This window comes from Micromonospora sp. CNZ285 (genome assembly GCF_004637285.1).
Genome location: NZ_SPQD01000001.1, coordinates 5,977,134 through 6,887,352 on the forward strand (window position 1 = coordinate 5,977,134; position 910,219 = coordinate 6,887,352).

855 protein-coding genes, 11 tRNA genes, 1 other RNA gene and 13 pseudogenes (2 of these 880 only partly in view) are annotated in these 910,219 nt (G+C 72.3%); 489 read left to right on the forward strand and 391 right to left on the reverse strand.

Features of this window, described 5'->3' with window-relative positions:
* Both CLT75_RS27575 and CLT75_RS27580 read right to left on the reverse strand, forming a co-directional pair.
* Positions 1–680: the 5' portion of an N-6 DNA methylase gene (locus CLT75_RS27575; protein ID WP_167796976.1), read on the reverse strand. It extends 2,113 nt beyond the left edge of the window; the window shows 680 of its 2,793 coding nt (coding positions 1–680); its start codon is at positions 678–680; the stop codon falls past the left edge of the window.
* Positions 681–1,464: 784 nt separating this feature from the next.
* Complete coding sequence (locus CLT75_RS27580; RefSeq protein WP_135243106.1) at positions 1,465–1,842, reverse strand: hypothetical protein; 378 nt, start codon at positions 1,840–1,842, stop codon at positions 1,465–1,467.
* 602 nt (positions 1,843–2,444) lie between these two features.
* Here CLT75_RS27580 and CLT75_RS27585 point away from each other — a divergent pair.
* Positions 2,445–3,677, forward strand: a complete 1,233-nt coding sequence (locus tag CLT75_RS27585; protein ID WP_135243107.1) for an IS110 family RNA-guided transposase — start codon at positions 2,445–2,447, stop codon at positions 3,675–3,677.
* Here the strand turns inward: CLT75_RS27585 and CLT75_RS27590 are convergent.
* Entirely contained in the window at positions 3,666–4,487 is an 822-nt protein-coding gene (locus tag CLT75_RS27590) for an IS3 family transposase (RefSeq protein WP_135243108.1), read from the reverse strand. The genes CLT75_RS27585 and CLT75_RS27590 overlap by 12 nt on opposite strands.
* A complete protein-coding gene (locus tag CLT75_RS27595) occupies positions 4,484–4,795 on the reverse strand; it encodes a transposase (protein WP_067308719.1) in 312 nt (103 codons plus the stop codon). The genes CLT75_RS27590 and CLT75_RS27595 overlap by 4 nt, the downstream gene beginning before the upstream one ends.
* 417 nt (positions 4,796–5,212) lie before the next feature.
* On the opposite strand from CLT75_RS27595, the gene CLT75_RS27600 reads away from it, so the two are divergent.
* The 3 genes from CLT75_RS27600 to CLT75_RS27610 all read left to right on the forward strand — a co-directional run bounded on the left by CLT75_RS27600 (position 5,213) and on the right by CLT75_RS27610 (position 7,815).
* Positions 5,213–5,596: a hypothetical protein gene (locus tag CLT75_RS27600; protein WP_135243109.1), complete on the forward strand. Its 384-nt coding sequence runs from the start codon at positions 5,213–5,215 to the stop codon at positions 5,594–5,596.
* Between the two features lie 121 nt (positions 5,597–5,717).
* The gene (locus CLT75_RS27605; protein ID WP_135243110.1) at positions 5,718–6,590 is read left to right on the forward strand and encodes a hypothetical protein; all 873 of its coding nucleotides are present in this window, start codon (positions 5,718–5,720) and stop codon (positions 6,588–6,590) included.
* 451 nt (positions 6,591–7,041) lie between these two features.
* Positions 7,042–7,815: a hypothetical protein gene (locus CLT75_RS27610; protein ID WP_135243111.1), complete on the forward strand. Its 774-nt coding sequence runs from the start codon at positions 7,042–7,044 to the stop codon at positions 7,813–7,815.
* 57 nt (positions 7,816–7,872) lie between these two features.
* On the opposite strand, the gene CLT75_RS27615 is transcribed toward CLT75_RS27610, so the two are convergent.
* The gene (locus tag CLT75_RS27615; protein WP_135243112.1) at positions 7,873–8,718 is read right to left on the reverse strand and encodes a hypothetical protein; all 846 of its coding nucleotides are present in this window, start codon (positions 8,716–8,718) and stop codon (positions 7,873–7,875) included.
* A gap of 358 nt (positions 8,719–9,076) precedes the next feature.
* Here CLT75_RS27615 and CLT75_RS27620 point away from each other — a divergent pair, with 358 nt between their 5' ends.
* Together CLT75_RS27620 and CLT75_RS27625 are read left to right on the forward strand one after the other, a co-directional pair.
* Positions 9,077–9,274, forward strand: coding sequence for a hypothetical protein (locus CLT75_RS27620; RefSeq protein WP_135243113.1), 198 nt, complete (start codon positions 9,077–9,079; stop codon positions 9,272–9,274).
* A 380-nt stretch (positions 9,275–9,654) separates the two neighbouring features.
* Complete coding sequence (locus CLT75_RS27625) at positions 9,655–9,996, forward strand: hypothetical protein (RefSeq protein ID WP_135243114.1); 342 nt, start codon at positions 9,655–9,657, stop codon at positions 9,994–9,996.
* Between the two features lie 7 nt (positions 9,997–10,003).
* Here the strand turns inward: CLT75_RS27625 and CLT75_RS27630 are convergent, their stop codons facing one another.
* From CLT75_RS27630 to CLT75_RS27705, 17 genes are all read right to left on the reverse strand, one after another.
* Positions 10,004–11,023, reverse strand: a complete 1,020-nt coding sequence (locus CLT75_RS27630) for a C40 family peptidase (RefSeq protein ID WP_135243115.1) — start codon at positions 11,021–11,023, stop codon at positions 10,004–10,006.
* Positions 11,024–11,102: 79 nt separating this feature from the next.
* Positions 11,103–11,444 (reverse strand): hypothetical protein, encoded by a 342-nt coding sequence (locus CLT75_RS32815; protein ID WP_167796855.1) that lies wholly within the window; start codon positions 11,442–11,444, stop codon positions 11,103–11,105.
* 75 nt (positions 11,445–11,519) lie between these two features.
* Positions 11,520–11,861 carry a hypothetical protein gene (locus tag CLT75_RS27635; RefSeq protein ID WP_135243116.1) on the reverse strand — a complete coding sequence of 114 codons (342 nt, stop codon included), beginning with the start codon at positions 11,859–11,861 and terminating at the stop codon, positions 11,520–11,522.
* Positions 11,862–11,946: 85 nt separating this feature from the next.
* Entirely contained in the window at positions 11,947–12,387 is a 441-nt protein-coding gene (locus CLT75_RS27640; protein ID WP_135243117.1) for a hypothetical protein, read from the reverse strand.
* Complete coding sequence (locus tag CLT75_RS27645; protein WP_135243118.1) at positions 12,384–12,821, reverse strand: hypothetical protein; 438 nt, start codon at positions 12,819–12,821, stop codon at positions 12,384–12,386. The genes CLT75_RS27640 and CLT75_RS27645 overlap by 4 nt, the downstream gene beginning before the upstream one ends.
* Before the next feature lie 71 nt (positions 12,822–12,892).
* Positions 12,893–13,882, reverse strand: a complete 990-nt coding sequence (locus CLT75_RS27650) for a DUF932 domain-containing protein (RefSeq protein WP_135243119.1) — start codon at positions 13,880–13,882, stop codon at positions 12,893–12,895.
* Between the two features lie 106 nt (positions 13,883–13,988).
* Entirely contained in the window at positions 13,989–15,464 is a 1,476-nt protein-coding gene (locus CLT75_RS27655) for a MarR family transcriptional regulator (protein ID WP_209310395.1), read from the reverse strand.
* Between the two features lie 184 nt (positions 15,465–15,648).
* Positions 15,649–16,239 (reverse strand): hypothetical protein, encoded by a 591-nt coding sequence (locus CLT75_RS27660; protein ID WP_135243120.1) that lies wholly within the window; start codon positions 16,237–16,239, stop codon positions 15,649–15,651.
* A 9-nt stretch (positions 16,240–16,248) separates the two neighbouring features.
* Entirely contained in the window at positions 16,249–16,956 is a 708-nt protein-coding gene (locus CLT75_RS27665) for a hypothetical protein (protein WP_135243121.1), read from the reverse strand.
* 83 nt (positions 16,957–17,039) lie between these two features.
* Complete coding sequence (locus tag CLT75_RS27670; protein WP_135243122.1) at positions 17,040–17,750, reverse strand: hypothetical protein; 711 nt, start codon at positions 17,748–17,750, stop codon at positions 17,040–17,042.
* Between the two features lie 313 nt (positions 17,751–18,063).
* Complete coding sequence (locus CLT75_RS27675) at positions 18,064–18,921, reverse strand: replication-relaxation family protein (RefSeq protein ID WP_421499632.1); 858 nt, start codon at positions 18,919–18,921, stop codon at positions 18,064–18,066.
* A 206-nt stretch (positions 18,922–19,127) separates the two neighbouring features.
* Positions 19,128–21,593 carry a type IV secretory system conjugative DNA transfer family protein gene (locus CLT75_RS27680; protein WP_135243123.1) on the reverse strand — a complete coding sequence of 822 codons (2,466 nt, stop codon included), beginning with the start codon at positions 21,591–21,593 and terminating at the stop codon, positions 19,128–19,130.
* Positions 21,590–23,341, reverse strand: a complete 1,752-nt coding sequence (locus CLT75_RS27685; protein ID WP_135243124.1) for a VirB4 family type IV secretion system protein — start codon at positions 23,339–23,341, stop codon at positions 21,590–21,592. Before CLT75_RS27685 ends, CLT75_RS27680 begins: the two co-directional genes overlap by 4 nt.
* A complete protein-coding gene (locus CLT75_RS27690) occupies positions 23,338–24,231 on the reverse strand; it encodes a PrgI family protein (RefSeq protein ID WP_135243125.1) in 894 nt (297 codons plus the stop codon). Before CLT75_RS27690 ends, CLT75_RS27685 begins: the two co-directional genes overlap by 4 nt.
* Positions 24,228–25,133, reverse strand: coding sequence for a TrbL/VirB6 family protein (locus CLT75_RS27695; RefSeq protein ID WP_135243126.1), 906 nt, complete (start codon positions 25,131–25,133; stop codon positions 24,228–24,230). Before CLT75_RS27695 ends, CLT75_RS27690 begins: the two co-directional genes overlap by 4 nt.
* A gap of 16 nt (positions 25,134–25,149) precedes the next feature.
* The gene (locus tag CLT75_RS27700) at positions 25,150–25,446 is read right to left on the reverse strand and encodes a pilin (protein ID WP_135243127.1); all 297 of its coding nucleotides are present in this window, start codon (positions 25,444–25,446) and stop codon (positions 25,150–25,152) included.
* A 391-nt stretch (positions 25,447–25,837) separates the two neighbouring features.
* Positions 25,838–26,608, reverse strand: a complete 771-nt coding sequence (locus CLT75_RS27705; RefSeq protein ID WP_135243128.1) for a hypothetical protein — start codon at positions 26,606–26,608, stop codon at positions 25,838–25,840.
* A 257-nt stretch (positions 26,609–26,865) separates the two neighbouring features.
* Between CLT75_RS27705 and CLT75_RS27710 the strand changes: the two genes are divergently transcribed.
* From CLT75_RS27710 to CLT75_RS27765, 12 genes are all read left to right on the forward strand, one after another.
* Positions 26,866–27,435 (forward strand): hypothetical protein, encoded by a 570-nt coding sequence (locus CLT75_RS27710; RefSeq protein ID WP_421499633.1) that lies wholly within the window; start codon positions 26,866–26,868, stop codon positions 27,433–27,435.
* Positions 27,432–28,274 (forward strand): TRM11 family SAM-dependent methyltransferase, encoded by an 843-nt coding sequence (locus tag CLT75_RS27715; RefSeq protein WP_135243129.1) that lies wholly within the window; start codon positions 27,432–27,434, stop codon positions 28,272–28,274. Before CLT75_RS27710 ends, CLT75_RS27715 begins: the two co-directional genes overlap by 4 nt.
* A gap of 463 nt (positions 28,275–28,737) precedes the next feature.
* Positions 28,738–29,379: a hypothetical protein gene (locus CLT75_RS27720; RefSeq protein WP_135243130.1), complete on the forward strand. Its 642-nt coding sequence runs from the start codon at positions 28,738–28,740 to the stop codon at positions 29,377–29,379.
* A gap of 312 nt (positions 29,380–29,691) precedes the next feature.
* Positions 29,692–30,153 (forward strand): hypothetical protein, encoded by a 462-nt coding sequence (locus CLT75_RS27725; protein ID WP_135243131.1) that lies wholly within the window; start codon positions 29,692–29,694, stop codon positions 30,151–30,153.
* A gap of 66 nt (positions 30,154–30,219) precedes the next feature.
* Positions 30,220–30,441: a hypothetical protein gene (locus CLT75_RS27730; RefSeq protein ID WP_135243132.1), complete on the forward strand. Its 222-nt coding sequence runs from the start codon at positions 30,220–30,222 to the stop codon at positions 30,439–30,441.
* Between the two features lie 23 nt (positions 30,442–30,464).
* Complete coding sequence (locus CLT75_RS27735; RefSeq protein WP_135243133.1) at positions 30,465–31,259, forward strand: hypothetical protein; 795 nt, start codon at positions 30,465–30,467, stop codon at positions 31,257–31,259.
* A gap of 157 nt (positions 31,260–31,416) precedes the next feature.
* Positions 31,417–32,037, forward strand: coding sequence for an RNA polymerase sigma factor (locus CLT75_RS27740; RefSeq protein WP_135243134.1), 621 nt, complete (start codon positions 31,417–31,419; stop codon positions 32,035–32,037).
* A gap of 155 nt (positions 32,038–32,192) precedes the next feature.
* Positions 32,193–32,747, forward strand: coding sequence for a hypothetical protein (locus CLT75_RS27745; RefSeq protein WP_135243135.1), 555 nt, complete (start codon positions 32,193–32,195; stop codon positions 32,745–32,747).
* Positions 32,744–33,163, forward strand: coding sequence for a hypothetical protein (locus CLT75_RS27750; protein ID WP_135243136.1), 420 nt, complete (start codon positions 32,744–32,746; stop codon positions 33,161–33,163). Before CLT75_RS27745 ends, CLT75_RS27750 begins: the two co-directional genes overlap by 4 nt.
* Positions 33,156–33,755 carry a hypothetical protein gene (locus tag CLT75_RS27755; RefSeq protein WP_135243137.1) on the forward strand — a complete coding sequence of 200 codons (600 nt, stop codon included), beginning with the start codon at positions 33,156–33,158 and terminating at the stop codon, positions 33,753–33,755. The genes CLT75_RS27750 and CLT75_RS27755 overlap by 8 nt, the downstream gene beginning before the upstream one ends.
* Positions 33,756–33,905: 150 nt before the next feature.
* Positions 33,906–34,628, forward strand: coding sequence for a GGDEF domain-containing protein (locus CLT75_RS27760; RefSeq protein WP_421499634.1), 723 nt, complete (start codon positions 33,906–33,908; stop codon positions 34,626–34,628).
* Positions 34,625–35,917: an AcrVA2 family anti-CRISPR protein gene (locus CLT75_RS27765; RefSeq protein WP_135243138.1), complete on the forward strand. Its 1,293-nt coding sequence runs from the start codon at positions 34,625–34,627 to the stop codon at positions 35,915–35,917. Before CLT75_RS27760 ends, CLT75_RS27765 begins: the two co-directional genes overlap by 4 nt.
* A gap of 161 nt (positions 35,918–36,078) precedes the next feature.
* Here the strand turns inward: CLT75_RS27765 and CLT75_RS27770 are convergent, their stop codons facing one another.
* From CLT75_RS27770 to CLT75_RS27875, 22 genes are all read right to left on the reverse strand, one after another.
* Positions 36,079–36,699, reverse strand: a complete 621-nt coding sequence (locus tag CLT75_RS27770; RefSeq protein WP_209310396.1) for a PIG-L deacetylase family protein — start codon at positions 36,697–36,699, stop codon at positions 36,079–36,081.
* Entirely contained in the window at positions 36,693–37,565 is an 873-nt protein-coding gene (locus tag CLT75_RS27775) for a 5'-3' exonuclease (RefSeq protein ID WP_135243139.1), read from the reverse strand. Before CLT75_RS27775 ends, CLT75_RS27770 begins: the two co-directional genes overlap by 7 nt.
* Positions 37,565–38,662, reverse strand: coding sequence for a glycosyltransferase family 4 protein (locus CLT75_RS27780; RefSeq protein WP_135243140.1), 1,098 nt, complete (start codon positions 38,660–38,662; stop codon positions 37,565–37,567). Before CLT75_RS27780 ends, CLT75_RS27775 begins: the two co-directional genes overlap by 1 nt.
* Entirely contained in the window at positions 38,659–39,246 is a 588-nt protein-coding gene (locus CLT75_RS27785) for a phosphoribosyltransferase (protein ID WP_135243141.1), read from the reverse strand. Before CLT75_RS27785 ends, CLT75_RS27780 begins: the two co-directional genes overlap by 4 nt.
* Complete coding sequence (locus CLT75_RS27790; protein WP_421499635.1) at positions 39,243–40,172, reverse strand: radical SAM protein; 930 nt, start codon at positions 40,170–40,172, stop codon at positions 39,243–39,245. Before CLT75_RS27790 ends, CLT75_RS27785 begins: the two co-directional genes overlap by 4 nt.
* The gene (locus tag CLT75_RS27795; RefSeq protein ID WP_421499636.1) at positions 40,172–41,206 is read right to left on the reverse strand and encodes a glycosyltransferase; all 1,035 of its coding nucleotides are present in this window, start codon (positions 41,204–41,206) and stop codon (positions 40,172–40,174) included. The genes CLT75_RS27790 and CLT75_RS27795 overlap by 1 nt, the downstream gene beginning before the upstream one ends.
* A 2-nt stretch (positions 41,207–41,208) precedes the next feature.
* Positions 41,209–41,721 carry a DUF6884 domain-containing protein gene (locus CLT75_RS27800; RefSeq protein ID WP_421499637.1) on the reverse strand — a complete coding sequence of 171 codons (513 nt, stop codon included), beginning with the start codon at positions 41,719–41,721 and terminating at the stop codon, positions 41,209–41,211.
* Positions 41,718–42,200, reverse strand: coding sequence for a formylglycine-generating enzyme family protein (locus tag CLT75_RS27805; RefSeq protein WP_421499638.1), 483 nt, complete (start codon positions 42,198–42,200; stop codon positions 41,718–41,720). The genes CLT75_RS27800 and CLT75_RS27805 overlap by 4 nt, the downstream gene beginning before the upstream one ends.
* 118 nt (positions 42,201–42,318) lie before the next feature.
* Entirely contained in the window at positions 42,319–43,200 is an 882-nt protein-coding gene (locus CLT75_RS27810; RefSeq protein WP_421499639.1) for an RNA-directed DNA polymerase (Reverse transcriptase), read from the reverse strand.
* A gap of 85 nt (positions 43,201–43,285) precedes the next feature.
* Positions 43,286–44,032 carry a 7-carboxy-7-deazaguanine synthase QueE gene (locus CLT75_RS27815; protein WP_135243145.1) on the reverse strand — a complete coding sequence of 249 codons (747 nt, stop codon included), beginning with the start codon at positions 44,030–44,032 and terminating at the stop codon, positions 43,286–43,288.
* Positions 44,029–44,409, reverse strand: coding sequence for a 6-pyruvoyl trahydropterin synthase family protein (locus CLT75_RS27820; protein ID WP_135243146.1), 381 nt, complete (start codon positions 44,407–44,409; stop codon positions 44,029–44,031). Before CLT75_RS27820 ends, CLT75_RS27815 begins: the two co-directional genes overlap by 4 nt.
* A complete protein-coding gene (gene queC / locus CLT75_RS27825) occupies positions 44,410–45,132 on the reverse strand; it encodes a 7-cyano-7-deazaguanine synthase QueC (protein WP_421499640.1) in 723 nt (240 codons plus the stop codon).
* Complete coding sequence (gene folE / locus CLT75_RS27830) at positions 45,129–45,737, reverse strand: GTP cyclohydrolase I (RefSeq protein WP_135243148.1); 609 nt, start codon at positions 45,735–45,737, stop codon at positions 45,129–45,131. Before folE ends, queC begins: the two co-directional genes overlap by 4 nt.
* A 341-nt stretch (positions 45,738–46,078) precedes the next feature.
* Entirely contained in the window at positions 46,079–46,873 is a 795-nt protein-coding gene (locus tag CLT75_RS27835) for a class I SAM-dependent methyltransferase (protein ID WP_135243149.1), read from the reverse strand.
* Between the two features lie 4 nt (positions 46,874–46,877).
* Complete coding sequence (locus CLT75_RS27840; protein ID WP_135243150.1) at positions 46,878–47,825, reverse strand: hypothetical protein; 948 nt, start codon at positions 47,823–47,825, stop codon at positions 46,878–46,880.
* A 20-nt stretch (positions 47,826–47,845) separates the two neighbouring features.
* A complete protein-coding gene (locus CLT75_RS27845) occupies positions 47,846–48,976 on the reverse strand; it encodes a class II histone deacetylase (RefSeq protein WP_135243151.1) in 1,131 nt (376 codons plus the stop codon).
* 35 nt (positions 48,977–49,011) lie between these two features.
* Positions 49,012–50,217 carry a histidine decarboxylase gene (locus CLT75_RS27850; protein WP_135243152.1) on the reverse strand — a complete coding sequence of 402 codons (1,206 nt, stop codon included), beginning with the start codon at positions 50,215–50,217 and terminating at the stop codon, positions 49,012–49,014.
* Positions 50,214–50,945: a hypothetical protein gene (locus CLT75_RS27855; RefSeq protein WP_135243153.1), complete on the reverse strand. Its 732-nt coding sequence runs from the start codon at positions 50,943–50,945 to the stop codon at positions 50,214–50,216. Before CLT75_RS27855 ends, CLT75_RS27850 begins: the two co-directional genes overlap by 4 nt.
* Positions 50,946–51,210: 265 nt before the next feature.
* A complete protein-coding gene (locus CLT75_RS27860; protein WP_135244161.1) occupies positions 51,211–52,656 on the reverse strand; it encodes an APC family permease in 1,446 nt (481 codons plus the stop codon).
* Between the two features lie 11 nt (positions 52,657–52,667).
* Positions 52,668–52,928, reverse strand: coding sequence for a hypothetical protein (locus CLT75_RS27865; RefSeq protein WP_135243154.1), 261 nt, complete (start codon positions 52,926–52,928; stop codon positions 52,668–52,670).
* 218 nt (positions 52,929–53,146) lie between these two features.
* Entirely contained in the window at positions 53,147–53,830 is a 684-nt protein-coding gene (locus CLT75_RS27870; protein ID WP_421499643.1) for an N-acetyltransferase, read from the reverse strand.
* Positions 53,827–54,900 (reverse strand): FAD-binding oxidoreductase, encoded by a 1,074-nt coding sequence (locus CLT75_RS27875; protein ID WP_421499644.1) that lies wholly within the window; start codon positions 54,898–54,900, stop codon positions 53,827–53,829. Before CLT75_RS27875 ends, CLT75_RS27870 begins: the two co-directional genes overlap by 4 nt.
* A gap of 470 nt (positions 54,901–55,370) precedes the next feature.
* On the opposite strand from CLT75_RS27875, the gene CLT75_RS27880 reads away from it, so the two are divergent.
* Both CLT75_RS27880 and CLT75_RS27885 read left to right on the forward strand, forming a co-directional pair.
* Positions 55,371–56,222: a helix-turn-helix domain-containing protein gene (locus CLT75_RS27880; RefSeq protein ID WP_421499645.1), complete on the forward strand. Its 852-nt coding sequence runs from the start codon at positions 55,371–55,373 to the stop codon at positions 56,220–56,222.
* Positions 56,219–56,422, forward strand: coding sequence for a DUF397 domain-containing protein (locus tag CLT75_RS27885; protein WP_047891357.1), 204 nt, complete (start codon positions 56,219–56,221; stop codon positions 56,420–56,422). Before CLT75_RS27880 ends, CLT75_RS27885 begins: the two co-directional genes overlap by 4 nt.
* 91 nt (positions 56,423–56,513) lie before the next feature.
* Here the strand turns inward: CLT75_RS27885 and CLT75_RS27890 are convergent, their stop codons facing one another.
* A complete protein-coding gene (locus CLT75_RS27890; protein WP_047891358.1) occupies positions 56,514–56,714 on the reverse strand; it encodes a DUF397 domain-containing protein in 201 nt (66 codons plus the stop codon).
* 112 nt (positions 56,715–56,826) lie between these two features.
* Between CLT75_RS27890 and CLT75_RS27895 the strand changes: the two genes are divergently transcribed.
* The 8 genes from CLT75_RS27895 to CLT75_RS27930 all read left to right on the forward strand — a co-directional run bounded on the left by CLT75_RS27895 (position 56,827) and on the right by CLT75_RS27930 (position 69,166).
* Positions 56,827–57,363, forward strand: a complete 537-nt coding sequence (locus CLT75_RS27895; protein ID WP_135243156.1) for a DUF6879 family protein — start codon at positions 56,827–56,829, stop codon at positions 57,361–57,363.
* A gap of 8 nt (positions 57,364–57,371) precedes the next feature.
* Complete coding sequence (locus CLT75_RS27900) at positions 57,372–58,226, forward strand: helix-turn-helix domain-containing protein (protein WP_421499646.1); 855 nt, start codon at positions 57,372–57,374, stop codon at positions 58,224–58,226.
* Between the two features lie 440 nt (positions 58,227–58,666).
* Positions 58,667–60,241 carry a type I restriction-modification system subunit M gene (locus CLT75_RS27905; RefSeq protein WP_135243158.1) on the forward strand — a complete coding sequence of 525 codons (1,575 nt, stop codon included), beginning with the start codon at positions 58,667–58,669 and terminating at the stop codon, positions 60,239–60,241.
* Positions 60,234–61,460, forward strand: coding sequence for a restriction endonuclease subunit S domain-containing protein (locus CLT75_RS27910; protein WP_209310397.1), 1,227 nt, complete (start codon positions 60,234–60,236; stop codon positions 61,458–61,460). Before CLT75_RS27905 ends, CLT75_RS27910 begins: the two co-directional genes overlap by 8 nt.
* Positions 61,435–64,515 (forward strand): HsdR family type I site-specific deoxyribonuclease, encoded by a 3,081-nt coding sequence (locus CLT75_RS27915; protein WP_135243159.1) that lies wholly within the window; start codon positions 61,435–61,437, stop codon positions 64,513–64,515. The genes CLT75_RS27910 and CLT75_RS27915 overlap by 26 nt, the downstream gene beginning before the upstream one ends.
* Before the next feature lie 236 nt (positions 64,516–64,751).
* A complete protein-coding gene (locus CLT75_RS27920; protein ID WP_167796977.1) occupies positions 64,752–65,609 on the forward strand; it encodes an HNH endonuclease in 858 nt (285 codons plus the stop codon).
* 238 nt (positions 65,610–65,847) lie between these two features.
* On the forward strand, positions 65,848–68,622 hold the full coding sequence (locus CLT75_RS27925) for an NACHT domain-containing protein (protein ID WP_135243161.1): 2,775 nt from the start codon (positions 65,848–65,850) through the stop codon (positions 68,620–68,622).
* 76 nt (positions 68,623–68,698) lie between these two features.
* Positions 68,699–69,166 (forward strand): N-acetyltransferase, encoded by a 468-nt coding sequence (locus CLT75_RS27930; RefSeq protein ID WP_135243162.1) that lies wholly within the window; start codon positions 68,699–68,701, stop codon positions 69,164–69,166.
* Between the two features lie 410 nt (positions 69,167–69,576).
* Here CLT75_RS27930 and CLT75_RS27935 read toward each other — a convergent pair whose 3' ends face one another.
* From CLT75_RS27935 to CLT75_RS27940, 3 genes are all read right to left on the reverse strand, one after another.
* The gene (locus CLT75_RS27935) at positions 69,577–70,239 is read right to left on the reverse strand and encodes a DUF6882 domain-containing protein (protein ID WP_135243163.1); all 663 of its coding nucleotides are present in this window, start codon (positions 70,237–70,239) and stop codon (positions 69,577–69,579) included.
* 109 nt (positions 70,240–70,348) lie between these two features.
* A complete protein-coding gene (locus CLT75_RS32820) occupies positions 70,349–70,522 on the reverse strand; it encodes a hypothetical protein (RefSeq protein ID WP_013283846.1) in 174 nt (57 codons plus the stop codon).
* 322 nt (positions 70,523–70,844) lie between these two features.
* Positions 70,845–71,930, reverse strand: a complete 1,086-nt coding sequence (locus CLT75_RS27940; RefSeq protein ID WP_486485287.1) for a glycoside hydrolase family protein — start codon at positions 71,928–71,930, stop codon at positions 70,845–70,847.
* A gap of 228 nt (positions 71,931–72,158) precedes the next feature.
* Between CLT75_RS27940 and CLT75_RS27945 the strand changes: the two genes are divergently transcribed.
* A complete protein-coding gene (locus CLT75_RS27945; RefSeq protein ID WP_013283848.1) occupies positions 72,159–72,935 on the forward strand; it encodes an HAD-IIB family hydrolase in 777 nt (258 codons plus the stop codon).
* Positions 72,936–73,055: 120 nt separating this feature from the next.
* Positions 73,056–74,855: an adenylyl cyclase gene (locus CLT75_RS27950; RefSeq protein ID WP_135243164.1), complete on the forward strand. Its 1,800-nt coding sequence runs from the start codon at positions 73,056–73,058 to the stop codon at positions 74,853–74,855.
* A 48-nt stretch (positions 74,856–74,903) separates the two neighbouring features.
* On the opposite strand, the gene CLT75_RS27955 is transcribed toward CLT75_RS27950, so the two are convergent.
* On the reverse strand, positions 74,904–75,494 hold the full coding sequence (locus tag CLT75_RS27955) for an ATP-dependent Clp protease proteolytic subunit (protein WP_013283850.1): 591 nt from the start codon (positions 75,492–75,494) through the stop codon (positions 74,904–74,906).
* A 125-nt stretch (positions 75,495–75,619) separates the two neighbouring features.
* Positions 75,620–76,261 carry a helix-turn-helix domain-containing protein gene (locus tag CLT75_RS27960; RefSeq protein ID WP_135243165.1) on the reverse strand — a complete coding sequence of 214 codons (642 nt, stop codon included), beginning with the start codon at positions 76,259–76,261 and terminating at the stop codon, positions 75,620–75,622.
* A gap of 154 nt (positions 76,262–76,415) precedes the next feature.
* On the opposite strand from CLT75_RS27960, the gene CLT75_RS27965 reads away from it, so the two are divergent.
* Positions 76,416–77,429: a potassium channel family protein gene (locus CLT75_RS27965; protein WP_135243166.1), complete on the forward strand. Its 1,014-nt coding sequence runs from the start codon at positions 76,416–76,418 to the stop codon at positions 77,427–77,429.
* Between the two features lie 24 nt (positions 77,430–77,453).
* Here CLT75_RS27965 and CLT75_RS27970 read toward each other — a convergent pair whose 3' ends face one another.
* Complete coding sequence (locus tag CLT75_RS27970; RefSeq protein WP_174361689.1) at positions 77,454–77,936, reverse strand: MarR family winged helix-turn-helix transcriptional regulator; 483 nt, start codon at positions 77,934–77,936, stop codon at positions 77,454–77,456.
* Positions 77,937–78,019: 83 nt separating this feature from the next.
* Here CLT75_RS27970 and CLT75_RS27975 point away from each other — a divergent pair, with 83 nt between their 5' ends.
* The gene (locus CLT75_RS27975) at positions 78,020–78,667 is read left to right on the forward strand and encodes an NAD(P)H-dependent oxidoreductase (RefSeq protein WP_135243167.1); all 648 of its coding nucleotides are present in this window, start codon (positions 78,020–78,022) and stop codon (positions 78,665–78,667) included.
* Between the two features lie 79 nt (positions 78,668–78,746).
* Here CLT75_RS27975 and CLT75_RS27980 read toward each other — a convergent pair whose 3' ends face one another.
* From CLT75_RS27980 to CLT75_RS27990, 3 genes are all read right to left on the reverse strand, one after another.
* Positions 78,747–79,781, reverse strand: coding sequence for a 2-oxoacid:ferredoxin oxidoreductase subunit beta (locus CLT75_RS27980; protein WP_135243168.1), 1,035 nt, complete (start codon positions 79,779–79,781; stop codon positions 78,747–78,749).
* Positions 79,774–81,621, reverse strand: coding sequence for a 2-oxoacid:acceptor oxidoreductase subunit alpha (locus CLT75_RS27985; RefSeq protein WP_135243169.1), 1,848 nt, complete (start codon positions 81,619–81,621; stop codon positions 79,774–79,776). Before CLT75_RS27985 ends, CLT75_RS27980 begins: the two co-directional genes overlap by 8 nt.
* A 196-nt stretch (positions 81,622–81,817) precedes the next feature.
* Positions 81,818–83,230 (reverse strand): hypothetical protein, encoded by a 1,413-nt coding sequence (locus CLT75_RS27990; RefSeq protein WP_167796856.1) that lies wholly within the window; start codon positions 83,228–83,230, stop codon positions 81,818–81,820.
* Between the two features lie 125 nt (positions 83,231–83,355).
* Between CLT75_RS27990 and CLT75_RS28000 the strand changes: the two genes are divergently transcribed.
* The gene (locus CLT75_RS28000; protein ID WP_030273665.1) at positions 83,356–83,733 is read left to right on the forward strand and encodes an NADH-quinone oxidoreductase subunit A; all 378 of its coding nucleotides are present in this window, start codon (positions 83,356–83,358) and stop codon (positions 83,731–83,733) included.
* A gap of 17 nt (positions 83,734–83,750) precedes the next feature.
* Here the strand turns inward: CLT75_RS28000 and folP are convergent, their stop codons facing one another.
* Complete coding sequence (gene folP, locus CLT75_RS28005) at positions 83,751–84,620, reverse strand: dihydropteroate synthase (RefSeq protein WP_135243172.1); 870 nt, start codon at positions 84,618–84,620, stop codon at positions 83,751–83,753.
* Positions 84,621–84,772: 152 nt separating this feature from the next.
* Here folP and CLT75_RS28010 point away from each other — a divergent pair, with 152 nt between their 5' ends.
* Genes CLT75_RS28010 through CLT75_RS28025 form a run of 4 tightly spaced genes read left to right on the forward strand, consistent with a single transcriptional unit; the run spans position 84,773 to position 87,192 of the window.
* Entirely contained in the window at positions 84,773–85,414 is a 642-nt protein-coding gene (locus tag CLT75_RS28010; protein WP_135243173.1) for a DivIVA domain-containing protein, read from the forward strand.
* The gene (locus CLT75_RS28015; RefSeq protein ID WP_135243174.1) at positions 85,411–85,911 is read left to right on the forward strand and encodes an SRPBCC family protein; all 501 of its coding nucleotides are present in this window, start codon (positions 85,411–85,413) and stop codon (positions 85,909–85,911) included. Before CLT75_RS28010 ends, CLT75_RS28015 begins: the two co-directional genes overlap by 4 nt.
* A 36-nt stretch (positions 85,912–85,947) precedes the next feature.
* Entirely contained in the window at positions 85,948–86,532 is a 585-nt protein-coding gene (locus CLT75_RS28020; RefSeq protein WP_135243175.1) for a DNA-3-methyladenine glycosylase I, read from the forward strand.
* A 36-nt stretch (positions 86,533–86,568) separates the two neighbouring features.
* Entirely contained in the window at positions 86,569–87,192 is a 624-nt protein-coding gene (locus tag CLT75_RS28025) for a hypothetical protein (protein WP_135243176.1), read from the forward strand.
* 22 nt (positions 87,193–87,214) lie between these two features.
* On the opposite strand, the gene CLT75_RS28030 is transcribed toward CLT75_RS28025, so the two are convergent.
* Together CLT75_RS28030 and CLT75_RS28035 are read right to left on the reverse strand one after the other, a co-directional pair.
* Complete coding sequence (locus CLT75_RS28030) at positions 87,215–88,006, reverse strand: enoyl-CoA hydratase-related protein (RefSeq protein WP_135243177.1); 792 nt, start codon at positions 88,004–88,006, stop codon at positions 87,215–87,217.
* Between the two features lie 3 nt (positions 88,007–88,009).
* Positions 88,010–88,828 carry a PaaX family transcriptional regulator gene (locus CLT75_RS28035; RefSeq protein ID WP_135243178.1) on the reverse strand — a complete coding sequence of 273 codons (819 nt, stop codon included), beginning with the start codon at positions 88,826–88,828 and terminating at the stop codon, positions 88,010–88,012.
* Between the two features lie 190 nt (positions 88,829–89,018).
* On the opposite strand from CLT75_RS28035, the gene CLT75_RS28040 reads away from it, so the two are divergent.
* Together CLT75_RS28040 and CLT75_RS28045 are read left to right on the forward strand one after the other, a co-directional pair.
* The gene (locus CLT75_RS28040) at positions 89,019–89,186 is read left to right on the forward strand and encodes a DUF3117 domain-containing protein (protein ID WP_013283866.1); all 168 of its coding nucleotides are present in this window, start codon (positions 89,019–89,021) and stop codon (positions 89,184–89,186) included.
* Between the two features lie 145 nt (positions 89,187–89,331).
* On the forward strand, positions 89,332–90,831 hold the full coding sequence (locus tag CLT75_RS28045) for a M17 family metallopeptidase (protein WP_135243179.1): 1,500 nt from the start codon (positions 89,332–89,334) through the stop codon (positions 90,829–90,831).
* Between the two features lie 9 nt (positions 90,832–90,840).
* Here the strand turns inward: CLT75_RS28045 and CLT75_RS28050 are convergent, their stop codons facing one another.
* Positions 90,841–91,491: an O-methyltransferase gene (locus CLT75_RS28050; protein WP_082171245.1), complete on the reverse strand. Its 651-nt coding sequence runs from the start codon at positions 91,489–91,491 to the stop codon at positions 90,841–90,843.
* A gap of 212 nt (positions 91,492–91,703) precedes the next feature.
* On the opposite strand from CLT75_RS28050, the gene CLT75_RS28055 reads away from it, so the two are divergent.
* Together CLT75_RS28055 and CLT75_RS28060 are read left to right on the forward strand one after the other, a co-directional pair.
* Positions 91,704–93,008 (forward strand): trypsin-like peptidase domain-containing protein, encoded by a 1,305-nt coding sequence (locus CLT75_RS28055; protein ID WP_209310398.1) that lies wholly within the window; start codon positions 91,704–91,706, stop codon positions 93,006–93,008.
* Between the two features lie 72 nt (positions 93,009–93,080).
* Positions 93,081–93,497, forward strand: a complete 417-nt coding sequence (locus tag CLT75_RS28060; RefSeq protein ID WP_135243181.1) for a twin-arginine translocase TatA/TatE family subunit — start codon at positions 93,081–93,083, stop codon at positions 93,495–93,497.
* Positions 93,498–93,674: 177 nt separating this feature from the next.
* Here the strand turns inward: CLT75_RS28060 and CLT75_RS28065 are convergent, their stop codons facing one another.
* The 3 genes from CLT75_RS28065 to CLT75_RS28075 form a co-directional block, all read right to left on the reverse strand.
* Complete coding sequence (locus CLT75_RS28065; protein ID WP_135243182.1) at positions 93,675–94,823, reverse strand: Mrp/NBP35 family ATP-binding protein; 1,149 nt, start codon at positions 94,821–94,823, stop codon at positions 93,675–93,677.
* A 72-nt stretch (positions 94,824–94,895) separates the two neighbouring features.
* Complete coding sequence (locus CLT75_RS28070) at positions 94,896–95,504, reverse strand: DUF1003 domain-containing protein (protein ID WP_135243183.1); 609 nt, start codon at positions 95,502–95,504, stop codon at positions 94,896–94,898.
* Entirely contained in the window at positions 95,497–96,783 is a 1,287-nt protein-coding gene (locus tag CLT75_RS28075) for a magnesium transporter MgtE N-terminal domain-containing protein (RefSeq protein WP_135243184.1), read from the reverse strand. Before CLT75_RS28075 ends, CLT75_RS28070 begins: the two co-directional genes overlap by 8 nt.
* 33 nt (positions 96,784–96,816) lie before the next feature.
* Between CLT75_RS28075 and CLT75_RS28080 the strand changes: the two genes are divergently transcribed.
* Together CLT75_RS28080 and CLT75_RS28085 are read left to right on the forward strand one after the other, a co-directional pair.
* Positions 96,817–97,686 carry a PhzF family phenazine biosynthesis protein gene (locus CLT75_RS28080; RefSeq protein ID WP_135243185.1) on the forward strand — a complete coding sequence of 290 codons (870 nt, stop codon included), beginning with the start codon at positions 96,817–96,819 and terminating at the stop codon, positions 97,684–97,686.
* Positions 97,687–97,791: 105 nt separating this feature from the next.
* Complete coding sequence (locus CLT75_RS28085; RefSeq protein ID WP_209310399.1) at positions 97,792–98,325, forward strand: hypothetical protein; 534 nt, start codon at positions 97,792–97,794, stop codon at positions 98,323–98,325.
* 94 nt (positions 98,326–98,419) lie between these two features.
* Here the strand turns inward: CLT75_RS28085 and CLT75_RS28090 are convergent, their stop codons facing one another.
* The gene (locus CLT75_RS28090; protein ID WP_135243187.1) at positions 98,420–99,115 is read right to left on the reverse strand and encodes an HAD family hydrolase; all 696 of its coding nucleotides are present in this window, start codon (positions 99,113–99,115) and stop codon (positions 98,420–98,422) included.
* Positions 99,116–99,221: 106 nt separating this feature from the next.
* Here CLT75_RS28090 and CLT75_RS28095 point away from each other — a divergent pair, with 106 nt between their 5' ends.
* The gene (locus CLT75_RS28095; protein ID WP_135243188.1) at positions 99,222–100,178 is read left to right on the forward strand and encodes a DMT family transporter; all 957 of its coding nucleotides are present in this window, start codon (positions 99,222–99,224) and stop codon (positions 100,176–100,178) included.
* 114 nt (positions 100,179–100,292) lie between these two features.
* Entirely contained in the window at positions 100,293–102,443 is a 2,151-nt protein-coding gene (locus CLT75_RS28100; protein WP_486485288.1) for an APC family permease, read from the forward strand.
* Positions 102,444–102,445: 2 nt separating this feature from the next.
* Here CLT75_RS28100 and CLT75_RS28105 read toward each other — a convergent pair whose 3' ends face one another.
* Entirely contained in the window at positions 102,446–102,733 is a 288-nt protein-coding gene (locus CLT75_RS28105) for a hypothetical protein (RefSeq protein WP_135243190.1), read from the reverse strand.
* Positions 102,734–102,773: 40 nt separating this feature from the next.
* The gene (locus CLT75_RS28110; protein ID WP_167796978.1) at positions 102,774–103,598 is read right to left on the reverse strand and encodes an SDR family NAD(P)-dependent oxidoreductase; all 825 of its coding nucleotides are present in this window, start codon (positions 103,596–103,598) and stop codon (positions 102,774–102,776) included.
* A gap of 124 nt (positions 103,599–103,722) precedes the next feature.
* On the opposite strand from CLT75_RS28110, the gene CLT75_RS28115 reads away from it, so the two are divergent.
* Positions 103,723–104,679 carry an HpcH/HpaI aldolase/citrate lyase family protein gene (locus CLT75_RS28115; RefSeq protein WP_135243191.1) on the forward strand — a complete coding sequence of 319 codons (957 nt, stop codon included), beginning with the start codon at positions 103,723–103,725 and terminating at the stop codon, positions 104,677–104,679.
* Positions 104,680–104,722: 43 nt separating this feature from the next.
* Here the strand turns inward: CLT75_RS28115 and CLT75_RS28120 are convergent, their stop codons facing one another.
* Positions 104,723–105,244 carry a DUF4190 domain-containing protein gene (locus CLT75_RS28120; RefSeq protein ID WP_135243192.1) on the reverse strand — a complete coding sequence of 174 codons (522 nt, stop codon included), beginning with the start codon at positions 105,242–105,244 and terminating at the stop codon, positions 104,723–104,725.
* Between the two features lie 116 nt (positions 105,245–105,360).
* On the opposite strand from CLT75_RS28120, the gene CLT75_RS28125 reads away from it, so the two are divergent.
* A complete protein-coding gene (locus CLT75_RS28125; protein ID WP_036311415.1) occupies positions 105,361–106,251 on the forward strand; it encodes an SDR family NAD(P)-dependent oxidoreductase in 891 nt (296 codons plus the stop codon).
* A 3-nt stretch (positions 106,252–106,254) separates the two neighbouring features.
* Here the strand turns inward: CLT75_RS28125 and CLT75_RS28130 are convergent, their stop codons facing one another.
* On the reverse strand, positions 106,255–106,656 hold the full coding sequence (locus tag CLT75_RS28130; protein ID WP_135243193.1) for a DUF4190 domain-containing protein: 402 nt from the start codon (positions 106,654–106,656) through the stop codon (positions 106,255–106,257).
* A gap of 171 nt (positions 106,657–106,827) precedes the next feature.
* Here CLT75_RS28130 and CLT75_RS28135 point away from each other — a divergent pair, with 171 nt between their 5' ends.
* Entirely contained in the window at positions 106,828–108,024 is a 1,197-nt protein-coding gene (locus CLT75_RS28135; RefSeq protein ID WP_073825580.1) for an acyl-CoA dehydrogenase family protein, read from the forward strand.
* 3 nt (positions 108,025–108,027) lie between these two features.
* Here the strand turns inward: CLT75_RS28135 and CLT75_RS28140 are convergent, their stop codons facing one another.
* From CLT75_RS28140 to trxA, 4 genes are all read right to left on the reverse strand, one after another.
* On the reverse strand, positions 108,028–108,774 hold the full coding sequence (locus tag CLT75_RS28140) for a hypothetical protein (protein WP_135243194.1): 747 nt from the start codon (positions 108,772–108,774) through the stop codon (positions 108,028–108,030).
* A gap of 31 nt (positions 108,775–108,805) precedes the next feature.
* Positions 108,806–109,228: a CoA-binding protein gene (locus CLT75_RS28145; protein WP_135243195.1), complete on the reverse strand. Its 423-nt coding sequence runs from the start codon at positions 109,226–109,228 to the stop codon at positions 108,806–108,808.
* A 39-nt stretch (positions 109,229–109,267) separates the two neighbouring features.
* Positions 109,268–111,313 carry an intein-containing Rv2578c family radical SAM protein gene (locus CLT75_RS28150; RefSeq protein ID WP_135243196.1) on the reverse strand — a complete coding sequence of 682 codons (2,046 nt, stop codon included), beginning with the start codon at positions 111,311–111,313 and terminating at the stop codon, positions 109,268–109,270.
* A 108-nt stretch (positions 111,314–111,421) separates the two neighbouring features.
* Complete coding sequence (gene trxA, locus CLT75_RS28155) at positions 111,422–111,784, reverse strand: thioredoxin (protein WP_135243197.1); 363 nt, start codon at positions 111,782–111,784, stop codon at positions 111,422–111,424.
* A 547-nt stretch (positions 111,785–112,331) separates the two neighbouring features.
* Between trxA and CLT75_RS28160 the strand changes: the two genes are divergently transcribed.
* From CLT75_RS28160 to CLT75_RS28205, 11 genes are all read left to right on the forward strand, one after another.
* A complete protein-coding gene (locus CLT75_RS28160; RefSeq protein WP_013283894.1) occupies positions 112,332–112,847 on the forward strand; it encodes a MaoC family dehydratase in 516 nt (171 codons plus the stop codon).
* Between the two features lie 97 nt (positions 112,848–112,944).
* Complete coding sequence (locus tag CLT75_RS28165) at positions 112,945–113,436, forward strand: hypothetical protein (RefSeq protein WP_135243198.1); 492 nt, start codon at positions 112,945–112,947, stop codon at positions 113,434–113,436.
* Between the two features lie 34 nt (positions 113,437–113,470).
* Positions 113,471–114,094 carry a TrmH family RNA methyltransferase gene (locus CLT75_RS28170; protein ID WP_135243199.1) on the forward strand — a complete coding sequence of 208 codons (624 nt, stop codon included), beginning with the start codon at positions 113,471–113,473 and terminating at the stop codon, positions 114,092–114,094.
* A gap of 102 nt (positions 114,095–114,196) precedes the next feature.
* Positions 114,197–114,883, forward strand: coding sequence for a DUF6758 family protein (locus CLT75_RS28175; RefSeq protein ID WP_486485371.1), 687 nt, complete (start codon positions 114,197–114,199; stop codon positions 114,881–114,883).
* A gap of 118 nt (positions 114,884–115,001) precedes the next feature.
* The gene (locus CLT75_RS32825) at positions 115,002–115,160 is read left to right on the forward strand and encodes a hypothetical protein (RefSeq protein WP_013283898.1); all 159 of its coding nucleotides are present in this window, start codon (positions 115,002–115,004) and stop codon (positions 115,158–115,160) included.
* Between the two features lie 6 nt (positions 115,161–115,166).
* A complete protein-coding gene (locus tag CLT75_RS28180) occupies positions 115,167–116,018 on the forward strand; it encodes a PH domain-containing protein (protein ID WP_135243200.1) in 852 nt (283 codons plus the stop codon).
* A gap of 93 nt (positions 116,019–116,111) precedes the next feature.
* On the forward strand, positions 116,112–116,807 hold the full coding sequence (locus CLT75_RS28185; protein ID WP_135243201.1) for a SigE family RNA polymerase sigma factor: 696 nt from the start codon (positions 116,112–116,114) through the stop codon (positions 116,805–116,807).
* Positions 116,808–116,863: 56 nt separating this feature from the next.
* Positions 116,864–118,081 (forward strand): TolB-like translocation protein, encoded by a 1,218-nt coding sequence (locus tag CLT75_RS28190; protein ID WP_486485289.1) that lies wholly within the window; start codon positions 116,864–116,866, stop codon positions 118,079–118,081.
* Positions 118,082–118,091: 10 nt separating this feature from the next.
* Positions 118,092–118,958 carry a PHP domain-containing protein gene (locus tag CLT75_RS28195; RefSeq protein ID WP_135243203.1) on the forward strand — a complete coding sequence of 289 codons (867 nt, stop codon included), beginning with the start codon at positions 118,092–118,094 and terminating at the stop codon, positions 118,956–118,958.
* Between the two features lie 31 nt (positions 118,959–118,989).
* The gene (locus CLT75_RS28200; RefSeq protein WP_013283903.1) at positions 118,990–119,604 is read left to right on the forward strand and encodes a MarC family protein; all 615 of its coding nucleotides are present in this window, start codon (positions 118,990–118,992) and stop codon (positions 119,602–119,604) included.
* Positions 119,605–119,728: 124 nt separating this feature from the next.
* On the forward strand, positions 119,729–120,562 hold the full coding sequence (locus CLT75_RS28205) for a RecB family exonuclease (protein WP_486485372.1): 834 nt from the start codon (positions 119,729–119,731) through the stop codon (positions 120,560–120,562).
* 13 nt (positions 120,563–120,575) lie between these two features.
* On the opposite strand, the gene CLT75_RS28210 is transcribed toward CLT75_RS28205, so the two are convergent.
* On the reverse strand, positions 120,576–121,427 hold the full coding sequence (locus CLT75_RS28210) for an oxygenase MpaB family protein (RefSeq protein ID WP_135243205.1): 852 nt from the start codon (positions 121,425–121,427) through the stop codon (positions 120,576–120,578).
* 79 nt (positions 121,428–121,506) lie between these two features.
* The gene (locus CLT75_RS28215) at positions 121,507–121,935 is read right to left on the reverse strand and encodes a Fur family transcriptional regulator (protein WP_030501115.1); all 429 of its coding nucleotides are present in this window, start codon (positions 121,933–121,935) and stop codon (positions 121,507–121,509) included.
* Positions 121,936–122,097: 162 nt separating this feature from the next.
* Here CLT75_RS28215 and CLT75_RS28220 point away from each other — a divergent pair, with 162 nt between their 5' ends.
* Positions 122,098–122,580 carry a DUF2231 domain-containing protein gene (locus CLT75_RS28220; RefSeq protein ID WP_135243206.1) on the forward strand — a complete coding sequence of 161 codons (483 nt, stop codon included), beginning with the start codon at positions 122,098–122,100 and terminating at the stop codon, positions 122,578–122,580.
* A 10-nt stretch (positions 122,581–122,590) separates the two neighbouring features.
* On the opposite strand, the gene CLT75_RS28225 is transcribed toward CLT75_RS28220, so the two are convergent.
* Complete coding sequence (locus CLT75_RS28225) at positions 122,591–123,286, reverse strand: hypothetical protein (protein WP_135243207.1); 696 nt, start codon at positions 123,284–123,286, stop codon at positions 122,591–122,593.
* Positions 123,287–123,472: 186 nt separating this feature from the next.
* Between CLT75_RS28225 and CLT75_RS32925 the strand changes: the two genes are divergently transcribed.
* Positions 123,473–123,649 (forward strand): hypothetical protein, encoded by a 177-nt coding sequence (locus CLT75_RS32925; RefSeq protein WP_194798979.1) that lies wholly within the window; start codon positions 123,473–123,475, stop codon positions 123,647–123,649.
* Positions 123,650–123,654: 5 nt separating this feature from the next.
* On the opposite strand, the gene CLT75_RS28235 is transcribed toward CLT75_RS32925, so the two are convergent.
* Positions 123,655–124,131: a flagellar biosynthesis protein FlgA gene (locus tag CLT75_RS28235; RefSeq protein WP_135243209.1), complete on the reverse strand. Its 477-nt coding sequence runs from the start codon at positions 124,129–124,131 to the stop codon at positions 123,655–123,657.
* Positions 124,132–124,411: 280 nt separating this feature from the next.
* Here CLT75_RS28235 and CLT75_RS33500 point away from each other — a divergent pair, with 280 nt between their 5' ends.
* Positions 124,412–124,618 carry a hypothetical protein gene (locus CLT75_RS33500; protein ID WP_486485383.1) on the forward strand — a complete coding sequence of 69 codons (207 nt, stop codon included), beginning with the start codon at positions 124,412–124,414 and terminating at the stop codon, positions 124,616–124,618.
* 62 nt (positions 124,619–124,680) lie between these two features.
* Here the strand turns inward: CLT75_RS33500 and CLT75_RS33505 are convergent.
* Positions 124,681–124,809, reverse strand: a pseudogene (locus tag CLT75_RS33505) (FmdB family zinc ribbon protein); the annotation flags it as partial.
* 27 nt (positions 124,810–124,836) lie between these two features.
* A complete protein-coding gene (locus tag CLT75_RS28245; RefSeq protein WP_135243211.1) occupies positions 124,837–125,484 on the reverse strand; it encodes a 5-formyltetrahydrofolate cyclo-ligase in 648 nt (215 codons plus the stop codon).
* A gap of 82 nt (positions 125,485–125,566) precedes the next feature.
* On the opposite strand from CLT75_RS28245, the gene CLT75_RS28250 reads away from it, so the two are divergent.
* The 6 genes from CLT75_RS28250 (at position 125,567) to CLT75_RS28275 (ending at position 131,910) form a co-directional block, all read left to right on the forward strand.
* Positions 125,567–127,756: a diguanylate cyclase gene (locus CLT75_RS28250; RefSeq protein ID WP_209310401.1), complete on the forward strand. Its 2,190-nt coding sequence runs from the start codon at positions 125,567–125,569 to the stop codon at positions 127,754–127,756.
* A 9-nt stretch (positions 127,757–127,765) separates the two neighbouring features.
* On the forward strand, positions 127,766–128,755 hold the full coding sequence (locus CLT75_RS28255) for a UTP--glucose-1-phosphate uridylyltransferase (protein WP_135243212.1): 990 nt from the start codon (positions 127,766–127,768) through the stop codon (positions 128,753–128,755).
* Positions 128,752–130,065 (forward strand): molybdopterin molybdotransferase MoeA, encoded by a 1,314-nt coding sequence (locus CLT75_RS28260; RefSeq protein ID WP_135243213.1) that lies wholly within the window; start codon positions 128,752–128,754, stop codon positions 130,063–130,065. The genes CLT75_RS28255 and CLT75_RS28260 overlap by 4 nt, the downstream gene beginning before the upstream one ends.
* Positions 130,062–130,703 carry a GNAT family N-acetyltransferase gene (locus tag CLT75_RS28265; protein WP_013283916.1) on the forward strand — a complete coding sequence of 214 codons (642 nt, stop codon included), beginning with the start codon at positions 130,062–130,064 and terminating at the stop codon, positions 130,701–130,703. Before CLT75_RS28260 ends, CLT75_RS28265 begins: the two co-directional genes overlap by 4 nt.
* A gap of 169 nt (positions 130,704–130,872) precedes the next feature.
* Entirely contained in the window at positions 130,873–131,655 is a 783-nt protein-coding gene (gene sepX, locus CLT75_RS28270; protein ID WP_186461620.1) for a divisome protein SepX/GlpR, read from the forward strand.
* A 178-nt stretch (positions 131,656–131,833) separates the two neighbouring features.
* Positions 131,834–131,910 (forward strand) — tRNA-Ala (locus CLT75_RS28275).
* Positions 131,911–131,972: 62 nt separating this feature from the next.
* Here CLT75_RS28275 and CLT75_RS28280 read toward each other — a convergent pair.
* Positions 131,973–133,229, reverse strand: coding sequence for a site-specific integrase (locus CLT75_RS28280; protein WP_135243215.1), 1,257 nt, complete (start codon positions 133,227–133,229; stop codon positions 131,973–131,975).
* Between the two features lie 81 nt (positions 133,230–133,310).
* On the reverse strand, positions 133,311–134,612 hold the full coding sequence (locus tag CLT75_RS28285) for an IS256 family transposase (protein ID WP_104113157.1): 1,302 nt from the start codon (positions 134,610–134,612) through the stop codon (positions 133,311–133,313).
* Positions 134,613–134,665: 53 nt separating this feature from the next.
* Between CLT75_RS28285 and CLT75_RS28290 the strand changes: the two genes are divergently transcribed.
* Entirely contained in the window at positions 134,666–135,061 is a 396-nt protein-coding gene (locus CLT75_RS28290) for an NUDIX hydrolase (RefSeq protein WP_135243216.1), read from the forward strand.
* On the opposite strand, the gene CLT75_RS28295 is transcribed toward CLT75_RS28290, so the two are convergent.
* The 5 genes from CLT75_RS28295 to CLT75_RS28315 all read right to left on the reverse strand — a co-directional run bounded on the left by CLT75_RS28295 (position 135,058) and on the right by CLT75_RS28315 (position 139,999).
* Positions 135,058–135,606, reverse strand: coding sequence for an HD domain-containing protein (locus tag CLT75_RS28295; protein ID WP_135243217.1), 549 nt, complete (start codon positions 135,604–135,606; stop codon positions 135,058–135,060). The genes CLT75_RS28290 and CLT75_RS28295 overlap by 4 nt on opposite strands.
* A gap of 42 nt (positions 135,607–135,648) precedes the next feature.
* Positions 135,649–136,317, reverse strand: a complete 669-nt coding sequence (locus CLT75_RS28300) for a DUF4145 domain-containing protein (RefSeq protein WP_135243218.1) — start codon at positions 136,315–136,317, stop codon at positions 135,649–135,651.
* Between the two features lie 499 nt (positions 136,318–136,816).
* A complete protein-coding gene (locus tag CLT75_RS28305; RefSeq protein ID WP_135243219.1) occupies positions 136,817–138,610 on the reverse strand; it encodes a tetratricopeptide repeat protein in 1,794 nt (597 codons plus the stop codon).
* Entirely contained in the window at positions 138,607–139,689 is a 1,083-nt protein-coding gene (locus tag CLT75_RS28310; RefSeq protein WP_167796979.1) for a protein kinase family protein, read from the reverse strand. Before CLT75_RS28310 ends, CLT75_RS28305 begins: the two co-directional genes overlap by 4 nt.
* Positions 139,690–139,705: 16 nt before the next feature.
* Positions 139,706–139,999: a helix-turn-helix domain-containing protein gene (locus CLT75_RS28315; protein ID WP_135243221.1), complete on the reverse strand. Its 294-nt coding sequence runs from the start codon at positions 139,997–139,999 to the stop codon at positions 139,706–139,708.
* Positions 140,000–140,265: 266 nt separating this feature from the next.
* Here CLT75_RS28315 and CLT75_RS28320 point away from each other — a divergent pair, with 266 nt between their 5' ends.
* Both CLT75_RS28320 and CLT75_RS28325 read left to right on the forward strand, forming a co-directional pair.
* A complete protein-coding gene (locus CLT75_RS28320; RefSeq protein WP_486485290.1) occupies positions 140,266–140,778 on the forward strand; it encodes a hypothetical protein in 513 nt (170 codons plus the stop codon).
* A 520-nt stretch (positions 140,779–141,298) separates the two neighbouring features.
* Positions 141,299–141,886 (forward strand): nucleoside monophosphate kinase, encoded by a 588-nt coding sequence (locus tag CLT75_RS28325; RefSeq protein ID WP_167796980.1) that lies wholly within the window; start codon positions 141,299–141,301, stop codon positions 141,884–141,886.
* 152 nt (positions 141,887–142,038) lie between these two features.
* Here the strand turns inward: CLT75_RS28325 and CLT75_RS28330 are convergent, their stop codons facing one another.
* The 7 genes from CLT75_RS28330 to CLT75_RS28360 form a co-directional block, all read right to left on the reverse strand.
* On the reverse strand, positions 142,039–142,734 hold the full coding sequence (locus CLT75_RS28330) for a proteasome protein (protein WP_135243223.1): 696 nt from the start codon (positions 142,732–142,734) through the stop codon (positions 142,039–142,041).
* 152 nt (positions 142,735–142,886) lie between these two features.
* Positions 142,887–143,102 (reverse strand): hypothetical protein, encoded by a 216-nt coding sequence (locus CLT75_RS28335; protein ID WP_135243224.1) that lies wholly within the window; start codon positions 143,100–143,102, stop codon positions 142,887–142,889.
* Between the two features lie 27 nt (positions 143,103–143,129).
* Positions 143,130–143,912 carry a methyltransferase domain-containing protein gene (locus CLT75_RS28340; protein ID WP_135243225.1) on the reverse strand — a complete coding sequence of 261 codons (783 nt, stop codon included), beginning with the start codon at positions 143,910–143,912 and terminating at the stop codon, positions 143,130–143,132.
* 10 nt (positions 143,913–143,922) lie between these two features.
* The gene (locus tag CLT75_RS28345; RefSeq protein WP_135243226.1) at positions 143,923–144,375 is read right to left on the reverse strand and encodes a hypothetical protein; all 453 of its coding nucleotides are present in this window, start codon (positions 144,373–144,375) and stop codon (positions 143,923–143,925) included.
* 16 nt (positions 144,376–144,391) lie between these two features.
* Positions 144,392–144,871 (reverse strand): SRPBCC family protein, encoded by a 480-nt coding sequence (locus CLT75_RS28350; protein ID WP_135243227.1) that lies wholly within the window; start codon positions 144,869–144,871, stop codon positions 144,392–144,394.
* Entirely contained in the window at positions 144,868–145,215 is a 348-nt protein-coding gene (locus CLT75_RS28355) for an ArsR/SmtB family transcription factor (protein ID WP_013473924.1), read from the reverse strand. Before CLT75_RS28355 ends, CLT75_RS28350 begins: the two co-directional genes overlap by 4 nt.
* A 27-nt stretch (positions 145,216–145,242) precedes the next feature.
* Positions 145,243–145,881: a YwqG family protein gene (locus tag CLT75_RS28360; protein ID WP_486485291.1), complete on the reverse strand. Its 639-nt coding sequence runs from the start codon at positions 145,879–145,881 to the stop codon at positions 145,243–145,245.
* 116 nt (positions 145,882–145,997) lie between these two features.
* On the opposite strand from CLT75_RS28360, the gene CLT75_RS28365 reads away from it, so the two are divergent.
* Positions 145,998–146,756: a hypothetical protein gene (locus CLT75_RS28365; RefSeq protein ID WP_135243228.1), complete on the forward strand. Its 759-nt coding sequence runs from the start codon at positions 145,998–146,000 to the stop codon at positions 146,754–146,756.
* Between the two features lie 25 nt (positions 146,757–146,781).
* On the opposite strand, the gene rox is transcribed toward CLT75_RS28365, so the two are convergent.
* Genes rox through CLT75_RS28380 form a run of 3 tightly spaced genes read right to left on the reverse strand, consistent with a single transcriptional unit; the run spans position 146,782 to position 149,545 of the window.
* Complete coding sequence (gene rox, locus CLT75_RS28370) at positions 146,782–148,209, reverse strand: rifampin monooxygenase (RefSeq protein WP_135243229.1); 1,428 nt, start codon at positions 148,207–148,209, stop codon at positions 146,782–146,784.
* A 22-nt stretch (positions 148,210–148,231) separates the two neighbouring features.
* Positions 148,232–148,555: a hypothetical protein gene (locus CLT75_RS28375; RefSeq protein ID WP_135243230.1), complete on the reverse strand. Its 324-nt coding sequence runs from the start codon at positions 148,553–148,555 to the stop codon at positions 148,232–148,234.
* A 51-nt stretch (positions 148,556–148,606) separates the two neighbouring features.
* The gene (locus CLT75_RS28380; protein WP_135243231.1) at positions 148,607–149,545 is read right to left on the reverse strand and encodes a helix-turn-helix domain-containing protein; all 939 of its coding nucleotides are present in this window, start codon (positions 149,543–149,545) and stop codon (positions 148,607–148,609) included.
* A gap of 94 nt (positions 149,546–149,639) precedes the next feature.
* Between CLT75_RS28380 and CLT75_RS28385 the strand changes: the two genes are divergently transcribed.
* From CLT75_RS28385 to CLT75_RS28395, 3 genes are all read left to right on the forward strand, one after another.
* Positions 149,640–150,650 (forward strand): saccharopine dehydrogenase NADP-binding domain-containing protein, encoded by a 1,011-nt coding sequence (locus CLT75_RS28385; RefSeq protein WP_135243232.1) that lies wholly within the window; start codon positions 149,640–149,642, stop codon positions 150,648–150,650.
* Between the two features lie 131 nt (positions 150,651–150,781).
* On the forward strand, positions 150,782–152,902 hold the full coding sequence (locus CLT75_RS28390; protein WP_135243233.1) for a cellulase family glycosylhydrolase: 2,121 nt from the start codon (positions 150,782–150,784) through the stop codon (positions 152,900–152,902).
* 110 nt (positions 152,903–153,012) lie between these two features.
* Positions 153,013–153,876, forward strand: a complete 864-nt coding sequence (locus CLT75_RS28395; protein ID WP_135243234.1) for an alpha/beta fold hydrolase — start codon at positions 153,013–153,015, stop codon at positions 153,874–153,876.
* 6 nt (positions 153,877–153,882) lie between these two features.
* On the opposite strand, the gene CLT75_RS28400 is transcribed toward CLT75_RS28395, so the two are convergent.
* The 5 genes from CLT75_RS28400 to CLT75_RS28420 form a co-directional block, all read right to left on the reverse strand.
* A complete protein-coding gene (locus tag CLT75_RS28400; RefSeq protein ID WP_135243235.1) occupies positions 153,883–154,347 on the reverse strand; it encodes a hypothetical protein in 465 nt (154 codons plus the stop codon).
* A gap of 79 nt (positions 154,348–154,426) precedes the next feature.
* Positions 154,427–154,618, reverse strand: coding sequence for a hypothetical protein (locus CLT75_RS28405; protein WP_013283933.1), 192 nt, complete (start codon positions 154,616–154,618; stop codon positions 154,427–154,429).
* A 99-nt stretch (positions 154,619–154,717) separates the two neighbouring features.
* Entirely contained in the window at positions 154,718–155,434 is a 717-nt protein-coding gene (locus tag CLT75_RS28410; RefSeq protein ID WP_135243236.1) for a VOC family protein, read from the reverse strand.
* Positions 155,435–155,557: 123 nt separating this feature from the next.
* A complete protein-coding gene (locus tag CLT75_RS28415) occupies positions 155,558–156,625 on the reverse strand; it encodes a hypothetical protein (RefSeq protein WP_135243237.1) in 1,068 nt (355 codons plus the stop codon).
* Between the two features lie 76 nt (positions 156,626–156,701).
* The gene (locus CLT75_RS28420) at positions 156,702–157,358 is read right to left on the reverse strand and encodes a 4'-phosphopantetheinyl transferase superfamily protein (RefSeq protein WP_167796981.1); all 657 of its coding nucleotides are present in this window, start codon (positions 157,356–157,358) and stop codon (positions 156,702–156,704) included.
* 126 nt (positions 157,359–157,484) lie between these two features.
* Between CLT75_RS28420 and CLT75_RS28425 the strand changes: the two genes are divergently transcribed.
* Entirely contained in the window at positions 157,485–157,760 is a 276-nt protein-coding gene (locus CLT75_RS28425; protein WP_135243238.1) for a hypothetical protein, read from the forward strand.
* Positions 157,761–157,811: 51 nt separating this feature from the next.
* Here CLT75_RS28425 and CLT75_RS28430 read toward each other — a convergent pair whose 3' ends face one another.
* From CLT75_RS28430 to CLT75_RS28440, 3 genes are all read right to left on the reverse strand, one after another.
* Positions 157,812–158,585: a peptidase gene (locus tag CLT75_RS28430; protein WP_135243239.1), complete on the reverse strand. Its 774-nt coding sequence runs from the start codon at positions 158,583–158,585 to the stop codon at positions 157,812–157,814.
* Between the two features lie 2 nt (positions 158,586–158,587).
* Entirely contained in the window at positions 158,588–159,880 is a 1,293-nt protein-coding gene (locus tag CLT75_RS28435) for a VWA domain-containing protein (protein WP_135243240.1), read from the reverse strand.
* Between the two features lie 347 nt (positions 159,881–160,227).
* Entirely contained in the window at positions 160,228–161,898 is a 1,671-nt protein-coding gene (locus CLT75_RS28440) for a phospholipid carrier-dependent glycosyltransferase (RefSeq protein WP_135243241.1), read from the reverse strand.
* 92 nt (positions 161,899–161,990) lie between these two features.
* Here CLT75_RS28440 and rsmI point away from each other — a divergent pair, with 92 nt between their 5' ends.
* Positions 161,991–162,830, forward strand: coding sequence for a 16S rRNA (cytidine(1402)-2'-O)-methyltransferase (gene rsmI, locus CLT75_RS28445; protein ID WP_221488155.1), 840 nt, complete (start codon positions 161,991–161,993; stop codon positions 162,828–162,830).
* A gap of 12 nt (positions 162,831–162,842) precedes the next feature.
* Here rsmI and CLT75_RS28450 read toward each other — a convergent pair whose 3' ends face one another.
* On the reverse strand, positions 162,843–163,673 hold the full coding sequence (locus CLT75_RS28450; RefSeq protein WP_486485292.1) for a hypothetical protein: 831 nt from the start codon (positions 163,671–163,673) through the stop codon (positions 162,843–162,845).
* Between the two features lie 127 nt (positions 163,674–163,800).
* Between CLT75_RS28450 and metG the strand changes: the two genes are divergently transcribed.
* Positions 163,801–165,603, forward strand: coding sequence for a methionine--tRNA ligase (gene metG / locus CLT75_RS28455; RefSeq protein ID WP_135243243.1), 1,803 nt, complete (start codon positions 163,801–163,803; stop codon positions 165,601–165,603).
* 58 nt (positions 165,604–165,661) lie between these two features.
* Here metG and CLT75_RS28460 read toward each other — a convergent pair whose 3' ends face one another.
* On the reverse strand, positions 165,662–166,513 hold the full coding sequence (locus tag CLT75_RS28460) for an alpha/beta fold hydrolase (RefSeq protein ID WP_135243244.1): 852 nt from the start codon (positions 166,511–166,513) through the stop codon (positions 165,662–165,664).
* A 60-nt stretch (positions 166,514–166,573) separates the two neighbouring features.
* Positions 166,574–167,818, reverse strand: coding sequence for a hypothetical protein (locus CLT75_RS28465; RefSeq protein WP_135243245.1), 1,245 nt, complete (start codon positions 167,816–167,818; stop codon positions 166,574–166,576).
* Positions 167,819–167,899: 81 nt separating this feature from the next.
* Here CLT75_RS28465 and CLT75_RS28470 point away from each other — a divergent pair, with 81 nt between their 5' ends.
* From CLT75_RS28470 to CLT75_RS28495, 6 genes are all read left to right on the forward strand, one after another.
* On the forward strand, positions 167,900–168,802 hold the full coding sequence (locus tag CLT75_RS28470; protein ID WP_135244173.1) for a TatD family hydrolase: 903 nt from the start codon (positions 167,900–167,902) through the stop codon (positions 168,800–168,802).
* A gap of 13 nt (positions 168,803–168,815) precedes the next feature.
* A complete protein-coding gene (gene rsmA / locus CLT75_RS28475) occupies positions 168,816–169,685 on the forward strand; it encodes a 16S rRNA (adenine(1518)-N(6)/adenine(1519)-N(6))-dimethyltransferase RsmA (RefSeq protein WP_135243246.1) in 870 nt (289 codons plus the stop codon).
* An 86-nt stretch (positions 169,686–169,771) separates the two neighbouring features.
* A complete protein-coding gene (locus CLT75_RS28480) occupies positions 169,772–170,725 on the forward strand; it encodes a 4-(cytidine 5'-diphospho)-2-C-methyl-D-erythritol kinase (protein ID WP_013473948.1) in 954 nt (317 codons plus the stop codon).
* Positions 170,726–170,791: 66 nt separating this feature from the next.
* Positions 170,792–172,591: an ABC-F family ATP-binding cassette domain-containing protein gene (locus tag CLT75_RS28485; protein WP_135243247.1), complete on the forward strand. Its 1,800-nt coding sequence runs from the start codon at positions 170,792–170,794 to the stop codon at positions 172,589–172,591.
* Positions 172,592–172,688: 97 nt separating this feature from the next.
* A complete protein-coding gene (locus CLT75_RS28490) occupies positions 172,689–173,144 on the forward strand; it encodes a DUF4383 domain-containing protein (RefSeq protein WP_135243248.1) in 456 nt (151 codons plus the stop codon).
* Between the two features lie 116 nt (positions 173,145–173,260).
* Positions 173,261–173,728 (forward strand): DUF4383 domain-containing protein, encoded by a 468-nt coding sequence (locus tag CLT75_RS28495; RefSeq protein ID WP_013283951.1) that lies wholly within the window; start codon positions 173,261–173,263, stop codon positions 173,726–173,728.
* A gap of 24 nt (positions 173,729–173,752) precedes the next feature.
* Here the strand turns inward: CLT75_RS28495 and CLT75_RS28500 are convergent, their stop codons facing one another.
* A complete protein-coding gene (locus CLT75_RS28500; protein WP_013473950.1) occupies positions 173,753–174,421 on the reverse strand; it encodes a TetR/AcrR family transcriptional regulator in 669 nt (222 codons plus the stop codon).
* A 259-nt stretch (positions 174,422–174,680) separates the two neighbouring features.
* Here CLT75_RS28500 and CLT75_RS33510 point away from each other — a divergent pair, with 259 nt between their 5' ends.
* From CLT75_RS33510 to CLT75_RS28550, 11 genes and pseudogenes are all read left to right on the forward strand, one after another.
* Positions 174,681–174,998, forward strand: coding sequence for a hypothetical protein (locus CLT75_RS33510; protein WP_486485373.1), 318 nt, complete (start codon positions 174,681–174,683; stop codon positions 174,996–174,998).
* Entirely contained in the window at positions 174,899–175,243 is a 345-nt protein-coding gene (locus CLT75_RS33515) for a hypothetical protein (protein WP_486485293.1), read from the forward strand. The genes CLT75_RS33510 and CLT75_RS33515 overlap by 100 nt, the downstream gene beginning before the upstream one ends.
* On the forward strand, positions 175,236–175,889 hold the full coding sequence (locus CLT75_RS28510; protein ID WP_135243249.1) for a hypothetical protein: 654 nt from the start codon (positions 175,236–175,238) through the stop codon (positions 175,887–175,889). The genes CLT75_RS33515 and CLT75_RS28510 overlap by 8 nt, the downstream gene beginning before the upstream one ends.
* Positions 175,890–175,904: 15 nt before the next feature.
* Positions 175,905–175,976, forward strand: a tRNA-Gln gene (locus CLT75_RS28515).
* 102 nt (positions 175,977–176,078) lie between these two features.
* Positions 176,079–177,602, forward strand: a pseudogene (gene glmU / locus CLT75_RS28520) (bifunctional UDP-N-acetylglucosamine diphosphorylase/glucosamine-1-phosphate N-acetyltransferase GlmU); the annotation flags it as partial.
* A gap of 56 nt (positions 177,603–177,658) precedes the next feature.
* Positions 177,659–178,639 carry a ribose-phosphate diphosphokinase gene (locus CLT75_RS28525; protein WP_013283956.1) on the forward strand — a complete coding sequence of 327 codons (981 nt, stop codon included), beginning with the start codon at positions 177,659–177,661 and terminating at the stop codon, positions 178,637–178,639.
* Positions 178,640–178,923: 284 nt separating this feature from the next.
* Positions 178,924–179,619: a 50S ribosomal protein L25/general stress protein Ctc gene (locus CLT75_RS28530; RefSeq protein ID WP_013283957.1), complete on the forward strand. Its 696-nt coding sequence runs from the start codon at positions 178,924–178,926 to the stop codon at positions 179,617–179,619.
* A gap of 100 nt (positions 179,620–179,719) precedes the next feature.
* Positions 179,720–180,310, forward strand: coding sequence for an aminoacyl-tRNA hydrolase (gene pth, locus CLT75_RS28535; RefSeq protein ID WP_043326805.1), 591 nt, complete (start codon positions 179,720–179,722; stop codon positions 180,308–180,310).
* A 65-nt stretch (positions 180,311–180,375) separates the two neighbouring features.
* The gene (locus CLT75_RS28540) at positions 180,376–181,209 is read left to right on the forward strand and encodes an inositol monophosphatase family protein (protein WP_030274093.1); all 834 of its coding nucleotides are present in this window, start codon (positions 180,376–180,378) and stop codon (positions 181,207–181,209) included.
* A gap of 79 nt (positions 181,210–181,288) precedes the next feature.
* Positions 181,289–182,200: a sulfate adenylyltransferase subunit CysD gene (gene cysD / locus CLT75_RS28545; protein ID WP_135243251.1), complete on the forward strand. Its 912-nt coding sequence runs from the start codon at positions 181,289–181,291 to the stop codon at positions 182,198–182,200.
* The gene (locus CLT75_RS28550) at positions 182,200–183,501 is read left to right on the forward strand and encodes a GTP-binding protein (protein WP_135243252.1); all 1,302 of its coding nucleotides are present in this window, start codon (positions 182,200–182,202) and stop codon (positions 183,499–183,501) included. The genes cysD and CLT75_RS28550 overlap by 1 nt, the downstream gene beginning before the upstream one ends.
* Before the next feature lie 48 nt (positions 183,502–183,549).
* Here the strand turns inward: CLT75_RS28550 and galK are convergent, their stop codons facing one another.
* On the reverse strand, positions 183,550–184,704 hold the full coding sequence (galK, locus tag CLT75_RS28555; RefSeq protein ID WP_135243253.1) for a galactokinase: 1,155 nt from the start codon (positions 184,702–184,704) through the stop codon (positions 183,550–183,552).
* Positions 184,701–185,687, reverse strand: coding sequence for a UDP-glucose 4-epimerase GalE (gene galE, locus CLT75_RS28560; protein WP_135243254.1), 987 nt, complete (start codon positions 185,685–185,687; stop codon positions 184,701–184,703). Before galE ends, galK begins: the two co-directional genes overlap by 4 nt.
* Before the next feature lie 177 nt (positions 185,688–185,864).
* On the opposite strand from galE, the gene CLT75_RS28565 reads away from it, so the two are divergent.
* The 6 genes from CLT75_RS28565 (at position 185,865) to CLT75_RS28590 (ending at position 190,436) form a co-directional block, all read left to right on the forward strand.
* Positions 185,865–186,881, forward strand: a complete 1,017-nt coding sequence (locus tag CLT75_RS28565; protein ID WP_209310402.1) for a hemolysin family protein — start codon at positions 185,865–185,867, stop codon at positions 186,879–186,881.
* 33 nt (positions 186,882–186,914) lie between these two features.
* A complete protein-coding gene (trpS, locus tag CLT75_RS28570) occupies positions 186,915–187,940 on the forward strand; it encodes a tryptophan--tRNA ligase (protein ID WP_135243255.1) in 1,026 nt (341 codons plus the stop codon).
* Between the two features lie 22 nt (positions 187,941–187,962).
* Positions 187,963–188,550: a 2'-5' RNA ligase family protein gene (locus CLT75_RS28575; protein ID WP_135243256.1), complete on the forward strand. Its 588-nt coding sequence runs from the start codon at positions 187,963–187,965 to the stop codon at positions 188,548–188,550.
* 56 nt (positions 188,551–188,606) lie between these two features.
* Positions 188,607–189,548: a YhjD/YihY/BrkB family envelope integrity protein gene (locus CLT75_RS28580; protein WP_135243257.1), complete on the forward strand. Its 942-nt coding sequence runs from the start codon at positions 188,607–188,609 to the stop codon at positions 189,546–189,548.
* Positions 189,545–189,919, forward strand: a complete 375-nt coding sequence (locus CLT75_RS28585; RefSeq protein ID WP_135243258.1) for a GntR family transcriptional regulator — start codon at positions 189,545–189,547, stop codon at positions 189,917–189,919. Before CLT75_RS28580 ends, CLT75_RS28585 begins: the two co-directional genes overlap by 4 nt.
* A 73-nt stretch (positions 189,920–189,992) precedes the next feature.
* Entirely contained in the window at positions 189,993–190,436 is a 444-nt protein-coding gene (locus CLT75_RS28590) for a hypothetical protein (RefSeq protein WP_194798657.1), read from the forward strand.
* A 153-nt stretch (positions 190,437–190,589) separates the two neighbouring features.
* Here CLT75_RS28590 and CLT75_RS28595 read toward each other — a convergent pair whose 3' ends face one another.
* Entirely contained in the window at positions 190,590–192,224 is a 1,635-nt protein-coding gene (locus CLT75_RS28595) for a glycoside hydrolase family 13 protein (RefSeq protein WP_135243260.1), read from the reverse strand.
* Between the two features lie 381 nt (positions 192,225–192,605).
* Positions 192,606–193,673: a LacI family DNA-binding transcriptional regulator gene (locus CLT75_RS28600; RefSeq protein ID WP_135243261.1), complete on the reverse strand. Its 1,068-nt coding sequence runs from the start codon at positions 193,671–193,673 to the stop codon at positions 192,606–192,608.
* A 199-nt stretch (positions 193,674–193,872) separates the two neighbouring features.
* Between CLT75_RS28600 and CLT75_RS28605 the strand changes: the two genes are divergently transcribed.
* From CLT75_RS28605 to CLT75_RS28660, 12 genes are all read left to right on the forward strand, one after another.
* Complete coding sequence (locus CLT75_RS28605) at positions 193,873–195,126, forward strand: sugar ABC transporter substrate-binding protein (protein ID WP_135243262.1); 1,254 nt, start codon at positions 193,873–193,875, stop codon at positions 195,124–195,126.
* Complete coding sequence (locus CLT75_RS28610) at positions 195,126–196,769, forward strand: ABC transporter permease subunit (protein WP_135243263.1); 1,644 nt, start codon at positions 195,126–195,128, stop codon at positions 196,767–196,769. The genes CLT75_RS28605 and CLT75_RS28610 overlap by 1 nt, the downstream gene beginning before the upstream one ends.
* Positions 196,766–197,665, forward strand: coding sequence for a sugar ABC transporter permease (locus CLT75_RS28615; protein ID WP_135243264.1), 900 nt, complete (start codon positions 196,766–196,768; stop codon positions 197,663–197,665). Before CLT75_RS28610 ends, CLT75_RS28615 begins: the two co-directional genes overlap by 4 nt.
* Before the next feature lie 142 nt (positions 197,666–197,807).
* A complete protein-coding gene (locus CLT75_RS28620; protein ID WP_486485294.1) occupies positions 197,808–199,571 on the forward strand; it encodes a glycoside hydrolase family 13 protein in 1,764 nt (587 codons plus the stop codon).
* Positions 199,572–199,795: 224 nt separating this feature from the next.
* Positions 199,796–200,137 carry a hypothetical protein gene (locus CLT75_RS28625; protein WP_128136717.1) on the forward strand — a complete coding sequence of 114 codons (342 nt, stop codon included), beginning with the start codon at positions 199,796–199,798 and terminating at the stop codon, positions 200,135–200,137.
* 276 nt (positions 200,138–200,413) lie between these two features.
* The gene (locus tag CLT75_RS28630; protein ID WP_167797020.1) at positions 200,414–201,484 is read left to right on the forward strand and encodes a BMP family ABC transporter substrate-binding protein; all 1,071 of its coding nucleotides are present in this window, start codon (positions 200,414–200,416) and stop codon (positions 201,482–201,484) included.
* Positions 201,485–201,605: 121 nt separating this feature from the next.
* Complete coding sequence (locus CLT75_RS28635; RefSeq protein ID WP_135243266.1) at positions 201,606–203,261, forward strand: ABC transporter ATP-binding protein; 1,656 nt, start codon at positions 201,606–201,608, stop codon at positions 203,259–203,261.
* A 179-nt stretch (positions 203,262–203,440) separates the two neighbouring features.
* Positions 203,441–204,628, forward strand: coding sequence for an ABC transporter permease (locus tag CLT75_RS28640; protein WP_486485374.1), 1,188 nt, complete (start codon positions 203,441–203,443; stop codon positions 204,626–204,628).
* Positions 204,629–204,630: 2 nt separating this feature from the next.
* Positions 204,631–205,911 carry an ABC transporter permease gene (locus tag CLT75_RS28645; RefSeq protein WP_135243268.1) on the forward strand — a complete coding sequence of 427 codons (1,281 nt, stop codon included), beginning with the start codon at positions 204,631–204,633 and terminating at the stop codon, positions 205,909–205,911.
* Positions 205,912–206,015: 104 nt separating this feature from the next.
* Positions 206,016–206,717 carry a cytidine deaminase gene (locus tag CLT75_RS28650; protein ID WP_135243269.1) on the forward strand — a complete coding sequence of 234 codons (702 nt, stop codon included), beginning with the start codon at positions 206,016–206,018 and terminating at the stop codon, positions 206,715–206,717.
* Between the two features lie 148 nt (positions 206,718–206,865).
* Positions 206,866–208,146: a thymidine phosphorylase gene (locus tag CLT75_RS28655; protein ID WP_135243270.1), complete on the forward strand. Its 1,281-nt coding sequence runs from the start codon at positions 206,866–206,868 to the stop codon at positions 208,144–208,146.
* A gap of 101 nt (positions 208,147–208,247) precedes the next feature.
* On the forward strand, positions 208,248–208,928 hold the full coding sequence (locus CLT75_RS28660; RefSeq protein WP_135243271.1) for a DUF4272 domain-containing protein: 681 nt from the start codon (positions 208,248–208,250) through the stop codon (positions 208,926–208,928).
* Positions 208,929–208,934: 6 nt separating this feature from the next.
* Here the strand turns inward: CLT75_RS28660 and CLT75_RS28665 are convergent, their stop codons facing one another.
* Together CLT75_RS28665 and CLT75_RS28670 are read right to left on the reverse strand one after the other, a co-directional pair.
* Positions 208,935–209,786 (reverse strand): putative RNA methyltransferase, encoded by an 852-nt coding sequence (locus tag CLT75_RS28665; RefSeq protein ID WP_135243272.1) that lies wholly within the window; start codon positions 209,784–209,786, stop codon positions 208,935–208,937.
* Positions 209,787–209,789: 3 nt separating this feature from the next.
* A complete protein-coding gene (locus CLT75_RS28670) occupies positions 209,790–210,275 on the reverse strand; it encodes a MarR family winged helix-turn-helix transcriptional regulator (protein ID WP_135243273.1) in 486 nt (161 codons plus the stop codon).
* A gap of 57 nt (positions 210,276–210,332) precedes the next feature.
* Between CLT75_RS28670 and yczE the strand changes: the two genes are divergently transcribed.
* From yczE to CLT75_RS28690, 4 genes are all read left to right on the forward strand, one after another.
* Positions 210,333–210,953: a membrane protein YczE gene (gene yczE / locus CLT75_RS28675; protein ID WP_135243274.1), complete on the forward strand. Its 621-nt coding sequence runs from the start codon at positions 210,333–210,335 to the stop codon at positions 210,951–210,953.
* Complete coding sequence (locus CLT75_RS28680) at positions 210,941–211,516, forward strand: NAD(P)H-dependent oxidoreductase (protein WP_135243275.1); 576 nt, start codon at positions 210,941–210,943, stop codon at positions 211,514–211,516. The genes yczE and CLT75_RS28680 overlap by 13 nt, the downstream gene beginning before the upstream one ends.
* Positions 211,517–211,630: 114 nt before the next feature.
* A complete protein-coding gene (locus CLT75_RS28685; protein WP_091415396.1) occupies positions 211,631–212,044 on the forward strand; it encodes a PPOX class F420-dependent oxidoreductase in 414 nt (137 codons plus the stop codon).
* 51 nt (positions 212,045–212,095) lie between these two features.
* The gene (locus CLT75_RS28690; protein WP_013473969.1) at positions 212,096–213,172 is read left to right on the forward strand and encodes an adenosine deaminase; all 1,077 of its coding nucleotides are present in this window, start codon (positions 212,096–212,098) and stop codon (positions 213,170–213,172) included.
* Here the strand turns inward: CLT75_RS28690 and CLT75_RS33520 are convergent, their stop codons facing one another.
* On the reverse strand, positions 213,173–213,439 hold the full coding sequence (locus CLT75_RS33520; RefSeq protein ID WP_228531240.1) for a hypothetical protein: 267 nt from the start codon (positions 213,437–213,439) through the stop codon (positions 213,173–213,175).
* A 532-nt stretch (positions 213,440–213,971) separates the two neighbouring features.
* On the opposite strand from CLT75_RS33520, the gene CLT75_RS28700 reads away from it, so the two are divergent.
* From CLT75_RS28700 to CLT75_RS28715, 4 genes are all read left to right on the forward strand, one after another.
* The gene (locus CLT75_RS28700) at positions 213,972–217,595 is read left to right on the forward strand and encodes a nitrate- and nitrite sensing domain-containing protein (protein WP_135243276.1); all 3,624 of its coding nucleotides are present in this window, start codon (positions 213,972–213,974) and stop codon (positions 217,593–217,595) included.
* On the forward strand, positions 217,592–217,996 hold the full coding sequence (locus CLT75_RS28705) for a roadblock/LC7 domain-containing protein (RefSeq protein WP_013283992.1): 405 nt from the start codon (positions 217,592–217,594) through the stop codon (positions 217,994–217,996). The genes CLT75_RS28700 and CLT75_RS28705 overlap by 4 nt, the downstream gene beginning before the upstream one ends.
* A 100-nt stretch (positions 217,997–218,096) precedes the next feature.
* Complete coding sequence (locus CLT75_RS28710; protein WP_073827018.1) at positions 218,097–218,471, forward strand: DUF742 domain-containing protein; 375 nt, start codon at positions 218,097–218,099, stop codon at positions 218,469–218,471.
* Position 218,472: 1 nt separating this feature from the next.
* The gene (locus tag CLT75_RS28715) at positions 218,473–219,066 is read left to right on the forward strand and encodes a GTP-binding protein (RefSeq protein WP_030501201.1); all 594 of its coding nucleotides are present in this window, start codon (positions 218,473–218,475) and stop codon (positions 219,064–219,066) included.
* Positions 219,067–219,190: 124 nt separating this feature from the next.
* Here CLT75_RS28715 and CLT75_RS28720 read toward each other — a convergent pair whose 3' ends face one another.
* The 3 genes from CLT75_RS28720 to CLT75_RS28730 form a co-directional block, all read right to left on the reverse strand.
* Complete coding sequence (locus tag CLT75_RS28720) at positions 219,191–220,411, reverse strand: ABC transporter substrate-binding protein (protein WP_135243277.1); 1,221 nt, start codon at positions 220,409–220,411, stop codon at positions 219,191–219,193.
* Positions 220,412–220,533: 122 nt separating this feature from the next.
* Positions 220,534–222,930, reverse strand: a complete 2,397-nt coding sequence (locus CLT75_RS28725; protein ID WP_135243278.1) for a transposase — start codon at positions 222,928–222,930, stop codon at positions 220,534–220,536.
* Between the two features lie 40 nt (positions 222,931–222,970).
* The gene (locus CLT75_RS28730; RefSeq protein ID WP_135243279.1) at positions 222,971–223,927 is read right to left on the reverse strand and encodes a DNA primase; all 957 of its coding nucleotides are present in this window, start codon (positions 223,925–223,927) and stop codon (positions 222,971–222,973) included.
* A gap of 145 nt (positions 223,928–224,072) precedes the next feature.
* Here CLT75_RS28730 and CLT75_RS28735 point away from each other — a divergent pair, with 145 nt between their 5' ends.
* Positions 224,073–224,414, forward strand: coding sequence for a helix-turn-helix transcriptional regulator (locus CLT75_RS28735; protein WP_135243280.1), 342 nt, complete (start codon positions 224,073–224,075; stop codon positions 224,412–224,414).
* A gap of 28 nt (positions 224,415–224,442) precedes the next feature.
* On the opposite strand, the gene CLT75_RS28740 is transcribed toward CLT75_RS28735, so the two are convergent.
* The 10 genes from CLT75_RS28740 to deoC form a co-directional block, all read right to left on the reverse strand.
* A complete protein-coding gene (locus CLT75_RS28740) occupies positions 224,443–225,126 on the reverse strand; it encodes a permease prefix domain 1-containing protein (protein ID WP_135243281.1) in 684 nt (227 codons plus the stop codon).
* A gap of 62 nt (positions 225,127–225,188) precedes the next feature.
* Positions 225,189–227,009, reverse strand: a complete 1,821-nt coding sequence (cydC, locus tag CLT75_RS28745; protein ID WP_486485375.1) for a thiol reductant ABC exporter subunit CydC — start codon at positions 227,007–227,009, stop codon at positions 225,189–225,191.
* 52 nt (positions 227,010–227,061) lie between these two features.
* On the reverse strand, positions 227,062–228,741 hold the full coding sequence (cydD, locus tag CLT75_RS28750) for a thiol reductant ABC exporter subunit CydD (protein ID WP_135243283.1): 1,680 nt from the start codon (positions 228,739–228,741) through the stop codon (positions 227,062–227,064).
* Entirely contained in the window at positions 228,738–229,745 is a 1,008-nt protein-coding gene (locus CLT75_RS28755) for a cytochrome d ubiquinol oxidase subunit II (RefSeq protein ID WP_135243284.1), read from the reverse strand. The genes cydD and CLT75_RS28755 overlap by 4 nt, the downstream gene beginning before the upstream one ends.
* A gap of 11 nt (positions 229,746–229,756) precedes the next feature.
* The gene (locus CLT75_RS28760) at positions 229,757–231,004 is read right to left on the reverse strand and encodes a cytochrome ubiquinol oxidase subunit I (protein ID WP_135243285.1); all 1,248 of its coding nucleotides are present in this window, start codon (positions 231,002–231,004) and stop codon (positions 229,757–229,759) included.
* A gap of 102 nt (positions 231,005–231,106) precedes the next feature.
* Positions 231,107–232,012, reverse strand: coding sequence for a M56 family metallopeptidase (locus tag CLT75_RS28765; RefSeq protein WP_030270547.1), 906 nt, complete (start codon positions 232,010–232,012; stop codon positions 231,107–231,109).
* 10 nt (positions 232,013–232,022) lie between these two features.
* Positions 232,023–232,469 (reverse strand): BlaI/MecI/CopY family transcriptional regulator, encoded by a 447-nt coding sequence (locus tag CLT75_RS28770; RefSeq protein WP_135243286.1) that lies wholly within the window; start codon positions 232,467–232,469, stop codon positions 232,023–232,025.
* Positions 232,470–232,524: 55 nt separating this feature from the next.
* Positions 232,525–233,349, reverse strand: coding sequence for an aldehyde dehydrogenase family protein (locus CLT75_RS28775; RefSeq protein ID WP_135243287.1), 825 nt, complete (start codon positions 233,347–233,349; stop codon positions 232,525–232,527).
* On the reverse strand, positions 233,342–234,772 hold the full coding sequence (locus CLT75_RS28780) for an aldehyde dehydrogenase family protein (protein WP_135243288.1): 1,431 nt from the start codon (positions 234,770–234,772) through the stop codon (positions 233,342–233,344). The genes CLT75_RS28775 and CLT75_RS28780 overlap by 8 nt, the downstream gene beginning before the upstream one ends.
* A 5-nt stretch (positions 234,773–234,777) precedes the next feature.
* Positions 234,778–235,737, reverse strand: coding sequence for a deoxyribose-phosphate aldolase (gene deoC, locus CLT75_RS28785; protein WP_135243289.1), 960 nt, complete (start codon positions 235,735–235,737; stop codon positions 234,778–234,780).
* Positions 235,738–235,873: 136 nt separating this feature from the next.
* Between deoC and upp the strand changes: the two genes are divergently transcribed.
* Complete coding sequence (upp, locus tag CLT75_RS28790; RefSeq protein ID WP_135243290.1) at positions 235,874–236,506, forward strand: uracil phosphoribosyltransferase; 633 nt, start codon at positions 235,874–235,876, stop codon at positions 236,504–236,506.
* A gap of 193 nt (positions 236,507–236,699) precedes the next feature.
* Positions 236,700–237,386: a GOLPH3/VPS74 family protein gene (locus CLT75_RS28795; RefSeq protein WP_135243291.1), complete on the forward strand. Its 687-nt coding sequence runs from the start codon at positions 236,700–236,702 to the stop codon at positions 237,384–237,386.
* 52 nt (positions 237,387–237,438) lie between these two features.
* Here CLT75_RS28795 and CLT75_RS28800 read toward each other — a convergent pair whose 3' ends face one another.
* Both CLT75_RS28800 and CLT75_RS28805 read right to left on the reverse strand, forming a co-directional pair.
* The gene (locus CLT75_RS28800) at positions 237,439–239,103 is read right to left on the reverse strand and encodes a phospho-sugar mutase (RefSeq protein ID WP_135243292.1); all 1,665 of its coding nucleotides are present in this window, start codon (positions 239,101–239,103) and stop codon (positions 237,439–237,441) included.
* Between the two features lie 49 nt (positions 239,104–239,152).
* The gene (locus tag CLT75_RS28805) at positions 239,153–241,165 is read right to left on the reverse strand and encodes a serine/threonine-protein kinase (protein WP_135243293.1); all 2,013 of its coding nucleotides are present in this window, start codon (positions 241,163–241,165) and stop codon (positions 239,153–239,155) included.
* A 203-nt stretch (positions 241,166–241,368) separates the two neighbouring features.
* Between CLT75_RS28805 and CLT75_RS28810 the strand changes: the two genes are divergently transcribed.
* Both CLT75_RS28810 and CLT75_RS28815 read left to right on the forward strand, forming a co-directional pair.
* Positions 241,369–242,952 carry an acyl-CoA mutase large subunit family protein gene (locus CLT75_RS28810; RefSeq protein ID WP_135243294.1) on the forward strand — a complete coding sequence of 528 codons (1,584 nt, stop codon included), beginning with the start codon at positions 241,369–241,371 and terminating at the stop codon, positions 242,950–242,952.
* 470 nt (positions 242,953–243,422) lie between these two features.
* Complete coding sequence (locus CLT75_RS28815) at positions 243,423–244,682, forward strand: amidohydrolase (protein WP_135243295.1); 1,260 nt, start codon at positions 243,423–243,425, stop codon at positions 244,680–244,682.
* On the opposite strand, the gene CLT75_RS28820 is transcribed toward CLT75_RS28815, so the two are convergent.
* Positions 244,639–245,670, reverse strand: coding sequence for a DUF4349 domain-containing protein (locus CLT75_RS28820; protein ID WP_135243296.1), 1,032 nt, complete (start codon positions 245,668–245,670; stop codon positions 244,639–244,641). The two genes, CLT75_RS28815 and CLT75_RS28820, sit on opposite strands and share 44 nt — an antisense overlap.
* A gap of 124 nt (positions 245,671–245,794) precedes the next feature.
* Between CLT75_RS28820 and CLT75_RS28825 the strand changes: the two genes are divergently transcribed.
* Genes CLT75_RS28825 through CLT75_RS28840 form a run of 4 tightly spaced genes read left to right on the forward strand, consistent with a single transcriptional unit; the run spans position 245,795 to position 249,142 of the window.
* On the forward strand, positions 245,795–246,424 hold the full coding sequence (locus CLT75_RS28825) for an MBL fold metallo-hydrolase (RefSeq protein WP_135243297.1): 630 nt from the start codon (positions 245,795–245,797) through the stop codon (positions 246,422–246,424).
* A gap of 2 nt (positions 246,425–246,426) precedes the next feature.
* A complete protein-coding gene (locus CLT75_RS28830; RefSeq protein WP_135243298.1) occupies positions 246,427–247,353 on the forward strand; it encodes a hypothetical protein in 927 nt (308 codons plus the stop codon).
* A gap of 43 nt (positions 247,354–247,396) precedes the next feature.
* Entirely contained in the window at positions 247,397–248,137 is a 741-nt protein-coding gene (locus CLT75_RS28835; protein WP_135243299.1) for an SCO6745 family protein, read from the forward strand.
* A gap of 42 nt (positions 248,138–248,179) precedes the next feature.
* Positions 248,180–249,142: a GNAT family N-acetyltransferase gene (locus CLT75_RS28840; RefSeq protein ID WP_135243300.1), complete on the forward strand. Its 963-nt coding sequence runs from the start codon at positions 248,180–248,182 to the stop codon at positions 249,140–249,142.
* A 75-nt stretch (positions 249,143–249,217) separates the two neighbouring features.
* On the opposite strand, the gene CLT75_RS28845 is transcribed toward CLT75_RS28840, so the two are convergent.
* Complete coding sequence (locus CLT75_RS28845; protein WP_135243301.1) at positions 249,218–249,673, reverse strand: gamma-glutamylcyclotransferase; 456 nt, start codon at positions 249,671–249,673, stop codon at positions 249,218–249,220.
* A gap of 106 nt (positions 249,674–249,779) precedes the next feature.
* Between CLT75_RS28845 and CLT75_RS28850 the strand changes: the two genes are divergently transcribed.
* Positions 249,780–251,183 carry an NAD(P)H-quinone dehydrogenase gene (locus CLT75_RS28850; RefSeq protein ID WP_135243302.1) on the forward strand — a complete coding sequence of 468 codons (1,404 nt, stop codon included), beginning with the start codon at positions 249,780–249,782 and terminating at the stop codon, positions 251,181–251,183.
* 22 nt (positions 251,184–251,205) lie between these two features.
* On the opposite strand, the gene CLT75_RS28855 is transcribed toward CLT75_RS28850, so the two are convergent.
* From CLT75_RS28855 to CLT75_RS28870, 4 genes are all read right to left on the reverse strand, one after another.
* Positions 251,206–251,868, reverse strand: coding sequence for a DUF998 domain-containing protein (locus CLT75_RS28855; protein ID WP_135243303.1), 663 nt, complete (start codon positions 251,866–251,868; stop codon positions 251,206–251,208).
* A 96-nt stretch (positions 251,869–251,964) separates the two neighbouring features.
* The gene (locus CLT75_RS28860) at positions 251,965–252,297 is read right to left on the reverse strand and encodes a helix-turn-helix domain-containing protein (RefSeq protein ID WP_135243304.1); all 333 of its coding nucleotides are present in this window, start codon (positions 252,295–252,297) and stop codon (positions 251,965–251,967) included.
* Positions 252,294–252,662, reverse strand: a complete 369-nt coding sequence (locus CLT75_RS28865) for a type II toxin-antitoxin system RelE/ParE family toxin (protein WP_135243305.1) — start codon at positions 252,660–252,662, stop codon at positions 252,294–252,296. The genes CLT75_RS28860 and CLT75_RS28865 overlap by 4 nt, the downstream gene beginning before the upstream one ends.
* Before the next feature lie 56 nt (positions 252,663–252,718).
* On the reverse strand, positions 252,719–253,342 hold the full coding sequence (locus CLT75_RS28870) for a DedA family protein (protein ID WP_135243306.1): 624 nt from the start codon (positions 253,340–253,342) through the stop codon (positions 252,719–252,721).
* Between the two features lie 502 nt (positions 253,343–253,844).
* Here CLT75_RS28870 and thrS point away from each other — a divergent pair.
* A complete protein-coding gene (gene thrS, locus CLT75_RS28875) occupies positions 253,845–255,059 on the forward strand; it encodes a threonine--tRNA ligase (RefSeq protein ID WP_135243307.1) in 1,215 nt (404 codons plus the stop codon).
* A 70-nt stretch (positions 255,060–255,129) separates the two neighbouring features.
* Here thrS and CLT75_RS28880 read toward each other — a convergent pair whose 3' ends face one another.
* The 4 genes from CLT75_RS28880 to CLT75_RS28895 all read right to left on the reverse strand — a co-directional run bounded on the left by CLT75_RS28880 (position 255,130) and on the right by CLT75_RS28895 (position 260,089).
* Positions 255,130–257,208: an ABC transporter ATP-binding protein gene (locus CLT75_RS28880; protein WP_135243308.1), complete on the reverse strand. Its 2,079-nt coding sequence runs from the start codon at positions 257,206–257,208 to the stop codon at positions 255,130–255,132.
* A 58-nt stretch (positions 257,209–257,266) separates the two neighbouring features.
* Positions 257,267–259,000 carry an ABC transporter ATP-binding protein gene (locus CLT75_RS28885; protein ID WP_135243309.1) on the reverse strand — a complete coding sequence of 578 codons (1,734 nt, stop codon included), beginning with the start codon at positions 258,998–259,000 and terminating at the stop codon, positions 257,267–257,269.
* A complete protein-coding gene (locus CLT75_RS28890) occupies positions 258,994–259,512 on the reverse strand; it encodes a MarR family winged helix-turn-helix transcriptional regulator (RefSeq protein WP_135243310.1) in 519 nt (172 codons plus the stop codon). Before CLT75_RS28890 ends, CLT75_RS28885 begins: the two co-directional genes overlap by 7 nt.
* A gap of 61 nt (positions 259,513–259,573) precedes the next feature.
* On the reverse strand, positions 259,574–260,089 hold the full coding sequence (locus CLT75_RS28895) for a MarR family transcriptional regulator (protein WP_135243311.1): 516 nt from the start codon (positions 260,087–260,089) through the stop codon (positions 259,574–259,576).
* 57 nt (positions 260,090–260,146) lie between these two features.
* Here CLT75_RS28895 and CLT75_RS28900 point away from each other — a divergent pair.
* Positions 260,147–261,768: pseudogene (locus CLT75_RS28900) on the forward strand (DHA2 family efflux MFS transporter permease subunit).
* A 70-nt stretch (positions 261,769–261,838) separates the two neighbouring features.
* Here CLT75_RS28900 and CLT75_RS28905 read toward each other — a convergent pair.
* The gene (locus tag CLT75_RS28905) at positions 261,839–262,282 is read right to left on the reverse strand and encodes a DoxX family membrane protein (RefSeq protein WP_135243312.1); all 444 of its coding nucleotides are present in this window, start codon (positions 262,280–262,282) and stop codon (positions 261,839–261,841) included.
* Between the two features lie 85 nt (positions 262,283–262,367).
* Between CLT75_RS28905 and CLT75_RS28910 the strand changes: the two genes are divergently transcribed.
* Positions 262,368–262,907 (forward strand): TetR/AcrR family transcriptional regulator, encoded by a 540-nt coding sequence (locus CLT75_RS28910; RefSeq protein WP_135243313.1) that lies wholly within the window; start codon positions 262,368–262,370, stop codon positions 262,905–262,907.
* 12 nt (positions 262,908–262,919) lie between these two features.
* Here the strand turns inward: CLT75_RS28910 and CLT75_RS28915 are convergent, their stop codons facing one another.
* On the reverse strand, positions 262,920–264,359 hold the full coding sequence (locus tag CLT75_RS28915) for a GuaB1 family IMP dehydrogenase-related protein (protein WP_135243314.1): 1,440 nt from the start codon (positions 264,357–264,359) through the stop codon (positions 262,920–262,922).
* A 124-nt stretch (positions 264,360–264,483) separates the two neighbouring features.
* Positions 264,484–266,235, reverse strand: coding sequence for an ATP-binding protein (locus CLT75_RS28920; protein ID WP_135243315.1), 1,752 nt, complete (start codon positions 266,233–266,235; stop codon positions 264,484–264,486).
* A 132-nt stretch (positions 266,236–266,367) separates the two neighbouring features.
* On the opposite strand from CLT75_RS28920, the gene CLT75_RS28925 reads away from it, so the two are divergent.
* The 4 genes from CLT75_RS28925 to CLT75_RS28940 all read left to right on the forward strand — a co-directional run bounded on the left by CLT75_RS28925 (position 266,368) and on the right by CLT75_RS28940 (position 270,225).
* Positions 266,368–266,958: a PadR family transcriptional regulator gene (locus CLT75_RS28925; RefSeq protein ID WP_135244175.1), complete on the forward strand. Its 591-nt coding sequence runs from the start codon at positions 266,368–266,370 to the stop codon at positions 266,956–266,958.
* A gap of 127 nt (positions 266,959–267,085) precedes the next feature.
* Positions 267,086–268,045, forward strand: a complete 960-nt coding sequence (locus tag CLT75_RS28930) for an ATP-binding cassette domain-containing protein (RefSeq protein WP_135243316.1) — start codon at positions 267,086–267,088, stop codon at positions 268,043–268,045.
* Positions 268,046–268,062: 17 nt separating this feature from the next.
* On the forward strand, positions 268,063–268,818 hold the full coding sequence (locus CLT75_RS28935) for an ABC transporter permease (RefSeq protein WP_013284036.1): 756 nt from the start codon (positions 268,063–268,065) through the stop codon (positions 268,816–268,818).
* A 63-nt stretch (positions 268,819–268,881) separates the two neighbouring features.
* Positions 268,882–270,225, forward strand: a complete 1,344-nt coding sequence (locus CLT75_RS28940; protein WP_135243317.1) for an MFS transporter — start codon at positions 268,882–268,884, stop codon at positions 270,223–270,225.
* A gap of 77 nt (positions 270,226–270,302) precedes the next feature.
* On the opposite strand, the gene CLT75_RS28945 is transcribed toward CLT75_RS28940, so the two are convergent.
* The 6 genes from CLT75_RS28945 to CLT75_RS28970 all read right to left on the reverse strand — a co-directional run bounded on the left by CLT75_RS28945 (position 270,303) and on the right by CLT75_RS28970 (position 274,872).
* Positions 270,303–270,956, reverse strand: coding sequence for an O-methyltransferase (locus CLT75_RS28945; protein ID WP_091330207.1), 654 nt, complete (start codon positions 270,954–270,956; stop codon positions 270,303–270,305).
* A gap of 9 nt (positions 270,957–270,965) precedes the next feature.
* Positions 270,966–271,622 (reverse strand): Maf family nucleotide pyrophosphatase, encoded by a 657-nt coding sequence (locus tag CLT75_RS28950; protein WP_135243318.1) that lies wholly within the window; start codon positions 271,620–271,622, stop codon positions 270,966–270,968.
* Positions 271,623–271,632: 10 nt separating this feature from the next.
* Positions 271,633–272,748 carry a type VII secretion-associated serine protease mycosin gene (gene mycP / locus CLT75_RS28955; protein WP_135244176.1) on the reverse strand — a complete coding sequence of 372 codons (1,116 nt, stop codon included), beginning with the start codon at positions 272,746–272,748 and terminating at the stop codon, positions 271,633–271,635.
* Positions 272,748–274,109: a hypothetical protein gene (locus tag CLT75_RS32830; RefSeq protein WP_167796982.1), complete on the reverse strand. Its 1,362-nt coding sequence runs from the start codon at positions 274,107–274,109 to the stop codon at positions 272,748–272,750. Before CLT75_RS32830 ends, mycP begins: the two co-directional genes overlap by 1 nt.
* The gene (locus CLT75_RS28965) at positions 274,106–274,558 is read right to left on the reverse strand and encodes a hypothetical protein (RefSeq protein ID WP_121684324.1); all 453 of its coding nucleotides are present in this window, start codon (positions 274,556–274,558) and stop codon (positions 274,106–274,108) included. Before CLT75_RS28965 ends, CLT75_RS32830 begins: the two co-directional genes overlap by 4 nt.
* Before the next feature lie 101 nt (positions 274,559–274,659).
* Positions 274,660–274,872 carry an acyl-CoA carboxylase subunit epsilon gene (locus CLT75_RS28970; protein ID WP_120571644.1) on the reverse strand — a complete coding sequence of 71 codons (213 nt, stop codon included), beginning with the start codon at positions 274,870–274,872 and terminating at the stop codon, positions 274,660–274,662.
* Between the two features lie 91 nt (positions 274,873–274,963).
* On the opposite strand from CLT75_RS28970, the gene CLT75_RS28975 reads away from it, so the two are divergent.
* Both CLT75_RS28975 and CLT75_RS28980 read left to right on the forward strand, forming a co-directional pair.
* Positions 274,964–276,949: a serine/threonine-protein kinase gene (locus CLT75_RS28975; RefSeq protein WP_135243319.1), complete on the forward strand. Its 1,986-nt coding sequence runs from the start codon at positions 274,964–274,966 to the stop codon at positions 276,947–276,949.
* An 88-nt stretch (positions 276,950–277,037) separates the two neighbouring features.
* Entirely contained in the window at positions 277,038–277,250 is a 213-nt protein-coding gene (locus CLT75_RS28980) for a hypothetical protein (protein WP_091047495.1), read from the forward strand.
* A gap of 63 nt (positions 277,251–277,313) precedes the next feature.
* Here CLT75_RS28980 and CLT75_RS28985 read toward each other — a convergent pair whose 3' ends face one another.
* On the reverse strand, positions 277,314–278,069 hold the full coding sequence (locus tag CLT75_RS28985) for a GH25 family lysozyme (protein ID WP_135243320.1): 756 nt from the start codon (positions 278,067–278,069) through the stop codon (positions 277,314–277,316).
* 393 nt (positions 278,070–278,462) lie between these two features.
* Here CLT75_RS28985 and CLT75_RS28995 point away from each other — a divergent pair, with 393 nt between their 5' ends.
* The 4 genes from CLT75_RS28995 (at position 278,463) to CLT75_RS29010 (ending at position 281,717) form a co-directional block, all read left to right on the forward strand.
* Positions 278,463–279,206, forward strand: coding sequence for a M50 family metallopeptidase (locus CLT75_RS28995; RefSeq protein ID WP_135243321.1), 744 nt, complete (start codon positions 278,463–278,465; stop codon positions 279,204–279,206).
* 100 nt (positions 279,207–279,306) lie between these two features.
* Positions 279,307–280,290 (forward strand): 2-dehydropantoate 2-reductase N-terminal domain-containing protein, encoded by a 984-nt coding sequence (locus CLT75_RS29000; RefSeq protein ID WP_135243322.1) that lies wholly within the window; start codon positions 279,307–279,309, stop codon positions 280,288–280,290.
* 61 nt (positions 280,291–280,351) lie between these two features.
* Complete coding sequence (locus tag CLT75_RS29005; RefSeq protein ID WP_135243323.1) at positions 280,352–280,852, forward strand: SigE family RNA polymerase sigma factor; 501 nt, start codon at positions 280,352–280,354, stop codon at positions 280,850–280,852.
* A complete protein-coding gene (locus CLT75_RS29010) occupies positions 280,845–281,717 on the forward strand; it encodes a hypothetical protein (protein ID WP_135243324.1) in 873 nt (290 codons plus the stop codon). The genes CLT75_RS29005 and CLT75_RS29010 overlap by 8 nt, the downstream gene beginning before the upstream one ends.
* 43 nt (positions 281,718–281,760) lie before the next feature.
* Here the strand turns inward: CLT75_RS29010 and CLT75_RS29015 are convergent, their stop codons facing one another.
* Positions 281,761–283,344 (reverse strand): acyl-CoA carboxylase subunit beta, encoded by a 1,584-nt coding sequence (locus CLT75_RS29015; RefSeq protein WP_135243325.1) that lies wholly within the window; start codon positions 283,342–283,344, stop codon positions 281,761–281,763.
* 72 nt (positions 283,345–283,416) lie between these two features.
* Between CLT75_RS29015 and CLT75_RS29020 the strand changes: the two genes are divergently transcribed.
* Complete coding sequence (locus CLT75_RS29020) at positions 283,417–284,289, forward strand: biotin--[acetyl-CoA-carboxylase] ligase (RefSeq protein ID WP_135243326.1); 873 nt, start codon at positions 283,417–283,419, stop codon at positions 284,287–284,289.
* A gap of 142 nt (positions 284,290–284,431) precedes the next feature.
* Entirely contained in the window at positions 284,432–285,001 is a 570-nt protein-coding gene (locus CLT75_RS29025) for a PH domain-containing protein (RefSeq protein WP_135243327.1), read from the forward strand.
* A 58-nt stretch (positions 285,002–285,059) separates the two neighbouring features.
* Here CLT75_RS29025 and CLT75_RS29030 read toward each other — a convergent pair whose 3' ends face one another.
* Both CLT75_RS29030 and CLT75_RS29035 read right to left on the reverse strand, forming a co-directional pair.
* Positions 285,060–285,755, reverse strand: coding sequence for a GtrA family protein (locus CLT75_RS29030; protein WP_135243328.1), 696 nt, complete (start codon positions 285,753–285,755; stop codon positions 285,060–285,062).
* Between the two features lie 62 nt (positions 285,756–285,817).
* Positions 285,818–286,354 (reverse strand): GtrA family protein, encoded by a 537-nt coding sequence (locus CLT75_RS29035; RefSeq protein ID WP_135244177.1) that lies wholly within the window; start codon positions 286,352–286,354, stop codon positions 285,818–285,820.
* Between the two features lie 491 nt (positions 286,355–286,845).
* Here CLT75_RS29035 and CLT75_RS29045 point away from each other — a divergent pair, with 491 nt between their 5' ends.
* The 4 genes from CLT75_RS29045 to CLT75_RS29060 all read left to right on the forward strand — a co-directional run bounded on the left by CLT75_RS29045 (position 286,846) and on the right by CLT75_RS29060 (position 291,639).
* On the forward strand, positions 286,846–288,687 hold the full coding sequence (locus tag CLT75_RS29045) for a phosphoenolpyruvate carboxykinase (GTP) (protein ID WP_135243329.1): 1,842 nt from the start codon (positions 286,846–286,848) through the stop codon (positions 288,685–288,687).
* Positions 288,688–288,727: 40 nt separating this feature from the next.
* Positions 288,728–289,585 carry a hypothetical protein gene (locus tag CLT75_RS29050; protein ID WP_135243330.1) on the forward strand — a complete coding sequence of 286 codons (858 nt, stop codon included), beginning with the start codon at positions 288,728–288,730 and terminating at the stop codon, positions 289,583–289,585.
* Between the two features lie 91 nt (positions 289,586–289,676).
* On the forward strand, positions 289,677–290,837 hold the full coding sequence (locus tag CLT75_RS29055) for a geranylgeranyl reductase family protein (RefSeq protein ID WP_135243331.1): 1,161 nt from the start codon (positions 289,677–289,679) through the stop codon (positions 290,835–290,837).
* 31 nt (positions 290,838–290,868) lie between these two features.
* Positions 290,869–291,639 carry an isoprenyl transferase gene (locus tag CLT75_RS29060; RefSeq protein WP_013284060.1) on the forward strand — a complete coding sequence of 257 codons (771 nt, stop codon included), beginning with the start codon at positions 290,869–290,871 and terminating at the stop codon, positions 291,637–291,639.
* 139 nt (positions 291,640–291,778) lie between these two features.
* Here the strand turns inward: CLT75_RS29060 and otsB are convergent, their stop codons facing one another.
* From otsB to CLT75_RS29075, 3 genes are all read right to left on the reverse strand, one after another.
* Positions 291,779–292,603 carry a trehalose-phosphatase gene (gene otsB / locus CLT75_RS29065; RefSeq protein WP_135243332.1) on the reverse strand — a complete coding sequence of 275 codons (825 nt, stop codon included), beginning with the start codon at positions 292,601–292,603 and terminating at the stop codon, positions 291,779–291,781.
* A gap of 69 nt (positions 292,604–292,672) precedes the next feature.
* Positions 292,673–293,026, reverse strand: coding sequence for a hypothetical protein (locus CLT75_RS29070; RefSeq protein ID WP_013284062.1), 354 nt, complete (start codon positions 293,024–293,026; stop codon positions 292,673–292,675).
* 163 nt (positions 293,027–293,189) lie between these two features.
* A complete protein-coding gene (locus tag CLT75_RS29075) occupies positions 293,190–293,630 on the reverse strand; it encodes a helix-turn-helix domain-containing protein (protein WP_135243333.1) in 441 nt (146 codons plus the stop codon).
* 264 nt (positions 293,631–293,894) lie between these two features.
* Between CLT75_RS29075 and CLT75_RS29080 the strand changes: the two genes are divergently transcribed.
* The 6 genes from CLT75_RS29080 (at position 293,895) to CLT75_RS29105 (ending at position 299,131) form a co-directional block, all read left to right on the forward strand.
* Entirely contained in the window at positions 293,895–294,236 is a 342-nt protein-coding gene (locus CLT75_RS29080; RefSeq protein ID WP_013284064.1) for a hypothetical protein, read from the forward strand.
* Positions 294,233–294,658 (forward strand): hypothetical protein, encoded by a 426-nt coding sequence (locus tag CLT75_RS29085; protein WP_135243334.1) that lies wholly within the window; start codon positions 294,233–294,235, stop codon positions 294,656–294,658. The genes CLT75_RS29080 and CLT75_RS29085 overlap by 4 nt, the downstream gene beginning before the upstream one ends.
* Positions 294,659–294,975: 317 nt before the next feature.
* Positions 294,976–296,382 (forward strand): RNA 5'-3' helicase PhoH2, encoded by a 1,407-nt coding sequence (gene phoH2 / locus CLT75_RS29090; RefSeq protein ID WP_135243335.1) that lies wholly within the window; start codon positions 294,976–294,978, stop codon positions 296,380–296,382.
* Between the two features lie 232 nt (positions 296,383–296,614).
* Positions 296,615–297,298 carry an aggregation-promoting factor C-terminal-like domain-containing protein gene (locus CLT75_RS29095; RefSeq protein WP_209310404.1) on the forward strand — a complete coding sequence of 228 codons (684 nt, stop codon included), beginning with the start codon at positions 296,615–296,617 and terminating at the stop codon, positions 297,296–297,298.
* A gap of 102 nt (positions 297,299–297,400) precedes the next feature.
* Positions 297,401–298,057 (forward strand): rhomboid family intramembrane serine protease, encoded by a 657-nt coding sequence (locus CLT75_RS29100; RefSeq protein WP_135243337.1) that lies wholly within the window; start codon positions 297,401–297,403, stop codon positions 298,055–298,057.
* A gap of 105 nt (positions 298,058–298,162) precedes the next feature.
* Positions 298,163–299,131 (forward strand): NAD(P)/FAD-dependent oxidoreductase, encoded by a 969-nt coding sequence (locus CLT75_RS29105; protein WP_135243338.1) that lies wholly within the window; start codon positions 298,163–298,165, stop codon positions 299,129–299,131.
* A 12-nt stretch (positions 299,132–299,143) separates the two neighbouring features.
* Here CLT75_RS29105 and CLT75_RS29110 read toward each other — a convergent pair whose 3' ends face one another.
* Entirely contained in the window at positions 299,144–299,830 is a 687-nt protein-coding gene (locus CLT75_RS29110; protein ID WP_135243339.1) for a TetR/AcrR family transcriptional regulator, read from the reverse strand.
* A gap of 140 nt (positions 299,831–299,970) precedes the next feature.
* Between CLT75_RS29110 and CLT75_RS29115 the strand changes: the two genes are divergently transcribed.
* On the forward strand, positions 299,971–300,909 hold the full coding sequence (locus tag CLT75_RS29115; RefSeq protein WP_135243340.1) for an NAD-dependent epimerase/dehydratase family protein: 939 nt from the start codon (positions 299,971–299,973) through the stop codon (positions 300,907–300,909).
* Here the strand turns inward: CLT75_RS29115 and CLT75_RS29120 are convergent.
* Together CLT75_RS29120 and glpX are read right to left on the reverse strand one after the other, a co-directional pair.
* Positions 300,906–301,793 (reverse strand): DMT family transporter, encoded by an 888-nt coding sequence (locus CLT75_RS29120; RefSeq protein ID WP_486485376.1) that lies wholly within the window; start codon positions 301,791–301,793, stop codon positions 300,906–300,908. The two genes, CLT75_RS29115 and CLT75_RS29120, sit on opposite strands and share 4 nt — an antisense overlap.
* A 92-nt stretch (positions 301,794–301,885) precedes the next feature.
* The gene (gene glpX, locus CLT75_RS29125) at positions 301,886–302,917 is read right to left on the reverse strand and encodes a class II fructose-bisphosphatase (protein ID WP_091415773.1); all 1,032 of its coding nucleotides are present in this window, start codon (positions 302,915–302,917) and stop codon (positions 301,886–301,888) included.
* A 147-nt stretch (positions 302,918–303,064) separates the two neighbouring features.
* Here glpX and CLT75_RS29130 point away from each other — a divergent pair, with 147 nt between their 5' ends.
* Together CLT75_RS29130 and CLT75_RS29135 are read left to right on the forward strand one after the other, a co-directional pair.
* Positions 303,065–303,757: a DUF4245 family protein gene (locus tag CLT75_RS29130; RefSeq protein ID WP_209310405.1), complete on the forward strand. Its 693-nt coding sequence runs from the start codon at positions 303,065–303,067 to the stop codon at positions 303,755–303,757.
* Positions 303,758–303,849: 92 nt separating this feature from the next.
* Entirely contained in the window at positions 303,850–304,689 is an 840-nt protein-coding gene (locus CLT75_RS29135) for a hypothetical protein (RefSeq protein WP_135243343.1), read from the forward strand.
* Between the two features lie 67 nt (positions 304,690–304,756).
* Here the strand turns inward: CLT75_RS29135 and CLT75_RS29140 are convergent, their stop codons facing one another.
* A complete protein-coding gene (locus tag CLT75_RS29140; protein ID WP_135243344.1) occupies positions 304,757–304,969 on the reverse strand; it encodes an exodeoxyribonuclease VII small subunit in 213 nt (70 codons plus the stop codon).
* A 13-nt stretch (positions 304,970–304,982) separates the two neighbouring features.
* Positions 304,983–306,221: an exodeoxyribonuclease VII large subunit gene (xseA, locus tag CLT75_RS29145; protein ID WP_135243345.1), complete on the reverse strand. Its 1,239-nt coding sequence runs from the start codon at positions 306,219–306,221 to the stop codon at positions 304,983–304,985.
* 87 nt (positions 306,222–306,308) lie between these two features.
* On the opposite strand from xseA, the gene CLT75_RS29150 reads away from it, so the two are divergent.
* Entirely contained in the window at positions 306,309–307,298 is a 990-nt protein-coding gene (locus CLT75_RS29150) for a 4-hydroxy-3-methylbut-2-enyl diphosphate reductase (RefSeq protein ID WP_026268074.1), read from the forward strand.
* A gap of 38 nt (positions 307,299–307,336) precedes the next feature.
* On the forward strand, positions 307,337–307,747 hold the full coding sequence (locus CLT75_RS29155) for a hypothetical protein (protein ID WP_135243346.1): 411 nt from the start codon (positions 307,337–307,339) through the stop codon (positions 307,745–307,747).
* A 62-nt stretch (positions 307,748–307,809) separates the two neighbouring features.
* On the opposite strand, the gene CLT75_RS29160 is transcribed toward CLT75_RS29155, so the two are convergent.
* Positions 307,810–311,100 carry a S8 family serine peptidase gene (locus CLT75_RS29160; protein ID WP_135243347.1) on the reverse strand — a complete coding sequence of 1,097 codons (3,291 nt, stop codon included), beginning with the start codon at positions 311,098–311,100 and terminating at the stop codon, positions 307,810–307,812.
* A 148-nt stretch (positions 311,101–311,248) separates the two neighbouring features.
* Positions 311,249–312,427: a DNA recombination protein RmuC gene (locus CLT75_RS29165; protein WP_135243348.1), complete on the reverse strand. Its 1,179-nt coding sequence runs from the start codon at positions 312,425–312,427 to the stop codon at positions 311,249–311,251.
* 54 nt (positions 312,428–312,481) lie between these two features.
* Between CLT75_RS29165 and CLT75_RS29170 the strand changes: the two genes are divergently transcribed.
* Positions 312,482–313,276, forward strand: a complete 795-nt coding sequence (locus CLT75_RS29170) for a hypothetical protein (RefSeq protein WP_135243349.1) — start codon at positions 312,482–312,484, stop codon at positions 313,274–313,276.
* A 49-nt stretch (positions 313,277–313,325) separates the two neighbouring features.
* Here the strand turns inward: CLT75_RS29170 and ppc are convergent, their stop codons facing one another.
* Both ppc and CLT75_RS29180 read right to left on the reverse strand, forming a co-directional pair.
* A complete protein-coding gene (gene ppc / locus CLT75_RS29175) occupies positions 313,326–316,112 on the reverse strand; it encodes a phosphoenolpyruvate carboxylase (RefSeq protein ID WP_135243350.1) in 2,787 nt (928 codons plus the stop codon).
* Positions 316,113–316,235: 123 nt separating this feature from the next.
* Positions 316,236–317,264: a YhgE/Pip domain-containing protein gene (locus CLT75_RS29180; RefSeq protein ID WP_135243351.1), complete on the reverse strand. Its 1,029-nt coding sequence runs from the start codon at positions 317,262–317,264 to the stop codon at positions 316,236–316,238.
* A gap of 84 nt (positions 317,265–317,348) precedes the next feature.
* Here CLT75_RS29180 and CLT75_RS29185 point away from each other — a divergent pair, with 84 nt between their 5' ends.
* Positions 317,349–318,389 carry a S66 family peptidase gene (locus CLT75_RS29185; RefSeq protein ID WP_135243352.1) on the forward strand — a complete coding sequence of 347 codons (1,041 nt, stop codon included), beginning with the start codon at positions 317,349–317,351 and terminating at the stop codon, positions 318,387–318,389.
* A 317-nt stretch (positions 318,390–318,706) separates the two neighbouring features.
* Here CLT75_RS29185 and CLT75_RS29190 read toward each other — a convergent pair whose 3' ends face one another.
* Positions 318,707–319,609: a cyclase family protein gene (locus tag CLT75_RS29190; RefSeq protein WP_135243353.1), complete on the reverse strand. Its 903-nt coding sequence runs from the start codon at positions 319,607–319,609 to the stop codon at positions 318,707–318,709.
* Between the two features lie 155 nt (positions 319,610–319,764).
* On the opposite strand from CLT75_RS29190, the gene mfd reads away from it, so the two are divergent.
* The 4 genes from mfd to CLT75_RS29210 all read left to right on the forward strand — a co-directional run bounded on the left by mfd (position 319,765) and on the right by CLT75_RS29210 (position 327,109).
* Positions 319,765–323,418 carry a transcription-repair coupling factor gene (gene mfd / locus CLT75_RS29195; RefSeq protein WP_135243354.1) on the forward strand — a complete coding sequence of 1,218 codons (3,654 nt, stop codon included), beginning with the start codon at positions 319,765–319,767 and terminating at the stop codon, positions 323,416–323,418.
* Positions 323,419–323,465: 47 nt separating this feature from the next.
* Complete coding sequence (locus CLT75_RS29200; protein ID WP_135243355.1) at positions 323,466–324,236, forward strand: hypothetical protein; 771 nt, start codon at positions 323,466–323,468, stop codon at positions 324,234–324,236.
* Positions 324,233–325,213, forward strand: a complete 981-nt coding sequence (locus CLT75_RS29205) for a nucleoside triphosphate pyrophosphohydrolase (protein WP_135243356.1) — start codon at positions 324,233–324,235, stop codon at positions 325,211–325,213. The genes CLT75_RS29200 and CLT75_RS29205 overlap by 4 nt, the downstream gene beginning before the upstream one ends.
* 276 nt (positions 325,214–325,489) lie before the next feature.
* On the forward strand, positions 325,490–327,109 hold the full coding sequence (locus CLT75_RS29210) for a DUF885 domain-containing protein (protein WP_135243357.1): 1,620 nt from the start codon (positions 325,490–325,492) through the stop codon (positions 327,107–327,109).
* Between the two features lie 49 nt (positions 327,110–327,158).
* Here CLT75_RS29210 and CLT75_RS29215 read toward each other — a convergent pair whose 3' ends face one another.
* Positions 327,159–327,962, reverse strand: a complete 804-nt coding sequence (locus CLT75_RS29215) for an NAD(+) diphosphatase (protein ID WP_486485295.1) — start codon at positions 327,960–327,962, stop codon at positions 327,159–327,161.
* 77 nt (positions 327,963–328,039) lie between these two features.
* Entirely contained in the window at positions 328,040–328,732 is a 693-nt protein-coding gene (locus CLT75_RS29220) for a hypothetical protein (protein ID WP_135243358.1), read from the reverse strand.
* Positions 328,733–328,944: 212 nt separating this feature from the next.
* On the opposite strand from CLT75_RS29220, the gene eno reads away from it, so the two are divergent.
* The 5 genes from eno (at position 328,945) to CLT75_RS29245 (ending at position 333,018) form a co-directional block, all read left to right on the forward strand.
* Positions 328,945–330,228 (forward strand): phosphopyruvate hydratase, encoded by a 1,284-nt coding sequence (gene eno / locus CLT75_RS29225; RefSeq protein WP_013284093.1) that lies wholly within the window; start codon positions 328,945–328,947, stop codon positions 330,226–330,228.
* A gap of 28 nt (positions 330,229–330,256) precedes the next feature.
* Positions 330,257–330,892, forward strand: a complete 636-nt coding sequence (locus CLT75_RS29230) for a septum formation initiator family protein (protein ID WP_135243359.1) — start codon at positions 330,257–330,259, stop codon at positions 330,890–330,892.
* An 82-nt stretch (positions 330,893–330,974) separates the two neighbouring features.
* The gene (locus CLT75_RS29235; RefSeq protein ID WP_135243360.1) at positions 330,975–331,532 is read left to right on the forward strand and encodes a DUF501 domain-containing protein; all 558 of its coding nucleotides are present in this window, start codon (positions 330,975–330,977) and stop codon (positions 331,530–331,532) included.
* 1 nt (position 331,533) lies between these two features.
* Positions 331,534–332,043, forward strand: coding sequence for an amino-acid N-acetyltransferase (locus CLT75_RS29240; RefSeq protein WP_135243361.1), 510 nt, complete (start codon positions 331,534–331,536; stop codon positions 332,041–332,043).
* 42 nt (positions 332,044–332,085) lie between these two features.
* Complete coding sequence (locus CLT75_RS29245; protein ID WP_135244179.1) at positions 332,086–333,018, forward strand: Ppx/GppA phosphatase family protein; 933 nt, start codon at positions 332,086–332,088, stop codon at positions 333,016–333,018.
* A gap of 100 nt (positions 333,019–333,118) precedes the next feature.
* Here CLT75_RS29245 and CLT75_RS29250 read toward each other — a convergent pair whose 3' ends face one another.
* Positions 333,119–333,307, reverse strand: a complete 189-nt coding sequence (locus CLT75_RS29250; RefSeq protein ID WP_198937417.1) for a hypothetical protein — start codon at positions 333,305–333,307, stop codon at positions 333,119–333,121.
* 88 nt (positions 333,308–333,395) lie between these two features.
* Here CLT75_RS29250 and CLT75_RS29255 point away from each other — a divergent pair, with 88 nt between their 5' ends.
* The 3 genes from CLT75_RS29255 to CLT75_RS29265 are packed head-to-tail and all read left to right on the forward strand — an operon-like array spanning position 333,396 to position 335,017.
* Positions 333,396–333,674, forward strand: a complete 279-nt coding sequence (locus CLT75_RS29255; RefSeq protein ID WP_135243362.1) for a hypothetical protein — start codon at positions 333,396–333,398, stop codon at positions 333,672–333,674.
* Between the two features lie 48 nt (positions 333,675–333,722).
* Entirely contained in the window at positions 333,723–334,055 is a 333-nt protein-coding gene (locus CLT75_RS29260; protein WP_030271259.1) for a PadR family transcriptional regulator, read from the forward strand.
* Positions 334,052–335,017 carry an HAAS signaling domain-containing protein gene (locus CLT75_RS29265; protein WP_135243363.1) on the forward strand — a complete coding sequence of 322 codons (966 nt, stop codon included), beginning with the start codon at positions 334,052–334,054 and terminating at the stop codon, positions 335,015–335,017. Before CLT75_RS29260 ends, CLT75_RS29265 begins: the two co-directional genes overlap by 4 nt.
* Before the next feature lie 82 nt (positions 335,018–335,099).
* Here the strand turns inward: CLT75_RS29265 and CLT75_RS29270 are convergent, their stop codons facing one another.
* Positions 335,100–335,417, reverse strand: coding sequence for a helix-turn-helix domain-containing protein (locus tag CLT75_RS29270; RefSeq protein ID WP_135244180.1), 318 nt, complete (start codon positions 335,415–335,417; stop codon positions 335,100–335,102).
* A gap of 21 nt (positions 335,418–335,438) precedes the next feature.
* Positions 335,439–335,576, reverse strand: a pseudogene (locus tag CLT75_RS33525) (type II toxin-antitoxin system RelE/ParE family toxin); the annotation flags it as partial.
* Positions 335,577–335,753: 177 nt separating this feature from the next.
* On the opposite strand from CLT75_RS33525, the gene CLT75_RS29280 reads away from it, so the two are divergent.
* From CLT75_RS29280 to CLT75_RS29315, 8 genes are all read left to right on the forward strand, one after another.
* Complete coding sequence (locus CLT75_RS29280) at positions 335,754–336,440, forward strand: dienelactone hydrolase family protein (protein ID WP_135243364.1); 687 nt, start codon at positions 335,754–335,756, stop codon at positions 336,438–336,440.
* Positions 336,441–336,459: 19 nt separating this feature from the next.
* On the forward strand, positions 336,460–337,173 hold the full coding sequence (locus CLT75_RS29285; protein WP_013284105.1) for a uracil-DNA glycosylase: 714 nt from the start codon (positions 336,460–336,462) through the stop codon (positions 337,171–337,173).
* 20 nt (positions 337,174–337,193) lie between these two features.
* The gene (locus CLT75_RS29290) at positions 337,194–337,925 is read left to right on the forward strand and encodes a DUF4129 domain-containing protein (RefSeq protein WP_135243365.1); all 732 of its coding nucleotides are present in this window, start codon (positions 337,194–337,196) and stop codon (positions 337,923–337,925) included.
* A complete protein-coding gene (locus tag CLT75_RS29295) occupies positions 337,922–338,506 on the forward strand; it encodes a hypothetical protein (protein ID WP_135243366.1) in 585 nt (194 codons plus the stop codon). The genes CLT75_RS29290 and CLT75_RS29295 overlap by 4 nt, the downstream gene beginning before the upstream one ends.
* Positions 338,506–339,504, forward strand: coding sequence for an AAA family ATPase (locus CLT75_RS29300; RefSeq protein WP_013284108.1), 999 nt, complete (start codon positions 338,506–338,508; stop codon positions 339,502–339,504). The genes CLT75_RS29295 and CLT75_RS29300 overlap by 1 nt, the downstream gene beginning before the upstream one ends.
* Positions 339,504–340,865 (forward strand): DUF58 domain-containing protein, encoded by a 1,362-nt coding sequence (locus CLT75_RS29305; RefSeq protein ID WP_135243367.1) that lies wholly within the window; start codon positions 339,504–339,506, stop codon positions 340,863–340,865. Before CLT75_RS29300 ends, CLT75_RS29305 begins: the two co-directional genes overlap by 1 nt.
* A 25-nt stretch (positions 340,866–340,890) precedes the next feature.
* The gene (locus tag CLT75_RS29310) at positions 340,891–341,451 is read left to right on the forward strand and encodes a hypothetical protein (RefSeq protein ID WP_135243368.1); all 561 of its coding nucleotides are present in this window, start codon (positions 340,891–340,893) and stop codon (positions 341,449–341,451) included.
* 103 nt (positions 341,452–341,554) lie between these two features.
* A complete protein-coding gene (locus tag CLT75_RS29315; RefSeq protein WP_013284111.1) occupies positions 341,555–342,886 on the forward strand; it encodes an NAD(P)/FAD-dependent oxidoreductase in 1,332 nt (443 codons plus the stop codon).
* A gap of 56 nt (positions 342,887–342,942) precedes the next feature.
* On the opposite strand, the gene CLT75_RS29320 is transcribed toward CLT75_RS29315, so the two are convergent.
* Entirely contained in the window at positions 342,943–344,772 is a 1,830-nt protein-coding gene (locus CLT75_RS29320) for a hypothetical protein (protein WP_135243369.1), read from the reverse strand.
* Positions 344,773–344,862: 90 nt separating this feature from the next.
* On the opposite strand from CLT75_RS29320, the gene CLT75_RS29325 reads away from it, so the two are divergent.
* Positions 344,863–344,943 (forward strand) — tRNA-Leu (locus CLT75_RS29325).
* Between the two features lie 328 nt (positions 344,944–345,271).
* On the opposite strand, the pseudogene CLT75_RS29330 reads toward CLT75_RS29325, so the two are convergent.
* The 4 genes and pseudogenes from CLT75_RS29330 to CLT75_RS29345 all read right to left on the reverse strand — a co-directional run.
* A pseudogene (locus CLT75_RS29330) lies at positions 345,272–346,066 on the reverse strand (protein phosphatase 2C domain-containing protein); the annotation flags it as partial.
* Between the two features lie 7 nt (positions 346,067–346,073).
* Entirely contained in the window at positions 346,074–346,751 is a 678-nt protein-coding gene (locus CLT75_RS29335; protein ID WP_486485377.1) for a vWA domain-containing protein, read from the reverse strand.
* A gap of 29 nt (positions 346,752–346,780) precedes the next feature.
* On the reverse strand, positions 346,781–348,232 hold the full coding sequence (locus CLT75_RS29340; protein WP_135243371.1) for a hypothetical protein: 1,452 nt from the start codon (positions 348,230–348,232) through the stop codon (positions 346,781–346,783).
* Positions 348,229–348,582: a hypothetical protein gene (locus tag CLT75_RS29345; protein WP_135243372.1), complete on the reverse strand. Its 354-nt coding sequence runs from the start codon at positions 348,580–348,582 to the stop codon at positions 348,229–348,231. Before CLT75_RS29345 ends, CLT75_RS29340 begins: the two co-directional genes overlap by 4 nt.
* A 195-nt stretch (positions 348,583–348,777) precedes the next feature.
* Here CLT75_RS29345 and CLT75_RS29350 point away from each other — a divergent pair, with 195 nt between their 5' ends.
* The 3 genes from CLT75_RS29350 to CLT75_RS29360 all read left to right on the forward strand — a co-directional run bounded on the left by CLT75_RS29350 (position 348,778) and on the right by CLT75_RS29360 (position 350,888).
* Positions 348,778–349,635, forward strand: coding sequence for a Bax inhibitor-1/YccA family protein (locus tag CLT75_RS29350; RefSeq protein ID WP_013284113.1), 858 nt, complete (start codon positions 348,778–348,780; stop codon positions 349,633–349,635).
* A 125-nt stretch (positions 349,636–349,760) separates the two neighbouring features.
* Positions 349,761–350,519, forward strand: a complete 759-nt coding sequence (locus CLT75_RS29355) for a Bax inhibitor-1/YccA family protein (protein ID WP_135243373.1) — start codon at positions 349,761–349,763, stop codon at positions 350,517–350,519.
* A 48-nt stretch (positions 350,520–350,567) separates the two neighbouring features.
* The gene (locus CLT75_RS29360; RefSeq protein ID WP_135243374.1) at positions 350,568–350,888 is read left to right on the forward strand and encodes a hypothetical protein; all 321 of its coding nucleotides are present in this window, start codon (positions 350,568–350,570) and stop codon (positions 350,886–350,888) included.
* 99 nt (positions 350,889–350,987) lie between these two features.
* Here CLT75_RS29360 and CLT75_RS29365 read toward each other — a convergent pair whose 3' ends face one another.
* The 4 genes from CLT75_RS29365 to CLT75_RS29380 form a co-directional block, all read right to left on the reverse strand.
* Positions 350,988–352,472, reverse strand: a complete 1,485-nt coding sequence (locus tag CLT75_RS29365; protein WP_135243375.1) for a CYTH and CHAD domain-containing protein — start codon at positions 352,470–352,472, stop codon at positions 350,988–350,990.
* A 40-nt stretch (positions 352,473–352,512) separates the two neighbouring features.
* Positions 352,513–353,775, reverse strand: coding sequence for an acetyl-CoA C-acetyltransferase (locus CLT75_RS29370; protein ID WP_073824922.1), 1,263 nt, complete (start codon positions 353,773–353,775; stop codon positions 352,513–352,515).
* 57 nt (positions 353,776–353,832) lie between these two features.
* Entirely contained in the window at positions 353,833–354,645 is an 813-nt protein-coding gene (locus CLT75_RS29375) for an SGNH/GDSL hydrolase family protein (protein WP_135243376.1), read from the reverse strand.
* Between the two features lie 76 nt (positions 354,646–354,721).
* A complete protein-coding gene (locus CLT75_RS29380) occupies positions 354,722–355,768 on the reverse strand; it encodes an SGNH/GDSL hydrolase family protein (RefSeq protein WP_135243377.1) in 1,047 nt (348 codons plus the stop codon).
* Between the two features lie 141 nt (positions 355,769–355,909).
* On the opposite strand from CLT75_RS29380, the gene CLT75_RS29385 reads away from it, so the two are divergent.
* Positions 355,910–356,266: a YkvA family protein gene (locus CLT75_RS29385; RefSeq protein WP_013474058.1), complete on the forward strand. Its 357-nt coding sequence runs from the start codon at positions 355,910–355,912 to the stop codon at positions 356,264–356,266.
* A 76-nt stretch (positions 356,267–356,342) separates the two neighbouring features.
* A complete protein-coding gene (locus tag CLT75_RS29390; protein WP_135243378.1) occupies positions 356,343–357,713 on the forward strand; it encodes a cystathionine beta-synthase in 1,371 nt (456 codons plus the stop codon).
* 37 nt (positions 357,714–357,750) lie between these two features.
* On the opposite strand, the gene CLT75_RS29395 is transcribed toward CLT75_RS29390, so the two are convergent.
* The 5 genes from CLT75_RS29395 to CLT75_RS29415 form a co-directional block, all read right to left on the reverse strand.
* The gene (locus tag CLT75_RS29395) at positions 357,751–358,260 is read right to left on the reverse strand and encodes a GNAT family N-acetyltransferase (RefSeq protein ID WP_135243379.1); all 510 of its coding nucleotides are present in this window, start codon (positions 358,258–358,260) and stop codon (positions 357,751–357,753) included.
* Positions 358,257–359,186 (reverse strand): ribonuclease Z, encoded by a 930-nt coding sequence (locus CLT75_RS29400; RefSeq protein ID WP_135243380.1) that lies wholly within the window; start codon positions 359,184–359,186, stop codon positions 358,257–358,259. Before CLT75_RS29400 ends, CLT75_RS29395 begins: the two co-directional genes overlap by 4 nt.
* Before the next feature lie 310 nt (positions 359,187–359,496).
* A complete protein-coding gene (locus tag CLT75_RS29405; RefSeq protein WP_135243381.1) occupies positions 359,497–360,681 on the reverse strand; it encodes an osmoprotectant NAGGN system M42 family peptidase in 1,185 nt (394 codons plus the stop codon).
* Positions 360,678–362,516 (reverse strand): N-acetylglutaminylglutamine synthetase, encoded by a 1,839-nt coding sequence (gene ngg, locus CLT75_RS29410; protein ID WP_135243382.1) that lies wholly within the window; start codon positions 362,514–362,516, stop codon positions 360,678–360,680. The genes CLT75_RS29405 and ngg overlap by 4 nt, the downstream gene beginning before the upstream one ends.
* A 2-nt stretch (positions 362,517–362,518) precedes the next feature.
* Positions 362,519–364,309 carry an N-acetylglutaminylglutamine amidotransferase gene (locus CLT75_RS29415; protein WP_135243383.1) on the reverse strand — a complete coding sequence of 597 codons (1,791 nt, stop codon included), beginning with the start codon at positions 364,307–364,309 and terminating at the stop codon, positions 362,519–362,521.
* 205 nt (positions 364,310–364,514) lie between these two features.
* Between CLT75_RS29415 and CLT75_RS29420 the strand changes: the two genes are divergently transcribed.
* Positions 364,515–364,982, forward strand: a complete 468-nt coding sequence (locus CLT75_RS29420) for a hypothetical protein (RefSeq protein WP_135243384.1) — start codon at positions 364,515–364,517, stop codon at positions 364,980–364,982.
* 188 nt (positions 364,983–365,170) lie between these two features.
* On the opposite strand, the gene msrA is transcribed toward CLT75_RS29420, so the two are convergent.
* From msrA to CLT75_RS29440, 4 genes are all read right to left on the reverse strand, one after another.
* Positions 365,171–365,830: a peptide-methionine (S)-S-oxide reductase MsrA gene (gene msrA, locus CLT75_RS29425; protein WP_135243385.1), complete on the reverse strand. Its 660-nt coding sequence runs from the start codon at positions 365,828–365,830 to the stop codon at positions 365,171–365,173.
* A 76-nt stretch (positions 365,831–365,906) separates the two neighbouring features.
* Complete coding sequence (locus CLT75_RS29430; RefSeq protein WP_135243386.1) at positions 365,907–366,320, reverse strand: HIT family protein; 414 nt, start codon at positions 366,318–366,320, stop codon at positions 365,907–365,909.
* A gap of 122 nt (positions 366,321–366,442) precedes the next feature.
* On the reverse strand, positions 366,443–367,138 hold the full coding sequence (locus CLT75_RS29435; protein WP_135243387.1) for a nucleotidyl transferase AbiEii/AbiGii toxin family protein: 696 nt from the start codon (positions 367,136–367,138) through the stop codon (positions 366,443–366,445).
* On the reverse strand, positions 367,135–367,464 hold the full coding sequence (locus CLT75_RS29440; protein ID WP_486485296.1) for a hypothetical protein: 330 nt from the start codon (positions 367,462–367,464) through the stop codon (positions 367,135–367,137). Before CLT75_RS29440 ends, CLT75_RS29435 begins: the two co-directional genes overlap by 4 nt.
* Before the next feature lie 95 nt (positions 367,465–367,559).
* Between CLT75_RS29440 and CLT75_RS29445 the strand changes: the two genes are divergently transcribed.
* From CLT75_RS29445 to ilvA, 4 genes are read left to right on the forward strand one after another with little or no spacing between them, the layout of a single operon-like run.
* Positions 367,560–368,702 (forward strand): cystathionine gamma-synthase, encoded by a 1,143-nt coding sequence (locus tag CLT75_RS29445; protein ID WP_135243389.1) that lies wholly within the window; start codon positions 367,560–367,562, stop codon positions 368,700–368,702.
* Positions 368,703–368,717: 15 nt separating this feature from the next.
* A complete protein-coding gene (locus tag CLT75_RS29450) occupies positions 368,718–370,130 on the forward strand; it encodes an amidase family protein (RefSeq protein ID WP_135243390.1) in 1,413 nt (470 codons plus the stop codon).
* A gap of 50 nt (positions 370,131–370,180) precedes the next feature.
* On the forward strand, positions 370,181–371,065 hold the full coding sequence (locus tag CLT75_RS29455; protein ID WP_135243391.1) for a DUF4328 domain-containing protein: 885 nt from the start codon (positions 370,181–370,183) through the stop codon (positions 371,063–371,065).
* The gene (ilvA, locus tag CLT75_RS29460) at positions 371,062–372,282 is read left to right on the forward strand and encodes a threonine ammonia-lyase (protein ID WP_135243392.1); all 1,221 of its coding nucleotides are present in this window, start codon (positions 371,062–371,064) and stop codon (positions 372,280–372,282) included. Before CLT75_RS29455 ends, ilvA begins: the two co-directional genes overlap by 4 nt.
* A 134-nt stretch (positions 372,283–372,416) precedes the next feature.
* Here the strand turns inward: ilvA and greA are convergent, their stop codons facing one another.
* Positions 372,417–372,917 (reverse strand): transcription elongation factor GreA, encoded by a 501-nt coding sequence (gene greA, locus CLT75_RS29465; RefSeq protein WP_013284133.1) that lies wholly within the window; start codon positions 372,915–372,917, stop codon positions 372,417–372,419.
* Positions 372,918–373,062: 145 nt separating this feature from the next.
* Positions 373,063–373,497 (reverse strand): DUF4307 domain-containing protein, encoded by a 435-nt coding sequence (locus tag CLT75_RS29470; RefSeq protein ID WP_135243393.1) that lies wholly within the window; start codon positions 373,495–373,497, stop codon positions 373,063–373,065.
* A gap of 243 nt (positions 373,498–373,740) precedes the next feature.
* Here CLT75_RS29470 and mca point away from each other — a divergent pair, with 243 nt between their 5' ends.
* From mca to purE, 7 genes are all read left to right on the forward strand, one after another.
* A complete protein-coding gene (mca, locus tag CLT75_RS29475) occupies positions 373,741–374,622 on the forward strand; it encodes a mycothiol conjugate amidase Mca (protein WP_135243394.1) in 882 nt (293 codons plus the stop codon).
* Positions 374,623–374,670: 48 nt separating this feature from the next.
* On the forward strand, positions 374,671–374,955 hold the full coding sequence (locus CLT75_RS29480) for a hypothetical protein (protein WP_135243395.1): 285 nt from the start codon (positions 374,671–374,673) through the stop codon (positions 374,953–374,955).
* 216 nt (positions 374,956–375,171) lie between these two features.
* On the forward strand, positions 375,172–377,667 hold the full coding sequence (locus CLT75_RS29485) for a bifunctional diguanylate cyclase/phosphodiesterase (RefSeq protein ID WP_209310510.1): 2,496 nt from the start codon (positions 375,172–375,174) through the stop codon (positions 377,665–377,667).
* Positions 377,668–377,778: 111 nt separating this feature from the next.
* The gene (locus CLT75_RS29490) at positions 377,779–378,675 is read left to right on the forward strand and encodes a hypothetical protein (RefSeq protein WP_135243397.1); all 897 of its coding nucleotides are present in this window, start codon (positions 377,779–377,781) and stop codon (positions 378,673–378,675) included.
* Between the two features lie 85 nt (positions 378,676–378,760).
* Positions 378,761–380,797 (forward strand): thioredoxin domain-containing protein, encoded by a 2,037-nt coding sequence (locus tag CLT75_RS29495; RefSeq protein WP_135243398.1) that lies wholly within the window; start codon positions 378,761–378,763, stop codon positions 380,795–380,797.
* A 64-nt stretch (positions 380,798–380,861) separates the two neighbouring features.
* The gene (locus tag CLT75_RS29500; protein ID WP_135243399.1) at positions 380,862–382,019 is read left to right on the forward strand and encodes a 5-(carboxyamino)imidazole ribonucleotide synthase; all 1,158 of its coding nucleotides are present in this window, start codon (positions 380,862–380,864) and stop codon (positions 382,017–382,019) included.
* Complete coding sequence (purE, locus tag CLT75_RS29505; protein WP_135243400.1) at positions 382,019–382,510, forward strand: 5-(carboxyamino)imidazole ribonucleotide mutase; 492 nt, start codon at positions 382,019–382,021, stop codon at positions 382,508–382,510. Before CLT75_RS29500 ends, purE begins: the two co-directional genes overlap by 1 nt.
* A 291-nt stretch (positions 382,511–382,801) precedes the next feature.
* On the opposite strand, the gene CLT75_RS29510 is transcribed toward purE, so the two are convergent.
* Positions 382,802–387,709 (reverse strand): SCO7613 C-terminal domain-containing membrane protein, encoded by a 4,908-nt coding sequence (locus CLT75_RS29510; protein WP_135243401.1) that lies wholly within the window; start codon positions 387,707–387,709, stop codon positions 382,802–382,804.
* 161 nt (positions 387,710–387,870) lie between these two features.
* Positions 387,871–389,298, reverse strand: coding sequence for a UDP-glucose dehydrogenase family protein (locus CLT75_RS29515; RefSeq protein WP_013284143.1), 1,428 nt, complete (start codon positions 389,296–389,298; stop codon positions 387,871–387,873).
* A 247-nt stretch (positions 389,299–389,545) separates the two neighbouring features.
* Between CLT75_RS29515 and CLT75_RS29520 the strand changes: the two genes are divergently transcribed.
* A complete protein-coding gene (locus CLT75_RS29520; protein WP_135243402.1) occupies positions 389,546–390,709 on the forward strand; it encodes an acyl-CoA dehydrogenase family protein in 1,164 nt (387 codons plus the stop codon).
* Positions 390,710–390,762: 53 nt separating this feature from the next.
* Here the strand turns inward: CLT75_RS29520 and CLT75_RS29525 are convergent, their stop codons facing one another.
* Positions 390,763–391,416, reverse strand: coding sequence for a hypothetical protein (locus tag CLT75_RS29525; protein WP_135243403.1), 654 nt, complete (start codon positions 391,414–391,416; stop codon positions 390,763–390,765).
* A gap of 23 nt (positions 391,417–391,439) precedes the next feature.
* Here CLT75_RS29525 and CLT75_RS29530 point away from each other — a divergent pair, with 23 nt between their 5' ends.
* Positions 391,440–391,955 carry an acyl-CoA thioesterase gene (locus CLT75_RS29530; RefSeq protein ID WP_091418577.1) on the forward strand — a complete coding sequence of 172 codons (516 nt, stop codon included), beginning with the start codon at positions 391,440–391,442 and terminating at the stop codon, positions 391,953–391,955.
* 154 nt (positions 391,956–392,109) lie between these two features.
* Positions 392,110–394,101: an acetoacetate--CoA ligase gene (locus CLT75_RS29535; RefSeq protein ID WP_135243404.1), complete on the forward strand. Its 1,992-nt coding sequence runs from the start codon at positions 392,110–392,112 to the stop codon at positions 394,099–394,101.
* 133 nt (positions 394,102–394,234) lie between these two features.
* Here CLT75_RS29535 and CLT75_RS29540 read toward each other — a convergent pair whose 3' ends face one another.
* Entirely contained in the window at positions 394,235–394,924 is a 690-nt protein-coding gene (locus CLT75_RS29540) for a TIGR03089 family protein (RefSeq protein ID WP_135243405.1), read from the reverse strand.
* 150 nt (positions 394,925–395,074) lie between these two features.
* On the opposite strand from CLT75_RS29540, the gene CLT75_RS29545 reads away from it, so the two are divergent.
* Positions 395,075–396,220 carry a glycosyltransferase family 4 protein gene (locus tag CLT75_RS29545; protein WP_135243406.1) on the forward strand — a complete coding sequence of 382 codons (1,146 nt, stop codon included), beginning with the start codon at positions 395,075–395,077 and terminating at the stop codon, positions 396,218–396,220.
* A 64-nt stretch (positions 396,221–396,284) separates the two neighbouring features.
* Positions 396,285–397,376 (forward strand): sugar phosphate nucleotidyltransferase, encoded by a 1,092-nt coding sequence (locus tag CLT75_RS29550; RefSeq protein WP_135243407.1) that lies wholly within the window; start codon positions 396,285–396,287, stop codon positions 397,374–397,376.
* 49 nt (positions 397,377–397,425) lie between these two features.
* On the opposite strand, the gene CLT75_RS29555 is transcribed toward CLT75_RS29550, so the two are convergent.
* The gene (locus CLT75_RS29555; RefSeq protein WP_135243408.1) at positions 397,426–397,995 is read right to left on the reverse strand and encodes an NUDIX hydrolase; all 570 of its coding nucleotides are present in this window, start codon (positions 397,993–397,995) and stop codon (positions 397,426–397,428) included.
* A gap of 39 nt (positions 397,996–398,034) precedes the next feature.
* Between CLT75_RS29555 and CLT75_RS29560 the strand changes: the two genes are divergently transcribed.
* Together CLT75_RS29560 and CLT75_RS29565 are read left to right on the forward strand one after the other, a co-directional pair.
* Positions 398,035–399,078: a glycoside hydrolase family 183 protein gene (locus CLT75_RS29560; protein WP_135243409.1), complete on the forward strand. Its 1,044-nt coding sequence runs from the start codon at positions 398,035–398,037 to the stop codon at positions 399,076–399,078.
* 242 nt (positions 399,079–399,320) lie between these two features.
* Positions 399,321–400,310 (forward strand): ArsR/SmtB family transcription factor, encoded by a 990-nt coding sequence (locus tag CLT75_RS29565; protein WP_120571556.1) that lies wholly within the window; start codon positions 399,321–399,323, stop codon positions 400,308–400,310.
* A gap of 15 nt (positions 400,311–400,325) precedes the next feature.
* Here the strand turns inward: CLT75_RS29565 and CLT75_RS29570 are convergent, their stop codons facing one another.
* Complete coding sequence (locus tag CLT75_RS29570) at positions 400,326–401,411, reverse strand: coenzyme F420-0:L-glutamate ligase (RefSeq protein WP_135243410.1); 1,086 nt, start codon at positions 401,409–401,411, stop codon at positions 400,326–400,328.
* Complete coding sequence (gene cofD / locus CLT75_RS29575) at positions 401,408–402,355, reverse strand: 2-phospho-L-lactate transferase (RefSeq protein ID WP_135243411.1); 948 nt, start codon at positions 402,353–402,355, stop codon at positions 401,408–401,410. The genes CLT75_RS29570 and cofD overlap by 4 nt, the downstream gene beginning before the upstream one ends.
* A 99-nt stretch (positions 402,356–402,454) precedes the next feature.
* On the opposite strand from cofD, the gene CLT75_RS29580 reads away from it, so the two are divergent.
* From CLT75_RS29580 to CLT75_RS29605, 6 genes are all read left to right on the forward strand, one after another.
* The gene (locus CLT75_RS29580; RefSeq protein WP_135243412.1) at positions 402,455–403,363 is read left to right on the forward strand and encodes a hypothetical protein; all 909 of its coding nucleotides are present in this window, start codon (positions 402,455–402,457) and stop codon (positions 403,361–403,363) included.
* A gap of 169 nt (positions 403,364–403,532) precedes the next feature.
* Positions 403,533–406,058, forward strand: a complete 2,526-nt coding sequence (locus CLT75_RS29585) for a bifunctional FO biosynthesis protein CofGH (protein ID WP_135243413.1) — start codon at positions 403,533–403,535, stop codon at positions 406,056–406,058.
* A gap of 150 nt (positions 406,059–406,208) precedes the next feature.
* Positions 406,209–406,502, forward strand: coding sequence for a hypothetical protein (locus CLT75_RS29590; protein ID WP_091418605.1), 294 nt, complete (start codon positions 406,209–406,211; stop codon positions 406,500–406,502).
* A 72-nt stretch (positions 406,503–406,574) separates the two neighbouring features.
* Positions 406,575–407,972 carry a DUF4331 domain-containing protein gene (locus CLT75_RS29595; protein ID WP_135243414.1) on the forward strand — a complete coding sequence of 466 codons (1,398 nt, stop codon included), beginning with the start codon at positions 406,575–406,577 and terminating at the stop codon, positions 407,970–407,972.
* 13 nt (positions 407,973–407,985) lie between these two features.
* A complete protein-coding gene (locus CLT75_RS29600; protein WP_013284160.1) occupies positions 407,986–408,324 on the forward strand; it encodes a hypothetical protein in 339 nt (112 codons plus the stop codon).
* A gap of 460 nt (positions 408,325–408,784) precedes the next feature.
* Entirely contained in the window at positions 408,785–409,045 is a 261-nt protein-coding gene (locus CLT75_RS29605) for a WhiB family transcriptional regulator (protein ID WP_013284161.1), read from the forward strand.
* Positions 409,046–409,144: 99 nt separating this feature from the next.
* Here the strand turns inward: CLT75_RS29605 and CLT75_RS29610 are convergent, their stop codons facing one another.
* A complete protein-coding gene (locus tag CLT75_RS29610; protein ID WP_018787548.1) occupies positions 409,145–409,594 on the reverse strand; it encodes a metallopeptidase family protein in 450 nt (149 codons plus the stop codon).
* A gap of 153 nt (positions 409,595–409,747) precedes the next feature.
* Between CLT75_RS29610 and CLT75_RS29615 the strand changes: the two genes are divergently transcribed.
* Complete coding sequence (locus tag CLT75_RS29615; protein WP_120571551.1) at positions 409,748–410,116, forward strand: DUF3499 domain-containing protein; 369 nt, start codon at positions 409,748–409,750, stop codon at positions 410,114–410,116.
* Positions 410,117–410,144: 28 nt separating this feature from the next.
* Here CLT75_RS29615 and CLT75_RS29620 read toward each other — a convergent pair whose 3' ends face one another.
* The 3 genes from CLT75_RS29620 to CLT75_RS29630 form a co-directional block, all read right to left on the reverse strand.
* Positions 410,145–411,524 carry an FAD-dependent oxidoreductase gene (locus tag CLT75_RS29620; RefSeq protein ID WP_135244181.1) on the reverse strand — a complete coding sequence of 460 codons (1,380 nt, stop codon included), beginning with the start codon at positions 411,522–411,524 and terminating at the stop codon, positions 410,145–410,147.
* A 5-nt stretch (positions 411,525–411,529) separates the two neighbouring features.
* On the reverse strand, positions 411,530–412,876 hold the full coding sequence (locus CLT75_RS29625) for an aspartate aminotransferase family protein (RefSeq protein ID WP_135243415.1): 1,347 nt from the start codon (positions 412,874–412,876) through the stop codon (positions 411,530–411,532).
* A gap of 148 nt (positions 412,877–413,024) precedes the next feature.
* The gene (locus CLT75_RS29630) at positions 413,025–413,537 is read right to left on the reverse strand and encodes an Lrp/AsnC family transcriptional regulator (protein ID WP_018787551.1); all 513 of its coding nucleotides are present in this window, start codon (positions 413,535–413,537) and stop codon (positions 413,025–413,027) included.
* A gap of 205 nt (positions 413,538–413,742) precedes the next feature.
* On the opposite strand from CLT75_RS29630, the gene CLT75_RS29635 reads away from it, so the two are divergent.
* From CLT75_RS29635 to CLT75_RS29670, 8 genes are all read left to right on the forward strand, one after another.
* Positions 413,743–414,927, forward strand: a complete 1,185-nt coding sequence (locus tag CLT75_RS29635; protein WP_120571549.1) for a polyamine ABC transporter substrate-binding protein — start codon at positions 413,743–413,745, stop codon at positions 414,925–414,927.
* Positions 414,924–416,081 (forward strand): ABC transporter ATP-binding protein, encoded by a 1,158-nt coding sequence (locus CLT75_RS29640; RefSeq protein ID WP_135243416.1) that lies wholly within the window; start codon positions 414,924–414,926, stop codon positions 416,079–416,081. The genes CLT75_RS29635 and CLT75_RS29640 overlap by 4 nt, the downstream gene beginning before the upstream one ends.
* 31 nt (positions 416,082–416,112) lie before the next feature.
* Positions 416,113–417,021 carry an ABC transporter permease gene (locus CLT75_RS29645; RefSeq protein WP_135243417.1) on the forward strand — a complete coding sequence of 303 codons (909 nt, stop codon included), beginning with the start codon at positions 416,113–416,115 and terminating at the stop codon, positions 417,019–417,021.
* A 58-nt stretch (positions 417,022–417,079) separates the two neighbouring features.
* Positions 417,080–417,904 carry an ABC transporter permease gene (locus CLT75_RS29650; RefSeq protein ID WP_135243418.1) on the forward strand — a complete coding sequence of 275 codons (825 nt, stop codon included), beginning with the start codon at positions 417,080–417,082 and terminating at the stop codon, positions 417,902–417,904.
* Positions 417,901–419,322, forward strand: coding sequence for an NAD(P)/FAD-dependent oxidoreductase (locus tag CLT75_RS29655; RefSeq protein ID WP_135243419.1), 1,422 nt, complete (start codon positions 417,901–417,903; stop codon positions 419,320–419,322). Before CLT75_RS29650 ends, CLT75_RS29655 begins: the two co-directional genes overlap by 4 nt.
* Entirely contained in the window at positions 419,322–420,524 is a 1,203-nt protein-coding gene (locus CLT75_RS29660) for a saccharopine dehydrogenase C-terminal domain-containing protein (RefSeq protein WP_135243420.1), read from the forward strand. The genes CLT75_RS29655 and CLT75_RS29660 overlap by 1 nt, the downstream gene beginning before the upstream one ends.
* Complete coding sequence (gene speB, locus CLT75_RS29665) at positions 420,521–421,534, forward strand: agmatinase (protein WP_135243421.1); 1,014 nt, start codon at positions 420,521–420,523, stop codon at positions 421,532–421,534. The genes CLT75_RS29660 and speB overlap by 4 nt, the downstream gene beginning before the upstream one ends.
* A 226-nt stretch (positions 421,535–421,760) precedes the next feature.
* The gene (locus CLT75_RS29670) at positions 421,761–422,609 is read left to right on the forward strand and encodes a DUF559 domain-containing protein (RefSeq protein ID WP_135243422.1); all 849 of its coding nucleotides are present in this window, start codon (positions 421,761–421,763) and stop codon (positions 422,607–422,609) included.
* A 172-nt stretch (positions 422,610–422,781) separates the two neighbouring features.
* Here the strand turns inward: CLT75_RS29670 and CLT75_RS29675 are convergent, their stop codons facing one another.
* The 4 genes from CLT75_RS29675 to CLT75_RS29690 form a co-directional block, all read right to left on the reverse strand.
* A complete protein-coding gene (locus CLT75_RS29675) occupies positions 422,782–423,231 on the reverse strand; it encodes a hypothetical protein (RefSeq protein ID WP_135243423.1) in 450 nt (149 codons plus the stop codon).
* A gap of 134 nt (positions 423,232–423,365) precedes the next feature.
* The gene (locus CLT75_RS29680; RefSeq protein ID WP_135243424.1) at positions 423,366–423,713 is read right to left on the reverse strand and encodes a DUF779 domain-containing protein; all 348 of its coding nucleotides are present in this window, start codon (positions 423,711–423,713) and stop codon (positions 423,366–423,368) included.
* Positions 423,713–425,218, reverse strand: coding sequence for an aldehyde dehydrogenase (gene adh, locus CLT75_RS29685; RefSeq protein ID WP_135243425.1), 1,506 nt, complete (start codon positions 425,216–425,218; stop codon positions 423,713–423,715). Before adh ends, CLT75_RS29680 begins: the two co-directional genes overlap by 1 nt.
* Before the next feature lie 40 nt (positions 425,219–425,258).
* The gene (locus CLT75_RS29690; RefSeq protein WP_135243426.1) at positions 425,259–426,542 is read right to left on the reverse strand and encodes a sigma-54-dependent transcriptional regulator family protein; all 1,284 of its coding nucleotides are present in this window, start codon (positions 426,540–426,542) and stop codon (positions 425,259–425,261) included.
* Positions 426,543–426,779: 237 nt separating this feature from the next.
* On the opposite strand from CLT75_RS29690, the gene CLT75_RS29695 reads away from it, so the two are divergent.
* The 6 genes from CLT75_RS29695 (at position 426,780) to CLT75_RS29720 (ending at position 433,243) form a co-directional block, all read left to right on the forward strand.
* The gene (locus tag CLT75_RS29695; protein WP_091418650.1) at positions 426,780–427,445 is read left to right on the forward strand and encodes a response regulator transcription factor; all 666 of its coding nucleotides are present in this window, start codon (positions 426,780–426,782) and stop codon (positions 427,443–427,445) included.
* Positions 427,442–428,494, forward strand: coding sequence for a sensor histidine kinase (locus CLT75_RS29700; protein ID WP_135243427.1), 1,053 nt, complete (start codon positions 427,442–427,444; stop codon positions 428,492–428,494). The genes CLT75_RS29695 and CLT75_RS29700 overlap by 4 nt, the downstream gene beginning before the upstream one ends.
* 116 nt (positions 428,495–428,610) lie before the next feature.
* Positions 428,611–430,746 (forward strand): pyridoxal-phosphate dependent enzyme, encoded by a 2,136-nt coding sequence (locus CLT75_RS29705; RefSeq protein WP_135243428.1) that lies wholly within the window; start codon positions 428,611–428,613, stop codon positions 430,744–430,746.
* A complete protein-coding gene (locus CLT75_RS29710) occupies positions 430,743–431,876 on the forward strand; it encodes a D-alanine--D-alanine ligase family protein (protein ID WP_135243429.1) in 1,134 nt (377 codons plus the stop codon). The genes CLT75_RS29705 and CLT75_RS29710 overlap by 4 nt, the downstream gene beginning before the upstream one ends.
* Positions 431,873–432,508: a M15 family metallopeptidase gene (locus CLT75_RS29715; protein WP_135243430.1), complete on the forward strand. Its 636-nt coding sequence runs from the start codon at positions 431,873–431,875 to the stop codon at positions 432,506–432,508. The genes CLT75_RS29710 and CLT75_RS29715 overlap by 4 nt, the downstream gene beginning before the upstream one ends.
* Positions 432,509–432,583: 75 nt before the next feature.
* Positions 432,584–433,243, forward strand: a complete 660-nt coding sequence (locus CLT75_RS29720) for an RlpA-like double-psi beta-barrel domain-containing protein (protein ID WP_135243431.1) — start codon at positions 432,584–432,586, stop codon at positions 433,241–433,243.
* 67 nt (positions 433,244–433,310) lie between these two features.
* Here CLT75_RS29720 and gabT read toward each other — a convergent pair whose 3' ends face one another.
* Positions 433,311–434,582: a 4-aminobutyrate--2-oxoglutarate transaminase gene (gene gabT / locus CLT75_RS29725; RefSeq protein ID WP_135243432.1), complete on the reverse strand. Its 1,272-nt coding sequence runs from the start codon at positions 434,580–434,582 to the stop codon at positions 433,311–433,313.
* A 5-nt stretch (positions 434,583–434,587) separates the two neighbouring features.
* Entirely contained in the window at positions 434,588–436,024 is a 1,437-nt protein-coding gene (locus CLT75_RS29730) for a gamma-aminobutyraldehyde dehydrogenase (protein WP_135243433.1), read from the reverse strand.
* Positions 436,025–436,166: 142 nt separating this feature from the next.
* Between CLT75_RS29730 and CLT75_RS29735 the strand changes: the two genes are divergently transcribed.
* Complete coding sequence (locus CLT75_RS29735; protein ID WP_135243434.1) at positions 436,167–437,606, forward strand: aldehyde dehydrogenase family protein; 1,440 nt, start codon at positions 436,167–436,169, stop codon at positions 437,604–437,606.
* Positions 437,607–437,621: 15 nt separating this feature from the next.
* Here CLT75_RS29735 and CLT75_RS29740 read toward each other — a convergent pair whose 3' ends face one another.
* Entirely contained in the window at positions 437,622–438,857 is a 1,236-nt protein-coding gene (locus CLT75_RS29740; protein WP_135243435.1) for an SUKH-3 domain-containing protein, read from the reverse strand.
* 78 nt (positions 438,858–438,935) lie between these two features.
* Here CLT75_RS29740 and CLT75_RS29745 point away from each other — a divergent pair, with 78 nt between their 5' ends.
* The 14 genes from CLT75_RS29745 (at position 438,936) to efeB (ending at position 455,386) form a co-directional block, all read left to right on the forward strand.
* Complete coding sequence (locus CLT75_RS29745; protein WP_135243436.1) at positions 438,936–439,349, forward strand: YbaB/EbfC family nucleoid-associated protein; 414 nt, start codon at positions 438,936–438,938, stop codon at positions 439,347–439,349.
* A gap of 3 nt (positions 439,350–439,352) precedes the next feature.
* Entirely contained in the window at positions 439,353–439,709 is a 357-nt protein-coding gene (locus CLT75_RS29750; protein WP_135243437.1) for a hypothetical protein, read from the forward strand.
* Positions 439,710–439,733: 24 nt separating this feature from the next.
* Entirely contained in the window at positions 439,734–443,960 is a 4,227-nt protein-coding gene (locus CLT75_RS29755) for a toxin glutamine deamidase domain-containing protein (protein ID WP_486485378.1), read from the forward strand.
* The gene (locus CLT75_RS29760; protein WP_135243439.1) at positions 443,957–444,400 is read left to right on the forward strand and encodes a hypothetical protein; all 444 of its coding nucleotides are present in this window, start codon (positions 443,957–443,959) and stop codon (positions 444,398–444,400) included. Before CLT75_RS29755 ends, CLT75_RS29760 begins: the two co-directional genes overlap by 4 nt.
* A gap of 19 nt (positions 444,401–444,419) precedes the next feature.
* Positions 444,420–445,139 (forward strand): deoxyribonuclease V, encoded by a 720-nt coding sequence (gene nfi / locus CLT75_RS29765; protein ID WP_135243440.1) that lies wholly within the window; start codon positions 444,420–444,422, stop codon positions 445,137–445,139.
* Between the two features lie 105 nt (positions 445,140–445,244).
* On the forward strand, positions 445,245–446,192 hold the full coding sequence (locus tag CLT75_RS29770; protein WP_135243441.1) for a hypothetical protein: 948 nt from the start codon (positions 445,245–445,247) through the stop codon (positions 446,190–446,192).
* 201 nt (positions 446,193–446,393) lie between these two features.
* Positions 446,394–446,600, forward strand: coding sequence for a Trm112 family protein (locus CLT75_RS29775; RefSeq protein ID WP_013284195.1), 207 nt, complete (start codon positions 446,394–446,396; stop codon positions 446,598–446,600).
* Positions 446,597–447,793: an SIS domain-containing protein gene (locus CLT75_RS29780; RefSeq protein WP_135243442.1), complete on the forward strand. Its 1,197-nt coding sequence runs from the start codon at positions 446,597–446,599 to the stop codon at positions 447,791–447,793. Before CLT75_RS29775 ends, CLT75_RS29780 begins: the two co-directional genes overlap by 4 nt.
* Positions 447,794–447,821: 28 nt before the next feature.
* Positions 447,822–448,844 carry a cation diffusion facilitator family transporter gene (locus CLT75_RS29785; RefSeq protein ID WP_135243443.1) on the forward strand — a complete coding sequence of 341 codons (1,023 nt, stop codon included), beginning with the start codon at positions 447,822–447,824 and terminating at the stop codon, positions 448,842–448,844.
* A gap of 3 nt (positions 448,845–448,847) precedes the next feature.
* Positions 448,848–450,008: a mannose-6-phosphate isomerase, class I gene (gene manA, locus CLT75_RS29790; RefSeq protein ID WP_135243444.1), complete on the forward strand. Its 1,161-nt coding sequence runs from the start codon at positions 448,848–448,850 to the stop codon at positions 450,006–450,008.
* Between the two features lie 288 nt (positions 450,009–450,296).
* On the forward strand, positions 450,297–451,796 hold the full coding sequence (gene ahcY / locus CLT75_RS29795; RefSeq protein ID WP_135243445.1) for an adenosylhomocysteinase: 1,500 nt from the start codon (positions 450,297–450,299) through the stop codon (positions 451,794–451,796).
* A 185-nt stretch (positions 451,797–451,981) separates the two neighbouring features.
* Positions 451,982–452,908, forward strand: a complete 927-nt coding sequence (gene efeU / locus CLT75_RS29800) for an iron uptake transporter permease EfeU (protein ID WP_135243446.1) — start codon at positions 451,982–451,984, stop codon at positions 452,906–452,908.
* Positions 452,909–452,936: 28 nt separating this feature from the next.
* The gene (efeO, locus tag CLT75_RS29805) at positions 452,937–454,067 is read left to right on the forward strand and encodes an iron uptake system protein EfeO (RefSeq protein ID WP_135243447.1); all 1,131 of its coding nucleotides are present in this window, start codon (positions 452,937–452,939) and stop codon (positions 454,065–454,067) included.
* Positions 454,064–455,386 carry an iron uptake transporter deferrochelatase/peroxidase subunit gene (efeB, locus tag CLT75_RS29810; RefSeq protein ID WP_135243448.1) on the forward strand — a complete coding sequence of 441 codons (1,323 nt, stop codon included), beginning with the start codon at positions 454,064–454,066 and terminating at the stop codon, positions 455,384–455,386. The genes efeO and efeB overlap by 4 nt, the downstream gene beginning before the upstream one ends.
* 7 nt (positions 455,387–455,393) lie before the next feature.
* Here efeB and CLT75_RS29815 read toward each other — a convergent pair whose 3' ends face one another.
* On the reverse strand, positions 455,394–456,401 hold the full coding sequence (locus CLT75_RS29815; protein ID WP_135243449.1) for an RDD family protein: 1,008 nt from the start codon (positions 456,399–456,401) through the stop codon (positions 455,394–455,396).
* 23 nt (positions 456,402–456,424) lie between these two features.
* Here CLT75_RS29815 and CLT75_RS29820 point away from each other — a divergent pair, with 23 nt between their 5' ends.
* Positions 456,425–457,378, forward strand: coding sequence for a stage II sporulation protein M (locus CLT75_RS29820; RefSeq protein WP_135243450.1), 954 nt, complete (start codon positions 456,425–456,427; stop codon positions 457,376–457,378).
* Here CLT75_RS29820 and CLT75_RS29825 read toward each other — a convergent pair.
* The 5 genes from CLT75_RS29825 to CLT75_RS29845 are packed head-to-tail and all read right to left on the reverse strand — an operon-like array spanning position 457,356 to position 462,376.
* Positions 457,356–458,666 (reverse strand): DUF58 domain-containing protein, encoded by a 1,311-nt coding sequence (locus tag CLT75_RS29825; RefSeq protein WP_135243451.1) that lies wholly within the window; start codon positions 458,664–458,666, stop codon positions 457,356–457,358. The two genes, CLT75_RS29820 and CLT75_RS29825, sit on opposite strands and share 23 nt — an antisense overlap.
* Positions 458,663–459,640 carry an AAA family ATPase gene (locus CLT75_RS29830; RefSeq protein WP_135243452.1) on the reverse strand — a complete coding sequence of 326 codons (978 nt, stop codon included), beginning with the start codon at positions 459,638–459,640 and terminating at the stop codon, positions 458,663–458,665. Before CLT75_RS29830 ends, CLT75_RS29825 begins: the two co-directional genes overlap by 4 nt.
* Complete coding sequence (locus CLT75_RS29835; RefSeq protein WP_135243453.1) at positions 459,637–460,938, reverse strand: DUF4350 domain-containing protein; 1,302 nt, start codon at positions 460,936–460,938, stop codon at positions 459,637–459,639. The genes CLT75_RS29830 and CLT75_RS29835 overlap by 4 nt, the downstream gene beginning before the upstream one ends.
* Positions 460,935–461,534: a DUF4129 domain-containing protein gene (locus tag CLT75_RS29840; protein ID WP_135243454.1), complete on the reverse strand. Its 600-nt coding sequence runs from the start codon at positions 461,532–461,534 to the stop codon at positions 460,935–460,937. Before CLT75_RS29840 ends, CLT75_RS29835 begins: the two co-directional genes overlap by 4 nt.
* Entirely contained in the window at positions 461,531–462,376 is an 846-nt protein-coding gene (locus CLT75_RS29845) for a hypothetical protein (RefSeq protein ID WP_135243455.1), read from the reverse strand. Before CLT75_RS29845 ends, CLT75_RS29840 begins: the two co-directional genes overlap by 4 nt.
* Positions 462,377–462,590: 214 nt before the next feature.
* Between CLT75_RS29845 and mtrA the strand changes: the two genes are divergently transcribed.
* The 5 genes from mtrA (at position 462,591) to hpf (ending at position 468,443) form a co-directional block, all read left to right on the forward strand.
* Positions 462,591–463,280 carry an MtrAB system response regulator MtrA gene (mtrA, locus tag CLT75_RS29850; protein WP_088969953.1) on the forward strand — a complete coding sequence of 230 codons (690 nt, stop codon included), beginning with the start codon at positions 462,591–462,593 and terminating at the stop codon, positions 463,278–463,280.
* 13 nt (positions 463,281–463,293) lie between these two features.
* On the forward strand, positions 463,294–465,042 hold the full coding sequence (mtrB, locus tag CLT75_RS29855; protein WP_167796983.1) for an MtrAB system histidine kinase MtrB: 1,749 nt from the start codon (positions 463,294–463,296) through the stop codon (positions 465,040–465,042).
* A complete protein-coding gene (locus CLT75_RS29860) occupies positions 465,039–466,838 on the forward strand; it encodes an LpqB family beta-propeller domain-containing protein (RefSeq protein ID WP_135243456.1) in 1,800 nt (599 codons plus the stop codon). The genes mtrB and CLT75_RS29860 overlap by 4 nt, the downstream gene beginning before the upstream one ends.
* A 7-nt stretch (positions 466,839–466,845) precedes the next feature.
* Positions 466,846–467,550: a phosphoribosyltransferase family protein gene (locus CLT75_RS29865; RefSeq protein WP_135243457.1), complete on the forward strand. Its 705-nt coding sequence runs from the start codon at positions 466,846–466,848 to the stop codon at positions 467,548–467,550.
* Between the two features lie 248 nt (positions 467,551–467,798).
* Entirely contained in the window at positions 467,799–468,443 is a 645-nt protein-coding gene (gene hpf, locus CLT75_RS29870) for a ribosome hibernation-promoting factor, HPF/YfiA family (protein ID WP_135243458.1), read from the forward strand.
* 41 nt (positions 468,444–468,484) lie between these two features.
* Here hpf and CLT75_RS29875 read toward each other — a convergent pair whose 3' ends face one another.
* Positions 468,485–469,591: a GNAT family N-acetyltransferase gene (locus CLT75_RS29875; protein WP_135243459.1), complete on the reverse strand. Its 1,107-nt coding sequence runs from the start codon at positions 469,589–469,591 to the stop codon at positions 468,485–468,487.
* Positions 469,588–470,745 carry a GNAT family N-acetyltransferase gene (locus CLT75_RS29880; RefSeq protein ID WP_135243460.1) on the reverse strand — a complete coding sequence of 386 codons (1,158 nt, stop codon included), beginning with the start codon at positions 470,743–470,745 and terminating at the stop codon, positions 469,588–469,590. The genes CLT75_RS29875 and CLT75_RS29880 overlap by 4 nt, the downstream gene beginning before the upstream one ends.
* 168 nt (positions 470,746–470,913) lie before the next feature.
* On the opposite strand from CLT75_RS29880, the gene secA reads away from it, so the two are divergent.
* Positions 470,914–473,814, forward strand: coding sequence for a preprotein translocase subunit SecA (gene secA, locus CLT75_RS29885; protein ID WP_135243461.1), 2,901 nt, complete (start codon positions 470,914–470,916; stop codon positions 473,812–473,814).
* 380 nt (positions 473,815–474,194) lie between these two features.
* Here secA and CLT75_RS29890 read toward each other — a convergent pair whose 3' ends face one another.
* Both CLT75_RS29890 and CLT75_RS29895 read right to left on the reverse strand, forming a co-directional pair.
* Positions 474,195–474,773 carry an Rv3235 family protein gene (locus CLT75_RS29890; protein WP_135243462.1) on the reverse strand — a complete coding sequence of 193 codons (579 nt, stop codon included), beginning with the start codon at positions 474,771–474,773 and terminating at the stop codon, positions 474,195–474,197.
* Positions 474,774–474,868: 95 nt separating this feature from the next.
* Complete coding sequence (locus CLT75_RS29895) at positions 474,869–475,096, reverse strand: helix-turn-helix domain-containing protein (protein ID WP_013474124.1); 228 nt, start codon at positions 475,094–475,096, stop codon at positions 474,869–474,871.
* Between the two features lie 197 nt (positions 475,097–475,293).
* Between CLT75_RS29895 and CLT75_RS29900 the strand changes: the two genes are divergently transcribed.
* The gene (locus CLT75_RS29900) at positions 475,294–475,803 is read left to right on the forward strand and encodes a DUF6912 family protein (protein WP_135243463.1); all 510 of its coding nucleotides are present in this window, start codon (positions 475,294–475,296) and stop codon (positions 475,801–475,803) included.
* 11 nt (positions 475,804–475,814) lie between these two features.
* Here the strand turns inward: CLT75_RS29900 and CLT75_RS29905 are convergent, their stop codons facing one another.
* Positions 475,815–476,858, reverse strand: a complete 1,044-nt coding sequence (locus CLT75_RS29905; RefSeq protein ID WP_135244183.1) for a hypothetical protein — start codon at positions 476,856–476,858, stop codon at positions 475,815–475,817.
* 454 nt (positions 476,859–477,312) lie between these two features.
* Between CLT75_RS29905 and pruA the strand changes: the two genes are divergently transcribed.
* The 9 genes from pruA (at position 477,313) to CLT75_RS29950 (ending at position 485,177) form a co-directional block, all read left to right on the forward strand.
* The gene (gene pruA, locus CLT75_RS29910) at positions 477,313–478,941 is read left to right on the forward strand and encodes an L-glutamate gamma-semialdehyde dehydrogenase (protein WP_135243464.1); all 1,629 of its coding nucleotides are present in this window, start codon (positions 477,313–477,315) and stop codon (positions 478,939–478,941) included.
* Positions 478,942–479,076: 135 nt separating this feature from the next.
* Positions 479,077–479,592 (forward strand): PadR family transcriptional regulator, encoded by a 516-nt coding sequence (locus tag CLT75_RS29915; RefSeq protein ID WP_013284223.1) that lies wholly within the window; start codon positions 479,077–479,079, stop codon positions 479,590–479,592.
* Positions 479,593–479,627: 35 nt separating this feature from the next.
* Positions 479,628–480,749 (forward strand): peptide chain release factor 2, encoded by a 1,122-nt coding sequence (gene prfB / locus CLT75_RS29920; protein WP_013284224.1) that lies wholly within the window; start codon positions 479,628–479,630, stop codon positions 480,747–480,749.
* A gap of 118 nt (positions 480,750–480,867) precedes the next feature.
* Complete coding sequence (gene ftsE / locus CLT75_RS29925; protein WP_013284225.1) at positions 480,868–481,548, forward strand: cell division ATP-binding protein FtsE; 681 nt, start codon at positions 480,868–480,870, stop codon at positions 481,546–481,548.
* A gap of 64 nt (positions 481,549–481,612) precedes the next feature.
* Positions 481,613–482,488 carry a permease-like cell division protein FtsX gene (gene ftsX / locus CLT75_RS29930; RefSeq protein WP_013284226.1) on the forward strand — a complete coding sequence of 292 codons (876 nt, stop codon included), beginning with the start codon at positions 481,613–481,615 and terminating at the stop codon, positions 482,486–482,488.
* A 133-nt stretch (positions 482,489–482,621) separates the two neighbouring features.
* Positions 482,622–483,101, forward strand: coding sequence for an SsrA-binding protein SmpB (smpB, locus tag CLT75_RS29935; protein WP_030271124.1), 480 nt, complete (start codon positions 482,622–482,624; stop codon positions 483,099–483,101).
* A gap of 103 nt (positions 483,102–483,204) precedes the next feature.
* Positions 483,205–483,580: a transfer-messenger RNA gene (ssrA, locus tag CLT75_RS29940) on the forward strand.
* Positions 483,581–483,760: 180 nt separating this feature from the next.
* Entirely contained in the window at positions 483,761–484,189 is a 429-nt protein-coding gene (locus tag CLT75_RS29945; RefSeq protein WP_135243465.1) for a hypothetical protein, read from the forward strand.
* Positions 484,190–484,229: 40 nt separating this feature from the next.
* Positions 484,230–485,177 carry a hypothetical protein gene (locus tag CLT75_RS29950; RefSeq protein ID WP_135243466.1) on the forward strand — a complete coding sequence of 316 codons (948 nt, stop codon included), beginning with the start codon at positions 484,230–484,232 and terminating at the stop codon, positions 485,175–485,177.
* Between the two features lie 3 nt (positions 485,178–485,180).
* Here CLT75_RS29950 and mdlC read toward each other — a convergent pair whose 3' ends face one another.
* Positions 485,181–486,773 carry a benzoylformate decarboxylase gene (gene mdlC / locus CLT75_RS29955; protein WP_135243467.1) on the reverse strand — a complete coding sequence of 531 codons (1,593 nt, stop codon included), beginning with the start codon at positions 486,771–486,773 and terminating at the stop codon, positions 485,181–485,183.
* A 109-nt stretch (positions 486,774–486,882) separates the two neighbouring features.
* On the reverse strand, positions 486,883–487,683 hold the full coding sequence (locus tag CLT75_RS29960; protein ID WP_135243468.1) for an S-methyl-5'-thioadenosine phosphorylase: 801 nt from the start codon (positions 487,681–487,683) through the stop codon (positions 486,883–486,885).
* Between the two features lie 149 nt (positions 487,684–487,832).
* On the opposite strand from CLT75_RS29960, the gene CLT75_RS29965 reads away from it, so the two are divergent.
* Both CLT75_RS29965 and CLT75_RS29970 read left to right on the forward strand, forming a co-directional pair.
* Positions 487,833–488,423 (forward strand): YqgE/AlgH family protein, encoded by a 591-nt coding sequence (locus CLT75_RS29965; RefSeq protein WP_135243469.1) that lies wholly within the window; start codon positions 487,833–487,835, stop codon positions 488,421–488,423.
* Between the two features lie 88 nt (positions 488,424–488,511).
* Positions 488,512–488,584: transfer RNA gene (locus CLT75_RS29970), tRNA-Ala, on the forward strand.
* 318 nt (positions 488,585–488,902) lie between these two features.
* Here CLT75_RS29970 and CLT75_RS29975 read toward each other — a convergent pair.
* A complete protein-coding gene (locus tag CLT75_RS29975; protein WP_135243470.1) occupies positions 488,903–489,442 on the reverse strand; it encodes a hypothetical protein in 540 nt (179 codons plus the stop codon).
* A 432-nt stretch (positions 489,443–489,874) separates the two neighbouring features.
* On the opposite strand from CLT75_RS29975, the gene CLT75_RS29980 reads away from it, so the two are divergent.
* A complete protein-coding gene (locus tag CLT75_RS29980; protein ID WP_104113157.1) occupies positions 489,875–491,176 on the forward strand; it encodes an IS256 family transposase in 1,302 nt (433 codons plus the stop codon).
* Between the two features lie 656 nt (positions 491,177–491,832).
* Here CLT75_RS29980 and CLT75_RS29985 read toward each other — a convergent pair.
* Positions 491,833–492,612 carry an IS5/IS1182 family transposase gene (locus CLT75_RS29985; RefSeq protein ID WP_030275477.1) on the reverse strand — a complete coding sequence of 260 codons (780 nt, stop codon included), beginning with the start codon at positions 492,610–492,612 and terminating at the stop codon, positions 491,833–491,835.
* 724 nt (positions 492,613–493,336) lie between these two features.
* A pseudogene (locus tag CLT75_RS29990) lies at positions 493,337–493,829 on the reverse strand (transposase); the annotation flags it as partial.
* Between the two features lie 378 nt (positions 493,830–494,207).
* Here CLT75_RS29990 and CLT75_RS29995 point away from each other — a divergent pair.
* The 4 genes and pseudogenes from CLT75_RS29995 (at position 494,208) to CLT75_RS30015 (ending at position 495,998) form a co-directional block, all read left to right on the forward strand.
* On the forward strand, positions 494,208–494,519 hold the full coding sequence (locus CLT75_RS29995; protein WP_135243471.1) for a hypothetical protein: 312 nt from the start codon (positions 494,208–494,210) through the stop codon (positions 494,517–494,519).
* A 311-nt stretch (positions 494,520–494,830) separates the two neighbouring features.
* Positions 494,831–494,943, forward strand: a pseudogene (locus CLT75_RS33530) (IS5/IS1182 family transposase); the annotation flags it as partial.
* A gap of 450 nt (positions 494,944–495,393) precedes the next feature.
* A pseudogene (locus tag CLT75_RS33535) lies at positions 495,394–495,600 on the forward strand (hypothetical protein); the annotation flags it as partial.
* Positions 495,582–495,998: a type II toxin-antitoxin system VapC family toxin gene (locus CLT75_RS30015; protein WP_135243472.1), complete on the forward strand. Its 417-nt coding sequence runs from the start codon at positions 495,582–495,584 to the stop codon at positions 495,996–495,998. The pseudogene CLT75_RS33535 and the gene CLT75_RS30015, both read left to right, overlap by 19 nt.
* A 225-nt stretch (positions 495,999–496,223) precedes the next feature.
* Here the strand turns inward: CLT75_RS30015 and CLT75_RS30020 are convergent, their stop codons facing one another.
* On the reverse strand, positions 496,224–496,838 hold the full coding sequence (locus CLT75_RS30020; protein ID WP_013284233.1) for a TetR family transcriptional regulator: 615 nt from the start codon (positions 496,836–496,838) through the stop codon (positions 496,224–496,226).
* A gap of 73 nt (positions 496,839–496,911) precedes the next feature.
* Between CLT75_RS30020 and CLT75_RS30025 the strand changes: the two genes are divergently transcribed.
* The gene (locus CLT75_RS30025) at positions 496,912–497,310 is read left to right on the forward strand and encodes a VOC family protein (RefSeq protein ID WP_135243473.1); all 399 of its coding nucleotides are present in this window, start codon (positions 496,912–496,914) and stop codon (positions 497,308–497,310) included.
* Positions 497,311–497,331: 21 nt separating this feature from the next.
* Here the strand turns inward: CLT75_RS30025 and CLT75_RS30030 are convergent, their stop codons facing one another.
* On the reverse strand, positions 497,332–497,817 hold the full coding sequence (locus tag CLT75_RS30030; RefSeq protein ID WP_167796984.1) for an anthrone oxygenase family protein: 486 nt from the start codon (positions 497,815–497,817) through the stop codon (positions 497,332–497,334).
* A 71-nt stretch (positions 497,818–497,888) separates the two neighbouring features.
* On the opposite strand from CLT75_RS30030, the pseudogene CLT75_RS30035 reads away from it, so the two are divergent.
* Positions 497,889–498,832 (forward strand): annotated as a pseudogene (locus CLT75_RS30035) (AraC family transcriptional regulator).
* Positions 498,829–499,170: a VOC family protein gene (locus CLT75_RS30040; RefSeq protein ID WP_135243474.1), complete on the forward strand. Its 342-nt coding sequence runs from the start codon at positions 498,829–498,831 to the stop codon at positions 499,168–499,170. Before CLT75_RS30035 ends, CLT75_RS30040 begins: the two are co-directional and overlap by 4 nt.
* 43 nt (positions 499,171–499,213) lie before the next feature.
* Here CLT75_RS30040 and CLT75_RS30045 read toward each other — a convergent pair whose 3' ends face one another.
* Entirely contained in the window at positions 499,214–501,562 is a 2,349-nt protein-coding gene (locus tag CLT75_RS30045; RefSeq protein WP_135243475.1) for a DUF4153 domain-containing protein, read from the reverse strand.
* Positions 501,563–501,717: 155 nt separating this feature from the next.
* On the opposite strand from CLT75_RS30045, the gene CLT75_RS30050 reads away from it, so the two are divergent.
* The gene (locus CLT75_RS30050) at positions 501,718–502,614 is read left to right on the forward strand and encodes a lytic polysaccharide monooxygenase (protein WP_135243476.1); all 897 of its coding nucleotides are present in this window, start codon (positions 501,718–501,720) and stop codon (positions 502,612–502,614) included.
* A 1-nt stretch (position 502,615) separates the two neighbouring features.
* Here the strand turns inward: CLT75_RS30050 and mgrA are convergent, their stop codons facing one another.
* Positions 502,616–503,605 carry an L-glyceraldehyde 3-phosphate reductase gene (mgrA, locus tag CLT75_RS30055; protein WP_135243477.1) on the reverse strand — a complete coding sequence of 330 codons (990 nt, stop codon included), beginning with the start codon at positions 503,603–503,605 and terminating at the stop codon, positions 502,616–502,618.
* A gap of 57 nt (positions 503,606–503,662) precedes the next feature.
* Here mgrA and CLT75_RS30060 point away from each other — a divergent pair, with 57 nt between their 5' ends.
* The 5 genes from CLT75_RS30060 to CLT75_RS30080 all read left to right on the forward strand — a co-directional run bounded on the left by CLT75_RS30060 (position 503,663) and on the right by CLT75_RS30080 (position 510,239).
* Positions 503,663–504,631 carry an aldo/keto reductase gene (locus tag CLT75_RS30060; protein WP_135243478.1) on the forward strand — a complete coding sequence of 323 codons (969 nt, stop codon included), beginning with the start codon at positions 503,663–503,665 and terminating at the stop codon, positions 504,629–504,631.
* Positions 504,632–504,701: 70 nt separating this feature from the next.
* Entirely contained in the window at positions 504,702–506,204 is a 1,503-nt protein-coding gene (locus tag CLT75_RS30065) for a magnesium chelatase ATPase subunit I (protein WP_135243479.1), read from the forward strand.
* A gap of 2 nt (positions 506,205–506,206) precedes the next feature.
* Positions 506,207–508,162 (forward strand): VWA domain-containing protein, encoded by a 1,956-nt coding sequence (locus tag CLT75_RS30070; protein ID WP_135243480.1) that lies wholly within the window; start codon positions 506,207–506,209, stop codon positions 508,160–508,162.
* A 902-nt stretch (positions 508,163–509,064) separates the two neighbouring features.
* The gene (locus CLT75_RS30075) at positions 509,065–509,640 is read left to right on the forward strand and encodes a hypothetical protein (RefSeq protein WP_135243481.1); all 576 of its coding nucleotides are present in this window, start codon (positions 509,065–509,067) and stop codon (positions 509,638–509,640) included.
* Positions 509,641–509,744: 104 nt separating this feature from the next.
* Positions 509,745–510,239 carry a hypothetical protein gene (locus CLT75_RS30080; RefSeq protein WP_013284249.1) on the forward strand — a complete coding sequence of 165 codons (495 nt, stop codon included), beginning with the start codon at positions 509,745–509,747 and terminating at the stop codon, positions 510,237–510,239.
* A 47-nt stretch (positions 510,240–510,286) separates the two neighbouring features.
* On the opposite strand, the gene CLT75_RS30085 is transcribed toward CLT75_RS30080, so the two are convergent.
* Positions 510,287–511,360 carry a helix-turn-helix domain-containing protein gene (locus CLT75_RS30085; protein WP_209310406.1) on the reverse strand — a complete coding sequence of 358 codons (1,074 nt, stop codon included), beginning with the start codon at positions 511,358–511,360 and terminating at the stop codon, positions 510,287–510,289.
* A gap of 70 nt (positions 511,361–511,430) precedes the next feature.
* Here CLT75_RS30085 and CLT75_RS30090 point away from each other — a divergent pair, with 70 nt between their 5' ends.
* Positions 511,431–512,729 carry an MFS transporter gene (locus tag CLT75_RS30090; protein WP_135243483.1) on the forward strand — a complete coding sequence of 433 codons (1,299 nt, stop codon included), beginning with the start codon at positions 511,431–511,433 and terminating at the stop codon, positions 512,727–512,729.
* Positions 512,730–512,802: 73 nt separating this feature from the next.
* Here CLT75_RS30090 and CLT75_RS30095 read toward each other — a convergent pair whose 3' ends face one another.
* From CLT75_RS30095 to CLT75_RS30105, 3 genes are read right to left on the reverse strand one after another with little or no spacing between them, the layout of a single operon-like run.
* Positions 512,803–513,519: an RICIN domain-containing protein gene (locus CLT75_RS30095; protein ID WP_135243484.1), complete on the reverse strand. Its 717-nt coding sequence runs from the start codon at positions 513,517–513,519 to the stop codon at positions 512,803–512,805.
* 58 nt (positions 513,520–513,577) lie between these two features.
* The gene (locus tag CLT75_RS30100) at positions 513,578–513,862 is read right to left on the reverse strand and encodes a DUF427 domain-containing protein (protein WP_135243485.1); all 285 of its coding nucleotides are present in this window, start codon (positions 513,860–513,862) and stop codon (positions 513,578–513,580) included.
* Between the two features lie 59 nt (positions 513,863–513,921).
* The gene (locus CLT75_RS30105) at positions 513,922–514,392 is read right to left on the reverse strand and encodes a YbaK/EbsC family protein (RefSeq protein WP_209310407.1); all 471 of its coding nucleotides are present in this window, start codon (positions 514,390–514,392) and stop codon (positions 513,922–513,924) included.
* A gap of 93 nt (positions 514,393–514,485) precedes the next feature.
* Between CLT75_RS30105 and CLT75_RS30110 the strand changes: the two genes are divergently transcribed.
* From CLT75_RS30110 to CLT75_RS30140, 7 genes are all read left to right on the forward strand, one after another.
* Positions 514,486–515,871, forward strand: coding sequence for an FAD-binding oxidoreductase (locus CLT75_RS30110; protein ID WP_135243487.1), 1,386 nt, complete (start codon positions 514,486–514,488; stop codon positions 515,869–515,871).
* Positions 515,868–517,211 carry a class I SAM-dependent methyltransferase gene (locus tag CLT75_RS30115; RefSeq protein ID WP_135243488.1) on the forward strand — a complete coding sequence of 448 codons (1,344 nt, stop codon included), beginning with the start codon at positions 515,868–515,870 and terminating at the stop codon, positions 517,209–517,211. Before CLT75_RS30110 ends, CLT75_RS30115 begins: the two co-directional genes overlap by 4 nt.
* 91 nt (positions 517,212–517,302) lie before the next feature.
* Positions 517,303–517,863, forward strand: a complete 561-nt coding sequence (locus CLT75_RS30120) for a winged helix-turn-helix domain-containing protein (protein ID WP_013284257.1) — start codon at positions 517,303–517,305, stop codon at positions 517,861–517,863.
* Positions 517,856–518,701 (forward strand): SRPBCC family protein, encoded by an 846-nt coding sequence (locus tag CLT75_RS30125; protein WP_135243489.1) that lies wholly within the window; start codon positions 517,856–517,858, stop codon positions 518,699–518,701. The genes CLT75_RS30120 and CLT75_RS30125 overlap by 8 nt, the downstream gene beginning before the upstream one ends.
* Before the next feature lie 60 nt (positions 518,702–518,761).
* On the forward strand, positions 518,762–518,995 hold the full coding sequence (locus CLT75_RS30130; protein WP_135243490.1) for a zinc-ribbon domain-containing protein: 234 nt from the start codon (positions 518,762–518,764) through the stop codon (positions 518,993–518,995).
* A gap of 210 nt (positions 518,996–519,205) precedes the next feature.
* Positions 519,206–520,285: a hypothetical protein gene (locus CLT75_RS30135; RefSeq protein WP_486485297.1), complete on the forward strand. Its 1,080-nt coding sequence runs from the start codon at positions 519,206–519,208 to the stop codon at positions 520,283–520,285.
* Entirely contained in the window at positions 520,282–521,787 is a 1,506-nt protein-coding gene (locus tag CLT75_RS30140) for a hypothetical protein (protein WP_135243491.1), read from the forward strand. Before CLT75_RS30135 ends, CLT75_RS30140 begins: the two co-directional genes overlap by 4 nt.
* 10 nt (positions 521,788–521,797) lie before the next feature.
* Here the strand turns inward: CLT75_RS30140 and CLT75_RS30145 are convergent, their stop codons facing one another.
* On the reverse strand, positions 521,798–522,751 hold the full coding sequence (locus CLT75_RS30145; protein ID WP_135243492.1) for a S41 family peptidase: 954 nt from the start codon (positions 522,749–522,751) through the stop codon (positions 521,798–521,800).
* A 78-nt stretch (positions 522,752–522,829) separates the two neighbouring features.
* On the opposite strand from CLT75_RS30145, the gene CLT75_RS30150 reads away from it, so the two are divergent.
* The 5 genes from CLT75_RS30150 to CLT75_RS30170 all read left to right on the forward strand — a co-directional run bounded on the left by CLT75_RS30150 (position 522,830) and on the right by CLT75_RS30170 (position 527,679).
* Positions 522,830–523,327: a helix-turn-helix domain-containing protein gene (locus tag CLT75_RS30150; RefSeq protein ID WP_135243493.1), complete on the forward strand. Its 498-nt coding sequence runs from the start codon at positions 522,830–522,832 to the stop codon at positions 523,325–523,327.
* Positions 523,328–523,456: 129 nt separating this feature from the next.
* Complete coding sequence (locus CLT75_RS30155; RefSeq protein WP_486485298.1) at positions 523,457–525,736, forward strand: putative bifunctional diguanylate cyclase/phosphodiesterase; 2,280 nt, start codon at positions 523,457–523,459, stop codon at positions 525,734–525,736.
* A gap of 132 nt (positions 525,737–525,868) precedes the next feature.
* Entirely contained in the window at positions 525,869–526,501 is a 633-nt protein-coding gene (locus tag CLT75_RS30160; protein WP_135243494.1) for a hypothetical protein, read from the forward strand.
* Positions 526,502–526,608: 107 nt separating this feature from the next.
* A complete protein-coding gene (locus tag CLT75_RS30165) occupies positions 526,609–527,367 on the forward strand; it encodes a MerR family transcriptional regulator (RefSeq protein ID WP_135243495.1) in 759 nt (252 codons plus the stop codon).
* 27 nt (positions 527,368–527,394) lie between these two features.
* A complete protein-coding gene (locus CLT75_RS30170; protein ID WP_013474158.1) occupies positions 527,395–527,679 on the forward strand; it encodes a putative quinol monooxygenase in 285 nt (94 codons plus the stop codon).
* A gap of 7 nt (positions 527,680–527,686) precedes the next feature.
* Here the strand turns inward: CLT75_RS30170 and CLT75_RS30175 are convergent, their stop codons facing one another.
* Positions 527,687–529,198, reverse strand: coding sequence for a GntT/GntP/DsdX family permease (locus CLT75_RS30175; protein WP_135243496.1), 1,512 nt, complete (start codon positions 529,196–529,198; stop codon positions 527,687–527,689).
* A 22-nt stretch (positions 529,199–529,220) separates the two neighbouring features.
* Entirely contained in the window at positions 529,221–530,762 is a 1,542-nt protein-coding gene (locus CLT75_RS30180) for a gluconokinase (protein WP_135243497.1), read from the reverse strand.
* 266 nt (positions 530,763–531,028) lie between these two features.
* Between CLT75_RS30180 and CLT75_RS30185 the strand changes: the two genes are divergently transcribed.
* Positions 531,029–532,186, forward strand: a complete 1,158-nt coding sequence (locus CLT75_RS30185) for a hypothetical protein (protein WP_135243498.1) — start codon at positions 531,029–531,031, stop codon at positions 532,184–532,186.
* 6 nt (positions 532,187–532,192) lie between these two features.
* Here CLT75_RS30185 and CLT75_RS30190 read toward each other — a convergent pair whose 3' ends face one another.
* Positions 532,193–532,765 (reverse strand): hypothetical protein, encoded by a 573-nt coding sequence (locus CLT75_RS30190; protein WP_135243499.1) that lies wholly within the window; start codon positions 532,763–532,765, stop codon positions 532,193–532,195.
* A gap of 108 nt (positions 532,766–532,873) precedes the next feature.
* On the opposite strand from CLT75_RS30190, the gene CLT75_RS30195 reads away from it, so the two are divergent.
* Positions 532,874–534,064, forward strand: coding sequence for an aminoglycoside phosphotransferase family protein (locus CLT75_RS30195; protein ID WP_135243500.1), 1,191 nt, complete (start codon positions 532,874–532,876; stop codon positions 534,062–534,064).
* Here the strand turns inward: CLT75_RS30195 and CLT75_RS30200 are convergent.
* Entirely contained in the window at positions 534,061–534,921 is an 861-nt protein-coding gene (locus CLT75_RS30200) for an AraC family transcriptional regulator (protein ID WP_135243501.1), read from the reverse strand. The two genes, CLT75_RS30195 and CLT75_RS30200, sit on opposite strands and share 4 nt — an antisense overlap.
* A gap of 102 nt (positions 534,922–535,023) precedes the next feature.
* On the opposite strand from CLT75_RS30200, the gene yidD reads away from it, so the two are divergent.
* Positions 535,024–535,407: a membrane protein insertion efficiency factor YidD gene (gene yidD / locus CLT75_RS30205; RefSeq protein WP_486485299.1), complete on the forward strand. Its 384-nt coding sequence runs from the start codon at positions 535,024–535,026 to the stop codon at positions 535,405–535,407.
* A 108-nt stretch (positions 535,408–535,515) separates the two neighbouring features.
* On the opposite strand, the gene CLT75_RS30210 is transcribed toward yidD, so the two are convergent.
* The 3 genes from CLT75_RS30210 to CLT75_RS30220 are packed head-to-tail and all read right to left on the reverse strand — an operon-like array spanning position 535,516 to position 537,664.
* Positions 535,516–536,250 (reverse strand): YqjF family protein, encoded by a 735-nt coding sequence (locus tag CLT75_RS30210; RefSeq protein WP_135243502.1) that lies wholly within the window; start codon positions 536,248–536,250, stop codon positions 535,516–535,518.
* Positions 536,251–536,282: 32 nt separating this feature from the next.
* Positions 536,283–536,648, reverse strand: a complete 366-nt coding sequence (locus CLT75_RS30215) for a VOC family protein (RefSeq protein ID WP_135243503.1) — start codon at positions 536,646–536,648, stop codon at positions 536,283–536,285.
* Between the two features lie 35 nt (positions 536,649–536,683).
* Positions 536,684–537,664, reverse strand: a complete 981-nt coding sequence (locus CLT75_RS30220) for a hypothetical protein (RefSeq protein WP_486485300.1) — start codon at positions 537,662–537,664, stop codon at positions 536,684–536,686.
* A 112-nt stretch (positions 537,665–537,776) separates the two neighbouring features.
* On the opposite strand from CLT75_RS30220, the gene CLT75_RS30225 reads away from it, so the two are divergent.
* On the forward strand, positions 537,777–539,936 hold the full coding sequence (locus tag CLT75_RS30225; protein WP_135243504.1) for an MMPL family transporter: 2,160 nt from the start codon (positions 537,777–537,779) through the stop codon (positions 539,934–539,936).
* A gap of 22 nt (positions 539,937–539,958) precedes the next feature.
* Here the strand turns inward: CLT75_RS30225 and CLT75_RS30230 are convergent, their stop codons facing one another.
* Together CLT75_RS30230 and CLT75_RS30235 are read right to left on the reverse strand one after the other, a co-directional pair.
* Complete coding sequence (locus CLT75_RS30230; RefSeq protein ID WP_135243505.1) at positions 539,959–540,621, reverse strand: response regulator transcription factor; 663 nt, start codon at positions 540,619–540,621, stop codon at positions 539,959–539,961.
* The gene (locus CLT75_RS30235) at positions 540,618–541,826 is read right to left on the reverse strand and encodes a sensor histidine kinase (RefSeq protein ID WP_135243506.1); all 1,209 of its coding nucleotides are present in this window, start codon (positions 541,824–541,826) and stop codon (positions 540,618–540,620) included. Before CLT75_RS30235 ends, CLT75_RS30230 begins: the two co-directional genes overlap by 4 nt.
* Before the next feature lie 170 nt (positions 541,827–541,996).
* On the opposite strand from CLT75_RS30235, the gene CLT75_RS30240 reads away from it, so the two are divergent.
* Both CLT75_RS30240 and CLT75_RS30245 read left to right on the forward strand, forming a co-directional pair.
* Complete coding sequence (locus CLT75_RS30240; protein ID WP_486485301.1) at positions 541,997–542,563, forward strand: anthrone oxygenase family protein; 567 nt, start codon at positions 541,997–541,999, stop codon at positions 542,561–542,563.
* Positions 542,560–543,033, forward strand: a complete 474-nt coding sequence (locus tag CLT75_RS30245; RefSeq protein WP_135243507.1) for a hypothetical protein — start codon at positions 542,560–542,562, stop codon at positions 543,031–543,033. Before CLT75_RS30240 ends, CLT75_RS30245 begins: the two co-directional genes overlap by 4 nt.
* Positions 543,034–543,058: 25 nt before the next feature.
* On the opposite strand, the gene CLT75_RS30250 is transcribed toward CLT75_RS30245, so the two are convergent.
* The 4 genes from CLT75_RS30250 to CLT75_RS30265 all read right to left on the reverse strand — a co-directional run bounded on the left by CLT75_RS30250 (position 543,059) and on the right by CLT75_RS30265 (position 549,171).
* The gene (locus tag CLT75_RS30250) at positions 543,059–546,133 is read right to left on the reverse strand and encodes a DEAD/DEAH box helicase (protein ID WP_135243508.1); all 3,075 of its coding nucleotides are present in this window, start codon (positions 546,131–546,133) and stop codon (positions 543,059–543,061) included.
* Positions 546,134–546,251: 118 nt separating this feature from the next.
* The gene (locus tag CLT75_RS30255) at positions 546,252–546,800 is read right to left on the reverse strand and encodes a GNAT family N-acetyltransferase (RefSeq protein ID WP_486485302.1); all 549 of its coding nucleotides are present in this window, start codon (positions 546,798–546,800) and stop codon (positions 546,252–546,254) included.
* A gap of 38 nt (positions 546,801–546,838) precedes the next feature.
* Positions 546,839–547,738: an aminoglycoside phosphotransferase family protein gene (locus tag CLT75_RS30260; protein WP_135243510.1), complete on the reverse strand. Its 900-nt coding sequence runs from the start codon at positions 547,736–547,738 to the stop codon at positions 546,839–546,841.
* Positions 547,735–549,171, reverse strand: a complete 1,437-nt coding sequence (locus tag CLT75_RS30265) for a helix-turn-helix domain-containing protein (RefSeq protein ID WP_135243511.1) — start codon at positions 549,169–549,171, stop codon at positions 547,735–547,737. Before CLT75_RS30265 ends, CLT75_RS30260 begins: the two co-directional genes overlap by 4 nt.
* A 310-nt stretch (positions 549,172–549,481) precedes the next feature.
* Between CLT75_RS30265 and CLT75_RS30270 the strand changes: the two genes are divergently transcribed.
* From CLT75_RS30270 to CLT75_RS30310, 9 genes are all read left to right on the forward strand, one after another.
* A complete protein-coding gene (locus CLT75_RS30270) occupies positions 549,482–549,712 on the forward strand; it encodes a hypothetical protein (RefSeq protein WP_135243512.1) in 231 nt (76 codons plus the stop codon).
* Entirely contained in the window at positions 549,709–549,951 is a 243-nt protein-coding gene (locus CLT75_RS30275) for a DivIVA domain-containing protein (protein WP_128137740.1), read from the forward strand. Before CLT75_RS30270 ends, CLT75_RS30275 begins: the two co-directional genes overlap by 4 nt.
* A complete protein-coding gene (locus CLT75_RS30280) occupies positions 549,944–550,198 on the forward strand; it encodes a hypothetical protein (protein ID WP_135243513.1) in 255 nt (84 codons plus the stop codon). The genes CLT75_RS30275 and CLT75_RS30280 overlap by 8 nt, the downstream gene beginning before the upstream one ends.
* Positions 550,199–550,348: 150 nt before the next feature.
* Positions 550,349–551,176: an SAM-dependent methyltransferase gene (locus CLT75_RS30285; protein WP_135243514.1), complete on the forward strand. Its 828-nt coding sequence runs from the start codon at positions 550,349–550,351 to the stop codon at positions 551,174–551,176.
* Positions 551,177–551,284: 108 nt separating this feature from the next.
* Positions 551,285–552,577, forward strand: a complete 1,293-nt coding sequence (locus tag CLT75_RS30290; RefSeq protein ID WP_135243515.1) for an AAA family ATPase — start codon at positions 551,285–551,287, stop codon at positions 552,575–552,577.
* A gap of 75 nt (positions 552,578–552,652) precedes the next feature.
* A complete protein-coding gene (locus CLT75_RS30295) occupies positions 552,653–552,886 on the forward strand; it encodes a hypothetical protein (protein ID WP_135243516.1) in 234 nt (77 codons plus the stop codon).
* 67 nt (positions 552,887–552,953) lie between these two features.
* Positions 552,954–553,259 carry a DUF6403 family protein gene (locus CLT75_RS30300; protein ID WP_135243517.1) on the forward strand — a complete coding sequence of 102 codons (306 nt, stop codon included), beginning with the start codon at positions 552,954–552,956 and terminating at the stop codon, positions 553,257–553,259.
* Positions 553,256–554,605 carry a hypothetical protein gene (locus CLT75_RS30305; protein WP_135243518.1) on the forward strand — a complete coding sequence of 450 codons (1,350 nt, stop codon included), beginning with the start codon at positions 553,256–553,258 and terminating at the stop codon, positions 554,603–554,605. The genes CLT75_RS30300 and CLT75_RS30305 overlap by 4 nt, the downstream gene beginning before the upstream one ends.
* Positions 554,602–555,645: a hypothetical protein gene (locus CLT75_RS30310; RefSeq protein ID WP_486485303.1), complete on the forward strand. Its 1,044-nt coding sequence runs from the start codon at positions 554,602–554,604 to the stop codon at positions 555,643–555,645. The genes CLT75_RS30305 and CLT75_RS30310 overlap by 4 nt, the downstream gene beginning before the upstream one ends.
* A 27-nt stretch (positions 555,646–555,672) precedes the next feature.
* Here the strand turns inward: CLT75_RS30310 and CLT75_RS30315 are convergent, their stop codons facing one another.
* A complete protein-coding gene (locus CLT75_RS30315) occupies positions 555,673–556,239 on the reverse strand; it encodes a snapalysin family zinc-dependent metalloprotease (protein WP_135243519.1) in 567 nt (188 codons plus the stop codon).
* 66 nt (positions 556,240–556,305) lie between these two features.
* The gene (locus CLT75_RS30320) at positions 556,306–557,076 is read right to left on the reverse strand and encodes an SDR family NAD(P)-dependent oxidoreductase (RefSeq protein WP_135243520.1); all 771 of its coding nucleotides are present in this window, start codon (positions 557,074–557,076) and stop codon (positions 556,306–556,308) included.
* 99 nt (positions 557,077–557,175) lie between these two features.
* Between CLT75_RS30320 and CLT75_RS30325 the strand changes: the two genes are divergently transcribed.
* The 5 genes from CLT75_RS30325 (at position 557,176) to CLT75_RS30345 (ending at position 563,023) form a co-directional block, all read left to right on the forward strand.
* Positions 557,176–558,024, forward strand: coding sequence for an MmyB family transcriptional regulator (locus tag CLT75_RS30325; RefSeq protein WP_167796985.1), 849 nt, complete (start codon positions 557,176–557,178; stop codon positions 558,022–558,024).
* Between the two features lie 133 nt (positions 558,025–558,157).
* Positions 558,158–558,871: a hypothetical protein gene (locus CLT75_RS30330; RefSeq protein ID WP_135243521.1), complete on the forward strand. Its 714-nt coding sequence runs from the start codon at positions 558,158–558,160 to the stop codon at positions 558,869–558,871.
* Between the two features lie 13 nt (positions 558,872–558,884).
* Complete coding sequence (locus tag CLT75_RS30335; RefSeq protein ID WP_091418956.1) at positions 558,885–559,145, forward strand: class I SAM-dependent methyltransferase; 261 nt, start codon at positions 558,885–558,887, stop codon at positions 559,143–559,145.
* Positions 559,142–559,549 (forward strand): hypothetical protein, encoded by a 408-nt coding sequence (locus tag CLT75_RS30340; RefSeq protein WP_135243522.1) that lies wholly within the window; start codon positions 559,142–559,144, stop codon positions 559,547–559,549. The genes CLT75_RS30335 and CLT75_RS30340 overlap by 4 nt, the downstream gene beginning before the upstream one ends.
* Positions 559,550–559,591: 42 nt before the next feature.
* Positions 559,592–563,023, forward strand: a complete 3,432-nt coding sequence (locus CLT75_RS30345; protein WP_135243523.1) for an AAA family ATPase — start codon at positions 559,592–559,594, stop codon at positions 563,021–563,023.
* Between the two features lie 46 nt (positions 563,024–563,069).
* Here the strand turns inward: CLT75_RS30345 and CLT75_RS30350 are convergent, their stop codons facing one another.
* Both CLT75_RS30350 and CLT75_RS30355 read right to left on the reverse strand, forming a co-directional pair.
* Positions 563,070–563,924, reverse strand: a complete 855-nt coding sequence (locus tag CLT75_RS30350; RefSeq protein ID WP_135243524.1) for an ABC transporter permease — start codon at positions 563,922–563,924, stop codon at positions 563,070–563,072.
* The gene (locus tag CLT75_RS30355) at positions 563,921–564,934 is read right to left on the reverse strand and encodes an ATP-binding cassette domain-containing protein (protein WP_135243525.1); all 1,014 of its coding nucleotides are present in this window, start codon (positions 564,932–564,934) and stop codon (positions 563,921–563,923) included. The genes CLT75_RS30350 and CLT75_RS30355 overlap by 4 nt, the downstream gene beginning before the upstream one ends.
* Before the next feature lie 369 nt (positions 564,935–565,303).
* Between CLT75_RS30355 and CLT75_RS30360 the strand changes: the two genes are divergently transcribed.
* Complete coding sequence (locus CLT75_RS30360) at positions 565,304–566,833, forward strand: hypothetical protein (protein ID WP_167796986.1); 1,530 nt, start codon at positions 565,304–565,306, stop codon at positions 566,831–566,833.
* A gap of 63 nt (positions 566,834–566,896) precedes the next feature.
* Here CLT75_RS30360 and CLT75_RS30365 read toward each other — a convergent pair whose 3' ends face one another.
* The 4 genes from CLT75_RS30365 to CLT75_RS30380 form a co-directional block, all read right to left on the reverse strand.
* Positions 566,897–567,880 (reverse strand): aldo/keto reductase, encoded by a 984-nt coding sequence (locus CLT75_RS30365; RefSeq protein ID WP_135243527.1) that lies wholly within the window; start codon positions 567,878–567,880, stop codon positions 566,897–566,899.
* A gap of 109 nt (positions 567,881–567,989) precedes the next feature.
* Positions 567,990–568,844: an aldo/keto reductase family protein gene (locus CLT75_RS30370; protein WP_135243528.1), complete on the reverse strand. Its 855-nt coding sequence runs from the start codon at positions 568,842–568,844 to the stop codon at positions 567,990–567,992.
* A 114-nt stretch (positions 568,845–568,958) separates the two neighbouring features.
* A complete protein-coding gene (locus CLT75_RS30375) occupies positions 568,959–570,134 on the reverse strand; it encodes an endonuclease (RefSeq protein ID WP_135243529.1) in 1,176 nt (391 codons plus the stop codon).
* A gap of 40 nt (positions 570,135–570,174) precedes the next feature.
* Positions 570,175–571,152 carry a LysR substrate-binding domain-containing protein gene (locus CLT75_RS30380; protein ID WP_135243530.1) on the reverse strand — a complete coding sequence of 326 codons (978 nt, stop codon included), beginning with the start codon at positions 571,150–571,152 and terminating at the stop codon, positions 570,175–570,177.
* Positions 571,153–571,190: 38 nt separating this feature from the next.
* Here CLT75_RS30380 and CLT75_RS30385 point away from each other — a divergent pair, with 38 nt between their 5' ends.
* Positions 571,191–572,072: a serine hydrolase gene (locus CLT75_RS30385; protein ID WP_135243531.1), complete on the forward strand. Its 882-nt coding sequence runs from the start codon at positions 571,191–571,193 to the stop codon at positions 572,070–572,072.
* Between the two features lie 140 nt (positions 572,073–572,212).
* Positions 572,213–573,214, forward strand: a complete 1,002-nt coding sequence (locus CLT75_RS30390; protein WP_135243532.1) for an MBL fold metallo-hydrolase — start codon at positions 572,213–572,215, stop codon at positions 573,212–573,214.
* A 9-nt stretch (positions 573,215–573,223) separates the two neighbouring features.
* Here the strand turns inward: CLT75_RS30390 and CLT75_RS30395 are convergent, their stop codons facing one another.
* From CLT75_RS30395 to CLT75_RS30425, 7 genes are all read right to left on the reverse strand, one after another.
* Complete coding sequence (locus CLT75_RS30395) at positions 573,224–573,979, reverse strand: FkbM family methyltransferase (protein WP_135244192.1); 756 nt, start codon at positions 573,977–573,979, stop codon at positions 573,224–573,226.
* A gap of 13 nt (positions 573,980–573,992) precedes the next feature.
* Positions 573,993–575,819 (reverse strand): alkaline phosphatase family protein, encoded by a 1,827-nt coding sequence (locus CLT75_RS30400; RefSeq protein ID WP_135243533.1) that lies wholly within the window; start codon positions 575,817–575,819, stop codon positions 573,993–573,995.
* On the reverse strand, positions 575,816–576,637 hold the full coding sequence (locus CLT75_RS30405; RefSeq protein ID WP_486485304.1) for a CDP-alcohol phosphatidyltransferase family protein: 822 nt from the start codon (positions 576,635–576,637) through the stop codon (positions 575,816–575,818). Before CLT75_RS30405 ends, CLT75_RS30400 begins: the two co-directional genes overlap by 4 nt.
* Positions 576,638–576,760: 123 nt before the next feature.
* Complete coding sequence (locus CLT75_RS30410; RefSeq protein ID WP_135243535.1) at positions 576,761–578,182, reverse strand: amino acid permease; 1,422 nt, start codon at positions 578,180–578,182, stop codon at positions 576,761–576,763.
* A gap of 117 nt (positions 578,183–578,299) precedes the next feature.
* Positions 578,300–579,004 carry a YqeB family protein gene (locus tag CLT75_RS30415; RefSeq protein WP_135243536.1) on the reverse strand — a complete coding sequence of 235 codons (705 nt, stop codon included), beginning with the start codon at positions 579,002–579,004 and terminating at the stop codon, positions 578,300–578,302.
* Between the two features lie 2 nt (positions 579,005–579,006).
* Entirely contained in the window at positions 579,007–579,792 is a 786-nt protein-coding gene (locus CLT75_RS30420; protein ID WP_135243537.1) for an ABC transporter permease, read from the reverse strand.
* Positions 579,789–580,688, reverse strand: coding sequence for an ATP-binding cassette domain-containing protein (locus tag CLT75_RS30425; protein WP_135243538.1), 900 nt, complete (start codon positions 580,686–580,688; stop codon positions 579,789–579,791). Before CLT75_RS30425 ends, CLT75_RS30420 begins: the two co-directional genes overlap by 4 nt.
* A 132-nt stretch (positions 580,689–580,820) precedes the next feature.
* Here CLT75_RS30425 and CLT75_RS30430 point away from each other — a divergent pair, with 132 nt between their 5' ends.
* The 3 genes from CLT75_RS30430 to CLT75_RS30440 all read left to right on the forward strand — a co-directional run bounded on the left by CLT75_RS30430 (position 580,821) and on the right by CLT75_RS30440 (position 583,351).
* Positions 580,821–582,059, forward strand: coding sequence for a histidine kinase (locus CLT75_RS30430; RefSeq protein WP_135243539.1), 1,239 nt, complete (start codon positions 580,821–580,823; stop codon positions 582,057–582,059).
* Entirely contained in the window at positions 582,056–582,727 is a 672-nt protein-coding gene (locus CLT75_RS30435; protein WP_135243540.1) for a response regulator, read from the forward strand. Before CLT75_RS30430 ends, CLT75_RS30435 begins: the two co-directional genes overlap by 4 nt.
* A gap of 108 nt (positions 582,728–582,835) precedes the next feature.
* Positions 582,836–583,351 (forward strand): hypothetical protein, encoded by a 516-nt coding sequence (locus CLT75_RS30440; RefSeq protein WP_135243541.1) that lies wholly within the window; start codon positions 582,836–582,838, stop codon positions 583,349–583,351.
* Between the two features lie 231 nt (positions 583,352–583,582).
* Here CLT75_RS30440 and CLT75_RS30445 read toward each other — a convergent pair whose 3' ends face one another.
* Positions 583,583–584,362, reverse strand: coding sequence for a M15 family metallopeptidase (locus CLT75_RS30445; protein WP_135243542.1), 780 nt, complete (start codon positions 584,360–584,362; stop codon positions 583,583–583,585).
* Positions 584,363–584,619: 257 nt separating this feature from the next.
* Here CLT75_RS30445 and CLT75_RS30450 point away from each other — a divergent pair, with 257 nt between their 5' ends.
* Together CLT75_RS30450 and CLT75_RS30455 are read left to right on the forward strand one after the other, a co-directional pair.
* Positions 584,620–585,261, forward strand: coding sequence for a DUF6642 family protein (locus CLT75_RS30450; protein ID WP_135243543.1), 642 nt, complete (start codon positions 584,620–584,622; stop codon positions 585,259–585,261).
* A gap of 31 nt (positions 585,262–585,292) precedes the next feature.
* Positions 585,293–585,757, forward strand: coding sequence for a PPOX class F420-dependent oxidoreductase (locus CLT75_RS30455; protein ID WP_030272926.1), 465 nt, complete (start codon positions 585,293–585,295; stop codon positions 585,755–585,757).
* Positions 585,758–585,788: 31 nt separating this feature from the next.
* On the opposite strand, the gene CLT75_RS30460 is transcribed toward CLT75_RS30455, so the two are convergent.
* Positions 585,789–586,430, reverse strand: coding sequence for an NAD(P)-dependent oxidoreductase (locus CLT75_RS30460; protein ID WP_135243544.1), 642 nt, complete (start codon positions 586,428–586,430; stop codon positions 585,789–585,791).
* Positions 586,431–586,485: 55 nt separating this feature from the next.
* Positions 586,486–587,718, reverse strand: a complete 1,233-nt coding sequence (locus tag CLT75_RS30465) for a serine hydrolase domain-containing protein (protein WP_135243545.1) — start codon at positions 587,716–587,718, stop codon at positions 586,486–586,488.
* Positions 587,719–587,774: 56 nt separating this feature from the next.
* On the opposite strand from CLT75_RS30465, the gene CLT75_RS30470 reads away from it, so the two are divergent.
* The 5 genes from CLT75_RS30470 to CLT75_RS30490 all read left to right on the forward strand — a co-directional run bounded on the left by CLT75_RS30470 (position 587,775) and on the right by CLT75_RS30490 (position 592,190).
* Entirely contained in the window at positions 587,775–588,368 is a 594-nt protein-coding gene (locus CLT75_RS30470) for a pentapeptide repeat-containing protein (RefSeq protein ID WP_135243546.1), read from the forward strand.
* 54 nt (positions 588,369–588,422) lie between these two features.
* Complete coding sequence (locus tag CLT75_RS30475) at positions 588,423–588,875, forward strand: pyridoxamine 5'-phosphate oxidase family protein (RefSeq protein WP_135243547.1); 453 nt, start codon at positions 588,423–588,425, stop codon at positions 588,873–588,875.
* A gap of 892 nt (positions 588,876–589,767) precedes the next feature.
* The gene (locus CLT75_RS33540) at positions 589,768–590,760 is read left to right on the forward strand and encodes a hypothetical protein (protein ID WP_486485305.1); all 993 of its coding nucleotides are present in this window, start codon (positions 589,768–589,770) and stop codon (positions 590,758–590,760) included.
* 125 nt (positions 590,761–590,885) lie between these two features.
* Positions 590,886–591,791 (forward strand): hypothetical protein, encoded by a 906-nt coding sequence (locus CLT75_RS30485; protein ID WP_486485306.1) that lies wholly within the window; start codon positions 590,886–590,888, stop codon positions 591,789–591,791.
* 87 nt (positions 591,792–591,878) lie between these two features.
* Positions 591,879–592,190, forward strand: a complete 312-nt coding sequence (locus CLT75_RS30490) for a hypothetical protein (RefSeq protein WP_135243549.1) — start codon at positions 591,879–591,881, stop codon at positions 592,188–592,190.
* A gap of 22 nt (positions 592,191–592,212) precedes the next feature.
* Here the strand turns inward: CLT75_RS30490 and dacB are convergent, their stop codons facing one another.
* Positions 592,213–593,796, reverse strand: a complete 1,584-nt coding sequence (gene dacB / locus CLT75_RS30495; protein ID WP_135243550.1) for a D-alanyl-D-alanine carboxypeptidase/D-alanyl-D-alanine endopeptidase — start codon at positions 593,794–593,796, stop codon at positions 592,213–592,215.
* A gap of 317 nt (positions 593,797–594,113) precedes the next feature.
* On the opposite strand from dacB, the gene CLT75_RS30500 reads away from it, so the two are divergent.
* Positions 594,114–594,395 carry an iron-sulfur cluster biosynthesis family protein gene (locus tag CLT75_RS30500; RefSeq protein WP_047894073.1) on the forward strand — a complete coding sequence of 94 codons (282 nt, stop codon included), beginning with the start codon at positions 594,114–594,116 and terminating at the stop codon, positions 594,393–594,395.
* 2 nt (positions 594,396–594,397) lie between these two features.
* On the opposite strand, the gene CLT75_RS30505 is transcribed toward CLT75_RS30500, so the two are convergent.
* Positions 594,398–595,414 (reverse strand): beta family protein, encoded by a 1,017-nt coding sequence (locus CLT75_RS30505; RefSeq protein WP_209310408.1) that lies wholly within the window; start codon positions 595,412–595,414, stop codon positions 594,398–594,400.
* A gap of 331 nt (positions 595,415–595,745) precedes the next feature.
* On the opposite strand from CLT75_RS30505, the gene CLT75_RS30510 reads away from it, so the two are divergent.
* The gene (locus CLT75_RS30510; RefSeq protein ID WP_486485307.1) at positions 595,746–596,099 is read left to right on the forward strand and encodes a hypothetical protein; all 354 of its coding nucleotides are present in this window, start codon (positions 595,746–595,748) and stop codon (positions 596,097–596,099) included.
* A gap of 249 nt (positions 596,100–596,348) precedes the next feature.
* The gene (locus tag CLT75_RS30515; RefSeq protein ID WP_013284343.1) at positions 596,349–596,741 is read left to right on the forward strand and encodes a cupin domain-containing protein; all 393 of its coding nucleotides are present in this window, start codon (positions 596,349–596,351) and stop codon (positions 596,739–596,741) included.
* Between the two features lie 36 nt (positions 596,742–596,777).
* On the opposite strand, the gene CLT75_RS30520 is transcribed toward CLT75_RS30515, so the two are convergent.
* Complete coding sequence (locus CLT75_RS30520; protein WP_135243552.1) at positions 596,778–597,959, reverse strand: threonine synthase; 1,182 nt, start codon at positions 597,957–597,959, stop codon at positions 596,778–596,780.
* Positions 597,960–597,967: 8 nt separating this feature from the next.
* A complete protein-coding gene (locus tag CLT75_RS30525) occupies positions 597,968–599,002 on the reverse strand; it encodes a DNA polymerase ligase N-terminal domain-containing protein (RefSeq protein ID WP_135243553.1) in 1,035 nt (344 codons plus the stop codon).
* A gap of 78 nt (positions 599,003–599,080) precedes the next feature.
* Here CLT75_RS30525 and CLT75_RS30530 point away from each other — a divergent pair, with 78 nt between their 5' ends.
* The gene (locus CLT75_RS30530; protein WP_135243554.1) at positions 599,081–599,863 is read left to right on the forward strand and encodes an aldo/keto reductase family protein; all 783 of its coding nucleotides are present in this window, start codon (positions 599,081–599,083) and stop codon (positions 599,861–599,863) included.
* Positions 599,864–599,922: 59 nt separating this feature from the next.
* On the opposite strand, the gene CLT75_RS30535 is transcribed toward CLT75_RS30530, so the two are convergent.
* The gene (locus tag CLT75_RS30535) at positions 599,923–601,056 is read right to left on the reverse strand and encodes a glycoside hydrolase family 12 protein (protein ID WP_135243555.1); all 1,134 of its coding nucleotides are present in this window, start codon (positions 601,054–601,056) and stop codon (positions 599,923–599,925) included.
* A gap of 329 nt (positions 601,057–601,385) precedes the next feature.
* Between CLT75_RS30535 and CLT75_RS30540 the strand changes: the two genes are divergently transcribed.
* Both CLT75_RS30540 and ctaD read left to right on the forward strand, forming a co-directional pair.
* Positions 601,386–602,492 carry an FAD-dependent monooxygenase gene (locus tag CLT75_RS30540; RefSeq protein ID WP_135243556.1) on the forward strand — a complete coding sequence of 369 codons (1,107 nt, stop codon included), beginning with the start codon at positions 601,386–601,388 and terminating at the stop codon, positions 602,490–602,492.
* Positions 602,493–602,619: 127 nt separating this feature from the next.
* Positions 602,620–604,377, forward strand: a complete 1,758-nt coding sequence (gene ctaD, locus CLT75_RS30545; RefSeq protein WP_013284349.1) for an aa3-type cytochrome oxidase subunit I — start codon at positions 602,620–602,622, stop codon at positions 604,375–604,377.
* 526 nt (positions 604,378–604,903) lie between these two features.
* Here the strand turns inward: ctaD and CLT75_RS30550 are convergent.
* From CLT75_RS30550 to CLT75_RS30565, 4 genes are read right to left on the reverse strand one after another with little or no spacing between them, the layout of a single operon-like run.
* A complete protein-coding gene (locus tag CLT75_RS30550; protein WP_135243557.1) occupies positions 604,904–606,157 on the reverse strand; it encodes an MFS transporter in 1,254 nt (417 codons plus the stop codon).
* Between the two features lie 39 nt (positions 606,158–606,196).
* Positions 606,197–606,778, reverse strand: coding sequence for an isochorismatase family protein (locus CLT75_RS30555; protein ID WP_135243558.1), 582 nt, complete (start codon positions 606,776–606,778; stop codon positions 606,197–606,199).
* Between the two features lie 15 nt (positions 606,779–606,793).
* Positions 606,794–608,080, reverse strand: coding sequence for a nicotinate phosphoribosyltransferase (locus tag CLT75_RS30560; RefSeq protein WP_135243559.1), 1,287 nt, complete (start codon positions 608,078–608,080; stop codon positions 606,794–606,796).
* A 16-nt stretch (positions 608,081–608,096) separates the two neighbouring features.
* On the reverse strand, positions 608,097–610,769 hold the full coding sequence (locus CLT75_RS30565) for a LuxR family transcriptional regulator (RefSeq protein ID WP_135243560.1): 2,673 nt from the start codon (positions 610,767–610,769) through the stop codon (positions 608,097–608,099).
* A 193-nt stretch (positions 610,770–610,962) separates the two neighbouring features.
* Between CLT75_RS30565 and CLT75_RS30570 the strand changes: the two genes are divergently transcribed.
* The 9 genes from CLT75_RS30570 to rdgB all read left to right on the forward strand — a co-directional run bounded on the left by CLT75_RS30570 (position 610,963) and on the right by rdgB (position 617,723).
* Complete coding sequence (locus tag CLT75_RS30570; protein ID WP_135243561.1) at positions 610,963–612,504, forward strand: P-loop NTPase family protein; 1,542 nt, start codon at positions 610,963–610,965, stop codon at positions 612,502–612,504.
* 115 nt (positions 612,505–612,619) lie between these two features.
* Positions 612,620–612,910, forward strand: a complete 291-nt coding sequence (gene clpS / locus CLT75_RS30575; RefSeq protein ID WP_018786685.1) for an ATP-dependent Clp protease adapter ClpS — start codon at positions 612,620–612,622, stop codon at positions 612,908–612,910.
* Entirely contained in the window at positions 612,907–613,410 is a 504-nt protein-coding gene (locus CLT75_RS30580; RefSeq protein WP_013284356.1) for a DUF2017 domain-containing protein, read from the forward strand. Before clpS ends, CLT75_RS30580 begins: the two co-directional genes overlap by 4 nt.
* A gap of 55 nt (positions 613,411–613,465) precedes the next feature.
* Positions 613,466–613,954 (forward strand): M67 family metallopeptidase, encoded by a 489-nt coding sequence (locus tag CLT75_RS30585; protein ID WP_013284357.1) that lies wholly within the window; start codon positions 613,466–613,468, stop codon positions 613,952–613,954.
* A gap of 67 nt (positions 613,955–614,021) precedes the next feature.
* On the forward strand, positions 614,022–614,360 hold the full coding sequence (locus tag CLT75_RS30590) for a MoaD family protein (protein ID WP_047892373.1): 339 nt from the start codon (positions 614,022–614,024) through the stop codon (positions 614,358–614,360).
* A 10-nt stretch (positions 614,361–614,370) separates the two neighbouring features.
* Positions 614,371–615,336, forward strand: a complete 966-nt coding sequence (locus CLT75_RS30595; RefSeq protein ID WP_135243562.1) for a PLP-dependent cysteine synthase family protein — start codon at positions 614,371–614,373, stop codon at positions 615,334–615,336.
* A 224-nt stretch (positions 615,337–615,560) separates the two neighbouring features.
* The gene (locus tag CLT75_RS30600; RefSeq protein ID WP_135243563.1) at positions 615,561–616,307 is read left to right on the forward strand and encodes an MBL fold metallo-hydrolase; all 747 of its coding nucleotides are present in this window, start codon (positions 615,561–615,563) and stop codon (positions 616,305–616,307) included.
* A 73-nt stretch (positions 616,308–616,380) separates the two neighbouring features.
* Positions 616,381–617,109: a ribonuclease PH gene (rph, locus tag CLT75_RS30605; RefSeq protein WP_135243564.1), complete on the forward strand. Its 729-nt coding sequence runs from the start codon at positions 616,381–616,383 to the stop codon at positions 617,107–617,109.
* Positions 617,106–617,723, forward strand: a complete 618-nt coding sequence (rdgB, locus tag CLT75_RS30610) for an RdgB/HAM1 family non-canonical purine NTP pyrophosphatase (RefSeq protein WP_013284362.1) — start codon at positions 617,106–617,108, stop codon at positions 617,721–617,723. The genes rph and rdgB overlap by 4 nt, the downstream gene beginning before the upstream one ends.
* Positions 617,724–617,790: 67 nt before the next feature.
* Here rdgB and hutH read toward each other — a convergent pair whose 3' ends face one another.
* Genes hutH through CLT75_RS30640 form a run of 6 tightly spaced genes read right to left on the reverse strand, consistent with a single transcriptional unit; the run spans position 617,791 to position 625,568 of the window.
* The gene (gene hutH / locus CLT75_RS30615) at positions 617,791–619,329 is read right to left on the reverse strand and encodes a histidine ammonia-lyase (RefSeq protein WP_135243565.1); all 1,539 of its coding nucleotides are present in this window, start codon (positions 619,327–619,329) and stop codon (positions 617,791–617,793) included.
* Positions 619,326–620,501, reverse strand: a complete 1,176-nt coding sequence (gene hutI, locus CLT75_RS30620; RefSeq protein WP_135243566.1) for an imidazolonepropionase — start codon at positions 620,499–620,501, stop codon at positions 619,326–619,328. Before hutI ends, hutH begins: the two co-directional genes overlap by 4 nt.
* Positions 620,498–621,862 carry a formimidoylglutamate deiminase gene (locus tag CLT75_RS30625; RefSeq protein WP_167797021.1) on the reverse strand — a complete coding sequence of 455 codons (1,365 nt, stop codon included), beginning with the start codon at positions 621,860–621,862 and terminating at the stop codon, positions 620,498–620,500. The genes hutI and CLT75_RS30625 overlap by 4 nt, the downstream gene beginning before the upstream one ends.
* Positions 621,859–623,058 (reverse strand): allantoate amidohydrolase, encoded by a 1,200-nt coding sequence (locus CLT75_RS30630; protein ID WP_135243568.1) that lies wholly within the window; start codon positions 623,056–623,058, stop codon positions 621,859–621,861. Before CLT75_RS30630 ends, CLT75_RS30625 begins: the two co-directional genes overlap by 4 nt.
* Positions 623,055–624,710, reverse strand: a complete 1,656-nt coding sequence (hutU, locus tag CLT75_RS30635) for a urocanate hydratase (RefSeq protein ID WP_135243569.1) — start codon at positions 624,708–624,710, stop codon at positions 623,055–623,057. Before hutU ends, CLT75_RS30630 begins: the two co-directional genes overlap by 4 nt.
* A 12-nt stretch (positions 624,711–624,722) precedes the next feature.
* On the reverse strand, positions 624,723–625,568 hold the full coding sequence (locus CLT75_RS30640) for a MurR/RpiR family transcriptional regulator (protein WP_135243570.1): 846 nt from the start codon (positions 625,566–625,568) through the stop codon (positions 624,723–624,725).
* Between the two features lie 114 nt (positions 625,569–625,682).
* Between CLT75_RS30640 and CLT75_RS30645 the strand changes: the two genes are divergently transcribed.
* The gene (locus CLT75_RS30645; protein WP_135243571.1) at positions 625,683–626,885 is read left to right on the forward strand and encodes a hypothetical protein; all 1,203 of its coding nucleotides are present in this window, start codon (positions 625,683–625,685) and stop codon (positions 626,883–626,885) included.
* A 4-nt stretch (positions 626,886–626,889) separates the two neighbouring features.
* Here CLT75_RS30645 and CLT75_RS30650 read toward each other — a convergent pair whose 3' ends face one another.
* From CLT75_RS30650 to CLT75_RS30680, 7 genes are read right to left on the reverse strand one after another with little or no spacing between them, the layout of a single operon-like run.
* Positions 626,890–628,569, reverse strand: coding sequence for a glycosyltransferase family 39 protein (locus tag CLT75_RS30650; protein ID WP_486485308.1), 1,680 nt, complete (start codon positions 628,567–628,569; stop codon positions 626,890–626,892).
* 54 nt (positions 628,570–628,623) lie between these two features.
* The gene (locus CLT75_RS30655) at positions 628,624–629,463 is read right to left on the reverse strand and encodes a glycosyltransferase (RefSeq protein ID WP_135243572.1); all 840 of its coding nucleotides are present in this window, start codon (positions 629,461–629,463) and stop codon (positions 628,624–628,626) included.
* A complete protein-coding gene (locus CLT75_RS30660) occupies positions 629,463–630,380 on the reverse strand; it encodes a glycosyltransferase (protein WP_135243573.1) in 918 nt (305 codons plus the stop codon). Before CLT75_RS30660 ends, CLT75_RS30655 begins: the two co-directional genes overlap by 1 nt.
* Positions 630,377–631,711: a hypothetical protein gene (locus CLT75_RS30665; protein WP_135243574.1), complete on the reverse strand. Its 1,335-nt coding sequence runs from the start codon at positions 631,709–631,711 to the stop codon at positions 630,377–630,379. Before CLT75_RS30665 ends, CLT75_RS30660 begins: the two co-directional genes overlap by 4 nt.
* Positions 631,698–632,792, reverse strand: a complete 1,095-nt coding sequence (locus CLT75_RS30670) for a glycosyltransferase family 4 protein (protein ID WP_135243575.1) — start codon at positions 632,790–632,792, stop codon at positions 631,698–631,700. Before CLT75_RS30670 ends, CLT75_RS30665 begins: the two co-directional genes overlap by 14 nt.
* Positions 632,789–633,622 (reverse strand): glycosyltransferase, encoded by an 834-nt coding sequence (locus CLT75_RS30675; RefSeq protein ID WP_486485379.1) that lies wholly within the window; start codon positions 633,620–633,622, stop codon positions 632,789–632,791. The genes CLT75_RS30670 and CLT75_RS30675 overlap by 4 nt, the downstream gene beginning before the upstream one ends.
* Before the next feature lie 20 nt (positions 633,623–633,642).
* Positions 633,643–634,839, reverse strand: a complete 1,197-nt coding sequence (locus CLT75_RS30680) for a polysaccharide biosynthesis protein (RefSeq protein WP_486485309.1) — start codon at positions 634,837–634,839, stop codon at positions 633,643–633,645.
* Positions 634,840–635,013: 174 nt separating this feature from the next.
* Here CLT75_RS30680 and CLT75_RS30685 point away from each other — a divergent pair, with 174 nt between their 5' ends.
* Complete coding sequence (locus tag CLT75_RS30685; protein WP_135243578.1) at positions 635,014–635,751, forward strand: YveK family protein; 738 nt, start codon at positions 635,014–635,016, stop codon at positions 635,749–635,751.
* Here the strand turns inward: CLT75_RS30685 and rfbC are convergent.
* Together rfbC and rfbA are read right to left on the reverse strand one after the other, a co-directional pair.
* Complete coding sequence (gene rfbC / locus CLT75_RS30690; RefSeq protein WP_135243579.1) at positions 635,697–636,305, reverse strand: dTDP-4-dehydrorhamnose 3,5-epimerase; 609 nt, start codon at positions 636,303–636,305, stop codon at positions 635,697–635,699. The genes CLT75_RS30685 and rfbC overlap by 55 nt on opposite strands.
* Positions 636,302–637,189 (reverse strand): glucose-1-phosphate thymidylyltransferase RfbA, encoded by an 888-nt coding sequence (gene rfbA, locus CLT75_RS30695; protein ID WP_135243580.1) that lies wholly within the window; start codon positions 637,187–637,189, stop codon positions 636,302–636,304. Before rfbA ends, rfbC begins: the two co-directional genes overlap by 4 nt.
* Before the next feature lie 86 nt (positions 637,190–637,275).
* On the opposite strand from rfbA, the gene rfbB reads away from it, so the two are divergent.
* Positions 637,276–638,277 carry a dTDP-glucose 4,6-dehydratase gene (gene rfbB / locus CLT75_RS30700; protein ID WP_135243581.1) on the forward strand — a complete coding sequence of 334 codons (1,002 nt, stop codon included), beginning with the start codon at positions 637,276–637,278 and terminating at the stop codon, positions 638,275–638,277.
* Complete coding sequence (gene rfbD, locus CLT75_RS30705) at positions 638,274–639,140, forward strand: dTDP-4-dehydrorhamnose reductase (protein ID WP_135243582.1); 867 nt, start codon at positions 638,274–638,276, stop codon at positions 639,138–639,140. The genes rfbB and rfbD overlap by 4 nt, the downstream gene beginning before the upstream one ends.
* On the opposite strand, the gene CLT75_RS30710 is transcribed toward rfbD, so the two are convergent.
* Positions 639,137–640,591 (reverse strand): sugar transferase, encoded by a 1,455-nt coding sequence (locus CLT75_RS30710; protein ID WP_135243583.1) that lies wholly within the window; start codon positions 640,589–640,591, stop codon positions 639,137–639,139. The genes rfbD and CLT75_RS30710 overlap by 4 nt on opposite strands.
* 109 nt (positions 640,592–640,700) lie before the next feature.
* On the reverse strand, positions 640,701–641,768 hold the full coding sequence (locus CLT75_RS30715; protein WP_135243584.1) for an LCP family protein: 1,068 nt from the start codon (positions 641,766–641,768) through the stop codon (positions 640,701–640,703).
* Between the two features lie 165 nt (positions 641,769–641,933).
* Between CLT75_RS30715 and CLT75_RS30720 the strand changes: the two genes are divergently transcribed.
* Positions 641,934–642,152, forward strand: a complete 219-nt coding sequence (locus tag CLT75_RS30720; protein WP_486485310.1) for a hypothetical protein — start codon at positions 641,934–641,936, stop codon at positions 642,150–642,152.
* 135 nt (positions 642,153–642,287) lie between these two features.
* Positions 642,288–643,340 (forward strand): expansin EXLX1 family cellulose-binding protein, encoded by a 1,053-nt coding sequence (locus CLT75_RS30725; protein WP_135243585.1) that lies wholly within the window; start codon positions 642,288–642,290, stop codon positions 643,338–643,340.
* A 258-nt stretch (positions 643,341–643,598) separates the two neighbouring features.
* Here CLT75_RS30725 and CLT75_RS30730 read toward each other — a convergent pair whose 3' ends face one another.
* From CLT75_RS30730 to bcp, 3 genes are all read right to left on the reverse strand, one after another.
* Entirely contained in the window at positions 643,599–644,126 is a 528-nt protein-coding gene (locus tag CLT75_RS30730) for a GNAT family N-acetyltransferase (RefSeq protein ID WP_135243586.1), read from the reverse strand.
* Positions 644,127–644,190: 64 nt separating this feature from the next.
* A tRNA-Leu gene (locus CLT75_RS30735) sits at positions 644,191–644,276 on the reverse strand.
* Between the two features lie 77 nt (positions 644,277–644,353).
* Positions 644,354–644,824 carry a thioredoxin-dependent thiol peroxidase gene (gene bcp / locus CLT75_RS30740; protein ID WP_135243587.1) on the reverse strand — a complete coding sequence of 157 codons (471 nt, stop codon included), beginning with the start codon at positions 644,822–644,824 and terminating at the stop codon, positions 644,354–644,356.
* Between the two features lie 122 nt (positions 644,825–644,946).
* Here bcp and CLT75_RS30745 point away from each other — a divergent pair, with 122 nt between their 5' ends.
* The 4 genes from CLT75_RS30745 to CLT75_RS30760 are packed head-to-tail and all read left to right on the forward strand — an operon-like array spanning position 644,947 to position 647,613.
* Positions 644,947–645,666: an energy-coupling factor ABC transporter permease gene (locus CLT75_RS30745; RefSeq protein WP_030270233.1), complete on the forward strand. Its 720-nt coding sequence runs from the start codon at positions 644,947–644,949 to the stop codon at positions 645,664–645,666.
* Positions 645,663–646,082 (forward strand): PDGLE domain-containing protein, encoded by a 420-nt coding sequence (locus CLT75_RS30750; protein WP_135243588.1) that lies wholly within the window; start codon positions 645,663–645,665, stop codon positions 646,080–646,082. The genes CLT75_RS30745 and CLT75_RS30750 overlap by 4 nt, the downstream gene beginning before the upstream one ends.
* A gap of 2 nt (positions 646,083–646,084) precedes the next feature.
* Entirely contained in the window at positions 646,085–646,855 is a 771-nt protein-coding gene (gene cbiQ, locus CLT75_RS30755) for a cobalt ECF transporter T component CbiQ (protein WP_135243589.1), read from the forward strand.
* Positions 646,852–647,613: an ABC transporter ATP-binding protein gene (locus CLT75_RS30760; protein WP_135243590.1), complete on the forward strand. Its 762-nt coding sequence runs from the start codon at positions 646,852–646,854 to the stop codon at positions 647,611–647,613. Before cbiQ ends, CLT75_RS30760 begins: the two co-directional genes overlap by 4 nt.
* Before the next feature lie 101 nt (positions 647,614–647,714).
* Here CLT75_RS30760 and CLT75_RS30765 read toward each other — a convergent pair whose 3' ends face one another.
* The 4 genes from CLT75_RS30765 to CLT75_RS30780 are packed head-to-tail and all read right to left on the reverse strand — an operon-like array spanning position 647,715 to position 650,654.
* Positions 647,715–648,803, reverse strand: a complete 1,089-nt coding sequence (locus CLT75_RS30765; RefSeq protein WP_135243591.1) for a hypothetical protein — start codon at positions 648,801–648,803, stop codon at positions 647,715–647,717.
* Positions 648,800–649,516: a thioredoxin domain-containing protein gene (locus CLT75_RS30770; protein WP_135243592.1), complete on the reverse strand. Its 717-nt coding sequence runs from the start codon at positions 649,514–649,516 to the stop codon at positions 648,800–648,802. The genes CLT75_RS30765 and CLT75_RS30770 overlap by 4 nt, the downstream gene beginning before the upstream one ends.
* Complete coding sequence (locus CLT75_RS30775) at positions 649,509–650,036, reverse strand: MauE/DoxX family redox-associated membrane protein (protein ID WP_135243593.1); 528 nt, start codon at positions 650,034–650,036, stop codon at positions 649,509–649,511. Before CLT75_RS30775 ends, CLT75_RS30770 begins: the two co-directional genes overlap by 8 nt.
* Before the next feature lie 30 nt (positions 650,037–650,066).
* Positions 650,067–650,654, reverse strand: coding sequence for a sigma-70 family RNA polymerase sigma factor (locus tag CLT75_RS30780; protein WP_135243594.1), 588 nt, complete (start codon positions 650,652–650,654; stop codon positions 650,067–650,069).
* Between the two features lie 222 nt (positions 650,655–650,876).
* Here CLT75_RS30780 and CLT75_RS30785 point away from each other — a divergent pair, with 222 nt between their 5' ends.
* The 3 genes from CLT75_RS30785 to CLT75_RS30795 all read left to right on the forward strand — a co-directional run bounded on the left by CLT75_RS30785 (position 650,877) and on the right by CLT75_RS30795 (position 654,281).
* The gene (locus CLT75_RS30785; protein ID WP_135243595.1) at positions 650,877–652,544 is read left to right on the forward strand and encodes a copper resistance protein CopC/CopD; all 1,668 of its coding nucleotides are present in this window, start codon (positions 650,877–650,879) and stop codon (positions 652,542–652,544) included.
* Positions 652,545–652,560: 16 nt separating this feature from the next.
* Positions 652,561–653,289: a YcnI family protein gene (locus tag CLT75_RS30790; RefSeq protein WP_135243596.1), complete on the forward strand. Its 729-nt coding sequence runs from the start codon at positions 652,561–652,563 to the stop codon at positions 653,287–653,289.
* Positions 653,290–653,429: 140 nt separating this feature from the next.
* Positions 653,430–654,281, forward strand: a complete 852-nt coding sequence (locus CLT75_RS30795; protein ID WP_135243597.1) for a hypothetical protein — start codon at positions 653,430–653,432, stop codon at positions 654,279–654,281.
* A 102-nt stretch (positions 654,282–654,383) separates the two neighbouring features.
* On the opposite strand, the gene CLT75_RS30800 is transcribed toward CLT75_RS30795, so the two are convergent.
* Positions 654,384–655,679, reverse strand: coding sequence for a glycosyltransferase 87 family protein (locus tag CLT75_RS30800; protein WP_135243598.1), 1,296 nt, complete (start codon positions 655,677–655,679; stop codon positions 654,384–654,386).
* Positions 655,680–655,753: 74 nt separating this feature from the next.
* Here CLT75_RS30800 and orn point away from each other — a divergent pair, with 74 nt between their 5' ends.
* Both orn and CLT75_RS30810 read left to right on the forward strand, forming a co-directional pair.
* Complete coding sequence (gene orn, locus CLT75_RS30805) at positions 655,754–656,344, forward strand: oligoribonuclease (RefSeq protein WP_013474266.1); 591 nt, start codon at positions 655,754–655,756, stop codon at positions 656,342–656,344.
* 90 nt (positions 656,345–656,434) lie between these two features.
* Positions 656,435–656,510 (forward strand) — tRNA-His (locus CLT75_RS30810).
* Between the two features lie 48 nt (positions 656,511–656,558).
* Here CLT75_RS30810 and CLT75_RS30815 read toward each other — a convergent pair.
* Both CLT75_RS30815 and CLT75_RS30820 read right to left on the reverse strand, forming a co-directional pair.
* Complete coding sequence (locus CLT75_RS30815) at positions 656,559–657,854, reverse strand: Ig-like domain-containing protein (RefSeq protein WP_135243599.1); 1,296 nt, start codon at positions 657,852–657,854, stop codon at positions 656,559–656,561.
* Positions 657,855–658,016: 162 nt separating this feature from the next.
* Positions 658,017–659,291, reverse strand: a complete 1,275-nt coding sequence (locus CLT75_RS30820) for an Ig-like domain-containing protein (RefSeq protein ID WP_135243600.1) — start codon at positions 659,289–659,291, stop codon at positions 658,017–658,019.
* Positions 659,292–659,478: 187 nt separating this feature from the next.
* Here CLT75_RS30820 and CLT75_RS30825 point away from each other — a divergent pair.
* From CLT75_RS30825 to CLT75_RS30835, 3 genes are all read left to right on the forward strand, one after another.
* Positions 659,479–659,554: transfer RNA gene (locus CLT75_RS30825), tRNA-Lys, on the forward strand.
* A 191-nt stretch (positions 659,555–659,745) separates the two neighbouring features.
* Positions 659,746–660,288 (forward strand): kinase, encoded by a 543-nt coding sequence (locus CLT75_RS30830; protein ID WP_135243601.1) that lies wholly within the window; start codon positions 659,746–659,748, stop codon positions 660,286–660,288.
* A gap of 44 nt (positions 660,289–660,332) precedes the next feature.
* Positions 660,333–661,166, forward strand: coding sequence for a MerR family transcriptional regulator (locus tag CLT75_RS30835; RefSeq protein WP_135243602.1), 834 nt, complete (start codon positions 660,333–660,335; stop codon positions 661,164–661,166).
* A 21-nt stretch (positions 661,167–661,187) separates the two neighbouring features.
* On the opposite strand, the gene CLT75_RS30840 is transcribed toward CLT75_RS30835, so the two are convergent.
* The 3 genes from CLT75_RS30840 to CLT75_RS30855 all read right to left on the reverse strand — a co-directional run bounded on the left by CLT75_RS30840 (position 661,188) and on the right by CLT75_RS30855 (position 663,496).
* Positions 661,188–662,129: a helix-turn-helix domain-containing protein gene (locus CLT75_RS30840; RefSeq protein WP_135243603.1), complete on the reverse strand. Its 942-nt coding sequence runs from the start codon at positions 662,127–662,129 to the stop codon at positions 661,188–661,190.
* A 16-nt stretch (positions 662,130–662,145) separates the two neighbouring features.
* Positions 662,146–662,580, reverse strand: coding sequence for a DUF6010 family protein (locus tag CLT75_RS30845; protein ID WP_486485311.1), 435 nt, complete (start codon positions 662,578–662,580; stop codon positions 662,146–662,148).
* Between the two features lie 181 nt (positions 662,581–662,761).
* On the reverse strand, positions 662,762–663,496 hold the full coding sequence (locus tag CLT75_RS30855; protein WP_135243604.1) for a methyltransferase domain-containing protein: 735 nt from the start codon (positions 663,494–663,496) through the stop codon (positions 662,762–662,764).
* A 77-nt stretch (positions 663,497–663,573) separates the two neighbouring features.
* Here CLT75_RS30855 and CLT75_RS30860 point away from each other — a divergent pair, with 77 nt between their 5' ends.
* The 4 genes from CLT75_RS30860 to CLT75_RS30875 all read left to right on the forward strand — a co-directional run bounded on the left by CLT75_RS30860 (position 663,574) and on the right by CLT75_RS30875 (position 668,060).
* Positions 663,574–666,642, forward strand: coding sequence for a VWD domain-containing protein (locus tag CLT75_RS30860; RefSeq protein ID WP_135243605.1), 3,069 nt, complete (start codon positions 663,574–663,576; stop codon positions 666,640–666,642).
* A 63-nt stretch (positions 666,643–666,705) separates the two neighbouring features.
* Positions 666,706–666,781: transfer RNA gene (locus CLT75_RS30865), tRNA-Lys, on the forward strand.
* A gap of 444 nt (positions 666,782–667,225) precedes the next feature.
* Positions 667,226–667,738 (forward strand): MarR family transcriptional regulator, encoded by a 513-nt coding sequence (locus CLT75_RS30870; protein ID WP_307856254.1) that lies wholly within the window; start codon positions 667,226–667,228, stop codon positions 667,736–667,738.
* Positions 667,731–668,060, forward strand: coding sequence for a hypothetical protein (locus tag CLT75_RS30875; protein WP_135243606.1), 330 nt, complete (start codon positions 667,731–667,733; stop codon positions 668,058–668,060). The genes CLT75_RS30870 and CLT75_RS30875 overlap by 8 nt, the downstream gene beginning before the upstream one ends.
* A gap of 138 nt (positions 668,061–668,198) precedes the next feature.
* On the opposite strand, the gene CLT75_RS30880 is transcribed toward CLT75_RS30875, so the two are convergent.
* The 12 genes from CLT75_RS30880 to amcA form a co-directional block, all read right to left on the reverse strand.
* Entirely contained in the window at positions 668,199–670,067 is a 1,869-nt protein-coding gene (locus tag CLT75_RS30880) for a hypothetical protein (RefSeq protein ID WP_135243607.1), read from the reverse strand.
* Positions 670,068–670,332: 265 nt separating this feature from the next.
* Positions 670,333–670,845 carry a hypothetical protein gene (locus tag CLT75_RS30885; RefSeq protein ID WP_135243608.1) on the reverse strand — a complete coding sequence of 171 codons (513 nt, stop codon included), beginning with the start codon at positions 670,843–670,845 and terminating at the stop codon, positions 670,333–670,335.
* A gap of 5 nt (positions 670,846–670,850) precedes the next feature.
* Entirely contained in the window at positions 670,851–671,855 is a 1,005-nt protein-coding gene (locus tag CLT75_RS30890) for a phosphotransferase enzyme family protein (RefSeq protein WP_135243609.1), read from the reverse strand.
* Positions 671,848–672,501, reverse strand: a complete 654-nt coding sequence (locus CLT75_RS30895; protein ID WP_135243610.1) for a histidine phosphatase family protein — start codon at positions 672,499–672,501, stop codon at positions 671,848–671,850. Before CLT75_RS30895 ends, CLT75_RS30890 begins: the two co-directional genes overlap by 8 nt.
* Before the next feature lie 14 nt (positions 672,502–672,515).
* Complete coding sequence (locus CLT75_RS30900; protein WP_135243611.1) at positions 672,516–673,259, reverse strand: phosphotransferase; 744 nt, start codon at positions 673,257–673,259, stop codon at positions 672,516–672,518.
* Positions 673,256–674,071, reverse strand: coding sequence for a class I SAM-dependent methyltransferase (locus tag CLT75_RS30905; RefSeq protein ID WP_135243612.1), 816 nt, complete (start codon positions 674,069–674,071; stop codon positions 673,256–673,258). Before CLT75_RS30905 ends, CLT75_RS30900 begins: the two co-directional genes overlap by 4 nt.
* 24 nt (positions 674,072–674,095) lie before the next feature.
* Positions 674,096–674,614, reverse strand: a complete 519-nt coding sequence (locus tag CLT75_RS30910; protein WP_135243613.1) for a GTPase domain-containing protein — start codon at positions 674,612–674,614, stop codon at positions 674,096–674,098.
* Between the two features lie 51 nt (positions 674,615–674,665).
* On the reverse strand, positions 674,666–675,700 hold the full coding sequence (locus CLT75_RS30915) for a hypothetical protein (protein ID WP_135243614.1): 1,035 nt from the start codon (positions 675,698–675,700) through the stop codon (positions 674,666–674,668).
* Entirely contained in the window at positions 675,697–677,406 is a 1,710-nt protein-coding gene (locus tag CLT75_RS30920) for a carbamoyltransferase C-terminal domain-containing protein (RefSeq protein ID WP_135243615.1), read from the reverse strand. Before CLT75_RS30920 ends, CLT75_RS30915 begins: the two co-directional genes overlap by 4 nt.
* Positions 677,403–678,356 carry a thymidylate synthase gene (locus CLT75_RS30925; protein WP_135243616.1) on the reverse strand — a complete coding sequence of 318 codons (954 nt, stop codon included), beginning with the start codon at positions 678,354–678,356 and terminating at the stop codon, positions 677,403–677,405. Before CLT75_RS30925 ends, CLT75_RS30920 begins: the two co-directional genes overlap by 4 nt.
* Before the next feature lie 18 nt (positions 678,357–678,374).
* On the reverse strand, positions 678,375–679,346 hold the full coding sequence (locus CLT75_RS30930) for an NAD-dependent epimerase/dehydratase family protein (RefSeq protein WP_209310410.1): 972 nt from the start codon (positions 679,344–679,346) through the stop codon (positions 678,375–678,377).
* Positions 679,343–679,513: a multiple cyclophane-containing RiPP AmcA gene (gene amcA / locus CLT75_RS33545; protein WP_486485312.1), complete on the reverse strand. Its 171-nt coding sequence runs from the start codon at positions 679,511–679,513 to the stop codon at positions 679,343–679,345. Before amcA ends, CLT75_RS30930 begins: the two co-directional genes overlap by 4 nt.
* 442 nt (positions 679,514–679,955) lie before the next feature.
* Here amcA and CLT75_RS30935 point away from each other — a divergent pair, with 442 nt between their 5' ends.
* Positions 679,956–681,287: a helix-turn-helix domain-containing protein gene (locus CLT75_RS30935; protein WP_135243617.1), complete on the forward strand. Its 1,332-nt coding sequence runs from the start codon at positions 679,956–679,958 to the stop codon at positions 681,285–681,287.
* On the opposite strand, the gene CLT75_RS30940 is transcribed toward CLT75_RS30935, so the two are convergent.
* Positions 681,284–681,940 carry an HAD family hydrolase gene (locus CLT75_RS30940; protein ID WP_135243618.1) on the reverse strand — a complete coding sequence of 219 codons (657 nt, stop codon included), beginning with the start codon at positions 681,938–681,940 and terminating at the stop codon, positions 681,284–681,286. The genes CLT75_RS30935 and CLT75_RS30940 overlap by 4 nt on opposite strands.
* 143 nt (positions 681,941–682,083) lie before the next feature.
* Positions 682,084–682,581, reverse strand: coding sequence for an NUDIX hydrolase (locus tag CLT75_RS30945; RefSeq protein ID WP_135243619.1), 498 nt, complete (start codon positions 682,579–682,581; stop codon positions 682,084–682,086).
* A gap of 1,158 nt (positions 682,582–683,739) precedes the next feature.
* On the opposite strand from CLT75_RS30945, the gene CLT75_RS30950 reads away from it, so the two are divergent.
* The 4 genes and pseudogenes from CLT75_RS30950 to CLT75_RS30965 all read left to right on the forward strand — a co-directional run bounded on the left by CLT75_RS30950 (position 683,740) and on the right by CLT75_RS30965 (position 687,784).
* Positions 683,740–684,627 carry a replication-relaxation family protein gene (locus CLT75_RS30950; protein ID WP_135243620.1) on the forward strand — a complete coding sequence of 296 codons (888 nt, stop codon included), beginning with the start codon at positions 683,740–683,742 and terminating at the stop codon, positions 684,625–684,627.
* Positions 684,628–685,008: 381 nt separating this feature from the next.
* A pseudogene (locus CLT75_RS30955) lies at positions 685,009–685,921 on the forward strand (DUF2637 domain-containing protein).
* The gene (locus tag CLT75_RS30960) at positions 685,905–686,315 is read left to right on the forward strand and encodes a hypothetical protein (protein ID WP_135243621.1); all 411 of its coding nucleotides are present in this window, start codon (positions 685,905–685,907) and stop codon (positions 686,313–686,315) included. The pseudogene CLT75_RS30955 and the gene CLT75_RS30960 overlap by 17 nt, the downstream one beginning before the upstream one ends.
* Entirely contained in the window at positions 686,312–687,784 is a 1,473-nt protein-coding gene (locus CLT75_RS30965) for a site-specific integrase (protein WP_135243622.1), read from the forward strand. The genes CLT75_RS30960 and CLT75_RS30965 overlap by 4 nt, the downstream gene beginning before the upstream one ends.
* A 284-nt stretch (positions 687,785–688,068) precedes the next feature.
* Here the strand turns inward: CLT75_RS30965 and CLT75_RS30970 are convergent, their stop codons facing one another.
* The 5 genes from CLT75_RS30970 to CLT75_RS30990 all read right to left on the reverse strand — a co-directional run bounded on the left by CLT75_RS30970 (position 688,069) and on the right by CLT75_RS30990 (position 704,926).
* Positions 688,069–688,680: a hypothetical protein gene (locus tag CLT75_RS30970; protein ID WP_135243623.1), complete on the reverse strand. Its 612-nt coding sequence runs from the start codon at positions 688,678–688,680 to the stop codon at positions 688,069–688,071.
* A 178-nt stretch (positions 688,681–688,858) separates the two neighbouring features.
* On the reverse strand, positions 688,859–690,994 hold the full coding sequence (locus CLT75_RS30975; RefSeq protein WP_135243624.1) for a UvrD-helicase domain-containing protein: 2,136 nt from the start codon (positions 690,992–690,994) through the stop codon (positions 688,859–688,861).
* Positions 690,994–697,332 carry a DEAD/DEAH box helicase gene (locus tag CLT75_RS30980; RefSeq protein WP_135243625.1) on the reverse strand — a complete coding sequence of 2,113 codons (6,339 nt, stop codon included), beginning with the start codon at positions 697,330–697,332 and terminating at the stop codon, positions 690,994–690,996. Before CLT75_RS30980 ends, CLT75_RS30975 begins: the two co-directional genes overlap by 1 nt.
* On the reverse strand, positions 697,329–702,026 hold the full coding sequence (locus CLT75_RS30985; protein ID WP_135243626.1) for a DNA methyltransferase: 4,698 nt from the start codon (positions 702,024–702,026) through the stop codon (positions 697,329–697,331). The genes CLT75_RS30980 and CLT75_RS30985 overlap by 4 nt, the downstream gene beginning before the upstream one ends.
* Entirely contained in the window at positions 702,023–704,926 is a 2,904-nt protein-coding gene (locus CLT75_RS30990) for a DEAD/DEAH box helicase (RefSeq protein ID WP_135243627.1), read from the reverse strand. Before CLT75_RS30990 ends, CLT75_RS30985 begins: the two co-directional genes overlap by 4 nt.
* A gap of 136 nt (positions 704,927–705,062) precedes the next feature.
* Between CLT75_RS30990 and CLT75_RS30995 the strand changes: the two genes are divergently transcribed.
* Positions 705,063–705,479, forward strand: coding sequence for a very short patch repair endonuclease (locus tag CLT75_RS30995; protein WP_486485313.1), 417 nt, complete (start codon positions 705,063–705,065; stop codon positions 705,477–705,479).
* On the opposite strand, the gene CLT75_RS31000 is transcribed toward CLT75_RS30995, so the two are convergent.
* The 3 genes from CLT75_RS31000 to CLT75_RS31010 are packed head-to-tail and all read right to left on the reverse strand — an operon-like array spanning position 705,466 to position 711,861.
* Positions 705,466–707,217 (reverse strand): hypothetical protein, encoded by a 1,752-nt coding sequence (locus CLT75_RS31000; protein ID WP_135243629.1) that lies wholly within the window; start codon positions 707,215–707,217, stop codon positions 705,466–705,468. The two genes, CLT75_RS30995 and CLT75_RS31000, sit on opposite strands and share 14 nt — an antisense overlap.
* A gap of 10 nt (positions 707,218–707,227) precedes the next feature.
* Positions 707,228–710,299, reverse strand: coding sequence for a helicase-related protein (locus CLT75_RS31005; protein WP_135243630.1), 3,072 nt, complete (start codon positions 710,297–710,299; stop codon positions 707,228–707,230).
* Positions 710,299–711,861, reverse strand: a complete 1,563-nt coding sequence (locus tag CLT75_RS31010) for a sigma-70 family RNA polymerase sigma factor (RefSeq protein ID WP_135243631.1) — start codon at positions 711,859–711,861, stop codon at positions 710,299–710,301. Before CLT75_RS31010 ends, CLT75_RS31005 begins: the two co-directional genes overlap by 1 nt.
* 340 nt (positions 711,862–712,201) lie before the next feature.
* Here CLT75_RS31010 and CLT75_RS31015 point away from each other — a divergent pair, with 340 nt between their 5' ends.
* The 3 genes from CLT75_RS31015 to CLT75_RS31025 all read left to right on the forward strand — a co-directional run bounded on the left by CLT75_RS31015 (position 712,202) and on the right by CLT75_RS31025 (position 716,824).
* Positions 712,202–713,344: a DNA cytosine methyltransferase gene (locus CLT75_RS31015; protein WP_135243632.1), complete on the forward strand. Its 1,143-nt coding sequence runs from the start codon at positions 712,202–712,204 to the stop codon at positions 713,342–713,344.
* Positions 713,345–713,741: 397 nt separating this feature from the next.
* Positions 713,742–715,070, forward strand: coding sequence for an MFS transporter (locus CLT75_RS31020; RefSeq protein ID WP_135243633.1), 1,329 nt, complete (start codon positions 713,742–713,744; stop codon positions 715,068–715,070).
* The gene (locus CLT75_RS31025; protein ID WP_135243634.1) at positions 715,067–716,824 is read left to right on the forward strand and encodes a sugar-binding domain-containing protein; all 1,758 of its coding nucleotides are present in this window, start codon (positions 715,067–715,069) and stop codon (positions 716,822–716,824) included. The genes CLT75_RS31020 and CLT75_RS31025 overlap by 4 nt, the downstream gene beginning before the upstream one ends.
* Here the strand turns inward: CLT75_RS31025 and CLT75_RS31030 are convergent.
* Together CLT75_RS31030 and CLT75_RS31035 are read right to left on the reverse strand one after the other, a co-directional pair.
* Complete coding sequence (locus tag CLT75_RS31030) at positions 716,809–717,789, reverse strand: DUF2804 domain-containing protein (RefSeq protein WP_135243635.1); 981 nt, start codon at positions 717,787–717,789, stop codon at positions 716,809–716,811. The genes CLT75_RS31025 and CLT75_RS31030 overlap by 16 nt on opposite strands.
* Before the next feature lie 45 nt (positions 717,790–717,834).
* A complete protein-coding gene (locus tag CLT75_RS31035; protein WP_135243636.1) occupies positions 717,835–719,337 on the reverse strand; it encodes a sigma-70 family RNA polymerase sigma factor in 1,503 nt (500 codons plus the stop codon).
* A gap of 113 nt (positions 719,338–719,450) precedes the next feature.
* Between CLT75_RS31035 and CLT75_RS31040 the strand changes: the two genes are divergently transcribed.
* Positions 719,451–719,759 carry a hypothetical protein gene (locus tag CLT75_RS31040; protein WP_486485314.1) on the forward strand — a complete coding sequence of 103 codons (309 nt, stop codon included), beginning with the start codon at positions 719,451–719,453 and terminating at the stop codon, positions 719,757–719,759.
* Positions 719,760–722,414, forward strand: coding sequence for a DUF4132 domain-containing protein (locus CLT75_RS31045; protein WP_486485315.1), 2,655 nt, complete (start codon positions 719,760–719,762; stop codon positions 722,412–722,414).
* Between the two features lie 27 nt (positions 722,415–722,441).
* Here the strand turns inward: CLT75_RS31045 and CLT75_RS31050 are convergent, their stop codons facing one another.
* Entirely contained in the window at positions 722,442–724,154 is a 1,713-nt protein-coding gene (locus tag CLT75_RS31050; RefSeq protein WP_135243638.1) for a Na+/H+ antiporter, read from the reverse strand.
* A 64-nt stretch (positions 724,155–724,218) separates the two neighbouring features.
* Between CLT75_RS31050 and CLT75_RS31055 the strand changes: the two genes are divergently transcribed.
* Positions 724,219–724,956 carry a Clp protease N-terminal domain-containing protein gene (locus tag CLT75_RS31055; RefSeq protein WP_135243639.1) on the forward strand — a complete coding sequence of 246 codons (738 nt, stop codon included), beginning with the start codon at positions 724,219–724,221 and terminating at the stop codon, positions 724,954–724,956.
* Positions 724,957–725,004: 48 nt separating this feature from the next.
* Here the strand turns inward: CLT75_RS31055 and CLT75_RS31060 are convergent, their stop codons facing one another.
* Together CLT75_RS31060 and CLT75_RS31065 are read right to left on the reverse strand one after the other, a co-directional pair.
* Positions 725,005–725,523, reverse strand: a complete 519-nt coding sequence (locus CLT75_RS31060) for a hypothetical protein (RefSeq protein ID WP_135243640.1) — start codon at positions 725,521–725,523, stop codon at positions 725,005–725,007.
* A 105-nt stretch (positions 725,524–725,628) separates the two neighbouring features.
* The gene (locus CLT75_RS31065) at positions 725,629–725,814 is read right to left on the reverse strand and encodes a DNA repair protein (protein WP_135243641.1); all 186 of its coding nucleotides are present in this window, start codon (positions 725,812–725,814) and stop codon (positions 725,629–725,631) included.
* Between the two features lie 229 nt (positions 725,815–726,043).
* Between CLT75_RS31065 and CLT75_RS31070 the strand changes: the two genes are divergently transcribed.
* On the forward strand, positions 726,044–726,709 hold the full coding sequence (locus CLT75_RS31070) for a GNAT family N-acetyltransferase (RefSeq protein ID WP_209310411.1): 666 nt from the start codon (positions 726,044–726,046) through the stop codon (positions 726,707–726,709).
* Between the two features lie 183 nt (positions 726,710–726,892).
* Here the strand turns inward: CLT75_RS31070 and CLT75_RS31075 are convergent, their stop codons facing one another.
* The 4 genes from CLT75_RS31075 to CLT75_RS31090 all read right to left on the reverse strand — a co-directional run bounded on the left by CLT75_RS31075 (position 726,893) and on the right by CLT75_RS31090 (position 730,023).
* Complete coding sequence (locus tag CLT75_RS31075; protein WP_135243643.1) at positions 726,893–727,594, reverse strand: TetR family transcriptional regulator; 702 nt, start codon at positions 727,592–727,594, stop codon at positions 726,893–726,895.
* The gene (locus CLT75_RS31080; RefSeq protein ID WP_135243644.1) at positions 727,533–728,015 is read right to left on the reverse strand and encodes a DCC1-like thiol-disulfide oxidoreductase family protein; all 483 of its coding nucleotides are present in this window, start codon (positions 728,013–728,015) and stop codon (positions 727,533–727,535) included. The genes CLT75_RS31075 and CLT75_RS31080 overlap by 62 nt, the downstream gene beginning before the upstream one ends.
* Positions 728,012–728,446 (reverse strand): hypothetical protein, encoded by a 435-nt coding sequence (locus tag CLT75_RS31085; protein WP_135243645.1) that lies wholly within the window; start codon positions 728,444–728,446, stop codon positions 728,012–728,014. The genes CLT75_RS31080 and CLT75_RS31085 overlap by 4 nt, the downstream gene beginning before the upstream one ends.
* A 122-nt stretch (positions 728,447–728,568) precedes the next feature.
* Positions 728,569–730,023 carry a glycoside hydrolase family 3 N-terminal domain-containing protein gene (locus tag CLT75_RS31090; protein ID WP_135243646.1) on the reverse strand — a complete coding sequence of 485 codons (1,455 nt, stop codon included), beginning with the start codon at positions 730,021–730,023 and terminating at the stop codon, positions 728,569–728,571.
* Positions 730,024–730,147: 124 nt separating this feature from the next.
* Between CLT75_RS31090 and CLT75_RS31095 the strand changes: the two genes are divergently transcribed.
* The gene (locus tag CLT75_RS31095; protein WP_135243647.1) at positions 730,148–731,353 is read left to right on the forward strand and encodes an ROK family transcriptional regulator; all 1,206 of its coding nucleotides are present in this window, start codon (positions 730,148–730,150) and stop codon (positions 731,351–731,353) included.
* A gap of 85 nt (positions 731,354–731,438) precedes the next feature.
* Here CLT75_RS31095 and CLT75_RS31100 read toward each other — a convergent pair whose 3' ends face one another.
* Positions 731,439–732,449: an ABC transporter permease subunit gene (locus CLT75_RS31100; RefSeq protein WP_135243648.1), complete on the reverse strand. Its 1,011-nt coding sequence runs from the start codon at positions 732,447–732,449 to the stop codon at positions 731,439–731,441.
* The gene (locus tag CLT75_RS31105; protein ID WP_135243649.1) at positions 732,446–733,450 is read right to left on the reverse strand and encodes an ATP-binding cassette domain-containing protein; all 1,005 of its coding nucleotides are present in this window, start codon (positions 733,448–733,450) and stop codon (positions 732,446–732,448) included. Before CLT75_RS31105 ends, CLT75_RS31100 begins: the two co-directional genes overlap by 4 nt.
* 132 nt (positions 733,451–733,582) lie before the next feature.
* Between CLT75_RS31105 and CLT75_RS31110 the strand changes: the two genes are divergently transcribed.
* Positions 733,583–734,422 carry an ABC transporter ATP-binding protein gene (locus CLT75_RS31110; protein ID WP_135243650.1) on the forward strand — a complete coding sequence of 280 codons (840 nt, stop codon included), beginning with the start codon at positions 733,583–733,585 and terminating at the stop codon, positions 734,420–734,422.
* A 16-nt stretch (positions 734,423–734,438) separates the two neighbouring features.
* On the forward strand, positions 734,439–735,335 hold the full coding sequence (locus CLT75_RS31115; protein WP_135243651.1) for a ribokinase: 897 nt from the start codon (positions 734,439–734,441) through the stop codon (positions 735,333–735,335).
* 3 nt (positions 735,336–735,338) lie between these two features.
* Here CLT75_RS31115 and CLT75_RS31120 read toward each other — a convergent pair whose 3' ends face one another.
* Complete coding sequence (locus CLT75_RS31120; protein ID WP_135243652.1) at positions 735,339–736,109, reverse strand: hypothetical protein; 771 nt, start codon at positions 736,107–736,109, stop codon at positions 735,339–735,341.
* 66 nt (positions 736,110–736,175) lie between these two features.
* On the reverse strand, positions 736,176–736,655 hold the full coding sequence (locus CLT75_RS31125; RefSeq protein WP_135243653.1) for a DUF6232 family protein: 480 nt from the start codon (positions 736,653–736,655) through the stop codon (positions 736,176–736,178).
* A gap of 58 nt (positions 736,656–736,713) precedes the next feature.
* On the opposite strand from CLT75_RS31125, the gene CLT75_RS31130 reads away from it, so the two are divergent.
* Positions 736,714–737,145 carry a nuclear transport factor 2 family protein gene (locus CLT75_RS31130; protein ID WP_135243654.1) on the forward strand — a complete coding sequence of 144 codons (432 nt, stop codon included), beginning with the start codon at positions 736,714–736,716 and terminating at the stop codon, positions 737,143–737,145.
* Here the strand turns inward: CLT75_RS31130 and CLT75_RS31135 are convergent.
* Complete coding sequence (locus CLT75_RS31135; RefSeq protein ID WP_135243655.1) at positions 737,091–737,654, reverse strand: DUF6232 family protein; 564 nt, start codon at positions 737,652–737,654, stop codon at positions 737,091–737,093. The two genes, CLT75_RS31130 and CLT75_RS31135, sit on opposite strands and share 55 nt — an antisense overlap.
* 131 nt (positions 737,655–737,785) lie before the next feature.
* On the opposite strand from CLT75_RS31135, the gene CLT75_RS31140 reads away from it, so the two are divergent.
* Together CLT75_RS31140 and CLT75_RS31145 are read left to right on the forward strand one after the other, a co-directional pair.
* The gene (locus CLT75_RS31140) at positions 737,786–738,559 is read left to right on the forward strand and encodes an enoyl-CoA hydratase-related protein (RefSeq protein WP_135243656.1); all 774 of its coding nucleotides are present in this window, start codon (positions 737,786–737,788) and stop codon (positions 738,557–738,559) included.
* 70 nt (positions 738,560–738,629) lie between these two features.
* Positions 738,630–740,252 carry an acetolactate synthase gene (locus CLT75_RS31145; protein ID WP_135243657.1) on the forward strand — a complete coding sequence of 541 codons (1,623 nt, stop codon included), beginning with the start codon at positions 738,630–738,632 and terminating at the stop codon, positions 740,250–740,252.
* Between the two features lie 55 nt (positions 740,253–740,307).
* Here the strand turns inward: CLT75_RS31145 and CLT75_RS31150 are convergent, their stop codons facing one another.
* From CLT75_RS31150 to CLT75_RS31160, 3 genes are read right to left on the reverse strand one after another with little or no spacing between them, the layout of a single operon-like run.
* On the reverse strand, positions 740,308–740,703 hold the full coding sequence (locus CLT75_RS31150) for a PLD nuclease N-terminal domain-containing protein (protein ID WP_135243658.1): 396 nt from the start codon (positions 740,701–740,703) through the stop codon (positions 740,308–740,310).
* A gap of 26 nt (positions 740,704–740,729) precedes the next feature.
* Positions 740,730–741,029: a DUF202 domain-containing protein gene (locus CLT75_RS31155; RefSeq protein ID WP_135243659.1), complete on the reverse strand. Its 300-nt coding sequence runs from the start codon at positions 741,027–741,029 to the stop codon at positions 740,730–740,732.
* Positions 741,026–741,412, reverse strand: coding sequence for a DUF202 domain-containing protein (locus CLT75_RS31160; protein WP_135243660.1), 387 nt, complete (start codon positions 741,410–741,412; stop codon positions 741,026–741,028). Before CLT75_RS31160 ends, CLT75_RS31155 begins: the two co-directional genes overlap by 4 nt.
* Positions 741,413–741,453: 41 nt before the next feature.
* Here CLT75_RS31160 and CLT75_RS31165 point away from each other — a divergent pair, with 41 nt between their 5' ends.
* The 4 genes from CLT75_RS31165 (at position 741,454) to CLT75_RS31180 (ending at position 744,586) form a co-directional block, all read left to right on the forward strand.
* Positions 741,454–742,251 (forward strand): GNAT family N-acetyltransferase, encoded by a 798-nt coding sequence (locus CLT75_RS31165; RefSeq protein ID WP_135243661.1) that lies wholly within the window; start codon positions 741,454–741,456, stop codon positions 742,249–742,251.
* Between the two features lie 2 nt (positions 742,252–742,253).
* The gene (locus tag CLT75_RS31170) at positions 742,254–742,658 is read left to right on the forward strand and encodes a hypothetical protein (protein ID WP_135243662.1); all 405 of its coding nucleotides are present in this window, start codon (positions 742,254–742,256) and stop codon (positions 742,656–742,658) included.
* Between the two features lie 176 nt (positions 742,659–742,834).
* Positions 742,835–743,614: an electron transfer flavoprotein subunit beta/FixA family protein gene (locus CLT75_RS31175; RefSeq protein ID WP_121685873.1), complete on the forward strand. Its 780-nt coding sequence runs from the start codon at positions 742,835–742,837 to the stop codon at positions 743,612–743,614.
* A 12-nt stretch (positions 743,615–743,626) separates the two neighbouring features.
* Positions 743,627–744,586, forward strand: a complete 960-nt coding sequence (locus CLT75_RS31180; RefSeq protein WP_013474293.1) for an electron transfer flavoprotein subunit alpha/FixB family protein — start codon at positions 743,627–743,629, stop codon at positions 744,584–744,586.
* 97 nt (positions 744,587–744,683) lie between these two features.
* On the opposite strand, the gene CLT75_RS31185 is transcribed toward CLT75_RS31180, so the two are convergent.
* Both CLT75_RS31185 and CLT75_RS31190 read right to left on the reverse strand, forming a co-directional pair.
* Positions 744,684–745,454, reverse strand: a complete 771-nt coding sequence (locus tag CLT75_RS31185) for an anti-sigma factor (protein WP_135243663.1) — start codon at positions 745,452–745,454, stop codon at positions 744,684–744,686.
* Positions 745,408–746,013 (reverse strand): RNA polymerase sigma factor, encoded by a 606-nt coding sequence (locus CLT75_RS31190; protein ID WP_013284457.1) that lies wholly within the window; start codon positions 746,011–746,013, stop codon positions 745,408–745,410. Before CLT75_RS31190 ends, CLT75_RS31185 begins: the two co-directional genes overlap by 47 nt.
* Before the next feature lie 240 nt (positions 746,014–746,253).
* On the opposite strand from CLT75_RS31190, the gene CLT75_RS31195 reads away from it, so the two are divergent.
* The 7 genes from CLT75_RS31195 to CLT75_RS31225 all read left to right on the forward strand — a co-directional run bounded on the left by CLT75_RS31195 (position 746,254) and on the right by CLT75_RS31225 (position 752,661).
* Complete coding sequence (locus CLT75_RS31195; RefSeq protein WP_013474295.1) at positions 746,254–747,087, forward strand: DUF4397 domain-containing protein; 834 nt, start codon at positions 746,254–746,256, stop codon at positions 747,085–747,087.
* A complete protein-coding gene (locus CLT75_RS31200; RefSeq protein WP_135243664.1) occupies positions 747,084–747,755 on the forward strand; it encodes a class F sortase in 672 nt (223 codons plus the stop codon). The genes CLT75_RS31195 and CLT75_RS31200 overlap by 4 nt, the downstream gene beginning before the upstream one ends.
* 96 nt (positions 747,756–747,851) lie before the next feature.
* Positions 747,852–749,027: a cysteine desulfurase family protein gene (locus CLT75_RS31205; protein WP_135243665.1), complete on the forward strand. Its 1,176-nt coding sequence runs from the start codon at positions 747,852–747,854 to the stop codon at positions 749,025–749,027.
* A gap of 37 nt (positions 749,028–749,064) precedes the next feature.
* Positions 749,065–750,141 carry a tRNA 2-thiouridine(34) synthase MnmA gene (gene mnmA, locus CLT75_RS31210; RefSeq protein ID WP_135243666.1) on the forward strand — a complete coding sequence of 359 codons (1,077 nt, stop codon included), beginning with the start codon at positions 749,065–749,067 and terminating at the stop codon, positions 750,139–750,141.
* A 30-nt stretch (positions 750,142–750,171) separates the two neighbouring features.
* Positions 750,172–751,176, forward strand: coding sequence for a methionine synthase (locus CLT75_RS31215; RefSeq protein ID WP_135243667.1), 1,005 nt, complete (start codon positions 750,172–750,174; stop codon positions 751,174–751,176).
* 37 nt (positions 751,177–751,213) lie between these two features.
* Entirely contained in the window at positions 751,214–751,582 is a 369-nt protein-coding gene (locus CLT75_RS31220) for a VOC family protein (protein ID WP_030270144.1), read from the forward strand.
* 26 nt (positions 751,583–751,608) lie between these two features.
* Entirely contained in the window at positions 751,609–752,661 is a 1,053-nt protein-coding gene (locus CLT75_RS31225; protein WP_135243668.1) for an ADP-ribosylglycohydrolase family protein, read from the forward strand.
* A 12-nt stretch (positions 752,662–752,673) separates the two neighbouring features.
* Here CLT75_RS31225 and CLT75_RS31230 read toward each other — a convergent pair whose 3' ends face one another.
* Positions 752,674–753,288: a type II toxin-antitoxin system PemK/MazF family toxin gene (locus CLT75_RS31230; protein ID WP_135243669.1), complete on the reverse strand. Its 615-nt coding sequence runs from the start codon at positions 753,286–753,288 to the stop codon at positions 752,674–752,676.
* A 183-nt stretch (positions 753,289–753,471) separates the two neighbouring features.
* Here CLT75_RS31230 and ligA point away from each other — a divergent pair, with 183 nt between their 5' ends.
* From ligA to CLT75_RS31265, 7 genes are all read left to right on the forward strand, one after another.
* Positions 753,472–755,625, forward strand: coding sequence for an NAD-dependent DNA ligase LigA (gene ligA / locus CLT75_RS31235; RefSeq protein ID WP_135243670.1), 2,154 nt, complete (start codon positions 753,472–753,474; stop codon positions 755,623–755,625).
* Positions 755,626–755,776: 151 nt separating this feature from the next.
* Positions 755,777–758,317, forward strand: coding sequence for a GGDEF domain-containing phosphodiesterase (locus CLT75_RS31240; protein WP_135243671.1), 2,541 nt, complete (start codon positions 755,777–755,779; stop codon positions 758,315–758,317).
* Positions 758,318–758,422: 105 nt separating this feature from the next.
* Entirely contained in the window at positions 758,423–758,728 is a 306-nt protein-coding gene (gatC, locus tag CLT75_RS31245; protein WP_135243672.1) for an Asp-tRNA(Asn)/Glu-tRNA(Gln) amidotransferase subunit GatC, read from the forward strand.
* Positions 758,729–758,804: 76 nt separating this feature from the next.
* Entirely contained in the window at positions 758,805–760,280 is a 1,476-nt protein-coding gene (gene gatA / locus CLT75_RS31250; protein WP_135243673.1) for an Asp-tRNA(Asn)/Glu-tRNA(Gln) amidotransferase subunit GatA, read from the forward strand.
* A gap of 255 nt (positions 760,281–760,535) precedes the next feature.
* Entirely contained in the window at positions 760,536–761,684 is a 1,149-nt protein-coding gene (locus tag CLT75_RS31255) for a putative Ig domain-containing protein (RefSeq protein WP_486485316.1), read from the forward strand.
* Between the two features lie 120 nt (positions 761,685–761,804).
* A complete protein-coding gene (gene gatB / locus CLT75_RS31260) occupies positions 761,805–763,298 on the forward strand; it encodes an Asp-tRNA(Asn)/Glu-tRNA(Gln) amidotransferase subunit GatB (protein WP_018786240.1) in 1,494 nt (497 codons plus the stop codon).
* 96 nt (positions 763,299–763,394) lie between these two features.
* Positions 763,395–765,752 carry a transketolase-like TK C-terminal-containing protein gene (locus CLT75_RS31265; RefSeq protein WP_135243675.1) on the forward strand — a complete coding sequence of 786 codons (2,358 nt, stop codon included), beginning with the start codon at positions 763,395–763,397 and terminating at the stop codon, positions 765,750–765,752.
* Between the two features lie 637 nt (positions 765,753–766,389).
* Here the strand turns inward: CLT75_RS31265 and CLT75_RS31270 are convergent.
* From CLT75_RS31270 to CLT75_RS31280, 3 genes are all read right to left on the reverse strand, one after another.
* Positions 766,390–768,003 carry a metallophosphoesterase family protein gene (locus tag CLT75_RS31270; protein WP_135243676.1) on the reverse strand — a complete coding sequence of 538 codons (1,614 nt, stop codon included), beginning with the start codon at positions 768,001–768,003 and terminating at the stop codon, positions 766,390–766,392.
* Positions 768,004–768,056: 53 nt separating this feature from the next.
* Positions 768,057–769,232, reverse strand: coding sequence for a PQQ-dependent sugar dehydrogenase (locus CLT75_RS31275; RefSeq protein ID WP_135243677.1), 1,176 nt, complete (start codon positions 769,230–769,232; stop codon positions 768,057–768,059).
* Positions 769,233–769,317: 85 nt separating this feature from the next.
* Positions 769,318–771,123, reverse strand: coding sequence for a SpoIIE family protein phosphatase (locus tag CLT75_RS31280; protein ID WP_135243678.1), 1,806 nt, complete (start codon positions 771,121–771,123; stop codon positions 769,318–769,320).
* A 143-nt stretch (positions 771,124–771,266) separates the two neighbouring features.
* On the opposite strand from CLT75_RS31280, the gene CLT75_RS31285 reads away from it, so the two are divergent.
* Positions 771,267–772,193, forward strand: a complete 927-nt coding sequence (locus tag CLT75_RS31285) for a 2-hydroxyacid dehydrogenase (protein ID WP_135243679.1) — start codon at positions 771,267–771,269, stop codon at positions 772,191–772,193.
* Here CLT75_RS31285 and CLT75_RS31290 read toward each other — a convergent pair.
* Positions 772,187–772,570: a PH domain-containing protein gene (locus tag CLT75_RS31290; RefSeq protein WP_167796989.1), complete on the reverse strand. Its 384-nt coding sequence runs from the start codon at positions 772,568–772,570 to the stop codon at positions 772,187–772,189. The genes CLT75_RS31285 and CLT75_RS31290 overlap by 7 nt on opposite strands.
* Before the next feature lie 403 nt (positions 772,571–772,973).
* Between CLT75_RS31290 and CLT75_RS31295 the strand changes: the two genes are divergently transcribed.
* Complete coding sequence (locus tag CLT75_RS31295) at positions 772,974–775,235, forward strand: bifunctional diguanylate cyclase/phosphodiesterase (RefSeq protein WP_135244200.1); 2,262 nt, start codon at positions 772,974–772,976, stop codon at positions 775,233–775,235.
* 11 nt (positions 775,236–775,246) lie between these two features.
* Here the strand turns inward: CLT75_RS31295 and CLT75_RS31300 are convergent, their stop codons facing one another.
* Positions 775,247–776,272 carry a LacI family DNA-binding transcriptional regulator gene (locus CLT75_RS31300; RefSeq protein WP_135243681.1) on the reverse strand — a complete coding sequence of 342 codons (1,026 nt, stop codon included), beginning with the start codon at positions 776,270–776,272 and terminating at the stop codon, positions 775,247–775,249.
* Between the two features lie 349 nt (positions 776,273–776,621).
* On the opposite strand from CLT75_RS31300, the gene CLT75_RS31305 reads away from it, so the two are divergent.
* The 6 genes from CLT75_RS31305 to CLT75_RS31330 all read left to right on the forward strand — a co-directional run bounded on the left by CLT75_RS31305 (position 776,622) and on the right by CLT75_RS31330 (position 784,395).
* Positions 776,622–777,905, forward strand: coding sequence for an extracellular solute-binding protein (locus CLT75_RS31305; protein ID WP_135243682.1), 1,284 nt, complete (start codon positions 776,622–776,624; stop codon positions 777,903–777,905).
* Positions 777,906–777,975: 70 nt separating this feature from the next.
* Positions 777,976–778,989, forward strand: a complete 1,014-nt coding sequence (locus tag CLT75_RS31310; RefSeq protein ID WP_135243683.1) for a carbohydrate ABC transporter permease — start codon at positions 777,976–777,978, stop codon at positions 778,987–778,989.
* Entirely contained in the window at positions 778,986–779,846 is an 861-nt protein-coding gene (locus tag CLT75_RS31315; protein ID WP_135243684.1) for a carbohydrate ABC transporter permease, read from the forward strand. Before CLT75_RS31310 ends, CLT75_RS31315 begins: the two co-directional genes overlap by 4 nt.
* A complete protein-coding gene (locus CLT75_RS31320) occupies positions 779,843–782,290 on the forward strand; it encodes a glycosyl hydrolase 2 galactose-binding domain-containing protein (protein WP_135243685.1) in 2,448 nt (815 codons plus the stop codon). Before CLT75_RS31315 ends, CLT75_RS31320 begins: the two co-directional genes overlap by 4 nt.
* A gap of 78 nt (positions 782,291–782,368) precedes the next feature.
* Complete coding sequence (locus CLT75_RS31325; protein WP_135243686.1) at positions 782,369–782,707, forward strand: metalloregulator ArsR/SmtB family transcription factor; 339 nt, start codon at positions 782,369–782,371, stop codon at positions 782,705–782,707.
* Complete coding sequence (locus CLT75_RS31330) at positions 782,704–784,395, forward strand: SulP family inorganic anion transporter (protein ID WP_135243687.1); 1,692 nt, start codon at positions 782,704–782,706, stop codon at positions 784,393–784,395. Before CLT75_RS31325 ends, CLT75_RS31330 begins: the two co-directional genes overlap by 4 nt.
* Here the strand turns inward: CLT75_RS31330 and CLT75_RS31335 are convergent.
* Positions 784,392–785,093, reverse strand: a complete 702-nt coding sequence (locus tag CLT75_RS31335; protein ID WP_135243688.1) for a DUF4386 domain-containing protein — start codon at positions 785,091–785,093, stop codon at positions 784,392–784,394. The two genes, CLT75_RS31330 and CLT75_RS31335, sit on opposite strands and share 4 nt — an antisense overlap.
* Positions 785,094–785,178: 85 nt before the next feature.
* Here CLT75_RS31335 and CLT75_RS31340 point away from each other — a divergent pair, with 85 nt between their 5' ends.
* Both CLT75_RS31340 and CLT75_RS32835 read left to right on the forward strand, forming a co-directional pair.
* On the forward strand, positions 785,179–785,880 hold the full coding sequence (locus CLT75_RS31340; protein WP_135243689.1) for a TetR/AcrR family transcriptional regulator C-terminal domain-containing protein: 702 nt from the start codon (positions 785,179–785,181) through the stop codon (positions 785,878–785,880).
* Between the two features lie 44 nt (positions 785,881–785,924).
* On the forward strand, positions 785,925–786,098 hold the full coding sequence (locus CLT75_RS32835; RefSeq protein ID WP_167796990.1) for a hypothetical protein: 174 nt from the start codon (positions 785,925–785,927) through the stop codon (positions 786,096–786,098).
* Positions 786,099–786,175: 77 nt separating this feature from the next.
* On the opposite strand, the gene CLT75_RS31345 is transcribed toward CLT75_RS32835, so the two are convergent.
* Positions 786,176–786,898, reverse strand: coding sequence for a hypothetical protein (locus CLT75_RS31345; RefSeq protein ID WP_135243690.1), 723 nt, complete (start codon positions 786,896–786,898; stop codon positions 786,176–786,178).
* A 61-nt stretch (positions 786,899–786,959) separates the two neighbouring features.
* Complete coding sequence (gene ilvD, locus CLT75_RS31350) at positions 786,960–788,807, reverse strand: dihydroxy-acid dehydratase (RefSeq protein WP_135243691.1); 1,848 nt, start codon at positions 788,805–788,807, stop codon at positions 786,960–786,962.
* 110 nt (positions 788,808–788,917) lie between these two features.
* On the opposite strand from ilvD, the gene CLT75_RS31355 reads away from it, so the two are divergent.
* From CLT75_RS31355 to serA, 5 genes are all read left to right on the forward strand, one after another.
* Positions 788,918–791,365 carry a bifunctional diguanylate cyclase/phosphodiesterase gene (locus tag CLT75_RS31355; RefSeq protein WP_135243692.1) on the forward strand — a complete coding sequence of 816 codons (2,448 nt, stop codon included), beginning with the start codon at positions 788,918–788,920 and terminating at the stop codon, positions 791,363–791,365.
* Between the two features lie 180 nt (positions 791,366–791,545).
* Positions 791,546–793,441, forward strand: coding sequence for an acetolactate synthase large subunit (locus tag CLT75_RS31360; protein WP_135243693.1), 1,896 nt, complete (start codon positions 791,546–791,548; stop codon positions 793,439–793,441).
* 62 nt (positions 793,442–793,503) lie between these two features.
* A complete protein-coding gene (ilvN, locus tag CLT75_RS31365; RefSeq protein WP_013284504.1) occupies positions 793,504–794,019 on the forward strand; it encodes an acetolactate synthase small subunit in 516 nt (171 codons plus the stop codon).
* Between the two features lie 58 nt (positions 794,020–794,077).
* Complete coding sequence (gene ilvC / locus CLT75_RS31370; RefSeq protein ID WP_135243694.1) at positions 794,078–795,091, forward strand: ketol-acid reductoisomerase; 1,014 nt, start codon at positions 794,078–794,080, stop codon at positions 795,089–795,091.
* A gap of 316 nt (positions 795,092–795,407) precedes the next feature.
* Complete coding sequence (gene serA, locus CLT75_RS31375; RefSeq protein WP_135243695.1) at positions 795,408–797,006, forward strand: phosphoglycerate dehydrogenase; 1,599 nt, start codon at positions 795,408–795,410, stop codon at positions 797,004–797,006.
* Between the two features lie 61 nt (positions 797,007–797,067).
* Here the strand turns inward: serA and CLT75_RS31380 are convergent, their stop codons facing one another.
* Both CLT75_RS31380 and CLT75_RS31385 read right to left on the reverse strand, forming a co-directional pair.
* Positions 797,068–797,421: a hypothetical protein gene (locus tag CLT75_RS31380; RefSeq protein ID WP_030270079.1), complete on the reverse strand. Its 354-nt coding sequence runs from the start codon at positions 797,419–797,421 to the stop codon at positions 797,068–797,070.
* A 324-nt stretch (positions 797,422–797,745) separates the two neighbouring features.
* Complete coding sequence (locus CLT75_RS31385; protein WP_135243696.1) at positions 797,746–798,618, reverse strand: FAD:protein FMN transferase; 873 nt, start codon at positions 798,616–798,618, stop codon at positions 797,746–797,748.
* A 219-nt stretch (positions 798,619–798,837) separates the two neighbouring features.
* On the opposite strand from CLT75_RS31385, the gene CLT75_RS31390 reads away from it, so the two are divergent.
* Together CLT75_RS31390 and CLT75_RS31395 are read left to right on the forward strand one after the other, a co-directional pair.
* Positions 798,838–799,869, forward strand: a complete 1,032-nt coding sequence (locus CLT75_RS31390; RefSeq protein ID WP_135243697.1) for a 3-isopropylmalate dehydrogenase — start codon at positions 798,838–798,840, stop codon at positions 799,867–799,869.
* A 188-nt stretch (positions 799,870–800,057) separates the two neighbouring features.
* Complete coding sequence (locus CLT75_RS31395; protein WP_135243698.1) at positions 800,058–801,152, forward strand: branched-chain amino acid aminotransferase; 1,095 nt, start codon at positions 800,058–800,060, stop codon at positions 801,150–801,152.
* 50 nt (positions 801,153–801,202) lie between these two features.
* Here the strand turns inward: CLT75_RS31395 and CLT75_RS31400 are convergent, their stop codons facing one another.
* The 4 genes from CLT75_RS31400 to CLT75_RS31415 form a co-directional block, all read right to left on the reverse strand.
* Positions 801,203–801,943, reverse strand: a complete 741-nt coding sequence (locus tag CLT75_RS31400; protein WP_135243699.1) for a tyrosine-protein phosphatase — start codon at positions 801,941–801,943, stop codon at positions 801,203–801,205.
* A 51-nt stretch (positions 801,944–801,994) separates the two neighbouring features.
* Positions 801,995–802,459 (reverse strand): hypothetical protein, encoded by a 465-nt coding sequence (locus CLT75_RS31405; RefSeq protein WP_013284512.1) that lies wholly within the window; start codon positions 802,457–802,459, stop codon positions 801,995–801,997.
* Between the two features lie 192 nt (positions 802,460–802,651).
* Entirely contained in the window at positions 802,652–803,182 is a 531-nt protein-coding gene (gene ahpD, locus CLT75_RS31410; protein WP_104113885.1) for an alkylhydroperoxidase, AhpD family, read from the reverse strand.
* A 2-nt stretch (positions 803,183–803,184) separates the two neighbouring features.
* On the reverse strand, positions 803,185–803,745 hold the full coding sequence (locus CLT75_RS31415) for a peroxiredoxin (RefSeq protein WP_135243700.1): 561 nt from the start codon (positions 803,743–803,745) through the stop codon (positions 803,185–803,187).
* 314 nt (positions 803,746–804,059) lie between these two features.
* Here CLT75_RS31415 and cimA point away from each other — a divergent pair, with 314 nt between their 5' ends.
* Entirely contained in the window at positions 804,060–805,658 is a 1,599-nt protein-coding gene (cimA, locus tag CLT75_RS31420; RefSeq protein WP_135243701.1) for a citramalate synthase, read from the forward strand.
* Position 805,659: 1 nt separating this feature from the next.
* Here the strand turns inward: cimA and CLT75_RS31425 are convergent, their stop codons facing one another.
* Positions 805,660–806,652, reverse strand: a complete 993-nt coding sequence (locus tag CLT75_RS31425; RefSeq protein ID WP_209310412.1) for an endonuclease/exonuclease/phosphatase family protein — start codon at positions 806,650–806,652, stop codon at positions 805,660–805,662.
* Positions 806,653–806,930: 278 nt separating this feature from the next.
* Here CLT75_RS31425 and CLT75_RS31430 point away from each other — a divergent pair, with 278 nt between their 5' ends.
* The 9 genes from CLT75_RS31430 to CLT75_RS31470 all read left to right on the forward strand — a co-directional run bounded on the left by CLT75_RS31430 (position 806,931) and on the right by CLT75_RS31470 (position 814,321).
* Positions 806,931–807,458, forward strand: coding sequence for a hypothetical protein (locus tag CLT75_RS31430; protein ID WP_135243702.1), 528 nt, complete (start codon positions 806,931–806,933; stop codon positions 807,456–807,458).
* Positions 807,459–807,650: 192 nt separating this feature from the next.
* Positions 807,651–808,700, forward strand: a complete 1,050-nt coding sequence (locus CLT75_RS31435) for an AAA family ATPase (RefSeq protein ID WP_135243703.1) — start codon at positions 807,651–807,653, stop codon at positions 808,698–808,700.
* Entirely contained in the window at positions 808,697–809,713 is a 1,017-nt protein-coding gene (locus CLT75_RS31440; RefSeq protein WP_135243704.1) for a DUF58 domain-containing protein, read from the forward strand. Before CLT75_RS31435 ends, CLT75_RS31440 begins: the two co-directional genes overlap by 4 nt.
* The gene (locus CLT75_RS31445; protein ID WP_135243705.1) at positions 809,710–810,669 is read left to right on the forward strand and encodes a VWA domain-containing protein; all 960 of its coding nucleotides are present in this window, start codon (positions 809,710–809,712) and stop codon (positions 810,667–810,669) included. Before CLT75_RS31440 ends, CLT75_RS31445 begins: the two co-directional genes overlap by 4 nt.
* Before the next feature lie 39 nt (positions 810,670–810,708).
* Positions 810,709–811,569: a trypsin-like peptidase domain-containing protein gene (locus tag CLT75_RS31450; protein WP_135243706.1), complete on the forward strand. Its 861-nt coding sequence runs from the start codon at positions 810,709–810,711 to the stop codon at positions 811,567–811,569.
* 153 nt (positions 811,570–811,722) lie between these two features.
* Positions 811,723–812,019 (forward strand): hypothetical protein, encoded by a 297-nt coding sequence (locus CLT75_RS31455; protein ID WP_013284522.1) that lies wholly within the window; start codon positions 811,723–811,725, stop codon positions 812,017–812,019.
* 9 nt (positions 812,020–812,028) lie between these two features.
* Complete coding sequence (arfB, locus tag CLT75_RS31460; protein WP_135243707.1) at positions 812,029–812,454, forward strand: alternative ribosome rescue aminoacyl-tRNA hydrolase ArfB; 426 nt, start codon at positions 812,029–812,031, stop codon at positions 812,452–812,454.
* Positions 812,455–812,503: 49 nt separating this feature from the next.
* A complete protein-coding gene (locus tag CLT75_RS31465) occupies positions 812,504–813,076 on the forward strand; it encodes a GNAT family N-acetyltransferase (protein WP_135243708.1) in 573 nt (190 codons plus the stop codon).
* Between the two features lie 87 nt (positions 813,077–813,163).
* Positions 813,164–814,321, forward strand: a complete 1,158-nt coding sequence (locus tag CLT75_RS31470; RefSeq protein WP_135243709.1) for a cellulose binding domain-containing protein — start codon at positions 813,164–813,166, stop codon at positions 814,319–814,321.
* Between the two features lie 24 nt (positions 814,322–814,345).
* Here CLT75_RS31470 and CLT75_RS31475 read toward each other — a convergent pair whose 3' ends face one another.
* Positions 814,346–815,230: a 3-methyladenine DNA glycosylase gene (locus tag CLT75_RS31475; RefSeq protein WP_135243710.1), complete on the reverse strand. Its 885-nt coding sequence runs from the start codon at positions 815,228–815,230 to the stop codon at positions 814,346–814,348.
* 34 nt (positions 815,231–815,264) lie between these two features.
* On the reverse strand, positions 815,265–816,791 hold the full coding sequence (locus CLT75_RS31480) for a hypothetical protein (RefSeq protein WP_135243711.1): 1,527 nt from the start codon (positions 816,789–816,791) through the stop codon (positions 815,265–815,267).
* 216 nt (positions 816,792–817,007) lie between these two features.
* Here CLT75_RS31480 and CLT75_RS31485 point away from each other — a divergent pair, with 216 nt between their 5' ends.
* The 4 genes from CLT75_RS31485 to CLT75_RS31500 all read left to right on the forward strand — a co-directional run bounded on the left by CLT75_RS31485 (position 817,008) and on the right by CLT75_RS31500 (position 818,364).
* Positions 817,008–817,811: a fumarylacetoacetate hydrolase family protein gene (locus CLT75_RS31485; RefSeq protein WP_013284528.1), complete on the forward strand. Its 804-nt coding sequence runs from the start codon at positions 817,008–817,010 to the stop codon at positions 817,809–817,811.
* Between the two features lie 107 nt (positions 817,812–817,918).
* Positions 817,919–817,990 (forward strand) — tRNA-Gln (locus CLT75_RS31490).
* Positions 817,991–818,066: 76 nt separating this feature from the next.
* A tRNA-Glu gene (locus CLT75_RS31495) sits at positions 818,067–818,139 on the forward strand.
* A 152-nt stretch (positions 818,140–818,291) separates the two neighbouring features.
* A tRNA-Glu gene (locus CLT75_RS31500) sits at positions 818,292–818,364 on the forward strand.
* A gap of 188 nt (positions 818,365–818,552) precedes the next feature.
* On the opposite strand, the gene CLT75_RS31505 is transcribed toward CLT75_RS31500, so the two are convergent.
* Complete coding sequence (locus CLT75_RS31505; RefSeq protein ID WP_013284529.1) at positions 818,553–819,239, reverse strand: IclR family transcriptional regulator; 687 nt, start codon at positions 819,237–819,239, stop codon at positions 818,553–818,555.
* A 49-nt stretch (positions 819,240–819,288) separates the two neighbouring features.
* Here CLT75_RS31505 and leuC point away from each other — a divergent pair, with 49 nt between their 5' ends.
* The 4 genes from leuC to CLT75_RS31525 all read left to right on the forward strand — a co-directional run bounded on the left by leuC (position 819,289) and on the right by CLT75_RS31525 (position 824,334).
* On the forward strand, positions 819,289–820,731 hold the full coding sequence (gene leuC / locus CLT75_RS31510; protein ID WP_135243712.1) for a 3-isopropylmalate dehydratase large subunit: 1,443 nt from the start codon (positions 819,289–819,291) through the stop codon (positions 820,729–820,731).
* A gap of 14 nt (positions 820,732–820,745) precedes the next feature.
* Positions 820,746–821,333, forward strand: a complete 588-nt coding sequence (gene leuD / locus CLT75_RS31515) for a 3-isopropylmalate dehydratase small subunit (protein WP_135243713.1) — start codon at positions 820,746–820,748, stop codon at positions 821,331–821,333.
* Between the two features lie 159 nt (positions 821,334–821,492).
* The gene (locus CLT75_RS31520) at positions 821,493–822,104 is read left to right on the forward strand and encodes an HU family DNA-binding protein (protein WP_135243714.1); all 612 of its coding nucleotides are present in this window, start codon (positions 821,493–821,495) and stop codon (positions 822,102–822,104) included.
* A gap of 136 nt (positions 822,105–822,240) precedes the next feature.
* Positions 822,241–824,334, forward strand: coding sequence for an endonuclease/exonuclease/phosphatase family protein (locus CLT75_RS31525; RefSeq protein ID WP_135243715.1), 2,094 nt, complete (start codon positions 822,241–822,243; stop codon positions 824,332–824,334).
* 28 nt (positions 824,335–824,362) lie between these two features.
* Here CLT75_RS31525 and CLT75_RS31530 read toward each other — a convergent pair whose 3' ends face one another.
* From CLT75_RS31530 to cofC, 3 genes and pseudogenes are all read right to left on the reverse strand, one after another.
* Entirely contained in the window at positions 824,363–825,280 is a 918-nt protein-coding gene (locus CLT75_RS31530) for an NUDIX hydrolase (RefSeq protein WP_135243716.1), read from the reverse strand.
* A gap of 6 nt (positions 825,281–825,286) precedes the next feature.
* Positions 825,287–827,593, reverse strand: coding sequence for an RNA degradosome polyphosphate kinase (locus CLT75_RS31535; RefSeq protein ID WP_434089647.1), 2,307 nt, complete (start codon positions 827,591–827,593; stop codon positions 825,287–825,289).
* Positions 827,594–827,869: 276 nt separating this feature from the next.
* A pseudogene (gene cofC / locus CLT75_RS31540) lies at positions 827,870–828,493 on the reverse strand (2-phospho-L-lactate guanylyltransferase); the annotation flags it as partial.
* 95 nt (positions 828,494–828,588) lie between these two features.
* Between cofC and CLT75_RS31545 the strand changes: the two are divergent.
* The 5 genes from CLT75_RS31545 (at position 828,589) to CLT75_RS31565 (ending at position 833,548) form a co-directional block, all read left to right on the forward strand.
* Positions 828,589–829,314 (forward strand): lysophospholipid acyltransferase family protein, encoded by a 726-nt coding sequence (locus tag CLT75_RS31545; protein ID WP_135243719.1) that lies wholly within the window; start codon positions 828,589–828,591, stop codon positions 829,312–829,314.
* The gene (locus tag CLT75_RS31550; RefSeq protein WP_120571211.1) at positions 829,311–830,318 is read left to right on the forward strand and encodes an NAD(P)H-dependent glycerol-3-phosphate dehydrogenase; all 1,008 of its coding nucleotides are present in this window, start codon (positions 829,311–829,313) and stop codon (positions 830,316–830,318) included. The genes CLT75_RS31545 and CLT75_RS31550 overlap by 4 nt, the downstream gene beginning before the upstream one ends.
* A gap of 11 nt (positions 830,319–830,329) precedes the next feature.
* The gene (locus tag CLT75_RS31555) at positions 830,330–831,448 is read left to right on the forward strand and encodes a cystathionine gamma-lyase (protein ID WP_135243720.1); all 1,119 of its coding nucleotides are present in this window, start codon (positions 830,330–830,332) and stop codon (positions 831,446–831,448) included.
* A 172-nt stretch (positions 831,449–831,620) separates the two neighbouring features.
* On the forward strand, positions 831,621–832,412 hold the full coding sequence (locus CLT75_RS31560; RefSeq protein WP_135243721.1) for a putative protein N(5)-glutamine methyltransferase: 792 nt from the start codon (positions 831,621–831,623) through the stop codon (positions 832,410–832,412).
* 86 nt (positions 832,413–832,498) lie between these two features.
* Entirely contained in the window at positions 832,499–833,548 is a 1,050-nt protein-coding gene (locus CLT75_RS31565) for an ROK family protein (RefSeq protein WP_135243722.1), read from the forward strand.
* 65 nt (positions 833,549–833,613) lie between these two features.
* Here CLT75_RS31565 and CLT75_RS31570 read toward each other — a convergent pair whose 3' ends face one another.
* Positions 833,614–833,805 carry a DUF397 domain-containing protein gene (locus CLT75_RS31570; RefSeq protein ID WP_135243723.1) on the reverse strand — a complete coding sequence of 64 codons (192 nt, stop codon included), beginning with the start codon at positions 833,803–833,805 and terminating at the stop codon, positions 833,614–833,616.
* A gap of 4 nt (positions 833,806–833,809) precedes the next feature.
* Positions 833,810–834,655, reverse strand: coding sequence for a Scr1 family TA system antitoxin-like transcriptional regulator (locus CLT75_RS31575; RefSeq protein ID WP_135243724.1), 846 nt, complete (start codon positions 834,653–834,655; stop codon positions 833,810–833,812).
* Positions 834,656–834,890: 235 nt separating this feature from the next.
* On the opposite strand from CLT75_RS31575, the gene CLT75_RS31580 reads away from it, so the two are divergent.
* Both CLT75_RS31580 and CLT75_RS31585 read left to right on the forward strand, forming a co-directional pair.
* On the forward strand, positions 834,891–835,115 hold the full coding sequence (locus CLT75_RS31580; RefSeq protein ID WP_120571208.1) for a hypothetical protein: 225 nt from the start codon (positions 834,891–834,893) through the stop codon (positions 835,113–835,115).
* 166 nt (positions 835,116–835,281) lie between these two features.
* Complete coding sequence (locus CLT75_RS31585; RefSeq protein ID WP_135243725.1) at positions 835,282–836,385, forward strand: D-alanine--D-alanine ligase family protein; 1,104 nt, start codon at positions 835,282–835,284, stop codon at positions 836,383–836,385.
* A 51-nt stretch (positions 836,386–836,436) separates the two neighbouring features.
* Here the strand turns inward: CLT75_RS31585 and CLT75_RS31590 are convergent, their stop codons facing one another.
* Positions 836,437–837,024 (reverse strand): DUF3515 family protein, encoded by a 588-nt coding sequence (locus tag CLT75_RS31590; protein ID WP_135243726.1) that lies wholly within the window; start codon positions 837,022–837,024, stop codon positions 836,437–836,439.
* Positions 837,025–837,258: an Lrp/AsnC ligand binding domain-containing protein gene (locus CLT75_RS31595; protein ID WP_013284547.1), complete on the reverse strand. Its 234-nt coding sequence runs from the start codon at positions 837,256–837,258 to the stop codon at positions 837,025–837,027. It abuts the gene before it with no gap.
* A gap of 163 nt (positions 837,259–837,421) precedes the next feature.
* Here CLT75_RS31595 and CLT75_RS31600 point away from each other — a divergent pair, with 163 nt between their 5' ends.
* Positions 837,422–838,372: a thiamine-phosphate kinase gene (locus tag CLT75_RS31600; RefSeq protein ID WP_135243727.1), complete on the forward strand. Its 951-nt coding sequence runs from the start codon at positions 837,422–837,424 to the stop codon at positions 838,370–838,372.
* 104 nt (positions 838,373–838,476) lie between these two features.
* Entirely contained in the window at positions 838,477–838,944 is a 468-nt protein-coding gene (locus tag CLT75_RS31605) for a GNAT family N-acetyltransferase (RefSeq protein ID WP_135243728.1), read from the forward strand.
* Here CLT75_RS31605 and CLT75_RS31610 read toward each other — a convergent pair.
* The gene (locus CLT75_RS31610; RefSeq protein WP_135243729.1) at positions 838,941–840,200 is read right to left on the reverse strand and encodes an ATP-grasp domain-containing protein; all 1,260 of its coding nucleotides are present in this window, start codon (positions 840,198–840,200) and stop codon (positions 838,941–838,943) included. The two genes, CLT75_RS31605 and CLT75_RS31610, sit on opposite strands and share 4 nt — an antisense overlap.
* A 219-nt stretch (positions 840,201–840,419) precedes the next feature.
* Complete coding sequence (gene rpmB / locus CLT75_RS31615) at positions 840,420–840,611, reverse strand: 50S ribosomal protein L28 (RefSeq protein ID WP_011905179.1); 192 nt, start codon at positions 840,609–840,611, stop codon at positions 840,420–840,422.
* 210 nt (positions 840,612–840,821) lie between these two features.
* On the opposite strand from rpmB, the gene CLT75_RS31620 reads away from it, so the two are divergent.
* The 3 genes from CLT75_RS31620 (at position 840,822) to CLT75_RS31630 (ending at position 845,644) form a co-directional block, all read left to right on the forward strand.
* Positions 840,822–842,435 carry a DAK2 domain-containing protein gene (locus CLT75_RS31620; RefSeq protein WP_135243730.1) on the forward strand — a complete coding sequence of 538 codons (1,614 nt, stop codon included), beginning with the start codon at positions 840,822–840,824 and terminating at the stop codon, positions 842,433–842,435.
* Positions 842,432–844,633, forward strand: a complete 2,202-nt coding sequence (gene recG, locus CLT75_RS31625; RefSeq protein WP_135243731.1) for an ATP-dependent DNA helicase RecG — start codon at positions 842,432–842,434, stop codon at positions 844,631–844,633. The genes CLT75_RS31620 and recG overlap by 4 nt, the downstream gene beginning before the upstream one ends.
* Before the next feature lie 75 nt (positions 844,634–844,708).
* A complete protein-coding gene (locus tag CLT75_RS31630; RefSeq protein ID WP_135243732.1) occupies positions 844,709–845,644 on the forward strand; it encodes a serine hydrolase domain-containing protein in 936 nt (311 codons plus the stop codon).
* Positions 845,645–845,711: 67 nt separating this feature from the next.
* Here CLT75_RS31630 and CLT75_RS31635 read toward each other — a convergent pair whose 3' ends face one another.
* Positions 845,712–846,665, reverse strand: a complete 954-nt coding sequence (locus CLT75_RS31635) for a cell wall anchor protein (protein WP_135243733.1) — start codon at positions 846,663–846,665, stop codon at positions 845,712–845,714.
* A gap of 246 nt (positions 846,666–846,911) precedes the next feature.
* On the opposite strand from CLT75_RS31635, the gene rsmD reads away from it, so the two are divergent.
* From rsmD to CLT75_RS31680, 9 genes are all read left to right on the forward strand, one after another.
* The gene (gene rsmD, locus CLT75_RS31640) at positions 846,912–847,475 is read left to right on the forward strand and encodes a 16S rRNA (guanine(966)-N(2))-methyltransferase RsmD (RefSeq protein ID WP_135243734.1); all 564 of its coding nucleotides are present in this window, start codon (positions 846,912–846,914) and stop codon (positions 847,473–847,475) included.
* Entirely contained in the window at positions 847,472–847,948 is a 477-nt protein-coding gene (gene coaD, locus CLT75_RS31645; protein ID WP_135243735.1) for a pantetheine-phosphate adenylyltransferase, read from the forward strand. Before rsmD ends, coaD begins: the two co-directional genes overlap by 4 nt.
* Before the next feature lie 253 nt (positions 847,949–848,201).
* The gene (locus CLT75_RS31650) at positions 848,202–848,699 is read left to right on the forward strand and encodes an SPFH domain-containing protein (protein ID WP_135243736.1); all 498 of its coding nucleotides are present in this window, start codon (positions 848,202–848,204) and stop codon (positions 848,697–848,699) included.
* A gap of 124 nt (positions 848,700–848,823) precedes the next feature.
* A complete protein-coding gene (locus CLT75_RS31655; protein ID WP_135243737.1) occupies positions 848,824–849,387 on the forward strand; it encodes a YceD family protein in 564 nt (187 codons plus the stop codon).
* Between the two features lie 5 nt (positions 849,388–849,392).
* Entirely contained in the window at positions 849,393–849,566 is a 174-nt protein-coding gene (gene rpmF, locus CLT75_RS31660) for a 50S ribosomal protein L32 (RefSeq protein ID WP_030500827.1), read from the forward strand.
* Between the two features lie 132 nt (positions 849,567–849,698).
* Complete coding sequence (locus CLT75_RS31665; RefSeq protein WP_209310512.1) at positions 849,699–850,658, forward strand: phosphate acetyl/acyltransferase; 960 nt, start codon at positions 849,699–849,701, stop codon at positions 850,656–850,658.
* Positions 850,655–851,476, forward strand: coding sequence for a ribonuclease III (rnc, locus tag CLT75_RS31670; RefSeq protein WP_135243739.1), 822 nt, complete (start codon positions 850,655–850,657; stop codon positions 851,474–851,476). Before CLT75_RS31665 ends, rnc begins: the two co-directional genes overlap by 4 nt.
* Complete coding sequence (gene mutM, locus CLT75_RS31675) at positions 851,469–852,326, forward strand: bifunctional DNA-formamidopyrimidine glycosylase/DNA-(apurinic or apyrimidinic site) lyase (protein ID WP_135243740.1); 858 nt, start codon at positions 851,469–851,471, stop codon at positions 852,324–852,326. Before rnc ends, mutM begins: the two co-directional genes overlap by 8 nt.
* Before the next feature lie 239 nt (positions 852,327–852,565).
* Positions 852,566–854,779 carry an MMPL family transporter gene (locus CLT75_RS31680; protein WP_135243741.1) on the forward strand — a complete coding sequence of 738 codons (2,214 nt, stop codon included), beginning with the start codon at positions 852,566–852,568 and terminating at the stop codon, positions 854,777–854,779.
* 81 nt (positions 854,780–854,860) lie between these two features.
* On the opposite strand, the gene CLT75_RS31685 is transcribed toward CLT75_RS31680, so the two are convergent.
* Both CLT75_RS31685 and CLT75_RS31690 read right to left on the reverse strand, forming a co-directional pair.
* The gene (locus tag CLT75_RS31685; RefSeq protein ID WP_135243742.1) at positions 854,861–855,730 is read right to left on the reverse strand and encodes an endo alpha-1,4 polygalactosaminidase; all 870 of its coding nucleotides are present in this window, start codon (positions 855,728–855,730) and stop codon (positions 854,861–854,863) included.
* Positions 855,731–855,807: 77 nt separating this feature from the next.
* On the reverse strand, positions 855,808–857,007 hold the full coding sequence (locus CLT75_RS31690; protein ID WP_135243743.1) for a CAP domain-containing protein: 1,200 nt from the start codon (positions 857,005–857,007) through the stop codon (positions 855,808–855,810).
* A 372-nt stretch (positions 857,008–857,379) separates the two neighbouring features.
* On the opposite strand from CLT75_RS31690, the gene CLT75_RS31695 reads away from it, so the two are divergent.
* From CLT75_RS31695 to CLT75_RS31705, 3 genes are all read left to right on the forward strand, one after another.
* Positions 857,380–857,574, forward strand: coding sequence for a hypothetical protein (locus CLT75_RS31695; protein WP_013284566.1), 195 nt, complete (start codon positions 857,380–857,382; stop codon positions 857,572–857,574).
* Between the two features lie 315 nt (positions 857,575–857,889).
* Positions 857,890–861,489, forward strand: coding sequence for a chromosome segregation protein SMC (smc, locus tag CLT75_RS31700; protein ID WP_135243744.1), 3,600 nt, complete (start codon positions 857,890–857,892; stop codon positions 861,487–861,489).
* On the forward strand, positions 861,486–862,103 hold the full coding sequence (locus CLT75_RS31705; RefSeq protein ID WP_135243745.1) for an HAD-IA family hydrolase: 618 nt from the start codon (positions 861,486–861,488) through the stop codon (positions 862,101–862,103). Before smc ends, CLT75_RS31705 begins: the two co-directional genes overlap by 4 nt.
* A gap of 6 nt (positions 862,104–862,109) precedes the next feature.
* Here the strand turns inward: CLT75_RS31705 and CLT75_RS31710 are convergent, their stop codons facing one another.
* The 5 genes from CLT75_RS31710 to CLT75_RS31730 form a co-directional block, all read right to left on the reverse strand.
* Entirely contained in the window at positions 862,110–862,637 is a 528-nt protein-coding gene (locus tag CLT75_RS31710) for a DinB family protein (RefSeq protein WP_135243746.1), read from the reverse strand.
* A 68-nt stretch (positions 862,638–862,705) separates the two neighbouring features.
* Positions 862,706–863,194, reverse strand: a complete 489-nt coding sequence (locus CLT75_RS31715) for a universal stress protein (protein WP_135243747.1) — start codon at positions 863,192–863,194, stop codon at positions 862,706–862,708.
* 2 nt (positions 863,195–863,196) lie between these two features.
* Positions 863,197–864,786, reverse strand: a complete 1,590-nt coding sequence (locus tag CLT75_RS31720; RefSeq protein ID WP_135243748.1) for an MDR family MFS transporter — start codon at positions 864,784–864,786, stop codon at positions 863,197–863,199.
* 110 nt (positions 864,787–864,896) lie between these two features.
* On the reverse strand, positions 864,897–865,322 hold the full coding sequence (locus CLT75_RS31725) for a MarR family winged helix-turn-helix transcriptional regulator (RefSeq protein ID WP_120571185.1): 426 nt from the start codon (positions 865,320–865,322) through the stop codon (positions 864,897–864,899).
* Between the two features lie 13 nt (positions 865,323–865,335).
* On the reverse strand, positions 865,336–867,048 hold the full coding sequence (locus tag CLT75_RS31730) for an alkaline phosphatase D family protein (RefSeq protein ID WP_135243749.1): 1,713 nt from the start codon (positions 867,046–867,048) through the stop codon (positions 865,336–865,338).
* Positions 867,049–867,194: 146 nt separating this feature from the next.
* Here CLT75_RS31730 and ftsY point away from each other — a divergent pair, with 146 nt between their 5' ends.
* The 8 genes from ftsY (at position 867,195) to CLT75_RS31770 (ending at position 876,834) form a co-directional block, all read left to right on the forward strand.
* On the forward strand, positions 867,195–868,385 hold the full coding sequence (gene ftsY / locus CLT75_RS31735) for a signal recognition particle-docking protein FtsY (protein WP_135243750.1): 1,191 nt from the start codon (positions 867,195–867,197) through the stop codon (positions 868,383–868,385).
* An 8-nt stretch (positions 868,386–868,393) separates the two neighbouring features.
* Positions 868,394–869,257 (forward strand): phosphotransferase, encoded by an 864-nt coding sequence (locus CLT75_RS31740; RefSeq protein WP_174361701.1) that lies wholly within the window; start codon positions 868,394–868,396, stop codon positions 869,255–869,257.
* A 166-nt stretch (positions 869,258–869,423) separates the two neighbouring features.
* Complete coding sequence (locus CLT75_RS31745; protein WP_135243751.1) at positions 869,424–870,779, forward strand: ammonium transporter; 1,356 nt, start codon at positions 869,424–869,426, stop codon at positions 870,777–870,779.
* Between the two features lie 25 nt (positions 870,780–870,804).
* Positions 870,805–871,143: a P-II family nitrogen regulator gene (locus tag CLT75_RS31750; protein WP_013284578.1), complete on the forward strand. Its 339-nt coding sequence runs from the start codon at positions 870,805–870,807 to the stop codon at positions 871,141–871,143.
* A gap of 17 nt (positions 871,144–871,160) precedes the next feature.
* Positions 871,161–873,422, forward strand: coding sequence for a [protein-PII] uridylyltransferase (locus CLT75_RS31755; RefSeq protein WP_135243752.1), 2,262 nt, complete (start codon positions 871,161–871,163; stop codon positions 873,420–873,422).
* A 114-nt stretch (positions 873,423–873,536) separates the two neighbouring features.
* Positions 873,537–875,090, forward strand: coding sequence for a signal recognition particle protein (gene ffh, locus CLT75_RS31760; protein ID WP_135243753.1), 1,554 nt, complete (start codon positions 873,537–873,539; stop codon positions 875,088–875,090).
* A 67-nt stretch (positions 875,091–875,157) separates the two neighbouring features.
* Complete coding sequence (locus CLT75_RS31765; protein ID WP_104113916.1) at positions 875,158–875,736, forward strand: Uma2 family endonuclease; 579 nt, start codon at positions 875,158–875,160, stop codon at positions 875,734–875,736.
* An 18-nt stretch (positions 875,737–875,754) separates the two neighbouring features.
* Positions 875,755–876,834 carry an amidohydrolase family protein gene (locus CLT75_RS31770; protein WP_135243754.1) on the forward strand — a complete coding sequence of 360 codons (1,080 nt, stop codon included), beginning with the start codon at positions 875,755–875,757 and terminating at the stop codon, positions 876,832–876,834.
* Positions 876,835–876,859: 25 nt separating this feature from the next.
* On the opposite strand, the gene CLT75_RS31775 is transcribed toward CLT75_RS31770, so the two are convergent.
* Positions 876,860–877,453: a TetR family transcriptional regulator gene (locus CLT75_RS31775; protein WP_135243755.1), complete on the reverse strand. Its 594-nt coding sequence runs from the start codon at positions 877,451–877,453 to the stop codon at positions 876,860–876,862.
* Between the two features lie 25 nt (positions 877,454–877,478).
* Positions 877,479–878,009, reverse strand: coding sequence for a hypothetical protein (locus CLT75_RS31780; RefSeq protein ID WP_135243756.1), 531 nt, complete (start codon positions 878,007–878,009; stop codon positions 877,479–877,481).
* A gap of 69 nt (positions 878,010–878,078) precedes the next feature.
* Between CLT75_RS31780 and proS the strand changes: the two genes are divergently transcribed.
* The 12 genes from proS to CLT75_RS31840 all read left to right on the forward strand — a co-directional run bounded on the left by proS (position 878,079) and on the right by CLT75_RS31840 (position 886,376).
* A complete protein-coding gene (proS, locus tag CLT75_RS31785) occupies positions 878,079–879,485 on the forward strand; it encodes a proline--tRNA ligase (protein ID WP_135243757.1) in 1,407 nt (468 codons plus the stop codon).
* A 1-nt stretch (position 879,486) separates the two neighbouring features.
* Complete coding sequence (locus tag CLT75_RS31790) at positions 879,487–880,155, forward strand: ribonuclease FAU-1 family protein (RefSeq protein ID WP_135243758.1); 669 nt, start codon at positions 879,487–879,489, stop codon at positions 880,153–880,155.
* 241 nt (positions 880,156–880,396) lie between these two features.
* A complete protein-coding gene (gene rpsP / locus CLT75_RS31795; RefSeq protein WP_018786330.1) occupies positions 880,397–880,855 on the forward strand; it encodes a 30S ribosomal protein S16 in 459 nt (152 codons plus the stop codon).
* Positions 880,830–881,090, forward strand: coding sequence for an RNA-binding protein (locus tag CLT75_RS31800; protein WP_026268109.1), 261 nt, complete (start codon positions 880,830–880,832; stop codon positions 881,088–881,090). Before rpsP ends, CLT75_RS31800 begins: the two co-directional genes overlap by 26 nt.
* Positions 881,090–881,629, forward strand: coding sequence for a ribosome maturation factor RimM (gene rimM, locus CLT75_RS31805; RefSeq protein ID WP_030269963.1), 540 nt, complete (start codon positions 881,090–881,092; stop codon positions 881,627–881,629). Before CLT75_RS31800 ends, rimM begins: the two co-directional genes overlap by 1 nt.
* Before the next feature lie 27 nt (positions 881,630–881,656).
* Positions 881,657–882,445, forward strand: coding sequence for a tRNA (guanosine(37)-N1)-methyltransferase TrmD (trmD, locus tag CLT75_RS31810; RefSeq protein ID WP_013284590.1), 789 nt, complete (start codon positions 881,657–881,659; stop codon positions 882,443–882,445).
* 143 nt (positions 882,446–882,588) lie between these two features.
* Positions 882,589–882,948 carry a 50S ribosomal protein L19 gene (rplS, locus tag CLT75_RS31815; protein WP_013284591.1) on the forward strand — a complete coding sequence of 120 codons (360 nt, stop codon included), beginning with the start codon at positions 882,589–882,591 and terminating at the stop codon, positions 882,946–882,948.
* Between the two features lie 168 nt (positions 882,949–883,116).
* On the forward strand, positions 883,117–884,001 hold the full coding sequence (gene lepB, locus CLT75_RS31820; protein WP_135243759.1) for a signal peptidase I: 885 nt from the start codon (positions 883,117–883,119) through the stop codon (positions 883,999–884,001).
* Positions 883,998–884,630, forward strand: coding sequence for a signal peptidase I (lepB, locus tag CLT75_RS31825; protein ID WP_135243760.1), 633 nt, complete (start codon positions 883,998–884,000; stop codon positions 884,628–884,630). Before lepB (CLT75_RS31820) ends, lepB (CLT75_RS31825) begins: the two co-directional genes overlap by 4 nt.
* Positions 884,631–884,719: 89 nt before the next feature.
* Positions 884,720–885,187 carry an NUDIX hydrolase gene (locus CLT75_RS31830; protein ID WP_135243761.1) on the forward strand — a complete coding sequence of 156 codons (468 nt, stop codon included), beginning with the start codon at positions 884,720–884,722 and terminating at the stop codon, positions 885,185–885,187.
* Complete coding sequence (locus CLT75_RS31835) at positions 885,181–886,056, forward strand: ribonuclease HII (RefSeq protein ID WP_135243762.1); 876 nt, start codon at positions 885,181–885,183, stop codon at positions 886,054–886,056. Before CLT75_RS31830 ends, CLT75_RS31835 begins: the two co-directional genes overlap by 7 nt.
* Positions 886,053–886,376, forward strand: coding sequence for a DUF2469 domain-containing protein (locus CLT75_RS31840; RefSeq protein WP_011905215.1), 324 nt, complete (start codon positions 886,053–886,055; stop codon positions 886,374–886,376). Before CLT75_RS31835 ends, CLT75_RS31840 begins: the two co-directional genes overlap by 4 nt.
* A gap of 24 nt (positions 886,377–886,400) precedes the next feature.
* On the opposite strand, the gene CLT75_RS31845 is transcribed toward CLT75_RS31840, so the two are convergent.
* Positions 886,401–887,507 (reverse strand): sulfite oxidase, encoded by a 1,107-nt coding sequence (locus tag CLT75_RS31845; protein ID WP_135243763.1) that lies wholly within the window; start codon positions 887,505–887,507, stop codon positions 886,401–886,403.
* Complete coding sequence (locus CLT75_RS31850; RefSeq protein ID WP_135243764.1) at positions 887,504–888,163, reverse strand: class I SAM-dependent methyltransferase; 660 nt, start codon at positions 888,161–888,163, stop codon at positions 887,504–887,506. Before CLT75_RS31850 ends, CLT75_RS31845 begins: the two co-directional genes overlap by 4 nt.
* A gap of 212 nt (positions 888,164–888,375) precedes the next feature.
* Here CLT75_RS31850 and CLT75_RS31855 point away from each other — a divergent pair, with 212 nt between their 5' ends.
* Positions 888,376–888,906, forward strand: a complete 531-nt coding sequence (locus CLT75_RS31855; protein ID WP_486485380.1) for a murein hydrolase activator EnvC family protein — start codon at positions 888,376–888,378, stop codon at positions 888,904–888,906.
* Positions 888,907–888,919: 13 nt separating this feature from the next.
* On the opposite strand, the gene CLT75_RS31860 is transcribed toward CLT75_RS31855, so the two are convergent.
* On the reverse strand, positions 888,920–890,101 hold the full coding sequence (locus CLT75_RS31860) for an aminotransferase class V-fold PLP-dependent enzyme (RefSeq protein ID WP_135243766.1): 1,182 nt from the start codon (positions 890,099–890,101) through the stop codon (positions 888,920–888,922).
* An 88-nt stretch (positions 890,102–890,189) separates the two neighbouring features.
* Positions 890,190–891,194 (reverse strand): tyrosine recombinase XerC, encoded by a 1,005-nt coding sequence (locus CLT75_RS31865; protein WP_209310513.1) that lies wholly within the window; start codon positions 891,192–891,194, stop codon positions 890,190–890,192.
* Between the two features lie 409 nt (positions 891,195–891,603).
* Here CLT75_RS31865 and CLT75_RS31870 point away from each other — a divergent pair, with 409 nt between their 5' ends.
* Positions 891,604–891,945 (forward strand): hypothetical protein, encoded by a 342-nt coding sequence (locus CLT75_RS31870; RefSeq protein WP_135243768.1) that lies wholly within the window; start codon positions 891,604–891,606, stop codon positions 891,943–891,945.
* 5 nt (positions 891,946–891,950) lie between these two features.
* Here CLT75_RS31870 and CLT75_RS31875 read toward each other — a convergent pair whose 3' ends face one another.
* The 3 genes from CLT75_RS31875 to CLT75_RS31885 are packed head-to-tail and all read right to left on the reverse strand — an operon-like array spanning position 891,951 to position 895,010.
* Entirely contained in the window at positions 891,951–893,219 is a 1,269-nt protein-coding gene (locus CLT75_RS31875) for a DNA-processing protein DprA (RefSeq protein WP_486485381.1), read from the reverse strand.
* Positions 893,129–894,649, reverse strand: a complete 1,521-nt coding sequence (locus CLT75_RS31880) for a YifB family Mg chelatase-like AAA ATPase (RefSeq protein ID WP_135243770.1) — start codon at positions 894,647–894,649, stop codon at positions 893,129–893,131. The genes CLT75_RS31875 and CLT75_RS31880 overlap by 91 nt, the downstream gene beginning before the upstream one ends.
* Before the next feature lies 1 nt (position 894,650).
* Entirely contained in the window at positions 894,651–895,010 is a 360-nt protein-coding gene (locus CLT75_RS31885; protein WP_073830500.1) for a YraN family protein, read from the reverse strand.
* Positions 895,011–895,140: 130 nt separating this feature from the next.
* On the opposite strand from CLT75_RS31885, the gene CLT75_RS31890 reads away from it, so the two are divergent.
* The 9 genes from CLT75_RS31890 to CLT75_RS31930 all read left to right on the forward strand — a co-directional run bounded on the left by CLT75_RS31890 (position 895,141) and on the right by CLT75_RS31930 (position 904,660).
* Entirely contained in the window at positions 895,141–895,698 is a 558-nt protein-coding gene (locus tag CLT75_RS31890; RefSeq protein WP_135243771.1) for a hypothetical protein, read from the forward strand.
* A 91-nt stretch (positions 895,699–895,789) separates the two neighbouring features.
* Positions 895,790–896,845, forward strand: a complete 1,056-nt coding sequence (locus CLT75_RS31895) for a hypothetical protein (RefSeq protein ID WP_135243772.1) — start codon at positions 895,790–895,792, stop codon at positions 896,843–896,845.
* Positions 896,846–897,195: 350 nt separating this feature from the next.
* Entirely contained in the window at positions 897,196–898,065 is an 870-nt protein-coding gene (gene rpsB, locus CLT75_RS31900; RefSeq protein ID WP_013284605.1) for a 30S ribosomal protein S2, read from the forward strand.
* 128 nt (positions 898,066–898,193) lie between these two features.
* Positions 898,194–899,021 (forward strand): translation elongation factor Ts, encoded by an 828-nt coding sequence (gene tsf / locus CLT75_RS31905; RefSeq protein ID WP_030269902.1) that lies wholly within the window; start codon positions 898,194–898,196, stop codon positions 899,019–899,021.
* Between the two features lie 157 nt (positions 899,022–899,178).
* Positions 899,179–899,946, forward strand: a complete 768-nt coding sequence (gene pyrH / locus CLT75_RS31910; protein ID WP_013284607.1) for a UMP kinase — start codon at positions 899,179–899,181, stop codon at positions 899,944–899,946.
* A gap of 86 nt (positions 899,947–900,032) precedes the next feature.
* The gene (frr, locus tag CLT75_RS31915; RefSeq protein WP_135243773.1) at positions 900,033–900,590 is read left to right on the forward strand and encodes a ribosome recycling factor; all 558 of its coding nucleotides are present in this window, start codon (positions 900,033–900,035) and stop codon (positions 900,588–900,590) included.
* A gap of 254 nt (positions 900,591–900,844) precedes the next feature.
* A complete protein-coding gene (locus tag CLT75_RS31920; RefSeq protein ID WP_135243774.1) occupies positions 900,845–902,158 on the forward strand; it encodes a phosphatidate cytidylyltransferase in 1,314 nt (437 codons plus the stop codon).
* Positions 902,159–902,262: 104 nt separating this feature from the next.
* The gene (rlmN, locus tag CLT75_RS31925) at positions 902,263–903,408 is read left to right on the forward strand and encodes a dual-specificity RNA methyltransferase RlmN (protein ID WP_135243775.1); all 1,146 of its coding nucleotides are present in this window, start codon (positions 902,263–902,265) and stop codon (positions 903,406–903,408) included.
* A 22-nt stretch (positions 903,409–903,430) separates the two neighbouring features.
* Positions 903,431–904,660 carry a DivIVA domain-containing protein gene (locus CLT75_RS31930; RefSeq protein WP_030269900.1) on the forward strand — a complete coding sequence of 410 codons (1,230 nt, stop codon included), beginning with the start codon at positions 903,431–903,433 and terminating at the stop codon, positions 904,658–904,660.
* 78 nt (positions 904,661–904,738) lie between these two features.
* Here CLT75_RS31930 and CLT75_RS31935 read toward each other — a convergent pair whose 3' ends face one another.
* The gene (locus CLT75_RS31935; RefSeq protein WP_013284612.1) at positions 904,739–904,963 is read right to left on the reverse strand and encodes a hypothetical protein; all 225 of its coding nucleotides are present in this window, start codon (positions 904,961–904,963) and stop codon (positions 904,739–904,741) included.
* A 248-nt stretch (positions 904,964–905,211) separates the two neighbouring features.
* Here CLT75_RS31935 and CLT75_RS31940 point away from each other — a divergent pair, with 248 nt between their 5' ends.
* Positions 905,212–906,792: a Rieske 2Fe-2S domain-containing protein gene (locus CLT75_RS31940; RefSeq protein WP_013284613.1), complete on the forward strand. Its 1,581-nt coding sequence runs from the start codon at positions 905,212–905,214 to the stop codon at positions 906,790–906,792.
* 108 nt (positions 906,793–906,900) lie between these two features.
* Positions 906,901–907,539 carry a TMEM175 family protein gene (locus CLT75_RS31945; RefSeq protein ID WP_167797022.1) on the forward strand — a complete coding sequence of 213 codons (639 nt, stop codon included), beginning with the start codon at positions 906,901–906,903 and terminating at the stop codon, positions 907,537–907,539.
* A 4-nt stretch (positions 907,540–907,543) separates the two neighbouring features.
* Here the strand turns inward: CLT75_RS31945 and CLT75_RS31950 are convergent.
* The 3 genes and pseudogenes from CLT75_RS31950 to CLT75_RS31960 form a co-directional block, all read right to left on the reverse strand.
* Positions 907,544–908,212, reverse strand: a pseudogene (locus CLT75_RS31950) (phytoene desaturase family protein); the annotation flags it as partial.
* Positions 908,213–908,414: 202 nt separating this feature from the next.
* Positions 908,415–909,971: a recombinase family protein gene (locus CLT75_RS31955; protein ID WP_135243777.1), complete on the reverse strand. Its 1,557-nt coding sequence runs from the start codon at positions 909,969–909,971 to the stop codon at positions 908,415–908,417.
* A 5-nt stretch (positions 909,972–909,976) separates the two neighbouring features.
* Positions 909,977–910,219: pseudogene (locus CLT75_RS31960) on the reverse strand (phytoene desaturase family protein); its annotated part runs 444 nt beyond the window's last position; the annotation flags it as partial.

Here is a 910,219-nt window from a genome sequence, read left to right on the forward strand (position 1 = left end):
CGAAGTAGTGCGGCTACGCCTGATAACTCGGCGTTAGAAATAAGGCCAAGCATCTCCGGAACCGGCCCGAAAACATCCCCATTGAAACGCTCAGCTAGACCTTCGAAGAGACGGCGGGTGGGATTGGATCCAAGTGCCAAGACTGTCTGCAGATCGGGAGCGCCGGACAGTTCGTCGATGTGATTTGGCGTCAGAATATCGCGGTCGGAGAGGTAGCTCGCGACCAAGCATCCGCCAATGATTACGTCCATTGCGGTGCGGAGCTCTGCATCGTCGCCACCGAAAGTGCGGCGGAGATAAGCGAGATTGCTGAGTAGAGCCCGATCCACGCGGGCAGCCTTCTTATAGGAGGCCCCGAACTCGGTTGCGAAATTGCCCGATTCGACTTCGGTGCGGTTGAACGCCCGTAGTAGGCCGTGGGCTGTGTCGGATCGACGACCGGCTTCAAGGACGCCGTCCTGCTTTGTCCTGCCCTTAGGGGGAAGAGACACGGCGTTGAATGCCTGAACTGACTCCTCGCTGACATTCACTAGCAAAGGGACGCGCCCGTAGTTCCAGAGCCGACGACGAAGGCCCGTCAGGCCACGAGGATCCGATTGAGCGCTAAAGCCCACCAAGGGCACCCCGTCACGAAAGAACGCGGCCTCAAGTCCAACCTTGCTGCGCAGGTCGCGCCACACGTAGTCTCGTGGGCCGGCCTGAGCGGGTGAAGCCGAGGTCACCAGGCCTTCGTGTCCGGAGTAGCCCAACTCCTCCAAGACACTCAGCAGGTGGCCCGGCGCACTCTCAGTCACCTGCATCGCCTTCGATGGGTGACCGGATCATGACGACACCATACGGTGAGGTTCACCCTGCCCACAATCGCACAGCGGCGCCGTTGGATGCTGCAACACGCGCCAACCACCATGAAAACCCTTGAAATCGACATCTGTCGGCTTTTGTCAGGTCTCTTCGCCACGTCCCGTGACAGGGGCTTGGCCTACCCCTGTAGCGCCTTCATGCTTCCGGCATCCCGGATCGACTCCGGTATGGCCGAGTCACGGAGGCGAACGGTGAGGCCGAAGGACCAAGCGGCATGTCGACTCCTCCGCTGGTGTAGGCCTCTTCGCCGAAGATCCAGTAGAGCAGGTCTCGCAACTCTGGCGGCCAGAACGTTATACCCGCCCCTCCTGCGTATCCTCGGCCATTCTTTCGGGCTAGCTGATGGAGCAGTGGAGCGAGACGCATACCGCTGGGACGGCCGGCTACAGCAGCCGTAGTGGCCGCAGTCACGATGTCCGCCAGTTGAAGGTGCGGGACGTGATGGGAGCCAGCCGTTAGCACAGGCAAGATAACTTTGCCTGCCTGCGTGTAGGCCGTGCCGTCGCTGGTCAGCGCAAGGGTCTGTTGAAGCCAGTGTGCTTCATCGGCCGACCCGCCTCCTGGTTTGTCGGCGATCATGACCGCCCCGCTCTGGTCCAACTCCTATGCCACTTTGTCGTAGGTCCACCTGAGCAACTCCTGGCCAACGTCGACCACGCTGCGGTCCCGGTACACGAGGCTGTGGTCCAGCACGTGAACTACTGAGGTGATCCCGCGATCAATCGCAGACCTAAGTAAACCTTCGCGTAGGTCGGTTGCCACTGCACCGCCCGCTCCTGCCAGGTACGAGCCCTTGTCTGGGTTCCACTTGACTTCCTCTTCGGCCGGAACCCCGAGCCTGGCCTTGATGGCAGCAAGGTCGGATGCGAACCCAATGACCTGGCTTTCAGGGACGATGACTGCTCCTAGCGCCACTAGCGTCCCCAGCCCCTCCCGTGCAGGTTCACGTTGGCTGCTGTCATCAATGAAGACGAGCTTCATGCGTAACCCCCAGTCTGCGAGAAGGCCCACACCCGAGCGCAGGAGATCGCAACAGTAGCTGGCAGGCGCATGACAGATGCGGCTCTGTCACTCAGTCTGAGTTCCCCCCGCTTTGATGGAGCGGTGGTTACCTGCCGGCTGGCGCAGGGGTGGCGATAGGTGGTCCGGCTGGTTGCGTCTGGCGGCTGTGCCAGGCGGTCTCGTACTCGTTCGGGCTGAGGTAGCCCAGCTCGCGTTGGATGCGTCGGGTGTTGTACCAGCCGTAATGGCAACCGAGGACGCCCGTACCAGCCGATGGCCGTCGAGCCGGGGAATCGAGAGCGGCGCCTCGTTGAGGATCGTGGCCGCTGCTGACGCCTGTAGAAGTGGCGGGGCGTTGACCCTGGATATCGAGAGGGGCGCGTGGCGGTCATGGCGATCGACGAGGATGATCGTTTTGTGGTTCGCCGGCGGGCTGAGCCTTGGTCAGTCGCAGGCCAGGAGCCTTGCGCGAGTTCGGGCGCCGCCGGTGGCGAGGCGAACGGCTCGTGAGATGTCGTGCGGCAAGCACTGTCCATTAGGGCGTCGCGCCTCGCTGTGGTCCATGACAGGGAGGAGCAACGGTGGTAGCGGTGGCGTGTGGCATCGACTGGGCCCAGGATCACCATGATGTAGCTGTCGTCGACGAGACGGGCGTCGTGGTGGCATCGGTCAGGATCAACGATGATGCCGCCGGCCTCAGTCAGGTCCTTGCGCTGCTGGCCGAGCATGATCCGACCGGCGGGAAACTGCCTGTAGCGATCGAGACGAGTCAGGGACTGCTGGTGGCTGGTCTCCGAGCCGCGGGTCGACAGGTGTTTGCGATCAATCCTTTGGCGGTGTCGCGGTATCGGGACCGGTATCGGGCCTCGCGCGGCAAGTCGGACGCGTTCGACGCGATGGTGTTGGCGAACATCCTGCGAACCGATGCGACCGCGCATCGGCCACTGCCCGCCGACAGTGAGTTGCTGCAGTCGCTGCGGGTTCTGACCCGGGCGCAGCAGGACGCTGCGTGGGACCAGGTCACGCTCACTAACCGGATCCGGACGCTGCTGCGGATGTTCTTTCCCGCCGCCCTGGCGGCGTTCGAGCGCGGCGGACGGCACCGGCTCGACTCACCGGCCGCGCGGGTGATCCTCGCCGCGGCGCCGACGCCTGCGGCTGCGGCTGCGCTGGCTCCCACCGAGCTCGCGGCGTTGCTGCGCTGCGCTGGCCGCCAACGCGGCATCGCCGCCGAGGCGGACAAGCTGCACGGCATCCTCCGTGGCGAGCAGATGCGTCAACCAGCAGCCGTTGAGCAGGCCATGGGCCTGCATCTTCAAGGACTGGTGCGGCAACTCGACGCGGTCTGCCAGACGTTGCAGCAGCTGGAGCAGCGCATCGACGAGGTGTTCACCGCCCACCCCGACGCGAAGATCGTCACCAGCATCCCCGGTCTCGGCGTGCAGCTCGGCGCTCGGCTGCTGGCCGAGATCGGCGACGACCGCGGCCGCTTCGCCGACGCCCGCGCGTTACGTGCTTTCGCCGGTGCTGCGCCGGTGACCCGTTCCTCGGGCAAGAGCAGTTTCGTGCACGCTCGCCGCGCCAAGAATGACCGGATCGCTGCTACCGGATACGTGTGGGCGCTGGCCGCGGTCCGGCATGACTCCCACTGGAACACCCGCTACCGATCCCGCCGCGCCGCCGGCGACAGGCACATCGCCGCCCTGCGTCGGCTGTTCCACCTCATGCTCGGCAAGCTGCACCATTGCCTGCGATACAACACCCTCTACGACTCCAGCAAGGCTTTCGCCGAACCCGCAACCTCAACTGCTTGACAGCCACCGTTGGTGAGATGTCTCGATGTAGGCGAAGATCGCGTTCTCGGCCTCGTCGCGGGTCCGCCACGAGGTGCGGTAGACGAGTTCGATCTTCAACGTCGACCAGAAGTTCTCCATCAGCGCGTTGTCGTAGCTGTCGCCGACGGAGCCCATGGAGGGCAGGATCCCGTTGTCCTGTAAGCGTTCTGAGAAGCGGAACGACGTGTAGTTCGATCCCCTGTCCGAGCGGTGGATCAACTGGCCGTCGCGGACATCGCGCGACCAGATGCCGTACTCGAGGGCGGCGAGTATCAGGTCGGTGTCGCAGCGGTCGGAGGTCTTCCACCCCACGATCCGGCGGGAGAACACATCCCGGACCGCAGCCAACCAGAACACGCCTTCACCGCAGGGGATGCGGGTGGCGTCGGCGACCCACAGACGGTTCGGTCCGGCCGCGGTGAACTGCCGGTTGACCAGATCCGGCGCCGGCGTGTGCCGTGGATCCTGCCGGGTGGAGCCGCCGCGCCAGCCCCGACGCAGGAACGCCCCCTGCCAGCCCTGCTGCGTCATCAACCGCTCGACCCGCTTACGGCCCACGCCGATGCCGTCACGGCGTAGCTGCCGATGCACCCGGTCCGCGCCGTAGGTACGACCCGACGTCTCCCAGATCTCGTGGATGTTGGAGATCAGCCCCAGGTCGACCACGTCCCGGTCACAGGGCTGCGCCGTCTGCTTGACCCACGCGTAGTAAGTCGAGGCGCCAATGTTCAGGACCCGTAGCAGGAGCGCGACCGCGAACTGGTCACGGTGTTCGTGGATGAACCTCATGACCGTCGCCGGGTCGGGTCGAGCTCCGCCGCGAAATACGCGCTCGCAGCCTTCAGGATCTCGTTCGCCCGCCGCAACTCAGTGACTTCCCTGCGCAGCCGGCGGTTCTCCTCGGCCATCTCGCTGGTCGGCCGGTCGTGACGCTCGTCGGCGTCTGCCTCGGCTTGGCGGATCCAGTTCCTGAGCGCCTCGTGATGCACGCCAAGCTGCTCGGCCAGGCGCCGGATCACCGGCTTCGGGTCCGACTCGCGGTACAGGCGCACAGCGCGCTGACGGAGCTCATCGGGGTACTTCTTCGGTGCTGCCACGGACGACTTCCTCCCCCACGGCCATCAGACCATGGTCAAGAAGCTCCATGAAAGCGGGGGTGGCTCAGTCCGGGCCGGCTGAGCGGATTGGCTCCCGACAGCAACTGCGTCGATCGACGGCACACTAACAAGGGCTGGCATGGACGAGTTTCCGAGGCTGCGGCTAATCCAGGACGTGTGCGGACGCGGTGCACAGAGCTTGTAAACGAGGCGTCGCAATCCGCCAGCAGGCGAGCGGATGCCCCAGCCAGGGACGTCCGCGAGACGCGAGAGCCAGACGGTGAGCCAGAACCGGAGAGAGCTCGTCGGCCTCATGCCGGTGGGGATTCGCGGCAAGTAGTCAAGCCGCGAGAAGCTTGACGAACTCCTCGATCCGGGTCTTGCCAGACGGCTACGGGTTGGGGAAGCCTTGTCCCGGTGGGAGTACCGATCCCCGGCGTCGCAGACTGGCGGCCCTTCGAGGCGTACGCGCGGCAATACTTCTCGGAGCTCTGGCAGCTTGACCTACAAGAACGCCGGACCGACGTTGGCGGACTTGTGCCGTGGAAGTTCGACCTTGTCAGTCCTGATGGCAGGGTCGTCGGCGATGCCAAGTGGCTGAAGAACACCGCTGTGCCTGCGGCGAAGTGGCAGGCAATTGCCGAGTACGTCTGGCTCCTGCAGAAGCTCGACGCTGAGCGTGTGTTCATGGTTTTCGGCCAGGACGCCGAGGTTGCTGAGCGATACCTCAAGCGGGTGAGGCCCCTGACACCGCCGGTCGAGTTCTACTTCCTCGATGGGGCAGGTCATCGGCTCATATAAAGGGGAATCTGCGGCAGACCTGACCGGCGGTCCCCCGACTGGTGTCGCACCGCTCGGCGGCAGTCCGCATGCTTGCACTCCAGTTGACCGCTTCTCCGGCCCGCCGACGTAAGGTTCGTCTGTGCGCCAGTTCACCCCTGGATACCCGGACGACCTTCGGTCTGAGCGGAAGCGCCTCCGAGACTGGTCGAGCTATGAAGGCGACTTCGAGGGCGCCGCCGCCCGAGTAGTAGCCCGGCTCACGGCTGAGTATGTGGCGCTTCAAGATGACGGCAGTGCCGACGGTATGCCGGATCTCCGGATTGAGTACCGGGACGGCCGAACCGCGTACGGCGAGATCACTCAAGACCTAGACGAAGCCTACGCCGCTCTCGGCAGCGAAGTGCTCAAGCGCAAGTTCCAGGTTGCCGCTCCAACCCTGGGCAGGGTCTGGTGGGTCACCCTGGCAGCAAGAGCGCGAGTCAGCAAGTTGGAGCGATCACTACCGCTGATCCTGGAAAGGCTCGATGCAAGCGGCGACACGTTCGAAATCGCTGTCTTCGATCAACGCCTTGAACAACACCACAGCGCCGATGTTCGCCTTCTCGCGGATGCGGGGGTGGTACGGCTGGCCTCGAGGAGGATTAGGGCAGCGGAGACGCCGATGATCCACATCGCCGCCGAGGGGATCGGTGGTCCGGCGGAGTTGGACTGGGCCTTTTTCGGCGACTACCTTGCCTCGTTCGTCAGGGATGAGCGACGGTTCGACCTCCGGCGCAAGCTGGCGACTACGGGATCCGATGAGCGGCACGCCTTCATAGGCTTCTCGTTCAGCACGCCATGGCCCGCCTGGCATGCCCTCGACGAGGGCTACAACGAGCTGCCGACGGAGCCTCCGCATCTACCGAGAGAGGTCACGCACCTTTGGGTATGGGCCTACCCGCTCGGGCGATGCATCGCTTGGTTTCCCGATCTTGGATGGTTCGACCCGCGCAGCCGCTGGGCTACAGAGTGATCGTGGCCGATTCCCCCAGCGGTGCTGGCCGCGAGGCAGCAGAAAGGCCGCGTGAGTCTCGACGTAGGGTGCTTCCCTCCGTCGAACGGCGACGGTCGACACCTGCTCGTCGATGCGTGCCGCCACCAGATGGCAACGGCCGATAGTTTAGTTCCGCATCCCCCCGACGGGGTCAACATGTGAATGCCTGGCTCCGGCCGACGGCGACTTCACATCAGCGGTTGACACCAACGGTGGTGGCCGGAGCCAGACGAGTGCGGTCGGGTGCCCCGGGGCCGGGGACATGGACGTCAGCGGACGCTGTGACCTTTGCCGGAAGCGCCTTGTAAGCAAGACGTCGCTTGCTCCTTCGCGACGCTTGGTTCAAGGTGACGGAAGCAACGACCGCTGACCCACTCTAAGCGTCTGCTCACGGCTATACAGCGATGCCCTCGCATGACATCCTTGCTGGGTGAACTCTGGCATCGATGCGGAATGGCGACCTTGCTACGGGAGCATGGAGCATCAATTTAGATTCGACCCACTCCACTACGGAGCCGGCGGGGCCCGGCAGCGGGAATTTAAGCAACGCGTAGGCGAAGAACTGCGCTCTTACGGATTTTACTTCTCTGGCGAAGTTCGGCTCAGGTGGCACCTGTTCCTCGATGAGCAGGACCGGTGGGAGAGTCCGGGTGGTGCGGACGTAGACAACTTTGCAAAATTGCTCAACGACGCAGTGAAAGGCCCGGACGGGCTGCTCTTCGACGACTCGCAGGTTCAACGTTTGGAGATTGCCTGGCTGTCCGCCGACGAAGGGGAGTACTTCGAACTAACGGTGCACTGTGGAATGGAAGAGTTCGTTTCGCGCCCTGCCAGTCTCTACGAGATGGGAGATGGTCTGTGGTATCCCATCCAAGATGAGGTTATGGCGGACCCTACTGCTAAGGTCATGGTGCTCCCCCGCCTCGATTATTTGACTGTCAGAACGAAAAGGCTTCGCCACCTTTTAAGGCAAGGAGGCCTCCTGCGGCGAGAGGCATTCAGAGAGGCTAGGGTGGTGCAACCGATTGCCCGTGGCTTCCACTTCTCACGGATCGCCGAAAGCGGGTTTCCGTTAGTGCCGCGACGGGAGTGGCAGGCGCAGCTTGGCGATCAGGCCACGGGCTCTACCGATCCCGCTCAGGACGCACAGCGGCTGGCCGCGGAGATACTCGCTGCGCGCCACTCTTCCTCCCCCCGCGACTGAGAAGCTGCATGAGGCAGGGAGCGCCGGCGAATTCAGGCTGTTGCTGAGAATGAGTACTCAGGAGGTGCCGGGCGCGCCGTCAAGGTAACCCAACGACATCATGTAGTTGATCTGGTCTGCGAAGAAGGTCCCTTTGAAGTTCTCATCGTTTGGTGCGGAAATGAGTGTCTGGAAGACATCCCTGTCTGTCGCGCGTCGTTCCCATGCGTTCGCGATCGTCTCCATTCTTGCCCAGTGAAGCGGGCCAAACTCAAATGCCGATGCATTCGCATCCTCGGAAAGCTCTCGGAGGGTGCGCCTCGCGCGAAAGAGTGAGTCACGTGTGCCGCCGAGGAGGAGAAGCAAGCCGTCGGCGGTGCCGGTAGCAGCTAATTCTCTGCCGCGGACGCTACCGCCCATCCGGTTCCAGACTGGCCGGCGGCCGTGAAGGAGTCGGTATTTTTCGATTAGCTGCCCCTCGACTTCTACTGCGCTTTCCAGCCCACTCGTCTCATTTGAGGCGAAACCAGCGGGATACTCTTCATCGTAGTCTGCTCGCCTGTATTTGCCTCGCTCTCGATGGGTGTCAACCTGCGCCAGCGTGGATTGCACGAAGCATGAAAAACCCAGCCGAGGGTGCTGACTAAACCATCTGCGGATTTGCTCGCGCTTGCAGCCGTTTGCTGGGAACGAGATCAGACCGGCGTGCTGAGCGTAACGCTCCGACAAGTCGCGTGCGAGCCCGATGTACAGGAGGTGGCGACCAGCTGGCCCCGTCTCCCGGGACTCGGGGTCGTAGAAGGCATACACCCCGACGCTCGCCCAGCCGTAGGTATCAAGCGGTGAGCACAAGTCCTCGATCGCCGCATGAACGGCCTCACGCTCGTCCGCTTCAAAGACGTCATACAGAACGGTGCCGAACATGGACCCAAGTCTCCCAGAGCTGGCAAGAGCCAGAGGTGGAGAAACGATCTTCATCGGCGAGCGTGGACCGGCGGGGGCGCTCCCCTCTCCCCATTGGTTGTGAACTGAAGTCCGGAAGCAGCCGACAGCAGCGCTGACAGCAACCGGCCGGGACGAGGGCAACCCCCGGCTGCCGAGCGGGGACTGCCGCCCGAGGTCGCAGACGTCAACGGATCCGGCCGGACGGGGCGCACAGAGCTTGTAAGCGAGACGTCAGGCAGCGGGACCAACGCCACCTCCGGGCGGCCCTCGGCTTGTGCGACGGTGCCGGTGCAAACCTCGGACGGGCAGGCACGTGAATCCCAAGGGGGGGGGGTACGTGTCGGCTGCCCTGCTCTGCGCCGCCAGTGCTCTTTTCGGCCGTCTGGCCGCCGCCGGGATCACCCGGTGGCTCCTGATCTCCTACGCCACGATGGTGGTCCTGCACACCAGCCACCCGGACCGCCGCGCGACGACGTTGAAGATCCTCGAACTCGTCGTGCCCGGCCGCGCCGACCAGAGCGGCAAGGCGGCATAGCCGCGCGTGGGGTGCGGCCAAGCGGGCTGCACCCCACGCCGCCACCGCTACCAGGCAACTGGTGGAGTGCCTGTATGCGAACTAGGTCGTATTCGTGGCTCGGGGACCTCAGCCCGGCTGGGCCTCGCTATGTCTGTCGGACACCTCAACCGCGGTGAACGGGTGTTGCCGTCATCTGCGACATGACGATCATGGCGCAGGAGTACGAGCAGTGGATCCGTAGTCGCGGTTTGGCAGCGACCGACTGACGCAGGGCGGCCCGGTACGGGCGGCGCGGCCGTGGAGGACGAGGAGCGGTAGCGCGCAGCCGAGCAGTTGCCGACACACCTATTGTTCGGATCTGGCAGACTCCAGAACCCCACGGGAAGAGGGAAAAACAGGTGGATCGGCACGAGAAGAAGCGGCTCCGCGACCGCATCGGAGAGCACCTGGATGTCTCCGGTGCGCGCCTGAAGGACGACGAGGTGACTTTCCTGGCCAACTTCGTCGACGAGTACGACGAGACCTACAGGGGCCGTACGGAGACCCGCACCAGGAGCCGTGATGGTTGGAGCTCCGACGGGAAGTACACACGGCGGGAGACGTTCACCGACACGTTCACCGACGACGTCGGCATCCGCCAGGACTACGAGTACCAGGATGATGACGGTCAGAGCGGGGCGTCGTCGAACGAGATCAGGGATGCCCGAGGGATCCTGAACTGGTTCAGAGATCGCTCCTGACTGGTGATTAACCTTTAACGATCCTTCTGATCGCCGCCACCTGGTCAATCCATGACGAGAGCCGCGTGATCTTCACGACGTCTCCGGTCTTCGGGGCCTGGATGATCAAGCCTTGGCCGAGGTACATGCCGACGTGCCGCGGGTCGGACATGGTGCCTTCGCTGCCGGGGATGAGGATGAGGTCGCCGGGCAGCAGCATGGCCGGGTCCGTGATTTCCTTCCCGGCGTTGACCTGGTCCATGGTGACGCGCGGGATGGAGACTCCGGCGGCCCGGTACGCGGCCTGCATCAGCGAGGAGCAGTCGCATTGCTTGTCGGGGTCGCCGGAGTGGGGATCGGTGCAGGATCCGCCGAAGTGATACGGCGTGCCGAGTTGGCCGACCGCCCAGAAGATCGCGGTCATCACCTGCGGCGGGGTGTTGACCGGCAGGGTGAACCCGTCCGGCAGAGCCGTGAGGGCGTCGGTGGCGCAGTCGGCCAGGGTGCTGGTCAGCTGCTGGACGAACTGGATGGCGTCGTCGGTCCACTTGGCGTACGCGTCCGGGAATGCCGAGATCTGCACTGCCTGGGCGGCCGTGGTCAGCGGCATGGTCTGCCAGCCCGGGATGGTCAGCAGCTTGTCGTAGAACTTTCCGGCCTGGTACTCGGGCTTGGTCAGCTGCTCGACGGTGCCCCAGCCCTGGCTGGGCCGCTGCTGGAACACCCCGATCGAGTCGTGGTCGTTGCGGTCGCCGAGGTACGGCAGGTTGCGCAGGCCGGACTCCTGCATGGCGGTGGCCAGCGCGACGGTCCAGCCCCACTGGGGTACGCCTTTGGACACGCCGACGTCGATGATGGTGGCGGCGATCTCCAGCTGCTCGGTGTCCCAGTTGCCGGCGCCGGGCGGTTGTCCGGAGGCCAGCACCGAGACGCCGGTGGTGCTGCCGCAGCCGCCGGGGCCGCCCATGACGGCCGACAGCAGGAGCATCGGCAGGCCGAAGCAGCCGATGATGACGACGGTGACGATGCCGATGATGGCTTTGGTCATGACGATCTGCCTCTCGGTGAAAACAAAAAGGCCGGGCTTCGCGCGGGTGCGCGGCCGGCGGGAACGAGAAGAGCTCGGGCTACATGCGGTGGATGAGCGGCAGCAGCTCGGCGTGGGTGGCGTGCAGGAAGTCGGCGATCAGGTCGGCGGCGGGGTCCACGGGGTGGCCGAGGTCGACCGGTGCGGCGTAGCGCCAGTCCCAGTGCCCGGGTTCGAGCGCGGGCACGAACCACAAGGTGCCGTGCGAGTTGAGGAACAGCGCGCCGCCGATCTGCGGGGCGAGCAGGGTCATGGGCTGGCTGGCGCAGGTGGCCAGGCAGTGGCAGCCCGGGTCGGTGTAGTCGGTGCGCAGGTGCCCGTGGTGGACCGGGCATCGGCAGTCGCAGTGCCGCTCGTAGGGGCTGCGGTAGGTGCGGTACATAGCTGTCTCCTCGAGAAGGTGGTGAAACGCAAAAGGGCCGTGGGCCGCCCACGCGGGCGGCCCACCTTGAACCGATCAGCAGTTGGGTCGGGCGATCTGCCGTCGCAGGACGCGGGCGGCCTCGCGGAGTAGGCGCTCGATGTGCACGCTGTCGTCGTAGGTGTCGGCGCGGGTGTCGATCTCGCCGCCGTGCTCCCAGTCCCATTGGCCGTTGGCCATGGCGTTGACGTGCCACAGGTCGCCGTGCTGGTCGAGGAACAGGGCGCAGCCCCACTGCTCCGCGAGGAGGGTCATTGGCTGGGTGTCGCAGGTGATGGTGCAGGCGCAGCCGGGCTGGAAGTAGTCGGTGCGCGGGAAGCCGTGGTGCAGCGGGCAACGGCAGTTGCACAGCTTGCGCCACGGGGCGGTGTAGGACATGTGCTTTCTCCCAAAGGGGTGCGGTGGGTACGCCTCGGTGGCCGCCGGCGGTGCGGCTCACCGAGGCGTACGAGGGGTGAAGGGGTCAGCGCGGCCCGACGCGCCAGGTGCGGCCGGGACCGAGCCACCGGTCCTGTTGCACCTGACGGCTCTCGGCGACGGTGAGCAGGTAGGCGGGCAGCTGCGGCACGCCTTCGCGCCAGGCCCGGTACAGCCGGTGGGTGCCGTCGATTAGCAGCGGCGAGGGCTCCACGCCGTCGATGAGCAGGTGGGCGACGATGACCGGCTCGGCCAGGTCGGTGCTCATGGCGTAGTCGCGGTCGAAGGCGTCCGGCGCCGGGCCGAGCAGCCCGATCGTGTCCGGGTCGGGGTTGTCGATGCGGGTCAGGCCGAACGCCTGCGCCCACGTCGGCACGTCGAGCGACCGGGTGGGTCGGGGTGCGGCGTCGATCAGCGACATCGCGGTGTGCACCGCGAAGACCCAGACGTGGTAGTGGAACCACTGCTGCCTGTGCGGCGTGGTCATCGGCGGTGGCCCTCGCCGGTGAGGCGGCTGTAGATCGTGACGCATCGAAGGATCAGCTGGTGGGCGGGAAGGGTGAGGAGCCGGTCCCGCTTGTCCTGCTTGAGCTGGTCCCAGATCGTGACGGTGACGCTGGCCGACCACAGGTCCACCAGCACGCCGTTGATCTTGGCGTGCTGGCGTTCGGCGACGATCGTGCGCAGCGAGTCGATGAGGGTCGCGTCGCCGATCGGGTGGGTGTAGTCGTCGGGCCGGGCCGCGTCCTCCAGCAGCGCCAGGCAGTCCTCGCACGCGTAGCCCGGACGCGGCGGGTCCTCGGTCTCCCACCGGGTCACGTCGGTGGCGGGTACGCCGCAGACGGCCTGGCGCTCGTCGCGGGGATGGCGGATGTGCGGGACCGTCGGCCGCTGCGGCGGCACGGGAGTGGTCTCGGTCATGGGTCTGTGGTCCGTTCGTGACGGGCCGGGACGGCAGGTGACCGCCGCCCCGGCACAGGGGCGGAATTCGGTCAGACCTTCAGCAGGTCGAAGGCGGTCAACTTGAGGTCACCGGTCTTGCCGGTGATCACCCGGTTGGCGCGGGTCGTGGGGTCCTTGGCGGCCTGGTAGTGGTCGAGGTACTCGGTGATGGCCTGGTATCCGGCCCACCGGCTGCCTTTGATGGCCTTCTGCGTGTCGGCCTCGGTGATCAGGTACTTGAGCGTCCCCAGCCGCTCCTTGGCGTTGGCCTTGGTCTTGTCGGTGGCGTTGTCGGCCACCGGCCACACCTGCGCGACGATCTTCTCGAACTCGCGGGTGGTCATCGCGGTCTGCAGCATCCGCTCGGCGGCCTTCTCGAACTCGCCCATGTAGCGCCACATCAGGCCCAGCGCCTCGCGGGCCTGGCTGATCTGCTCGCCGACCTTGGAGGTGTGACGGAACGTGTAGTGCCCCACGGCGTGGGCGAACGCCGCCCGCTGGGTGTTGGCACAGACGACGCGGATGGGGCTGGCGTCCACGCGCAGCGCGGCAGTGCCGTCGTGGGAGGTCGTACCGATCAGATACAGGTCCATCCGGTCGACTCCGGCGATCTCCATCGCGGTCGGCAGCTTCATCGTGACGAACACCGACTTGCCCCGCCGCAGGCTGCCCGCGGTCTCGAAGTGGGCGCCCCCGGCCTGGTCGACGAGCTGGTCGAGCATGTCGGCGCACTGCTCGTTCTGGATGACCTCGTAGTCGTTGCCGACGATGCCCAGATACTCGGTCTGGCCGGTCACCGGGTTGCGGCGCACGGTCATACGCCGGTCGTCGGCCAGGATCGGGACCTCGATCCCGTCCACGACGTCGATGCCCCTGACGGGGATGGTGCGAACGCCCCAGTTGCCGAGCAGGGCGGCGCCCATGATCTCGCTGGCGCTCATCGTGGCCTGAGTGACGGTGCCCAGCTGGTGCCAGGCCGACACGCGGGCGGAGGCGAAGGCGGTCTGCCCGTTGGCGAACGTCTCCAGTTCGTGTGCCACGGGGTTCTCCTTTCGGAAATGGCAAGAGGCCGAGCCACATGGCTCGGCCCAAGGGATGGGTGGCGGCGCGGCCGGGGCCGGGCGTTGCCCGGCCCCGGCGTTGTCATCAGGACTGCTCGTTGCCCGAGGAGTTCTCGGCCGTGGTGTTGCTGGCCTCGGCGTCGACCGTCTCGGACGTGGCGTCGGCCTGAGCGGTGGCGTTCGAGGTCTCGGCCTCGGCCGTCTCGCCCTCGCCGGCCGGGGCCGGGTAGGCGAAGGTGAGCGGGGCGTCGGAGACCATCTCGATGTCGCCCTTGGCGGCGGCCTTGGTGCAGTTGTTGCGCACCGCCCCGGAGCTGACGTTGCGCCCGCCGAGCTGGGCGCTGATCGTGGTGGCGATCTCCTGCGGCGACATCCAGCGGCCGGGGTTGGCCGCCAGCACGGCCAGGGTCAGCTTCTCCAGCTCGCCCTTGGCGAACGGCTGGCTGCCGTCGCCGTTGACCGTCAGGTCGGTGCGGCGGACCGCCCCGGCCGTCGCGGTGCTCGCCGTGCGCGGCGGCAGCCGCTTGGGCAGCTTCACGACGTGCCCGGTGCCATCCTCGGCGACGACGTGGATCGTGCCGTCGGAGCGGATCAAGGACTGCACCAGGGCGACCGCCTCGGGCGATTCGGTCACGCCCTTGACCACCTGGAAGCAGACCGGGCAGCGGGGCGGCTCCGGGTTCGGGTCGACCTCGCTGGCCTTGGTCGGTCCGGCGATCCACCGGCGCGGGATACCGGGCAGACGGCGCGCGGCGTCGGCCTGCTCCATCGCGGCCAGCAGCCGGGAGGCGGTCGGGTGTCCGATGCCGCTCTCGTTGACGATCTCGTCGAGGGTCGCGCCGTCGTCGCCGTACTCGGCGATGACCGCCTTGATCGTCATGACCTTGCGGTCGCCGGGACGGCTCTGCTGCACGACCGTGACGGCCGCCCGGACGGGCTGGTCCTCCGACCCGTCGTCGTCCTCGTCGTCCGAGTCCTGGTCGTCGTCGTCCTCGTCGTCGTCCTCGTCGGACTCCGTGCCCTCGTGGTCGTCCTCGTCCTCGTGGTCCGAGTCCTGGCTGTCGCTGTCCGCCCCGGCGTCGGCGCTGTCCGGGTTCGCGTCCTCGCCGTTGTTGCTGGCGGCTTGGTCGTCGGCGCCGTCCTGGCCGGTGGAGCCGCCGCCGTCCAGCTCCGTGCCGGGCTCCGGGTCGTCGGCGAGGTTGTCGCCGGCCTCGCCGGCCCCGAGGCCCGGGGTGATGTCGGCCTCGGTGTCGCCGGTGAGGCCGGTGTCGTTGATGTCGTTGCCCTGCCCGAGGTCCGGGTCGGCCTCGTCGGAGGTGACGGCTTCCGTGACGCCCTCGGCCATGGTGTAGCGGGTGGGGACGCCCTCGGCGGCGTCGGTGTCGGTGTCGACCGGGACGATCAGACCGGCGTCGGACAGGGTCTTGATCGCCTTGTCGACGGTCGATCGGGCCTTACCGGACTGGTTGGCCAGCTCGTGGACGTTGCCCTGGCCGAGGTGGTGCAGGGCGTTGAAGACCGCCTGGGTGGCGGGCGTCATGGTGGACAGGTCGTGTTGCATGGTGGTGTCCCCTTTCTGGGACTTGTGGGTTGGCAGCGCGGCACGTCGTTGTGCCGTGCTGTGGTGCGCCGGGTCGCGGGCAGCAGGTATCGCGGCAGGCGCGTGGGGCGGTGCGCTGCCGTGATGGGGTGCTGCGAGGGGCGGCCCGGTGGCCTGGATAGCGGCCGGTGGCCGCCGGGGAGGATCAGTCGCCGGAGGCGGCGGCCTCGGTGGCGGCGGGCTCCAGGACGTAGAAGCCGTGGGCCGGATCGTGGTAGATCCCGGCGTCGGCGTGGGAGAGGCGCAGCTGGCCGGGGCCGACCGCCAGGTCGAGTTCGGCGTCTGCCCGGCCGATCCGCACGCGCGTGCGCCGCCCGGCCAGGTGCTGCTTGCGGCAGGCATCGGTGTGCGGCAGGACGACGAGGGTCGTGTCGCCCGGGTTGACGAAGCGCCGCCGCAGCACCGCGCCGGGGTTGGCGTCGGCGTACGCGGTGCGCTCGTCGTCGCGGAGCAGGGTTTCGGCCCAGTTGCGGGCGTACCGGTACTCGCGGCCGAGCTTCGCGATGGCGTCCAGCGGCCCGGTCAGCGCCGTGATCGACGTGGACAGGTCGTCCTCGTTGATCAGCGCGGTCCGCAGCCGGTCGACGGTGAGCAGCAGCTCCAGCCGGTGACGGCGCATCGTGTCGGCGGCCTTGGGGAGATCGGCGGCGGCCGGTACCGGGTCGGTGGCGTGCTGGTCGAGGGTGCGGCCGGTGAGCCGGGCGATCCAGCGGCCGACCGAGTCGGCGTTGAGCATGGCGGCCTCCTACTCGGCGAGCTGGTCCAGCTCGGTTGGGGTGAGCTGGTCGGGGTTGCGGCTGCGCCAGGCGGCCGAGTGCCGCAGCGCCCACCAGCGCAGCAGCGACCGGCAGGCGGTGGCGAGGTCGTCGCGGACCGGCAGCCGGTAGGCCCTGCCGGAGGCGATCTGGGCCGCGTCGGTGCAGGCGACCGGCTGCCAGATCCCGTCGTCGGTCTCGACGAGCACGCCGACCATCCGGTTCGGGTACGGCACCGCGAACGCCTGCGCGGCCTCGGCGTCGACGGTCACCCGCCACTGGTGGTGGGTGAAGCGCTGCATGGTGGCCACGCCGTGGCCCGGGTCGCCGGAGCACAGCAGCAGGTGGCGCTGCTCGCCGTCGTTGAGCGGGCGGTGCCGCCGCCAGGCCCGGTACAGGTCGAGCAGGCTGCCGGTGATGACGGTGTGCCGCTCCATGGCGACGCGCCGGTCGATCGTGGCGAGCACGTCCTGCATCGCCGCGCCGGTGCCGGCGAGCCGGAGACCGACCGACGGCCGCGGGGCCGGGCTGTCGAGGTCGGCGCTGCTAGTGTTGTAGGCCATGGCGGTCTTGTGCAGGATGCGGGCGAGGTCGCCGAAGGCGTCCTCGGTGCCGGTGTCGTAGCGCCACAGCTGCTCGGGCAGCACGTCGTTGGTGGAGGCGGCGATCAGCCGCAGAGCGGGGTCGGCGAGGAACATGTCGTCTCCTTCGTGGGATGTCGGTGGGCATGGCGAAGGCCGGTCGCAGCTGGGCTGCGACCGGTCCTCGAGCTGGTGAATGGTTAGGCGATGGTGACCGCGCACAGGCGGGCGCTGGGCTTCAGCGTCCGCAGGTACCTGATGGCCTCGTTCAGGAAGCGCAGCCGGTCGGCGATGGTGTCGCTGGACGGCTTGAGGACCTTGCCTTCGGCGGTGATCAGCAGATCCCCGACGATGGCCATGCGCCAGTGCAGCCCGGCGTAGGCGTGCTCTCCGGCCTGGTAGGCGGCCAGCTCGGCGGGGTCGAACTCGTAGTTGCCGGCGCTGGCGAGCATCGCGATGACGCGAGGCTGTGCGTGGAACCGGCGGCGGGCCTCGTTGAGGGTGACCTTGGACGGGTCGGCCTGGTGCTGGGCGAGATAGTCCTCCCACGGTCGGGCGGGCCGAGCGGTGGCCGGGGTGGAGTTCATGTACTGGTTCCAGGCGTGCCAGCGGAGGCGGGCCTGGGTTGCGGCGGCTGCGGCGGCCCCGTTGAGGTCGAGGCGGCTCTTGCGGCCTCCGGCGGCCTTGGTGATGGCGCCGAACCGGCGCGCGGTGTCGAGCAGGTAGTAGTCGAGGAACCGGGTGATCCAGCCGATGAACCGGCGGTGCCGGACGTGGAAGCGTCGGGCGGGGGTGCCGTTGGCGTTGAGGAGGTCGTTGACCTTCTCGGAGGCGGAGAACCAGTCGGCGTCCTCGCCGGGGTGGAACACGACGGTGACGACCTGGTCGGTGAGCGGGGTGTTGGTGGGCATGGCGGGGTGCTCCCTTCGCGAAGGAGTGGGTTGGGGTTTGCTGTGCTGGTGGTGCCACCGGATCGCGACGTCTGGGCCTGGGTGCTGCCGTGAGGGGCGCGGGGCGGGGATCGGAGCCGACCAGAGGGTGGGCTATGCGATCCCGCTGGCGCGGGCGGGTCCAGGAAGGACAGACGGGCGACGGTGCGAGCAAAAAGTGAAGAGAAGAAGCTGCACCGTAGCGAGGCGACCTGTCAGCACAACTCCTGTCAGGAAAGCCGACCATGCCTCTGACGTGCATTGACAGGTTCGGTCCTGGGGCTGCCAGGTTGTGTCAGGTCAGGAAGACGCCGTTCTCGTCGTAGTTCGAGTTGGCGGCGACCACACGGCCGTGGTCGCTGGGCAGCCCGGCCAGGCGCACGCGCTGCGTATCGCCTACGGGAAGCCATACGGCGTCGGCGGGATCGCTGCTGTGGGTCGCCGTGGCGACGAGTACGCCTTCGGGCCGCCGGCCGCGCAGGTACGCGTGGAGGTGTTCTTCACGGTCCTCGCTCGGCAGCCAGAACAGCACCGGATAGCGCGGGCCGCCCTTGCGGGCCAGGGCCGCGTACTTGTCCAGCTTGGCGGCCAGCTTGCCCAGGGGCTCGCTGCCGGTGTCGGCCTCCAGCCAATACCCGACCGTCGTGCCGTCCTCGCTCCACAGGCCGTGCCCGTCGGGGGTGACCGGTGAGAAGCGGGCCGCTGTCTTCGTCTCCGGCCACCACCGCGACAGCTCGGCGGCCGGGTGGCTGCGGGCGTACGCCGACAGCCGGACGCCGAACTCGGTGGCCGTGAGCAGGTGTGTCAGATTCGGATTGGCTGACAGCCGTTGCATCTGCTGGCGGCTGGTGCGAGCGGTGGGCTCGGGCCGGTTGTGGGCTGCGGCCTGAAACCGGTGACCGTTGTGGCCGAGGGTCCAGTGCCAGGGCTGCGAGCCGCCGCCGTCGCGGGCAAACCGGAACCGGTCCAGTAGCCCCAGCCGGTACAGCTCACCGAGGCGGATCTGGCAGGTACGCCGGGCCAGAAAGAACAGGGCGTGGATCTGATCGGTGGTGAGGACCTGGTGGCCGTCGAGCAGCTGGAGCAGCTGGCGGTCACGAGAGGTGATGTGCGGGTAGATGGCCAGCAGGCCATCAGAGCGCGATTGCGGCATAGGTAGATACCCCCGGGGAGAGAGAAACCCTGTAAGGAGTCTGGATAGGTTGATCTTGCTGTCAGGGCTGCGGCAGGCCGGGTTTGGGCAGCTCAGACACCTGACAGGCGCGGGTCGGGGGGCTCGCCTGGGGTCTCGTGTCGCAGACACCCCCAAACGAGCCCCCAGTGCTGCACCCGGCCGAGGACCCAGACGAGCGGGCTTGATCAGCGTTCGCGTTGCTCCATCCGCCGTTTCATGACTGTTTTGGCCAGCCGGTGCATCGGTGGTTCCTCGCCGTCGACGGCGTGGGCGGCGGCATGGGCCTGCCGGATCGCGGTGGCCTCGCCGACGATCGGCGCGGGCGGGTTGCTGACGAAGGTGAACCCCGGAAGCTCCCGATTGCCGACGAGCAGCCGGGCCGCGGCGGTGTAGACGTCGAGATGGGCGAGGTCGTGCTCGTCCAGCTCGGGCTTCGTGTGCCGCGACAGCTCCCGGGCGTCGCCCGGGTCGACGTTGAAGAACAGCTTCGAGCGGGCGTTCGCCGAGATCGCCGACGCCACGTCCTTCGGCAGCTGCGCCAGATCCTGGTGAGCCAGGACCAGGCCGAGCCGGAACCCTCGCGCCTCGGCCAGCATGTCGGCCACGCTGCCCGGCAGTGTCAAAAAGTTTTGACACTCGTCAACGTAAAGACTGGCGTCTTTTCGCTGGTCCTCGGGCACGCTGGCTCGTGCGATGGCGGCCTGCCAGACCCGGGCGACGATCAGCGAACCCAGGATGCGGCTGGTCTCCTCACCGAGGATGCCTTTCGGCAGCCGGCACAGCAGCACACCGCCGTCGAGCACCTTGCCCATGTCGAACGAGCTGTTCGTGTTCCCGATGACCGACTTCACGAAGTCGCGCAGCAGGAACGCCCGCAGGCGCGCCAGGACGGGGGCGATGACCTGGCCCCGGAACTGCTCGTTGATGCCGTCGTACCAGAGCCAGAACCCGCCCAGGCCGTCCGGGTCGTCCAGGCCGTTGGTGAACCTGGCCCGGAAGTCCTTGTCCTGCAACAGCGACGGGACGAGGCTGAGGGTCGGCTTCGCGTGGCGCATCAGCGTCAGGCAGGCCACCCGCATCGTGTCGTCCATACGCGGACCCCACTGCCCCTGGAAGATCTTCGCGAAGATCCCGACCAAGTTATCCACAGCCAGATGCGGGTCGCCCCGGTCGTCGAGCGGGTTGAAGCAGGCCGGGTTCTCCTGGTCGGGGTCGATGATCGCGATCCGGTCGGCGTAGGTCGCGGGGAGGCGGTCGAGGATGTCGGTAATCAAGTCCCCTCGCGGGTCGATGACCACCGTGCCCCGGCCCGCCTTGATGTCGGCCAGGATCATGTTCAGCATCAACGTGGACTTGCCGACGCCGGTCTTGCCGACCACGTGAACGTGCTGACGAGCGTCCATCACGTTCAGGCCGACCGAGTGGTTGCCGATCTGCGAACGCCCGAGCACCTTCACCCCTCGCCCGCCGGAGGGCACGGCCACGGGCGCCGGCACGGCCTTGGCCCGAGCCCGATCGAGGCCCGGGACCGCCACGTCCTGGGGCAGAGCTGCCATGGCGGCGAGCTCCGGCACGGTGGCCAGGAACCCCCGCCGTAGACGCCGTCCGGCGATCGTGGCCACCGGCTGGGGCATCTTCATGCGCCGCAGCCGGTTTGGGCCGGTGTACGCCGCGGCGGCCGAGGCGATCGTGTGCCCGAGCCCGACGAGGCGCTCGCGGATCTGCTTCGTGCGCGCCTTGTCCGGCGGAGTCTTGCCCGCGTCGGCCGCGACGGCGAACCGGATCGCGATCTCAAAGTGCGGCACCCGAATCGCCTTGTCGACAATCGTGCGGGCGTCGGCGTTGGCCACTGGATCACGCTCACCGGCCCGCACGGGCGTACGCGCCGGTGTCCGCCGTGACGGGCCGGGTGTGAACACGTCCAGTGCCCAGATCAGCGGTTCGGTGAGCAGCCGCGCGACCCCGGAAACGGCACGGGCGGCCACATCGGGCCGCCCGTGGGGGTGTGTGCCGGTCGCCGCCGCCGTGCGTCTGGCGGCGCGTAGCCGCCGGGGTGGTGCCGGTCGGGCCAGGATCTGCACGCACGCGTGCTCGCGGTCGCGGACCTCGGCCCCGGCCGACAGCAGCGCCCGCAGTGGGTCGGTGTCGTGCTCGCTGCGCAGGGGCAGCGAGTCGGCCGACTGCGGCCAGTGCGCCCCGCCGACCTGCTCCACCACATTGGCCGGGATCGGCTCTGCGGCATCGGTGACGGTGACAGTGGCGGCGGGCCAGGCCGCCCGGATCGCGGCCTCGACCGCGCCGGGCGGGACCGTGCCGGGCACCCACACCCGGATCGTCAGGGTGCGGCCGGTCCAGGTGTACTCCCAGCCGATGTGCGGCATGCCGTAGATCCGCCGCCGCCACACCGAGGGCGTGAGGACGCCCATGATGGTGATCCAGAACGCCGCCGCCGATTCCGCCGTCACCTCCGGCGGCGCGGCCACCGTCAGCCACCGCGCCCCCGTGGCGTACCGGGAGTGCCGCCAGGCGAGGACCTTGTCCCGGGCGGCGACACCGCCGATGATCAAGACCGGGACGAAGAACGCCAGCCACGGCCGGGCCGTGATCCACGCCCACAGGTCGCCGAGCCGGGTCACGATTTCGGGATTCATGACGCCTCACCGATTCCCGTCACGGCGATCTTGTGTTCGGCCGCCGACCCGACGCTGCGGAACGGAATCCGCGAGCGGCCAGCGATGAGCAGACCCTCCCCGCGTGGCGCCGCCAGGAGGAGCCGGGCTTCCCCGGCGGTCAGCGAGAACGCCTCCTTCACCTTGTCGATGGCCTGGGTCGACTGGTGCATCAGCACTTGGGTCGCGGCGTTGGACACCACGGCCATCCCGAGGTCGGTGCCGAGCACATCGGCCGCGTCCTGGGTGACGACGCACAGCCCGGCCGACCGCTTGCGCGCGGCCTTGGCCATGCGGAACAGGAACCGTGCACCCTCCCCGTCCCTCATCAGCAGCCAGGCTTCGTCCACCACGACGAGGTGCCGCCGCCGGCGTACGCCAGACAACGGAGTGTCGATGCCCGACCAGATCGAGTCCAGGGCCAGGAGCGTGCCGACCGTGCGCAGCTCGTCGGGCAGGTGCCGCAGCGACCAGACGACCAGGTGGCCGTCCGGGGCGGTGGACGTCGGTCCGTCGAACAGGCTGGAGAAGTTGCCCGTGGTCCACGGGGCCAGCCGGGCGGCCAGCTGCTCGCCCGCCGGGTCCTCGTCGGCCGCCAGCACCTCGGCCAGGTCCCGCAGCAGCGGCGCGGGCTTGGTCCAGGTGGCCGGGTCGCCGTTGATCCCGGCCGCCGCGTACGTGGCCGTGATCGCCCGATCGAGGGCAGCGCGCTCGGTCGGTGGTGGCGGTGCGCCGAGCATGACCGCGATCAGCGTGTGCAGGTACAGCCCGCGCCGGGTCAGCGTGTCGGCCCGGTTGTCGTGGGGCAGATCCAGGGGGTTGATGCGTACGCCGGGCAGGCCGAGCTGCACGACGGTCCCCCCGACGTGCTCCGCCAGGGGCGCGTACTCGTCCTCCGGATCGATAATCGAGACCCGGGTGCCCTGGTACAGGTTCCGCAGCACTTCGAGCTTGACGAAGTACGACTTGCCCGCGCCGGACTGGGCGAGGACGACGGAGTTGTGGTTGTCCTGCCGCCACCGGTCCCACAGCAGCACGCCGTTGCTGGTGGTGTTCAGCCCGTAGAGCACGCCGTCCGGCGGGGCCGCGACGCCCGGTGCCGGTGCGGCCAGATCCGCTGAGGCGAGGGGGAAGGCGGCTGCTAGGGCGTTGGTGTCGAGGATGCGGCGCATCCGCAGCGGGTCCACGCCGATCGGCAGCGTCGCGACCCAGCCCTGCTGGTGGCGGAACGTGGTCGGCTGTAGGTCCAGAAGGACCGACGCGGCGGCCGACTTGACGCCCGCGGTGACCGCGCGCAGCTCGTCGAGGTCTCGGGCGTGGATGGTGACGTAGATGCCGACGTCGAACAGCTTGGCCGCACCTCGGGCGACCCGCTCGGCGAGGTCGGCGGCGTCGGCTGCCGCAGCCTCGGTTATCGGGTCGCCGAGCTTGCCCTGGTCGGCGTCCAGACGGCGCGAGGACTCCAGACGGGCGCGCTGGCGCTTGAGCATCGGCGCGGCCAGCTGCGCCGCGACCGGGTCTATGTGCACGGCCACGTCCACGCGGCCCGGGTAGGACAGCAGCGGATCGAGCCAGGCCGGGCCGACCTCGGCCGGGTAGCCGGTGACGGCGAAGGTGGCGGCGTAGCCGTCGCCGACCTGCACGTGCCAGGGGGTGACCGACAGAGCGGCCGGGGAGGGCATGCCCTCCCCGGCCGCGACTGTCTTCTTTCTGGTTTTCCACAGGTTCATTCGTTGCTCCGCAGGGTAATGGGGGCGCCCGGAACGGCTCTCGGGCCGGGCACCGGTGGGTTGAAGGGATCGGCGGCGGTGGCCAGCGCGGCGGACACCGCCGGGCCGTCCAGGGCAGCGGCTTCGACACCGAGCCCGGTCAGGGCGCGTACGGCGGTATCGGCGACCTGCTCGCCGGTGATGACGGCCAGCACCTGACGGCGCAGCGGATCGCGCTCCTCATCGAGGTCGAGAAGGAACTCGGCGTAGTCGTCGGCTGCCGCCGCCAGAGCCGGATGCGGCAGGCGGGGCGCGTGGTCGACGGTGGCCTGCGCGTGCGCGGTCAGGTCGTGGCGCTGGGCGGCCACGACGATCTGCGCGGGACCGGTCAGGCTGTTGAGGAACCGGCCGAACCCGTCCAGCAGCGCGCCCTGCTCGCCGCCGGTACGCAGGTGGATGTTCGTGGTGCCGCAGGCGATCAGCACCCGGGACTTGCCCTCGGAGGTGACGACTCCGCTCGCGCTGACGGCCGTGACCGGCGAGCGCAGCGGCGCCGGGACGCTCGTCTTGCCGGCCACCGCGGCGACCGAGGTCGCCCGAGCGCTGCCGGGGGTGAGCTGGCGCGGGCTGCGCGACAGCGTGATCCCGTGCTTGAGCCACACATCCAGCGGCAGGCCGTCGCGCCGCCCGAGGGCGACGACGATCGCGATGGAGAACACGATCATCCCGGCGACGATCCACACAGGTAGGGGCAGCAGCGGCCCCAAGGTCCGGTAGATGCCGAACCCGCCGAGGCCGACGCCGCCGACGATGGCCAGCTGCCGGAACGTGAGCCCGAACGCGATGCGGTCCGGTGCGTTGACGTCGGCCGTGACCACGGCGCGCGGGGTGGTGTCTTCGTCGTGGGTCATCGCCCACCTCGCATCGTGCGCCCGAACGGGATCTTGCGGGTGATGGACTGGATCAGGACCGCCCGGACCAGCACGCCGCCCATGCTGGGGCCGCCCTTGTGAGTCACGTACCGGCGCATCATGCTCGGGATCTTGAGCGTGACCCACAGCAGCACGGCCGTGATCATCAGGTTGATGATGTCCGAGCCGGGCAGGCCGATCAGCACTGGCAGGCTGCTGTTCGGGTCGATCAGCAGTTGCACGCCCGTGCTGAAGGCGATCGCCTGAAGCGTCGGGGTGGCCAGGCAGCCGATCCCGGTGCGCCACCACAGGTCCGCCGCGCCCTGGGTCCAGGGCGTGGCGTAGCAGGCGAGGGCGACGGGGGCGACTCCGGCCCAGATGATCAGCACCCCGATCCGGACGATCCAGCTGCCGACCAGGGCGAACATCAGCCCGACGATCAGCAGCCCGATGATCAGGGCGACCAGGGCGGTGCCTTCGTCGCTCAGCGCGGCGGTCACGTGGGTGCGGGTCGCGTTGACCGCCTCGGTCGTCGGTGCCGCTGTGCCGACCATGGACACGGTCAGCGCGTTGGCGATCTCGATCAGCGCGGCGCTCAGCGCGACCGCGAAGTTGCTGGCGACCAGTCCGACGATGAGGCGGGGTACCAGATCCTTGATGCTGTAACGCATCTCGACCGAGCCGCCGGCCATCGTGGCGATGCCGACGGCGATGATGGCGAGGATGAAGCAGGCGTTGACGACATACGCGCTCTTGGTCGCGATCGTCTGTACCTGCGGCAGGACGGTGACGTCCGGCGAGAGGAACATCGATGAGCTCAGGTAGGCGAGGAGCCCGCCGAGCAGGTCTTGCAACCGCTCGGCGAGCCAGTCGACCAGCCCATTCATCAGCCAGTTGACCATGATGGGTGTCCTGTCCTCAGCCGCCGAGGATGCCCTGCAGGACGGACAGCACGACCGGTGCGAGCACGGCCAGGGCGTAGCCGATCAGGGCGGACTTGAAGTTGCCCTTGGCCTGCTCGACCTGGCTCGGGTCGCCTCCGGCGGCCATGTAGCGCAGGCCACCCACGACGAGGAACATCGTGGCCACAGCGGCGATGATGCCCATGATCCACGTGCGGATGCCGTCGATGACCTGCGGCAGGGTTTTCGGGGCCGCCAGCGGCTGCGGCGCGGCGGCGAGGATGTCGTTGAGGTAGTGCAGAGTTGTGTGCATTGCGGCGCTCCACAGGATGTGGGGGCCGCCGCGGCGGGGACCGGGCGAAGTCCTGGAGAGGTCCGGTGGGGGCGCTCCTCCCTTGCAAGGGAAGGGATTGCGGTGTCAGTACGCCGCGCCAGCCATGCCGGACCTGTAGGGCCTCGCCCGTGGGTGGTCCCCACCGGGCGGGCATGCCGTGGATGACATGCACCGCCCAGATCCGTGCTGTCAGGGCGATCGAACCGGCCTGCGACCTGTCACGACCTGTCTGCGCCTGACGGCCGCGCCGCGTCGGCGGACCTGACAGGGCTGCCCCGCAACGCAACCTCCGTGCGCAACGCTGAAGAGGCCGCCCCGGGCGATGCCCGGGGCGGCCTTGGTGGTGCGGCGGGATGTGGCGAGTTGCCCGTCAGGCGAGCGCGGGTTCGCCCATCTGGGTACGGACCGGGACGGACAGTTCGCCTCGTACGACGGCCGCGGCTACGGCTCGTTCGGCGCGGCGGCGCCGCATGCGCAGCACGGAGGCGGTCACGCCCTTCTCGGCGGCCAGCGTCTCGATGAGCGCGTCGCCGAAGCGGGTCGCGCTGATGAGCTCGGCGGCCTCCGAGGTGATGACGCCGGCGGCGGCGGCCCGGCCGAGCAGAAGGTCCGGGTGGCCGTACGGGCGCTTGGGCGTACGCGATCCGCTGGACAGCTCGGCGGGAAGCTCCTCGGTGTCGCGGATCTTCTTGATGACCGCTTCGCCGCCTCGGTACGCCGCCCACGTCAGGCGCATCCACAGCCGGGGCCGGTCGAGGTCGGCGGTGCGCAGCGCGTGCAGGAACTCGGCCAGGATCTCCGAGTCGATGTCCTCGGCGTGGCGGGGGTAGCCGCGGCTGAACTTCGCGGCGAAGTGGGTCAGGGCGGGCAGGGCGACGCCGATCGCGCCGACGACCCACGCCGGTCCCCATTCCCGGGCCTGCAGGGCCAGCTGCCGCCACGTCGCGTCGATGGTGTCGGAGTCGTAGCTCTCGAACAGCATCATCTTGCGCAGCGCGTCCAGCGGCATGGTCTTGTCCGGCAGGCCGGGCACCGGGCGGGCGTCGAACACCAGCGGCGCGGGCTCGCAGGTCAGCAGCGCGAACGCCTGCTCGGCCTGGGCCAGGGCGCCGGAGCGGAAGGAGGTGGTGGTGGTTGGCATGTCGTGTCCCCTCGTGGTGGAGCCGAACCGCCGGCTGCGGCGGCCCATGCCTCGATTGGAGACAGGCGACCTGACACCCCAAGGCTCCGTTAGATCGGGACAGGTTCGGACAGGTCGTGCCAGGTTCACGGCTGTCAGCCCGGCCCGCAGGATCGGCCGCTGACTGGTCCTGTCAGGTCGGGGGCGGGTTCGATCGGCCCAACACGGCCGTTCTAGGCACTGTCAGTACGCCCGCCGGTCCGGGGGCCACCGTGCCCATGACCGACAACACCAACCACCACAGCGCCCCGGTCCCGGTCGGGGACGTCGTGCCGGGCGACGTGCCCGTGCCGATCACCGTCTGGCCGGTGCCCGCCCCGCGCAAGGGCGACACCATGTCCAACGCCATGGGCGTGCGGCTCGTTCACAACCTCACCCACCCCGGCGAGCTGATCGTCGATCTGGCTGACGGGCCGCAGCTGGCCCGCGCGGTCATCGCGGCCAGCCGCCGCAGTCACCTTCAGGCGGCCCGGCAGACCGGCTGGGGGCGGGAGCCCGCGCGGCTCATCGTCACCGGCTGGCCGCTCGACGGCCTGGTCCCGGTGGAGTTCTTCATCCGCTGCCGGGACGCTCTGCTGCCCGGCGGCTGCGTGGCCGTGCTTCTCAGCCACGACGTGACCGCACCGGTCGACGTCATCATCGCCGCCAAGACGGCGGGCCTGAGCTACCTGCAGCACATCGTGGCGGCCGACCGGCTGCCCCGGCGTGGGCAGGAGACGCTGCTCGACATCCACACCGACGTGCTGATCATGACGCTCAGCGCGGCCGGGAACGGAGGTGGGCGGTGACCAAGCCGATGCCGGTCACGTCGGTGTGGCTGACCTGCCAGCAGCCCTCCCGGGACCAGCGGCGAGGCCGCTACGTCCCGGAGTCGTCCAGCCATCCGGGCAAGATGCTGCCCAACCTGGCCGCGCACGCCATTCGCGCCTACACCGCGCCGGGAGACCTGGTGTTCGACCCGATGTGCGGGTCGGGCACGACCCTCGTGGAGGCCATGCACCTGGGGCGGGAGGGGATCGGGATCGACATCGAGCCCCGCTTCACCGCTCTGGCCGAAGCGAACGTCGCGCTGGCTGCGTCGCAGGGCGCCGCCGGCACCGGGCGAGTCGTCACCGGCGACGCCACCAGGTTGCTCGATCTGGTCCCGGCGTCCGCGGTCGGGCGAGCGGGACTCGTGCTCACCTCTCCGCCCTACGGCAGGGGGACTCACGGCCTGGTGCGGGCAACGAGTACCGGGGTACGCAAGCGGGACCACCTCTATGGGGACCGGGAGTCGGGCAACCTCGCCTATGCGGGATGGTCCCGCTTGCTCGACGGGTTCGCCGAGATCCTGGCCGCGAGCTACCAGCTGCTGCGTCCCGGCGGGACCGTGGTCATCACCTGCCGACCGGTACGCCGCCAGCGGGACGACTTCGTGGACCTGCCCGGCGAGCTGCTGGCCGTCGCCACGTCGGTCGGCCTGGTCCCGGTGGAGCGGTGCGCGGCGATGCTCGCCGCCGTCCGCGACGGGCAGATCGTGCACCGGGCCAGCATGTTTGGCCTGATGGCGGTCCGTCGCGCCCGCGCCGAAGGCGTCCCCGTGCACCTCGTGGCGCACGAGGACGTCTGGGTGCTCCGGCGCTCATGAAGTTTCACACTGGTGTCGCATAAGGGCAGCTCAAGCCCTGTGACCGTCGCCTATCGCGCCGGTTGACGTGACACCGCCCACCAGGAGGCGGCGGGATCGGGGCAGGTCAGCCCCGCCCCGCCGCTTCCCGTCCCCGCTGACCCGTGCACCTGACCAGCGGCCGTCCACGGTCCCGCTTGCCGCGACCCGAGTCCCGCCTTGGGCTGGGGTGGGGTGCACGACAGTCCCGCCCGCGTCCGATGCGGGCGGGACCCTACGCCGACATCGAGCGGGACCGCCTCGCCGCCCGGCGGGACCAGTCCCGCTCGAGTACCGCTGCGAGCGGCCGGCACCGGGACTCGTCCCGCGCCACCGGCCGGCGCGAGTCCCGCTCGGCGTTCGCCCTTCTACCTCTTCTACCGCCGTTGCGTCCGGCGCCGCCGACTCGGCCGCGCCGGTCCACCTCACACCCTTGGAGGCAAACATGCGGAACTTCCTGACACTGCCCGAGCGCAACACCTACGCCAGCGCCAACGGGCTGGCGCTCCTGGTCGCCGTCATCACGGTCAACGGGCTCGCGGCGGCCGGCGGCAACCTCGCCATCATCGCGGTCCTGGCCGTCACCGCCGGGTTGACGCTGGCCGGATGGTCGCGGCTGCTCTACAGCCTCATCGACGCCGGGAACCGGTCGATCGGCCCGCTGGTCGGGCTGGTCACCGTGGCCGTGCTGCTGGCGGCCTGGGCCGCCGGATGGCCGCTGCTGCTCGGCGTCGCGCTGCTGCTGGTCGTGTGCTGGCTGCCGTTCATGGCCGCCGACGCGGCCGGGCAGGCACTGCGCATACGCGCGTACTGGTCCAACTCCGAGCAGCTGTGGCAGGCGGCGACGGTCGCGCAGATCGTCATCGACGCCATCGCCCTCGGCGCGACCGCCGTGCTCCTGGCCGGGCCCTGGGACGGCCCTGTGCCGCTCGTGCGGCTCGCGGCGACGCTGCTGATGCTCGTGCCGCTGCTGCTGTCGCGGGCCGCCGACCGGTCGGGGCCGATTCCTCGCATCCTGTTCTGGCCCACCCCCGGCGAGCGGGAAGCGCACGTCACGCGGCCTGCTGACGAGCCGCAGCAGCAGTGACCTGACAGGCGGCGACCTGTCAGGTTCGCGGGCTGTCAGGTCGTGACAGGTCGCCGAGCCTGACAGGTCGCCCCGCCCGTGCCCGGGGCGGCCTAGCCTGGAGGTTCTCCTTATACCTATGTGCCCCTTGATCTGACGTCGCACGCGACGGCACCGCGCCCACCGCATCCCGGTCGGCCGCCGCCGCCTGACCCAGACCAGGCACCCACACAACCCACGCCCCTCGCACCCGCGACCGGGGCGCGGTATCCCCATCCCTGCAGGCGGTCACCGAACGGTGGCCGCCACTTTCCGTGTCCCGTGGAGGACGACATGCTCCAGCCCGCCTGGTACCTGACAGACCACGACTGGTTCGCCCGCCTGGCCGACGCACCCCGTCTGCACACTGACGGTCAGGCCGTCCTCGGCCAGGTCGCCGACCTGTTCAGCGACGAGTCCTACTTCAACCCGGCCAAGACCGTGGCCACCGTGCACGTGCTGCTGCTGGCCGCCGAGCACCTCGGCGACACCCTCACCTGGGCCGCCGACCAGCACGACATGGCCGACCTGACCCGGCTGACCGCCGGGCTCAACCTCGTGCAAGCGCACCTGACCCAGATTGTGCAGCGCCTCGCCGAGCACACCCACAACCGTGCCTTCCGACGCTCGGACACGGTGCCCGCCGCGGCGGCAAAGGCACTGACCGACAGCCTCAGCGCCGCCGGCAACAGCGGCGAGGTCTGCGCCGGACACCTCAAGGAGGCCCACCTCACCCTGCACAACTCGACCCGGTAGCCCATCCACCCCGGGCGCGCGTACCGGCGACGGACGCGCGCCTTCTGCATGCCTGGAGGCTGCCCCATGGCCGAGACCGGCGACGGGCTGACCCGCGTGACCTTCGACGCCACCCGCCGCACCAGCGGCAGCATCGACGCGCTCATGGCCGCATCCGGCGACAACGTGACCGACGCCAGCAAGGGCGCGCTACGGCTGGCCGCGACCCTGCTCGCCTACACCCGCCCGGACAGCACCATGCACGTCCTGGCCCCTGACGGCGCGACTCACATCGTGCACCTTCCCTGAACCCACCCGACCGGAGGATCACCATGTCCAAACTCTGGTGGCGGCTGTCCGAGGTCAGCCCCCTGGCCGAACACGCCGTCCACACTCCGACCGTCAATAACCCCGCCTACCTGCTGCGAGCGCCCAGCGCCGTCGCGGCGTTGATCTGGGAGCAGGACGAGACCGGCAGCGAGACGCTGCGCTCCAACGGATCGCCCGGCTGGCACGACGAGACCGGCCAACTCCACCGCGCCCATGCCCTCACCTGGCAGCACCCCGCCTCGGGAACCAGCGGCGTCCACGACCACGCCGACCCCCACCGGAATCTGGTCCTGCTGAAGGTGCGCCGCCGCGACCGCTCGATCCACCCGGTGATCGACACGATCCGGTACGGGGTCAAGCGCAAGCACCACTGGTTCTGGATCGACACCACCAGATGGCCGTATGCGTACGGCACTGCCGATCACCGCGAGGAGATCGTCCCGGCTGAGGCCACCTGGATCAGATCCGAGGTCGAAGCCCCGGCCCTGGAGCGCCTGTCCTACCCGGCGGTGATCGCCGACGGCTACGTCGGCGCGGACGGGGTCCTGCCCCGATTCACCCGCGACACCGTCACCCAGATGATCACCGACCTCGACGAGCTGAACATCCACCCGGCCACCATGCTCGGCGAGTTCCCGACCGTGGCCTTCCACGGCGACATCGCGGTCATCTTCTGGCAGCAGCACAGCCTCTCCGACGAACGCGTCCTGGAGATCGACCGCTGCTACCCCGACGCCGAAGGGCTCTACGCCATCGGCGCCTACCAGTGGACCTGGAGCATCACCCGGCGGCGCTGACACCCGCCCGCCCGCTGACCCCAGCAGCCACCTGACCTGACTGTTCCGCACCGCATCACCACGGCCGTTGCCCGGCCGACCGCGCGAACCCGCGCACCCCGGGCACGGCCGCACGGCCGTGCCCGGAGACCACCAGCGATCCGCATTGGAGGACTCCATGCACCGCCACACGACTGCCGCCGAGCGCCCCCTCCGCCCGGCCGCCCGCCGGCGGCCCGAAGTCGCCCCCCACATCCTCGCCCTGCTGCACCAGGCCCAGCAGGGCGACCGCGACGCCTTCGCCGCCCTCTACCTGACCTACCGCGAACCGGTCACCCGCTACGTCACGGTGCGGCTGCGCGGCCGGGACCCCGACCTGATCGCCGACCTCGTCCAGGAGACGTTCACCAACGCCCTGGCCGACCTCGGCTCCGCCCTGGCCGACGTGCGCGGCTGGCTGATCTGGCAGGCCGCGAAGGCATGCAACCAGCACGACTGGTCGCGCCGCCGCTACCTGCGCGCCGCGTACGCCGTGCGCGAAGACGCCGACCGCAGCCCGGCCGCACCGGTCACCGCCGAGCCCGCCCCGACCCGGCTCGGGCGGCTGCCGTTCGTGCACGCGATGGCCCGGCTCACCCCCGACCAGCGCCGCGCGATCCAGCTGCGCTACCTCGACGGGTACCCGCGCGACGCCGCCGCACGGCTCATGGGCCGCAGCGTCTGGGCCGTGGGCGACCTGGAGCGGCGCGCGCTGCGCCGTATGCAGATCACGCTGACCACCCCGCCGGTGACCGCGTAACCCGGGCAGCCGCCAGGCGCGACCGCCTAACCGCCCGCCACGCGGCACCCGCACCACAGACCCGGCCGATGCCCGGCCGATCGCGCGAACCCGCGCACCCCGGGCACGGCCGCACGGCCGTGCCCGGATTCACCAACCTGAACAGGGAGAATCCGTTGCACCCCAACGACCCGAGCCCCGGCATCCCGCCCCGGCTCCTCCACCGCCCCACCGTGGGCGGACTCGTCGTCCCCTACACCACCCTGCAACTGCCGGACGGCCGGTGGCGCTTCGGCGCGGTCGACGTCGATCGCCAGACCAAGGCGCTCAACGACCGGCTGTGCCAGACCTGCGGCACCGGCCTGGAGCGCCGGATCGTGTTCGCGATGCGCGACATGGACCTGGACGCGATGTCCGCCGACGAGCCGGGCATGCATCCCGAGTGCGCCGCCTACACGGCCGCCGCGTGCCCGATGCTGGCCGGGCGGATGAGCCACCACCACACCCACTCGGTCGAGACGCAGCTGTCCGCGCTCGGCGTCGCCTTCCACGGCGACGTCACCACGCAGGCGCGGCTCGGTCGGCCGGCAGCGGCATGGAGCCTGGCCTGGACAAGCGGCTACGAGGTCTACCTGCACCCGCGCACCGGGCGGCTGGCCGCGCGGATCGCTGCGGTCCAACTGCTGCGAGTCCGGCCGATCGTCACGGCGACGGCGGAGGGCCGGTCATGAGCCTGCACGTCGTCGCGATCTACCACAACACCGAGTCACGGTTCTTCCCGTACGAGGACGGCCACGAGCTGCGACAGGTGATCTCCCACTGGCGGCAGTGGCCCACCGGCACCGACCCGATCGAGATCGTCGACTGGGCCTGGCAGGTGTTCAACGCCGACCTCGACATGCTGGAGGCGCGCCGTGGTACGCCGCAAGGCGAGGCCGACTTCCTCATCGCCGCCGCGTACCGGCTCATGCGCCGCCGCTCGCTATCGGTGGGCGACGTCGTCTCGGTCACCGCCGAAGGCGTCGTCACATGGCTGGCGTGCGAGAACGACGGCTGGCGGCAGATCCCCGCCCCGGCCGCGACCATCGGCGCACCGCTGACCGCTGAGGCCGTCTACGGCTACGTCCGAGGCGGCAGCGATGACTAGCACGCATCCCTGCCTGGCCCACCGGCCCGGCCACCACGACGACACGTGCATGCGCGGGCCGTGCGGCTACTGCGGCACCGACCTGCGCACGACCGCCTCCGGCGAATGCCGCTCGTGCCTGAAGATCGTCTGCGAGCAGTGCGACGCCGGATACGACCCCGACGCCGGGCCGATCTGCGCCCCATGCGCACAACCAGGCGACGGGCCCGGCCCGGCCGACTCGCCACCGGACGGCTGGCAGCTGCACCGCCTCGTGGTGTTCCTGCTGTCGCTGTCCTGCGGGCACCAGGTCAGCCTGTTCGTCAACGGGTGGTACCCGGTCGCCGTCGCCTGCTGCGACCGGCTCGGCGGCACCATCCAGAACGGCGTCTACGTTGCCTACGCATCCGATGTGCACTACGTGCGGGTGATCAGCGAACGGTACGAGCACCGGCCGCCCGGCACACCGCGTGAGCCGTCCGAGCTGCGCGGCCGGTGGCCTCGCACCGACGACCCGTACCGCTCGCCACACCCCGGCACGGGACGCTACCCCGCCCGCGTCGGCGCCGTCTGGAGCTTCGACGGCTCCATCGCGCCGGCCACACCGAGCTAACCCGCCTTCCAGCACGCCGCCGTCACCGGCGGCTGAAACACGAAAAGACGGCCCGCCAGAAGGCGGGCCGTCTTCACACCCAGGACCCGGGACGCACCGCCTGGAAAACGAACGCGTCCCGGGTTCTCCAACTCGCATTGGAGGAGTCCAGTGTTCATCACAATCCTGGTGGCCGCCATCATCTACACGGCAGTCACCATCCTCGCCGGGGCCTGCGTCGGCTTCGGCGTGGGCTACCTGGCCGCCCGACCCGCCATCGCGCAGCTGCGCGACGAGCTGGCCGACGCCGCCTGGCAACTGGCCCACGACCCGCTGACCGGTCTCTATAACCGGCGTGGCCTGCGCACCGCGTACGCGGCCTTCGCGGCCACCTTCCCCGGACAGCCGGTCGTCGCCGTCCTGCTCGACCTCGACGGGTTCAAGGACATCAACGACGACCATGGACACGACGTCGGCGACGAGGTCCTGATCGAGATCGCCGAACGGCTCGCTCACGTCGCCAGCGTGTACGGCGGCGAGATCGCCCGGCACTCGGGCGACGAGTTCGCCGCAGTCTTCCCCGTCCGCGAGCACGGCATCAGCCAGATCGCCGATGCACTGCTGGCCGCCGTCGCCGCGCCGATCGACGTACAGGCCGCCACCGGCCCGGCCGCCGTCGCACTGTCCGCCAGCATCGGCCTCGCCGTGGTCGACAGCAACGACCCGCTGGAGGACGTGGCCCTGCACCGCGCGGACATCGCCATGTACCACGCCAAGCGCGGCGGCCGGAACCAGCACGTGCTCTACACCCCGGGCATGACCATGCCGCCCAGCGAGGCCCGCCGCGGGCTGCGCCTGCGCGACCTCCACCAGCAGCGGGGGGTGAGCGCGTGACCGGCCCTCGTGAGGAAATGGCGTGCGCCACCTGCCTGACTCCGCTCAACACCCTCGATGACCAGTACATCCACCCCCGGTTCCGCGACAATGACGGGCACCCGCCGGTACCCGTTCCGACCAGCCAGCTCGACATGGTCAACCGGACCTGTGACTTCTGCGGCGACCAGTACCCGATGTGGACATTGATCGGCGGCAACGTCAGAGTACTGGCGACCAGCAGCCAAGCCGGCCTGATGCAGGACATGGGTGAGACCTGGGCTGCCTGCGTACCGTGCATGGCAGACCTCGACGCCGGACGCGCGATGAAGGTGGTCGACCGCGCGGTACGACGCATGCGCGTGCACGACATCCCTTTCGCCCACGCCGAGACCAGCAAGCTCCACCAGGCATTCCTGCGCCAGCGGCGACCAGGCCGCGTCCTGCTCACCACGACCGCGTGGCCAGACCTCGACCTGCGTCCCCGCGACCTCCCGAAAGTCCGTGACCGGCTAGCGTCGTTCTACCGCGGCCCCCATGAGCTACCGTCAACTCTTCGCATCAGCCACATGCGAACCCATCTGGCAGAATGTCTCGACCGCGCCCGGCTCTACTGGATCGACGAGAGTTTCACCGAGCTGGCCGAGCACGCCGCCTCGCAGCTGCCGGCGGTCACCACCAGCAAAGACCTCGCACCCTGCGACGACGGGCTACTCTTCTGGGCTCGCCCGGCGACAACACATCGGATCACCGCCGTCTCCTGGTCAACAGGCGACAACGTGATCGAGGCTGTCGTCTACCGCGCCATCGGTAGTGGTCTCGAGGACCAACCACTACAACACCTGCGCGAAGAGGTGGGCTGGCTGGTACCCGTGCGAACCTTCCAGTTACGGCACAATCAGTCCGCCGACAGCCCGCCGGACGGCCGGTCCGCGATACTGTTGGCCACCTGGCTACTCATCGCCCAGAGGGCGGCCGAGGACGTACCGGCAGAGATCGACAAGACGATACGCAAGAAGTACGCCCGCGCCCAGCGACCGTTGCCCGACGTACGGATCGTGCGCATCCGTACCTACAGCCAACGAGACGACGAGGCCAAGATCACTGGAACCGGCGGCAGCCGGACCTACACCAGCCGCGTCTGGGTTACCGGGCACTGGCGAAACCAGGCATACGGGCCAGGCCGAACCCTACGCCGCCCGGTCTACATCCATCCGTTCCTACGCGGCCCTGAGGACGCGCCGATCAAGCTGAGCACCACAGTGCGTATCCTGAATCAGCGCCACGGCAACAAGACCCAAGGCAACTGACGATGTCCCTGCGTGTGGTGGCGGCATTCCGCCGCCACCACACGCAGGCGATCGCCCTTTTCGTGCTTGACGAACTCTCTGAGCCCTCATTCCGACGCTCTACGAAATCGCATCGAGCGCTGGTGCTGCCGGTCTGCCTGCGTCGGCAAGATAGGCACTAGTCAAAGGTGGGTTGCTGCTGGTAGCCGGCCGAGGATCGGCATCGGGCGGAATGCTTCCGCGTACGCAGAGTTAATCCGGCGGCCGTGGAGCCTTCCGAGGGCCTCGGCCATCGGGCCGAAGTGATCGAGGATCGGCTGGGATGTGTGTGCGCGAAGGGCGTCAATCTTGGTGGGCCAGTGGGCGCTGACCTCGATGACGGTGGGCAGGTCGAGTGAGCGGCCATTCTGATCGAGGTTGTTGTAGCCATCACTGTGGTAGGCCCGTTGCGGGTGGCCGGTGCCGATGACGACATCGGGTAGGGCGCGGAGGACCGTTTCGGCGCATTGGCGGTGTTCGGGGTGGATGTCGCTGGGCGGGTGGGTGATCAGCACATCGGGACGGACTTCCAAGAGCACAGTGGCGGCGGTTGAGACGGAGATCTGGTCCATGAAATAGAGATCGGCCCCGAGGAGGCGTGCGCCGGCTGTGGCCTCAGCGTCGCGGACTGCGTCGTGGTGTGGGACGGCGATGACGGCCGTGCCTCCGTCGCTGACGTGGCGTGCGATGGTGCCGCCTGCCCAGAGCTCGGCGTCGTCTGGGTGTGCCATGACGGTGAGCAGGACGGGAGCTGGCGTCACCACAGGCCGAGTTTCTCAACGACGTCGGCCGGTGGCGGCAGGAGTTGGCTCTGCTGGCAGGTGGGGGCGATAGGGACGTCGAGGTGGCGGTTGAGGCGGATCATGTCTCGCCATTTGCGGGCGAGGTCGAGTTGCTCACGGACGGTGCGGCCCCGTCCGGTGTCGAGCCGTCCGGTGTTGGGCAGGTCGTCAAGTGTGATGCCGTCGGCGAGGAGGGTGGCGGCGGTTTTGGCACCGATGCCGTGGATGCCGGGGATGTTGTCGGCGGGGTCGCCGGTGAGTGCGCGGAAATCGACCCATTGTGCGGGTGTGACGTGATGGCGGGCGAAGACGTCGGCGGGGCCGATGTAGCGCTTGCCGGGGCGCATTTTGGTGTTGAGGACGCGGACGCGGTCGGTGATGAGTTGGTAGTAGTCGCGGTCGCGGGACATGATCACGATTGGGCGGGGCGGCGGGGTGGTGCGGACGAGCGTGGCGATGACGTCGTCGGCCTCGGCGTGGTCGAGTTCAGTCCAGGCGATGCGGTGCTGGTCGAGGCCGCGCTTGACGTCCGGGAGGAATTGGATCGGGGTCAGTGCGGCTTCGTCGGTGGGCCGTTGGGCCTTGTAGGTGGGGTCAAGTTCTTTGCGGTCGCTGCCGCCGTACTGGCCGTCGAAGACGACGATGACCTCGGGTTGGTCGGTGAAATCCTCGCGGATGGCCACGCGGAGTAGGGCGAAGAACGCGAAGACGCCGGTGAGTAGGCGGGTCTTGTCGCGGGAGCGGATTTCGGCGGGGAAGCCGAAGGTGGCGCCCCAGAGCAGGTTGTGTCCGTCGACGAGCAGGAGCGGGCAGGGTTGGGGTGCGGATGGCAGGACGGAGCCGCCCATCAGCTCACCACCTTCAAGAGTTGGTTAGCGACAAGGGCGGGCCAATAGTCCCGCGAGCGGTAGTACGCGGCCCGTGATGCTGCGGCGTAGCCTACCGGGTCGGTCAGCAGGTGCCGGGCGGCGCGCCACAGGCCGTCGGGGCCGGACCGGTAGGGCGCAATGATGCCGCCCTCGCCGATCAGGTGAGGCAGGTTCCCGACGTCGTAGGCGACTACCGGGGTACTTGCGGCCAGGGCTTCCAGTGCGACGAGGCCGAATGTCTCGGCCCGCGACGGCACGATCACGACGCTTGCCCCGGCGAGCCAGGCCGAGACCTCGTGCCAGGCGAGGCCGGGCAGGAGGGTGACGCCCGGTGTTGTGGCGGCGAGGGCTCGGCACCTACGACGTATTTGTTCTTGGCTGCCGGCGGCAAGCTCGAAGGGCGCGTTGGCGACCGCGACCTCGATGGGACGGTCTAGTACAGGGATGGGGTCGAGTAGTTCAGCGACGCCTTTCTCCGGTCCCAGGCGGGCGAGGACGCGAACGGGACCTCTTGCCCAGAGCCGGTGACGGTCGCTGCGGGATTGAGGTTCCGGCGCGGTGAGCAGGGTGTTCGGCACGACGCTCCAGCTGGTGCTGTCGTAGCCGCGGGCTGCTGCCTCGCTCATCACGGTGGCTGACGGGGCGATGACGGCGTCAGGATTGCGGGCCAGCGCCGGTTGCAGGTCCGCGTCGTGGCCGACGACGTGCGCGGCGAGGATGTTGCGGATGCGGGGGCGGGTCGGCATGATCCGGCCGAGGCCCCACAGGGCGTCGACGTAGACGACGGCACGTACCTGGTGCCGCCGAAAGAGCCGTTCCAGTTCCGCGCAGATCGGCGCGGCAGACGCGTCGATGGCTGCGCGGAGGGTGGCGTCGTCGCAGGGAAATTGCACGTCGAGGCTGTGTAGCCGTTCGATGGGCACGTTGTGGTAGGTCGATGGCGCGGCCGGGTCGGCGGTCACGATCACGGACCTGGCTTGGATCTGTTGGAGGCCGGCGGCGTGCGCGATGACCGCGCGTTCCATGCCGGCTGGGACGTTAGGTCGCCAGGAGGCGAGGACGAAGGCGATGGTCATGGGGTCTGGACCTGGCTCGGGATGGGCAGGTCCTCGATCGGCGCGTCGGCGGCGGGTGGCTGTTCCCAGGGGAACGAGACCCAGTCGTCGACGGTCCAGATCCACAGGTCCGGGTCGAGCGCGCCTCCGCCGTTGCGGCACAAGGCGACAGTGCGCAGGGCGACTTCTGGGCCGAGGTATGCGGTGAGTTCGGGTAGCAGGGTGGTGAAGGTGGCGCCCGTGCCGCAGATGTCGTCAACGACCAGGACTGTGCCGTCGAGGCGGTGCGCGGCCAGTCGGCTGGTGAGGGGGTCGAGGTCGTAAGTGACGACGCCGGTTGCTTCGCTGTAAGTGGCATCGGTGGGGTTGTGCTTGGCGTTGACCCGGTAGGTCGGGACGTGCAGAAGTTCACTGACGCCTTGCGCTGGGGCGAGGCCGCCGTTGGCGATACCGATGGTGGCGGTGATTGGCGAGTACCGCCGTCGGGCTTCGCCGGCCAGTACCTCGATCGCTCGATAGTAGGTGTCGAGTTGGATGCGGAGGATGCGTTGGCGACGGAACTGGCGCGGCTGAACTGGTGAGTGTCGAGGTACTTGGCTGTTCATGCGGTGCCGTCCCGGGTGGTGAGGGCGAGGTCGGCGGCGCTGCGTAGGGGGTGCAGGCCGCCGATGTTCAGGGCTGTGCTGTCGTTGCGCCAGACGCGGCCGTCTGCGCGGATGACGGTGAAGTTGCCGGCGACGTCGCGGGTGCGCAGCCGCATGTGGAGCCGCTCGGGAACGTCCAGCGCGGCGAACAGCCTCATCGCCTCATCGTCGCCAAGCAGTTCGTCGGGCAGGGCGGTGCCGGCGCCGATGGGTAGCATCTGCAGGGCGCTGAACCCGCAGGCTCCGAGATTGGCGGCAAGGTTGACCATCTCTTGCAGGTAGCCCGCGGTGCGGCGCATGAGCACGGTCTGGATCTGCACGGGGATGCGCAGCGCGACGGCGGCTTGGATACCTCTCACGGCTCTGTCGAAACTGAGCGGTCCCCGGATGGCGTCGTGGCGGCCAGGGTCGGGGCCGTCGAGGCTTACCCGGATGGCGTCGGTGTGCTCGGCCAACTCGGCCGCTCGGCGGGCCAGGTGCCAGCCGTTGGTGGTGATGGACACAGCGCTGCGGCCTCCGCTGCGGACGGTGTCCAGCAGCTCGGGTAGGTCTCGCAGCAGCAGCGGCTCACCGCCGGAGATGTCAACCCCGAGGACATCGGTGTCGGCGAGGATGTGGGCGACGCGCCGCCGTTGAGAGAGGTTGGCCTCGCGCACGGTCGTGTCATCGAGGCACTGCGGGCAGTGCAGGTTGCAGCGAACGATCGGTGACCAACAGACACTGTCCGGGATGGGGCGGTCGAGGTCGCTGGGTGCGACGACTGGCCAGGCCGTCACGGTGGTCTGGGCGAGGGTAATCCGGCCGCTGCCGATGGGGGTGGGTGCGCGGTGGGTCATCCCGGATGCGGGGTCGTGGACGAGGTCGCTGTGGGCGGCGAAGGTTCGCATCATCGCAGGGTCACTGCCTTCCGCAAGAGCTTGTCGGCGCGCTCGGCCAGATCCGCGGCGCGGCCGGTGGGTGCGGGCTGCTCGCAGAGCTGCCGGTGCAGGGCGATGCGGGGTGCGGCGCCGGTGAGTTTTGTCTTCCACGCGGCGGCGGGATCGGGTGGGTCGATGTGCCAGCCTCGGACTTGCCGCAGTGGGATGATGAGGTAACCGTGACTGATGAGGGCGGCTCCCAGGTTGGTGTCTTCGGCGCCCCAGCCCATCGCGCCGAAACCGGGGTGAAAGCCGCCCACGTCAAGGACCGCATGGCGAGGCGCGGCAACGAGGGCGGTGACGACCATGCGGGGCAGGTCCCAGTCGTAGTACGTGCGGCCGTGGCCAAGGTCGATGAACTCGCGGGTGTCCTGCAGGGGCCTTCCGACGAACGCCTTCGGGTAGACCTGGCCGGTGTAGAACATCGGTACGCCTGCCGGTGGGGTCCATCGCACCCGGTGATCCGCGTCGAGGTCGGGCTCGCCGGGAGGCACGACCGGGTGGCCGTCGGGGTGGGGCAGGTACGGGATGTTGTGGCGGAACCCGACGAGGACGGTGTCGTGCCGAGCGCGGGCGGCGATGTCGGCCAGGACGTGATCGCGTACGACCATGTCGGCGTCGAGGAACACGATCGTGTCGCCAGTGGCAAGGTGAACGCCGACGTTGCGGGCCGCTCCCGCCCCCGAGCGGGAGTGCAGGCGGACGGCCCGGTCGACGCGCGGATGCGCGGCGAGCAGTTCGGTGGTGGCGTCGGTGGACGCGTCGTCGACCGCGATCACCTCGACGGTCGCCGCGGTGCGTTGCTCGCTGAGCGCATCGAGGACCGGCGGAAGGCTGTAGGCGGTGTCGCAGGCGGGGATGATCACGCTGAGGCGGGCTCTGTCGCCGAGCTGCGGCGGCGTCAGGGCGTGCCAGTCCAGGCCGGTTCGCTCGGTGAAGGCCGTGGTGACATGGCGGTGGTCGTTGGCGGTGGCGGCGAGCGCCTCGTTCAGGGTGGCGGGCACGCTCACCACCCCCACTCGTCGAGGATCGCGGCGGCCTGCGGCCAGCCGTCCGCGTGGTCGGCGATCCAGTGAATCCGAGGCCGATGGGGGTCGGCGAGGAGGTCGGCGAGCAGCACCAGGTAAAGGGGTTCGGCGACCACGAGGAGGTCGTCGGGGATGTGGTCGCTGTGCAGGTCGGCTTGCAACTGTGCCCAGACTCGCGGCCGTAGCTCGGTGGCGCGGGCGGGGTCGAGGGGACGGTCGTAGGTGCGCAGGTGGGTATCAGCGGTGACGAGACCATGCTCGGCGGACAGGAACCGGACCCGGCTGCGCTGGTGCGGCAGATGACCGACCCGGGCGCGCAGGTGCGGCACACAACCACCGTCGTAGAGGTCGAGGGCAGGCAGCGGCGTGAGCGTGGGCGTCTTCTCCGCCGAGCAGCCGACGATGACCAGCTCTGCCCGGCTGTGCGCGCCCGGAACCATGTGGGCGATGGCATTGGCGGGGTTCGCCGGGTGCGGGTGTCGAAGGTTCATGGGGTACGCACCGGCCTCACGGAGATGCCAGGGCTGCGCCGTTCCATCGGGGCCGCGTTGAGAAAGGTGGTGTGGGCATACAGCGGCGGGGAGGCGTACGAGCCACCCCGGATGATCTTTCCCTGGCCCATGGCGGTGCTGCTGGTCCATTCCCAGACGTTGCCCGCCAGATCCAGCACACCCTGCGGTGTGGCACCTGCCGGGTGCCGCCCGACCGGCTGTGGGGCACGTGGCGACTGGCCGGCACCGGTGAGCAGGGCACGGCCAGGGGTCCACGGTTCGTCGCCCCACGGGTACAGGCGGCGACTCGATCCGGCGGCGATCCATTCCCACTCCACCGACGTGGGCAGGCGTCCGTCTGCTTCGGCGGCGAGCCGGACGGCGTCGTCGTAGCTGATGCCGGTGACCGGCAGGTCGGTGCCGCCGACACCGCACTGCGCGTCGGTGAGCGGCGTCTGCGCGACGAGGAGAGCGGGCACAGGACGGGGTTTGCGGGCGTCGCCGTAGAGGCAGGTACCGGCAGGGACGTGTACCCAGCGCACAGTGCGAACGGCTGCGGGCGGCCCTGCGTGCGTGATGGTCATCGGAGGTTTCCCTTCATCCGTCGATGAGGAAGAGGTCTTCGGTGTTGGCCTGGTGTGGTGGCCGGACGCGACTCTTGCGTGGATGTGGCTGCATCTGCACCGTGGCGAGGGCGGCAGTGAGGGCGTCGAACGCCGCGACAGCGCCGGGCTCGTCCGCCGCGAAGATCAGGTAGTTGTCGGCGAACCGCACGACCGGCCAGTCAGCGAGCAGGGCGTCAACCCGGGACAGGCGCAGGTGAAACAGCACCGGCCACAGGCCGCTTCCCGGCACGAGCGGCGTCGGCAACGCCTCCACGGCGCGGCGGAACAGCCGCAGAAACGAGCCGTCAGCAACGTGAACCGCGAGCCAGTCCACGAACTGTTCGCTGCTGCCACCCGCCGAGGCACCCGCCACATCGACATCGGCGACCCACTGCCGCCCGGCCGCCAAGTGCTGCTCGGCTTGCCGCAGGGCGGTGATCCGGTTGCGGCGCGGCCGGTACGCCGACACCCAGTCCGCCAAGACGTGGCGCTCGAGGATCGGCTCCACCGCCCGGCGCATCGCCCGGTGCACGATGCGGTCCTCCACCGTCGGGATCACCGCCGGGAACACCTTGCCGGTGTACGAGGTGATCTCGACATGCCGCAACGGGCCCGGCTCCCACGTGCCTGCCCGCAGCCGGTTGGACAACTCACCGAGACGCGCTCGTAGCCCGTTGCGGTAGCCGGCCCAGGTGAGGCCGTCCGCGCCCGGTGCGGCGGCACGCCGCATACCGAGCCGAGCCGCCGCGACCAGATGCGGCAGGTCCACCAGGAAGGGCATGAGGGAGTGCGCTCGGGGCTGCGCAGGTCGGGCTCGTTGCGCTATCGTGGGGCTCGCTTGGACGGCAGGAACGATCCCGCCGCCGACGATCACAGGGCCGCTGCCCCACACGCGCGGCGTGTCGCGGCGGGAACGACGGCCCCGTCCAAGCCCATCTGACCGGCGTGAGCCCGGTGATTCAGCGGCCACGGGTGTCCTCCCACAGCAACACGTGCAGGCGGCTGCTCAGGTGCCAACCCCTAGCCAGAACCGCGTCCGCGAGGTCCCGCATCCCGGTCAGGACCGCATCGCTGGTGGTGCCCTCCGGCATCACCCATAGCGGGTCCAGCCCGAACCGGGCCTGGAGCTGGACGATCTCGTCCAGCTCCGCCGTGCAGGTGACGGCGAACTTGAACACGGCCCGCCCGGAGGCCGCCAGCGCCGACAGGGCGGCCGGGTTGAGTCGCCGAAGACCGTCCCGCGGCCCGGCGAAGCTGCTCAGCTTCGGAGACACGTTGAACGCGGCTGTCGTTGCCAGCAGATCCGGCAGGGGAACAACTGTGCCGTTGGTCTCGATCTCCACCCGTCGCCCCGCCTCGGTGACCCCCTTCACCACGGCCAGCAGCCGGTCCTGCTGCAACAGTGGCTCGCCGCCGGTGATCACGAGTAGCCGCGTAGGCTGCGTCAACACCCACCTGACGACCTCCTCGGCCGTGCGCCGGCTGGTGTGCGCGCGCAGATCGAACCGCGAGGTATCCCAGGTGTAGGGGGTGTCGCAGCGTGGACAGGACAGGTTGCAGCGCGACAGCCGCAAGAACAGCGCCTGCTGGCCGCTGCTTGGCCCTTCACCCTGCAACGTCGGGCCGAATGTCTCCGCGACGAACAACGGCAGCGTCGGCGGACCGGTCGGGGTCGGGGGTACGGCGGGCGTGGTCGGCGCGGTCATGGCAGGACCGGCCCGTACTCAGCGAAGGTGGATGCGGTTTCGGATACCCGGACTTTCTCGACCCGCACCGATTCAGGTAGCCGCAGGTGGTCGCAGCACCAGTGGTAGAAGTAGGCGGCGAGGTGTTCGCTCGTCGGCGGCGCGTCCAGGACGGTGTTGAGGTCGCGGTGGTCGAAGTGGTCGCGGACGTGCGCGCCGAACGGGGCGAGTTCGGCGAAGTCTACGACGAAGCCGGGCCGGTGCAGCTCTCCGTCGGAGACGAGATGCACCTCGACGGTGTAGCTGTGCCCGTGGACACGGGAACACTGGTGGCCCTCGGGCAGGTCGGGCAGCGAGTGCGCAGCCTCGAAGCGGAACTGTTTGCCGATGCGGTGCACCTAGCTCACCTCCGAAGCGGTGGCGTAGTCGGTCGGGTCCGTCACGCCGGCCACGTCGAACGCCTCGCGCCGCTCAACGCAGGTGCCGCACGTGCCGCAGTGCTGCTGCCCGCCCTTGTAACAGGACCAGGTGGTCGCGAAGGGCACACCGACGACGTCACCGAGCCGGGCAATGTCGGCCTTCGACCAGTCGATGAACGGCGCGACGACACGAAACCCTGCTGGCAGGAATCCTTCGTTCGCTATCCGCGCCGTCGACTCAAACGAGGCGAGGAAGGCCGGACGGCAGTCGGGGTAGATCGGATGGTCACCGGCGTGAGCACCGAAGGCCACCGCGTCCGCACCGGCGGACACGGCGAGCGCCACGGCCACGTCGAGCATGATTGCGTTGCGGTTCGGCACCACCGTGGCGCGCATTGACACATCGGTGTAATGCCCATCCGGCACATCGACGCTGGCATCAGTGAGCGCCGAGCCCGACAGCACTGCCCCGATGCCGGTCAAGTCGACCATAAGGTGTGGCGCGCGCAGGGCCTCGGCGGTTCGCACAGCGAAGTCCAGCTCGCGGCGGTGCCGCTGCCCGTAGTCGTACGACAGCAACGTTACCCGCGACCCGGCGCGCTGCAGGGCATAGGCCAGAACCGTGCTGTCCATGCCACCGGAGACGATGACGACGACGCGCGAGGGCACCGGAGTGACCAGCGGCAGCGCGAGGGCGCTCACGGCCGCCACCTCCGCCCGGCCAGGTTGAGAAACTCGGAACGCAATGTGGCGTCACGCTCCAGCCCGCCCAGCCAGGTCGAGGTCACCGTTGAGGCCCCCCGGGCCTTCGCGCCCCGCAGGGTCATGCACAGGTGCTCGGCTTCGACAATCACCCCGATGCCACCGTGGTCCGGGACGACCCGTTGCAGGCCGTCGGCGATCTGCTGAGTGACGTTCTCCTGGACCTGCAACCCGCGAGTGGCGCGTTCGACCAGCCGCGCCAACTTCGACAGCCCCAACAGCCGCGCGCCCGGAAGATATCCGACAGTCGCCGACCCGACGAATGGCAGCAGGTGATGGGCGCAGATCGCAGCGAACGCCACATCCTGCACGATGACAAACCCCTGATGCTTTGCATCGTTGACGAAGTCTGTCGCCTCGAACGGCGCCGGCGTCAGGACCTCGCCATATGACAGCACCATTCGTTCCGCCGTTCGCCGCAGGTGCTCTGCCTGGATGTCAACGCCGAGCGAAACCAGCATCTGCTCGGCGGCGGCAATTGCGGCGGCCACATCCCGGTCCTGCAACCGGTGGGGCTCAGGCGCTCGTGTTGCGATCACCGTCATGTGCCAACTCCTTTGTGAAGGTCCGAGCGCTCCAGCGCTGCGGAGTCCAAACATGGGTTCACATTCGAGGCGTGCCGCGCCGCAGCGAGCACGACGCTGCTGAGGTCGCCTGGACGCTGCAAGCGGTACGGCCGTGTCCGACCGATTGAGGGGCTGGCGGCAGCGGGACGGGGGATGCCCGCTGCCGCCAGCCGTGGGACGAAGCCGCCGCGCCTAACCAAGAACGGCGACCGGCCCCGGGCAGCCACCTTCGGGTAGCGGCTACCGGTGCGGGCTGAAGAGAGGTGACAGCCTCTCCACGGCCCGGGTCTCTGTGCGCTTGCCACCGACCCGCTTGCGGGTCAGGCCGCCTTGCGGGCGTGGATCGCCCTGCGTTCGTAGGAGCTGAGGACCACGGCCGGGTCGGCCATGAGTTTGATGAATCGGTCGAGATCGGCGTGGCTGAGTTCGGGTTTGACCAGATGGGGCCGGAGGTGTTCCGCCGCATCGGCGAGGACGCGGCAGCCGGGGCCGCCGCCCGTCCAGGTTTCGACGCTTCGGTGGATGCACACGGGGTTCACGCCATTGGCGACAAGCAACGCGGTGACGTCGTGCGGCCAGGTGGCGCGCCCATTGCCGTTAATGAGGCTGTAGATCCTCGCCACGAGATGCTGCACCAGGTCGGCGTCCCGGCCGTCTGGTTGAAGCATCGCCGCAGCGTCCTCGCAGCGTGGGCGGAACACCCGGGCGGGGGTGAACGGGAGGTCGGCCAGGATCAGCCAGCCGCCAGGCCGCAGCCGACCAATCATCTGCCCGATCACCCCCTCCGGATCGGCCAGCGGGCCGTGAAGCCACCGTGCAATGACGACATCGATGGTGTCGAGCTCGCCGGGCAAGGCGTCACCGTCGAGGTCGCGTTGATAGACGTCGATGATTGCGGTCGGCGCGAGGTAGCTGGTGTCCTCGTCTACTGTGATTACTCTCCCGTTAGGACCGACGAGGCGAGCTAGATGGGCGGTCAGCTCGCCGGTGCCGGCACCGATCTCCAGCACGCGTTGGCCGGGCTGGATCGGGATGCGGTCCAGGTCGTGGCGGATGGCCGGGTCGAGCAGTTCCTGTAGGGGCGCGGACGACCGCGCCGCTTGTGTCCGTGTCATTGCTTCACTCCAGGTCGGTGCGGTCGGTGAGGCAGGGCGGGTTTTGGTGGATCAGCCACACGCGCGCATGGCGCGGATGCACCTGCCGTTGCGCAGGGGCGGCGTTGGCGCTCGCGGCGGGTTCCCACCAGCGGCGGGAGGCGTGGGTGCGGGTGAGCAGGAGGGCGTATACCTGCGAACGCCATCCGCTCGGAGTGAGCGTCGCGGTTTCGTAGGCGAGGATCTGTCCGGTGCTGGGGTCCAGGATCAGTAGGTGCCGGGTTCGGCCTTGCCTGCTGGTCGCGACGAGAGCGACACCGACGCGTCCGGCCCGGTCGAGCGCCGGGTGCGCGGTCAGGCCGCTGGCGTCGGCGAGGACCCGCAGCGCGAGGCCCCGCTGCTGCCGGTCAGGGCTGTACCAGAGTGCCAGCGCCGCGAGGCCATCCAGCAGGGCCGGGGTGTCGTCTCCCCATCCGTTGAGCTGAGCATCGCTGATCAGCCAGGCGCTCGTCGTGTAGGCGTTGGTCAGGTTGCGAATCCGGAGGTCACCCGGTCGCCACCAGTCGTGGGCCACCTGCCGGCTCGGTGACCGTGTGGCCAACTCCGCACCGGAGTCGTCGGCGGCGTACCAGCGCACCGCCTGGGCTTCCTTCACGCCGCCACTGGCGTTGTAGGTCCATCGGTGGTGGTGCACCACGTTGAACCGGCCGGGTGTGGCATCGCAGGCAGTGGCGGTGATCCGCGCGGCCAGGTCCAGCAGCACCGGACGGGCCGGGCCGCCGGGACGCAGCCGCACCCCCGCCGACGACGCCGACGAGCCGGAATGTGGTGCCGGGTTTGGGACGGCGCAGCCGGCCCCGGCGTCCGGGTCAGCCACGAGCGTAGACGTGGATGAGGGTTGAATAGTCAGCCCAGCCACCGCGATGAGCAGGGTCGCGGTGGTGGCGGCGACAGCCTTCGTGCTCGCGATCATCACGGGGATGTGGTCGTTTCTCAGGCGGACGGGACGGCGGTCTGGATGCGGGGCAGGAGTTGCGCGGCCTCGCTGATGACGGCTTGTTGTTGGGGGGTGAGGGGTTCGGCGGCGTAGCCGGCGACGACGGCCGCGAGGGGGTCGGTGACGTGGGTGGTGGTGCCGGCGAGTTCTTCGAGGAACGCGAGAGCGCAGTACGGGGTGTAGAAGGGGCTGTAGCCGCCTTCGTGGGCGGCGATGAGCCGGCCGTGGCAGAGCCGGTCGGCGGAGCCGACGAGCAGGCGGGTCATCTCCCGGTACGAGGCGGCGGTGAGCATCTGCCGGGCGAGGGGGTCGAACACGCCCGCGTCGAAGCCGTTGGCGAGCAGGATCAGATCGGGGGCGAAGCGGTCCAGCGCCGGCAGCACCACCTGGTGCATGGCCAGGAGGTAGGCGGCGTGGCCGCTGCCCGGTGGCAGGGGCACGTTGAGGGCGTAGCCGGTGCCGTCGCCGGTGCCGTTCTCGTGGGTCCACCCAGAGTCGGGTGGGAAACAACCGGCCTGGTGCAGGCTGATGGTGAGCACGCTCGGGTCGTCGTAGAAAATGGCCTGGGTGCCGTTGCCGTGGTGGGCGTCCCAGTCCACGACCGCGACCCGGGCGAGCCCGAGTTCGGCCTGGGCGTGGCGGGCGGCCACGGCGAGCGAATTGAACAGGCAGAAACCCATCCCCTGGCCGGCGGTGGCGTGGTGACCGGGCGGGCGGACCAGGGCGTAGCCGTTGGTGATGTCCCCGTGAACAGCGGCGGTGACGAGCTCGATCAGCCCACCAGCGGCGAGGCGAGCGATGTCGTAGCTACCGTGACCGACCGGAGAGAACCCGTCTCCGGCGTCACCGCCGCCGCGTAGATCGCTCTGGGTCTTGATGTGCTGGACGTAGGCGGCGGTGTGCACGCGCGTCAGTTCCGCGACGGTGGCCCGTCGAGGCTCGATGATCATCAACTCGCCCAGCAGCCCGCAGGCGTGGATCAGCTCGTGGACGCGGCGCTTCGCCTCGGGGTTCTCGACGTGCACGGCGGGTTGGACACCGGCGGTCGGGTCGGCGGGCAGCAGGCCGGCGCTGGTGCCGGTGTCGTGCCACAGGTATTCGGGGTGGAAGACGTAGCCAGTGGGCATGACGAGTGCCTCCATCGGCGGTGTTGAGCTCGTGGTCAGAGCGGGTAGACGTGGGCGTGCGGTTCGCTGGCGGGACGGGGGCGTGGGACCGGCCTTGGTGGTGCGATGTCGGCGATGTCGGCTACGAAGGCGTCGATCTGGCCGCGGGTGACGCCGGGCATGCAGATGAGGTGGCTGGTGTCGCCGTCGGAGGCGAGGAGCCATTTCTTGCGCACGGGTTCGGGTGGGGTGGGCAGGACGACGGTGAAGGCGTGGGGGTGCCGCCAGGCGGGCCAGCCGGCGGCGGTGAGCTGGTCGACGGTGTAGGCGGCGAGGCGTCGGGCTTGGAGGGCGCGCCAGCGGTGGCCTTCGCGGCCGTGAATGGCGATGGCGTGCCACAGCAGCGCGGCGGCCAGGCCGCAACGGGAGCCGGTGATCGTGGTGTCTGCGGTGGCGGTATAGGCGACCCGGCCACCGTGGGTGCGGACGCTGTCGCGGACGAGCACGACCCCGCACGGCACCGGCAAGCCGAAGAACTTGTGACCGGAGATCGCGATGCTGCCGATGCCAAGGGCGTCATCCAGGTGGAGTCGCCCGTCGAGGGCGAGGGGGATGCCGGACAGCGCCGCGTCGACGTGCACGTGCCCGCCAATGCCGTGCTCGTCGAGGACGGCGCGGATACGGCCGGTGTCGTCCACCGCTTCGGTCATGGTGGTGCCGACGGTGGCGACCACGATGGCGGGCCACCGTCTGCGTCGTTGGACCTGCTCGGCGAGATGCTGGTAGTCCATTTCCCCGTCCGGGTGGGCCTTGATGAGCACCCCGGGCGCGCCGAGGATCCGTGCGATCTTGGGGATGGAGTAGTGGGCAGCTGCGGAGTAGAAGATGCGGGCGGTGGGGTGGTGGCGCAGCGCGGCGTGCAGGGCGGACAGGTTGCCTTCGGTGCCGCCGGTGGTGACGTAGCCCCACCGGTCCTGGGCCGGCATGGCCAGGGTGTCGGCAACCCAGGCGATGACCGCCTGCTCCAGCACTCGCGTGTGGGCGACACCGCTGGTGTCGGCGGGGTCGCCGATGTTGTTCCACAGCCGGGTGCCCAGCCGGGCCATGACGTCGCTCTGGTCGAGGTCGACGGCGCCGGGGAACCCGATGCTCGTCGCCGCGGCGGCGTCGGCCTCGCGGACCAGGTGTTCCAGCACGGCGGTGGCGTCGAGCGGTGCGCGGCTCAGATCCGCGGCGTCGGCCAGGCTCAGAGTGTGGGTCACGCGGGCCGCCTGGTGAGCAGGTGGGCGGTGAGGGTGTGGTGCAGCGCGCCGAGCCGCCGCCACACCTCGCGGGTGGCATCGTCGCCCTGTTCGGTCAGGTTGGCGTGGGGGTTGTAGTAGCGGACCCGGTCGGGATCCAGGGTTTTGGTGCAGCGGATCCCGTCGACGCCGAGGCGGGCGTGAGGATCTCGGTCGATGTGCAGGGCGGTGCCGTCGGTCAGCAGCGCGTAGCACTGGCCCTTGAGGTCGAAGGCCGACAGGTAGCGACCACCCGAACCATCCCGCAGCGTGCGGGCGACCTGGTGCCAGCGCCCCTGGTCGGAATCGAGGGTGCTCACGCCGACGCCGACGTAGGTGGCGTGCGCGGGCAGGCTCATGTCTCCGCCGTTGACCATCGATCCGTCCGGGCCGAGCGGATGCCACCGACGCCCGGCGGAGGCGGCGCGGGCGATGTTGTCGCGGACCACCTCGCCCAGCTCGTTCAAGAGCTGGGGCAGGTCGTCGGATTCCGGGGAGGCCAGCCACAGCCGGTAGGCGGTGTACAGCAGATAGCCGTGCGGCTCGGTCGGTGCGTCGGAGGCGAAGAACAGGGCCACGGCGTGCGGGCCGAGGGCCTCGCGGGTGGCGTAGCGCTGGTCGGCCTCGACCGTGTGGCCGGCGTTGATCCGCTTGCACCGGTAGGCAACCTGCCGACGCAGATCCGCCCACCGCCGTGCCTCCGCCGACACCTCCTCCCCGTCCTGCCATGGCTGGTGCGCAGGCATGTGCGGGGGCGGGGCTATGGTGGGGGGAACTGGGGCCTCTGGCGGTCGCTGGTAGTCACCGTGCACCGGGCGGTAGCCAGGCGGCGGGTAATCCGCTGGGATGTGCGGGCCGGGGCCGGGTGGTGCCGCTGGAGGGTGTTCCGGCCGCCAGCCGGGGTGTAGGGGGTCGACGCCGTAGCGTCCGCCAGGTGGGGTCATCGCCGCGTCAGTTCGCATCGTCCGCAGCCCCTTAGATGGAGACGCTGATGGCGTCGGGAACGGCGTGGGTGCTCGGAGTGCCACGGCCGATGCCGGCGTAGACCTCCGGGCGTGACCGCCGCATGTGGGCGGCCCACGCGCCGCCGGCCAGGGCGGTGGCGGCGAGGATCGCGGGCAGCAGGAACGGTTCCAGCGACTCGGGCGGGGCACCGAGCAGGGAGCCAACGTTGCCGACCATCAGGGCCAGCACCACTGTCCCGCCCGCCGTTGCGAGACCGGGTGCGAGCCGCCACTCCCACAGCCCGACCTTCTGGCCGCGCACGCTGGCCGGAGCCATCATCGCGGCCACAGAGGCGGCCAGCAGCAGGCACAGCAGGCCCATCGCGCCCAGGGTCGACAGCCAGGTGAACATCACCGCGACCGGGTTCGCGCCGGCCAGCGCGAACCCTCCCACCACCACGGCGGCGACGCCGGTCTGGGTCAGGGAACCGCCGCGAGGCGCGCTGACCCGCGTCGCGGTGCCGGTACGGGCGAGGCTGGCGGGCAGGACACCTTCGCGGGCCATCGCGAACACGTACCGGGCGATGACGCTGTGGAAGGCGAGCATCGAGGTGACGATCGCGAAGACCAGCACTACCTGCGCGAGGGGAACCCACGCGCCGCCGATGCCCTCAAGGACCGAGAACGGCAGCCCTCCTGCGGGGTCGGCGGCGGCATCAGCGGCGGCCTCGGGGCCGGTCGCCACGCCCATCGCCCACGCCGCCGCCGCGTACACACCGCCCAGGACGAGCACCGCAGCGATGGTGGCCCGGCCGACCGACCGGCGGTCGATGGCCTCCTCCATGAACGAGCCCGGCGCGTCGACGCCCATGAACGCCGCCACGCAGAAGGCGACCGCCCCACCGATGCCGCTGACCGCCAGGCCCGAGGCGTCGAAGCCCTCCCAGGACAGCCCGCCATTCGCAGGCTGCCCGAGACCCGCAAGGGTGAACGCGGCGACGATGAGCAGGGACACCGCCAGCACGGCGGCCAGCACGCGGGTCGACAGCACGATCGCCCGCACACCCACCACCGCGACCACGGCCACGGCAATGCCCGCCCACACCCACCACGCGCCGCCGAGCTGGGCGGCCAGTGTCGCGCCGAACAACCCGAACAGGCTCGTCTGGATCGCGTTGTACGCGATCAAGGCGACCAGACCAGCGGCCACACCCCAACCCCGGCCCAGGCCGTGCGCGAGGATTCCGTAGTATGCCGCCGCGTGCCCCACCTGGCGAGCCAACGCCGTGTACCCGACCGCGAGCAGCGCCACCACACCGGCCACCACCACGAACACCAGCGGCAGCGCCGACACCCTGGTCGTCGCATAGGTGGCGACGATGCCTCCGGCCAGCACCACCATCGGCGCCGACGCCGCCGCCCCGAACACCCACAACCCGAACGGAGTCACCGTCCGCCGCGCCAGCGCCACCTGCACATGCGTCGACCTCACCACTGCCCCCGATCGGTCGAATCCGGGCAGCACGAGCGGCGGCAGCCGTCCACCGGGTGCCGCCGCACCTCGGCACCGTTGGCCGGCACGACATACACCGCAGCGGGCCGTACCGGGCCGCTCCGCCAGAAACGCCGGTCCCGGTCCAGCCGTCGCCGGGCGGTCGCCGCGTCCGGGGTGAACCCGAACAGGTCGTGGGCCCCGTTCGGCCACTGCCGCCGGATCGCGTAGCCCCACGTGAACTCGTCCGACGTCACGTCTCCCGCCTCCGTGACGGCGGTGCTGGCGCAGGCGGGGGTCGAGCCTGCCGGCCACCGGCTGGCGTTGCCACGTCGGAGTGGAGCCAATGCCCGTAAACGGGTGATAGCGGACAGCATGACGGGTGCCTCCTTCGAATTCGGGGTGCAACGAGGTAGCCCGCTAGGCGCGAGGTCGCCGCCTGCAGGTCATCAACTTCCGGATCGGGACTGAACGATCAGGGAGAGCGGGGCGCCGGGATCACCCGTCCGTGAAATGGGGTCGCGGCGCGGTACAGCCGTGCTCGGCGCGGCAGAGCGCTGAGCCGTTCGTCCGGTGCCGGTCGCCACATCCGCCACAGCACCGGCCCGCCCGGCTCCAGCAGGATCGGTGAGCGCGGCTCGTACCCGAGCCCCGCGAACACACTCTCGCGGGGGTTGTCGCTGGCCACCTCCGCGTACGCCGGCAACCCCTCCTCGTCTGCCGCCCGGTGATAACTGGCCAGCAACGCGCGTGCCGCCGCCTCCTGCCCAGGGCGGACCGCGAGGTGAGCGAGGTAGTGATGCGGCGTATGCGGGAGCACTGCGTCGACGTAGGCGTGCAGCAAGGCGAACCGCGCCGCATCCGCGCCGAGGATCCGCTGCAGGTAATACATCCACTTGGCACCCGGCGCAGGCGGCTCACGCCGCGAGTACCAGACCGCCACTGCCGCGTGGTCGGCGGTCGTATCAACCCGGCCGTGCCGCACACCGTGCGTCAGCATCAGATGCGCGTAGCGCCGCAAGACCCCCGGACGCTCCGTCGCAGCAGGCACTAGCCACGCCCCCAAGGGCCGACTTACCAACCCCTGTGCCACAACCTCGGACAGCCCGCTGAGCTCCGCATCGGTGGCGCTGCGAACTGCCAAATCCATCAGCTTCATGCCGAACCCCTCCGCTCGATGCCGCCGGCCGCCATGTCCAGACCAGACGGGCTCGCGACGCGCGACGAGCGTTGGCGCGACACCCACAGCGTCGAATCCATGGCGCGCCGGAACGTGGTGGCCAGGTGCAGCCTGCCGGCAGGGATCCCGGCAGTCGGCAGACGAACGCGCGCCGCCTCCATCAGCTTCGGGGGGCCGCACACGTAGAACGCCTGCCCTTGCCGGTAGTGGTACAACGCCACGGTCAGCAGATCGCCCTGCGCCGCCGGTTCCACATCCCCGTCGTCGGAGAACGCCAACTCCACCGTCAGCCAGTCCCGATGCGCCTGCGCCAGCTTGTCCAACGCCACCGCGTCATATAGATCCAGCAGCGTCCGCGCCCCCACCACCAACGTCACCCGCCGCTTGACCGGCGACGCGGCCACCTGCTCCACCAACGCGCGCAGCGGCGCGAGACCCGTACCACCGGCCGCCAACAGCAAATCGGCCTCGCCCGCGGCCTCCAGCGACAATCCGACATCGACCGCGGGACCCAGCCACAGCAGCTCACCCGGCGCCACGCGCTCAACCAGCACGGGCGACACCATGCCCTCGCCGACCGCGCGGACGTGGAACTCCACCGTCCCGTCCCGGCGAGGAGCATTCGCCAGCGAATACCACCGCCACAGCCCCGGCAGCCGAGGCGTACACACTGGCATCGCCTGACCAGGCAGGAAACAAAGACGACGCATCGGCCGAACAGTCAAGACCGCGACTCCATCAGGCGCAGCGTCGGACGCCACGACCTCGCCGCCCGTGACATGAGGGCCGTCGCCCATCGCCGTCGCTGCCCGCTCCGCCACCCGCAGAACCCGACGGCATCCCCGCTCCCAGTAGCCGGCCAGCTCGGGCTCCCAGCTCGCGCCCGTGAACCGCCGCACCGTCTCCACCATCGCCGCCGCAATGACAGTGCCGTGGTACGGATACAGCTCGAAGCGCCGGTACATGCGGCTTAACACCGCGAACCCGGCCCGCCGAGCCGCCGGGTCGCCCTGACCAGCGATCATCTGGCTCAGCGTCGAGAAGAACATCGGCGCACACCCCTGTGGGAGAAACCGCACGCTACGGTCCGCCATAAACGACCAAAAGTGATCAGCAGCGCGCTCATGCGCGGCAAGGTTGACCGTCAGCGAGGACCCGAGATCAGCCATCGCGTTTGCCCGTTCCCCGAGAACCAGCCATCCACGGTGCCGGCAACCTCAAGCTGAAGCGCCCGACAGACCGATACGCCACATGGGGAGTCGGTTGATCAAAATCGGCGACCGCATCGATACCCCGTTGCCGACGGAGCTTGACCAGCTCGGAACCGGGAGGCAGTGCGGCGGGTCTTGTGGCTGGTCCTGCTAAGCCCACGTGTCCTCCCAGTGTGGCGATCACTCATCGGACGGATCTCGACGCCCGCCTAGTCTTAGGCGTGCGCCTAGTCTTACAGCTAAGACTAGATCCAGACAAGTTGTCTGAGTCAATTTCTGCACTTGCTCGGCTGTGTCATGCTGTCTCGGTGCCAAACTGGCCTACCTTGAGACGCAGACGGCTCGCCCGTGAGCTGGCCAACTTGCGTGAGTCCATCGGCATGACGATCGAGGAAGCTGCGGGACATGCAGGAATTTCCCCCTCTCACCTCTCCCGCGTAGAGCGCGCGCTGGTCGGGGTGCGTGTGCCGGTAGTGCGAGCGTTGCTTGCTACGTACGGCGCGAGCCCCACCGTGACAGCCAACCTGGTGGAGGTAGCTCAGACGGCGACGCAACGTGGCTGGTGGCATCGATACGCGGGCAGCATCCCCGACGAGTACGCGACCTATATCGGGTTCGAGGCAGACGCCGCGCGGATCTGGAACTTCGAGCTGATCTCGATTCCGGGCCTGATGCAGACCGAGGGTTATACCCGATCGGTCCTACAAGGCGGCGTTGCCCGTCTCAGCGAGGAGGAGATCGAGCGCCGCCTTGAGGTTCGCATACGCCGGCAAGCCCTGCTGCATCGTGAGGACCCACCGGCTCTATGGGTAGTCCTCGATGAGAGCGCCATACGGCGGCAGGTAGGTGGCCCTGAGACGATGGCTGAGCAGCTCAACCACTTGGTGGCTATCGCGAATCTGCCGCACGTGGATGTGCAGGTACTGCCGTTCGCGGCTGGCGCACATCCCGGCACCCCGGGTTCATTCGTCGTCCTTGGCTTTGCCGATCCCACTGATCGGGAGGTCGTTTACATCGAGACTATGGCTGGCGATCTCTACCCTGAGGGTGACGCGGACGTGCAGGGAGCCGTTCAGGCGTTTGATCGATTGAGAGCGATGGCACTCGCCCCAGACGAATCCGTGTCGATGATCCGTAACGTTGCAAAGGAGCTCGCGTGAACGACTTCAGTCGCGCGAAGTGGCGGAAGAGCACCAAGACCCAGCAGAGTGGCCAATGTGTCGAAGTGGCGAGGGTGGGCGAGGTCGTCGGGGTGCGAGATTCCAAGGACCCAACCGGACCCGTACTGCTGTTCACGACCGGCGAGTTTGCCGCCTTCCTCGACGGCGCGGCCAAGGGTGAGTTCGACGATCTCCTTTAGTCAGGGCTAGCGCAGATTCGTAGATGCCCGGCTTGGTGCCACCGAGCCGGGCATCTAGGCTTCGCTCGCGGCCCAAACCGGCGCCCCATGATCACAGGTCGTTGAACTCGCCCTGGTTCGCGCCGCGCAGGAACGCCCGCCACTCTGAGCGCGAGAACGTGAGCTTCGCGCCTTCGGGGTTCTTCGAGTCCCGGACGGCCACGCCGTCGGGCAGCGACGCTACCTCCACACAGTCGCCGTTGAGGCTCTCTGAGCTCTTCCGCCAGGTCAGGCCCGCGAACGCGTCCGACATGTTGACTCCCTTCACTGCGTTAGGATCGAGACTGCCACAAGGCTGCCAGGAGGACTAGTCTTCGGGCGCGACTAAACTTGATCGGCAGGTGGCCACAGAACGGGACAATCCGATGCAGATGGACGAGTTGCAGCGCATGCTGCGAGGGGTGGAGCGATCGGTGTTCCGCCTGGAGACACTGGATTGCTACACGGCACCGGGTGAGGCAGACCTGCTGCGCGACTTCCACGCGGGGCGCGCTCTCCCACCACGCAGCCCGGACCATGATCCCTGGTTGCGGATGGTGGCGGACAGCGTGAACGCCGGCAGGCGCTGGAGCAGAGTCCACGTCCTGAACCGCCCGCTGTCGGATTACCTCCGCTTCGAACTCCTCGGCTATCAGGGGAACTTGCTTGCGGGCGAGGACGTTCGCATCGCTGATCGGGCGGTGGCTCCAGACGAGCTAGGCGAGCTGACATCTGACTTTTGGCTGCTCGATGACGTGCTTGCCGTGAAGATTGAGTATGACCGAAAAGGTCGGCGCTTGGCCATGGAGCCGACCAGCCACGTAGCGCCCTACATCGAACAACGCGACCTCGCAATGAAGTGCGCCGTACCACTTCGGGCATATATGCCGTTGGTGCAGCATGAGTTGCGTAGATCCTGGTGACACCAGCGGTGGATGACCGATCTGCCCTTGCGGCCCGGCTGCGGGAACTCCGCGAGGAGGCCGGCCTGTCGACCACGCGACTCGCTGCGGCATTGGGCTGGTCGCAGTCAAAGGTTTCCAAGATCGAGAACCGACGCACGAAACCGTCGGTCGCCGATGTCCAAGCCTGGACAGTCGCGACCCGCGCACCGAGCGATGTGGCGGCCGAACTCGTGGATGCTGCCGAATCTATTCAAGTGGCGTCAATCATTTGGGACAGGACGCTCAGCGGCGGGCGCGCTGAACATCAACGGACCATTGGTCGATTGCTTCATGACGCCAAGCAGGTGCAGGTATTCCAGCATGCAGTTGTACCCGGATTGCTTCAAACCGCTGAGTACGCGCGCAACGTACTTACTCTTTCGGACGTCTTCGGTGTCGGCGATACGTCCCGGGCAACGGCGGCGCGCATCGAGCGACAGGTAGTGCTCTACGAACAGGATAGAACGTTCGATTTCCTCATCTCCGAAACCGCACTGCGGTTTCGCGCGGCACCGCCTGGGGCGCTCGCTGCGCAGTACGAAAAGATTCTGTCTGTCTCCACGCTACCCGCCGTTAGCATCGCCATCCTGCCAGTCGACCTCCGGCCGTCAATGGTCCATGCCCACCCGTTCGTCTTATATACCCTGCCCGACAATGCACGCCTCGTCACGATCGAAACCTACACCCGTGAAATGACGCTGACTGATCCCGAAGAAGTGGACGTCTACTCGCGGGTGTATCGGTCGCTACTGGCAGATGCACTAACGGGAGAATCGGCACGTCGTTTCTTGACTGAGCTTCGTTCCGAGGCGTTGCGTTTGGTGGTGCCGCGGCACCACTAGTGCCTCTTCACGCAGCCTTGAACGGTCACCAAGGATTTGCCTCCGTCTTTCATTAAGCCCTTGATTCATCGGTCCGCGCTGCCTGCCGCGTTGACTCTTCTGACCGCTCACTCGGTGCTCGGCCGGCTTGACCAGGCCCGTCGACCACCCCAACACCACCTGATGAGGCGCTCAAGCGATCACGTTCAGTAATCGATGCATGCTCGCATCTGTCCGCGCGGATCTGTCGGTGGTCGCCGCTAGGGTTGGGTTCCAACACGCCCGGCGTGTCGTTCGCGACGCGCGGGGTGGCGGCGAGGGGGAATGAAGTGCCCCGCGTATGTTCACCCGGCAGGACACGCCCGGCGTGTACATGCCGGGCACGCCCAAAATAGGGTGACCAGCCGGAACGCTGCGGCCTTCGAGTCGCCACCCTTTGACGAGCGAGGACACCCCGACTGATGGCAGTGACGCAGCAGGAGATCGAGAACCGGTTGTGGGACGCCGCCGACGAACTGCGCGTGGCGATGCCCGAAGCGCAATACTCGTCGGTGGTCTTCCCGCTGATGTTCTGGAAGTATCTGTCGGATACCTGGGAGCACCACCACCAGGAGTTCCTGGCCGACAACGAGGGCCTGGACGACCTCTCTGCCGAGGAAGCCCACGAGATCGAGTACCGCGACTACCAATCGTTCGAGATCCCGTTCATCCACCCCGGCACCGTCCAGCAGCGTCGTGCCTCCTGGTCGTCCATCCTCGCCACCATCACCCAGCCCGGCCTCGGCCAGCGCGTCCGCGCCTCCCTGCAAGCCATCGAGACGGCCAACCCTGACAAGTTCTCCCGCCTGTTCGGGTCCATGACCTGGACCTCGGAAGAGGCGCTGCCGGGTGAGGTGTTGGCGGCGGTCATGCAGGCGATGGACCGCACCCCGAAGATGCACGAGGGCAACATGTCCCACGACGTGCTCGGTGGGGCGTACGAGTACCTGCTGAAGCGGTTCTCCGACGGGTCCGGCACCCGCGCCGGCCAGTTCTTCACCCCACGTGAGGTCGTCGAGCTGATCGTCGAGGTCCTGGCCCCGAAGGGCTTCGAGTCGGTGTATGACCCGACCTGCGGGTCGGGCGGCATGCTCATCGCCTCCGCGAACCTCCTAAAGGCCCACGGCGGGCGCGGATACACGCTCAAGCTGTACGGGCAGGAGGCCGTACCGGACACCGCCGGTGTGGCACGCATGAACCTCTTCATGCACAACCTCACCCAGTTCCAGGTCGAGGTCGGCGACACCCTAAAGGACCCCCGCTTCAAGAAGCCGGACGGGTCCATCGCACAGTTCGATGTGATCCTCGCTAATCCGCCCTACAGCCTGAAGTGGAAACCCTGGACCAAGGACCCGCGCGCCATCGGCGGTGTCGCCCCGCAGTCGTCGGCGGACTGGGCGTTCGTGCAGCACATGATCGCGTCGATGGACTCGAAGAAGGGGCGCGCTGGCGTCGTCTTGCCCCACGGCGTCCTCTTCCGAGGCGGCCAGGAAGCATCCATACGCCAACGCGTCCTGGATGACGATCTCCTGGAAGCCGTGATCGGCCTACCGGCAAACCTCTTCTATTCGACGTCCATTCCGACCTGTATCCTCGTGTTCCGCGCACCCGGCACCAAGACCGACGAACGCAAGAACGGGGTGCTGTTCATCGATGCCTCCAAGCGGTTCACCAAGGCCAAGAACCGCAATGTCCTCACCGGCGCAGACATCGCCGACGTTGTGACCGCCTACCACTCGACCTTGGATTTTGACGGCAGCCCGGTCGACCCTGACGGCGACGGTGGACTCGCGGCGCGATTCGTCCCCGCCACGGAGATCGTGGCGAACGGGTACGACCTCAACATCGGGCGGTACATCAAGCAGGCTGCCGCCGAACAGGAAGACCTCGGCGCTCTCATCGATGCATATAACATCGCCCGAGCCGAGCGCCAGAAGACCGAGCAGCGCATGCTTTCCATTCTCGCTGCCGCCGGGATTGAGGGATTCGATGAGTGACGGCTATCCACTTCGTCCGCTCGGCGAAGTGATGCGCCTTGACATCCAGCGCACGCCGATGACGCCTGCTACTACCTACCGTTTGGCCGGGGTCCTAAACGCAGGACAGGGGCTAATCGCTAAAGGCGAGTTCGACGGCGGGGACACGGAGTACGCGGCGATGAACGTGCTGCGCGTCGACCAGGTAGTGATGCGAAAACTGACAGCGTGGGAAGGACCTATCACTGTAGTACCTGCCGACTTCGACGGATTCGTCGTCAGCAACGAGTTCCCGACATTCACACTCGGTCCGGAGCTGGTACCCGACTGGATGAGGCACGTCTGCCGCTCACCGCAACTGTGGGCCGAGATGAAGAACCGAGTGAGGGGGACTGTTCAACGGCGCAAACGCCTCAACCCAGAGCAACTCTTGCAGATTAAACTCCCGATCCCACCTCGCGACGTACAGGCGGGGATCGTTGAGATGCTGGACGCAGTTGACGACCAGATAATCGCACTCGACAGAGAAGCCGAGGCGCTGGAACGCATGTCGATGATCGTTGCCGAAGATTTGCTCGCCAACGAACCAATCGTGGCGCTCGGAACGATGCTCGATGACATTCAAGGGGGCAGGAGTCCTCAGGCAAACACGAGGCCCCCGGGCGCTGACGAGAACGGCGTCTTGAAGGTCAGCGCGGTCACGCCCTTCCGGTTTCTTCCGGAAGAGTCTAAGGCCCTTCTGCCTGGCACGTCCATGCCAAAGTTCGCGCTTGTTCAGCCCGGCGACGTACTCATTACGCGAGCGAACACACCTTTGCGAGTCGGGGCCGTCGCGCGTGTCCCCGCTGATGTTCGGAGCGGTCTATACCTGGCCGACAAGACTCTTCGACTCGTGCCATCGTCAAAACTGGACCCGGATTTCCTCGTGGCAGCGATGGCGCTGAAGTCGGCCCGGACGCACCTCACTAGTTCGGCTACAGGCACCAGCGCCTCAATGTTTAACGTCAGCCAGGATCGTATTCGTGAGACACCGATCCCACTGCCTGACCTGGACCGGCAGCAGGAGGTTTCATCCGCCGTGCTGTCCGTTCGTGCGAATGCCGATGCGGCACGTGCTGAGGTCGCCAGTCTCCGTCAGATTCGGGCTGGCCTGCTGTCCGGGCTGCTGGACCGCACCATCAACATCAAGTCCGCCGATCTTGGAGGTCTGACTCGTGGCGAAGGGCATTCGGGAGCGTGAGTTCCAGAACCTCATGATCCAGTGGTCCCTCCCGATGGGCTGGGGCTTCACCGCGGGCAGGTCGCTGCCGCGTGCGACAACGCAGACGGTGCTTACAGGCCAAGTGCGAGACGCTCTCGTTCGGCTCAACCCTGGGGTGGTCGACGGGTTCGACGTGGATGCGGTGGTCGAGGAGATCGTCGCTACGGTGAACGCCGTTGAGGGCGGGCTGGTGCGGGCCAACGAGCAGGTGCTGCGCCTGCTGCGGGGGCATAAGGAGTTCCGGGACGCCGATGGCGTGTGGCATGCCCTGAAGGTCATCGACGTCGAGCACCCGACCGCTAACACGTTGGTCGTGTCGGACGAGGTGACCATCACTGTCCCCGGGAAGACTCCCCGCCGGTTCGACCTCGTGTATTGGGTCAACGGGCTGCCGCTGGTCGTGGTGGAGGTGAAGTCGCCGACCGCGAAGTCTGGGTGGGCTAAGGCTGCCCGCGAGATCAACGATGTGTACGCCGCCGAGTACCCGTGGTTCTTCACCCCGAACGTTTTCGCCGTCGCCTCCGACGGGCTGAAGCTGCGATTCGGTGCCGTTGGCGCGCCCCTGAACCTGTGGCAGCCGTTCCGGTCCACCGCCGACGACGAGAACCTGTCCGGCCAGGCCGACGTGCAGCGCTCCGTCGAGCTGCTGCTCAACCCGGCCACCGTCCTGGACATGCTCGCCAACTTCGCCCTGTTCGACACCTCTGGAGGCGGGGTGGACAAGAAGTACCTGCCCCGCTACCCGCAGATGGAAGCCGCCCACCTGATCCACGAGCGAGTCGTAGCCGGCGGCCAGAAGGGCCTGATCTGGCACCACCAAGGTAGCGGGAAGACGCTGCTGATGGTGTTCGCCGCCTCGCTGCTGCTGGCCGACACCCGTACCGAGTCGCCCACGATCATCCTGCTCTCGGACCGGACCCAGCTCGTCCGGCAGACGTCCGGGGTGTTCACCTCCGCGATGGGCGACGCCTACTTCCACCAGCCCGCAACCAGCGCCGAGCTGCGGGCGCTGCTGGCCGACGACGTCCGCGGCGTCATCTCCACGACCGTCCACAAGTTTGCCGACGCCGGCAAGAACCTGGCGACCCGGGACAACATCATCGTGCTGGTCGACGAGGCACACCGCACCCAGTCCGACAAGTCGAAATCCCTGGCCGGGCAAATGCGTGCGGCATTGCCGTACGCGAAGGTCTTCGGCATGACCGGCACCCCTCTCCGCAACCTCGCCACCGACACCTTCGCCCTCTTCGGCGAGGAGACCGACCCGGGCAGGGTGCTGCACCGGTACTCGGTGTCCCGGTCGCTGCGGGACGAGGCGACTGTCCCGGTCATGCTGGACCCGCACCCGGTCTCCTTCGACATGAACGGCCAGGAGCTGCAGGCTGAGTTCGACCAGTTCGCCGACGACTTCGATCTTGACGACCCCGACCGTGAGGCCCTGTCCCGCAAGTTCGGACGCCTCACTTCGGTGTTCGCCAACCCCGACCGTATCCACACGGTCTGCCAGGACATCGTGGACCACTACCTGGCCGGCGCCTACCGCAACGGCCTCAAGGCCCAGGTCGTCGCCTACAACCGTGAGCTGGCCGTGGCGTACACGGACAAGATCAACGAGCTGCTGGCCGGCTTCGAGGCGTCACAGGCGCTCGCCGAAGTGGGGAAGCATGACCGGATCACTGCCGAGGTGAACATCTCCGTCTCGGATTCCAAGGACGAAGACCCCGCCATGCGGCCGTACCGCCTCTCCGAGGCCGAGGAAGAGGAACAGAAGCGGCGGTTCCTCACCCCGGACGACCCGCTGTGCTTCCTGGTGGTGACCGCGAAGCTGATGACTGGGTTCGACGCCCCCAACGAGGGCGTCCTCTACCTGGACAAGCCACTGAAGGCCCACACCCTGTTCCAGACGATCACCCGCCCAAACCGCACCTGGGTGTCCCCAACCGGATTCGTGAAGACCTCCGGCGTGGTCGTCGACTACATCGGCCTGGCCGAAGAGGTCCAGCGGGCCGTCGTCGACCCCACCTCAGAAGGGGCAGGCAAGAAGGGCGGCGGGTTCGTCACCAACCCGTCCGAGCTGGTCGCCGAGTTCCGCACCACCTTCGCCCGCATCGAAGACCTCCTCGCGGACGTGGACGACCTGGACCTCACGGTCCACGGATACGAATCCGTGCGGGCCATCAACGTCTTCCTGGACGCCAACGCCGGCGCCGCCGAGGTGTTCTCCAAGGACTACCGGCTGCTGGCCCGCCTGTACCCGCTCATCAACACCGACAAGCGGGTCGCCAAGTACCGGGACGGCTTCGGGCTGTTCGGGTCCGTGTACACGACCCTGTTCAAGAAGTCCTCCGACGAAGAGAGGAAGGAACGGCTGGGCGAGCTGGGGCCGATGGTCCTGGAGATCATCAACGCCCACGTCCACTCCTTCACCGTCGTCGCCTCCCAGGAAGAGCCCCTCGTCCTGGACGCCCAGGGCATCGCCATCCTCAAAGAGCTGATGGCCCTCGTCCGCCCCAAGCCCGACAAGGACGACGGCGAGGACAAGACGCCACCGTCCGCGGCGGAGATCCTCGACCGCATCAAGGCCGCCCTCGAAAAGGGCGTCGACCCAGGGTCCGCGAAGTACACCGCCCTCGCGGAGCGGATCAGGCTGCTGCGCGATCAGATCATCCAGAACGCCCAGGACGCCCTTGACTTCCTGTCCGAGGCACTCCGGATCGCTCGCGCCATCGTGAACGCCGAGAAGCACCCCGACGAAGCCGTCGTCGTGCTGGACGACGACCACGTAGGGGTCCTGTCGCGGATCATCCACGACCACGCACCGCCCGGCCTCACCGTCACCGAGCGGAACCTGGCCGAGGAGATCGACCAGGTCGTCACCCGAACCCTCGCCCAAACATGGGACAACGCAGACGCTCGCAACCGAGGCGTCCGCCGCGCCACCGCCGCCGTCTTCCGCCGGTACATGTTGAAGCCGGTGGGGGAGCCGTATGACTCCACCGTCGCCTACATCGAAGCCCACTACCTCGTTGACTGACGAATGCACGGAGTCCCGGCAACCTGGGGCGGTCGCCGACAAGCACGAAAGGTGCCGACGCACGCCCGAGTGCAGAGGCAGATACGGCTGGACCTGCAAGCCGTGCATTGAACCGTCCGGGTTCTTGTAGAGATGCCATGCCGAGAAGTGAGTCGAGTACGCCGACAAGGTGTTGCAGGAGCCCCGACCAGTCCGCCTTCCGTCCAGGGAGGAGATGGCCGGGTAGCCTGTCCGTCGTGACCCGACGCGCCCCCGAGTCGATGTCGATCGCCCTGCCGACCGGTCGTGCGATCGACGCCGCAATCCGCCCGGACGATCCGGGCGAGTCGGCGGAGGTAACCCTGATCGAACCGATCCGCCCGCGGGTGTTCGAGAGTTGCCCGATCTGCGGTGATCCGGCCACTTCGAAGGAGCACATTCCACCCGATCGAATAGGCGGGAAGGTCATGACGAGGACGTGCCTTCCTTGCAATAACAGGCTCGGCAGCAACGTGGAGACCGATCTCCTTGACTGGGTCGAGGGGGCGCTTTCTCGTCCTTCTCTTCGGTCGGCGGCCGTCCAAGGGCCGCGCCGAGAGAAGCGGGTGTTGGTGCGGAATACCCCAGAGGGCGAGTTCGTCCTAGTGATCGACGGCCGAGCTCATCCGGACCTCAAGGCGATGTTGGAGTCCGGCGAGGTAGACCTTGACGCCGTACTGCCGAACTGGGGACGTTGCTGTCTCGCGCTGCTCAAACACGCGTACCTCGCGGCCTGTCTGACTCACGGGGTGCTCGAAGGTGACGTGGCTGACGAGGTCCGCCGCGACCTCATCGCCGCCCGCGACGCCGAGAACAAGCAGAGCGTGCCAACGAGCCAACTGGCGCTGGGCTTGACGATCCTCCGGACGTACGAGCCGACAACGGATGAGCCTGCAATCAGAGCAGTCCTGCATGATCCGGCAGGCCCTGTCGAGGGGGTGCTTCTAGCGGGTCGCATCTTTGTCTCCTGGTCATCGGTCATTCCCAAGGACGTGCCGGAAGCACACGGACGCTTGAACCGCACACTCCGGGTGAGGGCTCCGGTCCGGGGAACGGTGACATCAGTCGAGTCCTGACCGCGGTCAGGTGGCAACGGGAAGGCTGACGGTCTGGAACCGTTCGGCTGAATCCGCTTGCGAACGTTGAGCGTGTCGACAACTCATGCCAGCGGCAGCACGACGTGGCGGCCCACGCCGAACTGGTGCAGTACGTCTGACCCGCCGAAGCCCGGTACTGGGTACTGGTCGCTGGCGGAGCACCGACTCGGTGCGTGCCGGGGGACGGGAGAGAGCCGTGGACCGGGAGAATGGGGCCGTGACCAAGCGTTCCGCCGTATCGGACAAACCGATCGAGCACCGTGTGCCCACGCCCGGCACCGTGCGGCAGCTCTACGGCACTGCGCTCGCGTGCGCGAAGCCTGGGTGCCGTGCCGAGCTGTACACAGTGAACCCGGACACCGGTCAACACGTTCTCAACAGCCACGTCGCCCATATCCACGCGCGCAGCGAAGGCGGCCCTCGCTGGGACCCAGCCATGAGCGAAGCCGACAACCGCGACGTCGGCAACCTCCTCCTGCTGTGCTTTCCCCACGCGTGGGAGATCGATCAGGTCCCAGACGAGTACCCCGCCGAGATGCTTCGGGCCTGGAAGCAGGATCAGCTGGCCGACTCTGAACGCGCGCACCGTAGCTGGCAGATCAGCGACGAAGAGGCCCGCGAGGCGGTCACACCCTTCGACCTCGACGCCGTCATCGAAAAGATCAGCGCAGTCGTGCCGTTCAACCCGCGGATGCGCAGCCGGATCGAGACGTGGCAACTGGCTATCCGGCGAGGCCACGCCATGCGAGTCTCCCGGTTGACACCGCTCGTGCCGGCGGAGCGGCGGCCGGCGGTACTCGCATGGATGGCGGCGCGCCAGGAACCGCTCGTTGAGGTCCCAGTGGGGCAGGTCCGCGTTCTAGTGGGCCGGCTTGGGGCCGGCAAGTCGGAACACGCACTGCGCTGGTGGGGGCAGGCTGTCCAGGTGGCGGCCAACGACCCGGACACCGAGATTCCGCTGCTTCTTCCCGCTCGGCACATCACTGCCAGCTTGGAATTGGCGATTGCCAACGAGCTTGGCGGCGACCCCTCCGGCCGCTGCCAGGTGGTCATCGATGACCTAGACAGTGTCCCGTTGCGGGAAGCCGCCCGTCTCCTCGCCGAGGCCCGCCAACTCGTCCACACGTGGCCTCGGGTCAGCGTGCTGGCGACCGCGCGGCCGGGGATCCCCGTGCCCGACGAGGAGAAGATCCTCATCGAGCCGTGGCCGGCCCAGCGTGGCGCTGAGCTGGCGAAGTTGGCTCTCGGTGACGACATCCCCTGGCACCTGTGGAACACCGAAACGGCTGACCTGCTCACCAGTCCGCTGACCGCTCTTGGCCTGGCGGCCCGAGTACACGCTGGCCGCGACGTCAAGGTATCCCGGGCTCAACTCCTGGCTGATCTCGCGACGATGGTCATCGACTCGCAGAGCCACGAGGTTGCTGATGGCACGTGGCAGGACCTGGCTCGGTTGGCCGTTCGGGTCCTCGGACAGTCGCAGCCGGTTACCGGGGCCTCGTTCGGGTCGTTGCCCCTTGTCCGTCGTCTCACCGCAACCGGCCTCGTCGTCGGCGATCACACGGAGCTGACGTTCGCGTTGCCGGTGTTCGAACAGTATTTCGGGTCCGAAGCCCTCCGGATGGGCCTGGCTGACCTGGAGACGATCGCGGCGGCCAGTTCGTTCCCGCGGTGGCGATACGCGCTCGCTTTCGCCGTGTCCACCGCCATCGACCATGATCAAGAACGCCTCTTCGCCGGCCTTGCGACGGTCAATCCTGCGGCAGCGTTCTGGATCCTCGATGAGATCGCCGACGCCAGTACGGACCGCACCCATGAGGGTCCATCTGATGAGGCGATCGCGGCGCTCATCAGCCGCCGCGACCCCACCGGCGAGGTCACCGCCGAGCCCGACCTTGCCATCCGCGCAGGGCAGTGGCTGCGCGGCGCGGAACAAGCCCTGCTAATCGGACTCGGACCCCTGGCCGAGTCATTGGCACGACACCGCGACGGTCGCCTCGTCCAGTGGGGCACCTGGTTGCAGAACGGCTATCTGACGCTCGCCCGCTCGCGCGACCAGTTGTCGCCGCCGGACGTCGTCAAACTTCCCGAAATGTTCCCCAGCCTCGGCCGATGGCACCGCATCGAGGGGATTCGCTTTCCGACCTCTGACCTTGGTCGCTGGCTGCGCGCCCAGGCGGCGCTGCAAGAACAGCTCCAGAACGCGATCAGGAGACGGACCCTGCCCGTTCCCCGCACATCAACGCTGGCACGCGAACGGCTGTACCTACTCGCCGAGTTCGTCTACAACTACAGCGCCACACGCCGGCGCCGCACCATCCACCTCGCCGAACTGCGTGACACCGTCACCAAATGGATGGAGCGGGTGAACCGGTCGGTGCGGTCGACGTGGCAGGGCACAGGCCGATCCGTCGACTCGGACGACATCCGGTGGCTCGCCGCTCAACTGGACATGGAGGACGGCGATACGCTCCTACCGCCCTGGCCCGAAGGCGATCAACGCGGAACAGGCAGGTGGATCTGGCAGACGTACTCACCGGAGCTGACTTTGACCCTGGCGACGGACATCGTGCAACACGCCCTGATCGGCTATCGGCAGCTCGCCGAAACCTCCTTCCCTGCCTTCGGTGACGCCTTGGGGCTCTACAGCATGCTGCCCGTACGCGTCGAAGGACTCGTCCGGCGACCCGTCAACGACGAGAACGCGTACACGATCGAGATGATTGTCAGCCTGGACCCCGACCGCGATGCGCAACGATCGGACGTCCCGTCAGTCGACCTACGACTCGTACCCGACGACGGTCACGCGTTCTGGACCTTCAGCCAGCAGCGCCGCAGCGCCGCTCGGACGACGTTCGGCCAGAGCCCGCTCCAGAACGTAGAGCTGCCCCTGGGCCACACGTGTCCGGCGACCAGCCTGGCGTACCGATGGCTGGTCCAGGATCTTGCCGGAGTCGGCTGGCTCAACAATCACCACGGTCTCCTCGATTGAAGCCGGTTGAGCGACCAGAAGACGATACGGCTCCCTACCTGAGCATCGGCAGCTCTTCCTGATGCAGAATCACGGTATGAGCCTCACCTTGGTTGAACTCGATCGTCCAGTGGGCGAGCGGTTTTGGTTCCCGTTCACGTACGAGGAAGCAGGCCTCGGATTCAACAACCAATGGTGGTACGACGGCCCCGTCTATCCCCATTCCAAGAGCATCTTTCTACGAGTCCTAGAGAACAACAACGAGGTCGCCCGGGTTCATCTGGACAACGAGGTCGGAACAATCGATCACTACGCCGACGTTCCGCCACTTGGAGCCACCGCACTCGAGATCCAGTTCATTGAGGTGCACGACGATCACCGCGGCCGCGGCATCGGCCACGCTGTCATCGACCTCCTCCACAACCGCTACCCAGACCGTCGGCTCGTGGCCTTCTCCGAGGGCGCCGACGGCTTCTGGTCATCTCTCGGTTGGCGTCGGCACCTTCACGCCGATCCCGAAGAGGCGCCTTTCCGCCGACCACTCTTCATCCAGCCACAGGCGTAACGCACTGCCGCCGCGCGGACGAGGCTCCCGGGACCTACCGGCCTCGTCGGCTCGTAGTGAGCCTGGCGGGGAGGTGCCGTTGCCCCTGCCGGGTGCGCGCTCATCGGCCAGACGCCCCGGACGTCGACGATTCCGGCCGATGTGGCTCACCCGCACACGTTCGCCGATGGGCAGGTCAGCCGCTATGGCCAGGTAACCCGATGGGGCACAGTTTTGGGATGTATCCCGCCGAGGGCGTTCACCAACTGCTCCCCTTGATCATTTGGAATCCAGCGTTGATGCCACGTGCGCGCCGGGAGCCGGGGCAATGGTCAGCCCAACTGCCATGTTCCGCTGATGATGGCGGCGTCATGATCAACGCCAGCGCGTTCCCATGTTTGACGGGACCCGCCGGGGGCACCACATTCCGCCTACGGGCTGACCGTTCCCGACAGGTTGCTGACCCGACCCATCGCGTCGAAGTCGACACGCAGGACCGATCCGCCCCGATCCTGCGCCGTCACCGACATGGGCGCCCGATCCAGCCGCCACCCCTGCTGGTGCAGGAACGACTCGACGGCGACGCGGTGCTCCACCGGGAAGGACTGAAGGACCTGAGTCAGGACGGTCAGCGCCCGCTCCGGGCGGACCGGCGCGGTGATCTGCGGCGGGGCGTCGTCGAGGTGGAAGAAGACGGCGCCGCCGTCGTACGGCCCGCGGTAGTAGCAGCGGCCGGTCAGGCCGGACGCCAGCAGGGCGAGGCGGTGTCCGTCGGCGCGCTGGAGCGGGAACGTGGGTTCGGTGAGTTCGGCGACCCCTTGGCGGTGCCCGTACTCGCGAAGCCAGCCGGCCAGATGCAGCACCGACGGCGGGAGGTTGCTGGCCTCGTTGGCCCAGGCCCAGAGCCAGGTGCCGTCGTCGTGGCTCTCGGTGCCGAGGAGCTGGACGCGGTACCGCAGGTCGGTCCCGAACGTCGCGATGCCGTCGGGCACGTCGAGTTGCCAGTCACGCTCGCCGAGCAGGTCGGCCAGCGCCATCTGGCGGGCCAGGCCGGTGCCGACATGTTCGGCGAAGAGTCGATCAAACGTCGGCATCGCCGCAGTGTGCCAGACCTTTCAACGCCGGACGGCCCCGCGTCCGGCCAGCCCTTTCCGGACGGGACGGCCCCGCGTCCGGCCGGAGCCGGAGCGCGGGGCCGGCGGGTCAGCGGACCAGCGCTGCCACCAGCGTCCCGATGCAGGCGACGACGGCGGCGATGATCGGACTGAGCGTCTTGATGTACGCCAGGATGAGCCGGTGCCGGTCGGTCGGCTCGGCAACGGTTTCGTCCTCGTCCTCTGGTGTCTCGAAGTCTGACCCGTGAGGGATTACAGTCAACGTGACTCCTTCCGTTGCAGCGGTGGAGTCGAATGCGGCGTCCGGTGGCAGCCGGGCGCCGCCCTCTGTGTGAGGCGGCGCAGTACCGTTCGACCGTTCGAGCATGCTCCCGGCGGACAGCTAGCACAAGAGTGGGCAATTCACTGTCGGGTACCTGACAAGCAGATGCATCGCATCGAGAAAATTTCGGTGCCATCTCTTGCCAAATGCAATTTTCCGTGAAGCAGTTCAACCCAGCGTGACCACGCAAAAGCACATGGTGAGTAGTCGTGTCGTCAGGCGCGCCAGGCCGCGGGTCCGGGCCTGACCCCCGGCGTGCCGGCTACGAGACGAGGAAACCGGTGGAGGGGCGGGTCAGGACGCCGGTCATCGGGAAGCGGGTGGAGCCGTTCCACCAGTGCCACACCACGCGCTCGCTTCCGTCGGCGGCGGCGAAGACGTCCATCCCGCCGGGGCCCTGGTGGTTGCCGGGCAGGCCGCTGATCGGGTTGAGTCCGGCGCTGCCGGTGTAGCCGAAGAAGGGCCGGGACACGCCTTCGCGGATGGGAGTGCACCGGGAGCCGGACAGGGGACTGGCGCCGCAGCGGGCGATGCCTGTGGCGTAGCGGGCGCTGTCCCAGTTGTTGCCCGAGTACATGAGGTACCAGTCGCCGTCGGCGGCCTTCCACATCGACGGGTTCTCCACCACGTGCGTACCGCCGCTGGTCTTGGCGGTGTCCCAGGTGATGTCGGTGCTCTTGAGCATGTCCCGGCGGGTGTCCCAGATCGCGCGGCCCTCGCCGTCGGTGCGGACGGTGGAGATGCCGGTCTCGGCGCCGGAGGCGATGGCGTCGTCCCGGTAGGTGACGTACAGGTTCCCGCCGGCCACGAACGGGTTCGCGTCGAGTGCCCAGCGGCCGGCGTCCGGGCAGGCCCACTCGCCCTGGTTCTGGAACGGACCGCGGGCGCTGTCGGAGACGGCCCGGCCGATGCACTTCTGGCCGGAGCCCTTGCGGGAGGCGGTGTAGAACATGAAGAACCGGCCGTCGAAGCGGGCGACGCCCGGTGCCCAGATCGCGCCGCCGGGTTCGGCCCAGGCGCCCGGGCCGGACGGCAGCGCGTCGTGCGAGGCGCAGTCGGCCATGCCGACGCTGTTGCTGGAGCCGTGGACCAGGACTGGTACGTACAGCCTGCCGATCGCGCCACATCGCGCGCCGGTCCCGGCGCCGACTGTGGTGCCGTAGGTGACGTAGGAGCCGTCCTTCGCCAGCAGGGTGTCCGGGTCGGCCAGCGGGAACGTGGACGAGCTCGCCAGCGTGGACATGTCGTCGGCGGGCGCGGCGGCGACCGGCGCGATCGTCACCGTGGTGGCTACCAGGGCGGTCGCGGCGAGGGTGACGAGCCCTCCGCGCGTTCGAAGGAATCTCACCGGCACACCTCCATCGATGAAAGTAATTATCAAGCGAACGCTATCGACGGTCGACGATCCCGTCAACGGGGGAGCGCTGACGCCGGGAGCGGGAAGCGGGGCCGCCCGGAGACCCGCCGGGTTACGCTCCGTCGAGGGGACGTGTCACCCGCCGGGCCCTCAGGCCGGTGCCAGGACCCGTCGGTACCCTGGCAGGTCCTGGCCTGTCCGCGACGACATGAGGTATTCGTGAACGATCTTCGAGTGGTGGCGTTCGATCTCGACGACACCCTGGCGATTTCCAAGTCCCAGATCGATCGTCGGATGGCGGAGTTGCTCGGCCACCTGCTCACCGAGGTGGACGTGCTGGTCATCTCCGGTGGCCGGTTCGAGCAGTTCCAGTCGCAGGTGCTCGCCCACCTCGACCTCACCGAGGAGCAGCGTGACCGGCTGCACCTGATGCCGACCTGCGGCACCCGCTACTACCGCTGGTCCGACGGGGACTGGCGGCAGGTCTACGCGGAGGATCTGACCGAGGCCGACAAGGCCCGTGTGGTCGCCGCGCTCACCGAGTCGGCGCAGGCGCTGGGCCTGTGGGAGGCGAAGACCTGGGGCGACATCATCGAGGACCGTGGTAGCCAGATCACGTTCTCGGCGCTGGGGCAGTCCGCGCCGCCGGCCGAGAAGTACGGCTGGGACCCGGACGGCGACAAGAAGCGCCGGCTGCGGGACGCGGTCGCGGCGAAGCTGCCCGACCTGGAGGTGCGTGGCGGCGGCTCGACCTCGATCGACGTCACCCGCAAGGGCGTGGACAAGGCGTATGGCATGCGGAAGCTGCTGGAACACCTGGACCTCAAGATCGACAACGTGCTCTTCGTGGGTGACCGCCTGGACGTGGGCGGCAACGACTACCCGGTCAAGGCGATGGGCATCCGCTGCGTCGCTGTCACCCGCTGGGAGGAGACGGCCGACTACGTCGAGAAGCTCGTCGACGACCTGGTGAAGCAGCGCGCCGAGCGCGCCTGAGCACAGCCCGACCCAGAGCCCGCCGGTTCCGGAACCGGCGGGCTCTGGCGGTATCGACGGTGATGAGGTAGGAACAGCCGGGAGAGCGCTCTCCCGTCCCATCACCGAACAGGCAGGCAGATGCGATCACCCGACCCCTCCCGCCGCCGTTTCCTCACGCTCACCGCCTCCGCGGCCTCGCTCACCGCCCTCGGCCTCCCGGCCGGCGCCGCCGCCGCGTCCCCGGCCGCATCGCCGGCCGCGCGACCCGCCCGCGAGCCCGACTTCGGCCCGAACGTCTTCGTGTACGACCCCAGCACGCCGGTCGAGGAGATCCAGTCCACGCTGGACCGGCTGTTCACCGCCCAGGAACGCAACGAGATGGGCTTCGACAGGTACGCCGTGCTGTTCAAGCCCGGCCGCTACGAGGTGGACGCTCGGCTCGGCTACTACACGACTGTCGCCGGTCTCGGCGCCCACCCGGACGACGTGGAGATCCATGGCGCGGTCCGGGTGGTCGGGCAGCCGGATCCGAACTCGCCCGCCGGCATCTCCGCGCTCACCAACTTCTGGCGTTCGGCGGAGAACCTCGCTGTCACCCCGACGGACTGGTCGAACCAATGGGCCGTCTCGCAGGCGTCACCGATGCGGCGGGTGCACGTCAAGGGCGTGCTGTGGCTGGAACCCGGCAACGGCGGCTACTCCAGCGGCGGCTACATCGCCGACTCCAAGGTGGACGGCATCACCATCAACGGTTCCCAGCAGCAGTGGCTCACCCGCGACAGCGAACTCGGCGGCGAGTGGACGAACGGCGTGTGGAACCAGGTCTTCTCCGGCGTGATCGGCGCACCCGCGCAGGGTTTCCCCGACCCGCCGTACACCACGCTGCCGACCAGCCCGGTCACCCGGGAGAAGCCGTACCTGTTCGTCGACGCCAAGGGCGCCTGGCGGGTCGCCGTACCGCGCCTGCGCCACGACACCGCCGGCACCACCTGGGCCACCGGTGGCGCGCCGGTGCCGTCGCTGCCGCTGTCCGCGTTCTACCTGGCCCGGCCCACCGACTCGGCCAAGCGCATCAACGCCGAACTGGCCCGGGGCCGGCACCTGCTGCTCACCCCCGGCGTCTACCACCTGGACCGGGCCCTGCGGGTACGCCGACCGGACACCGTCGTGCTCGGCCTCGGCATGCCGAGCCTGGTGCCGGACCGCGGGGACGCGGCGCTGCGGATCGAGGACGTGGACGGGGTCCGCATCGCCGGGGTGCTCGTGGACGCCGGGCCGGTCGAGTCGCCGGTGCTGGTCGAGGTCGGCACGCGGCACTGCCACCGGTCGCACGCCACGAACCCGATCTCGCTCCAGGACGTCTTCTTCCGCATCGGCGGCCCTTACGCCGGGCGGGCGGTGACCAGCCTGGTGGTGCACAGCCGGCACACGCTCATCGACAACATCTGGGCCTGGCGCGGCGACCACGGCCGGGCCGGCACCATCGGCTGGACCGTGAACACCGCCGCCACCGGCGTGATCGTCAACGGCGACGACGTGACCGCCTACGGGCTGTTCGTCGAGCACTACCAGCGCTGGCAGACGATCTGGAACGGCGAGCGCGGCCGGACCGTGTTCTACCAGAGCGAGCTGCCCTACGACCCGCCGAGCCAGGCGGCCTGGCGCAGCCCGACCGGCAACGGCTGGGCCTCGTACAAGGTGGCCGACCACGTCCGCACGCACGAGGCGTGGGGACTGGGCGTGTACTCGTACTTCAACCAGGGCGTCGACATCCGATGCGACCGGGCGATCGAGGCGCCGCGCCGGGCCGGGGTGCGGTTCCACGACGCGATCACCGTGTTCCTGGACGGCAGCGGCGGCATCGAGCGCACGATCAACGAGATCGGCACCCCTGTCGTCGGCTCGTACGGCACCAGCCCGGTGATCAGCTACCCCTGACCGCGAGGCGCGGCCCGGCCGGTGCGGGACCGGCCGGGCCGCGCCCGCTCACGCCGCGAGCTGGTCGACGCGGGTGAGTACCTGGTCGACGAGGCCGTACTCGCGGGCCTGCTCGGCGGTGAACCAGCGGTCGCGGTCCCAGTCGCGCTGGATCTCCTCCAGCGTGCGCCCGCTGTGCTGGGCGATCAGCTCCTGCATGGTGCGCTTCACGTGCAGCATGTTCTCGGCCTGGATGGTGATGTCCGCGGCGGTGCCGCCCATCCCGCCGGAGGGCTGGTGCATCATGATCCGCGAGTGCGGCAGCGCGAACCGTTTGCCCGCCGCCCCGGCGCAGAGCAGGAACTGCCCCATCGAGCCGGCCATCCCGAGTGCCAGCGTCGCCACGTCGTTCTTGACGTACCGCATGGTGTCGTAGACGGCCATGCCGGCGCTGACCGAGCCGCCCGGCGAGTTGATGTAGAGGAAGATGTCGCGCTCCGCGTCCTCGGCCGCGAGGAGCAGGATCTGCGCGCAGATCTGGTTGGCCGACGCGTCGGTGACCTCGGTGCCGAGGAAGATGATCCGCTCCTTCAGCAGCCGTTCGAAGACCCGGTCGCCGAACGCCGGCTGCCCCTCGTCGAGCATCCAGATGCCACCCATCGCCGCCCACCTCCGTACGCCGGTGGGCGGGGGACCGCCCGGGAACCCGGCGGTCTCCAGCGTCCGCCGGGCGCACCCGTGCGGCCCAGGCTTTCTGCCGGCGGCAGATTCGCCCTGGGCAGAAGCTACGCGGCGACCGGCCGCCGCCGGCCGGCGCGGGCTCGCCGCCGGGCGACAGTGACGGAGGTACGCGGACGGGGGCGGACGGCCGGGGCGGAGGGAGCCGGCCAGATCCGGATGCCGCCGGCGAACCCGATCGGCGTGGCGGCGTCGAGGGGCGCACCGAGCGGTGCCGGCACCAGGCCGAAGGGCCGCAGCGCGCCGCCGAGCAGCGGCGTGGCGGTGACCGGGCGGCGGGCGACGTGCGGCCGGAGCGAGACGGCGGGCCGGCGGGTCACGGGCGGGCGGGGCGACACGGCCGGGCGGCGCGTGACGGACAGCCGGGGCGGGCCGACCCGCAGCTGTGGCCCGGTGCGGGCGGTCGGCACCCGGTCGAAGCGGGCCGCCGAGATCCCGGGGCCGACCGGGGTCGGACGCTCCCGGCGCAGCTCGTCGCGGGCCTCTTCGAGCAGGTCGGCGAGGTGGATGCCGAGCGCGCGGCAGATCGCGGCCAGCACCTCGGAGGATGCCTCCTTGCGGCCGCGTTCGACCTCGGAGAGATAGGGCAGGGAGACGCCGGCGGCCTGGGCCACCTCGCGCAGCGTGCGGCCCTGGCGCAGGCGGATGCGCCGGAGCACCCCGCCGATCACGCGTCGCAGCAACGACATGCCGGCCTCCTCGCGGTCGCCGTCCCGACATCCCCATCATGCCCTGTCCACATCGCCGGCAGCGGCCCCGGCGGGTTCCGATCGTCACCCGGCGGGCCGGATCCCCGCGTACCCGTTATCTTGTGGGCGTGCAGGTGGCGGAGCAGGACCGACGGTGATCCATTTTCCCGCGCAACGGCGGGGGCCGCTGAGCGCGCTGAGTCTGCGCCTGCTCGCCGCCCTCGGCCTGGTCTTCGCCACGGTCTTCGTGGTCTGGCTGGACCGCGACGGCTACCGCGACGTGGACGAGAGCGGCCTGACCCTGCTCGACTGCTTCTACTACGTGGTGGTCTCGCTCTCCACCACCGGGTACGGCGACATCACCCCGGTCAGTTCGTCGGCGCGGCTGGCGAACGTCCTGTTCATCACCCCCGCCCGGGTGCTGTTCCTGATCATCCTGGTCGGCACCACCCTGGAAGTCCTGACCGAGCAGTACCGCACCGGCCGTCGCCTGTCGCGGTGGAGGAGAACCGTGAAGGACCACGTCATCATCTGCGGCTACGGCACCAAGGGCCGCAGCGCGGTCTCCGCCCTGCTGGAGAACGGCACGGACAAGTCCAAGATCGTGGTGGTCGAGCGGAGCGGGCCGGCGCTGCGGCAGGCCACCTCCAACGGGCTGGTGACTATCGAGGGCTCGGCGACCCGATCGTCGGTGCTGGAGCAGGCGCACGTGCGTACCGCGAAGTCGGTCATCATCGCGACCGACAGCGACGACGCCTCGGTGCTGGTGGCGCTCACGGTCCGGCAGCTCACCGCCGGTCAGGTACGCATCATCGCGGCGGTCCGGGAGGCGGAGAACGCGCCGCTGCTCAAGCAGAGCGGGGCGCACCACGTGATCGTCTCGTCGGCCACGGCCGGGCGGCTGCTCGGCCTGTCGACCTCGGCCCCGCCCCTGATCGACGTGGTGGAGGACCTGCTCACCCCGGGTCAGGGCATGGCGCTGGCCATGCGGTCGGCCGAGCGCAGCGAGGTGGGCCGTTCGCCGCGCGAGCTGGAGGCGCTGGTCATCGCGCTGGTCCGCCGGGGCAAGGTGGTCACACTCAACGACCGTGCCGCCTCGGTGATCGAGACCGGCGACATGCTCGTCCACGTCCGGGACGACCGGCCGCAGGCCACCACCGCGATCTGACCCGGCCCTGCTGAGCGCCCGCGGTCAGCAGGCGCCCGGGCCGCCCTCCGCGATCACTTCGCCGCAGGTCGACGACCGGCCCTGGGTGGCCCGTCGCAGCAGGTCGTAGAGCAGGTCCCGCTCGCCCGGCGCCAGCGCGCCGAGGACTTCCTCCTCCGCCCCGGCGAGCGCGCACTCCGCCTCGCGCAGCCGCTTCGTGCCCGCCTCGGTGAGGCGTACCTCGTGCCGGCGGCGGTCCTCCGGGGAGCGGCGGCGCTCGGCCAGGCCGTCCGCCTCCAGGTCGTTGAGCAGCCCGACCACGTTCGTGCTGTCGATCTGGAGCGTGCCGGCGAGCGCCTGCTGGCTGATTCCGCCGGCGTCGCGCAGCACGGTGAGCGCCACCAGGTGGCGGGGGCGCAGGCCCAGCGGGGCGAGTACCGACTCCGAGCGCAGCCGCATCCGCCGGGCCAGGTGGTCGAGCAGGGGCCCGGAGCGGCGCTCGGACTCCTCGACCGGTGCGGCGGACATGTGACCCAGTTTACGCGGCCCAGGGAACATCGACCTGCTATAAATAGTTGGTCCTACACGAACGATCGATGGAGGAGGAAGAAATGGCTCACCTGTTGCACATCGACTCGAGCATCACCGGGGAGCGGTCGGTCAGCCGGCGGCTCACCGCGCGCGCCGCCGCCGCCTGGCGCGCCGCCCACCCGGACGGCACCGTCACCTACCGCGACCTGGGTCAGAACCCGCTGCCGCACCTGAACACCGATAGCGGCCTCGCGCGCATGGTGCCGCCGGATCAGCACACCCCCGAGCAGCAGGCGTCCTGGCGGCTGACCGAGGAGGTGGTGGCCGAGGTGAAGCAGGCCGACACCGTCCTGCTCGGGCTCCCGCTCTACAACTACGGCCCGCCCAGCAGCGTGAAGTCCTGGGTCGACCACCTGATCGCCCCCGGCATCGCGTACGACCCGGTCACGAACGCCGGGCTGCTCGGCGGCCGCCAGTTCGTCGTCCTGGTCAGCCGCGGCGGCGGCTACGGCCCGGGCACCCCGCGGGAGGGCTGGGACCACGCCGAGCCGTGGCTGCCGCACGGCCTGTCCCTGACCGGCCTGGAGCCGCGGTTCATCTGCGCCGAGCTGACCCTGGCCCCGGTCAACCCGGCGATGGCCGAGCTGATCCCGCTGTTCGAGCAGAGCCTCGCCGCGGCCGAGCGGGCCGTCGACGAGCTGTGGGTGCCCGCCTCGGCGGCCGCCTGACCGGGCTGTCACACACGCGAAGGGCGGGCCGTTCCGCGGGGGAACGGCCCGCCCTTCGGCGTGACGTGTCAGCGACGGATCAGAGGATGGTCCAGGTGTCGCCGCTGCCGAGCAGCGCGGCGAGCTGCTGCTCCGGGGTCTTGTCGACGGTGGCCTTGGCGGCCGCGACCTGCTCCTGCACCACGCTGTCGTAGGAGGGGCGGCCGACCGATCGGAACACCCCGATCGGGGTGTTGCTCAGGTCCAGGCCGGGCAGACGCGACAGCGCGAACGCGTACGCCGGGTCGGCCACGCCCGCGTCGTGCACCACGATCTCCTCGGCCGGCGTGTTCGCGGTCTCCCGGACCTCCAGCCCGAAGCCACCGGGCGGGTGGACGACGCAGAACTGCCCGTCCTTGCCGAACGTGATCGGCTGCCCGTGCTCCAGCCGGATCAGGAAGTCGTCCCGGGTGGCCGGCTCCTTCAGCGGGTCGAACGCGCCGTCGTTGAAGATGTTGCAGTTCTGGTAGATCTCCACGAACGCCGAACCCTCGTGCTGGGCGGCGGCCCGCAGCACCGACTGGAGGTGCTTGCGGTCCGAGTCGATCGTCCGGGCCACGAACGTGGCCTCGGCGCCGAGCGCCAGTGACAGCGGGTTGAACGGGGCGTCCGCCGAGCCGACAGGCGTCGACTTGGTGATCTTGCCGACCTCGGAGGTGGGCGAGTACTGGCCCTTGGTGAGCCCGTAGATCCGGTTGTTGAACAGCAGGATCTTGAGGTTCACGTTGCGGCGCAGCGCGTGGATCAGGTGGTTGCCGCCGATGGAGAGCGCGTCCCCGTCACCGGTGACCACCCAGACCGACAGGTCCGGCCGGGACACCGACAGGCCGGTGGCGATCGCCGGGGCACGGCCGTGGATCGAATGCATGCCGTACGTGTTCATGTAGTACGGGAAGCGCGACGAGCAGCCGATGCCCGAGACGAAGACGATGTTCTCCCGGGGGATGTTCAGCTCCGGCATGAAGCCCTGCACGGCCGCCAGGATGGCGTAGTCGCCGCAACCGGGGCACCAGCGCACCTCCTGGTCGGACTTGAAGTCCTTGGCGGTGAGCTTCAGGGCGACGGGCTCAGACATTCTTCAGGACCTCTTCCAGCATCGTCTCCAGCTCGGCGGCGGTGAACGGCAGGCCGCGGACCTGGTTGTAGCCGATCGCGTCGACCAGGTACTTCGCCCGGACCACGTGGGCGAGCTGGCCGAGGTTCATCTCCGGCACGACCACCTTGTCGTAGCGGCTCAGCACCTCGCCGAGGTTCGCCGGCATCGGGGCCAGGTGCCGCAGGTGGGCCTGGGCCACCGAGAGCCCGCGCTGGCGCAGGCCACGGCAGGCGGCGCCGATCGGCCCGTACGTCGAGCCCCAGCCCAGCACCAGCACCCGGGCGTCGCCGTCCGGGTCCTCCACCTCGACGTCCGGCACCGGGATGGTCTCGATGCGGGCCGCCCGGGTCCGCACCATGAAGTCGTGGTTCGCCGGGTCGTACGAGATGTCGCCGGTCTTGTCGGCCTTCTCCAGACCGCCGATCCGGTGCTCCAGACCGGCCGTGCCGGGCACCGCCCACGGGCGGGCCAGCGTCTGCGGATCCCGCAGGTACGGCAGGAACGTGGTGCCGTCCTCGCCGTTGGGCTTCGTGGCGAACTCGACCCGCAGGTCGGGCAGCGACTCGACGTCGGGCAGCAGCCACGGCTCGGAGCCGTTGGCGACGTAGTTGTCCGACAGCAGGATCACCGGGGTGCGGTAGGTCAGCGCGATCCGGGCCGCCTCCAGCGCCGCGTGGAAGCAGTCCGACGGCGACTTCGGCGCGATCACCGCAACGGGTGCCTCGCCGTGCCGGCCGTACAGGGCCATGTTCAGGTCGGCCTGCTCGGTCTTGGTGGGCATGCCGGTGGACGGACCGGCCCGCTGCACGTCGACGATGACCAGCGGCAGCTCCAGCGCCACCGCCAGGGAGATCGTCTCGCTCTTGAGCGCCACGCCCGGACCGCTCGTGGTGGTCACGCCGAGCGAGCCGCCGTACGACGCGCCGAGCGCCGCACCGACCGCGGCGATCTCGTCCTCGGCCTGCATGGTGACCACGCCGAACTTCTTGTGCTTGCTCAGCTCGTGCAGGATGTCCGAGGCCGGCGTGATCGGGTACGCGCCGAGGAACACCGGCAGCCCGGAGCGCACGCCTGCGGCCACCAGGCCCAGCGACAGCGCCGCGTTGCCGGTGATGTTCCGGTAGGTGCCCGGCAGCATCTTGGCCGGCTTGACCTCGTACCGGACGGAGAAGTCCTCGGTGGTCTCGCCGAAGTTCCAGCCGGCCCGGAACGCTGCCACGTTCGCCGCCACCAGCTCGGGGCGGGCCGCGAACTTGCGCTCCAGGAAGCGCAGCGTGGACTCGTACGGGCGGGAGTACATCCAGCTCAGCAGCCCGAGCGCGAACATGTTCTTGGCCCGCTCGGCGTCCTTCTTGGACACGTCGTGCTCGGCCAGCGCGCCGATCGTCATCGAGGTGAGCGCCACCGGGTGCACCGCGTACCCGGCGAGCGAGTCGTCGTCGAGCGGGCTGGCCGCGTAGCCGACCTTGGCCAGGTTGCGCCGGGTGAACTCGTCGGTGTTGACGATGATGTCGGCTCCGCGCGGCAGGTCGGCCAGGTTGGCCTTCAGCGCGGCCGGGTTCATCGCCACCAGCACGTTCGGCGCGTCACCCGGGGTCAGGATGTCGTAGTCGGCGAAGTGCACCTGGAAGCTCGACACGCCGGGCAGGGTCCCGGCGGGAGCACGGATCTCGGCGGGGAAGTTGGGCAACGTGGAGATGTCGTTGCCCAGTTGCGCCGTCTCCGAGGTGAACCGGTCGCCGGTGAGCTGCATGCCGTCGCCGGAGTCACCGGCGAACCGGATGACCACCCGGTCCAGTTGACGGATCTGCTTGGTCACACCCGCACCTCGCTTAACTGAGCGCCGTCGCCCTCGCCGGCCCGGCCCGCTCCGATTCTCACGTCAGAGCCTACGTCGCCACGTTAGGGCCACCTTGGTCGAGGTCCGACGTATGGGACTGGATCGGGCCGCTGTATGCCCTGCTTTGCAGCGTTTAGTACCTGGGCCCGTAACCCAGATCACCACATATCCATGATCACCGGTCGGTGATCGGACGCTCCGGGACGGTGATGTCGCTGCGGCGGCGCAGCGAACGGGTCGCCAGCGTCAGCGCGAGCACGACCAGGAGACCGGACACGGCGATGAGCGCGATGGCGGTCCCCCGGACCGAGGTGTCGCCGCGGTCCCGTTCGCCGGCCGCGACGAGCACGCCCTGCGAACCGGTCGGAGCCGGCGCCCCGCCGGGCGGGACGGCGTCCGCCGCCGCGGCACTGATCCGGAAACTCATCTGCACCTGCCGGTCCCGTCCGCTACGCGGATCCAGCCGGCCGATCACCGCGCCGGACAGCGGCGCCCGCCGCTGCGCCTCCGCCGAGGCGGCGAGCGTCAGCCGTACGGTGGCGGTCCGCCCGGCCGCCAGCGCGCCCAGCTCGCAGCGGGTCCGGTCGGCCGACACCGGGGCGCAGCCGCTCTCGGTGCCGGCCACTGTCACCCCCTCGGGCAGGAGCACCTCGATCCGGCCCGCGGCGTCGACCTTGCCGGTGTTGCCCAGCCGGACGGTGAGCGTGCTGGGGGCGCCGCTGATGTCGAACAGCACCTCCTCGGCGCGCAGCGAGATGCCGGGCACCGGCGGCCCGGGCGGGAACAGCACCGCGAAGCCCTCGTCGTCGTACGCCGCGCCGGTCACCCCGGGCGCGACGGCGGTGACCTGGACCGATCCGGCCAGCGGCATGGTCCGCCAGGCGTCGCCGTCGACCCGGACCCGGATGGTCGCGCTGAACCGGGCACCCGGCTCGGCGTCCCACCCGACGCAGCGGTGGTTGCCGTCGCCGGCCGGCTCGCAACCCGGGGTGCCCGCGTCGGTCAGCCCCGGCGGCAGCGTGTAGCCGAGGCTGATCCGCTCCGCCCGTCCGCCCGTGTTGGCCACCGTCACCCGCAGCGTGGCCACCGTGGCGTCGGCGTTCCAATAAGCCGGCGGGAGGACCACGTCCTCGGTGCTCACGCGTACCCCCAGGGGCCCGCCGGCCGGCTGCGCCGGCGGTGGCGGCGGGGTCTTGACCGGCGGCGCGACCGGTGGGGGTGCCGGTGCCGTGGTGGCCGGCGCGGCGGTGGTCGGCGCCGGTTCGGCGGGCGCGCTCGTCGGCGGCGGGGCCGGCGAGGTGGTGACCGGCGCCGGAGGCGTGGTCGGAGGCGGCGGTGGCTCGGTGGGCGGCGGGGCCGTCGCCGTGGCCGTGGGCTCGCCGGTGGGCGCGGGCTCGGTCGGCTCGCCGCCGGGGTCGCCACCCGGCTCGACGGGCTCGATCACCCGGAGCGCGGCGGCCGGTCCCGGATGGGCGACGGCCCCGGCCGGCGCCACCGCCACCAGCGCCGCGACGAGCGCGGGCGCCAGGAGCGCGAGGGTACGGCGGAGCGCGACCCGCCGAACGGGCGCAACGCGGGGGCGGGCCATCTGTCCTCCGGGACGATCAACGGGATCCCATTATTCGGTGATACTTGCCATCAAGCACTAGTCCTGCGAGGAAACGAATTCGTAACGTGTCCGGGACATCTGGACGGGACCGGTACGCTCCGGTCGTGACCGGATATCTCGGCTCGTACGCCACGCTCGGTCTGCTGCTGCTCGCCGCCGTGCTCTTCTTCGTGACGGCGTTCTCGGCGAACCGGGTGTTACGTCCGAGCCGTCCGGCCGAGCCGTGGGGCAAGCGGGCCTCGTACGAGTGCGGTCTCGACCCGGTCGGCGGCGACTGGGCCCAGATGCAGATCCGCTACTACGTCTACGCGTATCTCTACGTGCTCTTCGCGGTCGAGGCGGTGTTCCTGTTCCCGTGGGCGCTGGTCTTCGACCGGCCCGGCTTCGGCGCCACCACAGTCGTGGAGATGGGCGTCTTCGTGGCGATCGTCGCGCTCGGCATCCTCTACGCCTGGCGGCGCGGCGTCCTGCGCTGGACCTGACGCGCCGGACCGGCCCGTCAGGCCAGCCCGCGGCGAGTCACAGCCGGTGGCCGGTCGCCCCGGATCGACGCCACCATGTCCAGCACCCGGCGAGTCTCGCGGACCTGGTGGGCGCGGAACACCCGGGCGCCGAGCCAGGCCGAGACCGCCGTGGCGGCGAGCGTGCCCTCCAGCCGCTCGGGCACCGGCAGGTCGAGCGTCTCGCCGATGAAGTCCTTGTTCGACAGGGCCACCAGCAGCGGCCAGCCGGTGTCGGTCAGCTCCGCCAGCCGCCTGGTGATCTCCAGCGAGTGCCGGGTGTTCTTGCCGAAGTCGTGCGCCGGGTCGATCAGGATGCCGTCCCGGCGCACACCCAGCCCGGCCGCGCGTTCGGCCAGCCCGGTCACTGTGCCGACCACGTCGGCCACCACGTCGTCGAAGGCGGCCCGGTGCGGCCGGGTACGCGGGGCGAGCCCGCCCGCGTGCGAGCAGACCAGCCCGGCGCCGGTCGCCGCGGCGACCCGGGCCAGTGCCGGGTCCGCCCCCGACCAGGTGTCGTTTAGCAGGTCCGCGCCGGCCGCTACCGCCTCCACCGCCACCTCGGCCCGCCAGGTGTCGATGGAGATGACCACGTCCGGGAAGGCGGACCGGACCGCCGCGATGGTGTCCACCGTCCGCCGGATCTCCTCGGCCACGTCCACCTCGTCGCCCGGCCCGGCCTTCACCCCGCCGATGTCGATGATCTCCGCGCCCTCGTCCACCGCGCGGTCCACCGCGCGCAGCGCGCTGTCCTGGGCGAAGGTGGCGCCCCGGTCGAAGAACGAGTCCGGCGTGCGGTTGACGATCGCCATCACCACCAGCTCACCGGGGGTGAACGTCCGTCCGCCCAGCCGCAACGCCCCGGTCATGCCCGCCTCCTCGCCGCCGGACCGCACCGGCCGGTCCGACGCTATCCGGTCCCGCCCGCGCCGCCCGTGCCGGTCCCGTGCGCCCGACGCATTTACCGACCGGACGTCCCGGAGGGCTCGCCCGATCCCGGCCCGCATGCCACGATCTGTGCATGGGTGAGGTTCTGCTCCTCTTGGTCGTCGCGCTGACCGTCGCGGCTGTGGTGTTCGGTGTGACGGTGCTGGTCTCCGGCAAGGATCCGGGCCTCACACCGGCCGAGCCGGACGGGCGGGCCGTGCCCCTGCCCGGCAGCCGTCCGCTCGACGAGTCAGACGTGTCCGACGTCCGCTTCGACACGGCGCTGCGCGGCTACCGGATGAGCCAGGTCGACGCGGCACTGCGCCGGGCGGCGTACGACATCGGCTACAAGACCGAGCTGATCGGCGTCCTGGAGGCGGAGAACGCGGCCCTGCGGGACGGGCGTACCGAGGACGCCGACGCGCTGCGCCGGGCGCGCGAGGAGGCCGCAGCGACCCGCCCCGAGACCGAGCCGGCGCCCGACCCGTCCACCCCCGAGCCGGTGGTGATCGACCTGTCCGCGCCGGAGCAGCCGGGCCGGGCCGACACCGACCGGCAGCCGGGCCGGACCGACGCCGACGCGCAGCCGGGACGCGCCCCGGCCGAGGCGGGCGTGGCGGAGGCCCCCGCCGCGGCGGCGACCGAGGACACCGTCTCCCCGGCGAACGGGATCGCGGCCGGGCCGGCCGACGACGACCGGGAGCGCGGTTCGGTGGTCCGCTCGGAGTCGGCGTGACCGGCGCCGAGCGGCCGGCCGACGACTTCACCGAGGCGTCCCGCCGGGGCGCCGCCGAGGTCACCGCCACGGTGATCGTCGAGGCGCCGGCCGACCGGGTGTTCGCCGCGCTCACCGCGTGGGAGCGGCAGTCGGACTGGATCCCGCTGACCCGGGTGCGGGTGGTCGAGGGCGACGGCGGCGAGGGCAGCCTGGTCGAGGCGGTCACCGCGCTCGGCCCGGCCGTGCTCCGCGACGAGATGCGTGTGGTCCGGGTCGACGCGCCGTACGAGGTCGGCGTGGTGCACTGCGGCAAGCTGCTGCGCGGCCCCGGCGTGCTGCGCTGCACCCCGATGGACCGCGACCGCACGCAGGTGGTCTGGCACGAGTGGTTCCACCTGCCGGGCGGGACGGCCGGCCGGGTGGCGTGGCCGGTGCTCTGGCCCGGCTCGAAGTTCAGCCTCACCCAGGCGCTGAAGAAGTTCGCCCGGCTGGTCGAGCAGGGCCGCCTGCCCTGATCGGGGTTGTCGGTGGGCTGACCTACCGTGGACGCCGTGACTGACCTGGTGACCGGCGCGGACGGGCTGCCGCGCTGCGCGTGGGGGGCGAGCACCCCCGACTACGCCGTCTACCACGACGAGGAGTGGGGCCGGCCGCTGCGCGGCGACGACGCGCTCTACGAGCGGCTCACGCTGGAGGCGTTCCAGTCCGGCCTGTCCTGGCTGACCATCCTGCGCAAACGGCAGGCGTTCCGGGACGCCTTCGCCGGCTTCCGGATCGAGTCGGTGGCCCGCTACGGCGACGCCGACGTGACCCGGTTGATGGCCGACGCCGGCATCGTCCGCAACCGGGCCAAGATCGAGGCGGCGATCGCCAACGCCCGGGCCGCGTCGGAGCTGCCCGAGGGCCTGTCCGCGCTGCTCTGGTCGTTCGCGCCCCCGCCCCGGGCCGCGCGTCCCCGGTCCTTCGCCGAGGTGCCGGCCACCAGCCCGGAGTCCGTCGCGATGGCCAAGGCGCTCAAGAAGCGGGGCTTCCGGTTCGTCGGCCCCACGACCGCCTACGCGCTGATGCAGGCCACCGGCATGGTCGACGACCACCTGGCCGACTGCCACGTGAGCGGTGACCGGGCCGGGGTGTGACGGAGCGCGCCACCTCCGGCGTGATGGGATTGGGGCATGACCGACACCGAGCCGCGTACGAGCGGGACGACAGACGGTGCGACCACTACCGGCGCCTGGGCGGTGCTGTTGCCCGCCGAGCGCTTCGAGGCCGAGCGGCTGGTACACCACGACCTGCTGGAGCTGACCGGGCTGTCCGAGGCGGCCCGCCCCCGGCCCGGCGACCGGGTGGCTGTGCTGGTCGACGAGCCGCTGCGGCTGGTCGCGCTCGGCCGGGTCGCGCCCGCGTCGTCCGAGACCGCTGAGGACCCGGACGATCCGCAGTCCGACGCGGTGGCCGGGCCGCTCGTGGTCGCGTACACCCGGCGGGTGCTCGACGAGCCGGTGCCAGTCGACGGCCCGGCGCCGGACGGCCCGGTCGTGGCTCTCGACCCGGCCCGCTGGCGGTCGCTGGCCGACCGGCTCGGCCCGCCGCCCGCCCGCAGCACCTGGCTGGTCAGCCTGGACCTGCCGATCGAGGCCGCGTCGCGCGCCGAGGCGGTCCGGATCTTCTGGTCCTACGTGCAGGAGCTGGGCCCACGGGAGCTGCCGGCGTTCGTCTCGCCGTACGGCGACGAGCTGGCCATGCAGGCGTTCGTGCTCGGCGTCGAGGCCAACCAGGATCCGGAGGAGGACGACTGACCTCCGGGCCCGACCGGCGCGGTCAGCGTCCCTCGAAGACCGGCTTCTGCTTGGCGACGAACGCCGTCGTGGCGGCCCGGTGGTCGGCGGTGGCGCCGCAGATCGCCTGCGCCTGCGCCTCGGCGGCCAGCGCGTCGGCGAGCGTGCCCGCGTCGGCGATGGAGAGCTGGCGCTTGATCGCCCCGTACGCCACGGTCGGGCCGGCGGCCAGCCGGGCGGCCAGTTCCTGCGCGGTGGGGAGCACCTGCTCGTCGTCGTCCACCAGCTTGGTCAGCAGGCCCAGCCGGCAGGCCTCGTCGGCGCCGACCGGCTCGGCGAGCATCAGCAGCTCGACGGCCTTGGCGTGACCGACCAGGCGGGGCAGCGTCCAGGAGGCGCCGGTGTCGGCGGCGAGGCCCACGCCGGCGAACGCCATCAGGAACCGGGTCTTCGGGCCGCCGATGCGGAAGTCGGCCAGGAACGCCAGCGAGGCGCCCGCCCCGGCGGCCATCCCGCGTACCGCGGCGACCACCGGCTTGGGCAGGTTGGCCAGCCGGGCGGCGATCGGGTTGTAGTGCGCCCGCACCGTGCCCAGCGGGTCGGCGTCCGAGGTCTCCAGCGTCCGCACGTGCTCGCGCAGGTCCTGCCCGGCGCTGAACGAGCCGCCCGCGCCCGCGAGCACGACCGCCCGGCAGGACCGGTCGGTCTCCAGCTCGGCCAGCGTGTCCCGGAGCGCCTCCTTGAGCGCCACGTCGAGCGAGTTCATCGCCGTCGGGCGGTTCAGCGTCAGGGTGACGACGGCGTCGGTGCGGTCGACGAGCAGCGGCTCGGTCACGTTCTAACGACCCTTCTGTCGGGCGAGGCGGTTGCCGGCGTCGAGGCACTGCTCCACGTACCGGTCGGCGGCCGGCCGGAGCCGGGCCGCGTGCCGGTCGAAGAAACTGGCCGCGCTGGTGCCCGGCCAGCGCTCGGGCAGCAGTGCCGGGGGCAGTTGCGGATCCCGGAACAGGAACGTACGCCATGCGTGCACGAGCCGGAACCGGGCCGCGTACGCGTCCTCGTCACTGCTGCGCACCGTGACGCCGGAGAGCAGCGGCTTCTGCTCGGCGACGAAGCGCTCGTACGCCCGCCCGATCTCGGTCAGGTCCCACGCGCGGCGGACCACGCCCATCGCGCCGGGGGTGCCGGCCGCGTGCGCGGCGGTGAACCGCTCGTAGCGCACGCCCGCCTCGTCGAGCAGCAGGTCGACGTCCTCACCCGGGCGGGTGGCCACCCAGGTGCAGTCGTCGAGCGTGCCGTAGCCGAGGAAGGCGAGGTTCGCGGCGAGCCGCTGCCGGTCCCGGCGGGAGGAGGGCGCGGTGAGCACCAGGAGATCGAACCGCCCGTCCCAGCTGTGCCGCCCGGTCCGGTAGATCCGGGACGCCGCCTCGTCGAGTCGACGAGCCGCCTTCGGGGTGATCGAATATCCCGGTCCGGACGCGAGCCGGAGGGGTTCCAGCCAGCCCTGGCGAACCATCCGGGAGACCGCGGTGCGTACCGCCGGTGGGGCGATCCCGAGCGGGGCGAGCAGCTTGACCAGGGCGGCGACCGGTGCGCGGCCACCCCGGGCCCGGAGGTGGTCGCCGTACAGGTCGAAGAGTGCCGACCGTGCCTGCATGACCGCACATTGTGACAGGCCTATCCAAGATAAGCTAGATGCTGTTACATCAATGCTGCTTCGGTTTGGGTCCGGCGGTGTTCATCAGGGAAAATCGTTGGTCGAGCCTTCCGCGATGGTTGCGGATGGCGATGGCGAAGTGGCTGTGGGGCAACTCACCGACCCTGGTGTAGGTCTGAGGGGAGACAACATGGCGGCGATGAAGCCGCGGACGGGCGACGGTCCGCTGGAAGTCACCAAGGAGGGCCGGGGCATCGTCATGCGAGTCCCGCTGGAGGGTGGTGGCCGGCTCGTCGTCGAGATGACTCCCGACGAGGCCACCGCGCTCGGTGACGCGCTGAAGGCGGCCGCGGGCTGATTCGAGGAGTGTCCCGCACGGCGTCCGCCGTGCGGGCGGTTCGTCCTACCCTGAGCCACCGGCGTGCCCGGTGGCTCAGGGTCTTTCCTCGGCGGGCGCGTGGTGAAATGTGCCTGTTCAACCCATTTCGGAGGTACGGTCCAGCGTGCTGGTCATTCGTCTGGTGAGTGGGCCCGCGGGGCCCGACGCTCTCGTCCTGCCCGTCCGTCCCGGAGGGCCGGACTCCCCGGACTCCCTGATCTCGCCGGACTCCACGGCCTCGCTCGAACCCGGACTGGTCCCGACCGCCGTGCCGATCGGCGACGACGTCCGGGCCGAGGCCGCCGCCGTACTCCCCGCCGCCCGGCTCACCGGCGCGGCCGGTGAGGTACGCGAGCACCTGCGCCCCGGTGGCTCCCCGGCACGGCTGTGGCTGCTCGGTGTCGGCGACGGCGGCGAGCGCGACTGGCGTACCGCAGGAGCGGCGCTGGCCCGCGCGGCGAAGGATGAGACGCAGATCACCATCGCGCTTCCCGCCGACGCGACGACGGCGCTGCGTGGCCTCGCCGAGGGGCTGCTGCTCGGCTCGTACCGCTTCCGCCTCACCGAGGCCGGCAAGCGGCCCGCCCTGGCTGAGGTGTCGGTGCTCGTCGACGACCCGGACGCGCTCGCCGGCACGCTCGACGCCGCCCGGGCCACCGCCGAGACGACCCGGCTCGCCCGGGACCTGACGAACATGCCCTCGTCCACCAAGAACCCGGAGTGGTTCGCCGCCCAGGTGGCCGAGGCCGCGTCCGGGCGCCCCGGCCTGCACCTGCGGGTACGCGGCCCGGAGGAGCTGGCGGCCGAGGGCTTCGGCGGTCTGCTGGCCGTCGGCGGCGGCTCCGCGAGCGGCCCGCGCCTGGTGGAGCTGGACTGGCGGCCCGACGGCGCGCGGACCCACGTGGTGCTCGTCGGCAAGGGCATCACGTTCGACACCGGCGGCATCTCGATCAAGCCGGTGCCGGCCATGAAGCTCATGCGTAAGGACATGGCCGGCGCCGCCGCGGTGATCGCCGCGACGCTCGGCGCCGCCGACCTGGGCCTGCCGGTCCGGGTCACCACGCTCGCCCCGCTCGCCGAGAACTCGGTCAGCGGCTCGGCGTTCCGCCCCGGCGACGTGATCCGGCACTACGGCGGACTGACCAGCGAGAGCACCAACTCCGACGCCGAGGGCCGGCTGGTGCTCGCCGACGCGCTGGCGTACGCGGTCCGCGAGCTGAAGCCCGACCTGCTGATCGACCTGGCGACGCTGACCGGCGCGAACGCCGTGGCCCTGGGCAAGCGGCACGCCGCGCTCTACAGCGAGAACGACGCGCTCGCGACCGGCCTGCTCGACGCGATCACCGCGGCCGGCGAGCGGGCCTGGCGGATGCCGCTCGCCGACGACTACGTGGAATACCTGGCCAGCGACATCGCCGACCTGCACAGCTCCCCGGCGCAGGGCGCTGGCTCGGTGGTCGCCGCGCTGTTCCTGCGGGAGTTCACCGGCGACCTGCGGGACCGGTGGGCGCACCTGGACATGTCCGCGCCGTCGTGGTCCGACGACACGCACGGCGAGCTGGTCAAGGGCGCCACCGGCTGGGGTGTGCGCGGGCTGCTGCGCTGGCTGGCGACGCTGGGCTGACCCGCCTCGTCAGGCCTTCACCGCGGCGAGCAGGCCGTGGCCGACCGGCAGCAGCGCGGGCACCCAGTGCTCCGACTCGCGGATCGCCTTGATGGTCTCCCGCACGGTGACCGTCTCGGCGTCCCGCGCGGCCGGGTCGCCGATCCGGCCGGCCGCCAGCGCGCCGTTGAGCGCGAGCACCCCGCCGGGGCGCAGCAGCCGCAGCGCCGCGTCCACGTACGCGGCGAAGCCGGTCGCCACCGCGTCCACGAAGACCAGGTCATAGGCGCCGTCCGCGAGCCGCGGCAGCACGTCGAGGGCCCGGCCGGTGATGATCCGGGTACGCCCCGACGGAAAGCCCGCCTCCTGGAACAGCCGTCGGGCGATGCGCTGGTATTCGACCTCGACGTCGATCGTGGTGAGCACACCGTCGGGGCGCATGCCGCGCAGCAGCCACACGCCGCTCACCCCGGTGCCGGTGCCGATCTCCACCACCGCCCGGGCGTTGCCGGCGGCGGCGAGCAGCCGCAGCGCGGCACCCGACCCGGGCGTGACCGCCTCCACCCCCACCTCGTGGGCGAGGGCGCGGGCCGTGCGCAGCACGAGATCCTCGGTGACGAAAGACTCGGCGAAGTGGAGCGCCTGGGCCGTCGAACTGCCGTGACCGGCGACCGTGGCGATGGGACACCTCCGAGGGGCGGACTGGTGCGAGGGGCGGTATGCACTGTGAGCGTAGAGGCGGGCCGGTAGCGGCGCAGCCGCGAGGCCGCGGTGGAGTGCTCACGGAGGGCAACCCCTGACCCCGTTCGCGTCATCCGTGTAATCCTGGATGGGTCCCGCGCGTCACTGTCGTCCGGCTCCGCCGGCCGCCGGCGCGGGGCCAGCGGGACGGAGTGGGAGGCACCGACGTGACCGACGGCTGGGACTGGCGGCGGCCCGGCGGATCGCCGGTGCCGGGTGGGCCGGCGTCCGGACGACCGCCGCAGGACGCGTCGGGTCGGACGGCGTCGCCGTGGTGGTCCGACGCGCTGGCCGACCCGTGGCGGGACCCGTACGCGCCCGCCGCCGTGGTGATCCCGGCGGCCCCGGCACCGGGGGCGGGGGAGCCGGAACCGGTCACCGACCCGGACCTGCCGGCCCGGCCGGGGATGCGCCAGGTGGTGCTGATCTCCCTGGTCACGGCCCTGCTGGCCGGTTCGCTGGGCAGCGCCCTGACGTACGCCTTCCTGCGCGGCGGTGACGTGCCGACGATCGGCGCGCAGTCCGGCCAGGCCCCGGCGCTGGCCCAGCGCAAGCCCGAGTCGCTGGCCGGGGTGGCCGAGCGGGTCCTGCCCAGCGTGGTCACGATCCGGGTGGTCAGCCTCGGCGGCACCAGCGAGGGCTCCGGCTTCGTGGTGACCAGCGAGGGCCACATCGTCACCAACGATCACGTGGTCGCCGACGGCCCCGGCAAGGCCACCGTCGTGTTCAACGACGGCAGCACCGCCGCCGGCACCGTGGTCGGGCAGGATCCGGAGTCGGACCTCGCCGTGATCAAGGTCTCGCGCAGCGGGCTGACCCCGGTGCAGTTCGGTGACTCCGACGCGCTCGCCGTCGGTGATCCGGTGCTCGCCATCGGGTCGCCGTTGTCGCTCGCCAACACCGTCACCGCGGGCATCGTGAGCGCGCTGGACCGGACCATGCAGGCCGGCGAGCCGGGCGGGCCGACCCGCTACTACGCGGCGATCCAGACCGACGCCGCCGTCAACCACGGCAACTCGGGCGGTCCGCTGGTGGACGGCGCCGGGCGGGTGGTCGGCGTGAACTCGACGATCAAGTCGCTGGTGGCCGACGGGCAGGAGGCGGGCAACATCGGCCTCGCCTTCGCCATCCCGATCAACCAGGCGAAGCGGATCACCGAGGACATCATCGGCACCGGCAAGGCCCGGCGTACGGTGATCGGCGCCCAGGTGGGCGGCACCGGCGCCACCGGCGGCGGGGTACGCCTCAACGCGGTCGAGCCGGCCGGCCCGGCGGCGGCGGCCGGACTGCGTACCGGGGACGTGGTGCTCCGGCTGGATGGCCATCCGATGACCGATCCGACCGACCTGGTGGCCCTGGTGCGCAAGTACGCGCCCGGTTCCGTGGTGACAGTCGAGTACCGGCGCGGGTCGGCGCGGCAGAACGCGTCGGTGACGCTCGCCGCGGATGCGAAGTGAGGACCCGTCACCCCCTCCCCGATGGTCACCTGACGTGCGTAGTCTGGCCCTGACACGGACGAGGAGGCCGCGGTGTTCGAGAACCTGAACTGGTGGGAGATCGGCGTCCTGCTGCTCCTGGCGCTGTTGATCTTCGGCGATCGGCTGCCCAACGTGATCAGCGACGGCCTCCGGATGGTCCGCAACCTGCGCAACATGGCGCGCAACGCGACCGGTGACCTGAGCCGCGAGCTGGGTACGGACATCCAGCTGGAGGATCTGCACCCCAAGGCGTTCATCCGCAAGCACCTGCTCAGCGAGGACGACGAACAGGCGATCCGCAAGCCGCTGCAGAGCATGTACGACAACCTGCGCTCGGACGTCACAGGCGTGCACGACGAGCTGAAGGACGTCGCCAAGGCCGCCGACCTGCGTACTCCGAGGGTGGCGACCAGCACCCCCACCCCCGCGCCGCCGGCCCCCCGCCCGTCCTACGACGACGCCACCTGACCGCCCAGCCCTCCCGCCGATCGCGCCGTCGATCATGAAGTTGACGGCGCGACACGCTGCTCCGGCGACCGTCAACCTCATGATCGACCCCGGGAACGGGGCCGGCCCGGGGAATGGGACCGCCCCCTCCTGCGCGCGGCGGGAAGGGGCGGTGGGGAGCGGTGGGAGCGGAGGTGGCTAGCGGCCGGCCGGCTTGAGGCCCAGGGGCTTGCCGAGCAGCGACTCGCGGCGCACGGCCAGGCGGTCGGCGACCTCGAACAGGGCCTTCGCGGCCGGGGCGTCCGGCTGTGCCAGCACGATCGGCTGACCGGCGTCGCCGCCCTCGCGGACCCGGGTGTCCAGCGGGATCTGCCCCAGCACCGGCACCTGCGCGCCGATCGTGCGGGTCAGCGACTCGGCCACCGCCGCGCCGCCACCGGCCCCGAAGACCTCCATCCGGGAGCCGTCCGGCATCTCCAGCCAGGACATGTTCTCGATCACGCCGACCACCCGCTGGTGGGTCTGCAGCGAGATCGCACCCGCCCGCTCGGCCACCTCGGCGGCGGCCGCCTGCGGCGTGGTGACGACAAGGATCTCCGCGTTCGGCAGCAACTGGGCCACCGAGATCGCGATGTCGCCGGTGCCCGGCGGCAGGTCGAGCAGCAGGACGTCCAGGTCACCCCAGTAGACGTCGGCGAGGAACTGCTGAAGCGCCCGGTGCAGCATCGGCCCGCGCCAGACCACTGCGGCGTTGCCGGGGGTGAACATGCCGATCGAGATGACCTTCACGCCGTGCGACTGCGGCGGCATGATCATGTCCTCGACGCGGGTCGGCGCGCCGTCGGCGCCGAGCATCCGGGGCACCGAGTGGCCGTAGATGTCCGCGTCCACCACGCCCACCGACAGGCCCCGCGAGGCCAGCGCGGCGGCCAGGTTGACGGTGACGCTGGACTTGCCGACACCGCCCTTGCCGCTGGCGACCGCGTAGACGCGGGTCCGCGAGCCGGGCTGGGCGAACGGGATCACCGGCTCGGCGGTGGCGCCGCCACCGCGCAGCTTCGACTGCAGCTCCTGGCGCTGCTCCGGGCTCATCACCCCGAAGATGATCTCGACGCCGCTCACGCCTGGCACGGCGCCCACGGCGGCGGTGATGTCATTGCGCAGCTTGTCCTTCAGCGGGCAGCCGGCCACGGTGAGCAGCAGCTCCACCCGGACCACGCCGTCCTCGCCGCGCTCGGCGGACTGGACCATGCCGAGTTCGGTGATCGGCCGGCGGATCTCCGGGTCGTTGACGGTGGCCAGGGCGGCCTGGATCGCGTCGGAGACGGTGCTGACGGGTGCTGACATGCCCGCAATGCTACGTCGCGGGTCATCGGCCACCGCCGCTGGCGGGGGCGGTGTGAGCGATTCGATGACCGCTCAGCCCTCGTAGCGGCCGCCTCGGGCGTAGTCGCCGTCCAGCTCGTCCCGGGGCTCGTCCAGCCGCTCGCCGCCGGCCGGCCGCCGGGCCTCCCGCTCCTGCTGCCGCCGCTCCAGCTTGCGCCGCCGCTCGGCCGCCTCGTCCAGCTCCTCACCGAGCCGGCTCAGCTCCGACCGGAGGAAGTCCCGGGTCGCCACCTCACCCATCGCGATCCGCAACGCGGCGATCTCCCGGGCCAGGTACTCCGTGTCCGCCTTCTGCATTGTCGCCCGCCGCCGGTCCTCCTCCATCGCGATCCGGTCCCGGTCCGCCTGCCGGTTCTGCGCGAGCAGGATCAACGGCGCCGCGTACGACGCCTGGAGCGAGAGGATCAAGGTCAGGAACGTGAAGGTGTACGGGTCGAAGCGCAGATTCGCCGGGGCCAGCGTGTTCCACAGGAACCAGGCCACCAGGATCAGCGTCATGTAGACGAGGAAGTTCGCCGTACCCATGCCCCGGGCGATGCCCTCGGCCCAGCGGCCGAACGTCTCCGCGTCGACGCGGGGCAGTTGCAGGCTCCGCGGGGCGCGCGGCTGGTCGAGCCGGTCGCCGCGTCGCTGATCACTCATCGTCGCCGTCCAGGGTGCCGTCGTCGGTGGCGGACGAGGTGGAGGCCGCGTCCCGGTCCCGCCAGTCCCGCGGCAGGGAGTGGTCCAGTACGTCGTCCACGGTCACCGCGCCGACGAGCCGGTTGTTCCGGTCCACCACCGGCATGCCGACCATGTCGTAGGTGGCCATCCGGCGGGTGATCTCGGGCAGCGGCGTCGACGTCCGCAGCGGGTCGATGTCGTTGACCACGATGCCGCCGAGCAGATCCGCCGGAGGCTCGCGGAGCAGCCGCTGGAAGTGCACCATACCCAGGTAGCGGCCGGTCGGTGTGGTCAGTGGGGCGCGGGCCACGAAGACCTGGGCGGCCACCGTGGGGGACAGCTGCGCCTCGCGGATCCGGGCCAGCGCCTCGGCCACCGTGGCGTCCGGCGGCAGGATCACCGGCTCCGAGGTCATCACGCTGCCGGCGGTGCCGGACGCGTACCGCAGGAGCTGGCGTACCGGGTCGGCCTCGTCCGGCTCCATCAGGTCGAGCAGCACGTCCTGTTCCGGCGGGGGCAGCTCGTTGAGCAGGTCGGCGGCGTCGTCCGGCTCCATCTCCTCCAGCACGTCGGCGGCGCGTTGCCGGTCCAGTGCGGCCAGGATCTCCACCTGGTCGCGCTCGGGCAGCTCGCCCAGTACATCGGCCAGGCGTTCGTCGTCGAGTGCGGCGGCCACCTCGTTGCGCCGTGCGTCGGGCAGATCCTGGAGGGCGTTCGCCAGGTCGGCCGGGCGCATGTCCTCCAGGACGGCGAGCAGGTTCGCCGTACCCCGGTTGTCGCCGACCGCGCCCAGCCCGCGGACCCGGTCCCAGTCGACCTGGTGGAGGTGGCCGCGGCGGGTGAGCCGCCCGGTGTGCTCGCGGACGGCGACGCGGCTCAGCGCCCACTCGCCGCCGCGGCTGCACTCCATCGCCACGTCCACCACCGAGCCGGCCTGCCCGCTGTCGAGCTGGACCCGGCGGTCCAGCAGCTCCTGGAGCACCAGCAGCTCGTTCGGGCGCTTCTCGAAGCGGCGCAGGTTGAGCGTGCCGCTGCCGAGCACCACCGCGTCCGTGTCGATGGAGGTGATCCGGTTGATGGACAGGAAGATGCGCCGCCGCATCGGCATCTCGGCGACCAGACCGACCACCTCCGGCGGTCGCTGGGTCGCCCGCATCCGGGCCACCGCGTCGCGGACGCGGCCGACCTGGTCGCCGTTCGGGTCGAAAACGGCGACTCCGGCGAGTCGAGCGAGGTAGACCCGGTTCGGCGTGCTCACGGCCACCAGCCTAAGGGCCTAGTCTCTAACAACATGTCGACCTTGGGCTACGAGATCGTGGACGTCTTCACCGACCGCCCGTTCGCCGGCAACCCGCTGGCCGTGGTGTTCGGCGCGGAAGGGCTGGCCACCGAGCAGATGCAGGCGCTCGCGCTGGAGTTCAACCTGTCCGAGACGGTCTTCGTGCTGCCGCCGACGCAGGTGGGCGCCACCTACCGGGCCCGGATCTTCACCCCGGCCGACGAGCTGCCCTTCGCCGGGCACCCGAGCGTCGGCGCCGCGGTGACCGCGAGCCGGCGCGGCGTCTTCGGCGCCGGCCGGATCACCCAGGAGTGCGGCGCCGGCGTCCTGCCGATCGAGGTGACCGCCACCGGCGCGACGCTCACCGGCGGCACGCCCACGCTCGGCCCGGAACTCGACCCGGAGCCGCTGCTGGAGATGGTCGGCCTCACCGGCCCCGACCACGTCGGCCCGCCACCGCGGGTAGCCGGGTGCGGCCTCGAATTCCCCTACCTTCCGGTACGCCCGGACGCGGTGGCCCGGGCACGGTTGAACACGACGGCGGCGCAGCGGTACGGAGTGGAGCACGTCAGCCTCTTCTCCTGGGAGCCCGATTCGCAAACCGCGCACGCCCGGGTCTTCGTGCCGGGGCTCGGCGTACCGGAGGACCCGGCGACCGGCTCGGCCGCCCTGGGACTGGGCGTGTGGCTGGTCGCCAGCGGCCTGCTGCCCGGCGAGGGCCGCGCGGAGTACACCGTCCGGCAGGGCATCGAGATCAACCGCCCGTCGACGCTGGAGTGCACGGTGACCGCGTCCGGCGGGCTGGCGGTGAGCGCGACCGTCTCCGGCCAGGTCATGCCGGTGGCCCGAGGCGAGATCACCGTCCCCCCGTTCATCGGCTGACCCCGCCCGCGGCCCGCTTCTATTCGGTGATCAAGGAGTTTGTGTCCTCCGGCGGCCGGTTCGCCGACACGAACTCCTTGATCACCGGGGTGGGGTGGGCGGCGGATGGGGGAGGATGGCGGGGTGAGTGACGAGGTGGACGAGCGGGTGACGCCGCCGCTTGTGGACGAGGCGGTGAAGAAGGCCGCGGTCTGCTGGGTGAGCACCGCCAGCGGTCCGGCCTACGCGCTGTGGTGCCTGCCGCTGGAGGGCACCCTGCTCGTGGTCACCGGCCCCGGCGAGCAGACCGCGCCCGGACTGGCCGACAGCGACACGGCCGACGTGACGCTGCGCGGCGACCACGGCGGGCGGATCGTCACCTGGCCGGCGCGGGTGACCCGGCTGCGACCGGGCACCGAGGAGTGGGACACCGTCGCGCCGCTGGTCGCGGCGAAGCGGCTCAACGCCTCCGGCTCCGCCGCCGAGCTGGTGGAGCGGTGGGCGGCGCAGGGCTGCGCGCTCAACCGGCTCGCGCCCGCCGGTACCGCGGTGACCGGCGCCGACCTGCCGGACGGCTCGCTGAGTGAGCAGCCCCGACCGGCCCCTGTGGTGCGGGCCGTCCGCAAGCCGTTCCGCCTGCACCGCGTCCGCCGCCGCTGACCGCGCGAACCCGTCGACGCCGACGCGCCGGACAGCCGACGCCGCCGACACGACTCGGCCGCCACCCGGCCGGGCCGCGCCGAGACGGGCCCGGTCAGGCGACGGGGACGGGGGCGAGCAGGTCGAGCACGTCCGTCAGCGAGGTCAGCGACGGCCCGTCGAAGCCGTGGTCGGCGTTCAGGACCACGTGGTCGGCGAGATCCGGCGCGGCCAGCCGGACCGCGCTCAGCCCGACCCGCTCCGCGCCGGTCAGTTCCTGGCTGTCGCCGTCCCCGACGTACAGGCAGTCGGCCGGGGACTGGCCGAGCCGGTGACACGCGGCCAGGTAGAGCGCCGGGTCCGGTTTGCAGCGTCCGAGGCGTACCGAGAAGACCTGGGCGTCGAGCAGCGGCGCGACGGCGAGCTGCGGCAGGAACGCCGGCAGTTCGTGCGTGCAGTCGCTGATCAGCCCGGTGCGGACGCCCCGGTGGCGCAACGCGGCCAGCACCGGCACCGCCTCCGCGCGTAGCCGGGTGTCGGCGCGTACGGCTCGGTGCCGGGTGGCGACGGCGGCGCGCACGGTCTCGTCGGACGGGTGGACGCCGAGCCGGGCGCACACCCAGCGCATCGTCGACTCGGCGTTCCCGAAGGAGCCACTGGCCCGTTCGTAGAAGCTGCTGTCCAGCACCTCCACCAGGGCCTCGCTGGAGCAGCCGAGCATGTCGGCGGTGGCGCGGTGGGCGGCTCCGCGCCGTACGCCGTGGGTCAGGGTGCCGAAGAAGTCGAACAGCACCGCCTGGAATCGGGGCATGAGGGAACGCCTCCGGACGTCGAGGGGGGATCGCCGGGACGCGCATGATCGTAACGGAGTGCTGACGTTCCGTGTCGGTCGGGTGTTCGTGTGAGGATTACCGTTCGTGCCTCCCGTTCCGCATCGCCCGCCGCTCGACGCGTTGACGGTGGGCGCGCTCGCCCTGGCCGTCGCCTCGGTCTCGTCCTCGGCGCCGCTCGTGGCGTTCGCCGCCGCGTCGGCGCTGGCGGTGGCGTTCTGGCGTACCGCGCTGTCGGCGGCGGTCCTCGGCCCGGTCACCCTGGTCCGGCGGCGCGCCGAACTCCGCGCGCTGACCGTCGGGCCGGGCCGGCGCGAGGGGCTCTACTGCGTACTCTCCGGGGTCGCTCTGGCTGCCCACTTCGCCACCTGGATGCCGAGTGCGCAGCTCACCTCGGTAGCGGCCGCGACCGCGCTCGGCGCGACGCAGCCGGTGTGGCAGGGCCTGATCGCCCGCGGGCAGGGACGGCGGCTGCCGAGGGCGGTGTGGGCCGGCATCGGGGTGGCGGTGCTCGGCGCGGTGCTCGCCACCGGCGCCGACTTCGGCGTCTCCGGCCGGGCGTTCGCCGGTGACCTGCTCGCCGTGGTCGGCGGCCTGTTCGCGGCCGTCTACACCGCGTTCGGCGAGCGGGCCCGGGCCAGCATCAGCACCACCACCTACACCACCGTCTGCTACGGCGTCTGCGCGGCGATCCTGCTCGTGGTGTGCCTGGTCGGCGGCGTACGTCTGCACGGCTTCGACGGCCCGACCTGGCTGGCGATCCTCGGCCTGGTGGCGGGCGCCCAACTGCTCGGCCACTCGATGTTCAACTACGCCCTGCACCGGGTCTCCGCGACCACTGTCAGCGTGCTCATCCTGCTGGAGGCGCCCGGCGCGGCGCTGATCGGCTGGGTGTGGCTGGGGCAGTTGCCCCGGCCGCTGGCGCTGCCGGGGCTGGCGCTGCTGCTGGCCGGCGTGGCGGTGGTGGTGCTCGGCGGGGCGCGGGCCGGTCGTCGTGCCGTGCCGGTCGCGGCCCCCGCCGACCCCACGCCGCTCGGCGACTGAGCGACGCGCCTCGACCGCCGCCATCGCGGCCGCGAGCGCAGCCGCCGCGCCGGTCGGGGCGAAGTCCCGCCGTTCCGGCCACCGGGCCGTCCGGTTTGCACGAAAGTGCTCAGAGTGGGGGCGGACCGGGACGACGCGGCGGAGACGGGCACCGTCGTCACGCCGTCGGCCGAGTTCCCGCCGCTCGGCGACGAGGAACGCGCGGCGCTCGGCCGGATCGGCGAGCGCTGGCGCGGCCCGCGCCGCGCCGACGACCTGCCGGTCGACCCGACGCTGGGGCGGCACGACCACCAACCGGCGCCGACCCGGTTCGGGCGGCTGGCGCCGATCGACATGTTCACCGTGGCGCAGCCGGACGAGCTGGTCGCCACCGGTGCGGCCGACCTGCCCGGCGACCGGACCGGCCGGGCCGCCGCCCGGGCCCGCCGGGCGCTGCTCGGGCCGCCGCTGTCCAGCGCGTCGGTGCTGTACGAGCGGATGCGCAAACTGGTGGCGCTGCCGGTGCTCTCGTCGGACCTGCTCAGTTCCGTGGCGTACGGGCCGGAGGCGATGCTCGCCGTGCTGGTGCTGGCCGGGAGCGCCGCGCTCGGACTGGCCCTGCCGCTCGCCGCCGTACTCGTGCTGCTGATGGTCGCTGTCGGCCTCTCCTACCGGCAAACCATCCCGGCCTACCCGCACGGCGCCGGCTCGTACATCGTCGCGGGGGACAACCTCGGGCGTACGCCGGGACTCGCCGCCGCGGCCGGGCTGATGCTCGACTACGTGCTGACCGTGTCCGTGTCGGTGGCGGCCGGGGTGCACGCGGTCACCTCGGCGCTACCCGGGCTCGATCCGTGGGCGGTGCCGCTCGGGGTGCTGGTGATCGTCGTGCTGCTCGCCGGGAACCTGCGCGGCGTCCGCACCGCCGGGAACATCTTCGTGCTGCCCACGTACGCGTTCGTGGTGGTGCTTGTCGCGGTGCTGGCGATCGGTTACGCGAAGGCCGCGTCGCGGGGTTTCGCACCGGTGCCGCCGCCCTCGGTGCCCGCCGCCGAGGGTCTGGGCCTGCTGCTGGTGCTGCGGGCCTTCTCCTCCGGCGCGGTGTCGATGACCGGCATCGAGGCGGTCTCCAACGCGGTGCCCGCGTTCCGCCCGACCGAGTGGCGCAACGCCCGCACCACGCTCGGCTGGATGGTCGCCATGCTGGTGACGCTGTTCGCCGGCCTGGTCGGGCTGATCCACCTCGACGGACTGGTGCCCCGGGCGGACGAGACGCTGCTGTCCCAGCTCGGCCGGGTCACGTTGCCGAGCGGGCCCTGGTACGCGATCCTCCAGGCCACCACCGCGCTGATCCTGCTGCTCGCCGCGAACACGGCGTTCAACGACTTCCCCCGGCTGCTGTTCTTCATGGCCCGCGACGGGCACGCGCCACGCCGGTTCCTGCACATGGGCGACCGGCTGGCGTTCAGCAACGGGCTGGTGGCGCTGGCGCTGAGCGCAGCGGTCGTGTTCGTCGCGTTCGGCGGGCACACCGAACGGCTGATCCCGCTCTACGCGGTCGGTGTGTTCCTCGCCTTCACGCTGTCCCAGACCGGGATGGTGGTGCACTGGCGGCGCCGCCGGGGGCCGGGATGGCGTCGCCGGCTCGCGGTCAACGCGGTCGGCGCGGCGCTGTCCGGGCTGGTGCTGCTGACCGCGGCGGTCGCCAAGTTCACCGAGGGCGCCTGGGTGGTGGTGCTCGCCGTGCCGCTGCTGGTGCTGCTGTTCCGCCGGATCCACAGGCACTACGACCGGCTGCACCGCGCGCTGGCGCTGCACCCGCCGCCACCCGCGCACCCGCCGCCACCCGCGCCGCCCGCCGAGGGCGACGAACTGCCCCAGGAGGTACGCCACCTGGTGATCGTGCCGGTGGCCCGGCTGAACCGGGCGTCGCTGCGCGCGCTGGCGTACGCGACGTCACTCGGGCGGCCGACGCTCGCCGTGCACCTCGCGCCCGAGGAGGCCGAGGCGGACCGGTTCCGGGAACAGTGGCGGGCCTGGGGAGACCACCTGCGGCTGGAGACGATCGTGTCGCCGTACCGGTCGGTGATCGGGCCGCTGGCGCACTACCTGGAGGCGTTGCACGCCGCGAGCCCGGACCTGACGCTCACCGTGATCGTGCCGGAGGTGGTGCTGCGCCGGCGGCGGTACCGGCTGCTGCACAGCCGCGCCGAGCAGCGGTTGCGGGCGGCGTTGCGGGCGCTGCCCGGCGTGGTGGTCACGAGCGTCCCCGTGCACGTGTCGTGACCTCAGACGTCGCGTACCTCCAGCACCCGGGTGGCGGGCGCCGCGTCGCCCAGCTCGGCCCGCAGCGCGACGCGCTCCGGGTCGACAAGGAACGCGTCCAGCCCGGCGCGGGCGGCGAACCGGATCACGTGCACCTCGGTCTCCCCGTCGCCGGTACGCAGCCGCCGTTCCAACTCGCCACCGTGCCGGCCGAGCAGCGCCAGCACCGCGTCCTCGTAGCGCCGCCCGGCGTCCACGTCGGCGCTCAGGTCGACGAGCGCGACCAGCAGGACCTCGTTCACCGTCGTCATGGCGTCGAGTGTCGCAGCGGACCGGTGGTCACGGTGACCCTCAAACGTCGATGCCGACCGCCTTCGCGCTGGCCGTCCAGAGCCGCGCGGCCAGCGCCGGGTCGGCCGCCTTGGGCCGGGGCCGGTGCGGCTTGCGGTCGGCGTAGTAGCCGCCGTCGGTCAGCCGGGACGGATCCTGGCAGGCCAGCCACACCAGCGTCTCGGCGCCCTTCTCCGGGCTGCGGAACGGCAGCAGCCGCATGCCGAGCGCCACGATCCGGCTCTCGTTGCCGAAGCGGGTGCGCACCACGCCGGGGTGGAACGTGTGCGCCGGCACCTCCGGCCAGCGCCGCGCGGCCTCGGCGGTGAACAGGATGTTCGCCTGCTTGCTGGTGCCGTACGCGCGGAACGGCCGGTACGAGCGCAGCGCGGAGTTGAGGTCGTCCGGGTCGAGGACGCCGCTGCGGTGGGCGTCCGAGGCGGTGACCACCATCCGCCCGATCCGGTCGGCCAGCAGGTTGCTGAGCAGGAACGGGGCGAGGTGGTTGGCCTGCATGCTCAGCTCGAAACCGTCGACCGTGGTGATCGGTTCCAGCACGATCGCGCCGGCGTTGTTGGCGAGCACGTCGATCCGGTCGTACCGCTCGCGCAGCCGCTCGGCGAGGCCGCGCACGTCGTCGAGCACCGCGAAGTCGGCGCGGAACAGCTCCGGCTGCTCGCCGCAGCACTCGCGGACCCGCTCGCCCGCGGCGCGCAGCCGGGCCGGGTCGCGGCCGACCAGCACCACCTGGTCGCCGCGGCGCGCCAGCTCCTCGGCGGCGGCCAGCCCGATGCCGGAGCTGGCGCCGGTCAGCACCACGATCCGACGCTCAGTGAGATCTTCCACAGGTCCATTCACCCCGGTCACGGCACGAGGTTACCGTGGCGTCACCACGCCCTTTGGGATCGTTAAGTTCTCGAAATCCACCGCTGCGCCGGCACCCGCGCCGGACGCTGGAAGGAGCGCATCCATGACCGCTGTCGGTCGTCCCCGCCGATCCTGCCTGGCGGTGCCCGGCTCCAGCGTCAAAATGCTCGGCAAGGCCCAGGGCCTTCCCGCCGACCAGGTCTTCCTGGACCTGGAGGACGCGGTCGCGCCGCTGGCCAAGCCGGACGCGCGCAAGAACATCGTGGCCGCGCTGAACGAGGGCGACTGGACGGGCAAGACCCGCGTGGTCCGGGTGAACGACCTGACCACGCCGTGGACCTACCGGGACGTCATCGAGGTGGTCGAGGGCGCCGGGGCGAACCTGGACTGCATCATGCTGCCGAAGGTGCAGAACGCCGAGCAGGTGCACTGGCTGGACCTGCTGCTCACCCAGATCGAGAAGACGCTCGGCCTGGAGGTGGGCCGGATCGGCATCGAGGCGCAGATCGAGAACGCGGCCGGGCTGGTGAACGTGGACGCCATCGCCGGCGCCTCGCCCCGGGTCGAGACGATCATCTTCGGCCCGGCCGACTTCATGGCCTCGATCAACATGAAGTCGCTCGTGGTCGGCGCGCTGATCCCGGACTACCCGGGCGACCCGTACCACTACATCCTGATGCGCATCCTGATGGCCGCGCGGATGCACGACAAGCAGGCCATCGACGGCCCGTTCCTGCAGATCCGGGACGTGGACGCGTTCCGCGAGGTGGCGAAGCGCTCGGCGGCGCTGGGCTTCGACGGCAAGTGGGTGCTGCACCCCGGCCAGATCGACGCCGCGAACGAGGTCTACTCGCCGGCGCAGGCCGACTACGACCACGCCGAGCTGATCCTCGACGCGTACGACTACTACACCTCGGAGGCGGGCGGGAAGCTCGGCGCGGTGATGCTCGGCGACGAGATGATCGACGAGGCGTCCCGCAAGATGGCGCTGGTGATCGCCGCGAAGGGCCGCGCCGCCGGCATGTCCCGCACGTCCACGTTCACGCCGCCCGCGTCCTGACCGCGCGTCGGGCCGCCTCCCTGCCGGGGGCGGCCCGATCGCGTCAGTAGCTGCTGGTGCTGCTGGCGCCGACCGCGATCACGATCATCACGATGTAGAAGATGATGAAGGCGACCAGCAGGGCGGTCAGGATCCAGCCGACGATGATGGCGGCCTTCGCCATGCCCTCGCCCTGCTCACCGGTCTCCCGGATCTGCTTGCGGGCGACGTGGCCCATGATCGCGCCGATCGGCGCGGTGATGCACGAGGTGAAGCCGACCAGCGACAGCACCAGCGCCACGATGGCGAGTGTGTTCGTCCGCGACGCCGGCATCGCGTAGCCGGGATAGGCGCCGGGCGGGGGATAGGCACCCGGATAGCCGGGCATCGGCGCCGCGTACTGCTCGCCGCCGGGCGGGGCGTAGGGCGACTTCGCGCCCGCGTACGGGTCCGCGACCGGTGCGTACGGATCGGCCTGCGCGTACGGGTCGGCCGGTCCCGGCTGACTCGGCACGGCCGGCGAGCTCGACTGCTGCCCGGCCGCCAAGGGATCCTGCCAGCCACCGGGCGGTGGGGGATAGGTCATCTGATCATCTCCAGGTACGTGGTCGCGCTCAGGGTAGCCACCCCGTGCGCGACACGGACGTCCCCTTTCCGGCCACCGCGTTGCCCGTGGGGTCGGCACCGGGCAGGATCCTCGGCATGGCACTTGACGCGCGTGGGGGTCGGTCGCGACGGGACATGAGCCGGCCGGGGTCGGTGCGGCGCCCGCGCGGCGGCGAGCCGGTCGGCGCCGCCGACTCCGAACGGCCGGCGCCGCTGCCGGAACCGGCCACCATGCGCCTGGACGGCCGGGTCGCGCTGGTGACCGGCGCGGGCAGTCCGGACGGCATCGGGTACGCGACCGCGCGCCGGCTGTCCGACCTGGGCGCCCGCGTGGCGATCGTGTCCACCACGAGGCGCATCCACGAACGCGCGGGCGAGCTGGGCGTCACCGGTTTCGTCGCCGACCTCACCGACGAGTCGGAGGTGGGCGCGCTCGCCGACGCGGTGGCCGAGCAGCTCGGCGACGTCGAGGTGCTGGTGAACAACGCGGGCCTGGCGAGCCGGGCCAGCCCGGAGGTGCTGCGGCCGGTGGCGCAGCTGACGTACGACGAGTGGCGCGGCGAGATCGACCGCAACCTGACCACCGCGTTCCTGTGCAGCCGCGCGTTCATCGGCGGCATGGCCGAGCGGGGCTGGGGCCGGATCGTCAACCTGGCCGCCACCGCCGGGCCGGTGAACGCGCTGCCCACCGAGGCGGCCTACGCGGCGGCCAAGGCCGGCGTGGTCGGGCTGACCCGGGCGCTGGCGATGGAGATGATCGCCGACGGGGTGACGGTGAACGCGGTCGCGCCGGGAATCATCCACACCGCGGCGTCCACCATGGCCGAGATCAAGCAGGGCCTGGGTACGCCGGTCGGGCGTCCCGGCACACCGGACGAGGTGGCCGCGGCGATCGCGTTCCTCTGCTCGCCGGCCGCGTCGTACATCACCGGGCAGATGCTGGTGGTCGACGGCGGCAACAGCGTCCGGGAGGCGCAGTTCCGCTGACTGTCAGTAGGTGCTGTTGTCGGAGTTGGCCCAGAACGCCAGCCCGATCCAGCCGCAGCAGACCAGCAGGCCGATCGCGGTGAAGATGTAGCTGAGGATCAGGCCCCAGGTGGCGAGCTGGTCGCCGTCCTCGCCGGTCTGCCGGATCTGCCGCTTGGCCAGGTGGCCGCAGACGATGCCGGCGGGCGCGAAGACGAACGCGAAGACGAGCGACAGGATGGCGAGCACGTTCGTGCCACGGGGTCCTGGCCCCTGGCCGGGCGGCCCGTACTGGCCGTAGGGCGGCTGCGGGGCGTACGGGGGTTGGTGGCCGTACTGCGGGTGCTGCTGGCCGTACTGCGGCTGCCCGTACGGCTGGCCGTGCGACGGCGGCTCGTACGGCGACGGTGGCTGCTCGTCTGTCACAAGCGCCCCTTCCCCAGGTCAACGGCCCACTTACTTGCGGACGCTACCCGCAGCGGTGAACCTTTTCACAGCGGTTGTGTGGACTGGTCACCTTGGCGCGGCCGGTCCCGGGGCCGATACTGACCGAGCGTTCAGTTACCCATGAGTAAGGCGCCGACCCCGGAGGCTGAGATGGCCCGACTCGCCCAGACACCCGGACTGACCGACGTGCAGCGGTCGATCCTGGAAACCGTCCGGGAGTTCGCCGACAAGGAGATCATCCCGCACGCGCAGCGGCTGGAGCACGCCGACGAGTACCCGAGCGACATCCTCGACGGCATGCGCGAGATGGGGCTGTTCGGCCTCACCATCGACGAGGAGTACGGCGGCCTGGGCGAGTCCCTGCTGACCTACGCCCTGGTCGTCGAGGAGCTGTCCCGGGGCTGGATGTCGATCTCCGGCATCGTCAACACCCACTTCATCGTGGCGTACCTGATCTCGCAGCACGGCTCGGCGGACCAGAAGGCCCGGCTGCTGCCCCGGATGGCCACCGGCGAGGTGCGCGGCGCGTTCTCGATGTCGGAGCCCGAGTGCGGCTCGGACGTCTCGGCGATCAAGTCGAAGGCCGTGCGCGACGGCGACAACTACGTCCTCAACGGCCAGAAGATGTGGCTCACCAACGGGGCGTACTCCTCGGTGGTGGCCACCCTGGTCAAGACCGACACCGGGGCCGACTCGGTCTACGGCAACATGAGCACCTTCCTGCTGGAGAAGGAGCCCGGCTTCGGCGAGACCGCGCCCGGCCTCACCATCCCCGGCAAGATCGACAAGATGGGCTACAAGGGCGTCGAGACCACCGAGATGGTGCTCGACGGCGTCACCGTGCCCGCCTCCGCCGTGCTCGGCGGCGAGGAGAAGGTCGGCCGCGGCTTCTACCAGATGATGGACGGCATCGAGGTCGGCCGGGTCAATGTCGCGGCCCGCGCCTGCGGCATCTCGATCCGGGCGTTCGAACTGGCCGTCGCGTACGCCCAGCAGCGCCACACCTTCGGTCAGCCGCTCGCCAAGCACCAGGCCGTCGCGTTCAAGCTCGCCGAGATGGGTACGAAGATCGAGGCCGCGCACGCGCTCATGGTCAACGCGGCCCGGCTCAAGGACGCCGGCCAGCGCAACGACGTCGAGGCGGGCATGGCGAAGCTGCTCGCGTCCGAGTACTGCGCCGAGGTGGTCCAGGAGGCGTTCCGGATCCACGGCGGCTACGGCTACTCCAAGGAGTACGAGATCGAGCGCCTGATGCGCGAGGCGCCGTTCCTGCTGATCGGCGAGGGCACCTCGGAGATCCAGAAGACGATCATCTCGCGCGGCCTGCTCAAGCAGTACAAGCAGTAGGGCTCAGCGTTCCGCCACGCCGGGGGCCGGTTCCGGGGGAGTCACCGGCAACCCCACCGCCAGTGCCTCCGGCGTGGTCCGGAACTGCTCGATCGCGGCCAGCAGCCGCTCGTCCGGCACGGCCAGGTCGCGCCCGCCGATCACCGGCCGGGGCAGTTGTTCCGGTTCCAGACGGAGGTGCACTCCGCCGCCGCGCTCGCCGGACCGTTGCACGCCACGGATGCCGGACCACGGATACCAGTCGCCGCCGTACCGGAGCCCGCCGCCGGTCAACGCCAGCCGGCCGGTGAACCGCACCTCGCCGTAGACGACCCAGCCCAGGCCGAGGGCCACCGCGGCCAGCACCAGCGGTCGCCACGGCTCGACCTGCGGCCAGCGCTCGGTCAGGAACGAGAACCCGCCGAGCGCCACCACGACACCCGCTGTCACGTCCGCGGTCAGCCCCAGCCATCCCGCCGCCGACCGCCGGGCCATCAGCCCCGGTTCGGCGCCGTGCGGCCCGGCCAGCCGGGGCCGCCAGATCAGCCGGCCGGTCCGATGTGGCCGCCAGTACCGCTGCGCCAGATGCCCCAGCATCACCAGCCACACCATGCCGCGAACGGCGCTGAGGTGCGACGGATCCAGCGCGAGGAGAACCCGGCCGCTCACCGCGGCCACCGTCGTACCGGCGAGGAGCGCAAGCAGCCTGCGGGACCAGAGCCCGTCGCGGTCGGGCACCGCGGCAGCCGCCATCGGGCCGGGACCGGACATGCCCGAAGGGTACGCGCCGCGCGCCGCGTCGTCAGTCGGACGTTCCGCCGGTTGTACGGGTCAGGCCGGCCGCCGCCCGCTCGACGATGAGGCACTTGTCCTCGACGTAGTCGAGGCCGGCCTCCTCGGCGATCCGGCGCGCCTCGTCCGAGAAGATCCCGAGCTGCAACCACACCGCCGGGGCGCCGATCGCCACCGCCTGCCGGACCACGTCGACCGCGTCGCGGGCCGGGCGGAACACGTCGACCAGGTCGACCGGGTGCGGGATGTCGGCGAGCGTCGGGTACGCCTTCTCGCCGAACAACTCGTCCACGGTCGGGTTGACCGGGATGATCCGCCAGCCGTGCCGCTGCATCTCCAGCGGTACGCGGTGCGCGGCCTTGCCCGGGTCGCGGGAGGCGCCCACGACGGCGATCACGGCGGAGTCGGCGAGGATCTGCTGAGCGGAACGCATCCCCCGAGACTAGCCCCGCCGGTGCGGGTTTCCCGGTCGCTAGAGCAGGGAGAGCTGCTCGGCGGCCGGGGCGGGCGGCGGGGTCTCCGGCAGCCCCCTGTTGTCGCCGGTCTCGCCGCGGTGCAACCCGTGCCGGCGTGCCGCCATCCGCACCCGCGCTGTCACCTCCCGCTGGTACGCCTGCGGCGCGTACGAGCCGGCCTGGTAGAGCTGCCGGTAGCGGGGCACCAGGTGGGGGAACTCCCGGGCCAGCCAGCGGGCGTACCACTCCCGGGCACCGGGCCGCAGGTGCAGCGGCAGCGGCGTCACGCTGGCCGCGCCGGAGGCGGCGATGGCAGCGACCGTGGCGTCGATGGACTCCTCGTCGTCGCTGAGGCCGGGCAGGATCGGCGCCATCAGCACGCCGACGGAGAAGCCGGCGTCGGTGAGGGAGCGGACCGCGTCGAGGCGGCGGCGCGGGCTCGGCGTGCCCGGCTCGGCCGCCCGCCAGAGCGCCTCGTCGACGAACCCCACCGAGTACGACACACCGACCCGTGTCACCTGGGCGGCCTGGCGCAGCAGGGGCAGGTCGCGCAGCAGCAGCGTGCCCTTGGTCAGGATGGAGAACGGGTTCGCGAAGTCCCGCAGCGCCTCGATGATCGGCGGCATCAGGCGGTAGCGGCCCTCGGCCCGCTGGTAACAGTCCACGTTGGTGCCCATGGCGACGTGCGCGCCGCGCCAGCGTGGGGCGGCCAGCTCGCGGCGGACCAGCTCGCCCGCGTTGACCTTGACGATCACCTTGCGGTCGAAGTCGGCGCCCGGGTCCAGGTCGAGGTAGGTGTGGGTGTTGCGGGCGAAGCAGTTGTGGCTGACCACGCCGTTGGCGATGAAGTCACCGGTGCCGGTGGTGATGTCCCACAGCGGAAGCTCCAGGCCGAGATCCTCGACGGCTGTCACCTGGAGTCGCGCCGCGCACTTGAGCGCCATGCCCTCGATCGAGCGCCGGGCCGTGACGGCCGGGTCGGTGAGGTGGAAGAAGCGCAGCCGCTCCGGCAGCCCGCCGGTCAGCCGGAGCTGACGCGCCGCACCCGGTGCGCCGGGCACGTCGAGCGCCCACCGGAAGCCGAACCGGTCCAGCGCGCCGGCCGCGCGGGCCCGGCTCTCGTCGTCGGCGACGCTGATCCGGAACACGCCCCGGTGGCAGGTGCCGACGGCGTCGAACATGCCGGCCAGGTAGCCCAGCGCCCAGTCGTCCGTCGCCTCGTCGGGTGGCGTGAACAGCCCGGTGACGACGTCGGCCGGGCCGGCTGTGCGTACCACTGTGGTCGTCGCCCGGCGGCCGACCCGGGTGGTCGTGGCCCGCTCGACGGTGACGCCCGCGTCGGCCAGGTAGCGCTCGGCCCGGTCGAGCGCCTCCGCCTCGGCGGTGGCCAGCCGGAACCGGGTGTCGCGCCGGTGGCCGGCGGGGTCGTCGTCGCGGACCAGGGCGTGCAGGTAGCCCCGGCGGTAGTCGGCCGAGCGCTTCGGCGCCACCACGAACCCGCCGGTGCCGAGCAGGCGGTTGCGGATGGTCAGGTGCGGGCGGCGTCCGCCGCCGCGCATGGTCCCGGTGACGTGTTTCCAGCCGCGTTCGGTGAGGAACCGGTGGTCGCCGCTGGCGACGAGCGTGGTGCCGTCGGCCAGGGTGATCCGGTAGGCCCGCTTCACAGTGGACCACTTGTCGAGCACCGTGGTGACGACGTAGTGGCGGTAGGCGCCGCTCCGCCGGGTGCCGTAGATCCGGTCGCCGGGCTCCAGCTCGCTGATCGCCCTGGTGCGGCCGTCGGCCATCAGGATCGGTGTGTCGCCGCCCAGGCAGTAGACGCAGGCGTGCGAGCAGCCCCGGTAGGGGTTGATCGTCCACTCGAACGGCACGCGTGACTGGCCGGGCACCCGGTTGATGATCGACTTGGCGTGGACCTCGTAGAAGGTCATGCCGGCGAAGCCCGGGGTGTCGAACGTGCGGGCTACGGCGCCGGGCAGCGCCAGCGGCAGGGGTGGAGCCGCCGGCGCCGCCCGATCGGGAGTCCCCTCGTCCGGGGGAGCGGAGAGGTTGTCCCAGCGCATGGAGCTAATTCGAACACGTGTTCGAACAAAGCGCAAGCGGGCCGCGCCGGTACGGGACACGCCGCCGGCCGGCACCCCGGAGGGCACCGGCCGGCGGCGTGTGGAACGTCAGTGGTTGTGCTCGGCCAGCTTCTTGCGGACGTCGTCCATGTCCAGCGCCTGGACCTGCTCGATGAGGTTCTCCAGCGCCGACTCCGGCAGCGCGCCCGGCTGGGCGAAGACGATCACGCCGTCACGGATCGCCATGATCGTCGGGATGGAGCTGATGTTGAACTTGGCCGCCAGCTCCTGCTGCGCCTCGGTGTCGACCTTGCCGAAGGCGATCTCCGGGTGCTTCTCCGAGGAGCGCTCGTAGACCGGGGCGAAGCGCTTGCACGGGCCGCACCAGTCCGCCCAGAAGTCGAGCAGGACGATCCCGTCGCGCCCGGTCACCTCGTCAAAGTTGGCCGTGGTCAGCTCAACCGTTGCCATTTGCTCTCTCCGATCACCGCGGATTGTCGTACGTCCGGTGGAACCAGGGTCAGTCCGTCCGAATTCCCGTCGCGCGGGTGACGAAACGCTGAGCGTGCGGACGGTGACCCTGGGCACATCGAACACCATCTGTTCGGTCCGTTCGTGCGGAACGCAAATGCACGCCGCACTTGCGTGACGGGACGTGATGGGAGCGTTTCCAAGGAGATCACGCTCAGTTGCGGCTACGTATCGGTAACTTTGGGCTTGACGAGCATCTATCCGGCCTGCGGAGATCGCTTACCGACCTCTTGTCGGTTACTTTGAGTAGTGTTACGAAAAGATAAATGTGACCTCCGTCTCTGTCGGCGACGGGTGGTCGTACGGCAGAATTCTTCGCATCAGAGCGTGGGCGGCGGGTGCCGGGGAGGGCCCCGCCGCTCATTGCGTCCGGACCTCGGTGGCCCCCGGTGTGACATTTCCGCCGGGCGAGCGCCCCGCCCCTCGCCTTAACAAGCGATAAGGCATGCTGTGCCGAACTCCATCGCCGCCCGTGAAGGGGACAAGGATGCAGTTCGGCCGCTACTACGAGGAGTTCGAGGTCGGCGCGGTCTACCGGCACTGGCCGGGCAAGACGGTCACCGAGTACGACGACCACCTCTTCTGCCTGCTCACCATGAACCACCACCCGCTGCACATGGACGCGCACTACGCCGAGTCCGCCTCGCAGTTCAAGCGCAACGTGGTGGTCGGCAACTACATCTACTCGCTGCTGCTGGGCATGTCCGTGCCGGACGTCAGCGGCAAGGCGATCGCCAACCTGGAGATCGAGTCGCTGCGGCACGTCGCGCCGACGTTCCACGGCGACACCATCTACGGCGAGACGACGGTGCTGGACAAGCGGGAGTCGGCCTCGAAGCCCGACCGCGGCGTGGTCGCGGTCGAGACCCGCGGCTACAACCAGGACGGCACGCTCGTCTGCGTGTTCCGCCGCAAGGTCATGGTCCCCAAGAAGGAGTACGCGGCCGCCGCCGTCCCGGACGGCGTCGACCCGGAGCGTCCCAGCTTCCCCGAGCCGCGCTGACCTCGCGTTTCCGTCCGGCCACCGGGCCTCGTTCTCCGTTCGGCGGGGACGGGGCCCGGACCTCGTCCGGGGGCTTATGCTCGGGCTGGAGGTGCCCATGAGCCACTCCGTAGCCGGAGAGCCGCCTTCCGCCGGTCGCCGCGCCGCACCGCTCACCACCGCCGCCTACTCCGCGGCGGAGTGGGACCTGCTGACCGACCTGCCGGGCCGCGTCCTCGTCGCCGCCGCCGCACCCGGCCCCGGCCGGCCGCCGCGCGGCGTCGCCGCCGGACTGGCCGGCCTGGACGCGGTGGCCGCCGGCCGGGCCTTCGACAGCGATCTCGTCCGCGCCGTGGTGGCCGCCATCTACGCCCGCCACGACGGCGTCACCGAGCGGGACGAACGCCTGACCGACATGGTCGACCTGCTGGCCGCCGTCCGGGCGACGGTGCGGGTGCTGCGCCGCCGGGCGGATCCGGCCGACTCGGCGGCGTACCGGCAGTGGGTGGAGTCGGTCGCCGCACGGGTGTGCCGGGCCGGGCAGACCACGCCGAGCCCCGCCGACACGCGCTTCCTCGACCGGCTGGGCGGCGCGCTCGACCTGCGCTGAGCGGGGACGCCGCCGGGCCGTACCCTCGGCAACCGTGACCGACGACCAGCTCGACGTGGGTGTGGGGCCGTGGCCCGGTGACCCGCCGGACGACCCGCGCTACGACCCGGAGCTGCTCACCGTCGGGGACCGGCGCAACGTGGTGGACCGCTACCGCTACTGGCGGCGCGAGGCGGTGGTGGCCGACCTGGACCGGCGCCGGCACGACTTCCACGTGGCGATCGAGAACTGGCAGCACGACTTCAACATCGGCACCGTGGTCCGCAACGCCAACGCCTTCCTCGCCGCCGAGGTGCACATCGTCGGGCGGCGGCGGTGGAACCGGCGGGGCGCCATGGTGACCGACCGCTACCAGCACGTCCGGCACCACCCGACGATCGAGGAGTTCGTCGCCTGGGCGCGCGACGAGCGGTTGCCGGTGGTCGGGATCGACAACCTGCCCGGCTCCCGGCCGATGGAGACCGCGGTGCTGCCGCGCCGCTGCGTGCTCCTGTTCGGCCAGGAGGGGCCGGGACTGTCGGCGGTGGCCCGGTCGGCCTGCGACGCGCTGTTCTCCATCGCCCAGTACGGCTCGACCCGGTCCATCAACGCAGGCGTGGCCAGCGGCATCGCCATGCACGCCTGGATCCGGTCGTACGCCGGGCCGCCGCCGGACTGAACCGCGCGTGGGTCCACCACCGGACGGAAATCCCACGCTCGTCGGCCCGCCCCGCTTGACGCCCCGAGGGTCCGGGGTGACGGTGAGGGTGTGACTGTCGCGGTGAGTTGTCCGAAGTGCGCGGGCCCGGTGCGCGAGCCGGATCTGATGCACGCCGAGCACCGGTGCGTGCGCTGCGGCCCGGTCGTGCCGCTGCACGTGCCGGAGCACATCAGTGCCGAGATCATGGCCAGCGTGGTGGAGCGGATGGCCGCCGACCCCGACCCGACCGGCCGGCTCCGGATGCCGCTGTGGTGCCCGTGGCCGCTCCCGCCGGGCTGGACGCTCACCGGCGTGGCCTGGGCGGGCGACGACCGGGCGGGCGTACGGGCCACGCTCGTCACCTGCGCCGGACCGGCCCCCCTGGACGGTGGGCCGGCCGACCTGATCTTCGTCGCCGAGGAACCGGGCGTCGGCCTCGGATCCCGCTTCGCGGGACTGCCCGGACCCGACCCCGGCCCACAGGTGGAGGAGGCGCTCACCGATCCCGGCCCTGGTCATCCCGAGCGGCTGCCGCACGCGAAGATCCGGGTGGGCGGCCATCCGACTCCACTGTGGCTCGTCCGCTCCGAAACGGATCGAAGCGCGTACGCCGGCGAGGCTCGGGGAATGTGGCTCCATGCGATAGCCTGGCCGGCGAGTGCGGGTCACCTCCTCGCGGAAGAAGTCGTGCTGCACGACCTCACCGAGTGGACACCGCCCGAACTCGTGTACGGCGCACCGTCTCCGTACCTGCACGGGCGGGCCTGACCGGCTCGCCACGGCGAGTCGGAGAGCGGACGCAGATATTCACGGTAAGACACCATGCTGATACTCTGGGTGCCGCTGCGGTAAACGGACCCGGCGCCGCGCGAGAGGATGGCCCGCTATGGTCAAGAAGGTCCTCACCTGGGCCGGCATCGCATTCTTGATCTTCTTTGTTGCGTACCGGCCCAACTCCGCCGCCGACGTCTTCAAGTCTCTCGGCGGCGGCATCATGGACATCGCGCAGGGCTTCGGCGACTTCTTCACCAACCTCGTCGCCTAGCCGCCCATGGGAAGCCCCTCCGGTCCACCCTTCGACCCGGACGACCCCGACCGGGCACGCCGGGAACGCGACACCGAGCCGATCCCCCGGATCGACCCGGACGACCCGGCCGGTTACGGCCCCGGTCCGTACGCGGACCCGGACGACGCCGGCTACGGCAGCGCGTACACCGGCGAGGGGCGGTCCGGCCGGGCCTGGGCACGGGATCCGGACGGCTTCCCGGACCAGCCGATCTCCGAGGAGGAGCTGGCCGGGCTGCGGTCCGACGCCACCGGCATGGCACCCCGCCGGGTGCTGCCGCTGGAGGACGAGCCCAGCTCGCTCGTGGCGCGTTACCTCTTCCCCACGGAGCGCTACCGGGGCGAGTGGAAGCGGCACTGGATCCACCTCACCACCCCGATCATCGTCGGCGTGGCGGCCACGTTCGTGCTCGGCTACCTCTCCGGCTTCCTCGCCGGGCGGGACGTCGGCGCGTTGACCACGGTCGCCGTGCTGCTCTGGTTCGCCGTGATGGGCTGGGTCGCGTGGAAGGTCGCCGACTGGTGGTACGACCGGTTCATCCTGACCAACAAGCGGGTGATGGTGGTCAACGGGATCATCACCCGGCAGGTCGCGATGATGCCGCTCACCCGGGTCACCGACATGAAGTACGAGCAGAGCCCGACCGGCCGTGCCCTCAACTACGGCACGTTCGTGCTGGAGTCCGCCGGTCAGGAACAGGCACTCCGGGTGATCAAGAACCTGCCCAACCCGAACGAGCTCTACCTGCGTGTGGTCGAGGAGATGTACGAGCCGCAGGCGGTCGAGGCGCGGCTGGGCAAGGAGGCCGACGAGGCCAAGGCCGACGACGGAGCCTGAAACTTTTCGTCCGAACATCGGATGAACTGCACACCTTCCGCCATCGACCCGACCGGCCCGGCCGTGGCATCCTGCCAGGCAGGACGGGGGGAGATGAGTGTGGTGGTGAGCAGAGATCCGCTGGAGGAGGAGTTCCGCGAATTCGTCGCGGCCCGGTCCGGCGCACTGCTGCGCACCGCCTACCTGCTCGCCGGTGACTGGGCCACCGCCGAGGATCTGCTCCAGACCGCGCTGACGAAGACCTATCTGGCCTGGAAGCGGCTCGGCGGGATCGAGGCCATCGAGCCGTACGCCCGCCGCGTCATGGTCAACACCTCCACGAGCTGGTGGCGGCGCCGCTGGCACGGCGAGCGCCCCACCGAGGTGCTGCCGGAGCGCGCCGGGGTCGACGAGATCGAGCAGCAGCTCGACCGGGACGCGCTCTGGCGGCACCTCCAGGCGCTGCCGGCCCGGCAGCGGGCGGTGCTGGTGCTGCGCTTCTACGAGGACATGTCCGAGGCGCAGACCGCCGCGCTGCTGGAGATCTCCCCGGGCACCGTCAAGAGCCAGACCTCCCGGGCGCTCAACACGCTGCGCCGCCGGCTCGGCTCCGAGGCGGCCCTGAGCCTGCCCGCGCCCGCCGACGCGCCCGCCGCGAAACCGGCAGCGGCCGGCCGGTCCGTCCCGCCGGCCCGGGGCGCCGAGCCCGCCCGTACCCCGGCGCGGCAGCCCGCCGCCCGGGTGCCGCGGCCGGCCCCACCCGCGGCTCCGGTCCGCCCCGCCGTCCCGATCGCGGCGAAGAGCCGATGAGCGGCACCCGGCAGCACGGTGACAACCGAACGGGCAGCCCGGAGCGTCCATTCCCCGTGAGCGACGACGAGCTGGAGCGGGCGCTGCGGGAGACCCTGTCCCGCCGCGTCGAGACGTCCCGCCCGCTGCCCGCCGACCCGGCCGGGGAGATCCTGCGCCGGGCGCGGCGCACGGGCCGGCGGCGTACGCTCACCGGCCTCGCCCTGGCCGGGGTCGCCACCGTTGTCGTCACCACCGGGGTGGCCCAGTTCAGCGCGCCCGGCGGCGACGGCGGCACGCCCACGGTGGTGCTCGGCGACCCGCCCGTCCTCTTCCCGTCCCCGCAGACCTCCGAGCCGTCCTCGGTCACCCGCTTCGGGCCGGTACGCGCCGAGCTCGATCTGCTCGTCGGTGACCGGCTGGACACCAGCGGCGGCGAACGGCGGCAGCTGACCGGTGTGAGCGGCGTCGAACGGGCGCAGCGGATCCACGAGCAGGAGGGCTGGCTGCTCACCTCGGCGGCCACCGTCGCCGGCCGTACCCTCTGGTGGGTGCCGGTCGGTGGCACCGCGCCGCAGGTCATGCTCGCCGCCGCGGACGCGGTGGCGGTCTCCCCGGACGGACGCCAGGTCGCCTGGCGGGACGGCACGGACCTGATCGCCGCCGGTGTGGTCGCCGGCCAGCTCATCGCGCCGGTCCGGATCGCCGCGCCGGAGGGCGCCGTGCCGGTCGGCTTCACCGGCGACGCGGTGCTGATCCAGCAGCCCGGCGACGGTGGGATGAGCGTCTGGAACCGCGCGCTGGGCGGGCAGCCGGGCCCGGTGAACCCGGACGTCCGCACCGTCTACGGCACCCGGCCCGACGGCCGGGTGGTCGGCCTGGTCGCCGCCGGGCGGGACGAGCAGCACTGCCTGGCCCTGCTCGACCCGGCCCGCGACCTCGCCCCGGTGCGCACCGGATGCGGTCTGAAGCTTGCCACCGACGGACTCGGCGCCGTCTCCTTCGACGGCCGGTGGCTGCTCGCCAACGGCACGTCCCGCACCGCCCTCCTGGTCGACCTGCGCGACCCGGCCACCCCGGTCACCCACCCGGCCGGCCCGCTGCTGGCCGGCGGCGTGTCCTGGACCCGGGCCGGGGTGGCGCTGCACGTGGACGCGACCGGCGGGCTGGTCCGGGTCAAGCCCGAGCGGGTGCTGGCCGGTGACCGGCCCACGGCCTCCAAGATCGACGGGCTGGCGCCGGAGGACCGCCCGGTGGTGGTGGCCGACGTCCCCACGGTGCCGGACGGGGCGTAGCGTCGGGCGGGTGAGTGTCCCCGCCCGCATCGACCTGCACACCCACTCCACCGCCAGCGACGGCACCCTGACCCCCGCCGACCTGGTCCGGGCCGCCGCCGAGGCTGGGCTCGACGTGGTGGCACTCACCGACCACGACACCACCGCCGGCTGGGCGCCCGCCGTCGCCGCCCTGCCGCCCGGACTCACCCTGATCCGCGGCGCGGAGATCTCCTGCCGGTGGTTCGGCGCCGAACCGGCGATCCCGCTGCACCTGCTCGCGTACCTGTTCGACCCGGCCGAGCCGCACCTGGCCGCGGAACTGGCCCGGGTCCGCCGGGCCCGCGAGGAACGCGGCGAGCGCATCGTCCGGCTGCTCCAGGCCGACGGCATCCCGGTGAGCTGGACGGAGATCCTGACCGGCGCGGGCGGCGGCACCGTCGGCCGCCCGCACATCGCGCAGGCGCTGATCCGGGCCGGTCTGGTCGCCACCACCACCGAGGCGTTCGGGCCGGACTGGCTCGGCGAGCGGTACCGGCTGCCCAAGGACGACATCGAGGTGTTCCAGGCGGTGGCGCTGGTGCGGGCGGCCGGCGGCGTGCCCGTCTTCGCCCACCCGAAGGCCAGCCGGCGCGGCCGGATCGTGCCCGACGAGCTGATCGCGGACCTGGCGGCGGCCGGCCTGGCCGGGCTGGAGGCCGACCACGAGGACCACGACCCGGCCGAGCGGGAGCACGTCCGTGGGCTCGCCGCCGACCTGGGACTGCTGGTCACCGGCTCGTCCGACTTCCACGGCACGCACAAGACCGTGCGGCTCGGCGCGCACACCACAGGGCCCGAGGCGTACGAGCGGATCGTCGCGCTGGCCCGCGGGGTGACCCCTGTCGCTTCAGGCTGAAGCGATCCGGCGGCACGGCTACCGTGTCCGCGTGGATCTCAAGCTCTTCGGCGAGGTCTTCGTGACCCTGCTGGTGATCGTCGACCCGCCCGGGATGATGCCCATCTTCCTCGCGCTGACCGGGCCGCTGCCCGCGCGCGACCGGAACCGGGCCGCCTGGCAGGCCGTGGCGCTGGCGCTCGGGGTCATCGTGATCTTCGCGGTGGCGGGGCAGACGATCCTGGCGTACCTGCACGTCGACCTGCCCGCCCTCCAGGCGGCGGGCGGCCTGCTGCTGATCCTGGTCGCGCTGGAGCTGCTGACCGGCAAGGCGGACGACCCGAGCAACCAGGTCACCTCGAACATCGCGTTGGTGCCCCTCGGCACCCCGCTGCTGGCCGGGCCGGGCGCCATCGTGGCGACCATGCTGTTCGTGCAGCAGGCCGGCGGCGCCGTCGACTACCTCGCCATCGGGCTCGCAATCGTCGCGGTGATGGTGACCGTGTGGGTGGTGCTGCGCTTCTCCGGCGGGATCGTCAAGGTGCTGCGCCCCGGCGGCATCGAGGTGCTGACCCGGATCGCCGGTCTGCTGCTGGCCGCCATCGCGGTGCAGCTCATCGCCGACGCGATCGCCGCGTTCGTGACCCAGTACCTCAACAACGCCTGAGCGGGTCCGTCCGGTGTCGTACCCGGATGGCAGGATTCTCCGTGTGCGACGACAGCAAGCAGCCAGCGGCTCCCGGGCTCCCCGGCCCCGCGCCGAGCAGTCCGAGCAGCTCGGCTTCGAGGGCATGCCGGAGCGCCTGTTCGTCTGCACACCGAGCAAACTCGGCGCGTACGCGGACTGTCCCCGCCGCTACCGCTACGCCTACGTGGACCGGCCCGCGCCGCCCAAGGGCCCGCCGTGGGCGCACAACTCGCTCGGCGCGAGCGTCCACACGGCGCTGAAGAACTGGTACGCGCTGGCCCCCGACCGCCGCCGCCCCGAGGTGCTCGGCACGCTGCTCAAGGGCACCTGGGTCCGCGAGGGCTACCGCGACGACGAGCAGGAGCGCGACGCCTTCCGGCGGGCGCTGACCTGGCTGGAGAGCTACGTGGCGGGCCTCGACCCGGCCGACGAGCCGGTCGGCGTGGAACGGGTCGTCGCGGTCAAGACCGCGGTGCTCGCGTTCAACGGCCGCACCGACCGGATCGACTCGCGTCCCGGCCCGGACGGGCGGCCCGAGCTGGTCATCGTCGACTACAAGACCGGCCGCACCGGCCTCGACACCGACGACGCGCGCGGCTCGCAGGCGCTGGCGCTCTACGCGTACGCGGCCGAGCGGGTGTTCCGCAAGCCGTGCCGCCGGGTCGAGCTGCACCACCTGCCCACCGGCACTGTCGCCGCCCATGAGCACACGCCGGAGTCCCTGCACCGGCAGCTCACCCGCGCCGAGGACACCGCCCGCGACATCATGGCCGCCGAGCGCGCGGTGGCCGACGGCACCGACCCCGACGCGGCGTTCCCGGCCGAGCCGGGCCCGCGGTGCGGCTGGTGCGACTACCGGCGTACGTGCCCGACCGGCGCGCAGACCCCCGGCAAGGAGCCCTGGTCGGCGGTCGAGCGGTTCGCCGACCCGCAGTGAGCGTGGGGCGCCGTCAGGCCGCGGTCAGGCGGGCGGCGCGTTCCTTGGCGGCCTGCTGCAACGGGCCCTCCCGGTAGCGCCGGGGCACCGCGGCCAGCGCCAGTCGCAGAGCCCGCGCGCTCAGATCCGCCGACAGGGCGGTGGTGGGCAGGCCCAGCCCGCCGTAGAGCCGCAACGCCCACGGCGGCAGCATCCCCAGCGCGGTGGCGGCGATCCCGAAGTACGCCCAGCGAGGCGGCCCCAGGTTCAGGCCGACGCGTGCCGGCAGGCTGAGCTTCCACGGGATCGGCGGCGCGGTCAGGAACACCGCCGTCTCGGCCGCCTCCCGGGTCATCCGCAACTGCGGGCGTACGTCCCGGTAGTAGTCGGCCACCTCGGCGGCGGTACCCGGCACGTCGTCCGGGTCCAGCCCGACCAGGGCCGCCGACCGGCGCTGCTCGGTGTAATAGCCGTCCACCTCGTCGTCGGTGAGCGCCAGACCGGCCCGCCGGGCGGTGCTCACGAACGACTCGACCTCGGTGACGTGTACCCAGCGCAGCAGGTCCGGATCGTCGACGCGGAACTCCTCACCGGTGAACGGGTCGGTGGCGCGCATCCGGGCGTGCCGTGTCCGCAGCCGTCGCCCGGCCGCCTCCGCCTCGGCGGTGGTGCCGTAGATCGTCGTCCCCACGTACGTCGCCGTGCGGACCAGCCGCCCCCAGGCGTCGGTGCGGTAGTTGCTGTTCTGTGCGACGCCGGCCATCGCGCGGGGATGCAGCGCCTGGAGGTAGAGCGAGCGCAGGCCGGCGACGATCAGGATCGGTTCCTCGTGCACCTTCCACGTGACCGATCCCGGACCGAAGAGGCCGAGGTCTTCGGTGTCCACCGATCAAGAGTGCCACGCGTCGTCGCCGGCCGTCCCCGATGCGGCGGCCAGGCGGCGGCCGTCGTCCTCGGCGCTCCGGTCAGTCGTCGGCGGAGCGGCGGGACTGGCAGGCCGGGCAGAGGCCCCAGAAGGTCACTTCCGCCTCGTCCAGCTCGAAGCCGTGCGCCACGTTCGGGTCCAGGCAGGGGGCGCTGCCGACCGCGCAGTCCACGTCGGCGATCTCGCCGCAGCCCCGGCACACCACGTGGTGGTGGTTGTCGCCGACCCGGGCCTCGTACCGCGCGGGACTGCCGGCCGGCTCGATCCGGCGGGACAGGCCCGCCCGGGACAGGGCGCCGAGCACGTCGTAGACGGCCTGGGTGGAGACCGAGTCGATCCGCTGGCGGACCCGCCGGGTGATCTCGTCGACCTCCAGGTGACCGCCGGCGGAGAGCACGTCCAGCACGGCGAGACGCGGCCGGGTGACCCGTAGGCCCCTCGACCGGAGCAGCTCCTCACCAGTGGACATGGATCCATGACAGCACGGGCCCGGGCGGGCCGACAAGCGAGCGTTGTTCGCCCGTGGCCGGGGCCACAGGTGAACCGGCGCCGCCACGCGTTCGTGTATCGAGGAAGACGGCCTCACGCCGTACGCTGAGCGCGCCAAACCACCCACTCGCCGGAGGTGTCGGTGTTCAGGGAAATCAACGGTCTGCCGGTCCACGTGCTCGTCATCCACGCGGCGGTGGTGCTGGTGCCGCTGCTGGCACTGCTCGCCGTCGCGTACGGGGTGCTGCCCCGCTGGCGGCCCCGCCTCGGCTGGGCGGTCGCGGCGCTCGCTGTGGTCACGCCGATCGTCGCCTGGGTGGCCACCGAGTCCGGCGAGGAACTGGAGGAGACCCTGCGCGCGAAGGGCTACCCGCCGGACCGGCTCCAGCAGATCCACGAGCACGCCGAGTACGGCGACACGCTGTTCTGGTTCGCGCTCGGGCTCGGCGTCGTGGCGCTGCTGCTCGTGCTGTCGACGAGCCGCTTCGTCGCGGGCCGGAACCTGCCCCGCTGGCTCCCGATCGTGCTCACCGTCGTGGTGGCGGTGCTCGCGGTCTTCGCGCTCGTGTACGTCTACCTGACCGGGGACAGCGGCGCCAAGATGGTCTGGGACGGCGTCGTCTGACCGCTGCGGGTCAGAACAGCACCCGCGAGCACAGCAGGCAGGTGAGCAGCACCAGCACCACTGCCACGGCTGCCCCGATGCCGTAGGTGAGCCGCTGCGCGCGCTGCTCCGCCTGGTCCATCGCCGCCATGTCCTGCGGCGGGAGCCGGCGGGGCGGTGACGGCTGCACGTGTACCGGTGGCCGCCAGCCGGGCGGCGGAGGCGTGCTCGGCGGTGGTCCCGCGTACCCCGAGGGCGGCGAACCACCAACGGGCGCGCCACCCCCGAACTGCGGGCCACCGGCGGGCGGGCCGGCACCGGGCGTGCCCGGCCACGCGCCGCCGGCCACCGTCCAGCCGCCTGCCGCCTCCGGCCGGGCCCACGGGCTCTCGGTGGCCGCCTCGCGTGACCACGGGCTGGCGTTCCCGGCCGCCTCCGGGGTGCCGGCGGCTGCTCCGGTGGTCTCGACGCCCTCGGCGACGGCCGGCTCCGCCGGGAGGGCGGTCGGCTCGGGCTGCCCGGCGGTCCCGGCCGGAACGTCGGTGCGGTCCGGTTCACGGTCTCCGCCGGCGTCACCGGGCCCGGCTCCGGGACCGGCCGGGTGGACGTCCGCGCTGTCCGCGCCGTCCCGGGGGACCGCCCCGGGGGCGTTCTCCCCGGCGGGTGCCGGTTGGTCCGGGCGTCGCCAGGTCTCGTCGTCGGGGCTGCCACCGCTCGGCGTCGTCACGCCGTCCGACGCTACCAACGCCCCGGGCCGGTCGGCCGCCCGACGCGTCGATCACCGCCACTCCGGCCCGTCGCGCCCGGTGTGTGGCGTTCCGGCGGCTCCCGGCCCGGTACGGCCGGGCTCGGGACGATCCGGCCGGTCCCGGGGATCGAGCCGGCGACCGGTTCGGCGGTATCGTTGCTGATCGTGACCGAACCCGCCATCCGGACACCGCGCGACGACGACGACCGCGTGGTCGATCTCAGCGACGACTTCGTGGTGCTGCCCGAGCAGACCAGCGACGACACCGATCGCGGCTGGGGCGAACGCCCCGGCGGCAACGACGACTGGCTGCTCGCCGAGCGCCCCCCGCACTGGGGCTGATCGCCTCAGCCGCGTACCACCACGGCGAAGCGGCTGCCCTCCGGTAACCCGACGGCCCGCCGGGCCTGTTCCGGTGGCAGCGCCAGGTAGAGCGCCGAGGAGCCGTCGACCGCGCCGGTGGCGCCGACCACGTCGAGCACCAGGGCGCGTGGAGCCAGCAGCGTGGGGTCGGGCGTACCGCCGGCCGGCACGACGAGCAGGTCGACCCGGGCACCCGGACGCAGCACCGCGAGGGCGGCCGGTTCGGCCAGCCGGATCGGTACGCCGACCGCACCGGCCGGCAGGGCGGGGATGCCGCCGGACGGCGACGCCGTCGCCGAGGTGGCCGGCAGGACGCGGGGTGGTGGGCAGGACGGCGGCGTCTGGAGCACCGCGGCGGCCAGCCCCAGCAGCACCGCGACGAGCGTCACCCGCAGCAGCGTCCGGCGCCGGGGTAGCCCGTGCCAACGGACCGGACGCAACGTGATCTCGCCATCCGTCACCGCTGCCTCCCGCCGCCGGCCAACCATCCGACCGCAGGCTAGGCCCGGCCTCCCGGCTCCCGCCGCCCCACCGCCCACCCCTGTGGATAACCCGCCGTCCTGTGGAAACCGCTCCCCGGGGAGGCCCGCCGTCACCAGCGCGAGGTCCGGTGCGGCCGGGACCGCCAGCTCGGGGAGCTTGCTGCTTCCGGACCGGCGGATGCAGCAACCTCCCCGAGCCGGCGAGCATCCGCCGGGAACGGAACGTGGCCGCCCCCGAGCGGGAACGGCCACGTGTCGCGTGCGAGCGGCGGGTCAGGACGAGCTGGACGCCGCCGGTGCCTTGCTCGTCGTCGACCCGGATCCGGACGAAGAGGACGACCCGGACGCGGAGGACGACGAGGACGAGGAGTCCGACGACGAGGACGAGGACGACTCGGACTTGGCCGGCTTGCTCGTGGTCGAGGTGCCGTTGTCGGACCCGGACGAACGGGAGTCCGTACGGTAGAAGCCGGAGCCCTTGAACACGATGCCCACCGAGTTGAAGAGCTTTCGCAGCCGCCCCTCACACGCCGGGCACTCGGTCAGCGGGTCGTCCGAGAAGGACTGCACCGCCTCGAGCTGGTGGCCGCACGCGGTGCAGGCGTACTGGTACGTGGGCACGTTCTCCTCCGGATCTTCGGCACGGCCTTCTGGCACTCGTGGTCTTCGAGTGCCAATGGTGCGTCATGACCCCCGGGTTCGTCCAGCGGAAGCGCCCGGGCCCACACCCGGGACCGCCACCAGCCCGTCCGCCGGAGTGATCACACAGTGCACCGGGCGGTCGTGCGGCAGGGCGGGTACCGCCTCCACCAGTTCGCCGTCGTGCAGCAGCGCCACCGTCGGCACCGTCGCGGGCACCCGGGCCAGCGCGCGGTCGTACGAGCCGCCGCCCCGGCCCAGCCGGATGCCCCGGCGGTCCACCGCCACCGCCGGCACCACGACCAGGGCGGCTCCGGCCACCGCGGCACGCCCCCGGGTCGGTGCGGTCGGCTCGCGCAGACCCCGGCCGGCGGCGCGCAACGACTCCGGGCCGGTATACGGGGCCCAGTCCAGATCCAGGTCCTCGCGCAGCACCGGCAGCAGCAGTTCGGCGTCGGGCGGCAGCGCGGCCCGCAGCACGTCCGGCAGGTCGTGTCCGCCGGGCTCGGAGGCGACCGGCACGTACGCGCTCATCCTGGCCGGCCGCAGGCGGCGTACCAACGTCACCAGCTCGGCCTGGACGGCGGCCGCCGCCACCGCGCGGTCGGCCGCGGACAGCGACCGGCGCGCGGCGAGTAGCGCGATGCGCATCTCCCGCTTCGCATCGTGCGCTTCATCCGAAAATTCCGGCACGCAACACTCCTGACGCAACGCTTGCCTAATGGTCGCTCTGTGTCAGCATCGCACCAAGGGAGCGGAACTTCCGGGGGGAAGATTGACGCTACGCGGGCGGTTGACGGCGGCTTTCCTCGCGGTGGTCCTCGGCCCCGTCCTGCTCGGCGCGTTCTTCGTCGGGGCCACGCTCAGCGCCGTCGACCGCAGCCGCGCCACCGAACGGCTGGGCCTGGCCGCGGCCGGTGTCCGTACCTCGATCGACGCGCTCTGCCAGCAACTCCGCGCGGCAGCCGACGCGGTCGCGCTGGTCGGCGACCCGGCCGGCCGCTCGCGCGCGGCCGACCAGGTGGTCGCCCGAGGGCTGGCCGCCGCCGTGCTGATCGCCGACGCCGCCGGCCGCACGACCTACACCACGCCGGACGGGCCGGCCGGGCGCTGGCAGGACTGCGCCGGCGCGCCCGCCACCGGTGTCGCGGCGCTCTCCGCCCAGGTCCGGCTCCGCGACCCGGCCGGCACCGACCTGGGCGCGGTCGCCGCCGCCCAGCCCGTCGACCGGGCCTTCGTGGCGCGGCTCGCCGCCGTGACCGGCGTCGGGGTCACCCTCCTCGACGACCCCGGCGGCATCACCCACACGACCGAGGACCAGGGGGTACGCGCAGCGGTGCTGGCCGCCGCCGGCAAGGCGGACGGGAACCGGGTGACAGGCACCGGCGACGGCCGGTACGTGCGGCGGGTCGGTCCGTCTCCCGGTCAGCCGCTGCCACTGGTGCTGTCGGTGCCGGGGGAGCGCGCGCCCGGCCTGTACGGGGCGCTGATCGCCGCTGTCGCGCTCGCCGCCCTGCTCGCCGTGCTGGCGGCGTGGCGGCTGGCCCGGGTGACCACCCGGCCGCTCGGTGAGCTGGCCGGCGCGGTGGACCGGGTGGCGCGCGGCGACCTGAGCGCCCGGGTGCCGGTGCGCAGCCGCGACGAGATCGGGCGGCTGGCCAGCGCGTTCAACCGGATGACCCGGGAGACCGGCACCTACGTGACGGCGCTGACCAGCAGCCGCGACCAGCTCCGCAACCACCTCGCGGTGCTCGGTGACACGCTCGCCAGCACGCACGACCTGCAACGCATCCTGCGGGTGATCCTGGACAGCGCGATCGCCGCCACCGGCGCCCGGGCCGGCGCGGTGCTGCTCGTCGACGGCGACGGCGTCCTCGTCGGCCGGTGCGTGGAAGGGCTGACCGGGCGCTGGCCGACGAGCGACCCGGCCGACCCGGCGACGCTGCGGGTCGCGGTCGGCGCCGGGGTGCTCGGCGCGGTGGCCGCCACCGGCGAACCGCTGCGCGGACGGTGGGCGCCGCCGGACACGCCGACCGGGGAGCCGACCTGCGAGACGTACGTGGCGGTACCGTTCGCGACCCCCGGCGGCACCGAGCCGCGCGGCCCGGACCGGCCCGGCCACCCGCCCGCCGACGGCGACCCGCCCGGCTCGGCCTGCGCGGCGCTCGGCGTGCTCGTGCTCTACGACCGGCTCGGCGGGCACGGGTTCCACGACGACGACGTGGTGACGCTGCGGACGTTCGCCGGGCACGCGGCGGTCGCGGTGGAGAACGTCCGGGTGCACGAGGAGGCGCAGCGGCTCTCGCTCACCGACCCGCTGACCGGGCTGTGGAACTACCGCTACCTGCGCGAGTCGATCCGCCGCGAGGTGGAGCGGGCGAACCGGTTCGGCCGGATGCTCAGCGTCCTCGCGCTCGACCTGGACCGGTTCAAGAACGTCAACGACACCTGGGGCCACGCCGCCGGGGACGCCGTGCTGGTCGAGTTCGCCCGCCGGGTACGCGGCGTGATCCGCGAGGTTGACCTGGCGTTCCGGCAGGGCGGCGAGGAGTTCGTGGTGCTGCTGCCGGAGACCGACGCCCGGGGGGCCACCATCGTCGCCGAGCGGCTCGGCGCGGTGGTACGCGACCAGCCGGTGACCGTCGAGGGGAGCGGCGACGAGCCGGTGCGGGTGCCGGTGACCGTCTCCATCGGCATCGCCGTCTACCCGGACCACGCCGCCGACGGCCAGCAGGTGCTCGACGCCGCCGACGACGCGTTGTACGCGGCGAAGGCCGCCGGACGCGACGGCTACCGGCTCGCCCCGGCGCCCGATCCGGTGCCCACCCAGGAGATCCCGGTGGTGGCCGCCGGTGTCAGCCCGCCGGACGGGCTGCCCCGGGCCGGCGCGGCGGACCCGGCGGGCACCGTCCAGGGCGGCGCGTCTTCCGGTCCTCACCCGCCGCGGCAGAGCCGTGGCCGATAGTCTCGCGACATGTCGGAGCACTCAGCGAACCCCTCAGCGGCCCCCGGTCGCTCCCGCGCGGTCAAGGCCGTGATCCCGGCCGCCGGCCTGGCCACCCGGTTCCTGCCGGCCACCAAGGCGGTTCCCAAGGAACTGCTGCCGGTCGTGGACCGGCCGGTGTTGCAGTACATCGTCGAGGAGGCCGCGCAGGCCGGCATCGACGACATCCTGCTGATCACCGGTCGCGGCAAGACCTCGATGGTGGACCACTTCGACCGCCGGCCGGACCTGGAGGACCGGCTCGCCAAGAAGCCCGAGCTGCTGGCCGAGGTCAAGCGCACCGAGGAACTCGCCGCCATCTACACGGTCCGCCAGCCGGAACAGCTCGGTCTCGGCCACGCCGTCGGGTACGCCGAGTCGCACGTCGGCGACGCGCCCTTCGCGGTGCTGCTCGGCGACGAGTTCGTCAAGCCGTCCGAGCCGCTGCTGCCGGCCATGCTGGAGCTTCAGGCCCGCACCGGCGGCGTGGTGCTCGCGTTCTTCGAGGTCGACCCGGCCGAGACCAGCCGGTACGGCATCGCGTCGGTCGAGCCGGCCGAGTCGGAGTACGCCGACATCGCCGAGGTCGTCAAGGTCACCGGCATGGTGGAGAAGCCCAGCCCGGAGGACGCCCCCAGCAACCTCGCCGTCCTCGGCCGGTACGTGCTCCCCGGGAGGATCTTCGACGCGATCCGGCGCACCGAACCGGGCAGCGGCGGCGAGATCCAGCTGACCGATGCGATGGAGCTGCTGCGTACCGAGGGGGTGCCGGTGCATGCCATCGTCTACCGGGGCACCCGCTACGACACCGGCATGCCGCTCGGCTACCTCCAGACCGTGGTGCAGATCGCCGCCGAGCGGGACGACCTGGGCGCCGAGTTCCGCAAGTGGCTGACCGAGTTCGTCAACAACGGCGACGAGACGGTCACCGCAGCCGTCCTCAACGGCATCCGCGACGCGTCCGGCGGTGCCGATACATGACCGCGACGGCCGACGCCGAGGCGGCCGCGAACGAGTTGACGCCGCTCGCCGACTACCTGGGCAGTGTGCTGCGCAGGTTACGCGCGCTGCCTCCACTCGACCTCGACCTGACCCAGGCGTACGGCAACGTGCTCGCCGAGGACGTGGTCGCCCCGCACTCGTACCCCGCCTTCGACCAGGCGGCGGTGGACGGGTACGCCGCGCGCTGGGAGGACATCTCCGGTGGGAGTCGGGGGCCGGGCTACGTCCCGGCCCCCTCCGGTATGCCCGGCGGCCGCAGCATCCGCCTCAACGTGGTGGGTGACCTGGGCGCGGCGAGCTGGCGGCCGGTCCGGCTCACCCCCGGCTCCTGCTTCTCGGTGGCGGCGGGCGCCCCGCTGCCGATCGGCGCGGACGTGGTCGTCCCGGTGGAGTGGACCGACCAGGGCATGGCCGCCGTCGAGATCTTCCGCGCCCCCAAACGGGGGTACGGCCTGCGCCGCGCCGGAGAGGAACTGGTCGCCGGCACGCTGCTCGCCCGCGCCGGCGCGTACGTCTCACCGGCCCTGGTCGCGGTGTTCGCCGCCACCGGCATCGGGCACGTGGTGGTGCGGCCCAGCCCGCGCGTGGTGATCGTGGCGACCGGCGACGAACTGGTGGACGTGGGCCGGGGCAGCCAGCCCGGCCAGGTGGTGGACACCAACTCGCACGCGCTGACCGCGGCGGCGGCGGAGGCGGGCGCGCTCGCGTACCGGGTGGGGATCTGCGACGACGACCCGGAGGCGCTGCGCGGCCTGCTGGAGGACCAGACGCTGCGCGCCGACCTGATCATCACGACCGGCGGCACCGGCACCGGACCCGGCGACATGGTCCGCCGCATCCTGTCCCGCCGCGACGGCGGCCGGGCCGGGCCGGTCACCTTCACAGAGGTGGCCCTCTATCCCGGAACGGCCCTCGGGTTCGGTACGGTCGGCGCCGAGGAGGTGCCGGTGGTGTGTCTTCCCGGTGAGCCCGGCGCGGCGCTGATCGGCTTCGAGGTGCTGGCCCGGCCGGCCATCCAGCTGCTGGCCGGGGCCGAGCCGGTGTTCCGGCCGAGCGTCCGCGCACACCTGCTGGAGACGGTCTCGTCTCCGGTGGGGCTGCGCGAGTTCCGGCCCGCGCACGTGGCCGAGCGGCGCGGCGGCGGGTACACGGTGCAGCCGCTCGCCGGTGGCCCGTACACGCTCTCCGGCCTGTCCGACGCGAACGGCCTGCTGGTGCTCGGCGAGCGGGTCACCACCGCCGCTGCCGGTTCTACCGTGGATGTTCTCCTGCTGGACCGGCGCCGGTGAGGTTCCGGCGGGCGCCGGGGTGGCCGGCGGTGCTGGTGGACGGTCCGGTGGTGCTGCGGCCGTACCGGCGTTCGGACGCCGCCGCCTGGTCGGAGATCCGGCGCGCGAACCGGGAGTGGCTGGCGCCGTGGGAGTCCCATGTGCCCGGCGGCTGGTACGAGACGAACTCGCCCGCCGCGTTCCGTCTGGTGCACGCCGACCAGCGCAAGTCCGCGCGTACCGGTGAGGGCATGCCGTTCGCGGTCTGCCTGCGCGAGAACGGGCAGGAGCGGCTGGTCGGCCACGTGAACGTGGGCAGCATCGTGCGGCGCGCGTTCTGCTCCGGGTACGTGGGCTATTGGGTGGACTCCCGGGTGGCCGGTCGCGGCGTGATCCCGACCGCTGTGGCGCTCGCCGTGGACCACGCGTTCGGGCCGGGCGGGCTGCACCGGATCGAGGTGAACATCCGGCCGGAGAACATGCCGTCCCGGCGGGTGGTGGAGAAACTCGGCTTCCGCGAGGAGGCCTATCACGTGCGCTACATGCACATCGACGGCGCGTGGCGAGACCACATCGGATACGCGATGACGGGCGAGGAAGTCGTAGCCGAGGGCGGCTTGCTGGCGCGGTGGCACCGCGTACGTGACAACCGCCGCTGAGGCGAACGCCCGGCGCGGCGCACTGTGAACCGGGTCGGCGGCCCGTAACCTCAAGTAACTGCAAGCTGTGGCAAGCGCTGCCCGCCCGCACGAAGTGCGCCGTAAACGACGGTCGACGGAAGAAGTTGCGGCGGTGCGGCGCTCGTCCCGAACTTTGGTGACGGGAGGGGTGAGGGTGCCCACGTCGGTGCTCCTCGCCGTCCTCGCCGCCGCCGGTCTGCTCGCCCTCGCTCCGGCGCTGGTCCGCCGGTACGACGCCACCGAGCGGCTGGTGGCGGAGCGGGCGCAGTCGACGGCGCGGGTGCTCCAGCGCCAGCGTCGACGGCGCACCGTGCCCGGGCGGCGACCGCTGCACCCGCCGCGTTCCCTCGTCGTGACCCTCAGTGAAGACTCCGACACGGGTAGTCTCGCCCGCCCGGTCTCCGCGCCGCCGCTGCGCCGGCGCTCCGGGCGGCTCCGGCCCGTCTCCGCGGTGCCGGCCCAGTCCCGCCGACGGCACCCGCCCCGCCGACGGCACACCCCGGCGATCTACCGCCGGCGCCGGGTGCTGGCCGCGCTGCTGCTGCTCAACCTGGTCGAACTGGGCGGCGTGGTGCTCGTCGGCCCCGGGTTCTGGATCAGCGTCTCGGTCACCGGCACGCTGCTCGTCGCGTACGTCGTACACCTGCGGCAGCGTGCCCTGGCCGAGCGCCGGCGGCGGCGCGCGGACGCCCGCGAGGCGGCCTGGCTGGCCGCCCGCCAGGCCGAGGTACGCCGCGAGCAGGCCCGGCGCGCGGCGGCCCGGCGAGAGGCGCAGCGCCGGCTGGCCGCCCAGCGCGAGGCGGTCCGGCGTACGGCGATGGGGCTGGACCGTCCCGCGGACCTGCCACCGGCGGCGAGCGGCGGCTCGGTGTCCTACCGGCGGGCGGGCGGCCTGCGCGGACGCCCCTACCAGTCCGGCCGAGGCGCCTGACCGCCTCGCGCGCAGTTTCCTTGGCGATCTTGGAAGGTTTGGGCCCCTCCGGGGGCCTTTTCCTTCCAAGATCTACGGGGCGGCGGGGCGGTTCGCGTCGTGGGGGCGCGACCTGTTAGCCTTGTCGTCGGCCCGCCCGGTGAAAGCGGGGTGGGACCGACGCTGGTTCGCCGGCGGAGGGGCTGTGGCGCAGACCGGTAGCGCACCTCGTTCGCATCGAGGGGGTCAGGGGTTCAAATCCCCTCAGCTCCACCAGTAACACCGTTGACCAGGGGAAACCCCGCTAGCAAGATCAGCGGGCACAGATCCGGCACAACTCAGCGAGAATCCGGGGCCTTCGGGCCCCGCTTTCGTTTGGCGCTCGTCTCGCGCAGCGCGCCGCTGATGATGTTGCGGCGGCGGTCCTTCTTCGGCCACCAGTGGACGTAGGTCTCCAGCGTGATCCGCAGGCTGGAATGCCGTAGCGCGTTCTGCACGTCCGTGGGGTCGGCACCCGAGGTGATCAGGCGGGTGGCGAAGTAGTGCCGCAGCGAGTGGAAGGTGCCCTCATCGGGCCAGCCAGCCGCCCTGCACCACCCCCGCCACATCGTGGACCAGCGCTGGTCATGGATCGGCCGGCCCAGCTCGTCGGTGAACAACAGCGGCACCAGCCGGCGCTTGGGTTCCCTGCCCGGGTCAGGAGTGCCAGCGGTGACGTCCGGCAGCTCGACCAGGGCGGGCGGGTAGGTACGGACGTGCTGGGCGAAGACGGCCGCGACGTGGTCGTCCAGGTCCACATCACCGACCGAACCGGCCTTCGGCGGAGCGAGGTAGAAGCCACCGTAGGCGACCTTGTGGAACCGCAGTTGCTGCACCACGTGCAGTTCCTGCCGCTGCGGGTCGATGCACCGGGTGCTGTCCTCCAGGCCGAGGACTTCCCCGAGCCGCATCCCCTCACCCGCACCAGCCCAGATGGCCGCTTGATACTCGTCGGGCACCGCGTCAACCAGGGCCAGGACGTCATCGTCGGTGGGCACCCACTTCGGCGAGCGGGAGAAGCCCCGCAGGATCGCGAACAGCCGGATCGACTTGCACGGGTTGTCGGGGATCACCTTGTCGGCCACCGCCGAGTTCATGATGTTGTTGAGCAGGTCGAAGTAGGTCTTCACCGACGATTGCGCGACGTTGTTGCGCAACAGCGTGGCCACCCACTCCAGGACGTCGGTGACGGTGATCGCCCGGATCGGCCGGTCGCCGAAGTGCGGGTAGTGGTGGTGACGCAGCCGGGATTCGGTGTGGCGCTGGTAGTCGAGGGCCTGCCCGATCTGACGCGACAGCCGCCACCGCTCCCCGTAGTTCTGGAAAGTCAGACGGCGCTCTCCCTGATCGATCCGGACTTCCTCGACGAGCCCCGCGCGTGCCTTGGCATCCCAGGCTTCCGCGTCGACCTTCCGATCGAAAAGGCGTTCCCGCGCCTCCCCATTGCGGTCGACGTATCGACAGCGCCACCGCTTCCCGCGCCCGTATCGCTTGGACTTCAAACGCTCGTTGTTCGGACCACGCTTGCTCAGGTACCACAGATCATCGATGGGCATGTCAGGCCGCCTGATCTTCCAGCCATGCCCGGACGTCAGCCGGGTCTGTCAAACGAACGGTGTAACTCGGGTTGTTGACGGTTACTTACGGCCTGCGGAGAGGCGTCCTTCGAAGGCGATGTCGAAGGCGTTCAGGGCTGGTTTCCAGCGCATGGTCCACCGCCGGCGGCCCTGCCCGGTCGGGTCCAGGCTCATCACCGCGAGGTAGACGCACTTGAGCGCGGCTGCCTCGTTCGGGAAGTGCCCACGGGCGCGGACGGCCCGGCGGATGCGGGCGTTGACGCTTTCGATGGCGTTGGTGGAGCAGACGACGGTGCGGATCTCGGCGTCGAAGGCCAGGAACGGCACGAACTCCGCCCACGCCTGCTCCCACAACCTGACGATCGCCGGATACTTCCCGCCCCAGGCTTCGGTGAACTCGGCGAACCGGGCTCGGGCAGCCGACTCGGTCGGCGCGGTGTAGACGGGCTTGAGAGCCTTGGCGATGGCGTCCCAGTGCTGCCGGCCGGCATACCGGAACGACGCCCGCAGCAGATGAATCACGCAGGTCTGCACCACCGCTTCCGGCCACACCTCACCGATCGCATCCGGCAGGCCCTTGAGCCCGTCGCAGACCACCATGCACGCGTCCGCGACGCCCCGGTTCTTGAGCTCGGTGAGGACCTGCAGCCAGAACTTGGCGCCCTCGCCGCCATCGCCGGCCCACAGACCGAGGATGTCGCGGGTGCCCTCGACGGTGACGGCCAGGGCCAGGTAGATGGGCCGGTTGGCGACCTTCCCGTCGCGGATCTTCACGTGCACTGCATCGAGGAAGATCACCGGGTAGACCGGGTCCAGGGGCCGGTTCTGCCACTCGGTCATCCCCTCGACGACCTTGTCGGTGATCGTTGAGATCGTCTGCCGTGACACGTCGGCGCCATACACCTCCGCCAGGTGGGCCTGGATCTCCCCGGTCGTCAGGCCTTTGGCCGACAGCGAGATAACCATGTCGTCAACGCCGGACAACCGACGCTGGCGCTTGCGCACAATCTGCGGTGTGAACGACCCGTCGCGGTCACGCGGCACCTCAATCTCGACCGGGCCGACGTCCGTCAGCACCGTCTTGGCCCGCACACCGTTGCGGGAGTTCCCGCCGTTCTTGCCCGCCGGGTCGCCCTTGTCATAGCCCAGGTGATCGGTGATCTCACCTTCCAGGGCTGACTCCAGGACACGCTTCGTCAGCTGCTGCAGCAAACCGCCGTCACCGGTCAGCTGCAGACCCGCCGCACGGGCCTGCTCCACCAGCTGGCCGACCAGCTCCGCGTCGAGACCCTCCGCCGGTTGCCCCGGCACGTTCTTCGCCACCGCGGCAGTATCCACGGCGATCGTCGATCCATCAGACATCAGGTGCTGCTCCTTGATCAGGAGTTACACCGTTCGTTTTACAGTCCCTCTTCGTGCAGGACGAGTCGGGCCGGGTACTCCTCATCCAGCGGACCGACAACGGCCTCTGGGCGCTGCCCGGCGGCGGTCAGGATTTCGGCGAGTACATCGCCGAGACGGCTGTCCGTGAGACCCGGGAGGAGGCCGGTGTAGAGGTCGAGGTGACCAGCGTGGTCGGGATCTACACCAACCCGAACCACGTGGTCGAGTACAGCGATGGCGAGGTGCGGCAGCAGTTCTCGATCTGCTTCCGAGGGCGTTACGTCAGTGGGCAGCCGACGCCGAGCGATGAGTCTTCGGAGGTGCGATGGGTCGCACGCGAGGAGTTGGATGACCTCACGATTCACCCATCGATGCGGCTTCGGATTGACCACGGTTTCGAGAACCGGCAGCAGCCGTACATCGGCTAGGCCATTAGTCGTTCTTCAGTGCGCCGGATGGCCTCCAGGAGCGGCGCTTCCGCCTTTGCCCAGAAGCGTGTGACCAAGTCTTCCGGTCCATAGCGCTCACGTATCTCGGCTAGGCGCTGTTCTGGGGTGAAATCCTGGCCATCTGGCCCGGTTGTCATATCCGCGAACCACAGGGCGTCGGATGTTTCGGATTCCTCTCTTGTGAACTCGGAGAAAAGAGCATCGGTCAGCCCTCGCTCGGCCGCCTCATAAGCAGCGCAGGAATGGTAGGCGACCAAGCCGGCCAGGCGCGGTTCGAAGCCATTTCGGAGCAGCCAGCGAGCGCCATCAAGGGCATGAAATCCGGTGTCCCGGATCTCTGGCGCATAACCAATATCGTGAAGGAAGGCTGCCGCAACGAGCAGGTGTCGATCCTGACCAACCAAACCCACCAGTGAGTGCGCCTTCGCTGCGACTGCCTGGACATGAGTCCAACGACGAGGAAGGGCTTCCGCCAGATGGAGTTGGGCTGTCGACCTTGCATTTACTACGCCGTCTGCGTCCACTGCGTTAGCCTAGACGCAACGGGAGTAGATCGCCAGCGGCCATCAATGAGTACCTGTCTGGTGGGGAAGCTTCGCGTCGCGCCGCTTCTTGAACTCTTCGAATCGCCTCTTGTAAACATAGATATGGTCTAGCAGTGCCTCTGCGAAGTCGAGCGCATCATTGGCGTCCTCCCTGCTAACCTTTCGGCCCGTGTAGTGGGCCCCCTGGTTACCTAACACGCGCAAACCATCTGCCCAATCCGCGATACTGGTATCGATTAGACCCTGATCCCTCATCTTGGAGATCTGCCGCACGAGGTTCCGTTCTGTAATGCCGTTGTTGGCAGCAATTCCTTCGAGAGTTCTTCTCACCATTACCACAGTTGCCGTGTAGGCTTTAGTGTCAAAACACGTTCGCGCTTCTCCGAATTCCTGCCGCAGCTTTTCCGGTATGTCATCGCTGAGTTGCCGCCGCGCAGGGTAGACGAATTGCGGAACTTCATTAGGTGAATCGAAGAACCAGATGTCGCGAAGCTGTAAAGAGACTTTGTGGCAGTTGGCGCATTGGAGCAAGGTGAATTCTGAGGACAGGGGGGAAGCCTCATCCGCTGGGTCCTCCGGAGGCTCCTCTGCTTGCCCCTTGACCTCCTGAATGGCTGGCCAGTCGCAGTGTGGGCAGATCATGACGCGCGGCGCTGCTGGCGGCGCGAGCGGAGCTTCCGGGTCAGACATGCTTCGATCTTCACATTGGACTCAGATTGAGGCCAGAGACGTGTGAGAACTTTCTGTACGGGATCAAGGCGGCCCGCTTCGCAGGCCGCTCGCGCCGCCGAACCTGGGCCGGGCCGATGGCCCGCCGCCGCGCCTCTGGCCTTCGGCCGCCAGCGCGTCGGTGACAGCCCGCCGGCGGCGCGACATACGAAGAAGCCCCGGACCGCCATGATCGATGACGGTTCCGGGGCTTCACGTTGGTCGAGGCACAGACAGTGCCTCCGGCGGGGCGCTCGGGCGCTCTGGGATGGTGGCGCCATCCCGACGACCCCCGTCCCGGGCAAGCCGAGTGGGTGGGGCCTGCCTGGTCAAGGTCGTTCATACGTGGTGTGCTCCACCTTGACCAGGCAGGCCCCACCCACTCCACGAGGTGCGGACGACGGTCGACGGGATGGCTCGGGCTCAGTCGAGGTTCATGTTTCCGCGAGCCCGGTGTTGTTCAGGTAGCCACCTTTGAAGATCAGACGTGCACGGGCCACTCCCAGCCGTTGCGAGCTGCGACCGTCTTCAGGAAGAGGAAGTCAACTCGGTCCTCCCAATCGCTGGGCAACTCCACATCGGGCAAGGCAGTAGCTTGAATCTCAAGGCGGTCCCGACCCTCGATGACAGGAAGACGCCTCAACGCCATAGCTTGATACTGAGTCATGAGAGCTCGTCCAGTGCCATCCGGTCTCTCAATGTCCGCCAACTCGGCAGCAGCCCGATACAGAGCCATCCCTTCCTGGATGTCGCCCTTGGAAAGGAGGCAAAGTCCCTTCGTTGCCGTTCGGACGTAGTCCAGCTCTCCAGTGCAGGCTAGGAGCCTAAGCCCTGCATCTCCTTGGCCGGCTAGTGCCAGCGCGTACGCAGTGATATTCGCGAGGCCACTGCTGCATCCAGTACGTTTGATTGCATCCGAGCCGAGCTTGCTGGCAGCCGGCCAATCCTCGGTCCAATGACCGAGCAGGTGGACGGCAATGGTCGCCGCCGAATCATTGAAGGGATCATTGTTTGCCCATTGAACGGCTCGTTCCATCGCCTCCTCGAAGCGGAGGTTGAGGAATGCGAGGCGAGCAAGTAGTCCTCGCTCAGCAGCTCCGTCGTTAGGCTTCGTGATCTTGTCTGCTAGCTCTTGGACTTCAGCCGCATCGGACCTCTTGTACGTTAGGTCAGCAAGAATGGTTACCAGTGGGATGTTCTTGGGGAAGCCCTGTATATACTGGCGGATGCGATCCCGAGCATCCTCCAAGCTGATCTTCCCCCTGTTGAGGTCTACGATTATCGCGTTCCCTCGCAGCTCCGCGGCGAGATCAGCACGGCCATCCCTAGCGGCCAGCTCGGCGGCGGCGGAGAATCCGACCCCGGCTCTACGCATGTCGCCTTGCGCGTAGGCGATTTGGGCTTGGATGGCGGCGAGCTCAGGCAGATCCCTCACGTTTTTATCGTGGAGCCTCTTGAGTTCATTGCAGGCGGCATCGAAGTGTCGGGCGCCGACCAAGAAGTTCAGAAGCGCTAGGGTGGTGTCTTTCCTGTGAGGCGCAAGGGCGACAGCCTGGCGGCTGAACTTTATTGCCTTCTTGGCCGAGCCGATCCGCCAGCAGGCAACAGCAAGATTCATTACAGAGTCAATGTCGCTTGCGTCGCGTCGGCAAGCCCTTCTGAGCTCGGAGACTGCTCGGTGGTGTTCTCCCCGTACGAGCCAGATGTATCCGAGCAAAGCCGAAATCCCGGGTGCCTGGTCCTGCTCGGCCGATTCGAGCAGAATCAAGGCATCATCGAACCTGCCATCCTCGATGAATGCTGTGGCGCGAAGTTCGACCAGCGCTGAGTCCGCCGGGACGTTGGCGAGTAGTTGGTTTAGGTCAGCCGCCAGATTCAACCCCAGGAGCACGGAAGCCGCCGCCCGGATAGAGGCGATCGAGTAGGGCAACGCAGTCGCGTCAAGCTCGGTTGCAAGTTGGAGGGCCCGGCACGCGCTAGAGACTGCGAGCTTGTTGTCGCCCGCCAGGTAAGCCGCACCGGCCACTCTGGCGTGAGAGGTTACCGAGTCCGTGCTGCTCGCCTCGGCAACTTCGACGGACAGGTTGAACTTGGCAGTTGCCTCAAAGCGGGCCGTCGCATCCGCCAAGTGGTCGTCTTCTTGGTCGCGATTCACCCGCCGGCCTACCGGAAGCCTATCTGCTTCTCGGTCCGAGAAACCAGGCTTGCGGGCGGCCGCAGTTCCGCCACCCAACGTAATGTGTGGTCCCGCGTCGAGGATGGTGGAGAGTGTCATGCTTTAACCTTCCCTGCTCGATACCGCGGGGTTCTCGTCTGTACCGAAACTATCTTCCCCAGGATGTCTACCCGATTAAGTAGCCAGAGCAGGCCGTTTCCAAAGTCTCCCCTCCGTCCGAGTGATACCTTTGGGAGGCGTTCTTCTGGGACCGGCGAGCAAATTTGGAGCATCAAGTCCGAAAGTCGATCGCGGAGTGCTGGGGGAGCGGTCTTTTCCAGCGAGGCAATTGCGCTGGCGAAGCGCGGGCGCATAGAGGCGAGGTCAGCGAATCTTCCGTTCGCGGCCTCACTGCGAGTCACCTGAATAATCGAGCGGCTCGGCCCCAACGCTACCGCCGTGATTGGTTGGCCCATTACCAATTCGTAAAGCACCGAGCCGAGTCCATAGATGTCCGCCAGCTTGTAGGAGTGCCAGTCATCTCTACCCTGCCAGGTGAGATGTTCTGGTGCCGCGCACCTCAAATCTCCCCGTCCCAACATGTACTGCTCTGGGCCGAGTCGCGGCGGCCTCGCGAAATCACGAGCCCTCCCAAGGTCCGCCACCCTGCAAATCAATTGTCTTTCTGGCCCCGTGAATAGCAGGCAGTTGTCACACTTGAGGTCGCGGTGGGCGCACTTCTTCAAATGCATTTGGTGAACGCCCAAGATGACGCTGCGCCAGAGGCGCAGCCTGTCGGGCCAGGAAAGGCGGCTCCGCATGCTGTCGTCTCTAACGAACTCGACTAGGCATCCCTCGGCCTGGTCAAGTACGTGGTACCTAACCGGCAACTGGATCGGAATTCCGCTCGCTTGCACTTCGATTTGTATCGAGTTTGAGTCGTGGAGCTGAACAATTCCAGAACTGCCAGCCAGTTTTCGAAGAATTGCTCCTTCGTCCTCGAATTCCATTACGGCGGTGGGATCTTTATGGAAGGGGTCAAGTACCTTCAACGCGACTGGCGGCCGTGTCTTCTCGGACTCCGTGGCGAACACGTAACCGAAGTTGCCGCGTCCAATAAGGTCAGACGGGCGGTGTTGCCCATAGATCTGACCAAGCAGCAGTTGCTGTATAGCATCGTCCTGTGTGGGGGAGGACACCAGGAAGATCTCCCGTCTACCGCTCGCCGTATTTGCGGCGCAATCTGGTTATTTCTTCTGGATGTTCCTTGAGGATCTCAATCACGTCCACCGGCACCACCCCTTCCATGAGAGCCAACTGCTCTGGGGATAGGCCGTAATAGGAGGAGATGCGCTCTCTAAGCTCCTCCGAGTAACCTCGCTCTCCACGCTCCAGTCGGGAAAGGTATGAAGCGGTCACGCTCAGGTCGGAGGCGGCCGCCCGCAGGCTCCGGCCTTGCGACTCACGCAGTTCGCGAAGGAGGCTGCGCGCATCACCCTTCTCGACCACTCTCCGATGCTAGCGAGTGTTGCCTACCGAGGCAACACCTTTCGCCGCATGTGTTGCACGGTGAGTCATGGAGGGTGCTCCGTGGGTGAGGGGTGGGGTCGCAGCCCTGCCTGCAGCGGGCCTATGGAGTCCAGATCCCCTCGCATCTCCGGTCGCTAGCCCTGCAAGATCATGTCCTGTCCAGGCCGTCGAACGAGAGCCAACGACGACCATCGATGACCGCCCATGGCAGGTGTAGCGGCAGCTCAAGGCCATGATCGTCCTGCTTGAGCGACTACGCCCCGACCTCGATCAATACCGCTAGAAGTGTTTGTGTCTGTCAGATCATCGACGCTTGGAAGATATTCACGTTCCGCACAGACGTCAGTACCGTCTGCGACATGGCGTCCCGCGGTAAGTCAAAGCTTTGGCAGTACTGGGGTTACGCGGTCTTGGCCGTGCTCCTCCTATCCCTGGGCAGCGCCAGGTTTGGTCCGGCCACATACGCGGTGCTTCTGGGCCTTCTGCTCTTCTTCGTCCTCTTCCAGGCTCCGGTGTACTGCGGCGCGATCAACCGGAAGCGCGGCAGCGTCGTTGAGTTCTGCCGCAACAACTCAACTGGGTTGATCCTGGGGTGCCACCTCCGGCAGCACAAGTGGCAGAAGCTGGGGCGCGAGTGGTGGTCCCTGGGGTGGCGTCAGAAGACCGAAGGACTTTGGACCGGAGGTCAAGCAAAGATCGCCACCCTGAGCTTCGTGGTTGGCACTGTGGTCAGCGTCATCGGGCTCTTTAAGAAATAGCCGGCCAGCATGACCGCAGGTCGGCGGAGCGGTATAGCAGCAAAGTACAGCAACCGGCCGGACTAAGCAGAGCGGCTAGGAGCGGTACCGGACCACCGGCCAGCGGTGGCCGTCGGACGGAACCTGGCTGCCGATCTCTGGGGGTCAAGCGGTCGTGGTGGCCGCCGACGGCAGAGCTGAGGCGAGCCCCTGTCGCGAAGATCATCGGGCACAGATCCGGCACAAATCAGAGCGACAAGCCGTGTAAAACGTCGAGAGGTCTTGAGGACGGTTGTGCAGGTTGCGCCGTAGGAGTGCTCGACTCGCGACGATCTCTGCCCGCAGAAGGTGTAAGGGGTTCAAATCCCCTCAGCTCCACCCAGTTCAAAGGCCGTTTCCGCCAGTCGGAGACGGCCTTTTTTGATCTTGTGCGGGACGGCTCACCGGGCTGCTCGCCCAGCCGCACGTCGCCTCCGCGTCTCACGTGAGGTGTCGCGCGTGCTGCTAGCTTGGCTCTTCGGCGCACAACATGGGAGCGCACATGCCCAACGTGGCCCTCATCGGCGGGCCGGTCGTCGATCTGGCTTCCGCTGCGTCGGCTCTGGCAGACGCCTGCGGCCTGCATGTCGTCAGCGCAGGCAATGTCTTCCGCCAGCACGTGCAGCAGCGGACTCCGCTGGGCGAAGAGGCGAACGGTTATATGCAGGCCGGACAGCTCGTCACCGATGAGCTGATGGTCAGAGCCGTCGCCGACGCGCTAGCCGACGTCGACGGTAGCTGGGTGCTGTACGACTTCCCTCGCAAGATCCGTCAGGCCGAGTTGCTGACCCGGAGCGGCCATGTTCCCGACACGGTGATCGAACTCGTCCTGACCGAGGACCAACTCCACCTCGCCGTTCAGCGCCGGGTAGAGCGACGGATCGAACTTGATCCCGAGGTCGCCGTGCGACGCCAGGAACTCCTACTCATGTACACGCATTCACAGGAGAACCACCAGGCGCAGATCGAGCCGTTGCGCGCCTACTACCGGGCCCGTGGCCTGCTGCAAACCGTCAGCGGCTTCGGCGATCTCGCGGACGTAGCAGCCAGATTGATTTCTCTGGCCTCCCAAGACCAACGCCGCCCGTGAGATTGAGCAGGTAGGCCGGCTCCCGGTCGACGGGCGAGGGACTTCGTCACGTTGTCAAGGCGGCCCTGAACGGGCCGCACGCGCCACCACCTGGGCGCGCGCGGCCGTTGCTCCGCCGGCGTTCCGGCTCCGGCCACCCAACACGCCCGGCGTCAGTCGAACAGGTCGTCGAGCGCCTTCTGTTCGAGGTCGCGCCAGCGCTCGGCGTCCTTCAGCGCCTTGGCGATCTCCTTCTCGTCGAGGTGGTGGGCGCCCTCCTCGCGGATGCACGCGACGCTGAACGGCCCGCCGACCGACGGCGAGGTCCGCTCCAGGGCCTCCAGCACCCGTACCACGCCCACCACGCCGTACTCGACGGTGCGCGTGGTCATCCGGAAGTGGGACAGCAGCGCGCCGGCCTGCTGGGCCATGGGCGCGCCGGAGCCGATGGCATGGAAGCCCACGTCCTCGTAGCGGCCGATCAGCCCGTTGGGGTTGATCTCCACGATCCACGGCCCGCCCTGGCTGTAGCCGGCCGCGAGCAGGTACGCCGACACCCCGCCGCCGGCGCCCTCGCCCGGCACGTCCGGGATGTAGTTCTCGTAGTGCTTCTTGAAGACGGGCAAGACGCGCTCCTGCAACTCGTCGCCGATGTCGGGTGCTTCGAGGATGGCGGTGGCCGAGTCCTGGAGGAGGGGGCGAAGGTCGTTGAGTACTCCCCGCGCGCCGCTGCCGCCCCAGGCGGCGCAGTCGCCCAGCGGGTGCAGCTTCTGGGCGGGGAAGCTCAGACCGCGGTCGCTCTCGGTGATCTGGGAGTCCGCGCCGATCACCACCCCGTCCTTGCAGACAACGGCGAGTACGACGGTCATGAGGTCCTCCTGAGCAGGGGTAAGGGGTAGGGCGCGAGGTACCCGGCATCCCGCCTGCCTACACCCCGACAGGTGTCGGCCCGCTCACTGCTCCGGACGAGAACGTCGTGCGCCGGCACGTTCGTCGCAAACCAGCGCCGGGTCGACCACGATCACTGGGGCTCGTGGAAGTAGACGGTGGCCGACCACCAGTCACCGTCGGCAGTGATCTCGTTCTGTACGACGACGTCTTGGACCTCGATGCCCGGCCGCTGTTCGATGCTCTCGGCGATGCGGCGTAGTAACGCCGGCACGCTGTCCTGGCCCGGGCCCACCGGGTTGGCCTGCGAGAAGTGCTTGATGGTCCACGACGGCGGTTCGGACGGCATGGCGGCAGTCTGCCAGTGCCCTCCGTCTCAGGTGACGGTGGCCGCGGTGAGGAAGAACGTGACAGCGTAGGTGAACCGGCCCGCGTCGACGGCATGGTCGAACTGGTCTTCGAACGCGCGAGCTTCGCCGGGTTCGAGTACGCCGCGCTGAGCCGCTGTGGCAGCCCAGCTGCGCAGGCCCAGAACGTTGTCGGCGGCGGCCGGGTCGCGAACCAGCAGCGTTCGGGGCTCGACGGTGATGCCGGCCAGACCGAGCATGGCGAGAATGCCGGCGTGCCGGTGGGCCAGGGTGCCGTTGCGGAGGAGGAGGTCCGCCCGGAACCGCAGCACACGTCGCGCCAGATCCTGGTCGGAGATGTCGAGCACCTGCGTGTCGTAGTCGGGGTCCGCGAGGACGATGCGGCCACCCGGCCGGACGACCCTGACGAGCTCCCCGATCGCGGCGTGGGGCTCGGCGAGATGTTGCACGGTGCGGTCGGACCAGGCACCGTCGAAGGAGTCGTCGAGGAACGGCAGCCGGTGGGCGTCGGCCACGGCGCATTGCGTCAAGCCGCGCGCCTGCATGGCGGCAGCCATGGTGACGGCGCGGTCCACTGTCACCACGCCGGCGTCGTGTTCGTCTCGGAGGCGGACCGCGCTCGCCCCGGTGCCCGCACCGACATCGAGGTAGCGCCGGCCGGGCACCGGATGGAGCAGCTCGCGGACCCGGTGCTGATAAGCCTGGTAGAAGGGCTCGTCGGTGAGGCGGTCGAGCACGCCGACCCACGATTCCGGGTCTGACTGCCGGTCGACGTCGGTGAATCCGTGCACGATCGGGAGCTTATTGCGCCGCCGTCGGCTCTTGCGGCAACGGCGTGGGGTGCAGCGTGAGGTGGATCAGCCCGTGCTCCTCGTGCACGGTGCAGCTCAGTTCGTAGGGATCGGCGGTGCCGACGTGGAAGATGAGTGTGACTCGATCCCGTACGAATCTCTCCGTGCCGGTGGGCCTGCCGAAGACGCCGGTGATGTCTTGTCGATCCATCCCTGCTCGGAGGGGGAGTCCGAGCGCGTCGATCATGCGCTGAGCCGTCGCCTCCGGCAGGGCCGCGAGGTCGATCGCTACCGAACGCGTCACGCCGGGAGCCGATTCAAGACGAAGCCACTCGGTGAAGCCGGACGCCTCCCCGACCCAGCGACGCCCCAGGTACTCCCAGCCGCGAAGCTCCTCCAGGTCTTCCACCGCCAGGAATTGGGCGAGGCGAAGCTGACCGAAGGCGTCATGCGAGATCCTCAACGAGTCGCCTCCGGCGTTATCTCGCCTCGGTGAACAGGCCGGCGTAGCGGTTCAGGTACAGCGGCCAGCCCTGATCGTGGCCGACGCCGTCACGAACCGACTCCCAACCCGGACCGTGCCGGTCCAGGTTGCGGTGCTCCAACTCGACCCGGGTGCGCTGCGGTGTCTCGGCGACGAACCGGACCTCGACCTCGCTGGCGTTGTCCAGATCCTGTTCGAGCTGCCATGCCGGGCTGATGTCCCAGCTGAAGACGAGCCGGTCCGGCGGCTCGAAGACGAGGATGCGCGCCCAGGCGCACTCGCTGCCGTCCTCGGCGCGGTCGTAGATGTGTCCACCGACCTTCGGCTCGAACACCGTCTCCGCGATCGGCGACGACAGCAGGTTGTGCTCCTTCGGCTTGAAGTCGCCGAACCGCTCCGTGAACACCGCGAAGGCGCGCTCGACCGGCGCGTCGACCACGATCTGCCGCTGTACCACCGCATCCGTTCCACTCATGATTCCTCCTCGTCAGGGCGCTCGGCGACGTCCTTGAAGCCGTCCAACGCGCGGCTCCAGTAGGTGTCGAGCTGATCTCGTAGGGCGGCCACGCCGGCGGGATTGAGCCGGTAGACACGCTTCGTGCCCGCCGTGCGGTCCGTCACGAGGCCGGCGTCCTTCAGCACCCGCAGATGCTGCGACACCGCCGGCCGGCTGACCGGCAGCACCGCGGCCAGCTCGCCGACCGCCCGCGGCTGCTCCGCGAGACACGCGATGATCGCCCGCCGCGTCGGGTCGCCCAGGGCGTCCCACCCGTCCTCGGTTCGGTAAGTGCCCACGAACGGTAAGCTACGGCTTACCAATGCCGTTCGTCAAGCCTGAAAAGCAGGTCACTGTTGCCACAGGAACGCCGCCGTCGAGCACGGCCGGCAGCGGAATCCGTACCCGCAGCCACCGCCCCCGAAGTTGAAGCCGGTGCGGTGATCGTGGCCCTCCTCAAGCTGGACGACGAACGACATGGGCAGGGCGCAGGCGGGACAGGTAGGCGTCTGGTCGAACTGGAGCCACGCCGGCAGTCCGCCGAGCTGCCCGAGGACGTCTCGCAGCGGTCGGCCGGACTCACTGCGCCAGCGTTCGCGCGCCTCGTCGTAGCCGCCGGAGTCCTGCATCGGCGCGTACGTGACGGCGGACGTCTCGGCGGCCAGGACGGTGTCGCCGGAGGGCACGGCGGACGGAGCCAGCGCCCCGGAAGGGAAGACGAACGCGCGATTGCCGCCGGCTGTCGCATCCCACTCGTCGCACAGGCCCGGATCGTTCTGGCACATGAAGACCGACAGGTGTTCGTTGTCGGCCGCGTCGATGTCGTCGAGCCGGACCTGAGCCAGGAACTGCATCGGCCCGTCGCACTCGCCGCACAGTGGCCAGTCGAAGCCCGCGGGCACGAGCGGAACACCACCGGTACGCGTGCCGGGCGCGTCTGGCGCCGTGTCGCCGTTGTAGATCATCAGAACCGTCACGCGGCGCAGCATAGGGGAGCGCGGATGCGCCCGGGCCCGTCCGGCAGTCGGCTCGCAGCCGGGCGGCCGATCGGAGCCACGTCGGTTGGTAGCCTGACGCCTCCCGTACGACGGATGGAGTCTGCCCGGTGCTCAGGATGGTGCTGCGAAGGTTGGGCGCGGCGGGCGCGGTCTGCGTGGTGGCCGCGTGCGGACCCTCGACTCCTGATCCGGCGGATCGTGCGGCGGACGAAGCCGTCCCCGCCACGGCCCAGGCGAACGGCACGCCCACCACCGGGCAGCCGTCCGCGATTCCGGCGACCGGCGGCGCCGGCTACTCCGCGTCGTTGTCGGCGCGGCTGGTGACCACTGACGCGCTGCCACCGGGGTTCACCGTGCAGATCGCGACGGGCATGGCCCCGGATGCGGGCCGGCAGCGCCCCGGCCCCGAGGTGCCCTGTGCGGACCTGATTCCGCTGTTGTCGGCCAGCCGGCTGACCGGTACTCCGTCGGCGATGGCCGCTGCCACAGTCAGCTCCGCCGAGGGCCCCGACTACCCGTGGGTGGCGAACGAAGTCCTCAGGACGTACGCCGACGACGGCGCCCGAGAGGCGATGGCGGACCTGCGGACGCTCATCGGCCGGTGCCCCACCGTCGCGTCAGCGAGCCAGGACGGAGGCAGCTACCGTTTCGCGGTGGTACCGGGGCCGCGACTGGGGGACGAGAGCATGCGCGTCGACTCCAGCACGAATTCCGGATCGATCACCTTGGAATGGGACAGCATCCTCGTCCGGACCGGCACCACCCTGGTGACCGTTCATGAGCAGGGCAACGAGCCCGGCGGCGACGATCATCTTCCCCGACTCGCCGAAGCCGCGCTCCGCAGCTACCAGACGACCGGACCCTGAACGCCCTCGGGCGTTCGGCGGCAGCTCACCTCGTCGCGCCACCGAACCATCTGGTCAGCGCATCCTCCAGCGCCTGCTGATCGTCACCCACCCAGACCGCGTGCCCGTCCGGCCGCAACAACACCGCCGGCACGTCCAGCTCGTCGCCGGTGCCGGCGACGAGCCCGACCCGGTCGGCCCAGCCGTCCACCGACAGCTTCCCGGTCCCGTCGAGCAACAACCCGCCGCCGGTACGCATCAGCTCGTACAGGCGTCCCTCCCGCAGCGGTACGTCGCGCAGCCGCCGCCCGAGCAGGTCATGTCCCTCGCCGACGTCGTACCGCACGCTGATCGCGGTGACCTTCTCGATCAGGAAGCGGTTGACCTCGTCGAAGTCCATGAGCTGCGCCAGCACCTGCCGTACCGCCTGCGGTCCGGGCTCGTTCGTGGTCAGCAGCATCTGCGCGCGGGTGTTCGTCAGCACGTCGGCGGCGACTGGGCGCCGCTCGGACTCGTAGGTGTCGAGCAGGCCGTCCGGAGCCCAGCCGTTCACCGTCGCCGCCAGCTTCCACCCCAGGTTGAACGCGTCCTGGATGCCCAGGTTGAGCCCCTGCCCGCCGAGCGGCGGGTGGACGTGCGCGGCGTCGCCGGCCAGGAAGACCCGCCCGACCCGGTAGTGCTCGGCCAGGCGGGTCGCGTCGCCGAAGCGGGACAGCCAGCGGGGGGAGTGCACGCCGAAGTCGGTGCCCGCGTACGCGGTCAGTTGCCGTTTGACGTCGTCGAGTGTCGGCGGCACCGATGTGACGTCGGCCGCCGGTACGACCACCCGGAACACGCCGGGCTTCCCGGTCGGTCCGAGCCCGAACCGCTTCTCGGTGCGGCGTACCTCGGTCATGATCGCGGTGATCTCGTCCGGCGGCGCTGTCACCTCCATCTCGCCGAGCAGAGTGTCGATCGTCGACGGCTCGCCGGGGAAGCCGACGCCGAGCAGCTTGCGGACGGTGCTGCGCCCGCCGTCGCAGCCGACCACGAACCGTGCCCGCAGCGGCGGCACGCTCGCGTCGTCGAGGTGGACCGTCACGCCGTCGTCGTCCTGCTCCAGCCCGGTCACCGCACTGCCGCGCCGGATCTCGGCGCCGACCTCGGCGGCGTGGTCGGCGAGCAGCCGGTCGGTGAGCGTCTGCGGGATGCCGAGGACGTACGGGTGAGCGGTGTCCAGGTCGGCGGGCGCGGGCTTGTCGATGCCGGCGAAGAATCCCCGGATCGGATGCGTGCCGCCGTGTTCCAGGAACCGCTCCAGCAGCCCGCGCTGGTCCATCACCTCGATGCTGCGGACGTGCAGCCCGAGCGAGCGCACGTACGGCGGCGGCTCGGCGTCCCGCTCCAGCACGAGCACGCCGACGCCCTGAAGGCGCAGTTCGCTCGCCAGCATCATGCCGGTCGGCCCACCGCCGACCACGATCACGTCGAACACATCTTCCCCCGTGCCGCGAGTGTCAGGCGACAGTCCCCTTCGGTGGCACGAAACCGCCGGAGAGGGCGCGGATGCGTACCACGAGCGCGGCGACGATCGGCTGGTGGTCGAACCGACCATAGCCGCCGTGGCGGAACGCGCGGGCCTCGAAGAACAGGCAGGCGCGCAACTCGTCCACGTCGTCGCCGAGCCGGCCGGTCCGTTCCCACCGTTCCCGCACCGTCTGCGCGACGGCAGCGAGCGGCTCGAAGCCGCCGTGGAGTTCGTAGCCGTTGTAGGTGCCCGCGAACCGGAAGAACTCGCTGCCGCCGGCGCCGTCGTCGGGCACCCGTACCTGCTCCGTCATGGTCTGCTCCCGGTGGTCGGGCGGCCGACGCTACAACCGCCCGTCAACCGGTCAGCCGCGGCGGAACGTGCGGCGGTAGGTGTCCGGCGGTACGCCGACGGTGCGCTGGAAGTGTCGGCGCAGCGTCGTCGCCGTACCCATGCCTGATGCCTCGGCGACGGCGTCGATGCCGTCGTCGGTGTTCTCCAGCAGCTCCTGCGCCCGCCGGATGCGCTGCGTGGCCAGCCACTGCGACGGCGTGGCGCCGGTCGCGGCGGTGAAGTGGCGGACCAGGGTGCGGGTGCTCATGCTGGCCTGGCGGGCGAGATCGGCGACCGTGAGCGGGCGGTCCAGCCGCGCCATCGCCCAGGGGAGCAGCGCGGCGAGCGGGTGGTCCTCGCGGGCCGGGACCGGGGTGGTGACGTACTGGGCCTGGCCGCCCGCGCGGTGCGGCGGCACCACCAGGCGGCGGGCGACGGCGTTGGCGACTGTCGAGCCGTGGTCGCGGCGGATCAGGTGCAGGCACAGGTCGATCGCGGCGGCCTTGCCGGCGGAGGCGAGCACGTCGCCGTTGTCCACGTAGAGCACGTCCGGGTCGACCTGGACGCGCGGGTAGCGCGCGGCCAGCGCGTCGGTGTGTGCCCAGTGGGTAGTGGCGCGCAGCCCGTCGAGAATGCCGGCGGCGGCGAGCACGAACGCGCCGGTGCAGAACGAGACCATCCGTGCGCCCGCCTCGTGCGCGGCGCGGACCGCGTCGACCAGGTCGGACGGCGGCTCGGCGTCGGTGTCCTCGATCGCCGGGACGATCACCGTGTGGGCGCGGGCGAGGTGGTCCAGCCCGTGGTCGGGCGTGACCGCGAACCGGCCGACGCCGACCGGGCCGGGGCCGCAGAGCACCAGGTCGTACCAGGGGTCGGCCAGGCCGGTCGGGTCGCGCACGAAGATCTCGCACGCCGCCGCCAGCTCGAAGTGCAGCATCCCGTCGGTGGCGGCGAGCGCCATCAGGGTCATGTCCGAAACTGTACGGGCATTGGCGTTTGCGCCACTGTCCCGGCCCTCGGATCCCGGCGAGGATCAGTTCAGTCGATCTTCGAGGGAGAGCATCATGCAGGTGGCGGTGTTCGGGGCGTACGGGCACACCGGGCGGTTCGTGGTGGCGGAGCTGCGGGAGCGGGGTTACGAGCCGCTGCCGGTCGGGCGCGACGCGGGCAAGCTGTCGGCCGCGTTCCCGGGGGAGGAGCAGCGGGTGGCGTCGGTGGACGACCCGGCCTCGCTGGATCGGGCGCTGGCCGGGGCGGCGGCGGTGGTCAACTGCGCCGGTCCGTTCGCCTCGACCGCGGGTCCGCTGATCGAGGCCGCGGTGCGAGCGGGGATCCCCTACGTCGACGTGGCGGCCGAGATCGAGGCGAACCGGGACACGTTCGCCCACTACGCCGAGCGTGCCGAGGCTGCCGGAGTCGCGGTGGTGCCCGCCATGGCGTTCTTCGGCGGGCTCGGCGACCTGCTGGTCACCGCCGCGATGGGGGACTGGACGGCGGCCGACGAGGCACACGTCGCGTACGGGCTGAGCAGCTGGCACCCGACGGCCGGGACGGTCGCCTCCGGCGTCGTCTCGCGCGAGCGCCGCGACGGCCGGCGGGTCCGCTTCACCGACGGGCGCCTGGTGTACGCCGACGGCGACCTGCCCCGCCTGGACTGGGAGTTCCCGCCGCCGCTGGGTGTCCGGCCGGTGCTCGGCGAGTTCACCATGGCCGACGTGGTCACGGTGCCGAGTCACCTGGACATCCCGGAGGTGTGCACGTACATGACCGTGAACGCGGCGGGGGACCTGGCCGCTGGGGACGCGCCGGCCGCTGTGGACGAGCGTGGCCGGTCGGCGCAGACGTTCACCGTCGACGTGGTGGTGCGCGCGGGTGACGTGCGGCGGCGGGTGGTGGCCCACGGGCAGGACATCTACGCGATCAGCGCGCCGCTCGCGGTCGAGGCGGTCCACCGGATCCTGACCGGGCGGACGCGGGCGACCGGTGTCGCGTCGGCCGGGCGGATCTTCGACGCGCCGAACTTCCTGCGCGCGCTGTCGGCGCACCTCACTGTCGAGACGCCGCCGGCCGCCTGATGCCCCGCCGGGCTACTGCATCCACGTCTGCCGATTGACAATGTTTGGAATCCAAACTTACTCTCGCGCTGGGCGGGTGCGCGCCCCGCCTTCCCCGTCCACGCGCCCCACCCCACCACGAAGGAACCACCATGTTCCGCTCTCCCCGTACCGCCCGATTGCGGGTCGGCCTGGTCGCCGCGACCGCCGCCGCACTCGTGACAGGCACCGCCGTGATGGCGACGAACGCCCAGGCGGCGGCCGGCTGCCGCGTCACCTACACGACCGCCAGCCAGTGGCCCGGCGGCTTCACCGCGAACGTCGACGTGACCAACCTCGGCGACCCGATAAACGGCTGGAACCTGCGCTGGACGTTCCCGTCCGGCCAGCGGGTCACCCAGGCGTGGAGCGCCACGGTCACCTCCTCCGGCGCCGACGTCACCGCCACGAACGTCGGCTACAACGGCGCCATCGCCACGAACGGCAGCGTCTCGTTCGGCTTCAACGGCTCCTGGTCCGGCGCGAACACCGCGCCCACCGCGTTCTCGCTCAACGGTGTGGCCTGCACCGGCGGCGTCGGCGGAACCACCCCGCCGCCGACCACCACGCCCCCGCCGACCACGCCGCCCCCGACCACCCCGCCGCCCACCACGCCACCGCCCACGACCCCGCCGCCCGCAGGCAACGCCATGGCCGCTGTCGCCGCCATGCAGCCCGGCTGGAACCTCGGCAACTCCTTCGACGCGGTCGGCGCGGACGAGACCGCGTGGGGCAACCCGCGGGTCACCGAGGCGCTGCTCGACAACGTCCGGGCGCAGGGCTTCAACAGCATCCGCATCCCGGTGACCTGGAGCAACCACCACGGCGCCGCGCCGAACTACACGATCGACGCGGCCTGGCTGAACCGGGTACGCGAGGTGGTCGGCTGGGCGCTCGCCGACGGCTTCTACGTGGTGCTCAACATCCACCACGACTCGTGGCAGTGGATCAACACGATGCCCACCGACCGCGCAGGCGTGCTGAACCGCTACAACGCGCTCTGGACGCAGATCGCCGCCGCGTTCAAGGACTCGTCGCCGAAGCTGACCTTCGAGAGCGTCAACGAGCCGCAGTTCACCGGCAGCTCCGGCGACGCGCAGAACGCCACGCTGCTCAACGAGCTGAACACCTCGTTCCACCGCATCGTCCGCCAGTCCGGCGGCGGCAACGCCACCCGGCTGCTGGTCCTGCCGACCCTGCACACCTCCGCCGAGCAGGCCCGGGTGGACGAGCTGGTCAGCACGTTCAACACGCTCAACGACCCGAACCTGATCGCCACCGTGCACTTCTACGGGTACTGGCCGTTCAGCGTGAACGTCGCCGGCGGCACCCGGTTCGACGCGACGGTCCAGCAGGACCTGACCGACCAGTTCGACCGCGTCTACAACGCCTTCGTCACCCGCAACATCCCGGTGATCATCGGTGAGTACGGGCTGCTCGGCTTCGACCGGCACACCGGCACCATCGAGCAGGGCGAGAAGCTGAAGTTCTTCGAGTTCCTCGGCCACTACGCGCGCAGCCGCAAGCTGACCACCCAGCTCTGGGACAACGGCCAGCACTTCGACCGGACGTCCTTCGTGTGGAAGGACCCCGAGCTGTTCGCGCAGATCAAGTCGAGCTGGACGACCCGCTCCGGCACCGCGTCCAGCGACCAGGTGTACGTGCCGCGTACCGGCTCGATCACCGCCAAGAGCCTGACGCTCAACCTGAACGGCACCACGTTCCAGGGGCTGCGCCAGGGCACCACCGACCTGGTGAACGGCACCGACTACACGGTCTCCGGCAGCACCCTGACGCTCACCGCGTCGGCGCTGACCCGGCTCGTCGGCTCCCGCGCGTACGGGGTGAACGCCAACCTCCAGGCCCGCTTCTCCGCGGGCGTGCCGTGGCGGATCAGCATCATCACGTACGACCCGCCGGTGCTCTCCAACTCGACCGGCACCACCGCCGCGTTCACGCTCCCGGCGCAGTACCGCGGCGACCAGCTCGCCACGATGGAGGCGAAGTACGCCGACGGCAGCAACGCCGGACCGCACAACTGGACCTCGTACAAGGAGTTCGACGTGACGTTCGCGCCGAACTACACCGGCAACACGATCGCGTTGAAGCCGGAGTTCTTCGCCGAGGTGAACGACGGCCAGCGGGTCACGCTGACGTTCCACTTCTGGAGCGGCACGAAGCTGACCTACTACGTCACCAAGTCCGGCAGCACCGTCACCGGCACGGTGAGCTGACCGCGACGGCACGGCTCGCGGCGGTGGGCGTCGACACCGCCGCGAGCCGCGCCCGGCACGGGTTTCCGCCGGACCGATGATTTCCGGGGCCGGCGCCGGTCGACAGAGGCATGAAGACGCTCACTCTCCAGACGCCCGAGGTCGACCTGGTCTACGACGTACACGCCCCCGAGGCGGCCGAGGCCGGGCACCGCCCTCTGTTCATGATCGGCCAGCCGATGTGCGCCGACGGCTTCACCACGCTCGCGTCGTACTTCCCGGACCGCACCGTCATCACGTACGACCCGCGCGGTCTCGGCCGCAGCGTCCGCAAGGACGGCCGGAACGACTCGCTGCCCGAGGTGCAGGCCCGGGACGTCCGCGACATCGTCGACGCCCTCGGCATGGGCCCGGTCGACATGTTCGCCAGCAGCGGCGGCGCGGTGACCGCGCTCGCCCTGGTGGCCGCGTACCCGGACGTGGTGACCACGCTCGTGGCGCACGAGCCGCCGCTGGTCACGCTGCTCCCCGACGCCGAGGCGGCCGGCCGGGCGATGGCCGCCTGCCAGGAGGCGTACCGGAGGAACGGCTGGGGCGCCGGCATGGCGGCGTTCATCGTCATGACGTCGTGGCGGGGCGAGTTCACAGACGACTACTTCGCCCAGCCCGCGCCGGACCCGGCCGCGTTCGGGATGCCGGCCGAGGACGACGGCAACCGGGACGACCCGCTGCTCTCCGACCGGTCCGCGGCCGTCACCGTCTTCCGGCCGGACGCCGACGCGCTGCGCGCCGCGCCCACCCGCGTGGTGATCGCGGTGGGCGAGGAGTCGGCGGAGACGCTCACCGCGCGGACGTCGGTGGCCACCGCCGAGCTGCTCGGCGGACAGCCCGCGGTCTTCCCGAGCCACCACGGCGGGTTCCTCGGCGAGGAGATGGGCCAGGCCGGGCAGCCGGAGGCGTTCGCGCGCCGGCTGCGGGAGATCCTCGACGCCTGATCGGGCTCAGGCCCGGCGCACCTCGGTGAGCATCGCGGGGTACGGCCCGGCCGGTGTGCCGGGCCCGGCCTGGTCGGCGGGGACCACGTTCTCCATCCGCAGCCGCAGGACGGCCGGGTCGGCGGTGTCGAGGACGATCCGCCACTCCCAGCCGCCGCCGTACCCGGCGGTCAGCTCGACCGCCGCCGCGCCGCCCGTCGCGCCGGTGAGCGTCATCGGTGTCGGCTGCTGGTGCCACGAGTCGCCCCACCAGGCGACGAGCGAGCCCGGCCGGTCACCGGCGGCGATCACCAGCAGGCCGTCCTGCGGGCCGTCGTCGGGGTGGCTCCACGAATACGACACGGTGGACAGGTGCCCGCCGGCCGCGGTGGCGACGGTGAGCGCAACCGGCGACTCGGCGAGCGGGTCGGCGGGCATCAACCGGAAGCCGTTTGTGCCCGCCCAGGACCCGGTGACGTCGGTGAGAAGCATCGCCCCAGGATAGGAACCACCCCCGACAACGCACGCACGCTCGCCGATCGTCCGGCCTCAGATCCCCGGCGGGACGGGGTCAGGCGGAGAAGTCGTCGTCGGCGTCGCGGGCGTCCGCCTGGATGTGCTCGCCGGGTCGCTTGCCCCGGATCTCGTCCTGTTCGCGTACCCGGTCCGCTTCGGCGTGTTCGTCCTGGTTCAGGTCACCGAGCCGCGCCCGGGCCGGACCGGCCAGGTCCTCCAGGTCGTTCTTCGCGCGCTCGACGCTCATGCCGCCTCCCCGGATCGTCGCGTGGCGGCGCTCGCCGCCTGCCGCGTCGCGTCCCCGCTGCCCGGGACGGCAAACCGCCGCCACCGGACCGTCGTGCGGTCACGCGGGCGGCAGGGCGGTGAGCAGGTCCTCGGCGTGCCGCATCGTGTCGGCCAGCGCGTCGCGTGAACCGTCGTCCAGCGGGATCGAGCGCGCCTGCCGCACCAACTCCCGCGCGGACTCCGGCTCGTCGAGTTGCAGCGCCAGCTCCGCCCGGTAGACCAGTGCCTCCACGTGGACGGCCGGGTCGTCGGCGGCCTCCGGGCGGGCGAGCGCGCCGTCGAGGATCCGCGCGGCCTGCGTCGGATTGCCGCGCGAGTCGGCCTGCACCACCGCGTTGCGCAGCGTACGGGCCAGCCCACCCCTGTCGTCGGTCTCCGGCGGGGTGGCCCGGCCGACGAACCGGATCCAGTTGCCGCCGGGGTCGACGATGCTGAACCCGAAGTGGCCCTCCTGGTTGCGGCGGGGCCGGGGCCGGGTCATCCGGGGTACGCCGGAGACGAGCACCTTGCCGTATGTGGACCGCATGCCGTCGGCGAAGGCGCGGTGGATGTCGACCAGGTCGTCCACCACGACCAGGCAGGAGCCGTACGAGTCGGCGGGATCGAACTGCGGCATCCCGAAGAAGTGCAGGTGGAGATCCTCCCGCCGCAGCGTCAGGTACGGGTTCGGGCGCTCCTGCCGGTACGTGACCTCGAAGCCGAGGGCCTGGTAGAAGGGCGCCACGTCGTCCAGGGACCGGCACGGCAGCAGCGGGATCGTCGTCTCGTTCGCCATGCTCCAAGCCTGGCGACCCGAGCCGTCACGCGCAGGGAAACGCCGCAACGACCCGCCGGTGTCGTCAGAGTGATCGCGGGGCCGGTCCGACGTGGACCGGCCCCGCAGCACCTCACGGGTGGGTCAGGGCTTCCAGGACCCGGCGGGACGGAAGAGGTGCCGGTACTCGACGACGCCGTTCTGGTCCTTCACGTCGAAGATGAGCTGGCCGCTGCGCTTGGAACCCACGGGCAGGTTGGTGCCCGAGGTCATCAGCTTGCCGCAACCGGAGAAGGCGCCGCCGATGCCGCTTTCCTCGGTGCCGTCCGCGGCGACCCAGGTGAAGTAGAACGGGTTGATCGAGCCGGTGCCCTTGGTGATCTCGGCGGTCACGTCGGCGATCAGGAACATGCCGTTCTTCGGTCCGGGCATGACCTCGCTGCAGGCGGCGTTCCGGGTCCGGAAGTTGCCGACGGTGATCTCGATGGTGCCGCGGTCGTCGTTGACGACCAGCTTGTCGCCGGCCGGCATGTTGAACGTCTTGTCGTCGGTGTTGCCCGGCTGCGGCGTGTCGGCGGGAGCGCCCGTCGGGGCGTCAGCCGTCGGCTGGCCGTAGGTGACGCCCGGGGTGGGCAGCGAGTCGATCGCATCCTGGGTCTTCTTCGCGCCGCTGTAGACGGCGAAGATGCCGCCACCGCAGCACAGCAGCAGCAGGATCACGGCGACGATGCCGATCGTGATCCAGACGTTCTTGTTCGACTTCTTCGCCGGCGGCCCGAACGGCGCTCCCGGCGGTGGCGGGTACGCCCCACCACCCGGCGGCGGGTAACCGCCCGGCGGCGGATACGCGCCCGGCTGCTGGTACGCCCCACCCGGCTGCTGGTATTCGGAGCCCGGCGGCTGGTACGCGGCTCCCGGCTGCTGGTACTCGGAACCCGGCGGCAGGTACGCGGCTCCCGGCTGCTGGTACTCGGAACCCGGCGGCGGGTACTCGCTGCCCGGCGGCGGGTACTGCTCGCCCGGACCCGGCTGCGGCGGATACGGCACCCCGGAGGCCGGCGGCTGCGGCGCGCCCGAGGTCGGAGCGGGCGGCGGCGCGTACGGGCTGTCCGGCACCGGCGGCATCGGTGCGGTGGGGAACGCCTGAGTCGGCGGTTCCGGCGGCTGCTGGTTCGGGTCCGGTGAACCGGACGGAGGCTGAGGGTGGCTCACCGTACTCCTTGGGGCGCCTTCGGGATTTTCCGTCGGAACGACGGTACAAGCCGGGCACAAGCCGGCCGGTAGTGCCTCATCGATGTGGCAGGACGGCCGCGGTGCGGACCAGGTCGTCGTCCACGGCGAACCGTCCGGTCACCGCCGGCGGCGGATCGGGCACCGGGGCGGCGGCGAGCCGGGCCGGCGCGATCTCGGCGTGGAACGTGCCCGCGTCCGGGTCCAGCGTGACGCGCGCGTCGGCGAAGCCCAGCCACGTGCCGACCAGCGGGTGCCAGACCTTGTAGACGGTCTCCTTCGCGCTGAACAACACCGTCGGCCAGGGCGTGCCGGCCGGCAGCCGGGCCAGGTCCGCCTCCTCGTCGGGGCGGCACACCTTCCGGCGTACCCCCGGAGAGAGCGGCCGGTAGCGCTCGGCGTCGATGCCGACGGCGCGCACGTCGGCGGCCCGGGCGGCGGCCGCGGCGCAGTAGTCGCGGGTGTGGGTGATCGCGCCGACCACGCCGGGCGGCCAGATCGGGGCCCGGTCGGCGCCGGCGGGTACCGGCGTGGCGGGCAGGCCGAGCGCGGCGAGCGCCCGGCGGGCGCAGACGCGGCCGGCGGTGAAGTCGCGGCGACGGCCGGGGACCGCGCGTTCGCCGAGGGCGCTCAGTTCGGCCGGGAGCAGCTCAGCGGTCCAGTCGGCCGGGCCGGCCACCGCGATGGCGACAGTGGCCGGGAGCAGATCACGCACGAGCGGTGGATGACGGGGACACGCGGTGAACGTACCGTAACGCTTGGGCGTGCTGCGGCGCTGAAGGAACGTTGCGGGGAGGCAACCGGTCCATCTTCACCATTCCTGACTCGGAAGGAGCGGCCGATGACGCCTGGCGCGGAGGTTCCGGGGAGTCCCGGCGGCGAGCACGTCCCGGTGACCCCGGACTGGACCTGCGGCTCGTGCGGTGACGAGTGGCCCTGTGCCACGAAACGTCACCACCTGCTGCGCGAGTACCAGGTGGACCGGGCGTCGTTGAGCGTCTATCTCGGGTCCTGCCTCGCCGCGGCGACGCAGGACCTGCGCTCCGTGCCGGTCACCGCGCTCCAGGACCGGTTCATCGGCTGGGTGCCGCGCGGTCCGCGTATCGCCGAGGCGTGAGCGCGTCCGGTGGCCGCCGCGTCGGGTTCGCGGCGGCCACCGGCTGCGGTCTCAGGGGCGGCGGGGCCGCCGGGTGAGCCCGAAGCCGACCACGCCGGCCACGGCGGCGAGCACGCCGCCCACAGTGGTCCACACCCAGCGCGATCCGGCCTCGGGAAGCCACCCGGTCAGGTCGGTCTCCTCCTCGGCCACCGGCTCGGGCGTCGGCTCGGTGCTGAGCACCGTGCCGGCCTTGGTGTTCGGCACCAGTGGCGCGGCCAGTTCGCCGTCGTCGCCGGACGCGCCACCCTCGTCGGTCGCGCCGACGAGCATCTCCACCTCGATCGGCAGACCGAGGTCCGGCTCGGGCAGGTCGGTGACGGAGAGCCGGATGTAGTAGGTGCCGGGCAGCGGGTCGCCCGACCAGGGTTCGGCCCACGGCCGTACCCGGCGCAGCGTGCAGCCGAGCGCGACGCTCGTCGCCGACGCGCCGGCGGTCGGGGTCTGCGCGCCCGCGGTGCACGCCTGCCGGCGGCGCAGCCCGTCGAAGACGTCGACGGTCCAGGTGGACGCGCCGCTGCGTGACTTCGGGAACGTGACGGTGGCGGTGATCTCGTGCACCTGCCCGGCGTCGGCGCGGAACGACCAGTACAGGTGGTCGCCTGTCGACGCGCCCACCTGCACCGGCTGGCCGGCGGTGACTGTGGTGGCGGTGAGGAACGAGGTGCCGGCCTTCGTCACCGTGGTCGCGCCCGGTGACGGGCTGGGCGCGGCCAGGGCCGCCGCCGGGATGAGGGCGAGGCCGACGGCGGTGGTCGCCGCCGCGGCGCGGATCAGCGTACGCATGCTCAGTTCACCCTCCACGTGTGCACCCACCAGCGGGTGAGCAGCCCGGCGACCAGCCCGGTGAGCAGTCCGGCCAGCGTGAGCAGGAGCAGCAGCACCCAGCCGCGGCCGAGGTCCGGTCCGTCCGGCGCGGGGGAGGCGGCCACCACGTCCACTGTCAGCTCGACCGGCATGCCGGGACGGGCCTGGGTGCCGGGCTTGGCCGCGAACGAGTTGCTGACCACCAGGCAGACGGTCCGTACGGGCTGCTCCGCGCCGGCGCTCGGCTCCGGGCTCGGACCGTCCTCCTCCTCTTCGGCGGCCGACCAGCGCAGCCCGGCGGAGACCACGTCGGTACGCCCGCTGCCGGCGTCGACGCCCCGGACCAGTTCCCGCCCGTCCGGAGCGGTGGCGCGCAGCAGCACGCCGTAGTCCGGGTTGACCGGGCGGTCCAGCGCCACGCTGACCGAGGCGCGCAGCTCCTGACCGGGGCGCACCGGCACCCGGTACCAGCGGTGCTCGGAGAACGCCTCCCGGTCGCTGTAGACGCCGGGGGCGAGCAGCGGCGCGCCCTCGCAGGCCGTGCCGCCGCCGACCACCGCGGGGGCGGCCGTGTACGTGTCCCGGGCGCGGTCGACCAGTTGCTTGATCCGGCCGGTCAGCTCGTCGGCGCTCTGCGCCGCGGTGTAGGTGCCGCCGGTCGCGCCGGCGATGCAGAGCAACTGCTTGCGTACCTTCTCGTCCGGCGCGAGGCCGAGCGTGTCGACCACCAGGCGGGTGCCCTGGGCGGCCAGCTCGCGGGCCACCTCGCACGGGTCGGGCGGCGCGCAGGTGTCCTCACCGTCGGTGATCAGCACGATCCGGCGGGCGGTGCTGCCGGTGCCCAGGTCCTGCGCGGCGGAGCGCAGTGCCAGCCCGACCGGGGTGAAGCCGGTCGGGCGCAGCCCGGCGACGGCGGCCTTGGCCTGGGTGCGGTCCACCGGGCCGACCGGCACGATCTGCTGGGTGTCCAGGCAGCCCTGCTTCTTGTCCTTGCCCCGGTAGGTGGCGCCGAGCACCCGGATGCCGAGCTGTGTCTCGTCCGGCAGGGCGTCGACCACCTCGTTGAACGCCTGCTGGGCGACGGAGATCCGGCTGCGGCCGTCGATGTCGCGGGCCCGCATCGATCCGCTGACGTCGAGGACCAGCTCGACCTTGGGTGGTTCGGCGACGGGTTCGGTGGTCTCGTCGTCGGCCCCGGCGGGGCTCGGCCCGATCATCGCGGCCGCCGCCAGCAGTCCGATGAGGACGGCCGTCGATCGTCTCTTGTTGATCACCGGGCGAAGTGTAGTGAGATCCACTTTGGAAGATCATCCGGGTCGCGGGTGCCCGCCGGAGGCCCGTCTCCGGCGTCCGCCGGGGCCGTCACGGTCGCGCTCGGCCACCCACCGTTAGCTGCACCATGTAAACCTTTCGGCCGGTGGTGCACTCGTCGGAAATCTGACCGGCCCGCACCCGTTGTGCCGTTGCCGGAGTGTGGTTAAGCTCTGTCTTGCGCGCCCCAATCGCCCGCTTCCCCCGTGGCAGGCGATCGGGGCGCGCTTTTTCGTGTCAGGCGCCGCGCTGTGTCGGGCGCCGCGCAGGCACCCGGCGCCGCCCGGTGAGCGGCGCCCGGCACCCCGCCTCAGATCCAGCGGCCGTCCAGCCACATCCGGGCCGACCAGTCCGCGTACGGCAGCACCCGGCCCACGAAGATCGGGTAGAAGTAGGCGAAACAGAGCGCCACGAGCAACACGTACGCGCCCGCGATGATCCCGCCCACCAGCCGCCTGTCGTGGACCTGTTGCGGGTCCGGTGGCGCGGCCGTGTTCGACACCGGCGCGGGGGTGGCGATCGCGCCGAGCACGTAGACCACCGCGAGCACCAGGAACGGCACCGCCGGGGCGGCGTAGAAGGAGAACATCGTCCGGCCGTCGAGGGCGAACCAGAACCACGGCAGCAGGCCGGCCGCGGCGCTGAGCAGGATCGCGCCCGCCCGCCAGTCGCGCCGGGCCAGGCCGAGCCAGGCGGTCGCGGCGATCGCCGGCAGGAACGACCACCACAGCAGCGGCGTGCCCAGCAGCAGCACCTCCGAGGCGCAGCTCGGCGCGCCGCAACTGCCGTCCCCGGACCAGTGGAACGCCACCGGGCGGCCGAGCAGCAGCCACTGCCAGGGCCAGGACTGGTACTTGTGCGGGTCGTCGAGCTGGGTGTGGAAGCCGTACGCGGCCTTGTGGTACTCCCACAGGTTGATCAGCGCCCCGATGAACGGGGTGTCGCTCAGCTCCGGGTTGTTCGGGTAGCGCTCCGCCAGGCGGTAGTAGCCCTCCTGCCCGAGCAGCCAGCCCGACCAGGTCGCCACGTAGGTCACGACCATCAGCACACCGGCGGCGAGCAGCCACGGCAGCTCGTCGAGCACGGCGTCGCGCCACGGCCGGCGCACCCCGGACGAGCGGCGGACGCCCACCTCCCAGAGCAGCACCAGCAACGCGAACGCCGGTACGAAGTAGAGCGCGCTCCACTTCACCGAGCAGGCGCAGCCGAGCAGCACGCCTGCCGCCAGCCGCCACCACGGCCAGTCCCGCCAGCCCGACGACGGCCGGCCGGCCCGGCCCGGCTGCGTCGGGTCGAGCCCGCCCTCCAGCGCCCGCGCCCAGCGCCGCCGCCGGGCGTCCCGGTCGAGCACCAGCGCGCCGAACGCGGCGAGCACGAACAGCAGCAGGAAGATGTCGAGGATGGCCGTGCGGGACAGCACCAGGTGGTAGCCGTCGAGCGCGAGCAGCAGACCGGCCGCGCAGCCGAGCACCGTGGAGCGGAACATCCGCCGCCCGATGCGGACCAGCAGCAGCACCGACAGGGTGCCCGCCACCGCCGCGCCGAACCGCCAGCCGAACTCCGGCGAGGTGGTGATCAGGTGGCCCGGCACCGAGACGCCGCTGTCCGCGTCCTGGTAGCCGAAGGCCCACTCGCCGATGCCGATCATCCACTTGCCCAGCGGTGGATGCACCACGTACGAGGGGCCGTTGTCCTTGTAGTTCCACTCGAAGCCGCGGTCGATCAGCCCGTACGCGTCCTTGGCGTAGTAGGTCTCGTCGAAGATCTTCCCGGGAGGGAAACTGAGCCCCACGAAGCGCAGGATCGCCGCGACGCCCACCACCACGGCGGTCGCCAGCCACGCCTGACCCCGGCCGATGCGATCATCGACGGTGGCGAGCCGGCGCCGCACGGCGGCGGGAAGCCCGCGCCCGGCGCCGTCGCCCCGGTCGGTGGTGGAAGGGTCCGGGCTCGCGCTCTGTGCTGTCGACGCACTCGTCACCCGGCGATCGTAGGCTGCGAGGGTGCCCGGTGGCGTCCGTCGTCTCCGAAATTGGTACGACCGTCGATGAGGGAGCGCACGCCGTGGGGGAAATGTCCGAGGTAGGGCGGCTCGTGTTGCTCGGCGCGCCGCTCGGCAACCCGGCCGACGCGTCCGCCCGGTTCCGCGAGGTGCTGGCCGCCGCCGACGTGGTCGCCGCCGAGGACACCCGGCGGCTCACCCGGCTGGCCCGCGACCTGGACGTGACGGTGCCCGGCCGGATCGTCTCGTACTTCGAGGGCAACGAGGAGCGGCGTACCCCCGAACTGGCCGAGGTGCTCACCGCCGGCTACACGGTCGCGCTGGTCACCGACGGCGGCATGCCGAGCGTCTCCGACCCCGGCTACCGGCTGGTCCGGGCCGCGCTGGACGCCGGAGTGCCGGTCACCGCCGCGCCCGGGCCGAGCGCCGTGACCACCGCGCTGGCGCTGTCCGGGCTGCCCTGCGACAGGTTCTGCTTCGAGGGTTTCCTGCCGCGTACCCCCGGGGCCCGCCGCTCCCGGCTGCGCGCGCTCGCCGCCGAGGACCGCACGCTTGTGTTCTTCGAGGCGCCGCACCGCATCGCGGGCGCGCTCGCCGACCTGGCCGAGGCGTTCGGCCGGGACCGGCCCGCCGCGCTGTGCCGCGAGCTGACCAAGACCTACGAGGAGGTGGTCCGCCGGCCGCTCGGCGAGCTGGCCGAGTGGGCCGCCGAGGGTGACCCGCGGGGCGAGATCACGCTCGTCGTGGCGGGCGCACCGGCCACGCCCGCGGTCCGGCCGGACGACGAGACGCTGCGCGCCGCGGTGGCCGAGCGCGAGGCGGCCGGGCTGTCCCGCCGGGACGCGATCACCGAGGTCGCCACCGCGTACGGGCTGCGGCGGCGCGAGGTGTACGCGGTAGTGCACAGCTGAGGCGCCGGCGCCTCACCAGGCGGCGGCCAGGAAGCCGACGGTGATCAACGCCGGCCCGGCCAGCGCCAGGCCGACCGCCCAGCGCCGCTGCCGTTCGTCCGCGAGCCGGGTCGCCCCGGTCCATCTGGCGATCCCGGCGGCGCAGCCGGCCACCAGGGCCAGCCCCAGCAGCCAGCGCAGGTGCCGTCCCACCCCGGTGTCCGCGTAGGCGGTGGACCCGTCCGGCCCGGTCATCCGCGCCCGCAGCGAGCTGCCGGTGTCGGTGCGCCCGGCCGGTACGCCGCTGACCCGTACCCCGTGGGCCTGGAACCGGTCGCCGTCGGCGGAGAAGATGCCCCGGCAGCGCTGGGTGAGCCCGCCGCCCGCGCACTGCGTGATCATCACGGTGCCGCCGGTCGAGTGCCCCACCGCCAGCCAGAACGGCCCGGCGCTCACCCAGGCGAAGAACGCGGCGAGCAGGCTCAGCGCCAGCAGTACGGCCAGCCCGGCGGGCGGGCTCGGCGGCGCGACCGGGCGGGCGCGTTCCCGCCGCGCCGGGTGCCGGGCGGGACGCGGGCGCGGCTCGTCACGCAGCGGCGTGCCGTCCCAGTGCACCTCCTCGATCGGCGCCCAGCCGCCGGACGAGGCGGACTCCCGCTGCCAGCGCGGCTGGCGTACCGGCACGCGGTTCGGCACCGCGTCCACCGGCGCTCCGGTGGTCGGCTCCACCTCCACCGGCGGGTCCGCCGGGTCGAGCCGTGGCTGCGGGGCGACGGGCCCGCCGGGCGGCGCGGGCCGCGCCGCACGCCGGGTGGCGGCGGCCGACGGCTCGGGCGCCGCTGGTCTGCTGGTCACGATGTTCATTTCACACCGGTACGTCGGGCTTGTCGGGCAGCTCACGCCGCGTGTCGGCGACAAATCGGACGTACGGTCGGAGCGCGCACCCCATTGGTTCGCGGCGCACCCACGTCAATCACTAGGCTTGCTGCTCATGAGTCACGTTCTCGCCGCGGTCGCCTGGCCCTACGCCAACGGCCCGCGCCACATCGGCCACGTATCCGGATTCGGCGTTCCCTCCGACGTCTTCGCCCGGTACATGCGGATGGCCGGTCACGACGTGCTCATGGTCTCCGGCACCGACGAACACGGCACCCCGATCCAGGTGCAGGCCGACGCCGAGGGGGTCACCCCGCGCGAGCTGGCCGACCGCTACAACCGGGTGATCGCCGAGGACCTGCGGGCGCTGGGCCTGTCGTACGACCTGTTCACCCGCACCACCACGCGCAACCACTACGCGGTGGTGCAGGAGCTGTTCACCGGTCTGTACCGCAACGGCTACATCGTCCCGAAGGTCACCACCGGCGCGATCTCCCCGTCCACCGGCCGGACGCTGCCCGACCGCTACATCGAGGGCACCTGCCCGATCTGCGGCTACGACAGCGCGCGCGGCGATCAGTGCGACAACTGCGGCAACCAGCTCGACCCGATCGACCTGATCGACCCCAAGTCGAAGATCAACGGGGAGACGCCGGAGTTCGTCGAGACCGAGCACTTCTTCCTCGACCTGCCCGCCCTGGCCGAGGCGCTGCGGCAGTGGCTGGACACCCGCGACGGCTGGCGCCCGAACGTGCTGCGGTTCTCCCGCAACCTGCTCGACGACCTCCAGCCCCGGGCCATCACCCGCGACCTGGAGTGGGGCGTGCCGATCCCGCTCGACGACTGGCGCGATCGCCCGGACAAGCGGATCTACGTCTGGTTCGATGCGGTCATCGGCTACCTGTCCGCGTCCATCGAGTGGGCCCGCCGCACCGGCGACCCGGAGGCCTGGCGCAAGTGGTGGTCGGCGGACGGGGAGGGGAAGGACGCCCGCTCCTACTACTTCATGGGCAAGGACAACATCGTCTTCCACTCGGTGATCTGGCCGGCGCTGCTCGGCGGCTACTCCGGTGAGGGCGCCCGCGACGGCGAGCCGGGCGAGCTGGGCCGGCTCAACCTGCCCACCGAGGTCGTGTCCAGCGAGTACCTGACCATGGAGGGACGGAAGTTCTCCTCCTCCCGCAAGGTGGTCATCTACGTCCGGGACTTCCTGGAGCGCTACGACGCCGACGCGCTGCGCTACTTCATCGCGGTGGCCGGCCCGGAGAGCAACGACACCGACTTCACCTGGGCCGAGTTCCTGCGCCGCAACAACGACGAACTGGTCGCCGGCTGGGGCAACCTGGTCAACCGGTCGGTGTCGATGGCGGCGAAGAACTTCGGCGCCATCCCGCCGGTCGACCCGGCCGGGCTCACCGAGGCCGACCAGGCGCTGCTGGACACCGCGAAGGCCGGCTTCGGCGTGGTCGGCGACCTGATCGCCCGGCACCGGCAGAAGCAGGCCATCGGCGAGGCCATGAAGGTCGTCGCCGAGGCCAACAAGTACCTCTCCGAGCAGGCGCCGTGGAAGCTCAAGGGCGAGGACGACAAGCCCCGCATGGGCACCGTCCTGCACGTCGCGCTCCAGGTGGTCAGCGACGCCAACACGCTGCTCACCCCGTTCCTGCCGCACTCCGCCCAGAAGATCCACGAGCTGCTCGGCGGCACCGGCGTGCACGCGCCGATGCCGGTCATCGAGGAGGTCGACGACCTCGACGGCGGGCCGGCGTACCCGGTGCTGACCGGTGACTACACGGTCGGGGCGCGCTGGGAGTCCGTACCCCTGGAAGTGGGCCGGCCGCTCGCGGCGCCGAAGCCGGTGTTCCGCAAGCTCGACCCCTCCATCGTCGAGGAGGAGCTGGCCCGCCTGGCCGGCTGAACACGCGCGTGAACCGCGGCCCGGGGATCTCTTCCCGGGCCGCGGTCGTCCGCGCCGGTCAGGCGCGGGCCATGCTCGGCTTGCCGATGAACTCCATCACCGCCTTGTTGACCTCGCCCGCGTGGGTCCACGGAAGGCCGTGCGGGGCGTCCGGCAGCGTGACCAGCCGGGCGTCGGGCAGCATGTCCACCAGCCGCTGGCCGGTCGCGGCGAACGGCAGCACCGCGTCCTTGGTGCCCTGGATGATCAGCACCGGCACGTCGATGTTCGGCAGGTCGGGGCGGAAGTCGGTGAGCCAGGCGTCCACCGAGTCGTGGGTGCCCTTCGCCGACGCCTGCGTGCCGATCTGCCAGTGGGCGTGGTACGCCTCGTTGCTGACCGCCCGGTCCCGCTTCCCGCCGGAGTCGAAGAACGCGTCGCAGAACGCGGTCAGGTAGGCGAACCGGTCCGCCAGGATGGCCTGCTGGAAGCCGTCGAACACGCTCTTCTCCACGCCCTGCGGGTCGTCGGCGGTCTTCAACAGGTACGGCGCCAACGGCGAGATCAACACCGCCCGGTCCACCCGGTCCGACCCGTACGCGCCCAGGTAGCGGGTCACCTCACCGGTGCCCATGGAGTGCCCGACCAGGATCGCGTTGCGCAGGTCCAGCTCGGTCATCAGCACGTCCAGGTCGGCGGCGAACGTGTCGTAGTCGTAGCCCATGGCCGGCTGGGCGGAGTTACCGAACCCACGCCGGTCGTACGTGATCACCCGGTATCCGGCGTTCAGCAGGTTGCCGCTCACCTTCTCCCAGGTCGCCCCGTTGAACGGGAAACCGTGGATCAGCACGATCGGCTGACCGGAACCGTGATCCTCGTAGTACAGGTCGATGGGTGCGGAGTTCTCCGTACCGACGGTGACGAAAGGCATGTCGGGATTCCCCCTCGCGCGGGTTCTCGGACCCCCCACGCCTTCCCGACCTGCCCTCGTCTATTCGTGGCGGGCCGGATAGGGCAGATCCACCACCCGGTCGTCGGTCAGCTCGGCGCCCGGCGCCCAGACCTCGTACACGCCGCGTTCCAGACACTGCGCGCCGGTCGCGGCCAGCCCGTCCGGATCCGGGCGGCGCAGCCGCAACCGCAGCCAGCCGCCCTCCTCCCGCAGCACCAGGCACTGCGCCCCGCGCCAGGCCGCCGTGCGTATCCGGCGGGCCGGCGCGTCCACCGGGTACCGGGCCGCCCGGGTCATCGCCAGCACCCGGAACCCGCCCGGCTGGTCGGCCACCGCCTCGTACTCCGAACCCGCGTACGTGCCGACGAGCCGGGTGGAGCGCAGCGCCTCACCGGTCGGCACGTACTCCTGGTCGGCGGAGAGACCGGGCACCGCGGCGAGCAGGTGCCGCCACTGCGGACCGGCCAGGCGCAGCCAGCCCCGCTGTTCCGCCTGGTAGGTGTAGAGCACCACCTCCACCCCCTCGGCCGGGTATGCCAGCAGCGTGGCGTTCGCCGGCATCGGCAGGTCGGCGAAGTCCCGGGTGACGAACTCCGGTACGAGCTGCGCGCTGCTCGGCACGAACCCGGTACCCAGCACCGGCGGCCCCAGCCGGTCCCGGGGCGGCAAGGCCATGAGCCCCCGGTGCGCCGCGCCCACCGGCACGTCGTAGTCGGCCGGGTCGGCGGCCCGCCAGCGCAGCGCGTACGCCACGTCGCCGCCCTCGGAGTCGCCCCGCAGCACCGCCATCCCCGCCGGTGTCCGCAGGTGCGCCACGTCGTGCTCCCGGTAGCAGAAGCCGTGCGGCAGCACGCCCCGCACGTAGCCGGCGAGCTGCCGGGCGGAGAGCACCTTCACCATCCGGGTACCGGGCCGGATCACCGCCGACGCCCGTACCGCGGCGAGCGTCGGATCGGCCGCCGCGCCCGGCTGCTGGCTGAGCTGGTGCAGGTACGCCCAGCCCCGGTCCCGGTGCACCGGCATCAGCAGCGGCGCGTCCGTGTCGTCCGCCGACCCCGCGCCCCCGTGCACCGCGTCCACCTCGGTCGCGTGCACGAACCGCCGCCACGGATAGCCGGTGCCGGGCCGGGGACACCACTCGAACCCGGGCGCCTCGTCGGCGCTGAACAACTCGTACGCCGCGCCCCGGGCGAGCTCCTCCGCCGGATGCACCCGGCCGCCGTACGTCACGCGCAACCCGGCCCGGTCGGAGGCGGGCCCGCCGGCCTGGTCGGTGACGGTCACTCCAGGACGCTAAGCCCGCCAGATGTGGGGCACGTGAACAGCCGGTGGCGGTCCGGGAACGCCGCCCCGGGCCGGTGTGTGATGCTGGCCGCGATGACCGAGCAGACCGAGACCCGCAAGCAGCGCGCCGCCCGCCGGGCCGGGGAGTTCCCGCCCGCCCCCGAGCCGCTGCCCGTACCCGTGCCGGACAGCCACACCCACCTCGACATCACCGTCGGCGAGTTCGGCACACCTCCCGGCGGTGCCCCCGGCGACGACCCGCTGGCCGCCGCGATCGGCGTCGCCGCCCGGGCCGGCGTGGACCGGCTCGTCCAGGTCGGGGTGGACGTCGACTCGTCCCGGTGGAGCGCCGACGTCGCCGACAAGTACGCCCCGGTGCTCGCCACAGTCGCGCTGCACCCGAACGAGGCGCCCCGGCTGGCCGACCTGGACGAGGCGCTGCGCGAGATCGAGACGCTCGCCGGGCGGGACCGCGTCCGAGGCGTCGGCGAGACCGGAATGGACTTCTTCCGTACCGGCGACGAGGGGCGGGCCGCGCAGGAGGAGAGCTTCCGGGCACACATCGCCATCGCCAAACGGCACGGCAAGGCGCTGGTCATCCACGACCGGGACGCGCACGCCGACGTGCTGCGCATCGTCGACGACGAGGGCGCCCCGGACACCGTGGTCATGCACTGCTTCTCCGGCGACGCCGACTTCGCCCGCGAGTGCGTCCGGCGCGGCTTCCTGCTCAGCTTCGCCGGCACCGTCACGTTCGGCAGCGCCGCCGCGCTGCGCGAGGCCGCCGCCGTCACCCCGCCGGAGCAGATGCTCGTGGAGACCGACGCGCCCTACCTGACCCCGATGCCGTACCGGGGACGGCCCAACGCGTCGTACCTGATCCCGCTGACGGTCCGCTTCCTCGCCGAGACCACCGGCACCGACCTGGACGCCCTCTGCGCCGCCCTCTCCGCGACCGGCGACCGCGCGTTCGGGCCGTGGTGAGAGGATGCCCGGCGTGACCGGACTCCTCGGCCCGGCGGAGATCCGGGAACTCGCCGCGCGCCTCGGCGTCACGCCGACCAAGAAGCTCGGCCAGAACTTCGTGCACGACCCAAACACCGTGCGCCGGATCGTCACCACCGCCGGGCTGACCCCCGACGACGTGGCGCTGGAGGTCGGCCCCGGGCTCGGCTCGCTCACGCTCGCCCTGCTCCCGGTCGCCGCGCACGTGCACGCTGTGGAACTCGACCCGGCGCTCGCCGCCGCGCTGCCGGAGACCGCCGCCCGCTTCGCCGGCACGGCCGCCGAGCGGCTCACCGTCCACCCGGCCGACGCGCTGCGGGTCACCGCCGCCGACCTTGCCGGCCCGGCGCCCACCGCGCTGGTGGCGAACCTGCCCTACAACGTGGCCGTGCCGGTCGTGCTGCACCTGCTCGCCGAGCTGCCCACGCTGCGCCACGGCCTGGTGATGGTGCAGAAGGAGGTCGCCGACCGGCTCGTCGCCAGCCCCGGCTCCAAGGTGTACGGCATCCCGTCGGTCAAACTCGCCTGGTACGCCCGCTCCCGCGCCGCCGGCAAGGTCCCGCCGAACGTGTTCTGGCCGGTGCCCAACGTCGACTCCGGCCTGGTCGCCTTCACCAGGCGTGAGCCGCCCCGGACGGACGTACCCCGGAAGGCCGTCTTCGCCGTCGTCGACGCCGCGTTCGCGCAGCGCCGCAAGACGCTGCGCGCCGCCCTGGCCGGCTGGGCCGGCGGCGCCGACCGGGCCGCCGCCGCGCTCACCGCCGCCGGCGTGGACCCGTCCGCCCGGGGCGAATCGCTCACCGTCGAGCAGTTCGCCGCCATCGCCGCGTCGGCCCCGGACGCCCCCGGCGCCGAGCAGTAGGCTGGCGCCGTTGCCCGACCCCTCGCCGAGGAGCTGACCGTGCCGAAGCCGTTCGACATCCGCCCACGTCCGGTGGAGTCCACCCGGTGACCGAGGCATGGCGACCGGGGGACGAGGACGGGCAGCGGCGCGGGGCCGGCGGCCCGGTGAAGGTGCGGGTGCCCGCCAAGGTCAACCTGCACCTCGGGGTCGGACCGCTGCGGCGTGACGGCTACCACGAGCTGAACACCGTCTACCACGCGATCTCCATCTACGACGAGCTGACCGCCCGTCGCGGCGACACGCTCACCCTCACCATGGAGGGCGAGGGCGCCGGCGAGCTGGCGCTGGACGACACCAACCTGGCGCTGCGCGCCGCGCACGCGCTCGCCGGTTACGCGGGCGTCGCCCCGCACGCCCGGCTGCACCTGCGCAAGCAGATCCCGCTCGCCGGCGGACTGGCCGGTGGCAGCGCCGACGCCGCCGCCGCACTGGTCGCCTGCGACACGCTCTGGGGCACCGGGCTGTCCCGCGACGAACTCGCCGGCATCGCCGCCGACCTCGGCTCCGACGTGCCGTTCCTGATCCACGGCGGCACCGCGCTCGGCACCGGCCGGGGCGAGGCGGTCAGCCCGGTGCTGGCCCGCCCCACCTCCTGGCACTGGGTGGTGGCGATCGCCGACGCCGGCCTGTCCACCCCGGCCGCGTACCGGGAACTGGACCGGCTGCGTGACGCCGGAGCCGCCGGCACGCCGCTGGGCAGCACCGACGCGCTGCTCGCCGCGCTGCGCCAGCGCGACCCGCGGGTGCTCGCCGCCACGCTCGGCAACGACCTCCAGGACGCCGCGCTGACCATGCGCCCGTCGCTGGCCGAGACGCTCAAGGCCGGCGAGGCCGCGGGCGCGCTCGCCGGCATCGTCTCCGGCTCCGGTCCCACCTGCGTCTTCCTCGCCACCGGCGAGGCCGACGCGGTCCGGATCGCCGCCGAGATCACCGCCGCCGGGGTGTGCCGTGAGGCGCGCGTCGCGCACGGCCCGGTCGCCGGCGCCCGCGTGGTCTGACGCCCCCGTACCCTTGACTCAGGCGTCCCGGGCCCCCGGGACGCCTGAGTCGTGAAGGGTGGGTCAGTGGCCAACATCGTCAACCTGGACCGGGTGTCCAAGGGGTACGGCGCCGCGGGGCCGCTGCTCACCGACGTCTCGCTCGGCCTCGACGACGCCGACCGGGTCGGTGTGGTCGGCCTCAACGGCGCCGGCAAGTCGACGCTGCTGCGGCTGCTCACCCGCACCGAGGAACCCGACGACGGCCGCGTCACGCACCGCCGCGACCTGCGGGTGGCCTGGCTGCCGCAGCGCCTCGACCTGGCCCCCGACCTGACCGTGCGGGACGTCGTGCTCGGCACCGCCTGGCTCGGCGAGAGCATGGGCGCCGAGCACGAGTGGGCCGGCGACGCGGGGGTGCGCGCCATCCTCGACGGCCTCGGCATGCCCCACCTCGGCCTGGACACGCCGGTCGGCCCGATGTCCGGCGGGGAACGCCGCCGCGTCGCGCTCGCCGCGCTGCTGGTCCGCGACGCCGACCTGCTCGTCCTCGACGAGCCCACCAACCACCTCGACGTCGGCGGCGTCGACTGGCTCGCCCGGCACCTCGTCACCCGCAAGGGCGCGCTCGTCGTGGTCACCCACGACCGCTGGTTCCTCGACGCCGTCTGCACCAGCACCTGGGAGGTCGCCGACCAGACCGTCCGGGCGTACGAGGGCGGCTTCGCCGCGTGGACGCTCGCCCGCGTCGAACGGCAGCGCGTCGCCGCCGCCACCGAGGCCCGCCGCCAGAACCTGCTCCGCAAGGAGATCGCCTGGCTGCGCCGCGGCGCACCGGCCCGCACCTCCAAGCCCAAGTTCCGCATCGACGCCGCGAACGCGCTCATCGCCGACGTGCCGGAACCCCGCGACACCATGTCGCTGCAACGGCTCGCCACCGCCCGGCTCGGCAAGCAGGTGTACGACCTCGAACACGTCCGGCTGCACGCCGGCCCGAAGGAGATCCTGCACGACACCACCTGGCAGGTCGGGCCCGGCGACCGGGTCGCGATCCTCGGCCGCAACGGCGCCGGCAAGACCACGCTGCTGCGGATGCTCGCCGGGGTGACCGGCCCAGACGGCGGGCGCTTCGCCGCCGGGCAGACCGTCCGGCCGGCTTTCCTGTCCCAGGAACTCGCCGAACTCCCCGGCCACCTGCGCGTGCTGGAAGCCGTCGAGGAGGTGGCCCGGCGCGTGCAGTTCGGCGACCGGGAGATCAGCGCCGCCCAGCTCGCCGAGATCTTCGGCTTCGACGACCGGCGGCTCTGGACCCCGGTGAGCGACCTGTCCGGCGGCGAGCGCCGCCGCCTGCAGATGCTGCGGCTGCTCGCCGGGGAACCCAACGTGCTGCTGCTCGACGAGCCCACCAACGACCTGGACACCGACACGCTCGCCGCGCTGGAGGACCTGCTCGACTCGTGGCCCGGCACGATCGTGGTGGCCAGCCACGACCGCTACCTGATCGAGCGGGTCACCGACGTCGCGTACGGCATGTTCGGTGACGGCCGGCTGGTGCACCTGCCCGGCGGCGTCGACGAATACCTCGCGCGCGCCGCCGCGGCCGGCGGCCCGGCGCCCGCCGACCTCACCCCGGCCACGGCGGCGCCGGCGCGCGAGGGCATGTCCGCCGCCGAGGTACGCGTCGCGAAGAAGGAACTCAACCGGCTGGAACGGCAGATCGCCAAGCTGGAACAGAAGGAGGCGGGCCTGCACGAGCAGCTCGCCGCGAACGCCACCGACTACGCCCGGGTCGCCGAGCTGGACGCCCAGCTCAAGGAGGTACGGGCCGAGCGGGACCGCACCGAGGAGACCTGGCTGGCTCTCGCCGAGGAGCTTCCGGCCGGCTGACCTGCCGCCGGGGTGGGGGGTGTGCGGCGTCACTGACCGGCGTACGGGACAATCACCGGTGGAACCCTCGTCCGAACGGTCTTTTGGAGACGCAGAGATGGCCCACACCCCCGTCAACCACCCCGCGCGGCCGATCTACCGGGCGATCGGCGGGATCGTTGGTCTGTACTTCGTCGTCTTCGGCGGCCTCGGCATCATCGCCAGCGCCGGCAACGACTTCCTCGCCCAGGACGACACCAAGGTCCTCGGCCAGGGCACCAACATGGCGTTCTCGCTGCTGTCGGTGCTGGTCGGCGTCGTGATCCTGGCCGGCACCGCGATCGGCCGCAACCTCGACGTGGCGATCAACCAGTGGCTGGCCTACACGCTGATGGTGATCGGCCTGGCCGCGCTGGCGTTCCTGCAGACCGACGCCAACATCTTCAACTTCTCGATCATGACCGACGTCGTGGTCCTGACCCTGTCGCTGGTGCTCCTCATGGTCGGCATGTACGGCAAGGTCGGCTCCGACGACGAGCACGAGGCCTGGCAGAAGGCCCGCCTGGTGCTCTGACCCCGTCTCGTACCCGAAGGCCCGGCGCGCTGCGCCGGGCCTTCGGCGTTTTCCGGACGCGAGCGGACAACCCAAGCGACAATTGCCCCGAATCAGTCACACGGCTGGAGGGCATCATGGCGCACTTCCCGGTGAACCACCCCGCGCGGCCGCTCTACCGGGTGCTGTCCGGGCTCATCGGCCTCTACATCCTGGTCTTCGGCGTCTTCGGCGTCTTCCAGACCTGGGGCGAAGGACTGTTCGGCCGGGACAGCGACTGGGCGCTCGGCCTGCGCACCAACCTGGCCTTCTCGCTGGTCTCCGTGGTCTTCGGCGCGGTCCTGCTGATCGGGGCGTCCCGCCGCGACAACCTCGGCCACTACATGAACCTCACCGCCGGCGTGGTCTTCCTGGTCACCGGCATCCTGATGATGTCGGTGCTGCAGACCCCGGCGAACTTCCTGAACTTCTCCATGTCGACGGTCATCGTGTCGCTGCTGTTCGGGCTGGTCCTGCTCGCCACCGGCCTCTACGACAAGGTCGGCACCGCCGAGCACGCCGAGGAGGAACGGCAGCGCCGGTACCACCCGATCGGCGAGCGCTGACGCGGCTGTTGCGCTGACGCGGCGTCAGCCCCGGGGGATCGGCCCGGGTTTCGACTCCAGGTGCGACAACCCGTTCCAGGCCAGGTTCACCAGGTGAGCCGCCACCGTCTCCTTGCGCGGCTTGCGCACCTCCAGCCACCAGCGGCCGGTCAGCGCCACCATGCCCACCAGCGCCTGCGAGTAGAGCTCCGCCAGCTTCGGGTCGTACCCCCGGATGGAGAACTCACCCGCCAGGATGTGCTCCACCTGGTGCGCCACGTCGTTCATCACGCTGCTGAAGTTGCCCGTCGCGGACATCAGCGGCGACTCCCGGACCAGCACCCGGAACCCGCTGGTCTCCTCCTCGATGTAGGTCAGGAGCGTCAGCGCGGCCTGCTCCAGCAGCTCCCGCGGGTTGCCCGCTGTCAACGCCGTGGTGATCCGGTCCAGCAGGGCGCGGACCTCCCGGTCCACCACCACCGCGTAGAGCCCCTCCTTGCCGCCGAAGTGCTCGTAGACCACCGGCTTGGAGACCTTGGCGCGCGCCGCCACCTCCTCGATCGAGGTCGCGTCGAAGCCCTTCTCGGCGAAGATCTGCCGGGCGATCGAGATCAACTGCTCGCGTCGCTGCGTCGCGGACATCCGTACCCGGGAGGGCTTCGCCGCCGGCACGGGCCGCCGCCGGGCGCGGTCGCTGCCGGAAACGTCGGTCACCCGTCCATCCTGCCAGGCGCGACGCTCGCGGTCAGACCGGCCACTGTCGTACGCCCGTTCTAATCTCCGCCGGTGACCGACCCACTCGCCGCCGAGGCGCGGCGCCTGCGCGTGGACGAGCAGCTCTCCGTCGCCGAGATCCGGGCCCGCCTGGGCATCGGCCGCGACCGGGTGTACGCGCTGCTTCGCGGTATCCCGCCGCCCGAGTGGACCCGCCGGCCGCGCGCCCGGGGACGACACCCGTGCCGAGGCCCTGCGGCTGCGCGCGGCGGGCCGGTCGGTCAACCAGATCGCGGCGCAGCTCGGGGTGGCGAAGTCGACCGCGTACCGGGAGGCACGCGACGCGGAGCAGGCCGCGGAGCATGGCCGCGCCGCCGGTGTGGTCGGTGGTCTCGGCGAGCGGGATCTGTTGATGCTGGGCGCGGCGATCTACTGGTGTGAGGGAGCCAATCCAAGCCCTGGCGGCCCCAGAGCCGGTTGGAGTTCGTCAACAGCGATCCCCGGCTGCTCGCTCTGTTCCTCGCGTTCCTGGCCTGCTGTGGGATCGAACGCGACGTGCCTGCCTATCGGCTTCTGATCCACGAGTCCGCCGATGTCGCAGCGGCGCAACGGTGGTGGGTGGACCGGCTGGCCCTTCCGCCGGAACGGTTCGGCCGGGCGACCCTCAAGCGGCACAATCCGGCGACGGTGCGGCGGAACAACGGCGCGGACTACCACTGCTGTCTGGTGATCACCGTTCCTCGCAGCCGGTGGCTCTACTGGTGCATCGAGGGTGTGATGGCCGGGGTCGGGCACGCGGTGGAGCAGGCGCGAGATGAGTGACGAGCCGGATGCCGCCGGTGGCCGCGGCCGGGGCGCGACGCTGAGGGGCGCGGCACATCGGCTGCGCGACGAGGGCTGCACGGTGAACGAGATCGCGGAGCGGCTCGGCGTCGCCACGTCGACCGCCTATCGCTGGGTGGGGCACATTCCCCTCGACGCCTCCTCCGACGCCGCCGCCGGGTGGGTAGGGGTGCTCGCGTCGCGGGAACTGCGGCTCGTCGGTGCGGTGCTCTACATGTGCGAGGGCACGAAGAGCAAACCGGGCAACCTCCGATACGACCTGACGTTCACCAACAGCGACATCCGCCTGGTGGAACTGTTCGTCCGCTTCATCGAGACGACCGGGCGCAGCCGCCATGCGTTGAGATATCGCGTGGCGATCCACGAGAACGCGGACGCCGAGGCGGCTGGTCGATGGTGGGCGGCTGAGCTGGGCGTGGACTTCGGTAGCTTCCAGCGGCCGACGGTGAAGAGGCACCATCCCCGGACCACGCGGACCAATGTCGGGGCGGACTACCGGGGGTGTCTCGTCGTGAGAGTGCCGCGGTCGCGCGACCTGTACCTGTGGCTGACCGGCGTGGTGGAGGGCATGGTCGCGGCGTCCACCCCCGGTCCGAGACCTCCCGAGGCGGACGACACCCGCTAAGCTGTCTGGGTCCCTTCGGCCGTGGTGTAACTGGCAACACCCAAGATTTTGGTTCTTGTGTTTCAGGTTCGAATCCTGGCGGCCGAGCAGTTCCAGGTATAGGTGCCCTTCTTGGGGTACGCGGCAACCTGCCCGCTGGTCTGGTTAGCATGACCGCGAGACTGTCGCCGTCCCGACGGGAGCCACGTCGTGTCCCAGCCCCACCTCCGCACCGTTGTCGTGCTCGCCGCCGGTGAGGGCAAGCGGATGAAGTCGTCCCTGCCCAAGGTGCTGCACCCGCTGCTCGGCCGTACCCTGCTCGGTCACGTCCTCGCCGCGGCCGGTCCGCTCGGCGCGGACCGCACCGTGGTCGTGGTCGGCCACGGCGCCGACCAGGTCCGGGAGCACCTGACCGAGGTCGCCCCGGGTGCCACGCCGGTGCTCCAGGAGCGCCAGCTCGGCACCGGGCACGCGGTCCGCATCGCGCTGGACGCGGTGCCGGACGCGACCGGCACCGTGGTGGTGATCAACGGCGACGTGCCGCTGCTGCGGCCGGAGACGGTCCAGGCGCTCGTCGAGGCGCACGAGGACGCCGCCGCGGCGGCGACCGTGCTGGCCGCCGAGGTGCCGGACCCGACCGGCCTGGGCCGGATCGTGCGGGACGCGCAGGGGCACCTGGAGCAGATCGTCGAGGAGCGCGACGCCACCCCCCAGCAGCGCGCGCTGCGGGAGATCAACGCGGGCATCTACGCGTTCGACGCGGCCCGGCTGCGGGAGGCGCTGGGCAAGCTCTCCACCGACAACGACCAGGGCGAGGAGTACCTGACCGACGTCTTCGCGCTGCTGCGCGACGCCGGTGAGCCGGTGGCGGTGCACTGCGCCACCGACCACGTGGAGACGCTCGGCTGCAACGACCGGGTCGAGCTGGCCGCGCTGCGCCGCCTGCTGCGGGACCGGGTCAACGAGGGCTGGATGCGTACCGGGGTCAGCATCCTCGACCCGCACACCACCTGGATCGACGTGACGGTGACCGTCGAGCGGGACGCGGTGATCGACCAGAACACGCAGCTCCAGGGCGCCACGGTGGTCGGCGAGGGCGCGCTCGTCGGCCCGGACACCACGCTCGTGGACACGGTGGTGGGCGCGGGCGCGAGCATCGTGCGCAGCCACGCGCTCGGCGCCGAGGTGGGCCCGCAGGCGAGCGTCGGCCCGTACGCGTACCTGCGTCCGGAGTCGCGGCTGGGCCGCAAGGCGAAGGTCGGCACGTTCGTGGAGACCAAGAAGGCGTCGATCGGTGACGGCTCGAAGGTGCCGCACCTGTCGTACGTGGGCGACGCGACGATCGGCGACCACAGCAACATCGGCGCGGCCACCGTCTTCGTCAACTACGACGGGGTACGCAAGCACCACACCACCATCGGCAGTCACGCCCGTACCGGGGCGGACAACATGTTCGTGGCGCCGGTGCGGGTGGGCGACGGCGCGTACACCGCTGCGGGTTCGGTGATCACCGGGGACGTGCCGCCCGGCGCGATGGCGGTGGCGCGTGGTCAGCAGCGCAACGTGGAGGGCTGGGTGCTGCGCAAGCGGGCCGGTACGGACGCCGCGGAGGCGGCGCGGCGGGCCGGTGAGGGTGCGCCGGACACGGGCGGCGCCGCAAGCGAAGGTGACTGAATCCACGGGGATCGGCGGGCCGTGGGTGGATCGCTGAACCGGGGGCATACTGCAACCGAACAGTCCCCGGCCCCACCGCCGCCGGGCACCACCGACATACGGGAGCAGACGGGCCCATGGGCAGCATCGTCGCCGAAAACCGCAAGAGCCTGATGCTCTTCTCCGGGAGGGGTTTTCCGGAGCTGGCCAAGGAGATCGGTGAGGTGCTCGGCGTCGCGCCGACGCCGGCCGACGCGTACGACTTCGCCAACGGCGAGATCTTCGTACGGTACAAGGATTCGGTCCGTGGTTCGGACGCCTTCGTGGTGCAGTCCGTGACGCACGGCGTGAACACCTGGGTCATGGAGACCCTGATCATGGTCGACGCGCTGAAGCGCGGCTCGGCCAAGCGGATCACCGTGGTACTGCCGTTCTACCCGTACTCGCGGCAGGACAAGAAGCACCGCGGCCGGGAGCCGATCTCGGCGCGGCTGATCGCGGACCTGCTGAAGACCGCGGGCGCGAACCGGATCCTGACCGTGGACCTGCACACCGCGCAGATCCAGGGCTTCTTCGACGGCCCGGTGGACCACCTGTTCGCGATGGACGTGCTGGCCGAGTACGTGGAGCACAAGTACGCGGGCCGGCCGATGACCGTGGTGGCGCCGGACTCGGGCCGGGTACGCGTGGCCGAGCGCTGGACCGACCGGCTGGGTGGCTGCCCGCTGGCGTTCATCCACAAGACCCGCGATCCGCTCAAGCCGAACCAGGTGGTGGCGAACCGGGTGGTCGGTGAGGTCGAGGGCCGGGTGTGCCTGATCGTGGACGACATGATCGACACCGGTGGCACGATCACCAAGGCGGCGGACATCCTCAAGGAGCAGGGCGCGGCGGAGATCGTGGTCGCCTCGACCCACGCGCTGCTGTCCGACCCGGCGACGGAGCGGCTGAAGAACAGCCCGATCAGCGAGGTCGTGGTGACGAACACGCTGCCGCTGCCGTCGGAGAAGCAGCTGGACAAGCTGACCGTACTGTCGATCGCCCCGCTGCTGGCGCGGGCGATCCGGGAGGTCTTCGACGACGGCTCGGTGACCACCCTGTTCGGTGGTCTGAGCTGAGCGTGCGGTCCGGTCGCCGGGGAGTCCCGGCGGCCGGGCCGATGCCCTGCGGAACCGGCGGGGCGGTGATATGGGGGACTGCCGGAGAGCCGGGAATTCCCTCGGGTAGACTGGTGCGGTTGCCACGGCGAGGGTGCCCGGCGGGCTGCTGACAAGCACCGCACGGAGGCGCCGTCATCGACGCGGTGCTCCGGGCGGTCGTTCATGACCCTAGCCCCAGCGAGCCCCTCGCCCCAGCACCGCCAGACGACAAGCCGCCGCAGCGAAGCATCAGGAGTTTCCCCGTGTCCGAGGTAAAGATCAGCGCCGAGCCCCGTACCGAGTTCGGCAAGGGTGGTGCCCGTCGTACCCGCCGGGCCGGCAAGGTGCCCGCCGTGCTGTACGGCCACGGCGAGAAGCCCAAGCACATCGCGCTTCCGGCGCGGGAGTTCGCCGCCGCGATCCGTAAGGGCGGCGCGAACCAGCTCTTCGCGATCGAGGTCAGCGACGGCACCCAGGTGCTGGCGCTGCCGAAGGCGATCCAGCGTGACCCGATCAAGGACACCTTCGAGCACGTGGACCTGCTGCTGGTCCGCCGTGGCGAGAAGGTCACCGTCGAGGTCCCGGTCCAGCTGACCGGTGAGGCCGCGAAGGACACGCTGATCGTGCACGACCACGACACGCTGTCGGTGACCGCCGACGCGACCAAGGTGCCGGACCACCTGGAGGCGTCGATCGAGGGCGCCGAGCCGGGCACCACGATCACCGCCGCCGACGTCGAGCTGCCGGCCGGCGTCGAGCTGGCCACCGACGAGGAGACCGCTGTCGCCTCGGTGACCGCCGCGCCGACCGCCGAGCAGCTCGAGGCCACCCTCCCCGAGGTCGAGGAGGCCACCGAGGAGGCCGAGGCCGAGGTCGGCGAGGAGACCGCCGAGGGTGCCGAGGGCGCTCCGGCCGCCGAGGGCGAGGAGGCCCCGGCCGAGGCGAAGACCGAGGCCTGACCGGTCCGCAAGGCTGTGCGACAGGCGTCCCCGGTTCCCGGGGGCGCCTGTCGGCGTATCGGGACGGCTGGTCGGGCGAGCGAGCGGGAAGGGGCGTCGGGTGACGGACGAGGCGGGGCCGTGGCTGGTGGTCGGCCTGGGCAACCCCGGCCGGGAGTACGCGGGCAACAGGCACAACGTCGGGTTCATGGTGGCCGACCTGCTGGCGGCCCGGGTGGGCGCGAAGTTCGGGCGGCACAAGCGCGCGATGGCCGAGGCCGCGGAGGGGCGGCTGGGGTTCGGCGGTCCGAAGCTGGTGCTGTTGAAGCCGTTGACGTACATGAACCTCTCCGGCGGTCCGGTGGCTGGGCTGGCGCAGTTCCACAAGATCCCGCCGGCGCACGTGATCGCGGTGCACGACGAGCTGGACATCCCGTACGGGCAGGTGCGGGTGAAGTGCGGCGGCGGCGAGGGTGGGCACAACGGTCTGCGCTCGATGTCGAAGTCGCTCGGCACCAAGGACTACGTGCGGGTGCGGTTCGGCATCGGCCGGCCGCCGGGCCGGCAGGACCCGGCTGACTACGTACTCTCGGATTTCTCCCCGTCGGAGCGCAAGGAGCTGGAGTTCCTGGTGGACCGCGCGGCGGACGTGGTGGAGTCCGTGGTTCTGAAGGGCGTGGAGCCGACGCAGAACCTGTACCACGGGGGTTGACCGGCGGGGCGGAGCCCGGCCGGTAGCCTCGGGCGGCGGGAGCGAAGGCGGGTGACGGGAGCATCATGGGCAGTCCTCCGATGATCGACGGCGGGTTCGCCCGGTGGCTGGCGTCCCGGGCCGGTCAGGCGCTGACGGCCCTGCGCGCGGAGATGGGCTTCGCCGACGCGGGCGCGCTCCGGTCGGCCGGTGACAAGGTCTCGCACGATCTGATCCGCACCGAGCTGGCGAAGTGGCGGCCGGCGGACGCGGTGCTGTCGGAGGAGGACGAGGGCTCGCGGCTGGCCTGGACGGCGGAGGTGACAGACGCGGCGCTGTCGCGCCTGACCGCGGACCGGGTCTGGATCATCGATCCGCTGGACGGCACCCGGGAGTACGCGGAGGAGGGGCGCGCGGACTGGGCGGTGCACGTGGCGCTCTGGTCGCGTAACGCGTCGAGGCCGCACGGTCTGGTGGCGGGCGCGGTGGCGCTGCCGGCGCAGCACCGGGTGCTCGGCACGGACCACCCGCCGGCGTACCCGCCGATGACTGTGGAGGCGGCCACCGGCGGCGGCGCGCGGGTCATCCGGTTGGCGGCCAGTCGAAGCCGTCCGCCGGTTTTCCTGACCGACCTGGCAGAGGACGTCGGCGCTCATCTGGTTCCGATGGGCTCGGCGGGCGCGAAGATCGCCGCCGTGGTCACCGGTGAGGTCGACGCGTACATCCACGCGGGCGGTCAGTACGAGTGGGATTCGGCCGCTCCGGTCGCTGTGGCGACGGCCACCGGTCTGCATGCTTCCCGGATCGACGGTTCTGCGCTGAAATACAACGGGGCCGACCCGCGTCTACCGGATCTGCTGGTCTGCCGCAAGGATCTCGCGAGTCGGTTGCTTGCAGCGTTGCAGCGGCATTCCGGGTAACCTGAGCGTTCTTCTTCACGAGTCCGACCTGAAAGGTCTGGAATCCGATGTACGGATCCGTGCGAATCGAGTTCGTGTCATGACGTCCCCCGCCGCGTACCAGGTGTCGCACCTCGACGCGCTCGAGGCGGAGAGCATCTTCGTGATGCGCGAGGTCGTCGCCGAGATGGAACGGCCGGTGCTGCTGTTCTCCGGCGGCAAGGACTCGATCGTGATGCTCCGGTTGGCCCAGAAGGCGTTCGCGCCGGCCAACATCCCCTTCCCGGTGATGCACGTGGACACCGGGCACAACTTCCCCGAGGTGCTCGACTACCGCGATCAGCGGGTGGCCGAGCTGGGCCTGCAGCTCATCGTGGCGAGCGTGCCGGAGGCGCTGAACAAGGGCCTGGTCCGCGAGTCGGCCGACGGCATGCGTAACCGGATCCAGACGCCGGTGCTGCTGGAGGCGGTGGAGAAGCACCGCTTCGACGCGCTGTTCGGCGGTGCCCGGCGCGACGAGGAGAAGGCGCGGGCCAAGGAGCGGGTGTTCAGCTTCCGCGACGAGTTCGGCCAGTGGGATCCGAAGAACCAGCGTCCGGAGCTGTGGGCGCTCTACAACGGCCGGCACCACCCGGGCGAGTCGATCCGGGTGTTCCCGCTGTCGAACTGGACCGAGCTGGACGTCTGGCACTACATCGAGCGGGAGCGGATTCCGCTGCCGTCGATCTACTACGCGCACGAGCGCGAGGTGGTCGAGCGCGACGGCATGCTCTACGCGGTGAACGAGTTCTTCCGGGCCCGCGCCGGTGAGCAGCCGTTCAAGGCCCAGGTGCGGTACCGGACCGTGGGTGACGCCTCCTGCACCGCGGCGGTCCGCTCGGACGCCGACACGGTGGAGAAGGTGATCGAGGAGGTGGCCGCCACGCGGATCACCGAGCGCGGCGCGACCCGCGGCGACGACCGGGTCAGCGAGGCCGCCATGGAGGACCGCAAGCGAGAGGGCTACTTCTGATGAGCGTCGAGACCCTGGCCCCGGCCGAGAGCGAGACCGCGCGGCCGATGGACCTGCTGCGGTTCGCCACCGCGGGCAGTGTCGACGACGGCAAGTCGACGCTGATCGGCCGTCTGCTCTACGACACCAAGTCGCTGTTCAGCGACCAGCTCGCCGCCGTCGAGGCGGTCAGCGCGGCCCGTGGCGACGAGTACACCAACCTGGCGCTGCTCACCGACGGCCTGCGCGCCGAGCGGGAGCAGGGCATCACCATCGACGTGGCGTACCGCTACTTCGCCACGCCGCGGCGGAAGTTCATCATCGCCGACACCCCGGGGCACATCCAGTACACCCGGAACATGGTCACCGGCGCCTCCACCGCCGACCTGGCGCTGATCCTGGTGGACGCGCGTAAGGGCCTGGTGGAGCAGTCCCGCCGGCACGCGTTCCTCTGCTCGCTGCTGCGGGTGCCGCACCTGGTCCTGTGCGTGAACAAGATGGACCTGGTGGACTGGTCGCAGGAGGTCTACGAGCGGATCGCGGACGAGTTCACCGCGTTCGCCGCGAAGCTCGACGTGCCGGACCTGACAGTGGTGCCGGTGTCCGCGCTGCAGGGCGACAACATCGTCACCCGCTCGGAGAACATGCCCTGGTACGAGGGCCCGTCGCTGCTGCACCACCTGGAGCGGGTGCACATCGCCTCGGACCGCAACCTGGTCGACGTGCGGTTCCCGGTGCAGTACGTGATCCGGCCGCAGTCCACCACCGTCACCGACTACCGGGGCTACGCCGGTCAGGTGGCCTCGGGCGTGCTCAAGCCGGGCGACGAGGTCATGGTGCTGCCGTCGGGCTTCACCAGCCGGATCGCGGCGGTGGAGACCGCGGACGGCCCGGTGGACGAGGCGTTCCCGCCGATGTCGGTGACGGTCCGGCTGACCGACGAGCTGGACATCTCCCGCGGCGACATGATCTGCCGGCCGAACAACGCCCCGATGGCCGTGCAGGACATCGAGGCGATGATCTGCTGGATGGACGAGACGCGGCCGTTGCAGGTCGGCGGCAAGTACGCGATCAAGCACACGACCCGTTCGGCGCGGGCGATCGTGCGCGGGCTGCACTACCGGCTGGACATCAACTCGCTGCACCGCGACGAGACGGCCGCCGAGCTGAAGCTCAACGAGATCGGCCGGGTGCGGCTGCGGACCACGGTTCCGCTGCTGGCCGACGAGTACCGCCGCAACCGCACCACCGGCGGCTTCGTGATCATCGACGAGTCGACGAACCGTACGGTCGGCGCCGGCATGATCGTCGAGGCTGGCTGACGCACGTGACGAGAAGGCCCCCGGCGCTGCGCCGGGGGCCTTTCGCGTTCAGTCCAGGCGGGTGACGCCGCCGGCCGGCAGGACGGTGAGCGTGCCGGGAGCGGTGAAGCCGCGCTCGGCGTACGCCTCCGTGACGGCGGCGGCCACCGCGTCGGCGGCGCCGGCGTCGACCAGGGCGAGCACGCAGCCGCCGAAGCCGCCGCCGGTCATCCGCGCGCCGTACGCCCCGGCGGACAGCGCCGCCTCGACCGCTATGTCGATCTCCGGCACGGTGATCTCGAAGTCGTCGCGCATGGAGGCGTGCGAGGCGGTCAGCAGCGGACCGGTGTCGCGGACCCGCCCGGCGCGCAGCAGCGCGACGGTGTCGAGCACCCGCTGGTTCTCGGTCACCACGTGCCGGACCCGGCGGCGGGTCTCGTCGTCGTCGAGGCGCGCCAGCGCGGCGTCGAGGTCGGCCACGTCGACGTCGCGTAGCGCGCTCACCCCGAGCGTCGCGGCGGCCCGCTCGCAGCTCTCGCGCCGGGCCGCGTACTCGCCGTCCGCGTGCCGGTGCGGCGCCCGGCTGTCGATCACCAGTACGGCCAGCCCGTTGCCGTCCAGGTCGAACGGGATCTGCTCGACCTCCTCGGTGCGGCAGTCGAGGAACAGCGCGTGCCCGGCCCGGCCGCGGATCACCGCGGACTGGTCCATGATCCCGGTGGGCGCGCCGACGTAGTCGTTCTCGGCCCGCTGGGCGAGCCGCGGCCACCGCCCGGCGGGCAGGTCGAGCCCGCCGAGGTCGACCAGCGCGGCCAGCACCGCCGACTCGATCGCCGCCGACGAGGAGAGCCCGGAGCCGACCGGCACGTCGGAGGCGACGGCGAGCCGCGCGCCCGGCACGTCGTGGCCGTCGGCGCGCAGCGCCCACACCACCCCGGCCACGTAGGCGGCCCACCCGTCGACCCGGCCGGGCTCGTCGGCCTCCGCCGCGCCGAACTCGACCGGGTCGTCGTCCAGCTCCGACCAGACGGTCCAGCGTCCGTCGGGGGCGGGCGCGGCGGCGACCACGGTACGCAGCGGCAGCGCGAAGGGCAGCACGAAGCCGTCGTTGTAGTCGGTGTGCTCGCCGATCAGGTTGACCCGGCCGGGAGCCGCCCAGCGGCCCGCCGGCACGGTGCCGTACCGCTGCCGGAAGCCGGCGGTGGCGCGGTCGGCGACGCTCATGAGGGCTGCGCCGCGACGTGCGCCCGGTAGAACGCCCAGGCGTCGCCGACCATGTCGTGCAGGGTCGGCTTGGCCGGCGTCCAGCCCAGCTCGTCGCGGGCCAGCGCGGAGGACGCGACCAGCTCGGCCGGGTCGCCCTCGCGGCGGGGGGCCACCTCGACCGGCACCGGGTGCCCGGTGACCTCGCGGACCACGTCGACCACCTGCCGGTTGGTGAAGCCGTTGCCGTTGCCGAGGTTGTAGATGCGGTGCCGGCCGGGGGTGGCCGCGTCCAGCGCGAGCAGGTGGGCGCGGGCCAGGTCCTCGACGTGGATGTAGTCGCGTACGCAGGTGCCGTCGACTGTGGGGTAGTCGTCGCCGAAGAGCTGGAGCTTCTCCCGCCGCCCGGCGGCCACGTCGAGCGCGATCGGGATGAGGTGCGTCTCCGGGTCGTGCCGTTCGCCGATGGCCAGCCCGTCGCGCAGGTACGCCCCGGCGACGTTGAAGTAGCGCAGCGAGACGGCGGCCAGGTCGTGCGCGATCGCCTCGGAGGTGAGCGCCATGTCGACGGCCAGCTTGGTCGCGCCGTAGGTGCTGGTGGGAGCCTTGACGGCGGTCTCCGGGATGGGCAGCTCGGTGGGGTTGCCGTAGACGGCGGCGGTGGAGGAGAAGACCATCCGGGGCACCCGGGCGGCGCGCACCGCGTCGATGAGCGCGATCGAGCCGACCGTGTTGGTGTGCCAGTACAGCTCGGGGCGGATCATCGACTCGCCGGCGGCGATGAGCGCGGCGAAGTGCAGCACGCCGTCGAACCCGGCGTCGGGGGTGAGCACCTGGGCGGCCTCGTGCACCGGCAGCTCGACGTGGGTGGCGTCGGGGGCGAGGGCTTCCCGGTGACCGGTGCGCAGGTCGTCCAGCACGGTCACCTGGTGGCCGTGGTCGAGCAGCATCCGGGTCACCACGCTGCCGATGTAGCCGGCGCCGCCGGTGACGAGCAGTTTCACGTCGGTCCTCCTGCCTGGGCCGCGTCCCGCGGCGGCCGTCCCGCGATCACCCTACGGCCGAGGGCTGTGGCGCGGCTGTCGAGTTGAGTCCGCCTCCATTTCATCATAATCCTTCATGATTGAACAGATCCGAACATCGGGCCGAGCGTACGGTGGCCGCTGTCTACCATCCTTCTCATGCGGGAGGGTGGTGGTCCCGGGCCCCGGCGGCGACCGTCGGGGCGGCCCCGACGCGAACCCGGCCCGCTGGCCCGCACCGTGGCCCGTCTCGTGGTGCGCGGCGCCGACGGCGCGACCCGCCTGGTCACCGCACTGCTCGGGGCCAGCCCCACCGCCGGGCGGGAACGGATCAGCGAGGCCGAACTACGGGACCTGGTCGCGGCGAACACGCTGCTCGACCCGGACGAGCGGCGGATCATCGACGAGGTGCTGGTCGCCGGCGCCCGGCTCGTCCGCGAGGTGATGGTGCCACGCACCGAGGTGGTCTTCCTCAGCGCGGCGCTCCCGCTGACGCAGGCCCAGCGGCTGGTCCGGGCCGACCCGCACACCCGCTACCCGGTGGTCGACGGCACCCACGACGACGTGGTCGGCCTGGTGCACCTGCGGGACGTGCTGCTGCGCCCGGACGCGGACCGGCTGCTCCTGGTCGGCGACCTGATCCGGGAGGTGAAGCGCCTGCCGGACAGCAAGCGCGTGCTGGCGGCGCTCACCGAGATGCGCCGGGAGGGCCACCACCTGGCCGTCGTCGTCGACGAGTACGGCGGCACGGCCGGCATCGTCACCTGCGAGGACCTGGTCGAGGAGCTGGTCGGGGAGATCCGCGACGACGAGCACGGCCCGCTCGAACCGGAACCCGCCGGCCTGCCCGCGGTGGTCGACGGCCGGCTCAACCTGACCGACTTCGCCGAGCGCACCGGGGTGTCGCTGCCCGCCGGGCCGTACGAGACGGTGGGCGGGTACGTGATGGCCGTCCTGGGCCGGCTGCCCGTGGCGGGCGACGAGGTGCCGGTGGCTGTCGACCCGGCCGCCGGATCGGTTCCGGCCGATCCGGCGGGCTGGCTGCTGCGCGTGCTCACGCTCGACGGCCGGCGCGTGTCCCGCCTGGCGGTTTCCGCCGCGCGGCTGCCCGAGCCCCGGCGTGAGGTGAACGGTCCGCTTCCGCCCGTACCCGCCCGATCCACCGGCCCGTCATGACGGACGCCGGGGCTTGCTGACAGAATTGCCGCCATGTCCGACGTACCCGCCCGCCCGCGCGTCTTCTCCGGCATCCAGCCGACGGCCGACTCGTTCCACCTCGGCAACTATCTGGGCGCGCTGCGGCACTGGGTGGCGTTGCAGGACAGCCACGACGCCTACTACTGCGTCGTCGACCTGCACGCGATCACCGCGGGGCACGACCCGTTGGTGCTCAAGCGCCGCAGCCGGGTCGCCGCCGCGCAGCTGTTCGCGCTCGGCCTGGACCCGGAGCGCAGCACGCTGTTCGTGCAGTCGCAGGTGCCCGAGCACTCGCAGCTCGCCTGGGTGCTCGGCTGCATCACCGGCTTCGGCGAGGCCGGCCGGATGACCCAGTTCAAGGACAAGTCGCAGAAGCAGGGCAGCGAGCGGGCCAGCGTCGGCCTGTTCACGTACCCGATCCTCCAGGCCGCGGACATCCTGCTCTACCAGGCGAACGCGGTGCCGGTCGGCGAGGACCAGCGGCAGCACCTGGAACTCTCCCGCGACCTGGCGCAGCGGTTCAACTCGCTGTTCGGCAACACCTTCACCGTGCCCTCCCCGCACATCGTGAAGGACACCGCGAAGATCACCGACCTGCAGGACCCGACGGCCAAGATGTCGAAGTCGTCGTCCTCCCCGGCCGGCATCATCGACCTGCTGGAGGACCCGGCCCGCTCGGCCAAGAAGATCCGCTCGGCGGTCACCGACACCGGCCGCGAGATCGTCTTCGACGCCGAGGGCAAGCCGGGCATCACCAACCTGCTGACGATCTACTCCGCGCTGTCCGGCCGGTCCATCGACGACCTGGTCGCCGCGTACGACGGCAAGGGCTACGGCGACCTGAAGAAGGACCTCGCCGAGGTGGTGCGGGAGTTCGTCACGCCGATCCAGGAACGCACGAACGCCTACCTGAACGACCCGGCCCAGCTCGACAAGCTGCTGGCGCGGGGCGCGGAGAAGGCCCGGTCGGTGGCCGCCGGGACGCTGCGGGACGTGTACGAGCGGGTCGGCTTCTTCCCGCCGGTGCGGTTCGAGTAACGGCCCGGACGGGCGGAGACGGGTGACGCAGCCGGTGGCCGGAGGGGTGGCGCGCGACGTGGCGGGCAGTGACACGGCGCCGGGCGGCGCGGACACGATCCAGATCGGGATCGCGGTCGACGTCCCCGAGCCCTGGGGCGGGATGCTCACCCGCCGCCGGGTCGAGGCCGGCGACCCGCTCGCCGTCCCCGCGCACGTCACCCTCCTCGGGCCCACCGAGATCCCGGTACGCGCGCTGCCCGCCGTCGAGGAGCACCTGGACCGGGTCGCCGCCGCGCACCTGCCGTTCACGCTGCACCTGCGCGGCACCGGCACGTTCCGCCCGGTGACCCAGGTGGTCTTCGTGGCGGTGGCGGCCGGGATCAGCGAGTGCGAGCTGCTCGCCGCCGCGATCAACTCGGCCCCCGAGCTGCGGCGCGAGCTGCGGTTCCCGTACCACCCGCACGTCACAGTGGCGCAGGACGTGCCACCCGAGGTGCTCGACAAGGCGTACGAGGATCTCGCCGACTTCTCCGCGTTGTTCCAGGTGGACGCGTTCACGCTGTTCTCGCACAGCGGGGCGACCCGGTGGCAGCCCCGCCGCGACTTCCGGCTCGGCGGCCGCAGCTGAACATCCGACCGGCCGGGGCCCCTCCGCCGGGGGCGGAGATCGGCGAGGATGACGGGGTGAACGTCTTCGGCCGGATCGAGGCGGCGGTGGGGCGCCGCATCGACGCGGCCCGGAGCCGCTCGTCGGTCTTCGACCACCTCTGGCGGGCCGGGACGCTCTACGCCGACCTGCTCGCCGGGCGGCTCGCCGCCGCCATCGCGTACTACGGCTTCTTCGCCGTGTTCGCGCTCGCCCTGGTCGCGTACTGGGTCTTCGGCGCGGTGCTGCGGGACAACGAGGAGGTCAGCCGCGCGGCGGCCGACTTCCTGGAGGAGAACCTGCCCTTTCTCGACCCGGCGCTGATCGCCGAGAGCAGCGGCACCGTCGGCGTGATCGGCCTCGTCATCCTGGTCTTCACCGGCATCGCCTGGGTGGAGGCGATCCGGTCCTCGCAGCGGCTGATGTACGGCTTCAACCAGCAGCCCGGCAACCTGGTGGTGCGGCGCCTGGTCGACCTGGGCGTGCTGGTCGCCGTCTTCGTGCTGCTGTTCGTCTCGGTCGCCGCCGTGGACGCGCTGGAGTCGCTGCTGCGCTTCCTGCTGCGCAGCACCGGCTCGGTGGGCCTGACCACCGTCAGCGCGGTGCTGAGCGTGCTCGTCAACGCCGTGCTCGCCGCCGCGCTGCTGCTCGCAGTGCCCCGGCTGCGGATGAGCCGGCGCCGGCTGCGCCCGGCGATCCTGACCATCGCCGTCGGGATCACCCTGCTCAACACCGTGGGGCGCTACTACGTCGTACGCACCGAGCGGAACCCCGCGTACACGGTGGTCGCCACCGCCGTGGGCCTGCTGCTCTACCTCTACCTGCTCAACCAGTTGGTGCTCTTCGGCGCGGCGCTCGCCGCGACCAGCCGGTACGGCCGGGTGGTGGACCTGGCCGAGGGCGGCGCCCGGGAGGTGGACGTGGAGGCGGACGTGCTCGACGAGGAGACCGAACCGGGGACACCGGGAGGGGCGGGATGAGCGCGCGGATCCGGATCGACGCCGAGTCGGCGGTGCCGCCGTACGAGCAGGTGCGGGCGCAGTTCGCCGCGCGCATCGGCGACGGGCGGCTGCCGGTGGGCACCCGGCTGCCGGCCGTGCGGCAGCTCGCCGCCGACCTGGGGCTGGCGGTGAACACCGTGGCGCGGGCGTACCGGGAACTGGAGGGCGCCGGCCTGGTGGAGACGCGCGGCCGGCACGGCACGGTGGTGGCCCCCGGCCGGGACGACGCCACCGACCGGCTGCAGCGGGCCGCCGCCGAGTACGCCGCCGAGGCGCGTCGCCTGGGTGTCGCGCCGGAGCGGGCGGTCGCGCTGGTCCGTGCGGCGCTGGACGCCGGTACGTGTGGCTGAGCGTGGTCCCCGAAGCGGGGAGAGTCCGATGATTGCGTTCCCCGGTCCGACACGCGGCGACCATGATGGGCCGGTGGGCGCACTCGTGACACTGGACCTGCCGGACGACTCCCCGATCCGGGGTCTGCCGTGGATCATCACGTTCGGCCCGCTCGGCGCCGAGGACGACTGGGAGCCGGTGGTCTGCGGCCCGTACGAGCGACAGCACGCGCTGGCGCTCGCCGAGGCGGTGGTGGCCGACGAGCAGCTGATGGCGGTGGTGGAGCCGCTGCTGCCGGCGCTGACGCCGGAGGAGATCCGCGGCGAGATCGCCGCCGCGCAGATCGCCGCCGAGGACGAGGCGGCCGAGATCGACCAGGCGGACCTCTACGGCGACTTCGAGGACGTCATCGACGAGGAGCTGGAACGCGCCGCCGACCGCGAGCCGGAGCCCGAGCCGGCGAAGGCGCCCGACCGGGAGGAGATCCGGGCCGGGTTCGCCCGGATCGCCGCGCTGCTCACCGCCAAGGGCGGCTGAGAGCGCGCTCGCTCCCCGATGGACACCGGCCCCCCGGGAGCGTGCTCCCGAGGGGCCGGGGCCACCTCACCCCCCACCACAAGGGGTCGGCAGCCCAGCCGCCCGTCGGCGCGGGGCACAACGGACGGCCAGGTCGTTGGCGGGTTACCCGGCTCAGCGCCGTTCGAACCACGCAGCCGCGTCCACCGGCAGGACGTACCCGTCGCCCCGCTCGGTGAGGTCGGCGCTGGCGACGAGCGGGCGGCCGTGGCCGCTCACCGTCACGTCGGCGCCGCTGATGTTCACCACGCACGTCACCTCGGCGTCGCCGGCGGTGCGGCGGAACGCGAGTACGCCGGGCTCGGTCTCCAGCCAGGTGATGCCGTCCAGGCCGGCCAGCGCCGGGTGCTCGTGCCGGACGCGCAGCGCGGTCCGGTACAGCTCCAGCGTCGAGCCGGGCGCACCGGCCTGGGCGGCCACCGACAGCTCCCGCCAGGTCGCCGGCGCCGGCAGCCAGCTCAGCTCGCTGCCGTCCGGCCCGAAGCCGTACGGGGGCAGGTCGCCACCCCACGGGATCGGCACGCGGCAGCCGTCGCGGCTCTCCCCGGTACGCCGGAACGCCGGGTCCTGACGCAGCTCGTCGGGGAGGTCCAGCACCTCCGGCAGGCCCAGTTCCTCGCCCTGGTAGACGTACGCGCAGCCGGGCAGCGCGAACATCAGCAGCGCGGCGGCGCGGGCGCGGCGCAGGCCGACCTCGCCGTCGCCGTACCGGGTGACGTGCCGCTGCCGGTCGTGGTTGGAGAGCACCCAGGTGGTCGGCGCGCCCACGATCGTGGACTCGGCCAGCGCCGTGTCGATCACCTTGCGGAACGAGTCGGCCGACCAGGTGGCGTCGAGGAAGTCGAAGCTGAATGCCTGGTGCAGCTCGTCCGGGCCGATGTAGCGGGCCAGGCGCTGCGGCGTCTCGGCCCACGCCTCGGCGACAGCCATCCGGCCGCCCGGGTAGCTGTCCAGGATCGGCCGCCAGGCGCGGTAGATGTCGTGCACCTCGTCCTGGTCGAAGTACGGCAGCCGGCCCTTGCCCAGCAGCTCGGACTGACGCTGGCCGGTGGTCATCGAGTTGAAGCCGACGTCCGGCAGGCCCTCGGCCTTGATCATCCCGTGCGCCACGTCGATCCGGAAGCCGTCCACGCCGCGGTCCAGCCAGAAGCGCAGCACGTCCTCGAACTCGGCCCGCACCTCCGGGTGGCGCCAGTTCAGGTCGGGCTGGGCCGGGTCGAACAGGTGCAGGTACCACTGGCCGTCGACCACGCGCGTCCACGCCGGGCCGCCGAAGATGCTCTCCCAGTCGTTCGGCGGCAGCTCGCCCTGCTCGCCCTTGCCGTCGGCGAACAGGTAGCGCTCACGCTCCGGCGAGCCGGGCCCGGCGGCGAGCGCGGCGGTGAACCACGGGTGCGCGCTGGAGGTGTGGTTCGGCACCATGTCGACGATGATCCGCAGGCCGAGCGCGTGCGCGTCGGTGATCATCTCGTCGAAGTCGGTCAGGTTGCCGAACAGCGGGTCGACGTCCCGGTAGTCGGACACGTCGTAGCCGGCGTCGACCTGCGGCGAGGTGTAGAACGGCGTCAGCCAGAGCGCGTCCACGCCGAGGTCGCGCAGGTACGGCAGGCGCTGCCGGATGCCCTGGAGGTCACCCACGCCGTCGGCGTTCGCGTCAGCGAAGCTGCGGACGTACACCTGGTAGACGACAGCGGACCGCCACCAGTCGTCGTCGGCGGTGCGAGGGGTGGTGCTGGGGGCGGAGGTCATCGCTGTCGATCCCGTTCTGTGGCGGCTTCTGGTGCGGCGCAGGGTGTCTGAGAAGAATGCCGCCATCACACTGCAAGAGTCAAGCATTCCTTGCGCAAGAAATGACAGCCATCACCCGCCGCTGCCCCCACGCCGTCTCCCGCATCCCGGGACACCCACCCACCCCTCACCGCCCGCCCAACCCCGTCGATCATGAAGTTGACAGTCCCCGCCACCGCCCGATTCATCCCCGCCAACTTCATGATCGCCCCGCCCAGGTCCGGACGGGTTTGGGCGGTGATCAAGGGGTTTGTGTCCGGGAGGGAGATCGACTCCGCCGCAAACTCCTTGATCAACGGGGAGAAGGGGGAGGGCGGCGGGGAGAGGGAGGGGCGCGGGGGGTCAGGCGGGGATGGGGAGGGGCGGGGCGGGGCGCTGGCGCTTCGGGGGGTCGGCGGGGCGGGTCACCGCAGTCGAGCCGCGTACCACCAGCTCGGGGCGGAACAGGTACTCGGAGTTGGGGGAGGGGTGGCCGTTGATCTCGTCGACCAGAGCCCGCACCGCCGCCACCGCCATGGCGGCCACCGGCTGGCGCACGGTGGTCAGCGGCGGGTCGGTGAACGCCATCAGCGGGGAGTCGTCGTACCCGACCACGGAGATGTCGCCCGGCACCGACAGCCCGCGCTGGCGGGCGGCCCGGATCGCGCCGAGCGCCATCAGGTCCGAGCCGCAGACGAGCCCGGTCACGCCGCGCTCGATGAGTCGGCCGGCGGCCGCCTCGCCGCCCTCGACGCCGAACAGCGACAGCTCGGTCAGCTCGGTCAGTTCGTCCTCGGTGATGTCGGTCAGGCGCCCCATCGCGGCCTTGTAGCCGGCGACCTTGCGCTGCACCGGCACGAACCGGTCCGGGCCGGTGATCAGGCCGATCCGGCGGTGCCCGAGCGCGACCAGGTGGGCGACGGCGAGTTCGGCGGACTCCCGGTCGTCGCAGGAGACGAACGGCGCGGGGATGCCGGGCGCGTACCCGTTGATCATGACGATCGGCAGCGGCCGGGCCAGCAGCGTGCGGTAGCGGTCGTGGTCGGCGGCGGTGTCGGCGTGCAGGCCGGAGACGAACACGATGCCGGAGACCTGACGGTCCAGCAGCATCTCCACGTACTCGTCCTCGCGGACGCCACCAGGCGTCTGCGTGCAGAGCACCGGCGTGTACCCGGTGGGGGCGAGCGCGGACTCGATGATCTGGGCGAACGCCGGGAAGATCGGGTTGTCCAGCTCCGGCACCACCAGGCCGACCAGCCCGGCGCTGCGCTTGCGCAGCCGGGCCGGTCGTTCGTAGCCGAGCACATCGAGGGCGGTGAGGACGGCCTGCCGGGTCTCGGGGGCCACACCGGGGCGGTCGTTGAGCACCCGCGACACCGTGGCCTCGCTGACTTCAGCCTGTTGGGCGATGTCGGACAGTCGAGCGCGCATGTGCGGCACTTTAGCCCAACGGCAAAGTCTTGCGTACACTTCTGCAAGCCCTTCCATTCTCTGCAACCTCTTGCTAACGTCCCCGCAACATGCGAGAGCAGCGGCGCAGCGTCTCGGCGCCGGTCAGCAAGAACTTTCAGAGGTTTCCACTGGCGGGCCGCCCTTCCCCCGGCGGGCCGCCATGACGACAGGAGTACCGATGCGCATCCGTACCGCGGGTGTGGTCGCCGTCCTCGGCCTGGCGCTCGCCGCCTCCGGCTGTGGTGACAGCGGCAGCGACGACAAGCCGGCCGCCGGCGAGTCCGCCAAGGCGACCGGCGGCAAGCTGGTCATCTGGGCCGACGACAAGCGCACGGCCGCCCTCAAGCCGTTCGCCGAGGAGTTCGGCAAGGAGAACGGCGTGACCGTCGAGGTCCAGGCCGTCTCCAAGGACCTGCAGACCAACTTCGTCACCGCCTCGCAGCAGGGCAGCGGCCCGGACGTCGTGGTCGGCGCGCACGACTGGATCGGCAACCTGGTCCAGAACGGCGCCATCGACCCGGTGCAGCTCGCGGCCGAGCAGAAGTCCGGCTTCAACGAGACCGCGATCAAGGCCGTCACGTTCAACGGCCAGCTCTACGGCGTGCCCTACGCCACCGAGAACGTCGCGCTGATCCGCAACACCGAGCTGGCCCCCGAGGCGCCGAAGACGATCGAGGACCTGGTCGCCACCGGCAAGAAGCTCAAGGCCGAGAAGAAGGCCAGCGAGATCCTCTGCCTGCAGTCCGGCCAGAACGGCGACGCGTACCACATCTACCCGCTCTACACCTCGGGCGGCGGCTACCTGTTCGGCACCTCGGCCAACGGCGACTACGACCCGAAGGACCTGGGCGTGGGCAAGCCGGAGTCGATCGCTGCCTTCCAGAAGATCGCCAAGCTGGGTGAGAAGGGCGAGGGTGCGCTGAAGCGCTCCATCACCGGCGAGAACTCCATCGCCACCTTCACCGGCAAGAAGTGCGCGTTCCTGGTCTCCGGCCCGTGGGCCGTGGCCGACGCCAAGAAGGCCAACATCTCCTACGACATCTCCCCGGTCCCCGGCTTCGCCGGTGGCAAGGAGGCCCAGCCGTTCGTGGGCGTCCAGGCGTTCTACGTGGCCGCCAAGGGCAAGAACAAGGCCCTGGCCCAGGAGTTCGTCACCAACTACGTGACCAAGCCCGAGCTTGCCGTCGCGCTGTACAAGGCCGAGCCGCGCCCGCCGGCGCTGACCGCCGCCTTCGACCAGGTCAAGGGCGAGGACCCGGACCTGGCCAAGTTCTCCGAGGCCGGTAAGAACGGCCAGGTCCTCCCGGCGATCCCGGCCATGGCCGCGATCTGGGACCCGTTCGGCAAGGCGGAGGCCGCCATCATCGGTGGCGCCGACCCGGCCAAGACGATCACGGCCGCCGGCAAGACCATCCAGGGTCAGATCAAGTAATGAGCGCGCCGCTGTCCGGCCCGGGGTCTGCACCGCAGGCCCCGGGCCGGGAGCCCGTACGCCGTGGGCTCCCGCGCACGTCCCGTACCGCGCGGCAACACGCGCCGATCACCGCGACCGGCCTCGTCGTCAAGGTGGTCCTGCTCGGCCTGGTGGCCGGGATCGCGATCTGGGCGGCCTTCCCGCTCATCGAGGCCGAGCACTGGCTCGCGCTGGGCGTCCTGGCGGTCACCACCGCCGGCCTGTTCTACCTCTACCTGAGCCGCCGGCACATCCCGGCCAAGTACCTGGTCCCCGGCACGCTCTTCCTGATCGCGTTCCAGATCTTCCCGGTGCTCTACACCGCGAGCACCGCGTTCACGAACTTCGGCGACGGCCACCGCGGCAGCAAGGACGACGCGATCGTCGCCGTGCAGACCTCTTCGGTGAAGCAGGTGCCCGGCTCGACCGAGTACAACCTCACCATCGCCACCACCGGCGACCCGGCGACCGGCTCGCTGGTCTTCCTCCTCAGCGACCCGAAGACCAAGGACGTCTTCGCCGGCGACGCGGACGGGCTACGCAAGCTCGACGCCGCCGACGTCGAGGTGAGCAGCCTCAGCGGCAAGATCACCGCCGCGGACGGCTACACCCTGCTGAACATCGGGCAGGCCAGCAGCCGCAGCGAGGCCGTCACCGCGCTCATCGTGCCCACCGACGAGGGCGCCATCCGCTCCAACGGCCTGACCCGGGCGTACGAGGGCAAGGCGGCGCGGGCGTACGACGCCGCGTGCGACTGCGTCAAGGACAGTGAGACCGGCAAGACCTGGACCGCCGACGAGAAGTCCGGCTCCTTCGTCGCCGCCGACGGCGAGCGCCTCGCCCAGGGCTGGAAGGTCGACGTCGGGCTGAAGAACTTCAGCACCGTGCTCACCGACCCGAACATCTCCGGCCCGTTCTTCGGCACGCTGGCCTGGAACTTCGCGTTCGCGATCGGCTCCACCGGCCTGACGTTCCTGCTCGGCATGGCGATCGCGCTCGCGCTGCACTCGCCCCGGATGCGCGGCACCAACTTCTACCGGATCCTGCTGATCCTGCCGTACGCCATGCCGTCGTTCGCCATGCTGCTGATCTGGCGGGACATGTTCAACACCGACTTCGGCCTGCTCAACAACCTGTTCGGGCTGGACGTCGACTGGTTCGGCGGCAACTGGTCGGCCCGGATCGCGGTGCTGCTGGTGCAGTTGTGGCTCGGCTACCCGTACATGTTCCTGGTCGCCACCGGCGCGTTGCAGGCCATCCCCCGGGAACTGACCGAGGCCACCTCGGTCGACGGCGCGTCGCCTTGGCAGTCGTTCCGGTCGGTTACCCTGCCGCTGCTGCTGGTGGCGCTGTCGCCGCTGCTGATCGCGTCGTTCGCGTACAACTTCAACAACGTCAACGCGATCCTGTTCACCACCGAGGGCGGCCCGTTCGCGCCGGACAACCCGCGTAACGGCGCCACCGACCTGCTGATCACCTACACGTACCGGCTCGCGTTCGGCGCACAGGGTGCCGAGTTCGGCCTGGCCGCCACCGTGTCGATCTTCATCTTCGCGATCGTGGCGACGGTGTCGGCGATCAGCTTCCGGCGGACCCGCAAGCAGGAGGAGGTGTACTCGTGACCACCATCGCGGAGACGCCCGCACCCACCCGCCGGCCGGCCCGCCGCTCGCGCGGCCGCTGGTTCACCCAGGTGGGCTGGCGGCACCTGGTCGGACTGGTGGCTGTGGCGTTCAGCCTCTTCCCGATCCTGTTCGTGATCTCGGCGGCGTTCAACCCGCTCGGCACGCTCTCCTCCACCGAGCTGCTGCCGACCGGGGCGTCGCTGGAGAACTTCACGAACCTGTTCGACGACACCGCGTTCGGCCACTGGTTCCTCAACTCGCTGCTGCTGGCAGGCGTGGCCAGCTTCGCGTCGATCTTCCTGTCGTCGCTCGCGGCGTACGCGTTCTCCCGGATGCGTTTCGCCGGGCGCCGGGTCGGCCTGCTCGCGTTGCTGCTGATCCAGATGTTCCCGCAGTTCCTGGCGATCGTGGCGATCTTCCTGATCTTCACCACGCTCACCGACCTCTACCCGGCCATCGGGTTCAACACCCCGTGGGGCCTGTTCCTGCTCTACATGGGTGGCGCGCTCGGCGCGAACACCTGGCTGATGAAGGGCTTCTTCGACACGCTGCCGAAGGAGCTGGACGAGTCGGCGACCATGGACGGCGCGTCGCACGTGCAGGTCTTCTTCCGGATCATGCTGCCGCTGGTGGCGCCGATCCTGGCGGTGACCGGCCTGCTCGCGTTCATCGGGTCGATCAACGAGTTCATCATCGCCAACGTGTTCCTCACCGAACCCGAGTCGAAGACCCTCGCGGTCGGCATGTTCGGCCTGGTCGCGGGCGAGCGCAACAACAACTTCGGGATGTTCGCGGCGGGCACGCTGCTCACCGCGATCCCGACGGTGCTGGTGTTCCAGCTGCTCCAGCGCTACATCGTCTCCGGACTCACCTCCGGAGCGGTAAAGGGCTGAGCCTCCTCGGCTCACGCTGCGGCAAGGGCGTCGTGTCGGCGTACACCGGAGCGGTTCTCGGGCGGACCGCCGCGGTCGGGTGAACCGACCGCGGCGGGTGCCCGCCCCCTCTCCCTGTCGGTACGACGCGAAAGGCAGCACCATGTCCCTTCAGCCGCACCACGACGGCTCCGCCACCTACGTCCCGGAGCAGGAGCCCGCGCTCGGGCAGACCGTGCCGGTCTTCGTCCGGGTACCGGCCGGAACCGGCGTCTCCCAGGTACACGTGCGCACCACCGGCGACGGCGAGCCGCGCTTCGCCGAGGCACGGGTCGACCGCACCGACGGCGACGACGTGTGGTGGCGGGCCGACGTCGAGGTCCGCAACCCGGTCAGCAACTACCGCTTCCTGCTCGACGGCGAACGCGGCACCCGCTGGCTCAACGCGGCCGGGCTGTCCGGCCACGACGTGCCGGACAACGGCGACTTCAAGCTGGTCAGCTACGCGCCACCGCCGGCCTGGGCGCGGGACGCGGTGATCTACCAGATCTTCCCGGACCGGTTCGCCCGCTCGGCCGCCGCCGACGGCCGGACCACGCCGGACTGGGCGATCCCGTGCGACTGGGACACCCCGGTCGTCGGCCGCGGCCCGGAGACGCCCCGCCAGTTCTACGGCGGCGACCTCGACGGCGTCACCGAGCACCTGGACCACCTGGACCGGCTCGGCGTCAACACCGTCTACCTCACGCCGGTCTTCCCGGCGCGGTCCAACCACAGGTACGACGCGTCGAGCTTCGACACCGTCGATCCGCTGCTCGGCGGCGACGCGGCGCTGGCCCGTCTCGCCGACGCGGTGCACGCCCGGGGCTGGCGGCTGCTCGGCGACATCACCAGCAACCACACCGGCGACGCCCACGACTGGTTCACCGCCGCCGTCTCCGACGTGAACGCGCCGGAACGCGAGCTGTACTACTTCGACCTGCCCGGCGCGGACTACGAGTCGTGGAACGGGGTGAAGTCGCTGCCGAAGCTGAACTGGGGCAGCGCCGAACTGCGCCACCGGTTCGCCACCGCCGAGGACTCGCTGCTGCGCCGCTGGCTGCGCCCGCCGTACGGGCTGGACGGCTGGCGGGTCGACGTGGCGAACATGACCGGCCGGCGGGGTGCGGACGCGTACACCCACGAGGTGGCGCGGCTGCTGCGCGAGGTGGTCGCCGACACCCGGCCGGACGGGCTGCTGCTGGCCGAGCACGGCCACGACCACACCGGTGACCTGGACCGCGACGGCTGGCACGGGACGATGAACTACGTCGGCTTCACCGACCCGGTCTGGTCCTGGCTGCGCCACGGCGACGACCCGGTGCCGAACTTCCTCGGCACCCCCGGCGGGGTCCGGCGGCGCGACGCGGGCGCGGTGCTCGCCACCATGAACACCTACCGGTCGCTGGTGTCCTGGCGCTCGTACACGCACTCGTGGCAGCTGCTCGGCTCGCACGACTCGGCCCGGATCCGCACCGTGGTCGGCGACGCGGCCCGGCAGGAGGTGGCGGCCGGACTGCTCGCCACCATGCCCGGCACGCCTGTGGTCTTCGCCGGGGACGAGCTGGGCCTGACCGGTACGAACGGGGAGGGCTCGCGTACCCCGATGCCGTGGCACCGGCCGGAGAGCTGGGACCGGCGCACGTTCGAGGCGTACCGGTCGTTGCTGACGCTGCGCCGCGACGAGCCGGCGCTGCGGCACGGCGGCCTGCGGTGGGTGCACGCGGACGCGGACACGCTCGTCTTCCTCCGCGAGGCGCCCACGTCGACGGTGCTGGTGCTGGCGAGACGCGCCCCCGGCACCCCCGTCCACCTGACCGGCGTGGGGCCGGAGAGAACGTCTACGGCAACGCCCCCGCCCTCCGCCCCGACGCCGAGGGTGCGGTGACGCTCCCTGCGGACGGCCCCACGTTCCAGGTCTGGCGCCTGCGCTAGCGGCCCTCCCGCCCGCCCTCTCGCCCGCGATCTTGCGGTTGGGGTCCGTTGCTTGCGGCTTTCGTCCCGTTTGTCGGGGCGGAAACTGCAAGATCGCGGGGGAGGGGGGTCACGGTATGACGCCAGGTCGGCGGGGTGACTACTACGAAGCGTCGTTGGTGAGGGAGGATGGGGCGCGTGGAAGCTCTTCGACTGATTCTTCTCTACGTCCATCTGATCGGTTTCGCGCTGCTGCTCGGTGGTGGTATCGCCCAGTACGTCACCGGCCGGCTGCGGATCAACGCCGCCATGCTCTGGGGTGCGATCATCCAGGTCCTCACCGGCATCGGGCTGTCCGCTCCGCTGCGCGACGGGGACGAGCCGGCCCCGGCGAAACTTGTTACCAAGTTGGTGCTCGCGCTGCTCATCTTCGTCATGGTCTTCTTCTCTCGTAAGCGGGAGACCGTCAACCGTGGTCATTTCCTCGCGATCGTCGGGTTGACGCTGGTCAACGCAGCCGTCGCGGTGTTCTGGCGTTAGTTCGCCAGCAGTCGGGGAAGCTCGGGAAACGGACGTTCGCGACACCCACCGCGCACGCCCACCGGCCGGATAAGTGACCTGCCCCACCCAAGGGTTACGCCGGGGTAACGGACGCTCAACAGTCGTGCACGATTGGCGGCCGGTGGGTGGGCGCGGGCGTACGCTCCCGTCCGTAACGTGGGACGCCGGCGGCACACCGCAGGCCGGCGAAGGGCTGTGCACCGCGCACGACGCGGTGCGCAAGGGGAAGGAGACGTCTTGCGCTCTGTGCGTGGGATGCGGATCGCCTCCGCCATCGTGGCGGGTGGACTCGTGCTGGGCGCTGCCGCGTGTGGTGAGGCTCCGGACGACGACAACAACGCCGGCGGCGACGGTGGCAAGAAGTTCAGCGCCTGCATGGTGACCGACGTCGGCGGCATCGACGACAAGTCCTTCAACGCCTCGGCCTGGAAGGGCCTGCAGCAGGCGCAGAAGGAGAACGACAAGATCGAGATCAAGAACGTCCAGTCGAAGGCCGAGGCGGACTACGAGGTCAACCTGACCGGGTTCGTCAACCAGAAGTGCGACTTCATCCTGGCCGTCGGTGGCCTGATGTCGGACGCCACCAAGGCGGCGGCTGAGAAGAACCCGAACCAGCAGTTCGGCATCGTCGACGCCAACCCGGGCGTGACAAACGTCTACCCGATGCAGTTCGACACCGCGCAGGCCGGGTTCCAGGCCGGCTACCTGGCCGCCGGGATGAGCAAGACCGGCAAGGTCGGCACCTACGGTGGCCTGCCGATCCCGCCGGTCACCATCTTCATGGACGGCTTCGCCGACGGCGTCGCGTACTACAACAAGGCCAAGAGCAAGAACGTCCAGGTCCTGGGCTGGGACAAGGCCGCCCAGAAGGGCTCCTTCGCCAACTCGTTCGAGAAGCAGGACGAGGGCAAGAAGGTCTCCGACGCGCTCGTCGCGCAGGGCGCCGACATCGTGATGCCGGTCGCCGGTGGCGCCGGTCTCGGCACCACCTCCGCGGCCAAGGCCTCGGGCGGCAAGTACTCGGTCGTCTGGGTCGACATCGACGGCTGCGAGAGCACCCCGGACTGCTCGGCGATCCTGACCACTGTCGTCAAGAACATCCCGGAGGCCGTCAAGGAGGCCGTGCTGAAGGCCGCCGGTGGCGAGAAGCTGCAGTCCACCCCGGGCTTCGTGGGCACGCTGGCAAACAACGGCGTCTCGATCGCCCCGTACCACGACTTCGAGAGCAAGGTCCCGGCGGACCTGAAGGCCGAGGTCGACAAGATCAAGGCGGACATCGCCGCCGGCACCATCACCGTCACCTCGAAGGCCCAGCCGACCAAGTGACCGTTCCGCCGGCCGCCGCGGTGCGATCATCGGCAGCGGGGGCCGGCGGACACCAGGTTTGACGATCCGGCCGTCCCGGCGCAACGGGGAAGGTACCCCAGCGCCGGGGCGGCCGATCAGCTTGACTCCCCCCGACATCCCCACCCGGCGTGGTGGCGGCGCGGCAGGTCGCTACGCTGCACCATCGCTCGCACTCCAGGAGGTTGCGCTGAGACTCGAACTGCGCGGCATCACCAAACGGTTCGGTGATCTGGTCGCCAACGACCACATCGACCTGACGGTGGAGCCTGGAGAGATCCACGCCCTGCTCGGCGAGAACGGCGCCGGCAAGTCGACCCTGATGAACGTGCTCTACGGCCTCTACCAGCCGGACGAGGGCGAGATCCTGGTCGACGGCAAGCCGCTGAAGCTGAAGGGCCCGTCGGACGCGATCGCCGCCGGGATCGGGATGGTGCACCAGCACTTCATGCTGGTGCCGGTCTTCACCGTGGCCGAGAACGTGATGCTCGGCGCCGAGCAGGTCAAGGGGCCCTTCGCCGGCATCCTGGACCGCCGGCGGGCCCGGCGCGAGGTCGCCGAGGTCTCCGAGCGGTACAACCTGCGGGTCGACCCGGACGCGGTGATCGAGGACCTGCCGGTCGGCATCCAGCAGCGGGTGGAGATCGTCAAGGCCCTCACCCGCGACGTCGACCTGCTGATCCTCGACGAGCCCACGGCCGTGCTCACGCCGCAGGAGACCGAGGAACTGCTCACCGTCATGCGGTCGCTCAAGGCCGCCGGCAAGTCGATCGTGTTCATCACCCACAAGCTGGGCGAGGTGAAGGCGATCGCCGACCGGATCACGGTGATCCGGCGCGGGAAGACAGTCGGCACCGCCGAGCCGAGCGCCAGCCGGGACGAGCTGGCCGCGCTGATGGTGGGACGCAGCGTCCGGCTGACGGTGGACAAGGAGCCGGCCACCCCTGGTAAGCCGATCCTGGAGGTCGCCGGCCTGGTCGTGGACGACGACCGGCAGGTACGCGCGGTCGACGGCGTCGACCTGACCGTGCACGCCGGTGAGGTGCTCGGCGTGGCGGGCGTGCAGGGCAACGGCCAGACCGAGCTGATCGAGGCGATCATGGGCCTGCGCCCGGTGCTCGCCGGCACGATCAGCCTCGACGGTGAGCCGACGCACGGCTGGTCGACCAAGAAGGTGCTCCGCGCCGGCGTCGGCTACGTGCCGGAGGACCGCAGCGTGGACGGCCTGGTCAAGGAGTTCTCCGTGGCGGAGAACCTGGTGCTGGACATCTACGACCGGCCGCCGTTCGGCAAGGGCCTGTCGCTCAAGCCCGACGCCATCGCCAAGTCGGCGCGGGAGCGGATCGAGCAGTTCGACGTCCGTACCTCCTCGGCCGACGCGGCGGTCGGCACGCTCTCCGGCGGCAACCAGCAGAAGGTGATCGTGGCCCGGGAGCTGTCCCGGCCGCTGAAGCTCTTCATCGCCGCCCAGCCCACCCGGGGCGTGGACGTCGGCTCGATCGAGTTCATCCACAGCCGGGTCATCCGCGAGCGGGACATCGGCACCGCGGTCATGGTGGTCTCCAGCGAACTGGACGAGGTGATCGGCCTGGCCGACCGGATCGCGGTCATGTACCGCGGCCGGATCATCGGCATCGTCGGCCCGGACACCCCGCGCGAGGAGATCGGCCTGCTGATGGCCGGCATCACCCCGGACGCCGCCACCCCGGACGCCGCCACCGCGACCGAGGACGGCCCTGGCAACGAGGACGAGGCATGACCAACCCGAACCCCGTCTCGGGCTCGCCGGACAAGGAACCGGCGACCGAGGCGCAGGAGTCGCTGAGCGAGGCCCGGGCGACGCCGACGCAGCCGGCGGGTGACACCGAGCAGACGGTCCCCGCCACCGCGACCGCGACCGCGAAGAAGCCGGACCCGGCCGGGGCGTCCCGTCCCAGCATGGGCCGGATGTTCCTGGACAACCTCTGGGCGGCCAACACGATCACCGTGACGGTGCTCGCGGTGCTGCTGGCCATGGTGGTCGGCGCGGTGCTGATCATCGTGTCCGACCCGGAGGTGCTGGCCACCTACAGCTACATCACCGCCCGTCCCACCGACGCGCTGAACGCCAGCTGGACTGTGGTCAGCGAGGCGTACGCGAACCTGTTCAAGGGCGCGATCTTCGACCCGGACGCGGTCGGCTTCACCGCCGCCCTGAGCCCGATCTCGGAGACGCTCACCTACGCCGCGCCGCTCGTCTTCACCGGCCTGTCGGTGGCGCTGGCCTTCCGCGGCGGCCTGTTCAACATCGGCGCCCAGGGCCAGGCGACGATCGCCGTCATCCTGGCCGCCGTGGCCGGCTTCGCGCTGCCGCTGCCGCCCGTCGTGCACCTGCTGGTGGCGCTGATCGCCGGCGCGCTCGGCGGCGCGTTGTGGGGCTTCATCCCCGGCATCCTCAAGGCACGGGCCGGCGCGCACGAGGTGATCAACACGATCATGCTCAACTACGTGGCGGTCTACTTCCTGTCCTGGATCATCGTCCAGAACGGGGTGCAGAACCCGAACCGGGCGGACGCGATCAGCAAGCCGGTCGAGTCCACCGCCCAGCTGCCCCGCCTGCTCGGCGACGACCTGCGGGTGCACGCCGGCATCCTGCTCGCGGTGGCGGCCACCTGGTTCATCGCCTGGCTGCTCAACCGCTCGACGCTCGGCTTCGAGCTGCGGGCCGTGGGCGCGAACCCGGACGCGGCCCGCACCGCCGGCATCAGCGTGACCAAGACGTACGTGCTGGTGATGGTGTTCGCGGGCATGCTGGCCGGTCTCGGCGGCTCGACCATGGTGCTCGGCACCACGGCCACCGCGCTGACCCCGCTGGTGATCGCGCAGATCGGCTTCGACGGCATCCTGGTCGCGCTGCTCGGCCGCGTGAAGCCGTGGGGCGTGCTGCTGGCCGCGCTGCTGTTCGGCGCGCTCCAGGCCGGCGGCAACCGGATGCAGTCGTACTCCGGGATCTCGCTGGAACTGGTCACCGTGCTCCAGGCGCTCATCGTCATCTTCATCGCCGCGCCTGCCCTGGTGAAGACGATCTTCCAGCTCCGGGCGGCCCGCGCCGCCCGGTTGCAGACGAGCCTCGCGAAGGGCTGGTGAGCATGTCCACCACCGCTGTCCCCGAGGTCGCCGTTACCGCGGTCGACGAGGGTTTCTGGACCCGTAACCGGAAGATCGGCGCGGTCCTGCTGGCGCTCGGTGTGCTCGCGGCGGTGCTGTTCGGCGCGCTCGCGACCGACCAGCACGCGCGGTTCACGCTCAGCGAGACCGAGGGCGGGGCCGCCCTGGAGATCAACGGTACGGTCGGCGCGATCCTGTTCGGGCTGATCACCGCCGCGGCCGGAGGCGCGCTGCTGGCCGGTGTGCCCAAGCGCTGGTTCACGCTGCTGCTCGGTGCCGGGCTGGTCGCCTTCGTGCTGAGCTTCCTGTGCTGGCAGGTCTCGGCCGCACCCGAGGGCCGCAACTTCATGCCGCTGGTGAACGTCGTCCGCGGCACGTTCATCCTGGCCCTGCCGCTGATCTTCGGCGCGCTCGCCGGTGTGCTCTGCGAGCGCTCCGGCGTGGTGAACGTGGCGATCGAGGGCCAGCTCCTGATGGGCGCCTTCTCCGGCGCGCTGTTCGGCAGCATGTCCGGCAGCGTCTGGGTGGGCCTGGTGGCCGCCGCCATCGGTGGCGCGTTCATCTCGTTCCTGCTGGCCGTGTTCTCCATCCGCTACCTGGTCGACCAGGTGGTCATGGGCATCGTGCTCAACCTGCTGGCGGTCGGCATCACCGGCTTCCTGTACGAGCGGCTGATGCAGACCGACGCGGCGAAGTACAACAGCGCGCCCCGTTTCGGCAACTGGGAGATCCCGTTGCTGTCCGACATCCCGCTGATCGGCCCGGCGCTGTTCCGGGGCAACATCTTCCTCTACGTCGGCCTGCTGCTGGTGCTCGTCATCCACCTGGCGCTGTTCCGTACCCGGTGGGGCCTGCGGACCCGCTCGGTCGGCGAGCACCCGACCGCCGCGGACACGCTGGGCGTGAAGGTGCTGCGGCTGCGCTACCGCAACGTGATCCTGGCCGGTCTGGTGGCAGGTGTCGGCGGCGCCTCGTACACGCTGGCGCTCTACTCGTTCACCAAGAACATGATCGGCGGTAAGGGCTTCATCGCCCTGGCCGCGCTGATCTTCGGCCGGTGGAGCCCGACCGGCGCGCTGCTGGCGGCGCTGTTCTTCGGCTTCGCCGACCAACTCGCCACCTACCTGGGCGCGATCGGCAGCAGCATCCCGAGCCAGTTCCTGGCGATGCTGCCGTACCTGGCGACGATCCTGGCCGTGGCCGGGCTGGTCGGCAAGGTCCGGGCGCCGGCCGCCGACGGCAAGCCGTACATCAAGGGCTGACCGCCCGCCGCGACACCGTGCCCGGCGGGGCGACCCGCCGGGCATCGTCGTCTCCGGCCGCAACCGCGACCGATCGGCGTTGATTGGGCAGAATGGGGGTTGTGATGGAGATCGACTGGGAGCGGCTGCGAACCGCCGCCACCGAGGTCATGCGGCACGCCTACGTGCCGTACTCGAAGTTCCCGGTGGGTGCCGCCGCGCTCGTCGACGACGGCCGGGTCGTGGTCGGCTGCAACGTGGAGAACGCCGGCTACGGCGTCACGCTCTGCGCCGAGTGCGGCGTGGTCTCGCAACTGCACGCGACCGGCGGAGGCCGGATCGTGGCGCTGTCCTGCGTCGACGCCACCGGTGAGCCGCTGATGCCGTGCGGCAGGTGCCGGCAGCTGCTCTGGGAGCAGGGCGGGCCGGAGTGCCTGGTCGAGGCGAAGGGCGGGCCGCTGCGGATGGCGGAGCTGCTGCCGCACGCCTTCGACGTGGCCGACATCGAGGCGGTGACCGGCGAGCACCCGGTGCCCGTGGTACCGGACCGGCTGGCCGCCTGGCGGGGCCGGGGCACCGTGTTCGTGCACCCCGACCTGTCGGCCGGGCAGCAGGTCTGGACGACGTACTGGGAGCGGTCGTCGGGGGAGACCGAGGACGCCGAGACCGGCGTGCTGGAGGAGGGCTCGACCTGGGACGACCCGGCCGAGGCGATCGCCTGGGGGCTGGCGCGGACGCCGCGCGTGGTCGTGGTGGACGCCTCGGGGACGATCTTCTGGGCTGGTGAGGGTGAGCCTCCTTCGGAGATTCCGGTTCGTTGGGGTTGAGCTGGGGGAATCGGGCCGACCGTGCCCGGCTCCGGGCGGTCAGGCTTGATCCCTCCGCCGGTCACGGTCGGCCCGATTCCTCGACGGTCACCGTTCGCGGGTTGAGCGCGACCAGCGACCATCCCGATTACTGATTGGATCATCAGAAGTGAGTGCTTTTACGGCGGTTGACGTCATCCGGGCGAAGCGGGACGGGGGTGTGCTGAGCGACGGGCAGATCGACTGGGTGGTCGACGCGTACACCAAGGGTCTGGTCGCCGACGAGCAGATGTCGGCGCTGGCCATGGCGATCCTGCTGCGCGGCATGACCGCGCCGGAGATCGCCCGGTGGACCGCCGCCATGATCGCCAGCGGCGAGCGGCTCGACCTGTCGCCGGTGTCCCGGCCGACGGTGGACAAGCACTCCACCGGCGGCGTCGGTGACAAGATCACCCTGCCGCTGACCCCGCTGGTGGCCGCGTGCGGCGCGGCGGTGCCGCAGCTGTCCGGCCGGGGCCTGGGCCACACCGGCGGCACGCTGGACAAGCTGGAGTCGATCCCGGGCTGGCGGGCGGCGCTCACCAACGACGAGTTCATCGCCCAGCTCCGCGACGTGGGCGCGGTGATCTGCGCGGCCGGCGACGGGCTCGCCCCGGCCGACCGCAAGCTGTACGCGCTTCGCGACGTCACCGGCACCGTCGAGGCGATCCCGTTGATCGCCAGCTCGATCATGAGCAAGAAGATCGCCGAGGGGACCGGCGCGCTGGTGCTCGACGTGAAGGTCGGCTCCGGCGCGTTCATGAAGAACGTCGACGACGCCCGCGAGCTGGCCCGCACCATGGTCGAGCTGGGCGGCGCGCACGGCGTCCGGACGGTCGCCCTGCTCACCGACATGTCCACCCCGCTCGGCCTGGCTGTCGGCAACGCGGTCGAGGTGACCGAGTCGGTGGAGGTGCTCGCCGGCGGCGGTCCGGCCGACGTGGTGGAGCTGACGCTGGCGCTGGCCCGGGAGATGCTCGACGCGGCCGGCCTGCCGGACGCCGACCCGGAGGCGGCACTGCGGGACGGCCGGGCGATGGACTCCTGGCGCACGATGATCCGGGCTCAGGGCGGTGACCCGGACGCACCGATGCCCACCGCGAACGAGGTCGAGCTGGTCACCGCGGCCGAGGACGGCTGGGTCGCCGAGATCGACGCGTACGCGATCGGGGTGGCCGCGTGGCGTCTCGGCGCGGGCCGGGCCCGCAAGGAGGACCTGGTGAGCATCCCGGCCGGCGTGGTGCTGCACAAGCGCCGCGGTGACCGGGTACGTGTCGGCGACCCGCTGTTCGAGCTGCGGGCCGAGCACGCCGAGCGGATGCCCGCCGCGCTGGACGAGGCGCGCCGCGCGGTGCGGGTGGCGCCGGACGCCCCGGACGCGACGCCGCTGGTCGTCGAGCGGATCGGCTGACCGGGGACGGCCATGGTGCCGGCCCGGCGGGAGCCGCTATCCTCCCAGGCCAGGGGGGATCGGCCGGCGACGAGCCGAGGTGAGCAGACAGGGGCTTGACCGTGCGCGTACCCGCTCCCGATCCCCGGGCCGTCCGGGAGGCGAGCCTGGACGAGTTGTCCCGGCTGGGTCTTCCGCTGCCGCCGCCGCAGTTCCCGCTGGTGTGGGAGCCGGGCGACGAGATCGAGCTGCGTCCGACCCCGGAGATCGAGGCCCGGATCGCGGTGCTGCACGTGATCCTGGCCCGCTGCTTCGGGATGCCCGCGCAGGCGGCGATGAGCTGGCTGCTGGAGTCGCACCTGGTCGACTCGGTGACGCCGCCGGAGTGGCAGTTCGTGATGGGCGGCCGGGGCGACCACAGGTCGTTCGTGCTGCACCACGACGCGCTGTTCTCGCTGGCCTGGGTGCTCGGGCTGGCCAAGGAGCTGGACCCGACGGTGCCGGTGGACGAGCGGCTGGTCGAGCGGATGCCGAACCTGGTGGCGGGGGAGACGTTCGGCCAGTGGCGGGCCCGGATCCTGGCCGCGCCGCAGCATCCCGGTGACGCCGCGGCGCTGCTCGACCTGCACTACTGCCTCGACTGGGCGTACCTGGAGACCGAGAAGGCCGGTGGCGCGCTGCCGGGCCTGGTGGACGCCAACGCGATCGGGCAGCGCCGGTGGGCGCTGGAGTGGGCGGTGGTGCTGCGCGGGCCGTACCACGACGAGCCGCCGGGCTGGGAAGAGGTCGACCTCTCCACCTGAGCCGCGTCAGCGCGGGCGGTGCACGCCGAGCCGGACGGAGAGCGTGACCGGCACCGGCTCGGTCAGCGCGGCGATGCGCGCCGCGAGCCGTCGCGGGTCGGCGTGCCAGGCGCTCGGTCCCATCCCGACGAGCGTGGTGACCTCGGCGCGGGTCAGCGCGAGCCGGGCCCGGTGCCCGGTCGCGGACTCCTCGGCGAAGTGGGCGCCGAGGCTGCCGGCGACCCGGTCGGCCTTGTCCGGGTCCACCCGCAGCAGGTCCAGCGCGTCGACGAGTTCGGCCAGGTGGTCGGCGGCCGGGGTGACCACCAGCAGCGCGCCGCCCGGGTCGAGCACCCGGTGGAACTCCGGGCCGTTGCGCGGCGCGAACACGTTCAGCAGCACGGCGGTGGACCGGCCGGCCAGGGGCAGCCGCTGCCAGGTGTCGGCAAGCGCGGCGGCGGCCCGCGGGTGCGCCCGGGCCGCGCGCCGCAGCGCCGGCTTGGAGACGTCCAGGGCCAGGCCGGCGGCGTCCGGCAGCGCCGCCAGCACCGCCGCGAGGTAATGCCCGGTCCCGGCGCCGGCATCCACCACCAGGGGGTACGGGTCGACGCCGGCGACGCGTACCGCTGTGGTCGCCAGCGCGGCGACGACGGCGTCGTAGTGACCGGCGGCGAGGAAGCCGGCGCGGGCGGCGACCATCTCGGCGCTGTCCCCGGTGTGCGGGGCGCGGCCGGCGAGCAGGTTCACGTACCCCTGCCGGGCGATGTCGAAGCTGTGCCCGCGCGGGCAGCGCAGCGCGCGTGCGGTGCCGGCGGTGGTCTCGGTGAGCGGCTCGGCGCAGACCGGGCAGCGCAGCCGGGCGAGGACGCGGTCGTCCACGGCTCAGTCCTCCGTCTCCGGTCGGCCGGGGAGGCGGCCGGTGAGGTGGCCGATCACCCGCTGGCTGAGCGTGCCGAGCGCGGCCACCTCGGCCGGGGTGAGCCGGTCGATCAGGTGCCGGCGGACGGCCGCCACGTGCCCTGGTGCGGCGGCCTCGACGGCCCGGCGCCCGGCCGGGGTGAGCACGACGACCGAGCCGCGGCCGTCGGTGGCGCACTCCTCCCGGGTGACCAGGCCGCGTTGCTGCATGCGGGAGATGTGGTGGGACAGGCGGCTGCGGGACCAGAGCATCCGGTCGGCCAGTTCGCTGAGCCGCAGCCGCTGCTCCGGGGTCTCGGAGAGGTCACTCAGGACGTCGTAGTCGGGCTCGGAGAGGCCGGCGTCCTGCATCAGTTCCCGGGCCAGTTCCAGGTCGAGCAGGCGGCGCATGCGGCGGTAGCCGCGCCAGGCGCGGTCCTCCTGCTCGTCCAGCCAGCGCGGTTCGTCCACGGACCGATCCTACCGGTGTTGTTGACATGTCACCAAGTTGCGCCCTAGGTTGATGACATGTCAACCAAACTGCCGTCCCGGCTGGTACGGCTGTTCGCCGGCCTGGCGCTGTTCGGCGTCAGCGTCGCGCTGATGGTCCGCGCCGACCTCGGGCTCGCGTCCTGGGACGTGCTGCACCAGGGCCTCGCCGACCGCACCGGCCTGCCGATGGGCGTGCTGGTCAATGGCGTGGCGCTGCTGGTGCTGCTGCTGTGGATCCCGCTGCGGCAGCGCCCGGGCGTCGGCACCGTGGCGAACGTCGCGCTCGTCGGCCTGGCCCTCGACGCGACGCTGACGCTCCTGCCGCCGGTCGCCCCGCTCGCCGGCCGCATCGGCCTGCTGGTCGCGGGCGTCCTGCTCAACGGCCTCGCCACCGCGCTCTACCTCGGCGCCCGCCTCGGCCCCGGCCCGCGGGACGGGCTGATGACCGGCCTGGCCGCCCGCGGTCTGCCGCTCGGCCCGGCCCGCACCGCGATCGAGGTGACGGTGCTGGCCGTCGGCTGGCTGCTCGGCGGCGCCGTCGGCCCCGGCACCCTGCTCTACGCGATCGGCATCGGGCCGATCGTCGCCTGGTTCGTTCCCCGGCTCACCGCCCCGGCCGCCGTCCCGACAGGAGTGACCTCACCATGCCCCGCCTGACCGTCGTCGTCGCCAGCACCCGCCCCGGCCGGGTCGGCCGCCGCATCGGTGACTGGTTCACCGCGGCCGCCGCCCGCCACGCCGGCTTCGACGAGGTACGCCTCCTCGACCTGGCCGAGGTCGGGCTGCCCTTCCACGACGAGCCGCACCACCCGTCCGAGCGGTTCTACCTGCACGAGCACACCCGGGCCTGGAGCGCCGAGATCGACGCCGCGGACGCCTTCGTCCTGGTCATGCCGGAGTACAACTACGGCTTCAGCGCGCCGCTGAAGAACGCGATCGACTACCTCTACCACGAGTGGCAGCACAAGCCGGTGGGCTTCGTCAGCTACGGCATGACCTCCGGGGGCCTGCGCGCGGTGCAGATGATCAAGCAGGTGGTGACCACGCTGAACATGACCCCGGTCAACGACCAGGTGGTCGTCTTCCTGCGGCAGGCGCTGGACGAGGCGGGCGAGCTGCGACCCGACCCCGGCCGCGAGGAGGCCGCCGCGCTCATGCTGGATCAGCTCGCCCGGCTGGCCGTCGCGCTCGCGCCGCTGCGGACCGAGGTGGCGCGGTGAGCGCGAGGAGTGAGCCGGGTTTGCGAGCCCCGCAGTCGCGAACGAAGGGAGCGCGGTGAGCGCGAGGAGTGAGCCGGGTTTGCGAGCCCCGCAGTCGCGAACGAAGGGAGCGCGGTGAGCGCCCGGCTCTGGGAACTGTTCGGCGAACGCGGGCGCGGGGTGCTCGCCACGCTGCGCCGGGACGGCCGGCCCCAGTTGTCCAACCTCGACTACCTGGCCGAACCGGGCCTGATCCGCTGCTCCACCACCGGCGACCGGGCGAAGGTGCGCAACCTGCGCCGCGACCCCCGGGCGAGCTTCCACGTGACCACCGCCGACGGCGGGGCGTACGCGGTCGCCGAGGGCACCGTGACGCTCACCCCGCCCGCTGCGGCCACCGACGACGCGACCGTCGACGAACTGGTCGAGGTCTACCGGCGGATCCGCGGCGAGCACCCGGACTGGGCCGACTACCGGGCCGCCATGGTCGCCGACGGGCGGGTGGTCCTGCGGCTCGCGGTGGAGCGGGTGTACGGCTGGCGACCCTGAACCGGTCCGGTCCACCGCCGCGCCCGTACCGGGGGTGACTAGGGTCTGAGCATGGTCGCAATCTCGTACGAGGACATCGTCAAGGTCCCGAAGGCGCTGCTGCACGATCACCTCGACGGCGGCCTGCGGCCCGCGACGATCGTCGAACTGGCCGCCGAGGTCGGCCACGAACTGCCCACCACCGACCCGGCGGCGCTCGGGGTCTGGTTCACCGAGGCGGCGAACTCCGGCTCGCTGGAGCGCTACCTGGAGACGTTCGCGCACACGGTGGCGGTCATGCAGACCCCTGCCGCGCTGCGCCGGGTCGCCCGCGAGTGCGCGCTGGACCTGGCCGCCGACGGTGTGGTCTACGCCGAGGTGCGCTTCGCGCCGGAGCAGCACCTGGAGCAGAACCTGACCCTGGACGAGGTGGTCGACGCGGTGGTCACCGGGTTCCGCGAGGGCAGCGCGCTGGCCGCCGAGGCGGGCACCCCGATCCGGATCGGCACGCTGCTCACCGCGATGCGGCACGCGGCCCGCTCGCAGGAGATCGCCGAGCTGGCCGTGCGGCACCGCGACACCGGTGTGGTCGGCTTCGACATCGCCGGCGCCGAGGCGGGCTTCCCGCCCACCCGGCACCTGGACGCGTTCGAGTACCTCCAGCGGGAGAACTTCCACTTCACCATCCACGCCGGTGAGGCGTTCGGCCTGCCGTCGATCTGGCAGGCGATCCAGTGGTGCGGCGCCGACCGGCTCGGCCACGGCGTCCGCATCGTCGACGACATCACCCCGGGCAACCCGCCGGTGCTGGGCCGGCTGGCCGCGTACGTGCGGGACAAGCGCATCCCGCTGGAGCTGTGTCCGTCGTCGAACGTGCAGACCGGCGCGGCGGCCTCGATCGCCGACCACCCGATCGGGCTGCTGCGCGACCTGCGGTTCCGGGTGACTGTGAACACCGACAACCGGCTGATGAGCGGCACCTCGATGTCGCGGGAGATGGCGCTGCTGGTGGAGGCCTTCGGCTACGGCTGGAAGGAACTCCAGTGGTTCACCATCAACGCGATGAAGAGTGCCTTCATCCCGTTCGACGAGCGGCTGCGGATCATCGACGAGGTGATCAAGCCGGCGTACGCCGAGCTGATCGGCTGATTACGACTGGCGGGGGTGGCCGGAGAGCAGTGCGGCCACCCCGCGCAGCACCTGCCCGGCCCGGGCCGCCTCGGCGCCCAGCCCGGTCTGCCGGCGCAGCACGGCCGGCTCGGCGCGCAGCAGCGCGACCCCGCGCCGGAGCAGCACCCGGGGCGCCTTGCGCTGCTCGGCGAGATCCCGGGCGAGGCGGCGCAGGAACGTCGCGCCGCGCGGGCGGCGCAGCGCGTACGCCCCGGCGAGCAGCCCCAGCCGGCGGCACTCGGCCACGATCTCGGCCGCGAAGATCCCCTCGGCGACGAAGATTGGCGATCCGTCGACATCGAATGGCCGGGTGGCTACCCGACGGTCTGCGCCGATCGCATAAACCGGCACTTCGGCCTTGCCCTCACGAGCCAGTCGGGCGATTGTTTGCACCGCCGTGTCCGAATCCCAGGACAAGGGGGACTCCCAATCCACCTGTCCGTTTCGACGCGGACACGTAGGGTCATCGCCGTCCTTGTAGAAGTCGTCCAGGCAGAGCACCGGAAGTCCGGTTCGCTGGGCTATGTATGACTTTCCGGACCCGGAGGGGCCGGCGAGCAGGACGACGCGGTGCGGGTGTTCCATTACCTTCAGTGACTCCGGCCAGACGGATTGCTATCAAATTGCATCAACATCTCATCACACCTCCGGTGAGGGACAACCTGGTCTTTCTCTTTGCGGAGCGGCGTGATGGAATCTCGGAGGTCCGACCCGCCGGGTCGGTCGCTCGGCGTTGCCCTCAGGGTGGCGCGGGGCGCGGTAATGCGAGGGCGGTGACGTGAGCAAACGGCCAACGACGGCGGGCTCCTTCCTGTCGCGGCTGCGCCGGCCGATGAGTCGGCTGCGCGATATGCCGATCTGGTCCAAGCTCGGTCTGATCATGATCGTGCCGACCATCGCCACGGTCGTGGTGGGCACCAGTGGTCTGGTCGACCACCTGGAGACGCTCAACAATGCCAACCGGGCGGGGGATCTGGCCAACCTGATCGGCTACTCGGGTGACCTGGTCGACACCGTGCAGGACGAGCGGGTCGGCGCCGTGCTCTTCCTCGGCGCGAAGGAGTTCCAGACCCGGGCGCAGTACCAGGAGGGTTACAACCGCGCCAACCAGCGGGTGGACCAGGCGAAGTCGCCGTACCTGCGGCAGCGTGGCGAGATCGACGACCTGCCCCGCAACTTCGTCGGGCTGCTCGACACGATCGACACTCAGCTGAAGGACCTTCCGGCGACCCGCAGCCAGGTGCTGAACGGCAAGCTGAAGATCAATGACGCCGACCAGGCGTACCGGCAGCTGATCGAGGATCTGCTGGCCATCCGCGACTCGGCCACCCAGCTCGCCGGCAACAACGACCTGAGCGACCGGATGCGCGCGGCGGCCGCCGTCGCCCGGCAGAAGGAATACCTGACCCAGCGCCGGGTCGTCGTCCACCAGGCGCTGACCCAGAACCAGTACACCGCCGCGCTGCGCGAGCAGTTCATCGCCAGCGGCACCGGCCAGTCGCAGTCGCTGGCGACCTTCCAGGCGGTCGCCACCGAGCCCGACAAGCTGTTCTACGAGCAGACCGTCTCCGGGCCCGACCTGCGCAAGGCCGACCGCTTCACGAGTTTCGTCTCGGGCAACAACAACGGCTCGATGGAGAACGCCCCGTTCGGGGCGGACCAGTGGGACCAGACCATGGTCGCCAACGCCAAGCTGATCCGGACCGTGGAGGCCCGGCTCGACGGCAACGTGGTCCGGCAGGCCGACGCGCTGCGTTCGGACACCCAGCGCCAGGTGTTCCTGGAGACCGGCCTGCTGCTCACCATGCTGCTGCTGGCCATCCTGTTCGCGTACCTGGTGGCCCGCTCGATGGCCCGCTCGCTGCGCGACCTGCGCCAGGGCGCCCTGGCGGTGGCCCAGTACGGGCTGCCACAGGCGGTCGCCCGCCTGCGCGACCCGCAGGTGACCGGCCAGCTCTCCCCGGTGCAACTGGCAAACCAGATCGCCGAACCGCTGCCGGTGCGCAGCAAGGACGAGTTCGGCCAGGTGACCGAGGCGTTCAACGCCGTCCACCTGGAGGCCGTCCGGACCGCCGCCGAGCAGGCCGCCCTGCGGGCCTCGGTCGCGACCATGTTCGTCAACCTGGCCCGCCGCTCGCAGATCCTGGTCGACCGGCTGATCGGCCACCTCGACCGGCTGGAGCGCGGCGAGGAGGACCCGGACCGGCTGGCCGAGCTGTTCCAGCTCGACCACCTGGCCACCCGGATGCGCCGCAACGACGAGAACCTGCTGGTCCTCGCCGGTGCGGACTCCACCCGTGTGCAGCGCGAGCCGGCCGCACTGATCGACGTGCTGCGCGCCGCACAGTCCGAGGTCGAGCACTACACCCGGATCGAGTTCGGCGTGATCGACAGGGACATCGAGGTCGCCGCGCACGCGGTCAACGACCTGGTGCACCTGGTCGCCGAGCTGTTCGACAACGCCACCGCCTTCTCCCCGCCGGACTCGCAGGTCATGGTGGAGGCCCGGCGGGTCGGCGACCGCGCCTCCCTCTACGTGGAGGACCGCGGCATCGGCATCAGCACGGAGCAGCTCCGCGACCTCAACGAGCGGCTGGCCACGCCGCCGCAGGTGGACGTCGCGGTCTCCCGGATGATGGGCCTGGTCGTGGTCGCGCGGCTGGCCGCCCGGCACGGCGTCCGGGTCGAGCTGCGGCCGGGCGCCGACCGGGGCACCGTCGCCGACGTGACGCTGCCGACCTCGGTCCTGGTGCCGCGCGCCCTGGCCGGCCGTGGCCTGCCCGGACCGGCCCTGCCGGCAGCGGGCCCGCAGCAGAACGGCCCGGCACCGGCCTTCGGCGCCCTGGCGGCCTTCGGCAACAACAACCCGCCGAGCCTGCCGCCGGCGCCCCACCCGGGCTCCTCGGGCAACCAGGTCACGCTCGGCGGACGGGCGTTCGACCCGGCGCCGCGCAACGGCTCGGGCACCCCGGCGAACGCCGGTGGCGGCCGTGCCATGCCGGCCTGGTCCGACCTGACCGGCGCCAGCCCGTCCGGCGGCGACGGCGGATTCGGCGGCCGGCCCAACGGCCAGTCGACGGACCCGCTTCCGCAGCGGCGCAACCCGGCCGACGGCGACCCGGGCAGCACCGGGCAGCAGCCGGCGATCCCGCGCCAGCTGCCGAGCAGCCCGGAGGCGCGGCCCTACAGCCCGCCGCCGGTCTCCGCGCCGCCGGTCCCGCCGGTGTCGGCCCCGCCGCTGCCCCCGGTCTCCGGCGTGCCGGTCTCCGGCAACCCGTTGCCGTACCGCCCGGTCTCGGCCGCGCCGGTCTCCGGTGACCCGTTCTCGGGCCGCCCGGTCTCCGCGGCGCCGGTCTCCGGTGACCCGCTGCCGTACCGTCCGGTCTCGGCCGCGCCGGTGTCCGGGCAGCCCGCCGCCGGGTACCCGGCCTCCGCGCCGCCGGCGAACCAGCCGCAGGCACGTCCGATGCCCGCACCGGGTGTCAGCGCCCCGCCGGTCTGGCCGCCGGTCGCGCCGACCCCGGCTCCGGCGGCGCCGGAACGGCCCACCGGTGGCATGGACATGACCACCGAGCTGCCCCGGGTGCCGCGCACGGAGATTCCGGCCACCCCGCAGCAGGCGGCCGGCCGGCCGTCCGCCGCTCCGGCCGCGAGCCGGCCGGCCGAGGCCCCGGCGGCGAACCGCCCGGCGGCACCGGTGGCACGCCCGGCCGCGCCGCAGCAGCAGGGCAACCGTCAGCGGTACGCGGACGAGACGATGGAGCTGCCGATCTTCCGGGAGCTGGAGTCGGCGTGGTTCCGCACCCGCCGGCCCGGGCCCAACGAGGAGTCGGCGGCACCGGCCGCGACGACGAACGGCGGCGCCGCCACCGAGCAGTTCGCCAAGGTGGACACGGCCGGCCGGCCCGTGCCGCAGACGACACCCGCAACGACAGGTAACACGCCGATGGCACAATCTCCGACGGCCGGCGGAGCACCGCGTGACAACGGCGCGGCGAACGGGAACACCCGTCCCGCGTACACCGGCGGGTTGCCCACCCGGCAGCCGACCGCGTCGCCGCAGTCCTCCTCCCCGTGGCAGACGGCGGCCGACGACGGCTGGCGTGCCGCCTCGGCGGCCACCGAGGTCCCGGTTGCGGAGACCACCCAGAAGGGCCTGCCGAAACGGACGCCGATGGCGCAGCTCGTGCCCGGCAGCATCGAGAAGCCTTCCGCGTCGGTGCAGCGGCGTACTCCGGAGGGTGTTCGGGGCCTGCTCTCGGCCTACCATCGGGGCGTGCAGCGCGGGCGTAACACCGACAGCAACACGACCGGCCCGGAGGGCACTCCGGGCGGGCAGCAGTCCTCGCAGTCTGACTCAGGCCCGGTGGCCGGGAGCGGGCAGAAGGAGCAACAAGGATGACTACTACGCAGGATCTCGGATGGCTGCTCGCCAACTTCGCCGACCGGGTGCCCGGTGTGGCGCACGCGGTCGCGGTCTCGGCCGACGGCCTGCTTCTGGCCTCGTCCCGTGACCTTCCGCGGGACCGTGCCGACCAGCTCGCCGCGATCGCGTCCGGTCTGGTCAGCCTGACCCAGGGCGCGGCCCGCTGCTTCGAGGGCGGGGCGGTGTTGCAGACAGTCGTCGAGATGGACAACGGTTTCCTGTTCCTGATGTCCATCTCCGACGGCTCGTCGTTCGCCGTGCTGGCGGCGCGGAGCTGCGACGTGGGTCAGGTCGGGTACGAGATGGCCCTGCTCGTGGACCGGGTGGGCGATGCCCTGACGCCGCAGCCGCGCACGGCTGTGGGGATGATGGGCTGAATGACGCGCTGGCCGGTGGGTCAGGTGCGGGAACAACAACGACAGCGACGGATGTCACCGGGGCGAGCCGGTGCCGGGTACGAGGGAGGTGAGCGGCGACATGGATCGTGACGAGCCGACCGGCGCGTTGGTCCGGCCGTACGCCGTCACCCGCGGTCGTACCCGTCCCCGGCTCGACATCGCCCTGGAGGCACTCGTCGAGACGACGGTGCGCGGCCGAGCGGTTGCCACTGGCAATGGTGGCCACGGTCGTGAACACCAGTACATCGCCGCGTTGTGTGACGGACGTGTGCAGTCGCTCGCCGAGATCGCGGCGCGGATGCAGCTTCCGCTCGGCGTGGCCCGGGTGCTCATCGCCGACATGGCGACGGACGGCCTGGTCGCGGTCCACGAGCCGACCATTTTGGACGACTCCGACGACGCGGTGGGCACTGAACTGCTGGAGAGGGTGCTGAGTGGACTTCGCAGGCTCTGACATGTCGCACCGGCCGCCGGCCCCGAGCGGCCGAGTGACGTCGGCGAAGATCGTTATCGCCGGTGGGTTCGGCGTCGGCAAGACGACGCTGGTCGGCTCGGTCTCCGAGATCACGCCGCTGACCACCGAGGCGATCATGACCTCCGCCGGTGTCGGCGTCGACGACACCCGGCAGGTGCCGGGCAAGACGACGACCACGGTGGCGATGGACTTCGGTCGTATCTCGATCGACCGGGATCTGATCCTGTACCTGTTCGGTACGCCGGGTCAGACGCGGTTCTGGTTCATGTGGGACGAGTTGGTCCGGGGTGCGATCGGCGCGGTGGTGCTGGTCGACACCCGGCGGCTCGCCGACTGCTTCGCCGCCATCGACTTCTTCGAGCACCGGCGGCTGCCGTACCTGGTGGCCATCAACTGCTTCGACGGCATGCAGTACCACGATCCGCAGGACGTCCGGGACGCGCTGGCGATCTCCCGCGACGTGCCGGTGGTGCCGTGCGACGCCCGTAACCGGGAGTCCACGAAGCACGTGCTGATCTCGCTGGTCGAGTACGTGCTCACCATGCGGCGCTCGCGGGCCGTCGCGCCCGCCTGACCGACGCGCGGAAGCGCCCGGCGGCCCCAGGGCCACCGGGCGCTTCTTGCCGTCCGGGGTCGGACACGGTAGGCGACCGCCCGGTGACCCTCCATGCGGGACGGTCACCGGGCGGTGAGCGGGGTCAGGCGTAGCGGGTCCAGGTGCCGCGGAACACCTGGTACACGGCGAGCGAGTCGGGCTCCATGCCGCCGTGCCGGTCGGCGCTGAAGGCGTACCCGCCGGCGATGCCCTCGACGGTCTGCGCCTGCAGGAGGGCCCGCAGCCGGCCCCGGTCCAGGCTCGTCGCCATCCGCGCCGACGTGGCGAGGAGCTGGAGCGCGTCCGAGGCGTACGGGGCGAAGTCCGGGCTGACGCCGTGCCGCTGCGTGTAGCGGTTGACGAAGTCCCTGCGGGCCAGCTGCGCCGTCGTGGTGGCGGTGGCGGCGGAGACGTCCAGGCAGGCCGGGTGCACCGCGTACGCGCCCTCCACGGCGGCGGCGTTCGCCCCCTGGACGGTGTCGTCGGCGACCGCGCCGGCGTCGAAGAAGATCGGGCCGCGGTGACCGGCGGCGCGCAGCTCCCGTGCCGCGACTCCGGAGTCCGGTGCGGTGCCCCAGACCACGACGCCGTCCCGCTGGCCCCCGGCGACGCGTTCGGCGGCGGCACGGAAGCGCCGGCCGGTCGCCGGCAGGCGTACCGTGCGGGCCAGGTCGACGGTGCTGTCGGCGAGCGCCTCCCGCATCGCCCGCACACCCGAGTCGCCGTGCATCCCGTCGGCGGCGAGCACCGACACCCGCCGGATCTTCTTGGACTCGAACAGCTCCACCAGGCGACGCGCCATGTCGACGGCGTCCGGGGTGAGCTTGTAGGTGAACGTGCGCTCGTCCAGCGGCAGCACGATGCGGTCACCGTAGCCGAGCGACAGGAACGGCGTCTTGACCCGCTGGGCTGCCGCCGCGAGGGCCGCCGAGGTCTCGCCGAGAACACCGCCGATCAGCGCCTGCGCGCCGATCCGGGTGAGGTCGGCGGCGTGCCGGGCGGCGACCTCGGGATTGCTGCCGTTGTCCAGGATCTGGAGCCGGACCGACCGGACCAGGTTCCCCACCGGCAGGCCGGTGCGGTTGAGCGAGTCGGCGGTGAGCTGCAGGGCCTGCCGCTGGGCGACGCCGAGCAGCGACCCGGCGCCGGTCAGTTCCAGGCTCGCGCCGACGATCAGATCCTGGTCGCTCGGCGCGCTGCTGGACGGGCCGTCCTCCGGCCGCTGGCCCTGCGGAGCGCAGCCGGCGAGCAGCAGGCTCCCGGCAGCGGCGGCGAGGACGCCCCGCCGGGTGAGCACAGTGGAGTCGAACGCCGGTGTCGCCAATGGAATCGCCTTCCCACCCCGGCGAACAGGCGCCGCCGCTGGTCCGCCGGGTATGTTCCCGGCCGGTCCAGCCCAGCGTCAAATCGCCCCGGTGTGGGATGAAACACCCCCGGCGAGCCCGGTCAGGAGCGGTAGCCCGCCGAGCGGTACTCGTACTCCCGGTCGTCGTCGCGGTCGCCGGTGTCGCGGGTGAAGTCCCAGCCGCCGGCCGCCTCACGGCCCGGACGGCCGCCTACGGCGAAGCCGCCGATCTCCTGGCCGCGCCGCCAGCCCCGGAAGTATCCGGTGGTGTTCTCGGCGAGGCTCGCCGCGTTCCGGACGATCCGCAGAGGACGCTCCTCGCGCAGCGGGGAGCCCGGCACCAGGTTGGCCTGCGGCACGCGCTTCGGCAGCCCGGCCTTGGTCTCGGCGCCGACGGAGGGACGGGCGGCCTGTTCGGCCGCCTGCCAGCCGGTGTCGGCGGTGGTCGACCACTCCAGGTCGGCCTCGTCGCCGTGCCCGACGAACCAGGCGGACTTGGCCTGCGCGAAGATCAGCAGGTCGCCGTCACCCTCGTCGGAGACCGGCGGCGGCCGGTGCTCCTTCGGAGCGGGACGCCGCTCGGGCGCGGCGGGCAGCGGCACGCGGCCCGGGTCGCCCTGGTCGACGAGACGCAGCGGCGGCGTCTCCAGACCGGGGTCGGCCGAGCGGCTCATCTCGTCGCGCAGCGCCCGGTCCGCCAGCGGCGGCGGCTCCACCAGCCGCAGCATCGGCGGCTCCTGCGGCAGGTCGTCGGCGAGCCACGGCGGCGTGACCCGGCCCGGGTCGCTCGGCGCGTCCACACCCCGCCCGTACGGGTAGGTGGTGCCCTCCCGCTCCCGGGCGGCGTCGTCCTCGGTGTTCACCAGCGGCCAGTTCGCCCGGGAGCCCGGCGGGGCCTCCGGCGCGGGCGGGCGCGGGGCCGGCACCGGAATACTCAGGTCGGTGGCGCTGAAGCCACCGGTCGGCGGTTCCTGGTGCTGGTTGGTCTTGGGCCGGGGCGGGATGACGGTGCGCTGCCGCTCGGCCCGCGCCTTGTTGATGGCCGCGGTGGTGAGTGTCGGCCGGAACGGCTCGCCGGCCTCGGCGGGCGGCACGGCACCGCGCGGGGACGGGGCGATCGGTGTGATCCCGGGGGGCGGCGGTGGCGGCGCGGAGATCGGCCGGTTGGTGGGGCCGTCCACCCGCGACGGCAGCGGCGCGCCGGTCGGCTCGGGCCGCGCCGGGGGAGCCGACGACGGCCGGCCCAGTGCGGCTGCCGGAGCGACGGGCGTGACCGGCGCCGGGGCGACCGGCGGCGGCGTGACGGGCGCCGGGGCGACCGGCGGCGGGCCGAGCGGCCGGGGCGTCGTCGTGGCGGCCGGACCGGACACCGGCTCCGGACGGCTGCGCCGCCCGCCGGGGACCGGCTCGGGACGGCCTCGACGGCCGGCCGGCTCGGGTGCGCCGGCCGGTTCGGGACGGCCGCGCTGCGGCTCGGCGTTCGGCTCCGGCGGGATCGCGCGCACCGGACGCAGGTCGGCCGCGGGCGCCGGGGCCAGTTCGTCGACCTGCTCGCCCCGTCGCGCGGCGGCCCGGCGGCCGGTCGCGGGGGAGGGAGCGGTGCGTTCGGCGAGCGCGCCGACGAGCGCGTCGCAGCCGGCGTCACAGGTGCGGACGGAGGCGACGGCCTGCCGTACGGTCTCGGCGACGGCAGCGGTGAGCGTGCGGTTGACGGTGGCCCGCCGGGGCGTCTCGGAGATGGCGACGCGCAGCGCGGTCACCGCGTCGGAGACGGCGTCGGCGTCGGCCACTCCCTCGCCGGCCAGATGCGCGACGACCGCGTCGGCGGCCGTCGCGCCACCACGGCCCGCGGGGCCGAGGAGCATGCCCGGCTCGGGCAGCGCGTCGAGCACCGCCAGGGCGACCCGGTCGGCAGGATCCGGGTAGGCCCGCAGCGCGGCCGGGTAGAGCTCGCGGAGCACCTCGCGCAGCGTCACCGCGGCGGAGTGCCGGCCACTCGCCAGCGCCGCGTGCGCGGCCAGGACCTGCGTGTATCCGGCCAGCTCACGCGGTGCCGGGAGGGTCACCGCGGAGAGCGCGCCGGCCTGGAGCGCGCGGGCCAGCCCGACCGCGCGGCGCTCGGCGGGCGGGGACTGCATCTCCTCCAGGGAGTCGTCGTCGGCGAAGCGCTCGGCGAAGTCGTCGACCGAGTCGTCGTCGGCGATCGCCAGCGGCCGGCCGGCGGCGCTCAGCAGCGAGGTGACGATGTGGTCGTCGCTGTCGGCGGCGATGGCCGCGCCGCTCGGACCGCCGGACCGCTCCACCAGCAGCGCGACCAGCCGGGCGTAACCGGCGGGATCGTCACCGATCTCGCAGACGTGCAGCAGACGGCCTGCGTCGTCGACCACAGCGGACGTCAGCGTCGTTCCGGCCGAAGCCGTTCGGTCGGCCGGATCTGCCGAGGCCAGACCGCAGTACACGCGCACGAGCGCCACGGCGTCGTCCTCCTCCCGGGACACAGGTCTTGCTCTGCCAGAGACTGATGCTCCCCGCTCCGGGTCAGTCGCGCCAGTCCACAACCGCAGAGATCTTGCCGACAATGGTGCGCCAACCCAAACTTGCGGTTTGTGCCCCGATTTTCTTCAGCCGGCGCCGACCAAGGAAACCACCGACGCCACCGTTGACGGAAGCGCGCAGAGCCTCGTCCAGGTCGTCCAGGCTGGAGCCGGCCGAGAGCATGTCCAGCACGGCGGGTAGCCGCAGGGCGTACGCCAGGTCACGGGCGATCTCACCGGCTTCGATGAGCAGCTCGTGGTCCCACGCGTCGTGGCCGCCGCGCAGGTTCTCGACCACCAGGTCGAGCTCGTACGTGTCCTCGTCCAGCGGGGCGATGTCGGCCGGTTCCAGCCGTTCGGACAGTTCATTCCAACTGTCCAGCTGGGACAGATCGTTCGGTGCGCCGGAACGGATGAAAGTGACCAATGACTCGGGGGTCTTGAAGAGCAGGAGCCGGCCCTTGTGGGTGAGGAAGAGCGGCACCTCCTCGTCGCCCGCCTCGTCCTCGTCCTCGTCGTCCTCGGCCTCGGAGTCGTCCTCGTCGGCCTCGGCCTTCTCGTCGTCCGAGGCGTCGGCCTTGCCCTTGCGGCGGGACTTGGCGTCCTTCTCCTCGTCCTCGTCGTCCTCCTCGGCGGAGAGGGCGGCGAACTCCTCGTCGAGGATCACCACCTCCTCGTCCTCCTCGGTCTCGACGACCTGACGGCGGGCCAGGAACGGGTCGTCCTGGTCGCGCTCGGCGACGTCGGTCGGGGTCAGCTCGCGCGCCGGCCGGTACGCCCGCAGCGTGAAGCCGGTGCCGGCGGGCAGGGCGATCTCCACCGGGTCGATCCGCACCTCTTCCCAGAGCGCGCGGTCCGCCGGCGGGCGGTCCTCCTCGACCTCGTCGGCCGCGGCGGCGGCGTCGGTGTCGTCGAGCTCGGGCTCGTCGGCGTCGGGCCGTTGGGGCGACTGGCGGGCCACGCTGACCTCCGTGTGCGTTCGGGTTGCCCACCCGACGGCGTCGCGCCGCCGAGTGACTCTGCGCACATACCCTAGTGGGCGACGGTTCCGACCGGGAGTCGCACCCCTTGGCGTCGCGGCGGCACGACAAGTAGCGTTGCTACGCATGAAGGCGCAGGCGCTGCACGGACACCTGGACGCGCTCCTGCTCGCCGTGCTGGAACGAGGCGCGCTGCACGGCTACGCGATCATCGAGGCGTTGCGGGCCCGCAGCGGCGGCACGCTGGATCTGCCCACCGGCACCATCTATCCGGCCCTGCGCCGGCTGGAGCGGGCCGGGCTGGTGGCGAGCACCTGGAGCACCGTCAACGGCCGGGAGCGCCGCACGTACGAGCTGACCGAGGCCGGCGGCCGCGCGCTCGCCGGGGAGCGGGCCGGCTGGCACGAGTTCAGCGCCACCGTCGGGCGGTTCCTCGGCGCGGACGAGCCGCCCACCGCGCCGGTCTGACGGGCGCCTCAGCAGCCCGGCCGGCCGCTCAGCCGGCCAACCGGCGGTCGGCGAGCACCCAGCAGCGGGCCGCCCGGGCCAGCGCGAACCAGGCCGCCGAGACCACCACCATCCCGATGACCAGGGGCGGCCAGGTGAGCGCGGCGTCCCACAGACCGATCGACCAGCCGAACAGCGCGCCCCCGGCGATCGCGCCGAGCAGCAGGCTGCCGGTCAGACCGAAACCGATCAGCCGCGCCGGGCGGACGAGTCGCGGTGAACCCCACCGGGCGACCAGCGGACCGACCAGCAGCGCGACCAGCGCCAGCGCGGCGACCACGCCCCAGATGCCGTTCAGCGAGGCGGAGAGCAGCAGGTAGCTCCGCGGCGGCGGCGGACCGCCGCTCCAGCTCGACCCCTGCCAGGTCAGGTCACCGGCGGCGATGAGCACCACCGCCACCACGAGCGTGCGCAGCGCCAGCCCGCGCAGCGCGCCGACGGCCAGCTCGGCCTGGAAACCCGGCACGAGCTGGGCGTCGCTGCCGAACTCGGCGACCGCCCGCCGCTCCGCCTCCGCACGCGGCAGGCCCCCTTCCCGGTACGCCTCGACGGCGTCCTCCAGCGCGTGCCGCGCCTCGGTCAGCAGGTCGGTCTTGAGCCGGTTCGGCCCGTGCAACCGCGTGGACAACTCGTGCAGCCGGCGGTCGACCACTGCCTCCTCATGCACCCGCATGGGGTAAGCCTGCCACCGGCGGGCGACAACCCGCGTCAGGGGAAACCCGGATCGGCCGGGCGTCAGGGCGTGATCGCCAGGTAGCCGCGCTCGGCCGCCTCCTGGCGCAGCCACTGCTCCCGGTACCAGCCGGGGCGTGCCACCAGCTCGTCGTGCCGGCCGCGCTGCACCACCCGGCCGCCTTCGAGCACCACGATCTCGTCGAACCCGGCGAGGCCGCTGAGCCGGTGGCTGATCAGCAGCACCGAGTGCCCGGCCGGGGTGGCGGCGAGCGTGGAGTCCAGCACCGCGTCGGCGGCCGCCGGGTCGAGCCCTTCGGTCGGCTCGTCGAGCACCAGCACCGGTGGGGCGGCCAGCAGCGCGCGGGCCAGCGCAAGCCGCTGCCGCTGCCCGCCGGAGAGCTGCCCGCCCTGCTCGCCGACCACCGTGTCCCAGCCGTCTGGCTGTTCGCGTACCCAGTCGAGCAGGCCCGCCGCCCGGGTCGCGGCGACCAGATCCGCCTCGGTGGCGTCCGGGCGGCCGAGGAGCAGGTTCTCCTTGACCGTGGCGTGGAAGACGTACGCCTCGGCGAGCAGGCCGCCGACCACCCGGGGCAGGTGCTCGGCCGGGATCTCGGACACCGGCACGCCGCCGGCGGTGACGCGGCCGGTGTCGGGGCGTACCGCGCCGGTGAGCACCGCGGCGAGCGTGCTCTTGCCGGCGCCGCTCGGCCCGACCACCGCCACCCGGCGGCCGGCCGGCAGGTCGAGGTCGAATCCGGCCAGGGCGGGGGCGGCGCCGGCCCGGTAGCGGACCGTCACGTCGGCGAACCGCACGTCGTGGCCGTCGACAGTGGGCTCCGGCGCGTCCGGTCGGGTCGCCGGGCCGGGCTCGGTGAGCAGGTCGGCGACCCGGGCCAGCCCGGCCCGCAGCTGGGTGCGCTGGCGGGCCGCCGCGACGAGCGCGAGCGCCACCTCCACGGCGGCGAGCGAGCCGACCGCGAGGACGCCGACCAGCACGCCGCCGACCTCGGCGCGCAGCGCCACGACCACCACGGCGGCGGCGGTGAGGCCACCGACGAGGACGCCGAGCGCGTCCACCGCGAAGCCGGTCGCGGCGAGCCGGCGTTCCAGCCGGGCCAGTCGTCCGGCCCGCTCGTCGGCGGCGGCGAGCGCGGCGCCTGTCGCGCCGAACGCGGCCAGGTCGGCGGCGCCGTGGGTGAGGTCGACCGCGTCCACGGCGAGCGCGCCCCGCAGCGGGGCCACCTCGTCGGCGGCGCGGCGGGTGATCCGGGCGGCGAGCGCGGGGAGCGCCACCCCCGCCACGAGCAGGCCGAGCGCGAGCACACCGGCGGCCGGTGGCGAGATCAGTGCGGCGACGCCGACCGCGAGCACGCTGACGAGTGCTGCCGCCGCACCCGGTACGAGGACGCGCAGCAGCAGGTCCTGGGCCGCCTCCACGTCGGAGACCAGGCGGCTCAGCGCGTCCCCGGTACGGCGGCCGGTCTCCCGGCGGGCGGCGAGCGTGGCGAAGACGCGGGTCCGCACGTCGGTGATCATGCGCAGGACGGCGTCGTGCCCGGCGAGCCGTTCGGTGTACCGGAACACGCCCCGGCTGACCGCCAGTGCCCGGACCGCGACGATCGCCACCGTCAGCCGGTCCAGCGGCGGACGGCCGGCGGCGCTCATCAGCAGCCAGGTGGCGGTGGCCATCAGCGCCAGGCCGGCGAACTCGGTGGCGGCGGCGAGCAGCCCGGCGCCGAGCAGCCGGCTCAGGTAGGGCCGGGCCAGGCGCAGCACCGCACGTTCCGCCCCGGGCCGGGCGGGCGCGGGCGGTTCCGGCGAGCCGGAGGGCGGCATCGGAACCCCTGTCGGCCCGGCCGGCTCGCGGCCCACAGGCGTCATGCCGTCGCCGGCGGTCACCGGGTCACCGCCGGGCGGGCGGGGGAGACGGGGCTCATCGGGGCACCCCCGGTCCGGTGGCGGTCGGGTGCAGTTCGGTGACCCGGCCGTCCTCGACGCGCAGGATCCGGTCGGCGTCGGCGAGCAGCGCGGGCCGGTGCGCGACGAGCAGCGCGGTACGTCCGGCGACCAGCCGCCGGGTCGCGTCCAGCACGACCGCCTCGCTGGCGCTGTCCAGCCGCGCTGTCGGCTCGTCGAGCAGCACGATCGGCGCGTCCCGCAGGAACGCGCGAGCCAGCGCTACGCGTTGCCGCTGCCCGCTGGACAGGCCGTGGCCGCGCTCGCCGAGGCGGGTGTCCAGCCCGTCGGGCAGGGCGTCGACCACCTCGTCCAGCGCGGCGTCGGTGACCGCCGCGGCGAGCGCGGCGTCCGGGGTGTCCGGTGCGCCGAGGCGGATGTTGTCGGCCAGCGACCCGGCGAACAGGTGCGCCCGCTGCGGCACCCAGGCCAGCTCGCGCCGCCAGGCGTCGAGGTCGACGCCGGCCAGGTCCACCCCGTCGACGGTGACCCGGCCCGAGGTCGGTGCGACGAAGCCGAGCAGCAGGTTGAGCAGCGTGCTCTTGCCCGCGCCGCTGGGCCCGATGATCGCCACCCGGTCGCCGGGCCGGACGGTCAGCGTGACGTCGCGTAGCGCGGTGGTGCGGTCGTACGCGACTGTGACGCCCTCGAAGCGGATCTCACCACGGCCGCGCGGCGCCGGACGGCGGGGCTCGGCGGTGGCGGGCGCGTCGGTGGCGGAGAGCGTGAGCGCCTCGTTCAGCGCGGTGAGTCCTTCCATGCTGGCGTGAAACCGGCTGCCCGCGGCGCGCAGCGGCAGGTACGCCTCCGGGGTGAGCAGCAGCACCAGCAGTGCGGTGGAGAGCGTGAGGCCGCCGCCGAGCAGCCGGATGCCGACCGGCACCGCGACCAGCGCGACGGAGAGCGTGGCGACCAGTTCCAGCACCAGAGCGGACAGGAACGCGATGCGCAGCGTCTTCATGGTGGCCTGGCGGTGGCCGTCGGCCATCCGGCGTACCACGTCGACCTGCCCCTTGGACCGGCCGAACGCGCGTAGCGTGGGCAGCCCGGCGACCATGTCGAGGAAGTGCCCGCCGAGCAGCGACAACCGGCGCCACTGCCGTTCGGTGGCGGCCTGCGCCTGCCAGCCGAGCAGCGCGCCGAAGATCGGGATGAGCGGGATGGTGAGCGCGATGATCAGCGCCGAGCTCCAGTCGGCGAACACGATCCGGGCCAGCACCGCCACCGGCACCGTGACGCTCAGCACGAGCTGCGGCAGGTAGCCGGTGAAGTACGGGTCCAGCGCGTCCAGGCCGCGCCCGGCCAGCGTGGCGAGCTGCCCGGCCCGCTGCCCGGCGACCCAGGTGGGGCCGTGCCGGCCGACCGCGCCGAGCAGGTCGGCGCGCAGCGCCGCCTTGACCGTGGCGGCGGCCCGCGCCGCGACTGTGCCCTGCGCCCAGCTCACCAGCGCCCGCCCGGCCACAGCGGCCACGAGACCGGCCAGCGCCGGCCGGTGCAGCCGCCCGTCGAACGCCGTCGCCAGCAGCGTCGCCAGCGCGGTGGCCTGGGCGATCACCAGCAGTGCGGTGAGCCCGCCCAGCACCGCGAGCACGGCGAGGTCGCGCCGGGCCGCGGGGACCCGACGCAGCAGACGCGGGTCGAACGGGCGGCGGTTCACCAGTACACCGGTGCCCTGCCGTCGATCCGTCCCCGGAAAACCCACCAGCACATCGCCTGAAAGCCTAGTAGGGCCGGCAGGAGCGGTAGCGCGAGCCATCCCAACAGCGCCAGCGTCGGGTGGCTGGCGGCCGCCTCGGTCACCGTCAGCGACGCCGCCGGGTCGGTGGTGGAGACCAGGATCCGGGGCCAGAGCGCGGCCCCGATCAGCGGCGCGGGCAGCGCCAGCGCCGTCGCGGTCGCGGCGAAGGCCACCAGGGCCCGGCCCCGCCGCAGCGCCGCGCGGGCCGCCAGCAGCGCCGCCACGAGCGCCAACGGCAGGAGTACGGCGACAGCCGGGCGCGCCACCGCGGCGCGTACCCGATCGGAGAGCACACCCAGGACGGTGGCCGCGCCGACCGCGACGAGTGCGGCGGGCACCAGGCCGGCCGCCAGCCGGGCGAGGGCCGGCGCCTCGGCGGCGGGCAGCCGGAGCGTGAGGAACGTCGCACCGTGCACCGCCACCAGCGCGAGCAGCGCCAGCCCGGCGGCGGCGACGAACGGGGTGGCGAGATGACCGACACCGACCACGTGGCCGTCGGCGCTCAGCGGCACGCCCTGAAGCAGCCCGGCGAGCACCGCGCCCCAGCCCAGCGCGGCCAGCACGCAGCCGACCACCACCACCCGGTCCCAGCGGGCGCGGGCGGTGGCGGAGGCCGGGCGGCTGCGCAACTGCACCCCGGCGGTCACCAGCACCACACCGGCCAGCGCGGCGAGCACCGCCGGGTAGAAGCCGGAGAGCAGCTCGCCCTCCAGCCGGGGGAACGCGCCGAACAGGATGCCGACGGCGGCGACCAGCCAGACCTCGTTGCCGAGGAAGAACGGCCCGAGCGCGGTGAGCGTGGCCCGGCTTCCCGGCGCCGGGCCGCGCCGGGCCAGCAGCAGGCCGACGCCGTAGTCGTAGCCGCCGAGCACGAGGTAGGTGGCGAAGAAGAGGCCGAGCAGGGCGTACCAGGCGAGTTCCACGGCGGGCTCCCTCAGACGAACACGGGCTGGTGGTGGGCGTCGCTGTCGGGCGCGGGCGGGCGGCCGAGCGCGGGGTCCTGCGCGCCACGGGCGGCGTGCCGGGCCATCAACGTCCAGTTGGTCACCGCGAGCGCGCCGAGCAGCAGACTGAACCCGATCAGCGAGGTGAGCATCAGCCCCGGTGAGACCGGCGAGACGGCCTGCGCGGTGGGCAGCAGCCCGTACGCGGCCCAGGGCTGGCGGCCGACCTCGCGGGCGATCCAGCCGAGCAGCATCGCCACGAAGGGCAGCGGCAGGCCGAGCAGGATCAGCCAGAGCGGCGCCTTCAACCTGATGATCCAGTCGCGCCAGAGCAGCGGCAGCAGGAGCCAGAGCGCGCCGAGCGTGAAGCCGATCAGGATCATGAAACCGAGGCCGACGTTGGAGAGCACAGGTGGTTCCCAGTCGCCCGGGCCGAAGCGCGCGGTCCAGTCGGCGACGAGCGCGTCCCGCTCCGGCCCGCCGCCGAACTTGGTCGGCTGGAGCTGCCCGACCGGCCCGAACTGGGCGAAGCCGAAACCCTGGAGCAGGCTGACCGCTAGGGCCGCGGTGACCAGGCCGAGCCGCAGCGAGGTGCGGAACAGCGCGTAGTCGGGAGTGCGCCGCAGCAGGTGCCAGGCGCTCACCGCGGCCATCAGCAGGCCGCCGGTGACCAGGCTCGCCGAGATCACGTGGCCGAACGCCATGCCGAACGTGGGGTTGGTGAGCAGCGCGCCGAAGTCGGTGAGGTGGGCGACGCCGTCGCGGACCTCGTATCCGACGGGGTTCTGCAGCCAGGCGTTCGCCACCATGATCCAGAAGGCCGAGGCGTACGCGGTGATCGCCACGCCCCAGAGCAGCGCCAGGTGGACGCCGCGCCGCAGCCGGTGCCACCCGAAGATCCACATGCCGAGGAACGTGGACTCCAGGAAGAACGCCACCAGCGTCTCGATGGCCAGTGGCGCGCCGAACACGTTCCCGACGTAGCGCGACAGCCCGCTCCAGTTCAGGCCGAACTGGAACTCCATCACGATGCCGGTGGCGATGCCGAGCACGTAGTTGATCACGTAGAGCTGGCCCCAGAACCGGGTCAGCCGCTCATACACAGGCTTGCCGGTCAGGTAGCCGGCCGTCTGCAGCCCGACCAGGAGCGTGACCAGGCCGAGCGTGACCGCCACGAACAGGAAGTGGATCGAGGTGGTGGTGGCGCACTGGAGGCGGGCGAGGAGCAGCGGGTCCACTGTCGTCTCCCATGGGTTGGCTCTCTTGTCGTAGCCAACCTACACGTAGCCTCGCTACCTATAGGGGCGCGCGGACCCGGAGAAGTCCCGTAGGGGGCGACGTCAGCTCAGGAACAGGGCGAACGGCAGGGAGACGAGCGTGCCCGCGACCGCCAGCGCCATCGCGCCGAGCACCCGCGGCGGGCGGTCCGCGACGAGCAGCCGCTGCACGCGTACGTCGAGGTCGCGGTCGCCGAGTCCGAGCGTGCCGGCCGGCTGGACCCGATGCTCGGCGGCGGCGAACCGGCGCAGCGCACCGGCCAGCGGCGCGTCCGCGTGCAGCTCCCGGGCCTTGTCGTCGGCGCGCATCTCGACCAGCAGCGCCACCCGCGCGTGCGCGTCCCGCACCCACCGGAACCAGGGCAGCGCCCGGCACAGCGCGGTGAACGGCAGCAGCACCAGGTCGTGCCGCTCCTGGGCGTGCGCCCGCTCGTGGGTGAGCACCGCCGCCAGCTCGGCCGGATCGAGCAGGTCGAGCGTGCCCGCGCTCACCACCACCCGGGGACGCACCCCGGGCAGGCAGTACGCCGCGGCGCTCGGGTGGTCGAGCACCAGCGCGCCGGGCACCGTCGGGTCACGCCGGGCCACCAGGTGCAGCAACTCCCGGTGCCGGCGCTGGGCGCGGACCGCGCCGTGCAGGCTGCGTACCGTCGTGGTGAGCAGCACCGCGCCGATGCCGAGACCGACGCCGACCAGGCTGAGGTGCACCGCGCCCACCCCGGCCGGCAGCGTGCCATGCGCCAGGTCGTCGGCCAGGGCCACCAGCGCGTGCCCGGTCGCCCGGTCGTACGCGTCGAGCCCCAGCGCCATCGGCAGCCCCATGGCCGACAGGCCGAGCGCCAGCCCGACCGCCTGCCAGCAGATGATCGCCACCCGGGGTGCCCGCCAGGTCCAGCGCGCGGCGGCGAGGACCTGCGCGGTCAGCCAGCAGGCCAGGATGATCGCGGCGAAGTGCAGGGCGTACGCCACGGCAGCCGCCCTACCGGTCCGTCGCCTCGTCGAGCGCCGACCGGCCGGGCCGGGGGTTCTCGACCCGGCCGGCCGGTCCGTCCTCGACAGTCGCCCCGGCCTCGGCGCCGAGCGCGGCGCGGAGCACGTCCGCCTCCGTGCCGGTCACCGAGCGGGCGAAGCGTACGAGTGCGGCGTCCCGGCTGCCGCCGAGGTCGAGGGCTTCGAGCATGAGCTGGGCGATGTGCGCCTCACGGGTGGCGGCCGGACGGTACCGCCAGGCGCGGCCCTCCCGCTCACGCTGCACCATGCCCTTGCCGGCGAGCCGGTCGAGCACGGTCATCACGGTGGTGTAGGCGAGTTCCCGGCCGTCCAGGGCGTCGGCGACCTCGCGCACGGTCACCCCGCCCGACGAGGCGGGCGCCGCGTCCCACAGCACGTCCATCACCGCACGCTCAAGGTCCCCCAGCCGAGTCACCCGTCAATCCTACCCCCGGTAGTAGATCCCCTTCGACCCCCGGGGACCGCCTCGCTCAGACGCCCTTCGGGTGCCAGACCGTCTTGGTCTCCAGCAGCGTGGTCATCCGGGTGATGCCGGGATCGGCGTACCAGTCGTGGTCGGCCGGGGCCGGCCGGAGCACCCGCTTGAGGTTCTCCGCGGCCTTGACCTCCAGGTCGGCCGCCAGGCCGGCGTCGGCGACGCCGGTCAGGTCGATCGCGTTGACGTCCATGTGCGCGGCGAGCGTCGGCACCGTCTCGGTCAGCCGGCCGGTGAGGATGTTCACCACCCCGCCGGGCAGGTCGGAGGTGGCGAGCACCTCGGCCAGCGTCACCGCCGCCAGCGGCGCCGCCGGGGAGGCGGCCACCACCACCGTGTTGCCGGTGACGATGGCCGGGGCGATCACGCTCACCAGGCCGAGCAGCGCGGGCTCCTCGGGGGCCACCACGGCCACCACGCCGGTGGGCTCCGGCGCGGACAGGTTGAAGTACGGGCCGGCCACCGGGTTCGCTCCGCCGTACACCTGGGACAGCTTGTCGGACCACCCGGCGTACCAGACCCAGCGGTCGATCGCCGCGTCCACCTCGTCGGCCGGGACGCCCAGGGCGACGAACTGCTCGCGCCGGCCCTCCAGCATCTCGGCGACCCGGTAGAGGATCTGACCCCTGTTGTACGCGGTCGCCCCGGCCCAGCCCTTCACCGCGGCCCGGGCGGCGACTACCGCGTCCCGCGCGTCCTTCCGGGAGGCAAGAGACACGTTCGCGGATTGCACGAGATACGACCGTCCCGACTCGCTGCGCGGGAACTTCCCGCCGATGAAGAGCTTGTACGTCTTGCGTACCGCGACCCGCTCAGACATTGAGGTACCCCTCCAGCCCGTGCCGGCCGCCCTCGCGACCGTAGCCCGACTCCTTGTAGCCGCCGAACGGCGACGTCGGGTCGAACTTGTTGAACGTGTTCGCCCACACCACGCCCGCGCGCAGCCGGTCGGCCAGCCACAGGATCCGGGAACCCTTGTCGGTCCAGATCCCGGCGGACAGCCCGTACGGCGTGTTGTTGGCCTTCTCGACGGCCTCCGCCGGGGTGCGGAACGTCAGCACGGACAGCACCGGGCCGAAGATCTCCTCGCGGGCGATCCGGTGCGCCTGGGTGACGCCGGTGAAGATGGTCGGCGCGAACCAGAAGCCGCGCTCGGGCAGCTCGCACGGCGGCGACCAGCGCTCCGCGCCCTCGGCGGCCCCGGCGTCGGACAGCTCCCGGATGCGGGCGAGCTGCTCGGCCGAGTTGATCGCGCCGATGTCGGTGTTCTTGTCCAGCGGGTCGCCGACCCGCAGCTGGGCCATCCGGCGCTTGAGCGACTCCAGCACCCGGTCGGCGACGGACTCCTGCACCAGCAGCCGGGAGCCGGCGCAGCAGACATGGCCCTGGTTGAAGAAGATGCCGTTGACAATGCCCTCGACGGCCTGGTCGATCGGGGCGTCGTCGAAGACGATGTTGGCGGCCTTGCCGCCCAGCTCCAGCGTCAGCTTCTTGCGGGTGCCGGCGACCGAGCGGGCGATGGCGCGGCCGACCTCGGTCGAGCCGGTGAACGCGACCTTGTCCACGCCCGGGTGCTCGACCAGCGCCCGGCCGGTGTCGCCGGCGCCGGTGACGATGTTCACCACGCCGGCCGGCAGGTCGGCCTGCTGGCAGATCTCGGCGAACAGCAGCGCGGTGAGCGGGGTGGTCTCGGCCGGCTTGAGCACCACGGTGTTGCCGGCGGCCAGCGCCGGGGCGATCTTCCACGCCAGCATGAGCAGCGGGAAGTTCCACGGGATGACCTGCGCGGCCACGCCCAGCGGCTTCGGGTCGGAACCGAAACCCGCGTGCGGAAGCTTGTCCGCCCAGCCCGCGTAGTAGAAGAAGTGCGCGGCGACCAGTGGCAGGTCGACGTCGCGGGACTCCTTGATCGGCTTGCCGTTGTCCAGCGACTCCAGCACCGCCAGCTCACGCGAGCGCTCCTGGATGAGCCGGGCGATCCGGAACAGGTACTTGGCCCGGTCCCGGCCCGGCATCGGACCCCAGACCTTCTCGTACGCGCTCCGGGCGGCGCGGACCGCGCGGTCCACGTCGTCGGCGCCCGCCTCGGCGATCTCGGCCAGCACCTCCTCGGAGGCCGGGTTCACCGACTTGAAGCTGCCGCCGGAGGCCGGGTCGACGAACGCGCCGTCGACGAAGAGCCCGTACGAGGGCTTGATGTCCACCACCGAGCGGGACTCGGGGGCGGGTGCGTATTCGAACATCGCGTTCAGTCCAGGGTGAAGTAGTCGGGGCCGGCGTAGACGCCGGTCGTCAGCTTGGTGCGCTGCATGAGCAGGTCGTTGAGCAGGCTCGACGCGCCGAACCGGAACCAGTCCGGGCTCAGCCAGTCGGCGCCGACCGTCTCGTTGACCATGACCAGGTACTTGATCGCGTCCTTGGTGGTCTTGATGCCACCGGCCGGCTTGACGCCGACCTGACGCCCGGTGGCGGCGCGGAAGTCGCGGACCGCCTCCAGCATCACCAGCGTCACCGGCAGGGTCGCCGCGACCGGGACCTTGCCGGTGGAGGTCTTGATGAAGTCGCCGCCCGCGAGCATGGCGAGCCAGGACGCCCGCCGCACGTTGTCGTACGTGGCCAGCTCACCGGTCTCCAGGATCACCTTCAGGTGGGCTGCCCCGCAGGCATCCTTGGTGGCCACGATCTCGTCGTAGACCTCGGAGTAGCGCCCGGCCAGGAACGCACCCCGGTTGATCACCATGTCGATCTCGTCCGCGCCGGCCTCGACCGCCGCGCGCACGTCGGCGAGCTTGATCTCCAGCGGGGCCTGACCGGACGGGAACGCGGTCGCCACGCTGGCCAGGTGCACGCCGCTGCCGCGGAGCACCTCCGCCACGTACGGGACCATCGACGGGTAGACGCAGACGGCACCGACGTGCGGGCAGCTCGGGTCGGCCGGGTCGGGCCGCAGCGCCTTGGCCGCCAGCGCCCGCACCTTGCCCGGGGTGTCCGCCCCTTCCAGGGTGGTCAGGTCGACCATCCGGATCGCCAGGTCGATCGCCTCGGCCTTCGCGGTGGTCTTGATGGAGCGGGTGCCGAGTTGTGCCGCCCGCTGCTCCGCGCCGACCTGGTCCACGCCGGGCAGGCCGTGCAGGAAGGTCCGCAGAGCGGTCTCGGATCGTCCCAGCTCGGTGAGGTCCGACCGGGCCGACGTCGTTGTCGCCGTCATGCCCCGAATAGTACGCACCCGCGAGTCGAGTGATCTTGCTCACGAACGAGCGGTCGTGAGCGTCATACGTGAGCGGTGTCGCTGGTCGTACCGCACCCGCCCTGTGCCGGGCCGGCAAACGGTAGGTTGAGCGATCGTGGACGTAACAGTCATTGACCATCCGCTCGCCCAGACGCGGCTGACCGCCATGCGGGACGCCCGGACCGACTCCTCGTCGTTCCGGGCGGCGCTGCGCGAACTCACCACCATGCTGGTGTACGAGGCCGCGCGCTCCTTCCCGGTCGAGAAGTACTCGATCCAGACCCCGGTCACCGCCACCGAAGGCAGCCGGCTGGCGAACCCGCCGCTGCTGGTGCCGGTGCTGCGGGCCGGTCTCGGCATGGCCGACGCCGCGCTCGGCCTGCTGCCCGAGTCGTCGATGGGCTTCGTCGGCCTGGCCCGCGACGAGGAGACGTACGAGCCCCGCGCGTACATGGAGTCGCTGCCGCGCGACCTCGCCGGCCTGCCGGTGCTGGTGCTCGACCCGATGCTCGCCACCGGCGGCTCGCTGGAGCACTGCTGCCGGCTGCTCGCCGACCGGGGCTGCACCGACATCACCGTGCTGTGCGTGCTGGCCGCGCCGGTCGGCATCGAGCGGCTGGAGCGCTCCGGGCTGCCGCTGCGCCTGGTCACCGCCTCGATCGACGACGGCCTGAACGACTCGAAGTTCATCGTCCCCGGCCTGGGTGACGCCGGCGACCGCCAGTTCGGCGGCATGCCCCGCTTCTGATCCGGCCGTCCGGGTTCCGGATCCGGCACCGGCGACGCCGGTGCTCCGGCGTCGCGGCGCCGTCGGCAATCCGGCAATCCGGCGATTCGGTGGAGAGGGCTCTTTCCTGCGGGGAAGGGCCCTCTCGCCGTGAATCGGGCGGCCCCGGCGAGTCGATGCGCGGGGGTGCGGGGAGGCGCTAGCGTTCCGGGCCATGACTGGTGTTGCGCTCGCCGAGGAGCTGCTGCTCCTCGCGTATGACGACGAAACCGGCAAGGCCACCATGCCACGGATCAGCCTGGACCTGGGCATGGCCGCCGCGGTGCTGGTCGAGCTGGCCCTGGCCGGACGGGTCGCGTACGCGGACGGGAACCTGGCGGTGGTCGACCCGGCCCCGACCGGCGAGCCGATCGCGGACGCCGTACTCGCCAAGATCGCCGCGGACACCCCGCACACGCCGTCGTCGTGGGTGCAGCGACTGCGGCACGGGCTGCGCGACCGGATCCTCTCCGACCTCTGTGGCCGGGGTGTGGTCCGCGACGTCGACGAGACCGAGCTGGGCTTCATCCACGTGCACCGCTACCCGGTGGCCGACGCCTCGGTCGAGGCGGACATCCGGCAGCGGCTGGCCGACGCGCTGACCAGCGGGCAGCTCCCGGACGAGCGGACCGCCGCGCTCGCGACGCTGGTCGCGGTGCTGCGGATGGAACCCGCGCTCGGGCTGACCGGCCCGGCCGCCGAGGACGCCGGCCGGCGCCTGGAGGAGATCGCCGCCGGCGCCGGCTTCTCCGGCACGGTGAGCCTGGACGACAGCGTGGTACGCCCGTCGATCAGCCTGGTCATCGCCGCGCTGGGCCAGGCCGTCGACGCCGCCCTGGGCAAGCGGCCCGCCGCAGGCTGAGGCCGGTGACCGGTGCGTCCGTCGCCGCCCGCGCGACGGACGCACCGGACCGTCAGAGGCCCAGGGCGGCGGCGATCTCGTTGCGCAGCTCGGTCACCGCGGCACGCGCGCGCTGCCGGGCCGCGGGCACGTCGCCGCCGGTCACCGGCTCCACCACCTCCAGGTACGCCTTGAGCTTCGGCTCGGTGCCGGACGGCCGGATCACCACCCGGGCCGCGCCGGTGCGCAGGATCACCACGTCCGCGTCGGGGAGCAGGTCGGACGCCTCGGTCACCGGCTGCCCGAGCAACGCGGTGGGCGTGGCCGCCCGGATCCGGGCCATCGAGTCCGCGATCACCCGCAGGTCCTCCACCCGGACCGAGAGCTGCTCGGTGTGGTGCACGCCGAACTCGGCGGCCAGCTCGTCGAGCCGGTCGAGGAGCGTACGGCCCTCGGCCTTGAGACCGGCGGCCAGCTCGGCGACCGTCAGCGCGGCGGTGATGCCGTCCTTGTCCCGGACGTGCTCCGGCGCGACGCAGTAGCCCAGCGCCTCCTCGTAGCCGTACACGAGCGGCTCCCGGCCGCCGCCGGCCCGGACGATCCACTTGAACCCGGTGAGCGTCTCGTCGTAGGGCAGGCCCCGGGCCGCCGCCATGGCCCGCAGCAGCGCCGACGACACGATCGTGGTGGCGTACAGGCCGGTCACGCCGCGCCGCATCAGGTGGTCGGCGAGCAGCGCGCCCACCTCGTCGCCGCGCAGCATCCGCCAGGAACCGGCGTCGCGTACGGCCACCGCGCAGCGGTCCGCATCAGGGTCGTTGGCGATGGCGAGGTCCGCGCCGGTGCGGTCGGCGAGCGCGACCAGCAGGTCCACCGCGCCCGGCTCCTCCGGGTTGGGGAAGCTCACGGTCGGGAACGCCGGGTCCGGCTCGGCCTGCTCGGGCACCACGCCCGGCACGCCGAATCCGGCGCGCGCGAACGCGGCGGTCAGCACCGCGCCGCCCACCCCGTGCAGCGGCGTGTACGCCACCTTCAGGTCCCGCGGTCCGGCCGGGTCCACCACGGCGGCGGCCCGCTCCACGTACGCGGCCACCAGGTCGTCGCCGAGCACCTGACCGGCCGGGCCGAGCGGCACCGCCGCGAGCGGGCCCACCGCGCGGATGGCCGCCTCGATCCCGGCGTCGGCGGGCGGCACGATCTGCGCACCGGCGCCCAGCTCACCGCCGAGCTGCGCGCCCAGGTAGACCTTGTAGCCGTTGTCCTGCGGCGGGTTGTGGCTGGCGGTGACCATCACGCCGGCGACCGCGCCGAGCTGCCGGACCGCGAACGCCAGCACGGGCGTGGGCAGCGGCCGGGGCAGCAGCAGCGCCTGACGGCCCGCACCGGTGGCCACCTGTGCGGTGCGCTCGGCGAAGGCCAGCGAGCCGCGCCGGGCGTCGTACCCGATCACCAGCGGGCCCTCGCCGCCCTGGGCGGCGAGCCAGCCGACGAGCCCGGCGGCGGCCTGGGTGACCACGGCGAGGTTCATGCCGTTGGGCCCGGCCCGCAGTGGGCCGCGCAGCCCGGCGGTGCCGAAGGTCAGCGGGCCGGCGAACCGGTCGGCCAGGTCGGCCGCCGTGCCGGGCAGCCCGTCGAGGACCGCGCGCAGCTCGACGCGGTCGGCCGGGTCCGGGTCGTCGGCGAGCCAGCGCTCGGCGCGTACGCGAAGGTCGTCAAGGTCAGTGGTATCCGCCGCCATTGCCTCATGAAAGCACGGCGGCGGATCACCACCGACCGTCGGCCTCGACTCAGTTCGCCGCCGTGAGCTGGAACGAGCCGGCCATCGCGTCGTAGATCGGCTTGCTCTCGGCGAAGGTCGCGTCGCTGGAGGTGAGGTAGAACGAGTAGACCTTGCCGCCCTGGACCACGCCCCGCCACACGCCGTGCCGCTTCTCGTCGCCCTCGCCGCAGGTGTACTCGAACTCGGCGGCCGGCTTGCCGGCCAGCGTCGTCTCGGTCATCGCGAGCTGCGCGTAGGGCTTGGCGCACGACTTGCTCTTGTCGCGCAGGTTGCGGGAGGCGAACTCGGCCCAGCTGACCGACGTGCCGCCCCAGTCCTCCGCCAGCAGCCGCACCTTGCGACCGCTGTCCTGCGGGTCGACGTAGTCGACGAAGACGCCGCCGGTCTTGCGGTCCCAGCCCTTCGGCACCTGAACGGTGATGCCCTTGACGGTCTGCTCCTGCATCTCCACCGGTGAGGCGGCGGCCGAGTTCGACGGCAGCGTGCCCACGATCGGCGGGGGAGCGTCGTCGCCGCCGCTGGTCAGCGCGATCACGCCTACCAGCAGCACCACGGCGAGGCCACCGGCGGCGGCGAGCTGGACCTTGCGCGGCCACGCCTTCATCCGGCCGAGCAGGCCCTTGGCCGTGCCGAGCGGGCCGCCACCGCCGGCGGCGGCCGGCGTGGTGGCCGGAGTGGTCCAGGGCTGGCCGGTGCCGGGCACCGACCACTGGTTGCCGCCGCCGTACACCGGCTGGGTGGCGTCGACGGTGCGGCCGTAGGCGGTGGGCACCGCCTGGGTCGCGTCCGCCGCGGCGCCCTGGCCGAGCCGGACCGTGGCGTCCGGCGAGATGCGCTGGGTGGCCTCCGGCGTGCCCGGGCCGGACATCGCGCCGGTCGGGGTGTGCAGCGGGCCGGCCAGCGCGTCGGCGCTGGTCTCGTCGAGCGCGGCGGCACCCGCCGCCGGCTTCTCCGCGCCGGGGCGCTCGCCGCGGCGCAGGGCCGCGAGCCGGTCGGTGAGCGACTCGTCCGGGCCGATCATCGCCCGGCCGCCGATCTGCCCGCTCGGCTTCGGCTCCGCGGCGATCGCCGGCGGCGTGGTCGGGCGCGGCACCGGCACCACCGCGTACGGGTCGGTGACCGAGTTGACGGCGGTCGCGGTGCTGGTCAGCGGCCCGGCGAGCAGCTCGCGCAGGTTGGCCCGGGCGCGGTGCACGTCCATCCGGCGGGCCGGGTCCTTCTCCAGCAGCCCCATCAGCACGCCGGTGAGCGGGCCGCTGCGCTGCGGCGTGGCGGGCGGGTCCTCGACCACGGCGTGCATGGTCTCGATCGGGTCGCCCTTGTCGAACGGGGGCCGGCCCTCGACCGCGGTGTAGAGCGTCACACCGAGCGAGAACAGGTCGCTCGGCGGCCCGAACTCCTGGCCCATCGCCCGCTCGGGCGAGATGAAGTGCGGCGAGCCGAGCACCATGCCGGGCGTGGTGAGCTGCACGTCGGTGGGCATCCGGGCGACGCCGAAGTCGGTGAGCACGCAGCGGCCGTCGGTGCAGATCAGCACGTTCGCCGGCTTGACGTCGCGGTGCAGCACGCCGATCGCGTGCGCCACCTCCAGCGCGCCGAGCAGCGCGATCCCGATCTTGGCGACGGCGCGCGGCGCGACCGGCCCGTCCTCGATCACCATGTCGGCCAGGCTGCGGGCGTCCAGCAGCTCCATCACGATCCACGGGCGGCCACCCTCGGTGACCACGTCGTAGACCTGCACCACTGCCGGGTGCTGGATCGCGGCGGCGGCGCGGGCCTCCCGCAGCGTCCGTTCGTAGAGCGCGTCGCGGTCGCTCGGGGCGAGCCCCGGCGGGAGGACGACCTCCTTGACCGCCACATCACGGCGCAGCAACGTGTCTGTGGCCCGCCAGACCGTGCCCATGCCTCCGTTGCCCACCGGGGAGCGCAGCGAGTAGCGACCACCGATGGTGGTGCCGGGCGCCGCGCGTCCAGTGGGGGGACTGGCCGGTCCGCCGCTCCACGTCGGAATCTGAGTCACAGAAAAGCCACCGGGGGATATCGAGGGGGCTGGGACACAACCCCTCTATCTTGCTGGTTCCGACGCCCGATGCGAAACCCGACGCGGCGGGCGTTTACCTACTCGACGGTATGTGGTCGGTTGCTCACCTCCGGTGGGTCGCCGCCGCGAGGTGTGCGGTATCCCTCACCCACCAGGCGGTCAGCGCGTCCTACCATCCGGTAATGAGCGATGCGCGGTCAAGCGAGTCGGGTTTCCCGATCCAGGGCGTCTACACGGCGGCAGACCTTCCGGCGGACCTGGACGCCCGGCTGGGCGAGCCGGGCGAGTTCCCGTACACCCGCGGGGTCTACCCGACGATGTACACGTCCCGGCCCTGGACCATGCGACAGTACGCCGGGTTCGGCACCGCGACCGAGAGCAACGCGCGCTACCACCAGCTGCTGCGCGCCGGCACCATGGGCCTGTCGGTCGCGTTCGACCTGCCCACCCAGATGGGGTACGACTCGGACGACCCGATCGCGCACGGCGAGGTCGGCAAGGTCGGCGTCGCCATCGACTCCATCGAGGACATGCGCACGCTGTTCGGCGGCATCCCGCTGGACAAGGTCTCCACCTCGATGACCATCAACGCGCCCGGCTCGGTGCTGCTGCTGCTCTACCAGCTCGTGGCCGAGGAGAACGGCGTGCCGGGGGCGGCGCTCAACGGCACGATCCAGAACGACATCCTCAAGGAGTACATCGCCCGGGGGACGTACATCTTCCCGCCGAAGCCGTCGCTGCGGCTGGTCGCCGACACCTTCGCCTACTGCCGGGCCGAGGTGCCGAAGTGGAACACCATCTCCATCTCCGGCTACCACATGGCCGAGGCCGGCGCGTCGCCCGCGCAGGAGGTCGCGTTCACGCTGGCGAACGGCGTGGAGTACGTCCGCGCGGCGCTCGCCGCCGGGCTGGCCGTCGACGACTTCGCGCCCCGGCTGTCGTTCTTCTTCGTGGCCCGCACCACGCTGCTGGAGGAGGTCGCGAAGTTCCGCGCGGCCCGGCGGATCTGGGCCCGGCTGATGCGCGACGAGTTCGGCGCGAAGAACCCGAAGTCGATGATGCTGCGGTTCCACACCCAGACCGCTGGTGTGCAGCTCACCGCCCAGCAGCCGGAGGTGAACCTGGTCCGGGTGGCGGTGCAGGGCCTCGGCGCGGTGCTCGGCGGCACCCAGTCGCTGCACACGAACAGCTTCGACGAGGCCATCGCGCTGCCCACCGAGAAGGCGGCCCGGCTGGCGCTGCGGACCCAGCAGGTGCTGGCGTACGAGACGGACCTGACCGCCACCGTCGACCCGTTCGCCGGGTCGTACGTGGTGGAGGCGATGACCGCAGAGGTGGAGGCGGCGGCCACCGAGCTGATGGACCGGGTCTTCGACCACGGTTCGGCGGTGGACGCGATCGAGGCCGGGTTCCAGAAGCGGGAGATCGAGCAGTCCGCGTACCGGATCGCCCAGGAGATCGACTCGGGTGAGCGGGTGGTGGTCGGGCTCAACCGGTTCCGGATCGACGAGGAGGAGCCGTACGAGCCGCTGCGGGTCGACCCGTCGATCGAGGCGGCGCAGGGGGAGCGGCTGGCCCGGCTGCGCGCCGAGCGGGACTCCGGCGCGGTGGAGCGGGCCCTGGCCGAGCTGCGTGCCGCCGCCGAGGGGGACGCCAATGTGCTCTACCCGATGAAGGAGGCGCTGCGCGCCCGCGCCACAGTCGGCGAGGTGTGCGGGACGCTGCGCGAGGTGTGGGGGATCTACCGGCCCAGCGACCGGTTCTGAGTCGTCCGGCGGCGGCCCCGCCGCGCACCCTGAGTGCGCGGCGGGGCCGCTTTCGCGTGTGCGATTCGGTGATTCGGGTAACCGGATCGGGTGAACGGGACGGACAGCCTGTGCGGTCGGCGGTCGGGCGCTCGTGTCACCGTCGGGAGTCTTCCGGCAGCCGACAGTTGTCGTGCAATTGTCGGAGCGGCAGTTAATTGCCACGACTAATGCGACAATTCGGAACGACGGGTCGTTATTTGTGACCTATGAAACGGTTACGCGTTGTAGGAGGTGGGAGGCGGATGACGGCGTTCGACCGCGATCTACCTGCTGTCCCGCAGATATTCGAGCCCTCCCACCAGGGCATTCGTGACGCTGCGCGGTCCGACCGCTACGCGAAAGATGTTGCGCAGCGTCACCGTCGGAGGTCTAGGCTGTCTGCTGTCCGACCCGAAGATCCATCCACTTCTAGTGATCGAGAATTCGACGTGACGAGTGCGTTGACGCTGCCTTCCGGCGGCCCGCTGGCGTCGTCCCGGCCCGAGGCGCCGACCGGTTACCAGCCCCTGCCCTTCGAGCTCGACCATCTGCTCGCTCTGCGCGTACCGGGCCTCATCGAGACGCGCCGTCACATCCACTCCCACCCGGAGTTGTCCGGCGAGGAGTTCGAGACGGCCGCGCTGGTGCACCGCGAGCTGTCCCTCGCCGGGCTGAAGCCGCGTCTGCTGCCGAAGGGCAACGGCGTCATCTGCGACATCGACGGCCGCCCCGACGGCCCGGTGATCGCGCTCCGTGCCGACATCGACGCGCTGCCACTGAGCGACCCGAAGGACGTGCCGTACCGCTCGACCGTGGAGGGCGTCTGCCACGCCTGCGGCCACGACGTGCACACGTCGGTGATGCTCGGCGTCGGCATGCTGCTGGCCCAGCTCGCCGACACCGGCCGGCTCGACGGCCGGGTCCGGCTGATCTTCCAGCCGGCCGAGGAGATCCTGCCCTGCGGCTCGCTGGAGGTCATCGAGGCCGGCGGCCTGGACGACGTGGTGCAGATCTTCGCGCTGCACTGCGACCCGAACCTGCCGGTGGGCAAGGTCGGCCTGCGGGTCGGCCCGATCACCGCCGCCGCCGACAACGTCACCGTCCGGCTCACCGGGCCGGGCGGGCACACCGCCCGCCCACACCTGACCGTCGACCTGGTGGACGCGCTCGGCCGCCTGGTCACCGAGGTGCCGACGCTGATCAGCCGCCGGGTGCCGGCCAACAGCGGGCTGCTGCTGGTGTTCGGCCACGCCTCGGCCGGCACCCGTTACAACGTCATCCCGTCCGAGGCGTGCGCGGCCGGCACGCTGCGGGTGATGGACCGCGACACCTGGGACCAGGCGCCCAAGATCGTGGCTCAGGTGGTGCGGGACGTGCTCGCCCCCACCGGCGCCACAGTCGACCTGGAATACCTGCGCGGCCGGCCCCCGGTGACGAACGACGCCCGGGCCATCGGTGTGCTCACCGCGGCCACCGCCGCCGCGCTCGGCCCCGACGGCATCGCCGAGACGCCGCAGAGCATGGGCGGCGAGGACTTCTCCTGGTATCTGGAGCACGTGCCGGGCGCGCTCGCCCGTCTCGGCGTCGGTCGCAGCGGGCCCAACGTGGACCTGCACCGGGCCTCGTTCGACGTGGACGAGCGCGCCATCGAGGTCGGCGTACGCCTCATGGTCCAGACCGCGCTGCGGGCACTGGCGGCGGCGCGCTGACCGGACCGTCGGCCGGCCTGGCCGGGCCCGGCGGCATCGGGCCCAGGCCGGGCGGCGGCATCGCGCCCGGGCCGGGCGGCGGCGTCCGCCGGGACCGCACCCGGCGCCGCCACAGGAGCAGCAACCACAGCGGTACGCCGATCACGACCGCGAACGGCAGCACCGCGCCGAGCACTGTGAGCAGGACCCGGGCCGAGGCCAGGAACGCCGTCCAGCCGCCGCCCAGCCCGGCCAGGAAGCCCAGGTCGGCCTCCTCCTCGGCGGTGCTGGCGTCCTGACCGAGGAACGTCACGGTGATGGTGGACAGCGAGGTCAGGTCCGCGAGCCGGCGCTTGCGGGCCTCCAGCGCGGCCAGGTCCGCCTGCCGGGTGCCCACCTCGTTCTCCAGCCGGACCAGCTCGTCCACCGACGTGGCCCGGGCCAGCAGCTTGCGGGAACTCTCCACCCGCGCCCGCTGGGTGGCGATCCGGGCGTCCAGGTCGACCACCTGCTCGGTGACGTCCTCGGTGCGGATCTCCCGGCGCTCCTGCCGGCCGAGGCCGGCGAGCCGGTCGATCACCGCGGCGAACCGGTCCGCGGGCACGCGCAGCGTCAGCGCCGCCCGCGCCTCGGCGGCCCGGCTCGACCGCCGGTCCGCGCCGACGAATCCGCCGGCCGCGGTCACCGCGGTGGTCGCCTCCCGCGCGGCGGCCTCCACGTCGTCCACCCGGACCTGCATGGTTCCGGTGTAGATGATGGACCGCTGGTCGACCCGCAGGTCCGCGCCACCGGTGCCGCCCGGAGCGGCCTGGTCGCGATCCGCGCCGCCGGCCACCTGGCCGTTCTCCCCGCCGCCCTCGGCGGCCCCGTCGCGCCCCGCGCCCCCGTCGGCGGCCGGCGCGGCCGAGTCGCTGCCGGAGTCCCCGCCCGCGCCGCAGGCGCCCACACCCAGTGCCACTATCAGACCCACAGCCACCAGGGCCACGCCCCGGAGTCGTCGTCCGCCCATACCCCGTACTCCGATCGTCGACGGCCCCGACTGCCGGGACCGATACCTCGGACGTGACGCGTGGTCGCGCCGGTTCCGGCAGACTGCGCTGAGGACATCACGATTCGATAAGCGAGGAGTCACGATGCAGGTGACCAAATTCGCCCACTCCTGTCTCCGGCTGGAGCACGACGGTGCGGTGCTCGTCGTCGACCCGGGTGTCTTCAGCGATCCGGCGGCGCTGGACGGCGCCGACGCGGTGCTGATCACCCACGAGCACCCGGACCATGTGGACGTCGCCGCGCTGACCCGGGCGCTGGAGCGGCGGCCGGTGCCGGTGCACGGTCCCGCCTCGCTCGCCGGGGTGCTCGGCGACGCCGCCGAGGCGCTGGTGACTGTCGAGCCCGGACAGTCGCTCACCGTCGCCGGGACGCCGGTGCGGACGTACGGCGGGCAGCACGCGGTCATCCACCCGGACATCCCGGTGATCCAGAACATCGGCTACCTCTTCGCCGACGTGGTGTACCACCCGGGCGACGCGTTGTTCGTGCCCGACGACGTGCAGGTGGACACGCTGTTCGCCCCGATCCACGCGCCCTGGTCGAAGTTCTCCGAGGTGGTCGACTTCATCCGCGCGGTCGCGCCGCGCCGGGCGTACGCGCTGCACGACGGGCTGCTCAACGACAACGGCTTCGGTGTGCTGGACCGGCAGTACACGGCGATGTCCAACACCGACTACCGCCGTCTGGAGCCGGGCACCCGGATCGACGCCTGACCATGGCCGAGGTGCCCGCGGAGGTGGTCCGGCGGCTCTACGCCACGCCGCCGGACCGGTTCGTGGCGGCCCGGGACGAGGCCGTCGCGCAGGCGCGGCAGTCCGGTGACCCGCGTACCGCCCGGGAGATCGGCAGACTGCGCCGGCCCACAGTGGCGGCCTGGCTGGTCAACCTGCTGGCGATCCGCCGTCCCGAGCTGGTCGCCGACCTCACCCAGCTCGCCGAGTCGCTGCGCGCCGCGCAACGCGACCTGCGCGGCGGCACGCTGCGGGAACTCTCCGCGCAGCGGCGCGCCGTCGTGGGTGCGCTGGTGGCGGAGGTACGCCGGCTCGCCGCCGCCGAACCCGCCGCGCCTCCGGCCGGGAAGCTGCCGCTGGGCGAGGTGGAGGCGACACTCAACGCCGCGCTGTCGGACACCGAGGTGGCCGAGCAGGTACGCGCCGGACGCCTGCTGCGGGCCAGCCACTACGCCGGGTTCGGTGAGGTGCCCCGCCCCCAGCTCCGGCTCGTGACAGGGGGCGAGGAGGCGCCTGTCGTACCGGATCGGGCGGCCGAGCGGGCCGACGCGCGCCGGGCCCGCGACGAGCGGGCGGCGCGGGCCGAACGGGCCGGGCGGCGGCGGACCGCGACCCGGGAGCTGACCCGGGCCCGCGCGGACCTGGACCGGGCCGAGAAGGAGCTGGCGACGGCCGACGCGGCCGAGCGGGACGGCGCCGCGACGCTGGACCGGATCGAGACCGAACTGGCCGAGCTGGAACGTCGCCGGGCGGTGGCCGAGCAGGAGCTGAGCCGGGCCCGGCTGGCCCGCCGGGGCGCGGAACGGGCGGTCACCGCGGCCCGGCGCCGGGCCGGGGAGGTGGAGGCCGTGTTGGAGGCGCTCGACGCCGAAGAGGGGGATGCCGACACCGGTGACCACGCGGCAGACTGAGCGTGATGAATGGCTACGGTGGAGTCACGGCGACGGGCGGCCGATGACCCCGGAACAACTCGCCGCCGCCTGCAAGCCGCTGGTGCTCGAACTCGGGGAGGCGTTCGCCCGCTGCCCGTCCACACTGCGCCGGGCGCGGCTGCTCGGCATCTCCGGGTGGGCCTTCTACATCACCGGGCGGGCCGGTGCGCTCGGTGACGTCCGCGCCGAGACGGTCGCCGCGGCGCTCGGCTTCATCGCGCCCGAGGCGGTCACCGACGGCTGGGACGCCGCCGCGCGCACCGTCCCGCCGCTGGAGGTGGCCGCCGCCAACCTGGCCGAGTGCTGCCGGTGGGGCACCGCCCGGCTGGGCGACGGCGCCGAGTCGTCCCGGCTGGCCGCGCTGCTGGGCCGGGCGGTCGACGCGGCGGACGGCAGCGGCATGCCGCTGTTCGCCGCCTGGCGGGCCATGCCGGTGCCCGATCCGTCGCCCGGCGCGCGGGCGGCTGTCGGCATGCTGCTGCTGCGTGAGCACTTCGCCGGGGCGTACCTGCTGGCGGTGCGCGCGGCCGGGCTGACACCGCTGGAGGCGGTACTGGCCGGGCCGGAGGGCGAGGCCGGTGCCGCCGCGTGCGGCTGGGTGCCCCCGTACCCGCCGGTCGGCCCGCTGGTGCGGCGCCGGCTGTGGGCCGAGGCGGTGACCGACCGGCTGGCGTCGGCGGCGTTCCGCGCGCTGGACACGGCCGAGGGCGCTGAGCTGCTGGTTCTGCTCGGCGCCGCGCGGCAGCGCGCCCGCGGTGGATAAATGGGAGGCGATCCGGCCGGTGCGACTGCCAGGATCTGGCCCGTGACGCTTCCCGCCGGCTGGTCGGCCCGCCGCCCGACCCTCGACGACGTGCCCGCGATCCTGGCGGTGGTGCACGCCGCCGACACGTTCGCCGTGGGCCACCCCGACTTCGACGACGAGGACGTACGGTCCGCGCTGACCGCGCCGTTCGTCGACCCGGCCCGGGACTCGTGGCTGGTCACCGATCCGGACGGTACGGCGGTGGCCTGGTCGATCCTCGCCAACCCGAGCGGCGTGGGCCGGGAGTGGGTGGACGTGCTCGTCGACCCCGACCGCGGCGCCGACCTGCGCGCACCGCTGCTGGCCCGGCTGCTGGAACGCGTCGCCGAACGGGCCGCCGAGCGCGGCCTGCCCGCGCTGACCGCGCGCGCCGGGGTGTACGCGCCGGAGACCCGCTGGGCCGGTGAGCTGGCCGAGGCCGGGTTCACCCGGATCAAGCGCTACATCCGGATGAGCCGCCCGCTCGCCGACCTGCCCGCCGAGCCGGCTCCCCCGCCCGGGGTGACCGTCCGGCCGCTGCGCGCCGACGACGAGGACGACCTGCGGCTGTTCCACCGGATCTACGACACCGCGTTCCGGGACACCCCGGACCACGACCCGCTCGACTTCGCGCAGTGGCGGGACCTGCTGCCGTCGTACGGCAAGGTCTGGGACGAGTGGTTCCTGGCCGAGGTCGACGGCGAGCCGGCCGGTGCGCTCCAGTCCTCCGACCAGGCGCTCGACCAGGACCGGGGGTGGGTGCGGACGCTGTCGGTGCTGCCCGCGTACCGGCGCCGGGGAGTGGGCGCGGCGCTGCTGCGCCGGGCCTTCGCGGTCTACGCGGCCAAGGGCCGCACCGGCGCCGGGCTCGGCGTCGACCTGGCCAACCCGACCGCGCCGGTCACGCTCTACCGCTCCGTCGGGCTGGTGGAGGAGCACTGGGCCGACATGTACGAGCGGAGCGTGCCCGCCTCGCGGGTGTGACCCGGCACCCCTCGTACCGGGGTCGCCGAGCGCGGGTACGGCCGCCCGGCGCACACTGTGGGTGTGGGAGACGCGCTACGCCGACGCGGTGCCGGTGGGGCGGGACCGCAGCTCGGTGACGTAGTCGTCCGGCGCGCCCGCCTTCTCCGCGGCGTTCGCGAGCTCCGAGAGGTACCACGCCGTGGGCAGCCCGCCCTCGTACCCGTCGAACACGTAGACCCACGCGGTCACGTCGCCGTCGAGCGTCGAGACGCGCACGGTCAGCCTGCGGTACGTCTCGGAGGTCACGCCCTCGATCTCGTCGAGCTGCGCGGCGTCGTACGGGTGGATGTCGTAGAGCGCCACGAACACCCGGTCACCGGGGGACTCGACAACGGTGCTGACCGAGCCCTCCCACCCGATGACGTCCTCGCCGGCGAAGGTGAGCCGCCACCCCTCAAGCCAGCCGGTGCCCACCATCGGCGAATGCGGGCAGTAGGCGCGCATGCGAGCGGGGTCCAGGTTTGAGCCGTAAGCAGCGTAGAGACGCACGGCGACGACGATAGCCCGGCTGGCGGGTGGGGGAGAATACGACAGTGCGTGTCGGACGGGACGGGGAGAAGAAAGTCACTGTGAGCACAGACGAGGGGCAACTGCTGTGAGCCAGATCGTGATCATCGGCGGCGGGCCGGCCGGGTACGAGGCGGCCCTGGTCGCCGCGCAGCTGGACGCCGATGTCACAGTGGTCGAGGCGGAGGGCGCCGGCGGCGCCTGCGTGCTCTCCGACTGCGTACCCTCCAAGACGTTCATCGCCAGCTCCGAGGTGGTCACCGGCTACCGGGACACCGAGGAGTTCGGGGTGCACTCCGACGGCCTGGAGGCGGTCACCGTCGACGCGCGGGCGGTGCACGAGCGGGTCAAGCGGCTCGCGCTGGCCCAGTCCGCCGACATCCACACCAAGCTCGTCAAGGCCGGCGTCGAGTTCGTCGCCGGCACCGCCCGGCTCGGCGAGGACACGCTCGGCCACACCCACCGGGTGATCGTCACCCCGGCAGACGGCGGCGCCGAATACTCGATCGCCGCGTCGACGGTGCTCGTCGCGACCGGCGCGACCCCCCGCCAGTTGCCCACCGCCGTACCTGACGGCGAGCGCATCCTGACCTGGCGCCAGGTGTACGACCTGCCCGACCTGCCCGAGCACCTGATCGTGGTCGGCTCCGGCGTGACCGGCGCCGAGTTCGCCAGTGCGTACCTCGCCATGGGGGTCAAGGTCACGCTCGTGTCCAGCCGGGACCGGGTCATGCCGCACGAGGACGCCGACGCCGCGATGGCGATCGAGCGGGTGTTCCGCAACCGGGGCATGAGCATCCTGAACAACTCCCGCGCCGAGGCGGTCCGCCGCGTCGGCGACGGCGTCGAGGTGGTGCTCTCCGACGGCCGGCAGGTCACCGGCTCGCACGCGCTCATCGCTGTCGGCTCGATCCCGAACACCGCCGACCTGGGCCTGGCCGAGTACGGCGTGGAGCTGGCCCGGGGCGGTTACGTGACGGTGGACCGGGTCTCCCGTACCAATGTGCCGGGCATCTACGCGGCGGGTGACTGCACCGGCGTGCTGCCGCTCGCGAGCGTCGCGGCCATGCAGGGCCGCATCGCCATGTGGCACGCGCTGGGCGAGGCGGTGCGGCCGCTGCGGCTGCGCACCGTCGCGGCGAACGTCTTCACCGACCCGGAGCTGGCCACCGTCGGCGTCTCCCAGGACGAGGTGGACGCCGGCAAGACCCCGGCCCGTCAGGTGATGCTGCCGCTGTCCGGTAACGCCCGGGCGAAGATGGACGACCTGGCAGACGGCTTCGTCAAGCTGTTCTGCCGGCCGGCGAGCGGCCAGGTGATCGGCGGCGTGGTGGTGGCGCCGAAGGCCAGCGAGCTGATCCTGCCGATCACGATGGCGGTGGAGAACAACCTCACCGTCAACGAGCTGGCGCACACCATCACCATCTACCCGAGCCTGTCCGGCTCCATCACCGAGGCCGCCCGCCAGCTCATGCTCCACGAGCTGGAGTAGCCCCGTCCCCTTTGCTCGTCGATCATGGAGTTGCGGCCCCCGATCCGACCGGAATGCCCGGTCTGGACGGGGTCACAACTGCATGATCGACGGCGCTGGCCCTCGGACGGAGGGTGAGGTGCAGGGCCAGGGTGGCGAGGAGGGCCGTCTCGGTCAGGATCAGCGTGCGCTCGATCAGGCCCAGCAGGGCTCGGTCGCCCGGGTAGGCGGACCAGATCATCGTGGCCGCGAGCACCAGGCTGGCTGCGGTCAGGCCGCGCAGCCAGGCGGCCGCTCCGGCGACCGGGTGACGGGCGAGCAGCCAGCCGGCCACCGGCAGCGCCAGGAACGACAGCACCGAGGCGTACCGGTGCACGTACGCGGCGGTGTCCATCTGCGTACCCGGCTCGTTCGTGGGCACCACGGCGGCGGCCAGCAGCCCGGCCGACCAGGCGGTCAGCAGCACGAGCGGCACCCGGCCCGCACCGGCCCGGCGCAGCGCCGGCAGCAGCACCAGACTGGCCGCCGCGAGCACCGCCATCGCGGTGTCGATGACGCCGCCCCGATCGGAGACGGCGAAGTCGCTGACGGTCAGCGACCAGGGATCCAGGTCGTCGCTCACCTCGAGATGACCGACCATCGCGAGCACCGCCGCCAGGACGATCCCGCCGAGGGCCAACAGGCCGCTGCTCCGCGTTCCAGGCATACGGCCAGCCTGTCGCCGCAACCGCCCCAGACGGATCCGGGACCACCACCCACTTCGCTCCCCGGGTCGTCCCCTACCGGACCCCCGAGACCCGCGTCAGGCTACGTCGAGGCGGATGTTCCCGATTCGGGCGACCACATCAAGGTGTCCGCCCAGTCCGGTCACATAGGCGCGAAGGATCTCCAGGTTGACGCTCTCGCCGTTCTCGATCTGGCTGATCCGCGCCTGAGACAAGCCCGCCGCTTCCGCCAGTTGAGCCTGGGTCATACCCAGCTGCTTGCGGATCTCCGCCAGCTGCGCGCCGCTGACCGAAGCCAGCATCTTCTCTCGGAGATGTCCCCGCCGGGCGGCACGCTCGCTGTCGTCCCACGAGGGATCGACACTTCGGGCCTTCGCCTTGACGTCGCGCCAGTTCGCCCCACCGCTCATGGCTGCTCTTCCTTCAAGTTGATCAGGTGCTCCTGGAACCGCTCGTCCGCCAACGGAATGGCGAGCCGGTACCAACTCTGCCACTGCCCCGCCTTGTCCCCGGCCACCAGGAAGATGGCTTCACGGGAGGGGTCGAACGCGAAGATCATCCGAACCTCGGAGGTGCCGCTCGAGCCTGGTCGTAGTTCCTTCATGTGGTGATATGCGCTGCCCTTGAGCCGGTCGACCAGTGGTCGGCCCAGTGCGGGACCGTGCTCCGCCAGCAGGTCGAGCGCCTCGCTGACGAGGTCAGCGGTGCTCGGCTCACTCGTGCACAGGCCCAGGAACCAAAGCTCGACCTCAGGATGAAGCCTGATCTCCCACACCCGGTCAATATAAACCGAACTTATATGCGATGAGGGTCAACGCTCCGAACTGCGCGTCAGGTGCCGGCGGAGTCGGCGGTGGCCTCGGCGCGGGTCTGCCGGGCGCTGCTGATCCAGGTCATCGCCCACCCGGCCAGCGCGAACCCCGCAGCGGCCACCCCGCCGATCAGCAGCAGCCGCCACGCCGAGTGGGTCAGCGCCGTACCGCCCAGGTGACCGACGAGCGTGCCGTAGCTGGACCAGGCGAGCGCCGCCGCCGCCTCGTAGGGCAGGAACAGCCGGTACGGGTAGCGGCTGCGTCCGGCCGAGAAGCAGGCCGCCATGCGGCCACCTGGTACGAAACGGCAGAGCAGGATCACCATTGGCCCCGGTTCGCGCAGCCCACGGGTGACCCGGGTGACGGCCCGGCGTGCCCGTCCCGGTGTCGTGGCGCGCGCCGCGCGCCGGGTCGGCGTACTGCGGCCGATCAGGTAGCAGGCCAGGTCACCGATGAACACACCGGCAGCGCCGACCGCGATGGTGAGCGGCAGGCTGAGCCCGCCGTACACGGTCAGCGCCCCACTGGTGATCATGACGAGCTGGGTCGGCACCACCGGGACGAAGGCGTCGGCGATCAGCAGGATCAGCAACAGCGCGTACGCCCACATGGGCGACGCGACATCAGAGATGAGCTCGGCCACGACCGCCACCTCGCCGGAGTTCTCCGTTCGACCGGATCGAGCCTGACGCCGTGTCCGGCGTCACCACCACCGGCCCCGCCGCACGGTGACAGCCGACACCGGCAGGCCGTAGATGTGAAACGAGGCGGCCCGCCCGCGAGTGACGGGCCACCGGCGTGTGCACCACGGGGCGGGGCGGCGCATCGTCGATTCCCGGCGTACCGTTGGTCGGACGCGGCACCGGAGCCGTCGGGTCCCCCGTTCCCGATGCCCGAGCCGCCGCGGGTCGCCGGCAGGTCCCGTGCCGGCGACCCGCACCCACTCTCCGAAACTCAGGTGCGCCGTCGATGTCCGCGCGCCTATCGTCCGGGCATGCGCAGCGCGGTAGTGACCACGACGCCGGGTGTTCCCGGCGCGCCGCACTGACGTTTCCGTCGACGAGGCCCCGGGGCGATCCGCTCCGGGGCCTCGCGGCGTACCGGGCCTGCTCGCCTCCGGGTCGTACCCGATCAAGGAGAGCGACATGATCGACCACCGCAGGCTCGGCCGGGACCTGGAGCTGTTCGTCTCCGACCCGCTCGCGGGCGCCGGGCTGCCGATCTGGCTGCCGGCCGGCGCCGCCGCCCGGCACGCCGTCGAGGAGTACGTCCGGGAGTTGGAGCGCCGGGCCGGCTACCAGCACGTCTACTCGCCGCCGCTCGGTAAGCGGGAGCTGTTCGAGCTGTCCGGGCACCTGGGCTACTTCGCCGACGACATGTTCCCGCCGATGCGGCTGAGCGCCGACGACGAGTTCGTGCTGCGCCCGGCGCTCTGCCCGCACCACGCGCTGGTGTTCCGCGCCCGCGGCCGGTCCTACCGCGAGCTGCCGCTGCGGGTCGCCGAGCTGGGCGGCATGTACCGGGCGGAGCGTTCCGGGGTGCTCGGCGGGCTGTCCCGGGTGCGGGCCATCTCGCTCAACGACGCGCACAACTTCTGCGCCCTGGAGCAGGTCGGTGACGAGGTCCGCGAGATCCTGCGGCTGATCGGCGAGGCGCACGCCGCGCTCGGCGTCCGTCCCGCCGGGTTGCGGTTGTCGCTGCGCGGGCCGGACCAGCGGTACGTGGGCGACGACGCCGGCTGGGCGCGGGCCGAGGACCTGCTCCGCGCCGCGCTCGACGGGGTGGACGTCGTCGAGGCGCCGGGGGAGGCCGCGTTCTACGGCCCGAAGATCGACATTCAGATCGTGGACGCGGCCGGCCGGGAGTCGACCATCTCCACCGTCCAGCTCGACTTCGACAAGCCGGAGCGGTTCGACCTGTCGTACACCGACTCGGACGGCCGCCGGAAACGGCCGGTGATGGTGCACCGCAGCCTCGTCGGCAGCATGGAGCGGCTGTTCGCGTACCTGATCGAGGTGCACGAGGGCGCGTTCCCGGCCTGGTACGCCCCGGTGCAGTTGCTGCTGCTCCCGGTCGACGCGGCGCAGGCCGACGCGGCCGTCGGGCTGGCCCGCCGGGCCGAGGCGGCCGGGCTGCGGGTCGAGGTGGACCACGCCGGTTCGCTGGGTGCCCGGATCCGGGACGCGTCCCGCCGCCGCGTCCCGTACACCGGGGTTCTCGGCGCCCGGGAGGCGGCCGACGGTTCGGTCTCGCTGCGCCTGCGCGACGGCCGGGTGCTCGACCCGATGCCCGCCAGGCAGGCGCTGGGCCTGATCGGCGCGGTGGTCGCGAGCCGGTCGGCGGCGCTGCTCCCGGCCTGACCCCGGCCCGTCCGGGTGCCGGTGATGCACCCGGACGGGGACCGGTGCCGGACCTGTGGCCGGGTCCACGTCAGTTCCCGACCGGCGTGCCGGCGCCGGCCCGCATCCCCGGCGGGCCGGCCGGGGCGGGCGCCGGCACCTCGTCTTCGATGACCGCGCCGCTGAACTGCGCCCGGTAGAGCCGGGCGTACGCGCCACCGGCGGCGACGAGCTGGTCGTGGGTGCCCTGCTCGACGATCCGGCCCTGCTCCATCATCAGGATCAGGTCGGCGTCGCGGATCGTGGAGAGCCGGTGCGCGATGACGAAGCTCGTCCGGTCCGAGCGCAGCGCCGCCATGGCGCGCTGGAGCAGCACCTCGGTCCGGGTGTCCACCGAGCTGGTCGCCTCGTCCAGGATCAGCAGCGACGGCTCGGCCAGGAACGCCCGCGCGATGGTGATGAGCTGCTTCTCCCCGGCGCTGACGTTGCTGCCCTCCTCGTCGATCACCGTGTCGTAGCCGTCCGGCAGGCTGCGGACGAACCGGTCCACGAACGTCGCCCGGGCGGCGGCGAGGATCTCCTCCTCGGTGGCGTCCGGCCGGCCGTAGGCGATGTTGTCCCGGATGGTCCCGCCGAACAGCCAGGTGTCCTGGAGCACCATGCCGATCCGGCCGCGCAGGTCGTCGCGGCGCATCGTGGCGATGTCCACGCCGTCCAGCGTGATCCGCCCGGCGTCCAGCTCGTAGAACCGCATGACCAGGTTGACCAGCGTGGTCTTGCCGGCGCCGGTGGGACCGACGATGGCGACCGTGTGCCCCGGCTCGGCGACCAGCGACAGGTCGTCGATGAGCGGCTTCTCCGGGTCGTACCGGAAGGAGACGTGCTCGAACTCGACCCGCCCGTGCGGGTCGGCGATCCGGGCCGGCGCGGCCGGGTCGGGGCTCTGCTCGTCGGCGTCGAGCACCGCGAAGACCCGCTCGGCCGAGGCCACCCCGGACTGCAGCAGGTTGGCCATCGACGCGACCTGGGTGAGCGGCTGGGTGAACTGCCGCGAGTACTGGATGAACGCCTGCACGTCACCGAGGCTCATCGAGCCCGACGCCACCCGCAGGCCGCCGACCACGGCGATCGCCACGTAGCTGAGGTTCCCGATGAAGAACATCGCCGGCATGATCAGCCCGGAGACGAACTGCGCGCCGAATCCGGCCCGGAACAGTTCCTCGTTCTTGGCGTGGAAGGCGGCCTCGACCTCCTTCTGCCGGCCGAAGACCTTCACCAGCTCGTGCCCGGTGTACGCCTCCTCGATCTGCCCGTTCAGCTCGCCGGTGTGCTTCCACTGGGCGATGAACTTGCCCTGCGACCGCTTGGCGATCTGACCGGTGACCACCACCGACAGCGGCACCGCGACGAGCGCGACGACAGCCAGCAGCGGCGAGATCCAGAACATCATCGCGAGTACGCCGACGACGGTGAGCAGCGACGTGAGCAACTGGCTCAGCGTCTGCTGGAGCGTCTGCGACACGTTGTCGATGTCGTTCGTGACCCGGCTGAGCAGTTCACCGCGGGGCTGCTTGTCGAAGTAGGGCAGCGGCAGCCGGTTGAGCTTGTCCTCCACGTCGGCGCGCAGCGTCAGCACCGTGCGCTGCACCACGCCGTTGAGGACCCAGCCCTGCGCCCACTGGAGCATGCTCGCGCCGACGTAGAGCACCACGGCGAACGCCAGCACCCGGCCCAGCGCGTCGAAGTCGATGCCGGCGCCGGGGATCACGTCCATCCGGGCCAGCATGTCGGCGAAGTTGCCGTTGCCCTCGGCGCGGGCCGCCTCCGCCGCCGCCTCGGTGGTGGTGCCGGGCGGAAGCTGCCGCCCGATCACCCCGCTGAAGATGATGTCGGTGGCGTGGCCGAGCACCTTCGGCCCGATGACGCTGAGCCCGACGCTGGCCAGGGCCAGCGCGAGCACGCCGGTGAGCTGGAGCCGGTACGGCCGCAGCCGCGCCAGCAGCCGGCGGGCCGACGGCCCGAAGTTCATCGCCTTCTCGGCCGGCATGCCCATGCTCATGTGCGGCGGGCCGCCAGCGGGGCGCCGGCCGGCCGGAGGCAGCCGCGTCGGCTCGTTCTTCTGCTGCGGAACCGGCGGCGTCCCGCCGTTCCCCCCGGTCGGCGCGCTCACGCTGTGCCCCCGTTCGTTCGCGACTGCGGGGCTCGCAGCCCCGGCTCACTCCTCGCGCTCACGCGGCCACCTCCGCCGTCTGCTGCGACGCGACGATCTCGGCGTACGTGGGGCAGCTCTCCAGCAGTTCCTCATGTCGTCCCATCCCGACGACACCCCCGTCCTCGAGCACGATGATCTGGTCGGCGTCGACGATCGTGGAGACCCGCTGGGCCACGATCACCACCGCCGCGTCCGCGGTGACCGGCTTGAGGGCGGCCCGCAGCCGGGCGTCCGTGCCGAGGTCGAGCGCGGAGAAGGAGTCGTCGAAGAGGTAGATCTCCGGTTTGCGGACGAGCGCGCGGGCGATGGCCAGGCGTTGCCGCTGGCCGCCGGAGACGTTTGTGCCGCCCTGTGCGATCGGTGCCTCCAGCCCGCCCGACATCTCGGCGACGAAGTCGCGCGCCTGGGCGATCTCCAGCGCGGCCCACAGGTCCGCGTCGGTGGCGTCCGGGTTGCCGTAGCGCAGGTTGCTGGCGACGGTGCCGGTGAACAGGTACGGCCGCTGGGGCACCAGCCCGATCCGCCGCCACAGCTCGTCCGGGGCCAGGTCCCGTACGTCCACGCCGTCGACCAGGACGGCGCCGGCGGTCGGGTCGACCAGCCGGGGGATGAGCGTCAGCAGCGTGGTCTTGCCGGCGCCGGTGGAGCCGATGATCGCGGTGGTGCGGCCCGGCTCGGCGCGGAACGAGATGTCGTGCAGGACCGGGGCGCTCGCGCCCGGGTACTGGAATCCGGCGCCGCGTAGTTCCAGTTCGCCCCGGCCGGTGACCTCGGTGACCGGGTCGGTGGCCGGCACCACCGACGAGTCGGTGTCCAGCACCTCCTCGATGCGCTCGGCGCAGACGGCGGCCCGGGGCACCATCATCAGCATGAAGGTGGCCATCATGACCGCCATCAGGATCTGCATCAGGTACTGCAGGAACGCGGTGAGCGCGCCGACCTGGATCTGACCGGAGTCGACCCGTGCGGCGCCGAACCAGAGCACCGCGACGCTGGAGACGTTCAGCACCAGCATCACGATCGGGAAGATCAGCGCCTGGAGCCGCCCGATCCGCAGCGCGGTGGTGGTCAGGTCGGTGTTGGCGACCCGGAACCGGTCGGTCTCGTACGGCTCACGGACGAACGCCCGGACCACCCGGATGCCGGTGATCTGCTCGCGCAGCACCCGGTTGACGGTGTCGATCCGGGTCTGCATGAGCCGGAAGCCCGGCACCATCCGGCGGATGATCAGGCCCAGGGCCACGGCCAGCACCGGTACGCAGACCAGCATCAGCCAGGAGAGCCCGACATCCTCGCGCAGCGCCATCACCACGCCGCCGACGCTCATGATCGGCGCGGCGACCAGCATGGTGCAGCTCAGCAGCACCAGCATCTGCACCTGCTGGACGTCGTTGGTGTTGCGGGTGATCAGCGACGGCGCCCCGAACCGGGCGACCTCGCGGGCGGAGAAGCTGTTGACGCGCCGGAAGATCGAGCCGCGTACGTCGCGGCCGAACGCCATCGCGGTCTTCGCGCCGAAGTAGACGGCGGCGATGGAGCAGGCGATCTGGAGCAGGCTGACGAGCAGCATCCACCCGCCCGTACGCAGGATCTGGTCGGTGTCGCCGACGGCGACGCCGCGGTCGATGATGTCGGCGTTCAGGCTGGGCAGGTAGAGCGAGGCGATCGTGCCGACGAACTGGAACGCCACCACGGCGGCCAGCCATCGTCGGTACGGGCGCAGATGTGTGCGGAGCAGGCGGATCAACACAGATGGCTCCCCGTTGGCGGCTCGGTGTCGGACTCGCTGTCCCGGTTCAACCGACGGAGGTCCCCGTCGGACATGCCGGTGATGATTTCGATCAGGAACTGGCGGATCACCGCCCGGTTGGCCGGGTCGGCGTCGACCGACGTCAGCGGCCGGTCGCTGTGGATCATGTCGCTGATGGCGCGGGCGTGTTCGCCGCCCTTGTCGGTCAGCGTGAGCCGCACCGTGCGGCGGTCCTCCGGGTCGCGGCGGCGGCTGACGAAGCCGTCGCGTTCGAGGGTGTCGACGATGCCGGTGAGCGTGGCGGGCCGGACGAAGCACAGCTCGGCCATTTCCCGGTGGCTCACGTCGCCGGCCCGGAGGAGGATCATCAGGACCCGCATGCCGGCGGACGTGAGCCCGTGTTCGGCGAGGTACCGCCCCCAGTGCTGTTCGACCACGTGGCCGGCGATCGAGATCAGGCGGCCGAGTGGCGCGTGGTGCAACGCGTCGGGGAAGCGGACGAGCGGGCCCATGTTCACGAGCGTCAGATTAGCTCCCGAACCATCAGGGCCCAAACTAATTCTGAGAATCTCCTCAGCCGCGGTCGGCGCGGGCGCGTGGCGGCTCGTCCGGGGCGGTGGCGACGTACTCCCGCATCACTTCGGTGACCTCGCGCAGGAACGCCGTGGTGGCCTCGGCCTGCTCGGGGGTGAGCCGGGCGACCGCCCGGTCGACGCCGACGAGCATCGGCCGCAGCGCCTCCAGCACCTCGCCGACGGCGCTCCCGGTCACCTGGAGGCTGAGCCGCCGCCTGTCGTGCGGGTGCGGGGTCCGGGCGACGTGACCGGCCCGCACGAGCCGGTCGACCAGCGTGGTCGCCGAGGCGGACCGGATGCCGAGCCGGTTGCCCAGCTCGACCGGGCCCAGCGGCTCCGGGCTGGAGACCAGGTGGTCGATCGCGGCGGCGTCGGTCGCGTTGAGGCCCAGGCGGCGGGCCAGCGCGGCCCGGGTGTCACCGGCCAGGCGCAGCACGTCGCGCAGCGCGCGGGAGGCCTCGCTGCTCGGCGGCGCGACCCGCGCGGACTCTCCGGTTGACGGCACCCCCTCCATGGGATAAAGCTAGCATCTCAGGTAGCTAGAAAATCTAGCTAAAGGGGGGAGGGCGCCATGCGCGGCGACGGGCGCGGACGCTGGTTCGGGCTGCTGGCCATCAGCCTCGGCGTAGCGATGATCATCGTGGACGCCACCATCGTGAACGTCGCGGTGCCGCAGATCATCCGCGACCTCGACATCACCTCCACCGACGCGCAGTGGGTGCAGGAGGCGTACACCCTGGTCTTCGCCGCGTTGCTGCTGGTCGCCGGCCGCTTCGCCGACCGGTCCGGACGGCGGCGGATGTTCCTGGTCGGCGTCACCGTGTTCGTGGTCGCCAGCGTGCTCGCGGCGCTCGCCGGCTCCGGCGAGACGCTGATCGCCTCGCGGGTGCTCCAGGGCGTCGGCGGGGCGATGATGCTGCCCACCTCGCTCTCCCTGCTCAACGCCAACTTCACCGGCCGGGAGAAGGGCATCGCGTTCGCCGTCTGGGGCTCCACCATCGGTGGCGCGGCGGCGCTCGGGCCGCTGCTCGGCGGCTGGCTCACCACCACGTACTCCTGGCGGTGGGCCTTCGGCATCAACGTCCCGGTCAGCCTGGCCGTGATCGTGGCGACGCTCGTGCTGGTGGCCGAGTCCCGCGACGAGCGGGCCGAGCGCGGCCTGGACCTGCTCGGCGCGCTGCTCTCGGTGATCGGCATGACCGGCGTGGTCTTCGCGCTGATCGAGGGCCGCACCTACGGCTGGTGGGAGCGGGAGCGGCCGTTGCGCCTGTTCGGGCTCGACTGGACCGCGTCGATCTCGCCGGTGCCGGTGGCCGCGCTGGTCGGCCTCGTCGCGCTCGGGATCTTCCTGGCCCAGCAGGTACGCCGCAACCGGGCCGGCCGTCCCGCACTGCTCGACCTGTCGCTGTTCGGCATCGGCTCGTTCCGCAACGGCATCCTGGCCGCCGCGATCGTCAGCCTCGGCGAGTTCGGCCTGCTGTTCGCGCTGCCGCTGTGGTTCCAGAACGTGCTCGGCTACAGCGCCTTCCGCACCGGTCTGGCGCTGCTGCCGCTGGCCGTCGGCAGCTTCCTGGCCAGCGGCTCGGCGCGCCGCTGACCCAGCGCTGGGGCGCGGCCCGGGTGGTCCAGCTCGGCGTCGCCGCCGAACTGGTCGGCGTGGCCGGGCTCGGGTTCGTGGTCGCGCCGGACACCAGCTGGTGGGCGCCGCTGGGCTTCCTGTTCGTGTACGGCGTCGGCGTCGGCCTGGCCACCGCCCAGCTCACCGGCGTCTCCCTGTCGCAGGTGCCGGTACGCCGCAGCGGCCAGGGCTCGGGCCTGCAGAGCACCGCCCGGCAGGTCGGCTCCGCGCTCGGCATCGCGGTGCTCGGCACCGTCCTCTTCGCCGGCCTCGGCGGGATCCTCGGCGACCGCCTGGCCGACCAGCCCGGACTCACCCCCGCCCAGCGGGACCAGGTGGTGAGCGCGGTCAAGGAGAGCGCCGGTGCGGCGATCGGCGGCCTGGAGGCGGACCCGCGTACCGCGCCGATCGCCGAGGAGGCGAAGCAGGCGTTCTCCGAGGCCACCCGGTACGCCGCCTTCGCGGGCGCCGGATTCCTGCTGATCGGCCTGGTCGCCTGCCTGCGCCTGCCGACGGTGCGCGCCGAGGAGACCGGGGACTCCCCACCGGCCGAGACGGAGCCGGCCCGGGCCTGAGCCGGCGTCCCGCCGGCCCTCGTCCCGGCGGGCCACCGGGTCGGCCCGGGCGGCCCGGGTGGGCGGCGGGTCATCCGCCGAGGGCCACCGCCAGCGCCGCGGCCACGAAGACGACCTGGAGCACGGTACGGACGCCGAGCGGCGTCACCGGGCGCCCGGCGAGCGTGAGGCGCCGCCGTGCGGCCGACACGTTGGCCGGGAACATGGCGAGCATCAGCAGTGCCAGCCCGGCCGCCGCCGGGCGCGCGGTGGCCGGGAACAGCAGGGCGAGCGCGCCGGCGAGTTCCAGTACGCCGGTGACGGTGACCAGGAGATCGGGCCGGGGCAGCGCCGGCGGGACCATCGCGATCAGGTCGGCTCGGCGGGACGCGAAGTGGGCCACGCCGGTCAGCACGAACATCAGCGCCAGCCCCACCCGCAGCGCGGGGTGCCACCCGTCCAGGGCGTCCACGCCGAGCAGGCCGGCGATCCGGGCCAGCGCGGTGCCGGCGAGGAGTGCGATCAGGGGTGCCATTGTCGATCCCTCCGACGAACATCTTGTCGCTGACAAGATTGCGTCGACGGGTGCCATCTTGTCAATGACAAGTTAGGGTGACGGCATGGCCTCGTACCACCACGGCGACCTCCGCCGCGTCCTGCTGAGCACCGCCGCCGAGGCGATCGCCGAGTCCGGACCGGCCGCGCTGAGCCTGCGTGAGCTGGCCCGGCGCGCCGGGGTCTCGCACGCCGCGCCGGCGCACCACTTCGGCGACAAGGCCGGGCTGCTCACCGCGCTCGCCACCCAGGGCTTCGACCTGCTCGCCGACGCGCTGCGGCAGGCCGGGGACACCCTGCTCGACACCGGTGTCGCCTACGTCGGGTTCGCGGTGCGGCACCGGGCGCACTTCGACGTCATGTTCCGGCCCGAGCTGTACCGGGCCGACGATCCGGAACTGGTCGCCGCCCGCGCCCGCTCCGGCGACGTGCTGCGCGAGGGGGTGGCCCGGCACACCGGGCGGGAGCCGGACGCCGACGCGCTCGCCGCCTGGTCGATCGTGCACGGCTTCGCCACGCTCTGGCTCTCCGGCGCGCTGCCGCCACGGGTGGGCGACGACCCGGAGGCCGCCGCCCGTACCGTGATCAGGAGGTTGTTCGACTGAGCCGGCCGGGCGTCACCAGCTCGTCGGCAGCGGCATCCCCTCGGTGTACCCGGCGGCGCTCTGCACGCCGACGAGCGCCCGCTCGTGGAACTCCTCCAGGCTGCGCGCGCCCGCGTACGTGAACGCGCTGCGTACCCCCGAGATGATCTCGTCGATCAGGTCCTCGACGCCGGGCCGGTTCGGGTCCAGATACATCCGGGCCGAGGAGATGCCCTCCTCGAAGATCGCCTTGCGGGCCCTGTCGAACGCGCTGTCCTCGGCCGTACGGGCGCTCACCGCGCGCGACGACGCCATGCCGAAGCTCTCCTTGTAGCGCCGCCCGTCGGCGTCGGTGTAGAGGTCACCGGGGGACTCGTAGGTGCCGGCGAACCAGGAGCCGATCATCACGTTCGAGGCGCCCGCCGCGAGCGCCAGCGCCACGTCGCGCGGGTGGCGTACGCCGCCGTCGGCCCAGACGTGCCGCCCCAGCGAGCGGGCCGCCGCCGCGCAGTCGAGCACCGCGGAGAACTGCGGGCGCCCCACGCCGGTCATCATCCGGGTGGTGCACATCGCACCCGGGCCGACGCCGACCTTCACGATGTCCGCGCCCGCGTCCACCAGGTCGCGTACGCCGTCGGCAGTCACCACGTTCCCGGCCGCCACCGGCACCGGCGGGTCCAGCCGGCGGACCGCCCGCAGCGCCTGGAGCATCCGCTCCTGGTGCCCGTGCGCGGTGTCCACGACGAGCGTGTCCACCCCGGCCTCCAGCAGCGCGGCGGCCTTGCCGGTGACGTCGCCGTTGATGCCCACGGCGGCGGCGACGCGCAGCCGCCCCCGGTCGTCGGTGGCCGGCTTGTACAGCGTGGCGCGCAGCGCGCCCTGCCGGGTCAGCACGCCGACCAGGCGGCCGTCGTCGTCCACCACCGGCGCGAGCCGCCGCCGGCCCGCCGACAGCCTGTCGAATCCGGTACGCGGGTCCGCGTCCGCCCCGACGGTGTGCAGCTCGGTCGACATGACGTGCCGGAGCTGGGCGAAGCGGTCCACCCCGACGGTGTCCGCCTCGGTGACCACGCCCATCGGCCGACTGTCCGCGTCGACCACGACCACCGCACCGTGCGAGCGCTTCGGCAGCAGGTGGATGGCGTCGCCGACGGTGTCGGTCGGGCCGAGCGTGATCGCCGTGTCGTGCACCAGGTGCCGCTGCTTGACCCAGCCGACCACGTTGGCGACGACCTCGATCGGGATGTCCTGCGGGATCACCGCCACCGCGCCGCGCCGGGCCACGGTCTCGGCCATCCGCCGGCCGGCGACGGCCGTCATGTTCGCCACCACGAGCGGGATCGTGGTGCCGGTCCCGTCGGTGGTGGCCAGGTCGACGTCGAGCCGGGAGCCCACCTCGGACCGGTTGGGCGCCATGAAGACGTCGTTGTAGGTCAGGTCGTGCGCGGGGACCGCGCCGTGAAGGAACCGCACCCGGCCATCATTCCCGCCCGGCGGCGCTCCCGCCCCCGGTGGTGGCTCAAACCACCCGGCCCCGCGCTGTCAAGAAGGGCCCCTTCTCTGCCTCGGGCGTTGAGAAGGGGCCCTTCCTTACGCCTCAGGCGATGGTGCAGATCGCGGCGCCGGACGTGATCACCGCGCCGACCTCGGCCGCGAGCCCGCTCACCGTGCCGGCCTTGTGCGCGTGCAGCGGCTGCTCCATCTTCATCGCCTCCAGCACCACGACCAGGTCGCCCTCGGCCACCTCGTCGCCGTCGGCGACGGCGATCTTCACGATCGTGCCCTGCATCGGGGAGGTGAGCGTGTCACCGCTGACCGCGGCGCCCGCCTTGCCCCCGCCACCCCGGCGGGCCGGCTTCTTCGCGGCGGGCGCGGCTGCCGCCGTACCGGCGCCGAGCCCGGCGGGGAGGACGACCTCCAGCCGCTTGCCGCCCACCTCGACCACGACGGTCTCGCGCTCGGCGGGCTCGTCGGCGGCGCCGGCGGTGGCGGTGAAGGCCGGTACGGTGTTGTCCCACTCGGTCTCGATCCACCGGGTGTGCACCGTGAACGGCTCGGCGGTGAACGCCTCGTCGCGGATCACCAGGCGGTGGAAGGGCAGCGCTGTCGCCATGCCCTCGACCACCATCTCGTCGAGCGCCCGGCGGGCCCGCTCCAGCGCCTCGGTACGCGTCTCGCCGACGATGATCACCTTGGCGAGCAGCGAGTCGAAGTTGCCGCCGATCACGTCGCCGGCCGAGATGCCGGTGTCCACCCGCACGCCTGGCCCGGAGGGCAGGCGCAGCGCGGTGACGGTGCCCGGTGCGGGCAGGAAGTTGCGGCCCGGGTCCTCGCCGTTGATCCGGAACTCGATGGCGTGCCCGCGCGGCGTCGGGTCCTCGGTGAAGCGCAGCTTCTCGCCGTCGGCGATGCGGAACTGCTCACGCACCAGGTCGATGCCGGCGGTCTCCTCGGTGACGGGGTGCTCGACCTGGAGCCGGGTGTTCACCTCCAGGAAGGAGATCGTGCCGTCCGCGCCGACCAGATATTCCACGGTGCCGGCGCCGTGGTAGCCGGCCTCCCGGCAGATGGCCTTGGCGCTGTCGTGGATCTGGGCCCGCTGGGCGTCGGTGAGGAACGGCGCGGGCGCCTCCTCGACAAGCTTCTGGTGCCGGCGCTGCAGCGAGCAGTCCCGGGTGCCCACCACGATCACGTTGCCGTGCTGGTCGGCCAGCACCTGCGCCTCGACGTGGCGCGGCTTGTCCAGGTAACGCTCGACGAAGCACTCGCCCCGGCCGAACGCGGCGACCGCCTCGCGGGTGGCCGACTCGAACAGGTGCGGGATCTCCTCCATGGTGCGGGCGACCTTGAGGCCGCGCCCGCCACCGCCGAACGCGGCCTTGATGGCGACCGGCAGGCCGTGGTCGACGGCGAACGCCATCACCTCGTCGGCGTTCGCGACCGGGTCCGGGGTGCCGGGCACCAGCGGCGCGCCCGCGCGCTGCGCGATGTGCCGGGCGGTCACCTTGTCGCCGAGGTCGCGGATCGCCTGCGGGGTGGGGCCGATCCAGGTCAGCCCGGCGTCGATGACGGCCTGGGCGAAGTCGGCGTTCTCGGAGAGGAAGCCGTAGCCGGGGTGCACCGCGTCGGCGCCGGAGCGGGCCGCCACGTCGATCAGCTTGTCGATGCGCAGGTAGCTGTCGGCGGCGGTGTCACCGCCGAGCGCGTACGCCTCGTCGGCGAGCGTGGCGTGCAGGGCGTCCCGGTCGGAGTCCGCGTAGACGGCGACGCTGGCCAGCCCGGCGTCGCGGCAGGCGCGGATGACGCGGACGGCGATCTCGCCGCGGTTGGCGATGAGAACCTTGCGCACCTTGTGGCTCCTCCCGGGAGGTCGTTGCCGGGAGTTTAGCGGCCGAGCTGCGGGGCCTAACGATCGCTCAGTGTGGGATGCGGCACTGTAGTCAAACTTGGTTATTACGCTTGTCCCGTGTCGGCGACGCGGATGATGATTCTCGGCCTGGTCAGGTGGATGCAGCCGGTGCACGGCTACGACGTGCGCCGCGAGCTGCTCAGTTGGAGCGCGGACAAGTGGGCGAACGTGCAACCGGGCTCGATCTACCACGCGCTGCGCAAGCTCACCGACGAAGGGCTGCTGCGGACCGTCTCGGTCGAGCAGGTGGGCGCCCGTCCGGCGCGCACCACGTACGAGGTGACGCCGAAGGGAGAGGACGAGTTCGAGACGCTGCTGCGGGCGCAGTGGTGGCAGGTCCAGGAGCCACCTGACCCGTTCGTCGCGGCGTTCTCCTTCCTGCCGGCGATGCCCCGCGACGAGGCCGCGGCGGCGCTGCGCAACCGGGCGAACCTGCTCCGGGCCGGGGTGGAGTCGATGCGGGCCTCGCTCGACTCGGACTGGGTACGCACCCGCAAGCCGGTGCACGTCGGGTGGATGTTCGAGCTGTGGCTGGCCCGCGCCGAGGTGGAGACGGCATGGTGCGAGCGGATCGCGGAGCGGATCGAGTCGGGAGTGTCGTACCTGCCCGATGGGATGGAGCGGGCCGAGGGCTGGTCGGGCTGGTCCGACGGGTCTCGATGACACGACATAATCAACGTTGACCAAAAGAGCTATATCGCGTTAGCCTCGGCGGGAATCGCGGGGGATTCGTGCGTCCTCGCGGACGATCGGCGGCCGGTCAGGTCCGCCCGGACGACCAGGAGCAGAAATGATCGAGACCAGGGGGTTGCGGAAGTCGTACCGCTCCCGCGCGGGTCGCGAGACGAAGACCGTGGACGCGGTCCGCGGCGTCGACCTCGACGTCGCAGCGGGGGAGATCTTCGGCTTCCTCGGGCCCAACGGCGCGGGCAAGACCACCACGCTGCGGATGCTCGCCACGCTCATCGAGCCGGACGGCGGCGAGGCCACAGTGGCCGGTGCTGACCTGCGCAAGGACCCGGCCGAGGTGCGCCGCCGGATCGGGTACGTGGCCCAGGGCGGCAGCACCTGGGACGAGTCGAGCGCCCGCGAGGAACTGGTGCTCCAGGCCCGCCTCTACGGCATCGGCAAGGCCGAGGCGCACCGCCGTGCCGAGCGCGCGCTCGAAGCCTTCCAGCTCACCGAGTACGCCGACCGCAAGTGCAAGACCTACTCCGGCGGCCAGCGCCGGCGCGTCGAGATCGCGCTCGGCATCATCCACGAACCGAAGATCGTCTTCCTGGACGAGCCGACCACCGGCCTCGACCCGCAGAGCCGCGCCCACATGTGGGACGAGATCCGCCGGCTGCGTACCGAGGGGATGACCGTCTTCATCACCACGCACTACCTGGACGAGGCGGACGCGCTCTGCGACCGCATCGCGATCATGGACCACGGCGAGGTGGTCGCCGAGGGCACACCGGCCGAGCTGAAGCGGGAGATCTCCGGCGAGGTGGTGATCGTCGGCCTGGACGCCCCGAGCACCCCGCGCGCCGCCGAGCTGCTCGACACCGAGGCGTACGTGAGCAAGCTGGAGACCGTCGACGAGGGCGGCCTGCGCCTCTACGTCGACGAGGGCGCCACCGCCATCCCGCAGGTGCTGCGCCGTCTCGACCACGCCGGGCTGGACCTGCGCTCGATCGAGCTGCACCGCCCCAGCCTCGACGACGTCTTCCTCACCAAGACCGGCCGCTCGCTGCGCGAGTCCTGACCCCCGGAGAAGCTGTCATGAAACTCGCCCGCGACACCTGGCTGATCTTCCAGCGCCAGACGCAACTGCTGCTGCGCAACCCGGTGTGGATCTTCGTCGGAGTCTTCCAGCCGGTGATGTACCTGCTCCTGTTCGCCCCGCTGCTCAAGCCCGCGCTGAACGCGCCCACCCAGGCCGCCGCGTACAAGATCTTCGTACCCGGCCTGCTCGTTCTGCTGGCCATCTTCGGCGGCCTGTTCCAGGGCTTCGGCCTGATCGCCGAGCTGCGCGCCGGCGTGATCGAGCGCTCCCGGGTCACCCCGGTCAGCCGGCTCGCCCTGCTGCTCGGCCGCTCGCTGCGCGACGTGGTCTCGCTGATCGCGCAGGCGATCATCATCACGCTGCTGGCGCTCGCGTTCGACCTGCGCGTGTTCATCGGCAACCTGCTCCTGGCGTACCTGATGCTCGCCCTCATCGCGCTGATGACCTCGGCCGTCTCCTACGGCATCGCGCTCAAGGTCAAGAGCGAGGACGCGCTCGCCCCGCTGATGAACACCGTCGCGCAGCCGGTGCTGCTGCTCTCCGGCATCCTGCTGCCGCTCACCTTCGCCCCCGGCTGGCTCCAGGGCGTGGCCAAGTGGAACCCGTTCTCCTGGGCGGTCGAGGGCACCCGCGCGCTGTTCAACGGCGACCTCGGCAACGACCGGGTCTGGCAGGGCCTCGGCATCATCGCGGTACTCGCCGCCGCAGGCGTTTTCTGGGCCGCCCGCCAGTTCGCCCGCAGCGTCCGCTGAACAGGGGAGACCTACCTCTCAGCAAGGGCGGGGCACCGGCCGGGCGCGCGTAGCGTGAGGCCGGTGCCCCGCCTCACCCGTGACCGGATCACCTGGCTGACCTACGCCCAGCTCGGTCTCTGGGGCTTCTTCCTCTACGGGTTCGGCCCGGTCGTCCCCCTGCTCCGCGACGAACAGGGCACCAGCGCCGCCGTCGCCGGCCTGCACAGCACCGGCATCGCTGTGGGCGCGCTCGTCGGCGGCGCGCTGTTCGCCCCGGCCGCCCGCCGCCTCGGCCGCGGCCCGGCCATCTGGCTCGGCCTCGCCGGCGTCGCCGCCGGCGTGACCGCGCTCGGCCTGCTCCGCCCGCTGCCGGCCACGCTCGCCGCCGTCGCGGTCATCGCCACCTTCGGCATGATGGTCGTCAGCGGCGTGAGCGTCGTGCTCACCGCCCGGCACGGCCCCACCGCCCCGGCCGCGCTCACCGAGGCCAACGCGGCCTGCGCCGGCATGGGCATCCTGGCGCCGCTGACCATCGGCGCCACCGTCGACGCCGGTCTCGGCTGGCGGCCGCTGATGGCCGTCGAGGTCGGGCTGATCACGCTGGTCGCGCTCGCCGCCCTGACCTTCCGGGTATGCGGGCCGCGACGCGCCCCCGCTGACGCGGCTGCCGGCACACCCGTCCCCGTGGCCGCCGCCACCCGGGTGCCCGCCGTCCCCGCTCCCGGGCTTTCCGAGGCCGTCGTGCCCGCTCCCGTCGTGCCCGCCTCCGGTGCCGTCGTCCCCGCTCACTCCGTCCCGGCTCCGGCCGGTCCCGCCTCCGGGGAGCCTGTTTCCTCCGGCTCCGGTGCGGCGGGGCGGCTGCCGCGTGCGTACTGGATCGCCTGGGTCTTGATGTCCGTCACCGGGTCGATCGAGGTCTGTTTGTCGCTGTGGACAGCCGACGTGCTGCGGACCCATGCCGGGCTGAGCGCGGGCGGGGCGTCGGCGGCGGTCGCTGCGATCGTCTGCGGCATGTTCGCCGGCCGGCTCGCCGGTGGCCGGGCCGCGTTGCGCTGGGCGCCGGTGCCGCTGCTGCTCGGCGCGCTCACCGTCTCGATGGCCGGGTTCGCGCTGTTCTGGGGCAGCACCGTCGGTTGGCTCGCGGTCACCGGGCTGGTCGTGCTCGGGCTCGGCAACGCGCTGCACTACCCGTTGGCGATCTCGATCGCGCTGGCCGTCGCCGGTCCGGCCGCCGACAAGGCGGCGGGCTGGTCCGCGTACTCGATGGGTGTGGGTTTCGGGATCGCGCCGGTGGCGCTCGGGTGGGTGGCCGACGGGGTCGGCCCGCACCCGGCGTTCCTGCTGCTGCCCGTGTTCATCGCGGTCGCGGTGCTGCTGACGGTGCGGCTGGGCCGTGCCCTGCCCGCGCCGGTCCGCGCGGCTTGATCGACTCCACTACGGCGAGGTGGCGGCTTCCGGCGGTCAGGGATACCGCCACCACGGGGAGGTTGTGTTCGGCCGGCTCAGAGCACCCGGGCGAGCGTGACCCCGTCGGCGATCGGCAGCATGACCGCCTCGACGCGGACGTCCGCGATGACCGCGTCGTTGAACGCGGCGATCGCCCGGTCGTCGGCGTTGCGCGGGGCGAGCACCCGGCCGTCGCGCAGCGTGTTGTCGACGGCGATCACCGCGCCGGGGCGCATGCGGGGCACCAGCTCGTCCCAGTAGATCGGGTAGCCGACCTTGTCCGCGTCGATGAACGCGAAGTCCAGGTAACGCTCGCGGGGCAGTTCGCGCAGCGTCTCGGCGGCCGGGCCGATGCGCAGCTCGATGCGGTCCTGCACACCGGCGCGCTGCCAGTAGCGCCGGGCCACGCCCGTGTACTCCTCGGAGATGTCGAAGCAGGTCAGCCGGCCGCCCTCGGCCAGCCCTCGGGCGATCGCCAGCGAGGAGAGGCCGGTGAACGTGCCGACCTCGACCGCCTGCCGTACGCCGAGCAGCCGGGTCAGGAACGTCAGGAACGCGGCCTGTTCGGGCGCGACCTGCATGACCGCCTCGGCGGGCAGGGCCGCCCGGGTCTCCTCGGCCAGCTCCTGGACGATCTCGTCCGGGGCGGACCCGTGGGCCACCAGGTAGGCGTGCAGTTCCGGGGTGAGCGGCAGCGGCTTCGTGGTCATGTCCGGACGTTAGCCGAGATGTTCGATCTCCTGGCCCCCGGGCGCGATCTTCGTCCACAGGTCGACGATGCTCAGCTCCACCTCGGCGAGCAGCCGGCGCAGCAACGGCAGGGACAACCCCACCACCGTGCCCGGATCACCCTCGATCCCGGTCAGGAACGCCCCGCCCAGCCCGTCGATGGTGAACGCGCCCGCCACGGCCAGCGGCTCGCCCGTCGCCACGTACGCGGCGATCTCGTCGTCGCTGATGTCGGCGAAGTGCACAGTGGTGGAGGCGACGGCCTCGGCGCGGGACTCGTGGGTCACGTCGATCAGGGAGTGCCCGGTGTGCAGGACGCCGCTGTGCCCGCGCATCCGCTGCCACCGCCGGGTGGCGTCCGCCGCGTCATCGGGCTTGCCGAGGATCTCGCCGTCGAAGGCGAGTACCGAGTCACAGCCGAGCACCAGCGTGCGCTCGTCCGGCGAGGGCCGCAGCCGATCGCGTACCGCCTGGGCCTTCAGCCGCGCCAGCTCCAGGCACAGATCCTCGGCCCGATCGCTCACCACCTGCGACTCGTCCACGCCGCTGACCAGCACATCCGGCTCGATCCCGGCGGCCTGGAGCAACTTGCGGCGGGCGGGGGACTGCGAGGCGAGCACGAGGCGCACCGGTACGGAGGTCGACACCCCGCCGACGCTACCGGCTGACCCTCGGCGGCGGGTCGTCGGCACGTCGGCGGCGCCGCCAGAACAGGTATCCGCCGCCCGCCGCCACCAGCACACCGAGGGTGGCGAGCCCGCGTACGGTCGCGCTGCCGTCGTCGCCCTTATCGGGTGCTGCCTCCGCCGACGCCGGTGGCGTGACGTTGGAGGACTCGAAGCCGAGCGGCGGTACGTCGGCGGTGAGCGCGGCGACCAGGTCGATGACTCCGTAGCCGTACTGGTCGTCGCGACCGGGTGGTCCCTTGTCGACGGCGGTGGCGGTCAGCCGGTGGGCGACTTCCTGGGCGGGAAGGTTGGGGTACTTGGAGCGGATGAGAGCAGCAGCCCCGGCAACGATCGCAGTCGCGCTGGACGTTCCCGTGCCCTTCGAGTACTTGCCGTCGTAGCTGGTGCTGTAGATATCGACAGCAGGCGCAACCACATCAATCTCAGGACCAGTGGCCGAGATTGGGGCGTGGAGCCCGGACTTGTCGATGCCGCCCACACCGATAACGCCGGGCTCAGACGCGGGGTAGCCGACAGTCGGATCCTCTGGTTGATTGCCGACCGCAGCAACTACGACGATCTCCGCTTCTAGCGCTGATCGAATAGCGCCTTGCAGTCGGCTGGTTGCCCCTGCTACTGCCGAGATGCTGATTACGTCAGCGTGGTTAGCAACCGCCCATTCCACACTCGCCGCCAGATCGTCTGGGATTCCCCTGCCGTTAACGAGTCGGGTGCGGATTGGCAGCAGTTTAGCCCTTGGCGCCACGCCGAGGGCACCACTGTTATCAGGCCGCCCGTGCGCCGCAATTAGACCAGCCATAGAGGTGCCGTGTCCGTCTTGGTCTTGTCGACCATCCCCTTCGTTCGAAAGGTCGGTACCGGCAAGCAGGTTCCCCCTCAAGTCCGGATGCGGGTCGATCCCCGTGTCCGGGACTGCAACGGTTACTCCCTCACCCTCATTAATTGCGTGAGCTGCTGCTGCATTGAGGTATTGAAGGTGCCACTGGTCCTGACGAACATTTGGAGCCGTTGCTGCCGTTGGTGCGGCCAAGACGGAGCTGGCTAGGCAGGCGGATGCTAAGCGAATTATCAGGGAGGGGCTCATCATCGATCGAGGCCGATTGCGGGTCCCGGATCTGACGGGCGGTCATCGGGTGGGCGCATGACAGGATCGACGCCCTCGGCGACCTGCCAAGGATCGTCGGGGTCCCACGTTCTCTCATCGGTTGCGGCATGAGGTTTGGCCCTTGTCGTGGGCGTATTGAAGCTCGCCGGACCAAAAGCTGCCGAACCGGGGCCTCCTCCCAGAGGCATGGCGCCGGAAGTGCCGGAAGACGGCAATCTCCCCGTGCCCGGTCGAGAACCGGCACCTCCAGTTGGGGCAGTTCCCGCCCCTCCTCCACCAATCACGCCACCCACCGGATTGACTCGTCGTCCACCCGTGCCGCCATTCGCAGGTGGCAGCCCAGCTGCTAGGCCTCCACCGATGACGCCGCCGATGGGCGCTGACTTGCGCGGAGGGGGTGGCGATCCGCCCGAGAATCGTCCCGGCGGGATGTCCCCGGGTGTGGTGGGCGATGGCGGTTTGAGGGTCGAACCGGTGATCGGAGCGATTGGCGGGGTGAAGGCTCCGCCGCCGGTCGGTCCAACGGAACCTGGGTGCGGCGGTAGGCCGGGTACGGCGCTAGGTGTTTGAGGGGCGACGCCGGTGCCGATGCCGCCGAGGAGAGGTCCTCTGTTCGCTTCGGTTGAAATGGCTGCAGGAGGAGTCGCGGGCTTGGTGCGGTCTTGAGGATTAACGGAGACGGATGTCGGCACCGGAACTACAGGGGGAATTATTGGTGCCGAAGCAGCGTAAGTGTCTGGGTCTTCAGTCTGGCGCGGAAGCTTTGGTCTAGGTGGCGGCTGGCGGAGCATGACCTGGGCGTGCTGGAGTTCGCCGCTCAGCCCCGTCATTAACCCGCGTGCCCGTACGTTCAACTGCTCCAGGTCGTCGTCCGTCACCGGGGGCCGCTCCGGCAACCGGCTGCCCGCCACCGCCTTCGGGTCGGCGATCGTCGCCTCGTACGCCTGCTTCTGCCGCAGCTTCTTCGCGTACTCCTCGTGCAGCGGTTGCAGCTCGGCCCGCGCGCTGCCGATGGCGCGGGCGGCGGCCGCCAGCGCGTCGTAGTTCGCGGCGGCGGCGTCGTGGGTGCGCTGTACGCGCTCGATGAGCTGGTCGAGTTCGGCGATGTACGCCCGCGCGGCGGCGTTGGTCTCCGGCGGCCACGCCTCGGCCAGGCCGCGCCGGTATTCGCGCAGGCGGCTCAGGTGGGCCAGGGCGAGGTCGCAGACCTTGCGCCAACCGGCGACCTGCTTCCACTGGCCGGCGGTGTCCTGGTCCTGCACACACGCCCACATGCTGAGGACGTCCATCAGCCGCCAGTCGGTCAGCCCGGAGGTGCGCCCGCTGCCCCGTTCGATCACGGCAGGATCACCCGGCTCTGTTCGGGGGCGGTGGGGTCGGCCAGTGGTGGCATCGGGCGGGCGACGGTGGCGGAGGGGCCGGCGAGCGCCCGTTCCACGTCGGCCACGCGGGCCGAGGAGAACGCGTCGGCGTCGCCGTAGCGGGCGGCGATCCGCCCGGCGGCGTCGGCGAGCCGCCCGGTCGCCGGTGCGAGATCCCACACCGCGCTCACCGCCGCGGTCTGGGTGTCGTGGTGGGCCTGGAGGAACTGGACCAGCTCGATGAAGGCGTCCGCCGGATTGGGCACCGGCGCCTTCATGTCGTCGGCGATGTAGGACAGGTGCGGCGAGTAGTTGCGCGTCACCTCGTCCTGGAGTCGGTCGGCGAACTCCCGCATCTGTCGGATGTCGGCCTCGATGCCGCCGTAGCCGCGCAGCCAGCCGGCTGGCTGGTTGTCCTCCGGGATCATCGGAGCCTCCTGCCCGTCACCACACGGTTTCCCTGAGTGAGGTTAATGGCTCGACGTGGATCCCGGCAGCCCCGTCCGGCGCCGCGAACGGGGGGAGGACCTCAGCGGGGCAGACCGGAGGCCCGCCACGCGCCGGGGCCGGCGATCGGCCCGGCCAGGGCGGGCCGCGCGCTGCGCGCCCACTGCGACACGGGGGCCGGCGCGGCGGCCTGGGCCGGGCGGGTGCGCACCACGATCGCGCCGACCAGAGCGGCCAGCTCCTCGGCGGTGGGCACGCCACGGACGATCCGGAACAGCGGCTCCTCGGCAGACATGACCCCAGGGTACGCGTCGCGAATTCGACCTTCGCCGTACAGTGGCGTGCCGACGGTGTGGGCGTCGCAGCGGCCGGGTACGGTTTCTGCGATGTCGAACGCGCTCCCCCAACTCGTCGCCGACCGGTACCGGCTTCTCACGCCGCTCGGCCAGGGCGGCATGGGCCGCGTCTGGAAGGCGCGGGACGAGGTACTGCACCGGGACGTGGCCATCAAGGAACTGGTCCCGCCCCCCGGCCTCACCCCGGAGGAGCGCCGCGAGATGCGCGAGCGCTCACTGCGTGAGGCGCGGGCGATCGCCCGCCTCAACAACATCAACGTGGTCCGCATCTTCGACGTGCTGCGCACCGACGGCGACCCGTGGATCGTCATGGAGTACGTGGCGTCGAAGTCGTTGCAGGACACCATCGCCGAGGACGGCCCGGTCACCCCGGCCAAGGCGGTCGAGATCGGTCTCGGCGTGCTGAACGCGCTGAAGGCCGCGCACAAGGCCGGCATCATGCACCGCGACGTCAAGCCGGGCAACGTGCTGCTCGGCGAGGACGGCCGCGTGGTGCTCACCGACTTCGGCCTGGCCACCATCCCCGGCGACCCGAACGTGACGCGCACCGGCATGGTGCTGGGCTCGCCCGCGTACATCTCTCCGGAGCGCGCCCGCGACGGCACTGCCGGCCCGGAGGCGGACCTCTGGTCGCTCGGCGCCACGCTCTACGCGGCGGTCGAGGGCAAGTCGCCGTACGCGCGCCCGTCGGCGATCGCCACGCTCGCCGCGCTCGCCACCGAGCCGATGCCGCCGCCGCGCAACGCCGGGCCGCTCAAGCCCGTACTCCAGGGCCTGCTGCGCAAGGACCCGGACGAGCGGATCACCGCCGAGGTGGCCGAGCGCATGCTGCGCAAGGCCGCCGGCCGGCGGGCCAAGAGCATCTCGCTGCTGGACGGCGTACGCCGGCCCGGGCCGAACGGCCCGCGTGTGCCGCGCCCGCCGCTGGTGCCCGCGCCGCGCCCGGCCGACCAGGCCGAACGCGCCGCGTCCGGGGTCGCCGCAACCGGGGGTACGGCGGCAGCCGCCGACCCGACGGCGAAGGTGCCGGCGCCCACCTCGGACGCCGGTCCCACCGCGAAGGTGACCCCGCCGGTCGCCGATCCGACGGCGAAGCTCGACCCGGCGCCGTCGGCCGACGAGACTCTTGTGGACGACGAGGCGCGGGTGGACGGCGTCGACCCGGCGCTGGACGAGACGCGGCTCGACGGCGAGCCCGTCACCGACGCCCCGGCGCCGGTCAGCCCGGCCGTGACCGGCTCCGCGCCGGTCAGCCCGGCTCCCGCTCCCGCCGATCCCGCGCCGTCGACCGGCCGGGCGACGGTGCTGCCGGTCGAGAAGTCCGCGCCGAACCGTCGCAACCTGCTGATCGGCGCGCTGGTCCTGCTGCTGCTCGTCGGCCTGGTGGTGGCCGTGCCGCTGCTGAACAACGGTGACGACGGCGACGGCGGTGAGCGGACGGCCGGCACCTCGGTGTCGGCGGCGCCGCCGCCCGCGCCGAGCGAGAGCGCGTCGCCGAGCGCCCCGGCGACCAGTGCGTCGGCCAGCCCCACGCCGTCGGCCAGCCCGTCGGCCTCGGGGTTCACGCTGCCGGCCGGGTGGCGTCTCTACACCGGCCCGAACGGCTTCAAGGTGCCGATCCCGGAGAACTTCCAGGCGCGGGTGGGCCGGGACAACGTCGTGCTCTACGAGGTCGGCGGCAGTCGGCGGGTGCTGTTCATCCAGTGGACGCCCTCGCCGGAGAAGGACGCGTACGCCGACTGGAAGAGCAAGGAATCGTCCCGGCGCAACTACGTCCGGAACTACGAGTACGTCAGCATCACCAAGTGTGACCCCTACTTCCGCACCTGCGCCGACTGGGACTGGCTGGAGACGCGCAACGGCGACACCCGCTTCCACGTGCGTAACCGGGGTGTGGCGACGGCCAGCAACAGGGGCTTCGCGTTGCGCTGGGAGGTGCCCGCGAAGGACTGGGACGCCAACCTGGCCAACTGGGAGATCATCACCAAGGGCTTCGTGCCGGACCGCGAGAACTGACCGGGAATCCCGCCGGTCACGAAACTCGCTCGCATGGCTTTCCGTCCTCGGGGGTATGAATCCCTCCGACGACGGAAGGAGGCGCGACATGGGTTACCGACGGAGGTACACCGGCCCGCGGCTGGCACTGTGGATGCTCGTTGCGCTCGGCGACGTCGTACTGCTCCTGATCAGCGCCGGCCTGTCCGCGCCGGTCGCGGTCCTCGGCGTGCTGACGCTCACCGTCGCCGGTGTGGCGGCATGGCGCCTGACGCGCCGCACGCCGGTGCCCGTCCCGGCCACCGCGCGCCGCAGAGCCTGATTCCGGTACGACGACAGTGGGACCGCCTCGTGAGGAGGCGGTCCCACTTGTGTCGCACGTACGTCAGGCGGTGTTGTTCGCCAGCGCGATCAGCCGGCTGCGGTCACCGTTCCAGTAGTTGCGGTCGACGTTGCCGCTGATCCCGGAGACGGCGCCGGTGCTGGTGTACTGCCAGAAGCTCCACACCGGGGCGCCGGCCGGCAGCGTGCCGGGCGCGCTGGCCCAGCGGGCGAGCCACAGCGGGTGGTTGGCCCACGGGCCGGTCCAGCTGCCCGTGCACTGGTTCCACCAGCTCGTGGTGGTGTAGATGACCGCGTACCGGCCGGTGCGGGAGCGGTAGGTGTTCAGGAAGTCCTGGATCCAGTTGCGCATGCCGGTGGTGCTCAGGCCGTAGCAGTAGCCGCCGCTGTACGGGTTGCCCTCGATGTCCAGCGCGGCGGGCAGCGTACGGCTGTCCGCCGACCAGGCGCCACCGTTGCTGGCCAGGTAGTTGGCCTGGGTCGAGCCGGCGGAGATGTTCGGCCGGGCGAAGTGGTACGCCCCGCGGATCACTCCGGCGTTGTACGCGTTGACGTAGTTCGCGTTGAAGTTCGGGTCCTTGTAGCTCGTACCCTCGGTGGCCTTGATGAAGGCGAACTGGATGCCCGAGTTGCGCACGCTGGTCCAGTTGATGCTGCCCTGGTACCGGGAGACGTCGATCCCGGGCGTGGTCGCGGCGGCGGCCGGTCCGGCGGTCGCCACGAGGGCCGCGGCCGCGGTGGCGGCGGCGGCCAGGCCGGCGGCGAGAAGCCGGCGTACGGAGAATCTGGTGCTGGGCATGGTTGCCTCCAGAGGGACGTCCGTCTATTGACGCCCATCTTTGGAGCTTAGTGCCCTAGATCGCAATAGGGGGAAAGGAAATTTTCATCGACGGTCGTCGTTCGCCCAGGTGGCGCGACGGGTGCGGATCAGCGCAGGGTGCTCGGGTCCATCGCCCAGCGGAACGGCTCGGTGACACAGAGCGTCTCGCCCGCCTGGCGACGGCATCCTCGACGTAGTGCGCGCCGTCGAGCCGGCCTCGGTCCACGGACCGACGTGCGAGCTGTAGGGCTCCAGGGAGCTGCGCTCACCGACCTCACCTCCGCTCCTGCACCTCGTCCGATCAGTCTCACTCACTCTCTGTGAGACGCCGCCGGTCGAACGACACGGCTCGGGGCGGTAGGCTCCCCGCCCATGCCCCTGATCGACGGTCTCACCACGCTCTGGGACACGCTGACCAGCGCCCAGCCGGACCCGCCGCCGCTACTGGTGGTGGTCACCGCCGCGGTCGCGCTCGCGGTGGTCGTGGCCCGGCTGCCCTGGCGGATCGCCCGCAACGCGGTGACCATCGCGCACGAAGGCGGCCACGCGCTCGTCGCGTTGCTCACCGGTCGGCGGCTGCACGGCATCCGGCTGCACTCGGACACCTCCGGGCTCACGCTCTCCGCCGGCCGTCCCACCGGGCCGGGCATGATCCTCACGCTGCTCGCCGGGTACGTCGCGCCGTCGCTGCTCGGCCTCGGCGGCGCCTGGTTGCTGGCCGGGAACCGGATCACGCTGTTGCTCTGGCTCGCGGTGGCGCTGCTGCTGGCCATGCTGGTGATGATCCGCAACCTGTTCGGCGTGCTGTCGCTGCTTGTCACCGGCGGCGTGGTGCTCGCCGTCTCCTGGTACACCTCGCCCGAGGTGCAGGCCGCGTTCGCCTGGACGTCGGTCTGGTTCCTGCTGATCGGCGGCGTACGGCCGGTGTTCGAGCTGCACCGGCAACGCGCCCGGGGCCGGATGCCGCAGTCCGACGCCGACCAGCTCGCCCGGATCACGCCGTTCCCGGCGCTGTTCTGGGTGGGCGTGTTCCTGCTGGTGAGCGTGGGGGCGCTGGCCGCCGGAGCGCTGTTGCTGGCCGGTCCGATCCTGGCCGACGCGGGGCTCACCGGCTGACCGCGCCGAGCCGCACCGCTGTGAGCCGTGCCGAGCCGGCCCGCAGCGCGCCGTATCGCGTCGCGCAGCGGGCCGCTACGTGGCAGGGCAGAATCGGACCGTGCGATACGTGATCATCGGAGCGGGCGCGGTCGGCGGCACCATCGGCGTACTCCTGGCCGACGCCGGCCACGACGTGACGCTCGTGGCCCGTGGCGCGCACCTGGACGCGCTGCGGGAGCGGGGTCTGACGCTGCGCACGCCGGACCGCGACGTGACCGGCCGGCTCCCGGCGGTCGCCGGGCCGGACGGGCCGCCGCTGCCGGCGGACACCGTGCTGGTCCTCACCGTGAAGTCGCAGGACACCGTGGCGGCGCTCGATGCCTGGGCGGACGCCCCGGTCGAGGGCGGCGGGACGGCGGGCGAACGGCTGCCGGTCGTGCTGGCCCAGAACGGCGTGGCGAACGAACCGGCCGCGCTACGACGCTTCGCCCGCGTACACCCGGTGTGCGTGTGGCTGCCCGCCACCCACCTGGAGCCGGGCGTGGTGGTCGCCAACGGCCATCCGCATCCGGGCATGCTGCACATCGGCCGCTACCCGAGCGGCGCCGACGACACCAGCCGGGCGGTCGCCGCCGACCTGACCGCCGCCGGGTTCGTCGCGCCGGTCCGCGACGACGTGATGCGCTGGAAGTACGGCAAGCTGCTCGCCAACCTCGGCAACGGCCTCCAGGCGCTGCTCGGACGGGACGTGCCCGAGTCGCTGTCGAAGCGGGTACGCGCCGAGGGCGAGGCGGCGCTCGCCGCCGCCGGCATCGCCCACACCACAGTCGAGGATGAGGCCGCCGAACGGGGCGACCGGGTGTCGCACCGGCCGGTCGGCGGCGAGGAGCGCTCCGGCGGCTCCACCTGGCAGAGCCTGGCCCGTGGTGCGGGCTCGGTCGAGACCGACCACCTCAACGGTGAGATCGTGCTGCTCGGGCGCCTGCACGGCGTGCCGACCCCGGCCAACGCGGCGGTGCAGACGGCGGTCCGCCGGGCGGTCCGCGACCGGATCCCGGCCGGCGGCTTCCCGGTGAGCGAACTGGAGAAAATGATCGGCTGAGCGGCAACCGCACCCGGTACGCCAGGCGTCTCCCCTGCGACCGCCACTCGGGAGGTAGCAGGTGCCGGACGTCGACGGGTTCGACGAGTTCTACCGGGGCAGCCGGCAACGGCTGCTCGGGTTCGTCTACGTGCTCACCGGCAACCTCGCCGAGGCGCAGGACGCCGTGCAGGAGGCGTACATCAGGGCCTGGCAGCGGTGGTCCACAGTGCGCGGGTACGACGACCCGGAGGCATGGGTGCGGGTGGTGGCGAGCCGGATCGCGGTGAGCCGCTGGCGCAGCCTGCGCAGCCGGGCGCGCGCCTATCTGCGCCACGGTGCCGAGGAGAGCATGCCGGCCCCGAGCACCGACACGGTCGAGGTGGTGGCGGCGTTGCGGCGGCTGCCCGAGGAACAACGCGTCGCCCTCGCGCTGTACTACCTGCTCGGCATGCCGGTCGCCGAGGTCGCCCGGGAGACCGAGGCGCCGGTCGGCACGGTCAAGGCGCGTCTGTCCCGGGGCCGAGCCGCCCTGGCCGAACTGCTCGCGGTCGTGGATCTGGAGGAGCCCGCCGATGCGTGACGACGACCTGGCGTTCATCGACGTGATGCAGCGGGACCTGCGCAACGTCCGCTGGGCGGAACCGGCCGAGTTGCGGGCACGTGCCCGGCGCCGCAGCCGCCGCACGGTGGCCGCCGCGGCGGTGACGGTGCTCGCGCTCACCTCCGGGACCGCGTTCGTGGCAGCCGGTCGTGCCGCCCCACCGGCACCGGCCCCGGTCGCCGCCAGTCCGTCGGTCATCCCGTGGAGCGCCACGGATGTGCCCGCCGAGGCGCTGCTGCAACCGTCCGACCTGCGGCCGGCCGGCACGACGCCGTGGAACGACGCCGGCCTCGACGAGGAGATCCGGCTGGACCAGTTGCTGGAGGTCTGCCGGCAGGATCAGGGCCTGCGGACGGAGTGGGTGAAGTCCCGCTATTCGCGGTCGGTGACCCTCCTGCGGCAGCGGCCGGGCAGCATCGATCCGTCGGACCGGCAGCCGGTGGCCCTTCAGGACGTCTACCGGCTCGCGGCGCAGGACGGTGAGCGGCTGTTCGACGGGCTGCCCGCGCTGCTGGCGCCCTGCCGCACGTGGCGATCCGCCGGCCCTGTGGAGGTGAAGGGCAAGCGGATCCAGGCGGAGGTCGTCCACTCCTGGCAGGCGGTCGACAGCGGCTTCGCCGGCGACGAGTCGGTGCTCGTGCGGCACACCGTCGGGAAGGGCCGGCGGCTGGACACCGGAGCGCCGCTCGGTCCCGGGAGCCCGCCGCGGGACCAGGCGGTGGTGCGGGTCGGTGACCTCGTCACTGTGCTGCGAACCGGGGCGGGCGGCGACGAGGTGGCCCTGCGAGATCTGGCGAGGGTCGCGGCCGAGCGGATGTGCCGCGCCGCGAACCCGGGCTGCTGACGCCGGTGCCCCCGCCGCCTCAGCGGCGAGGGCACCGGGCCGGCTACAGCGGGATGTTGCCGTGCTTCTTCGGCGGCAGCGTCTCGCGCTTCGTGCGCAGCACCCGCAGCGCCCGCACGATCTGGGTACGCGTCTCGTGCGGCGGGATCACCCCGTCGACGTAGCCGCGCTCGGCGGCGATGTACGGGTTGGCGAGCGTGTCCTCGTACTCGGCGATCTTCTCGGCGCGGACGGCGGCCGGGTCCTCGGCGTTCGCCAGCTCCGAGCGGTAGAGGATGTTCACCGCGCCCTGCGCGCCCATCACCGCGATCTGCGCGGTCGGCCAGGCGAAGTTCAGGTCCGCGCCCAGGTGCTTGGAGCCCATCACGTCGTACGCGCCGCCGTACGCCTTGCGGGTGATGACGGTGACCTTCGGGACGGTGGCCTCGGCGTACGCGTAGATGAGCTTCGCGCCGCGGCGGATGATGCCGTCCCACTCCTGGCCGGTGCCGGGCAGGAAGCCGGGCACGTCCACGAAGGTGAGCACCGGGACGTTGAACGCGTCGCAGGTGCGCACGAACCGGGCCGCCTTCTCCGACGCGGCGATGTCGAGCGTGCCGGCGAACTGCATCGGCTGGTTCGCCACCACGCCCACCGGACGCCCCTCGACGCGGCCGAAACCGACCACCATGTTCTGCGCGTACAGCGGCTGCACCTCGAGGAACTCGCCGTCGTCGAGCACGTGCTCGATGACCCGGTGCATGTCGTACGGCTGGTTGGCCGAGTCCGGGATCAGCGTGTCCAGCTCCCGGTCGGAATCGGTGACGTCGAGGATCGCCGGGGCGTCGAAGACCGGCGGCTCGTCCAGGTTGTTCGACGGCAGGTACGACAGCAGCGCCTTGACGTACTCGATCGCGTCCTCCTCGTCGCTGCCGAGGTAGTGCGCGTTGCCGCTGCGGGTGTTGTGGGTACGGGCGCCGCCCAGCTCCTCCATGCCCACGTCCTCGCCGGTGACCGTCTTGATCACGTCGGGGCCGGTGATGAACATGTGCGAGGTCTGGTCGACCATGACGGTGAAGTCGGTGACCGCCGGGGAGTAGACGGCGCCGCCCGCGCACGGGCCCATGATGAGCGAGATCTGCGGGATGACGCCGCTGGCCCGGACGTTGCGGAAGAAGATCTCACCGTAGAGGCCGAGGGACGTGACGCCCTCCTGGATCCGCGCGCCGCCGGAGTCGTTGATGCCGACCACCGGGCAGCCGATCTTCATGGCGAGGTCCATCAGCTTGACGATCTTCTCGCCGAAGACCTCGCCCAGAGAGCCGCCGAAGACGGTGAAGTCCTGCGAGAAGACGCAGACCTGCCGGCCGTCCACGGTGCCGTAGCCGGTCACCACGCCGTCCCCGTACGGGCGGGTCTTCTCCAGCCCGAAGTTGGTCGAGCGGTGCCGGGCGAACTCGTCCACCTCGACGAACGAGCCCTCGTCGAGGAGCATCTCGATCCGCTCACGGGCTGTCTTCTTGCCCCGCGCGTGCTGCTTCTCGACCGCGCGTGCCGACCCGGCGTGCACCGCCTCGTCGAGCCGTCGCTCCAGGTCCGCCAGCTTGCCGGCGGTCGTGTGGATGTTGAACCCGGTCTCGGTAGTCACCCGTGGAATATAACGATGGTTCAGGTGTCTGAGGCTGTGCAGTGCGCCTCATCCGGGCCGTAGGCTGGCGGGATGCCCGGCTCGCCGTACACCGATCTGGACCGACCGCCGCTGTCGGCGGCCCGGCTGCGGCGCGCGCTGGTCGCGCCGAACGGGCCCTGGCGCCGCCTGGAACTGCTGGCCGAGACCGGCTCGACGAACGCGGACGCGGTGGCCGCGGCGCGGGCCGGCGAGCCGGAGGGCCTGGTCGTGGTCGCCGAGCGGCAGACCTCCGGCCGGGGGCGGCGGGGCCGCGTCTGGCAGTCGCCGCCGCGCGCCGGTCTCGCGACGAGCGTGCTGCTGCGGCCCGGCGAGGCGGACCCCGAGCGTGGCTGGTCGCCGGTGCCGGTCACCGGGTACGGCTGGCTGCCGCTGCTCGCCGGTGTCGCGCTGGTCGAGGCGGTACGCCTGCTGGCCGAGCTGGACGCGCGGCTGAAGTGGCCGAACGACCTGCTGGTGGACGGCGCGAAGTGCGCCGGCGTGCTGGCCGAGGCGGTGCCGGGGGAGAACGACAGGCCGCCGGCGATCGTGGTCGGTGTCGGGCTGAACGTGACGTTGCGCGCCGACGAGCTGCCGGAGAACCCGACCGGGCTGCCGGCCACCTCGCTCCAGCTCGCCGGTGCCACCGCCACCGACCGGGATCCGCTGCTGCGGGCGCTGCTGCGCGCGCTCGCCGACTGGTACGAGCGCTGGCGTGACGCCGGCGGGGACGCGGAGGCCAGCGGGCTGCGCGAGGCGTACCTGGCCGGGTGCGCCACCATCGGCCGTCAGGTGCGGGTGCTGCTGCCCGACGGCAGCGAGGCGTACGGTACGGCCACCGGCGTGGACGCCGACGGGCAGCTCCTGGTGGAGACGGGGGCCGAGACGCTGCGGCTCGCGGCGGGCGACGTGCTGCACCTGCGGTGAAAGGAAGGGCCCCTTATTAACGCCTCCGGTAGAGGAAGGGCCCCCTTTTAACAACCACGGGTAGCCGTCCGCGCGGCCGATGCCGGGCGGATGCGCCGACCGGTTACGGTCAGCGCGTCCTGTTCTGCGAGGAGGTTCCCCCGTGGCGTTCCCCGAAGACGTGCTCACCGAGGACGAGCACGTCGTGTTGCACCTGCACCCGCACTGGAAGGCCCTGATCCGGCCGGTCCTGGTGCTCGTGCTCGCCGTCGCGGCGGTCGTCGCCGGGTGGCTCCTGCTGCCCGACGGCAGCGGCGGCACGATCGCGCTCTACGCGATCGCCGTGGTCGCGCTGGCGCTGGCGCTGTGGCTGGGTATGTGGCCGTTCCTGGTCTGGCGCACCACGCACTACCTGTTCACCAACGAGCGGGTGCTCCTCCAGCAGGGGGTGCTGTCGCGCAACCGGCGGGACCTGCCGCTGACCCGGATCAACGACCACGCCATGCACCAGCGTTTCGTGGAGCGGCTGCTCGGCTGCGGCACGCTGACCATCGAGTCGGCGGGTGAGCGCGGCCAGTCGGTGCTGCACGACGTGCCGGGCGTGGACAGGGTGCAGACGAAGCTCTACGAGCTGGTCGAGGCGCACCACGACAAGCACAGCCTGGGTGACGGCGAGATGCGCGAGATCCTGGCCGACATGACCGAGGGCAAGTCCCTGCGCGAGCAGCCCTGATCCGTTCGACGGAGAAGGCCGGCACCCCGGGTCAGGGGGCGCCGGCCTTTCTCGTCGTTCAGCGGCGGGCGCGGCGGGGCTGGAGTTCCGCGGCGAGTTCGGCGTCCAGGTCGGCGCCGAGCGCGCCACCCAGGCCGGCGTCCGCCGGTGCGGGGCGGCCCCGCGGTGGCGCGTAGTCGGCCGGCCGGGCGGCGCCTGGAGGCGGTTCCTCCTCCTCCAGCTCGCTGACCGACTCGGCCAGCTCGGCCACCGGGTCCATCTCGGCGACGTTGTCCCACTCGTCACGCGGCACCGAGTGCCAGGTCTCCTCGGCGTGCTTGGGGACCGGCTGGAAGACGAACGTGCGGTACGACCAGAAGCGGAACAGCGTGGCCAGCAGGACACCGATTGTCTTGGCGACGTTCAGCGCGAGCAGGCCGTGGACGCCGAGGCCGTACTTGGCCAGGGCCAGGACGCCGAGTTCGATGAGCAGGCCCGCGCCGTTGAAGAGGAAGAACAGGACGTATTCGCGCCGGAGTGCCGATTTCGGTCGATCACGGTACGTCCAGTGACGATTCATCAGATACGACGTGATCGTGGCGACAATCGTCGCGATCACTGTCGCCTTCAGCTGACCGTCACGGAAAACCGTGAGTGCCAGCGCATTGAACACCGCGTAATTGATGACGGTGTTGATGCCGCCGACGATGCCGAATTTGAGCGCCTCGTGGATGAACTTCTGCCAGCGCTCGGGCAGCAGACGGACTCCAGGCATGCGGAACACCTTAGGCAGTTGGCTGGGCCGGCTGGGCCCGGCGGGTCGGGATGGGCGGTTCGTCACGCCCCGGACTCTCGGTCGTGGCTCGTTGCCGGAACGGGAGGTGTTCCCGCCTCGACGAAGACGAACCGTCGGTACGACCAGAACCGGAAGAGCGTTCCCAGGCCGGTGCCGACGATGAAGCTGGCGATGTTGTCGGCCAGGGGGGTCTGGAACACCGCGGGCCAGATCGCGCCGAGCCCGTAGTGGCTGATCGCCAGGCAGGCCACCGCGATGCCGAGGCCGACCGCGTTGAAGAAGAAGAACAGGGCGTACTCGCGGGCCGGGTTCGACCGCTGCCGGTGCCGCCACGTCCAGAACCGGTTGCCGACGAAGGCGACTGTCGCGGCGATCACCGTGGAGATGGTCTTCGCGGCCAGCGGCGGCATGTCCCGGCCGCTGGACAGGTAGTTGAAGAGGACGAAGTCCACGACGAAGGCGAGCCCGCCGACGGTGGCGAACTTACTCAGCTCGTGGATGAGGTGACCGAAACGGTCGAGCAGTGCTCCGATCGGACCTCGGCGGGTCTGCGGAGCCCCCGGTTGGTCTCCGGTCATCGTCGCGGCCACCCGCCGAGAGTACCGGTTGTGCGGTAACCGGGCGGACTCCAACGGCGAGTCGGCCACGACGGCTTCGCCGCGGCCGTCTCGCGCGGGCCGCCCGGGTCGGAGAGGCGTCGCCCGTTCTCGATGTCCGTGAGCAGAGCGTAACGCGCTGTGCGAATCTGTGGAGCGCATCACGGAATCGTCTTTCGCGACATGTTCGTACGCTTCCCCGCGATCGGACGTCCGAGTCGCTCCGGTGCCGGACCGGGCCGTCGAAGGTTCACCGCAGGATTTGCGTGAAACTGCGCGCGAAAGCGGGTATCAGATCGTGATGCCGCAGCGTGGCCGTACCTTGTGCAGTTCTTCACAACCAGTCCCACTGACTGACGAGGCAGTCCGGTTTACGCTGAGCCCAATCCCAGGTTTCCACGAGGCGGCGTACCAGCCCGCCGGAACTCGTGCACCCCATAGATCGGTCAGCGTCGACCACAAGGAGAAGTGACATGGTTGCTCCGGCTGCTGTTCGGGGTATCGATCAGGCCCCGACGTCCCACCCCAAGCTGCTGGCCTGGGTACGTGAGGTCGCGGAACTGACCACCCCCGACCGCGTGGTCTGGGTGGACGGGTCTGATGAGGAGTGGCGCCGCCTCACCGACGAACTCGTCGAGAACGGCACCCTGATCCGACTGAATCCCGAGAAGAAGCCCAACTCGTTCTACGCGCGTACCGACCCCACGGACGTCGCCCGGGTGGAGGAGCGCACCTTCATCTGCTCCGCCGACGAGGCGGACGCCGGCCCCACCAACAACTGGATGGCGCCGGCCGAGATGAAGCGGACGATGACGGAGCTGTACCGCGGCAGCATGCGCGGGCGCACCATGTACGTCATCCCGTTCTGCATGGGGCCGGTCGAGGCCGAGAACCCCATGTTCGGCGTGGAGATCACCGACAGCCCGTACGTCGTCGCCTCGATGCGGATCATGACCCGGATGGGGTCGTCGATCCTGGAGGCGATGGGCGACGACGCCGACTTCGTGCACGCGCTGCACTCGATCGGCGCCCCGCTCGCGCCGGGTGCGCAGGACGTGGCGTGGCCGTGCAACGAGACCAAGTACATCTCCCACTTCCCGGAGACCCGGGAGATCTGGTCGTACGGCTCCGGCTACGGCGGCAACTCGCTGCTCGGCAAGAAGTGCTACTCGCTGCGTATCGCCAGCGTGATGGGGCGCGACGAGGGCTGGCTGGCCGAGCACATGCTGATCCTCAAGATCACCTCGCCGGAGGGCAAGGTCTACCACATCGCCGGCGCCTTCCCGTCTGCCTGCGGCAAGACCAACCTCGCCATGCTGGAGCCGACCATCCCGGGCTGGAAGGTCGAGACCATCGGCGACGACATCGCCTGGATGCGGTTCGGCGCGGACGGCCGCCTCTACGCGATCAACCCCGAGTACGGCCTGTTCGGCGTCGCGCCCGGCACCGACTGGAAGACCAACGCCAACGCCATGCGGACGCTGGACCGGGGCAACTCCATCTTCACCAACGTGGCGCTCACCGACGACGGCGACATCTGGTGGGAGGGCATGGGTGAGCCGCCGGCGCACCTGATCGACTGGAAGGGCAACGACTGGACGCCGGAGAGCGAGAGCCTCTCCTCGCACGCGAACAGCCGTTTCTGCACGCCGATCACGCAGTGCCCGATCCTGGCCGACGACTACTACGACCCGAACGGCGTGCCGATCGACGCGATCCTGTTCGGTGGCCGCCGCCGGGACACCATCCCGCTGGTCACCGAGGCCCGCGACTGGGTGCACGGCGTCTACATGGGCGCCACGCTCTCCTCGGAGACGACCGCCGCCGCCTCCGGCGCGGTCGGCGTGGTCCGCCGCGACCCGATGGCCATGCTGCCGTTCATCGGCTACAACGCCGGCGACTACTTCCGGCACTGGATCGAGATGGGCAAGGGCGCGGACGGCGACGAGGCCAAGCTGCCCAAGATCTACTACGTGAACTGGTTCCGCAAGGACGCCGAGGGCAACTTCCTCTGGCCGGGCTTCGGCGAGAACTCCCGCGTGCTCAAGTGGGTCATCGAGCGGCTGGAGGGCCGGGCCGAGGCCGTGGAGACGCCGATCGGCATGGTGCCGGCGCAGGACGCGCTCGACGTCGAGGGTCTGGACATGACCCCGGAGGACGTCCGGATCGCACTGAAGGTCGACGCGGACGAGTGGCGCAACGAGCTGCCGCTGGTCACCGAGTGGTTCGAGAAGTTCGGGGACAAGCTCCCCGGCGTGCTCTGGGCCGAGCTGGACGCGCTGCGCGCCCGGCTCGACGCGGAGCCGCAGAAGTAACAGGTGTGCCTGTTGCCCGCGCCGGGCAACATCGGATGCCATGAGGACGGCCGCTGAACCTGTCGAGGTCCGGCGGCCGTCCGCCGTCCGGGCGCTCACCACGCTGCTCGCCGTGACCGCGGCGGCCACCGTCGTGGTCGAGCTGCTCAATTACTGGTACGCCCCGGAGCAGGAGTTCGGTCTGGCCGTACGCACCGGCTGGGCGATGCTCCGGTCGCTCGGCTTCCTGCTGCTGATCGGCCATGTGAACAAGGGACGGGTGGGCGCCCGGCCGTTCGGGCTGATCCTGGCGGTGACCACGATCTTCGCGGTCGGGCGGCTGATCGTGCCCCGGCAGGGGGTGCCCGCGCTGCCCGGCCTGGTCGGGTTCGCCGTGCTCACCGCGCTCTGCGTCGCCGTGGTGGTGCTGCTGTACCGCTCCGAGGCGATCCGTGCCCACCTGGTCCGGCACCGCAAGGGCCTGGTCGTCGAGGGCGGGACGATCGCCTGGCGGGAGGTGGCGCCGAAGCGCCCGCAGGCGAACGGCTGGCTGTTCACCGCCCGGGTCGCGGCGTTCACCTACAGCCCGCTGATGCTGGTGCCGGCGCTGGTGGCGATGGGTGCCGTGCTGGACGGGCGGCTGGCCGCCGTACCGGCATTGATCTTCTGGTTCGGCGCCGGCATCGCGGTCAGCTACGCCGTGCTGTTCTGTACCGCGTTCCTGCTGCGCGACCGGGCGTGGGCGCGCAAGGCCCTGGTCGTGGTGACGCTCGGCGTCCTGGCGATCGACCTGCCGCTGTGCTGGTGGCTGCTCGGCACCGACGGCCTGATCCGCGACGGCGCCCCCCTGGTCACCGCTGCGGCCCTCACCTTCTACTCCCTCCACCGCGCCACCCGCACCCCGCCCTCACTCGGTTGACCATGAAGGTGGCGGCGGATGCGATCTCCTTCGCTGCCGTCAACCTCATGATCGTCGCCCGGGGCGGGGTGCGGCGGGGCAGGATGAGGACATGTGGGACGTCGTGGTGGTGGGGGCGGGGCCGGCCGGAGCGGCCGCCGCGCTCGGCGCGCGCCGTGCCGGGGCGGCGCGGGTGCTGCTGCTCGACCGGTCCGACTTCCCCCGCGACAAGGCGTGCGGGGACGGCGTCGCCGCGCACGCGCTGGACGTCCTCGCCGAGCTGGGCGTGACCGGCGCCGTCGACGGCTACGCGCCACTGCCCGCGCTGCGCCTCGTGGGGCCCGGTGGCGGCACCGTCGCCCGGACGCTGCCCCGGCCCGCGTACACGGTGCCCCGCGAGGTGTTCGACGCACGCCTGGTCGCGGCGGCGGTGGCGGCGGGCGCGGAGTTGCGGCGGCACACCGTACGCCGGGTGGACATCGCCGCCGACCGGGTGCTGCTCGACGGAGAGCTGTCCGCGCGGGCGGTGGTCGGCGCGGACGGCGCCGGATCGGTGGTACGACGCGCGCTCGGTCACCAGGTCAACCCGGACCGGCACCTGGCGCTCGCCATCCGGGGCTACGCGCCCGCGCCGGCCGGGCCGCCCGAACAGCTCATCGTGACGTCGGCGGCGCGCTGGCCCGCGTACGCCTGGGCCTTTCCGATCGGCGACGGTCGCGCGAACGTCGGGTACGGGGAGGTGTTGCGCGGCGAACCGCTCAGCCGCGCGCACCTGCTGGACCGGATGGGCGTGCTGCTCCCGGACGTCGACCCGGCCACGGTGACCGGCCTGCGGGCGCACCACCTGCCGCTGTCCACCCACCGGCCGGCGCCCGGCCGCGGGCGGGTGGTGCTGGCCGGGGACGCGCTGTCGCTGATCAACCCGTTCACCGGCGAGGGCATCTTCTACGCGCTGCGCTCCGGGGCACTCGCCGGCGCGGCGGCGGCCGGCTCCCCGGCCGAGGCCGCCCGGGCGTACGCCGCCGCCCTGCGCGCCCGGCTCGGCACCCACCTGCGGCACAGCTCGGTGGCGGCGTGGCTGGCCCGGCGGCGCCGGGTGGTCGACGCGGTGGTCGGCGCGGCCCGGCGGGACGAACGCGTCTACCGCACCGTCGTGGAGCTGGGCCTCGGCGACGGCCGGCTCGACGCGCGCACCCTGATGGCGATCGGGGCGGACCTGCCGCGACCGCGCCGGACCGGCGCACAGTCAGGTGATATGCCACCGAGACACTGATCTCTCCCGCGGGTCGCTACCCTGCAAGGTGATGACTCTGCGGAAACTCCTCTACTCCGTGTACGAGCGCCGGCTGACGGCGAAGCTCGCGGGCAAGCCCGTACCCGCACACGTCGGCGTGATGTGCGACGGCAACCGCAGATGGGCCCGGGAGATGGGCTTCGTCGACCCGAACGACGGCCACCGGATGGGCGCCGAGCGGATCAAGGAGCTGCTCCGCTGGTGCGACGCGGCAGGCGTCGGGCACGTCACACTCTGGCTGCTCTCCACCGACAACCTGTCCCGCCCGGCCGCCGAGCTGGACCCGCTGCTCCAGATCATCGAGGACCTCACCACCGAGCTGGCCGAGGAGGGCAACCCCTGGCGGCTGCGGATGGTCGGCGCGCTCGACGTGCTGCCGGCGCAGCACGCCGCCGCGCTCAAGGCCGCCGAGGAACGCACCCGCGACCGCGACGGCGGGGCTCAGGTCAACATCGCGGTCGGGTACGGCGGGCGGCGCGAAATCGCCGACGCGGTCCGCTCGCTGCTGGTGGAGCACGCCGCGAACGGCGGCACGATCGAGGAGCTGGCCACCTCGATCAACGTCGACCACATCTCCGAGCACCTCTACACGAAGGGGCTGCCGGACCCGGATCTGATCATCCGGACCAGTGGTGAGCAGCGGCTCTCCGGCTTCATGCTCTGGCAGAGCGCGCACTCGGAGTTCTACTTCTGCGAGCTGAACTGGCCCGACTTCCGCAAGGTCGACTTCCTGCGGGCCCTGCGCTCCTACGCCACCCGCCAGCGCCGCTTCGGCACCTGACCCTCCGCCGGCCCTCGCCGCCCCGCCCTCGCTCTCGCCCCGGCGATCTTGCACTTTCGGCCCCGAGGGCGGGGCTTTTGCCCGGCTTTGCCGGGGCGGTAAGTGCAAGATCGCGGGGGAGGAACCGGGCCCGCGGGGGTCAGCGGAGGTGGGGCAGGGCTGAGGTGAGGAAGTCGGCCAGGGCGGCGGGGGAGTCCAGGGTCAGGTCGGCGGCGTCGGCCACCTCGTGACCGGTCTCCGGGTTGGCGACCGCGACGCAGACACCGAGGAAGTCGGGATCGGCGGCGGCGCGGGCGCGCAGCGCGGCGAACGCCTTGATGTCGGAGACGTCGTCACCGAAGTACCAGGCGCCCGCGGCGTCCCGGACCGTCTCGCCGATCACCATGCCCTTGTCCCGGTCGACAGGGGGCTTCAGTTCCAGCACCATCCGGCCCGGCTGGGCGCGCAGCCCCAGCCGCTCGGCCTGGGCCCGGCCCCACTCCTGCACCAGGTCGCCGAGCTGCGGCGCGGTCCGCCAGTGCAGCGCGACGGAGAGCCGCTTGAACTCGACGAGCGCGCCGGGCGGCAGTTCGGCGCGGGCCTGCTCGGCCAGCTCGGACATGGTGGGCACCCACGGCAGGGCGGCCGGCTCGGTGACCGTCTCGCCGCCGGAGTGGCTGTGCTCCAGGCCGTAGAGCCCGTACAGGTCGATGCCGGCGAGGCCGCCGAGGTGGTCGCGGAGGAAGTCCACCGGGCGGGCGGAGACGATGGCGATCCGGCGGACGTGCGGGGCGAGCGCCTCCAGTGCGGTGAGCACGTTGGGCGCGGGCCGTACTGCCGTGGGGTCGTCGTCGACGGGCGCCAGGGTGCCGTCGAAGTCGAAGAAGAGGACGACGTCACCCGCGCGGGCGGCGGTCGCACGCCAGGCGTGCTCCGCGTTCAACGGGGTCTTCGGCTGCTGGTTGCCCAGATTCAACGGCGGCACGCGCGTCAGCGTACCCCGCGCCGGGCGGCGTATTCGTGGCCGAGATGTGACGTCGGAACGACGTGGTGATCAGCGTTCGGCGGCTCCTCGTCCCCGGCGACCGAACGGCACCACTGCCGCCTCCTGCCCGTGGCTGAGCAGGTAGCCCTCCACGAAGCCGGTGTTGCGGTCGCCGGTGTGCGCCTCGATCTCGTTGAGCCGCGCCACCAGGAACTCGGTGAGCGCGCTGACCCGGTCGTTGAGCCGATCGTGCAGCTCGGCGACGACGGCGAGGATCACCGCGGTGCCGGCTGTGGTGAGCGCGAAGAGGTTGACGACCAGGGGAAGCTGCCCGCCGTCCAGTACGCCGACCACCACGTTGCCGGTCACGCACGATGTCAGCGACACCACCGCGACCACGACTGCCAACCATTTCAGGGTCATGGACAGACCCCTCCTTCTGTCCCGCAGGGCTGGGTTCGGCTGTGTCCCGTCCCCCCGCCGATGACGAGCCCCTAGCAGTACAAACGTGGACGCTAGCGGGTCCGATCCGTCCCCGCGGCGAAACGATCGGGTCCGACCTTCCGTTCTTTCGCCATCTGAGGAACTACCCGGCTTGTTTACCCCTATTTCGGACACCGCCCGGCAGAGTCGGGCGATATGCGAGGTAACGAATGGTTTCTCGAATGTGGAACTTCTCCGCGTCGGAGACGTTCGGGTCGACCAGCCGGCGCAGCAGCGCCTCCACGTCGGGGTCCATCGGGGGCGGGGCCGGCGCGGTACGCGGTCCGGCGGCCCGGTCCCAGCCGAGCGCGGTGAACGCGGCGGCCGGATCGAGTCCCAGCCCCTCGCAGAAGGCGACGACGCGTTCCGCCTCCGGGTCGCTGGCCCAGTCGCCGCGTACCCATCGGTTGATGGTCTGGCGGGAGACGCCGGTGCGCCGGGAGACCTCGGTGCCGCTCCAGGCCCGCAGCGCGCGGGCGTCGTCGAGCGCGCGCCGGACGAAGGTGGCGAACGCGATCTTCCGTGCGTTGGTCGTCTCGGTCACCCCGTGACGGTACGGCCAGTCGGTCCCGGGAGGGCGGCTCGGCACGCTGCTGTCACGCCGACGTGACGCTGATAGCGGATTTCCGGTAAACGATCCAGTGCTGCTCCTGAGGGGTGTCACCCGGGCAGAATAGATGGACGCCAGTACGGCGGCAAAGGCCTGAAAAGCTGATACTGTCACGCTCATGAGACAACTTACGGTGTGTCACGTGTTTGAGACGACGAGTGCTCACATGCGTCACTCCGCGGGTGCCGAGGGGGTCTCGTGACCGAGCTCGCGACCCGTGCCCAGGCCTTCGGGCTGATCGCGGACGGAGTGTCCGCCGGGCTGAGCGCCCCCTGGCGTCTCTATCTCGCCCGCGGGTGCCGGTACCTCTCACTCAGCGTCGGTGACCGGGGGGAGTGGGACGCCTGGCGTACCCACCTCGGCTGCCCCGAGCTGAGCGTGCGGGTCTACGACTCCGGCGGCGAGATCCGCCGGGCGTCGGTCGCCGAGGTGATCCTCGACGGATGCCGGATCAGCGTCGAGCTGGTCGAGGAGGTCAGCACCGACGACCTGGAACGGCTGCTGGTGGTCGACCCGCTCCCCGGGGCGGACGAGCGATGACCCCCTTTCTCGCCGTGGTGCTCGTCCTCGTGCTCGGCTCCACCTGCTACGCGGCCGGCCGCCTGCACGGCCAGCTCAGCTACCGCATCGGCTACCGGTTCGGTTACCGCCAGGGCTACTTCGACGGCGACCGGGGCGCCTGGAACCGCCGCCGGCGCGACGCCCAGGCGGCCATCGCCTCCGCGCTGTCCGGTCCCAGCCCGACGGTGGTGACCTCGGCCGGGCGCTCGGCGGTGCCGTTCGCCGGCACCTCCGTACCCGCGGCGGTCGCCGCCCGGCCCGGCTCGGCCCCGGCCGTCCGCGTCACCGCCACCGGCCGGCTCGGCGCCGTCGGGCGGGTGGGCACCACGTACACCGGATCGTCGTTCGGCGCGGCCGGCGCCGGACCGCGGGCCGGCACGCTGGTGCGCCGCCAGGGCTGAGGCCCGCGCCGCGTCGCGGCGCCGCAGTGGACGACCGGCCGGGGTGCGCGCAGGGGGCATGCATCCCGGCCGGTTCCGATCCGCCGGTCACTCGAACGGGTGTACGTCCGGCGAAGACCGAACGATGATCCACGCGCACCTCTAGCCCCGCGGCCCCGGTGCGATTAGCGTCTAGGCATGGCACGGGGTTTTCCCGGGCCAGCCGGACAGCCCGGACCTGCGTCCTCGCGCACGGGGCCCGCATCCGACCCCGTGTCCTCCGGGCACCGGAAGAGGCGGAACTCGGGTGGCCGGGTGCCCATCCGCGGAGCAGGCCTGTGACCACTCGCCGTACCCCCGCCGGAGCCGAGCAGACCCCGGCCTCGACCGCCCCGACCCGCCGGACCACCCGCAGCCGCCGCGGCGCCGCCGCCGAGGCCGAGGAGCCCCGACCAGCAGGCCAGGCCTTCGTCCTGGACACCTCGGTCCTGCTGTCCGACCCGGCCGCCTTCCACCGCTTCGCCGAGCACGAGGTGGTGCTGCCGCTGGTGGTGATCTCCGAGCTGGAGGGCAAGCGGCACCACCCCGAGCTGGGCTGGTTCGCCCGCCAGTCGCTGCGCATGCTGGACGAGCTGCGGGTGCGGCACGGCCGGCTGGACCGCCCGGTGCCCGCCAACGACCAGGGCGGCACGCTGCGGGTGGAGCTGAACCACACCGACGACGGGGTGCTGCCGCCCGGCTTCCGCAACGAGTCGAACGACGCGCGCATCCTGTCGGTGGCGCTCAACCTGGCCGCCGAGGGGCGTGAGGTCACGCTCGTCAGCAAGGACATGCCGCTGCGGGTGAAGGCGGCCTCGGTGGGCCTGCGCGCCGACGAGTACCGGCACGGCCAGGCCAGCGACCCGACCTGGACCGGGATGGCCGAGCTGGACCTGGCCGAGGAGGAGATCGGCCGGCTGTACGCGGGTGAGGCGCTCGACGTCGACGCCGCGGCGGGCCTGCCCTGCCACACCGGCCTGGTGCTGCACTCGGGGCGGGGCTCGGCGCTGGGGCGGGTGCTGCCGGACAAGACGATCCGGCTGGTCCGGGGCGACCGGGAGGCGTTCGGCGTGCACGGGCGCTCGGCGGAGCAGCGGGTCGCGCTCGACCTGCTGCTGGACGAGTCCATCGGCATCGTGTCGCTCGGCGGGCGGGCCGGCACCGGCAAGTCCGCCCTGGCGCTCTGCGCCGGCCTGGAGGCGGTGATGGAGCGGCGCCGGCACAAGAAGGTGATCGTGTTCCGTCCGCTGTACGCGGTCGGCGGCCAGGAACTCGGCTACCTGCCCGGGTCGGAATCGGAGAAGATGTCGCCGTGGGCGCAGGCCGTCTTCGACACGCTCGGCTCGGTGGTGCACGAGAACGTGCTGGAGGAGGTCACCTCGCGCGGGCTGCTGGAGGTGCTGCCGCTGACCCACATCCGCGGCCGGAGCCTGCACGACGCGTTCGTCATCGTGGACGAGGCGCAGTCGCTGGAGCGGGGCGTCCTGCTCACCGTGCTGTCCCGGATCGGTCAGGGGTCGCGGGTGGTGCTCACCCACGACGTGGCCCAGCGGGACAATCTGCGGGTCGGCCGGCACGACGGGGTGACGGCGGTGATCGAGGCGCTGAAGGGGCATCCCCTCTTCGCGCACGTCACGCTCAGCCGATCGGAGCGTTCTCCGATCGCCGCTATGGTCACCGATCTGCTGGAGGACATCCCCGGCTGACTGCCGCTTCTGCCCTACTTTGTCCGCATTTTTAGGGTGACGCAGATCACTTTTAGGCCCGGCCATTTCCCACCGGCCTCACTGTGCGCAATGGTGTCCATCGAGCGTCACCTACCACTCGGGAGCCGGACACGGCCCGGAGTCACACCGGTACCGGTGCGCTCACGGCACCGGCGTGACTCGACCCGGCCATGCGCGTGCCGTGTCCCTGCCCCCGACGAAGGGAAACTTCGTGAGTCGGCTCTGGAGCCGGTTCGGCGCCCGTACGGCCGCTGTCGCGCTGCTCTCCGTGGGCGTCGCCGGCGGCTTCTATCTGGGTGAGGATCGACAGACCCAGCAGCAGGGCCTGACCGCGCAGGTCGGCCTGGAGGTCGACCAGGCGGAGTACGCGTACCAGCGCGACCGGCTGTCCGACCACCGCGTGGACTCGTCCAGGCAGCGCGCCGCCGAGTACCAGGCGAAGCTGCGTGCCGCCGCGGCGGCCAAGGAGGCCGCCGAGCGGGCCAGGAAGGCCGAGGCGGCCGCCGCCACCCGCAAGAAGGAGCGGGCCGCAGCGGAGGAGGAGACGAAGGTCAAGCCGTACGACGGCCCGATCCCGTCCTCGTGCGCGGAGTACAGCGGCAACCGCAAGATCGGTTGCGCCGTCATGCTCGACAAGGGCTTCGGCATCGACCAGTTCCCCTGTCTGGACAAGCTCTGGACCAAGGAGAGCGGCTGGAACCCGAAGGCGTCCAACAGCTCGTCCGGGGCGTACGGGATCCCGCAGGCCGTACCGGGCAGCAAGATGGCCTCGGTGGCCGACGACTGGAAGACCAACCCGGCGACCCAGATCACGTGGGGTCTCGGCTACATCAAGGGCCGGTACGACACCCCCTGCGGCGCCTGGCAGAAGTCGCAGAGTTCGGGCTGGTACTGACATCACGACGACGGCGGGACACGCGGGGAGACCCGGTGTCCCGCCGTCGTCGTACCGGCCCTCGACTGGCGGCCTGCCACTTTTGCTGATAGCTCTTGGTAGGTGACCTGGCACGGCGGCCCCAGCGGCGACCCCCACCGGTTCGGCACCGACGCGTTCTACGCGGCGCTCGGCCGGGCCTTCGTCGCCATGTGCGCGGTCGTGCCGGTGCTGTTCCTCATCGAGGCGCTCGACGTCGGCCTGCGACTCGGCCTGGACTACACCGCCGGCATCATCCCGCAGCGGCTCCAGGGCCTGGACGGCGTCTTCTTCTCACCGTTCCTGCACGCCGGCTGGAACCACCTCTACAGCAACAGCATCCCGCTGATCCTGCTCGGCACGTTCGTGCTCGCCGCGGGCACCCGCCGGTTCCTCTGGTCCACCGCCGTCATCATCCTGGTCAGCGGCCTGGGCGTCTGGTTCACCGGCTCGCCCAACTCGGTGGTGGTCGGCGCCAGCGGCGTCATCTTCGGCTATCTCGGCATCCTGCTCACCCGGGGCGTGGTGGAGCGGAGCTGGTGGAACTTCGCCGTCGGCCTGCTGGTCGGGTTGCTCTACGGCTGGCAACTGCTCGGCATCCTGCCCACCGACGAGCGCATCTCCTGGCAGGGCCACCTGTTCGGGCTGCTCGGCGGCGTGGTCGCGGCGATCCTGTTCCGCCGCCGCAACGACACCGGCGAATCCGACCGCCTCGGCTCACCCAGGATGACGCTGCCCTGACGGCGCGTTGATCGAAGCGCGGGACGTGCTTGCCCGAGGCCACCCGCCCGCCTACCGTTTCGGCATCAGCACGGGGTGATCCGAAGCGGAAAGTGACGGTACGCCATGCGCGAGGTCGATGTCGCCGTGATCGGGGCCGGTCCCGCCGGGCTCTTCGCCGCCTACTACGCCGGTTTCCGCGGACTCTCCGTGTCGGTGATCGACGCGCTGCCCGAGCCGGGCGGCCAGGTCACCGCGATGTACCCGGAGAAGCTGATCCTCGACGTCGCCGGCTTCCCGGCGATCAAGGGCCGTGAGCTGGTCACGAACCTGGTCGCCCAGGCCGCGCCGTTCCACCCCGACTACCGGCTCGGCGTACGCGCGGAGAAGCTGTCCTACCTCGACGGCCGGCCGGTGCTCGGTCTGGCCGGCGGCGACCAGCTCACCTGCGGCGCGGTGCTGGTCACCGGCGGGCTCGGCAGCTTCACGCCCCGGCCGCTGCCGGTCGCGGAGAGCTTCACCGGCGGCGGGATCGTCTACTTCGTGCCGCAGCCGGCCGAGCTGACCGACCGGCACGTGCTCATCGTCGGTGGCGGCGACTCGGCGTTCGACTGGGCCGCCACGCTCGCCCCGCTGGCCCGGTCGGTGACGCTGGTGCACCGGCGGGACCGCTTCCGGGCGCACGCCGCCACCATCGAGCGTGTCCGCGCGCTGCCGGTGCGGATCGTGGTGAACGCCGAGGTGAGCCGGCTGTACGGCGAGGAGACGGTCACCGGCGCCGAGCTGACCGTACGCGGCGGCGAGGTGGAGACGCTGCCGGTGGACACCGTGGTGGCCGCGCTCGGCTTCACCGCCGACCTCGGCCCGCTCGCCGAGTGGGGGCTGAACCTCGACCGCCGGCACATCGTGGTGGACAGCGCGATGGCCACCAACCTGCCCCGGGTGTTCGCGGCCGGGGACATCACCGAGTACCCGGGCAAGGTCCGCCTGATCGCCACCGGCTTCGGCGAGGCCGCCACCGCCGTCAACAACGCGGCCGTCGTCATCGACCCGACCGCGCACCTGTTCCCCGGTCACTCCTCCGACGGCACCTGACGCCGATCGGCGTCAGGGCAGGCCGACCAGGTCCGCCATCAGGCCGATCTGGTGGTCGAAGTACTCGTCGCGGTGCGGCAGCGCCCGGTTGATCCGGCCGAACAGCTCGAAGCTGATCAGCCCGAACAGCTGGGTCCAGCCGGCCATGCCGCGCGCCAGCAGCGCGGGCGGCACGTCCATGCCGAGCAGTCCGACCAGTTCGGCCACGTCGCCGCGGAGCGGCTCGGGCAGCTCCTCGTCGGGCGGGGCGAGCCGGCCGGAGGCCAGTCCGTCGCGCAGGATGCCGACCAGGGTCACCGGTGGGCGCTGGGCGGGCGCGACGGTGTCGTCCGGGGCCGCGTACCCGGGCACCGGGCTGCCGTAGAGCAGGGCGTACTCGGCGGGGTGGGCCAGCGCCCACGTGCGGGCGGCCCGGCAGGCGGCGAGCCAGCGGCCGCGCAGGTCGGCCTGGTCGGCGGCGGCGTCGGCCGCCTCCACCGCGTCGCCGAGCGCGTCGTACGCCTCCAGGATCAGCGCGGTGAGCAGGTCGTCGCGGCTGGGGAAGTAGCGGTAGATCGCCGAGGAGACCATGCCGAGGTCGCGGGCGACCGCGCGCAGGGAGAGGTTCGCGCCGTCGGTATCCAGGTGGCGGCGGGCGACCGTCTTGATCTCTTCGATCATCCCGGCGCGGACCCGGGCGCGGAGCGAGGGAGCGACCATGCCGTCACTCTGCCACGGATGAGAGCAGCAATCAAAAGAGAGAGCACTGCTCTTGACGCGGGCCGCTCGCATGAGTCATGCTCTGTTTCGAGAGCGGTGCTCTCGCTTCGAACAACTGCTTCAGTGAAGGTGGACCTGTCATGGCACTGCACGTGATCGTCGGCGCCGGCCCCGTCGGCACCGCCACCGCCCGCCTCCTCGCCGAGCGCGGCGAGCGCGTGCGCGTGGTGACCCGGCGCGGCACCGGCCCCGAGCACCAGGCGATCGAGCGGGTGGCCGCCGACGCCGCCGACGCGGACCGGCTCGCCGCGCTCACCGAGGGCGCGGACGCGCTCTACAACTGCGCCAACCCGGAGTACCACAGGTGGCGGACGGACTGGCCGCCGCTGGCCGCCGCCCTGCTCACCGCCGCCGAGCGCAGCGGCGCCGTGCTCACCACAGTCGGCAACCTCTACGGGTACGGCCCGGTCGACGCCCCGATGACCGAGGCGACCCCGCTCGCCGCCACCGGCGTCAAGGGCCGGGTCCGCAACCGGATGTGGGCCGACGCGCTGGCCGCCCACCGCGCCGGCCGGGCCCGGGTCACCGAGGTACGCGGCTCCGACTACATCGGCCTCGGCGGCAACTCGCTGCCCATGATGGTGCTGCCCAAGGTGCTCGCCGGGCAGCGGGTGTTCCTGCCGGTGGCCTGGGACGCCCCGCACACCTGGACGTACGTGGGCGACGTCGCCCGTACCCTCGTCTCCGCCGCCACCGACTCGCGGGCCTGGGGACGGGCCTGGCACGTGCCGAGCGCGCCCCCGATGTCCATGCGGGCGCTCGCCGATCGGGCGGCGGAGCGGGCCGGGGCGCCGGCCCCCCGGCTGATCCGGATGCCCTACCCGGTGCTCTGGCTCGGTGGCCTGGCCGACCCGTTCGCCCGGGAGCTGCGGGAGACCGCGCACCAGTTCGCCGGGCCGTTCGTGATGGACTCCACCGCCGCGAGCGAGACGTTCGGGATCGACGGGACGCCGCTGGACCGGGTGATCGACGAGATGGTGACCGGCCTGCGCGCCGCCGCGCCCGCCGCCGCCCGCTAGGAACGCGGGCGGGTGGGGCCGAACGCGGCGACGAGCACCGCGACCAGGGTCAGCGCCGCACCGAGCAGCGTGTCCAGCCCGGGGTGCGAGGCGGCGGTCGGCAGCACGAGGTCCAGCAGCACCGCGCCGACGATCTGCCCGGCGATCGTGGCCAGGCCGAGCAGCAGCACCCCGGTGAACCGGACCAGGGCGGCGGCCAGCGCGATGAACACGATGCCGAGCGGGCCGCCGAGATAGAGCCACGGCTCGCTCGGGAACGCGCCGGCCGGCCGGCCGCGTACCGCCAGGTCCACCGCGAAGGTCACGAGCAGCGCCGCCGTCCCGACGGTGAAGTTCACGAGCGTGGCCGTCATGGCGCTGCCCGCCGCCGCCCGGACCCGCCCGTTCACCGCCTGCTGCCAGGCGATGCCCACCCCCGCCGCCAGCGGCAGCAGGGCCAGCGCCAGCGCTTTCGGGTCGCCGAGGCGGTCGCCCACCGCCAGCAGGACGGCGAGCACTGTGAGCACCGCACCGATCAGCCGGTTCGGGGTGACCGGCTGCCGGCCGGCCGGGCCGATGCCGGCCCGGTCGACGAGCAGGCTGCTGCCGGACTGCCCGGCCACCACCGCGACGGTGAAGACCGCCACGCCGAGCGCGCCGATGGTCAGCCCCTGCGTCGCCACCAGGAACGCGCCGCACACCCCGCCCAGGCACTGCCACGGTCGCAGCATGCCGGCGCGCAGCGCGCCGCGCAGGGCGGCCAGTCCCCGCCGGCCACCGGGGGTGGCGGGGACCAGCACCAGCAGGATCAGCAGACCCACACCGAACGAGACCACCGCGGCGGCGATCCCGTCGGCCAGGCGTACGCCCAGCTCGCCGTTGATCCGGGACTGCACGGCGACCATCACGCCCGAGGCGGTGGCCAACCCGACACCGGCGACACGTCGCCCGGTCGACAGCGTCGGCGGTGCCGGTGGTGCCGCCGTCCCGGTCCGGCTCACTCCTGCTCGGCCAGCGGGCGGCCGTCGAAGTCGACGGCCGAGTAGAGGGCGAGCTTCTCCAGGCGGTGGTACGAGTCGATCACCCGGATCGTGCCGCTCTTGGAGCGCATCACGATCGACTGGGTGTACGCGCCACCGGAGCGGTACCGCACGCCGCGCAGCAGGTCGCCGGAGGTGACGCCGGTGGCCACGAAGAAGCAGTTGTCGCCGGTGACCAGGTCGTCGGTGAACAGCACCCGGTCCAGGTCGTGCCCGGCGTCCAGCGCCTTGCGGCGCTCGTCGGAGTCCTTCGGCCAGAGCTTGGCCTGCATCATGCCGCCCATGCACTTGAGCGCGCACGCGGCGGTGATGCCCTCCGGGGTGCCGCCGATGCCCATCAGCACGTCCACGTCCGACTCGCCGCGGGCCGCCGCGATGGCGCCCGCGATGTCGCCGTCGGAGATGAACCGGATCCCCGCGCCGGTACGCCGGATCTGCTTGACCAGGTCGTCGTGGCGCGACCGGTCCAGCACGCACACCGTCACCTCGGCGGCGTCGGTGCCCTTGACCTTGGCGATCCGGTTGATGTTCTCGGCCACCCCGGCGTTGATGTCCACCACGTCGGCGTACATCGGGCCGACCGCCAGCTTCTCCATGTAGAAGACGGCGCTCGGGTCGAACATCGCGCCGCGCTCGGCCACCGCGAGCACCGCCAGCGCGTTCGGCATGCCCTTGCTCATCAGCGTGGTGCCGTCGATCGGGTCGACAGCCACGTCCACCTCGGGGCCGGTCCCGTCGCCGACCTCCTCGCCGTTGAACAGCATCGGGGCGTTGTCCTTCTCGCCCTCGCCGATCACCACGACGCCGCGCATCGGGATCGAGTTGATCAGCTTTCGCATGGCGTCGACAGCTGCGCCGTCGCCGCCTTCCTTGTCGCCCCGGCCGACCCAGCGGCCGGCGGCCATCGCCGCGGCCTCGGTGACCCGGACCAGATCGAGGGCGAGGTTGCGGTCGAGATCCTGGGGCGTCCGCGTCCTGGTGGTTGTCATGGCGGCCTCCTCGCGACGTTGCGGGGTGGGACCGGCGGCCACCGCCGCCGGTTTTGTCGCTGATCCTCACACGATCTCAGGTTCGCCGTCCCGGCGGGGCGGAGGAGGCCAGGATCACGTCACCCGGTGGGCTGCGACAATGACCCGGTGGAAGCCGCACAGCCTGCCGACCGCACACCGACCGACGCCACCCCGCCGGAGGGCCAGCCCGCGCTGGTCGAGCCCGCGACCGCGCCGTCCGCGGCCCCGCAACCAGCGGCTGTGGCACCCGCGGCCGACGAGCCCGCGTCCGCGCCCGCCGAGCCCGTGGCCGCCCCGAAGGCGGGCAAGGCCCGGTCCGAGCGGTCGCCGAAGGACATGGCGCTGTCCCTGCTGATCCTGCTGGTCCCGATCGCGCTGCTGCTCGCCTTCTACCGGGGCTTCCTCGGCGGCGACTCGCCGGTCACCGTCGACCCGGCGCCCGCGCTGGAGCAGGCCCGCTCCGCGAACGCCTTCCCGGTCAGCGAGCCGACCGGGCTGGGCGACGACTGGCGTACGGTCACCGCCCGCTTCCGGACCGAGCCGGACGGCTCGACGCTGCGGATCGGGTACGTGACCCCGGAGGGCCGGGGCGCGCAGCTCGTGGAGAGCAACGTCCCGGCGGAGAAGCTGCTGCCGGCCGAGCTGACCGAGGGGCAGCCGCAGGGCGCCGCCGACCTGCCCGGCGGGCTGAGCTGGCAGCGCTACACCGCACGCGGCAACGAGCAGGCGCTCGTCCTGCTGGAGCCGAACCGCACCGTGATCGTGGTCGGTGACGCGGGCGAGACGGAGCTGCGCAAACTCGCCACGTCGCTGCGCTGACGTCCTCCCTCCGGGTGAGGCGGGATTGCGGATCCCCGCTTCCGGGAACAGAAGGGACATCGAGCCCGGACGACCCACCTGGAGAGGTTGACGTGAAGATACGACGCTTCAGCGCCACCGCGTTCGCCGCGGCGCTGCTCATTCCCGGCCTGGCGGCCTGCAACGGCAACGGGACGACGTCCGACGCCTCCGCGACCCCGAGCGCCTCCGGCAGCGTCTCACCGAGCGCCACGGCGTCCAGCAGCGCGGCCAAGCAGGCCCTGCTCGACTCCACGAACGCGATCCGCGAGGGGAACTTCAAGTTCTCCATGACCGGCGCGGGCTCCACCGCCGAAGGGCAGGTGCACGAGCCGAGCCAGAGCGCCGACATGCGGATGACCATCGGCGACCCGTCGTCGGACCTGATGATGAAGCTGGACCTCATCCACGCGAAGCCGGACAGCTGGGTCAAGCTGGAACTCGGCGGCACCGCCGCCGCGCAGATCCCCGGCGTGAAGAACCTCAACACCGGCAAGTACCACCACCTCGACCAGAACCGGATCAAGGGCAACCGGGCGCTGGGCTTCGACTTCGAGAAGCTCGACCCGGCCGGCAGCGCCGTGCTCACCCAGGGCATCACCGAGGTCCGGCAGACCGGCGAGGGCGCGTACGAGGGCACCGTCGACGTGTCGAAGGCCGCCGAGGCGGGTTCGCTCGACCCGGCAGTGATCACCGCGCTCGGGGCGCAGGCCCAGTCGGTGCCGTTCACCGCCAAGGTCGACACCCAGGGCCGGCTCAGCGAGATGGTGCTCAAGATCCCGGCCGCCGGGCAGAGCGCCGCGCAGGACCTGAAGATCACCTACACCGACTACGGCAACGCGTCGGCGGCCCAGAAGCCGCCGGCCGGCCAGGTCGTCGAGGCGCCCGCCGAGCTGTACAACCTGTTCAACTGACCGTCGTCTCCGAGATCCCGGGCGGTCGTCGTTCGCGTCGAACGGCGACCGGCCGGGATTCGCGTCGTCAGTCCTCGGTGCGCTGGCGGGCGGCGTCGATGCGGGCGCGGGCGCCGTCCAGCCAGCGCTGGCACACCCCGGCGAGCTGCTCGCCGCGCTCCCAGAGGGCGAGGGACTCCTCCAGCGAGGTGCCGCCCGCCTCCAGCTTCTCCACCACCGAGGCCAACTCGGCGCGGGCCTGCTCGTAGCTGAGCTGTTCGTCCTGCTTCGTCCCGGTCATCGTCTCTCTTCCCTCAGCCGTCGACGGTGGCGGTCAGCTCGCCCTCGGCGAGGCGTACCCGCAGTGGATCGCCCTTGGCGACCTCGGAGGCCGCGCGGACGACGTGGCCGTCGGCGCGCTGCACGATCGCGTAGCCGCGCTCCAGCGTGGCCGCCGGGGACAGCGCGCGCAGCCGGGCCAGCGTGTGCCGCAGGTCGTCGGTGGCACCCCGCAGCCGGTGCTCCAGCGACCGGCCGGCGCGGTCGCGCAGCGCGGACACGTCCACCGCCCGCTGCTCGACCATCACCTGCGGCCGGGCCAGCACCGGGCGGGAGCGCAGCAGGTCGATCCGGTGCTGCTCCCGGTCGATCAGGTGACGCACCGCCCGTTCGAGCCGGGACCGGGCCTGGCCGATCAGCCGGGTCTCCTCGGTCAGGTCCGGCACGATGCGCTTCGCCGCGTCGGTCGGGGTGGAGGCGCGCACGTCGGCCACGTAGTCGAGCAGCGGCGCGTCCGTCTCGTGGCCGATCGCGCTGACCACCGGCGTGCGGCAGGCGAAGACCGCCCGGCACAGCGCCTCGTCGGAGAAGGGCAGCAGATCCTCGATGCCCCCGCCGCCGCGGGCGATGACGATCACGTCGACGGCCGGGTCGGCGTCGAGCACCTTCAGCGCGCCGACGATGTCGGGCACCGCACTCGGCCCCTGCACCGCCACGTTGATCGTGCGGAAGTCGACGGCGGGCCAGCGGCGGCGGGCGTTGGTCAGCACGTCCCGCTCGGCCGCCGAGGCGCGGCCGGTGATCAGGCCGACCCGGCCCGGCAGGAACGGCAGCCGCCGCTTGCGGGACCGGTCGAACAGGCCCTCGGCGGCGAGCAGCTTCTTGAGCTTCTCCAGCCGGGCCAGCAGCTCACCGAGGCCGACCTGGCGGATCTCGTCGGCCCGCAGGCTGAGCGTGCCCCGCGCGGCGTAGAACTCGGGCTTGGCGTGCAGCACCACCCGGGCGCCCTCGCGCAGCTCCGGCGCGCCCGCGTCCAGCACGTCGCGGTTGGTGGTGACGGTGAGGCTGAGATCGGCCGACGGGTCGCGCAGCGTGAGGAAGACGGTGCTCGCGCCGGGGCGGCGGCTGATCTGCGCCACCTGGCCGTCGACCCACACCCAGCCCAGGCGGGCGATCCAGGCGCCGACCTTCTGGCTGACCACCCGGACCGGCCACGGCTCCTCGGCCGTGCTCCGCCCGTCCGGCGCCCCCCGGCCGTCATCTCCCGCGCTCACCCGCCCACCCTACGGCCCGGGACCGACAGCGCCCGCGCGCGCCTCGCGGCCGCTGCCGCGCGGGAGGGCGGCACGTACGATGGGCGGGTGACTGACGCTGAGACGACTCCCCGGACCGGCAAGCGCGTGCTCCTGGCCAACCCCCGCGGCTACTGCGCGGGCGTGGACCGGGCGGTGCAGACCGTCGAGGAGGCGCTGAAGCTCTACGGCGCGCCGATCTACGTGCGCAAGCAGATCGTGCACAACAAGCACGTGGTGCGCACGCTGGAGGCCCAGGGCGCGATCTTCGTGGAGGAGAACGAGGAGGTGCCGGAGGGCGCCACAGTCATCTTCTCCGCCCACGGCGTGGCCCCCGAGGTCTACGAGCAGGCCAAGCAGCGCTCGCTGCGGGCGATCGACGCCACCTGCCCGCTGGTCACGAAGGTGCACCACGAGGCCCGGCGGTTCGCCGCGCAGGACTACGACATCCTGCTCATCGGGCACGAGGGGCACGAGGAGGTCATCGGCACCGCCGGTGAGGCGCCCGCCCACATCCAGCTCGTCGACGGCCCGGACGGCGTCGACAAGGTCACCGTGCGCGACCCGGAGAAGGTGGTCTGGCTGTCCCAGACCACGCTGTCGGTGGACGAGACGCTGGAGACCGTGGCCCGGCTCAAGAAGCGGCTGCCGCTGCTCCAGTCGCCGCCCAGCGACGACATCTGCTACGCCACCTCCAACCGCCAGCACGTGGTCAAGGAGATCGCCTCCGAGTGCGACGTGGTGATCGTGGTCGGCTCGCGCAACTCCTCGAACTCGGTCCGGCTGGTCGAGGTGGCGCTCGACGCCGGGGCCCGCGCCGGCTACCTGGTCGACTTCGCGCACGAGATCGAGGACGCCTGGCTGACCGGCGCCCGGACGGTGGGTGTGACCTCCGGCGCGAGCGTGCCCGACGAGCTGGTCCAGCAGGTGCTCGCGCACCTGGCCGAGCGCGGCTTCGGCGACGTGGAGGAGATCACCACCGCGGACGAGCGGCTGACGTTCTCGCTGCCGCAGGAGCTCAAGCGCGACATGAAGGCCGCCGCCGCGGCCCGCGGCTGACCGGGAACGGATCGGCCGGCCGCCGCGTCCAACCGACCATGAAGACTCCTCGTACGGTGCTCGTCGCACTGCTCGCCGGCCTCGCGCTGACCGCCTGCGCCGCGCCCGGCGACGGGTCCGCCGATTCCAGCCCGAGCCCGAGTACGACGGGAGCCGCCCCGGTGACCAGCCAGCCCGACCCCGGCACCAGCCCGAGCCGTCCGGACCCGTCCTGGAAGGGCGGCCCGTCGACCCCGCCGGGTGTCGGCGGCACCGTCATCAGCGGCACCGTGCAGGCCGGCGTCGAGCCGAACTGCCTGCTGCTCGACGGCCACCTGCTCGTCGGCGGCCCGCGCGACGTGCTCAAGGCCGGTGCCCGGGTCGAGGTCACCGGCCGCCCCGAGCCGGGCATGATGACCACCTGCCAGCAGGGCACCCCGTTCGTGGTCGAGTCCGCCCGCCGCGCCTGACCGTAAGCGCGAAGGAGCCCCGCCCCCTCCGAGAGGGGACGGGGCTCCGTCGTGTCAGCGGCTCAGTTGACCGCGAGGACCTCGACCGAACCGCGGCCGACGACCGCGCCCTCGGTGGTGGTCACGGCCATGTCGCCGTACAGCTCCCGGCCGGCGGCCGGGGTGGACAGGGCGGTCACCGCACCGGTCAGGGTGGCGGTGGCGCCGTTGGCCAGGGACAGCGGCGTGGACGGCGCGGAGAGCGTGCCCAGCGCCGGGGAGGCGAACGAGTCCCGGTAGTCGTACGCGGTGCTCGGGTCGCTCATCGAGTAACCGTCGACCACGACCCGGTAGGTGCCGGGCGTCGGGTTGGTCAGCGTGACCGCCTCCTCCGAGTCGCCGTCGGCCGACTGGCCCACCTGGGTGGTGCCGCGGAAGACCGTCAGGTCCAGGTCGGCGCTCAGGTCGGACGGGTTGCCGATCCGGGCGGTGAACGAGGTGGCGCCCGCGGGCACCTCCACCGTGTACTCCTGGGTCGCGCCCTCGGTGATGCTGGGCCGCTCGGCCCGGACGCTCGCCAGCGGACCGCCGACGCCGGTCACCTGGACCGGGCCGAACGTGTTGGTCAGGCTCCAGCTCACCGAGGCCGGGGTGCCGGCGGTGACCGACGGGAGCTGGACCACGGCCGGCTCCACAGTGACGCCCTGCACGCGGGCCTGGAGCCGGAACGGGTTGTCCAGCGCAGGCGAGGTGCGACGCGCCTCCACCTCGATCTCCCACACGCCCGGCAGCGGGTTCTGGTAGTCCCGCTCCTGCGGCTTGCAGACCGCGGCGTCGGAGAAGTTGGTGTAGCAGGCGGTGCTGGCGGTGCTCTCGACCGGCACGCCGTACGGGTTGATGGCGATGAAGCGGGTCTGCGAGCCGGTCGCGATGCCGGACAGGTTGACCTGCAGCGCGCCCGCACCCGGCGGCACCGTCACGAAGTACGACCGGAAGCCGTTGCGCTCGACCGAGCCGTCGGCCGAGAACGAGTACGCCGGAGCGGCGACCGGGTTCGAGGCGATCACGACGGTGGCGACCTCGAAGTCGACCACGGAGGTGGCCGGGTCGTCGACGGTCATGATGGCGCCGTGCGCGCCGGCGGTCATCGGCTTGGCCTTCACCTTGACCGTGACGGTCTTGTTCAGCGGCAGCCAGACCACCTTGGGGGCGCTGTAGGTGCCGTCGTTGCCGCGGAAGGCGACCTCGTGCTTGACGCCCTTGTTCGGGCCGCTGGTACGGGTCAGCTTCACCTCGTAGTGGCGGCTCTCCTTGACCTTCTGGCCACCACGGTCGGCGGCGCAGCGGTTGTAGAGGCCGGTGCCGACGTTCGGGTTCGGCACGAACGTGCCGGAGGCCCGGTCGTAGCGGGTCAGGTTCGGCGACAGCTCGGTGCAGACCGGCGCCTCGGAGGTGTAGGTGCGGGTCTGCACGCCCTCGGCGAGCAGGCTCCACGCGCCCGGCACGTCGAACATGCCGTAGCCCTGCGCGTACGTCGGCACGCCGGTGATCGGCTTGGCCGAGGTGTAGACGGCCCGGCGCAGCGCGGCCGGGGTGACGCCCTTGCCGGTCGCCTTGGCGGCCGACAGCAGCAGCGCGGCGGCGCCGGCGGCCTGCGGGGCGGCCATCGAGGTGCCGTTGAGCATCTGGTAGCCCGGGGGCAGCGGGTAGCCGGCCTCCGGCACCGGGTTGCCCGGCTGCCAGGTCGGCGCGGTGGAGATGGCCGAGCCGGGGGCGGTGATGTTCGGCTTGAAGCCGCCGTCCTCACGCGGGCCGCGCGACGAGAAGTTGAACAGCGCGTTGTCCTTGCGGACCACCGAGCCGTAGTTGGCCAGCCAGGTGTCCTTGCTGACGCTCGCCGCCACGCTCACCACGTCGGTGGCGACGGACGGGTCGCCGACGGTGTTCACGCCCGGACCGGAGTTGCCGGCCGAGATGAACAGCTGCACGCCGTAGGTGTTGATCAGGTCGTTGTAGAGGACCGCGCGGGCGTTCGAGCCGTCGTTGAGCGCGGGCAGACCGCCGATCGACATGTTCACCACGTCGACCCTGCGGTTGATCACCAGGTCGGCCATGCCGGTGGTGAGCGCCGCCGCGGTGCAGCCGCCACCCCAGGAGCAGGCGCGGGCGGAGACCAGCTTGGCGCCCGGCGCGGCGCCGTCGAGGGCGCTGTTACCAAGCATGTCGTTGGCGGCGGTGATGCCGGCGACGTGGGTGCCGTGGGTGCTCTCGACGATGCCGACGTTGACGTAGTCGACCAGGCCGGGGCCGCCGACCGGGGTGGTGTTCACGTTGCGCCGGTACTCGACCACGAACGGGATCTGCTCGCGTACCGCGGTGGCCGGGTTGTCGGTGCCGAAGCGGCCGACCTGGAACCGCTCCTTGTACGGCCGCATCACCTCGTCGTCGGTGAAGTCGTTGTTCTGGTTCGCGTCGACGCGGACGTCACCGGTGGTGGGGTTGTAGAGGACGCCCCAGAAGTCGGTGGTGTCGCCGTCGCGGTTGAGGTCGCCGCGCGCGTCGCTGTTCGCGGTGATGTTCTCGCGGAACACGTTGAACCGGTAGTTGCCGGCCGGCGCGGTCCAGGTGCCGAGCGAGGTGGTGAACGTCGGGCCACTCACCTCGGTCAGCATCGGCCGCCAGGAGGCGTCCTCCAGCGGGTCGGTGGCGGTCACCCAGTCGACGATCTTGCGCTCGCCGGTGGTGGTCTGCTGGAGCGCCGGGTGGTCGAGGTCCACACCGGAGTCCATGATGCCGATGGTGACGCCGCGGCCGTCCCACTGCGGGTTCGCGGCCTTGAAGGCCTCCGCGCCGGTCTCGTTCGTCGGCATGTACGGGTTGACCGCGCCGGTGTCGCCGCCCGGCCCGGCGAGCGTCTGGGCCTGCGAGGCGGTCTTGGCGCCCTTCGGCGCCGCCTCGGGCGCCGGGTCGGGGAGCTTGATGGTCTCGTCCAGGTCGACGGCGGCGACACCCGGCAGCGTGGCGGCCTTGAGCGCCTTCGCGGTCGGGACCTTCGCCAGCACGTAGCCGATCTGGTCGTACCGCTGGCTGACGGTGGCGCCCAGGCCGGTCAGGCCGTCGACGACCTTCTTGGCCGAGCCCTTCTTCGCCGCGATGATCATCGTGACGGTCGGCGCGTTCTTCGCCTCGGCCTCGTCGAGCAGCTTGGCGTCGTGGGCGCCCAGTGCCTTCGCGGCGGTCGGCTGCGAGGGTGGGGTGGCGGGGGCGGCGCTCGCGGTACCGGCGCCACCTCCCACGGTCAGGGCGCCGGCCGCGAGGACCGAGGCCAGGAGCGCGGCGGACGGTCGCCGGCTGCGCGTGCGGGGTTTACTCAACGTTCTCTTCCTCCAGAGAACAGGGCCCTCGAGGGGCAGGGCACGTGTGACGGTGATCCTGCGTGTCACGACGGCAGGTGTCACTACCCGGCCTGGGTTTGTGATCAGTCCGTGACGCGAATCGGTCTACGTCATCACGTGCGGCGTGTTAGGCGTCGACGTCCGTCGACCTCTCGGCCGAAGTGGACGGCACGTCCAGCAGCTCGGGCGCCTGCGGCTGCCTCGGCGCCAGCTCGACCTGCGCCGGCGCGGCCAGCTCGTCGTCGGAGACGCCCAGCTCGGCCAGCTTGCGGGCGCTGACGAGCACCCGCGCCTCCAGCGACCCCACCGCCCTGTTGTACGCCGTCACCGCCCCGCTCAGCGAACTGCCGAGCTTGCCCACGTGGTCGCCCAGAGTGGACAGCCGCCCGTACAGCTCGCGGGCCAGCGAATGGACGGTGGCGGCGTTGCGCGCCAGCGCCTCCTGCCGCCACGAGTAGGCGACGGTGCGCAGCAGCGCCACCAGCGTGGCCGGCGTGGCGAGCACCACGTTGCGGGCGAACGCGTGCTCCAGCAGGGACGGGTCGCGTTGCAGCGCCACGTCGAGGAACGGGTCCGCCGGCACGAACAGCACCACGAAGTCGGGCGTCTGGTCGAACGCCGACCAGTAGGACTTGGCCGCCAGGCCGTCCACGTGCGCGCGCAGGTGCCGGGCGTGCGCGTCCAGGTGGGTGTCGCGCCCCCGCTCGTCGCGCGCCTCCATCGCGGTCAGGTACGCGTCGAACGGCGCCTTCGCGTCCACCACCACCGTCCGGCCGCCGTGCAGCCGCACCACCAGGTCGGGGCGTACCCCCTGGTGGTCGGTCGCGGCGGTGACCTGCTCGCTGAAGTCGCAGTGTTCGAGCATGCCGGCGGCCTCGACGATCCGGCGGAGCTGGTGCTCGCCCCAGCGGCCGCGCACCTGCGGCGCGCGCAGCGCGGCCACCAGCTGCTTGGTCTCGGTGCGCAGCTCGCCGGAGACCGCGCTCATGGACCGCACCTGCTCGCGCAGCTCGGCGTACGCGTCGACCCGGTCCCGCTCCAGCTCCGCCACCCGCTGCTCGTAGCGGCGCAGCGTGTCGTGCAGCGGCGCGACCGCGCGGGCCACCGCCTCCTGGGACTGCGCCGTCGCCTCGTAGCTGAGCGCCCGCATGGACTGCTCCAGCCGGCCCTCGCCGGCCTGGGTGGCGGCGAGCGTCGCCTCCAGGCGGGCGATGTCGGCCGCCGCGCGCGCCCGCGCGGCCAGCCAGCCCACCGCGCCGCCCGCGGCGAGGCAGAGCACCACCACGGCCAGCGTCGCAAAGCTCATGGCCAAGAGCTTGCCAAACGGGTACGACGAGCGCCCGGTGGGTACGTTCGAGTCATGGAGTTCGCGTTGTGGCTGGTCCTGATCCTGCTGCTCGGAGGTGCGTTCGTGTTCTGGCGGAGGGGCAGCAGATCGCGCCGGTCGAACGAGCTGGCCGACGCCCGCGCCGAGGCGCAGCGCTGGTACGAGCGGCTCGGCGGCCAGCTGATGAACCTGCACGGCGACGCCCCGGCGGTCCGGCAGGCGCTCGCCGACGCCGGTGAGCGCTACAACGCGGCCGGTTCGCAGCTGGAGCAGGCGACCACGCCGCGCCAGTTCGGGCTGGCCCGGGAGACCGCGCTGGAGGGGCTGGCGTACATCCGGGCGGCGCGGACCGCGATGGGCATCGACCCGGGCCCCGAGCTGCCGCCGCTCGCCGCCGCCCAGGGCGCCGGCGCGCTCACCAAGGAGCGCCAGGTCGACGTGCAGGGGCAGACGTTCCGGGCCGGCCCGCAGCCGGGGAACGCGACGCCCTACTACTACCCGGGTGGCCGGTTCCAGGGGCGGCCGGTGCCGGCCGGCTGGTACTCCACGCCCTGGTGGAAGACCGCTCTCGGCGCCGGCGTCGGCGTGGTCGGCGGTCTCCTGATCGCGGACGCGCTGTTCTCACCCGCGTTCGCCGACCCCGGGTACGACGCCGGCTACCAGGAGGGCTTCGGCGACGGCCAGGACTTCGGCGACCAGGGTGGCGACATGGGCGGCGGCGACACGGGCGGCGGTGGTGACTACGCCGGTGGCGACTTCGGCGGCGGGGACTTCGGTGGCTTCGGCGGCGGGGACTTCGGTGGTGACTTCGGCGGCGGCGACTTCTAGCCGGCCGCCCGGCGGGCCCCCGCTCACACGAGGGCCCCGCCCGGGGAGATCAGCCGGTGTTGCGCATGCCGGCGGCGATGCCGTTGACGGTGGTCAGCAGCGCCCGCTCCAGCGCCGTACCGTCGTTCGGGGCCCGCCGTCCACCCGGCGCGGTCGCCACCGCCCGCCCGGCGGCGCCGGATTCGCGGTACTGCCGCAGCAACGCCACCTGGAGGTGGTGCAGTGGCTCCAGGTAGGTGTCCCGCACGGCGAGCGTGCGCTGGAGCACGGGCGAGTTGTCCAGCAGCGCCGGCGACGCGGTGACCGCCAGCACCTCCTGCTTGGTCAGCTCGTACTCCTGCTCGATCTTGTCGAAGATCGGGTGCAGCTTCTTCGGCACCAGCGTCTCGACGTACCGCCGGGCGATGGTCAGGTCGGTCTTGGTCAGCATCATCTCGACGTTCGACAGGAACGTGCGGAAGAAGTGCCAGTTCCGGTTCATCTCGGCGAGCACGTCGGCCAGCCCGGCCGCCCGCGCGGCGGCCAGACCGGAGCCCACGCCGAACCAGCCCGGCACGATCTGCCGGGTCTGCGTCCAGCCGAACACCCACGGGATGGCCCGCAGGCCGGACAGGCCGGCGCCGGTGTTCGGGCGCTTCGCCGGCCGGGAGCCGATGTTCAGCGCGCCGAGCAGCTCGGTCGGCGTGGAGGCCCAGAAGTAGGCGGGCAGGTCCGGGTCCTCGACCAGCGACCGGTACGACCGGAATGCCGAGGAGGACACCACGTCCATCGCCGCGTCCCAGCGCTCCAGCATCTCGGCCGGCTGCCGGGGCGCGGTGTGCAGCAGTGTCGCCTGGAGCACCGCCGCCACTGTCAGTTCCAGGTTCTCCCGGGCCAGCGCCGGCAGCGTGTACTTGTCGGAGATGACCTCGCCCTGCTCGGTCACCTTGATCGCGCCGTCCAGCGTGCCGTACGGCTGGGCCAGGATCGCGTCGTGCGTGGGGCCGCCACCACGGCCGACGGTGCCGCCCCGGCCGTGGAACAACCGCAGGTGTACGCCATGCCGCGCGGCCACGTCCCGCAGCGCGCGCTGCGCCCGGTGGATGGACCACTGGCTGGTGGTGATGCCCGCCTCCTTGTTGGAGTCGGAGTAGCCGAGCATCACCTCCTGCACGTCGCCGCGGGCCGCCACGAGCGCCCGGTACGCGGGCAGCGACAGCAGCTCGTCCAGCAGCTCGCCGCCGGCGTTCAGCTCGGCCGGGGTCTCCAGCAGCGGCACGATGCCGATGCGGGCCCGCCCGGAGTGCACGTCCACCAGGCCGGCCTCGCGGGCCAGCACCACGGCGGCGAGCACGTCGTCCACGCCGAGCGTCATCGAGATGATGTACGACTCGATCACCTCGGGGCCGAACCGGTCCTGCGCCTCGCGGATCGCCGCGAACACGTCGAACGTCTTGCGGGCCGACTCGGTGAGCGGGCTGTCCTGGGTGGAGAGCGGCCGGCGGCCGGTCAGCTCGTCGGCGAGCAGCTTGGTGCGCTCCAGCCGGGACAGCGCCGGGTAGTCGGACACCTCGCCGACCGCCTCGTAGAGCTGGGCCAGCACCTCGTGGTGCTTCTCCGCGTGCTCCCGGATGTCCATGGTGGCCAGGTGCAGGCCGAACGCGGATACCGTACGGATGGCCGAGGCCAGCCGCCCGACGGCGGTGAGCTGGCCGGAGTTGCGGGCCAGCGACGCGCGCAGCAGTTCCAGGTCGGCGATCAGCTCGGACGAGCCCCGGTAGTCGCGTCCCGGCACGTGCGGGGTGTCGGCGCGCAGCCGCTCCCGGGTGTTGGCGAGCTTCGCCTTCACGCACCGCGCCTTGAGCCGGTACGGCTCCTCCGCGTTGACCCGGCGGAACCGGGGCGCCACCTCGGGCAGCGCGTCCAGGTCCTTGGCGAGGCTGGCGGACAGGTCGAGCGACACCGCGCGCAGCCGCCGGGACACGCTGACCTCGGTGATCAGCTCGTCCATCGCCTTCTCGGTGGCGGCGATGCCGTGCTCGTGCTGGATGCGCAGCACCTCGCGGGTGACCACCGGCGTGACGAACGGGTTGCCGTCGCGGTCGCCGCCGATCCAGGTGCCGAAGCTCAGCGGGCGGGACGTCGGCGACGTCTCCACGCCGAGCGTGCGCAGCGTGTCGGCGAGGTCGTCGAGGACCTGCGGCGCGGCCTCGGCGTACAGGTCGCGCAGGTAGTAGATCGCGTTGCGCGCCTCGTCTGTCGGATCCGGCCGGTCCAGCCGCAGCTCGTCGGTCTGCCACATGAGATCGAGCAGTTCGGCCAGGCGGCGGTTCGCCGGGCCCTCGTCGCTGGCGCCGTACAGGATCGCGTTCGCGGTCTCGGTGTCCAGCTCGTCGGCCACCGCGCGCAGCTTGGACAGGATGGACCGGCGGGCCGCCTCGGTGGGGTGGGCGGTGAAGACCGGGCGTACGGCCAGCCGGCGGGCCGCGGCGGCGATCTCCTCGGCCGGTACGCCCCGTTCGGCGATCATCTTTGCCGCCTGGTCCAGCCAGCCGCCGTGGGTGGCGCGGCGGCGGCGCAGGTCCCGGGCGCGGTGCACCTGCTCGGTGATGTTCGCCAGGTGGAAGTAGGTGGAGAAGGCACGGGCCAGCTTCGTGCCGGTGGTGACGTCGAGCCCGGCGAGGCGCTGGGCGGCGGCCGGCACGTCGGAGCGGACCTGGGCGCGGATCTCCTCGACCAGGTCGAGCAGCGGGCGGCCCTCCTGCCGGGCGAGGGTCTGCCCGAGCAGCGTGCCGAGGCGGCGGATGTCGGCCCGGAGAGCGGCGTCGGGGCCGTCGTGGTCGTGCTGGTCGGTCACGGTTGCGCTCCTTACGCGAGGACGAAGGACAGCGCTGTCCGACTCCTCTGGATGGTATCCGCGCGGCCCCGGCGGACAGGAGGGGGACGGCGTGATGATCTGCACTCTGGGACGGCCCGCCGGTCAGCCCCGCTCGACGGCGTGCCGTCCCGCCTCCGGTCGGCGGCGCGCCCGGAACATGGTCGCGGTGAGCAGGCCGGCCAGCCCGGCGACCACCCAGACCAGCAGCCCGGTCAGTGCCCAGCCGCCGCCGCGCCAGTCGAAGTAGATGGCCGACTTGAACAGGTCGGTGGCGAGGCCCGGCACGTTCCAGCGGTGCATGCCGCGCAGGAACGGCGGCAGGAACTCGGGCGCGTAGATGCCGCCGGAACCGGGGTTGCCGAGCACGACGAGCAGCAGGATCACGATGCCGGTGCCGAGCAGCCCGAGCCAGCCCTGCACGGCGGCGGCGACCATCCCGGCCGCGAACGCGGCGAGCGCGCCGACCACCGCCACCGTCGCCACCTGATCGGGGAACACGCCGAGCACCGGTCCGACCAGGATCGCCCCGATGACGCCGAGCAGGATCGCGTGCACCGCCAGCGTGGCGATCCGCAGCCCGGCCCGGCGCAGGTCGCGCGGGCTGGTGCCGAGCGAGATGCCGAGCGCCGTGGACGCCAGGTAGCCGCCGAGCACCACACCGACGGCCAGGTAGAACGGGACCAGGCCGCGCGGGTCGTCGGCGGAGACCGGCACGTCGTCGGTGACCTCCAGTGGCACCCCGGCCTGCCGGGCCGCCTCGGTGAACACGCCGGTGACGAGTTCGGTGGCGGCGGGCGCGCCCGCGCTGGCGGTGGCGAGCGTCAGGCCGCCGCCCGGGGCGGAGCTGAGCACCGCGTACACCGATCTGTCGGTGAGGCCGTCCTGGGCGGCGCCGCGGCTGTCGTACCGGACGGGTTTGATCGTGTCCGTGCGGGCGCGGACGGCGGACATCACGGCCTGGGCCTGCTGGTCGCTCGTGACGACGGCGACCGGCACGTCGCGCGGGTCCGGCTTGTGCAGCGCGCCGACGTAGGCGGCGATGAACGCGCTCGCCAGCGCGAGGGTGCCGAGGATCAGCGCCGCCGTGCGGGGCAGCCAGTCCCGGGTACGCAGCTCCGGCTCGTCGTCCACGACCTCAGCCTATTGCGGGCATATGCCCGGCTCGTGGGGTTTCGTCGGGCGAAAACCTCTGGTCCGGGCCGATAGCGTCGGGCCATGACGGTGCCTGCCTATCCCGCCAAACCGCAGCCCGGCGACCGGGTCGCGGTCGTGTCACCCTCCGCCGGCCTGCCGGGTCTCTTCCCCCACGTGTACGAGCTGGGCCTGCGCCGGCTCCGCGACGAGCTGGGGCTGGAACCGGTGGAGTATCCGACCACCCGGGTCATGGGCGCCGACCCGCGCGACCGGGCGCGTGACCTGACCGCCGCGTTCGCCGACCCGACGATCACCGCCGTGCTGGCGACGGTCGGCGGGGACGACCTGATCACCGTCACTCCGTATCTGGACGACGAGGTGCTGCGGGCCAACCCGAAGCCGTACTTCGGCTACTCGGACAACACCAACGTGCTCAACCACCTGTACCGGCTGGGCGTCGTCGGCTACCACGGCGGCTCGGTGCTCGTGCACCTCGGGCGCTCCGGGAAGCCGCACCCGCTCACGCTGGACTCGCTGCGCGCCGCGCTGTTCACCACCGGCTGGTACGAGCTGACCGCCGCGCCCGAGTGGGGCGACGAGCCGCGCGACTGGCGCGACCCGGCCACGCTGGCCGAGGAGCCGCCGATGTACCCGTCCGAGGGCTGGCGCTGGCACGGCCCGGCCGAGGTGGTGCAGGGCCGGACGTGGGGCGGCAACCTGGAGATCCTGCACTGGCTGATGGCGGCCGACCGCGTTCCGCGCGCGGCCGACCTGGCCGGCTCGGTACTGGTGCTGGAGACGTCGCAGGAGATGCCGCCCGCGCAGGAGGTCTTCCGGATCGTGCGCAACATGGGCGAGCGGGGTCTGCTCGCCGCCGTCCCGGCGATCGTGGTGGGCCGCCCCAAGGCGTGGGACTTCGACCGGCCGCACTCGGTCGCGCAGCGGCTGGCCTGGGCCGCCGACCAGCGGGGGGCGATCCTGTCGGCACTCGCGCCCTACGCCGGCGACCCGGTGGTGGTCTTCGACGTCGACCTGGGCCACACCGACCCGCAGGTGATCATCCCGTACGGCGGCGAGATCCGGGTGGACGCGGTGCAGCGACGGATCGCCGTGCGCTACTGACGCCGCACGAACACACCTGCGCCGAAGACGTCGAACTCGGCGCAGAGCTCGGTGCGCTCGGTCAACTTGTCGCGCCTCCAGCGCCTGCTCCACCGCCTCGACCCGGCAGCCTCCCTCCTGGCAGCCGCGCCGCTACTGACCGTCGCTCCATCCGGCTGGGTGGAACGTCATGGGTGTCTCCGGCCTGGTGTGGCACCCGTGGCGTTCACCCACCACCTCGGGCGGGCCGACCCGCTTCGCCGAGGTGGCGGCATCGGCGGGCGCCGGACCCCGCCACTTCGGCGCGCCGGAGTCGATCTTGCGGAGGGGGTGTGGGATCAGACGACGGCGAAGGCGCGCACCGGGAACGTGCCCATGCCGGCCACGCGCGGCGGGGCGGCGGTGAACCGGAAGCCGGTCGGCGGCAGCGCGTCCAGGCCGGTCAGGTGCTCCACGATCGGCACCCCGGCGGCCAGCAGACCGGTGTGCGCCGGGCGCTGACCCGCTGCCGCGGCCGTCATGTCGTCGATGTTGATCGAGTCGATGCCGACCAGCGCCGCGCCCGACTCGGCCAGCCACTGCGCGCCGTCACCGGTCAGGTAGGGCGCCTCCGGAGCGGCGTACGCGTCGGTGCCGAAGTGCGCGTCCCACCCGGTGTGCAGCAGCACCGCGCACCCGGCCACGTCGTACGGGGCGAGCATCAGCTTGTCCACCGCCCGCGTACCGGCCGGCACGCGTACCACCAGGCCGGGCAGGTCGGCGAGGCGGTCCAGCGGCACCCCGGTCAGGTCCGGGCCGTCGGCGAAGCGGTGCGACGGCGTGTCCACGTACGTGCCGGTGTTGGCGATCATGTCGATCCGCCCGACCTGGAACTCGACACCCGGCGCGTACCGGCTCCGGGACGCCTCCCGGGTCAGCCACTCGGTGATCGCCGGTGCGGGCCAGCCGGGCAGCGTGACCAGGCCGTCGATGATCACGTGACTCAGTTCGACGAGCTTCCGCCCGCTGCCGGCCGGGGCGGTCACCCCGCGCCCGCCCTTGTGCGGCTCCTCGACGACGGTCCGGTTGGTGATCCGTACCTCGCCGACCATGAGCAGCCCCAGGTGCCGGACCAGCAGCGTGGCCACCTCGTCGTCGGTGACGTCGGGGTGCGGCACGTCCAGCCGGAACCCGTCGGTGCGCAGACCGCCACCGTTGGAGAAAAGCACCTCGGCGTCGAAGACCGTCCGATACTCGACCATCCGCCCACCGCACCACGCCGGGTCGCAGCCGGTCAAGATCCAACATCGGGCGGGCCCGGTTCGTCGGTGGAGGGGGATAGGCTCGAACGGTGCACCCCCCGTCCGGCTGGACGCGGGGTCGTCGTCGTGTGTCGAGCCGCTGGAAGTGATCACTGATGCTCACCGGACTCTTCTCCGCCGCCCTGGCCGACCCGGGGCTGGCCCGGGCGCGTGACCTGGCGCGCTCCGGTGCCGCGCAGGTCGACGGGCTCGACCTCACCGCCCCGGCCGCGCTGCGCCCGTTCGCTGTCGCAGCGGTCGCCGCCGACGAGCCGGCCGGCGGCGCGGGCCGCCCCGTGCTCGCGGTCACCGCCACCACCCGGGAGGCCGACGACCTGGCCTCCGCGCTGGGCAGCCTCCTCCCGCCGGAGCAGGTGGCGGTCTTCCCGTCCTGGGAGACGCTGCCGCACGAGCGCCTGTCGCCCCGCTCCGACACGGTCGGGCGGCGCCTGGCCGTGCTGCGCCGGCTGGCCCACCCGGACGCCGCCGACGCGCACGGCCGCACCGGGCCGCTGCGGGTCGTCGTCGCGCCGGTCCGCTCGCTGCTCCAGCCGCAGCTCAAGGGCCTCGGCGACCTGGAGCCGGTGCAGCTCGCCGCCGGTGACGAGGCCGACCTGGAGGAGGTGGCCCGCCGGCTCATCGACATGGCGTACGCCCGGGTCGACCTGGTCACCAAGCGCGGCGAGTTCGCGGTCCGCGGCGGCATCCTGGACGTCTTCCCGCCCACCGACGAGCACCCGTCCCGGGTCGAGTTCTGGGGCGACGAGGTGGAGGAGATCCGCACCTTCGCGGTCGCCGACCAGCGCACCATCGAGGGCGTCGCGCAGCTGTGGGCGCCGCCGTGCCGGGAACTGCTGCTGACCCCGGCGGTGCGGGAGCGGGCCGCCGCGCTCGCCGCCGAGCACCCCGAGTTGGCCGAGATCCTGGACAAGCTGGCCGAGGGCATCCCGGTCGAGGGCATGGAGTCGCTCGCCCCCGCGCTGATCGGCGCCGACGCGCTGGAACTGCTCGTCGACTGCATGCCGGCCGGCACCCACGTACTCCTCTGCGACCCCGAGCGCATCCGCACCCGCGCGCACGACCTGGTCCGTACCTCGGAGGAGTTCCTCCAGGCCAGCTGGGCCGCGGCCGCCGTCGGCGGCCAGGCCCCTGTCGACCTCGGCGCCGCCGCCTTCAAGACCCTGGCCGAGGTACGCACGGCAGCCCGCGCCCTGCGCCAACCCTGGTGGACGCTCGCGCCGTTCGGCCTGGTCGAGGCGGACGCGGCACCGGCCCGGCAGCCCTGGGAGGACGAGCCGGCCGCTGTCGACGTCACCCCCGACGACGCCATCGCGGTGAGCCTGGCCGCCCAGCCGGCGCCGCTCTACCACGGCGAGACCGCCCGGGTGGTCGAGGACCTGAAGCGCTGGGCCGGCGAGGGCTGGTCGATCGCGCTCGTCTTCGAGGGGCACGGTCCCGCCCAGCGGGCCGTCGAGGTGCTCCGCGACGCCGGTCTCGGCGCCCGGCTCACCGAGGAGGTGCCCGCCGCGCCCGCGCCGGGCGAGCTGCTCGTGTCGTGCGGCTGCCTGACCGCCGGGTTCGTCGACGAGGCGTCGAAGTTCGTGCTGCTCACCGGCAACGACGTCACCGGCGGGCGGGGCACCTCCACCCGCGACATGCGCAAGATGCCCAGCCGGCGGCGCAACACCATCGACCCGCTGGAGCTGAAGGCCGGCGACCACGTCGTGCACGAGCAGCACGGCATCGGCCGGTACGTCGAGCTGGTGCAGCGCACTGTGAACGGCGCCAGCCGCGAGTACCTGGTCATCGAGTACGCGCCGAGCAAGCGCGGCCAGCCCGGCGACCGCCTCTTCGTGCCCACCGACCAGCTCGACCAGCTCTCCCGCTACGTCGGCGGCGAGCAGCCCACGCTGCACAAGATGGGCGGCTCGGACTGGCAGAAGTCCAAGGCCCGGGCCCGCAAGGCGGTCCGCGAGATCGCCGCGCAGCTCATCCAGCTCTACGCCGCGCGCAAGGCGTCGAAGGGGCACAACTTCGGCCCCGACACCCCGTGGCAGCGGGAGCTGGAGGACGCGTTCCCCTGGCAGGAGACGCCCGACCAGCTGGCCGCCATCGAGGAGGTCAAGCGGGACATGGAACAGACCGTCCCGATGGACCGGCTGATCTGCGGCGACGTCGGCTACGGCAAGACCGAGATCGCGGTACGGGCGGCGTTCAAGGCGGTGCAGGACGGCAAGCAGGTGGCCGTGCTGGTGCCGACCACGCTGCTGGTGCAGCAGCACTACAACACGTTCGCCGAGCGGATGAGCCAGTTCCCGGTGTCGATCCGGCAGCTGTCCCGGTTCCAGACCCCGAAGGAGTCCGAGCAGACGCTGGAGATGGTCGCCGCCGGCACCGTCGACATCGTCATCGGCACCCACCGGCTGCTCCAGGCGGCCACCCGGTTCAAGTCTCTCGGGCTGGTCATCATCGACGAGGAGCAGCGGTTCGGCGTCGAGCACAAGGAACACCTGAAGACGCTGCGCGCCTCGGTCGACGTGCTCGCCATGTCGGCCACCCCGATCCCGCGGACGCTGGAGATGGCGATCACCGGCATCCGGGAGATGTCCACCATCGCCACCCCGCCGGAGGAGCGGCACCCGGTGCTCACGTTCGTCGGGGCGTACGACGACCGGCAGGTGGCCGCCTCCATCCACCGTGAGCTGCTGCGCGACGGTCAGGTCTTCTACCTGCACAACCGGGTCGAGTCGATCGAGAAGACGGCCCGCAAGCTGCGGGAGCTGGTGCCGGAGGCCCGGGTCGCGGTGGCGCACGGCCAGATGGGCGAAGAGGCGCTGGAGAAGGTGATGGTCGGCTTCTGGGAGAAGGAGTTCGACGTCCTGGTCTGCACCACGATCGTCGAGTCCGGCATCGACATCCCGAACGCCAACACGCTCATCGTGGAGCGGGCCGACCTGCTCGGTCTGGCCCAGCTGCACCAGATCCGCGGCCGGGTCGGCCGGGGCCGGGAGCGGGCGTACGCGTACTTCCTCTACCCGCCGGAGAAGCCGCTCACCGAGAACGCGCACGAGCGGCTGGCGACCATCGCGCAGCACACCGAACTCGGCGCCGGCATGTACGTGGCGATGAAGGACCTGGAGATCCGCGGTGCCGGCAACCTGCTCGGCGGCGAGCAGTCCGGCCACATCGAGGGCGTCGGCTTCGACCTGTACGTCCGGATGGTCGGCGAGGCCGTCTCCGCCTTCAAGGGCGAGAGCACCGAGGAGGAGACGGAGGTCAAGGTCGACCTGCCGATCGACGCGCACCTGCCGCACGACTACGTGGCCGTGGAGCGGCTGCGCCTGGAGATGTACCGCAAGCTCGCCGAGGCCCGCGACTCCGAACGCCTGCGCGAGGTGGTCGCCGAGATGACCGACCGGTACGGCGAGCCGCCCGCGCCGGTGCAGAACCTGGTCGCGGTGGCGCGGTTCCGGCTGCTGGCCCGCCGCTACGGGCTGACCGACGTGTCGATGCAGGGCAAGCACATCCGGTTCGGCCCGCTGCCGCTGCCCGACTCGAAGCAGATGCGGCTCAAGCGCTACCACCCGGACTCGGTCTACAAGCAGGCGCTCGACCAGGTCAGCGTGCCCCGGCCGAGCACCCGGCGGATCGGCGGCGAGCCGCTGCGCGACCAGGCGCTGCTGGAGTGGTGCGGTCAACTCCTGGCCGACGTGCTGGGCAAGCCCGAGGAGTTCGCCGGTGTCGCCGGGTCCGCGGCGGGTGCGCGATGAGGTGGGCGGAGTCACAGGTCCGTACTCGGCGTGAGAGAGTGACCCACATGCGTGCTCGCCGTTCCCTCGTCGCCGTCAGCGTCGCGGCCCTCGCCGCGCTCTCTCTCGCCGCCTGTGGCCGCTCCGCCCCGGACGTCGCCGCGTACGTCGGCGACAGCCGGTACTCCGTCGACCGGGTCGACGCGATCTACGAGGACGCGCAGCGGCAGTACGCGGACGCCGTCCGCAGCCAGGCGCCGCAGACGCCGTCACCGGCGGAGCTGCGGTCCTCGGTGACCCGGCAGGACGTGCTGAACCTGCTTGTCGCGATCGACCTGGGCAAGCGCGTGGCGGCCGAGAAGGGCCTCCAGGTCACCGACCAGATCTCCCCGGAGCAGATCCAGCAGGCGCTCCGCATGCCGGCGACCACCGAGTACACGAAGCTGTGGGGCGAGTGGGTCGACCTCTCCGGCACGCTCCAGCAGAGCCTGCCCCCGGCCGACCTCAGCGACGAGTCCCTGATGGCCGTCTACCACGCCATCGAGAAGACCGGGGCGATCCAGCCGGGCCTGAGCGTCGACCAGGTCCGGCAGGCGTTCGGCGAGGCCGGGTTCGTCCGCACCGCCACCGCGCTCAGCAGCGCGCTTCAGGAGCAGGCCGACAAGTCGGACGTCCGCGTCAACCCCCGGTTCGGCGTGACCGGCGTGCCGTCGCTCGTCAACACCGGCCAGTCGTTCGTCTTCTACTCCCTGCCGTACGTCGACAAGGACGGCCCGGTCACCGACATCTCCACGCCCGAGGCGCCGGCCTCCGGCTCCCCGGCTCCCGGAGCCGTATGACCGCCCGGATCGTCCTGCTCGTCACCTCGCCCCGGCTGCCCGCCGGCCTGCTGACCTCGGCCGCCTGGGACGCCGTACGCTCCGCGCCGGTCCTCGCCGGTGCGGAGAGCGAGCTGACCCGGGCGGTCCGGACGGCCGGCGCCGAGGTGAGCGTGGTGACCGAGGGTGCGACGCAGGCGCTGCTCGACGCCGCCGCCGCGCGCGGCGGAGCGGTGTGGCTGGCCGGCCCGGCCGGCGACGAGACGCTGGCCCGTGAGCTGGGGCTGCGGCTGGCGCGCGAGCCCGGCCTGGCCGAGCTGGAGCTGATGTACGGCTCGTGGGATCCGCCCGGAGCCCGGCTGCTCGACGCGGTCGAGGTGATGGACCGGCTGGCCTCCCCTGGCGGTGATCCGTGGAAGCGGGCGCAGACCCACCGCAGCCTTGCCGGTTTCCTGCTGGAGGAGTGCTACGAGGCGTACGACGCGATCAGCGCCGACGACACCGACGCGCTCCGCGAGGAACTGGGCGACGTGCTGCTCCAGGTGCTGCTGCACGCCCGGCTGGCGGAGAACCTGCCGGAGGGCAAGAGCTGGACCGTCGACGACGTCGCGGGCACCCTGGTCGACAAGATGGTGCGGCGCAACCCGCACGTGTTCTCCGGTGAGCCGGCCGGCTCGATCGAGGAGATCGAGGCGAACTGGGAACGGATCAAGCGGGCCGAGAAGACCCGTGAGTCGGTGCTGGACGGGATCGCGCTGAGCCAGCCCGCGCTGTCGCTGGCCGCGAAGATCCTGGACCGGGCCGGGCGGGTCGGCCTCGCCGTACCGCCCCCGCTGGCCGAGTCGCAGGTGGACCCGGAGGGCCGGCTCGGCGCGAGCCTGCTGGCCACAGTCGCCGCCGCGCGGCAGGCCGGCATCGACCCCGAGGCCGCCCTGCGGCGAGCCACCTTGGCGTACGCCGAAGCAGTCAGAGCCGCCGAACGCACCCCTCCCGCCTGACCACCCTCTTCCCCCGCGATCTTGCACTTTCGGCCCGTGTGATGTCGCAAATGCCCCACTCGCCCGGGCAGCAACTGCAAGATCGCCGGGTGCCGGGTGTCCGGCCAGCCCTCGCCTGCCGAGCACCTCTCGGCGGGCGAGTTTGTGTGGCGATGGAGGGCTGAGGGGGACACAAACTCCTTGATCAACGCGAGAGCGGGCGGGAGGGCGGGGCGGGCGGGGAGGCGGCGGGCGGCGAGGCGGGAGAGTGGGCGGGGTGATCGGTAGGGTCGGGGGATGGAGTCGTTCGTGCCGCTGGCGGAGCGGATCGTGGAGGCGTTGCTGGAGAGCCGGCCCGGGCTGGCCACCTCCGTCGGGGACCACCGCTACGACGACCGGCTGCCCGATCTCTCCGCCGACGCCCTCGCCGCCGATCAGGCGATGCTCAAGGACGCGGCCGACGCGCTCGCGGAGATCGACCCGGACGCGCTCGACCCGGTGGAGAGCGTCGACCACGCGCTGCTCACCAGCCTCGTCGACCGGGGTCTGTTCGAGGCCACCGAGATCCGCGGCCACGAGTGGGATCCGCTGCGCCACAATCCGGGGCCGCTGCTGCACGCGCTGCTGGCCCGTCCCTTCGCGCCGGCCGAGGAGCGCCTGACCAGTCTCGTCGGGCGTCTGTCGGCCGTACCCGATGCGCTGTCGACGGCGCGCGCGACGCTGCGGGACATGCCGCGGGTCCACGCGGAGACGGCGGTCGGGCAGTTCGCCGGTACGGCGGCGCTGATCCGCGACGAGGTGCCCGGCCTGCTGGCCGAGGCGCCGGCGATGCGCGACCGGGTCGGCCCGGCGGCCACCGAGGCGATCGCCGCGCTGGAGGAGTTCGTGGCCTGGCTGCGGCAGGGCCTGGCCGCGGACGCCGGTCCGGGGCGTGACCCGCGGCTGGGCCGGCGGCGGTGGGAGGCGCGGCTGTGGCACACGCTCGACACCGAGCTGAGCGCCGCCGAGGTGCAGCGCCGCGCCTGGGCCAACCTCGACCGGGTCACCGAGGAGATCCGCGCGGCGTCGGTCGAGCTGGTCGGTGGTCCGGCCGACGACGAGACGGTACGCCGGGCGCTGGACCTGCTCGCCGCCGAGCACCCGGACGACGCCACGATCGTCGACCTCGCCTCGGTCACGCTCGACGAGGCGAGTGACTTCGTCCGCCACCACGACCTGGTCAGCATGGTCGGCGACCCGTGCGTGATCCAGGAGATGCCGGAGTTCGCGCGCGGCGTGGCGGTGGCCTACTGCGACTCGCCGGGCCCGCTGGAGACCGCCGACGTACCGACGTTCTACTGCATCTCGCCCACCCCGTCGGACTGGCCGGCGCAGCGGGTCGAGTCGTTCTACCGCGAGTACAACGACCACATGATCCGCAACCTGACCGTGCACGAGGCGATGCCCGGTCACTTCCTCCAGCTCGCCCACGCCCGCCGGTACGACGGCCCGACCCGGGTACGCGCGCTCACCGAGTCGGGTGTGTTCGTCGAGGGCTGGGCGGTCTACGCGGAGGAGCTGATGGCCGGGCTCGGCTTCGGCGGCCTGCCGGTGCGGTTGCAGCAGCTCAAGATGCAGCTCCGGATGACCATCAACGCGCTGCTGGACCAGCTCGTGCACTGCGACGACCTGCCCGAGTCCGAGGCGATGGCGCTGATGACCGGGCGTGGTTTCCAGGAGGAGGGCGAGGCGGCCGGCAAGTGGCGGCGGGCGCTGCTCACCTCGACGCAGCTGTCCACGTACTTCGTCGGCTACAGCGAGATGGCCGGCATCGCCGCCGCCCGGCCGGACGGGGTGCCGCTGCGGGACTGGCATGACGCCATGCTGGCGCACGACTGCCCGCCGCCGCGTCACCTGCGCACGCTGCTGGGCGTGTGAGGGTCGCCGCCGGGCGGTCCCCATCGCCGGACGGCAACCCGGCCTGCGGTCACCGCCCGGCGGCGACCGCGTCGATCAGCCAGCGCGACAGGGAGTACGCGGGCGGCAGCTCGGCGGGCAGCGCGTCCGCCCGGAACCAGCGCGCCTCGGTCAGCTCGATGCCGTCGACGACCGGTTCGGCGGCCGGGTCGGTCACCTGGGCGGTGAAACCGGCGAGCAGCGTGCCCGGCCCTGACAGCGCCCACGGCTGGCTGTCCACGTAGACCGGTCGCCGCAGCGTCAGGCCGACCTCCTCGGCGACCTCGCGGTGTACCGCCGCCTCCAGCGACTCGCCCGCCTCGACGAACCCGGCGACGAGCGCCCACAGCTGCGTCGGCCCTTGCGCGTGCCGGACCAGCAGCAGTTCGTCGGCGCCGCCGGCCGGTCCGGGGCGGGTGATCGCGGTCAGCACCGCGACGGACAGGGGCAGGAACGAGGTGAGCCCGCAGTCCGGGCAGCGCCGCGCGGTCTCGCCCGGCACGTCGGCCAGCGCGGCCCGGCACGCGCCGCACCACCTGTGGGTACGCCGCCAGGTGACCACGGCGAGCGCCCGCCCGGCGAGATCCGCGCGGGGTGCGGGCAGCTCGGCGGCGAGGCCGCGCCAGCCGCGCCACGGGCCGGGAAGCGACTCCGGATCGGTCACCTCGGCCGCCCACGCCGGGACGCCGTCGAGCGTGCCGACCGGGATCCAGGCGAGGTCGCCGGGCAGTCCGCCGATGCGCAGCGGCTGCTCGTCCGGGCCGGTCAGCAGCTTCCGCCCGGACACCGGCAGCGCCAGGTCGTCCGGCTCCGGCGGCCGCCCGTGATCGGCCACGGGCAGGAACCCGGCGCGCGGCGAGCGAACGCCGGCGGCCCGAGCCGCGGCATCGGACGCGGAACCGCCGGGCGGGGTCACGATGTGGACGGGCGGCGGTCCACCACGCCGGCGCCGTCCGGCACGGCGAACGCGGCCGCCTCGACGCTTTCGGTGTAGCGGCTCAGCGTCACCTCGGCGGGCTTGCCGTCGAGCGTGCCGGAGAAGCTCCCGAGGACGCCCTCGTTCGTCACGCAGGCGTTGAAGCGTTCCCCGTCGTGGGTGACGTCGACGCAGGTGGCGTGGCGGCCGGCGAGCGTGGTGTCGCTCTGCTCGATGACCGCGTCCGGCGCGAGCGCCGCGTCGGTGAGCAGCCGGATCACCGCGGGCGGCGTGACCAGGCCCTGCTTGCGTGCCTCGTCGTAGACGATCACCGACGGCTTCCCGGCGGTGAGCACGGGCGGCGAGACGGTGCAGGACGTACGGGCGGCGGTGCTGGCACACCGGGTCACCGACTCCTGGGTCACCGTGATCTTGCCGCCGGGCCAGGTGTACGTGGAGCGCAGCGGCTTCTTGGTCTGCGCGATCGAGGCGGTCCGGCCGCCGTCGATCTGGTAGTCGGCGGCCCAGGTCTGCTCCAGCGCCCGGTCCATCCGCGCGGCGAGGTCGTTGACCAGGTCGGCGCGACCGAGCGCGACGTTCGCGTCGTCCAGGGCCTGACAGCCGGTGACCGAGAGCGACGCGATGACCGAGGCGGCGAGCACGCGGAGAGTCGTCGAGGCGGCAGGCATGATGCCCAGCCTTGTCGATCGACGCAACGTCTCGCAAACCGGTTGCCGGTTGACGACCGGTAATCCGGGAATGTCCGTCTCAGCAAGCGCCTCGGGGGCCGCCCCGAGCGGGGTGCGGCAGGGCGGGGACCGATACGCTGCGTTCAACACCTGCCTCAGCCGCACCGTCGCGGCCCATACGGACCGGAACCACACAAACGAGGAGCGACTCAGTGGCAACCATCGAGGGAATCGTCGCCCGGGAGATCCTGGACTCGCGGGGCAACCCGACGGTCGAGGTCGAGGTCGGGCTCGACGACGGCACGATCGCCCGCGCCGCGGTGCCGTCCGGCGCCTCCACCGGCGCCTTCGAGGCGGTCGAGCTGCGCGACGGTGACAAGGATCGCTACCTGGGCAAGGGTGTCGAGAAGGCGGTCGCCAACATCGAGGACCGCATCGTCGACCAGCTCATCGGCTACGAGGCCAGCGAGCAGCGGCTGATCGACCAGAAGATGATCGACATCGACGGCTCGGACAACAAGGGCGAGCTGGGCGCGAACGCCATCCTCGGCGTGTCCCTGGCCGTGGCGAAGGCCGCCGCCGGCAGCGCCGAGCTGAGCCTGTTCCGCTACCTGGGCGGCCCGAACGCGCACCTGCTCCCGGTGCCGATGATGAACATCCTCAACGGTGGCGCGCACGCCGACTCGAACGTCGACATCCAGGAGTTCATGATCGCGCCGATCGGCGCGCCGACGTTCCGGGACGCGCTGCGCTCGGGCGCCGAGGTCTACCACGCGCTGAAGTCGGTGCTGAAGAAGAAGGACCTGTCGACCGGCCTGGGCGACGAGGGCGGCTTCGCTCCGAACCTGCCCACCAACGCCGCCGCGCTGGACCTGATCGCCGAGGCCGTGGAGAAGGCCGGCTACCGGCTCGGCACCGACATCGTCTTCGCGCTCGACGTGGCCGCCACCGAGTTCTTCGACAACGGCACCTACACGTTCGAGGGCAGCGCCAAGAGCGCCGAGGAGATGAGCAACTACTACACCAAGCTCGCCGGCGACTACCCGATCGTGTCGATCGAGGACCCGCTGGCCGAGGACGACTGGAGCGGCTGGGCCACGCTCACCGCCGCGCTCGGCGACCGCATCCAGATCGTCGGCGACGACCTGTTCGTGACCAACCCGCAGCGCATCGCCCGGGGCATCGCCGAGCAGGCCGCCAACGCGGTGCTGGTGAAGGTCAACCAGATCGGCTCGCTCACCGAGACGCTCGACGCCGTCGACCTGGCCCACCGGGCCGGCTTCAAGTGCATGATGAGCCACCGTTCCGGCGAGACCGAGGACACCACCATCGCCGACCTGGCCGTCGCCACCGGCTGCGGGCAGATCAAGACCGGCGCGCCGGCCCGCTCGGACCGGGTCGCCAAGTACAACCAGCTCCTGCGGATCGAGGAGGAGCTGGCCGACGCGGCGCGGTACGCCGGTGCCGGCGCGTTCCCGCGCTACCGTTCGGCCTGAGCGAGCGCTCCGGGGGAGGGGTGTGACGATGCAGCAGCGCCGCACACCGGGTGGCCAGCGGCCCGCCCGTCGGCCGGGTCAGCCCGGCCGGACGGGCGGTGCCCGGGTCCGGTCCACGGCCCGCGACAACGGCGTCCGCGCGGAGGCGCGCGCCGCCGGCCGGTCACCCGGCGCGTCCCGTGCCACAGACGGCGTACGCTCCGCGAGCCGCCCCGCCGCGGCCCGGCGTACCGCCGCCGGTGGCCCGGTCAAGCGGCTCACCGCACCCCAACCCCGGCGCTTCACCGGGCGCGCCACAGTGCTGTTCGCGGTGCTGATCGCGCTCGCCCTGGCGTACACCTATCCGGTCCGGGTCTACCTGGACCAGCAGGCCGACATCGAGCGGATGGAGGCGGCGCAGGCCGCCCAGCGGGCCGAGATCGAGCGGCTCACCGCCGAGGCGGCCAAGTGGCAGGATCCGGAGTACGTCAAGACGCAGGCCCGGGAGCGGTTCTTCATGGGCAAGCCGGGCGAGACGTTGCTCGTGGTGCTCTCCGACCCGGAGGGCGCCGCGAAGGACGCCGGCAAGGGCGCGAAGCCGGGGGCGCCGAAGCCGCCCGAACCCTGGTACGACACCCTGTGGTCGAGCGTGCAGGCGGCCAACGCCGACCGCGGGGACAAGTGAGCACCACACGAAAGGCACTTCCTGTGAGCGCGAGGAGTGAGCCGGGTTTGCGAGCCCCGCAGTCGCGAACGAAGGCGGCGCAGTGAGCGTCGTACCACCGCAGGAGCCGGCGGCGGACTCCGTACCCCCGCCGGAACGCCAGCCGGCCACCGAGGCCGACCTGGCCGCGGTGGCCGCGCAGCTCGGACGCCCGCCGCGCGGCACCCGCGCGGTGGCCCACAGGTGTCCCTGTGGCCTGCCCGACGTGGTGGAGACGACGCCGCGGCTGGCCGACGGCACGCCGTTCCCGACGCTGTTCTACCTGACCTGCCCGCGGGCCACGGCGGCGTGCAGCCGGCTGGAGTCGGCCGGGCTGATGAAGGAGATGGCCGAGCGGCTCGCCGAGGACCCGGAGCTGGCGGCGCGGTACCGGGCGGCGCACGAGGACTACCTGACCCGCCGGGAGGCGATCGGCGAGGTGCCGGAGATCGCGGGCATCTCGGCCGGCGGCATGCCGGGGCGGGTGAAGTGCCTGCACGTGCACCTCGGGCACGCGCTCGCCGCCGGGCCGGGGGTCAACCCGTTCGGCGACGAGACGTTGGCGCTCGTGGAGAAGTGGTGGGCGGCCGGCCCCTGCGTGGACGTGCCGCCGGCGGAGTGAGATGAGCGCCGACGAGATCACTGTGCGCCGGGCCCGCACCACCGACGTGCGCGGCATCCGGCGGCTGGTGGACACCTACACCGACGACCGGCGGCTGCTCAGCAAGGCGACGGTGACGCTGTACGAGGACGTGCAGGAGTTCCGGGTCGCGGTGACGCCGGACGGCACTGTGGTCGGCTGCGGCGCGCTGCACGTCATGTGGGAGGACCTGGCCGAGATCCGGACGGTGGCGGTCGACCCGTCCTGCCGGGGCCACAAGATCGGGCACCGGATCGTCGGCGGGCTGATCGACGCGGCGCGGGAGCTGGGCATCGCCCGGATCTTCGTGCTCACGTTCGAGACCGGCTTCTTCGGCTCGTTCGGCTTCCGCGAGATCGACGGCGCGCCCGTGCCGCAGCCGGTGTACGAGCAGCTCCTGCGCTCGTACGACGAGGGTGTGGCCGAGTTCCTGGACCTGGAACGGGTCAAGCCCAACACCTTGGGCAACACCCGCATGCTGCTGCGCCTCTGACCCTGCGCGGGCTGCCGTAGGGTGGGCGCCGTGAGTGCGCGTGTGGCCGCCATCGACTGCGGGACCAACTCGATCCGACTGCTGATCGCCGACCTGCCCGAGGCGTCGGCCGGGGAGGAGGCGGCGCCGCTGCGCGACGTCAGCCGGCGGATGGAGATCGTGCGGCTGGGGCAGGGCGTCGACCAGACCGGCATGCTCGCGCCGGAGGCGATCGAGCGGACCCGCGTGGCGCTCGCCGACTACGCGGCCGAGATCGAGAAGTCCGGCGTCGAGCGGGTACGCATGTGCGCCACCTCGGCCTCCCGCGACGCCTCCAACGCCGCCGACTTCCGCACCATGGTCGGGCGCACGCTCGGCGTACCGCCCGAGGTGGTGACCGGCGACGAAGAGGCGCGCCTGTCGTTCACCGGCGCGGTGCGCGGCCTGCCCGCCGACGCCGAGCCGCCGTACCTGGTGGTCGACATCGGCGGCGGCTCGACCGAGTTCGTCGTCGGCACCCGCGCCGACGGGGTGCGCGGCGCGATCTCGGTGGACATCGGCTGCGTCCGGATGACCGAACGCCACCTGCACGACGACCCGCCGACAGCGGCGCAGATCGCCGCCGCCGAGGCCGACATCGCCGCCGCCGTCGACCGCGCGCTCGCCGCCGTGCCCGGCCGCGAGGCCGCCACGCTGGTCGGGCTCGCCGGTTCGGTCACCACTGTGGTCGCCCTGGCGCAAGGGCTCCGGGAGTACGACCCGAGCCGCATCCACCACGCCCGGGTCTCGTACGAGCAGGTGGCCGAGGTGACCGCCGACCTGCTCGGCAAGAGCAGTGAGCAGCGGCTGGCGTACCCGGTGATGCACCCGGGGCGGGCCGACGTGATCGGCGCGGGCGCGCTGGTGCTGCGAGTGATCATGGAGCGGGCCGGGATGCCGTCGGTGGTCGCCTCCGAGCACGACATCCTCGACGGCATCGCCTGGAGCCTCGCCTAGCCCATCTTCTCGCCCGCCCCTTCGGCGGTGATCAAGGAGTTTGTGTCAGATCCGGACGCCTCCGGGTACGCAAAGTCCTTGGTCAACGAGATGGGCGGGGTTAGTCCGTCGTCAGGTCGGGGCGGTGTTCCCTGATCCACTTCTCGACGTCGGACTTCCGCCAGACCTTGCCCATCGCCAGCACGGCGATCGGCTCCGGGAAGTTGCGTTGGTTGGCGATCACGGATGCGCGCTGACGCGACACGTTGCCGAGCATCGCCCGGATCTCCGACACGCCCACCAGCTCCACACGTTGACGATGGCAGCGTCGGCGTCGCCGAACAGCGACAACTACGGAGACTATTGACGATGACAACAGGAGGCGACACGATCGGGGGATGACCGTGAGGAACTGTTCTCCCGTACCCGAGCGCGGCCGGCGGGCCGTGCTGCCGCACGTACCCATGCGGCCCCTGTGGTTGTGCCGGGCGTGCGCGGCCCCCTGGCCGTGCCAGCCGGCGCGGTTGTTGCTGCTCCTCGACTACCGGCGTGACCGCGCCGCCCTGTCGATCCACATGGCGGGCTGCCTGTTCGATGCCACCGCCGACCTGCTGCGCGCCAACCCGAATCCGGCCGACCTGTTCGAGCGTTTCATCGGGTGGACCGCCCGCCTGTAGGTGCTGTGTGATTGACGGTAGTGTGGATTGCGCACTAGTGTACGGAGCGTGGATACCACGCAGCTCCTCAAGGGCGTGCTCGACCTGGCGGTGCTTGCCGTGCTCAAGGACGAGGACGGATACGGCTACGACATCCTGCGGCGCCTGCGCGAGGCCGGCCTCACCGAGGTCGGCGACGCCTCGGTCTACGGCACCCTGCGCCGGCTGTTCGCGGCGGGCCTGCTCACCACGTACGTGGTGCCGAGCGAGTCCGGGCCGCACCGCAAGTACTACTCGCTCAACGCCGCCGGGCGTGACCAGCTCACCCGCTCCGGCAAGACCTGGCGCTCGTTCGCCACCACCATGGACGCACTGCTCGACGATCGGGGGATGGCGGCATGACCGTCACTGGGCAGGAGATCACGGACTACGTCGACCGGGTACGCGCGGCGCTCGCCGACCTGCCGCCCGGCGTCCGCGACGAGCTGACCGAGGACCTGCCGGAACACCTCGCCGAAGTGGCCGCCGAGGGCGATGGCGCGCTCGTGGACCGGCTGGGCACCCCCGAGGCGTACGCGGCCGAGCTGCGTGCCGCCGCCGGCGCCGGGGAGGGGCGGCGACCGGCGCGCTTCCACCGGCTGGCCGAGGCGCGGGAGCAGGCGGCCACGCAGATCCGCCTGCTGGATCGTCAGCTCGGCCCGGTGCTCGGGCACGAGACGGTCAGCGACTTCCTGCGTCCGCTGCGCCCGGCCTGGTGGCTGCTCCGCGGCTGGCTGGCCGCCCTGCTGATCAGCGTGATGGTGGACGGTGGCCGGCCCGGTCTGCTGCCCCGGCCGAACGACAACGCCTCTGCCGGCCTGCTGCTGCTCATCGGCGCGGTGGTCGCGTCACTGTGGCTCGGCCGCCGTTCCGCGGGCTTCACCGGCTGGCCGCGCCGCCTGCACCGGCTGGGTACGGCCGGGCTGCTGCTCTTCGGCTTCGCGGTGCTCGTCGATGTGGACCGGAACGCCAGTTCCGACGTCTACAGCGGCTACGAGCAGACGTCTGTGGACCGGCGGTACGACCGGATCGAGGACGTTTTCGTCTACGACCAGCAGGGGCGGCTGATCCGCGACGCGCAGCTGTTCGACCAGAACGGCGTGCCGATCCGGCTCGGCTGGCCGAACTGCCTCGACTCGTCCGGCGCCGTGCCCGCACCCCGCAACGCCTACCCGTACTGCCCGGAGCTGGCACCGTTCGGCGCACCGGCCTCCCCGTCGATCGCCCCGCCCGCACCCGCACCCACAGGCAGCGCCACCCCGACCGCGCCCACCTCGACCGCGCCCAGCACCAGCGCTTCCCCGGAACCCACGTCAACGCGCTAGAGCGCGCGCGATCCCGCGAGATCTTGGTACGAAACGGCCCCCATAGGGGCCGGAATCCTCCAAGATCTCGCGGGATCCGCTGTCAGGCGATGGCGGCGATGTCACCGTCGTCGAAGTAGATCGCCTGGTGGAGCCGGCCACCCAGCGCTGCGGCGAATCGGGCCACCACCTCCTGGCCGGAGATCTTTCCCTGCTCGATCTGGGAGACCCGTCCCTTGGTGACGCCCATCCGGTCGGCGACCTGCTGCTGGGTCAATCCGCGGGCTCGCCGTACCTCCGCGAGGCGATGGCCGACGACCTCGGCGAGGAGTTCCTGCTTACCCGCATCGACCGCCTCTTCCCCGCCGGCCCGGGCGACGTGGTCGGCGCGGATGTCCTGCCACCGGGAGTAGTCGCTCATGCCTTTCCCTCCTCTCGTGCCCGGCCGTCCGAGTCCTGGTCTGTGCTCGGCCAGGAGGTCGATCGCCTGCACCACCCGCGCATGGGTGGACGCGTCGGGAGTGTCGAGTCACTGCCGCACCTCGTCGACCAGGTAGACGTCCCAGTCTCCAGCCACCACGGGGCTAGTATAGCAATCGCTATACCCGGCGGGTGTACCTGTCCGGCGGTTCAACAGGAGGTGAATGCCACTGTTGTTCCGTCTTCCCCGGGCCGGTGACCGCATGGCACGCTACCGGCACGTATCAGCCAACTGGGCGACCAGCCAATGATGACTGACCGCTAGGAGGACGGGCCCATGGGCGAGATGGTGAGCTTCACCGGCAACGGAGGGACGAGCGAGGGGTATCTCGCGATACCCTCCGGCGGTGCGGCCAGCCCGGCGGTCATCGTCATCCAGGACTGGTGGGGACTGGTGCCCCACGTCCGGGCCGTGGTCGACCGCTTCGCCGAGGCCGGCTTCGTCGCCCTCGCACCCGACTTCCGGCACGGCGGACCGGCCGTGAAGCCGACCGAGCCGCGGCTGATGCTGAACAGCTCCCAGATGGACGAGGCGGCCAGCGACATCGCCGCCGCCGCCGAATACCTGGCGAGCCGGTCCGAGGTCGCCGGCAAGGTGGGCTGCGCCGGGTTCTGCGCGGGCGCCAGCCTGGCGCTGTGGTCCGCCACGTTCTCCGAGCGCATCGTGGCCACCGCCGGGTTCTACCCGCGCCTGCCCTGGGAGGGCATGGCCACCGACTGGGCCGACTACGCCGGGAAGGCAGCGCTCATCCACTGCTCCGAGGCGGACGGCCTGTCCGCCGCCGACGGGGTGCAGAGCGTACGCCGGTCCATCGAGTCCGCCGGTGGCACCTGCCAGACGTTCGACTACCCGGGCACCGCGCACGCCTTCTTCAACGAGGACCGGCCCGAGCACTTCGACCAGCGGGCGGCGGCCACCGCCTGGGCCCGCACGCTGGAACTGTTCCGGGCGAAGCTTGGCTGAGTCGCGTACCCCGCAGGACGTGGTCGCCCGCGCCGCGCGGGCGGCCGACCTGGCCGACCTCGACGGCGCGGTCAGCGACTGCTTCGCCTGCCCGCGCCTGGTGGCGTGGCGGGAGGAGGTCGCCCGGGTCAAGCGGGCGGCCTTCCGCGACCAGGACTACTGGGGACGGCCGGTGCCCGGCCTCGGGCCGGCGGACGCCAGGATCGCGATCCTCGGCCTGGCGCCGGCGGCGCACGGCGGCAACCGCACCGGCCGGATCTTCACCGGGGACCGGTCCGGTGACGTGCTGTTCGCCGCGCTGCACCGCGCCGGGCTGGCCAACCAGCCGACGAGCGTGTCCGCGGACGACGGCCTGACGCTGCGCGACACCCGCATCTTCGCCGCCGTGCGGTGCGCGCCGCCGGACAACAAACCCACCCCGGACGAGCGGGACACCTGCGCGCCGTGGCTGCACCGCGAGGTCGAGTTGATCCGGCCCACGCTGCGCGTCGTGGTCGCGCTCGGCGCGTTCGCGTGGGCCGCGTGGTGGCCGGTGCTACGCCAGGTGTACGGGCAGCGGCCGCCCACTCCGCGACCGGTGTTCGGTCATGGGGCACACTGGTCCGGCGAGTCGGTGCCGGCGTTGCTGGGCTGCTATCACGTCAGCCAGCAGAACACGTTCACCGGCCGGCTCACACCGGCGATGCTGGACGACGTGTTCACCCGGGCGAAGGACCTGGCCGGGGTGGACTGAGGAGCACCTGGGGCGGTGGGATGGATTTCGGCGTACTGCGCAGGTGGTGGCCGGTCGCCGCGGTGACGGTGCTGCTCGCGCTCGCCGCGTTCGCCGCCGGTCACTCCGCCATCGGGGCCAGCCGGATCCCGCCCGCCGCCGACACCATCCCGTACGTGCCGGACTACCCGTCGCCGGAGGCAGTCCCGTCGATCCCCGTCGAGCCCCGGGACGTGGGTGAGTCCACCTCGGGCGGTGTCCCGGGCTGGCTGGCCACCGCCGCCGTGGTGTTGCTGTCCGCGGTGGTGCTGGGCGCCGTCGGGTACGTCCTGTGGAATGTGCTCCGGGGCGCGTTGCGGCGCACTACTCGCGCGGTGCCGGTGCGGCGCACCAGGCGTACCGCGGAGGGGACCGCCCGCGAGGTGGTGGCCGCGCTCGACGCCGGACTCGTCGAACTGGACGACCGTTCCACCGACCCGCGGACCGCTGTGATCGCCTGCTGGGTACGCCTGGAGGAGGCCGCCGAGGACGCGGGTGTGCCCCGGCACACCGGTGACACCCCGACCGACCTGGTCGGCCGGCTGCTGCGCGGCGACGCGGCGGCCGGGATCCCGGCGATCGCCAGCGCCGACGTGCTCGACGGTTTCGCGCACGTCTACCGGGAGGCCCGCTACGCTACGCACCCGGTCGACGAGCACACCCGGGACCAGGCCCGCGCCGCGCTGCGCCGGCTGCGCGGCGAGCTGACCACTCTGGCGGGTGAGGCGTCGTGAGCACCAGCATCGACGACCTGCTGTCGTTCGGCGAGGAGCCCGCCGGGGAGGACGTGCGGCCCTCGGGCGGCGGGCGGGCGCGCCTGCTGGTGCGGAGCGCCGCGGTCACCGCAGCCGTCGTGGTCGTGGTCGTGGTCGGGCTGCGCGCGGTCGGCCTGAAGGTACCGATCTGGATCATTGTGGCCGGGGTGCTCGCCGTGCTCGCCGTACGCCGCGTCACCACCGCGCTCTCACCCCCGCCGCCGCCCCGCGCGGGCGCCCGCGCGCCCGCCGGCGAGGAGCCCGGCACCTGGAACTGGTCCGCCCGGGACGCGCTGCGTGCCGCCATCAACGGCTGGGAGCGCCCGCTGGACTGGTGCGGTGGCGACCAGGGGCGGTTCAACGAGCGCATCCTGCCCCGCCTCGGCGAGATGGCCGACGAACGGCTGCGCCAGCGCCACGGCGTCACCCGAGAGTCCGACCCGGCCCGCGCCCGGACGGTGCTCGGCGAGCCACTGTGGACGTTCCTCGCCACCCCCGTCCGCCGCCCCCCGTCGCCGCGCGACCTCGCGGCGATCGTCGCCCAACTGGAGAAGATCTGATGAACGACGTGGACCGGAGCATGGCCCCCGCCGAGGTGGGCCGGCTCGCCCGGGCCGTCCTGGAGGCGGTCGGCACCGTCGTGGTCGGCAAGCGGGACGCGCTGGAGCTGGTGCTGGCCGGCATCCTCGCCGGTGGTCACGTGCTGCTGGAGGATCTGCCCGGCCTGGGCAAGACGCTCACCGCGCGCTGTTTCGCGCAGGCGCTCGGGCTGGACTTCCGGCGGCTCCAGTTCACCCCGGACCTGCTGCCCGCCGACGTGACCGGCTCGTTCCTCTACGACCAGAGCAGCGGCGACTTCGCCTTCCGGGCCGGGCCGGTGTTCACCAACCTGCTGCTCGCCGACGAGATCAACCGCACGCCGCCGAAGACGCAGTCGGCGCTGCTGGAGGCGATGCAGGAGAAGCAGGTCTCGGTGGAGGGCGTGACCTACCGCCTGGACGAGCCGTTCCACGTGCTCGCCACCGCCAACCCCATCGAGTACGAGGGCACGTACCCGCTGCCGGAGGCGCAGCTCGACCGGTTCCTGCTGCGGGTCTCGTTCGGCTACCCCACCCACGACGAGGAGTGGGACGTGCTGCGCCGCCGGATCGCCCGCCGCCGCGAGGAGGCGGAGATCAAGCCGGTGGTGGACGCCGCCACGCTGCGCGCCATGCAGGCCGCGCTGGAGGACGTGGTGGTCGAGGACTCGATCGGCCGCTACATCGTGGCGCTGACCGCCGCGACCCGGGAGCACCCGTCGGTGCTCGTCGGCGCGTCCCCGCGCGGCTCGCTGGCGCTGCTGCTGCTGTCCCGGGTCCGGGCGGTGCTCGCCAACCGGGACTACGTGGTGCCGGAGGACGTCAAGGCGGTGGCGGCGCCCGCGCTGGCGCACCGGATCACGCTGCGGCCGGAGATGTGGCTGCGTCGCGTCGACCCGTCGTTCGTGGTCGGCGAGGTGCTGGAGTCGACGCCCGCCCCGGCCAGCGGCGCGCTGCCCAGCTACGCCGCCGGACGCTGATGGACCGGGCCGACGCGGCGAGCGGCTGGGCGCCCACCTGGGCACTCGGCCGGGCCGTGCTGCTCACCGGCGTGCTGCTCGTGGCCGCCGTCCTGCTCGGCCGCATCGACCTGGTGGTGCTCGCCACGCCGTTCGCGCTCGGGACCGCGTACGCGCTGCGCCGTCGCCCCGCCGGCCTGCCCGAGCTGGAACTGGGCGTGGGGGACACCCACCTGGTCGAGGGCGCGCCGCTGGCCGCCACCGTCGCCGTGGCCAACCCCGACCTGATCGGGTACGACCTGGCTGTGGTCCGGACCCGGATGTCGCGCTGGCTGCGGGTGGAGCAGGTCGGCTTCGGCGGCACCGGGCTGGACGTGAGCCGCTCCGGCGGGGCGGACCGCCCGTTCGTCACCTCCGTACCGCGGGGCAGCGCCGTCGACCTGGAACTGACCGGCACCGCCCTGCGATGGGGGCGGCACCCGATCGGCCCGGCCGGGGTGCGGGTCGCCGCCGCCGACGGGCTGCTGGTCTCCCGCGCGGTGATCACCGACCCGATCCGGGCCCGGGTCTATCCGCGTACCGAGCCGTTCGACGCGGTCGAGGCGATGCCCCGGGCCGCCGGGCTGGTCGGCGCGCACCGGTCGCGGCGGCCGGGCGAGGGCGGCGAACTGGCCGGGGTACGCGTGTTCGCACCCGGCGACCGGCTGCGCCGGATCGACTGGCGGGTCTCGCTGCGGGCCCGCCAACTGCACGTCGCCGCCACGCTCTCGGACCGGGACGCCGAGGTGGTGGTGCTGCTGGACGTGCTGGCCGAGGCAGGCCGCTCCGGTGGCGTGAACGGCACCGCTTCGGTGCTGGACACCACCGTGCGGGCCGCCGCCGCGATCGCCGAGCACTACCTGCACCGCGGTGACCGGGTGTCGATGCTGGAGTACGGCCCGGCCGCCCGCCGGCTGCGTCCGGCCACCGGGCGGCGGCAGTACCTCACAGTGCTGGAATGGCTGCTCGACGTGCAGGCCACGACGTCCCCGCACGAGCCGTACGACCAGGTCTTCGGCCCGCAGGTGCTCTCCTCGGACGCGCTCGTGGTGGTGCTCACCCCGCTGCTCGACGAGCGGTCCGCGCAGATGCTGGCCCGGCTGGCCCGGGGCGGGCGGTTCGTGGTGGCGGTGGACACGCTGCCGGCCGAGCTGCCGGTGCCGAAGGAACGCGGCTGGGCCGAGGTGGCGTACCGGCTGTGGCGGCTGGACCGGGACACGATGATCGGCCAGCTCCGCGAGCACGGCGTGCCGGTGGTGCGCTGGGCGGGCGCGGGCAGCCTGGACGAGGTGCTGCGCGACGTGGCCCGGCTGGCGACCGCCCCGAAGGCGGGGCTGCGGTGAGCGCGAGGAACGGAAGGGCGGGCCGGTGAACGCGGTGGTGGAGCGGTGGCGGGCCCTGCGGTATGCGGCTGCCCGGGTCAGCCCGCTGCCGCTGCTCGTACGCGGCGGCATCTTCCTCACCGTGCTGGCCGGCTTCCTGCTCGCGTACCCGGCGCAGGCCCTCACCCCGCGCTCGCTGCTGGCCATGACGGTGGCCGCGGTGCTCCCGGCGGCCGGGCCGCGCCGGATCTGGCCGACGTTCACCGCGCTGGTGACAGTCGGCGGGTGGCTGCTGGCCACGCTCGGCTTCGACCGGCCGCCGGCGCTGTGGCGGCTGCTCGCCGTGGCGACGCTGCTCTACCTGGCGCACTCGCTGTGCGCGCTGGCCGCGCTGCTGCCCTACGACGGTCTGATCGATCCGGACGTGGTGCTGCGGTGGCTGGGCCGGGCGGGCGGCGTGGTGCTCGCCAGCGCCGTGCTCGGCGTGGTGCTGGCGTGGCTCGGGGGAGTGGGCGGCACCGACGGCTCCCAGGCCGCGACAGTGGCGGGACTGCTGGTGGCGGTGGGGCTGAGCGGCTTGCTGGGCTGGCTGCTCCGGCGCAGGTGACCCGCCGTTCCAGGGACGTTGCGCAGGTCACACCGGTTGTGCTCCGTCACAGAAGGGGGTCTCGCGCGGGATTACCCGAAGCACCCGGGGAAAGATAGATGACGTGAACCCGAAGCGGATCCTTGTCGTGGGTGCCGGTCACGTGGGCCTGTACGCCGCTCTGCGCCTGTCCAAGAAGCTGAGCAGGCGTGAGGCGGAGGTCATCGTCGTCGACCCGCAGCCGCACATGACGTACCAGCCGTTCCTCCCGGAGGCATCGGCGGGCAACATCTCCCCTCGGCACGCCGTGGTGCCGCTGCGGCGGGAGTTGCGTAAGTGCACCGTGGTGGCGGGCACCGTCACCCGGATCGACCACGACCGCATGACCGCCGTGGTGCAGCCGATCAGCGGCCCGGCCCGGGAGATCCAGTACGACCACGTGGTCGTCGCCCCCGGCTCGGTCTCCCGCACCCTGCCGATCCCCGGCCTGCACGAGAACGGCATCGGGTTCAAGACCATCGGCGAGGCCATCTTCCTGCGCAACCACGTGCTGGACCGGCTCGACGTGGCGGCCTCCACCACCGACCCGGCGGTCCGCAGCCGTGCGCTGACGTTCGTCTTCGTGGGCGGCGGCTACGCCGGAATCGAGGCGCTCGCCGAGATGGAGGACATGGCCCGGGACGCGCTGCGCTACTACCCGGAGCTGAAGCCGGAGGACATGCGCTGGGTGCTCGTCGAGGCCACCCAGCGGGTGCTGCCCGAGGTCGACCGGGACATGGGCGCCTACACGGTGCAGCAGCTGATGAAGCGGGACATGGACATCCGCCTGGACACCCGGCTGGAGTCCTGCGTCGACGGTGTGGTGAAGCTCTCCGACGGCGACAGCTTCCCGTCCGACACGATCGTCTGGACCGCCGGCGTCAAGCCGTCGCCGATGCTGGACGCGACCGACTTCCCGCGTGACGAGCGCCGCCGGGTCACCTGCCGGCCGACGCTGCAGATCGTGGACGGCGACCGGGTGGTCGAGGGCGCGTGGAGCGCCGGCGACTGCGCCGCCGTACCGGACCTGACCAAGGAGCCGGGTAACTTCTGCTCCCCGAGTGCCCAGCACGCGGTGCGGCAGGCGGCGCGGATGGCCGACAACATCGCGAACGTGATCCGCGGGCGCGAGCCGGTCGACTACAAGCACAAGCACGCCGGCAGCGTGGCGAGCCTCGGCCTGCACAAGGGCGTGGCGCAGGTCTACGGCATCAAGATGACCGGCTGGCCGGCGTGGTTCATGCACCGGACGTACCACATGTCGCGGATCCCCTCGTTCAACCGCAAGGTGCGCGTGGTGGTCGACTGGACGCTGGCGTTCTTCCTCAAGCGTGAGGTGGTCGCGCTGGGCCAGCTGCACGACCCGCGCGAGGAGTTCGCCGAGGCGTCCGCCCCGCCGGTCGCCGCGCGCGTCTGACGCGTTTCGCGTAAGGGCCCTTCCCGTACCGGAGGGGCCCTTCGCCGTGTCCGGGGTCAGAAGTGCCAGGTCCAGGCGTCGGCGAGCCGCGTACCCGGCCGTCCGAACAGCTGCTCCAGGGTCCGGCGCAGCATCTCCGCGTGCGGCGTGTCGTCTGTCACCGCGACGCACGAGGCGTGCCAGAACTCGACGTCCCGCGCGGCCTGGCGGCGTTGCCGGTCACCGATCGCGGGCGCCACGCCTCGGCGGGCCACGTCGGCGAGCAGCGCCGAGGTGGGACGCTGCCAGGTACCCATGGTGGCCGAGCCGTGCGGGCCGTACGGGCCGATGAAGAAGCCCTCCGGCATGGCGAACGCGACGCCGGTGGCGGTGGCCCAGCGCATCGGCCAGGGATCCTGCGGGGTGGCGGTGGGCACCGGCACCAGCACCCCGCCGGGGCGTACGCACTTCTGCCAGTGGCCGCCGGTGACGAACTCGGGCAGCGGCGGCCGGTCCATCGTGGGCAGCGGCGTCGGGAAGACGCTGAGCAGCGCCGCGCCGACCGCGACCGGGACGAGCCGGCGGGCCCGGCCGGACTCGCCGAGCGCCCGGTGCACGGCGAGGGTGAGCACGGTGCCGACGAGCGGCAGCACCGCCAGCGCGAAACGCATCGGCAGCGCGCCGTCCACCACCGGCAGCCCGGCCAGCAGCGCGTACGGGCCGGGGATCCCGGTCCGCTCACCGCCCGCCACCACCTGCGGGCCGAGCGCCAGCGCGGCCATCACCAGCGCCCCGGCCACGAGCGCCACCACCGGGGCCCGCCGCCCCAGCCAGACCGCGCAGGCGGCGGCGACCAGCAGCAGCGGCCAGCCCAGGAACGTGGTGAACTCGGCCGGACCGGTGGTGAGCCGTACCGCCTCCGGGCTGCCGAACACCGTCAGTGCGGACAGGCGGGTCCAGCCGATCAGGTCGGCGGAGAAGTAGGCGGGTGGGAACATGCCGTCCGCGACGCCCTGCGGGCCGGCGAACTGCACCCACAGCGGGTACGCCAGCACCGGCAGCGCCAGCCCGGCGGCGACGAGCAGACCACCGGCGAACCCGGAACCGGCCCGGCGCAGCAGATCCCGGTCGGCCAGCCCGTACGCGACGGCGGTCACCGCCAGGGTGAGCGCGGCGAGGAACAGCACCTCCTCGCCGACGAAGACCTGCACGGTGACGACAGCGGCGAGCCCGGCCGCGGAGGAGGCCATCCGGCGGCGGTCCGGGCCGTCCGGGTGACCGGCCGGGTCGGCGGCACGCAGCAGCCGGACCACGAGCCAGACCAGCACCGGGACCAGCCACTGCGCGGTCATGTGCAGGTGGCCGTTGCTCTGCGAGACCATGCCCGGCCCGAAGCCGCCGAGCGCCGCGCCGAGTACGGCAGCGAGCCGGCGGGCCCGCAGGACGCGGGTGAACAGCAGGTACCAAGCGAGCGCCGTACCGGCCATGTTCACGGCGACGAGCAGGGCGAACGTGACAGGCGCCCCGAACGCCAGCGTGACCGGGGCGAGCAGCACGCCGAGCGCCACGACCGAGGTGTTCGCCATCAGGTTGACCCCGTCCGGCGCGTTCAACCGGCCGGTGACCAGGCTCAGCTCGCCACACAGGGCACGCGCGTCCAGCGCCAGGAACCACTCGTACAGCGTCTGGTCGGCCGGGTTGAGGGCGAGTGTGCGCGTGCCCGGCGCCGGCCAGAGGCCGTGGGTGAGCCAGGCGGCGAGCGCGGCGAACGCCAACCCCACGAGCAGGTCCGCGCGGTGCCGCCGGACGGCGGCCGTCACCCGCCGCGCGACCCCCGCCGGACCGGCCGCCCGGCGGTGATCGGGCCGGAGGGCCGGGCGGGCGGCGCTGGTCACGGCCTCGACCATAACGGCCGCACCCGCCGGGGTACGCCGCGTCGCGGCCGAGCCGCTACGGTGAGATCTGCACCTCCGCGTGTCGACGCGCCGGTGTCACCCGCCCGGGTGGTGGAACGGCAGACACGGCCGCCTTAAAAGCGGCTGCCGCAAGGCGTGCGGGTTCGACCCCCGCCCCGGGCACGCGACAGCTCCCCTCATGATCACGAGCGGCTCGCCGCGGGCCCGCCACATGACGCGCTCGCGTCAGCGGCGGGCCCGCAACGTGTTCACCGCAGGCGGGTCGGTCCTCACCCTGGTCTTCCTCATCCTGGTCTTCCTCGGCCGGGCCGTCTCCTGCTGGATCGGCCGGAACATCGTCGCGCCAGACCAGCACCGCCGTTCTGTCGTCGTGGGAGCCCTGTCGCCGATAGCGCAGAGTGTCGCCGACGCCGAATGGCAGATGTGGTATCTGCCACTGCCCGCCCAGCCACTCCCGGAGCGTGCCGGAGTGGCGCAGGTCGTTCGCCAGCCCGTCGGTCCCGAGGACCACCACGGCGGCCGGGGGCAGCTCGGCCACCTCGATGTCCTCCTCTGCCTGATACGGCATCGTCGCCGTCACCAGGTTGAGCGGGCCGGTCTCGGCCGGGAATGCCTCGGTGAAGACGCCGGTCCGGAGAGTGAACGCGGACACGTCCCCGATCCGGGCGACGACGCAGCCACGCTCCGAGAACACCGCTACCGCGCCGACGCAACCCGCCGTCCTGGGATCAATGCCGTACGCCTCCCGGACCTTCTGTTCCATTCGTTCACTCGCCCGGACGAGTAGCCGAGCAGGATCCGCCTCGGTCGGCTCGTCAGCCTCGGCTCTGGCCGCCGAGATCAGCACCGACTCGACGAACAGGTGCGCTCCCAGCTGCGAGTACGGCTTGGATCCCAGACCGTCGGCGACGGCTACATACAACCGGCCTGATTCCCCGAGCATGAAGTTGTACGCGTCTTGCCGGGGTTGCCCGGACTGGAGGTGGCCCACGCCGATCATCGACGCGCCGGCCACCTGGTAGCCGCCGGCCACGATCCCGTCCAGGGCGATCGCGGGTGGGCGGAGGGTGAGTCCAGCCTTGAGCTGCCCGTGCTGGACGTCGGCGACCCGTCCGATCACCGGAGCGGCCGACGGGAGGTCGGCCGGCTTCGGCTCCTCCTCCGGGAGGGGCGCCGGCTGCACCGGAACCGGCTGTTCCGGTGCGGCCGGTGGCTGGGACGGGGTGAGGTCCGGCTCGGCCGGTGCCTCGCCCCCGCTCCACAGGTGGGCGAACGGAAACGGCATGCCGGCCTCAGATCGTCAGAGCCGGGAGCGGCGTGAAGTGGTCGCTCGGCGCCTCCAGGTACAGCCCCTCCTGCTTGGCCGGGTCGGCGAGGCTCGTCGAGGTGGTCCGGATGCTCCCGATCAGCGCATTCATGATCTCGCGGACCTGGCTGACCGGATCGGCGTCCTTGGCCATGAAAGCGAACCGGGTGGCGATCTTCTGGAGCTCCTCCCGGTGCGCGTCGGCGAGACCGAAGGCGACCACCTCGGGCGCGAACTTCCATCCCGGGTCCCGCAGGCTCTTGAGCGCTTCGGTCCAGTCTTCGGCGGCCTGATGCGCCCCGTCGCTCATGAAGAACACGACCGGCCGGTAGACCGGCGTGCCCTTGGGCAGGGAGCTCATACCGGCCTCGATCGCCTGCCGGGCGCCACGGAAACCGGCTGCGAAATTGGTGCCGCCCTCGACCAGCAGTTCGGGCAGCGGAGCTTCGGCGATGTCGCAGAGGGGGAGGGCTACCCGGCTCTCATCCGAGAACGTCACCACGGCGATGCGCGCGATCTCGCCGACCGTCGGGTTGGACCGCATCTCGTGCTGAATCTCCGGCAGGGCCTTGTTCACCGCCTCGATCGGACCACCCGACATCGAGGCGCTGACGTCGACCAGCAGGAAGACCGGGAAGATGGTGAAGAGCTCATTCGATGACATGTTGGTTCTCCCTTTCCGGAGTGTGATGTTCAGGCGGCCAGGCCTACCAACCACGACAGGAGAGCGAAGCCGCTCAGACCGAGGCCGAGGCAGCTGCTGACAATGGCGGCGGTACGGCCGGGGTAACCGGAGTAGGTCCTGATGGACTGGGCCAGGACGAGACCACAGACGACCCCGCCGACCGGCCACAGGCAGAACGACAGCAAGGTCAGCGGCAGGTACCAGGCGACTCCGCCGCCCATCGCCCAACGCGCCAGTGCCCCTGGGCCCTTGCCGGGCATCGGCGCGTAGGGCGGTGGGAACACGTATTGAGGCGGCGGGTACTGCGGAAGAGGCGGCTGCGGTATGGGCGGTCTCTGATACACGTGCGTTGGTCGATGTGGCGGCGGCGGAGGCGGGGGCCGATGCCGGTAGGGCTGCGGCTGCGGTTGTGGTGGCGGGTACTGCTGATACGGCGGCGGCTGATGCCGCGTCCCGGACGGCGGTCGCGGAGGGCTGGGCGGCGGTAGCGGCGTGAAGACTCCCGGCGTGACGACCTGCTGGGGTCTCGGCGCGTTCAGCTCCTTGTCCAGCCGGGCCAACGCCGCCTCGTCGTACTTCCCGCCGGCCACGTAGACCTCGATCAAGGTCCTGACCCACTCGGCCGGCTCCGGCCGCTTGCTCGCGTCCAGCGGATCGGTCAGCCCTCGCCGCATCAGCGCAGCCACTCGCGGATCGAGGTCCGATGGGATCTGGCCCGGTGCCGACCAGGTGCCGTCCTTCTGCTTGCCGAGCGCGCCCCCCTTGATCAGCAACAGCCCGCGGTAGAACGCCAGCGCCAGGCAGTACCAGTCGCTGTAATGGTCGTGCGCCGGCACGACCTTGTCGACCACCCGCGGGTCGGTCCAGTAGACCGCCTGCACTCCCACCTTCGGCGGTGGATCCTGCGGCACCATGCCGTCGCAGTCGATCAGATACGCCTCCGGCGTCGGGTCGACCGTCCAGGCGACGTTCTTGGCGTTGATGTCGCCGTGCACCAGCCCTTTGCTGTGCACGAACGCGAGGATCTCGGCCATCCGGAGCAGCACGATCAGCCGTTTGGTGGCGGGCGGTGGTTTCGACCGGATCATGACCAGGAAATCGAGCGTGTTGACGGTGCCGTGCGTCGGGTGGAAGTAGCGCTGTGGGATGGCCGGCAGCACGCATCCGATGATCTGGCGATTGGGCAGGCGGACGACGTCGACCGGCCAGTTGACAGACGACTCCGGCCGAGCCCCGATCTCCAGCCCTTGCTGGATCAGCACGTCCCGGCCGATCTCGACGAGCTGCTCCAGGTGCACGGCCGACGGGGCCTTGTCCGGGGAGTGGTACTGCTTGTAAACCCAACGCGGGTCGGTGAGACGGTAGATGGCCCCGACGCCGCCCTTGCTGATCGGGTCGCCTACCACCGTGTAAGTCCCGTGATCACCGTGGGCGATCCGCCGGGCGGAGGGGGTGGTCATGAACTGCCCAGCCCGGAGAGGCTGTCGATGGTGCCGTCGACCCGCCCCGAGTTGCCGCAGCGCGGGCAGTTGAAGACTTCCCAGCTGCGGTCATGGCAGCTGAGCTCACGGCACTGCCCGCAGCGGACGAAATTGTCCGCTCCGCAGTACACGCAGCCCGGATAAGCCGCGCCGAGGCTGAACGACCCGTTGATCGAGCCGTTCCCGTGCTGGGGCGGCACCACACTTCCGGGCCGTTGCTTCGAACCGGCCGTCGCTACGTACGACTCGCCGTCCCACCGGAACCGGATCACCGCAGGCAGGCGCGTCGAGCTGCACACCATGCTGACGAAGAGAGCATCGTCCGTCATCGGCCTGAGTCCTTCCCTGTACGCATCCACCGGTCTCTGACGGACAGGGCTTCCCCGGCCGACGGAAGTCCGTCGGCGCCTGGTACGGAACTCTCAGCTTTCCCACAGCTAGCCGTGGCGCGAGCGATTGCGCCCACGTCTACCCTGGAGTAGCACGTCTTTCGTGCGATCGACCCCCTGAGGGAGGCCTGAGAAGTGAAGACGTCGAACCCGGTGCTCGCCCGGCTCGGCCAGGCGGCAGAGCGTGAGCGGGCGGCCGGGTACGCCCAGCCCGGGCCGTACGGTCAGCCCGGATACCCCCAGCAGTACCCGCAGCAGCAGTACCCCCAGCAGCCCTACGCCCAGCCCTACCCGGGCGGCTACGGCCAGCCGGTGGCCCCGCCCACCGTGACTCCGATGACCCTCGACGACGTGGTCGTCAAGACGGTCCTCATGCTCGCCATCCTCGGCGCCTCGGCCGCTGCGGCCTGGGTGCTCGTGCCGGACTCGCTCGTCGGCGTCGCGTGGATCGGCGCCGCTGTGGTCGGCCTGGTGCTCGGCCTGATCATCTCGTTCTCGCGGATGGCCAACCCGGCGCTCGTCGTGGCGTACTCGGTCATCGAGGGCGTCTTCGTCGGCATGGTCAGCAAGGCGTTCGAGTCGCTCTACGACGGCATCGTGCTCCAGGCGGTCGTGGCCACGTTCGGCGTGTTCTTCCTGATGGCGATGATCTACAAGGCGCGGATCATCCGGGCCACGCCGAAGTTCGCCCGGATCATGGTGGCGATCATGGCCGGCCTGTTCGGCGTGATGCTGGTCAACCTGGTGCTGGCGCTGTTCGGCGTGAACACGCACCTGCGTGACGGCAGCCCGCTCGCGATCGGCTTCAGCCTGGTCTGCATCGTGGTGGCGTCGCTGAGCTTCGTGCTCAACTTCGCCGACATCGAGGAGGGGGTCCGGATGGGCCTCCCGCAGCGTTACTCCTGGACCGCCGCCTTCGGCATCGTGGTCGGCCTGGTCTGGCTCTACATCGAGATCCTGCGGCTGCTCAGCTACTTCCAGGGCGACGACTGACATCACGCCCTCCCCGACGACGCCCGCCTGCCGCATCCGCGGCGGCGGGCGTCGCCGTTTCCCCGTCCCCGCCGGGCCGCCCGGGGCAGAGTGGGATCCGGGTACGTGGGCGGGAGGTGGTCACGGTGCGCAGTGCCAACCCGGTGCTGGACCGGCTGGACGACGTCGGCCGCGCCGAGCGGCAGGTGCTCGGGGTCGGGACCGCCGACACGATGACGGTGGCCGACGTGGTCAGCCGGACCGTGGGTCTGCTGCTGGTCACCGGCGTCACGGCGGCGGTGTCATGGGTGGTGGTGCCGCAGGCCGCGTGGATCTCCGCCGCGCTCGCCGGAAGCGCGCTGGCCAGCCTGGCCCTGGTGCTCGTCATCTCGCTCAAGCAGATCACCAGCCCGCCGGTCGTCGTCGGGTACGCGGTGCTCCAGGGGCTGCTGCTCGGGGTGGCCAGCCGTGCCTTCGAGATGGTCTACCCGGGCATCGTGGCGCAGGCCGTGGTCGGCACGTTCGGCGTCTTCCTCGGCATGGCGGTGCTCTACCGGGCCCGGCTGGTCCGCGCCACCCCGCGTCTGGCCCGGTTGGTCATCGGCACGCTCGTCGGGATCGTGGCGATCGGCCTGGTCAACCTGGTCGCGTACCTGTTCACCGGGCGGCAGGGGGTGGTCGTCTACAGCCTCAGTGACCGGGTGGGCTGGTTGCCGTACCTGTTCTCGGTGGTGGCGATCATCGCGGGCGCGCTCAGCTTCATCCTCGACTTCGACCTGGTCGAGCGGTCGGCCGCGAACCGGCTGCCCCGCCGGTACGCCTGGTACTGCGCCTTCGGTCTGCTGGTCGGGCTGATCTTCCTGTACTGGCAGATCCTCCGCCTGCTCAGCTACGTACGCCGCTGACGCCGGCTGAGCACGTTCCGGCCCGGTGTCGCCGTAGACTCGGCGGCGATGAGCGCAGCGGAACTGGACCGGGCGGTGACCCTGCTGGTCCGACAGGTCGGGCACTGGCAGCAGCCGCGCTGGTCGGCCAAGGCGGACGGCGGGAACGTGTCCCGGGCCGACCTGGTGCACAAGCTGGTCCAGGAGATCGCCAACCTGGCCGCCGACGCGGCCGGCGAGCCGCGACGCGACGTGCCCCGCCTCCCCAGCGACCTGGCCCTGCCCGACCAGCTCCGCGTGGTAGCCGCCGACCTCACGCTCGCCGACCCCCCCGAGCCCGTCCTGGCCACCGCTACCGACGCGGTAACCCGAACCCGCACCGCCCTCTAGCCTCACCCACGCCCTCAGTCGGGTTGATCATGAAGTTGGCGGCGACAAAACGGGCGCCGATCCCCGCTAACCTCATGATCGACCGAGACGGCGGGACGGTCAGGGCTTCAGCCAGCGGCGTACCTTGCGGTGTAGTGACCGGTCGCGGGCCCGCAGGACCGCGGGGCGGTCGTGGCCGGCGGCCTCCGCCTGCCTCGCGTGCAGCAGGCCGTAGGTGAACGTGTTCTCGCCGTCGGCGTACGCCTGGAGCGCCTGCCGCCGCAGCACCTCCCGCGTGACCACCGAGTCCTGATGGGTGCCGAGCAGGTCCTGGAGCGCCTTGAACCGCTTCACCAGTCGAGCGGCCCGCTTGCCGGCGGCCGGCTCGCGTACCTCGACCGCGTAGCGGGCGGCCTTGAGCTTCTTGCGCGCCTCGTGCAGCGCGGCGTCCCCGTCGGGCCCGGCGGTGGCGAGCGCCCGGTCCAGCCGGGTGTCGGCGCGGCGTACCGCCTTGCGGACCCGGCGGTCCACCCAGCGCCGGCCGACGTCGGCGGGCGGGCCGTCGGCCAGCCTGTCCAGGCGGGTCAGCAGGGCGGGATAACGGTCGGCGTCCAGCGCGGACCGCAGCGCGGTGGTCGCCTCGGCCAGGTCTGCGGCGAACCGTTCGCCGATCCGCGCCGCCACTGGACCGAGCACCAGCTCGTCCGGCAGTTCGTGCACCGCCTCGGTGAGCCGGGCGGCCATCACCTGGGTGTCGCGGACCCGGCCCAGCTCGCCGCCGAGGCGGCGCAGCTCGGCCCGGACCGCCTCGCTCTCGCGGCGGTCCCACAACCCCCGGAAGGTACGCAGGGTCGCCCGCAACCGGCGGGTCGCCACGCGCATGTCGTGGACCGCGTCCTCGTTCCCCTGGTACGCGGCCGCGTGGTTGCCGACGATCGCGTCCCGCTGTGCCCTGACGTACGCGAGGACCGGTCCCGCCGGGCCGGCCGGTTCCCGGTCGTCGAAGCGCTCGATCCGGCCGGCGACGGCCCGGTGCGACTTGCTGACCGCCACCTCGCGGGCGCCTGCCGCGCGCAGCCGCTCGCCGAGTGCGTCGAGCAGCGCCTCGTCGCCCTCGACCAGCTCGATCTCGATCTCGTGCCAGGTCCGCGCGGTGCCGTCCACCAGGTCCTCGGACCGGACGTCGTCCTCGGCCACCTCGGCCAGCACGCGGCCGTCCGCGTCGAGCAGCCGGTGTTCCCGGCGGTGGTTGACGACCCGGGCCGCCGGAGCGACAGGGCGACCGCGCGACGCGCCCCGGATCAGCGCGACCAGCTCGGGCGGCGGGCCGTCGTCGGACGCCCCGGCCGGGAACTGGTGCTCGACCCGGGCGCCACCGACCGCGCCCACCTTGAGGTGCCAGCCCGCGTCGTGCCCGCCGGTACGCCGGCGCAGCGCGTGCCCGCTGCGCAGCAGGAGCAGGTCGTCGGTGTCCCAGTAGACGGCGTCCAGATCCGAGACGGTGGCGTCGGACATGGTCACGACGCCACCGCACCCGGTCAGGTCGGGCAGCCGGAAACCCTCGTCGCCGGAGTACTTGCGCTCACGTTCCACGACGGTCGCCATGCGGCCTCCCGTACCCGGCTCGCGCACCGGCGAACCGGTCTCAGCTCAGTCGTTCGAGCACCATCGCCATGCCCTGGCCGCCGCCGACGCACATGGTCTCCAGGCCGATGGTCTTGTCGTGCCACTCCAGCGCGTTCAGCAGCGTGCCGGTGATCCGGGCGCCGGTCATGCCGAACGGGTGACCGACGGCGATCGCGCCACCGGCGACGTTCAGCTTCTCCTCCGGGATGCCGAGCTGCCGGTACGAGGGGATCACCTGGGCGGCGAACGCCTCGTTGATCTCGACCAGGTCGACGTCGTCGATGGTCATGCCGGCGCGCTTGAGCGCCTGCTTCGACGCCTCGACCGGGCCCAGGCCCATGATCTCGGGGGAGAGCCCGGTGACGCCGGTGGAGACGATCCGGGCCAGCGGGGTGAGCCCCAGCTCGGACGCGCGCTCGGCGCTCATGATCACCACGGCGGCGGCGCCGTCGTTGAGCGGGCAGCAGTTACCAGCGGTGATCCGGCCGTCCGGGCGGAACACCGGCTTCAGGCCGGCCACCGCCTCCAGGGTCACCCCGGCACGCGGGCCGTCGTCGGTGCTGACCACCGTGCCGTCCGGCGTGGTGACCGGGGTGATCTCGCGGGCCCAGAAGCCGTCCGCGATCGCCTTCTCGGCGAGGTTCTGGCTGCGGACGCCGAACGCGTCCATGTCCTCGCGGGTCACGTCGTACACCTGGGCCAGGTTCTCCGCGGTCTGCCCCATGGCGAGGTAGATGTCGGGGAGCTGCCCGGCCTCGCGCGGGTCGGTCCACACCTCGGCGCCGCCCTGGGCGCGGGCCGCGGAACGCTCCCGGGCCTCGGCGAAGCGGGGGTTCTCCCAGCCGCCGCCGACGAGGGCCTGCGCCTCCGGCGGCAGCGTGTCCGAGTTGCCCCGGGCGTACCGGGACACCATCTCCACACCGGCGGAGATGAACACGTCACCCTCACCGGCCCGGATCGCGTGCATCGCCATCCGGGTGGTCTGGAGCGAGGACGCGCAGTAGCGGGTCAGCGTGGCGCCGGGCAGGCCGTCGAGGCCCATCAGGGTGGCGACCACCCGGGCCATGTTGAAGCCCTGCTCGCCGCCGGGCAGACCGCACCCGAGGTAGAGGTCGTCGATGGTGGTGGGATCGAGCGCCGGGACCTTGTCGAGGGCGGCCTGGACGATGGTGGCGGCGAGGTCGTCCGGGCGGACCTCGCGGAGGGAACCCTTGAACGCGCGGCCGATGGGGGACCGGGCGGTGGCGACGATGACGGCGTCGCGGGGCGACTCAATCGGCATGAGCCAACGTTAACGCGCGAGTAACATGCCGGGAAGCCGCGAGGCGGGCGGGAAATGTCACCCCGTGGGCGGCTGCCGGTGGTGGCGGAACGCGACGGCCGCCGCCGCCTCGACCGCGGGGAGCAGGGCGTGCGCCCACACCCGGTAGCCGTCGGCCGACGGGTGGAAGCCGTCGTGGCAGAGCGTGCCCGCGTCCGCGCGGAACACCGGACCGGTCTCGGTGCCCAGGTCGACGACGGTGCCGCCGGCGTCCAGCACGGCCGCCGTCTGGGCCCGCGCCATCCGCCGCCCGGACCAGCCGAGCACCTGGCGCAGCGGCGTGGCGACCGCGCGTACCGCGCCGAGATCCGGACACGTGCCCACGACCACCTCGACGTGCGCCTCCCGCAGCCGGCGTACCGCCGAGCCGAGATAGGCCGCCGCGTCACCGGGCCGGGACATCGCGGTGGCGTCGTTCGCCCCGATCAGCACCACCGCCACGTCCGGCCGCTCACCGAGCAGCGCCCGGGCCACCTGAGTAGCCAGGTCGGTGGCACGCGAGCCGGAGACCCCCACGCTCGACAACTGCACCCGGCGGCCGGTCGGCCCCTCGGCGAGCAGGTTGGCGAGCTGACCGCCGATGGTGTCCTCGAACCGGTCGACGCCCACGCCGAGCGCCGACGAGTCACCCAGCAGCACCAGCCGCAACGGCGGCGCGTCCGCACGGCCGACCGTCGCGCGCAGCACCAGACCCAGCTCGGGCTGGGCGTACTCGCGGGTGCGGGCGGCGATGGCCTGGCCGGCGAGGACCGCCGCGCCGCCCACCGTGCCGGCCAGCAGCGACAGGGCCGCCGCCCGGCCCCACCGGGCCACCTCGCTGCGCTCGCTCATGACGGCACTCCGCTTCGCTCCGTGCCGCCATGAGGCACCTTCGCGCTGAGCCGGCCGATTCGCTCGCTGCGCTCGCTCATGACGTTCCCTCCAGCGTTGCCGAGTCGGCGGCGCTGCCGGTCGGGGGCACCGCGCCGACGCCGAAGAAGGCCCGCCGGCGAAGCTGCGCCCACCGCCCGCCCGGCCCGCGGTCACGACCCCGGAGCTGGGCGCCGCTGACCTCCGTGCCGGCGTGCCGGGCCGCCTGGTGGGCGGCCTCCGGGAGCGACCGTACGCCTTCCACGCCGGGCAGGACAGGCCTGCGTTCCGGGACCGCGCCCAACGCGGACAGCACGGTGGGCAGCAACGCCGCCGCGGCTATCGCGTACCCCTCGGCGGAGGGGTGGAACCGGTCCCAGGCGAACATCCGCCCGGGGTCGGCGGCGAACCGCGGCCCGAGCATGTCGCCGAGCGAGACGGCACGGCCGCCGGCCTCGACCACGCCCACCGTCTGCGCGGCGGCGAGCTGGCGGCTCCAGCGCCGGGCCAGCCAGCGCAGCGGCGGCTGGATCGGCCGGATGGTGCCCAGGTCGGGACAGGTGCCGACGACGACCTCACAGCCGGCCGCCCGGAGCGTGCGGACCGCGTCGACCAGGTATCGCACCGCTACCGAGAACGGTGAGCGGTTGGTGACGTCGTTGCCGCCGACCAGGATCACTGCGACGTCCGGCTCGACCTCCAGGGCGGACTCGACCTGCGGCTTCAGCCCGGACGACAACGCGCCGACCACGGCGAACCGGTGCAGCCGGACCGGCCGGTGCAGGCGGCGGGACAGCCCGGTGGCCAGCAGTGAGCCCGGTGTCTCCCGGCGTCTGTGCACGCCGTACCCGGCCGCTGAGGAGTCGCCCAGGATGACCATGGTGATCGGCGGGCCGGGCAGTCTCGCGCCGTACACACCGTCGCAGCGCGGCGGCGGGGCCTGCGCCATCGGGATGGTGCGGCGGGCCTGCCGGGCCTGGCCGAGCAGCACCCCACCGGTGGCGGCGGTGGCCGCCACCGTGGCGCCCGTGCCGATCGCCGCGAGGCGGGCGATCTGCCGGGCGCGCTGCCGGCGGACCGGCGCGACGGAACCAGCGTCCCCCATGAACCGACAGTATCGCGCCGGTACGACCACTGCTGTCCTTGATCGGATGGCTGGGCGGTGCCCGGATTGGGTACCGATGGGGGCAGCGGACATGGACTTGCCATCGGGCCGCACCATGGTCGAGCGGAGAGGGGCGACATCATGGGGAAGACGTTGAAGCGCAGCGCCGCGTTCGCGGCGCTGGCCCGGGCGCTGGCGGCGGGCACGCGGGGCGGGCCGTCGCTCGGGGCACGGCTGGCGGCGTTGCCGCGGATGATCCGCGCGACCACCCGGGGCGAGTACGACGGCGGCCTGCGCCTGGCGCTGATGGCCGGGGCGACGGCGTACATCGTCTCCCCGATCGACCTGCTGCCGGAGATCCCGCTGGCGATCTTCGGGCTGGCCGACGACGCGGTCATGGTCACCTGGCTGGCCGGCAGCGTGCTCGCCGAGACCGAGCGGTTCCTGGAGTGGGAGGCACGTCGCAGCTCCGTCATCCCCGGGCATGTGGTGCCCTGACGGCACGTACGCTGGTCGGCGAACTGACCGCTGACCGACCGCCCCACGACGGCGGCGCGACGAAGGGCACAACGAGGTGCAGTACTACGACAACGTCGTCGAGCTGATCGGCAACACCCCGCTGGTACGCCTGCGCAACGTCACCGAGGGCATCCAGGCCACCGTGCTGGCGAAGGTGGAGTACGTGAACCCGGGCGGCTCGGTCAAGGACCGGATCGCGCTGCGCATGGTGGAGGACGCCGAGAAGGCGGGCATCCTGGGGCCGGGCGGCACGATCGTGGAGCCGACCAGCGGCAACACGGGCGTCGGGCTGGCCCTGGTGGCCCAGCTCCGGGGCTACCGCTGCGTCTTCGTCTGCCCGGACAAGGTCAGCCAGGACAAGCAGGACGTGCTGCGCGCGTACGGCGCCGAGGTGGTGGTCTGCCCGACCGCCGTCGCGCCGGAGGACCCGCGCTCCTACTACAACGTCTCCGACCGGCTGGCCCGGGAGATCCCCGGCGCGTGGAAGCCCAACCAGTACAGCAACCCGGCCAACCCGCGCTCGCACTACGAGACCACCGGCCCGGAGCTGTGGCGGCAGACCGAGGGGAAGATCACCCACTTCGTCGCGGGCGTCGGCACCGGCGGCACCATCTCCGGCATCGGCCGCTACCTCAAGGAGGCGTCCGAGGGCCGGGTCAAGGTGATCGGCGCGGACCCGGAGGGCTCGGTCTACTCGGGCGGCACCGGCCGGCCGTACCTGGTCGAGGGTGTCGGTGAGGACTTCTGGCCGGAGACGTACGACCGGTCGGTCGCCGACGAGATCGTCGAGGTGTCGGACAAGGAGTCGTTCGAGATGACCCGCCGGCTGGCCCGCGAGGAGGGGCTGCTGGTCGGCGGCTCCTGCGGCATGGCCGTGGTGGGCGCGCTGGAGGTGGCCCGCAAGGCCGGCCCGGACGACGTGATCGTGGTGCTGCTGCCGGACGGCGGCCGGGGCTACCTGTCGAAGATCTTCAACGACAAGTGGATGGCCCGGTACGGCTTCCTGGACGACTCGGGCACCGAGCCGACCGTCGCCGACGCGCTCGCCGGCAAGCCCGGTGGCCTGCCCGAGCTGGTGCACGTGCACCCGACCGAGACGGTCCGCGACGCGATCGACTACATGCGCGAGTACGGCGTCTCCCAGCTCCCGGTGCTCAAGGCCGAGCCGCCGGTGGTGACCGGTGAGGTGGCCGGTTCGATCGCCGAGAAGGACCTGCTCGACGCCCTGTTCACCGGCCAGGCGCACCTGCACGACACGATCGAGCGGCACATGGGCGAGCCGCTGCCGATGATCGGCGGTGGTCAGCCGGTGAGCGAGGCGGTCGGGCTGCTGGAGAAGTCGGACGCGGCGCTGGTGCTGGTCGACGGCAAGCCCAAGGGCGTGCTGACCCGCCAGGACCTGCTGGCCCACCTCGGCGCCCGCTGAGCGGGGCGGGGCCCCGCCGACCGGGGCCCCGCCCCGCTCACAGCTCGCGGCCGTACCGCAGTTGGGGCACCAGCGCCGAGCCGATGTGCTCGTCCCGCTGAAGCCCGGTGAAGACCCAGCCGCCGCGCTCGTAGAACCCGCGCGCGACGGCGTTGTCCCGCAGCACCCACAGCACCGCGCGCGTCCATCCCCGGGCCCGCATCGCGTCGAGCGCGTCCACCATCAGCGCCCGGCCGGTGCCCCGGCCCCGCTCGGACGGCTCCAGGTGGATCGCGTTGAGCAGCCCGGTCGCCGGGTCGCCCTCGTCGTCCGGCCCGAGGTAGCTGAAGCCCACCAGCCGCCCGTCCCGCTCGGCCACCGTCATCCGGTGGTCGGCGCCCTCCCAGGTCAGCCGCTCCACCCAGTAGCGGCCCATCGCCTCGGGCGTCGGGTCGGCCAGCGCCTCGGGCGGCAGGAACGACGAGTACGCCGCCGTCCGTGAACGCTGGTGCAGGGCGCCGACCGCCATCAGGTCGGCCTCGGTCGCGGAACGTAGGGAGATCGTCACCCGGGCGACGGTACCCGCCGGGGCGGCACCTGCACCGTCTGGAGATCCTCGGCGATCACCAGATCACCGGTGAAGTGCTCCCGGGCCTCGTCGTGGAAGCGGCGCGGGTCGGCGTACCGCTGGGAGAAATGGGTGAGCACGAGCGTCCGTACCCCCGACTCGGCCGCCACCCGCGCGGCCTGGCCGGCGGTGAGGTGCCCGACCTCGGCGGCGAGCGCCGCCTCCGACTCCAGGAACGTCGACTCGATCACCAGCAGGTCGGCGTGCTCGGCCAGCGCGTACACGCCGTCGCAGAGCCCGGTGTCCATCACGAACGCGAACCGCTGCCCCGGCCGGGTCACGCTCACCTCGTCCCGGGTCACGCGGCGCCCGTCGCGGTCCAGGTGCCCGTCGCGCAGCAGTCGCCCCACGTCCGGACCGGCGATGCCGTACGCGGCCAGCCGCTCCGGCAGCATCCGGCAGCCGTCCGGCTCGACCAGGCGGTACCCGTACGTCTCGATCGGGTGCCGCAGCCGGCGGGCCTCCAGCGTGCCGACGCCCAGCGTGATCCGCTGCCCGTCGGCCCCGATCGGCTCGACGGCCAGTTCGGCGGTTTCGTAGAAGCTCGACGCGTGGCGTAGCCGGGCGAAGTACTCGGCACCGCCGGCCGGGAAGTGCACCGCCACCGGGCGCGGTACGCGGTCCAGCGAGAGCCGCTGGATCATGCCGGGCAGGCCGAGGCAGTGGTCGCCGTGGAAGTGGGTGACGCAGATCCGGGTCAGGTCGGTGGCGGTGACCCCGGTGTGCAGCATCTGCCGCTGGCTGCCCTCGCCCGGGTCGAAGAGGATCACCTCGTCGTCCCAGCGCAGCAGGTAGCCGTTGTGGTTGCGTTGCCGGGTCGGGGCCTGGCTGGCCGTACCGAGCACCACCAGCTCACGCATGGACACGGCATCCTCCGGAAGGCAAAAAGCGACCCCCGGGGCTTCCGCGCTCGCGCGCGGGCCGGCTGGACTGGGCCGGCACCCCGGGGGTCGGGTGGCTGTCGTGGTTTCGCCGCACCGCTGCCACACGGTCTCGACGATCCTGCAGGTGCCCGCCTCGCGGCGGGCGAGATTTCACTGTCGAGGACAGCGGCTAGCGGACAGCCACCTCACGAGTCCGATTGCTATACAAGTCTGGACCACCTCCTTTCCCGTGTACCGCCACGCTATCCACTTCGCGACGGCCGCGGCAACGGATTTCGATCACAGGCCCCGGTCAGTCCAGGCCGATCGGGCCCTCGCGCGGGCCGTCCTCGTTCGCCGGCTGCACGGCCAGCGACGGGAAGTCGGCCAGGTCGCCCTCCGGCTCGGCGTCCCACTCCGGGAAGACCAGCGGGCTCTGGAGGTAGAGGCAGAGCAGCTGGGTGAGCTGGTGCAGGCCGTCGAGGTGGGTGCGCTCGTGGCCGTGGGTGGCGTCCACGCCGAACCCGAGCAGCGCCACCCGGGCGTGCGCCCCGGCCTCGACCGCGGCGGCCACGTCCGAGCGGTAGTAGTCGAACACGTCCCGGACCAGGTCGACGCCGTGCTCCTTGGCGATCGAGGCGAGGTTGCGGGTCAGGTGGTAGTCGAACGGGCCGACCCCGTCGCCCATCGCCAGCGTGGCGGCTGTCTCCCGGGACTGCTGGCCCGGCGCGACCACAGCCGCGTCCACCGAGACGATCTCCGCGACGTCCGGGTCCAGCCCGTGGCTCGCGCCGTGGCCGATCTCCTCGGTGACGGTGACCAGCAGGTGCGCGGTGACCGCCGGGGTGACACCGGCGTCGACCATCGCCTTGAACGCGGTCAGCACCGCCGCCACGCCCGCCTTGTCGTCCAGGTGCCGCGACTTGACGTACCCGTTCGGGGTGATGGCCGGGTTGGGCAGGAACGCGACGAAGTCCCCGGCGTCGATGCCGAGCGCCCGCAGCCCGGCCTCGTCGTGCACCGGCTCGTCCACCCGCACCTCGACCAGTTCCCAGCCGACGCCCTGGAGGTCGACCGCCTCGTTGTAGCGGTGGCCGCTCGCCTTCAGCGGCAGCACCTGGCCGGTGACGACCCGCTCCAGGTCGTCGGTGAAGATCCGCACGTGGGCGCCCTCGGCGAAGCGGGCGCTGTGCGTACCGATCGGGTTGACCTCCAGCCGGCCGTTCTCCTTGAGCCGCTTCACCATGCCGCCGATGGTGTCGGTGTGCACCACCACGGCCCGGTCGGCGCCGGTCGACCGGGGGCCGGGCAGACAGGCGCTCAGCGCCCCGCGACGGGTCAGCGTGGAGCTGATCCCGATCGCGGAGAGCCGCTCGCCCACGTACTGCTGGATGTGGTCGGTGCGCCCCGACGGGCTGGGGATCTCCAGCAGTTCCACCAGCACCTGGCGGAGGTAGTCGAGGTCGAGCTTGAGCGGTTGGGGTTTGCGTGCGGTCATGCCCCAGAGCCTGCCGCACCGGCCGGCGACCAGAGTCGCTGCGGTGCCCGGGTACCCGGGAAGAGCAGGTCGACGAAGCGCTCGGCGGTCGGCTGCGGCTCGTGGTTGGCCAGTCCGGGCCGCTCGTTCGCCTCGATGAACACGTGTTCCGGCCGGTCCGGGGCGGGAACCAGCAGGTCCAGCCCGGTGACCGGGATGTCCAGCGCCCGGCTCGCGGTGACGCACGCGTCGGCGATCGCCGGGTGCAGCTCGGCTGTCACGTCGTGGATCGTGCCACCGGTGTGCAGGTTGGCCGTCCGCCGGACCGCCAGCACCTCGCCCTCCGGGAGCACGTCGTGCATCCGGTACCCGGCCTCCGCCACCACCTCGCGGGTCATGTCGTCGACCGGGATGCGGGACTCGCCACCGGTGGCTGCCGCCCGGCGCCGGCTCTGCCGCTCGATCAGCTCGGTGATGTCGTGCACGCCGTCGCCGGTGATCTGCGCCGGCCGGCGCACCGCGGCGGCGACCACCTCGTGGTCGATCACCACCACCCGCAGGTCCTCGCCCGCGCGCAGTTCCTCGATCAGCACGTCCGGGCAGAACCGGCGGGCCAGCTCGACGGCCGCGGTCAGGGCCTCCGGCGTACGCACGCCGACGGTGATGCCGTTGCCCTGCTCGCCGCGCGCCGGCTTGACCACCACCGGGCCCACGTCGTTCAGGAACGCCACGTCGTCGGGCTCGCCGGTGGCGGTTCGCCCGCGCGGCACCGACAGCCCCGCCTCGGTGAGAATCCGCCGGGTCACCCGCTTGTCGTCGCAGCGGCTCATCGCCACCGCCGAGGTCAGCTCCGACAGCGACTCGCGGGTGTGGATGGTCCGGCCGCCGGTGGTCAGCTTCAGCTCACCCCAGTGCGGGTCGGTCACCTCGACCCGGATGCCGCGGCGCATCGCCTCGTCCGCGACGATCTTCGCGTACGGGTTCAGCTCGTCGTATCCCTCGGGCATGGCGGGCAGGAACAGGCGCTCGTTGATCGGGTTCTTCCGCTTCACGCAGAGCGTGCCGGTGCGGTGGAAGCCGAGGCGCTCGTACAGTCGGATCGCGCCCGAGTTCTCGGCCAGCACGGACAGGTCCACGAACGCCCGGCCGCGCTCGTCGAGCCGGTCGGCGAGCGCGGTGAGCAGCGCCTGCCCTGTGCCGGGCGGGGCGGTGTTGAAGTCGACTGTGAGGCACCACAGGCTGGCGCCGTTCTCCGGGTCGCCGAAGACCGCGACGTGGTCCACGCCGGTGATGGTGCCGACCACCTCACCCGTGGTGTCCTCGGCCACCAGGTGCAGGAACCGGTCCGTGCCGGCGTTGTCCACGAGCACCTCGACCGGTGCGGTGACCATGCCGTTGCGCGCGTAGATCCGGTTCACCGCCTCGGCGTCGGCGGCGTCGCGCAGCGGCCGGACGGTCAGCCCGGGCACCTCGCCGCCCTCGGTGGCGGCGGGCCGTTTCTCGCCCAGCGGCAGCCGGTACGTCAGTGACGGATCGATGAACAGCTCGTCCGGCAGCCGGGACACCAGCACATGCGGGTCGCGCAGGTAGATGCAGATGTCCCGGGCGCCGACCGCCTCGGAGCGCAGCACGTCGGCCACGTGCACCTGGTCGTCGAACGTCTGCCCGAACACCAGCCGGCCCCAGCCGCAGTCCAGCACCACGCCCGAGGCGTCGGTGGACGCGGTCTCCGGCTGCCGCGGCTCCGGCGTACCCGGTGCGACCGGGTCACCGCCGGGGCCGATGCGTTCCCGGCGGCGCCCCAGCACCCGTTCCCGGTCGGTACGTGCCGTTCCGGTGGCGAGGGTGTCCGTCACGGTCAGTCGATTCCGTGGCTCTGGAGCCACATTTCCAGGAGTCCCAGTTGCCACAGCTTGTTTCCGTTCAACGGGGTCAGTTCGGCATTCGGGTCGGCGAGCAGCGCGTCGACGTAGTCGGCGCGGAACAGGTCGCGACGGCGCGCCTCGGGCGCGGTGAGCGCGTCGCGTACCCGGTCGAGGAGCTTGCCCTCCAGGTGGGTGAGTCCGGGCACCGGGAAGTAGCCCTTGGGCCGGTCGATGACCTCGTGCGGCAGGACTCGGCGTCCGATCTCCTTGAGTACGCCCTTGCCGCCCTGAGCCAGCTTCAGCTCCGGCGGGCAGCTCGCGGCCAGCTCGACGAACTCGTGGTCGAGGAACGGCACGCGGGCCTCCAGCCCGTGCGCCATGGTCATGTTGTCGACCCGCTTCACCGGGTCGTCGGTCAGCATGACCTGGGTGTCGATCCGCAGGCCGGCGTCGACGGCGGTCTGCGCGCCCGCTCGGCCCAGGTGCGCGGCGACGAACTCCCGCGCCGGGTCGCCGTCGGCCAGCCACGCCGGGTTGAGCACCCGGGCCAGTCCGGCCGCGTCGCGGTCGAAGAACGCCTTCGCGTACGTCTCGAGCGCCTGCTCCCGGTCCACCCCGGCGAGCGGCGGGTACCAGTGGTAGCCGCCCAGGATCTCGTCCGCGCCCTGGCCCGACTGCACCACCTTGACGTGCTTCGCGACCTCCTGGCTGAGCAGCCAGAACGCCACGCAGTCGTGGCTGACCATGGGCTCGCTCATGGCCGCGACGGCGGCCTCCAGCGGCGGCAGCAGGTCGCCGGTGGGCACCCGGATCTGGTGGTGGTCGGTGCCGAACGTCTTCGCCACCAGGTCGGAGTAGACGAACTCGTCGCCCTCCCGGCCACCCACCGCGTCGAAGCCGATGGAGAACGTGGCCAGGCCGGACTGCGCCTGCCCCTCGCCGGCGAGCAGCGCGACCACCAGGCTGGAGTCGAGGCCGCCGGAGAGCAGCACGCCCACCGGCACGTCGGCCACCATGCGGCGGCGTACGGCGGTGGTCAGCGAGTCGAGCAGCGCGTCCTGCCAGTCCCGCTCGGACCAGCCGGCCCGCTCGGCGGCGCGGCCGAAGGACGGATCCCAGTAGACCCGCTCGTGAGTGGAGCCGTCCGCCTCGTACACCCGGACCGTGGCCGGCGGCAGCTTGGTGACGCCGGCCAGGATGGTGCGCGGCGGCGGCACGATGCTGTGGAAGCTCAGGTAGTGGGCAAGCGCCACCCGGTCGATGGTGGTGTCGATGCCGCCACCGGCGAGCAGCGCCGGCAGGGTCGAGGCGAACCGCACCACACCGGGGCTCTCGGCCAGGTAGAGCGGCTTGATGCCGAGGCGGTCCCGGGCCAGCACCAGGCGGCCGGTGTCGCGCTCGCTGATCGCCACCGCGAACATGCCGATCAGGTGGTCGACGAAGTCGAGCCCCCACTCGGCGTACGCCTTGATCACGACCTCGCTGTCGCCGGACGAGAAGAACCGGTGGCCCTTGGCCTGCAGCTCGGCGCGCAGTTCCCGGTAGTTGTAGATGCAGCCGTTGAAGACACCGGTGAGCCCGGCGGCGGCGTCCACGATGGGTTGGCCGCTCGCCGCGGACAGGTCGATGATCTTCAGGCGCCGGTGTCCCAGCGCGGTCGGGCCCTGCGACCAGATGCCGCTGTCGTCGGGCCCTCGGTCACTCATCGTGGCCGCCATCCGCTCCACGGCCGAGACGTCGGCGCGTGAACCGTCACGGCGGAACTCTCCCGCAAGTCCGCACATACGAGCCAATGCTGCCAGAGCTTGTTGCAGTTCGCCTGTTGAGACGATGACGAACGTGTGACAGCTTGCTACGATGCGCCGTCACGCAGGGTGGTTGCCTGTCATGCCTTCGGTTCCTGCCTCACTCCACCCGATGTCGGGATTCGGCACCCGCAAGGGTGTGAGGAATGCCGCAGCGCACTACTTCTGAAGTAGTATTGATGTCATGTCGATGCCCTTGGAATCGGTGCCGTTCTCCGAGCTGCTGCGCCAGCCGACGGAAACCGCGGAACGGCTGGCCCGTACCCGGGCGCTGCGGCTCCGTCGTCGCGACGCCGCCGACCTGGTGCTGATGTCCGCCGAGCGGGCTGAGGCCGAGGGGGAGGTGGTCGACCTGACCGCGCGGCTGCTGGCCGGCCTGGCACGGCGAGAGCCTGCCCTGGTCCGTGAGACGCTTCCGACCGTCCTGCCCTGGATGCGGTTCCTGCCGCAGGGGGACGTCGAGCAGATGACCGACGAGTTCATCGCCACGGCCGAGGCCGCAGCGGCTGTCGGCAGCACGGCGGCGGTGTCCCAGCTGCTCACCGAATGGCGGCACACCGCTGAGGTGCACGCCGATCCCGATCTGCATCGGATCCTGGCCGCGCCCAGCGCCGACGACTTCGGGCCGGTCACGCGCCCGGCCGACGAGTGAGCGCGAAGCGCAGCGACCGCGCCGCCCCGCCACCCCGGCCCGGCGGGTACGCCCTGCGGTTCGCCACCAATGACGCGGCGAAGGGCTGGCGCGGCCAACACGCCATCCCAGAGCCACCGATTGACCGCAGTGCGTCGGGCCCCCGTCCCTGAGGGGCGAGGGCCCGAATGGGGCAGTGCTCCGTCTGGCTACGCGGTGCGGGCCACGCCGACCGGGCAGCTCAGCCCGTTCGGCCCGTGGTTGCAGTAGCCGTTCGGGTTCTTGGTCGGCGCCAGGTACTGCTGGTGGTAGTCCTCGGCGAAGTAGTAGTCGCCGAGTGGGGTGATCTCGGTGGTGATCTCACCCTTGCCGGCCCGGGCCACGATCGGCGCGAACGCGTCCCGCGACGCCTTGGCGGCGGCGAGCTGCTCGTCGGTCGTGGTGTAGATCGCCGAGCGGTACTGGGTGCCCACGTCGTTGCCCTGGCGCATGCCCTGGGTCGGGTCGTGGTTCTCCCAGAAGACCTTGAGCAGGTCCTCGTAGGCGATCTTCGACGGGTCGTAGACCACCTGGACCACCTCGGCGTGCCCGGTCATGCCCGAGCAGACCTCCTCGTACGTCGGGTTGGTGGTGTACCCGCCCGCGTAACCGGCGGACGTGGTGATCACGCCGGGGAGGGTCCAGAACAGCCGCTCGGCGCCCCAGAAGCAGCCCATGCCGAAGACGGCGACCTGCGCGCCCTCGGGGAACGGGCCCTTCAGCGAGGACGGAAGCACCTCGTGCCGGTCGGCGATCGGCATCGCGATCGGGCGGCCCGGCAGGGCCTGGTCAGGAGAGATCATCTCGGCCTTCATGCGGCGGAGGAACACGGTGGGACTCCTCTCTTGGCTTTCCCAGCGTGTGCAACAGCGTCGCCCCCCGGTTCCTTACCCGCCCACGCCGGCGTCAGGCCAGTGCCGCCGAGATCCGCCCGGCGAACTCCGTCGCCTCGGCGTCGTCGGCGTAACGCGTACGCGGCCAGAAGAAGCCGCGCAGCCCGTCGCCCTTGGTGCGGGGCACCACGTGGGTGTGCAGGTGCGGTACGGACTGGGACACCCGGTTGTTCATCGCCACGAACGTCCCACCGGAGCCCAGGCCGGTCTCCACCGCCACGGCGATCCGCTGCACCAACCGGAAGTAGCCGGGCAGCGCGTCGGCCGGCAGGTCGGACAGGGTGACCAGGTGGGTGCGGGGCACCACGAGCACGTGGCCCTTGAACACCGGCCGGGTGTCGAGGAACGCGACCCCGTCCGGCTCGTCGGTCACCCGGAACGCGGGCACCTCGCCCGCCACGATCCCGCAGAACACACACCCGCTCACGAGCTCACCCTAGGCCCCACCAGGTCACCCCACCTCCGGGCGAGCGTGATCATGAGGTTGGCGGCGACAAATCGGGCCGCGACCGCCGTCAACCTCATGATCGACGAGAAGTCGGCAGTGGGTCAGGCGCGGTCGACGTAGGCGTCCCAGTCGTCGTCGGGGATGCCGGGCGGGCCGGTCTCGCCGTTGGCGAGGCGTGCCCGGATGTCCGCCTCCCACCGAAGCGCCCATCCGCGCAACTCGTCGACCTGCTGCTCGGTGAGCCCGTACGAACGGAAGGTCCGGCTGTCCCGCTCCAGGACGCCACCCAATCGGTCGGCCAGCTCGTCGAGCGAGAAGGCGGCGGTGTGCCGGGCGCCGAGGCGCTCCAGCTCCGACCAGGTGAGCCGCTCAGAGGCTGCGCGGACGTCGATGTAGTCCCGGTGCGCGGCGCGGTCGTGCAACGCGCGGACCTTCAGCCCGACTGCGTCCTCGAAGGCCAGCACCGGGCCCAGCGCCATGCGGGCGGGCGGCGCGAGCGCCTCCTTGAGTAGGTCGACCTCGCATGACGAGACGTCGTCCGAGATCAGCAGGCGAGCCATGCGCGGCGTCGCCTCGATGATCCGAGCGGAGAACCCGGCCGCGACGTAGGCGGCGGCGAGCCGGTCCGCCACGGCACTGAGTGGCATCGCGGCGGCCGTAGCGAAGTCGATGTCCAGGGAAGGCCGGTCGACCAGTTCGTGGGCGCACATGGCATAGCCGCCGGCGAGCATCAGTCCCAGGTCGTCACCAGCGGTGAAACCGATCTTCAGCAGGCGGCGGTGCAGCGCGTCGATCACGCCGGGACGAGGTCGGGCAGGCGCCGCTCCCACAACTGGATCACCCGGCGCGCTGTCAACCGTCGAATACGAGGCCAGTCCTGGCGGAGCAGCGCAGCGTCGACGTACCTGATGATGTCGTCCCGCTGGCCGCAGTCAAGCAGGAGGCAGTAGAGGGTCAGCCGCTCACCCGGGTCACCCACGTCGTAGTCGCCGGGGCCCGACCAGGCAAGACGCACGGGCAGACTGACCCGCCCCGACCGGGGGCCGCTCAGGAGACCCAGCGAGGCCGGGATCCGGTCGGCGACGCCGTGCAGGCGGGAGGGGAGCGCCTCGGTCGTACTCACCGGACCAGTATGGCCGACCACCCCGACACCTTCGCGGTTGTGACTCGCGCCGGGTTACCGAGAGCGCGAGCGGGCGGGGGGCTAACGTCTGCGGCATGAGCCACGGCTTCGAGACACTCGCCATCCACGCCGGTCAGGACCCGGAGGCCCGCACCGGTGCGGTGATCCCGCCGATCTACCAGACCAGCACGTACGCCCAGGACGCCGTCGGCGCGCCCCGTGAGGGCTACGAGTACAGCCGCTCCGGCAACCCCACCCGGGACGCGCTCCAGGAGTGCCTGGCCGCGCTGGAGGGCGGCCCGGTGGCGCTCGCCTTCGCCAGCGGCCTGGCCGCCGAGGACACGCTGCTGCGGACCGTCTGCAAGCCGGGCGACCACGTGGTGATCCCGGACGACGCGTACGGCGGCACGTACCGGCTGTTCGCCAAGGTGGCCGAGCGCTGGGGCCTCGCGTACACCCCGGCGAAGGTCTCCGACCCGGACGCCGTGCGGGCGGCGATCCGCCCGGGCGCCACCAGGATCGTCTGGGTGGAGACGCCGACCAACCCGCTGCTCGGCATCGCCGACATCGCCGCGCTCGCCGCGGTGGCGCACGGCGCCGGCGCGCTGCTGGTCGTCGACAACACGTTCGCCTCGCCGTACCTGCAGCAGCCGATCGCGTTCGGCGCGGACGTGGTGGTGCACTCCACCACCAAGTACGTCGGCGGGCACTCCGACGTGGTCGGCGGCGCGCTCGTCGCGGCGGACCGCACGCTCGGCGAGGAGCTGCGCTACCACCAGAACGCGATGGGCGCGGTCAACGGGCCGTTCGACGCCTGGCTCACCCTGCGCGGCATCAAGACCCTCGGGGTACGGATGGACCGGCACTGCGACAACGCCGAGCGGATCGCGGCCTACCTGGACGGACACGCCAAGGTCGCCCAGGTCGTCTACCCGGGCCTGCCCTCGCACCCCGGCCACGAGGTGGCAGCCAAGCAGATGCGCCGGTTCGGCGGCATGATCTCGTTCCGCGCGGCGGGCGGTGAGGAGCACGCCGTCCAGATCTGCAACCGGGCCCGGTTGTTCGTGCTCGCCGAGTCGCTGGGCGGCGTCGAGTCCCTGATCGAGCACCCCGGCCGGATGACACACGCAAGCGCTGCGGGCTCGCCGCTTGAAGTTCCCGGCGATCTCGTGCGACTGTCTGTCGGCATCGAGACGGTCGACGACCTGCTCGCCGATCTGGAGCAGGCCCTGGGCTGACCGCTGGTTGGGAGGGTGGCAGTGCCGGACATCTTGCCGACGACCTGGGTCGGGACGACCGCGAAACAGATCGCCCGGGCGGTACGCCGTGGCGACGTCTCCGCCACCCAGGTCGTCGCCGACCACCTGGATCACGTCGCCCGGGTGGATCCCGAGCTGGGCGCGTTCCGCGCGGTACGCGGCGGTGAGGCGATCACCGAGGCGGAGAAGGTCGACGAGCAGGAGGAACTGGCGAACCTGCCGCTCGCCGGGGTGCCGGTGGCGGTCAAGGAGAACACGCCGGTGGCCGGCCTGCCCACCTGGAACGGGTCGGCCGCGATGCGTACGCCGGTGGCGGAGGCCGACCACGAGGTGGTCCGGCGGCTGCGCGGCGCGGGCGCGGTGATCCTCGGTGTCACGCGGATGCCGGAGCTGGGCCTGTGGGCCCTCACCGACGACGACACCGCTGTCACCCGCAACCCGTGGGATCCGGCGCGTACCCCCGGTGGCTCGTCCGGCGGCGCGGCCGCCGCGGTGGCCGCCGGGCTGGTGCCGATGGCCCACGGCAACGACGGCCTCGGGTCGATCCGCATCCCGGCGGCCTGCTGCGGCCTGGTCGGGCTCAAGCCTGGCCGGGGCGTGGTGCCCTGCCAGCTCGGCGCGGACGACTGGTTCGGCCTCACCGAGCACGGCATGCTGACCAGCACCGTCGCCGACGCGGTGGTGGGTTTCTCGGTGCTGGCCGGCCGCCGGCCGGACAAGCTGGTCCCGCCGGAGCGGCTGCGGGTGGGCGTCTCGCTGCGCTCGCCGGTGCGTGGCGTCTCGCCGGACGCGCCGAACCGGGACGCGGTCGCCGCCGCCGGCCGGCTGCTGGCCGCGGCCGGTCACGACACCGTGCCCGCCGACCCGGTCTACCCGACCCGGCTCGGCCTCCAGGGCATCGCCACCTGGTTCGCGGCGGCCGCCGCCGACGTGCGCGCCGCCGGGGTGGCGCCGCGCCGGCTCCAGCGCCGCAGCCGCCGGCACGTCACGCTCGGCGAGTGGGCGCAGCGCCGGGGGTACGTGCGGGAGGCCGACCGGGCCGCCTGGCGCGAACGGTCGGTGCACTTCTTCGCGGACAACTCGATCGACCTGCTGCTCACCCCGGCGCTGGCCGGGCCGCCGCCGGAGGCCGCCGGCTGGTCCGGCCGCTCCTGGCTGGCGAACATGTCGACCAACATCAGGTACGCCCCGTACGCGGCGCCGTGGAACATCGCCGGGCTGCCGTCGATCGTGGTGCCGGTCGGCCGCCGCCCGGACGGCCTGCCGGTGGGCGTGCAGTTCGTCGGTCCGCCCGGCTCGGAACTGCTGCTGCTCGGGGTGGCCGGCCAGTTCGAGATGCAGGCGCCGTGGGCCCGGCACGCCCCCGGCTACCCGCGCGTCGGAACGGGGTCGCCGGCCACCGCGTGATCGTCTAGCGTGTGCGCACCCTGTCGCGCACACCATCTCGGACGGTCCCGATGAACTGCCAGACCTGCGGGGACCCCACGTCCCCGGCCTTCGAGGAGTGCCGGCGCTGCGGCACCCGAGTCGGTCAGCCGGCCGTGAGCCCCGGCGTGCCCACGTACGGCGTGCGCGGCCTGGCCGTGGCCGGCGCGTTCTCGGTCGGTGCCGCCACCCTGTGCTACCTGCTCACCGCCCTGTTCCCGCTCGTAGGTGTGCAGATGGCCCGCTCGGCCGCCGAGCAGCTCGACCGGGACGTGCTGCTCGGCGCGGTGCTGGCCGAGGTGCTGTTCTCGCTGCCCTACCTGCTCGCCCTGCTGACCGCCGGGACGCTCGTGGTGATCTGGACCTGGCGGGCGCGCAAGAACCTGGACGCGTTCCCGGGCGCGGTGCCGAACCTGAGCCCGGCGTGGGCCATCGCCGGGTGGCTGGTGCCGCTGGCCAACCTCGTCGTACCGGCCCGGGTGCTCGCCGACCTGCTTCGCAACAGCGTGTGGCAGCGCCGCCAGTCGTGGCTGGTGGGGGTGTGGTGGGCGAGCTGGCTGGTGTTCCTGATCGGTGACCGGTTCGTCGCGCGGGCCGAGCAGCAGCGCTACGACCGGCTGACCGAGCTGCCCCGCAACGACGCGGAGTTCGCCACGTACGTGCGCTTCTACGAGGACGCGCTCGCACCCCGGCTGGTGCCGGCGGTGGCCTGCCTGGTCGCCGGGATCGCGTTCGTCGTGCTGATCCGCCGGATCTCCGCCGCCCAGCAGGACCGGCTCGCGCGGGCCGTGTCCGTGTGGCCGGGGCAGCCGGTCTGGCCCGGCCAACCGGGCTGGCCCGCGCCCGCCGCGCCGATGCCGGTTGCGCCGACGTCGCCGCAGGTTCCGCCCACCCCGGGTGGCACGATCGGGGCATGACGGAACTGGTCGGCCTCGCCGACGTACAGGCCGCGCGGGAACTGCTCGCCGGTGTCACCCGTACCACCCCGCTGGAGCCGTCGCGGCCGCTCAGCGCCGCGCTCGGCGGGCCGGTCTGGCTCAAGTGCGAGAACCTCCAGCGCGCCGGGTCGTACAAGGTGCGCGGCGCGTACGTGCGGATCTCCCGGCTCTCGGCCGAGGAGCGGGCCCGCGGCGTGGTCGCGGCGAGCGCCGGCAACCACGCCCAGGGCGTGGCGCTCGCCGCCGGGCTGGTCGGCGCGCACGCCACCGTCTTCATGCCGGTGAACGCGCCGCTGCCGAAGGTCGCCGCGACGAAGGGGTACGGCGCGCAGATCGAGCTGGTCGGCAACACGGTGGACGAGTCGCTCGTCGCGGCGCAGACGTTCGCCGAGCGGACCGGAGCGGTGTTCATCCACCCGTTCGACCACGCGGACGTGATCGCCGGGCAGGGCACCGTGGCGCTGGAGATCCTGGAACAGTGCCCGGAGGTACGCACCATCGTGACCGGGGTGGGCGGCGGTGGGCTCGTCTCCGGCATGGCGGTGGCGGCCAAGGCGCTGCGTCCCGACGTACGCGTGATCGGGGTCCAGGCGGCGAGCGCCGCCGCCTTCCCGCCCTCGCTGCGGGCCGGCGAGCCGCTGCGGCTGCCCTCGTTCGCGACGATCGCCGACGGCATCGCCGTGGGCCGTCCGGGCGAGCTGACCTTCACCCATGTCCGCAAGCTGGTCGACGACGTGGTCACGGTATCCGAGGAGGACATCTCGCGGGCGCTGCTGATGCTGCTGGAACGCGGCAAGCAGGTCGTCGAGCCGGCCGGTGCGGTCGGTGTGGCCGCGCTGCTGGCCGGCGTCGTGGAGGTGACCGCGCCGGTCGTCGCGGTGCTCTCCGGCGGCAACATCGACCCGCTGCTGATGCTCCGGGTGATCGAGCACGGCCTGGCGGCGGCGGGGCGGTTCCTGCGGATCACCGTGCGCTGCACGGACCGGCCCGGTCAGCTCGCCTCCCTGCTCGGCGAGATCGCCGAGCACCGGGCCAACGTGGTGGACGTGGTGCACCAGCGCGCCAACCCGCACCTGCGCCTCGGCGAGGTGGAGGTGGCCCTGTCCGTGGAGACCCGCGGGGTGGAGCACTCGGACACGCTGATCAGCGCGCTGCGGGCCAGCGGCTACCAGGTGGTCTTCACCGGCGAGGGCTGAGCCCTCGGCGGAACGCGAACGCCCCGGCCGGATGATCCGGTCGGGGCGTTCGGGTGTGCGGCTCGGGTCCGAGGAGGGCCTGTCAGCCTCGGTCGGGTTCGGGACCCGAGCCATCCGGCGCGGGTCCGGAGGGGTCAGCCGCTGTACGGCTCGAAGGAGACGATGGTCACCTTGATATCGGCGCCGCTGGGCGCCGTGTAGGTGCAGGTCTGCCCCGCCTTGCCGCCGAGGATGGCCTTGCCAAGCGCGGACTCGGGGCTGTAGACCGTGAGGTCTGTGGTGGAGGCGATCTCCCGGGAGCCGAGCAGGAAGGTCTCGCTGTCGTCGGCGTCGTCGTCGAAGTAGATCTTCACCACCATGCCCGGCGAGACCGCGTCGGTGTCCGGCGCCTCGCCGACCTTGGCGGTGCGCAGCAGCTCCTTGAGGTAGAGAATGCGGCCCTCGGCCTTGCCCTGCTCCTCGCGGGCGGCGTGGTAGCCGCCGTTCTCCCGCAGGTCGCCCTCCTCGCGCCGGGCGTTGATCTCGGCGGCGATGACCGGTCGGTTGGCGATCAGCTCGTCGAGCTCGGCCTGCAGACGGTCGTAGGCGTCCTGGGACAGCCAGGTGGCGGGCGCCTCGTTTCCATTTGTGGACACAGGCGGTCTCCTCGATTGGTGCGGACTGGCTGACAGGTGAACTTGCAAGGCTACCAGTGCGGGTCGCGTCGAGGTGTGATCAATCACCCCGGGTGCCGGCGGCGGGACCGGGGTGCGGTGGCCGGCGACTCGCCGGCGGGCCGGCTCAGCCGGCGGGCCGGCAGCGCAGGACCTCGCCGATGAACGGCCGGGCGCTCGTGGGCACCTCCTGCCGGGTCCGGATGTGGCGCTGGCCGGGCTCCGCGGTCACGGTGGCCTCGGCGCTGCCCACCTGGGCCCCGTCATGGGAGCGGGCCCGCAGCAGACAGGTGGCGGAGCCGCCCGGCGGCACGGTGACCCGGAAGTCGACGATCACCCGGGAGTCGGTGATGTCGGAGTAGCTGATCATCTCGCCCTGGTACTCCGGGTCGCCGTACTGGTAGTAGAGCTTTGCCGCGCCCAGCCCGAGGACGGCGAGCATGACCGTCACCGTCAGGGCGAGCAGGACCGGCCGGCGGCGCCCCGGCTCCCGGCGGCGGCCGTAGCGGCCCGGCGGGAAGTCCGGCGCCTTCGCGGCGACTGTGGCGTGCGTCTCGCTCACCGGCGGGTATCTCCTGGCGTTGTTGTCGGCGGCATCGGCAAGAATGGCTAGGTCCATCTTCCCAGCCCGGCGCTGAGTCAAGGATGGCAGGTCGGCCTGGACCGGCGGGCGTGGCCCTGGCCACTCCGGTGGCGGCCCTCGACCGGCCGTCACGGGGGCTTTCGCGGGCGCGGGGGGAGATTCCGGCAGGTCAGCCGGTCGGCCCGGGGGCCGGTCGGCGGGCACAGACGAGGAGCGCCGAAGGTGGCAGAACAGCTGCGTCTCATGGCGGTGCACGCCCATCCCGACGACGAGTCGAGCAAGGGCGCCGCCACCATGGCGAAATACGTCGCCGAGGGGGTGGACGTCCTGGTCGTCACCGCCACCGGTGGCGAGCGGGGCAGTGTGCTCAACCCCAAGATGGACCGCCCCGACGTCTGGGCGAACATCGGTGACATCCGGCGGGCCGAGATGGACGCCGCCCGAGCCATCCTCGGCGTCGAGCAGGCGTGGCTGGGCTTCGTCGACTCCGGGCTGCCCGAGGGCGACCCGCTGCCGCCGCTGCCGGAGGGCTGCTTCGCCCTCCAGGACGTGGACGTCGCCGCCGCGCCGCTGGTGCGCCTGATGCGGCAGTTCCGCCCGCACGTCGTCACCACGTACGACGAGGAGGGCGGCTACCCGCACCCCGACCACATCATGACCCACAAGGTCACCGTGGCGGCGTTCGACGCGGCCGGTGACCCGGACCGCCACCCCGAGCTGGGCGAGCCGTGGCAGCCGCTGAAGCTCTACTACGACGTGGGCTTCTCCCGCGCCAAGATCATGAGCCTGCACGAGGCGGTGCTCGCCGCCGGGCTCGAGTCGCCGTACGGCGAGTGGATGAAGCGCTGGGACGAGCGCCCCGACAAGGGCGCCCGGATCACCACCCGGGTCGAGTGCGCCGACTACTTCCCGGTCCGCGACGACGCGCTGCGCGCGCACGCCACCCAGATCGACCCGGACGGCTTCTGGTTCCAGGTGCCGATGGAGCTGCAGAAGCGCGCCTGGCCGACGGAGGACTTCCAACTCGCCCGCTCGCTGGTCGACAGCCCGCTGCCCGAGTCCGACCTGTTCGCCGGCGTACGAGAGGCGTGCCGTGCCCACTGACCCGGCCGGGGTCTACCCTGGTGCTCAGTCGCACATCGGAGGAACACCATGCTGACCACCGTCGAGGTGCTCGCGCAGAACAACTTCGGTGACACCCGTACGGGTGGTCTGGCCGGTCCGATGGGCCTGTTCCTCATCGTCGCGCTGGCCACCGTCACCGTCCTGCTGATCCGCAACATGAACGCCCGGCTGCGCCGGCTGCCCGACCGCTTCCCGCAGCAGGGCACCCCGGGCCGGGCCGATTCCGCAGTCGCCGATCCGACAGACGGGCTCGTCGAGCAGGATTCACCGACGAACGCCCCCACCGGCTCCCAGCAGGGTCGGAACAGCTGAACACCGCGTGAATCACGTCGAAGCCGGTCGTCGCCCCCTGTTGCGACCACCGGCTTTGGCTTAGCCTTCCGCCGGGGGGACCGTCAGGCCCCGGACCCTGCGCGGAAGGGGGACGCCGATGTCGATGGCAGCACCGGCCCCCGACCATGCCCCGGCCCGACGCGTCGACGGGGCGGCCCCGTGACCACCGAGCCGGCCGACCGTTCCCCGGACCGGATCGGCCTGCGCGGGACACCGGTGGGCGTCGTCCTGCTCACCGTCGCGGTCGCGCTGACCGGTCTGCTCGCCGCCGTGCTGGGCCTCACCGTTCCGTCGCACCTGCCGCCCGACGACTCGCTGCCCGGTGCGGCGCGGTTCGGCATCGCCGTTGTCGCGTTCGCGGTGGCCCAGCTCGCCCGGCTGCGCTTCCGTACCGCCTCGGGCATGGTGAGCATCACCTGGGGCGAGGCCGCGCTCGTGGTCTGCCTCTGGCTGGTGCCTGCCGGCTGGCTCCCGGCTGCCGCCCTGCTGGGCGTGGGCACCGCCTGGACCGTGATGTCGCTGGTCTCCGACCGTCGTCCCGCGCTGGAACTGGTGGGGATCGCCGGTTCGCTCACCGCCGCCACCGCGCTCGCCGCCGCCGTGGCCACCGCGCTCGGCCCGCCGCTGCTCGCCGCGCCCACGCCGGAGCTGGCGCTCACGCTCACCGCCGCCGCGGTCGCGTACCTGCTCACCACCGCCTTCCTGGGCGCGGTCACGCTCGCCCTGCGGCACGGCATCGCGATCGGTCCGCCGCTGCTCGCCGCGCTGCGCGGCAAGCTGCTCATGTTCGTCGGCAACGTGGCGGTCGGCCTGGTGGTCGTCGCGTTGCTCGAACTCGACGCGCGCTGGCTGCTGCTCCTGCCGCCGCCGCTCTGGCTGCTCCAGCAGACGTACCGCCACCGGCTCCGCGCCGACCAGGAGCGGCGTACGTGGCGGGCGTTCGCCGAGGCCACCGCCGCACTCAACCAGCTCGACGAGCGCGGCGTGGCGACCGCTGCGGTGACCGGCGCGCTCACCCTGTTCGGCGCGGAACTGGTCGAGGTCGACGTGGCCCGGGGCGAGGGCCGCTGGCGCCGCTACCGGGCCGACCGCGGCGGGCAGGTACGCGACCGTGAGGTGGAGCCGTCGGCCGGCGCCGACGCGGGGGAGCACGAACTGGTGCGCCGCCTCGCGGTGGGATCCGCCGACGTCGGCCGCCTGCGGGTGCGCTTCGCCCGGTCCGCCCCGCCGAGCGCCCGGGAACGCGACGGCGTGGCGGCCTTCGGGGACGCGCTGGCCGCCGCCCTGCACGACGCCGCCACGCACCGGGAGCTGCGGCTGGTCACCGCCCGCTCGTCGTACGACGCGGTGCACGACCAGCTCACCGGGCTGCTCAACCGGGCGGCCCTGCTGGCCAAGGGGGACCAGGCGCTGCGGCAGCGCGCCCACGACCACCCGGTGGCCCTGCTGCTGCTCGACGTGAACCAGTTCAAGGAGGTCAACGACACGCTCGGGCATTCGGCGGGCGACCAGCTGCTGCGGCTCACCTCCAACCGGCTCGCCGCGCTGACCCGGCCGGGTGACCTGCTCGGGCGCCTCGGCGGCGACGAGTTCGCGCTGCTGCTGACCTCGGTGCCGCTGGTCGAGGAACGGACGGCTCCGCTGGCGTACGCGCTGCGCCAGGCCCGGGAGGTCGCCGAGCGCCTCGCCGCGCCGACCGAGGTGGCCGGGGTACGGATGTCCGTCGAGGTGGCGGTGGGCGTCGTGGTGGCCGACGCGGGCGCGGCCGACCTGACCGAGCTGCTGCGGCGCGCCGACATCGCCATGTACCAGGCGAAGGAGGGCGGCGGCAGCGTCGCCGCGTACGACAGCTCCCGCGACGCGGCGAGCACCGATCACCTGGCGCTGCTCGCGGAGATGCGGGAGGCGCTGGCCGCCGACGACCAGCTGGTGCTGGCGTTGCAGCCGGCGGTGGACCTGGCGACCGGCGCGCCGACCGGGGTGGAGGCGCTGATCCGGTGGCGGCATCCGCGCCGGGGCTGGCTCGGCCCGGCCGACTTCATCCGCCCGGTGGAGAACAGCGAGCAGCTCGGCAGCTTCACCCGGTACGTGCTGGACAAGGCGCTGGCGGTCGCCGCCGGGTGGGCGCGGGACGGGCTGGACATCCCGATCTCGGTGAACCTGTCCGCGCGCAGCCTGCTCGACCCGCGGCTGCCCGCCGAGATCGACGAGGCGCTGCGCCGTCACCAGGTGCCGCCGCACCGGCTGGTCCTGGAGATCACCGAGACGGTGGTGATGAGCGAGCTGGAGGTCATCGACGAGGTGCTGGCCACGCTGCGGGGCATGGGCGTGCAGCTCGCCGTGGACGACTTCGGCACCGGGTTCTCGTCGCTGACGTTCCTCACCCGCATCGCGGTGGACGAGTTGAAGGTGGACCGCTCGTTCGTGCTCCGGATGGCCGACTCACCGGAGGCGGCGGCGATCGTCCGGACCACAGTGGGGCTGGCCCACGAGCTGGGGCTGCGGGTGGTGGCCGAGGGCGTGGAGACCGCCGAGCAGCGCACCGCGCTGGCCGAGCTGGGCTGCACCGCCGCCCAGGGCTACCACTTCTTCAAGCCGATGCCGGCCGACAAGATCTCCGCGGTGCTCGGATCGCTGCGCGACGCCGCCCGCGGCAACGTGTTCCCGCTGCGCGCGGACGGCGCCTCCTGACCCGTCCGTCCGCCGTGGACGGGGCAGCGGAGGACGCCCGGCCGGTCCTACGCTGCTGGCACGGTGGGCGCGACAGGCGCCCCCGCTGACGTCCACACGGGGAGGACGACGATGAGACGTTCCTGGCGACGGATCCTGCTCGCCTCGACCATGGCGCTGACCACCGGCGCCGCCGGCCTGGTCATGTCCGCGCCGGCGCAGGCCCGGCCGGCGGAGTCCTGGTCGTTCGCCGTCACCGGCGAGCCGGGTGATCCGATCACCGCCGGCAACTCCTACTCCTACAGCTCCGCGGCACCGACGCCCGGCGACGAGATGAACGCGTGGGGCGGCGAGCAGCAGCACTTCGGGATGGAGTTCTGGAGCGACACCGACAACACCTGGCGCCTGGGCATCTCCGCCCCGGCCGGTCAGACGCTGAAGGCGGGTGACACCTACCAGAACGTCAGCCAGCCGGTCTACGGGAGCGACGCGGCCAGCCTGCAGCTCTACAACGGCGGTTGGGGGCGGTCCTGCGCGCAGAGCACCGGTTCGTTCACGGTCCTGCACGCCGACTGGGGCCCGTTCGACTACGTCGAGCGCTTCGACGCCACCTTCGAGATCCGGTGTGAGGGTGCGGCCGGCAGCCTGCGGGGCGAGATCCACATCGGGAACCCGCCGCCGCTGCCGGCACTCGACGTCACACTGACCGTCGACCCGGTGGCGACGGTGGACAACAAGGGCATCGCCACCGTCCGCGGATCGATCACCTGCACCCGGGCGGACTCCTTCTCCATCGCGGGCGAGTTGGTCCAGGAGCAGAAGAAGGCGGGCATGGTGCGTGGCTACTTCTCACCCCACATCCCGTGCGTTCCGGGCCAGGTGGTGCCGTGGTCGGCCACCACCTACCCGGCCGACGTCAAGTTCCAGCGCGGCACCGCCCAGGCGGTCAGCGAGATCCTGGTCCGCGACTTCGAGTACTGGAACGAGTTCACCGTGCGGGACACCTCGACGCTCACCCTGACTCGTTGAGGCGCCGGCCGGGCCGGGGCGGCGGTCCCGGCCCGGCCGCCGCACTCGCGCCGCACCGGCCGCGCGTGCTCGCTAAGGTCGGGTGGTGAACCGACTCGCCGAGGCCACCTCGCCCTATCTGCTCCAGCACGCGGACAACCCGGTCGACTGGTGGCCGTGGTGCGACGAGGCGTTCGCCGAGGCGAAGCGGCGCGACGTACCGGTGCTGATCTCGGTCGGCTATGCGGCCTGCCACTGGTGCCACGTCATGGCCCACGAGTCGTTCGAGAACGAGGCAGTGGCCCGGCTGATGAACGACGACTTCGTCTGCGTCAAGGTCGACCGGGAGGAGCGTCCCGACGTCGACGCGGTCTACATGACCGCCACCCAGGCGATGACCGGGCAGGGCGGCTGGCCGATGACCGTCTTCGCCACGCCGGACGGCACCCCGTTCTTCTGCGGCACGTACTTCCCCCGCGCCAACTTCATCCGCCTGCTCGGCTCGGTCGCCACCGCCTGGCGCGACCAGCGCGAGGCGGTGCTGCGGCAGGGCGCCGCAGTGGTCGAGGCGATCGGCGGCGCGCAGGCCGTCGGCGGCGTCACCGCCCCGCTCACCGCCGACCTGCTCGACGCCGCCGCGAGCCAGCTCGCCCAGGAGTACGACGAGACGAACGGCGGTTTCGGCGGCGCGCCGAAGTTCCCGCCGCACATGAACCTGCTCTTCCTGCTCCGGCACCACCAGCGCACCGGCTCGGCGCGCAGCCTGGAGATCGTCCGGCACACCTGCGAGGCGATGGCCCGCGGCGGCCTCAACGACCAGCTCGCCGGCGGCTTCGCCCGTTACTCGGTGGACGGCCACTGGACCGTGCCGCACTTCGAGAAGATGCTCTACGACAACGCGCTGCTGCTGCGGGTCTACACCCAGCTGTGGCGGCTCACCGGCGACCGGCTGGCCCGACGGGTGGCCCGTGACACCGCCCGGTTCCTCGCCGACGAGCTGCACCGGGCCGGTGAGGGCTTCGCCTCGGCGCTCGACGCGGACACCGAGGGCGTCGAGGGGCTCACCTACGTCTGGACGCCTGACCAACTGGTCGAGGTGCTGGGGGAGGACGACGGCCGGTTCGCCGCGGACCTGTTCGAGGTCACCGCCGACGGCACGTTCGAGCACGGCACCAGCGTGCTGCGGCTGGCCCGGGACGTCGACGACGCCGATCCCGAGGTGCGGGCCCGCTGGCAGGACGTGGTGGGCCGGCTGCTGGCCGCCCGCGACACCCGCCCTCAGCCGGCCCGCGACGACAAGGTGGTGGCCGCCTGGAACGGGCTCGCGATCACCGCCATCGCGGAGTTCCAGCAGGTCGCCGCGCTGCTCGTGTCGCCCGACGACGAGGACGCGAACCTGATGGACGGCGTGCTGATCGTCTCCGACGGTGCGATGCGGGACGCCGCCGAGCACCTGGCCACCGCGCATCTCGTGGACGGCCGGCTGCGCCGGGTCTCCCGGGACAAGGTCGTGGGCGCGCCGGCCGGGGTGCTGGAGGACTACGGCTGCGTCGCCGAGGCGTTCTGCGCGATGCACCAGCTCACCGGCGAGGGGCGCTGGCTGACGCTGGCCGGTGAGCTGCTCGACGTGGCGCTGGCCCGGTTCGCCGGCCCGGACGGCGCCTTCTACGACACCGCCGACGACGCCGAGCGCCTGGTCACCCGGCCCGCCGACCCGACCGACAACGCGACCCCGTCGGGCCGGTCGGCGATCGTCGCGGCGCTCGTGGCGTACGCGGCGCTGACCGGCGAGACCCGCTACCGGGAGGCGGCCGAGAAGACGCTGACGACGGTCGCGCCGATCGTCGACCGGCACGCCCGGTTCACCGGATACGCGGCAACCGTCGGCGAGGCGCTGCTGTCCGGGCCGTACGAGATCGCGGTGGCGACCGGCGACCCGGAGGGCGACCCGCTGGTCGCAGCCGCCCGGCGCCACGCCCCGCCCGGCGCGGTGGTGGTGGCCGGCGTCCCGGACCAGCCCGGCGTGCCGCTGCTGGCCGGGCGGCCGTTCGTCGACGGGAAGCCCGCCGCGTACGTCTGCCGGGGCTTCGTCTGCCAGCGGCCGGTGACCGGCGTCGAGGAGCTGGTCGCGCAGCTCGGCTGAGCGGAGTGAGCCGGGCCGCCCTCACGGTCCGGCCCGGCACCGGCCCTTATAGGCTGGCGGCGCTATGGACTCCCGTACCGGTCTCCCCGTCGTGGGCATGGTGGGTGGCGGCCAGCTCGCCCGGATGACCCACCAGGCCGCCATCGCTCTCGGCCAGTCGCTGCGCGTGCTGGCGCTCGCCCCGGACGACGGCGCCGCGCTGGTCGCCGCCGACGTCCAGTACGGCGACCACACCGACCTGGCCGCGCTGCGGACGTTCGCCAAGGGCTGCGACGTGGTCACCTTCGACCACGAGCACGTCCCCAACGAGCACATCCGCACCCTGACCGACGAGGGCGTGAAGCTGTTCCCGTCGGCTGAGGCGCTGGTGCACGCGCAGGACAAGCGGGTGATGCGGGAACGGCTCGGTGAGCTGGGCGCGCCGAACCCGGCCTGGCGTCCGGTGGAGTCCCCGGCCGACCTGATCGCCTTCGGCGAGGAGACCGGCTGGCCGGTGGTGCTCAAGGCCGCCCGGGGCGGCTACGACGGGCGCGGCGTCTGGATGGTCGACGACGCCGGTCAGGCCGGTGAGCTGGCCGCCACACTGCTCGCCGGTGGCACCCCGCTGCTGGTCGAGGAGCGGGTGGCGCTGCGCCGGGAGCTGGCCGTGCAGGTGGCCCGGTCGCCGTTCGGGCAGGTCGCCGCGTACCCGGTGGTGGAGACGGTGCAGCGCGACGGCATCTGCGTCGAGGTGCTGGCGCCCGCGCCCGACCTGCCGGAGGAGCAGGCGGTGGCCGCGCAGCAGCTCGCCATCGACCTGGCTACCGCGCTCGGCGTGGTCGGCCTGCTCGCGGTGGAGCTGTTCGACACGCCGTCCGGGCTGGTCGTCAACGAGCTGGCGATGCGGCCGCACAACTCCGGGCACTGGACCATCGAGGGGGCCCGGACCTCCCAGTTCGAGCAGCACCTGCGGGCGGTGCTCGACTACCCGATGGGGGACACGTCGCTGAGCGCGCCGGTCGTGGTGATGGCGAACGTGCTCGGCGGCGAGCCGGGCGGCATTTCCATCGACGAGCGGCTGCACCACCTGTTCGCCGCCGAGCCCGGGGCCAAGGTCCACCTGTACGGCAAGCAGGTCCGCCCGGGCCGCAAGATCGGGCACGTCACGGTGCTCGGCAACGCCCTGGACGACGTACGGGCCCGGGCCGCGCGTGCCGCCCGCTGGCTCCAGGAGGGGCACTGATGAGCACCGTCGGGCTGATCATGGGCAGCGACTCGGACTGGCCGGTGATGAAGGCCGCCGCCGAGGCGCTCGACGAGTTCGGCGTGCCGTACGAGGTGGGCGTGGTCTCGGCGCACCGCACCCCGGTCAAGATGATCGAGTACGGCCGGGCCGCCGCGGGCCGTGGCGTCCAGGTGATCATCGCGGGCGCGGGCGGGGCGGCCCACCTGCCCGGCATGGTCGCCTCGGTCACTCCGCTGCCGGTGATCGGCGTCCCGGTGCCGTTGAAGTACCTGGACGGCATGGACTCGCTGCTGTCGATCGTGCAGATGCCGGCCGGCGTGCCGGTCGCCACCGTGTCGATCGGCAACGCTCGCAACGCCGGCCTGCTCGCGGTACGCATCCTGGGCGCCTCGGACCCGGTGCTGCGCGACCGGATGACCGCCTACCAGGCGAGCCTGGAGGACCTGGTCGCGGAGAAGGATGCCGCGCTGCGCGCCTCCCTGATCTGACCGTATCGTCACTCTCTGCTTCCGAGGTGCCTGGTTGCTCAGCGTGACCGGCCGGGCCGACGCGTGTCTGTGCCCTCCGCCGCCTTTGCTCTGCAGCCATCGGCGCAGCACGACCCTGACCTGCGCTGCGGCCTCGCGCCCCAAACGGCTCGGCGACGACCGTCGTCACGGTTGGTGACTGTTGCCTCCGTGGGTGCAGAGCAAAGGCGGCAGAGGGGCGTCATCCCCGCCGCGGCCGGTCGGCACGGAGCGTGACCTGCTTGGTCGCGTCCCGGCCCGACCGGGACCGGCTCACCGCATGCCGCGCAGGGCGGTCTGGAGGCGCTCCTGGGCACGACGACGGCGCTCGTTGCTCGCCCCCAGCACCAGCAGCACGATGCCGACCGGGATCAGCACCAGCCACGGGCCGAGGCTGAACAGCGCGTGCACGGCCGCGATAGCGGTCACCGTCGCGCCGACGATAACCGGCGCCTGCTGCCGGCTGGTCGAGCCGAAGATCAGCACCGCGACGGCGCCGAGCAGCAGCAGCACCTGGCGCAGCATGCTGGATTCGGTCGCGATCACGATCGCCAGTGTGGGCAGGAACGCGGTGACCAGCGCCGGTCCGTACGCCACCCAGCTCGACAGGTCGGGCCGGTGCCGCAGTTGCAGGACGCCGACCAGCAGCGCGAGCGCGGCGAACGGCAGCGTGTACGCCTCCGGCAGCGCCACGTCGGCCACCCGCATCAGGATCCACCAGGCGCTGATCTCGCAGGCCACCACCGCCCAGAACAGCAGGTTGCGTTCCATCGGGCGGCGGCCCGGACGGCTCGCCGCCACCCCGAGGACCGCGCCCCAGGCGGCCAGCAGCGCGGCGATGTGCCGGGGCGAGTCGTACGCCAGCGCCAGCGCGATGAGCGCCGCCCCGTAGCCGCTCCACTCGACTGTGGCCGCCTCCCGGTACGCCTCGGGACGGCGCAGCCTCGGCAGCGTGGCGGCGAACACCTGCAACGCCGCGCCGACCGCGAGCACCCCGAACGCGGACCAGACGGCCGCCAGCCCGGACTTGAGGCCGATCGTGAGCACGAACAGCTGAGCCATCACCGAGCCGAACAACCAGCCCAGGATGCGTGCCCGCTGGGTGGTGCCGAACAACGCGGCGACGGCGCCCACGCCGACCGCCCCGCCGAGCGTGAACACGGTGAGGTCGCTCGTGGCGAGGCTGCCGGCCAGCCCGGCGCCACCGGCGGCCAGCCCGAGCGCGAAGACCAGCACCCGTGCGACCCGGATCGACCGGCCCGGCTCGGCGATCGCCGGCGGCGGGGTGAGCGCCAGTCCGAGCATCGAGATGGTGAACACCGCCAGCGCGGCCAGCGCGGTCACCGGCCAGCCCCGCCCCAGCGCCACCGGCGTGATCAGCAGCGTGATCGCCGCCCCGGGCAGGATCACCGGCACCGCCCGGGACCGCCGGCCGCCGCTGAACCCGGTGGCGGCGAGCGCCGCGGTCACCGTCAGCAGCAGCGCGGTGAGCACGTGCGTGGGGTCGACCGCATCCGGCGGCGGGGTCAGCAGCTCCGGCGGCGGCCCCTGCCACACCCGGCGCAGCACGGCGAACGGCGAGAACAAAGCCACCACGAGCGAGGGTGCCAGGGTGGCCAGGGCCAGCGCGGTGGGCAGCGCCGCGGCGGCGAGCGCACCGGCTGCCGGGCTGACCCGCCAGCGCAGCTCGGGGTCGTCCGGGGCGCGCCGTAGCGCCCCGTTGAGCAGCACGGTCCAGCGGCGTACCGGCCGGCCCGAACCGGCGGGCGGGACGGTGGCCGCCCGGATCAGCTCGGCGAGCACGCCGAGCAGCGCGGCGGCGGCGGCGAACACGCCCGCCGGCAGGCCGACCGCGAGCGCCGCGGCGGCCGTCACGGTGGCCGCGCCGACGACCGCGACGCTGGCGTACGGGAGATATTGCGGCACCTGCCGGCGTACCGCCGCGATCGCGGCCAGACCGATGCTGGCGGCGGCGAGCGCGGCGGTGAGCACCACCTGCGGCGGACGCCCGTACTCGACCGCCAGCGTGGCCACCGCGCCGGGCAGCGCGAGCAGTGCGGCTCCGGCGCCCGCGCCGCCCACCTGCACCAGGTGCGGCGGCATGCCCTCGGTGCGGACGTCGTCGACGAGCGACGGCGCGACCGCCCGGGCCACGGCGGCCACCGTGGCGCCGATCAGCGCGATGCTGCCCAGCGCCAGCGCGGTGGTCCACGGCCGCACCAGCCCGGCACCGGCCGCGTGCAGCGCCACCACCCCGGCCACGGTGGCCCGGGACAGCGCGGCCCGGGGATCGACAGCGGCCGCGGCGGCCATGCCGTAGACGGTGGCGACCATGCAGCCGACCAGCACCGGGGACCACCAGGGCAGGTCGAACGCGGCGGGGGCGCCCACCGTGGCGAGCACGGCGGCCAGGCCGGAGACGTCGTACTTCCACGGCGGCGGCAGCAGGATCGCCGCGGTCACCCCCAGCAGCGCCAGCGCCACCGGGGCCTGCCAGGTCGATCCGCCGGTCGGCGCGGCCGGCCAGCCGGTCAGGTCACCGGCCCAGATCGGCCCGGGGGTGGCCAGCACGCCGAGCCCGCCGCGCAACGCGCTCCAGGCGGCGATCAGGCCGATCAGCGTGCCACCGGCGGCGATGCCGAGGATCGGGCCGCGCCGCCACTCCTCGGGTAGCGCCCGGGCGGCCACCGCCACCAGCAGCACCAGCGCGGAGGCCACCACGAGCTGGCCGCCGGGGGCGAGCACCGCGGCGATCCGGGCCAGCGTGGCGACGAGCGCCACCGTGGTGGCGGCGAGCGCCAGGTCGGACCCGTCGAGGGACATGTCCGCGCGACGGCCGGCGTCGATGCGCGGGGCGAGCGCCAGCAGCGCGGCGGCGACCAGGAGCAGGCTGCCCACCCAGGCGTCGGCCGAGGTCGCGCCAGGCGCGCCGAACGCGGCGGCGGCGACCGCCACCGTGCCGAGCACCGTACCGAGCGCGTGCGGCATGCTCAGGTGCCGCTGCGCCACCTGCACCAGGGCGGCGTAGCCGAGCGTGACGCAGACGGCGAGGAAGCTCGCCGCGAGGATCGGCACGGTGATCTCGCGCAGGTTCGCCGGTGTGGCGACCGGCGGCGTCGGCACCGTGGCCGCCACGAACGCGGCGACGGCACCGGGCAGGGCGAACGCCGCGCCGCCCGCGGCCCAGGAGCAGACCGTCTCCGTCGCGGCGGCGGCGAGCCGGACCCGCGGGGCGAGGGACACCAGCGCCCCGGCCAGGAACAGCACCGTCAGCGCGGCGGCGGTGAGCGCCGGACGGGCGAGCGAAGCGCCGGCGCCGATCAGGCCCAGCCCGGCCGCCGTCACCGCGTGCGCCACAGCGGACCGTTCGGTGCGTGCGGTCAGCCCGAGCACGCCGACCGCTACCGCTGTGAGCAGCATCGGCCAGCAGGCCGCCGCCCAGCCCAGACCGAGCGACGCGGGTACGGCGAGCGCGGTGAGCGCCGCGCCGACCACCGCGAACTCGCGCCGGATCTCGGCCGGCAGCGCGATCACGGCGGCGATCGTGAGCAGCAACGCGCTGGCCGCGAGCTGCCAGCCGGTCGGGCCGACCGCCCGGGCCAGCTCGGCGTGCCATCCGCTCAGATCCGCCGACCACGCCGGCAAGGCGGCCCGGACCGGGGCCAGCCCGGCGCGCAGCGCGCCACCGGCGACCACCAGGCCGCTGACCGTGAGCGCCACCGCGGAGGCGATCTGCGGACCACGCCGGGCCGTCTCCGGTACGGCCCGGACGGCGAGCCCGGTCAGCGCGATGACGGCGGAGATGAGCAGCAGGGATCGGCCCGGCAGGGCCACCGAGGCGACCCGGCCGAGCGCGCCGATGACCGCCAGCGTGAGGATGCCGGCACCCACGTCCGGCAGCGGCGGCCGGCGCAGCACGAGCGTCCCGGCCAGCGCGACCAGGGCGGCGATCAGCAACGTCGCGCCCGCGGCGGCGGCCGGCGGCACCGTGGCGGCGCGCAGCAGGCCGGTGACCGCGTACGCCAGCGCGACAGCGACAGCCACGCCGTGCAGCAGCCAGGTCAGCTCGGGCAACCAGGGCACCGGCCGGGCGGCGGCGGCCGGACGCGGCGGCGTCTCACCGCCCAGTACCTCGGCGGCCTCCTCCGGCGCCGACTCGGGCCGGTCCTCGTCGGCGCGCTGCCGAGGCGGGACGGGAGGCGCCGGCTCGGTGACAGGCAGATCACGCCGGACCGGCCGCTCGCGGACCACCGCCGAGCGGGCCAGCGCCAGGTCGACCACCGCCACCACGGTCAGCACCAGCGCCCAGCCGACCGGCCCGGTGATCCGCTCGTACGCCAGCAGCGGCAGCACCGGCTGTGCGGCCAGCACTGTGGCGAAGCGTGGCGCGCGCAGACCCGTCCCGTACGCGTACCCGAGAGCGACGAGCGTGGTGACCAGGAAGATCGTCCCGGCGAACGCGGCACCCGATCCGTCGCCGCCGATCCGGTCGACGGCCCACAGCGCGTACCCGGCCAGCGGCACCAGCAGCAACCCGACCGCGGCGATGGTCTCGGCGGTGGAGGTGAGCCCGCGCCGGGCCAGCACCGGCGGGGCGAGCAGCATCAGCGCCGTCGCCACCAGCAGCACGCCGAGGCGGGCCAGCGCGTCCATCGAGCTGGTGGCGACCGCGGCGAAGACCACCGCGGCGACGCCGAGCAGGAGCGCGCCCAGCCCGAGGGGGATGTTCTGCACCTCGCGCGAGGACGCCTCGGGCGGGTGCTCCGGGTCGTCCGCGTCCAGCCAGCGGGGGCGGCCGCGCGGCGGCGACGGGGGCAGGTCCTCCGGCGGGCCGGGCGGCGGGGTGCCCTGGCGGGGCACCCGGGGCGGCGCGCCGGTGGCGGCGGTGGGCGGGCGGCGGCCGGGCCGGCGGCGCAGCACCCGGCGCGGCCGGGTGGCCTGCCGGATCCGTTCCTCACCGGCGTGCGCCAGGATGTCCCGCTGGAAGAGGGCGGCCTGCATCTTGGCGGCGATCTGCCGCTGTTCCCGGGCGATCTCGGCGTCGCGGGCCTTCATCTCGGCGATCGAGCGCTCGATGTCGGCCAGGTGCTCGGCCCACTGCGGCTGGTGCGCGCCGCAGTGCGGGCAGACGACGGCGGGCTTGATGTCCTGCCCGCACGAGGCGCACCTGAAGCTCTCCACGACAGTCTCCCGTCCGCCCGTGCCCCCGCACTGTGGACCTCCCAGAGGCAGCATGCCTTGAGTGGGCCGGGATTTCGACAGTTGCCGCCGCGTTCCGGACAACAAAAACGGACCGGCCGCCGGGAGACGTTCCCCGGCGGCCGGTCCGCGCGCTCAGCGGATCAGGGGCGGCCCATGCCGCGGTACTCCCAGCCGGCCTGCGTCCACAGTGTGGAGTCGAGGCAGTTGCGCCCGTCGACCACCTTGCGACCGTTCGCCAGCTCGCCCAGGGCCACCGGGTCGGCGTTGCGGAACTCGGCCCACTCGGTGAGCACGCAGACCAGGTCGGCGCCGCGGACGGCGTCGTTCATGGTCTCCTCGTACGTCAGCTCGGGCACCGCCCGGCGCGCGTTCTCGACCCCCTGCGGGTCGAACACGTGCACGTCGGCCCCGGCCTTGCCGAGCAGCGAGGCGACCGCGAGCGCCGGCGCGTCGCGTACGTCATCGGTGTTGGGTTTGAACGTGGCGCCGAGGACCGCGACCCGCGTGCCGGACAGGTCCGGGCCGGCCGGCCCGGAGCGGCGGCCGAGCAGTTCGGCGGCGAGCTGCACGACGCGGCTGCGGCGGCGCTGGTTGATCAGGTCGACCTCGTGCAGGAAGCGCAGCGCCTCACCGGCGCCCAGCTCCTGCGCGCGGGCCTGGAAGGCGCGGATGTCCTTGGGCAGGCAGGCGCCGCCGAAGCCGAGCCCGGCCTGGAGGAACCGGTTGCCGATGCGCGGGTCGTAGCCGATCGAGCGGGCGAGCTGGGTGACGTCGCCGCCGGCCGCCTCGCAGACTTCGGCCATCGCGTTGATGAAGGAGATCTTGGTGGCGAGGAACGCGTTCGCGGCGACCTTGACCAGCTCGGCGGTCGCGAAGTCAGTGACCACCAGCGGCACCTCGCGGTCCTCGGTGGCGGCCAGGTCGAAGACGCCCTTGTGGGCGGCGAACAGCATGCCGTTGGCCCACTCGCTCTTGACGCCGACCACGATCCGGTTCGGACGCAGCACGTCGTCGACGGCGAAGCCCTCCTGGAGGAACTCGGGGCTCCACGCCACCTCGACGCCGAGATCGGCCGGGGTGTGCTTGCCGACGAGCTGCTCCACCCACTCGGCGGTGCCCACCGGCACGGTGGACTTGCCGACGATCAGCGCCTTGCGGGTCAGGTGCTGGGCGAGGCTGGTCACCGACGCCTCGACGTACGACAGGTCGGCGCCCATCCCGTCGGCCCGCTGCGGGGTGCCGACGCAGATGAAGTGGACATCGCCGAAGTCGGCGGTCTCCTGGATGTCGGTGCTGAACCGCAGCCGGCCGGCGGCGAGGTTGCGCCGCAGCAGCTCGTCGAGGCCCGGCTCGTGGATCGGCACCTCGCCGGCGTTCAGCTTGGCGATCTTGTCGGCGTCCACGTCGAAGCCGAGCACCTCGTAGCCCAGCTCCGCATAGCAGATGGCGTAGGTCGCACCGAGGTAGCCGGTGCCGAGGAACGTCACCCGCGGGCGGGCGGCGCCGGACGGCGGGGTCACCGCGGCGATGGCGGGCATCGGCTGGGTGTTCGGGTACGGAATCGTCACGCCTGTCTTCTCCGCTCGCACTGGCGGCGCTTCCACGCGTCGCATTCTGCTGGGGCGCCGAGGCCGGGCACCGAGGGAACTGGATGTCTGCTGTGAGGGTAATGGGGTCGGGCGGGCGAGGCTCGGGCGCGAGCCTACCCGCCGGTAAGGTTCGGCCGGGGCCGGTGGCTATCCTTCAGTTTGCGGCAGTCGTCGGCCCTCGGGCGGCACAGACTGCGCATGATAGCGGTGAAAGGGGAGGGCCGACATGGCCGCAGAGCAGTCGTTCGACGTCTACCGGTTGCCGGAGGAGCACGAGGCGATCCGGGAGGCGGTCCGTGAGGTCTGTGCGGCCAAGGTGGCTCCGCACGCCGCCGAGGCGGATGAGACAGGTGAGTTCCCCAAGGCGTCGTACGAGGCCCTGCGCGCCGCCGACTTCCACGCCCCGCACATCCCGGTCGAGTACGGCGGCGCCGGCGCTGATGCCCTGGCCACGGCCATCGTGATCGAAGAGGTGGCCCGGGCCTGCGCGTCGTCCTCGCTGATCCCGGCGGTGAACAAGCTGGGCACCATGCCGCTGCTGCTGGCCGGCTCCGAGGAGTTGAAGCGCAAGTACCTCACCCCGGTCGCGGCCGGGGAGGGCATGTTCTCCTACTGCCTCTCCGAGCCCGAGGCGGGCAGCGACGCCGCCTCGATGACGACGAAGGCGGTACGTGACGGAGACCACTGGGTGCTAAACGGCGTGAAGCGGTGGATCACCAACGCGGGCGTGTCCGAGTACTACACAGTGTTCGCCGTGACCGATCCCACAGCCCGGTCCCGGGGCATCTCCGCGTTCGTGGTGGAGAAGTCCGACCCGGGCGTCAGCTTCGGCGCCCCGGAGAAGAAGCTCGGCATCAAGGGCTCGCCCACCCGCGAGGTCTACTTCGACAACGTCCGGATCCCCGCCGACCGCATGATCGGCGCCGAGGGCACCGGCTTCGCCACCGCCATGAAGACGCTGGACCACACCCGGGTCACCATCGCCGCCCAGGCCGTCGGTATCGCCCAGGGCGCGCTGGACTACGCAAAGGGCTACGTCCAGGAGCGCAAGCAGTTCGGCAAGGCGGTAGCCGACTTCCAGGGCATCCAGTTCATGCTCGCCGACATGGGCATGAAGCTGGAGGCGGCGCGGCAGCTCACGTACGCCGCCGCCGGCAAGTCCGAGCGCGGCGACGCGGACCTGACCTACTTCGGCGCGGCCGCGAAGTGCTTCGCGTCCGACGCCGCCATGGAGATCACCACCGATGCGGTCCAGCTGCTCGGCGGCTACGGCTACACCCGCGACTACCCGGTCGAGCGGATGATGCGGGACGCCAAGATCACCCAGATCTACGAGGGCACCAACCAGGTGCAGCGCATCGTGATGGCGCGTCAGCTGCTCAAGGGCTGACGAACGACGTTCGGGCGGGCGGGCCGGTTGCGTACCGGCCCGCCCGCGCTCGTTCAACGGCTCTCGGTGCCCTCCGGCCGGCCGGCGCCGCGCGGGGGCGCGGACCACGGCGACTCGCCGCCGGTGCGGCGGGGCAGCGGTTCGGTGGGGGACTCGGGGTACGCGAGCGTGAGCGGCGGCGTGTCCGGGTCCTTCGCCGGCGCCGGGGGCCAATCGGTGAGCGTCGGCTTGTGCTCGACCGGTGTGACGGCCGGGGTCAGCTCCGCCTCGGCCGTCGCGGGTGTGACGGGACGCCGCCAGCGGCTCGTGCTGAACACTGCCATCAGCAGCAGCACACCGATGAGGAACAGCGTGCCGTTGTCCAGCGGGTCGCGCAGCGGCAGCGGGTCACCGAGCAGCTTCAGGTCGTCCGGCACCCGGTCCCGCACGCTGAACGGCGCGACGAACAGCCCGAGGTACGGGACCGCGAGCAGCAGGCCGGCCGCCAGCGGGCCGAACGGCGAGAAGCGCAACGTGCCGAGCAGGCCGAGCAGGATGCCGGCGACGCCCAGATAGACGGCCGGCTCGATCAGGTTCGGCGTGCTGTACGTCCCGATCTCCACCCAGCGGTCGACGGTCCGCTCAGATCCGTCCTGACCGAGCGTGACGAGCACCCAGGTGACGGGCGCCACCGCCAACCCGGCGAGGAAGCTCCAGAGATGTCGCATCCGCGCACCGTACCGTTTTCGGCATGACAGATCATCCCGCGGTCCCGCCGGGTAAGCCGACCTCGTACTCCCGCGTCACGCTCAGTCGCATCATGACCGCGGTCGATGTCAATCTGTACGGGACCGTGCACGGTGGGGTACTGATGAAATTCGTGGACGACGTTGCCGGCGCGGCGGCGGCGCGGCACAGCGGCGGCACCGCGGTGACCGCGTCCATCGACGAGATCGTCTTCTCCGAGCCGGTCCGGGTGGGCGATCTCGTGCACGCCCACGCGCAGATCAACTGGACCGGCCAGACCTCGATGGAGGTCGGGGTAAGGGTGGTCGCCGAGCGCTGGGACTCGGCCGAGGAGGAGCCGGTGCGGGTCGCCACCGCGTACCTGGTCTTCGTGGGCGTCGACGTGGGCGGCTCGCCCCGCCCGGTCCGCCCGGTGCTGCCCGAGACGCCGGAGGACGAGCGCCGCTTCCGGGAGGCCGAGATCCGACGCGCGCACCGGCTGGCCCGGCGCCGCGCGATCCAGGCCCACCGCGCCGGCTGACCGGTGCCCGCCCCACACCGGCCGGGGGTTCTGGGTGTGGGCGGGGCACGCCCCGTACGGCGCACCCGGCGCGGACAATGGCGGCACGAGGTAGGGCAAGATGGCGCCACGGCTCCGGCACACCGTCGTGGCGGGCCCAGGGGAGGGTGGAACAGTGGCTGACGTGCTGTGGACGCCGCCGGCGGACGTGCGGGAGCGGTCGCGGATCGGTGACTACCTGCGCTGGCTGGCCGAGCACCGCGGGCTGGAGTTCGCCGACTACGACGCGCTGTGGCAGTGGTCGGTGACCGACCTGGACGCGTTCTGGCGCTCGATCTGGGACTACTTCGACGTGGTAGCGCACACCCCGCCGACCGCCACCCTCACCGACCGGGCCATGCCGGGCACCCGCTGGTTCCCCGGCGCGACGCTCAACTACGCCGAGAACGTGCTGCGCATGCCGGGGCTTGGTGACGACGACCCGGCGGTGATCGCGCACGGTCAGACCCGCGCGCCGGAGACGCTCACCGCCGCCGAGCTGCGCGAGCGGGTCCGCCGGGTGGCGGCCGGGCTGCGCCGCCTCGGCGTGGGACCGGGCGACCGGGTGGCCGCGTACGCGCCGAACATCCCGGAGACGTACGTCCTGCTGCTCGCCACCGCCAGCCTCGGCGCGATCTTCTCCTCCTGCGCGCCCGAGTTCGGCACCCGCAGCGTCACCGACCGCTGGCAGCAGATCGAGCCCACGGTGCTGGTCGCCGTCGACGGCTACCGGTACGGCGACAAGCCGGTCGACCGGCGCGCCGAGGTGGCCGCGATCCGGGCCGCGCTGCCGTCGCTGCGGCACACGGTCGCCGTCGCGTACCTCGATCCGGACGGCCCGGCCCCCGACGGCGCGCTGCCGTGGGCGGAGCTGGCGGCGCCGACGGACGAGCCGTTGACGTTCACCCCGGTCGCCTTCGACCACCCGCTGTACGTGCTCTACTCCTCCGGCACCACCGGCCTGCCCAAGCCGATCGTGCACGGCCACGGCGGCATCCTGCTGGAACACCTCAAGATGCTGGCGCTGCACCACGACCTGGGTCCGTCCGACCGGTTCCTGTGGTTCACCACGACCGGCTGGATGATGTGGAACTTCCTGGTCTCCGGCCCGGCGGTGGGCGCGGCGATCGTGCTGTTCGACGGCAACCCGGGCCATCCCGACCTGGGCGCGTTGTGGCGGCTGGCCGCCGACACCGGCACCACGTACTTCGGGACGTCCGCGCCGTTCCTGCTGGCCTGCCGCAAGGCCGGGCTGGTGCCGCGCGAGGTCGCCGACCTGTCCGCGGTGCGCGGCCTCGGCTCGACCGGCGCGCCGCTGCCGGCCGAGGGCTTCACCTGGGTGTACGAGAACGTGAGCGACCGCCTCCAGCTCCAGTCGCTGTCCGGCGGCACGGACGTGTGCACCGGGTTCGTCGGCGGCGTGCCGCTGCTGCCGGTGTACGCGGGGGAGATCGCCTGCCGGGCGCTGGGCGCGAAGGTGGAGGCCCGCTCGGCCGACGGCAGTGCCGTGATCGGCCAGCTCGGCGAGCTGGTGATCACCGAGCCGATGCCGAGCATGCCGGTCGGCTTCTGGAACGATCCGGACGGCGCGCGCTACCGGGAGGCGTACTTCGAGGTCTATCCCGGGGTGTGGCGGCACGGCGACTGGATCACCGTGAACGAGCGCGGCGGGTGCGTGATCACCGGCCGGTCCGACGCCACGCTCAACCGGGGCGGCGTACGCCTCGGCACCGCCGAGTTCTACTCGGTGGTCGAAGGGCTGGACGAGGTGGTCGACTCGGTGGTCGTGCACCTGGAGGACGACGAGGGCGGCGCGGGTGAGCTGCTGCTGTTCGTGGTGCTGGCCGAGGGCCTGGAACTCGACGACGACATGCGGAAGAAGATCTGCCGGGAGCTGCGTACGGCGCTGTCGCCGCGGCACGTGCCGGACGAGATCCACCAGGTTCGGGCCGTGCCCCGCACACTGAGCGCGAAGAAGCTGGAGGTGCCGGTCAAGAAGATCCTGACGGGTACCCCGGTGGACAGCGCGGCGGCCAAGGGTGCCCTGGCCAACCCCGAGTCCCTCACGGCGTTCGCCGCCCTGGCCCAGCGCCGGGCCACCACCGACAGCCCCGTCCCGCCTCGCTGATCTCGCACTCTCCGCCCCACCGTCCCGCCCCTCCCGTTGATCTTGCACTTCCAGCCCCGGCGAAGGGGGTGAATCACCCGCCCCGAGGGCCGAAACTGCAAGATCAACGAGGAGGGAGAAGGAGGGGCGGGCGTCAGGCCAGGGTGTGCGTGGTCTTCTCGGTTTCGGCGCGGGAAGGCAGGCGGGTCGGGTCCGGGTGGGCGCATGCCACCACGCTCGCGCCTGCGGTCAGTGGGGTGAGCAGCCAGTCGACCGGGTCGGGGTGGACTGTGACGTCTACCAGGAGGCGGTCGCCCTGGGTCAGGCCCAGCTCGGTGGCGCGGGCCGTCGCGCGGGCCAGCAGCGCCGTGTCCCCGTCCCCGGCGGCCGGGTCCGGCGTGAAGTGGTCGCCGTGCCCGCGTACCGCCGCGACGAAGTCGGTGCAGCCCGCCGGCACCTGCCGCATCGGCAGCGCGAACGGGTCGAGCGCCAGCGCGTACCGCTCGCCGGCCGGCCACCCGGCCGCCTCGTCCACCCGGTCGACGGCCACGAACAGCGCCTCCACCGGCCCCGGCGTGCCGGTCACCGTCAGCTTCGCCGACCAGCAGCCGAGCAGCACTGCGGCGGTCTGCCAGTGTGGCGGCAGCAGTACCCCGGCCGTGTCGCCGGGCGCGGCGCCCACCTCGTCGGTGAGCAGGTTCGCGGTCTTCGCCACCCAGTTCGCGAGCGTCGCCCCGGAGAGTTCGGTGCGCTCGCCGGTGGCGTCGTCGTACCAGGTCAGCAGCGGTCGGGTGGGGTCGGGCGCGATCGCGTCGGCGAACACCCGGGCAATGTTGTCGGCCATCGGCGCGAACGATACGCGCCCCGCGTGCGTACTCGATGACAACGACAAGTCGGCGTACCGTCGGGTCGCGGTCAGCGCCTTCCGCCGGGCCCGGCGTAGGCTTGCCGAGAGTGTTCTTCCCCACAACTGCGCCACCTGAGGAGTCGCCCCGTGACCGCCGGTCGCCCGCCCCGCGTTCTCATCGACGCCACGAGTGTCCCCGCCGACCGTGGCGGCGTCGGTAGATACGTCGACGGACTGCTCGGCGCGCTGGGCCGGGTCTGCGGCACCAGCGTCGACCTGGCCGTGGTCAGCCTCCGCACCGACCTGGAGCGCTACACCCGGATGCTGCCCGGCGCGGAGGTGATCCCCGCCCCGGCGGCGGTGGCGCACCGGCCGGCGCGGCTGGCCTGGGAGCAGACCGGCCTGCCGCTGCTGGCCCAGCAGGTCGGCGCCGAGGTGCTGCACTCGCCGTTCTACACCTGCCCGCTGCGCGCTGGCTGCCCGGTGACGGTCACCGTGCACGACGCGACCTTCTTCACCGAGCCGGAGCACTACGACAAGTCGCGCCGGACGTTCTTCCGCAGCGCGATCAAGACGTCGCTGCGCCGGGCCAGCCGGGTGATCGTGCCGAGCAAGGCGACCCGCGACGAGCTGATCCGGTTGCTGGACGCCGACCCGACCCGGATCGACGTCGCCTACCACGGCGTCGACCAGGACGCGTTCCACGCGCCCGGTGACGAGGAGAAGGCACGTGTCCGGGCCCGCCTGGGCCTGGGCGACAGCAGCTACATCGCGTTCCTCGGGGCCAAGGAGCCGCGCAAGAACGTACCCAACCTGATCCGCGGCTGGGCCCGGGCGGTGGCCGACCGGCCGAACCCGCCCGCGCTGGTGGTGGCCGGCGGCCAGGGGCACGACGACGACATCGACCGCGCGGTGGCCGAGGTCCCGTCGCACCTGCGGCTGCTGCGCCCGGGTTACCTGCGCTACGCCGACCTGCCCGGTTTCCTCGGCGGCGCGTTGGTGGCGGCGTACCCCTCGTACGGCGAGGGTTTCGGCCTGCCGATCCTGGAGGCGATGGCGTGCGCCGCCCCGGTGCTCACCACGCCGCGCCTGTCCCTGCCCGAGGTGGGCGGCGACGCGGTGGCCTACACCAGCGAGGACCCGGACCAGATCGCCACCGACCTGGCCGCCCTGCTGGACGACGAGCAGCGGCGGCTGTCCCTGGCCAAGGCCGGTTTCGACAGGGCCAAGGAGTTCACCTGGGAGTCCAGCGCCGAGGTCCACATCGCGGCATGGCGACGGGCCCGGTCCTGAGCGCCGGCTGCCGGTCCCGGGCGACCGACCGTGACGGCTCGCCCGCTTCGGGCATGATGTGCTGATGTTCTACGCCGTCATCCCGGCGGGCGGCAGCGGCACGAGGTTGTGGCCGTTGTCCCGTGCCGGCCATCCCAAATTCCTCCACCCGCTGACCGGCACCGCCGCCTCGCTGTTGCAGGCCACTGTCGACCGGTTGTCGCCGCTGACCACTCCGGAGCGCACGCTCGTGGTCACCGGTGCCGCGCACGCCGCGGCGGTGGCTCGGCAACTGGCTGGCCTGCCGGAGGAGAACATCCTGGTCGAGCCGTCGCCGCGCGACTCCTGCGCCGCGATCGCGCTGGCCGCCGCGGTGATCGCCACCCGGACCCCGGACGCGGTGATGGGCTCGTTCGCCGCCGACCACCTGATCGGCGACCCGGCCCGGCTGGCCGAGGTGGTGCGGCAGGCCATCCGCGGCGCGGAGCAGGGGCTGCTGATGACTGTGGGCATCACCCCGACGCGCCCGGAGACCGGCTACGGCTACCTGGAGACCGGTGAGCCGGTGGGGGACGGCACGCTGCGCCCGGTACGCGAGTTCAAGGAGAAGCCGGCCGCCGAGGTGGCCGAGGTGTACGTCCGTTCCGGGCGGCACCTCTGGAACGCCAGCATGTTCGTCTGGCGGGTGGACGTCTTCCTGGCCGAGCTGGCCCGCCAGCAGCCGGAGCTGCACGCCGGGATCACCGCCATCGCGGCGGCCTGGGGCACCCCCGAGCAGGACGACGTGCTCGGCCGGATCTGGCCGACGCTGCCCCGGATCTCGGTCGACTACGCGGTGATGGAGGGTGCGGCGACGGCCGGCCGGGTGGGCACGGTGCCCGGCGACTTCGGCTGGAACGACGTGGGCGACTTCCACACGCTCGGCGAGGTGCTGCCCGCCGACGGCGCCGGCAACGTGGTGCTGGGCGGGGACGCGAAGCCGGGCGTGCTGCTGCACGACACCACGGGCACCGTGGTGGTGCCGCACTCCGGCCGGCTGGTGGCGACCGTCGGCGTGCACGACCTGATCGTCGTGGACACCCCTGACGCGCTGCTGGTGTGCCCGCGCGACCGCGCGCAGGACGTGAAGAAGATCGTGGACGAGCTGAAGGAACGCGGCGAGGAGGGCCTGGTCTGATCCGCCGACCCGCCGACCCGCGTCCGGCGGCGCGGCGCGGTACCGCCGCTCAGCCGCCGGCGTGGCGGGCCAGCACCGCGAGCGCCGGCGGCACGAGCTGGGCGGTGGCGTGGGCGAGCGGCTCGGGTAGCCGGTCCGGCGGGAACCAGCCGAGCGCCTCGGACTCCGCGCTGACCCGCTCGACCGCGCCCGCCGGGGCCAGGGCGGCGTACCGGACGTCGTAGTGGAACGAGCCGCCCTGGCAGGTCACCTGGTGGATGTCCACGTCGATCGGCTCCGGCTCGACGGTCAGGCCGGTGATGCCGGACTCCTCGGTGGCCTCGCGCAGCGCGGCGGCCACGAGCGTCCGGTCGCCGGGCTCGCAGTGCCCGCCGAGCTGCATCCACCTGCGGATCTTGCCGTGCAGGCAGAGCAGCACCCGGCCGTCCGGGTCGAGCACCAGCGCGCTCGCCGTGACGTGCCCGGCCCGGTGCGTCCGGCTCATCGCGACCGGCCCGTCGGCCAGCAGCGCCAAGGTGCGGTCCCGGGCGGCGCCGGCGGCGGGGCTGGTCGCCGTCCAGCGGCTCAGCGTGGCGACGGCGTCGGCGTGCAGTTCGGTGTACGAGGTGAAGTCGGGCACCCGGACACTCTACGAGCGCCGCCTCCGTACCCTGGCGCGGTGACCCTGCGACTCGTCGAGTTCCTGGTGGCCGGCAACGAGGCCAGCGACCTCCTGCCGGTGCGGTCGGCCGCGCTGCTGCGGGCGCACGGCGCGCGCCGTGGCTTCTGGACCGTGCTGGACGAGGGGCCGGTCGAGCAGTGCCTGGCGCTGCTGCTGGAACGCGACGACGGCCACTGGGAGGCGCACCACGTGGCCGCCGACGCGGGCCCGGAGAACGGCCGCACCGAGGACGGCGAGGCGCTGGCCCACCACGACGGCTGGGTGTACGTCTTCGGCTCGCACTTCGGGTCCAAGCGCGGCCCGCTGCGGCCCCGGCGCGCGTTCGTGGCCCGGTTCCGGGAGGACGACGCGGTGACCGGGCCGCTGCCGGTGCACGTGGTGCGCAACCGCTTCCGGCTGCACCGGGCGGTGAACGACGCGCTCGCCGCCGCCCCGCTGACGCTGCTGCCGGCAGGTGACCGGGTCCGGGAGCGGTTCATCGTGGAGACGCTGGCCCGGGGCACCGCCCGCGCCAAGAGCTGGGTGGCCCGGCTGGCCGCCGACGACCTGCCGGTCAACGTGGAGGCGGCGGTGTTCACCCCGGCCGGTACGGCGCTGCTGGGCCTGCGGTTCCCGGTGACCGCCGCGGGGGAGCCGGTCTACGTCGAGCTGGCCGGCGTACCGGAGATGTTCGACGACCCGGAGCACTCGGGTGACCTGCTGGGGCTCGGGGCGTACGCGCTGACCGGTGTGACGCCGCCCGGCGCGCTCGCCGGTTTCCGCGCGATCACGCCGACCGGCGACGGCGGCTACGCGGCGGTGACCGGGTCGATCGACGCGCTGGGCAAGGGTTCGGTGCTGCTTGACGACCACCCGCACGGCGGTGAGGTGACCTCCCGGCACGTGCGGTTCCGGCACGACGCGGGCGGGGACGCCCTGGTGGCGGGGGAGGTGGTCGCGGAGCTGGCGCCGTTCCACCACGTGGAGGGGCTGGCCGAGCTGGCGGGACGCTGCTACTACGTCACCGACGAGGACCATCGGGTGGCGCTCTGGATCGGATGAGCGAGGGCCGGGCGGCACCCCTGCGACTGAAGTCGCAGACCCTCGTGGTGCCACCCGGCCACGCCCGTCAGCCGGCGTCCGGGTCGATGTTGCGCCCCGGCGTCGGCAGGCAACAGAGAGTTTGCCGAACCCGCCCGCCCACCGTCGAGGTTTTTCACCTGACGCTTAAAGATGGAGATTAGTGCCGGCGGGTACAGTGCGAAGTGTGGCGGGCACCCCCGCCGTCCGCACGGGAGCAATCCATGTTGAAGATCATTTTCTCGGGCGAGGACGTCCTGCGGACCCGGGTCGCACCGGCCGCGGACCCGCTCTGGGAGCTGGTCCTCAGCCTGCACCTGCTCCAGGGGCGCAGCCGGGACCCGATGATGACCACGTGGCGGCGCACCGTGGCGCACGGACTGCGGACCGACACCGACGCCGAGCAGTACCGTCTGCTGCTCGCGCTCAACCCGCCGCGCGGCTACTTCCCCGACTTCCTCACCCCGTCCGCCAGCCGGGAGGGCATCGAGGCCGGGCTGGACGCGGTCCGGGGCACCCCTGTGGACATGCTGCGCCGCGACCTCACGCGGCTGGCCGGGGAGACCGCGCTGCCGTCGTCGGCCGGCGCGCTCGCCCGTGGTGAGCCCGCGACGCTGCACCACCTCACCGACGCCATGGCCCGCTACCAGTCGCTGGCGGTGACGCCCTACTGGGCCCGGGTGCAGGCGGCGGTCGAGGCGGACCGGGCCCGGCGTGCGCGCGCCATGCTCGACGGCGGCGCCGAAGGGCTGCTCGCCAGCCTGCGGCCGAACATGCGCTGGGTCTCGGGCGTGCTGGAGGTGCTCGACTACCCGGACACCCGGGAACTGCACCTGGACGGCCGAGGGCTGCTGCTCGTGCCGTCGTTCTTCTGCTCGCGTACGCCGGTGGCGCTCGTCGACCCGACGCTGCCCCCGGTGCTGGTCTACCCGGTCGACCGGCTCGCCGGCCTGACGCCCGCGTCCGGCCCCGCCGCGTCACCGCAGGGCGAGGCGCTCGCCGCCCTGCTCGGCCGGACCCGCTCCCGGGTGCTCCAGGCCGCCGACGAGGGCTGCACCACCGGCGAGATGGCCCGCCGGCTGCGCATCTCCGCCGCCGCGGCCAGCCAGCACACCACAGTGCTGCGCAACGCGGGGCTGCTGGTCAGCCAGCGTGACCGCAACACCGTCCTGCATACGCTCACCCCGCTGGGCCGGGCCGTCCTCGACGCCTGAGCGCGCCCGCCGGAGTCAGAGTGCCAGCGTGGCGCTCGCGGTGCTGCCGGACGGGGGCGGGAGCAACGTCGAGTCGATCCCCTCGGCGGCCAGCGCGGCGCGCAGGCGTTGCAGGTCCGCGCCGAACCGGACCAGGTCCGCCCGGTCCACCGGGGCGGGCGCCGCGCCGAGCAGCAGGCCGGTGGCCGAGGCGGGCCAGCCGGGAACTGTCGCGGCCAGTCCGTCGCGTACCTCGTCGTCGGTGACGTGGGTGAAGACGGTGCCCGGCGCGACCACGTCGGCCACCGCGTCGATCGCCCGCCGCACGACGTCCGCGTCGGCGGGCTCGGGGCCGATCCGGTCCGCGAGCGTCGCCGCCGCCCGCAGGCCGGCGGCGCGCGCCTCGGCCGTGCCGAGCGAGAACAGGTCCATCGAGGCGTCGCGCACCAGCGTGCGGGCGCCCTCGTCGTCGTCCCGGGTCGCGGCGAGGTAACCCCGCACCACGGCGACCGGCACCTGGTCGCACTTGCCCTTGATCAGCTCACCGGCCGCTGCCAGCTCGTCGACCACCGCCATCTGGGTGACGAACAGCTCGTTGCCGTACGGGTCGACCTCGCCCCGGTGGTCGCGGATCGCCGGCATGCCGGCCACCCCGAGCGCCACGTCGGTGAGCCCGTTGCGCCACGGCCGGCCCATCGTGTCGCTGACGATGACCGCCACGTCGAGGCCGTACCTGTCGCGCAGCGCGTCGCGCAGCGCCCGGGCGGACGCGTCCGGGTCGACGGGCAGCAGCACCAGCCGGGTCTTGTCCACGTTCGAGGCGTCGATGCCGGCGGAGGCCATCACGAACCCGTGGTGGGTCTGCACGATCCGGGTCGCGCCCCGCGTCGCCACCACCCGGGCGGTCTCCCCGGCCAGGATGCGGTCCCGCTCGGCGAGCCGTTCCGGGCCGTCGGCCGGCACGTCGACCAGCCGGCCCTCCGCCTTCGACACGATCTTGCTGGTGACCACCAGGACGTCGTGGTCGCGCAGCCAGGGCGCCGCACCGGTGATCAGCGCCGCCAGGTCGTCGCCCTCGGTCACGTCGCCGATGCCCTGCACGGGCAGGATCTCCAGCCTCACATCAACTCCAGCGCGGCGCGCACCATCGCGGCGGTCGCCGCCTCGTCGGTCATCCGCAGCGGCGCCGCGCGGACGGTCACGTCCGGCACCACGGTGCCCTCGTCCTCCGGCGCGACCAGCCAGCCGTTGAGCAGGCCGCCCGCCGGTCGGGCGCCGTAGAGGCCGCCCACGCCGGCCGCGCTGCACTCCACGCCGAGCACGGCGAGGCAGCGGTCGGCCATGCCGCGTACCGGCGCGCCGCCGATGATCGGCGACACCCCGATCACCGGGGCCGGGCCGCCGGTCACCGCGTCGCGCAGACCGGGCACCGCCAGCACCGGGGCGATGCTCACCACCGGGTTGCTCGGCGCGATCAGCACCACGTCCGCGGCGGCGATCGCCTCGACCACGCCGGGCGCGGGCTTCGCCGCGTCGGCGCCGACGAAGACGAACCGGTCGGTGGGTACGCCGGCTCGATGGCGAACCCACCACTCCTGGAAGTGGATCGCCCGCCGGCCCTGCTCATCGGTGACGACGGCGTGGGTCTCCAGGCGGTCGTCGGTGGCGGGCAGCAGCCGGACGCCCGGTTGCCAGCGGGCCGCCAGCGCCTCGGTCACCTGGGACAGCGGGTAGCCGGCGTTGATCATCTGGGTGCGCACCAGGTGGGTGGCGACGTCCTTGTCGCCGAGGCCGAACCAGCTCGGCTCCGCGCCGTACGCGGCCAGCTCGTTCTTCACCGTCCAGGTCTCGCCCGCCCGGCCCCAGCCGCGCTCCGGGTCCGCGCCGCCGCCGAGCGTGTAGAGCACGCTGTCCAGGTCGGGGCAGACCTTCAGCCCGTGCAGCAGCAGATCGTCGCCGACGTTCACCACGGCGGTCACCTCGGCGCCCACCTCGCGGGCGTACGCCCGCACGCCGAGCAGGAAACGGGCGCCCCCGATGCCGCCGGTCAGTACCACGATGCGCATGGCGTCCATCCTTCCGCACGCGCCGCCATCGATCGTCCGGTGGCCGGAGAGACTACGCTCACTTCGGCAACTGTCCGCTTTCGTCCCCTGGGGGAGTCCGTGACCAGCCCCGCCGAGCCCGCGTCCGGCGACGCCGCGCAGGCCAGCCAGTTGATCAAGCCGTTGCGCGAACTCGCAGCGCTCGTCCTTCTCGGCGCCAACGCCGTGCTTCTCTTCGTCGGCCTGGTGCGCCTGCTGCCGATCGACGACTACAGCACGGCCAGCGGCCGGGCCGGGAGCACCTATTTCACCTTCGTCGGCCTGGAGTCGACGGTCCTGCCGCTGCTCGCCGTCCTGATCGCCACCGCGATCCTCCCGGTCGTGCCCAAGGCCAAGCTGATCACGCAGGTGGCGCTCGTCGAGTACGCCGTATCCGTCGTGTTCGGCGCGCTGACGTTCCTGATCTGGCTGGTCGGCCGGCTCGCCGACGGTGAGGTGCTGGACGCGTTCCTCGGTCTGCTCACCCGCCTGGCGTGGTTGGCGATCTTCGGGGTCGCCGCGTTCGTGGTGTTCAAGATCTGGCGCACGCTCTACTACGTGCCGAAGCCCAAGCCGCAGCCGGGCGTGTACGGCCAGGCCCAGCCCGGCTGGCCGCAGCAGCCGGGTCAGCCCGGCGGCTACCCCGGTCCGGGCGGCTACCCGCAGCAGCCCGGCCAGGGCTTCCCGCAGGCCGGCTCGCCCCCGCCCGGCTGGCCGCAGCAGCCCGGCCCGTACGGCCAGCCGCAGTCGGCGCCGCCGTTCAACACCGCCCCGCCGCACGCGCCGCAGTCCGGCCCGCCGTCCGCCGACCCGTACGCCGGTCCGCAGCAGGCGCCGCAGTACGGCTCGCCGCCGTTCGGTCAGCCGCCGTCGGCCGACCCGACGCAGGCGATCCCGCGCCAGTCCGCCGAGCCGGGCGCGCCGTCGCCCGCCGCCGACGACGAGCGCACCCAGCGGTTCGACCGCGAGGACCCGAACCAGCCCCGCTGAGATCCGCGCGGCGGGCGACGGAGCACCGTCGCCCGCCGTCACCTCGGCCCCGCCGCCAGCCCGCACCGTCCCGCCCGCCGCTGTGCGGCGGATCACCCGGTTCGTCCCGCTGCCCGGACCGCGACCGGGGGCGGGCATCCGGCGCTCCGGCAGCGCTTAGGCTGGGCGGATGGTTGATCGCAGCGACCCCGAACCGACCGAGGCGAGCATCCGGCGGGCACTGGGGCGGGCCGCCACCGGCCGGGCGCTCGACGCCGGCGAGGCGAGCGCGCTGCTCGCCGCTCGCGGGCCGATGCTCGACGACCTGCTCCGGATCGCCGGCGACATCCGCGACGCCGGGCTGCGCGACGCCGGGCGGCCGGGCGTGGTGACGTACTCGAAGAAGGTCTTCATCCCGCTGACCCGGCTCTGCCGGGACCGCTGCCACTACTGCACGTTCGCCACCGTGCCGCACCGGCTGCCCGCCGCCTACCTGGAACGCGACGAGGTGCTGGCGATCGCCCGCGAGGGCGCCGCGCAGGGCTGCAAGGAGGCGCTGTTCACGCTCGGCGACCGGCCGGAGGAGCGGTGGCCGGCGGCCCGCCGGTGGCTGGACGAGCGGGGGTACGACTCGACGCTGGACTACCTGCGCGCCTGCGCGGTGGCGGTGCTGGAGGAGACCGGCCTGCTGCCCCACCTGAACCCGGGCGTGCTCACCTGGTCGGAGCTGCAGCGGCTCAAGCCGGTCGCGCCGAGCATGGGCATGATGCTGGAGACCACCGCCACCCGGCTCTGGTCCGAACCGGGCGGCCCGCACTACGGCTCGCCGGACAAGGAACCCGCCGTACGTCTGCGGGTGCTCGATGACGCCGGCCGGGTCGGGGTGCCGTTCACCACCGGAATCCTGATCGGCATCGGCGAGGACCGGGCCGAGCGGGTCGACGCGATCTTCGCGATCCGCCGGGCGATGCGGGAGTACGGCCACCTCCAGGAGGTGATCGTGCAGAACTTCCGCGCCAAGCCGGACACCGCGATGCGCGGCATGCCCGACGCGGAGCTGCACGACCTGGCCGCCACCGTGGCGATGGCCCGGGTGCTGCTCGGCCCGAAGGCCCGCATCCAGGCCCCGCCGAACCTCATCGCGGGCGAGTACGACCTGCTGCTGCGCGCGGGCATCGACGACTGGGGCGGCGTCTCCCCGGTCACGCCCGACCACGTCAACCCGGAGCGGCCCTGGCCGCACCTGGACGAGCTGGCGGCGCGTACCGCGAGTGCCGGGTTCACGCTGCGCGAGCGGCTGACCGTCTACCCGGAGTACGTGCGGGCGGGCGATCCGTGGCTCGATCCGCGCCTGCTGCCGCACGTCACCGCGCTCGCCGACCCGGCCACCGGGCTCGCGGTCGAGGCGGCCCTCCCGGAGGGACGGCCCTGGCAGGAGCCGGAGTCGGGCTACGGCGGCCGCACCGACCTGCACGTCACCATCGACGTCACCGGCCGCACCGACGACCGGCGGGGCGACTTCGACAGCGTGTACGGCGACTGGGCCGAGGTGGCCGGCAAGGTGGCGCCGGAGGCGCGCGCCGGCGTACCGCTGGGTGGTGGCGCGGACGCCGACCTGCGCGCGGGCCTGCGGCTGGCCGCTGACGACCCGGCGGCGCTGCTGACGCCGGCGCACGAGGCCGAGGCGCTGGCGCTGTTCGGCGCGGACGGCCCGGCGCTGGACGAGCTGTGCCGGCTCGCGGACGACGCGCGCCGGGACGCGGTCGGCGACGACGTGACCTACGTGGTCAACCGCAACATCAATTTCACGAACGTCTGCTATGTGGGCTGCCGGTTCTGCGCGTTCGCCCAGCGGGAGAGCGACGCCGACGCGTTCCGGCTCTCGCTGGAGCAGGTCGCCGACCGGGCCGAGGAGGCGTGGACCGCAGGCGCGACCGAGGTGTGCCTCCAGGGCGGCATCGACCCGAAGATGCCGGTGACCGGTTACGCCGACATCGTCCGCGCGATCAAGGCGCGGGTGCCGGACATGCACGTGCACGCGTTCTCCCCGATGGAGATCGTCACCGCCGCCGCGAAGGCCGGCGTGCCGGTGCGGGAGTGGCTGCTCCAGCTCCGCGAGGCCGGGCTGGACACCATCCCGGGCACCGCCGCCGAGATCCTCGACGACGACGTGCGCTGGGTGCTCACCAAGGGCAAACTGCCGGCCTCCGCCTGGGTCGAGGTGGTGAGCACGGCCCATGAGCTGGGCATCCGGTCCAGCTCCACGATGATGTACGGCCACGTGGATCACCCGGGCCAGTGGCTGGCCCACTTCCGGGTGCTGGCCGGCGTGCAGGACCGTACCGGCGGGTTCACCGAGTTCGTGGCGCTGCCGTTCGTGCACACGAACGCGCCGATCTACCTGGCCGGCATCGCCCGCCCGGGACCGACCTGGCGGGAGAACCGGGTGGTGCACGCGATGGCCCGGCTGCTGCTGCACGGCCGGATCGACAACATCCAGTGCTCCTGGGTGAAGCTCGGCGACGCGGGCACCGTGGAGATGCTGCGCGGCGGCTGCAACGACCTGGGCGGCACGCTGATGGAGGAGACGATCTCCCGGATGGCCGGCTCGGGCAACGGATCGGCCCGCACCGAGGAGCAGTTGCGCGCCATCGCCACCGCCGCGGGGCGGCCGTTCCGCAAGCGGACGACCGCGTACGGTCACGCCCGCGCCTGAGGTCGAACCTTTCCCCGCCGCGGCCCGTACCTGTGGATGCCGGCGGCGGTTTCGGCGAGGACCGCCGCCGGTGACCCCGAACCGGGGCCCGGCGGTGTCCGGGCGCCCGGCCCGCTGCGGCGCTGCGGCGCCGGTCCGGAAAGGTTGCCGATGAGCACTGACGAGACCACCGAGGCGCCGAAACGGCGGACCTGGCCGCGGTTGACCCGCAGGCAGACGCTCACCGCCGCGGCGAGCGCGACACTGGGCGCCGCCGCCCTCACCGTGCCGGGCCTGTCCGCCGCGCAGAACGCCCCCACTGCGAGCCGGCGTGACGAGCCGATCGTGGTCCACCTCCGCGACGCCGCCGCCGGCGTCATGGACGTCTTCGTCGGCACCAACCGGGTCGAGGTACGCGACCGCGGCCTGGCCGACCGCCTGGTGCGCGCCGCCGGCCGGCGCTGATCCCACCTCCCGCCGGCGCGGGCTCCCGGCGCCGGTTCCGACTTCCGTTCCCCCGACGAAGGTGCGTCCGCCATGTCCTCTCACCGCGAGGCCCCGGAGATCGCCAAGGATCCGGTCGCCGACAGTTCCGACCTGTACGCGTTCGTCACGCCGAGCCAGCCGGACACGGTCACGTTGATCGCCAACTACGTGCCGGTGCAGCTTCCGTCCGGCGGCCCGAACTTCTTCGAGTTCGGTGACGACGTCCGGTACGAGATTCACATCGACAACGACGGGGACGGTTATCCGGACGTCACCTATCGTTTCGAATTCACTACCGAGATCACGAACCAGAACAGTTTTCTCTACAACACCGGGCCGATCGAGTCGCTGGAGAGCAAGAACTGGAACCGGCGCCAGTTCTACCGGCTGACCCGCATCGCGGACGGCCGCGCCCGTGTGCTGGCGCACAAACTGCCCTGCCCGCCGTGCAACGTCGGCCCGCTGTCCACGCCGGGATACCAGAACCTGGTCCGGCAGGCGACGTTCAAGCTGTCCACCGGTGAGAAGGTGTTCGCCGGGCAGCGGGCCGACGGTTTCTTCGTCGACCTGGGCGCGGTGTTCGACCTGGGCACGCTGCGGCCGTTCCAGCAGCTGCACGTCGCCGGCAAGAAGCTGTTCCGGACCGAGGGCGAGCCGGTGAACGCGCTGGACCGGCTCAACGTGCACAGCCTCGCCGTGCAGGTGCCGCTGCGCCAGGTACGCCGCAAGGCGTCCCGCTACGGCTACGCCGACCGCGCCTCGACGATCGGGGTCTGGACCAGCGCGTCCCGGCAGCAGGTGCGGGTGCTGGGGGACCGGGTCGCCGCTGACACCGCCGCCGGACCCTTCACGCAGGTGTCGCGGCTCGGTAACCCGTTGTTCAATGAGGTCATCGTGCCGATGTCCAGGAAGGATGTCTGGAACACGCTGCCGCCGTCGGAGGACAAGCGGTTCGCCGGGTTCGTCGAGCGGCCCGAGCTGGCCGGGCTGTTGCCGGCGCTCTACCCGGGTGTGTTCCCCAATCTGGACGCGCTGAACAAGTCCAAGAAGCCGCGCGCCGACCTGGTGGCGATCCTGCTCACCGGCGTCCCGGCCGGACTGATCGACGGCTTCGCCAACACCACCGGTGACGTGCAGGCGGACATGCTGCGGCTGAACACGGCGATCCGGCCCAGTCGTACCCCGGACCGGTTCGGTGTGCTCGGCGGCGACCTGGCCGGCTTCCCCAACGGCCGCCGTCCCGCCGACGACGTGGTGACGATCGCGCTGCGCGCCATCGCCGGGCTGACCGTGCCGCTCGTCGACAAGACGTTCCGGCCGGACGCCGCCGCGGCGGCGGTGACACCGGGCCTGAGCGCGGCCGACGTGACAGCGCCGTTCCTGGCCGACTTCCCGTTCCTCGGCACGCCGTACGACGGGTTCGGCAACCCGCAGGCGAAGAAGTCCTGACGGGAGCCGGCGAATGTCACACCATCACGATCTCGGCCCGTCGGAGGTCGGCAGCGTCGTGCTCGACCTCGGCGGCGACCGGGGCGCGCTGATCATCCACACCGGGCGGGACCTGCACGGCCGGGAGATCGAGATCAGCCGCGTGGACCTCGACGGCCCGCGGACCCACTCCGCCGTACGCGAGCGGCACGTCCGGGACGGGGTGTTCCACAGTGCGGTCTACCCGGATCTGGAGGCGGGTGTGTATACCGTCTGGTGGGACGAGAGTACGTCCGCCGGCGCGATCTCGGTCACCGGTGGGTCGATCGCCGAATTCGTTTGGCCCACCAGCTCACCAGCCCGCTTGGACTGATCCGTCAGTCGCGCCGGAACCCGCGCCCCGTCCACATGATGGACGGGGCGCGGTCGGCGTTGGACGGCTCGACGGGCGGTACCGCGGGAAGCGGGTTACCCTTTGCCCCACCAATTCTGATCTTGGTACGAGCGGCCGGCGGGGGCGTCCGGCCGGCCTGTCGGCGATGCGCCACGGCAGAAAACTTCCGGCAACTCGCCGGGGAGGGCGTTACTCGTCCGGGGTCTGAATCGATAGGGCAGGTTGCGAGGCTACGGGCGACCGGGGCGGTCGTCACGGACGTGTCGGGAGGGCGACTCCATTATCAAGTTTGGCTTGACGGCGCACGCATTACACGCGTGTAATTTGAATGGGGTTGTTCGCACGGAACGCAACAAATGGTGACCGTACGGACAGGCACGCCTTTCGCGTGGGGGGTTGCAGCGGCGAATGACGCCGGTGCGCGACAAGGAGGCAATCGATGGACGGCCAGCTCGAGGTGGCCGACCTGCTCGGGAACGCGCCGGAGTGGCAGGAGCGAGCGCTCTGCTCGCAGACCGACCCGGAGGCGTTCTTTCCCGAGAAGGGCGGCTCGACCCGCGAGGCGAAGCGCATCTGCTCGCGGTGCGAAGTGAAGACGGAATGCCTGGAGTACGCGCTCGGCCACGACGAGCGGTTCGGAATCTGGGGTGGCCTCTCCGAGCGGGAGCGGCGCAAGCTCAAGCGGCGGGTCGCCGCCTGATCCACGTACGGGTCCGCGGGCGGTGGGGGCCGCCCGGACCCGGGTCGTCGTCCGGCCGGCGCGTCCGGCCGGGTGGCGGCGCCTGTCCGGCCGGTCCGGTCAGGCCAGCTCGTCCGGGTCGACCCCGAGCAGATTCGCCACCTGCTCGATGATCACGTCGTGCACCAGGTCGGCGAGGTCCTCGCGGTCCATCGCGCGGAACTCCAGCGGCCGCCGGTAGAGCACGATCCGCGGCGGCACCTCCTGGCGGCCGGGCCGCCCCGGCAGCAGCCGGGCGAGCGGCACCTCGCCGTCCTCCAGCACGTCCGAGTCGTAGACGTTCAGATCCGGCGGGACGTCCTCGACCGCGAACTCCACCCCGGCCAGCTCCTTGGCGAACCGGCGTTCGAGCGTCTCCACCGTGTCGAGCACCAGATCGTCGAAGACCTCGGCCTTCGTCCGCGCCAGCGGCACCGTGGCCGGCACCAGCCGCCCGCGCAGCCCGCGACCGTGCCGGTCACGGTGGGTGCGCCGGCCGGAGCCGGGGCGGCGGTTCTGGGGGCTCGTCATGACGGACAGGGTAGCCCGGGTCGGCGGTCCACCCGCCGTCGCGCGGCCGACCGGCGTGCCGCTGCGCCGATCGGAGGAATTGTGATCACCATGACGGGCGTGTCGTAACGCGAAGCGGTGCGCCGGACCCGGTAATGGGGATACCCTGCCGCCGTGAGGTCACCACGGCGCTGCTCCCGTAACGGCTGCCCCCGGCAAGCGGTCGCCACATTGACCTATGTCTACAACGAGTCGACGGCGGTGGTGGGCCCGCTCGCCGCGTTCGCCGAACCGCACACGTACGACCTGTGTGAGCCGCACGCCCGCAGCCTGACCGCCCCGCGCGGCTGGGACGTGGTGCGGCACGAGGGCGAGTTCGAGCCGCCGCCGCCCACCACCGACGACCTGGTGGCGCTGGCCGAGGCGGTACGCGAGGCCGCACGCCCCGCCCCGCCGCGCCCTCCGGAGGACGAACCCACCAAGCCCCAGACCCCCCAGCAGGGCCGCCGGGGCCACCTCCGGGTCATCCCACCCCACCACTGACCCGCTCCACCGGGTGGAAGCCCGGCGGTCAGTGGCCGAGGAAGCGGTTGAAGAGATCGGCTCGGCGGGACGGGCGGGCCGTGCGGTGCTCGCTCTGGTCGGCTGAGGACATCACCCGCAGGCCGGCGTTCATGGCCAGCCAGCGCAGCGGCTCCGGCTCCCAGTAGGGGGAGCGGTGCCCGACCCAGGGCAGCGCCGTCAGGTCGCTCTCCACGCCCCGGATCAGGTCGGCGAGCGTACGCCCGGCGAGGTTGCTGGTGCCGACGCCGTCACCGACGTAGCCGCCGGCCCAGGCCAGCCCGGTACGGCGGTCCAGCCCCACCGACGCGGCCCAGTCCCGGGCCACTCCCAGCGGCCCGCCCCAGGCGTGCGTCACCGGCACGTCCGGCCCGAGCACCGGGAACAGTTCCCCGAGCGCCCGGCGCAGCGCCGCGAACACCCGGGGCTCCCGGTCGAAGCCCGGCCGCACCCGGGAGGCGTAGTGGTAGGGCGCGCCCCGCCCGCCGAACGCGAGCCGCCCGTCGGCGGTGCGCTGGCCGTACACGATGACGTGCCGGTAGTCGGAGAACGTCTCCCGCTCCGCCAGCCCGATCCGCGCCCAGGTCTCCTCGGGCAGCGGCGGGGTGGCCACCATCAGCGAGTAGACCGGCGCCACCGCACGCCGCTGGCCGGGCAGCCCGGGCGTGTAGCCCTCGGTCGCGCGGACCACCACCGGCGCCCGGACCACGCCCGCCGCCGTCACCGCCGCGCCGGGCCGCAGCGCGGTCACCGCTGTGCGCTCGTGGATGCGTACGCCCCGGCGCTCCACCGCCCGGGCCAGGCCCCGGACCAGCTTCGCCGGGTGCACGGCGGCGCAGTGCGGGGTGTACGTGCCGCCGCGTACCCCCTCGGCGTTGCACCGCGCGGCGGCCTCGTCGGCGTCGAGCAGCGTCAGGTCGTCGTCGGTCAGCCCGTGCGCGTGGGCCTGCGCGACCTCGGCCCGGGCCCGGTGGAGCTGGGCCTCGCCGCGTGCGAGCGTCACGGTGCCGCCGGCCCGCCAGTCGCAGTCGATGCCCTCGACGGCGGCGACCCGGCCCACCTCGCCGACCGTGTCGTGCATGGCCCGCTGCATGGCCAGTGCCCGGTCCCGGCCGTGCCGCCGGGCCAGCGCCGGCAGCGAGGTGGGGAACAGCGCCGAGCACCAGCCGCCGTTGCGCCCTGACGCGCCGTACCCGGCGATCTCCCGCTCCAGCACGACGACGCGTAACGTGGGGTCGGCCTCGGCCAGGTACCAGGCCGTCCACAGCCCGGTGTACCCGGCGCCCACGATCGCCACGTCGGCGTCCGTGTCGCCGGGCAACCCGGGTCGCGGTGTCAGCGGTTCGTCCAGGCCGGACAGCCAGTACGACAGATGCCGGTAGTCGGTCATCGGCGTCAGAGCCGGGACCACGCCTCGGTCAGCACCCCGCGCAGGATCTGCTCGATCTCGTCGAAGTGCTGCTGGTCGGCGATCAGCGGCGGGGCGAGCTGCACCACCGGGTCGCCCCGGTCGTCGGCCCGGCAGTAGAGCCCGGCGTCGAACAGCGCGGTGGACAGGAAGCCGCGCAGCAGCCGCTCGGACTCGGCCTCGTCGAACGTCTCCCGGGTCGTCTTGTCCTTGACCAGCTCGATGCCGTAGAAGTAGCCGTCGCCGCGTACGTCGCCGACGATCGGCAGGTCGTGCAGCTTCTCCAGGGTGGACCGGAACGCGCCCTCGTTGGCCCGGACGTGCCCGATCAGGTCCTCCCGGGCGAACACCTCCAGGTTTGCCAGCGCGACCGCGCAGGAGACCGGGTGGCCGCCGAACGTCACGCCGTGAGCGAACATGCCGGTCTCGGTGAGGAACGGCTCCATCAGCCGCTCGCTGGCGATCATCGCGCCGAGCGGGGCGTAGCCGGAGGTGATGCCCTTGGCGGTGGTGATGATGTCCGGCTGGTAGCCGTAGCGCACGGCGCCGAAGTACTCGCCGAGCCGGCCCCAGGAGCAGATCACCTCGTCGCTGACCAGCAGCACGTCGTACGCGTCGCAGATCTCGCGTACCCGCTCGAAGTAGCCGGGCGGCGGCGGGAAGCAGCCGCCGGAGTTCTGCACCGGCTCCAGGAAGACGGCGGCGACCGTCTCCGGCCCTTCCCGCTCGATGGCCCGGCCGATCTCCTCGGCGGCCCAGCGGCCGAACGCCTCGGCGTCGTCACCGTGCTCGGGGGCCCGGTAGAAGTTGGTGTTCGGCACCTTGATGCCGCCCGGCACCAGCGGCTCGAAGTCGGTCTTGATGCCGGGCAGGCCGGTGATCGACAGCGCGCCCATCGAGGTGCCGTGGTAGGCGATGTAGCGGCTGACCACCTTGTGCTTGGTGGGCTTGCCGGTGCGCTTGAAGTAGGCCCGGGCCAGCTTCCACGCCGCCTCGACGGCCTCGGAGCCGCCGGTGGTGAAGAAGACCCGGTTCAGGTCGCCGGGGGTGAGCGTGGCGATCTTCTCGGCCAGCTCGACGGCCTTCGGGTGGGCGTACGACCAGAGCGGGAAGTAGGCCAGCTCGCCGGCCTGCTTGGCGGCGGCCTCGGCCAGCTCGGCGCGGCCGTGGCCGGCGTTGACGACGAACAGCCCGGCCAGCCCGTCCAGGTAGCGGCGGCCCTGGGCGTCCCAGACGTACGCGCCCTCGCCCCGGACGATTGTCGGAACCTCGCCGGCGGGGTAGCTCGCCATGCGGGTGAAGTGCATCCACAGGTGGTCGGTGGCGTTGGCCATGTCAGCCCCATCGGGTCTCGGGCCGGTCAGGGGTGACACCGGCCGCTCTGCCCACGGTTATCCCACAGGCGATGCCGATAAGGCAAGCGAACAAGCTTCAACGCGACGGATTCAGCGCTGTATCACTGCGCCGTCAACGGAATCCGCATCAGGCGGTGCCCCAGCTGTAGGTCTGCTTGCGCAGCTTCAGGTAGACGAACGCCTCGGTGGAGAGCACCCCGGGGACGCCGCGCAGCTTCTGGAGGATCTCCAGCAGGTGTGCGTCGTTGCGGCAGACCACCTCGGCCAGCAGGTCGAACGAGCCGGCGGTGATCACCACGTAGTCGATCTCCTCGAACTCGGCCAGCCGGTCCGCGACCGGCTCCAGGTCGCCGTCGGTCCGCAGCCCGATCATGGCCTGGCGGGGGAAGCCGAGCTGGAGCGGATCGGTGACCGCGACGATCTGCATGACGCCCGCGTCGAGCAGCCGCTGCACCCGCTGGCGTACCGCCGCCTCGGAGAGGCCGACCGCCTTGCCGATGCTCGCGTACGGGCGGCGCCCGTCCTCCTGGAGCTGCTCGATGATCTGCTTGGCCACGTCGTCGAGCAGAGCGTGATTGGCGCCTTCACGCACGGTGACCCGGCGGTTGCCGTTCCCGATCTCCTGGTGCCGGTTGACCATCGACGCTCCTCGTGTCCGAATCTCCGTGTTGAGCGTAGTGCCCCGCGCAGTCTGGCGTATTTCGTGGCGACTGGCTATTCCGGCAACGGAATCCCTTGTGAGAGAGGTTTTCTCATGTCAGGATCAGTCGTCCATCGCCACTGACCCTCCCGCCGGCGCGCCGCCCCCGTCCCGCCGCCGACGATGCCCCCCAAGGAGTCGTCACATGCGTAGTCCCCTCCGGACCCTCACCCGGCGTGGTCTGCTCACCGGGACCGTCGGCTCGGCCGCGCTGCTCGCCACCGCGGGCACCCTGGCCGGCTGCGGGACCAAGGGCGCCCAGCAGACCGAAGCCGGCTGCAAGAGCGAGGATCTGTCCGCCACCGAGAAGAAGGTCGCCTTCTCGAACTGGCCGCAGTACATGGACACCGACGAGAAGGACGAGTCCAAGCGCCCCACGCTCGACGCGTTCGTCGCCGCCTCCGGCATCCAGGTGACGTACACAGAGGACGTCAACGACAACAACGAGTTCTTCGGCAAGGTCCGCAACCAGCTCGCCGGGTGCCAGAGCACCGGCCGGGACATCATGGTGCTCACCGACTGGATGGCCGCCCGGATGATCCGCCTCGGCTGGGTGCAGAAGCTGGACAAGTCGAAGATGCCCAACGTCGAGGCGAACCTGCTGCCGTCGCTGCGCGGACGCTCCTTCGACGCCGAGACCCAGCTAGCGGTCCCGTGGCAGTCCGGTCTGGCCGGGCTCGCGTACAACGCGAAGGTCACCAAGGAGATCCGCACCGTCGACGAGCTGCTCACCCGTCCCGATCTCAAGGGCAAGGTGACAGTGCTGTCGGAGATGCGCGACACCATCGGCCTGCTGCTCCAGTCGCTCGGCCACGACCCGGCCAAGTTCACCGCCGCCCAGTTCGACGACGCGCTGAACAAGCTCAAGAAGGCCGTGGACAGCAAGCAGATCCGGCGGTTCACCGGCAACGACTACGCGCCCGACCTGGCCAAGGGCGACATCGCCGCGTGCATCGGCTGGTCCGGCGACGTCGTCCAGCTCGGCTTCGAGGACGAGAAGATCAAGTTCGTGGTGCCCGAGTCCGGCGTGATGCTCTGGTCGGACAACATGCTGGTGCCGAACAAGGCCACCCACAAGGCCAACGCCGAGGCGTTGATGAACCACTACTACGACCCGGCGGTGGCCGCGAAGCTGGCCGCGTACGTCAACTACATCTGCCCGGTGCAGGGCGCGCAGGCCGAGATGGAGAAGATCGACCCGGATCTGGCCACCAACCCGCTGATCTTCCCGGACGACGCGATGCTGTCGAAGGCCAAGGTCTTCATGGCGCTCGACGAAGCGCAGGAGAAGGAGTACGAGACCAAGTTCCAGCAGGTGATCGGCGCGTGAAGGGGCAGCAGACCCCGGCCGGCGACCTGCGACTGGTCGACCTGACCAAGCGGTTCGGCGTCTTCACCGCCGTCGACGACCTCACCCTGACCGTCCCGCAGGGCTCGTTCTTCGCCCTGCTCGGCGCGTCCGGCTGCGGCAAGACCACCACGCTGCGGATGATCGCCGGGCTGGAGCAGCCCACCAGCGGGCAGGTGCTGCTCGGCGAGCAGGACATCGCCGGGCTGCGGCCGTACAAGCGGCCGGTCAACACCGTCTTCCAGAGCTACGCCCTGTTCCCGCACCTGGACATCCACGAGAACGTGGCGTTCGGGCTGCGCCGCCGCGGCATCCGCAAGGTGGGCGACCAGGTCGAGCGGATGCTCGCGCTGGTGCAGCTCGAAGGGTACGGCCGGCGCCGCCCGGCCCAGCTCTCCGGCGGCCAGCAGCAGCGCGTCGCGCTGGCCCGGGCGCTCATCAACCACCCGCAGGTGCTCCTGCTCGACGAGCCGCTCGGCGCGCTGGACCTGAAGCTGCGCCGGCAGATGCAGATCGAGCTGAAGCGGATCCAGACCGAGGTGGGCATCACGTTCGTGCACGTCACCCACGACCAGGAGGAGGCCATGACGATGGCCGACACGGTCGCGGTGATGAACGCCGGCCGGATCGAGCAACTCGGCGCGCCCGCCGACATCTACGAGTACCCGGCCACCGCGTTCGTGGCGAACTTCCTCGGCCAGTCCAACCTGCTCGCCGCCGAAGCCGGCGGCCGCGCCGCCGACGACGTGCTGGTCACGGCGCACGGCGCGCGCTTCTCGGTGCCCGCCGGCCGGGCCCGGCTCACCGACGGGCCGGCCTTCCTCGGCGTACGTCCCGAGAAGCTGCACCTGGCCGACGGCCCGGACCGGGTGCCGGCCGGGCACCAGCACGTCGGCGGCGTGGTCACCGACGCCTCCTACGTCGGGGTGAGCACCCAGTACCTGGTGCGCACCGCGTGGGGCAGCGAGCTGTCCGCGTTCGCCGCGAACAGCGGGCTGGGCGGCCGGCTCGCCGTCGGTACGGCGGTGACCGCGCACTGGGATCCGCGCCACGCGTTCCTGCTGCCCCGGGCCGCCGGTGCGGACGACCAGACCACGCCGCTGCTCGACGAGCCGCCGATGGGTGCGCTGCCATGAGCGAGCGCAGCGAGCGAAGCGGAGTGGCGGCATGAGCGCGCTGGCCCACGTACCGACCTCCGCTGGGAAGCCGGTGCCGCCGCCGGTGCGGCGCGGGCGCAGCCGCCTCCTGCCGTACCTGTTGCTGCTGCCCGGCGCGGTCTGGCTGCTCGTCTTCTTCGCGCTCCCGCTGGTGCAGCTCGCCTCGGCCAGCCTCTACGACCCGGCCGGCTCGCTCTCCACCGGGTACGCGATGACCTGGGCGTTCGGCAACTACCCGGACGCGCTGCAGGCGTACTGGCCGCAGTTCTCCCGGTCGTTCCTCTACTCGGCCATCGCGCTGGTGCTCGCGCTGCTGATGGGCTACCCGCTGGCGTACGCGATCGCGCAGAAGGCCGGCCGGTGGAAGAACCTGCTGCTGGTCGCGGTGGTCGCGCCGATGTTCACCAGCTTCCTGGTGCGCACGCTGGCCTGGAAGACCATCCTGTCGGACAACGGCGCGCTGGTCGGGCTGCTGCGTGACGTGCACCTGCTCGGCCCGGACGGCCGGCTGCTGGCCACTCCGATCGCCGTGGTGCTCGGCCTGACGTACAACTTCCTGCCGTTCCTGGTGCTGCCGCTGTACGCGAGCCTGGAGCGGCTCGATCCCCGGCTGCTGGAGGCGGCGAGCGACCTGTACGCGAGCCCGCTGCGCGCGTTCGCCAAGGTCACGCTGCCGCTGTCGATGCCCGGCCTGATCGCCGGCACGCTGCTGTTCTTCATCCCGGCCACCGGCGACTACATCAACGCCGAGCTGCTCGGTACGCCGAACGAGTACATGATCGGCAACGTCATCGACTCGGCGTTCCTGGTCCGGCTGGACTATCCGCAGGGCGCGGCGCTGTCGTTCCTGCTGATGGCCGCGATCCTGGCGATCGTCTTCGTCTACCTGCGTAAGGCCGGCACGGAGGAGGTGCTGTGATGAGCGCGAGGAGCGCAGCGAAGCGGAGCCCCGCAGTCGCGAATGGAGGCAGGCTCTGATGAGGCGCTGGCTCGCCGACCGGTGGGTGATGGGCGTGGCCCTGCTCGTCCTCGGCTACCTGACGCTGCCGATCATGGTGGTCGCCGGTCTGTCCTTCAACCGGCCCTCCAGCCGGCTCTCCTACGACTTCAACGAGTTCACGCTCGACAACTGGAAGCAGCCCTGCGCCACCTCGGACATGTGCGACGCCGTGGTGCGCAGCATGCAGATCGGGCTCATCGCCACAGTCGTCTCCACGATCCTCGGCACGCTGATGGCGTTCGCGCTGGTCCGGCACAGCTTCCGCGGCCGGTCCGGGCTCAACGGCCTGATCTTCCTGCCGATGGCCACCCCGGAGCTGGTGATGGGCACCTCGCTGCTCGCCCTCTTCGTCGCCGCCGGGGTGCCGCAGGGCTTCTGGACCATCGTCATCGCGCACGTCATGTTCTGCGTGTCGTTCGTGGTGGTCACCGTGAAGGCCCGGCTCGCCGGCATGGACCGGCGGCTGGAGGAGGCCGCCATGGACCTGTACGCCAGCGAGTGGCAGACGTTCCGCCGGATCACGCTGCCGCTGGTGCTGCCCGGCATCGTGGCCGCCTCGCTGCTGGCGTTCTCGCTCAGCTTCGACGACTTCATCATCACGAACTTCAACGCCGGCACCACTGTCACGTTCCCCATGTACGTCTGGGGCGCCTCCCAGCGGGGCATCCCGCCCCAGGTCAACGTCATCGGCACGGCCATGTTCGTGATCGCGTTGCTGCTGGTCGGGGCCACCTCGCTGCGTGGGCGGCGGGCGCGACGGGCCGCCCTCGCGATGGTCGCCACACCGGCGGGCAAGCCATGACACTCCCGCATACCGGCCGGGCGCTGGCCGACGCCGCGCCCGTGTCGTACTGGCTGGACCGTCCGGTTCGCCCCGACCCGCTGCCGCCGCTGGCCGGGTCGCACACCGCCGACCTGCTCGTGGTCGGCGGCGGGTACGCCGGGCTGTGGACCGCGCTGCTGGCCAAGGAGGCCGACCCGGACCGCGACGTCCTGCTCGTCGACGCGGGCACGTGCGGCTGGGCGGCGTCCGGGCGCAACGGCGGGTTCTGCGCCGCGTCGCTGACCCACGGGCTCGCCAACGGCGTCGAACGGTTCCCCGGCGAGATCCGCGAGCTGGAACGGCTGGGCCGGGAGAACCTGGACGCCATCGCCGCCACGGTGGCGAAGTACGACATCGACTGCGACCTCGAACGTACCGGCGAGCTGGCGGTGGCGGTCGAGCCGTACCAGCTCGACGGGCTCGCCACCGACGCCGAGCTGGCCCGCCGGTACGGCCACGACGTGCGGCTGCTCGACCGCGACGAGGTACGCGCCGAGGTGGCGTCGCCGACGTACCTGGGCGGGATGTGGGACGCCGACCGGGTGGCCCTGCTCGACCCGGCGAAGCTCGCCTGGGGACTGCGCCGGGCCGCGCTCGACCTGGGCGTACGCGTGCACGAGCACACCCGCGTCACCGGCCTGGCCCGCGACGGCGCCGGGCTGCGCGCCACCACGGCGGGCGGCGCGGACGCGGCGCCCGGCGCGGTACGGGCGCGGCAGGTCGTGCTGGCCACGAACGCGTTCCCGCCGCTGCTGCGCCGGCTGCGCTCCTGGATCGTGCCGGTCTACGACTACGCGCTGATGACCGAGCCGCTGACCGCCGCGCAGCGCGACGCGATCGGCTGGCGGCACCGGCAGGGGCTCGCCGACACCGGCAACCAGTTCCACTACTACCGGCTCACCGCCGACAACCGGATCCTGTTCGGCGGCTACGACGCGATCTACCACTACGGCAACCGGGTGGCGCCCGCGCTGGAGCAGCGCGAGGCCACCTTCACCACGCTGGCGTCGCACTTCTTCTCCACGTTCCCGCAGCTCGCCGATGTGCGGTTCAGTCACCGCTGGGGTGGCGTCATCGACACCTGCACCCGGTTCTGCGCGTTCTTCGGCACCGCTTACGAAGGGCGCCTGGCGTACGCGGCCGGGTTCACCGGGCTCGGCGTCGGCGCGACCCGGTTCGGCGCCCGCGTCACGCTCGACCTGCTCTCCGGCGCGGACACCCCGCTGACCCGGCTCGACCTGGTGCGCCGCAAGCCGCTGCCGTTCCCGCCGGAACCGGCCCGGTCCGTGGGCATCAACCTCACCCGCTGGTCGCTCGCCCGCGCCGACGCGCGCGACGGACGGCGCAACCTCTGGCTCCGTACTCTCGACCGTCTTGGACTGGGGTTCGACTCCTGATGCGTATCCTCCTCGTCGGCGCCGGTGGCGTCGGCTCCGCCGCCGTATCCATCGCCGTCCGCCGTTCCTTCTTCGAGATCATGGTGGTCGCCGACCACGACCCGGCGCGTGCGGCACGGGCCGTCGCCGGGCACGGCGACCGGTTCGTCGCCGCCACTGTGGACGCCTCCTCCGCCGACGCGGTGGCCGCGCTGTGCCGGGAACACCGCATCACCCACGTGCTCAACGCCGTCGACCCGCGCTTCGTCATGCCGATCTTCGACGGCGCGTTCGCCGCCGGGGCCGACTACCTGGACATGGCCATGTCGCTGTCCCGGCCGCACCCCGAGCGCCCCTACGCCGAGACGGGGGTCAAGCTCGGCGACGAGCAGTTCGCCGTCGCGCAGCGGTGGGCCGCCGCCGGGCGGCTCGCGCTGTGCGGCATCGGCGTCGAACCGGGCCTGTCCGACGTCTTCGCCCGCTACGCCGCCGACGAGCTGTTCGCCGAGATCGACGAGATCGGGGTACGCGACGGCGCGAACCTCACAGTCGCCGGGTACGACTTCGCGCCGTCGTTCTCCATCTGGACCACCATCGAGGAGTGCCTCAACCCGCCGGTGATCTGGGAGGCCGGGCGCGGCTGGTTCACCACCGAACCGTTCAGCGAGCCGGAGGTCTTCGACTTCCCGGCCGGGATCGGCCCGGTCGAGTGCGTCAACGTCGAGCACGAGGAGGTGCTGCTCATCCCGCGCTGGGTGCCGGCGAAGCGGGTCACCTTCAAGTACGGCCTCGGCACCGAGTTCATCGAGGTGCTGCGCACGCTGCACAAACTCGGGCTGGACTCGACCCAGCCGGTGCGCGTACGCGGCGTCGACGTGTCACCGCGCGACCTGGTGGCCGCCGCCCTGCCGGACCCGGCCACGCTCGGCGACCGGATGAGCGGCAAGACCTGCGCCGGCACGTACGTCACCGGCACCGGGCCGGACGGCCGCCCGCGCCGCGTCTACCTGTGCCACGTGGTCGACAACGAGTGGTCCATGGCCGAGTACGGCCACCAGGCGGTGGTCTGGCAGACCGCCGTCAACCCGGTCGTCGCGCTGGAACTGCTCGCCACCGGCGCCTGGACGGGCACGGGCGTGCTCGGCCCGGAGGCGTTCCCGCCGACCCCCTTCCTGGACCTGCTCACCGGCTACGGTTCGCCGTGGGGGATGGAGGAACGATGACCCGGTACGGCCCGATGTACGGCCCCGACATCACGTTCCTCGGCGTGCCGCCGTGCACCGTCGAGGAGCCGGTCACGTACGCCGACGCGGACGTGGTGATCATCGGGGCGCCGTTCGACGGCGGCACCTCGCACCGGCCGGGCACCCGGTTCGGGCCGTCCGCCATTCGGCAGGCCTGCTACCTGCCGCACGACGGCTCCCGCCCGTCGCTGGCGCTGCGCGTGGACGGACTGAAGGACCTGTGCGTCTACGACGCCGGCGACGTGGAGATGTTCAGCGGCGACATCGAGCGCTCGCTCGCCGCGCTGGAGACCGCCGTGCACGCGGTCGCCGCCGCCGGGGCGATCCCGGTGGTGCTCGGCGGCGACCACTCCATCGCGCTGCCCGACGCCACAGGTGTGGCCCGGCACCACGGGCTCGGCCGGGTGTCGCTCGTGCACTTCGACGCGCACGCCGACACCGGCGACGTCGAGTTCGGCTCGCTGCACGGCCACGGCCAGCCGATGCGGCGGCTCATCGAGTCCGGTGCGGTACGCGGCGACCGCTTCCTCCAGATCGGGCTGCGCGGCTACTGGCCCGGCCCGGACACGCTGGCGTGGATGGCGGAACAGCGGATGCGCTCGTACGAGATGACCGAGATCGTGGCGCGCGGGCTGGACACCTGCCTCACCGAGGCGTTCGGCATCGCGACCGACGAGTGCGAGGGCGTGTTCCTCTCCGTCGACGTGGACGTGGTCGACCCGGGCATGGCGCCCGGCACCGGCACACCCGAGCCGGGCGGATTCACCTCCCGGCAACTGCTCGACGCGGTCCGCCGGGTCTGTTACGAGCTGCCGGTGGTCGGGCTGGACGTGGTCGAGGTCGCGCCGCCGTACGACCACGCCGACATCACCGCGTACCTGGGCAACCGGGTGGTGCTGGAGGCGCTGTCCGCGATAGCCCGCCGCCGCCACGACGCCGCCGGCGGCCCCCCGTGGAACCCCACCCAGCCCCTCCTCGACGCCCGCTGAGGTCCCCTCCCTCCCTCCCCCTCTTCCCCGTTGATCTTGCAGTTTCGGCCCCGGCATTCCGGTCATCCCGGGCGCTCGGAGGGCACCAACTGCAAGATCGCGAGGGTGGGGTGAGGGCCTAGCACAAGGACGGGGGTGGTTGGGGGTTTTGCACATTCCGGGTCTTGTCCACAAGGGAGGCAGGTGGTGAGGGAAGCCGGCCGGGGTGGGGCTGCATGGTTCGGGGATGTCGACGCAGCTGTGGCGGACTCGGGAACTGATGCGGGTGCTCACCGTGAAGCGAGTGCGCACGCAGGTCAAGCGGGAGGAGCTGATCCGGGTACGGCGCGGTGTCTACGCGCCGACACCGTGCGATGACGAAGACGAACTGCGAGCCCTGCTGCTGTGTCTTCCTGGCGGCGCGATGCTCGCCATGCAGAGTGCGGCACGCCGCCACGGCTTCGGCGTGCTCCGGGAATCCGCGGTCCACGTGCAGTTGCCGCCGGACGTCGCCAAGCCCCGGCTGCCGGGCCTCGTCGTCCACCACTCAGTCCTGCCGGTACGGCCGGTGCTCGTCGGTGGCCTGCCGTGCGTGCCGGCCGCGCAGTGCGCGGTCGACCTGGCCCGAGGCATACGCCGGATGGACGCTCTCCCCGTGCTCGACGCCGCACTCCGCTCGGGCGCTGCGACGACCGACGACCTCGCGGCCGAGTTGCCCCTGCATCAGGGTCTGCGGGGCGTCCGGCAGGCGCGCGATCTCGTGCCCCGGGCTGACGGCCGATCGGAGTGCCGGCAGGAGAGCCAGTTACGGCTGCTGCTGCTCGACGGCGGGCTGCCGGTGCCGGAGCCGCAGATGTGGATCCACGACCGGCACGGCATTCCGCGCTTCCGCATCGACCTGGGCTACCGCGAGCGGCGGGTGGGGGTCGAGTACGACGGTCTGTCCCACCTGGACCGGGATCAGATGCGGTACGACCGCGACCGGATCAACTGGCTGGACGCCAACGGTTGGCGGATGCGCTACTTCACCGACCGCGACCTGTACGGCCGCCCGTCCCACATCCTCGCCACCCTCCGTGCGGCCTTGACCCCCTGACAGCCCCCTGGCCCCGCCCTCGCCCTGCCCCCACGCCGCCCTCGCGCCCCGCCGACCCTCGCGATCTTGCACTTGCCTACCCCGCAAAAGGAACTTGTCGGACAAACAACGGGCACCAAGTGCAAGATCGCGGGGGAGAAGGGCGGGAGGGCGAGGCGAGGGAGGGCGAGGGTCAGGGGCGGGCGCAGTGGGGGCGCAGGCGCACGCGTTCGGTGGTCTCGGTGAGGGAGTTGGGCTCTACCACCAGGCGCGCGATCGTCGTCGCGGGGCCGGGGCGGAATCTGCCCTGGTCCGCGGGGATCGTGGCGGTCCAGGTGCCGGCGGTGCGGTCGTCGGTGCACGCGCCGATCACGCCGAACCCGAAGCCGGTGACCGAGCCGCGCCGTACCCGCTGGTCGAGGTGCACCTCGATGTACGCGAGGCCGCGCTCGGCGCCGCAGTCGAACCGGCCGCCGACGGTGGCGGTGTGCGCGCGTATGTCGGCCGAGCCGAACCAGTTGACGGAGATGCTGGGGGAGGCCGCCGGGGCGGCGACGGCGGCGCCCGGCGCGAGCCCGAGCGTGGCGGCGGTGGCCAGGGCGGTGAGGCCGGCGGCGAGCACTGGCTGTCGGACCGGGTTCATGCGCGGTCTCCTGTCGGGCGGTGGCGGAACGCGACCCGGTAGCGACTCGTGCGGTGGTGGGACGCGGACTCCGAAGTGGACGGCGTCAGCATCCCACCGCCGCGGTGCCCGCGAGCTGCAAGATCTCGGACAGATCAGCGGTTCAGGTGGGACCGGATGAGGAAGCGGACGCCCTCCGGGGCCTCCAGGGAGAAGCCGCTGCCCCGGCCGGGCACCACGTCGACGGTGAGCCGGGTGTGCCGCCACAGCTCCCACTGGGCCTTCGACATCCAGAACTCCACCGGCTCGGGCACGCCGTCGACCGCGAGCGAGGCGAGCAGCACGTCCGAGCCGCCGGTGCGGAACTCACCGGCCGGGTAGCACATCGGGGCGCTGCCGTCGCAGCAGCCGCCGGACTGGTGGAACATCAGCGGGCCGTGCTGCCCCCGCAGCGACCGGATCAGGTCGGCCGCCGCGGGGGTCAGGGTCACCGGGTCACCCATCAGAAGAAGCCCAGCTTCTTCGGGGAGTAGCTGACCAACAGGTTCTTGGTCTGCTGGTAGTGCTCCAGCATCATCTTGTGGTTCTCGCGGCCGATGCCGGACTGCTTGTAGCCGCCGAACGCCGCGTGCGCCGGGTAGGCGTGGTAGCAGTTCGTCCACACCCGGCCGGCCTGGATGGCCCGCCCGGCCCGGTACGCGGTGTTCAGGTCCCGGGTCCACACGCCCGCGCCGAGCCCGTACAGCGTGTCGTTGGCGATCTTCACGGCGTCGTCCAGGTCGGCGAAGGAGGTCACCGACACGACCGGGCCGAAGATCTCCTCCTGGAAGATCCGCATCGAGTTGTCGCCCTCGAAGATGGTCGGCTGGACGTAGTAGCCGCCGGACAGTTCGCCGCCGAGGTCCGCCCGCTCCCCGCCGGTGAGGACGCGAGCGCCCTCCTGCCGCCCGATGTCCAGGTAGGACAGGATCTTCTCCAGCTGGTCGTTCGACGCCTGCGCGCCGACCATCGTGTCGGTGTCCAGCGGGTGTCCCTGCGTGATCTGCCGGGTCCGGTCCACGGCGGCGGCCAGGAAGTCGGAGTAGTGGCCCTGCTGGATGAGCGCCCGGGACGGGCAGGTGCACACCTCGCCCTGGTTGAGCGCGAACATGGTGAAGCCTTCGAGCGCCTTGTCCCGGAAGTCGTCGGAGGCGGCGCTGACGTCGTCGAAGAAGATGTTCGGGCTCTTGCCGCCCAGCTCCAGCGTGACCGGTTTGATGTTCTCGCTGGCGTACTGCATGATCAGCCGCCCGGTGGTGGTCTCGCCGGTGAACGCCACCTTCGCCACCCGGGGCGAGGAGGCCAGCGGCTTTCCCGCCTCGACGCCGAAGCCGTTCACCACGTTCACCACGCCCGGCGGCAGCAGGTCACCGATCAGCGAGAGCAGGTAGTGGATCGACGCGGGCGTCTGCTCGGCCGGCTTGAGCACCACCGCGTTGCCGGCGGCCAGTGCCGGGGCGAGCTTCCACACCGCCATGAGGATCGGGAAGTTCCACGGGATGATCTGCCCGACCACGCCGAGCGGCTCGTGGAAGTGGTAGGCGACGGTGTCGTCGTCGATTTCGCCGAGCGAGCCCTCCTGCGCCCGGATAGCCCCGGCGAAGTAGCGGAAGTGGTCGATCGCGAGCGGGATGTCGGCGGCGAGCGTCTCGCGTACCGGCTTGCCGTTCTCCCACGTCTCGGCGATCGCGAGGGACTCCAGGTTGTCCTGCATCCGGTCGGCGATCCGGTTGAGGATCAGCGAGCGTTCGGCGACCGACGTGCGGCCCCAGGCGTCGGCCGCGCCGTGCGCCGCGTCGAGCGCCTTCTCCACGTCCTCGGCGGTGCCCCGGGCCACCTCGCAGAAGGTCTGCCCGGTCACCGGGGTCGGGTTCTCGAAGTACTTCCCACCGTGCGGCTTCACGTACTCGCCGCCGATGTAGTGGTCGTAGCGGGACTGCCAGTGGGTGGGGGCGTCGTAGCGCGTCATGGGTACCTCCGCCGTCCGTCTGGGGTGGATGGCGGGCAGGCTAGTCTCCGGGACGTTGCAGGAACGTTGCGCGCGGCAGCGCGTACTCCTCAGCGAGCTGGCGGGCCCGCGCGACAGCGAGCGGCCGGCGGGGCGCGCCCGGCGGCAACGCCCGGGCCAGGGCCTGCCAGGCGGCCAGGTCGTCGGACCCGGCCGCCGTCGCGGTCCAGGCCGCGAGCAGCCCCGGGTCGCCGCAGGCCAGCACGGCGGCGCGCAACTGGCCGTCGACCAGGCGGCGCAGTCGCGCGACTCCCGGCGCGTCCGACCCGGGCAGCAGAGGCCCGGGGTACGCGCGCAGCGCCGCCGCCGGATCGCCACGTTCCAGCAGTTCGGTGACGGTACGGAAGTCGGCGCGCACGGCCGGGCGCAGCCGGTACGGGCGGGAGTCGAGCAGTTCCTCACCGAGCACGCGGCGCAGCCGGGACAGCTCGGCGCGCAGTGTGACCGGGTGCCGCCTGTCGTCGCCGTAGAGGTCGAGGCCGAGCTGTTCCCCGGTGCGCCCCTCGGGATGGTCGACGAGCAGTACCAGCAGTTCGCTGTGCCGCCGGCCGAGCCGGACGCGCCGGCCGCCGACGCGCAGCTCCGCCTCGTCGCGCCCGAGCGCCGACACGTACGCCACGTCCGGCGCGGCGGGCGCGGCACCGGCCAGGAACGCCTCGGCGGCGCGGGCTGTGGCCCGGACCAGCGCGAGGCTCTGCGGGTTGGCCAGGTGGTCCCCGCCGGTGATGTCGACGGCACCGAGCAGCGCGCCGCTGGCCGGGTCGTGGATCGGCGCGGCGGCGCAGGTCCAGCGCTGCACCGGCCGGACGAAGTGCTCGGTGGCGAAGATCTGTACGCCGTGGTCGACGGCGAGGGCGGTGCCGGGGGCGTTGGTGCCGGCGTGCGCCTCGTCCCAGCGGGCGCCCGGTACGAAGTTCATCCGCTCGGCGTGCCGCAGCACCCCCGGGTGGCCCTCCACCCAGAGCAGCCGGCCGGCGGCGTCGCAGACCGCCATCAGGTGCGCGCCGTCCTGCGCGATGCCGCCGAGCAGGTCGCGGAACAGCGGCATCACCCGGGCCAGCGGATGCGCGGCGCGGTACGTCTCCAGCGCGTCGTCGGCGAGGTCGACAGGCGCGGTGGTCTCCGGGTCGAGCAGCGCGGACCGCTCCCAGGACCGGGCCACCACCTCCCGGACCCGGCCGGAGGTGGTGCCGGCGGTGAGGAACGCCTCGTGGGCGGCACCGATCTGCGCGATCCGCTCCGCCGGATCCGCGCCGAACTCCAGGGCGAGCCACGGGTCAGCCACCAGCGCCTCCTTCCACCCATCGTGACCCACCTCACCCCGGAGCGCCAATGCGTGATCCGGGTCACTTCAGCGGTGCTCGCGCCGCCGGAGGACCGGACGAACGGCCCAGACGGCCCCACGCCGGTTGTCGCAGCGTGGCCCGCGTGGAGGATGGCTGCTGCGGACGCTTACGGAACCCTTAACTCCGGCCTGCGAAGGTGTGCCGGACGACGAGGGAAGACACGGGGGAGCGCAACGGTGCGGGTGCTGGTGGCGGACGACGAGCGGCTCTTGGCGGACACGGTCGCCGAGGGGTTGCGACGGTTCTCCATGGCTGTCGACGTCTGCTACGACGGGGACGGCGCGCTGGAACGGATCGGGGTCAACCGGTACGACGTGGCGGTGCTCGACCGGGACATGCCCGGCGCCACCGGCGACGAGGTGTGCCGCAGCCTGGCCGGGTCCGACGCCGGCACCCGCGTGCTGCTGCTCACCGCCGCCGCCGGCATCCGGGACCGGGTCGCCGGCCTCGGGCTGGGCGCCGACGACTACCTGACCAAGCCGTTCGCGTTCGCCGAGCTGGTGGCGCGGGTGCAGGCGCTGGGCCGCCGGTCCACGCCGGCGCTGCCGCCGGTGCTGGAACGGCACGGCGTGGTGCTCGACGTGGCCCGGCACACCGCGACGCGGGACGGCAGCCCGCTCGGGCTGAGCCCGAAGGAGTTCGCCGTCCTGCACGTGCTGATGCGGGCCGGCGGCCGGGTGGTCAGCGCCGAGGAGCTGCTGGAACAGGCGTGGGACGAGTTCGCCGACCCGTTCACCAACGCGGTCCGGGTGACGGTGATGACCCTGCGCAAGAAGCTCGGCCAGCCGTCGGTCATCCACACCGTGCCGAAGGCCGGCTACCGGATCGGCGAGCCGGAGTGAGCCCCCGCCGCCGCATCCTGCTGGTCGGGGTGCTCGCCCTGCTGGCCGGATTCATGCTGCCCAACCTGGTCAAGTCGCTGCTTGGAATGGTGTGGGGGCAGGCCGAGCGGTTCTGCGGCATCGCCACGATCGGCGCGGTGTGCGAGCCGGGCCGCCCGTTCGTCCCGCTGCTGCCCGTGCTGATCGAACTGCTGGTGCTGGTGGCCATCGGGTTCGCCGTCTGGGGCGCTGCCCGCTGGTGCCTGCGGCCGGTGCACGACCTGGCCGCCCCGATCGCGAACCTGGGGCCGCAGAACCTCGGCTACCGGATCCGGCGCGGCGGCCGGGACGAGCTGGCCGGGCTCGGCCGCGCGATCGACGACATGCTGGACCGGGTCACCGCCGGGTACGAGGGACAGCGGCGGTTCGCCGCGAACGCCTCGCACGAACTGCGTACGCCGCTCGCGGTGCAACGCACCCTGATCGAGGTCGGCATGGCCCAGTCGCTCACCGGCGAGCAACTGGAACTGCTGACCGCCCAACTGCTCGCCACCAACGAACGCAACGAGCGGCTGATCGAAGGGCTGCTCGCGCTCAGCGAGAGCGACCAGGGCCTGCGGTCCTCCACCCCGCAACGCCTCGAACAGATCGTCGGCGGCGTGCTGGCCGCGTACGCCGACCGGGCCGCCGAGGCCGGCGTGACGGTGGAGGCCCGGTTGTCGCCCCGGATCGTGACCGGCGAGCGGGTACTGCTGGAACGCCTTGTCACGAACCTGGTGGAGAACGGCATCAAGTACAACCGCGAGGGCGGCCGGCTCGTCGTCACGGTCGGCGGCGACCCCGCGCTGACCGTCACGAACAGCGGGCAGGGCGTCCCCGCCGAGGCCGTCGACGGGCTGTTCGAGCCGTTCCGGCGCCTCGCCCGGGACCGGACCAACCAGGGCGGCGGTGCCGGGCTCGGCCTGGCCATCGCCCGCTCCATCACCCAGGCGCACGGCGGCATCATCGCCGCCCGCCCGGGTGAGGACGGCGGCCTGCGGGTCGACGTCCACCTGCCCCCCGTGGGCTGACCACCCCACACACGACTCCGGGAGCCGCCGTCGCGGCGTCCCGCGATGACACCTGCCCGAGGACGGGACCGGCGCCGCCGCCTCCCCATCCGCAGACGGCCGGAGAGGAGACCGACGTGCCGACCCGTACCGAGGGGAACGCGCCGCCCGACGGCCGGGTGGTCTGGGCCGACGTGGCGAAGGGCGCCTGCATCGTGCTCGTGGTGCTGTGGCACGTCGTCGTCAAGGACTACCTGCGCGTCGACTGGCGGATCGGCCTGCCGGTGCCGGGTGCGTGGGGTCTGCTCGGCGAGCAGTTGCTGCCGCTGCGGATGCCGTTGTTCTTCGCGCTCTCCGGCATCTTCGCGGCGAACGCGGTGGCCCGCCCGTGGCGGGTGGCCGGGCGGCCCCGGATCACGCGGAACCTCTACCTCTACGCGATCTGGCTGCTCATCCACACCGCGCTGCTGGCGCTGGCGCCCGGTTTCCCGACCGACCGGGCCACCGACAGCGGTGAGCTGCTGGCCCAGCTCACCGTGACGCCCTCGAACTTGTGGTACCTGTACGCGCTGGCGCTCTACTTCGTGATCGCGAAGGCGCTGCGCCGGGTCCATCCGGCGATGCTGCTGACCGCTGCGGGCGCGCTGTCCGCGGTGGCGGCGACCGGGCTGCTGGACAGCCCCGGGAACCGGGGGCAGGTCTACCAGAACGTGGTGTTCTTCCTGGCCGGCGTGCACCTGCGGCCGTACCTCACGCGGTGGGCGGACGGCGCGAGCACCCGGCGGCTCGCCGGCACCGGCGCGGCGTACGCGATCGGGCTGGCCGTCATGGCGCCGGCCGGCGCGCAGAGGTGGCCCGGCGTGTACCTGCTCGTCTCCGTGATCGCTGTGGCGTTCGGGCTGACCGCCGCCGCCCGGCTGGCCCGGCACCGCCTGGCCGGTCCGGCACTGGCCCGGCTCGGCCGCCGCACACTTCCCGTCTACGTGATCCACATGCCGGTGCTGGCGCTGCTGGACCGGTTCCTCGCCGCACCGGTGGCCGGCCTGCCCGGGCCGGCCCGGGCGCTGCTGGTGACCGTCTACCCGGTCCTGCTCACCGCGCTCGTGCTGGCACTGAGCCTCGCCGCGCACCGCTGCCTCACCGCGCTCGGCGCGCACTGGCTGTTCGACCTGCCGCGCCGCCGCGCCCACTCGAATCCCGAAGGAGAGACCATGCCCCGAATCGACGCGCCGGTACTGCCGGACCGAACACATGTCGAGGAGGCCGCCCGCGTGCTGTCCGGCCGGGTGGTGCGTACCCCGGTGCTGCACAGCCCGGCGATCGACCGCCTGGCCGGCGCACGGATCCTGCTCAAGGCGGAGAACCTCCAGGACGGCGGCTCGTACAAGATGCGCGGCGCGATGCTGGCGGTGGGCCGGCTCGCCGCCGCCGGGCACACCGGCGTGGTCGCGCAGAGCACCGGCAACCACGCCGTCGCGGTGGCGCTCGCCGCGCGGCGGCACGGGCTGGCCGCGACCGTCGTGCTGCCGGAGGACGCCGCGCCGGTCAAGGTGGACCGGGCGCGGGCCGCCGGGGCCCGGGTGGTCCGGGCCGGCACCACAGTCGAGGAGCGCCTGGCCGTCGCCCGGCGGATCGCCGAGGTGGAGGGCCACCCGCTCGTCGACGCGTACGACCACCCGGACGTGGTGGCCGGGCAGGGCAGCGCGAGCCTGGAACTGATCGAGGAGGCGGCGCGACGCGGCACACCGCTGGACGCGCTCGTGGTGCCGGTGGGTGGGGGCGGCGGCATCGCCGGTGCCTGCCTGGCGGCGGCCGGAACCCCGATCGAGGTGTACGGCGTGGAACCGGTCGGGTGCGACTCGCTGGCGCGCAGCCTGGCCGCCGGACGGCCCACACCCGTCGCCCCGGCGCCGAGCCTGGCCGACGGACTCCGTCCCGGCTGCGTCGGCGACCTGCCGTTCGCGGTGGCCCGCAACCGCGTACGCGGGGTGGTCCGTGTCGACGACGACGCGATCGCCGAGGCATTCCGGCTGCTCCTGCTGGACCTGAAGGTGCTCGTCGAGCCGTCCGGCGCGGCCGCGCTGGCCGGCGCGCTGCGCCTCGGCGAGGTGGCCGGCGCGGGCGGCGTCGCCCGTCCCGGGGACGGGGCGCCGTGGCCGCCCGAGGGAAGGCAGCAGATGACTGTCGGCGTGGTGCTGACCGGCGGAAACGTGGAAGCGGAGCTGGTGGCCCGGCTGGCGGGCGACCGGATGACTGTGGGAGTGGCGGCATGAGGGAGACAGTGCGGATCGGTGTCCTGTTCGGAGGCCCGTCGGCGGAACACGAGGTCTCCTGCGCCTCGGCGCTCGGCGTGGCCCGGGCCCTGGCCGAGCAGGGGCACCGGGTGGTGGCGCTCGGCATCACCCGTACCGGCGGGATCAGGCTGCTGCCCGAACCGGTGCTCGCGCAGCACCTCGGCACCGTGGCGGCCGGCCGGGCGATCGACGACCGGCTGCCGGTCACCGGCCCGGCGGTCGAGCTGCGACGCGGAACCGCAGCCGGCACCGTCGCGGTCAGCGCGGCCGACGCCCCCGCGACTGTGCACGCCGAACTGGACGTGGTGTTCCCGGTGCTGCACGGCCCGTACGGCGAGGACGGCGTGGTGCAGGGACTGCTGGAATCGCTGGGCGTGCCGTACGTCGGGTGCGGGATCCTCGCCTCCGCAGTCGGCATGGACAAGGTGGCGATGAAGCGGGCGCTGCGGGCCGAGGACGTGCCGACCACGCCGTACGTCTGGTTCGACGAGCCGACCTGGCGGGCCGCGTCCGACCCGGAGAAGCTGGTGGTCGGGCTGCGCGGACCGCTGTTCGTCAAGCCGGCCCGGATGGGCTCCTCGATCGGGATCTCCCGGGTGGCCGACGGCGACGACCTGGTCGCGGCCGTGGAGGAGGCGTTCCGGCACGACCACGTGGTGCTCGTCGAGCAGGGCGTGACCGGCCGGGAACTGGAGTGCGGCGTGCTCGGCGGCTGGCAGCCGGAGGCGTCGGCGGTCGGCGAGGTCCGGGTCGCGGGCGGCTGGTTCGACTACCGGCAGAAGTACTTCGGCGACGCCGATCCGATGATCGTCCCGGCGCCGCTGCCGGACGAGGTCACCGAGCGGATCCGCGAGCTGTCGGTGCGGGCGTTCACCGCGATCGGCGGCTGGGGCCTGGCCCGTGTCGACTTCCTCTACGACGAGACCACCGGCGACCTGTTCGTCAACGAGCTGAACACGCTGCCGGGCTTCACCGCCCACTCGATGTACCCGAAGGTGTGGGCCGAATCCGGCGTCGCGTACCCCGAGGTGGTGGACCGGCTCGTCGCGCTCGCCTTCGCCCGGCACGCGGCCCGGCCGTCGCGCGAACACCCCGGGGGTACGCCGTGATCCTGCTCTCCGACCCCCGGGTCGCCGCGGTGTCCAGCCGGGACGACGGCGACCCCCTGGTGGACCTGCGCGAGGTGCCCGGGCTGCGGGTGGACGGGCGGGCCGCCGATCCCGCCGGGGCGTACGCCCGGGTGCGGCGTGGGGTCGCGGACCGGTTGCTGGCCGCGCAGCGCGCGCTGCCGGCCGGGCTGCGCCTGCTCGTGGTGGAGGGTTACCGGCCGTACCGGGCGCAGCTCGACATCTTCACCGGCTACCGGGACGAGCTGCGGCGGCGCCACCCGGACTGGCCGGCGGACCGGCTGCACCGGGAGACCACCAAGTTCGTCTCGCCGGTCGAGGTGGCCCCGCACAGCACCGGCGGAGCAGTCGACCTCACCCTGTGTGACGCCGACGGGGTGGAGTTGGACATGGGCACCGCGCTCGACGCCACCCCGGAGGAGAGCGCCGACGCCTGCTTCACCGCCGCCCGGCACATCCCGGTCAGCGCGTGGCGCAACCGGAACGTGCTGGTGGCGGCGCTGAGCGGCGCGGGGCTGGTGAACTACCCGACGGAGTGGTGGCACTGGTCCTACGGCGACAGGTACTGGGCGCTGATGACCGGAGCGCCACACACCCGTTACGGTCCGCTGTAGTCCACCGACCCGGGTGAACGGTCCGGCCCTCCCGTCCGTACCACGCGTCGAACGACAGCGACGACGGGAGAGAACGTGAGGGTGCAGCGCAAGCACGTGCTGGCGGCGACTGTGGCGGTGACCGCCACGGTGGCGGTCTCGGTGGGCACCGGACTCGGTTTCGCGGACACCGCGCCGGCCGCGCGATCGGTCTGCGCCGGGTCGGTGACCTTCTCCGCCGAGGGCGGACCGCCGGCCGCGACCAGCGACCGGTTCCCGGTGGGCACCCGGCTGCGGGTGACGAACCTGGACAACCGCAAGGTGACCACGGTGACGGTGACCGGGCCGTCCGGGAGCTGCGTGCTGCTGAACGCCGCCGCCATGGACCTGGTACGCGAGCCGGGCAAGAACGTCATCCGCCGCAACGTGGTGGAACGCCTCGACGGCGCCGCCGCCCCGGCACCGGGCGCGCAACCGGGGGAGACCCGCCCGGGTGCGGCGCAGCCGATCGGCGGCAGCGTCTGCTCCGGCGCGCTCACGTTCTTCGCCGAGGGCGGGGCACCCGCCGCCACCAGCGGCCAGTTCCCGCTCGGCACCCGGCTGCGGGTGACGAACCTGGACAACAACAAGGCCGTGACCGTGACCGTCACCGGACCGTCTGGCAGTTGCGTGCTGCTGAACACGGCGGCAATGGACGCCATCCGGGAACCCGGCAAGAACCTGGTCCGGCGCAACACCGTCGAGCTGATCCGCTGATCCTCCGGGCGGAACACCATGGGCCGGTTCTGGGGGAGATCGGGCCCATGGTGTTCCGCGTCCGGGGTCAGCCGAAGGCGGCCGCCAGGATGTCCAGGCCCCGGCCCAGCTCGTCGTCGGAGATGACCAGCGGAGGCAGGAACCGCAGCACGTTGCCGTAGGTGCCGCAGGTCAGCGTGAGCAGCCCGGCCGCGTGGCAGGCCGCCGAGATCGCCGCCGTGGCGGCCGGGTCCGGGGTCAGCGTGCCCGGCTGCACGATCTCCACGGCGAGCATCGCGCCGCGGCCGCGTACCTCTGCTACGCGCGGGTCGCCGGCGGCGATCGCGTCCAGCCGCTCGCCCATCACCGCGCCGATCCGGCGCGCGGCGGCGGCCAGGTCCAGCTCCCGCATCGTCTCCATCGCCGCGAGCGAGGCGGCGCAGGCGATCGGGTTGCCGCCGTACGTGCCGCCCAGGCCGCCGACGTGCACCGCGTCCATCAGCTCCGCCCGGCCCGTGACGGCCGCCAGCGGCAGCCCGCCCGCGATGCCCTTGGCCAGCGTGACCAGGTCCGGCTCGACGCCCTCGTGCTCGCAGGCGAACCAGTCGCCGGTGCGGCAGAAACCGGTCTGGATCTCGTCGGCGACGAACACCACCCCGGCCGCCGTCGCCCACTCGCGCAGCGCCGGCAGGAAACCCTCAGCGGGTACGACGAAACCACCCTCGCCCTGGATCGGCTCGATCAGCAGCGCGGCCACGTTCTCCGCGCCCACCTGCTTCTCGATCATCTCGATCGACCGGGCCGCCGCGGCGGCGCCGTCCAGCCCGCCGTCGCGCAGCGGGTACGACATCGGCACCCGGTAGACCTCACCGGCGAACGGCCCGAACCGGTGCTTGTACGGCATGTTCTTCGCGGTCAGCGCCATGGTCAGGTTGGTCCGGCCGTGGTACGCGTGGTCGAACACCACCACAGCGGGCCGCCCGGTCGCGTGCCGGGCGATCTTCACCGCGTTCTCCACCGCCTCGGCGCCGGAGTTGAACAGCGCCGAGCGCTTCTCGAAGCCACCCGGGGTCAGCGCGTTGAGCTGCTCGCAGACCGCCACGTACGACTCGTACGGCGCGACCATGAAGCAGGTGTGGGTGAACCGTTCGACCTGCGCGCGTACCGCCTCGACCACGCGCGGCGCGGAGTTGCCCACGTTGGTGACCGCGATGCCGGCCGCGAAGTCGATCCACTCCCGGCCGTCCACGTCGGTGATCGTGCCGCCGCCCGCCCGGTCCACGTACGCGGGAATCGTGCTGCCCACGCCCCGCGCCACCGCCTCGACCCGGCGCTTGTGCAGCTCATCGCTGGTGGTCATGGGGATCAGCCCTCGATGTTGTGCATGACGTGCTTGACCCGGGTGTAGTCCTCCAGGCTGTAGACCGACAGGTCCTTGCCGTGGCCGGAGTGCTTGAAGCCGCCGTGCGGCATCTCCGAGACGAACGGGATGTGCGTGTTCACCCAGACGCAGCCGAAGTCCAGCCGCCGCGTCATCCGCATGGCCCGGCCGTGGTCGCGCGTCCACACCGAGGCGGACAGGCCGTAGTCCACGCCGTTGGCCCAGCGCACCGCCTCGTCCTCGTCGGAGAAGCGCTGCACGGTGATGACCGGCCCGAACACCTCGTCCTGGATGATCTCGTCGGTCTGGCGGACGCCGGAGACCACTGTCGGGGCGTAGAAGAAGCCGCGCTCGCCGACCCGGGCGCCGCCGGTGGTGACGTTCGCGTGGTCCGGCAGCCGGTCCACGAAGCCGCTCACCCGGGCGAGCTGGTTGGCGTTGTTCAGCGGGCCGTAGAGCACGTCGGCGTCGTCCGGCGCGCCGGTGCGGGTGTTGCGGGCCTGCTCGGTCAGCGCGGCCACGAAGTCCTCGTGGATGCCCGGACCGGTGAGCACGCGGGTCGCCGCCGTGCAGTCCTGACCGGCGTTGAAGTAGCCGCCCATCGCGATCGCCTCGGCCGCCGCCGCCACGTCCGCGTCGTCGAAGATCACCACCGGGGCCTTGCCGCCCAGCTCCAGGTGCGTCCGCTTCAGGTCCGGCGCCGCCGCGGCGGCGACCTCCATGCCCGCGCGGGTCGAGCCGGTGATCGACACGAGCTGCGGGGTCGGGTGGGAGACCAGCGTACGGCCGGTGTCGCGGTCGCCGCAGACCACGTTGAACACGCCGGGGGGCAGGTGCTCGGCGGCGATCTCGGCCAGCAGCAGCGTGGACACCGGCGTGGTGTCCGACGGCTTCAGCACCACCGCGTTACCCGCCGCCAGCGCCGGGGCGATCTTCCAGACCGCCATCATCAGCGGGTAGTTCCAGGGCGTCACCTGGGCGCAGACGCCGATCGGCTCGCGCCGCACGTACGAGGTGTGCCCGGCCATGTACTCACCTGCCGAGCGCCCCTCCAGCAGGCGGGCCGCCCCGGCGAAGAAGCGCAGCTCGTCCACCGCCGGCGGCAGCTCCTCGTCGGCGGTGAGCTGCCGGGGCTTGCCGGTGTTGCGGACCTCCGCGTCGACCAGCTCGGCGGCCCGCGACTCCACCGCGTCGGCGAACTTCAGCAGCGCCCGCTGCCGCTCGGCCGGCGTGGTGTCCCGCCAGGTCTCGAACGCGGCGGCGGCGGCCTTCATGGCCGCGTCCACGTCCGCCGCGCCGGAGACCGGGGCCTGCGCGAAGACCTCGCCGGTGCACGGGTCGATCAGGTCGGCGTAGCCGCCGTCCACCGGGTCGACGTACTCGCCGTTGACGAAGTTGCGCAGCTGCTGCTGGTCGCTCATCAGAAGTCTCCGAGAAGGTGGCCGGGGGGAGGGTCAGCGGAGGTTATCGCAATCTGACTGCCATCTTGGCTACTAAATCCGAGGCAGACAAGGGTTTGAGCAACTGTTTCCGCGTGGGCGCTTGTGGTCTAGGCTGCCGGTCGTGGAGCCGAGAGCCTTCTACGTCGCCGGTCGCCCCGCCCACGGCGAGGACGAGCTGACAGTCACCCACCCGTACGACGGGCAGCCGGTGGGGCGTACCACGCTCGCCACGGCCGACCAGGTCGAAGCCGCAGTCGCGGGCGCCGCCCGGGTGGCGGCGGAGGCCGCGGCCCTGCCCGCGCACGCCCGCGCGGCGGCCCTGGACCACGTCTCCCGCCGGCTCGCCGAGCGGGCCGACGAGGTCGCCGCGCTGATCACCGCCGAGAACGGCAAGCCGGTCAAATGGGCGAAGGCCGAGGTGGGACGCGCGGTCTCCACGTTCCGCTGGGCCGCCGAGGAGGCCCGCCGCTTCTCCGGCGAACTGCAACGGCTCGACACCGACCCCGCCGCCACCGGGCGGATCGCCCTGGTCCGGCGCGTGCCGCGCGGGCCGGTGCTCGGCATCACGCCGTTCAACTTCCCGCTCAACCTGGTCGCCCACAAGGTCGCCCCGGCGCTCGCCGTCGGCACCCCGATCGTGGTCAAGCCCGCCCCGGCGACACCACTCACCGCGCTGCTGCTCGGCGAGATCCTGGCCGAGACCGACCTGCCCGAGGGCGTGTTCTCGGTGCTGCCGCTGCCGAACGAGCGCGCCGCCGACCTGGTCACCGACCCGCGGCTGCCGGTGGTGTCGTTCACCGGCTCCGGACCGGTCAGCGCGGCCATCCGCCGGGCCGCGCCGGACAAGCACGTGACGCTGGAACTCGGCGGCAACGCCGCGGCGGTCATCTGCGAGGACTGGGCCGCGGACGAGGACCTGACCTTCGCCGCGCACCGCATCGCCACGTTCTCCAACTACCAGGCCGGGCAGTCGTGCATCGCCGTGCAGCGGGTCTACGTGCACGAATGGCTCTACGACGGCTTCCTGCCCCGGCTCGTCGCGGCGGTACAGGCGCTGCGCACCGGCGACCCGCGATCCGAGCTGACCGACGTCGGCCCGCTGGTGTCGGTCGAGGCGGCGCAGCGCGTCGAGACCTGGGTGGACGAGGCGGTCGCCGCCGGCGCCGTCATCGAGACCGGCGGGCGGCGCGACGGCGCCACCTACCCGCCCACTGTGCTCAGCGGCGTACCGGCCGACGCGAAGGTGTGCGCCGAAGAGGTGTTCGGACCGGTGCTGGTGGTCGCCCCGGTCGTCAACGACCGGGCCGCGTTCGCCGCCGTCAACGACTCCGCGTACGGCCTCCAGGCCGGCGTCTTCACCCACCGGCTCGACGTGGCCTTCGACGCCGCCCGCACGCTGGAGGTCGGCGGCGTGATCGTCGGGGACGTGCCGTCGTACCGGGCCGACCAGATGCCGTACGGCGGCATGAAGGGCTCCGGAGTCGGGCGGGAAGGGCTGCGCAGCGCGATGGACGACTACACCGAGCCGCGGGTCACGGTGCTGACCGGCGTGGCCCTCTGATCACTCGTACTCGGCTCACCAGGTGCCGTCGTCGCGGACCCGGGCGGGGGCGCGGCCGAGCAGCAGGGTGGTGAGGGCGGCGTCGATGTCGGCGCCGAGGAACCACTCGCCGGCCTGGTCGAGGGCGAAGACGCGGCCGTGCTCGTCGACCGCGAGGATGCTCTCCTGACGCTCGCTGCCGAGCGGGAAGAGACGGGCGCCCAGGACGGCGGCGAAGTCGGCGAGGGAGTCGGCGGTGTGGGCGGCCCGCAGCGGATTCGTGGTGAACCGGCTGATCCAGACCTGCTCGCCGGGCCCGCGCCGTCGGCTCAGGACGGCCGGGAACGCGGTGAGCGCCGCCTCGGCGGCGGGGAACGCCTCGTGCCGGTGATGCTGTCCCGCGACCGCCTTCGTCTCGGTCATCGCACCCATCGCGAGTGCCTCGTTGAACATGCTGATCTGCCAGCCGCCGTCCATGAGGGCGTGGGCGACCTCGTCGGGAAACCGCCCGGGTTGAATGACCTCGCGCGGCTCCGGGCGCCATTCCTCCACGAAGGCGAGGTCGGACCACGGCAGTACCGCGAACCGCACCAAAAACCGGACGCACGAGTCGCAGGGAAGATCCGCTTGTCCGCCCTGGGGGTCGCCGGGCTCACGACTGCGATGGACCTCGATTCGGCTGCTGCCGAGCAGGTCGCGCGCGTCCTCGATGGACAGCGGCGGCAGACCCTCGGCGGCTCGGCGGTGGTCGTGCTCGTAGAGCGCGTCCGAGACGACGATCATCTCGGCGTGCCGCTCCCCGCCGCGTACCAGATGCCCCGCGGGTAGCTCGTCCAGATAGGACTGCACCAGCGGATGGTGGCGTACCTCGATCTCACCCTTCGCGCCCTGCGCGACGTGCTGCCGGCCGTCGACAGTGAGGTGCGCCGCCGCGCCGGGCGTGGGCAGGCGGGTCAGCTCACGCAGCAGCTGGGCGGCCGGATCGACGGTACGCGGCGGGCGCGGTTCGGCCGGACGCCGCTGCCGGTACATCCGCTCGACCGCCGCGGCCGGCACCCGTGGCCACGTGGACACCTCGCCGGTCTCCTTGTCGATGACAGTGGTCGGCAGGTCGCCGGGGAGCGCCCGGGCCTCGGTGGACACGATGGAACTCACCACGTAGCCCAGGTCGAACTCCTCGACCTCCGGCGTGCAGGGAAAACCGAGGCGGTCGGAGTCCCGCCGGGCCCACACCGAGGCGATCTGCTCGGCCTGCTGTCGCTCGATCACCACCTGAAATTACCGGACCCCACGGATTTCGTGGCACCCGGTATGGTCGGCCCTACCCACGGTGACGGAAGGGGAGCGACGGTGGCCGAGAGTGCGGACCGGGATGCGAACCGTGCACTGCGCGCGCGATTCGACGAGGTGTACGGCCAATACCAGCGCTTGCGGTCCGGTCTGGACGAACTCCAGACCAAGCTGGCCGACCTGCGGGTCACCGAACGCTCCGACGACGGTCAGGTGACCGCGATCGTCGGCGCGCGAGGCGAGCTGATCAGCGTCGAGGTGAGCCCGGCGGCGTTCCACGACCGGGACGCCCGGGCGTTGAGCCGGAAGATCACCGAAACCGTGCTGCGCGCCTCCACCGCGGCGACCACCGCCACCCGCGAGCTGGTCGCCGGCTACCTGCCGCCGGGCTCTCCGTCGGTCGAGTTCCTGCGTACCCATGACTTCGGCGCGCTGCTTGGCCGGGCCGACTCCGTGCTGGCCCGCGGCGAGTGAGAGGTGGCCGGGGGAGAGATCTGGCTGGACCCGGACCGGGCCCGCCGCGGCGGCGCTGACCTGGCGCTGTCGGGGCGGGCGGTGAGCGCGGCCCGGCGGGAGACGGGCGAGCCGATCGCCGCCGCGAGCGCCCAGCGGCCCTGGGGCCGCGACGACATCGGCGCCGCGTTCGACAAGCACTACCAGGGCTACGCCGAGACGCTGCTGCGTGCGTGGGAGCTTCTCGGCCGGTCGCTGGAGGTGCTCGGGTCGGACGTCGTCCGCTCGGTCACGGCCACCGTGGAGACGGACCTGAGCAACGCCCGTGACCTCGGGACGATCCCGCAGCAAGGGCACAACCCCCATCGGCCCCGGCGCTGACCACCGGAGGACCCGCGCGTGAGCATGCTGCCCAGCCCGATCCCGCACCCGCTCGACTTCTGCCCATGGGACCTGCCCGGCTGGATCTACGAGGCGCTCGACTGGGTGGTCGGCGTCGAATGGCCGGAGGGCGACGAGCGCGCCGTCTGGGACCTGGCCGACCAGTGGTACGGCGTGGCAGGCGTCCTGACCCGTCCGCGCGACGACGCGATCACCGCCGCTGGCGAGGTCAAGAGCGGGTACGGGGGAGTCGGCCTGGTCGCCGGCGCGTTCAACACCGCGTGGCACAAGCTCGCCGAGGGTGAGGACGCGCCGCTGCACGTCCTGGTCGCGGCCACCGACGAGCTGGCGCGTCTGGTCGACTCCTGCGGCTGCGACATCGAGGGCGCGAAGCTAGAAGCCTGGATCGAGCTGGGCATCCTGGTCGTCGAGTTGCTGTCCCTGGCGGTCGCCACAGTGCTCACCCTGGGCGCCGCCTCACCGGCGGCGGCCGCCGCGATCACCGCCACGCGGGTCGTGGTGCAGCAGATCTTCAAGCGGCTGGTGGCCCAGCTCGCCCGCAAGGCGGTCAAGCAGGGCCTCAAGGAGGCGGGCGAACGGGCCGCGAAGGAGGCAGCCAAGTCCGGTGCCCGCAAGCTGGCCCGGCGGGCCGCGATCGGCGGCCTACTGGAGGCCGGTCAGGAAGCGGGCACCAGCCTCGGCACGCAGGCGTACCAGAACTCCACCGGCAGGCGGGACGGCCTCGACCTGACCGACGTCAGCACGTCGGCTCTCGGTGGATTCGCCGGCGGCGCTGTCGCGCCGCTGGCCGGGCTGGGCCGGCACGCCAACGGGCGGTTCGCGGAGATCGGCGAGCGGTTCGGGCGGGAGATGGGCGGGGAGACGCTCGCCGAGACCGCGGCGGGTCTGGCGACCGGCCAGGGGCCGTCCCTGGAGGATCTGGCGCGCGCGGCTGCCTCCGGCGCCACCGGCTCCGCCACCAACCAGGCGGACTCGGCACTGCAACGCCGCCTCGACGGGCAGCTGAGCGGGTTGACGGTGTCCCCGGTCGGCCTGGACGTGCCGGTCGCCGCCGATCCCGTCGGGCTGATCCCGGCCCAGCGGGTCGCCGAGCCGATCGTCCAGGGCGGCGACACGATCGCCGACGCCGTTCCCGTGACACCCGCACACGTCACGCCCCACGCCGCCGGTCCGCACCCGCTCGCCGTGGACCTGCCCCGCCCGGCGCCGGATCCCACGACGACGCCGCCGCTCGGCGATGTCGTCCCGCACGACGTGGCACGTCCGACGGTCACCACGAGCCCCACGTTGTCCTCGATGATCACGGAAGCGCCCGTCGCCACGCCCCCGTCGACCGCGCCCGGAGTCCACAGCGGCGCGGGTCCGGTGGCGACGCCGGTCGACCACCCCACGCCGTCCTCGACCAACCCGATTCAGGCGGCAGCCGCACCGGCGACACTCCCTGCACCGCCCGCCGACCACCCGCAGATCGCGGCGCCACCAACGGCGGACCGCGCCGCCCCCGTCAGCAACGGAGGTCAGGCGGGACCGCCTCCGGTCTCACCGGTCAGCCCGCAGACGGGGCCGCAGCCGGGAGCGCCGGCCGTCGGGCCCGAGCCCCGGCCGGGGCCGAACCCCCGTTTTCCGCTGCTGGAGGCATTGGCTCCGCATCGCCCTCCTACCGACGCCCCGGGGCCCCACCCGGGCCCGCCCCATGTCCAGGCGTGGTCCCGTGAGACCGCTGAGCAGCGCGCCGCGCGGCTGAAGGCCGATCGGGAGGGTCTGGACCGGCGGCGCTACCAGGGCTATCTGCAGTCCCAGCGTGCCTTGCACGAGGAGAACAGACGGGAGGCGCAGATCAGGGAGCTGCGTGATCTCGCCGAACAGCATTACGAGGCGGCGCGTTGGCTCCTCATGCAGGCCCACGAACTGCGCCAAGCCGGGCGGCACGAGCTCGCCGACAGGCACGTGTGGGAGGGCCGGCGGCGAGAACGCCTGCACTACCGAGCCGTCGACGAGGTGGAGGCGGTCCGTGCCGGCCAGCGTCTGCCGCGCGAGGTGATGGTCGAGGACGACCTCGACTTCTACCGCATCAACGACGACGTGGCGGACCTGGCCGTCGGCGCGGTGGAGACGGCCGACCACTCCGCGCTCACCGGTCACCGGCACCCCGAGCCGATCGACAGGTCCCGGCCCTACGGCCGCCGGGGAGGACTCCGGCCCCCGCTGGCGCTGCACCAGACCGACCTCGAACGGCAGATGCCCCGCAACCCCGACGGCAGCGTGACCCGTACCGCCGATCCCCGGCGCGGCAGATGGTTCCGCCTCGCGAACGACGGAGGCCCGGCGGCCGACGCCACCCGGGGGATCAACTGCCTCGACTGCACGCTGTCGCTGTTCGAGACCTGGGTCCACGGACGCCCGCGCGTCGCGGCGCCGCGTACGTTCGACGGCTACCTGAACGGCGACGTGAACCGGCCGGTGGGCGGGGAGGCGGACGGGCCGCTTCGCGTCGAGCAGACGACGGGCGGCCGGTTCCAGAACCTCTGCCCGCCGGACCGGCCCGGTGTCACCGGCCGGCAGCGGCAGCTGTTGGTGGACGGCGGTTACCGGGACCTGTACGCGCAGCTCGCGTCGGGCGGTCACGGCAGTTACGCGTTCCTCATCACCAGCTTCGAGGGCGGCGGATCGCACGCGTGGGTGGCGTTGAACCAGAACGGCACGATCCTCTTCCTCGACCCGCAGACGGGTGACGTGGCGGACCGGCCGATCTACCACCACAGCGGCCGTCCGGCCCGCGGCAACGTGGTCGGCGTCGACGCTCTGGTGCTCGGCCCCGACGGCCGCCCGATGCCGCTCGCCGGCCGCCCACCCGGCACCTACAACGTCCTGCCTGAGCCGCTGCCCCGTCCGGCGCCGCCACGGCCGCCGGCCCCGCCGCCGATCGCCGACGGACCCGTCCCGGACTTCAACCACGTCCATCTGCTCGGCGAGTCCACGACCATCCACCGCCGCGCCGACGGACCGATGCCGGGCAGCGCGCCGCCCGTCGAGCCGGAACCCGACCGGGTACGCGAGGACCACCGGCAGGCACACGCCGACCGGATCGCCGCCGGGCTCTACGTACGCGACGCGCTGGCGGAGAGAGGGAACCTCGACGCCGCCTTCGCCGCCGGGGTGACACCTGTCGAGTTGGCGCAGCACGCCGATGCGCCGACGTTGCGGCGGCTCGTACCGGGGCTGGACGAGAGTGGTGCGGCCGACCTCACCCGGTTGTTCGCCGACCCGCGTGTGCAGCGGATGCTCGACCAGAGCTGGGAGGCGCCGCCGCGACGCGAGGAGTTGCTGGCCGAGACGCTGGTGCGGCAGCTCGCGGAGCGGCCCGACCTGGTCCGGATGATCCTGACGACGCCGGAACTCGCCAACTCGCTCACCGCCCGGCCGCTGACCCTGCATCACCTGGCCAGCCACCAACAGGCCATCGACGTACTCGGCGAGGTCATCGACGACATCGCGGTCCGTGGGGTCGATGCGGTCATATCGCATGAACCATTGACGCCTCAACCGACGCCCATCACTCACGAGCAGCGTCGACTCGTCGATTCGGTCGCATCCCGCCGTCAGTCGAGACTGCAACCTGGGTTTGATGAAAGGCGACGTCATGATGAGGTCTACCGCCTTGCATACGTTGACCGGCTGTATGCGGATGCGGTGGTTGCCCAGCAGGAGCTGAACAGGCTCGCCATCAAGCTGGCTGCACACGGTGGCACACCGGGCTGGCGGACCGAGCCCAAGAGCCGAGAGCGTGTCCTCGACAAGCTGGAAGGTGAGTACGAGAATGACGCGTCCCAGCTCAAGGACTTAGCCGGCGCCAAAGTGCAGTTCGACAGCGTCGATGCGGTTTACCAGGCACTCGGCCGTCTAGCAGCCGACCCGGAGGTCGTGATTCTGCACATCAAGGATCGTTTCCTCAATCCCCAGGCGAGCGGTTATCGGGACCTACTGCTGAACCTCCGGATGTCGAACGGCCATGTGGGAGAGCTTCGGCTGCACCTGGTGTCGCTCGATGACATCGCAGAGTGGGAGCATTCGTTGTACGAGGTTCGGCGCGACCTCAGCGCGGTGGCAGAGATCGAGGGCAGGCCGTTGACACAGGGGGAACGTGCGATTCGGGACGGACTCCTCTGGCGAGTGCAGAACGCTTACTGGAGCAAGGTGCAAGAGAGTCTTGGGGAGGAGCCACCGCGGTGAGTCAGGTAGAGGGCTTGCGGCTGCCGAAGTTCTTCGATTACTTCGACTCCCCCCTTAAGCTCGTAGCCACGGCCGATGGCGGCGTCGCAGGCTGGAGGCTCTCCAAGGACACAGGGGGCTGGCGTGAGGCCAACAATCTCATCGACAAAGTGCTCTTCACCGGCGGTGACGAGATCAGTGAGATCTCGCGGGATGAATTCGTACAACTCACTGAGCATGAGCGAGGTCGCTATCTGAGTGGCGACGGGCCGATCTTCGCGCTCTACGAAACCGTCCGGGCGATCGAGGACACGCTCCAGCAGGAACGCCGGTACCCGACGCCGCAGGAGCAGGCGCTGATCAAGGGGATCCGGCGGCGGACCTTCGTGATGTTCGAGGAGCAGCTCCAGCAGGCCGGTGACCCCGCCGCCGACCCCACCATCGCGTCCACCGCCTCCTGAAAAGCGGCCCGGAAACGCCATGTCCTCCACCGACGGCCCACCCGTGCCCTACGTGCCGCCCGCCGACGTGGCGGAGGCGCGACGCGTACAGGAGGAGTTGCGGTCCCGGGTGGACCTGGTCGGGCCCGGTCCTGCCGCGCCCGCGACGGTGGCCGGCCTGGACGTGGCGTACGCGCAGGACGGTGACCTGCTCGCGGCGGCCGTCACGGTCCTCGACGCGGCCACCCTCGACGTGGTGGACGAGGCGGTGTGCGTGGGGCGGCCCGCCTTCCCGTACGTGCCGGGGCTGTTCGCGTTCCGTGAGATGCCGGCGTTGCTCGCCGCGCTGGACCGGCTCACCGTCCGTCCCGAGCTGCTGGTCTGCGACGGGCACGGGCTGGCGCACCCGCGCCGGTTCGGGCTGGCCTGTCACCTGGGCCTGGTGACCGGGCTGCCGACGATCGGGGTGGGCAAGACGCCGCTGGCCGGCTCGTGGACGGGTCCCGGTCCCGCGCGCGGCGACAGTGCCGACCTGTGCGACGAGGGCGAGGTGGTCGGGCGGGTACTGCGGACTCAGGACGGTGTCCGGCCGGTCTTCGTGAGCGTGGGACACCGGATGGGGTTGGACGACGCGGTGGAGCGGGTACTGGCTCTGACGCCCCGGTACCGGCTGCCAGAGACCACCCGTACGGCCGACCGGCTGTGCCGGCGGGCGCTCGCCGATGCAGGCGCGTCGGGCGGTGACCTGGGCGGGCGGTGATCGCGTGGCGCTGCACACATGTGGCGTGCTCGATGCGCGGGTGCCCGGAGGGACCGGTAGTAACCTGACCGGCGGATCCGGTCCGGACGCAACGGTGAGGTGGAGATGTCGGCAGGGCGGCACGCGGCGCGGTGGGCCATGGTCGGCGCGCTGCTGGGTGGCCTGATCGCCGTCCCGGCGTCACCGGCGTCGGCCCGGGACGACCGGGTGGGACTGCGCTCGGCGAAGAGCTTCACCGCCGGTGGTCCGCCCGGGACGGTGGCGGTCGAGGTGCGCAAGCGGACGGACGGCTGCGTGCAGTTGCGGACCGCTGTCGGGCTCCGGCTGGAGGGCCTGCGGGCCGACCAGGTCCGGGTGCAGGTGGCGTCCGGCGGCCGATGGGTGCCGGTGCAGGTCTCCGGGGACGGCGGCGCCGTCGCCACCGCCGCGGTGGCCCCGGTCGACCGGCCGCTGTGCAAGGGCAAGGGCGTCACCGTGCGTTACCGGGTGTCCTTCCTGGCCGGGGCCGTCGGCGGCCGGCTGGAGCTGGCCGGTGAGGCGAGCGCCGCGAACGGCGACGTGCTCGGCCGGGCCGGCGGGTCGGCCCGGCTGGTGGGCGCGCCGACGCCGAGCCCCACCCCGTCCCGTAAGCCCTCGCCGACGCCAAGCGCGAGCGAGACCACGGCGGCCGAGGCGACCGACACGTCGCCGGTCGCCGCCGCCGTCGCCCCGGCCACCGCCGCGGCCGACGACTCGTCGTTCGGAGGTTCCATGATCATGTGGTTCGGTATCGGGCTGGTGCTCGTCGGCGCCGCCCTCATCGTCCTGCTGCTGCGCCGCAACCGCGCCGACCGCAGCGGCGGCGGCGCGGACGCCGGCCTCCCGCCGGTCCCGCTGCCGCGCAGCACCACCACCTACCGCTCCGGCGCGCCCGGGCCGGCCCCCACGGTGTACGGGGGCGCGACGCCGCCCCGCCCGGCCGGCAACGTGTACGGCGCGCCCGCGTCCGCCCCGACGCCACCGGCCCCGCCCGCGGGGGACGCGACGAGCGTCTTGCCCCGCTTGCCGGACTGAGCCGGAACCCGACCCGCTCCCGGGGTTACCGTGACGGTGGGTGGTCATGCCGTGACCCGGCAGCCGCCACCTGCCCGACCGGAGGACGGAACACCGGGGGGCCGAACGGGGCCCGGTGCCGGGGCCGCTCGGCCGATAAGATCGCGTGCGCCGATCGGCACCGCCGACCGGTGAGACCGCATACGTGGAAGGAGCCGCGCCGTGGCCCTGGACCCGCAGTTGCTCGACATCCTCGCCTGCCCGGACACGCACCACGCCCCGCTCGACTACGACGCGCAGGCGCAGACGCTCACCTGCACCGAGTGCGGTCGCATCTTCGAGGTCCGGGACGACGTCCCGGTGCTCCTGCTGGACGAGGCGCGCGGTGGACCTGCCGCCGACGACGCGCGGGGCGGGTCGTCGCGGTGATGGAGGGTACGGCCGGGGTCAGCGGCCACCGGCACGCGGACGAGGCCCTGCTGGACGACGCGGCGCAGCTCTCCGAGCGGGATCCGGGCGGCATGCTCCGGTTCACCGCGTCCGCCGGCGCGCAGGTGCGCGAGTCGGCGGCGCTGGCCGCCGAGGCGAACCTGACAGTGCTCGCCGACGACGGACGACCCCGCGCGGTGGTCATCGCCGGCATCGGCACCGCCGGGCGTACCGGTGACGTGCTGGCCACCGTCGCCGGGCCGCGCTGCCCGGTGCCGGTCATCCCGCACCGCAGCGCCGGCGTGCCGGGCTGGGTGGGCGCGGCGGACGTGGTCATCGCGGTGAGCGCGTCCGGTCGCAGCCCGGAGGCGCTGGGCGCGGCCGAGGCGGCGCACCGGCGCGGCGCCCGGCTGGTCGCCGTCGGCGCGCCCGACTCGCAGCTCCAGTCCGTGGCGGAGCGGGCCCGGGCGCCGTTCATCCCGGTGCCCCGGCGCGCGCCGGCCCGGGCCAGCCTCTGGGCGCTCACCGTGCCGGTTCTGCTGGCCGCCCGTACCCTCGGGCTCGTGAAGGTCAACGAGGCGGATCTGGCCGAGACGGCGGCCCGGCTGGACGCCGACGCCGATCGATGCCGGCCGACCGCCGAGTCCTTCGTCAACCCGGCGAAGTCGCTGGCGCTGGGCCTGTCCGGTTCGATCCCGATCGTGTGGGGTTCGTCCCCGCTGGCCACCGTGGCCGCCCGGCGGTTCGGTGACACGCTGTCCGCGAACGCCCGCTACCCGGTGGTCGCCGGTGCGCTGGGCGAGGCGGGCCGGGGTCGCGTCGGCCTGCTCGACGGGGTGTTCGGCGGCCTGGCCGAGGGCGAGCGGGACATCTTCGCCGACCCGGGCGACGACGAGCCCGACGGCACCCGGCTGCGGCTGGTGCTGCTGCGCGACGGCGGGCTCAACGCCGACGACGACACCGACGAGCCGCTGGCGGTCGAGGAGCGCCGCGCGGACGCGGTGCAGACGCTCGCCGAGCGGCGCGGGGTGCGCTGCGACGTGGTGACCGCCGAGGGCGGCTCCGCGCTGGAGCGGCTCGCGTCGCTGGTGGCGGTCCCCGACTTCGCCTCGATCTACCTGGCCCTGGCACACGGGCTGGACCCGATGGCGGTACCGGCCATCACGGAGATGAAGGAGCTGTCTAACCAGTGAGCACACGGGGCATCGAGCGAGGCGGGGAATGAGCGCAAACGGGGGCACGAAGGCGATCGTCGCCGCCCTGGCGGCGAACCTCGGTATCGCCGTCACCAAGTTCATCGCGTTCGCCCTCACCGGCTCGTCGTCGATGCTGGCCGAGTCGATCCACTCGGTGGCCGACTCGGGTAACCAGGGCCTGCTGCTGATCGGCGGCCGGCGGGCCAAGCGGCAGGCCACGCCGCAGCACCCGTTCGGGTACGGCCGGGAGCGCTACATCTACGCCTTCATCGTGGCGATCGTGCTGTTCAGCATCGGTGGTCTGTTCGCGCTCTACGAGGCGTACCACAAGGCGTCCGACCCGCACCCGATCGAGAGCTGGCAGTGGGTGCCGGTGGCGGTGCTCGTGGCGGCGATCGTGATGGAGAGCTTCTCCTTCCGTACCGCGATCAAGGAGTCGAACCTGGTCCGGGGCAAGCAGACCTGGATCCGGTTCATCCGCCGGGCCAAGGCCCCGGAGCTGCCTGTGGTGCTGCTGGAGGACTTCGGCGCCCTGGTCGGTCTGGTCTTCGCGCTGTTCGGCGTCGGCATGACGCTGATCACCGGCAACGGCATGTGGGACGCGGCGGGCACCGCGATGATCGGTGTGCTGCTGGTGATCATCGCGATCACGCTGGCGATCGAGACCAAGAGCCTGCTGCTCGGCGAGGGCGCCGAGCAGAGCGAGCTGGACAAGATCGAGCAGGCCGTGACGAACGGTCCCGAGGTCGAGCGGATCATCCACATGAAGACGCTCTACCTCGGCCCGGAGGAGCTGATGGTGGCCGCGAAGATCGCGGTGCCGGCCTGGGAGACCGCCCACGACCTGGCCCGCGACATCAACGCGGTCGAGGCGCGGATCCGGCGTGAGGTGCCGACCGCCCGGGTGATCTACCTGGAGCCGGACATCTACTCGCCCGCCGCCGAGCAGGCCGGCACCGGACAGGCGGCGGACACCGCCGTCCCGGAGGCCGTGACCACCGGTGGGACGCACGCGACCGACGAGGTCGCCGGGCGGCCCGGGAGCTGACCGATGGAGTTGTTGCAGGGCCGGATCCGTGACTACGCCTGGGGCTCGCGCACCGCGATCGCCGAGTTGCAGGGGCGGCCGGTGCCGAGCAACGGGCCGGAGGCAGAGCTGTGGCTGGGCGCCCACCCGGGCGCCCCGGCCACTGTGCAGCGCGACGGCCGGCCGGTCAGCCTCACCGACCTGCTGGTGGCCGAGCCGGGCCACTGGCTGGGTGAGCGGCTGGTCGGCCGGTTCGGCACCCGGCTGCCGTTCCTGCTGAAGGTGCTCGCCGCCGACTCGCCGCTGAGCCTCCAGGCGCATCCGGACGCCGAGCAGGCCCGCGCCGGGCACGCCGCCGACGTGGGGCGGGTCAACTACGTGGACCCCTACCACAAGCCGGAACTGCTGGTGGCGCTCTCCGAGTTCGACGCGCTGTGCGGCTTCCGCGACCCCGGGGAGTCGGCGGAGGCGATCGCCGCGTTCGGCGTACCCGTGCTGGAACCTGTGGTGGCGGCGTTGCGTGACGGGCCGGCGGGGCTGCGGGAGGCGGTACGCCTGCTGTTGAGCTGGCCGCAGGCGGAGCGCGCCGGGCTGGTGGCGGCCGTGCTGGCGGCGGCGGAGGCCGGGCCGGCCTCGGCGGACGCCGAACTGGTCCGCACGCTGGCGGCCGGCTATCCGGCCGACCCGGGCGTGGTGGTGGCGTTGCTGCTGCACCACGTCCGGCTGGCGCCCGGCGAGGGCATCTGGATGCCGGCCGGGAATCTGCACGCCTACCTGCGCGGCACCGGCGTGGAGATCATGGCGGCCAGTGACAACGTGCTGCGCGGCGGGTTCACCGCGAAGCGGGTCGACGTGGACGAGTTGCTGCGGGTGCTCCGGTTCGAGGTGCTGACCCGGCCGGTGCTGCGGCCGGAGCAGGTGGAGCCGGGCGTGCTGACCTGGCCGGTGCCGGTGGAGGACTTCGCGCTGCACCGGGTCGAGGTGGCCGCCGGGTCGGCGGGTGTGCGGCTGACGCTGCCCGGGCCGCGGGTGGTGCTCTGCCGGGCCGGGAAGCTGACTGTCGACGACGGCGTGGGGTCGGTGACGCTGGACGCGGGTCAGGCCGCGGTGGGTACGGCGGCCGGTGGCCCGCTGGCGGTGAGCGGGGCGGGCGAGGCGTTCGTCGCCACTTGCGGCATGCACTGACCCGGACAAGTCCGACTTTCCCGAAACGGCTTGACGGTCACCCTGCGTGGTGTGACTCTGTGGGTACGCAGCGTTGTCGCGACGAAGGTCCGGTGACGTGCGGGGGAACCAAACCGGGGGGATGCGCGGGGCGGCCGGGCCGTGAGTGGAGAGTCCGCTCACGACCGACCGCCCCGTGCGCTGTCCGCCGACCGGCCGATTGCGCGGTCGGCCAACCGGGCACGGGTCGAGTGGTCCGCGAGCGTAAGGTGGAAGGCTGCGCACCACCATCGTTCGACAGGAGCTTCCATGACCAGCACCCTCCCGGCGGCCTCCAGCGGCGCGTCGTCGCAGGCCCGGCCGAGCACCCTCGCCGAGGGCGACTACAAGGTGGCGGATCTGTCGCTCGCCGCTTTCGGGCGCAAGGAGATCCGGCTCGCCGAGCACGAGATGCCCGGCCTGATGGCGATCCGGCGTGAGTTCGCCGAGGCCCAGCCGCTGGCCGGCGCCCGCATCACCGGTTCGCTGCACATGACCGTGCAGACCGCCGTCCTGATCGAGACCCTGGTCGCGCTCGGCGCGCAGGTCCGCTGGGCGTCCTGCAACATCTTCTCCACCCAGGACCACGCCGCCGCCGCGATCGTGGTCGGCCCCGAGGGCACCCCGGAGGCCCCGGCGGGCGTGCCGGTCTACGCCTGGAAGGGCGAGACGCTGCCGGAGTACTGGTGGTGCACCGAGCAGGTGCTGGCGTGGCCCGACGGGCAGGGCCCGAACATGATCCTGGACGACGGCGGCGACGCCACCCTGCTCGTCCACAAGGGCGCCGAGTTCGAGAAGGCCGGCGTCGTGCCGCCGGTCGAGTCCGCCGACTCCGAGGAGTACGCGGTCATCCTCGAACTGCTGCACCGCTCGCTGGCCGAGGACGGTCAGCGCTGGACCCGGATCGCCGCCGGCATCAAGGGCGTCACCGAGGAGACCACCACCGGCGTGCACCGGCTCTACGAGATGCACCGCGCCGGCACGCTGCTCTTCCCGGCCATCAACGTCAACGACTCGGTGACCAAGAGCAAGTTCGACAACAAGTACGGCTGCCGCCACTCGCTCATCGACGGCATCAACCGCGCCACCGACGTGCTGATCGGCGGCAAGATGGCCGTCGTCATGGGCTACGGCGACGTGGGCAAGGGCTGCGCCGAGTCGCTGCGCGGCCAGGGCGCCCGGGTCGTGGTGACCGAGGTCGACCCGATCTGCGCGCTGCAGGCGGCGATGGACGGCTACCAGGTCGCCACGCTCGACGACGTGGTGGAGCAGGCCGACATCTTCATCACCGCGACCGGCTGCTTCGACGTCATCACCAACGAGCACATGGCCCGGATGAAGCACCAGGCCATCGTGGGCAACATCGGCCACTTCGACAACGAGATCGACATGGCCGGCCTGGCCAAGCGCAGCGACGTGACCCGGGAGAACATCAAGCCGCAGGTCGACGTGTGGCGCTTCGACGACGGCCACGCCATCATCGTGCTGTCCGAGGGCCGCCTGCTGAACCTCGGCAACGCCACCGGCCACCCGAGCTTCGTGATGTCGAACTCGTTCGCCAACCAGACGATCGCCCAGATCGAGCTGTTCACCAAGACCGACGAATACCCGATCGGCGTCTACGTGCTGCCCAAGCACCTGGACGAGAAGGTCGCCCGGCTGCACCTGGACGCGCTCGGCGCGAAGCTGACCACGCTGACCAAGGAGCAGGCCGCCTACCTGGGCGTCTCCCCGGAGGGCCCGTTCAAGTCGGACCACTACCGCTACTGAGTTCCACGCTCCCGGAAGGACCGGGGTCGGCCGCCGCGCGGCCGTCCCGGTCCTTTTCGCGTACGGGGGGAGTCCGGCGGATGTCGAACCGGGTGACGTCCCGGATCAGCTTGACGTTTGCTGTGAACAGGAGCAAGGTATGGCTGCCCTAAGTTAACTGAGGCAAGCCTGACTACGGAGTCTCCATGTTCGCCACGTACCTGATCGGCCTGCGCGAGGGCCTGGAAGCGACGCTCGTGGTCAGCATCCTCGTCGCCTTCCTGGTCAAGTCCCAGCGCCGGGACCGGCTGCCGCAGGTGTGGGCCGGCGTCGGCCTGGCCGTGGCGCTGTCCGTCGGCTTCGGCTCCCTGATCCAGTACACCTCCACCTCGCTGCTGCGCACCTCCGAGTCGCGCGAGCTGTTCGAGGCGATCACGTCGGTCGCCGCCGTGGTGTTCGTGACCTGGATGATCTTCTGGATGCGCCGGGCCGCCCGCACCATCGCCGGTGAGCTGCGCGGCAAGCTCACCGACGCGCTCGCCGTCGGCTCCCTGGCCGTGGCCGGCATGGCGTTCCTCGCGGTGATCCGCGAGGGCCTGGAGACCGCGCTCATCTTCTACGCCGCCGCCGAGAGCGCGGCCGGCGGCACCGGGCCCGGCTCGCTGCTCGCCCTGGCCGGCGGCATCGCCACCGCCGTCGTGATCGGCTTCCTGCTCTACCGCAGCGCGGTACGGATCAACCTGAGCCGGTTCTTCACCTGGACCGGCGCGCTGCTCATCCTGGTCGCCGCCGGCATCCTCAAGTACGGCGTGCACGACTTCCAGGAGGCGGGCGTGCTGCCCGGCCTGAACGACCTGGCCTTCGACATCTCGAACACGCTCGACCCGGGCTCCTGGTACGGCACGTTGCTCGCCGGCATGTTCAACGTCACCGCCGCGCCGACGGTGCTGGAGCTGGCCGCCTGGGTCGCGTACGCGGTGCCGGTGCTCGTGCTCTTCCTGCGCAAGCCGGCCAAGCCCGCTCAGCCGGCGAAGCCGGCCCGGTCCGCCGAGCCGGTCCCGGCCGCCGCGCCCGCAGCCGACACGTCCGACGCGCCGGCCGACGTCGCCGCCGTTCCGTCCCCCCGCGCCTGAATCACCGTTCCCGAGGAGACCCCGCACGATGCGTACCACTCGACTCGTCGCGCCCGCCGCCGCCGGGCTGCTCGCCGTCGCCGGACTGACCGGCTGCGGGGGCGGTGACGACGCCGACGCCACGAACGGCGGGCCGATCGCCGTCAAGGCCACCGACACCGCCTGCGAGGTCGGCGACACCGAGATCGACGCCGGTCAGGTGACCTTCAAAGTGACGAACACCGGTTCCAAGGTCAACGAGTTCTACGTCTACGCCGCAGGTGACCGGGTGATGGGCGAGGTGGAGAACATCGCCCCCGGGCTCAGCCGCGAGCTGCGGGTCGAGCTGACCGCCGGCACGTACGAGACGGCCTGCAAGCCGGGGATGAGCGGCCGGGGCATCCGGGGCGCGCTGAAGGTCTCCGGCACCGCCGCGACCGTCGCCCCCGACGCCGCGCTGACCCAGGCCACCGAGAGCTACCAGCGGTACGTACGCAGCCAGACCGCCGCGCTGCTGACCAAGACCGAGGAGTTCGTGGCCGCGGTGAAGGCGAACGACGTGGCGAAGGCCAAGGCGCTGTACCCGGTGGCCCGCACCTACTGGGAGCGGATCGAGCCGGTCGCGGAGAGCTTCGGCGACCTCGACCCGAAGATCGACGGTCGTGAGGAGGTGGTCGAGGAGGGCATGGAGTTCACCGGCTTCCACCGGATCGAGAAGGACCTCTGGACCACCGGGGACGTCAGCAAGGACGGCCCGATCGCGGACCGGCTCCTGGTCGACGTCAAGGCGATCGTCGCCAAGGCCGACGCCGAGAAGCTCACCCCGCTCCAGCTCGCCAACGGCGCCAAGGCGCTGCTCGACGAGGTCGCCAGCGGCAAGATCACCGGCGAGGAGGAGCGCTACTCGCACACCGACCTCTGGGACTTCAACGCCAACCTGGAGGGCTCGAAGGCGGCCATCGCGGCGCTGCGCCCGGCGCTGGAGCAGCGCGCGCCCGACCTGGTGAAGCAGCTCGACAGCGAGTTCGCGAACGTGGAGGCCACGCTCGGCAGGCACCGCGCCGGCGACGGCTGGAAGCTGCACACCCAGCTCGGCAAGGACGAGCTGAAGGAGCTGTCGGACGCGGTGAACGCGCTGGCCGAGCCGGTCAGCAAGGTCGCGGCGGCAGTCGCGCGATGACCGGCCCGGCCGCCGGTGACGCGACGAGCGAGCCGAACCGCGAGCGGGCCGGCCGCGGCCTGTCCCGGCGCCGGGCGATGACCCTGGCCGGCGTCGGCGTGGCAGGCGTCGCCGGGGTGGCGGGCGGCGCGGGCGCGCTGCTCGCCGGCGGGAACGAGGCCTCAGCCACCGGATCCGCCGCCGGTTCGGTGCCGTTCCTGGGCGAGCACCAGGCCGGCATCACCACCCCGGCACAGGACCGGCTGCACTTCGTCGCGTTCGACGTGGTCACGAAGGACCGGGACCGGCTCGTTGCCATGCTCCAGGAGTGGACCGCCGCCGCGGCCCGGATGACCGCCGGCAAGGACGCCGGGGTGATCGGCGCGGTCGGCGGCATGCCGGAAGCTCCGCCGGACGACACCGGCGAGGCGCTCGGACTGCCCCCGTCGCAGCTCACCCTCACCGTCGGCTTCGGGCCGACGCTGTTCCGCGACGCGCAGGGCCGGGACCGTTTCGGCATCGCCGCGCGCCGACCGGCCGCGCTGGCCGACCTGCCGCACTTCGCCGGGGACGCGCTCAAGCCGGAGCTGTCCGGTGGCGACCTCTGCGTCCAGGCCTGCGCCAACGACCCGCAGGTGGCGGTGCACGCCATCCGCAACCTGGCCCGGATCGGCATGGGCGTGGTGAGCGTCCGCTGGTCGCAGCTCGGCTTCGGGCGCACCTCGTCGACGTCCCGGGACCAGGCCACCCCGCGCAACCTGTTCGGCTTCAAGGACGGCACCGCCAACCTCAAGGCCGAGGACGCCGGCCTGCTCCGCGACCAGCTCTGGGTGCAGCCCGGCGACGGTCCGGACTGGATGACCGGCGGCTCGTACCTGGTCACCCGGAAGATCCGGATGCTGATCGAGACGTGGGACCGCAGCCCGCTGGCCGAGCAGGAGATGATCGTCGGCCGGACCAAGGGCAGCGGTGCGCCGCTGGGCCGCCGGGACGAGTTCGACGAGCCGGACTTCGCCGCGAAGGGCGACGACGGCGAGCCGCTCATCGCCGACACCGCGCACGTACGACTCGCCCACCCGGACGCGAACGGCGGCGCCCGGCTGCTGCGCCGCGGCTACAACTTCGTGGACGGCTCGGACGGGCTGGGCCGGCTCGACGCCGGTCTGTTCTTCATCGCCTACCAGCGGGATCCGCGCCGGCAGTTCGTGCCGATCCAGACCCGGCTGGCGCGCAACGACGCGATGAACGAATACCTGCGGCACGTCTCCAGCGGCCTGTTCGCCTGCCCGCCCGGCGTACGCGACGCGGCCGACTGGTGGGGGCGGGCGCTGTTCGCCTGAGCCCGGCTCAGCGGCGTACCGGATCGGGGCCGGCCTCCGGTGCGGCGGACCGCAACCGGCCGGTGACCGGCGCCGCTGACCGCAACCGGCCGTCCACCGGCGCGGCGGGACGCAGGGCGGCAGGGTGCGGCACGGCGGCCGACGCCGGGACCAGCTCCGGCCAGAGCGTGGCGGTGACCGCACGGGCCCGGCCCAGCCGCAGCGCCGCCCGGCGCCCCCGCTCGGCCAGGACGGCGGACAGGTAGACCCAGTCCGGCGCGGCCCACGGCGGAGGCGGCGACGTGACCGCGGCGACCTCCGACCACAGCGCCCGGCCCAGCCGGAAACGGTCCGGCTCGGCGAGCTGGGGGAGCCGGTCCAGGTACTGCCGGACGGCCAGCGCCAGCCCGTCGTCGAACCGGGTCAGGTCGAGCGTGGCCGCCCAGGCCAGCAGCGGCGGCGGGGCCGGCGGCAGCGGCCGCCACAGCGCGGCGCCGCGGCTGTGCACCACCAGCGTGCCGGCGACCAGGTCACCCAGCCGGCGACCGCGCGGGTCGGTGAGCATCACCGTGACACTTGCGACCCAGCTCAGCAGCGGCAGCACCAGCCCGGGCCACTCCACCGCGACGCCCACGAGCGCCCGGGTCAGCGACTGGCCCACACCCACCGGGCCGCCGTCGGCGCGTACCACCCGCAGCCCCACTGCCAGCTTGCCCACCGTCCGGCCACCGGCGAAGCGCTCCATCGTCACCGGATAACCGAGCAGGACCAGCACCATCAGCACGACCTGGAGCGCGCCGGCCAGCGCCAGGTCGAGGGAGTCACCGAGCAGCGCGAGCGCCGCCATCGCCAGCACCGCGCCGAGCACCAGGAACAGCGCGACCTGGATCACGGCGTCGATCAGCAGGGCGAGCACGCGGGAGCCCAGCCGGGCCACCCGGACGTCCAGCTCCACCGCCTCGCCGCTGACCAGACCGGCATCGCCCCAACGGGGCGGTGGGGGAGGTTGCGCGCGCACCCCGACAGTGAACACCATGGACGCCGAACGGGGGAGGGTGAGTGGATCTCGACGCGTACGTGGCCGAGCACGGCGCCGAATGGCGGCGGCTGGAACACCTGACCGGGCGGCGTCGGCTCGACGCGGCCGAGGTCGACGAGTTGGTGGCGCTCTACCAGCGCAGCGCCACGCACCTCTCCGCGCTGCGCGCCCGGGCGCCCGAACCGGCGCTGGTGAACCGGCTGTCCCACCTGGTCCTCGCGGCCCGCGCCCGGGTCACCGGCCGGCCCCGGCCGTCGTGGGCGGCGGTGGGCCGGTTCCTGGCCGCCGACCTGCCCGCCGCGCTCTACCGGGCGTGGCCGTGGTGGTGCGGCGTGGCCACCGCGTTCAGCGTGCTGAGCGCCTTCCTCATCTGGTTCGTCGCCGGCAACCCCGACACCGCCGCTGCGTTCGTCGGCGACGAGGAGGCCCGGCAACTGGTGGACTCCGGTTTCGCCGGCTACTACTCCGAGTTCTCCGCGCCCACGTTCGCGTTCCGCCTGTGGACGCACAACGCCTGGCTGGCCGCCCAGTGCCTGGCCGCCGGTGTGCTCGTGGTGCCGGTGTTCTGGCTGCTGTGGCAGAACGCGCTGAACATCGGCGTGGTCGGCGGCGTGATGATCGCCTACGGGCGGGCCGACGTCTTCTTCGGCATGATCACCCCGCACGGGCTGCTGGAGCTGACCGGCATCTTCGTCGCCGCCGGGGTCGGCCTGCGGACCGCCTGGGCCTGGATCGCCCCGCCCGCGCACCTCGGACGCGGCCGAGCTCTCGCCGAGGCGGGACGGCTCGCCGCCGTGGTCGCGGCCGGCCTGGTCGGCGTCTTCGCCGTCTCCGCGCTGATCGAGGCGTTCGTGACCCCGGCGCCGGTGCCGATCCCGCTGCGGGTGGCAGCGGGCGCCGCGGTGTGGCTGGCCTTCCTGGCGTACGCGCTGGTGCTCGGCCGGCGCGCGGTCAGAGCTGGCCGAGGGACTTGAGCCGCAGATAGGTGTCGGCGACGGCCGGGGCCAGCCGGTGCCCCGGCACGTCCACCACCGTCACGCCGTAGCGCGACAGGGCGGCGCGTACCCGGTCCCGCTCGGCCAGCGCCCGCCACGCCGACGCGGCCGCGTACGGGTCGTCCGGGCCGGTCGGGGTGGCAGTGGCGAGCCCGGCCAGCACCGGGTCGCCGGCCGCCGCGAGCACCACCCGGTGCCGGGTGGCCAGCCGGGGCAGCACCGGCAGCAGCCCGTCGCCGATCGCGCCCGCCTCCAGCGCGGTGAACAGCACCACCAGGCTCCGCTGCCGCTCCCGGCGCAGCACCTCGGCGGCGATCAGCTCGAAGTCGGTCTCGACCAGCGCGGGCTGCAACGGCGCCACCGCGTCGACCAGCCGGGCGAGCAGTGCCGCACGGCCGCTGCCGGTGACCCGGGCCCGGATCTCGGTGTCCGCCGCCAGCAGGTCCACCCGGTCACCGGCGCGGGCGGCCAGCGCGGTGAGCAGCAGCGCCGCGTCGATGGCGGTGTCCAGCCGGGGCTCGTCACCGAGGCGTACCGCCGACGTGCGGCCGGTGTCCAGGACGCACACCAGGCGGCGGTCCCGCTCCGGGCGCCAGGTGCGCACCAGCACGTCGGCGCGGCGGGCGCTGCCCCGCCAGTCGATCGAGCGGACGTCGTCGCCCACCGCGTACTCGCGCAACGTGTCGAACTCGGTGCCGTGGCCGCGCCCCCGGGTCACCTGCACGCCGTCGATGACCCGCAGCCGGGACAGCTTCTCCGGCAGGTGCCGGCGGGAGTCGAAGCGGGGCAGCACCCGCAGCGTCCACCGCGGCGTCGCGGGCTGCTCGGCGCGCTGCCTCGCGCCCAGGCGCATCGGCCCGAGCGACCGTACGGTCAGCGCCACCGCCGGCCGGTCGCCGCGCCGGGTCGGGGTGAGCCGGACCGGCAGCGTGGCGGCGCCACCGGGCGGCACGGTGAGCAGGCGGTCCGGCGGCACGTCCGGGCGGGCCCCGGCCGACGGCACCCACGCGTCGCGTACCTGTGCGTACAGCGTGCGGTCGGTCGGGTTGGCCAGGTGCAGCGTGACAGTCGCGGTGCCGCCGAGGCGGACCGTCCGCTCCCCGGAGCGGGTCACCGCGAGCGCGTCCGGCGGCACCGCCATCGCGCGGTCGAGCAGCACCAGCAGCAGCACCGCCGCGGTCAGTACGGCGACGCCGAGGAACGGCGCCGGCCAGGCCGGCAGGGTCAGCGCGCCCACGCCGAGCAGCAGACCCGCCCGCCAGGTCATCGCGGCGTCGGCACGGTGGCCAGCACCGAGTCCAGCACGGCGTCCACTGTGACGCCCTCCAGCTCCACCTCCGGGCGCGGGCGGAGCCGGTGCCGCAGCGTCGGGCGGGCGACCGCCTTGACGTCGTCCGGGGTGACGTGGTCGCGGCCGGCCAGCCAGGACCACGCCTTGGCGGCGTTCAGCAGCGCGGTGGCACCACGCGGGGACGCGCCCAGCTCCAGCGCCGGAGCGGCCCGGGTGCCCCGGCACAGGTCCACGATGTAGCCGAGCACCGGCTCGGCCACGTGGACCCCCCGCACCTCCGCCCGGGCGGCGGCCAGGTCCGCGGCGCCCGCCACCGGGCGTACGCCGGCGGCACGCAGGTCGCGCGGGTCGAAGCCGGCGTGGTGCGCGCGCAGCACGCCCAGCTCCTCCTCGCGCTCCGGCAGCGGCACCGTCAGCTTGAGCAGGAAGCGGTCGAGCTGCGCCTCGGGCAGCGGGTAGGTGCCCTCGTACTCGACCGGGTTCTGGGTGGCCACGACGATGAACGGGTCGGGCAGCGGACGGCGCTCGCCCTCGACGGACACCTGCCGCTCCTCCATCACCTCCAGCAGCGCGGACTGCGTCTTCGGCGGGGTCCGGTTGATCTCGTCGGCGAGCAGCAGGTTGGTGAAGACCGGCCCCTCCCGGAACGTGAACGCGGCGGTGCGCTGGTCGAAGATCAGCGAGCCGGTGACGTCGCCGGGCATCAGGTCGGGGGTGAACTGCACCCGCTTGGCGTCCAGGTCGAGCGCGGCCGCAAGCGTCCGCACCAGCAGCGTCTTGGCCACCCCCGGTACACCCTCCAGCAGCACGTGCCCCCGGCAGAGCAACGCGATCACCAGGCCGGTGACCACGGCGTCCTGCCCGACGACGGCCTTCGCCACCTCGGCACGCAGCCGGTGCAGGGCGGCGCGGGCGCCGGACGGTGCGGTGGTCGTGACGGGTCCGGTCACCGGGTGTCTCCTTCGCTCGGATGCGGGGCCAGGGTACGGGTCAGGGCGTCCAGGTCGCGGGCCAGCTCCAGCAGCTCGCGGTCCTTCTCCGGGGCGGGGCCGTAGAGCAGGTCGGCCATCCGCTCCGGGTCGGCGCCGACGCGCTCGGCGACCCGGGCGGCCACCTCGTCGTCGGGCGTGTCCGGGGGCAGGTTGAGCCGGGTCACGAGCCGGTCCAGCGCGGCGGCGCGCAGCGTCGCGGCGACGGTGTCCCGGGCGCCCGCCCGGCGGTAGAGCCGCGCCCGGCCGCGTACCGTCTCGGCGGACCGGACGGTGACCGGCAGCGGCTCCGACACCGGCGGCCCGAGCCGGCGGGCCCGCCACAGCACCACGAGCAGGCCGGCCAGGGCGAGCTGCACCAGGAGGGCCCAGAACCAGAGCGGGAAGGCACCCCAGAGCGGGTTCTCCCGCGGCGGGTCGGCGCGGTCGGGCGGGTCGGGCCGCTCCGACCGGCCGCTGCCGGCCGGTGCGGGCTGGTCGGTGACCGGATCCGGGGACCAGCTCGGCCCGGTCGGGGCCGGCACCGGCTCGGGCAGGTCGAGCCAGACCAGCGGGCGGCCGCCGCCGAGCAGGCCGGTGGCGAGGGCCTCGTTGCCCCACTCGCCGATCCGGTCGTTGCGGAACGGGTCGCTCGCGCCGGCCAGCACCATCTCGACCCGGCCGGGGACACGCAGCAGCGCGCCGCCGTAGCAGTGGTCGACCTCGGCCGGCCCGTCGTACCGCTGCAGGTCGATCGCGGCGGTGCCGGCCCGTACCGCCTCGGGCAGCCGGCACGGCGTGCCGTCGGCGTCCGGCGGCACCGCCCGGGCGGCCCAGCGAGCGCCGGCCGGCTCGACCGGGGTGTCCAGTTCGGTGAGCACCCGCCGGGACGGCTCGACCAGCACCAGCCGGCTACCCGGCGGCAGGGTGGTCAGCTCGTCGAGCCGGTCCGGGTGCACCAGCCCGGGCGCGGGCACGAACAGCGTGCTCGGCTCGGCCCCGGCGGTTCGCAGCGCGGCCGCCAGGTCCGTCTCCCGGCGGACCGGCACGCCCTGCGTCCGCAGCGCTTCCGCGAGCCTGCTGGCGCCGTCGTCGTCGGTGGCGACCGGGGACAGGAAGCCGGGCTCGTCGGCGTCCGGCCGGTCGGCCGCGCGCAGCACGAGCGTGGTCACGATCAGCAGCACGGCGAGCCCGAGCGGGACGAGCAACCGGTACGGCCGCCGGCGCGGCGCCGCGGTGGTCGCCGTCGTCGTGGTCTCCGGTACGACAGTGGCGGTCACCGCGGCTCCTCCCCGGTCAGCTCGCGACTCAGGTCGGTGGCGAGTTCACGCATCCGCCGGTCGTGCGCGGCGGTGGCGGGACGCTGGGCGTACCAGAGGTCGGAGAAGATCGCCCCGGCCGCGTGCAACGTCGGCCGGACCTGCGGCCGGGTGCGGGCCGCCGCCTCGGTCAGCTCCACGACGGTGAGCCCGGGGCGGGGTTCCACCACCTGCCGGACGACCAGGAGCCGGACCATCTCGCGCAGCCGTTCCCGGACCGCCTCGGCGTACCGGCCCTCGGCCGCCAGCCGGTCGGCCAGCCCGGGTCCGGCCGCCGCCGGTTCCGGCAGCCGGGGCGCGGGCAGGCGTACCGGTGGCGGATCGATGCGCGGCCGGCGGGCACGCCGCCGCCGGAACCGGGGCAGCCGCAGCCGGGGCAGGCGGGGGCGGCGCAGCCGGGGCAGCGTGAACCGGGGCAGCCGGCGGGGCACCCAGGCCGGGAAGAAGTGCCAGCCCAGCCCCACCAGCAGCGCGACCGCCAGCAGGATCAGCGCGGCCAGCGGCAGCGGCACCACGTCACCGAGGGCCGCCACCGTCTCGGTCCACCACCGGCTCACCGGTGCGCCGCCAGCAGGACGGGCTCGGGCACGCCGGCCGGCGCGCGGGAGAGCCGGATGTCCAGCCCCTCGGTGCGGACCCGGGTCTCCAGGTGCAGCACCGCGTCCAGGCAGGCGAGCGCCGGGTACGCGAGCGCGTTGACAGCGGCGAAGGCGGCGATCGTCAGCGGCAGCGCCCAGGCCGACACGTCGAACAGGCCCAGCATGCCGAGACCCTGGTAGACGCCCAGCCCGATGCCGAGCCGGATCAGCCACCAGCCGAGGTAGCCCAGCAGCCGGATCGCGGCGCCCCGGGCGCTGATCCGGCCGGCCAGGCGTACCGCCCGCCAGGGCGCCAGGTGTGCCGGCACCCCGTCCAGCACCAGCACCGGCACCACCAGGCCGAGCAGCGCGTACGCCGCGAACCAGCCCGGCCCGGTCAGAGCGGCGGCCGTGACGGTCAGCCCGACCAGGACGGCGGCCGGCAGCGCCACGCCGAGCCGGGCACCGCGCAGGATCTCGGACGGCCCCGGACGGCGCCCCAGCAGCGCCGCCCCGGCGCCGCGCGCCGCCGGGCCGCCGAGCAGCGCGACGATCGCCGCCTCGGTGCCCGCGCCGGCCGCCAGCAGCAGCCAGTACTCCGGGAGGGCGTCGCCGAACTCCGCCGGCCACCAGTACGGCGGTTCGGCCCCGGCCAGCAGGCGCAGCGGGTGGAGTACCGCCTGTTCGGCGAGGGCCAGCAGCAGGGCGAGCGGCACGAGCACCCGGGCCTGGTCGCGCAGCAGCAGCACGGCCGCGTCGAGCAGCTCGCCGACGGTCAGCGGACGGCGCGGCAGCACCGCGGTCGGGCCGGCGTCGGGCACGCGTACTCCTGGGCGGGGCGAGCGGAGGTGGCGGGCGGGGCGACGCCCGGGGATCATGGTTGCACGGCGGGTCCGCATCCGGTGGACCCGTCCGCTCCGGCGCGCCACGCTGGGCGGCCACGCCGACTTGCTGTGGTGCGCGGGGCCGCCCGGCGCTACGGTGCCGTGGAGACGCCGAACACTCCAGACGAACGGGGATGGAACGATAAACCCCATGAGAGCCCGGGTACTCGTGGTCGACGACGACCCCGCCCTCGCCGAGATGCTCGGCATCGTGCTGCGCAGCGAGGGCTTCGTGCCGTCCTTCGTCGCGGACGGCGAACGGGCGTTGGCCGCCTTCCGCGACAGCCGACCCGACATCGTCCTGCTCGACCTGATGCTGCCGGGCATGAGCGGCATCGACGTGGCCCGCGCCATCCGGGGCGAGTCGGGCGTGCCGATCGTGATGCTGACCGCCAAGAGCGACACCGTCGACGTGGTGCTCGGGCTGGAGTCCGGCGCCGACGACTACGTGGTGAAGCCGTTCAAGCCCAAGGAGCTGGTGGCCCGGATGCGGGCCCGTCTGCGCCGGGGCGAGGACGTGGCGCCGGAGATGCTGACCATCGGCCCGCCCGGCAACCAGATCACCATCGACGTGCCGGCCCACACGGTCAGCCGCGACGGCGAGGAGGTGAAGCTGACGCCGCTGGAGTTCGACCTGCTGGTCGCGCTCGCCCGCAAGCCGCGTCAGGTCTTCACCCGCGAGGTGCTGCTGGAGCAGGTCTGGGGCTACCGCCACGCGGCGGACACCCGCCTGGTCAACGTGCACGTGCAGCGGCTGCGCGCCAAGATCGAGCCGGATCCGGAGCGACCCGAAATCATCCTGACCGTGCGGGGCGTGGGCTACAAGGCGGGTACCGGATAGCCTGGTCAGCACTGTGCTGACCTCGCCCGAGTCGCCGACCCCCGCGCCCCGCCGGCTCTCCGCCGTGCGGGCGCTCTGGCTCGCCCTGACCGGCCGCGTCGCCCGGCTGGTGGCGGCCGTGCACCAGGCGTGGCGGCGGTCGCTCCAGGTCCGTGTGGTCACCATCACGCTGGTGGCGTCGAGTCTGCTGGTGGGCGGTTTCGCCTATCTGATCGCCGACAAGATCACCAGCATCCTGCTGGAGAACGCCGAGACCGACGTGCGGCTGCGGTTGAGCAACGGCAGCGAGTACGCGGCCAAGCAGTTCAACCTCTACAGCCAGCCGCAGGAGGCGCAGCTCCAGAACACGATCGACGGCACCGTCAACTACCTGGCCGGCGGCGACCCCACCCAGACCAGCGGCGTGGTGGTGGCGATCACCGCCGACAACTTCGCCGAGTTCATCGAGCCGCGTACCACGCCCGACGTGCCGGTGGACACGGTGATCGGCGACGAGCTGCGGGCCACTGTCGCCTCGGGCAAGGTCGCGCACCAGATCCGTACCGGCTCGCTCGGCGGCGAGCGGACGAAATACCTGGTCTACGGCTCCCCGGTGCCGACCAAGTTCGGTCAGGTCGAGCTCTACTACCTCGTACCGCTGGCCCGGCAGGACGCGACGGCGGCCGACGCCCGGGCCACGGTGGTCGCCACCGGCGTCGCGCTGGTGCTGCTGCTCGGCCTGCTGGCCGCCCTGGTCACCCGCCTGGTGGTGACGCCGGTACGGGTGGCCGCGCGCACCGCGCAGCGGCTCTCCGCCGGTCTGCTGGACCAGCGCATGGTGGTCTCCGGCGAGGACGACCTCGCGCTGCTGGCGGCCTCGTTCAACCAGATGGCGACGAACCTGCAACGGCAGATCCTCCGGCTGGAGGAGATGTCCCGGCTGCAACGCCGGTTCACCTCCGACGTCTCGCACGAACTGCGGACGCCGCTGACCACGGTCCGGATGGCCGCCGACCTGATCTTCGCCGAGCGCGACGAGTTCGACCCGGCGGTGGCCCGCAGCGCCGAACTGCTCCAGGCCGAGCTGGACCGGTTCGAGGAACTGCTCACCGACCTGCTGGAGATCAGCCGGTTCGACGCCGGTTTCGCGGTGCTGGACAGCGAGCCGACCGACCTGGTGCCGGTGGTGCACCGGGTCACCGAGCGGTTGGCCGGGCTGGCCGAGCGGGTCGGGGTGACCATCGAGCTGGACCTGCCGGACACTCCGGTGATCGCCGAGGTCGACCCGCGCCGCGTCGAGCGGGTGCTGCGCAACCTGGTCGGCAACGCGGTCGAGCACGGCGAGGCCAAGCCGGTACGGATCACCCTGGGCCAGGACCAGAGCGCGGTGGCGATCACCGTGCGGGACCACGGGGTCGGCCTCAAGCCGGGGGAGGAGAAGCTGGTGTTCAACCGCTTCTGGCGGGCCGACCCGTCGCGCGCCCGGCAGACCGGCGGCACCGGGCTGGGCCTGTCGATCAGCCTGGAGGACGCCCGCCTGCACGGCGGCTGGCTGGAGGCGTGGGGCGCGCCCGGGCAGGGCGCGCAGTTCCGGCTCACCCTGCCGGCCCGCGCCGGGGACCGGCTCACCACCAGCCCGCTGCGGCTGGTGCCGGCCGACGCCACGGTGCCGTTCGGCGGCCCCCGCGACGGCGAGCTGTCCGCCATCGGGCCCGGTGGCGGCGTCGCGGCGCTGACCGCCGGACCGGCCGCCGGCGGCGACCACGCGGAGGCGCGGCCGTGAGGCGCCGCGTCCTGGCCCTGCTGCTGACCGGCGCGCTGCTGCCGGCCGCGCTCGCCGGATGCGGCATCCCGGACGAGACCGACGTGCAGGTGGACGGCTCGGCGCCGGCCGCCGAGTCCGGGGTGCTCAACGGCAGCCCGGCCCGGCCGCCCGAACCGGCGGACAGCAGCGAGCCGGTGCCGTTCGTGGAGAACTACCTGCGGGCCGCCGCGGCCGGGGAACGCGACCAGGCGTACGCCCGGGCCCGCAAGTTCCTCGCCGCGGAGGCCCGCGACCTGCTTTCGGGCAAGCCGCAGACCAGCGAGATCGAGCTGACAGTGGTGCGGCTGCGGGAGAAGCCGGAGAGCACGCCGCCGAACAACCAGGGCACCAGCACCGTGACGCTCAAGGTGCAGCAGGTGGGCGTGCTGCGCGCCGACGGCACGCTCGGCCCGCCGGTGGCCAGCGAGACGCAGTACGTCTTCGAGCTGCGCCGGGCCGAGCCGGCCGGTGCCGGCCTGCTGATCACCGAGCTGCCGAACATGCTGCTGGTCAGCGACTCGGCGGTGCGCGAGTACTACCGCCCCCGCACCGTCTACTTCTGGAACCCCGACCTGACCCGGCTGGTGCCGGACCAGCGCTACCTGCCCTCGTCGGCGCCGACCGAGCGCCGGATCACCGAGGTGATGAAGTGGCTGGCCGACCGCCCGGCGGACTGGCTGTCCCCCGCCGTGACCGGGCTGCCCGACGGCACCCAGCTGATCAACAACGCGACCGGTACGGACGGCCACTGGGAGATCAACCTGAACATGCCGGGTGCCAACGAGCAGCGACTGACCCGGCTCGGCACCCAGCTGGCGTGGTCGCTGTCGGACCTGGACGGCCAGGTCGACCTGAAGATCCAGAACCAGAAGCGGCTCACCGTCGACCTGCGGCGGGAGCGGGTCTCGACCGCCGCCTATCCCCGCGGCGGCGATCCGATGCGGTACGCCGTCTACGACGGCGCGGTCCGTCCCCTGGCGTTCGGCGCCGAGTCGCGGGCCGCCGCGCCGCTGCCGCCCGCGGAGAACCGCAACGTGGTGTCCGCGTCGCTCGCCCGCGCCGACGACCAGGTGCTCGCCGCGCTCGTGGTGACCGGGGCGGACAACCGCAGGCGGCTCAAGGTGGGCAGTGGCCCGGAACCGGTCGCGACGCTCAGCCCCAGCGACCGGACGTTCCGAGCGATGAGCCGCCCCACCTGGCTGCGCTCGCTGAACAAGGCCCGTCCGGCGGGTCTGGTGGCGGCCGACGGCCGGCTCTACCGGTTCGACGGCATGGGCCGGATGAGCGAGATCCCGCTGTCCGTCCCCGGGCCGGTGACGGCTGTGGCCGGTTCCCTCGACGGGCACCGGATCGCGCTGGTCTCCGGCGGCGCGGTCTTCGTCGCCGCGGTGAGCGTCGACGGTGGCGGGGCCAGCCTCGGGCAGCTCCGCCGGGTCACCACGCTGCTCACCGGCGTGACGGTGGTGGACTGGGTGGCGGAGAACGAGCTGGCGCTGGCCGGCAACGAGGCGGACCGGCGCTCGGCGATCCACCAGGTCAGCGTCGACGGCGCCTGGGAGACCCCGCTGACGGTGGAGATCGGCGCCCCGGTGACCCAGCTCGCCGGATATCCGGGCGGCGGCGACCGCGGCCTGGCCGCGTTCTCGTTCATGTTCGAGACGGACGGCGCGGCCTGGCGGAACAACCCGTTCGACTACGTCAAGCGGGAGCAGGTGCTCGACGTTCCGGCCGGCAGCCGGGCGACCAACCCGACCGCGCCGTTCTTCCTCTACTGAGCCGCCCGTGCGTGACCTCGGCGGGCTCTGGTCGGACCTGACCGACCTGGTGCTGCCCGCGGGGTGCGCCGGGTGCGGTGCGGGGTCGGTACGGCTGCGGCACGGCTTCTGCTCGGGCTGCGTACGGGAGCTGGAGTCGCTGCGTCCCGCCCCGGCACGGCCCGATCCGGCCCCGCCCGGCCTGCCGCCCTGCGTCGCGCTCGGCCCGTACGGCGGCGCGTTGCGCGAAGGGCTGCTGGCGTACAAGGAACGGGGCCGGCACGGGCTGGCCCGGCCGCTGGGCGCGCTGCTGGCCGAGGTGGTCGCGGCGGCCGTGGGACCACCGGGGCCGGTGACGCTGGTGGCGGTGCCCGACACCGCACGCGCCGCCCGGGCCCGCTACGGCGACCACCTGGACCGGCTGGTCCGCCCGGCCGCGGCCCGCCTGCGCGCGGCCGGCTGGCCGGTACGCGTGCTGCGCCCGCTGCGGGCGCTGCCCCGGACCGACTCGGTGGCGCTGGACAGCGCCGGACGGGCCGCCGCCGCCGAGGCGGCGTTCCGGTTGCGCCGGCCGCCGGGCGGACACCGGCCGGGGGAGACCGTCGTGCTGCTCGACGACATCGTCACCACCGGTGCCACGCTGGCGGCGGTGAGCCGGATGTTGCATGGCGCGGGAATGACGCCAAAGGCCGCGGCCGTGCTCGCCGCAACGCAAAAGCGGCACCGTCGGTGACGCTTCGTGTATCCGTTTCACCCCTTGGTGTATGAGCTGTTAAATTTCGCGACCGCCTTCGGCAACCAGGGGTGACGGGTGGCCGTACAGGAGTTAGCGTTTCGGTGTCGGGGGTAGTGAGGGTCAAACCTTCCCCGGCATTGGAAGGAGGCGTAGCCGAACAACACCGGTCGACGCCGAGCGGGGCCCTCCCGGGCGCGTCGACCGGATGATCCGGACCGAACGACCGTCCGAACAAGGGAGGTCACGTGGACATCGTGGTCAAGGGCCGTAACGTCGAAGTGCCGGACCATTACCGGGTGCACGTAGCCGAGAAGCTCGCGAAGATCGAACGCTACGACCAGAAGCTCATTCGCGTGGACGTCGAGTTGTTCCACGAGCGCAATCCACGCCAGGCGGACACCTGCCAGCGGGTGGAGATCACGTGCGTGACGCGCGGCCCGGTGATCCGGGCCGAGGCCTGCACGAACGACTTCTACAGCGCGCTCGACGCCGCCATCGCCAAGCTGGACACGCGATTCCGCCGCGCGGCGGACCGTCGCCGGGTACACCGCGGGCGGCACGCGCCGATCTCCGTGGCCGCCGCGACCGCCGGTCTGCCCGTGGCCGACCTCGACGGTCCCGGCCTGGCGGCGCTCGACGGCCACGGCACCGCCACCGCGGTCGCCGAACGCCCCGACGAGAGCGGCTACACCGAACCCGACGACCAGCCGTGGCACATCGCCCGGGCGAAGGTCCACCCCGCCGAACCGATGACCGTCGACGACGCGCTGTTCCAGATGGAACTGGTCGGCCACGACTTCTACCTGTTCCAGGACAAGGAGTCCGGCCGCCCGAGCGTGGTCTACCGGCGGCACGCGTACGACTACGGGATCATCCAGCTCGACTCGTGACCCCTTGACCGGTCAGGACGGGCCCCGCGCGGGGCCCGTCCTCAGTTCTCGTCGGCGGCGAGCCGGCCGTAGACCACCGAGTCGACACGGACGCCGTCCGGGCCGGGCAGCCGGCCGCGCAACAGCCCCTCCCGCCGGAAGCCGGCCCGTTCCAGCACCCGCTGTGAGGCGACGTTGTCCGGCCGGGTGCCGGCCCACAGCCGGGCCACCCCGATGCCGAACGCCCACCCGGCGACCAGCCGGACCGTGCGCGCCGCCAAGCCGCGCCCGCGCGCCTCGGGCAGCAGGCTGTAGCCGATCATGGCCTGCCCGGTGGCCGGCTCGTCGTAGAACAGCGCGCAACCACCGACGACGGTGCCGGTGGTCGCGTCGAGGATCGCCAGGTCGGCGGCCTCGCCCGCGAGCCAGCGGCTCGCCGCCAGCCGGCAGCGGCGCGCGAGCGCCGCCGGCTCCGGCGCCACCGGCGGCACCCGGTTCGCCACCACCTCCGGCAGCGAGTGCAGCCGGTACAGCGCGTCCGTGTCCGCCGGCTCCACCGGGCGCAGCGTCACCACGCCGTCGGTGAGCCGGCCGTCCGGCAGGTCCGGCAGCAGGCGGGGGACCGGCCCGGGCGGGTCGTCGGCCAGCCGCACCCAGGCGATCAGATCCTGACGTACGCCGTCGCCGTCCGCGCCCGCCGCCCGGCGTACGCCCTCGTGCCGGTAACCGCAGGCCAGGGCGATGCGCTGGCTCGCCACGTTGTCCGTCCGGGTGAGCAGCTCCAGCCGGGCCGCGCCGGCGGCGAACGCCCGCTCGGTCAGCAGCCGGGTGGCGGCGGTCGCCACGCCCCGGCCGCGCGCCGCCGCTCCCACCCAGTAACCGATCTCGTACGTCGCCCGCTCCGCGCTGAGCCGGGTCAGCCCGATGCTGCCGAGCAGCCGGTCGGTGGCCGGGTCGGCGATCGTGTACGCGGCCCCGCCCGCCGCCCACGCCCCGGGCGCGCCCTCGTCGATCCACCAGAGGGCGGCGTCGGCGTCGTACGGGTCGGGCAGCAGGGGCATGAACCGGCGGATCTCCGGGTCGGCGCACCCGGCCACCATGTCCGGCACGTCCGCGAGGTGGCACGGCCGCAGCCGTACGCCGTACCCCTCGATCGTCTCGGGGGTCACGCCAGGTCGCCCGGCAGCAGGCCGCCGATCCAGACGTCCTGCCGCTCGCCGCGGTGCTGGACGCCGCCGCGCAGCGTGCCCTCGACGGTGAAGCCGGCCTTCTCGGCGGCCCGCCGCGAGGCGGTGTTGCCCACGTTCGCCCGCCACTCGATCCGGGCCAGGCCGAGCGTGGTGAAGCCCCAGGCGCACACCGCGGCGAGCGCGGCCGGCAGGTATCCCCGGCCGCGGGCGTGCGGCGCGGTCATGTAGCCCACGTCGGCCACCAGCGGGTCGTTCGGCAGCAGGCGCAGGTCGATCGAGGCGACGTACTCGTCGTCCGGGTCGGCCACGGCGAACGTCACCGCGGTGCCCCGCGCCCAGGCCGGGCGCACCAGGTCGCGCAGGAAGCCCTCGGCGTGCTCCGGCCGGTACGGGTGCGGCACCGTGGTCCAGCGGATCGTCTGCTCGTCCTGGCAGGTGCGGGTCACCGCGGCCAGGTCGCGTTCCTCCAGCGCGCGCAGCCGCAGCTCGGTGTCCCCGGCGGTGGCGAACAGGACCGGCTGCGGCCGGCCGAAGACCGCCGCGCGGCGGGCCTGGAGCGTGTCCGGGCCGTAGGGGACCGGATCGCCGGCGGCGGCGACCTCGCCGGGGAGCAGCGAGCCGATCCAGCCCTCGGTCCGGCCGCCGGGGCTGGGGTCGGCCAGTCGCAGCTCACCCTCGATCCGGAAGCCGGCGCGCAGCGCGATCAGCCGGGAGGCGTGGTTGCCGATCTCGGCCTGCCAGGTGAGCCGGCGCAGCTTGAGCGCGTCGAACGCCCAGCGGGCGAGCGCGCGGGTGGCGCGGACCGCGACGCCCCGGCCCCGGGCCCACGGCGCGGTCCAGTAGCCCACCTCGGCCGAGTCCCGCGCGCGGTCGACGGAGACCAGGCCGAACGAGGCGAGCAGCTCACCGGTGCCGGCGTCGCAGACCGCGAAGAGCGCACCGGTGCCCTCGGCCCAGGCGGTGGCGCTGATCGTGGTGACGTACTCCGTCGCGTGCTCCGGCAGGTACGGGCGAGGTACGGTGGTCCAGCGCTGGATGTCCGGATCCTGGCAGGCGCGGTACACCGCGTCGGCGTCCTCAGCGCGCCACGGGCGCAGCAGCAGGCCGTCCTCGATGATCTCCACAGGCTCCATCCGAGCCATCGTGCCGGATCGTTCGCGCACGGCGTAACCCGATTAGCGGCCGGTGACGCACGGTCGCGGCGTTATGTCGGGTTCCGGAGCCCGACCGCCGCCACCAGTGACCATCGTCGCGTCGGAGCGCCTACGATGGTTCGAGACCGTCTAGGGGAGCGTTGATCCGTGTCGATTCTGGAAAAGTTCCTTCGCGCCGGCGAGGGCCGCATGGTGCGTCGGCTGAAGGCCATCGCTGCCGCCGTCAACTCGATCGAGGACGACTACGTCAACCTCAGCGACGACGAGCTGAGCGGCATGACCGAGCAGTTCAAGGAGCGGCTCGAGGATGGCGAGACCCTCGACGACCTGCTGCCCGAGGCGTTCGCGGTGTGCCGCGAGGCCGCCTCGCGGGTGCTCGGCCAGCGCCCCTACGACGTCCAGGTGATGGGTGGCGCGGCGCTGCACTTCGGCAACATCGCGGAGATGAAGACCGGTGAGGGCAAGACGCTCACCTCGGTCATGCCGGTCTACCTGAACGCGCTCGCCGGCAAGGGCGTGCACGTGATCACGGTGAACGACTACCTGGCCGAGCGCGACGCCGCCTGGATGGGCCGCGTCCACGAGTTCCTCGGCCTGCGCGTCGGCGTGGTGCTGCCCAACCGGCCCGCCAGCGAGCACCGCGCGGCCTACGAGTGCGACATCACCTACGGCACGAACAACGAGTTCGGCTTCGACTACCTGCGCGACAACATGGCCTGGTCGAAAGACGAGCTGGTCCAGCGCGGCCACTTCTTCGCCGTGGTCGACGAGGTCGACTCGATCCTGATCGACGAGGCGCGTACCCCGCTGATCATCTCCGGTCCGGCCGAGCACTCCGCCCGGTGGTACCAGGAGTTCGCCACGGTGGTGGCCCGGCTCCAGCCCGGCACCGACGGCGAGGGCGACTACGAGGTCGACTACGCCAAGCGCACCATCGCGATCACCGAGCGCGGCGTCGCCAAGGTGGAGGACCGCCTGGGCATCGACAACCTCTACGAGTCGGTGAACACCCCGCTGGTCGGCTACCTGAACAACGCGATCAAGGCCAAGGAGCTGTACAAGCGCGACAAGGACTACATCGTCAACGACGGTGAGGTCCTGATCGTCGACGAGTTCACCGGCCGCATCCTGCACGGCCGCCGCTACAACGAGGGCATGCACCAGGCGATCGAGGCCAAGGAGGGGGTGGAGATCAAGCAGGAGAACCAGACCCTGGCCACGATCACGCTCCAGAACTACTTCCGCCTCTACGAGAAGCTCTCCGGCATGACCGGTACCGCCCAGACCGAGGCGGGCGAGTTCAACAAGGTCTACAAGGTCGGCGTCGTGACCATCCCGACGCACCGGCCGATGGTCCGGCTCGACCGGCCCGACGTCATCTACAAGACCGAGAAGGCCAAGTTCAACGCCGTCGTCGAGGACATCGCCGAGCGGCACGAGCAGGGCCAGCCGGTGCTGGTCGGCACCGTCTCGGTGGAGAACTCCGAGATCCTGTCGCACATGCTGCGCCGCCGCGGCATCCCGCACTCGGTGCTGAACGCGAAGTTCCACGCCAAGGAGGCGGAGATCGTCGCGCAGGCCGGGCGCAAGGGCGCGGTCACCGTCGCGACCAACATGGCCGGCCGCGGTACGGACATCCTGCTCGGCGGCAACCCCGAGTTCCTCGCCGCGAACGAGCTGCGCCAGCGCGGGCTCGACCCGGTCGAGCAGCCGGAGGAGTACGCCAAGGCGATGGAGGAGATCCTCCCGACCTGGAAGCAGGCGTGCGACGTCGAGGCGGAGGAGGTCGCCGCCGCCGGTGGGCTCTACGTGCTGGGCACCGAGCGGCACGAGTCCCGCCGGATCGACAACCAGCTGCGCGGTCGTGCCGGCCGGCAGGGTGACCCGGGCGAGTCGCGCTTCTACCTGTCGCTGCAGGACGAGCTGATGAAGCGCTTCCGGGCCGGCGCGGTCGAGGCCGTGATGGACCGCTTCAACATCCCGGAGGACGTGCCCATCGAGTCGAAGATGGTCACCCGCCAGATCAGGAGCGCCCAGGCCCAGATCGAGGGCCAGAACGCCGAGATCCGCAAGAACGTCCTCAAGTACGACGAGGTGCTGAACAAGCAGCGCCAGGTGATCTACGCCGAGCGCCTCCGGGTGCTCAACGGCGAGGACCTGTCCGACCAGGTCCGCAACATGATCGACGACGTGGTGACCGCGTACGTGGTCGGCGCGACGAGCGACGGCTACGCCGAGGACTGGGACCTCGACCAGCTCTGGTCGAGCCTCAAGCAGCTCTACCCGGTGGGGATCACCGTCGAGGAGCTGGAGGAGGAGGTCGGTTCCCGTTCGGGCATCGACCAGGACTTCCTGCTCGCCCGCCTCAAGGAGGACGCGCACGCCGCGTACGACAGGCGTGAGGAGAGCCTCGGCGAGGAGGCGGTCCGCCAGCTCGAGCGCATGGTCCTGCTCCAGGTGATCGACCGTAAGTGGCGCGAGCACCTCTACGAGATGGACTACCTCCAGGAGGGCATCAGCCTGCGGGCGTACGCCCAGCGCGACCCGGTCATCGAGTACCAGCGCGAGGGCTTCGACATGTTCGCCTCCATGATGGACGGCATCAAGGAGGAGACTGTCGGCTTCCTCTACAACCTGGACGTCCAGGTCGAGGAGGCGGAGCCGGAGGCCGAGGAGGTGCAGCTGCTGGACAAGCCGGTGGAGATCCGGGCCAAGGGTCTCAACCGCGCGCCGCAGCAGCAGGGCCTGCAATACTCGGCGCCCGCCGTGGACGGCGAGGCCGGCCGAGGTGCCCCGGTGATCGAGCGGCCCGAGCAGCAGGCACCGGCGCTCGGCATCGGCCAGCAGTCCTCGGAGCGCCCGGCCGCCACCACGCCGCGCCGTGCTCCGGCCGGGGCGAGCGGCCAGGCTGTGGCCGCCAGCACCGCCCGGCGGGCCGCGCCCGGCCAGGTCGACGGCGGTGAGGGCCCGTCCCGTAACGCGCCCTGCCCGTGTGGCTCCGGCCGCAAGTACAAGCGCTGCCACGGCTCGCCCAACGGCGGCAACTGACCCCGAACGCCCACGACGGGCCCCGGCCACCAAGGCCTGGGCCCGTCGCAGTCCTCCCGTCCTCACTCGCGCCCTCCCTCGGCCGATCTTGCAGTTGCGGCCCCTGTTGTGACCGATTCATGCCGGCATCGGGGGTCCGAAAGTGCAAGATCGCGGGGGTTGGTGGGGTGGCGTGGGCGGAGATCCTCGTTCGGCTGGTTGCTGCGGCGAGCCTCCCGCTGAGCGAGATTGGCATTCCGCTTGGTGGAAGCGGTGGAGATCTTGGTAGGAAAGGGCCCCTATGAGGGCCGTTTGGTACCAAGATCGCGCCGGGCGCCGGGCGCCGGGCGTCCGCACACCGATCGGCGCGTCGGGCCAGGTCGGGGAGGCGATGGCCGGGCTCAAAGGACGTCCAGGACCTGGCACAGCCAGGTGCCCCGGCGGCGTTCCAGGCGTATCGCCACCGCCCAGCTCGCGCCGCCGGCGCCAGCGAACACGGCGGTGGCCTCGACCGCACCCGCGCGCGGCTCGCACACGCGCAGGCGCCGCAGCAGCAGCGCCGGCCGGGCGGTACGGCGGCGGACCGGTGGCACCCGGCGGGCCGCGCGGGTCAGCTCGGCGGCCACCGGGCCGGCCGACTCGGGCAGGCAGAGCGGCCGGAGCTGACCGGGCGGCCGGAAGCCGTTGACGATCTCCAGGAAGGTGCGCACGAACCGGTGCGCCGCCCGCGCTCCCTCGGGTGTGGCGGAGGCGAGGGCTGACGCCTGCGCCCCGGACCAGCGGGGCCAGGCGGGTGCCGGGTCCGGTGGGCGGCCGGCGGGGCGTGTGGCGGCACGGCGGCGCGGGTCGGCCAGGTCGAGCGTGAGCTGACCGACGGGACTCCAGAGCGGCTCCTCGTCGGTGCACGGCGGGTCGAGCGGCGGGGCGGGCCGGAGACGGACCGGCGGGCGGGGTGCGCGTGGACGGCGGGTGTCGACCATCTCGAATCCTTGCGTTTGCCTTCGTTTGCCTCCGACAGGCTCTCATCTTTCCGGACTCGGACGACCGCCGTCAATGGCAGGCGGTACCCGGGCGGTCACTCCTCGTCGCGCTCGCCGAGCGGGTTGCCGCGTACCCACTCGGCCGTCTCGGCGTACTTGCGCTCGATGTATTCCTCCAGCCGGGCGCGCTCGACCCGCCACTGACCCCGGCCACCGATCTTGATCGCGGGCAGTTCGCCGCTGCGGACCATGTGGTAGACCTGCGAGTCCGACACGTTCAGCTCGGCGGCGACGTCGGACAGCAGCAGGAACCTCGACTCCACGGTGTGACTCCCGGGGTTGGTTGCGTTTGCTTCAGTTTGCCATCACCAGGTGACATCGCCACGCGCCCGTTCGGGAGACACACCGGCGGGAGACTTCACCCGCGCGGGTGCCGGGTGTATGACGGTCTCGGCGTACGGCATGATCGGCGCCCGGAGTCGGCGTCCGCCGGCGATCGGCCTGAGTGTGGGAGTGACCGGTGACCGACGAGCTTGTCCGGGTGTACCTGCCGGCGACCGTTCCCATGCTCGCCCGTCTGCGCGAGGAGGGGCTGAGCGCCGAGGCGGCGCACGCCGTGACCCCGGAGTTGCGTGAGTGGTACGCCGAGGGTGACGAGGAGGAACTGGAGTACGTGGCCTTCACCCGGGCCGCCCAGGACGCGTTGCTCCTGCTCCGGCACGACCCCGCCGCGCCCCGGCGACGGGTGGTCGTCTCGGCCGACCTGCCGGCCCGTGCTGTCGACCGGGTCGGCGGCGAGCTGGGGTCGAGCGTGGTCCGACCTGCCGGGCCGGTGCCGGTGAAGTCGGTCGCCGCGCTGCACGTGGACGGCGCGGACGCGGTCGAGGACGTGGCCGCCGCCGTCGACGTGGTGGTGGAGGCCCAGGCCGGCGACCCGGATGCCCAGTTCATCGTCGACGGCGCCGAGGACCACGAACTGGAGTGGTACGACGTGACCGAGCTGGACCTGCTCCTGCGCGAGGCGGGCTGACGGCGCGCGGTTCAGGCCGCCGGCTCGTCCTCGTCTTCTACCGGGCGCGGCCCGAGCGTGCGCCCGAAGACGATGAGCGTGGTCAGCGCACCCACGAAGAGCACCCAGATCCCGTTGTCCACCCGTGAGGTGCCCAGCGCGGTCTGCGCCACCTCGTCGGCCTCGCTGAGCGCGGCGGCCAGGTCGAGCAGCCCGCGGCCGCCGATCCGGATGATCACCTCGGTGAGCAGCAGGAGCAGGCCCGCGCCCGCCCCGGCGACCAGGTAGGCCGGCCAGCGCAGCGGCAACGCGGCGCCGTCGCGGCGCTCCGCCCGGCGCCGGGACCAGGTGAGATAGAGGTACGCGGCCAGGCCGGCGAGCAGCCCGGCGAGCAACGATTCGGTACGCGAGACCCACTTCGCGGCGTCGAGCACCGACTGCTGGGTCTCCCCGGCGCCGAACAGGTCGGAGAGCGGATCGCGGACGCGGCTGAACAGCACCACGAAGATCTGCGCGGTGAGCGTGGCGAGCGTGATCGCCCCCACCACCCGGGCCTGGCGCGCGCCGGCCATCGCCCCGCCGATGATCGCTGCCGCCGCCGCGGTACCGGCGATGGTGTTCGTGGTGGCGTTGTCCGCGTACGTCAGGTTGATCGCCACCGCGGTGACGAGCCCGACCAGGAGGCCGGTGCCGACGGCGGCCAGGAAGCGCAGCGTGGCGCGACCCAGCCGGTTCGTCGCGAGCAGGGCCACCGTGGCGCCGGTGACCAGCGCCGCGGTGATGACGCCGGGCAGCGCGTACGCGGAGAGGCTGATCGCGGTGACGCCTGCCGCCGTGGAGTGGATCGCCTCGCGGGTGGACCAGAGCATGGCGGCCAGCCACCCGGCCGAGAGCAGGGCGAGCACGATCGCGCCCGGCGCGAACTCCGGCCGCCCGCCGGTGACAGTGCCCTCGTCCGCGTGCCCGGCTGCTTCCTCGCCGGAGGACGTCTCGACGGCGGTCCCGTCGCCCGTGGGCTCGACGGCCTCGGGCTGATCCGTCTCCGCGGCCGTGGAGCTGCCGGGCTGGTTGCTCATCGTCTTCCCTTCGACGGTCGCCGGATCTCCCCGCGCCGGGCCGGGCAGGTCACCGGTCATCCAGCGTACGCGGCGTGCCACCGCTCCCCGGGCGGGCCGTGTGCCGTTCGCGCCTTGATCGACTGCAGGACGCCGATGTGGTGGCGTCCCGAAGGCTCGGATGCCGCCGTCGCCCCGAGGTGGAGTGGATCAACCGGTCCGCGCGGGTGCCGACGAATCGTCGATGAACGGGGTTGTGATCCGATGTTTCGTCGGATGTGGGTGGGTTGAGCCGACGGTCCCGAGATGATCCGGCTGTCCGGTGTACCGGGGAGGCGCGGCCCGCGGGGGCGTCTCGTGACAGAATCGGGCCAGGTCCCGCCGCCGCTGACCCCGCGGTGTCCGGCGTCCGGCCGCCGGCCGGCGCCCGCGGGTCCGGTTTCGCCGTCGCCGTCGAGATCGCCAGGAGCCTGTGATGGACGCCGTGTTCTCCGTACCCGAGCCGATCAACGAGCCGGTACACACCTACGAGCCCGGCAGCGCCGACCGGGAACGGCTCCAGCGGCGGCTGGCCAAACTGGCCGCCGAGCGGATCGAGCTGCCGATGACGATCGCCGGCGAGCGCCGGATGGCCGGCGGCGCCTCGATCGACGTGGTGCAGCCGCACAAGCACGCGCACGTCCTCGGCGTCACCGGGCACGCCACCCACGACGACGCCCGCGCCGCGGTCCAGGCCGCCAAGGACGCCGCTCCGATGTGGCGTGCGCTGCCGTTCGAGGAGCGGGCCGCGATCTTCCTGCGCGCCGCCGACCTGCTCGCCGGCCCCTGGCGGGACACGCTCAACGCGGCCACCATGCTCGGCCAGTCCAAGACCGCCGTCCAGGCCGAGATCGACTCGGCGTGCGAGCTGATCGACTTCCTCCGGTTCAACGTGCACTTCGCCCGGCGGCTCCTGGCCGAGCAGCCGTTGTCCTCGCCCGGGGTCTGGAACCGCCTCGACCACCGGCCGCTGGAGGGGTTCGTCTACGCGATCACCCCGTTCAACTTCACCGCGATCGCCGGCAACCTGCCGTCCGCGCCGGCCATGCTCGGCAACACGGTGGTCTGGAAGCCGTCCCCGACCCAGCAGTTCGCGGCGCACTTCACCATGCGCCTGTTCGAGGCCGCCGGCCTGCCGCCCGGTGTGATCAACATGGTCACCGGGCGCGGCGAGGAGGTCTCCGAGGTGGCGCTTGCCGACCCGGACCTCGCCGGCATCCACTTCACCGGCTCGACCAAGGTGTTCCAGCACCTGTGGAAGACCGTCGGCGACAACATCGCCCGCTACCGGGGCTACCCCCGGCTGGTCGGCGAGACCGGCGGCAAGGACTTCGTGGTCGCGCACTCCAGCGCCGACGTGGACGCGCTGCACACCGCGCTGATCCGGGGCGCCTACGAGTACCAGGGCCAGAAGTGCTCGGCCGCCTCGCGGGCGTACGTCCCGCGGTCGATCTGGGAGGGCGGCCTGCGCGACCGGCTCGCCGCCACCGCCGACTCGCTGACCTACGGCGACGTGACCGACTTCAGCAACTTCGGCGGCGCGGTGATCGACGACAAGGCGTTCGGCCGGCACACCGCCGCGCTGGAGCTGATCAAGGGCGACGACTCCTGCCGCATCCTGGCCGGCGGCACCGCCGACGACTCGGTCGGCTACTTCGTCCGGCCGACGCTGTTCGAGTGCTCCGACGCCGCGCACGAGACGTTCACCACCGAGTACTTCGGGCCGATCCTCGGCGTGCACGTCTTCGACGACGCCCGTTTCGACGAGGTGGTCACCCAGGCCGAGTCGATCGCGCCGTACGCGCTGACCGGGTCGATCTTCGCGACCGACCGCCGGGTGGTCGACCAGGTGGCGGAGAAGATGCGGTACGCCGCCGGCAACTTCTACATCAACGACAAGCCGACCGGCGCGGTGGTCGGGCAGCAGCCGTTCGGCGGCGCCCGGGCCAGCGGCACCAACGACAAGGCGGGCTCCTGGCACAACCTGGTCCGCTGGATGTCGCCGCGGACGATCAAGGAGACGTTCGTGCCGCCGACCGATCACGCCTACCCGCACATGGGCTGAGACGCTCGCAAGAGGGCCCGTCCCGGCCGGGGCGGGCCCTCTTCCTCATCCGACAGTGCACATCGGACCCGTCATCGGGTGCCGAAATGAGCAAATCCTGGACGCCAGAGCCGACAAAGTGGCAGCTTAGAGGGCATGGCGGAATCCGGAGTCAACCCGACGGCAGCAGCTCTGCTCGGCCTGCTGCACGACGGCCCGATGACTGGCGGCCAGTTGATGGCCGCCGCTGAGCGCCGGCTGGCGCCGTACTGGTCGATGACCCGCAGTCAGGTCTACCGGGAGCTGCCGGTCCTGGCCGAGAAGGGTCTGGTGCGTCTCGGCAAGCCCGGGCCGCGGATGAGTCAGCCGTACGCGCTGACGGCGGCCGGGAAACGGACATTCTCCCGCTGGCTGGCGGAGAATCCCGGCAAGGACACCATCCGTAACCCGATAGCGCTACGGATCGCGTTCGGTGACCTGCACTCGTCGAGCCAGCTCAAGAACCTGTACGCGACGGCGAACGAGTACCACACCGAGGCGCTGGCGGCGGTGCGGGAGCAGGTCAAGAACGCCAAGAAGGAAGGCGACAGCTACGACGCCAGCGCGCTGGAGTTCGCCGTCGCCTACCACAAGGCGGCGCTGTCCTGGCTGAAGACCGCGCCCGTCGGCTGACCACCCGCGTCGACCAGGCAGTAGTCTTGTCTGTCGTGACCGCTGCCGATTACGCCGAACAGCTCAAGGACCTCGACGCCACGCTGCGCAACATCGAGGCTGTGCTCGACCTCGACAAGCTGCGCGAGCAGAAGGCCCGGCTGGAGCAGGAGGCCTCCGCCCCCGACCTCTGGGACGACCAGGCCAAGGCGCAGCAGGTGACGTCGCAGCTGTCGTACGTCAACGGCGAGATCACCAAGCTCGGTGACCTGCGCTCCCGGCTCGACGACGCCGGGGTGCTGCTGGAACTCGCCCAGGCCGAGGACGACCCGGGCGCGCTGACCGAGGTCGAGTCGGAGATCACCGGGCTGACCAAGGCCATCCAGGAGATGGAGGTCCGGACGCTGCTCTCCGGCGAGTACGACTCGCGGGAGGCGCTCGTCGCGATCCGGGCCGGCGCCGGTGGCGTGGACGCCGCCGACTTCGCCGAGATGCTGCTGCGGATGTACCTGCGCTGGGCCGAGCGGCACGGCTACCCGACCGAGGTCTACGAGACCTCGTACGCCGAGGAGGCGGGCCTGAAGTCGGCCACCTTCACGGTGAAGGTGCCCTACGCCTACGGCACGCTCAGCGTGGAGTCCGGCACGCACCGGCTGGTGCGGATCAGCCCGTTCGACAACCAGGGCCGCCGGCAGACCAGCTTCGCCGGGGTCGAGGTGCTGCCGGTCACCGAGCAGACCGACCACATCGACATCCCGGAGAACGAGGTCCGGGTGGACGTCTACCGGTCGTCCGGGCCGGGCGGGCAGAGCGTCAACACCACCGACTCGGCGGTGCGGCTGACCCACATCCCCACCGGCATCGTGGTGACCTGCCAGAACGAGAAGTCCCAGCTGCAGAACAAGGCCTCCGCGATGCGGGTGCTCCAGGCCCGGCTGCTGGAGCGCAAGCGGCAGGAGGAGGAGGAGAAGCTGGCCGGCCTGAAGACCGGCAGCACCAGCTCCTGGGGTGACCAGATGCGCTCGTACGTCCTGCACCCGTATCAGATGGTGAAGGATCTGCGTACCGAACAGGAGACGGGCAATCCGTCCTCGGTCTTCGACGGTGACTTGGACAGCTTCATCGAGGCGGGAATCCGCTGGCGGAAGCAGCAGCAGCTCAGCGCTGACAGTGCGTGATCACGGTTGGACGCAGCGCGTCATCGATCTCGGGCTGACCGGGTAAATCGATGACGCGCACCGCTTCGGCGGGGCGTGGGGCTTGGCTCTGCGGTTACACCGCGTAGACTACCGACCCGTGATTCAGCTTGAGCAAGTGACGAAGACGTACCCGAAGGCGTCCCGGCCTTCGCTCGACAACGTGTCCGTCTCGATCGAGAAGGGCGAGTTCGTCTTCTTCATCGGTCCATCCGGCTCCGGCAAGTCCACCATCATCAAGTTGCTGCTGCACGAGGTCACGCCCAACAAGGGCCGGGTCGTCGTCAACGGCAAGGACGTCACGTCGATGCGTTCCTGGAAGCGACCCCACTTCCGGCGTTCCATCGGCTGCGTCTTCCAGGACTTCCGGTTGCTGCCGAACCGCACCGCGTACGAGAACGTGGCGTTCGCGCTGGAGGTGATCGGTAAGACGAAGGCGGTCGCCCGCCGGGTCGTGCCGGAGGTGCTGGAGCTGGTCGGTCTCGGCGGCAAGGAGCACCGCTACCCGCACGAGCTCTCCGGTGGTGAGCAGCAGCGTGTCGCGGTGGCCCGGGCGTTCGTCAACCGGCCGCTGATCCTGCTGGCCGACGAGCCGACCGGAAACCTGGACCCGGACACCTCGATCGAGATCATGCGCCTGCTGGACCGGATCAACCGCACCGGTACGACCGTCGTGATGGTCACGCACGACTCCAACATCGTGAACCAGATGCGGCGCCGGGTCATCGAGATCGAGAGCGGCCGCATCGTGCGCGACCAGGCCCGGGGCGTCTACGGCTGAGCCGGACGACGTTCCGTAGACCCTGACGACGAAACCTCACGCCGGAGAGCCGGAGGATATCCCGATGCGGATGAAGTACGTCCTGTCCGAAGTACTGGTCGGGCTGTGGCGCAACGTCACCATGACCATCGCCATGATCATCACAATGGCGGTGTCGCTGTTCATGCTGGGCGGCAGCGGCCTTCTCTACCAGAAGGTCGGCGACATGAAGGACCTCTACTACGAGAACGTCGAGGTCTCGATCTTTCTGAAGACCGATGCCACCAAGGAACAGGTCGACGCGCTGGGCCAGCAGCTCGGCCAGGACCCGCTGGTCAAGGACTCGACGTACGTCAACAAGGAGCAGGCGTACGAGCGCTTCCAGCAGATGTACGCCGACGCCCCGGACCTGGTCAGCGCCGTCAAGCCGGACCAGCTTCCCGAGTCGTACCGGGTGAAGCTGAACGACCCGGAGCAGTACAAGGCGATCTACGACAAGTACAAGGCCACCGAGGGCATCGACACGATCGTCGACCAGAGCAAGCTGCTCGACAAGGTCTTCGGCGTGCTCAGCGGGTTCCAGAACGGCGCCCTCGCGATCGCCACCGTGATGGCCATCGCCGCCCTGCTGCTCGTCGCGAACACCATCCAGGTCGCCGCGTACAGCAAGCGGCGTGAGGTGGCGGTCATGAAGCTCGTCGGCGCGTCGAACTGGTTCATCCAGGCGCCGTTCGTGCTGGAGGCGGTGGTGGCCGGTCTGTTCGGCTCCATCCTGGGCCTGCTCGCGTTGGTCGGGGTGAAGCTGCTGTCGGCCGGCAGTTCGATGGCGGCCCTGGAGGGCCTCATCACCCCGATCTCCTGGTCCGAGATCTTCCTGACCTTCCCGCTGATGGCCGCCGTCGGTGGCGTGGTCAGCGCGGTCACCGCCTGGGTCACGCTCCGCTTCTACCTGCGGGTCTAGTCACCTCGTACGGCTCACCGAGGGCCCTTCCGCGCCGGAATAAACGGCGCGGGAGGGCCCTTGTGGTTCCGGTAGCATGATCTCCGCTCGCCGGCCGGTGGCCGGTGAGTCGATCAGGAAGGGGGTGGCGCCGATGCCACGGGAAAAGGGTCGCAAGGTGGTCGCCTCCAACAAGAAGGCACGCCACGACTACGCCATCCTCGACACGTACGAGGCGGGCATGGCGCTGACCGGCACCGAGGTCAAGTCGCTGCGGGCCGGGCGGGCGTCGCTCGTGGACGCGTTCGCCCAGGAGCGCGACGGCGAGATCTACCTGCACGCCATGCACATCCCGGAGTACGCCCAGGGCACCTGGACCAACCACGAGCCCCGGCGTACCCGCAAGCTGCTGCTCAACCGGCTGGAGATCGACCGGCTGCTGGGCAAGCTCAAGGAGAGCGGCCTGACGCTGGTGCCGTTGCAGGTCTACTTCTCCGACGGCTGGGCGAAGGTGGAGATCGGCCTGGCCCGGGGTAAGAAGTCGTACGACAAGCGCCAGGACCTCGCCAAGCGGGACGCCGACCGGGAGATCGCCCGGGCGGTGGGCCGGCGCGGCAAGGGCATGGGTGAGTGATACGTCCGGTTCGTCCGGTGGCCCGCGTCGGGCGGGCCTCGGGATGAAACCGGTTGCGCCAGGCGTTAGGCTTGGTGTGCTGCCGACAAGGGCAGCGCTTCGAGGGGGTGACTGGTTTCGACTTCGTACGCAGCGACAGGGGAAGCGAGCCGAGGAAGCCGACGTCGTCTCGAGAATCGGTCGTCGGAAACCAATAAGCGCCAAGAACAATCGCGCTGACTTCGCTCTCGCCGCCTGAGGCGAGTAGCAAGTCTGTCGGCCTGGGAGTGCCTTCGACCCAGTTAGCCGGCATCAGCTAGAAGGCTGGCCAATCGGACCCGGTCGCGGGGTCCGTGCGGCGAGATCAATCAGCGACTGGGCCCGTCACACCAACTTGCTCGCGTGAGCGGTGGGGCCGAGTAGAGGCATAGCGAGCTGCGCTCGGAGAAGCCCTGACAAACCGGCGAAGGACCCGGGTTCGATTCCCGGCACCTCCACCACACAGACTGTGCGCCCCGTCCACCCGGACCGGGGCGCACAGTCGTGTCCGGGGTGGTTGAGCCCTGCTGGGGCGGCTGATACAGACGGGGCAGATGAGGCGGCGCCGACCGCTGGACAGCGCCCGGAACCAGGTCCACCATCGCCATACGGGTTCGCACCCAGCAGCGGGAGGTGTCCCCATGGTCACCAGTCCGATCCAGCAGCCGACCGCCGTGCTCCCGAGCGCCTCCGGTGACCTGCGCGCCCTCGGGCGGGCACTGGCCACCGCCGGGCCGCGTTGGCGGGAGCGACTTCTCACCGATCTGGACCCCGTCCGGCGGGGTTTCACCGAGCACGTCCGCGTCACCGAGGGAACGGGTGGGCACTACGCCGACCTGGTGCGCGCCGCACCCCGGCTGGACCGGGGCGTACGCCTGCTGGTCGGCGAGCACGCCGCGATCAGCGCGGCGCTCGCGGCGCTCCAGCACTCCGTACGCCTGCCAGGGGTGTCCGCCGCGGAGGTGCGGGCGCGCACCCGCGACCTGCTGCGCGCGCTCGACCGGCACCGGCGGCACGGCGCCGACCTGCTCTGGGAGGCGTACCAGGCTGACCTCGGCGGCGAGGACTGAGGCCGGGAACCGGCCGGGACGGGCACGCGTCCAACTCGGTATGCGTCGCGTGCTCGCACTGCTCGGGATCCCGTTGCTGGCCCTCTCCGCCTGCGCCACGCCCGGCGCCGATCCGGGGCTGGCCCCGCCCGCCGCCGGCCCGGACCAGCGGCCCGCCTTCACCGAGCGGGCCGAGGAGGTGGCAGCGGGCTGGCGGCCCGGGCCGGGCTGGCGCGACGGGTACGTGCCGCTCCAGGACCCGACGGTGCTCACCGGCGATCCGGGCTTCACCGAGGAGACGAAGACGGCGTTCGGCGCCGGCTGGTACCGGGACCAGATCCCGATCCCGGCCGACGTGCCGAAGGACGGCACGATCCGGTTCCCCGACGGCACGCTGCGGGTGCCGCTGGTGAGCGCCGCCGACGCGTACGCCGAACTCCACCAGGGCGACCCGCCGCCCTGCGACGGGCGCCCGGCCGCACCGGACCCGGCACCGACCGGGCGGCCCGGCCCGAACGACCCGGTGTCGACCTCGGCGCCGGGCGCGTGCGTGGCGCTCACCGTGACCGGGGTACGGCTGGGCACGGCACCGGTGTGGACCAGCCGGGGACGTGCCGAGGTGCCCGCCTGGCTGTTCACCGTGGACGAGCTGGCCGTACCGGTGGCGCGGGTCGCTGTCGCACCTCGCGTGACCGGCCGGGCCCCCGGCGGCGCGGTGCCTGCCCGGCCGCTCCCGGCGGGCCTGGTGTCCGCGCAGCAGCTTCGGGCGGTCGAGGGCGACCGCATCGACTACCTGCTGGGCGTCGGCGCCTGCGACGGCCCGCCCACGCCGCTGGTGCTGGAACGGCCGGACGTGGTGGTGATCGGCGGCGCCGTCGTCTCGCCCACCGGCCCCTGCACCGCGCAGCTCGTGATGAAGCCGGTGAGCGTCACGCTCAGCGCGCCGCTCGGCGGCCGGGCCGTGCTGGATGCCGCCAGCGGCGCGCCGCTGACCGTCCGGCCCGGCTGAGGCTCACAGGATCCGCGGCACGTCGGTGCTGATCGGCACCGGCAGCACCGTCGGCCGGTCCGCGTCGAGCGCGGTGGCGAGCGCCGCGCCGAGCCCGTCCAGCGTGGTCACCTCACCGGCGCAGCCGTAGCCGTGCGCCACCGCCGTCACGTCCAACCCTGGTAGGTCCAGCGCGGGCACGCCAGGGGTGTGCTTCAGCTCGGCGAACGCCTTCAGGATCGCGTACTGCTGATTCACCGGGACCACGACGGCGAGCGGCAGGCGCAGCCGCGCCGCCGTCCACAGAGCCTGGACCGAGTAGTGGAACGAGCCGTCGCCGACCACCGCGACGACCGGGCGGCCACGCCCGGTGTCGCGTTCGGCGAGCGCCATGCCGACCGCCGCCGGCAGCCCGAAGCCGAGGCCGCCGCTGGCCATCGTCAGGTACGAGCGCGGCCGCTCGATCGGCAGCCGGCGGCGCAGCGCGGCCAGGTTGGACGGCGACTCCTGCACCAGCACCCCGTCCGCCGGCCACACGGCGGCGAGCGCGGCGAACAGCGCATCGGCGCTCGGCGGGTCGGCCGGCTCAGGCAGGGCCGGCTGCGGGCGCGGTGACGGCGCCGCCCGGTCGGTCGCCGGCAGCAGCTCGCACAGCGCGGCCATGGTCAGCCCGGCGTCACCGAGCAGGCTCTCCCCGACCGGAGCGCGGGCCGCCTCGTCCGGGTCGTCGGTGACGTGCAGCAGCCGCGCGTCGCCGGGCAGGTAGTCGCCCGGCACGTGCGGGTAGTAGCGGAACACCGGCGCACCCACCACCAGCACCACGTCGTGGCCGCGCAGCGCCTCCGACAGCGGCCCGATCGCGTACGGCAGCACGCCCCGGAAGTGCGGGTGGCGCTCCGGGAACACGGCTCGCTCCGGCGCCGGGGCGGCCCAGACCGGGGCGGCCAGGCGCTCGGCCAGCGCCACCGCGTCCGGCCAGGCGTCCGACCGGTCCACCGCCGCGCCGAGCACCAGCGCCGGGGCGCGGGCGGCGGCCAGCGCGCCGGCGAAGCTCCGCAGCCGGTCCGGGTCCGGCGCGATCCGGGTGGCGACGGTACGCACCTGCGGCGGCGGGTCGGCCGGACGGTCCCAGTCGTCCATCGGCAGGGAGAGGAAGACCGGCCCGGCGGGTGGCTGCACCGCCGAGGCGTACGCCCGCATGAAGGCCGCCGGGATGTCCTGCGCGCGGGCGGGCTCGTGGGCCCACTTGACGTACGGCTGGGCCAGCTCGACCGCCCGGGGGCTGGCCAGGCGCGGCTCGATCAGCAGCATCTCGCGGGTCTGCTGGCCGGCGCTGACGATCAGCGGGGTCCGGTTGTGCCAGGCGGTGACCAGGTTGCCCATGCCGTTGCCGGTGCCCGGCGCGGTGTGCAGGTTGACGTGCGCGGGCCGGCCGGTGCCCTGGGCGTAGCCGTCGGCCATCGCGACCGCCGACGCCTCCTGGAGCGCGTGCACGTAGTGGAAGTCGGCCGGGAACTCCTGCAGGAACGGCTCCTCGGTCGAGCCGGGGTTGCCGAAGACCGTGGTCAGGCCGAGCGCGCGCAGCAGGTCGTAGGTCGCCTCCCGCACCGTCGCCATCGCCGGCTGCCTCCGTTCCGCACGCGGATGCCGGAGCCGGCCCGGTGCCCAGTCTCCCGACCAGCCGAATCTATCGGGCCGAAGGCGACTTTTCGGGCGCTTCCCGCTGTCAGGGCAGCGGGAACGGCAGCGTGATCCCGTCCAGGGCGCTCCCGCACGCGCACTCCCGCTCGGCGGGCAGCGCCGCCACCGCGTCCAGCAGCAGCCCGCGCAGCCGGTCGGTGTTCTCCGCGAAGACCCGGAACACCTCCTCGTGGGTGACCGACTCGCCCGCCTCGACGCCCGCGTCCAGGTCCGTGACCAGCGCGATGGACGTGTAGCAGAGCGCCAGCTCACGGGCCAGCACCGCCTCCGGGTGGCCGGTCATGTTCACGATCGTGCCGCCCATCGAGGCGAACCAGCGCGACTCCGCCCGCGTCGAGAAGCGCGGACCCTCGACCACGACAACCGTCCCGCCGTCCACCGCCGGCACGCCCCGACTGGCGGCCGTGTCCAGCAGCGTGCGCCGCCCGGCCGGGCAGTACGGGTCGGCGAACGACACGTGCACCGCGCCCCTGTCGTAGTACGTCTGCGTGCGCCCGCTGGTGCGGTCGATCAACTGATCCGGCACCACGAACGTCCCCGGACCCAGCTCCGGCCGCAGGCCACCGACCGCGCACGGTGCCAGCACCTGGCGTACGCCGAGCGACCGCAGCGCCCACAGGTTGGCCCGATAGGGGATCAGGTGCGGCGGGTAGCGGTGATCGCGCCCGTGGCGGGGCAGGAACGCCACCCGGCGACCGCCCACCTCGGCGACGGTGATCGGGCCCGACGGCTCGCCGTACGGGGTGTCCACCACGTGCTCCACCCCGTCGAGCAGGGCGTAGAGCCCCGACCCGCCGATCACCGCCAGTTCGGCCTGCGCCGCCATCCGGCCCTCCCTCGATCCGTCGTGATCACCCGCCCGCCAGACCTTAACCAGCGGGCCGGACGCAGGCTATGGTGCGTGACATGGCGTTGACAGGGTGGACGGTCGACGGCCTCGGGCCCGTACGGGCGCACGGCTGACGGGTGTCGGACATGCAGGGTGAGGGGCAGGCGATCGGTGGCCGAGCCATGGAGTCGATGACCGGACGACTGCTGGTCGCGACACCAGGGCTCAAAGATCCGAACTTCGACCGTACGGTCGTGCTGCTCGTCGCCCACGAACCCGGCGGTGCCCTCGGGGTGGTGCTGAACCGGGCCACCGAGGTCTCCGTGGCCGACGTGCTCGGCGACTGGAGCGACCTGGCCCGCGACCCTGCGGTGCTGTTCGAGGGCGGCCCGGTGCAGCCCGACTCCGCCATCTGCCTGGCCCGCATGCGGCATCCCGTCCGGCCGGTCAAAGGCTTCCACCGTGTGTCCGGCGCGGTCGGCACGATCGACCTCTCGGTCGACCCGGAAAAGCTGCGCGAGGCCGTCGGCGGGATCCGGGTCTTCGCCGGCTACTCCGGCTGGGGCGCCGGGCAGGTGGAGCGCGAGATCGAGGAGGGCTCCTGGTTCGTGTTCGACGCGCTGCCCGGCGACGCCTTCGTCGACCGGCCGGATGATCTCTGGCCGATGGTGCTGCGCCGGCAGGGCGGCATGATGGCGGCGGTGGCCCACTTCCCGCCCGATGTGGCGCTGAACTGAGCCGGGTGCGAGGGCCCCCGCGAGATGACCATGCCGGGCGGCGTGTGTATAGTTCTCTCCGTGCCCGGGCGACCGGGGACGACCGCAAGGGGCCGTGGCGCAGCTGGTAGCGCACCACACTGGCAGTGTGGGGGTCAGGGGTTCGAGTCCCCTCGGCTCCACCTTGTGTTTGTACAGGTCAAGCGACATCTCTCATCGAGAGATGTCGCTTTTCTTGATCTTTTGGTCAAAGATTTACTCACAGTTGCGCCCCACACTCTCACCCGGACAGCAAGATCGACAACCGCGTCCGGGACGCGTCCTACCTGGTGTTTTATGTGGCCGTGACCCAAAGGCTTGCAAGAGCGAAAATGTGGGGCGTGATCACGCCGCGAAGGTGCCTATTGAGCTGATATACGTGGAATGTTGTTTCTGCGCCTAATTCTTCCACCGGAAAAGGGTATTTCAACCTGATTTTGCGCGCTGCCGGAGAAGTTGGCTCAGCGCTCAGGTTTGGCTCTGGCTGCGGCCCGCACAGTCTCTGGGTGCGTCTGCAGCAGGACGAGCAGCACACCAGCATCTGGCTCTCCCCGCAACGCCGCAGCTACGCCATGACGGACGGCAGCGGTCTTGGCGTAGCCACAAAGGTAGCGCCGGACCTGAGTCTTTCTCTCGCTCACCCTTGGTGAGATCGACAACTGCATCTGTCCGATTCTGGGCACGTCATCCTCACCAGTTGTGTTCGGGTCTTGACGCGGAGGGGTGGTGATCTTAGCGTCCTCGATCACTTGGCTCGTGGATTCGGGGGGCGTGGTGGGTGGGTTGGTTTCGTCGCGGTTGTTCGCGCGGCTGGGTTGGCTGGTACGGCGTGGAGCGTTGCCGACCGCGGTGGCGGTGGGGTTGTCGTTGTTGCCGGTTGTGCCAGCGCAGGCGAAGCCAACGCCGAAGCCTGCGGCGGATGGGGTGGCGCGGGATCGTTCGGTGCCGGTGTCGGCGGTGAAGCCGAAGAAGGCTGCGCTGCCCGCGATGGAGAAGTTCAAGCCGGCGCAGGTGTCGTGGCCGTCTGCAGGGGCAGCGCTGGTGAATCTACCGCTGTCGGCTGATGGGTCGCGGCGGCTTCCTGCCCGCGCGAAGGTCGGCGGGCTGCCGGTTGCCATCGCTCCCGCTGCGGCGTCGGCGAAGGCGGCTGGTGGTGCGGCTGTCCCGCCTCGGGTGGCGGTGCGGGTGTTGGATCGGGCTGCGGCGCGGCGGGCTGGTTTTCCGCTGGCGGTGAAGGTGGCGCGGGCGGATGGCCGAAGTGAGACGGGTCGGGTTGAGCTCGAACTCGATTACTCGGCGTTTCGGCATGCTTACGGCGCGGACTGGGATTCCCGCCTCCAATTGGTCTCTCTGCCGGCGTGCGCGTTGACGTCACCTGAGGTGGAGGGACTGTAAAACGAACGGTGTAACTCCTGATCAAGGAGCAGCACCTGATGTCTGATGGATCGACGATCGCCGTGGATACTGCCGCGGTGGCGAAGAACGTGCCGGGGCAACCGGCGGAGGGTCTCGACGCGGAGCTGGTCGGCCAGCTGGTGGAGCAGGCCCGTGCGGCGGGTCTGCAGCTGACCGGTGACGGCGGTTTGCTGCAGCAGCTGACGAAGCGTGTCCTGGAGTCAGCCCTGGAAGGTGAGATCACCGATCACCTGGGCTATGACAAGGGCGACCCGGCGGGCAAGAACGGCGGGAACTCCCGCAACGGTGTGCGGGCCAAGACGGTGCTGACGGACGTCGGCCCGGTCGAGATTGAGGTGCCGCGTGACCGCGACGGGTCGTTCACACCGCAGATTGTGCGCAAGCGCCAGCGTCGGTTGTCCGGCGTTGACGACATGGTTATCTCGCTGTCGGCCAAAGGCCTGACGACCGGGGAGATCCAGGCCCACCTGGCGGAGGTGTATGGCGCCGACGTGTCACGGCAGACGATCTCAACGATCACCGACAAGGTCGTCGAGGGGATGACCGAGTGGCAGAACCGGCCCCTGGACCCGGTCTACCCGGTGATCTTCCTCGATGCAGTGCACGTGAAGATCCGCGACGGGAAGGTCGCCAACCGGCCCATCTACCTGGCCCTGGCCGTCACCGTCGAGGGCACCCGCGACATCCTCGGTCTGTGGGCCGGCGATGGCGGCGAGGGCGCCAAGTTCTGGCTGCAGGTCCTCACCGAGCTCAAGAACCGGGGCGTCGCGGACGCGTGCATGGTGGTCTGCGACGGGCTCAAGGGCCTGCCGGATGCGATCGGTGAGGTGTGGCCGGAAGCGGTGGTGCAGACCTGCGTGATTCATCTGCTGCGGGCGTCGTTCCGGTATGCCGGCCGGCAGCACTGGGACGCCATCGCCAAGGCTCTCAAGCCCGTCTACACCGCGCCGACCGAGTCGGCTGCCCGAGCCCGGTTCGCCGAGTTCACCGAAGCCTGGGGCGGGAAGTATCCGGCGATCGTCAGGTTGTGGGAGCAGGCGTGGGCGGAGTTCGTGCCGTTCCTGGCCTTCGACGCCGAGATCCGCACCGTCGTCTGCTCCACCAACGCCATCGAAAGCGTCAACGCCCGCATCCGCCGGGCCGTCCGCGCCCGTGGGCACTTCCCGAACGAGGCAGCCGCGCTCAAGTGCGTCTACCTCGCGGTGATGAGCCTGGACCCGACCGGGCAGGGCCGCCGGCGGTGGACCATGCGCTGGAAACCAGCCCTGAACGCCTTCGACATCGCCTTCGAAGGACGCCTCTCCGCAGGCCGTAAGTAACCGTCAACAACCCGAGTTACACCGTTCGTTTGACAGACCCGATGTGTATGGGATGGGTCTAGAGACGCAGTGTAAAACTGCTGGTTGCGTATCCGGTCAGGCCGTCTGTGAATGGGAGTCGGAGCGATGTTCGTTCCAGTGGGGCGCAAAGTTGATCGGTGAGGCGCGGACAGCCTACGCCGTTGACTTAAGTTACTCGATCTACGTCGACGGAGAAGCTGTCATCCTCAACCGCAACTACGGCCATCCCGAGCCGGGGACATACATGTTCCACGGGGCATGGGGTGCCCCAGTACCGGGGGGCCGGCCTAGAGGGACTGAGTCGCGATTCGAGTTAAAACGGGGGAGTACTGTGCGCATTGAATTTTCAGGAACCCTTGTTCTGCCTGGGGGGCGGCCTGCCACGTTAGCGGGCTACGGCACTTGGCAATTGTGATCCGACACGGGGGCAGGGCAGGGCGGAGCGGGGCGCGTGATTTACGTCGGTCCAGTCCGTCGCCATTGCGAACTGAGCTACGTCGTGGCCTGCCATGGATGTCGCCCTGTCCTGATCCCCGCCGGCTGCGCCGGTTGGTATTGTCCCGTGGGTCTATTCGCCTCTGGCTAAGGGACGTCTCGTAACTGGGTGAAGGCGTTGCGTGGGATGGGGCCGGTGGTCAGCCGGCGAGGATGATGTTGTGGAGGTTGGCGATGCCGGAAGCGGCGTCGGTCAATGTGTGGGCGGCGCGGCGGTAGTCGCGCAGGATCTTGAAGCACTTCATCCTGGCCAGGGCGTGTTCGACCCCTGCTCGGACGGTGCGGTGTTCGATGTTGAGGGCTTCCTTCCAGTCCGGCAGTGTGCTGCCGTCGGTGGGCTTGCGGTACGGCATGATCACCTCGGGGTTGCCGCGGTAGCCGCCGTCGGCCATCACCGGCCGCCCGTCCAGCTTCTCGGCAATGCCGGAGGTGCGGTAGACGATGGTGTCGTTGCGGTTGCCGGGCTGCGGGTCGCCGACGGCGATGACCAGGCGGGTGGAGGCGTCGATGGCGACCTGCAGGTTCGTTGAGTACCGGTAGTTCTTGCTCCGGGCTGCCAGGCGGTGATCGCGGGTGGGGATCAGGGTGCCGTCGACGATGGCGATCTGCTCGACCGGCCGTTTACGCACCGGCGCCAGGGCCAGCAGCGGCGCGAGGGTGTCGATGACCCGGTGCGCTGCGGAGTGCGACACCCCGAACAGCGGGCCGATCTGCCGCATGGTCAGGTTCGTGCGCCAGTAGGTGGCGACCAGCAGCACCCGATCGGCGAGATCCAGGGCCCACTGCCGACCCGGCCGGCCGTCGGCGATGCCGTCCCCGCCGCGTTCGGCGACCAGCCGGACCAGCTTGCAGAACTGGGCGGGCTGCAGCCCAGTGAACGGGAAGATCCAGTCAGGGTTGGCTGCGGTGATCACCTGCACCCAGGGATCCTGACCGATCGTCCTGACTAGACAGACACCGGGGTTACGAGACGTCCCTTAGATGCCCAACTGGAGCAATTAGGTGAGGTGAACCAGTGCCGCACCACCAGTAAGGTTGCTCTTTCTTTTGGTGGACCGACCGATCGATGTCTTCGGTGGAATGAACGCTTATATGCGCCCCTGTATTGTGAAGGGGGCACGTCGGCCATACCTGCCAGAGCACGCCCATTATTGTGTCCTGTGCCGCTTCGGCTATACGGCCGAGCAGCGAGGCAGGGCTGGTCGCCACTAAATCTGATACGGGCTCACCATGAAAGCGGCCATCGCTCAGTGCTATAAAAAGTTCGTCGTTCACCCAACGGAGTTTCAGGGTTATCGTGCCCGTAAAAGTGGCATCGACGTCCCGCTGAACAGTGGCAAGCGCTTGCGTTACTGGAGATATCTCAGACATCAAGCCTTCATTCTACCTGGTAGTACCAGATCCGTAGTCGCCTGTAACTAAAAATTGAAAGAAGGTGCTAAGGTCATCTTATGACCTTCGAAGTCTGCCTACCCTGCGAGGGTCGGTCAAGGCTTCGGCCATCTTCGTGCCGGAACGTCGGGCGGTGTGTTCCCTCGACGAAGGTCAGCCGGACCGGGCGGTCAGGCAGCCCTTTCTGGGCACGTGGCGCATACAGAGCAGGGGGTCTATCAAGTTAACGGCTGATCTTGGTTGTCGAGGTGGTCAGTCGTTGGCGAGGGTGAGCCGGCCTTCGAAGGCGATATGGAAGGCGTTCAGCGGGGCCTTCCAGCGCCATGGTCCACCGCCGGCGCCCGGCGCGGTCAGGTCGAGGCTCATCAACGCCATGTAGACGCACTTGAGTGCGGCTTGCTCGGTGGGGATGTGGCCGCGAGCACGCACGGCTTTGCGGATACGGCCGTTCACGCTCTCGATCGCGTTCGTGGAGCAGATGACCTTGCGGATCTCGACGTCGAAGGCCAGGAACGGCACGAACTCGGCCCAAGCATTCCCACAGCCTGACGATCGCCGGATACTTCTTGCCCCAAGTGTCGGCGAACTCGAGGAACCGATCGGTCGCGGCGTCCTCGGTCGCCGCGGTGTAGACCGGCTTGAGCGCTTTGGCGATCTTGTCCCAGTCCTGCCTTGCGGCGTGGCAAAACGAGTTGCGCAGCAGATGCACGACACCCGTTTGTACGATCGATCGCGGCCACACAGCGTCGACCCGATCGTAGACGTGTCTGATCCACAACAGTGGAACCCATTCGCGTACAACAATAATAGCCCCGTGACGTTGTCGGACCCATCCGGGCTGAAGTCCTGCTGATTATAGGTGCGGGCCAGGCGCAGACTGCGAATACATAAATGGGAACGTCGTTGTAAAGCCTGGCAACAATGACGGCTGTCATGGCTCTTGTGGCTACGACGACTGGGCGAAGGTGCGGAAGAGGTCGCAGCCGAAAAGTGGAGGCAAGAAGCCGAAGCCGGTCAAGAAGCCTCAGAAGGACAAACCGGCCCAACGTCAGGATAAGAAGAAAGAGTAGATTCCATAGTCCTCGCCGCGAAAATTGCGAAGGTCTTCGACGTCGCAAGCACGGTGCTGGGCCTCCTGCCCGGCTTCATCTGCCAGCCCTGCGCCGTGCTGGGAATGATCGCCGGGATCCTTGCGGGTGTTTTGTTCTTTATCGCCGGCAAGATCGGCGATGCCATTAAAGCCTTCGGTGGGGCATTACTCGGCATGGTATCGGGCGAGGCGGGCAAGCTGCTGTCCAGCAAACTCCTTGTCAAAAAGTTTGGCGGTCAATTCTTCGATGTCGCCCATTCGATCAGCAACAACGTGCATCGTTGTCGATTTATTCCATCAGCCGTCCGCGTAAGGTCGATGCGGCTGTCGACGCCATCAACGTAGGCGTCGGAACGCTCTACAATGCACTCGTCCCACCCACCGACTGGCCATTGGACCGAGACACAAGGACGGCCGGGAATGGCGAGCACGTTCGGCCGACGAGAGCTGAGGTTGGTCCTGGCGGTTGTCCTGGGCACCCTTCTGGTCGGCGGCGGGATCCTGCTCGACGCTCGGCTGACGGCCGTGATCGACGAGCGGGTTCGCGTCGGCGCCGACACGACAGGCCGGGTGGTCCACGTCGAGCGGTTGAAGATTAGTCGTTCGTTCGCCGCCACGAGGTTGACTGTTGTCTATGCATTCGACGAAGTGCGGCACGGCATGCCTTGCTCGCTGTGGCTGAGCCGAGCAACGGCGATACCTGCGCTCGTCTCACCGCCGGATTCGAGATCGGTGTTGCACCGCTTGGCGGTACGTGCAGGAAGCGATCGTAGGCACCCCTTCAGGGATGCGTACCGGTCGATCCGTGATCCTGGCGACAGGCGCTCGTCTCGATCGGTGCTCATCGTTCCGAGACGGCTGCCCCACAATCTGGCGCGTCACAGGAGGCGTCACAAATCAAGATCGAACAGCCGATGTCAGCTGGCGGGGCGCGGCAAAATATGACATAGTCATGGGTGCATATCCGCACTTGGTAGCAGGTTTCGGTAGGGTCCGGCATTGGCCGTGACGAGGCTCACCATTCTGGCAGTGTGGGGGTCAGGGGTTCGAGTCCCCTCGGCTCCACCTTGTTTTGTGCAGGTCGAGCGGCATTTTCTCATCGAGAGATGCCGCTATGGAGACCTCCGGTTCCGTGTGGGCGTCAGCACCTCACACCTCGCCGGAGGTCTCGCCTCGTCTCAAGCCGCCACGCCGTCAACAACCCTCATGGGCATTACACCTAGCCGCCCAGGCCAAGGCGCGCGGGCAGTCACTCCAGGCGTACCTGCTGGAGTTGGTGGAGGTGCAGGCTCGACGGCTGCGGAACACGGCAGCCCTTGACCGCTTCGCCGGCCGGTCGGACGGTGCTCGCTCAATGCCGGGGGGGAGTGCCGCCGAGTTGAGTGACCAGCGGGAGCAGCGCGGACCATGGGGAAGCGCTGCGTGATCGTCGTCGATGCGTCGGTTCTGGCCGACGCCCTGGTTGACGACGGGCCGGTCGGCGACGTGGCACGGGCGGAACTCTCCAGAGATCCACACTGGGCCGCGCCGGGCCATCTGTTGGTCGAGGTCATGTCCGTGATCAGAGGCAAGGTCCTCGGTGGGAAGCTTGGCCTTGCTCGGGCGCAGGAGGCGGTCGACACCCTGCCCTCGTTGGTCATCGACGAGGTTGGTATCGCCATGCTGCTTGACCGGATGTGGCAGTTGCGGGTCAATGTCACGGCGTACGACGCGGCTTACGTCGCGGCGGCGGAGCTGATGGAATGCCCACTCGTGACAAGTGATTGCCAGCTCGCCAAGGCCGGCGGCGTCCGCTGCGAGATCCGACTTCTCGCCGCGTCCTGACGGTGGTCGCCCGAGGATCATCGGGCCGGTGCCCTTGGACCGGCCATCCTGAGCGGAAACGGCTCACCGGCGATCGTCGTACTGTGGTTCGCGTGGTGGTACCTCCGGCCCACCCGAGCGAAAACGCCCTGGTGGGGACGTGATCCCGTGTCAGGGCGTTTTGCCGCATCTGCGGTGGCGGGCGGCAAGCGCCTTCGCGATCACCTTCGAAGGCCGCACCACCAGCTAACCGTGCCGGACGGGTGCGGTGCGCGGCCCGCGGAGGCACTGAAGCAGGCGCAGCAGATCGGGCCACGTCTCGACCAATGCGGCGTCCCGGTCCGGGGCTTCGGCGATCCGTAGCACTGCCTCGTTCATCGCGCCGGAGAGCAAGGTGGCAGTTGCCTCGGGCGAGTTGACCTCAAGGTGCCCGGCTGCTGCCAGCGTGGCCACCGCCTCGGCCAGGTGGTGCCCGGAAGCGGCCGCGTCCTGGCTGCGCCACGTGCGCCAACCCATCACCGCGGGCGCGTCGACCAGCAGGATCCGCCGGTGTGTGTCGTCGACACTGGCGGTGAGGAACGCCCGGCAGCCGGCGACCAGGCCGTCCCATGGATCGGCGACCGCTTCGGCAGCGCTGGCGACCGCAGCGGCGACCCGCTGTTGCGCGGCGGCTGCGACGGCTTCGAACAGGTGCTGCTTGTTGCGGTAGTGATGGTAGACCGCACCCCTGGTGACCTGGGCTGCGGCGGCCACCTCCTCCAGGCGGACGGCCGTGTAGCCGCGTTCGGCGAACAGGGCAGTCGCGACGTCCCGGATGCGCCGGCCGGTGATCTCGCTCTGCTCCTTGGTGGCTCGCGCCATGCCGCACTCTTCCTTTACATGCTCCGTGTATGTATATTCCTTTACCTGCACAGTGTATGTAAAGGAGTTCGCCATGACACTCGCCAGCTCGTACCCGGTCCTCATGACGACCGACGTGACCTCGGCTGCGGCCTTCTACCGCGAGCACTTCGGGTTCCAGACGACCTTCGAGACGGAGTGGTACGTGAGCCTGCGCCGCGACAACTGGGAACTGGCGGTGCTGGACAGCAGCCACGAGACGATCCCGGCGGCCTACCGCGGGCCGGTCGCCAGTGGGATGCTGCTCAACCTGGAGGTGGACGATGTCGACGCCGAGTGGGAGCGCCTGCGGCACCTGGAGGTCGTGCTTCCCGTCCGGACCGAAGAGTTCGGACAGCGGCACTTCATCCTCGCCGGCCCGGACGGTGTCCTGATCGACGTCATCACCAACGTGGAACCTGCGGAGGAGTACGCGGACAGGTTCATCTCCTAGCATCTCGCAGGCAAACGGCGCTCAAGCGGCGCGGCCCGCGAGCACCAGCGCCCAGCACAGCGCGCCGAACCCGGCCGTACTCGCCAGCGTCCGCACCACGTTCCAGGTGACCCAGGCGGACTCGAAGCGCTCCCGCGCCGCACCGAGATCCGCCGCCCCGGCCGCCGCGAGCGCGTCGTTCAACGGCACGTTCACCGCCACGGTGACGACGAACATCACCAGGTACAGCGCGAGCCCGGCGACGATCCACGGCAGCGCCGGCCGGGCCGCCCCGCGCCACGCCAGCACCGCCGCGAGCGCCGCCAGCACCGGCGTACCCAGGAACGCCAGCAGGAACCAGCCGTTGACGATGGTGACGTTGATGCGCTGCATCGCGTCCACGAACGTGCGGTCGTCCGCGCCGCGCAGCGCCGGCATCACGGCGTACGCGAACGCGGCGAACAGGCCCGCCATCAGCCCGGCCCCGACTGTGGCGCCGACCAGCGTCAGTTGTTGTACGAGTCGCATGTCCTCATCGAACCGCCGCGCGGTGAGACGGCCCATGGCCAGGACGCGCGATCCTGTGTTCAATCGTCTCCGTGGACGCCGTCTCCGGCCTGCTCGACGGCCCCGGGCGCGGGGCGCCTTCCTGCTGCGCTCGATCCTCACCCCGCCCTGGTCGATGCTGATCCGGGACGAGGCGCCGCTCACGCTCGTCGCCGTGGTGCGCGGGGACGGCTGGATCGTGCCGGGGGAGGGCGAGGCCGCGCGGCTGACCGGCGGTGACGTGGCGATCGTGCGCGGCCCGGCCCCGTACACGGTGGCGGACGACCCGGCCACGGCGCCGCAGGTGGTCGTGCACCCGGGCCAGCGATGCACCACACCGGACGGGCGCGAGCTGCTCGCGATGACGCGGTGGGGCGTACGCACCTGGGGCAACGGGCCGGGCGGTCGGACCGTGCTGCTTACCGGCACGTACCCGGTGCGGGGAACTGTCGGGCGGCGGCTGCTGGACGCGCTGCCGCCGCTGGCGGTGGTCCGGCGCGAATCCTGGGACACGCCGCTGGTGCCGCTGCTGGCCGCCGAGATCGTCAAGGACGACCCCGGCCAGGAGGCGGTGCTCGACCGACTGCTCGACCTGCTGCTCATCGCCGCGCTGCGGGAGTGGTTCGCCCGGCCGGGTGCCGCCGCACCCGCCTGGTATCTGGCGTACGCCGATCCGGTGGTCGGCCACGCGCTGCGCATGCTGCACCACGACCCGGCCCGGCCGTGGACGGTGGCGTCACTCGCCGCGGAGGTGGGGATGTCGCGGGCGGCGCTGGCCCGGCGCTTCACCGCGCTGATCGGCGAGCCGCCCATGGCGTACCTGACGGGCTGGCGGCTGGCGCTCGCGGCCGACCTGCTCCGCGAGCCCGGCGCCACAGTCGGCGCGGTGGCCCGCCGGGTCGGCTACGGCAGTTCGTTCGCCCTGAGTACGGCGTTCAAACGCCGGTACGGCGTGAGCCCGCGCCGGCACGTCGACCCGGATAGATTGGCCGGATGACTGTCGACCTGTTCGCCGGCGTCCCGGTGCGCGATCTCGCGGTGGCGACGGACTGGTACGAGCGGCTGCTCGGCGCCCCGCCGCAGTTCCGGCCGAACGACAGCGAGGCGGTGTGGGAGCTGGCCGAGCACCGCTACCTCTACGTCGACGTGCGGCCCGAGCACGCCGGTCATGCCATGCAGACGGTCTTCGTCGACGACCTCGACTCCCGCGTCGCGGCGATCACCGCCCGCGGTCTGACGCCGACTGCGCAGGAGACCTACGACAACGGCGTCCGCAAGGTGATCTTCCACGACCCGGACGGCAACGAGATCGGCTTCGGCGGCGGCCCGGCCTGACGGTCCGGCCGGGCCGCGTGGATTCGCGGCCCGACCGGTGGCGTCAGCGCGGACGCCGCGTCTTCGGCAGGTCGAACTGGTCGGCCCGGCGGCAGTCCTTCGGGCCGCCGATCGCCTGCGGGCCGACCTCGTCGAGGGCCTTACGGGCGCGCTGGCGGCCCAGGTTCCAGGCGTACCAGGGGTCGGGCTCGGCGAGGTCGTCAGCGATCCAGCTCAGCGTGCACCGGCGGACCGGGTCGGGGAGCTTGGCGAGCGCCGGGGTGGCGTCGGCGGACAGCGCCCGCAGGTACCAGGCGTCGATCTTGCCGGTCTGCTCGTACCGCAGGGTGTTGCGGCGGGCGACGTAGTCCTCCGGGTTGAGCACGGCCAGGCCGAGCAGCATGGCCACCGCCAGTGCGAGCGTGGTGCCGGGGATCCACCGGCCCCGCCACTTGACGCCGGCCGCGATGATCATCAGGAAGACCGTGCCGAGCAGCATCTCGAACGCCATCACGAAGATCCGCTCACCGGTGAAGCTGTAGACCTTCTGGTACGTCCACATCCGGGACAGCGCCGACGCCACGATCACCACGCTCAGCGCGCTGATCAGCCCGAGCAGCACGCGCAGCATGATCCGCTCGACCGGCCGTTCCCGGCGTGCCCAGCGGCTCACCCCGCCGAGCACCGCCACCGTCAGCAGCGTGACGAAGAGCAGCTGCCAGAAGCCGCTGCGCGCGTACTCTGCGTAGCTGAGCCCGGCGACCCGCTGTACGTGCTGCTGCCCGCCGAAGAGCGTGGTGAACTGCACCACCACGAACCCGGCGAACAGCAGCGTGAGCGCGCCGATGGCCGGGGCCCACTCCAGCAGGCCGAGACGGCGTTCGCCCTCTCGATCCACGGTGGACAGGTCGGGCGGCGCGGCGAGCGTGTAGAGCGCGGCCACAGCGATCAGGCCGCCCACCACTGCGAGGAACAGCCAGCCGAACACCGTACCGACGTTGATCTCAGGGACGAGCGAGCCGAGCGCCTCGGAGAACGCCGCGTCGGCCGACGCGAGCAGGCTGCCGAAGACCACGAGCACCACGACCGTGGCGACCACCGAGACGGTCACCTTGCGCACCGTCGCCTCCTGCGGCGAGGCGGTGATGTGCCGGCGTACCCACGGCAGGCCGCGCAACGCCGCGAACGGCGTCGCCACCAGGCCGAACAGGACCGAGCGCACCAGCCGCCCGCCGATGATCGCGAGGGTGGCGCAGCCGAGCGCGCCGAGCACGCAGAACGTCACCAGCCACCAGGCGTTGCGGAACGCCGGCACGGCGATCAGGGCCAGCGCGGCCACCGCCCACCCGGCCCGGATGAGCTTGTCGGCGCGCGGCAGCTCCGCGGTCTTCGACCGGACCGCCAGCCCCACCGCGAGCGTGAGCGTGAGCCACCCCAGGAACCAGCCGACGCCGACGCGGCCGAGCGGCACGAAGACCGCGCTGCCGACCGCGGCGGCCAGCACCGCGAGCGGCACCGCCCGCCCGGTCGCCGCCTTCGGGCCGGGCCACCGCGCGCCGAGGAACGAGGTCCGCGGCACATGAGGTCGCGGCGCCCACGTCGGCGCCTGCGGGTGCCCGCTCCACCCCATTCCGGGGTACGCCGGCGCGGGCACCGGCCCACCGCCGTGCGGAGGCGGCGTGCCCGGAGCGCGTTGCGCACCCGGCGCAGCCCATGACCCGGAGGCCGGCGGCGTGCCTGGGGGAGCGGCAGGCGTCTGCGAGGCTCCCGGCGGGCCGGACGTCGCGGGCGTGGCCGTCTGCGGAGCGCCGCCGCCGGGACGCGCGCCGGCCTCACCGGAGCCGGTCGTGGCCGCCTCCGCTGCGGCGGCGCCTGCGACGGCCGGCTTCGAGCCGGCCGCCTGGGTACTGGCCGAAGCCGCCGGGGCGGCATCCGACGTGGACGATGCCGCGTCGCCGGTGGCCGGGGACGTTCCGCCCTCCTGCTCCCGGCGAGCCGCCGGAACGGCGTCCGGCGGAGCGGCGTCCGGCGAGGCAGCGACAGGCTCTCCGCCCGCCGGCCGGTCGACCGGTGCGGCGGCGGGGGCGGCGCCCTCCACGGGGGAGCGCTCGGCGGCGGGCGCGGTGGCCTGGGCGGGCACCGCCCCCGCGGGCTGGCCGGCCACCGTCGGCTGGACGGCCGCCGGGACCAGCGGAACGAACAACGCGTACCCCTGGGTGCCGGGCGGCACGCTGACCGGAATGGCCCAGCCTGGTTGCCCCTCGGCACCGGGCCACGGCACCGGCGCGGGAGCGCCCTCCATCGTGGGCACGACCAGCAGGTACGGCTGTGCGGGGGCGGGAACGTCGCCCGGCGCGGGCCCGGCCGCGGGGGCGGCGCGGGACGACTCGGGGGACGGGACCGGATCGGACAAGGGACGCTCCTCGATCACAGGGTTTCGTCACTCTAGGGCCCATCAGGCGTCCGTCGCCGCCCCGGTTGTCCGTTCGGTCATGCCGCCCGGGCCGATCGTCGCGGATCGAACCTTTGGCGGCTCGCGGCCGTACCAGTGCGCGGGAGGTCGATCACATGGCCGCACGTCGCGCGTTCGCCGCGCTCGCCGCCGTCGCCTCGACGGTGCCGCTGACCGCCGCGCCGGCCGCGGCGCACGGTGCGCCGACCAGCCCGCTGAGCCGGTCCGCCGCGTGCGGACCCGAGGGTGGCCGGGCGCAGACGCCCGCCTGCCGGGCCGCGGTCGCCGCCGGAGCGGCGGTACGCGAGTGGGACAACATCCGGGTGGCCCGGATCGACGGGCGGGACCGGGAACGCATCCCGGACGGGGAGCTGTGCAGCGGCGGGCTGTCCGCGTACCGGGGACTGGACCTGGCGCGCGCCGACTGGCCGGCCACCACGCTCACGGCCGGTGCCCGGCACACGTTCCGCTACCGCACCACCATCCCGCACCGGGGCACGTTCCGGTACTACGTCACCACCGGCTCGTACTCGCCTCGGCGCGTGCTGACCTGGGCGGACCTGGAGGAGAAGCCGTTCCTCGAGGTCACGGACCCGCCGATCCGCGCGGGCGCGTACGAGATGCGGGGGCGGCTGCCCGCCGGGCGTACCGGCCGGCACATCGTCTACGTCATCTGGCAGAACTCGGACACCCAGGACACGTACTACTCCTGCTCGGACGTGATCTTCCGGGCGGCACGCGGTGCGTCGGACCCGTCACCGGCAGCGCCGAAGGCGAGCGCGTCGCCTCCGCGTACCCTCGCCGGGGCGGCGGCCGACGACGAGCCGGCGGTGCCGGTCGCGACGGTGACCGACGGCGGACCGCTGTCCCGGCCGCTCGTGGTCGGCGCGGCGGCGCTCGTCGTCGCGCTGCTCGCGGCGGCGGTGGTCGGACTGCGGCGGACCGGCGGGCCGCCGCCCGGGCGGCCGTGCGGTGTCCGCAACCACCGCGCCGGGCGGCGCCGCGTCTGGTGACTCAGCCGAGCAGGCTCTCGACCTCGGCCAGGTCGTCCCCGGCGAGGTCGAGGTTGTTCAGCGCGGCCACGTTGCCCTCCAGCTGCCCGACGCTGCTCGCGCCGATGATGAGGCTGGTCATGCGCGGGTCGCGCAGCGCCCAGGCCAGGGCGAGCTGAGCAAGGGTCTGCCCGCGCCGCTCGGCCACCGCGGCGAGCCCCCGGACCGTCGCCATCGTCTCCTCGTCGAGGTCGCTCTCGTTCAGGAAGACGCTCGTGCGCACCCGGGAGTCGGCCGGGATGCCCTTCAGGTAACGGTCGGTGAGCAGGCCCTGGGCGAGTGGGCTGTAGGCGATGCAGCCGGCGCCGACGCGCTCCAGCGTGTCCAGCAGGCCGTCGGTCTCGGTCCAGCGGTTCATCATCGAGTACGACGGCTGGTTGATCAGCAGGGGTGTGCCCAGGTCGCGCAGGATCGCGGCGGCCCGCTCGGTCTGCTCCGAGTCGTAGTTGGAGATGCCGACGTAGAGTGCCTTGCCGGAGCGGACGATCGCGTCGAGCGCGCCCATCGTCTCCTCCAGCGGAGTCTCCGGGTCGAACCGGTGCGAGTAGAAGATGTCGACGTAGTCCAGCCCGAGGCGGCGCAGCGACTGGTCCAGCGACGAGATCAGGTACTTGCGCGAACCCCACTCGCCGTACGGGCCGGGCCACATCAGATAACCGGCCTTGCTGGAGATCACCAGCTCGTCCCGGTACGGCTTCAGGTCGGTGGCGAGCAGCCGGCCGAAGTTCTCCTCCGCCGAACCGGGCGGCGGACCGTAGTTGTTCGCCAGGTCGAAGTGGGTGATGCCGAGGTCGAAGGCGCGGCGGACGATGTCGCGCTGCCGCTCGAAGGGGCGGTCCGGTCCGAAGTTGTGCCACAGGCCGAGAGAGATGACTGGCAGCTTCAGCCCGCTGCGGCCACTGCGCCGGTAGATCATCTCGTGGTAACGGTCGTCGCTGGCGAGGTAGGTCACCAGGCCATTCTGTCCGGACCGGAGTGCGCACGCAGCAGCCCGGGTACGTTCGGCCTCATGCGTTACGTGCGGCTCGACACCCCCAAGCCCATCTCCAAGATCGGCCTCGGCACCTGGCAGTTCGGCTCCAAGGAGTGGGGCTACGGCCCCGAGTACGAGCGCCGGGCCGCCGAGATCGTCCGGCGGGCGCTCGACCTGGGCGTCACCCTGTTCGACACCGCCGAGCTGTACGGCTTCGGCCGCAGCGAGCGCATCCTTGGCGCGGCCCTGGGCGACGACCGGGCCAAGGTCGTGGTCGCCACCAAGATCTTCCCGCTGCTGCCGGTCGCGCCGGTGGTGCAGCAGCGCGCGGTCGCCTCCGCCGCCCGGCTCGGCGTCGACGGCATCGACCTCTACCAGGTGCACCAGGCCAACCCGGTGGTCGCCGACACCACCACCATGCGCGGCATGCGCTCGCTGCAGGACGTCGGACTGGTCGGCGAGGTCGGCGTCAGCAACTACGGCCTGCGCCGGTGGCGGTTCGCCGAGGCAGCGCTGGGCCGCCGGGTGCTGAGCAACCAGGTCCGCTACAGCATGATCGACCGCGGCCCCGAAGAAGACCTCATCCCGTACGCGGAGCAGGCCGGCCGGATCGTCATCGCGTACTCGCCGCTGGCGCAGGGTTTCCTCTCCGGCCGCTACGACGCCACGAACCCGCCCGCCGGGGCGGTACGCCGGGCCAACCCGTACTTCCTGCCGGAGAACCTGGAACGCGGCACCGCGCTGATCGCCACGCTGCGCGAGGTGGCCGACGCGCACGACGCCACGCCGAGCCAGATCGCGCTCGCGTACGTGCTGCGGCACTCGAACGTGGTGGCCATCCCCGGTGCCTCCGGGGTCGAGCAGATGGAACGCAACGCGGCCGCCGCCGAGATCGACCTCGCCGACGACGAGTACGCCGCACTGGTCGCCGCCGCGCACGCGTTCCGCCCGGTCACCGGCCTGGCCGCCGTACCCCGGATGGTCCGCGCCCGCCTCGGGAAGTGAGCGGCGCTCCGGTGGCGTCCCCTGTCACGGGAGTGACGACGGGCGCCGCCGGTCATCGGACCGCGCTAGCGTGGGTCGGGTGACCGCTCCCAACCAGGTTTCCCCGGTGCCACCCGCCGACCTGCCGAGCACGCTCGGCGAGCTGCGCGCGACCGGCCACCGCTACCGCACGGTCAAACAGGAACTCCGAGACAACCTCCTCGCCCGGATGGGTTCCGGCGAGGACCGCTTCCCCGGCATCGTGGGCTACGAGGACACGGTGCTGCCCGAGGTCGAGCGCGCGCTGCTCGCCGGGCACGACATGGTGCTGCTCGGCGAGCGCGGGCAGGGCAAGACCCGGCTGATCCGCTCGCTCGGCGCGCTGCTGGACGAGTGGACCCCGGTGATCCCCGGCTCGGTACTCAACGAGCACCCGATGCACCCGCTCACCCCGGCGTCCCAGGCGCTCGTCGACTCCGCCGGCGACGACCTGGCGATCGGCTGGCTGCACCGCTCGATGCGGTACGGCGAGAAGCTCGCCACGCCGGACACCAGCGTCGGCGACCTGATCGGCGACGTCGACCCGATCCGCCTCGCCCAGGGCCGCACGCTCGGTGACCCGGAGACCATCCACTTCGGGCTCGTACCGCGTACCAACCGGGGCGTCTTCGCCGTCAACGAGCTGCCCGACCTGGCCGAACGCATCCAGGTGGCGCTGCTCAACGTGCTGGAGGAACGCGACATCCAGGTCCGCGGCTACCAGCTGCGGCTGCCGCTGGACCTGCTGCTGGTGGCCAGCGCCAACCCGGAGGACTACACCAACCGGGGCCGGATCATCACGCCGCTGAAGGACCGGTTCGGCGCGGAGATCCGTACCCACTATCCGCTGGACCTGGACCTGGAGCTGGCGCTGATCCGGCAGGAGGCCGATCTGGTCGCCGTCGTACCGGAGCACGTGCTGGAGGTGCTGGCCCGGTTCGCCCGCGACGTGCGGGAGTCGCCGTCGGTGGACCCGCGCTCCGGTGTGTCCGCCCGGTTCGCCATCGCCGCCGCGGAGACGGTGGCCGCCGCCGCGTTGCGTCGTTCCGGTCTGCTGGCGGGTGCCTCTGCCGGCGCTGGTGCCGGCGTCGGTGCCTCGGGTGGGGGCGCCGGGACGGCGTCCCGGCCGGAGGCGCCGGTGGCCCGGATCGGGGACACCGTGTCGGTGACCTCCACGCTGCGCGGCAAGGTCGAGTTCGAGAGCGGCGAGGAGGGACGCGAGATCGAGGTGCTCGCGCACCTGCTGCGTACCGCCACCGCCGAGACGTTCCGCGCCCGGCTCGCCGGGCTCGACCTGTCCGGCTTCACCGCGATCGTCGCCGAGGGCGGTGCCGTCGAGACCGGGGAACTGGTCTCCTCGTCCGAGCTGTTGCGCCAGGTCGGGACCGTGCCGGGGCTGGCCAAGGTGCTCGACCGGCTCGGCCTCGGCGACGCGCCCAGCCCGGAGGAGGCGGCAGCCGGCATCGAGTTCGTGCTGGAAGGGCTGCACCTGACCCGCCGGCTCGGCAAGGACGTCACCGAATCCGGGCGCACCGTCTACGGGGACCGGGACTGACAGTGGCCGGCGGCAACCGCTTCCGGTACGGGCAGTGGCGCGGCGGACCCGACCCGCTCGCCCCGCCGTACGACGTGCGCGCCGCGGTGGACGCGGTCGGCTCGGACGTGCTCGCCGGCGGCAGCCTGCGCGAATCCCTGCGCGAGCTGCTGCGACGCGGCCCGCAGGGGCGCGGCGGGCTCGACGACCTGGCCGCCCGGGCCCGCCGCCTGCGCCGGGAGGCGCTGCGCCGGGGCGACCTCGACGGCGCCGTCACCCGGGCCCGGGCACTGCTCGACCAGGCGCTCGCCGCCGAACGCGACGAGCTGCGCGGCCGCGACGGCGACGACGCCCGGTTCGCCGAGGCCGTGCTCGACAACCTGCCCCGCTCCACCGCCCGCGCGGTGTCGGAGCTGTCCGAGTACGACTGGGCCAGCGCCGAGGCGCGGCAGACGTACCAGCGGATCCTCGACGGGCTGCGCGGCGACGTGCTGGAGCAGCGTTTCGCCGGGCTGCGCGACGCGGCCCGGGCCACCGCCGACCCGGCCGTCCAGCGGCAGCTCGCCGAGATGATGCGCGACCTCAACGACCTGCTCGCCCGGCACGCCCGCTCCGAGGACACCACCGACGCGTTCGCCGAGTTCATGCGCCGCCACGGCGAGTTCTTCCCGGAACGCCCCGAGGACGTCGACGAGCTGATCGACGTACTGGCCCGGCGGGCCGCCGCCGGTGAGCGGCTCATGCGGTCGCTGTCGGACCGGCAACGTGAGGAACTCGCCGGGCTGATGCGCCAGTCGCTCGGCGACCGGCTCTCCGGTGAACTGTCCCAGCTCGACGCGCACCTGCGGTCGCTGCGGCCGGACATGAACTGGCAGCGCGGCGAGCGGGTCCGCGGCGACCAGCCGCTCGGCTACGGCGAGGCCACCGGCGCGCTCGACGAGATCGCCGAACTCGACGAGCTGCTGGACTCCCTCGACCAGGACCAGCCCGGCGCCACACTCGACGACGTCGACGTGGAGGCCGTCGCCCGCACGCTGGGCCGGGACGCCGCCGACGACGTACGCCGGTTGCAGGAGCTGGAACGCGAGCTGCGCCGCCAGGGCTGGGTCACCCGCGACGCGGACGGGCTGACGCTCAGCCCGAAGGCGCTGCGCCGGCTCGCGAGCACCGCGCTGCGGCGCGTCTTCTCCGACCTGACCGCCGGCCCGCGCGGCCAGCACGACCTCCGTTCGGCGGGCGCGGCAGGCGAGGTGAGCGGGGCGTCACGCCCCTGGGAGTACGGCGACGAGCAGCCGCTGGACGTGGTGCGCACGCTGACCCGGGCGGTACGCCGGGCCGGCCCCGGGGTGCCGGTGCCGCTCGCGGTCGAGGACTTCGAGGTGGTGGAGACCGAACGGCGGGCGTCGGCGGCTGTGGTGCTGTGCGTCGACCTGTCGTACTCGATGATCTCGCAGGGCCGCTGGGGTCCGATGAAGCAGACCGCGCTTGCCCTGTCGCACCTGATGGCGACCCGGTTCCCGCAGGACGCGCTGCAGATCGTCGGCTTCGGCCGGGAGGCGATGCCGCTCACCCAGCAGGAGCTGGCGGCGGTGGAGCCCGACATGCAGCAGGGCACCAACCTCCAGCACGCGCTGCGGATCGCCGGACGGCACCTGCGCCGCCACCCGGGCGCCGAGCCGGTCGTGCTGGTGGTCACCGACGGCGAGCCCACCGCGCACCTGGACCCGGAGGACGGCGAGGCGTACTTCCACTGGCCGCCGCTGCCGGAGACCATCTCGGCGACGATCCGGGAGGTGGACCGGCTGACCCGGTACGGTGCCACGCTCAACCTGTTCATGCTGGGCGACGATCCGGGACTGCGCCGGTTCGTGGACGCGGTGGCACGGCGCTCGGGTGGCCGCATGTTCACCCCGGACTTGGACGACCTGGGCGAATACGTCGTCTCCGACTACCTACGAGCCCGCCACGGCCGCCGCTGACCCCGCTCCCGCCCGGGCACCCGCCCGCCCTCTCCGTCCCGTCCTCTCTCCGTCCCGTCCTCTTCATCGATCTTGGAGTTGTGGCGCCAGGACATGCCCGTTTCGCACCGTTAGCGAGGCACCACAACTCCAAGATCGCCGCACCCCTCCCCGGCGCCACCCCGCGATCTTGCACTTTCGTGCCGGGCAAACCTCGCAAAAGGGACGCCCGAAGGGCCCTGACTGCAAGATCGCGCGGCCGGTCGGGCGAGCGCCCGGCGGCGTCGCGCTCCCCGCACCGAGCCGGCCCCGCTCGGGCCAGCCCCGCCCTGGGTCAGCCCTCGCCCTGGGTCAGTCCTGCCTGGGCCAGCCCTGCCCGGGTCAGCCCGGCCGAGGTCGCGTCGATCATGAACTTGACGGCATTTCGTGTCCGGTTTGTCGCCGCCAACTTCATGATCGACCGCGCCGGGGGCGGGCGCTTGTGGTGCCATCCGTGCCGACGTGGGTGGCGTGTCCGGTTCGGGGGTGGTGGGCGGCACTCTGACGGCGGAATCGTCGGCGGGTGGGTGGCGTTGTAACCGGGCGAACGACCGAGCACCGGCGGCGCGCCCTGGCGGCGTCCGCGAGCCCGGGAATCATCCCGGCCGGCTGGTCGTTGAGTACGGTTCCGGCGACGTGAGCCCCGGGGAATCACCCCGCTCGGCTGGTCGTTGACGATGGTTCCGACGGCGTGAGCCGGCCCGGGAATGATGCCGGGTGGCAGGTCGTTGGACATGCTTCCTGGCGCCGCGCAAAGGCAGCACTCCCCGTGCCCCGCGAGCAGCCGGATCCCCCGAAGACTTTTCTGAGCGCCTGACGTGGTGCTCGCGCCCGCGCCGAAACCCCCTTGGTGTGGGCGTCGACCCCCGAATGGAGCACTTGTGATGAACACGATTCTGCGGAAGAGCGTTCTCGGTATCGCTGGTCTGGCTTTCACCGGTGGCGTGTTCGCCGGTCCGGTCGCCGCCCACGCCGCCGACACCACCCACGCGGCGAAGCCGGTGAGCGTGAGCGTGCAGGGTGACAAGCTGATCCCGCACGGCGTCCAGGGCGACCAGTCGCGCATCGACCTGAACGACGAGCAGGTCAAGAACGTGAAGGCGATCATCGCGGCGACGAAGAAGGCCGGCATGGACGAGCGCGCCGCCGTCGTGTCGATCGCCACGGCGTTGCAGGAGTCGAAGCTGGAGAACCTCGGCCACCTCGGTGACCGCAACGACCACGACTCGCAGGGCCTGTTCCAGCAGCGCCCCTCCAGTGGTTGGGGCACGGTGGAGCAGATCACCGACCCCGAGTACTCCACCACCGCGTTCCTGAAGGGCCTCAAGCAGGTCGACGGCTGGCAGGACATGCCCCTGACCAAGGCCGCCCAGACCGTCCAGGTCTCCGCCTACCCCGACCACTACGCCCAGTGGGAGCAGCAGGCCGCCGACCTCGTCGCCCAGCACTGGAACAAGTAAGAGACACGAAGGCCGGCACCCCGAACCAACGGGGTGCCGGCCTTCACGCGTCCGGGTGAACCGAGCCCGGTAGCCGGGGTGGCCGCAGCGGCCGTGAGGGTTGGATGCGGGGCATGGACGAGGTGGACGCCCCGGCACTGCGGCAGGCGTACGAGGAGTTGTTCGCGGAGATCGACGCGGGCGGGTTCGGCCCACCGCCCGAGGGTCAGTTGAGCGCCGAGCAGATCGTCGCGCACCTCGCCGCCAACGACGAGTTGATGAGCGAGGCGACCGAGGCGGTGCTGGCCGGGTCGCCGTTCGCCTACTACGACCTGGACACGATCCACCGTCCGCAACTGGACGCGCTGGTGTCCGAGTGCGGCGGGCTGGACGGCCTGGCCGCGTTGTTCCGGGCCACCAGTCAGAAGTTGTGCGCGCTGGCCGAGCGGCTCGGCCCGGCGGCGGAGACACCAGTGGACACGGTGCTACGCGAGGGCTTCGACCTGGATGTGGACGACTCGCTGCCCTGGGGTAGGGCGCTGGACCTGCACATCCGCGTACACCTGCCGCTGCACCTCGCCCAGCTCCGCGCGCTGCGCCGCCAGCCCCACCTGGCCTGACCGTCAGACCGGCTGACCTCCGGGCCGCTTAGCCCTCGGGTCGTCGATCATGCAGTTGTGGCAGTGGACAACTCCGACATGCCCGGCCTTCCAGGCGCCACAACTCCAAGATCGACGAGAGCGGGCGCGGGAGCGGGAGCGGGCGGGGCGGGGGAAGGGCGGCGGAACGTTCGGCGGTAGGTGGTGGGAGCCACGCCGACCCGGGCGTGGAAGTGCTGGCGCAGTGCGGCGGTGGTGCCGAAACCTGCGTCCCGGGCGATCCGGTCCACGCTCAGATCAGTCGTCTCCAACAGCACCCGGGCGTGCTCGGTGCGCTGCTGGAGCAGCCACTGCGCCGGGCTGAGCCCGGTCTCGGAGCGGAAGTGCCTGGTGAACGTACGGACGCTCATGCGCGCGTGCGCCGCCATCTCGCGCAGCGCCACCGGCTCGTGCAGCCGCTGCCGCGCCCACTCGCGGGTGGCGGCGGTGCCGTTGTCGGCGCTGCGGGGGACGGGCCGTTCGATGTACTGGGCCTGCCCACCGTCGCGCCACGGCGGCACCACGCAGCGCCGGGCGGCCCGGTTGGCCACCGCGCTGCCGTGGTCGGTGCGGACGACGTGCAGGCACAGGTCGATGCCGGCGGCCACCCCGGCCGAGGTGAGCACGCGCCCGTCGTCGACGAAGAGCACGTCGGGGTCGAGCGGTACGCCGGGGTGCAGGCGGCGGAAGCGCGACGCGTACGCCCAGTGCGTGGTGGCCGGGCGGCCGTCGAGCAGGCCGGCGCCGGCGAGTACGAACGCGCCGGTGCAGATGGACATGACGCGCGCGCCCCGGTCGTACGCGGCCCGCAGCGCCTGGGCCACCTCGGCGGCGACCGTGCCGTCGTGCAGTGGCGTGCCGGAGTGGATGCCGGGGACGATCACCGTGTCGGCGCGCTCCAGCAGTTCCAGGCCGTGATCGGGGAGGACCTGGAAGCCGGCGCTGCTGCGAACGGGCAGCCCGCCGGGGGTGCAGGTCGCCACCGCGTACAGCGGGGTGCTGTCGTCGGCGCGGGCGGCGCCGAGGACCTGGGCGGGGGTGCCGAGGTCGAGCGCCACCACGCCGTCGAGGGCGAGGACGGCGACCCGGTGCGGTACGGACATGGCCCGATTATTGCGCACGATGGCTTTCCGGCCGCTCGTCGCGGAAACCGCCCGGCCCGAGACTCGGTAGGTGACCCGCTCCCGCCTGCACCCGGCCTGGCTCGTCGCCGCCGTCGCCTTCGTCGCGCTCGTCGGCGCCGCAGGTTTCCGCGCCACCCCGGGCGTGCTGCTGCACCCGCTGCACGCCGAGTTCGGCTGGCCGCTGGCGACCATCTCCGCCGCCGTCTCGGTCAACCTGCTGCTGTACGGCCTCACCGCGCCGTTCGCCGCCGCGCTGATGGACCGGTTCGGCATCCGCCGGGTGGTGGCCGGCGCGCTGGTGCTGGTGGCGGCCGGCAGCGGCCTGACCGTGGGGATGACCGAGAGCTGGCAGCTTCTGCTGTGCTGGGGCGTCCTCGTCGGGCTGGGCACCGGCTCGATGGCGCTGGCGTTCGTGGCGACGGTGACCGGGCGCTGGTTCGTCAAGCGGCGCGGCCTGGTGACGGGTGTGCTCACCGCGGGCGGCGCGGCCGGGCAGCTCGTCTTCCTTCCGCTGCTGGCGGTGCTGGTGCGCGACCACGGCTGGCGCACGGCGGCACTCGTCGTCGCCGGGGCCGCGCTGGCGGTCGTACCCCTTGTGGTGTGGTTGTTGCGGGAGCACCCGGCGGACCTGGGGCGGCCCGCGTACGGCGCGACCGAGGTCGTGCCGCCGGCCCGGCCGGAGGGCGGCGCCGCGGCGCGGGCGGTCGGCGCGCTCGCCGCCGCCGCGCGGACGCGGCCGTTCTGGCTGCTCGCCGGTGGTTTCGCGATCTGCGGCGCGACCACGAACGGCCTGGTCGGTACGCACTTCGTGCCCGCGGCGCACGACCACGGCATGCCGGAGACCACCGCCGCCGGCCTGCTCGCCGTGGTCGGGCTTTTCGACATCGCCGGGTCGATCGCCTCCGGCTGGCTCACCGACCGGGTGGACGCCCGGCTGCTGCTCGGCGCCTACTACGCGTTGCGCGGGGCGTCGCTGCTGGTGCTGCCGAGCCTGTTCGCCGGTACTGCCGAGCCGAGCATGCTCGTCTTCATCGTCTTCTACGGGCTGGACTGGGTGGCGACGGTCCCGCCCACAGTGGCGCTGTGCCGGGAGTGGTTCGGCGCGTCCGGCGCCGTGGTGTTCGGCTGGGTGTTCGCCGCGCACCAGTTCGGCGCCGCGCTCGCGGCCACCGGCGCCGGCCTGGTCCGGGACCGGCTCGGTGACTACGCGCTCGCCTGGTACGTGGCCGGGGCGCTGTCGGTCGGCGCGGCCGGGCTGTCGCTGCTGCTGCGGCGCCGTCCCGCCGGCGAGCCCGCGTTCGCGCTGCCGGTGGTCGCGGGCCGGCGGGCCTGGAGCTACCGGGGCTGACGGGTCGGCGCTATCGGGGGTGACCGGTCTGCGCTACCGGGGGTGACAGGTCAGCGCCACCGGGGCCGACCGGTCAGCCGGCCGCCCACTGCTGCTCGGGAGCGCCGCTGCACGGCGCCTGCTCCAGCTCGCGGCCGGGCTCGGTGCCCGCGTCGTCGACCTGCGCGCACTTGCCGCTGTGCACTGCCACAAGCAGCGCCGCGCCGTCACCGGCCTGCTGGAACCGCCACTGCTGGTTGGCCTGCCCGTTGCAGGACCACTGCTGCACGTCCGCGCCGTCGTCGGTCTTCGCCTCGTTGACGTCCAGGCACTTGCCGCTCGCCGCGTTGACGAGCAGGTAGGTGTCGTTGGTGACCGGCGTGACCACCCACTGCTGCTCCGGCCCGCCGGTGCAGTCGGCCAGCGCCGCCTGGGCGCCCTCGGCCTCGTCGCCCGTCACGCCGAGGCAGCGCCCGGACGGCACGCCCCGGATTACCTTCGGCGTGGCCACCGGCGCGGCGGGGGTGCTCGGCGCCGCGCTGGGCGACGCCGACGGCGTGGGCTCCGCCGTCGGCTCCGCGCTCGTCTCGCTCGGCTCCGCGGTGGGCGCTGCCGCCGCCGGCACCACCGGCCGCTCGGTACCGCCGCCGAGCACGCCGGTGGCGAAGAAGGCCCCGAGGAGTACGCCCGCCACGCCGACGCCCAGCGCGACCCGCATCAGCGGGTCCTGGGGCAGCCGGACGCCACGGACGCCACGGGCGCGGCGGGCGCCGTAGACGGTGCCGGACGGGTCGGAGTGCGGGTCGGCCATGGGGGCATAGTGACCCACCGGGGCCGCCGGGTGCCAGTCGCCCCGGCGGCACGGTGACTCAGCCGACGACCCGGACGTCCTTCCAGAACGCCACCCGGTCGCGGACCATCTCCGCCTCCGGCTTGGGATCCGGGTAGTACCAGACGGCGTCCGGGCTGGTGGCGCCGCCGTGTTCGAGCGTGTAGTAGGAGGCCGTGCCCTTCCACGGGCAGACCGTGTGGGTGTCGGACTCCCGGATCAGGTCGTCGCGCAGCGCGGCACGGGGGAAGTAGTGGTTGCCCTCGACCACCACTGTGTCGTCGCTCTCGGCGACGACGAGGTCGTTCCAGACAGCTTTCGGCATGTCCTCCACGCTATGCCGGTGGTCGCGTACCGGCCACCGCTCGGCGTACCGGCCACCGCTCAGCGCGTCGGCTCCTCGTCCGTCACGTCGGCCACCGTCGCGCCGAGCGTGGCCAGCGCGGTGTCCGCGTCGACGGCGACGGCGAGGCCGTGCTCGCCCGCGCCGAGCGTGATCTCCCGGCCGCGCAGCCGCTCGTCGGCGATCACCGGCCAGGCGGTGGTGGAGCCGAACGGCGTGATGGTGCCGCGGGCGTACCCGGTGGCGGCCTTCGCCGCCTCGGCGTCGGGCATCGACAGCCGGCTCACCCCGAGCAGGGCGCGCAGCTTCGGCCAGGAGATCACCCGGCCGCCGGGCGTGAGCACGAAGAGCAGGTCGCCCTCGCCGCGGCGGACCACGATCGTCTTGACCACGTCGGGCACCTCGACGCCGCGCGCCGCGGCCGCCTCGGCGAGGCTCGCGACCGGACCGTGGCGGATCACCCGGTACGGCAGGCCGGCGTGGTCGAGAGCGGTCAGCGCGGGATTCGCCATGGCGGTCACGGTAACGCGCGCGTCGTCGGCGAGTCGCCGAAAGGCCACCGTGGACGTCCCACGAATTGTCGTACCCGCGCGTAAGGTGATCTCATGCACGCTGTCCGTGATCATGAACGGGCGGTGGACACGCTGCGGCGCTCCTACGCCGCGGTGCCCGCCGGGGAACCCGTACGGCTGGCCAAGCAGACCTCGAACCTGTTCCGGCCCCGCTCCGCGCCGCGTACGCCCGGCCTGGACGTGAGCGGCCTGACCGGGGTGCTCACCGTGGACCCGGCGGCCCGCACCGCCGACGTGCAGGGCATGTGCACGTACGAGGATCTGGTCGACGCGACGCTGCCGCACGGCCTGATGCCGCTTGTCGTGCCGCAGTTGCGCACGATCACGCTGGGCGGGGCGGTGACCGGGCTGGGCATCGAGTCCACCTCCTTCCGCAACGGCCTGCCGCACGAGTCGGTGCGGGAGATGGACGTCCTCACCGGCGCGGGGGAGATCGTCACGACCCGGCCCCGGGGCGAGCACGCCGACCTGCACCGCGCCTTCCCGAACTCGCTGGGCAGCCTCGGCTACGCGACCCGGCTGCGCATCGAGCTGCAACCGGTCCGCCGGTACGTGTCGCTGCGCAACATCCGGTTCACCCGGCTGGAGGAACTGGTCGACGCGATCGGTGAGGTGGTCGCCAAGGGCGCCTGGGGCGGCGAGCCGGTCGACGCCATGGACGGGGTGGTGTTCAGCCCCGGCGAGGCTTATCTGGTGCTCGGCACGTTCACCGACGAGGCCGACGACGGCCCGTCCGACTACACCGGCCAGGAGATCTACTACCGCTCGCTGCGCCGGCGCACCCGGGACACGCTCACCGCGTACGCCTATCTCTGGCGCTGGGACACCGACTGGTTCTGGTGTTCGGCGGCGTTCGGGGTGCAGCACCCGGTGGTGCGGCGGCTGTGGCCGCGGCGCTACCGGCGCAGCGACGTCTACCACCGGATCGTGCGGCTGGAGCACCGGCACCAGGTGGCCGCCCGGGTCGACAGGTGGCGGGGCCGCCCGGCCCGGGAGCGGGTGGTGCAGGACGTGGAGGTTCCGCTGGACCGCACGCCCGAGTTCCTGCGCTGGTTCGCCGCGAACGTGGGCATGACCCCGGTCTGGTTGTGCCCGCTGCGGCTGCGGGAGCCGTCCGGTCCCGGGTCGGCGAAGGCGTGGCCGCTATATCCGCTCCGACCGGGCGAAACGTATGTGAACATCGGCTTCTGGGGAAGCGTGCCCATCGCGGCGGGCGCCGCGGACGGCGACGTCAACCGCCAGATCGAGCGCATGGTGTCGGAGGTGGGCGGCCACAAGTCGCTCTACTCCGACGCGTACTACGACCGGGGCGAGTTCGACCGCCTCTACGGCGGGGACACCTGGCGTGCCGTGAAGGACCGCTACGACCCGGACCACCGACTCACCGGACTGTACGAGAAGGCGGTATCCCGAGCATGAGTCTGACCGACCGAACACCGGGGGCGGCGAGCGCCCCGGCCGGCCCGCCGGCGGGCGGGCGGCGTACCGGACCCACAGTCGCGGACGTGGTCCGCGCGGTCACCACCGGCGGCCTGCCCGTCCGGGTCACCGGCTACGACGGCAGCGCGCTGGGCCCGGCCGACGCCGGGATCACCCTGGCGATCCGCACCGAGCGGGGCCTGTCCTACCTGCTCACCGCGCCGGGCGACCTGGGCATGGCCCGGGCCTACGTCAGCGGCGACCTGGGGCTGGAGGGCGTGCATCCGGGCGACCCGTACGAGGCGCTGCGGGTCATCAAGGACGAGGTGCCGCTGCGGCTCCCGGCGATGAGCGAGGCGCTCGCGCTGGTCCGAGGGCTGGGCTGGGAGCGGCTGCGCCCGCCGCCGCCCCCGCCGCAGGAGGCGGCCCCGCGCTGGCGGCGGCTGATGACCGGGCTGCGTCACTCGCGTACCCGGGACAGCAGCGCGATCTCGCACCACTACGACGTGTCGAACGCCTTCTACGAGAAGGTGCTCGGGCCGTCCATGACGTACACCTGCGCGGTGTACCGCAGCCCCGGCGACACGCTGGAGGAGGCGCAGCGGAACAAGTACGACCTGGTCGCCGGCAAGCTGGCGCTCAAGCCGGGGATGCGGCTGCTGGACGTCGGCTGCGGCTGGGGCGGCATGGTCCGGCACGCGGCCCGCGAGTACGGCGTCAAGGCGCTCGGTGTGACGCTGTCGAAGGCGCAGGCCGAGTGGGCGCAGGCGGCGATCGAACGGGAGGGGCTGAGCGAGCTGGCCGAGGTGCGCCACCTGGACTACCGGGACGCGCCGCGCGAGCAGTTCGACGCGATCTCCTCGATCGGGCTGACCGAGCACATCGGGGTGCGCAACTACCCGGCCTACTTCGGTGCGCTGCGTTCCCGGCTCAAGCCCGGCGGGCGGCTGCTCAACCACTGCATCACCCGCGCCGACAACCGGGCGCCGCACCGCTCCGGCGCGTTCATCGACAGGTACGTCTTCCCGGACGGTGAGCTGGCCGGTCCGGGCCGGCTGATCAGCGAGATCCACGACGCCGGGTTCGAGGTGCACCACGAGGAGAACCTGCGCCAGCACTATGCGCTGACGCTCGCCGGGTGGTGCCGCAACCTGGTCGAGCACTGGGACTTCTGCGTCGGCGAGGTCGGGCCGGGCACCGCGAAGGTGTGGGGCCTCTACATGGCCGGCTCCCGGCTGGCGTTCGAGCGCAACGGCATCCAGTTGCACCACGTGCTCGCCACGCACAACGGCCCGGACGGGGTGAACGGGTACCCGCTGCGTCCGGACTGGACGCCCTGACCGGTCGTACCGACGAAAGGCCGCGCGGACCGCGCGGCCTTTCGTCGAAGCCATTGACAAAGAAGTTTTGTACGTACAAACTGATTTTGCCATGAGAGACGTCCTGTACCTGGAACAGCGCGAGCAGGCCGAAGTCCTGCTCAAGCCGCAGCGCATCGAGGTGCTGCGGCAACTGGCCGAGCCCCGCACCTGCACCGAGGTCGCGGCCCGGCTGGAGCAGACGCCGCAGCGCGTCTACTACCACGTCAAGCAGCTCGTCGCGGCCGGGCTGGCCGAGCAGGTGGCGCAGCGGCAGGTGCGCGGCATCACCGAGGGCATCTACCAGGCCGTCGCCCGGTCGTACTGGCTGTCGCCCCGCCTGGTCGGCCGCATCGGCGGCACCCGCCGGGCCCGCGACGAGCTGAGCCTGGGCTACCTACTCGACCTCATGGAGGAGGTCCAGGCCGACATCGCCGCGCTCGACCGCACCGCCCCCGAACTCCCCTCCATCGGCGTCTCCGGCGAGATCCGGGTCCCTGCCGAACGGCGGCAGGAGTTCCTGCACGACCTGCAGACGACGCTGCAGGACCTGTTCACGCGTTACGGCGGCGCCGAGGGAGACGCCTTCAAGCTCGCCGTGGCCTGCTACCCGAAAGGCGACACGCATGACTGAGCCGATGACCATCCGCGCCCGCCTCGCCGCGCCGGTGGCGACCGTCCGCCGGGCCCTGACCGACCCCGCCGAGCTGCGCGTCTGGCTGGCCGAGCACGCCGAGGTCGAGCTTCCCCGGCGGTACGAGTTCTGGGGCCGCTACACGCCCGAGGGCGACGCGCCACACCAGCGGCTGCTGCACGTCGACGACCGGACGCTGCGCTTCGCGTGGACGCTCGACGGGGTCGAGACCACCACCGAGTTCGAGCTGGAGCCCGACGGCGACGCCACGATACTCACGCTGCGGCAGAGTCACTTCAGCTTCGAGGAGGCGATGAGCGGCAGCAGCATCCGCGGCGTGCTCCAGACGTACTGGTACCTGGCGCTCGCCAACCTCAACGACCACCTGGACGGCCGGCCGCTGCTGCCGCGGACCGACTTCACCTCCGCCGACCTGCGCGGCGAGCTGCTGATCGACGCGCCGATGGACAAGGTGTGGACGTCGCTCACCGACTCGGAGCAGGCGGGCGCCTGGTTCGGCTACCCGATCGGCATCGAGCCCTGGGAGGGCGGCCGGTACGCGATGGGCGGCTTCGACGCCGGTCAGGCCGCGAAGGTGTTCGACGTGACGCCGGGACGAGGGCTCTCCATCGACTGGGGACCGACCGGGGTGACCTCCTGGGAGCTGGACGAGTCCGAGGGCCGGACGAAGCTGACGTTCGTGCAGTCCGGCTTCGACGAGGGCAACCCGCCGTACGGCGCCTGGACCGGCATCGTCTCCGGTTTCGCCGAGCTGCGGCGCTTCCACGAGGTGCCGGACTGGAAGCCGATCTGGCTGACCGACGAGGTTCCCGCCTGACCTTCCGGTGACCCACCCGGGGCCTGCTTAACCCGGGCCCCGGGTGGGTAATGCCGGGCGATGTTCTTCATCTTCGGGCTGCGGACCAAGGTCGTCCGGTCCGGCGTCGTCACCGCTGTCTGCCGCAACTGCGGCAACCAGGCCGCCCAGGTGATCACCCGCCGGGTCACCAGGTTCAGCCTCTTCTTCATCCCGCTGATCCCGCTGCGCACCCGGTACGCGCAGCAGTGCACGTTCTGCGGCGCCGAGTACGACATCTCGCGGGCCGAGGCCGAGCGCCTCCCGGTCGGCTGACAGTGACCCGTTTCCTCTACTGGCTGATCGGCCGGCAGCCCGCCGCCCCGATCGCCCCGCCGGTGCACACCGCCGCCCGTCCACCCTGCACGCCCGGGCGCCGGCACCGCCGCCGGCGTCGCCGGGTCGCGGGCGCGCAGTCGCCACGTTCGCCCTGGAACCGTTCCGCCGGCCGCTGAGTCCCCGGGTGCGCACACCTATTCTGGGATCATGGGTGGCGTGGAGGAGCGGCTGGCGCAGATCCGGGGTGGTGGGCCGCCCCGGCGGCACAACGCCCGCACCATCGCCGCGCTGACCGGCAACCCCGGCTGCACCCGGCGGGCCGTGCTGGACAGCGCGGGCGCGGACAAGCCGGCGCTCGCCGAGCGGCTCGGCTTCCCGGCGAAGTTCGGCCAGTCCCGCTTCGCGATCACCCGGGGCAACGCGTTCGAGGCCCAGGTCAAGGCCGACGGCGGGGCGGAACTGCTGCGCCTGGTGGCGGAGCGGCTCGGCGTACCGGTCCCGGCCGATGCCACCTGGACCGACCTGGGTGCCGACGACGACCGGCCGGAACGGTCCCGGGCGGCGCTCACTGCGAGCGGCGACGGCCCGGCGCTGTTCGACCACCCGCTGCTCGGCCTGGACGTGGCGGGTACCCGGGTGCACCTGGAACCGGACCTGGTCGCCGCCCGGCTGGCCGGCCGGTTCCACGTCGTGGAGATCAAGTCGTTCCCGGTGATCGACGGGCAGGCCGACCCGGGCAAGGTCGCCGCCGCCGCGATCCAGTCCGCCGTCTACGTGCTGGCGCTGCGCGAACTGCTCGCCGCCGAGGGACGCGACCCGGAGCTGGTGTCGCACGAGGTGGTGCTGGTCTGCCCGCGCGACTTCGCCAACCAGCCGGTGGCCAGCCTGCTCGACGTGCGCCGGCAACTGCTGGTGCTGCGCCGCCAGCTGGCCCGGATGGCCCGGGTCGAGGAGCTGCTCGCCGCCGTACCGGCCGGGTTCACCGTCGACCCGGCGGCCGATCCGGCCACGCTCGCCGCCGCGCTGCACCAGGTGCCCGCCCGTTACGCGCCGGACTGCCTGGCCGCCTGCGAGCTGGCGTACTTCTGCCGGCACGAGGCGCGCGGCCGGACCGGCGCGCTGGGCCGGCCGGTCCGCGAGGCGCTGGGCGGCGTGGAGGACGTCGCCGACGTGCTGGCGCTCGCCGACGGCACGGCCGCGCCCGAGCCGGAGCAGGCGGAGGCCGCCGCGCTGCTGCGGGCCGCCGCGCGCCTGCGCGCCGACGCCCTCGAAGGACAAACCGCGTGAGTACGCTGCGCGCGCTCGCCCGGGTGCAGGCGGTCGCCACCGGGCGGGCCCAGCCGGTGGCCACCGTCCGCCACCTGCACCTGTCCGAGCGGCCGCTGGTGCTGGTGCCGCTTGCGCTCGCCGGTGAGGCGAACGCCCCGCTGGCCGCGATGGTCGGCGCCGCGCCCGACGAGGCCCGGCTGCTGGTGGTGCCGCAGCCGCGCAACCGGGACCAGCGGTTCGCGTTCGCCGCCGAGCTGGCCGGGATCGTGCTGCCGTACCTGGACGAGTTCCGCGACCTGACCGAGGCGGTGCCGGTGGACCGGGGCCGCGACGTCCGCCACCGGTACGTCGACGCGCCGCAACTGCTGGTGCCGAACCCGGCCGGGATCACGTTCCTGCGGCTGTTCGGCCGTTCCACCCGGTTCCGCCGTGCCGACGGCGACTATCCGGTGCACCAGTCGGTGCCGCTGCTCGGCCGCTGGCTGACGTTCTTCGCCGAGCGTGCCGAGCAGCCCGGCTCGTCGGCGCTGCTGGCGCTGACCGAGGCGTTGACGTTGCACTGGGCGACCGGGCAGAGCGTGGTGGAGGATCTGCATCTGCCGGCGGTGCTGGGCTGGCTGGACCCGCCGGCCGGGTCGACCGGCGCCGAGGCGGCGGCCCGTGCCGAGGACCCGAAGAACTGCCCGCCGGCCGGCCCGGCCACCGACCCGGACTTCGACAACCGCCGGCTCGCCCCGGCGATCGAGGCGTACACCCGGGCCGGGGACGACCCGGTGGCCCGCGCGGCCGCGTACGACGAGCTCGTCGGCCTGCTGCGCGACCAGCTCGCGCCCACCTGGGAGCTGATGTGGCGCGGCGTGGGGCTGCTGCGGACGCTGCCGGCCGGCGCGCGGGTGACCGGCCGGTGGGCCGGTGACCGGGACGCGTTCACCGCGCACGCCGAGCACGTCGACGCCGGGGGCGGCCCGCAGCCGAGGCGCGACGGCGCGGTGGCGGCGGCGCTGCGGTTGCAGCGGCTGGAACGGGCGTCGACAGCGTGGGCGGTGCAGCGCGCCTACGACGATCCGCTGGTGATGGCCGAGCACCGGCTCTCCGGTGAGGCGTTCGTCGGCGAGGTGACGCTCGCCGACCCGGCGCGGGTGGACGACTCCGGCAAGCGGCCGGTGCTGCGCCCGCGCATCCAGGTGGTCACCACCGAGCCGGTGCCGATGCCGGTGGGCGCGACGCTGTACTCCCCGGCCCGCCCGGGGCAGAAGGCGAAGGTCGTGTTCGTGACGCCCGGCGGCGACGGCAAGACCGAGGTGGTGCTGGAACTGTCCGGCGGGATGGGCCGAGGGCTCTCCGCGCCGCCGGGCAGCGTGCCCGAGGTGGGCGAGCGGATCTGCCTGACCAGCCTGTCCGACGGCTTCCTGCCGGGCGGCGCGTTCCCCGCGCCGGAGGAGACGCCGTGGACGCACGGCGGGCCGCCGGGCACGGCCGCCGCGCCGCCGGATCCGGCTCCGGCGGAGGACTGGTCCTGACCCGCGCGGGTCAGCCCAGGGCGGCGAGGGCCGTCCGCGCCTCGGCCGCCGTCGGCCGGTCCGGGTCCGCCGCCAGCAGCGCCTCCAGGCTCCGGCGGTACGCGACGTCGTGTGCCCCGTCGGCCGGGCTCGCCAGGTCCGGGGTGACGCCGCAGCCCTCCCAATTGGTGCCGCTCGCCGCGTGCACGGGCCGGGCCACCGGCACCGTCAGTTCCAGGTGCGGGTGCAGCCGGTGCCCGACGCGGGGGTGCGCGCCGCCCCGGGTGGGCTCACCGACCACTGTGGCCCGGCCGAACTGCTGAAGGTCGTACGCCAGTTCCTCGCCGCCGGAGAACGTCGCCGGACCGGTGAGCACGTGGACCGGCTTCTCCGGCGCGTAGCGGGGGACCGGCAGCCAGGCGGCGCTCCAGAACTGGCGGGTGACGCCGGAACGCTCGTGCATGGTGTGCAGGTGCGTCGGTTCGGCGAAGAACCAGCCGCAGAGCAGCGCCACCCCGTCCGGGCTGCCGCCCTCGGTGCCGCGCAGGTCGAGCAGGAGCGCGTCGGTGCCGGCGAGCAGCCGCAGCGCGGCGGTCAGCGCGTCGCCGGCGAGGTCGGGCGGGAACACGTACGGCTGGATCTCCAGCAGCCCGACGTTTCCCGGTAGCCGTTGCACCCGGGTCACGCCGCCCATGCCGAGCGCGGCGAGGCGCGCGAAGTGTTCCCCGGTCGGGTCGTCGGCCTCGTCGGACAGCGGCTGGTCGTGGTGCTTGAGCCGTAGGTGCAGGTCGCGGTTCGCCGACTGGAGGTCGGCGGTGACGAGCGCGCCGAGCGTGGCGGCGTCGCCCGCCTCGGCGTAGGCCCCGGCGCGCAGGCGCTCGCGCAGGTGGCCGGCGACCCGGTCGGCGACGTCGGGAAAGACGTACTCCTCGGCGACCAGGGCGGCGGCCCGCTCGACGATGCTCGTGATCTCGTTCGGATCCATCGATTCCCCGTTCTCGTGGTGGGGGAGAAGTAGAGCAGCCGGTTGACAAAAGCGTCAAGAGAACTAGACGCTTTCGCGGTGACCGACGATCCGCTGGAGATCCGCGACCCGGCCCAGTTCAAGGCGCTGGCCCACCCATTCCGGCACCGGCTGCTGTTCGCGCTCGGGGCCGGTCCCGCCACGCTCAGCCAGCTCGCCGCCCGGCTCCGCGCGGCCAAGGGCACTGTGGCCCACCACCTCGCCGTGCTGACCGAGGCCGGCATGGTCCGCCCGGCGCACAGCCGCCAGGTCCGGGGCGGCACCGAGCGCTACCACGAACGCACGTTCCGCCGCCTCGCCGGCGTCGACAGGGACGCGGGCGCCACCGCGGCGCTGCTGGGCGCGTTCGCCGAGGAGATGGCCGGCGACCCGGACCCGTTCGTGCACCTGCGCAACCTGCGGCTCACTCCGGACCAGGCCCGGCGCCTGCGGTCCACGCTGGACGAACTGGTCGGCGAGGCCGAGGAGGCGCCACCGGGGCAGGCGCGCTACGGCGTGCTGGTCTCCCTCTACCGGCACCCGCCTGCGGTCCGCTGACCGACAGTCGTCGACTCTGGCGGCAGTCCCCGGCGCTGGCTAGGCTTGCGCCGTCCGTCGTCCGGTCCTCGTCGTCGAGGGTGCACGTCTGGAAGAGAGCCGGAGCGCATCGTTGTATCCCAGCACGACGTGAGCCTCGCCGCCGCGGCGCCGGCCCGTCATCCGCTCGTCGGCCGTGTCGGACTTGTCGCGGCCGCTGTCGTCGTACTCGGCGAGATGGCCTGGCTGGCCGCCCGGCTGCCCGGCGCGGCGCTGGTGAGCGACGTCGGCGCGATGGCGGTGTCGAGCTGGGCGGCGGTGCTCTGCGCCGGCGCGGCGCGACGACAGCCGGCCGTGCTGCGCCGGTTCTGGGAACTGCTCGCCGCCACCATGGGCCTCGCCGCGCTCGGCCGTGCGGTGTGGACGATGGAACGCCTCGGTGGGCTCGGCCTGCCCCACACACCGCTGGTGGCGGGCCTGTTCGCCGCCGGCATCGTCACCGGCACCGCCGCGCTGCTCTGCTCCCGCACCGGCCCGCGCAGCGTGATCGGCCGGGCCCGCACCCTGCTCGACGGGGTGATCGTCGGGCTGGCCCTGATCCCGATCGGCTGGGTGGTGGTGTTCCACCGGATCACCGACGCCGAGCTGGCTGACCCCATGCGGACGTTCGGTCTGCTCTACCCGATGTTCGACCTGATGCAGCTCACCATCCTGGTGGCGGTCGCCGGTCCGGGCCGGCCGATGTGGCGGGCACTCACCGTGATCGGGGCGGGCCTGGCGATCCGGTCCGGCGCGGACGCCGTCTATGTCTCCCTGGTCGCGCGCGGCGACTACACGCCGGGTCACCCGGTCGACGTCTGCTGGCCGCTGAGCTACCTGCTGGTCGGCCTGGCCACCCGCTATCCACCGCCGTCCGACGAGGACGGCGAGGACGACCTGGTCGACTCGCCGTTGCCGCCCTGGTGGCGGGTCGCGTTGCCGTACCTGCCGGTGGGCGGAGCCATCGTCGCGGTCCTGCTGTCCCGGCAGCCCAGCGGACAGACCCCGCAGGTGGTCTTCGTCGGCATGATGGGCCTGCTCGGGGTGCTGGCGCTGCGCCAGGGGCTGGCCGCGAACGAGAACCTCCGGCTGGTCGGCCGGCTGCGCCGGCTCGCGTACTCCGACCAGCTCACCGGCCTGCCCAACCGGCTGACGTTCGTCCGGCGGCTGCGGCGGGCGTTGCGCGCCGGCGGCCCGGTCGCCGTGGTGCTGCTCGACCTGGACGGCTTCAAGCAGGTGAACGACAGGTTCGGGCACGCCGCCGGGGACCGGCTGCTCACCACCACCGCGGAACGCATGCGTGACGCGGTCGGCCCGGACGGGATGATCGCCCGGCTCGGCGGTGACGAGTTCGCCGTGCTGGTCGCCGGGGAACGTCAGGTGTCCCCCGAGCGGCTCGCGGTCCGGCTGCTGGCCGCGCTGGAACCGCTGCCGGGCGAGGAGGACCTCGGCGTCCACCCGTCGGCGAGCATCGGCATCGCCGAGTACGGGCCGCAGCACACCTCGCACACCGACCTGCTCCGCGACGCCGACATCGCCATGTACGCGGCGAAGGCGGCCGGCAAGGCCGCGTACCGCACGTGCACGCCGGAGCTGCGCGAGTCGGCGGTCAGCCGGGCCGAACTGATCGCCGACCTGCGCCGCGCGGTGGACGAGGGTCAGCTGCTGATGGAGTTCCAGCCCATCGTCGACCTGGACACCGGCACGGTACGCAGCGCCGAGGCGCTGGTGCGCTGGCGGCACCCCCGGCTGGGCGTGCTGACCCCGGCGCGGTTCCTGCCGCTGGCCGAGGAGACCGGGCTGATCGTCGCCATCGACAGGTGGGTCATCCACGAGGCGTGCCGGGCCGCGGCGACCTGGCGCGAGCATGCGCCGGACGTGACTGTGGCGGTGAACATCGCCGCCGCCCACCTGTGCCGGCCGGACCTGATCGCCACCGTCACCGGCGCGGTCGGCGCGGCCGGTCTGCCGCCCCGAGCGCTCACCCTGGAACTGACCGAGTCGGCGCTGATCGAGGGCAGCCAGTCGGTGCTCGACCGGCTGTCCCAGCTACGTGACCTCGGCATCCGCATCGCCATCGACGACTTCGGCACCGGGTACTCCTCGCTGAGCTATCTGCACCGCATCCCGGCCACCGAGTTGAAGATCGACAGGTCGTTCGTGTCCCGGCTGGACGCCGGTGACGCCCGCGCGTACGCCACTGTCGAGATGGTGAACCGGCTGGCCGGCGCGTTCGACCTGGCGGTGGTCGCCGAGGGGGTGGAGACGGTCGCGCAGCACGCGGCGGTCACCGCGATCGGCTGCCGGCAGGGCCAGGGATGGCGGTACGGCCGCCCGGCCGCCCTGCCCGACCTGCTCCCCGCGTTGTCCGGAGCCGGTGCCGAGCGCTGACCGGCCCGGGTGTACGGGGGCCGAAGGTCCTGGGCGGGACAGGGGATTCGACCCTGCTCCGGGAGGTTCGGTTACCGTCAGGATGATTTTCGTCAACACAGACGGAACACATCCTCCACATGGGAGTCTGATATGAAGCGACGGACGCTCGATCTGCTGTTCAGCATCGGTGGGCTGGGCCTGGCGGTCCTGCTGCTCGTCGTCGGCGTCGTCCTCACGACGAACGCCAACTTCGCCAACGACTACGTACGCGACCAGCTCGGCGCGCAGCACATCACCTTCACCCCGGCGGACAAGCTGTCCGACGAGGAGAAGAAGTCGGACTGCCTGCGCGAGTACGCCGGCCAGAAGATGACCACCGGCAAGCAGGCCGAGTGCTACGCCAACGATTACATCGGCCTGCACCTGAAGTCCATGGCCGGCGGCAAGACCTACGCCGACCTGGGTGAGCCGCAGAGCGCGCTGCGCGAGCAGGTGGCCCAGGCCGAGCAGAGCAACGCCGCCAACCTGGCCGACCTGCAGAAGCAGCTCGCCGAGGTGAGCGCGCAGCGGGAGACCGTGTTCAAGGGTGAGACGCTGCGCGGCCTGCTGCTCACCTCGTACGGCTTCAGCGAGTTCGGCCGCAAGGCCGAGCAGGGCGCCCTGGCCATGTACCTCGGCGCGGGCCTGCTCCTGCTGCTCTCGATCGCCGGCCTGGTGCACGCCTTCCGCACCCCGAAGAACGCGACCTTCGCCGCTCCCGAGAAGGAGAAGGTCACCAACTGACCGCACCGACTCCGCCCCCGGCCGATCCTGGTCGGGGGCGTCGTGTTTTCCGGCTTGACCCTCACGTAGCGGAAGGCGGGAGTCTTGGCCGCGGAAGGGAGGGAACCATGTCGTACACGGTGGGACAGGTGGCGCGGGCGGCACGGGTGACGGTCCGGACGCTGCACCACTACGACGAGATCGGGCTGCTGCGGCCCAGCGGGCGTACGCCGGCGGGCTACCGCCGCTACGACGAGGCCGACCTGGACCGGTTGCAGCTCATCCGCTACTACCGCGAGCTGGGGTTCCCGCTGGAGGAGATCGCCGCGATCCTGGACGACCCGGACGCCGACCCGGTGGCGCACCTGCGCCGGCAGCACGAGCTGCTGTCCGGGCGGATCGGGAAGCTCCAGGAGATGGTCGCGGCGATCGAACACGCGATGGAGGCGAGGACGTTGGGGATCCAGTTGACGCCGGAGGAGCGGTTCGAGGTGTTCGGTGACTTCGACCCGGACGAGCACGCCGAGGAGGCGGAGCAGCGCTGGGGTGGCACCGAGGCGTACCGGCAGTCGCAGGAGCGCGCGGGCCGCTACTCGAAGGAGGACTGGCTGCGCAACAAGGCGGAGAACGAGGACTGGGGGCGGCGGTTCGCCGCGCTGATGGACTCGGGCGCGCCCGCTGACGGGCTGGAGGCGATGGCGCTGGCCGAGGAGCACCGGCAGCTCATCACCAAGTGGTGGTACGACTGCTCGTACGAGATCCACACCGGCCTGGCCGACATGTACGTAGCGGATCCGCGGTTCACCGCGTACTTCGAGACGCTGCGGCCCGGGATGGCCGCGTACCTGAACGAGGCGATCCACGCCAACGCGATCACCCGGTCCTGACCGGGGGCGGGTGGCAGGATGGCCGGCATGCTCATCGTCGCCGGCACCCTCTACGTCGATCCGGCCCGGCGGGACGCCTACCTGGCGTCCTGCGAGGCCGCCGTCCGCGCGGCCCGGGACGCACCCGGCTGCGTCGACTTCGCGGTCAGCGCCGACCTGGTCGAGCCGGGCCGGATCAACGTCTACGAGCGGTGGGAGTCCGACGAGCAGTTGCTGGCGTTCCGGGGCTCCGGCCCGGAGGCCGAGCAGGTGACGGAGATCCTCGGCGCCGAGGTGCACAAGTTCCGCATCTCCGGCGTCGAGGCTCCCTGACCCGTGGCTAGATGAAGACGTCGAGCAGCAGGACGCCGAGGAAGCCGACCACCGAGATGATGGTCTCCATCACCGACCAGCTCTTGATGGTCTGCCCGACGGTCAACCCGAAGTACTCCTTCACCAGCCAGAAGCCGGCGTCGTTGACGTGGGAGAAGAACAGCGACCCGCAGCCGATGGCCAGCGCCAGCAACGCCACCTCGGGGCCCTGGAGCGTGGCGGCCAGCGGCGCGACGATGCCGGCGGCGGTGATCGTGGCGACCGTGGCCGAGCCGGTGGCGACCCGGATGCCGACCGCTACCAGCCAGCCGAGCAGCAGCGGGGAGAGGTTCGCGCCCTCGGCGGCGTTCGCGACCAGGTCGCCCACGCCGGCGTCGACGAGCACCTGCTTGAAGCCGCCGCCGGCGGCGACGATCAGCAGGATGCCGGCGATCGGCGGCAGCGAGCCGCCGAGGAACCCGGAGACCTGGCTACGGCTGAAGCCGGACCGGTAGCCCAGGAAGATCATGGCGAAGATGACGCCGGCGAGCAGGGCGATGATCGGGGTGCCGACGATGTCCAGCGCCTTGCGGCCGGCGGTGCCCTCGTCGAGCGTCAGCTCACCGATCGCACGCAGCAGCATCAGCGCCACCGGCAGCAGCACCGTGACCACCGCCGCCCAGAGCGCCGGGGACCGGCGGGAGCGCCGCCCGGCCGGTTCGTCGATCGCGCCACCGGGCCGTCCGGTGCCCGGGTTGACCAGGTCGTCCTCGGTGACCAGGTCACCGTCGGCGTCGAGTCGGCCGTCGCCGGGCCGGGTCGGGCTGCGGTCGTCGGCGACGTCGCGCCGGGTCGGCAGCAGCGCGGCGGGGGCGGTGGCCGGCACGTACCGGGCGATGAAGTTGCCGAAGACCGGACCGGCGATGATCACCGTGGGGATCGCCACCAGCAGGCCCAGGGCGAGCGTCTGACCGAGGTTGGCGCCGAGCGCGTCGATCGCCACCAGCGGGCCGGGGTGCGGCGGCACCAGGCCGTGCAGCACCGACAGGCCGGCGAGCGCGGGAATGCCGATCTTGATCAGCGGCACGTTCACCCGCAGCGAGACGAGCAGCACGATCGGCACCAGCAGCACCACGCCGACCTCGAAGAACAGCGGCAGGCCGATGAGCGCGGCCACACCGGCCATCGCCCAGGGCAGCGCGGTTCCGGAGACCCGGCCGACCACCCGTTCCACGATGCCGTCCGCCCCGCCGGACTCGGCCAGCAGGCCGCCGATCATGGCGCCGAGCGCGATCAGCAGGCCCACGCCGCCGACCGTGGAGCCGACGCCGCCGCTGAACGACGTGACGATCTTGTCGACGGGTACGGCGGCGACCACGCCGAGGACCGCCGCGCCGAGGATCAGCGCGAGGAACGGGTGCACCTTGCCCCACGCGATGAGCAGCACCACCGCGGCGATGCCCAGCAGGGCCGCGAGGACGAGTTGGGTGTCACCGGCGTTCGTGAGCGGTTCCGCGGGTGCGGCGAGCAGTGTGACCACGGCTATCACGCCCTTCGGTCGGTCAGCGGGGTGGTGCGGTGGGTGGTGGTTCCGGCGGCAGGCTCGGTGCCATCCGCCGCAGGGACGCGAACGTGGGTACGAGTGCGTCGTACAGCTCGGAGAAGAGGGGGAGCAGCGCCGCGTACGTGGCGGCGGAGGCGGGATCCGGGCGGACCGTCTCCTCGATCCGGACCAGGTCGGCGGCGACCTCGATCGATTCGATGAGGCCGAGCGCCTGCATGCCGAGCAGCGCCGCGCCGAAGCCGGACCCCTCGTGCCCGGCGGGGAACCGCACCGGCATGCCGAGCGCGTCGGCGAGGATCTGCCGCCACAGCGCGCTGCGGGCGAAGCCGCCGCTGGCGCGGACCTCGCGTACCTCGTTCCCGGCGGCCCGGACCGAGGCGAGGACCAGGGCGAGCTGCTGGCAGACGCCCTCCAGCGCGGCCCGGACCAGGTGCGGCCGGCCGTGGCCGTGGGTCAGTCCGACGTACGCGCCGCGCGGCAGCGCGCTCCAGTGCGGCGCCCGCTCGCTGAGCAGGTACGGCAGCATGATCAGCCCGCCGGAGCCGACCGGCGCCGTGGCGGCCAGGTCGAGCAGTTCCTCCTCGGCGTGCTCGCCCAGCTCGGGGGCGAGCGCGTCGTTCGCCCACTGGAGGACGATGCCGCCGTTGTTGATGGCGCCGCCGACCACCCAGCGGTCCTCGGTGAGCGCGTAGCAGAACACGCCGCCGAGCGGGTCCACGCCGGGGCGTTCCACCATCACCCGCATCGCGCCGCTGGTGCCGATCGAGCAGGCCACCACGCCGGGGCGGACCGCGCCGAGGCCCAGGTTCGCCAGTGGCCCGTCCCCGGCGCCCACCACGAGCGGGGTGTCCGCCGGCAGCCCGGTGGCCCGCGCCGCCTCCGGGGTGAGCCCGGGCAGCACGTGGGTGGTGGGTACGAGCTGGGGAAGCTGCTCCTCGGTGATGCCGGCGATACGGAGCGCCTCGGTGTCCCAGGCCAGCCGGTGGATGTCCATCAGGCCGGTGGCGGAGGCGACCGAGTGGTCGGTGACGAGCGCGTCGGCGAGCCGCCGCAGCACCAGATCCTTGATGCCGACCCAGTGCGCGACCCGCTCGTGCAGCTTCGGTTCCTGCTCGGCGAACCACACCAGCTTGGGCAGCGGCGCCATCGGGTGCACCGGGGTGCCGGTGCGCCGGTGCAGGGCGAGCCCGGACGGCGCGGCCCGCAGGCGTTCGGCCTGCGCGCTGGCACGGGAGTCGGCCCAGGTGATCGACGGGGTCAGCGGGGTGCCGTCGGCGTCCAGCCCGATCAGGCTGTGCATGGCGGTGCTGAACGACAGGCCGGCCACCGGTATGCGCAGCTCGTCCACGACCGCGCGGATCACGCCGAGCACGGCTTCGTGGATGAGGTCCGGATCCTGTTCGGCCCAGCCCGGGTTCGGCTCCTCCAGCGGGTAGCCGATCGAGTGGCTGGCCAGTTGCCGGCCGGTGGTGTCGAACGCGACGGCCTTGGAGCTGGTGGTGCCGATGTCCACACCCACCACCACGGCCGGGTCGCCCACCGGTGCACCTCCTCGCCGCCCGGGGGCCGCGCGCCGCCCCGCCGTTGCGGCTGACGTTACCGACGTGTCCACGCGCGCGCATGACGAAGCGGGCCCGCCGGGAGCCGGTGCCACGGAACGTGAATCGATGCGAGAGTTTCCGCCGATTGTGTAGGTCAATCAGCCGATCGGTCTAATTGGCGACTTTCGCGTGTCTTGGTACCCATCTCGCGTCGTTGACATGAATGACACCCCGATTGGTGGGCTCGCGCGGCGGAGGAGTCGGCGTGGCGAAGACTGATTCGACGGGTTCCACATGGCGCTACCGGTGGGCGCACCGGCAGAACGAGCGTCGGCAGCGGACCTTCCGCGCCGCGGACGAGGCGTGGCGACGCCGCGACGACGAGCTGCGCCGCCTGCGTACGCTCGCGGTGTCCTTTCACGGGTCGGCCCAGGCGGGCGTCGGCCTGCCGATGGAGCTGGCCCCCGGCGAGGTGGTCTTCTGGACGCTCCCGGCCGCGCAACTGGTCGAGGTCCGGCACACCGCCGTGCTGCCCGCCCCCGAACTGACAGTCGACCCCGACCCGCCCGTGCTGCGCCCGCGCCGCCCCGAGGGCGTCAAGGTGGTCGACGCCGGGCTCGCCGTGCTCACCAACCGGCGCCTCGTGCTGCTCGGCGGGCGTGGTCGGCGCGACTGGGCGTACGGCCGGATGACCGGCCTGTCCCACGACCCCGGCGCGCCGGTCACCCTGATCCAGGTGCTGGACCGGCGGCGTACCTCCGGGTTGCTGCTGCCCACCGGCGCGGCGGCCGACTTCCGGTTCACGCTCACGCTGGCGTTCGCCGACGCGATCGAGCAGCGCGCCGCAGTCGTGGCCGAGCTGGACGAGCTGATCGCGGAGCACATCGCGGCGCGGCCCGAACGTCCCGCCGTGCTCACCCCCGCCCAGGCCCGCGTCACCGCGCTGGTGCCCGGCGGCCGGCGGACCGTGGCGGTCGGCGCGGCGCTCGCGCTGATCGTGCCGGCGATGCTCATCGAGTCCAACCCGCCCACCCGGGCCGGCTCGGAACGCGCCGCCGCCGCGACCCCGGCGGCCACCGGCACCCCCGCCCCACCGCCGCACGTCGCGCCCGCCGTCCAGGTCCGGCCCAGCACGAGCCCCGAGCCGTCCCGCGGCCGTCCCGCGCCGCCGCGCGGCACGCCGCAGCCACCGGTCGAGCGCCGCTGCGGCGCCCCGGCGAACCCCTTCGGGTACGACTTCTGCGGCGGCCAGCGCATCCGCCGGCCGGCTGCCGGGGTGTGCGACTGGTTCGAGTGCGTACCCGGGTTCTGGTCCGATCGGGGCTGGCTGGTGCAGTGCCGCGATGGCGCGGTCAGCCGCACCGGCGGCCAGCGTGACGTGTGCGCCGGCCACAAGGGGTTCCGCCGGACCGTCTGGCGGTGACGCCGGTCAGGCCACCGGGCGGGGCGTGACGCGCAGCGGCAGCAGCCCGGCCAGCACCAGCGCGGCGCCGACGGGCAGCAGGTTCAGGTTCACCGCGATCGCCAGGAACCCGGCGAGCACCAGCACCGGCGCCCACACCGGCAGCAGCCGGGCCGCCGCCGCCCGGTACAGCAGCACCAGCAGGCCCAGCTCGAACAGCAGCGGTCCGCCGTACAGCACCAGGCCGGGCGTGGGCACCGCGTCGGCGAAGCGCGGGAACAGGTCACCGAGGATCACCCAGACGAAGGCGGCGGCGCCGACCAGGCCGGCCGGCGCGGCCACGTCGTCGAGCGTCCGCCACCGCGACGAGCGGGTACGCAGCAGGCCGTGCAGCCCGACGATCAGCGCGGCGAAACCGAGCACGCCGAGCAGGAACAGGGTGTGCCCGGTGTTCCAGGCCCAGGCGCCCTTGTCGCTGTGCCCGTCCAGGCGGTCGAGCAGGCGCAGCAGGCCGTAGCCGAGCAGCAGCGCCGCCGACGCCACGGCGACCGGGCGTAACCACTGATACGTGGGACGTGTGCGGGAATCGAGGAGGCTCATCGCCTCAGCGTCCCGGGCGCCAGTGCCCGGGACATCGGGGAGCGAGCCCGAACCTGCCCCGGATCAATCCGCTCGCCTCCCGTAGGGGTGCCCGGATACCGTCCGGCCGTGTCCCGCACCGTCTCGCTGGTCCTGCTCGACGCCGCCGACCACCCGCTCGGCGCGTTGCCGCCGTTCGACGTGCCGGAGCCGTGGTGGCAGGAGGTCGGCTCGATCGTGGACACGGTCCGGCGGCGCCACGGGCTGGAGGTCGTCGTGCTGCGGCTGCTCGACGCCGACCGTCCCGCGCCTCCCGGCGGCCACGTCCGCTACCTGGCGCAGGTGGTCGACGCGCCCGCCGTACCCCTGGAACCGGCGACCGTGGACCTCGCGCCGCACCCGCTGCGCCAGCCGTGGGCGGACGCCGGCGGCCCGGCCCGCAGCGTCGCCTGGGCGACCGCCGAGCTGCGCCGGCTCGGCCGCCGGGTCACGGCGGTGGCGCAGCAGCGCACCTGGAACCTCTCCGCCATCTGGCGCCTGGACACCGACCAGGGCCCGGCGTGGCTGAAGCAGCTCCCGTCCTTCGCCCGCCACGAGCCCGAGGTCCTCCGCCGGCTCCCCTCGGTGGCCGGTCTTCCCTGTGACGCGGATTCCGTGATCGACGTGCCGGTGGTGCTCGCCGCCGACGGGGAAGGGCGGATGCTGCTGGACGACGTACCTGGAGAGGACCGGTACGGGGCCGGGGAGGGGGAGCGGGCCGCCATCGCGGCCGGGCATCACCTGGTGCAGCGGCGGGCGTGCGGCACTCTCGGCGAGCTGGTCGCGGCGGGGGTGCCCGACCTGCGCGGGGCGCGGCTGGCGGACTGGATCCGGGAACGGCTCGCCGGGCACGACGTGTCGGCCGCACGCGGCCTGCTCGACGGGCTCGACCGGCGGTTGCGGCAGGTCCGCGACTGCGGCCTGCCGGACACGCTCGTGCACGGCGACCTGCACCCCGGCAACGTCCGCGGCGACGCCGGGCGCCGGACCGTGATCGACTGGGCGGACTCGTTCGCCGGCCACCCCGCGTTCGACATCCTGCGCCTCACCGAGGACGTCGACGTGGACGCCGCCGCCCGGCTGGTCGACGCGTGGGCGCGGCGGTGGCGGACCGACGTGCCCGGCAGCGACCCGCACCGGGCCGTCGACCTGCTCCGGCCGGTCGCGCCGCTGCGGCTGGCCGCCGTGTACGCGATGTTCCTCGCCGCGATCGAGCCGGGCGAGCATCCGTATCACGTGCACGACGTGCCGGCCGCGCTGGCGCGAGCGGCGACGCTCTAGACGCGGCGCACCGGGATCCACAGCTCCGCGTCGGCGGTGCCACCGTCCTCGGCGACCCGCACCCGCGAGATCTCCGGCCCCGGGCGGGTCTCGTACGGGTTGGACGGGAACCACGACGTGAACACGGCCCGCCACAGGTGCTGCACCGCCACCGGGAACGCCCCGGAACTGGAGAACACCGCCCAGTCGCCGGCCTCCACCGCCAGGCTGCGCAGGTCGTCCGGTACGTCCGCGCCGGTGACCGCCGCGTACCAGTAGTCCAGCTCCGCGCCCTCGTCGCGGGCACCGGCCAGCTCGGCGCTGACGTTGACGATCCCGTGCGGCTCCTGGTCGGACAGCGCCTCGATGCGGCGGACGGTGGCCGGGTCGATGCCCCTGACGAACGCCACGATGTGCGGGTTCATCCCCTCGTGGACGAGCGGCACCCGGGCCGTCAGCCCGGCGAGCCGGAAGGCGTCCTTGGTCACGATCCGGTAGTCCATGCTGGTGTTCCCTTCGACGACGAGCCGGAAGGACATCCGGGGCTGGGACCGCAGCACCGCACCGGCCTGCCGGGCCTGCGTCGGCCCGACGCCGTGCACGGCCCGGAACGCGCGGGCGAACGCCTCGTTCGAGCCGTACCCCCAGCGGACCGCCACGTCGAGCAGCGACTCCCGGCCGGCGAGCACGTCGGCGCCCGCCAGCGTCATCCGGCGGCGGCGCACGTACTCCGACAGCGGCAGCCCGGCCAGCGCCGAGAACAGCCGGCCGAAGTGGTGCTCCGACACGCCGGCGATCCGGGCCAACTCGGCCACGTCGAGCGGCTGGTCGAGCCGCTGTTCGAGGTGGTCCAGCGCGGCGTTGAGCCGATCCAGCACCCGTTCTTCCCTCCTGGTGACGCCTTCGACGCTAGGTTCCCCGCCGGCCGCCGACCCGATCACACCGGACCCGGTCCGGTCGCCTCATCGACACTGGCGAGCGTGTCGCATCATGGCGTGGTGATCTTCCGGAGGCGACACCACAAGAAGAAGAACCGGGGCTGCGACTGCGACGTGCCCACCTGTGACGGGCCGGGCTGCTGCGACCTGGGCCTCTTCTCGATGCTGCTCACCCTCGGTTCGGTGACCGCGGGCGTCGTCCGGCGGCCTGCCGTGGATCGCGCCGGCCGGGCCGCCATCCTCGGCTACCGGCGCTGGCTGTCGCACCGCTGGCCGGGTACCTGTCGCTACACGCCCACGTGCAGCGCGTACGGGCTCGCCGCGGTGGAGCGGTACGGGCTGGCGGCGGGCGGTCGGATGGCCGCCGACCGGGTCCGCCGATGCCGTCCCGACGTGCCGCACGGCACCCACGACCCGCTGCGCTGACGCCGCTCCGCGCCGCGCGGACGTGCCGGCGCCACCTCGGGGAAGTGGCGGTGTTCCGGTGTGCCGGATGCCGCCACTCCGGCGACCCGGTGTCGATCAACGTGGCGGTCACCCGACCGACGTGGGGCCGCCGAAGACGACGGGTACGCCGGGGGAGTAGAGCACGCTCACCGGCGGGCCGTCCGGTGCGGGCAGGCCGGCGACGGTGACCAGTTCGTCGTCCAGGTGCAGCAGTTCGGCGCGGTGCAGCGGCCACTGTGGATGCCAGTTCGGCAGATGTCGGGTGCTGCCGTACGCGCGGGTGTGCAGGCCCCAGCGGGCGGTGAGGAAGTGTTCCAGCGGCGTCGGCTCGGGGATGGGCGCGCCGACGCGTACCGTCATCCGGCTCGTCGCGCCGGCCGGACCGGGCCAGCGCCGTCGGCACCGGTAGGTGAGCGTGTCACCGGATCGGTCCAGCCGCATCGCCGACCACTTGTACGGCAGGCGCAGGCTCACCTGGGCCACCAGCACCGGCACCAGCCGGGACGCGTCGAGCGAGCGGAACACGACAGCGCGCCGCCCCGAGCCGTCGACCGAGTAGAGCCGGACGTTCGTCTCCCAGAACGTGCCGAAGTAGGGCACACCCGGGCCACGGCCGAGCCCCAGCCCGACCATCCGGAAACCGATCAGCCCCACGTAGGTGAGCCCGTCGAGCGTGTCCGGCCGGGTGCCGGCGGGCAGCAGTGGCGCCACCCGTTCCGGCGGGACCGCCCAGTGCAGGAACGCGAGATCCTGCCAGCGCTGGGCCAGCCAGGCAGGGCGGATGGCGCGTACCGGAGCGTGCTCGACCGGCTCGATCTCCACCTGCCCATCCTGCCTCCCGGACGCGCCGGGAGTCACTCCGGGCGGTGGCAGACCGCCTCGACGTTGTTGCCGTCCGGGTCGCGGACGAACGCGCCGTAGTAGCCGGCGTGGTATTCCGGCCACTCCTTCGGCTCGTGCAGCACCTCAGCGCCCGCTGCCACCGCCGCGTCGCGGAACGCCCGCACCGTCGCGCGGTCGGCGGCGGTGAACGCGATGTGCACCGGCACCGGCGTCGCGCCGGACGGCGCGGGCTCCACCCAGAAGTCGGGCGCGTCGACGCCGTAGCCGATCGGGCCGGGCTCCATCAGCCGCCGCGCGCCCAGCGGGGCGAGCACCGTGTCGTAGAAGGCGCCGCTGGCCGCCAGGTCGCGTACCGCTACGGAGAAGTGGTCGAGCACGTCGCCTCCCTGCGATCGTCGTTGACCGCGCCAGGCTACGAGCCCTCTACGACACTTCCGCCGGACGCCGCGCCGTCGGACCGGCCTGCGTCGTCGGCGAGAACGGCTCGCCGCCGCCGGGCCGTGTCCGCGACGGTCAGCAGGCCGGGCGCCGCGCCGAGCAGCCAGATCACGCCGACCGGCCAGTGGATCACCTCGCCCACCGCGCCCCGGATCTCCGGCACGTCACCCACCACGTAGGACGCCTCCGGGTCGGTCGTGCGGCAGTCGAGCGTCCACGTACCGGGTGTCGGCACCCGCACGGTCGCCACCCAGGAGTAGGCGGCGGCGTCGGTGCCGTAGTCGCCCGGCGGAACGGAGACCGGCTCGGCCGTACGGACCTCCGAGCCGCCGCCGGTCACGCGGCAGTCCGGGTCCGCCGGGGAGAAACCCAGCGCGAAGATCGCGTACGCCCCGGCGGCCGGTGCCGTGAACCGGCTCGCCGACGTCACGTAAGGGCCGACGCCGCCGTACTCATGAGGGGGGTGCCCGATCGTGCTGTCCTCGGCGCCGAGCCGTACCGCGGACTGCGCCACCAGCGCGCCGAACACGACGGCGAGCCCGCCGATCAGATAGCCGCGCCGCGACGCCGGGCGGGCCCGGCGGGGCAGGCGCCCGCCGGCGGCGTACCCGATCAGCGCTCCGGCCACCGCGAGCGCCGCACCGCCGAGCAGAGCCCGCCCCCAGCGGGCCTCGCCGGTCAGCGGCACGACCCACCGGAAGAACGCGAGCGACACCGCGAGAAGCGCCGTCGTGACCAGCGTGGACACGGCGACGGCGGCGGCGGGGCGCCGCGGTTGCCGGGCCGCGAGCACGGCGGCGAGCAGCGGCGACGCGAGCACCGGCCACCACAGCGCGGTGGATACCGGCTGCTCCTCCTCCCACCTGTGCGTCCACTCGTAGACGACCAGTGGGGCGGGCACCGTCGCCGCCAACCAGGCCGTCAGCACTCCGGGACCGGGCAGCCTCGCACTCATCAGTCGATCCTCGGCCACCCGGATCATCGACGAAAGTCCGCAAGCCGTCCGAAAGGGATTGCTCACACAGCGTAGGATCGCGTGCGACACAGCCGAACACACGGGGGAAACGATGTTCGAGCGCCTGGGCAGATTCGTCGTGGGCAAGGCCTGGTGGGTGATCGGCGGCTGGGTCGTCGCCGCGATCGCGATCATCGCCGCCAGTCCTTCGCTGAGCGACATCACCTCCGCGGACCAGGAGAGCTTCCTGCCGCGTTCCTACGAGTCGGTGCAGGCCACCGAGCTGGCCGCGAAGTCGTTCCCGCAGGCCGCCACCGCCACCGCCACCGTCGTGGTCAAGCGCAGCGACGGCAAGCCGCTGACCCCGGCCGACGAGGCGCGCGTGGGGCAGCTCGCCACCGCGCTCAAGGCCCGGAACATCCCGCAGACATCCGGCTACCTGACCGGCCCGCAGGCCGTCGCGCCGGACAAGTCGGTGCAGGTGGTCACCGTCGGTCTCGACGCCGACAGCCCCGACGACCCGGGCCTGCTCGACGCGGTACGCGACCTGCGCGCCGCCCTCGGGCCGGACCTGGCCGGCAGCGGCCTGACCGCAGGGGTGGCCGGCGACGTGGCGAGCTTCGTCGACAACGAGGACACGTTCAACGAGGCGTTCGCGGTCGTCGGCGTCGCCACCATCGTCCTCATCATCGGGCTGATCCTGATCATCTTCCGCAGCCCGATCGCCGCGCTGCTGCCGGTCGTGGTCATCAGCGTCGTCATGTCCGTCACCACCGGGCTGGTCGCCGCCGCCGGCAAGGCGTTCGACCTCAACGTCAGCCAGGACCTCCAGACCATCCTGCTGATCGTGCTGTTCGGCATCGGCACCGACTACATCCTGTTCCTGCTGTTCCGCTACCGGGAGCGACTGCGCGCCGGCGACGACAAGCGCACCGCGATGGTTGTCTCGGTGCAGCGGGTCGGCGAGGTCATCACCTCCGCCGCCGGTGCGGTCATCGTGGCGTTCCTGGTGCTGCTGCTCGCCTCACTCGGCTTCTTCGGGTCGCTCGGCCCGGCGCTCGCGATCGCCGTCGGCGTCATGCTCGTCACCTCGCTGACCCTGATCCCGGCGCTCGTGTCGCTGCTCGGCCGGTGGGTGTTCTGGCCGTCGAAGGCGTGGCAGCGTCAGCCCAAGGCCACCCTGTCCCGGCGGCTCGGCGCCGTTGTGGGCCGCCGCCCGGCGATCGTGGCAGCGGCCTCCGGGGCACTGCTCGTGGCGCTCGCCGCCGGGGTGCTCGGCTACAAGGCCGACTACGACTTCGGCGCCGGCTTCCCGCAGGACACCGAGTCGGCGCGGGCCGCCCAGGACCTCCAGCGCGGGTTCGCCGCCGGGGCGCTCGCGCCCACCGAGGTCTACCTGACCACCGGCAACGGCACCCCGCTCACCGAGCAGCAGGTGAACGACTTCGCCGCCGCGTCGGCACGGGCACCCGGCGTCGGGCAGGCGCAGCCGCCGGAGCGCAGCGCCAGCGACCCGAGCGTCGCCCGGATCAACCTGCTGCTCGACGAGAACCCGATGTCCAACGAGGCGATCACGCTCGTGCGCGACGACCTGCGGGAGGCCGTGCACGAGGCGGCCCCGCCGGGCACCAGGGCACTCGTCGGCGGCACCACGGCGATCTTCGCGGACATCAACTCGGCGAACAACAGGGACCTGTCGGTGATCCTGCCGGTCGCCGCCCTCCTGATCGCGATCATCCTGGCGTTGCTGCTGCGCAGCCTCGTCGCGCCGGTCTACCTGGTGATCGCGGTGCTGCTCAACTTCGCCGCCACGCTCGGCGCCACCGTCTACGTGTTCCAGGGGCTCCAGGGCAACCCGGGCGTGACGTTCCAGCTGCCGATCATCCTCTACCTGTTCGTGGTGGCGATCGGCACCGACTACAACATCCTGATGATCGCCCGACTACGGGAGGAGGCGCGCGAGGGCCACGAACCGCACCAGGCCGCCGCGATCGGGGTGGAACACGCCGGCCCGACAGTCGCCGCGGCCGGGCTGATCCTGGCCGGCACGTTCGGGGTGCTGATGCTCGCGCCGATCTCGTTCCTCCAGCAGATGGGCTTCGCGGTGGCGATCGGGATCGTGCTGTCCGCGTTCGTCATGTCGATGTTCTTCGTACCGGCGCTGACCGGGCTGATCGGCCACAAGGCGTGGTGGCCGGGACACGGCGACGAACGACGTAACGGCGGCGGCCGGCACGCGGCCCCGGAACCGGCGGACGCGGCGTCGACCTGACGGTGACCCGCCCCGGCGCGGCTCAGCCCTCGCCGGGGCGGACCAGCCCGCTCTCGTACGCGATCACGACGAGCTGCGCCCGGTCGCGGGCGTTCAGCTTCTGGAGCAGCCGGCTCACGTAGGTGCGGGCGGTGTCCGGGCTCAGGAACAACGCCTGCCCGATCTCCGTGTTCGACCGTCCGGCGCCCACCTGCGTGAGCACGTCCCGTTCCCGGGCGGTCAGCCCGGCGAGCCGCCCCGGGTCGGCCACCGGTGAGCGGGCCGCCGCGGCGAGCACCCGCCGGGTGACCGCGGGGGAGAGCAGCGCGTCGCCACCGGCCACCGTCCGGACCGCGTCCCGCAGCGCGTCGGGCGGGGTGTCCTTGAGCAGGAAACCCGCCGCTCCGGCGCGGATCGCCTCGAACAGGTACTCGTCGTCGTCGAACGTGGTGAGCATGACCACCTGCACGCCGTGCAGCGTCGGGTCGGTCAGGATCCGCCGGGTCGCCGCAAGCCCGTCCCCGCCGGGCATCCGGACGTCCATCAGCACGATGTCGGGCCGTTGCTCCCGTACCACCGAGAGGCCGCTGCCGCCGTCGCCCGCCTCGCCCACCACCTCGATGTCAGGCGCCCGGTCGAGCAGCGCGCGCAGGCCGGTGCGGACCAGGTGCTGGTCGTCGACGAGGACGACGCGGATCGGGCTCACGCGGCGACTCCCGTCAGCGGCAGGTGGACCGACACCCGGAAGCCGCCGGTGCCGCTCGTGCGGGTGTCGCCCGTTGCTCTGGTGCCGCCGGTTACGGCGGTGCCGGTTCGGATGGTGCCGGTTTCTACGGTGCCGCCGAGCAGGGCTACCCGCTCGGCCATGCCGCGCAGGCCCTGGCCCGTCCCGTCCCTGCGCCCGGCGGGCGGGCCGCCGCGACCGTCGTCCACCACCTCCAGCGCGAGCCGCCCCGGCGTGACGCGGACCGTCACTGTGACCCGGGTGGCGTCGGCGTGGCGAAGGACGTTCGTCAGCGCCTCCTGCACGACCCGGTAGACGGTGCTGCCCACCACCGCCGGCAGCGTGTCCACCGGACCCTCGATCCGCAGGTCGACGGCCAGCCCTCCCCGGCGTACGCCGTCCACGAGCGCCGGGAGCTGGTCGAAGCCGGGAACCGGTTCCCGTGGCCCGGGTTCGCGGCGCAGCGTGCCGAGCGTCGCCCGCAACTCCGCCATCGCGCTGCCGCTCACCGACCGGATCGCGGCCAGCGCGTTCTCCGCCTGCACCGGATCGCTGTCGGCGAGCGCCTCCCGGGCGACTGCGGACTGCAACGTGATCACCGACATGGTGTGCCCGAGCGTGTCGTGCACCTCCCGGGCGATGCGCAGCCGTTCCGCCTCGACCTGACGGGCCGCCTCCCGGTGCCGCTCCTCGTCGGCCGCGATCGCCTGCCGGACCAGCGCCGCCCGCAGCGACCGCCGGTTGCGGACCGCGTCGCCGAGGGCGATGACGGCGAGTAGCAACGCCGCCTCGGAGCCGAGTTCCGTGCCGACTACCACCGCGATGTCGTCGCCCTCGGCCAGCCGGGCGGCCACCGACACGGCCAGCAGGCTCCCGGCGACCACGGCGGCCGGGACGACACGCCCGCGCTCGGACACCCGGTAGAGGACTGCGGCGGCCGGGGCGGCCACCCCGACGGGCGGCAGGTCCAGCGCGTAGTACCCGAGGATGACGACAGCCGTCGCCAGCAGCGCCGGCAGCGGCCACCGCCTGGCGCCCAGCACCAGACCGCCGAGCACCGCGCCGGCCACGACGGCGAGCGCCGCGCCGCCGGGCGCGGGCCGGTCGGCCGCCACGGCCACCGCGACCAGGCCGAGCGTGGCCGCCGCGAGCAGCGCGTCGGCGCGGGTGGGCGAGGTGTCGGGCACGCCTTCGAGCCTAGGTCCGCGCGGACCCTCACCGCTGTCGTCCGCAGGCGTCAGGGTCGACCCCGAGGCGTACGCCGAGAAGCGACATCCGGTCGCGCGGCCACGCGGACGACGGTCGGGGACGGCGGACCTAGCGTCGATGGCGTCCCCGAAACGTGAGGAGAAACCTCGTGGTACGCACAAGACTGACCTGGCTCGCCCTTATTGTCATGGTATGGGCGGCGATGATGTCGTTCGGCGGAGTCGCCGCCGAGACCGTCATGCTCTACCCGAACATCTTCAGCGACGCGCCCGCCTCGCTCGACCGGGCCCGTGAGTTCCTCGTCCACGGCGGCCCGCACGACTACTTCCCGCCGCTCGGCGCGTCGGTGATCCTGAGCAGCGTCGCCGCGACGCTGCTCACCTGGCGCGACCGCCGGCTGCGCTGGTGGGTCGCCGGCGCCACAGCCGTCTTCGTCGTCTGCGAGTTCCTGTTCTCCGCAGTCTTCTTCTGGCCGCGCAACGAGATCATGTTCGTCGACCCGCCCGGCACGCACTCCGCCGAGTACCTGCGGCAGGTCGCCGCCGAGTTCGTCGCCGGGCACTGGGTGCGCTTCGCCGGAGGCGCGGTGACGGCCGTCCTGGCGTTCGTCGCGCTGCTGAAGTTCGTGCGCTCGACCGCGTCCGTTCCGGCTCCCGCGTCGGCTCCGGTGCCCGCTTCGGCATCTGACTCCGGGTCGGCGGAGGTGACGCGATGAGCGCGGGTCGCCGTACCCTCGGATTCTCGTGGCCGGCGTTGGTCGCGCTCGCCGCGACGGCCGCCCCGCGCGTGGCGCTGCACGACCTGGACGTGGTGCCGGAGGGCACTGTCGTGGCCGCGCTGCTGGCGGTCGGGCCGCCGCTGTGCTGGGTGGCCGCCGTGTTGTGGCGGCGGCCGCCGCGCCCGTTCCTGACGATCGTGGTGATCGGGGCGCTGTACGGGGTGTTCCTGGCGGTCGGTCACCAGGTGTTCTGGGACTCGTCGCTGGGGATGGACGCGCCAGGGCTGGCCGGGCTGGAGGCGGGGGCGCGGGAGGCGTTGTTGCGGGGCGCGGCGGTGATGTCGAGCCTGGTCACCGGGACCATGGTCGGAGTGATCGCGGGTGCGGTCGCGGTGCTGTTGTCCCGAGTGCTGCCAGCGCCGGCCCGACGTCGTGAGCAGGCCGACGCTTCTCGCCCGCTCGCCTGACTCGGCGAGCGGGCGAGATCCCAGGTCAGGCAGCGATCGCCCGGGCGGCGGCGTACATGTCGGCGGGAAGCGGATGCCGCAGCTCCCAGAGGATCCGCATGGGCCGGTCGCCGCTGTGCTCCCGGTATGTCATCGGCCCTGCGTACAGGTACGGCGGTGCGCCAAGGTCACGGTCGGCGATTTTGGTCTCGCGGACGAACAGGTGCACGGTCGAGCCCTGTGCGACGTGGTTGACGTACCGCTGGCCAGTGGCCGAGCCCGACGACGTGGTGCTCTGCGACTCCCACTGGAACAGCTTGTCCGTGACGGCGCGGTCGGCGTACATGGTGGTGGGGGAGTAGTGCTCCTCGGACTTGACGAGCGTGACGAAGAACAGGTCCGCGCGCTCGTCGGGCAGCCACTTCACGCCCTCGCGCAGTGAGCCGGGGTTGGTCATGCCGAATGCCGCGCACGCCTCGTTGCGGCTGTAGCGGGCGTGCACCCGCAGCGGTACCCGGCCCGGGGCAGGTGGCTCGGTGACCCGGTGGATGCGGTCACGCAGCACGTCAACTACCTGCCGCAGCTCGGCGCAGCGCGCCGGTTCCGCCCACAGTCGCTTGAGCCGGGCGTCGCGTTCGGCCAGCGGCACCGACGGCCCCCACAGGCTGAAGTGCAGCATGTCGAGCAGCCGCCCCGAGTCAGGGCGTTGGCCGGCGGCGACGCGAGCGATCAGATCCAGCCGATCGACATCGTCGGTGTGGAGCATCCGGCCGATGGCCCGGCTCAGGTCACGGTCGTCCGGGCCGCCCTCGGCCGGGTCGAGCGCGGCCAGCCGCCGCAGCCCGGCCCAGCCGCCGATGCTCGCCGATCGGTAGACGTCCTCGATTTCCAGGCCGGTCTCGCGCAGGAAGTCGGACAGGCTCACGTCACCGAGCTGCCGCAGCTCGGCCACCAGCGCGTTCTTCGACGTCGGCAGCGCCGACTTGAGGTTGGCGAGGACGATCTCTTTCGCCACCCGGTCCAGCTCGATGTGGCAGCCGCTTGGTAGCGAGGGGAAGTCCTCGCGGACGGCGGCTTCGACCGCCCGTCGGCTGACCCCGGCAAGCGCCCGCCAGCGCATGTCGAACCGGAAGTTCGCGTGCTGGCCGCCGATGAAGTCGAGCACTGTCAGGCACGGCTTGTCGTCGTCCAGCCGCAGACCCCGGCCGAGCTGCTGGAGGAAGATCGTGGCGCTCTCGGTGGGGCGCAGCATGAGGATGGTGTCGACCATTGGCAGGTCGACGCCCTCGTTGAACAGGTCGACGGTGAAGAGCACCTTCAGCTCGCGCTTGCGGAAGCGGTCGATCAGCACCTGGCGATCCGGCCGGTCAACAGTCGACGTGATGGCCGCGGACGGCACACCGTGGCGGGTGAACCAGTCGGCCATGAACTCGGCGTGCCCGATGCTCACGCAGAAGCCGAGCGCGCGCATCCGTCCGACATCAGCGATGCGGCGGACCGCGTGCAGGATGAGCCGCGCCCGAGCGTCGTTGCCCGTGTAGACGCCGTCAAGCTCGCCCTTGTCGTACCCCTGCCCGCGCTTCCACCGCACCCGCGTCAGGTCCACGTCGTCGTGCAGGCCGAAATACTGAAACGGCGCCAGCAACTGCCGTTCGAGGGCCTCCCACAGGTGCAACTCCACCGACGCGCGGCCGTCGAACCACCGGCGCACGTCACGGCCGTCGCTCCGCTCGGGCGTCGCGGTCAGACCCAGGAGTACGCGCGGCCGAAGCCGTTCCAGCAACGCCGTGTACGTGGCCGCCTCGGCGTGGTGGAACTCGTCGACGATCACCATGTCAAACGCCTCGGGGTCGATTTTCCGCTGGCGTAGCGACTGGATTGACGCGAAGACGTGCTGCCACTCCTGCGGCCGATCGCCGTTGACCAGCGTCTCGCCGAACGTGCCGTCGCCCATGACCTGGCGGAACACTGACCGGCTCTGCCGCAGGATCTGCTCCTGATGGGCGACGAAGAGCAGCGAGTCGACGTGGCCGGCTCGCCGGAGCCGGCGGTAGTCGAGCGCCGCCACCACCGTCTTGCCGGTGCCGGTCGCCATCACCACCAGGTTGTGCCAGCGACCGTGCACCAGGCGCTCGGCGTCGAGGTCGTCAAGAACCTCTTGCTGGTACGGGAACGGCCGCACGTCCAGTTTCGCGATCTCGGTCGGGGCGTCGTCGGCGCGTTCCCCGCGCAGGGCGACACGTAGCCGCTCGGCATCGGTTGACGGGTCGTAGGTCTCGAACGCCGAGTCGTTCCAGTAGTCCGCGAATGTCGCCTCGAACGTGTCGATGACGTGCGGCTGCTCCAGATTCGAGATGCGGACGTTCCACTCCACGCCGTCGACGAGCGCGGCCTTGGACAGGTTCGACGAGCCGACGTACGCGGTGGTGGTGCCGTTGTTGCGCCGGAACAGCCATGCCTTGGCGTGCAGCCGGGTGGTCCGTGTCTCGTAGGAGATCTTGATCTCGGCACCCAACTCGGCGAGCCGGTCGAGCGCCCGCTGATCGGTGGCGCCCATGTACGTGGTCGTGATGACCCGTACCCGGCCACCTTGCGCGATCAGTTCGGTGATCGCGGGCTCGATGATGCGCAGACCGTGCCACTTGATGAAGGCGCAGAGCAGATCCACCTCGTCGGCCGAGGCCATCTCGTGGCTGACCTCGTGGCCGATGCGCGGCTGGTGCCGGCCGTTGACCAAGAGCGCGCCGGTGGAGAGCGGCGTCGAGGGGCGGATCGGGAAGACGGGCGCGGCCGGCGGGATGGGCGGTGCGGCGATGGCATGAAGCAGACGCTGGGCGTCTGCCACCTGGTCGTCGGCGGTGACGGCACGGGGCTCGGCCTGAGCGATGTGCGCGGCGATGCGGTTCGCCAGGCCGACCTGCCGGGCCAACTTGTTCTCCCCGCCACCGACGCCGAGGAGCGCCCGCCGCGCGAGGCCCGCGATGTGCCGGGCCAGGACGTCATGCGCGTCGGCGGCATCCAGCTTGGCATCCCGGACGAAGGCGCTATCGACATGCCTGAGCTGCGTCGCCAGCTTCTCCGTGATCAGGTGTTCGTAGATGCCCTTCTCAAGATCCCCCACGATGGCAAGCTAGCCGCGATGAACGCCGGGCGGAAGCCGGTGCGATAGGTGTCAGGAGGTTTGTCCTGTGGCCTGTCAGATCATCGACACCTGGAGGTGAAGGTCGACGCGTTACCCATCACCGGCTCGACTCAATGGCTTTGATGCGGACCTCGAACAGCGGTGCTCCTTCCCGCGTCGGCTTGAGCCACCCGGCCGGTTGCCAACCCCAGGAGTCGTACGCCTGCCGGGCAGCAACGTTGTCGGGCCGTACCAGCAGCGTGGCCCTTTCCTCCCGCCGCGTGTCCAGGAGCCGATCGTGGAGCGCCCGCGCGATACCCCGGCGTTGCCACGATCGCCGCACCAGCAGTTCGCAGACCGCGTAAGTCCGTTGCCCGTCTTCGTCCGTGAAGCCGTCCGGCACTGGTTGTCGAATGCCGTCCCACCAACGCGTATCGGCTCCGAGCGGGAACCCGTAGACGTAGCCGACCAATTCGTCATCGACGTAGGCCGTCACCAGCTCCCAGCCTGCCTGGGGCATGTGAGCCGCGAGCTGCCGTTCGTACCGCTCGGCCGTGTAACGCGGGCCGTCGTCCGCATGCGCGTCGAGGTATACGTCCACAAGCTGGTCTACCAGGCCCTCGGCCGTTGCTGCGGTCTGGTGCCGTAGTCGCAGATTCTCACGCACGAGGACACGATCCCACCGGCGGCAGGCGCTCGAAGGGCTCAGACGAGATCAGCGAATGGCTTCCAACGTAGACCGTGGTCGTGTTGTGCGACTGACTTCAGTCTGCTGGAAAACTCGGCCGCTACGCTCGCCGAACTTGCGAGAAGCGGCGTGGCAGCAGCGATCATCTTCAGCTCGCGAGCTTCCCGCAGTAGTGGCCAGTCGCGGTCGGACGTCACGTCGTACCCGTACGCTTCGGCGAGCGCCCGATGCGCCCCGGTCTTCCCGAAGCGGGCCTCGCCCACAGCGACCGCAACCAGGTCCACCTGCCAGGGCCCAAGACAAGTGGCGTCGAAGTCGCAGAGCAGAATGCCGCCCGATGCGTCCCGGAGCAGGTTGCCGATGTGCGCGTCCCCGTGGACGAGCGACTGCTCCGCGCGCTGGTTGAGGTCAGCGACCTGCGGCTCCAAGCGGTCGCACCACGCCACCAGGTAGTCGCGGTCCTCGGCGCTCAGCCCGTCGGCATCGGTCAGGCGTCGACGCGCGTCACCGATCGGATCCCAGGCGGCCAGCGGGAAAGGCGGGGGGCCAAGCGCATGAAAACGCCGCAGCGCAGAGCCGAGATCGTTCACCGTTGGCGCAGGCGCGGCGGGTGGCACGTAGGTCCATACCGAGGCCGCCAATCCGCCGACCTCGATCGGTTGTGTCACGCCCGGCGCCAGCCGGATCGTCGGCGCGTCCAACTCGGCGAACCATCGCGCGAGTTGAACGACCTTCGTCACCCGGTCTCGGAGCCGGTGTGTCCGTGCGATGCGGATGACGAGTCCGGATTCCGGCAACGCGAACACAGCGTTGTTGGTCAGCCGCAGGAGGCGGGCGTGCTCGGTCGGCACCTCAAGCCCGCTGGCGATCTCCCGCATGGCCCGGGCCATCGCTTCCTCTGAGAACCGCCCGCTCATACCGTGGCCGCAGCGCGTGCGGTGAGCGTCCGCTCGAATTCGGCTACGACGGGAAGGTGGCGATGCCGTCCGAGATCACGGCGCAGATTGACCACTCGATCGACCACTCGACTGGAACTCAACGCACGAGACTGCTCGACCACGCGCACGCCGACAGTGACCGCCCGCTCGGGCTCATCGGCGAGGAAAAACGCGCTGCACAAACCGGCCTCGTTCAGGACCATGCTGCGGACGTTCGCCGGGCCGAAGGCGACGATCGCTTCTTCAACGCTCTGCACCGCCTGTGTCGCATGCGTTCCGGCCTGCCGGGCCATGTCGCGGTACACGCGACCGTACTGCGCGAGCAGCTCACCGCGGTCGTAGAAGGCCATCCACACCGGCTCACGCTCGGGATCCACACGCTCGAACTGATCGCTCGCCCGGCCGAGGAGGGCCAGCGCGTCTCGGTGATTGCCGAGCGCGGCTGTCGACGCGGCCTCCGCGCCCCAGAGCAGCGCCTTTACGGCCGCAGTTGCCCGGGATCCCAGCTCTGAGTGGGCCAGCCGCAGCGCGGCCAGAGCATCGTGGTTGTGCCGAAGGTGTTGTAGCTGCTTGGCTTGCGAGTAGCGGATCAGGGCCGCCAGCGGTGCATCGTCAGCGGACATCGCGGCCCGCTCGCCGGCGGCGAAATGCCGCTGAGCGTCCGCGTGCCGGCCGGCGTCCAGCGCGGTCCAGCCGGCCAACTGACGTGCTGCCGCGACCGCCGCGACCAGGCGTGGCGTCAGCCCGGGCGAGTGCGACCAGTCGAGCATGCGGTACACCGACTCCGCGAACCGGGCGACCTCCCGATAGAGCAGGCCGCCGCCGCATTCGTAGTCGACCGACCGGTAGAGCTCCAGCACCGCGTTCAGCCGAGCCACGTCCGCGCTTCCGATTCGGCGAGGACTGGGATCCTCAGCGACCCCGACCAGCCCCGCTCCTGCCGACACCGCCGCGATGCCGGCCAGGAGGGTTCGCCGGCCCAGGTCTGGTGCCACGTGACTTCCGTCGGCCCGAGCGCTGATCGGTGAGCCAGGACCGACGGCGAACCAGAGAGACCTCGGCGGGATGCGGAGCACTGTCGCCCAATGCGTCAGCCGATCGAGATGCACCAGGGCTGGCCCGTTCTCGATCCGGCTCAACTGTGCCTGTGTGATCCCCAACCACCCCGCGACGACGCTCTGCGGCAGCGGGCTCCGACCGTGGTACGGGTGGTGGCGGTATGCCCGGATCACCTGGCCGAGATGACGCGCGGCCAGCGCCGTCCGTACCGGTTCATGGTCCCAGAACGGGTCGGGTACGGCGGGCGGCGTGCTGAGGCGGTCCCGCTCGGCGGCCTGACAGGGCGCGCAGCGACCCGTGTCGTTGTCGCGCGCCAGGCGTGCGCCGCAGCGGGGGCAGTTCGCAGGTGTCACCGGCTACCTCGCCGTTCGCGGAGAACCTGTGTCCGAAGTCGAGCCTAGCCATTCAACCCGGTCCGGAGCGGCACGGTATACGCACCGTGCATATCGCCCGGCGTCTCGTGATGGTGACTGAGTGTATGCGGCGTGTGTATGGCGGCCACGATCATCAGGGCATGCGCCTCCTGCCGAGGAGGACTGAGGGTCGGCGCATGGCCCGGGGCGGGTGCTGGGCTCCGGTGGCACCGCGTCCTCGATCGCGGCTCCCGCCGTCCCCGCCCGCCCCGGCGCCACTCCATCAGATCCGACCCGGAGGCGCCTGCCGATGTCCGCCGCCCTTGCCGACTTCCCCGTCCTCACCCCGGTCACCGACGAGGATCTGCTCGTCGCCGCGTTGGCCGTGCGCGTACACGTGCCCGAACACTGGCCGCAGGGACCGCTGTGCCGTAGCGAGCGCGTCCCGTACCCCTGCCGGCTGGCCCGGTGGGGGAGGGCGACGCTCGCCGCGGCCGGGCTGCCCGACGAGGCCGTGGCGACCGGGGCGGTGGTGTGGTGATCTACGTGACCGGGGAGCGGGTGCAGGCGTACCAGGTGCGCAGCGCCGTCTTCGACACCCGCTGGCGTGGGCTGGACCCGGCGCAGGTGCACGACTACCTGTGCCGGGTCGCCGACGAGATGGATCGCCTGCACCGGGAGCTGACCACGGCGCGCACCGAGTCGGAGCGCGTCCGCCAGGCGCTGCGGCAGTGGCAGTCCCGCCACAACGGCTGCCGACGGCGCGGCCACGATGGCTGAACCGCGCTGGATCATCCACCTGCCGACCACGCTGACGTGCCGGGACGTCGCCGCCGAGCTGGCCGCCGCGCTCGCCCGGTCGCTCGGGCACCTGGATGCCGTCGACTTCGGCGAGACGACGCTCAGCGAGGAGGACGCCCAGCACCTGCGGTACCGCGTCTGGTGCGACGTGCGGCTGCCCGACGGTGGGCGCTGCGGACTACGGGATGGCCACGACGGGTCGTGCGGCGTAACGGAGCTGCGCTGACCCGGCGCTATCCCGGCGTGTCGGTCGATGAACGTCCTGGTGACGGGCTGATCCGTTGGGAGCGATCCCAAAGGGGGCGACCATCCACCCTGTACGGTCGCTACACTCCCCGAAAACGCCCGGAACCGCCCACGGAGTCTGGAGACGCCAGTGACCCGCGACAAGGCCGCACCGCCCGGAATCGACGTCACCATTCCCAGCGTGGCCCGGGTCTACGACTACTTCCTGGGCGGCAAGGACAACTTCGAGGTCGACCGGAAGGTCGCCGAGCACGCCCTGCGGATCACGCCGGACGGGCCGGCCGCCGGTCAGGCGAACCGGGCGTTCCTGCGCCGGGTGATCCGCTACCTCGTCACCGAGGCGGGCATCGACCAGTTCCTCGACATCGGCTCGGGGCTGCCAACCCAGGGCAACGTGCACGAGGTCGCGATCGAGCACAACCCGGCCGCCCGGGTGGTGTACGTGGACAACGACCCGATCGTCCTGGCGCACGGGCGGGCGCTGCTCGCCGCGGAGGGCACCGCGACGGTGATCCAGGCCGACATCCGGGAGCCGGAGGAGATCCTCAACGACCCGGACGTCCGCCGGTTCCTCGACTTCGACCGCCCGATCGGGCTGCTGCTGTTCGCGATCCTGCACCACATCGGCGACGACGAGGACCCGCGATCGGTGGCGGCGGCGCTGATCGACGCGTTGCCGTCGGGCAGTTACGTCGCGATCTCGCACTTCCGTGACCCGGGGGAGCGGGATCCGGAGGGTTCCCGCAAGGCCCGCGAGGTCGAGCGAATCTTCAACGAGTCGCTCGGTACCGGCCGCTGGCGTACCGACGAGGAGATCCTCGCCTTCGCCGACGGGCTGACGGTGCTGGAGCCGGGCCTGGTGCCGCTTGCGGAGTGGCGTCCGGACCCGGACGCGCCCGCACCGCAGCAGACCGACACCTACCACACCTTCGTCGGGCTGCTCGCTCGCAAACCGTAGGCACCGCGGGCCCCGAGGGTACGAAGAAGGCGCAGGTGCCGGAGCCGCGCCGAGGTGGCGCGTGCTAAGAAAGGGCCCCGCCTTCGTCGAACCCAGGAAGGGCCCGCCGTGCACGAAGCCGAGCAGGTGATCCAGCGTGTGCTGCGGGATCTGCGCGACGGCACGCACCGTGGCGTCGTGGTGGACTCGCCTCCCGGTGCCGGGAAGTCGACCCTCGTCGTCCGCGCCGCGATCGAGACCGCCGCCACCGGCGATCCGCTGATGATCGTGGCGCAGACCAACGAGCAGGTGGACGACCTCATCGACCGGCTCGGCCGTAAGGCGCCGGAGCTGCGCGTCGGGCGGCTCTCCGCGACCGACTACCGGCCCACCGAGCGGGTCACCGCCCACCCGGCGGTCCGGGTCGCGGCGAAGGTCGCCGACCTGGGCGGGCCGGCGGTCACCATCGGTACGGCGGCCAAGTGGGCCACCGTGACCGAGGGGAGCTGGCCGTGGGCGATCGTGGACGAGGCGTACCAGATGCGCGCGGACGCGCTGCTCCGCGTGGCGGGGCGGTTCGAGCGGGCGCTGTTCGTCGGCGACCCCGGTCAGCTCGATCCGTTCAGCACCGTGGAGACGTTCCGCTGGACCGGCCTGACCTGGGATCCGATGCAGTCGGCGGTGGCCACGCTGCTGCGGCACAACCCGGAGTTGCCGGTGCACCGGTTGCCGGTGTCGTGGCGGCTGCCCGACTCTGCCGCGCCTGTGGTGTCCGCCGCGTTCTATCCGTTCACCGGGTTCCGCGCCGGGACCGGCCCGGCCGATCGGGCGCTGACGTTCACCGGGCCCGGCGCGGGTGACGCCTACGACGCCTCGGTGGAGGTGGCCGCCGCGACCGGCTGGGCGTTGCACGAGCTGCCGGCCCGGCACACCGTGCGTACCGACGGGGAGGCCGCCGCGGCCTGCGCGGAGCTGGCGTTGCGGGTGCTGGCGCGCGGCGCGGTCGCGGTGAGCGAGGCCGCGCCGGGCGGCGCGCCGGTCACCGCGGACCGGATCGCCGTCGGGGCCGCGCACCGCGACCAGGTCGCGGCCATCCGGTCCCGGCTGGGCGCGGCCGGGGCGGGCATCACCGTGGACACCGCCAACCGGCTCCAGGGCCGGGAGTACGACGTGACGATCGTGCTGCACCCGCTCTCCGGGCGGCGCGACGCGACCGCGTTCCACCTGGAGTCGGGGCGGCTGTGCGTGCTGGCGTCGCGGCACCGGCACGCCTGCGTGGTGGTGGCGCGGGCCGGGATCGGTGAGCTGCTCGACGCGTACCCGTCGACCGAGCGGGTGCACCTGGACGTACCGGTGAAGTTCCCGGACGGCTGGGAGGCCAACCAGACGGTGCTGACCCACCTCGATGCGCATCGGGCGTGACGAGGGGCCGTCGCGGCAGGATCGGCGGACCGTTCGGGTCTTCCGGCGGTCACCGACGGTGGGCACGATGGCCGGATGCATCCTCACGACCCCTACCAGCAGGATCCGTATCAGCAGCCGTACCACCAGCAGCCGTACTACCCGCCGGCGTACGTGGAGCAGCCGAGCGAGGGGATGAGCAGGTGGGCGATCGTCCTGTGGGTCATGGTGCCGGCGCTGCTGGTGATCCTGTGCTGTGCCGGATGCGTCGTCTCCGGTTTCGCCGGCGGGTTCATGGAGGGCTTCAACGAGGGCTACTCGTCGTCGTAGGCGGCGGATCGGCGCACACCGCCGCCCTCGCCGCGCGGCGCTGGCGGCGGTGCGTTAGACAGGGATCATGACCGCGAGCGTGCTGCAGTGGCTGGGCGGGGGCCTGGTGGCGGTGGCCGCCGGTTTCCTCGCCGTGTCGCTGCCCCGGCGCCGCGTCCGGGCCGAGGGCCGGCGGATCGCCTGGTCGTCGGCGCGGGCGGCGATCCACGACGCCACAGTCAGCCGGGACGCGTCCCCGGCGACGGTGCCGGAGGCCGAGCGGTTGCTGGCCCGCGCCGAGATGCTCGCAGCCGCCCGCGGCGGCGCCGACGCGGCCCGCGCGGCGGCCGAGCACGCCCGCCGCGCCGACGAGCTGTGGCGGGCCGGGCGATGACGAGGGTACGCCGGGAGTTGCTGCGCTGGTCGCTGCTGGCCGCCGCGGCGGCGGTGCTCGTGGTGTTCCTGGTGGCGCAGCGGCAGAGCGTGGAGGTCAGCTACGGGCGTTCCCCGTCGACGGCCGCGCTGCCCGAGGGCTCGGCCGGGGAGCTCAGCGACGCGAGCGTGCCCTCGGTCGAGGAGATGACCGCGCTGGTCGCCGCCGATCCGGTGGTCCGGCTGCCGGGTGCGGTCGCGCGCTGGGACGAGCAGCGGGTCCGGGCCGCCATCGGTGACCGGGGCACGCGCATCCTGGTCGCCCCGCCCGGCCTGGACGAGGCCGAACGCCGGCGGGTGAAGGACGTGGAGAACGCCGAGATCCGGATCGTCGGCACGGAGGTCAGCGGCGGGCTCTACGTGGCCTCGCCGGACGACCTGCCGGGCTGGCGGGCCCGGTTCGCCACCGGCGACGTGACCGGCTCGGTGCTCGCGCTGCTGGCCGCGCTGCACGACCAGCCGACCCCGCCGGACGGCGACGACCTGCGCTGGCGGGAGCCGACCGGCCCGGAACTGGCCCCGATGGTCACCGCGCTGCGGGCCACCGGCCGGTACGTGGGCCCCGGCGCCACGCTGACCCGCCTGCCGGAGAAGGCGGCGAGCGCCGCGTTCCCGGACGGCGCCTGGTTCGTGGTGCTGCCCGCCCAGCCGTACGGGGAGCCGCTGCCCGCGTACGGGCCGGCGCTGCACCGGCTCGCCCCGGACCAGCCGCTCGTGGTGATGTACGGCGACTGGATCGAGTACCACGGCCCGGGCGCGGCGTCGTTCGCCGAGGTGGCCGGCGCGAGCTTTTACGCCCAGTTCGGCAGCCGGCTCGGCCGTTACACCTATCCGCAGCAGAACGTGCTCGGCGCGTATCTGGCCCAGGTCACCGACGTGCGGTACGCGGGGCTGTTCGACCGCCCGCTGCCGTACCGGCCGTTCGACCCGCTGCGGGTGGCGTTGCCGGCGCTGCCCTGGCTCTTCGCCGGGTGCGTGGCGGGTTTCGTGGTGCTGTCCATCCGTACCGTGCGGGCCTCCGGCCGCCGCCCGGCCGACGTCGGTCCCGGTGGCACGCCGGCCCGGCTGGCCGGGCTCTCCGCGCTGGCTGTCGAGTTGTCGCTGCTCACCGACGCGCGCAGCGACCCGGCGCTGGTCCGGGGCGTGGGCCGGTTGCGGGCGGCCCGGGACGCGTTCGACGAGGGGTTGCCCGACCGGCACGTACGCGAACTGCTCGCCGACGCGGCGGCCGAGCTGGACGACGTGGCCCGGGACGTGCGGATGCCCGGCTACCGGCCGGACGTCTACCTGCGGGCGAGGCTGTCGTGAGCCGCGTCGCGACCCGTCCCGAGCGGGCGGCGGCCCCGCGCGGCGTGGCGGCGACCGGCCCGCGCCGGCTGCTGGGCCGCCTGGTCGGTACGGCGTTCGGTCGCGCGGTGCTCGCCTGCCTGGCGCTGGCCGGCTGGGCACTGTGGACCGGCGGCATCCTGGACGGCCCGGCCGCCCGGCAGGTACGCGGCTCGTCGGTCTACGCGGCGCCCGGCGTGGACCTGGACCGGGCCGCCGCCGAGCGGGTCATCGGCAACCGGCGGCTGGTGGTGCTGATCATGGAGCCGGGCGCCGACCTGCGGGAGGCGTGCGACGACACGGAACGCGCCACCCAGGGCACGCTGGTGCTGGCGATGAGCCGCGACGGCGAGGACTGGGACACCTACGGCTGCTCCCGCCTCGGCGGCGACGGCGCGCGTGACCTCGGGCGGGCCATGGTCGCCGAGACGACGATCAGCAGGGGCGCCGACGCGTTCGTGGACCGGCCGGTCGAGGCGCTGAAGGTGATCGTGCTCAACTACGACCGGCTGGTCCGCGCCGGTCTGGTGCCGGACGGCGCCCGTACCATCAGCCCGTCGTTGCCCCGGTATCTGCTGGCCGGCGGCGCGGTGGCCGGGGTCGTCGCCGGTGCGGCGGTGCTCTGGCTGGGCGGTCGGCGGGCCGGGCGGCTGGCCGACGCGCGCCGGGCCGGGCGGGACGCGCGCGCCGACGAGCGGGCCGCGCTCGGCGCCGCCACCGCCGTTCTCGCCCAGCAGATCATCGACCTGGACGGGCACGCCGGGCCGGCCGCCCCGGCGCATCGGCGGCTGGCCGCCGACTACGTCGGCCTGCTCGACGAGGTGTCCGAGGTGGACGACGACGCCGGGGCCGTACGCCGGCTCCGGGAGCGGGTCGAGGAGTTGAGCCGCCGCGCGGCGGATCTCGCCGACGACGCCGCGTCCGGTCGGCGCGGGGACCGCGCGGGCGGCCGGAAGCCGGACAAGGCGGCGGCCGGTGCGACGACGGGGAAGGGCCGGACGCGCGGACGGGGCCGGCGGTGATCCGCCGGCCCCGTCGTCACGGCGTCGTCAGCGCTGGGCGCCCACCGTCGAGGCGGCCGGCCAGCTGCCGGTGAAGACCTGGGCGGGCGTCGCGCTGCGGACGGCGAAGCCGAACAGCGAGTCGACCCGGGCGGCCTCGGCGGAGCTGGGGTACGGGTTGGTGCAGCTCGTACCGGCGCTGCCGCCGGACATCAGGATGGCGCAGTTGCCGTTGTAGTTGTCCGGCAGGCCGAGGATGTGGCCGATCTCGTGCGTCATGATGCGCAGTGCCGAGTACTGCTGGGCCTGGTTGTAGTCGATCACCACGCGGCCGTTGCCGAGGCTGGTGCGCTGGGCGTACGAGCCGCCGCCGTAGGTGTAGGTGATCCGCAGGTTGGACCCGCACTGGGCCATGTTGATGTTGTTCGTGTAGTTGTTCCAGATCGCCGCCGCCTGCACCGCCGTGTTGGCGAACGGGCCGGCCTGGCTGATGTTGTAGCAGACGTTGCGGACGGCGGCGGAGGCCGGAGCCGGGTTGACGGCTACCGCGCCTACTGCTGCCAGCGTCGCGGCCGCGAGGGTGGCGAGGATCCGGGACAGCTTGGGCTTACGCATGGTTCACACTCCTTGGGATGGGGGTGAGCGGAACGCCGCAAGCCTATAGATAGCCGTCTATCAATATCAAGGGGTGGACGCGTGCGGATCGGACGCGTTCACGGCGGCGACGACCTCGTCGTAGTCGCCGCGCGCCTCGGCGTGGCGGAGGAACTTCACCCGCTCGACCTGGATCTCCGTCGCGTCCGGCTGCGCCTCCAGCAGCGCCATCACCTCGGCCACGAACTCGTCCAGCGGCATGGCCGTCTCGTTGCTCTCGTGGCCGGGCAGGAGTTCGGTACGCACCGCGGGCGGCACCAGCTCCAGCACCCGTACGCCGGTGCCGGCCAGGTTCAGCCGGATCGACTCGCTGAGCATGTGCACCGCCGCCTTGGAGGCGTTGTAGCTCGGCGTGACCCGCAGCGGCACGAACGCCAGGCCGGACGAGACGGTGACGATCGTGGCGTTCCCGCGCTGCCGCAGGTGCTCGACGAACGCGGCGATCAGCCGGATCGGGCCGAGCACGTTGGTGGTCACCACCTCCTCGGCCGAGGCGAGGAACGTGTCCGGTGAGCGCCAGTCCTCGATCCGCATCACGCCCGCCATCGTCACCAGGACGTTGAGATCCGGGTGCTTCGCCAGCACCCGGTCCGCGGCGGCGGCGATGCTCGCCGGGTCGGCGGTGTCGATCGTGACGGTGTCCAGGCCGGGATCGGCGGCGGCGATCTCGTCGAGCAACTCGGTACGCCGCCCCCCGACGATCACCGTGTTGCCCCGCTCCCGCAGGGCGAGCGCCAGGGCCAGGCCGATCCCGCTGGTGGCGCCGGGAATGAAGATCGTGTTTCCGGAGATGTCCATGCGGCAAGCCTGCGGCGTCCGGCGGGGCGGGTGAAGAGACCGCTGATCGGGGGATCGCGGATCCCTGGTTCCCGGCGGGGCGCGGCGGATACTCGGATCATGGACCGCCAAGCCCTGGCCGAATTCCTGCGCCGCCGCCGCGAGGCACTGCGCCCCGGCGACGTCGGACTACCGGAGGGTGCCCGCCGCCGGGCGCCCGGCCTGCGGCGGGAGGAGGTCGCGTCGCTCGCCACCATGTCCACCGCCTACTACACCCGGCTGGAGCAGCGGCGCGGCCCGCAGCCGAGCACGTACCTGCTCGGCGAACTGGCCCGGGCGCTGCGGCTCACCGCGCACGAACGCGCGTACCTGTTCCGGGTCGCCGGGCACAGCCCGCCCGAGACCGTCGCCACCAGCGGGCACGTCGCGCCGGCGCTGCTGCGGGTGCTGGACCGGCTGACCGACACCCCGGCGCTCATCCTGTCCGACCTCGGCGAGACGCTGGTGCAGAACCGGTTGGCGGCCGCGCTGTTCGGAGACCGCTCCGGCTACACCGGGCTCGCCCGCAGCGAGGTTTACCGCTGGTTCACCGACCCGGCCGAACGGGAGCGCTACCCGGTGGAGGACCGCGACCGGCAGAGCCGGGCCCAGGTCGCCAACCTGCGTGCCGCGTACGGGTCGATGGGTCCCCGGTCCCGCGCGGGCGAGCTGGTGCGGGTGCTGTGCGCCGCCAGCACCGAGTTCGCCGAGCTGTGGGAGCGGCACGAGGTGGCGCAGCGCTTCGCCGACCACAAGACGCTGATCCACCCGGAACTCGGGCCGATCGAGCTGGACTGCCAGGTGCTGTTCACCGAGGACCAGTCGCAGGCGCTGCTGGTGCTCACCGCCGCGCCGCGCAGCGAGGCCGAGGAGAAGCTGCGGCTGCTCGCCGTGCTCGGACACGAACGGTTCCCGTCCGCCACCGCGTGAACGCGGCACAGGAACGGTCGTTCACGCCGCCGGGTATCCCCGGCTTTCCTGTCGGCCTCCCGTCACGCAGGGTGTTTTTCTGATCGCTTCCGGTCGATAGCGTCGGGCCACTGCCGTCGACGAAGGGCCGACGATGAACGACAACGGACACCCATTCGACCGTCGGCGACTGCTCGCCGGCGCGGCGGCGGCCTCTGCGGTCACAGTGACCGGCCTGGCCGTCGCCACCACCACCGGCGCCGGGGCGGCCGCACCGGGCCGCCCCGCGCCGCCGCTGATCTCCCGGGACCGCATCGCCACCGCCGCGCTGCGGGCACCCGACGGGTCCGCGCTCCCGGTCGCCGTCCAGGCCGACTTCCACGCCCGGCTCGCCGCCTGGCTGGCGTTCTGGTCGGCGAACTCGCCGGCGGCCTGGAGCGTGCCGGTGCAGGTGGTCGCCCGGATCGAGGCGGCCGGCGACGCGCTGGTGCTGCACGGGATCCGGCACCGCCGCGACGACGAGCTGCGCGCCGGCTTCGCCGCCGGCCGGCGGGACGCCACCCACCTGGCCACGCTGGCCAGCCTGCACCACCACTTCCCGAGCGTGCGGGTCCGCCCGGACGGCACGATCCGGGTCGCCGACGGACCCGCCGGGTTCACCGGCGCGCCGGAACAGGTCGCCTTCGCCGTCGCGGCCTGCCGCGAGCTGTGGGGCGACACCACGGCGACCGCCGACCGCTGGGCGGAGCACGCCGCCCGGGTGCTCGCCCGTGCCGGGCACCGCACCGACGCCGCCTCGCACGCCGGCTGGGCGGCCTTCACCCGCACCAGCCTGCGTCGCGGGCTGGGCACCGAATCGTACGAGTGACCGGAGGTAGCACATGGCCCGCAACGAGTTCCGCTTCGTGGTCGACGGCGTCGACCTGAGCCCCGAGCAGCAGACCCTGATCGCCGCGGAGATCCAGAAGGCCGGCCTGGCCGCCCTGCGTACCGCCGACGCCAGGCTGACCAACCCGCTGACCGTCGGTCACGGCAACATCAAGCTGCGTCCCGAGTGGTACGGCCTCTGGGTCATCGACGGTCCGTTCGCCCAGGACCTCGGGCAGAAGATCAACGACATCGGGTTCTGGATCCAGCGGTGACCGACCCCGCCCGGCCGGCCGGCACGCCGGAGCGGATGTGCCCGAGCACCCCGGCGTCGAACGCCACTGTGTTCCTCGGCATGATCACTCCGGCGGGCCGGGTGGCCTACGTGACCCCGGCCGTACCGGCCGAGGTGGCGCTCGCCGGGCTCGGTGACTCCGACGAGCCGATCGAGTCGCGGGCCCGGCTCGCCGGCCCGTGTGTCACCTCGTCCTGTGGCTTCTGGACCGGCTCGCACTGCGGACTGGGCGCCCGGATGGCCGCCTCGTACGCCGAGACCGCCCCGCCCGCGGAGGAGACGCTGCCGAAGTGCGCGATCCGGCGTACCTGCCGGTGGTTCGCCGAACAGGGACCGGCCGCCTGCCCGGCGTGCGCGCACGTGGTGACTGACGCGCGGCTCTGAGGGATCCTCCTTGTCGGACCCTTCGGCTAGCGTCGGGAGGTCATGGAGCCGCGGTTCGGCCAACACCTCATCGGGCGGGAGCATCCCGCTGCGCTGCTGCGCGCCGAGGTGGCCCGGCTGGTCGACAGTCACGGCGGTCTCGTCCTGGTCACCGGCGAGCCGGGCATCGGCAAGACCACGCTGGTCTCGGCCGCCGCCGACGAGGCGCGCCGCAGCGGGGCGCTGGTGCTCGGCGCCGCCTGCTGGGACTCCGACACCGCCCCCGACTACTGGCCCTGGGTGCAGGTGCTGCGCCGGCTGGCCCGGTCCGCCGACGACCCGCGCGGGGTGCGGGAGGCGGCCGCCGCGGGCCTGGCGGCACTGCTGGGCGAGCGCGCCCCCGGCGACCCGGCCGAGCCGGGCCGTGCGACCGACGAGGGCGGCACGGGCGATGCCGCCGAGCCGGGCCGCGTCACCGACCGGGGCGACACGGCGTCGCCTGGCGACGCCGCCGCATCGGGTGACGCGGCCGAGCCCGGCGACGCCGACGCGCCCGGTGACGCCGGCCGGGCCGAGTTCGACAGGCACGACGCGGTGACCGCCGCCCTGGTCGCCGTCGCCCAGCACCGGCCGGTCGCCGTGGTCCTCGACGACCTGCACTGGGCCGACCCGGCGTCGCTGCGGCTGCTCCAGTTCGTCACCCAGCACGCCTGGTTCGAGCGGCTGCTGCTGATCGGCACCTACCGGGACGCCGAAGTCGAATCCGGCGACCACCCGCTGCGGCAGTGGCTGCTGCCACTCACCGCCAAGGCCACCACAGTCACGCTCGCCGGGCTGGGCCGCGCCGAGGTGGCCGCGCTGATGGCCCGCACCGCCGGCCGGGAGCCCGACGCGAGCCTCGTCGACGAGGTGCACCGGCGCACCGGCGGGAACCCGTTCTTCGTGGAGCAGACCGCCCGGCTCTGGCACACCCACGGCCTCACCGACACCGTCGCCCCGGGCGTACGGGAGGTGGTGCGCCGCCGGCTCGACCAGCTGCCCGCCGGAGTGGTCGAGGCGCTGACGGTGGCCGCCGTGCTCGGCCGCGAGTTCGACGGGCGGACGCTCGCGGCCTGCGTACCCGCTCCGGTCGCGCAGGTCGACCGGCTGCTCGGCCGCGCCGCCGCGGCCCGGCTGGTGCTGCCCCGCGATGGCGGCCGGTTCGTCTTCGTGCACGACCTGGTCCGCGAGACGCTCTACGACGGGCTGGCCGACGACGAACGGCGGGCCCGGCACGCGGCGGTGGTCCGGGCCGCCGACCGGTCGGACGCGCTCGCCAGCGCGCTCAGCCCGGCCCACCTGGCCCGGCACGCCTGGCTGGCCGGCGCCGAGCTGGACCCGGAACGCGCCGGTGACCTGCTGGTGGCCGCCGCCCGCGACGCCGGGGGCCGGATCGCCGTGGACGAGTCGGTACGGCACTACCGGCGCGCGCTCGAACTGACCGGCGAGCCCGGCCGGCGGGTCCGGGTGCTGCTGGAACTGGCCGGGCTGCTGCACCACGCCGGCCCGCCGGCCGAGGTGGAGCGGCTGCTGGCCGAGGCCGCCGCGCTGGCCCGGGAGCTGCCCGATCCCGGCGTGCTGACCCGGGTGGCGCTCATCGCGCACCGGCAGCACTCCGCCACCCGCCGCCGGCTCGACGCCGCCGAGCTGGTCCGGGAGGCGTACCGGCGGTTGATCGCGGAGCCGGACCCGGAACGGCCGGTACGCGCGCTGGTCACCGACCTGATCACCGCCACCGAGACGCTCGCCCGGCACGGCCGCGACGACGAGGCGCTCACCTTCAGCCTGTGGGCCCGCCACGACACGACCTGGGGTCTCGGCACCGCGCAGGAGCGAGCAGTGGTCACCGCCGAGATCCGGGAGGTGGCCCGCCGCAGCGGCGACCGGGAGACCGAGCTGTGGGCCACGGCGCTGCGCTGGGTCGCGCTGCTGGAGCTGGGCGATCCGGGTTACCGGCAGGAGCTGACCGCGTTCGTGACCGGCGCGCGACGCGACGACGTGGCCCGGCAGCGGGTGGCGGCGATCGTGGACACCGCCATCATCGCCGCCTTCCGGGGCGACCTTGCCGCCGCCGAGGCGGGCTTCGCCGAGGCGGAGAGCTACCGCGAGCCGGGGCACTCCGACCACGCCTTCATGACGCACCACATGCGCTGGTCGATTCTGCTGCTGTACGGCCGCCTCGCCGAGGCCGAGGCGGTGCTCGACCGGGTGGGCACCGGGCACCCGCAGGCCGAGCTGCTCCGGGCGATCACCGCGGCCGAGCGCGGCGACGCGGCCACGGTGCTGCGGCTCACCACCGCGATCGAGGCCGCGGGAACCGCGTACCCCCGGTCGGTGTCGCCGTTGTGGCTGCGCCTGCGGGCGCAGGCGGCGGCGGTGGACGGCGACCCGGCGCGGTGCGCGGCGGTACGCGCCGACCTGGCCCCGCACCGCGGGCAGTGGGCGGCGGCGTTGTTCGGCTGCGACATCGTCGGCCCGGTCGACCTGTGGCTGGGCGGTGTGGACGCGGCCGAGGACCGGTGGGACGACGCGGTCGACTGCTACGCGGCGGCCCGGGACGCGGCCGACCGGCTGGGCGCCCGGCCCTGGTCGGTGCTGGCCCGGGCCGCTCTGGTGGGCGCGCTCGCCGGGCGGGACGGGCCGGGCGACGCGGCCGAGGCGCGGCGACTGCGGGCCGAGACGGTGGCCGAGGCACGGTCGCTGGGGATGGTCCAGGTGGTGGACCGGCTGGGCGCGGCGGATCCCGCCCCGGCGGCGGCGTCCGCAGCGGTCGCGCCGGTGGCGGCCCGGCTCGACGCGGGCGTTCCGGTCCTGGCCGTCGCGTCGCCGCCCGGCCGGCGGGGCGCGTCGGGCCTGTCCCGGGCGGGTGTGGTGCACGGGCGGCTGCCCGACCCCGGCGCAGACGTCGTCCGGCCCGAGTTCCGTCCGGACGGGCCGGTGTGGCGCCTCGTGTACGACGGCGTCGTGGTGCACCTGCCCGATGCCAAAGGGCTGCACGACCTGCGAGTGCTGCTGAGCCGTCCCGGCACAGACGTGCCCGCCGTCGAACTGCTCGACCCGGCGGCCGGTCCGGAACTCGTCGCCGCGCACCGCCTCGGGGCCGATCCGGTGCTCGACGACGAGGCGAAGGCCCGCTACCGCCGGCACCTGCGGCGGCTCGACGACGAGATCGATCGGGCGGCGGCCCGGGACGACGGGCGGCGGCTGGCCGAACTGGACGCCGAGCGCGCGGCGCTGCTCGACCAGTTGCGTGCCGCCGCCGGGCTGGCCGGGCGCGGCCGGCGACTCGGTGACCAGGCGGAACGGGCGCGCAAGGCGGTGACCGGGCGGATCCGTGACACCCTGCGCCGCATCGACGAGCGGCATCCGGCGCTCGCCGCGCACCTGCGCGAGTCGGTCACCACCGGCGGCGCCTGCCGCTACCGGCCGGCCGAGCCGGTGCCCTGGCGGCTCTGACCACCGACGGTGGCGGGGCCGGGTGGACCCCGCCACCGTCGTCGCGTCAGCGGCGGTTGTAGCGGTACATCGTCAGCGTGCCGAACACGACCACGAAGAGGGCGCTCCAGAGCAGCATCCACATGGTGCTCGGGCCGTCCATCGAGCCGGCCATCGCCGCGCGGACCGAGGTGACGAGCTGGGTGATCGGGTTGATCTTGACGAACGCCTGCAGCCAACCGGGCATGGTGGACGGGTCGACGAACACGTTGCTCAGGAACGTCAGCGGGAACAGCACCATCATGCTGGTCCCCATCACCGACTTCTCGCTGCGCAGCACCAGGCCGAAGAACGTCCACACCCAGGAGAACGCGAACGAGAAGACCACCAGCAGCCCGATCCCGGCGAGCACCCCGAGCAGCCCGCCGTCGGGACGGAAGCCGAGCACCACGCCCACCGTCAGGATCACCACGGCGGCCAGGACGTAGCGCAGCACGTCGCCGAAGATCATCCCGACCAGCGCCGCCGGCCGCCAGACCGGCAGCGTACGGATCCGGTCGAAGACGCCCTTCTCGATGTCGCTGTTCAGCCCGACCCCGGTGTACATGGTGATCATCACGACGCTGGTGACCATGATGCCGGGCAGGAAGAACTGCAGGTACGCACGCGGGCTGTCGGCCAGGGCACCACCGAACAGGTACGTGAACATCAGCACCATGATGATCGGGAACGCGGTCACGTCGAACAACTGCTCCGGCACGTGCTTGATCTTCAGCAGCGCCCGCCAGCCGAACGTCAGCGACGCCGACAACGCGCTGGGCCGGGCCTGCCGTTCGGCCGGGGCGAGCACGGTGGCCAGCGCCTCGGCGGACGGCACGTAGACGGACGGCGCCCGCCCGGTGGTGATCGCGGTGTCGCTCATCGCGCCGCCTCCAGTTCGTCGTCCCGCTCGTCCGCCGGGACGGCCGGGTGGTCGGTCAGGGCCAGGAAGACCTCGTCCAGGCTGGGCTGGCCGAGGGAGAAGTCGTCCACCACGATGCCGGCCGCGGCCAGCTCACCGAGCGCCCGCGCCGCCTGCGCACCGGCCTCCAGGTCGGTGCCGTGCTCGCCGACGCGGGCGGTCAGCGCCGCCGGATCAGCGGCGAGCTGCACCGGTACGCCGAGCGACGCCCGCAGCACCTGCTCGGCCTGCGGCCGCTGCCCCGGATCGCGCAGCCGGATGTGGACGCTGCCCGCGCCGATCGACGACTTCAACTCGCCCGGGGTGCCCTCCGCGATCACCCGGCCGTGGTCGACCACAGCGATCCGGCCGGCGAGCTGGTCCGCCTCGTCCAGGTACTGCGTGGTCAGCAGCACCGTCGTGCCGTACGCCACCACCGCCCGCACGATCGCCCACACCTGGTTGCGGCTGCGCGGGTCCAGCCCGGTGGTCGGCTCGTCGAGGAACAGCAGATCCGGGGTGTTGAGGATGCTCGCGGCGATGTCGATGCGCCGCCGCATCCCGCCGGAGTACTTCTTCACCTGCCGTCCCGCCGCCTCGGTCAGCCCGAACGCGGCGAGCAGTTGCTCGGCCCGGTCGCGGGCGCCGGCCCGGCCCAGCCCGAGCAGCCGGCCCAGCAGGACCAGGTTCTCCGCGCCGGTCAGGTCCTCGTCCAGCGAGGCGTACTGGCCGGTCAGGCTCACCCGGGCGCGTACCGCGTCGGCCTCGCGCACCACGTCGTGCCCGAAGACCCGGGCCGTGCCGCCGTCCGGGCGCAGCAGCGTCGCCAGCACGCGTACGGCGGTGGTCTTCCCGGCGCCGTTCGGGCCCAGGACGCCGTAGACGGTGCCGGCGGGAACCCGCAGGTCCAGCCCGTCGAGTGCCCGGGTCGAACCGAAGGACCGGACCAGGCCCTCGGCCTCGACGGCCAGGCCGGTGTTCCGGTTGCTCATGAATCGCTACCTCTCTCGTCGGTGTCTCGACAGGCGTACGGGCGTGCCGCCAGACCGATCGCCTGTTTCAACGAGGCCGGGATGCTGTGGTGTTGTGCCGGCCTCACCTCTCCGGCGCCAGACGGCCCGCCAGATCCGATCTGGCGGTGGCGATTCCCGGCCGACGACGGCCGGTACGGGAGGAAGGCGGGTTATGACCGTTCCCGCAGCAGTCCGCCGGATGACCGGTCGCGGACAGTGCCCGATCGATCGTCTGCCATATGCTGCGCCGGCATCCGACGCACGGGGGCGTGTCCCGGTTGTGGTGACGCGGACGCCTCTTGAGCGCATTGAAACCGAGAGGGGTCCACCGTGTCCATCGTCCGAAGAGTGCTCGGCGCACTCGCCGTGACGGCCCTGGCCGTCACCGCCGCACCCACCGCCGCCGGTGCGGCGGCGGATCCGGCCGGCGTGCTCCACCTGACCGTCACCAGGCCCGACGGCAGCCCGGCCGGCGCCAACGTCGCCGTGACGGCCGCCGACAACAGCTACGACAAGAACCTCCTGCCGCTCGACGAGTCCGGGCAGCTCAGCGTGGAGGTGCCGGCCGGCGACTACAAGATCGCCGTCACCCCGGTGTACAGCGACGGCCAGGACGACGAGTCGCTGAGGCAGTGGGTGCCGGGCCGGACCAGCTGGGCGCAGGCCGGAACGGTCCGGGTGTCCGCGGGGGACACGACGGAGGTCTCCGAGCGCCTGCTCGTGCCCAGCGGATCGACCCTGCGGGCGCGCGACGCGGTCACCGGCGCCGCGGTCGACGGGCTGTGCGTGTTCGTCGACCCCCGGCGCAATCCGTGCGGCGACGCCCAGGTGGCCGTTCCGCCGCTGATCCCCGGCCCGCAGGAGGTGTGGGTCTACACCCGGGACGACACCCACCTGCCCCGCTACGCCACGGTGAACGTCCTCGCCGACGGCAGCGGCACCGCCGTGGTCGTCCTGACCCCGGCCGCGAACGTGGTCTCCCGGGTGATCGACGCGGCGACCGGCACGCCCGTCGCCGGGGCCTGTGTGACGCCGGCGCCCGCCGCGACCGGCGAGCTTCCCCACAACCCGGGACGGTACTGCTCCGACGCCTCCGGGAACGTCCGCGTCGGCCTGGTCGCGGCCGGGTCCTGGAACCTGTTCGCCCGCCCCGCCGGCGGCTCGGCGTACGGCGCGCAGTGGGTCGGCGCGACCGGCGGCACCGGCGACGCGAAGCAGGCGCGTGTGGTCACCCTCCGGGCCGGGCAGACGGTCACCGTGCCCCCGATCCGGCTCGACCGCGCCGGTGTCGTCACCGGCACCGTGACCAGCGCGGCCACCGGCAGGCCGGCGACCTCCGGCACCGTGACGCTCGCGCCCGAGTCGAGCTTCTTCCCGGACTGGGGAGTGGACCTGGACGCGCAGGGCCGCTACCGGATCGACTGGCTCGGCCCGTACGCCTGGCCGCTGCTGTTCACCACCGCCGACAACGCCACCCAGTGGTCCGGCGGGTTCGCCCTGCGGGGCAAGGCCGTGCCGGTCACGGTCCGGGCCGGCGCCACCACCGTCTACAACCTCGCCGTGCGGCGTGGCGTCCTGGTCACCGGCCGGCTCGTCGACCCGGAGGGCCGCCCGGTGGTCGCCGAGCTGACGGTGCGCAACGCGCGTACCCGTGAGGTCATCGGCTACACGTTGGATCTGGATCGCGACGGCGAGTACGCGCTGCGCGTGCTCGGCCCCCAGCCGGTCACCGTGGCGTGGCTGTGGACGCCGCCCTACGTCAACTACGCCGGCTGGTACGACGGCGCGGCCCGCCCGGCCGACGCCACCGAGGTGGCCCTGCCCGGCACCGGCACCCTGCGGCTCGACGTCGCTGTCGACCGGTTCCCGGCCGGCTGAGCGACACCAGCCGGTCGATCGGCACGGGCCGGGTGGCGTGCGAGCCACCCGGCCCGGCGCCGGTCAGCGCGCCGAGTCCAGCCGGGTCCGCTGCTCGGCGGTCAGCTCCAGGTCGACGGCGGCCAGGCTCTCCTCCAGCTGCGCCACCGACGAGAAACCGACGAGCGGGATCGACGGGATGTCCCCGCCCGTCAGCCAGGCCAACACCACCTGGTTGACGGTGGCACCGGTCTCGGCGGCCACCGCCCGCAACGCCGCCAGCCGGGCCGGGGTGGCGGGCACCACGTACTCCTCGCCGAGCCGCTCCGGCCGGACGTACGCGCCCTTCAGCAGCGGCGAGTACGCGACCAGCGTGAGCTGCGGCTCCGTACGCAGGTAGCTGAGCAGGTCGGGGCCGACCCATCCGACGTCGCCGTCCGGGTCCAGCTCGCTCGGCACGTCCAGCCGCCGGGGCAGGTAGCTGCGGTGGTACTGGAGCACCTCGTACCCGGGCAGGCCGGCCGCGGCGGCGAGCGCGCGGGCCCGCTCCACCCGCCAGGCGCGGTGGTTGCTGGCGCCCAGCAGCCCGACGGTGCCCTCGGCGACCAGCTCGGCGAAGCCCTCCACGGTCTCCCGCAGCGGGATCGTCCGGTCCTCGATGTGGGCGTAGAGCAGGTCGAGCCGCTCGACGCCGAGGCGCTCCCGGCTGCGCTCGGCGGACTCGCGGATCACCTTCGCCGACAGCCCTTCCGGGTTGTCGACGTAGCTGGTGCCGGGGGCGAGCGGACGGGCGCCCAGCTTCGTCGCGATGACCACCTCGTCGCCGATCCCGCGGCTGCGCCGCCAGCGGCCGAGCAGCTCCTCGCTCTCGCCACCCTGGCCCCCGTTGTGCCAGAAGGCGTAGTTGTCCGAGGTGTCGATGAAGGTGCCGCCCGCCTCGACGTACCGGTCGAGGATGGCGAACGAGGTGGCCTCGTCGGTGGCGGTGCCGAACAGCATCGCGCCGAGACTGAGCACGCTGACCTCGCGGCGGGTGGCCGGGTCCGTGCCGATGGTGCGGTAGCGCATGTCTTCCTCCCCGTCGGAGCCTTGCCGGCCACCCTGCCCCTTCGAGTGCGCGCGAAGTCAACAACGGAGGGGCCCCGGGGAGACCCGGGGCCCCTCCGACGCGTGACGCTCAGCTCGGGATGTAGTCGAACTCGTCCGGGTTCGGGCCCGTCCGGCCGGCCTCGCCCCGGTCCAGCGAGGTGAGCCGCTCCATCGCGGTGTCGTCGAGCGTGAAGTCGAAGATCGCGAAGTTCTCCTCGATCCGCTTCGGCGTCGTCGACTTCGGGAAGACGATGTCGCCGCGCTGCACGTGCCAGCGCAGCACCACCTGGGCCGGGGTCCGGCCGACCTGCTCGGCCACGTCGACGACTGTCGGGTCGTCGAGCACCTTGCCCTGCGCGATCGGCGACCACGCCTCGGTGAGGATGCCATGCGCCTTGTCGTACGCCCGCACCTCCTCGTTGCCGAGGTAGGGGTGCGCCTCGATCTGGTTGACCGCCGGCACCACGTCCGCCTCGGCGGCCAGCCGCTCCAGGTGCGCTACCTGGAAGTTGGACACGCCGATCGACCGGACCGTGCCCGCGTCACGCAGCTCCTCCAGCACCTTCCAGGTGGAGACGAAGTCGCCGTCGTAGCGGGTGGGCAGCGGCCAGTGGATCAGGAACAGATCGAGGTAGTCGAACTTCAGCTCCCGCAGCGACTGTTCGAACGCCTTGCGGGCGTCGTCCGGTCGGTGGAAGCCGTTGTTCAGCTTGCTGGTGACGAAGACCTCGCCGCGGTCCAGCCCGGAGGCGCGCAGCGCCTGACCCACCTCGGCCTCGTTGCCGTACATCTGGGCGGTGTCGATGTGCCGGTAGCCGACCTCCAGCGCGGTGCCGACGGCCCGGACGGTGTCCTTCGGCTCGATCTGGAAGACGCCGAAGCCGAGCTGCGGAATGGTGTTGCCGTCGTTGAGTGCGATGTCCGGAACGCCGTTCTGGGCCATGAGAGCCTCATCTCCGATCGTGCGGTGCCGGGGCGCGTCCGTGCCGACCGCCCCGGCCGTGCCAACCGGATGTCTCTACCCGCTCGCCACGTTTCCTCACGTCGGGGACGAGCGTCAACCCCAGATCGACCGCGCCCACTCGGGGTGGTCGACGAACGGGTTGCGGTTGCCCTGCCAGCGCTCGTGGATGCGCTGGTTGCGGCGCTTCTCGAAGGCGTCCGGCGGATCCTGGTCGTTCCAGGCCAGCAGCTTCGACAGCCGCCCGAGGCGGGGCGCGGAGCCGTTGGAGACCGAGTCGTTGGGTTCCAGGTCCGGCCAGCCGTCGTCGCCCTCGTACCGGATAGCCATGTAGAGGATCATGCGGGCCACGTCGCCCTTCACCGCGTCGCGCGGCTCGAACGAGTCGGCGTCGGTGTAGCAGCCGGGCGCCTCGGCCACCGTGCCGCCGCCCGAGTCGAAGTCCTTGTTGCCGCGCGACGAGTTGACGGACACGTCCTCCGGACGCAGGTGGTGCACGTCGGTGCCGGGACCGGTGGCGGTGCCGAAGTCGCCGTGCGACTTGGCCCAGACGTGCTCCCGGTTCCAGTCGTTCGCGCCGCCGCCGTTGCTCGTCTTGCTCTGCGACCGTCCGCTGTAGAGCAGGACCACGTTCGCCGGGTTGGCCGGGTCCTGGTCGGTGTCCTTGAGCGCGTCCCACACCTGGTCGTAGCTCAGTTTCGTCTGCACCCTGATGATGCCGTGCAGCGCGGTGCGCAGCGCCGGCCCGGTCTTGCCGGCCGCGCTCGCGTAGTACGCGTCCGGCCCGGCGGTGCCGGTCGGGCTCGGGGTCGGCGTGGGACTCGGCGTGGTGCCGCCGCCGAGGCTCATGGCGGTCGGGTTCTTCAGCCCGCCGTGGCTGAAGTACGCGGTGAGCGTGCCGGTGGCTGTCACCTGCCGTCCCCGCAGCGACGGGTTGGTGAGCAGCCCGAAGGCGCTCCGCCAGGCGGCCGTCACCTGCACGTACAGCATCCGGGCGGTGCCGGTCTCGCCGGCCTGGTCGGCGATGGCGATCGCGGTGTCGGCGGTGAAGCCCGAGGTGAGCACCGTGGTGGTGGCGGTGGGCTGGCCGATGACGTAGCCGGTGACGGTGGCCGTCCGGCCGTCCTGGGCGGCGAGGGCCTGCGCCACGGTCAGTGTGGTCGCGGCCGACGCGGCGCCGGTCACGCCGAGCGGGAACGCGACCGCGACGGCCAGCACGACCGCCGCGATCAGCCGCCCGGGTCGCGAGCGGGTGACGCGCTTGATATTCATGATCAGCGATGTTAGTCGGATCGCGGTGAACTGCGGGAGGTCAGCGGGCCAACTTTTCGTCCCGGCCGGCCTCGAACAGCACCGGCCACGGCCGGGCCGCCGGGGCGAGGAGCGCCGGCCCGCCCGGTTCGTCGGGCGCGGCGAGCGTCTCGGTGGCGAGGTGGCCGAACATCGGCGCGGCCGGGTGCGCCGCCCGGATCGGCCAGGCCGCGGAGATCCGCCGGACCAACGGCGTGCCGGTGATCGGTCGCCACGCGACACGTGGTTCCCGGCGGGCCAGCGCGGCGGGCTCGACGGCGACCGCGCCGCCGGCGAGGAGCAGACCGAACAGGAACTCCGGGTTGCGCGCGGGGCGGACCCGGGCCGGGGCGAAACCGTGCTGCCGGCACACGGTCAGCAGATGCTCGTGCCAGCCGGGCGCGGTGGCCGGTGGCGCGGTGACCAGGTCCATGCCGGCCAGATCGGCGAGCGCGATCTCCCGGGGCCGGGTTAGCGGCGAGGCCCGGGGCAGCAGCACACCCACCGGTACGTCCACCGGCTCACCGAAGCGCAGCCCGGCCCCGTCGACCGGATGGTGCAGCAGGCCGACGTCCAGCCGCCCGTCCGCGAGCATCCGGTGCTGCTCGGCGCTCGTCAGTTCGTGCAGGTCGAGGGCGAGCCCGGGCGCGCGGGCCGCAAGCGCGTCGAGCAGCGCGCGCAACGTCACGGCCGGGGTCTCCGGGGGTACGCCGGCGCGCAGCACCCCGAGCGCGCCCCGGCGGACCCGATCGGCGAGGTGACGCAGCCGGCGTTCACCGGCCAGCAGCTCGTCGGCCTCGCCGAGCAGCAACTGGCCTGCGGTGGTGAGGCCGACCTGGCGCTGTGACCTGTCGAACAGGGTGACGCCCAGCTCCCGCTCCAACCGCTGGATCGACTGGCTCAGCGGCGGCTGTGCCATGCCCAGCGTCTCGGCGGCCCGGCCGAAGTGCAGTTCCCGGGCGACCACCACGAAATGCCGCAGGTGCCGCAGCAGGTCCATCCGGGCACCCTAGCGTCGCCGCTGGTTACCGTGTCGGCGTGGATGTGGCGGAACGGGTCGGGGAGATCTTCGGGCGGGCCGGGGTGCGGGGTTGCCTGCACGTCGTGGACGTGGACGACCCGGCCGGCGGTGAGGTGGCGCTGCGCGCCGACGAGCAGATCGTCATCGCCTCCATCTTCAAGATCATGGTGGTGCTGGAGTTCGCCCGGCAGGCGGCCGCCGGCCAGCTCGACCCGACCGAACGGGTGCTCGTCGGTGCCGCCGACCGGCTCGGCGGCTGGGGTGTGGCCGGCTGCGCCGACGACGTGGAGGTCTCCCTGCGCGACCTCGCGTACCTGGCCATGTCGGTGAGCGACAACACGGCGGCCGACCTGCTCCTGCGCCGGATCGGGGCGGACGTGCTGCCGATGCTGGCCGCGGAGCTGGACCTGCCGCGTACCCGGATCGTCGGCGGCCCCCGGCAACTCGTCGAGACGATGCTCTCCGACGTGGGCGCACGCACCGAGGCGGACTTCGCGCGGATCTTCCCCACCCTGTCGCCCGAACGGGTCCGCGCGATGCGGGTCTTCGACCCCGAGCACACCAGCTCCAGCACCGCCCGGGAGCTGACCCGGCTGCTCCGTCTGGTGTGGCGGGACGAGGCCGGCCCGGCGCCCGCGTGCGCCATGGTCCGGGAGCTGATGGCACGGCAGCTCTTCTGGACCCGGCTGGCCGCCGGCTTCCCACCCGGGGTCCGGGTCGCCGGGAAGACCGGCACCCTGCCGGGACTGCATCTCGAAGCCGGCGTCGCGGAGTACCCCGACGGCCGCAGGTACGCGATCGCGGTGGCGGTACGCACCGAACGGCTGGCCGCCCGCCGGATCGACGTGGACCTGGCGATGGGGGAGGCGGCCCGGACCGCCGTCGATTCGCTGCGTTGATCCGGGCCGGACCACCGGCCTGGCCTGCGGTGATATCGGTCCGGATATCGGTCGTTGCGCTCGTCGATCTTGGACATCGACGCCGGCGGGGTGGTGGTCTGGGCCTACCGATCACCGATCCCGAACGGGGAGGACGACACATGCCCGAGAACCAGCCGTCCGGCTACGCCCGCCGTCGACTGCTCCGCGACACCGCGGTCGGCGCCGCCGCCGTCACCACCGCCGGACTCGTCGCCGGCGCCCCGGCCCGCGCCGCCGGGCCGAGCCCCGTCGCCGCGCCGAGCCGCGCCGCCGGCGGTACGCGACGCGGCGGCGCGGTGAGCTTCCGCTGGTGGGGGACCTCCGGCTGGCGGATCGACATGGGGGACCGGACGGTGCTCGTCGATCCGTACCTGAGCCGGTACGACACCGGGCTGTTCCGGAAGCCGTTCAACCCCGACACCCGGCTGACGGTGGCCGCCGACGTGGTCGACCGGCTCGCCGACCGGGCGGAGAACATCTTCGTCACCCACACCCACTGGGACCACTTCAACGACGTGCCGCACATCGCCGCCCGGACCGGTGCCCGGGTCTTCGGCACGCTCACCGCGTACCACCTCGGCCTGGCGTACGGGCTGCCGACCGGGCAACTCGCCCCGGTCAAGGGCGGCGAGGTGCTCGACTTCGACGGGTACACGGTGGAGTTGGTCGGCTCGCTGCACAGCCGGAATCCCACCTGGTCGATGGCCTTCCCTGGGGTGCGGGTCAGCCGGCCGCCCCGTCCGGAGACGATCGCCGACCTGCCCGAGGGCGACACGCTGGCGTACCAGATCCGGATCGACGGCGGCCCGTCCGTGTTCTTCATGGGCGCCAGCGACTTCGACGAGCGCAAACTGAGCGGGCTCGCCCCGGACGTCGCGATGGTCGCCTCCGCCGCCACCACGGCGACCGCCGACTACGTGCCCCGGCTGATGGCCGCGCTGGACCGTCCGAAGGTCGTGGTGCCGGTGCACTGGGACAACTTCGAGACGCCGCTCACCAACCCGCCGACTGTCGCCGACAGCGACCGGGAACGCCTCGACGCCCTCGTCGCCGAGGTGCGCCGGGTCTCGCCGCGCAGCCGCGTGCTGGTGCCCGAGTACCACACCGCCTACCGATTCTGACGGCGCCGATCAGGAGGACGCCAGCCGGGCGTAGACGTCGCCGGAGCGACCGGCCGGGCGGTACGTCTCCAGCAGGCGTACCAGCCCGGCCGCGTCCAGCCACCGGTCACTGGCGAACCGCATGGTCTCCACCGGCGAGTAGTTGTAGCGGTAGCCGCCCGCCGTCGCGCCAAGCCGCTCCACGAGCTCCAACGCGGCCAGCGCGGAGTCGTGCGCGGGCGGCAGGTACTCGAAGGACAGCCCGCGCACCGGACGACTCAGCCCGGCCAGCACGTCGACCTCGAAGCCCTCGACATCGACCTTGCAGAACGCCGGTACGCCGTGCCGCGCGATCAGGTCGTCCAGCGTCACCACCGGCACCTCGACCGACCGGTCCCAGCGGACCCCGGCGAAGCTCGGATCGGCGGTGACCGACTCGATCCACGACGACGACATGGTGGACACCGTCGGCGTCGCGCTGGACAGTTCCAGCCGCGCGCTCCCGGACCGCGCACCGACCGCCGTCGGCTCGATCATCACGTCGGCGTCCCGCCCGAAGCCCAGGCGCAGCACCCGCAGGCAGTCCGGCTGCGGCTCCACCGCGACCACCCGCGCGCCCAGCCGCCGCCAGGTACGCACCCGGCCGCCGACGTGGGCGCCGATGTCGAAGCCGAGGTCGCCGGGGGAGAGGAACTGCCCGTAGAGCTGCCGGGCGCGCCGGTGCTTGGCCGGCTGACCGTGGTAGACGGCCAGGGAACGGGTGATCCCCCAGGCCCGCGCGAGCATCGTCACGACATCCCTAACTGTGAGTGGTGGACTTCGGTCCGAACGCGTGCAGGAACCGGTCGCGGAACGACTCCATCGGCCAGACCGGGGCCTGCGGGCCGGGGTTGAGGCCGTCCTGCCAGCCCCACCCGGCGATGCGGTCGAGCACTGCCGGGTCCTTGGCGACGACGGTGGTCGGCACGTCCTTGCCGGCGCCCTCACCGGTGACCGCCCGGGCCGGCTGGTGGTCGCCGAGGAACACGAGCACCAGGTTCTCGTCACCGTAGCGCTGCACGTAGGAGATGAGCGTGCGCAGCGTGTAGACCACCGACTGCCGGTACGCCTCCCGGGTGCCCTCCGCCGAGCGGTCGGCGCGGGCGGTCCCCTTGTAGACCGAGCCGTCGCCGACGTCGTCCCAGTCCACGAGCGGCGGTACCGGCGTCCACGGGATGTGGCTGGACAGCAGCGGGATCTCGGCCATCACGGGTGCGTGCCCGGGGCCGCGTTCGCGGCGCTGGAACGTCGACAGCGTGTACTGGTCCGGCGGTGAGGAGAAGCTGAACAGCGGCCCCCGGTAGCCGAGTTCCTTCATGCCGTACACCTGGTCGGGGGAGAAGAAGTCGGCCTCCGGCCAGGCCCGGGTGAGCGCCGGCATGACCAGCGTGGTCCGCCAGCCGGCGCGCTTGAACGCGCCGTTGAGGGTCAGGTGGTCGCTGCGCACCAGGTTGGTGTAGCGCAACTGGTTGTCCGCCCGGATGCCGCTCATCAGCGTGGCGTGCGCGAGCCAGCTCCCGCCGCCGGTGGTGGACGAGGTGAGGAACGCGCTGCGGCTGCCGTATCCGGCCGCGCGCAACTGCCGGGTCCCCTCGTCCAGGACGGCGTCCACCTCCGGCGCGAGATCCGGGTCCTCCAGCGCGACCCGGCCGTAGCTCTCCACGAACGTGAACAGCACGTCCTTGCCGCGCAGCGCGGTCAGCAGCTCGTCGCCCGGCACGTTCTGGAACGGGTCGCCGGCGAGCTGCGTGTTCAGCGTCTCCTGGTCGTTGAGGCCCGCCCGTACCTGCCGGGCCCGGTCGTAGAGACCGGCCGCCACCGTGCCGGCGGCGACCGGGACGCCCGGCACGATCTGCGCGCCGAGCACGGCGCAGACCACCCAGGCGGCGGCGAGCGCGGTGGTCGCGCGCGCGGAGACCACCCGGTGGCCGGCCACCACCCGGGCCAGCCGCCGCGCCGACAGCGTCACCAGCAGCGGTACGGCGAGAACGGCGACCACTGTCAGCGCCACCGCACCGACCTCGGCGGCCGGGCCGTACGACTCGGACAGGAACTCCGCGCCCGCGCCGAGGAACGTCCAGTCGGCGATCAGGTCGAAGGGGCGGTCCAGGACCAGCGAGAACCCGAGGTCGGCGGCCTTGAGGACGAGGACCAGGCCGAGCAGCGCGCCGAGGATCGTGGCCACCACCCGGCGGGGACGTGGCGGCAGGACCAGCAGCAGGGCGACGGCGACCAGCCCCTCCACCGGGACGCGCAGGAACGCGCCGGGGCTGAACTCGTTGACGTCGCTCGGCGCGACGAGCGCCACCAGCACGAGCGCGGCGGCCAGCGCGGTGACCGTCGCGGCGAGCAGCCGCCGGGCGCGCGGTCGGCCGGGCGTCGCGGCGCCGTCGTCCCCGGCCACCGCGTCGCCGGGGGCGCGGCCGACCGGGCCGGCGCCGGACGCGGCACTGTCGCCCGGGTCGCTCGCGGCGCGCTCACTCTCGGCCGTCGTGCCGTCGCTCGTGATGCCGTTGTTCGCGGTGCCGTTGTTCGTGGTGCCGTTCGGGGCGTCGTCGCCGTCCGTCCGGCGGGACAGGTCGGTCACGGGCGCCGCCCGCCGACCTCGGCGGGCTCGCGCGCGATCCGCACGCCCGGCGTCCACTCGGAGCGGTGACCGGCGGGCGCGGGGGACACCGGCGCGGCCGGAAGCGCCACCGGACGCCGCCGCGACGGTACGCGGTGCCGCCACAACCAGGCGACGTCACGGCCGAACGACTCGACGAGCATCGCGAGCGCGCCGAGAAGCACCGCGACGGCCGGCAGCCGGGGCAGGACGCCCGCCGCCACCACCGCCAGCGCGATGCCCTGCGTGGCGGCGACCACCTTGCGCCAGTAGCGCGGCGGCAGCGAGCCGCGCATCCACGGCAGCACCCAGCCGGCGGCGACGAAGACGTACCGCATCGCGCCGATCACCAGCACCCAGGCGCCGACCTGGTCGGCGACGTACCCGCAGAGGACCAGGACCAGGAAGGAGTCGACCTCCATGTCGAACCGGGCGCCCAGCGCGCTCACCGTGCCGGTACGCCGGGCCACCTGCCCGTCGACCCAGTCCAGCGACAGCGCCACCGCGCTCAGCACGACGAGCACCGGCACCACGATCGGCTCGCGGAACGAGTCGACTGTCAGCGCGGCCACGCCGCCGGCGAGTGTCGCCCGGGTGAGCGTCACCCAGTCGGCCGGGCCGAGCCGGTCCGCGCCCGAGCGGCGCAGCCCGTATCCGAGCGCCGCGACCATCACCACCCCGAAGAGCAGACCGGCAAGCCAGCCGTACGCGCTCAGGCCGACCGTGCCGGCCAGGGCCGCGAGTACGCCGACCTGGAGAATCGCCCCCGCGAATGGATCAGTTCGAAGTGCGGACACCATGCCTCCGAGGTAGACGTCACGAACACACGTGTGTACGGAGAACATGCCCGAACAGTTCGTTCTGATGCCGGAAACGCGCCAGCGGATGTGGCATGTCATGTCGGCCGGCGGGGCGGCGCGCGGTCAGCGCGCCCGGTCGGCGGTGTCCTCGTCGCGCCGGGCCAGCGCCGAACGGCGGTAGCCGTACAGCGCGTAGACGACCGCGCCGAGCAGGAACCAGACGCCGAACCGCAGCCACGTCACCGGGTCGAGGAACGTGATCAGCCAGATCGAGAACAGCGCGCCGAGCGCCGGCACCACGGGCATGCCGGGCAGCCGGAACGTCCGCGGCGCGTCCGGGCGGCGGTAGCGCAGCACGATCACCGCCACGCACACCACCACGAAGGCCAGCAGGATGCCGATGTTCGTCAGCTCGGCGGCCTGCCGGATCGGCAGGAAACCGGCGATCAGCGCCGAGCCGACGCCGACGATCCAGGTGACCCGGGTCGGTACCCGGCGGACCGGGTGCACCTTGGCGAACCAGCCCGGCAGCAGCCCGTCCCGGCTCATCGAGAACCACACCCGGGTCACGCCGAGCATGAACGTGAACATCACGGTGAGGATGCCGATGATCGCCCCGACCGCGATCACGCTGGCGAGCCCGGAGAGCCCGACCGAGGCGAACGCGGAGGAGAAGCCGCTCTCCGGGTCGATGTCCCGGTAGTTCTGCATGCCGGTGAGCACCAGCGTGGCCAGCACGTACAGCACCATCGAGATGACCAGCGACCAGATGATCGCCTTCGGCATGTGCCGGCGGGCGTCGCGCGACTCCTCGGCGGCGGTGCTCATCGCGTCGTACCCGAAGACCGCGAAGAAGACGGTGGCCGCGCCGGTGATCGCGCCGCCGACGCCGAACGGGAAGAACGGCGAGTAGTTGGCCGTCTTCACGTGGAAGAAGCCGACCACGATGACCAGCAGCACGACGGCGACCTTGAGGCCCACCACGAACGTCTCGAACCGGGCGGCGGCCTTGATGCCGCGGGTCAGCAGGAACGCGATGAGCAGGCAGAGCACCACCGCGAACAGGTCCACCCGGTGCCCGTCGCCGGTGCCCGGCGCGCCGAGCATCCAGGCCGGCAGGTCCGCGCCCAGTTCGTTGACGAGGAAGCCGAAGTAGCCGGAGATGCCGATGGCCACGACGGCGACGATCGCCGTGTACTCCAGCAGCAGGTCCCAGCCGATGAACCAGCCGACCGCCTCACCGAGCACCGCGTACCCGTAGGTGTAGGCCGAGCCGGCCCGGGGGATCATGCCGGCGAACTCCGCGTACGACAGCGCGGCGGCGGCGCTGGCCAGACCGGCGATCAGGAACGACACCAGCACGGCCGGGCCGGCGGTCTCGTTCGCCACCGCCCCGGCCAGCGCGAAGATGCCCGCGCCGATGATGCCGCCGACCCCGATCGCGGTGAGCTGCCACAACCCCAGTTCGCGGGAGAGGCCCGCGTCGGTCTCGTCGGCGATCTGCTCGACCGGCTTGCGCCGGAAGATCCCCTGTCCCACGGCCATGCCGGTCCCTCCCGTCGCACCGACGTACTCCGGCCGGGCCGCCGCCGTCCGGCGAGCCCGCACCCGCATGGACGAACGTAGATCCTCGGCGCGAAGATCGCAGCGCGACGGCGGCGGTCAGCCCGGCGGCGGGCCGGCCACCAGCCGCCAGTACTGCCGTTTGCCCTCGTCGCGGACCACGACGCCGAGCCGGGCCAGCTCCCCGTGCAGCTCCCGGGTCTCGGCGTCGTGGCTGCCGTCGAGCGCCCGCTGCCGGGCGCGCAGCAGGGCGTCCGCGCCGGGCGGCAGGCCGGGCAGCCCTTCCACCCACCGCCGGTACGCGTCCCGGTGCGGGTCCTGCCCGGTCCACGGCCAGCCCTGCCTGGTGAACGCCTCCCGCAGCCGCCCGGTGTCCAGGTCGGACTTCTCCCGGGCCAGCTCGCCACCGGCGGTGTCCAGCAGCACCAGTGCCTTGCCGTCGACGAACACCCCCGCCACGTCGGCGCGGGCCAGGTCCCGGCCGTGCCCGTCGCGGTGCAGCCGTACCGTCCGGTGCCCGACCGTGACGGTCAGCCGCTCGCGGACCGCCACCACCGCCAGGAACAGGCCGCCGAGCAGGCCCACCCCGGCCCCGATCGGGTACGACCGCTCGTCCGGCCACCGGGCGAGCAGCTCGAACAGGCCCTGGAACGGGAACCAGGCCAGCCCGGCGATCCAGCCGGACAGCGCGGTCAGCCCGGCGCCCAGCCCCGCCCCGAGCAGCGGGAACCCCGCCCACATCAGCACCAGCTCGCCGCGTCCGCCGTCGACCACGACGTCCTCGCCGGGTTGCCAGGCGGCCACTGTCAGGACACCTCCCGGCGCATGGTGCGGACCAGGCCGGCGACCAGCGGCAGGAGCACCCACACGGCGAGCGAGACGCCGAGCCGGCCCCACTGCCCGCCGGTCATCTCGGCGCCGAGCAGCGGCTCCATCGTGTACGAGGTGTCCAGCCAGCGGGCCGGCTCACGCAGCGCGGAGATCATCGCGGCGAGCAGGCTCCATACGGTGGGCAGCAGCAGGTAGGTGACGATCGCCAGCGGCGTGTTCAGCAGCAGCAGGCCGAAGGCGGCGCCCATCAGCACGCTCGCCACCTGGAACACGGCCGCGTGCGGCAGCAGTCGCCAGTCGAACGTCCAGGCGCCCGCCCCGCCGGTGGCGCGTGCGGCGAGCGTGCCGACGGCGGCGACGGCCAGGCTGACCAGCACCGAGGCGAGCGCGGCGAGCACCACCGCGGCGAGTTTGGCGACGATCACCCGTTCCCGGCGGGGCACCAGCGCGAACGTGGTGAGCGCGCTGCGCTGCGACCACTCGCCGGTGATGGAGAGGATGCCGAGCACCGGAAGCAGCAGTCCGACCGGCAGCAGCGACGGGGTGAAGAAGGCGGTGAACGTCTGGTCCGGCGCGTCGACGACGAACAGTTGCACCACCACGATCGCGGCCGCGATCAGCCCGATCGTGATCAGCAGCCAGCGTCCGGCCCGGGTGTCGGCGAGCTTGCGCAGCTCCACGGCGGTCAGCCGGGCCAGCGAGGGACCGGCGACGTCCGGCTCGTGCCGCGGCGGGGCGGTCGGAACGGCAGTGGTGGTCATCGGACGGCCTCCTTGGTCGACGCGCCGGCGGTGAGGGTGAGGAAGAGCTGTTCCAGGCCGCCGCTGCCGGCGGGGCGCAGCTCGGTGAGGACCAGTCCGGCGTCCGCCGCGGCCTGGCCGACCTGGCCCGGCTCGGCCCGGACGACGAAGCCGCCGTCGGTGCCGGCGGTGGCGGGCAGCGCGGCCCGGTCCAGCGTCAGACGCAGGGCGTGCGCGTCGCGGGCGCGGACGAGCGTGCCGGCGCCGGCGAGCAGCTCGTCCTTGCCGCCCTGGGCGACCACCCGGCCGCCGCCGATCACCACCAGCCGGTCGGCCACCGCCTCCACCTCGCGCAGCAGGTGCGAGGAGAGCAGCACCGTGCCGCCCCGGTCGGCGAAGTCGCGCAGCAGGCCGCGCATCCAGAAGATCCCCTCCGGGTCGAGGCCGTTGGCCGGCTCGTCCAGGATCAGGACCCGGGGGTCGCCCAGCAGCGCCAGCGCCAGGCCGAGCCGCTGCCGCATGCCCAGGGAGTACGCGCCGACGCGGCGCCGGGCCGCGGTGTCGTTCAGCCCGACCTGGTCGAGTACCGCCGCCACCCGCCCCCGGTCCACGCCCATGGTCCGGGCGGCGAGCGTGAGCGTCTCCCGCCCGGTGCGCCCGGTGTGCTGCGCCGAGGCGTCGAGCAGCACGCCGATCTCCCGTCCCGGATTGGGCAGGTGCCGGTACGGGCGGCCGCCGACTGTGGCGTCGCCCGAGGTGGGCGGCGTCATCCCGCAGATCATCCGCATCGTGGTGGACTTTCCGGCACCGTTCGGCCCGAGGAAACCGGTCACCGACCCCGGTTCGCACCGGAACGTGACGTCCTCGACGGCGGTGTGCGGGCCGTACCGCTTGGTGAGCTGGTCGACTTCGATCATGCCGTCGAGCCTGCCGGGGCCACCCGGTCACGCGCTGCGGCCGGCGGTCTGCGCCGCCGTCGACCTCGGTTCACCGCAGGCGTCGACTTTGGTAGCTGGTAGCCGGTCCGGAGGGCTTCCTAGCATGGACGGGTGACCAGCGCCGCCGTACCCGATCATCCCTGGCTCCTGCCGGGGTCCCTGGTGCCCGCCCGAGCCGCCCGGCGGACGCCGCGGGACTGGTTCGTGGACGGCGTGCTGTTCGTGGCCTCGCTGCTCTGGGTGCTGATCGCGCACGGCGACGTGACCAGCGCCACCCCGGAGTTCGGCCTCAACGCCGGTCCGGCCTGGCTGGAGGAGGCCGACCTGCTCATCGGCCTGCTCGTCAGCGGCGCGCTCTGGCTGCGCCGCCGCTGGCCGGTCGGGCTGGCGCTGGCCACCGCGCCGCTCGTGTTCTTCTCGGTCACCTCCGGTGTCGCGCTGCTCGTCATCACGTTCACCGTGCTCGTGCACCGGCCGCTGCCGGTGGGTTTGGCCCTGGCGGCCTGGAACGTGCTGAGCCTGCCTGTCTACCTCGCCGTGCGGCCCGACCCGACGATGCCGTTCTGGGGCTCCGTGATCTGGACCGCGCTGTTCATCGGCGTGGTGGTGGCGTGGGCGCTGTTCGTCAGGGCCCGCCGTCAGCTGGTGCTGTCCCTGCGGGACCGGGCCGAGCGGGCCGAGGCCGAGCAGCAGCTCCGGCTCGACCAGGCCCGGCAGCTCGAACGCGGCCGGATCGCCCGGGAGATGCACGACGTGCTCGCCCACCGGATCTCCCTGCTCAGCCTGCACGCGGGCGCGCTGGAGTTCCGGCCGGACGCGCCGCCGGAGGAGGTGGCGCGGGCGGCCGGGGTGATCCGGGCCAGCGCGCACGCCGCGCTCCAGGACCTGCGCGAGGTGATCGGCGTGCTGCGGGCCGAGGTCGGCTCCGAGGCCACGCCGGAACGGCCGCAGCCCACGCTGGCCGACGTGCCGGCGCTGGTCGCCGAGAGCCGCGACGCCGGGGTACGGGTCACAGTGGTCGACGAGGTGATCGAGCCGGAGGCGGTGCCCGCGGCGATCGGGCGCAGCGCGTACCGGATCGTGCAGGAGGGGCTGACGAACGCCCGCAAGCACGCGCCCGGCGCGGTGGTGACGGTCCGGCTCGCCGGCGGCCCCGGGGACGGGCTGGCGGTGGAGATCCACAACCCGTGGCCGGTCGGCGCGTCGCCCACCGCCATTCCCGGCGCCGGCACCGGGCTGGTCGGCATCGCGGAACGGGTCACGCTCGCCGGTGGCCGCCTCGAACACGGGCGGGACGCCGACGGCGGGTTCCGGCTGACCGCCTGGCTGCCCTGGGCGGCGGCTCAGTGAGCGCGCCGGTGCGGGTGCTCATCGTCGACGACGACCCGCTGGTCCGCGGCGCGCTGTCGATGATCCTCGGCGGCGTACCCGACCTGGCGGTGGTCGGCGAGGCCACCGACGGCGCCGAGGTGCCGGCGGCGGTCGCCGCGTACGCCCCGGACGTGGTGCTGATGGACATCCGCATGCCCCGGGTCGACGGGCTGGCCGCCACCGAGGCGCTGCGTGCCACCGCGGAGCCGCCCGAGGTGCTGGTGCTCACCACGTTCGACGCCGACGAGCAGGTGCTGCGGGCGCTGCGCGCCGGGGCGAGCGGCTTCCTGCTCAAGGACACCCCGCCGGCCGAGATCGTGGCGGCGGTACGCCGGGTCGCGGCGGGGGAGGCGACGCTGTCCCCGGCGGTGACCCGCAAGCTCATCGCGCACGTCACCGGCACCGCGCCGGTGGCGAGCCCGGACCCGAAGCGGGAGCGGGCGGTACGGCTGCTCGACGGGCTCTCCGAGCGGGAGCGGGAGGTCGCGGTGCTGCTCGGCCGGGGCCGGACCAACGCGGAGATCTCCGCCGAGCTGTTCATGAGCGTGGCGACGGTGAAGGCGTACGTGTCGCGCCTGCTCACGAAGCTCGACCTGAACAACCGCGTGCAGGTGGCCCTGCTGGTCCAGGACGCCGGCCTGGTCTGACTCGCCGCGTGGCGGGATTGAACTGCTGCCGTTTCCCGGCCGTACCAGTGGGCGAGGATGTGGTGCGGCCGTTCCGCCGCACCGCTGCCGAGCTGCGGGAGGCCTGCCGTGCGAGTTGGTGAGCAGTCGACGGATCCCATCGACCAGATCCTGGGCGAGGTGCCGGTACCGGCGCCGTTGACCCCCGAGGACGTCCGCCTCGCGGTCCGGGCGGTGGTGGTGCACGCCGCCGAGGAGTGGCCCGCGGGGCCGAAGTGCCGCAACGACGGGTCGTCGTTCCCCTGCCGGTTGCATCGCTGGGGCCGGCGCGTGCTGGAGACACACGGTCTCAACGACCGTCAGATCGACGCGCTGATCCGGCACGGCAACCCGTTCGTGCACGTGCCCTTCCCGTTCGTGCTGACCGGGCCGTCCGGCGCCCGTCCGGCCCCGGGGCAGGTGGCCCGCCAGGCCGGACAGGTGACGCGGCAGGGCGTACCCGGTCAGGTGGCCCGTCCCGCCGCCGCGGCCCAGGCGGCGCGCGGCCCGGTCCCGCGGGTCGTCGCGCCGCCGGTGCGGCCCGGCCTGCGGCCCGTCGCCGGGCGGTCGGCTCCCGCCCGGCCCCGCTGGCCCCGGGCGAGCTGACCCCGCCACCAGGCCCCGGGCGATCCGACCCGTCGCCCGGTCCGGGCGAGGTGACGCCACGCCTCGCCCGCTCCCCGGGCCGGCTCTCCCGGTCCGGGTGAGCCGACGCCCGGCGCCCTGGTTCCGGTCGTGCCGACGCCCCGTCGCGGAGCGGCGTCGGTCGTGCCGGAGCATGCCGACGGCGGCCCGGCCGGGGAGCCCCCACCCCCGTGCCGGGCCGCCGTCACCGCGTTACTCGACCCCGCAGTCCGGGGCGGACCAGTCCCTGGTGTTCGCTGACTTGTCCCGGTTGTTCTCCCGCCGCGAGTCCACGTGCGTGTGGTCGTCGTGGTCCGGGTAGCCGGGGCCGTAGATGCCGCTGAAGCCCTGGTCACGGGCGGATCGGGCGATGTCGCAGAGGCTGCGGTGCTTGGCGACCAGGTCGGCCGCGTTGCCGTAGAGGTGCTGGCTGTCCGCGGCGCCGCCGACCTGCCGGTTGCAGGCGATGCTGCGGAACCCGCTGGTCACGTAGAGCGGCTTGTCGCCGAGGCTGCGCCGCAGCGCCTCCAGCTTCCACATGGTGCGCAGCGCGTTCTCCCGGGTGGCCGACGAGGAGAGCGGACCCCCGGCCCACCCGCCCTTGCCGCAGCCGTTGTCCAGCTCGGTGTAGCTGAAGTGCTTCGGCGTGCAGTCGCTGTCCTTCTGCAGGTCGTAGATCTTGGCGAACGTCTGCGGCCCGGCCACGCCGTCGGCGCGCAGACCGTACGCGGCCTGGAAGCGCTTGACCGCGGCGGCCGTCTCCGGGCCGTACACGCCGTCGATCCGGACGATGCCGCCGTACCCGGCCCAGCCGGCCACCCGGATCTGGAGCTGCCGGACCTCGGCGCCGGAGCTTCCCTGGGACAGCGTCCGGTTCCAGGTGTAGCAGCCGTCGGCGTGCGCCGGCGGCGCGGCCACGACTGTCGCCACGGCGGCCCCGGGCAGGGCCAGCGCGAACGCGACCGCCGCCCGCTTCAGGGTGTTGACGCGCACAGAGTCCTCCCGATGTCAGAGCGGAACTGGGGTTGAACGGGCACATCGACCGGTACGTCCCGTCTCTCTCACCGTGACAGGTGAGAGGATCCTTCGTGGTGATTAGCCGAAATTGTTCTCACATCAGGCGGTTCCTGGATATCGGCTGTGAATAGTGCCTGTTTGCGAACGCGCCGCCGGGTGTCGCCCGTCGGAGGTGGGCGGTAACGTCTGCTCCCGGACCCGGGCGGCGACCTCGACGGGCGGGGAGGTGGGCGTTGGCGCGTGGCGGCGTGTTCTGCGTCGAGGGGCAGTGGCACCGCGACCTCAACGAACGAGGATCCGTCCTGCCCACGCTCGACCTGCTCGAACGACTCGGCCGCATCCGCTACATCCACAAGGACGCGGCCACCCGCGACGAGTTGTTCTACTTCGTCGACAGGTGGCTGCTCAAGCAGTATGCGGATCACCGGGTGGGCTTCTTCGCCATGCACGGCGAGCCGAGCCGGCTCTGCCTCACCGACTGGGACTCGGTCGAGCTGTCGGACGTGGCCGAGCGGATGGCCGGCCGCTGCGAGGGCCGCCGCCTCTACTTCGGCAGCTGCTCCGTGCTGCGCGCCTCCGACGCCACGCTGCGCGAGTTCCTCGACGTCACCGGCGCGGCGCTGATCTGCGGCTTCACCCGCGAGGTCGACTGGGTCGAGTCGGCCGCCTTCGAGACGGTGCTGCTCGACGTGCTCGCCAACGGCCAGCGCCACAACGCCGCCGAGGTGCGGATGCGCTCGGCGCACTGGGCACCGCTCGCCGCGTACCTCGGTTTCCGGGTCATCTACGCCAACGGCCGCGCCTGGCGGCCCTCGGCCCGCCCGCGCCTGCCCGAGCAGGTCCCGGCGCAGCGGTCCGCCGGGCGTCCGCGCTGAGAACGACGGGCACGCCTGGTAGAACCGAGGCATGGCACGCAGCATCGCGAAGAACACCCGGGTCGACCGGGACGCCCTGATCGAGTTCCTCCGCCCCCGCCACCACGTCGTGCTCATGACCACCCGCTCCGACGGGCGCCCGCAGTCCTCCCCGGTGGCCTGCGGCGTGGACGCCGAGGGCCGCCTGGTGATCTCCACCTACCCCGAGCGCGCCAAGGTCGCCAACATCCGCCGGGACCCGCGCGTCTCCGCGTGCGTGCTCTCCGACGACTGGAACGGCCCGTGGGTGCAGGTCGACGGCGTGGCCGAGGTGCTCGACCTGCCCGAGGCGCTGGAGCCGCTGGTCGAGTACTTCCGCAGCATCTCCGGCGAGCACCCGGACTGGGACGAGTACCGGTCGGCGATGGTCGCGCAGGGCAAGTCGCTGATCCGCGTCACGATCGAGTCCTGGGGTCCGATCGCCACCGGCGGCTTCCCCGCCCGGCTGGCCGACTGAATCAGTACCGGCTGAACCGGTACGCGCCGGGTCAGTACGCGACGGTGAACCGGGCGTTGCCGAACCGGGGATCCTCGATCTCGTCGACGATCGCCACCGCCAGGTCCTCGTAGGTGAGCACCGAACGGCCCTGCGCGTCGGTCACCGGGTGGTCGGTGCCGGTGCGGTAGTGGCCGGTCCGCTCACCCGGGTGGAACTCCAGCGGTGGCGGCGAGACGTACGTCCAGGTCACCCCGTCCGCGCTGGTGCGGTAGAACTCCAGCGCGTCGGCCTGGCCGTGCGCCGAGTCCCGGTACTCCTCCGGGAAGTCCGGCTCGTCCAGGTAACGGGTGCCCTTCGGCGTGAGCAGCGTCGAACCGCCGCCGACGTGGATCACCCGGGGTGGGTCCGGCAACTCACGCAACGTGTCGACCAGCGTCCGCGCGGCGTCGCGCCACAGGTCCCGCTCGCCGCCGCCGATGGCCACCACCAGCACGTCCGCATCCTCGGCCAATTCGCGTACGCTCCGCGCCGAGGTGGCGTCGCCGGTCACCGTGCGTACGCCGGGGGGTAGGTAGCCGACCGCCTCCGGACGCCGCACCGCCGCGGTCACCCGGTGCCCCCGCTCGACCGCCTCGGCCGCGATCCGCGAGCCCGCCGTCCCGCCGGCGCCGAACACGACGATGTCGCTCATGCCTCACAGGCTAGGCAGCCCACCGGCGGGCGGCGGGAAGTTCCGCCGAACCGGCTCAGTCGACGATCGCCGAGTAGACGAGCTGGCGCAGCTGGCTGCGCAGCGGGTACGTGCTCGACGGCATGAGCTGGGTGAACAGCAGCGCGGTGACCTCCTCCACCGGGTCCACCCAGAACGCGGTGCTGGCCAGGCCGCCCCAGTAGAACTCGCCGACGCTGCTGGGCACCCGCGACGGCACCGGGTCCAGCACCACCGCGAAGCCCAGCCCGAAGCCGATCCCGTCGAGGATCGTCTCGGCGAAGCCCTCCGGCGAGAACGAGGCCAGGTCCCGGTTGCCCGGCAGATGGTTGCGGGTCATGAAGCGCACCGTGCGCGGGCCGAGCAGGCGGACCCCGTCCAGCTCGCCGCCGCGCAGCAGGAACTGGGTGAACCGGTGGTAGTCGGCCGCCGTGGAGACCAGCCCGCCGCCGCCGGAGTGCCAGGTCGGCTCCGCCAGCGCGGCCCGGCCCACCCCGTCGGCGCGTACCGCCTGGCCGGTGGCCGGGTGCGGGGCGTAGAGCGCGGCCAGGCGCTTCGCGTCCGCCGCGTCCACCCACCAGCGGGTGTCCGTCATCCCCAGCGGGCCCAGGATCCGCTCGGCGAAGAACGCGTCCAGCGACTGCCCGGAGATCACCTCGACCAGGCGGCCCAGCACGTCGGTGGAGACGCCGTAGTTCCAGCTCGTGCCCGGCTGGAACAGCAGCGGCAGCCGGGCCAGCCCGGCCGAGGCCGCCGCCAGGTCCGCGCCCGCCGGCACGCCCAGGTCGAAGCCCGCCGCCCGGTACAGGCCGTCGACCACCGACACCTGGGCGAAGCCGTACGTCAGACCGGCCGTGTGGGTGAGCAGGTGCCAGATCCGGATCGGCTCGACCGCCGGCACGGTGTACGGCTTGAGCACCGAACCTCGGTCGTAGACGCGTACGTCGGCGAACTCCGGCAACCAGCGGCTGACCGGGTCGTTCAGCTCGAACCGGCCCTCCTCCCAGAGCATCATCGCGGCGACCGAGGTGATCGGCTTGGTCATCGAGTAGATGCGCCACAGCGTGTCCGGCTCGACCGGCGTACCGGCCTCCCGGTCCCGCAGCCCGTACGTCGAGGAGTGGGCGACCTCGCCGCGGCGGGTGACGACGATCTGCCAGCCGGCGAGCCGGCCGTCGTCGACGTACCGGGCGAAGTGATCGTCGATCCGCGCCAGCCGGGCGGGATCGAAGCCGACGCGGCCGGGGTCGGTGCTCACCGTGACACTCACGACGCGAACCTACCCGCCGGTACCCGCGGCCGGGAAGTGTCACTAGGGTCGGTGGCATGCCCGAGCCGGTCGAGGACGTCACCTACCGCCAGCAGGACTGGTACGCCGAGGAGCTGGCCGACCGGCACTTCGTGCGATGCGAGTTCTTCCACGTCGACCTGACCGAGGCGGTCAGCCGGGGCGCGGTCTTCACCGACTGCGTGTTCGGCAACGTGGCGTTCAACGCCTCCCGGCACACCGACTCGGCGTTCACCAGGTGCTCGTTCAGCAAGTGCAACCTCTTCGAGGCCGAGTTCACCGGCTGCAAGCTGGTCGGCAGCACGTTCGACCGCTGCGACCTGCGCCCGCTGCGGGTCGACCGGGGCGACTGGTCCTTCGTCACGCTCGCCGGCGCCGACCTGCGCGGGGCGCGGATCACCGACGTACGGATGCGCGAGGTCGACCTGACCGGCGCCGACCTGACCGGCGCGACGCTGACCGGCGTGGACCTCTCCGGCGCCCAGTTGCACGCCGCCAAGCTGATCCGGGCCGACCTGCGCGGCAGCGACCTGTCCGCGCTCGACCCGACGGCGGTGCAGCGTTCGGGCGCGCGGATCGACGCCGAGCAGGCGGTGATCCTGGCGCAGGCGCTCGGTTTCCAGGTGGGCTGAGTCCGCTGGGAAATGTGCCGCGGGTTGTCAGGTTTTCCGGACACACTCGGGCACATGACATGGTGGTCCGATCTGGTGGCGGCGGAGCCCGAGTTCGCGGCGCGGGTACGCGACCGCTTCGCGGTCCGCAAGCACGGCACGATGGCGACACTGCGGCGGGACGGCTCGCCGCGGATCAGCGGCACCGAGTTCGACTTCGGCGACGACGGGCAGCTGCGGCTGGGCAGCATGGCCGGCGCGGTGAAGGCGCGCGACCTGCTCCGTGATCCTCGGGTGGCGCTGCACAGCCCGACCGAGGACGCGCCGCCGGACGACCCGTCCACCTGGGACGGGGACGCGAAGATCGCCGGCCGGGCGCACGAGGAGCCGCCCGCCGAGGACGGCTCGCACAGCTTCCGGATCGAGCTGACCGAGGTGGTGCTCACCCGGGTCGGCGACCCACCCGACCACCTTGTGATCGAGAGCTGGCACCCCACCCGAGGCCGCCAGCGCCGAACCCGCCACTGACCCGCCGCCCCCACCCGCTGACACGCGTCGATCATGAACTTAGCGGCCTTGGATGCCCGTTTTGCCGCCGCCAACTTCATGATCGACCCGACGGTCCCGGGTGGGCGCGGTCCGCCGTGGCTGGGGTACGGGAGATCTTGGTACGGAATGGCCCCTGTGGGGGCGGAAATCCTCCAAGATCTGTCCTGCTGGGGTGGTCGGCGCCGGGCAGGCGTGGGAATTGCGTGGGCTGTTGCCTTCTGCAAGATCGCGTTCTGTGTCATCCTCCCTACGGCGAGCCACGGGGCCGGGCCGCTCGCCGCCGGTGGCCGAGGGAGGGTCGGTGGCTGAGGACGACATCGCGCGTACCGGGATCCGGGTCGGGGGCTGGCTGCCCACACCGGACGACGGGGTCGACGCGCCGGAGCGCCCCGCCGGTCCACGCCGCCTCCCCGGGGACACGGATCCCGCCACGCCCCGGACGGTGAACCCGCCGGACGGCGAGCACCCAGCGGCCGACGCGGACGATCGGGTTTCCGTGGGGGACCTGGAACCGCCGGGTACCGCTGTCTGGCCGCCTCCGCGCACCTCCGGCCCGCCGACTCCCGACCTCCCCGCCGCAGGCCCACTTCCAGCCAACATGCCCGCGTCCGGCACGCTTCCGGCAGGCCCTCCCGCGCCCGGCCCTCCTACGTCGACTCCGCCCAGCCCGGACCCGCCAGCCTCCCGGACGCTCGGACCAGGCCCGCTCGTCTCCGGGACGTCAGCGTCGGTGCCCGAGCCGCGTCCGAGTCCGCCCGGCGGCCGGGTTCCTCTGGTCGGGCCGGCTCCGATCGGGTTGCACCTGTCCGCTCCGTCGCCGGCACGGCCGGGTGGCGCTGACGAGCCGGCCGACTCCGGTCTGCCTCAACAGGTGGAGGCGAGACCGGGCCGGCACTCCGCCCGGGAGAGCGTCCCGGCACGCCTCGCCGACCTGAGCGGCGGCCTGTCCGGCCTGACCGGCGGTCTCGCCGTCCGGCTGCGCGCCGCGGCCCACGCGGCGAAGACCCGGCTGAGCCGGACCCTCGCCCCGATCGCCGGTCCGATGCGTCCCCCGCCCGACGTCCCTGCTACCCGGGTCGCGGTGGCCCGGGCCCGCCGTCGGCGCCGGCGTGCCGTGCTGGCGGCGGTGGCCGTGACCGGCCTGGTGGCGGCGCTGGCGTACGCGGCCCGGTCGTCCACGCCGCCCCCGCTGACCCGGGAGACCGCGCCCGTGGCGGCACCCGGCAACCAAGCACCGAACGACCAGGCACCCAGCGGTCAGGCACCGAGCCGACAAGCACCCAGCGACCAAGCACCGGCCACCGGAAAACCGGTCGCGCCCGGCGGGCCGCTGCTCGACGTGGACCTGGCGCCGCTGCCGGGGTCGTTGTCGCTCACCGACCTCGGTACGCGGGACTGGCGGCACTGGGGCGGTGCCGGCGCGGACAGCTTCCACCGCAAGGCGGGTGGCACCGGCGAGATCCAGGATCCGGGTGGTGAGCGGCTGGAGCACAACGCGGGCGCCTGTGATCTGCAGTGGACCGACGGCACGCCGACGGCGCGTCAGGAGGGCACCCGGGCGGGTGTCTTCCAGCGCGGCGCCGGGAAGAGCTTCACGCTCGGCGTGGCCGGGAGCGGGGATCTGCGTACGGTCCGGTTGTTCGTCGGCACGTTCTCGGCCGGCGCGCGGCTCGACCTGTCGCTGTCCAGTGGTGGTGATCCCGCCGTCCGCGAGGTCGCCCTCGCCGCGGGCGACCGCTTCTACCAGTACGTCATCCGCTTCCGGGCGGCCCCGGGGGAGCGGCTGCTGATCAGGTGGCACGCCCTGACCGTGACCGGCGGGCAGAACGACGGGGTGGCGCTGCAGGCGATCACGGTAAGCTGAGCGGCCGGTCCGGCGAGCGGTCGTCAGGTAACGAACTGGAAACGCCCGTCACTCGACATATGGCGCAAAGAGCCGTGCAGTGACACCGTGAAGCCCGTCGCACACCTGTCGTATCCGGCGGTGTCGTGACCGAAGTGGAGGGTGTGGTGGGCCAGGAGGACCGTCCGCGTACCGGCCCCGGCTCGCACCGGCACGGCCTTCCGCGTACCCGGTCCGCGTTGCGCCGGCTGCGCCGCCGGCGTCGGCTGATGCTCGAAGGGCTGGCCGCCCTTCTCTGCCTGGCGGCGCTGGCCGTCTACCTCGGCGTCGAACGGCACGACACGCCACGCGAGGAGCACGCCGGAGTGCCGGTGGCGCCGCCCGGCCGGGTCGGGCTGCCGAACGAGGCCGACGACTCGGTGGTCAACCCGGGGCTGCGTCCCCGGCAGCGGCCGCCGTCGCCGAGCCCGTCGCCGTCCACGCCGCCGCAGTCACCGACGCCCGCGCTGCCGCCGGCCGTCACCGTGACCCGCGCCGACGTGCCCGCCACCGTCGACCTCACCGCCGCCGGCCCCACCGACTGGGTCCACTGGGGGCTCACCGGCGCCGACCGGACGGTCCGCAAGCGCGGTGGCTCCGGCGAGATCCGCGACGAGGGCGGCCGAGGGCGGCGGGAGAGCTTCAGCAACAACCCCGAGGCGTACGCCTGGCGTGACGGCAACCCGGTCGCGTCGGCGAGCGGCACCATGTCCGGCGTCTACACCTGCCATCGGGGCAGCGGGTTCAACCTGTCGGTGGCCGCCGACGGGCAGCAGCGCACGGTGCGTCTGTACGCCGGGCTCTGGATGGCCCGGGGCCGCCTCGACGTGCGCGTCTCCAGCGGCGGCCCGGTGGCCACGCTCCGGATGGAGGATCCGCACACCGCGCTCACCACCGAGTTCACGATCAAGTTCCGCGCCTCGCGTGGCGCGCGGCTGCTGATGAACTGGACGGTGGAGGAGTCACTGGGCGACTGCGGCAACGTCAGCCTGCAGGCGGTGGCGTTGCGCTGAGCGGGGACAGTTTGTCCGTCGCGTACCCGGCCGGGCGTCGTACGTTTCCGTTGTCCCGTCCGACCATCCTCTGTGGAGGCCCGACCGATGACCGGCCCTGCACCCGTCGCCCCCGCCCGCCCGCGCACCGACTGTGACGTGCTGCGCGAGATCCCGATGCCGCCGTACGTGACGGTCGAGGACGTCCAGTTCGCGGTGCGGGCGGTGGTGGTGCACGCGCCGCGGGCCTGGTCGGGCGGGACCATCTGCCGCAACGACGCCAGCCCGCACCCGTGCCGGCTGCACCGGTGGGGCCGCCGCGTGCTCACCCTGCGCGGACTGCCGTCGGCGGAGATCGACGCGCTGGTCGAGCGCGGCGATCCGGCCGCCGACCCGCGCCCGTACCGCCCCGGCGCCTGAGCGCCGGGGCGGTACGGGCCGGTCAGCAGAGCGCGGGCTTCACCCAGGAGCACTCCCGCCCCTCCGGTACGCGCGGCGACTCGGGCGCGACCGGCACAGCCCGCCGGGCGTTCGCCGTCTCCTTCTCGGTGTACGAGGCGAGCGCGATGGCGATCTGGTCCTCCAGCCCTTTCACCGACGAGGTGAGGTAGTTGTTCAGCACGATCGAGAAGGCGAGCAGCCGTCCGTCGGCGTCGGTGACGTAGCCGGAGAGCGCCGACGCGCCGGTCAGGCTGCCGGTCTTGGCGTGCACGTTGTTCGCGGCGGCGGTGCCGCCCATCCGGCTGCGCAGCGTCCCGCCCACGAACCGGTCCGGGTTGCCGGCCACCGGCAGCGCGGCGTACCAGATGTCGAACCACGGTTCGGCGCGGACCGCCGTGAGCAGCGTGACGAACTGGGCGGGCGGGACGAGGTTGCGCCGGGACAGGCCGGACCCGTCGCGCTGGCGCAGCGTGCCGGTGTCCACTCCGGCGTCGCCCACGTATCCGCTGATCGCTGACAGCCCGGCCGCCCAGGTGCCGGCCCCGGACAGCTGCCTGCCGAGTTCCTTGGTGAGCACCTCGGCGTGCCCGTTGTTGGAGAGCTTGAGGAACGGCACCATCAGGTCGGCCAGCGGCATCGAGTCGTGCCGGGCGAGCGGCTTGGCGGTGTCGGGGGTGGCGGTGCCGAGCACGGTCCGGCCGAGCACCCGTACGCCGTGTCGTCGCAGCGCGGAGCGGAACACGTCGGCGGCGTACCCGGTCGGTTCCCACACGGTGACCCAGTCGCTCTCGGCGGCCTGGCCGACGGCGATCTGGCCGGTCACCACCACCGTGTTGCCGCCGTGTTCGCGCTCGAAGGAGATGGTGGTCTCGCCGTCGGCGACCGTCTCGGCCCGGTTGTCGATCCGCAGCCAGCCGTTCTCCGGCGTCATGGTGATCTTCGGCCGGGCGCCGGCCCGGGTGCCGGGGGCGGCGTGCACGATCACGGTGCCCGCGTCGTAGTCGGTGTCCGGGGCGACTGTCAGCGCCGACACCTGGGCGGAGTAGTAGTAGGGCTCGTCGTCCCAGGTCCAGTCCGGACCGAGCCGGCCCTTGTCGTAGCGGGTGTCGTCGGCGACCAGATCGCCCGCGACCACGCGTACGCCGGCGGCGGCGACCTGCTGCGCGAGGCGGTCGTAGTCGGCGGCGAGGATGGTGGGGTCGCCGCCGCCGCGCAGGTAGAGGTCGCCGGAGAGCATTCCGGCGCGGCGCGGCCCGTCGGCGCTGACCTCGGTGGCGAAACGGTGACCCGGTCCGAGGAGTTCCATCGCCGCCGCCGAGGTGAGCAGCTTGGTGTTGGAGGCGGGGATGAGCCGCCGGGTGCCGTTGCGGTCGTAGAGCGTACGACCGGTGGTGGTGTCGACGACGACCACGCCCGCCTGCGCCCCGTTGAGGCGGCTGTCGGCGAGGACCGCGTCGATGGTGGCGTTCAGCCGGGTCTGCCCGGGGGTGGGCGCTTCGGCGGTGGCGGTGGTGGTGCCGGCGGCGGCCGCGGTGGCGACCAGCGCCAGCACCGCGAGCGCCCGGGGGAATAGGCGTCGATGCATGGGACGATGCTGCCACGGAGATTTCCTCCGGGAAAGGCTCCGGCGCGAAAGGTTATTTGCGGCCCGCCGGCGCGAGCACCGCAAACCCCCGGTGTTCCCGGTACGGCTCGGGGAAAACACCTGTTCACCGGGGAGCGGCCGATCGCCGGGTTCCGTTTGACGGATGACCTGGCAGCGGGCACGGTGGGGGTGAGGGCCGGGGAACCGCCCTGCTTCCAGCGCGGCGGGACCGTGTCTCGCCCGCTTCCGGGTCGCGAGCCGACCGCGTGGGCCGTGTCGCCCGCGAAACCCGACATCCAGCCATGAGGAGTTCAGCCATGCTGACCATGACCGACAACGCCGTCCTGGTGATCCGTGACCTCGCCGCGCAGCAGGACGTCGCCGACGCGGGCGGGCTGCGCATCGCCGCCGACACCGACGCCGGCTCGCTCTCGATCGAGCTGGTGCCGCAGCCGGTGCAGGGCGACCAGGTGGTGGACACCGAGGGGGCACGCATCTTCCTCGACTCGGACGCGGCCGAGCTGCTGAACGACACGTCTGTGGACGCGGTGGTCGACGAGGAGGGCGTGGTCCAGTTCGGGTTCACCGAGAAGGAGTGAGGTCAGCCGGCGCGCTGGTCCGGTTCCGGCCGGACCAGCGCCGCCAGCACGTGCGCCAGATGGTGCGAGGTGCTCCACGCGATCCAGTTGGCCGGTGAGCCCGCGCCGGCGCCCCGCCGCGCCCGCCGGACGATCTCGTGGTCGCCCCAGGAGAAGCCGGCCCCGGCGGTCGACCAGTGCGGCGCTGTCGTGAGCGTGCGGCACAGGTCGGCGAAGCGCTCGTCGCCCCGGCCGCCCCGCCGCGACCAGCGGTACACCCACCACGCGTCGTCGGCGGCCCAGCGCAGCGTCGGGGTCCGGTCGCCTGGCTCGTCCGCGTCCCGTACCGCGCAGCCCACGCCGTAGTCGCCGTACCCGAGGCCCAGGTCGGCCAGGCGCCGCCAGAGCGACCAGTCGTAGCGGTCCAGCCGCACCGGTTCGTCCACCGGCAGCCGGGACAGCGACGGCGGCATCCCGCCCGCGGCCACCGTGACCGAGCGCCAGGCGTGCCGCCGGGCCCACTGCGCCACCCGCCGGACCCGAGGCTCGGCCAGCCGGACGTCGGCCTGGCAGCACACGTCCCCGGCGTCGAGCAGCAGATCGCACTGCTCGGGCAGCAGTCCGGTCACCCGCCACACCCGTTCCGCCGCAGCCGTCGCGGCGTCCGGACCGGCCCGGTCCGGGCCGACCCGCAACCGGACGACCGCGTGGTGCGCCCAGGCCCGGGCCGCCGCGCCGTGCGCGGCCAGCCGCCGGTCACTGTCCGCGAGACCGATGACCGGCACCAGCGGTACGCCCCAGCGGGCCGGATCGTGGTCCGCGCTGTCCGGCAGCGCCGACACGTCGACGGCGGGTAGCAGCCCGTCGGGCAGCCGGTTCAGTGCGTCCACGATGGACGGCGCGTCGGCCGGAACGTCGAGGATCGGTGCGAGCAGCGCGGCGGAGGCGCCGTCGAGCCGGGTCAGCGCCTCCAGCTCCCCGCGCCGGGCGGCCAGCACCGGGCGGTAGACCGGAGGTCGACCTCGGAGCGGCGGCACCATACTTCAATGTAGCCAGACGATTGCGCTGCGTCATGGTTTCCGGTCGGCTCCGGCGCCGGAACGGGCGTCGCAGGGGCCGGCGGAGCGAGCCGCGAAGTCGACCATCAGACCGACGTTTCCGCAGCTCAGGTCCGTCCACTGTCAGTGATCGGACAGTCCTCCGGCTGGTTGCCGGGCGCTTCGCCGACATAGCGTCGGAATCACCGAGGGGGACCGCCGACGATCGCCCGGAAGTGCACGAACGCCTCCTGCCGGCGTACCGGCGGGAGAGAGGATCACCATGCCGAGCCGCAGGGCAAGGAGGGAAACCACCGGCCAGCCGATCCCGAGCATGCGGGATGCCGCGCGCGCCGACACCGAGATCAACTCGTGTGCGCCGGTCGGGTTACCGCCCACCGCGCGCATGCTGTTCGCCGTGGTCGACGCCAACGGACGGCTCGTCCGGGGCCTCGGCGCCACCTCGGCCACCCGGCTCGCCGCCGGGATGTACCAGGTGGCGTTCGACCAGGACGTGGCCGGGGCGGCGTACGTCGGGACGGTCGGCCCGGCGACGGCGAACGGGCTGGTCCCGCAGGGCGTCATCACCGTGGCGCCGCGCTCGGGCATCGCCAACGCGGTGTTCGTCGAGACGCACGGCGCGAGCGGGCACGCGGACCGCCCGTTCCACCTGGCCGTGCTGGCCTGACCGGACCCGCAGACGAGCGCACGGCGCCGCACGACCTCCGGTCGTAACGTCGCCGCGCTCCGGCCGTCTCCCACCACCGCAGCCGTACGGCGGTACGCCGGCGGGGACCTGGCTCGACCGGCCCAGCCCGCACCGGTCTTGTCGGCAGCACATGCCCCGTCTCAGGGCATCCAAACCGGCTCGGCGTGGGGAATTCCACCATCTGCGACTCCCGGCGTGGCGGGCGCGTGATCGGGGTATGAGCGGGCCATGGAGCATTTCACGATCGCGACAGTCGCCGAGAAGAGTCCCGACTTCCGCCGCGTGCTCTGGACCGGGGAGCACACCCAGCTGGTCATCATGACCATTCCGCCGGGCGGCGAGATCGGCGAGGAGGTTCACGAGGGCATCGACCAGATCCTCACGTTCGTCAGCGGCACCGGTGAGGCGCGGGTGGCTGGGGAGAAGAAGGAGGTCGTCTCCGGCGACCTGGTGGTCGTGCCGGCCGGCACGAAGCACAACTTCGTCAACACCGGGCCGAACCCGCTGGTGCTCTACACCGTCTACGGCCCGCCGGAGCACGCCGACGGCGCGGTGCACAAGACGAAGGAGGAGGCGGACGCCGCCGAGGAGGCGGGCGAGGACGAGCCGCCCACCTCCTGACCGCAGGTATCGAGCGGGGCGCCACGACCGCGCCGGTCAGACGGGCGCCCCGCTGTGCACCAGACCCGGATACTTGACGCCGGCCCCGGTGTTCAGCACCACCACGCGCTCACCGGGCCGGATCCACCCGCCCGCGCGCAGGTGCCGGGCGGCGGTCAGGCAGGCCGCGCCCTCCGGGCAGAGCAGCAGCCCCTCCCGGGCGGCGAAGTCGCGCAGGTCGGTGAGGATCTCCGCGTCGTCCACCGCGATCGCGGTGCCGGCGCTCTCCCGCAGCGCGGCCAGGATCAGCTCGTCGCCGAGCGGGGCCGGGACGGTGATGCCGAACGCGACGGTGTGCGCGTCCTGCCACGGGGTGGCGCGCTCCTCGCCGGCCGCGAACGCCCGCACGATCGGCGCGCACCCGGTGGACTGCACCGCTACCAGCCGGGGCAGCCGGTCCTCCACCCAGCCCAGCTCGCGCAGCTCGTGCAGCGCCTTGTGGATGCCGATCAGCCCGACGCCCCCGCCGGTCGGGTAGACGATCACGTCGGGCACCTGCCAGCCGAGCTGCTCGACGATCTCGTACCCCATGGTCTTCTTGCCTTCGAGGCGGTACGGCTCGCGCAGCGTGCCGGCGTCGAAGATCCCTCCGTCCGACCCGGCGATCAGCTCGGCGATCTCCCGGCCCGCGTCGTTTATCAGGCCGTCGATCAGCCGCAGGTCGGCGCCGGCGGCGAGGCACTCCTCGCGGCAGATCGTCGGCGCGGCCAGCGGCATGGCGATCGTCGCGCCCATCCCGGCCCGCGCCGCGTACGTGGCCCAGGCCGCGCCGGCGTTGCCGTTCGTGGGCATGGCGATCCGCCGCACGCCCAGCTCCCGCGCCCGGCTCACGCCCACCGACGCGCCGCGCGCCTTGAACGACCCGGTCGGCGTCAGCCCCTCGTCCTTGACGATCAGGTCCGCGATGCCGATCTCGTGGCCGTACGCCGGCGCGCGCCACATCGGCGTCCAGCCCTCGCCCAGCGTGGTCACGCACCGGGGGTCGGCCACCGGCAGCAGTTCCCGGTAGCGCCACAGGTCGGCCGGGCGCAGCCCGAACTGCTCCGGCGCGACGGTGGCGGCCACCGCGGCGAGGTCGTAGCGGGCCAGCAGCGGCGAGCCGCAGCCGCACAGGTTCTGCAACACGTCGGCCGGGTGTTCACTGCCGCAGCGCGGGCACTCCAGGTGCGTCAGGTGCACGGTGGTCCTCAGCTCGCGTCGATGCTCAGCCAGTGCCGGCTGCGCCGGCCCGGCTCGTACGGGGAGTCGAGGCGTTTCGCCACCACTCCCGGGAGCCCCTGCTCACGGGCGGCCCGTAGGGCGTCCGCGCCGACTCCCGGGAACCACGGCGGAGTCTGCCAGTGCGGACCGGTGAGCGCCAGACCGTCGAGCAGGTCACGGCGTTGCGCGTACGGCACGTCGAGGCTGGACACGCCCTCCAGCCAGAGCAGGTCGACGGCGAGGAACTGACCGTCGCGCCGGGTCGGCGGACGGACCCGCCCGGCGCCGTCGATCCGGACCAGCACGCCGTCGAGCACCGCCTCGGCCGGGGCCAGCGCCTCGGCCATCGCCCGCGCCCAGGGGTACGACCCGGTGACGTCGGTGTCGTCGCCGTCGAGCAGCCGCAGCCGGCCGCCCGAGACGTACGCCATCGCGCGCACGCCCGCCCAGCGCAGCTCGTACCCCCAGGCGGCGGCGTCGCGCGGCAGCCGCCCGCCCTCGGCGGGCCGCATCGGGCGGACCAGGTCGGGCATCGGCGTCCAGCCCTCCGGCGCCGGGTCGGTGCGCCTGATCATCCAGTCCCGGCCCCGCCCGCCGGTGGCGAACAGGACGTACCGGCCCTTCGTGCGCTCGCCGTCGAGCACCACGATCACCTCGTCGTCGCGCCACTTCTCCGCGCGGTAGGTGCCGGTGTCGTGCACTGTCATCCGCCCGCCGCCGTACTCCCCGGCGGGGATCTCCCCGTGGAACGTCAGGTACTCCATCGGGTGGTCCTCGGTGTGCACGGCCAGGTGGTTGCGGCCCGGGTCGCGGGGCAGGCCGCGCGGCACCGCCCAGGAGGCCAGCACGCCGTCGTGCTCCAGGCGCAGGTCCCAGTGCAGGCTCCGGGCGTGGTGCTGCTGGATGACGAAGCGGGGCGCGCGCCGCGCGGACCGCTTCCGGCCGGGAGGCCGCTCGGGCACCGGTTCCGGGGTACGCGCGGCGTCCCGTTTCCGCCGGTACTCCTCCAGCCGGTCCGCCATCCCCGCATCCTCCCCCAGACCCGCCGTACGCGCCGGGATGCCGGTGTGTGTGCGGCCAACCGGGGTAGAACGGGGGACATGGACAGCGACCAGCCCACCCTTCCGCTCGCCGGCGACGTCCGGATCCCGCTGCTCGGCTTCGGTACGTGGCAGGCCACCGGTGAGGCCGGTTTCCAGGCGGTGCTCGCCGCGCTGGACGCCGGCTACCGGCACATCGACACGGCCACCATGTACGGCAACGAGAAGGAGGTCGGGCGGGCGGTCAAGGAGAGCGGGCTGCGCCGCGAGGACGTCTTCATCACCACCAAGCTGCCGCCGGACCGGGTGGGCCGGGAGCGGGAGACCATCGAGGCCAGCCTGGCCGCCCTGGACACCGACCACGTCGACCTGTGGCTGGTGCACTGGCCGCCGTCCGCGCCGGGCGACAGCATCCCGGTGTGGCGGGAGATGCTCGCCGCGCGGGACGAGAACATGGCGCGCACGGTCGGGGTGAGCAACTACTCGATCGGGCAGATCGACGAGCTGATCCAGGCCACCGAGGAGACGCCGGCGGTCAACCAGATCCGCTGGAGCCCGTCGCTGTACGACAGGCACACGCACGCCGCCCACCGGGACCGGGGCGTGGCGCTGGAGGGGTACAGCCCGTTCAAGACCAGCGACCTGTCCGACCCGGTGCTGGTCCGCATCGCCCAGGCGCACGACGTGTCGCCGGCCCAGGTGGTGCTGCGCTGGCACATCGACCACGAGATCGTGGTGATCCCGAAGTCGGTCACGCCGGAGCGCATCCGGGCCAACGTCGACGTGTTCGGGTTCTCGCTCACCGCCGAGGAGATGCGCGACATCGACGCACTCGCCGGCTGAGGCGTACCCGCGAAGGGGGCGCGGTCCGCGACGGACCGCGCCCCCTTCGCGTGCGGTGGTCAGCCCCGGGCGCAGGTGGAGCCGTTGAGCGTGAAGCTGCTCGGCGCGGAGTAGCTGCCGTTCAGCGTCGCCTGGTAGCCGAAGCTGGTGGACGCCCCGGGCGCCAGCGTGCCGTTGTAGCCGGCGTTGCGGGCGGTCACCGCCGAGCCGCTCTGGCTCACCGTGGCGTTCCACGCGTTGGTGACTGTCTGCCCGGAGGGCAGGTTGTAGTTCAGCGTCCAGCCGTTGATCGTGCCGGAGCCGGTGTTCTTGACCGTCACGTCGGCGGTGAAGCCGTTGTTCCACACGTTCGCCGCCTTGTAGGTGACGGTGCAGGACGCGCCGCCCGACGGCGGGGGCGTGGTCGGCGGGGCCGACGTGGGCGGCGGGTTGGAGCCGGTGTTGACGCTCTGCGAGAACGAGTTCACCGCGAGCCCGACGCCGCCCTGCCACGGCTCGAACCCGGCCTGGATGCTGGTCAGGTACCAGTCGTTGGTGATCGCGCCCCGGTTACGGGTGTCGTTGATGAACGCCATCGCGTCGAAGCTGAAGCTGGGGATGGCCGACGGCGCCACGTACGAGATGACGTTGTTGGAGCCGTTGCTGCCGCGCCAGACCTCCCAGGTCCGGCCGGCGATGCTGGCGTTGCCGACCACCGAGCCGATGGGCTGGATCGGCCCCTGCCGGTTGAGCCAGATCATGATCTCCATCTGGTTCACGCCGTCACGCTTCGGCGACGGGTCGAGCCAGATGTCGTACGCGGCGTCGTAGATCGCGCCGCTGACGTAGTTGTAGCTGATGCTGGCCGGCGCGCTGCTGATGTTCTTCACCTGCACCGGCAGGTTCGTGCCGGGCGAGCAGTTGGTGTAGTGGCAGCCCACGAAGATCGACGGGTAGGAGACCGGCGCCCCGTTGGTCGGCGCGGAGCCGTCCGCGCGGGTGATCGAGAAGCCGGTCGAGGTGACGTTGATGCACTGCTGGGCGCTGGTGCCCCAGCGGTTGTTCTGCACCACGTACTTGCCGCCGATCGTGGTCGAGCCGTACTGATCGCAGATCTGGGTGTCGGCGGAGGCGGTGCCGCCGAGCGCTACGGCGACGAGGGTGCCGGCGGCGAGCAGTCCGGCCGCCGCGAGGGCCCTGAGTGGACGCTTCATGATGCTCCTTGGCTCGGCGCGGGACGGCGCCGGTTCGGTCGGTGATACGGGCGGGAGCGCTCCCACGATGCAAGGAACACATTTACATGTCTCGAATCATTGCGCAAATGCGCCGGGCTCGTTAACGCTCCGCGTCCGGCCGGTGGCGCGAGTGACGGTCGCGGCCGCCCCCTTCCCCCAGATGGTGGCGGGATTCCTGCCGGTGGGACGGGGTGCGTCGCCGACCGGCGGCCCGCGCCAGGGCGCACGGGCACTTCCGCCGCCTGGTTGCGGCGAGTAATGTCTTGCCTCCAACGCGTTCCGATCCCCCTCCGGAGGCGTACCCCGTGATGGGTGGTTCCCCCCTGCGCATCCTCGTCGTCGGCGCGGGCATCGCCGGCCTCGCCGTGGCCCGGGCGCTGCGCCTGGCGGGGTTCCGGCCCGACGTCACCGAGCGGCTGCCACCCACCGAGACGATCGAGACGGGCCTCTACCTGCCCGGCAACGCCGCCCGGGCGATGCGCCGGCTCGACCTCGACGGGCCGCTGCGCCCCCTCGGTCAGGTGATCCACCGGCAGCGCTTCCTCGACGCCGCCGGGGCGCCGCTGTGCGAGGTCGACCTCGACGCGCTCTGGGCCGGCGTGGGGGAGTGCCGTGCGCTGCCCCGGGCCGAACTGCACCGGGTACTGCTCACCGGCGCCGGCGGCGCGGTGCGCCACGGCGCCGAGGTGAGCACCGTCGACCCGCTGCCCGGCCGGGTCGCCGTCGGCTTCACCGACGGCACCACCGCCGAGTACGACCTGGTCGTCGGCGCCGACGGGCCCCGCTCGGCGGTACGGACGCTCGCCGCGCTCGGCGGACCACCACGCCCCGCCGGGCAGGTGGTCTACCGCGCCCTGGTGCGCGGCGGCCCGCGCATCGCGGACTGGACCGCCCTGCTCGGCCAGCGGGCCGGGTTCCTCGTGGTGCCGCTCGGCGCCGGACGGCTCTACTGCTACGCCGACGAGGCCGGCACCGACCTGCCCGCCGACCCGGTCGCCCGCCTGCACGAGCTGTTCGGCTCCTACGGCGGCCCGGTGCCCGAGGTGCTGGCCGCGCTGGAGACCGTGTGCGTGGAGCGCACCGAGGAGGTCGAGCTGGGACGCTGGTTCCACGGCCGGGTGCTGCTCGTCGGTGACGCCGCTCACGCCACCGCGCCGACGCTGTCGCAGGGTGCCGCCATGGCGCTGGAGGACGCCGTCGTGCTCGCCGAGTCGCTGCGGGCCGCCGGCAGCGTCGACGCCGCGCTGATCGCGTACGAGAGTCGCCGCCGCCCGCGTACCCGCTGGGTGCGGGACCGGACCCGGGACCGCAACCGCACCCGCGACGTGCCGCCGGCGCTGCGCGACCCGTTGCTGCGCGGACGCGGCGGCCGGATCTTCCGGGAGCACTACCGGCTCCTGACCGGTCCCCTCTAGAGGGCGGGAGATCGTAGCCGCCCACCCCACGCGGCGGGGCCACCTACCGGGGACTATCCTCCCTACGGATGACGGCTGCGCCGATGACCAGCGCGCCGAGCGGGACAACCAGAACCGGAGGCCACTCGTGACCACCGTCGCACCCAAGCCGGTCGTGACCCGGCCCTGGCCGGTCCGCGAGCCGGTCAAGGGGTCGGCCATCGCGCGGCTGCTGCGCACCACGGACGCGAAGCAGATCGGGATCATGTACATGGTCACCGCGTTCGTGTTCTTCATGATCGGTGGCCTGATGGCCCTGATCATGCGTGCCGAACTCGCGCGACCGGGCCTGCAGTTCCTGTCGCCCGAGCAGTACAACCAGCTCTTCACGATGCACGGCACGATCATGCTGCTGTTCTTCGCGACGCCGATCGTGTTCGCCTTCGCGAACTACGTGGTGCCGCTGCAGATCGGCGCGCCGGACGTGTCGTTCCCCCGGCTCAACGCCTTCGCCTACTGGCTGTACCTGTTCGGCGGCACGCTCGCCACCGCGGGCTTCATCGCCCCGGGCGGGGCGGCCGACTTCGGCTGGACCGCGTACACGCCGCTGAGCACCGCCGACCACGCCCCGGGCGTGGGCGCCAACATGTGGGTCGTCGGCCTGGCCATCTCCGGTCTGGGCACGATCCTCGGCGCGGTCAACCTGATCACCACGATCCTGACCCTGCGCGCGCCCGGCATGACCATGTTCCGGATGCCGATCTTCACCTGGAACATGCTGGTCACCAGCCTGCTGGCGATCCTGGTCTTCCCGCTGCTGGCCGCCGCGCTGTTCGCGCTCGCCGCGGACCGCCTGATGGGCGCCCACGTGTACGACCCGGCGACCGGCGGGCCGATGCTGTGGCAGCACCTGTTCTGGTTCTTCGGTCACCCCGAGGTGTACATCATCGCGCTGCCGTTCTTCGGCATCATCAGCGAGATCATCCCGGTGTTCTCCCGGAAGCCGATCTTCGGCTACAAGGGCCTGGTGGCCGCCACCATCGCCATCGCCGCCCTGTCGATGAGCGTCTGGGCGCACCACATGTTCGCCACCGGCCAGGTGCTGCTGCCGTTCTTCAGCTTCCTGAGCTACCTGATCGCCGTGCCCACCGGTATGAAGTTCTTCAACTGGATCGGCACCATGTGGCGGGGCCAGATCACCTTCGAGACGCCGATGCTGTTCTCGATCGGCTTCCTGGTGACCTTCCTCTTCGGTGGTCTCACCGGTGTGCTGCTGGCCAGCCCGCCGCTCGACTTCCACCTGCACGACTCGTACTTCGTGGTGGCGCACTTCCACTACGTGCTCTTCGGCACCATCGTGTTCGCGGTGTTCGCCGGCATCTACTTCTGGTTCCCGAAGATGTTCGGCCGGATGCTCGACGAGCGGCTCGGCAAGATCCACTTCTGGCTGACCATGATCGGCTTCCACACCACGTTCCTGGTGCAGCACTGGCTGGGCAACGAGGGCATGCCGCGCCGGTACGCCGACTACCAGGCCGCCGACGGCTTCACCACGCTGAACACGATCTCCACGATCGGCGCGTTCATCACCGGTATCTCGACGCTGCCGTTCATCTGGAACTGCTGGAAGTCGTACAAGACCGGCCCGGTCGTCGAGGTCGACGACCCGTGGGGCCACGGCAACTCGCTCGAGTGGGCCACCAGCTCCCCGCCGCCGCTGCGCAACTTCGACCGCATGCCGCGCATCCGCTCCGAGCGGCCGGCGTTCGACGCGAAGTTCCCCGAGCTGGCCGCCGGGCAGAGCCTGGCCGGTCCGCCCGAGGGTGGTGCCAAGCCGCTGACCAGCGAGGTCAACGGTGGCGCCAGCTACCAGGAGGACACCGCAGGCAACCTCGACCAGCGCTAGCACCACCGCACCGCCGCGTCGAGACGGGCGCCGCACCCCTTGCCGGGGCGCGGCGCCCGCCCTTTTCCCCACCCGCGATCCCTGCGCCCGCGCTCCCTGCGTCGATCATGAAGTTAGCGGGATCGGCGTCCAATTTGTCCCCGCTAACTTCATGATCACCGGACTGGGTTCCGGCAGACCCAGGTTCGGCCGGGCCAGGCCGGGCCGGGTCGGGCCGGGTCGGGTCGGGCCGGGCCGGGTCGGGTCAGGCCGGGTCGGGCTAGCCCGGGCCGCGCTGGAGCAGACGCGCCGGGTCAGGCCGTGTGGATCCAGCGCCGCGCGCTGCGCGCACGTGATCAAGGAGTTTATGGCAATTCAACGGGCCGGCGCGGACACAAACTCCTTGATCACGCCCGGAAGGCCCGCTGTCGCCCCTGCCACGTCCGGTGATCAAGGAGGTTGGGGCGGCCCACGCCGCTGACGGGGACGCGAACTCCTTGGTCAACTTCGGGAGGGCGGGGCGGGGCGGGGCGGGCGGGCGGGAGGGCTACAAGGGAGCGGGGGCCAGGTCGGGGTCGGGAGTGGGGGTGGGGGTCGGGGTGACGGCCGGGGTGCGGCGGTGGCGGAGCTCGATCGGGAGCACCGCCAGCGCCACCAGCGCGCCGATCGTGCCGGTGACCACGAAGCCCCACGCGGGCGCGGAGGCGTCGATGACCGCGCCGGCCAGCGGTGCGCCGAGCGCGATGCCGACCGTCACGGCGGAGCCGTGCAGGCCCATCGCCAGGCCCCGGACGGAGGACGGGGCCAGCCGGCTGACCGCGTCGGAGGTGGACGCGATGGTGGGGGCGCAGAGCGCGCCGGCCGGGATCAGCGCCAGGCAGAGCAGCCACCAGTGCGACCCGCCCAGCCCGACCGGGATGGTGGTGAGGCTCAGCGCCGCCATCAGTGCCAGCGGGGAGAACGAGCGGCGTACCGCGCCGTAGGCGAAGCCACCGGCCAGCGAGGCGACCGCCCACGCGGCCAGCACGGCGCCGGTCCAGCCGACCTCGCCTCCCTCTCTGAGCACGGCGACCACCGCGACGTCGGTGCCGCCGAGCACCAGGGTGGCGGCGAGGCTGACCGCCAGCACGGCGAGCAGGCGCGGGGTGAGCCACTCGCGGCGGTGCACCGGGCGCTGCGGACCAGCCGGTTCGTCGGCGGCCCGGATCGGCGGGTCGAGCAGCCAGAAGCAGATGCCGGAGGCGACGATGCCGGCGCCGACCGCCCAGAGCGTCAGGCGCGGCGTGACGGCGGTGGCCAGTGCCACGGCGAGCGCCGGGCCGACCATGAACGACAGCTCCACGGCCATCGAGTCCAGTGCGTACGCGGGGCGGCGCTTCTCCACCGGGACGAGCGCGGCGATCGACTGACGGACCATCGAGAAGATCGGCAGGGCGAGCAGCCCGGCGAAGAACGCGGCCGGCAGCAGCACCGGGTACGGCAGTGTGGGCGCGGCGGACCAGAACAGCGCCTCGGCGACGGTGGTGAGCACCAGCACCGGCCGCAGGCCCCGGCGGTCGATGAGCCGCCCGAGCAGCGGGGCGCCGACCGCCGCGCCGATCGTGGACGCGGCGCCGACCAGGCCGGCGGCGCCGTAGCCGCGGCCCAGGTCGAGCACCACGTAGAAGGTGAGCGTCACCCCGGTGGCGGTCAGCGGCACACGGGCCAGCACCGACACCAGCAGCAACGATCGGAGACCGGGTAGGGCGAGCGCCTCCCGGTAAGGCTTCAGGTTCACGACGGTCCGTACCTCCGGCGCCATCCTGGGGCCGGGGTACGACACCCGCAAGCGATTACCGGGTCAAGCGGTGGCGATCACAGGCTCGCCCACCATTGTCACCCCGGCGCCGTCGAGCGCCCGCAGCGCCACGTCGAGCGTGTCCGGCGCGACGGCGGCGGTCAGGTCGAGCAGCACAGTGGTCCGGAAGCCCTCCCGGGCGGCGTCCAGGGCGGTGGCGCGCACGCAGTGGTCGGTGGCGATGCCGACCACGTCGACCCGGTCCACGTCGTGCCGGCGCAGCCAGTCGGCCAGGCACTCGCCGTCGGGGGCGTGCCCCTCGAAACCGGAGTACGCGGCCGCGTGCTCGCCCTTGTGGAAGATCGTCTCCACCCGGTCGGTCGCCAGCTCGCTGTGGAACTCGGAGCCGGAGGTGCCGACCACGCAGTGCCGGGGCCAGGAGTCGACGTAATCCGGCGGGTCGCCGAAGTGCGCGCCCGGGTCGACGTGGTAGTCCTTCGTCGCGACCACGTGGTCCCACCGGTCCGGCTCGGCGGCGAGCAGCCGGGAGATACCGGCGGCCACGCCGGCTCCGCCACCGACCGCGAGGGAGCCGCCCTCGCAGAAGTCGTTCTGCACGTCCACGATGATCAGGGCGTTCGCCATCTGACGGGTTCCTCCTCAGCTCGCGGGTACGACGGTCACCGGTACGGCCGGGTCTCCGGCGGAGAGCTTGAGCCCCTCCCACGGGATGGAGATCAGGCACTGGCGCAGGTGGTCCCGGGACTCCTCCAGCGTGGGCGGCGTCTCCGGCTCGCCGGACACCACGTACGAGTGCTGGAGCAGCCGGTCGTTGGGCTGCCGGTCCGGCACGCCCTGCGGCACGATGACCTCCTCGGTGGCGGTGCCGGTCGGCTTGTGCCGGCGGACCGCGACCTTCCGGCCGCCGATGGTGGCCTTGTGCTCGGAGCGCTTGACCACCGGCCGCCCCTCCACCTCGACCAGCTTGTAGACCAGGCCGGCGGTGGGCGCCCCGGAGCCGGTCACCACGGCGGTGCCGGCGCCGTACATGTCCACCGGTTCGGCGGCGAGCGCGGCGATGGCGTACTCGTCGAGGTCGCCGGAGACGATGATCTTCGTCTCGGTGGCGCCGAGCGAGTCGAGCAGCTCGCGGGACTGCTGGGCGATCACCGCGAGGTCGCCGGAGTCGATCCGGACCGCCCGCAGCTCCGGCCCGGCCACCGCGATGGCGTTGCGGATGCCCTGGGCGATGTCGTACGTGTCGACGAGCAGCGTGGTGTCCTTGCCCAGCGTGGCGACCTGGGAGGCGAACGCGGCCCGCTCGTCGTCGTGCAGCAGCGTGAAGGCGTGCGCGGCGGTGCCCGCGGTGGGGATGCCGTAGCGCTGCCCGGCGGCCAGGTTGGAGGTGAACCGGAACCCGGCCAGGTACGCGGACCGCGCCGCCGCGACGGCGGCCTCCTCGTGTGCCCGGCGGGAGCCCATCTCGATCAGCGCCCGGCCCCGGGCCGCGGTGACCATCCGGGCCGCGGCGGCGGCGACCGCGCAGTCGTGGTTGAGCACCGACAGCACGAGCGTCTCCAGCACCACGCACTCGGCGAACGTGCCCGACACGGTGAGGATCGGGGAGCCGGGGAAGAACAGCTCGCCCTCGGCGTAGCCGTCGATGTCGCCGGTGAACCGGTAGTCGGCCAGCCACTGCGCGGCCGGCTCGTCCACCACACCGGTGCGGCGCAGGAAGTCGATCTCCGCCGGGTCGAACCGGAAGTCGCGGATCATCTCGATCAGACGGCCGGTTCCGGCGACCACGCCGTACCGGCGCCCGGCCGGCAGCCGCCGGCTGAACACCTCGAAGACGCAGCGTCGGTCAGCCGTGCCGTCACGCAGGGCCGCGCTGACCATGGTCAGCTCGTAGTGGTCGGTCAGCAGCGCGGGGCGAAGGGTGCTCACCGCCCCAGCCTAGAGTTCAGCCCGGGTCCGCGCCGTCGTGCCCCGGCATCGACCGCAGGGCGGCCCGCAACTCGCCGCGCCCGGCGACGCCGAGCTTGCTGTAGACGCGCTGGAGGTGGTTCTCCACGGTGCGGGTCGACAGGAACAGCCGCTCGGCGATGGCGCGGCTGGTCACGCCGTCGGCGGCCAGCCGGGCGATCTCCCACTCCCGCTCGCTGAGCGCCGGGCGCAGCAGCCGCAGCGCCGGGGTGGAGATCTCGTCACAGCGGCGCAGCAGATCCGCGAGGCGTTCCCGGATCGGCCCGGTGGCGCCGGCCCGGACGTGTCGCGTCCGGTGCAGGGCCAGGGCGGTCGCCTCGGCCGCGTACACGATCAGCTCCCGGTCGGCGAAGCCGTCGGCGACTGCCAGCAGCGCGTCCGGCGAGCCGTCGACAGCGGCCCGGCCGAACCGGGCGACGAGCGGCGGCAGGACGCCGTCGATCTGTTCGGAGAGTTCGGCCAGGCGTTGCGCCACGGTGCGCCGGCCACCGTCGGTGCAGGTCGGGCCGACCGGCGCGGCGGCCTGGTCCAGCCGGACCAGGTCGAGCAGGACGAGCAACTCGTGCCCGGCCAGGCCGTCCTCGCGCAGCCGGTCGGCGAGCGCGCACAGGTGCTTGGTGGCCGCCGGCAGGTCACCGGTGGCGGCCTGGACCGCGCCCCGGGCCTGTTCCAGCCACGGGTAGAGCACGGCCATGCCGGGCGCGTGCGTCCGGTCCGCCTCCGCCATCGCGTCGGCCGCGTGTGTCACGTCCCCGCGCAGCGCGGCGGCCTGGGCGCGCTCGGCGTGCGCGAGGCCCGCGTACACCCGGCTGGTGGCGAGCACCGCGCACGCCTCCAGGCTGGTCCGCAGCGCCTCGTCGCCGCGCCCGCGCAGCCGCGCCGCGTACGCCTGGAGGATGGCCAGGTAGCCGGTGCCGAGCCGGAAGTCACCGGCCCCGGCCAGGTCGGCGAACTCGTCGGCGACGATCGCGTCGATGCCGGGCAGGTCGCCGGAGAGCGTCAGCCGGGTGCCCCGGGCCAGCTCCATGGCGAGCTGGAGGTAGGGCATGTCGGCCCGCCAGCACGCCGCCTCGGCCTGCACCCGGGCGATCGCTGTGGCGCTGCGCCGGTACTGCCCCTGCGCGGCCTGGAGGTGGGCGAGCGTGCAACGGGCCAGCTCCCGGGCGGCCATCGGGGCGGCGGGCCGGTCCAGCACCTCCTGGGCCAGCCGGACCGCCACGTCGACGTCGAGCCGGTGCAGCCGCATGATCGCCTCGAACGCGCGTACGCGGGCCCGGTCGGCGGGGTCGCCCAGCTCCTCGCCGCGCGCGGCGATCTCCTCCACAGTGGACTCGCGGTTGAGCCCCCAGTAGCTGACCATGCCCCGGACGGTCAGCCACCGGCTGCGCCGCCGGTCGTCGTGGATCTCGCCGGCGACCTGGTCGAGCACGCCGAGCGCCTCGTCCGGCCGGTCGCCGAACATGAGGATGGTGGCGAGCAGTTCGGCCGCGTCGGTGCCGCCGCCGGCCTCCAGCGCGGCGCGGGCCAGCCGGGTGGCAAGCGGCACGTCGTACCTGCCGAACGCCTGCACCGCCGCTTCGAGCAGCAGGGCGACGTCCTGTGCCGTACCCGAGTCGAGCCGCCACACCGCGACGCGCAGCAGGTCCTCCCGGCGGCGCTTGCCGACCTGTTCCAGCAGCCCGGCCAGGGTGGCCTGGAGCCGGCGGGTGCGGCTGACCGGGCAGTGCCGGCGCATCACCTCGCCGTAGAGCGGGTGCGCCAGCCGGACGTTGAGCCGCCGGTCGTCGTGGACCAGCGCGATGAGCCCGCGTTCCTCGGCCGTCTCCACGTCCACCGGGTCGACCGCCCGTTCCAGCAGTTGCAGGCCCAGCGGCTCGCCGAAGGCGACCAGCTCGACGACCGCTCGGACGCCGGGGGTGAGCTGGCCGATCCGGGTGTCGATCAGCTCGGTGAGGTTCGGCGCCAGCTCCAGCCGGCCGGTCCAGGTCCAGAGCCCGTACCTGCGGTTCAGCGCGTCGTCGGCGGCCAGCACCAGCTCCCGCAGCAGCAGCGGGTTGCCGGCGGAGAGCTGGAACAGCCGGTCCGAGGAGCCGGCGTCGACCGGGCCGCCCAGGATGGCGGCCAGCAGCCCCGAGGTCTCGGTGCGGCACAGCGGGCCCAGCTCGACCAGGTCGGCCAGGTCGTCGGTCCAGAGTGCGCGGATCGGCAGCGGGACCTGTTCGCCGTTGCGCAGCGTCCCGATGACGTACGCGTTCTCCGAGCGGGCGACCAGGTGCACGAGCGCGGCCGAGGGCGGGTCGAGCAGATGTGCGTCGTCGATGGCGAGCACGATGGGCCGGCCGGCGGCCTGCTCCTGGAGCACGTCCAGGGCCCAGCGCAGGATCCCGGCGGGGGACAGGCCCTGCGGCTGCGAGGCGGGCAGCACCTGGACCAGCCCGCCGAACGGCAACGCGGCGGTGGTGGCGCTGGCCGCGATGGACCAGATCGCGTACCGCTCGGGGGAGAGCGCGGCCACCCCCTCGCGCAGCAGCCGGCTCTTGCCGACGCCGGCGTCGCCGCTGAAGAGCAACCCGCGCCCCTCGGGACCGCCGACCGCCGACAACAGACGGTTGAGTTCATCCGTACGGCCGACGAACTCCCACCTACTCATCGATGCAGCATATCGACCGTGTTCCGTCCGCGTACGTATCGTCACGCAGCGAAGTTGAGTAATCTGTTCATTACCCGTGAGTACCGGAGTTGTTGGCTGTCGGATGGCCGACACCCTTACTCTTCCGGCAGTCCCCGCAACCAGGGAAGATCCGCGACCGGCACCCCGGTCGCCCGACCGGGAGGCCCACCTGATGACACCGGGTCCGCTCCCTTCGGTCGACGTGCCCGATCCGCGCCGTCAGGCCGAGCCCGCCTCCGGAAGCGCCTCGCTGACGACCCGGCTCGGTGTGACAGCGCCCGGTCCGGACGAGCCGATGGCGGTGGTCGTCGCCGGTCCGGCCGGCGCGAACCGGCGCGAGCTGATCGCCGGCCTGCTCGGGATCGAGGCCGCGACGCTCGCCGTGCCGCCGGGAAGCAACCTGCTGGTCCAGCACGCCGCCACCGCCACCCGCGCCGCGTACGTCCCGGGCTACCGCCAGCCGCACTCCTACGGCGCCGACCCGCTCGCGGCCGGCCCGGCGCTGGCCCGGCCGCCCCGCCGGGTCGAGCTGAGCCTGCCCGATCCGCTGCTGCGGCACTTCGCGGTGGTCGACACGCCTGACACCGGCACGCTCGGTGTGGCCGGCGGGCGGGTGCTGCGCGACGCCGTCGGCCGGGCCGGCGCGCTGCTCTTCGTGATCTCCGCCGACCAGGCGTTCAGCGCGGCCGAGCTGCACCTGCTGGCCGAGGTGGCGCGTACCCGGGTCGAGGTGTTCTTCGCCGTCACGCCCGGCGTGACCGGCCCGGCGCCGGGCGACGGCGCGCGGGCCCCGGACCGGACGGCGTCCGGCCGGGCCGGGTCCGCCCGCCCGCTCGACCCGGTCGCGGTCTCCATCGAGGCGCACCGCGCGGCGCTGCTGGCCGCCGTGCCGGCGCTCGCCCCGGCCCGGTGGTTCCCGACCCGCCGGGCCGAGCTGCCGCACCTGCGCCGCGCGCTGGTGAACTGGGCCGCCGACGAGGTGCTGCGGCGCGGCAGCGCCCACCCGCCGGTGCCGGTCGGCGGGCACGGCCGGGTGCCGGTGCTCGCCGGTGTCGAGCCGGGTGAGCTGGCCGACGGGATCGACCGCCAGGCCCGCGCCTGCGCCCGCCGGATCCGTCAGCACCTCGCCCTGGAACTGGCGAACATCCACCTGCGGGTGGTGCAGGAGATCGTCTTCGGGGTCGGCTGCGCCGGCCTGCCGCAGATGCTCGACCGGGAGCTGGAGGCGCTGTCGCTGCTCGCCACCGCCCAGTGCGACGAGGCCGTGCGAGGGCTGGTCGACGAGGCCGCCGCCCGGGTCTTCGGCGCGCCGCTGGCCGAGGGCGTACGCCGGCGGGTCATCCACGCGGTGCGCTGGGGCCTGGCCGACCACCCGGACGCCCCCGAGCTGGACCGGGTGCTCCTGGTCACGAGCACGGCCGGGGTCGCCGGGCTGACCGGCGCGGGCGCCCTGGACGCGCTGGCCGGACTGCCCGGCGCGCAGCGCGACGAGGTGCTCCCGCCGGTCGGCGTCGCCCTCAACGGCGGCTGCTGGCAGCACTGGCGGGCACCGGGCAACGACGACCCGAACGCCGCCCGTTCCTGGGCTCAGCGCGCGCTGCGCGAGGTCGAGCTCGAACTGTCCCGCGAGGTGTCCCGCCGCTTCGAGGTGATCCGTCTCTCGCTCGGCGGGGTGCTCGCCGATGCGGTCGACCACGGCATCCTGCTTGCCTGACCACGCCGCGGGCACACCGCGACCCGGGCTCGCGTACGCGGCCCGGGCGGGTGACGACGACCGCCGCGCCGTTCCGGTTCATCGGTTCCCCGGATCCGGTGGCACGATGGGGGGCATGGCGGCTCCACAGGTTGCGCCGGTCGAGACGCCGGACACCGAAGAGGTGCCGGTCTCCGACCGGCCATGGGTGACCATCGTCTGGGACGATCCGGTCAACCTGATGACGTATGTGACCTGGGTGTTCCAGAAGCTCTTCGGGTACAGCCGGGAGAAGGCGGAGCGGCTCATGCTGGACGTGCACCACAAGGGCAAGGCCGTGGTCTCCAGCGGCGCCCGGGAGCGGATGGAGCACGACGCGGCGCAGCTGCACGCGTACGGCCTCTGGGCGACGGTGGACCGGTCATGAGCATGTTCCGCCGCCGGGGCGACCACTACGTGGCCACGTTCGCGGTCGACGAGGTCCGGGTGCTGCGCAAGGTCGCCAACGAGGTGGTCGGCCTGCTGACCGACGGCTTCGACCACGGCGACCCGGTGGTCGGGCGGCTGTTCCCCGACGTCTACCCGGACGACGACGCCGGCACCGCCGAGTTCCGCCGCTACACCGAGGGCGACCTGAAGACCGGCAAGATCGACCAGGCGGGCGCCGTGCTCGCCGCGCTGCCCGACGGGGACGCCGGCGGCGAGGTGCGGCTGGACGCGGAGGCGGCCGAGGCGTGGCTGCGGGCGCTGAACGACGCCCGGCTGGCGATGGGCGTACGCCTGGAGATCAAGGACGGCACCGACCTGGGTGAGGAGCTCGACGACGCGGTCGCCGCGGACCCGGGTTCGTCCCGGGTGTTCCAACTGTCGGTCTACGCCTATCTCGGATATCTCCAGGAATCCCTGCTCAACGCGCTCATCGACTGAGTGGTGACGGTCGCCACCTCGCCGCTCGGCCGGGCCAGGGGCTAGGCTTGGCGGCGTGCTGAGCATCGACCGGTCGATCATCGACGCGATCGTCGCCCACGCGCGTCGGGACCACCCGGACGAGGCGTGCGGCGTGGTCGCCGGCCCCGTCGGCAGCGACACCCCGACCCGGCACATCCCGATGGACAACGCCGCCCGCTCCATGACGTTCTACGAGTTCGACTCGATGGAGCAGTTGCGGGTGTGGCGCGAGATGGACGACCGTGACGAGGAACCGGTCGTCATCTACCACTCGCACACCGCGACGGAGGCCTACCCGTCACGTACGGACGTCTCCTTCGCCGGCGAGCCGGGCGCGCACTACCTGCTCGTCTCGACCCGTGAGCCCGACACCGAGGAGATCCGCTCCTTCCGGATCGTCGACGGCGTGGTCACCGAGGAACCGGTGGAGATCGTGGACGCCGCCGTGGACCCGAACGCCGTCCAGTCCTACATGTTCGGGCAGAGCCCGGCGACGGTCGACTACGAGTGTTCCGACCGCTGACCTTCAGCGCCGGCACCTTCCTTTTCCCGTCACCTGGCACGATCCCGAACGAGGAGCACGAGACACCATGGCCATCGAGGTTCGCATCCCCACCATCCTGCGCAGCTACACCGGCGGCGCGAAGGTCGTCGAGGGCAGCGGCGACACGCTCGCCGACCTGATCGCCGACCTGGACTCCCGGCACGGCGGCCTGAAGGCCCGCCTGGTCACCGACGCGGGCGCGCTGCACCGGTTCGTCAACGTGTACGTCAACGACGAGGACGTCCGTTTCCTCGGCGCGCTCGACGCCAAGCTCAACGACGGCGACAGCGTGACCATCCTGCCGGCCGTGGCCGGTGGCGCGTTCGGCTTCGCGGCCGCCGCGGCGATCGCCTCGCACGCGGTCTCCACGCGCGCCGCCCGCTGAGGGGCCCGCGATGGCGCGGTACGACAGTCTCCTCGACGCTTGCGGCGGCACGCCGCTGGTCGGGTTGCCCCGGCTCTCGCCGACGGTCCCGGCCGGGGCGCCGCCGGTGCGGCTCTGGGCCAAGCTGGAGGACCGGAACCCGACCGGCAGCATCAAGGACCGCGCGGCCCTGTTCATGGTGCGCGCGGCCGAGGAGTCCGGCCGGCTGCGTCCGGGTGACACGATCCTGGAGCCGACGAGCGGCAACACCGGCATCTCGCTGGCGATGGTGGCGAAGCTGCGCGGCTACCGGCTGGTCTGCGTGATGCCGGAGAACGTCTCCACCGAGCGGGTGCAACTGCTCCGCATGTACGGCGCGGAGATCATCTTCTCGCCTGCCGCGGGCGGCTCGAACCAGGCGGTCGCGACCGCGAAGCAGATCTCCGCCGAGCACCCGGACTGGGTGATGCTCTACCAGTACGGCAACGAGGCGAACGCCCGGGCGCACTACGAGACGACCGGGCCGGAGCTGCTCCAGGACCTGCCGGGCATCACCCACTTCGTGGCCGGGCTGGGCACCACCGGCACGCTCATGGGCACCGGGCGCTACCTGCGGGAGAAGGTCGAGGGCATCCAGATCGTGGCGGCCGAGCCGCGCTACGGCGAGCTGGTCTACGGTCTGCGCAACATCGACGAGGGCTACGTGCCCGAGCTTTACGACGCCGGGGTGCTGTCCCGCCGGTTCTCCGTGGGCACCCGGGACGCGGTGCTGCGTACCCGGCAGCTCGTCGAGGTGGAGGGCATCTTCGCCGGGTTCTCCACCGGCGCCATCCTGCACGCCGCGCTCGCGGTGGCGCACGAGGCGGTCCGCGACGGCCGCGGCGCCGACGTGGCGTTCGTGGTCTGCGACGGCGGCTGGAAGTACCTCTCGACCGGCGCGTACGGCGGCACCCTCGCCGACGCGGAGGAGGCCCTGGAGGGTCAGCTCTGGGCCTGACGGACCGATGGCCGGTCCGGTCGGTGGCGTGCCCACCGGCCGGACCGCCGGTCTCGTCCGGACCGGACGTGTATGGGTGTCACGTTGATGACAACTTCCGGCAGATGATTCTTGCTCGACCGGGCGACGCGTAGGCTGCGCAGCGTGGCGAGCGCGTCGGTAGAGATCATCGGCGGCGCTGCCGCTGGCGCGTCGACTACGCATGGTGAGATCGAGGCCACCGGATGAGACTGACCGTCCTTGGCTGCGCGGGCAGCTTCCCGGGTCCCGAATCTCCGTGTTCGGCCTACCTGATGGAAGCCGAGGGCTTCCGGCTCCTGATCGACTTCGGGGCGGGCTCACTCTCCACGCTCCAGCGCTACGTCGGGCTGCACGCCCCCGACGCCATCCTGCTCACCCACCTGCACTGCGATCACATGTTCGACGCCGTCAACTACGTCGTGGTGCGCCGGTACGCACCGGACGGCCCGTACCCGCCCCTGCCGATGTACGCCCCCTCCGGCGCGCCCGACCGGCTGGCCGCCGCGTACGGGCAGGAGGAGGGCTCGGTGGAGGACGTCTACCAGTTCTACGGCCTCCAGCCGGGCACGTTCCCGATCGGCCCGTTCACCGTCACCGTCGACCGGATGAACCACCCGGTGGAGACGTACGGGGTGCGGCTGGAGCACGGCGGCCGGGTGTTCTGCTACTCCGCCGACACCGCGCCCTGCGAGGCGCTGCTGCGCCTGGCCCAGGACGCCGACGTGTTCCTCTGCGAGGCGAGCTACATGGACGGCGTGGAGAACCCGCCGGACCTGCACCTGACCGGCCGGGAGGCCGGCGAGGCGGCCACCAAGGCGGGCGTGGGGCGACTCCTGCTCACCCATCTCGTACCCGCGTGGGGCAGCGAGTCGCAGACGGTGGAGGCGGCGGCCGGGGCGTACGCCGGGCCGCTGGACGTGGTCCGGCCCGGCGCCTGCTACGAGGTCTGAGCCCGGCGGCGGCCCTGTCGTGTCGGCGGGCACCCGCGGGCGGTGCGATCACCGCACCGCATAGGGTGCAGGCATGGCGCGACCTGACGGGCGGCGGCCCGACCAACTCCGACCGGTGACCCTGACCCGGAGCTGGAGCACCCACCCGGAGGGCTCGGTGCTCGTCGAGTTCGGCGCGACCCGGGTCCTCTGCACGGCGAGCGTCACCGAGGGCGTGCCCCGCTGGCGCAAGGGCTCCGGGCTGGGCTGGGTGACCGCCGAGTACGCGATGCTGCCGCGCGCCACGAACACCCGCTCGGACCGGGAGAGCGTCCGCGGCAAGGTCGGCGGCCGGACCCACGAGATCTCCCGGCTGATCGGCCGCAGCCTGCGCGCCTGCGTCGACCTCAAGGCGCTCGGCGAGAACTCGATCGTGCTGGACTGCGACGTGCTCCAGGCCGACGGCGGCACCCGTACCGCCGCGATCACCGGCGCATACGTCGCGCTGCACGACGCGGTGACCTGGCTGGCCGAGCGCAAGGCGCTGGCCGGCAAGGTGGAGAAGGTGATGCACCGCTCGGTGGCCGCGGTGAGCGTCGGCGTGATCGGCGGCGAGCCGATGCTCGACCTCTGCTACGCCGAGGACGTCACCGCCGAGGTCGACATGAACGTGGTCTGCACCGGCACCGGCGACTTCGTCGAGGTGCAGGGCACCGGTGAGGCGGGCGTCTTCGCCCGCGACCAGCTCGACGCGCTGCTCGACCTGGGCGTGGCGGGCTGTCTGGAACTGGCCGACGCGCAGCGGAAGGCGCTCTCGTCATGAACAAGGTCCTGCTCGCCACGCGGAACCGGAAGAAGCTCGTCGAGCTCCAGCGGATCCTGGACGGCGCGCTCGGCGCGCACCGGATCGCCCTGCTCGGGCTCGACGACGTCGAGGAGTACCCGGAGCTGCCGGAGACCGGCCTCACGTTCGGTGAGAACGCGCTGATCAAGGCGCGGGAGGGCTGCCGGCGTACCGGCCTGCCGACCATCGCCGACGACTCCGGCCTAGCGGTGGACGCCCTCAACGGCATGCCGGGTGTGTTCAGCGCCCGCTGGTCCGGGGGGCACGGCGACGACCGGGCCAATCTCCAGCTCGTGCTGGACCAGGTCGCCGACGTGCCGGACGAGCACCGGGGCGCCGCGTTCGTCTGCACCGTCGCGCTGGTGCTGCCCGGCGGCAAGGAGCACCTGGTCGACGGCCGCCAGTCCGGCCGGCTGCTGCGCGCGCCGCGCGGCGACGGTGGCTTCGGCTACGACCCGATCTTCCTTGGTGACGGGCAGGAGCGCACCAACGCGGAGCTGACGCCCGAGGAGAAGGACGCGGTCAGCCACCGCGGGAAGGCGCTGCGGGAGCTGGCCAAGCTGGTCGCGAAGGTGCTCCCGCCCGCCGCCTGATCCCCTCCCGCTGGGCACCCGGCCGGAGCACCGGCCGGGCGCCCGACCGGACGCCGGACCGGCCCGCTCAGCCGAGCGGGCCGATCTCCCGCTCGATCGCCGCGCGCAGCTCCGGGCCGCGTACCACGTCGCGCGCCGCCTCCATGAGCGGCGCGAGGAACACGTCCGGTCCCGGCTCGCCGATGGTGCGGCCGAGCACGTCGAGCGCCGCCCGACCGGCCGGTGACGGGGTCAGCGGCGCGCGGAGCTGGAGCCCGCGTACGGCCGCCAGCAGCTCCACCGCGAGCAGGCTGGTCAGGTTGTCCAGCACGGTGCGCAGCTTCTTGGTGGCCGCCCAGCCCATCGAGACGTGGTCCTCCTGCATGCCGCTGGTGGGCAGCGAGTCGACCGAGGCGGGCGCGGCGAGCCGGCGGTTCTCCGCGACGATCCCGGCGGCGGTGTACTGGGCGATCATCAGCCCGGAGTTCACCCCGGCGTCCGGCGACAGGAACGCGGGCAGCTCCCGGGATCGGGTGACGTCCAGCAGCCGGTCCACCCGGCGCTCGGCGATCGCGCCCACCTCGGCGGCGGCGATGGCCAGGTAGTCGGCGGCGAAACCGAGCGGCGCGCCGTGGAAGTTGCCGGTCGACTCGACCCGCCCGTCCGGCAGCACCACCGGGTTGTCCACCACCGACAGCAGCTCCCGGCCGGCCACCACCTCGACGAAGTCGAGCGTGTCCCGGGCCGCGCCGGCGACCTGCGGGGCGCAGCGCATCGAGTACGCGTCCTGCACCGCGTGCGCCAGGTCGTCGCGGTGCGAGTCCATCACCGCCGAGCCCTGCAACAGCCGGTGGATGTTCGCCGCCGACGCGGCCTGCCCGGGGTGCGGGCGGATCGCGTGCAGCTCGGGCAGGAACGGCCGCTCCGAGCCGAGCATCGCCTCGATGGCCAGCGCCGCCGTCACGTCCGCCATGGCGAACAGGTGCCGGGCGTCGGAGACGGCGAGCAGCAGCATGCCGAGCATGCCGTCGGTGCCGTTGATCAGCGCCAGCCCCTCCTTGGCGGCCAGCGACACCGGCTTGAGCCCGGCCCGGCGCAGCGCGTCGGCGGCCGGGAGGCGCTCACCGGCCGGGCCGAGAACCCAGCCCTCGCCGAGCAGCACCAGCGCGCAGTGCGCCAGCGGCGCCAGGTCGCCGGACGCGCCGAGCGAGCCGTGCTCGGGCACCCACGGGGTGACCTCGTGGTTGAGCAGGTCGACGAGCGCCTCGGCGACCAGCGGGCGGACCCCGGAGCGGCCGAGCGCCAGAGACCGGACCCGCAGCAGCATCATGGCGCGTACCACCTCGCGCGGCATCGGCGCGCCCACCCCGGCGGCGTGCGAGCGGATCAGCGCGTGCTGAAGCTCGGCCCGCCGCTCCGGGGCGACGAACGTGTTGGCGAGGGCGCCGAAGCCGGTCGAGACGCCGTACACCGGGCGGCCGGCCGCCTCGATGCCGTCCACGATGGACCGGGAGGTCGCCATCGCCTCGGTGGCGGCCGGGTCGAGCACGACCTTGGCGGTGCCGCGGGCCACCGCGAGCACGTCGGCGGCTGTGACGCCGGTGGACAGGATGGTCACTGTGGTCATCGCGGTACTCCGTTGTGCAGGACCTGGCGGATCAGTGGCACGCCCGGCCGGTAGGCCAGGTGCAGGTGGGACGGGGCGTCGAGGACGATCAGGTCGGCCCGCGCCCCGGGGGTCAGCCGCCCCACGTCGGTGCGGCGCAGCGCCGCCGCCCCGCCGGCGGTCGCGGCCCACACCGCCTCCGCCGGGGTCATCCGCATCTCGCGTACGGCGAGCGCGACGCAGAACGGCATCGACGACGTGTACGACGAGCCGGGGTTGCAGTCGGTGGCGAGCGCGACTGTGACGCCCGCGTCGAGCAGCCGCCGGGCGTCCGGGTAGGGCGACCGGGTGGAGAACTCGGCGCCCGGCAGCAGCGTGGCGACCGTCTCCGAGCCGGCCAGCGCGTCGACGTCGGCGTCGGTCAGGTAGGTGCAGTGGTCGACGCTGGCCGCGCCCAGCTCCACGCCGAGCCGTACGCCCGGCCCGGGGCCGAGCTGGTTGGCGTGCAGCCGTACGCCCAGACCGGCGGCCTGCCCGCAGGCGAGGATCGCGCGGGCGTGGTCGGCGTCGAACGCGCCCCGCTCGCAGAACACGTCGATCCAGCGGGCGTACGGCGCGGCGGCCGCGAGCATCGGCCCGCAGACCATGCCCACGTAGTCGTCCGGCCGGTCGGCGTACTCGGCGGGGACGACGTGCGCGCCCAGGAACGTGGTGTCCTCGGTGAACTCGGCGGCGATCCGCAGCGAGCGGGCCTCGTCGGCGACGGTGAGGCCGTACCCGCTCTTGATCTCGACGGTGGTGGTGCCCTGCCGCAGCATCTCCGCGCGCAGCCGGCCCACATTGGCGCGCAGGTCGTCGTCGGAGGCCGCGCGGGTGGCGCCCACAGTGGTGCGGATGCCGCCGCCGGTGTAGGGCTCGCCGGCCATCCGGGCGGCGAACTCGGCGGCCCGGTCCCCGGCGAAGACCAGGTGGGCGTGGCTGTCCACGAAGCCGGGCAGCACCGCCGCGCCACCGGCGTCGATCCGCCGGTCGGCGGCCGGCGCGTCGCGGGTCGACCCGATCCAGGCCACCTGCCCGTCCTCGACCAGCAGCGCGGCGTCGCGCCGGATGCCCAGCGGGTCGCCGTCGCGGCCGTCGTTGGTGACCAGCTCGCCGATGTGGTCGACGAGCAGGCTGCCGGAGCCACGCCTCACGAGTCCTCCTTCGCGGTCACCGCCGCGATCGCGTCCCGCAGCTCGGTGGGTACGTCCACGGTCAGGTGCCGGCCGCCGTCCACCACGGGCCGGCCGTCGACCACGACGCTCGTCACGTCGGCGGCGGTGGCCGCGAAGAACGCGCCGACCGGCGGCACCCCGGCGGTGCGGGCGCTGTCCAGCCGTACCGTGACCAGGTCCGCCCGCTGCCCGACGGCGAGCCGGCCGGCGTCGCCCCAGCCCAGCGCGGCGTGCCCGCCGATGGTGGCGGCGCCGACCAGCTCGGCCGGCGTGAAGTGCCCCCGCCTGCGGGTACGCAGCCGCTCGTCCATCTCCAGCGCGCGGGCCTCCTCGAACAGGTCCACCACGGCGTGGCTGTCGCTGCCCAGGCTCAGCGGGCTGCCCGCGTCGGCCATCCGGCGCACCGGGCCGACCCCGTCGGCCAGGTCGCGTTCCGTGGTGGGGCAGACGCAGACCCGGGTACGGCTGTCGCCGAGCAGCGCCACGTCGGCGGCGGTCGGGTGGGTGGCGTGCACGGCTGTGGTGTGCGGGCCGAGCACGCCGTGGTCGGCCAGCAGCCGCGTCGGCGTGCACCCGTGCACGGCCCGGCAGGCGTCGTTCTCCGCCGGCTGTTCGGACAGGTGCACGTGCAGCGGCAGCCCGTTGCGGTCGGCCCAGCCGGCCACTGTGGCGAGCTGCTCGGCCGGGACCGCGCGCACCGAGTGGATGGCCGCGCCGAGCCGGACGTGGTCGTCGGCCGGGCGGAACGCGTCCACCCGCGCCGCCCAGCGCAGCGCGTCGCCGTCACCGAAGCGGCGCTGCGGCCCGGCCAGCGGCGTGCCGTCCACACCCCCGGCCAGGTACGCGGTGTCCAGCAGCGTGAGCCGGATCCCGGCGTGCGCGGCGGCCTCCACGAGCGCGGCGGACATGGCGTTCGGGTCGTCGTACGGGGTGCCGCCGGGACCGTGGTGCAGGTAGTGGAACTCGCCCACGCAGGTGATCCCGGACAGGGCCATCTCCGCGTACACGGCGCGGGCCAGCGCCAGGTAGGAGTCCGGGTCGAGCCGGATCGCGACGGCGTACATCAGGCTGCGCCAGGACCAGAAGTCGCCGCGCCCGTCGTGGGTGCGCCCGCGCAGCGCCCGGTGGAACGCGTGCGAGTGGGCGTTGGCCAGGCCGGGCAGCGTCAGCCCGGGCAGCCGGACCGCGTCGGCGAGCACCTCGACCCCGGCGGTCGGCGGACCGTCCACGGTCAGCGGGGTGACAGCGGTGAGCCGCCCGTCGGTCGCCTCGATCAGCACGTCCCGGGTGGGCTCGGCGCGGTCGGGCAGCCAGGCGTACTCGGCCAGCCAGCGGGTCAGCGGCATGCCAGCTCCTCCAGCACCCGGGCCAGGGCGGCCACCCCGGCGGCGCAGTCGGCGTCGGTGGCCGCCTCGGCGGGGGAGTGCGACACCCCGGTCGGGTTGCGCACGAACAGCATCGCGGTGGGCAGGTGCGCCGCCAGCACACCCGCGTCGTGCCCGGCGCCGGTGGGCAGCACCGGCGCGCCGAGCAGCGCGGCCAGCCGGTCGGCCAGCCCGTGGTCGAACGCGACGAGCGGGGTCGCCGACTCCTGCGTGCAGGTCAGCGTGGTCCCGTCGCGGCCGGCCCGGTCGGCGGCCTTGGTGCGTACCGCCTCGACCAGACCGTACAGCGTCTCCGCCTCGGCCGCCCGCGCGTCCAGCCAGCCGGTGACCCGGGACGGGATCGCGTTCGTGGCGTTCGGCTCGACCGACACCCGGCCCACTGTGGCGTGCGCGTCGCGCAGCCGGGCCTCCTTGTTCGCCGCCAGCACGGTGAACGCGTAGGTGAGCATCGGGTCGCGGCGGTCGGCCATCCGTGTCGTACCCGCGTGGTTGCCCTCGCCGGTGAAGTCGAACCGCCACCGGCCGTGCGGCCAGATCGCCGACGCCACAGCGACCGGCGTGTCCAGGTCGACCAGCGCGCGGCCCTGCTCGACGTGCAGCTCCACGAAGGCCGCGAAGCGGCCGAGCAGCGCCGGGTCGGCGCCCGCCGGCCGCTCGCCGAGCGCCTCGGCGAAGGTCGTCCCGGCCTGGTCGCGCAGCCCGGCCGCGCGGTCGACGTCGATCTCGCCGGTGAGCAGCCGAGACCCCAGGCAGGGTACGCCGAACCGCGCGCCCTCCTCCTCCACGAACGCGGCCACCACCACCGGCCGGTCCGGGGTGACGCCCGCGGCCCGTAGCTCGTCCACGGCGAGGAACGCGCTGACGATGCCGAGCGGACCGTCGTACGCGCCGCCGTGCGGCACCGAGTCGAAGTGGCTGCCGGTGAGCACCGCGTCGCCGGCGGCCGGGTCGCCCCACCAGGCGAACAGGTTGCCGTTGCCGTCCTCGGACACCGGCATCCCCCGCCGGCCGGCCTGCTCCTGGAACCAGGCGCGCAGCGTGCGCTCCGGTTCGGTGAGCGCGTAGCGCAGGTAGCCGCCGCTGCCGGCGTCCCGCCCGACCGGGGCGATCTCGTCCCACAGCTCCCGGAACCGGACCGCCAGATCCGTCACAGGTCACCCTCGGCCATCGGGACGCGGACGCCGGTGCGCTCCGCGACCGCGCGGGCGTCGTCGTAGCCGGCGTCGACGTGCCGGATCACGCCCATCGCCGGGTCGTTCGTCAGCACCCGCTCGATCTTCTGCCCGGCCAGCACACTGCCGTCGGCCACGCAGACCTGGCCGGCGTGGATGGACCGGCCGATGCCGACGCCGCCGCCGTGGTGGATGGACACCCAGGACGCGCCGCTCGCGGTGTTGACGAGCGCGTTCAGCAGCGGCCAGTCGGCGATCGCGTCGGAGCCGTCGGCCATCGCCTCGGTCTCCCGGTAAGGGCTGGCCACGCTGCCGCAGTCCAGGTGGTCCCGGCCGATCACCACCGGCGCGCTCAGCTCACCGGAGGCGACCATCTCGTTGAACCGCACCCCGGCCCGGTCGCGCTCGCCGTAGCCGAGCCAGCAGATCCGGGCCGGCAGGCCCTGGAACGCGACCCGCTCGCCGGCCATCCGGATCCAGCGGGCGAGGGACTCGTTCTCCGGGAACAGGTCGAGGATGGCCCGGTCGGTGGCCGCGATGTCCTTCGGGTCGCCGGAGAGCGCGGCCCAGCGGAACGGGCCCTTGCCCTCGCAGAACAACGGCCTGATGTACGCGGGCACGAACCCGGGGAAGTCGAACGCCCGCTCGTACCCGGCGAGCTTGGCCTCGCCCCGGATCGAGTTACCGTAGTCGAAGACCTCGGCGCCCGCGTCCAGGAAGCCGACCATCGCCTCCACGTGCTTCGCCATCGACGCCCGCGCCCGGTCGGTGAACTCGGCCGGCTTGGCCGCCGCGTAGTCCCGCGCTTCGCCGAGGTCCACGCCCTCCGGCACGTACGACAGCGGGTCGTGCGCGCTGGTCTGGTCGGTCACGATGTCGATGGCGACGCCCCGGCGCAGCAGCTCGGGGAAGACGGTGGCGGCGTTGCCGACCACCCCGACGCTCAGGGCCCGCCGGTCCCGCTTCGCGGCGAGCGCCCGCTCGACCGCGTCGTCAAGCGAGTCGGCGATCTCGTCGAGGTAGCGGTCGTGCGCCCGCCGCTCCAGCCGGGACCGGTCCACGTCCACGATCAGGCAGACGCCGCCGTTCATGGTGACCGCGAGCGGCTGCGCGCCGCCCATGCCGCCGCACCCGGCGGTGAGCGTCAGCGTGCCGGCGAGCGTGCCCTCGAAGCGCTTGGCGGCGACGGCGGCGAACGTCTCGTACGTGCCCTGGAGGATGCCCTGGGTGCCGATGTAGATCCAGGAGCCGGCGGTCATCTGCCCGTACATGGTCAGCCCCAGCGACTCCAGGCGGCGGAACTCCGGCCAGGTGGCCCAGTCGCCGACCAGGTTCGAGTTGGCCAGCAGTACGCGCGGCGCCCACTCGTGGGTGCGCATCACCCCGACCGGGCGGCCCGACTGCACGAGCATCGTCTCGTCGTCGCGCAGCTCGGTCAGCGTGCGTACGAGCGCGTGGTACGACGGCCAGTCCCGGGCCGCCTTGCCGGTGCCGCCGTAGACCACCAGATCCTCGGGGCGCTCGGCCACCTCCGGGTCGAGATTGTTCATCAGCATCCGCAGGGCGGCCTCCTGCGGCCACCCCTTCGCGGTGCGTACGGTGCCGCGGGCGGCGCGGACGGGCTGGTGCATCTCGTACTCCTCTCAGCCGAGGAACAACTGGCGGCGGGCGGCGGACGACTCGAACGCCTCGAGCCGGTTCTGGGTCTCGGCCGGTGCGGCGTCGCAGATCGCCTGGAGCACCACCATGGCCAGCGTCATCGGGGCGGTGTGCAGGTCGAAGACCAGGTCGGCGCCGACGGCGGCGGGCAGCACCACCTCGGCGTGCTCGGTGGCCGGGCTCACCGGCGAGTCGGTGATCGCCACGACGGTCAGCCCGGCGTCCCGGGCCTCGCGCAGCGCGTCCAGGGTCTCCCGGGGGTAGCGGGGCAGCACGAACGCGAGCATCGCCGTCGCGCCGGCCGCTGCCGCCTGGTCCAGGCGGTCGACGAGCATGCTGCCGCCGTCGTCGAGAACCCGCACGTCCGGGTGCACCTTCGCGGCGAAGTACGCGAAGTACGCGGCGAGCGGCGCGGCGGCGCGCAGCCCGAGCACCGGCAGCGGACGGCTGGCCGCGAGCATCTTCCCCACCTCGGCGACCCGCTCGGCGTCGGCGAGCTGCGCGGCGAGCCGGTCGAGATTGTCCCGCTCGGCGTGCACCGCCCGTTGCAGGGCGTTACCGGCGGCCGGTTCGGCCGACCCGGTGACAGTCAGTTCCCGCAGGCGGCGGCGCAGCGCGGGGTAGCCGTCGTGCCCGAGCGCCATCGCGAACCGGGTCACCGACGGCTGGCTGACGCCCGCCAGCTCGGCCACCTCGGCGGCGGACAGATACGCCGCCGCGCCCGCGTGCCGCACCAGGCAGTGGGCGATGCGGCGCTGGGTCGGGGTGAGCCGTACGCCGTGGAAGAGGTCGAGCAGGCGGTCGGGGGCGGCCGCACTGCTTTCATTCACCCCGCGACTCTATGCATGAAAACTTTCAGAGCGCAAGAGTGGCCCGACCGCAGGGAGATCCGATGAGCGTGCTCTCTGTACTATCCGCACGGCGGGTGAGCAGAGGAGTGGGGCATGCAGCCGGAAGGTCCGTACAGGTTCACCGAGGTGCTGGGCGAGTGCCAGGTCGGCAGGGCCTGGGCCGCGCTCGACGGGCAGGACCGCGCGCTCACCGTGGCGGTCCTGGACGGCGCTGCCGCCGGTGATCAGCGCTGGCGCGAGGCGTTCACCAACGCGGCGAACGTGCTGGCCCAGACGCCCGGCGGCCACCGGTACGTGAACTCCGACTTCGCCGCCGGTCAGCCCTGGGTGGCGTACCCGTCCGACGAGGACGGCGCGGCCGAGCGGCTGTTCCGCAGCCTGGGCATGGACTACCAGCGCACCGCCACCGGCGAGATGCTCCCGCCGCCCCCGCCGGTGTCCGCGCCGCCGCAGCAGGTCTCGTCGCCGCCGCAGTTGCCGTGGAGCCCGCAGCCGTGGGCGATGACGCCGCAGCAGCCGGTCTCCGGCGCGCCCGTCTCGTCCGGTGCGCCCGTGTCCCCCGGCATGCCGGTGTCGCCGGGCATGCCGGTGCCGGCGATCCCGGCCCAGGCCACCGCCTCGGATCCGCTCGTGCCGACCGGCGGTCCCCGGATCGCCCCGGTCGCCCGTCCGCCCAAGAGCCGTACCGGTCTGTGGATCGGTGGCGTGGTCATGGCGGCCGTGCTGGCCGGCGGCGCCGGCCTGCTGGCCGGGCGGTCGCTCGCCGACGGCGGCGAACCGTCCACTCCGGCTGCCAGCGCCTCCCCGGCGCTCTACGAGGCCACCCAGCAGTCGCTGAACAAGGCGAAGTTCGACGCCACGCTCATGCCGATCGCCGAGCCGTGGCTCGACGGCGTGGGCGGCTGCGCGATCAACACCGAGAAGAGCGGTCCCGGGCTCGCCGACGGCGAGAAGCAGCACGTCTTCTGCCGCTACCTGGGCGTGTCGCTGCACTTCGCCGAGTACGAGTCGGCCGAGAAGAAGGAGGCGGCGCGCGCCTTCCGCCAGCAGATGGGCATCATCGGCCGGGCGCTCGCGCCGGGCATGCGGGAGGCCGGCCCGGCCACCGGCGGTGTCAGCGGGGCGCAGGGCAGCTACGTCGAGTACGCCGGCAACGGCCAGGACGGCCGCCCGGTCTGCGGCATCTGGTGGGGCCGCGACGACAACACCAGCGCGATCTACATGGAGACGCCGTGCGGGGCCGGGCTCGGCGGCAACTGGGACGCGCTGCGCGACCTCTGGCAGCGGCACAGCTAGGCGGCTAACGGACAGCCGCGCCGTTCGGCGGCGGCACCAGGCAGACGTCGCTGCCCTTGGCGACGCCCGCGGCCAGGTCGAAGCGGACCACGCGCGCCCCGCTGAACTGCCGCTCGGTGACCGCCACGCCGCTGCCGCCGAGCCGGACGATGACGTCCCGGTTCGCCCCGTCGGCCCAGTCGGTGGCCTGGAACAGCCAGACCCGGGACCGTCCGGGCAGCAGCGCCGACACCGTCCGCCCCGGGCAGCCGCCGGGGCCGGCCGCTACCACGTAGGCGTCCGCCGCCGGGCCGTACCAGGCCTGGGCGTTCCACGACACGGTGGTGGCCAGCACCAGGTCGCCCGGGCGGCGCTTGTCCTCCAGGTAGCTCAGCGCGCCCCGGTAGTCGACAGCGTTGGCACCGCCGCCCTGGGCGAAGGCCCGCGCCGGATGCACTGTCGCCACCACGGCGGTCGCCAGCTGCGGAACGGCGAGCGCGAGCACCAGCACCACGCCGACCACCCACCTGATCCGGGCGGGCAGGCCGGCCCGCATCGGCGGCGGTGCGACGGCGAGCGCGGCGAGCAGCAGGCAGGCGGGCACCGCGTAGAGCGCCAGCCGGCCGTTGAACGGGTAGACCGACACGGCCGCGCCGGCCAGTCCGGCCGCCAGCGGCGTGAGCAGCACCAGCACCGCCGCGGTGGAGAGCCGGCGCAGCCCGGCGGCCGTGCCCAGCACCAGCAGCGGTACGACGACCCACGCCGACCAGGCCACGAACGGCACCGTGGCGAGACTCCGGTACGTGGCCGCGAGCCATTCCACAGTGGCGGCCAGGTCGGTGAGCGAGTGCGCCGGATAGATCGACTTCGCCCGCCAATACGCGGCGAGCTGCGGATCGGCCAGTCCCGGCGCCAGGAACAGCACGTACACCACGAGCGCCACCACGCCCCAGGCCGGCGCCGGAGCGAGGAACCGGCCCACCTCACGCCACCTGCTCGCCCACTGGCGGTCCGGGCGGCACAGCGCGTACCCGGCCAGCAGCACGCCGAGCGCGCCGGTGACCGGAATGGACAAGGTGCTGACGAACGCCATGACCGCCGCGGCCGACCAGAACAGCGCCGAACCGGCCCATGTCACGCCGTCCCGGACGAGCAGCAGCGCCAGCCCGACCACGAGCGTGACGCCGAACGCCTCGGCGCTGTACTGCTTCAGCTCGTTGGAGTAGCCGATCAGGAACGGCGCGACGGCGACCAGCAGCAGCGCCGCCAGCGCGGCGAGCGGTGGCAGGAGCCGCCGGCCGAGCCACGCCACGAGCGGCAGCAGCGCCAGCCCGAACAGCAGCGGCACCAGCCGGAGCGCCCGCTCACCGTCGCCGAACTGCTCGAACGCGAACCGTTCCAGCCACAGCCAGCCGGGCGGCGCCGACTGGCTGAACGCCAGCGGCTGCAACAGGTCCAGGTAGCCGCGCTCCCGGATGTTGTGCGCGACGTACAGCTCGTCGCTCCAGAAGCTGCGCGCGTACGCCCACTGCCGGATCCGCAGCACGGCGCCCAGCGCGACCAGCAGGCCCGCGACGGACCAGTACGGAGACCGGCTCAGCCGGTCCCACGCGACGGCGGCATACGCAACCGGCGTGCCCGGCCGCGACGGCGCGGGTGTCGCGGGCGCCATCGAAGGGGAAAAGGCCGGGCGTGTCACGGACACGGCGAGACGGTATCAAAACGTCATTCACGTCGGCGGCCCCGCGACCGGCTCCGATCACTCCCCGGCGCGGTCCGGAGTGGACGGATCCGACGGTACCGCCGTGCCGACCAGCCCGGCGGCCCGGCGGTGCCGGCGCGCCGGTCGCGGCAGGCCGACCAGGAACTCCGGGAACAGCCCGAAGAACGTGCGGGCGCTGCGCAGTTCCAGCGTGTGCGCGTGGGACCAGCGCACCGAGTTCGTCGCGCGGGCCCAGTGGTGGGTCCACCGCACGTCACCCAGCACCGCCACCGGCATCCCGTGCCGCCAGGCGCGCAGCCCCAGCTCGTGGTCCTCGTAGTAGAGGAAGAACCGCTCGTTCCACCCGCCCAGCTCGGTGACGTCGGCGGTCCGGCCGGCCACCGCCGCGCCCATCACCCAGGCGACGTGGCGCGTCTCGCCGGGCGCGGCCACCAGCCGGTACGAGGCGTGCAGGCGGGACAGCGGCCACACCTTCCGGTTGCCGAGTTTCGCCGTCGCGTACGGGAAGCCGCGTCCGTTGGCCTGCGGTGTGCCGTCGGTGCCGAGCAGTTGCGGCGCGACCAGTCCGCCGTGCGTGTCCAGGTGCCGGGCCAGCGCGTCCAGTCCGTCCGGGCGTACCTCCAGGTCCGGGTTGGCGAACAGCACGTACCGGCCGGTCGCCTGGCGCAGCGCGACGTTGTTGGCCCGGGAGAAGCCGACGTTCTCCGGCAGCCGGATCACCCGCGCGCCCAGTTCCTCGGCGACCGCCGCCGAGTCGTCGGCCGAGGCGTTGTCGACCACCAGCCACTCGTACGGCTTCGGGCCGCGCCAGCAGCGGCGCAGCGTGTCCGCCGAGTGGTAGGTGACTGTCACCACTGTCCACGGCTGTGCCGTCATCACGCCCTCCGAGCGGTCAGGTAGCCGAGCAGCGACGCGAACCCGAACCGCCGCCCGGTCCAGCGGCGGCGGGCCGCCGGCCCTTCGGCCAGCCCGCGTCCGACGCCGCGCAGGAACGGGCGCAGCAGGCCCTGCCGGACCCGCCGGGCGGCGAGCGCGAGGTGCGCGAGCGCCAGCACCGGCACCGCCACGAGCAGCAGCGGCCAGGTGAACGTGCGGGACGCGACCAGCAGCCGGTTGCGGGCCAGCAGGAACGCACGGAAGCCCTGCAACCGGGTGTCGCCGTCCACGCTGTGCCCGCCCGCGTGCGGCAGCACCACGTCCAGCCCGCGCGTGCGCAGCCCGGAGGCGTAGAGCCGGAACGCCAGGTCGGCGTCCTCGCCCCAGGCGAAAAGGTGCTCGTCGAAGCCGCCGAAGCGCCGGTACAGCGCGGCCGGGAAGACCGCCGCGCCGCCGGACGGGCCGAGCGGGGCACGGCCGGCGGTGGACCGCCTGTCGATGAACAGCGACACCGGGTTGAGGTCGATGCCCACGTACTCGCCGCCGTGCATGGCGAGGCCGACAGCGAGCGGGGCGTCCGGGTCGGCGGCGACGGCGGCGCAGATCCGGGCCAGCGCGTCGTCCGGCAGCCACACGTCCGGGTTCAGCAGCAGCAGGTGGCTCGTGGTGACCGTCGCCGCGCCCCGGTTGCAGCCGGCCGCGAAACCCGGGTTGGTGGAGTCGGGCAGGTACGCGTACCGGTCGGTGGGCAGGTTCCCGGCGATCACCTCGGCGCACCCGTCGGAGGGCCAGTTGTCCGCGAAGACGAACCGGACCGGCAGGTCGCCGGCGCTGCGTACCCAGGTCGGCAACGTCTCGGCGAGCATGCCGGCGGACCGGTAGAGGACGGTGACCACGGTGAGCCCGTCGAATGTCATGCCGTGCTCCTGCCCAGCCGGTGCAGCACCCAGAGGCCGGGCACGAGGCTCAGCCAGGTCGGATAGATCAGCGGATACAGCTCGTAGACGCCGAACAGCGCGAAGTAGACGACGAACGCCCGCGCCAGTTGCCCGGCCGGCGCGCGGGAGAACTCGAACCACCGCTCGGTCGCGCCCACCGCCAGCCCCAGCGCGGCCAGGAAGAACACCGCCCCCAGTGGGCCGTAGTCGAGCAGCGGGATGGCCACGAACGTCGCCGTGTTCATCAGGTACGGCTGGCTGAGCTGGGACGTCAGCCCGTACAGGTCCGCCTTGCCGACGATCGGCTCGACCCGGGAGCCGAGGAACGTCAGCGAGTACGTGCCGTACCGGGGTTCCAGGTGCTCCCGCTGCGACCACACCCGCCCGAACGTCTCGGTGGACGAACTCAGCGACAGGTCGAGCGATCCGGCGCTGCTGGTCAGCGCGTTGCTGCCGTAGCGGGCCCGGAACTCGGTCTCGAACGCGCCGGTGCCGGCCATGGTGCGCTGCCCGCCGAGGAACACCGCCGCGCCGAGCGCCACCGCGCCGATCAGCAGCACCACCGGTGTCCGCGCGGCCAGGAACGACGCGGCCCGTCCCCGGGTACGCCGGACCGACAGCGCCGCGATCAGCGCGGGCGCGATGCCCACCAGCACCGAGTTCTTGCTCGCGCCGAGCGCCGCGCCGACGGTGAAGACAGCCGTGAGCGCGTAGTACAGCGGCAGCGCCCGGCCCCGCGCGGACAACGCGCGCAGCAGCGAGACGGCCATGCCGAGCGTCCACGCCTCGGACAGCAGCCCGATGATCAGGTTCGACTGCTCGCGCAGCACCTGCCGGGCGGCGTCCGGGTTGTCGGCCAGCAGCGGCGGCACCGTCCCCCGGAACCGGATCGCCGCGGTCACCACCGCGATGCCGAGCAGCACGAACAGGTACGTCAGCAGGCGCCGCTCGGACGGCCAGGACAGCGCCGGCCGGGTGCGGTCGCCGTCCTCGTCCCGCCTGTCGATCAGCCGCCGGCCCACCGCCCAGGCCAGCAGGAAGACGGTGACGTAACCGGCGAGCACCGGCAGCACGCCGCGACCGGCCCACGAGTCGTACGGGCCGGGCAGCACCCGCACGGCGAGCAGCGCGGCGGTCCAGACGGCGGCGCAGGCGGCGAGCGCCCACATCCGCAGGCGCGCGGCGAACAGCGCGCCGACCGCCAGCGCGAGTGCGACGGCGATCCCGGTGTCGACCGTCGCCAGCAGCACTGCCGCGCCGAGCGCGAACGGGATCCCGACCGACCAGAGGCGCCGCTCAGCGGTTCTCACGGGCGACCGTCCGGTACAGGTCGTGCCAGGTGTCCACGCATCCGTCGAACGAGTGCCGGTCCGCGTACTGCCGGGCCAGCTCGCGCCGCCGCTCGTCCCACGCGGCCGGGTCGGTGGCCGTCCGCACGGCGGCGGCCAGCGCCTGCGGCGTCAGCTCCGCCCGGTACGCGAGCACGCCGTCACCGGCGGCTGTCACCTCGGTCAGGCCGCCCGCGCCGGAGTGCACCACCGGCACACCCAGAGACATCGCCTCCAGCGCGCTGCGCCCGAACGCCTCCACCCGGGACGGCACCAGCAGGCAGTGCAGCCGTTGCAGGAACGGCGCGGCGTCGACCCGGCCGACCAGGTGCAGGTTCGGCCGCTCCTCGACGGTGACGGTGCCCGCACCGGCGACCAGGAACTCCACGTCGGGCAGCGCCGCCGCGACGTCCGCGAGCAGGTCGGCGCCCTTCTCCCGTTCCAGCCGGCCGAGGAAGCCGACCCGCACCGGGCCGTCCGGTGCGAGGCCGCCGGTGTCGGCCACCTGCGGCCAGATGGCGGGCAGCGGGTTCGGGATCACCCGCACGTCGCGGATCCGCCCGCGTACCCGGAGCTCGTGGGCCTCGAAGCCGGAGACCGCGACCGTCGCGTGCGGCCGCAGCCGCCGGAACATCAGGTCGGTGCTGATGTTCGCCTGCACGGCGGCCTTCGCGCGCAGCGTCTCCGCCGTGTCGCGGTACTGCCAGAGGCTGTTGTGCAGCGTCACCACCAGCGGCGTGCGGCGGCCCCGCACGCCCAGGCCGGCGCGGGCGTGCATCGCGGCGGAGAGCAGGTGCGCGCTCACCACGTCCGGCCGCAGCTCCTCGACCAGGGCGCGGATGCCGCGCGCGTACCCCAGGTCCACCCGCTTGGCCGCGCCCAGCGGACGCCACGGCACGCCCGCGTCCCGCAACGCCGCCGCGACCTCGTCGTCAGGGGTCGCGGCGACCACGTCGACGCCGCGAGCCGCGAGCGCCGGCAGCATCTCGATCAGGAAGCGCTCGGCGCCGCCGAGCTGCCGCCGCCCCGACCCGCCGGTGGTGCAGACGAACAGCACCCTCATCGGACGCCCATGCCTTCCAGGGCGCCGCGGGCGATCGCCCGCCGCGCCGCCCCGCCGCCCACCGCCGCCCGGGCGAGCACCCCCAGCGTGTACGCGGAGCAGGCCACTGTGCCCCGCCACCCGGCCAGCTCACGGCTGGCCCGGATGAACTCGCGGGTCTGCCGGCGGGAGATCTCCTCGGCGGCCCACCGGCGCTTCGCGCTCGCGTCGTCCTCGTGGGTGACGACGGCGTCCGGCAGGTACGCCAGGCGCAGCCCGAGCCGGCGCACCGCCCAGCACAGCCGCAGGTCCTCGGAGTAGAAGAACGACGACTCGTCCACGCCGCCGATCCGGTCCAGCGTCTCGCGCCGGATCGCCACGAACGGCCCGGAGAGCCAGTCACCGCGCTCCGGCGGTGCCACGATCCGCAGCCTCGGGAACACCAGGCTGAGCCCGGTGGCGTGCGCGACGCCGGTGCCCACTGTGAGGAACCGGCCGGCGGCGGTCTGGTCCCGGCCGGTCGCGTCGAGCACCTTCGGGAACGCCGCGCCCACAGCCGGGTCGTCCAGCTCGGCGGCCAGCCGCTCGATCGCACCGGGCCGCACGAGGATGTCGTTGTTGGACAGCACCACCCGGGACCGGGTGGTGTGCCGGACGCCGAGGTTCATGCCCTTGGCGTAGCCGAGGTTCGTCTCCGAACGCACGTACCGGGCACCGGTCTCGGCGCACATCGCCCGCAGCCTGTCGCTGATCTCGGCGGCGCTGCCGTTGTCCACCACGACGGCTTCCACACCCTCGGGGAGCGAGCGGACGCAGCCGTCGGTGCGCTCGAAGTCTTCCCAGGTCAACACGACGATTGAGACGTCCACCGCTAGGCCATCCGATTGACGAGGAGGTGCGTGGACCGCTGGAGTCGCTGCCGGGTGCGCAACGCGTAGACGCCGTAGGCGACAGACGACGCGACCGCGGCGCCGAGCGCGCCGGCCCACGGGATGAGCAGAACGTACAGCACCACCGACACCGACATGGTGACCAGGGCCACTGCGGTGGTGGCCTGCTCCCCGGCGCGTTTGAGCAGCGCCGCGCTCCACGTCTTGCCGGCCGACAACGCCAGCGTCCCCGGCAGCAGGAGCAGCCCGAAGATCCAGGCGTCGTGGTAGTCGGGCGCCAGCACGCCGAGCACCGCCAGGCCGATCACGGCGAGCGCGGCGATCGGCAGCGCCGACTTGACCACGTCGCGGCCGTGGTCGCCGATCGCGTCCGGGTCGCGCTCGGCGAGGATCCGCTGCGCCCGTACCACAGCGCCGGACTGCGCGAACTCCAGCGCCGCCACCGCCAGCGCGAACACGCCGAGCGCGCCCGCGCCGGCGAACCGGGCCACCAGGACCTGGCTCAGCCGGTACGTCAGCATCTGCGCGCACACCCCGACGTGCAGCCGGCCCACCGCGAGCAGGTCGGCGCGATACTCCGTGCGCCCCGCTGTCGCCGCCGGCACCGGACCGAACCGCCGCGCCCAGCCCAGCACCGCCACCCCGAGCACCGTCGCGGTGGCGACCTGCACGCCCAGCCAGAGGACGCTCCACAGGCCACCGTCGAGCCGGTGCCCCAGCCACAGCAGCCCGTACCCGGCCACCAGCACCGCGCCGCCGAGCGCCCGCATGGTGTAGACGAACCAGAACCGCTTCAGGCGCAGGCCGAGCGAGGCAGCCGTGTTGAAGACGGTGAGCGCGCAGCCCGCGCCGATGCCGACCGGGTGGCTGCCCAGCCCGGCCAGCGTGGTCAGCAGCGCCGCCGCCAGCGCGGTGAGGCCGAGCGACACGGTGAGGATGCCGGCGATCCACAGGCGACCGCGCGACATGATCCAGCCGGCCGGGCGGGACAGCAGGAACGTGTCGACGGACAGGCCGCCGAGTGCCGCGCCCACGGTGGCGCTCACCATGTTCGCCGCGAGTTCGCCACGTTCGGCCGCCGGCAGCGTCACCGACACCAGCGCGGCGAGGCCGGTCAGGCCCAGGGCGACCAGATAGAGACGCTCGGGGGAGACGATCCGCCGGAGCCGGCCTAACACCCGGCGCCCAGGCGCCGGCGCCGGCCACGAGCCGGCCACGCGGAATCCACTCGCTCTTCCCCCGAGATGCGCGGATGTGTGCGGGCCTGTTCTACCCGACATGAGCGCCGCCGCGCAATGGACCCGGCGGGCGGGTACGCCCGTGGCCCCACGACGCCGGTAGGGTGACGCGTCGTGGACCTCGCCCACTTCCGCGACACGATCGGCAGGCGGTGGCCGATCGTGCTGGCGCTGACGCTGCTGTGCGGCGCGCTCACCGGGGTCCTCGCCGAACGCCGGCCGCCGGTCTACCGGGCCGAGACCCAGATGCTCGTCACGTTCGCCGCCGAGAAGTCGGCCGCACCCGCGCCCCGCCCGCCGGCCGACGAGGCGGGCCGGCTGATGCAGCGGCGGGTGAAGACGTACGCCACCATGATGAACACGCCCCGCCTGACCCGCCCGGTGATCGACTCGCTCGGACTGCCGTACACCACCGACGACCTGGCCGGCCGCGTCGTCGCCTCGTCCACCGTGGACTCGCTGGCGATCGACGTGGCGGTCACCGACCGATCCGCCGGCACGGCCGCCGCGATCGCCGCCGCGCTCGCCGCCGAACTGCAACGGATCGCCGAACGAGATCTGCCGCCCGCCGGGCTCGGGCTCAAGGCCCACGTCGCGGTGGTCCGGGCCGCCGCGCCGCCGCCGCGTCCGGAGCCGGTGCGGTGGCAGTGGTACGCCCTGGGCGGCGCGCTCGGCGGCCTGGCGCTCGGGGTCGGCATCGCGTTGGTGCTCGGCTATCGCCGGGCCGGCACTCCGGTGAGCGCGGACGTGCGGGCGCTCTGGGCGACGACGGTGCGCCGGGCGGCCGGGGCGCCGGGTCAGAGCGACGGCCGGGTGTCCAACGCTGCGGTGAAGGAGCGGCAGGCGTCGTAGCCGGGCAGCAGGCCCGCCGCACGCGCCTCGGCCAGGCGCGGTGCCGACGCGTCCCGCTCGGACAGCAGCGGCGTCGCCGCCGGCCAGTCGATCCCGAGGTCCGGATCGAGCGGGTGCACGGTGTGCTCGGCCGCCGGGTTGTACGTGGCGGAGCAGAGGTAGTTGAGCGTCGCGTCGTCGGTGAGCGCGCAAAACCCGTGCCCCAGCCCTTCGGCCAGGTAGACGGCCCGCCGGTCGGTGTCGTCGAGGCGTACCGCCTCCCACCGGCCGTACGTCGGCGAGCCGACCCGCACGTCCACCACCACGTCCAGCACCGCCCCGCGTACGCAGGTCACGTACTTGGCCTGGCCGGGCGGTACGTCGGCGAAGTGGATGCCGCGCACCACGTCCCGCGCCGAGACGGACAGGTTGCCCTGCGCCAGCCGCAGCGGATGCCCGACCGCCTCGGCGAGCCGGTCGAAGCGGTACCACTCCAGGAACAGGCCCCGCGGATCGCCGTGCAGGCGCGGGGTCACCTCCCAGGCGCCCTCGATGCCCAGCGGACGGATCTTCACGACGCGCCCCCCGTCCCGGACCGGTCGGCCAGCAGGCCCAGCAGGTAATCGCCGTAGCCGCTGCGGGTCAGCGGGTGGGCCAGCATCCGCAGCCGCTCGTCGTCGATCAGCCCGGACCGCCAGGCGACCTCCTCGACGCAGCCGATCTTCATGCCCTGGCGTTCCTCGATCACCCGGACGAACTCGGCGGCCTGCATCATCGACGTGAACGTGCCGGTGTCCAGCCATGCGGTGCCCCGGTCGAGCACCGTCACCGTCAGCTCGCCCCACGCCCGGTACGTCTCGTTGATCGCGGTGATCTCCAGCTCGCCCCGGGCACTCGGGGTCAGCTTGCGGGCGATGTCGACCACCCGGTTGTCGTAGAAGTAGAGGCCCGGCACCGCGTACCGGGACCGAGGGCGGGCCGGCTTCTCCTCGATCGACAGCACCCGGCCGGCGTCGTCGAACTCGACCACGCCGTAGTCCTGCGGGTTCGCCACCGGGTACGCGAAGACCCGCCCGCCGGCCGGTTCGCCGTGCTGCGCGAGCTGCCGTCCGAGCCCGACGCCGTGGAAGATGTTGTCGCCGAGGATCAGCGCCACCGACTCCTCGCCGACGAAGTCGGCGCCGAGCAGGAACGCCTGCGCGATGCCCTCCGGGCGGGGCTGCTCGGTGTACGACAGGCGCAGGCCCCACTGGCTGCCGTCGCCGAGCAGCCGCTCGAACTGGGCGCGGTCCTCCGGTGTGGTCACCACCAGGATCTCCCACACGCCGGCCATCACCAGAGTGGAGAGCGGGTAGTAGACCATCGGCTTGTCGAACACCGGCATCAGTTGCTTCGAGACGGCCCGGGTGATCGGCCAGAGCCGGGATCCGGTGCCACCGGCGAGAAGGATTCCGCGCACTCGCGGAGACTACCCGCGACGGCGCCGCCCTTGTGGCCCGTCGACGTCCCGCCGGGGCTGCCGCTACGGCGTAGACTCCACGACCCGTGAGGATCCTCGTCACCGGCGGCGCCGGCTTCATCGGGTCGGAGTACGTGCGGATGCTGCTGGGCGTGCCCGGCGGCGACGCGGCCGGGGTGCCGGTCGAGGGCCCGGCAACGCTGACCGTGCTGGACAAGCTCACCTACTCCGGCAACCTGGCGAACCTGGCGCCGGTACGCGACGACCCCCGGCTGCGCTTCGTCCGCGGTGACATCTGCGATCCGGCGCTTGTCGACGAGGTGGTGCCGGGCCACGACGTGATCGTCCACTTCGCCGCCGAGTCGCACGTGGACCGTTCGATCACCGGCGCGGCACCGTTCGTCACCACGAACGTGCTCGGCACCCAGACGATGCTGGACGCCGCGCTGCGGCACGGCGTCCGCCGGTTCGTGCACGTCTCCACCGACGAGGTGTACGGCTCGATCGACTCCGGCTCGTGGACGGAGGACTGGCCGCTGGCGCCGAACTCGCCGTACTCGGCGTCGAAGGCCGGGTCTGACCTGCTGGCGCTGTCCTACCACCGCACCCACGGCCTGGACGTCGTGGTGACCCGCTGCTCCAACAACTACGGGCCGTACCAGTTCCCGGAGAAGGTCGTCCCGCTGTTCGTGACCAACCTGCTCGACGGCGGCACCGTGCCGCTCTACGGCGACGGCGGCAACGTCCGGGACTGGCTGCACGTGCACGACCACTGCCGGGGCGTGGCGATGGTGCAGGAGAAGGGGCGGGCCGGCGAGGTCTACCACATCGGCGGCGGCACCGAGCTGACCAACCGGCAGCTCACCGAGCGGCTCCTGGCGGCGTGCGGGGCGAGCTGGGACCGGGTCGTGCCGGTCACCGACCGCAAGGGCCACGACCGCCGCTACTCGCTGGACATCAGCAAGATCAGCAGTGAGCTGGGGTACGCCCCGAGCATCGATCTCGACCGGGGCCTGGCCGAGACGGTCAGCTGGTACCGGGACAACCGGGCCTGGTGGGAGCCGCTGAAGACGGCCGGCCCCGAATGACCCGGATCCTGGTCACCGGCGCGGGCGGGATGCTCGGGCGGGACCTGCTCGCCGTGCTGCGGACCCGGCCGGACCTGTCGGTCACCGCCGCCGGCCGCGCCGACCTCGACGTCACCGACGCGCACGCGGTCCGGGACGCGGTGGGCGGCCACGACGTGGTGCTCAACGCCGCCGCGTGGACCGATGTGGACGGCGCCGAGACCCGCGAGCGGGACGCCACCGCCGTGAACGGCGACGCGGTCGCGGCGCTGGCAGGCGCCTGTGCCGTGTCCGGCGCGCGCCTCGTGCACGTCTCCACCGACTACGTGTTCGCCGGGGACGCCACCGAGCCGTACCCGGAGGACGCCCCGACGGGCCCGGTCAACGCGTACGGGCGCAGCAAGCTCGCCGGGGAACGGGCGGTGGCCCGGCTGCTGCCCGAGACCGGGTACGTGGTGCGCACCGCCTGGCTCTACGCCACCCACGGGCGCAACTTCGTCACCACCATGCTGCGGCTGGCAGCCGAACGCGACCGGCTCGACGTGGTGGACGACCAGCGGGGCCAGCCCACCTGGTCGTACCGGTTCGCGGAGCGTCTCGTGGCGCTCGCCGACGCGGCGCTCGCCGGCGACGCGGCACCCGGGACGTACCACGGCACCGCCGCCGGCGACACCACCTGGTACGGCCTGGCCCGCGCCGTCTTCGCCCTGCGTGGTCTCGACCCGGACCGGGTCCGGCCGACCACGAGCGACCGCTTCCCGCGGCCGGCGCCGCGCCCCCGCTACAGCGTGCTGGCGCACGGCCGGTGGGCCGCCGCGAAGCTGCCGCCGCCGGGCCACTGGCGGGCGGACCTGGCGCAGGCGCTGGCCGGCGACCGCGGCTAGCGGCCGCCGCCCCGGAAGACCTCGGTGACGGTACGCAGCACGATCTTGATGTCGAGCCAGAGCGACCAGTTCTCGACGTAGTAGTTGTCGAACCGCGCCCGGTCCGAGATCGGCGTGTCCCCGCGCAGCCCGCTGACCTGGGCCAGCCCGGTGAGCCCGACCGGTACGCGGTGCCGCATCGCGTACCTCGGGTATTCCATGGAGAACTTCTCCACGAAGTACGGCCGCTCCGGCCGGGGCCCCACCACGCTCATCTCGCCGCGCAGGATGTTCCACAGCTGCGGCAGCTCGTCGAGAGAGGTGCGCCGCATGAACCGCCCGATCGGGCCGACCCGCTCGTCGTGCGCGATCGACCAGGTGGTCTGCGACTCGTGCTCGTCGGCCGGGCGCATGGACCGGAACTTGATCACGTGGAACGGCTTGCCGTACCGGCCGATGCGCTCCTGACGGAAGAACACGCCCCGGCCGCCGTCGAGGAACGTGGCGGCGGCGCAGAGCAGCAGCAGCGGGCTCAGCAGCACCAGGGCGGTCACCGCGAACACCACGTCGGAGGCGCGCTTGAGCCGCCACCGGGGACCGGTGAGCGTGGTGTCGCCGATCTTGATGATCGGGATGGCGCCGATGTGGTCGGGGTAGCCGCCCTGCGACCGCGAGCCCCACAGGCGCGGCACCGCCCACAGGTCGCAGCGGGAACTGGCCGGACGCAGCAGCGCCTCCATCAGGTCGGCCTCGGAGCAGTCCGGGTCCGCGATGACCAGGACCTCGCACTCCAGCATGTCGGCGAGCTTCTCCAGGTCGTCGATCGTGCCGATGAGCGGCAACGCGCCGATCCGCGGCCGTGACGGGGCGTCGACGGCGCCGACGAACCGCAGCCCGTACTGCGGGTAGCGCCGCAGCAGCCGGGCCAGCTCGCCGCCGATCGGCCCGCCGCCGATGACTATCGCGTTGTGCTCCACCCACCGGCGCTTGCGGGCCAGCAGGATGAGCCGGCTGTTCAGCGCCCGCCCGACGATCACCAGGCCGGCGGAGAGCGCGACGCCGCGCATGAACCCGCTGACGTGCGGCACCGAGTCGTGCCGCAGCGCCGCGATGATGGCACCCACCGCGCCGGAGGCCAGCAGCCGGCCGCCGAGGCTCGGCAGTTCGTCCAGGATGCTGATGTGCCGGCGCGGCCGGTAGAGCCCGCCCGCGGCGAACAGGCCAACGGTGAGCGCGGCGTTGAACAACGTGCCACGCCAGTAGTCCTGGGTCAGCAGCAGCGGCGTGAGCAGCGCCGCGACGTCGATGGGCGCGGTCACCATCCAGGCCCGCAACCATCGGGTACGCGTCGATGCCCGCGACCCCGCGTACGGCAGCACCGTGGTCGTGTCCATGCCGCCGTCCATCGGCGTGTTCATGGCCACACCGGACGGCGGCGCGGACGGATGCTCGAACGCCGGCAGGCGTGGCATGGTCGATCCTCCCCCGTGACGCCGCCGGCCCGGATACAGAGACCGACGGCGATCGCAGGATACGAGCGACCCCGCCCCGCCGCCAGCACCGGCATGGCAGATCGACGTCCTACTTTCCGCTGATGGCGAGGATCTCGGGGACCGAGTCGCGGCGCACCGCGTCGAACAGCGTCTTCGAGCGCGCCGGATCGGGGAACACGACGCTCTCGCTGCCGACCCGACCGGTGCCCTTGACCGGGCAGGTGAAGAACGTCAGGTTGCCGCCGCGCAGGCCCCGCATCTCCATCGCGAGATCCACCAGCGACAGTGACTTGTCGACAGCCACCGAGTCGGACGTGGCACGGACGAACGAGTTCAGCTTGGCCGGGTTGGTCAGCACACCGCCCGAGGCGGCCTTGTCCAGGATCGCCTTGATCACCTGCTGCTGGTGCCGGATCCGCGCGAAGTCGCCGTCCGGGAAGGCGTGCCGCTCCCGCGCGTAGTCCAGCGCGGCGGCCCCGTCCATCGTCTGCCGGCCCTTCTCGAAGGTCCGCGTGCCGATCAGCGAGTACTTCGTGGTGAAGCCCTTCTCCACGTCGATCTCGACACCGCCGAGCGCGTCGATGATCTCCTTGAAGCCGGCGAAGTCGACCATCGCCACGTTGTCCACCCGTACGCCGCTGAACTTCTCCACCGTCTGCACCATCAGCGGCACACCGCCCCAGGCGTACGCGGCATTGATCTTCGCGTCGCGGCCGCCGCGGCCCTCCTTCGACTTCGGGACGGCCGTCCAGGTGTCGCGGGGGATCGAGATGAGCTGGGCGCTCGACCGGTCCTTCGGCAGGTGGGCCAGGATGATCGTGTCGCTGCGCGAGCCGCCGGTGCTCTCCGGGTCGCGGGAGTCGCTGCCCAGGATCATGATGTTCATCGCGCCCTTGGCCTCGACCTGCGGACGCGACTCCTCCGGGACGCCCTCGAAGGCGTCGACCCGCTCGATGGACTTGTCGACCGAGCGGTAGTAGAGGCCGCCGGCCAGGGCGGTGCCGCCGCTCAGCAGCACCACCACGAGCAGCACGATCAGGGCGATCCGCCGGCCCCGGCGGCGCCGGGGCGACTTCTCCTCCACCGGCCCGCCCGGCTCCACATCGGAGCCGTGCGCACGACTGTCGGAATCGGTGAGCTGGTGGCGATCTGACATGCCGCGATGCTACTGAGTCACGTCGTACCGTGTGGACCCGCGCCCGGACGGTGACGCCCCGGCGGCGCGGGGTCGCCGCGGCGAGGTGGCCGGTTCCGGGCCTTGCCGCCGGATGGCCGCCGGATCGATGATGGTGATGAATGCCACATCGGCCGAGGAGTCGAGATGCAGGTCATCCACCAACCGCGGGTGGCGTGGGACGCCGCCCGGGTGATCGGCGGGGCGATCCACGACGAGCAGCTGTTCGGCTGGCTCCGCGGCGAACTCGGCGCACTGATGGGCCCCGCGGCGGCGGTGGCCCTCGACGAGAGCCGGGACCGGGTCCGCTGGGCCGGCGACGCCCGGCTGCCGGTCGAGACCGGCGTGTGGCGCGTCCGCCTGTAGGACTCGCTGCGGCAGCACCCCGACCTGGCCGGCGGGCTGGCCGGTGTCGTCTCCACCGCCCGTACGCTGCGCCCGGTTTAGTTTTCGCTTAGCTCGCTTGTCCCACGGCACGCCGGTCCGGCAGCATCGACCGGCGTGACCGACGGCACCGCACCCCACGCGCCGACCACCGGCGACGCGCCCGGACCCGCCACTCGGAACGGCCGGCGCCGCACCGCCTCACGCCGCCGCCTGGCCGCCGCCGGGCTGGTCACCGTCGCCGCCGCGGTCGCGGTGACCCTCGCGGTACGCGGCGGCGCCGCCCCCGCCTGCGCCGCCCCGGCTGGGCGCGCTGCCGTGGCCGCTCTTCCGCCCGCCGTTCTGCCGCCTGCTGCTCTTCCGCCCGGCGCTGCCCTGCCGGTGGCTGCCGCCCCGCCCGTCGGCGGCGCGACGCACAGCGGCAAGGCCACCTTCTACGACTCCGAGGGCGCCGGCGGCAACTGCTCCCGGCCCGCCGCGCCCGCCGACCGGATGTACGTCGCGCTCGGCCCGAGCGAGTACGCCTCCGGCGCCTCCTGCGGCGGCTTCCTCGACGTCACCGGCCCACGCGGCACCGTCCGGGTGCTCGTGATGGACCAGTGCCCGGAGTGCGCACCCGGTCACCTCGACCTGTCCGCCGAGGCGTTCGCCCGGATCGCCGACCCGGTGCAGGGGGTGGTGAAGGTCAGCTACCGCGCGGTGGTGAACCCGAGGCTGCCCGGCCCGCTCACCTTCCGCATCAAGGAGGGCTCGTCGCAGTGGTGGTTCGCCGTCCTGGTCGGTGACCACGGCAACCCGCTGCGCTCGGTCGAGGTACGGCAGAACGGTTCGTGGCGCGCCGCCCAGCGGCAGGACTACAACTACTGGCTGATCGCGTCCGGGGCCGGTCCCGGCCCGTACGAGATCCGGGTCACCGACGTGTACGGCCACCGCGTGACGGCCACCGGCATCCGGATGCTCCCCGGCCAGGTGCAGCACAGCAAGACCCGCATGTACGGCGCCGATCCCGCCACCCCCAGACCCACCTCGAAGAAGCCGACCCCCACACCCCGGACCCAGGCCCCGAGCCCTCCGACCCCCTTCACGCCGTCGCCCGCCCTCACCCCAGCCCTCACGGAACCCCTGGTGCAGGCAGCCGCCGCCCCTCCCACTCAGGCCTCCTGCTCCTGACTCTGCTCTGATCCCGGGCCAGCCCGTCCAGCTCGCCGATCTTGCACTCACGGCCCCTCGGTTGCCGCATACGCACCTTTCGCCCGGGCCGCAACCGCAAGATCACCGGGAGCGGGCGAGCGGGCGGGGGCGTGAGCGCCTCGGGACCGGCCCGCAGTGTCGATCTTGCACTTGCGGTCGTCGACATGCCCTGGATGCGGCTTTTGCGGGGGCGGAAAGTGCAAGATCGACAGGGTGGGAGGGGCGGCGAGGGCGGGGTCAGGGGGAGGTGGGGAGGTCCAGCCACATGAGGATCTCGTCGCGGGCGTCGGTGGGGGACAGGCGCAGCGCGGCGGGGAGGCGGCCGATCTCGCGGTAGCCGAGGCGCTTGTAGAAGCGGTCCAGGCCGAGCCCGTCGCGGACCGTCACGTGCAGCGCCGCCAGGCCGAGCCCTCGGGCGATCCGCTCGGCCTCGCGCATCAGCGCCGCGCCGTGGCCGCGTCCCTGCGTGTCCGGGTGCACCATGACGCGCTTGAGCACCCGCCAGTGCGTCTTGAGGTGGAACCGGTTGTCGGCGATGACCAGCACCGCGACCAGCTTCTCGCCCTCGTAGCCGGCGAGTAGCCGGTCCGGCCCGTCCGCCACCTCGTCGAGCGTGGAGGTGGCGAGCGGGCGTACGTCGTCGGCCGTCACCGGGGCGACGAAGCCGACGGCGCCGCCGGCGTTCGTCACGTCCACCCAGAGCGCGATGATCTGCTCGCGCAGTTCGGGGGTCAGGTCGGGGTCGAGTACGAAGCGCAGGTCCACGACGCCATCCTGCGCGTGGCGACGCGGCCCGGACCCGCGTTCGTGATGCGGGTGACACCGTTGATGGTGCGGGAGGGGGGTTTCGAACCCCCACGTCCTCTCGGACACAGGCTCCTAAGGCCTGCGCGTCTGCCGTTCCGCCACTCCCGCCGACCCGCTGAGTTTAGAGTGTCGCGCCGGAGCCGTGTGTACTCCGGGCCGCGACCGGTGTGCGCCGCTCGGTGACCTCAGTCGAGGCCGAGGTCCCGGCGCAGCTTGGCGACGTGACCGGTGGCCCGCACGTTGTAGAACGCCTGCTCGATCCTGCCGTCCTCGTCCACGACGAACGTCGAGCGGATCACGCCGGTGACGGTGCGGCCGTACATCTGCTTCTCGCCGAACGCGCCGTACGCGGTCAGCACCGCCTTGTCCTCGTCGGAGACCAGCGGGAACGTGATGGCGTCCCGGTCGCGGAACTTGGCGAGCTTCGCGGGCTTGTCCGGCGAGATGCCCACCACCTCGTAGCCGGCGGCCTGGAGGGAGGCGAGCGAGTCCCGGAAGTCACACGCCTGCTTCGTGCAGCCGGGCGTCATGGCGGCCGGGTAGGCGTACAGGATGACCTTGCGGCCGCGCAGGCCGGACAGGGACAGCGTGCCGCCGTCGTCGGTGGGGAGGCTGAAGTCGGGGGCGGGGTCGCCGGGCTTGAGGCGGTCGGTCATGGCGGTGACGATACCGCCGGGCCGGTGCGGTGGGCGGGCGGCGACGCGCGGGCCCGGTGACGGGCACCATGTGTAGTTGCAAGATATTGGCAACAGTGCCTTCCTGGAAATACGCTGAGCGCGTGGACACCCTGGCGATGCACATCTCCAACGGGATCATCAACGGTCCGGTCGCCGCGATCTTCGCGGCTCTCGCCCTCGCCGCGCTCGCGTTCTGCGTGCTGCGGGGTCGCGCCGACCTCGACGACCGGCTGGCCCCGATGGCCGGGCTGGTGGCGGCGTTCATCTTCGCCGTGCAGATGCTCAACTTCCCGATCTTCACCGCCGGGGTCAGCGGGCACCTGCTCGGCGGCGCGCTGGCCGCGCTGCTCGTCGGCCCGTGGGTCGGCGCGCTCTGCGTCGCCGTGGTGCTGATCGTGCAGGCGCTGGTCTTCGGTGACGGCGGGGTGGCGATGCTCGGCCTCAACATCACCAACATGGCGCTGCTCGGCACCGCCGCCGCGTACCTGCTGATCGCGCTCCTGCTGCGCGTGCTGCCGCGTACCCCGGCCGGGCTGGCGGTCACCGCGTTCGTGTCCGCGCTGGTCAGCGTGGTGGTCGCGTCCCAGGGCTTCGTCCTGCAGTACTGGCTGGGCGGCACCACCGACCTCGGCGGCAACCTCACCGGCCTGGCCGGCACCATGGCCTTCGCCCACCTGCTGATCGGCATCGGCGAGGGCCTGATCACCGCGACCACTGTGGTCACCGTCGCGAAGGTCCGGCCCGACCTGGTGTACGCGCTGCGCGCCCTCAAGCCGGCCACGCCGGCTCCCGCCGTCCCGGTCGCCGGAGGTGCCCGATGAGCAAGCGTCACTGGCCGTTCGTGCTCGGCGGCCTGCTGGTGGCCCTGCTGCTGGCCGGCGTGGTCAGCAACTACGCCTCCTCGCACCCGGACGGGCTCGACTCGTCGCTGCTCAAGGGCTGCACCGTCAACGCCGACGACGAGATCACCGGCGGCACCTGCCCGGCCCAGCAGGCCAAGGACCACGAGCTGGCGGACAGCCCGCTGGCCGACTACGGCGTACGCGGCATCGGCAACGACTTCCTCTCCACCGGCCTGTCCGGCGTACTCGGCGTGCTGCTCACCTTCGCGCTCGGCGGCGGCCTGTTCTGGCTGGCCCGCCGCCGCGGTCCCGCCACGCCGGCGGCACCTGACACGATCACCGCGAGCGCCGACCCGGCGGACGACGCCGCGACCCCGTCCACCGGCACCCGCTGACCATGGGCGCCGGGCACGTGCACGTCCTCTACCGCGAGTCCGGCTCGCCGGTGCACCGCCTCCCGCCCGAGGTGAAGATCACCGCGATGGTGCTGTTCACCATCGCGGTGGTGGCGACGCCCCGGGAGGCGTACTGGGCCTTCGGCGGCTACGCGCTCCTGGTCGCCGTGGTGGCCGCGCTGGCCCGGGTCGGCCCGCGCTGGCTGCTCAGCCGGGCGCTGATCGAGCTGCCGTTCGTGTTGTTCGCGTTCGCGCTGCCGTTCCTCGGGGCGGGGGAGCGGGTCGAGGTGGCAGGGCTCGCCCTGTCCGTCGACGGGCTGCACGGCGCGTTCAACATCCTCGCCAAGGGCACGCTCGGCGTACTCGCGTCGCTTCTGCTGGCGGCGACCACGACGACGCGTGACCTGCTGCTCGGCCTGGACCGGCTGCGGTGTCCGCAGATCCTCACCCAGATCGCCACGTTCATGCTGCGCTACCTGGAGGTCCTCGTCGGCGAGGCCCGCCGGATGCGGGTGGCGCGGGTGTCGCGCGGCGACGACCCGCGGTTCCTGTGGCAGTTGCGCGGCTTCGCGGCCGGCGTCGGCGCGCTGTTCCTGCGCGCCTTCGAGCGCGGCGAGCGGGTCTACCTGGCGATGCTCTCGCGCGGCTACACCGGCCGGATGCCGGCGGTGTGGCAGGGGGCCGGCGCGGCCACCGCCGGCCAGTGGGCGGCCGCCGCGACAGTGCCGGCGATCGCGGCCACCATCGCCGCCGTCGCGCTCGTCCTGCAATGATCGGGTACGTGCAGCAGCCGCCCTCCCTCGACGTCAACGGCGTCCGGTACGCGTACCCGGACGGTCACGTCGCCCTGCACGGCGTGGACCTGACCGTGCCGCGCGGCGATCGGGTGGCGCTGCTCGGGCCCAACGGTGCCGGCAAGACCACGCTCGTGCTGCACCTCAACGGCATCCTCACTCCGACCGAGGGCACGGTGAGCGTCGGCGGCCTGACCGTCAGCCGCGACCGGGAGACGCTGGCCGAGGTACGCCGCCGCGTGGGCATCGTCTTCCAGGACCCGGACGACCAGTTGTTCCTGCCCACAGTCGCCGAGGACGTGGCGTTCGGCCCGGCCAACCTGGGTCTGCGCGGCGCCGAGCTGGCCGCCCGGGTCGACGAGGCGCTGGCGGCGGTCGGCATGAGCGAGCACCGGGACCGGGCGCCGCACCACCTGTCGTTCGGGCAGCGGCGCCGGGTGGCGGTGGCGACGGTGCTGGCGATGCGCCCGGAGATCCTGGTGCTGGACGAGCCGTCGTCGAACCTCGACCCGGCCGCCCGGCGGGAGCTGGCGGAGATCCTGCGCGGCCTGCCGGTGACGCTGCTCATGGTCACGCACGACCTGCCGTACGCGGCCGAGCTGTGCCCCCGCTCGGTGATCCTGGACGGCGGCCGCATCGTCGCCGACGCCCCCACCGCGGACCTCCTGTCCGACGAGGCGCTGCTGACCGCCCACCGCTTGGAGCTCCCTTACGGCTTCGCCCCCCGCCCCACCTGACCCCGCCTGCCCGCCCACGCGATCTTGCACTTTCGGCCCCCGCGAATCGGGGCATAAGCCGCGCGTCGCGGGCGGCAACTGCAAGATCGCGGGGACGGGACTCAGCGGACCGGGGTTGCCGAGGGGGTGGGGCGGGCTGCTCTTGCGGCGGTGCGCAGGCGCAGCAGGCCCGCCGCGACCGCGCCCGCTCCTGTCGCCAGGCCGAGCACGACCAGCACCCGGACCAGCGTGGCCGGGCCGGCGGCGGGTGGCACCGCGCGGGACAGCGCGGCCAGGTTCGTCGCCCCGGCGAACAGCGTGAGACACGCACCCGCGAGCGCCAGCACGAAGTCGGCGGCCGGGCGGCGGGCCAGCGCGTACCCGCCCGCGGCGAGCGCGCCGAGGCCGGTCAGCAGCGTCCACACCTGACCGGTGACCAGCTCGGCGAGCGTTCCGCCGACGCCGGGCGCGCCGGTGTCCAGCGCGCGGGCGACGGTGAGCGCCACCGTGGCGGCGCCGCCCAGAGCGAGCAGGGCGCCGACCGCGCGCAGCGCCCGCACCCCGGCGGCGGTGCCACCAGGCGCCAGCCCGGCCGCGCCGATCAGCAGGAAGCCCAGCGTGGCGGCCACCCACCAGGGGTACGGGTCGGGCGGCGGCACCCAGTCCAGCGTGCCGCGTACGGCTCCGGTGGTGTCACCGGCGCGCAGCGGCACCGTCCAGTCGCGTACCCGGTGTTCCCGGTCCGGGTCGGCGGCGACGGCGGCCGGCGGGGCCTCCTCCCGCCACAGCGTGCGCTGGTCGTGCCAGCGGGCGGTGGGGCCGTCGTCGATTCGCCGCCAGTCGGGCGCGGCGGCCGGGTTCGCCTCGGCCGGCAGCCGGGTCTCCCCGGCCAGCGTCCGGTTCAGGTACGTGGCGGGGGAGTGAAGGTTCTCGTACACGCCGCCCGGGCCGATGCGCAGGTACGGCTCACCGGAGTAGCCGAGCACGGTGACCTCGGCGCCGGTGTCGTTCGTCAGCTCCAGCCGCGCGCCGGCCTCCACCATGCGCGCGGTGAGGCCGGGGCGGTCGGGGTCGACGCCGCTGATCGTGGCGTGGTAGTCGGTGCCGTCGGGCGCGTCCGCGCCGTGCGCGGCGGCCGGCGCGGCGAGCGTGAGCAGTGCGGTGGCCGCGACGGCGAGCACCAGCGCGGCCCGGCGCAGGGGTGCGATCACTTGCCGGCCGCCTCCACCGCCGACTTGATCCCCTCGGGGCTGCGGTCCTGGAGCTCACTGCCGTTGACCTTGATGGTCGGGGTGCCGGTCACGCCGGACTTGCTCGCCTCGTCGGTGACGTGCTCGGTCCACGACCGGTACGTGCCGTCGGAGACGCAGGTGGCGAACTCGTCCCGGTTCAGTCCGACGCCCGCGCCGATGTCGACGAGTTCGTCGTTGCTGAGCCCGGCGCCGCCCTCCGGCGGCTGCTTGGCGAACAGCTGGTCGGTGAACTCGCGGAACTTGCCGCCCTGCGCGGCGCAGCCGGAGGCGGCCGAGGAGCGGGTCGAGTATTCGGTGGTGGAGAAGCGGTTCAGGAACGCCACCGGGTGGAACACCAGCTTCGCCTTGCCCTCGCTGACGAGCTGGTTGAGCGTCTCGCCGTTGATCTGCTGGAACTGCTTGCAGGCCGGGCAGAGGTAGTCCTCGTACAGGTCGATGGTGACCGGCCCGGTGCCGAGCACGATGCCGGTGCCGGCGTCGTTGGCCCCGGGCGGGGCGGTGAACTCGTCGGACTTCTGGCTGGAGTAGACCGCCCAGCCGATGCCGCCGGCGATGACGAGCACCAGCACCGCGGCGATCGAGGTCCAGAGCGTCCGCTTGCGCCGCTTCTCCCGGGCGATCTGCTCGCGTACGACGCGGGCCGCGTCCTTGCGCCCCTTGCGACTACTCATCGGTGTCCTCCACGGTGTCGTCGCCCGCCAGCCACCCGTCCACGGAGAACGGGGTGCGGGGCCAGATCAGCAGGAACCCGGCGAGTACCAGGAACCCGAGGTCCCGGAGGATCTCCGGGAGGTAGCTGGGTGTCTGGCCGGCGGCGAGCTGCCCGCCGCTGCCGAAACACCCGCAGTCGATGGCCAGGCCACGGGCCCAGGCCGAGGCGATGCCGGCGATGAAGACCACGAGCAGCGCCGCGGAGACGCCGGCGCTGATCCGGGTGGCGAGCCCGGCGAGCAGCAGGACGCCCAGGGCCAGCTCGACGAACGGCAGCGCCGCACCGATCACCGTGGCCACGTCGTACGGCATCACCTGGTACGCGTTCACGGCCCGGCCGGAGGCGGCCAGGTCGCCGACCTTGGTGCCGCCGGCGATCAGCCACACGGCTGCGAGTCCGAGGCGGGCCGCGACGCCCAGCCAGGGCCGCAGGGCCTGCCAGCGGCCGGCCCGAGGTGAGGGGGAGGGGGTCACAGTCATTCGTCGTCCGAGCGCCACGAAAGGTTCCCGCTATCCGGCCAGCGTGTCGCCGACGGCGTCGACCAGTTCGTCGCGGGCGCGGGCGACCCGGGAGCGGATGGTGCCCACCGGCACCCCCTCCACGTCGGCGGCCTCGGCGTACGACAGGCCGAGCAACTGGGTGAGCACGAACGCGGAGCGCCGCTCGGCGGGCAGCCGGCGGACCAGGTCGGTGGCGCCGAGCTGCCCGGCGGGGTCCGGGTACGGGCGGTCGGTGGCGGCCTGGGCGGCGAGCCGCGCGTCGAGCCGGCGGCGGCGCACGACCGTGCGCAGGTGGTCGGCGCAGGCCCGCCGCGCGATGCCGAGCAGCCAGGTCCGCACGCTGGAGCGCCCCTCGAAGCCGGACAGCGCCCGGAACGCCCGCAGGTACGTCTCCTGGGTGAGGTCGTCCGCGGTGTCCGGGTCGACGAGCGCGGCGGCGAAGCGCCACACCTCGGCCTGGGTGGCCCGGACGAAGGCGGCCTGCGCGTCGCGGTCGCCGTCGCGGGCGGCCAGCGCCCAGCCGGTGGCCGCGTCCCGGGCAGCGTCGGACGCCGACTCGGGGCGGTCGGCGGCGGTGTCGCGCGGGCCGGGGATCACGTCACCCGAGGTTACGCGGCGTACCTGGAGGGGACAGGGTCCTTCGACCCATTCCGTGGTCCCGCACACGCCGGGAACTTTTTCCGTGCGCCGTCCGACTACCCTCCCATGACCTCCGAGCAGGCCCGGCGTGGCGCGCGCCGCCGCACCGGGTGGGCGCTCGGTCACGCCCGCCCGAGACCGGCTCGCCGGACCCGCCCCGGTTCGGGAACCATGGCGGTCATGACTGCTGCCGTACGCCGCCCGTCCCGGGTCGTCGCCGCCCGCTCCGGGGCCGTCGCCGGGCTGCTGCTCCTGCTGGTCGCCCTGCTGCTCGTGCCGGCCTCCCCTGCTGCCGCCCACGCGGTGCTGGTGAGCAGCAGCCCGGCCGCCTCCGCCGTGGTGCCCGAGGCGCCCGCGCAGGTGGTGATCACGTTCAGTGAGGGCGTCCGCAAGGTGCCCGGCAAGGTCCGGGTGATCGCCCCCGACGGCTCGCGGGCCGACCGGGGCGAGCCGACCTTCCAGGGCGCCGAGGTCACCATCCCGGTGGACCCGTCCGGCGGGCGCGGCACCTACCTGGTGAGCTACCGGGTCATCTCGGCCGACAGCCACCCGGTCTCCGGCGCCTTCACCTACTCCGTCGGCGCGCCGTCCGAGCCGCCCACCGACAGCGGTTCGGACAACCGGGCGAACCCGGTCACCGAGAACGCGGTGAAGGTGGCGAAGTACGCCGGCTACGTCGGGTTGCTGCTGCTCGTCGGCCCGGCGCTGGTGCTCGCCGCGCTCTGGCCGCGCCGGCTGTCCCGCCGGGGACCGGCGCGGCTGGCCTGGACCGGGCTGGGTCTGCTGGCGGCGGCCACGGTGGCCGAGGTGTGGCTCCAGGTGCCGTACGTCAACGGCGGCGGCCTGTTCGACGTGACCGGTTCCGGCCTGAGTGACGTGCTCGGCAGCGCCTACGGCACCACCCACCTGGTCCGGCTGGGTCTGCTCGCCGCGGCGGCGTTCCTGCTCCGGCCGCTGTTCGCCGGTCCGATCGGCCGTACCGACGGGATCATCCTGGCGGTCCTCGGCGGCGCGGCGCTGTTCACCTGGCCGCTGGCCGGGCACGCGGCTGCCTCGCCCGCGCCCGCGGTGTCGGTGGTGGTGGACGCGGTGCACCTGGGCGGCATGGCGGTGTGGCTGGGCGGCCTGGTCATGCTCGCGGTGTTCCTGCTGCGTCAGGCCGACGAGCGGGAGCTGGACGCGATCCTGCCGATCTGGTCCCGCTGGGCCGCGCTCGCGCTGGCCGCGCTGCTGCTGGCCGGCACCGTGCAGGGCCTGATCGAGGTGGCCGGTCTGCAGGCGCTGTTCGACACCACGTACGGCCGGCTCCTGCTCGCCAAGATCGCGCTGTTCGTGCTGGTGATCGGCGTGGCCGCGTACTCCCGGGCGCTGGTACGGCGGCGGGTCGCCGCCGGCCGGCCGGGCTCGATGCGGCGGGCCGTGGTGGCCGAGCTGGTGATCACGGCGGTGGTGCTGGGCGTGTCGGCGACGCTCGTGCAGACCACCCCGGCGCGCACCGCCGCCGCGAACGTCGCGGGTGCCGAGCAGGGCTACTTCTCGGCCACGCTGAGCAGCCCGATCTACTCGCTGGAGGTCCAGGTGGACCCGGCCGAGACCGGCAACAACTCGATGCACCTGTACGCCTACACCAAGGACAGCCGCCCGCAGCCGGTGCAGGAGTGGAAGGTCACCGCCGCGCTGCCGTCGGCCGGGATCGAGCCGATCACCGTCCCGCTGCTGCCGTTGAGCGACAACCACGCCACCGGTGAGGTCAACCTGCCGGCCCGGGGTGACTGGCAGGTGCGCATCACCGTCCGTACGACCGACATCGACCAGGCCACGGTGACCGCCACCGTGCCGATCAAGTAACGGAAGGTCCCATCTGATGATCCGTCTCCGGCGCCCCGCGACGATCGCCGCGCTGACCCTCACCGCCGTCGCCACGGCCGTGCTCGGCGTGGCCGGCCCGGCCTCGGCGCACGTCACGATCAACCCGGCCGAGGGTACGCAGGGCGGCTACGGCCGGTTCGCGTTCCGGGTGCCGAACGAGAGCGACACGGCGTCGACGGTCAAGGTCGAGGTGAACCTGCCGGAGAACGCCCCGGTCGGCTCGGTCTCCACCATGCCGGTGGCGGGCTGGACGGTCGCGGTGGAGAAGCGCAAGGTCGACCCGCCGATCGAGGTGCACGGCAGCCAGCTCACCGAGGCGGTCTCCAAGCTGACCTTCACCGCCGCGCCGAACGCCGGCGTGAAGCCGGGCGAGTTCCAGGAGTTCCCGGTGTCGATGGGCCCGTTGCCGCAGGCCGACACGATGGTGTTCAAGGTGCTCCAGACGTACTCCGACGGCAACGTCTCCCGGTGGATCGAGGAGCCGACGCCGGGCGCGGAGGAGCCGGAGAACCCGGCGCCGGTGCTCAAGCTCGCCGCCGCGGCGCCCGCGTCGCCGGGCGCGAGCGCGCCAGCCGCCGCCGCGGCGGACGACGACGATGACGACGACGGCTCCGGTGCCGCCACCGCCCTCGGGGTGGCCGGCCTGATCGCCGGGCTGGGCGGCCTGGCCCTCGGCGGCCTGGCGTTCGCGCGTACCCGGCGGGAGCCCGCCGCGAAGTCCTGAACGCGAGCGGTTCACCGGCCCGGCGGAACGATCCGCCGGGCCGGTCGCCGTCCCGGACGGGTGCCGCCGATATCCGGCGATCGGCCGACGCACGTCGGTAAGGTCGGCCGGGTAGTTGGCTACCGAGAGGGACGACGCGAATGCGTTTCGTACGCACGATCGCCGGCGTGGTGCTGCTGGCGTTGGGGATTCCGGTGCTGCTGGCGGGTGGAGGTCTCTGGATGGCCGCCCGGCACGCCGACCCGGACGGCGGGTTCGGCGCCCGGTTCGAGCCGGTCCGCACGCCGGCCCGCGCGGTGGTGGTGGCCGACGTGGACGCGTTGCTGCGCGCCGACCTGCCGGTGGCGCGCACCGGGCAGGCCCGGCTGCACCTGAGCGCGCGGGACGACGACGGCGAGGTCTTCCTCGGCCTCGCCCCGACCGACCAGGTGCGACGGTGGCTGGCCGACGTCCCGCACAGCACCGTGCGCCGCGTCGCGGTCACCCGGGGCCCGCTGCCTGTCGATCTCGACCCGGCCACCGCGGGCGTCGGCACCGCCGCGCCGATGACGGCACCCTTCTGGGTACGCGAGGGCGTCGGCTCCCTGGAGTGGAGCCCGGCGGAGCTGTCCGGCCGGTCGCTGAGCCTGGTCGTCATGCGCGTGGACGGCGCGGACGGGCTCGACCTGCGGATGCGTGCCGAGTTGCGGGCCGGGTGGTTCCCCGGGCTGGCGTGGGCGCTGCTGGCCGGCGGGACGCTGCTGGTCGTCCTCGCCGTGGTGGTGCTGCTGCGCCCGCTGCGGCCGCGTGAGGTGGTCTTCGTGGTCGAGCCGGACCAGGTGCCGGTGCTGGCCGGGCGTCTCGGCGTCACCTCGCTGAGCGGGCTGGGCCGCCAGCCGGGCCCGGCGTCGCGACCCGAGCGGCACCTGGTGGCGGTGGGCTCAGCCTCGGGCGGGCGGACCCGTGCGGCGATCGCCGCGCCGCCCCGCCGGTGCCCCGATGACAAGGACTGACGACGGGAACCCGAACGGCCCTCCGCGCTGCCGACGCGGAGGGCCGTTCTTCACCGGGGGATCGGTGCTACCTGGGAGAAAACTGAGGTAGTTGATACCAGATTAGCGCTGATCGCCGTTTGTTGCGAGGTGTGTCCGTTCAGTCCGGGTCATCGGTTTTTCATCCGCATGCCGGCGGATCGGCAGCACCGCGAGCAGGAGCAGGCTGAGCAGCACGTACACGTTGCGGACGACGAAGTCGACCGGGTCATCCGTGTGCACGATGGCGGTACCCCAGTCCTGGAACGTCACCAACCCGTACACGATCGGCAGGCCGACGACGGCGGCCAGCGCGAAGAGGCCGCCGCGACGGCGGGCCCCGGCGGGCGTCGCCGGATCAGCGTCCAGTGCCGCGTCGACGAGCACCACCAGCGCGGGGATGAACCAGTACAGGTGGTGGATCCAGGTGATCGGGCTGACCAGCCCGCCCACCAGCCCGGTCAGGGTGAGACCCACCAGCGCGTCCCCCGCCCGGGCCGCGCGCGCCGCCCGCCACAGGCCGAACGCGGCCACCCCCAGCGCGAGCAGCAGCCACAGCAGCCGGTCCGGCTCGGCCGGCGCGGTCAGGCGGCTGAGCAGTCCGAACAGCGACTGGTTGCCGGTGTAGTCGGGGCGGCCCACGCGGTCGGTCACCCACAGCTCGTGGGTCCAGAAGCGCCACGAGTCGCCCGGCGCGACCGCCGCCGCCAGCAGCGTGGCCACCGCCGCTGTCGCCGCCGCCACGGCCGCCGCCCGCCACTTCCGGGCTACGAGCAGGTAGAGCACGAAGATGCCGGGGAAGAGCTTCAGCGCCGCGGCCAGTCCCACGCCCACGCCGGCCCAGCGCCGCCCCTGCGGTACGGCGAACAGCAGGTCGCCGAGGATCAGCACCACGAGCAGCATGTTGATCTGCCCGAGCGTGATCGTCTCCCGGGTGCTCTCCACGGCGAGCACCAGCAGCACGGCGACGGTGAGGCCGAACCCCCGCGGCAGGTCGTGCCGCCGCAGCACCGGCAGTACCAGCCAGCGCGTGGTCACCACCACCGCGGCCACCGTCAGCACCGCGAAGGCCGCGATGGCCACCCCGAGCCGTAGATACCCGAACGGCGCCAGGAGCAGCGCCGCGAACGGCGGATAGGTGAAGTAGAGCGCACCCTGCACCCGGTCCGGCTGGACGTAGTCGTAGAGCGGGTGCCCGGCCGCCCACCAGTCCATCGCCGACATGTAGATCTTCTGGTCGTAGTAGTCGTGACGCAGGTTGCGCAGGTAGGGCGCCGGCAGGATCGCGATCAGCGCCAGCACCACGACCACCCGGCGGGCCGTACGCCCGCCCGCGTCGTCGCGGGCGACGGCGGGCGGGGCGTCGGGTTCGGCTGGCACGCAGGAAACCCTAGCGGTCCACCTCGGCCGCCGGGCCGAGGCGCGGGCGCGTCGGCGGCGCGTAGTCTGTTCCGGTGGCTGATCTTCTCGTCTGGATCGACTGTGAGATGACCGGGCTCGACCTGCGGCGGGACGCCCTGATCGAGGTCGCGGCGCTCGTCACCGATCCCGACCTCAACGTGCTCGGTGACGGCGTCGACGTGGTGATCCACGCCGACGACGAGGCGCTCGACGGCATGCCGGAGATCGTGCGGACCATGCACGCCAAGTCCGGCCTCACCGAGGAGGTACGCCGCTCCACGGTGACGCTGGCCGAGGCCGAGGACATGGTGCTCGACTACGTGACCAGCTACGTGAAGGACCCGCGTACGGCCCCGCTGTGCGGCAACTCGATCGCCACCGACAGGGGCTTCCTGGCCCGCGACATGACCCGGCTCGACGCGCACCTGCACTACCGGATGATCGACGTGTCCTCGATCAAGGAGCTGTGCCGGCGCTGGTACCCGCGGGTGTACTTCGGGCAGCCGCAGAAGGGCCTGGCCCACCGGGCCCTCGCCGACATCCGGGAGAGCATCCGCGAGCTGGAGTACTACCGGCGGACCGTGTTCGTGCCGCTGCCGGGGCCGGACGTCGAGGCCGCGAAGGCGATCGCCGCCCAGCTCTGACGCCCCCGCCGAACCCGGTGGACGGGGTCGGCGGGAGTGTGGCTATGATTAGTCCGCGCACCGCCCCGGGCGACCGGAGCGGCGAGCATGGTGGCTGTAGCTCAGTTGGCAGAGCACCGGGTTGTGGTCCCGGTTGTCGTGGGTTCAATTCCCATCAGTCACCCCAAATGACGAAGCCCCCTCCTCCGGGAGGGGGCTTCGTCGTATGCGTGGGTCAGGGGGTGGGCTCGACGCTGGGCGTACCGGCGTCCGGCGTGGTGTCGGCCGACGGCGGCTCGTACGGCAGGGCGCTGCCCTTGACGTACTCGTCCCAGCTCATGTTCCAGTCGGTCCAGCCGTTGCCGTTCTGGAGCTTGCGCTCGGTGCCCTTCACGGTGATCGGGTCACCGATGCGGGTGTTGGCGAACAGCCAGTTGCCTTCCTTCATCGAGACGTTGACGCAGCCGTGCGACACGTTCGTGCGGCCCTGCACGCCCTCGGACCACGGCGCGGCGTGGATGAACTCGCCGCCCCAGGTGAGCCGCTGGGCGTAGTCGATCTCGGTGCGGTAGCCCTCCTCCGGGCCCAGCTCCTCCATGGTGTCGAAGACCGTGTGCCGGAGCTTCTCGATCACCACCATGGTGCCGCTGGAGGAGGGGGTGCTCTTCTTGCCCAGGCTCACCGGGATGGTCTTGACCACCTTGCCGTCGCGGGTGACGGTCATCCGCTTGGTGCGGTTGTCGACTGTCATCACGAACGACGGGCCGATCTTGACGTCGACGCTGAGGTCGGCCCGGCCGTACCAGCCGCCGCCCAGCGGCAGCCCGCCCGCCTGCACCTTGTAACTGACCGTGCTGTTGGCCTTCCAGAACGTCTTCGGCCGGTAGCGCACCTCGGTCGGGCTCACCCAGTGCCAGATGCCCTCCTGGGCCGGCTTCGAGGTGACAGTCATCCGGCGCTGGATGTCGTCGCGGTAGTCCTCCGGGATGGCCCGGCCGAACTTCACGATCAGCGGCATGGCCACGCCCACGACCTGGTTGTCGCCGAGGAAGCTGGTGACCCGGATCTGCTTGGCCGGCTTCGCCATCGTGGTGAACGTGCTGGTGGCGGTGGCGGGCTTGCCGTCGTCGCCGGTCGCGGTCACGGTCGCCGTGTACGTCTGCCCGTACTCCAGGGCCGCTGACGGCAGCCAGCTCCCGCCGTCCGCCGCGAGCGTGCCGTCGACGACCTTGCCGGCGGCGTCCTTCAGCTCGACTGTGGTCTCCTGCGCCTCCTTCGTGGTGAAGGTGACGGCGGTGGACGCCGGTACGTCCTTGGCGTCGGCGGCGGGCTCACTGATGGTAGCCGCCGCCTTCGGGGCCTTCTCGCCGCCGTCGCCGCCGCCCTGCCAGCTCGACGGCTTGTCGCCGCCGCCGCTGGTGCAGGCGGTCAGGGCCATCGCGGCGGCGAGCAGCCCGGCTGCCAGCGCACGGCGGCGGCCGACGCGTCGGGCGCTCGCGCCCCGGATCGGTTCGTCCTGGCCAGCTCGCATGACTCCCTCACAAGGTGATGCCGTTCCCCGTCGTCTCAGGTCAGACGCGCCGGAGCGGGTGCGCGTTGCCGGACGTGAAACGGAACACCCCGCGCGGGTGTAACGATTCCCCTGCCGTCCGGCGCTTCGTCGGAGGTGGCGTGTCCGACCACGTTACGCCGGTCAGAACGGCGACGGCTGCCCGCCCTGCGGAACCGGCAGCGCGCTGCCGGCGACGAACTGCGACCAGCTCATGCTCCACGCCGTCCAGCCGTTACCCGGGGCCAGGCGGCGCTCGGTGCCCTTCACCGTGATCGGGTCGCCCACCATCGTCTTGCCGAACAGCCACCGGCCGTTGGCCATCGACACGTTGACGCAGCCGTGCGAGACGTTGCGGCGGCCCTGCACGCCCTCGGACCAGGGCGCGGCGTGGATGTACTCGCCACCCCAGGTGATCCGCTGGGCGAAGTCGATCTCGGTGACGTAGCGGTTGGCCGGGTCCGGCTCGCTGCGGGTGTCGAAGACGGTGGACTCCTTCTTCTCCATCACCACCATCGTGCCGCTGGAGGAGGGGGTGCTCTTCTTGCCCAGGCTGACCGGCAGCGTACGGATCACGGTGCCGTTCTCGGAGACCGTCATCTGCTTGGTCGCGTTGTCCACTGTCATCTCGAACGCGCGGCCGATCTTGGCGGTGGCGCTGCGGTCGATGTTGCCGTACCGGCCGTTGCTCAGCGGGATCCCGGCCAGCGCCAGCCGGACCGTGATCGTGGTGCCGGTCTTCCAGTACTCCGGGGCGCGGTAGTAGGCCTGCGTGCCGTTGTCGACCCAGTGCCAGGCGCCGGGCTGCGGCGGGTCGGTCTGCACGAACATCCGCTTCTGCACCGCGGCGCGGTCCTTCTTCGGGATACCAGGGGAGAACTCGGCGACCACCGGCATGGCCACCCCGTACGTCTTGCCGCTGAACATGTAGAGGCCGGAGCCGATCATCGACTTGGGCTTGGCCATCGTGGTGAACGTGCTGGTGCCCTGGTAGGTCTGGCCGTCCTTGCCGGCGCCGGTGACCGTGGCGGTGTACTTGGTGCCGTACTTCAGCGCGGCGGACGGCACCCAGCTGGAGCCGTCGCGCCGCATCCGCCCGGCGACGCTCGTTCCGTCGGCGGCGGCGAGCACCACCTTCGACACGGTGCCGCCACCGGGGATGCGGGCGCTGATCTCGGTGCTGACCGGCCGGGCGTTCGCGCCGTCGGCGGGGCTCACTGTCAGCGGTGGCGCGGCGGCGTTGTCGCTGGGTGCGACGCTCGGGTCGGGCGCGGCGGACGAGACGCCGCCCACCTGCTGCTGGCCGGGCACGAACTCCGGCTTCTTCCCCTCGTCGCCGCCGCCGCACCCGGTCAGCGCCAGCGACGCCGTCAGGACCAGGACGCCCACCGTCGCCCCGGCTCGCGCGAACCTGCCCATGCCCACCCCTGTCATCGCGTGCCTGGCGGACATCGTGCCGTATCGACGCTCACACGCCCGCCCCCGCGCCGGATCGGATGACCGTTTTGGCCGCTTTCGCCGGTTAAGCTCGTCCGAAGGGTGGACCCCGGTATCGGATTGGAACCCGCCTCGGCGGGCGTGCTAATCTTCTTCCCGTTGTCAGCGAGCGCCGCTAGCTCAACTGGCAGAGCAGCGGACTCTTAATCCGCGGGTTCGGGGTTCGAGTCCCTGGCGGCGCACCAACGATCAAGGCCTTGACCTGGCGCTTCACGCCGGTCGGGGCCTTTTTCGCGTACGCCGCCGGCGGTGCCCGTCAGTGGGTGGAACGCCACGGGTGTCAAACCGGCCGGAAGGCACCCATGACGTTCCACCGAGCGCGGTCCGCCTGGGCGGCCCGCGTACCGCCTGCGGTACCTGACGCCAGGGAGGGATCGTGTCCGCTGAGGCCACCGGCAGCCCGGGCACGATCCTCGTCTGCGTCAGGGGCAATTCCGGCTCGGGTAAGAGCAGCATCGCCCGCGAACTGCGACGCCGGCACGGCCGGGGGTGCGCCCTCGTCGAACAGGACTACCTGCGCCGCATCGTCCTGCTCGAACGGGACAAGCCCGGCGGCGTCGCTCCCGCGTTGATCGAGCAGACCGCCCGGTTCGCCCTCGACCACGGCTACCACGTGGTCCTGGAAGGCATCCTCCACACCGGCCGCTACCGCGACGTGCTGACCTCGCTGCGCGACGGCCACCGGGGGCGGTCACTGTTCTGCTACCTCGACGTGTCGCTGGCCGAGACGCTGCGCCGGCATCTGACCCGCCCGCAGGCCGGTGACTTCACCGCCGAGCAGATGAGCGGCTGGTACGCCGCGCACGACGTCCTGGGCTGGCCCGGCGAACTCGTCCTCCCGGAGACCACCGGCCTGGACGAGGCGGTCGAGGCGATCGCGGCCGCCTCCGGGCTGCCCCAGCACGGGCGCGGGGGTTAGGCGGTGCTTGCCCTTCCGGTTACCGCAAGGGGCAGTCTGGGGTCATGTTGTCGATCAGCGAGTTCAGCCAGATGTGCCACCTGTCGTCGCAGGCGCTGCGCTTCTACCACGCCGAAGGGCTGCTCGTGCCCGCCGAGGTCGACGACCGGACCGGCCACCGCTCGTACGCCTTCGACCAGGTGGAACGGGCCATGCTGATCACCCTGCTACGGGACACCGGGATGAGCGTCAAGCTCGTCCGGCGCGCCCTCGACGAACCGGACCAGGCGGTCGCCCTGCTCGACCGGCACAGCGACGAGGTCAGCCGGCAACGACAGGCTCAGGCCGAGGCCATCGCGGCGGCCCGCGCCGTCTTCGAGGCGCAGCCCGAACCGCGGTTGCGGCACGTGCCGGCCACGACCGTGGTGGCGCGGCTCGTGCCCGGCACACCGCTGGGCCGGGACGCGCAGGAGTGGGACCGGGCCGAGGAGATCATCACGGCGGCGGCGGCCGACCTGGTCACCACCGTGCGGCAGGCCGGCGTCACCTGCCTTGGTGAGCCGTGGCGGACGCTGGCGCTGGAGACGCCGGAACAGGACCGGCGGGTACTCGACGGCACCGGGCCGTTCTGGACGGTCAAGGTCGCGGTGGAGGGCACCCCGGAGACGCTGCCGTCCCTGCCCGCCGACTTGATCGTGCAGACGCCCGACGCCCACGACGAGCTGTCCATCTTCATGCCGGGCCGCAACACGATGGCCAAGTACTGCACAGTGGTCCTGCGCCTGCTCGACGCCGTCCCGCCCGACGGCGACCGGTTCGTCAACCTGGCGCGCCTGCGTCAGGAGGTCCGGCCCGACGGCGTGCTCAGCAGCGCGCCCGTCGAACGACGACCGGCCTGACCCGCCGGGCCGGTCCGTCGGTCAGACGCCCCGGAAACTACGGCGGTACGCCTGCGGACTCGTGCCGGTGATCCGCTTGAAGCGGTCCCGGAAGGCGGTGGTGGAGCCGAAGCCGACCTGGCTCGCCACCCGGTCGACGGGATGGGTGGTGGTCTCCAGCAGGTGCTGGGCCTGGTGTACGCGCATCCGGTGCAGCCACCGCAGCGGGGTGGTGCCGGTCTGGTCCCGGAACCGGCGGTTCAGCGTGCGAGTGCTCAGCCCCGCGTGCCGGGCGATGTCGGCGAGGGTCAGCTCACGCCGGACGCTGTCGCGCATCCAGGCCAGCAGCGGTTCCAGCGTCGCACCATCGGGAGTGGGCGGCTCGTGGGTGATGAACTGCGCCTGTCCGCCCGCGCGTTCCAGCGGCATGACCGACAGCCGCGCCGCGTCGGCGGCGACGGCGGCGCCGTGGTCGCGCCGGACCAGGTGCAGGCACAGGTCGAGCCCGGCGGCGGCGCCGGCGGAGGTCAGGAGCCGGCCGTTGTCCACGTACAGGACGTTGGGGTCGACCCGGATCCGCGGATACCGGGCGGCGAGCCGGTCGGTGGCGACCCAGTGCGTCGTGGCGCGATGCCCGTCGAGCAGGCCGGTGGCCGCGAGGGTGAACGCGCCACCGCAGATCGAGGCGATCCGGGCCCCGTTGGCCGCCGCGGTCCGCAGCGCGTCGAGGACCGCTGCGGGCTCCGCGGCGGCGGGGTCGGAGACACCGGGTACGACGACGGTGTCCGCGTCGGCGAGGACGTCCAGGCCGTACGGCACGGCGATGTCGAACGCGCCGGTGGTGACAGTCGGCGTCGCGGCGCAGACGACGACGCGGTAGCCGGGGCGGCCGTCGGGCAGGCGGGTGCGGCCGAAGACCTCCATCGGGGTGGTCAGGTCGAACGGCACGACGCTGTCCAGGGCGAGCACGGCCACTGTGTGCATGGCGGAATTCAACCAGTCAGGACCGGGCGGCGACCGGAGTGCGCGCGTCGGCCGCCCGCCGCGTGAGCCGGTGGTACAGCTCCCTGACGGACAGGCCGCCGGCGAAGCACCAGAGCGCGATGACTGGATCGCAGAGGGCGCAGCCGAAGGACGAGTCGTGCAGCGACGGGATGATCGGGGTGCCGCGGCGGTGGTGCAGCACGTCCCAGGCCGTGTGCAGCAGCCACCCGACACCGATGAAGGTGTACGAGGTGAGCCCGGCGTAGCCCACCGCGACGAGCAGGGCGCAGAAGGCCAGTTCCCACAGCCCGAATCCGCCACCGCTGAGGTAGGCGGCACCGGCGCCGGTGACGACCAGCGCGTTCAGCCGCCGCCGGTGCGGCTCGGGCACGAGCGAGGTGAGCCCGACGTAGACCAGGCCGATCACGACCGGCATGACATAGCGAAGCACGAGCCAGCCCTCGTTCCGTTCGCGGAAAGCGTCTCGTGGAGGAGCCTAGGAACGCCTGCCACCGGCGACGAGAGGCGAAAATGCCAGGCTCCGCCGGATTCTCGCCACGCCGGCGGGCGCGGGGACGAGGTCGTCGCACGGATACCGGCGACGTGCCTCGTCGTCGGACACGCCCCACCGGTCACCGAGCATCGGCCCGGCCCAGCACCAGCGTGGTCCGTAGGTCGAGCACGACGGTGCCGCCGAAGTCGTCGACCAGCCGGTCGAGGGCGGCGATCCCGCGTCGCTGCTGCTCCGGTGTGCGGGACAGGTACGGCCCGAACGTGCGCATCAGCGCCAGATACCGTTCCTTGTCCAGCGGCAGTTCCCGCCGGAACACCTCGCGGCGTACGTCGTCGAACTGCCCGCTGTCGAGGACGTCCCGGTGGAACCAGTCGACGGGCCGCTCCCGGACGGTGGGGTCGACGGATCGCAGCGCGGCCCGGACGGCGGCCTGCTGACCGGCGTCGGCGTAGTCGTAGCGGTGCCCGAAGACGGCGAGCGTGCCGCCGGGTGCCAGGGCGCGCCGGGCCAGGGCGTTGCGGGTGGCGGCGTCCAGCCAGTGCCAGGCCATCGCGCAGGCGAGCACGTCCACCCCGCCGGCGGGTGGCGACCATCGCTCGAACGTCGTCGCCTCGACGCGGGCGTCCGGGAACCGCTCGGCCAGCCGGGCCGCCATCAGTGCGTCCGGTTCCACGCAGGTCAGTGGCGCGCCGAGGCGGACCAGCACCTCGGTGCCCTTGCCGGTGCCCGCGCCGACCTCGACCACCGACGCCGGTGGGCCGCCGAGGTAGGCGAGGATCGCCCCGGCGATCTCCGGCGGATATCCCGGCCGGGCGCGCTCGTACAGGTCGGCGACCGTGCCGAAGACATTCATCACCAGCAGGATACGGCTCCGACCGGTCCCCGACAGACCGCGCGGAAACCGGCCCACCCGCTTCTACAGTCCGCACCATGAGGTGGACCCTGCGGCTGGCTGCGGCGCTCGGCGTACTCGTGACCGCTCTGGCGACCGGGGCGGCGAGCGGCGCCGCGGCGCCCGCCGACGGCGGCCTCGGCCTGGCCCTGCGGCCCGGCCAGGCCGACTACCGGGCCGGGGACCAGGTCCGCCTCGACCTCACCGTCACGAACACGACCGGCTCGGCGTGCGCGCTCGCCACCGGGCCCGTCGGCACCGTGCAGATAACGGGGGTACGCCGGGACGGGCGCGACGTCGAGCCGACGCTCGCCCGCAGCTTCTTCGAGGACGGGATCGGCGCCGCCGCCACCGCCGGGTTCACCACTGTGGAGCCGGGAGCGACCGCCGCCGTGGCGTCGACCGGGGTACGGCTGCGCGACGGCGAGGTCGTGCTCCGCTCGGTGGCCGCCACCCCGGACGGCGGTGGGCTGGACACGCTCTGGCCGGTCGGCGCACCCGGCCGGTACGAGGTCACCGCCGGCTACGTGACGCTGCCGGTCACAGGCGCGACGAACCCGTGCGCGGGCGCGACAGCGCTGCGGACCGCCACGTTCACCGTGTCCGACGACAGCGGTCCCGGCCGGCGCTGGCCCTGGCTCGTCGGCGGGGGAGCACTGGCGCTGCTCGTCGTCGCGCTGGTCGTGCTGCTGCTGGTACGCCGACGACGCCGGCCGACAGCCGCCGCCGTGGCCCTGGTGCTGCTGGTGGCCGTCGGCGTGTACGTCGGCGGTGGTGCCCGGCCGGCGCGGGCCGACTACGGCGTCGACCCGACCGCCGGGGTGCCGGTCAGCGGCGTCGACTTCCAGGCGGCTGTCGACGGCTGCCTGGCCGGGTTCGCGCTACCCGGCGGCGACCCGTCCGGCCTGCTGCCCCGGCTGCGCGACAAGAAGAGTCCCCGGGTGCGGATCATCCCGACCACGGGTGGCTCCGGCGCGTTCGAGACGCCGGACAGTGCCGACGGCAAGGGCTCCTCGACCGTCACGTGGAACCCGACCTCCACCGACCCGTACGGCGACGGGGTGGCCCGTGACCCCTGCGCCGCGCTGTACCACGAGCTGAACCACGCCGACGACATCTCCCGGAACGCGGTGCCGCAGGGCGAGTGCGGCGGCACCGGCATCCGTACCGCCGAGGTGAAGGCGACGCTCGCGGAGAACCGCTACCGGGCGGCGAAAGGGCTGCCGCCGCGCACCGAGTACGACGGGAAGACGCTGCCGAAGAACCTCGACGAGTGCAAGAAACCGGCCAAGAAGACACCGCCGCCGAAGGGCCCGGTGAAGCTCTGCGAGGACGGCGCTGACTGCGGCGGCAGCAACGGCGACCCGCACCTGGTCACGTTCGACCGGGTCGCCTACGACTTCCAGGCCGTCGGCGAGTTCACGCTGGTCGCGTCCACCGGCGGCGACCCGCTGGAGGTGCAGGTCCGGCAGGCCCCGATGGCCGGCACGCGTACCGCCTCGGTCAACTCGGCTGTCGCGTTCCGGATCGGCGCGCACCGCGTCGCGCTCACCCTCACCGACGGCGGCACCCGCGTGCACGTCGACGGCGCGTCACCGGCCGCGCCGCCGGACCGCACCGACCTGGCCGGCGGCGGCACCCTCACCCGCCGCCCGTCGGACACCGGCCCCACCGACGGGTACGACGTGACGTGGCCGGACGGGTCCGCGGCGGCGGTGGACCAGATCGGCCGCTACGGCTACCGCGTGCTGGTCCGGCTCGCCGAGACCCGGGCCGGGAAGGTACGCGGACTGCTCGGCGACTTCGACGGCGACCCGGCCGACGACATCGCGCCCGCCTCCGGGGCGGCGCTGGCCCAGCCGGTGCCGTTCGCGAAGCTCTATCCCGCGTACGCGGACAGCTGGCGGATCACCCCGGACCGGTCGCTGCTGCACTACGACGACGGGCAGGACACCGGCACCTTCACCGACCGCGCGTTCCCGGAACGGGAGGTCACCGTCGGCGACCTCGACCCGGCCCGGCGCGCGGCGGCCGAACAGGTCTGCCGCTGGGCCGGCGTCACAGCGCCCGCCCAGCTCGCCGAATGCGTCTTCGACGTCGCGGTGAGCGGCCGGTCCGAGTTCGCCGTGGCCGGCGCGAGCACCGAACGGGTCGCGTCGCCGGCGGCCACCCCGATCGCCGCCGTACCCGTCGCCACCGCCACGCTCACCCCCGGCGGGGAGCCGCTGACGTTCGCGGCCCGCGCCGGGGACGCCGTCTTCGTCGACGCCACCGCGCCGGGCATCGGGGACCGCTGCTCGCCGTACGTGCTCACCGAGCCGGGCGGACGGGAGATCGCCAGCGGCTGCAACATCAAGGGTGCCGGGTACGTCGACCGCGTCGACCTCACCGCCACCGGCGCGTACGCGCTGCGGGTCGTCGCCGCGCCAGGTGACACCGGCCGCGCCGCCGTGCGGGTGTACACGGCCCGGGACAGCGACGGCACGCTGCAACCGAACGGCTCGGCGGTCACCGCGACAGTCGCACAACCCGGCGCGCGGGCGCGTTACCGGTTCACCGGGCGCGCGGGGGAGCGCGTCTACGTGGAGGTGCCCGCGAGCAGCCTCACCGACCAGTGCTCCCCGCTGGAACTGCGGGACGCCGAGGGACGGCTGCTGCGCAGCGGCTGCGTGATCAACGGCGCCGGTGAGATCGACGGCACGCTGCTGCCCGCCGACGGGACGTACACAGTGGTGGTCGACCCGACCGAACGCGGCACCGGTACGACCACGCTGCGGCTGGTCACCAGCCGGGACCGGGAGGCGACGATCACCGTCGGCGGACCGCCTGTCGTCGCCGTCGTGGACCGGTCCGGCGCGCTCACCGGCTACCGGTTCACCGCAACGGCCGGCACGTCCGTGACGGTGAGCGCGACCGCCTCCGACCTGCCGGACCAGTGCGGCGTGCTGGCGCTGCGCGCGCCCGACGGCAGCACCGTCGGCACGGGCTGCGTGATCAACGGGGCGGGTGAACTCGGGCCGGCGGTGCTGCCGACGTCCGGGGCGTACACCCTGGTGGTGGACCCGTCCGGGGCCGCGACCGGGCAGGTCACGCTGGCGTTGCGGTGAGGCCGACCCTGCTTTTCCGGGGTGGCCGGCGGGCGTGCTAACGTCTCGTCCCGTTGTCAGCGAGCGCCGCTAGCTCAACTGGCAGAGCAGCGGACTCTTAATCCGCGGGTTCGGGGTTCGAGTCCCTGGCGGCGCACCAACGATCAAGGCCTTGACCTGGTGGTTAACACCGGGTCAAGGCCTTGATCGTGTCTGCTGGCCGGTGGTGGTGGCTCGCTGGGTGCTCGGGAGCCGATGGACCGGGTTGGTGCCGGTGGGACGCGGCGGGGTGTTCCGGGACGCCGTCGGTGGCTGCCGGCGGCGGGATGCGGCGGCCCAATGATTGCGGCTTCGGCGGTTCCGGATCCGGGTCGGTGTGCGCGAGTGCGCTCGGAGCCTGGGTGAGGCGATCTTGGCGGAAAGCGATATGCCGTTTCTGCGCTTCCGCCGTCGTCTCTTCGGCTGATTCGGTGAACAGTAATCATGGAAAACGTCTCACAAACCCCGTTTTGAGGGTGCGGGAGTTCCAGCGGGGTGGTGCGGGAGTTCCAGCGGGGTGTCGCGGGGGACGGCCGGGCGTCGATGGGTGGGGGATCATCGATGGGTGGCCGGTGGTCGTGAGCTGACGCCTCGGCGGTGGCGGATCCTGTCGTTCCTGGCGTTGCACGGCATGGCGACCACGAGCGACGTCGCCGTGGTGACGGGGGTGCCCCGGTTGACGGCGCACCGGGACCTCACCTGGCTGCACGCGGCGGGTCTGGTGGGCCGGGAGCAGTCGGCGGAGGACCGGTCGCACGCCTGGTGGTATTGGACCATGGATGAGGGCGCCGAACTGCTGAACCGTGATCTCGTCGCGTCGGGGCGGCGGGTGCCGCTGCGTCTGGGTCAGCGGCAGTGGGGTGCGGCGCACTATCTGCTGTTCCTGCCGCTACTGGCGGCCTCTCGGCAGGATCCGGGCCGGTGTGGGCTGTTCCAGTGGTTGACGACGGTGGACACGTCGGTGTGGCTGCGCGAGCGGGGCCTGGCGCATCTGCGCGCCGACGGGTACGGGGTGTGGCTGGAAGACGGCCGGTGTGTGCGGTTCCTGGTGCACGTGGATCCGGGCCCCGGTGGGTGAGGTGATCGCCGAACGCGAACGGTTGACCGCTGGGCTCGGTGCTGTTCTGGCCGGCTATCGGCGCACCGACGCCGCTGTGCCGGTCGGCGCGGTACTGGTCATCGCCCATGACGCCGCCCGGGAGGCCAACCTGCTCGCTGACCTGGCGAGCTGGCCGCTGCGGGTGCCGGTGGCGGTCACCACCGTAGAACTGCTCCACCAACACTGGCCGCACGCTCAGGTGTGGATGCTCCCGGTGGCCTCCGCACGTCATCGGTTGATCGACATTCCCCTTCAGTCGAGCTACACCCGACGAGTCGAAGGTAGGCAGACCGGCAAGTGAATGCCGTGCGGACCACCATCGGCCCGTCCTACACACTAATGAGCAAGTCGACGTAGGGAGTATTCGCTTTTGCCGAGTTGAGTGCACTTATGGGTACACATCACTTCCGGTCTGTAAAGGCTGTAGTGGCATACTAATTCAGCGTAGGTCGCCGGATTCGATCGCCTTCTTGACGTACGAGAAGAATCTATTAAAGCCGGCCGCGACACGCGCGCAACGCTTAAGATCGTAGGGTGGCTGACTTAAGATGAAGTTCTTTATGGAGTCTGACCAGAACGCCGATGTCGCTTTTGCTCTTAGTAGATCAGGAAGCGTGGAGCCCCGATGCTCCGCCATAGCCTCAATTACGTCTAAATCGCCGAGCGTCATCAGTTCTACGAGTGCGATACCCGGTTCTTGCAGAATACCCCGCCTGCGAAGCTCATCCCGGACAATCCCCATCACTATGAAATTAATAGGAAAGCCCTCGGCCAGAACAATGACGGGAAAGAATTCTTTGACTCTCATGCCCGGCCGGCCCGTCAATCTGGCAGGATGAGATCGCAGATGATTAATCGTTTCGGAGACTTGACCTGCTTCCGCGATTATCATCTCAACATCGCGCTCAAGGCCGGTGATAGAAGAGGCATTCACGGTATGCCTTTGAGGTGGCGTGGTAGTGACCTCCACGACAACCCAGGCGTCGCCATAATCGACGGCGACGTCGGCAACAGAGCTGCCCCTATAAGCCTTCTTTAAATGCTTGTCTAGATAAACGCGCTGAGCCTGGAAGCGGCCCGTGATCGACTGGAATACTTCACCGACGTGTCGTTCCGAATATTCGTTGTAAGCCTGGCGAATGGCCGGAGTCGTCTTTCTCCCCGCTAGCCCGAGTCCGTGCTCGATGTCATACCACAAGGGAAAATCGATGCACCTATCAAGGACAAGGTCGGGGTCCAAGGCAAGCACCTCGTCGCCAAATCGAATGAGTGGGAATCGTGCGATCGTTGTAAAATACCAGCTGAGGTTTCGATCGCCCCATTCCGCCGCCATGGTTCGCCTGTACTCTTCTACGTTAAGAGATATGTATTGCAGGATTTTCTGGACGGTTTCCGGCTGCCAACCAGATCGGCCGAAGTACTCATCTGGGCGAGTCCAGCAACCCTTTCCATTTGTAGCTCTCATCCACAAGAGAACACAAAAGGCTGCCAGTTCGTTGATCGTAAATCCACAAGCGGCAGCGAACGACTCCTCCATTGTCTCCTGATGGGGAGTTGCGCGACGTTCGGCCGGAATCTCGACCCACCGGCGAAGAAAGCTTGTGGCCCGCGAGTCAACGCGATCGCTTGCGTGGAAATTTGTGTTGGCCGCCATTTCGAGGCCGAGTTCATTCAGCAGGGGAGGGTCTGAAGTTTCCGGAATGTCAGAGTCAATATTGTCTGCCAGGATTAGCAGCAATGCGGGCAGGGGAATCGCTAGCCTGTCCTCCTCGGCCACCTCGTCAGGACTAACGCGAAGGATTAGCTTCGCCAAGACCATTAGCAGTTGTGGCGCGTGAAGTACGGACCCTTCTGCCAGTGCTGTCGCCACACGATCCCGCACTGGCGGTCTAAAGAATTGCAGCGATTCTCGATCCAGATTTCGAGCAGATTCGCCTCTGTCGAGCCGGCGGATTGTCGCCATGCAGAGCGCAACCACGCCGAGGGCCTCTCGGATTGGAACCCGTTGCAAAAAATAAATTAGATATATGCCGTCTATCTTTTGCTGATCCGCAACATCACTGAAGGTAATGTAGGTCTTCGCATTATCGAGCGGATTTGGATCGGTTTGCTCTGATAGCGGGGCCCACAAACCCAGCGCCGTACGCGTGTAAGTTCTCGGAGGTGGCACTGAGCCGCCGAATTGGGATCGGCGACTTCCAGGGGGTGCGGTAAGGTAGCCGCCCAAGCTAGATGGAACGTGCCCCAGGAAAAGACCATTCAGGCGTTCAAGTGATTCCGGAAAATCACCGGTTTCGGGTCCCAGCACTTGTAGCATCCCTCACAGGTCACTCGTCCAGAGCTGACAGAAGGTAAGAATAAGGCTTCCAACCCGTGCATGGCGTCCAGGCCACCTGGGCCTGCCTTCCTACGAGGAGTATCTTCATACAACTCCATCGGGCTTGCTCCTCTGACGCTGAGCGTGTGTCAGTGCGGCCGAGGCTCTGTCACCGTTCGTGACCGTGCGGGCTGTGTGCGGGCTGCCGCAGGGTCATGTCCCGTGCTGCTGTCGTGCCGAGACGGGTGGGCTGCGGCTAATCGGCGCGCCCGATCGTGAGGTTGCTGTCGGCCGGCTTCGTGTGCCACAGGGCCCGAAGCGGCGGATGCTGCTCCAAGTCGGATCGCATCTTGGCCAGTGCCGCGTGCCGGTGGGGACCGGCTGGAGCGAAGTTGAAGCCGGTGTCCTGCTCAGCCAGGGCGGCGATGCCCGTCAACTCAGGCCCAGCGTCGAAGCGCATGTCGAGGCTGACCTGCCAGTACTCGGGATCCGTGCAGGAGCCGACTCGGTCATCAATGCCGGCGATGGCTAACTGCCGTGTGAACGTCAGCGACGGGCGGTAGTCGTCCCAGGAATAGCAGCCCCACTGAACGATGAAGCCGTCGGCGTCGGAGTCCCTACGCGGATCGACTCCATCGATCTCCACCTGCAAGAATTCACCGAAAGCTCGCCAGGCTGCCTCGACGTTGATGACATCGGCGGCGTCAATGCCATGGCCTGCCAGGTGCTGAGTGAACACTTCGGCGCTTGACCACCACGGAGCCGGCATGACGGTCATTGTCCAGGGTCGTACTTGTGGAAGTTGATGCAGTCGCCAGTTCCTGGTAGCGGAGGGCCAGACCTACCGGGTCCCACGGCCGGTCCATGCTCGTGGCGCCGATGCGGACCGTTTCGCCGTAGCGCACGGAGGGGTTGGGTGCGCCCTTCACGATGATCGGAAGTCGGTGTGTCGTTGGCTGGCTCGGACGAGCTTAAGGTATCGGCTGCGTGTTGGGGCACTGCCTGTCGCGCCAAGCTCGTGAGGAAGTCAAAGTGGGCACAGTGCTCCAGTACCGCGTCGTCAACTGCACCGAGCCGGCCGTACGTGTGGAGAAAGCTCGCGCGTAGGTCGGGGCGGTGGGGCCAGACACGAGTGGCGAGTCGTACGAGGTCCCGTGCAGGTAGGTCGTAGCGGCTGTGCTCGAAGTCGATCAGCCTGACCGTGCCGTCGTCGCCGTAGATCATGTTGCGGGGCATGAAGTCGAGGTGGCACGGAAGGGCAGGCAGCGGCGCCAGGTCTCGGAGGGCCCGCATGTGCGCGCGTACCTCGGCCATGCGAGCGACGGTGATGCGGTCTCCGGCCTGGTGGATCCAGTACTCGGCGCGTTCTGCCAGCCAGGCCGTCCAGTCTGGTTCGAGGCGGGGTGGTCCAGCGGCATGCAGTGTCTTGAGCAGCTGTCCTGCCTGCCGGTAGGCGTTCTGCTCGGCCCCGGGGCCGAGCTGCCGCTCGGCGAGCGGGACTCCCGCTACGGCGGTGATGACGATGGCCGGCGGGTCGTCGGTTGTCGCGAGCAGTTGGGGTGCCCTGTCTCCGAGGGCAGGAACCCAGGTTCGGTAGGCGTGTACTTCTTGGTGATGCCGTTCCAGGCTGCGATGGGTCTTGACAATGACGTCTCCATGGGCGGACGTCGAGGCGCGGAGGACGCGAGTGCCTGCGTGCCCCGGGTGCGAGGTCACGGGCTTGGCATCGTCGTCGAGGAGCCGTTGGCAGAGCGCGAGGTGAACGTTGACGTCAGCCATGGCGGAGTTGGAGGTGTCGGGTGTCGTTGTGGCTGGCGAGCTGCCAGATGGTGCGGCCGAAGCGGTTGGTCGGTCGCTGCCACCGGGCGATGGAGGCGTGGTGGGTGACGAAGCCGAGTCGCAGGCAGGCGTTCCGGGGTAGGCCGAGGAGCAGGTTGTGGGCCGCTTCGACGGTTTCGCCGTGGGCGGCGATGAGGATTCGTTCACCGTCGTGGCGGGCGAGGATCTTCTGAAGTGCGGCGGTCGCCCGGTTGAGGTACCCGTTCCACGTCTCGGAGCCGGAAGCGTACTGGCGGTCCGGGCTGTGCTGAGGCGGCCCCTGGAAGGTGGTCTTGACCTCGACCCAGGGTTGGCCGTCGGCGTCGCCGTGGTCAGGGCCGCGGAGGTCCGGGTCGATGGTGGGGGGCAAGTGCAGAGCTTGCGCGATGATCCCGGCGGTCTGGGTGACGCGGAGTCTGGGTGTGGCGTAGAAGGCGGCATAGGGCCGTTTGGCGTGTTCGGCTGCCAGGCGGGCGGCGAGTTGCTGCGCCTGGTTCCGGCCGAGGTCGGTGAGGCCGGTGCAGCCCTGTTCGCCGCCGACGATTCCGGCGACGTTGCAGGCAGCTTCGCCGTGGCGGGCGATGACGAGTTCGGTTGTCTGGGTCATACGTGTGTTCCTTCTCAGGGCAGCTCGGTAAGGAACGGGTCGGGCCAGGGACGGACGGCAGGCCACGGGTGCCGATAGCCGTTGCGGCCGAGATATCGCAGAGTCAGCAGGTGGTGCAGCTCGGCGTACCGTTTCAGGTCGGCCAGGCTGCAGATCTGCGGCGCGACAGCGACGCGGTAGGCGCGCAGACAGCGAGTGATCGATCGGTCGGCGAGGCGGCCGTAGGTCATCGACGCGGTGACCAGGAGACCGGCCAGGTCGTAGCCGAAGGGAGCGAGCGTGAGGTCGTCGAAGTCGACGACGGCGACCTCATTGCCGTTCGCGAGGTAGTTCCGAACGTTCGGGTCCTTGTAGAACGTCACGGACTCCCCGGCTCTGTCGAGTAGGGCGTCGATGACCGATCCGTGGATGCCCGCCTCGGCGGCGGCGTGGTGTAGCGGCGCCCGACGTGGACTGGCGAAGTCGGGGATCACGAGGCCGGTCGAGGTGGTGTGAGGTCGGTCGAGGCGCGTGACCCGAAGCTCCTGCCGGTGTGCGGCAGCGTGGAGACGGCCCAGGGCTGCCGCGGCCTGCGGAAGATCTTCGACCCCAGGTGCACGCCCGGGCAGCCGTTCGAACACAAGATGCTGGGCACCCCACGCGATGAGAGCAGGCAGGCGTACGCCGGAGTCCAGGCTGGCGAGCCAGCCGTGGTGGGCGGCAGCGGTGGCGCAGCGTTCCGGGTCGTCGTACCGCTTGACGAAGAGATCGCCGCTCATGGCCGCACCGCCACGGCGTAGCTGACCGTGGATCGGGTCGTGTAGGGCGGTGGGGCCAGCCGCTGCTGGAGGGTCGCCGTCACAGCGGCGATCCCGCCGGTGAGGGTAATCCGGTACTTGGGTGTGGTGGTGAGGTAGCGGGCGAGGTGCGTGGCATCGGCGAAGCGGAAGACGTGTTCCTCGTGCTGGATGTCTAGGACCGTCAGATGGCTGGCGGTGACGGTGCGCAGATTGTCGCTGTGGAAGCTCTCGTAGAGGCTCGGTCGGCTGGTGGCGTGCGGGTCGAGGCCGGCGGCGTGGACCAGATGGTCGAGTTCGGCGTAGCTGTCCAGCGACTTGGTGACCAGGACAGCGGTACCGCCGGGGCGTAGGCAGCGGGCGATCTCGGCGATGGCCTTGTCCGGTGTCGGCGAGTGGTAAAGGCAGAAGGCGGCAACCGCAGCGTCGGCAGCGCTGTCGGGCAGCGGCAGGTGGTGGAAGTCGGCCTGGACTACCGAGCCCAGCGCTCCGGCGTCCGCGAGGCGGCCACGGGTGGTGTGGAGAAGCGCCGCGGAGGCGTCCACGGCAGCGAGGCGCTTGGGCCGGAGCCGGTCGGCCAGGCGCAGGGTTGTGGTGCCGCGCCCGCAACCGATGTCGAGCACGTCCGCCGCCGTCGGGACACGAGCGGCAAGCAGGTCGGCGATCGTATCGGCGACGTCGCTTCCGCTGATCTTGGCGCGATGCAGCGCGTGAGTGCGGTCGGCGAGCCGACCGTCGCCCCGGTAGAGGCGGCCGCGGACCAGCGCGGGGTCAAGGAACGGGTTGGCCGACATGCGTCGCCTCCCGTTCCGCTGCGGTCAGGTCACCGGCGGGTGCTCGTCGCGGATTCGTTTGACCAGTTGGGCGGCCTGACGGCGGCTGGTGAGGGTGATCAAGCGGACGTGTGGTCCGTGTTCTTGGATGAGGTTTTGAACTCTCGGGCGCATGGTGCGCCGGTAGCCGAGGATGTAGCGGACGAAGTTCCAGGTGATGCGGTCGTAGACGCCGTCCTGGTGTTGCCCGCCCCGGTAGCGCCAGCGGCGCTGAGCGATACCCCACAGGCAGGTCGTGGCCGGCAGGTCGAGGAAGATCACGGTGTCGGCAGCAGCGAGCCGGATCGGCAGGGTGCCCGCGTAGTTGCCCTCGATGAGCCATCGTTCGCCAGCGACGAGCTTTTCCTGCTGGGCGGCGAACTCGTCCTGCGGTAAGGGGTTCCAGTGCTCGTCGTAATAGGTCGCGTCCAGGTGTGTCAGCGGCACGTCGAGGATCCTGGCCAGCTCGCGTGCGACGGTGGACTTGCCGCTGCCGCCGCAGCCGATGATGGCGATCCTGTCCATGGTTCTCCAGGGTAGAGGGGTGGTTGGCTGGTTCGGTGGCGACACGATGGGTCATGAGAGCACCGACTCGGGGTGATGGAGCAGGTAGCTGAGCACCTCGAGCTGAGTCGAGAGTCGGAATGGGCCAAGGTGCTGGAGGCACTTCGCGATCAGGCTGGCGTGTTCATCGGTGCCGGCGATTTCGCTGAGCCAACCGATGCGGTGCCGCACGTCGGTGGCGTGCTGGACGATCAGCGACGGGGGTACGAGGGCGTCGGCGCTGCGGACTTCAGCGGGCAGCAGAGGCACGCAGCCAGCAAGGACGGCCTCGAAGATCCGTTGAGTCATCTGTCCTGCTGTGGCGTACCGGGCGGGCAGCAGCAGGACGGTCGCGAGTGCGTCGGCATAGATCGCGGACACCCTAGGGAACGGGACTCGGCCGATGAAGTTCAGATTCGGCCAGTGTCGGGTGTCGGCCCATTTGCCCGCAATCAGGTGGGGTAGTTGGGCGGCGGCCGGCGCGAAGTACGTGTCGAACATCAGGTCCCGGTCGTACTGGTTGCCGACGTAGACCAGCGGAGTACGGCGGGGCAGGGCCGCCAGGGCAGCCGGGTCAGCGGCGTCGACGGCTGCGTCGGCGACGGGGAAGAGAAGTGGTACCGCGCCCGAGTTCGGGTGCAGAGCGGGTTCGCAGACGGTGACGTTGCGGGTGCGTCGGAGAGAGGCGGTAGCGGGCAGCCGGCGGTCCTTGTCCCAGAGGATCGTGGGGATGCCGACCTGGTGGGTGTAGTGATCTAGTAATTCGGTCTGCCGGTGCAGGTCGCAGGTATGGCCGGGTCGCCCGCAGGTGGTGGTGTTACGCCCAGGAATGGGCCAGCGCCACTCGAGGAACAAGGCGTCGATGTCGGGCAGGCCGGCGTCCCAGCAGTAATCGCCGGTGAGGTTGTCGCCTGCCTCGCACAGGTCCCGGTTGGGTTGAAGGAAGACGATGTCATGGCCGGCTGCGTGTAACCCGTCGACCAAGGTGCGGCGGTGGCTGCGGCCTCCGTCCGGGGTGTCGGTGATGCCGGGACCGAGGAATCCCCAGAAGCTGTAGCCAATTCTCACTTGGTCACCCACCAGCCTTCGATGAGCAGGGCGTCCAGGCCGGATTCGGTGAGGCAGTCCAAGGCCATCTCCGGTGTGCCGCAGATCGGCTTGCCCTTGATGTTGAGCGAGGTGTTGATCAGCACGGGGTGTCCGGTGATCTCGCCGAAGCGGGTGAGGACGTCAGCGAGGAAGGGGTGTTGCTCGCGGGTGACCGTCTGGACCCGGGCGGTGCCGTTGACGTGCACGATCGCGGGCAGCTTGTCCCGGGTCAGCTCGGTCACAGGAGCGGCGAGCGACATGTACGGCGATGGTTGGCGCAGCCGGACGTAGTCGGTGGCCCTGTCGGCGAGGACGACAGGGGCGAAAGGTCGGAACGGTTCGCGGAACTTGACGGTGGCGTTGAGCCGCTCGACCACACCGGCCTCCAGGGGAGAGGCGAGGATCGACCGGTGCCCCAGCGCCCGGGGCCCGGCCTCCAGCGCGCCGGTGAACAACCCCACGATCGCTCCGTCGGCCAACTGCCGTGTCAGATGGCCGACAGGTTCGGGCGGTCGGCTCGCGTGCAGTCCGGAGCGCGGTGCTGCCGGTAACGCCAGGTCGGGATATGCGGGTCCGAGGTAGCAGTGATGGCGGAGCCCGGTGGGCGGGCGGCCGGTCACGTCGAGCCAGGCCTGGGCGGCGGCGCCGATGGCGGTGCCTGCGTCCCCGGGGGCGGGCGGCACGTGCACCTCGTCGACGATGCCGGCCTGGGCGATGAGGCCCGCACTGACGCAGTTCATGGCGACGCCACCGCCCAGGCAGAGCAGCCCCGACCCGGTCAGCCGCCGGGCCCGCTCGGCGAGATGCAGCATCACCTGTTCGGTCTGTTCCTGCAGCGCAGCTGCCAGATCGGCGTGGACAGGCTCGACCGGTGCCGTCGGCGTGCGGGGCGGGCACGTGGCGGCGGTGAACGCGGGTGTGACCCGGCCGTAGCGGCTGGCGAGCACCCGCAGGGCGATCAGCGCCGGGTCGAGGGTGAAGCCGTCGGTCGTGAGTCGGATCGCCCGGGACATCAGCTCCCGGAACCGGGCGGGGTCGCCGAGGGCGGCCAGCGCCATCACGGTGCCTTCCTCGTCACCGCGCCGCCAGCCGAGGTGCTCGGTGACGGCGCCGTAGGCGTAGCCGAGGGAGGCCGGGTCGTCGATCGCGTGTGCCAGGTCGAGGCTGAGCCGCGAGCGGCGTTGACGGGCGTGCCAGGTGGTGGTGGTCTGCAACTCGCCGAGACTGTCGACGATCAGGACCGCCGCGTCGTCCACGCCGGCGGCGGCGAAGGCGTAGAGGGCATGCGCCCGGTGGTGCGGCACGGGTTGCAGCCGAGCGCGCGGGAACCGTTGCGCCAGGTCCCGCATGCGGGACTGGTAACGGCGGTGGACCGTGGTGAAGCTGCGAGCCCGAGGTACGGCTCGAGCGCGGCTGGCAGCTTGTCGCAGATGGGTCGGCAGTTGGCCCAGTGCTCCCAGGTAGCGGCGTCCATCGAAGTTGTACGCCACGGTGGTCACGTCCGTCGATGAGAGACCGGCCTCGTGGAGCAGCCAGGCGACACCGTGTGCCGGGTAGGCCTTGCTGTGCTTGATCCCGTCGAGGCGTTCCTCCTCGACGAAGCCGATCAGATGGCCGTCGACCAGCAGCGCTGCCGCCGAGTCATGGGTGTATGCGCACAGCCCGAGCACCACATTCGCGGTCATGCCAGCTCCGCCGAGACGAGGGCCGACTGGGTGAGGTGCTGATACCAGGCGACAAGGGCAGCGCCGAGCGGCCCCGGCGTGCCGTGGGCGAGCGTGCGCGCCAAGTCGCGCTGGCCGAGCTTCCAGCTCCGGTAACTGGTAAGCACACGTCCGAACGTGTCCCACGGAGTGCCCTCGGACAGGTCGCTGTCGCCACGGATGATCCGTGCGAGGACAGCGTCCAGATCGGGCCAGTCCACGCCGAGCGGATCCATCTCGGTGACGGTTGGCTCGTGGTGGAGGCACTCGGCGGCGGCCGGGGCGTGCTCGGCGTACAGGTGCAGCGAGTCGACGTGGTGGTGGTACTCGCCGACCTCGACTCCGAGCCAGCCGGCCATCAGCTCCTGCAGGAGCGTGGTCGCGAAGATGTCGTACGGGAAGCCGAGCCACAGGTCCTGGCTGCGCATGGTGGTGTGCATCTCGAGCCGGCCCTGCCGAATCAGGAACCGATAACCGAGAGTGCACGGCACATCCCGGTAGTCGCGGTGGTCACGTGCCGGGTCGTAGATCTGGACGACGGCCTGCCGGGAGTCACGGTCGGCGCTCAACTTCCGGACGACCGCGTCGAGCTGGTCGACGCGGTCGCCCCACCGACGAATCCGTGGCCCGTACGCGCCCTGCAGGACCCCGTCGTCCGCGTAGCGGCGCAGGTTGTCGTTGAAGTCGAAGATCCACGGGTCGTCCGAGCCGGCGAGGATCCACAGTGCCTCAGCGACGGCGAACGCCGGGTTGATGACGCGGATGGGCGGCACGGAGACCAGCCGGCGTCGAGGATTGGTCAGGCACAGGTGAGCGCCGATGACCTCGGTGGTCATCATGTCGCGTGGGCAGGCGATGCGGCCGTTGAGCAGGACTGCCTGGCAGGCGGCGGTGAACAACTCACTCGCGGAGTCAGCGGTCAAGACGATCATGAGAGGCTTCCTTCAAGGTCAGGAGGTGAAGGCCGCGAGCCGGTCGCGGGAGAGATTGACCAGCCAGGAGGACTGCCGAGCCAAGCCCTCGTGGAGGCCGACGGTGGGCCAGTAGCCGAGCAGCCGGCCGGCAAGGGTGAGGTCCGCGGATGTGGAGGCGACGTCACCGGGCTGTTCGTCGGCCACCTGAACGGGGATGTGTCGTCCGGTGACCGCCGACGCCTCTTGGATGGCGCCGCGCATGGACACGCTCGCGCCGCCGCCGACATTCACCACAGCGCAGCCGGTATCGATGTGGGCGGCAGCGATCGTCGCGGAGACCACGTCAGTGATGTAGGTGAACTCCCGGCGTTGGCTGCCGTCGCCGAACAGGGTGACCGGCAGGCCGGTGTAGGCCGCGAACAGCAGCCGGCCGATGGCCATGTCGGGTCGCTGCCGTGGCCCATACACGGTGAAGTAGCGCAGCGCCACGACGCTGAGCCGGTTGTCGGGGCGACGGGCGTAGGCCAGGCACAGTTGCTCGGCGGCGAGCTTGCTCACCCCGTAGGGCGACACCGGGCAGGTCGGGTCGGTCTCGCGGCTGGGCCTCTCGGCCGGGCCGTAGACGCTCGACGACGAGGCATAGACCAATCGCCGTACGCCCGATCGGGCGCAGGCGTTGAGCAGCCGGTGGGTGCCGAGCACGTTGGATTGCGCGTAGTCGTGAAAATCCGTGCCCCACGAGGGCCGGACCCCTGGCCGGGCAGCCAGGTGAAACACGATGTCGCAGCCCTCGAGAGCGTCGTCGAGTCGGTCGGTGGCCAGATCCCGGCGGAGCGGTGTGAACAGCGGATTGCCGGCTGCAGCTGACAGGTTCTCGTCGGCGAGGGCGTCCTGGCCGAGGTGGCGGCGGTCCAGACCGACCACCTGCATGCCTCGGACCAGAAGTGCGTCGACGACGTGTGAGCCGATGAAGCCGGCCGCACCGGTCACCAACACCCGCGCCGTCACCGGCGACCACCGGCCTGAGTTGGTCGCGACAGCATGCGCTGCCACACGAAGGTGAGCAGGATGGGCTCGGTCTGGGAGACCTTTGCTCGGCCGGTCGCTGGTGTGCGGAGCTGCGCCGCCGGAGTTGGCCCGTCCGTCCATGCGTGCCGGGAGACGTACACGGTCATCGCGTGACCGTCCGACGAGTTGCGGTTGACACCCGCTGGTTGGTCCAGTCGTGGCGGGCCCGCCGAAGTGCCGGCGGGCCCGCCGTGGTGAGGCGGCGGCTGGGAGCACCCCGCCGGTCACCCGCCCGCGCAGCCCCGATGGCAGTACGCGGGCGAGGAATCAACCCCACGACTGCACCTCCGGCCGCCGCCACAACAAGCGGCGCCTGCTTGTTGATCGTCCTGTCCGATTTCTTCACCGTGAATCCCCTGGCGTCGATGACATTGGGTTGGTGAGCTGGAGCCGCCCAGCAGCGTCCGTCGATGCTCGTCAACAGCGAACCGTCCAGCAGACCCGATCGGTACCGTCCACGGCCCGTCCGCTCGCAACCAGGTAGTGACGGCCAGTAGCGAAGATGGCTAACGTGACCGTCGTCGACAGAGGACGTACGGAGGTGCTGGCATGGCCGGACGGCGTTACCCCGCCAATCGGCGGCTAGCGTGGGAGAGGCTCCAGCGGGGCTGGTCCTACGAGGAGGTCGCTGAGCGCATCCGCACCGAGATGAGCCAGGCCGGCGAGACCGATACCGGGCTGAACGCCAACACGGTGCGGCGGTGGGAAACCGGTGAGCGGTGGCCTGATCCGCGCTACCGCAAGCACCTCGTGGCCATCTTCGACAAGCCGGCGAGCCAGCTCGGTCTTCTCACTCCGGACGAGCTGGCGATGCGTCCGCAGGCGGAAACACTGCACGAGTTCAGGAGGTTGTGGGAAATGATCACCGGAGGCGACGAGACCGGCTGGGACCGGGCAACCGTTCTGCGAGCGTTGTTCGGCGCCAGCATGCTTCCCCTGGTGGCGCCCCTGCTGTCCCTCGATCCGCAGACCGCGCATGCCCAGACCAAGGCCATAGATCCAGACGCGTACGCCGAGATCGTGCGGTGCCAGCGCACGCTGTACTGGACCAGCCCCGCCCGGCCGCTCTACGAGGCTGCGTACGCCCACACCCAGCTCGGCAGCGGACTCGTCCGCGCGGCCACCGGCACCAGCCGGGTGACCCTCGCCGGTGCTCTCGCCGAATCGGCGCTGCTCACCGCACGACTGGCGTTCTTCGATCTCAACCAGCCCGCCGTCGCGCAGCGCTGCTACGACGTTGCCCTGGCCGCCACCCGTGAGGCCGGAGACCACGCCCTGGCCGCCGCCATCCTCGGCCACATGGCCTTCATCCCCGCCTTCGGACATGATCCGGCCGCAGCCCGGTCAATGATCGACGCGGCGCTCCAGCACACCTGGCACGGCGTCAGCCCGGCCGTTCGCTCCTGGCTGCACTGCGTGGCCTCGGAAGTCGAAGCCCGCGCGGGTGCCGGAGCGGCGGGACGGCACCAGATCGATCTCGCTGCCACCGCACTCGAAGCGCGTCCCGAAGCGCCCGCATGGTTCGACTACTACGACACGGGCCGGCTGCACTCCTTTGCCGGTTATGCGGTCCTCGCCGCTGGCGACCATGCTGAGGCCGCGCGCCACCTGGCCGAGTCCCTCGCCCGCTTGACCGCGACGGGCGCCAAGCAGCGCAGCGTCGTCCTCGCCGACCTGGCCTCGGCGCACAGCAGCGACGGCGACCACGCCGCCGACTACCTCAACCAGGCCCTGGACGCCCTGAACACCGACTGGTACGGCACCGGGCTGGAGCGGGTCAGAGCGGTCCGGCAGGTACTCGGTGACAGCCGAGCGGGCCACCAGCTCGATGACCGCATCGCCGCCCTCGCGACCAGCCGGGCCGCTCTTCCGGGGAGCTAAGCCGCCGACTCGTTGTGTCGGCGTACCAGCTCGGGCAGCTCTGCCAGCGAGTCGAGCTGGAAGAGGCAGCGGTCGCTGATGGTCTTGTCGTCGAGGATGTGTCCCCACGGTCCGCGCCGTACGAGGGCGGTGGCGAGCCCGGCGGCCTGGGCGGGGCGGATGTCGTTGTCGAGCCGGTCCCCGACGTAGAGGACCTGGTCGGCAAGGCAGCCGGCCTCCGCGACGACGCGGTCGAAGAACGCGGCCGACGGTTTCTCGACGTTCCAGCCGTCCGAGGTGCCGATCACGTCAACCGGCAAATCCAGGGCACGGAGGATGGTTTCGGCTCGGGCGGTCTGGTTGCCGGCCAGGCCGACCTGCACGCCGAACTCCCGTAGTGCAGCCAGGCAGGGCCGGGCGTCCGGGTAGAGGTTCTCCTCGGAGAAGTGTTCCGGCTGCCCGGCATCGGTCCGGCGCTGCCGCTCCTCGGCCAAGTCGAAGCCGGGGCGGAACACCTGGAACGTCTGCCGGTAGTCCAAGCCGCGAGCGATGACGGCGCCGAAGACGGCGGAGAAGGTGTGCCGCGGGACGCCGAGCCAATCGGCCCAGGTGCCGTACTCCCGGGACTCGTCGACGATCGTCTCACCCACGTCGAAGAACACGCTCGAGATCATCCTGGGATTGTGCCTCTCGGGCTCCACCGGATCAACGCGTGCCGCAGGCGGGGCCGTCGCGCGGGTTGTGGTGCTGCAGAGATGGCAGGAAACCACCGCCGCTGGGAGTGCCCCGTCCCCGGCCGATGATACGATCCGGCTCGCTATCTGGTGGAAGGCGCGGTTCCGTTTTCGAGGTAGACGCCGCCCCGCCCGATCGCGGCGACCGCCGCGGCAACTCGCCGAGCCAGCCGGGGGATCAACACGTCGCCCAGGCGCTCTGGCTCGACGAAGTCGAACCGGTCGAGCTCGTCTGGGCGCAGGCGCATCGTCGCGATCTGGTCCGGCGTCAGTACGCCGCCGTCGAAGACGAACATGAGGCCGCCGTCCCAGGGCGGGTTCGGCGGCACCCAATCGACGCACAGCAGCGCTCCCGTCGGCATCGACAGGCCCAGTTCCTCTCGGATCTCGCGGGCGCAGGCGGCCGCCGGAGACTCGTCCGCCTCCACCATCCCGCCGGGAATCTCCCACACGTCCTTGTAGGTCGGGTGGACCGCCAATACCCGGCCGGCCTTGTCACGGAGGACCGCGCCGGCCGCCGCGCGGACCCGTGTCACGCTGGCGATGTAGGAGAGGTCGGGTTCGGTCGGCGTCTCGGACACGCGACCGACCCTACGGGCTCCTTCCCAGCGCGTAGCTCAACAGCGAGCGAGGCCGGCCGGGCCGGTCGACCGTCGGCCCGCCCTGGAGCCGCTAACGAGCATGGCCGGACAACTCGGGCGGCCGGAGGAGACGGCGCTCGCGCCCTGACTGACCTCTTGCCGAGACCCCAGTCTCACAAAGTGAGACACCTGCGTGTGCTGGCCAAGATTCTTCGCCCCGTTCGGGCGGGGAATCCGTGCGAATTCAGGTCAGTGCGGGTTAGCGGGTGCCAACGCGTCCAACTGGGTCCGGAAGCGTGATGATCGACTGCCGGTGATGCTGGTTGACAGGGTGCTGCCGGTGGAGGCGTACTGGTACGCATCCGACCGCGTGGCGGTCCGCCCGCTGGGGTTGATCGGCCGGGCTGGTGGCGCTCCTTCGGGAGCGTCGCCGGTCGTTCGAGGGGCCCCAGGAGCGGGCAGGCCGTCGATGGGTCTGAGTGACAGGGGGTTCGCGATGAAGGATCTTTCTCCGGTGGGTTGACCCGACGCCCGACCCGGGTCGTCGTGATGTCGACGGACCTGGGTGCTCCTGTCCTGGGTTGAGGCGAAGCCCGTGCTCGGTGCGGTGCCCTGCCGCCCGCTGCAACTGCCACCGCTGTTCCCCGCTGTACGCGGCTGCCCCTGCTGGCGGTCGTGTCGAGCGCTGCTGCCCTGATTCGCCCACGGGCCGGCCGGTACGCCGGTCGGCGTGTTCGTTGACAACTCCACAGTGTGAAACATCCGCAGCCCGTCGCACCCGCCGCGCCAGGCTCGGCGGCTGCGGCAGGGCTTCCGCGACCTTGCCATGGCGTCGTGACTTTCGACGCCTTCTTCGTCTTCTTCGTCTTCTTCGATCAAGGAGTTGCTGTGTTCCCCGTACCTGTCGACCTTCTGCGCCCCGGCTTCCGACCGGGGGTAGTGACAGAACCGGTCTCGATCCCCGTTTCGGGGTCCGGGTTGGCGTCCGGGTTGAGGTCAGTCTTCACCCGGACGCCGGAACGGACCCCCTGTCTCGTCTCACACCGCAGGTCAGGCCGGCTGTCAGTGTCGTCGGCTTGTCCTGCGACAGACCCTGCCTGGTCTCGGGTCTCTCCCCCTGGGGCTGGCATTCCCTACCCGGAATGGAGGTGGTAGCCGGTGGATGATCCGGTCCTTCGGGTCCAGTCCCAGCTGACCGGCCGTGACCGGGTGCTGCTGGGCTGGTTGTACGACCACGGCGTGTTGACGTCGTTCCAGATCGCGACCGCCCTGTTCCCGTCCCTCGATTTCTGTCAGCGGCGGCTGCGGACCCTGTACCGGCTGCGCCTCGTCGCTCGGTTCCGGCCGCAGCGGGCCGACGGCGGCTCGTATCCGTACCACTACGTCATCGACCAGCTCGGCGCCGAAGTCGTCGCCGCAAGCCGGGACGAACGTCCACCGCGGCGGGACCACGCCCGGGTGGAGCGGCGGCGCTGGACCTCGACCCGCAGCCTCTCTCACCGCCTCGGGGTGAACGGGTTCTTCACCGACCTGGCCGGGCACGCCCGCACCCATCCGGGTGCCGGCTTGGTGGAGTGGTTGCCGGAGGCGGTGTGCCAGCGTGCCGGTGCGTTCACCAGCCTGCAGGATCCGGGGCTGGTGCGGGCGTATCAGCCGCGGGTCCGCCCGGACGGCTACGGCCGGTGGGTCGAGGACGGTGTCGAGGTGCCGTTCTTCGTCGAGTACGACACCGGCGCCGAGCAGCTGTCGATCCTGGCCGGCAAGGTGGACGGCTACCGGGAGTTGTTCGCAAAGATCGGGCGGGCGTGGCCGGTGCTGTTCTGGCTGCACTCGGCCGCCCGGGAACGCAACCTGCGCCACGTCCTGGCCGACGGGCCGCTGTCGGTGCCGGTCGCCACCGGTGCCCGCGACCACGCCGTCTCGGCGGGACGGAGCCCGGCGGAGGCGGTGTGGGCGGTGGCCGGCGGGGGAGGGCAGCGACTGCGGCTGGTCGACCTTGCCGGGTACGTGGCGGACGCCTCACGTCGGGCGGGTGAGGCGGCGTGATCGGCGACCGCAGGACGGCGGCGGACGGTACCTCTACCGCCGGGCGGACGGCAGAGGTCGACGTCTGTCACGGATCTGTCGGGACCGGCTCAGCCGGTGCTGACAGATCCGTGAGAGAACCGGACGTCCCCTCCCACAGCGGGCGGACCGCGTCCGAGTCCCGCGTCCGCTGCGGGCGGTCCCCGACCAGTGTCCGGTCCCTGCCCCGAGGGTGGTCCGACGCGGAGTCGGTCCGCCATCCCATGCCGCCTCCTGCGACTGACGGACGGACCGGAACACCGGTCCGAGTCGAGGAGGTGATGGGCCACGACAGCACCGGTCCCTGAACCGGACGCCAATCCGCGCGATAGCCGTGGTGAGGGTGGCGTCCAGGTCGTCATCATGCTGGCGATCGGCGGCGCAGCGGGGGCGGCCAGCTTCACCCACGTGCACAACGTGGCCGCCGCGCACGGCCAACCTGGGTGGCTGGCCTGGGCCGACGCGATCGTCCTGGAGCTGATGTCCATCGCCTCCGGCCTGGAACTACGCCGCCGCAAACGCGCCCACACCTCCACCGTTTTCCCCGCCACCGTGCTGGCCTGCGCGGTCACCCTGTCCCTGGCGGCACAGGTCGTCGAGGCCGAACCTTCGGTCATCGGCTGGGTCGCCGCCGCGGTACCCGCGCTCGGGTTCCTCGTCATGGTCAAGATCGCCCTCGGACGGACCAGCACCGCCACGCCCGCCAACACCGCCTGGACGGTTGGGGACGGCCGACGGGATGAGGCCGGGCGGACCGTTCCGGACAGCGGACTGGACGAGGCGACCCAGTCCGCTGTCACGGCGGGGGAGCGGCGGTCCCGGACCCGGACCGTCCGCTCACCGGATGCTCGTCGCCGACACGGCGGCCGGAACCGGCAGCGAGCGGACCGGGGACGGTCCGCGCAGCCGTCCGGCGACGTGGCCGAGCTGCTGTCGGCGGCGCGCAAGGTCCGAGACCGGCTCGCCGCGGACGGTCAGGCACTGACCCGGGCGGCACTCGCCGAAACCCTCCGCGCAGCCGGTCACACCGTGTCCAACACCCGCCTATCCGAACTCCTCAAGACCCTCAAGGTCGAGTCGTCGGCACCACCTGAGCTGATCGCGAGCCCGGCCGTGCCGACCAACCCGACGCCACCGCCTCTGTCACCAGAGCGGCGCAACGGTGGCGGAGCAGCCACCCCTGCGCCGGTCGACCCAGACGGGAGCACCCCCGCTCCTACCGCACAGCCATCCATCTCATAACCAGGAGAAACCTGATCATGAACAGCCCCACTAATCACGCTGACCAGACCACCCGCACCACGACCGACAGCACCACCACCGCGCCCGGCGCCGGGGAGGTGTGGACGATCGAGCGCATCCGTGCCCTCGGCGTCACCACCACCCTCGCCACCACCGCCTCAGTGCTCGGGATCAGCCGATCCCAGGCGTACCGGCTCGCCGCCACCGACCAGTTCCCCATACCGCTGATCCGGGCCGGCAGCCGCATCATCGTCCCGGTCGCCGGCCTTCTCCAGCTCCTGCTGGTCGGGGACCCCGCTTCGACCGACGACCACCGACGACTTGATGCCGACGCGAAGGTGAGCGTGGATGCCATGACCCCGCCACCAGCGGATTCCACCCGACACCGCAGGCGGCACCATACGAAGCATCCAGGAGACGATGAGTGAAAGGATCCACCTTCAAACGCTGCGGCTGCCGCGACACTGCCACGGGCCGGCGACTGGGACGCTCCTGTCCCCAGCTTCGCCGGCCCGGCGGCGGCTGGTCCCGCACCCACGGCCACTGGCACTGGCAGATCGAAATCCCCGCCCGCGCCGACGGCGCCCGCCGCCCACTTCGCCACGGCCCCTACGCCACCCAGGCCGACGCCGACGCCGTCCTGGACCGCATCCGCGCGGTGCTCGCTGTCCCTGACCCCACCGACCCGGACACCAGCGTCAAGACTGGCGACCTGATCGAAGCCGCCGTCAAGACCGGCGCGCCCATCCCCACCCCGGAGCAGGTCCGGCGGGCGCTGCACCTGGACATCACCCCGACCGAGCTGCCCACCATGCAGGCGTACCTCACCGACTGGCTCGCAGGACGCAAGAACATCAAGACAGGCACGCTGCGCTCCTACGAAGGGCACATCCGGCTGTACCTCATCCCGCATCTCGGCCACCTGCGCATCGACCGGCTCCGGCCCGGACACATCGACGCCATGTACGACGCCATCGCCCAGCGCAACACCACCATCGCCACCCTGCGCGCCAGCCGCGACCCCGCCAAGCGCACCCAGGTCAAGAACCAGCGGATCGTCAGCCCCAGAACCCTGCACGTCATCCACGCCACCCTGCGCAAGGCCCTCAACGACGCGATGCGCCGCCACCGCTACATCGACACCAACCCCGCCCTCATGGTCGAACTACCCACCGCCCGAGCACCCAAGCCCACCGTCTGGACCGACCAACGCATCCGCACCTGGCGCGACACTGGCAAGACCCCCAGCCCCGTCATGATCTGGACACCCGAACACACCGGCAGATTCCTCGACCACACCCACGACGCCGACGACCGGCTCTACGCCCTCTACCACCTCATCACCTTCACCGGCCTCCGCCGCGGGGAAGCCTGCGGCCTGCACTGGGACGACCTCGACCTCGACGCCCACACCCTCACCGTCCGCTGGCAACTCGTCCAACACGGCTGGGCCACCGCCATCGACACCCCCAAAACCACCGACAGCGAAGCCGCGGTCGCCCTCGACACCGAAACCGTCGCAGTGCTGCGCGCCCACCGCACCCGGCAACACCGCGAACGCCTCGCCGCCGGTCCTGCCTGGACCACCACCGGACTCGTGTTCACCACGCGCACCGGTGGCCGGCTCCACCCTGCCGACGTCACCGACCACTTCCACCACCTCGCCACCCAAGCCGGACTACCACCCATCCGACTCCACGACCTCCGCCACGGCGCTGCGACCATGGGACTCGCCGCCGGCGTCCAGATGAAGATCATCTCCAACCGACTCCGCCACTCCAGCCCACACTTCACCGCCACGTTCTACGGCGCTGTCCTCCCCGAACTCTCACACGCCGCAGCCGAAGCAACCGCCGCCATCGTCCCCCGCCGTGGTAGCACCGCAATGCCGGCGTAGTTCGCAGTTTCGCCTCCATCAGTCGCGTAGGGCCGGCCGACGACGCTGTCGGCCGGCCCTACGCTGTCTTCGTCAGCGCGGCGTCTGCCGGCCCGCTCTGGCTGATCCGGTTCCGCAACGTCTTGTGATGCAGACCAAGTTGTCGTACTGACGGATCATCGACTGGCGTCCAGATCCGGCGGTCGGTCTGGGGCGAGGGCGACCTGCAGGTCGCGAGGTGCGATCCTCTCTGGGAAGCCAACCCCTCGAGCGCTTCGTGACCGTGTGCCTGGTCGACGCCCCTGTCAGCTCAGCAGTGTCCGGGCACGTTGACTCGGCTTGAGGGTCGTGACTTTGAATGGACAGTTCTTGTCCGTCAACAGGGCATATGCGTCGATGGCCCGGGTGGCGGCGTCTTGAGCCTGGTCGGCAGGCTTCACGCCGCGTCCACGGTTGCGGAACAGGGCACCGTAGAAGGCGGAGCTGAACACGCCGCTCTCATGCCAGCCGATGATGGAGGAGGTGCCCACGTAGGTGACCTCGCCCTGGAGGCAGTCTCGTACCGCCTTCTGCCACGCGCCGGTGCCGGTCTTGCAGCCGTCCGCGATGATGGCGCCGGTCGAGATGCCTCTGCCCCTGCCTGCCGCGACTTCCCCGAGCTGCTCGAAGGACACGGTGAACTCGCCGTCCGTGCTGGTGAACGACGGCGTGACGCTGTGGTCGCCGTGGGCCATGACGTGTAGGACGTCGCATGACGAAGTGAACGCGGACAGCACGGTGTCGGGATCACGGGAGCGGACGAAGTCGATGTCCACGATCGGAGCTTCACAGCCGGCGTTGATGTTCTGCAGTGTCGACTGGACGAACGTCATCGCAGCATCGAACGACGAGTCCAGTCCGATGTCGAGCAAGGTCACTCTTCTCGGCCTCATTTACGACCCTCCCTGGCGCTTGCATGGTCGACATGGCCTGGAAAGGGGTATGCGTGAACGACCGTAGTGACCGGAACCCATGCCGCTTCACCGACTCGTTCAGCCTTCCGATCTCCCATATGACATCGGGCGTGGCCTTCTTCCCAGGCCTCCTACTCGGCGGTCAGCTTCGCTGCACCACTATCAGCTGGTCACGCGCCCGGGTCGCCGCGACGTAGGTCAACGACCGGGCCCGGAGCTCCGCGTCCGCGCGCTCGGCAGGATCCAGCAAGGCAAGGCGTTCCATCTCCGCCGGCGATGGTTTGCCTGCGGCCAGCAGGACCTTGGAGAACTCGGTGCCCTTGGCACGGTGCATCGTGAGTACTGGTACCCGGCCTGCCGGGGGGCGGTCACGGTCCACGGCGCGGGCATCGATGCCGGCATCGGTGAGAACGGTGACGACTCGGTCGCGGTGGTACCGGTCGGGGACCAGGACGGCGACGTTCTCGAGCGGATCTCCGGCGTCGAGCCAGGTGCGCACGTGTCGGACGACCACCGCTGCTTCTTCGGCAAGGGAGTCGACGAGTTCGATGATGGGCATCGGGCCGGTGCGGGCCGATCGGTAGCCGGTGCCTTCCGGCTCGTCCTGCAGGTCGACGTACTGGCCGCCGCCGAGGATCGTCATGGCGTAGTGCAGGTTCTGCGCCGTGGTCCGGTAGTTCAGGGTCAGCCGCTGGGAGCGACCGACGATGGCGACGCCGTACCGCCCGAGCACGACGCGGGTGCCGTAGATGCGCTGGTGGGAGTCCTCGGCGATGAACAGGTCGTCGGCGTGCTCCCCGACGATGGCACGGAGCAGGAGCCAGTGGGTGGGCGAGAGGTCCTGCCCTTCGTCAACGAGCACGTGATCGGCGGGACGCGGGTCGGTGACCGTCAGGTGCGCTGCGGCGACTGCGGCGGCCTCAGCGAAGTCGAGGCCGCCGTCGGCCCGACAGCGGGCCCGGTATGCCTCGACGAGTGCCCAGACGGCTCGGCGTTTGGCACGGTCCAGCGCGACGCCTCGACCTGGTCGGCGTACCCGTAGATAGCCGACCTCGTCGTGCACCTTGTTGGGTAGGACGACGTGCGCGTACTCCGAGGCGAGGAACGTCTCGTTGGCCAGCTCGTACGGCAGCATGGTGCCGGTCGATTCGACGACCTCCCGCCAACGATTCGGTGCGGTGCGGGCCAGCGGCATCGACCGCTCCTCGCCGAGGACCTCCCGCATCGCAGGGGCCAGGCCGCGACCAGCGGTCCGTAGCACTGCGGAGGCGAGCGCGTCCACACCCGTCACGTACACGCCGGGCTGGTCGAGGGCCTTGGCCTGTGGCACACGCGGGTCGAGCTGGCCGAGGCTGTCGCCCAAGGCGTCCGCGAGGTTGGTGGTGAAGGTGGTCAGGATGATCCGGGCGTCGGGATTGCGGCGGGCGAGTGCGCGGGCCCGATGGACGAGCACGACGGTCTTGCCGGTGCCGGCTCCGCCCGAGAGCCGGAACGGGCCACTGTACGAGCGGTCGACGTAGCGACGCTGCTCGGGGTGCAGGAAGATCCGCCAAGCACCGAAGTCGCCGCCTTCGATGACCCGCCGCAGTTCCTCCTGGTCGTCGATGAACGCGTACTGCAGCGCGGCGGCCGGATGTTTGAGTGACTGCAACACGTCGGCATCGTCGTCACCGGACGAGGAGGCCTTCTCCAACTGCATCCGTCGGACGATCGCGTCGATGTCGTCCCCTGCGGCCAGGTCGACCAGGATGGTGCCGATCCAGCCCTCGTGTCGCTGTGCGAGGTCGAGGATGCCGTCCTCGTCAGAGGCGGCCACGGCCTGGGTGACGACGTCTTCAGGGAGGCCGAGCCGCTCGACGAGTTCGCTGCGTTCGTGGCCGAGTTGGGCGAACAGCGGCTTCGTAGGCCTCGTCTTGGTCTCGTCGGGAGGCGAAGTCGGGGCTGGGGAAGGCTCGATCTCTTCGATCTGGGGTAGGCCGTTGATGGGGTTCACCCTCAGTCGCACGCGTCGTGCGATGCCGATGGCGTCGTCGTGTGGCCAGATGCCGTGGATGACGTAGTGGGTTTCACCGTCGCCGTCGAGGCGGAACATGACGGCCCGCCAGAAGTCGTCGACCCGCCCGGTGCGAACCCGTGGGTCGACGCTGTGCTGGATGGGTTCGACGTGCAGGCCCGGGGTGGCGTCGTCGACTCCGAGCTTCTGCAGGAAGGTCATCGCCTTTCCACGGACCGAGCCGTCGATCTTGCCGGCGAGCTTTCCCATGATGATGGTCGGCATCAGTGTCCTTCGTCCGTCTCGACGGCAGCGTGGGCCAGGGCAGCGACGACCTCGGCGGGCGTGGGCGCCACCAACCGCCAGCCGTGGCGGGCCAGGTCGGTGCGGTCCTCCGGCGGCATGTGGGGAAAGGCCACGGCGACGCGCAGCGTAGGCCAGCAAATGTCGAGCGGGATGCCGTCCGGGCCCTCCGCTCCGACTGTCGGTGGTGTGACGTCGTGGCTGGCCAGGGAGCTGATCAGTTCCTTCTCGTCCTGCGAGAACGCGGCCTCGTACACGTCGGCCCAGGCACCCACCGGCCGCAGCGGCTCGGCCGTGTCCGGACTGCCGGCGATCGGCTCGACGAGGCTGGACGTCGTCACGGCGGTCGGCCAGTCTCGTGGACCGAGCGCGTTCGCGAGCCGCAGCCAGGCTCGCCACGATTCGGCATGTCTCTCGTCGAGCATCTCGGACCGATCGTCGAGCACGACTGCGACCTCGACGCCGGTGGTGTGCCTCATCTCGACGACAGCTGCGAGGGAACCGCTGCGATGCAGGTGGACTCTCCGCTCGCCGACGGGCGACTCCTCACCGAGCAGAACCGCCCGGCCCACCTGGGCGAGGGTGACGTCCGAGGCAACCTGGAGCGGTTGCGCCCCGGCGGACAGAAACATCGGCACGGCGCGTGCGGCAGCCCGCGCCGCAGCCGGGTTCGGGTCGAGAACCCAGCCGACCAGCCAGTCGACCATCCCTCGACCCAGTGCCTTGTACGCCTCCGGCGGTGCCTGGAACCCCGGTACGTTCATCAGGTTGCCGGCCAGGGCGGCATTCCACCACTGCGGCGCGGTGTGGGTGCCGGTTTCGGCAGCGGCGATGTCGGCGCTGGTGAGGGCGACCACCACCATGCCCAGGTCACGCAGGTGGGCACGCTTGGCGGCATCGTCCGCGAGTCGGTTCACCGTGGCGGTGGCGTGGTAGGCCCGGCCATCGGTGAAGACCGCGACGTCGGGCACGTTCGTGTCGTTGGCCTTGAGCAGGAAGTCCGGCCGCGAGTTGGCGACGTTCACCTGTGGCGTCAGGGTCCAGTGCCGGGGTGTGCCGGGCAGGGTGAACCGGGCGACGTTGCCGACCGGGGAGGGTGTTTCGGCGACCGCCGCGCCGCTACGGCGCAACCGGCCCAGGAACACCCGGTGGAACGCACGCTCCAGATGGGACTCCGGTTCCTCGTTCGGGGCCACCTTGGTCACCGTCCAGGTCGTGTCCTCGGCTGTGTGCACGTCGGGAGCCAACCCGAGCAGGGTGTGCAGGTGTCGTTCGGCAGAGGCCCGCGAAACCCGGCGGACGACTCCCGGCGGAGGGAACGGTAGCAGGCAGCGATGGCAGGCTAACCGCTCCTCGAGGCGGCACTCGCAGTCCCGCACCCGGTTCCAGGCAAGGACCAGCAGCTTCCTGAAGTCGTCCGGATCGGCGATGCCGGCCAGATACCCTGTGCCGCCCGGAACGGTGTCGTGCAGCAGGATCGCGTCGTGGTTGTCGCTTCCGTCGGACAACGTCGGATCGACGACCTGCTCGACCCGGATGTGGTCGGGGTGACCGCCCATCTGCTCCCGCAGGCCCAGCAGCAGCGCTGCGGACAGACTCGGTACGGCGAAGTCGTCGCCGAGGGTGACCGTATGGGGCAACCGGACCAGCAGACCCTGGGTGCGCAGGGTCCGGGACAGCGCGACGGTGCTGGTCACCTCGCTCACCGAAGTCCGGTGCGGGCACCAGGGGCGGTGCTCGTGCGGCCGGTTGCGGCCGGTGTCGGTGTCGCGTTTCCCGCAGCCGGAGCAGACCCGGAACAACGTTCCCTGCCGTTCGGCCCCGGCGATGGTACGGGTCGGACCGTGCCCGGCCGGGCCGAGATTGAGCCAGCGGATGTCGACCGAGCGAAGGAGGCTGCAACCCAGCCCGATGCCCTCGGCGAACCATCGGTCCGCCACGTCGTCCGGGTTCACGTCCACGGTGGTCACGATCTGGAAGGCGACTCGGCCTCGCTCGTCGCGGCGGTCGGAGATGGCCACCTCGTCACGGCGCAGTTCGGCGGAGACGCGGGTGAGTTCGACCACGTCGAGGCGTTGCCCGGTGTCGTGGATTCCCCGGCTGCCGCAGCGCGGGCAGGTGACCGGGACGACTTCCCTCCCGGTCAGCGCCAGATCGGCCGCGTACCCGCAATCCGGGCAGAACGCCCAGGTGCGGACCGACGCCCCGTCCAGGCCGAGATCGACAGCGTCGATCTCGATCTCCCAGCCACGGGCGTAGAAGGTGGCTCCGGGCGCGAACTCACGCAGGGCGTGTGCCGAGCCCCGCTGGAACTGCGCACTGTCATAGCGGTACTTGGCGTCGTCCGGGTCGATCCACGACAGCCCGACGTCCAGGGTGACGGTGTCGTCGAGCAGTGTGTAGTTGGGCAGTAGCCCGTACTCCTCCAGGACACCGATCCAGTAGCTGCTACGTAGATGAGCCAGCTGACCACTGGTCATCTGTCGGGTCGCCTGCGCGGACCGCAGTGCCTGCCGGTCGTCCTCGGTCACCGCAGGTGACTGCGCCCGCGCCTCGAGTTCCGGAAGTAGTTCGGTGATCTTCGCTCGGCGCTGTTCGAGCACCGCGACCGTCTGCTGCCAGCGCCCGCTCGCCTCCTGCAGGTGCCGGGCGAATCCGCTGCTGCGTGGGCCGGCCTTCGGCACCAGCCAGTCTCGCAGCCCGTCCACCACCTCGCCGGGTAGGTCGGCCAGCGTCGCGACGAATCGGGCCAGATCCTGCTCCCACGACTGCTCGGCCCGCAGGACCAAGTCACCGAGGAAGGTGCCCGGCGCGCAGGACCCGATGGCCCCGGCCGCCCTGCTCGGATGCCGGCGGCCCTGCTCCCGAGCCGACGCGTCGATCAGGTAGGCCGTGTACTGACGGCGCAGGATCTCCTCGGCGGCCAGGTAGGTCGCCGGTGGTCGCACCTCGCCGTCGATCACCGACAGCGGATCTCCGAGCTTCGGCAGGTGCTCGCCGCGACCGGTGACGAACGACAGGTCGAAAGCGTTTCCGGTGAGACGGCCGGCCCGCCCGACCCGCTGCAGATAGGAAGCCACCGTACGGGGCAGCGAGGCGAGGAACACCGCCGACAGGTCGCCGATGTCGATGCCCATCTCCAGGGTGGGCGTCGCGACCAGCACGTTCGGCGCCTGCGGGCTGGTCGCCGCACCACGGAAGCCGTCCTCGTACGCCAGACGCGTCGCGTCGTCGAGCAAGCTGGTGTGCTCCCGAGCGACGACCCGCCGCATGTCCGGCGAGGCGTAGAGGCGGCGGTAGAAGTTCTCGGCCGGCAGCGGCTGAGACTGCAGGTGTCCACGGCACCGTACGTTCAGGCAAGGTGCCCCGGACAGCTGGACGACGGTGGCGACGCCGCCGGGCATGCTGCCCCGGCAGGTGTCGCAGACCAGAAGGTGCCGCCCGGAGGCCAGGTCGGCCTCGTCCGTCGGGGCCACCACCACCCCGGAGGCGGGCAGGGCGTAGACGGTGGCCCCGGACTGGCTGGTCGTCGTGGTCAGCACACCGTCACGGGCGAGCCGCTCGAACAGCATCCGGGCGAGTCGGCCGCCGTCGAGGGGCGAGACGTCGAGCACCCGCGACGTCCAGCGGGCGTACCAAGACTGAGAGGCGGTCACCGGGTCCAGGTGGGAGTAGTTGGTCGGCCCCGGCGAGCCACCCACCTTCGGGTACGCCGGTCGCGGCCGGTCGCGGGGAAACGCCGGCATGCCGTCCCCACGGGGCCGGCCACCCCAGATCGACCAGTCGCGGCCGTCCTCGGCGCGATAACGGTCGAACCACGGATGCTCGATCGCGCCCTGTACCCGCATCCGGTCCAGCACACCGCGCACCCACTGCACCAGGATGTCGTCACCGACGCCGGCCGACCCCAGACGCTCCTGCCAGGCGGTGTCGTCGAGGGCGGCCCGAGCCAGGCCGGCGATGCGTGCCGGAAGACCCGCCTCGACCTCGACCGCCACGGACCCGGTCAGCTCCAGCGTCCGGCCGATACGGGAGTTCAGCCCGAACTCCAGGGAGGCATCCAGGGCCAGCCGCTTGCGTACCCGCGAGTGCACCGACGTCTTGACGGCCCGCTGACGCGGCGCCTGCCAGAACGGCGTGAACGACTCCCGGTCGGCGCAGTCCGGTGCCAGGACCCGGTAGCGCCGGACCGGATCGTCACCCGCCTTCGTCAGCACCTCCTCCACCAACCGGTCGAGCGTCAGCGCCCCCTCCGCGACAGCCTCGTGCAACACCGAACGCATGGTCAGCGTGTGCGAACGGGCCTGCACGAAGCCGGCCCGGTGCGCCGCGTCCTGCACCGAGTCGGTGAAGACCAGCGCTTTCTTCTCTTCGGAGGCCAGCTTCGGCGCACCGAAGAGGGTGGACAGCGACACCGACAGCAGGGTGGCGATGGCGCTGCCCAGGAACCGGATGCCGTCCTCCTGCCCACACGACGGGCACGTGTCCTTGCGGCTGAGCTCGTCGGCGGCGTCCCCGACGTTCGTCAGCACCGGCAGGACCCAACCGTCACGCAGATCCGGATCGTCCACGTCGACCGTGCCCAGCAACTCCCGGCTGCGCACCGCGAACCACACCAGTCCCTCGACCGGCGACTCGTCGTCGGACCGAACGGCGGCCTCGGCCGGCGCGTACAGCAAGGGCCGGAACCGGCCCTCTCGGGCGGCATGCTGCCGACGGATGCCCTCGTCGTCCGGGGCCAGGCTGTCGCCCACCGGGGCGAGCCCGACCCCCCACCCGGACCGCCCGCAGTGCCGGCAGAAGATCGCCGGGAACGACGGGCGAGCCTCCTCGGCCTCGTCGCCCGCAACCACCGGCCCGTCGTCACTCCACCGGAACCGCGCCGTGGCGGCCGCAGCCCGATCGATGCGGGTCAGCTCCCGTACCCACAGGTGCACGTCGACCGAGAGCGCACCACCACCGACGACCTTACGCACGTGCCCGAGCATCGCCAGGACCTGCGACAACGACGCCTCGGCCTGCTCCGGTTCGGCCTGCGGACCGAACACCTGCAGGGCGAGGTCGCTGAGCGCGACGGCCTGACCGGCCGACCGTGCCAGCTCGATCACCAACGGGTGTGCCCGGCACAACGCCGACAACGACTCCGGCGCCGCACCGGCGAGCTCGTCGCTGGTCACCCCGTACAGCAGCCCGAGTACGGCGTACGCTGCTTCCGCGCCGGAGGCATCCAGGCTCACCTCCGGCAGCGGCCGGATTCCGGCGGCGCGCAACTCGTCGAGGCTCTTCGGTGTGAACCCGGCCGTGGCAACCGCCTCGGCCGCGCCGTCGGTCCAGTCCGTCAGGCCCAGTCGCGTCTCGGTGACCACCGACGTGGAGTCGAAGCGTTCCCCGAAGACGGTGTGGGCGAACTCCCGCATCACCGACGGGTCGCCCTTGTCGCCGAGCGTCGCCGAGGTCGCGACCGGCGTCATCAGGCCCAACGGCCGGGACCGGGCGGCGTCGTCTACGAGTGGATCGTCGTCACGCCAATGGCTCTTGAGCGTCAGTCCCAGCCGGCGCAGGAGCATCGCCACGTCGGTACCCTGCGCCCCGTCGTAGGTGTGGAACTCGTCCAACACCAGGTAGCGAAGGCTCGTCGCCGACTGCAGCCACAACTCCTGGTCCTCGGAGCGCAGCAGCAACTGGTCGAGCATCTTGTAGTTGGTCAACAGCAGGTCCGGAGCGGTGTCCCGGATCGCCACCCGGTCCGTGATCAGCCCATCCGGGGTGACCGTGGTGCGGGTGGCTCCCTCCTGCCCGGTGTAGAGCGCAGCCGTCACACCGGCCAACGCCGAGTGTGTGGTGAGCAGGCGGGTCAGACGCGCCGCCTGGTCGTTGGCGAGCGCGTTCATCGGATACAGGATCAGCGCCTTCGTGCCGGTCACCCCGTCGCGACGGGCCCGGATCACGTGGTCGAGGATCGGATGCAGGAACGCCTCGGTCTTGCCCGAACCCGTACCGGTGGTGACCAAAGTCGGCAGCGGTCGACGCGGCTCGCCGCCGACCGCCGATGCCAGCCGAGCGAACGCCGCCGCCTGGTGGCCGTAAGGCGGGAAACCCTCGTACCACTCCAGGCTGTTTCGCCACCCCTCCTCGGCGGGCCGGAACGGCAGCCGCAGTCGCACGTAGGGGCCCTTGAACATGCCGGTGTCCGGGTCGGAAAGGAACCGATCCAAGCCGTCGCGTGCGTCGCCGTCGGTCAGCCCGAACGTCGTCGTCAGGTAGTCGACCAGACCCTGCCGGACCCGGGGTGCCTGGAAGGTGGGCAGCAACTCGGTCACGAACGCTCCCGCAGCCGCTGCTCGAAGACGGCATACGCCTGCCGCATGTCCGCCTCCCGATCGAGGGTGACGAAGGGCAGTTCGTAGGTGTAGGTGTAGCCGGACTGGTTGGTCGCAGTCCGCTCCTCTGCGGTGATCCGGTCGCCCTTCCTGCGCCACACGGTGAGCACCGAATTAGGCACGAGACGCCCGTTGACGTCGTAGAAGTAGACCGTGCGGTCGTAGCCACGCAACACCGCGAACTGGGTCCGGTAGATCGAACACAGCTCGTCGGCGGTCAACCCGAGCATCAACGCGACCAGCGCATCGATCTCGACCAGCGCCTGACGCCGGTCGGCGGCGATCCGCAAGGGCGTGTCGGCGGTCCAACCCGGGCCGACCTGCCCCAGCGGCTTCCGTCGCCGATGCGCGAACCCGCCCGCCCAAACGTCGTTACTGAATTCGCTTAGGTGACACTCCTGCCAAAGGTCGGCGTAGGCCGCGGTCACCGAGTTCAGACGCAGCGCGCGCAAGAGCAGGAACGGGTCGAGCGGGTGTGGATCTCCACCGGCGATTCGGGAAACGGCAGCAGCGCGAATCGTGGACTTGGGTGCCACCCGAATGGAAAAGTCGGTGGTCATGGACGAGAGATATCCGCTAACGATCACCAGATTCCGCAGTCCGCCGGCAGGCATTCCCATGGAGAAGATGCCGTCAACGTGACTGGCGCCCGGTGGGATAATTCCCGGAATGAAGGTTCGTTCGCCCTGGTTGGCGGCCATCGTCCGCCAGGCGATGCGGTAGTGGTCGCGGGCGGGGTCAGGATGGTCCTCGTCACCCCAGTCGGTGTAGGCGCAGTCGTATTCGTACCGGTCGCCGATGGGCTGGTAGGCAGTGGCCGGGATCGCGTCGGCCGGCAACTCCTCGAAGTCCGTCACCGACCAGTCCTGATTGTTGCGCATGGTCTTGTTCGGAGTCTTGTAGAGCGGCGTCGCCACGAACAGGTGTGGCCCTTGCAGAATCACGTCGTCCCAAGACGCCGGCACCGCCCACTCCGACTCGAAGTAGCCCTTGCGTCGATCGGTTGTCTCGTTCCATCCCTGCGAGAATCGGAGCCCGAGTTCGTGCATGCGGCGTGCATGCGACAGCTTCTCCAGTACCACTGCCGTAGACCGGTTCACCGCGTACACCATCCGGGTCTGCTGGACTGGCACTTTTTCGGTTTCCATGGTGGCGTGCCAGGCGCGTAGCGTCTCGTCGGTGACGCGGGTGATCCGCGATCCGTGCGGGCGTAAGTCCCATTTTCCATCGTCGTCCTTTAGCCCTGGCTCCGGCCCGGAACCGTCGTGGACGAGTGATCGCAGCGCAGTGTCGGGGTGGTAGAGCCAACTCGCCTGGGTGAACGCCGACGCTTCCTGCCGAGATCCGTGCACCGTGATGCCGTAGTGCTTGTGGTCTTCGATTTCAAAGAGCCTGAGTTCGTTGACGAAATGCCAGTGGCGGCGTAGGCGGAGATACAGCTCGGAGCGGAGAACGCCCGCCTTCTCGTCCGTGAAGTGCGAGTTCAGGTGGATCATGCCGATCGTGCCGAGCTTCGAGCTGTGCCGCCACATCACCTCCATAAAGCAGCGATAGAGGTCGGGCCGCAGCCCGACGAGATGCGGATACTGCGGCTTTGCGCTGACAGAAGATCCGACGCAGGCCGTGTCCGCGATACTGTCGATCACGAACTCCGTCATGCCAGGCAAGGCAAGCGTGCCGGTGCGCTTCGCGGCGACCTGCGCCTGGGTTGGCCTGAGCGCGAGCTGCCACCACGGGTCCCCCTCGGCCAGTAGTGCTGCGACATCGACATCCGGTCGAACCCATGGGGGGTTACCGACTTGGAGGTCGAAGCCGCCACCGGCGAAGACCGTTGCGAAGTCCAGGTTCCAGTGGAAGAAGCCCTGTCGTTGGGCGATCCGCTCGCAGACCACCAGCCATGGGTGCTTCTGGAGCACCTCGCCGATGGATTCCGCGCTGGCGAAACCGATCTCCAGAGACTCGGCTCCGTCCAACTCGGCCCAGCTCATGCCCGCGCCGAAGCGCAGCTCGACCGGCTTGCGCTTGTGCACGTCCGGGTTGCGACCGAGTAGCGCCTGCAGGCCGGTGATCCATTGTGCGGCCGTGGGCGGCTCGATCACCTCGCCGTTCACGGTGGCGAGCGAGTCGGTGAGGGGCCAGAACCACAACGCGGTCCAGGCGTCCATCGCTCGGCGTAGCCGGCGGTAGGCGCCATTCTGGTCGGCGAGTGCCGTCTCGATCTGCTCGCGGGTCACTGCACCGCCGGCCGGCAGCTCACCCGCTCCCCACACCGGGATCGACCGGCGGATCTGCTCCTCGGCGATGGTCAGCCGCCGGTACGCGATCTGCCACAGGGTTTCGACCCGGTGCGCGAGTTCGGCGTACGCGTCGACCTGGGTCTTGGTGGGTTTGTTCCGTGTGCCGGTCCGCCATCTCTTCAGGTTCTTTGCGGCATCCGGAGCGAGGGCGGCGGCCTCTTTCGCGTCGGCGGCCGAGCCCCAGCCGTCGGCGGGAAGTAGGAAGTGGTGGATACCGTCGGTGGCGACGCGCCCGGCAGCGATGTCCTCGGCCAGGGAGGTCAGCGGCACCTCCTGCGGCACGGCTCCCAGCCAGGACTTGTCGGCGACCTGGCTGCGGCGGTAGACGGCACGGCGAGCCCCGATCAGCGAGTTGCCGCGGCGCAGGTGCAGGCCGAACCACGGTGCAGACAGGCCCTCGACCATGGTGTCCAGCCAGAGCGAGATTTCAGCCAGCTCGACGGCGGTCTCGTTGAGGTCGACGCCGTAGACGTTGTGCAGGGCCAGGTACGCCTTGACCTCCTGCAAGCGCTTCGGGTACTCGTCCGGGTCGATACGCTGGTCGAGTTCCTTCTGCCGGCGCTTGAGGTACTGGTCGGCGAGCTGGCGGACCGCTTCGATGGCGAACGCGCCCGAGCCCAGCGCCGGCTCGCAGATTGTCATGCTCAAGATCTGCTCGGCTGGAGTCTCGTCGGTGAGCAGTTCCTCCAGGGCTTGCCCGACGGTGAAGCGGGTCAGCACCTCGGGGGTGTAGTAGGAGGCCGACTGCTGCCGTTCCCGTCCGGCGAGGCGGAACACGAACGAGCCCTGTTTGTGCACCACCGGGCGGGACTCGCCGGTCACCGGGTCGACGGTTTTCACGAAGTGGACGGCGTCGATGCCGTCGGCTCGGTCGACCGGGACGACCCACGATCCCTTCGAGCCGTCGCCGTTCTTGGCCACCTCGTACAGGTCGGTGTCAGCGAAGAAGCCGGTGTAGGACATCAGGCCTTCGTAGACCGCGCCGAGCTGGTTGATGCCAAGCTCGGCGTACGAAATGAAGCCTCGGTCCTTGCCGCGCTGCTCCTTGCTGAGCAGCAGGTGTGCCAGTACCTGCTGGACGGCGACGTTGCCCAGGCCGACCTCGTCGATGTGGGCGATGGCTTCGGGAAGGAAGAGGTCGGCGCGCAGCGGGTTGAAGGTCAGGCCCGGGATGTTCGTCGCATCATCGTCGTCGCCGGCTGATGGATGGCCCTTGTCGATGAGGCGGAACAGGACTCCCAGCGACTCGTAGAGGTGCGTGCCGTTACGGGCTCGGGGGGTGGCCAGTTCGACCTGCACGAGTTCGCGGAGCCGGTCGAGGCTGTAACCCTGGTCGTACTCGGGGGCTCCGACCGGCAGCACGCCCAGCTCGGGGGAGGCTTCGGCGTAGAGCAGGAACAGGATCCGGTAGAGGAACCGCAGTGACTGCCTGGCCAGTGGCTGGGCCTCGGATTTCGGCAGCGGAGGCAGACCTCGGGCGCGCCGGCGGGTGACGACCTCGTTGGCGACGATCTCGATGGAGAGGCGTACGCCCTCGCGTAGGTCCTGGGAGACGCCGACGGTGTGTTTGACCGACGCCTCCAGCACGCCGTGCCACCACAGCTTGCCGTCGGCGTCCGGGGCGATCGACTCGGCGCACAGGCAGGCCAGCGCCCGGTCGACCTCGCCGCCCTTCTTGCTGTCGTTGCGTTCGCAGACCAGTTGGATGTCGACGGCGAGGTAGCGGCCTTCGGCCCAGCGTTCGCGTTCGGCGAGCAGCGCCCACCGACCGGCCAGCACCAGCGCCAGTTCGGGGGCATCGTCGGCGACGAAGAGGGCGGACAGCAGCCGGGCGACGCTCTTGACGTCCTCGCCGTCCTCGGTCAGCCGAGTCGGTTCGTCGAGCGTCACCGCGTCGCGGGCGAGCAGTTCCTCGACGGTGGCCACGGGCAGAGCCGTGAGGACGACCAGGGGCGCGGGTCCGGTCACGCCGACCGAGGAAACCCGGGTGACCGGCCCGGTTTCGACGGTGACGAACCCGGGCGCGTCGAGTCCGAGGACGGTGCGCACCGTCGTGGCGACGCGGGCGGGTGCGCCGTGGGCTGTCCGACTGCCGGTTTGCTCGGTGGCGGCGGCCGGGTCGAGCAGCTCGGACAGGGTTGCCAGGTCGCTTTCCAACTCCTTGCGGGCGGCGAGGAACCGGGATCGTGGTGTCGGGCGCTTCTCCGCGTCCTCGGTGTCCCACGCGGTGCGGCGTTCCAGGACCTTGGCGCGGAACGATTCTCTCGTGGCCTCGGTGGTGAAGTAGTGCTCGGAGATCCAGCCTTCGCCGACGAGGATCGCGTCCGACCCGCTCACTCGTTCTCGCTTTCCGTGTCGGGCACGACCACCAGCAGTGGGCGTACCAGTTGTCGGGACGGTGCCATCGATTCGGCCAATTCGCGTTCCTCGTCGATGCGGGCCCGGCTGGCTTGTACGTCGCTGCGCCGGATCAGGACGTCTGCTCCCTCGTCCCACGCGTCGAGCTTGCGGCGCCAAGTCTCGACCCGTTGCTGGGCGTCGCGGCTGGCCGCCTCGAAGACGTTCTTCTCCAGGTAGGCCGCCGCCTGGTGCACCGCAGGCGCGACCAGAGGTTCGATACTGTCGATCGAGGGCACGGGGCCGGGGTTAGCTCGCGGTGTGGTCCAGCCCAGCTCCTGCAACGCGGTACGGACCGACTCGTGCGGCGTCACCAGGACGAACGACGGGTCCTCCGGGGCAGGGAACTGCGCGGTCAGCCACGCCGTGGAGACCACCTGTCCCCGCTTGTTCGTCAGCGTGCCGAGCAGCAGCACCGTCGGGGTCTCCACGGTGCCGCGCACGGCGAACACCTCGTTGCGGCCGAGGGCGGCCAGGGCCCGGTCGGCGGCCCAGTCGAGGACCGGGTGCAGTGGGCTCAGGTAGTGCGCGTCGGGCCAGGTCGTACCACTGCGGTCGCGAAGGGCTGCGGCGAGTCGTTCCCGGCCTCGGGCCATGGTCGTGGCGAGCACCAGGCGTTCGGTGACCTTGCGGTCGGCGAGATAGCTCTGCGGCAGCACGTCGAGGCGTTGCACCAGGTCGGTCGGGGGGACGAGTTCGGCGGTTCCGAACGCCTCGTCGCGGCGCCAGCCGACACCGCCTCGGGCCGGCGGCGCGGTGGGGTCGACGAACGCCTCCCGCAGGGCCTCCTCCAGGTACGAGATCTCGTCGTCGTAGAGGCCCGAGCCGGCGTCGCTGGGCTCCACCGTGGCGGCTGGGGCCACAGATTCGTCGGTGGTCTGCCCGGGGGAGTCGAAGAGTTGGGCGAACAGCGCTGCGAGGTCGTTCCCGGCGGCGACCTCGATGACCGGTCGGATCACGTCGTCGAGCTGCTTGGTGCGGGCGAGCACGGACCGGATCTCGTTCTCCTCGCCCTTGACGTCGTACTGCCCCATCAGCGAGGCGACGTCACCCAGAGCGGTGTGCGCCTCGTTCTCCTTCTCGATCAGCTTGGCGAGCACGCGGACGTCTCCGGCAAACTTCTCGCTGGCAGGGTCGAGCAGCAGGGCGGTGACGCGAGGCGGGTGCTTCTGGCCATAGCGGTCGATGCGGCCGTTGCGCTGCTCGATGCGGATCAGGCTCCACGGGATGTCGTAGTGGACGAGCTGGTGGCACTGGGCGTGCAGGTTGACTCCCTCGGAGGCGACGTCGCCGGTCACCAGCACGCGTACCGCCGCCTGCTCCTGCTTGAAGCGCTCGACGACGTCCTGCTGCTCGGCGTCGGTGAGACCGCCGTGCATCAGTTCGACGGCGCTCGTCGGTAGGCCGAGGTCCTTCGGAAGGCTGCGGTGCAGCCAGCGCAGCGTCTCCAGACGCTCGGCGAAGACCACTGCCCGGGTGGAGGAGCCGGGGCCGACACCGATCTCCTTCAGGTACGCCACCAGCCGGGTGTACTTGGCCGACGGCTCTCGCATGGTCCGCTCATTGAGCTGTCGCAGGTGGCGCAGGGCCCGCAGTTCGACCTCCGCTCGCTGGGACGGCACCTTCTCGTCCTTGCCGACCCGGTCGATGCGGCCGTCGATCGTCTCCTGAAGTGCGGCTGGTGAGGACAGGAACGCCTTCGCGAGCGTCCAGGGGAATAGCGCCGAGCGCGGTCCCGAGTACGGGCTTCCGCCCTCGCCGGGCCACAGCCAGGTGTGCTCGAGTTCGTCGGCGACCGCGTTCTCGGCCGGGGTAGCCGGCACCAGGACGTTGTTCGGCTCCTGCCGCTCCGCCCAGTCGGCGCCGACGGCGTTTGCGACCTCGGGGCTGTGCCGGTGGCGACGGACGACGAGCCGGCGAACCTCCTCCCGGTCGAGGACCCCGCTCGGTGGCACGGCGGACGGGTCGAGCAGACGCACCAGTTCGGCGAAGGACTCCGCCTTGCCGTTGTGCGGGGTGGCCGAAGCCAGGATCAGGGCTTCGGCGTTGCGGGCGAGTAGACGAGCGAGCCGATTGTTGAGAGTCGCGGCGTTCGACAGGTTGTGCGACTCGTCGATGACCACCGCGTCCCACCGCTGTCTACGCAGGCTGGCCACGTATCTGTCGGACTTGAGCGTGTCGATCGAGATGATCGCCCGGCGGTAGTAGGTGAACGGGTTGCGGGTCGCCGGTAGTTTCTGTCGAACCCGCTGGATGCCTGCGGTGTCGAGTCGTACGAACGGCAGGGCGAACCGGGTCCACAGCTCGTGCTGCATCTGTTCGAGCACGTGGCGTGGGGTCACCACGAGGATGCGGTCGCCGCGGCCGCGGCGTACCAGCTCGGAGAGCATCATGCCGATCTCGAGGGTCTTGCCGAGGCCGACGGCGTCGGCGAGCAGGATCCGGGGCCGTAGGTTCGCCGGGTCCAACGCCTTGCGTACCGCCGACTGCTGGTAGCTCAACGCGTCCGCCAGCCCTCTTGTCGCCGCCGTCAGCGAGCGTTCGCCGAGGGGCACGGCTGTCTTCCGGAGCGTCGATTCCAGCCAGAGGCGCGCGGTGCGGTATCGAGGGCTGGCGTCGGCCACCACCCGGGCCCGAGCGGGGTCCGACACGACCACCCGGTCCAGCCGGGTGTAGAACGAGGCGGTGGTGTCGCGGACGAGTTCGCCGAGCCCCTGGACGTGGACCAGGGTGCCGTCGGCTGTCTCCTCGGCCGCGCGGACGAGCCATTCCTCGTCGCGGACCACCACGACCGATCCTGGTGCGAACGAACCGTGGACGTCAGGCTTGGTTGCCGGCACAGGCGCATGCTCCGTCTTCGAAACCGTACGAAAACGACACCGAATAAGTCTCGGGTCGTTACCCGGCGAAAGCCTAGCCGTGCACGATCATTCACGATTCCGCAGAGAGGCCGAGAGTATGGTCCGAAAGTCGACTGTGCCGACACCGCTCGACGCCGCCACGTCGGTCCGCATGCGCCGCCAGCCCCGCACGTCCACCAAGCCCGAACTGGCACTCCGCCGTGAGCTGCACCGGCGGGGGCTGAGGTTCAGGGTCAACCACCCGGACCTGCCCGGGCGGCCTGATGTGGCCTTCAGCCGCGCCAAGATCGCCGTCTTCGTCGACGGTTGCTTCTGGCACCGCTGTCCGCAGCACGGAACCGTTCCCCGCAACAACCGCGAGTGGTGGCAGGCCAAGCTCGACCGCAACGTCGCCCGCGACCGAGCCAAGGACGCCGCTCTCGCCGAGCTTGGCTGGGTCGTGCTGCACGTGTGGGAACACGAAGCCATCGGCGCTGCCGCCGACCTGGTCCAGGCCGAGTGGCGACGCCGGGTGACGACTATCGGGCGGTGACCGAGGTACGCAGGAAGCCGTCCCTTCCGAACAGCACGCCGCGATCAAGGAACCGGTTGAAGAATCGGCACGACGGCTCACCGAGGTGTACGCAGGCGGTGCATGCGCCGCTGCCGATGCTGCAGCCCGGGTCCAGCGGGCACCGGTGCTCGGCGTCGACGAACGCGGTCAGCAGATCGTCGAGATTGGACTCGAAGACCGCTTGCATTCCGCCGAGCACGAAGTCGCCCCGGGCGGCCGCGTACACGAAGAAGCCGAGGTGCTCGGGCACCAGGTACTCGCTGAGGGCGTCGCGCTCGATGCCAGCAAAGACCGCCGTCTGCCGGATGAACCGGTGTGCGTACGTGTGGATCAGCTTGAGGACGTCGGAGCCGACGGACTCCACCTTGGGATCGTCGCGCTTGGTGGGAATCACTGCCGACTCCAGGATCGCCACCCGCGCCGCGAGCGCGTCGGTCGGCTCGGAGGTCCAGCCGGGCAGTCGGTGACCTCGGCCGGACAACCATGTCGCCACACGTACCGGGTCGAGGCGGATCAGGAAGGCCTCGGTCTCCGCCAGGTTGCCGTAAAGCCGATAGCCGCTGCGCTTGCGCCGAAACGGCACCAGCCGACACTTCGACGGATCGTCGTCACCTCGGGTGTAGCCGTACATGGCGTTGAGCACCGGGAACCTGTCGACCAGGTCGAGCCCGTCGATGCCGGCACGGCGCAGGGCCGGAGGATAGGCCTCCCGGTAGCGCCGCTCGAGTGGGTCGTGCGGCTCGGGCGCGCGCAGGGCTGTCGTCGGTGTCCGGCTTTCCGCCAGGGCCATCGCGATGTCGACGGCCACCCGCTCGGCCACTTCGCGGCGCGCTGTCGACAGCCGGTCGACCGGGTGGTCCCCGGCTACGGCCAGCTGACCGCCCGCCTCGGCCAGGTCCGCCATCTGTTCGGCGATGTCGGGAGCCATGCCGTTGGAGATCAACTGTTCGACAAGGTCCTTGCGGGTCTGCTTCGCCGCCACGTCGGCAGGGCGGCCTGCGGTCAGGCCCTCGACCACCCAGACGAGGGCCTTTCGGGAGCCGCCGGCGAGCTTCAGGCTCTCCCGGTGTTCCGGACGCGGCGGGTTGATCAGCACCATGCCGCGCGGCACGTAGACCATGCGGGCCTTGTGCACGTTCCATCGCACGTTGCCGTCGCCGCACGCACACTTGCGCCCGTGGCCGAGCCCCTGCCCCTGCATAGTTTCCGTGCGGCAGGTCGGGCACACGAACTTGATGTCGGCCGCCTTGGCGCTCTTCGGGATGACCACCTGCACGTCGTCGTGCTGGGGGCAGCGCCTGATCCAGGGCTCGGTGATGGCTCCGCACTCGTGCACGCCGACGAAGTGCAACTGCCCCCAGGCCCGTTTGCCGCACTTGCATCGGGCGTCCTCCGACTTCCCGATGCGCTTGCAGGCGCGGCACAGCCAGACTCGCGGGTATCGCTCGACAGTGACGCCGCGGCGTTCGTCGAGTTCGACCACCTCCACCGGCACCTTGCGCAGCAAGTCGCCGGCCATGCCGCTGTCCTTGTCGTTGGCGCTCCACACGGCAATCTCGTTCAGCAGGCTCCAGCGAACCAGCTCGGAGTCGACGTCGATCGGGCTCGGTGCCGACCACTCGTCGACCCGGTAGATGTCACCGCGCAGGTCGACCGTCTGCGCTGGCAGGAAGGTCCGCAGGATCTGGCTGCCGCTGCGGGAGCCCAGCTTCGTCATGTCGTCCGCCTCAGTCGTGGATCGGGGCTTGGGCCTCGACGTCGCGCAGGCTCGTCATCGGGGACGGGCTGCCGATCTCGCCGATGAACCGGGCTTTGCTGGCAGTGTCATGGAGATCGGCGAACCACTCCTGGACCCATTCGACGATCTGCTGCTGGTGCAGGGAGTCCTCCGGCCCGTCGAGCCCGAGGACCTCCGTCACAGCCGCCGCCTCGTCGGCCGGTGTCAGCCCGGCATCGTGGGCGTACTGACGTAGCTTCGCCGGTGTGCTCAGCCGCTGCTTGCTGGCCGGTTCCTTGAGCATCAGGACCCGCGCCGCCACGACGCCGGGCATCGTGAGGGCCAACACGCGCCGGCTGCGGCGGGTGATCGGAATGGCGTCGACGAACCGGTCGCCCTGGCTCACGTACTTGTCGAAGTGGCGGAACGTCTGGGCGTCGCGCTCACGGCCGATCTTGTGCAGGACGTACACCAGGCCGGGGTAACGACGACCGACGCGGGCCGTGGTCTGGATGAACTCGGCCGTGGTCAGCGGCAGGCCAAGCATGACCATCGTGTTGAGCCGGTTGACGTCGACACCGTGGGAGAGCATCGAGCTGGCGGCGATCACGTGGATGCGGTCCTCGAACTTCTCCTCCGGATTCTCCAGCCGCTCCAGGATGTCGCGCACCTCGTCGAAGTCGGTCTGGCCGGTGAGCTGCTCGACGTTGATGCCGTCGACGGTGTTGTTGCTGCCGAGGCTTCGGCCGGCGGCCTCCACGTCGTAGAGGGTCGAGCCGTAGACCACGTCGGTGCCGTAGATGCTGATCAGCTCTCCGGCATGGCTCGGGTCGATCCCGGCTTCCACACACACCTTCGCCGGGTCGTCCAACATTTCCCGCACACATCGCTGCAGGGCGTCCAGTGTCCGGTCGCTGACGTGTTCCAGCGTGACGCCGCGCGGTGCGACGGCGACGAAGCGCCGCAGTTTGGTGTCCTCCGGCAGGCTCCAGAAGGACTCGCCGGCTCGGGGCCCCGGCTGAGGGAAGACGCGCCCTTCACGGCGGTAGAGGATCCTGACCTGATGGTCATACCCAGTCAGGGTCGCGCTGCTTGCGACGATCTTGGCGCGGGTGCCGCAGAGCTTGTGCTGGAGGTGGTCCAGCAGGCTCTCGTAGTGCGAGTCGACCGCGCCGAGGCTGTCACGCAGCAGGTGAAGCTCGTCCTGCAGCCGCAGCGACGGACCGAAGCGCTTCTCGGGCATAGGTAACTCGAGGAGAGTGCCCTGGCAGTCGGGTACGAGGCAGCCGTTGGGGGACTTCGACCGGGTCGAGTAGGTAAAGCCGTGCCACTCTTCGGAGCACATTTGCTGGGGCGGGCCGATGAGACCGCGCATGGCCTGTTGCAGGCCGATCGATGCCGCCTTGTCGAGGGTGCCGACGACGACGGTCGGCAGGAAGCGGAACACCTCCTGGTCGACGACGTAGATCGGTAGCGCACCCCGCTTCCAGGAGCATGCCTGGTTGGCGCAGTGGTGCTCCAGTTTCCACCGCTTGCGGTCGAACTTCATAGTCAGGCGTTCGTCGCGGCAGAACGGGCATTGCAGCAGCACCTGGTACTTGTCGGGCATGCCCGGGCTGTCCGGCCCGGTCTCGTCGTTCTCCGGCTTTGGAACGATCTTGTTCGGGGTGCCGGCCTGGCCGACGAGGAAGCCCAGGCTGAACGGGGCGGTTCGGCGGAGATCCTCCTGCTGCTGGCGGACCAGTTCCGCGCCGGCGAGCGCGTCGGCGAAACGCTGCGTCTGCTGCAGGCTCAGCAGCCGCAGGGGGAACCGTGACCAGGCGGTCACGCCCGTTCGCTTCCCGGTCAGCCGGTCGAAGAACGCCGCGGTCAGCAGCAGGCCGAGATAGGTCTCGGTCTTGCCTCCACCGGTGGCGAACCAGACGGTGTCGACGTGATCGGCTTCTTCGGCCGGCTCGGCGAGACACCGGATGGCGGACAGCAGGAACCCCACCTGGAACGCCCGCCACGAATGGTAGCCACGTCCCTTGGCGCTCAGCCCGATCGCCTCGTTCATGAGCTGGAACGAGCGTCGGATCTCGGGATGCGTCCGGACCAGGTCCAGGCCGGTGCGCAACCGAGCAAGCTCGTCGAACACCAGTGTCGCCGAGCGGTCCGCTTCGGCGCGCATCGCATCCGACCAGCCGTCGGCCAGCTGACGTGTGTCCAGCGCGGCTACCGACCAGTGCTTCTGGTCGTACTCCTCGAGCGCGTCCACCAGGTCGGTGAGGACCGGGATCGGATCTGCGGCGAGACGGGCGAAGGAGAGATCGGGCTTCGGGCGGTCGCTGTTCCAGTACTCCGGTCGGAAGGTCTGCACGCTGACGGTGTCGGTGGTACGGAACACGCCGGGGGCAACCACCTCGACGCCCACGTTGATTCCGTACGCCGGCACCTTCCGGTCGTAGCGGAAGGTGTCCGGCAGGGCCTCCAGCTCGAACGGAACTGTGAGGAGCCCCGCCACCTCCAGCTGCGTCTCGTAAAGATGGGGATCGGTCAGCCCTCGGCCTTGCTTGGGGCTGGTATTCACCAGTTGCACGACCAGCTCGGGCTGCTTGTGCCAGTCCTCCACCTCGACGCGGACCTCAGCGCTCAGGCCGGGTGCGCCGACCGCCGAGAACGCGTCCTGCAACTGCTTGGCCCCGAAGGCCCCCCCGGAAGCGCCGATCACGACCGGAATGTTCTCTTCCACCAGGCCAGTTCGCCACCAGGGACGATCGGGCTCCGGACCGTCTCTGGGGTCCTTCACCCAAGCCCGAGCCCGCACGGTCACCGTCATCGACCACGGCGACGACTCGGCCGGGCGTAGCCGAATGCCCATCGCGCACGGGTCCAGGCGATCCGACCGATCGTCGTTGGCGCCCCCGGCGTCCTCATCCTTGCCGACGAGCCGGCTGAGCCGGCCGAGCCAGAACGTTCCGGAGGGCGCCACTTCCAGCCGCTGCAGACCGTCGCCGCGGCCTGCCGCCGCAACGCGGCGGTCCAGCCAGGTGACGAACCGGTCACATGCCTCCATCAGCGGCTGGCCCTTGTCGACGCTCATCACGCTTTCTCCTCAGCGGCATCGCCGGACTCGACCACGGGAGCGTCCGTCACGTACTCGCGCAACGCCAACGCCCTCTCGTCTTCCCGGAGTGTGTTCATCGCCTTGGCCTGAATCTGGCGGATCCGTTCGCGGGTGACACCATAGTCGGCACCGATGTCGTCCAGGGTCTCCTGGACGCCAGTGCCGAGGCCGAACCGCCGTCGGAGCACGTTCACCGTCCGCTCCGGCAGCACCTTCCGAAGCGTGCGGTCGAGGTCGGCTTGGAACATCATGTGACCGACGATCTCCGCTGGGTCGGTGCGCCCGTCGCGTTCCTGTTCGTCGGCGAGAACATCGGACAGGCGAAGATCGCCCTCGTCGCCGAACAGCTGATCGAGGCTGAGCAGCGGGCGCAGATGGTCCAACACCGCCTGCACCCTGCCGGGGTCGAGGCCGGTCTCCTCGGCGAGTTCGGCAAGGGTGGGCTCCCGATCCAGCCGGTCGGTCAGTCTGCGGGCCGCCTTGTCGACCTTCTGCGTCTGCTCTCGGACATGGACGGGAAGCCGGATCGTCCGGCCGTGGTTGGCGATGCCCCGTTCGATGGACTGCCGTATCCACCACGTCGCATAGGTGGAGAACTTGAATCCCTTGGATCCGTCGAAGAGATCGGCCGCGTGCATCAAGCCGAGGTTGCCGTCCTGGATGCGGTCGGCGAACTCGACCCCGCCACGGTTGTAGTGGTTGCCCTTGGCGATCGAGACGACGAGCCGCAGGTTCGCACACACCAGCTCGGCGTGTGCGGCGCGGCCATCCTCGATCCGGTCACGCAGCGACCGTCGCTCCTCGCGTGGAAGGTCGTTCCAACCGGCCTCGAGCGTACGTCGCGCTGCCTCTCCCTGCCTCATCAGCGACCACAGCTCCACCTCACGCTGGGCGCCGATCAGCGGGTACCGGCCGATGCTGCGTAAGTACTGGCGCACGGTGTCCCCGTGCAGCTCGTAGCCCTTTGCGGCAGACGAGGCCGGACGCGCGTCGGCGGATGCGGGCAGTTCGACCCCGGCATCCTTCAGCAATCGCAGCAGTTCGCCATGCTGCTCTGTAGAGAGCGCCCGCCGCGTAACGAGCAGCGCTACCTCGGCGCGCGTCAGCTTTCCGCCCGTGCGAGTCCAGTCACCGAGCAGATCGTCGAACGCGCCCTGCACCCTGTCGTCGGACGCCAGCGCGACGGGCTGCTCGGGAACGTCGCCGAACATCCAGTCGAGGCCGTCGTCGACCGTCTCTTCGTGTCGAGGCTGGGCGGTGTCGTCCTCGCCTCCGGCCGAGGTTGGTGGATCGCACTCCGCCGCTTCAGGTTCCTCGGTGGGTGCACTCTCGGGGTCGGGCGAAGCAGTTGCCTGGTTCTCGGAGCGGCTGGGTGGATTAGTCGGGACTGGCTCCCGGGTCAGCATCACCAACAGGGCGTCGACGTCGTTGTGGTCGAGGCGGTGACGGACGACGAAGTCCGCCACCAAGGACTGGGCTGTGTGCCTGCCGCTGCGATCGAGGATCCCCCGCAGTTCGTCGACCAGGATTGCGGACACGTTCGCGGAAGGTGACGCAAAAGACCTTGCGACCGCCGCCATGGGCGCTCCCCTCCTCCATGGAGATCCGAGCATAGAGCTGGGGTGTGACAAAAGCGGACGAGTCGAACAAATGTTCTATTCGTCGTCCTGCAGCCCTCCAGGGTGACCGTATGACACTCCGGCTCCTCGGGCGACCACTGTGGACGTCTTCCTGCCTTCTTACCGGGCATCGAGTGCGACGGGGACGTTCGAGTGACGTAGCAGTCGAGGATCCGACCGTCCGTCGCCGACGCGAGGCCGAAGGTGCGAACGTCGACGCCGTCAGCGTCGACGCCTGTCGACCAACTACAGTCCTGGCATGGCTCCGCGAACCGTCAAGATCTCCGCAGTCGACCTCTTCTGCGGAGTCGGCGGGCTTTCGTACGGACTGCAGGAGGCAGGCCTCGACGTCGCTGCAGGTGTCGACATCGACCCGGCGTGCGAGTACCCCTACCAGTCGAACATCCGCGCCCCCTTCCGTAAGAAGGACGTGCGCGAGCTGGAGGCCAAGGAGCTAGCCTCGATGTGGCCGAAGGGAACTATCCGGGTGCTGGCCGGATGTGCTCCCTGTCAACCGTTCTCCTCGTACCGCCGTGGCACGGACACCTCTCAGGAAGCCCAGTGGCCGCTGATCGACGAGGTCAGCCGTTTGGTCGAGGGCACGAAGCCCGAGATCGTGACCATGGAGAACGTTCCTCGCATCGGGAGCACTCCGATCTTCAAGGCGTTCGTCGACAAACTGCAGAAACTCGGCTATTCGGTGCACCATGAGTCCTGCCACTGCCCGGCCTACGGCGTGCCCCAGCATCGTCGGCGCATGGTCCTCGTCGCATCGCTCCTCGGCGAGATCCGCGTACCCAAGGGCAAGGTCGCACCTACCGACTACGCCACCGTCGAGCAGGCCATTCGCGGACTTCCCGCACTCGAAGACGGCATGGTCGACCCCACCGACCGCCTGCACAAGAGCCGCAAGCTCACCCCAGTCAACCTGGAGAGAATCAGGAGCTCGAACCCAGGCGGCACCTGGGAAGACTGGCGTGAAGAACTTCGCGCGCCCTGCCACCGAAAGTCGTCCGGCTCCACCTTCCGCAACGTCTACGCCCGTATGGTCTGGGACGAGCCGTCACCCACCATCACGACGTTGTCGTACAACTACGGCGCCGGTCGATTCGGCCATCCGGAACAGGACCGCGCCATCTCTCTACGCGAAGCCGCGATCCTCCAGAGCTTCCCGCGTGACTACGAGTTCGTCGCCCCTGGAGAACCCGTGCAATTCGCGCCTCTGGGACGGCTCATCGGCAACGCCGTGCCACCGAAGCTCGCTCAAGCAGTAGGCGAAGCCATCGTGCAGCATGTGGAAACCACCAGGACGCCGATCAGGCGAGTTCGTCGGCCTATTACGGCCTCACCTTCTTCTGTGAAGACGCCACGCCCAGTACCGTCGCCCGCAGCGGTCGTGTGAACTGATGCCGAGCCCGGTGCTCGCCGGAGGCCGGCGGGTCGGTTCGGTGCCGAAGCGCGTCGTTTCGTGGGTGCTCGGTGGGCGCTCCGCCGCGATGGACGGGCTGGGCACGCGATGGACTGGGCTGGACGCCGTCCCGCTGAAGCTGGGGCCTGACCGCGAACAGATGGACTCGCGCGCCCCCGTTGGACCAGACGACTCGACCAAGATCAACCTCTTAATCCGCGGGTTCGGGGTTCGAGTCCCTGGCGGCGCACAGATGGCAGAGGCCCTGGTTCGGTCACCCGAACCGGGGCCTTTTCGTCGTGCGCGCTCTTCAGCGGCAGCCTGGCTGACCCCGGACCCATCGACGGCCGGACGGGACGGATCATATTCTGACCCGTCGAAGGAGGCCGTCGTGTCCACCACCCGGAGTGTGCTCACCCCGGCCACGTCGGCCGGTCCGGCCGGCCTGCGCCCCCGGGTCTGGACCGCCCTGATCGTCCTCGGACTCGTCGGGCAGATGGCCTGGACCATCGAGAACATCTACCTGAACCTGTTCGTGTACGACACGATCACCGACGATCCGAACGCGATCGCCACGATGGTCGCCGCCAGTGCCGTGACCGCCACCGTCGCCACCCTGCTGCTCGGCGCCCTCTCCGACCGGACCGGGCGACGCAGGTCGTTCATCGCCGGCGGCTACCTGCTGTGGGGCGTCTCCACCGCCGCCTTCGGCTTCCTCACAGTGGGCCTCGTGGAGGACATCGCGCCCGTCGCGAACGTCGTGCTGGTCACGGCGATCGCGGTCATCACGCTGGACTGCCTGATGTCCTTCCTCGGCTCGGGCGCAAACGACGCGGCGTTCCAGGCGTGGGTCACCGACGTGACCGAGCCGGCGAACCGCGGCCGGGTCGAGTCGGTGCTCGCCATCATGCCGCTGGTCTCGATGCTGGTGATCTTCGGCGGGTTCGACGGGCTGGCCCGCACCGGGAACTGGCAGCTTTTCTTCGTGATCGTCGGGGCGATCATGGCGGTGGCCGGCGTGCTGGCCTGGTTCCTGGTCGAGGACAGTCCGTCACTCGTCCGGCACGAGAGCGGCTATCTGCGCGCTGTCGTCCACGGTCTGCGCCCGGCCGCCATGCGGGCCAACCCGGGGCTCTACCTCGCCCTGGCGGCCTGGTCCGTCTGGGGGATCTCCACGCAGGTGTTCCTTCCGTATCTGATCATCTACCTGCAGCGGTACCTGAGGATCGAGGGGTACGCGATCGTCCTGGCCGTCGTCCTCGTCACGGCGTCGGCGGTCAGCGTGGTCGGCGGGCGGCTCATCGACCGCGTCGGCAAGGTGCGCTTCCTGCTGCCGGCTGTAGTGGTCTACGGCACCGGCCTGGCGCTGATGTTCCTCGCCCGCGGCATGGTTCCCGTGATCGCCGCCGGGATCGTGATGATGTCGGGCTTCATGCTCGTCCTCGCCCCGATCGGAGCCCTCGTGCGCGACTACTCGCCACCGGACCGGGCCGGCCACGTCCAGGGGCTGCGGATGGTCTTCGCCATCCTCGTCCCGATGCTCGTCGGCCCGTACCTCGGCGCCGCCGTGATCACTAACGCCGGCGAGGTCTACGAGGATCTCGGCGTGGTGAAGCAGGTCCCGACGCCGGGCATCTTCCTCATGGCACTGGCCGTGCTGGTCCTCATCGCGGTGCCGGCCGTGGCCCTGCGGCGGCGGGAGCAGGGGGCCCGGGCGTGACGCCGCTGACCCCGTGGGGTGCCACGCTCGACGCGGAGCGTGTCCTGCCCGAGTATCCCCGCCCCCAGTTCGCCCGCGACAGCTATCTCAACCTCAACGGTCGGTGGGAGTACGCGATCACCGGCTCGCCCACCGAGCCGGAACGCTACGACGGCCAGATCCTCGTGCCGTTCTCGCCGGAGTCCGCGCTCTCCGGCGTCGGGCGGCAGCTCCGGCCCGGCGAGACGCTCTGGTACCGCCGTCCGCTGGCACTCCCGGCGGGCTTCCACGCCGCCGGCTCGCGGCTGCTGCTGCACTTCGGCGCGGTCGACCAGAGCTGCCGGGTCTATCTGAACGGCGTCCCGGTCGGCGGCCACGTCGGCGGGTATCTGCCGTTCACCTGCGACATCACCGACGCGCTCCGCGAGGACGCCAACGTCCTGGTCGTGGCGGTCCAGGACGACAGCGACACCGGCCATCACTCCCGGGGCAAGCAGCGGCTGCGCCGGGGCGGCATCTGGTACACCGCCCAGTCCGGGATCTGGCAGACGGTGTGGGCCGAGAGCGTGCCCGCCGTACACCTGCGGCACCTCACCCTGACCCCGCTCCTCGACGAGCGGTGCGTCGAGGTGACGGTGCACGCGACGGCGGATGCCGGCGATGCCGGCATCCGGATCCTGGCCGACGGGGTCGTGGTGGCCGAGGCCACCGCGCCGGTCGGTGTGGCAGTGCGCATCCCGATCCCCGAGGTACGGCAGTGGAGCCCCGAGGATCCGTTCCTCTACGACGTGACCGCCGAGCTGGGCGCGGACCGGGTCCGCAGCTACTTCGGCATGCGCTCGTTCGGTGTCGGACCGGACGGGGACGGCGTGCCCCGGCTGCTGCTCAACGGCCGGCCGTACTTCCATGCCGGGATCCTCGACCAGGGCTACTGGTCGGACGGCATGTACACGGCGCCCTCCGACGAGGCGATGATCGTCGACATCGCCACCATGAAGCGACTCGGGTTCACCATGCTGCGCAAGCACATCAAGGTCGAGCCGCTGCGCTGGTATTACCACTGCGACCGGCTGGGGATGCTGGTCTGGCAGGACATGGTCAACGGCGGCAGCGGTTACCACCCGCTGGTCGTCACCGCGCCGGCGGTGACGCCGCTGCGGCTGCCCGACCGGGGCCGGTGGCGGCGCTGGTTCGGCCGCGCCGACGCCGGGGGACGGGCTCAGTTCCGGGCCGAGATGCGCGACACCGTCGAGCACCTGCGCAACGTGGTGAGTCTCGCGGTGTGGGTGCCCTTCAACGAGGGGTGGGGGCAGTTCGACGCGGCCCGGATCGCCCGCGACGTCGCCGAACTCGACAGCACCCGCACCGTCGACCATGCCAGCGGATGGCACGACCAGCGCGGGGGTGACCTGCGCAGCCTGCACGTGTACTTCCGCCGCTTCCGGGTGCCGCGGCGACGCGGTGACCGGCGGGTGCTGGTGCTGTCCGAATACGGCGGCTACAACCTGCGCGTCGACGGGCACGCCTTCAGCCGCAAGGATTTCGGCTACCGGCGGTGCCGGAGCGCCGAGGAACTGGCGGAGGCGTTCACGCGGCTGCACACCGAGCAGATCGTGCCCGCGATCCGGGCCGGCCTGAGCGCGACCGTCTACACCCAGCTGTCCGACGTGGAGGACGAGCTGAACGGTCTGCTCACGTACGACCGGCGCGTGGTCAAGCTTCCCGAGGAGGTGGTCCGGCAGGTCAACGCGCGGCTGCGTCACCAGCGGTTCTGAGCCTCCTCCGCCCAGCCGACCAGGCCGTCCACCGCCACCCGTTCGCCGTCGTCCGCCTGGGCCCAGCCGGAGAAGTGCCCGAAGCACTGGTGGGTCTCGCTGGCGACGACGCCGAGGTTGGTGCGCGAGATCTTCTCGTGGAACGGGTGGAACTCCACCTCGACCCGATCACCGCTGATCCGCCACGGCCGCAGCCAGTCGTGGCGGTCGTAGCTCCAGTGCAGCTCGGCGCCGAGCTTGTGCAGCCGGCCGCCGACGAACAGCGCGTTCTCGGTCGAGCCGGTGCCGTCGGTCCACTTGCCGCCGAGCTGGATCGACACGTCCGGTCCGCTGCCCGCCGCCCAGTTCCACGTGATCGCGTACGGCCACTTGCCCCGGCCGTGGTCGAGCACGGCGAACGAGTCCTGTTCGGCCACGGCGTGCGTCGTGCCGTCGACCCGTAGCGAGCCACGCACCGGACGCCCGACGTCCTTGACCGTGTACTGGAACCGGCGGGTGCTCCACGGGACCACGACGCCGAGCGACTCGTGGCCGGGCGGGAGCGGCACCACGAGGTCGATCTCGATGCCCGGCGCGGTGGCACGGATCGTGCTGCCCTCGGTGGTCTGGTCGATGTCGATCGACAGGCCGCCCCCGCGCGCGTACACGGTGCCCACGCCGCTGACCGGCGGCAGCACGGCGCCACGGGCGAACGGGACCACGACGTCCTTGCCGGTCTCGACCTTCGTGGCGCGGTCGAGCACGTAGACGCCGTGCACCCCGGCGTAGTCCAGCGACGACGCGACGAGGCCGACGATGTGGGTGGGCGTCACGATCCCCCAGTACTCCCAGCGCTTGGCCCTTCCCCAGCCGCGCAGGTTCGCCCGGTGCAGCGGCCGGCGGGTCCAGCCGACCGCGGCGGGGTTGAGCCGCCCGTCCGGCATGCACAGGTCGACCGGCTCGACGATCTCCTTCTCGTGCGTCATCGGGGGAGCGTAGCGACCGCCGGCGACCGTGGTCCGGGCCCGCCCTCAGTAGTCGATGTTGATGGCGGCGACCTGGCGGCTGCCGTTGAAGACGATCGCCGGGCCGGCGAAGCGGGAACTGGCGTACGTCAGCGCCGTCTTGTGCCCAGGGCTGTTGAACCAGGCCTCGATCATCTGCTCGGGCGAGGAGTTGCCCGAGGACGCGAACAGCACCTCGTGGCCGCAGTGCTGCAACCCGCCCGCGTTCAGGTTCTGCCGTACGCAGGACTCCGCCTCGCGGTGCTGCGCCGCGCCCAGCTTGACCTCGGTCAGCCCGAGCGCGCGACGCCGCTCGTTGAGCAGCACCAGCAGTCGCCGTTCCGCTGCGGACACCCCCGTCGACGTGGCGGCGGACCTGGAGGGCGACGTGATCGGCTTCGGTGACCTGGACGGCTTCACCGACTTGGCGGGGCTCGGGCGTGCGGTGGTCGACGACGGCTCCACAGCGGTCGGGGACGGCTCCACCGCGGCCGGCGAGGGCGTGAGCGCCGGTGCGGCGGTCGCGGCCGAGGGCTGCGCGGCTGCCGCGCTCGCCGGCTGCGGCTTCGGCTCGCTCGGGTAGTTGGCGAGGACGAGCGCGCCGCCTCCGGCTACCGCGACGGCGGCGACGGCGGCGGCCAGGATCTTGGACAACGAGAGCCCTGACCGCGCCCCGGCGGTCACGGCGTGCACGCCGGGCGAGGCGGCCTGCGACCCGGCGACGGTGTGCATCCTGTGGGTGACGTCCGAGGCGAGTGCGGCCGGGGGCGGCGTGAGCGCCAGACCGGCCAGCAGCCGCTCGGCGGGGACCAGGTCGTTCGTCGCGTCCGGGCAGTGCGGGCAGTCCCGGATGTGGCGGGCGAACCGCTTGCGCCACACCGGTGCCGGCCGGCGGTCCCAGCCGCCGGCCGTGTCGGCCAGGACGGCGCAACCGGGCCGGGCGGTGAGCGCCCGTACGACCAGCCGGGCGGTGTCCAGCTGCGCCTTCATCCGGGACACGCGCACTGTCACGTGGTGCGGGGCCAGCTTCAGGGCGTCGACCAGGTCGGCGCGGCTGAGGTGACCGGCCTCGACCAGCCACCACAGCGACAGCAGGTGGCGGTGGTCGTCGTCCAGCCAGCGCGTGGCCAGGACGACCTCCCGGCGCTGGTCGGCGAGGCGGAGCTGGGTCAGGGTCAGGTCCTCGAAGTCCGAGCGCGGGTCGATCACGTTGTCGATGTCCTCCGGCGGCGCCGGTGTGGTGTGCCGGCGCTGCGTGTGGGTGCGGATCTCGTTCATGGTGACGGCGACCAGCCACGAGCGGAAAAGCTGCGGCTCGCGTACGCCCGGCAGCCCGCGGACCACGCTCAGCATCGTGTTCTGCACCACGTCGTCGACGTCCGCCGACCGGTTCAGCGCCCGGCCCACGATGTTGTAGACCAGCGGCAGACAGTGCGAGACCAGCTCGTCCATCGCCGCCCGGTCGCCGCGGCGAGCCGCGTCCACCACCGCCGACATGCCGGCCCTGCTCGGGTACGCGGGATAGGACACGCTCACAACCTCGCCTTCACGGAACGATCTCGTACACGGTGGAGACTGTCCGGTACGCGGTCAGGTCACACAAAATGCGTGCGGTGTCGGTGGGAGGCGTTACCTTCTCCGCCATGCCATTGATCACAGTCACCGACGAGGTCGTCGGTGCTCCGAGCGGGCCGGCGTGGACCATCGAGGTCTTCGAGGAAGAGGTACGGCTCGACGAGCTGATCCGGCGGCGGGTTTCGCTGGAGATCGCGGAGTCCGGTGTGGAAGCCGACCCGGAGGAGCGCACCCGTCTGACGCTCGACGCGTTCCGCCGCAACGCCTTCGTGGTGCTCGTCGACGACCGCCAGGTCACTGCCCTGGACGAGAAGGTCCGCCTGCACGCGGGATCCCGCGTCACCTTCCTCAAGCTCGTCCCGCTGGTGGGTGGCTGAGTGGACACGCAGGATGTGCAGACGGCACTGCGCGAGGTGGTCAACGCGGTCAGCGGCTGGCGCGAGAGCGACGACCAGACCTTCAACGAGCATCAACTTCGGTGGTTCCTCGAAGAGGTGGTGGCCGCGTTCGGCTGGGCGCCGGCCGGTTCAGTTCCGGCGCTGCTCGCCGCGCTCAACGCCGCGCGCAGGTCCGGCGATCCCGTTCTGCCGCAGGAGGAGCTGCTGTCGGAGGCCATTCGGAAGGCTGAGTCGGTTGCCGCTGCCGTGACCGACCTGGCCGGCGACGACGCGGATCATGACCGCCGTGCCGCCGCCGCGCTGACAATGGTCGGCCACCTGCTAGGGCGGCCGCACCAGGACGTGAGCGTGTGGGACCGGGCCCGGGGCGAGGCGTGGCGCCGGACGGAAGAACTTCTGGCCGCGCAACCGGCGCCGGTGCGCCAGGTGGTCTTCGACGCGCTGACGGTGCCAGGGGAGAGCGGTGACAAGCAGACCAGACTGATCCGTGTCGTGCGCTCCGGCGGCGGGCTCGACGGCTCGGCCTGGCTCGGCCGGCTGGGCACTCAGGCCTGGCTGGGATTCAATTACTGGAGTTGGCACCTCAAGCGGTTCACCTGGGAGTCCATCCAGGCGGAGGCGTCGGCCGGGCGGGTGAACCCGGCGGCGCTGGCGACCTGGCGCCGGACCCGGCTCGAACGTTCGCTGAGCGACATCAGCGACGAGGCCGACCGGATGTGGCCGATCCCCAACGTCGGTGAGCAGTGGGCCGACCGCGCCGTCGCGGACATCGAGGCGATGCCGGCGGATCGCCGGTCCGCGTGGGAGGCGCTGCTGGCGCACTGTCCGGTCGAGGTGGACAAGGCGAAGCCGACGGCCGGTTGGCGCAAGCAGGCCCGGTCGCTGCTCGACGCGGTGGGCGTCGACGATTTCACCGCCCGGCTCGACGACTGGCTCCCGCTCGTCGGGCAGGCGCGCAGCCTGCCGCTGCGCATGACCACATGCTGCCCCGGCCACATCAAGGACATGCCACCACGGATGATCGACCGCTACAACGTCGGGCTGCTGTGGGGACTGATCTGGACGCGGACGATGTGCCCGCCGTCCGAGCAGACACTGCGAAGCCTCGGCCAGATCGCGGAACGGGCCGCCCGCAAGATCTCCGGCCACGGCCCGGCGAGCCCGAAACTGGCGAACGTCGCGGTCGCGGCGCTCGTCGACACCGATCACCCGGCCGCGCTCGCACAACTGGCGCGACTGTCCTCGCGGCTGACCTACAAGAGCACCCTGCGCCTGGTGGAGAATGGGCTGACCCGGCACGCCGAGGCGCGCGGCGTCAGCCGGGAGGACGTCGAGGAGATGGCCCTGCCCGGCTTCGGGCTGCCGCTCGCGGACAAGCTGGGCGACTGCTCGTACGAGCTGGAGGTGCGCGGTGTCGACGCCGTAGTGGTGTGGCGCAACGCGGACGGCACGGTGGTCAAGACGCCTCCGGCCCAGGTGCGCAGGGATCACGGCGACGAGGTGAAGGAGCTGAAGGCGACTGTCGCCGACGTCGCCGCCACGCTCGTCGCCACCCGCGACCGGCTGGAAGGGCTGCTGCGGCGGGACCGTTCGTGGTCCGTGGAGCAGTGGCGTGAACGGTTCCTGGACCATCCGCTGGCCCGTACCCTGGCCCGGCGGCTCGTCTGGACCGTCGACGGCGTCGCCTGCTGCTGGGCCGGTGAGGCACTGCGGACAGTGGACGACACCGTGTTCGAGCCCGCTGCCGACGCCACGGTCCGCCTGTGGCATCCCGTGCACGACCCGGCCGCTGTCGGGCCGTGGCGGGCCTTCCTGACCCGGCACGGGATCACCCAGCCGTTCAAGCAGGCGCACCGGGAGCAGTACCTGCTCACCGATGCGGAGCGGGCCACCGGCACGTACTCCAACCGGTTCGCCGCGCACATCGTGCGTCAGCATCGGCTCAACGCGCTGCTGTCCCGGCGCGGCTGGTCGTACGTGCAGCACCGCAACGACGGAGCCTCGTACGACCTGCCTCGGCTGGCCCTCCCGGACTGGGGGCTGCGCGCCGAACTGGGTGTCGCCGGGATCGAGGACCGGGGCGACGACCTCGTGTTCGACACGATGGGGACCGACCAGCTGTTCTTCATCCGGGGAGAGCGCCTGCCGGTTCCGCTGGCAGAGGTTCCGCCGGTCGTGCTGAGCGAGGTGATGCGCGACGTCGACCTGTTCGTGGCCGCGGCCGGAGTGGGCGCCGACCCGAACTGGTACGACGGCGGGCCGGCGGGCCGGTACCGCGACTACTGGGCGCGGAACAGCTTCGGCGAGCTGACCCCGACCGGCCGGACGCGCCGGGACGTGCTGGCGGACCTGATCCCCCGGCTGGCGATCGCCGGCCGCTGCACGGTCACCGACAGGTTCCTCGAGGTACGCGGCGACCTGCACACGTACCGCATCCACTGCGGCTCGGGCAACATCCTGATCGCCCCGGACGAGCGGTACCTGTGCGTCATCCCGGACTCGGCGAAGGCGAAGGAGCCGGAGATGTTCCTCCCGTTCGAGGGTGACAGCCGGCTCGGCGAGATTATCAGCAAGGCGTTGCTGCTAGCTGCCGACAAGAAGATCAAGGATCCGGTGATCCTGCGCCAGTTGTGAGGCGGCCGGCGGGCGCCGGGCCCGAGGTCAGCCCGGCGCCCGCTTCGGCAGCAGCAGCTCCTCGTGGTCGAGTTCGCGTTCCAGCACGCGTAGTTCCTCGTCCGGCAGCCGGCCGGAGTCGCGCCACCGCAGCAACTCCTCCCGCTGCGCTTCGAGGACGGTCCGGCGGACCCGCAGCGCCGTCTCGTACTCCGGTGAGGTGGGCAGCTCCGACGATCCGCTCTGCTCGATCAGGTCGAGCCGACCTCGGTAGCGGGCCAGCCGGGTCTGCAACTGGGCCCGCGTGGTGGCGACGGCGACCCTGCTGTCCGGCTCCTCGGCGGCGACGGTGTCGAGGCGGGCCAGGGCGGCCTCCACCGCGGCCGAGCGGGCCTCGTTGCGTACCCGGGCCTGGTCGGCCTCGTTGGCGCGCAGGCCGAGCATCCGCACGAGCGGCGCGAACGTCAGGCCCTGCCCGACCAGCGTCACCAGGACGACCACGAAGGTGCAGAACAGCAGCAGGTCGCGATCGGGGAAGGGGTCTCCGCTGCGGGTGGTCAGCGGCAGCGTGAAGATCGCGGCGAGGCTGATCACGCCACGCGTACCGGACCAGCTCAGGGCCACCACCTCGCGGGAGGTCAGCCCGCGGGCGTTGCGGTCGACGCCGCCGAGCCGGCGTGCGGCGTCAGGGTCGTCGGTGTCGTCCTGTTCGGCGACGCCGCCGAGCCGGGTGTGCAGCGACCGGGGGAGCCACTGGGTGAGGATCAGCCAGGCGGGGCGCAGGAGCAGTACCACGCCGACCGACACGGAGACGGCGATGACGATCGTCGACGTCTCGTACTGGCGCAGGCCCCGCATGACGGCGGGGAGCTGCTGGCCGATCAGCAGGAAGACGAAGCCTTCGAGGAGGAAGTCGACGAGCCGCCACACGGCGTTGGTCTGGAGACGGGCGGCTCCGGAGCCGAACTGCGGCGTCTGATGGCCGACGATCAGGCCGGCGACCACCACCGCCAGTACGCCGGAGACGTGCAGCGCCTCGCCGAGCAGGTACGCCACGAACGGTGTCGCGAGCGAGATCGCGTTCGACAGCAGCGGGTCCGCGGTGAGCGGCCGGACCAGCCGTTTCGCCCGGGCGACGACCACGCCCACCGCGATGCCGCCGGCCGCCGCCAGCACGAACTGCCCGATCGCGGCGGGGAACGAGAACGTGCCGCCCACGGCGGCCGCCACCGCGACGCTGAGCATGGTCAGCGCGGTGGCGTCGTTCAGCAGCCCTTCGCCCTGGATGATCGTGACCATCTTCGGCGGCAGGTTGACCCGGCGGCCCACGGCCAGGGCGGCGACCGGGTCGGGCGGAGCGATCGCGGCGCCGACAGCGATGCCCGCGGCCAGCGTCGCGCCGGCCACGAACAGGTGGAACCCGACGCCCACGAGCAGTCCGGTGAGGAGCACCAGCACCACGGAGAGGCTGACCACGATCCGCAGGTTGCGGCGGATGTCCAGCAGGGAGGAGTCCAGCGCGGCGCTGTAGAGCAGCGGTGGCAGCACGACCATGAGCACGAGGTCGGGGTCGAGGCTGACGTTGGGGCCGGGGAGCAGCGCGTACGCGATGCCGATGAGTGGCAGCAGCGCGGCTGCCGGCAGGCCGGTCCGGGAGGCCACCCACCGCACGGCGATGACGACCGCGACGGCGGCGAGCACGAACAGCAGTGTCGAATGGGTGCTCACCCCGACCGACAGTACCCGCGTCGAGATCATCATGCGACGCGGACGGTGCCGTCAACCGAGGGTTGACGGTCGAGGATCGTCAACCTATGGTTGACGCATGGAGGAGACCGAACCGCTCAAGATGACCCAGCCGGTACGACTCGACGACCTCATCGAGGGCATCAAGAAGGCGCACACCGACGCGCTCGACCAGCTGGCCGGCGCCGTTCTCGTCGCCGACCACCTGGGCGACGTGGCCGACCACCTGATCGGGCACTTCGTCGACCAGGCGCGCCGCTCCGGCGCCTCGTGGACGGAGATCGGCCGCAGCATGGGCGTGACCAAGCAGGCCGCCCAGAAGCGCTCCGCCGCCAAGGCGGAGACCGCCGCCGCGCTCGACCCGAACTCCGGGTTCGGCCGGTTCACCCCGCGCGCCCGCAACGTGGTGCTGGCCTCGCAGGAGGAGGCGCGGGCCGCGGGCAACGCCGAGATCACCCCAGGGCACGTCGCGCTCGGACTGCTCGCCGAGCCGGAGGGGCTGGCCGCCGCGGCGATCGTGGCTCGAGGCGTACCCCTGGAGCGGCTGCGGGAGGTCGTCACCGCGACGCTGCCGGCGAAGGCCGACCCGGTCCCGGACCTGATCCCCTACGACGCACGGGCCAAGAAGGTCCTGGAACTGACCTTCCGGGAGGCGCTGCGGATGGGGCACAACTACATCGGTACGGAGCACATCCTGCTCGCCCTGCTGGAGGAGGAGGGCGACGACGGCGTGCTGCGCGGCCTCGGCCTGGAGAAGTCCGCGCTGGAGTCGGCGTTCGAGGCGGCGCTCGCCGAGATCAGCCGGAAAGGGGCCTGACCCCGCGCCGGGCACGCGTCACGGGGGCGCGTGCCCGGCGTCCGGGTGTCAGTCGGCGGCAGGGAAGCCGTACCGGGCGGCGTGCTCCGGGTCGGCGGGGTCGACCTGGCGGATGCCGGCGTCGGCCAGCCGCTTGTTCACCTCGTCGAGGTGCTCCCGGACCAGCCGGGCCTCCTCCTCGGTGACCCGGCCGCGGTGCGGGCGCCCGGCGTGCTCGATGGTGCCGTAGTCGATCTTCTCGGTGGCGCGGCGGGCCTTCGGCGGCTTGACCCGCTCGGCGGTGCGCAGCAGTTGCGCCATCGGCACGTCGGTCGCCATCGCGTCGAACTCGCTGGCGGTCAGCACCACCCGGCGCGGCTCACCGTGGCCGTGCCGGTCGTGGATCTCCACCACCGCGACGTCGAGCGCCGCGTCGTCGATGCTCTCCACCTCGACCGCGGTGGCGTCCAGCTGCACGGGGCCGGCGACCAGGTCCGGGTGCTCCAGGACGACGACCTTGACCACCTCGTCGTCGGGGCTGAGCACCTGACCGGTGAAGTCGGAGACGTGGATCGTCTTCTTGCCCATGCGCGGAGCTTCTCCTGTCGTAGGCCGGAAATCGGACCACAAGACGCTACCGCACAGGTGTGCGAAGGCCGGTACGCCGCCCGGCCGGTGTGTCGCCGCCCGCCCTCAGAGCGGCGTGAGGCCACGCCAGGAGGCGGTGCCTGCCGGTTGCGCGTTCAGTTCGGCCCAGGAGAGTCCCCGGTCGCGGGCCTCGCGGTACGCCGGCTGCGCCGGGAACCGTCCGGCGTCTGCGGCGGCCCGCCAGCCGCGCTCCGGGTCCTGCTGGAATCGGTCATTCGGTTCGTGAGGCATGACCACTACCGTCCCAGAGAAACTTGTCCATGTATGAAAATGAATATGACGCAGGGTCGATGCCTTCGGTTCCGTGAAGCGCCGGAGTTCCTGCGGCCGGTGGCGGAAGCAGGGATCGGCGTCCGTCGCTGGCGTGCCGACCCTCTACCCGCCTGCCGCGCGTCTCAACCCCGGCGCGATCGCGGAATTCGGCGGACACCGGCGCGGCGTCCCGGCGTACCATGATCACGTGCTCGACCGGCGGGTCTTCCTTCATCTGGCGACCTGGTTGGGGCAGTGGCCGGCGGGCCCCGGGCTGCACGTGGTCCGGTCCTACCGCCGCGCCCGCCCGGCCTGGGACGGGCGGCTGCGCCCGGCCGTCGCGGTGACAGCGGGCGGCAGCACCGTCCTCTCGGTGGCCGCCGACCGGGTCGAGGCGGTCCGGACGCTGGTACGCGACCGGCCGCTCGGGGAGTGGCTGCCCGACCTGCCGGGCGCGGTCGGCGCGCCCGAGTTCATCGCGCACACCTCGGTCTTCCGCTGGTGCACCGACCCGGCCCCGCTGCCCGAGGTGGGGGAGTGGGTGCCGCCCACGCTGCCCGGGCTGCCACCGTGGCTGCGGCTGTTCGACAGGGAGGTGCTGGTGGTCCGGGGCGCCGACGGCGCGTACCGGGCCGGCGTGGGGATCAAGCGGCACGACGCGTACGGGCACGAGCTGGCGGTGGGCACGGTGCCGACGGCGCGCGGGCGCGGCCTGGCCCGGCGGCTGGTCGCGCAGGCGGCCCGCCGGGTGCTCGACGAGGGGGCGATCCCCACCTATCTGCACGACCCGGGCAACGCGGCGTCCGGCCGGGTGGCCGAGGCGGCCGGCTTCCCGGATCGCGGCCTCACCGCGTTCGGCGTCTTCCCCCGCTGAGCCGGCCCGGATTCCCGGCCTGGCGCGGACCGTGGATCCCGGGCCGGATCCACGGTCCGCTGCTCTCCCTCAGGCCCCGACATCGGTAACGCTATGTGTTAGCGCCTGTGGTCAACAAGGGGGGTGTCACTGTCCGGTTACGGACTCTCACCTGCGTAATCGCTGGCAGGCGCGGCGGCGAGGTCAGTGACGCAGCGTGTGGATCAGGGCGAGGGCCTGACGGGTGACAGGCCGCAGCACGCGCAGCCGGGACAGCCCCACCAGCCGGTCCACGAGCGGCACCACGCCGTCGATGAGCTGCCGGGTCTTGACCTGCCCCTCCGAGCGGTCGTGCACCCAGTAGAGCACCACCCCCATGTAGCCGAGCCAGAGCAGCTCGGGCAGTGCCTCGCGCAGCTCGTCGTCGAGCTTGACGGTGGACCCGGCGAGCGCCTCGCGGAACAGCGCGATGGACATGTCCCGGGGTGCCGACGACTCGGCGGAGAACGGGCTGAGCGGCGAGGTCGGCTCGGCCGCCGTCTTGAAGAAGGCGCCCGCGAACGCGTGGTACGGGCTCAGCACGTCGATGCCCGCGTGCAGCACCCCGGCCAGTCGCGGGCCGAAGTCCCGCTCCCGGGCGAGCACCGGGTCGGCCGCCTCCCGGTGCTCGCGCTGGGTGCCCGCGTAGAACTCCTGGACCAGGTGTTCCTTGGAGCCGAAGTAGTAGTAGGCGTTGCCCACTGCCACGCCCGCCTCCTGGGCGACCGCGCGCATCGTCGTGCGCGCGTACCCGCGCTCGCGGAACAGCCGCATCGCGGTGTCCAGGATCAGCTGGCGGGTCTGCTCACCCCGGGCCGTCGACCCCTGCCCACCCGCAGCGGTCGTCGGCGCACTCTGCTCGGTCATCGTCGTCACCGTATCCCGGTTCCCGGATCCGTTCGCGGACCGCGGAGGCCGCCGCCACCACCCGCCGGGCCAGCGGCAGCAGGTGCGGGCGGGCCAGCCGCTCGGCCGTGCCGCGATGCTCGGCGAGCGCCCAGAGGCAGGCGAACCAGGCGCCGTCGCCGCGGTAGACGGCGCCGGTGTCGGCCACCACCGTCAGGTCGCGCAACGTGGCGTCGTGGTCCAGCGCGGGAAAGCGCCGCCGGGCCTCGGCGGACCCGGCCGGCACGAACTCCAGCGGTACGAGCTGGGCGCGCGAGGCAAGCCAGCGCCGGGCGGCCCGGCACATCGGGCAGTCCGCGTCGAACAGGACGGTGAACCCGCGGATCCCACCGGCCCCGTGCCCGGTGGGATCCTGCGGGTGCCCGCCCGGGGCGGACGTCACCGGGCCGGCGGGTTCGGCCCCGCCGGTACCGGTCCGCCCTGCGGCGGGAGCATTCTGACCGGCGGCAGCGGCGGGTGGGTGGCCTGCTGCCGCAGGCGGCCGCGCCGGTAGCGGCCGAGCGCGAAGACGTTGAAGAAGTGCAGCGCGCCGAGCACCAGCAGGACGAATCCCACCTTCATGGAGAGTTGCTCCAGCGCCTGGCTGGTGTCGCCGACCGGATCGGACTCCTTCATCGCCACCGTGACGTAGCCGAGGTTGAGCAGGTAGAAGCCGACCACCAGCAGGCTGTTGACGGCCTCGGCCAGCCGGCTGTCGGCGAACACGTCCTGCAGGAACACCAGCCCGTTGCGGGACAGTGCCCGTGCCACCCAGACGGTGAGGCCGATGCTCACCGTCAGGTAGGCCAGGTACATCCAGACCTTCACGTCCATCCCCGTAGCCTCTCTTGAACGTGTTCAAATTCAAGGACGCCCTGAGCGTACGACAGATTTTGAACGTGTTCAAGAGTGCGGCCCGCCGCCCTTCCGGGCAGCGGGCCGCGTGGGGGTGCGGGTCAGGCGGTCAGGCCGAGCGCATCGGCGGCGGCCCGGCCGTTGGCGTGACTGGCGCCGTGGGTGGCGACGAACGCGCGCGCGCCCGCCGGCCGCCACGCACCAGGCCAGCCCATCTCGACCACCGTCACCTGATGCGTGGCGGCCAGCGCCTCGACCAGCTCGCGCGCGCCGGGCAGCCGGTGCAGGTGCCGCCCGACCAGCACGACCGGCCGGTCCCCGGCGAGCCGCCGCAACTGCTCCGGGTCGGTCTCGCCCGCCACCGCGCGAGCCTGCTCGACCTCGGCGGCCAGGTGCGGGCCGAGCCCCCACGGCACCCGCCCCTCGGCGATGGTGGAGGTGGCGTGCACCTGCACCACCAGCGGCGCGGTGTCGCGGACGAGGTCGCCCTCGACGCGTACCGCCCGCAGCGCGGCGGCGTAGCCGAGGCCGTCGGCGGCGGGCGGCGGGGCGTCGGCGGGGCCGGTGGCGGCGGCGAGCGCGGCGGTCCGGCCGGCCGCCTCCTCGACCCGCTCGCGCGCCAGCCGGCCGTCGGCCATCGCCGCGACGATCTCGGCGGCGACCGACTCGACCAGTTCGGCGTCCACCCGGGCGCCGATGCAGAGCAGGTCCGCGCCGGCGGCCAGGGCCCGGACCGCGCCCGCGCCGACCCCGCCGGCGGCGAGCACCGCGCCCTTCATCTCCAGCGCGTCGGTGATCACCGCGCCGGTGAAGCCGTACTCGACGCGCAGCAGGTCGTGCAGGACCGCCCGGCTGAACGTGGCCGGGCCGTCGCCGGTCAGCGCCGGCACCCGGATGTGCGCGGTCATCACCGCGCGGACGCCCGCGTCGACCACGGCGGCGAACGGCGGCAGGTCGCGTTCTCGCAGGACGGCCGGCGGCACGTCGACGGTGGGCAGCTCGTGGTGGGAGTCGGCGACGGTGGCACCGTGCCCGGGGAAGTGCTTGGCGCAAGCGGCCACACCGGTCGACTGGAGGCCGGCGACGGCGGCGGCCGAGTGGACGGCGACCCGCTTCGGGTCCGCCCCGAACGAGCGGGTGCCGATCACCGGGTTCTCGTCGGCGGTGTTCACGTCGACGGTGGGGGCGAGGTCGACGGTGATGCCCAGCGCGGCCAGCTCCGCGCCGATCGCCGCGTACACCCGGCGGGTGAGGTCGGGGTCGTCCACCGCGCCGAGCGCGGCGTTCCCGGGGTACGGGCTGCCGGTGGCGTGCGCCAGCCGGGTGACGTCGCCGCCCTCCTCGTCGATCGCGACGATCACGTCGGGGCGCCCGGCGCGCAGCGCCGCCGTGGACGCCGCCACCTGGGCCGGGTCGTGGATGTTGGTGCCGAACAGGGTGTGCCCGGCGAGCCCGTCGGCGAGCAGGTCGACCGCCCAGTCCGGCGGGACCGGTCCCGGGTACGCGGCCAGCAGCGTGCCCAGCGCGAGCCGGCGCAGTCCTGGATCCAGACCCACGAGTATCCCCTTTCCCTGCCGGGTCGTCCGACCTCCGCGGATGAGGGTGGCCGATACGCTAACGGGCGCCCCTCGGCAGGCGTTTTGTGGTTAGAAAACTTTACTGAAAATTGAGGACGACGGCATGAGTGCGACCCGGCTGCCCGGCACCCCCCGACTCCTGCGGGCGCTCAACGATCGTGCGGCGCTGGAGCTGCTGCTCGAACGCGGCCCGCTGACCCGGGCCCGGATCGGTGAGCTGACCGGGCTGTCCAAGGTCACGGCGTCCCAGCTCGTCGAGCGGCTGGAGGAGCGCGGCCTGGTCGCCCGGGTCGGCGAGCAGGCCGGCGGGCGGGGCCCGAACGCCCAGCTCTACGCCGTCCGGCCGAGCAGCGCGTACGTGGTGGGCGTCGAGGTGGGCGCCGAACGGGTGGTCGCCGCGTGCGCCGACATCACCGGCGCGGTGGCCGGCCGGGTCGAGCAGTCCACCAAGGACACCGACGACCCGGTCGGCGTGGTGCACAACGCCGTGGTCCAGGCGGCCGCCAGCGCCGGGGCGGAGCTGTCCGCCGTCCGGCGCGTCGTGCTCGGCACCCCCGGCCTGGTCGACCCGCAGACCGGCGACATCACGTTCGCCTTCAACCTGCCGCGCTGGCACAGCGGCCTGCTCGCCGCGCTGCGCGAGGACCTGGACACCCCCGTCGTGTTCGAGAACGACGTGAACCTCGCCGCGGTGGCCGAGGCGCAGTCCGGCGCGGCCCGGGGCACCGCCGACTTCGTGCTGGTCTGGGTGGACGCGGGCGTCGGCCTGGCCATCATGCTGGGCGGCCGGCTGCACCACGGCAGCAGCGGCGCGGCCGGCGAGATCGGCTACCTGCCGGTGCCCGGCGCGCCCATCCCGCGCGACGTGTCCAAGCGGGCCAAGCCGGCGTTCCAGCAGCTCGTCGGCGCCGACGCGGTACGCGCGGTGGCTGCCGAGCACGGTTTCGCCAGCCCGGAGGCGGCGGAGCAGGGCGTCGCGGCGGCCCGGGCCGCCGAGGTGGTCCGCGCCGCAATCGCCGCCGGCACCGCCGGTGGGCCGATGCTCGACGAGCTGGCCCGGCGGCTGGCGCTCGGTGTGGCGAGCACCTGCGTGGTGCTGGACCCGCCGCTCGTGGTGCTCGCCGGTGCGGTCGGGCAGGCGGGCGGGGCGGCGCTGGCCGAGCGCGTGCAGCACGAGGTGGCAGCGATCACGCTGGTCCGGCCCCGGGTGGTGACCACCGGGCTGACCGAGGAGCCGATCCTGCGCGGCGCGCTGCGGACCGCGTTGGACGCCGTTCGCGACGAGGTGTTCGGCTCGACCGTCGGCTGACTGCGTCGTGCACCCTGGCGCCATGTGAAGGAATCCTTCAGCATGGCGCCAGGGTTCGCAAGGAGTTGCCGGGAGGCGGCTCCGGTCAGATCAGGTCGCGGCGGCGGAACACCGTGAACGCCGCGGCCACCAGGGCGCCGGTGAGCCCGACCAGCACCACCACGCCCGACGTCCAGGTCAGCGTGTAGGAGCCGTCGCAGTAGCCGGAGATCCCGGGGCCGCAGGCGTTGTTGTCCCAGAGCCGCACCTCACCGGACAGCCAGGCCGCCAGATAGCTGGACAGCATGTACCGGTCCGGCCGGCCGACCGCCAGGATCTGGAACACCAGCCGCGCCCCCAGCTCCCACACCACCACGTACGCGGCCACCGTGCCCAGCGCCGCCGAGGTGTGCCGGCCCAGCGTCGCCACGGCGAACCCGAGCGCCGCGGCGAGCAGCACCAGCACCAGCCCGCGTACCCAGATCGCACCAAGCGACGGCCAGAAGTCGCCACCGGTCCGCCCGACCAGGCCGGACGCCTGGCCGATCAACCAGAACGCCCCGAGGTACGCCGCCGACGCCAGCACCGACAGGCCGAGCAGCCCACCCAGCAGCGTGCCGAGCTTCGTGGCGAGCACAGTGGGCCGCCGGGGCCGCCACAGCAGCAGGTTGACCACCCCGCCCGAGTTCAGGTCGGCCCCGATGTAGGAGGCACCGACCAGGAACCCGAACAGCGTCAGGAACGCGATCAGGAAGTAGAGCAGCGGCTCGGCCTCCTTGGCGAAGACGAACACGCCGGTGAGGTAGTCGGCAGCGCTCGGCAGCTCCTCGATCTGCGCCGGGTCGATCTGGGCGCAGTCGCGCGGCAGGTAGTCGTTCTCGCCCGGCGGGAGCGAGCCCTCCCGGATCCGCAGGCAGCGGTCGTACGTCATCTCCATCTGGCGCACGCTCTCCGCCGCCTGCGCCTGGGCCCGGCTCAGCTCCGCCGGGCTCGGCCGGTGCGAACCGGCGAGCGTGGTCACCACTGTCACCGCGAAGGCGACAGCCAGCAGCACCATCATGAGCTGCACGAAACGCCGGGCGGCCAGCCGCTCCAGCTCGGCACGGACCAGGTTCACGCGTCCACCTCCCGGGTCTCCCGGACGTCGAGGTCGATCACTCCGTCGCTCGGCGGCGCGCCGTCGACCTGCCGCGGCACCGCCACGTGCTCGTGGCCGCCGGTCAGCTCCAGGAAGACGCTCTCCAGGTCCGGCCGCAGCGGGACCAGCTCGCGTACCCACATGCCCTGCTCGCCGAGCGTCCGGCTGATCGTCTCCGGATCCTGCACACCGGTCACCACCAGGTGGTCCGGCGCCACCGCCACCGACAGGCCGGCCCGGCCCAGCAGCTCCCCGGCCCGCTCCGGTTCGGCCACCCGGACCCGCCACTGGTGCTGGTCGAAGCCGGCCAGCACGTCCTCCACCGGCCCGTACGCGACCCGCTGCCCCCGGCTCACGATCGTCACGTGGTCGCAGATCAACTGGATCTCGGCGAGGATGTGACTGGACAGCAGCACCGTCACCCCGGCCTCGGCCAGCGACCGGGTCAGGTCGCGCATCTCCCGGATGCCGGCCGGGTCCAGCCCGTTCGCCGGCTCGTCCAGGATCAGCAGCTCCGGGTTCTTCAGCAGGGCCGACGCGACCGCCAGCCGCTGCTTCATGCCCAGCGAGTAGCCCTTGACCCGCTCGTCGCCCCGGTCGCGCAGCCCGACCTGCTCCAGCACCTCGTCCACCCGGCTGGTCGGCACACCACCGGCCAGCGCCAGCAACCGCAGCGTCCGGTGCGCGGTGAAGTTGGCGAAGAACTGCGGGCTCTCCACGATCGCGCCGACCCGGCCGGCCACGTCCGGCAGGTGCTCGGGTGACTCGGCGCCCAGCACGCGCATCCGCCCGGCGTCCGGCCGGACCAGCCCCAGCAGCGCACGCAGCGTGGTGGTCTTCCCGGACCCGTTCGGCCCGAGGAAACCGTGCACCTGCCCCGCCTCGACCAGCATGTCGAAGCCGTCGACGGCGACCCGGCGCCCCTGGCGCAGCGTGTGGAACGTCTTGCGGAGACCGGCGATCTCGATGACCGCGCTCATCCGCGCGCCTTCCGGCAGCGGTCGGGCATGAGTGTCCTTCCGGAAGTGGTGACCAACGACACGGCGCCCCACCCTATGGCGGCGGCGCCGCCCGTGGGGGGCGCCGGGCCGGGTGCGTGATTGGATGGAGCGGTGACTGGTGACCTGATCCCCGGCGCCCCGGGCGCCCCCGCCCCCTCGACCGTGGACGCGGATCTGGTGGTCAGCCTCGACGGGGTCGGCGTCAAGCGTTCCGGCACCGCGCTGGTGCACGACGTCGACTGGCGGGTCGAGCTGGACGAACGGTGGGTGGTGCTCGGGCCGAACGGCGCGGGCAAGACCACGCTGCTCAACCTGGCCGCCGGCCGGCTGCACCCGACCAGCGGCGTCGCGCACGTGCTCGGCGAGCGCATCGGCCGTACCGACGTCAACGAGCTGCGGACCCGCATCGGCCTGTCCACCGCGACGCTCGCCGAGCGGATCCCCGCCGAGGAGCGGGTCGTCGACGTGGTGGTGACCGCCGCCTGGTCGGTGGTCGGCCGCTGGCGGGAGAGCTACGACCGCACCGACGAGGCGCGCGCCGCCGCGCTGCTGCGTCAGCTCGGCGTCGGCCACCTCACCGACCGCACGTACGGCACGCTGTCCGAGGGCGAGCGCAAGCGGGTCCAGATCGCCCGCGCCCTGATGACCGACCCGGAGCTGCTGCTGCTCGACGAGCCCGCCGCCGGGCTCGACCTGGGCGGGCGCGAGGACCTGGTGGCCCGGCTGGCCGAGCTGGCGTACGACCCGGACGCGCCCGCGATGGTGCTGGTCACCCACCACGTCGAGGAGATCCCGCCGGGCTTCACCCACGCGCTGCTGCTGCGCGAGGGTGCCGTGGTGGCGCAGGGCCTGCTCGCCGACGTGCTCACCGCCGACAACCTGTCGAAGACGTTCGGCCTTCCGCTGGTGGTCACGCGGTCCGGCGACCGCTGGGCCGCCCGCGCCGCCTGAGCGACGGGACGACATCGTGCCGCAGACCCGGATCGCCGTCGTCGGCAGCGCCAACATGGACCTGGTCGGCATCGGCGCCGCGCTGCCCCGGCCCGGCGAGACGGTGCTGGGCGACGACTTCGTCATGCTGCCCGGCGGCAAGGGCGCCAACCAGGCGGTCGCCGCGGTACGCGCCGGCGCGTCCTGCGTCTTCCTGGGCGCGATCGGCTCGGACTCGTTCGGCGTGACGTTGCGGGCCCGGATGACAGCGGCCGGCGTGGACACCGGTCACCTGCGGGTGGTCTACGGCCCGTCCGGCGTCGCGCTGGTCATGGTCGGCGGCGCGGGGGAGAACGCCATCCTGGTCACCCCCGGCGCGAACGCCGCGTTCACGTCGCTGACCGCGGACGAGCTCTCCGCCGTACGCGATGCGGACGTGCTGGTCGCGCAGCTGGAGGTGCCGGTCGAGACGGTGACCGAGGCGGCGCTGGCGGCCCGGTCCGCGGGCACCCGGGTGGTGCTCAACGCCGCGCCGGCCCGGCCGGTGCCGGCCGAGTTGCTGGCGGCGACCGACCTGCTGGTGGTGAACGAGCCGGAGGCGCAGGCGCTGACCGGCCGCGGCCGGGACGAGCCGGCGGCGCTGCTGGACCTGGTGCCCCGGGCGGTGCTCACGCTCGGTGGCGACGGCGCCTGGTACGTCGACCGCGACCGGCCCGCGACGCACGTGCCGGCGGTGCCGGTGGACGTGGTCGACTCGACCGCCGCCGGGGACGCGTTCACCGCCGCGCTCGCGGTGGCCTGGGGCGAGGGGCGGGACCTGGCCGACGCGGTGCGCTGGGCGGCGGCTGCCGGTGCGGCGTGCGTGCGCAAGCTCGGCGCCTCAGTGGCGCTGCCGCATCGCGCGGAGATCGACGAGCTGTTCCCGGCCGGCTGAGCCTCAGCCGGCCGGTTCGTCGGTGAGGCGCTCGCCGCGCCGGCGCAGCATGCCGAGCCCGGGGATGCCGGCGACCGCGAGCTTGAGATCACGTGTGACGTCCAGCAGGTCGTGCAGGTCCGGGCCGACCCGGTCCAGCGTGGCCAGGATCGGCAGCACGTCCGAGGTGAGATGGTCCTTGAGCTTCGGCAACTCGTCCACGAGCCGGATCGCGGCGGTCACCTCCTCCGGGCTGAGCTGCTCCACGAACCGCGCGGCCATCGGCGCGGCCCGCCGCAGCGTCGCCTCGTACGCGGCCAGCAGCTCGTTCGCCACGCCGGTCGCCTTCTCGGCGGTCGCGAGCGTGCCCGCCGCCCGCGCGGTCACCGTCTCCGCCTCGGTCACCACACCGGCCGCGGTCCGGGCCACCCGGTCGGCCTCGCCGACCACCGTGGCCGCCGCCTCGGAGACCCGCTGCGCCTCGCCGACCACCACAGTCGCCGCGGCGGCCACCTCGGTCGCCGTGTCGATCGCCGCGGTGGCGGCGGCGCTGATCACCGCCACCTCGCGGACCGCCGTCTCCGCGTCGGTGAGCACCCGGTCGGTGCGGTCGAGCGTGCCCTCGATCCGGTCCACCACCCCGTCGATCCGCCGGACCAGCGCCTCCACCTGGTCGAGGACGGCGAAGGCGCGAGCGGGCACCGAGGCCACCGTGGCGGCCGAGCCGAGCGCCTGGTCCACTGCGGTACGGGTGAGGCCGAGCAGGGCGCCGGGCCGGGGGAGAGGGATCGCCATGACATCCAGTGTGCGGCGTCGCGGCCAGTGCCGCCCGACGAGGTGGCTGCCGCGGGCCGGGTCAGGTCACCGCCGGTCGCCCTGCTCCACGGCGCGTTGCACGGCCCGGTAGATCTGCCCGAACCGTAGCGCGTCGGGCGTACGGACCAGCATCGTCTCCCGGCCGTGGTGCTGCACCCACAGCTCGTGGACCCGGTTGCCGCGCTCGTAGGAGCGGTCCAGCCAGCCGAGCGGCACCTCCAGGAACGGGGTGAGCGCCAGTCCCACCACCACGAACGCGGCCAGGATGATCAGGGCCAGTTTCCACTCGCCCCGGTCCTGCGCGGACCAGGCCAGCGAGAGCACGCAGACCACCGCGACGAGGGGTGGCAGCGACAGCAGCAGGACCAGCACCCCGCGGCCCAGCACCCGTCCCCGGACGGCGAGCGTGGTGGTGCCGCGCGCGTGCCAGACGTACGTGACGTCGGCGAGCGCGACCACCTGACCGCCCGCGTGGATCGCCTCGGAGGTGACCTGCACGGCGTCGTCCCGGTAATAGAGGACCATGAATCAGCCTAACCACGTATGTCGACACCGGACGGTCGAGCGCCGGTAGGGTGACGGCATGACGGACCGGAACGGGGCCGGAACCGGCGGCGACGAGCAGGCGCGCAACGTCGAGGTGGTCCGGCGTTACCTGCGCACCTTCGTCACGAAGGACCTGGCCGAACTGGCCGAGGTGGTCGACGAGGACGTGCAGATCTACGGCTCCGGCACCGCGGTCCGCGGCCGGCGCTATCCCGAGGCGGCCGTCTCCTCGCCCGGCCTGACCGTGATCGACCAGGAGATCCGGGAGATCTTCGCGGCCGGAGACCGGGTGGTGGTGTCGCTGGCGCAGACGTACCGGCGGGACGCGACCGGGGCGACCACCGTGCAGAGCGCCTGCAAGATGTACCGCCTGGCCGGCGGCCGGATCGTGCAGTTCTGGGGCGAGCAGGACACCTACGGCCTGTTGCGCGGGCTGGGCCTGCTGCCGGACGAGCCGATCACGTTCTGACCGGGCGTGGCGGGCCCGGTCGCGGTACGACCGGGTTCCGGACGGCCCGGCGCGGGCGGCAGGCTCTCCATGGCCCGCTGCACCGCCCGGTAGACCTGCCCGAAGCGCATCGCGTCGCGGGTGTGCAGCAGCCGCACCGGCCGGCCGCGCCACTGCGCCCACATCTCCATCTCCCGGCTGCCCCGGGCGTAGGAGCGGTCCAGGTGTTCGAAGAGGAAGTCCGCGAGCGGCCCGACGGCGAGGCCGACCAGCACCGAGACGCCGACGATCGCGATGGTGACCACCGCCGAACGCTGGAGCCACACGGCCAGCGCGATGCCCAGCACGGCGGCCACCAGCGGCCCGGCGAGCGCGGCCCCGATCGCGCCCCGCCCGGCGAGCACCCGCCAGGAGCGCTCGCCCCGCCGGTGCCACACGGTGGTCAGTTCGGCCAGCGGGTAGCTGCGCCCGTCCACCCGTACCGCGGTGGAGGTGACCTGGACGGAGCGGTCGTCGTAGTAGGTGATCATGGCCTCACTCCCGGTGGCGGGGCGGCGGCGACTCCGGCGACGACCTGGGGAGTCGCCGACACCACACTGTCTACCCCAACGAGGCGAGTCGTAAGGTTGGCACGCGACTTCGACGAGGAAGTGAGGGCAGCGTGAGCGAGTTCGTCAGGCTGGAAGTGAAGGACGGCATCGGCACCATCCGGCTGGAGCGGCCGCCGATGAACGCGCTCAACACCCAGGTGCAGGAGGAGTTGCGCGCCGCCGCGTCGGCGGCCACCGCCGACGCCGAGGTCCGCGCCGTGATCGTGTACGGCGGCGAGAAGGTCTTCGCGGCCGGCGCGGACATCAAGGAGATGGCCGACATGTCCTACGTGGACATGGCGGAGCGCGCGGCCGACCTGTCCAGCGCGCTCGGCGCGATCGCCCGCATCCCCAAGCCGGTCGTCGCCGCGATCACCGGGTACGCGCTCGGCGGCGGCTGCGAGCTGGCGCTGGCCTGCGACTGGCGGATCGTGGCCGAGGACGCCAAGCTCGGCCAGCCGGAGATCAAGCTCGGCATCATCCCGGGTGCCGGCGGCACCCAGCGGCTGGCCCGCCTGGTCGGCCCGGCCCGCGCCAAGGACCTGATCATGACCGGGCGGATGGTCGACGCCGCCGAGGCGCTACGGATCGGCCTGGCCGACCGGGTGGTCCCGGCCGCCGAGGTCTACGACGCCGCGGTGGCGTACGTGAAGCCGTTCCTGACCGGGCCGGTGCAGGCGCTGCGTGCGGCGAAGGCGGCTGTCGACGGCGGTCTGGACATGGACCTCACCTCCGGCCTGGCCTGGGAGAGCCAGCTCTTCGCGGCGCTGTTCGCCACCGACGACCGGCGCGAGGGCATGGCCGCGTTCGTGGAGAAGCGCAAGCCGGGCTTCACCGGTCGCTGACGCGAGAGCTGTTCACATCCGCGATACCGGCCAGTAGCGTGACCCCGGTCGGTCGACGAAGGGGAATGGCATGACGGAGCGGATCGAGGGCCACGGCGGCGATCTGGCACTCGCGGCACTACGCGCGCACGGCGTACGGGAGATGTTCACGCTGTCCGGCGGGCACGTCTTCCCGCTCTACGACGCCGCGCACAAGGCGGGTTTCCCCCTCTACGACGTGCGGCACGAGCAGTCCGCGGTGTTCGCCGCCGAGGCGGTGGCCAAGCTCCAGCGCCGCCCCGGCCTGGCCGTGCTCACCGCCGGCCCCGGCGTCACCAACGGGGTCTCCGGCCTGACCAGTGCGTTCTTCAACGCCTCGCCGGTGCTGGTGCTCGGTGGGCGGGCGCCGCAGTTCCGCTGGGGCTCGGGCAGCCTCCAGGAGATGGACCACCTGCCGCTCGTCGCGCCGGTGACCAAGCACGCCGAGACGGTGTTCAGCGCCGACGACATCCCGCGCGCCGTGTCGGCGGCGCTGACCACCGCGCTCACCCCGCACCGCGGCCCGGTCTTCCTGGACTTCCCGCTGGAGGCGGTCTTCTCCGTCGGTGACGCCGACCTGCCGGCGGTCACGCCGCCGGCCCCGATCGAGCCGGACCCGGACGAGGTGGCGAAGGCGGCCCGCCTGATCGCCGGCGCGTCCCGGCCCGTGATCATCGCCGGTTCCGACGTGTACGCGGGCGACGCCGTCGACGCGCTGCGCGCCGCCGCCGAGTCGCTGCGGGTGCCGGTGTTCACCAACGGCATGGGCCGGGGCGCGCTGCTGCCGGAGCACCCGCTCGCCTTCGCCAAGGCCCGCCGGGTCGCGCTCAAGGGCGCCGACGTGGTCGTGGTGATCGGCACCCCGCTGGACTTCCGGCTCTCCTTCGGCGACTTCGGCGACGCCCAGGTGGTGCACGTCGTGGACGCGCCGAGCCAGCGGGCCGGGCACGTGCAGCCGGCCGCCGCGCCGGCCGGTGACCTGCGGCTGATCCTCGGTGCGTTCGCCGACCACGCCGGTGACCGGGCCGACCACGCCGACTGGATCGCCGAGCTGCGGACCGCCGAGGACGCGGCGAAGGCCCGAGACGCGGAGGAGATGGCCGCCGAGAGCGACCCGATCCGCCCGGCTCGGATCTACGGCGAGCTGCGCAAGGCGCTCGCGCCGGATGCCATCACGATCGGCGACGGCGGCGACTTCGTCTCGTACGCCGGGCGGTACCTGGAGCCCGCCCAGCCCGGCACCTGGCTCGACCCCGGCCCGTACGGGTGCCTCGGCACCGGCATGGGCTACGCGATGGGTGCCCGGGTCAGCCACCCGGACCGGCAGATCTGCGTGCTGATGGGCGACGGCGCGGCCGGCTTCTCGCTGATGGACGTGGAGTCGCTGGTCCGGCAGAAGCTGCCGGTGGTGATCGTGGTCGGCAACAACGGCATCTGGGGGCTGGAGAAGCACCCGATGCGGGCGATGTACGGCTACGACGTGGCCGCCGACCTCCAGCCCGGCCTGCGCTACGACAAGGTGGTCGAGGCGCTCGGCGGCGCGGGTGAGACGGTGGAGAAGGCCGCCGATCTCGGGCCCGCGCTGGGGCGCGCGTTCGACTCGGGCGTGCCGTACCTGGTGAACGTGCTGACCGATCCCGCGGACGCGTACCCCCGTTCGTCGAACCTGGCCTGACCACGGCGCGTGCGGGCCGTCCGCCGGGTGACCGGCGGGCGGCCCGCGGCGCGTCTCAGACCTCGGGGCGGTCCCTGTCGTCCGGGCGGCGCAGTTCCTCCTCGCGGCGGCGCAGGTCCTCCTCCCACAGCCGCAGCCGTTCCTGGTCCTCGCGGCGGGACCGCTCGTCGAGCGAGGCGAGGAACTCCGGGTCGTCGTCGGGGGCGAGCGGCCGGCGGGCGGGCGCGGCGGGACGGGCCGTGCCGGTGACGCCGGCGGTCCCGGCCGGGCGCTCGCGGCCCACGAGGAACCAGGCGATCGAGCCGACCAGCGGGAAGAAGAGAATGATCAGCACCCAGATCATCCGGGGCAGCGCCTTGACCTTCTCCTCGTCGGCGGAGAGGCAGCTGATCAGCGCGCACACGGCGAGGACGATCTGGACCAGGAAGAGCAGCACGTAGAGGCGGGCCATGCCTCATGATGGCTCACCGCCGCTCGTCAGCGCACCCCACCGAGCACGTGCGCCACTCCGAGCACCGCCAGTCCGGCCGCGCCGAGCGCGGTCAGCGGCACCGACCATCTGTCGAACCGGCGCGGTCCGGTGCCGGTGGCCCGGTGCCACGTCACCACGAGCACGGCGAGCCAGACCACCACCGCGAGCCCGGCCGGCGCCGCGTCCGCGGGCCGGCCGCCGAACGCCGGCCGGAGCTGGAGCAGCAGCACCGCGGTGAGCGTGAGCAGCGTCCGCCGCCACGCCAGCCGGGTGCGCTCGGGTTGCAGGCCGGGGTCACGGGTCACCGCGCGCCGCCCACCAGCACGGCGGTCACCAGCAGCAGCGCGCCGACCGCGACGACGAGCGCCAGGACGGCCGGGAAGCGGGACGCGGGCAACTCCTCGTTCAGCCGCATGGCGCGTTCGGTGCGCGCCCAGTGGTCGACCGCCCGGATCGAGACGGTGGCGCCGAGCAGCAGCAGCGCGACCGCGAGCGCCTCGCGCAGGTGGGCCAGGCGCAGCGGCGGCAGGAACTGCGCGGCGGCCAGCCCGCCCGCCACCAGCGCGAGACCTGTCCGCAGCCAGGCCAGGAACGTCCGTTCGTTCGCCAGCGAGAAGCGGTAGTCCGGCGGGGTGCCGACCGAACGCAGCTCACGCGGGTCGAACCAGCTCTTGATCGACTCCCACACGCTGCCGATTATCCGCTTTGCCCCGCGCCTAGCCTGGGGGGATGACCGATCTTGACGCGCGCGAGCTGCGCGACGCCTACGACAGCCAGATCCGACCGGAGCTGCCGGACCCGCTGCCGGCCGGGGTGACGGTCGAGCGCGACGGCCCGCTGTTCCGCGTGCTCGGCCTCGACCACAGGGGCTTCCTCACCTACCGGACGCTCGACGGGCTGGCCGGCACCGACCTGGACGCGCTGATCGCCCGGCAGGTCGAGGTCTTCCGCGCCCGGGGCGAGGCGGTCGAGTGGAAGCTCGCCGGTCACGACGAGCCGGCCGACCTGGCCGACCGGCTGCGCGCCGCCGGGTTCGTCCCGGAGGACCAGGAGACAGTCGTGGTCGGCCCGGTCGCGCCGCTGGCCGCCGCCGTCCCGGTGCTTCCCGAGGGGGTACGCCTGCGCGAGGTCACCGGCCGGGCCGACCTGGAGCGGATCGCCGCCATGGAGGAGGAGGTCTGGCACGACGACCGCAGCCGCCTGGTGACCGGGCTGGCCCGGGAGATCGAGGCCGACCCGCAGTCGATCACGATCGTGGTGGCCGAGGCGGGGGAGACGGTGGTCAGCGCGGGCTGGATCCGCTACCAGCGGGGCACCGGCTTCGCCAGCCTCTGGGGCGGTTCGACGCTGCCGCAGTGGCGCAAGAAGGGCATCTACCGGGCGCTGGTGGCGTACCGGGCGCGGCTGGCGCAGCAGCGCGGCAAGACGTTGCTGCAGGTGGACTGCTCGCCGGACAGCCGGCCCATCCTGGAGCGGCTCGGGCTCGTTGCGGTCACCACCTCCACGCCGTACGTCTACACTCCGTGATCATGGAGCGGTTGACGGCGGACGAGCGGCTCACCCTGAAGACCGGCGCGTTCGGTGCCGTCTTCCTGGTCTCCAACGCCGTACCGGGGGTGCTGGCGATGGTGCGGGAGAGCTTCGCCGCCTCCGGCGCTCTCGGCGAGGTCGGGGGCGTGGTCAAGGAGGCGCTGACCACCGGGCCGCTGCCGCAACTCCCCCGGGACTCGGTCCTGGAGGTCGAGTCGGTGGTGCTGCCCGCGCTGGGCCGGTCGGTGGAGATCCTGCGCGCCAAGTCGCCGGGGGACGTCGAGACGTACCGGTCGGTGGTGCTGGACGCGGCGGAGCGGGTGGCGCAGGCGCACCGGGGGATCGAGCCGGCCGAGGCGGCGGCGATCGAGAAGATCCGGCAGGCGCTGGCCGAGCCGGCGTGACGGTGGTGAGTTGCGTCACTCCGGGCCGCCGGGGTGGCCATGCTACTTGCGGGTAACATTGCCTCGTGGGGAAGTGCACAGCTGCCCGCGGTTGACCCACGTTGCGTCACGCGGGAGGCTGCGCCCGTGACCGGGCGAGTGATCGCTACACCAAACAGGAGGGTCGTCGAAGCGCGATGAACATCGTCGTACTCGTCAAGCAGGTGCCCGATTCGGGCGCGGACCGCAACCTGCGTTCTGACGACAACACCGTCGACCGCGGTTCGGCGAACAACGTCATCAACGAGATGGACGAGTACGCCATCGAGGAGGCGTTGAAGATCAAGGAGGCGCACGGCGGCGAGGTCACCATCCTGACCATGGGTCCGGACCGGGCGACCGAGTCGATCCGCAAGGCGCTCTCCATGGGCCCGGACAAGGCCGTCCACGTCGTCGACGACGCCCTGCACGGCTCCTGCGCGGTGGCCACCTCGAAGGTGCTCGCCGCCGCCCTCGGTCAGCTCAACGCCGACCTGGTCATCTGCGGCGCCGAGTCGACCGACGGCCGGGTCCAGGTCATGCCGCACATGATCGCCGAGCGGCTGGGCGTGGCCGCCCTGACCGGCGCGCGCAAGCTCACCGTCGACGGGTCCAGCCTGACCGTCGAGCGGCAGACCGAGGAGGGCTACGAGGTGGTCACCGCCTCGACCCCGGCCGTGGTCTCCGTCTGGGACACCATCAACGAGCCGCGCTACCCGTCCTTCAAGGGCATCATGGCCGCCAAGAAGAAGCCGGTGCAGACGCTCTCCCTGGGCGACCTGGGCGTGGCCCCGGCCGAGGTGGGCTTCGACGGCGCCACCAGCGCCGTGGTCGAGCACTCCAAGCGCCCGCCGCGCTCCGGCGGCGAGAAGATCACCGACGAGGGCGAGGGCGGCGTGAAGCTGGTCGAGTTCCTCGCCACCGAGAAGTTCGTGTGAGAGGTCACTGACATGTCTGAGGTTCTCGTCGTCGTCGAAGCCACGAAGGAATTCGGCGTCAAGAAGGTCACCCTGGAGATGCTCACCCTCGCCCGCGAGCTGGGCACCCCGAGCGCCGTCGTCCTCGGTGGCGCCGGCGCCGCCGAGGCGCTGAGCGCCAAGCTGGGCGAGTACGGCGCGGAGAAGATCTACGCCGCCGAGGGCGAGGAGATCGACGGCTACCTGGTGGCCCCCAAGGCCACGGTGGTCGCCGAGCTGGTCAAGCGCGTCCAGCCGGCCGCCGTGCTGCTCGCCTCGTCGCAGGAGGGCAAGGAGATCGCCGCCCGCCTCGCGGTCAAGCTGGACAACGGCATCCTGACCGACGTGGTCGGCCTGGCCGCCGACGGCACCGCCACCCAGGTGGCGTTCGCCGGCTCCACCATCGTCAAGTCCAAGGTCACCAAGGGCCTGCCGCTGGTCACCGTCCGGCCGAACTCGCTCAACCCGGCCCCGGCCGCCGCGACCCCGGCGGTCGAGCAGCTCACCGTGTCGGTCACCGACGCGGACAAGCTCGCCAAGGTCGTCGAGCGGGTCGCCGAGCAGAAGGGCTCCCGCCCCGAGCTGACCGAGGCGTCGGTGGTCGTCTCCGGCGGTCGCGGTGTCGGCAACGCCGACAACTTCAAGCTGGTCGAGGAGATGGCCGACCTGCTCGGCGGCGCGGTCGGCGCGTCCCGCGCGGCAGTCGACTCCGGCTACTACCCGCACCAGTTCCAGGTGGGCCAGACCGGCAAGACGGTCTCCCCGCAGCTCTACGTCGCGCTGGGCATCTCCGGTGCGATCCAGCACCGGGCCGGCATGCAGACCTCGAAGACCATCGTCGCGGTGAACAAGGACGCCGAGGCGCCGATCTTCGAGCTGGCCGACTACGGCGTGGTCGGCGACCTGTTCAAGGTCGTCCCGCAGGCCGCCGAGGAGATCCGCAAGCGCAAGTGAGCGTCGCGTGAAAGAAGGCCGCCGCCCGGTGCACCGGGCGGCGGCCTTTCTCGTAGGGAGCTGATCGGCGGGCCGGGGAGCTGAGCCGGCCCGCCGATCAGCCCGTCAGGGTGCCCCTCAGCAGGCTGTCGCCGGAGTGGCCGGGCTTGTTGTCGTACTGCTCCGCGCTGACGTCGACCACGGTGTAGGTACGCAGGTCGACGTTCGGGGGGATCGGCAGGAGCGCGTCCCCTGATCCGTTGCTCAGCGTACCCACGGAGAACATCTCCATCGTGTTCGGATCGATCAGCCAGACCTCGTAGTACCCCGGAACGGTCGGGAGATTCGCCACGTGCAGATGCAATCGATTGTCACCGAGCACCCGGGCGTCGCCGGAGGCGTCCTTCGGCGTCGTGCCGAACGCCGCGAGCGGCGCGCTGGCCACCACCGGCGGCTCGGGATCGGTCCCGTCACCACCACCGCCGAGCACCGCGGCGGTGCCGGCCACGCCGATCACCGCGGCGGCGGTGGCGGTGACCGCCGTGGTCGCCCACCCCGGCCAGCGCCGGCTCCGCCGCGGACGACGTGCCACGACGGGTACGGCGGCCGGCTCCACCGGATCGGCCGGGCGCGGCAGGCGCCGCTCGGTCAACGCCGGCAGCTCCTCGGCGGCCCGGATCTCGGCCACGATGCCCTGCCAGATGTGCTCCGGCGGGTCGGGCAGCTCGGCCAGGCCCTGCGTGCCCGCGCCGAGCCCGGCGACGTGCTGGAGCGTCTCCATCTCGCCCCGGCAGTGGTCGCAGGTGTCCAGATGGGTGGCCTCGCCGTCAGCCGCCTCGCTCTCACCGAGCGCCAGAAAGACCAGCCGGTCGTGGTCCAGGTGCTGCACCGTCCACCTCCCATCTGCGTTTCAGGCTCTGCATGCCGCGTCTGATGTGACTCTTGACGGTGCCGAGCGGCACTCCGGTCACCGCCGCGATCTGCTGGTGTGTCAGGTCGTCGTAGAACGCCAGCTCCAGCATCCGGCGCTGCTCGTCGGGGAGCCGGGCCAGCTCGTCGGCGACCACCAGGCGGTCGACCACCGTGTCCGGGTCGGGGCCGGTGGAGACCGGCTCCGGCAGTTGCTTCACCGTCTCGACCACCCGGGTCTCCCGGGCCGAGGCCCGGATCCGGTCGACCACCTTGCGCCGCCCGATTCCGAGCAGCCAGCCGACCAGTGAGCCTTTCGCCGGGTCGAACGTCTCCCGGCCGAGCCAGGCGGCGACGAACGTCGCCTGGGTCACGTCCTCGGCGTCACTGCGGTTCACGAGCGTCGTGGTGGCCAGGTGCAGCACCGCCCGCCCGTACCTGTCGTACGCCTCTCGCAGGGCCGCCTCGTCGCCGTCGCGGAACCGGGTGGCGAGGTCGTCCTCGCCCGGCGGTTCGGGGCCCTGCCTGGCCGCCGTCACCGGGCGGCTCGCCTTCCGTGGGGCATGCCCGACTGTAACTCCCACAGCCACCGCCCCACTCTCCCGGTGTGTCCGTCACGACCCTCGTCACCTCTCCTTCGTCCCCGGAGGGTCCGGCGGATGCGCCCGGAGACGGGAAAAAGAAATCGGATCCGGGCGCATCCGGGGGCGACGGAGCCGGCGTAACCCGTTCTGCAAGCCAGGCCTGACGAATCAGCACCAACCACCAGGAGGCAGACAATGCAGTACGCGATGTTCCGTCGGGTCGCCGCGGGCGGCGCGGTGGCCGCCCTCACCTTCGCCGGCGTCGGCGCCGCCACCATGAGCCCGGCCTACGCCGCCTCGTCGAAGGTCTCCGTGGTCCACGGCATCCCGGACACCCCGGTCGACGTGTACGTCAACGGCGAGAAGACGCTGAACAACTTCAAGCCCGGTGACGTCGCCGGCCCGCTCACCCTGCCCGAGGGGGAGTACGACATCGCCCTGACCAAGCCCGGTGAGGCGATCGACAAGGCGATCCTGAAGGTGGACGACGCCGCGGTGCCGGGCGGGGCGAACATCAGCCTCGCCGCCCACCTGAGCGCCGCCGGCGAGCCGCAGATCACCCCGTTCGTCAACGACGTGTCCAAGGTGGGCGCCGGCAAGGCCCGGCTGATCGTCCGGCACACCGCCGCCGCCCCGGCCGTCGACGTGCGGGCCGGCGGCAAGCCGGTCTTCGAGGGCCTGACCAACCCGAAGGAGGCGAAGGCGGACGTGGCCGCCGGCTCGGTCGAGGCGGACGTGGTGCTCGCCGGCACCGACACCGTCGCCATCGGCCCGGCCGACCTGAACCTGAAGGAGGGCACCGCCACCATCGTCTACGCGATCGGCTCGGCCGAGGCGAAGAACCTGAGCGTGGTCGCCCAGACCATCAACGGCCTGCACTCGGCGCCGGGCGGCGTGCCCAGCGGCACCGGCGGCCAGGCCGGCACCGGCGTGGACACCTGGTGGTACGTGCTGGCCGGGGCCGGCGTGCTGCTCCTGGTCGGCGGCGGGGCGCGGGTGGCGGCAACCGCCCGGGCCGGTCGCCGGTGACGGTGCGCAACCGCGGGGCGCTGGCGGCGATGGCCGCCGGCGCCGCCGCGCTCATCCTGGCGACAGTGGTGGCGTGCGGATCGGAGCCCGCCGGGGACGTCGGCGGCGACGAGGTGACGGCCCTGGCCGGCGCCACACCCACGCCCGCGCCGGCGTCGGCGGCGACCGGCGGCGGTTCGGTCCCGGTGAACCCGGGGACGCTGCCGGCCGGCAGCGAGATCGTGCCGCCGGTGAAGCTGAGCATCCCGCCGATCCGGGTCACCGCCACCGTCAACCCGGTCGGCGTCAACGAGCGCACCGACGAGTTCGAGGTGCCGCCCAGCGTGGACCAGGTCGGCTGGTACCGCTACGGCCCCGGCCTGGAGGCCGGCGCCGGCTCGGTGGTGATCGCCGGGCACGTGGACAGCGCCGAGCAGGGCAAGGGTGCGTTCTTCCGGCTGCGTGAGCTGGGCCAGGGGGACAAGCTCACCGCCACCGGCTCGGACGGCCGCGAGCGTGCCTACCGGGTGGTGGCCCGGGAGGAGTACCGGAAGTCGAAGATCCCGCTGGAGCGGTACTTCGCGCGCGACGGGAAGCCCCGTCTCACGCTGATCACCTGCGGCGGGCCGTTCGACGCGAAGACCCGCAGCTACCGGGACAACATCGTGATCACTGCCGTTCCCGCGTGATCACTGCCGTTCCGCGTGAGCGGCCGGACCGCCCCGGGTGGGACGGGGCGGTCCGGCCCCCGGCGCCGGGTACGCAGGCCGTTAGGCTGAACCGTGATGGCATACCTTGATCACGCGGCGACGACCCCGATGCTGGACGAGGCACTCGAGGCGTACGTCGCCGTCGCCCGCGAGGTGGGCAACGCGTCGTCGTTGCACGCGGCGGGTCGCCGGGCCCGGCGACGGGTGGAGGAGTCCCGCGAGCGGGTGGCCGCCGCGCTCGGTGCCCGCCCCTCCGAGGTGATCTTCACAGGCGGCGGTACGGAGAGCGACAACCTCGCCGTGAAGGGCGTCTTCTGGGCCCGTCGCGCAGCCCGGGCCGAGCGGGTCCGGGTGGTCTCCAGCGCGGTCGAGCACCACGCCGTCCTCGACGCGGTGGACTGGCTGGTCGAGCACGAGGGCGCGGAGGCCGGCTGGCTTCCGGTCGACGCGGCCGGGCGGCTCGACCCGGAACGCCTGCGCGCCGAGCTGGCCGAGCACGGCGAGCGCGTCGCTGTGGTCACCGCCATGTGGGCGAACAACGAGGTGGGCACCGTCCAGCCGGTGGCCGAGCTGGCCGCCGTCGCCGCCGAACACGGGGTGCCGTTCCACACCGACGCCATCCAGGCGGTCGGGCAGGTACCTGTCGACTTCGCCGCCAGCGGCGTGTCGGCGCTCACCGTGACCGGGCACAAGCTCGGCGGCCCGACCGGCGTGGGCGCGCTGCTGCTGGCCCGTGACGTCCCGGCCACCCCGCTGCTGCACGGCGGCGGCCAGGAACGTGACGTCCGTTCCGGGACGCTCGACACCGCGGGCATCGTCGCGTTCGCGGTCGCCGTCGAGGCCGCGGTGAAGGGCCAGCAGGAGTACGCGGCCCGCGTCGCCGCGCTCCGCGACGAGCTGGTCGAGCGGGTCCGGCAGGCCGTCCCCGAGGTGATCTTCAACGGTGACCCGGCCGACCGGCTCCCCGGCAACGCGCACTTCTCCTTCCCCGGCTGCGAGGGGGACGCGCTGCTGCTGCTCCTGGACGCCCAGGGCATCGCCTGCTCGACCGGGTCGGCCTGCTCCGCCGGGGTGGCCCAGCCCTCGCACGTGCTGCTGGCGATGGGCGCCGACGACGACCGGGCCCGGTCCTCGCTGCGCTTCACGCTCGGCCACACGAGCACCGGCGCGGACGTGGACGCGCTGATCGCCGCGCTGCCCGCAGCGGTGGAGCGGGCCCGCCGCGCGGCCGCCCTCCGTACGCCCCGCTGACCCGGATACCCTCGGTGAGGACGAGGGGAGTGGGCCGGTGAGGGTTCTGGCGGCGATGTCGGGCGGGGTGGACTCCGCCGTCGCGGCGGCACGGGCGGTGGAGGCCGGGCACGACGTGACGGGCGTGCACCTGGCGCTGGCCCGTAACCCGCAGACGTACCGCACCGGCGCCCGGGGCTGCTGCACGCTGGAGGACTCCCGGGACGCCCGGCGCGCCGCCGACGTGCTCGGCATCCCGTTCTACGTGTGGGACATGGCCGACCGGTTCCACGACGACGTGGTGGACGACTTCGTGGCCGAGTACGCCGCCGGGCGTACCCCTAATCCCTGCCTGCGCTGCAACGAGAAGATCAAGTTCGCGGCGGTGCTGGACCGGGCCGTGGCCCTGGGCTTCGACGCGGTGGTGACCGGCCACCACGCCCGGCTCGGCCCCGACGGCCTGCTGCGGCGCAGCGTGGACGCGGCCAAGGACCAGTCGTACGTGCTGGCGGTGCTGACCCGCGCGCAGCTCGACCGGTCGATCTTCCCGCTCGGTGACTCGACGAAGGCCGAGGTGCGCGCGGAGGCCGCCCGGCGCGGCCTCGCCGTGGCCGACAAGCCGGACTCGCACGACATCTGCTTCATCGCCGACGGCGACACCCGCGGCTTCCTTTCCGAGCGGCTCGGTGAGGCGCCGGGCCAGGTGGTGGACGCGCTCACCGGCGCGGTGGTGGGCAGCCACAGCGGCGCCTACCAGTACACCGTCGGGCAGCGCCGCGGCCTGCACCTGGACCGCCCGGCGCCGGACGGCCGGCCCCGCTACGTGCTGTCCATCACCCCGACCACGAACACGGTGACGGTCGGCCCGGCCGAGGCGCTGGAGGTCTCCGACGTACGCGCGACCCGCCCGGTGTGGACCGGCGGGCCGCGCCCGGACGGGCCGGTCGAGTGTGAGGTGCAGCTGCGGGCGCACGGCGACGTGGTGCCGGCCGCCGTCGAGGTGGACGCCGACGGCCTGCGCGCGTCGCTGCGCCGCCCGGTCCGGGGTGTCGCCGCCGGCCAGGCGATCGTGGCCTACCGGCCCGACCCGGCCGGCGACGTGGTCCTCGGCTCCGCCACCATCACCGCCGCCTGACCTCGTACGGGCAGCGGATAGGCTGCGCCCGTGACTGAGCAGGCGTGGCCCTGGCCCCCCGGCGCGGCGACCGGCATCGGGTCGCTGCCCGGCACCGACATCGCCGAGGCGCAGCGGATCGTGCTCGGCGAACTGCCCGCCCTGCCGCACCTGCCCGAGCTGCCCGCCCGCGGACCGGGCGCGGACCTCGTCGGCCGCACCGCCGGCCTGCTCGTCGAAGTGCCGGTCGAGCTGTACGCGGCCCGCTGGCGGATCGCCCCGCGCCCCGGCCGTGACCTGCGCCGCGCCCGCGACCTGATGGAACGCGACCTCGACCAGCTCGCCGAGCAGGCCGAGGAGTACGCCGGACCGGTCAAGGTCCAGGCGGCCGGCCCGTTCACCCTCGCCGCCGCGCTGGAGCTGCCGATCGGCGGCCGGATGCTGCGCGACCCGGGCGCGGTACGCGACCTCGCCGGCTCGCTCGGCGAAGGGCTGCGCGGGCACGTCGAGGCGGTGACCCGGCGGCTGCCCCGCGCCTCGGTGCTGCTCCAGCTCGACGAGCCGTCCCTGCCGACCGTGCTGGCCGGGCGGGTGCCCACCGAGAGCGGCTTCGGCACCCACCGTCCGGTGGAGACCGAGGTGGCGCGAGGGCTGCTGCGCGACGTGATCGAGGCGGCAGGCGTACCGGCGCTCGTGCACTGCTGCGCGCCGGACGTACCGCTGGAGCTGATCCGCTCCGCCGGCGCGGCAGGCGTCGCGCTCGACCTGTCGCTGGTCACCGACCTCGACCCGCTCGGCGAGGCGATCGACGCCGGGCTGGGGCTGCTGGCCGGCGCCGCGCCGACGCTGCCGCCGCCGTCCGGCCGGGCGCCCACGTCGGCCGAGGTAGCCGACCGGGTCCGGCGGGTCTGGGACCAGCTCGGCTTCCCCCGCCGCCGGCTGGCCGAGCAGGTGGTGGTCACCCCCGCGTGCGGCCTGGCCGGTGCCACCCCGGGGTACGCCCGCGCGGTGCTCGCCGCCTGCCGCGACGCGGGCCGGCGGCTCGCCGAGGACTGACGTTTTTCCGTCGTACCCGCCGGGCACGATGACCGGCATGATTGGACGACTGCGTTCCACCGTGATCGACTGCCCCGATCCGCGCGCGCTCGCCGCCTTCTACTCCGAGCTGCTCGGCCTGCCCGTGGTGGAGGAGAACTCCGACGGCGACGAGTGGGTGGTGCTCGGCGGCCCACCCGGGCACCAGCCGCGGGTGGCCCTGCAGCGGGCGCCGGGCCTGCGCACCCCCGACTGGCCCGACCCGGCCCGGCCGCAGCAGTTCCACCTCGACGTGAGCGTCGACGACATCGAGGCGGCCGAGAAGGCGGTGCTGGCGCTGGGCGCACGGCGGCTGCCCGGTGAGGGGGAGGGCTTCCGGGTCTACGCCGACCCGGTCGGCCACCCGTTCTGCCTCTGCTGGGACTGATCTTCCGCGGCTTGCGTGGTGGGGGCATGATCGCCACCGTGACCGCCTCCACCGCCACCGGCCGCGCCGCCGGTTCGCTGTTCGGCCTGGCCTACGGCGACGCCCTGGGCAAGCCGACCGAGTTCCTCACCGTCACCGAGATCGTCCGGCGCTACGGTCCGGCCGGTCCGCGCGAGCTGACCGGTGACCCGGCCCTGGTCACCGACGACACCCAGATGGCGCTGGCCGTGGCGTGGGCGCTGCACGACGCGCCCGCGTACACGGCCGAGGTGGTGGAGCCGCTGCTGCGGCAGCGCTTCGTCGACTGGTCGGTCAGCCCGGAGAACAACCGCGCCCCGGGCATGACCTGCCTGCGGGCCTGCGCCGAGCTGGCCCGGGGCGCCCGCTGGCAGGAGGCCACAGTCGCCGGTTCCAAGGGCTGCGGCGCGAACATGCGGGTCACCCCGGTCGGACTCCTCGACGTCGACCTGGACACGATGGCCGGGCTGGCCCAGCTCCAGGCCGGCCTGACCCACGGCCACCCGACCGGGCTGGCCGCGAGTGAGCTGACCGCGTACGCGGTCCGGCTGCTGCGCGACGGCGCGGCGCTGCCGGAGCTGCCCGGCCTGCTCACCGAGCGGGCCCGGGAGCAGCGCACCGTCTACCGGGACGACTGGCTCGGTGACCTGTGGCAGCGGCCCGGCGAGAGCAGCGCGGCCGAGTTCGTCGCCCGGGGCTGGGACGACTGCCTGCGCGTGCTCGGCCGGCTGGAGGCGGCGCTGGCCCGCCCGGACGACGGCGGCGACCCGTGCCGGTTCACCGGCGAGGGGTGGATCGCCGAGGAGGCGCTCGCCACCGCGCTGCTCTGCGCGCTGCGCCACCGCGACGACCCGGTCGGCGCGCTGGCCCGGGGCGCCACCACGGCCGGTGACTCGGACTCCATCGCCGCGCTGGCCGGCGCGTTCGTCGGCGCCGCGTACGGCACGGCCGCCTGGCCCGCCGGATGGGCCGGCCGGATCGAGTACGCGGGCCAGCTCACCGCGCTCGCCGCCGCGTTCGACGGGCAGGCGTCCGCCGCCGGCTCTCGCGGCGAGGGGTGACGCCGCCCGCGCTCAGCCGGTGAGGTGGCTCAGCCGCCGGACACCGCGCCACAGGTCCGGGTCGCAGGTGCCGGCCCGGTCGGCGATCGCGCTCAGCGGCACCGGGATCGGCTCGCTCACGTCCAGGTAGCTGTCGTGGTCGGCGCCCGGATCCCAGTCCCGGGTCGGGATCGGCAGGTGGTCGTCCCGGTCCGACTTGTCCTGGCTGGTGATCTTCAGTACCTCGGCGTCCCGGCCGTCGACGCGCAGCACCAGGCAGGGACGCACCTTCGAACCGGTCCCGTCGGCGTAGGGCACGTCGGCCCACCAGATCTCCCCGGGCCGGGGCTCGTCCCGGTCCGCCCGCCCGGCGCCCCGCGGCCTCGGCGGCGTCGCGGTGCGGTCACCCCGCGGCCCGGTGCCGGCCCGGTCACCGCGGCGTCCACCGCCGGACCGTTCGCTGTCCGGTCCGCCGGTGCGGCTGCCACGCCCGGTGCCCGGCCGCCGCCCGTCGGCCCGGTCGCGCTTCCCGCCGGCCCGGTCGCGCGTCCCGGCGCGGTCGGCCGCGCGGCGGCGCCACTCGTTCCACAGCCAGCCGGCCGCGACGCAGGCCACGATCACCAGCGCCCAGACCACCCCGTCGCGCATCCGCCGCCCGCCTCCCGACCGTTGTCGACCACTACCGCCGACGCGATCGTCGCACGGCCGGGGCGCACCCGCCCGGGTGGCGCGGCGGGCACCGGTTCGCCCTGCTCGGCGCGGGTGACCGGACGACTGTCACAGCCGACCGCTACGGTTCTCGGGTAGCACCAACACGGGAGGTCGACAGCGGTGTCCGAAGGCGGCGGCGTGTCCGAAGAAGCGGTTCCCCCAGCGGTCGACGCGGCCCAGGACGCGGCGGCGGGTGCCGAGCCGACCCCGGCGGCCCGGGAGCGCCACGCCACGCTCAGCCAGGAGCTGACCGAACACCAGTACCGCTACTACGTCCTCGACGCGCCGACCGTCACCGACGCCGAGTTCGACAAGCAGCTGCGGGAGTTGGAGGCGCTGGAGGCCGAATACCCGGCGCTGCGCACCCCCGACTCGCCCACCCAGCGGGTCGGCGGCACCTTCTCCACCGACTTCACACCGGTCGCGCACGCCGAGCGGATGCTCTCGCTCGACAACGCCTTCGCCGACGAGGAGCTGGCCGCCTGGTCCGAGCGGGTCGAGCGCGACGCGGGCGGCCCGGTGCCCTACCTGTGCGAGCTGAAGGTCGACGGGCTCGCCATCAACCTGACCTACGAGAAGGGCCGGCTGGTGCGCGCCGCCACCCGGGGCGACGGCCGCACCGGCGAGGACGTCACCGCCAACGTGCGCAGCATCAAGGGCGTGCCGGCCCGGCTGACCCCGGCCGACGACTTCCCCGACGTGCCCGATCTCCTGGAGGTGCGCGGCGAGATCTACTTCCCGGTGGCCGCGTTCGCCGACCTGAACGCGAGCCTGGTCGAGCAGGGCAAGGCGCCGTTCGCCAACCCGCGCAACGCCGCCGCCGGCAGCCTGCGGCAGAAGGACCCCCGGGTGACCGCCTCCCGCCCGCTGCGCCTGGTGGTGCACGGCATCGGCGCGCGCACCGGGTTCCGGCCGGCCGCGCAGTCCGAGTCGTACGCCGCGCTCAAGGCGTGGGGGCTGCCCACCAGCGACAGGTGGCGGGTGGTGGACGACCTGGCCGGGGTCGCGGAATACATCGCCTACTACGGCAAGCACCGGCACGACGTCGAGCACGAGATCGACGGCGTGGTGGTCAAGGTCGACCCGGTCTCGATCCAGGGCCGCCTCGGCTCGACCAGCCGCGCGCCCCGCTGGGCGATCGCCTTCAAATACCCGCCGGAGGAGGTCAACACCAAGCTGCTCGACATCGAGGTGGAGGTCGGGCGCACCGGCCGGGTCACCCCGCGCGCCGTGCTCCAGCCGGTGCGGGTGGCCGGCTCCACCGTCGCCTACGCCACCCTGCACAACGCCCGCGAGGTCGAGCGCAAGGGTGTGCTCATCGGCGACACGGTGGTGCTGCGAAAGGCCGGCGACGTGATCCCCGAGGTGCTCGGCCCGGTGGTCGAGCTGCGCCCGGCCGACGCTCGCCCGTTCGTCATGCCTACCACCTGCCCGGCCTGCGGCACACCGCTCGCGCCGGCCAAGGAGAGCGACGTCGACATCCGCTGCCCCAACGGGCGCGCCTGCCCCGGTCAGATCCGCGAGCGGGTCTTCTACCTGGCCAGCCGCAAGGTGCTCGACATCGAGGTGCTCGGCGAGAAGGGCGCGGCGGCGCTGCTGGACGCCCAGATCATCACCAACGAGGGCGACCTGTTCCAGCTCGACGCCGAGCAGTTGACCCGGTCGCCGTTCTTCGTCAACAAGGACGGCAGCCTGGGCAGCAACGCCACCAAGCTGCTCGACAACCTCGCCGAGGCCAAGGAACGCGACCTGTGGCGCGTGCTGGTGGCGCTGTCCATCCGGCACGTCGGCCCGACCGCCGGCCAGGCGCTCGCCCGGCACTTCCGCTCGGTAGCCGCGATCGAGGCCGCCGGTGAGGAGGAGCTGTCCTCGGTGGACGGCGTCGGCCCGACCATCGCGGCGAGCGTGAAGGAGTGGTTCGCCGTCGACTGGCACCGCGACGTGGTGCGCAAGTGGGCCGAGGCGGGCGTACGGATGGCCGAGGAGGCCGCCGACGAGGGGCCGCGACCGCTCGACGGGATCACGGTGGTGGTCACCGGCACGCTCGGCGGGTTCAGCCGCGACCAGGCGGCCGAGGCGATCCAGGTCCGGGGCGGAAAGGTGACCGGCTCGGTCTCCAAGAAGACGGGCTTCGTGGTGGTCGGCGACAATCCCGGATCCAAGGCCGACAAGGCCGCCACCCTGAAACTGCCGATCCTCGACGAGGACGGATTCCGCGTGCTGCTGGACTCCGGCCCGGAGGCGGCCCGCGAGGTGGCCCGGGTGGAGGACTGACAGGCTGGTCACGGCGATCGTCCGGCGGATACCAAGTTAATTACGACTCCGACCGATTCGTGACTGTCGTGTCGGGGAAATCGCCTCGGAGGGCGTTTCATTGGCGTACGACGCGTGACGGCGCGCGCCAGGACGTTCCCCGGGAGGTGCGATGGAGACCGGCGACCCGCGTAACTCCGTCCCGCCCGGGCGGAGCGGGCCGTTCTTCGGCTTCGTCGCCGCGATCGGCGCGGTCGCCCTGCTGGTCTCGGCCGGGCCGCTCGTCGCGCTCGCCGACCGGCTGACCGAGCTGCCGGCCGCGTTCTGGACCATGGCGGTGCTCGCCGTCGCCTGCGACGCCCGCCCGTTCGTCCCGCCCGGCCGGCGGCAGACGTCCGCGGTTTTCCCGTCGACCTGCTTCACCTTCGCGATCCTGCTCGGCTGGGGCTTCGGCCCGGCCGTCGCGGTGCAGGCCGTCGCCGTGGCGGTCAGCGGCTGGCGACTCGGGTACGCGCCCTGGCGCACCGGCTTCAACGCCGCGCAGTACGCGTGCGCGCTCGCCGCCGCGTACGCGGTCACCCGGCTCGGTCCGGGCGAGCTGTTCGGCGGCGGCCGGCTGCACTGGACCGACGTGGCGGCGGTGGGCGGCGCGACGCTCGCCTGGTTCGTGGTCAACTACGGGCTGGTCAGCTCCGCGGTCCGGCTGCGGTTCGGCGACAGGTGGTGGCCGAGCGTCCGCAGCGGCCTGGCGTACGAGCTGCTGTCCACCGGTTCGCTGCTGCTGCTCGCGCCGGTGCTGGTGGCCGCCGCCCGGGCCAGCGCGGCGCTGATCCCGCTGGTCCTGGTGCCGCTGTTCGCCGTCTACCGGATGGCCCGGCTCTCCGAGGAACGCGAACAGCTCGCCGACGTGGACCCGCTCACCGGACTGCCCAACCGCAAGGCGCTGCTCACCGAGGTGGCCGAGCAGGTGCACCTGCACGGCGAGCGGGCCGCCCGGGGCGCGCCGGACGCGCACCTGGCGCTGCTGCTGCTCGACCTCGACCGGTTCAAGCACGTCAACGACGCGCTCGGGCACGCGGTGGGGGACCGCCTGCTGGTCGAGGTGAGCGCCCGGCTGATGGGCGCTGTGGGCGCCGGTGACATGGTGGCGCGGCTCGGCGGCGACGAGTTCGCCATCGTCGTACCCCGGCTCGCCGACATCGACCAGGCCCGCGAGCGGGCCGACCGGGTGGTCGCCGCGCTCGCCGAACCGGTGCCGCTGGACGGGCTGCCGCTGGACGTGGGCGGCGCCATCGGCATCGCGCTCTACCCCGACCACGGCGAGGACTTCGCCACCCTGATGCGTCACGCCGACGTGGCCATGTACGACGCGAAGCACCGCAACGACACGGTGGCGGTCTACGCGCCGGAGTCCGACCACAACTCCGCCGAGCGCCTCAGTCTGCTGGCCGACCTGCGCCGGGTGCTGGAGTCCGGCCCGTCCGCGCAGGGCGGGGAGACGGTGGGCGTACGCGGGGGTGACGGCGCGGCCCTGACCCCGGCGCTGCCGGTGCGGGCCGACCGCCCGGCCCGCAACCAGCGCCCGGCGCGCGACGGCGGCCGGGGACGGTCCGGCGACGGACCGAACCGGTGGCTGCGGCGCCGCAGCCACCGCGCGGAGGAGCGGCACGACGACGACCTGATCGAGCAGATCCTCACCGGCGCCGACCCGATCCGCCGCCGGGCCGCCCCGGCCGGCGCCGGACCGGTAGCGGGTCCGCTCGTGGTCGGCGACGCGGAGTTCGCGCCCGAGACCGACACCGCCGAGGCCGACGTCACCCAGGACGCGGAGGCCGCCGTGAGCACCGGCGCGCCGGGCGTCATCGGGCCGACCGCCGACGGGAGCACCGCGGCCGAGGCGGACGAGCAGTCCGGGCACCCGGGCGAGATCACCATGTACTACCAGCCGCAGATCGCCATCGCCACCGGCGAGGTGGTGGGCGTCGAGGCGCTGCTGCGCTGGCGGCACCCGCGCCGGGGCATGGTCGACCCGGGCGAGCTGATCCAGGTCGCCGAGCAGAGCGCGGTGATGCGGCTGCTCACCCGCCGCGTGGTGGACGACGTGGTGGAGCAGCTCGCCAAGTGGTCGGCGGCCGGGCTCACGCTGCGGGCCGCGCTCAACGTCAGCGTCCGGGACCTGCACACCGGCGAGATCGCCGACCAGATCGCCGACCGGCTGACCCGGTACGGCGTGCCGCCCGAGCGCCTCCAGGTGGAGATCACCGAGGGCGCGCTGATGGCCGACCCGCGCCGGGTGCTCGCCAGCATCACCCAACTGCACCGCATCGGCGTCGGCATCGCGCTCGACGACTTCGGCACCGGCTACTCGTCGCTGCAGCACCTGCGCCGGCTCCCGCTGTCCGAGGTGAAGGTGGACAGGTCGTTCGTCCTCGGGATGGCCGAGGATCCGGACGACGCGGCGATCGTCCGCTCGATGATCGAGCTGGCCGGCGCGCTCGGGCTGCGGGTGGTGGCCGAGGGCGTGGAGGACGAGCGCACCTGGCGGCTGCTGCACGCCGCCGGGTGCGACGTGGCGCAGGGCTGGTTCCACGCCCGGCCGATGCCGGCCGAGGACCTGGTGGCCTGGCTGTCCCGCTACCGTCCGGTGCGACCGGCGGAGGCGGTGAGCCGCGGCGGTCCGGCGCCGGAGGGGGAGTCGAAGGCGTCGTCGTGACGGCGGGACAATAGACTCGCTCCGGTCACCGCGCGTCATCGAGCACGCCCGTACGCGCGGCCGGCCCACCGCAGACGTCTCAGGACAGCCACGAAGGGGGCACTGATGGCCGCCATCTCCCGCGAGGAGGTCGCGCACCTCGCGCGACTGTCGCGGCTCGCCGTCACGGATGAGGAACTGGACACCTTCGCCGGCCAGCTGGATGTGATCCTCCAGTCGGTCGCGCAGGTCGGCGAGGTCGCCGCGGCGGACATCCCGCCGACGTCCCACTCCGTGCCGCTGACGAACGTGCTCCGCGAGGACGTGGTGCGGCCGGGTCTGACCCCGCAGGAGGCGCTGTCGGGCGCCCCCGACGCCGAGGAGCAGCGGTTCCGCGTCCCGCGGATCCTGGACGAGGATGTGGCCTCATGAGCGAGCCCAGCGAGCGAATCATCAGGCTCAGCGTGGTTGTCGGTCGTGACGGCATGGAGCGAAGCGGAGTGCCGGCATGACCGACCTGACGAAGATGACCGCTGTCGAGATCGCCGGGCTGGTGGCGAGCGGCGAGACTTCCGCGGTCGAGGTCACCCAGGCCCACCTGGACCGCATCGGCGCCGTCGACGACCGGGTGCACGCGTTCCTGCACGTCGACACCGAGGGGGCGCTGGCCGCCGCGCGTGCCGTGGACGAGCGCCGCGCCGCCGGTGAGGAACTGGGCCCGCTCGCCGGTGTGCCGGTCGCGGTGAAGGACGTGCTCACCACCAAGGGCGTGCCGACCACGGTCGGGTCGAAGATCCTGGAGGGCTGGCGCCCGCCGTACGACTCGACGATCGTCGAGCGGCTGCGCGACGCCGGCACGGTGATGCTCGGCAAGACGAACATGGACGAGTTCGCGATGGGCTCCTCCACCGAATACTCCGCGTACGGGCCGACCCGTAACCCGTGGGACACCGACCGGATCCCGGGCGGCTCCGGCGGTGGCAGCGCGGCGGCGCTGGCCGCGTACGAGGCGCCGCTGTCGATCGGCTCGGACACCGGCGGGTCGATCCGCCAGCCCGGCGCGGTCACCGGCACCGTCGGCGCGAAGCCCACCTACGGCGGTACGTCCCGCTACGGCCTGGTCGCGTTCTCCTCGTCGCTGGACACGCCCGGCCCGTGCGCGCGTACCGTGCTCGACGCCGCGTTGCTGCACCAGGTGATCGGCGGTCACGACCCGCGCGACTCCACCTCGATCCCGGCCCCGGTGCCGGACGTGGTGGCCGCGGCGCGGCTCGGCGCCACCGGTGACCTGACCGGCGTGAAGCTCGGCGTGGTCACCGAGTTCACCGGCGAGGGTGCGGAGCCGGGCGTGATGGCCGCGTTCCGTGACGCCGCCGAGGCGCTGGCGAAGCTGGGCGCCGAGATCGTCGAGGTCTCCTGCCCGCACTTCAAGTACGCGCTGCCGGCGTACTACCTGATCGCGCCCAGCGAGTGCTCCTCCAACCTGGCCCGGTTCGACGGCGTCCGGTTCGGCCTGCGGGTCGGCGACGACGGCAACCGGTCGCTGGAGGAGGTCATGTCGCTGACCCGCGAGGCCGGCTTCGGCCCCGAGGTCAAGCGCCGCATCATGCTCGGCACGTACGCCCTCTCCTCGGGCTACTACGACGCCTACTACGGTCAGGCGCAGAAGGTCCGCACGCTCATCACGCGGGACTTCACCAGCGCGTTCGAGCAGGTCGACGCGCTGATCTCGCCGACCACGCCGTTCGTGGCGTTCCCGATCGGGTCGCGCACCGCCGACCCGTACCAGATGTACCTGGCCGACCTGTTCACCATCCCGACGAACCTGTACGGCGGCCCGGCCATCTCGGTGCCGTGCGGGCTGTCCGACGGGCTCCCGGTCGGCTTCCAGATCATGGCGCCGACCATGGCCGACGACCGGATGTACCGGGTCGCCGCCGCGCTGGAGAACGCCGTCGGCACGCTCACCCCGCCGGCGCTCTGAACCAAGCGGTACGGAGGCGGGCCGCCCGCCTCCGTACCGGATAGACGTCCCGCGCCCGGTGCGGTCATCACGACCGCGCCGGGCGCGGCTGTCGTCGCGGCGACACGGTGATCACCGATCAGTGGATTGCCCGGGGTCACTGGCACTGGTCGAATAAACTCCGAGTCTGCTGGATCGACTGGACTGTGGCCCGCTGGCGGACGCGAGCGGTTCCGACCGAGAGCTGGATGTGCGATGGGGACACTTCGCCCGGTCATGGCCCTGACGATGGCCGTCGCGCTGCTGCTGGGCGCCGGTCAACCGGCCGCCGCGCAACCGGCCACCGCCGCCACCGAGGCCGTCACCATCACCTCGGGCAAGCCCCGGTCGGTCATGGTCATCGGGCAGGTCTACGCGATCCACACGGTCGAGGCCATGGGTGGGACGGCGCCGTACCGGTTGTCGGTGACCTCGGGCGGTCTGCCGCCGGGGATGCTGGTGGTGGGGACGTCGCTCGGTGGCGCACCGACGACGCCCGGCACGTACACGTTCACGTTGCGGATGACCGACCAGAACGATCTCTTCGACGAGCAGACGGCGACCATCGAGGTACGCGAGCCGACTGTCGTCATCACGTCGGGCAAGCCCCGGTCGCCCATGTACCTCGGCCGGGTGTACGCGATCCACACCGTCGAGGCCACAGGCGGCACCGAGCCGTACCGGTTGTCGGTGACATCCGGCAGCCTGCCACCGGGGATGCTCGTGGTGGGGACGTCGCTCGGCGGTGCGCCGACCACCCCCGGCACGTACACGTTCACGTTGCGGATGACCGACAAGAACGACCGCTTCGACGAGCAGAACGCCACAGTCGTCGTCGCCGAGGCGGCGACCGCGTTCACCTCCGGCGAACCGCCCGCCGCCACCGTCGGTAAGCCGTACTCCTTCCGGTTCACCGCCGACGGCGACTCGGACATCGCGTTCGCCCTGGCCGCCGGGGCCCTGCCGGACGGCCTCACCCTCGACGAGGAGGGCAAGCTCAGCGGCACCCCGGGCAGCGCCGGCACGTTCGCCTTCACCGTCGCGGCGAAGGGGTACAGCACCAGCGCCACGAAGCAGGTGTCGCTGACCGTCGCCGCCCGGACCCCGGCCACCCCCACGGCGCCCCCGACCGGCTCGACGCCCGATCCGGCCGACCCGACTGCGACGCCGACGCCGAGCGACCCGGCCGCCACGCCGTCGGAGAGCAGCGCCGCGACGCCCCAGCCGACGCCCTCGCCGTCGAAGGTGAGCGGCGCGTGGCTGCCGATCACCGGACCGGGTTCGCCGCTCGTCCTGCTGCTGCTGAGCGTCGTGGCCTTCTCCGTCGGCGGCATCCTGCTCGTGCTGGCGTACAACCGGCGGCGGACCTTCACCACACCCGAGTGACACCCGGCCGGGCCCGGTCACCGTGGCAGCGCCCGTGTTGATCTCGAAGCCCGGCAGCGGGGTGGCCGGGCCAGCCGATTAGGCTGGAACGGTTCTGTCCGGATCGCGCCTGGAGCTCAGATGACGACGACACTGCCCGCGTACGACGAGGTCGTCGCGCGCTTCGAACCGGTGATCGGCCTGGAGACCCACGTCGAGCTGGGCACGAACACCAAGATGTGGTGCGGCTGCCCGACCGACTTCGGCGGCGAGCCGAACACCCGGGTCTGCCCGGTCTGCCTCGGCCTGCCCGGCTCGCTGCCGGTGGCGAACAAGGCCGCGATCGAGGCGACCATCCGGATCGGGCTGGCGCTGAACTGCTCGATCGCCGAGTGGTGCCGGTTCGCCCGGAAGAACTACTTCTATCCGGACATGCCGAAGAACTTCCAGATCAGCCAGTACGACGAGCCGCTGTGCTTCGACGGCTACCTGGACGTCGAGGTAAACGGCGAGCTGGTGCGCATCGGCATCGAACGGGTGCACCTGGAGGAGGACACCGGCAAGACGCTGCACGTCGGCGGCGCCACCGGTCGCATCCACGGCGCCACCGAGTCGCTCGTCGACTACAACCGGGCCGGCATCCCGCTCGTCGAGATCGTCACCAAGCCCATCCCCGGCACCGGTGCGCTCGCGCCCGAGGTCGCCCGCGCGTACGTCACCGAACTGCGCGACGTGATCCGCTCGCTCGGTGTCTCCGACGTGCGGATGGAGGAGGGCTCGCTGCGCTGCGACGTCAACACGTCGCTGAACCGGCCGGGCGAGGAGTGGGGCACCCGCACCGAGACCAAGAACGTCAACTCGCTGCGCTCGGTCGAGCGGGCGGTGCGCTCGGAGATGCTGCGCCAGGCGTCCGTGCTGGAGGCCGGCGGCCGGATCACCCAGGAGACCCGACACTTCCACGAGGACACCGGCGACACCACGTCGGGCCGGTCCAAGGAGACCGCCACCGACTACCGGTACTTCCCGGAGCCGGACCTGGTGCCGCTCGCCCCGGACACCGCGTGGGTGGCCGAGCTGAAGGCCGCCCTGCCGGAGCTGCCGCGACTGCGCCGCAAGCGGATCCAGCAGGAGTGGGGCCTGTCCGACCTCGACATGCAGTCGGTGGTCAACGCCGGCGCGGTCGAGCTGATCGAGGCGACGGTGGCCGCCGGCGCCACCCCGGCCGCCGCCCGGAAGTGGTGGCTGGGCGAGCTGTCCCGCCGCGCCAACGAGACCGGCGTGGAGCTGGCCGATGTGGGCGCCACCCCGGCCCAGGTCGCCGAGCTGCAGGGCCTCGTCGACGCGGGCAAGCTCAACGACAAGCTGGCCCGTACCGTGCTGGAGGGCGTGGTGGCCGGCGAGGGTTCGCCGACCGAGATCATGACCAACCGCAACCTGGAGGTCGTCTCGGACACCGGCGCGCTCACCGCCGCCGTGGACGAGGCGATCGCCGCCAACCCGGACGTCGCCGACAAGATCCGCAGCGGCAAGGTCGCGGCGGCCGGCGCGCTGGTCGGCGCGGTCATGAAGACCACCCGCGGCCAGGCGGACGCGAAGACCGTTCGCGAGCTGATCCTGGCGCGCCTCGGCGCCTGACCCGGTCGTGTGGGCCCTTTCCCGGCAGGGGAGGGGCCCTTCGTCCGCTCCTCACCCCGCAGAGGGCGTCAACGGCGACGCCCGGATGGAGTCACCGTGAACCAGCACGACCTCGACGTCCTCGACGAGATCCAGCGCCGGGTGCTCTGGCTCGCCACCCGCATCGTCGACGCGGCCAACCACGACCGCGACACCGGTGACGGGGTGAAGGTCGGCGGCCACCAGGCGTCAAGCGCCTCCCTGGTGACCGCGATGACCGCGCTCTGGTTCCACCACCTGGACGCCGAGGACCGGGTGGCGGTGAAGCCGCACGCCTCGCCGGTGTTCCACGCGATCCAGTACCTGCTCGGCAACCTCGACAAGTCGTACCTGCCGAAGCTGCGGGCACGCGGCGGACTCCAGTCGTACCCGTCGCGCACCAAGGACCCGGACGAGGTCGACTTCTCCACCGGCTCGGTCGGCCTGGGCGCCGCCGCGCCGCTGTTCGCCGCCGTCACCCGCCGCTACGTCGACGCCCACTTCGGGCCGCGCCCGCACTCCCGGTTCGTCGCCATCATCGGTGACGCCGAGCTGGACGAGGGCAACATCTGGGAGGCGGTCGCCGACCCGGCCACCACCGGACTCGGCAACGTGATGTGGCTCGTCGACTTCAACCGCCAGTCGCTGGACCGGGTCGTCCCCGGCATCCGGATCAATCAGTGGCGCGGCCAGTTCGAGGCGGCCGGCTGGCACGTCGTGGAGGTCAAGTACGGCCGCAGGCTCGCCGAGGCGTACGCCCGGCCGGGTGGCGCGGCGCTGCGCGACTGGATCGACCGGATGCCCAACGAGCAGTACCAGTCGCTGTTCGGGCTGGTCGGTCCGGCGCTGCGCAAGCAGTTCCTGGACGGTGCGCCGGCCGAGGTGGCCGCGTTCGTCGCCGACATCGGCGACGAGGAGCTGGGCCCGCTCGTCACCGACCTGGGCGGGCACGACGCGCAGGCCATGCTCGACGCGTACGCCCAGTGCGACGCGGTCACCGACCGGCCCAGCGTCGTGTTCGCGTACACGGTCAAGGGCTGGGGTCTGCCGATCGCCGGCAACCCGCGCAACCACTCGGCGCTGCTCACCACCGAGCAGGTCGACGCGCTGCGCGCCGCGCACGGCCTCACCGCCGAGACCGAGTGGGACCGCCTCGACCCGGCGTCCCCGGCCGGCATCCGGGCCGGCGAGCGCCGGGAGGCGCTGTCCCGCGCGCCGCGCCGGCGTGCGCTGGGCGTCACCGTTCCGGAGACCACGAGGGTACGCGCGAACAAGCCCGTCTCCACCCAGGAGGTCTTCGGCCGGGTGCTGGTCGACCTGGCCCGCGATCCGCAGGTGGCGCCCTACCTGGTGACCACCGCGCCGGACGTGGCCACCTCGACCAACCTGGCCGGGTTCATCAACAAGACGGGCGTGTTCGCCCCGACCGAGCAGCGTTCCTGGACCGAGGACCGGATGCTGCGCTGGACCGAGAGCCCCGCCGGGCAGCACATCGAGCTGGGCATCTCGGAGATGAACCTGTTCCTGCTGCTGGGCCAGCTCGGCCTGTCGTGGGACCTGTCCGGCCAGCCGCTGCTGCCGGTCGGCACCGTCTACGACCCGTTCGTGCTGCGCGGTCTCGACGCGTTCCTCTACGGCACGTACTCCGGTTCCCGGTTCGTGGTGGCAGGCACCCCGTCCGGCATCACGCTCGCCCCGGAGGGCGGCGCGCACCAGTCCACCATCACCGCCTCGGTCGGCCTGGAGCTGCCCGGCGTGACGTTCCTGGAGCCCGCGTACGCCGGCAGCCTCGACTGGCTGCTCTGCGACGCGCTCGGGCAGATCGCCGGCGGCGCCGCACCGGCCGCCACAGCGGCGCCGGCCGAGGACGGGGCGTACTACTTCCGGCTCAGCACCCGGCCGATCGACCAGGCGCCGTTCGAGGCGGCCCGGGCGCGACTCGGGGACGCGGTGTTGCGGCGGCAGGTGGTGGCCGGCGCGTACCGGCTCGTCGACGCGCACCAGGCGTACCCCGATCTGGCTGACGCCCCGGTCGTGCAGCTCGCCGCCTCCGGCGCGGTGCTGCCGGAGGTCCTGGCGGCCGCCGCGGAGCTGGCGGAGGAGGGCGTGGCCGCGCACGTGGTCGACGTGACCAGCCTGGACCGGCTCTACCGCGCTTGGCAGCGGACGCTGCGCCAGGGCGTGCGGACCGCGACCGTGCCGAGCGTGCCCGGCGCGCTGCGGTCGGCGTTCGCCGACCGGGTGCCGGTGGTCACCGTGCACGACGCCGCCTCGCACGCGATGGCCTGGCTCGGCTCGGCGGTCGGCGCCCCGGCGGTGCCGCTCGGCGTGGACGAGTTCGGCCAGTCCGGCAACGTCCGGGAGCTGTACGAGCTGCACGACCTGCTGCCCGGCAGCATCGTCAACGCCGCGCTGGCCGCGATCGCGCTGCGCTGAGGCGCGCGTCCGTCGCGCTGACCGCACCCCGCCTCGGGGCCGGCCGGACACACCGGGCGGCCCCGGGCTCTCGCGGTGAAGCCCGGCCTCCGTGCGGCGGCCCCCGGGTCCTCGCGGTGAGGTCCGGCCTCCGTGTGGGCCTCAGCCTCTCGGCTCGCCGGTCTTCCGGCTTTCTCGGACGGATCCCCACCTGCCCTCGGGCGCCCGCCCGGTGTGTCCTGCGACCGCCGCTGCCGCCTCTCCTGGCTCCCCCGGCTCTCCCGGTTCGACTCCGGGGCGGCGGGCCGCGTCCTGGCTGATCCGGGTGGCGCGGTAGGCGGTCTTCATCACGGAGTGTTACGGCTGCCTTGGTTGCGGGGAGTAACCGCCTCCGGCGGCACCGGGGATCACCCCTCGGCCCCTTTGCTCTGCAGCCATATCCGCATCACTGCCCTGAACTGGGGCGTAGTGGAACGCGCGCCGCTCTGCACCCACCCAGGCGGTTACTCTCGGTGCCTGCTGCGCCGATGGGTGCAGAGCAAAGTCGGCGGCAGGGCATCCCCGGGCCGGACGGGATTCGTGACGCCGAGTGACCGAATGTTGCTGCGGCCGAGCGCCGGACTGACCGCGAGGGGAGGCGGCGAGTAAAGCGGGGCGGTCAGCTCGTGGGGGTGGGGCTCAGCGTGGTCGTACCCGGTGACGGCGACTCCGACGGGCCGCGGGTCGGGGTCGGGGTGACCGGGACCTGGTCGCCCTTGGCCGGGTCGCGGATGACGTGCCGCTCCAGGTTGACCTGCGACTGTCCGGTGCCGCCCACGGTGATGTCGTCGTACGCCTGGAGCAGCTTCTGCTGGTCGAAGTAGAGCACCGTCATGGTCAGCGGGGTCGGCTTCTCGCCCTCCAGGCCGCGCAGCCCGGCCCCGCCGGTGGAGCCCTGCACCATCAGCGTGGTCGGCTGCTTGCCCTCCACCTGCGGCAGCTTCGACACCTGCCGGGAGTGGGTGTGCCCGGAGAGCACCAGCGGGCAGGTGCCGGAGAGCGGGCCGGCCGAGGCGGGGTCGTGGATGAGCGCGATGTCGACCTTGCGGGGCGACTTCCCGATCGTGGCGGCGAGCTGTTCACCGGCGCCGATCACCTGGTCGGCGACGGCCGAGGTGAGACCGCTGCCGGCCGGCGAGGTCTCCTTGTCCGGGGTGAAACGGGGGTCGCCGATGCCGGCGATGGTCAGCCCGCCCACCGTCGTGACCGAGTTGTTCAGCACGATCGCGTTCGGCTGCTGCGCCACCGCGGCGGCGGTGCGCGGCGAGTCGTGGTTGCCGCGGATGAACACGTACGGCTTCTTGAGCAGGCCGATCGAGCCGACGAACGAGGCCTCCGGCTCGCTGCCCCAGTCGGTCATGTCGCCGGTGTCGACCACCACGTCGATGCCGAACTGCTCGACCACGGTACGGATCAGCTGCCAGCCGGTCGGGTTGAGGTGGATGTCCGACACGTGCAGCACCCGGGTGGTGCCGGGCGACGGCTGCACCACCGGCAGCGCCGAGACTGTGGTGTAGAGCTTGCTGACGTTGCCGACCAACCGCTGGAGCTGCTCGGCGTACTTGGTGTAGTCGTTGGCGATCCGCCGCGCGTCACCAACGATCGCCGGCGCGTTGACCAGCAGGCCCTCGTACCGCGGCTCCTCGATCGCCTGCGGGCGCAGCGTGCTCGCGGCCACCCCGAGGCTGCCGGCGGTCACCACCAGCGCCAGACCGCCGGCCCACGCGGTGCGCCGGACGTCCCGGAAGACGAGCGCGGCCAGCAGCAGCGTGGCCAGCACGGCCGAGGCGAGCGTACGCAGCCCGAGCCGCATCACGCCGTCGCGGACGTCCTGGACGGCGGACTGGCTGGCCCGGCTGATGCTGGCCGGGTCGTCGATGAGCGCCTCGGTGCGCCCCTGGTCCAGCGAGCCCACCTCGACGGTGAGGTACGCCGGGCCGTCGTGGCTGTCCAGCAGCAGCGCGCCCAGCGGCGGGATGTCGACGGTGGTGCCGCCGGACAGCGACGGGCTGAGCTTCAGTTCGGCCCGGAACGGGCCGATGTCGGTGCCGACGTGGCCGCCCGCGTACGTGCCGATCACGATGCCGCCGAGCGTGACCGCGAGCAGAGCCAGCACGACACCCAGCCGGCGCAGCCGGTGGCCGGGCCGCCACGCCGTCAGGCGGCGGGCGCGCCCGCGCTCCGGAGACGTCTCGTCCCCGGTGCGGTGCTGTTCGTTCTCGTGGCCGTCCATGCTGAGATTCTGACCTGCCCCTTGCGCGATCTTGACAAACCCGCCCGGCCGGATCAGCTCCGGCCGGCACCCCCGTCGGCGAAGACGAGCCGCAGGAGGCGGTCGTCCTCGGCGGTGGGCGTACCCCGCCCGTCCCGGTTCGACGTGCTCACCCACAGCGAGCCGTCCGGCGCCGCCGCGACGGCCCGTAGCCGACCGTACCGGCCGTTGAGCAGGTCGCGCGGCTGACCGAGGACTGTGCCGTTACCGGCCAGCTCCACCAGCCAGAGCCGCTGGCCGCGCAGGCAGGCGGCCACGAGCAGACGGTCCGCGGCAGCCAGGCCGGAACAGGAGGCGTCACCGGTGGGCCACTGCGTGATCGGGTTCACGTAGCGCCTGTCGTCGCCGCGCCCCTCGACCCGCGGCCACCCGTAGTTGCCGCCCTTGTTGATCTGGTTGATCTCGTCCCAGGTGTTCTGGCCGAACTCGACCGCGTACATCTTCTTGTCCGGCGTCCAGGCGAAGCCCTGGACGTTGCGGTGACCTGTCGACCAGACCGGCGACCCGGCGGTGGGGTTGCCCGGCGCCGGCTTGCCGTCCGGGGTGATCCGCAGGATCTTGCCGCCGAAGCTCTTGGCGTCCTGGGCGTTCTCGGTGCGCCCGGCGTCGCCGGTGCTCGCGTAGAGGTGGCCGTCCGGGCCGAAGCCCAGCCCGCCGCCGTTGTGCGTGCCGGACTTCGGGATGCCGGTCAGGATCGGCTTCGGCGCCTGCCCGAGCTGCATCTTCGCGATCCGGTTGTCGTCCTCGGCCGTGTAGTAGACGAAGACCGTGCGGTCGTTGGCGTACGCGGGGGAGACCGCGATGCCGAGCAGGCCGCCCTCGCCGCCGGCGGCCACGTCCGGCACGGTCTGCACCGGCCGCACGGCCAGCCCGTCCGGGCCGGACTCCGGGCCGACCTGGAGGATCCGCCCCTTGTCCCGCTCGGTCACCAGGGCGCCGCCGTCGGGCAGGAACGCGATGCCCCACGGCACCTCCAGGCCCTTGGCCAGCACGGTGGCGACCACCTGCTGGCCGGCCCCGCCGGGGCTCGCGCTGCCGGACGGTGTGGGCAGGTTGGGCGGGGCGCCGGCCGGGTCCGGCTCGGGCTCGCCGAGGGCGCAGCCGGCGGTGCCCAGCAGCAGCGCCGCGCAGGACGCCGCCAGCGCCGTCCGGAGACGGCTGACACGGGGGTACGCAAGACGCGGGCTCACCCGCCCCAGCCTAGCCGGGCGGACCGGCGAACCGGGCGCGTCGCCGCACCCCCTGCCCGCCTCCGGCCGTTCGGAGGAGTACGGGTCAGCCGGCCCGCAGCGCGAGCAGGGCGACGTCGTCCTCGCGCCGGTGCGCGGCGGCGAGCAGCCGGTCGCAGAGCAGGTCCAGCGGTACGCCCGGCCCGCCGGCGTCGAGGTGGGCGAGCAACTCGGCCTGTCCCTCGTCGATCGGCTGGTCCCGGCGCTCGATCAGCCCGTCGGTGTGCAGCAGCAGCGTGTCGCCCGATGCCAGGGTCAGCGTCCGGCCGGCACGCCGGGGCGGCCGGGCCAGCCCGAGAAGCGGCCCGCGGCCGTCGGCCACCGAGACCGTGCCGTCGGCCCGCACCAGCAACGGCGGCGGATGCCCCGCGTTGCACCAGAAGACCGTCAGCCCGCTGGCGGCCGGGCGCACCCGGGCCAGCACGGCGGTCGCGACGGTGGGCACCCGAAGCCCGCCCATGGCCCGGTCGAGGTGGGCCACCAGATCCTCCACCGGGTCGTTACGCCCGTACGCGTTGCCGCGCACCAGGTTGCGCAACTGGCCCATGGTGGCCGCCGCCTCGATGTCGTGCCCGGCGACGTCGCCGATCGCGGCGATCAACTCGCCGTCGGGCTGGACGAACGCGTCGTACCAGTCGCCGCCCACCTCCACCCGGTCGGCGGCCGGCAGGTAGCGGGCGGCCAGCTCGATCCCCGGCACGGCCGGCAGGGTCGGCAGCATGCTGTGCTGGAGCACCTCGGCGACGTGGCGCTGCTCGCCGTAGAGGCGGCTGTTGCCGACCGCCTGTCCGGCGCGTACCCCGATGTCCTGCGCGGTGCGCAGGTCGCTCGGGTCGAAACCGCGCCGCCCCTGGCGGTTGACGAGCGTGACCGCCCCGATCACCCGGTCCCCGGCGGCGGTGATCGGCACGGTCAGGTGGGAGCCGATGCCGAGCCGCGCGGCGAGCGGCACCAGCTCCGGGCGCGTCGTGCCGCGCGCCACGTCGTCCAGGTCGGCCACGGCGCGCACCGCCGGCCGCCCGGTACGCAGCACCGACCGGATCTGCGACTCCGCGCTGAGCCCTGTGGTCAGCAACTCGGCGAAGCGGGCCAGGTCGGCCGCACGCTCGGCGTCCCGGTGCACGCCGCTGACGGTGCGCGGCCGGCCTGCCGGGTCGACGAGCGTGATCAGGCACCAGTCGGCGAGCAGCGGCACCATCGAGTGCCCGAGCCGGTCCACGGCGGTGGCCACGTCGAGCGTGCCGCCGAGCATCTCGCTCATCCCGGCCAGCATGGCGAGCCGGTCGTGCGCCTCCTCGGCGCGGCGGCGGGCCTGCTCGGCGCCGCGGAGCGCGATGCGCAGCCGCAACTCCGAGGAGCACGCGGCGGCCAGGTCGGCGAGCGTCCGCAGCTGCTCCTTGGTCCAGGCCCGGGGCTTGCTGTCGATCGCGCAGAGCGAACCCAGCACCCGCCCCTCCAGGTCGGTCAGCGGCATGCCCGCGTACGCCACCACGCCCAGGTCCTCGATGGCCAGGTTGAGGCGTACGCGCGGGTAGAGGCGGGCGTCGGGCAGCACCAGCGGCATCTCGATGTCGACGACGTGCTGGCAGAACGAGTGGGTCAGCGGCGTCTCCCGGCGGGCCGCCCACGGCTCCGGCAGCCCGGTCGCGCCGGGGAAGAACTGACGGTCCGCGTCCACCAGGGAGACGAGCGCGACGGGTACGTCCAGCAGGTCGCCGACCAGCCGCGCGAACCTGTCGAACGCCTCGTCCGGTACGGCGTCGAGTCGCGTCTCGTCGAGTGAGCGCAACCGGTCGGGATCGGCGAGCGCCGGAATCGGCACGGACACCCGTCCCCGGCCGTCCTCGCTCATCGCCACCGCCCTCAGCAAGTGGAACACCCGACCGGCATCCCGTTCTCGGTTATACCCCGCCGGACCGCCACTCCATTCCCGGCGCGGTGTTCGTCACGGGTCACGCCGCGCCGGCCGGTCCGGGGCCGATATCGTCGGCGGTCGTGAAGGTATGGATCCCGCACCCCGAAGGCCGCCGGCTGCTCGGCGAGCCACCGCCCGGCGTCACCGTGGAGGTGCTGGACGACCCGCACCGGCTCCCGTCGTCCCCGTCCGGGGTGCGGTTCTGGGTGCCGCCGTTCCTGTCCGGTCCGGACGCCGGCGCGCTCCTCGCCGAGCTGCCCGACGTCGAGGTGGTGCAACTGCTCTCCGCCGGAGCGGACGCCTGGGTGGGACGGATGCCCGACGGCGTGACGCTCTGCGACGCCCGGGGCGTGCACGACTCGCCCACCGCCGAATGGGTGGTCGCCGCGATCCTCGCCTCGTTGCGCGGATTCGCGCCGCTGGCCCGGGCGCAGGCGCGGCGCGAGTGGGCGTACGACGAGGTGGCGCCCACCGACGAGCTGGCCGGCAAGCGGGTGCTCATCGTCGGCGCCGGCTCGATCGGCACCGCGGTCCGCGACCGGCTCGCCCCGTTCGAGGTGAGCTTCACGCTCGTGGCCCGTACGCCGCGCCCCGACCAGGGCGTGCACGGGGTGGACGAGCTGCCCGCGCTGCTGCCGGAGGCGGACGTGGTGGTGCTCCTGGTACCGCTGACCGAGCAGACCCGGGGCATGGTCGACGAGCGTTTCCTCGCCGCGATGCCGGACGGCGCGCTGCTCGTCAACGCCGCCCGGGGTCCGGTTGCCCGTACCTCGGCGCTGGTGGCCGAGCTGACCTCGGGCCGCCTGCGCGCGGCGATGGACGTCACCGACCCGGAGCCGCTGCCCGCCGAGCATCCCCTGTGGGAGCTGCCGAACGTGCTGCTCACCCCGCACGTCGCCGGCTCGGTACGTGGGCTGCTGCCCCGCGCGTACCGCCTGGTGGGCGAGCAGTTGCGCCGGTATGTGGCAGGGGAGGAGCTGACGAACCGGGTGGTCGACGGCTACTGATCGCCGTCGGCGTCCGGTAGTTCCTGCCCGGTGACGGCGATCAGCCGGGGCAGTTCGGTGGCGCGTACCGCCGGCAGCATCACCACCTCGCCGTCGTCGAGCCGGGCCATCGCCCGGCCGCGGGAATCACCGGCGAGTTCGGCTACCCGGTTCCACGGCACCCGGCGCTGCCCGACGAGCGCCCGCAGCCGCAGCTCCCGGACGTCGGCGTCGGTGCCGGCCCGCCACGCCCAGACCGCGACGGCGAGCGGTACGAGCAGCACCCACAGCAGCCACCAGCGGGCGGAGGCCAGGGGCAGCGCGCCGATGAAGGCGACGATCGCGGCGACCAGGATGGCCTGGTTGTGACGGAAACGGACGGTATCGGCGCGGCTCACCCCCCGATGATCCCATCCGGCCAGCTCACCCCACCCCGCGGGCGTCCCCACCCCACCCGACCGCCCCGAGATCTTGGTACGGCTCCGCCCTTCCCGGGGCGGTTCGGTGCCAAGATCTCGTGCCGGGACACGCAGCGGCGTCGATCTTGAACGGGATCCGTCGCGGCGACGTCTATTGATGTGACGGACGTCACTGGTGCGGTGACGTCACCGGACGCTTCCGGGATCGTTTCTAGGCATGGCCGCAGCGGTCCCCGCCGATGCGTCCCGCCCCGCCCCGACCCCGCACGTCGTACCGCGTACCGCAACCGCACCGCCCCCGTGCCCCCTCACGAAGGCGACCGCCGTGCCCGTCCCCCCTCCCGCCGCTCCCCGCCGGCGATCAGTCCTGCCCGATGTCGCCGTGTCGCTCACCGGCGCGGCCTTCCTCCTCGCCGGTGTCGCCGGTGTCCTGCCCGGCCCCGCCGCGGCCGCACTCGCCGTCGCCGGCGGCTTCGCCCTCGCCTGCGTCCGGCTCGCCTGGCTGGCCGGACCCGGACCGCAGCAGCCCGGACCGCAGCAGGTGGTCACGTTCCGGTGCCACGCGGGCGAGACCACTGACACCGCCCTGGCGCACGGCGCAACGACGACCGGGCGGCGGGCGCGACGCGCTGCCCTGTCCCGTCGGGTCGCCGCCATCCTCGACAGCGCCGTCCTGGTCGCCGGGCTCACCGTCGCGGTGCTGCCGCTGAGCGACGCCGCCCACCGGCTGCCGGTCGCGCTGGCCGGGTTGTGCCTCACCGGTGCGCTGCACGTGACGGCCCTGCTGCGCCTGCCCGGCCGCTCGCGGCTGTCCGGCCCGGAGCTGGTGCGCCGTACCGTCGACGTGCTCGCACTCGGCGTCAGCCTGGTCTTCGCGGGCTGGATGCTGCTGCCGGGCGGCCCGGTCCCGGCCGTCGCCGGGGTCGTCGCGGCTGGTGGTGCGGTGGTGCTCGCCGTGCTCGCGGTGGCGGCCGTCGCCGAACGTCGCCGCCGGCCGGGCGCCGCTCGCTGCCACGCCGGGGCGGCGCTGACGCTCGGCGGGCTGACGCTCCTCGTGGTGCTGCTGGCCTACGGCGCGCCGGACCGGGCGCTGCCGCTCGTCGCGGCGCCGCTGGTGGCGGGGGCGCTGCTCACCGCCGCCGGCGCCCGGCGTACCTCCGGGGGTGAACGACCGGGCCGGGACGTGGCGCCTGCCGCGTGGCCGCGCCTCACCGCGCCGGCCGGGATCGCCGCGCTGGCCGCCGGGGTCCACCTGATGACGGCGGGGGAGTTCAGCACCGCCGCGATGGCCCTGGGCCTGGCCGTCATTCCGCCGATCATGGTGGGTGAGCTGCTCGCCGCCGCCGACCAACGGCGCCGGGTGCAACGGCTCGCGGCGCGCGAGGCGTGGTTGCGGCGGCGGCTCGGACCGGACTCCCGGGCGGCCGAACCCGTGCCGCTGACGCGCGCCGAACTGGTCCGGGCGATGGCGGAACGCAGTGGCGGCGCGCTGCTCGTCGTCGACCTGCACGGTACGGGTGGCGCGGTGCCGGAAGGGCCCATGCTCACCGAGGCCGCACGCCGGTTGCGAGCGGGCGCCGAGACGCAGGATCTGGTCGCCCGGCTCGGCGACACCGAGTACGCGGTCCTCACCGATCGAGGGCCGGTGCTCGCGTACGCGCTCGGTCTGCGGCTGCTGGCGGCGCTGGCCGAGCCGTACCCCCGGCCCGGAGGTCTCGCCCGGTTGAGGGTGAGCGTCGGGCTGGCCGAGACCAGCGGCGGCGATCCGGAGGACGTGCTGCGGCAGGCGGACCTGGCCCGCCGCCGGGCGGTGCAGCTCGGCCGGGACCGGGTCGAGTGGTACGACGCCTACCTGGAGGAGCAGCTGGTCCGCCGCCTGGATCTGGAGCGGGAGCTGCCCGGCGCGGTGGCGCGCGGTGAGCTGGACCTGGTCTACCAGCCGGTGGTGGCGCTCGCCGACCGGATGCCTGTGGGTACGGAGGCGCTGCTGCGCTGGCGCAGCCCGGCGCTGGGCACCGTGCTCCCGGCCGAGCTGCTGCCGGTGGCGGCCGACCTCGACCTGACCGGCGAGATCGGGCGGTGGGTGCTGGACCGGGCCTGCCGGCAGCTCGCCGCGTGGTCGGAGGGCGGCCGCGAGCTGTGGATGGCGGTCAACGTGACACCGCGCGAGCTGGCCGCGCCGGACTTCGTGGCGCGTACCGCTACCGCGCTGGCCGCGTACGACGTGGTGCCGGAACGGCTGGTGGTGGAGGTGGCCGAGCCGGTGGTGGGCGCGGAGCTGTCCACAGTGGTGGCCCGGCTGGCAGGTCTGCGGTCGATCGGCGTGCGGATCGCACTCGACGACTTCCGGGCCGAGCACGCCTCGCTCGCGCAGCTCCGCCGGCTGCCGATCGACCTGCTCAAGGTGGGCCCGCACCTGGTCGGCCCAGGCGGGGACGGGCAGCGTCCGCTGATCGACGTGGTGGCGAACCTGGCCGACCGGCTCGGCGTGGAGCTGGTGGTCGAGGAGCTGGAGTCGGAGGTCCAGGTAGCGGGCGCGCGCCGGTCCGGCTGCCGGTACGGCCAGGGCTTCGCGCTGGCCCGCCCGGCGACCGCCGAGCGGGTCGAGGCGTGGTTCGAGGAGTACCCGTCCACGGCCCGGTGAGCTGAACCGGTTCAGCGAGCCGTCGTACGAGGTGGGGCGGTGCTGCCGCGCGGCGTGAGGTGCGCCGTCTCGTCCTGCACGACGGCGGCCGGCTCGCCCGCGATGACGGCCAGGAGCTGGCGGGCGGCGTGCGCGCCGTACGCCGGGATGTCCCGGCCCAGCGCGGTGAGCGGCGGGTGCACCAGCCGGCAGAGCGGAGAGTCGTCCCAGGCCACGATGGACAGGTCGCCCGGCACGGTGAGGCCCATCTCCTGGGCCACCGAGAGCCCGGCGATCGCCATCACGTCGTTGTCGTAGATCACCGCGGTGGGGCGGCCGGCGGAGCTGAGCAGCCGCCGGGTGGCCCGCGCGCCCTCCTCGCCGGTGTAGTCGGACCAGACGGTGGTCGCCTCGTCCAGCCCGAGCCGCCGGCACACCCCGGTGAACGCTTCGGTGCGGATCTCGGTGTGCAGCAGCGAGGGCAGCCCGCCGACCCGGGCGATGCGCCGGTGGCCGAGCGCGACCAGGTACTCCACCGTCTCGACGAGGGCCGCCGCGTCGTCGGCCCAGACGCTCGCCAGGCCGCCGGTGTGCCCGGGCCCGCCGATCACCACCGCCGGCAGTTGCAGTTCCTCCAGCGCCGGCACGCGCCGGTCGTCGGTACGCAGGTCGCAGACGAGCACGCCGTCCACCCGGCGTTCGGCCCACCACCGCCGGTAGACGGCGATCTCGGCCTCCTGGTCGCTGACCACCTGGAGCGTGAGCGCGTACGAGCGGGCCGACAGCTCGGCCTCGACGCCGCTGATCAGCTCCATGAAGAACGGCTCGATGCCGAGTATCCGGGCGGGGCGGCACAGCGCCAGCCCGACCGCCTTGGCGGTGGCGCCGGACAACGCGCGGGCAGCGCTGCTCGGACGGAACCCGATCTCGGCGGCGATGGCGAGGATCCGCTGCCGGGTCGCCTCGGAGACACCGGGCTGGCCGTTGAGCGCGTACGACACCGCGCCCTTGGAGACCCCGGCGCGCCGGGCGACGTCGGCGATGGTCGGCCGCTTCACCGAAGCGTTCCTCCACTGTGTCCGGCCCTCGCGGGCGCTTCCGGTCGCCGGATCACCGGCGTCTGGTGACGCTACTGCACGCGGTGCCGGGTCCGGGTGCCGCCGGCGGCGCCGGTCGACGGCATCCGGTGGCAGTCGCTTGTGCGGTTCAGCTTAGATCGCCGACCCGCCGACGATCGTCACCAGCGCCCCGGATCTCGGTCGTGACCGGCGGCGAGGTTACCGGACCGGCACATCGGTAACCGACCGTTGACAGTGATGAATGGGAACCGTACGGTGGCGTCACTTATCCGGTTCAGTCAACGTCTCTCGATATTCGGGAGCGTTCCCATTCGGCGCGGAGGATGAGATGAGACGGTCCTGGACGCACCTGGCGCGGGTGGCCGCCGTCGGTGCCGTCAGCCTGGTCATGATCGCCGCCTGCAGCGGCAGGAGCACCACCGGCGGCTCGGACTCGGCCGGTGGCCAGGTCACGCTGAAAATCAACTTCTGGGGCGACTTCGGGCTCCAGGATCTGAAGGCCAAGTACGAGGCCGAGCACCCGAACGTCAAGATCCAGCTCAACTCGGGCGAGTACAACGCCCAGCACGAGGACCTGCAGAAGAAGCTCGTCGCCGGCAACGGCGCGCCGGACATCGCGGCGATCGACGAGGGCTTCATGGTCCAGTTCCGCAGCCAGTCCGACAAGTTCGTCAACCTCCTCGACAAGGGCGCCGGCTCGTACGAGAGCAAGTACCTGCCCTGGAAGTGGAAGCAGTCGCTGTCGGCGGACGGCAAGACGCAGATCGGCCTCGGCACCGACGTCGGCGGCCTGGCCATGTGCTACCGCACCGACCTGTTCAAGGCCGCCGGCCTGCCCACCGAACGCGACCAGGTGTCAGCGCTCTGGCCCACCTGGGACAGGTTCATCGAGGTCGGCCAGCAATACACCGCCAAGACCAAGAAGAAGTTCATCGACGCCGGCACCAACCTGTTCAACCCGATCCTCGGCCAGCAGCCGGTCGGCTTCTACGACGAGCAGGACCAGCTCCGGATGGGGCAGGGCCCGAAGGTCGCGTTCGACTACACGGTCAAGGCGGTCGGCGCCGGGCTGTCGGCCAACCTGGTCAGCTTCCAGGCCGACTGGGACAAGGGCTTCACCAGCGGCGCGTTCGCGGTGCTCGCCTGCCCGGCCTGGATGCTCGGCCACATCAAGGACACCGCGCCCGGCACCGAGGGCAAGTGGGACATCGCCGCGGTACCGGGTGGCGGCGGCAACTGGGGCGGCTCGTTCCTGACGCTGCCGAAGCAGGGCAAGAACGTCGACGAGGCGTACAAGCTGCTGACCTGGCTGGTCGCGCCGGAGCAGCAGATCGAGATCTTCAAGAAGGTCGGGAACCTGCCGTCGCAGCCGGCGCTCTACACCGACCCGGCGATCGCCGACTTCAAGAACCCGTTCTTCAACGACGCCCCGGTCGGCCAGATCTTCCCGAAGATGGCGCAGGGTCTCACCCCGCAGTACCTGGGTCGGAAGAACGGCCCGACCCGGGTGGCGGTGGAGAACGTGATCCGGCGGGTGGAGAACAAGTCGCTCAAGTCCGACGCCGCCTGGAACGAGGCGGTCAAGGAGGCCGAGAAGGCCGCCAAGTCCTGACGTGTCACAGGTGACGGGGCGGCCCGGTCCGCCCCGTCACCGTCCGATCTCCCGGCCCTGGAGTGAACAGATGTCCAGCACCCGTGCCGCGCCCGCGCCACCCGGCCGCCCACCCGCGCGCAAGCCCGGCCGTACCGGCGCCGGCGACCGGCGGATGAGCTGGCGCGACCGGCTGTACCGCTTCGACATGCGCTACATGCCGTACCTGATGATCGCGCCGTTCTTCCTGCTCTTCCTCGTGTTCGGGCTTTTCCCGCTGCTGTTCAACGCGGTCGTGTCGCTGCGCAACTACCGGCTGGACGACCCGACGCTGCCGTACTGGGCGGGTGTCGAGAACTTCAACCGCCTGTTCGCCGACGAGGACTTCTGGAACGCCCTCTACAACACGTTCGGCATCTTCCTGCTCTCCACCGTGCCGCAACTGCTGCTCGCGCTGCTCGTCGCGTCGCTGCTCAACCGCAGGCTGCGGGCGCAGACGTGGTGGCGGGTGGGCGTGCTGCTGCCGTATGTGACACCGATCGTGGCCTCGACGATGGTGTTCAGCGTCTTCTTCTCCCGCGACTTCGGCATGGCGAACTGGGCGCTTGGCCTGCTCGGCATCGGTGGCCCGGACGACCCGATCGACTGGCGGGCGGACAAGCTGCACGCCTGGATCGCCATCGCCACCATGGTCAACTGGAAGTGGATCGGCTACAACGCGCTGCTCTACCTGGCCGCCATGCAGTCCATCCCGCGCGACGTCTACGAGGCCGCCGCGATCGACGGCGCCGGGCCGTGGAAGCAGCTCTGGCGGATCACCGTCCCGATGATCCAGCCGGTGGTCCTGTTCACCGTCATCCTGTCCACCATCGGCGGGTTGCAACTGTTCACCGAGCCGATGCTGTTCGACCCGAACGCGCAGGCGGCGACCGGCGGGCCGGACGGCGAGTGGCAGACCATCGCCCAGCTCATCTACAAGGTCGGCTGGAAGGACCTCAACCTCGGGTACGCCGCCGCGATGTCCTGGGCGCTGTTCCTGATCATCCTGGTCGTGGCCGGCCTCAACTACCTGCTGACCAACCGACTCTCCGGAGGCCGCCGGTGACGACGCGACGCGTGGTGGCCCGGGCGCCACAGGACACCCCGGCCGGGCTCTGGACCTACCTGCTGCTCGCGGTGAGCATGTTGTTCGCCGCGTTCCCGCTCTACTGGATGTTCGTCATCGCCACCAGCGACGACGAGGCGCTGGCGAAGCTGCCGCCGGCGGTGATCCCCGGCGACCGCTTCCTCACCAACGTCGACGAGGTCTTCTCCCTCCAGGACGTCTACTTCGCCGCGTCGCTGGTCAACAGCGTCATCGTCTCCGCCGTGGTGACCGCCTCGGTGCTGTTCTTCTGCTCGCTGGCCGGCTTCGCCTTCGCCAAGCTGCGCTTCAAAGGCAGCCGCGCGCTGATGCTGTTCGTGGTGCTCACCCTCACCGTGCCCAACCAGCTCGGCATCGTCGCGCTCTACATCGTGATGGGCAAGCTCGGCTGGAACGGCACGCTGCTCGCCGTCATCGCGCCCGGCCTGGTCACCGCGTTCGGCGTGTTCTACATGCGGCAGTTCATCGTGAACACCGTCCCGGACGAGCTGATCGAGTCGGCGCGGGTCGACGGCGCCACGACCATGCGGGTGTACGCGACCATCGTGCTGCCCGCGATCCGCCCGGCCCTGGCGGTGCTCGGCCTGCTCACGTTCGTGGCCACCTGGAACGACTTCCAGTGGCCGCTGATCACGCTCAGCGGCACCGACTACCCGACGTCGATGGTGGCGGTCTCCGACCTCGCCAGCGGCAACTACGTGATCTACCGGCGGGTGCTCGCGGGCGCGTTCATCGCCACCGTCCCCCTGCTGGTCATGCTGTTCATCGGTGGACGTCAGATCGTCCGCGGAATCATGGAAGGCGCGGTGAAGTCGTGAGCCGTCGAACGCTGCTGCACGAGGGATGGACGCTGCGGGCCGAGCCCGGTCCGGCGGTGCCACCGGAGATCGCCGGGGCGGCGGTGCCGGCGTCGGTGCCCGGCTGCGTCCACACCGACCTGCTCGCGGCCGGCCTCATCCCCGACCCGTACCTGGACGACAACGAGAACCGCCTCACCTGGATCGGCCGCACCGACTGGGTCTACGAGACCACGTTCGCCGGGCAACCCGGTGACGAGGACCGGGGCGACCTGGTCTGCGCCGGACTGGACACGGTCGCCACGATCACGCTCAACGGCGTCGAGGTCGGCCGCACCGAGAACCAGCACCGCTCGTACCGCTTCGACGTCCGCGCGCTGCTGCGCCCGGACGGCAACACCCTGGCCGTACGCTTCGACTCCCCGTACCGGTACGCGGAGGCGCACCGGGACCGGCTCGGTGACCGGCCGAACGCGTACCCGGAGCCGTTCCACTTCATCCGCAAGACCGCCTGCAACTTCGGCTGGGACTGGGGACCGACGCTCGTCACCGCCGGCATCTGGCGCGACATCGGCCTGCACGCCTGGTCCACCGCCCGGCTCGCCTCGGTCCGGCCGCTCGTGACGGTGGCCGACGGCGTCGGCCGGGTGGAGTTGCACGCCGAGGTCGAGCGGGCCGGCGACGAGCCGCTGACCGTCCGCGCCGCCGTCGCCGGGGTCACCGCCGAGGTCGCCGTACCGGCGGGGGAGCGGACCGCCGTCGTGACGCTCACCGTCGCGGACCCCGCGCTGTGGTGGCCCATCGGGTACGGCGACCAGCCCCGGTACGACCTCGACGTCACCCTGCACGGCGCCGACGGCCGGGAGCTGGACGCCGAGTCCCGGCGGATCGGGTTCCGTTCGGTCCGGCTGGACACCACGCCCGACGCGCACGGCACCCCGTTCACGCTGCACGTCAACGACGTGCCGGTGTTCGTCAGGGGCGTCAACTGGATCCCCGACGACGCGTTCCCCAACCGGGTCACCCGCGACCGTCTCGCCGAGCGGTTCGGCCAGGCGGCCGGCGCGAACGTCAACCTGCTGCGCGTCTGGGGCGGCGGCCGGTACGAGTCGGACGACTTCTACGACCTGGCCGACGAGATGGGACTGCTGGTGCAGCAGGACTTCCTGTTCGCCTGCGCGGCGTACCCGGAGGAGGAGCCGTTCCGCACCGAGGTCGAGGCGGAGGCGCGGGAGCAGGTGACCCGCCTCGCCGGGCACCCGTCGCTGGTGCTCTGGACCGGCAACAACGAGAACATCTGGGGCTGGCACGACTGGGACTGGCAGGAACCGCTGGCCGGGCGCACCTGGGGACGCGGCTACTACCTGGATCTGCTGCCGGAGATCGTCGGCGAACTGGACCCGACCGTCCCGTACTGGCCGGGTAGCCCCTGGTCCGGCAGCGAGGACGTCCACCCCAACGATCCGGCGCACGGCACCACGCACATCTGGGACGTGTGGAACACCGACGACTACACCCGCTACCGGGACTACGTGCCCCGCTTCGTGGCCGAGTTCGGCTACCAGGCGCCGCCCGCGTACGTGACGCTGCGCCGGGCCCTCTCCGACGACCCGCTCGCCCACGACTCGCCGGGCATGGCGCACCACCAGAAGGCGGCGGACGGGGACGGCAAGCTCCAGCGCGGGCTTGACGCCCACCTGCCGCCGCCCGCCGACTTCGACGACTGGCACTACCTGACCCAGCTCAACCAGGCCCGCGCCATCCAGCTCGGCGTCGAGCACTTCCGCTCGCACCGGCCGGTCTGCGCCGGCACCGTCGTGTGGCAGCTCAACGACTGCTGGCCGGTCACGTCCTGGTCGGCGATCGACGGCGACGGGCGCCGCAAACCCCTCTGGTACGCGCTGCGCCGCGCCTACGCCGACCGGCTGCTGACGGTGCAGCCGCGCGACGGCGGGCTGGCGCTGGTGGCGGTGAACGAGACCGATCGGGCGTGGAGCGGGCCGGCCACGGTCACCCGGCTGGCCCTCACCGGGGAGCCGAGGGCGAAGACCTCGGTCGACCTCGACGTCCCGGCGTACTCCTCGGTCGTGCTGGCGCTGCCGGCGGAGGTGGCGCGGCCGGACGACGACCGCGCGGAACTGCTCGTCGCGGACGCCGGGGACGCCGCGGAGCGCGCGCTGTGGTTCTTCGCCGAGGACCGCGACGTGCGGTGGCCGGCGGCGCAGTGGGACGCGACCGTCGAGCCGGTCGACGGCGCCCGGCGGGTCCGGGTGACCGCCCGGACGGTGCTGCGCGACCTGACGCTGTTCCCGGATCGCCTCGATCCGGCCGCGCAGGTGGATCGGGCCCTGGTGACGTTGCTGCCGGGGGAGAGCGCGACGTTCACCGTGCGCGCGCCCGGCCCGCTGGACGCCGACGCGCTCATCCGCCGGCCGGTGCTGCGCTGCGTCAACGACCTCGTCTGAAGGACCATACCCGCATCTCCGTCGATTTGAAGATTTCTGCAAGTGCTAAAGTCTTCAGAGTCGTCGGAGAGGTGAGTCATGTCGGTGCCGCTGTACCAGGCCAAGGCGGAGCTGTTCCGCACCCTCGGGCACCCGGTGCGCATCCGGGTGCTCGAACTGCTCCAGGACGCGCCGTTGCCGGTCCGCGACCTGCTGGCCGCCATCGACGTGGAGGCGTCGAACCTCTCCCAGCAGCTCGCCGTTCTGCGCCGCGCCGGCATGGTCACCTCGTACCGGGACGGCCCGCTGGTCATGTACGCGCTCAGCACCCCCGACGTGGCCGACCTGCTCGCCGCCGGACGGCGCATCCTCGGCGCGGTCCTCACCGACCGGGACGCGCTGCTGGACGAGCTGCGGGCCTCCGGGACGGACCGGTGAGCGCGGCTGCCCTTCGCGCCGGTGACGCCGTACGGCAGGCGGGCCGGCTGTTCCGCGGGCTGCTGCCCGGCCGGGCCGACTGGGTTGCCGCCCGCCGCTCACCCCGGCGCGACCTGCTCGCCGGGCTCACCGTCGCCGTGGTGGCGCTGCCCCTGGCGCTCGCCTTCGGCGTCACCTCCGGGCTCGGCGCACAGGCCGGCCTGGTCACCGCCGTCGTCGCCGGAGCGGTCGCGGCGATCTTCGGCGGCTCCAACCTCCAGGTCTCCGGTCCCACCGGGGCCATGACGGTCGTGCTGGTGCCGGTGGTGCAGCAGTTCGGCGCCGGTGGCGTGCTGATGGTCGGCGCGCTGGCCGGGCTGATCCTGATCGCGCTCGCGCTGGCCCGCCTCGGCCGGTACGTCCGCTACCTGCCGTCCCCGGTGATCGAGGGCTTCACCGCCGGCATCGCCGTGGTCATCGCGCTGCAACAGGTGCCGGCCGCGCTCGGCGTCACCGGCGCGCACGGCGAGAAGGTGTGGGCGGTGGCCGCCGACGCGGTAGCCCGGTTCGCCGCGCAGCCCCGGCCCGCCGCGATCGCTGTGGCGCTCGGCGTGGCGGCGCTGATGCTGCTCGGCGGCCGGTGGCGGCCCGCCGTGCCGTTCTCCCTGGTCGGGGTGGCCGCCGCGACGCTGCTCGCCGAGCTGGCCCCGATCGACCTGGCCCGGATCGGTGAGCTGCCGCAGGGGCTGCCCGCGCCGTCGCTGGACTTCGTGGACCTCGGCGCGCTGGGCGTACTGCTGCCGAGCGCCCTCGCCGTGGCCGCGCTCGCCGCCCTGGAGAGCCTGCTCTCCGCCACAGTGGCCGACGGCATGACGGTCGGCGAGCGGCACGACCCGGACCGGGAACTGTTCGGCCAGGGCCTGGCCAACCTCGCCTCCCCGATCTTCGGCGGCATCCCGGCGACCGCCGCCATCGCGCGTACCGCGGTGAACGTCCGTGCCGGGGCGTCCTCGAAGCTCGCCGCGCTCACCCACGCGGTCGCCCTCGCCGCGATCGTGCTCGCAGCCGCCCCGCTCGTCGGCCGCATCCCGCTGGCCGCCCTGGCCGGCGTGCTGCTCGCCACCACGGTACGGATGGTGGAGGCGGCCTCCCTGCTCGCGCTGATGCGGGCCACCCGCGCCGACGCGGTGGTGCTGGTGCTGACGTTCGCCGTCACGGTGATCTGGGACCTGGTGACAGCAGTGGTCGTCGGGCTCGCCGTCGCGGTCGTCCTGGCGCTGCGCGCGGTGGCCCGCAGCGCCAAGCTGGAACAGGTGCCGCTGGACACCGGCGAGCACAGCGACGAGGAGCACGCGCTGCTCGCCGAGCACATCGTCGCGTACCGGCTGGACGGGCCGCTGTTCTTCGCCGCCGCGCACACCTTCCTGCTGGAGCTGGCCGAGGTGGCCGACGTGCGGGTGGTGATCCTGCGGATGTCCCGCGTCTCCACCATCGACGCGACGGGCGCCCAGGTGCTCGGCGACGCCATCGCCCGGCTGCGCGGCCGGGGGATCACGGTGCTGATCTCCGGCATCACCCCGGGCCACGACCAGGTGCTCAGCACGCTCGGCGTCGCGGACGAGCTGCGCCGCGAGGGCCTGGTGTTCGCGGACACCCCGGCCGCCATCCGGTACGCCCGGGGTGTCGCCCTCGCCGCGAGCCCGGCCTAGGCTGCGGTCCCTTCGAGTGCCCGCCTGCGCACGCCCGCGTCCTCCGGCTGCCGGCGTACGCCGAAGATGATCAGGTAGCCGAGGATCCAGACCTCGCCCACGGTGGCCGGGACCACCAGCAGATCCCCGACGATGCCGGCGCCGGGGGCGAGATACGTGGCGAACGTCATGAGCACGTAGCCGGCACCACCGCCGACGAGGACCCAGCCCAGCGGCCGGGGCATCCAGCCCGACCGGAGCACGCACCAGCCCATCGGCACCAGCCAGAGGCCGAAGAAGAGGCCGCCCACCTCCCACAGGTTCCCGCTGACGAGGTAGAGCAGCTGGACGGTGCCGGCGTCGCCCGGCCCGCCGGTCGCGACCCCCAGGGCCGTCCCGAGCACGGCGGCGCTGCCGAGGATCGCGACGGCGTTCACCAGCCCGAAGGCGGCGATGCTGCCCGCGGCGGTGCCGTCGACGGTACGGAACAGGCGGTGGAACCAGACGGCGGTGAACGTCTGGGTGAGGACGACGAGCAGTTCGAGGGCGATGCCGAGGCGGGCCAGTGACTCGTGGGCCACCAGGTTGGCGAGCGTCGCGCCCGCGTCGTCGGCGTCGAAGATCATGGGCCGGACGGTGAGGAACCCCAGGGCGCCGGTGACGGCGAGCCCGAGGTAGAACAGCCCGGTCACCCGGGCGGTACGGATCAGCTGGTGCATGGCGGCTCCTCGGGGTGGTCGACGTGCCGTGGCGGGGGTCGCCTTACGTCGTAAGGCCAACCATACGTTGTAAGGTCAAGGGGAGATGGGGAGCCGGATGGGAGCGAGGAAGCCTCGGGAGCCGCTGAGCCGCGAGCGCGCCCTGGCCAGCGCGATCGCCCTGGTCGACGCCGAGGGGATGGCCGCGCTCACGATGCGCCGGCTCGCCGCCGAACTCGGCGTCGAGGCGATGTCGCTCTACCACCACCTACCCGGCAAGGCCGGGCTGCTCGACGGCCTCGTGGACGCCGTCGCCGCCGAGATCACCGCAGCCGCCGAGCGGGCCGAGGCGGACGCGCCCGGCGGGGACTGGCGTACCCGGCTGCGGCTGCGCTTCCTCGCCGCGCGTGCGGTCATGCTGCGGCACCCGTGGGCCCCGGCGCTGCTCAGCTCCCGGCCGACCGTCCCCGCCGGGGTGTACGCCTACTACGACGGCATCCTCGCCACGCTCGTCGAGGGCGGCTTCTCGTACCGGATCGCCCACCGGGCGCTGCACGCCTTCGGGAGCCTGGCGCTCGGCTTCGCGCAGGAGGTGTTCCGGCCGGACGCGGGCGGGGAGGCCGACGCGGCGGCAGCGGAGGCCGAGATGGTGGCGCTGGCCGAGCGGCTGCCGCACCTGGCGGCCATGGTGGCCGCCGAGACGCACGACGTGGCAGATCCGACGCTCGGATGGTGCGACTCTCAGACCGAGTTCGAGTTCACCCTCGACCTGCTCTTCGACGGCCTGGAGCGACACCTGCCGCGCTGACGTCCCGGCGGGTTCGGGCGGCACCTGCCGGGTACCAGGACGGCATGACTGATCCGGTTGAACTGTCCGAGCTGCACGCCGGAGGCGCCGACCCCGGCGACGTCACCCCGGAGGACCCGCACGCGGACCTGGACGGCACCGACGAGAACTCGCCCGCGGAGTTCGGCCTGCCCATCGACGGCACCGCACCGGCCGAGGAGGACCCCACCCAGCGGTGAGGGGAACGCCATGGGTGTCAAACGGGTCCGGAGACACCCATGGCGTTCCACCCGATGGCGGCGCAGGCCGCAGGGCGCTAGCCGGGGAGGGCGGCGAGGCCGGCCAGCAGTTCCCACCGCTCGGCCTCGGTGAGCGCCGCGTACGCCGGCTCGTCGCGGCGGTCGGTGTCCGCCTCGATCGCCGCGCGCTCCGGCCCGTCCGGCAGGGTCCGGATCTCGTCGGCGGTCAGCCCGGCGGCCCGCCATGCGGCCCGGTGCGCGTCGGCGCGGTGGTGCCGCAGCGAGCCCAGCCGGGTGACCAGCAGCAGCGCGGGGGAGGCGCCCTCCGGCTCGTACGGCGGGGACATCGCCCGGAACACCGGCCCGCCGGTGGCCTGCGCGTGCGTCAGCACCCGGCCGACCAGCTCGGCGAGGCGGGGCACGATGCTCAGGCCGGGCAGCACTCCGGGCAGCGTCGACCACAGTTCCTCGGCGGCCTCACCGGTGGCCCGCTGGGCGAACAGCGTCAGCTCGCGCCCCAGGTCGGTGAGGTGCCAGGCGCCCTCGGCGTCCCGGACGACGACGCCCTGCGCCAGCTCCTCGTCCATGCTGCCGGAGGTGTAGATCAGGCCGTCGGCAAGTGCCTCGGCGGGCATCGGCCGGGCCAGCACACCGGAGAAGAAGCTGTTCTCCGCGCCGAGCGTGCAGCCCCGCTCGGCGTAGAACGCCTCCATCCGGGCGCGGGCTCCCCAGCGGGCGCCCACGTACACCCGGTCGATCGCGGGCCGGACCAGTCGCGCGAAACTTACCGTCGTCTCCACGCCGCCGGACCCTACCGACGACGGGCGTGGCGCGGGGCCCCGTCGCAGGGCCCCGCGGTGCTCACTCCGAGACGCGGCGGTAGGCGCCGTCGCTGGCCGAGGTCGCCATCGACGCGTACGCCCGCAGCGCCGCCGACACCGGACGCTGCCGGTCGACGGGGGTGTATGGGCGGTCCCGCTTCTCCTCGGCCACCCGGCGCGCCTCCAGTTCGTCGGCGGGCACGTTCAGCTCGATCGACCGGCCCGGGATGTCGATGACGATCTCGTCGCCGTCGCGGACCAGCGCGATCAGCCCGCCCGAGGCCGCCTCTGGCGAGACGTGCCCGATGGACAGGCCGGAGGTGCCGCCGGAGAACCGGCCGTCGGTCAGCAGCGCGCAGGAGCGGCCCAGCCCACGGCCCTTGAGGAACGAGGTGGGGTAGAGCATCTCCTGCATGCCGGGGCCGCCCTTCGGACCCTCGTAGCGGATCACCACCACGTCCCCGGCGACGATCTCCTTGGCGAGGATCGCGGTCACCGCGTCGTCCTGCGACTCGTAGACCTTGGCCGGGCCGCGGAACGTCAGGCACTCCTCGGGCACGCCGGCGGTCTTCACCACGCAGCCGGCCGGCGCGAGGTTGCCGTGCAGGATGGCCAGGCCGCCGTCCGCGCTGTACGCGTGCTCCCGGTCCCTGATGCAGCCGCCGGCGGCGTCGGTGTCCAGCGACGACCAGCGGTTGGTGGTGGAGAATGGTTCGGTGGTGCGCACGCCGCCCGGCGCGGCGTGGAACAGCTCGACCGCCTCCGGCCGGGCCGCGCCGCCGCGCACGTCCCAGTCGGCCAGCCACTTGTCGAGGCTGGAGGAGTGCACCGCGCGCACGTCGCGGTGCAGCAGACCGGCGCGGTCCAGCTCACCGAGGATGGCCGGGATGCCGCCCGCCCGGTGCACGTCCTCCATGTGGTAGTTCGGGGAGTTCGGCGCGACCTTGGCCAGGCACGGCACGCGGCGGGAGATCGCGTCGATGTCGGCGACGCCGAAGTCCAGCTCCGCCTCGCGGGCGGCGGCGAGCAGGTGCAGCACGGTGTTCGTGGAGCCGCCCATCGCCACGTCGAGGGCGATCGCGTTCTCGAACGCCTCCCGGCCGGCGATCGAGCGCGGCAGCACCGAGGCGTCGTCGTTCTCGTACCACTGCTTGGCGATTTCGACGACGGTGCGTCCGGCCTCGACGAACAGCGACCGCCGCGCGGCGTGGGTGGCGAGCGTCGACCCGTTGCCGGGCAGCGCCAGGCCGATCGCCTCGGTGAGGCAGTTCATCGAGTTGGCGGTGAACATGCCGGAGCAGGAGCCGCAGGTCGGGCACGCGGAGCGCTCGATCTCGCCGAGCTGGTCGTCGGTGACCGCCTCGTTCGAGGAGGCGATCATGGCGTCGATCAGGTCGATCTTGGAGTGCACCACGCCCTCGATCGCCACCGTCTTGCCGGCCTCCATCGGGCCGCCGGAGACGAAGACGGTGGGGATGTTGAGCCGCAGCGCGGCCAGCAGCATCCCCGGGGTGATCTTGTCGCAGTTGGAGATGCAGACCAGGGCGTCCGCGCAGTGCGCGTTGACCATGTACTCCACCGCGTCGGCGATCAGCTCCCGGCTGGGCAGCGAGTAGAGCATGCCGCCGTGGCCCATGGCGATGCCGTCGTCCACGGCGATCGTGTTGAACTCCCGGCCGACGCCGCCGGCCTCGGCCACCGCGTCGGCGACCAGGCCGCCGAGGTCCTTGAGGTGGACGTGACCGGGTACGAACTGGGTGAAACTGTTCGCGATGGCGACGATCGGCTTGCCGAAGTCGTCGTCGGTCATCCCGGTGGCCCGCCAGAGGGCCCGGGCGCCGGCCATCGTCCGACCGTGGGTGGAGGTCCTCGACCGCAGCTCAGGCATGACACCCAGTCTGACACCATCCGCGCGGCGACCCCGCCGCGCGCACCCTGTGTCCCAACAGTTGCACACCCGGTGCCCCACGGGAGGCGCTCATCCGGCAGAGTTGACGCGTGCAGTCGTCCCCGGGGATGGTCACCGTCGCGGTGTTGAGCGGGATCGCCGCGGCCGGTGCCGCCGTGCTGCTCGCCGCGTCGGTGCGGCGCCGCACCGGCCCCCGCCGGCCGGCGCACCTGCTGCTCGCGGTCGCCGCCGGGGCCGCCCTGTTCAGCCTCCTGGTCGGTCTCGGCGGTCTGCTGGCCGCCGGTGACCACTGGGCGCACCGGCAGGGCCAGCGGACCGGATGGGCGGTCCTGGTCGCCGTCGGCACGACGCTCGCCGCGCTCGGCCTCGGCGCCGCGGTGCTGCGGCTGCCCGGCGCCGCCGCGTCCCGGGCGGCCACCGCCCGGCTGCTGCTCGACGGCCTGATCATGGGCAGCGCCCTCTGGTTCGTCGGCTGGGTGGCGTTCAGCGAGCCGACGCGGCTGCTCGGCGACGCCACCCCCGTCGCCTGCCTGCCGATCGTGCTGGCCACCGTCAGCGCGGCGCTCACCACCGGGCTCACCGTGATCGTCGTGCTGCGGGTCGCGCCGCCGCGCGGGTGGCTGACGCTGCTCGCGGCCGGCGCGACAGCGGTGACGGCCGGCGGGCTGGCCGTGTCCGCCGGGCTCTGCCAGGCCGGCCCGGGCATGGTGCTCACCGGCGCGGTGCTGACCGCCGCCGGGCTGATGGCCACCGCCGTGGCCGGGCGCCGCGCCGACCTGACGCAGCTCGACGTCGACTTCATCCGCCGCGACGGCGAGTACGCCTTCGTGCCGATGTTCGCGATGGCCGCCTCCGCGATGTACCACCTGGTGCAGGGCGGCGGGTTCGACGGGTACGCGATCGTGGCCGGCACGGTCGAGGGGTTCGCCCTGGTGACCCGGCAATATCTGGCCCTGAACGACGTCCGCGGCTACGCGATCCGGCTCGCCGAGCGCGAGGCGCACTTCCGCGAGCTGGCGCACACCGACCCGCTGACCGGGCTGGCGAACCGGCGCGGGCTGCTGCGTGCCCTGCACCGCAGCGCCGAGGCGGGCGTGCCGTGCGTGCTGCTCGGGCTCGACCTCGACGGCTTCAAGAACGTCAACGACATGCGCGGGCACGACGTCGGCGACGCGGTGCTGATCGAGGTGGGGCGGCGGCTGCGGGGCAACCTGCGCCCGGGCGACCTGGCCGCCCGGCTCGGCGGCGACGAGTTCGCGGTGCTGATGCACGGTTCGGCCGACCCCGGCCCGGTCGCCGACCGCCTGCTCGGGGTGCTCGGCCGCCCGTACGAGCAGGGGGACGGGCCGGTCTTCCTGTCGGTGAGCATCGGGGTGGCCGCCGGGCAGCGGGAGCAGGACGTCGAGCTGCTGCTGCGCAACGCCGACCTGGCCCTGCGGTACGCCAAGCAGCGGGGCAAGAACCGGATCGAGCGCTACGACGCCACGTACGACCAGTTGCTGAGCCGGCGTACCCGGATGGAGCACGAGCTGCGCGGCGCGATCGAGCGCGACGAGCTGCGGCTGGTCTTCCAGCCGGTGGCCTCGCTGCCGTCGGTGCGGCCGGTCGGCGCGGAGGCGCTGCTGCGCTGGCGGCACCCGGAGCTGGGCAACGTCCGGCCGGACGAGTTCATCCCGCTCGCCGAGGAGTGCGGGATGATCGCCAAGCTCGGCGCGTGGGTGCTGCACCAGGCCTGCTTCCAGCTCTCCCGCTGGCTGGCCGACGGGCACGACGTCTGGGTGTCGGTGAACGTGTCGCCGCGCGAGCTGCACGCCCCGGAGTACGTGGTCCAGGTCGCCGACGCGCTGCGCGCGCACCACGTGCCGCCGCAGCGGCTGGTGCTGGAGGTGACCGAGCACGCGGTCGCCACCGACCTGGACGAGCTGATCCGGCGGCTCACCGCGCTGCGGCTGACCGGCGTGCGGATCGCGCTGGACGACTTCGGCGCCGGCTACTCGTCGCTCGGCCAGCTCCGGCGGCTGCCGATCGACATCCTCAAGATCGACCACAGTCTGGTCGCCGAGCACGAGCCGGTCCGGCCGATCGGGCGGGACGGCCCGGCGTTCGCCCCGATGGTCGACATCGTCATGCGCCTGGGCCACCAGCTCGGGCTGGAGGTGATCGCCGAGGGCGTCACCAACCCCACCGAGCTGGCCGCGGTGGTGGCCGCCGGGTGCCGGTTCGGCCAGGGGGCGCTGTTCGGCTGGGGCGTACCGGCCGAGCACCTGGAGGCGATGCTGGAGGCGGCCACCGCGCCGGGCAACCGGCACACCGCGATGCCGCCGGCGCCGCCGCCCGCGCCGGCCCGCGCCCCGTCGCCGCTGCTGCCGAGGCTGCGCAACAATCCGCCCGCCGCGGTGCCCGCGCAGCGTCCCCCGATGGAGGGATCTTCGCAGGTGGCACCGGTCGCGGAAGGGCTGCCGGTGACCGACACGCCCACGTCCGTGAACCAAAATGTGGGATCAGTTGACTCATCGCGTGAGATGCGTCAGGCTTAGCCGCATGTCGTCGAACCGGTCGCCGCGAGTACTTACCTGAGCGCACTCTCCCACCGAGAGTGCGCTGGCCCCGTGCATCCTGCACGTGGGCTTTTTTGTTGCCGTCGGACCATCGCCGGGACCTCGCCGTCCCATCCTGAGAAGCGCGTCACCCACTCACTTCCGAAGGCTTGAACCGCCATGACGAGACCCACGCCAGAGACCCTCGCCCACTCCGCCCGCCGTGCCCGCTCCGGCACCGGCGCGGCCGGTGACTCCGACCCCGCCGCCCGCCCCGGCCGTACCGTCCCGGCGGCCGCCACCACCGAGACGCCCGTACGGGAGCCCGCCACCGCGCAGGTCTCGGGCGCCGGTTCGCTCGTGCGGTCGCTGGAGGCGCTCGGCGTCGACGTGGTCTTCGGCATTCCGGGTGGTGCGATCCTGCCCGCCTACGACCCGCTCTACGACTCCACGGTCCGGCACATCCTGGTCCGCCACGAGCAGGGCGCCGGGCACGCGGCCACCGGCTACGCGCAGGCCACCGGCCGGGTCGGCGTGTGTATCGCCACCTCCGGCCCGGGCGCGACGAACCTGGTGACCCCGATCGCCGACGCGTACATGGACTCGGTCCCGATGGTGGCGATCACCGGGCAGGTGGCCCGGCCGTCGATCGGCACCGACGCCTTCCAGGAGGCGGACATCCAGGGCATCACGCTGCCGATCACCAAGCACAACTTCCTGGTGCAGACCGCCGACGAGATCCCCCGCGTGCTGGCCGAGGCGTTCCACCTGGCCGCGACCGGCCGCCCCGGCCCGGTGCTCGTCGACATCCCGAAGGACGTGCTCCAGGCGCCGGCGACCTTCTCCTGGCCGCCCACGCTCGACCTGCCCGGCTACCGGCCGACGCTGCACCCGCACGGCAAGCAGATCCGCGAGGCGGCCCGGCTGATGACCGGCGCCCGTCGTCCGGTCCTCTACGTCGGCGGCGGCGTGCTCAAGGCCGGTGCCACCGAGGGGCTGCGCAAGCTGGCCGAGCAGACCGGCATCCCGGTGGTCACCACGCTGATGGCGCTCGGCGCGTTCCCCGACTCGCACCGCCAGCACCTGGGCATGCCCGGCATGCACGGCACCGTCGCGGCGGTCTACGGGCTGCAGAAGGCCGACCTGATCGTGGCGCTCGGTGCCCGCTTCGACGACCGGGTGACCGGCAAGCTGGACTCGTTCGCGCCGGACGCGGCAGTGGTGCACGCCGACATCGACCCGGCCGAGATCGGCAAGAACCGGCACGCCGACGTCCCGATCGTGGGCGACGCGCGGCACGTGATCGACGAGCTGATCGCGGCGGTCACCGCCGAGCAGGCCGCGCACCCGTCGGTGGACCTGACCGACTGGTGGGCCCAGCTCGACGACCTGCGCGAGCGCTACCCGCTCGGCTTCGAGGAGCCGGCCGACGGCACGCTCTCCCCGCAGTACGTGATCAAGCGGATGGGCGAGATCGCCGGCCCGGACGCGGTCTACGTGGCGGGCGTCGGCCAGCACCAGATGTGGGCCAGCCAGTTCATCTCGTACGAGAAGCCGCACACCTGGCTCAACTCCGGCGGCCTGGGCACGATGGGCTACGCCGTCCCGGCCGCGATGGGCGCCAAGGTCGGCAAGCCGGACACCACGGTGTGGGCGGTCGACGGCGACGGCTGCTTCCAGATGACCAACCAGGAGCTGGCGACCTGCGCGCTGGAGGGCATCCCGATCAAGGTCGCCGTGATCAACAACGGCAACCTCGGCATGGTGCGGCAGTGGCAGACCCTGTTCTACGGGGAGCGCTACTCCAACACCGAGCTGGGCACCCACAAGCACCGCATCCCGGACTTCGTCAAGCTCGCCGAGGCGCTCGGCTGCGTCGGTCTGCGCTGCGAGAACGCGGCCGACGTGGACAAGACCATCGAGGCGGCCATGGCGATCAACGACGCGCCTGTGGTCATCGACTTCGTGGTCGGCAAGGACGCGATGGTCTGGCCGATGGTCGCCGCCGGCACCAGCAACGACGAGATCATGTTCGCCAGGGGTGTGCGCCCCGCGTTCGACGAGGACGAACTCTAGGTCATGACCGAATGCACCGAGCGCAGCGAGGGCCATGAGGGCATGACAAGGAAGGCTCAGCAATGACTATGCACACGCTGTCCGTGCTGGTGGAGAACAAGCCGGGTGTCCTGGCCCGGGTCTCCGGGCTGTTCTCCCGGCGCGGGTTCAACATCGACAGCCTCGCCGTGGGCGAGACCGAGAACCCGGACGTCTCCCGCATCACCATCGTGGTCAACGCCGAGTCCTCGCCGCTGGAGCAGGTGACCAAGCAGCTCAACAAGCTGGTCAACGTCCTCAAGATCGTGGAACTGGACCCGCAGGTGTCGGTGGCGCGCGAACTGCTGCTGGTCAAGGTCCGCGCGGACCGCGCGGCCCGCGCCCAGGTGCTGGAGACGGTCGGCCTGTTCCGCGCCCGGGTGGTCGACGTCGCGCCGGACACGCTGACCATCGAGGCGACCGGCACGCCGGACAAGCTCGACGCGCTGCTGCGCGACCTGGAGCCGTTCGGCATCAAGGAGATGGTCCAGTCCGGCACCGTGGCGATCGGGCGGGGTTCGCGGGCCATCACCGCCGGCCCGGCCCTGCGCGCCGCCTGATCCGTACCCACAAGTTTTTCGACGGGCCGACGGGCACCGCCGTACGAAAGGGAAGTCAATGAGCGTTGAGGTGTTCTACGACGACGACGCCGACCTGGGCCTGATCCAGGGCCGCAAGGTCGCCGTGATCGGGTACGGCAGCCAGGGCCACGCGCACGCGCTGTCGCTGCGCGACTCCGGCGTCGACGTGGTGATCGGCCTGCCCGCCGGCTCGAAGAGCCGGCCGAAGGCCGAGGAGCAGGGCCTGCGGGTGCTCACCCCGGCCGAGGCGGCGGCCGAGGCCGACGTGATCATGATCCTGGCGCCGGACACCGCCCAGCGTGGTCTCTACGCCGAGGCCATCGCGCCGAACCTGGCCGCGGGCAAGGCGCTGTTCTTCGGGCACGGCTTCAACATCCGGTACGGCCTGATCAAGCCCCCGGCCGACGTGGACGTGGCGATGGTCGCCCCGAAGGGCCCCGGTCACCTGGTCCGCCGCCAGTACGTCGACGGCAAGGGCGTGCCCTGCCTGGTCGCGGTCGAGCAGGACGCCAGCGGTAACGCGTTCGGCCTCGCGCTGGCGTACGCCAAGGCGATCGGCGGTACCCGGGCCGGCGCGATCCGGACCACGTTCACCGAGGAGACCGAGACCGACCTGTTCGGCGAGCAGGCGGTGCTGTGCGGTGGCGCGGCGGCGCTGGTGCAGACCGGTTTCGAGGTGCTCACCGAGGCCGGCTACGCGCCCGAGGTGGCCTACTTCGAGTGCCTGCACGAGCTGAAGCTGATCGTCGACCTGATGTACGAGGGCGGCATCGCCCGGATGCGCTACAGCATCTCCGACACCGCCGAGTACGGCGACCTGTCCCGTGGCCCGCGCGTCATCGACTCGCGGGTCAAGGACGAGATGCGCAAGATCCTCGGCGAGATCCAGTCCGGCGAGTTCGCCCGCGAGTGGGTGGCCGAGGACGAGGCCGGCCGGCCGAACTTCGCCAAGTGGCGGGCCGAGGGCGCGGCGCACCCGATCGAGGAGACCGGGCAGAAGCTGCGCGCCATGATGAGCTGGGTCGACCGGCCGATCACCGAGACCGCCTGAGCTTCTCCCTCGCGCGGCCCGCGACCCGACGCTCTCCCCGGCGTCGGGCCGCGGGCCGCCGTTCGTTCACGTGCTGGGACACGGTGAGTAACGCCTCGTCCCGCACCGCCCCCGGTGAACGGGGGATGACAGGCGTGCGACGGACCTGTGTGAGGGCGCTCACCCCGCAGTCCGGGACCCGGAGAGCGGGCAGGCACCTACCATCCTTGGTGTGGTGCCCGAGCGCACCCGACGGCCGTGGCACGGATCGGCGCAGGGCGCAGCGCGGCGTCCCGGCGCCCCAGGCCGAACCATTACCGAGCGTCTACGAGGACCGATGAATCCTGTCGTACTGATCGCCGAAGAACTCGCCCCCGCCGCCATCGAGGTGCTCGCGCACGACTTCGACGTGCGCCACGTGGACGGCACCGACCGCCCCGCTCTGCTCTCCGCCCTCTCCGAGGCCGACGCGGTGATCGTACGCAGCGCCACCCAGATCGACGCCGAGGCGATCGCCGCCGCGCCGCGGCTGAAGGTGGTCGCCCGGGCCGGCGTCGGCCTGGACAACGTCGAGGTGCCGGCCGCCACCGCCCGCGGCGTCATGGTCGTCAACGCGCCCACCTCGAACATCGTCTCCGCCGCCGAGCAGGCCGTCGCGCTGCTGCTCGCGGTCGCCCGCAACACCGCCAGCGCCAGTGCCGCGCTCAAGGCGGGGGAGTGGAAGCGGTCCAAGTACACCGGCGTCGAGATCCAGGGCAAGACCGTGGGCGTGGTCGGCCTCGGCCGCATCGGCGTGCTCTTCGCGCAGCGCATCGCCGCGTTCGGCACCCGGCTGATCGCGTACGACCCGTACATCCAGCCGGCCCGCGCCGCCCAGCTCGGCGTCCGCCTGGTCGGGCTGGAGGAGCTGCTGCGGGAGAGCGACTTCATCTCGATCCACCTGCCGAAGACGCCGGAGACGGTCGGCCTGATCGGCGAGAAGGAACTGGCGATCGTCAAGCCGGGCGTCCGGATCGTCAACGCCGCCCGCGGCGGCCTGGTCGACGAGCAGGCGCTCGCCGACGCGATCGCGGAGGGCCGGGTCGCCGGCGCCGGTGTCGACGTGTACGCCAAGGAGCCGTGCACCTCCTCGCCGCTGTTCGCCTTCGACAACGTGGTGGCCACCCCGCACCTGGGCGCCTCCACCAACGAGGCGCAGGACAAGGCCGGTCTCGCGGTGGCCAAGAGCGTCAAGCTCGCGCTCCAGGGCGAGTTCGTCCCGGACGCGGTGAACGTGCAGGCCGGCGGTGTGGTCGCCGAGGACGTCCGCCCGCTGCTGCCGCTGGCCGAGCGGCTGGGCCGGGCGTTCACCGCCCTGGCCGGCGGGGTGGCCGCCAGCGTCACCGTCGAGGTGCGCGGCGAGATCGCCGCCCACGACGTGTCGGTGCTCAAGCTCGCCGCGACCAAGGGCCTGTTCAGCTCCGTGGTGGAGGAGCAGGTCACCTACGTCAACGCGCCGCACCTGGCCGCCGAGCGGGGCGTCGAGGTCACGCTGGCCACGCCGGGCGAGACCGTCGACCACCCGAACCTGGTGACCGTGCGCGGGGCGCTGCCGGACGGGCGTACCGTCCGCGTCTCCGGCACCGTGGCGCACACCGCCACCCGCGACGTGTTCAAGCTGACCGAGGTGGACGGTTTCGACGTGGAGATCGGCGCGGAGGGCATCCTGGTCTTCCTGCGCTACGCCGACCGGCCCGGCGTGGTCGGCACCGTCGGCACGCTGCTCGGCGAGGCGGGCGTCAACATCGCGGCCATGCAGGTGGCCCGCCGCGAGGCCGGTGGCGAGACGCTGATGACGCTCACCGTCGACCAGGCGCTCGGCGCCGACCTGCTCACCTCCGCCGCCGACTCGATCGGCGCGGTCGCGGCCAGCGCGGCCGACCTGCGCGACGTGTAGTCCGAACAGGACACATCGGGGCCCGGCCGGATGCGGCCGGGCCCTTCGTCGTCCCGGTGGGTCAGGAACGGACGCGGGCCGGTGGCGGGTAGACCGAGCCGTCCTGCGCGTCGAAGAGCATCAGGTCGTGCTCGCCGGCCAGCCGCTCGACGTCCAGCAGGACCTGATCGGGGCAGGCCGGGTTCAGGTTCATCTCGATGTGGTCGGCCGCTGTGTGCAGCGGCGCCTCCCACGGCGTACCCGGCCGGGCCGGGCGGTCCGGATAGCTCGCCGTGATCGCCCGGTAGAAGGCGACGAGTCGCGGGTCGGGGTGCTGCTCGCCGTGACGGCCCTCGCGGCACTGCTGCACGGCCGCCCGCACCTGCTCCGGTGTCGCCCCGTTCGGCAGGGCCCACACGCTCAGATCGAAACTCACGGCGGACAGCGTGCCATCCCGCGCCCGGCCCGTCACCTCTGCCCCACCGTGCGTTCACCGCTGATTGCCGACATCGTTCACCCGGCGTCCGCTGTGGAGACTCTTGCGTCGAGTTGCGTCGATTCGCTAGCGTACCGATGCGGTTTCCGCTGAGTCGATCCCCGGCCCGTCTTCGGGTGGCGCGGTCGGGCGCCCGGCCCCTCGGCCCGCACCCCTCGATTGCGCGAGCCACGCGCACTCGTCGCTGACCGGCCCTCACGGTCGTTGCCGAGACCGTGGGGGCCGATCGCGCTCCCGGCCGGTGTCGTGCGGGCGGACGGCGACTCAGCGCCGGTGGTGCGCGAACAGCGGGCGGTAGTCCGTGTCGTGGCGGAACCAGGCCAGCCCGGCCGGTCCGGCGGCGTACAGGGCGGTGGCGTAGGCGTCGGCGACGGCGAGGTTCGGGCCGAGCACGGTGGCGGCCACGAGCCGGTCGGTCGGCTCGCCGGTGTGCGGGTCGACGACGTGCCCGCGCCGGCCGGTGACGCCCGAGGTGCCGACCGCGCCCGTCGTCATCTCCAGCACGACAGGTGTCCGGCGGGTGTCGGTGGGGTGGTGCACGGCGACGCGCCAGGGGCCGCCGTGGGCGGCGTGTCCGCGTACCGTCAGGTCGGCGCCGCTGAGCACGGCGTAGTCGTGGATGCCGGCGGCGCGCAACCGCGCCGCGGCCCGCTCCACCGCCCAGCCGCCGAGCAGGCCGCCCGGGTCGAAGCCGCCGGGCACCGCCCAGGCGTCGAACCAGCCGTCGGTCGCCGCCCGCATCGCGGCGCAGAGGTCGATCAGGTCGGCCAGCGGGGGGTACGAGTCGGGGCTGATCTCGTCGCGGCGCAACCGGGAGACGAGGCTGTCCGGCCGGTTCGGGCCGTAGGTGAGGTCGACGGCGCGCAGCTCGGCGACGGCGTCGCGCAGCGCCTCGCTGACCGCGCGGTGGCCGAACCACTCCGGCGCGTTGAGCAGCATGGTGTAGTCGGCGGTCGAGGTGGTGACGGTGTGCCGGACGCTGATCCGCCCGGACGCGGAGGTGCCGGCCCGCTCGACGCGGTGTTTCGTGGCACCCAGGTGCAGGTCCGGCCGGAGCGGGCGGAAGGCGGACTGGTCGACCCAGCGGGTACGTGGTTGTTCGTCCGCCCAGTGGGCCCGCCGGTGCTCGATCCGCATGACACCTGCCCCCTCGGTGGTCGCCGCCGTGTCGCGGCGGTGCCGGATTCCGGGCCCCCGTCGACCCGGTGAATCCGACCCTAAGCAGTGGAGATGACCGCAGCATGAGTGTCGGCTGGGAGCCTCCTGTGATTCGCCGTCCCGGATGATGGAAGATTCGTACCGGGGGCCGGGACGGCGACGTACGGTTGCGCCTAACGACGAGACGAGGAGCGCCAGGTGGCACACATCGCGGTGGTGGCCGGCGACGGCATCGGACCCGAGGTGGTCGCGCAGGCCCGCAAGGTCCTCGACGCGGTGGTGCCCGGGATCGAGGCCACCGAGTACGACCTGGGCGCGGCACGCTACCACCGCACCGGCGAGGTGCTGCCCGACTCCGTCCTCGACGAGCTGGCCGGCCACGACGCCATCCTGCTCGGCGCGGTGGGCGACCCCACCGTGCCGCCGGGTGTGCTGGAGCGCGGCCTGCTGCTCAAGCTCCGGTTCGCCTTCGACCAGTACGTCAACCTGCGCCCGTCCCGGCTCTGGCCCGGCGTGGCCGGTCCGCTGGCGGCGGTCAAGCCCGGCGAGGTCGACCTCGTGGTGGTCCGCGAGGGCACCGAAGGGCTGTACGCGGGCGCCGGCGGCACGCTGCACCGGGACACCCCGGCCGAGGTGGCCACCGAGGAGAGCCTGAACACCCGGCACGGCGTCGAGCGGGTGATCCGTGACGCGTTCGCCCGGGCCGGCCGCCGGGAGCGGCGCAAGGTCACGCTCGTGCACAAGACGAACGTGCTCACCCACGCCGGGTCGCTGTGGGCGCGCGCCTTCGCCGCGGTGGCCGCCGAGCACCCGGACGTGACCACCGAATACCAGCACATCGACGCCGCCGCGATGTTCCTGGTGACGAACCCGTCGCGATACGACGTGGTGGTCACCGACAACCTGTTCGGCGACATCCTCACTGACATCGCCGCCGCCGTGACCGGTGGCATCGGGCTCGCGGCCAGCGGCTGCATCAACCCCGAGGGGCGTTACCCGTCGATGTTCGAGCCGGTGCACGGCTCGGCGCCGGACATCGCCGGCCAGGGCGTCGCCGACCCGGTCGCCGCGGTGCTGTCCGCCGCGCTGCTGCTCGACCAGCTCGGCCACCCCGACGCCGCCGCCCGGGTCACCGCCGCGGTCGGCGCCGAGCTGGCCGCCCGTACGCCGGGGACGCCGCTGCGCACCGAGGAGGTCGGCGACCGGCTCGCCGCGTACGCCGTAGCCTGACCGGGCCGACCCTGCTGGCGGCCCGGTACCGGGCCGCCAGACCCGTCACCGGGCCACCCCGACCGTCCGGCGCGTCGTCTCCGCCGGGCGGAGCTATCCGCTGAACGACCGTTCGGGGTAAGTTTTCTGGCACCAGTGACGTCGGCGTGCGATCCCGCATGCCGTCAACCCGCAGGGAGGTCAGCGCGATGAGCGGTGGTGACATGCTCGATTTCGAGATCCGTCCGAATCCCGCGCCGGTATCCGCCGCCGACCGGGCCGCCCTGCTGGCGAACCCCGGCTTCGGCCGGGTCTTCACCGATCACATGGTCACGATCCGCTACGCCGAGGGCAAGGGCTGGTACGACGCCCGCCTGGAGGCGCGCGCGCCGATCCCGATGGACCCGGCCGCGGCGGTGCTGCACTACGCGCAGGAGATCTTCGAGGGGCTGAAGGCGTACCGCACCGGTGACGCGGTGACGATGTTCCGCCCGGAGGCCAACGCGGCCCGGTTCGCCGCGTCGGCGCGCCGGCTGGCCATGCCGGAGCTGCCGGAGGCGACGTTCGTGGAGTCGCTGCGCCGGCTGGTCGAGGTCGACCAGGCGTGGATCCCGGAGCACGAGGACGCCAGCCTCTACCTGCGGCCGTTCATGTTCGCCAGCGAGGTCTTCCTCGGCGTCCGCCCGGCCAACGAATACCTCTACTGCGTGATCGCCTCGCCGGCCGGCGCGTACTTCGCCGGTGGCGTGAAGCCGGTGACGGTCTGGGTCTCGCCGGACTACACCCGGGCCGCGCCCGGCGGCACCGGCGCGGCCAAGTGCGGCGGCAACTACGCCGCCTCGCTCGCCGCCCAGGCCGAGGCGATCGAGGCCGGCTGCGACCAGGTGGTGTTCCTGGACGCGGTGCAGCGGCGGTACGTCGACGAGCTGGGCGGCATGAACGTCTTCTTCGTCTACGACGACGGCAGCATCGTCACCCCGCCGCTGGGCGGCACGATCCTGCCGGGCATCACCCGCGACGCGATCCTCACCCTCGCCGCCGAGGCCGGGCACGAGGTGCGGGAGGCGCCGGTCAGCTTCGACGACTGGCGGGCCGACGCGGCGAGCGGCCGGCTGCGCGAGGTGTTCGCCTGCGGCACCGCCGCCGTGATCACCCCGATCGGCGGCGTGCGCTTCCCCGACGGCGAGTTCCTCATCGGCGGCGGCGAGCCGGGCCGGGCCACGATGGCGTTGCGGCAGAAGCTCGTCGACATCCAGCGCGGCCGCGCCGCCGACCCGCACGGCTGGGTCACCCGCGTCCTCTGACGGCCTTCGCGGTGATCGAGGGGTTCGCTCCTCGATCACGGCGGGGCGGGTCAGTCCAGGAGGTGGGTGCGGAGGGACTCCACCTGCGCCTCGGTGACGCCGGCGTGGGTCAGGTAGCCCTCGACCGAGCCGTAGCCGCCGCGCAACTCGGCGAGGAACAACTCCATCGCCTCGGCCGGTGACTCCAGGAACGGCGGCGGTGGTTCCTCCGCGTCCGGCAGCGTGGCCCGGACCCACTCGGTGAAGCGCCGCGACGCGGCGGTGCTGAGCGCGTAGTCGGCTACCACGTCCTCGTCGGGCACCCCGAGTACGGAGAGCGTGAGTGCGCAGACGATGCCGGTGCGGTCCTTGCCGGCGACGCAGTGCACCACCACCGGGGCGTTGGCGCTGTCCGCGATCAACCCCACCGCCTCGGCGAGCCCGGCGGTGCCGGTACGCGCCAGGTCGGCGTACCGGTCGGCCAGGTAGCGGGCCAGGCTGACGCCGGAGGCGTCGAACCGGTTCGCGCCCCAGTCGGCGTGCTCGGGGTGGATGTGCCGGTAGGTCAGCCCGTCGTAGTCGGGCACCCGCCCGTCGCGTTCCACCTCGGACGGCCGGCGCAGGTCGATGACGGTACGGATGCCGAGCGCGGTGAACGCGCTCCGGTCGGTCTCGTCGATGCGGTGCAGCGAGTCGGAGCGGTAGAGCCGGCCGCGGCGGACGGTGCGCCCGTCCCGAGCGGCGTATCCGCCGACGTCGCGGAAGTTGAACAGGGCGGGGAAGGGGCTCTGCGGGGCGTCCACATCCGACACGGTAACGGCCGGCGGGGCGTTCGTCCGTCCCCGCCGGCCGTCGCCGGGATGTCAGGCGCGCGGCGGCACGTCCGGCGGCAGCGCCGAGTGGTTCTCGCCGTAGTAGCCGCCCAGCCGGTCCCGGTAGCCCGGTTCGGCGTGGCTGGACTCGTCGTACTCCGGGGCGGCCTTGATCTGGTCCTTCTCCCGGTCGACGTGCACGGTGCGGGCGTCGTGGTCGACGTGGTTCACGGTCCCGGCCGGGAGCATCACCTTCTTGCCGAAGATCCACGGCCCGGTGTCCACGACCAGGTAGCTGTCGTCCACCTCGTGGCTCGCCCGGTCGATCTTGCCGATGGCGCCGTCGGTGGCCTCGACCTTGTAGCCGGTCAGGTCGGCGCTCGCCACACCCGCCTCGTCGCGGTAGCGCCACGGGTCGAAGGCGCCCGCCGGGGCGCCCCCGGCGACCGTGCCCCGGCCGTCGTCGAGGATCGGCTCGGTGCCGCCGTGCGTGGCGCGCGGGTCCAGTCCGTCCATGTGCCGCCTCCCGTCCCAGGGCCGCGGCCGTCGCGGCGCCGTCGTCAGTCGGGAGGGTTACCCACCCTGTCCGGGCACCAACCCGCCGGCGGCCGGCCCGCCGACGCCGAGGGGCCAGCGCCACGGTGGTGACGCCAGCCCCTCGGGTCGTCGGCCCGCGCGGTGCCGGTCGGGCACGTGCGGGCCGGTGGATCAGGCCAGTGCGGCCTCCGCGTCCAGGGTCACCGCGGCGGCGTGGACGACGGCGGCGATCCGCAGCCCCTCGTGCACCTGCTCACGGCTGAACCCGGCCGCGCGCAGCGTCTTCTCGTGCGACTCCAGGCAGACGCCGCAGCCGGTGATCGCCGAGACGGCGAGGCACCACAGCTCGAAGTCGGTCTTCTCCACGCCGGGACGGGCGATGATCTGCATCCGCAGCCGGGCCGGCAGCGACGCGTACTGCTCGTCGCCGATCAGGTGCTTGGCCCGGTAGTAGACGTTGTTCATCGCCATGACCGCCGCCGCGCCCTTGGCCGCCGCGACCGCCTCGGGCGTGAGGTGACCGGCCGCCTCGGCGGCGATCTCCCGCAGCACCACCGGGTTGCGGGCCGCCACCGCGCAGGCCAGGGCGGTGCCCCACGCCTGCTCCGGCTTCAGCGTCGAGGTGGTGATGGTGGAGCCGAGGTTGAGCCGGATGTCCTTGGCGTACTCGGGCAGGCCCGCCTTGATCGCGTCGAGACCCATGGTCAGGCCCCGGCGCCGGCGAGGAGCGCGTTGGCGTCGAGCGTCGCGCCGCCCTTGTTCCAGTTGCACGGGCACAGCTCGTCGGTCTGGAGCGCGTCGAGCACCCGCAGCACCTCGGAGACGTTGCGGCCGACCGAACCGGCGGTCACCATGACGAACTGGATCTCGTTGTTCGGGTCCACGATGAAGGTGGCCCGCTGGGCGACACCGTCCTCGCCCAGGACGCCGCAGGCGGAGGTCAGCTCGCGCTTGATGTCGCTGAGCATCGGGAAGGGCAGCTCGCGCAGGTCCGGGTGGTCCTTGCGCCAGGCGTAGTGGACGAACTCGTTGTCGACGGAGACGCCGAGCACCTGGGCGTCCCGGTCCGCGAACTCGCCGTTGAGACGGCCGAACTCGGCGATCTCGGTGGGGCAGACGAAGGTGAAGTCCTTCGGCCAGAAGAACACGACGCGCCACTGGCCCTCGTGGGACTTGTGGTTGATCGTCTCGAACGCCTTGTCGGCGTCGAGCGACACGCAGGCGGTGAGTTCGTACTCGGGGAAGTGGTCACCGACAGTGAGCACGGGTCCTCCTTGAGCGTGACCCGGCAGCACCGCCGGGCCAGTAACTGGATCTGTTCAAGATTCTTCCGTAGTCCCGTTTGCGCTCGTGGTGGCGGTGTCCCGGTGTGAAGACGATCACCAGGGCGGCCGTCGTCCCGGAATATGGGTTTCGCCTCCCAAAACCGGGGGCGAGGTGGCAGAGTACGGGCCGTGACCAGCTTCGTCCTGATCATTAGCAGCTAGCGCGCCGGCCCTTCCCTCGCCGAGCGCGCAGACCTCCCGCATCCGCGGGGGGTCTTTTTGTTTGCTCCCCAGGGCACGAGAAGAGGACTCCGATGACGTTCCAGGTGTACGACACGACGCTGCGCGACGGCGCGCAGCGCGAAGGGCTCACGTACTCGGTGGTCGACAAGCTGGCGGTGGCCCGCCTGCTCGACGACCTCGGAGTCGGCTTCATCGAGGGCGGCTGGCCGGGCGCGGTGCCCAAGGACACCGAGTTCTTCCGCCGCGCCCGCACCGAGCTGGAGCTGCGGCACGCGATCCTGGTCGCCTTCGGGGCCACCCGCAAGGCCGGCCTCGCGGTCGAGGACGACCCGCAGGTGCGCGGCCTGCTCGACGCCCAGACCCCGGCCGTGGCCCTGGTCGCCAAGGCGGACCTGCGGCACGTGGAGCGCGCGCTGCGCACCACCGCCGAGGAGAACCTCGCCATGATCCGCGACACCGTGTCGTACCTGGTGGCGCAGGGGCGGCGCGTCTTCGTCGACGGGGAGCACTGCTTCGACGGGTTCCGGTTCGACCCGGGCTACACCGCCGCCGTGGCGGAGACCGCGCTGGCCGCCGGCGCCGAGCGGTTTGTGCTCTGCGACACCAACGGCGGCATGCTTCCCTCCCAGGTCACCGCCGTGGTCGAGCAACTGGTGGCGCGGACCGGCATCGCGCCGGAACGGCTCGGCATGCACGCGCAGAACGACACCGCCTGCGCGGTCGCCAACACCATCGCCGCGGTCGAGGCGGGTGTCCGGCACGTGCAGGGCACCGCCAACGGGTACGGCGAGCGCCCCGGCAACGCCGACATCTTCGCGATCGTCGCCAACCTCCAGCTCAAGCTGGGCATGCCCGTCCTACCGGAGGGCTGCCTGGAACAGATGGTGCGGGTCTCGCACGCCATCTCCGAGATCGCCAACATCGCCCCCGACACCCACCAGGCCTACGTCGGGGCCGCCGCCTTCGCTCACAAGGCAGGGCTGCACGCGAGCGCGATCAAGGTCGACCCGTTGCTCTACAACCACGTGGAACCCGCTGTGGTGGGCAACGACATGCGGATCCTGGTGACCGAGATGGCCGGCCGGGCCAGCATCGAGCTCAAGAGCCGCGAGCTCGGTCTGGACCTGGCCGGCCATCCGGACGCCCTGTCCCGGGTCACCGGGCGGGTCAAGGAGCTGGAGGCCGACGGCTGGTCGTTCGAGGCCGCCGACGCCTCGTTCGAGCTGCTGGTCCGCTCCGAGCTGCCGGATGCCGCGCCGGCCCGGCCGTTCGCCCTGGAGTCGTACCGGGTGATCGTCGAGCACCGCGAGGACGGCGCGGTGGTCTCCGAGGCGACGGTGAAGATCCGGGTACGCGGCGAGCGGGTGATCGCCACCGCCGAGGGCAACGGCCCGGTCAACGCGCTGGACGAGGCGCTGCGGGTGGGCCTGGCCCGGCACTACCCGGAGCTGCGCGACTTCGAGCTGGCCGACTACAAGGTGCGCATCCTGGAGGGCAGCCACGGCACCGGCGCTGTCACGCGCGTCCTCGTGGAGACCGCCGGCGCCGGCCGCGACTGGACCACTGTGGGCGTACACCCGAACGTGGTCGAGGCGAGCTGGCACGCCCTGGTCGACGCGCTCACCTACGGCCTGGACCGGGCCCGGGTGCCGGGCGGGAGCCCGGCCTGACTCAGCCGGCCGGCAGGCGCAGTTCGGCCAGCAGCGCGCGGTGGTCGCTGCCCGGCACCGGGTGGGTGCCGGCGGCGCGCACCGCGATGCGCCTGTCGACGAGGACGTGGTCGATGGTGACCGGCGGGATCGGGTCGCCGTCGTAGGGTCCCCAGGTGCCGCCGAATCCGGCTCCGGCCGCGTCCGCCGCGTCGGTGTAGCCGGTGGCGATCAGGCCCCGCAGCGCCGCGTGGTCGAGCGTGGCGTTGAAGTCCCCGGCCAGCACGCTCAGCCCGCCGTCCGGGGTGGCAGGCGGCTGGGCGCGCTGGTCGGTCCACCAGTCCGGCACCACGTGCGGGGCGTACGGCGCGGCCGGGTGCGCCGACTCCACCCGCACCGGTGGCGCCCCGGGCACGGTCACCGTCGCGTACGCCTGGGCGAAGAAGAAGCCCTTGTTGCGCCGGTGACCGGTGTCGCGCAGCGGGTGCCGGGCGTACACGCCGGAGCCGGTCGAGCCGACCTCGGGCGTCAGCGACCGGTGCGGCAGCAGCGTGGCCAGCCCGAGCCGGTCCAGCTCGGCCGCCAGCGGCGGGGTGAGTTCCTGCACCGTGAGCACGTCGACCCGCCGCGTCCGGACCAGGTCCACCAGCGCCGCCGGGTCGGCCGAGCCGAGGCGCAGGTTGGCGGTGAGCAGCCGCAGCGCCGGGCCGTCGGCGGCGGGCCGGTCGCCGGGGATCGCGCGCGGCGCCACCGCGCCGATCAGCGTCAGCGCGGCCAGGACCGCGACCATCGCCGGGGCGCGGCGCCGCAGGGCGAGCGCCGCCACCGCCACGACCGGGGCCACGGCGGCGGCGTACGGCGTGAACGCGACCGCCTGCACCAGCGGGCCGCGTTCCAGCCCGGTCAGGCGTACCAGTGCCCACGCGGCGACCGGCGCGACGGCGAGCCAGCACGCGACGGTGGCCGGGCGGCCGCCCCGGGTGCCGGCCCGGGGTGGTCGCGGCAGGGTGATCATGGCGGTCAGGCTACCCGGATCCGGGCCGGTGCGATGCCCTCCGAAACAATTTCGTGAATTGTTCCTCGCAATTTCCGGGCATCTTTGCGGATCGGTCGGACACGCAATACCGCTATTGACCGCCCGCATTTTACGGTGCTAGGTTCCACCTGGTTGAGACGTCGCGACTCTCTGTAGTAAGGCCAGCTCACGAGCGGTGCGCTCCCGGCGGATACCCGATGATCCGCAATTTGACGCGCGCAGTCGCCGTATCACCACGGTCTACCAAGGGAGAACTCATGGCCACATTCTTGAAGCGAAAGGCGACGGTGGTGGCGCTCGCCGCGCTGTCGCTCAGCCTGGCCGGTGGCGGGATCGCCGCGGCCGCCCAGTCGGAGGCGAAGCCGCAGCCGCAGCCGGGTGCCCGGCACTCCACGGCCCAGCCGCCGGTGACCGCCGCCGAGCGGCAGGCCGCCCGCACCGCCATGCGCGCCACCCTGGCCCCACCGGCGGCCGGCCAGGTCGCCTGGGCCGTCGTGGCGGCCAACGGCACGCTGCTGCAGCACTCCGGCAACGTGGTGTCCTCGTTCCGGTTCGCCCCGGGCGTCGGGGTGTCCCCCGGGCAGTACCAGGTGCTGCTGGACTACAACGTGTCCGCCAAGGCGTACGTGGCGACGATCGGCACGAACGACACGGCGAACGTGCCGCCGGCCGGTGAGGTGTCGGTGGCGCCCCGCACGCTGACCCCGAACGCCGTCTTCGTGCAGACGCGCAGCTCCTCGGGCAGCGCCTCGGACCGGCCGTTCCACCTGGTCATCGCCAACTGACCCGTCCGGCACCGCACCGGCCCCCGCTCCGGCGGGGGCCGGTGTCGTGTTCCGTGCCGGTCCGGCCGGTGCGGCGCCGCTTCGTGCCGTTCCCGCCCGGCTGGGGAGAAGCTGCCGGTCCGGCCCGCCGACCACCGCCCAGGGGCCGATAATCCGACGTTTGTCGCCGGTCCGGCACGGGAAGCAAGCACCGTGACGGACATCTCGGACACCCCGGCCAGCGTGCTCAGCCCGGTCGACGCCGACGCGAGCGGCGTCGAGCTGGAACAGACCCTCGTCGAGGTCAAACGCGTGATCGTCGGGCAGGATCGGCTCGTCGACCGCCTGCTCACCGCCCTCGTCGCCGACGGGCACTGCCTGCTGGAGGGCGTACCGGGGGTGGCCAAGACGCTGGCCGCCCAGACGCTCGCCACAGTGGTCGGTGGCACGTTCTCCCGGATCCAGTTCACCCCCGACCTGGTTCCCTCCGACATCGTCGGCACCCGCATCTACCGCGCCTCCACCGAACAGTTCGACGTGGAGCTGGGGCCGATCATGGCGAACCTGGTGCTCGCCGACGAGATCAACCGGGCCCCGGCCAAGGTGCAGTCGGCGCTGCTCGAGGCGATGGCCGAGCGGCAGGTCTCCATCGCCGGCCGGAGCTGGCCGGTGCCGGACCCGTTCCTGGTCCTGGCCACCCAGAACCCGATCGAGTCCGAGGGCGTCTACCAGCTCCCCGAGGCGCAACGCGACCGCTTCCTGATGAAGGTCGTGGTCGACTACCCGAGCGACGCCGACGAGCTGGCCATCCTCTACCGGATGAGCACCGAGCGGCCCACCGCGCGTACCGTGCTCGACCCGAACCGGCTGCGCGATCTCCAGCGCCGCGCCACCGACGTCTTCGTCCACCACGCGCTCGCCGAGTACGTGGTCCGCCTCATCCTCGCCACCCGCGACCCGGGGCGCTTCGGCCTGCCCGACGTCGCGCCCCTGCTGGCGTACGGGGCCAGCCCCCGGGCCACGCTCGGCCTGGTGGCCGCCGCCCGCGCGCAGGCGCTCATCCACGGCCGGGACTACGTGCTCCCCGAGGACATCCGGGAACTGGCGGTGGACGTGCTGGCGCACCGGCTCGTGCTCTCCTTCGACGCGATCGCCGACGGGATCTCCGGCGAGGACGTGGTGCGCCGCGTGATCGAGGCGGTGCCGCCGCCCCGGCTGGTCAACGGGCCCACGGAGACGGTGAACGACCTGGCGGCGGCATGACCGGCGCAGCCGAACCCGGGCTCGCCGATCTCGCCCCGGACCAGCGGCTGCGCCGGCTGGAGCTGACGGTGACCCGGCGGCTCGACGGCCTGCTGCACGGCCGGTACCGCGGCCTGCTGCCCGGACCCGGCAGCGAGGCGGCCGGCAGCCGGGAGTACCGCCCCGGCGAGGACGAGGTACGCCGGATGGACTGGGCGGTCACCGCCCGGACCACCGTCCCGCACGTCCGCGAGGTCGACGCGGACCGGGAACTGACCACCTGGCTGCTCGTCGACGCCAGCCCCAGCATGGAGTACGGCACGTCCACGCTGGACAAACGGGAACTGGCGGTGGCCGCCGTGGCGGCGGTCGGCTTCCTCACCGCCGGAGTCGGCAACCGGCTCGGCGCCCAGGTGCTCACCCCGGACGGGTTGCGCCGGTTCCCGGCCCGCAGCGGACGTATCCATCTGCTCGGGCTGCTCCGCGCGCTGCTCGGCGCCCCGCGTACCGGCGGCCTGCCGGACTCCGACGGCGCGGGCGCGGCCGGCGCGCGCCCTCGGGACGCGGTGCCGGGCCTGGTCGACGGGCTGGACGGCCTCCAGCGCGTCGCCACCCGGCGCGGGCTCGTGGTGATCGTCTCCGACTTCCTCGACGAACTGCCCGACGACCCGGACACCGCGCCGCCGCCGTGGGCCGCGGCGCTGCGCCGCCTCGCGGTACGGCACCAGGTGCTCGCCGTCGAGGTGACCGACCCGCGCGAGCTGGAACTGCCGGACGTCGGCCTGATCACGCTGGTCGACCCGGAGAGCGGCCGGCACCGCGAGGTGTGGACCGGCGACCCGGGCCTGCGCGAGCGGTACGCGCGCGCCGCCGCCGAGCAGCGCGACCAGGTACGCCGCACGCTGCGCCGGGCCGGCGCCACCCACCTGGCCCTGCGCACCGACCGGGACTGGTGCGCGGACGTCGTCCGGTACGTGCACGAGCAGCGCCGGCTGGCCACCGTTCCGGCCGCGGCCCGCGGAGGTGTCGCATGACCTGGCAGTCACCCGGCCGCCTCTGGCTGCTGCTCGCCGTCGTCGCGCTGGTCGCCGGCTACCTGGTGCTGCAACGGCGGCAGAGCCGGTACGCGGTGCGCTTCACCAACCTGCGCCTGCTCGACCGGGTCGCCCCGCGCCGTCCGGCCTGGCGGCGGCACGTCCCGGCGGGCCTGTTCCTGGCCATGCTGGCGTTGCTCGTGGTCGGGTTCGCCCGGCCCGAGGCGGAGGTGCGGGTGCCCCGGGAGCGGGCCACAGTGATGGTCGCGGTGGACGTCTCCACCTCGATGCTCGCCGGTGACGTGGACCCGGACCGGCTGACCGCGGCCAAGGAGGCGGGCCGGCGGTTCGTCGACGGGCTGCCCGACGAGTTCAACGTCGGTCTCGTCGCGTTCGCCGGCAGCGCGGCCGTGCTGGTGCCGCCGAGCACCGACCGGGAGGCGCTGCACGACGGGATCGGGCGGCTGGCCGAGGGCATCACCGGCGTGCAGGGCACCGCTATCGGCGAGGCGATCAGCACCTCGCTCGGCGCGGTCAAGAGCCTGGACGCCACCGCCGCCAAGGACCCGCCGCCGGCCCGGATCATCATCCTCTCCGACGGCGCGAACACCTCCGGCATGGACCCGATGGAGGCCGCCGACCAGGCGGTCGCCGCGAAGGTGCCGGTGCACACCATCTCCTTCGGCACGCCCGGCGGTTCGGTCGACCGGGGCGGCCGGGCGATCCAGGTGCCGGTGGACGGCCAGACGCTGCGGGCGGTCGCCGAGCAGACCGGCGGCGGCTTCCACGAGGCGTCCACCACCGCCGAACTGAAGGACGTCTACGAGGACATCGGCACCTCGGTCGGCTACCGCACCGAGCGGCAGGACATCTCGGCCCGCTTCATCGGCCTCGGGCTGGTCCTGGCGATGGGCGCCGCGGCCGGCTCGCTGCGGTGGTTCTCCCGGCTGCCCTGACCCGCACACCACTACCGCACGACACGTGAGGAGCCAGGCATGGCAGTGCAGACCGGACTCGGCGAGCCACGCGGACCGTGGTTCGTCTCGCCGGAGCTGGACCCGGACGGGCGCGGCCACCGGGACGTATCCGGGGGCGGGCCGGAGGCCGGGCGGCGGAGCCTACGGCACCGGCTGCTGAGCGTGGCGGCGGTGGTGGCGCTCTCCACCGTCTCCGGCGCGGCGGCCGGCACCTGGGCGGCCGACCGGGGCGCGCCGGGACCGACGGCCGCGTCCGCCGCGCCGGTGCCGGCCGAGCTGGTCACCGCCGCCGGCAAGACGGTGCCCGGGGTGGTGTCGGTGATGGTCGGGGGCCGCTCCGGCGCGTCCGCGTCCGGCTCCGGGTTCGCCATCGACAACGAACAGCACATCGTCACCAACGACCACATCCTGGCCCGGGGCGGTGCCGGCGCGGTGACTGTGGAGACCTCGGACGGGCGGCGGTTCCCGGCCGAGGTGGTGGGGCGGGAACCGGCGAGCGACCTGGCTGTGCTGAAGGTGCCCGCGTCGGCCGGGTTGCCGCCGTTGCCGCTCGCCAAGGCGAACTCGACGCGGGTGGGGGAGCCGGTGCTCGCGGTCGGGTCGCCGCTCGGGCTCGCCGGGACGGTCACCGCGGGCATCGTCAGTGCGCTCAACCGGCAGGTACGGATCGGCAACGGCCGGCACACCGCGGTGCAGACCGACGCCTCCATCAACCCGGGCAACTCCGGTGGGCCGCTGGTGAACGCGCGCGGTGAGGTCGTCGGCGTGAACACGGCGATCGCCACCATCGACGGCAACGGGTCGATCGGCATCGGCTTCGCCATCCCGATCGACCAGGTCCAGCAGACCGCCGACACCATCATCGGCCGGGGCGGCTGAGTCACCGGGCGCGGTCTCCCGCGCGGGGTTGCTCCGGCGGCCCGCGCGGCGCTGACCTGCACAAGCGTCGCAAGATCGGTGCGAACTGTCGGATATCCGGCGTGGGATCATTGGGGCATAGAAATATTACGCTGAGTATGGATACTGGCGGAGGTGGAGCAAGCTGTCATTGCGGCCCTCCTCGTGGTGGGCCTGATCATCGGCGCCGGTGTCGGCGCGTCCTACGCGCGTGCGAAACGTGGCTGGACGGATTACCAGACCATCCGGACCAGCGTCCCCGGCGCCCGGCGCAACGCCTGGCTCGCGATCCGGGGCGTGGTCGTCAAGCTCGCGGTGATCGCCCTGCTGCTCGTCGGCGCGGCCGCGTACGCGGCGTCCGGCGGCGGCGAGGAACGGGCCGGTCCCACGCCGAGCGCCACCCCCACCCCGAGTCACCGCGCCGGGCGCTAGCCTCGGGGAGTGGACGACGGACTGCGGGTCACCGATCGGCTCACGGTGCCCGCCGTCGAGCTGCGGGAACGGTTCTCCCGCTCGTCCGGCCCCGGTGGGCAGGGAGTCAACACCACCGACTCCCGGGTGGAGCTGAGCTTCGACCTGGCCGGCTCGCCGAGCGTGCCGGAGACGCTGCGGGAACGGGCGCTGGCCCGGCTCGCCGGCCGCCTGGTCGGCGGCGTACTCACGGTCACCGCCAGCGAGCACCGCGCCCAGCTGGCCAACCGCGAGGCGGCCCGCGAGCGGATGGCCGCGCTGCTGCGCGAGGCCGTCGCCCCGCCGCCGAAGCCGCGCCGGCCGACCCGCCCCTCGCGTGGCGCCAAGGAACGCCGCCTGGCCGAGAAGAAGCGCCAGTCCCAGCGCAAACGCGACCGCCGGGTGGACGGCGACTGACCGAAAAACGGTTGAGCCGCCCGGCGCGCCGACCGGAGAATTCCGCCACGTGATCGACTTCTCCGTCAAGCCCACGCTCACCGGCGAGCGAGTGGTGCTGCGCCCGTTCCACGACGACGACCTGCCGGCGCTCGCCGAGATCCTGGCCGACCCGGAGGTGGTCCGGCTGACCGGCAGCCCGGCCGGCGAGACGTTCGAGCCGTCCCGCCTGCGCGCCTGGTACGGCACCCGCAACAGCCAGGACGACCGGCTCGACCTCGCGGTGGTGGACCGGGCGAGCGGCACCTGCGTCGGCGAGGTGGTCCTCAACGAGTGGGACCGGACCAACGCGAGCTGCAACTTCCGCACCCTGATCGGCCCCGGCGGCCGCGACCGCGGCCTCGGCACCGAGGCGGTCCGGCTCATCGTCGGGTACGGCTTCGAGCAGCTCGGCCTGCGCCGCATCGGCCTGGAGGTGTTCGCGTTCAACCCGCGTGCCCGGCGCGCCTACGAGAAGGTGGGCTTCGTCGCCGAGGGGACGCTGCGGCAGGTGCTGCGCGACGGCGACGACTGGGTGGACGCCACCGTCATGTCGATCCTCGCTCCGGAGTGGAACCGGCACCGGGGGCACCCGGGGGGTTGAGCCGGAGGCGTCGAAGCGCTTCAATGCGTACGGGAGCTTCAGGGCCGTCACCGACCACCACGTCACAGTGACAGGAGTCCCTTCCGCATGCCCCGAAACCCCCTGCGCGCCGCGCTGACCGCGCTCGCCGCGCTGCTACCGGTCCTCGCCCTCGGCCTCGCCCTCACCGCCACCACGCCCCCGGCCGCCGCGGCGGCCACCCCGGTCCGCGTCATGCCGCTGGGCGACTCCATCACCGGGTCGCCCGGCTGCTGGCGGGCACTGCTCTGGAACCGCCTCCAGTCCACCGGCCACACCGACGTCGACTTCGTCGGCACGCTCGGGCCGCAGGGCTGCGGCGTGCCGTACGACGGCGACAACGAGGGCCACGGCGGCTACCTCGCGACGAACGTGGCGAACCAGAACCTGCTGCCCGGCTGGCTTGCGGCCACCCGCCCGGACGTCGTGCTCATGCACTTCGGCACCAACGACGTGTGGAGCAACATCGCGCCCGCCACGATCCTGGCCGCGTACTCGAAGCTGGTGGACCAGATGCGGGCCGCAAACCCGGCCACCACAGTGCTGGTCGCGAAGATCATCCCGATGAACCCGGCGAGCTGCCCCGAGTGCGGCCAGCGGACGGTGGCGCTCAACGCGCTCATCGACGGCTGGGCGGCCGGGAAGACCACCGCCGCGTCCCCGATCGTGGTGGTCGACCAGTGGACCGGGTTCAGCACCGCCACCGACACGTACGACGGCGTGCACCCGAACGCCGCCGGCGACCAGAAGATGTCCGACAGGTGGTACCCGGCGCTGGTCGCCGCGCTGAGCCGCACCACGCCCGGCCCGACCACGTCCCCGACCGGCGGCCCCACCTCGTCGCCCACCGTCAGCCCGTCACCGACGACCAGCCTGTCACCGACAAGCAGTCCGTCGCCCACCGCCGGCCCGACGTCGGCGCCCGGCGGCTGCACCGCCACCTGGCGGATCGCCGGTCAGTGGCCGGGCGGCTTCCAGGGGGAGGTGACCGTCCGCAACGACGGCGCCGCGCCGATCGCCGGCTGGACCGTGCGCTTCCCGCTCACCGCGGGCCAGCGGATCAGCCAGGCGTGGAGCGCCGACGTGACGCAGAGCGGAACCACTGTGACCGCCCGGAACGCGAGCTGGAACGGCACCCTGGCCCCGGCCGCCCAGACCACGTTCGGGTTCCTGGCCGACGGTGCCGTCCCGAGCCCGGCACCGGCGGTGACCTGCGCCGCGAACTGATCCCCGCGCCGGCCGGCCCCGCGCTCAGCGGTGGTCGGCCGGCACGGCCCGGTCCAGCGCGGCCAGCAGCCGGGCCCGCAACCCGGCGGCCCGCTCGGCGAACCCGCGCTGGGCGGTGGCGTACTCGGCCCGGCCCTCCGGCGTCTCCACCCGCACCGGCGGGTAACCCAGGTCGGCCAGGTCGTACGGGCTGGCCCGCATGTCCAGCGCCCGGATCTCCCGGGCCAGCGCGAAGCAGTCCGCCACCAGCTCCGACGGCACCAGCGGCGACAGCTTGTACGCCCACTTGTAGAGATCCATGTTGGCGTGCAGACAGCCCGGCTGCTCCAGCGCGTGCTGGCCCTCCCGGGTCGGCTGGAGCACGTTCAGCGGCCGGGCCGGCGCGGTGAAGAACCGGAACGCGTCGAAGTGGCTGCACCGCACGCCGCGCTCCTCGACCACCGCCGCCGTCGCCGCCGGGCTCAGCCGCAGCGGCCAGGCGTTGTGCCGTACCTGCTCCTGGGTCTGCCGGTAGACCATCGCCCACTCGTGCATGCCGAAGCACCCGAACTGCGCCGGGCGTCCGGCGGTCGCGGCGAGCAGCGTACGGATCCAGGCGATCGACTCGGCGCGCCGCGCGCGTACCCGATCGGTGTCGAGGGTGAGCCCGGCGGCGCCCGCCGTGTAGTCCGGGCCGAAACCGGCCGGGTCGGCGTCGCGCAGCACCACGCCCGCACCCGGGTGCCAGCGGCGCAACTGCGCCGGGCGGTGCGAGTAGTAGGTGAACAGGAAGTCCTCCACCGGGTGCTTCACCCCGGTGCGGCGGCGTTCCAGGTGTGGCGTCAGCCAGGCGTCCACTCGCGCCTCGTGGGCGTGCCGGCGCGCCTGCCAGTCGGCCAGGTCGAGCGCGGGGGCGAGGGCGGCGGTCACACACCCCAGGGTACGACCGCCGCCCGTGCCCGGATCACGCCACGTCCACCCGCACGCCCGCGGAGAAGACGCCGCTGCGCAGCTCCAGCCGTTTCGGCGGCTCGTCGCCGCGCATGGTGAACACCAGCGGCAGCAGCACCCGCCGACCGGCGGCCACCGGCTGCGAGAAGACGTCCCGGCCCAGGTTCGCCACCCGGGTCGCGTCCTCGTCGGCGGCGACCCAGTTGCCGCTGGGCAGGTACGCCCGCTGCAACTGCCCGTGCCAGGTCTGGTCCTCGTTGGTGAGGTTGCGCACCCCGACCGTGGCCAGGCACGGGCGCCCGCCACCCGGAGCCGGCGGCAGGACGTCGGCGCCGCAGCTCACCCGGTAGACGGTGAACTCGAACGCGGTCTCGCGCAGCGGCTGGCCCAGCGCGCCGGTGACGCTGCTGCCCACCCACGCGCCGCTCGTCGGCTGCTTGGTGGTGTCCATCGCGGCCACCCGCTGCGTGGCCGACCAGGCCGCCGCGCCGACCACACCGGCGAGCACGGCCGCCGCCACGCCGACCACGAGCCAGACCGGCGGCCGGCGCCGGCGGCTCGCGGGCGACGGCACCGCCGTACGCGGATAGACCGTGCCGCGCTCGGGCGGCCCACCGGTCGTGCCTGGGACCGGCCCGCCTTGGCTCGGCGTGCCGTGGCCCGGTCCGGCTCCGCCCGGCATGCCTCCGCCGGGCACACCGCTGCCGGGGGTGCCGGTGTGCACGGTGCCGCCCGCGGGCGTACCGGTGGGCGGCGCGCCGCCTCCGCTGGCGCCCGTCCCGCCGCGGGCCATGCCGCCGGGTGCGGTGCTTCCCGCCGCGGTGCGCCGGCGGCGGCGCCACACCGCCCACCACACCACGCCGGCGGTGACCACCAGCAGCGCGGTGAACGCGGCGAGCAGCACCGGCGGCCGCCGCCAGGCCGGGGCGGCGGTGACCTGCGCCGCCGGGGCCGTCGCGGCGCCCACCCAGGTCGCCGTGGCGCAGTCGAACGGGCGCGTGCCGTCCGAGCCGTACACGCAGGTGGGAGCGGTCACCGAGCGGCCCGGACCGGGGACCGACAGCGCGGTGTGCAGCGTGGTGGTGCTCTTCGCCGGCAGCCGCAGCCGCCAGGTCACCTCACCGGCGCTCATCCCGGCGGGACGGCTGGCCCGGCCGCCGCCGGTCACCGTGGTGGCCCGCGACCCGTTCGGCAGCTCCTGCCGGACCATCGTGTCGACGGGTGCCGAGCCGGCGTTGCGGACCTCGATCCGGTATCCCGGCGCCGGAGTGCCCGCCGCGCCCACCGCCACGCTCACCGGGGGCATCGACGGCCGGACCGGGGCCGGGCCGGTGGTCGGCACCGCCGGGGGCACCGCCGGAACGCCGGTCGGGATCGGGGTGGCCGCGGCACCGGGGATGACCGCCGGTGGTGGAGCCGGATGGGCGGGTGCGGCGGCCGCGCCCGGCGTCGCCGGGGGCAGCGCCGGTACGGCGGCGATGACGCCGAGGCAGTTCACGAACACTGCCAGGGCCCTGTGGTGTCGTCTCGATGCAGGCATACCAACGAACCTCCGGACCCGAAGCTATGGGCCGGGGACCGCCGGGCGGGTACGAAGCCGCCATTCCCGCCCCGTCCGGCGCGGTCGCGCGTACCCTGTCCGGCCCTTGCCGATCCGGTGCCGCCAGCGACCGGTGAGGGTGTGGCGCGCGACGGCCGGGGTGTGCCGCCTGCCGGTGTCCGCCGGGCGGTCCGCGGGCGGGGATAGATTGGCCGGGTGCGTATCGCTCGTTTCGCTCATGCCAAGGGAATGTCGTTCGGGGTCGTCGAGGGCGAGCCGGAGGCCGGGCCGCAGGGCCTGACCATCGCCGAGATCGAAGGCCACCCGTTCGGGCAGATCCAGTTCTCCGGCGCCCGCTGGGCGCTCTCCGACGTCCGGCTGCTGTCGCCGATCCTGCCCAGCAAGGTGGTGTGTGTCGGCCGTAACTACGCCGAACACGCCGCCGAGCACGGCAGCGAGGTGCCGAAGGAGCCGCTGCTGTTCCTCAAGCCGTCCACCTCGGTGATCGGCCCCCGCGACGCCATCCGGCTGCCGATCTTCTCCAAGCAGGTCGAGCACGAGGCGGAACTCGCCGTGGTGATCGGCGCCCCCGGTGCCCGCCGCGCCGACCGGGCCGCCGCCGAACGGGCCATCTTCGGCTACACCTGCGCCAACGACGTCACCGCGCGGGACCTCCAGCGCTCCGACGGGCAGTGGACCCGCGCCAAGGGCTTCGACTCGTTCTGCCCGATCGGGCCGTGGATCACCACCGGGCTCGACGTCAGCGACCTGGAGATCCGGTGTGAGGTGGGCCGCAACCCGGAGGAGATGGAGGTACGCCAGCTCGGCCGGACCAAGGACATGGTGTTCGACGTACCGGGCCTGGTGTCGTACATCTCGCACGTGATGACGCTGCTGCCCGGCGACGTGGTCCTGACCGGCACGCCGGCGGGGGTTAGCCCGCTCACCGAGGGGGATACGGTCACCGTGCGGATCCAGGGGATCGGGGAGCTGAGCAACCCGGTGGTCCCTGTCGCCTGATCCGCTCCGATGCCTCGTTTCCGCTGGTCAGGTGGGTTTCGAGGGGTTGGATTTGGCCTGTCGGCACCGGGAGGGTAAAGTTCATTCCCGGCGCCGCAAGGGGCCAATGGGGTATGGGGTAATTGGCAGCCCGACTGATTCTGGTTCAGTTAGTCTAGGTTCGAGTCCTGGTACCCCAGCGCAACCGAGGGTTCGCGAGAACTCTCGGACGCTGGATTCCGGCAGCTCACGCTGACGGAGTGCAATGAAGGTTCTGGCCCCGTCGTCTAGCGGCCCAGGACGCCGCCCTCTCAAGGCGGTAGCGCCGGTTCGAATCCGGTCGGGGCTACAGCACCGACAGCCCGTCCCGTTCTTCCGGGGCGGGCTTTCTGCTGTCCGGCCCACGCGCGCAGGGGGTGACCCCCGGCGGTGGTGCCGCGCGGGATGCCGCTAGACTACTGCCACACCGCCCGGCAGGGTGGTGAAGCACGAAAAGTGCCTGGCCCCGTCGTCTAGCGGCCCAGGACGCCGCCCTCTCAAGGCGGTAGCGCCGGTTCGAATCCGGTCGGGGCTACACCCACGAACGGCCCGTCTCGCCAAGCGAGGCGGGTCGTTCGCCATACCCGCCCTCCTCGGCTGAGCCCGCCTCACCCCGGCCCCGGCGCGAGGGGGAGGGGTGGCCGCCACTGGCCGCGCGGGGAGATCTTGGTACGGAGCGGCCCCTGGAAGGGCCGTTTCGTACCAAGATCTCGCTGCGGTGGGTCAGAGGCCGGAGAGGCGCTGGCCGGCTCGGACCACGGCCATGGCGTGGCGTTCGCCGGGGCGGCGGCCGAGGCGCTCGATCGGGCCGGAGATGCTGATCGCGGCGATCACCCGGCCGGTGCGGTCCCGGATCGGCGCCGAGACGCTCGCCACACCCGCCTCCCGCTCGGCGACACTCTGCGCCCACCCGCGCCGCCGCACCTCGGCCAGCGTGCGGCCGGTGAACTTGGAGCGGGGGAGCAGCGGCATGACCGCCTCCGGGGGCTCCCAGGCGAGCAGGATCTGCGCCGCCGAGCCGGCGGTCATCGGCAGCACCGAGCCGACCGGGACGGTGTCCCGTAGGCCGCTGGCGCGCTCGGCGGCGGCCACACAGATCCGCTCGTCGGCGCGGCGCAGGTAGAGCTGGGCGCTTTCGCCGGTGGCGTCCCGTAGCGCGGCGAGCAGCGGCTCGGCGGCGGTCAGGAGCACGTCCGGGGCCGCGTTCGCCAGCTCGCCCAGGCGTGGACCCGGGCGCCAGCGCCCCTGGGTGTCCCGGACGAGCATCCGGTGGATCTCCAGCGCCTGTGCCAGCCGGTGCGCGGTGGCCCGGGGCAGCTTGGTGCGTTCAACGAGTTCGGCCAGGCTGGCGCCGTCGACACAGGCGGCCAGGATGACCACCGCCTTGTCGAGAACGCCGACACCGCTCATACTGTGTCCCACAAGCCGAAATTTACCTCCCAGAATTTAGGATGTCCAGATGGTGGGAGTCACTCAACCGAGGACCCTGGCCGAGAAGGTCTGGGACGCACACGTGGTCCGCTCCGCCGCCGGCGAGCCGGACCTGCTCTTCATCGACCTGCACCTGCTGCACGAGGTGACCAGCCCGCAGGCGTTCGACGGGCTGCGTCTGGCCGGGCGCGGGGTCCGCCGTACCGACCTGACGATCGCGACGGAGGACCACAACACCCCGACCGGGTACGACGACCCGGCGTTCCGCCTCCGGCGCGGCGACCTGCTCACGATCGCGGACCCCACCTCCCGCACCCAGATCGAGACGCTGCGCCGCAACTGCGCCGAGTTCGGCGTCCGCCTGCACCCGCTGGGCGACGAGAACCAGGGCATCGTGCACGTCATCGGCCCGCAGCTCGGCCTCACCCAGCCCGGCATGACGATCGTGTGCGGCGATTCGCACACCGCCACCCACGGCGCGTTCGGCGCGCTGGCGTTCGGCATCGGCACCAGTGAGGTCGAACACGTGCTGGCCACGCAGACGCTGCCGCAGGCCCGCCCGAAGACCATGGCCGTGAACGTGGTCGGCGAGCTGGCGCCCGGCGTCACCGCCAAGGACCTGGTGCTCGCGCTGATCGCGCAGGTCGGCACCGGCGGCGGGCGCGGGCACATCGTCGAGTACCGGGGCGAGGCGATCCGCGACCTCTCGATGGAGGGGCGGATGACGATCGCGAACATGTCCATCGAGTGGGGCGCCAAGGCCGGCATGATCGCGCCGGACGAGACCACGTTCGCGTACCTGAAGGGCCGGCCCAACGCGCCCCAGGGCGACGACTGGGACGCGGCGCTGGAGTACTGGCGGACGCTGCCCACTGACGACGGCGCGACCTTCGACACCGAGGTCACGCTCGACGCGAGCCGGATCACGCCGTTCGTCACCTGGGGCACCAACCCCGGGCAGGGCGTGCCGCTGGGCGCCACCGTGCCGGACCCGGAGGACTTCGTCACCGAGCCGGAGCGGGTCGCCGCGCGCCGCGCGCTGGAGTACATGGACCTCACCCCGGGCACCCCGATGCGTGACCTCGCCGTGGACGTGGTGTTCGTCGGCTCCTGCACCAACGGCCGCCTGGAGGACCTGCGGGCCGCCGCCGAGGTGCTGCGCGGGCGCCGGGTCGCCGACGGCGTACGCATGCTCGTGGTCCCCGGCTCCGCCGCGGTCCGCGAGGCGGCCGAGATCGAGGGGCTGGACAAGGTCTTCACCGACGCCGGCGCCGAGTGGCGCTTCGCCGGCTGCTCCATGTGCCTGGGCATGAACCCGGACACGCTGAAGCCGGGCGAGCGCTCCGCCTCGACCTCCAACCGCAACTTCGAGGGCCGCCAGGGCCGGGGCGGGCGTACCCACCTGGTGTCCCCGCCGGTCGCCGCCGCCACCGCCGTGGTCGGCCGGCTGGCCGCCCCCGCCGACCTGTGAGAAGGGCAGCCGAGATGGACAAGTTCACCACCCACACCGGCACGGCCGTGCCGCTGCGCCGATCCAACGTGGACACCGACCAGATCATCCCCGCCGTGTACCTCAAGCGGGTGACCCGGACCGGATTCGCCGACGGTCTGTTCAACGCGTGGCGGGAGGACCCGTCATTCGTCCTCAACGATCCCGTCCATTCAGGTGCGTCGATTCTGATCGCCGGCCCCGAGTTCGGCACCGGATCCTCCCGGGAGCACGCCGTCTGGGCGCTGCGGGACTGGGGCTTCCGGGCCGTCATCTCGCCTCGCTTCGGCGACATCTTCCGCGGCAACGCGCTCAAGGAAGGCCTCCTTCCGGTCGAGCTGGAATTGAAAGCCGTGGAAGAACTGTGGGATCTCGTGGAATCCGAGCCGACCACGCCGATCACTGTCGACCTCGCCGCCCGCCAGGTCCACGCCGGTGACGCCACCTGGGCGTTCCCGCTGGACGACCACAGCCGTTGGCGGCTGATGGAGGGCTTGGACGACATTGGACTCACCCTCCGGCACGAGTCCGAGATCAGCGCGTACGAGGCGTCCCGGCCGGCGTTCCTGCCCTCGATCGCCTGACCTCAAGCGCTATTCGCCCCCACCGGTGCATCCGGTGGGGGCGAATCCGTTGCGACACAAGGGCTTTTTTCCACCGAATGTTTGTGTCCAGGCAGCACAGGGCATACCGTGCGCGCAGAATGGCTCGCGTCGAGTCAGTTGCACAATCGGGAGGAAGTCGTGAACAAGGCCGAGCTCATCGAGGCGCTCGCCGTTCGCCTGGGGGACCGGAAGACGGCGACGGCCGCGCTCGACGCGGTTCTCGCTGAGGTCCAGGCGGCGGTCACCAAGGGCGAGAAGGTGGCGATCACCGGTTTCGGAGCGTTCGAGAAGCGCGTCCGGGGAGCCCGAACAGCGCGCAATCCGCGGACCGGCGAGGCGGTGAAGGTCAAGAAGACCTCCGTCCCGACGTTCCGGGCGGGCGCGGGCTTCAAGGAGATGGTGGCCAGCGGCAAGGTGCCCAAGGACACCGCCGCCGCGAAGAAGACCACCGGTGCCGCCAAGGCCACCGGCGGCCGGACCACCGCTGCCGCCAAGAAGACCACGGCGGCGAAGGCCACCAAGGCCACCAAGACCACCGCTACCAAGAAGGCCGCGCCGGCGAAGAAGGCCGCCGCGACCAAGACCACGGCGGCGAAGAAGACGACCGCGGCGAAGTCCACCGCGGCGAAGAAGACCACCACCGCCAAGAAGACGACCGCGGCGAAGTCCGCCACGGCCAAGAAGACCACGGCGGCCAAGAAGGCGCCCGCGAAGAAGGCACCGGCCAAGAAGGCCGCCACCCGGCGCTGACCGGACGGCCCACGAAAGGGCGCCCACCGTTCGCGGTGGGCGCCCTTTCGCATGGGTACGCCGTTGACCGCCCGCCGTCGCGCCCCGCAGAATCGCCGTGCCGAAAACCCCCGTCGGTCACGAGAAGAGGCGCCCCGTGCGGCACCGTCACCTCTCCACCCTCACGCTCGCGCTCGGTATCGCGGTCCTGCTGGACGTGCTCCGGGTCTGGCTCCCGTCGGTCATCACCCTGTTCGGCCGGGCCGCCGAGACGCCCGCCGAGCTGCTCGGCGCGTTCGCGCTGGGCTGGTTCCTGCTCGCGCTCGCCGCGCCCACGCTCGTACGCCGCATCGGCGCCGCCCCTGTCGGACTCGCCGCGGCGGGTGTGCTGGCGGTGGGCCGGCTGGCGCTCACCGCGCAACCGGGCGGCCCGGCCCAGCTCTGGCTGGCCTGCGCCGGACTGCTCGCCGGCCTGGTCTGGCTCGCCGCGATCGCCGCGTCGGTGCCCCGCCCGGTCGCCGGGCTGGCGCTCGGGCTGGCCGGGAACGCGGTCGGGCACGCCCTGCTCGGCACCGAGGACCTGGTGTGGCGCGGCGGTGTGCTCGCCTGGAGCCTGAGCGCCCTGCTGGTGCTGGCGTTCCTGGCTGCCTCGGTGGCGGTACGGCGGGAGCGGGCCGCCGCTCCGGTACGCGGCGATGCGGCGCGGACGGCCGCCCCGGCGACGGATGTGGCGGACGGCGACGCCGGTCGGCGCGTGCCGACCCCGGGCCGTAGAGCCTGGTTGCTGTGCGGGCCGGCGCTGCTGCTGGCCGGGCAGGTGGCGCTCGCCCCGGCGCTCTGGAGCGCCGCCGCCGGCACCGGATCCCCTGATTTCCCCGGCCTCGTCCGCCCCGGCAACGGTGCCCTGCCGGGCGCGCTCGCGGTGCTGCTGTTCCTCGCGGCGACGTTGTTCCGGGCACCGGCGCGCGTGGCGCGGGTGCTGTGGCCGCTGGCGCTGCTCGCCGGGTCGGTGCTGTTCGTGACCGGGCTGCTCGTCCCGGCGTACCTGCTCACCGCCGCCGGTCTCGGCGGCTGCCTGGCCCTCACCGACACCACCGACGAGGGGCCCGCGGCTGCCGACGAGCGAGGCGCCGCCGACGACCGAAGCGCCGCAGACGAGCGAGGTGCCGCCGACGACCGGGCCGGCGACGAGGCGGCCGGGCACGGCTACGACGGGCGGGCGGGGGCGCGGCGCGGTCGGGCGGCGGCGCTCGGGATGCTGGTGTTCGCGGTGGCCACGGTGGCCTACTACGCCGCCTACGACCTGGGGTACCCCAACGGCTGGGCGCCGGTCGCCACGGCCGTCCTGGTGGCTCTGGTGGCGGCTACCGCGCCTCTCCGGCCCGCCCCGACGGCATCCGCTCCGACGTCGGCCGGCGTGGCCACACCCGGCGCGGCCTCACCCGGCCCGGTGCTGCCCACCACGGTCCGGGTCGCGGCCCTGGCCGGGCTGACTGCGCTGGCCGGGCTCGCCGCCGTGCTGCACGTACCGCCCGCGCAGGCCCGGGCCACGGCCGCACCGGCGGCGGTACGCGTGGCCGCGTACAACATCCGGATGGGGTTCGGCCTGGACGGCCGGCTGGACCTGGACGCGCTGGCCCGCGAGTTGCGCGACGCGGACGTCGTGCTGCTCAGCGAGGTGGATCGGGGCTGGTGGCTCAACGGCGGCCACGACACGCTGGCGTTGCTGGCCGGGCGGCTCGGGATGCCGTACGTCTTCGCGCCCGCCGCCGACCCGGTCTGGGGTGACGCGGTGCTCAGCCGCTTCCCGATGCGCTCCGGGCAGACCCGGCGGCTGACCGCGCACGGCGCGCCGACCGGGGCGCAGGCCCTCGGCGTCACGCTCGAGGTCGGCGGCCGGGAGTTGGCGGTGGTGGCCACGCACCTGCAACCGCCGCCCGGCCGGGATCCGGTCGAGCAGGCGGGCGAGGTGGCCGCGTTCGCCGGCCGGTACGCGAACGGCCGTCCACTGGTGCTCGGCGGCGACCTGAACACCGAACCGGACGACCCGGCGTTCGCCGAGTTCACCCGCGCGGGCCTGGTGGACGCGCTGGCTGCGGCCCGGCCGCTGCGGACCAGCCCGGCCGACGATCCGCGCACCCAGATCGACCACGTCTTCGTGTCGCCGGGCCTGACCGCCGGCGAGGTACGCGCGCCGCGCACCGAGGCCAGCGACCATCTCCCGGTGACGCTCACCGTCACGCTGCCCTGAGCGGCCGCCGCAACGACCGCGGCCGGCCTCACAACCGGTCGGGAAGGACCAACCGGTCACCGGCGAACGGCAGCAGCCACCCGCCGCCCTTGGCGGTGGTGAAGTCCTCGTCCACGCGGCGGGTGAGCCGTTCCAGCGCGCCCGGGATCACCTTGCCCTGGCTGCACACCGCTACCGTCCCGACGGCCTGCGCCAGCGCGGTCACCCGGGCCGCGGCGGCGAGCGCGCACTCCTCGACCTGCTGGCCCGGCACCGGCTCGTCGAAGTCGCCGCAGACCTCGATCGGCAGGTCCAGCCGGGCCGCCGCCGGGTCCAGCGTCTGCACGCAGCGCCGGGCCGAGGCGGAGAACAGGCGGGCCGGGCGGACCAGCGCCACCAGCGGGACCAGCAGGCGTGCCTGCGCCCACCCCTGCTCGTCCAGCGGGCGGCCGTGGTCGGGGCCGGTCCAGGTGCCGCGCTTGCCGGCGTGCGCGTGCCGGACCAGCAGCACCGTCGCGGTGACCGGCGGCAGCGCCGCGAACGCGGCGATCACCTCGGCGTCGTGCGGGTAGCTGACCCGGCGTACCGCGTCGTCGACCGGGAACCAGGCCACGTCGTCGACCTCGGTGCCGGGCTGGAAACCGCCGGTGCCGGCCGCCCGCATGGACCAGTAGTCGACCGCCTTGGCGAGACCTTCGCTGCGGTAGCGGACGGTGGGCAGGCGTACCTGCGGCACGGCGCGTACGTCGCTCTCCTCGGCCACCTCGCGGACGGCTGCCACGAGCGGGTGCTCACCGCGGTCCAGCTTGCCCTTCGGCAGCGACCAGTCGCCGTACCGGGGACGGTGCACCAGGCAGACCTCGACGCCGGCCGGACCCGGGCGCCACACCACGCCGCCCGCGGCCCGGATCCGCACCGGTTCGTCGTCGCTCACCCGCTCACCGTATGCCCGCCCGCCACGCGCCACGCCCGGTCAGTCCGCCCGGCCGCCGACCCGGCGCAGCAACAGATCCTGGAGGTGGGTCAGCGGCACGTCGCCGTCGGCGGTACGCCGGTGCCAGGTGCCGTCGGCGGCCAGCTCGAACGCGTCCACGTCGGGATCGAACGCGGCGGCGAGGACGTGGTCCAGTTCGGCCCGGGCCACCGGGTCGCTCACCTGCACCAGCGCCTCCACCCGGCGGTCCAGGTTGCGGTGCATCAGGTCGGCCGAGCCCATCCAGAACTCGGCGTCGCCGTTGTTGCCGAACCGGAAGATCCGCGAGTGTTCCAGGAACCGGCCGAGAATCGAGCGGACCCGGATGTTCTCCGACAGGCCCGGCACGCCCGGCCGCAGCGTGCACATGCCGCGGATCAGCAGGTCCACGTGCACGCCCGCCCGCGACGCCCGGTAGAGCGCGTCGGTGATCTCCTCGTCCACCAGGGAGTTCACCTTGAACTGCACGAGCCCCGGCATGCCCAGCCGGACGTGTTCGATCTCCCGGTCGATGCGCTCGATCAGGCCGCTGCGGATGCCCTGCGGCGCCACCAGCAGCCGCCGGTACGCGGTCTGCCGGCTGTAGCCGGTGAGCACGTTGAACAGGTCGGTCAGGTCGGCGCCGATCTCCGGGTCGGCGGTGAGCATGCCGAAGTCCTCGTAGAGCCGGGCGGTCTTCGGGTGGTAGTTGCCGGTGCCGATGTGGCAGTAGCGGCGGATCTGGTTGCCCTCCTGGCGTACCACCAGCGCGGTCTTGCAGTGCGTCTTGAGCCCCACCAGGCCGTACACCACGTGACAGCCGGCCCGTTCCAGCGTGCGCGCCCAGCCGATGTTCGCCACCTCGTCGAAACGCGCCTTCAGCTCGACCAGCACCACCACCTGCTTGCCGGCGGCGGCCGCGTCGACGAGCGCGTCGACGATCGGGGAGTCGCCGCTGGTGCGGTAGAGCGTCTGCTTGATGGCGAGCACGTTCGGGTCGGCCGCCGCCTGCTCGACGAAGCGCTGCACGCTCGTCGCGAACGAGTGGTATGGGTGGTGCACCAGCACGTCGCCGTCGCGCAGCGTGGCGAAGACGCTGCGCGGCACCTCACCCTCGGCCAGGCGCGGATGGGTGGCCGGCACGAACGACGGGTCCTTGAGGTCGGGCCGGTCGGCCTCGCCGTAGACCTGCCAGAGCGCGGACAGGTCGAGCAGCCCGCGTACCCGCAGCACGTCGTGGCCGTCCATGTCCAGCTCGCGGACCAGCAGCTCCAGCATGTGGTCGGAGATGGAGGCGGCGACCTCCAGGCGTACCGGCGGGCCGAACCGGCGCCGGGCCAGCTCCCGTTCCAGCGCCTGGAGCAGGTCCTCGTCGCGGTCCTCGTCCACCTCCACCTCGGCGTTGCGGGTCACCCGGAACAGGTGGCACTCGACCACCTGCATGCCGGAGAACAGCTGGCCGAGGTGCACCGAGATGAGGTCCTCGACCGGCAGGAACCGCACGCCCGGCTGGTCGCGGTGGACCCGGACGAACCGGGGCACGTTGTTCGGCACCTTGACCCGCGCGAACAGCTCCGAGCCGCCGTCCGGGTCGCGTACCGACACGGCCAGGTTCAACGACCGGCCGGAGATGTACGGGAACGGGTGCGCCGGGTCGACCGCCAGCGGGGTGAGCACCGGGAAGATGTGCTCCCGGAACCAGGTGCGCAGCCGCTCCCGCTCGGCGTCGTCCAGGTCGCTCCAGCGCAGTATGCGGATGTCCTCGGCGGCGAGCTTCGGCAGCACGTCGTCGACCAGGCAGGCGGCGTGCCGGGCGACCAGGCCGGCCGCCTTGGAGGTGACGAGGTCGAGCTGGGTGCGCAGCGGCAGCCGGTCACCGCCGCGTACCGGCAGGCCGGCGGAGAGCCGCCGCTTCAGCCCGGCGACCCGGACCATGTAGAACTCGTCCAGGTTGCTGGCGAAGATGGCCAGGAACTTGGCCCGTTCCAGCAGCGGGGTGCGCGGGTCCTCGGCGAGCGCCAGCACCCGGGCGTTGAAGTCGAGCCAGGACAGCTCCCGGTTGAGGAAGCGGTCCTCCGGCAGCGGCGGCACGGCCGGCGGGGCGGCGTCCGCTGCGGTCTCGTCGGCCGGGCCGGGGCCCTCCACCGGGTCGAGCGGTTCGTCCAGCCCGGCCGCGCCGGCCGCGTCCGGATCGGCGCCGAGACGCTCCTCCGGGGGCCGGGGCTGGCGGAACCGCCCGTCCGGGCCGCGGGTGGGGCGGCCGTTGCGGGGCGTGCCGGGGTCGAGGATCGGCGGCGGGCCGTCGGGTTGCTCGCGAGGGGTGCTCACCACCTCATGATTCCCCGATAAGGGTGAACGGAAAATGAACTCGGGCCAGGTTGTTCACGCCATCGTCGGCAAGGTCACCCGGACCACCTCGCCGTCGGCGTCCCGCTCGATCCGGACACGCTGCCCCAACCGGAGCAGTCGCAGCCCGGAGGCGTCGAACGCGCGGGCCGGGAACGCCAGCTCGGTGCCGTCGTCGAGCAGCAGCACACCGCTGCGGGTCGACGCGTCGTAGGTCGCCACCGTCCCCTGCATGCCAGCACCGTACTCCACCGCCGCGGCGACCCGGGCCAGCAACGCGGCCGTGCGCGGCCCCACGCCCAGCCCGGCGGCGTCGGCCAGGTCTGCCGGGGTGTCCACGTCCCGGCGCAGGCTGGGCCAGTCGCCGGCGAGCGGCAGCGCCCCGCTCGCCGCGTGCGCCGCGGCCGAGCCGGGCCCGAACCGCGGCGCCAGCGGCGTCCCGGCCGGCGCGGCGAGCAGCACGGTGCCTCCGCCCGGGGCATCAGCCACGAACCCGCGTACCCCCTGGGTGGCCCGCAGCGCGGCGGCCAAGTCGGCCGGTCGCAGCGCCGGCAGGTCGGCGGTCAGGCCGGCCACGGCGGCGCACGGCCCGGCGACGGCCGCGCCGTGCCGCAACGCCGCGTTCAGCCCGCCGCCGGGGTCGCCGGCGACGCGGGCGCCCGCCGCGCCGGCCGCCGCGCTCACCCGCGGGTCGTCGGTGACCACGAGCACCCCGGCGACCGCCGGGCACGCCCGCACCGCGCGCAGCGTGTCGGCCGCCAGGGCGAGCGCCAGCTCCTCATGGGGTACGCCGGGCAGCGCGCCCCGCAGACGGCTCTTCGCCGCCGGAAGGCGCTTCACCGGCATCACCACGGTCCAGCGGGCCTCAGACACGCCGACCATCCTGCCAGCGAGGGCGGCGGTACCCGCACTGGCCGCAGCGGGGGCGAACAGGCATGATTCTGTGCCGGGGCGCGAGGGCGGATCGAGGAGGCACTGTGGCACGGCGGAGGCTGGGGGTCTGGCGACGGCTCGCCGTGGTGCTGGTCAAGCCGCTGATGACGGTCTGGACCCGGCGCACCTGGCGGGGCATGGAGCACCTGCGCGGCGACGGCGGCGTGATCCTCGTGCCGAACCACATCTCGCACGCCGACCCGCTCGTGGTCGCGCACTACATCTACGACGCCGGGCGCTGGCCGCGCTTCCTCGGCAAGGCCAGCGTGTTCCGGGTGCCGGTGGTCGGCTGGATCCTGCACCGGTGCCAGCAGATCCCGGTCGAGCGGGGCACAGTCGAGGCGGTCAAGTCGCTGGACAAGCTGGTCGCCGCGCTGGCCGAGGGCGGCGCGGTGGTGATCTACCCGGAGGGCACCACCACCCGTGAGCCGGACCTGTGGCCGATGAAGGGCAAGACCGGCGCGGCCCGCCTGGCGCTGGCCACCGGCGCCCCGGTGGTCCCGATCGCCATGGTCGGCCCGGAACGGATGTTCGACCCGCGTACGGCCCGGTTCGGGCTGCGCCCGCGTACCCCGGTGACGGTGATCGCCGGTCCGCCGGTGGACCTGAGCCGCTGGGCCGGCGCCACGCCGACCCGGCCGATCCTGGAGGAGATGACGGACACCATCATGCTGCGCATCCGGGATCTGGTCGCGGAGGTCCGCGGCGGCACACCACCGCCGCTCTGGCAGCGGCCCGCCCGCACCGGCACCCGGGAGGTCACCGAATGAGCGGGCACGTCGCCGTGCTGGGCGCCGGTTCCTGGGGGACCGCGTTCGCCAAGATCCTCGCCGACGCCGGGCGGGACGTGACGGTCCTGGCCCGCCGGGCCGCCGTGGCCGAGGCGATCCGGACCGGGCGGCACAACCCGGAGTACCTGCCGGGCGTACGCCTGCCCGAGCGGGTGACCGCCACCGGTGACGCCGCCGAGGCGATCGAGGGGGCCGAGGTGGTGGTGCTCTCGGTGCCCTCGCAGACGCTGCGCGGCAACCTCGCCGACTGGACGCCGTACCTGGCGCCGGACGCCACGCTGGTGTCGCTGATGAAGGGCATCGAGCTGGGCACCACCAAGCGGATGAGCCAGGTGATCACGGAGACCGCCGGGGTGCCCGCCGACCGGGTGGTGGTCGTCTCCGGGCCCAACCTGGCCCCGGAGATCGCCGCCGAGCAGCCGGCCGCCACTGTCGTCGCGGGCACCGACAGCCGCCGTACCGCGCTGGTGCAGGCGTCCATCCGGACGCCGTACTTCCGTCCGTACACCAACGACGACGTGATCGGCTGCGAGCTGGGCGGCGCGGTGAAGAACGTGATCGCGCTGGCGTACGGCATCGCCACCGCGATGGGCTTCGGCGACAACACCCGGGCCATGCTGATGACCCGCGGCCTGGCCGAGACCGCCCGGCTGGGGGTGGCGCTCGGCGCCGACCCGATCACGTTCGCCGGGCTGGCCGGCATGGGTGACCTGGTCGCCTCCTGCTCGTCGCCGATGGCCCGCAACCGCACCTTCGGCGAGCACCTGGGCCGGGGGGAGACGCTGGAACAGGCCCAGGCGGCCACCCGGCAGACAGCCGAGGGCGTCAAGAGCTGCCTGGCCATCCGCGACCTGGCCCGGGCGCACGGGGTGGAGATGCCGATCACCGAGCAGATCGAGCGGATCTGCCACGAGGGGATGGATCCGCGCCTGGCGGTGGACGCGCTGATGAGCCGCACCGCCAAGCCCGAGTCGTACGAGTGAGCGGAGCCGGGATGACCGACGAGTACTGGGGTGACGGCACGCGCAGCGTGCACGCCGGCCTGCCGGACGCGGTACCCGGGCAGCCGTTCCTGCCCGGCCCGGTCTTCGCCGCGCCGTACCACCTGGACCCGGAGCGCGGCCCGTCGGCGGCGGTGGACGGGTACGGACGGCCCGACAACCCCACCCGGCGGCTGCTGGAGACCGCGATCGGCGAGCTGGAGGGCGGCGACTGCCGGGTCTTCGCCAGCGGCCAGGCCGCCATCACCGGGCTGCTGCTGACACTGCTGCGCCCCGGCGACACCGTGCTGCTGCCCGCCGACGGCTACTACTCGGTGCGCGCGTTCGCCTCGGACACGCTGGAACAGCTCGGCGTACGCGTGGTGCTCGTGCCGACGGCCGGGCCGTACCCCTCGTTCGAGGGTGTCCGGCTGGTGCTGCTGGAGACCCCGGCGAACCCCGGCCTGGACGTCGCCGACGTCCGGGCGGTGGCCGCCGCCGCGCACGCCGCCGGTGCGCTGGTGGCGGTGGACAACACCACCGCGACGCCGCTCGGGCAGCGCCCGCTGGACCTCGGCGCGGACGTGGTGGTCGCCTCCGGCACCAAGGCGCTGACCGGCCACTCGGACCTGCTGCTGGGCTACCTGGCCACCCGGGACCCCGGGCTGCGGGACGCGGCGACCACCTGGCGCAACGCCACCGGCGGGGTGCCGGGCGCGTTCGACTGCTGGCTGGCCCACCGCTCGCTGGCCACGCTCGACCTGCGGCTGGCCCGGCAGACCGCGAACGCGCGGGCGCTGGCCGACCTGCTCGCGGCCCGCCCGGACGTCACCGGGGTGCGCTGGCCCGGACGGCCCGACGACCCGGCGTACCCGGTCGCGTCGGCCCAGATGCGGCGCGTACCGGGTGTGCTCTCGTTCGACCTGGGCGACGAGCGCCGGGTGGCCCGGTTCCTCGGCGCCGCCCGGCTGGTGGCCGCGGCCACCTCGTTCGGCGGCCTGCACACCACAGCCGACCGGCGGGCCCAGTGGGGTGACGACACGTCGGCGGGTTTCGTGCGGTTCTCCTGCGGCGTCGAGGACACCGCCGACCTGCTCGCCGACGTGTCGGCGGCGCTCGACGCGGCGGGCTGACGGCGTGTCGGCCGCTGGGCTATCGTGACGGTCAGCCACGGCCCGTGCGGCCCCGACCCGAGGAGGTGAGTCCGATCCACCAGCAGAGGACCGGCGCTCCCTCCGAGTCCGCGTCGCTTCGGGGCTGAGGCGACGCCGGGGGCGCCGACGAGCGCTTCCCGAAAGGCTTGCCATGGCATCCACCGTGTTCACCCCCGACCGTCCCGCCCTCGTCCGGCGGCTGCGCTCCGCCGGTTGCGTCTTCGCCGAGGACGAGGCGGAACTGCTGATCGCCGCCGCCGACTCGGCGCAGTCGCTGACCCGGCTGGTCGACCGTCGCGTCGCCGGCCTGCCGCTGGAGCACCTGCTCGGCTGGGCCGAGTTCTGCGGCCGGCGGATCGCCGTACACCCGGGGGTCTTCGTGCCGCGCGGCCGGACCGCGCTGCTCGTCGACGCGGCGACGGCGCTGGCCGGGCCGGCACCGGCGGTGCTCGACCTGTGCTGCGGCTCCGGCGCCGCCGCCGTGGTGCTGCACGAACGGCTGGCGCCCCGCTGGCTGGCCGCCGCCGACATCGACCCCGTGGCGGTGGCCTGCGCCCGGCGCAACCTCGAACCGCTCGGCGTCCCGGTCTACCAGGGCGACCTGTTCGACGCGCTGCCGGCCGGGCGGCGCGGAGAGCTGGACCTGGTGGTGGCGAACGCGCCGTACGTGCCGAGCGGTGCGGTGGCCTCGTTGCCGGCCGAGGCGCGTCTCTACGAGGCGCCGGTGGCGCTGGACGGCGGCACGGACGGCCTGTCCGTGCTGCGCCGGGTCGCCTCCGGCGCGGCCGAGTGGCTCGCGCCGGGCGGACACGTCGTGGTCGAGGCGAGCGCCGCGCAGGCCCCGGAACTGTGCGCCGTGTTCACCGCCGCCGGGCTGGACCCGGCTGTGGTACGCGACGAGGAGCGGGAGGCCACGGCGGTCACCGCCCGTCGTCCCGGCTGACCGCACCGGGGGAGTCCGCGCCGGGGCGTGGCGGGTGGGCCGGGCGGGAACTAGCCTCGGGTCAGGCGCGGCGGGAGGCGGTGGCGGTGGGCGGCTCAGGTGTGCCGGTGGTGGTGGGACTGGACAACGGGGGCACGAGCGACAACGCCACGGTGCTGACCGTCGACGGCCGGTTCCTGGTGGACGGGCTGCTGGAGATCCCGAGCGAGGTCGGCGACGGCCCGGAGGCGGCGGTGGAGGCGCTGGCGCGGGCGTTCGACGGCGTCCTGGCCCACACCGGCGTGCCGCGTGACCTGGTCCGCGCGGTCGGGCTGGACACGCCCGGCCCGGCCAGCGCCACCGGCGTCATCTCGTCCCGCGGCTCGACGAACTTCTCCCAGCCCGCCTGGCGGGGCTTCGACGTGCGTACCGCGCTGGAGCGGCGGCTGGGCCTGCCGGTGGTCTACGCCAACGACGGCAACGCCGCCGCGCTCTACGCGCACCACGTGCACTTCGGCGCCGAGGCGATGGCCCGGTCGTCGGTGTCCGCGATCGTCGGCACCGGGCTCGGCGGGGGAGTGGTGGAGTCCGGCCGGGTGGTCGGCGGCGCGGCCGGCATGGCCGGCGAGTTCGGGCACGTGCACATCCCGCTGGACGGCCTGGCCGAGCCGGACCAGGCGGCGCCGGTCTGCGCCTGCGGCTTCACCGGGGACGCGGAGAGCGTCGCCTCGCTCACCGCGATCCGGCGCAACCTGCTGCCGTACTGGCTGGCCCGGCACCCGGAGCACCCGCTCGCGGCGGAGGAGCCGGACCGGGCGGCGAAGCTGCTGCGCGGCTACGGCGAACGCGGCGACCCGCTGGCCCGCCTGGTGTTCACCCAGCAGGCCAAGGCGCTGGGGCGGCTGTTCACCATCGCGGCCAACTTCACCGACCCGCACGCGTACTTCGTCGGCGGGGGTGTGGTGGAGGCGGCGCCGGAGTTCCGGGACTGGTTCCTCGCCGCCGTCGCCGAGCACACGGTGCTCCGGGAGGAGCAGCGGGCGGTGGCCACCTTCGCGCTGGTGCCGGACCGGGACATGGCCGGCGCGCGGGGGGTGGCCATCGCGGCGCTGGAGGCGGTACGCGGCGCTGCCACCGCCGCCGCCCCACTCGGCTGACGCCGCCCGCCCGGCGGGCCGTCCAGGCGGGCGGCGTCCCGCCCAGGCGGGCGGCGGCGGGCCGCTCAGGCGTTCGGCGGCGCGGCGGTGAACGCGGCCCAGGCGTGCGGCGGGAACACCAGCACCGGGCCGGCCGGGTCCTTGGAGTCGCGGACCGCCACCGCGCCGGGCAGCGGCGCCATCTCCACGCACGCGCCCTCGTCGCCGCTGTGGCTGCTCTTGCGCCAGCGGGCCGGTGTGGGATTCGTGCCGTTCATCTGGTCACCTCTCGTTCAGCAGGCGGAGGAGCTGGTCCCGACTGGCCGCCGGGCTCAGCGCCACGGTCCGCAGGTGCTCCATGATCTTGGCGCAGGTACGCAGGTCAACCGGCCGGTCGAGGACCATCTGCCCGGCGACTGTCTCCACCGAGGCGATGATCGGGTCCTCCGGGTCGGCGAACTCCAGGATGTGCAGCGAGCCCCGGGTGCCCCGGTGGTAGCCGGCGGCCAGCGGGATCACCTGCACCGTGACGTTCGGCAGCTCGGCCATCTTCAGCAGGTGCTGGAGCTGGCCGGACATGACCGAGCGGTCACCGACCGGGCGCAGCAGCGCGCCCTCGTCGATGATGGCGTCGAGGATCGGCGGCTCGGCGCCGGAGAGCCGCTGCTGGCGGTCCAGCCGTAGCTGGACCCGCTGCTCCACCTGCTCGTCGGTGAGCGTGTGCGGCCCGCCGCGCATCACCCCGCGGATGTAGTCGGCGGTCTGGAGCAGGCCCGGCACCACCGACGGCTCGAAGTTCGCGATGCCGGTGGCCTCGGCCTCCAACGCGATGAAGTCGATGGTGCGCTGGTCCAGCAGGTACGAATAGGACACCCACCAGCCCGGCTTGCGGGCGTCCTTCGCCAGCTGCACCGCCGCGGCGATGTCCGCCGGGCCCACGCCGTAGCTGGTCAGCAGCGCTCGCACGGTGGCGGGACTGACGAGCGTCTGCGCGTTCTCGTAGCGGGACAACGTGCTCCGGGTGCTGTTGATCTCGTCGGCCGCGGCCTCCAGGGTGAGGCCGGCGGCCTCCCGGTGGGCCCGCAGGGCGATGCCGAGCCGTCGGGCCCGGGCGGTCTTCGGCGCCATGCATCGATGGTCGCACATCCCGCGGGAAAGCGGGCATGAGAGAAAGTCGATGAGAGTTGCATTCACGCCGGTGAACCTGTCAATGTGTGACGGCGTCCTCACCATCGGTTGTCGTGGCGACGGTGATGGTGAGCGACCGGAGGGGATGGGGCGCGCGGTGGTCGGATTCTTCACTCCCCCACGATCCGACCGCCGCGTGCCCCTGCCGGTCCACGAGACGGGGAGGGGTTCCGCGGTGACCAGGTTCCTGGTGGTCCTGACCGACGTGCGTCCACCGGACGGCACCCGGCGTGACGAACGGACCAGCCCGGAACGCCGCCGCCAGGTGGTCGGCGCGAGCAGCCGGGAGGCCGCCGACCGGATCGCCGGCGCGTTCATGGCGCTGGGCATGGTGCGGGCCGGCCGGCAACGCGTGAAGGTCATCGCGGTCGGCCGCCGGCCCCGGCACCCGGTCTTCTGAGACACACCGTTCCGTTACTTACCGTAGATGTCACCTTGACCGTTTGCCACGCGACTCCGCGTCTCCCCGGGTAACGACCACCGCTTGCGGCAACGCACAGTAAGGTCATTCGGGTGAGCGCCACCGGCGAGCACGGCCAGCCGCAGTCGCGAACGATGAGGTGACCATGACCACCCCAGGCAAGACCCGCGTGGCGATCGTCTTCGGCGGCCGCAGCCCCGAACACGGCATCTCCTGCGTCAGCGCCGGCAGCGTGCTGGCCGCGCTCGACCCGGACGAGTTCGAGGTGGTCCCGGTCGGCATCACCCGGCAGGGCCAGTGGGTGCTCGCCAGCGGTGACCCGAGCGGGCTCGCCATCGCCGACCGCAAGCTCCCCGAGATCACCGCCGGCTCCGGCGCCGAACTGGTACTGCGCGCCGACCCCGCCGTCGGCGGCCTGATGGTGCTCGACCCGGCCCAGGGGCCGGTCGCACTCGCCGACGTGGACGTGGTCTTCCCGGTGCTGCACGGCGCGTACGGCGAGGACGGCACCATCCAGGGCATGCTGGAGATGGCCGACATCCCCTACGTCGGCGCGAACGTCTTCGCCTCCGCCGCGGCCATGGACAAGGAGTTCACCAAGAAGCTCTGCGCCGCCGAGGGCATCCCGGTCGGTCCGTACGCGGTGCTGCGCGCCGGGATGTCGCTGAGCGAGGAGGACAAGGAGCGCCTCGGGCTGCCCGTCTTCGTCAAGCCGTCCCGGGCCGGCTCCTCGTTCGGCATCACCAAGGTCGACGACTGGGCCGACCTGGACGCCGCGCTCGTCACCGCGCGCGAGATCGACAGCAAGGTGCTCGTCGAAGGCGCGGTGGTCGGCCGCGAGATCGAGTGCGGCGTGCTGGAGGGCGAGGCCGGTGGCGCGCCGGAGGCCTCGGTGCTCGCCGAGGTGCGCATGATCGGCGACCGCGACTGGTACGACTTCGAGGCCAAGTACATCTTCGCCGACCAGGTCTGCGAGTACGACGTACCGGCCGACCTGCCCGAGCCGGTCGCCCGGCAGGTGCGCGACTACGCCACCCGGGCCTTCACCGCACTCGACTGCTCCGGCCTGGCCCGGGTCGACTTCTTCGTGACCCCGCAGATGGACGTCTACCTCAACGAGATCAACACGATGCCGGGCTTCACGCCGACGTCGATGTTCCCGCGGATGTGGTCGGCCAGCGGGCTGGAGTACCCGAAGCTGGTCAACCGGCTGATCCGTACCGCCCTGCACCGTCGCGCCGGCCGCTGACCGCCCGCACCGCCGCACCGCCCCGCCGACCGTCGGCCGGCCGGGCGGGGGTCAGGCGGAGCAGCCCGAGGGGGCCTGCTTCGCCGAGGGGACCGAACTTACGATCGTGTCGGAGATCGAGGTCACCCACTGCAGCGGCGGCTCGTACGACTTCGGCACCCGCACCCGGATCGGGGTCTCCCGGTCGACGGTGGTCAGCACCGTGGCGTCGGCCTCCTGCGCCGCGTGCCAGCAGACCTGGTTGACCTTCCACACCTCGTCGGTGGGCGGGAACTGCGCCGGGCTGCCGCCGCAGGCCACCGTCAGCGCCGGGTCGCCGTACGCGGCGTTCTGCTCCGGGCCCGCGGTGACCGGGCGCTGCGTCAGGTCACGCACGCTGTCCGGGAGCTGCGACATCAGGGCCCGGCACAGGACGGTCGGGCGCTCGGCCAGCGCCGGGGCGGGCATCTCGACCGGCGCGCTCGACTGGGCCCGAGGGCTCGCCGACGCGCTCGGCTCGGCGTCCGGCGACTCCGGGGCCAGCTTGGCGAACGTGAACCCGGCGACCGCCACGGTCACCGGCACCGCGACGAGCGTCGCCCAGAGCGCGGCACGGCGGGTGGCGCCGTCCCGGCGGGGGGAGGTGTCCTTCTCGTCCACTTACAGCCGCACCACCGAACACGTGAGGGTGCGGGTGATGCCGGGCACCATCTGCACCTTGCTGACGATGAGTTTGCCGAGCTCGTCGACGGTGTTCGCCTCGGTGAGCACCACCACGTCGTACGGCCCGGTGACGGCGTCGACCCGTACCACGCCGGCCAGGTCCGCGATCAGACCGGCCACGTCACGCGCCCGGCCGACCTCGGTCTGGATGAGGATGTACGCCTGTACCACGACTCGACCTCCGTCCGTCGCCTCCGGGCGACCCGAAGGGTGAAACTACCGTACTGAGCGGCCGTGACCCCTATCGGTTGCCGGTCGGACGCGGTGAGCGAGCACACGCCGGTACGGACAGGGGTGGGACGTGCGGAACGACGCAGCGGAGCGAGGGGACGGAATGACGGTCACTGATGTCGGCGAGTTCGGCCTGATCGACCGGGTGACCGCCCGGCTGGCGCAGGGACGGAACTGCCTGCTCGGCCCCGGCGACGACGGCGCGGTGGTGGCCGCGCCGGACCGGCGGGTGGTCGCCTCGACCGACGTGCTGGTGGAGGGGCGGCACTTCCGCCGCGACTGGTCGTCGGCGCGGGACGTGGGACACCGGGCGGCGGCGGCCAACCTCGCCGACATCGCCGCCATGGGCGCCACCCCGACGGCGCTGCTGGTCGCGCTCTGCATGCCGGCCGAGCTGGACCCGGCCTGGGCCGAGGAACTGGCCGACGGGCTGGGCGCGGAGGCGGCGCTGGTCGGCGCGAGCGTGGTCGGCGGGGACATGTCCGGCAGCCCGACGCTCACCGTCGCGGTGACGGCGCTCGGCGACCTGGCCGGCCGCGACCCGGTGGTGCGCTCCGGTGCCCGCCCCGACGACGTGGTGGCGCTGGCCGGGCGCACCGGCTGGTCGGCGGCCGGCTACACCGTGCTGTCCCGGGGTTTCCGCACGCCCCGGCTGCTGGTCGAGGCGTTCCGCCGCCCCGAGGTGCCGTACGCCGCCGGACCCGCTGCCGCCGCGGCAGGGGCCACCGCCATGATCGACGTGTCGGACGGGCTGCTGGCCGACCTCGGGCACGTGGCGACCGCCAGCGGTGTCGCGATCGACGTGAGCCGCGACGCGTTCGAGGTGCCCCGGCAGATGCGGGACGCGGCGCAGGCGCTCGGCGTCGACCCGTACACCTGGATCCTGGCCGGCGGCGAGGACCACGCGCTGGCGGCGACGTTCCCGGCGGACGCCGCGCTCCCAGACGGCTGGCGGCCGGTCGGTCGGGTGGCGGCCGGCGCCGGGGTCACCGTCGACGGAGCCGCCTACAGCGGCCCGCGCGGCTGGGACCACTTCCGCCGGACGGCGGAATGACCGGCGCTTCCGCCGGACGGCGGACCGGCGGGCCCGGAGTGATCTGCGTCCGACCCCGGGCCGCCGGGCCGGGCCGGGGCCGGCGGCGGTCGTAACCTGGCACGGTGAGCGAGATCGAGATCCGGGAGCGGCGCTTCGACGCGCCCGAGTCGCAGGCGCTGATCCGGGCGGCGCTGGCCGACCTCGGCGCCCGGTACGGCGGCAGCGGCGACGAGACCCCCGTCGACGCGGCCGAGTTCACCCCGCCGGACGGCACGTTCCTCGTCGCCTACCTGGACGGGCGGCCGGTCGGCTGCGGCGGCTGGCGCAGCCACGGCGAGGACGGCGACACGGCCGAGCTGAAGCGGATGTACACCGACCCGGCGGCCCGGGGCCGGGGCGTGGCCCGCGCGGTGCTCGGCGCGGTCGAGCGGTCCGCCCGCGACCACGGCCGCAAGCGGATCGTGCTGGAGTGCGGCGACAAGCAGCCCGAGGCGATCGCCATGTACACCTCGGCCGGCTACGAGCGGATCCCGAACTTCGGCTTCTACAAGGACGCCCCGGGCTGCCTGTCGTACGGCCGTACCCTCTAGTAGTCCACCGAGATGCGGATCTGGCTCGCGGCGCGGCGGGCGGCGTCCGCGGCCTCGTCCGGGGTGGCGCCCCAGGCCATCAGGTGCCCGCTGCGGTGCGCCGAGGAGAGCAGCTCCGGCACGGTCTGACCGACCTTCGTCTCCACCTGCACGTCGAGCACGCCCGGCACGCGCAGCGCGTCGCGCCTGCCGTCCACGGCGGTCACCCGGCCGGGCGGCGCGATCAGGAACTCGATCGCCGCCGCGCCGGTCGCCCGCGCCGGCAGCTCCGGCCGTTCGCCGCGCAGGATCCGCAGGTACGCCTCGATGACGTCCCGCTCGTAGGCGATCGAGATGAGCGCGGTGATCATGTCGCCGGGCATCCGGGCCGCGCACTCCACGAGCGTCGGCACGCCGTCGGCGAGGATCCACTCGCTGTGCAGCATGCCGCTGCGGAAGCCGGCCGCCTCGGCGAGGCGTACCGCGGCGGCGCGCAGCGCGTCGTGCGCGTCGGCGGGCAGCGCGGACGGCACGGTGTGGCCGGTCTCGACCGGGTAGCGGCCACCGGCGATCCGCTTGTCGGTGACGTTGGCGAAGACCACCTCGCCCTCGGCCACCAGCAGCTCCACGCTGTGCTCGGAACCGACCAGCAGTTCCTCGACGAGCACACCGGTGGGCAGGCCGCGCTCGGTGGCCTCGGCCGGGTCGGGCGGGGCGGCGCTGGCCGTCCAGCGGGCCGGCACCTCGGCCGCGTCGGTGATCAGCTGCACGCCCAGGCTGCCCGAGCGGCGGGTGGGCTTCAGCACGCACCGCCCGCCGTGCGCCTCGGCGAACTCCACCGCCCGCGCCGGGTCGTCGACCAGCTCGTACGCCGGGTTGGCGAGCCCGATCCGGTCGGCGAGCAGCCGCATCCGGTGCTTGTCGGAGAAGACGTCGGCGGCCTCGACGCCGGCGCCGGGGAGGCCGAGCCGTTCGGCGAGCCGGGCGGTGGCGCCGACCGCGTACTCCAGGCCGGGCAGGACCAGCCGCGCGTCGGCGAGGCCGGGCTCGCGGGCGAGCAGGGCGTCCGGGTCGAAGGCGGTCTGGTACTCGGCCGCGACGAGGCGCCCGATCATCGGCAGCCGCTCGGCGAACCGGGCCAGGTCGCGGCGGGCGATCACGTCCGGCTCCTCGACCAGCACCACGCTGCACGGCGGCAGCTCCTGGTCGAACCAGCTCAGCGAGCCGAACGACGCGCCCACCACCACCAGTTGCTCGCGGCCCAGATCGAGGTCCACCGGTCACCCTCCCCACGGCTCGCGCCGGAACCGGACGGCCGGCGCAGCAGCACCCTAACCGGCCGGATCGAGGCGGTCGCCGTACGGTCGGTCAGGGGTGCGGGGGCGGGTCGGCCGATACCGGGTCGGTGGGCACGACGGGTCGCCGGACACGACAGAAGCCGGCGGACCCCGAAGGGATCCGCCGGCGACCGACGATGTTCCGGTGGCGCTACCGCGTCAGGCGCGGGTGACCTTGCCGGCCTTGATGCACGAGGTGCAGACCTTCAACTTCTTGGTGTTGCCGCCACCGGCCGGGGTGCGCACCGACTGGATGTTCGGGTTCCAGCGGCGGTTGGTCCGCCGGTGCGAGTGGGACACGTTGTGGCCGAAGCCCGGCCCCTTGCCACAGACGTCGCACACGCTAGCCACGGGATACTCCTGGGATTGAAACGTTCATGAGGTCGCCGCCAGGCGCTGCCCGGGCAACCTGGTCAGGTTACCCGATGACAGTCGGTACGCCCAACCGGCCCTTTCGCGAGCCCACCCAGCGTACCGGCGTGCCGGCCGGGCCGTCGGCCGGGGCGGACACGCGGCGGACGACCCCGGCGCGTGTCGGTGCGCGCCAGTAGGCTTCCCGACGTGCTGGAGACCCTCGACGCCGCAGCGGTACGCCGCTGGTGCGCGAGCGGGCTGGCCGCCCTCCGGGCCCACCAGGGCGAGATCGACGACCTGAACGTCTACCCGGTGCCCGACGGCGACACCGGCACCAACCTGGTGCTCACGTTCACCTCCGCCCAGCAGGCCCTGGCGATGGACCTCGGCACCCTCCCCGACGACGGGCACACCCCGCACGGGCACGCGCTGCGGCTGATGGCCCGGGGCGCGCTGCTCGGGGCGCGCGGCAACTCCGGGGTGATCCTCTCGCAGATCCTGCGCGGTCTCGCCGACACGCTCGCCGCCGTGCCCGCGGTGCGCGGGCGGCAGCTCGCCGACGCGCTGGCCGACGCCACCGCCGCCGCCTACGCCGCAGTCGCCCGGCCGGTCGAGGGCACGCTGCTCAGCGTGGTCGCCGCCGCGGCGCACGCGGCCCGCCGGGCGGACAGCGACGACCTGCGCGCCGTGGCCCGGGCCGCGAGCGAGGCGGCGGCCCACGCGCTGGCGCGTACCCCCGAGCAGTTGCCGGAGCTGGCCCGCGCGGGCGTGGTCGACGCCGGCGGACGCGGCCTGTGCCTGCTGCTGGACGCGCTGGTCGAGGTCATCACGGGGGAGAGCCCGGGGCAGCCGGCGCCCGCGCCGCCCGCCCGCCGCGCGCCGGTCACCGCCGTGCGGGAGAGCGGCTCCGACGCGTACGCCTACGAGGTGCAGTACCTGCTCGACGCCACCGACGAGGCGGTGACCCGGCTGCGCGCCGAGCTGGACGCGCTCGGCGACTCCCTGGCGATCGTCGGCGACGGCGCCGGCACCTGGAACGTGCACGTGCACGTCAACGACATCGGGGCGGCGGTCGAGGCGGGCGTGGTCGCCGGCCGCCCGCACCGGATCAGCGTGACCCGCTTCGCCGACCAGACCGCCCCGGCGCCGGGGCCGCAGGTGCCGCTGCCGGAGGGGCGGGCCGCCGTGGTGGTCGCCACCGGCGCGGGCATCGCGGAGCTGTTCGCCGCCGAGGGCGCCGTGGTGGTGCCCGCCAACCCGTCCACCGGTGAGCTGCTCGACGCGATCCGGGCCACCGGCGCCGCCCGGGTGGTGGTGCTGCCGAACGACCCGAACACCCAGTCGGTGGCGAGCGCGGCGGCCCGGGAGGCGCACGGCCTCGGCGTGAAGGTGAGCGTGGTGCCGACCCGCTCACCGGTGCAGGCGCTCGCGGCGCTCGCCGTCCGCGATCCGAAGCGGCGGTTCGAGGACGACGTGATCGCGATGGCCGAGGCGGCCGGCGCCTGCCGGTACGCCGAGGTCTGTCACGCCGCCCGGGAGGCGCTCACCGTCGCCGGTCCGGCCCGCCCGGGTGACGTGCTGGCCCTGGTCGAGGGCGAGGTGCACCTGATCGGGCAGGATCTGGTCGACACCTGCACCGCCGTGGTGGACCGGATGCTCGGCGGTGGCGGTGAGCTGGTCACGTTGCTCTGCGGCGCTGATGCGCCGGCCGGGCTGGCCGACCGGGTCCGCGCGCACGTCGAGGGGGCCTGGCCGTTCGTCGAGGTGCAGGCGTACGAGGGCGGGCAGCCGCACTATCCGCTCCTGGTGGGGGTCGAATGACTGGTGAAGCGGCCACTGTGGACACGCCGCTGAAGAAGCTGGTCGGCGAGCGCACGGCGAAGGCGCTGGCCGGGCATCTCGACCTGCACACCGCGGGCGACCTGATCTACCACTTCCCGCGCCGGTACGACGAGCGCGGCGAGCACACCGACATCCGCTCGCTCGACGTGGGGGAGCAGGTCACTGTGCTCGCCCAGGTGCAGCGCACCGCGGTGCGCCCGATGCGCCAGCGGCGCGGCAACCTGCTGGAGGTGACCGTCGGCGACGGCTCCGGCGGCGTGCTCACCTGCACGTTCTTCGGCAACCAGGCGTGGCGCGAGCGGGAGCTGCGGCCCGGTCGGTGGGGGCTGTTCGCCGGCAAGGTGACCGAGTTCCGGGGCAAGCGGCAGCTCAACGGCCCGGAGTACGTCCTGCTCGGCGAGGGCGGCGAGGGCGAGGCGGCCGCGAACGAGGAGGTCGAGGAGTTCGCCGGGGCGCTGATCCCGGTCTACCCGGCCGCGGCGGCGGTACCGACCTGGGTGATCGCCCGCTGCGTCCGCGTCGTGCTCGACACGTTCACCCCGCCGGAGGACCCGCTGCCGGCCACCGTGCGGGCCACCCGCAACCTGGCCGACATCGGCACCGCGCTGCGCGAGATCCACCGCCCGACCAGCAAGGAGGCGCTCTACCGGGCCCGCCGCCGGCTGAAGTGGGACGAGGCGTTCGCCGTGCAGCTCACGCTGGTGCAGCGCAAGCAGCGGGCGGCGGCGTCCCCGGGACGGGCCCGGCCGGCGAAGGCGGGCGGCCTGCTCGACGCGTTCGACGCCCGGCTGCCGTACGAGCTGACCTCCGGCCAGCAGGTCGTCGGGCGGGAGATCGCCGCCGACCTGGCCCGGCCGCACCCGATGCACCGGCTGCTCCAGGGCGAGGTGGGCTCCGGCAAGACGGTGGTGGCGCTGCGCGCCATGCTCCAGGTGGTTGACGCCGGTGGGCAGGCCGCGCTGCTGGCCCCGACCGAGGTGCTCGCCGCCCAGCACCACCGCGGCATCCTCGACCTGCTCGGCCCGCTCGGCCGGGCCGGTGAGCTGGGCGCCGCCGCCGACGCCACCCGGGTGGAGCTGGTCACCGGCTCGCTCGGCGCGGCGGCCCGGCGCCGGGCGCTGGCCGAGGTGGCCGAGGGGCGCGCCGGCATCGTGCTCGGCACGCACGCCCTGCTCTACGAGGGCGTCGACTTCCACGACCTCGGCCTGGTGGTGGTGGACGAGCAGCACCGCTTCGGCGTGGAGCAGCGCGACGCGCTGCGCGCCAAGGCCGAGCAGCCGCCGCACGTGCTGGTGATGACCGCGACCCCGATCCCGCGCACCGTGGCCATGACCGTCTACGGCGACCTGGAGACCTCCACGCTGTCCCAGCTCCCGCAGGGCCGCTCGCCGATCGCCTCGCACGTGGTCCCGGCCGCCGAGAAACCGGCGTTCCTCGACCGGGCCTGGCGCCGGTTGCGCGAGGAGGTCACGAAGGGCCACCAGGCGTACGTGGTGTGCCCGCGGATCGGCGAGGGCCCGGTGTCGGACGAGGAGCCGCCGCGGGAGGACGACAACGGGCGGCGCCCGCCGCTGGCCGTGACCGAGGTGGCCCCGCTGCTGGCCGAGGGGCCGCTGCACGGGCTGCGAATCGGGGTGCTGCACGGGCGGCTGCCGGCCGACGAGAAGGACGCGGTGATGCGCGCGTACGCCGACGGCGAACTGGACGTGCTGGTCGCGACCACAGTGGTCGAGGTCGGCGTGAACGTGCCGAACGCGACGGTGATGATCGTGCTGGACGCCGACCGGTTCGGCGTCTCCCAGCTGCACCAGTTGCGCGGCCGGGTGGGCCGGGGCTCGGCCGCCGGTCTGTGCCTGCTGGTGACCGAGGCGGCCGAGGGCTCCTCCGCGCGGGAGCGGCTGGACGCGGTCGCCTCCACCACCGACGGCTTCAAGCTCGCCGAACTCGACCTGGAGCAGCGCCGGGAGGGCGACGTGCTGGGCGCGACCCAGTCCGGCCGGCGCTCGCACCTGCGGCTGCTGTCGCTGCTGCGCGACACCGAGCTGATCCGCGACGCGCGGGCCGAGGCGATCGAACTGGTCGAGGAAGACCCGGATCTTTCCCGGCATCCGGCGCTGGCGGCGTCGGTCGCCGCGCTCGTCGACGAGGAGCGCGCCGAATACCTGGAGAAGGGCTGACGGCGGGCCCGGCCGGCGCCCCAGTGCGGCTTCGCGGGACTGCGGCGCGGGCGTCGCGTGCCTAGGCTCGCGCAGATGTCGACACCATCACTCGAACACGGCGTGCTGCTGCTGACCCGGGGCGACGAACTCGTGGTGGACCGGGTGGCCGGAGTCGCCGACGAGGCGTCCGGCCGGCGGTGCACCGCGGCGACGCGGTTCCAGATCGCTTCGATCAGCAAGCAGATGGCCGCCGTGGCGGTGCTGCTGCTCGCCGAGCGGGGAGCGCTGAGCCTGTCCGATCCGGTGGTACGCCGGCTGCCCGGCACACCGCCGCCACAGTGGTCCGGCATCACGCTGCACCACCTGCTCACCCACACGTCGGGCCTGGGCCACTGGGAGGACTACCCGGCGATCGACCTGCACGGGCCGGCCGAGCCGGACGAACTGCTGGAGCGGTTCGCGGCGCTGCCGCCGCTGTTCCGGCCCGGAGCCGGGTGGCACTACAGCAGCCCCGGCTACGTGCTGCTGGCCCGGACCGTCGAGCGCGTGGCCGACCGGCCGTACGCCGAGTTCCTCGCCGAGGAGGTCTTCGCGCCGCTGGGCATGACTGGTAGCTTCGCCGGTTCCGGCGACGGGCGGGCGGACGTGGCGGTCGGGCACGAGGTCGGCCGTCCGGTGCCGTCCTGGGACCTGACGACGGTCAGCCTGGGCGCTGGTGACGTGTGGTGCACCGGGGCGGACCTGCTCACCTGGCTCGACGTACCGCGCCGGGGCCGGCTGCTCGGCGCGGCCTCGGTGGCGACGATGACCGCGCCGCACGCGCCCACCGGACGGCCCGACGAGGCGTACGGCTACGGCTTCTTCGTCGGCCCGCTGGCCGGCCGGCGGGCGCTGCACCACTCCGGGGACAACGGCGGCTACAAGGCGTTCGCCGCCTGGCTGCCCGACTCCGACCAGCGGCTCGTGCTGCTGACGAACCGGGCCGAGGTCGATCCGCGAACGATCACGTCGGCGCTCGACGCGGCCTGACCGCCCGTACGCACGGCGAGGGCGCGCCGGCCGGGTGGTCGGCGCGCCCTCGGTGCGGATCAGCGGATCAGGCGGTGAAGCGGATCCGGCGGCGACGGGCCACCACGAACAGCACCGCGCCGGCGGCCAGCAGCAGCGTCGCGCCACCGGCGATGGCGCCCGCGGCCGGGCCGGTCACCGGCAGGCCGCCGTCCTGCCCGGAGCAGTCCCGCGGCGCGGTGTACGGGATGGTCTCGGACTCCTCGGCCACGTCGTACTTCACGGTGACGGTGAGGCCCCGGTACGCCTCGAACTCGACCGAGCCGGCCTTGCCCGGCTCGGAGACGAGCTTTCTGCTCTCGCCCTTCTCGGTGGTGAACGTGGCGGTGAAGGCGATGCCGTCGGCCGGGTTCTCCACGATGAAGGTCATCGAGTCGCAGTCCTGGTCCAGCTTGAAGACCGGTTCACCTGGCTCGGCCGGCGGCGCGGACGGCGCCGGCGGGGTGGACGGGCTCGGCGGGATGGACGCCGACGGCGTCGGGGTCGGCGAGGCGGGCGTGCTCGGCGTGGGCGTGGGGCTCGGCGGCGTGCTGGGCGACGGCGACGGCGACGGGCTCTGCGTCGCGCAGTCCCGCCCCGGGCGGGCCACCACCGTGCGCTCGCCGTCGTGCGACTTGCGGCCCCGCTCCCAGTGCGCGGCGACGGTCAGCTTCAGCTCCGGGATCGGGCCGGTGAACGTGTGGGTCTGGGTGCCGGTCAGCGGGCCCTGGCCGGCCGGCTTCAGTTCCGCGCCGACCGCCAGCCCGCCGCTGATCGCGCCGGGCACCGTGGATTCGACTTTGGTGATGCGGCCGGAGATGTCGGTCTCGCTGCTGATCACCGACCAGGTCACGGTGACGTTGCCGTTCTCGGCGGCGCAGTAGCTGCCGGACGGCTCGGGGTGGTGGGCGGCGGCCGGGCCGGCGACGGTGGCGACGCCCGCGAGGCCGAGCAGCGCGCCGGCGGTGAGGACGGCGGCACGCCGGAGGTGGAGACGGTTCACGCCTACTCCTGACGAGGGGAGGATGGGAGAGGCCGGGCGGAGGGACCGAAGCCACGCGTCCGCTCGGCAATCGGGCCAGACCCTAGCGAGATCGACAGTGCGGGCGTCACCGTGATCGAAGGGTCGTAAAGGGTCTGTTATGTATTCGAGATCATTGATGTACGTCGAGTCACGGATCGTCGCGCCGGGTACGTCGTGCCCGCCTCGCGGCGTCGCGTAGCGTCGGGGCATGCGCAGGGAGCGACGGTGACCCGGATCGTGGCCGGCACGCTCGGCGGCCGGCGGATCGCCGCGCCACCGGGTGCCGGTACCCGGCCCACCTCCGACCGGGTCCGTGAGGCGCTGTTCAGCGCCGTGCACTCGCACGCCGACCTGGACGGGGCACGCTTCGCCGACCTGTACGCCGGTTCCGGCGCGGTCGGTCTGGAGGCGCTGTCCCGGGGCGCGGCCCACGTGCTGCTCGTCGAGTCCGACGCGCGGGCCGCCCGGGTGATCCGGGAGAACATCGCCACGCTGCGGGCCGCGCCGGCCGCCCGCCTGGTCACCGGCAGGGTCGCCACCGTGCTGGCGGCCGGTCCGGACGGCGGGCCGTACGACGTGGTCTTCGCCGATCCGCCGTACGCGGTGCCGGACGCCGAGATCACCGCGATGCTGGCGGCGCTGGTCGACGGCGGCTGGCTCGCCCCGGACGCCCTGGTGATCGTCGAGCGGTCCAGCCGTACCGGACCGGTCACGTGGGTGGAAGGTGTCACTCCGGAGCGCAGCAGACGTTACGGCGAGACCACTCTTTGGTACGGTCGCCGATCATGAGACGTGCGGTCTGCCCGGGCTCGTTCGACCCGGTCACCAACGGACACCTCGACATCATCGGCCGGGCCAGCCGGCTGTTCGACGAGGTGATCGTCGGAGTGCTGGTCAACCAGTCCAAGCAGGGCCTGTTCACGGTCGAGGAGCGCATCGGGATGCTCCGCGAGGTGACCGCCTCGTACGACAACGTCCGCGTGGAGTCGTTCCGCGGCCTGCTCGTCGACTTCTGCCGGGCGCAGCAGGCGAGTGTGCTGATCAAGGGCCTGCGGGCGGTGAGCGACTTCGACTACGAGTTGCAGATGGCCCAGATGAACATCGGCCTGGCCGGCGTGGAGACGCTCTTCATGCCGACCAACCCGCTCTACTCGTTCATCTCGTCCAGCCTGATCAAGGACGTGGCGAAGTGGGGCGGCGACATCTCCGCCCACGTCCCCGACCTGGTCCGAGCCCAGCTCTCCGCCCGCCTCCGCCCCTGACCCGGGCCCCCGCCCGCCTGACCCCCGCGATCTTGCAGTTTCGGCCCGGACATTCCTCCTGCAAGGGACGAGCGCCGGGCCGCAAGTGCAAGATCGCCGGGGAGAGGGGCGGGGGAGGCGCGGACGGGGCGACGCGCCGGGTGGGGCGGGTGGGGTGGTTGTGGCTCGGGCGCGACATGATGTCTGCAGCGCCGAGACCGGGCGCGAGGCCGCATGATGGAGGGCGGCCGACGAAGACAGGAGTGAGGTACCGGTGGACCCGCTCGATCGCATCGACGAACTGATCGCCATGGTGGAGCAGGCCCGCTCCGTCCCGATGTCGCGCAACAACTGCATGGTCGACCGGGGCGAGATGATCGCCGCGCTCGACGAGCTGCGCGCGGAGCTTCCCGCCGACCTGCGCCGGGCCGCCGCGCTGCTGGAGGAGCGGGACAAGATCATGGAGGCCGGCAAGCGCGAGGCCGACCGGATCATCAGCGAGGGTGAGGCGGAACACGCCCGGCTCGTCTCGGTCAACGAGATCACCGTCTCGGCCGAGCACGAGGGCGCGCGGATCATCGCCGAGGCGCGGGCCGAGGCGCAGCGCCTCCGCGAGGAGGTGGACGACTACGTCGACACCGCGCTGGCGAACTTCGAGCAGTTCCTCACCCGGGCGCTGGCCTCGATAGAGCGCGGCCGGGACAAGATGCACGCGCTGCGCGAGATCGGGACCTTCGGCGGGGACGAGGCGGACCGCCCGCTACCCTTCTGAGCGGCGCGCGGGCCGGTCGCCGACAGCCGGCTCCCGCCGGGCCGGAGGCGAGCCCCCGGTTCGACGGTCCGCCCGTCTGGCAGGTAACCTTCTTTGTCGGCCTCTCAACGGCCGGAGTCTGACTATGCCCAAACACTCGCCAAGCACACTCAACCCCAGGTCGCCGCTGGTCCTCGACACGAGGGAACTGCCGCGCCGACCTGGCGCGTTGCGTACGCACAAGCGGGTCGTGCCGGCACCGGCGGACCTCGGCGTGGAGTTGATCGGCGTGCCGGAGGGCGCGGACCTCGACCTCGACCTGAGGTTGGAGTCGGTGTCCGAGGGCGTACTCGTCTCCGGGACCGTCACCGGTCCCGTCAAGGGCGAGTGCGGCCGCTGCCTGCGCGAGATCGACGACTCGTTGGCCGTGACGATCCAGGAGCTGTACGCGTACGAGAACAGCACCACGGACGACACGACCGAGGAGGACGAGGTGGGCCGGATGCAGGGCGATCTGATCGACCTGGAGCCGGCGTTGCGGGACGCGGTGGTGCTGGCGCTGCCGACGAACCCGCTCTGCCGGGAGGACTGCCCAGGCCTGTGCCCCGAGTGTGGGGTGCACTGGGACGATCTGCCGGCCGACCACAGCCATCAGCAGGTCGACCCGCGTTGGGCGAGCCTGACGCAACTGACCCGTACAGAGGAGTAAGAACCGTGGCCGTCCCCAAGCGCAAGATGTCGCGCAGCAACACCCGCGCCCGCCGGGCGAACTGGAAGGCCTCGGCGGTGGCGACCGTGGCCTGCCCGCAGTGCAAGTCGGCCAAGCTGCCGCACGCCGCCTGCTCCGTCTGCGGCACCTACAACGGCCGTCAGGTCCTCGAGGTCTGACCCGGCTGCCGAGTGACGTCCCCGACCACCGGTCGGGTGACGCGCGCACCAAGGCTCTCGCCCGGTGCCCCGGCTCCCGCCACCGCCGACCGGTTCACGGTCGGCGGATCGTCGGAGCCGGGCACCGCGCGGATCGCCGTCGACCTCCTCGGCGGGGACGATGCTCCCGCCGTCGTGGTTGACGGCGCTCTGCGAGCGGTACGCACGGATCCCGCCCTGCACCTGATGCTCGTCGGCCCGATCGAGGTGGCCGACGAGCTGATCGGTGCGCTCGACCCGGCCCAGCGCGCCCGGGTCACGGTCCGCCCGGTGCGGACCGTCGTCGGCATGGCCGACCATCCCACCGCCGCCCGCGGCGAGAGCACGGTACGCACCGCCGTGCAGGCCGTCCGCGACGGGCTCGCCGACGCGGTCGTCTCCGCCGGCTCGACCGGCGCCACAGTGACCGCCGCCGCGCTCGGCCTCGGCCGCTGGACCGGGATACGCCGTCCGGCGCTCGCCGCCACGCTGCCCGCCGTCGAGGGGCCGGTGGTGCTGCTCGACGTCGGCGGCACGCTCGAACCCGGCCCGGCCACGCTGGCCCGGCACGCCCTCCTCGGTGCCGCCTACGCGTCGGTGGCCCACGCCGTCACCGCGCCCCGCGTCGGGTTGCTCTCCGTCGGCCTCGAGACGGGCAAGGGTGACCGGCTGCGCCGCGTCGCCGCGCCCGCGCTCGCCGCCGCGCCGCTGCCCTGCGACGGCCGCTACGTCGGCCTGGTCGAGGGGTACGACATCTCGCTCGGCGCCCGCGCCGACGTCGTGGTGACCGACGGCTTCACCGGAAACGTCCTGCTGAAGGCCATCGAGGGCGCGTACGCCATGGCCGGCGGCCCGCCGTCACGCGGCGGCGCCCCGCGTGCCGCGGCGCTGCTCGGGGTGGGCGGCACCGTGGTCGTGTGCCACGGCGCGGCCAGCGCCGAGGACGTCGCCTCCGGCATCGCGCTGGCCGCGCACCTGTGGCGCCGCGACGCCGCCGGGACCGCCCGCGACCTGCTCGCCGACATCCCGCACGATCCCGCACCTGACCGACACGACACCGAGGTAGCACCATGACCAACGACAAGCGGCGGCGTGCTCCCGTCGGCCACCTGGAGGCGGCCTTCGGGGTGTCGCTCGACCCGGAACTGCTGGAACGCGCGCTGACCCACCGCTCGTACGCGTACGAGAACGGCGGCCTGCCCACGAACGAGCGGCTGGAGTTCCTGGGCGACTCGGTACTCGGCGTGGTGATCACCACAGCCCTGTTCCACAACCACCCCGACCTGCCCGAGGGGCAGCTGGCGAAGCTGCGTGCCAGCGTGGTCAACATGCGGGCGCTCGCCGACGTGGCGCGTGGCCTGGGCCCGGACGGGCTCGGGGCGTACCTGCTGCTCGGCAAGGGCGAGGAGGCCACCGGCGGACGGGACAAGGCGAGCATCCTGGCCGACACGCTGGAGGCGCTGCTGGGCGCGATCTACCTCCAGTACGGCCTGGACACCGCCGCCATCGTCATCCACCGGCTGTTCGACCCGCTGATGGCCGAGTCGGCGGGCCGGGGCGCGGCGCTGGACTGGAAGACCAGCCTCCAGGAGCTGACCGCCGCGCTCGGGCTCGGCGTGCCCGAGTATCGGATCGAGGGCACCGGGCCGGATCACCTCAAGACGTTCACCGCCTGGGTGGTGGTGGCCGGCAACCGCTACGGCGGCGCGGAGGGGCGCAGCAAGAAGGAGGCCGAGCAGCGCGCGGCCGAGTCGGCCTGGCGGACGCTCACCGAGCAGGCCGAGGCCGAGGCCGCGGCGGCGGCACAGGCCGAGGCGGCGGCGCGGGCCGAGGCGGAGACGAGCCCGCAGGACGACACCACCGACGTGGAGGCGGGCGCGGGCCGTGCCTGAGCTGCCCGAGGTCGAGACCGTCCGGGTGGGACTCGCCCAGTGGGTGATCGGCCGCCGGATCGCCGCCGTCGAGGTGCGCCACCCCCGGGCGGTACGCCGGCACGCGCCCGGCAGTGCGCACTTCGCCGACGTGCTCGCCGGCCGAACGATCACCGGGGTACGCCGCCGCGGCAAGTACCTCTGGCTGCCGCTGGACAGCGGCGACGCGGTGATCGGCCACCTCGGCATGTCCGGCCAGCTGCTGCTGCAGCCGGTCGGCGCGGCCGACGAACTGCACCTGCGGGTCCGGTTCCGGTTCGCCGACGACGGGCCGGAGCTGCGCTTCGTCGACCAGCGCACGTTCGGCGGGCTGTCCGTGTCCGAAGGCGGGGCGGAGCTGCCCGCCGAGATCGCCCACATCGCCCGGGACCCGATGGACCCGGAGTTCTCCGACGAGGCGTTCGTGGCGGCGCTGCGGCGCAAGCGTACGGAGATCAAACGCGCGCTGCTCGACCAGACACTGATCTCCGGGGTGGGCAACATCTACGCCGACGAGGCACTGTGGCGGGCGAAGCTGCACGGCACCCGCCCGGCCGACGCGCTGACCCGTCCGGCCGCGCTGCGGCTGCTCGGGCACGTGCGGGACGTGCTCGCCGAGGCGATCAAGCAGGGCGGCACCAGCTTCGACGAGCTGTACGTCAACGTCAACGGCGAGAGCGGCTACTTCGACCGGTCGCTCAACGCGTACGGCCGGGAGGGGGAGCCCTGCCCGCGCTGCGGCGCGCCGATCCGGCGGGAGGCGTTCATGAACCGGTCCTCCTACAGCTGCCCGCGATGCCAGCCGCGGCCCCGGGGCACCCTCCGGGGATGACCCCGAGCCGGTTCGGGGTTGCGCCGGTGTGCATCGCCGGACGGTCCCCGGAGACGCGCCGGAGCGTACCCGGAGATGCCCTTTTCCGCCCGGTCCGCGCGGCCGGTTCCGGCCGTGCGGACCTCGCCCGGCGGATCGGGGACGAGCGGGGGCCGTTCCCCGATGTCGGGGCCCCGCCTGCTGCCTAGCGTCATCTGGGGTCGGCACAGGGCCGGCATCAGGAGGGTGGAACCCGGGACATGGGCAGGCGACCGGTGACCGTGCGGCTGGCACGGTGGAGTGCGGAGCATCCGTGGCGCGCGATCGCGTTGTGGGTGGTCTTCGTGGCGGTGTGTTTCGTGGGCGGCAGCGCCGCCGGGCTGAACGAGGCGACCGACGAGGATCAGGCGATCGGCGAGTTCGGACAGGCACAGCTGATCGTCGACAGTGGCGGGTTCGACCGGCCGGCGACCGAGAACGTGCTGATCACCGCCCGTTCGGGTTCGCTCGACCAGGCCGCGGCGAAGGCCGCCGCGCAGGACGCGGCGGACCGGCTGCGGCAGGTCGACGGTGTGGCCTCGATCGGTACGCCGATGCCGTCGCGCGACGGCAGCGCGCTGCTGGTGCCGATCACCATGTCGGGCGACCCGGGCACCGCCGGGGACCGGGTGCAGCCGCTGCGGGACACCACCGCGAAGGTGCAGGACGCGCACCCGCAACTGCGGGTGGAGCAGGTCGGCGGCCCGTCGATCGACAAGGCGCTCGACGACACGCTCGGCAAGGACTTCAAGCGCGCCGAGCTGCTGAGCCTGCCGGTGACGCTGGCCATCCTGATCATCGCGTTCGGCGCGCTGATCGCCGCCGGGGTGCCGGTACTGCTGGCGCTGTCCTCGGTGGCCGCCGCGATGGGTCTCTCCACACTCGCCTCGCACCTGGTGCCGGCCACCGACACCACGGCCAGCGTCATCCTGCTGATCGGCATGGCGGTCGGCGTGGACTACTCGCTGTTCTACGTGCGGCGGGAACGGGAGGAACGGGCGAAGGGCCGCTCCGGCCTGGACGCGGTGGAGATCGCGGCGGAGACCTCCGGGCACGCCGTGGTGGTCTCCGGCACCGCCGTGATCATCTCGATGGGCGGCCTGCTGCTCGCCCAGGACGCGATCTTCTCCTCGCTGGCGGTCGGCTCGATCCTGGTGGTGGCGGTCGCCGTGATCGGCTCGCTCACCGTGCTGCCGGCGCTGCTGGCGAAGCTGGGCCGCTGGGTGGACCGGCCGCGGGTGCCGCTGCTGTGGCGCCTCACCGCGCCGCGCAACGGGCAGCCGGCCCGGCCCCGGTTCTGGCCGGCGGTGCTCAAGCCGGCGCTGCGCGCGCCGGTGGCCACGCTGCTGATCTCGGTCGCGCTGCTGCTCGCCCTCGCCGCGCCCGCGCTCGGCATGAAGCTGAAGTTCCCCGGCCCGGAGGACGTGCCGCGCACCACCGCCGCCATGCAGGCGTACGACCGGCTCACCGCGGCCTTCCCGAGCAACGGCACCAGCCACACGGTCGCCGTGCGGGCGCCGGCCGAGCAGGCCGACCGGGTGCGGGCCGCGCTCACCGACCTGGCCGGCCGTACCGCCGCCGACCCGCTCTTCGCGCCGGCCGAGGGGGACGGCCCGGAGATCCAGGTGTCGGCGGACCGGCGGGTGTCGGTGCTGGAGGTGGCCACGCCGCACGCCAGCCGCTCCGACGAGGCGTCCCGGTCGCTGCACGAGCTGCGTGAGGACCTGGTCCCGGCCACGCTCGGCGGCATCCCGGGCGTCGAGTACGCGGTCGGCGGCGGCGTGGCCGCCAGCGAGGACTACGCCGCCCACATCTGGGCGAAGCTGCCGATCGTCGCGGCGTTCGTGCTGGCGCTGACGTTCCTGGTGATGGCGTGGACGTTCCGGTCGATCGTGGTGGCGCTGACCTCGATCGTGCTGAACCTGCTCTCCGCCGGCGCCGCGTACGGGCTGCTGGTGCTGGTCTTCCAGAGCACCTGGGCGGAGGGGCTGCTCGGCTTCACCTCGATGGACGCGATCGTCACCTGGCTGCCGCTGTTCCTGTTCGTGGTGCTTTTCGGACTGTCGATGGACTACCACGTCTTCGTGGTCAGCCGGATCCGCGAGGCGGTCGACCGGGGCATGCCCACCCGGGAGGCGGTGGCGCACGGCATCACCTCGTCGGCCGGCGTGGTGACCAGCGCGGCGGTGGTGATGGTGGCGGTGTTCTCCATCTTCGCCACACTCAGCATGATCGATTTCAAGCAGCTCGGCATCGGCCTGGCGGCGGCGATCCTGCTGGACGCCACGATCATCCGCGCGGTCGTGCTGCCCTCGGTGATGACGCTGCTCGGCGACGCGAACTGGTGGGCGCCGCGCTTCATGCGCCGCCGGCGGCCCGTCCCGGCGGTCGAGCCGCCGCCCGCCCCGGCGCCGGAGCTGGTCGGCGCCCGCTGACCCGGGGCCGCCCCGGCGGCATCCGTTCCCCGTGACACGCCCGGGAGCCACCGCTCCCGGGCGTGTCGCTCTCCGATGGCGTCACGGCAGGGCGCACGGCTCCCGCCAGGCGTCCAACTGGCGGTCCTTGCGGATCGAGGCGAAGCCGTAGCCGACCGAGGTGACGCAGAAGTCGGCCGGCTCGCCGGTGTACTCGACGTGGAAGACCGGCTTGCCGGCGTCGACGAACGGCAGCAGCTTCGCGCACTCGCGGCGGCGTACGCACTCCTGGTTGACCGCGAAGTCGAAGTCGGGGGCCAGCGCGGCCACCTGCGGCACGTCGTCGACCAGGCCGGGAGAGAGGTCCAGCTTGCGGGCCAGCCCGGCCAGCCGGCGGTTGAACAGCAACTGGTCGTCGAAGTCCAGCGGGAAGCCGGAGCGGTGCCGGTAGCCGTCCGCGTCTGCGAGCGCCACCGCGCCGAAGCCCTTGCCCCGGCACAGCCGGAACCGGTCGGCCAGCACCGGCGCGAGCGCGTCCCAGCCCCGTAGGTCCAGGAAACGGCTCCCCGGCCGCCCCGGCACGCCCGCGCCGCGCACGGCGGTGGGGAAGCGGGTGGCGTCCGGGTCGTCGGCGGCGTACGTGCCGACCCGGACGTGGCAGACCAGCCGGCGGCCCCGCTCGCGCAGCGCGGCGGTCTCGGCCGAGGTGGTCGCCACCGGGTCGAGGAGGAAGACGTCGGCGTCGACTGTGAGGTCCACCGGGGTGGTGAGCTGCCACTGCCACCGCCAGCTGTCGGCCTGCGCCGCCGGCCAGGGCGTGGGCGCGCCGGGGGGCGTGACCGGCCGGCGGCAGGCCGGCACCGGGGCGAGCAGCAGCGCGGTCAGCGCGAGCGCCACGCCCCGGCGCGGGCCACGTCGGCGGACGTGGGCCGGCCGGGAGCGCGGCACGGCCCACACCGGCCGGATCCGCATCGACAGCTCCCCGGACGCGGGCGGCCCGACGCCGCCCCCGACCGGTCAACGAGCGCCGGGCCGGTCACGACGCGCGGTCAGCTCGGGGTGGCGAAGACCTGCGTCCAGTACGGCCCGTTGCTGCGCGCCACACCCACCCCGATCTGGGTGTACGAGCAGTTGAGGATGTTCTTCCGGTGGCCCTCGGAGTTCATCCAGCCCTCCATGACCGCCGCCGGGGTCTGGTAGTTCCAGGCCACGTTCTCGCCCACCATGCGGTAGCTGTAGCCGGCGGCCTTGACCCGGTCCCAGGGCTGGCTGCCGTCGCTGCCCGTGTGGTCCATCTTCTGGTGGTCGGCCTGGTCCTGGCTGTGCCGCTGGGCGGCCAGGTTCAGCTTGGCGTTGACGGTGAGCGCCTTGCAGCCGGCCTTCGCCCGCTCCTGGTTGACGATCGTGACGACCTTCTGGAGTTCCGCGCTGAGCCCGGTCGTGGCGGTGGTCTTGGTGCTCGTGGAGCCGCCGCTGGACCCGCCACTGCTCGACCCGCCGCCGGGGGCGCTGCTGCGCTCCTGCTGCCGCGACGGGGCGGTGCTGCGGCTCGGCTTCGGGGTGGCCTTCTTCGTCGGGCTCGGCGCGGCGGTGGTCGGTACGGCGGACGGGCTCGCCGACTCGGGCGCGAGCGCGGCGGGTCCGTCATCGGTCCCGTCGGGCGCCTGCGGCGCGGCGGCCACCGGCGCGTCGGCGGAGGTGCGCTGAGTGCCCTGGTCGTCGCCGGGCAGCAGGACGGCGCCCACGCCGAGGCTCACCACGAGCGTCGCCGCGGCGGCGGCCCCGCCGATCACGAGCGGCCGGGACAGGCGCCGCTTCGGGCGCCGCCGGTCGTCGGCCGGGGTGTCGGTCGCCGGCTGCCAGGTCGCGGTGGGCTGCTCCCAGCCACCGGCCGGCTGCTCCTGCCCCGGCCAGGCGGCGGGCTGTTCCCGGCCCTGCCAGGTGGCCGGCTGCTCGTGGCCCTGCCACGCGCCGTGCTGGTCCTGGCCCTGCCATGCGGGCTCCTGGCCGTGCCACGCGGCGGTGTGCTGCTCCTCGCCGTTCCACCGGTCCCGGGGTGCCGGGGGCGCGTTCTCCGGGCCGTAGCCCGCGGGGGCCGGACCGGCGGGCGGCCGCTGCGCGGCGTCCCCGAACAGGTACGACGACCGCGGCTCGGGCCGGTCGCTGAGCCACGCCGGACCCTCGTCGGTCGGCGGCTCGGGACGCCGGCGGGCGCCCTCCGGTTCGATCGGGTCGTTCCAGCGGTACACGCCTGTCCCCTCCACGGGTCGGTTGCGGGCCCGGGTGACGCTACGGGCGCGCTCCAAGCTGCGGCAACGTGGCTAAGAAAGAGTTAAGGCGAAGCCGGCGGCGAGGATGAGTCGTTCACGCATTTCCGGCGTACAGTAAAGGCGTCCGGACAGAGCGTGTCCGCGCCTTGTGGCAGCCCCCCGGCGAGTGGACCGGCAGACGTGGAGATGATCTACGGCCTTGGTCAACTTGACGAAGGAGGGGGTTTCGGCTCAATATGTAGGTGTCGCCAGTCGCGCCCAGCCATGCCCCGATGCAGTGGGAATGGCAGCCGCGAACATCATGGGCGCGCGTTGGCCGGCCTTTCCGGCAGCGCACATCAAGGAGTCAGCATGGCGAAGGCCCTCTACGGCCACGTAAGTGCAGCGCCCGACCGGCGTCTGCTCGACGAGGTCACCCGACTGCGTGCCAGGGTTCAGGCACTGGAGTTCGAGATCACGCGTCTGCGCGCCGACAACGATCGGCTTGCGGCGGCAGCGGCGGAGGCCGATGACCTCCTCCGTCTGGCCGAGCCCGCACTGACCTGATCTCCAGTTGTCGGAAAACTGAATCGCACCACACCGAAAAGCGCGCCGACACTCAAGTGCCGGCGCGCAGCCATGTGCGGACCCCTTTTCGTCGCCGCCGTCGTAATTCTCGATCTTGCAGAAGTGCCCGGAATTGCGCCCGGTAATTGTGATCATGCATTTCCGTTCCGCCCGCGACGGCCGGGCGGAAAGCGGACAGCCGGTCCGGCGGGTGGGTCGCGTGGCGGCGGCGCCCCGGTCCCGGGTTAGTCTGCGGGTTCACCAGGTCCGCGCAGCCGGCGACGGTACGGCGGCCACCGGACGAGGATCGAGAAGGTGCATCTCAAGAGCCTGACGGTGAAGGGCTTCAAATCCTTCGCCTCCGCCACGACGTTGAAGCTGGAGCCCGGGATCACCTGCGTGGTGGGCCCGAACGGCTCCGGCAAGTCCAACGTCGTCGACGCCATCGCCTGGGTGCTCGGCGAGCAGGGCGCCAAGGCGCTGCGCGGCGGCAAGATGGAGGACGTCATCTTCGCCGGCACCGCCGGGCGGGCGCCGCTGGGCCGGGCCGAGGTCACCCTCACCATCGACAACACCGACGGCGCGCTGCCGATCGAGTACACCGAGGTCTCCATCACCCGCCGGATGTTCCGCTCCGGCGAGAGCGAGTACGAGATCAACGGCGACTCCTGCCGCCTGCTCGACATCCAGGAGCTGCTGTCCGACTCGGGCATCGGCCGCGAGATGCACATCATCGTCGGGCAAGGCCGGCTCGACGGCATGCTGCACGCCAAGCCGGAGGACCGGCGCGCGTTCATCGAGGAGGCGGCGGGCGTCCTCAAGCACCGCAAGCGCAAGGAGAAGGCGCTGCGGAAGCTCGACGCGATGCAGACCAACCTCAACCGCCTGACCGACCTCACCGCCGAGCTGCGCCGCCAGCTCAAGCCGCTGGGCCGGCAGGCCGAGGTGGCCCGCCGCGCCGCCGGCATCCAGGCCAACCTGCGCGACGCCCGGCTGAGGCTGCTCGCCGACGACCTGCACACGCTGCGGACCACACTGGACAAGGAGATCGCCGACGAGACCGCGCTGCGCGAGCGGCGCGAGCTGATCGAGGCCGAGCACGGCGAGGTGCAGGGCCGCCTCGGCGAGCTGGAGGCGGCGCTGGCCGAGGACGCCCCGCTCCTCGCGGCCGCGCAGGACACCTGGTACCGCCTCTCCGCGCTCCAGGAGCGGTTCCGCTCGATCGAGCAGCTGGCCCGGGAGCGGCTGCGTCACCTCAGCGCCGCCGGCGACGACGAGCGCCCCGGGCGCGACCCGGAGCAGCTGGAGGCGGAGTCGCGGCGGGTCCGCGAGCAGGAGGAGGAGCTGCGCGCCGCGCTCACCGAGGACCAGATCCGGCTGGCCGAGGCGGTCGAGCACCGCCAGGAGCTGGAACGCCAGCTCGCCGCCGCCGAACGGGAACTGGTCGCCGCGGCCAAGGCGATCGCCGACCGGCGGGAAGGGCTGGCCCGCCTGACCGGCCAGGTCAACTCCGCCCGGGCGCGGACCACGAGCGCCGGCGAGGAGATCGAACGGCTCGCCGCCGCGCACACCGACGCGATGGGCCGGGCCGAGAAGGCGCAGGCCGACCTGGACGCGGTAGCCGAACAGTCGACCGAGGCGGACCGGGACAACGCCGACCTGGACGCGCGGCACGACGAGGCGGTGGCCGTCCACGAGCGGGCTCAGGCGGCGGTGCGCAGCCTTGCCGACGGTGAGCGCGCCGCCGAGAAGGACGCCGCCACCTGGAAGGCCCGCGAGGAGGCGCTCGCCATGGGCCTGCGCCGCAAGGACGGCGCCGGGGAACTGCTGGCCCGCGCCGACCAGGTGCCCGGCCTGCTCGGCAGCCTCGCCGGGCTGCTCACCGTCGCGCCCGGTGACGAGGCGGCGCTCGCCGCCGCGCTGGGCGGCCTGGCCGACGCGGTGGCGGTCAGCGGCGTGGACGAAGCCGTCGAGGCGATGCGGCTGCTCAAGATCTCCGACGCGGGCCGGGCCGGGCTGCTGGTCGGCAGCCCCGCCGGTCCGGGCATGGACGGTCCCGCCGACGCGCTGCGCCCGAAGCTGCCCGAGGGTGCCCGCTGGGCCCCCGACCTGGTGGAGTGCTCGTCCGCGATCCGCCCGGCCGTGCACCGGGCGCTGCGCGACGTGGCGCTCGTCGACGACCTCGCCGCCGCGTCCGCGCTCGTCGCCGCGAACCCGGAGCTGCGCGCGGTCACGCCCGACGGCGACGTGGTCGGTGCGTACGCGGCGGCGGGCGGGTCGGCCAAGGCGCCCAGCTTCATCGAGGTGCAGGCCGCTGTCGAGGAGGCGCGGGCCAACCGGGCCACCGCCGAACGCACCGCCGCCGAGCTGCGCGAACAGCTGGCCGAGGCGCGCGCCGAGGTGGCCGCCGCCAAGGAGGCGGTGCAGCACGCCGCCGCCGCCAAGCGGGAGGCGGAGAGCCACCGCAACGCCGCCGCGCGCCGCCTCGCCGAACTGGGCGCCGCCGCCCGCTCGGCGAAGGCGGAGACCGACCGGCTCGGCGAGTCCCGGGCCCGCGCCGAGGCGGCCCGGGAACGGGACCTCGCGGCGCTCGCCGAGCTGGAGGAACGGCTGCGGCTGGCCGAGGCCACCCCGATCGACGCCGAACCGTCCGCCGAGGAACGCGACCAGCTCGCCGCCATGGTGCCGCAGGCGCGGCAGAACGAGATGGAGGTCCGGCTCGCGGTGCGTACCGCCGAGGAGCGGGTGGCCTCGATCGCCGGGCGGGCCGACTCGCTGGCCCGGCAGGCCACCGCCGAACGGGCGGCGCGGGAGCGCGCCGCGGCCCGGCGCGCGGCCCGCACGCGCGGCGCCCAGATCGCCCGGGCCGTGGTCGGCGGCGCCCGCGAGGCGCTGACCCGGCTCACCGTCTCCATCGCCCGGGCCGAGGAGCACCGCGACGCCGTCGCCCGCGAACGCGCCGCGCGCGAGGCCGAGCTGTCCGAGGTACGCGGCGCGGCCAAGCGCCTCGCCGCCGAGCTGGAGCGGCTCACCAGCCAGGTGCACCGCGACGAGGTGGCCCGCGCCGAGCAGCGGATGCGCATCGAGCAGTTGGAGGCGAAGGCCGCCGAGGACTTCGGTCTGGACGTGCCCACGCTCGTCGCCGAGTACGGCCCGGACCGGCTGGTCCCGCCCACCGACGCGGACGTGGCGCTCGCCGAGAAGGAGGGCCGGCCGGTGCCCGAGCCGGTCCGCTACGAGCGGCCGGTGCAGGAGAAGCGGGCCGCCAAGGCGGAGCGGGAGCTGGCCCTGCTGGGCAAGGTGAACCCGCTCGCGCTGGAGGAGTTCGCCGCGCTGGAGGAGCGCTTCAAGTTCCTCTCCGAGCAACTGGAGGACCTCAAGGCCACCCGGCGTGACCTGCTCACCGTGGTCAAGGACGTGGACGACCGGATCCTTGAGGTCTTCGCGAGCGCGTTCGAGGACACCGCACGGGAGTTCGAGCAGGTCTTCACCGTGCTGTTCCCCGGCGGCGAGGGCCGGCTCGTGCTCACCGACCCGGAGGACCTGCTCACCACAGGCGTCGAGGTCGAGGCCCGCCCGCCGGGCAAGAAGATCAAGCGGCTCTCGCTGCTCTCCGGCGGGGAGCGGTCGCTGACCGCGGTGGCGATGCTCGTGGCGATCTTCCGCGCCCGGCCCAGCCCGTTCTACATCATGGACGAGGTGGAGGCGGCGCTCGACGACGTGAACCTGGGCCGCCTGATCACGCTGCTGGCGCAGTTGCGGGAGAAGAGCCAGCTCATCGTGATCACGCACCAGAAGCGGACCATGGAGATCGCCGACGCGCTCTACGGAGTGACGATGCGCGCCGGTGTGACCCAGGTGATCAGCCAGCGGCTCAACCGGGCCGACGACGAGGAACAGGTGACGAGCGAGTGAGTCGGGAACGCGCCACGGCGCTCCTGGTGGACTTCGACGGCGTACTGCGCCGCTGGGATCCGGCGGTGGCCGCCGGCGTCGAGCGGGAGTACGGGCTGACCGAGGGCGTCCTCGGTGAGATCGCGATGTCCTGGGGACTGCTCCAGCCGGTGCTCACCGGCCAGGTCAGCCACGCCCAGTGGATGGTGAGCGTGGCCGACGCGCTGACCCCCACGGTCGGCGCGGACCGGGCCCGCGCGGCGGTCCAGGAGTGGCAGAGCTACCGCGGTGAGGTCGACCCGGAGGTGCTGGCGTTCCTCCGCGAGGTACGTGCCGCGGGCATCCGGGTCGGGCTGGGCACCAACGCCACCGACCTGCTCGACGCCGACCTGGCCGCGCTGGGCCTGACCGAGGAGCTGGACGTGATCGTCAACTCCTCGGTCGTCGGGGTGCACAAGCCGGCGAAGGAGTACTTCCAGGCCGCCTGCGAGGCGTTGGCGACGCCACCGGGGCGGGTGCTGTTCGTCGACGACGAGGACCGCGCGGTGGCCGGCGCCCGGGTGGCGGGTCTGTCCGCGCACCGCTGGAGCGGCCCGGCCGACCTGCGGTACCTGCGGGCGGCGCTGGCGTACTGATCCGGCTCAGGCGCCGGTGACGCCGTCGATGCGTTCCCGGATCAGGTCGGCGTGGCCGTTGTGCCGGGCGTACTCCTCGATCATGTGCACGTACACCCAGCGCAGGCTGATCTCGTGCGTGGTGTCGCCCCGGCGGTGGTGGAAGGTGTGCTCCAGCGGCAGGCCGGCCACCGCCTCCCGGGCCGCCTCGATCTCGGCGCGCAGCGTGGCGAACGCCTCGGCCGGGTCGGCGCCGGCGATGTCGTTGTGGTCCGCGTCCGGGTCGGTGCTGTAGTCGTAGAGCGTGGGCACGTCCTGCCCGGCGGCGCGGATGCGGAACCACCAGCGCTCCACGTCGGCCATGTGCCGGACCAGGCCGAGCAGGGTCAGCCCGGAGGGCTCGACGCTGCGGGTACGCAGTTGCTCGGCGGTCAGCCCGGCGCACTTGTGCACCAGGGTGTCGCGATGGTGGTCGAGCCAGCCCTCGAGCATGGTGCGCTCGTCGGCGACGTAGGGCTCGTGGCGGCGGTCGATCTCAGGAACGGTCCAGGTCATGGGCGCAGATGTTAAGAGGGGCCCGCGGTACAACGCGAGGCGTTAACAGGGGGCCCTTCCTTACACCCTCAGGGAACCACGACGACGGGCCAGCGGCCGGTGCGGACCAGCCGGGTGGCCACCGAGCCGACCAGCCTGTGCCCGGCCTGCTCGGACGAGCCGACCACCACCATGTCGGCCCGGTGCTCGTCGGCGGCCCGGCACAGCTCGGTGTAGGCGTCGCCGCGCCGGCACAGGAACGTCACCGGCAGGTCCAGTTCCTCGGCGCCGCGCCGGCACTCGGCACGAAGCTCGTCGGCCAGCTCGTCGTGGGTCTGCTGGACCGCACCGGCCACCACGCCGGAGAGCATCGCGCTGTACGCGGCCGGCGAGCTGACGAACACCGCCACCAGCGTGGCGCCCTGCCGCCGGGCCAGTCCGGCGGCGTACGCGGCGGCGCGCATCGAGGTGCGGCTGCCGTCCACGCCGACGAGCACCACCCGCGGCCCGTCCGTACCCCGTTCGTAGGGCAGCGGACGGGTCTGCGGGCCGTACCGTTCACGCTCCGCGGCGTCCATCGTCAGTCCGTCGTTCCGGCCGGGACGGCCTCGGCCGTCTCCCGCCCGGTGGGAACCGGCTCGGCGTTGGAGCGGCGCAGCGGCACCTCCCGGATGAGGACCACCGCGATCAGGGCGAGCAGCCCGAACGGGGCGGCGGCCAGGAAGATGTCACCGGCGGCGTGGCCGTACGCGGACTCGACCACGGCGCGGATCGGGCCGGGCAGCGTGTGCACGTCCGGCAGGCCGCCGCCACCCGAGCCGGAGGCCGGGACGCCGAGGCGGCTCAGGCCGTCGGCCAGGTAACCGGTGACCCGGTGCCCGAGGATCGCGCCGAGCGCGCTGACGCCGATCGCGCCGCCGAGGCTGCGGAAGAACGCCACCACCGAGCTGGCCGCGCCGAGTTCGTCCGGGCGGACCGTGTTCTGCACGGCGAGCACCAGGTTCTGCATGCTCATGCCGACGCCGAGGCCGATCAGCGCCATGAACACGGCGAGGCGCCAGTACGGGGTGTCCGCGCGCATGGTGCCCATCAGCGCGAAGCCGGCGGTGAGCAGCACCGAGCCGATGACCAGCCAGCTCTTCCAGCGGCCGGTGCTGGTGATGATCCGGCCGACCACCGTCGAGGAGACCAGCAGGCCGCCGATCATGGGCAGTGTCATCAGGCCGGACATGGTCGGGCTGGCGCCACGGCTGATCTGGAAGTACTGGCCGAGGAAGACCGACGCGCCGAACATGCCGACGCCGACCGCGATGCTGGCGATCACGGCGAGCGTGATGGTGCGGTTGCGGAACAGGTGCGGCGGGATCATCGGTTCCGCGGCACGCGTCTCGACCCGGGCGGCGAGCACGCCGAGCACCGCCGCGCCGGCCACCATCGCGCCGCTGGTCCAGGAGATCCAGTCGTACCGGTCGCCGGCCAGGGTGATCCAGACCAGCAGCAGCGAGACGGCGGCGGTGATGAGCGTCGCGCCCCACCAGTCGATCTTCACCTCGCGCTTGACCACCGGCAGGCGCAGCGTCCGCTGGAGCACGACCAGGGCGAGCACGGCGAACGGCACGCCGACGTAGAAGCACCAGCGCCAGCCGAGCCAGGAGGTGTCCACGATCACGCCGCCGATCAGCGGGCCGCCGATGGTGCCGACGGCCATTACCGCGCCGAGGTAGCCGCTGTACCGGCCGCGCTCGCGCGGCGCGATCATCGTCGCCATGATCACCTGGGCCAGGGCGGTGAGACCGCCCGCGCCGACGCCCTGCACCACCCGGCAGGCGATCAGCTCACCTGTGGTCTGCGCCTGCCCGGCGAGCACCGAGCCCAGCACGAAGACCACGAGGGAGAGCTGCACCAGCAGCTTCTTGCTGAACAGGTCGGAGAGCTTGCCCCAGATGGGCGTGGTCGCGGTGGTCGCCAGCAGCGTCGAGGTGACCACCCAGGTGTACGCGGACTGGCCGCCGCGCAGGTCGGTGATGATCCGCGGCAGCGCGTTGGAGACCACGGTGGAGGAGAGGATCGCGACGAACATGCCCAGCAGCAGGCCGGAGAGTGCCTCCAGGATCTGCCGGTGGGACATGTCGACGGCGGTCGCCCGCGCGGGCGCAGTCGCCTGGGTCATCGTGGATTGCCTCCGGAACGGGGGTGAAAGGTTGCCTTGGGCAACCGTAGAAGTCGTTGCCTTGAGCAACAACTCGGGCCGGACGGGCTTTGTTCCCTCCAGGCGAGGGATCAGAACGACTCGTTGAAGCGGTGCATCAGCCGGGCCAGGTCCGCCACGTCCTCTTGCGGCCAGCTTTCGAGCGAACGCCTTATCTGTCCGAGTCGGGCCGCCCGGGCCGCGTCGAACCGCCGGGTGCCCTCTTCGGTCAGGCTCAGCTGGGCCGCCCGCCGGTCGGTCGGGTCCGGGTCGCGCCGGACCAGGCCCAGCGCCTCCAGCCCGCCGATCTGGCGGCTGAGCGTGCCCTTGCCGATGCCCAGCTTCGCGGCCAGGTCGGTGAGGCGGATCGACCCGGAGCGGCGCAGCCAGAGCAGCAGGCCGTACGCGTTCGGTTCCAGGTTCGGGTGGACCTCGCGGGCGATCTCCCAGGACAACGCCCGGCCGCGGCGCAGCAGCGCGGTCAACTCGTGTTCCACGGCGCGCAGCGTCTCGTCCACGCTCAGAGGGTACTCAGTCCCCGTCGCTGAGTTGCTGGTGCGCCACCGGTCGCAGCTCGCCCTCACTGGTCGTGCCCTCGATCACCACGGCCGCCCTGCGGCCCTGATGCGTGAGCGTGGCGACCGCGTTGCCGAAGTAGGGCCCGGCCAGCTTCCGCCAGCGCACCGGCGGGCGGCGTACCCCGGCCGAGCGCGCCAGCGCCCGGGTCGCACCGGCCGGCCCCGGATTCCAGCCCAGCGTCATCAGCGGGCGCATCGCGGCCGGCACCTGGTTGTGGATCGGCGAGCAGGTGAGCTGGTGCACGGGAGTCCGGACGTTGCGGTCGGCGAACCGCGCCCGGGCCACGTACGAGTGGTGCACGTCACCGGAGAGCACGCTGATCGACGCCGGTCGCGCGTACGCCGGCCCGGCGCCCACCCGCGCCCCGGTGCGCGGCGCGGTGCCGCTGCCCAGCCGCGCGAACAGCTCGCCCAGCGCCTCGAACGAGCGCCGGAACGCGGCCCAGTGCTCCAGGTCCAGGGCCCGGCGGATCTGCTCGGAGATCCGGGCCACCCAGGGGCGGCTGGAATCTGCCAGGCGCTCGTTCCACGCCTCGACGTGGTGGATGCCCGGCGGCAGCAGCCACGGCAGCGAGCTGCCCACCACCAGGTGGTCGTAGGTGCCGTGCGCCTGGTCGAGGAACCACGACCACTCGCCCGGCGGCAGCATCGCCCGGCTGCCGGGCAGGAGCACCCGGCTGGACCGGTTGTCCAGCATGACCAGGCGGGTACGGCCCAGGTCCAGCGCGTAGCTCCACTGGTACTGCACGGCCCGCCAGCGCTCGGTGTCGTGCGCCAGGTCGGCCTCCTTGTCGACCCGCTCGCCGAACTCGTGCAGCACGCCTGTGGCGTCCTCGGCGGCGACCACCTTCGCGTACACCGGGTCGGCGGCGATCTCGTCCGGGCTGAGGTTGCCCAGGTGCTGGTAGACCCAGTAGGAGGCGAGGCCGCTGCGGATCCGCTCGGCCCACCACGGCTGCTCGCGCATGTCCGCGCGCCACGACTGCGAGGTGTTCCAGTCGTCGATCACCTCGTGGTCGTCGAAGATCATCACGCTCGGCACGGTGGAGAACAGCCAGCGGATCTCCGGGTCGCGCCACGACTCCAGGTAGAGCTTGGTGTACTCGTCGAAGCTCACCACCTGCGTCGCCGGGGCGTCCTTCGGCCGCCGCCGGCGCCGTTTGAGCAGCCGCCGCACGGTGGGCGAGGTCTCGTCCGCGTACACCTGGTCGCCGAGCAGCACCAGCAGGTCGGGCAGCACGGCCTCGTCGGGCGCGGCCATCACCCGCCGGGCGTACGCGTCCAGCGCGTCAGGCGGCAGCCGGCGCGCGGTGGAGTGCTGGGTGGTCTCCCGGCACGAGCCGAACAGCAGCCGCACCGGCTGGTCGGCGTCGTCGAGCGCGCGGGTGCGGATCACGCTGGGCGGGAACGACGAGTCGGGCAGCGGCCACGCCACCTCGTCGTCGATCAGCACCTCGTACGTCGTGGCGCTGTCCGGGGTGAGCCCGCTCACCACGACGATCGCGTAGTGGTGGTCGTACGCCGAGAAGGTGGGCGCGCTGCCGGTGGCGCCGTCCGCCGTGCGGACGGTGACCACGGCGGGCGAACTGGTCTCCACCCAGACGGTCGCCCGCGTGTCGACGACCCGGCGCAGCAGCGGGCCGATGAGCAGGCGGGAACCGGGCACGACGCACCTCCGACAAGATCGTTGCGGCTGATTCCTACCCGGCCGGCGGTTGCGGTACGCCTTCCGGTGCGAGCGTACCCGCAGGTTGTTCGCGTGCCGAGGCGGTGAGTGGGACGCCGTCGTCGGCATCTGACAGGATTTCGGGCATGACGGAATACCTCCTCGTCGCTCTCGCCCTGCTCGGCGTGCTGATCATCGGCGGCCTGAGCCTCGTGGTGCCCCGGCTGCGCCGGCGCCCGCAGCCGCCGCTGCCGCGCACGGAGGTCGACACCCGGACGGAGGAGGACCTGGCCGGCCCGCCGGTCGAGGCCCCGGAGGCGGAACTCACCACCGGCGTGGTGGTCGAGGCGCCGCCGGCCCCTCCGGTCGAGGTGCCGCAGGTCGAGGTGCCGGAGCCGACCGCCGGCCGCCTGGTCCGGCTGCGCTCGCGGCTGTCCCGCTCGCAGAACGTCTTCGGCAAGGGCCTGCTCGGCCTGCTCAGCCGCGACCGGCTGGACGAGGACACCTGGGAGGAGATCGAGGACAGCCTGATCACCGCCGACGTCGGCATCGACGCCACCCGGGAGATCGTCGACCGGCTGCGCGAGCGGACCCGGGTGCTCGGCACCCGTACCGGGGACGAGCTGCGCGCGCTGCTCGCCGCCGAGCTGGTCAACGCGCTCGACCCGGGCCTGGACCGCTCGCTGCGCACCGCGCCGAAGGAGGGCGTCCCGGCGGTGGTGCTCGTGGTCGGCGTCAACGGCGCCGGCAAGACCACCACCTGCGGCAAGATCGCCCGGGTACTCGTCGCGGACGGCCGCAGCGTGCTGCTCGGCGCCGCCGACACGTTCCGGGCCGCCGCCGCCGACCAGCTGGAGACCTGGGGCGGCCGGGTGGGCGCCGAGACGGTCCGCGGGCCCGAGGCCGCCGACCCGGCGAGCGTCGCGTTCGACGCGGTCAAGCGCGGCATCGACACCGGCGTGGACACCGTGCTCATCGACACCGCCGGCCGGCTCCAGAACAAGATCGGCCTGATGGACGAGCTGGGCAAGGTCAAGCGGGTGGTGGAGAAGCACGGCCCGATCGACGAGACGCTGCTGATCCTCGACGCCACCACCGGCCAGAACGGGCTGGAGCAGGCGCGGGTCTTCACCGAGGCGGTCAACGTCACCGGCGTGGTGCTGACCAAGCTCGACGGCACCGCCAAGGGCGGCATCGTGATCGCCGTGCAGCGCAAGCTCGGCATCCCGGTCAAGCTCGTCGGCCTCGGCGAGGGCAAGGACGACCTGGCCCCGTTCGACCCGGCACAGTTCGTCGACGCGTTGCTCGGCACCGAGCCGCTCGCCCGGGACGCGTAGCCTCTCCCGTGACGACTGACGATCGCGCCTACGCGGGGTGGCGCGACCCCAGCCACCCGTCGCCACGCCTCGGGAGACCGTACGTGACTTCGCAGGAGATCCCGCTGCACGGCGGGAACGTGAGCACCGTGGTCCGTGTGGGAGACACGGTCCGGCGCAACGCCGGCCCGTGGACGCCCTCCGTGCACGCGCTGCTGCGCCACCTGGAGTACGTCGGATTCACCGGCGCGCCCCGGGCGCTCGGCATGGACGAGCGCAACCGGGAGGTCCTGTCGTACCTGGAGGGGGAGTGCGGGGAGTACCCGCTGGCTCCGCACTGGGTCACCGACGAGGCCCTGGTGACGGTGGCCACCATGCTGCGGATGTTCCACGACGCGCAGTACGGCTTCACCCCGCCGCCCGGCGCGGTCTGGCGCTCGTTCGGGCCGCCCCCGCCGGACACCGAGGTCATCTGCCACCACGACGCCGCGCCGCACAACGTGATCTGGCGGCCGGACGGCACGCTCGGGCTGATCGACTTCGACCTCGCCTCGCCCGGCGCCCGCATCTACGACGTGGCGTACGCCGCCTGGACCTGGGTGCCGATCTTCTCCGACCGGGACTCGATCACGCTCGGCTGGAAGCACCCGGACCGGCCGCGCCGGCTGCGGCTGTTCGCCGACGCGTACGGGCTGATCCCGCGCGACCGGCACCGGCTCATCCGGACCATCCGCAAGCGCATCGTCGACCACGTCGAGGGCATCCGGCGGATGGCCGCCGCCGGTGAGCCGGCGTTCGTCCGGATCGTCCACAAGGGCCACCTGCGTCGGCCTATGCGTGACCTGCGGCTGCTCGACTACGAGCGGCACCAGCTGGAGTACGCGCTGCGCTGAGCAAGATCGGCGTTCTTCACACGCCGGAAACAACCCGTCACGCGTCGGAAATCGCGCGGTGTCGCTGAAGGAAACAGCCGGCGACAAAGCTTCCGCGCAACCGGCTGACGGGCGATGCTGCCAGGTCTCAGTCGGAGGGAGGAATACGACAACGAGAGGAGGCAGCGTGGAGATCGACACCGGGAACACTGCCTGGTTGCTTGTCTCGACTGCCCTCGTGCTGCTCATGACCCCCGGTCTCGCGCTGTTCTACGGCGGCCTGAACCGGTCCAAGGGCGTTCTGAACATGATGATGATGAGCTTCTCGTCCATCGGGCTCGTCAGCATCCTGTGGCTTTTCTACGGCTTCACCGTCGCCTTCGGCGAGGGCGGCAGGTTCTGGGGTGACCTGGGCCAGTACCTCGGCACCAAGACCTTCGTCGGCGAGAACGACCTGTGGGGCGAGACCGGCATCCCGATCTACGTCTTCATCGCCTTCCAGATGATGTTCGCGATCATCACCGTGGCGCTGATCAGCGGCGCGCTGTCCGACCGGGTGAAGTTCGCCGGCTGGCTGCTGTTCGCGTTCGGCTGGGCCACCCTGGTCTACTTCCCGGTCGCCCACATGGTCTGGGGCGGCGGGCTGATCGGCGGCGACATCGGCGCGCTGGACTTCGCCGGTGGTACCGCTGTGCACATCAACGCCGGTGCGGCGGCACTCGCGCTGGTGCTCGTGCTCGGCAAGCGGGTCGGCTGGCCGCGCGAGAGCATGAAGCCGCACAACGTCCCGATGGTCGCCCTCGGCGCCGCGCTGCTGTGGTTCGGCTGGTTCGGCTTCAACGCGGGCTCCGAGCTGACCGCCGACGGGGTCACCGCGCTGGCGTTCATCAACACCCAGGTCGCCACCGCCGCCGCGCTGCTCGGCTGGATCGTGGTGGAGTGGCTGCGCGACGGCAAGCCGACCCTGGTCGGCGCCTCGTCCGGCGCCATCGCCGGCCTGGTCGCGATCACCCCGGCCTGTGCGTTCATCACCCCGGCCGCAGCGGTGCTGCTGGGCGTGGTGGCCGGTGCGGTCTGCGCCCTCGCGGTCGGCCTGAAGTACCGGCTCGGCTACGACGACTCCCTCGACGTGGTGGGCGTGCACTTCGTCGGCGGCTGGATCGGCTGCCTCTGGATCGGCCTGTTCGGCACCGCCTCGGTCAGCTCGCTGGTGGAGACCGACGGCCTGTTCGTCGGCGGCGACGCCTCGCTGCTCGGCAAGCAGGCGATCAGCGCCCTGATCGTCAGCGTCTACTCCTTCGTGGTCGCCTTCGCCCTGGGCTTCGTGATCGACAAGACGATCGGCCTGCGGGTCTCCGCCGAGGCCGAGGTCGACGGCATCGACATCGCCGAGCACGCGGAGAGCGGCTACGACCTGTCGCCCACCACGGGCAGCAGCGGTGGCGCGTTCGCGATGGCCGGGATCGGCGCCGGCAAGCCGGCCGCGGAGCCCGCCGTCGAGTCCGACGAGTCCGCGCCGGTCAGCGAGAAGGTCGCCGGTTAACGTTCCTGGGATGGAGGGGTTGGACATGAAGCTGGTGACCGCGGTCATCAAGCCGTACCAGCTGGACGCGGTGAAGGAGGCCCTGCACGCACTCGGTGTGGCCGGGCTGACCGTCAGCGAGGTCCAGGGCTACGGCCGGCAGAAGGGGCACACCGAGGTCTACCGGGGTGCCGAGTACACGGTCGAGTTCCTGCCCAAGATCCGGGTCGAGGTCCTCACCGACGAGATGGACGTCGACAAGATCGTGGACGCGATCGTCGGCGCCGCCCGGACCGGCAAGATCGGCGACGGCAAGGTCTGGGTGACCGGCGTCGAGGAGGTCGTCCGGGTACGTACCGGCGAGCGCGGGCTCGACGCCCTCTGATCGCCGGATCCGCCGACATGACCTCGTTGACCACTGCCACCGGCCCCTCCGAGGGCCAGGCGGTGGTCAACGGGGTCGTCGGCGTACCCGGGGGCATCGGCGCGGCGGCCCGGTCCGCGCGGGCCGACGCGCTCGACGCCTGGCTGTGCCGGGCCTTCCCGGACCGGGACGGGGTCGCGCTCGTCGCGGTGGGCGGGCTGGGCCGCCGCCAGTGCGCCCCCTACGGCGACCTCGACCTGGTGCTGCTGCACGCGGGGGTGCCCGGCATCGACGAGCTGGCCGCGTCGCTCTGGTATCCGATCTGGGACGCCGGGCTGCGGCTGGACCACTCGGTGCGCACCGTCGCCGAGGCGCTCTCGGTGGCCCAGGACGACGTCAAGGTCGCCCTCGGCCTGCTCGACGCCCGGCACGTGGCGGGCGACCCGGCGCTCACCGGCCAGCTCGCCCGTACCGCCACCGACCACTGGCGGCGGACCGCGATCCGCCAGCTCCCCGGCCTGCGCGAGATCACCGCCGCGCGCTGGGAGGCACACGGCGAACTGGCGTTCCTGCTCGAAGGCGACCTCAAGGAGGCGGCCGGCGGGCTGCGCGACGTGGGCATCCTGCGCGCCATCGCCACCGCCGGGGTCACCGACGCGCTCCGCCCGGCCGTGCACGCGGCGCACCGGAGGCTGCTGGACACCCGCGACGCGCTGCACCAGCAGGTGGGCCGCCGGGTCGACCGCCTGGTCGCCCAGGAACGTGACGGCGTGGCGCGCCTGCTCGGCGCCGAGGACGGCGACGCGCTGCTGCGGCTGGTGGCCGGCGACGCCCGCACGGTGAGCCACGCCCTCGACGACGCCTGGCGAGCCGCCGACCGGCTCCGCTCCGGCCGGCACCGCGCCGCGCCCGGCCGTCCGCTGCGCCGCCCGGTCGCCCGGGACGTGGTGGAGCAGGACGGGGAACTGGTGCTCGCCCGCACCGCCATCGGCGCCCGCCCCGACCCGAGCCTGTCGCTACGTGTGGCCGCCGCCGCTGCCACCACGCGGCTGCCGATCGCGCGGGCCACCTGCGAGTGGCTCGCCGCGTACTGCCCGCCGCTGCCCGCGCCCTGGCCGCCGGCGGCCCGCGCCGCGCTGATCACCCTGCTCGGCGCCGGACCCGGCCTGGTGCCCGCCTGGGAGACCTGCGACAGGTACGGGCTGATCGACCGCTGGCTGCCCGAGTGGACCCGGATGCGCAGCCTGCCCCAGCACAACCCGGTGCACCGGTTCACGCTCGACCGGCACCTGGTGCAGACCGCGTACGAGGCGAGCCGGCACACCCGCGACGTGGAGCGACCAGACCTGCTGCTGCTCGGCGCGTTCCTGCACGACATCGGCAAGGGGCTGGACGGTGACCACTCGACTGTCGGCGCGCCGTTGGCCGAGGCGGTCGCCACCCGGATCGGGCTGCCGCCGGACGAGGCGGCGCTCATCGGCACGCTGGTCCGGCTGCACCTACTGCTGCCCGACGTGGCCACCCGCCGCGACCTGTCCGACCCGAAGACCGTCGCCGGGGTCGCCGAGCGGGTCGGTGACACCGGCACGCTGGAACTCCTGCACGCCCTGGTCCGCGCCGACGCCGCCGCCACCGGCCCGGCCGCCTGGTCCGGCTGGAAGGGCCGGCTGATCACCGAACTGGTGAGCCGGGTGCGCACCACGCTGGACACCGGGGTGGTGCCCGCCCCGCCGGCCCCGGACCCGGCGCTCGTGGCCGGGCCGCTGCCTGTCGTACACCTGGGGGAGGACCGGGTGTCGGTGGCCGCGGCCGACCGGCGCGGGCTGCTCGCGACGGTGGCCGGGTGCCTGGCGCTGCACCGCCTGGAGGTGATCTCCGCGGACGCCGCCACCGTCGACGGCCGCGCCCTGGTGGAGTGCCGGGTGCAGCCGCGCTACGGACTGGCCCCGGACCCGATCGCGCTCAGCGCCGACCTGCGCCGCGCGGTCGGCGGCGACGTGTCGGTCATCCAGCGGCTGCGCGGCCGGGCCCTCGCGGCGCGCAGCCGGGGCGCCGCGCCGCGGGTGGTGTGGCACCGGGAGGCGGCCACCGACGCGGTCCTGCTGGAGCTGCGGGCCGCCGACGCGGCAGGGCTGCTGTACCGGGTCACCTGCGCGCTGGACGAAGCGGGCGCCCAGGTGCGGGCGGCCCGGATCTCGACGCTCGGCGGTGACGTGGTGGACGCGTTCTACCTGGTCGGCGGCGGGCCGTCGGACGAGGAACGGGCCCGGATCGAGGCCGCCGTGCTGGCCGCCGTGTAGTGGAACGGGCCGCCGGGCCGGAGCGGGCGGATAGGCGGCGGGCTACCCTAACGGTGGGCTGGACCACCGGCCCGGCAGCATGTGCCCGCCGAAAACGACAAACGGGATGTTCGCGTGTTTGACACCTTGAGTGACCGCCTGTCCGGGATCTTCACCAAGCTCCGCGGCAAGGGCCGGCTCACCGACGCCGACATCGACGCCACCGCGCGCGAGATCCGGATGGCGTTGCTGGAGGCCGACGTCGCCCTGCCGGTGGTCAAGGGCTTCATCGCGAACGTCAAGGAGCGGGCGCGCGGCGCCGAGGTCTCCCAGGCGCTCAACCCGGCGCAACAGATCGTCAAGATCGTCAACGAGGAGCTGATCAAGATCCTCGGCGGCGAGGGGCGGCGGCTCCAGTTCGCCAAGCACCCGCCGACCGTGATCATGCTGGCCGGTCTCCAGGGCTCCGGCAAGACGACGCTCGCCGGCAAGCTGGCCCGCTGGCTCAAGAGCCAGGGCCACCAGCCGCTGCTCGTCGCCGCCGACCTCCAGCGTCCCAACGCCGTCGGGCAGCTCCAGGTCCTCGGTGGCCGGGCCGGCGTCGAGGTGTACGCCCCGGCGCCCGGCAACGGCGTCGGCGACCCGGTGCAGGTGGCCCGCGACTCGATCGAGCACGCCCGCCGCGCCGCCCGGGACATCGTCATCGTCGACACCGCCGGCCGGCTCGGTATCGACACCGAGATGATGCAGCAGGCCGCGAACATCCGCGACGCCGTCCAGCCCGACGAGGTCATCTTCGTCATCGACGCGATGGTCGGCCAGGACGCGGTGCGCACCGCCGAGGCGTTCCGCGACGGCGTCGGCATCACCGGCGTGGTGCTGTCCAAGCTCGACGGCGACGCCCGCGGTGGCGCCGCGCTCTCCGTCCGCGAGGTGACCGGTCAGCCGATCCTGTTCGCCTCCACCGGCGAGAAGCTGGAGGACTTCGACGTCTTCCACCCGGACCGGATGGCCAGCCGGATCCTCGGCATGGGCGACGTCCTCACTCTGATCGAGCAGGCCGAGGCGGCCTTCGACACCGATCAGAAGGAGAAGATGACCGCCAAGCTGATGGGCGGGGAGACCTTCACGCTGGAGGACTTCCTCGATCAGCTCATCGCGGTCCGGCGGATGGGCCCGATCGCCAACGTGCTGGCCATGATGCCGGGCATGGGGCAGATGAAGGACCAGCTCGCCGAGCTGGACGACAAGCACTTCGACCGGGTCACCGCGATCATCAGGTCGATGACCCCGGCCGAGCGCACCAACCCGAAGATCATCAACGGCTCCCGCCGGGCCCGCATCGCAGGCGGTTCCGGCGTCACCGTCATGGACGTCAACCAGCTGCTCAACCGCTTCGCCGACGCGCAGAAGATGATGAAGCAGATGGGCGGCATGATGGGCCTGCCCGGCGGTGGCCGGCGCAAGGCGACCAAGTCGCCGAAGAACAAGCGCAAGGGCACCAAGGGCGGCGGGCGGCCGCGTACCGGCGCCGGGATGCCGGGCGGCTTCCCGGGCGGGATGCCGCAGCTCCCGCCGGGCCTGGACCCGGGTGACCTGGCCGGTGGGCAGGGCCTGCCGCCGGGCTTCAAACTCCCGAAGATCGACTTCAACAAGCTGGGCAAGGGCGGCGACAAGGGCCCCCGCTAGCGTGTCGGTGACGATGGGCGACATTGCTGTCTCTTAAAGTGATGTCGCCCCCTGGAAGGAGATGTCAATGACCGCGGCCCCGATCCTGCCGGAGCGGCACGAGTGGACGGTCGACGACCTGGGCGAACTGCCCAAGGACCTTCCGTACGAACTGATCAACGGAAGGTTGATCGTGCCGTCGCCCACTCTGCTGCATCAGGACATGTGTGTCCGTCTCCTGCTCGCGTTGGAGGTCAACTGCCCGAAGGAGTACCAGGTCGGGATCGACCTGTCGATGCGGGTCGACCACCGGAACGAGCCCCGGCCGGACGTCGTCGCGGTCGTGCGGGGTAACGCCAACCGGAGCCCGTTGCCGGTCGAGGACGCGGTGCTCGCCGTCGAGGTCATCTCGCCGACCTCCACCTTCCGCGACATGTACGACAAGGCCAGGGTCTACGCGCACGCCGGTGTCCGCTCCTACTGGGTGCTCGACCCGGTCAAGGAGAAGATCACGCTGACTGAGTACGTGCTTGGCGCCAATCGCGAGTACAAGCAGGTCAGTCAGGCCGAGGACCTGTTCGTCACCGAGCGGCCCTGGAAGGTCTCGGTCGACCTGCCGGCGCTGACCGCGCGCCGCAACGACCTGCTCGCCGGCGAGGAGGACTGATCGGGTAGGACTGTGCACATGGCTCTGCACGTGCGCGGTGTGTTCCTTCCCGACGACGAGGTCCGGGACGTCTGGCTGGTCGGCGACCGGGTCACCTTCGAACCGGTGCCCGGCGCCGAGACGGTGGCCGACGGCGGCTTCGTGCTGCCCGGCCTGACCGACGCCCACTGCCACATCGGCATCGCCCGCGGCGGCAGCCCGATCACCTCGCTCGACCAGGCACGGGACCTGGCCCGGATCGACCGGGACGCCGGCGTGCTGGCGATCCGGGACGCCGGGTCGCCGTACCCGTACCCCGAACTGGAGGACGAGCCGGACCTGCCGCGACTGGCCCGCGCGGGCCGGCACGTCGCGCCGCCGAAGCGCTACCTGCGCGACATCGGCGTGGAGGTCGGCGCGGCGGAGGTCGCCGCGACGGTGGCCGCGCAGGCCGCGGCCGGCAACGGCTGGGTCAAGCTGGTCGGCGACTGGATCGACAGGGGCGTGGGCGACCTGGCGCCGGCGTGGGACGCCGACACCATGACCGCGGCGGTCGCCGCCGCGCACGCCGCCGGGGTACGCGCGGCGGTGCACACGTTCTCCGAGTCGGCGGTGGAGATCATGGTGCGGGCCGAGGTGGACTCGGTGGAGCACGGCACCGGGCTGAGCCTCGACCTGATCGACCTGATGGCCCGGCAGGGCACCGCGCTGGTCCCCACGATGATCAACATCCGGACGTTCGGCCACATCGCGGAGCAGGCCCGGCCCAAGTTCCCCGGGTACGCCGACCACATGCTCGCCCTGCGCGACCGCTTCCCCGAGGTGGTGCGCGCCGCGCACGAGGCGGGCGTGCCGATCTACGTCGGCACCGACGCGGGCGGCGGCATCGACCACGGCCTCGCGGCAGAGGAGATGCTGCTGCTGCACGAGCAGGCCGGCATGTCCGCCACGGACGTGCTCGCCGCCGCCTCCTGGCGGGCCCGGGAGTGGCTCGGCTTCCCCGGGCTGGTCGAGGGCGGTCTCGCCGACCTGGTGGTCTACCCCGAGGATCCGCGCCGCGACCTGCGCGTGGTCCGGGCACCCAGCCGGATCGTGCTGCGCGGCCGGGTCGTCCGCTGACCGGCCGCCCTCGTCGTCGGCGGCCCTAGCGGGTCGTCGCCGCCTCCAGGAACAGCCGCACCGCCAGGTCGGCCAGCCGGTCGGCGGTCTCCTCGACCGGGCCGCCGGGCAGCACGATGTGGCTCACCACCAGGCGTACGACGCTGTCCGCCGCGAACGCCAGCGCCGCCGGGTCGGCGTCCGGCAGGCGGTGCCCGGTCCACTCCAGCAGCGCCGCCGCGGCCTCGGCGAGCACCAGCTCGGACCGGGTGGTCAGGTACGGCAGCAGCTCCTCCGAGCCGCCCCGGGTGCTGGTCAGCACCGCCCGGACCAGCGGGTTCTCGGCGGCCGAGGCGAGCGTGCGGTGGATCGCCGCGTACGCGGCCGCGCGTACGTCCGAGTCGTGCTCGTCGAGCGCGGACCGGACCTGGCCGACGAACCGGTCCACCTCGTGCCGGGCCAGCGCATCGCCCAGGCCCGCCTTGGTGCCGAACTCGTTGTAGACCGTCTGCCGGCTCACCCCGGCCGCGCTCGCGACGGCGCCCATCCGGACCCCGGCCCAGCCGGTCGTGACGGTCAGCGAACGGGCGGCGTCGACGATCGACTCGCGCACCGGTGTGACATTCCTCGGCTTAGGCATGGTGATCGAAGTCTACGGGCGCTCGTCAGCGCACCTCGAGGTCGTACTCCGCCTCGACCCGGAACGATCCGCCGTCGTGGCCGCCGAAGGTCAGGTGGTGCGTCCCCGGCGCGGGTGGCGGCACCAGACCCCACAGGCCCCAGCAGGAGACGTGCACCGGCCACGGCCACGCGGTGACGACGTTGTTGAAGAACCCCCGTACCGGGAACGAGGCGGGGGAGCCCGCCGGCCGCACCGGCACCGCGACCCCGTCCAGTTCGGCGTGCCCGCCGGCGTGGGGCATCGGCGCGACCGGGCCGTCCCGGCGGCCGACCCGCCAGCAGCAGATCGCCGGGAAGAACAGGGGGCGACCCGCCGGCACCACGCAACGCCGGGCGACCCCGCCGCCCTGCGTGCCGGCGAGGAACCACACGTCGTCTGGCTGGTGGCGCCCGCCGTGCCGGCCGGTGGTGTCCTTGAGCGGGTTGACCGGCTGGCGGTGGGCGGCCACCCAGGCCACCCAGCGGGCGGCGAGCAGGGCCAGCGCCGGTGCCGGGTCGGGGCTGGGGGAGAGCATGACGGCAGATGGTAGTGCGGGCGCGCCCGGCTGCGTCGGCCCGTCACGGGACGCATAGGATGTGCGGTCATGGCACGCGTGCTCACTCCCCGTGCGGAGGACTTTCCCCGCTGGTACCAGGACCTGATCGCCAAGGCGAAGCTGGCCGACAACGGCCCGGTCCGGGGGACCATGGTGATCCGACCGGCCGGCTACGCCATCTGGGAGCGGATGCAGGCCGAGATGGACGCCCGGATCAAGGCGGCCGGCGCGGAGAACGCGTACTTCCCGCTGTTCATCCCGGAGAGCTACCTCAAGCGGGAGGCCGAGCACGTCGAGGGCTTCTCGCCGGAGCTGGCAGTGGTCACGCACGGTGGCGGCAAGCAGCTCGCCGAGCCGGTGGTGGTGCGCCCCACGAGCGAAACGGTCATCGGCGAGTTCATGGCCAAGTGGATCGACTCGTACCGCGACCTGCCGCTGCTGCTCAACCAGTGGGCCAACGTGGTCCGGTGGGAGCTGCGCCCGCGGATCTTCCTGCGTACCAGTGAGTTCCTCTGGCAGGAGGGGCACACCGCGCACGCGACCCGTGAGGACGCCCGCGCCTACGCCCGGCGGATCCTGCACGAGGCGTACGAGGACCTGATGGTCAACGTGCTCGGCATCCCGGTCGTGGTCGGCCTGAAGACCGCCCGGGAGCGCTTCGCCGGTGCCACCGCCACGTACACGTGCGAGGGCATGATGGGCGACGGCAAGGCGCTGCAGCTCGGCACCAGCCACGAGCTGGGCCAGAACTTCGCCAAGGCGTTCGACATCAGCTACTCCTCGGCCGAGGGCGGCCGGGAGCACGCGTGGACCACCTCCTGGGGCACCTCCACCCGGATGCTCGGTGGCCTGATCATGTGCCACGGCGACGACAACGGGCTGCGGGTGCCGCCGAAGCTGGCGCCGGTCCAGGCGTACGTGATGGTCGTCAAGGACGGCGAGGGCGTGGCGGAGGCCGCCCGGAAGCTTCACGACGCGCTGCGTGACGCCGGGGTGCGGGTGGCGCTGGACGACCGGACCGACACCGCGTTCGGCCGCCGCGCCGTCGACGCCGAGCTGCGCGGCTACCCGGTCCGCGTCGAGGTCGGCCCGCGTGACCTGGCCGCCGGCAACGCGGTGGTGGTCCGGCGTACGGACGGCTCGAAGGCCCCGACGCCGGTGGCCGACGTGGTCGGCGCCGTGGTGGCCGCGCTGGAGGCCGACCAGCGCGCCCTGCACGACCAGGCGCTGGAGTTCCGCCGGTCCCGCACCGTCGAGGTGTCGACGCTGGCCGAGGCGATCGAGGCGTCCGCCACCGGCTGGGCGCGGGTGCCGTGGTCGGCGGTCGGCGTCGAGGGCGAGGCCGAGGCGAACGGCCAGGGCGTGACGGTCCGCTGCCTGGTGCGCGCCGACGGCTCGGTGCCGGACTCGGAGGACGAGCCCGACCTGGTGGCGATCCTCGCCCGCGCGTACTGAGATGCGGCCCGGCGATCCGGCCGGCCGGTTCGCGCCGGGGCGGCTGATCCTGCACCGGAACGTGCGGCACGGCCGGATCGGCTGGGTCCGGTCGGCCCGCGTGGTGTCCGACGACGAGCGGGGCCTGCTGCTCTGGGTGGCACGGACGGCGCCGGTCGCGCACGAGGTGACGGAGGCCGGCCTGGGCATGCGGGCCGTGCCGTTCGCCGAGTGGGTGACATCGTCCTACCGGCTCGCGCAGGGGCTGTGGAACGGCCCGCCGGTGCTGAAGTTCCTGCCCACCGGCGCGGCCCACTCGGTCTGGTGGTTCCGCGACGCCGCCGGCCGCTTCCAGAACTGGTACGTCAACCTGGAGGAGCCCGGCGTCCGCTGGGACGACGGCACGGTGGCCGGGGTCGACATGGTCGATCAGGATCTCGACGTGGTGGTCCACCCGGACCTGAGCTGGGAGTGGAAGGACGAGGACGAGTTCGCCGAGCGGCTGGCGTTCCCGGAGCACTACTGGGTGACGGACGAGAAGGCGGTACGCGCCGAGGGCGAACGGGTGATCCGGATCGCCGAGGCGGGGGAGTTCCCGTTCGACGGCACCTGGTGCGACTTCACCCCGCCCGCCGAATGGGACGTACCGGACGAACTTCCGCCGGGCTGGGACCGCCCGCCGGTGCGCTGAACGAGTGTCCTCGGTCACGGCCCGGGCTTCCCGGGCGTGGTGTCCGGGTCCGGTGTGAGAGTTCCGGTCCGGATCTGGCAGAATGGTTCGCTGGTATCCGGCACGCGTCCGGCGCCCTCTAACCCGGGCGCGTCGCCAGTTCACCGAGCAGTCTCCGGCCCAAACCCCACTGTGCCGGTCGGCGCTCACCCGCCACACCGCCCGGACGGGCCGGTGAGATCGCAACAGGAGCGAAACAACTGTGGCCGTAAAGATCCGGCTCCTGCGGATGGGCAAGATCCGCAACCCGCAGTACCGCATCGTCATCGCCGACTCGCGTACCAAGCGTGACGGTCGTGCGATCGAGTTCGTCGGTGTGTACCAGCCGAAGGAAGACCCTTCGGTGATCGAGGTCAAGTCGGAGCGGGTCCAGTACTGGCTCTCGGTCGGCGCCCAGCCGAGCGAGGCCGTGCAGCGCCTGCTGGAGCTGACCGGTGACTGGCAGAAGTTCAAGGGCCTGCCGGCCCCGCCGCCGCTGAAGGTCGCCCCCGAGCGGGCCGACCGCAAGGCGGCGTACGAGGCCGAGGCGAAGGCCGCCGCCGGCGTGGCGGACACCCCGGCGAAGCCGGCCAAGAAGGCCGCCGCCAAGGCGGAGGAGCCGAAGGCCGAGGCCCCCAAGGCCGAGGAGCAGACCGGTGCCGAGTCCGGCGAGCAGGCCTGACATGCCGCTGCGTCCCGCTCTGGAGCACCTGGTCAAGGGCATCGTCGACCACCCGGACGACGTCCGGGTGCGCATGGTCGACTCCCGTCGGGGCAAGCGCCTCGAAGTCCGCGTGCACCCCGAGGACCTCGGCACGGTGATCGGGCGGTCCGGCCGGACCGCCAAGGCGCTGCGCCAGGTGATCGGCTCCATCGGCGGGCGTGGGGTACGCGTCGACATCGTCGACTCGTACTGATGCTTCTCGTCGTCGGCCGGATCGGTAAGCCGCACGGCATCCGCGGTGAGGTCACCGTGGAGGTGCGTACCGACGAGCCCGAAGCACGGTTCGCCCCCGGCTCGGTGTTGACCACCGAGCCGGGGGTCACCCCGTCGGAGCCCGGCGCCTGGCGGGTGCCCCCGACGCTCACCGTCGAGTCGGCCCGCTGGCATCAGGGCCGCCTGCTCGTCGCCTTCGAGGGCGTGCTGGAGCGCGACGTCGCCGAGGCGTTGCGCAACACGCTGCTCGGCGTGGACAGCGCCGACGTCGCCCCGCCGGAGGACCCGGAGGAGTTCCACGACCACCAGCTGGTCGGGCTCACCGTGGTCACCCGCGACGGCGAGCACGTGGGCGAGGTGGCCCGCATCGACCACGCGCCCGCGTCCGACATGCTGGTGCTGCGGCGCCCCGAGGGGCGTACCGCGCTGGTCCCGTTCGTCAAGGCGATCGTGCCCGAGGTGGATCTGGCGGGCGGTCGCGTCGTCGTCGACCTGCCCGGTGGCCTGCTCGACCTCTAGCTCTCGACCTCCGGCTGGAGCCACCGCATGCGCGTCGACATCGTGTCGATCTTTCCCGAGTACTTCGCCCCGCTGGACCTGTCGCTCATCGGCAAGGCCCGCGCGAACGGCACGCTGCGGCTGGCCGTACACGATCTGCGGACCTGGACCCACGACGTGCACCGCACCGTCGACGACACGCCCTACGGCGGCGGTCCGGGCATGGTCATGCGGCCGGAGCCGTGGGGTGAGGCGCTGGACGCGCTGGCGCCCGGCGAGCTGAGCCCGGACGGGCACACGCTGCCCCGGCTGCTCGTGCCGTCGCCCGCGGGCGTCCCATTCACCCAGGCCCTGGCGCACGAGCTGGCCGCCGAGTCGCACCTGCTGTTCGCCTGCGGCCGGTACGAGGGCATCGACCAGCGGGTGCTGGACCACGCGGCGACCCGGATGCCGGTGACCGAGGTCTCGCTCGGCGACTACGTGCTGTTCGGCGGCGAGGTGGCCGTGCTGGTGATCCTGGAGGCGGTCACCCGGCTGCTGCCCGGCGTGCTCGGCAACGCCGGGTCGCTGGACGAGGAGTCGCACGCGCACGGGTTGCTGGAGGCCCCGCTCTACACGAAGCCGGCGAGCTGGCGCGGGCTGGACGTGCCCGAGGTGCTGCGCTCCGGCGACCACGCCCGGATCGACCGCTGGCGGCGCGACGAGTCGCTGCTGCGGACCGCGGCCCGGCGCCCCGACATGATCGGCGCGCTGGCACCGGAGACGCTCGACAAGCGGGACCGGGCGACGCTGGACCGGGGCGGATTTTCCCCGCCACCGGGGCATGTGGCAAAGTAGAGGGGTTGCCGCATCCGTCCACGCCGTGGGCGGTTGCGAGGACCCTCGACCGGGGCCGGCCTCGCCGGTCACCACCCGGGGGTCAGAATCACCCATCCGCGCATCGACTGACGATGCGCCGTGAGCCTCACGAGGACGCAGCGATGAACATCCTGGACGCCCTTGACGCCCAGTCGAAGCGTACCGACCTGCCCGACTTCCGTGCCGGTGACACCGTCAAGGTGCACGCGCGGGTCGTCGAGGGCAACCGCTCCCGGGTCCAGATCTTCCAGGGCGTCGTCATCCGCCGCCAGGGTGACGGCCTGCGTGAGACCTTCTCGGTCCGCAAGGTCAGCTTCGGTGTCGGCGTGGAGCGGACCTACCCGCTCAACGGCCCGGGCATCGACCGGATCGAGGTCGTGACCCGCGGTGACGTGCGTCGCGCCAAGCTCTACTACCTGCGTGAGCTGCGCGGCAAGAAGGCCAAGATCAAGGAGCTGCGGGAGAAGCAGCCGGCGAACTGATCCACGTTCGCCACGCCGCCCGGCCTGCGCGGATGTCGTATCGACCAGACCGCATTACCCTGGTCGGTACGGGCGCAGCCGGACGGTGCGAAACGGTCCACTACCGCCCGTGGGGTCTCCGAGGGGACTCCCGGGCGGTAGTGTCGTTTCCGCGGACCGGAGAGTGGCATGGTGCAGATGGTTGACGAGGACGGTGCCGTCGATCCCTGGCGCCGGCGGGCCCGCCGCGGCCGCCGCCAGATGCCGCTCTGGCAGGAGCTGCCGCTGCTGCTGATCGTGGCGTTCTGCCTCGCGGTGCTGATCCGGACGTTCCTGCTCCAGGCGTTCTTCATCCCCTCCGGGTCGATGGAGGACACGCTGCTCGTCGGCGACCGGGTGCTCGTCAACAAGGTCGTCTACGACGTCCGGGACCCGATCCGCGGCGAGGTGGTGGTGTTCCGGGGCACCGACCGCTGGGTCGCCCAGGAGGCGCCCGCGCCGCCGACGAACTTCGCCGGCCGGGTCGGCCGCACGCTCGGCGACCTGGTGGGCGTCAGCCGCCCCGGCGAGAAGGACTTCATCAAGCGCGTCATCGGCGTACCGGGCGACAAGGTCTGGTGCTGCGACGACGGCCGGGTGGTGGTCAACGGGGTGCCGCTGGACGAGACGGCGTACGTCTCCGAGGACTCCCCGGTCGAGCTGCCACCGAATCCCAAGGAGTGCCGGTCCCGGCAGTTCACCGAGGTGGTGGTGCCGCCGGGGCAGATCTTCGTGATGGGTGACCACCGGCTGGTCTCGCAGGACGCCCGATGTCAGGGGCCGGTGCCGATCGAGAACGTGGTCGGCCGCGCCTTCATGATCGTCTGGCCCTCGCAGCGGTGGACGGGTCTGCCCGTACCGGAGACGTTCGCGAGCGTGCCGCGCGCGGACGCCGCGGCGGCGCCCGGGCCGGTGCCGGTGGATCCCGACCCGGTCGGCGGCGTCGTCCTGATCCTCCCGGTCGCGGCGACGCTCACCGTTCTGGCGGGTTCGGGGCGACCGCGGCGTACCCGGCGACGTAGGCTCCACCCGTGATCGACGAGCAGACCGAGAAGCCCCGCAGCTCCTTCTGGAAGGAGCTGCCCATCCTCCTGGGCGTGGCGATCCTGGTCGCGGTGCTGGTGCGTGCCTTCGTGCTGCAGACCTTCTTCATCCCGTCGCCGTCCATGGAGAACACCCTCAAGATCGACGATCGGGTGCTTGTCAACAAGCTGGTCTACGACTTCCGCTCGCCGCACCGGGGCGAGGTCATCGTCTTCAAGGCGCCCACCGAGTGGAGCGGCAACCCCGACGGCGAGGACTTCATCAAGCGGGTCATCGGCGTCGGCGGCGATCACGTGGTCTGCTGCGATCGCACCGGCGGCCAGGAGCGGCTGATCATCAACGGCAAGCCGATCGACGAGCCGTTCATCTTCCCCGGCAACAAGCCCGCCGACCAGGACTTCGACATCACCGTGCCGAAGGGGCGCCTGTGGGTCATGGGTGACCACCGGGAGGCGTCCGGCGACTCGCTGGAGCACTGGCAGCAGTCGGGCGAGGACATCAACGTCGCCACCATCCCCGAGGGCGAGGTCGTGGGCCGGGCCTTCACCATCTTCTGGCCGGTCAGCCGCGCGACCTGGCTCAGCGTCCCCAAGCAGTTCGACGGGATCCCCAATCCCTGAGCAGGCCCGCGCCACGCTCCGGCACGGCGGCCCGCGCCGGCGGCGGGAGGGCGTGGTCGTTCGTCGCAGGCGTCTGGCAGGCTGGTGCGGTGACCGTCTACACCCCTCGTCGCGCGGCCCGGGTGCTGCTGGTCGACGCGTCCGACCGGGTGCTGCTCTTCGAGGGCAGTGATCCGGCCCGGCCGGGTCACCGCTACTGGTTCACCCCCGGCGGCGGGCTCGACCCGGGGGAGTCCCCGGCCGACGGCGCCGCCCGCGAACTGGCCGAGGAGACCGGCCTGCGGATGGCCCCGGCCGAGCTGGGCGCGCCGGTCTGGGCGGAGACCGTCGAGTTCCCGTTCGACGGCGTCTGGTACCGCCAGGAGCAGCAGTTCTACCTGGTCCGGGTGACGGGCTGGGAGGTCGACACCGCGGGTTTCAACGACATCGAACGGGCGAGCGTGCACGGGCACCGCTGGTGGCCGGTCGCCGAGCTGGCCGCCACCGCCGAGCGCTACTACCCGCCGGACCTGCCCGGCCGGCTCGGCGCCGTGCTGGCGGGAGGCGGCGCATGCTGACCCCGCCGCGCACCGTGGTCCGCCGCGACGGCGGCCTGTACGCGCTGGAGCGTGCCCTGCAACGGCGTGGCTTCCGGCACGTGGCGGGCGCCGACGAGGCCGGCCGGGGCGCCTGCGCCGGGCCGCTGGTGGCCGCCGCCGCGATCCTGCCCGAGGGCCGGCGCGGCGAGATCGACGAGCTGGCCGACTCGAAGCTGCTCACCCCCGCCGCCCGCGAGCGCGTCTACGACGAGGTGGTGGCACGGGCCCTGGCGTACGCCGTGGTGGTCATCCCGGCCGAGGAGGTCGACGCCCGCGGGCTGCACGTGTGCAACCTCGCCGCGATGCGCCGGGCGCTCGCCTCGCTCACCACCCGCCCGGAGTACGTGCTGACCGACGGCTTCGGCGTCGACGGGCTGGACGTGCCGGGGCTGGCGGTCTGGAAGGGCGACCGGGTGGCCGCGTGTGTGGCGGCGGCGAGCGTGCTGGCGAAGGTCACCCGGGACCGGATGATGGTGGAACTGGACGGGCGGTTCCCCGGCTACGGCTTCGCCGAGCACAAGGGCTACATCACCGCCGAGCACAGCGCCGCCCTGCGCGCGCTCGGGCCCTGCCGGGAACACCGCTTCTCGTACGTGAACGTGGCCGCCGTCTCCGGACGGGACGGCCGGCCTCCCCGCGCCCGCCGACCGGTGGGCACCGACGCGGTGTCGCCCGAGCCCGCAGCAGGGCTGCCGGGTCTCGGGCCCGGAGCGTTCGCCGGCCGCCCGGACGAGCCGATGGGGCACTGCGGCGCGTCAGGGGGTACCGTCGGCGTGGCGTTGGGCGAGCAGCCGCGACCTCCGGCGTCGGTGGGGGAAGATGTGGTCATGGAAGGCGGAGTGCGATGAGCGCGGAAGATCTCGAGAAGTACGAGACCGAGATGGAGCTGCAGCTCTACCGGGAGTACCGGGACATCGTCCGCCAGTTCTCCTACGTGGTGGAGACCGAGCGCCGTTTCTACCTGGCGAACCAGGTCGACCTGCACGTGCGCAACTCCGACGGCGAGGTCTACTTCGAGGTCGAGATGCACGACGCCTGGGTGTGGGACATGTACCGCCCTGCCCGTTTCGTCAAGAATGTTCGAGTAATGACGTTCAAGGACGTCAATGTGGAAGAGCTCGAAAAGCCCGACATCTCGCTTCCCGCAGATTCCGGATTCGGGAGCTGACCGCAGGCGGCTGACCGCCGGAGATCACTCCGCCGGCACGACCACCTCGACCCGCTGCACCAGGTTGTTCGCGAACCCGCCCCGGTTCCACGGCTGCTCGACCGGCTGGGTACGCCCCGACGCGTCGGTCGCCCGGGCGCCGAGCACGTACCGCCCCGGCGTCGCCGTCCAGCTCACCGACCAGCGGCGCCACGCCCACTCGCCCCCGGCCGGCTCGTCCAGGACCGCCGGTGTCCACGTCCCGCCGCCGTCAGTCGTCACCTCGACCGAGGTCACCGGCGCGTGGCCGGACCAGGCCCGGCCGTCCAGAGTGCACGGACCGGGCCGCAGCACCCGGGTGCGGGACATGAAATCCGGGAACCCGGGCGGACGCACCAGCGCACGCGGCTCGATCCGGGTCACCGGCACGCCCGGGTCGTCGGCGTCGCGCCGCAGCCGGTAGGCCACCGCGTTCTGGTAGCCGTCGAACGGCTCGGTCGTCACAGTGATGTCGCGCAGCCACTTCACGTGCGCCATGCCGTACCAGCCGGGCACGATCAGGCGCAGCGGCGCGCCGTGCTGCGGCAGCAGGGGAGCGCCGTTCATCTCGTACGCCAGCAGCACCTCCTCGCGCAGCGCGTCGGCCACCGGCAGCGCCCGCTGGTAGTCCTGCTCGACGCCGCGCTCCACCCCGTGGTCCGCGCCGGTGAACACCACGTCCACCGCGTCGCCGGACAGGCCTGCCTCGCGCAGCAGCGGCGCCAGCGGCGTACCGGTCCACTCGGCGTTGCCCACCGCCTCCACCAGCCAGGGCTGGCTCACCGGGCGGGGACGCAGCAGCGCCCGGCCGTTGCCGGCGCACTCCAGCGTCACGCGGTGCGTCACCCGGGGCCGGTCGCGCAGCGCCGCCAGGTCCAGCCGTAGTGGACGCTCGACCGCGCCGGACACGCTCAGCGCGTACGCGGCCGGGTCGACGTCCGGGATGTCGTAGTGGATGAGCAGGTAGTGCAGGCCCGCCGGGGTCACGTCGTACCGCAGCGCCTCCAGCGGGATGCCGTGGTTGCGCGCGGCGAGCTGAAGCTCCTCGGTGCTGATCGCCTCGTCCGGCCCGGCCACCCGGGAGGGCCGGCTGACGTCGTCCACAGTGGTCATGCCTGCTCCGTCCGCTCCAGCACGTCGTAGCCCACGAACGTGAACATCCGCACCCCTGGCGCCAGCGGGCGCGGCGTGCCGGTGAAGCGGTGCGCGCCGACGCCCACCCCGTCGGCCGGGCTGCTCAGCACGACCGGCTCGAAACCCTCCTCGGCGAACCACTCGCAGATGACCGGCACCAGGTCCGGTTCGCGCCGGTGCCGCGTCCACAGCACCGTGCCGCCGGTGGCGCAGAGCGAGGCGCAGTGCCGGACCGTGGCCCGGATGTCGTCGTCGCTGATGTTGCCGAAGATGCCGCAGACCAGCACCAGATCCGCCGGGGCCAGGTCGGCGTAGCGGTCGGTCAGCGAGGCGTCCCCGGTGACCACCTCCACGCCGGTGAGCCCGGCGTCGACGGCGGCGCGGCGGGCCGGATCGGCGTTGCGCGGATCCAGCTCGACCAGGCGGGCGGTCACGTCGGCGCCCCGGGGATGGGCGGCCAGCACCGGGATCAGGTCGCGGCCCTGACCCGCGCAGAGACTCAGCGCGCGCAGCGGACCGGGTGGCGCCGCATCGAGGGCGTCGGAGACACGCTGCCGCACCTCGGCGAGCCGCCGGGCCAGTGCGGACTCGGGCTGGTCGTAGTCGCTGTGCCAGGCGTACCAGTCCTTCGTCACCCGGCCAGCATAGGCGTCCGGGCCGTAGCAGATCGGCCCCGATTTCGGCGCTCGTCCACAGTCGGTGCGTCGTCCACAGGGCCGGCGGGTGGGGTGCGCGGGAGGGTGCCCGGGTGGGCAGGGTGGTCGGCGTGCGTTCCTCGATCTCTTACGCCGTGGTGTTGTGCCTCGTCGTCTGCCTGACGGGGCCCTCCGCGTCGTCCCGGGCGGCGCTGTCGGCCTCGGTCGGGTCGTTGTCGGGGTCTCCTGCGGGTGCCCCGGCTTCTGGTGCTTCGGCGGCGGGCGGCTCGGCTGCGGGACTTCGGGGTGCGCCCGGTGGGCGGTTCCGGTGGCCGCTGCCGGGCGCGCCCCGGGTGGTGCGGCGCTTCGACCCGCCGCCGCAGCCCTGGCTGTCCGGGCACCGGGGCGTCGACCTCGCCGCCGCGCCGGGCGCGCCGGTGCTGGCGGCCGGCGCCGGGACCGTCCTGTTCGCCGGCACCGTCGCCGGCCGGCCGGTACTCACCGTCGGCCATTCCGACGGGCTGCGCACCACATACGAACCAGTCCGCTCCCGGCTCACCGCCGGCACCCCTGTGGACGCCGGCACGCCGGTCGGCGATTTGCTCGCCGGGCATCAGGGCTGCGCCGAGGCGGCCTGCCTGCACTGGGGACTGCGACGCGACGCGGAGTATCTCGATCCGCTGGCCCTGCTCGGGCTCGGTCGCGTCCGGCTGCTGCCGCTGCACCCCGTCCCCGCCGGGTGATCGCTTGTGTCGCTCAGCCCTGGGCGAGCAGCGTGGGCAGCCGGACGGCCAGCCGGTCGTACTCGTCGGGGGTGTTGTAGACCTGCCCGCACAACCGCAGGTAGCCGCGCCCGTTCCAGCCGGCGATCGACACCTCGGCGGAGAGCCGGTCGGCGATCCGGGCCCGCAGCTCCCGGGCCGCGTCCAGCGTCGTCGCGACACCGGGCGGCAGCGGCACGAGCCGCATGGCGACCGCCGGTCCGCCGGGCTCCGGCAGCCGCTCCGGCGCCACACCGAGCGCGTCCCCGACGACCCGTTGCCCGTACGCGGCCAGCGCCGCGTTGTGCGCGCGTACCCGGTCCACGCCGAGGCTGCGCAACGTGAACAGGCCCACCGGCGCGGCCAGCCAGCCGGTGTAGTCGAGCGTCGCCTGCCACTCGACACGGACCGGGAAGCCGCTGTCCTGCTCCCACGAGACGACGAGCGGCTGGATCTTCTCCCGCCACTGCGGCGCCACCACGAGTACGGCGGTGCCGCGTGGCGCGTACGCCCATTTGTGCAGGTTGCCGACCCAGAAGTCGGCGCCGACCGACGCGACGGTGGCCGGCAGCATGCCCGGTGCGTGCGCGGCGTCCACCAGCACCGGCACGCCCTGCTCCCGGGCCACCGCGACGATCGCCGCGGTCGGGAACAGCCGGGCGGTCGGCGAGGTGAGCTGGTCGACGATCAGCAGCCTGGTACGACCGGGGCGCAGCCCGGTGCGGACGATCTCGACCACCTCCTCGTCGGTGGCGGTCAACGGCACCGGCAGAGTGCGGTGCACCGCCCCGGTGCGGGCGCACTCCCTGGCGATCGACAGCGCCACCGCCCCGTACCCGTGGTCGGTGGTCACGATCTCGTCGCCGGGGCGCAGCGCCAGCGACTGCAGCACGACGGCCGCGCCGGTGGTGGCGTTGCCGACGAGCGTGGTGCCGTCCGGGTCGGCGCCGAGGAACGCGGCCAGGTGCCGGCGGGCGTGGGCGATCCGGTCGACCAGGCCCTGCGTGAAGAACCGCAGCGGGTTGGCCTCCATCTCGTCGCGCAGGCGCTGCTGGGCGCGTTGCACGGCGATCGGTACGGCGCCGAACGAGCCGTGGTTGAGGTGACTGACGGAGGGATCGAGGGAGAAGAGCAGCCGAGCCCCCGGAATCGGCTCGGGCGGCTGCGGCACCGTCATCCACCGATCCTAGCCCGGGATGGATCATGCGCCGGCCGGATTCGCCCGCTGGCCGTTCCACCGGCGCCGCCGGCGTGCCTTCGAGCGGTCAGGCGCGGGGGTGGGCCTGGCGGTACGCGGCGCGGAGCCGCTCGACCGAGACGTGCGTGTAGATCTGGGTGCTGGCGAGCGACGAGTGCCCCAGCAGCTCCTGCACGGCGCGCAGGTCCGCGCCTCCTTCGAGCAGGTGCGTCGCTGCCGAGTGGCGCAGCCCGTGCGGCGTGACCCGCGGTACCCCGGCCGCACCGGCCCACCCGGACACGATCCGCCGCGCGGTGGTCGGGTTGAGCCGCCCGCCCCGCGCCCCGAGCAGCAGCGCCCGCCCCGAGCCCGGGGTCAGCAGAGTGGGCCGGCCGTCGCGCAGCCAGGCGTCGAGCGCCCGCTGGGCCGGCACTCCGTAGGGCACCGACCGTTCCCGCCCGCCCTTGCCCAGCACGCGTACCACCCGGCGGGCCTGGTCGACGTCTGTGACGTTGAGGCCGCACGCCTCGCTGACGCGTACCCCGGTGCCGTAGAGCAGTTCGAGCAGCAGCCGGTCGCGCAGCAGCACCGCGTCGGGCGGCCCGTCGCCGGCCGGTTCGGCGGACGCCGGCTCGGCGACCGTTGCGTGGCCGCGTCCGAGCCCCTCGCGGTCGGGGTGGACCGTCGAGCGGTCGCCCTCGGGCGGGCCCGGGCGCTGCCGTGACGGGGCCTCCACGAGAGCAGCGGCCTGGTCGGCCCGCAGCACGGTGGGCAGTTCCCGCCGCGCCCGAGGGCTGGCCAGCGGCGCGGCCACGTCGTCGGCGAGCAGGCCGGTCCGGTGCGCCCAGGCGCTGAACGTCCGGGCCGCGGCGGCGCGCCGCGCCATCGTCGTCCGGGCCGCGCCCATGGTCCGCTGCTTCGCCAGCCAGCTGCGCACGACGGCGAGGTCCAGCTCCGGCAGTTCGGCGCAACCCATCCGGACGGCGTGGTCCAGCAGCGACACGAGATCCGTGACGTACGCCCGGACGGTGTGGACGGAGCGGTTGCGCACCCGCGACAGGTGATCGGCGAAGTCGTCCACCGCCTCGCGCATCGAGGCGGGCAGGTCCTCGTGCGCGTCCCGCGTCCCGCGCTGCCGTTTGCTCACCGCGGCACCCGATCCGGGCGCACGGGGTCGCGGCGGCGGAGGCGGACGGCGATCACCGCCCCAGCGTAAGGCCGGAGCGCCGCCGTGTGCCGTGCCGCCGTTCCCGCCGTTCGCGGTGGGCCCGTGGGTTGTGCCGTCCGCCACGTCGCCCGCGTCCTTCCGGCGTGGGATGCGTGACGACGCGCTGAGCGGGGTGGCAGAAGCCGGTCTGGACAGGGGAAACTCATGCTGCGGCACGCTCCGGTGCGGCGACCGGCGGGCAGCGTGGCCGAGCCGGTCCCGACTGAGGGTCGATCCGGCCGCGATCAGGCCAGTGCGTCCCCGTGACGGTGACGCCGGTACGAGGAGGCCGAGAGTGGGAGTGGACGCCGTCCTCTACCGGCAGATATCGGCGGGCACCGGTCGTCGCCGGCCCGCGTACGTCTCGATCGAGGCCGTTGCGGACCCGCAGGACGTGCTGCTCGACCTGCTCAAGCGTGTCCGGGGCGGTGGGCGGACCCCGCTGCTGGATCGCGTCGACCCGCTCGGCGAGCTGACAGTGGGCGCCGAGCGGATGCCGCAACTGCTCGCCGAGCTGCGGTGCCTGGCCGAGGTGGCCGGGGCGCCGGCCGAGGTCGACCACGTCGACCGGCTGGCCCGGCTCGTCCGCCGATGTGCCGAGCGCCGCGACGCCGAGATCCGGTTCGAGGGCGACTGATCCGTTCACGCGCGCTCGGCCGGTGGTGACGGTGCGAGCGCGTAGCCGTCGTCGCGGCGTACCACCATCGCCAGCTCCTCCAGCATGGACAGTTTGCGCATCGCGGTACGCAGGTCCACGCCCGCCCGCGCCGCGACGCTCTCCAGGTCCAGCGCCCGGCGGCGGGGCAGCGCCTCCAGCACCTGGGTGGCCTCCTCGTCGAGCCGGTCCCGGGGGCGTTCGGGCGCGCGGGCGGGCGGGGCCAGGTCGTACCCGATGCGTCCCACCTCCTCCAGCACGTGCGCGACGTTCGTGACCAGCCGCGCCTCCGGCCGTTCCCGCAGCACCTCGTGCCCACCGACCGACATCGCGGAGGTCACCGGCCCGGGCACGACCATCGCCGGGCGGCGCAGGCCGAGCGCCCGGTTGAGCGTCTGGGTGGCGCCGCTGCGGGCGGCGGCCTCGACCAGCACCGTGCCGCTCGTCGCCGCCGCGATCACCCGGTTGCGGATGAGGAACCGTGGCCGCAACGGCTCCGCCCCGGGAATCCACTCGCTCACCAGCAGGCCGGTCTCGGCGATCCGGTCGAACAGCGCGGCGTTGCCCATCGGGTACGGGCGGTCCACGCCGCAGGCGAGCACGGCGACGGTGCGCCCGCCGGCTGTCAACGCCCCGCGATGCGCGGCGGCGTCGATGCCGAACGCCCCACCGGACACGACTGTCCACTCCCGGTCGGCGAGGCCGTAGCCCAGCTCGGTGGCGATGTGCGCGCCGTAGGGGGTGGCCGCCCGGGCACCGACGACCGCCACCGAGCGCGCCAGCGCCTCACCGAGCGGCCACGCTCCGCGTACCCAGAAGCAGAGCGGCGGATCGGTCTCCACGTCGACCCGCCGGGTCGCGCCGGAGAGCGCCAGCCGGCGCAGGTCGGCGACCTGCGCCGGCCACTCGTCGTCCTCCGGGGTGACCAGCCGGGCCCCGAGCCGTTCGCCGCGGGCCAGCGCGTCGGCGGCGACCGCCCGGGCGTCACCGGCGGCGCCGCGCGCCGCGACGGCCGACCGCAGCGTCCGTTCCGGCGCCCCGCCGGACAGCAGCACGTCGAGTGCGGCGACCGGGCCGATCCGCTCGACCAGGGCGTACACCGACCGGGTACCGGGCTCGGCGAGCCAGGTGAGCGCGACCCGCGCCAGCCGGCGGTCGTCGGCGCTCACGCGACCTCCCCGGTCCGGAGTTGGATGGCCTCCGCCACGTCGTCGTGGCCGGGCCGGTCCCGCCCGTCCAGGTCGGCGATGGTCCAGGCGAGACGGAGTACGCGGTCGTAGCCGCGCGCGGACAGCGAACCGGTGTCGAGCCGGCGGCGGAGATCCGTGGTGACCCGGGCGGGCAGGTGCCACGGCGGCCGGCGCAGGTACGGGCCGGGGACGTCGGCGTTCACCCGGTGCCCGGTGGCCGTCCAGCGCTCGGCGGCGGCGTGCCGCGCGGCGACCACCCGGGCGGCGACGACGGACGAGGGCTCCTGCGCGGCGTCGGTGCTCAGCAACTCCGCCGCGCGTACCGCCGTCAGCCGGACTTGCACGTCCACCCGGTCGAGCAGCGGACCCGACAACCGCCCCAGGTAGCGTCGCCGGGCCAGCGGCGGGCACTCGCAGTCGACGTCACCGGAGGGCTTCGCGCATGGGCAGGGATTCGCCGCCAGCACCAGTTGGGTGCGGGCCGGGTACTCGGTGGCGCCCCGGGTACGCGCCACCCGCACCCGCCCGCTCTCCAGCGGCTGCCGCAACGCCTCCAGCGCGCCCTTGCTGAACTCGGGCGCCTCGTCCAGGAACAGGACGCCGCGGTGGGCGAGCGACACCGCGCCGGGCCGGGCCAGCCCGGAACCGCCTCCGACGAGCGCGGGCACGGTGGCCGAGTGGTGCGGCGCCTGGAACGGGGGACGGCGCAGCAGCCCGCCGCCGGGTGGCAGCAGGCCGGCGATCGAGTGCAGCGCGGTCACCTCCAGGGCTGCCTCGTCGTCCAGTGCGGGCAGGATCGACGGCAGTCGCTCGGCGAGCATGGTCTTGCCGGCCCCGGGCGGACCGAGCAGCGCGAGGTGGTGGCCACCGGCGGCGGCGATCTCCAGCGCCCGCCGCCCGAGCGGCTGCCCGGCCACGTCGACCAGGTCGGGTCCGGCCGTGCCGCCAGCCGGGACGTGGGCGGGCGGGGCGAGCAGCGGGCTGCCGTCGCGGACGTGGGCGACGAGCCGGTGCAGGGTGTCGACCGCGTGCACGCGTACGCCCGGGATGACCGCGGCCTCGGCGGCGTTGCCGGCGGGTACGACGACGCGGGTGTGCCCGGCGCGGGCGGCGGCGGCGACCATCGGCAGCGTGCCGCGGACGGGGCGTACCGCGCCGTCGAGGCCGAGTTCGCCGAGCACGACAGTGGCGTCCAGGGCGACCGGCGGCAGCTCGCCCGAGCCGGCCAGGACGGCGAGCGCGATGGCGAGGTCGAACGCCGAGCCGTACTTCGGCAGGGTGGCGGGGAGCAGGTTGAGCGTGATGCGCCGGTTGGGCCACTTCTGGCCCGAGTTGACGATCGCGGCGCGGACCCGGTCGCGCGCCTCGTGCAGCGCGGTGTCCGGCAGGCCGGAGATGATCACGGCGGGCAGTCCGGGAGCCAGGTCGGCCTCGACCTCGACGAGATGCCCGGCGACTCCGGCCAGGCCGACGCTCAGCACTTTCGCGTACCCCATGTCAGAACGCGCCGCGGAGGTGCTCGACGCGGGCGGGGCCGGTGAGCGGGAGCCGGACGGAGAGCACGTCGAAGCGGACCTCGTCGGCGGTGGTGCCGGTCTCGGCGAGCCAGCGCGCGGCCAGGCCGCGCAGCCGGCGGGCCTTGGCCCGCACGACTGCCTCGGCGGGGGAGCCGAACTGCTCGGTACGGCGGGTCTTGACCTCGCAGATGGCCAGGACCGGGCCCTCCCAGGCGATGATGTCGATTTCGCCCTCGGGGCAGCGCCAGTTGCGGGCGACCGGGCGCAGGCCCGTCTCGATCAGGTGCCGTAGCGCGCACCGCTCGCCGTACGCCCCGACGGCTCGGTTCCGGTTCGTCATGCCGGCCAGGATGCGACCGGAGGCCACTGTCGCGGGGGACGCGGATCGGTTGCCTGTGGACAGGGGTGGGCTTGTGGACGGAACGACGATCATGGGTCCGATCTGCTACAGAGCGGCCGGGAGAGAAACGATGAACCGACCCGGATACGGGGTCAGGAACCGGTACGTCGAGCGGCTCGCGCGGGTGGTGCCGCCTCCCGCCCGGTCGAGCGCGCCATCGACCTGGCCGGCGGTGGAGCGCTCGCTCGGCTTCGCGCTTCCCGGGGACTACAAGGATCTCGTCGACCGGTACGGCCCGGGAACGTTCGACGACTTCCTGGCGGTGCTCGCGCCCGGCCACCCGGTTCCGCGGCTGGACCTCGCGCGCGGTGTCGCGGAGGCCGCCGATGCGTTGCGCGTGTACGCGTCGAGCGGTGAGGCGCTACCCGCGCCGGTCGACGGCCTGACGGCGGTCGCGCTGACCGACAACGGCGACACGGTCTACTGGGTGCGCGAGCCGGGCGACGCGCCGGATCGATGGCCCATCGCGGTGAACGGCGCCCGGGACTTCGACGAGTGGCACCTGTTCGACGGTTGCCTCGCTCTCTTCCTGGTCGCCGTGCTGAACCGTGAGTGGGCGGTGCCCGCCTTCCCCGACGACTTCCCCTACCCGGACGTCGCGCCGATCTTCACGCCGTACGGCTACTGAGCGTGTCCCGTTGGCGACCCGGCGATATCGGCGCTGACCTGGGCCGATCCCCGGGAGACCCGAATGGCGCGGCTGGTGCCCGTCGCATACCGTGCCGGTCGTGGACGGACGACGGAACTATTCCGAGGATGAGCAGGGGTCGCGATGGGGCGACCGGGGATACGAGTCGGACTGGCGCGCCGCGGGCGAGCCCCGCTACCGCGACGACGACTACCGCACGCCCGAGCAGCGCGCCGGTGAGAACCGGTACGCCGAGCCGGGCCGGTACTCCGCCGCCGATCCGTTGGTGGACGACACGAGCAGCTGGCGGTCGCAGCGGCCGGACGACCCGGAGGTCTCCGGTGAGCTGCCCGGTTCGCGCGCCGGCCGTCGTGCGGCGCGCGAGTCGGCGGCCGACCCGCTCGGCGCGGTGTCCCGCAGCGGCGTCGACGCGCTCGGCACCGCCGCGCACGGCAACCCGCTGTCGAGCACGCTCGGTACGCCGGCGACCGCCCCGCTGACCGGCGCCGCACCGGCCGGTGCCGACCCGTACGGCCTCATCGCCCACGGCAGCGACCCGGCGGGCGGCGCCGGCGTCGACGCCCGGAGCGCTGCCGCCGGCGTCGAGAAGCCCCGGCTCAGCCCGATCGGCGGCTACCCGGTCGTCGAGGCGGCGCCTGGTGCCGACGGCGGGGCCGAATCGGCCGCCGCGGCACGGCTGAACCCCGGCGAGGCCACTCCGCTGCGGATCGGCGAGCGTCCGGGTGGTCCGGCCCAGCCGGCGGCGACCCCGAACCCGCTGGAGATGCCGACCGGCCCGATGCCCGCCGTCCTGCCACGTCCGGACGGTCCGCCGCCCGGTGACGGCGTCTACCGGACCCGGCGTCCGGCGCTGGCGGTCCTGCTGGCGGCGCTGGTGCTGGTGCTGGAGGTGCCGGCGGTGCGGGTGTTGCTGCACGGCATGTTCGGTGACCCGGTGTCGACGTCGCACGTGGTGGTGGGCATCTTCCTGGTGGTGGGTCTGCCGATCTTCGGCACCGGCCTGTACGGGCTGCGCACCGGCGGGCTGGCGCTGGCCGACGGCAGCCGGGGCTGGCTGCGCCCGCCGACGGCGTACCTGACCGTCGGCCTGGTGCTGTTCCTCGCCGCCGCCCTCGCGGCGGGCTGAGCCCCGACCCCAGTACGCCGGAGTGGCGGTGTCACCGACGGGGTGACGCCGCCACTTCGCCGTCCCGGAGTCGATCAAGGCGCACCTGGCGTCGATCAAGGCCGCGCCGGAGTCGATCACGCCGGCCTCCGCACCCGGAGGTCGTACAGCGGAGAGGGCGCGTACACTGGTCGACTGGCGACCGCCTCGCGCGGTCGACCTCGCGTGCCCTCTCCACGGTCTCCTCCGTGGGGCGACGGCCTCCCTGGTCCCGGTCTGACGTATCGGGCCCACCCTGGCCGGCGATCGGGCGCCAGGCGTCCGGCCGCCGGCTGGACGGACAACCAGGGACAACGTAGGAGTAACCCACCATGGCCGTCGTGACCATGCGTCAGCTGCTGGAAAGCGGTGTGCACTTCGGGCACCAGACCCGCCGCTGGAACCCGAAGATGAAGCGCTTCATCTTCACCGAGCGCAACGGTATCTACATCATCGACCTGCGCCAGACGCTCGACTACATCGAGAAGGCGTACGAGTTCGTCCGCACCACCGTCGCCGGTGGCGGCAGCATCCTGTTCGTCGGCACCAAGAAGCAGGCCCAGGAGGCCATCGCCGAGCAGGCGACCCGGGTCGGCCAGCCGTACGTCAACCACCGCTGGCTCGGTGGCATGCTGACCAACTTCCAGACCGTGTACAAGCGGCTGCAGCGGATGAAGGAGCTGGAGGCCCTGGGTGACCTGAGCGGCACCGCCGCCGGTTACACCAAGAAGGAGACGCTCCAGCTCTCCCGCGAGAAGATCAAGCTCACCAAGACCCTCGGTGGTCTGCGGGACATGCAGAAGCTCCCGGCCGCGGTCTGGATCGTCGACACCAAGAAGGAGCACATCGCCGTCGACGAGGCCCGCAAGCTGGGCATCCCGGTGATCGCGGTGCTCGACACCAACTGCGACCCGGACGAGGTCGACTTCCCGATCCCGGGCAACGACGACGCCATCCGCTCGGCCGAGCTGCTGACCAAGGTCGTGGCCGCCGCCGTCGCCGACGGTCTGATCGCCCGTTCCGGCCGTAACCGGGGCGCGGACGAGAAGCCCGAGGCTGGCCAGGTCGGCGCCGACGAGCCGCTGGCCGAGTGGGAGCGCGAGCTGCTCGAGGAGCCGAAGAAGGCCGACGAGCAGCCCGCCGCCGCCGCCGAGCCGGCCGCGCCTGCCGCCGAGCAGCCGGCGACCGCCTCCGCGGAGTGATCTCGCCGTCGCGTCCCCACCGTCGGCGATTCCCGGCGGTGGGGACGTGACGGGTACGCCGGGCAGAACCGGCCCGGAACCGGGTAACCAGCACCCCAGACCACCTCACTGACACCGAAGAGAGAGTCATGTCCAACTTCACCGCCGCGGACGTCAAGAAGCTCCGCGACCTCACCGGCGCCGGCATGATGGACTCCAAGAAGGCGCTGACCGAGGCCGAGGGCGACTTCGACAAGGCCGTCGAGATCCTGCGTGTCAAGGGCGCCAAGGACGTCGGCAAGCGGGCCGGGCGCACCGCCGCCAACGGCCTGATCGCCCACTCCGGCCAGGCGCTGCTCGAGCTCAACTGCGAAACCGACTTCGTCGCCAAGAACGACGCCTTCATCGCGCTGGCCCAGCAGCTGGTCGAGCACGGCGTGGCCAGCGGCGCCACCAACGCCGAGGAGCTGCTCGCCAGCAGCATCGACGGCAAGAGCGTGGCCGACCTGATCCAGGAGCAGTCCGCCAAGATCGGCGAGAAGCTGGTGCTCAACCGCTTCGCCAAGCTGGACGGCACCACCGCGGTCTACATGCACCGCAAGAGCCAGGACCTGCCCCCGGCGGTCGGCGTGCTGGTCGAGTTCACCGGCAAGAGCGACGAAGCGGCCGACGCCGACGCCCGCGCCGTGGCCATGCAGATCGCCGCGATGCGGCCGAAGTACCTCACCCGCGACGAGGTGCCGGCCGAGACCGTCGAGTCCGAGCGGCGCATCGCCGAGCAGACCGCCCGCGAGGAGAACAAGCCCGAGGCGGCGCTGCCGAAGATCGTCGAGGGCCGGGTCAACGCCTTCTTCAAGGACTTCGTCCTGCTGGAGCAGGCGTCGGTCGCTGACAACAAGAAGACCGTCAAGCAGGTGCTGGCCGACGCCGGCATCGAGGTGACCCGCTTCCTGCGGTTCGAGGTCGGCCAGGCCTGAGCCGCCGCACCGGGCCGTCCGGCCCGGGCGCAGGGGAGAACGTCGACGAGGAGGCCGCCGGTGTACGCGACAGGCACCGCGGCCTCCTCGTCACATAGGGTCGGCAGGGGCACGTACGCGACGCTCGCGCGATGCGCGGGGAGAAGGGGCGGGGCGGATGACGCAGGTTGTGAGTGACCGGAGCCTGGCGGCGGAGGACCCGACCGCCCCTCCGCCCGGTCGGTCCCGCCGGGTGGTGCTGAAGCTCTCCGGTGAGGTCTTCGGCGGCGGCGCGATCGGCGTCGACCCCGACGTCGTGCAGGGCATCGCCCGCCAGATCGCCACCGTGGTACGCCGCGGTGTGCAGGTGTCCGTGGTGGTCGGCGGCGGCAACTTCTTCCGCGGCGCCGAGCTGCAGAAGCGCGGCATGGACCGGGCCCGCGCCGACTACATGGGCATGCTCGGCACGGTCATGAACTGCCTGGCCCTCCAGGACTTCCTGGAGAAGGAGGGCATCGAGACCCGGGTGCAGAGCGCCATCACGATGGCCCAGGTCGCCGAGCCGTACATCCCGCTGCGCGCGATCCGCCACCTGGAGAAGGGCCGCGTGGTCATCTTCGGCGCGGGCGCCGGCATGCCGTACTTCTCCACCGACACGGTGGCCGCCCAGCGGGCGCTGGAGATCCGCGCGGACGTGGTGCTGATGAGCAAGAACGGCGTGGACGCGGTCTACACCGCCGACCCCCGGATCGACCCGACCGCGAGCAAGCTCGACTCGATCACCTTCTCCGAGGTGCTGCGCCGTAACCTGCGGGTGGCCGACGCCGCCGCGTTCAGCCTCTGCATGGAGAACGGCCTGCCGATGCTGGTCTTCGGCGCCCAGGGCGACGACACCATCGTCCGGGCCGTCGGCGGCGAGAAGATCGGCACCCTGATCACCGCCTGACCGGCCCGCCGGACCGGCAGCGGTCCCTCTGCCACGGCAGCACCCGCACCACACACGACGAGCGACAGAAGGAGGCGAGGAGACCGGTGATCGACGACACCCTCCTCGAGGCGGAGGAGAAGATGGAGCGTGCCATCGAGCACGCCAAGGAGGAGTTCGGCGGTATCCGTACCGGACGCGCCAACGCCGCCATGTTCTCCCGGATCGTCATCGACTACTACGGCAGCCCGACCCCGCTGCCGCAGATGGCGTCCATCGCGGTGCCCGAGCCGCGCATGGTGATCATCAAGCCGTACGACAACTCGCAGCTGGGCGCCATGGAGAAGGCGATCCGCGACTCGGACCTCGGGGCCAACCCGAACAACGAGGGCAACCAGCTCCGCATCGTCCTGCCGCAGATGACCGAGGAGCGGCGCCGCGACATGATCAAGGTCGCCCGGCAGAAGGGCGAGGAGGCCAAGGTCGCCGTCCGCAACATCCGCCGCAAGGCCAAGGAGGAGCTGGACCGCCTGGTCAAGGACGGCGAGGTCGGCGAGGACGAGGGCCGACGCGCGGAGAAGGAGCTGGACGACCTGACCCAGCGCTTCGTCGCCACCGTCGACGAGCTGGTCAAGCACAAGGAGAGCGAGCTGCTCGAGGTCTGAGCACCCGCGTACCTCGCACGGCACCGCGCCGCCGTCGCCCGCCCGGGCGGCGGCCCGGTGCCGTCGTCGTGCCCGGCGGCGCACACCCTCGCGGCCGCGGCGGGTGCAGTAGGCTCGGCACGATTCCCGACCACCACGGGGTGAACGGCGGGAGTCGCCCGGCCGTCGGTCGGTCAACAGGAAGTCTCACGCCGGTAGGGGATGGTCTTGGTCTTGCGTCATGTGGTGGCTCTCGTACCGGCTGCCGGTGCGTGATGTCCCACCCCGACCCCTACGGCAACACCGAGTCGCGTGGCTGGGACCGCCCGGCCGCCCCGGCCCTGCCCTGGCCGGACACCGACCTGGAGCCCGGCCCCTGGCGGCCCGGCCCGGCCGCGCACACCCACCCCACCGAGCCGGACACCTACGCCCGCCCGGACCCGTACGCCGGTCCGGACACGTACGCCGGATCTGACACGTACGCCGGGCCGTACCCGACGACCTCGCGGCACCACGACGGCCCGGGCCGGTACGACGGACCGCCGGCCGGCGACCGTGGGCGGCCCGCCGGGCCGGACCACGACGGCCCGTGGGGCGAGCCCGCCCGCGACGACGAGTACCCGACCGCGCAGATCGCGCCGGTGCGCGACGAGCCCACCGAGCAGATCCCGGCGGTACGCGACGAACCCGCCTCAAAGCCGCCGGCCGGCCGCCGCGGGCCGGGACGCCGACGGGCGAGCGCCGAGCGTCCGCCGACCACCGCGCCGAAGACGTCCCGGGCGGGGCGCAACCTGCCGGCCGCTATCGGCGTCGGGGTGGCTCTCGGCGCGGCGGTCGTGGTGCCGCTGTTCTTCTTCATGCCGGCGTTCCTCGCCGTGCTCGCGGCCGCTGTGGGGATCGGCATCTGGGAGATGGCCCGCGCGGTACGCCGCAGCGGCGCCCACCCGCCGCTGGCGCCGCTCGTCGCCGGTGGCGTGATCACCGTGGGCCTGGCCTGGTACGCGGGCCCCGACGCGCTCTGCCTCGGCCTGCTGGTCACGGTGCTGGGCACGATGATCTGGCGGCTGGGCGACGGGCCGGGCAACTACCAGCGCGACCTGACCGCGGCCACCCTGATCGCGGTGTACGTGCCGTTCCTCGCCGGGTTCGCGGCCATGCTCGCGGCGGCGCCCGACGACGGGGCACTGCGGGTGCTGGTGACGCTGGCGGCGGTGGTGCTCTCCGACACCGGCGGGTACGCCGCGGGCGTGTCGTTCGGCAAGCACCCGATGGCGCCCACGATCAGCCCGAAGAAGTCCTGGGAGGGCTTCGCCGGCTCGGTGACCGCAGCGGCGGCGGGCAGCGCGGCGCTGCTGTGGGCGTTGTTCGACGTGGCCCCCTGGTGGGGTGCGCTGTTCGGGATGGCGATCTCGGTCTCGGCGGTGCTCGGTGACCTCGCCGAGTCGATGATCAAGCGGGATCTCGGCGTCAAGGACATGAGCAACCTGCTGCCCGGGCACGGTGGTCTGATGGATCGGCTCGACTCGATCCTGTTCGCCGTGCCGGTGGCGTACCTGCTGCTCGCCGTCTTCGTCCCGGTGGTGAACTGAGGCATGCGTCACGGCGGCGACCCGCTGCGGGCCGGGTGGCCGGGGGCGATTCGACACGTACGGACGGGTGCGTCCGGGCGGGAGCGTGTCAGACTGGACGCGCCATGACGAGTCTTCCGCTGATCTCCGTAGACCCCGACGCCCGCGGCCGCCGGCCCGCGATGCCTCCCCGCCACCTCGCCGACCTGGACCTGCCGGGCCGGCAGGCGCTCGTCACCGAGCTGGGTGAGCCCGCGTTCCGCGCCAAGCAGGTCTCCAACCACTACTTCGGCCGCCTGGTGCGCGACGCGGAGCGGATGACCGACCTGCCGGCCGCGACCCGGGAGCGGCTGGCGGGTGAGCTGCTGCCCACGCTGCTCACCCCGGTCCGCGAGCTGGCCTGCGACGACGGCGCGACCCGCAAGGCGCTCTGGCGGCTGCACGACGGCTCGCTGGTGGAGAGCGTGCTGATGGGCTACCCGGACCGGGTGACCGTCTGCATTTCCAGCCAGGCCGGCTGCGGCATGGCCTGCCCGTTCTGCGCCACCGGCCAGGCCGGGCTGACCCGCAACCTGTCCACCGCCGAGATCGTCGACCAGGCGGTCTACCTGGCCGGGGTGGCCGCCTCCGGCGCCGTGTCCGGGTCGCCGCCGCGGCTGTCGCACGTGGTGTTCATGGGCATGGGCGAGCCGCTCGCCAACTACTCGCGGGTGGTGGCGGCGATCCGCCGGCTGGTCGCCCCGGCGCCGGAGGGACTGGGCCTGTCGCAGCGGCACATCACCGTCTCGACCGTCGGTCTGGTGCCGGCGATCCGCCGACTGGCCAGCGAAGACCTCTCGGTGACCCTTGCGCTGTCGCTGCACGCCCCCGATGATGAGCTGCGCGACGAACTCGTCCCGGTCAACCAGCGCTGGAAGGTGTCCGAGGTGCTGGACGCGGCGTGGGACTACGCGGCCACGACGGGGCGTCGCGTGTCCATCGAATACGCGATGATCAAGGACGTGAACGATCAGCCGTGGAGAGCCGATCTGCTCGGGCGGCTACTGGCCGGCAAGCTGGCCCACGTGAACCTGATCCCGCTCAACCCGACTCCGGGCAGCCGCTGGGACGCCAGCCCGAAGCCGGTCGAGCGGGAGTTCGTCCGGCGGTTGCGCGACGCCGGGGTGTCGACCACGGTGCGCGACACCCGGGGACGCGAGATCGACGGGGCCTGTGGGCAGCTCGCCGCCGCCGGGGACACGGACGGCGACTCACGCGCGGCAACGGCGTAGCGGTACGAGACCAGGAGACATAGTGGCGAGTCAGGGTCAGCGTTTCCGGCGTAAGGCGCTCCGCCGGGGCTACAAGGTCGACGAGGTCGACGCCTTCCTGGACCGGGTCGAGGCGACACTCGACGGCCAGCCGATCGGCGCGCCCGTGGCCTCCCAGGAGGTCCACGACGTCGTCTTCCGGGTCCGGTTCAACGGCTACGACGAGTGGCAGGTCGACCTGCACCTCGACCGGGTCGAGCGGCAGCTCGCCGAGCTGGAGGAGCGCGGTGGCGCGCCGGCCGGACGCGGTGGCGACCCCCGGATGGCCGACCGGCTCGGCCCGCCGATGCGCGACGACCGGGGCATGTCGCCGGTGCCGCAGCCGCCGATGCCGCCCCGGCAGATGCCCGCCCAGCCCGGCCCGCCCGCCGACCGGTACGGCAACCGCTACGACGAGCCGACCGGCGCGTTCGCCGGTGGCTACGACGGCCCGCGCGGTGGCTACGACGGCCCCCGCGGCCCGGGTGGCCCCGGCCCGATGGGCCCGGGCGCGCCGATGGGACACGGCGGCCCGCCGTCGCGCGGCCTGCCGCCCGGCCCGGGCGGCTACGGTCCGCCGGACAGCGGCCCCGGCGGTTACGGCCCGCCGGACAACGGTCCCGGTGGGTACGGTCCGCCGGACAGCGGCCCGGGCGGCTACGGTCCCCCGGACAGCGGCCCCGGTGGGTACGGCCAGGAAGAGCGCTTCGACGGGTTCGAGGCCGGCCGGCGTGCCCGTGCCGACATGACCGCCGAGATCCGCATGCCCGAGCGTGAGCTGCGCGGCCGTGGCCCCGGCGGCCCGCCGGCGCTGCCGCAGCAGGGCTACGGCGCACCGGAGCCCGGCTACGGCCCGCCGGACCCGGGTTACGGGCCGCCGGACCAGGGCTACGGCCCGGGCCCCTCGATGACCGGCCCGCCGCTCGTGAGCCCGCCGGTCGCCGGTCCGCCGATGGTGGGGCCGCCGATGGCCGGCCCGCCCGGCAGCGACCTGCACCGGGTCGATCAGATCCGGCGCAGCTTCCAGGTCCGGCGGTTCGGCAGCGGGTACGACCCGGACCAGGTCGACCGGTTCTTCGAGACGCTGCTCGGCGGCATGCAGGGGCGCAACCCGATGCCGGTGAACCCCAAGGAACTCGACACGCTGCGCTTCGGGCTGGTGCCCGGTGGCTACTTCGAGGCCGAGGTCGACGCGGCGCTCAAGGACGTGCAGGACATCCTGCTCGGCCGCTGACCGCGCCTCCCGAGACGACGAAGGGCCCGCCCCCGGTGAGGGGGCGGGCCCTTCGCGCACTACCGTGGGCGCCGCGCGTCAGGACCGCAGGCCGTTGCGGCGCAGCACGGCGTCGCCGATGACGATGGCGATCAGCAGTCCGGCGATCCCGAACAGCCAGATGTGCTCCACCCGGCCCTCCTCGATCCCGCAGAGCGCCATCAGTACCAAAGCCACCGCCGACAGCACCGCACCGATCCGTCCGGACTTGCGGTGTCCGGGCTTGTGCTGATCTGGCGCGGTTACCGGCTCGTCTCCTGCCACTGTCGGTCCTTCCCTCGCGATCGGATCTCCGATCAGTCTGGCACGGCCCCAACCGGGCCCGGCGCAGGGTCCGACCTCCTGTGCCGGGGATGACCCGGGCGGGCGACAGCGGGCGGGCGGCGCGGCCCGGGTCGTTGGTCCCGTACCGGTGGGGGCGGATGGCCACTACCGGCGTCGCGGGACGGCGAGCACACTGCCTCCGGTAGCGTCTTGACGTACACCTTGATGCCTTTTTGAGGAGGACTGCGGTGCGAGTGACCGGTACGGGGCATGCCAGCATGCGGATCGACACGGCCGCGGGCAGCATCCTGTGCGACCCGTGGGTCAACCCCGCCTACTTCGCCTCGTGGTTCCCCTTCCCGGACAACTCCCTGCTCGACTGGGCGACCCTCGGCCAGGTCGACTACCTGTACGTGTCGCACCTGCACCGGGACCACTTCGACGCGAAGCACCTGCGGGACTTCGTGTCGAAGGACGCCACCGTCCTGCTGCCCGAGTTCCCCACCTCGGAGATGGAGGACGAGTTCCGGGAGCTGGGCTTCACCAAGTTCCTCAAGGCCCCGAACGAGCAGGTCGTGGAGCTGCCCGGCGGCCTGAAGATCATGATCCAGGCGCTGACCAGCCCGACCGACGGCCCGATCGGCGACTCGTCGCTCTGGGTCGAGTACGACGGCGTGCGGCTGCTCAACCAGAACGACGCCCGCCCGACCGACCTCAGCGTGTTCGCCGAGCTGGGCCACGTGCACGCGCACATGCTCCAGTTCTCCGGCGCGATCTGGTACCCGATGGTCTACGAGCTGCCGCAGGCGGCGAAGACCGCGTTCGGCAAGCAGAAGCGGGACCGGCAGTTCGACCGCACCTGGCGCTACATCGACGACCTGAAGGCCGACCACGTCTTCCCGATCGCCGGCCCGCCGTGCTTCCTCGACGACGAGCTGTGGCAGTTCAACGACATCTTCGGCGACGAGGGCAACATCTTCCCCGACCAGTCGGTGTTCCTGGCCGAGTACGCCAAGGTCGGCGGCACCAACGGCATCGTGCTGCTGCCGGGCAGCGTCTCGGAGATCACCACCGAGGGCGCGACCACCACGCACCCGGTGCCGGTGGAGGAGTTCTTCGCGAACAAGGTCGCCCACCTGGAGGAGATGCGGGAGCGCAAGCGCGGCGTCATCGAGGCCGAGAAGGCGTCCTGGCGGCACCCCGAGGTCGACGTGCTCGGCGAGATGAAGCGCCGGATCGAGCCGCTGCTCGACGAGTCGATCTACCTGGCCAAGGGCGTCGGCGGGCCGGTCCGCTTCGACCTGGTCGGCTACGACGGAGAGAGCGTCGAATCCATCGTGGTGGACTTCCCGGGCAAGGAGGTCCGGCCGTACGCGGACGAGAAGGTCCGCTACCGCTTCCGTACCGAGCGGGCGCTGATCGAGCACCTGCTGCACATCGGCGAGGTGGACTGGGTCAACTCCCTCTTCCTCTCCTGCCGCTTCTCCGCGGCCCGCATCGGCCAGTACAACGAGTTCGTCTACGCCTTCTTCAAGTGCCTGTCCGAGGAGCGCCTCCAGTACGCCGAGGGCTGGTACGACGAGCACGAGCGTGCGGTCGACGCCGAGGACATCACGCTTGACGGCTGGGTGGTGCAGCGGCGCTGCCCGCACCTGAAGGCGGACCTGAGCCGGTTCGGCATCGTGGACGGCGACCAGCTCACCTGCCAGCTGCACGGCTGGAAGTTCGACCTGGCCAGCGGGCGCTGCCTGACCAGCGTCGGGCACAAGATCCGCGCGCACCGCGCCGACGCGGAGACCCCGGCGCCGGCCGGGGAAGCGGCCATCTGACGAGTTCCGCCCCGTCCGCCGCCCTCGGCACGCGACCATCGGTCGGGAGGGGGCGGCGTGACGGGTGCGGACAGGGAACCGGCGTACCGGTTCGGGCGCGGCAACGAGATGGCGCGCGACGCCTCCCGGGTGGAGGCGTTCAGCGACGCGGTAATCGCCATCGTGCTCACCCTGATGGCCGTCGAGCTGCTGTCGTTCGACCCGGACACCCCACAGGACGACGGGCTGCCGGCCGCGCTGCGGCACGAGTGGCGCGCCTACCTGGCGTACGTGATCACCTTCGCCATCGTCGGCCAGGTCTGGCTGACCCACCACAACATGTGGCGTTACGTCCGCCGGGTCGACCAGATGCTGCTGGTGCTGAACCTGCTGCTGCTGATGTTCGTGGCGGCGATCCCGTTCACCGCCGACCTGCTCGCCGACAACCTGCGCGGCACCGTCGGCGACCAGCGGCTGACCGCCGCGCTGTACGCGGGCGTGGTGCTCGGTGAGGCGCTGTTCTTCAACCTGAGCTGGTGGTGGGCGCGCCGCCGCGGGTTGCTGCAACCGGGCCTGGACCCGAGGCTGGCGCGGGCGGTGGCCCGCCGGTTCCGCCTCGGTCCGCTGCTCTACCTGGTGGCGTTCGCGATCGTGTTCGTCGACCCGGTGCTGAGCCTGCTGGCGTACCTGCTGCTTGTCGGCGTCTACCTGGTGCGCGGGCCGGGCGACCTCCCGCCCGCCGGCCAGGAGGCGCCCGAGACGCCGTGAGGACTCAGCCCAGGTCGGCGAGGATCCGCCGGGCCGCGTTGTGCCCGGCCGCGCCGATCACGCTGCCCGCCGGATGGCAGCCCGCGCTGCCCGCGTACACGCCGTCCACCCCCGTGGCGTACGGCATCCGGTCGGTGAACGACACCGTGTTGTCGACGTGGTGGATGTGCCCGCCGGTGATGCCGAAGTGCGCCTCGATGCCGGGCGGCGGCAGCGGCACCGCGTCTGCGACCAGGTCACCGGCGCCCGGTGCGTACCGCTCGCAGATCGCGAGCAGCCGCTCCACGTAGCCGGGCAGCGCCGCCTCCCAGGTGGTGCCGGCCAGCTCGTAGGGGACCGACTGCACGAACAACGCCGACGAGTGGTGCCCCGCCTCGTCGGACAGCGACGGGTCGACTGTGGTGTGCAGGTACCACTCGATCGTCGGCTCCTCCGGCAGCCGCCCGGCCCGCACGTCCGCCCACATGCCGCGCAGCGCCGCCATCGGCGACTCGCCGCCGTCGCCGACGAGCGAGGCCGAGCCGGGCAGCAGGTGGATGGTCGACCCGAACGGGCTCGGCGCGTCGCCCGGCAGGCAGGAGAAGCGCGGCAGCCCGGTCAGCGCCAGGTTGAGCTTGAGCGTGGTGCCGGGGCGGCGGACCGCCGCCATCCGCGCGCCCAGCTCCGCCGGGAGGACCGGGGCCCTATGCGGCCCCAGCTCGGCCACCGGGCCCGCCGTCGCCCTGGTGGGCAGTCAGGGTCGCACGGCCCAACGGGGCGGATCTCGCGTCAGCCACGGAACGGGCCCGCCAGGGGCCCTAGAACCGTTGTGCGGCAACAGAAAGCCCCGGGGCACCGTGGGGTGCCACCGGGGCCGCAGGGCCACTCTCAGAGGGCTAGACGCTGACAGCCTGGCCGTACCGGGAAGCGTGCGCTTCCTGCCGCTCAGCAATCGCCACCGTGTCAGCGTCAGTCGGCAACGGCCGCAGCCGTCCCCGCCGGTCATAGACGTGCACGTAAACCGCCGTAGGCGGCAGCACCACGTTTCCCGCAGGGAAGATACGAACGGAACTAGTAACCGCCTTCACCAGCATCCGCCGTTGCTCAATCGTCAGAGCCTCAAACTGCTCTACCGTCACCGGCACAATCTCCGGCAGCGTTCCCGGCTCAGGCTCCGCTAGCGCATCCTGAATCTCAGCCAACCGGTCGAGAATGCGCCGGTTGCCCTGCTCAAGCTGAGACACCGTGAGGGCCCGCCGGTTGAACATGTCCATAAGCGCGGTTAGCTCCCCCTCAAGCTCCCGCCGCTCAGCGTCCAACGCATCCCGGTCAACCGTGGGCCCCTGGCCGTCACCGTTGCCCAAATCCTCAGCCGTCAGCATTTCAACCACCGTGGCAGTCACGTAGGCGTCAATCTGTTCCGCCCTAAGCTGCCAACACTTCTCAGCGCAACGGTAAACCCGCTTCTTAGCCCCGGTGCGGGTACGGGTCCAATTATTGCGGGCAGGCTGCCCGCACATGCCACAAACGTAGATACCGCCACCCAGGTACTTCACATTGTTGCCCGTGGCCTGACGCACCCGGGTTACGTGCGCAACAAGGTCCGTCCACTCTTGGTAAGACAGGATAGGTTCCCAATTGCCGGGCACAGTCTCAACCCGGTATTTCGGGGCCCGGTCAGACTGACCGGCCGTAAGAATACTGGTGGGTTGGTAGGCAATCCGGGCCGCAAGATACGGGTTCGTCAACGCACCCTTAACCGCCATCCACGTATACGGCTTCCCCGTCTTAGGGGCCACGATTCCCCGGGACGTCCATTCCCGGGCAACACTCATCAGCGTCCCCCCGGTACGGACATGCTCAGCGGCCCACCGGATAGCTTCCGCTTCCGCCGGAACAATCGTGAACGTGGCAACCCCGTTCTTCCGGGCCCGCTGATAGCCAAGGGGCCGAACGGTCCCCACCGGGGAACCGTTGGCGACACGCTGCCGGTTAGAAGACTTCTGCCGCTTGCTTTTCTTCTCCACCTCAGCACGGGCCATAGCGGCACCCATACGGGCCGCTAGCCGACCCTCGGGAGTAGTGAGATCCAACAGGCTGCCGTGAGCGAAATACAGCGGCACGCCCCGTTCCTCAAGAACGTAGATGAGCTTTTCAAGCTCGATAGGCTGCCGCACAAGCCGGTCATCATCACGGAACACAATCCGGGCAACCTTGCCCGCTTTCACGTCGGCAACCATTTGCCGGTACGCGGGCCGCACCTTTTGAGCGTTGCTAGCCGACCGGGACTCATCCCGGTACACCTCAACATCGGTCCAGCCGTTGCGCTCGCAGAGGGCTAGGCACTCCGCTTCCTGAGCCTCAAGGCTGACGGACACCTCGGTATCAATCGAGATGCGTACATAAACGGCGGTCACGGGGCCGGTGGGCCCGCTCTGCAAGGGGGAAGCCATGTCAACAGTTTGCCACAGTTGCCGACCAGGAAGTTGTGCCCGGTGCCGGGGTCGTCCGGGCCGGCGTTCAGCCCGGACAGGCCGTCGGTGACCGCGTACATGCTGACCAGCAGCTCGGAGCGGAAGTCGAAGCGGGCCAGGTGGTCGGCCACCGAGCCGCGTACCAGGTCGACGAAGACCTGCCGCAGCGCGGGCCGCACGTAACGCTCGGCGGTCTCCTCGACCGGCAGCGGCTCGGCCAGCCACGC

Excerpts from the sequence above, each read along its gene's own strand:
- CLT75_RS31395 (WP_135243698.1), top strand. The coding sequence starts at position 800,058 with ATGAGCGGTGGTGACATGCTCGATTTCGAGATCCGTCCGAATCCCGCG.
- CLT75_RS29445 (WP_135243389.1), top strand. The coding sequence starts at position 367,560 with ATGAGCCACGGCTTCGAGACACTCGCCATCCACGCCGGTCAGGACCCG.
- CLT75_RS31880 (WP_135243770.1), bottom strand. The coding sequence starts at position 894,649 with ATGGGGTACGCGAAAGTGCTGAGCGTCGGCCTGGCCGGAGTCGCCGGG.
- CLT75_RS29340 (WP_135243371.1), bottom strand. The coding sequence starts at position 348,232 with ATGACCACCCCCTCCGCCCGGCGGATCGCCCACGGTGATCACGGGACT.
- CLT75_RS29585 (WP_135243413.1), top strand. The coding sequence starts at position 403,533 with ATGGTTGATCGCAGCGACCCCGAACCGACCGAGGCGAGCATCCGGCGG.
- CLT75_RS29320 (WP_135243369.1), bottom strand. The coding sequence starts at position 344,772 with ATGGTCGAGGCCGTGACCAGCGCCGCCCGCCCGGCCCTCCGGCCCGAT.
- CLT75_RS30935 (WP_135243617.1), top strand. The coding sequence starts at position 679,956 with ATGGCCGGACGGCGTTACCCCGCCAATCGGCGGCTAGCGTGGGAGAGG.
- CLT75_RS28650 (WP_135243269.1), top strand. The coding sequence starts at position 206,016 with ATGGAGATCGACTGGGAGCGGCTGCGAACCGCCGCCACCGAGGTCATG.
- CLT75_RS30645 (WP_135243571.1), top strand. The coding sequence starts at position 625,683 with ATGCAGCCGGAAGGTCCGTACAGGTTCACCGAGGTGCTGGGCGAGTGC.
- CLT75_RS28740 (WP_135243281.1), bottom strand. The coding sequence starts at position 225,126 with ATGCGGGTGCATGAGGAGGCAGTGGTCGACCGCCGGCTGCACGAGTTG.
- CLT75_RS27980 (WP_135243168.1), bottom strand. The coding sequence starts at position 79,781 with ATGTCTGAGCCCGTCGCCCTGAAGCTCACCGCCAAGGACTTCAAGTCC.
- speB (WP_135243421.1), top strand. The coding sequence starts at position 420,521 with ATGACCCGGTACGGCCCGATGTACGGCCCCGACATCACGTTCCTCGGC.
- CLT75_RS29710 (WP_135243429.1), top strand. The coding sequence starts at position 430,743 with ATGAGGGAGACAGTGCGGATCGGTGTCCTGTTCGGAGGCCCGTCGGCG.
- CLT75_RS29300 (WP_013284108.1), top strand. The coding sequence starts at position 338,506 with ATGAACGACGTGGACCGGAGCATGGCCCCCGCCGAGGTGGGCCGGCTC.
- CLT75_RS30350 (WP_135243524.1), bottom strand. The coding sequence starts at position 563,924 with ATGAGCGACACCGCGATCACCACCGGGCGGGCGCCGTCCGTCTACGTG.
- CLT75_RS29565 (WP_120571556.1), top strand. The coding sequence starts at position 399,321 with ATGTTGAAGATCATTTTCTCGGGCGAGGACGTCCTGCGGACCCGGGTC.
- CLT75_RS28305 (WP_135243219.1), bottom strand. The coding sequence starts at position 138,610 with ATGACACTCTCCACCATCCTCGACGCGGGACCACACATTACGTTGGGT.
- CLT75_RS29625 (WP_135243415.1), bottom strand. The coding sequence starts at position 412,876 with ATGGCCAACGCCACCGACCACCTGTGGATGCACTTCACCCGCATGGCG.
- mycP (WP_135244176.1), bottom strand. The coding sequence starts at position 272,748 with ATGAGCCCCTCCCTGATAATTCGCTTAGCATCCGCCTGCCTAGCCAGC.
- CLT75_RS31695 (WP_013284566.1), top strand. The coding sequence starts at position 857,380 with ATGGCGAAGGCCCTCTACGGCCACGTAAGTGCAGCGCCCGACCGGCGT.
- CLT75_RS30405 (WP_486485304.1), bottom strand. The coding sequence starts at position 576,637 with ATGGTGTCCGCACTTCGAACTGATCCATTCGCGGGGGCGATTCTCCAG.
- CLT75_RS28905 (WP_135243312.1), bottom strand. The coding sequence starts at position 262,282 with ATGGCACCCCTGATCGCACTCCTCGCCGGCACCGCGCTGGCCCGGATC.
- CLT75_RS27895 (WP_135243156.1), top strand. The coding sequence starts at position 56,827 with ATGCAGATGGACGAGTTGCAGCGCATGCTGCGAGGGGTGGAGCGATCG.
- CLT75_RS28810 (WP_135243294.1), top strand. The coding sequence starts at position 241,369 with ATGAGCGATGCGCGGTCAAGCGAGTCGGGTTTCCCGATCCAGGGCGTC.
- CLT75_RS31050 (WP_135243638.1), bottom strand. The coding sequence starts at position 724,154 with ATGATGATCTCGACGCGGGTACTGTCGGTCGGGGTGAGCACCCATTCG.
- CLT75_RS30030 (WP_167796984.1), bottom strand. The coding sequence starts at position 497,817 with ATGCGACTCGTACAACAACTGACGCTGGTCGGCGCCACAGTCGGGGCC.
- CLT75_RS30325 (WP_167796985.1), top strand. The coding sequence starts at position 557,176 with ATGGACCGCCAAGCCCTGGCCGAATTCCTGCGCCGCCGCCGCGAGGCA.
- CLT75_RS30220 (WP_486485300.1), bottom strand. The coding sequence starts at position 537,664 with ATGAGTGCGAGGCTGCCCGGTCCCGGAGTGCTGACGGCCTGGTTGGCG.
- CLT75_RS28860 (WP_135243304.1), bottom strand. The coding sequence starts at position 252,297 with ATGAGCGGTGGGGCGAACTGGCGCGACGTCAAGGCGAAGGCCCGAAGT.
- CLT75_RS31065 (WP_135243641.1), bottom strand. The coding sequence starts at position 725,814 with ATGCCTCACGAACCGAATGACCGATTCCAGCAGGACCCGGAGCGCGGC.
- CLT75_RS29385 (WP_013474058.1), top strand. The coding sequence starts at position 355,910 with ATGGGGAAGACGTTGAAGCGCAGCGCCGCGTTCGCGGCGCTGGCCCGG.
- CLT75_RS29540 (WP_135243405.1), bottom strand. The coding sequence starts at position 394,924 with ATGGCCGACAACATTGCCCGGGTGTTCGCCGACGCGATCGCGCCCGAC.
- CLT75_RS28215 (WP_030501115.1), bottom strand. The coding sequence starts at position 121,935 with ATGTCCACTGGTGAGGAGCTGCTCCGGTCGAGGGGCCTACGGGTCACC.
- CLT75_RS28145 (WP_135243195.1), bottom strand. The coding sequence starts at position 109,228 with ATGCGTTCCGCTCAGCAGATCCTCGCCGACTCCGCCGTGATCGCCGTC.
- CLT75_RS27935 (WP_135243163.1), bottom strand. The coding sequence starts at position 70,239 with ATGCCGACGTTTGATCGACTCTTCGCCGAACATGTCGGCACCGGCCTG.
- CLT75_RS28980 (WP_091047495.1), top strand. The coding sequence starts at position 277,038 with ATGGGTTACCGACGGAGGTACACCGGCCCGCGGCTGGCACTGTGGATG.
- CLT75_RS28855 (WP_135243303.1), bottom strand. The coding sequence starts at position 251,868 with ATGCCTGGAACGCGGAGCAGCGGCCTGTTGGCCCTCGGCGGGATCGTC.
- CLT75_RS29110 (WP_135243339.1), bottom strand. The coding sequence starts at position 299,830 with ATGGTCGCTCCCTCGCTCCGCGCCCGGGTCCGCGCCGGGATGATCGAA.
- adh (WP_135243425.1), bottom strand. The coding sequence starts at position 425,218 with ATGACGCGCTACGACGCCCCCACCCACTGGCAGTCCCGCTACGACCAC.
- CLT75_RS29120 (WP_486485376.1), bottom strand. The coding sequence starts at position 301,793 with ATGGTCGCCGTGCAGTCCCGGATCAACGGCGAGCTGGGCGTACGCCTG.
- CLT75_RS28385 (WP_135243232.1), top strand. The coding sequence starts at position 149,640 with ATGCAGGTGGCGGTGTTCGGGGCGTACGGGCACACCGGGCGGTTCGTG.
- CLT75_RS27780 (WP_135243140.1), bottom strand. The coding sequence starts at position 38,662 with ATGACCATCGCCTTCGTCCTCGCCTCCTGGCGACCTAACGTCCCAGCC.
- rplS (WP_013284591.1), top strand. The coding sequence starts at position 882,589 with ATGAACATCCTGGACGCCCTTGACGCCCAGTCGAAGCGTACCGACCTG.
- CLT75_RS28710 (WP_073827018.1), top strand. The coding sequence starts at position 218,097 with ATGGATCGTGACGAGCCGACCGGCGCGTTGGTCCGGCCGTACGCCGTC.
- CLT75_RS31955 (WP_135243777.1), bottom strand. The coding sequence starts at position 909,971 with ATGGCTTCCCCCTTGCAGAGCGGGCCCACCGGCCCCGTGACCGCCGTT.
- rsmI (WP_221488155.1), top strand. The coding sequence starts at position 161,991 with ATGTCCGAGGTAGGGCGGCTCGTGTTGCTCGGCGCGCCGCTCGGCAAC.
- CLT75_RS28330 (WP_135243223.1), bottom strand. The coding sequence starts at position 142,734 with ATGACCGTCGTACTCGCCGTTGTCTGCAAGGACGGGGTGGTGATCGGC.
- CLT75_RS30750 (WP_135243588.1), top strand. The coding sequence starts at position 645,663 with ATGAGCAAGCGTCACTGGCCGTTCGTGCTCGGCGGCCTGCTGGTGGCC.
- CLT75_RS31085 (WP_135243645.1), bottom strand. The coding sequence starts at position 728,446 with ATGGACGTGAAGGTCTGGATGTACCTGGCCTACCTGACGGTGAGCATC.
- CLT75_RS27700 (WP_135243127.1), bottom strand. The coding sequence starts at position 25,446 with ATGCACACAACTCTGCACTACCTCAACGACATCCTCGCCGCCGCGCCG.
- efeB (WP_135243448.1), top strand. The coding sequence starts at position 454,064 with ATGACCGGCCCGGCCGCCGGTGACGCGACGAGCGAGCCGAACCGCGAG.
- CLT75_RS29060 (WP_013284060.1), top strand. The coding sequence starts at position 290,869 with ATGACTCTGCGGAAACTCCTCTACTCCGTGTACGAGCGCCGGCTGACG.
- CLT75_RS30295 (WP_135243516.1), top strand. The coding sequence starts at position 552,653 with ATGCATCCTCACGACCCCTACCAGCAGGATCCGTATCAGCAGCCGTAC.
- CLT75_RS29600 (WP_013284160.1), top strand. The coding sequence starts at position 407,986 with ATGTCACACCATCACGATCTCGGCCCGTCGGAGGTCGGCAGCGTCGTG.
- CLT75_RS30715 (WP_135243584.1), bottom strand. The coding sequence starts at position 641,768 with ATGTCAGATCGCCACCAGCTCACCGATTCCGACAGTCGTGCGCACGGC.
- CLT75_RS29670 (WP_135243422.1), top strand. The coding sequence starts at position 421,761 with ATGTCGACGCAGCTGTGGCGGACTCGGGAACTGATGCGGGTGCTCACC.
- CLT75_RS30505 (WP_209310408.1), bottom strand. The coding sequence starts at position 595,414 with ATGGTGCCGCCGCTCCGAGGTCGACCTCCGGTCTACCGCCCGGTGCTG.
- CLT75_RS30940 (WP_135243618.1), bottom strand. The coding sequence starts at position 681,940 with ATGATCTCGAGCGTGTTCTTCGACGTGGGTGAGACGATCGTCGACGAG.
- CLT75_RS29480 (WP_135243395.1), top strand. The coding sequence starts at position 374,671 with ATGCTGACCACCGTCGAGGTGCTCGCGCAGAACAACTTCGGTGACACC.
- CLT75_RS30515 (WP_013284343.1), top strand. The coding sequence starts at position 596,349 with ATGGAGCATTTCACGATCGCGACAGTCGCCGAGAAGAGTCCCGACTTC.
- CLT75_RS30925 (WP_135243616.1), bottom strand. The coding sequence starts at position 678,356 with ATGATCGTCTTGACCGCTGACTCCGCGAGTGAGTTGTTCACCGCCGCC.
- CLT75_RS30790 (WP_135243596.1), top strand. The coding sequence starts at position 652,561 with ATGATCCGTCTCCGGCGCCCCGCGACGATCGCCGCGCTGACCCTCACC.
- gatB (WP_018786240.1), top strand. The coding sequence starts at position 761,805 with ATGACGACGACACTGCCCGCGTACGACGAGGTCGTCGCGCGCTTCGAA.
- CLT75_RS28910 (WP_135243313.1), top strand. The coding sequence starts at position 262,368 with ATGGCCTCGTACCACCACGGCGACCTCCGCCGCGTCCTGCTGAGCACC.
- CLT75_RS27875 (WP_421499644.1), bottom strand. The coding sequence starts at position 54,900 with ATGTTCTTCTCGACGCTGAGCCAGATGATCGCTGGTCAGGGCGACCCG.
- CLT75_RS28070 (WP_135243183.1), bottom strand. The coding sequence starts at position 95,504 with ATGAGTGATCAGCGACGCGGCGACCGGCTCGACCAGCCGCGCGCCCCG.
- CLT75_RS30720 (WP_486485310.1), top strand. The coding sequence starts at position 641,934 with ATGCAGGTCATCCACCAACCGCGGGTGGCGTGGGACGCCGCCCGGGTG.
- CLT75_RS29085 (WP_135243334.1), top strand. The coding sequence starts at position 294,233 with ATGACCCCCTTTCTCGCCGTGGTGCTCGTCCTCGTGCTCGGCTCCACC.
- galK (WP_135243253.1), bottom strand. The coding sequence starts at position 184,704 with ATGAGCGTCGCCGACCGCGCCACCGCCGGCTTCCGGCAGCGGTACGGC.
- CLT75_RS28425 (WP_135243238.1), top strand. The coding sequence starts at position 157,485 with ATGACGCCTGGCGCGGAGGTTCCGGGGAGTCCCGGCGGCGAGCACGTC.
- CLT75_RS30490 (WP_135243549.1), top strand. The coding sequence starts at position 591,879 with ATGACCGGCCCTGCACCCGTCGCCCCCGCCCGCCCGCGCACCGACTGT.
- cofD (WP_135243411.1), bottom strand. The coding sequence starts at position 402,355 with ATGCGCATCGTGGTACTGACCGGCGGCATCGGGGGCGCCCGTTTCCTG.
- CLT75_RS27690 (WP_135243125.1), bottom strand. The coding sequence starts at position 24,231 with ATGACCCACGACGAAGACACCACCCCGCGCGCCGTGGTCACGGCCGAC.
- CLT75_RS28550 (WP_135243252.1), top strand. The coding sequence starts at position 182,200 with ATGAGCGTCGAGACCCTGGCCCCGGCCGAGAGCGAGACCGCGCGGCCG.
- CLT75_RS29380 (WP_135243377.1), bottom strand. The coding sequence starts at position 355,768 with ATGGGGGACGCTGGTTCCGTCGCGCCGGTCCGCCGGCAGCGCGCCCGG.
- CLT75_RS30760 (WP_135243590.1), top strand. The coding sequence starts at position 646,852 with ATGATCGGGTACGTGCAGCAGCCGCCCTCCCTCGACGTCAACGGCGTC.
- CLT75_RS29010 (WP_135243324.1), top strand. The coding sequence starts at position 280,845 with ATGCGTGACGACGACCTGGCGTTCATCGACGTGATGCAGCGGGACCTG.
- CLT75_RS28510 (WP_135243249.1), top strand. The coding sequence starts at position 175,236 with ATGAGTGACGAGCCGGATGCCGCCGGTGGCCGCGGCCGGGGCGCGACG.
- CLT75_RS28065 (WP_135243182.1), bottom strand. The coding sequence starts at position 94,823 with ATGTCAGCACCCGTCAGCACCGTCTCCGACGCGATCCAGGCCGCCCTG.
- CLT75_RS28735 (WP_135243280.1), top strand. The coding sequence starts at position 224,073 with ATGAAGGCGCAGGCGCTGCACGGACACCTGGACGCGCTCCTGCTCGCC.
- CLT75_RS29815 (WP_135243449.1), bottom strand. The coding sequence starts at position 456,401 with ATGGTGTTCACTGTCGGGGTGCGCGCGCAACCTCCCCCACCGCCCCGT.
- CLT75_RS28975 (WP_135243319.1), top strand. The coding sequence starts at position 274,964 with ATGTCGAACGCGCTCCCCCAACTCGTCGCCGACCGGTACCGGCTTCTC.
- CLT75_RS28260 (WP_135243213.1), top strand. The coding sequence starts at position 128,752 with ATGACCGCGACGGCCGACGCCGAGGCGGCCGCGAACGAGTTGACGCCG.
- CLT75_RS32835 (WP_167796990.1), top strand. The coding sequence starts at position 785,925 with ATGACTGATCCGGTTGAACTGTCCGAGCTGCACGCCGGAGGCGCCGAC.
- CLT75_RS31920 (WP_135243774.1), top strand. The coding sequence starts at position 900,845 with ATGTCCCACCCCGACCCCTACGGCAACACCGAGTCGCGTGGCTGGGAC.
- CLT75_RS28935 (WP_013284036.1), top strand. The coding sequence starts at position 268,063 with ATGAAACTCGCCCGCGACACCTGGCTGATCTTCCAGCGCCAGACGCAA.
- CLT75_RS29675 (WP_135243423.1), bottom strand. The coding sequence starts at position 423,231 with ATGAACCCGGTCCGACAGCCAGTGCTCGCCGCCGGCCTCACCGCCCTG.
- CLT75_RS30085 (WP_209310406.1), bottom strand. The coding sequence starts at position 511,360 with ATGTCCGTACCGCACCGGGTCGCCGTCCTCGCCCTCGACGGCGTGGTG.
- CLT75_RS27630 (WP_135243115.1), bottom strand. The coding sequence starts at position 11,023 with ATGACCAAAGCCATCATCGGCATCGTCACCGTCGTCATCATCGGCTGC.
- CLT75_RS30320 (WP_135243520.1), bottom strand. The coding sequence starts at position 557,076 with ATGGACATCTCCGGAAACACGATCTTCATTCCCGGCGCCACCAGCGGG.
- CLT75_RS31310 (WP_135243683.1), top strand. The coding sequence starts at position 777,976 with ATGTCCAGCACCCGTGCCGCGCCCGCGCCACCCGGCCGCCCACCCGCG.
- CLT75_RS29755 (WP_486485378.1), top strand. The coding sequence starts at position 439,734 with ATGCTGCCCAGCCCGATCCCGCACCCGCTCGACTTCTGCCCATGGGAC.
- CLT75_RS31885 (WP_073830500.1), bottom strand. The coding sequence starts at position 895,010 with ATGACGAACCGGAACCGAGCCGTCGGGGCGTACGGCGAGCGGTGCGCG.
- CLT75_RS27835 (WP_135243149.1), bottom strand. The coding sequence starts at position 46,873 with ATGACACGGACACAAGCGGCGCGGTCGTCCGCGCCCCTACAGGAACTG.
- efeU (WP_135243446.1), top strand. The coding sequence starts at position 451,982 with ATGTTCGCCACGTACCTGATCGGCCTGCGCGAGGGCCTGGAAGCGACG.
- CLT75_RS27970 (WP_174361689.1), bottom strand. The coding sequence starts at position 77,936 with ATGTCCGCCGCACCGGTCGAGGAGTCCGAGCGCCGCTCCGGGCCCCTG.
- CLT75_RS27665 (WP_135243121.1), bottom strand. The coding sequence starts at position 16,956 with ATGTTCCTCGCCGACCCCGCTCTGCGGCTGATCGCCGCCTCCACCAAC.
- CLT75_RS29415 (WP_135243383.1), bottom strand. The coding sequence starts at position 364,309 with ATGTGCGGACTTGCGGGAGAGTTCCGCCGTGACGGTTCACGCGCCGAC.
- CLT75_RS28645 (WP_135243268.1), top strand. The coding sequence starts at position 204,631 with ATGTCCACCACCGCTGTCCCCGAGGTCGCCGTTACCGCGGTCGACGAG.
- CLT75_RS30375 (WP_135243529.1), bottom strand. The coding sequence starts at position 570,134 with ATGAATATCAAGCGCGTCACCCGCTCGCGACCCGGGCGGCTGATCGCG.
- CLT75_RS29890 (WP_135243462.1), bottom strand. The coding sequence starts at position 474,773 with ATGGTCGACACCCGCCGTCCACGCGCACCCCGCCCGCCGGTCCGTCTC.
- CLT75_RS31450 (WP_135243706.1), top strand. The coding sequence starts at position 810,709 with ATGGCAGTGCAGACCGGACTCGGCGAGCCACGCGGACCGTGGTTCGTC.
- CLT75_RS31000 (WP_135243629.1), bottom strand. The coding sequence starts at position 707,217 with ATGACGAAGCTGGGCTCCCGCAGCGGCAGCCAGATCCTGCGGACCTTC.
- CLT75_RS29140 (WP_135243344.1), bottom strand. The coding sequence starts at position 304,969 with ATGACCGGGACGAAGCAGGACGAACAGCTCAGCTACGAGCAGGCCCGC.
- CLT75_RS32825 (WP_013283898.1), top strand. The coding sequence starts at position 115,002 with ATGGTCAAGAAGGTCCTCACCTGGGCCGGCATCGCATTCTTGATCTTC.
- CLT75_RS31470 (WP_135243709.1), top strand. The coding sequence starts at position 813,164 with ATGCCCCGAAACCCCCTGCGCGCCGCGCTGACCGCGCTCGCCGCGCTG.
- CLT75_RS28360 (WP_486485291.1), bottom strand. The coding sequence starts at position 145,881 with ATGCTGCGCCGCGTGACGGTTCTGATGATCTACAACGGCGACACGGCG.
- CLT75_RS28160 (WP_013283894.1), top strand. The coding sequence starts at position 112,332 with ATGCAGTTCGGCCGCTACTACGAGGAGTTCGAGGTCGGCGCGGTCTAC.
- CLT75_RS27580 (WP_135243106.1), bottom strand. The coding sequence starts at position 1,842 with ATGAAGCTCGTCTTCATTGATGACAGCAGCCAACGTGAACCTGCACGG.
- CLT75_RS30315 (WP_135243519.1), bottom strand. The coding sequence starts at position 556,239 with ATGCGTAAGCCCAAGCTGTCCCGGATCCTCGCCACCCTCGCGGCCGCG.
- CLT75_RS28495 (WP_013283951.1), top strand. The coding sequence starts at position 173,261 with ATGGCGCACTTCCCGGTGAACCACCCCGCGCGGCCGCTCTACCGGGTG.
- CLT75_RS28830 (WP_135243298.1), top strand. The coding sequence starts at position 246,427 with ATGGCCGAGGTGCCCGCGGAGGTGGTCCGGCGGCTCTACGCCACGCCG.
- CLT75_RS28300 (WP_135243218.1), bottom strand. The coding sequence starts at position 136,317 with ATGTCTGACCCGGAAGCTCCGCTCGCGCCGCCAGCAGCGCCGCGCGTC.
- CLT75_RS28965 (WP_121684324.1), bottom strand. The coding sequence starts at position 274,558 with ATGATCCCGGAGGACAACCAGCCAGCCGGCTGGCTGCGCGGCTACGGC.
- CLT75_RS28775 (WP_135243287.1), bottom strand. The coding sequence starts at position 233,349 with ATGTCTGAGCGGGTCGCGGTACGCAAGACGTACAAGCTCTTCATCGGC.
- CLT75_RS28375 (WP_135243230.1), bottom strand. The coding sequence starts at position 148,555 with ATGACGGAGCAGGTACGGGTGCCCGACGACGGCGCCGGCGGCAGCGAG.
- CLT75_RS28390 (WP_135243233.1), top strand. The coding sequence starts at position 150,782 with ATGTTCCGCTCTCCCCGTACCGCCCGATTGCGGGTCGGCCTGGTCGCC.
- CLT75_RS28430 (WP_135243239.1), bottom strand. The coding sequence starts at position 158,585 with ATGCGTACGCTGATCCGCGCCGCGGCGGCGACCACCGCCGTCGGCCTC.
- CLT75_RS31095 (WP_135243647.1), top strand. The coding sequence starts at position 730,148 with ATGAGTGCGACCCGGCTGCCCGGCACCCCCCGACTCCTGCGGGCGCTC.
- CLT75_RS30670 (WP_135243575.1), bottom strand. The coding sequence starts at position 632,792 with ATGAGGGTGCTGTTCGTCTGCACCACCGGCGGGTCGGGGCGGCGGCAG.
- CLT75_RS31945 (WP_167797022.1), top strand. The coding sequence starts at position 906,901 with ATGGCGCGCGACGCCTCCCGGGTGGAGGCGTTCAGCGACGCGGTAATC.
- CLT75_RS31560 (WP_135243721.1), top strand. The coding sequence starts at position 831,621 with ATGGCATCCACCGTGTTCACCCCCGACCGTCCCGCCCTCGTCCGGCGG.
- CLT75_RS28525 (WP_013283956.1), top strand. The coding sequence starts at position 177,659 with ATGGGCAGCATCGTCGCCGAAAACCGCAAGAGCCTGATGCTCTTCTCC.
- CLT75_RS29785 (WP_135243443.1), top strand. The coding sequence starts at position 447,822 with ATGAGCGCAAACGGGGGCACGAAGGCGATCGTCGCCGCCCTGGCGGCG.
- CLT75_RS29030 (WP_135243328.1), bottom strand. The coding sequence starts at position 285,755 with ATGCCTGGAGTCCGTCTGCTGCCCGAGCGCTGGCAGAAGTTCATCCAC.
- CLT75_RS30530 (WP_135243554.1), top strand. The coding sequence starts at position 599,081 with ATGGACAGCGACCAGCCCACCCTTCCGCTCGCCGGCGACGTCCGGATC.
- CLT75_RS30190 (WP_135243499.1), bottom strand. The coding sequence starts at position 532,765 with ATGAGCCTCCTCGATTCCCGCACACGTCCCACGTATCAGTGGTTACGC.
- CLT75_RS29045 (WP_135243329.1), top strand. The coding sequence starts at position 286,846 with ATGGTTGCTCCGGCTGCTGTTCGGGGTATCGATCAGGCCCCGACGTCC.
- CLT75_RS31865 (WP_209310513.1), bottom strand. The coding sequence starts at position 891,194 with ATGCGCGAGGCGGTGGACGACTTCGCCGATCACCTGTCGCGGGTGCGC.
- CLT75_RS28630 (WP_167797020.1), top strand. The coding sequence starts at position 200,414 with ATGCGGATCGCCTCCGCCATCGTGGCGGGTGGACTCGTGCTGGGCGCT.
- hutU (WP_135243569.1), bottom strand. The coding sequence starts at position 624,710 with ATGCACCAGCCCGTCCGCGCCGCCCGCGGCACCGTACGCACCGCGAAG.
- CLT75_RS30120 (WP_013284257.1), top strand. The coding sequence starts at position 517,303 with ATGAGAGACGTCCTGTACCTGGAACAGCGCGAGCAGGCCGAAGTCCTG.
- CLT75_RS31120 (WP_135243652.1), bottom strand. The coding sequence starts at position 736,109 with ATGGCGATCCCTCTCCCCCGGCCCGGCGCCCTGCTCGGCCTCACCCGT.
- CLT75_RS30885 (WP_135243608.1), bottom strand. The coding sequence starts at position 670,845 with ATGCCGGCTCCGTGGTGGTCAAGCGCCGAAGTGTTCACTCAGCACCTG.
- CLT75_RS29155 (WP_135243346.1), top strand. The coding sequence starts at position 307,337 with ATGAAGACTCCTCGTACGGTGCTCGTCGCACTGCTCGCCGGCCTCGCG.
- CLT75_RS29035 (WP_135244177.1), bottom strand. The coding sequence starts at position 286,354 with ATGACCGGAGACCAACCGGGGGCTCCGCAGACCCGCCGAGGTCCGATC.
- CLT75_RS29070 (WP_013284062.1), bottom strand. The coding sequence starts at position 293,026 with ATGACCCTGAAATGGTTGGCAGTCGTGGTCGCGGTGGTGTCGCTGACA.
- ftsY (WP_135243750.1), top strand. The coding sequence starts at position 867,195 with ATGACGGAATACCTCCTCGTCGCTCTCGCCCTGCTCGGCGTGCTGATC.
- CLT75_RS30355 (WP_135243525.1), bottom strand. The coding sequence starts at position 564,934 with ATGAGCAACCGGAACACCGGCCTGGCCGTCGAGGCCGAGGGCCTGGTC.
- CLT75_RS29420 (WP_135243384.1), top strand. The coding sequence starts at position 364,515 with ATGTCGATGCCCTTGGAATCGGTGCCGTTCTCCGAGCTGCTGCGCCAG.
- CLT75_RS30820 (WP_135243600.1), bottom strand. The coding sequence starts at position 659,291 with ATGGGCAGGTTCGCGCGAGCCGGGGCGACGGTGGGCGTCCTGGTCCTG.
- CLT75_RS31135 (WP_135243655.1), bottom strand. The coding sequence starts at position 737,654 with ATGATCACCTACTACGACGACCGCTCCGTCCAGGTCACCTCCACCGCG.
- CLT75_RS27710 (WP_421499633.1), top strand. The coding sequence starts at position 26,866 with ATGACCGACAACACCAACCACCACAGCGCCCCGGTCCCGGTCGGGGAC.
- CLT75_RS31575 (WP_135243724.1), bottom strand. The coding sequence starts at position 834,655 with ATGGCGCCGAAGACCGCCCGGGCCCGACGGCTCGGCATCGCCCTGCGG.
- CLT75_RS31550 (WP_120571211.1), top strand. The coding sequence starts at position 829,311 with ATGAGCGGGCACGTCGCCGTGCTGGGCGCCGGTTCCTGGGGGACCGCG.
- CLT75_RS28400 (WP_135243235.1), bottom strand. The coding sequence starts at position 154,347 with ATGCTTCTCACCGACGTCACCGGGTCCTGGGCGGGCACAAACGGCTTC.
- CLT75_RS31105 (WP_135243649.1), bottom strand. The coding sequence starts at position 733,450 with ATGAGCGCGGTCATCGAGATCGCCGGTCTCCGCAAGACGTTCCACACG.
- CLT75_RS27655 (WP_209310395.1), bottom strand. The coding sequence starts at position 15,464 with ATGCAACACGACCTGTCCACCATGACGCCCGCCACCCAGGCGGTCTTC.
- CLT75_RS31780 (WP_135243756.1), bottom strand. The coding sequence starts at position 878,009 with ATGCTCTCCCCCAGCCCCGACCCGGCACCGGCGCTGGCCCTGCTCGCC.
- dacB (WP_135243550.1), bottom strand. The coding sequence starts at position 593,796 with ATGCATCGACGCCTATTCCCCCGGGCGCTCGCGGTGCTGGCGCTGGTC.
- CLT75_RS29730 (WP_135243433.1), bottom strand. The coding sequence starts at position 436,024 with ATGAGCGACCAGCAGCAGCTGCGCAACTTCGTCAACGGCGAGTACGTC.
- CLT75_RS31445 (WP_135243705.1), top strand. The coding sequence starts at position 809,710 with ATGACCTGGCAGTCACCCGGCCGCCTCTGGCTGCTGCTCGCCGTCGTC.
- CLT75_RS29185 (WP_135243352.1), top strand. The coding sequence starts at position 317,349 with ATGACGGTGCCTGCCTATCCCGCCAAACCGCAGCCCGGCGACCGGGTC.
- amcA (WP_486485312.1), bottom strand. The coding sequence starts at position 679,513 with ATGACCGTGTACGTCTCCCGGCACGCATGGACGGACGGGCCAACTCCG.
- yczE (WP_135243274.1), top strand. The coding sequence starts at position 210,333 with ATGTCAACCAAACTGCCGTCCCGGCTGGTACGGCTGTTCGCCGGCCTG.
- CLT75_RS31655 (WP_135243737.1), top strand. The coding sequence starts at position 848,824 with ATGCCCAAACACTCGCCAAGCACACTCAACCCCAGGTCGCCGCTGGTC.
- CLT75_RS31505 (WP_013284529.1), bottom strand. The coding sequence starts at position 819,239 with ATGAGCGGTGTCGGCGTTCTCGACAAGGCGGTGGTCATCCTGGCCGCC.
- CLT75_RS30365 (WP_135243527.1), bottom strand. The coding sequence starts at position 567,880 with ATGCGCTACCGCACCATCGGCACGGACCCGGCCACCCGCCGCGAGGTC.
- mdlC (WP_135243467.1), bottom strand. The coding sequence starts at position 486,773 with ATGGCGACGGTGCGGGAGGCGACCTACGACCTGCTGCGCGCGCTCGGC.
- rimM (WP_030269963.1), top strand. The coding sequence starts at position 881,090 with ATGCTTCTCGTCGTCGGCCGGATCGGTAAGCCGCACGGCATCCGCGGT.
- CLT75_RS28780 (WP_135243288.1), bottom strand. The coding sequence starts at position 234,772 with ATGTTCGAATACGCACCCGCCCCCGAGTCCCGCTCGGTGGTGGACATC.
- CLT75_RS27975 (WP_135243167.1), top strand. The coding sequence starts at position 78,020 with ATGGCTCACCTGTTGCACATCGACTCGAGCATCACCGGGGAGCGGTCG.
- thrS (WP_135243307.1), top strand. The coding sequence starts at position 253,845 with ATGATCGACCACCGCAGGCTCGGCCGGGACCTGGAGCTGTTCGTCTCC.
- CLT75_RS31385 (WP_135243696.1), bottom strand. The coding sequence starts at position 798,618 with ATGCGGATCGAGCACCGGCGGGCCCACTGGGCGGACGAACAACCACGT.
- CLT75_RS27750 (WP_135243136.1), top strand. The coding sequence starts at position 32,744 with ATGAGCCTGCACGTCGTCGCGATCTACCACAACACCGAGTCACGGTTC.
- CLT75_RS29365 (WP_135243375.1), bottom strand. The coding sequence starts at position 352,472 with ATGGCGACCGTCGTGGAACGTGAGCGCAAGTACTCCGGCGACGAGGGT.
- CLT75_RS28380 (WP_135243231.1), bottom strand. The coding sequence starts at position 149,545 with ATGACCCTGATGGCGCTCGCCGCCACCGACGGGATGCTGCACTTCGAG.
- CLT75_RS31765 (WP_104113916.1), top strand. The coding sequence starts at position 875,158 with ATGACCGCGGCCCCGATCCTGCCGGAGCGGCACGAGTGGACGGTCGAC.
- CLT75_RS30270 (WP_135243512.1), top strand. The coding sequence starts at position 549,482 with ATGTCCGCCGCCCTTGCCGACTTCCCCGTCCTCACCCCGGTCACCGAC.
- CLT75_RS27735 (WP_135243133.1), top strand. The coding sequence starts at position 30,465 with ATGTCCAAACTCTGGTGGCGGCTGTCCGAGGTCAGCCCCCTGGCCGAA.
- CLT75_RS27675 (WP_421499632.1), bottom strand. The coding sequence starts at position 18,921 with ATGCCGCAATCGCGCTCTGATGGCCTGCTGGCCATCTACCCGCACATC.
- CLT75_RS29200 (WP_135243355.1), top strand. The coding sequence starts at position 323,466 with ATGCGTGCTCGCCGTTCCCTCGTCGCCGTCAGCGTCGCGGCCCTCGCC.
- CLT75_RS32815 (WP_167796855.1), bottom strand. The coding sequence starts at position 11,444 with ATGTACCGCACCTACCGCAGCCCCTACGAGCGGCACTGCGACTGCCGA.
- CLT75_RS27815 (WP_135243145.1), bottom strand. The coding sequence starts at position 44,032 with ATGACCGCGCCGACCACGCCCGCCGTACCCCCGACCCCGACCGGTCCG.
- metG (WP_135243243.1), top strand. The coding sequence starts at position 163,801 with ATGAGTCACGTTCTCGCCGCGGTCGCCTGGCCCTACGCCAACGGCCCG.
- CLT75_RS28040 (WP_013283866.1), top strand. The coding sequence starts at position 89,019 with ATGGCGGCGATGAAGCCGCGGACGGGCGACGGTCCGCTGGAAGTCACC.
- rfbD (WP_135243582.1), top strand. The coding sequence starts at position 638,274 with ATGACCCGGATCCTGGTCACCGGCGCGGGCGGGATGCTCGGGCGGGAC.
- CLT75_RS30540 (WP_135243556.1), top strand. The coding sequence starts at position 601,386 with ATGGGTGGTTCCCCCCTGCGCATCCTCGTCGTCGGCGCGGGCATCGCC.
- CLT75_RS27890 (WP_047891358.1), bottom strand. The coding sequence starts at position 56,714 with ATGTCGGACGCGTTCGCGGGCCTGACCTGGCGGAAGAGCTCAGAGAGC.
- CLT75_RS28255 (WP_135243212.1), top strand. The coding sequence starts at position 127,766 with ATGTCGGAGCACTCAGCGAACCCCTCAGCGGCCCCCGGTCGCTCCCGC.
- CLT75_RS28895 (WP_135243311.1), bottom strand. The coding sequence starts at position 260,089 with ATGGAGGGGGTGCCGTCAACCGGAGAGTCCGCGCGGGTCGCGCCGCCG.
- CLT75_RS28025 (WP_135243176.1), top strand. The coding sequence starts at position 86,569 with ATGACCGACACCGAGCCGCGTACGAGCGGGACGACAGACGGTGCGACC.
- pruA (WP_135243464.1), top strand. The coding sequence starts at position 477,313 with ATGGACGCCGTGTTCTCCGTACCCGAGCCGATCAACGAGCCGGTACAC.
- CLT75_RS28460 (WP_135243244.1), bottom strand. The coding sequence starts at position 166,513 with ATGCCTTTCGTCACCGTCGGTACGGAGAACTCCGCACCCATCGACCTG.
- mfd (WP_135243354.1), top strand. The coding sequence starts at position 319,765 with ATGCTCACCGGACTCTTCTCCGCCGCCCTGGCCGACCCGGGGCTGGCC.
- purE (WP_135243400.1), top strand. The coding sequence starts at position 382,019 with ATGAGCACCGTCGGGCTGATCATGGGCAGCGACTCGGACTGGCCGGTG.
- CLT75_RS29255 (WP_135243362.1), top strand. The coding sequence starts at position 333,396 with ATGACCGTGAGGAACTGTTCTCCCGTACCCGAGCGCGGCCGGCGGGCC.
- CLT75_RS30795 (WP_135243597.1), top strand. The coding sequence starts at position 653,430 with ATGCGTTTCGTACGCACGATCGCCGGCGTGGTGCTGCTGGCGTTGGGG.
- CLT75_RS28970 (WP_120571644.1), bottom strand. The coding sequence starts at position 274,872 with ATGTCTGCCGAGGAGCCGCTGTTCCGGATCGTCCGTGGCGTGCCCACC.
- CLT75_RS29305 (WP_135243367.1), top strand. The coding sequence starts at position 339,504 with ATGGACCGGGCCGACGCGGCGAGCGGCTGGGCGCCCACCTGGGCACTC.
- CLT75_RS29280 (WP_135243364.1), top strand. The coding sequence starts at position 335,754 with ATGGGCGAGATGGTGAGCTTCACCGGCAACGGAGGGACGAGCGAGGGG.
- CLT75_RS28985 (WP_135243320.1), bottom strand. The coding sequence starts at position 278,069 with ATGCCCAGCACCAGATTCTCCGTACGCCGGCTTCTCGCCGCCGGCCTG.
- CLT75_RS31890 (WP_135243771.1), top strand. The coding sequence starts at position 895,141 with ATGAACCGACCCGGATACGGGGTCAGGAACCGGTACGTCGAGCGGCTC.
- ilvA (WP_135243392.1), top strand. The coding sequence starts at position 371,062 with ATGACGGAACTGGTCGGCCTCGCCGACGTACAGGCCGCGCGGGAACTG.
- CLT75_RS30020 (WP_013284233.1), bottom strand. The coding sequence starts at position 496,838 with ATGGCGCGAGCCACCAAGGAGCAGAGCGAGATCACCGGCCGGCGCATC.
- CLT75_RS31270 (WP_135243676.1), bottom strand. The coding sequence starts at position 768,003 with ATGGACGGCCACGAGAACGAACAGCACCGCACCGGGGACGAGACGTCT.
- CLT75_RS30370 (WP_135243528.1), bottom strand. The coding sequence starts at position 568,844 with ATGGCCCAGAACGGCGTTCCGGACATCGCACTCAACGACGGCAACACC.
- CLT75_RS27785 (WP_135243141.1), bottom strand. The coding sequence starts at position 39,246 with ATGAACAGCCAAGTACCTCGACACTCACCAGTTCAGCCGCGCCAGTTC.
- CLT75_RS30330 (WP_135243521.1), top strand. The coding sequence starts at position 558,158 with ATGAACGACAACGGACACCCATTCGACCGTCGGCGACTGCTCGCCGGC.
- folE (WP_135243148.1), bottom strand. The coding sequence starts at position 45,737 with ATGACGGTGATCGCAACACGAGCGCCTGAGCCCCACCGGTTGCAGGAC.
- CLT75_RS30225 (WP_135243504.1), top strand. The coding sequence starts at position 537,777 with ATGTTCGAGCGCCTGGGCAGATTCGTCGTGGGCAAGGCCTGGTGGGTG.
- CLT75_RS30510 (WP_486485307.1), top strand. The coding sequence starts at position 595,746 with ATGCGGGATGCCGCGCGCGCCGACACCGAGATCAACTCGTGTGCGCCG.
- CLT75_RS30280 (WP_135243513.1), top strand. The coding sequence starts at position 549,944 with ATGGCTGAACCGCGCTGGATCATCCACCTGCCGACCACGCTGACGTGC.
- CLT75_RS29270 (WP_135244180.1), bottom strand. The coding sequence starts at position 335,417 with ATGAGCGACTACTCCCGGTGGCAGGACATCCGCGCCGACCACGTCGCC.
- CLT75_RS29965 (WP_135243469.1), top strand. The coding sequence starts at position 487,833 with ATGCAGGGTGAGGGGCAGGCGATCGGTGGCCGAGCCATGGAGTCGATG.
- CLT75_RS30395 (WP_135244192.1), bottom strand. The coding sequence starts at position 573,979 with ATGCTCGCGCGGGCCTGGGGGATCACCCGTTCCCTGGCCGTCTACCAC.
- CLT75_RS31405 (WP_013284512.1), bottom strand. The coding sequence starts at position 802,459 with ATGGACGGACTGGACCCGCGCGCCACGCACGGCGGCACCGAGCCGATC.
- CLT75_RS30895 (WP_135243610.1), bottom strand. The coding sequence starts at position 672,501 with ATGACCCAGACAACCGAACTCGTCATCGCCCGCCACGGCGAAGCTGCC.
- ilvC (WP_135243694.1), top strand. The coding sequence starts at position 794,078 with ATGAGCGTTGAGGTGTTCTACGACGACGACGCCGACCTGGGCCTGATC.
- folP (WP_135243172.1), bottom strand. The coding sequence starts at position 84,620 with ATGACCGGGGCGTTGCGGCTGGGCGGACGGACGTTCACCCCCGGTGAG.
- CLT75_RS30470 (WP_135243546.1), top strand. The coding sequence starts at position 587,775 with ATGCCCGAGCCGGTCGAGGACGTCACCTACCGCCAGCAGGACTGGTAC.
- CLT75_RS30095 (WP_135243484.1), bottom strand. The coding sequence starts at position 513,519 with ATGGCCGACCCGCACTCCGACCCGTCCGGCACCGTCTACGGCGCCCGC.
- CLT75_RS27615 (WP_135243112.1), bottom strand. The coding sequence starts at position 8,718 with ATGTTCGGCACCGTTCTGTATGACGTCTTTGAAGCGGACGAGCGTGAG.
- rpsB (WP_013284605.1), top strand. The coding sequence starts at position 897,196 with ATGGCCGTCGTGACCATGCGTCAGCTGCTGGAAAGCGGTGTGCACTTC.
- CLT75_RS30075 (WP_135243481.1), top strand. The coding sequence starts at position 509,065 with ATGAACACGATTCTGCGGAAGAGCGTTCTCGGTATCGCTGGTCTGGCT.
- CLT75_RS27660 (WP_135243120.1), bottom strand. The coding sequence starts at position 16,239 with ATGCTCAACGCCGACTCGGTCGGCCGCTGGATCGCCCGGCTCACCGGC.
- CLT75_RS28820 (WP_135243296.1), bottom strand. The coding sequence starts at position 245,670 with ATGGGCGGACGACGACTCCGGGGCGTGGCCCTGGTGGCTGTGGGTCTG.
- CLT75_RS31340 (WP_135243689.1), top strand. The coding sequence starts at position 785,179 with ATGGGGAGCCGGATGGGAGCGAGGAAGCCTCGGGAGCCGCTGAGCCGC.
- CLT75_RS31205 (WP_135243665.1), top strand. The coding sequence starts at position 747,852 with ATGGCATACCTTGATCACGCGGCGACGACCCCGATGCTGGACGAGGCA.
- trmD (WP_013284590.1), top strand. The coding sequence starts at position 881,657 with ATGCGCGTCGACATCGTGTCGATCTTTCCCGAGTACTTCGCCCCGCTG.
- CLT75_RS28930 (WP_135243316.1), top strand. The coding sequence starts at position 267,086 with ATGATCGAGACCAGGGGGTTGCGGAAGTCGTACCGCTCCCGCGCGGGT.
- CLT75_RS30015 (WP_135243472.1), top strand. The coding sequence starts at position 495,582 with ATGGGGAAGCGCTGCGTGATCGTCGTCGATGCGTCGGTTCTGGCCGAC.
- CLT75_RS28715 (WP_030501201.1), top strand. The coding sequence starts at position 218,473 with ATGTCGCACCGGCCGCCGGCCCCGAGCGGCCGAGTGACGTCGGCGAAG.
- CLT75_RS28705 (WP_013283992.1), top strand. The coding sequence starts at position 217,592 with ATGACTACTACGCAGGATCTCGGATGGCTGCTCGCCAACTTCGCCGAC.
- CLT75_RS27790 (WP_421499635.1), bottom strand. The coding sequence starts at position 40,172 with ATGCGAACCTTCGCCGCCCACAGCGACCTCGTCCACGACCCCGCATCC.
- CLT75_RS27845 (WP_135243151.1), bottom strand. The coding sequence starts at position 48,976 with ATGCCCACTGGCTACGTCTTCCACCCCGAATACCTGTGGCACGACACC.
- CLT75_RS29360 (WP_135243374.1), top strand. The coding sequence starts at position 350,568 with ATGAGCGCAGCGGAACTGGACCGGGCGGTGACCCTGCTGGTCCGACAG.
- CLT75_RS27740 (WP_135243134.1), top strand. The coding sequence starts at position 31,417 with ATGCACCGCCACACGACTGCCGCCGAGCGCCCCCTCCGCCCGGCCGCC.
- CLT75_RS29595 (WP_135243414.1), top strand. The coding sequence starts at position 406,575 with ATGTCCTCTCACCGCGAGGCCCCGGAGATCGCCAAGGATCCGGTCGCC.
- CLT75_RS30040 (WP_135243474.1), top strand. The coding sequence starts at position 498,829 with ATGACTGTCGACCTGTTCGCCGGCGTCCCGGTGCGCGATCTCGCGGTG.
- CLT75_RS29655 (WP_135243419.1), top strand. The coding sequence starts at position 417,901 with ATGACACTCCCGCATACCGGCCGGGCGCTGGCCGACGCCGCGCCCGTG.
- CLT75_RS31425 (WP_209310412.1), bottom strand. The coding sequence starts at position 806,652 with ATGATCACCCTGCCGCGACCACCCCGGGCCGGCACCCGGGGCGGCCGC.
- CLT75_RS31685 (WP_135243742.1), bottom strand. The coding sequence starts at position 855,730 with ATGCGGATCCGGCCGGTGTGGGCCGTGCCGCGCTCCCGGCCGGCCCAC.
- CLT75_RS28680 (WP_135243275.1), top strand. The coding sequence starts at position 210,941 with ATGCCCCGCCTGACCGTCGTCGTCGCCAGCACCCGCCCCGGCCGGGTC.
- CLT75_RS27910 (WP_209310397.1), top strand. The coding sequence starts at position 60,234 with ATGAGTGACGGCTATCCACTTCGTCCGCTCGGCGAAGTGATGCGCCTT.
- CLT75_RS30570 (WP_135243561.1), top strand. The coding sequence starts at position 610,963 with ATGACACCGGGTCCGCTCCCTTCGGTCGACGTGCCCGATCCGCGCCGT.
- CLT75_RS29980 (WP_104113157.1), top strand. The coding sequence starts at position 489,875 with ATGTCTGATGGATCGACGATCGCCGTGGATACTGCCGCGGTGGCGAAG.
- gatC (WP_135243672.1), top strand. The coding sequence starts at position 758,423 with ATGGCCGCCATCTCCCGCGAGGAGGTCGCGCACCTCGCGCGACTGTCG.
- CLT75_RS29530 (WP_091418577.1), top strand. The coding sequence starts at position 391,440 with ATGACAGATCATCCCGCGGTCCCGCCGGGTAAGCCGACCTCGTACTCC.
- CLT75_RS29170 (WP_135243349.1), top strand. The coding sequence starts at position 312,482 with ATGGAGTTCGCGTTGTGGCTGGTCCTGATCCTGCTGCTCGGAGGTGCG.
- CLT75_RS30145 (WP_135243492.1), bottom strand. The coding sequence starts at position 522,751 with ATGGATCCGAACGAGATCACGAGCATCGTCGAGCGGGCCGCCGCCCTG.
- CLT75_RS28105 (WP_135243190.1), bottom strand. The coding sequence starts at position 102,733 with ATGACGACGGTGAACGAGGTCCTGCTGGTCGCGCTCGTCGACCTGAGC.
- rlmN (WP_135243775.1), top strand. The coding sequence starts at position 902,263 with ATGACGAGTCTTCCGCTGATCTCCGTAGACCCCGACGCCCGCGGCCGC.
- CLT75_RS27685 (WP_135243124.1), bottom strand. The coding sequence starts at position 23,341 with ATGAACCTGTGGAAAACCAGAAAGAAGACAGTCGCGGCCGGGGAGGGC.
- CLT75_RS29620 (WP_135244181.1), bottom strand. The coding sequence starts at position 411,524 with ATGACCGACTACCGGCATCTGTCGTACTGGCTGTCCGGCCTGGACGAA.
- CLT75_RS27870 (WP_421499643.1), bottom strand. The coding sequence starts at position 53,830 with ATGAAGCTGATGGATTTGGCAGTTCGCAGCGCCACCGATGCGGAGCTC.
- CLT75_RS30420 (WP_135243537.1), bottom strand. The coding sequence starts at position 579,792 with ATGACCACCACTGCCGTTCCGACCGCCCCGCCGCGGCACGAGCCGGAC.
- CLT75_RS30785 (WP_135243595.1), top strand. The coding sequence starts at position 650,877 with ATGACTGCTGCCGTACGCCGCCCGTCCCGGGTCGTCGCCGCCCGCTCC.
- CLT75_RS29345 (WP_135243372.1), bottom strand. The coding sequence starts at position 348,582 with ATGACGGACGATGCTCTCTTCGTCAGCATGGTGTGCAGCTCGACGCGC.
- CLT75_RS29605 (WP_013284161.1), top strand. The coding sequence starts at position 408,785 with ATGGACGGCCAGCTCGAGGTGGCCGACCTGCTCGGGAACGCGCCGGAG.
- CLT75_RS27755 (WP_135243137.1), top strand. The coding sequence starts at position 33,156 with ATGACTAGCACGCATCCCTGCCTGGCCCACCGGCCCGGCCACCACGAC.
- ahcY (WP_135243445.1), top strand. The coding sequence starts at position 450,297 with ATGACCAGCACCCTCCCGGCGGCCTCCAGCGGCGCGTCGTCGCAGGCC.
- CLT75_RS31305 (WP_135243682.1), top strand. The coding sequence starts at position 776,622 with ATGAGACGGTCCTGGACGCACCTGGCGCGGGTGGCCGCCGTCGGTGCC.
- CLT75_RS28010 (WP_135243173.1), top strand. The coding sequence starts at position 84,773 with ATGGGTGAGGTTCTGCTCCTCTTGGTCGTCGCGCTGACCGTCGCGGCT.
- CLT75_RS29370 (WP_073824922.1), bottom strand. The coding sequence starts at position 353,775 with ATGCCGATTGAGTCGCCCCGCGACGCCGTCATCGTCGCCACCGCCCGG.
- CLT75_RS30165 (WP_135243495.1), top strand. The coding sequence starts at position 526,609 with ATGTCGTACACGGTGGGACAGGTGGCGCGGGCGGCACGGGTGACGGTC.
- CLT75_RS31600 (WP_135243727.1), top strand. The coding sequence starts at position 837,422 with ATGACGGTCACTGATGTCGGCGAGTTCGGCCTGATCGACCGGGTGACC.
- ilvN (WP_013284504.1), top strand. The coding sequence starts at position 793,504 with ATGACTATGCACACGCTGTCCGTGCTGGTGGAGAACAAGCCGGGTGTC.
- CLT75_RS28640 (WP_486485374.1), top strand. The coding sequence starts at position 203,441 with ATGGGCCGGATGTTCCTGGACAACCTCTGGGCGGCCAACACGATCACC.
- CLT75_RS28285 (WP_104113157.1), bottom strand. The coding sequence starts at position 134,612 with ATGTCTGATGGATCGACGATCGCCGTGGATACTGCCGCGGTGGCGAAG.
- CLT75_RS30100 (WP_135243485.1), bottom strand. The coding sequence starts at position 513,862 with ATGCCGAAAGCTGTCTGGAACGACCTCGTCGTCGCCGAGAGCGACGAC.
- CLT75_RS31555 (WP_135243720.1), top strand. The coding sequence starts at position 830,330 with ATGACCGACGAGTACTGGGGTGACGGCACGCGCAGCGTGCACGCCGGC.
- proS (WP_135243757.1), top strand. The coding sequence starts at position 878,079 with ATGGCACGCGTGCTCACTCCCCGTGCGGAGGACTTTCCCCGCTGGTAC.
- CLT75_RS29205 (WP_135243356.1), top strand. The coding sequence starts at position 324,233 with ATGACCGCCCGGATCGTCCTGCTCGTCACCTCGCCCCGGCTGCCCGCC.
- CLT75_RS31165 (WP_135243661.1), top strand. The coding sequence starts at position 741,454 with ATGACCGATCTTGACGCGCGCGAGCTGCGCGACGCCTACGACAGCCAG.
- CLT75_RS29115 (WP_135243340.1), top strand. The coding sequence starts at position 299,971 with ATGGCACTGCACGTGATCGTCGGCGCCGGCCCCGTCGGCACCGCCACC.
- CLT75_RS31835 (WP_135243762.1), top strand. The coding sequence starts at position 885,181 with ATGCTGACCCCGCCGCGCACCGTGGTCCGCCGCGACGGCGGCCTGTAC.
- CLT75_RS28135 (WP_073825580.1), top strand. The coding sequence starts at position 106,828 with ATGGCCCGACTCGCCCAGACACCCGGACTGACCGACGTGCAGCGGTCG.
- CLT75_RS27955 (WP_013283850.1), bottom strand. The coding sequence starts at position 75,494 with ATGGGTGGCATCTGGATGCTCGACGAGGGGCAGCCGGCGTTCGGCGAC.
- CLT75_RS29590 (WP_091418605.1), top strand. The coding sequence starts at position 406,209 with ATGAGCACTGACGAGACCACCGAGGCGCCGAAACGGCGGACCTGGCCG.
- coaD (WP_135243735.1), top strand. The coding sequence starts at position 847,472 with ATGAGACGTGCGGTCTGCCCGGGCTCGTTCGACCCGGTCACCAACGGA.
- CLT75_RS31145 (WP_135243657.1), top strand. The coding sequence starts at position 738,630 with ATGACGGAGCGGATCGAGGGCCACGGCGGCGATCTGGCACTCGCGGCA.
- CLT75_RS31770 (WP_135243754.1), top strand. The coding sequence starts at position 875,755 with ATGGCTCTGCACGTGCGCGGTGTGTTCCTTCCCGACGACGAGGTCCGG.
- CLT75_RS27720 (WP_135243130.1), top strand. The coding sequence starts at position 28,738 with ATGCGGAACTTCCTGACACTGCCCGAGCGCAACACCTACGCCAGCGCC.
- CLT75_RS28795 (WP_135243291.1), top strand. The coding sequence starts at position 236,700 with ATGACTGGTGTTGCGCTCGCCGAGGAGCTGCTGCTCCTCGCGTATGAC.
- CLT75_RS28595 (WP_135243260.1), bottom strand. The coding sequence starts at position 192,224 with ATGACCTCCGCCCCCAGCACCACCCCTCGCACCGCCGACGACGACTGG.
- cydC (WP_486485375.1), bottom strand. The coding sequence starts at position 227,009 with ATGACGCCTGTGGGCCGCGAGCCGGCCGGGCCGACAGGGGTTCCGATG.
- CLT75_RS30595 (WP_135243562.1), top strand. The coding sequence starts at position 614,371 with ATGGCGCGGTACGACAGTCTCCTCGACGCTTGCGGCGGCACGCCGCTG.
- CLT75_RS28150 (WP_135243196.1), bottom strand. The coding sequence starts at position 111,313 with ATGCGCTGGGACAACCTCTCCGCTCCCCCGGACGAGGGGACTCCCGAT.
- CLT75_RS29405 (WP_135243381.1), bottom strand. The coding sequence starts at position 360,681 with ATGACCGCACGCAAACCCCAACCGCTCAAGCTCGACCTCGACTACCTC.
- cimA (WP_135243701.1), top strand. The coding sequence starts at position 804,060 with ATGACGTTCCAGGTGTACGACACGACGCTGCGCGACGGCGCGCAGCGC.
- CLT75_RS31230 (WP_135243669.1), bottom strand. The coding sequence starts at position 753,288 with ATGCGCGACGGGGTGGTCTGGGCGCTGGTGATCGTGGCCTGCGTCGCG.
- CLT75_RS30660 (WP_135243573.1), bottom strand. The coding sequence starts at position 630,380 with ATGACATTCGACGGGCTCACCGTGGTCACCGTCCTCTACCGGTCCGCC.
- CLT75_RS29550 (WP_135243407.1), top strand. The coding sequence starts at position 396,285 with ATGTTCTACGCCGTCATCCCGGCGGGCGGCAGCGGCACGAGGTTGTGG.
- CLT75_RS29880 (WP_135243460.1), bottom strand. The coding sequence starts at position 470,745 with ATGGAGCCTGTGGAGATCATCGAGGACGGCCTGCTGCTGCGCCCGTGG.
- rph (WP_135243564.1), top strand. The coding sequence starts at position 616,381 with ATGGCGCGACCTGACGGGCGGCGGCCCGACCAACTCCGACCGGTGACC.
- CLT75_RS31030 (WP_135243635.1), bottom strand. The coding sequence starts at position 717,789 with ATGACGCACGAGAAGGAGATCGTCGAGCCGGTCGACCTGTGCATGCCG.
- CLT75_RS27840 (WP_135243150.1), bottom strand. The coding sequence starts at position 47,825 with ATGATCGCGAGCACGAAGGCTGTCGCCGCCACCACCGCGACCCTGCTC.
- CLT75_RS30855 (WP_135243604.1), bottom strand. The coding sequence starts at position 663,496 with ATGAATGTCTTCGGCACGGTCGCCGACCTGTACGAGCGCGCCCGGCCG.
- CLT75_RS29055 (WP_135243331.1), top strand. The coding sequence starts at position 289,677 with ATGTGGGACGTCGTGGTGGTGGGGGCGGGGCCGGCCGGAGCGGCCGCC.
- pyrH (WP_013284607.1), top strand. The coding sequence starts at position 899,179 with ATGACGCAGGTTGTGAGTGACCGGAGCCTGGCGGCGGAGGACCCGACC.
- smpB (WP_030271124.1), top strand. The coding sequence starts at position 482,622 with ATGCCACGGGAAAAGGGTCGCAAGGTGGTCGCCTCCAACAAGAAGGCA.
- CLT75_RS30775 (WP_135243593.1), bottom strand. The coding sequence starts at position 650,036 with ATGACTGTGACCCCCTCCCCCTCACCTCGGGCCGGCCGCTGGCAGGCC.
- CLT75_RS28825 (WP_135243297.1), top strand. The coding sequence starts at position 245,795 with ATGCAGGTGACCAAATTCGCCCACTCCTGTCTCCGGCTGGAGCACGAC.
- CLT75_RS28470 (WP_135244173.1), top strand. The coding sequence starts at position 167,900 with ATGCTGGCCGCGATGACCGAGCAGACCGAGACCCGCAAGCAGCGCGCC.
- cysD (WP_135243251.1), top strand. The coding sequence starts at position 181,289 with ATGACGTCCCCCGCCGCGTACCAGGTGTCGCACCTCGACGCGCTCGAG.
- CLT75_RS27960 (WP_135243165.1), bottom strand. The coding sequence starts at position 76,261 with ATGTCGTTGCTGCGACGCGTGATCGGCGGGGTGCTCCGGCGCATCCGC.
- CLT75_RS28890 (WP_135243310.1), bottom strand. The coding sequence starts at position 259,512 with ATGGGCCCGCTCGTCCGCTTCCCCGACGCGTTGCACCACGCGCCACTC.
- CLT75_RS29660 (WP_135243420.1), top strand. The coding sequence starts at position 419,322 with ATGCGTATCCTCCTCGTCGGCGCCGGTGGCGTCGGCTCCGCCGCCGTA.
- CLT75_RS29945 (WP_135243465.1), top strand. The coding sequence starts at position 483,761 with ATGGTCACCAGTCCGATCCAGCAGCCGACCGCCGTGCTCCCGAGCGCC.
- CLT75_RS30105 (WP_209310407.1), bottom strand. The coding sequence starts at position 514,392 with ATGGCGAATCCCGCGCTGACCGCTCTCGACCACGCCGGCCTGCCGTAC.
- CLT75_RS31220 (WP_030270144.1), top strand. The coding sequence starts at position 751,214 with ATGATTGGACGACTGCGTTCCACCGTGATCGACTGCCCCGATCCGCGC.
- CLT75_RS27695 (WP_135243126.1), bottom strand. The coding sequence starts at position 25,133 with ATGGTCAACTGGCTGATGAATGGGCTGGTCGACTGGCTCGCCGAGCGG.
- CLT75_RS29905 (WP_135244183.1), bottom strand. The coding sequence starts at position 476,858 with ATGAGCAACCAGCCCGGCAGCTCCACGGCCGCGGAGACGGATCAGCCC.
- deoC (WP_135243289.1), bottom strand. The coding sequence starts at position 235,737 with ATGACGGCGACAACGACGTCGGCCCGGTCGGACCTCACCGAGCTGGGA.
- CLT75_RS29190 (WP_135243353.1), bottom strand. The coding sequence starts at position 319,609 with ATGGTCGAGTATCGGACGGTCTTCGACGCCGAGGTGCTTTTCTCCAAC.
- CLT75_RS29915 (WP_013284223.1), top strand. The coding sequence starts at position 479,077 with ATGGCGGAATCCGGAGTCAACCCGACGGCAGCAGCTCTGCTCGGCCTG.
- CLT75_RS30475 (WP_135243547.1), top strand. The coding sequence starts at position 588,423 with ATGACATGGTGGTCCGATCTGGTGGCGGCGGAGCCCGAGTTCGCGGCG.
- CLT75_RS27645 (WP_135243118.1), bottom strand. The coding sequence starts at position 12,821 with ATGACCGAGACCACTCCCGTGCCGCCGCAGCGGCCGACGGTCCCGCAC.
- CLT75_RS30245 (WP_135243507.1), top strand. The coding sequence starts at position 542,560 with ATGAGCGCGGGTCGCCGTACCCTCGGATTCTCGTGGCCGGCGTTGGTC.
- CLT75_RS28335 (WP_135243224.1), bottom strand. The coding sequence starts at position 143,102 with ATGCCGTCCGAACCGCCGTCGTGGACCATCAAGCACTTCTCGCAGGCC.
- CLT75_RS28600 (WP_135243261.1), bottom strand. The coding sequence starts at position 193,673 with ATGCGCGCTCGACTGTCCGACATCGCCCAACAGGCTGAAGTCAGCGAG.
- CLT75_RS30425 (WP_135243538.1), bottom strand. The coding sequence starts at position 580,688 with ATGATCGAAGTCGACCAGCTCACCAAGCGGTACGGCCCGCACACCGCC.
- CLT75_RS28405 (WP_013283933.1), bottom strand. The coding sequence starts at position 154,618 with ATGAGCGTCGAGCGCGCGAAGAACGACCTGGAGGACCTGGCCGGTCCG.
- CLT75_RS29650 (WP_135243418.1), top strand. The coding sequence starts at position 417,080 with ATGAGGCGCTGGCTCGCCGACCGGTGGGTGATGGGCGTGGCCCTGCTC.
- CLT75_RS28080 (WP_135243185.1), top strand. The coding sequence starts at position 96,817 with ATGTCGACCTTGGGCTACGAGATCGTGGACGTCTTCACCGACCGCCCG.
- glpX (WP_091415773.1), bottom strand. The coding sequence starts at position 302,917 with ATGACAACCACCAGGACGCGGACGCCCCAGGATCTCGACCGCAACCTC.
- CLT75_RS29220 (WP_135243358.1), bottom strand. The coding sequence starts at position 328,732 with ATGCCTGCCGCCTCGACGACTCTCCGCGTGCTCGCCGCCTCGGTCATC.
- CLT75_RS31790 (WP_135243758.1), top strand. The coding sequence starts at position 879,487 with ATGCGGCCCGGCGATCCGGCCGGCCGGTTCGCGCCGGGGCGGCTGATC.
- CLT75_RS29525 (WP_135243403.1), bottom strand. The coding sequence starts at position 391,416 with ATGCGACATCTCTGGAGCTTCCTCGCCGGGTTGGCGGTGGCGCCCGTC.
- CLT75_RS30525 (WP_135243553.1), bottom strand. The coding sequence starts at position 599,002 with ATGGCGGACCGGCTGGAGGAGTACCGGCGGAAACGGGACGCCGCGCGT.
- CLT75_RS27930 (WP_135243162.1), top strand. The coding sequence starts at position 68,699 with ATGAGCCTCACCTTGGTTGAACTCGATCGTCCAGTGGGCGAGCGGTTT.
- CLT75_RS28325 (WP_167796980.1), top strand. The coding sequence starts at position 141,299 with ATGCCCAACGTGGCCCTCATCGGCGGGCCGGTCGTCGATCTGGCTTCC.
- CLT75_RS30860 (WP_135243605.1), top strand. The coding sequence starts at position 663,574 with ATGAGGTGGACCCTGCGGCTGGCTGCGGCGCTCGGCGTACTCGTGACC.
- CLT75_RS29210 (WP_135243357.1), top strand. The coding sequence starts at position 325,490 with ATGGAGTCGTTCGTGCCGCTGGCGGAGCGGATCGTGGAGGCGTTGCTG.
- CLT75_RS28610 (WP_135243263.1), top strand. The coding sequence starts at position 195,126 with ATGAGCGCGCCGCTGTCCGGCCCGGGGTCTGCACCGCAGGCCCCGGGC.
- CLT75_RS29265 (WP_135243363.1), top strand. The coding sequence starts at position 334,052 with ATGACCGTCACTGGGCAGGAGATCACGGACTACGTCGACCGGGTACGC.
- CLT75_RS30815 (WP_135243599.1), bottom strand. The coding sequence starts at position 657,854 with ATGCGAGCTGGCCAGGACGAACCGATCCGGGGCGCGAGCGCCCGACGC.
- CLT75_RS29050 (WP_135243330.1), top strand. The coding sequence starts at position 288,728 with ATGAGGACGGCCGCTGAACCTGTCGAGGTCCGGCGGCCGTCCGCCGTC.
- rnc (WP_135243739.1), top strand. The coding sequence starts at position 850,655 with ATGACCAACGACAAGCGGCGGCGTGCTCCCGTCGGCCACCTGGAGGCG.
- CLT75_RS31150 (WP_135243658.1), bottom strand. The coding sequence starts at position 740,703 with ATGGCCCGCCTCTACGTGCTGCTCTTCCTGGTCCAGATCGTCCTCGCC.
- CLT75_RS31750 (WP_013284578.1), top strand. The coding sequence starts at position 870,805 with ATGAAGCTGGTGACCGCGGTCATCAAGCCGTACCAGCTGGACGCGGTG.
- CLT75_RS28035 (WP_135243178.1), bottom strand. The coding sequence starts at position 88,828 with ATGCAGGCACGGTCGGCACTCTTCGACCTGTACGGCGACCACCTCCGG.
- CLT75_RS28125 (WP_036311415.1), top strand. The coding sequence starts at position 105,361 with ATGGCACTTGACGCGCGTGGGGGTCGGTCGCGACGGGACATGAGCCGG.
- CLT75_RS31360 (WP_135243693.1), top strand. The coding sequence starts at position 791,546 with ATGACGAGACCCACGCCAGAGACCCTCGCCCACTCCGCCCGCCGTGCC.
- ftsX (WP_013284226.1), top strand. The coding sequence starts at position 481,613 with ATGCGGATGAAGTACGTCCTGTCCGAAGTACTGGTCGGGCTGTGGCGC.
- CLT75_RS27670 (WP_135243122.1), bottom strand. The coding sequence starts at position 17,750 with ATGCCCACCAACACCCCGCTCACCGACCAGGTCGTCACCGTCGTGTTC.
- CLT75_RS30655 (WP_135243572.1), bottom strand. The coding sequence starts at position 629,463 with ATGACGGCACAGCCGTGGACAGTGGTGACAGTCACCTACCACTCGGCG.
- hutH (WP_135243565.1), bottom strand. The coding sequence starts at position 619,329 with ATGACCACAGTGACCATCCTGTCCACCGGCGTCACAGCCGCCGACGTG.
- CLT75_RS31255 (WP_486485316.1), top strand. The coding sequence starts at position 760,536 with ATGGCCCTGACGATGGCCGTCGCGCTGCTGCTGGGCGCCGGTCAACCG.
- CLT75_RS30710 (WP_135243583.1), bottom strand. The coding sequence starts at position 640,591 with ATGCCACGCCTGCCGGCGTTCGAGCATCCGTCCGCGCCGCCGTCCGGT.
- CLT75_RS28800 (WP_135243292.1), bottom strand. The coding sequence starts at position 239,103 with ATGGCGGCGGATACCACTGACCTTGACGACCTTCGCGTACGCGCCGAG.
- CLT75_RS28620 (WP_486485294.1), top strand. The coding sequence starts at position 197,808 with ATGTCCCTTCAGCCGCACCACGACGGCTCCGCCACCTACGTCCCGGAG.
- CLT75_RS31715 (WP_135243747.1), bottom strand. The coding sequence starts at position 863,194 with ATGGACGCCGCGGAGCGTGAACGGTACGGCCCGCAGACCCGTCCGCTG.
- CLT75_RS28585 (WP_135243258.1), top strand. The coding sequence starts at position 189,545 with ATGAGCGCGCGGATCCGGATCGACGCCGAGTCGGCGGTGCCGCCGTAC.
- CLT75_RS31480 (WP_135243711.1), bottom strand. The coding sequence starts at position 816,791 with ATGCCTGCATCGAGACGACACCACAGGGCCCTGGCAGTGTTCGTGAAC.
- CLT75_RS30050 (WP_135243476.1), top strand. The coding sequence starts at position 501,718 with ATGGCCGCACGTCGCGCGTTCGCCGCGCTCGCCGCCGTCGCCTCGACG.
- CLT75_RS31570 (WP_135243723.1), bottom strand. The coding sequence starts at position 833,805 with ATGAACGGCACGAATCCCACACCGGCCCGCTGGCGCAAGAGCAGCCAC.
- CLT75_RS30125 (WP_135243489.1), top strand. The coding sequence starts at position 517,856 with ATGACTGAGCCGATGACCATCCGCGCCCGCCTCGCCGCGCCGGTGGCG.
- CLT75_RS31175 (WP_121685873.1), top strand. The coding sequence starts at position 742,835 with ATGAACATCGTCGTACTCGTCAAGCAGGTGCCCGATTCGGGCGCGGAC.
- CLT75_RS29825 (WP_135243451.1), bottom strand. The coding sequence starts at position 458,666 with ATGACCTGGCGGGCGGGTCTGCTGCTCGGCGTGGGCGCGCTGACCCTG.
- ahpD (WP_104113885.1), bottom strand. The coding sequence starts at position 803,182 with ATGGGTCTCGACGCGATCAAGGCGGGCCTGCCCGAGTACGCCAAGGAC.
- CLT75_RS28395 (WP_135243234.1), top strand. The coding sequence starts at position 153,013 with ATGAAGACGCTCACTCTCCAGACGCCCGAGGTCGACCTGGTCTACGAC.
- CLT75_RS31325 (WP_135243686.1), top strand. The coding sequence starts at position 782,369 with ATGTCGGTGCCGCTGTACCAGGCCAAGGCGGAGCTGTTCCGCACCCTC.
- CLT75_RS30025 (WP_135243473.1), top strand. The coding sequence starts at position 496,912 with ATGACACTCGCCAGCTCGTACCCGGTCCTCATGACGACCGACGTGACC.
- CLT75_RS28120 (WP_135243192.1), bottom strand. The coding sequence starts at position 105,244 with ATGACCTATCCCCCACCGCCCGGTGGCTGGCAGGATCCCTTGGCGGCC.
- CLT75_RS31225 (WP_135243668.1), top strand. The coding sequence starts at position 751,609 with ATGATCGCCACCGTGACCGCCTCCACCGCCACCGGCCGCGCCGCCGGT.
- CLT75_RS29960 (WP_135243468.1), bottom strand. The coding sequence starts at position 487,683 with ATGGCGGCGCAGGCCGAACTGGCGGTGATCGGCGGGTCGGGGCTCTAC.
- CLT75_RS31755 (WP_135243752.1), top strand. The coding sequence starts at position 871,161 with ATGACCTCGTTGACCACTGCCACCGGCCCCTCCGAGGGCCAGGCGGTG.
- CLT75_RS31280 (WP_135243678.1), bottom strand. The coding sequence starts at position 771,123 with ATGAGCGAGGACGGCCGGGGACGGGTGTCCGTGCCGATTCCGGCGCTC.
- efeO (WP_135243447.1), top strand. The coding sequence starts at position 452,937 with ATGCGTACCACTCGACTCGTCGCGCCCGCCGCCGCCGGGCTGCTCGCC.
- CLT75_RS31040 (WP_486485314.1), top strand. The coding sequence starts at position 719,451 with ATGCCATTGATCACAGTCACCGACGAGGTCGTCGGTGCTCCGAGCGGG.
- CLT75_RS31170 (WP_135243662.1), top strand. The coding sequence starts at position 742,254 with ATGGAGCGGTTGACGGCGGACGAGCGGCTCACCCTGAAGACCGGCGCG.
- CLT75_RS29770 (WP_135243441.1), top strand. The coding sequence starts at position 445,245 with ATGTCGGCAGGGCGGCACGCGGCGCGGTGGGCCATGGTCGGCGCGCTG.
- CLT75_RS28945 (WP_091330207.1), bottom strand. The coding sequence starts at position 270,956 with ATGACCACGAAGCCGCTGCCGCTCACCCCGGAACTGCACGCCTACCTG.
- leuC (WP_135243712.1), top strand. The coding sequence starts at position 819,289 with ATGGTGGGAGTCACTCAACCGAGGACCCTGGCCGAGAAGGTCTGGGAC.
- CLT75_RS29105 (WP_135243338.1), top strand. The coding sequence starts at position 298,163 with ATGCGCGAGGTCGATGTCGCCGTGATCGGGGCCGGTCCCGCCGGGCTC.
- CLT75_RS30135 (WP_486485297.1), top strand. The coding sequence starts at position 519,206 with ATGGGTGGCGTGGAGGAGCGGCTGGCGCAGATCCGGGGTGGTGGGCCG.
- CLT75_RS29230 (WP_135243359.1), top strand. The coding sequence starts at position 330,257 with ATGCAGCAGCGCCGCACACCGGGTGGCCAGCGGCCCGCCCGTCGGCCG.
- CLT75_RS28180 (WP_135243200.1), top strand. The coding sequence starts at position 115,167 with ATGGGAAGCCCCTCCGGTCCACCCTTCGACCCGGACGACCCCGACCGG.
- CLT75_RS31180 (WP_013474293.1), top strand. The coding sequence starts at position 743,627 with ATGTCTGAGGTTCTCGTCGTCGTCGAAGCCACGAAGGAATTCGGCGTC.
- CLT75_RS28835 (WP_135243299.1), top strand. The coding sequence starts at position 247,397 with ATGACCCCGGAACAACTCGCCGCCGCCTGCAAGCCGCTGGTGCTCGAA.
- CLT75_RS29950 (WP_135243466.1), top strand. The coding sequence starts at position 484,230 with ATGCGTCGCGTGCTCGCACTGCTCGGGATCCCGTTGCTGGCCCTCTCC.
- CLT75_RS30920 (WP_135243615.1), bottom strand. The coding sequence starts at position 677,406 with ATGACCGCGAATGTGGTGCTCGGGCTGTGCGCATACACCCATGACTCG.
- CLT75_RS31710 (WP_135243746.1), bottom strand. The coding sequence starts at position 862,637 with ATGACCTGGACCGTTCCTGAGATCGACCGCCGCCACGAGCCCTACGTC.
- CLT75_RS27705 (WP_135243128.1), bottom strand. The coding sequence starts at position 26,608 with ATGCCAACCACCACCACCTCCTTCCGCTCCGGCGCCCTGGCCCAGGCC.
- trxA (WP_135243197.1), bottom strand. The coding sequence starts at position 111,784 with ATGGCAACGGTTGAGCTGACCACGGCCAACTTTGACGAGGTGACCGGG.
- CLT75_RS29630 (WP_018787551.1), bottom strand. The coding sequence starts at position 413,537 with ATGGTCAACCGGCACCAGGAGATCGGGAACGGCAACCGCCGGGTCACC.
- rdgB (WP_013284362.1), top strand. The coding sequence starts at position 617,106 with ATGAACAAGGTCCTGCTCGCCACGCGGAACCGGAAGAAGCTCGTCGAG.
- CLT75_RS30115 (WP_135243488.1), top strand. The coding sequence starts at position 515,868 with ATGAGTCTGACCGACCGAACACCGGGGGCGGCGAGCGCCCCGGCCGGC.
- CLT75_RS30170 (WP_013474158.1), top strand. The coding sequence starts at position 527,395 with ATGCTCATCGTCGCCGGCACCCTCTACGTCGATCCGGCCCGGCGGGAC.
- CLT75_RS29645 (WP_135243417.1), top strand. The coding sequence starts at position 416,113 with ATGAGCGCGCTGGCCCACGTACCGACCTCCGCTGGGAAGCCGGTGCCG.
- recG (WP_135243731.1), top strand. The coding sequence starts at position 842,432 with ATGACTGGTGAAGCGGCCACTGTGGACACGCCGCTGAAGAAGCTGGTC.
- CLT75_RS29610 (WP_018787548.1), bottom strand. The coding sequence starts at position 409,594 with ATGACGAGCCCCCAGAACCGCCGCCCCGGCTCCGGCCGGCGCACCCAC.
- CLT75_RS31335 (WP_135243688.1), bottom strand. The coding sequence starts at position 785,093 with ATGCACCAGCTGATCCGTACCGCCCGGGTGACCGGGCTGTTCTACCTC.
- CLT75_RS27635 (WP_135243116.1), bottom strand. The coding sequence starts at position 11,861 with ATGTCCTACACCGCCCCGTGGCGCAAGCTGTGCAACTGCCGTTGCCCG.
- CLT75_RS29520 (WP_135243402.1), top strand. The coding sequence starts at position 389,546 with ATGGCCGCAGAGCAGTCGTTCGACGTCTACCGGTTGCCGGAGGAGCAC.
- CLT75_RS30345 (WP_135243523.1), top strand. The coding sequence starts at position 559,592 with ATGGAGCCGCGGTTCGGCCAACACCTCATCGGGCGGGAGCATCCCGCT.
- CLT75_RS31005 (WP_135243630.1), bottom strand. The coding sequence starts at position 710,299 with ATGAGCGTCGACAAGGGCCAGCCGCTGATGGAGGCATGTGACCGGTTC.
- CLT75_RS30300 (WP_135243517.1), top strand. The coding sequence starts at position 552,954 with ATGACCGCGAGCGTGCTGCAGTGGCTGGGCGGGGGCCTGGTGGCGGTG.
- CLT75_RS30335 (WP_091418956.1), top strand. The coding sequence starts at position 558,885 with ATGGCCCGCAACGAGTTCCGCTTCGTGGTCGACGGCGTCGACCTGAGC.
- CLT75_RS29165 (WP_135243348.1), bottom strand. The coding sequence starts at position 312,427 with ATGAGCTTTGCGACGCTGGCCGTGGTGGTGCTCTGCCTCGCCGCGGGC.
- CLT75_RS30600 (WP_135243563.1), top strand. The coding sequence starts at position 615,561 with ATGAGACTGACCGTCCTTGGCTGCGCGGGCAGCTTCCCGGGTCCCGAA.
- CLT75_RS30110 (WP_135243487.1), top strand. The coding sequence starts at position 514,486 with ATGCACGCTGTCCGTGATCATGAACGGGCGGTGGACACGCTGCGGCGC.
- CLT75_RS30590 (WP_047892373.1), top strand. The coding sequence starts at position 614,022 with ATGGCCATCGAGGTTCGCATCCCCACCATCCTGCGCAGCTACACCGGC.
- CLT75_RS30960 (WP_135243621.1), top strand. The coding sequence starts at position 685,905 with ATGAACAGCCCCACTAATCACGCTGACCAGACCACCCGCACCACGACC.
- CLT75_RS30080 (WP_013284249.1), top strand. The coding sequence starts at position 509,745 with ATGCGGGGCATGGACGAGGTGGACGCCCCGGCACTGCGGCAGGCGTAC.
- CLT75_RS31055 (WP_135243639.1), top strand. The coding sequence starts at position 724,219 with ATGGAGGAGACCGAACCGCTCAAGATGACCCAGCCGGTACGACTCGAC.
- CLT75_RS28205 (WP_486485372.1), top strand. The coding sequence starts at position 119,729 with ATGCCGGAGCGCCTGTTCGTCTGCACACCGAGCAAACTCGGCGCGTAC.
- CLT75_RS31845 (WP_135243763.1), bottom strand. The coding sequence starts at position 887,507 with ATGACCACTGTGGACGACGTCAGCCGGCCCTCCCGGGTGGCCGGGCCG.
- CLT75_RS27905 (WP_135243158.1), top strand. The coding sequence starts at position 58,667 with ATGGCAGTGACGCAGCAGGAGATCGAGAACCGGTTGTGGGACGCCGCC.
- CLT75_RS31125 (WP_135243653.1), bottom strand. The coding sequence starts at position 736,655 with ATGGTCCTCTATTACCGGGACGACGCCGTGCAGGTCACCTCCGAGGCG.
- CLT75_RS28490 (WP_135243248.1), top strand. The coding sequence starts at position 172,689 with ATGGCCCACACCCCCGTCAACCACCCCGCGCGGCCGATCTACCGGGCG.
- CLT75_RS30410 (WP_135243535.1), bottom strand. The coding sequence starts at position 578,182 with ATGGCCGTGGGACAGGGGATCTTCCGGCGCAAGCCGGTCGAGCAGATC.
- CLT75_RS30565 (WP_135243560.1), bottom strand. The coding sequence starts at position 610,769 with ATGAGTAGGTGGGAGTTCGTCGGCCGTACGGATGAACTCAACCGTCTG.
- CLT75_RS29680 (WP_135243424.1), bottom strand. The coding sequence starts at position 423,713 with ATGGGTGACCCGGTGACCCTGACCCCCGCGGCGGCCGACCTGATCCGG.
- CLT75_RS27990 (WP_167796856.1), bottom strand. The coding sequence starts at position 83,230 with ATGGCCCGCCCCCGCGTTGCGCCCGTTCGGCGGGTCGCGCTCCGCCGT.
- cbiQ (WP_135243589.1), top strand. The coding sequence starts at position 646,085 with ATGGGCGCCGGGCACGTGCACGTCCTCTACCGCGAGTCCGGCTCGCCG.
- CLT75_RS27800 (WP_421499637.1), bottom strand. The coding sequence starts at position 41,721 with ATGAACCTTCGACACCCGCACCCGGCGAACCCCGCCAATGCCATCGCC.
- CLT75_RS30835 (WP_135243602.1), top strand. The coding sequence starts at position 660,333 with ATGTTGTCGATCAGCGAGTTCAGCCAGATGTGCCACCTGTCGTCGCAG.
- CLT75_RS28185 (WP_135243201.1), top strand. The coding sequence starts at position 116,112 with ATGAGTGTGGTGGTGAGCAGAGATCCGCTGGAGGAGGAGTTCCGCGAA.
- CLT75_RS31440 (WP_135243704.1), top strand. The coding sequence starts at position 808,697 with ATGACCGGCGCAGCCGAACCCGGGCTCGCCGATCTCGCCCCGGACCAG.
- CLT75_RS29335 (WP_486485377.1), bottom strand. The coding sequence starts at position 346,751 with ATGTCATCGAATGAGCTCTTCACCATCTTCCCGGTCTTCCTGCTGGTC.
- clpS (WP_018786685.1), top strand. The coding sequence starts at position 612,620 with ATGGCGGCTCCACAGGTTGCGCCGGTCGAGACGCCGGACACCGAAGAG.
- CLT75_RS31195 (WP_013474295.1), top strand. The coding sequence starts at position 746,254 with ATGCAGTACGCGATGTTCCGTCGGGTCGCCGCGGGCGGCGCGGTGGCC.
- CLT75_RS28690 (WP_013473969.1), top strand. The coding sequence starts at position 212,096 with ATGGTCGCAATCTCGTACGAGGACATCGTCAAGGTCCCGAAGGCGCTG.
- CLT75_RS29455 (WP_135243391.1), top strand. The coding sequence starts at position 370,181 with ATGAACTGCCAGACCTGCGGGGACCCCACGTCCCCGGCCTTCGAGGAG.
- CLT75_RS29635 (WP_120571549.1), top strand. The coding sequence starts at position 413,743 with ATGCGTAGTCCCCTCCGGACCCTCACCCGGCGTGGTCTGCTCACCGGG.
- CLT75_RS30160 (WP_135243494.1), top strand. The coding sequence starts at position 525,869 with ATGAAGCGACGGACGCTCGATCTGCTGTTCAGCATCGGTGGGCTGGGC.
- serA (WP_135243695.1), top strand. The coding sequence starts at position 795,408 with ATGAATCCTGTCGTACTGATCGCCGAAGAACTCGCCCCCGCCGCCATC.
- CLT75_RS28350 (WP_135243227.1), bottom strand. The coding sequence starts at position 144,871 with ATGAGTGGAACGGATGCGGTGGTACAGCGGCAGATCGTGGTCGACGCG.
- CLT75_RS28410 (WP_135243236.1), bottom strand. The coding sequence starts at position 155,434 with ATGGCGAACGAGACGACGATCCCGCTGCTGCCGTGCCGGTCCCTGGAC.
- CLT75_RS28565 (WP_209310402.1), top strand. The coding sequence starts at position 185,865 with ATGCGGGAGGGTGGTGGTCCCGGGCCCCGGCGGCGACCGTCGGGGCGG.
- CLT75_RS30555 (WP_135243558.1), bottom strand. The coding sequence starts at position 606,778 with ATGGCGAACGCCCTGATCATCGTGGACGTGCAGAACGACTTCTGCGAG.
- CLT75_RS27590 (WP_135243108.1), bottom strand. The coding sequence starts at position 4,487 with ATGAGGTTCATCCACGAACACCGTGACCAGTTCGCGGTCGCGCTCCTG.
- CLT75_RS29240 (WP_135243361.1), top strand. The coding sequence starts at position 331,534 with ATGAGCGCCGACGAGATCACTGTGCGCCGGGCCCGCACCACCGACGTG.
- CLT75_RS31240 (WP_135243671.1), top strand. The coding sequence starts at position 755,777 with ATGGAGACCGGCGACCCGCGTAACTCCGTCCCGCCCGGGCGGAGCGGG.
- CLT75_RS31075 (WP_135243643.1), bottom strand. The coding sequence starts at position 727,594 with ATGACCGAGCAGAGTGCGCCGACGACCGCTGCGGGTGGGCAGGGGTCG.
- lepB (WP_135243759.1), top strand. The coding sequence starts at position 883,117 with ATGGTGCAGATGGTTGACGAGGACGGTGCCGTCGATCCCTGGCGCCGG.
- bcp (WP_135243587.1), bottom strand. The coding sequence starts at position 644,824 with ATGACCGACCGCCTCAAGCCCGGCGACCCCGCCCCCGACTTCAGCCTC.
- CLT75_RS30975 (WP_135243624.1), bottom strand. The coding sequence starts at position 690,994 with ATGCCGACCATCATCATGGGAAAGCTCGCCGGCAAGATCGACGGCTCG.
- CLT75_RS30840 (WP_135243603.1), bottom strand. The coding sequence starts at position 662,129 with ATGCACACAGTGGCCGTGCTCGCCCTGGACAGCGTCGTGCCGTTCGAC.
- CLT75_RS29500 (WP_135243399.1), top strand. The coding sequence starts at position 380,862 with ATGGACTCCCGTACCGGTCTCCCCGTCGTGGGCATGGTGGGTGGCGGC.
- gatA (WP_135243673.1), top strand. The coding sequence starts at position 758,805 with ATGACCGACCTGACGAAGATGACCGCTGTCGAGATCGCCGGGCTGGTG.
- CLT75_RS27725 (WP_135243131.1), top strand. The coding sequence starts at position 29,692 with ATGCTCCAGCCCGCCTGGTACCTGACAGACCACGACTGGTTCGCCCGC.
- CLT75_RS30380 (WP_135243530.1), bottom strand. The coding sequence starts at position 571,152 with ATGGACCTGCTGCGGCACCTGCGGCATTTCGTGGTGGTCGCCCGGGAA.
- CLT75_RS30550 (WP_135243557.1), bottom strand. The coding sequence starts at position 606,157 with ATGGCGCCGGAGGTACGGACCGTCGTGAACCTGAAGCCTTACCGGGAG.
- CLT75_RS30455 (WP_030272926.1), top strand. The coding sequence starts at position 585,293 with ATGGCACGCAGCATCGCGAAGAACACCCGGGTCGACCGGGACGCCCTG.
- CLT75_RS31585 (WP_135243725.1), top strand. The coding sequence starts at position 835,282 with ATGACCACCCCAGGCAAGACCCGCGTGGCGATCGTCTTCGGCGGCCGC.
- CLT75_RS27640 (WP_135243117.1), bottom strand. The coding sequence starts at position 12,387 with ATGACCACGCCGCACAGGCAGCAGTGGTTCCACTACCACGTCTGGGTC.
- CLT75_RS30390 (WP_135243532.1), top strand. The coding sequence starts at position 572,213 with ATGCCCGAGAACCAGCCGTCCGGCTACGCCCGCCGTCGACTGCTCCGC.
- trpS (WP_135243255.1), top strand. The coding sequence starts at position 186,915 with ATGTCCGACGTACCCGCCCGCCCGCGCGTCTTCTCCGGCATCCAGCCG.
- CLT75_RS31680 (WP_135243741.1), top strand. The coding sequence starts at position 852,566 with ATGGGCAGGCGACCGGTGACCGTGCGGCTGGCACGGTGGAGTGCGGAG.
- CLT75_RS30910 (WP_135243613.1), bottom strand. The coding sequence starts at position 674,614 with ATGGACAGGATCGCCATCATCGGCTGCGGCGGCAGCGGCAAGTCCACC.
- CLT75_RS29020 (WP_135243326.1), top strand. The coding sequence starts at position 283,417 with ATGCCCGGCTCGCCGTACACCGATCTGGACCGACCGCCGCTGTCGGCG.
- CLT75_RS28605 (WP_135243262.1), top strand. The coding sequence starts at position 193,873 with ATGCGCATCCGTACCGCGGGTGTGGTCGCCGTCCTCGGCCTGGCGCTC.
- CLT75_RS28280 (WP_135243215.1), bottom strand. The coding sequence starts at position 133,229 with ATGCCCATCGATGATCTGTGGTACCTGAGCAAGCGTGGTCCGAACAAC.
- CLT75_RS28540 (WP_030274093.1), top strand. The coding sequence starts at position 180,376 with ATGGGCAGTCCTCCGATGATCGACGGCGGGTTCGCCCGGTGGCTGGCG.
- gabT (WP_135243432.1), bottom strand. The coding sequence starts at position 434,582 with ATGACCACCAGCGATGAGCTGCACAAGCGCCGGGTCGAGGCGGTGGCG.
- CLT75_RS29290 (WP_135243365.1), top strand. The coding sequence starts at position 337,194 with ATGGATTTCGGCGTACTGCGCAGGTGGTGGCCGGTCGCCGCGGTGACG.
- CLT75_RS28090 (WP_135243187.1), bottom strand. The coding sequence starts at position 99,115 with ATGCCCCGATTCCAGGCGGTGCTGTTCGACTTCTTCGGCACCCTGACC.
- ilvD (WP_135243691.1), bottom strand. The coding sequence starts at position 788,807 with ATGCCTGAGCTGCGGTCGAGGACCTCCACCCACGGTCGGACGATGGCC.
- CLT75_RS31015 (WP_135243632.1), top strand. The coding sequence starts at position 712,202 with ATGGCTCCGCGAACCGTCAAGATCTCCGCAGTCGACCTCTTCTGCGGA.
- CLT75_RS31860 (WP_135243766.1), bottom strand. The coding sequence starts at position 890,101 with ATGACGGTGCCGCAGCCGCCCGAGCCGATTCCGGGGGCTCGGCTGCTC.
- CLT75_RS27950 (WP_135243164.1), top strand. The coding sequence starts at position 73,056 with ATGCGATCACCCGACCCCTCCCGCCGCCGTTTCCTCACGCTCACCGCC.
- CLT75_RS27680 (WP_135243123.1), bottom strand. The coding sequence starts at position 21,593 with ATGAATCCCGAAATCGTGACCCGGCTCGGCGACCTGTGGGCGTGGATC.
- CLT75_RS29375 (WP_135243376.1), bottom strand. The coding sequence starts at position 354,645 with ATGAGCGAGCGCAGCGAGGTGGCCCGGTGGGGCCGGGCGGCGGCCCTG.
- CLT75_RS28165 (WP_135243198.1), top strand. The coding sequence starts at position 112,945 with ATGAGCCACTCCGTAGCCGGAGAGCCGCCTTCCGCCGGTCGCCGCGCC.
- CLT75_RS30580 (WP_013284356.1), top strand. The coding sequence starts at position 612,907 with ATGAGCATGTTCCGCCGCCGGGGCGACCACTACGTGGCCACGTTCGCG.
- CLT75_RS30460 (WP_135243544.1), bottom strand. The coding sequence starts at position 586,430 with ATGAGCGACATCGTCGTGTTCGGCGCCGGCGGGACGGCGGGCTCGCGG.
- CLT75_RS29490 (WP_135243397.1), top strand. The coding sequence starts at position 377,779 with ATGAGACGTTCCTGGCGACGGATCCTGCTCGCCTCGACCATGGCGCTG.
- tsf (WP_030269902.1), top strand. The coding sequence starts at position 898,194 with ATGTCCAACTTCACCGCCGCGGACGTCAAGAAGCTCCGCGACCTCACC.
- CLT75_RS30305 (WP_135243518.1), top strand. The coding sequence starts at position 553,256 with ATGACGAGGGTACGCCGGGAGTTGCTGCGCTGGTCGCTGCTGGCCGCC.
- nfi (WP_135243440.1), top strand. The coding sequence starts at position 444,420 with ATGTCCTCCACCGACGGCCCACCCGTGCCCTACGTGCCGCCCGCCGAC.
- CLT75_RS30905 (WP_135243612.1), bottom strand. The coding sequence starts at position 674,071 with ATGTCGGCCAACCCGTTCCTTGACCCCGCGCTGGTCCGCGGCCGCCTC.
- CLT75_RS31775 (WP_135243755.1), bottom strand. The coding sequence starts at position 877,453 with ATGCCTAAGCCGAGGAATGTCACACCGGTGCGCGAGTCGATCGTCGAC.
- CLT75_RS28140 (WP_135243194.1), bottom strand. The coding sequence starts at position 108,774 with ATGTCCGGTCCCGGCCCGATGGCGGCTGCCGCGGTGCCCGACCGCGAC.
- CLT75_RS30535 (WP_135243555.1), bottom strand. The coding sequence starts at position 601,056 with ATGAAGCGTCCACTCAGGGCCCTCGCGGCGGCCGGACTGCTCGCCGCC.
- CLT75_RS30900 (WP_135243611.1), bottom strand. The coding sequence starts at position 673,259 with ATGAGCGGCGATCTCTTCGTCAAGCGGTACGACGACCCGGAACGCTGC.
- CLT75_RS30060 (WP_135243478.1), top strand. The coding sequence starts at position 503,663 with ATGCGTTACGTGCGGCTCGACACCCCCAAGCCCATCTCCAAGATCGGC.
- manA (WP_135243444.1), top strand. The coding sequence starts at position 448,848 with ATGGAGTTGTTGCAGGGCCGGATCCGTGACTACGCCTGGGGCTCGCGC.
- CLT75_RS30770 (WP_135243592.1), bottom strand. The coding sequence starts at position 649,516 with ATGAGTAGTCGCAAGGGGCGCAAGGACGCGGCCCGCGTCGTACGCGAG.
- CLT75_RS31720 (WP_135243748.1), bottom strand. The coding sequence starts at position 864,786 with ATGACCCAGGCGACTGCGCCCGCGCGGGCGACCGCCGTCGACATGTCC.
- CLT75_RS27775 (WP_135243139.1), bottom strand. The coding sequence starts at position 37,565 with ATGGGCGGCTCCGTCCTGCCATCCGCACCCCAACCCTGCCCGCTCCTG.
- CLT75_RS28085 (WP_209310399.1), top strand. The coding sequence starts at position 97,792 with ATGGGGGAGGATGGCGGGGTGAGTGACGAGGTGGACGAGCGGGTGACG.
- CLT75_RS31430 (WP_135243702.1), top strand. The coding sequence starts at position 806,931 with ATGGCCACATTCTTGAAGCGAAAGGCGACGGTGGTGGCGCTCGCCGCG.
- CLT75_RS30500 (WP_047894073.1), top strand. The coding sequence starts at position 594,114 with ATGCTGACCATGACCGACAACGCCGTCCTGGTGATCCGTGACCTCGCC.
- CLT75_RS31130 (WP_135243654.1), top strand. The coding sequence starts at position 736,714 with ATGACGGACCGGAACGGGGCCGGAACCGGCGGCGACGAGCAGGCGCGC.
- CLT75_RS27730 (WP_135243132.1), top strand. The coding sequence starts at position 30,220 with ATGGCCGAGACCGGCGACGGGCTGACCCGCGTGACCTTCGACGCCACC.
- CLT75_RS31630 (WP_135243732.1), top strand. The coding sequence starts at position 844,709 with ATGTCGACACCATCACTCGAACACGGCGTGCTGCTGCTGACCCGGGGC.
- CLT75_RS31840 (WP_011905215.1), top strand. The coding sequence starts at position 886,053 with ATGAGCGCGGAAGATCTCGAGAAGTACGAGACCGAGATGGAGCTGCAG.
- CLT75_RS30890 (WP_135243609.1), bottom strand. The coding sequence starts at position 671,855 with ATGGCTGACGTCAACGTTCACCTCGCGCTCTGCCAACGGCTCCTCGAC.
- CLT75_RS31060 (WP_135243640.1), bottom strand. The coding sequence starts at position 725,523 with ATGGGCAAGAAGACGATCCACGTCTCCGACTTCACCGGTCAGGTGCTC.
- CLT75_RS28115 (WP_135243191.1), top strand. The coding sequence starts at position 103,723 with ATGACCGCTGTCGGTCGTCCCCGCCGATCCTGCCTGGCGGTGCCCGGC.
- CLT75_RS28450 (WP_486485292.1), bottom strand. The coding sequence starts at position 163,673 with ATGAACATCGTGACCAGCAGACCAGCGGCGCCCGAGCCGTCGGCCGCC.
- CLT75_RS28995 (WP_135243321.1), top strand. The coding sequence starts at position 278,463 with ATGCCCCTGATCGACGGTCTCACCACGCTCTGGGACACGCTGACCAGC.
- CLT75_RS28925 (WP_135244175.1), top strand. The coding sequence starts at position 266,368 with ATGATGATTCTCGGCCTGGTCAGGTGGATGCAGCCGGTGCACGGCTAC.
- mtrA (WP_088969953.1), top strand. The coding sequence starts at position 462,591 with ATGAGAGCCCGGGTACTCGTGGTCGACGACGACCCCGCCCTCGCCGAG.
- leuD (WP_135243713.1), top strand. The coding sequence starts at position 820,746 with ATGGACAAGTTCACCACCCACACCGGCACGGCCGTGCCGCTGCGCCGA.
- CLT75_RS30260 (WP_135243510.1), bottom strand. The coding sequence starts at position 547,738 with ATGAGCGGGCGGTTCTCAGAGGAAGCGATGGCCCGGGCCATGCGGGAG.
- CLT75_RS30130 (WP_135243490.1), top strand. The coding sequence starts at position 518,762 with ATGTTCTTCATCTTCGGGCTGCGGACCAAGGTCGTCCGGTCCGGCGTC.